The following is a 922,746-nucleotide window of genomic DNA, read 5'->3' as shown; positions in this document are numbered from 1 at the left end:
CCTCCGACCGGGTCAAGGCGGTCCGCCTTCGCGGCGAGCTGTCGCAGGGCCTGGTGTGCCGGCCGCGCGCGCTGGCCCACCTGGACCTGGGGCGGGCGGCGAAGGAGGGCACGGACTTCGCCGAGCTGCTGGGCATCACCAAATGGGCTCCGCCCGTCCCGACGACGATGGACGGCGAGGTGGAGTCCGCCCCCGATCTGCTGCCGTGGGTGGACGTGGAGAACCTCCAGCGCTACCCGCACGTCTTCGAGCCCGGCGAGCCGGTCGTCCTGACGGAGAAACTCCACGGGACCGCCTGCCTGCTGACGTACGTCGCCGAGGGCGGGCGCGTGCTGGTCTCGTCCAAGGGGTTCGGCTCGAAAGGGCTGGCGCTCAAGGAGGAGGAGCGCAACGTGTACTGGCGTGCCGTACGCGGCCACGGCGTACCGGAGGCGGCCGCCCGGCTGGCCGAGAAGCTGGGCGCGAGCCGCGTCGGCATCTTCGGCGAGGTCTACGGGACGGGGGTCCAGGACCTCGGGTACGGGGCGCACGCGGGACTCGCCGACACGGCGCCCGGGTTCGCGGTCTTCGACGTGTCCGCCGAGATCGACGGGCAGGTGCGCTGGCTGGACCCCGCCGACGTACTGACGGACGGGGAACTCCCGCTCGTGCCGAGGCTGTTCGAGGGCCCATACGAGCTGGACGTGGTCCTGGAGCTGGCGAGCGGCCGGGAGACCGTCTCGGGGCGGAACCTGCACCTGCGCGAGGGAGTCGTCATCCGCCCGGCGGCGGAGCGCTACAGCCCGGTACTCGGCGGCCGCGCGATCGCCAAGGCGGTCAGCCCGGCGTACCTCACCCGCAAGGGGGGCACGGAGTACGAGTGACCCACCCCCGCCCCCGCCGGTCCCGGGCCCGCGCGACGGCCCAGCTGATTTTCCGGGCCGTGTCCGCCCTGCTTCGACGGGCGGGCGCGGCCTTCGTGGTGGGATATGGAACGAGTGATTCCAGTAGCTCGCGGAGAGGCCGGGTACATGTCCCAGCAGACTGAGAACACCATGCGCGCGATGGCGTACGAGAGGTACGGCGGGACGGAGGTGCTCTCCGAGACCCGGCTGCCGCTGCCCAAGGTCGCGCCCGGCGAGGTGCTCGTCCGGGTCAGGTGCGCCGCGGTGAATCCCGTCGACTGGAAGATCATGGCCGGTGGCCTCGACGCGCTGATGGACGTCACGTACCCCGTCGTCCCGGGCTGGGACGTCTCCGGGACCGTCGAGCGGCTCGGCATCGACGTCCCCGAGTTCGCGGTCGGCGACGAGGTGATCTCGTACGCCCGCAAGGACTACGTGCACGGTGGAACCTTCGCCGAGTTCGTGAGCGTGCCCGTACGCATGCTCGCGTCCAAGCCGGCCTCGCTCAGCTGGCAGGAGGCGGCGGGCCTGCCGCTGGCCGGACTGACCGCGTACCAGCTGCTCACCCGCCTCGCCACCGGCAAGGAGGACACCGTCCTGATCCACGGCGCGGCGGGCGGGGTCGGCTCCTTCGGCGTGCAGATCGCCGGCGTGCTGGGCGCCCGGGTGATCGGCACGGCCTCGACGCGCAACCACGAGCGGCTGCGCGGACTCGGCTGTGAGCCGGTCGAGTACGGGGAAGGACTCGCCGAACGGGTCCGGGCGCTCGCCCCCGACGGCGTGACCGTCGTCGCCGACTTCGTCGGCGGGGTCGTCGATGTCACCCGGGCGGTACTGGCGCCGGGCGGCAGGCACGCCTCGATCGCCGACCACAACGTGCTCGGCGCGGGCGGGCAGTGGATGTGGGTCCGGCCGGTCGGTTCCGACCTGGCCGAACTGGGGCGGCTCGCCGACAGCGGGCGGCTCACGGTTCCCGTCGCGCGGACCTTCCCGCTGTCGGAGCTGGCGGCGGCGTTCGAGCTCAGCCAGTCGGGGCGGGCTGCCGGGAAGATCGTCATCGAGCTCTGAACACCACCGCGTCCGACCGTGTCCACGGTGTTCACGGTGTTCACGGTGTTCACGTGAGGGTGGGGACGACCGCGCATTCCGCCCAGGTGACCTCGGTGCCCGGGAGGGCCGCCGTCCAGGGGGCGCAGAGGGCGGCGAGCCGGGCCGCGTCGGGCGGGGCGACGCCGAGGCCGATGGCGTACCGGGCCGAGGTGTCACCGAGTTCGAAGGGGCGCGGCCAGGCGTGGGCGTCCACGACGCCGCCGTCCTCCAGGGCCCCGAGCAGGGCCCGCAGGCGGCCGCGCGTCCGGCCCAGGGACTCCTCGAACTCCCGTGGCGTGGCGGCCCGTACGGACACCACCGCCCAGGCCGCATGACGGCGGTGCGGGGCCGGCGCCGGCACCGTATGTCCGAGCACCCCGAGCGCTACGAGGGATCCCAGGTCGCCGAGGTCGTCGGGACCGGCGGCCTCCAGGGCCTCCCAGGCCCCGTACAGCTCACGCCCGAGCAGATCGCGCAGCCCCGGGCCCACCTGGGCCGTGCAACTGCGAACCGGCTCGGAGGGCGTGAGAACGGTGACGGCCCCCGCCGCGACCAGACCGGCCGAGCCCCCTACCCCGGCCGCCCCGGCCGCCCCGGTCGTCCAAGCCGCCCCGGTCGTCCAAGCCGCCCCGGCCGTCCCAGCCGACGCGGTCGTCCAAGCCGACGCGGTCCTCCCAGCCGACGCGGCCGACGGGCCCGTCCCAGCCGACGGGGGCGAGCCAGCTGCCTCAGTCGACGCGGCCGTCCCAGCCGACCCGGCGGAGCCAGCCGCCCCAGCCGACCCGGCAGACCCAGCCGCCCCAGCCGATGCGGCCGAGCCAGCCGCCCCAACCGACGTGGCCTCACCAGCCGATGCGGCCGCCCCAGATGCCTCAGCCGGCCCAGCTGCCTCAGCCGACGCGGCAGAGCCAGCCGAGCCAGCCGAGGGGGCCGGCGGGGCCGACGGGAACAGGCTGATCGGGGTGTGCCAGTTCCAGGCGGCCCAGGTTCCGAAGAACTGGCGGAGCAGGGCCGTCGGGGATCGGTCGGCGGACTCGCGTACCGTCCGGGCCGCCAGCACCGCCCAGGCGAGGCCCGGCAGCCCGCCGAACGGCGCCGAGTCCAGGCCCCGGGCCCGGGCCCACGCCTTCACCTCCCGCGCCAGCCGGGCGAACGCGGCGTGATCCGGACCCACGAAGTCCCGTACCGCGTCCGCGTCGCTCACCGCGCTCAGCGCGAGCGCGGCCGCCTCCCCGAGCTCGGCCCGCCGCGCCACCGCCCGCACCGGGTCCACCGAGCCGGTCGCGACGATCACCAGGTCCACATCCAGCCCGGCCACGCGGAACCGCAGCCCCGGCACCCGCGCACCCTTCACCTCGCGCAGCCGCTCCGCCTCCGGAAGCGCCGCCGCGATCGTTTCCCGTACCTCCGCGCAGCCGACCGCGCCAGGGAGGGCCGCCACCAGATCCAGGTCCGACCCCGGCAGCGCGCAGCCCATCCGCCGCGATCCGGCGACGTGCACCACCCCGCCGCCCAGCGCCCGGGCGATCCGTGCCGTGACGGACTCGGCGTGGTCACCCCCCGCGACCCCGTCCCCGCCGCCGTCCCCGTCCCCGCCGCCGTCCCCGCCCCCGCGCGCCGGATCCGGTGCCGGCTCCGGCACCCACCGCACCTCACCCGTCCCCAGCTCCACCGTCGCCCGCACCCGCATCGGCCCGTCCCCGCGCCGCGACAGCACGGCCAGCGCGGCGACCCGCGCCGAGGCCCCGCCGCCGAGCCGGGCGGCGAACTCCCGTACCGCCCGCTGCGGATCCCGGCTGCGCCCCAGCGTCAGATGCGGGGTGAACCCCTCCGCACCGCGGCCGCGCCCCCCGCACCCGGGGAACCGCTCCGCCAGCGCCCGCTGCACTTCCTGCCACGGCGCGTCGCCGTCCGCTGCCGGATCCAGCCAGACGGTGGCCTCCTCACGGTGCCCGAAGCTGTGCACCCCCGCCAGGCGGGCGGTGAACGCCGGTGTCCGCGCGGCCACTTCGGCCAGCAACGGCACGGCCGCGTCGAACGAGGACTCCGGTACGAAGCCGAACAGCAGGTTCACGTGCGCCGGCCAGCGATCCACCTGCGGGTCGTGCTCCCGGCGCAGGTCGTGGACCGCAGGGTCGTGCGGTGGCAGCCATGCCACCGCCGTGCGCGCGGTGGCCCGTACGCCGGACAGCGCGCCGCTCTCGACCGGCGCGCCGAACTCCACCACCGCCTCCACGCCGAAGTGGTCCGAGATGAACAACCCCTCCGGCGCGGGGGAGTCGCCCCGCAGCGAGGCCTCCCGTACGCGCGCCGCGCCGGATCCGGACGGCCGCAGCAGGATCCGGTCCAGCCGCGCGGACCGCCCCGACAGCGACCCCACGGCGGCCAGCGGATTGGCCGCCGGATCGAAGGTCGGCGTGTCGTCCGCCGCCCCGTGTACGTCGCTCCACGCGTCCCGCATCCCCAGCGCGGCCGCCGGCCCCTGGGCCCCGCCCCGGCCGTCGTTGAAGTCGCCGACCAGGGCGAGTTCGGCCTCGATGCCGCCCAACCCCTCAGCGATCCGGGCCAGTTCGACCCGTCGGCGGTCGGCGCCGTTCTCGGTGTGATCGCTCGTCAGGTGCGTCGCGGCGACCACGAGGGGGCCCGCCGCGCTGTCCACCGTCACGGCGGCGACCGCCTTGTGCGGTCCCAGCGCGTGCAGCCCCGCCTCCCGCACCGGCAGCCGGCTCAGGATCAACAGCCCGCTGTCGGCGACGTCCCGGCCGCCCGGATCGGTGCCCAGCGTGTAGCCGTCCCGCACCCACGGCGCCGCCAGCAGCATGGCGAGCAATGCCGGCTCCACCTCTTGCAGCGCGATGATGTCGGCGTCGGCCCGCGCCAGATCGGCCAGCAGCAGCGGCCTGCGCCGGGCGGTGGAGATGAGCGGGGCGTCGTACCGGTCCCACAGCGTGTTCCAGGTCAACAGCCGTATGCGGTCCGGGAACGGTGCGGACCGACCGGCTTCGGCCGGCCGCCAGGCGCCACCGCCCGCCGGGTCCCACGCGTGCGGGGTCCGGGCGGCGAAGAAGGGGGAGCGCAGCAGGCGCGGGTCGCGGATCCGCCCCGCCCCCGTGGTGTCGATCAGGTCCAGGCCGGTCGCCCGGTCCCACACCAGCTCGCCGTCCGCCTCGGCGAACAGCACCCGGTGCCAGGGGATGTCGCCCCCGGGCACGAAGGAGGGCAGCGGAACGCGCTTCGGGGCGGCCCCGCGCTGGAGCAGCCCGAACACGAACCGCGCGGGGTCGAACCGGGGATCCCAGCGGACCTGGTGGTAGAGCTCCTCGCTGGTACGCATCAGCCGTCCTCGCCTCTTCCCCGGATACCGCCCGCCGTGTCCTCGACGGTTCCGCCCGCCCCGATGTACCAGGTGCGGTGCGCCTGGCCCTGCCCGGGATACGGCGGGCTGAACCGGTGCAGCTGCGCGGTCAGCACCTGCGGCGGTACGGGGTGCGCCCGTGTCGCGTTGCGGCGCCACAGCTCCGCCTCGTCCACCAGCACCACCGCCTGGGTGACCAGCGCGTCGCGGCGCCGCGCGACCGAACCGGCCAGGCCGCGCTGCCGCTCGGTGAGGGAGGTGGCGTCCCACAGCACCGTCCCGCCGGCGGCCAGGGCCTTGTCCAGCCGGTCCAGGCCCTCGCGGAGCACCTCGGCGTTGGCCCGCTGGTCGGCGCGGGAACCCCGGGCGGCCCGCAGATCGTCAAGACTGATGTACGCGTCCACGCCGGGCAGATTCCGCGCGAAGGTGCTCTTGCCGCTGCCCGAGGGCCCGCACAGCTGCACCATGCGCGGGTACGCTCCGTCGCGCCACCGCCAGGTCGCGGCCACCGCCTCCTCGGCGGTGGAGATCCGGCCCCGCGCGAACGCCTCGCGCGCCTCCGCCCAGCAGCGGTCGGCCACGTCCGCGTCGATGCCCGCGCCGGCATCCGCGTCCGCGCCCGCGCCCGCATCCGAGTGCGTGCCCGCGTCCCCGTCCGTGCCGCCGTCCGTGCCCGTGCCGCCGAGCCCGGTGAGCGCCTCCCGCAGCCCCGCGCGCAGCGGTTCGAGCGGGGCCGCGCCGAGCAGACCCGCCTCCTCGGCGTACAGCGCGGACCACCCCGCGCACTCCCGCTCCTCCGGATCCGCCGTGGCCCCGGCCAGCGCGTGCAGCACCCCGAGATCGGCCGCCACGGCCATCCGTACCAGCCCGGCGCGCCGCTCCTCGTCCGGGAACGGCCGCCGCAGCGATGGATACAGCCCGACCAGGTCGGCCACGCGGCGTGCGAGCGGCATCCCGGCCGGCCCCGCCGCCAGCCGCGCCGCGATCCGGGACCGGGGTACGCGATGCAGTGCGGCGGCCAGTACGCCGGCCAGCCGGGCCTCCCCGGTGCGGCCCACCCCCAACCCACCCATATCGGCGGCCACTTGGCCGACCATCTCGTCCGCGCGGCCGCCGGCCCCGGCCCCGCCCTCGGCCGCCGCCTCGGCCGGCTCGAACCCGACGGCGCCCAGGAGCTCCGCCACCTCGGGATCGGCCCCCGAGCGCACCGCCCACAGCGGAGCCCGCGGCCCGAGCCCGTTCGGCACCACCCGCGCGTACATCCAGTGCGTGTCGGTCTGCACATGCCCGCCGCGTACCCACTTGGCCACGCACCGCCCGAAGTCCGCCCGCGCGAAGCCGGCCGCGGTCCGTACGACGTACCCCTCCTGGCGCGCGGTGTCGAGCCGCAGCCCGCGCAGCACCCGCTCGTCGAAGGTGCCCCGCCACAGCACGCGCGGGCCGGGCACCCCGAGACCGTGGAGGAACCGCACGGTCCGGTCCCAGTCCAGGCACTGTTCGCCGTCCCACACCGAGAACCCGTAGAACCAGCTGTCCAGGTCCTCGTACGGGATGGAGTGCCGGGCGTACAGATTCTCCCCGCACACCCGCCAGCCGGCCGGAATCCCGGGGCCGATCCGCCCTTGCAGGCCCTTCACCCACGCCCGCGAGGGGTGGTGCCCGGAGTCGAGCGAACGCGCGTGCAGCCCGTCGGAGTACAGCGTCGTGTTCTCCCCGTCGAGCTTCTCGGTGACCACCACCTCCCGGCCCGCCAGCCCGGCCAGCCCGGCGGCGGCCCGCACGTCGTCCCCGCCCACCCCTGGTGACCAGGGAAGATGGGGGGTGCGGGGATAGTGGGTGCGCATGATCAGCTCCTGCTCGACGACGGCCTTCCCCGTCACTCTAGGTATGCGGAGCAGGGGCATCCACCCGTTAAAGCCGCTCAAGCCGCTGAAGCCGCCGACCCGTCACCCGCGCGGCAGGGCGCAGCGCTCCGCCGCCTCCTCCACCGCCAGCCGGGCGTCCGGGTCACCGCCCGCAGCGCGGACGGCCGCGCGGACCAGCGACAAGTAGAACAGCGCCGGGGCGCACGGGGACCACAGCGGGGTGTCGCGCAGGAAGGTGAGGACCGACCGCGGGTCGGCCGGGGTGAACTCGTAGCGGTCGTGCTCCCACTTGTCCTCGACGCCGCGGCTCCAGCGCGCCCGCAGCTCCTCCTCGCCCAGATCCTCCAGGACCGCGCGGAAGAACACCGACCACTGGTTGTTGCGCAGGTCCAGGCCGAAGCCGAGCAGTTCCAGATCGACCCGGTCGGAGGACTGCACCGCCAGCTCCTCGCGCAGCGCCCGGCGTGCCACCCGGTGCAGGCTGATCTCACCGGACTCCGACAGGTCGTGGTTGGCGGCGAGGCCTTCGTTGGCCGAGGAGTTCCAGCGGGAGGCGTTCGGGCCCGCCACCCTGGCGCTGCGGTGGGAGAACAGCATCCGGCCGTCCTTGCCCGTCTCGACGGCCACGTTCACGCCGAGGCTGCAGAACATCCAGGGCGGGGCGTCCAGCGGGTCGGCGTCCTCCAGGTACTGCTTGCGCAGCGTCGAGCCGTTGCGCAGCGTCCGGCCCAGGTTGAGGGACGTGGTGAGGAAGTCGTAGTAGTCGGCGTCGATGAGGGAGAGGGTGACCTGCGGCTTCTCGTCGCGGTGGGTGCGCGAGACGACCAGGCTCTCCACCGCGAACCGCGGGTTGTTCCACCGGTACGGCTCGCCCGCGGCCTGTTTGCGGGCCTCCTCGTCCGCGATCTCCCGCCGCCACGCCCCGAGTTCGTCCGGGAACTGCACGCGGCGGTGGGTGTACAGGACGCGGACGTTCTCCTCCGTGATCGGACGTGTCCCGTCACCCTCGTGGATGTAGCAGTCGGTCACCCTGCCGACGACTGAAAAGCGGTCCCGATGAGCCATCAACTCTCCCTGTTCTCCGCTAAGTTGATCAGAATAGCGGCGCGACGGGGCGCGAGCGACCCCGCAAACGGATCGGACGGACCGGAAATCGGGGGGTTCACGTGTCCAGAGGACTGGGGCGGGACGCCTTCCGCTCGGACGGACTGGTCGGCGCGCTCGCCGTCGACACGTACGACAACCCGGACCGCCAGGACGGACGGGAGCACCTGCGGCACATCGGCGCCGAGAGCGCCCGCTTCGCCGCCACGGCCCGGGACAGACTGGGCTTCGGAGAGGTACTGGACGGACCCGAAGGCCTGACCCGCTCCCAACTGTCGGCGTGGCTCGACGAGTTCCTCGACCGCCGGGCCGAACGCAAGATCCTCTACTGGACCGGGCACGGCGTGGACGCCGAGGGCGGGTTCCACCTCGCCTGCCGCGACTCCTGGGCCGACGGCCCCTTCGCCCCCGACCGTTCCTTCGCCCTGACCGAACTGGTGGACCGGATCCTCTCGGCCCCCCGGCCGGCGCACACCCTCCTCGTCCTCGACGCGTGCTCCTCGCACGGGCACCTGAACGTGGCCCTGCGGCGGGCGGTCAGCAAGGAGCGCGCCGCGGTCGCCCGCGCCTACGAGACCTCGGCGGCCGGGTTCGCCGTGATCGGCACGTCCGGGGTCGGGGCCACCATCCGGGAGGGGCTGTGGGTGGGCTGGCTGTCGTCCGTCCTCGGCAAGCCCGACACCGAGGTCTCCGACCGCTCCCTGCCGATGCACCGCTCGCACCTCTACCTCTCCGTCCCCTACCTGGTCGAGGCCATCGACCAGGAGGCGGCCCGGGAAGGGCTGGAGACCAGGGACGAGCGGCCGGGTTTCGAGATGGTCCGGCACCTGCCCAACAACTTCCTGCACAACCCGTACTTCCAGGACGAGGGCGACGCGGCACTGCGCGGGCAGTGGGCGAACCCGGCCGTACTCGCCGACGACGCACCCCTTCCGTGGGCGCGGGAGTCCGCCTTCCAGCTCCAGGAAGGCGGGGTACTGGAAAGGGAGTTCACCGGACGGCACGCCGCGCTCAGCCGCCTCGTCCGCTGGCTCGACACGGCGGCGCACGGCACGCAGGTGGTCACCGGGCCCGGCGGATCCGGCAAGACGGCCCTGCTGGCGATGGTCGCCCTGCTGTCCGTGGCCCGGCGCAGGACACGGCTCGACCCTCAGCCGCCGCCCCAGATCTGCCCGCGGCCCGGCACCGTCCACGCGCTCGTCACCTGCCGCGACCGCTCCCTGTCCGCCGTGGTCGAGGCCGTGTGGGACGCGCTGAGCACCTTCGGCGCCATGCCGCCCAAACCGGAGACGGCCCTCGACGCGGGCCGCTGCGCGGACGCCGTCGCCGCCCTCGCGCGGGAGGCGGGCGCCCTGAACCTGCTCTTCGACGGGCTCGACGAGGCGATGCCGGGACAGGCGCACGAGATCGCCCGCCAGTTCCTCAACCGGCTCGCCGACACCCGGGGTGTGAAGGTGATCGTGGCGACGCGCCCCAGGCCCCGGCGGCAACTGGCCGACCCGGTCGGCGCCGAGAGCCTCCTCGACGTGCTCGACCAGACGACGGCCCCGCTCGCCCTCGACCAGGACGACGACGCCGAACGCGACATCACCGCGCTCGCGGAGTCCCTCCTCGCCGCGCCCGGCTCCCCGTACGCGGACGCGAGCCGCGCCCTGCTGCGGCGCGAGGCGGCCCAGGCGATCGCCGCCGAGAGCGACGGCCTCTTCCTGGTCGCCCGGCTCGTCGCCGGCCAGCTCGCCCGGCGGCCCCACCCGCCGTCCGCGGCGGAGCTGGAGGCGGAGCTCCGGCAGGCCGGCACCGGCCTGGAGGAATGGGTTCGCCGGGAGATCGGCCACCTCGAACGCGAAGGGGCGGTCCCGGCCGCCGGGATCCTCGCCCCGCTCGCGCTCGCCCACGGAGGCGGGCTGCGCGACCTGTCCCTGCTGGTGACGATGGCTGACGCCCTGCACGGCCGGGCCGGCGCGTTCACCCGCGCCCAGGCGCGCGAGCTGCTGGCCCTGGCCGAAGGCGGACTCGTGGCCGTGGACTCGGGAACGTACCGGCTCGCGCACGCCGGGTACGGCGCCCACATACTCGACCGGCTCGGGCTCACACCGCAGAGCGGACACCGCGAGATCCACGCGGTGCTGCACGCCCGCGGAGCCCCCGACTGGGGGAAGGCGGACGCGTACACCCGGTCGTACCTGGCCGCCCATGCCGCGCAGGCCGACGAGGAACGGTTACGGGACCTCCTCGACGACCCGGAGTTCCTCGTCCACACCGACCCCGACGTGGTGCTGCCGCTGGCCGTGGCGCAGGTGGGGCCGAGCGAAGGCGCCGCGCTCTACGTCAGGGTCGCCGACGAGTTCCGGCGCCGTCGCGACCCCGGCGCGCGGCGGGCGCTGCTGCGCGGCACGGCCTTCGTAAGCCACCGCGAAGGCATGTACCGGCGGCTGACCTCGGAGGGCTTCGCAGGGCTCGGCTGGAGCGAGCTGTGGACCGACGCGGCTCCCGAACCGGTGGACCTGCGGTGGCCGGCGGCCCGCGGCGGCGCCCGTGCCCTGCACTGGTCCGCCGTCACCACACCCGCCGCCCTCGCCACGCCCGCCGGCGGGGGGTGGGCTGCCGGGGGCGCCACGCCCGCCGCCTACGCCATGCCCGCCGGCGTCGCACCGGCCACCAGGGAGGCCACGGCCGCCAGGGGCGCCACGCCCGCCGGCGAGGCACCGGCCACCAGGGAGGCCACGGCCGCCGGAGACGCCACGCGCCCCGGCGTCGCACCGGCCACCAGGGAGGCCACGGCCGCGGGGGGCGCCACGCCCGTCGGCGTCGCACCCGCCGGCGAGGCCGCGGCCACCGGCGAGGCCGCGGCCGCCGGGGGCGCCACGGCCGCCGGCGAGGGCACGTCCGCCGGCGAAGAGCCGGACACCGTGCTGTCCCTGGGTGTGCTCGGGGCCGTCGCCGTGCACGACCCGCGGACGGGACGGCAGCGCCTCACCCGCCGCGCCCCCGACCGGCACCGGTCGCTGCGCCAGGTGGCGGGTGCGACCGCGGGCCCCCGGCGGGTCACCGCGGCGGCCGACGGCAGCGCGGTGCTGGTCTGGGACGACGCGTCGGGGCTGCCGGCGAAGGTCTTCGACTGGGGCGGCGCTCCGAAGGCGCTGGCCGTCGCCGCGTGCGGCGGCCACTTCCTCGCCATGGCCGCGGACGGGCAGCGGGTGTGGACCTGGCAGTGGCCCGCGGACGAGAGCGCCTCCGAGGCGGGCCTGGCCGGCATCCTGCCGGTCGCCGCGGACCGCCTCGCCCTGTTCTCGCTCGGCGCGCGGCACTTCCTGCTCTCCGCCGGCGTCGAGACCCTGGTGCACCAGGTCCATCCGGCCGGCGCGGGGCGGCAGTTGCTCGGCTCGGCCGTGCCGCTGCCGCACACCGGCCGGGGCCCGGTCCGGGCCCTCGCGGCCCTGCCGGAGCCCGTACCGCGAGCCGGCGGACCCGGGGCGCCCGCCGCGTGGCTGGCCCGCGCCGACGGCCACACCACCGACGTGTGGCGACTGTCCCTCACCACCGGCGGCGACGGCCGCCCCGCACCCGGGTGGGCCGTGGCGCACGCCCTGTCCCTGGAGTCGCCCGACGCGCGCGGCATGGCGCTCGGCCACCTCGGCACCCGGCCGCTGCTGGTCCTCCACCAGGGCGACCGGGTGGCCGTGCACGGACTCGACGAGGAAGGCCGCCCGCTGTGCGCGTTCCCCGTCCACGGGCACCGCGACCCGGAGGCGCTGGCCTGCGACCCCGGCGGCAGCGGGCGCGTCGCGGTCGCCGACGGCCCGCACGTACGGATCCTCGACGTCGCGGCGGCGACCGCGGCCCGGCCCGGCGGCCCGCAACGCAGCTACACCGAACGCCTCATGGTGGAACACGCGGCGGGCCCGCCCGGCCGCCCGGGGCTGCTCTGCCGGGTCACAGGCCGCGTCGTCGTCGCCGGATATGCCGGGGCCCCCGGTCCGGGCGGCGGGGATCCGGTGCCGCTGCGGCTGGCGGAGCCGGTCACCGCGGTGCGCGCGGTGTGGCACGACGGCGCCTGGCTCGTGGCCGCCGCAGCGGGCCGGACCGTACGCGTCTGGTCGCTGACCGCCGACCTGGCGGCCGCCACCCCGTACGAGGACATCACCCTGCCCGGTGACCCCGGTGAGGAGATCAGGGGGCTCGGGCTGGTCGTGGAGGCCGACGGAGCGCCGAGCGTGTTCGTCCCCGACCGCCGCACGGTGCAGCGGCGGCGGCTGCGCGACGGCCGCTGGCCGGTGCGGGGCGAGGTGGACGTGGTCGCCCATGCCCTGGACGTGCGCATCCTGTCCGACGGCCGCACCTGGGTCGGCGTCGACACCGGACGCGGCTTCCGGCTGTGGCCGGCCGGCGCCGAGGACCGCGCGGTGCCGGCCGTACTGGAGGACTCCTGGCGGCGTACGGCGACCATGGTGCTCGGCGAGCACCGGGTCCTGGGCACGTCCGTCCCGCTGGTCGCGTGGGGCGAGGACGACATGGTCCACCTCGCGCGGTACAAGGGCGACCGCTGGATCGCCCACCGCTTCCCCTACCCGGGCGGGCGGGCCTCGGCCCTCCTCTTCACCGGCCCCCCGGAGCGCCCCCTGCTGGTGGCCTGCGGCGGCGAGCTGACCCTCGCGGTGTTCGACGCGACGACACGCCGGGAGCTGAAGGCGGCCACGGTGCCCTGGCGCGGTCTGGACGTCGAGGCCGTCGGGGCCGTGTACGAGGAGGGCCGCGGGATCACGCTGACCCTCCAGGGGCGCCGCCGCTGCGACCAGATCCTGCTCGGCACCCGGGCGCTGGACCCGCCGCCCGCCGTCCGCCCGGGGCCGGGGGGAGACGCGGGCGCCGCGCCGGGCGCCGGCGGCTGGCGGCCCGGGCCCGGCTGGTAGCAGCCCCGCCCGCCCCCGCTTCCCCCGCCCCCCGACCCCGCCCCTGACCCGTCGGCGCCACCCGGGCACCGGACGGACGACGCAAGGAGGAGAGCCCCTTGAAGCACGACCTGGTGGTCTTCGTACCGGGGATCACGGGAACCCGCCTGACGCGGGACGGCACGGACCTGTGGAACCTGTCGGTGGGGGCGCTGCTGGGCGCCGCGCCGCCGAAGAAACTGATCACCCGGCTGCGGCTGCCCGACGGGATCGGCGACGAGCGGCCCGAGGAGCCGTACGCGGTCGAGGCCGCGGGGCTGGTCCGGCGGCCGACCGGATTACCCGGTCTGGTCACGCAAGTGGGCTACCCCGACGTCGCGGGCCTGCTCACCGGCGTGCGACCGGAGCAGTTCGTGGTGTTCCCGTACGACTGGAGGCTGTCCAACCGGCTCACCGCGGCCGACCTGAAGACCCGCGTCCAGCGCGAACTCGGGCGGTGGACCGAGGAGTTCCGGACCCACTACCCCAAGGCCGAGGACGACCCGAAGGTCGTCCTGATCTGCCACTCCATGGGCGGCCTCATCGGCCGGTACTACCTGGAGGTCCTCGGCGGACGGGACACCGCCCGGATGCTCGTGACGGCCGGCACCCCGCACCGGGGCGCCGCCAAGGCCGTCCGCTTCCTGACGGGCCACGGCGTGGGCACGGGCCTGCTGGGACGCACGGCGGCGGCGCTGGCGGGCCGCCTCAACGAACGGCTCACGGACCTCTGCCGCAGCTTCCCCTCGGTGGGGCAACTGCTCCCGGTCTACGAGGCGGTACGCCGGCCAGACTTCCCGGAGGGCTACTACGACCAGCTCACGGACATCGACGTGGGCCTGCCGACGGACATGGTCCAGGACGTGTTCTCCTTCCACGAGGAGTTCGAGGGGGCCCTGCGGGACAACCTGCGCGGCAGCCCGGACCGCCGCCTCCCGTACGAGGTGCAGTGCCTCGCCGGGCGGGCACACCCCACCCTGCACGCCGTGACGGCGGACCCGGGCGGGAGGCTCGACTTCCACTACGTCATGAACGACTCGGAGCCATGGACCGGTGACGGGACCGTCCCCGCCGAATCGGCCTTCGCGGCCTGGGCGTTGCGCAGGACGGAGGAGGCCCGGTGGAACGGCCACCGGCACGGCGACCTCATCAGCGGCGAGGCGTTCGGCCACCAGCTCGACGCCATCCACAACGGCAAGTCGGCGGGGGACACCCTGGCCGACGACGTATTCGGCATCGTGGTACCGGAGTTCGCGGTGGCGGGGGAGCCGTTCGACATCGTGGCGACCGGCGTGGCGCGCGGCCGCACGGTACGGGCGGCACTGCACGCCCACGACGCCGCGGCCGCACCGCACGACTGGGTGGTCCTGCCGGAGTCGGAACCGGGCGAGCGCCGGGGCAGCCTCACGGCCGGCCCCGGCATGTGGGTCCTGTCGGTCGTGGCGGACCGCCCGCACGTGGTCCAGCGCGATGTGATGACCCTGCTCGAACCTTGATCCGCCGGACAATCCCCTAGCCGCCGTAGCGGCTTGTGCAGAGGGCGACGATCGAGGGGTCGAGCGTGCCCCGGGCCGCCGTGCACAGGGGGGCCATGTCGAACGAACGGCGCGGCGCGGGCCGGTACTTCGACGCCGCGGGCGCGGACTCGCGCTTGCGGGGTTTCGCGGCCCGGCCGGGCCCGGCCGGGTGCACGGACTTCGGGGGCCGGACGGGACTGCCGGGCCGGGGCGGCCTGACCGGCCTGACGCGCTCCGCGGGCCGGGCGGGAGCGGCGCGCCTCGGCGCGGCAGGCCCTCGTACCGCCTGCTCGACGGAGGCGGGCGGCGTCGGCGCCTGAGCCTGCGGGAGCGAGGGGGAGGGCAGCTCGCCCAACGGCCAGGCCCCGGGCGCCGGTTCCCGGGGTACGGATGCCGGCCGGGCCGCCGCGGGCTCCGGCCCCGGCGGCCCCGCCGCCGGCTGCGGCGGCCGCACGGTCACACACCCGGCGGTCATCACCAGCACGGCAAGGGTCAAGGGCAGGGCGCGGCGCAGCATCCGCCCACCCTGCCGTACCCGCGGCCCGGGGGCGCACGCGCCGTCACGCGGACGGGTGAAACCGGTCCCGGCGGGGTTACCGCGCCCCGCGTTCGCGTATCGCCGGGCGCGGCGCGTGCTACACGCGGCCCGGGCCCCGCTCGTCCCCGGGCCGGTGACGTGGTCGGACCGACGGTTCTTCAGGCCGTCAGTCCGCAGGTGGACCGTAGCAAGATCGACGTAACCAGGTCATAAGGAGGCACGGGGAGGGCAAAAGGGGGGCGGACGGCCCGGGACCGGGCCCGCCGTAACCCGGGGCCCGCCCGCTGTTGCGCAGCCGGCGGCCCACCCACGGTGAACGGAGTTCCCATGCCGCAGCTGACCGACGAGGCCGTGCCCGAAGGCCCGGACGGCGCCGACCAGCGCGGTGGCACCACCCGACGGCCCGGCCGGGCGCCCACGCCCGTACGGCGGACCGCCTCACGTTGCTGTCCCCGACCCCCGACCCGGCGTACGCCCGCCTGCTCGCCGCCCCGAGCAGGTCAGGGAACTCAGCGACTGAGGTCCGGCCGGCCTGGGCGGACTCGACGCGGGTCCGCCACGCCCGCGACCGCCTCTCCCTCCCCACCCCGCCCCGGACCCCGCCCACGGAACTCCCCCAGGAGGGCTTCCGCGCGGGGTAGCCCCCGCCGCGACGGGGAAATCCCGGGCGCGCGGCCCGCGGTCAAGCAGCATGGGCCCATGAGCGACAGCGCGATCACTTACACCCTCTACATCCAGGCCGACCCCTCCCGAGTCTGGCAGGCCCTGACCGAGCCCGCCTTCACCCGCCGCTACTGGGGTCTGAGCTTCGAGACGGACTGGACCGTGGGCTCGGCCATGGAGTGGGTGGAGCGCGGGGCCCGCACCAGCGATGCCGCCCAGGTGGTCCTCGCCTGCGTCCCGGACCGGCTGCTCTCCTACACCTGGCACACCTTCACCCCCCAGTGGGCCGCCTCCGTCGGCATCGAGGAGGAGCTGCGGGCCGAGCTGGCGCGGGAGCTGCGCACGAAGGTGACGTACGAGATCGAGCCGGTCGGCGACACCCTCGCGCGGCTGACCATCCTCCACGAGGGCTTCACGCCCGGCGGCACCCTCATCGGCATGTGCGGCCGGGCCTGGCCGATGATCGCCTCCAGCCTCAAGACCCTGCTGGAAACCGGCGCCCCGCTGCCCGAGCCGGAACACGAGGGCTTCCAGGGCCACGGCGGGCACGAGGCGTACGAGCGCTGACCCGCCCCGCCGCCAGGGCGCCTCCCCGCGCCGCCCCGCCCGCTGACGGACCCTGCGCACCACCCGTTCGGGCGCGTCGTGTGGAATGGGAGGCATGGGGAGAGCTGAGGACCAGATACGAGCGGGGGTCGGCCCGGCGAACCCGGCCGAGGGGACGCTCGCGCCGCCGCGGACGGTCGCGCCGCAGGGGACGGTCGCGCCGCAGCGGACGGTCGCGCCGCCGCGGACGGTCGCGCCGCAGCGGACGGTCGTACCGCACGGGACGGCCCCGCCCGAGCACTGGCGCTACGCCCGACACCTCGATTCCCTGGCCGCCGTGTCCGACGAGGCCGCGGAGGCCGAGAGGGTCGCCGCCGTGCTGCGCGATCCCGACACGGTGATGGCGGAGAGCGCCGTGGTCACCCACCTGGACCGCCGGGCCGCGCAGCTGCTGGCCGACGAGCGGTTCCCCGGCTGGGCCCGGGCCATGGGCGAGGTCCTGGCCGGCCGCGCCTTCCCGGTGCGCAGGCTGCGCGAGTGGACCCTGCTCAAGTCGATCAACCAGGGCGAACCGTGGTCGGCGGCGGAGCTCACGGGTGCCTCCGACTGGTGCCAGCGGACCGCCGTCCGGGCGGTGACCTCGTACGAGGCCCTCAGCCTGCTCGCCGACGCCGCCCGGACCCGCCGCGTCCGCAACGCCGCCGCCCAGCGGCTGCTCCGGCGGACCGCGGTCTGACCGCGGTCTGGTCGCGGTCTGACACGGAGCGCCGCGCGCAGGCCCGCGCCCCGGGCGTTTCCTGACCTCCGGCGGACGCCGGAGCTGCGCGCAGGTGTCGCCCGGCGGAACGGTGAGTGTCATTCGGCCCGCGGCGCCGAAGAACCGCGTCGTGCGTCCATTCGGGCGTCTATGGTCTGCGTACCCGGCCGGTGAATCAGTGTTGTCCGATGCCGCTCCGTTCGAGGAGGACTCTCCGTGTCGCAGGCTTCACCCATGTCCGCCACCACCCCCGCCCCGCCGGTGCCCACGGCGTTCGGCCAGGTCAAGGGTTGGTTCTCGGCGTATGACCAGGCGCTCTTCGACTGGTTTCTGACCCGCCAGAACCGTGACGCTCAGCAGCGTGGCGACATCCTGGAGCTCGGCGTCTACATGGGGAAGAGCGCGATCTTCCTCGGCCAGTACCTGCGCGCCGGCGAGGGGTTCACCGTCTGCGACCTCTTCGACTCGCCCGCGCCCGACGACGCGAACCTCGCGGAGATGCAGGGCTCGTACTCCACCCTCACCCGCCGCGCGTTCGAGGCGAACTACACGGCGTTCCACGAGGAGCTGCCGACGGTCATCCAGGCCCCGACCTCCGTGGTCACGGACACGGTGGAGGCGGCGAGCTGCCGTTTCGTCCACATCGACGCCTCGCACCTCTACGAGCACGTCGCCCTGGACGTCGCGTCCTCGCGGGCCCTCGCCGCCCCGGGCGCCGTCGTCGTCTTCGACGACTACCGCGCCGCGCACTGCCCCGGCGTCGCCGCCGCCGTCTGGGGCGCGGTGGCCTCCGGAGACCTGCGGGTCATCTGCATCTCCCCGAACAAGCTCTACGCGACCTGGGACGACCCCGAACCGCTCCAGTCGGAGCTGCGCACCTGGCTGGAGGGCCGCGAGGGCGTCTGGCACGGCGTGGAGCAGGTGGCCGGCCGGCCGCTGGTCCGCATCGGCGACAAGGGGCTCGTCGCGCCCGAGCCGCCGAAGCCGCTGCGCCCCGCCCCCGCCGAAGCCGCCCCCGGCGAAGCGCCCGCGTCCGCCCCTGGGCGCGCCGCGACCGGCTCGGCCCCGGCCGCCTCCCGGCAGGCGGCGCCCGCCGCGCGCAAGCCGGCGGCAGCGGGCTGGCGGAAGCTGGCCAAGGACCTGCTCCCGCCGCTCGTCACCCGCGCGATCGTGGCCCGGCGCAAGCGCCGTCGCTGACCGCGCCCGGAACGCCGAAACGGCGCCGGCCCCCGCCCCCGCTTCCGGGGGCCGGCGCCGTCGCGTACTGGGTCAGATGCCCTTGCGGACCCGGGCCGCGCGGCGGGCCTCGGCCGCCTGCCGCGCCTCGATGGTCTTACGGGACTCCTTGCCCTTGCCCGGTCGGCCGGGCCGGGTCCCGATCCCCCGGAAACCGAGGTCCGAGCCCGACGGCCGGCCCTTGGCGTCGGTCGGCGCCGCGCCGGCCAGCGGCACCCCGGACGGGGTCTTCGCCCCGGTGATCCGGCTCAGGGCCGCCTCGCCGGAGCGCACCTGGGTGATGGTCGGCCGGATCCGGGCGTCGGACATCAGGCGCACCATGTCGCGGCGCTGGTTCGGGGTGACCAGGGTGACGACCTTGCCGGACTCGCCGGCCCGGGCGGTGCGGCCGCCCCGGTGCAGGTAGTCCTTGCTGTCGGCCGGCGGGTCCACGTTGACCACGAGGTCGAGGTCGTCGATGTGGATGCCGCGCGCGGCGACGTTCGTCGCGATCAGGACCGTGACGTCCCCGTTCTTGAACTGCGCGAGCGTCCGCGTGCGCTGCGGCTGCGACTTGCCGCTGTGCAGCCCCTCCGCCCGGACACCCATGGCCCGCAGGTGCTTCACGAACTGGTCGACGCCGTGCTTGGTGTCCAGGAACATCAGCACCCGGCCCTCGCGCGCGGCGATCTCGGTCGCCGCCGAGTACTTGTCGGCCGCGTGGATGTGCAGCACGTGGTGGTCCATCGTGGACACCGTCGCCGACTGGGGGTCCACGGAGTGCGAGACCGGGTCCTTCAGGTACCGGCGCACCAGCTGGTCCACATTGCGGTCCAGCGTCGCCGAGAACAGCATCCGCTGCCCGGCGTGGTGCACCTGGTCCAGGATCTCGGTGACCTGCGGCATGAACCCCAGGTCGCACATCTGGTCGGCCTCGTCGAGGACCGTGATCTTCACCCGCTCCAGGTGGACGTCACGCCGTCCGATCAGGTCGCTGAGCCGCCCGGGCGTGGCCACGACGACCTCGGCGCCGGTGCGCAGCGCGCCCGACTGCTTGCCGATCGACAGCCCGCCGACGACCGTGGCCATCCGTAGCTTCAGGGCGGTCGCGTACGGCGTGAGCGCCTCGGTCACCTGCTGCGCCAGCTCGCGCGTGGGTACGAGGACCAGCGCGAGGGGCCGCTTCGGATCGGCCTGCTGCCCCGCCGTCCGCGCCAGCAGGGCGAGGCCGAAGGCGAGGGTCTTGCCGGAGCCGGTCCGGCCGCGCCCGAGGATGTCCCGGCCGGCGAGGGAGTTGGGGAGCGTGGCCGCCTGGATGGGGAACGGCTCCTTCACCCCCAGTCCGGTCATCGTCGTCACCAGCTCAGGGGGCAGGCCGAGCTCGTCGAAGGACTCCACCGGCGGCAGCGCCGGGATGACCGTCGCGGGCATCGCGAACTCGCCCTGCGGCCCGAGGGTCCGAGGAGCCTTGCCGGAGCCCTTGGCGCCCGGCTTGGTGCCTGCCTTCGCTCCGGCCTTGATGCCGAAACGCCCATGAGGTGACGGGTTCTTCATGCAGAACCTTCCGTGAAGAGAGGACACGCGGAATACGAACGGGAGTGGTGAAAAGTGGTGAACGGCGACGAGCCGGGGCCCGTACCCCTCGGTACGGGCCCCGGCTCGTCGTACGTGTCCGCACCGGGCGCATGCGCCCCGCGCTTTAAGTTTCCGCCCCATTTTACCAGTCGGTGACTACGGGGCGACGGGACCCAGCTCGCCGGCCCGCACCTGGGCCAGATGGGCGCGGATCTCGACCGTCGCCCGCCCGAACCAGTCGGCGATGACGGCGACCTCCTCGGGGGAGTACTCGGCGAACACGGCGCCGAGACGGGCGTAGAAGGGCTCGTACACCGCGACGAGCCGGGCGGCGGCGGCCGGGTCGGCCACCACGCGGACGCGGCGGCGGTCTGCCGGGTCCGGCTGCCGGTGCGCGTAGCCGGCGCGTTCCAGGCGGTTGAGCACCCCGGTGACGGCCCCGGTGGTGAGGTTCGTCAGCTCGGCGAGATCGCCGGCGGAGAGCGGGGTGTCCCCGGCGCCCAGGATGTGGCCCAGGCACGTCAGATCCGTGACGTTCAGCCCGAGCAGCTGCGCCACCTCCTGCTGGCCGATGAGGCCGAGGGCCACGTACTGGTCCATGCGCGAAATCGCCTCCCCGGCCGTGGCCGGGGGGCGGGACTTGCCCTGCACGTCGATACTCCTTAGCATCTAAGTTACTTAGCTCGTGAGATAAAAGATCCTGCTCCGAGCCTACTGCTGCCCGTTCCTCCAGGGAGAATCATGAGCGCGCACGGCCACGTCGATCTGGGCCACACCGTGGCCGGCTGGACCGGAACCACCCTCGCCCTGCTGGGCGTCACCGGAGCCGGCCTCGCCGTGTGCGCGGCCTGGACCCCCGGCGTCTGGCTGGGCCTCGCCCTGGTCGGAGCGGCCGGGCTCGTCACCTGGCTGCTCCACCTGGCCGGCTGGGGCAAGCCGAGCGGCCCGCGTCCGGTGTCCGAGTGGGACTGGCGCACCCGGGACGCGGCCGCCCGTACCGGCCACGCGCACTGTCTGGGCTGCCGGGTCACCGTCGCCTCGCGAGAGCGCTGCTCCCCCTTTCCGGGTACAAGGCGTCCGTAAGTTCGAAAGGCCTCTGTTGGCCGCGCCCAGGGTGTGGTGGGGGTGACTCCCGGGCAGTATCGAGACGGCCGCGTGTGCGGCCCGCAGTGGAACGTTGAGAAGGATCAGTACTGATGGCAACAGGCACCGTGAAGTGGTTCAACGCGGAAAAGGGCTTCGGCTTCATCCAGCAGGACGATGGCGGCCCGGACGTGTTCGTGCACTTCTCCGCCATCCAGTCCAGCGGCTTCAAGGAGCTGGCGGAAGGCCAGAAGGTCGAATACCAGGTCACCCAGGGCCCCAAGGGTCCGCAGGCGGAGCAGGTGATCCCCCGGTAAGGCCATTTCGCGAGTCCGGTTCGTGACGTGAGCCCCGCCGGTCAGCCCGGCGGGGCTCACCGGTTCAGGGGTGTCCGGCCGCCGGGTCTCGGCGGACGGCCCCGGTCCCGGGGTGTCGGACGGCGAGGTCAGACGGCGCGGTGGAGGGCCTTGAGGAGGCGCCAGACCAGGTCCGCGAGTTCCTCGGGTCCCGCCGCCGGGATCCGGCCGTGCAGCCAGTCCGCGAGGACGCTCGTGAAGGCGGCGGCCACGGCAGACGCGACGAGGTCGGGGTGCGGAGCGCCCACCGCCGCGCGCTCGGCGCGGGAGCGGGCCCGCAGCTCCCGGCGCAGGCGCTCGCCGAGCGGGCCGCCGCCGCCCGGGAGGAGCAGGGTGCGGTACAGGCCGCCGTGCTCGGCGGCGCCGGCGAGGAAGGCGGCCAGCGCCGCCGGGGGCCGGGCCGGGGGCGGCGCTGCGGGGTCCGTCTGCCAGGCGTGCAGGGCGTCGACCGCCGCGTGCACCACCTCGGCGCAGGCGTCCACGGCGAGCGCGGGGAGATCCTCGTAATGCAGGTAGAACGTGGCGCGCCCGATCCCCGCCCGGCGGACCACGGCCGAGACGCTGACCTCGCCCAGCGGGCGGTCCGCGCACTCGGCGAACAGGCTTTCGCGCAGCCGGGCCTTGGTCCGCGCCGTCCGCGGGTCCTCGGGGCTCACGAGGCCAGCAGCGCCGCGCCGAGGGCGAGCGCGCCGGGCAGGGCCTGGGCGACGAGGATCCGCCGGTTCGCGGTGGCGGCCCCGTACAGCCCCGCGATGATCACGCAGGAGAGGAAGAAGATCTGCGTCGCGAGCGAGCCGATGACCAGCGACCAGACCAGACCGGCGGCCAGGAAGCCGTTGTAGAGGCCCTGGTTGGCGGCGAGCATGGCGGTGACGCGCGCGGTGTCCGCGTCGAACCCGGACAGCGCGCGGCCGGGCGGCCGCTGCCACAGGAACATCTCCAGGACCAGGAAATAGAGGTGGAGCGCGGCGATCGCGCCGATCAGGACCTGGGCGACCGTGTGCACGGCGATCTCCACTCCGCGAGGGTTCGAGCTTGCGAGGGTTCAAGCAGGATTTCCTGGACAACTGTACAGGAAGTTCGGGGGGTGGGTGGGGACGGCCTAGGGTGGCCCCATGACCGTGCTCGTGTATGAGGACTTCGGTACCGGACGCCACCGTGAGAGCTCCCTGATCCGGCACGCCCTCGGCAGCGTGCACGAGGAGGTGCTGGTCGCGGGCCTCGCCGGCGGTGTCGGCTTCATGTACTTCGTCTTCGAGTACGCCGGCCGGCCGCCGATCCCGACGATCGTCGCCCAGGCCCACCCCGAACCCTGGGTGCAGGTGGCCCTCGGCCGGCTGCACGTCCCGTACGAGGCCACGCGCAGCACCAAACCCCGCTGGGGCCGCGTCCGCGCCGCGCTCGACGCGGGGTGGCCGGTGTTCTGCACCGTCGACAAGTCCGCGCTGCCCTGGCACGGCGCCGCCGTCAGCCCCGAATTGGCCGGCGCCGATCCGTACACCGTGGTCGTCGCCGGGTACGAGGATGACGACGTCCTCTACGTCGAGGACGGCGCCGAGAGCCCCTACCGGATCGGCCGGGAGGAGTTCGGCGCCGCCTGGTCCGGGCACCGCAAGGGCCGCCATCAGATGGTCGTGCCCACCGGACGGGCCACCGCCGAGCCGGACATCGACGGGGCCGTCGCCGCCACCGTCGCCCGCTTCACCGGACCCGTGCTGGGCAACCAGTTCGACGTCAACTTCGGCTTCTCGGGCATGGCGAAGTTCGCCGCCCAGCTGCGCGACACCCGGACCAAGACGGGCTGGGAGCGCCGCTTCGGCACGCCGGAGGCCTTCGCGGCGGGCACCCGTCGGCTGTACGCCTGCCTGGAGGAGGAGTGGACCGCTCCCGGTGCCACCCGGCCGCTGTACGCCGACTTCCTCGACCTCGCCGGTCGGCCGGAGGCGGCCGGGCTCTTCCGGGATTCCGGCCGCCACTGGTCGCGGATCGCCGACCTGGCCCGTACGGCCGATCCGAACTCCGACGCGTCCGCGCGGCGGGCGCTCTTCGACGAGTGCGCCGACCTGGTGGACCGCTCCGCGGCCCTGGAGCGGCGGGCGGTCACGCTCATGGACCGCTCCTGAGCCGACGGGCTGGGGAGTTGGGGGACCGCAGGCTGCGGTTCGGTTCGGTTCGGCCGGCCTCAGGGCTCCCGTACCGAGATGGCGGACACCGGGCAGGCCCGGGCGGCCTCACGGACCAGGGCGCTGCCGTGACCGCCCTCGCGGCCCGGCAGGAGCTCGCTGAAACCGTCGTCGTCCTGGGTGAACACCTCGGGGGCGGTCAGCGCGCACTGGCCGGCTCCGATGCACACCGCCGTGTCGATGGAGATCCGCACGGGCCGCCTCACCACGCCACGGGGAGTTCGACCATGCCCTGGATGGTGTCGCCGGGCTTGAACGGGATCCGGTCGGGCTCGGCCGCCAGCCGCAGGCCGGGCAGCCGCTCGAACAGCGTGCCCAGCGCGATCTCCATCTCGGCGCGGGCCAGGTTCTGGCCCAGGCACTGGTGGATGCCGAACCCGAAGGCCAGATGGTGCCGGGTGGGCCGGTGCCAGTCCAGCGCGTCGGGATTCTCGAACACCGCCTCGTCGCGGTTGATGACGGAGGTGGAGAAGATCACCCCGTCCTCCGGACGGATCGTCACCCCGGCGATCCCGATGTCCTCGGTGGCCACCCGCAGCATCCCGTCCGCGATCGACAGGAACCGCATCAGCTCCTCCACGGCCTCGGACATCAGCGACGGGTCCGCGCGCAGCTCGGCCAGCTGCTCCGGATGCCGCAGCAGGGTGAACGTGCCGAGCGAGATCATGTTCGCCGTGGTCTCGTGCCCCGCGATGAGCAGGATCGCGGCGAGCGAGACCAGCTCGTCCACATCCGTCTCGCCGGTCTCCAGCCGTCGCGCGACGAGCTCGTCCAGCAGCCCGTCGCCCGGGTCCCGCCGCTTGCGCGCGATCAGGTCGGCCAGATAGCCGTTGATCTGCGCGCGGGCGTCCTCCACGTCGGCGAGCTCCGGCCCGCGCAGCAGCCGCCTCGACTGACCCTCGAAGAACTCGTGGTCCTCGTAGGGGACTCCGAGCAGGGCGCAGATCACCATGGACGGTACCGGCAGGGCGAAGGCGCTCACCAGCTCGGCGTACCGGCCCCGAGCGGTCATCTCGTCGATCAGCCGGTCCACGGTCTGCTGGATCCGCGGCCGGAGGTCGGCGGTCCGCTTCAGCGTGAAGCTCGGGATCAGCATCCGGCGCTGGGTGTTGTGCTGGGGGTCGTCGACCCCGAGGAGGGCGGTGCGCCGGTTCTGCAGCCCCTGGAAGCGCCGGGTGGGAGTCGGAAAGGCGGCGTTCTGCCGGTCGGCGGAGAGCCGGCTGTCGGAGAGCAGGGCGCGGGCCTCGGCGTGACCGGTGACCACCCACACGGAGCGCCCGTCGAAGAGGGTGACCCGGGAGAGCGGCCGCCCCTCCCGCAGGGGCTCGTAGGCGGCCGGGGGGTGGTAGGGGCAGGTCCGGTTCTGGGGGAATGCGATGACACCGGGTTCTGACATGCAGCACCTCGCAAGCGATGGGTCCGTCGTGCCGGACTCCATTACATGCCTTGGGCACCTATCCCACCTATGCCACTTTCAGCCACATCATCCGAGTTCGCCCACAAGGCCCAGCGTGGTCGCCGCGATCGATCAGAGATCAGAGGTCAGAGATGGGAGTCCAGGAACTCCCGGAACTCCTCGCGGGTCATCGGCCCGGCCTGACTCGCCACCGCCTCGCCGTCCTTGACGAGGACGACGGTGGGGGCGCCGGTCACGCCGTAGCGCCTGACCGGCTCGGGGCAGCGGGTCATGTCGGTCCGGACGGTGGTCAGCCGGGTCCCGTACTCCTCGGCCAGCTCGCCGACGAGCGCGTCCATCGCGCGGCAGGCGTCGAGGGCCTTCGGCCAGGTGCCGATGAAGTAGGCGAGAACCGGCCCGGGGGCCAGGGAGAGGATGAAGTCGAACTCCTGGTTCTCCAGTGGCTGATGTACCCGACGTGCCATGGGTGGGGCTCCTGCCTCGTGTGTCTGGTCTGTGCCGTGTGCGCCGCGTGCACCGCGTGTGCCGCGTGCTCTGTCTGTGGCGTCTGTGCCGTGTGCGCCGCGGGTCCGCTGTGGGTCGGGAGACCATCATCGCCGCAGGCCGGACCGGCCCGTTGTCAGTGCCGCCTGTGAAGCTGAGGGCATGGACGACAGGATGCTGCGGCGCCGGGTCTACGGCGCCGACCACGAAGACCCCGACCCCGGCCCGCGCCCCGGCCATGCCTACGGCGAACTCGTGGGCGGCCCCCTCGACGGGCTCCTCCTGGACATCACCGGCTGGAGCGAGCGCCGGCTCGCCGAAGAGGCCCGGCTCCCCACCGAGATAGGTCGCTACGGCGCGGGCGGGCGCGCCCACTACCGCCGCCGCCCGGCTGATCCCGGGCGCTGGGACTGGTCCGGGGACAGCCCGTGACACCCGGATGGGGCCGGAGGGTCAGTCGTCAGCGGCCGGTGGCCCCGCGGCTCACACCGCGGGCCCACAGGACCAGCGGGACCTGGAGCGGCAGCCGGCCGAGGGTCACGGCCCGGGCGGCGGGGGAGCGGTGGCGCGCGTCGACCGCCATCTTCACGTTCGCCGGGAACACCCCGACGAAGAACGCCGCCGTGGCCAGCGCCGCCGCGCGCCGGGTCCGCGGGTGCGCGACGCCGATGGCGAGGGCGAGTTCGGCCGCGCCGCTCGCGTACGTCCACTGCCGCGGGGTGCCGGGCAGCGAGCGCGGGACGATCGCGTCGAACTGCTTCGGAGCGACCGCGTGCGCCACCGCCGCCCCGGCCAGCAGACCGGCGAGCAGCAGGGGCGAAGAGGGGGTGCGCGGCATCGGGAGTTCCTCTCGGAGGGGCCTGGGCCCGCGATCTTACTCGCGGGTAGCGAAGGGCGGGAGGGAGGACCCCGAGCCGCCCCGCCCGCCGTACGGCCGCGCGCGCCCGCCGTACGGCCGCGCCGCCGCGATGCCGTCGAGGATTCCCCGAATAATTTCCGGGGAGCTGTCGATCCGGGTGTCTCCCGTTCGACGCAGGGGTGAGAGGCGGGGAAAGCCCCCGTCCTCCCTACCGAGGAGTCACCATGCCGCGCTTCCTTTCCCTGATCCGCATCGACGAGAAGAGCCTCCCCTCCGACACCGAATTCCCCCCGGACTTCCTGGAGCGGATGGGCGCGCTGATGGAGGAGATCACCAAGGCCGGGGTCATGCTCGACACCGCCGGACTGCTCCCCACAGCCGACGGGACCCGGGTCACCTGGTCCGGCGGCAAGCTGAGCTACACCGACGGTCCCTTCACCGAGACCAAGGAGGTCGTGGGCGGCTACGCCATCCTCCAGGCCAAGGACAAGGCCGAGGCGCTCGAATGGACGAAGCGGTTCCTTGAGATCCACCCCGAGCAGTGGACGGTGGGTGCCGAGCTCCGCCAGATCGCCGAAGGCTGACCCGGCAGCGCCGCCGTCGCCCCAGGCGCCGTCACCCCCGGCGCCGCCGTCCCGGTTTGCCCTGCCTCGTCACGGCTGCTCTGATGGGTGGCCGTGACGGCAGTGACGGCGACCCAAGCGGTCGAAGCGGTGTTCAGGATCGAGTCCGCGCGCATCATCGCCGGTGTCGCCCGCATCGTGCGGGACGTCGGCATCGCCGAGGAAATCGCGCAGGACGCGCTGGTCGCCGCGCTGGAGCAGTGGCCCGAGGCGGGTGTCCCGGACAAGCCGGGCGCCTGGCTCACGGCTGTCGCCAAGCGGCGCGCCATCGACCTCGTGCGCCGCAAGGAGACGTACGCCCGCAAGCTCGCCGAGGTCGGCCGCACCCTGGAGGACGTACCCCCGCCCGAGGAACCGGCGGACCCGGACGACATCGACGACGATCTGCTCCGGCTGATCTTCACGGCCTGCCATCCCGTCCTGGCCACCGAGGCGCGGATCGCCCTGACCCTGCGCCTGATGGGCGGGCTGACCACCCAGGAGATCGCCCGCGCCTTCCTCACGTCCGAGCCGACCGTCGCCCAGCGCATCGTCCGGGCGAAGCGAGCCCTGGCCAAGGCCGGGGTGCCGTTCGAAGTCCCGTACGGGGCCGACCGCGACGAGCGGCTCTCCTCCGTCCTCGAAGTGATCTACCTGATCTTCAACGAGGGCTACTCGGCGACCGCCGGCGACGACCTCGTACGCCCGGCCCTGTGCGAGGACGCCCTCCGGCTCGCCCGCGTCCTGGCCGGGCTGATGCCCAAGGAGCCCGAGGTGCACGGGCTCGCGGCGCTGCTGGAGTTCCAGGCCTCCCGGATCGCCGCCCGCACCGGCCCCGACGGCGAGCCGGTGCTGCTCGCCGACCAGAACCGGGCCAAGTGGAACCGCATGCTCATCCGCCGGGGCGTCGAGGCCATGAGCCGCGCGGGCAGCGGCCCGTACTCCGTGCAGGCCGCCATCGCCGGGTGCCACGCGGAGGCCGTCCGGTACGAGGACACCGACTGGCCGACCATCGCCGCGCTCTACGGGCGGCTCGTCCAGCTGATCCCGTCCCCCGTGGTGGAGCTGAACCGGGCGGTCGCCGTCTCCATGGCCCAAGGGCCCGAGGCGGCGCTTCCGCTCGTCGACGCCTTGGCCGGGGAGCCGGCCCTGCGGGCGTACCACCTGCTGCCCAGCGTACGAGGAGACCTGCTGCGGCGGCTCGGCCGCCGGGCGGAGGCCCGCGCCGAGTTCGAGCGGGCCGCCTCCCTCACCCGCAACGCCCGGGAACGGGCCCTGCTGCTGCGGCGGGCGGCCGACGTGGCGGACGCCTGACCGGCCCCGGCCCCGGCCGCCGCCCGCCGCACGGCCGCCCCGCCCCCGCCGCCCCTGTCCTCGGACCGCCTCGGCCGGATCAGGCCGGATCAGGCCTCAATGGGCTTCGGCAGCAGCGGCTGCCGCGGCGGGGTCAGCGCGATGGGCCGGCGGAAGCCGCCCCCGCACGCGATGTCCCGCACCGTGCGCCGCAGTGCCTCCTGGAAGTCGCCCATCGTGCGGCGCGCCGCCGGGGTGTCGACGTAGAGGGAGTTCATGTGCAGTCCGTCCGCGTCCCGTTGGAACCAGGAGCAGGCCCCGTTGGCGCGCGCCGACCAGATGTGCGTGGCGGGCTGCCACTCGGCGTGGCGCTCGGCGCCCACGACCTTCCGGATGTCGATGTACGAGAAGAAGTTCACCGGGTACGGCCAGGACTGGGCGGCGAACTCCGCGGGCGCCAGCAGCTGCCACGCCCGCACGAACGGTACGTCGATATGGCGGATCATCTCGGTGAAGCCGGCCCGGACCCCGGCCATGACCTGGGCGAAGTCCCGGCCCGGCGAGGCGTCGAACTCGATCGGCATGGTGTTGACGAACCAGCCCACCGCGCCCGTCCACGGGCCGCGACCGCGCTCGCTGACCGGCATGAACCCGCGGTAGACGCCGGGGCCGCCGGCCTCCCGCAGACATACGGCGACCGCCGCGAGCACCCCCATGAACGGCTTCCCGTCGACCGCCAGACAGGACTTCTCGAACACCTCGGCCTCGCCGGCGTCCAGGAGCCGGGAGGCCTCGTTGACGATCGGGTACATCCGGTCCGGCTGCACGCCCAGGTCGAGCGGGAACCGCGGGAAGAACTCGCCGTTCCGCTCGATGAACGACTTCCAGTAGCCCAGCCGTTCGTCCTCGGCCTCGATGGAGAGGTAGCGCCGGCGCTGCTCGTCGGCGAAGTCGAGGTAGCTCGGGGCGGTGGCCGGCAGCCCCGCGTCCTCGCCGCGGCGCAGCGCCTCGTACTCGGTCAGCACGTCCCGGACCACGATCGGCATCGACATGCCGTCGCAGACGATGTGGTCGAAGGCCAGGTACACGGTGGCCGAGTCCTCGCGGAGCACGGCGCCCATGGTGAACAGGGGCCAGGACAGGGTGTCGATGCTGCGCTTGAACCGCTCGACCAGGAAGCCGCGCAGCCGCTCGGTGGTGTCGAAGGAGCCCACGTGCTCCGCGTCGAGGGCGAGTTCGTCGGCGGCGAAGGGCGCGCACGAGAGCTCCCCGGCCAGCCGCCGGAACTCGCAGCGCAGCACCTCGTGCCGCCGGACGAAGGCCAGCAGGGCCCGGGCCAGGGCCGGCTCGTCGAGCGGGCCCGTCACCTCGAAGGTCACCGCGATCCAGGACGCTACCGGGTCATCGGACGCGCGGCTTTCCTCGGCGACGGTGAAGTGCTTGTCCTGGTTGAAGGACGCCCTCCTGTCCGCCGCATCGCCGCGGTCGCAGGCCTCCGCCGTCGTGGACCGCAACCGCCACTCGACCACCCGTCCGGGTGCCACGTGGTGCATCTCCAGAGGAAACTGCCGCATTCCGTCATCCCTTCGCCCCCAGAGTCAACCCCGAGGCCCTAACGACACCCGCCGCACGGAAGTGACGCCCACCCGCACCGGCGCCCGGCACAGCCGGTTCGCCGAGCCTCGGGGAGCCGCGTGATCAGCGGCTAGAGCGGGGCCTCGTCGGGGTTGTCGGGGTGGACGGCGATGTGGTCGGGGGCGAGGTCGATGGCGACGCGGTGTTCCATGCCGAGGGCTTCGAGGAAGGTGCGCGGGAGTTGGACGCGGCCGGTGCGGTCGAGCATGACGTATTCGCGTTCGCTCACCGATTCCTCGCCGTGTTCGTCGGTGGTGGTGCGGCGGAGGACTTCGCTGCTGGTGCGGCCGTCGCGGATGGCGACGGTGCGGCGGACCTCACCGGCGACGAGGGGGTCGTGGGTGACGATGACGACGGTGGCGCCGAGTTCGCGGTTGACGGTGCGGAGGGCCTCGAAGACGGCGGAGCCGGTTTCGGAGTCGAGTTCGCCGGTGGGCTCGTCGGCGAGGAGTACGGCGGGGTCGTTGGCCATGGCGACGGCGATGGCGACGCGCTGTTGTTGTCCGCCGGAGAGTTCGCCGGGGCGGCGGTGGCCGAGGTCGCCGATGTGGAGGGCTTCGAGGAGCTGGTCGACCCGGGTCCGGTGGTGTCGGACGTGTGCCCGGCGCTTGCCCTTGAGTTGCATGGGCAGCGCGATGTTCTGCGCGGCGGTGAGGAACGGCAGGAGATTGCGGGCGGTTTGCTGCCAGACGAAGCCGACGGTTTCGCGTCGGTAGCGCAGGCGGTCTCTGGCTGTCATCTCGAGGAGGTCGTAGCCGCCGACGGTGGCCTTTCCGGCGGTGGGGACGTCGAGGCCGGCGAGGATGTTGAGCAGGGTGGACTTACCGCTGCCGGAGGCGCCGACGAGAGCGACGAGGTCGCCTTGGGCGACGGTGAGTTCGAGGCCTTGGAGGGCTTGGACTTCGATGCCGTCGGTGCTGAAGATGCGGACGAGGCGGTCGCAGTCGATGGCGGTGCCCGCCTGGTGTGTGCGGGGCCGGGCGGCGGCGAGGGCTTGCTCGCGGAGCTGGTCCAGGGTGGTGGGGGTGGATGCGGGGGTGGAGGTGGAGATGGGGCTGGTCACTGTCGGTCTCCCGCTCTCAGCTCGGTGGTGATCTGGCGCCGTCCGGATATCGCGGCTTCGGCCAGGACGGCGAGGGCCGCGGCGGTGGCCAGTCCCGCCGCCTGGATCAGCACGGGCCGGGCCTGCGGGTGCAGTCCGGTGGGGACGGGGGAGCCGACCAGGGCGGACAGGTCCACGGCCGGGCCCAGCAGGGCGACGGCGGCCGCGGCGAGGAGGCCGCCGCCGGCCGCGGCGGCCATGGCCTGCGGCAGTGCCTCGGCCAGGATCAAAGCGATGGCCTGGCGGGGCCGGAGGCCCATGGTCCGCAGTCGTGCCAGCAGCGCGGCGCGTTCGGGCGCGGCGCGGATCAGGGTCAGGAGTACGGACAGCACCGCGAACCCCGCGGCGCCGGCCACCGACGCCCAGAACATGCGGCCCGCCGACCGTTGCAGCGGATCCGCCGCCAACTCCGCCGAAACCCCCGCACTCGACCGGACGAGCAGGCGCTCGGCCGCGGCGGCCGGGACCGTTTCCCGTACGAGCGCGCGCAGCCCGGCGTCCTCGACCGCGCCGATCGCGAACCAGTGGTTGGGGCGGGCGGCCCGGGGCACACGGGCGATGGCGGGACCGGCGGGCAGGATGACCGTGGCGGCCGCGGAACCCGGCAGCCCCGGCGTCCCGTCGACCGCGCCGACGGGTTTCGCCGTCAGCTCCTCGCCGTTGCCGAGCCGCAGCCGGTAGGTGCCGTCGGCGGCCTGCCCGGCCAGGTCCTCGCTGAACAACGCGGGCACGGGAGCGTCGCCGCCGCCCGGCTCGCCCGCGAGCAGCTCCGGGTCGAACTGTCCGCGCCCGACGGCGCGGGCCAGCTCCGCGTACGCCACCGGGTCCGCGACGACCACCGTGACCTGGGGCGAGCCCTGGGCGATGCCGAAGAGGAAGGCCTCGTGGTCCGTCCACACGGAGAGGCCGGTGCGTACGCCGGGCAGCCGGGCGGCCGCCTCGGTGAACGCCTCCGGTACGGAGTCCCCGGCGGCCGCGGTGACATGGGCGTCGCCTCCGACCGTCTGCCGTGCGACCGCCATCCGCGAAGTGTCCACCGCCGCCAGCACGGTGGCCCCGAACCCGCCCGTGGTGACGGCGAGCAGCAGCGCGACCAGCGGCAGCACCGAAGGCCGCCCCCGGCCCCCGGTACCGCGCGCCGTCCGGGCCGCCCTGGCCAGACCGACGAACCCGACCACCCCGGAACCCCGCCCGGCCGCCCTGGCCAGTACCCCGACCAGTAGGGGCTGGAGCCGGGCCAGCAACAGCCCGCCGGACAGCGCCAGCAGCAGCGGGGCCGCCACCAGCAGCGGGTCCACCCCTTGCCCGGCGGGGGCGATGCCGCGCGAGCGGACCCCGTACACGGCCAGGGCGGTGGCGGCGAGGACGAGCAGCTCCCCGACCAGCCGGCGGCGGCGCGGGCCGGGCCCGCGCCGGGCCGACAGGAGCACGAAGGCCCGTACGGGGAAGGCCAGCAGGATCACGAGCGTGGTGGCGGCGGACGCGAGCAGAGCCGGTGTCAGCCGGGGAGCCGGCAGCAGCAGCACCGCGAGCAGGGTCGCGAGTACGGCGGCCGGCAGCACGGTCACGGCGCCCTCCCCGAGCAGCCTGCGCAGGATGTCGCGGCGCGAACCACCCCGCGCCCGCAGGAGCGTCAGCTCGGCCTCCCGCCGGTCCCCGGTCAGCGCGGCGGCCAGACAGAACACCACGACGGCCACCCCGGCGACGCCCGCCGGACCGGTGGCGGTGAGCGGTGCGGCGGCCTGCCGCCGGGCCTCGGCCTCGGCGAAGAGCTCGGGCAGCTTGGATCTGATGCCCAGGTCGTCGCGGTACGTGGCGCGCATCAGCTCCGTGGTGGTGGGGCCGGCCACGTACGCGGCGATCTGCCGCCGGGTGTCGGGCAGCCGGTGGGCGTTCAGGCTGCCCGTGTCCACGGACAGCCGCCAGAAGTCCACGGCTCCTTCGCCCCAGGTGGCCAGCCGTCCCAGGCCGTCCGTCCCGACGAGGGCGGCCGTCTGCCAGTAGGACTCCGGCAGCGCGCGGGTGGTGCGGGCCAAGCAGGCGCGGGTGAGACAGGGCAGGTCGCTCCAGAAGGGGTCGGACTCGTCGTTGGCCTCGTACAGGCCGACCACTTCGGCGCTGTTCGGGCCGGCGAGGGAGGGGTCTCCTTCCAGCACCGTGCCGACGCGGATTCCGAGGGTTTCGGCCGCGGGCCGCGACAGCGCCACCTGGACCGGCTTTCCGGCCGGCCCGCCGCCGGGCCACTGGCCGGCGACGAGCCTGGTGTGTTCCGGGGCCTCGTTGACGTAGCCGAGGCTCAGCCGGGGCCTGACCCCTTCGGGCGCGGTGAGTCCGGGGTTGCGGAGGGCGCGCGACTTCAGCCCGAGCGAGCCGTGTGCCGCGCCGTCGGGCGTGAGGGCGAACCCGTCCCCGGTCCGGGCGCGCAGGTGCGCCAGTACGGAGTCCAGCTCGGCGGCGGATTCCCGGCCGGTCCGGGAACGGGAGGAGGCGAACAGGTGCGTCGCGGTGGGGCCCTTGTCCGTCAGGAACTCGCGCAGCGCCTGGTCGGCGCCCCGGTCCAGGGCGCGCGGCAGGCCGGCGGCCAGCAGTACGGCGACGAACGCCAGGGCGGCGGCGAGCAGCGTGGCGGTCGGTGTCGCGCGCAGCCTGGTCCGCACCCATGGCGCGGGCCCGGAGGCGGCGGTCCGGATGGCGTCGGCCGGCGGCGCCGAGGCAGTTGTCGCGGCGGGGGGCATCGCGGTCTGAGGCGTCGCGGTCTGCGGCATCGCGGTCTGCGGCGTCGCGGCGGGGGGCGCCCCGGTAGGGGGTGTCTCGGCCGGGTCCGTCACATCTCCTCCACGTGGCGCAGCCGAGCGGCTGTGTTCTTGGCGTTCCGGCTGCCTCGGCTGCCGATCACGGCCGACAGCAGGGGTACCGCGGCGATGGCGGCGGTCAGCAGCAACGTTTCGGCAGTCGGCAGATCCACGACGACCTCCGGCACCGGGTGGCGCGCGGACGGGGTCAGCACCACCAGCGGCACCACCAGGTGCACGATGGCCGCCCCCAACGCCAGCCCGACACCGGCCCCGAGACCGACCAGTACACCGCTTTCCGCGGCGGCCGTGCGGGCCAGGTCCCGCCGGGGCGCCCCGAGGGCCAGCAGTACGGCGAACTCCCGGCCCCGCTCCCGGCCCGCGGCGGCCGCCGAGGCCGCGAAACCGATCGCCGCCAGCACCGCGCAGGCCAGCGCGAGCGCTGCCAGCGCGGCCTGTGGGCCGGCGCTCAGCGGGTCGTCCAGCAGCTCGGCGGCCACGTCCTCGCGCAGCGCCACCCGCTGGGTCATGGCGCCGGCGCGCAGTTCGGCGGCGGCCCGCGCGGGGGCCGGGTCATGGGCGGAGGCGGCCGGCAGCCACCACTCGTCGGGGGGAGGCAGGGCCAGCCCGCCACGGGCCGCGATCAGCCGCCCGGCGGTTCCCACGTCGATGGCCAGGGCGGTGTCCCCGGCCACGGGCAGCGAGTCCACGGCGGCGGTGACGCGTACCGGGACGGAGGTGCCGTCCAGGGTGACGGGGACGACGTCTCCGACAGAGGCGCCGACGGCGGCGAGGTAGGCGCGGGTGGCGATCCCGGGAATGTCGTCGGCGCCCGCGCCGGCCATGGTCAGCGCGATCTGGTTGCCGCCGGAGGCGCCGCCGCTGAAGCCCAGCCGCAGCAGGGGCGCATCGCCGTCGGATTCGTTCGCGCCGTCCGGCAGCAGTACCCCCGGCGGTCTGGTGTGGGACGGCCCCTGGGCCGACAGGTGCCAGGCCGGGGCGGTGGCCCGGACGGGAACCGCCGGGCCGTCCGGGGATCCGGCGACGGAGATCCCGCGCACGGTCAGCTCCCCGCCGCTCTGCGAGTCCGTAGCGTACGAGAACCGCAGCCCGGCGATGCTCAGGGGCGTCGCCGCGGACCCGAGGGGGGCGTCGGTCAGCGCGCCGACGTCCAGCCTCGCGATGGCCTCCCCGCTGTCCGGCAGCCGGACCATCGGTGCCTGGTAGGTGATCCCGAACCGGTCGCGCAGCAGCAGCCCGAGGCGGGGGCTGCTGCCGGCCCCGGTGCGGCGTACCGTCACGTCGATGTCGATGCGCCGCGGATCGCCGGGCAGGGGGATCCCGGCCGAGCCCCGGGCGTCCGCCGCGAGCGGGGCGAACAGCCGGCGCATCGGCCGTCCGTCCCGCAAGTCGGCGCGCAGCGGCACCCGTTCGGCGGTCGCGGCGGCGTCCAGTACCAGCAGTTGCCCGGCCTTCCCGCCCGGCAGCCGCTGATCGGACCGGATCACCGGGACCACCCGCTCGCCGCCCGGCAGGGCCGCGTACCGGCCGCCCCGGCCCAGGGCGGCCAGCTCGCTGTCGAAGACGCGCAGCCCGCCCGCCGTGGCGAAGTCGGCCTGGTCGCGCTGGGAGTCCGACCACGCGGTGTGCTGGCCGAGGGCGAGGACCCCGCTGGAGACGGCGAGCACGAGCAGCAGTACGGGCCCGGTGGCCCGCCCCGGCCGGCGGGCCAGCTGCCAGCCGACCAGCGCCGGACCCAGACTCCGTCCCCGGGCCGCCAGCCGCCCGCCCAGCCGGGCGGCGAACGGCAGCAGCCGCAGGACGAGCAGCGTTCCGGCGCACAGCGCGAGCGTCGGCGCGGCGACCAGCACCGGGTCCACGCCGAGGCCCCCGGCCCCGTCCGCCGAGACGCCGCCGTCCCCGCTGTAGCGGTCGAGCTGGCGGTACGCGAGGAAGGCGAGCCCCACCAGCGCGAGGTCCGCACCGGAGCGGACCGCGCCCCCGACGAGTGCCTGTCGCCGCCCGCTCAGGCGCGGGGCGCCGGCGGCGGCCCCGCGCAGTACGGCGGGCAGCGCGGTCAGCAGGACGCAGACGAGCGCGCAGCCGGCCGCGACCGGCCACAGCGGCCAGGTGACGGCAGTGTTCTCCAGCGGCACCTGGGCGAGCGGGCCCACGCCGCTCAGCAGGCGCAGCAGCGGTGGGGTGAGCAGCGGCGCGAGAACGGCGGCGGGCAGCGCCAGCAGCACCGACTCGGCCGCCGTGAGCGCCCCGAGCCGGCGGCGGGAGGCGCCGCGCGCGGTGAGCAGGACACGCTCGAACTCCTGGCGCTCGGTGAGCAGATGGGCGACCAGCAGCAGGGCTGCGGCGGCCAGGACGGCCAGTTGCAGGGCGCCGACCAGGAGGCTGGACCGGGCAACCAGTTGTCCGGAGGCCAATTCACCGAAAAATTGTGGCAGTTCGGTACTCGGCTGGAGGCCGGTGGATTTCTGGAGCTCGATGCCCAGGCCGCCGGCGCGGGCCCGCATCGCCTCGGCGTCGGCGGCGTGGACGCCGGCGAGATCGGGGGTGAGGAGCGAACCGCGGCCGTTCTGCGGCAGCGCGCCGGCGGTGAAGACGGAGTCGTCCACGAGCAGCGGGCCGTACGTGGTGAACGTGCCGATCTGGATCTCCCGGCCGCCGAGCGGATCGAGCCGCCAGTACGGGGCGTCCGGCTCGGCCGCCCGGTAGACCCCGGTGACCAGTACCGTGAGCGGGGCCCCGCCGTAGCGGTCGTCGAGGCGTACCTCGGCCGGCAGGCCGTCGGCGGCGAGCCCGAGCCGGGCCAGGGCCGTCTGCGGAACGGCCACCGGAACCCGGCGGTCGCCCGGGCTCGACACGCCCCGGGGTAACGTGCCGGCGAGCAGCCTCACTTGGTCGTGGCCGAGGGCGGCGAGCACGGTCAGATCGGCGTCCTTGCCGGGGGCGGGCGCGCCGGGAAGCCCGTACGAACGGCTGCGCGCCAGGCTCTCGACACCGACCGGCAGCGGCCCGAACAGCCCGGTGGCGAAGGCCCGTACGGCCTCGTCGTCCTTGGCTCGGGCGGTCACCGGATGGTCGCCGGAGACCACGACCGTGGTGCGCGCCCGGCCCGGACCCTGGAGCGCCTGGCGCAGTCCCGCCTCGCCCACCGTGCGGGTGAACGCGAGCAGCGCGGTGAGCACGGTGGTGGTGATGAGCGCGGTCAGGAATACGGCGGCGGCGAGCGGCCATCGCCCGCGCAACCGGCGCACGACGAAGCCGATCATGTGCTTTTTTTCCTCCCCCAACCGGACGATTAGTCCCGGATAGCGGACGATGCTGTCAGATTCGCATGCGCAGGGGAAGGGGCTTGCGCGCATGATGTGACGGATGAGCACATACGGATGAGCACATACGGATGAGCGCATACGGATGAGCGCATACGGATGAGCGCATTCGAAATGGCAGTGTGCCGAGCCGAGTTGGCCGGCCGAGTCGAGGGGGAGCCCCACCATGACGCGACAGCAGGCCACCACCGTGGCGCCCATGGTGGTGGCTGACGGCCTCCACCGCAGCTTCGGGACCGGAGAGCGCGCCGTACACGCCCTGCGCGGGGTCTCGTTCGAGATTCGCCGAGGCGAACTCACCGCCCTCAAAGGACGTTCCGGTTCCGGCAAGACCACCCTGCTCAACCTGGTGGGCGGCCTCGACTCCCCGACCAGCGGCAGCATCACCCTCGACGGCACCGACCTGGCCGGGCTGGACGAGTCGGGACTGCTCGCCCTGCGCCGCGACCGGATTGGCTTCGTATTCCAGTCGTTCGGGCTGATCCCGGTGCTGACGGCCGCCGAGAACGTCGGGGTACCGATGCGGATGCGCAAAGTCCCGGCGAAGCGGCGCGAGGAGCGGGTGCGGACGCTGCTGGCCCTGGTCGGCCTGGCCGAGCACGCGGAGCAGCGCCCCGGCGAGCTCTCCGGCGGGCAGCAGCAGCGCGTCGCGGTGGCCCGCGCCCTGGCGAACGATCCCGCGCTGATCATCGCGGACGAGCCCACCGGGCAGCTGGACTCCGAGACGGGCCGGTCCATCATGCGGCTGCTGCGCGCGGTGGTGGAGAGCGAGGGCGTGACCGTACTGGTCGCCACGCACGACCAGGCCCTGATGGAACTCGCCGACCGGGTCGTGGAACTGCGCGACGGCCGCGTCGTGGAGCCGACCGAGTAGCGGTCGGCCCGTCGCCGAGCGCGGTCCCCCGTACCGGGGCGGCGATGGCAGACAGTGGGCGGCGTGGATGCGGATGTGGATGTGGATGAGGTCATCGACGGCCTGTACGGGCTGCCCCCGGCGAGGTTCACGGCGGCGCGGAGCGAGGCGGCCGCCCGGGTGAAGGCGGCCGGGGACCCGGCGGCGGCGAAGCGGATCGCGGGTCTGCGGCGACCGACGCTGGCGGCCTGGGCGTCGAACACGCTGGTACGGGCGAAACCCGAGGAGGTCGAGCAGTTCCTCCAGCTCGGCGAGGCCTTGCGGGCGGCGCACCGGTCGCTGGACGGCGACCAGCTGCGGGAGCTGTCGCATCAGCAGCACGTGGTGATCGGGGCCCTCGCCCGGGAGGCCCTGCGGCTGACGGAGGAGGCCGGGGCGCCGGTGTCGGAGACGGTGGTGCGGGAGGTCGAGCAGATTCTGCACGCCGTCCTCGCCGACCCGGAGGCCGCCGGGGAATGGGCCTCCGGGCGGCTCGCGAAGGCGCCGGCGCTGATGGCGGAGTTCCCGGCCGTGGACCCCGGGGCGGTGCCTTCCGCACCGCCCCGGCGCGCGCGCGTACGGTCTTCGCGGGCGTCGGCCGGGCCTTCGGGAGCGCGCGTACGGTCTTCGGGGGCGCCCGTACCGCCTTCGGCCGAGCCCGCGACGGCGCCGGAGCCGGAGCCGTACGACGGCCGGCTGGAGGCGGCCCGCGCCGACGCCGCGCAGTCGGCATGGGCGGCCGCCGCCCGGGAGGACGAGCGCCGCCTGGCCAACGAGGCCCGCCGACGGGCCGCTGCCGAGGCCGCGGCGGCGGATGCCGCCCGGGACCACGCGCACGCCGCCGCGGCCGCGGCCGAGGAGCGGTACAACGAGGCCGACCGGGCGGCGCGGGACGCCGCCCTGGCGGCCGCGGCCGCGGAGCGCCGGCTCCGCGAACTGTCGGGTGAGGCGGGCCAGGACGGCGGGGACGGCTGAGGGGCCCGCCGCCCCGCCACCCGGTGGGCCGGGCGGACGGATTCCGCTACTCGGTGTGCAGCACCTTTGCGATCGTCATCCGGGCCGCCGACGAGGCCCTGAATGCCGCCCGGAACAACCCTTAGCGGTCGCCCGTGTGGCGCTCCAGCGGGGTTGCTACTGCCGAGTTGCTCACACTGAACGTGACACTTCCGGCGCGGTAGCGGTCGTCGGACCACTCGATCGGGCGGCCCGTGTTGGTGGCCGAGACGTGTCGCTGGCGCAGCAGCGGGCTGCCGCGCCGGATCTCCAGCAGCCGGGCGTCCTCGGTGCCGGCCGGCAGCGCGTCGATCAGGTGCTCGCCGTAGTGGGCGACGATCCCGGAGTCCGCGGCCAGGCCGTCCATGACGGAGCGGCAGTCCAGCGGCATCGCCTCGACCGCCGCAGCGACCCAGTCGGCGTACGCGGTCCGCTCCACCATGGTCGGTTCCCCGTCGAGCAGGCGCAGCCGCAGCACGGCCAGGATCTCGGTACCCGGCGCCAGCGCGAGCCGCTCCGCCTCCTCGGCCGTCGCCGGCCGGCGGGTCCGGGACAGGAAGCGGCTGCGCACCTCGTGCCCGACGCCCTCGGCCCACTGGGCGAAGCTGTTCAGCTCGCCGAAGCTGTGCCGGCGCTCCTGGCGCAGCACGATCCGCCGGGCCCCCTGCCGGGAGCCGATCAGGCCCTCGGCGGCGAGGGTGGCCACCGCCTGCCGGACGGTGCCGCGCGAGGCGGACCAGCGCGCGGCCAGGTCGCTCTCCGAGGGCAGTTGGGCGCCCACCGGGTACGCGCCGGAGAGGATCGCGGCGCGCAGCGCGTCGGCGATCTCCAGGTAGCGGACCGTGGCCATCGCGTGTGCCCCCTTGATCGTCATCGTATTCCGGTCACCATAGCCAGCATGGCTCGGAGGCCGTCCGACATACCCCGGCCTTGATCATTAAGGCACCGCTGTCACGACTTCTTTCGGTCATTCGCATCTCTTCGTCGAGCCGTGCCCCGCGGTCCAATTCCCGTTCACCGTCCGTACAGCGGGCCCAGGCGAACTGGAGCCAACTTGTTCAGACAAGTTAACAAGTTGCGTTACCCCCTTTGCCTCGTCTCCGGGAGAGACCGTGCTCAGTTCCTCCGCCCGTCGCGGTGCGGCCGTACTGCTCAGCGCCGCCGTCCTCACCACGCTCAGCGCGTGTGGTGCCGCACCCGATCAGAAGACCGCCGGCTCCGCCGGCGACGCCAAGGGCAAGACCCAGCCGGGCGCCGCCACCTCGGTGGCCGACCTGGGCGGCATGGAGGCCCTGGTCGCGGCCGCCGAGAAGGAGGGCCGGCTCAATGTGATCGCCCTGCCGCCGGACTGGGCGAACTACGGCGAGATCGTCAAGGCCTTCCAGGCCAAGTACCCCAAGATCAAGATCAACAGCGAGAACCCCGACGCCTCCAGCGCCGACGAGATCGCGGCCGTGAAGTCCCGCAAGGGCCAGAAGCGCGCCCCCGACGTGATGGACCTCGGCATCGCCTTCGCGCGAAGCGGCGCCGCCGAGAACCTGTTCGCCCCGTACAAGGTCACCGCCTGGGACAAGATCCCCGACGCCCAGAAGGACGCCGACGGCCGCTGGTACAACGACTACGGCGGCTACGTCTCCATCGGCTGCGACGCCGCCCGCGTCAAGACCTGCCCGCAGACCTTCGCCGACCTGCTCAAGCCCGAGTACAAGGGCAAGGTCGCCCTCAACGGCAACCCCACCAAGTCGGGTTCGGCCTTCGGCGGCGTCTACGCGGCCTCCCTCGCCAACAAGGGCTCCTTCGCCGACATCCAGCCGGGCATCGACTACTTCGGGCAGCTGAAGAAGAGCGGGAACTTCATCCCGGTCGAGTCCACCCCGGCCACCGTCGAGAAGGGCGAGACGCCCATCTCCATCGACTGGGACTACCTCAACGCCGGCTACGCCGACCAGTTCAAGGGCAAGGGCGTCGACTGGAAGGTCGCCGTCCCCAGCGACGGCGTCTACGCCCAGTACTACTCGCAGGCCATCAACAAGGAGGCCCCGAACCCGGCGGCCGCCCGCCTGTGGATGGAGTTCCTCTACAGCGCCGAGGGCCAGAACCTCTGGCTCAAGGGCTACGCCCGCCCGGTCCTGCTCCCCGGCATGACCCAGGACGGCACCGCCGACAATGACGCCGTCGCCAAGCTGCCCAAGGTCGAGGGCACCCCGTCCTTCCCGGCCTCCGAGCAGCTGGACAAGGCCAAGGCCACCCTCGCCGAGAAGTGGGACAAGGCCGTCAGCTGATGTCCGCCACCACCACCCCCCACCCGAAGGGGACCGCCGGCGGCAACCGCCGCCGGCGGCGCGGCCCGCGCACCTGGCTCGCCGCCCTCCCCCTCCTCGCCTTCACCGGGCTCTGCTTCGGCATCCCGCTCGGCGCCATCGCCTTCGGCGCGGTCACCCGTACCGACCCCGCCACCGGCGCCACCCGGCCGACCGGCGAGCACCTCGCGCGCTCGCTCCAGGGCCCCTACCTCGGCTCGCTCATCGGCAGCGTCCATCTCTCCGCCCTCACCGCACTCGTCGGCGGACTGCTCGGAGTCCTGATCGCCCAGGCCGTGGTCACCTCCCGCTCCACCGCCCTGCGCGGCGCGGCGCTGACCGCCTCGGGCGTCCTCGCCAACTTCGGCGGAGTCCCGCTCGCGTTCGCGTTCATCGCCACCGTGGGCATCTCCGGAGTCGTCACCCAGCTCGCCGACCTCGGCGGCCTCGGCTGGAGCCTGTACTCCTTCACCGGCCTCACCGTGGTGTACCTCTACTTCCTGATCCCGCTGATGGTGCTGGTGATCGTCCCGGCCCTGGACGGACTGCGCCCCCAGTGGCGCGAGGCCGCCCAGAACAACGGGGCCACCACCTGGCAGTTCTGGCGCCACGTCGGCCTGCCGGTCCTGGCACCCTCGCTGCTCGGCGGGTTCGTGCTGCTCTTCGGCACCGCCTTCGCCGCGCACGCCACGGCCGCCGCCCTGGTCGGCGGTTCCGTCCCGCTGGTCACCCTCAAGATCGCGGACGCGCTGTCCGGCAACGTACTGACCGGCCAGGAGAACGTGGCGCTGGCCCTCGGCCTCGACATGATCCTGATCGCCGGCCTGGTCATGGCCGTCTACCTGCCCCTCCAGCGACGGAGCGCCCGATGGCTGCGATGACCCCGACCGCCCCGGACGAGCGGGCACCCGCCGGATCACCACCGGCGCCCGCGCAGCCCGCGCCGCGCGGAACCGCCCGGCGGCCGCGCCCCCGGGCCCGCGTCTGGCGCGGAGCCGTACTCGCGCTGGCGGGCGGGTACTTCCTCGTCCCGCTCATCGCGTCCTTCGTCTTCACCGTGCACGTGCCCGGTCAGGGGATCACCTTCGACGCGTACACCGAACTGCTCGCCGCCGACGGCTTCACCGAGAGCCTGCTGCTCTCCCTCGGCCTGGCCGCCGCGACCATCGCGCTGTCGCTGCTGCTCGCGGTCCCGGCGCTGATCGCCGTACGGATCGGATCGCCGCGGCTGCGGCCCGTCGTCGAGGTGATGTGCATGCTGCCGCTGGTGGTACCGCCGATCGCCCTGGTCACCGGCATCACCACCGTGCTGCGCTGGGGACCGGAACACCTCTCGCGGACCCCGCTGTACCAGACCTTCCTGGCCGTCCAGAACGAGGACTTCCCCGTCGTCCTGGTCCTCGCCTACACGGTGCTGGCGCTGCCCTTCGTCTACCGCTCCCTCGACGCGGGCCTGCGCGCCGTCGATGTCCCGACCCTCGTCGAGGCCGCCCGCAGCTGCGGCGCGAGCTGGCCCCACGTCATCCTGCGCGTGCTGCTGCCGAACCTACGGGCCTCGCTCGCCGGAGCCGCCTTCCTCACGCTGGCCCTCGTACTGGGCGAGTTCACCATCGCCTCCCTCCTCGGCTTCCAGCCCTTCGCGGTGTGGATCGTCTCGATCTCCGGAGCCCAGGCCCGGATGTCGGTCGCCGTCTCCATCCTCAGCCTGCTGATCACCTGGCTGCTACTGCTCGTCCTGTCGCGGGCCGGAACCCACCCCACCGCGGCCGCGACGGGCGGCGCCGCCCCGGCCCCCGCCACCTCCCACAAGGAGTCCTGAACCTCATGTCCACCACCCTTCCCGCGGCGCGGAAGCCGGCGGATGCCAGCACCCCGGCGGGCGCGCGCGTCGAATTCCGCGGACTGCGCCGGGCGTTCGGCTCCACCGTGGCCCTCGACGGCCTCGACCTGACCATCGAGCCCGGCGAACTCGTCGCCCTCCTCGGCCCGTCCGGCTGCGGCAAGACCACCGCCCTGCGCGTGGTCGCCGGCTTCGAGCAGCCCGACTCGGGTGAAGTCCTGCTGGACGGCGCGGACATCACCCGCGTCCCGGCCAACCGCCGGGACGCCGGGATGGTGTTCCAGTCGTACAGTCTCTTCCCGAACCTCAGCGCCCGCGACAACGTGGCCTTCGGCCTGCGCGTACGCAAGGTCGCGGCGGCCGAGCGCCGCGAGCGGGCCGCGGAACTCCTCGACCTGGTGGGCCTCCCCGACCACGGCGACCGCTACCCACACCAGATGTCCGGCGGCCAGCAGCAGCGCGTCGCGCTGGCCCGCGCCCTGGCCCTGCGGCCGCGCGTCCTGCTGCTCGACGAGCCGCTGTCGGCGCTGGACGCCAAGGTACGGGCGAACCTGCGCGACGAGATCCGCCGGCTCCAGCTCTCCCTCGGCATCACCACCGTGTTCGTCACGCACGACCAGGAGGAGGCCCTGTCCATGGCCGACCGGGTCGCCGTGCTCCACGCCGGCAAGCTGGAGCAGTGCGCGGCCCCGGCCGAGCTGTACGAGCGTCCCGCCACGCCGTTCGTCGCCGAGTTCGTCGGCACCATGAACCGGCTGCCCGGACGGCTCGCCGACTCCGGGCTGGTGGAGGTCGCGGGCACGCGGCTCCCGGTGGACGGCCCGGTGCCGGCGACGCGCGCCGTGGAGGTCCTCGTACGTCCCGAGAACGTCACCGCGACCGCCGACCCGGAGGGCACGGCTACCGTGGTCTCCGCCTCCTTCTTCGGTTCGGTGACCCGGCTCCACCTGGACCTGCCCGGCGGTACGGCGGTCAAGGCGGACCTGGCGTCGCGGGACGCGGGGGAGCTGGTTCCGGGCGCGCGGGCGACCGTGGGCCTGGCCGAGCGGCCCGTACTCGTCGTGGCGAGGGCCGAGTGAGCGGGCTCGGAGCGGTCCTGTTCGACATGGACGGCACCCTCGTCGACACCGAGGTGCTGTGGTGGCGGACCACCGAGGAGGTCGCGGCCGGGCTCGGCCATGCCCTGACCGACGCGGACGCGCCCGAGGTGGTGGGCCGGGCGGTCGAGGACACCGCCGCCCACCTGGTACGGGTGTCCCGCGCGGGCGACGCCGAAGCGGTGGCGGCGGGGGCGGCGGGGGTGGTGGTGGCGGCGGAACTCACCGCGGGCTTCTTCCGCCGGGTGGAGGCCGGGGCGCCGATGCGGCCCGGCGCCCGTCGGCTGCTGGCCGAACTGGAGGCGCAGGGCGTGCCGTTCGCCCTGGTGAGCGCCTCGCCGCGGGTGGTCGTGGACTCGGTGGTCGGCGGCTCGCTGGCCCAGGTGCCCTTCGCGTTCACCCTGTCGGCCGACGACACCCCGCGGACCAAGCCGCACCCGGACCCGTACCGGGCGGCCGCCGAACGGCTGGGCCTCGTACCGCGGGCGTGCGTGGCGGTGGAGGACTCGCCGGACGGCGCGGCCTCGGCGGAGGCGGCCGGGTGTCGAGTCCTCGTGGTGCCGTCCCTGCTGCCGGTGCCGCGCTCGCCGCGTCGCGCGTTCGCGGATTCCCTGGAGGACGTGTCCGCGGCGGATCTGCGCGGACTGGGCGCAGTGGCCGACTGAGCGGCCCGGCGGGTCGGCCGGAACCGGATCGTGGGGGCGGTCGTCTGAGAACCCGTGTGGATGAAACGAAGAATACTGGCCCTGCTGTTCGCCCTGCTCGCGACGCAGCTGGGATCCCTGATCAGCGCGGCGTACGCGTGTGGTTGCGGGGCCATGGTCCCCGACGCGATGTCCCGGATCGGGGTCGACCGCGAGACCTCCGTCGTGCGGTGGGACGGCCGGACGGAACAGATCGTCATGCGCTTCACCGTCGCCGGTGACGCGAAGCGGGCGGCCTGGATCATGCCCGTGCCGAGCCGGGCCACCGTCGAGCTGGGCAACGCCGAGCTGTTCGACCAGCTCTCCCGGCTGATCCGGCCCGAGCGGAAGACCCGTACCTACTTCTGGCCGCGCGGCAGGGACTGGCCCTTCTCCTCAGGTGACCGGGACGGGGCAGGCGCGGCCCTGCCCGGCGCCGGGGATCCGGCCGTCGGCGTCGTCGGCCGCGAGCAGCTCGGCGACTTCGACGTGGCGCGGCTCACCGCCACCGACCCCGACGCCCTGCGCGACTGGCTGGAAGACAACGGCTTCAAGCTGCCGGACCGCCTCGCCACCGAACTGCGGCCGTACGTGGACCAGAAGTGGGAGTACGTGGCCGTACGCCTCGCCCCCCGGCAGCAGGGCAAGCCGCTGCGCGGCGACCTCGACCCGCTGAGGATCCGCTTCGACAGCGACCGGCTGGTCTACCCGATGCGGCTGTCCCGCATGGCCAAGTCCCCCCAGTCCCTCGGTCTGTTCGTGCTGGCCGACCACCGCATGGAGCCCAGTTCCCCGATCGGCGGCGACGCGCCCAAGGTGCTGTTCGCCGGGACCGTCGCCCCGCAGGGCGGGCTGGCCGAACTCACCGGCGGCAAATCGGCGTTCCTGACCGCCATCGACCAGCGGTTCCCCGAGCCGGGCCGCATCGACGGCGACCACGAGCTGCGCGCGGCCCCCGCCGACACCCCGTACCGCCGGGCCGTCTACCGCGATGAACTGCTCACGGTCGGGGACGGCGTCCCGGTCTGGCTCCTGAGCGTCGCGGGCGCGCTGGTGCTCGTGGCCGGAAGTCTCTTCGCCGGTCTCCGAATCCGCCGCGACCGCCGCCGCTCCGCGGCCTGACGGCCACGGGCCGCCCCGTCCGACGGGTCAGATACCCGAGGTGAGCAGGTCCACCAGGTGGTCCAGGGCCTCCGCCGCTCCCTCGCCGCCGACCACGGTTTCCGGGGCGGTGAGGGGTGCGGCCCGGCGGAGCTCGATCCAGCCGAGATAGGCGGCGTAAGCCGCCACCGCACGCCGGCGGGCGTCCTGCGGCGGCAGACCGAGGTCGGAGAAGACCTCGGTGAGGTAGTCGAGCCGGGTACGGGTGACCCGGTGCAGCACCTCGGCGACCGCCGGGTGGTCGACCTGGGCGACGATCGCCGGCTCCAGGCCCGCGATCTCCTCGTCCCCGAGGGCCACGGCGAACAGCGCCCTGGCCCGCTTCATCGGGTCCGGTTCCGCGTTGACCTCGTCGATGACCTCGCCGGTGGCCAGACGTTCCCATGCCTCCAGCGCGGCGACGAGCAGCGCGTCGCGATTCTTGAAGTGCCAGTAGAAGCTGCCGCGGCTGACGGCCAGCTCCTTGGCGAGCACATCGACCGCCACCGCGGCGACTCCGCCACGGGCGAGCGCGGAGAGCGCCGCCATCGTCCAGTCGTCCCTGGTGACTTTCCCCTTGGCCATGGTCCGTACGCTACTGTATGGATTATCCGTACAGCACTGTATGGAACTCCTTTGGGGAAGGGGATCGCCATGCTCGCCAACCAGGACGACATGCGTGCCGAAGCAGGTGTCAAGGCCGCCGCGGGGGTCGCGGCCACCGGGCTAGTCGCCGCGGGCGCGCTGCACGCGCTCTGGGTCGTCAACCCGTGGCCGCTGAAGTCGGCGGCCGAGTTCGCCGAGACGGTGGTGGGAGTGACCGAGGACCAACTGCCCTCGGTTCCGCTGACCCTGGGCGTTGCCGCGCTCCTCGGGGCCGCGGGGTATCTCGTCCTCGCCAACGGCCGGATCGCCCGCAGGATCGGACCGGAGAAGCTCAACCGCGTCGGGCTGTGGACGCTCGCCGGTGTTCTGGCCGCCCGCGGGGTCGGCGGTCTGGCCGCCTCGGGGCTGGAGCTGGGCGCCGCGCCCGAGGTCTACCGGCACTGGGATCTGGTGCTGTACTCGCCGCTTTGCCTGACCCTGGCCGGGCTGACGGGCTTCGTCGCGCGCCGCACCGCCGCCCGGTGGACCCGCGCGGGCGAGGATCGCGGCCCGGCCTGAGGCCCCGGCGGCCCGGGCTGAGGCCGGCGGGGCCTCAGGCCGGGCCGCCGGGGCAGGACGACGTGACCCCGCGCCCCGTCGCCGTGCCCATCGCGCCCAGGCCCGCCGGGGCTTCGCCGAGCGGGACCGTCGCCGTGACCAGCGGATCCGGCCACAGCGTCCCGGACCGGACCAGCTCCATCATCGGCGGGTACGCGGGCCCACCATCCTGTGGCTGCCGAGATCTCCCACTCCCATCCGATGCCCCGCTCCATCGGCAGGACCGTTTCCCCGGCGGCGGCCACCGGCAACAGTCCGACCTGTACGTGCCGCCCGCGCCTACGCATCCCGCCCACCGAAGCCGCGGCGGTCACCAGGGACCCTGAGCGGTCTCGGGGAAGTGGGGGCACGCCCCCGCGCGACCACGGCCGGGAACGCCGTCGCGAACCGGCAGCCCAGGGAGGCGGCGGTCGCGAACGACAGCTCCTCGGCCTCCGCCACCAGGTTCACGTCCGCGTGCTCCAGCGCCACGTACTCGGTGAAGGAGCCCAAGTACGTGAAGCCGGGCTGCGTCTGCCGCACGCGCACCTGCTGCTCGCCGGCCGCGCAGTCGGCGCAGGTTCCGCAGGCGCAGACGAACGGCACGGTGAGCCGGTCACCGACCCGCCAGTGGGTCATGCCGGCCCCCACCGCCTCCGTCACCCCGGCCAGTTCGGGCCCCGGAACGCGCGGCAGCGTGATGTCCGGGTCGTGCCCCGTCCACCCGGGCCCGTCGCTCCGGCACAGCCCGCCCGGCCCGCTTCACGGAGACCCGTCCCCCGCCCCGGAGCGGGACAGTGCGAGGATGCCGGCCGAGATCAGGGTGATGCCCAGGAGCTGGGGGAGCAGCCACCAGCCCGCCCGTACGTGTTCCTCGTACAGCAGGATGCCCAGCGCGATGCTCACGGTGGCGTCGCCCAGCGTCAGCGCGGGTTGCGACGCGATCAGCGGCCCGCCCTGCATGGCGTGTTCGAGGAGCAGCAGGGCGCAGACTCCGCTCGCGGCGAAGGCGTACGTCTGCCAGGCCGTCAGGAACGCGCCGATGCCGCCTCCCTCGCCCAGGCGGGTCACGGCGGACTTCATCAGCGCGGCGGTGAGCGCGTAGCAAACGGCGGTGGCGGCCCCCAGGCAGGCGGCGCGGGCCCGCCCGGGCGGGCGGCGCAGTCCGGCCACCGCGAGGGCCGCGACGGCCGCGGCGCACCCGGCCAGGGCCGGGATCCACCGATCGGGCGGCACGTCCTTCAGGTTCCCCTCGGGAGCGGCCGCCGCCAACGCCACCCCCAGCCCCGCCACCACCGCCGCGACGGCCAGCCACAACGCCCCCGACAGCCGCCCCCGCGCGAGCAGCGAGGCGATCAGCAGGGCGAGCGGCAGCTCCAGCACGAACAGTGGCTGTACGAGGGCCAGCGGGCCGGTCGCCAGCGCCGCGGCCTGTCCGGCCCCGGCGGCGATCACGGCGAGGATCCCGGCGATCCATACCGGCCGGCGCAGCAGATCGAGGATCAGCCCGAACCGGAACCCTTCGCTCTGCGGCACGGTGAGGGCCGCCCGCCGCTGGAGCACGGTGGCGAACGCGTTGCTCAGCGCCGCGAACAGCGCGAGGAGGACCGGCAGGACGACGCCCATCCCGTGATCCTCACGGCGCCCGCCGCCCGCTCGCCCCGCCGACACGCCAGGTGGCCCGCTTTCCCCCGTCCGTCGTCCGCCGTCCGCCGTCCGCCGTCAGTCGGCCGCCGTCAGTCGGCCGTCCCGTCACCGGGGGCCGGGACGGGCGCCGACCCGGCCCGGCGCAGGGCCAGTGCGGCCAGGGCCTCGGGGGCGCCGGCCTGGCCGCGGATGCCGGGGAAGGCGTTGATGTCCACGATCAGCGGGACGCCGTCGCCCGTGTCGATGATGTCCACGCCGTAGACGTCCAGTCCGAACACCTCGCCGACCCGGAGCGTCACATCCGCCCAGGCGGTGGGCAGTCGCTCCAGGGGCAGGTTGGGTCCGCGTCCTCCGGGCGAGAGTTCGGAGCGGCGCCGGGCGGCGAAGACCCGGTCCGCGACCGCCCAGAGTTTGTGGTCCCAGCCGCTGTTGGGCGCGAACTCCTGCACCACGACGGGCTCCCGCGGCCAAGCCCGCGCCAGTTCGGCGGACTGCGCCGGGCTGTCGACGCGGGCGACCAGATCGCCCCGCCGGCTGCGCAGGCTCTTGACCACGACGGGGGAGGCGAGCGACGCCTCGGAGGCCCAGGCCGACACCGTGTCCCACGCGCGGGTGGCCGCGAACGGCAGGCCCGCCCGTACGGCCAGCTCCGCCATCTCCATCCGGTCCTGGCACAGCGCGGTCGCGGCGGCGGAGTTCACCACCGGGGCCCCCCGCTCCTCCAGCTCCCGCGCGAGCGCCAGGGCGCGCGGCGTACGCGACTTCAGCAGATACACGTCGGCCGGCGGCCCGGAGACCGCGTCCATGGCGCCCGGGTCCACGGCGCCCGGGTCCAGCACGTCCACCTGGTGAAGGGGAGTGAGCAGCTCGGTCGCGGCCGCCAGCAGCGGGTGTCCGGGGTCCGGCGTGATCAGGCCGATCCTCACAGGGACTCACCCGCCCCCGCGGAGACCTGCGCCGGGATCGACACGGGCAGAGCCCGGGTCCGGGAACGGGGCGGCGTCGATGCGGGCGCGGCCGGGGCCGCCGCCACGTCGCCGGCCGCCGTCGTGGCGCCCGCTCGCGCCAGGTCCAGCACCGCCCGGGCCACTCGCGCCGCCGCGTCCGGGACCTGTCGGAAACTCGGGAAGTCGTTCACGTCCACGACCATCGGCCCGTCCGGACCCAGCAGTACGTCCACCCCGTACAGGTCCAGGCCGTACACCGCCCCCACCTGCGCGGCGATCGCCGCCACCTCCGCCGACAGCGGCACTCGGCGCTCCCGTACCGCCGGGTCGGGGTGCAGCGGCGAGCAGCGCTCGGTCGCGAACAGCTCCCCGCCGACGGCGTACACCTTGATGTCGGTGCCCGAGTTGGGCACGTACGGCTGGGCGATGAGCATGCCCTCGTCCGCCAGCTCCGCGAGCACCGGCTCCAGCCGCCGCGGCGAGGACACCAGGTGGACCGCCCGCCCGGAACTGCCGTCGGAGGGCTTGACGACGAGGGGGTACTCGGACGCCGGTATCTCCCTGAGCAGTTCCGGCCGGGCGACGGCGTACGTCGTCGGCATCGGAAGCCCCCGGGCGCGGCCGATGGCGGCGGCCAGTGCCTTGTCCCGAACGCCCCGGATGGACCGGGCGTCGTTGACCGTGGTCATCCCGGCCGCGGCGGCGGCCTCCAGCAGCGTCAGCCCCGGTCCGCCGGACACGGTCTTGAGCACCCAGGCGTCATGCGTACCCGCGCCCACCAGGTCGGTCATGCGCAGCAGCGATCCGCCCGGCCGCACCACCTCGACCTGGTGTCCCCACGCGGTCAGTTGCCGGACGACCTCGTTCGGCATGCCGTCGTGGCGGTAGTGCTCCTCAACCAGGAAGCAGAGCCTCATCGACCTTTCCCCACATTCCCCGGACGTCCGCCGATCCCGTCCGGCGAGTGGTGACGTCACAGGATGTCATGGACCGCATGTGATGATCCCTCCGTATGCGCGCGCGGTGGTATCCGGCCCGGCCCGCCCCGGCCCGGCGTGAATTCGGATGAGCCGCGGCGCCCGAGGGGGTAGGTTGATCACGTGCCGAAGCTGAATCAGATAATCGCAGTGGAAAAGGGCGTCAAGTCCAAGTCGCTCCAGGAGCTGACCCAGGCCCACCAAGACGTCCAGAAGCCCGCCCTGCTGGCCGGCATCTCACGGACGTACCAGCCCAAGGACGAGGAGGGCGAGCAGCTGCCGCCCGAGTCCACCCGGGTCCAGATCAAGGCGGAGGACGTACTGCGCGCGGCGGCGGGGACGCTGACGCGGCTGTTCGACGTGACGGCGACCAAGGACTGGGCGAACCGCACCGCCGTCGCCGACGTCGTCGTCGAGGGGACCGTACTGCTGGCGCAGGTGCCGGTCCCGTACCTGCTCTTCCTGGAGAAGCAGCTCACCGACCTGCACACCTTCGTGCGCAAGCTGCCCGTGCTGGACGCCTCCGAGTCCTGGAACCTCGACCCGTCCACGGACGCGTGGAAGACGGACCCGGTGCGCACCATCCGCACCAAGAAGGTGCCGCGCAACCACGTCAAGGCCGAGGCGACCGACAAGCACCCGGCCCAGGTCGAGGTGTACTACGAGGACGTCGCCGTCGGGTACTGGACGACGGTGAAGTTCTCCGGGGCACTGCCCGCCCGCCGGGTGAACGAGCTGCTGGACCGGGTGGAGAAGCTCCAGCAGGCCGTCAAGTTCGCCCGTGAGGAGGCGAACAACACCGAGGTCACCGACCAGCGGGTCGGAGACGCGGTATTCGGCTACCTGTTCAGGTAGCCCCACGATCGCCCCCTGTGGAGCAGGGGGTGGCGCGAGAGCGCAAGCTGAAACTGATGTTGAAGCTGACAAGGGGTGTCAGTTGGGGGTTCGAATCCCTCCCCCGGCACACGAGCCGGGGTGGCCCAAGCCTGGCAGAGGCGGCCCCGTAAATCTCAGATTCTCGCTCCAGTCTCAGTATTCGCCGCCGATCACCGGATCGACCGAGCGCGGACGACCACCGACGGATGGGGGTTCAAGTCCCCTCTGCGCCTCTCTCATGGCGCGGTAGTTCAAAGGCAGAACACGTCGGTATGAAAATGATCCGCGACTCTTAAACGCCGCCGGTGTGCGCAATTGGGTGGCAAGCAGGAGCCCGGGAGCTGGACATGCTCCCGGGCTCTGTCACGTCGTGCTACACCCGTCTACACCCCTCTGCACCTGTCTACACCCGTACGGAGACGAACGCCTTGCCGGCCTCGTTCTCCACCAGGACCTCCTTGACGTCCGCCGGATCGACGGCCGCCGAACCGTCCAGCGCCGCGCCCTTGGCCTCGCCGTTCTGCTGGCCGCCGACGACCCAGCCGCCGGCGGTGGTACGCGTGCCGTCCTTGGCCACCACGACCAGCCGGCACCGCTCACCCTGCGGCACCCCGGTCACCGCCGCGTGCACCCGCACCCACTTCGCGGCGGGCGTCAGCTGTACGGTCGCCCGCGCGCCCGTGCGCTGATCGGTCGCGGAGGCCACCCTGGTCCCCGGCACCGGCGCGGGGGCCGACGACACCGTCGGGGACGGCAGCGGGGGCCGCGCGAGGTTCGCGCCGTCGTCCGCGCCCAGTTGCGTCCCCGCCCAGAACACGGCGGCCAGCGCCGCGGCGGCCGCCAGTGCGGCCAGGCCCGCGCCGCGGCGCCGCTCGGCCGCCTTCTCGCCGCGCACCTGCCGCAGCACGCGCTGGAGCAGCAGGTCGCCGCCCTGCGGCGGCCCGTCGAGGAACGCCTCCTCGGGCACCTCGCCGAGCACCGCCTCCATCTCGCGCAATGCCGCCACCTCCTCCCGGCATCTCACGCAGCCGGTCATGTGTTCCTCGATCCAGCGGGCCTCCTCCTGGTCGAGGACGCCGAGAACGTAGGGGCCGAGTAGCTCCTCCTCGTGCCGCTGCCGGTTCATGCCACCACCTCCCGCAGTCCTGCCGGCTTCCGCGGCGGCCTGCCCGATCGTCTGTCGTCCTTGCCGCCGCTGTCCCGGAAGACCTCGCGCAGGGCCTTGAGCGCGTAGTGCGAGCGCGATTTGACCGTGCCCGCCGGGATGCCGAGGCGGTCGGCGGTCTCGGCGACGCTGAGCTGGCGGTAGTACAGGTCCGTCAGCACGTCACGGTGTTCCGGCGAGAGCTGGTCGAGCGCCCCGAGCACCGTCATGGTGTCCACCACCGCGTCGGCGTGGTCCAGTTCCACCGGGGGAGTCGCGGGCGAGCCCGAAACCTCCGGCGGGCGGGCGGCCTTGGCCCGGTACCGGTCGGTGATGATGTTGCGGGCCACGGTGAGCAGCCAGCCGCGCACCGAGCCCTTCCCGTTGACGAGGACCTCGGAGTTCCGCCACGCCCGGATGAGCGTCTCCTGGACGACGTCCTCGGCGGCGGCCCGGTCCCCGGTCAGCCGGGTGGCGTACGCGAGCAGGGCATGGCCGTGCTCCTCGTACACCGACCTGATCAGTGCTTCATCGGTCGAGCCCCGCCGCGTGCGGGGCCACAGTGGTCCGGCCATCTCACCTCTCCGTCTTCCTCGCGCTGCGTGGTGCGTGGTGCGTGGTGCGGACAGAACACGCCACCCGGTCAGGCCCGGTTCATGTGATGTGCGTCACGCGCGCCGCTCGGTCAGATCCGGCAGTGCCGACCCTCGTTGAGGCAGTCCACGACGCCCCGCATCTGCCCGGCCGTCATCACGTTCACGAACATCGCGTGATCCGTCTTCGGGCTGTGCCGCTGCTCCGGGAAGGAGTCCAGCGCGAGCGGCACGTCCGGCGGTACCTCGTAGGCGAGGGAGAGCCGCAGTTGGGGCACGGGAAAGGTGCCCTGCGGGCAGATGCCGCCGGCGGCGGGGAACGCCAGGTGCGAGCGGTGCCCGGCGCTGGCGGTGTCCAGCCCGTTCCAGCAGCTGGGGAAGACCAAGGTGCGGGTCACCCGGTCGCCGGGCGGGCAGCGCGGATAGCCGGTCGTGGACCGGTCGGGGGAGCCGGAACAGCCCCAGCGGGCCCGTACGTCGTCGTCGCGGCCCGCGGTGTGGGCCACGGCGTCGCCGGTCATACCGCGCAGGAACCGGGGCATCGGCACGACCTTGCTGACCGGGCTGCCGCGGAACTCCACGCTCACCGAGGCCTCCGGCAGGATCGCGCCCGCGTTGCCGTGCCCGGCGGAGCTCTCGTGCGGGCTGCTGCCCGGCCGGTCCGGCCGGCGCAGTACGGGCCAGTAGTACGTGGACCGGTCGCCGCCGCGACAGCTCGTGGCGGCGGAGTCGAGCGTGGCGTCGGTCGACAGGGCGTCGGCCGACAGGTTCCCCACGTACGCGTGCGTGTGGTGGGCGCCGGACGCCAGCCCCGGCGAGACCACCAGGTTGTCCTCGTTGTAATGGCCCTCTTCGTTGCGGCCGCACTCCACCGCGACCGTGCCCGTCGAGGCGTCGGGCCCGGCCGGGGGCGGCTCCCCGGGGCCGGGCGCCACGTCGCGTAGGTCCACGTACACCCCGGCGGCCTCCGCCGCGGTCCGTGACCGCGGTCCGGCCGCCCGCGAAGCCCCCAGCACGGCGGCGATCAGCCCGCCGCCCAGCACCAGGCAGATGAGCAGCGTGAACAGTCGGTGTTCGTTCCCCATGGCGGTCACGGTTGCCGGTGCCCGCCGTGCCCGTCAACCTGGCGTCTCGAACTCGGTTGCGGACGGGCCCGGTTGGCCTGGCCGGTGCTTGCCGATCCGGGCGACGGCCACGCACAGTACGCGGTATGACACCAGCGGAACTCCTCCAGGCACTCGCCCGCACCCGCGCCTCGCTCGACGGGAGCGAGGTGACCTTCTGGTGGACCGGTGACGTGCATTCCTGGGCCCCGGGAGAGTCCTACCGCCGCCTCTTCGGCTTCGAAGGCCTCAACGTCGCGCGGCTCGTCGCCGACACTGACGCCGACGCCGACAACGACGCCGGCGGGGCCGCCAACGGGGACGGCCCGACCGGGAGCGGGTACCGGCTTCTCACCCGGGAAGCGGCGTTCTACCTCGACCCCCGGAGCCGCGAGATCCTGGAGACCTGGGAGGGCAAGCCGGTGATCCACGTCTGGAACGACCCCGCCCACCAGAAATGGCGGCCGTTCCCCGTCCCGATGACGGAACTCGGCGACCAGGTCTGCTTCAGCCTGGAGATCCCGCTCGCCTACCCCTCGCCCCTCCCCGTCGCGGACTACCCGGCCAACTCCGCCGACGACACCTACCGGGCCCTGGAACTCTTCCAGTTCTTCGCCCCCGCCTCGGTCCTCACCACCGACGAGCCGAGCGTCCCCGCCACCATGTCGTGGACCAGGATGTCCCCTTGGCTCCCCTGGATGGAACAGGGACAGCGCCCCGGCGGCCTGACCTTCCACTGCCGCGGCCGCAAGCTCGGCTCCTACGCCGAGGTACCCGACCGCACCCGCGCGTACATCGCCGCCCGCCACCCCGAGTTCGCCCACGCCCCGGAGAAGTGGACCGAACCGAACGAGACCAGCTGGACATACTTCCGCAAGCTCCACCCGCCGCTCTAGGGCTCGGCGGTTTCCAGGGGCCCTTCGCTCGTTCGCGGGTGCGCACCGGTCCCGCCACCCCTCGCCGGGAGGGGGTGCGGCAGGGGAGCGACAAGGGTTTTCCCCCTATCGGGTTCATCCCCGCGTTGCCTACTGTCTGCCCACCGGCGATCTTTTCCGGCCACAGCGGCCCCCGCACCAACCCCACATGGTGTGAAGCCGTACGGCCGGGCGGATCGCCGGTAACCGCCGTTGCCCTGCCTCGCCGTCGCGGCCGGGCAACGCGGCGCGCGGCGGTGGCCGGCGCGGGTTCGACCACCCCGCGCCCGGCCTCCGCGGCCGCCGGTTCACCTCCCACACTGCTCGAACCGGCCGCTCCGGCCTGCCCGGAAACGGCCCGCGAAAGGGAACACCGTGCACGCATCCAGACGTCGGCTCATATCCGTGGTGGCCATGTCCGTCACCCTCCTCGCCGGCTCCGCCACCGCCTCGGTGGCCGTGACCGCCGTGAACGACCCGGCCAGCACCCTTCCGGCCGCCGCGGCCCCCGCCTCGGCGCCGGTCGAGAACCTCATCGTCGGGTACAAGTCCTCCGCGACCGAGGCCAGTTCCAACACCGCAGCCGCCGACGACGCCGCCGCCAAGGGCAAGAAGGCCGGCAAGAAGGCGACGTTCGACCGCCGTCTCGGCACCGGAGCCGCCCTGGTCGACGTCACCCCCGCCGCGGCGGCCGACGTGATGGCCCAGTTCCGCGCCGACCCCGACGTCGCCTACGTCGAGCCGGACTCCCGCGCCTACGCGCTGGCCACCCCGAACGACACCGAGTACGCCAAGCAGTGGGACCTCTTCGAGCCCACCGCCGGCATGAACGTTCCGGCGGCCTGGGACAAGACCACCGGCTCCGGTGTCACCGTCGCCGTGATCGACACCGGCTACGTGGCCCACTCCGACCTCGCCCCCAACATCGTCGCCGGTTACGACTTCATCTCCGACTCCACGGCGGCCCGCGACGGCAACGGCCGCGACAACAACGCCGCCGACCAGGGCGACTGGAGCGCGGCCGGCGAGTGCGGCACCGGCTCCAAGGCCAGTGACTCCTCCTGGCACGGTACCCACGTCGCGGGCACCATCGCCGCGGCCACCAACAACGCCAAGGGCGTCGCGGGCATCGCGTACAACTCGAAGATCCAGCCCGTCCGCGTGCTGGGCAAGTGCGGCGGCGCCACCTCGGACATCGTCGACGCCATCACCTGGGCCTCCGGCGGCTCCGTCCCCGGCGTCCCGGCGAACGCCACCCCCGCCAAGGTCATCAACATGAGCCTCGGCGGCTCCGGTGCCTGCACCGCCACCTACCAGAACGCCATCAACGCCGCCGTCGCCCGCGGTACGACCGTCGTGGTCGCCGCCGGCAACAGCAACGCGGACGCGGCCGGCTTCTCGCCCGCCAGCTGCAGCAACACGGTCACCGTGGCCGCCAGCAACCGCACCGGTGACCGCAGCTTCTACTCCAACTACGGCACCAAGGTAGACATCGCCGCCCCGGGCGGTGAGACCCGCCGCGCCACCGACACGCCCGGCACCGTCACCACCCCCGAGAACGGCATCCTCTCCACGCTGAACGGTGGCACCACCACCCCCGGCGCCGAGATCTACAAGCCGTACCAGGGCACCAGCATGGCCGCCCCGCACGTCGCGGGCCTCGCCGCGCTGATGAAGTCGGCGAACTCCGCGCTGACCCCGGCCCAGATCGAGTCGGCGATCAAGACGAACGCCCGCCCGCTGGCCGGCACCTGCACCGGCGGCTGCGGCGCCGGCCTCGCCGACGCGGCCGCGACCGTGAACGCCGTCACCTCCGGTCCCGTCACCCCGTCCTTCGAGAACACCGCGGACTTCGCCATCGGTGACAACACCACCGTGGAGAGCCCGATCACCGTCAGCGGTGTGACCGGCAACGCCCCGGCGACCCTCAAGGTCGGCGTGAACATCCTGCACACCTACATCGGTGACCTGAAGGTGGACCTGGTGGCCCCCGACGGCAGCGTGTACACGCTGCACAACCGGGCCGGCGGAAGCGCCGACAACATCAACCAGGAGTACACCGTGAACGCCTCCACCGAGGTCGCGAACGGCACCTGGAAGCTCCGCGTCAACGACAACGCCGGCGGCGACATCGGCAAGATCGACTCCTGGAGCCTCGGCTTCTGATCCCGGCCCCGCTCCGGCCCCGCCTGACGGGCCGATAGTACGGACCAAACAAGCCCGCGGACCTGCCGATACACCTCGTACCGGCAGGTCCGCCGGGCTTTCCTGTCATCTGACTGAATTCTGCGTCACAATCCGGGTCCACTCGGCATCCGACCTCGTATTGTCGCCTCTCACAGGAAAGGCACAGGAGCTGGGGACCGAGAGGCTGGTGGCTGTGTGTGGTGGCGGCGACGGGGCACGCTGACACGACCGTGGGGCAGCGCGAAATCATCGAGGCGGTCGACCGCGCGCTGACCACGCACGGGCGAGCCGTCCTCACCGGACCCACCGGCGCGGGCAAGACCGAGGTGCTACGCGCCGTCGCGGCCGTCGCCGAGCGCCGCGAGACGGTGCTCCGGCTCACCCCCGAGGCCGCCGACCGGTGGATACCCGAGGCCTCGGCCGCCGCCCTGCTCTCCTCCGTCCCCTGCACCGCGCTGGAGAACCTGGCAGGACCGCAGCGCACCGCCATCGCCCTGCTGCGCCGCGAGGCGGACGAGCCCCGGGCCGGCCGCGACCACGTCGCGCTGCGCCTCGCCCTCGTCGAGGTCCTCCGTACCCTCGCCGACCGCAACCCCGTCCTGCTCGTCCTCGACAACGCCCAGTGGCTCGACGCCGAGAGCACCGACCTGCTCCGGTTCGCCCTGCGCCTCACCCCGCCCCGCGTACGAGTCCTCGTGGCCGAATGCGTACAGGGCGGAACCCCCGTCGCCGAAGCCCTCTGCGGTCCCGGCACCCCGGCCATCCGGGTCCCCCCGCTCGGCGCCGAGGAGATAGCCGAACTGCTCGTCCGCCACGGCCTGCCCGCCCGCCTCGCCGGCCGCATCCACCAGGCCAGCGGCGGAAACCCCCGGCTCGCCCTCGCCCTCGGACACTCCCTCGCCGAAGCCGCCGGAGCCCGCGACGGCGGCGCCCACCACGCCGACACCCTGCCCGTCTCCGGGCAGGCCCGCGAGGTCGCCCGGCGGCTGCTCGCCGAAGCTCCCGCCCAGGCCCGCCGCACCCTGCTGCTCGCCGCCCTCGCGGCCCGTCCGACCACCGCGCTGCTCCGGCGGGCCGGCCGCCCCGACGCGGAGGCGGAACTCGCGGAGGCCGAGCGGGCCGCGCTGGTCACCGTAGGAGAGGACGGCTCGGTCCGGTTCACCGCCGGGGCGCTGCCGACCGCCCTGGCGGCCGACGCCGGGTGGCCCGAACGCGCCGCGGCGCACGCCGCGTTGGCCGACGCCGTGGACGATCCCGTCCAGGCGGTACGGCACCGCGCGCTGGCCGTGGACACCCCCGACCAGTGGCTCGCCGCCGAGATCACCGAGGCCGCCGCGGCCTGCCGGCGCCGCGGCCAGCGCGCCCTCGCCGCCGAACTCGGCCTGCTCGCGGCGGACCGTACGCCGGTCCACCTGCCCGGGGACGAACTGGCCCGGCTCGTCGCCGCCGCCGAGGACGCGGGCTGGGCCGGCCGCGCCGACCTCGCCCGGCGCGCCACCCGGGCGGTGCTGGCCCGCGACGCCTCGCCCGCCGACCGGGTACGGGCCCGGCTCGCCGTGATCGACGCCGCCGGGCAGGCCCTCGCCGACCTCGACGAGACCTTCGCCTACGCCATGGACGACGCCGCCGGAGACCCGTCGCTCCAGGCCGCCGTCCAGCTCCGCGTCGCCACGAAGTACAACCTCAGCGACGGTGACCCCGTTCGCTCCCGCGACGCGGCCGCGGCGGCCGGGGCGCTCGCCGCCACCGGGGGCGACCAGGTGGCCGAGGCCATGGCCCTGACCGTGCGGGCCCGGATGGGCCGCATCCTCGGCGACCGGGACGCGGAGGAGATCCTTGCCGAGGCGCTCGCCCTGCCCGCCCCCGAGGTGCCGCTCGGCATGCGCAACGCGCCCCAGTACCTGGCCGTACGCCACGCCCTCTTCGACGACCGGCTCGGCGACGCCCGCCGCCAGCTGCTGGTGCTGCTGCCCGCAGTCCAGCGGACCGGCTCCGCCGAGGACGTCTTCGAGGTGCTGCGCAGCCTCACCGAGGCCGAGCTGCGGCGCGGCCGGTGTGCCGCCGGGACCGCGCACTCCCGCCGCGCGCTGGAGCTGACCATCGAGGCGGGCCTCTCGCCCGGCCCGGCCTGGTACTGCGCCGCGACGGCCGAAGCGATGGGCGGCAGCTTCGCACGGGCCGCGGCCTACGCCCGGCGCGGCATCCAGGCCTCCGAGGAAGAACACGACCAGGTGTTCCTCTCGCGGAGCCTGTACGCCCTCGGACTGGTCGAACTGGCCACCGGGGAAGCGGCGAAGGCGGTCGCCACGCTGCGCCGGGTCGCGGAGCTGGAGGCCGCCCAGCAGGTGGTGGACCCCTCGATCCTGCGCTGGCACGGGGAGCTCGCCGAGGCCCTGGTCGCCGCCGACGCGCCCGGCGAGGCGGCGGAGCTGATCGACGGCGTCCGTACGACGGCCCTCGCGCTCGGGCGCACCACCGTGGTGGCCGCACTCGACCGGGCCCAGGGCCTGTGCCGGTCGGCCCTCGGTGACGCGCAGGGGGCCGTGGCGCTCCTGGAGGCCACGGCCGAGAGGTTCGCGGCCCTCGGACTCCCGCTGGAACGCGGCCGCACCCTGCTCGCCCTCGCCCGGACCGAACGGCGCCGCCGCCGCCGCGCCCCGGCCCGCGCCGCGCTCCAGGCGGCCGCCGAGGTGTTCGACCGGGCCGGCGCGAAGCCCTGGCTCGACCTGGCCCGGGAGACCGCGCCCGAGGCGGCCGCCGCCCGGCACCCCGGGGTGGCGGCCCTGACCGAGGCCGAGACGAAACTCGCCCTGCTCGTCAGCCAGGGCGCCAGCAACCAGGAAGCGGCGGCCAAACTGTTCCTCAGCGTCAAGACGGTGGAGTCCCGGCTGACCCGCATCTACCAGAAGCTCGACGTGCGCTCCCGGGCCCAGCTGGCCACCGCCCTGCGCACCGGCTGACCCGCCGCGGGCGGCAGGTCCGTCCTCCGTTCCGTCAGCAGCTGAGGTTGTTCCCCGGCGTCACGCCGAGCAGCTGGGTGAAGCTCTGGTACGCCGAGATCCGGCTCTGGACCTGGGCCGGGTTGCCGCCGTTGCACTCCAGGGAGCCGTTGATGGAGCGGATCGTCTCGCCGAAGCCCGCGCCGTTGACCATCGCCGCGTGCGCGGTCATCGTGCCCGGCCCGTTCTGGGTGTTCCAGTACCAGAGCGCCGTCTTCATGGCGACGGCCGGGTCCTGCTCGACGAGGTAGGGGTTGGCGAGCAGGTTGATGCCGAGGGCGTCGCCGGCCGCCTTGTAGTTGAAGTTCCAGCTGAGCTGGATCGGGCCCCGTCCGTAGTACGCGGCCTGCCCCGCCGGACAGCCGTACGGCTGCGTCGCGTCGCAGTAGTGCGGGTAGTTGGCGGTGTTCTGCTCCACGATGTGGACGAGCCCGCCCGTCTCGTGCGAGACGTTCGCGAGGAAGGCGGCCGCCTCGCGGCGCTTGACGGTGTCGTCGCCGGTGGTGGCGAAGCCGGGGTACGCCGACAGCGCGGCGACCAGGCCGTTGTACGTGTAGAAGGAATTCCGGTTCGGGAACATCTGGTTGAACTGGGCCTCGCTGACCACGAACCCGGACGGGTTGCCCGTGCCCGGGTCCTGGCCCCCGCCGCCACCGCAGGCGCCCTGGTCGGACCAGACGCCCCACTGCCCGGTGGTGCCGGGCGTCTCGCCCTGGGTCCACCACTTCGCCTGCCAGTTGTGGCCGCTGTACGAGGCGCTCATGCCGTTGGTGTAGACGGCCGAGGAGGCCCACGCGCCGACGCACGCGGGGGCCGCCGTGGCGGACGAGGAGGGGAGGGCGATCGCGAGACCGAGGGTGACGGCAGCGGTGGCGGCCAGCGAGAGGGCGCGGCGGCGTAGCGCACGTATCACGTAAGTGCTCCTTGAGTGGGGGGAGTTGCCGGGGGGAGGCGACTACCGCCACTGAACCGAAGCTGGTCTGGACCTGTCAAGGTCTAGACCATGTGAGTCTCGCTGTCGGGAACCGGACCGGGCTGTCGGGAACCGGGACCCACCGCCCGGAAAACGCCGAACCGGCGTGACGACATACGTCGTCACGCCGGTTCGGAGGGAACGGGTCAGCTGCCGGAGGAGAGGTTGCCGGAGAGCACCGGGATGTTGTCCAGGATGTGCGAGAGGGACTCGTCGCCCTTGGCCTGGGTCGAGTTCTCGGCGCACTGCTGGTTCTGCGGGTGGGACAGGACGTTGATGTCCTGCACGCCGACGTTGGCGATGATCGCGAGCAGCGACTCGGCGTTGACCTTCGCCGGCAGGCCGACGCAGAGCTTGTTGAGGGAGCCCTGGACCAGGCCGAGCTGGGGGCTCATGACGCCCTCGGTCTTCTGGTTGCCGTAGATCTGCGCGGCGTGGTTGCCGTTCACCGTGGTGACGCCGTTGTCGTTGCCGATCGCCATCGCCGGGGACGCTGCCATGGCACCCGCGCCCAGTGCGGTGGCGGCGATCGCGGCGGAGGTCATGAACTTCTTGAGCATGTCTGAGAATCCTTCTGTCGCATGAGTGGTTCCCCGGCGGGACATGCTGGTCAACTACCGCCGCGGCCCTTGGTTATCGCCCGTCACCCATGCGGCCCAACAACTCGCCCCCCGCCGGTGGTGGATCCGGTCGGGGTGCGACAGATGGCGCGCCGCGTCAGCGGCGCGAGAGCTCCTGGGGAGCTCCTGGAACGCTTCCGGAGTCTCCCGGAGTCTCCTGGAGTGCTCCTGGAGAGCGAGGTCAGCCGGTCTTGCGGCGGACCTTCTTGTTCTTGCCGCCGGCGCCGCTGCTGGAGCCCTGCACCTTGGCCCGGTTCTGGTGGGCCTGCTGGGAGTGGGCGTTCGCCGCGTTGCGCTCCAGCGCCTCCCGGAACTTGCGCTTGGCCTCCTCGGCCGGCGACTCGTCCTGCGGGGTGTCTGTTCCGTCAGTCATTTTGTCCTCCTGGGGGTGATACGCCGTTTCAGTCTGTCAGCTCGGGACTCCGCTGACCAGCGGTTTCCCGCCGGACGTGGCAGTCCGAGCGCGGTCAGGAGCCGACGGGAGGCGCCTGGGCCCCGTGTCCCGCCCGGATCGCGGCAAGGGCGGCGGTGTGGAGCGCGTGCGGATCGCCGTGGGGGAGCGGGCTGCCGCTGAGCGTGTACCACTCGTCCGCGTCGGTGTACTGGATCTCGAACCGGACCTTCCCGTCGGACCCGGCGACCGTACGGAGGGTGAGCGGGCCGGTGATGACGCCGACCTCGTCGGTCATCGCGCCACCGGGCCCGGCCAGGACCTGGTCCTGCCACTCCTGCGGGGCATTCATACCATTCATGGCTTTCATGGTATTCATGGCGTTCGCCGCATTCATGGCGCGCATGTGTTGATCATGGTGGTGAGCATGGCCTTCTCGGGTTCGGTGACGGTCAGACCGTAGTCGGATTTGACGGCGGTCCAGGCACGCCCGTACTGGCACCAGCTGCCCTTGTCCGGCGGCTGCCACAGGTCCGGGCTCTGGTCGCCCTTGGACCGGTTGGACGACGCCGACACCGCCAGCAGCTGCGGGTGGGTCAGGTCGTTCGCGAAGGCCTCGCGCCGGGCGGCGTCCCAGCCCGCGGCGCCGGAGCGCCAGGCCTCCGCGAGCGGCACCATGTGGTCGATGTCCAGCTTCCCCGCGTCGTTGACGGCCACCCCGTCGTACAGGCTCTTCCAGCGCCCCGACACCGCACGGCATTCGGAGTCCCGCGCCACATCGGTCCCGTCGCGCTTGAGGACGACCTCGCGGGTGTCGCACTTGTCGCCCTGCTCGGCCCAGTGCGTGAACCTGTCCCGGCTGTACCCGGCCATCGTGCCCGCCTCGGCGACCTTCAGCCCCGCCAGTCGGGTGCGGGCCATGGCCGCCGTGACCATGCCGGGCAGGACGTCCCCGGCGGCCGCTTTGCCGCCTTCCGCCGGTGCGGGCGCCTTCCCCGTCGGCTTCGCCGTCGGTTGGCCGGTCGCCTTGGCGCTCGGGTTCCCGCCGGGTTTGCCGTCTCCCCCGGCGCCCCCGCCGGCGCATCCGGCCAGGCCCAGCACCAGCGCCACGGCCAGCGTCCCGCCGCGTACACGTATCTGACGTCCCATGACCGACCCCACCCCCGAGCAGACTTCGCCAACTTCGCCAACTTCGCCAACCGTCCCCGGAACACTACCCATATCCGGACATCCAACCGCCTGAAACGAGCCGGTGGCGGCGAAGATCACACCGGTTCGCCCCTTTCGCGCGGAGCCTCCCGCCTCATTCCCAGGACGCCGCCACCAAGGACCGCTCCGCCGCCGCGAGATGGGCGGCGGCCGCCAGCCAGGCCCAGGCGTAACCCTCGGCCGAGGCGTCGGCCAGGCGGCCGAAGGCGTCACGGGGCCGCCGGTCCGCCTCGGCGGTGAGCGCGGCCGCCAGCTCCGCCGCCGCGCCGAACCCGGCCCGGCGCAGCGGTCCGGACAGGGCGAGCGGCTCCGCGCCCCGCCCGGCCTCGGCGACCGCCCGCCGCCCGCCCGCGACCCCGGTCTCCAGCAGCCGCCGTACCTGCCACAGCGGAGAGTCGGCCAGTGGATCCGCACCGGTCGCCGAGGGCGCGGGCACGGCGGCCGACACCTCTGGTACGAGGCCTTCGGCATCACCTGGGAAGTGAACGCCCTGGAGGCGGTCGTAGCCGAGGTCCGCCCGGCCGAGCCACTGCGGCGGGAGTCGCAGCGTGAACCGCTCCCCGGGGACGGGGCCCATCGCGAGCGGCCGCAGCGTCGCGGCCCGGTCCAGGTCGGGGCGCCCGAGCACCCGCAGCGCCAGCCCCGGGAACCCGGCGATCCGGCGCAGGTTGGCGGCGTGCGGCAGCTCCGGATGCGGATGCGCGGGCCGCAGCCGCAACAGCGGTGCGCCCGGGGTGAGTTCGCGGACCAGTAGCTGATCGCCGGACGCGCCGACGACCCGGACATCGCAGCCGAGCAGTCCCGGGCCGGCGTCCTCGGCGTCCCCGGCGTCCCCGGCGGGCATCGCGGCCACGGCCTCGGCCGCCGGCCGGGAGAACAGGGCCTCCGTCGGCCCCTCGCCCCACGCCACTCCGCCCAGCGGCGTCGCCCGTACCCCGCGTCCGGCCCCGAGCCGCCCGTCGGGGGAGACGGTCGCGCCGACGACGCGCAGGCCGCCGCGCGCGAGTCCCGCGTGATCGAGGACGGCCCCGCCCAGCGCGACGGAGGCGGAGCCGGCGCCCCGGGCGCGAGCCAGGCCGCCGGGGCGGACGTCGGACACCGAGTAGTGCGAACCGTCCGGGCCCAGCAGGTGCGTGACCACACCCCCGTACCCGGTGGCGGACAGCACGGGCTCCCGGCACAGCCCGTACACCCGCAGGCTGCCGCCCGCCTCGTAGGACCGGCGGGAGGTACCGGTCAGCCCGGTGCCCGCCGCGCCGGAGGCAAGCAGCCCGGCGGTGTACAGCAGCACGCGGAAGGCCCCGGTGAGCTCCGTGAGCCGCTGGGCGGCGCTGCGGTCCCGCGCGGCGCGCAGGCCCCGTACCACGCGCAGCGCGGCGGCCTCGGCGCGCGGCAGCCCGGCGATCCGCGCGGTGTGCGCGGCCCGGAGCAACTCGGCCTGGACCACGGCGCCGCCGGCCGTGACGCCCGCCGCGAGCGCCTCGGCCGCCGCTTCCCAGAGCGCGCCCGCCGCACGCACCTGAGCCGCACTGAGCCCCCCGGCACCCCCCGCCGCCACCCCGGTCCCGGCGGCAGCCTCCGCCCGGGGCCCGGTGGCCGCATCCGCCCGGGGCCCGGCAGCAGCCTCCGCCCCCGCTCCGGCGGCAGGCTCCGCCCTGGGCGCGGTGGTCGCGCCCGTCCCTGGTCCGGGGGGCGTGCCCGCCCCGGCCGGCGTGCCCGCCCCGGCGGCGCCCGCCCCGGCGGCACCCGCCCCGGCCGCACCCGGCCCGGGTCCGGCGGAAGGCTCCGTCCCGGGTCCGGCGGCCGCGCCCGTCCCGGGTTCGGGGGCAGCCTCCGCCCGGGGTCCGGCAGCAGCCTCGGCCCCCGCTCCGGGGGCCGCGTCTGGGCCGGGCCCGGTCGCAGGCTCCGCCCCGGGTTTGGGGGCCGCGCGCGTCCCGGGTTCGGGGGGCGTGTCCGCCCCGGCCGCGTCGGCGCCGGGTCCGGGGGCAGGCTTCGTCCCGGGCGCGGTGGTCGCGCCCGTCCCTGGTCCAGGGGGCGTGCCCACCCCGGCCACGCCCGCTCCGGGGGCCGCGTCCGCGCCGGGTCCGGTGGCAGGCTCCGCCCGGGGTTTGGGGGCCGCGCCCGTCCCGGGTTCGGGGGGCGTGCCCGCTCCGGCCGCGCCCTCTCCGGCCGCGCCCCGCCCGGGTCCGGCGGAAGGCTCCGTCCCGGGTTCGGGGGCCGCGTCCGCGCCGGGTCCGGGGGCAGGCTTTGTCCCGGGTCCGGGGGTCGTGTCCGTCCCGGGTTCGGGGGAAGGCTTTGCGCCGGTTCCTGGGGCCGTGCCCGTACCGGGGTCGGGGGGCGCGTCCGTGCCGGGTTCGGGGGCAGGGTCCGCGGCGGCGGCCGGTGCGGGCTCGGCGTTGGCTTCCAGCTCACCTGGGTCGGCGATCGGCGCCGCCCCGAGCACCGCCGTTCGGTGCAGGCAGCGCGGCGCCAACAGGCAGCTGCAGACGGCCTGTTCCGCGCCCGTGACCGCACCCGACGGGCCGGGCCGCAGCGTGACCAGGGCGTCCTCCCCGAACCGGATGCTGACGCTCCCATCCGCTGCCCGAACGGCACCGGCACCGGCGGCGCAGCCCTCGATCGCGGCGTCGAGCTTCTTGCGCAGCCGCGCGCTCAGGTTCTCCACCGCCTCGGCGAGGACCTCGGGGGCGACGGAAGGCAGCAGGCCGGTGCTCAACGGTTCGGTGATCAAGGGAAGTCTCCACGGAGGCGGTCGCCCACCCAGCGGGCGAGGGCGAGAGGGCTGAGGGCGGCCACCGGCATCCCGGCGGCGACGAGCTGCCGCGCGACCGGCACCGAGTACCGGGGCGTGCCCGCGTCGTCGAGCGCGGCGCAGCCCAGCAGATGGGCGCCGGAGGAGGCCAGCGCGCGCACCTCGCCGAGCAGCCCGCCGAGCGGGGCGCCCTCCTCGAAGTCGCTGACCACCACGACCAGCGTGCGGCTCGGGACGGTGATCAGCGAACGGGCGTGCGCGAGGGCCGCCGCGATGTGCGTACCACCGCCGACGCGAACCTCCAGCAGCAGCGACAGCGGGTCCTCGACCCGGTCGGTGAGGTCCACCACCTGGGTGGAGAACGCGAGGAAGTGCGTGGACAGGGTCGGCACCCCGCCCAGCACGGCGGCGGTCAGCGCCGACCAGATGACGGAGGCCTCCATCGACCCGGAGACGTCGACCACCAGGATCAGCCGCCAGTCCGCCTCACGGCTCGCCCGCGTACTGAACACCGGCCGCTCCGGCACGACCACCACCCGGCCGTCGTCCAGCCGCCGGGTGTGCGCGAGGTTGGCCCGCAGGGTCCGGGCCAGGTCGAGCCGGCCGCCCGGACGACGGGTGGGGCGCGGGGTGGCGATACCGGACAGCGCCGGGCGCAGCCGGGTGGCCAGCTCCCGCGACAGCTCGTCGACCAGCCGCTTGACCAGGAGGCGCAGCCGGGCGAGTTGAGCCTCCGGCATGCCCCCGGCGAGCGAGAGCACCGAGGTCAGCAGCTCCACGGAGGGGCGCACGAGCGCCGGGTCGAGCTGGGTCAGCACATCCGCGCGCCCCGCGCCGGCCGCGTCGGCGAGCACCTCCTCCCGTACGTCCGCGCCGAACAGCGACTCCAGCTCCGCGGACCACTCCCGGGCCGTCGGGAAGGAGGGGTCCTGGCCGCCGCCCCGACCGGCGCCGCCCTCGACATCGGCGGCGCCCTCGCCCCGGCCCGCGCCGTACAGCTCGTCCAGGGCGCGGGCGTAGCGGCGCGCGTCGGCCGGGAGCCGGTCGCGCTGGCGGCCGAGCAGCAGCCGCCACCGGTCGGCCGGAACCAGCCGCTGATCCGCCGGCGCGGGTGCCGCCCGCCCTGCCGCGACACCTGCCGCGACACCGGCTGCGGGACCAGCTCCTGCTCCGGGACTAGCTGCGGCTGCGGCACCGGGGCCTGCTCCGGGGCCTGCTGCGGCTGCGGCTCCGGCACCTGCTCCGGGGCCTGCTGCGGCTCCGGCTGCGGCTACGGGACCTGCTCCGGGATCTGCCCCGGCTCCGGCACCGGCTCCGGGACCTGCTCCGGCTCCGGCTCCGGCTCCGGCTCCGGCTCCGGCTCCGGCACCGGGACCGGGACCGGGACCTGCTCCGGCCGCGGCTCCGGCACCTGCTCCGGGATCTGCACCGGCTCCGGCACCGGCTCCGGGACCTGCTCCGGCTCCGGGACCTGCTCCGGCTCCGGCTCCGGCACCGGCTCCGGCACCTGCTGCGGCACCGGCACCGGCACCGGCCACCCGGTTCCCGGCCGGCGCGGCCACCGGGTCGGGGGCGGGCAGCGGCAGGGCCTTCAGCGCCGCGCGCCCGGCCGCGTCCGCCGCGGCCCACAGGGCGAGCAGCGCGGGCGGCGCGTCCAGCGACAGGTCGATCCGGTCGCCGAGGCGCTCCGTGACGGTGTCCAGCAGCCGCTCGCGGGCCGCCGGGGCCAGCGCGTCGAACCCGCCGCGCAACGCCGGGAGCCGGTCCAGGAACTCCTGGTCGGCGAGGCCGTCCACCCGGTCCAGCAGCGAGGTGAGCACCGCCGGGGAGGACTGGAGCAGCGGCCCGGCGGCGGTGAGCAGGCCCGCGAGCCGGCGGGCGAGGGCGCGCCGGCCGCCGGGGGTGACGGCGCCGTCGATCCACCCGGCGGCGCGGCCGCCGAGTCCGGCGGCCGGATCCAGGTCGAGGAGCACCCTGACGGCCAGGGCCGCGCCCTGCATCAGCGGGGACGCCGCGTCGGCCAACTCCGCCAGGGCGGAGTCGATCCGGAGCCCCAGATGCTGCCCGGCGGCCCGGTCGGCGAGGGCCACGAGGGCGCCCGCGTCGGCGGGTTCGTCACTGCCGGCCAGGCCCGGCAGGGCCCGTACCGCGGCTTCGAGGAGCTCACCGGTCAACGCGGCGGCGGTGTCCCGCGCCTCGGCGGTGGTACCGGGGAAGTGCCCGCGCCGCAGGCCTTCCAGCAGCCCCAGGGCCTGGAGGAGTTCGGGCAGGGCGGCGCTGTCGGGCAGGACGGCCGCCGCCTCGTGCAGTCGTACGCCGACCAGCGCGGGCAGGTCGCACCGCGCGGCGGCGGTGAGCCCGGCCAGGACCTGCTCCGGCGTCGGCCCGCCGTCAGCGGCGGCCCGGCGTGCGATGTCACGCAGCGTCCCGGAGGCCGCCTGGGCGGCGTTGACGCCGCGGAACCCCGCCAGATCGAGGCGCGCGGGCACGGACGGCGTCCAGGACAGCCGCCACTTGGTCCCAAGGGCGGCGGCGTCGCCCGTGGTCGCCACCGCGAGCTGCTCGCCGTAGGAGGCCCCGCAGACCAGCAGCCGTTGCAGCATGACCTCGCGGCGTGCGTCGAGCCGGGACCGGAGCGGGTCGAGCCGGACCTCGCGGGGTGCGGGGTCCTGCGGGGACGGCAGCCGCAGCTCGGCCAGCTCCGCCTCGACGGAGGGTCCGAGCCCGGAACGCGGGGCGTGCGGGGTGATGCGGCCGCGACCGGTTCCGACGAGCACCGCCTCCAGGGCGCGGGCCTGGGGCTGCCCCTGGCCGAGCACGGTGGTGACGGCCTCCAGCAGCTCTCCGCGCCCGGGCGCCGGCAGCGCGCGCAGCGCGGCCAGATCGCAGGCCACCCGCAGCATCTCGGCCGCCTCCCCGGTCCCGGCGACGTGCCCGACCCGGCGCAGCTCCCGGCACACCGAGACCACGGCGACCGAGGCGGCGTCCCGCACCCGCTCCGGCTCGCCACCCGCTTCCAGTACGGCCTGCTGCCAGAGCGGATCCCGAATCCCGGCGGGGTACCCGGAGCGGGAGTCGAGCAGGTCGTACGAGTAGGGCACGAGCGAGGTCACGACCCCACCGTTGCCCTGGCCGGGCCTGAGACCGGGAACCGAGCCCGGGTTCGGGCCGGGGCGGGGGGTGGTGGGCACGTCCGGCTTTCCGGCCGTGTTCGGGGTCGAAGGGGTGACGGGTCCCTGGTGGGGTCCGGCCGGGCCGGGTCCGGGCTGCGGTGCGGGGTTTGGGAGCAGGGCCGGGGCGTGGAAGGCGCCGATCAGGGCGGCGACCCGGCGGCCGCCGGCCGAGGCGGCCGCGATGACCTCCCGCATACGGGCCTCCCGCGCCAGGTCAAGGGCGGGCACGGCCGCGTCCGCGCGCAGCCCCCACCCGACACCCAGCGCGGCGCGCCGCACGGCGTCCGGGGCGCAGCCCGGAGCCAGTACCTCCACCGCCCGGTCCCAGAGGTCGTCACCGTCCCGCCCCGTACCGGACGCGGACAGCGCGTCCGTGAACAACCGCCGCCCCGGGGCCGAGGCCCCGCCCGCCTCCGGCGCGGTCCACGCCGGATCGGCCAGCGGCAGATCACAGCACACGACCTCCGCCCCGTGCTCCCGCGCCCAGCGGATCGCGGCCAGTTCCGGGGAGAAGTCCGCGAAGGGGTAGAACGCCAGCCGCCCCTCCGCACCGGCCCCGGCCAACGCGACCGGCGCCACGGTCTCCGGGTGCGCCAGATGCTCCAGCCACGGCTGGAAGTCGGCCGGCAGCTCCACGCAGACGACCTCCGCGCACGCCTCCTCCAGCAGCGCCGGAACCACCGCCGCCAGCGCGGGACTGTGATGCCGTACGCCCAGCAGGTACGGCGCACGGCAGGCGGCGAGCGCGTCCACCTCCGCCCGCGGATCAGCCCGCGGATCAGCCCGCGGATCCGCCGGCGGCATGACCGAGGACGGCGTCACCGAAGGCTCCCGCGCAGGTCCCACAGCCGGCGCCACATCGCCGAACCCTCCTCCGCGCGGCGCCGCACCGGGCCGTCCCAGTACCCCAGCAGCCGCCCGTGGTCGGCCGGGTCGTCCTTGCGCACGACACCCAGCAGGTGCCCCGGAAGCAGATCCAGCACGTCCCCGCCCGGCAGATAGGCCGCGGCGACACCCAGCGACGCGGCCACCTGCACCGCCTCGGCGGTGGACATCACCGTGCCCGGCCGCTCCACGTCCCAGCCCTCGGCGGAGCGCCCCGACCGAAGGTCCCGGAAGACCGTGACGAGCGCGTCGAGCACCGCGTCGTCCACACCGAAGGACGCGCCCGCCCGACGCACCGCCGCAACGGCCTGACCGCGGATCAGGGTGGCCTCGGCGTCGGCGTCGGCGATCGGGGCGACCGTCTCGAAGTTGAACCGCCGCTTCAGGGCCGCGGACATCTCCGAGACCCCGCGGTCGCGCAGGTTGGCGGTGGCTATGACCGTGAAACCGGGCGCGGCGGAGACCACCGCGTCCTGCGTCGCGGTCAGCTCCGGCACGCTGACCCGGCGGTCGGACAGGATCGACACGAGGGCGTCCTGCACCTCCGGCAGGCAGCGGGTGATCTCCTCGACTCGCGCCACCCGGCCCGTCCGCATGGCGGAGAGCACGGGGGAGTCCACCAGGGCGCCCGAACTCGGCCCCTGGGCCAGCAGCAGCGCGTAGTTCCAGCCGTACCGGAAGGCGTCCTCCGTGGTCCCGGCCGTGCCCTGGACGGTCAGCGCGCTGGTGCCGCAGACGGCGGCCGACAGCAGTTCGGAGAGCATGGACTTGGCGGTGCCGGGCTCGCCGGTGAGGAGCAGGCCGCGTTCGCCCGCGAGGGTGACCACGCAGCGCTCCACCAGGGCCCGCTCGCCCACGAACTTCGGGGCGATGGCCAGTTTGGCCGGCAGCCCGGCGCGACGCTTGGGCAGGGCCAGCTCGACGCCGTCGCTGCCGCAGACGAAGGTGACGACGGCGCGCGGGGTCAGTGCCCAGCCGGGCGGCCGCGGCCCGCTGTCCTGGGCGGCGAGAAAGGCCAGTTCGGCGACGTACCGCTCCTCGGCCGGCATGACCTGCCGGGCGGGCGCGGTCGGTTCGGTGACGGTCATCAGGGTCCTCTGAGGTGATACGAGAAAGAGTTCGGAAAAGGGTTCGGAAAGGGACGGACGGGAGGCGGCAGGCGCGGCGCGTGCCCCGCGGGGAGCGCTCCGCGCCTGCCGACGCGCCGAAGGCGTCAGCGCCGTCGGGGACGGGTGCGCTTGACCTTGAGCTCCTCGAAGCGCGGCGCGTCGCCCTCGCACACCCGCCGCCAGGCCCGCTCGTACAGCTCCGCGACCGGTTCGGCGGGCACCAGCACCCCCAGCACCGGGTACGCCCCGCCGAGCAGGCCGTACATGGGGAGCTTCCACGCCTCCACCGGCAGCGTCGGGGAGGACATCTCGGCCCACCCGCCCGGCAGGAACAGCGAGCGCCCGGCCCGGCTCCGGCTGGCCTCCACCACCAGCTCGGTGGCGGCCAGTTCGGCGCGGGCCGCCTTCAGCCGGGCCGGCTTCCAGCCCGTCCACCGCGCCGTGTTGCGGTCGGTGGGATCGGGCATGGCGAGCAGCGTGAGGTAGAGCGCCGCCGCGTCGGCGCCCAGGCCGTACGCCTCGCTCACCTCCGCGACCAGCTCCGGCACGGAGCGGCTCGGATCCTGCGGCCACCACGTGCCGTCCGCGTCCGCGGCACCCGCCGCCGGCGCGCCCGGGTCCGCGAGCAGCCGGGCGAACGCCGGGGCGTGGACCATCCGCAGCGCCGTCTCGACGTCACCAAGCCTCTGGTCGTCCCCGCGCAGCAGCGGCAGGTACGGGTCGGAGCCGGTGGAGTCCAGCAGCGTCGGCCGCAGCGCGGGCCTGGGCCGGTGGTCGCCGTACGTGGGCAGGACGAGCGCGCCGTACCGCTCGTAGCCCTCGCCGGTCTCGGTCGGGCTCCCCGCCGCCTTCCGGAAGTCCGTCAGGTTCACGAAGTGCCCGAGACCGAGCAGCAGTTCGGGCGCCACGAGCCGCTGCCGGACGGCGGTGAGCACCGGCGGCAGCCCGGCGCGCAGGGCATCGCCCGCCGGCAGCCGGTGGGCGAGCCAGGCGGCCAGGCCCACCGCTCCGGTGAGGACGGCCGAGTTGAAGGGCTGGGCGGTCGGCACGGTCGCCTCCACATGGTCGCCCACGACCGACCAGGCCACATCGGCGGAGAGCTCCGGGGCGGCCGCCGGGTCGAGCAGGGCGGCCGGCCCGCGCCGCGCGGCCCACCCGTGGGGGATGGCGCGGGCCGCCTCGGTGGCCAGCCAGTCCGGTACCGGCGTACGAGGGCCCACGCGCCGGTTCCACACCGCCGCGGCGGCGGCCGCGTCCGGCCCCTCGCTCCACAGCCGCGCCGGATCGGCCGGCAGCAGCGCCGCGACCACGGCCTGCCGTACCCCGGCGTCGAGGCTCTTGAGCTCATCGCGGGCGTGGCCCGCCTCGGCCGCCTTGACGCCGAGGACCTTGCGCAGCTCCGCGGGCAGGAAGTTGTTCTCCCAGCTGTCGACGAGCGGCATACCGGCGACGACCAGCCTGGCCATCACGCCGGAGACGCCGGTGAGCCGGGAGAACTCCTCGGCGGCTTCGGGGAGGAACGGCGCCGCGCCCCGGTCGGCGGCCTCGTCGAGGAACGCCGACAGCCATCCGGCGCCGCGCTCCCGGTCGCCGAGCGGAGCCTCGCCCCGTACCTCGTAGGGGCCGGGGACCTCGAAGCGGCCGGTGGGGTCGTACAGCAGCGCCCCGAACTCGTGGCCGTACGGCACGGACTCGCTGTGCTCGGTCAGGGCGAGGACGGAGCCGCCGCCGAGGGGGAGCACGGAGCGGTGCGGCAGGCTCCGCGCGATGCCGTCGGGGGTGCTCAGGTGGCGCTGGTCGAGCCGGACCAGCACCCGGCGCCAGTGATCGGCGGAGCCTTCGGCCGAGGCCAGGCCGAGACCGTCCACCTGCCCGAGCAGGCTGACCAGGGCCGCCCCCTGCTCGTCGGTGGTGCCGACGGCGACGGCGCGGAAGGCGATGGCGGCGGGCTGGTCCAGCAACGGCGTCCAGGGGAGCGAGGAGTACCCCACCATCGGCATGTCGAAGTGCAGCCGGCCGGGCACCGCGGGCGCGTCCGTACGGGCACCGGCGGCGGCGAGTTCGCGCAGGAAGCGGTGCGCGGCGTCGTGGTCACCGCCGTAGCGGTAGTGCCCGGTGCCGGTCAGCCCGTTCAGGGCGTCGCCGAGCAGGCGGTCGACGGGCCCCCGCACGGTGTCGGTGACGGCCTCGGCGTCGGGACGCAGCCGGGCCGCGACCCGGTCCAGGGACTTCTGCTGGGTGAGTGCGAAAAGCAGCACCTCGACGATGCCGCCGATCAGCTTCGGAGCCGTGACCCGCGGCAGCGCCGCCCGCACCAGATCGGGCAGCTCGGACCACTTCGGGGTCGCGGCGGCGGCCTTGAGCAGCGCGCCGACGGTCTCCCGGTCGGCCGCGCGCAGCGCCCGCGAACCCTCGGGGTCGCGCGGGCGCAGCGCGTACCAGAAGCCGAGCGGCGGCAGTTCGACGCTGCCGGTGGCGAAGCCGGAGCCGCGGCGCTCGCCGCGCGACTGGGCCGTGACCACCCCGTCGGGGTCGGTGATGCTCAGCCCGCGCCAGCGTTCGGTGACGGCGCGCGGGCGGTCGTCGCCGGGGAAGACGAGCGCGGCCACGGGCATGTCGCGGCCCTCGGGCACGGTGACGCCGCGGCCGGAGAGGTCGCAGGCGTGCCAGCCGTGGCCGGGGACCCGTACCGGACGCCAGCCGAGCAGGCCGTCGACGGGCGCGCCCAGCACCGAACCCGCCACGGTGGGCGCGGGCAGCAGCCGGCAGGCGTGCAGGACGAGCGTGGCGGTCTCCGGGTGCCCGCGCAGCGCGTCGGCGAGGAACCCTGGCAGGGAACGGCGGCCGTGGGCGGCGCCGGTGGGGGCGGTGGGGTCGTACTCGCGCCAGCCGGCCTCGGGGTTCTCGGCGCGGTTGCGGTCCCCGCCCTCCCACACCCAGTACGAGGTGCCGTCCGTCAGCATGGCCTTCTCGGCGGGCAGCGCGGTGTCGCCCGCGTGCACGACGCCGGCCCCGGTGGTGCGCCCGCCGCCGGGCAGGGCCAGGGAGAGGTGCTCGGAGCGCAACTCCCAGTGCCTGCGCTCGCCGTCGATGGTGAAGACGGCGTCGGGAGCGCTGTGCCAGTAGCCCCGCGTCTCGTTGTCGCTCCAGGAGAACCAGAAGACGAGCAGGTCCCCGTCGACGTAGTGGAAGCCGTACCGGTACGCGTTGCCGCGCGGGGCGCGCAGATCGTGCGTCAGAACGGTGGAGTCGGCGTCGAGGACGCGGACCTCCGTCTGGCCGGCGACGATCAGATACGGCCAGGACTCCACGACGGTCAGGCCCTGCGGCCCCTGGGCGGGCTTCATCTCCGTGAGGGCGGTCTCCCAGGCGGGCCACTCCAGCTCTTCGAAGAGGCCGCCGCGCAGCGTCCGGGCGAGGGTCTCGCCGAGGTCGGCGGCGGCCGCGGCGGCCACCTCCTCCGGGGCGAGTTCCAAGGCCTCGACGGGAAGCCAGGTGAGCTGCCGGATGGCCTCGGGCACCGCGGGCAGTCCTGCGGCGGTGGAGGAGCGGGCGACACCGCGCACCCACTCGGTCAGCAGCGGGCGGCCGCCGGGCGAGGCGGCGAGCCGCTGGACGATGTCGGTACCGGAGGACGCGTCGCCGAGGCCGTTCAGGGCCCGGTGGAAGGCGGGTCGGAAGCGCTCGTCGGCGCCGAGGGCGAGCAGATCGCGGCGCTGCTCGGCACGGGCCCAGTCACGCAGGTTCAGCTGATCGTGGTTCTTGGGGCCGGGGTCGGCGACGGGAATCCCCAGGGACAGCAGCAGATCCAGGAGATCGGCGTCCTCCACGCCGATCCGCAGGCCCCCTTCCCGGTCGGGCCGGGCGAGTTCGGCGCGCAGCCGCTCCGCGCCGCGGGTGACGATGTCCAGCAGGGACGGCGGGGTGGGGCGCGGGCCCCAGCCGGCGTGGCGGGCGGCGTGGAAGCGCTCCAGCCAGCCGGCGGTGCCGTCGGGGGAGCGCTGCTCGGCGGGCAGCTCCTGCCCGGTGAGTCCGGCGGTGGCGCCGGACTCCTCCAGGATGTCCAGCCAGAGGGCGGTGAGTTCGCCGTCGCCGCCGCCGGGCAGCGTCAGCCCGAGGAGGGTGCCGCGTACGGAGGGGACCCGGCGGGCGAGGGCGATCAGGGCGGTGCGGTGTGCCTTCCACCAGCCGTACGCGGCCCGCAGGGTGGCGGGCAGCGGCAACAGCTCGGCGAGGTAGTCCTGCTCGGGCTCGGCGCCGGTCAGCCCGGCCGCCTTCGCGAGGCGCCGCAGTTCGACGGCGGCCTGCGCGGACGGCGCCAGTCCGCCCGCGGTGCGCCGTACGCACAGCCGGCGGAAGCGCTCGTACGCCTCGGCGGGCGGGACCCGGACGGCCAGCTCCTTGCCGTAGCCGGTGAGCACCTTCACCGGCAGGGCGCCGGCCAGCGCGAATTCGAGGAAGGCGGCGCCCCGCCGGTCCTCGTCGACGGCCAGCCCGTGCTGCGCCTCGGCGGTCCGGGCACGGGTGAACAGCTGCCCGGCGTACGTGGTGTTCTCGACGCCGAGGAACACCCGCGCGGCCTGCTCGTAGAAGACGGGAAGGAAGTGCGGGACGGCGGCGGCGAGCCGGCCGGCCAGTTCGTGGCAGGCGTCCAGCGCGGCCTTGGGCTTGGTCTTGGCCTGGCGGGCGGCCCGGTCGAGTTCGGGCACGACGGCGAGGGCGTGGTGCCCGTCCTCGGGGTGGTGCACCAGCACCCACTCGGGGAACCCGAGGGCCTGGCGCTGCCCGAGGCCGACGACGGGCGGCTCGCCCTCGTCGGGCACGAGCCCGAGGAAGCCGGCGGCGAGGTCCTCGGCCGCGCCGAGTTCGGCGGCGGCGAGCCGGACGACGACGCGGTCCTCGGCGAGCGCGGGGTGCCGGTAGGCCCGCGCGGTCAGATCGACGGCGTTCGGCCCCGCGTCCGGGGTGCCGTGCGGCAGCACCGCGCCCGCCTTGAGCAGCAGTTCGGCCTCGCTCACGGCCTGTCCCCTCGTGTCCTCGGTCCTCGTGTTCACGCGTTCCCGCCCTCTTCGATCGTCCGGCCGGCGTACAGCGCGGCTGCCATCCGCATCCCCTCGGACCAGGCCACCGGTCCGACCTCCGCCAGGCGCACCACCCGGCCGTCCTCGTCGTGCCAGCTCAGGGCGCCGGTGGTCTGCTCGTCCTCGTAGTACGGCTCGCCGATCCACACCGACGCCTCCGTGGTGCGGCCGGTGTCCCGGACCTTGCAGGTGGCGTAGCCGCCGGAGACCCGGTACCCGAGCCCAGTGGCCCGCGCCGCGAGGCTGAAGCGGTTCGGGAACACCCCGCCCGCGTAGTCCCGCACCTCGTCGGTGTTCGCCGGGAGCACCGCCGGCCGCTCCCATGTCGGCCGGTGGATCTGCTCGACCCGCTGGGTGATGCCGAGTTCGGCCGCGAAGTCCCGTACGTCGTCCAGGTCGGGCAGGAGCACCGGGTGCGGCAGGGTCACCGTGCACGGGGAGAGCCGTACGGTCTCGCCGTCGAGGTTCACCACCCTCAGCTCACCCGACTCGGTGGCGTCCCGCAGAAAGCCCACCTCGTCCGGGTCCTCGCCGACCACGGCGAGGTCGCGCAGGGCCTCCCGCCAGGCCTCGTCGCGCCACACCCGGGCGAGCAGCGCGGTCGGCACCGGCAGGGAGGACACCATCCAGCCGTCCACCTGCGCGACACACGCCGCCGCGTGCCGCTCCAGCCACTCGGCGAGCTGCCGCAGCCGGTCCACCTCGGGGTGGTCGCGCAGCGCCTTGGGCAATGCCTTCAACTGCCGCCCCGTGGCGCCGCGTGCCACCACGCGCCCTTCCACGAGGGCGATCTCGTACCCCTCACCCGCCGCCAGCCAAGCCATCAGTCCGTGCCCCTCCGCCCGTCCCGATCAGATTCCGCGCAGCGTTCACCAAGGCGCCAACGCCTCTGAGCTGCGGTATGCGGGGAGACTAACCAGGGCCACTGACAACGCTCGCACCAGGGCTGCCGCGTTGGCGGCGGATCCGGCCGAGCGCGCGAACGGTCGGCGGGGTTGTCGGTTCCGGGCGCACCGTTGTCGCCGGCTCGGCGCCAGCCACACCGCCCGGGGCAGGTCGGCGGCCGGCAGGTTCGCCGCGTACGCACGAAGTCCCGGGCCCTGAGGCCCGGGACTTCTTGGTGCACTTCGCTTGACCGCCGTGTTCAACGACCGGGCGGCGCCGAGGTTACGCGGCCCGGCACGTGAGCCATCCGGTCCAGGTCGGCCGTCAGGCCGTCGAGCCACGCGGCGGCGATGAAGAACCACAGCGGCGCGATACCCGGGCCGGCGGGATCGGGGGCCGGTCCGGGGCCGGGTCCGGCTTCCGGAGGCGGTGGGCCGTCGTCGCCCGCCGCCCGCCGCAGCCGGCCGGCCACCTCGACCGTGCGGGCGCGCACCCAGGCGTCGGCCTCCGGATCGAGGCCGGGTCCCGCGGCGGCGAGCATCCGGCGTGATCCCCACAGCACGTGATGGCCCGTCATCAGGGCGGCCTGCCAGTCCGGCGCGGGTCCGGTGTGCCGGCGCGGCTCGCTCTGGTACTGGGCGAAGGCCGACTCCGCCAGCGCCAGCGCGCGTTGGAGCGGGCGGTCGTCAGGGGCGTCCTTCGGGCTGCCCGCCGCCACGGCGGCGGTAGTGCCCTCGACCGTCGTCGCGGCGGCGCGCAGCAGGTTGGCGACGGCGCGGCGCAGCTCCTCCTGCGCGCCCCGCGGCCAGGCGAGCACCCCGAACACCATGCCGATCACGCTGCCGATGACCACGTCCATGACCCTGACCTCGGCCAGCCGCCAGGTCGCGGGCGCCAGCTGGGCGAAGACCATGGACACCACCAGGGTGAACAGGCCCTGGGCCCACCCCACACCCCGGACCGGCCCCAGCGAGAAGGCGATCAGCATGACGATCGGCAGCGCGACGGCGTAGACGGTGGTCTCGCGGCCCACCACCGCGAGGACGGCGGCGGTCACCAGGGCTCCGACCAGGGTGCCGGTCAGTGCCTGGCGTACGGTCACCCGGGTCTGCGCGACCGTGGTCCGCGTCAGGGTGAGGGCGGCCAGCATCGCCCAGAAGCCGTGCGGGAGCGACTCCAGGCCCGCGATCGTACGGGCGGCCGCCAGCGCGAGGCTGATCCGGACGGCGTTCTGGAAGTACACGGAGCGGGGTCCGGCGTGTGCCGCCAGCCGGTGCCACCAGAGCCGGGGGGCGCGCTTCCCGGCGTACCAGAAGCGGCCGGAGTCGATCCGGGCCGGCGGAACCGACCGGCCCCGAACGGCCAGGTCGGCGGCCGTCGACAGGGCCACGGTGGCGTCCGCGACCTCCAGCAGCGCCGCCCGCCGGCGGAGTACGGCGGCGGGCGGCGCCGACGGAGGCGGCGGATCCGCGGCCGCGAGCCGCGCCCGGGCCTGCCGCAGGGCGTCGGCGGCGGCGGCTTGGCGGTCCGCGCCGCGCAGTTCGGCCGAGGTCTCGTCGGCGGCCCGGCCCACCTCACTCAGCAGATCGGGCCCGCCCTCCGGAGGGAACCGGCCCGGGGCGGGCGCGGGCAGGACGGTCAGCCGGGCGAGGAGGGTACGGGCCGCGAGGCCGCCGTGCGCGAGCGCCCGCTCCCGCAGGCCCGGTCCGGCGGGCCGCTCCGCCTCGGAGACCCGGGAAGGCCGTAGCGACTCGCCCGCCGCCCGGGCGGCCGCCGCCGTGTCGTTGGACAGCGCGAACGGGGACCGGTTCAGCTCGCCCGTACAGCGGGCGGCGGTGTCGGACGCCCGGGCCACCAGCTCCGCATAGGGCGTGTCGCGGGTCTCGGGCAGCAGGAAGGCCTCGGCGAGGATCAGCAGCCCGATGCCCAGGGTCGCCCCCGCGAGCCGCTCGCCGAGGGTGTCCGGGACGTACGGCGGGAAGCAGGGCAGGATGTACAGCAGTTGCAGCCCGGGGGAGGCGCCGGCGGCCCGGGGCCCGGCCGCCGCGCCGAAGGCCAGGGCGAAGCCGATGACCAGCACTCCGGCGACGGCGCTCCACGTCCGCGCGGCCAGGTAGGTTCCGGCCGTGACCAGCACCCAGGCGAGCGGCAGCGACCTGACCAGCACGGCCGCCCGCTGCCGTCCCGTGCCGGGGATGCGGGACAGCCCGCCCATCGCCACCGCGGCGAACAGCGTGTACGTCGCCGTGACGGGCTGGTCCAGCCCGTAGAGGCAGACATAGAAACCGGCGCAGGCCGCGAGGGTGGTCCGCGCGGCGCGCCGCGCCGCACCCGCCAAGGGGCTCGTACCGGCCAGGGGGCTCGTACCGCCACGGCTGCCGCCGTCAGGATCAGCGCCCATGACTCCAGCATCAGCCCGTCCGCGCGAACCCACCAGATACTGATTGATATGTCAGTCAGTCCACCTGGTCACCCGGTCGGTCCGCCCAGTCGGCCTGCCCAGTGGGTCAGCCAGTCAGGCCCCTACCGGATAATTGCGCCGTAGCCATGCCGGCGCGAGGCCGGCGTGCCCTGGCCTGGAAACAGGCGAAACAGCTGAGATGCCGGGCCGGATGACCGCGCGGCAGGAGACGGAGCCCCCGATGGACGTGCAGCACTTCGAGCGGATCACCTCGTTCATCGAGGCACGGCTCACCCCGCTGTTCGCCGAGGAGACGGGCAGCGAGAACGGCTTCGCCATGGACGACACGTCCCGTGCGCTGCGCGCGCTGCGCAACGCCGTGCTGGAGGCGTCGGCGGTCAAGGGCCTCATCGAGAAGCGGGAGACGGCCGAGCCCGCGGTGCGCCGCGTCATCGACCAGTCGGTGGAGCACCACTGGGACGTGCTGCGCGGCATCGCCCGGCAGTGGGAGGACCACTCCGACTTCGTCCGCGAGTTCAAGCGCCACGCGTGGGAGCTCGACGCGACCCCGGCCGCCGCGCGGTAGCCGCTCCGCCCCCGCGGCCCGCCCGGCGTCCGGGCGGGCCGCCTACCGTCGGGGACGGTGATACCGGACCTCGGGTACGGGGACGCCCGCCACCTCGTCGGCGCTCGTGGCGCCGTCCGGGCCGAACCCGGCGCGCTCGTAGAAGCGGCGCGCGCGCTCGTTCCCCTCCAGCACCCACAGGCGCAGCACGGGGTACGGGGCGGCGCGGCTGAGCACCTCGTCCATGAGCTCCCGCCCGACGCCGCTGCCGATGAGGTCCGGGCGGACGTACAGGGCGTACAACTCCCCTTCGCCGGGCGGGAGGCCGACGTCCTGGGCCGGCCCGAGAGCGGCCCAGCCGGCCACCGCCCCGTCGGCGGCCTCGGCCACGAGCTGGGTCGTGCCGGAGGGGGCGTCGGCGAACCGCTCCCGCCGCCGGGCGGCGTCGGCGGCGATGTCGAGCCCGTCGAGGTACGACTGCGGCATCAACCCGGCGTAGGCATGCTGCCAGCCGCGTATCCGCACGGCTGACACGGCGTCAACGTCGGACGCGGTCATCTCACGGACGACGACCTGAGGCGGCTCACGGCGAGGAGTGGTCACGCACCGAGTCTGTCAGGGTGAAATCCGGCCAGGCAACGCAATTGCCCAGGCCAGAGGCGGGCATCAGGGAACGGATCGCTTCGTGCGGCGGTCTCACCGGACGCGCACCCGCCGTGGGTGCCACCGGGCCGCGGGGTCCGGGCCGTCGGTTCGCAGAAAGCTCTCTGATTCGTGAGTCTGACAAGCAGCACCCTCCTGGTCGTCTTCCTGCTCGGCACCGCACTGATGTTCGCGGCCGCGATCTGGCTGTGGCCACGGCTCGCGCGGCAGGGCTGGAGGCGGGTGCTGGGGCGGGTGGGGCTGGTCTTGGCCGTACAGGTGCTGATGCTGTCCTCGATCGGGATCGCGGCGAACCGGAGCTTGCTGATCTACGGGTCATGGACGGAGCTGGCCGGCCAGGAGAAGGCGGCGCGGGCCGACGGCGAGGACGTGGCCGGCGGTTCGGCCGTGAAGGTCATCGGTCGGCAGCGTCCGGACGTCCCCGGTGGCGGGAAGCGCCAGGTGGCCGGTGAGATCGAGAAGGTCATGGTGCAGGGCCAGAAGTCCAGGATCGCCACGCCGGCGTACGTGTACCTGCCGCCGGAGTACTTCAAGAAGGGCAACGAGAAGAAGAAGTTTCCCGCGGCCATCGTGCTGACCGGCTTCCCCGGCACGGCCGAGAACCTGCTCAAGGGACTGCGGTACCCCAAGACGGCGTGGACGCTGGCCAAGCAGAAGAAGACGCAGCCGATGATCCTCGTGATGATGCGCCCCACCGTCGCGCCGCCGCGCAACACCCAGTGCGTCGACATACCGGACGGCCCGCTCACCGAGACCTTCTTCGGCACCGACCTCCCGCAGGCGATCTCGGGTGCCTACCGTGTCGGGACCTCGCCCCGGAACTGGGGCATCATCGGCGATTCCACGGGCGGCTACTGCGCGCTGAAGGTCGCTCTGCAGCATCCGGAGAGCTACGCGGCCGGCGTGGGCCTGTCGGCGGACTACGAGCCGGAGATCGACCGGGATTCCGGTGACCTCTTCCACGGGAACACCAACGAGAAGAAGCGATCCGACCTGTTGTGGAGCCTGGACCACCTGCCGCAGGGCAACTCGTCCTTCCTGGTCACCACATCACTCCAGGGGGAGAGCAACTACAAGGCGACGCGGAAGTTCATCGAGAAGGTCAGGCATCCGGCCCGGGTCTCGTCGATCACCCTCGACCACGGCGGGCACAACTTCAACACCTGGAACCGGGAGATCCCGCCCGCCCTGGAGTGGATGAGCCGGCGCCTCGGCGCGGAGTGAGCCCGCGGGGCTCCGGCACGCAGTGCCACGGCACGTAAGATCACCAGGCGACAGGGGAGGGGACGGAATGTCAGGGCAGCAGCGCGGGAAGCGGAACCAGAAGCAGCGGAAGAAGGAGAAGAAGGAAGGGTGCGCCGAGAACTGCCTTGAGGGGGTTTTCGAAAGCCTGAACGGGTGCCGCACGTGCTGCCCCGAGATGTGGCTGGCCACGCTCCTCCTCACGCTCGTACGGCCCGCCGCGCGCCCGAGCGCACGGTCGGCCGGGCGGCGCCCGGCCGCCGCGGCCGGCGGGCACGCCGAGGACCCGGCCGCGGCGCGCCCGAGGGGCCGGGCGGCCGGCGCGATGTACGACGCCGTCCGGCGCTACCGGGTCACGGTCAGCCCCACCCGGCCCGCCTGTTGCCCGTACACGCCGAGCTGCTCCACGTACGCCGTCAAGGCTCTGGAGCGGCACGGCGCGCTGCGCGGCGGGCGCCTGATCCTGGGCCGGCTGCTGCGCTGCCGGCCACGGGCCGCCCGCCGTCGGGGATTCAGCGACCCGGTGCCGCCGCGCTGACCGCCGCGCGCCGGCCGCCGCGCTCAGGCCGTCAAGGGCGGTAGACGCGGAGCTCCGAGACCTCGTACGAGATCTCGGAGACGGCCGGGTCGGGGACCGGATGGTAACGGCCCGCGCTGATCGACAGGTTGACGATGAGGTACGCGCGCCAGCGACGGCCCACGCCGCGGCGGTCCGAGAACACGCGGGTTCCGTTGACCCACCAGACGACCGAGTCCGCCCCGAACTTCACCTTGAGGTCCACCCACGCGCCGGGTGCCACGGCCGGATCGCGGAAGTAACGCGAACCGCCGCCGCGCACGTGGTTGGAGAGCTCCAGCAGGTCCGGGTTGTCGGGGTGGTACTCGAAGACGTCGACCTCCTGGCCGCCGTCCCGCCAGGTCCAGATCGCGGGCCAGGCGCCCACCGCCTCCGGAAGCCGGACCCGGGCCTCCAGTACGTCGTTCGCGCGCACCATGTACTCCTCCGCGCTGCCTTCCGTGGTGAGCAGCCCGGTGTCCCAGTTGCCGTCCGGCCGGCGGGTGGCGCGGAAGACGCCGCTGCGGCTGTAGGCGGGATCGTCGACGAGGTGGTCGAGTTTGTCGTCGGCCGGGTTGACCGGACCGCCGTCCGGATAGGCCCAGGAGTGCCCGGCGACCCACTGGGACGTCGAGCTGAAATCGGCGGTGAACACGAGTGCGCCGCGGCGCCGGAACCTTGCCAGGAGTTGCGAGATCACGCCGCAACTCTGCCCAAGGCGGACACCGACCATACTTCGGTCATTCCTGCGATCTTCACCCTAAAGCGGCAGTCGCCTCGCAGCCCGCAGGTCACCGGGTGTGACTAAGTCGTCACTCGGTCGCCCCTCGGTCGTCATTCGGCGACCTCCGTGCGCTCCCACCACTCGTAGACGGGGAGTTGTCCCTCCGGGCCGTTCTGGTGCCGCGACGTCAGCCTGAAGTGTTCGTATCCGCCGCGGTGCGGGATCTTCACGTCCTCACCCGGGGCAGGAAGCGGAACGATCCGCTCGGGCAGATCGCCCGGCCCGCCCTCAAGCGCAGCCTTGTTCGCCATGGCGCCAGTCTCTCCATCCGCGGCGCCTCCCGCACCTCGGCGCCCTCCCGTACGCGCCCGCGCACGCCCTTGCGCGGGCCCTTGCGCGCGTGCCCGTCACCGCCGTGATGTCCCTCTCCCGGACGACGGGCAGAATTGAAGGGCAGCCCGCGCCCGCCGCGCGGGCACCTGTGGAAGGGGCCTCCAGATGGCACCGGACCCGCCGGCGGTCGAGCGGGATCTCGGCCCGATCCGGTCCGAGCCGGGGTCGCTGCTGGAGCACGTCGCCGTGGCCGTGTTCGGCATCGACGACGAGGACCGGGTCTGCTACTGGGGACCCGGCGCCCAGAGCCTCTTCGGCCACGAGGCCCGCGCGGTACTGTCCAGGCCCGCAGCCGTCCTCTTCCCGGCGCGCCCCGAGCACCCGGAGCGCCCCCAGCACCCTGAACACCCCGAGCCGGCCCCTGGCGCCCCCACCACCGCCGAACACCTCACGGAGCGCGCCCGGACCCTCGGCTACTGGCGCGTACGCCTGCCCGCCCTGCACCGGGACGGCACGGTCTTCGACTGCGGGTTCCGGGTCTTCCCCGTCACCGGTGCCGCGGGCGGCACCGTCGTCATGGGACTGGCGAGCCGGGGCGACGAGCTCGACCGCGTGAAGACCAACCTGTCCTTCCTCGACGCTCTCTTCGAGACCTGCCCCATCGGCCTGGTCATGCTCGACGAGGAACTCCGCTACGTCCATCTCAACCAGGCGCTGGCCGACATGGACGGGATCCCCCTCGCCGAACACCTCGGCCGCCGGATGCAGGACATCATGATCACCTCCGACGGCGGCGAGTACCAGCGCATGCTGCGGGCCGTCGCCCGGGGCGGCGGGCCCGTCGTCAGCACGCTCGTGGGCCTGCGGACACCGGGCCACCCGGACCGCGACCAGGTGCGGTCGGTGAGCTTCTTCCCGCTGAGCGGCGCGGGCGACACCCGGCGCGGCGTGGGCGGGCTGCTCGTCGACGTGACCGACCGCGAGCGGGCCATCCTGGAGGCGACGGCCGCCCGGCAGCGGCTGGCCCTGCTCGACCGGGCCTCGGCCCGCATCGGCACCACCCTGGACGTACGGGTCACCGCGCGCGAGCTGGTCGAGGCCGCGATGCCGGACTTCTGCGACGGCGCCGTGGTGGAACTCGTGGAGTGGATGGCCGAGCCCGAGGTCTTCGACCCGGAGCTGCCGCTCGTCACCCGGCGGATCGCGTCCGGCACCACGCTCGGCCCGGCCGCCGTCGAGCTGGTGTCCGGCCTCGAAAGGGTGACGTACCCCCCGGGCTCCAGCCTCCACGAGACGCTGCGCACCGGCCGGCCGCTCTGCGTCCCGGTGAACGAGGAGTTCGTGACCCGGACCGTCGTACACGAGGAGCGGGCGCGGCTCCTCCTGGACAGTGGGCTCACCAGCATCGTCATCGCCCCGCTCGTCGCGCGCGGCACGGTGCAGGGCATCGCCATGTTCGGCCGCTCCGCGGCCCGCCCGGCCTTCGCCGAAGAGGACCTCAGCCTCGCGGGCGAGCTGGCCTCGCGCGCCGCCCTGTGCCTGGACAACGCCCGGCTCTACAGCCGCGTCCAGGACATCGCCCTCACCCTCCAGCGCGCCCTCCTCCCCAGCGCCCCGGCGGCCGGCCCCCACGTGGACATCGCCCACCGCTACCTGCCCGGAAGCCACGTCACCGAGGTCGGCGGCGACTGGTACGACGTGATCAGCCTGCCCGGCGACCGCGTGGCCCTCGTCGTCGGCGACGTGATGGGCCACGGCGTCCCGGCCGCCGCGGCCATGGGCCGGCTGCGGATCACCGCGAAGACGCTCGCCCGGCACACCCCGGAACCCGAGGCGCTGCTCGCGGAACTCGACGCCTGCGCGCAGGAGGCGGGCATCGAGTGGGCCACCTGCCTGTACATCCTCTACGACCCGCACACCGGCCGCGCCCGCATCGCCAACGCCGGCCACCCCCCGCCGCTGGTACGCCACGCGGACGGGACGGTGGAGACGATCGGCGACGTGCTGGGAGTGCCCCTCGGGGTGGGCGGCGTAGCGTTCCGCTCGACGGAGATCGACCTCCCCGAAGGCGCCACCGTGGCCCTGTACACGGACGGCCTCATCGAGGCGCGCGGCCAGGACATCGACGCGGGCATGGAGGCACTGAGAGGTCAGTTGCGCGGGGACGTGGGTTCCTTGGAGGAGGCGGCCGACCGCATTCTCGCGCATCTTCTGCCCGACACGGCGACCGACGACACGGTCCTGGTCCTCGCCAGGGTCCGCCGCGCGGGGGGACGATGACCGTGATCCCGAGAGTCCGACTCCCCGGTACCCATGGGTCCATACAATGCCCGCCATGGGAACCGCGGAGGACCTCATCGAATGCACCCGCGAACTCCTCTGGGAGCGCGGCTACGTCGGCACCAGCCCCCAGGCCATCCAGCAGCGCGCCGGCGTCGGCCAGGGCAGCATGTACCACCACTTCACCGGCAAGCCCGGTCTCGCGCTCGCCGCGATCAACCGCACCGCCGAGGAGATGCGCGCCGCGGCCGAGGCGCAGTTCACGGCCCCCGGCCCGGCCGTCGAACGGCTCACCCGCTATCTGCGCCGCGAGCGGGAGGCGCTCAAGGGCTGCCCCATCGGCCGGCTGAGCCAGGACCCGGACGTCATGTCCGACGCCACCCTGCGCCGCCCCGTCGTGGACACGCTCCACTGGCTGCGCACCCGGCTCGCCGACCTCCTGGCCGAGGCGTGCGAGCGCGGCGAACCGCGCCCCGGCCTCGACCCGGTGGCGACCGCCGCCGCCATCGTCGCGGTCCTCCAGGGAAGTTGCGTACTGGCCCGCGCGGACGGCGGCGGCGAGGCGTTCGCCGAGGCCGTCGACGGGGTCCTCGCCCTGCTCGCCGCGTACTTCCCCTCCGCCTGACGCCCGAGCCGCCTCCGCCCCCCCGGTCGGGGGGAGACGGCGGCGCGAACGCCCCTGATCTTCCGGGGGCCGCTCCTCGCCGCCGTCACCCTCTCGTACCGACACCACCACCGCGGACTTCGCTGACGCTCAGGATCCGCAGGGCGAGCTGGATCTCCAGCGCCCGGGCGGGAGCGTTCCAGTCCTCGCCCAGGATCTGCCCGATGCGCTCCAGGCGTTGCACGACGGTGTTGACGTGGACGTGGAGGGCGTCCTTGGTCCTGGTCAGGCTGCTGCCGTGGGCGAAGTACGCCTCCAGGGTGAGGACCAGCTCCGTCCCGCGCCGCGCGTCGTAGTCGATGACCGCGCCGAGCGTCCGGCGGACGTACCCGTTCACGTCCGCGCGGTCGCCCAGGAGTACGCCGAGGAAACCCAGGTCGGGAAGGCCGGCGCCGTAACCGGTGTGGCCGAGGGCGTGCAGGGCCTCCAGGCAGCGCAGCGCCTCCGCGTGCACGTCCGGCAGCCCGTCCGGATCGGCGGCGGGACCGGCCGCGCCCACCGTGACCGCGGTGCCCAGTGCCTGCCCCAGATCGGCCGCCAGGGTCCGCGCGAGGACGCCCGGCCCGTCGGTCGGCCCGTCGGTCGGGGCGGTCTGGGCGGTCGGGGCGAGGAGCACCACACGCCCCTGGTACAGCCCGGCCAGGCCGTCGAGAGCCCGGGCCCGGCGGGCCGCCTCCACCGCCAGCCGGGACCGCAGCGCCGCGTCGCAGTGCATCACCACGACCCCGTGCGGGCGGGTGAGGACGACTCCGAGCTTGCGGGCCCGCAGGCTCAGACTGCCGGTGTCACGGACACGGCCGGGATGCCCGGGCGTGAGGAGGTCGGCGAGCAGCTCGCCGCGCACCCGGTCCTCGGCGTGGGCGATGGACCGGCGCAGCAGGAGCAGCAGCGCCGTCACCAGGCCGGCCCGTTCGAAGAGCCGCCGGTCGCTGTCCGTCAGGTCGGGGCGCCCGCCGAGGGTGAGGGAGCCGAGGAGTTCCGGCCCGGCCAGGACCGCGCAGACCCAGACACCGTCCACGGCCACGGCGCGGCCGCCGGAACGCGACGCCGCCAGGGCGTGGGCCGACGGGACGATCGGATCGGCGGCGACCCGCGCGAGTTCCAGCCCGTCGGCGTCGTGCACGACCAGGCTGCCGCGCAGCAGGGCAGCGACCTCCCGGGCGACATCGGCCACGTCTCCGCCGCGCAGCACGAGGTGGGTGAGGCGGTCATGGGTCTCGGCCGCGAGGCGCATGGCCTCGCTCTGGGCGCGGGCCCGCTCGGTGGCGACGCCCAGTTCGACGAGGGCGGCGCGCGTCTCCTCCAGCAGCCGGGCGCTGTCGATGGCGACGGCTGCGTGGTCGGCGAGGGAGGAGAGCAGGGCCACCGCGTCGGGGGCGAACGCGCGGACCTGGCGGTCGGCCGCGTACAGCACGCCGATCACGCGGGTGCCGACCCGCAGCGGGACGCCGAGGATGCCACGCAGGCCTTCCTCCCGTACCCCGCTGTCGATGGTCTCCGTATGCCGGAAGCGGTCGTCGGTACGGTAGTCGGAGCTGGCGTACGGACGGGCGCTCTGGGCGACCAGCCCGCCCAGCCCCTCTCCCATACCGAGGCGCAGCTGCTGGAAGGCGGCGGAGACGGAGCCGTCGGTGACGCGCATGAACGTGTCCCCGGCGGCCGGGTCGTTGAGCGTGAGGTACGCGACGTCCGTACCCAGCAGCATCCTGGCCCGGCGGACGATGGCCCGCAGGACGGCGTCGAGGTCGCGCAGGGCGGCCAGGTCGCCGGCGGTGTCGAACAGGGCCGTGAGTTCCGCCTCGCGCCGCCGGTGCTGGTCGAGGGTACGGCGGATGTCCAGGGCCACCGCGGTGGCATCCTCGACGCGTTCCTGTGCGCGGGCGTCCGCCCCGGCGGTACGGGCATCCGCGGCGGGCCGGGCGAACTCCTCGGCGGGCGCGCCGCGCCGCAGCAGGTCCAGCAACTCCCGTAGCGCGGTCTCCGCCTGGCCGGCGGCCGGGTCGTTCGCTGAGGTCATGCGGACAGTCTGCCCGCCGCGCCCCGCGAGCGGCAGGGCGGGCGGGGCGTGCGGGTCGGTCGGGTCGGGTGGGGCGGGCAGGGGCTCGCGGCTCAGGCCGGGTCCAGGGTGGTGGCCGGAGGCAGCGGCGGGGCCTGCCGGTCGTACGCCGACGCGGCGGCCGGCCCCGTACCCGCGAGATCGCGGCCGCGGGTCTCCCTGGCGAAGGCGACGGTGAGGGTGGTGACCACGGCGGCCGCGCACAGGTACAGGGAGACGGGGACCGATGAGCCGTAGTCCTTGAGCAGTTCGACGGCGATGACGGGCGCGAGCGCCCCGGCGATGATCGAGGCGAGCTGGGAGCCCATCGAGGCGCCGGAATAGCGGACATCGGTGTCGAACAGCTCGGAGATGAAGGCGGCTTGCGGTCCGTACATCGCGCCGTGCAGCAGCAGCCCCGCGGTCACGGCCGCCGTGATGACCGCGAACGACTCGGAGTCGACCAGCGCGAAGAACCCGAACGCCCACAGGGCCATGCCGACCGAGCCGATCAGCGTCACCGGGCGGCGGCCGATCCGGTCCGACAGCGCGCCCCAGGCGGGAATGGTGACGAAGTGGACGGCCGAGCCGATCAACACCGCGTTCAGGGCGGTGCTCTTGGGGAGACCGAGGTGAACGGTGACGTACACGAGGAGGAAGGAGGTGAGGACGTAGTACGAGATGTTCTCGCCGAACCGGGCGCCGATGGCGGTCAGCACCTGGCGCCAGCTCTTACGGAACACCTGGACGACGGGGGCCTTCTCCTCCACACCGCGCCGCGCGGCCCGCGCGGCGAGGAAGACGGGGGACTCGGACACGGAGAGCCGGATCCACAGGCCGACGATCACCAGGACGCCGGAGAGCAGGAAGGGCACGCGCCAGCCCCAGGAGAGGAACGCCGCGTCCGACTGCACGGCGGCGAGCAGCGCCAGTACGCCGGTGGCCAGCAGGTTTCCGCCCGGCGCGCCGGACTGGGGCCAGGAGGCCCAGAAGCCGCGGTGCTTGTTCCCGCCGTGCTCGGAGACGATCAGCACCGCGCCGCCCCACTCGCCGCCGAGGGCGAAGCCCTGCACCAGGCGCAGAGCGGTGAGCAGGATCGGGGCGCCGACGCCGATGCTCGCGTGCGTGGGCAGCAGCCCCATCGCGAAGGTCGCCCCGCCCATCATGACCAGACTGAGCACGAGCAGCTTCTTGCGCCCGACCTTGTCACCGAAGTGCCCGAACACCACCCCGCCGAGGGGTCGGGCCAGGAACCCGATGGCGTAGGTGACGAAGGCGATCAGGGTGCCGGTCAGCGGATCGGCGGTGGGAAAGAACAACTTGTTGAACACCAGCGCGGCGGCGGTGCCGTAGAGGAAGAAGTCGTACCACTCGATGGTGGTCCCGATGAGGCTCGCGGCGACGATCCGTCTGATGCCTGACGGAGCCTTCGGGGCGGTTGTGGTGGAGGCCATGTGGACCACTTCCAGGGTGTCTGCGGGGACGTCTTGTGGCCACAACGTAGGAGTCCGCAGGTGAGCGGCATATGTGCCCCGTCATCACAATCAGCCGCACCGTGGTGTGTCCGGCCACCACACGACGTCAGGACCCGGCGGCGGTGGGCGGCATTTCGGCCAGAATCACGCAACCACGGGACATCCCGTCAAGCCGAAGGGACAATGCGAAGGGGAACAAGGCAACGGCCGGACTCCCCGGCCGTGTTGAGAATCGAAGGAGGGCAACACCCTCATGCAACGGTTCACACGGCTCTGTGCCGCATTCGGACTCGCTGCGGTCGGAGTAGTGGCATCTGTGCCCACCGCCCAGGCGTCCACGACGACTGTCGAAAGGGACGTGTCGATCACTGCGTACCAGGACTGCCCGGTCGGCTGGTTCTGCGTCTGGGAGGACGCGGGCGGATGGGGCAGGATGGCGCGCTTCCAGACGGGTTCCGACGACCTCCGCGACTTCAACCTGAACGACCAGATCTCCTCGGTATGGAACCGAACGGGCAGGACTTTCTGCACCTGGCTGAACATCAACCGCGACGGCGCCACGTGGCCCGTAGGGAACTGGCAGGGCAATACCTCCCAGTACAACCGGAACGACAACATCAGCTCCCTGCGAGTAGGGGCATGCTGATCACCCCGCCCGGGCTATAGAGGGTGCCGGCAAAGTCAGTTGGGGAGCCATGTCGCAGGCAGGCGAGGTGACCAGGGCTTTGTAGCGGCAGGCTCGTCGTAGCGGTGGCGAGTGCCTCGCCGGTTTGGGGCTCCCTTTTGGGGCCCCGGGGCGCTGGCCGCCGCGGGACGGGGGCGGATGGCGGGTGTCAGCGACAGTCCGATGCCGTAGAGGGCGAAGCCGACCGACCAGAGGCACAGCACGACGATGACGGTCTTCCCGGGCAGCCCCACGGCGCCCCGCAGGCCTGCCAACTCCGGGGCCATGCCAAGGGTGGCGGTGCCCATGGAGGCCATGATGGCCAATACCGAGCCAGCGGGCGCAGGGCCCGACGCAGGTACACCCGGCGCAGCCCGTCGCGCGCGGTTGCCACGAAGGCGCCGACTACCACGGGGAAAGTACAGACGAGTACCAGGACGCTGGACCAGCTCTGGTCGAGGCGTTCGCTCGCCACGCCCTGGACGTCGGCGGCGCTCGCGACGGCGTTGTAGGTGACCATCAGGCCCACCCAGGCGACGAGTCCCAGCCCGGTCCGCCACAACTGGAGCTTGCGGACCTCCCGGTCGTCGACGATCCCGGGGCGTGAGGGACGGAAGGTCCGCTGGGCGGCGTACAGGGGGTTGCAGAGGCCGCGCTCACCTCCGCCCGGATCTCCCGGCCGCGCTGGCCGCGTTCCTGGACGAGATCCAGGCGAGACCGCCGTCAGCCTCCCTGCTGCGGGGGCCCTGCTGACGATCGCCCCGGACTGCTGTCGGTGCGAGCACCAGTCAGAGATCGTGGACGCCGCGTGAGCAACTCCTCGGCTCGGCGGCGACCTGCCCGACTCCCCGAATCGGCGCGTGCGGTCTCCGACGCCGCGTCAGTGGTCCAAGGGGGACTTCGGCGGGCGGCAACCTTTTGCGGAGCTGTGGCGACTGACGGGCGACCCGAAGACGATCACACCCACGGATCGTCTGATCACACCGCCGCATGCCGCTGCGCCCGCTGACCTGAGCGGCGTGCGAGGCAGGCCCGGAGCGAGGAGTAGCCCCCCATGAACGAGACGGATCCCACTGCGCACGGTCGCGGTCGGCGCACGCGCGCGGCCGGCGGCGAGCGGCGTACGCGTGGGCGCCATCGCCGGCGCTGGACGACGTTGGGTCTGGCGCTGGGCGTGCCCGGTGTGCTCGGCCCCTACCTGCTGTTCGTGCAGGCCGACTCGGAGGCCGCGACGTTGGATTCCGACGCCTACTACGAGGTGGTGTCCGTGCGCAGCGACAAGGTGCTGGACGTGCCCGCCGCGGACCCGTCGGACGGCGCCTGGACACGGCAGCAGAGCCGCGTGGCCGGTGCCGCGAGTCAGCAATGGCGGCTGAGGCCGACGGGGGACGGCTACTACGAGCTGGAGAACCGCAGCAGCAAGAAGGTCCTCGGAGTGCGGGGTGCTTCCAGAGAGTCGGCGGCCGCCGTCGAGCAGCAGTCCGACCGGGGTGCCGCCGCGCAGCAGTGGAAGATCGAGGACGTCGGCGGTGCGGCGGTGAAAATCGTCTCCCGGAGCAGCGGCATGGTGCTGGACGTGTGGGGTGGCTCCAGTGGCGACGGTGTGCCGCTGATCCAGTACGCCGACAAGGGCAGCACCAACCAGCACTGGAGACTGGTGAAGGCGGCCGGCGCGGGCGGGTATACCTGGCACAACGCCCAGATCGTCGGAGGCGGCTTCGTCACCGGGCTGGTCTTCAACCCCGCCCGCAAGGACCTGCTGTACGCACGGACCGACATCGGCGGCGCCTACCGTTGGGACGCGACCGCCGCCCGGTGGACCTCCTTGACCGACTGGATCGGCGGAGCCGACTGGAACCTGCTGGGGATCGAGAGCCTGGCGACCGACCCGGTCGACCCGGACCGCCTGTACCTCGCGAGCGGCACCTACACCAACGACTGGGCGGGCAACGGCGCGATCCTTCGCTCCACCGACCAGGGCAGGTCGTTCCAGCGCACCGACCTGCCGTTCAAACTGGGCGGCAACGAGGACGGCCGGTCCATGGGCGAGCGGCTGGTGGTGGACCCGTCCGACCACCGCACGCTCTACCTGGGTACCCGCAAGAACGGGCTCTGGCGCAGCACCGACTACGGCGTGACGTGGAGCCAGGTCACCAGCTTCCCCGTGAAGGGCGGTGCGAGCAGCGGAGTCGGGCTCTCCTTCGTGTCCTTCGGCCCGTCCGGCAGCCGGACGATCTATGTCGGGGTGGCCGACAAGACCACCTCGCTGTACCGCTCCACCGACGGCGGCAGCACCTGGCAGGCCGTGCCCGGCCAGCCCACGGGGCAGCTGCCGCAGCACGGTGTGCTGTCCGGCGACGGCTCGCTGTACCTGACGTACACCAACGCGCCGGGCCCGAACGGAGTGACGGCCGGCTCGGTGTGGAAGTACACGCCGTCCACCGGGGTCTGGAAGAACATCTCGCCGTCCAGCGGCGGTTACGGCTTCGCCGGCCTGGCAGTCGATCCGCAGCGCCCGTCCACGGTCATGGTCACCACGCTGGACCGCTGGTGGCCCTCGGACGAGATCTACCGGTCGGCCGACGGCGGCTCCTCCTGGAAGGCGCTCGGCGCGAGCTCGGTGCGGGACAACTCCGCTGCGCCCTACGTGGGCACCGGCATCGGTCACTGGATGGGCGCCCTGGCCATCGACCCCTTCGATTCCGGGCACGTGCTGTACGGCACGGGATCGGGGATGTGGGGCAGCCGCGACGTGACCGCGGCGGACAGCGGGCGGGCGACGCACTGGACGATCCCGGCCAAGGGCCTGGAGGAGACCGCGACTCTCGGACTGATCAAGCCCCCCGGCCTTCCCCTGATCAGTGCGCTCGGCGATGTCGGCGGCTTCCGGCACGAGGACCTCACCAAGGTGCCCGCCAAGGCGCTCTCCGAACCGCTGTTCACCAACACCACCGGTATCGACTTCGCCCAGTCGAAGCCGCAGTTCATGGTGCGGGTCGGTCTCGGTGGCGCGCAGCACGGCGCCTATTCGACCGACGGCGGAGCCGACTGGGCACCGTTCGCCGCGGCGCCGGTGCGCGACGCGGGCGGCGGTTCCGTGGCCGTCTCGGCTGACGGCGCCGCCGTGGTGTGGACCCCCTCAGGCCAGGTTCCGTTCTACTCGACCAACCGTGGCTCGGCCTGGACGGCGGCCTCCGGTCTGCCCAAGGACACGGCCGTGGTGGCCGACCGTTCGGCGGCGAACACCTTCTACGCTCTCAGCGGCGGCACCTTGTATGCCAGCACCGACGGCGGGAAGCACTTCACCGCCCGGGCCACCGGCCTGGGCGGCGGGCAGCTCAAGGCGGTTCCGGGCAGCGCGGGCGACCTGTGGATCAGCGGCGGGGACAACGGACTCCTGCACTCCACCAACGGTGGGACGAGCTTCGGCAAGTTGGGCGGCGTCGAGCAGGCGAGCGCCGTCGGCTTCGGCAAGCCGGCCCCGGGTGCCGGGTACCAGGCGCTCTACCTCAGTGGGAAGGTGAAGGGCGTCACCGGGCTGTTCCGTTCCACCGACGGCGGCTCGGCCTGGGTCCGGATCAACGACGACCAGCACCAGTTCGGTGGGATCGCCGTCAACGTCATCAGCGGCGACCCCGACGTGTACGGGCGGGTCTACCTGGGCGGGTACGGCCGTGGCGTGGTGTACGGCGACCTGTCCTGACCCTCCTGGCCCGTGGGCGGGCGGCGGTCCGCGCCGTTCCACCCACGGGCCTACGGGCATGGCCTCATCGGGTCGGGGTGAAGCCGCCCCAGACCGAGAGGGCGCCGCGGGGACCGTTGGCGTCGACGCGGTAGCCGTCGTGCTTGACGTCCCGGTCGCCGGCGGCGTGGTTGTACTGGCCGGCGAAGACATGCTGTCCGGCCGGGACCGTACGGCCCGGCTTGAGGATCCAGCGGTAGACCACTGCTCCGCCCTCGTGTTGCACGGTGACGGTGAAATCGTCGGCGGGCAGCGTCCGCCAGCTGCCGGTGCTCTGCACTCCGCCGGTCTGCGTGATGCGCAGTTCCACGGTGAGTGCGGTGAGCGGCTGGGTGGTCTTGAGGGTGATGTCGCTCTGCGCCCAGAAGGTGTTGCTGTTCGCGCCCAAGGAGCCGGCCGACGACAGAGGCCCGTCCTGGACGTGCGCGCTGCCGGGCCGGGCCGCGCCCGCACCGCCTGACGCCGCAGGGCCGGGGCTCGCCGAGGACGAGCGGTCCGGCGCGGTCGGGCCGCCGGTGGTGGGCGCCGACGGCGTGGAGTGGGGAGTCCCGGACGCGGACGGCGCGGACGGCGTGGACGGCGCGGCGGGGGTGGCCGAGATGTCCGGCCGGGCCGGCGTCGGGGACTGGACGATGGCGGCGACCGCGAAACCACCGACCGCCAGAATGCCGGCCGTGGCGAGGGAGGCGAGCGCGACCCTGGGCCAGGGCCTCGCGCCGGACGACTCGCGGTGGCGGTCGGGGGCGCCGGACATGCCGCGTTCCACGCGTGCCAGGATCCGGGCGCGGTCGGGCCGGTGGGCCTCGGCGGCTGTGCGCAGCCGCCCGGTGAGCTCCTCGTTCAACGGCTCCTCCTCCCCGCCAACAGTTCCCCGGCTGCTCCCGTGCTGCCCAGCATCCGTTCCAGTTCGGCCATCCCCTTCGAGGTCTGGCTCTTCACCGTACCGACCGATATTCCGAGCGCCAGAGCGGTGTCCTTCTCCGACAGGTCGAAGGCGTGCCGCAGGACCACGCACGTCCGCTTCCGGAACGGCAACCGGGCGAGAGCAGTGCGCACGTCCACCACGGCGGCCACGTCCGGACCGTTCAACGGCTCCGCACCGCGGGACCAGAACAGGGCGATCCGGCGGCGCTCGCGAACCGCGCTGCGGATCCGTGACCGTGCCAGGTTGGCGACAACGCCGCGGGCGTAGGCGAGTGGGTACTCGGCCTGGCGCAGCCGGTCCCAGCGCTGCCACAGTGCGATCAGGGCGTCCGCGGCCAGATCGTCGGCGCCGTCCGCCTCGCCCGTCAGGAGATGGGCGAACCGGGCCAGTTCGGCGTAGTGGCGTTCGAAGAAGTCGTGGAACTCCGCGGACGCGTCATCGAGGACCATGTCCGCCGGCCGTCCCCTCCGAAAATGTGTGCGTTAACATCCGAGCGGGCAGCGTACCAGCGACCCGGAGCACCTTATGCGCCATGCGGCCGCGGTGCGGTTTCAGTGCGGGGCGAACTGGACCCGGGTCGGTTGTGCGACGTTCGGCAGCAGCGCGGTCCCGTTGACCGTCAGCTGCTCTCCGTAGATGTCGGTGATCCTCATCGCGCCGCCGCACCCGCTGCCGTCGGCGGAGAGGAAGTAGTTGTATTCGGTACGAGGCAGTCTCCGCCAGCCGTTGGCGGTGCGTACCTCCAGCCGTGCGACCGGGTTCCGGTGGTCGATCACCTGGATGCCGCACCAGTGGGGGCTGGACCCGGTCTTGTACCGGATGGAGATCGTGCCGGACGCCCGGGGGCTCAGCAGGCTCCAGGTGATCGGGATGCGGCCGAGCTTGGGATCGGCCAGTTTCGCGAAGGCCTGTTCGCTGAGGTCCAGTTGCCCCGGTGCGCAGGGCAGTGGGCATTCGTTGGTGATCCGGACCGTGATCGAAGCGCCGTTCGCGGCGCGGACGCGCACGTACGCGCCGCACGCCCTGGACGACTCGTAGTCGGTGGTGTTCATCGCCGCGATCATGAGGTCGTCGGTCGGGCCGAACAGGCAGGCGCCGTTGCCGTCGCCGGCGGCGTAGGCGGTGGCGACTCCCTTGTAGGTGGTCTCGGGCTGGATGCGTCCTGCCGACGGTGCCGGGGTGGACGCCGCCGGTGGGGTTTCCTTCGCCGAAGGCTGGGGCGTCGCCGCGGTGGTCGTTGCGACGGCCGCGGTCGGGGTTGCCGCGGCATGCGAGCTGTCCGCCGGGGGCGCGGGGCTCGTCGGGGCCGAGGGCGTGGCTTCCACCTGGGTGGCGGCGGGGGCCGCCACAACGGCCCCCACCTCCCCCTTGGGGCCGGGGAGCAGGGTCGTCACCAGGCAGACGAGGACGCCCGCTGCGGTCAGCATCACCGCCGTTCCCGTCATCAGCCTGTGTCTACGCCTGCGCTGCCGCGCGGCCTGCCGTGCAGTCTGCATGTCCGTCCTTCGGAGATTCGAGTCGAGGTGCACTGCTTGGTCGCCGCAGGATGCGAAAAGGTTGCCGACACGGGCCGGGCAACCGGGTCCCGTACCGGTCCGCTCACTGGGCGGGGGAGTGCGGGGAAATGGGCTGGGCGGCGCGGATGCCGCGCGGAGAGGCTCCGAGTGCGCGGCGACAGGCCTTGTTGAACGCCTGTAGGTCGGGAATGCCGACCGACGCGGCGACGGCGGGGACGGAGAGTGTGGTGGCCTGTAGGAAGTGGCGCGCCCGTTCCATTCGGCGGGCCCGGATGTAGCCGACGACCGTCTCCCCCGTCGCGGCGCGGAAGAGGCGCGTCAGGTGGTTGTGGGAGACACCGGATGCCGCCGCGATGTCCGGTACCGTCAGAGGTTGCCCCAGCCGCGCCTCGATGAGGGCCACGGCGGCTGCGACCGCCGGATGAACGGCCCGCGTGTTCCGCTCCCTCGGAGGGGCGAGCTGGGCGACCCGCCACAGGGCGGCCCACACCTCGGCGGCGGCCCGTGACGGGGTGTTCGGCCAGGCAGCCAACGCCTGCTGCAACTGGGCGGTGAGCAAGGCGAGATCGGGGCCGGCGTCCTGGACCATCGGAACGTTGCGGGGGGTTCCACCTGAGCCCAGGCGGAGGTGGACGTAGAGGTGTGGGGAGCGGCCCCGGTAGCGATAGCGGACCTCGGCTCCGGGCGGTACGAGGCTGACCCGGCCGGGGCGGATCGCGTACCCCGTGCCGTTCACCGTCAAGTCGGCCTCGTAGTCGTACAGATGGAGCTGCCAAAGATCCGGCAGTGAAAACACGTCCACGTGGCCGGCGGGCCCGTGCACGCCGATGCCGACGGCGGCGAGAGCCGGAGGCTCGTCAAGGTGGGCGAGGGCCGTGTGCATGGTCACGTCTGCTACCTCCACTGTGTCCGCAAGCCCGCTCCAGGGTCGCGACCCTCAACCCTGCGTGCCGGTCACCGTGGTGAGAATCGACCAGTGGAGGGTGAACGTGGCCCACGCGGCGCGCGGCCGCAGCGTCTAGCGTGGCCGCCATGGAGAACAGGCAAGAACTACTCGATTCGGTGCAGATGGCGCGGTTCGTGGCGCGTGGGTCGCTGCGACTGGACGCCGTGGTCCCGGCGGAAATGAACACCGAGGGCTTGGCGGTACTGGCCGAGGGGGTGCCGCCGGTGCGGTACGGGACGCCGCTGTCCGAGGCCTATGCGGAGGGATCCTTCGTCCGTCGGCTGCTGGAGCTTCCGCAGGTGGCAGGGGCCCTGCACAGCCTCGTGGGCCCGGAGCCGTGGGTGGATCACCACTTCGTGCACACCCGCGAGCCCCACGGCGGCGACGCGCAGCCGCTGCACGGGGACGCCATCATCGACGTCCGGCCGGACGCCTTCGACGTGCAGTTGATGTATTTTCCGCAGGCGGTGACGCTGGAGATGGGCGGAACGCTCACCGTGCCGGGCAGCCACCTCCGGCGGATCAACGAGTCCGACACCGGCCGCTACCAGAACCTGCGCGGCCAGGACCGACTGGTCTGCCCGGCCGGGACGGTGGTGTTTCTGCACCACGGCCTCTGGCACGCGGGCCGGCGCAACGACAGCGACGCGATGCGCTACATGTTCAAGATCCGCTTCAATCCCAGGGTGCGTCAACAGCGCCTGTGGAACACCTCGGATCTCGACGACCCGCAGGTGGCCGCGGAGCTGGACTCGATGTTCCCGTGGTACGAGGCGGCGACCGGTCGGCTGGAGCGGTACAACAGAATCCTGCTGTGGCGGGTGCTGACCGGCGACGACGACTTCGACCTCGACCACTGGGTGACCAGGGTTTCCAACCGCCCTGCGGAGGCACAGGCATGACGACCGAAGCGATCCTCCCCGAGCGGGCGGAAGGCACCGCGCCGGTGCTGCGGCAGCAGGTGCTGGTCCTGTACTCGGCCACCTCGGCGCTGGACTCCCATGTCGTGGGCTGGTCGCTGTACGACGGCACGGGCCGCACCTCGCCGACCACGGGCGACAGCGACGAGCCGCCGTACGAGTCGGGGGTGGCGGCGCTCCGGGCGGGCTGGCGGCTGATCCAGGCCGCTCAGCTGATCCCGCCGTACCCGGGTCATGAGTACGACGTCTCCTTCCTCAAGCACGAGTTCTTCTTCGAGCGGATCGTCGACGCGCGAGCGGAGCCGCAAGGTCAGGCCCCGGCCTTGCGCTTGTTGTAGACGTCGAAGCCGACGGCCGCCAGCAGTACCAGGCCCTTGATCACCTGCTGGTAGTCGGTACCCACGCCGACCAGCGACATGCCGTTGTTCAGCACACCCAGCACCAGACCGCCGATGAGCGCACCGAGGACGGTTCCCACACCGCCGCTCGCGGAGGCGCCGCCGATGAACGCGGCGGCGATCGCCTCCAACTCGAAGTTGATGCCGGCCTGCGGCGTACCGGCGTTGAGCCGCGCGGCGAAGACCATCCCGGCCAGGGCCGCGAGGACGCCCATGTTCACGAAGGCGAGGAATACGACCCGCTTGCTCTTCACCCCGGACAGCCGCGCCGCCGCCTCGTTGCCGCCGATGGCGTAGGTGTGCCGGCCGAGGATCGAGTTGCGCATCACGTATCCGAAGCCGACCAGCAGGACGCCGAGGATCAGCAGGACGATCGGCACCCCGTGGTAGCTGGCCAGCAGCAGCGTGAAGGCCACCACGGCCGCGGTGATCGCGCCGAGCTTCACCAGGAACAGCCCGGCCGGGAGCGGTTCCAGCCCGTACGAGGCGGCCCGCCGCCGTCCGCGCACCTCCTGAAGGATCGCGACGGCCAGCACCGCGAGGCCCAGCAGCAGGGTGAGGTTGTGGTAGTCGGTGCGGGGGCCGACCGCGGGGAGGAAGCCGCTGCTGATGTTCTGGAAGCCCTTGGGGAACGGCGCCACCGACTGACCCTGGAGGAGGATCTGGGTCCCACCGCGGAACAGCAGCATGCCGGCCAGCGTGACGATGAACGAGGGGATCCCGAGATAGGCGATCCAGAACCCCTGCCAGGCTCCGGCGAGAGCCCCGATCAGCAGCGCGGCCACGAGCGCCACGGGCCACGGCACCTGGTGCTTGACCATCATTACCGCCGCGGCCGCCCCGACGAAGGCGGCGAGCGACCCGACCGACAGGTCGATGTGCCCGGCGATGATGACGATCATCATGCCGATGGCCAGGATGAGGATGTAGCCGTTCTGCTGGATCAGATTGGTGATGTTGAGCGGCTGGAGCAGGATGCCGCCCGTCCAGATCTGGAACAGCAGCACGATCAGCGCCAGCGCGAGCAGCATCCCGTACTGGCGCAGGTTGCCGCGCAGCGCTCGGGCCAGTACGGCACCGGCGGACGGACGTCGGCCGGTCTCCGGTGTGGCGGGCGTGGTCTCTGGGGTGGTCTCGGTCTGGGCCATGCCTCACACCTGCTTGTCGGGGGATGCCGCGCTCATGGTCATGAGCCGCATGAGGGATTCCTGGGTGGCTTCCGCGCGGGTCACCTCACCGGTGATCCGGCCTTCGGCCATGGTGTAGATCCGGTCGCACAGGCCCAGGAGCTCGGGGAGTTCGGAGGAGATGACGAGTACCGTCTTGCCCTGGGCGGCGAGTTCGGCGATGACGGTGTAGATCTCCGCCTTGGCGCCGATGTCGATGCCCCGGGTGGGTTCGTCGAGGATCAGCGCCTCCGGCTCGGCGAAGATCCACTTGCTGAGGACGACCTTCTGCTGGTTGCCGCCGCTGAGCTTGCCGGTCTCCGCGAACACCGAGGGGGCCTTGATGTTCAAGGTCCGCCGGAACGATTCGGCGATCCGGGCCTCCTCGTGCCGGTCGACCCAGCCCCGCCGGGCGACCTTGCCGAGGGCGCTCAGCGAGATGTTCCGGCTGATGTCGTCGTTGAGGTGGAGGCCGAACTGCTTGCGGTCCTCGGTCACGTACGCGATGCCGTGCCCGATCGCCTCCGGCACCGTCCGGGTACGGATCTCCCGGCCGTGCAGCCGCACCCGGCCGCCGGTCCACCGTCCGTACGAGCGGCCGAAGACGCTCATGGCCAGTTCGGTGCGGCCGGCGCCCATGAGGCCGGCGATGCCGACGATCTCGCCTCGACGGACGTTCAGCGAGGCGCCGTCGACCACCTTGCGCCGGTGGTCGATCGGGTGTTGGACGCTCCAGTCCTCGATCTCGAAGGCGACCTCGCCGATCTCCGCCCCTGGTGCCGAGTAGGGCTGCCGCTCGGGGTAGCGGTGTTCCAGGTCGCGGCCGACCATGCCACGGATGATCCGCTCCTCGGAGATGCCCTCGGGACCGATCGCGATGGTCTCGATGGTCCGCCCGTCGCGCAGGATGGTGACGGCGTCGGCGACCCGGGCGATCTCGTTCAGTTTGTGCGAGATGAGGATGCAGGAGATGCCCTGGGCCTTGAGTTCGAGGATCAGGTCGAGCAGCTTGCGGCTGTCCTCGTCGTTCAGGGCGGCCGTCGGCTCATCCAGGATGAGCAGCTTGACCTTCTTGGCGAGCGCCTTGGCGATCTCGACCAACTGCTGTTTGCCCACGCCGAGGTCGGCGATCCTGGTGTGCGGGCTCTCGTCGAGTCCGACCTGCCGGATCAGTGCGGCGGCGTGGGTCAGCGTCCGGTGCCAGCTGATGACGCCCCGGGTGGCGTGCTCGTTGCCGAGGAAGATGTTCTCGGCGATGGACAGGTAGGGCACCAGCGCGAGTTCCTGGTGGATGATCACGATGCCGCGCTGCTCACTGGCCCGGATGTCCCGGAACCGGCAGGGATCGCCCTCGAAGTAGATCTCGCCCTGGTAGCCGCCGTGGGGGTGGACCCCGCTGAGTACCTTCATCAGGGTGGACTTGCCGGCGCCGTTCTCACCGCAGACGGCGTGCACCTCACCGGCGGCTACGGTCAGGTTGACCTCGGAGAGAGCCTTGACACCCGGAAACGTCTTGCTGATCGACCGCATCTCGAGAACGGGTCGTGCCATGGTTGTGCATCCGTATCGTCGGGGCGGTGCGGTGCCGGGCGGTCTCCCGGGCGTCGCACCGCCGGTTCGGCGTCGCAGGGCCCGTCGGTCGGGGCCCGTGGGCTACTTGAGCTGGTCCGCGGTGTACTGGCCGCTGTCCACCAGGACCTTCTGGTAGTTCTCCTTGTCGACGCTGACCGGCTGGAGCAGCTGCGCCGGTACGGTCTTGACGCCGTTGTCGTACTGGTCGGTGTCGTTGACCTCGGGCTTGCCGCCGGTCAGCAGCGCGTCGCCCATCTGGACCGCCGCCTTGGCCAGTTGGCGGGTGTCCTTGTAAACGGTCTGGGTCTGCTCGCCCGCGGTGATCGACTTCACCGAGGCCAGCTCGGCGTCCTGGCCCGTGACGACGGGCAGCGCCTGGCCGGAGCCGTAGCCGACGCCCTTGAGCGAGGAGATGATGCCGATCGAGATGCCGTCGTACGGCGAGAGCACGGCGTCGACGCGGGCGGCGGTGTACGACTTGCTCAGCAGGTTGTCCATCCGGGACTGGGCGAGACCGCCGTCCCAGCGCAGTGTGGCGATCTGGTTGAGGGAGGTCTGGCCGCTCTGCACGACCAGCTTCTTGTCGTCGATGTACGGCTTGAGGACGCTCATCGCGCCGTTGTAGAAGAAGGTGGCGTTGTTGTCGTCCGGTGAGCCGGCGAACAGCTCGATGTTGAAGGGGCCCTTGCCGTCCTTGACTCCGAGCTTGTCGACGATGTAACTGCCCTGGAGGACACCGACCTTGTAGTTGTCGAAGGTCGCGTAGTAGTCGACGTTCCCGGTGCCGCGGATCAGGCGGTCGTAGGAGATGACGGGGATGTGGGCGTCGGCGGCCTTCTGCAGCACGTTGGTGAGCGAGGAACCGTCGATGGCGGCGATCACCAGCAGCTTCGCCCCCTTGGTGATCATGTTCTCCACCTGGGAGACCTGGTTCTCCACGACGTTGTCGCCGTACTGGAGGTCGGTCTTGTAACCCTTGGCCTGGAACTCCTTGACCATGTTGTTGCCGTCGTTGATCCAGCGTTCCGACGACTTGGTCGGCATCGCGATGCCGATGAGGCCGCCTTTGGCATCCCCGCCGGCCCCGCCGCCCCCGCCGTCGCCCGCTCCGTTGGCGCTCTGGCCGCAGGCTGCCAGCGACAGCGTCAGGCCCAGGGTGACAAGGCTCGCTGAAAGCTTCCGCACAGTTCCTCCAGTGATGTTCCGCGACCGGCACGGTGCGACCCGGCTGGGAGAACCGGAAGCGGTCGAGCGGGGCCGGCCGGGAGTGGTTTCCTCGCGCTGTGCGAAGTCGGGTTTGCAGCGGCTCCGGCCTGGCGATACCTGAGTGTTAACGCTCACAAGTGTGCCGTCAAGGGTCTGTTCAGATCACCGTTGGGCCAACAACGGCGCAGGCGGGCAGCCTTCTCGCCGGGGACGACCAGCGCGGGGCGAGCCCTCGGCGCTCACGAAGGTGCTGCGGTTCCACTCGGTTCCCATGGTGGAGGGACCCTTCCCGGCCGATGTGTCGAAGCGCTTGAAAACAAAGCCGGTTCTACCAGGGATAGTTGACAGTGGCACTGGTTCATGTCAGCGTCGAAGCGCTTCGACGAATGGTCGTAACACCCAGCCTGCCGAGGGGTTGTCCACGTGAGTTCCCTGTCCGCGCCCGCAGCCGGTCCGCCTCCTTTCCGTAATCCGGTGCTACCGCTGCGCAAGCGTGTCGACGACCTGCTCGAACGGCTCACGCTCGACGAACGGATCGCGATGCTGCACCAGTACGCACCGGCCGTCCCGCGCCTCGGCCTCGGCTCTTTCCGAACCGGCAGCGAGGCCCTGCACGGGGTCTCCTGGCTGGGGGTGGCGACCGTCTTCCCGCAGGCCGTCGGTCTCGGCGCCACCTGGGACGAGGGCCTGGTGCGCCGGGTCGCCGAGGCGGTCTCGATCGAACTGCGCGCCTTCCACCGCCACCGCCCGCCCCTCGTCGGCAGCGCTCCCCACAGCCTCCAAGCCTGGGCGCCCGTGCTGAACCTGCTGCGCGACCCGCGCTGGGGGCGCAACGAGGAGGGATATTCCGAGGACCCGGTGCACACCGGCCGTCTCGGGGAGGCGTTCTGCCGGGGCCTGTCCGGCAACCACCCGACCTACCTGCGGGTGGCCCCGGTGCTCAAGCACTTCCTCGCCTACAACAACGAGGACGACCGCTGCACCACCTCCTCCGGGCTGCGCCCGCGTGTGCTGCACGAGTACGACCTGGCTGCCTTCCGCCCCGTCGTCGAATCCGGCGCCGCGACCGGCGCCATGGCCGCCTACAACCTCGTCAATGGCCGTCCCTGCCACGTGAGCCCGCTCATCGAGTCGGAACTGCGCCGTTGGGCGGAGCCGACCGGCCACGAGCTGTTCGTGGTCAGTGACGCCGAAGCCCCGTCCAATCTGGTCGACCTGGAGGAGTACTTCGACGACCACGCCGAGTCCCACGCGGCGGCGCTCAAGGCGGGCATCGACAGCTTCACCGACCACGGCGAGGACAGCGCGACAACGGTCGGCCGTCTGCGCGAGGCCCTGGAGCGCGGCCTGATCGACGGGACCGACGTGAACCGCGCCGTCCGGAGGCAGCTGGAACTCCGCTTCCGACTCGGCGAGTTCGACCCCGAACTGGACCCCTACGCCGGTATCGGGCCCGAGGTCATCGACTGCACCGAGCACCGCGAGCTGGCGCGACATGCCGCGACCGAGTCGGTGGTGCTGCTCAAGAACGACGGCCTGCTGCCGCTCGACGCGGCGCGGACACCGCGGATCGCCGTCATCGGCCCACTCGCCGACACGCTGTGCGAGGACTGGTACAGCGGCACCCTGCCTTATGAGGTCGGCGTCGCCGCCGGACTCGCCGCGGCGCTAAGCGGCCTCGGGGAAGTGGGATGCGTTTCCGCGTTGTCCGGCGCGGTGCATCGCAAGGCGGAGCAGTGCCCTTGTACTGGACGTACTCGGGTGCTGCGACAACGCGGCGAGGTGCCGTGCCGGGCGGCGCGGGGACGTGCCCCACTTCCCCGAGGCCGCTTAGGCGTCCACGGCGGCGAGGTGGTCTGCGAGGAGGGCGCCGACCGGATCGCGCTGCGCTCCGGCACCACCGGGGAACTGCTCGGCAAGACCGCCTTCGACGTGGCCGACTGGGGCCGCGGCGTACTGACCCTGCGCGCCGCCGACACCGGCCGCTACCTGAGCCTCAAGGGCGACGACTCACTGGCGGCCGACCAGGAGGTGCTCAAGAGCTGGGAGATCCACGAGACCTTCCGGCTCGAACCGGCCGGGGACGGCGCCGTGCTGCTGCGCTCCGTGCTCACCGGACGCTACGCCGCCGTGGACCCGGCCGACGGCCGGGTGACCGTCACGGCCTCGACCCCGGACGCCGCCGAGCGCTGGCAGCGGGAACTGCTGCGCGACGGCGCGGCCGAGGCACGGGCGGCCGCGGAGACGGCCGACGCGGCGGTCGTCGTCCTCGGCAACCACCCGATGGTCAACGGCCGCGAGACCGAGGACCGCGCGGGCCTCGACCTGCCCGAGACGCAGGAGGCACTGCTGCGCACGGTCGCGGCCGTCTGCCCTGATACGGCGCTGGTGGTGATGAGCAGCTACCCGTACGCCGTCGACTGGGCCGACGAGCACCTGCCCGCCGTGGTGTGGACCTCCCACGGTGGGCAGGAGACGGGCCATGCGCTGGCAGCGGTGCTGCTCGGGGAGGCCGAGCCCGCCGGCCGCCTGCCGCAGACCTGGTACCGGGGCGAGGACCCGTTGCCGGAGCCGCTCGACTACGACATCATCAAGGCCGGCTGGACCTACCAGTACCACCGGGCCGCGCCCCTCTATCCCTTCGGCCACGGGCTGTCCTACACCGACTTCGCCTACCGCGACCTGAGCCTGTCGCAGCCGTCGATCGGCCAGGACGGTTCGGTTGACGTCACGGTGACACTGGCCAACATCGGCCGACGGACCGGCAGCGAGGTGGTCCAGCTCTACGTCCGGGCGCTGGACGCCCGCTACGAGGCCCCCCGGCGGCGCCTCGCCGACTTCCGCAAGGTCCGTCTGGGGCCGGGCGAGAGCCGGGAACTGACGTTCTCGCTCCCAGCCGACCGGCTCGCCCACTGGTCCATCGCGACCGGCGCCTTCACCGTCGACCCCGGCGGATACGAGATCACCGCCGGCCGCTCCGCCGAGCACCCGGTCCTCACCGCACAGCTCACAGTGACCGGGGCGGCCCCCGCGCCCCGCGTGGTCGTCGGCCGACGAACCCTGACCGTCGACTTCGACGACCACGCGGACACCACCATCGTCGACGCCACCCGCACCAGCGGCGACGCGGTGACCCCGGCCGATCCGGCGCGGCCCGCGACGCTTCTCTTCCGCGACGTCGATCTCTCCGGGGCGGTCCGGGTGGAGGCCGAGACCGCCCTCGAGAAGGCGGGTTGCGGAGAGGCGCGGCTGGAACTCCGCGCTGGTGACCGGCTGTTGGCGGAGATCGACGTTCCCGTCACCGGCGACCGCTACACGTGGACGACCGTCGCGGCCGAGCTCGCCGCTCCGCCGGCCGGCGTCCACGACCTGCGGCTGACGCTGCACGGCGGCTTCCGCCTGGCCGCCTTCGGCTTCACCACGTCCGGCGGGACCGACTGAGGCCCGCACCCGCGAGACCGGCGGCCCGTCCGGGGGGCGGGCCGCCACCCCATTCCGACCGGAGGAAGCTCCCATGCCGCTCACAGACCTCAGCGTGGACGAACTCATCCGCTACCGGCCAGAGTTGTCCGATCCGACGGGTTTCGACGCCTTCTGGCGGCGGACCCTTGCCGAAGCCCGGTCGCACGACGGGGCGATCAAGGTCGAACGGGTCACCGCCCAGCATCTGTTGAGCACCGTCGAGGTCGACGACGTGCGCTTCCCCGGCTGGAACGGCGAGCCGGTGGCCGCCTGGCTGCTGCGCCCGCGCAACGCGGCCGGACCGCTGCCGGTCGTCGTCACCTACATGGGCTACGGCGGCGGACGGGGACTGCCCACCGACCACCTGTTCTGGTCCGCCGCGGGCTACGCCCAACTCGTCGTCGACAGCCGGGGCCAGGGCCACGACACCCCGGACCGGGGCGTGGGCGACGGCACGCAGTGGGTCGGGGGCTTCATGACCCGCGGCATCGACTCTCCCGACACCTACTACTACCGGCGATTGGTCACCGACTGCGTGCGAGCCGTGGACGCGGCCGCGGAGCTGCCCGGACTCGACGGCCGTCGGATCGTGGTGGCCGGAGCCAGCCAGGGCGGCGGTCTGGCGCTCGCCGTCGCCGGTCTCGCCGGGGACCGCGTGGCGGCGGCGATGCCGGACGTCCCGTTCCTGTGCCACTTCCGCCGCGCTGCCGCGATCTGCGGCGACGGCCCGTACCAGGAGATCGCCACGTACCTGCGCTGGCACAGCCGCCACCGCGTGGAGCCGGCCTTCGCCACCCTCGACCACTTCGACGGCGTCCACTTCGCCCGGCGGGCCACCGCGCCGACGGTGTTCAGCGTGGGCCTGATGGACCCGGTCTGCCCGCCCTCCACGGTCTACGCCGCCTTCAATCACTACGCGGGCGAGGACCGCACCATGACCGTGTGGCCGTTCGGCGACCACGGGGGCGGCTGCGGCTCCAACCCGCCCGTCCAACTGGCCTGGCTGCGCGAGCGCGGCCTGGCGCCGGAGCTCTGCCCATGAGCACCCCGGCGATCCCGGAACTGCCCACCGGATTCCGTTTCGGTGCCGCGACCGCCGCCTACCAGATCGAGGGCGCCCACGACGAGGACGTCGCACTGCTGCACGAGCTCGGCGTCGACAGTTACCGTTTCTCGATCGCCTGGCCCCGCCTGCTGCCCCGGGGCACCGGACCGGCCAACCCCAAGGGCCTGGACTTCTACGACCGCCTGATCGACGAGCTGTTGGCCGCCGGAGTCGCCCCCGCCGTCACCCTCTACCACTGGGACCTGCCCCAAGCCCTGGAGACTCCGTCCGACAGCGGCTCCGCCGCGGGCGGTGGCTGGCGGGTCCGGGAGACCGCCGAGGCCTTCGCGCAGTACGCGGCCCTCGCGGCCGAGCGCTACGGGGACCGGGTGGAGCGCTGGATCACCCTCAACGAGCCGTACTGCTCTGCCTTCGTCGGCTACGCCGAGGGGCGGCACGCACCCGGTGCCGAGGAGGGCCGCGGCGCGCTGGCGGCCGCCCACCACCTGCTGGTCGCCCACGGCCTCGCGGTACGGGAGCTGCGCGCCGCGGGCGCCCAGGAGATCGGGATCACCCTCAACCTCGACCGCATCCATCTCGCCTCCGCCCTCCCCGAGGACCGGGCCGCCCTGCGCCGTGCCAAGGTCCTCCACAACGAGGTCTGGACCGAGCCGCTCCTCGCGGGCCGCTACCCCGCGCACGAGGCCGAGACCTGGGCCGGCCTCGCCGACGGCCCCTGGCGACTGCCGGGCGACCTGGAGCTGATCGGCGCCCCGCTGGACTTCCTCGGCGTCAACTTCTACCGCCCGGTGACGTTCGCCGCCGCCCCCCACCGCGAGGCCGACCCCGAAGTGCGCACCGCCGTGGACATCGGCGTCACTGAGCTGGACCGGTACAGGGCCCGGCACACCACCATGGGATGGCCCGTCGTCCCGGACGCGCTCACAGAGTTGCTCCGTGAACTCCACGCCCGCTACCCGCGGCTTCCGCCGGTCTGGATCACCGAGAACGGCTCCGCCGAGGGCGACACCGTCGGCCCCGACGGCCGGGTCCACGACACCGAGCGGATCGACTACCTCGCGGACCACCTCGCCGCCGTCGCCGACGCCATCTCCGCAGGGGTGGACGTGCGCGGCTACTACGTCTGGTCGCTGCTGGACAACTTCGAGTGGGCGCGAGGCTACGGCCAGCGCTTCGGCCTGGTCCACGTCGACTACGACACCCTGACCCGAACGCCCAAGGACAGCTACCACTGGTACCGGGGCCTGATCACCGCGCACCGCGCGCGGCCGGAGGAACCCGCGCGATGAAGTTCACCGACGGTTACTGGTTGATGCGCCCGGGCGTGACCGCGCGTTACGCCACCGAGGTCGCGGACGTCCGGGCCGACGAGCACCGGATGACCCTCTACGCGCCGGTGAAGCACGTGCGCAGCCGCGGTGGCATGCTCAACAGTGCGCTTCTGACGGTCGATTGCTGGTCTCCGGCCGAGGGCGTGATCGGGGTCCGCGTCACCCACCACGCAGGTTCGGTGCGGCGCGGGCCGGAGTTCGCGCTGCCCGGCGCGCAGCGGGGCAGCGGGAAGGTGCACCGGGACGGCCCGGTGGTCGAGCTCAGTGCGGGTGAGCTGTCGCTGCGGGTGGACACCTCACAGCCGTGGCGCCTGGAGTTCGCCGCCGACGGGCAGGTGCTGACCTCCGTCGGCGAACGCGGTACCGGCTTCGTCACCGACGACACCGGGCGACACTTCATGCTCGGGCAACTATCGCTGAATGTTGGAGAGTTGATCTACGGTTTGGGGGAGCGGTTCACTCCGTTCGTCAAGAACGGGCAGGTCGTGGACATCTGGCAGGCTGACGGCGGCACCAGCAGCGAGCAGGCGTACAAGAACATCCCCTTCCACCTGACCAATCGGGGGTACGGGGTCTTCGTCAACCACCCCGGCAAGGTCAGTTACGAGGTCGGCTCCGAGTCGGTCGGCCAGGTGCAGTTCAGCGTCGAGGACCAGTCGCTGGAGTACTTCGTCGTCCACGGCCCGACCCCGAAGCAGATCCTGGAGCGTTACACCGCGCTCACCGGACGCCCCGCCCTGCCGCCGGCCTGGGCGCTCGGCCTCTGGTTGACCACCTCCTTCACCACCGACTACGACGAGGCCACCGTCAACCGCTTCGTCGACGGCATGGCCGAGCGCGGCATCCCGCTGAGCGTCTTCCACTTCGACTGCTTCTGGATGCGCGGCTACCAGTGGTGCGACTTCGCATGGGACTCCGACACCTTCCCCGACCCGGCCGGCATGCTCACCCGCCTCAAGCAGCGGGGACTGCGGATCTCCGCCTGGATCAACCCGTACATCGCGCAGAAGTCGGCGATGTTCGAGGAGGGCATGCGCGAGGGCCATCTGGTCCGCCGCCTGGACGGAAGCGTGTGGCAGTGGGACCTGTGGCAGCCCGGCATGGCCCTGGTGGACTTCACCAACCCGGCCGCCCGCGACTGGTACACCGGCAAGCTGAAGACGCTGCTCGACCAGGGCGTGGACTGCTTCAAGACCGACTTCGGGGAGCGCATCCCCACCGACGTCGTCTGGCACGACGGCGCCGACCCCGAGCGGATGCACAACTACTACACCCACCTCTACAACCAGGCCGTCTTCGCGCTGCTGCGGGTGGAACACGGCGAGGGCGAGGCGCTGCTCTTCGCCCGCTCCGCCACGGCGGGCGGCCAGCAGTATCCGGTGCACTGGGGCGGCGACTGCGAGTCGCACTTCAACGCCATGGCCGAGTCACTGCGCGGCGGGCTCTCCCTCGGCCTTTCCGGCTTCGGCTTCTGGAGCCACGACATCGGCGGCTTCGAGGGCACTCCGACCCCCACCGTCTTCAAGCGCTGGGTGCAGTTCGGTCTCCTCTCCTCGCACAGCCGCCTGCACGGCAGCAAGTCGTACCGCGTGCCGTGGGACTACGGGGAGGAGGCCGTCGAGGTCACCCGGGAGTTCACCCTGCTCAAGCACCGCCTCGCCCCCTACCTCCAGCGCGCCGCCCAACAGGCCCACGCCACCGGTATCCCCATCATGCGCGCCATGGTGCTGGAATTCCCCGACGACCCGGCCGCCGCCGCGCTCGACCGGCAGTACATGCTCGGAGACGATCTGCTCGTCGCCCCGGTCTTCACCGACGACGGCACGGTCGAGTACTACGTGCCGGAAGGAACGTGGACGAACGTTCTGACCGGCGCTCAGATCACCGGTCCCCGCTGGGTCCGCGAGCAGCACGGCTTCCACACCCTGCCGCTGCTGGCCCGCCCCGACTCCGTGATTCCGCTCGCCGCCGACGACCAGCGCCCGGTCTCCGCCTGGGCGGACGGCGTCGAACTACGGGTACACGCCTTCGCCGACGGCGCCGAGCGCACTGTGGTGATCCCGCGCTCCGACGGCCCCGGCGAGGTGGCCCGCTTCCACCTGCGCCGCCGGGGCGACCGCCTCCACGTGACCACCGACAGCCCGCATCCCTGGCAGCTCCGGTTCGGCGGGCCGACCGGAACCGTCCACGCCCAGCCCGCCGGAACCCTGGAGGCCGACCTCGCCTACCCGGCCTGAGCCGGGGAGCCGGGGAGCCGGGCCGTGGAACGTCACGGCCCGGCTCATGGGAACACCGGCTCAGCGGGCGCCGAGGAGGTGTTCGAGGGCGAGCTGGTCCAGCTGTTCGAAGGCCATGCCGCGGCGGGCGGCGGCATCGACGTCGAACTCGTCGAAGGCGGACGGGTCGGCCAGTAGCCCGGCCAGGCCGTCCTCGGCGGTGGGGAGGGCGAGTTCGGGCAGTCGGGAGGCGGCGAGCGCGGCCCGGACCTCCGGATCGGACCGGAAGGCGCGGGAACGCTCCGCCAGGAGCAGGTAGTTGCGCATGCAGGCGGCCGCCGAGGCCCAGACGCCGGCGGAGTCCTCGGTGCGCGGCGGCTTGAAGTCGAAGTGACGGGGGCCGTCGTAGCCGGCCGACTCCAGCAGGTCGACCAGCCAGAAGGCCTGGCGCAGGTCGCCCGCGCCGAAGCGCAGGTCCTGGTCGTACTTGATGCCGGTCTGGCCGTTGAGGTCGATGTGGAACAGCTTGCCGTGCCACAGGGCCTGGGCGATGCCGTGCGGGAAGTTCAGCCCGGCCATCTGCTCATGGCCGACCTCCGGGTTGAGGCCGACCCGCTCGGGCCGGTCCAACTCGTTGATGAACGCCAGGGCGTGGCCGATGGTGGGCAGCAGGATGTCGCCGCGCGGCTCGTTGGGCTTGGGCTCGATCGCGAAGCGCAGGTCGTAACCCTGGTTCTCGACGTACTCGCCCAGCAGGTCGAAGGCCTCCTTCAACCGGTCGAGGGCGGTGCGTACGTCCTTGGCCGCGCCCGACTCCGCGCCCTCGCGGCCGCCCCAGGCGACGTAGACCGAGGCGCCCAGTTCCACGGCCAGGTCGATGTTGCGGATCGTCTTGCGCAGCGCGTACCGGCGCACGTCGCGGTCGTTGGCGGTGAACGCGCCGTCCTTGAACACCGGGTGGGTGAAGAGATTGGTGGTGGCCATCGGCACCTTCAGCCCGGCCGTGTCGAGTGCGGTGCGGAAGCGCTTGACCGCCTGCTCGCGTGCGGTGTCCCCGGCGGCGAAGGGGATCAGGTCGTCGTCGTGGAACGTCACGCCGTAGGCGCCGAGTTCGGCCAGCCGCTGCACGGTCTCGACCGGGTCGAGGGCGGGTCTGGTGGCGTCGCCGAAGGGGTCCCGGCCCTGCCAGCCGACGGTCCACAGGCCGAAGGTGAACCTGTGCGCGGGAGTGGGGACGAGCGGGTCGCTGGTCATGAGGCGCTCCGGATCAGGGCCGAGGGTTATTTGTAATGACGAAAAACAAATTAGTATGCCGAGACGTCAGAAGGAACCCCACCGGAGGAACGCATGGCTGCACAGCGTGTCGTGATCGGTGTCGACAGCTCGACCCAGTCCACCAAGGCCCTCGCCGTCGACCTGGAAACCGGCGCCGTCCTGGGCGAGGGCCGCGCCGCGCACGCCGTCAGCGCGGGCGCCGGACGCGAGAGCGACCCCGAACAGTGGTGGCGGGCGCTCGGCGAGGCCATGGCACGCACCGGCTGGGCGGATCGCGCAGCCGCCTGCTCGATCGCCGGCCAGCAGCACGGCCTGGTCACCCTCGACACGGCCGGCCGGCCGGTGCGCCCGGCGCTGCTGTGGAACGACGTCCGCTCCGCCCCGCAGGCCGCCGAGCTCGCAGCCGCGTTCGGCACGGCAGAGCTCGCCCGCCGCACCGGAAGCGTCCCGACGGCCGCCTTCACGGCCCCCAAGTGGGCCTGGCTGCAAGCCAACGAGCCTGCCGCCGCCGACCGCGTCGCGGCCGTCCGGCTGCCCCACGACTTTCTGACGGAGCGGCTGACCGGCGAGGCGGTGACGGACCGCGGTGACGCGTCGGGAACCGGCTGGTGGGGCCCGGACGGCTACGACCGGGACGTCCTCGCCCGGATCGGCCTCGACCCCGGGCTACTGCCACAGGTCCTCCCGCCGGGCGCCCGCGCGGGCGCCGTCCGAGCCGGGATGCCACTGCGCGAGGGCGCGCTGGTGGCCACCGGGACCGGTGACAACATGGCCGCCGCCCTAGGGCTGGGCCTGACCCCCGGACGTCCGGTGCTGAGCCTCGGTACCTCCGGCACCGTCTACGCCGTCGGCCGGACCCGGCCCGCCGACCCGAGCGGAACCGTCGCCGGCTTCGCCGATGCCCTCGGCGGCTGGCTTCCGCTCGCCTGCACGCTCAACTGCACCCTCGCCGTCGACCGCTTCGCCGCCCTCGTCGGCCGCGACCGCGAGGACGTCGAGGGAGGCGGCACGGTCGTGGTGCTTCCCTATCTGGACGGCGAGCGCACCCCGGACCTCCCGGGCGCTTCCGGCCTGGTCCACGGCCTGCGCCACGACACCACGCCGGGCCAGCTCCTCCAGGCCGCCTACGACGGCGCCGCCCAGGCCCTGCTCGCGGCCCTGGACGAGGTGCTGCGTGCCGGAGGCGAGAACCCCGCCCCCGCCGAACCACTGCTGCTGATCGGCGGCGGAGCCCGCGGCAGGGCCTGGCAGCGGACCGTCCTGCGGCTGTCCGGCCGAGCGGTCCAGGTGCCCGAGGCACAGGAACTGGTCGCGCTCGGGGCCGCCGCCCAGGCCGCCGCACTGCTCACCGGCGAGCCTGCCGACGCTGTCGCCCGGCGCTGGCGGACCGCCGAGGGCCGGGTGCTGGAACCCGTGACCCGTGACGACGACACGCTCGAACGGATCACCAGTACGCTGCGGCGGGCGCGGGCGTTGCAGGAGGTCCCGCCGGGAGAACGATAGGAGCGTCGGCTCAATGACCGGGATAGGCAGGGCGAGCGGGGGCGTGGAGGCCGCGCCCGCCTCGCAGCAGGGGATGCGCAGGCAGAACCTCGCGGTGGTGATCGGCGCGGTCGCCGCGCACGGCCCGCTCTCCCGGGCGGACGTCGCCGGGCACACGGGCCTGACCAGGCCGGCCGTCTCCTCCATGGTCGACGAGCTCATCGGTCGCGGAGCGCTGACCGAGACGGAGACCGCGCCGAGCGGACGGGTCGGCCGCCCCGGACGGGCCCTGGCCCTGAACGATCGGGGTCCCGCGGGCCTCGGCCTGGAGATCGGCGTCACCCATCTCGCGGCGTGCGTCGTGGACCTGCGCGGTGAACCCCGGGTGTGGCGTCGGGTGGAGCGGGCCAACGCGGGCCGGCCGGCCGGGCAGGTGCTGGCGGAGGTCGCCGCGCTGGGCGCCGAGGCGGAGTCCGAGGCCGCCGCCCTCGGCCTGCGCGTCGAGGGCCGCGTCCTGGCCGTGCCGGGGGTGGTGCCGAACGAGCCCAGCGGGCTGGTCGCGAACGCGCCCAACCTGGGCTGGCAGGCAGTCCGCCCCGCCGACCACTGGCCCGACCCCGACACCGTGCCCGTGCCGGAGAACGAGGCCAACCTCGGGGCGCTGGCCGAGCAGTGGCACCAGGGACACCCCGCCGAGACCTTCGTACACGTCTCCGCCGAGGCCGGAATCGGTGCCGCACTGGTCGTCGGCGGGAAGCTGTTCAGGGGCGCCCGCGGCTTCGCGGGCGAACTCGGCCATCTGCCCGTCCACCCGGAGGGCGCCCGCTGCGCCTGCGGGGCACGCGGCTGCCTGGAGCAGTACGCGGGCGAAGCGACCGTGCTGCGCGAGGCCGGGCTCGCGCACGTCGGCGACCCGGTGGCCCTGCTGGCCGAGCGGGCACGCGCCGGGGACGCGTCGACCCTGCGCGCCCTGGACCGCGCAGGACGGGCCCTGGGCCTCGCCCTCGCCTCGGCGGTGAACCTGATCGACCCGGACGGCGTCGTTCTGGGCGGCGCCTACGCCGAACTCGCCGACTGGCTCCTCCCGTCGATCCGCGCCGAACTGGCCGCCCGGGTCACCGTCCGGCCCTGGACCCCGGAGGCGGTACGACCCTCCACCCTGGGGCGGCGCGGACCGGTGCTGGGCGCGGCATGGTCGACCGTCCGACAGATCATCGCCGATCCCACCCGCCTGCCTGCCCGCTAGTGCTGTGACCGCGTGGGGGCGGTCAGTCGTCGATGGCTCGCAGCGGGTCGTCGTTCAGACTGGCGGCCAGCCACTGCTCCACGGCCGCGATGTGGACGGTCGCGGCGGAGGCGGCCAGCAGGGCGTCGCGTGACTGGAGCGCGCCGAGGATCTGCTCGTGGTCCTGGTGGGCGTTGTCCAATGCGTGACGGGTCCGGCTGCCGCGGACGATGCGGACGCGCTGGGTGCGTGTGGAGAGTACCCGCAGAAGCATCGACAGCACGGGGTTGCCGACGGCTTCGACGATCCTGAGATGGAAGGCGATGTCGTGGGCGACGAACTCCTCCACGGTCGTGGCGGCCCGGGACCTGTCGAGGATGTCGCGCAGTTCCTGGAGGTCCTCCGGCGTCAGCACGGCAGCGGCCAGCCCGGTCGCCTGCGGTTCCAGCAGTCGACGTACCTGGAGCAGTTGCAGTGCCGTGCGGCCCTGGGAGACATCGGCGGCGAACGAAAGACTCTCCAGCAGGAGATGAGGCTCCAGGCTGGAGACGTAGGTGCCGTCGCCCTGACGGGTGATCAGGATGCGCATGGCCGTCAGCGCCCGGACGGCCTCGCGCAGCGAATTCCGGGACAAGCCGAGTTGTCCGGCGAGGATCTCCTCCTTGGGCAGGCGCGAGCCGGGCGCGAGTTCGCCGTCGAGGATCATCGCCTTGATCTTGTCGATCGCCTCGTCCGTCAGTGCCACAAACGTGCCTCTCAGTGCCGGGTATGTGCGGAGCCGCATGCGGGACGTGGCTATTCCTGCTTCTCGCCGGACGCGAATCGGGAGATGACCAGGGCGACAATGATGATGGCGCCATTGAGGAACTGGTTCCACAGGGGCGGTACGCCCGCCAGCGTCATGACGTTGACGACGAGCTGGAGGGTGAGGACGCCGGTGAGGGCGCCGAAAACGGAACCCTTGCCGCCGTTGAGGCTGACTCCGCCGATGACGGTCGCGGCGAAGACCTGGAAGATCCAGCCGCTGCCCTGTGTGGCGGAGATGGAGCCGTAGTGCCCGCTGTAAAGTATACCGGCGAACGCGGCGAGCACGCCGCCGAGGACGAGCACGACCCACACGGTGCGGTCGACGCGGATGCCCGCGGTGCGGGCGGCCTCGGCATTGCCGCCGATCGCGTACAGGGCCCGGCCGTGCCGGAGCCAGGCCAGCGCACTGCCGCCGATCGCGAAGAGCAGCGCGCACACCCAGATCGCGGCGGGCACGCCCAGCCAGGACGCCCTGCCCAGGTAGGTGAAGGACGAGGGCAGCTCGACGATGGACTGGCCTTCGGAGAGGGCCACTTGCAGTCCGCGGAGCATGGTCAGGGCGCCGAGGGTGACGATGAAGCCGTTGAGGCGCAGCTTGAGGATGAGGAAGCCGTTGACGGCGCCGATCAGCGCCCCGACCAGCAGGCAGAGCGGGACGGCCATCCACTCGGGGAAGAGGCCGAGTCCGGTGAACCGGCCCCCACTGGCGGGCAGGATCAGCCACACGGCGATGACGGGGGCCACGCCGATGGTGGACTCCAGGGACAGGTCCATCCGGCCGGCGATCAGGACGAAGGCCGTGGCGAGCACCAGCAGGCTCAGCTCGGTGGACTGCTGGGCCACACCGATCAGGTTGTCGGTAGTGAGGAAGGCCGGCGAGACGATGAACCCGATCAGGCCCAGGACGAGGATCGCCGGGACCAGGGACAGTTCACGCAAGCGCCCGAGGCCGACCCGGCGGCGGGCGGTGTCCGCCGCGGCCGGCGCCGCCGTGCTCGGTGCGTGCTCGGTGAGATCTGTGGTGGCGGACATGACTACCTTCCGTGCTCGTCTGCGCCGGATGAGGCGGGTGGGGCGGGTAGGGCGGGTAGGGCGGATGTGGGAGACGTGGTGGCAGGAGCCGGGTCGCCGGCGACGCCCTCGATGGCGGCGACGACGTCCTCGTCCTTCCATCCGTGGTCGAACTCGGCCACCACCCGCCCGTGGAACATGACGACGACCCGGTCGCAGACCTTCAGGTCGTCCAGCTCGTCGGAGACGATCAGCGCGGCCCTGCCGCCGTCCGCGACCTGCCGGATCCTGCCGAGCAGGAACTCCTTGGACTTGACGTCCACACCGTTGGTGGGGCGGATGGCCACGAGCACGTGCGGATCGGTGGCCAGGGCACGGGCGACGACGACCTTCTGCTGATTGCCGCCGGAGAGGGCGGAGACCGGGGTGGCGGCTCCGGGAGTCTTGATGTCGAGGTCCCGGATCACGCGCTGCGCGAAGGCCCTGGTGCGTGCGGGCAGCACGATGCCGAACGGGCCGAGCTGGTCGGTGGCGGTGAGCGTCGCGTTCTCCGCCACGCTGCGGTTGGCGACCAGCCCCTGACGGTGGCGATCCTCGGGGACCAGACCGACGCCGGCGGTGAGAGCGGACGGCACACTGCCGGTGCGCACGGCCTTGCCGCCGACCGAGATCCGGCCGCCCTTGGCGCGGTGCAGGCCGGCGACCGCCTCACCCACCTGCACGTTGCCGCTGGCGGTGGCGCCGGCGAGCCCGACGACCTCGCCGGAGCGTAGGGAGAGGGAGATGCCCTCGCAAGCACCGGGCAGCGTCAGGCCGCCGATCGCCAGCAGTTCCACCGAGTCGGCCCGCGTGCCCGGGTGGCGGCCGGCGGTGGCGGTGACCGTGGAGGCGGACTCGCCGGTCATGGCCTCCACCAGGGCCGGACGGCCGAGCTCGGCGACGGGCGCGGTGAGGATGTGGGCCGCGTCGCGGTAGACCGTGACCGTGGTGCAGAAGTCGTACACCTCTTGCAGGTGGTGGGAGATGAAGAGGAAGGCGACACCCTGGCGCTGGAGGTCGCGGAGTTTGCCGAAGAGGCGGCCGATGCCGCGGCCGTCGAGCTTCGCGGTCGGCTCGTCGAGGATGATGAAGCGGGCGCCGAACGACAGGGCCCGGGCGATTTCCACGAACTGCCGCTGCTCGACGGTGAGGTCCCTCGCCCGGGCGGCAGGGTCGACGTCGACGCCGTACTCGCCTAGGAGCTCCCCGGCGCGGTGGCGCAGCTGCTTCCAGCGGATGGGCTGCAGCGAGCGGCCGCTCTGCCGGTTGAGGAAGAGGTTCTCGGCGACGGTCAGCTCACCGATGATCGTGGAGCGCTGGTAGACGCAGGCGACGCGGGAGCGCCAGGCGTCGATGTCGCCGAAGGCGGGGGCCGGCTCACCGGAGAAGCGCAGCGCTCCGGTGTCGGGCTGCTGAAGGCCGGTGAGGACGGACACGAGCGTCGACTTGCCGGCGCCGTTGCGTCCGACCAGGGCGTGCGACTCGCCCGGGGCGATGGTGATACGGGCGTCGCGCAGCGCGACGGTCGCGCCGAATCGTTTGCTGATGCCGGTCGCCTCGGCCACCGGGGCCGGGGTGCCGGGGCCGGTCGCCGGGGCGGTGGCGGTGTCCGCCATGGTGGATACCGTCCTTCGTGTACGGAGGCTGGGGCGCCTAGGGGGTGTGTCCGTTCCCGACCGCGCGCGGGGTGGGGGCCCGCCGGTCATCAGCCGACGTTGTTGCCCCACAGGGTCGTGTCGTCGACGTTGTCCTTGGTGACCAGCGGAGCGGGGAGCTGGTCCTCCAGGCCGTTCGGCAGCTTGATGATGGTGGAGCCGTGGTCGGTCGCACCCGGCTGGAAGGTCTTGCCCTCGGCGGCGGCCTTGGCGTAGTACAGCGCGTACTTGGCGTAGAGGTCGGCGGGCTGGGAGACGGTGGCGTCGATCTGGCCCTTGCGGATGGCCTCGAACTCCTGCGGGATGCCGTCGTTGGAGACGATGCTGATGTGGCCCTCCTGCCCGGCGGGCTTGAGCAGGCCCTTCTGCTCCAGCAGGGCAGAGTGGGCTGCAGGAAGACACCGCCCGCCTGCATGTAGATGCCGTTCAGGTCCGGGTGCTGCGCGAGGAGGCTCTGCAGTTTGGCGGAGGCCACGTCGCCCTTCCAGTCGGTGGGCAGCTCGAAGACCTCGATCTTCGGGAACTTCGTCTTCATGCACTCCGCGAACGCCTCTGAGCGGTCGCGACCGTTGATGGAGTCAAGGGCGCCCTGGAACTCTGCGACCTTGCCCTGGCCGCCCAGCTGCTTGCCGAGGAACTCGCACGCCTTGGTGCCGTACGCCCTGTTGTCGGCTCGGACCACCATGTAGACAGTGCCCTTGTCGGGTCTGGTGTCGACGCTGACCACCGGGATCTTCTTCGACGCGAGGGTCTCCAGGGTGGAGGCGATGGCACCGGTGTCCTGGGGTGCCATGACGACGGCCTTGGCGCCCGTGTTCTGGAACACCTGCACGTTGGCGACCAGCTTGGTGACGTCGTTCTGCGAGTTGCTCAGCGGCAGCGCGTTGATGCCTTCGGTCTTGATGCCGTTCTTCAGGTACTGCGCGTAGGAGTTCCAGAAGTCGGAGTCGGAGCGGGGCAGGTCGATGCCGATGGCGGACTTGTCGCCGCCCGAGGCGGCCGCGCCGGGGCTCTCGCGGTTGCACGCGGTAGCGAGGGCCAGCACCGCGAGGACGGCGGTGGCGGCTGCGGCGGTGGAGCGGGTGCGAGTGGGCTTCATGGCCGTGTTCTCTCCTTAGCCAGGGGCGCGGGGCCGCAGGGCGACGGTGGGAGGGGGGCGTATGTGCCCTGCGGAAGGCGGCGGGGGCGCCGGACTGGCGCACCGAATGATCCGGCCATTCCTCCGATGTATCGTGGACGGGACGTTACGACGACGTTGCCGACGTTGACAAGAGCCCACGACCGGCTGACTCCGTTTGACCCCCACGATGTCCGACAGCGCGGGCAACGGCGGTTCGGGAGACGTGCCCCGGGCGGCTCCGGAAGAGTCGCCCTTTGAGGGCGTCTGCGCGTAACGGCGGGGAAATACATCCGAGGAATCCATTGTGAGCCGCGATCTACGCGTCTAAGGTCGCTGTGGCGCGCGATACATCCGATGACTGAGGGAGCTGCCCGGTGAAACTGCTACGCGTCGGATCCCCAGGTGAAGAGCGGCCCGCGGTACGCATCGACGGCGGGCGGCTGCTGGACCTGTCCTCCGTGACCCGGGACATCGACGGTGTCTTCCTCGCCTCCGGGGGGATCGACCGGGCCCGTGCGGCGGTCTCGGCGGGGAAGCTGCCTGAACTGGACCGGGACGGGCTGCGCATCGGGGCGCCCGTCACCCGCCCGGGCAAGGTCGTCTGCGTCGGCCTGAACTACCGCGATCATGCCGCCGAGACCGGCGCGGCGATTCCCGCGTGTCCGGTGGTGTTCATGAAGGACCCGGGCACGGTGGTCGGCCCGTACGACGCGGTGCTGATCCCCCGTGGATCGGTGAAGACCGACTGGGAGGTCGAACTCGCGGTCGTCATCGGTCGCCGGGCGCGCTACCTGGACGGACCGGATGCCGCGCGGGCCGTGATCGCGGGGTACACGATCAGCCACGACGTATCGGAGCGGGAATTCCAGCTGGAGTACTCATCGCAGTGGGACCTGGGCAAGTCCTGCGAGACCTTCAACCCGCTCGGCCCGTGGCTGGTCACCGCCGACGAGGCGGGCGACCCGCAGGACCTCGGCCTGTACCTGAGCGTCAACGGTGTGAAGCGGCAGGACGGTCACACCAACAGCATGATCTTCACGGTCGACCACATCGTGTGGTACCTGAGCCAGTACATGGTCCTGGAACCGGGCGACGTGATCAACACCGGTACGCCCGCGGGCGTGGCTCTGGGTCTTCCGGGCACTCCCTTCCTGCGCCCCGGCGACACGGTCGAGCTCTCCATCGACGGCCTCGGCAGCCAGCGCCAGACCTTCACCCAAGCGTGAAAGGCAGCACCACCGTGACTCCAACCTCCGCCCGGATCACCGCCGTCGACACCTACGACGTCCGCTTCCCCACCTCGCGGGAACTGGACGGCTCCGACGCGATGAACCCGGACCCCGACTACTCCGCCGCCTATGTCGTCCTGCGCACCGACGCGGGCGACGGACACGAAGGACACGGCTTCACCTTCACCATCGGACGCGGCAACGACGTCCAGGTCGCCGCGATCGACGCACTGCGGCCCCATGTCATGGGCCGCTCCGTGTCGGAGCTGTGCGCCGATCCGGGATCGGTCAGCCGGGATCTTGTCGGGGACAGTCAGCTGCGCTGGCTCGGCCCCGAGAAGGGCGTGATGCACATGGCGATCGGCGCCGTGGTCAACGCCGTGTGGGACCTGGCAGCCAAGCGGGAGGGCAAGCCGCTGTGGCGGCTGCTCGCCCACGCCTCGCCGGAGTGGCTGGTCTCCCAGGTCGACTTCCGCTACATCGCCGACGCCCTCACCCCCGAGGACGCCCTCACGCTCCTCCATGAAGGCCGCACGGGGCTCGCGCAACGCGAGGCAACCCTGCTGGAGCGCGGATATCCCGGCTACACCACCTCCCCGGGCTGGCTCGGCTACACCGACGACAAGCTCACCCGGCTGGCCAAGCAAGCCGTGGCCGATGGCTTCACGCAGATCAAGCTCAAGGTCGGCGCCGACATGAGCGACGACATCCGGCGGCTGCGCACCGCCCGTGCCGCCGTCGGTGACGGCATCCGCATCGCCATCGACGCCAATCAGCGGTGGAACGTGGCCGAGGCGATCACGTGGACCAACGCGCTCGCCGGGTTCGACCCGTACTGGATCGAGGAGCCGACCAGCCCCGACGACATCCTCGGCCACGCGGCCGTACGGCAGGCCGTCGCCCCCGTGAAGGTGGCCACCGGCGAGCACGTGCAGAACCGGATCGTCTTCAAGCAGCTCCTCCAGGCCGGCGCCATCGACGTCCTCCAGATCGATGCGGCGCGGGTCGGCGGCGTCAACGAGAACCTCGCGATCCTGCTGCTCGCCGCGAAGTTCGGGGTGCCGGTGTGCCCGCACGCCGGCGGAGTGGGGCTGTGCGAGCTGGTGCAGCACCTGTCGATGTTCGACTACCTGGTCCTCTCGGGAACCACCGAGAACCGCGTCATCGAGTACGTCGATCACCTCCACCAGCACTTCATCGATCCGGTGGTGATCCGGGACGGCCACTACACCGCGCCGCTCGCCCCCGGCTTCTCCGCCACCATGCGTGCGGAGTCCATCGCCGAGTACCTCTACCCGGACGGCAGGTTCTGGGTGGCCGACCGCGCCGCGCAGGAGGAAGTGTCATGACCGAACCAACCGAACCAACCGAACTGACCGGCCTCAGGGCTCTCGTCACGGGCGGCGCGTCCGGTATCGGGCTCGCCACGGCCCGCGCGCTGGCGGCGCGGGGCGCGGCCGTCGCCGTACTCGACCTTGATCCGGAAGGCGTACCCGAACCGCTGCTCGGCCTCAAGGCCGACGTCGGCGACGACGCCTCCGTACGCGCCGCCGTGGAGGAGGCGGCCGCGCGGCTCGGCGGCATCGACATCCTCGTCAACAACGCGGGCATCGGCGCCGCCGGCACCGTCGAGGACAACCCCGACGAACAGTGGCACCGCGTCCTGGACGTCAACGTCCTCGGCATGGTCCGCACCACCCGCGCCGCCCTGCCCCACCTGCGCCGGTCCGCGCACGCGTCCGTGGTCAACACCTGCTCCATCGCGGCCACCGCCGGACTGCCGCAGCGCGCCCTGTACTCCGCCAGCAAGGGCGCCGTGCTGTCCCTCACCCTGGCCATGGCCGCAGACCACCTCGGTGAGGGCATCCGCGTCAACTGCGTCAACCCCGGCACCGCCGACACCCCGTGGGTGGCCCGGCTGCTCGACGCCGCCGACGACCCCGAGGCCGAACGGGCCGCACTGGGCGCCCGCCAGCCCATGGGCCGTCTGGTGACCGCCGACGAGGTGGCGGCCGCCATCGTCTACCTGGCCGGTCCGGCCGCGGCGTCCGTCACCGGCACCGCGCTCGCGGTGGACGGCGGCATGCAGGGACTGCGGCAGCGCCCGGCGGCCCGGTCGTGAGGACCAGCAGGCTGGGCGGCAGCGCGGTACCGGTCTCGGAGCTCGCCCTGGGCTGCGCGGCCCTCGGCAACCTCTACCACCCGGTCACCGACGAGGCCGCCCACGCCACGGTGGACGCGGCGTGGGACGCCGGCGTGCGCACCTTCGACACCGCCCCCCACTACGGACTGGGCCTGTCGGAACGGCGGCTCGGCGCCGCCCTGCGCGACCGCCCCCGCGACACCTACACCCTCTCCACGAAGGTGGGCCGGCTCCTCGTGCCGAGCCCGCAGGGCGGCCCGGGGAGCGGCCCCGAGGACGACCTCGCCCACGGCTTCGCCGTCCCGGCCATCCACCGCCGGGTCTGGGACTTCAGCGCCGACGGAGTGCTGCGCTCCCTGGAGGCGAGCCTGGAACGCCTCGGCCTCGACCGCGTCGACATCGCCCTGCTGCACGACCCGGACGACCACGCCGAGCAGGCGCTGCGCGAGGCGTACCCGGCCCTGGAGCGGCTACGTCGCGAAGGTGTGGTCGGGGCGATCGGCATCGGCATGAACCAGTCCGCCCTGCCCGCCCGCTTCCTGCGCGAGACCGACATCGACGTGGTGCTCCTGGCCGGCCGCTACACCCTCCTGGAACAGGACGGGCTCACCGGACTGCTCCCGGAGGCGGCCGCCCGCGGCCGCAGCGTCGTCATCGGCGGAGTGTTCAACTCCGGACTGTTGACCGCCCCCCGGCCGGGCGCCACCTACGACTACGGGCCGGCCCCGCAGCCGGTGCTCGACAGGGCACTGCGGCTGCAGGCGCTCACCGAGCGCCACGGCGTGCCGTTGCGGGCCGCCGCGCAGCGCTTCCCGTTCGGCCATCCGTCCGTGGCGAGCGTCCTGACCGGTGCCCGTTCCCCCGAGGAGGTGCGCGACGCCGTGGAGCAGCTGCGGCGCCCGATCCCGGACGCGCTGTGGGACGAGCTGCGCGCCGAGGGCCTGCTGGACCCGGACACCCCCGTCCCCACAGTCATGCTGTCGCCGAAGGAGCCGTCGTGAAGGTCGCCCTGCACACCAAGGTCCGCGCCGACCGCATCGAGGAGTACGACGCCGCGCACCGGCAGGTGCCCGAGGAGCTGACCGCCGCCATCCGCGCCGCGGGGGTGAGCGAGTGGACGATCTGGCGCAGCGGCACCGACCTGTTCCACGTACTGGAGGTCCAGGACTACCAGGCGATGATCACCGAACTGGAGAAGCTGCCGGTCAACATCGCCTGGCAGGCGCGGATGGCCGAGCTGCTGGACGTCGTCCACGACTACTCCGCGCAGGGCGCGGACGCCTCGCTGCCGGTGGTGTGGGAGCTGTGACCGGGGCGGACCACGGGCCGGGAATCGTGGACGCCCACCACCACGTGTGGGACCTGTCCGTCCGCGACCAGGACTGGATCACCGGGCCCGAACTCGCCCCACTGCGCCGAGACTTCACCCTTGCCGACCTGACACCGCAGGCCCGCGCGGCCGGCGTCACCGCCACCGTGCTGGTGCAGACGATCACCGTGCCGGAAGAGACCCCCGAGTTCCTGGCCATGGCCGCACGCAGCGACCTGGTCACCGGGGTCGTCGGCTGGACCGACCTCACCGCACCCGACGTCGACGACACGCTCGCCGGGCTGCGCGCCGGACCCGGCGGGGAGCACCTGGTGGGGATGCGCCACCAGGTGCAGGGCGAGCCGGACCCCCGCTGGCTCGTGCGCCCGGAGGTACTGCGCGGCCTGACCGCGATCGCCGGGGCGGGGCTCGTCTACGACCTCGTGGTGAAGCCGTACCAACTCGCGGCCGCCGCCGAGGCCGCGCAGCGCCTGCCCGGCCTCACCTTCGTCCTCGACCACCTCGGCAAGCCGCCCATCGCGTCCGGCGAACTCGCTCCCTGGGCGGAGCAGATCAGACGCCTCGCCGCCCTCCCCAACATCGTCTGCAAACTCTCGGGCATGGTCACCGAGGCCGACTGGGGCTCCTGGACGGTCGATGACCTGAGGCCGTACGCCGACACCGTCCTGGCCGCCTTCGGTCCCGGGCGGCTGATGTTCGGCTCCGACTGGCCCGTCTGCCGCCTCGCCGCCACCTACGCCGAAGTCGTCGCCGCCGCCGACGACATGACGGCCGAGCTCAGCCCGGCCGAGCGCCGCGAAGTCTTCACCGGCACGGCTGTGCGGACCTACGGCCTGACCCTCACGGCACCCCCGGACCCGCCCCAGGAAACCCCATGCGCATAGCCCTCTTCATCACGTGCTTCAACGACACGATGTTCCCCCGCACCGGCCGGGCGGTGACCGCACTGCTGGAACGCCTCGGCCACACCGTGGAGTTCCCGCAGGGCCAGACGTGCTGTGGCCAGATGCACTTCAACACCGGCTACCGGCCCGAGACCCTGCCCCTGGTGCGCCGCTTCGCCGAGGTCTTCGCGGGCTACGATGCCGTCGTCGCTCCCTCCGGGTCCTGCGCGGGCATGGTGCGCGAGCACCACCGGGTGGTGGCCGCCCAGTACGGGGACGCCACCCTCACCGAGGAGGTCGAGCGAGTGGCGCCGACGGTGTACGAGCTGTCGGAACTCCTCGTCGACGTCCTCGGCGTCACCGACGTCGGCGCGTACTTCCCGCACCGCGTCACCTACCACCCGACCTGCCACTCGCTGCGCATGCTCCGCGTCGGCGACCGGCCGCTCAGGCTGCTGCGCGCCGTGCAGGGCATCGACCTCGTCGAACTGCCCGCCGCCGAGACCTGCTGCGGCTTCGGCGGCACCTTCGCGCTGAAGAACGCGGACGTGTCCAACGCCATGCTCGCCGACAAGATGCGCCATGTCCTCGGCACCGGGGCCGAGTTCCTGTGCGCGGGCGACAACTCCTGTCTCACGCATATCGGCGGCGGCCTGTCCCGCCTGCGTACCGGCGTCGGCACGATGCACCTGGCCGAGATCCTGGCCTCCGCGGAAGGGGACGTACGGTGAGCGGCGCCGACAACGTCGTATGGCTGGGCACGCCGGCCTTCCCCCAGGCGGCGCGTACCGCGCTCGCGGACACCCAACTGCGGGCGAACCTGCGCCGGGCGACCGGCACCATCCGGGACAAGCGGCTGGCGGTCGCCGCCGAACTGGAGGACTGGGAGGAACTCCGGGAGACGGCCGCAGCCGTCAAACGTCACACCCTGCGCCACCTCGACCACCATCTCCTTCGCCTGGAGAAGGCGGTGACCGCCGCGGGCGGAGTGGTCCACTGGGCGGCGGACGCCGCCGAGGCCAACCGCATCGTCACCGACCTGGTGCGGGCAACGGGCGGCAGTGACGATGAAACGCGTGAGGTCGTCAAGGTCAAGTCGATGGCGACCCAGGAGATCGGCCTCAACGAGGCCCTCGCCGACGCAGGCATCCGCTCCTACGAGACCGATCTCGCCGAACTCATCGTGCAGTTGGGCCGCGATCGCCCGTCCCACATCCTGGTGCCGGCCATCCACCGCAATCGCTCCGAGATCCGGGAGATCTTCCGGCGGGAGATGGGGGAGTGGGGAAGGCCGGCTCCCGAAGGGCTCTCCGACGATCCCCGCGATCTCGCCGAGGCGGCCCGGCTCCACCTGCGGGAGAAGTTCCTGCGGGCCAAGGTGGCCGTCTCGGGTGCCAACTTCGCCGCCGCCGACACCGGAACGGTGGTGGTGGTGGAGTCGGAGGGCAACGGGCGGATGTGCCTGACCCTGCCCGAGACGCTGATCACCGTGATGGGCATCGAGAAGGTCCTGCCGTCCTTCGCCGACCTGGACGTCTTCCTCCAGCTCCTGCCCCGCTCCTCGACGGGCGAGCGCATGAACCCGTACACCTCCCTGTGGACCGGCGTCACCGAGGGCGACGGCCCCAGGAACTTCCACCTGGTCCTCCTCGACAACGGCCGCACCGCGACGCTGGCCGACGAGGTGGGCCGCCAGGCCCTCGCCTGCATCCGCTGCTCGGCGTGCCTGAACGTCTGCCCGGTGTACGAGCGCACGGGCGGCCACGCCTACGGATCCGTCTACCCCGGCCCGATAGGCGCCGTACTGACCCCGCAGCTCGTCGGCATCGAGAACGCGGCCTCCCTGCCCTTCGCCTCGACCCTCTGCGGCGCCTGCTACGACGCCTGCCCCGTGAAGATCGACATTCCCGAGGTGCTGGTCCATCTGCGCGCGGAGGCCGTGGAGGCCAAGCGCCGGGACCGGCTGCTGCCCACCCCCGAGGCGCTGGCCATGAAGGCCGCCGGCGCGGTCCTGGCGTCCCCGCGGAGGCTGGCGGCAGCCCAGCGACTCGCCGCCTTCGGAGCCCGGCTGGTGGCCCGTGACGGCCGGATCGGCGCCCTGCCGGGTCCGTTCGCCCGCTGGTCCGCCACCCGTGACACACCCGCGCCGGCCCAGGAGTCGCTGCGTGCCTGGTGGCGCCGTACGAGAACACCCACGAACGAGGACAGCCGTACGACGGCGGAGGGGAAGGGACGACGATGAACGGCCGTGAGACCGTCCTGAGCGCGGTGCGGGGAGCCCTGGCCGGGGTGCCCGGATCGGAGGACCCCGACGACATACCGCTCCCGGCCACTCCACGCTCCGACCACGCGGGACCGGACGTCGTCGGGCTGTTCGCCGAGCGCGCCGCCGAGTACCGCGCCACGGTGGTCCGCGTTCCGGCGGCCGATGCGGCGGCGGCGGTCGGGCGCGCGCTGGCCCGCACGGGAGCACGGTCCCTGGTGGTGCCGCCCGGGTTTCCCGAGGACCTGGTCCCGGAGGGGCCCTGGTCGCGGCTGGACGACGCTCCGCCGCTGACGGTGGGACAACTCGACGGGGCGGACGCCGTGGTCACCACTGTCGCCACCGCGATCGCCGTCACCGGCACGGTGATCCTCGACCACGGACCCGGCCAGGGGCGCAGGGCCCTCACCTTGTTGCCGGACCAGCACGTCTGCGTGGTCCGGGTGGACCAGATCGTCCCCGACGTGCCCGAGGCGCTGAGCCGGCTCGACCCCTGCCGGCCGCTCACGCTCATCTCCGGCCCCTCGGCCACCAGTGACATCGAGCTGGAGCGTGTCGAGGGCGTGCACGGGCCCAGGACCCTGGACATCGTCCTGGTGGTGGACGCATAGCGCCCGGTGCGGTGCCCCGTCACTCACTGAAACGTTTCGCCATCCCTAGTCCATGTCCATCCATTTCCAGGAGTCGAACGATGTCCTCCTCCCCCCTCAGCCGACGCTCCCTGATCAAGGCCGCTGCCCTCGCCGGCGGCGCCGCGGCGTTCGGTCTGCCGCAGGCCTTGTGGCCCGCCACCGCCCAGGCCTACACCGTCCCCTCGAAGCTGGACTGGTGGTACCAGGCCAGGTTCGGCATGTTCATCCACTTCGGGTCCTACTCCTACCGCGGCCACGGCGAGTGGGCGTTCTCCACCGAGAACTGGAACAAGGCCGACTACCAGACCCAGGTGACCACCCCGTTCAACCCGAGCAGTTTCAACGCCGCCACCATCGCCGAACTGGCCAGGAACGCCGGCATGAAGTACCTCGTGATCACCGCCAAGCACCACGAGGGCTATGCGATGTGGGACTCCAACGTCGCGGGCTTCACCGACACCACCGGCACCAAGCAGTACAACCTGCGCGACTACAACGGCTTCCAGCCCGACCTGCTGGCCCAGCTGAAGACCGAGTGCGAGAAGCGGGGCGTCAAGTTCGGGCTCTACTACTCGATCCTGGACTGGAGCCACCGCTCCCAGACCATCAACCGGGGCACCCTCTTCTCCGACATGTCCTCGCAGACCGCCCGCACCGCCTACATCAACGACATGAAGGCCCAGCTGCAGGAACTGCTGGACCGCTACGACCCGGCCGTCCTGTGGTTCGACGGCGACTGGTGCGGCAACCCGGCCGGCCCCACGCTCACCGACTGGTGGACCAAGGCCGACGGCGAGGACCTCTACAGCTGGCTGATGGCCCGCAGGCCCGGACTCGTCGTCAACGAACGTGTCAAGCGGGACCTCGGTCTGGGTGACTTCGCCTGCCCGGAGCAGACCGTGCCCGCCACGCCGCTGGACCGGCCGTGGGAGACCTGCGCCACCATGAACGGTCAGTGGGGCTACACCGACTGGGCCGAGAACAACTACAGGCCCGTGAAGGACATCATCCAGGAGATGGTCACGGTCGTCTCACGGGACGGCAACTACCTGCTCAACATCGGCCCCAAGGGGGACGGCACCGTGACCGCCGCGACGACGACCGTGCTGGGCGGGCTCGCCTCCTGGATGGCCACCCACGCCGACAGCATCCACGGTACCAGCGGCAGCCCCTTCGCGGCCGAGCCGTCCTGGGGCAGGATCACCAAGAAGAACGGCAAGCTCTTCGCCCACGTCTTCACGTGGCCGACGGGCGGCACCCTGCAGATCCCGGCGGTCCACAACACGATCAGCCGCGTCTACTTGATGAACAATCCCTCGGTTTCGCTCGCCTACACGGTCAGCGGCGGCCAGATCAACGTCAGCGTGCCGCCCACAGCGCCCGACGCGAGCGACTCCGTGGTCTGCGTGGAGGTGAGCGGCATGCCGGCGGTCCTCGCGGGCGGCGTCTACCGGCTGGTCAGCGCTCAGAACGGCAAGGCCCTCGACAACGGCAACATCACCGCCGAGGGCGGCCAGGTCATCCAGTGGACCCCCAACGGAGGCTCCCCGCAGCAGTGGACGGTCACCGACCTGGGCCACGGCTACTACAAACTGGTCTGTGCGCGCAGCGGAAAGGCACTCGACGACAACGGCAGTACCTCCGACGGCGCGGTGATGGCGCAGCGCACCGACAGCGGCGGTCAGGGGCAGCAGTGGGCGGTCACCGCGCTGGGCGGGGGTGCGTTCCGGCTCACCAACCGGCACAGCGGAAAGGTGCTGGACAACGGCTACGCGAGCGGGGACGGGAGCCCGGTCATCCAGTGGTCCGCCAACGGCGGCCCCGCGCAGAACTGGAACATCAGCAAGATCGGCTGAGCGTCCCGGGGTGGCGGGCACAAGCCACGCCACCCCGTCTCACGTGCTCTCATCGATGCGGACCTCAGACGGAGCAGGCGACGCGCGCGAGCCGCACCGGGCCGCGCAGTCCGAGACGGACGTCGTGCGCACCGGCAGCCGCGGTGACGGGGCGCTCACCGTGGCGTAGTCGTGGGGCCCGGCCGTACCCGGGGAAGGCGTGCAGGGCCTCTTGGCCGGTGCGGAACGCGGCGACGCCGAGCCGCTCCACGGCGGGCGCGAACTGGTGCAGGAATCCGATCTTCTCATCGAGGGCGAGCCGCGACAGAGGTCGTCGATGCGCTTCGCGAAAGGCAGTTGCGGATCGCGGAAAGGTGGTGGTGTGTGCGGCGAGTGTGCGGACACGTGGGATCCCCTTGAGAGGGAGCGGCGAATGCTTTCGAAGCGCTTCGATGCTCAGCAGACACCAGGGCGGGTGTCAAGAGATCAATGCCCTTTCAGCACCCTTACATCAAGCAGGACATACGGAGAGTTTCCCCTCCAGGCCTCCGGTGAATCTTGGAAGCGACCCTTGTGCGCCTATGGGTGTTCACTTAACCTCACTGCAACATCGAAGCGCTTCGACTGTCATCGCGTCGCAGTGGTTGGATGTCCGCTTCTGCTCCGTCAGTTCCAGTCACGACACCGCAGCCGACGGCCCCCCGCCGGGTGTTCAGGTGCGCCATGAAGGGTTGACGCAATGACACCGAATGCCGCCTCCTCCGGACCGAGCCGGAGAAGCTTTCTCGCCTCCACGGCGGTCGCCACCGCAGCGGTGGCCGGGGGAATGCCGCTGCTCACCGCCTGCGGCGGTTCGGGCAGCGGCGGGTCGCGAGAGGGCACCACGTCGGGCAAGGCCGCCGACAAGCTGCTCCCGACATACGTCGCCAGCACGCTCGCCAAGCCGGACCTTCCGTCGAAGAACGGTTCGTCGGCGGGCTACACCGCCAAGGTCGACCTCGCGGCCCTCGCCACCTCGGTCCCGGACAAGCTCGGCACCGGAGCCCCCTTCAAGATCATGTCCCCGCTCTGGGGCACCCCGCCGAAGGCCGGGTGCGCGTACTACGAGGCGGTCGACGCGGCGGCGGGCACCAAGGTCACCTGGCAGAACCAGGACGGCATCACCTACGGCGACAAGCTCGGCGCCGTCCTCGCCTCCAGCTCCGTACCCGACATGGTGGTCGTGGCCAACTGGCATCTGGTCGGCAAGATCGCGAACGCGGTCACCGCGAAGTTCATGGACCTCGGCCCCTACCTGGCGGGCGACAAGGTCAAGAAGTACCCGAACCTCGCCGCGATTCCGTCCGACGCCTGGCGCATGGGCATCTTCGGCGGCGCGCTGCGCGGCATCCCGATGTCCGCCGCTGCCGCGAACTTCATCGTGCCCTACTACCGCAAGGACCTCTTCGACAAGAAGGGATACTCCGTCCCCAAGTCGGCCGATGAGTTCCTCAGTTGGGCCAAGGACGCCACCAGCGCCAAGGCCAACGTGTACGCATGCGGTGACATGAGCTGGATCTCGGCCGGCCTCTTCGGCGTCCGCCCCTCCGGGACGCTCGGCTGGAACATCGGGGACGACGGCAAGCTGACCTACCGCATCGAGCAGCCCGAGTACCTCGAGGCCCTGGAGTGGAGCCGCAAGGTGTTCGACGCCGGCGTGGTCCATCCCGACGACAAGGCGCGCTCAGGCGACGCGGGCCAGCGGTTCACCTCCGGACAGATCCTGGTCTTCAACGGTGACATGTCCGCCTGGTACGTCAAGACCGCCGAACAGGCCCAGTCCAACCCGGACTTCCAGATCGAGGGCATGGACTACTTCGGCGCCGACGGCGGCAACCCCGCGCTGTGGTCGTCCCAACCCGCCACCATCTGGTCGCTGATCAGCAAGGGCGCCTCGAAGGAGGCCGTGGAGAACGCGCTGGCCGCCGCCAACTTCTCGGCCGCGCCCTACGGCACCAAGGAGCGGATGCTCGTCGACTACGGCGTGGAGGGTACCCACTACACCGTCAAGGACGGCGTCCCGGTCAAGAACGACCAGGGCAATTCCGAGGTGATCAACGCCTGGTCGATGCTGGCGACCCCGGCTCCCTACTACGCCCACCCCGACTTCCCCGACGTCGCCCGCAAGCAGGTCGAGTGGCAGCAGCGGATGGGGGCCTTCATGAAGAAGACGTCCACGTACGGCATGACCGTCGTCGAGCCCACCCAGTACGCCAACCTCGCCAGCCAGTTCGAGCAGCTGGAGATCGACTACGTGCGGGGCAACAGGAAGCTGTCCGACGTGCAGGCCGCCATCTCCACCTGGAGGTCCTCCGGCGGCGACAAGCTGCGCGACTGGTACAAGGAGCTCATCGACAAGAACGGCAGCGGCAACTGATGTCTCTCACGGCCGGGAGCAGGCGCGACGGGACTCGTCCCCCCGCGGCCGTCGAGGAGCCGACGGTCGCGGTCGCCACCGCGGGGGCGAAGGTGCGGGCGCCGCGCGGGACGAGCAAGGCCGGCAAGGTTCCGTTCGGGATCCGGCTGCGCCGCGACCGCGCGCTCATCCTGATGACCTTGCCCGTCATCGTCCTGCTCCTGCTCTTCAACTACGTCCCGCTGCTCGGCAACATCGTCGCCTTCCAGGACTACGATCCGTACGTCTCAAGCAACGGCATCACGGCGATCTTCCACAGCCCCTGGGTCGGCGTCGAGCAGTTCTCGCGAATGGTCGACGACCCGCTGTTCTGGAGCGCCACGAAGAACACCCTCGTCCTGTTCGCGCTCCAACTGGTGCTGTTCTTCCCGGTCCCCATCGCTCTCGCCCTGCTCATCAACAGCGTGATCCGGCCCCGGGCCCGGGCCGTGGCGCAGGCGATCATGTATCTGCCGCACTTCTTCTCGTGGGTCCTCGTGGTCACCGTGTTCCAGCAGATCTTCGGCGGCGCGGGCATCATCGCCCAGACCCTCCAGGACCACGGGTGGAGCGGCTTCGACCTGATGACCGACGCGGACCTCTTCAAGTACCTGGTCACCGCGCAGGCCGTGTGGAAGGACGCCGGCTGGGGGATCATCGTCTTCCTCGCCGCCCTGTCCGCCGTCAGCACCGACCTGTACGAGGCGGCAGCCATGGACGGCGCGGGGCGCTGGCGGCGCATGTGGCATGTGACGCTGCCCGCGCTGCGCCCGGTGATCGCGCTGCTGCTGGTGCTCAGGGTGGGCGACGCGCTGAGCGTCGGGTTCGAGCAGTTCCTGCTCCAGCGGGACGCGGTCGGCGCGGGGGCCAGCGAGGTCCTCGATACGTACGTATGGAACATGGGCATCCAGAACGGCGACTTCAGCTACGCGGCCGCGGTCGGCCTCGTCAAGGGCGCCATCGGAGTCTGCCTCGTCCTGGGCGCGAACAAGTTCGCGCACCTGCTCGGCGAGCAGGGGGTGTACAAGAAGTGAGCCTCAACACGCAGCTCATCCGCAGCCTCAAGGCTCCCGCCCGCCCCACGTGGGAGGAGCCGCCGAGCAAGGCAGGACTCACCGCCAAGAGCGGCTTCCTCCTGCTCTGCTGCCTGGGGGTGCTCGCTCCGCTGTGGATCGTGATCGTCACCAGCCTCTCTCCCAAACCCGTGATCGACCGGGTCGGCGGCCTCGTCGTGATTCCCCAGGGCATCACCTTCGTCAACTACACCGAGCTGCTCAGCGGCGGCCAGGTCAGCCGGGCGATCATGGTCTCGGTCGGTGTCACGCTCTTCGGCACCCTGTTCTCCATGACGGTTTCGGTGCTCGCGGCCTACGGGCTGTCCAGGCCGGGGAGTCTGGGGCACCGGTACTTCCTGATGACCATGATGGCCACCATGTTCTTCGGGGCCGGGCTCATTCCGACGTACCTTCTGGTGCAGTCGCTGGGCCTCACCGACAGCTACCTGTCGCTGATCCTGCCGAGCGCGGTCAGCATCTTCAACATCCTCGTCCTGCGGGCCTTCTTCATGGGGATCTCACCCGAACTCACCGAGTCCGCCCGCATTGACGGGGCCGGCGACCTGCGCATCCTGCTGACCATCATCATGCCGCTGTCGCGCGCGGTGCTGGCCGTCATCTCGCTGTTCTACGCGGTCGGCTACTGGAGTGCCTGGTTCAACGCCTCCCTCTACCTCACCGACCAGGAGATGATGCCGCTGCAGAACGTGCTCATCCAACTGGTCCAGAAGAACACCGAGGCGCCGACCGGCCTCCAGCAGGCGGTCCGCACCGGCCAACTCTCCGCCCTGGGGCTGCAGATGGCCGTCTTGGTCCTCGCGCTGATCCCCGTCGCGATCGCCTCCCCCTTCGTCCAGCAGCACTTCAAGAAGGGCATGCTCACCGGCGCCATCAAGGGCTGAAGCCCTATGGATCCCAGCTCGACTTCCCCCTTCGTAGCGACCGAGGTATGTCATGAGCACGTTTCACCTCAGCCGACGCTCCATTCTTGCCGGTTCCGCTGCCGCGCTCGTCTCCCTGCCGACGATTTCGGGGCAGGCTCAGGCCGCCGCTCCCGCTCCCGCTGCCGTCGCGAAGAGCGGCTACCGGTGGCGCAATGCCGTCATGGGCGGCACCGGGTTCATCACCGGCGTGCTGTTCCACCCGTCGGTGCGGGGGCTCGCCTACGCCCGGACCGACATCGGGGGCGCCTACCGCTGGGACGACCGGACCGACCGCTGGATCCCGCTGACCGACCACCTCGGCTGGGACGACTGGAACCTCCTCGGCGTCGAGGCCATGGCCGTCGACCCCGCCCACCCGGGCCGTGTCTATCTCACCCTCGGCACCTACACCCAGTCCTGGGCCGGCAACGGGGCCGTGCTGCGCTCCGAGGACCGGGGGGCCACTTGGAAGCGTACCGACCTCACCGTGCGGTTCGGCACCAACGAGGACGGGCGTGGATGTGGTGAACGGCTGCTGGTCGACCCACGCAGCGGCGACACCCTGTGGCTCGGCACCCGGCACGACGGGCTGCTCAAGTCGACCGACCGGGGCGCGACCTGGAAGGCCGTGAGCTTCCCGGCCACCCCGAGCGCCACCGGCCAGGGCATCACCCTCCTCGTCGCCGCGGGCCACAGCGTCTACGCCGGCTGGGGCGACTCCGACGGCACCGCCGACCACCCCAACCTGTACCGCACGTCCGACGGAAAGACCTGGGAGCCCGTCCCCGGGCAGCCCACCGGCGCCGCCGCGAAGGTGCCGATCCGCGCCGCGTACGACCGCCACACCCGCGAGCTGTACGTGACGTACGCGAACTCCCCTGGCCCCAACGGCCAATCGGACGGCAGCGTGCACCAACTGGGCACCGCCGACGCCAAGTGGACCGAAGTCACTCCGGTGAAGCCCGGCGGGGCGACGAGCGACGGCGCCGGCTTCACCAAGGTCGGCAGCTGCCGGGCCTCGCACACCCTGGGCTTCGGCAAGGCCGCCAAGGGCGCCTCGTACCCGGCGATCTACATGGCCGGCGGGATCGAGGACTTCAACGCCGTCTACCGCTCCGACGACGAGGCCAGGACCTGGACGCGGATCAACGACGACCAGCACCGGTGGGGATGGACCGGCGCGGCCATCACCGGCGATCCGCGCGTCCACGGCCGGGTCTACCTCGCCACCAACGGGCGCGGCGTGCAGTACGGGGAGCTCGTCTGATGCCCGGCCTGAGTGACGCGACACGCGGCCGTCTGCTCTTCGGCGGCGACTACAACCCGGAGCAGTGGCCCGAGGAGACCTGGCAGGAGGACGTCCGGCTGATGAAGGCGGCCGGGGTCAACTCGGTCACCCTGGGTGTCTTCTCCTGGTCGACGCTGGAACCCGAGCCCGGCGCCCGGGAGTTCGGCCGGCTGGACACGCTGATGGACCTGATGCACGAGAACGGCGTCGGCGTCGTCCTCGCCACCCCGACCTCCTCGCCCCCGCCCTGGATGGGCCGGCTGCACCCGGACACCCTGCCCGTCACCGAGGACGGCCGCACCGAGTGGTGGGGCGGCCGGCAGCACTTCTCGCACTCCAGCGCCACCTACCGGCGCTTCGCCGCCGCCATCACCGAGGACCTCGCCGCCCGCTACGGCGGCCACCCGGCCCTGACGATGTGGCACATCAACAACGAGTACTGCACCTTCGACTACGGCGACGAGGCCGCGGCCGCCTTCCGCCGCTGGCTGCGCGAGAAGTACGGCACCCTCGACGCCCTCAACGAGGCCTGGGGCACCGCCTTCTGGAGCCAGGGCTACGACACCTGGGACGGCATCCTGCCGCCCCGCCTGCCCCACTGCATGCGCAACCCCACCCAGGTGCTGGACTTCCGGCGCTTCACCTCCGACATGCTCCTGGAGTGCTACCTCGCCGAGCGGGACATCGTCCGCCGCCACACCCCGCACCTGCCGGTCACCAGCAACTTCATGCCGCTGTGGATCGGCCAGGACGCCTGGCGCTGGGCCGAGGAGGAGGACGTCGTCTCCGTCGACATCTACCCGGATCCGCGCGACCCGCTGGGCGCCCAGAGCGGCGCCCTCGTCCAGGACATGACCCGCTCCCAGGCGCGCGGGCCGTGGATGCTCATGGAGCAGGCCGCCGGGCCCGTCAACTGGCGGGGCGTGAACCACCCCAAGCCCCGGGGCCTGGGCCGGCTCTGGTCCCTCCAGGCCGTGGCCCGGGGCGCCGACGCCGTCTGCTACTTCCAGTGGCGGCAGTCCCGTCAGGGCGCGGAGAAATTCCACTCCGGCATGGTCAGCCATGCCGGCGAGGAGGGCCGGACGTACCAGGAGGTCAAGCGGCTCGGCGCGGAGCTGGAGCGGATCGCCGCCGAGATGACCGGCCGGAACATCACCGCGGACATCGCGGTCCTGCACGACTGGCACGCCTGGTGGGCCGGCGCCCAGGACGGCCGCCCGTCCACCCAGGTGGACTACCCGGACGTCCTGCGCGCCTGGCACCGGGCCCTCTGGCAGGCGCACCTCACCACCGACTTCGCCCACCCCGAGCACGACCTGACTCCGTACTCCGTGGTCATCGTGCCGCAGCTGTACGCGCTCACCGACGCGGCGATCGACAACCTCCTCGCCCATGTCCGCCGGGGCGGCACCCTCGTCTGCGGCTTCCAGACCGGCGTCGCCGACGAGGACGACCGGGTCCGCGCCGGCGGCATGGATCCCCGGCTGCGCGAGCTGTTCGGCATCCGCACCCTGCACGAGTGGTGGCCGCTGGACGCGGGGGAGACCGTCACCTGCGAGGGCTTCCGGGGAACCCTGTGGTCCGAGGAACTGGAGGCCGACGGCACCGCCGAGGAGACCGTGCCGTACAAAGGCGGTGAACTCGACGGACTGCCCGCCGTCCTGCGCAAGGGCCGGGCCTGGTACGTCTCCACGCTCCCGGAGCCGGAGGCGCTGCGCGACCTGCTGGCCGGGATCGCCTCCGGCGCGGGCGTCCGGCCGGTGCTCGACGGCCTCCCCGAGCAGGTCGAGGCCGTCCACCGGGGCGAGGCGCTGTTCGTGCTCAACCACGGCCGCGAGCCGGTGACCGTCGAGGTGCCCGGCACCCACCACGACCTCCTGACGGGGACGGCCGTCACCGACCGGGTGACCCTCGGCCGCTACGGCGTGGCGGTGCTCCGGCCATCGGCGTCAGGACTTCTTCCGGTGACGCAGCAGGTCGATCGCGTCGCCGGAGAGGACCACGTCCTCCGCCAGGGGCCGTGGTAGCACCCCCACAATCTCCCCCCACCCATGGAAGGGACACCATGGTCACAAGCGCGATACGTAAAATCACCATGGCGGTGCTGGCGCCGGCGATGGCTCTCGGTGCCACCGTCGGCCTGGCCTCCGCTCCCGCTTCGGCAGCAGTCTGGAACTCCTGCGACCAATGGGGCAGCACCAGCCTGGACGGCTACAAGCTCTACAACAACGTCTGGGGCTCCGGCACCGGCAGCCAGTGCCTCTGGGCAAACTCCGGGACCGGCTGGGGTGTGTGGGCCAACCACCCCAACACCGGCGGCATCAAGTCCTACCCCAACTCAACGAAAACGATCAACAAGACGATCGACTCCCTCGGCCGGCTCACCAGCAACTACAACGTCAGCGTCCCTTCGTCCGGCGCGTACAACACGTCGTACGACATCTGGGACACCGACCACCAGTACGAGATCATGCTCTGGGTCAACTACAACGGAGCCGTCGGCCCGATCGGCACCTGGCAGGCCAACGTCACGGTCGGCGGCCACAACTGGAACGTCTACAAGGGCACCAACGGGTCGAACCAGGTGTTCTCGTTCCTGCGGACGTCCGACTCGAACTCCGGCACCGTGGACGTCAAGCCGATCCTCAACTGGATCGCGCACACCAAGGGCTGGATGCCCGGCAACGAGACCATCGGCGACGTCCAGTTCGGCTATGAGATCACCTCGTCGTCCGGCGGGCTGAACTTCACCACCAACAACCTGACCGTCAGCGGAGGCTGACACGACATCAGGGTGCGTTCAGGTTCTCCACGGGGTGCCGGAACGAAGCTGTAGGGGTCAGGAGGCGGCGGAGGGTGCCGACCCGGTACTCTCCCGTACCGTCAACTCGGGTGCGATGAGCACGACTTCATCGGTGCCGCAGCCGTCGAGCTTGGCGACCAGACGCTCCACCGCGTGCCGGCCCATCTCCTGCGCGGGGATGGAGACCGACGTCAGGCGCACCGAGGCCTGGACGGCCACCGGGTCCGGGCAGATCGCGACCACCGACACGTCCTCGGGCACGGCGCGGCCCTGCCGGCGCAGCAGGGCGAGCAGCGGCTCGACCGCCTGCTCGTTCTGCACGACGAACCCGGAGGTGCCCGGGCGCTCGTCGAGGATGCGGGCGAGGGTGACGGCCATCGCGTCGTAGCCGCCCTCGCACGGCCGGTGCAGCATCCTGATGCCCAAATCCCGTGCCCGGGAGCGGAGTCCGTCGAGGGTGCGCTCGGCGAAGCCGGTGTGCCGTTCGTAGACCGCGGGGGCCTCGCCGATGACAGCGATGTCGCGGTGGCCGAGCATCGCCAGGTGCTCGACGCACAATGCGCCGGTGGCTTTGAAGTCGAGGTCGACGCAGGTCAGCCCTGAGGTGTCGGCGGGCAGTCCGATCAGCACGGACGGCAGGTCGGTGCCGCGCAGCAGCGGCAGGCGCTCGTCGTCGAGTTCGACATCCATCAGGATCATCGCGTCGGCGAGCCCACTGCCGGTGACGCGGCGGACGGCGTCGGGACCCTCCTCGCCGGTCAGCAGCAGCACGTCGTACCCGTGCGTCCGGGCCGTCGTGGCGACCGCGATGGCGATCTCCATCATCACCGGCACATACATGTCGGTGCGCAGCGGAACCATCAGCGCGATGATGTTCGACCTGCTACTCGCCAGGGCCCGCGCGCCCGCGTTCGGGTGGTATCCCAGCTCGCGGATGCTCTGCTCGACCCGCAGTCGGGTGTTCGCGGAGATGGACCGCTTGCCGCTGAGGACATAGCTCACCGTGCTCGCCGACACTCCGGCGTGCTGGGCGACCTCGACGAGGGTTACCATCCAGCTCTCCCAGCTTGTGAAACGCTTCGACAGTGTGCGCGTATCGTTTACGCGCGAAATGTACGCTGACCCTATCGTCAGCCTGGGCGTGTGTCCATCCTTGCGTCGAAGCGCTTCGACGCGCCGCGCCGCGCCACTTCGACGCGCCTTTCCCCCGCCCTGGCCGCCCGGGGGTGCGGGCGGCCAGGGCGAGGGCGCGGCAGGTCAGGAGAGCGTGCCGGTGACCGAGCTTCCGGACTTGATGACGTGGTAGGTGACGGTGGCGCCGCTGTAGAAGTGGAAGACCAACGTCGCCGGTTCCCCGTCGCGGAGCGCGTTGAGAAACTCGGGGGTCAGGATGATCGTCCCGTTCGGGTAGTCGGGCGAGAAGGCCTTGTTGAACTCCTGGAACGGAGTCCAGTCGGTCTGGCCGGCGTTGGTGCCGTCGGCGTACGTGGCGTGCATGGTCGCCAGGTCGTTGCCCCGGTACTGGGTGGGGACGGAGAACGAGCCGGTGGTGCCGGTGGCGTCCGACACCGTCGGGACGTCGTTGGTGACGATGTCGATGTTCCAGGGCAGCCCACGGGTGAACCGGGCCTGGAGCGTCGAGTTGACGCCGTAGGCGCGGTTGCCGACCAGGCGGATCAGCGCCTCGGCGGTGAAGGTCAGCTGGTTGCCGGAGACGGTGTAGTCCCGTCCGGCGACCAGCTTGGTGCCGCCCCGCCACACGCCTCGGAAGCTGGTGCCGTTGAGGTTCAAGGTGAGCGACTTGGCGGTGACCGGGCTGGACTTCGGCACGAAAACCTTGTCGAAGGAGGCCGTGCCCGAGCGGGTGGTCCAGCTCGACTTGATCACGGCGAACAGGGCCGGGTCACGCCACTGGAGGGTATCGCGGTTCAGGTAGGCGAACGGGTCCCACAGGGCGGTGGTGATGCCGTACCTGCGCGCCCCGTGGCCCACATGCTCGAAATACTTCAGCGCCTCGCCCCGCTCGACGCGGGAGGGGTGGAAGTGGTTCGGGTAATCGAGCAGACCGTACTCCCCGAGATAGGGCGGGATGCCCTTGGCGACGAAGGTGCGGTGCATGTTGGCGAAGGAATCCTCCAGGTGTTTCTGCGCGACGGCGTCGTACAGGGTGCCGCCCGCGACGTTCACGCTGAACGGGTACCAGCTGTAGAAGTGCACCTGCGCAATGAGCTGACGGTCCTTCAGCGCGGCGATCGTGGTGTACAGGTTGTCCAGGTGGATCTGGTCACCACTGCCGCCCGGCGTGGTCAGCGACAACATGCGGCTCGCGTTCGCGCCGCCCGAAGCGCGGACCACGGAGTGGAACGAGGTCTGCAGCTCGTTCAGGTAGGAGACCTTCTGCGCGTCCGTGGCGTTGGCGAAGCTCGGCTCGTTGATGCCCTCGAAGATCAGAGTGCGCGGCGCGTCACGGAAGGTCGTGGAGATCTGGGACCAGGTGGAGTTGAACCGGGCCAGCACGTTGTCGTGGTCGCTCGTGATCTTCTCGACCCACATCCACGAGTCGTGGTGGACGTTGAGCACCACGTACAGGCCGTCGGCCAACGCCCAGTCGACGAGCTGCTTGACGCGGGCCATGTACGTGGCGTCGATGGTGTACGGCGCGGTGGCGGATTGGTGGCCGCTCCAGGTCACCGGGATACGGACGCTGCGGAACCCCTGCGCGGCGATGGTGTCGAACGTCGCCTTGGTGGTCTGCCCGTTGCCCCAGGACCCCTCGTCCGGGATGGCGTCCAGGGTGTTGCCCAGGTTCCAGCTGGGCTGCATCTGCGCGACGGCGTCCACGGGGTTGTCCGGAACCCAGACCACCGGCCACGACGGCTTCCGGTAGGCGCCGGGCGCGGCCAGCGCGGTGCCGCCGGTCAGCCCCACCATGACGACCAGCGTCAGCAGCAGGGCGGCCAGGCGGCCTGGGCCCCGGCTGCGGTGCTGCGCGGGCTGCCGTATGTCCTTCATGTGTCATGCCTTTCGGTCGGTCGTGCGGGAGGGGGCCTGGTTCAGCCGTCGACGGGCTCGTACGCGAACCAGTCGAAGTGGACGGTGCCTTCCGCGGCGTACATGCCGATGACGCGGCCGGTGAAGCCGCCGGCGACCTCGGTCGACAGGTAGCGGCCGTCGAGGGTCGCGAGCTTGCTGAACGTGCCGTCGGGCTGCTCGACGCCGAAGGAGACGACGTCGGGTCCGGTGCACGGTCCGTGCGGAGACGGCGGTTCCGTGATCGTGACGGCGAGGACCACCGGCCCGGCGGGCACGGACCGTGCGGCCACGACCGCGCGCAGGGAGCCGACGCGCGCGATGACCTGTACCTCCGTACCGGACACCTCGATCGCGTAGTGGTGCTGCTCGTCGAGCCGGACGGCAAGGCCGCCGCGACCTTCCGAGGGGTCGGTCAGGGTCCGTGCCGTGCACGCGAGGTGCTGCTGGCGTCGGCCGGTGAACACCACGTCGGGTTCGTCCAGGGAGTTGCCCCGCGCGCGGAGGGTCAGCCAGCCGGGGCGCTCCTTGGTGGTGCAGTGTTCGGCGGGCCGGTCGCGCAGGGAGATCCAGAACGGTCGCAGCTCGGCGAGCTCGAAGTCGTCCCGCTGCTCCTCGACGGGGCCGGGGGAGAGCGGCCACGGGAGCTCGGGCAGGTCCAGGGAGACCTCGCCGACGACCGGCCAGTCGTCCACCCACGTCACGGGGGCAAGGAAGGTCTCCCGGCCGAGCACGTGCCAGCCCGGCGTGCCGCCGCCCGGTCGGACGCCGAGCAGGACCATCCACCAGGAGCCGTCCGGGCCTTGGACCAGATCGGCGTGCCCGGTGTTCTGGACGGGGTGGTCGGTGCCGCGGTGGGTGAGGATCGGGTTGGCCGGGCACGGCTCGAACGGGCCGGCAGGCGTACGGCCGCGGGCGATCGACACGGCGTGGCCGCGTTCGGTGCCGCCCTTGGCGATGAGCAGGTACCAGTAGTCGCCGATCCGGTACAGGTGCGGCGCCTCCGGGGCCTTGGCGCCGGGCCCGCCGGACCAGACCCTGTGCGGTGTTCCGTACGTCTGCCCGGTGGACGGGTCGATACGGACCTGCGAGCCCCCGGCGACCGTGCACCAGCAGGTGCCGTCCTCGTCCCAGACCAGGTCGGGATCGATGCCGGGGACACCCGGCGCCCAGATGGGGTCCGACCACGGTCCGGCGGGGTCGGTGGCCGTGACGATCAGGTTGCCGCCGCCCTCGCTGCAGTTGGTGACGATCAACCAGAAGCGGCCGTCGTGGTGGCGCAGGGTGGGGGCGTAGATCCCGCCGGAGGACGGCATGGAGGCGGGCAGACGCAGTTGGTCAGGCCGGTCCAGGGCGTTGCCGATCTGCGTCCAGTGCATCAGGTCGCGGCTGTGGAAGAGGGGTACGCCGGGGAAGTACTCGAAGCTGGAGCAGGCCAGGTAGTAGTCGTCGCCGACACGGCAGACGCTGGGGTCGGGGTGGAGGCCGGGGATCACGGGGTTGGCGGAGCGTCCGTCCGGCTGGCGCAGCTGGGGCACCCGATGGGTCCTCTCGTCGATGCGTGATGCGGGCGTGGGGTGGCTCAGGGAGCGCAGGGGTCTGCGGGGGTGATGCGGAGCAGGACGGCGGACGGCGCGGTGGGCAGGGTCAGGCTCAGCTCGGCCGTGTCGGGCGTCCAGGCGGGAACGGCCCGACCGACCGAGGGGTAGAGCAGGTCGACACGGGCAGCGGTGCCCCGTAGCTGGGACAGGTGAAGCGTCGCCGTGGCGTCGGTTCCGGGGCGGCGCCAGGCGGTGAGGTAGGTGGTGGCGGGAGTGTGCAGGGCCAGGGCGATCCATGGGTCGTCCCAGGCGGGAAGGCCCAGCGGCCAGGACGGCACGGCTTGCGGCAGGTCGGCGCGGATGGCCTTGTACACCGCTACCGCCTCGTGGACCAGGGCGCGGGCCTCGGGCTTGAGTTCGAGAATGCGGCCGGAGAGATGGATCCGGCCGAGGAGCGCGCCCGCCATGGTGAAGGCCACCTCGTCGAGGGAGTCCTCCGGTTGGGGGTACGCCCAGACGGCACCCTGTTCGGGGGTGACGGCGGTGGGCGCGGAGGCCGCGATGGGCGCGTAGAGGTCGAGGTTCTGCTGGTCGCTGGTGGACTGCAGCTGCATCCGGGAGAGCATGGCCTCGTCCCAGCGCATGCCGCCGGCGGCGCAGTTCTCCACCACCAGGTGCGGATACCGGTCGAGGACGCCGTCGAGCGAGTCGAGGTGCGCCCGGTTGTGGCCTCCGTGACGCGGGCGCCGTCGCGGCGGAAGAACGCCCCGTTGGGCAGGGACTTGGCCAGGGGCTGCGTACGCCGATCACCTCCGGCTCCAGCCACAGGCCGGGGACCATGCCGCGCTCCCGGATGCGGTCCAGCACCTCGTGGATCCCGCGCGTCCCGGGGAACCGGGAGGCGGCAGCCTCCCAGGCGCCGACGCCGTTCCACCAGCCACCGTTGTCGTTGTCGTCGTACCAGCCGGCGTCGATCACGAAGTATTCCGCGCCCGCATCGGCCGCCGCGTCGATGAGCGGCAGCAGCTTCCCGGTCGTGGGGTCGCCCATCAGGCAGTTCATGCAGTCGTTGAAAAAGACGGGCAGGCGCTGGTGGTCGGCATGCGGGCGGCGCTGGGCGCGGCGGTAGCGGGTCAGCGCGGCGAACGCCGCGTCGGGGCCGCCGTCGGCGCTGAAGGACAGGGCGGCGGGTACGGTGCGAAAGGCGGCGCCGGGTTCGAGGGAGTGCCGCCAGCCGTGATGGGTGTCGGTGGGCCCGAACAGCGCCGCGTAGACCGCCTGGTCGTGCTCCGCGCACTCCCAGCGCCAGCCCCCGCCGTTGTGCTCGATCTGCCACACCCAGGTGCGGCCGGTACGGCGGTCCGTCAGGCCGCCCATGGGGAGGCGTCCGCAGCTGGACCAGGCGCCCTGTCCGTTGAGGGTGCAGCCGGCTCTGCCGTGCCCGTTGGTCACCCGTCCGCCGTGGGCAGGTGTGGTCAGGCGCATCGGCTGTCGCCGCCAGCGGCATTCGGCGAGCCAGTCGTTCTCCGCCCACAGCAGGTCCGCGGCGTCGATGGCCGCCGGATCCTGGGGGGTCAGGCAGCCCACAGCGAGCGAGCTGACCGACTCCAGGTGCAGGGTGGTCTGCCCCGCGTTGCGCAGGGTCACCTCGGTGCGGAGCACGGGGATGCCGTCCGGTGATCGGTAGGTCACTTCCGCGACCAGCCCGGTTTCCGGATCGTGGAGGTGGACGGTCAGTGTGTGCCAGCCGCCGTCGTGGGTCGCGCGGTGGCTCCGGTGGCGCAGACGCCCGCCGAGATCGGTCCCGATCAGGCGGTCGCCCGACCAGCCACGGCTGAAGGGCTTCGTGCCCCCAGTGGAAGGGCCCTTGTTCCTTGGCCATGGTGGCCCCCATCGAGGTCAGTGCCCGCGCAGAACCGCGCAACCGCCGGGCGGCAGTTCGTGCGCGAGGGCATCGGTGAGCAGGTCGTGGGCGGGTTCCGGCAAGGGCACGGCCTCGGGGGTGTGGTTGAGCAGGACCTGCCAGCGGCGGCCGTCGGGTGCGTGCCGGGTGACGGCTTCGACTCCGGCCGGCAGGCCCGGCAGGTCCGGTTCGACACCGGCCTCCCGCAGCAGGCGGCCGGCCAGGGCGGCGTAGTCGGCGTCGTCCAGGCGGGTGGAGAGGTACCAGCCCTGTCCGCTGCCGGAGCGGTGCCGGGTGAGGGCGGGGCTGCCCGTGAGCATGCCGTGGGTGTAGGTGGCGAGCGTCTCCGCGCCCTTGGTGCGAAGGGACTCGCTCCAGACCGTGCCGTGCGACCCGTCCGACAGGGTGATGCGTTCATCCGTCCGCAGCGGCCGGTGCTCCTCGACGCGGATGCCCAGCGCCTCGCGCAGCGGGCCCGCAGGATAGCCGCCCAGCCGGGCGTGCATGCGGTCGTCGACGAATCCGCTCGCGTGCTGGACGAGGAGCGTGCCGCCGCCCTCGACGTAACGGCGCAGGTTCTCGGCGCCCTTGTCGGACAGCAGGAACAAGGACGGGGCGATGACCAGCCGGTAGCGGCTCAACTCGTGCTCCGGGTGGGCGAAGTCGGCCGTGACCCCCGCGTCCCACAGCGCCCGGTGCGCCTCGGCGAGCGGCGCGTGGTAGTCCAGTCGGGCGGAGGGCAGGCCATCCACCTCCAGCGCCCACATGGCGTCCGGGTCGTCGAGTACGGCGACCGGCGCGGTGACCGTGGATCCCGCCAGCTCGCCGAGCCGGGCGACCGCCTCGCCGGTCTGGGTGACCTCGCGGAAGATGCGGCTGTCGGGACCTGCGTGCGGCAGCATCGCCGAGTGCCAGGTCTCGGCACCGGCCCGGGACTGGCGCCACTGGAAGAAGAGGGCCCCCTCCGAACCGCGCGCGATGTGGCCGAGGCTGTGGCGCAGGATCTCGCCGGGCTCCTTGCCGAGCACCTGATCGCCGTCGTAGACGGTGCTGGTGCCCTGTTCCATCAGCAGCCACGGGCGGCCGCCGGCCAGGGAGCGGGAGCGGTCGGCGTAGAAGGCGACGTGGGCGGCGGAGTCCAGGCCCGTCTCGGACGGGTACTGGTCGGAGGTGACGACGTCGAGTTCGCGCGCGAAGGCCCACAGGTTGAGCCTCAGGTAGTAGGGCAGCATCAGGTTCGTCGTCACCGGGCGGTCGCTGTGCGCGCGGATCGCGTCGCGCTGTTCGCAGTACGCGGCGATGATCTCGTCGCCCCAGAAGCGGTGGAAGTCCACTGTCTGGCCGGGGTTCTTGTGGTAGTTCGTCGCGCGTGGCGGCAGCACCTGCTCCCAGGAGGTGTAGCGCTGGCTCCAAAAGGCCGTTCCCCAGGCCTCGTTGAGCGCGTCCAGTGAGCCGTGGCGGGCGCGCAGCCACACCCGGAACGCGGCGGCCGTGTGGTCGCACCAGCAGAGCGTGCCGTACTCGTTGTGCACGTGCCACAGCGCGAGGGCGGGGTGCTCGCCGTACCGCTCGGCGAGCGCGGAGGCGATCCGGCGGGCCGCGCTGCGGTAGGCGGGGGAGGCGAGGCAGTACGTGTCGCGGCTGCCGTGGACGAGGCGGGTGCCGTCGGCCCGGACCGCCAGCGCATCGGGGTGGGCCAGGGTGAACCAGGGAGGCGGGGAAGCGGTCGGGGTGGCCAGGTCGACGGCCACGCCGTTCGCGTGCAGGCGCTCGATGTGGGCGTCGAGCCAGGTGAAGTCGTAGCGCCCCTCCTCCGGTTCGAGCAGGGCCCACGAGAAGACGCCCACCGTGGCCAGGTTGAACCTGGCCCGACGCATGAGCTCGTCGTCCTCCTTCCAGGCCGGCTCGTGCCACTGCTCGGGGTTGTAGTCCCCTCCGAAGGCCAGGCCACCCAGGCGGTCGGTGATGCTGCGAGTCGTCATGACGGTTCCTCGGGTACGGAGAGTCGAGTCATGCTGCGGCAGTGTCGAAGCGCTTCACTTAGGGGCAAAGTTAACGGACAAATTTCGTGTGAAACAAGGGCATCTACCGGGTGGAATCCATCAGCGAAGCGCTTCGACACCGCTTGTCCGGCCGCACCGCGGGCAGGCGCGAACCGGCGGGGGTCATCCGGCGGTCAGAGCGGTCCACTTCTGGTTGGAGCCGCCGTGGCAGTCCCACAGGTGGAGCTGCGTGCCGTCGGCCGTGGAGAAGCCCGGATCGTCGAGGCAGCGACCGGAGGCGGGGTTGCGGTAGCCGCCGTTGTAGGGCTGCCAGACCTGGTTGGCGCCGCCGTGGCAGGCCCAGATCTGCACCTTGGTGCCGTTGGCGGTGCCCCCGCCGGCGGCGTCGAGGCACTTGCCCATGGAGCGCAGCGTGCCGTCGGTGTAGGCGGACCAGAGCTGGTTGGCGCCGCCGCCGCAGCCCCAGATCTGGGCAGCGGTTCCGTCGGCCGTGCCGGCGCCGTTGACATCCAGGCACTTGCCGGTGACGCCGGACTCCACGCGTGCGGCGGCGGGGGCCGGGTTCCTCAGCCACCCGGCGCCGTCCGCGGCCTGGATGCCGCGGTGGAAGGCGTCTGCCATCTTCTGGTAGCCGGTGTCGTTGGGATGCAGGGTGTCGGCCAGGTCGGCCGTGGTCAGGCTGCTCATGTCCACGTACGCGACGTGCTTGCCCGCGGCCTGTGCCTCGCTCACGATCTGGGGAATGGCCTGGTTGTACGCGGCACGGTACTGCTCCTCCGAGCCGCTGGTGGACACGACCAGGGAGGCCACGAGGACGGTCGCGTCGGGGGCGGCGGCGGTGATCTGGTTGACCAGCGACTTCAGCCGGGCGGTGGCGGTGGCGGGCTGGTAGCTCCCGTTGAGGTCGTTGGTGCCGATCTCCAGCGTCACGACGTTGGGCCGGTAGCGGGTCAGCGAGGCGTCGGCGAGTGCGGCGATCTGGTCGATGCGGTATCCGGAGTGGCCTTCGTTGTCGGGGTCGGACATCGAACCGCCCCGCAACGTGCCCACGAAGTCCAGCGGATGGCCGTCCCCCGCAAGCTTGTCCCACAACGGACCCCGGTAGCCGTTGCCTGTACTGCTCCCCACACCCCAGGTGATCGAGTCGCCCAACGGCATGACCCGCAAGGGCGTGGTCGAGGCGGCGGAGGCGGGGGTCACACCAACGGCTGCCACCCCGAGCGTGGCAGCGACAAGAGTGATAAGTGGTAGAAACCAAGGCTTTCTCATGCAGGCGTCCTCTTCTGCGAGTGATGGGTGATGGTTCGGGCGGTCAGCAGGAGGAGTTGGTCTGGGTGAGCAGTCCCATCCGCCAGGGCAGGTCGATGTAGTCGGCCTCGGTTTTGGGGTCGATGCCCTGGTAGACGTACTGCAGCCGGCACGGATTGATGGTCAGGGTCTGGTCGTTGCTCTCGCGGACCAACTCGCCGTGACTGAAGTCCTCGGTCCAGACCCCGCCCGGGAAGGTGACGTTGTCGCGGCCGGCGAAGGATTCGTTCTCCGTGTCGGCCAGGGGGGTCCAGCTGCCGGTGAGGCTGGTCGAGGTGAAGGAGCGGAAGTAGCGCCGGCCCGAGGTGTTGCTGATGGCCTCCTGGAGCAGCAGGTACTGGTTGCTGCCGGAGACCTTGTACACGTTGGTCGCCTCGAACAGGTTGTTCTTCGTGTCCGACATCACCATCTGGGTGTTCCCCAAGCCGTTCGGGAAGTTCGCCAGGCCGGTCTGGGCGCGGTAGATGTGCCCGTTGTCGTCACTGAAGAACAGGTGGCAGTCGGTGGTGTCGCAGATGACCCAGAAGTCGATCCAGGTGCCCTTGCCCTTGTTGTCCTTGACGATCTGCGGCTCCTCGGACATGAGGAGGCGGGGCGCGGACCACGAGTGCGGGTCGGCCGGGTTTGTGCTGGTGGAGTACGTGGGCGGACCGGTCTGGTAGACCATGTACCAGAGGTTCTGCGGCGCGAAGTAGAACACCTGGGGCGCGGCCCGGTAGCCGGCGCCCATGGGCGAGGTGTCGAGGTAGGTGTGCGGCGCGGAGGCGGCCTGGGACCAGTCGCTGAAGTTGAACTGCGCCAGACCCCAGCCGGACGGGCTGGCGGTGGTCGCGAAGGTCAGCCACTGGTTGTTGTGCCGCACGATCGAGAAGTCCTTGATCGCCGCTACGTCCGGGTGCTGGGCGTCCGGCTTCGGGCCGGCCAGGATGCCGCTGGAGGACCACCGGAACGTCGACGGCAGCGCGCCTCCACCGCGGACGGCGCGAAGGTCGTGCAGTTCACCGACTGGGGCGGGGCCAACCAGCAGTGGCAACTCGTCCGCGCGTCGGGAGTGCTGGCGCAGGTGCACACCGCCGGGCGGGTCAAGGACGCCGGGAACACGGTGCAGTACAGCTGGCCCGGCGTGTACTTCGAGGGCCGCGTCAGGGGCACCGGCGTGGGGATCGTGCTCAACGACTCGGCGGCCGATTACGACGTCCAGGTCGACGGAGCTACTGTCGCCACGCTCGTCACGCCCGGCAACACCACGCACTGGATCAACGGGCTGCAGGACCGTGAGCACGCCGTCCGGCTCGTCAAGCGCAACGACAGCCCGGGCGACACCAGTACGTTCGGGGGCTTCTTGGCCGCGCCCGGCGGTGCCGTACTGAGCAAACCGACGGCCCGCAGCCGTCAGATCGAGTTCATCGGCGACTCCCTCACGGTGGGCTACGGCAACCTCTCGACCTCCCGCACCTGCACCTGGGACCAGGTCAAACGGAGCACCAACTCTGATGTGAGCTACGGCGCCCTCACCGCCCGGCAACTGAATGCCGACTACCAGCTCCATGGCTATTCGGGCCTCGGCATGGTGCGCAACTACAACGGAGGCTCGTCGGATGTCACGTACCGGACCTTCTACGACCGCGCCCTGTTGAGCGTGTCCGGCGACGTCTGGCAGAACCCGGGCACCTGGCGCCCTCAGCTCGTGGTGGTCAACCTCGGCACGAACGACTTCTCGACTGCCGTCAACCCCGGTGAGCCGTGGACGCCCGAGAGCCTCGCGGCCGGCTACCGCGGCGCCTACGACGACTTCCTCCAGAAGCTGCGTACGCGCTACGGGACCGGGACGACCATCGTGGCAGTCGGCGCCGGCCAGTACGCCGGCCATGTCCAGCAGGTGGTCAAGGCACGCAACGACGCCGGTGACAACGGGGTCCGCTACTGGTCCCTCGACGACTCGGGCCTGGACTTCCTCGGCTGCGACTGGCACTACTCGGCCCACGACGACCGGCTCATCGCCGACCGGCTCACCTCGTTCATCGCCGGTCTCCCGACAGGCTGGTGACGACACGACCTAGGGGAGGGCCTGCGCGCACCAGATCGTCTTGCCGCTGGTGGTCTGCCGGGTGCCCCACCCCTGGGTGAGCTGGGCGACGAGCAACAGGCCCCGGCCGCCCTCGTCGAAGTCTCGGGCCCGGCGCAGGTGCGGAGCGGTGTTGCTCGCGTCGGAGACCTCGCAGATCAGGGAAGTATCGCGAATCAGCCGCAGCCTGATCGGCGGCTCGCCGTATCTGATGGCGTTGGTGACCAGCTCGCTGACGACCAGTTCGGTGACGAACGACGCCTCCTCCATGCCCCAGGCGTCCACTTGGTCGACGGCGAACTTCCTGGCGCGCGGCACCTGCGAGGGGTCGGGCTCGACCTCCCAGTCGGCGACGTGGTGGGGGTCCAGCGCGTGAGTGCGAGCGAGCAGCAGGGCGGCGTCGTCGGTGCGGTGTTCGGGGAGCATGGCGTCCATCACCGTGTCGCACAGGGCCTCAAGTGAGGTGGCCGAGTGGTTCAGGACCCGCTGCAGTTCGGCGATCCCCTGGTCGACGTCGCGCTCGCGGCTTTCCACCAGGCCGTCGGTGTAGAGGGCGAGCAGGCTGCCCTCGGGCAGTTCGAGCTCGGTGGCCTCGAAAGACAGCCCACCGAGGCCGAGCGGCGGTCCCGGCTGTGCGAGTACCGGGGTCACGGTGCCGTCCGGGGAGATGATCAGAGGCAGCGGATGGCCGGCGCTCGCCAGCGTGAAGCGGCGCGAGACCGGGTCGTAGACCGCGTACAGGCAGGTCGCCCCGAACTCGCCGGTCGCCTCGAACTCGCCGGCGGGCTGAAGATCGCTGGAAAGGTGGAGGACCAGGTCGTCCAGGTGGGTCAGCAGCTCGTCCGGCGGCAGGTCGACGTCGGCGAGGGTACGGACCGCCGTACGCAGTCGGCCCATGCTGGCCGAGGCGTGCAGGCCGTGGCCGACGACATCGCCGACGACCAGGGCGACCCGGGCGCCGGACAGCGGAATGACGTCGAACCAGTCACCGCCCACTTCCGCGCCGGTCCCGGCGGGCAGGTAGCGGGATGCCACCTCGATCGCCTCCTGCCTCGGCAGTCGCTGCGGCAGCAGGCTGCGCTGCAGGGTCAGCGCCGTGGTGCGCTCGCGCGAGTACCGGCGGGCGTTGTCGACGGCGACCGACGCCTTGGCGGTCAGCTCTTCGGCGAGGATCAGGTCGTCGGCGGTGAAGGCCTCGGGCCGGTCGCGGCGGGTGAAGGCGACGACGCCGAGCAGCGCGCCGCGCGCCCGGAGCGGCACGGTGATCCGGCCGGTCAGCCCGTCCGCGGCGATGGCCCCGTCGATCACCGGGTTGCCCGGCGGCCAGTGGGCCGGGTCGGCGGCGAGCCCGGGCCCGAAGGCCCATTCGCCGCCCTGGCCCGGCTCGGCGGCGAGCTCAACCATGGACCTGCCGGTGGCCATGCAGCGGGCGGCGACGGAACCGGGGGTGTGGCTGATCGCCGTCGTGGGCCCGGGCGCCCGGTCGGTGTCCTCCTTCGCGCTGTGCTGGGCGGCACGGCTGAGCGTGATGGTCTCGCCCGGGGCGAACGCGGACGCGGAGGGCGGTTCCTCTCCGCGCAGCACCTCCTCGAAGAGATCGACGCTGACGAGGTCGGCAAATCCCGGCACCGGGGCCCTGGCCAGTTCTGGGCAGTACCGATCACGTCGAGTGTCCGGCCGATGCCGCCGCCGGCCTTGTTGAGGATGAGCAGGCGTTGCCGAGCCCAGTACTCGGCGCTCATGTCGAATCCCCAGTTGGCGACGGCGCGGACCCTGCCCTCGGCATCTCGGACGGGCCACATGCTGGTGGCCCAGGCGTTGGCGTAGTTGCTGCCGAGCGGGCGGAAGACGGTGATGAGACGTGCGGGCTCGCCCGTCCTCGCCACCTCGGAGAGCCGGCCGGTGTAGGCCATGTCGTCCAGTTCGGGGAACAGCTCGCGGTACTTCTCACCGAGCACCTGCTCCTCGGAGTGCGCCATCACCCGGCACGCGGAGGCGTTGACCCACAGGAACCTCAGCTCAGGGTCGTAGACGCCCAGAGCGAAGGGGCACTGCTCGAAGGCCCGGTCGGCGATCACCGGGCGGCGCCCCCACGGCTGGGCGGTCACCACGTGGCCCAGCGCACGGCCGTCCGCGCCGCGCAGCGGATGGGCCGTCAGCACGGCGTCCACCGTGGAACCGTCCCGGTGGCGCAGCGGGACGACTCCCGTCAGGTCGGAACCGATATCGTGGTTCCCGGGGGAGCTGGGTGGGCGATCGACCAGCAGGTCGGTCACGGGCCGTCCCACGGTCTCCTCCGCCGTCCAGCCCAGGAGCAGCCGCCCGCCTTCGCCCCAGCCGCTCACGATGCCGTCCGGGTCGACCACGACGGAGGCAGTCGGGGCATCCCGCTCGGCAGCCATCTCCACGCGCCACGCCTCCGTCCGGACAGCGGTGCTCGCCAGGACCAGTGTCCAGCGGCTGTTTCCAGCCTAGGTGCGCTCCGTCTGGCGCGCGCCACGGTCACGGTTCGTATCAGGGTGGCGAACACCACGTGACCGGCGCCTTTCGCGCAGGCTGCCGTCCGAGGGGAGCGGAGCAGGTGCGCACGGTGCGGGGACGGCTTTGCCGGCACTGCCGTCGAAAGTATTGACACGCTAATTGTGAGCGTTAACACTCGTGCGACAGGCGGGTGCCGCACCGAATCCCCCGGGCCGGCGACCACCCCTTGCGGCAGCCGGTCGAAGCCCAACACGCCGTGTGCGCCGATCCCTTGGCCGCCGTACTCCCTGACGCCTGTCACCACCGGCCCCGTCCCCCCAGCAGGGACATGACCGCCGGGGGACGCATCGACGTGACGCGACCACACCCCCGACCCCGACTTCTTCTCTTACGGACCATGGAGTTCGCCATGCCGGCTCACCCCTTCAGCCGCCGAGCCATGATCAAGGCGACCGGCGTCGCGGCCGTGTCCGCGGCTGCCGGCCCCGTCCTCGGATTCGCCTCCGCCGCGGCGGAGACATTCCCGGTCAGGTCCGACGTCGGAGTGTCGACGTTCCCGTTCGACCTGGGGCAGGTCCGGCTCACCGGCAGCCGATGGCTCGACAATCAGAACCGCACCCTGGCCTACCTCCGCTTCGTCGACGTCGACCGCCTGCTGTACAACTTCCGCGCCAACCACCGGCTCTCCACCAACGCGGCGGCCCCGACCGGAGGCTGGGACGACCCGGCGTTCCCCTTCCGCACCCACGTGCAGGGCCACTTCCTCACGGCGTGGGCCCAGGCCTACGCCGCACTCGGGGACACCATCTGCCGCGACAAGGCCGACCGCATGGTGGCCGAACTCGCCAAGTGCCAGGCCAACAACTCCACCGCGGGCTTCTCCGCCGGCTACCTCTCGGGCTTCCCCGAGAACGACTTCACCAGCCTCGAAGCAGGCACGCTGAACAACGGCAACGTCCCGTACTACTGCATCCACAAGACCATGGCCGGTCTGCTCGACGTGTGGCGCCTCATCGGCAACACACAGGCCCGCGACGTGCTCCTCGCGCTCGCCGGCTGGGTCGACCGACGCACCGCCCCGCTCAGCCGCAGCACGATGCAGTCGTCGTTGGGCGTCGAGTTCGGCGGCATGAACGAGGTGCTGGCCGACGTCTACCAACAGACCGGCGACGCACGCTGGCTGACCACCGCCCAGCGGTTCGACCATGCCGCGGTCTTCGACCCCCTGGCTGCGAACCAGGACCAGCTGGGCGGCCTGCACGCCAACACGCAGGTACCCAAGTGGATCGGAGCCGTCCGCGAGTACAAGGCCACCGGGACGACCCGCTACCGCGACATCGCCGCCAACGCATGGACGATGTGCACCACCTCGCACACCTATGCCATCGGCGGCAACAGCCAGGCGGAACACTTCCGGGCCCCGAACGCCATCTCCGGCTTCCTCGTCCGCGACACCTGCGAGCTCTGCAACTCCTACAACATGCTCAAGCTGACCCGGGAACTGTGGCAGCTGGACCCCGGCCGGGCGTCGTACTTCGACTTCTACGAGAAGGCGCTGCTCAACCATGTCATCGGCGCCCAGAACCCGGCCGACCCGCACGGACACGTCACCTACTTCACCCCCCTCAACCCGGGCGGCCGCCGCGGCGTGGGCCCGGCGTGGGGCGGCGGTACCTGGAGCACCGACTACGGCACGTTCTGGTGCTGCCAGGGAACGGGCGTCGAGTCCAACACCAAGCTGATGGACTCCATCTACTTCCACGACGGCACCACCCTCACGGTGAACCTGTTCCTCCCCTCCGTCCTGCACTGGACCCAGCGAGGCATCACGATCACCCAGACCACCTCCTACCCGGCCGGCGACACCACGACGCTCAAGGTCACCGGCAGCGTCGGCGGGACCTGGTCGATGCGCGTCCGCATCCCCGCATGGACCTCGGGCGCCACCGTCAGCGTCAACGGCGTCGCCCAGACCGTCACGGCCAACCCGGGCACCTACGCCACCCTCACCCGGTCCTGGGCGTCGGGCGACACGGTCACCCTGAAGCTCCCCATGCGGGTGGCCCTCCAGGCCGCCAACGACAACCCCGCTGTCGCGGCGATCACCTACGGCCCCGCCGTCCTCGCCGGCAACTACGGCAGCGCCACACCGTCCTCCCTCCCGGCCCTGGACCCCTCCTCGATCACCCGAACCAGCAGCACCGCCCTCGTCTTCACGGCCACCGCCAACGGCACGAAGATCGACCTCGCCCCGTTCCACGACGCCCAGGGCTTCAACTACACCGTCTACTGGCGGACCGACGGTCCCGGCTTCCGTCTCGTCAACGCGGCCAGCGGACTCGTCCTCGGCATACGGGACATGTCCACCGCCGACGGCGGCCTCGCCCTGCAGTGGGCCGACACCGGCACAGCCGACCACGACTGGGCCCTCATCGTCGACGGCACCGCACTACGGCTGCGCAACCTCCACAGCGGCAAGGTCCTCGGCGTGAAGGACATGTCCACCGCCGACAACACCCCGATCCTCCAGTGGGCCGACACCGGCACCGCCGACCACCGGTGGACCGTCGTGGACGCCGGCAGCGGCTACCACGAGCTTCAGAACGTCCACACCGGCAAGCTGCTCGGCATCGAAGGCGGCTCCACCGCCAACGGCGCCGCAGCCGTACAGGTACCCGACACCGGCGCCCCCTCCGGCCAATGGCAGTTCGTCCCCGACGGTGCCAGGCGCATCCAGAACGTCGCCAGCGGGCGGGTCCTCGGCGTGAAGGACATGTCCACTGCCGACGGCGGCCTCGCCATCCAGTGGGACGACAACGGCACCGCCGACCATCTCTGGACGGCCGTCCTCGACACCGGCGGCTACCTGCGCCTGCGCAACTCCCACAGCGGCAAGGTCCTCGCCGTGGAGAACGGCGGCACCGCCAACGGCGCCCGGATCGTCCAGTGGGCGGACAACGGTACCGCCGACCACCGGTGGCGCCTGCGCCACGGCGGCGGCGACACCTTCAGGATCCAGTGCGCCAACAGCGGCCGCGTCCTCGGCGTCTCCGGCGCCTCCACCGCCCAGGGAGCCCAGACCGTCCTGTGGGACGACAACGGCACCACCGACCACCTGTGGCGCTTCATCTGACCCGGCGTGAACCGGCACGAGTTCGACCCCGATCACGGCCGTGCGCTCTCCCTCGAAGCCATGCGCCGCGACGTGGAGTTGATGAAGCAGCACAACATCAACGCCGTGCGTACCGCGCACTATCCGCCGCACCCCGCGTTTCTCGACCTGTGCGACGAGCTCGGCCTGTGGGGCATGGTCGAATGTGACCTGGAGACCCATGGCTTCGAGTACGCCGACCCGGAGCGCTGGCAGCGCAACCCCTCCGACGACCCTCGCTGGCACGACGCCTACCTCGACCGAATCGAGCGGACCGTGGAACGGGACAAGAACCACCCGAGCGTCATCCTTTCGTCGCTCGGCAACGAGGCCGGGGACGGGCGCAACCTCCGGGCCATGGCCGAGTGGGTTCGCCGGCGCGACCCGTCCAGCCCGATCCACTACGAGGGCGACCGGCTCGGCGAGTACACCGACGTCCACGGCGAGATGTACCGGCCGCCCGCCGCCGTCGCTCGGATCGGCCGGGCACAGCTCCTGCCGGGCGAGGTCTCCTACCCGGCCCGCGCCGGCTCCGGCGACCCGGCGGACGACCCGCGCAACCGCAAGCCCTTCCTGCTCACCGAGTTCGCCCACGCCATGGGGAACGGGCCCGGCGGGCTCGCCGAATACCTGCAGCTGTGCGGCGCATACCCGCGGGTCCAGGGTGGCTACGTCTGGGAGTGGATGGACCAGGGACTGCGCACCCGCGACGCCCAGGCGCGAGTTCTTCGGCTACGGCGGAGACTTCGGCGAGGACCTGCACGACGGCAACTTCATCTGCGACGGCCTGGTCCTCCCCGACCGCACCCCCTCACCCGGTCTCCTGGAGTACGCGAAGGTGATCGCCCCCGTCCGAATCGGCCCCGGCCCGGAGGCGGGCACCCTCGCCGTGGAGAACCGCTACGAGGTGCTGGACCTGTCACATCTGCGGTTCACCTGGTCGCTGGCCCGCGAAGGGGTCGAGCTGGCCCACGGCGTGCTGCCCACACCGGAGCTCGCCGCCGGGCAGCACGGCCGGCTGCCGCTGCCCGGCTGGACCCTCCCCCAGCTACCGCTGGGAGGTGCCCCCAGGGCGCGGAGGACGGCGGAGGCGAGCTCTGGCTCACCGTCCAGGCGGAGCTGGGCAAGCCCGCCGACTGGGCCCCCGAAGGTCACGTGGTCGCCTGGGGACAGCTCCAGCTCTCCGCGACGGTCCGCCGCCGACCGATCGGCCTGCCGGGCCCGGCCCGCAGCGAGGGCGAGCACATTCTGCTCGGCCCAGGCCGCTTCGACCGGACCACAGGAGCTCTGCTCGGCATCGGCGGACTTCCCCTCCGCGGACCACGGCTGAACCTGTGGCGCGCCCCTACCGACAACGACCGCGGCTGGTCCCAGCGCGACGCCGCCTACTGGAAGGAGCGCGGGCTGGACCGACTGCGGCAGCGCACCGTCTCCGTCACCCCTGACGCACACGGCGTGGCCGTCGTCGTGCGCAGCGCCGCCGCCGCGGGCAGCTCGGGCTACCTCACCACGTACGTGCGCCCCCAGGAGAACGGAAACCGTGCGGACGTCCGCTGGGCCACCTTCACCGACGGAGCCGGGAACGGACTGCGCGTCGGGGGCGAGGAGCCGTTCCCATTTCGCCGCGCGCCGCTGGACAGACCGACAGCTCGACGCCGCACGGCACCAGAGCGATCTCGTCCCGGGCCCGGTGATCCACCTCCACACCGACCACGCCGTCCAGGGCCTCGGCACCGCCGCTGTGGGACCCGGTGTCCTGCCTCAGTACCGGCCCGAACTCGCGTCGGCGGACTTCGCGTTCATCCTGACTCCCCTGCAGCAGAGCTGAGACCACCGAGCGGCCCGCCGCACCAGAGTTCCTGGTGCGGCGGGCCGCCCGGTCACCGCTGGTTCACAGTCCCCGTGCCAGCCGGTGGTACGCCTGGTTCCAGCGAAGATCGCGCCGGAACTGCTTCGGGGTGGTGGTCTCGTCGATGAGGGCGAGTTCCAGGCGGAGCATTTCCGCCAGGTCGTCGAGGTGGTCGGAGGTGAGGGCGGTGCTGAGGACGGTGTGGTGCGGTCCTCCGGCCGTCAGCCAGGATTCGGTGGAGGTCCGCAGGTCGGGGTGGGGCCGCCAGACCGCGCGGGCAACGGGCAGGGCGGGCAGCGGGTGAGGGGGTGCCACCACGTCGATGTCGTTGGCGATCAGGCGGAAGCGGTCGCCGAGGTCGGCGAGCCCGACCACCACGGCCGGGCCGGGGGCGGCGTCGAACACCAGGCGCACCGGGTCCTCCCGCCCGCCGATGCCGAGGGGATGGATCTCGCAGCTGGGCCTGGCGGCCGCGATGGTGGGGCAGACTTCCAGCATGTGCGCGCCGAGGATGAGCTCGTTGCCGGGTGTCAGGTCGTAGGTGTAGTCCTCCATGAAGGAGGTGCCGCCCGGGAGACCGGCGGCGGCCACCTTGAGGGCGCGCAGCAGGACGGCGGTCTTCCAGTCGCCCTCTCCTCCGAAGCCGTATCCCTGGGCCATGAGCCGCTGGACCGCGAGGCCGGGCAGCTGGCGCAGTCCGCCCAGGTCCTCGAAGTTGGTGGTGAAGGCCCCGAAGCCGCCCGTTTCGAGGAAGGCGCGCAGGCCGGCTTCGATGCGTGCCGCGTAACGCAGCGAGTCGTGCCGTCCGCCTCCCGGTCGCAGTTCCGGCGTCAGGTGGTACAGGTCCTCGTACTCCTTGACCAGGGAGGTCACATCCGTCTCGTCCGCGCTGTCGACGACCTCCACCAGGTCATTGACGCCGTAGGTGTTGACGGAGACGCCGAAGCGCAGCTGGGCCTCGACCTTGTCGCCCTCGGTGACGGCCACGTCGCGCATGTTGTCGCCGAAGCGGGCGACCTTGAGGGTGGCCAGCTCGGAGCGCGCGGCGGCCGCCCGCGCCCAGACCGCGACGCGTGCGGTCGTCACCGGATCGGTGACGTGGCCGGCCACGGTCTTGCGGGGTACGCCGAGACGGGCCTGGACGTGCCCGAACTCGCGGTCTCCGTGAGCGGCTTGGTTGAGGTTCATGAAGTCCATGTCGATGGTGGCCCAGGGCAGGGCCACATTCGACTGGGTGTGGAGGTGCAGCAACGGTTTGCGCAGCGCGTCCAGTCCGGCGATCCACATCTTGGCCGGCGAGAAGGTGTGCATCCAGGCGATGAGCCCGATGCACCGGTCGTCGGCGTTCGCGTCGAGGCATATCCGGCGGATGGCGTCGGCGTCGGTCAGTACCGGCTTCCACACCACGCGCGCGGGAATGCCGGAGGCGTCGGCCAGCGCGGCGGCGATCTGCCGCGACTGGTCGGCGACCTGCTTCAGCGTCTCCTCCCCGTACAGGCCTTGGCTGCCGGTGAGGAACCAGATGTCCTGGGCGGGGGATGTTCGGCTGGTCACATGGACTCCTGAAGGTGACGTCCCGCAACGGTGGTGAGGGCGGCGGGCGGGTGGGGAAGCGGGAACGAACAGCGGGGCGGGGTCAGCCTGCGGTGCGGGTCGTGTCGCGGATGTTCCTCAGGCGGTGCAGCAGGCCGTCGGCGGCGAAGTGGTCGTGCAGGAGCCGGTACTCGGCGAAGAGTGCGTCGTAGGCGTCGGCCCGGAAGGCGTCGGGCGTGTACACGGCAGGCAGTCGGCGGCCCATGGCGGCGGTGGCCGTTCGCACGTCGGTGTGCGCGCCGGCGGCCACGGCGGCGTGGATGGCCGACCCGAGGGCGGGGCCCTGGTCGGACGCGGCCAGGGAGACGGGGCGGCGCAGCACGTCGGAGTAGATCTGCATCAGCAGTTCGTTCTTGGCCAGTCCGCCGGCGACGATGAACTCGCGCACCGGTACGCCGCCTGCTTCCAGGGCCTCCACGATGACGCGGGTGCCGAACGCGGTGGCTTCGAGCAGCGCGCGGTAGACGTCCTCGGGGCGGGTCGCAAGGGTGAGACCCACGATGACTCCGGACAGGTGGTGGTCGACGAGGACCGAACGGTTGCCGTTCAGCCAGTCGAGGGCGACCAGTCCGTGGCCGCCGACCGGCTGGCCGGCGGCTTTCCGGGTCAGCAGGGTGTGCAGGTCCTCGCCGCGGTCGGCGGCCTCGGCGAGGTAGTCCGACGGGACGCCTTGGTCCAGTACCCAGGCGAAGATGTCGCCGACCGCGCTCTGGCCGGCCTCGTAGCCGTAGGTTCCCTCGACGATCCCACCGCCCACGACACCGCAGATGCCGGGGACATCGGCGAGGTCGGGAGCGTTCACGACGTGGCAGGTGGAGGTGCCCATGATGGCGAGCAGTTGACCGTCCTCGACGGCCTGGGCCGCCGCCGCGGTGACATGGGCGTCGACGTTGCCCGCGGCCACGGCGATACCGGGGCGCAGCCCTGTCCAAGCTGCTGCCTCGGTACTGAGCGAGCCCACTCGTGAGCCCAGCGCGGAGAGGGGGAATTCGAGGCGGGTGCGTGCGAAGTCGGCGAACCGGGGGTTCAGCGCGGCCAGGTACTCCTCGCTCGGGTAGGCGCCGTCCTGGTGGATGCCCTTGTATCCGGCGGTGCAGGCGTTGCGGGACTCGGTTCCGGTGAGCTGCCACACGATCCAGTCGGCGGCCTCGATCCACCGCGCGCAGTTCTGGTAGACGAGCGGATCCTCCTCCAGGACCTGGAGGGCCTTCGCGAACTGCCACTCGGCGGAGATCCGGCCGCCGTAGCGGGCGATCCATTTCTCGCCGCGGGCGTGGGCGAGTTCGTTGATGCGGTCGGCATGCGACTGGGCGGCGTGGTGCTTCCACAGCTTGGGCCACGCGTGTGGCCGTCCGGCGAGCTCCGTCTCGGCGAGGGGAGTCCCGTCGGCCAGCGTGGGCAGGACGGTGCACGCGGTGAAATCGGTGGCGATGCCGATCACCGCGGCAGGGTCGACCCCGGCCGCCGCCACGGCCTCCGGGACGGCGCGACGCAGTACGTCCCGCCAGTCCTGGGGGTGTTGCAGGGCCCAGTCCGGAGGCAGTTGCGCACCGCCGTGCGGCAGGTGCCGGTCGATGACGCCGTGCCGGTAGGCGTGGACCGCCGCGGCCAGCTCCTGACCGTCGCGAACCCGCACCACCACGGCGCGGCCCGACAGCGTGCCGAAGTCGACGCCGACCGTGTACTGCTCCGATTCCTCGGAATACGGGGTGGGCGCGAAGGGATGGGGTGACGTCAACAGCGTGCCTTTCGAAGGAGCCGTGGGGCGGCAGGCGGCCCGGCAGGCAGCCCCGGCAGGCGGAGTTGCCGCCCGCGATCCTGGCGGTCGGCCGGGGTGGTCCCACGTAGTGTGAGCGCTAACAATGTCGATAGGCAAGAGGTCTGCGTGGGCACCGCACCCGACGCGGTAACGAACAGGTAACGCTCGCAAGGGGGTTGAGAACGTGGCTTGTTAGCGCTCACAATGCGACAGCGCCGCCTCTTCCGTACACCCTGAAAGGACACTCGACATGGCTCGCAGAGCAGCTCTCGTCCTCACCGCCGCCCTTCTCGCCTCCTCGGCGTTGACCGCCTGCTCGACCGAGGGCCCCGCCTCCGGCTCCTCCTCGGGAGCCACGAAGGGCTCCGACGGCACGATCACCCTCGGCTTCGCCCAGGTCGGCGCCGAGAGCGGTTGGCGTACCGCCAACACCAAGTCCGTCCAGGAGGCGGCGAAGAAGGCCGGGATCACCCTCAAGTTCTCCGACGCGCAGCAGAAGCAGGAGAACCAGATCAAGGCGATCCGCAACTTCATCCAGCAGAAGGTCGACGTCATCGCCTTCTCGCCGGTCGTGGAGTCCGGCTGGGACACGGTGCTGAAGGAGGCCAAGGACGCGGGCATCCCGGTCATCCTCACCGACCGCGCCGTGGACGCCAAGGACACCTCCCTCTACAAGACCTTCCTGGGCTCGGACTTCGTCAAGGAGGGCAAGTCCGCGGGCGAGTGGCTGACCAGCGCGTACGCGAACGAGCAGGGCCCGGTCAACATCGTCGAGCTCCAGGGCACCACGGGCTCCGCACCCGCCAACGACCGCAAGGCCGGCTTCGCCGACGTCATCCGTACCGACGGCAAGTTCAAGATCGTTGCCTCGCAGTCGGGCGACTTCACCCGCGCCAAGGGCAAGGAAGTCATGCAGGCGTTCCTGAAGTCGCAGAAGGACATCGACGTCCTCTACGCCCACAACGACGACATGGCCCTCGGCGCCATCCAGGCCATCGAGGAGTCCGGCAAGAAGCCCGGGACGGACATCAAGGTGATCTCGGTGGACGGAATCAAGGACGCCTTCGTCGCGATGACCGAGGGCAAGATCAACGTCGTGGTGGAGTGCAACCCGCTGCTCGGTGACCAGCTGATGGAGCTGACCAAGAAGGTCGCGGCAGGGGAGAACGTGCCAACTCGTGTCGAGACCCAGGAGGGTGTCTTCCCGCAGGACAAGGCCGCGGCCGCGCTGCCGTCCCGGAACTACTGAAACAGCAGGTTCCGGTGCGGGAGGAGGCCCGGCAGAGACGGCCCAGGTGCCTCCTTCACCGTCCGGAGCCCGCTCCACCACCCCACCCATGAGAGGAGGGCGGATGGCATCCCCGTCCACCCCGCGGCCGGTCCTGGAAGCCCAGGACATCCGCAAGCAGTTCCCGGGCGTGCTCGCCCTCGACGGAGTCGCCCTGCGGCTCTTCCCCGGTGAGGTGCACGCCCTGATGGGCGAGAACGGCGCCGGGAAGTCCACCTTGATCAAGGTGCTCACCGGTGTTCACCCCGCCGACGGCGGCACCATCCTCGTCGACGGCCGGCCCCACGCGTTCGCGGACCCCCTCCAGGCGCAGCGGGCCGGAATCAGCACCGTCTACCAGGAGGTCAACCTCTGCCCGAACATCTCGGTCGCCGAGAACATCCTCATCGGGCGCGAACCGCGCCGGTTCGGTCTCATCCACTGGTCCGCGATGCGGCAGCGGGCGGCAGAGCTGTTGACGGAACTGGACCTCGACCTGGACGTCACCGGTCTGCTCGGTTCGCAGTCCCTGGCGGTGCAGCAACTGGTCGCCATCGTCCGGGCGGTGGACGTCTCGGCGAAGGTGCTCGTGCTGGACGAACCCACCTCCAGCCTGGATCGCGAGGAGGTGGCCCAGCTCTTCACCCTGGTGCGGCGCCTGCGGGACCTCGGTGTGGCCATCCTGTTCGTCACGCATTTCCTCGACCAGGTATTCGATCTCTGCGACCGCGTCACCATCCTGCGCAACGGCCACCTGGAAGGCGAGTACCCCATCGGCGAACTCACTCCGGTGACGCTGGTACAGCGCATGATCGGCGGAGAACTGGCCGCCCTCGACCAGCTGTCCGACCGTGCCCACGAGGAAGCGGCCGAACGGGAGGCCGGCGAGCCGTTCCTCCGGGCGCGACAACTGACCCGCACGGGCTCGATCGAACCGTACGACCTCGACATCCATGCCGGCGAGGTCATCGGACTGGCCGGCCTCCTGGGCTCGGGCCGCACCGAGGTGGCGCGCCTCCTGTTCGGCGCGGACAGCGCGGACGCCGGAGAAGTGAGCATCGAGGGCAAGAAGGTACTCCTGCGCACCCCCCGCCACGCCATCGCCCGGGGCATCGCGTTCTGCTCCGAGAACCGCAAGTCCGAGGGACTGGTGGGCGAGCTCACGGTCCGCGAGAACATCATCCTCGCTCTGCAGGCCGCCCGCGGCTGGACCAGGCCGCTGGCCCGTGCGAAACAGGACGAACTGGCACGGCACTGGATCGAAGCCCTGGACATCCGCCCCGCCGACCCCGAAGCGCAGGTACGCCACCTCAGCGGAGGCAACCAGCAGAAAGTCCTCCTCGCGCGCTGGCTGCTGACCGCACCCCGGCTCCTGATCCTCGACGAACCCACCCGGGGCATCGACATCGGGGCCAAGGCGGAGATCCAGAAACTCGTGGCCCGCCTGGCGAGCGAAGGCACCGCCGTTCTGTTCATCTCGGCGGAACTCGAAGAGGTCCTGCGCCTGAGCCACCACATCGCCGTGCTCCGCGACCACCGCATGGTGGCCACCCTCAAGAACGACGACACCGTCACGCCCGAACGCATCCTCACGACCATCGCCACCGGAGCGGACTCATGACCCCCCAGCCTGCCAAGTCCAAGGCGGTCGGCGGAATCGGGAGGATCGGGAGACGACTGGCCGGCCACCGCCTGCTGTGGCCAACGCTCATCCTGCTCGCCCTGCTCCTCGGCAACCTCGCGTTCCACCACGACTTCTTCTCCGTCCGGGTACGCGACGGCCACCTCTACGGCAGCCTCATCGACATCCTCCAGTTCGGCGCGCCCCTCACCCTGGTGGCGCTCGGCATGACCCTCCTCATCGCCACCCGCGGCATCGACCTCTCGGTGGGTTCCACCGTCGCCATCGCCGGTGCCCTCGCCTGTGGACACATCTCCACCGCCGCACATCCCGGCAGCGTCGCCACCATGCTCACGGCCGTCGCCCTCGCGCTCGGCGTCGCCCTCGTGCTGGGCCTCGCCAACGGCTTCCTGGTGTCCGGGCTGGGGGTGCAGCCCATCGTGGCCACCTTGATCCTCATGGTCGCGGGCCGCGGCGTCGCCCAGCTGATCACCGACGGCCAGATCATCACGGTGACCAGCGGCCCCTACAAGATGATCGGAGGCGGCTACTGGCTGACCTTCCCGTTCGCCGTCCTCCTGGCAACCGCCCTCGTCGCGCTCACCGCCTTCATCACCCGTCGCAGCGCACTCGGCATGCTGATCGAGTCCGTAGGCGGCAACCCCGCCGCCAGCCGCCTGGTCGGCATCCGCGCCGGCGGTCTGCTCGCCCTGGTCTACGTCTTCAGCGCGCTGTGCGCCGCCGTCGCCGGGCTGATGATCAGCTCCAACGTCTCCAGCGCCGACGGCAACAACGCCGGCCTGTGGATCGAACTCGACGCGATCCTCGCCGTCGTCGTCGGCGGCACCGCCCTGACCGGAGGACGCTTCTCCCTCGGCGGCACCGTCCTGGGCGCCCTGATCATCCAGACCCTGTCCACCACCGTCTACACCCTCGGCGTCCCACCCGAGACCACCCTCGTCTTCAAGGCCTTCGTCGTCATCGTCGTCTGCCTCGTGCAGTCCCCGGTCTTCCGGGCCAAGGTCCTGCACCGCCGCGGGACAACCGCTCCCCGATCCCACACCACGGCGGGCGCCGCCCCGCAGCAGCAGGAGGTACGCGCATGAGTACCGGCATCGCGAGCGCCGCCGCGCAACTCACCCGCCCCTTCGCGGCCGTGTCCCCGCGCACCCGCACCCGTATCCCACTGATCGTCACGGCCGTCCTGCTGGTCGTCATGTTCAGCGTCGGATCGGTGCGCTACGAGGGCTTCCTCTCGGCGCAAGTCGTGCTGAACCTGCTGATCGACAACGGATTCCTCCTGGTCGTCGCGGTCGGGGCAACCTTCGTCATCCTCACCGGCGGCATCGATCTGTCCGTCGGCTCCATGGTGGCCCTGTCGACCATGCTCACCGCCTGGCTGGTCGAGTCGCACGGCTGGCCCCTGGCCACCGTCATTCCGCTGGTCCTGCTCGTCGGCGCCGCGAGCGGGACGCTCATGGGCTGGATCATCCACACCTTCGAGATCCAGCCGTTCATCGTCACCCTGGCCGGCATGTTCCTCGCCCGCGGGCTCTGCTACACGATCAGCACCGAATCCATCACGATCAGCGACCCCACCACGGCCGGAATCGCGCAGGCCCGGCTGTACGGCCCGGGAGGACTGTTCGTCTCGATCCCGGTGGTCATCGCCCTGGCCGTGCTGGTGATCGCCTTCGTCGTCCTGCACCACACGCGCTTCGGCCGCAACGTGTACGCGCTGGGCGGCAACGAGTCCTCCGCACGCCTGATGGGTCTTCCGGCGGGCTCCACCAAGATCGCCGTATACGCCGTCAGCGGCCTGTGCTCCGCACTCGGCGGCCTGCTGCTGACCTTCTACATGCTCTCCGGCTACGCCCTCCACGCCATGGGCATGGAACTCGACGCGATCGCCGCCACCGTGATCGGCGGCACGCTGCTGACCGGAGGTTCCGGCTTCGTCCTGGGCACCGCCCTCGGCGTGCTCGTCCTCGGCATGATCCAGACGGTCGTCAACTTCCAGGGCACGCTCAGCTCCTGGTGGACCCGGATCGTCATCGGCGCCCTGCTGCTCGTGTTCATCGTGCTGCAACGGCTGATGAGTGGACGCCGCCCTACCGCCGCCTGACTCCCGGCTCTTCTGCCCATCAGCCCGTGCCACCGCATTCGAGTGCCGCGATCACAGCTCGCTTCCCGGCACGCCCTCCGATGGACCGACTTCCAGGGAACACCGCCATGGAACACGTATGCGAATCTACCGACCGGGCCGCTGAGCCCAGGCAGACTGCCGCCTGTCCGCGGACCGGCCGTCCCCTGCGCATGGCCGATGAAGGAGCGGGGGAGCGGTGGCGGTTCGGCTTCCCCGGCCGGGCTCGCGCGGAGGTCCACACGCGCGGCGCCCGCCTCCATTCCCTGACCCTGCCGGACCGCTGGGGCCACACTGCCGATGTGGTGCTCGCCGCCCGCGACCTCGGCGCCTGCGAGGGCTCCGCACGCTACTTCGGTGCGACGGTGGGCCGTTACGCCAACCGCATCGCGCGCGGCCGGCTCGTCGTCGACGGCGTCACCCACCGGCTCGCCACCCAGGAGAACGGGCACACGCTGCACGGCGGTCCCGACGGGTTCGACCAGCGCGTGTGGCGGTGCGAACCCTTCCACTCCGCGCACCGCACCGGTGTCCGCCTGTTCCTGCACAGCCCCGACGGCGACCAGGGATTCCCCGGTGCCCTCAACGTCCGCGTCACCTACACGCTGGACCGGGCTGACAACCTGACCCTGTCGTACCAGGCGGTCGCCGACGCGCCGACGATCGTCAACCTCACCAACCACGCCTACTGGAACCTCGAAGGAGAGGGGCGCGGGAACGTCCTGTCCCACCACCTCCAGGTGGAGGCCCCCCTCTACACCCCCGTCGACGCCGAGCTGATCCCCGACGGCCCTCACCGCTCGGTCAGCGGCACGCCGTTCGACCTTCGCCGGCACCGGCGGCTCTCCGACGTCCTGACCCATACGGATGCGCAACTGGCCCTCGCCGGCGGCGGCTTCGACCACAATTGGGTCCTCGACGGCGCCCGGCGAGCCCGTCCTCGGAAGGCCGCCGTGTTGTACGCCCCGGCATCCGGCCGCCGCATGGAGGTGCGCACCACGGAACCGGGCATCCAGGTCTACACCGCCCAAGGCCTGACCGGTGACATCACGGGCAAGGGAGGCAGGCCGTACCGTGCCTACGCGGGGGTCGCGCTGGAAACCCAGCACTTCCCGGACTCCCCGAACCGCCCCGACTATCCGACGGTCCTCCTGCGCCCGGGTGAGCTGTACCGGTCGACCACGATCCACAGTTTCACCACGGTCGCTGCCTGAGAGGGGCGGCGAGGGGGTCATCCCTGGGTGGGTGGGGGTCATGCGCCGGGGGGAGCGCTCCTGCGGGCCGTACTGGCGCGCACGATGAGCTCGGGCGCCACCACCAGGTGCGTCGACTCGTCGGTCCGGCCTTCGATGTGGTCCAGGAGCAGCCCGATGCTGTCGCGGCCGATCGAGGCGAAGTCCTGACGGATCGTCGTCAGCGGGGGTGGGAAGAACTCGGCCTCGGGGATGTCGTCGAAGCCGGCGACCGCCACGTCCTCCGGCGTGCGCAGGCCCGCTTCCCGCAAGGCCCGCAGGACACCGAGGGCCATCTGGTCGTTGGCGACGAACACCGCGGTGAGGCCCGCTCCCCGTTCTCGTGACGCCCGGACCCGGCCCGCGAGCTGCTGGCCGGCCTGGTATCCCGAGAGTGGACTCCAGTCGCCGCGCAGCAGGGGTGGCACCTCGGCGCCGGCATCTCGTAGCGCCTCCTCCCACCCCTGCGTGCGGGCCTCGCTCTCGAGCCAGTCGGGAGGGCCTGCGACATGCCACACGGTGGAGTGGCCCGAGGCGAGGAGATGTTCCGTGATCATGCGAGCGCCGAGGTTCTGGTCCAGCGACACCCCTGGCAGGTCGAGGGTGTGGCCGCCTTCCACGGTGACCACCGGGCACGGTGCTTCCAATGCCGCCAGGGCCCTCACCGCGGCGCGTTGGGGAGTGACGGCGACGATCCCCTCAACGCCCCACCCGGCGAGGTGCTGCATGGCCTCGGCGAGGGCTGTCTGCGTGGCGGTCCGAAGCGTGACGGCGGACGTCAGATAGCCGCGGTCCCGAGCCGCCTCTTGAACTCCCGCCACGGTGCTGGCGGGCCCGTGCAGAGTGGTGTTCACCGCGATGACGCCCAGCGTGTGGGTCCGGCGAGTGGCCAGGGCCCGGGCCGCCGAGTTGCGGCGGTACCCCAGCTGCTCGATGACCTGTGTCACGGCGGCCCGGGTCTTGGCGCTGACGTTCGGGTGGTCGCTGAGCACCCGTGAAACGGTCTGATGGGACACGCCGGCGACGCGCGCGACGTCCGTCATCGTGGGCGCTCGCGAGACGTCTGGGAGCTGGGTCAACTCTCTTCCTTTCCTCATCGAGCGGCCTTCCCTCAAGGTACCGAACCAGCCGCGGCCCGCACACATCTCGGACCGACCGGGAGATTGGTCGACCAGGTATGGATGTTGGCGTTCACATTATGCAGCGTTGATTGCATGTTGTGGGCAGGAATCTTTTCGTACCTCTTGAGATTACTGCTTGTTAGCGCTCACAATTCGATAGGGCAGCTGCGGTAGCGCAGCCGCGATGCCTGTGCCTGGTGCGGCCCCCGATCAGTCCAGCCCACTCATGCGCGACTGCGGGGCCTGCCGGACGCCGGCCCCGGAGAAACCGCCGCGCATGTCGGAGAGACGGTGAGAGCGTAGTGAGCGAGACCATCCTCAAGGACCTCCGTCGCGAGGTCCTCGCGGCCAACCTGCGCATCCCGGAGGCCGGTCTGGCCACCCTCACCTGGGGAAACGTCAGCGGAGTGGACCGAGACGCCGGCGTCTTCGTCATCAAGCCGTCCGGGGTCTCCTACGCCGACCTCACCGAGGAGGACCTGGTGGCGGTGGCGCTGGAGGACGGGCGGGTCGTCGACGGCCACCTCAGGCCGTCCACCGACACCGAAACCCATCGGTGCCTCTACCGGGCCTTCCCCTCCATCGGCGGCGTCACCCACACGCACTCGACGCACGCCGTCGCCTTCGCCCAGGCACGCCGCCCGATCCCCGTGCTCGGTACGACACACGCCGATACCTTCAACGGGCCCGTCCCCGTGACGGAGGACCTCACCGCCGAGCAGTGCGGGCAGGACTACGAGTACAACACCGGACAGGTGATCGTTGCCCGGCTCGACGGCGACCCCCGCCGGGCCGACGAGGTCCCCGGAGCGCTCGTCTCACGGCACGGCCCCTTCACCTGGGGCGCCACCGCGAAGGCCGCGCTGGAGAACGCCATCGTCTGCGAGGCCGTGGCGGAGATGGCGCTGCACACGCTGGCGCTGGGGTCCCGCCTCGGGGACGCCTCCGAACCGCCGAAGCATCTGCTGGAGCGGCACTTCACCCGTAAGCACGGACCGGACGCCTATTACGGCAATGTCCCTCACGCCCCAGGCGTCTGAGGCCGCGCAGCGTCTCGGCGACGCGAACGTTCGCTTACCAGAGTTCCGAAGTTCCGAGTTCTTTTGGCTCCGACGCCCGTTCGACCGCCGGGCCGGTAATGGGCTGATGTACAGGCGTGACCTGCGAGAAGAGGCCGTCGGAGCCTCGGGTGAGTCGTCGGCTTTCGGTTCGAGGATGGTACCACAACACCCCGGAACCGTGGTCCCGACGGAAGCGCTTTCAGACACCCACGTGGCCCAGGTGCCGTTGGTGTAGCGGACGGTGTGTCGGATGCTGCCGTCATTGCCGCTGGCCGCGGCCACGGCGGAGCCGTTGCTGAGTCCGGCGAGCTTGTTCCCGGGGCTCCACCCTCCGTTGTTCAACCTGAGATAGACGACGGAGTGGAGCCAGGATCAACCTGGCTCCACTCCATGGTGCGGGCGTGTCACTGGAACTGTGCGAAGAATGCTCTGAATCGTGTGCGTACCGCTTGCCGGAGTCGGCGTGCTGCCGCATCCGCGGAGTCGGCCAGGCGGAACTGCTGGTTGGCCCCGTTGCCGTCGGCCCACTGCGCGATCGCGGCACCGTCGGCGGTCGAGGCGCCGGTCACATCGAGAACCTTGCCCGAATGTCGGGGCCCTCCGCTGCGGCAAGTCACGTGCGGGTCCAGCGTTGGTTGCTGCCGTTCGAGCAGGAGTAGAGCTGGATCAGGGTGCCGTTGGCGGTGCCGTTGGCGGTGGCGTCAAGGCAGAGGCCGGACTGGACTCCGACGATGGATCCATCGGAGTTGAGGCGCCATTTCTGGTTGTCGCCACCCCAGCAGCTGTAGATCTGGACCTTGGAGCCGTTGCCGGTGCCGGCGGCGTCCAGGCACTTGTTGCCGTAGACCCTGAGCTCGCCTCCGGCGGTGTACGACCACTGCTGGTTGGTGCGGTTGTTGCAGTCCCACAGGTTGAGCTGGGTGCCGTCGGTGGTGCTGGCACCGGGCACGTCCAGGCAGCGGCCTGACCCGACGCCCTTGATCTGTCCAGAACCGGGCGAGGGGGTAGGGGAGGCGGAGTTGAGTGCGTTGAGGACGGAGGTGTAGGCGGGCTTTTTGCTGCCGTCGCCGTTGAACAGCAGCGGCGAGTGCTCCGGTCGCCAGGAGTCGGTGTCGCGCACACCCCAGACGGTGATGCCGAGGCAGCGCGGGACGGCCAGGCAGTCGTTGGTCACGTTGGCGTAGGTCGTACCCGAGGCGCCCTGGATGTCGAGTTCGGTGACGGCCACATCGACGCCGAGGGCGGCGAAGCTCTGGAGGGTGGTGCGGAAGTTACTGTTGTAGGGGCTGTCGCTGTTGAAGTGGGACTGGAAGCCGACGCAGTCGATCGGCACGCCGCGCTGCTTGAAGTCCCGGACCATGGCGTACACGGCCTGGGTTTTGGCCCAGGTCCAGTTCTCGACGTTGTAGTCGTTGTAGCAGAGCTTGGCGGCCGGGTCGGCGGCGCGCGCGGTGCGGAAGGCGACCTCGATCCAGTCGTTGCCGGTGCGCTGCAGGTTGGAGTCGCGCCGGGCTCCCGAGCTGCCGTCGGCGAAGGCCTCGTTCACGACGTCCCACTGGACCATCTTGCCCTTGTAGTGGGCCATCACGCCGTTGATGTGGTTGGTCATGGCCTGGCGCAGCGTGCTGCCGCTGAGGCTCTGCATCCAGCCGGGCTGCTGGGAGTGCCAGGCCAGGGTGTGGCCGCGTACCTGCTTGCCGTTCTGCACCGCCCAGTTGTAGACGCGGTCACCGGCGGTGAAGTTGAACTGGCCCTGCTGGGGTTCGGTGGCGTCGATCTTCATCTCGTTCTCGGGCGTCACCGAGTTGAACTCGCGGCCCGCGATCGTCGTGTACGCCGAGTCGCCCAGCCTGCCCGAGGCGATGGCGGTGCCGAAGTAACGGCCGCTCTGCGCCGCCGCGCCGCCGAGCGTGCTCTCGGCGGCGTGCGAGGTCAGCGGCGCCACCAGCGCGGCGGCCGAACCGAGGACGCCGACGACCAGGGCCGTACAAAGACCGCCGATCTTCCGGCGGACGGTGGGTGGGGGAATGGCATTTGAGCCCATGAATGAGCCTCCAGGACAGAAATCACGGAAGGATTGGAGCGCGGCAGAACGAATCCGCGTGAGCGGATCTGAACGGCGGCCCCTGAGGAAGGGCCCCGCCATCGGTCAGCGCAGGACCGTGTTGAACTCCAGTGCGGGGTTGGCGTTCCGGACGAGGGACTTGGCCTGCTCCGGCCACCACACGCCGGCCGCGGGATCGACGATGCCGTACTCCGGGTCGATGGTGCCGCCCGGGATGCCGCGGTTGCACTGGCCGTCGGACTGGCCGACGGTCTTGATCCACAGGTAGGCGTCGACGAGCGGGACGCCGGTGTTCGCGGTCGGACGGTCGCCGATGCCGCGACCGGGAGCGTTGCACCAGGTTTGCGGGTCGCCGCTGTACTTGCCTGCGGGCGGGGTCCAGGCGCCCCGGCCGTTGCGGCTGGTGTCGACGACGAGGTGGGTGAGCTCCTGCGCGGGCGGGGTACCGACGTTCTGCTGGAACCACCGGTCGGTCCAGTGCCAGGTGGACGGGTCGTCCACGTTCACGGAGTTCCCCGGCTGCCCGTCGTTCGGTGCTGAAGGGGAGTGGTACTGGCTCGCGCACCAGTCGGGGTGCCCTTTGGCCCAGTCCGGGCCCTTGGTGGCGAACCACAGGCACTGGGAGACCCAGGTGCCGTAGTGGGTGGACAGATCGGTGGCCAGATAGTTGGAGACGTTCAGCGAGAAGCCCTGGGTGCGGGTGACACCGGCCTGGAGGAGGCGTTGCGCGATGTCGCCGACGCTGCGCCAGTGGCTGTTGCCGGCGTCCAGGTAGACGACGCTGTTCGGCTGCTGCCCCAGGGTGTCGATCGCGTGGTTGAGGTCGGCGAAGCGTCCGGTGGTGATCGCGCCGGTGGGGTCGCTGCCGGGACCGCAGTCGGAGGGGAGGTTGGCCAGCCCGTCCGGTTCGAGGATGACGACGGCCTTGCTGCGGCCGAGCCCCCGGGCGAAGGCGCTGATCCAGGCCTGGTACTCGGCGTCCGACTGCGCACCGCCGGAGGAGTACTGGGAGCAGTCGCGCAGCGGGATGTTGTAGGCCACCAGGACGGGAACCGTCCGGGTTCGCTCGGCGCGGCGTACCAGGTCGCGTACGCGGGATTCGACCTGCTCCGGAGTGCCGTCGGTGAACCAGACAGCCTCCGGCCAACTGGCCAGCTTCGCCATGGACTTGGCGCCCTCGAAGTCCCGGTGGAGGAGGTCGGTGACGGCCTGGTGGGCCGCGTCGCTGTCGGGATCGACGTAGAAGCGGGTGTTCGTGGGAAGCGTGTGGGAGGCCGGCGCGGAGCTCGCCCCGGCAGAGGCCGGGGCGACGGCGCCGAGGAGCAGCGTGAGTGCGCTCGCTGCCAGGACTAATCGGTGCAGGGGGATACGCACGGGGTTCCTTCGGTAGGGGCGTTCGGGTCGCGGGCCTGGCGTCGGACCGCGTGGGGGTCCGCCCGGCGCCAGGGCCCGGCCTTCGGCGAGGGAACGGGTCAGTAGCCGTAGATCATCTTGTAGGCGACCTCGGGCAGGAACTGCCCGGCCGAGGAGCCGGCCCCGACGCCGCAGTTGCCGTCGGACTCGCCGGGGATCTTGATCCACAGCAGCATCTCGGCACCGCCGCCGCGCTGGCTGGGAGTACCGATCCGGCGGCCGGCGGGGTTGCACCACTGGCCGTTGGAACCGTTGCCGTTGCGGCTGGTGTCGACGACGAACGGCTTGGTGTAGCCGTAGGAGCCCAGGGCGGAGTTGACCGCGTTGCCGTAGGAGGTGTTCTGGTCGGTGGTGTAGTAGTTGGAGACGTTCAGCACGAAGCCGCGTGCCCCGCTGACACCGGCGGCGGCGAGCTGCTGCGCCATGGTCGAGGCGCCGATCCAGCCGGGGTTCCCGGCGTCGAGGTAGACCCAGGTGTTGGGTGCCTTGGCCTTGAACTGGGCGATGGCGTTCTTCAGCATGGCGTTGCGCTCGGCGATCTGGCCGGCCGTCATGCAGCTCTCGTGGCCGAGCGCGTCGGGTTCGAGGACGACGACGGCCGGGCGGCTGCCGATGCCACTGGCGAAGGCGGCGATCCAGGTGTCGTACGCGGCGCGGCTCCCGGCGCCGCCGCCGGAGTGACCCGCGCAGATGTCCCGGTCGGGGATGTTGTACGCGACCAGGATCGGCAGCTTGTCGTAGGAGTCCGCGCGGCCGACGTAGGCGCCGGTGGCCGTGCCGATGTCGCCGCTCCAGTTGCCGAACCAGCGGGCTGCCGGGGTGTTGGCGATGGACGTCCGGATCGCCGCCGCCCTCCCGTCGCCGGGGTTCGCGTTGGCCCACCGCAGGGCGGAGTTGTCGGGGTCGGCGTAGAAGCCGCTGGTCATGGTGGTCGGGTCGGCGGCGTGCGCCGGGCCGGCGTTGATCACGGCGAGACCGGTGGCGAGGACACCGGCCAGCAGAGCGGATGCGGCTCGGACGGACTTGCTCATGGTTCTTCCTCCGGTGGGTGGGGGGCGAGGAAGGGAGTGGAAGCGCTTCCAGTTTCGATGTGGGTCGGACCGCGCTGATGGGATGATTGGGTCCGTCACCAGGGTGTGTCAAGAGGTTGAACACGGCAGCGTCTCCGTGGCCGGTATGGCGCCAGAGGTTGGAAGCGCTACCAAATCGAGACCAAGGGCATCATCCGCGTGCAGGTCCGAAGTCGGGACGGTGCGTGGAATCATGGCCGCCTGTTCGCCGTCCGCGTGAGCCTGAGGAGCAGTTTTTCCATGGAGCCGCCACCCAAGCGCATGCCGACTCTCGACGAGGTGGCCGCACGAGCCGGCGTGTCGCGCACGGCGGCCTCCCGGGTGATCAACAACGCCCCGCACGTCAGCCGCGCCAAGCGGGAGGCGGTCCAACGGGCGGTGCGGGAGCTGGATTTCGTGCCCAATCCGTCCGCGCAGGCCCTGGCGACCCGCCGGGTCGGAGCGGTGGTGCTGGCGGTCTCCAGCGACGAGCCGGGGCTGTTCGCGGACCCGTTCTTCGCGGAGGTCATCGTCGGCGTCAGCGCGGCGCTGGAGCAGACGGAACTGGAACTGATCCTGCTGCTGGCCAACACCCCGCGCGGCCGGGAGCGGTTCGAGCGGTTGCTGCGCTCCCGCCGGGCCGACGGCGTCATGCTGATGGCGCTGCGCGGCGACGATCCGCTGGGACGCCTGGGCGAGGAGGTCGATCTCCCCGTCGTCTTCGGCGGACTCCCGCTCGTCGGGGAGCCCACGTGGTACGTGGACGCCGACAACCGGGGCGGTGCCCGCCTGGCCGCCGAGCACTTCGCGCGCACGGGCCGCCGACGGCCCGTCATGATCACCGGACAGGTGGACGCCAGGGCCGCCGTCGCGCGGGAGCAGGGGTTCACCGAGGGTCTGACGTTGTCCGGCCTGCCGCTGCTCGGGGTCGAGCCCGGGCAGTTCACCGAGGACGGCGGCGCCGAGGCGATGGAGCGACTGCTCCGGGCGCACCCCGATCCCGACGCGGTGTTCGCGGCCTCCGACGCGATGGCCATCGGCGCTCTGCGCACCTTGCGGGAACGGGGGCTCCGGGTGCCGCAGGACGTCGCGGTGATCGGCTTCAATGACCTGGCGAGTGCCCGGCACACCAGCCCGCCGCTGACCACGGTCCATCAGCCGGTGCGGGCGCTGGGGCAGGAGATGGCCAGGATGCTGGTCAGTGCCATCGAAGGACACCGCCCCAGCCCGCTGATCCTCCCGACGCGCCTGACCGTGCGCGAGTCCGCCCCCGATCTGCCCGCCTCGGCCTGATCGCTGGGCGCTTCCGGCAGGGTCACGCACGGACCCGTACCGGGGCCCCAGGGCCCTGGTGCGACCGGCGCGGGCAGACCCGCACGTCAGCCCGGCTGCCCGGCGCGGACAGCCCGAGGGCTGCTGCCACCGGCAGCTGGCGGACGCGATTCGCCACCTGGTCGCGGGCGGCACTACGCGGCGGCCGATCCCCACCGACGTTCCCGCGTGGTCCGTGTCCATGCCTTTCGGCGGCGCCGGCGCGACAAGGGCTGGATCGCCGAGTTCCACGACCGCCTGCGCGACCGGGTCCACCGGGCCGCCGGCTGGGGTCCGGGACTGACTGTGGGTCATCGACGCTGGTGTCCAGGCGGTTCCTGCCGGCTCGGGTACGTGATGTCGAACCACGTGTAGTGGGCTTGGTTGGTGGAGGGGCGGCCGTTGGAGGTGGCGTAGAGGCCGAACTGGATGCTGGTGAACAGCGGGGTGAGGAAGGTGGCTTCGACCGCGGTCACGTCCTGCCAGGCGCCGTCGGGTGCCGCGTGGGCGAAGGTGTGGCTGAAGCCGCGGATCCGGACCCCCAGGCGAATGGGGCCCGGGGGGACGGGAATGCCGGCCAGGACCTCGGTCCCGTGGCGGAGGCTGAGTCCTTCCGTGGTGCGAAGGAAGAGGATGTGGGTGTCGTCGTCGAGGACTACGGCGAGGCCTGCTTGTTCGTCCGGTGCGGCGGGGGTGAAGTGCAGTTCGGTGGAGACGTCGCAGTCGGGCTGTTCCTGGGGGCGGGCCAGGAGGGACGGGGTGGTGCGTTCGCCGAGGCGTTCGGGGCGGAGCTGGAGGCGGAGCCCGTCGCCGGTGGTCCAGAACCGCGCGGGTGGAGTGCGCAGGGTGCTCCAGTCGGCGGAGAGGGTGGCGAAGCCGTCGTGGAGGGGGCGGCGAAGGTCGGTGTGGACGACGGGGGAGAAGACCGGCCAGCCGTCGTCCCAGGTGATCCGGCTGAGGAAGGTCTCGCGGCCGAGGGCGGAGCCCGGGCGGACGCCCAGGAGGACGGCCCGCCAGTCGCCGTACGGGGTTTGGACGAGGTCGGCGTGCCCGGTGCAGGTGACCGGGCCCTTGGCGGGCGGTAGCACCGGGTTGCCGGGAGCGCCCTTGTAGGGGCCGGTCACGCGGTCGGCGCGGGCGGCCACCACGCTGTGGTCCACATCGGTGCCGCCCTCGGCGGTGAGCAGAAGATAGGTGCCGTCGATCTTGTAGAGGTGCGGGGCTTCCGACCATCGGGCGCCCGGGTGGCTTCCCGACCACAGGACGTGCTCGGGTCCCGTGAGCCGTCGTTCGCGGGGAAGGTATTCGCGCATCCAGATCTCGGTGCGGCCGGCGGCCTCGTCCAGCACGCGGGCGGCGGTGAACCATGCCCGGCCGTCGCCGTTGCCGTCGTCGTCCGGCCCGTCGTCGAAGAACAGCGACGGGTCGAAGCCCTCGCCGTTCAGCCAGTGCGGCTGCGACCACGGCCCCGCCGGGTCGGTCGCGGTGACGACGAAATGGCCGGGGCCGTCCATCAGCGTGCAGACGAGATGGAAGACCCCGTCATGGTGCCGGATCGTCGGTGCGAACAGACCCCGTGAGGGCTCGCACCCGTCGAGGTCGAGCTGAGACGCCCGGTCGAGCGCGGAGCCGATGCGCCGCCAGTTCACGAGATCGCGGCTGTGGAACACGGGAAGGCCCGGGAACCATTCGAAGCTGGACGTCACCAGGTAGTAGTCCGCTCCCACTCGGCAGACGGACGGGTCGGGCCGGAACCCGGGCAGCACGGGATCACCGAAGACGGGATCATCGAACAGCGTGGTCATGGAACCGGGACGATCTCGACCGGCACGGACAGCACCCGGTCGGCCGCCGGGTGGCGTACGGGGCCCTCCAAAGTGAAGGAGCCCTGGAGCGGAAGATCGCCGCTGGACCGTCCGACGGCCACGCCGATCTTTCCGGGCTCCACTCTTCTGCGCAGATCGAGCCCGGTGAAGGAGGTCCGGTCGGCATGGACGGAGAAGGTGATCCGGGCGGCCGCGCCCGGCTGTAGCTCGACCCTGGCGAATCCGGCGAGCCACCGCTGCGGCCGGACGACGGACGCCACGGGGTCCGAGAGGTACAGCTGGACCACCTCGGTCCCGGCCACCTCGCCGACGTTGCGTACGGTGACCGAAACGGCGACGGCCCCGTCCGTCGCTGCGACGGGATCCACCGAGAGCTCCGAGCAGGTGAAGCTGGTCCAGCTCAGCCCGTGTCCGAAGGGGAACAGCGGGGTCGGGTCCACCGAGCTCCAGTCGGTGTGCCCGCCGAGCCTGGCGTGCAGGTAGGTGCCGGGCTGGCCGCCGACCCGGCGGGGGATGGAGACGGGCAGCCGCCCGGACGGTTCCGCGGCCCCGCTGATGATCCGGGCCAGCGCCGTCCCGCCCTCCTCGCCGGGGAAGAAGACCTGCACCACGGCCGATGCGCGCTCGGCCAGCGTGCCGAGCGCGTAGGGCCGCCCGGAGACGAGGACCAGGACGGTCGGCACCCCGGAGTCCAGAACGGCGGAGGCGAGTGCGGCCTGGTCGCCGGGCAGGTCGAGGGTCTCGGCGTCGCAGCCCTCTCCGGAGGTGCCCCGGCCGAACACGCCGGCCCGGTCCCCGCACCAGCACGTTCACGTCCGGATCGTCCGCGGTGACCGTGAACCCGGCAGCGGTGAGCGCCTCGCCGAGCGTCGGGATCTCCAGCCCGAGGTCGCCGGGCAGCGCGACGTGGTTGGGGAAGGAATAGCAGCCGAGGAAGGACCGAGGGTCGTCGGCATACGGCCCGCTGATCGCGACCCGGCACGGCTGCAGCGGCAGGATGCCGTCGTTGGCGAGCAGCACGGTGGACCGTTCGGCCAGGAGCCTGGCCAGTGCCCGGTTCTCCGGCGGGTCGAGGTCGACCGGCTCGGGCTTGACGGGTTCCCAGTCGGGGTCGAGCAGGCCGAGCTCGGCCTTCTGTAGCAGGACCCGTTCCGCGGCCCGGTCGATGAGCCCCTCGGGTACGCTTCCGGACCGCACGAGTTCGGTCAGCGGCTCGCCGTAGCAGCGGGCCGTGGGCAGCTCGACATCGATTCCGGCGGTCAACGCCAGCGCGCCGGCCGCGCCGCGCGATCCGGTGACGCCGTGCCGGGTCTCCAGGAAAGAGACGGCGTAGTAGTCGGCGACGACCACACCGCTGAAACCGAGCTCACCCCTGAGCAGCTCGGTCAGCAGCCGTTCGTCGGCGGCCACCGGGACGCCGTCCACGTCGGTGTAACTGTTCATCACCGACCGGGCGCCTCCCTCGCGCAGTGCCCGTACGAAAGGCTCGACCAGCACGTCGGCGAACTCGCGCGGCCCCGAGGCGACGGGGGCCATGTTCCGGCCGCCGCGCGAGGCCGAGTACCCGGCGAAGTGCTTGAGCGTCGCCACGATCCCGGCTCCCTCCAAGCCCTGCACATAAGCGGTGCCGATCGCTCCGACGAGATAGGGATCCTCGCCGATGCACTCCTCGGTCCTGCCCCACCGGTAGTCGCGGACCACGTCGAGTACCGGAGCCAGCCCTTGGTGGACGCCGACCCGCCGCATCCCCGCGCCGATGGCGGCGGCCATCCGGCGCACGAGCCCGGGATCGAAGGATGCACCCCAGGCCGGCGGCGCGGGGAAGACCGTCGCCCCGAACGTCATGAACCCGGTCAGGCACTCCTCGTGAGCGACCGCCGGTATCCCGAACCGGCCGGATCCGGTCACCTGCCGCTGGAGCGAGGCGAGCCGCGCCATGCCGGCTTCCGCGGTGATCGGCGCGGTGCCGTACACCCGGGTGAGCTGGCCGAGCCCGTGGGCGACGATGTCGTCGAGGCCGGGCGCGGCCTCGCCTGAATCGTCCTCCATCGGCGCGACCGGTGTCCCCGGATCCGAGGGCAGCGCCCAGAAGCCGGCGAGCTGACCCGCCTTCTCTTCCAGCGTCATCCGTTTCAGCAGATCGGCGACTCGCACGGACACGGGCAGGAGGGGGTCACGCCAGGGCTCGGTCAAGGAGTTCTCCTAGGGACGGGACGGGGAGGGGCGGTGGAGAGCCGGACCTTGAGCTCGGTGGAGAGCTCCATCCGGGGGCTGACCAGGGGTTGGCCGTCCAGGAGTTGGAAAAGGGTGCGGGCGGCGAGCCGGCCCATCTCCTCCAGCGGCTGGCGCACCGTCGTCAGCGGCGGTGACAGCCATTCGCACATCGGCAGGTCGTCGAAGCCGACCACGCTGAGGTCCTGCGGAATGCTCAGCCCGCCCTGCCGGGCGGCTTCGTAGACGCCCATCGCCTGCTGGTCGCTACCGGCGAAGATGGCGGTCGGCGGCTCGGGGAGGGCGAGCAGTTCCTGGGCGCGCCGGAACCCGCCCTCGTGCTGGAAGTCGCCGAACCGGATCAGGTCGCGGTCGACCTCGATCCCGGCCCGCTCCAGCGCGGCCCGGTACCCGTCGATGCGGGCCTGGCTGCAGAGCATCTCCTTGCGCCCGCCGATCGTGGCGATCCGGCGGTGCCCCAGCTCCAGCAGGTGCTCGGTGGCGGCGAGGCCGCCCGCCCAGTTGGTCGCGCCGATGCTCGGCACACCGTTGCCCGGCAGGTCGATCGGGTCGATGACGACCAGCGCGACCCCGGCCTGTTCGACCTGGGCGCGCTGGGCCTGGGTGACCGAGGCGGTGACGAGGATGACGCCGTCGCTGTGGTGCAGGACCGGCAGTGCGGCCCAGCTCGACGGCGTGGCCTCGCCCGGCGGGACGAGCGACACGACGGTGCCGACGCTCCGCTGGGCGCACTCGGCCTCGACGCCGCGCAGTATCTCCACCGCCCACGCGCTGTCCAGACCGCCGATGATCAAGTCGACCAGGCCCGACCTGCGGGCCCTGCCCTGCCGGCCGGGGTGCAGGTAGTTGTGAGATCGCAGCAGGCTCTCAATCCGTTCGCGTGTCGAGGGTGCGACATCGGAGCGGCCGTTGATCACCTTGGACACGGTGGCCTGGGAGACCCCTGCCTCCGCGGCGATGACGGCCAGGGTCGGACGCTGCTCGCTCAAAACTTCTCTCCTCTGCGCGGACGCCTTGGGCTGGCGACAGGTATCGCAAACTTTCGAAGAGTTTCCGGGCGGTGCGACCTGGTTGTCAAGCTCCAAGAAGCCTGCTGCTGAAGGAAATTCGGTGAGAAGGCTTGACCGGTGGGCCCCGCGTTCCTAGTTTGTGGCAGCACCGAGTTCGAGAATGTTACGAAACATTTTCGGAATCGAACCGGCATTCCCCACCCCGGAGGTCCCATGGCCAGCACACCCCCGAGCCGACGAAGCTTCCTGGCGCTCTCGGGCCTGACCGCTCTGTCCGTCTCGCTGGCCTCGGCCTGCGGCGGTGGCGACTCCGGCGACAAGCCGGCGGCCGACGGCAAGCTGACCTTCGCGTGGTGGAACATCGCCACCACGGAACCGGGCAAGTCCCTCTTCCCGCAGATCTCCTCGGCGTTCACGGCCGCTCACCCGAACATCACGATCAAGACGACCTCGTTGGAGAACGAGGCGTTCAAGTCCAAGCTGACCGCCACCACCTCTTCGGGCAAGCTCCCCGACGTCTTCCAGACCTGGGGCGGCGGCGTGCTGCGGCAGCAGGTCGACGCGGGGCTGGTCGAGGACCTCACCGACGCGTTCGGCTGGTCGTCCGACCTCACCCCGGTCTCGCTGCAGGCCTATCAGTTCGAGGGCCGGACCTACGGGGTGCCCTACGACGTCGGCATGGTCGGCTTCTGGTACAACAAGAAGCTCTTCGCCAAGGCCGGGATCACCGCTCCGCCGGCCACCTGGGCCGAGCTCCTCGAAGACGTCAAGAAGCTCAAGGCCGCCGGCATCACCCCGATCGCCCTCGCGGGCAAGGAGAAATGGCCGGGCCACTACTACTGGGCCTACCTCGCGATGCGCGTCGCAGGCCTCCCCGCGCTGCAGCAGGCCGCGACCACCAAGGACTTCACCGGCGCCGGCTTCGTCCAGGCGGGCACCCACCTCAAGGAGCTGGTCGACCTCCAGCCGTTCCAGACGGCCTTCCTCGGCGCCGGCTACGCCACCCCCGGCGGCCAGGCCGCGACCATGGGCAACGGCAAGGCCGCCATGGAGCTGATGGGGCAGTGGGGACCGTCGGTGCAGAAGGACGCGGGCGCCGACCTCGGAGCGGACCTGGGCTTCTTCCCCTTCCCGACGGTCGACGGCGGCGTCGGCCAGGTCACCGAGGTGTTCGGCGGTGGCAGCGGCTTCGCCCTGCGCAAGGGCGCCCCGAAGGAGGCGCTGGACTTCCTGAAGTTCTTCGTTCTGGAGAACGAGTCCAAGCTGCTGGCCTCCAACGGCTTCCTGCCGGTGGTCAAGGGCGCGGAGAGCCAGCTCACCGATGCCAACAGGAAGGTGGTGGCCGACAGCCTGGTCAAGGCGACGGGCTTCCAGCTCTACCTCGACCAGGCCTACCCGCCGGCGGTCGGCCAGGAGGTCAACGACAGCGTCGCCGACCTCATCGCGGGCAAGAAGACGCCCGAGCAGGTCACCAAGTCGATCACCGAGGCTGCGAAGGGTGCCTAGCTCCGTGTCCACCCTGACCAAGGAGCGGACGACGGATTCCGTGCCGGTGCGCCCGCCCGCCCCGGCACGGTCGCTCCTGCGCGGGTTGGGAAGCTGGGCGTCGGTCGCCTGGTTCCTCGTCCCGGCTCTGGTCCTCTTCCTCGTCTTCGTCCTCGCCCCGATCGCCGTCGCCGTCTACACCGGGTTCTTCGAGTGGGGCGGGGTCGGCCCCATGGACGACTTCGTCGGCTTCGAGAACTACGCCAAGCTGTTCGACGATCAGGTCTTCCTCGGCGATCTGGAGCGCGGGCTGTACCTGATCGCCCTGTCGATCACGGTGCAGTTGCCGTTCGCGCTGTTCACCGCGGTCCTGCTCAACCAGAGGCTGCGCGGCCGGGCCGTCTACCGGATGCTGTTCTTCGCGCCGTACATCCTGTCCGAGGTGGTCACGGCGGTCCTCTTCACGATGATCTTCCTTCCTGGTGACGGCATGGCCGACCATCTCGCCGGCGCCCTCGGCCTGGAGGGGCTGCGGGGCAAGTGGCTCGCCGATCCCTCGACGGTCATGCCGACCCTGTTTGTGGTCATGACCTGGAAGTACTTCGGCTTCCACATGATGCTCTTCCTCGCCGGGCTGCAGAGCATCCCGGGCGAGATCCTCCAGGCCGCTTCCATCGACGGCGCCGGCGCCTGGCAGCGCTTCCGGCACGTGACGCTGCCGCTGCTCGGCCCGACGATCCGGATCAGCGCCTTCCTTTCGATCATCGGGGCCATCCAGCTCTTCGACCTCGTCTGGGTCATGACCGCGGGCGGGCCCAACCACTCCTCCGAGACGATGGCGATCTCGATGTTCCAGTTCGGGTTCAAGCGCTACCAGGTCGGCTACGCCAGTGCGATCAGCGTGGTGTTGTTCATGATCAGTCTGGTCTTCTCCCTCTTCTACCAGCGCTACGTACTCCGCCGTGACCTGAGCGGGGCCGTCACCTCGGGAGTTGGCCGGTGAACGCCCGCAGGACGACACGCGGCCTTTCGCTGCACGCCGTGGTCTGGCTGATCGGCGCGTTCGTCGTCGTGCCGCTGATCTACGCGGTGATCTCCGGGTTCAAGAGCACCGGCGAGCTGACGACCAACCCGTTCGGGCTGCCGGAGCACTGGAGGACCGGCAACTACACCGGCATTCTCGGCGACGGAATGTTCTGGCGGCAGATCGCCAACAGTGCGGGCGTCGCGATCGGCACGACATGCTGCACGGTGGCGGCCTCCGCGATGGCGGCGTTCGTGCTGGCCCGCTACGCCTTCCGGGGCAGGGAGCTGTTCTACACGCTGTTCACGATCGGGCTCATGTTCCCGTTCGCGGTGGCCGTACTGCCGTTGTTCCTGCTGCTGCGCAACTTCGACCTGCTCGACAACCCGCTCGGAGTGATCCTCCCGCAGGCGGCCTTCGGGCTCCCCATGACGATCATCATTCTGTGCGGTTTCTTCCGGACCATCCCGGCGGAGGTCGAGGAGGCCGCCATCGTGGACGGCTGCGGCAAGTTCCGCTTCTTCTGGAAGATCCTGCTGCCGATGGCGCGTCCGGCGCTCGGCACGGTTTCGGTGCTGGCGATCGTCGCGAGCTGGAACAACTTCTTCCTGCCGCTGCTGGTGTTCAACGACCCGAAATGGCAGACGATCCCGGTCGGCGTCCAGCAGTTCCAGGGCCAGTACTCGACCGACTACGCGCTCGTCCTCGCCTACATCGTGCTCGCCATGGTCCCCGCCCTCGCCTTCTACGCCGTCGCCGAGCGGCAGTTGATCGGCGGCCTCACCGCGGGCGCCACCAAGGGCTGACTCGGCCCGCGCGACCTCCACCCCCGAGGAGACGTTGTGAAACGCTTGACGGTACTGACCGTCGCATTGATGTTAGCGCTAACATCTATCCCCTCCCTTCCCCTCCCTGACCCCCCGAAGGAGCTCTTCTGATGTTGTTTCGCCATCCGTCCCCGGTCCACCTGAGACGCCTGTTCGCCGTCCTCGCGCCATTGCTGCTCCTGGTTGCTTTCCTCAGTGCGCAGCCCGCCGGCGCGGCGACGACCGTCGACCCCAACGCCTCGTACGTGCTGGTCAACCGCAACAGCGGCAAGGCCCTGGACGTCTACAACCTGGCGACCAACGATGGCGCCCGCATCACCCAGTGGACCAGGAACGATCAGAACCAGCAGCAGTGGCAGTTCGTCGACTCCGGCGGCGGTTACTACCGCATCAAGTCCCGTCACTCCGGCAAGGTGCTGGACGTCCAGAACGGGTCCACCGCGAACGGCGGCTCGATCGTCCAGTGGGCCGACCTGAACGGCACCAACCAGCAGTGGCGGCTGGCCGACAGCTCGGACGGCTACGTGAGGCTCATCGCGCGCCACAGCAACAAGGCCCTCGAAGTACAAGGCGGCTCCACCACCGACAACGCGAACATCGTCCAGTACGACGACTGGGGCGGCAACAACCAGCAGTGGCAGCTCGTGCAGGTCGGCGGCGGCAACCCCGGCACGTGCAATCTTCCCTCGACGTACCGCTGGACATCAACGGGCCCGTTGGCGCAGCCCAAGCCGGGGTGGGCCTCGCTCAAGGACTTCACCGTCGCCCCCTACAACGGCCGGCAGCTCGTCTACGCGACGACGCACGACACGGGGAAGAACTGGGGTTCGATGAACTTCGGCCTGTTCACCAACTGGTCGGAGATGGCTTCGGCCAGCCAGAACGGGATGTCAACGTCCACCGTCGCGCCCACGCTCTTCTACTTCGCGCCGAAGAACATCTGGGTGCTCGCCTACCAGTGGGGTGGGACCGCCTTCTCCTACCGGACGTCGAGCGACCCCACCAACCCGAATGGCTGGTCATCACCGCAGGTGCTCTTCTCCGGAAGCATCGCCGGCTCCGGAACAGGACCCATAGACCAGACGCTCATCGGTGATGGGACGAACATGTACCTGTTCTTCGCCGGTGACAACGGCAAGATCTACCGGGCCAGTATGCCGATCGGGAACTTCCCGGGCAGTTTCGGCACGACCTCGACGGTGATCATGAGCGACACGACGAAAAACCTGTTCGAAGCCCCGCAGGTCTACAAGCTCCAGGGCCAGAACCGCTACCTCATGATCGTCGAGGCGGACGGCTCGCAGGGCCGCTACTTCCGCTCGTTCACGGCCACCAGTCTGGACGGCTCATGGACGCCCCAGGCCGCGACCGAGAGCAACCCCTTCGCCGGCAAGGCCAACAGCGGCGCCACCTGGACCAACGACATCAGCCATGGCGAACTGATCCGCACCAGCGCCGATCAGACCTTTACCGTCGATCCCTGCAACCTTCAGTTCCTCTACCAGGGACGCAACCCCAACGTCGGCGGCGACTACGGCCTATGGCCCTACCGGCCAGGTCTGCTGACACTGCAGCGCTGACGACGTGACGGGGGTCCGGCTCCGGACCCCCGTTCCCACTCGGCATCACTCAGATCATCCCGCTCCATGTCCACATCAACGACTTGGACGCGGAGCAATCACATGATCGGCCGGACAAGTCCTACTGGAGGCGGGCCAGCAAGTGGGCGTCGAGGAAGCCCCGCTCGGAGGCCGGGTCGTGGAGCAGCCGGGCGACCGTGACGAGCCCGGCTCCGGCCAGCAACTCGGCGAACCGGTCGACCGGCCAGCTATAGGCGGGCGTCACCTTGTGATCGAAGCGGACCGGCTCCGGTCCCTCGGTCGCGAAGAACGAGACCAGGAGCAGGCCCCCCGGTGCCAGGACACGCACCTGCTCGGCGAGCAGCGCGGGGAGTTCCCCGGGCGGGGTATGGATCATCGAGTAGTGGGCCAGCACTCCGCCGAGCGCGCGGTCCTCGACCGGCAGGGCCTCCATTCGCGCCTCGTCGAACCGCAGCGCCGGATGGGCCCGCCGGGCATGGTCGACCATGGCCGGGGAGAGGTCGAGCCCGAACGCGTTCAGCCCCAAGTCGTGCAGCATGGCCGTCAGATGTCCCGGCCCGCACCCGACATCGGCTGCCCGCAGGTTCCCCGTCCCGCGCACCAGCTCGGCGAAGATGCCGACCATAGCCCGGGCGAAAGGCTGCGTCTCCAGCCGATCAGCGAACATCGACGCATACAGCTCGACGATTCCGTCGTAGGCTGCCCTGGTCTCATCCTGGTACTCCACCACGGAAGGAAGCTAACACCCGCGCCGTTCACAGCAGTTCTCCGGCCCCGTACCGACCCCCACCTCAAGGGACTGACCGTCCCGTCACATGTGCCAGGTCGGCTCGCCTCCGGGGCCGGTCCAGCCCACATCACCGGCAGCAGGTGGAACTCAGCTCCGGGCGGGGGTGAGCACCACGAAGTCCGCCTTCGACGGGTCGAGGCAGACGGCCAGTCGGCCGACGCCCTCAGCGTCCTCCGGACCCATCTGCACGCTGCCGCCGTTCTCGGTGACCTTGGCGACCGCGGCGTCGCAGTCGGTGACGTTGAAGACCGGGTGCCAGTACGGCCGTCCGTTCGCCAGGGCGAGGTTCTCCTCGGGAAGTTGCATGACGCCGCCGTGCATGCGCTCCTCGGGCAGCCCGGCGGGGGTGATGAGGGTGTACGTGCCCCCGCCGCCGGGCAGCTCCATGTCGCTGAACTGCCAGCCGAAGACTCCGCCGTAGAACTCCTTCGCGGCCGCGGCGTCGCTCGTGTACAACTCGGTCCAGGACAGCGAGCCCGGCTGGTCCACAAGGTCGACGCCCTTGTTCTTCCCGGGCTGCCAGACGGCGAACTGGCCCCCCAGCGGGTCGCTGTACTGCGCCATCCGGCCCCAGTCGTCGAGGTCCATCGGCGCCACCCGCACCGTGCCGCCGGCGCGCTCCACGGCCCGGGTCGTGGCGTCCGCGTCGGTGACGCAGTAGTAGATCATCCAGGCCGACCGGGCGCCCTCCTCGGTGAGCTTGCCGAGCCCGGCTACCACCTTGCCGTCCTTCCGGAACATTCCGCCTTCCATGTCCTCCCCCTCACCCATGGACTCGTAGTCCCACCCGAGCACGGCACCGTAGAAGGCCGCGGTGGCACGGACGTCGGGGGCACCGAGGTCGAGCCAACAGGGGGAGCCGGGGGCGAAGTCTGTGGTGATCATGGCGATAGCCTTTCGTAGATCGCGTATCGCCTCAGCGTGACACCGGACACTGACACTCGCCCGCCGGCCGCTCCCGGGAAGGACGGTCGGCACGTATCAGCGCTGCTCGTAGCCATGGGCGCCGTACAGCCGGACGAAGTAGGCCGACGCGACCGTCGCGCGGCGCACGAGGCCGTGGGCCCGCCGCTCGTACAGCTCGACCCGTTCATGTCCGCCCGGGCCGATGGGCTGGACGAGCCGGCCACCCGTCCGCAGCTGTCCGATCAGCGGCTCCGGCACCTCCGGGAAGGCCGCGCAGACGATGACGGCGTCGTACGGCGCACGGGCCGGGACCCCGAGGGTTCCGTCGCCGAGGACGATCGCGGCGTTGTCGAGGCCCTGCCCGGCGAGGCGGCGGCGGGCCTCCTCGACCAGGTCCGGCCAGCGCTCGACGCTGACCACGTACGCGGCGAGGCGGGCCAGCAGCGCGGTCTGCCAGCCGTATCCGGTGCCGACTTCCAGGACGCGTTCGGCTCCGGTGAGGCCGAGCGCGGAGACCATCATGGCGACCAGCGAGGGCTGGGTGGTCACTTGGTCGTGGGGGAGCGGTACGGGCGTGTCCCGGTACGCGGACGCCACGTGCTCGGCGGGGACGAACTCCGCCCGTGGGGTGGCCCGGACGGCCTCCAGCAGCCGCTCGTCCATCACCCCCACGGCCCGCGCCGCACGGACCAGATCCTCGGGAGACGGCTCACGCCCCATGGGCCATCGGGGCGCGCCAGGACGGTGTCCCCGGGTCGGTGTACCGCAGCAGGGCGCCCACGCCCTCGTACAGCTCCAGCTCGCTCTCCGGTACGAGGACCAGTTCGGCACCCGTGCCCACCAGGGCCCACACCAGCGCCTCGTCGGCGCGCTCCTCGCGCGGTGCCCGCACGCCGAAGGAGACCAGCTCCGCCTCGGTCAGGGCCAGCTGGGTGGGCTCCGGGCCCGCCCAGAGCCGCAGGGAGGAGGTGGGCGGGCGGTTCAGCAGCAGCGCCGAGACCTGGCCGCGCTGGAGAGCGGCGAGGGTGGCGGACAGTCCCTCCGTCGCGGGGCCCTCCAGTGCGCGTCGGCCGATGAAGATGTCCACGAGTTCCCGGTCGTGTGCGGCCATGCGGCCGCGGAGGACGGTGTCGAGCTGTGGCTCCAGCAGGGCGCGTCCGGTGTCCGTCGGGGTGTGGCCCCCGACGCGTACGACCTTGTCCCGCAAGCTCCGCGGCAGGCGGCGCACGAGTACGTTGCCCGCCCACTCGTCCCCGCCCACGAGGACGGCGTCGGCGTGGGCGCGCCGGGCCCATTCGTCCAGCCGGTGGCCCAGCTCCACGGCAGTGCGGTGCCACGTGGCCACCGGAACCCTTCGGTGCAGCCGCTCACCCGGGGCGACGTTGGACGCCGGCCAGGTGCCGGTCTCCGCCTCCAGCGTCACCCAGCCATGGGTCTCGGCGGTCGGCAGCCCGCCGTAGTGCACGATCACGGCCAGATACGGGATCTCGGGAACGTGCTGGGTGACCAGGGCCATGGTGTCCGGCAGGGTGCTGTAGCGCGCACGGTCGTGTTCGGGCGGCCTGGGCAGCTCCCCGTCCAGTACCAGCGTCCCGTGGGCGGCGAAGAGGGCCTGCCCGTGCATCCCCGGCACCTCCGTGTCGGCGCCCACCGCTTCCTCCATCGCGTTGACCAACGCCCGGTCCGCGCCCTGCCGGGTCAGGTCGTCGCGCAGCCGCCGCCAGCGCAGTGCTATCGCCCGCTCCGGATGCTGGACGTCGCGCGAGGTGTCCAGGTAGACGGAGGCGAACGGGCCCGGTTCCGCGTAAAGAGGCTCCAGGAACGACAACCTCATCGCCACTCCTCGTGGGGTCTCTCCCCACGTTCGATGATGCGCGCCTGGACACGCGAGAGGTAATTGTACAAATGTACGATCAAGGAAACGGCCTCCGCACCCACGTACCCTCGTTCCCGTGCCAGCCTCCTGCCCGCATCACGTCGCAGTCCTCGTTCTCGGCGGTGCCAAGCCCCTCGACGTCGGCATTCCCGCGCAAGTGTTCACGACCCGCGCGAGCATGCCGTACGAGGTCCGGGTGTGCGGCGCGGCGCCCGGTCTCGTGACCGGCGGCGACGGCCTGTCGTACTACGTCGCACACGGCCTCGAAGCGCTGGCGTGGGCCGACATCGTCTTCGTCCCCGGCTACCGGTTCCCGGACCGCGACGACCCGCCGCAGGCCGTCGTCGACGCGCTGATCGCCGCGCACGACCGGGGCGTGCGGCTCGCCGCCATCTCGACGGGCGCCTTCGCGCTCGCCGCCACCGGACTGCTCGACGGCAAGCGCGCCACGACGCACTGGCACTACGCGCGGGCACTCGCGGCGAAACACCCGCTCGTTCAGGTCGACGAGAACGTCCTGTTCGTCGACGAGGGCAGCGTGCTGACATCGGCCGGCGCCGCCTCGGGCATAGATCTGTGCCTGCACATTCTGCGGGGCGACCTCGGGGTCGCCGCGTCGAACCACACGGCCCGGCGCCTGGTCGCCGCCCCCTACCGGAGCGGCGGTCAGGCGCAGTACGTGCCGCGCAGCGTGCCCGAGCCGCTCGGCGAGCGGTTCGCCGCCACCCGGGAGTGGGCGCTGCACCGGCTCGGCGAGCCCCTCACCCTGGAGGTCCTCGCCCGGCATGCCGCGGTGTCGCCGCGCACGTTCTCGCGGCGCTTCGCCGAGGACACGGGGTACACGCCGATGCAATGGGTCATGCGCGCCCGCGTCGACGTGGCCCGGGAGCTGCTCGAACGGTCGGGGCGCGGCGTCGAGCAGATCGCCGCCGACGTCGGTCTGGGGACCGGTGCGAATCTGCGGCTCCACTTCCAGCGCATCCTCGGCACCACGCCGAGCGAGTACCGGCGCACCTTCACCCAGGGGGAGTAGCCCGCCGCCACGTGGCGAGATCCTTTCGGACCGTGGCGATCACGCCGCTGGCACCGGCGGACACCGCGCGCGAACCTGATGGCGAACCCGAAGGGACAGGACACTTCTTATGACCCGCATCGCCATCAACGGATTCGGCCGGATCGGCCGCAATGTGCTGCGCGCACTGCTCGAACGTGACAGCGACCTCGAAGTCGTCGCCGTCAACGACCTCACGGAGCCCGCCACCCTCGCGCGGCTGCTGGCCTACGACACGACGTCGGGCCGGCTCGGTCGCCCGGTGACCGTCGAGGAGGACGTCCTCGTCGTCGACGGCCGTCGCATCACCGTGCTCGCCGAGCGCGAACCGGTGAAGCTGCCGTGGGCCGAGCTCGGCGTGGACATCGTGCTGGAGGCGACCGGCCGTTTCACGTCGGCCGAGGCCGCCCGCGCCCACCTCGACGCGGGCGCGAAGCGGGTACTCGTCAGCGCGCCGGCGGACGGCGCCGATGTCACGCTCGCGTTCGGGGTCAACACCGACGCGTACGATCCGGCCGCCCACACGATCGTTTCGAACGCCTCGTGCACGACCAACGCGCTCGCCCCCCTGGCCGCGGTCCTCGACGATCTCGCCGGCATCGAGCACGGCTTCATGACGACGGTGCACGCCTACACGCAGGAGCAGAACCTGCAGGACGGTCCGCACCGGGATGCCCGCCGCGCCCGCGCCGCCGCGGTCAACATCGTGCCGACCACGACGGGCGCCGCCAAGGCGATCGGTCTCGTGCTGCCGAACCTCGACGGCAAGCTGTCGGGTGACTCGATCCGTGTGCCGGTCCCGGTGGGATCGATCGTCGAACTCAACGCGACCGTTTCCCGCGACGTGACGCGCGAAGACGTGCTGGCGGCGTACCGGCACGCGGCGGAGGGGCCGCTCGCAGGCGTACTCGAATACTCGGACGACCCGCTCGTGTCGTCCGACATCACCGGCAACCCGGCCTCGGCGATCTTCGACTCGGCTCTCACCCGCGTCGACGGCCGCCACGTCAAGGTGGTTGCCTGGTACGACAACGAGTGGGGCTTCTCGAACCGCGTGATCGATACGCTCGAACTCCTCGCCACCCGCTGACAGCGGCGCGGCGCTCGATCACGGCCCCGGCCTCCTTGTGGAGGCCGGGGCCGTGTGCCGATGCCGCCGGATGTCGTTACGCGATGCCCGTCATGCGGGCGAACACGACTACGTTGCTGTCGTAATAGTGCTTCTTCGGGTCGAAGTCGCCGCCGCAGGTGACCAGGCGAAGGCCTGCGTGGTCGAGATTCTTGTAGACCTCAAGCGTGGGGAACTCGGCCTTCGGGTACTCGGCGACCCGGTCGACCGTGAACGTGGCCGTCTTGTTGTCCCGCCGGGTGACCTTGATGGTGTCACCGGCCTTCATGGTCTTCAGTTTCTCGAACACCGCCGCCGCGCCGTTCCACGTGACATGGCCGGCGATCACGGCCGGCCCCTGGGAGCCGGGTGTCGGCCCGGGCTCGTACCAGCCCGCGAGACCGGGATCCTTCGGGGTCTGCATGGTTCCGTCTTGGTTCTGCCGCAGCGTCTCCAGGGTGCTGGAGACGCCGAGGGACGGGATGGTGATCTTCTGCGGCTCGGAGCGGGCGAGGGCGGGCTTGGCCGCTGCTCCCGCTGCTCCCGCTGCTGCACCCGCACCCGCTCCCGCACCCGAACTGCTCTGCGATCCGCCCTCCGGCGACGCGTGGTCGGGCGCCGCCGGGTTCTGGCCGGCGCATCCCGCGAGAAGCAGCGTGGCGAGGGCGAGGGAGAGGGCTGCGGCCAGGGGGCCTGCGGCCCGGCGGCCGCGCGGCCGCGTGGTACGTACGGCCGGTGAGCGAAGCACGGCCGGTGAGCGAAGCACGGACGCTGCGGAGGACTGGCGGGGATTCACGCGGCGCCCCCGGTGGTCCCCGTCCGGGCCGGGACGACGGCGGCTCGCCTCCGCGCGAAGGCCACCGCGCCGGCCGCCGCCACGGATCCGGCGAGTGCGGCCCCGGCCGTCGTCGTCCACGGCACGTCCGAGCCCTGCGGAGAACCGCCGCCGGTCTCGACGCCGCCGACCGGAATGGATCCTACGGCGGCGCCCAGGACCATTCCGCAGTTGGCCGGAGCCGTGGCCTCCTGAGGCAGCTTCGGATCGAGCTCGCTCTTGCCGGCCCCCTCGAAGTCGTACTGGTCGTTGTTGTTGCGGTCGATACCGTGCTGCACGATGTGCAGGTCCTTGATGTGGTCGATCACGTCCTGCGCGACGGTGAAGGTCCTCTTGTAGGAGAGCTTGCCCCGCTGGTCGGCGATGGGCATGCGCTCGACGGCGAGGCCGCTGGTCGCCTTGGTGTCCCCGATCGTGGTGAGCGAGATGTTGATGTCGCCGTAGTCGATCGTGGCCTCGGTGTTGTTGAGGATCCCGTCGCGGTTGGTGTCGTCGCTGGCGTCCGGGCAGTGGAAGTCGTGCCCGGTGGTCGAGCCGTGCAGGTGTTGGGCCGAGGGCTGCCCGGGCACCATGCCCTCGGACTCTATGCGCACGGTCAGTTGGTTGCCCTTGATGCTGAGCATGGCGGTACCCCGGGAACCGGAGTCGTTCAGCTGCGCGAGGTCGATCTGGTAGGCCTTCCCGTCCTCCGCGGCAGCTGTGCCGGAAAGACCCATGGTCAGGATCACGGCGGCGGGGACGGCGGCGAGGACCGCGAAGCGACCAGTGCGCTCGAACATCACATTCGCTCCTGTTCCGCGGGTTCCCCAGCGGGGGAACCGCAGATCGTACGGGGTCAAGTGAGCTCCCAGGGAGGGTCTCACTGCCCCTTCGGGGCACCAACGCCTTTGGATTGGAGCTTCTTTGAAGAATTTCGCCGAGGGGCGGCGGCCCCGGATAATGGCACCACCCGGGTTGCCCCCGTGCGCCTGCGTGGTCGCGGCCCGACCGACCGGAGAGATGAGGGATCGATGACGCTGATCGAGGGCCAGCAGGTGAAGCTGGCGGCAGACCTCAGGGTGACCGGGGCGGTCACCGTGGCCGGGGACTCCCCGACGGAGGCGGGTGCCATCGCCGGGTATCTGTCCTTGGCGGCGGGCACCGAGGGCACCGTCGAGCGGGTGAACGAGGACCAGCCCCAGAGCCAGGAGGTGCGCGAGTACGTACGGCTCAAGTCGCTCCTCGACGACTTCGGCCACCAGATGCCCCCGGGGAGCAGGAAGCAGCTCGAGGAGCAGGTCGGCTCCCTGGAACCCGCGTGGACCGCCTATCAGGAGCAGAAGCTCCGCGTGACCGTCCGCGTCCGCTTCGACAACGGATTCGTCCTCGACGATGCGCGCGAGGACGTCTTCACCTCGGCTTGACCACGCTCGCCGCCGGGGGGCCGACGCCCGACGCAGTACCGTCTCAGCCCTGTGAAACCTCCTTCAACTGCCCGGTGCCGAAAGGCAGGCAGGCCAGCCGGTGTGTGCTCGGTGTGGTCCCGGTCCAGGTGACCGTGACGGTCTGGGTCGGGGCCGGATTGTCGCTCAGCTCCACCGGTCCGCTTCCCACGGGGAACGAGATGCCCCTGTCCCGTCAGCCCCACGCGGGGCCGACCGCGAGATACGCGTCGATGCCCAGGGCTCGCCATCGGGCAGGGGCTGCGGTTCGTTGCCGTCGCCGGTCAGCTCCAGGAGCGCGGTGCGCAGTCCGGGTACCGAGAGCAGCTTGCCATCGGGACTGACTCGGGCCTTCCCCAGGCTGGACAGGTTTTTGAGGGAATCGGCTTCCCGGGGGTGCGCCGGGTCCTGGATGTCCCACAGAGTGCCCCAGCCGGGAGAGAACGTAGTCTCCGCCCCATGGGCGAGCAGGGCCGTCCCCCGTGGGGAAACGTCCACGTTCAGGACGACCTGGTTGGTGGGCTGGGCCAACGTGGCGGTCTGGCACCCCAGCGGTGTCGTGCCGCCCTGCACAGCCACGGGGTGCAGCGTACCGAGCGCAGATCCGCACAGGGACGGGAGCGAGCACCGAGCCGATACTTTCCAGCCATGCGGCGAAGGTGCCGGCCTTCCCCCGGCACGCGGCGGGCTGCGGTGGGGCTCCGTCGCATAACGATTACGGAGTCAAGGTTCCCGGTTCTTCGGCGTGGCTGGTTATGATCAGCGCCTTCCTGCCGCCCGCCTCACCGCCTTCTGCCTGCTTGCCCGTCCCGCTTCCCGCCGCTTCCCGCCGCTTCCGAGGATCGATGTCTCCCACAGAACCCGAAGACGTACCGGCGCCGTTGATTCCCCGACGGCGGCGGACCGTGCGTCTGCGGACGCTGCTGATCTGGCTGGCGGTCGTGCCCACCGTGGCGATGGGCGCTCAGACCGTGCTGACCGCCGACCGGTTGCTGGCCCAGTCGGCGCACCTGCGCGCCGATGTGGAAGCCGGTGAGCGGATCGGCGAGCCGCTGATCGCGCTCATGGCCGAGCTGCAGGCCGAGCGTACGGCGACGGCCGCGCGATGGGCGGGTTCGTCCGCGGCCGCCGGTGTGCCGCACGACGGGCGGGCCGCAACCGATCGGGCCGTGGCCGAGTTCCACAGGCTGTCGGCGGGTCACCGGGCAGGTCACCGGGCGGGATCCGAGCACACCGACCAGCAGCTGGGGGAGGTGACGGACGCCCTCGACGGTCTGGCCGTCCACCGTGAGCGGGCGGACAGCCGCAGCGGCGACCCCGAGAAGGTCCTCGACTACTACACCGACCTGGTCGGCCGGATGATCCGCCTGTACCAGGACGAGTTCAGCCACGCCGAGGACGCCGGGCTCACCTCGGAGAGCCGCCCGGTCGTCGCCATGCTCTCGGCTTCGGAGATGGTGGCGCGCGAGGACGCGCTGCTCGCGCTGGCCGGGCCGTCCAGGGAGCTGACACCTTCCGGGTTCGCCGCGTTCCTCGACGCCGTCGGGGCCCACCGGTACCTGTACGACACCTCGATCGTGCCGTATCTGACCGCCGGCGAGGGGGAGTCCTACCAGCGGATCATCCGTTCGGACGCCTGGCAGACCAAGCTCCGCATCGAGGAAGCGATCCTCTCCGACCACAAGGACATCGCGTCGGGAGTGAAACTGCCGGCCGAGGTGGCCGGCTGGCCCGCCGCGCACGAGCAGTTCGCGGCCCGGCTGCGCGACCTCAACACCGACCGGTCGCAGGCCGTCCTCACGCACGCCGACGCGAAGGCCTCCGAGCTCCAGTCGCAGGTCCTGCTGCTGGTCGGTGGAAGCGGCGGCGCGCTGCTGGTGGTCGTCCTGGCCGTCGTACTCGCCACGCGTTCGATGCTGCGCCGCCTGGACGGTCTGCACCGGCGTACGGTGGCCATCGCCGAGCGGACGCTGCCGGACGTCGTGGCCCGGCTCGACCGAGGACAGACCGTCGACGAGTCCGCGCTGCCGACGGTCGGCGGGTACCAGGACGAGGTCGGGCGCATCAGCGACGCGTTCGCCCGGGTCGTCGCCGTGTCCGTCGACGGGCACCGGCAACTCGCGGCCGAACGCCATGGTTTCGGCATGTTCGCCTCCGGCATCGCCTCGCGCACCGGAAACCTGATCAGCCGCCAGCTGAGCCTCACCGAGGACCTCCAGGACGCCTTCGGCCACAACGAGGCGCTGCTGGCCCAATTGATGCGGTCCGACCAGCTGACGGTGGGCATGCGGCGCCAGATCGAGAACCTGCTCATCCTGTCGGGCGGTGAGATCCCCGACCCCCACACCGAGCCCATGCGGGTCGCCGACCTGCTGCGCGAAGCGGCCGCGGAGGTGGAGGACTTCCGGCGGATCGAGCGGCAGGCGCTGGACGAGGCGAGCGTCGAACCGCAGGTGATCAGCCAGATCAGCCACCTCCTGGCGGAGCTGCTGGACAACGCCGCCCGGTTCTCCCCGCCCAGGTCGAAGGTGGTGATCCGCGCCGAACTGGTGGCGGACGGGCTGTCGGTCGAGATCGAGGACCGCGGGCCCCGGGTGACCGGCTCCGGCTACGAGGAGATGAACCGGCGCCTGCACACGGCGCCGCCGTACGCCGTCCTCGCGGAGAACGCGCACCGGCTGGGGCTCTTCGTCGTGGGCCACCTCGCCGACCAGCTCGGGGCCACGGTCACGCTGCGCCGCTCGGTGTACGGGGGAACCTCGGCCGTGGTGATCCTGCCCGGCGAGCTGATGGTGGCGGCCGGGAGGCCGGAGCCGGAGCGGCGGTCGGAGCGAGAACCGGTGACCGAGCCGACGGCGGCCGCCGTGGCCCCGGCCGCGCCGGAATCCGTACCCGCACCCGCATCCGTGACCGTTCCCGTATCCGTACCTGAGCCGGTCACCGGGCCGCGGGCGGCCGAGCTGGTGCTGCACACCGGGTCCCGGCTGCCGACCCGCCGCGGGCCCGAGCCGTCGGCGGAGGGGAAGCGGACACCCGCACTCCGCCCGGCACCCCGGGACGGTGACGCGCGCCCGAGCCTCCCCGAGCGCGTCCCCCAGACCCATATGACGGAACAACTCCGCGGGCCACGCGCTCCGGAGCCGGCCCTCGGCCCGGACACGGCGACACCCGAAGAGGTGGCCGATGCCTGGGCGGACTACGAACAGGGGACCCAGACAGTGGAAGCAGAGCTCCGACGGGATCAGCCATGACGACGACACCCAACGCCGCGATATCCAACGCGGCGACACCCAACAGCGCCATCTACAGCGTCCTGGACAACAACCTGAGCAGGATCGCCGGCATCCAGGGCGCCGTGCTCCTGTCCAACGACGGAATCAGGCTGAGCGACTACCTGCTCGACCGGGACCAGGCGGAGCGCATGGCCGCCGCGGCCTCCGGGGTCGCGGCCACGATGAAGGCGATATCCGGCGAGGTCGGCGGCGGCCGGGTCATCCGCCAGCTGGTGGAGATGGACGACCGCTACCTCTGCATCGTCGGGTGCGGGGAGGGCAGCACCCTCATCGTCGTGACCTCCCGCAAGGCGCGCCTCGGGGAGCTGGGCGGCGAAGCGGTACGTACCGCCCAGGCGCTCGGTGAGTGGCTGGGCACCCCGGAGCGCGCCCAGGCACCGTCCTGATGCCCGACGCGGACGCGGAAGCGGAAGCGGAAGCGGAGGACGAGCCGCGGGCCCGCGGACGGCGCCGGACGCGGTTGTACGCGCTCACCGACGGCCGTACGACCGCACCGTGCACGGTCCTCACCATGGACACCACGATCACGGCGGCGGTCGACGAGGACGCCCACAGCGGACTGCCCACCGAATGGCGGGCCATCCTCGCCATGTGCCCGGCGCCCGACGGACGGGCGGTCGCCGAGCTCGCGGCGCGGACCCACATGCGCCTCACCCCGATGACGCTGCTCCTCGGTGAACTCGCGGACCGCGGGCTGATCCACCACCGGCCGCCGCTGGACGGGGCCGAGACCACCAATGTCCACCTGCTCATGAGAATCAGGGACAACCTTGCCCGGATATGAAACCGGATACGACGCCTCGGCCCCCCAGGCGGCCCCCGTCAAGATCCTCATCGCCGGGGGGTTCGGAGTCGGCAAGACCACCCTGGTCGAGACGATCTCCGAGATCGAGCCGCTGCGTACGGAGGAGCGGCTGACGGCCGCGGGCGTGGGCGTGGACGACCTCGACGGCATCGAGTCCAAAGCGGTCACCACCGTGGCGATGGACTTCGGCCGCCTCACCCTCACCGAGGCCGGGGTGGTGCTCTACCTGTTCGGCACGCCGGGCCAGGAGCGCTTCTGGTTCATGTGGGACGACCTGTTGAACGGGGCGCTCGGGGCGGTCGTCCTCGTCGACACCCGGCGCCTGGACCGCAGCTTCCCGGCCGTCGACTTCTTCGAGAGCCGCGGCCTGCCGTTCGTGGTCGGTGCGAACTGCTTCCACGGGGAGCAGCCGTACACCCCCGAGGAGATCGCGGCCGCCCTGCGCCTGCGCGACCCGGACACGCCGGTCCTGATGCTCGACGCCCGGGAGCGGGGCGATGTACGCGACGTCCTGGTGGCGCTCCTGGACATGCTGATCGCCACGGCAGGGGTCGAGGTCGGGGCGGGGATGCCGGGGGTCGCCTCAGCGGCCCGGTGAGGAGGGTGGCCAGGGCACCCCGCTCCCGATCAGTACGACGTCGGCGTCAGGGGCGGGTGGTGACCGGCAACTCTCGCAGCGCGCGGAATCGGAACGTGCTGTTCCAGCGGAGTTGGTCCGCGGGGCGGGCCAGCCGGGCCCGCAGATCGGACAGCTGGTCCGGGTGGTCGATGAGAGTGAGCACGCCGCCGCTGATGACGTGCTGGACACGCGCGAACGCTGCGTCGAACGGCTGCGGAAGGGATGTGTCTTCCGATATCTGCGTCATGCGAATTCCTTGCGTACCTGAGGCGGTGAGCCGTCAGGAGGTGGGTTCGGTGAAAGGGTTGCGAAGGTGTGCGAAGATTCCGTCCCCCGGTTCGTGTGGACCGGGTGACAAGGGGAAATCTAGTGATACCAAAGACGTTCAGACCCGCGGTCGGCGTGGCCCTGACCGTAGCTTTGTCGTCGGCAGCTCTGCTCGGCTACTCCGCGAGCGCGGAATCCGGGCCCCGCGCGGCTGACCGCGCGACCGTCAACACCTTTGCAGGCATAGCCGACGACGTGCTCTCCCAGCGTACCGAAGCCCTGGTCGAGGACCAGGCGGGGCGCCGTAGCTCGGGCCGCCCGGCCTCCGCGAAGAAGACGCGCATGTCGGCCCAGCTGAAGCGGGACGAGGACGCCGCGCTTTCGTCGCTGCGGTCCCGCAAGACGCGGCTGGCGGCGCTCGGTGAGGCCTACTCGGGCTCCGACACTCGCGTCGTGGTGGACAGTGCCACGGTCACCGGCGGGAAGGCGACCGTCCAGGTCACCGAGGAGACCACGCTCACGTACAAGAAGCTCCGCGGAGACGAGCCGGCGACGACCGACTTCCAGACCCGGTACGAGCTGAACCTCACCAGCAAGAAGGGCGGCGCCTGGGAGCTGACCTCGATCAAGTCCCAGGACAGCGGCCCCGTCGCGGTCAACGAGCCCGTGGCGGCCAAGGCGAACGTCATCCAGGACGACGGCCAGACCTACCCGGACGGCACGCCGGCCTCCACCAAGTACCCCGCGACGGCGAACCCCAAGTCGAAGACCGGCGCCGCCTACGACTACGCCGCCATGGCGAAGTACGCGGAGAAGTACTGGAGCAACTACAACCCGGCGTACCGGAAGTTCAACGGGGCCGGCGGCGACTGCACCAACTTCATCAGCCAGGCGCTGAAGGCGGGCGGCTGGAAGAACGTTCCGGGCTCCACGTCGGACTACCGGAACTGGTGGTACGACGGCACCCGCCAGACCGACTCCTGGGTCGGCGCGAACGAGTTCGCCTGGTTCACGCTGTCCAACCAGCGGGCGGCCAACCTGGCCAACGTGTACCAGATGGACATCGGGGACGTCCTGCAGATGGACTTCAACAAGGACGGGTCCAAGGACCACTCCATGATGGTGACGTACCGCAGCAAGGCCGGGATGCCTTACCTCACGTACCACTCCACCAACACGTACCGTAAGTCGCTCGCGAGCATCGTCGCGTCCTACCCGGACGCGGTCTACTTCGCATACCGCACCTGACAGGTGCCCTTCGGCCTTTCCTGTCGCGGAACTCCGCGGCAGGAGAGGCCGGTCGGCCGATGCCGATGCCGATGCCGATGCCGACGCTTACCTCGACCCCGACGCCCGCGCTCAGGCGTCCGCGCGCAGGAGATCGGCGCACTTCTCGCCGACCACCATCGTCGTGATGCACGGATTGACGGTCACGAGATCCGGCATGACCGACCCGTCCGCGACCCGCAGCCCGACGACCCCCTTGACCCGCAGACGGGCGTCGAGCGGCGCCATGGGGTCGTCGTCCGCCCCCATCTTCACCGTGCAAGCCGGGTGGTAGACGGTGTTGTGCGTCGTGTGGATGTAATCGAGCAGTTCCTCGGCGGTGCGGACATCTGGGCCCGGGGCGAGCTCGGCCCCCGCCCACCCGGCGAGCGCCGGCTGCGCGGCGATCCGGCGGGCCAGCTCGATGCCGGCTCCCATCACCCTCACGTCGTGCTCGTGCGTGAAGTACCGGGGGTCGATCCTCGGCTTGTCGCGGTAGTCGCGCGTCCGCAGCCGCACCGTGCCGCGCGACTTGGCACGTGTCACGTTCGGCGTCAGACAGAACGCGTTCTCGGACGTCGGATAGCCGTGCCGGGCGGTGTTCATGTCGAAGGGCACCGAGCCGTAGTGGAACATCAGGTCCGGCCGGTCCAGACCCGGCTCGGTGTCGTAGAAGATGCCCGCCTCCCACCACTGGCTCGACGTGGTGGTCATCGGCTGCCTCGCCTCCCACATGACGACGCCCTCGGGGTGGTCCTGGAGGTTCTCGCCGACTCCCGCGGAGTCCACGAGCACCTCCACGCCCACCTCCCGCAGATGATCCGCCGGGCCGATCCCCGACAGCATCAGCAGCTTCGGCGTGTCGATCGAGCCGCAGGAGACGACGACCTCGCGGCGGGCGCGGACCGTCCGGCTGTGGACGAGATCCGGGTCCAGATACTCCGCGCCGACACAGCGCAGCCCGTCGAACACCAGCTTCTTCGCCCGCACCCCGGTGCGTACCTCCAGGTTGGGGCGCTTGCCCAGCACCGGGTGGAGGTAGGCCACCGAGGAGGACTGCCGGATGTTGTTCTCGTCCGCGTTGATCTGGAACCAGTTGGCGCCCCGCACCACCGTCGTGCCGGTGTTGAACGGGGTCGTCGGTATGCCCGCCTGCGCACACGCCTCCAGGAGGGCGGCGCCGCACGGGTCCTCGCCCTTGAGGGTGCGCAGCTTCACCGGGCCCGACCGGCCGTGGTGGTCGCCGGGAGCGTCGTTGTTCTCCAGCCTGCGGTACAGAGGGAACAGGTCCGCCGCGCTCCAGCCCGTACAGCCTGCCGCCGCCCAGTCGTCCAGGTCCTCGGCGGGCGCCCAGAAGGCGATGCAGGAGTTGTGCGAGGAACAGCCGCCGAGCACCTTGGCGCGCGCGTGCCGCATGAAGCTGTTGCCGCTGGCCTGCGGCTCGACCGGGTAGTCCCAGTCGTAGCCGGACTCCAGCAGCCCCATCCACCGTTCCAGCCTCAGGATGTCGTCGTCCCCGACATCGCTCGGGCCGGCCTCCAGGACGCACACGGTGACGGACGGGTCCTCGCTCAGCCGCGCCGCGACGACATTGCCCGCGGTGCCGCCACCGACCACGACGTAGTCGAACTCATCGGTCGTCATGAGGGGGTGACCTCCTTCAGCGCGACGGGCTCGGGGCGGGCCACGGCGGCGTGTTCGGCGAGGACGCCCGTACGGTGCCGCTGGACGAACCAGTAGTAGGCGAAGCCGCCCAGCGCGATCGCGCCGACGAACAGCACCGCGCCCCAGCGCAGATACCAGTGGTACGGGGCGGCGGCGTTGTACACGGCCGACCGCGGCCAGATGAGGTTGAGCGTCATCGCCGCCCCCCACACCACGGCGATGATGTTGACGGGCAGCCCCCAGCGGCCGAGCGAGAACTTGCCCTCCGCCGGCCGCCACCGGCCGCGCAGCCGCGCCACCAGCATCGGCCCGGTGACCAGGAGATAGGCGACGTAGACCATCACGATGCCGATGCTGGTGACGACGGTGAAGATCTGCGGCTGGCGGATGTTGACCAGCAGGATCGTCAGGGCGAGCACCCCGATGATCACGGTCGGCAGGATCGGGGTGCCGAACCGCGGGCTGACCTTCGCGAGCCGGGAGGACGCGGGCAGGTTGTTGTCCCTGGCCATGGCGAAGGCGAGGCGGACGGCCGCCGTGTGCACCGCGAGCGCGCAGACGGTGACCGCGATCAGCACGCACCACAGCATCGCCTTGCCGGCCGTCGGGCCGAGGACGTCGAGGACGACGTACTGCAGCCCGTCGGTGGAGAGCTTCTCGCCGCGCAGATTCGACACGCTCATCAGCGCGAGGACCAGGACGAGGCCGCCGAGGACGAACGAGGCGGCGATCGCCCGGATGATGGCGCGCGGCGCGTTGCGCGAGGGGTCGAGGGACTCCTCGCCGAGCGAGGCCGCGGTGTCGAAGCCGTACATCACATAGGCCGAGGCGAGCGAGGCGATCAGGAACGCCCCGAGATAGCCGAAGGACTGGCCCGAGCCGGTGCCGGCCGTCTCGGTGACGACCTGCGGGCCCCGTACGACGTTCACCGCGAGCAGCACGATCAGTACGACGGTGGCGATCAGTTCGAGGAAGACACCCGCGGTGTTGATCCGGGCCATCAGCTTCACACCGAAGGCGCCCACGACCGTGGTGAAGAGGATCAGGCCGGCGGCGAGGACCACCGCGTTGGTCGCCACGTCGTACGTCCCCGTCCCGTCTCCGACGAACTGGAAGACGGAAGAGATCTGAGGAAGCGTCAACTGGTAGGCGAGGGCCACGGCGGCGATGGAGACGATCGAGGCGGTGAGCATCATCCAGCCGGCGAGCCAGCCGACGTGTCCGTTCCCCACCTTCTTCGCCCAGTTGTAGATGGAGCCCGCCACCGGATAGCGGGCGGCCAGCTCGGCGAAGCAGAGCGCGACCGTGAACTGGCCGGCGAAGACCAGGGGCCAGGACCACCAGTACGCGGGACCGCCGCTGGCGTAACCGAAGTAGAAGAGCTGGAAGGTGCCCGTGAGGATCGAGATGTACGAGATGCCGGCCGCGAAGGTGTGGAAGGTGCCGAGCGTCCGCTTGAGTTCGGGACGGTAGCCGAACTCGGTGAGCTCCGTGTCGTCGCTCGGTGGGGAGGGCGGAGCCGTTGCCATGGGTCAACTCCTAGCCAATAGAGGGTGTTTCAGGCGAACCAGCCCTGCGGCTCCGGTGCGGTGTTGCGCCAGATGTGCTTCGTCTCGCGGTACTCCGCGAGACCGGCCGGACCGAGTTCCCGCCCCGTGCCGGACTGCTTGAACCCACCCCACTCCGCCTGCGGCAGATAGGGGTGGTAGTCGTTGATCCATACGGTGCCCAGGCGCAGCCGTCCCGCGATGCGCCGCGCCCGGCCCTCGCTGCCCGTCCAGACCGCGCCCGCGAGACCGTAGATCGTGTCGTTCGCGAGCCGCACGGCCTCGTCCTCGTCGCCGTCGCGGAACCGCTCCACCGTCAGGACCGGGCCGAAGGACTCCTCCCGCACCACCGACATCCCCGCGTGACACTCGTCGAGGACCGTCGGCAGGTAGTAGAAGCCCCTGTCGTACGCGGGGCCTTCGGGCCGGGCGCCGCCACAGCGCAGCACCGCGCCCTCGGCGACACCCCGCTCGACGTACGCCTCGACCTTGGCGCGATGGGCGGCCGAGATCAGCGGCCCGGTCTGCGCCCGCTCCTCGAAGGGGCCGCCCAGGCGGATCTCCCGGGCCCCGCGCACGATCTCGTCGACGAACCGGTCGTGCAGCGAGTCCTCGACCAGGAGCCGCGCCCCGGCCGAGCAGACCTGCCCGGAGTGCAGGAACACCGCCGTCAGGGCCATGTCCACCGCCGCGTCGAAATCGGCGTCCGCGAACACGATGTTGGGGTTCTTGCCGCCCAGTTCGAGCGCGACCTTCTTGACCGTCCCGGCGGCTGCCGCCATCAGTCGGCGGCCGGTCCGCAGACCGCCGGTGAAGGAGAGGAGATCGACGTCGGGGTGGTCGGCGAGCGGCGCACCCGCCTCGGGGCCCGCGCCGAGCACGAGGTTGGCGACACCGTCGGGCAGCCCCGCCTCGGCGAGCAGACGCATCAGACGGATCGCGGTGTGCGGGGTGAGCTCGCTCGGCTTCAGGACGAAGGTGTTGCCCGCGGCGAGGGCCGGCGCGACCTTCCACGCCGTCTGGAGCAGCGGATAGTTCCACGGCGTGATCAGCCCGCAGACCCCGACCGGCTCGTGCACCACCCGGCTGTCGGCGTTCGCCGTGCCCGTGTCGATCACCCGGCCCGTCTCGGTGGCGGCGAGCCGCCCGAAGTACCGGAAGCAGTTCACGACGTCGTCGATGTCGTACGCGCTCTCCACCAGCCGCTTGCCGGTGTCGAGGGACTCGGCGCGGGCCAGCGCGTCCTTGTCGCGGGCGATCAGACCGGCGACGCGCAGCAGCAGGTCGCCGCGCTCGGCGGCGGAGGTGTGCGGCCACGGGCCCTCGTCGAACGAGCGGCGGGCCGCGGCGATCGCGTCGGCCGTGTCCTTGCCGTCCGCCTCGTCGACCTCGGCGATCAGGGAGCCGTCGGCGGGACAGCGGATCTCCCGGGTGCGCTCGCCGCGGGCCGCCGTCCACGCGCCGCCGATGAACAGATCAGGCACCGGTGCCTCCCAGCTTCTCGGTCAGCCACGCGTGGAAGATCCCGATGTGGTGCTCGGCCGGCACCAGCACGCCGCCCGCCCGGTACGCGCGCGACGCCATCGCGGGCTGGGTGCGCTCGCAGGCGTCGAAGTCCTGGACGTTGACCCGGTGGAACAGCTCCACGGACTTCGACACGTCCGCGCCCGACGCGACGACCTCCGGCGCGTACAGCCAGTCGCACTCGACGACCGTGCGGTCCTCGGCGAGCGGGAACATCCGGTGCAGGATCACATGGTCGGGGACGAGGTTGATGAACACGGTCGGCTTGACCGTGATGGCGTAGTAGCGCCGGTCCTGCTCCTCGGCCACCTCGGGCAGTCTGGCGAAGCCCCCGCTGCCGTCGACCGTGAAGCCCTTCACCTCCTTGGCGAACTCCGCCCCGTGCCCCACGTAGTACTGCGCCGCGTATCCCCGCGCGAACTCCGGTAATACATGGGTCAGTTCGGGGTGGATCGTCGCGCAGTGGTAGCACTCCATGAAGTTCTCGACGATCAGCTTCCAGTTCGCCTTCACCTCGTACCTGATCCGCCGGCCGAGGGCCAGACCCTCCGTGCCGTACCGATCGATGGACGCCGTGTCGCCGAGCCGCTCCACGGCCGCGCCGATCACGGTCTCCTCGAAGGACGGCGGCTCGTCGGCCAGGCACACCCACGCGTATCCCAGCCATTCGCGCAGGCGCACGGTCACCAGGCCGTAGGAGGTGCGGTCGATGTCGGGCATCTTGACCAGATTGGGGGCGGCGATCAGCTTGCCGTCGAGGTCGTACGTCCAGGCGTGGTACGGGCATTGGAGTGCCCGCCGCACCGCGCCGGACTCCTCGGTGCACAGCCGGGCGCCGCGGTGCCGGCAGATGTTGAGGAAGGCCCGCAGCTCGCCGGCCCGGTTGCGGGTCACGATCACGCTCTCGCGGCCGACCCGGACGGTACGGAACGCACCGGGCTTGTCGAGGTCGGAGCCGCGCACGGCGCAGAACCACATCGATTCGAAGAGCCGCTCCTGCTCCCGCCGGAAGATCTCCGGGTCGGTGTAGAAGTGACCGGGGAGCGTGGCGATCAGGCTGGGCGGGAGGTCGGTGGCCGTCACGGCGGTCTCCTCAAGCGGAAGGCGCGGTCGTGGTCGCGGTCGTCGTCGCGGGCGCGGGTGCGGGCCCGGTGGCCGCGGACAGCCGGCGCGGATCGAAGAGTTCGATGGGGTGCCCGGTGGCGCCGGTCAGGGCCAGGTCGGCGACGATCTCGCCGACGACGGGCACGAACTTGAAGCCGTGACCGGAGAACCCGCAGGCCACGGTCACCGAGTCGGGGTGCTGCGGATGGCGCGCGATCACGAAATGCTCGTCGGGGGTGTTGGAGTACATACAGGTCGAGGCCTTCAGGAAACGGCCGGGCAGGGACGGGAGATGTCGGGAGAGCTGCTCCGCCATCGCCGCGACCTCGTCCTCGCGCACGGTCCGGTCGATGGTCTCCGGGGTGCAGACGGTGCCCCTGCGGAAGAACGCCACCTTCGCGCCGAGGTCGGGCCCGTCGATCGAGGGGAAGCCGTAGAACTGGACGCCGCCCGCGTCCTCCCAGATGTAGATCGGATGGTTCTCGGGGAGGAAGGGACCGGTTCCGCCGTCGGGCTGGAACCAGTACATGACCTGCCGCTCGATGGTGAACGGCACGCCCAGGTCGGTGAGCAGCCGCGGCGCCCACGCACCCGGGCAGATCACCAACTGGCCGGCGGTGTAGGTGTCCTCGGCGGTGTGGACGCGTACGCCGTCGCGGTACGGCTCCCAGCGCAGCACCGGCTCCTCGAAGTGCAGGTCCGCGCCCGACCGCGTGGCGAGCTGGAGGTGGGCCGCGACCGTGCTCTCCGGGCGGAGGAACCCGGCCCGCGCCTCGTACAGCGCGACCTCGTCCTCGGCGGGGGTGAGGGTGGGGAAGCGGCGGCGGATCTCCTTCGCGTCGAGCATCTCGTGCGGCAGGTCCCACTGCCGGGCCGAGAGCAGCGAACCGGACACCGTACGGGAATCGGGGCGGCCGACCATCACACCGCCGCACAGCGTCGCGATGTCCCGGCCGGTGTCGCGCTCCAGGGCCTCGTACAGCTCGTAGGAGCGCAGCAGCAGCGGCACGTACGCCGGGTCCTCGAAGTACGACTGCCGCGTGATGCGCGAACCTCCGTGACTGGAGCCGCGGTTGTGGACGGGACCGAACTTCTCCAGGCCGAGCACGCGCGCGCCGCGCGCGGACAGGTGGTGGGCGGCGGCACTGCCCATTCCGCCCAGGCCGACGACGATCACGTCATGGGTGGGTGACACAGCGGGGTCCTCCTCGGACACGACCGCCTAGCGGCGGATGCGGCTCATGTCGGGGTCGAACAGCGGCTCCTCGGCGACGGTCGCCGAGATCTTCTCGCCGAAGTACTCGATGTGTACCGGGGTGCCGGCGGTGAGTCGGGGCAGCCACGCGTACGCGACACAGCGGCCCAGTGTGTAGCCGTAGGAGGCGCTGGTCACGTACCCCGCCGGCACCCCGCCGACGTACACCGGTTCCTTGCCGAGGACGACGGCCGCCGGGTCGTCGAGCAGCAGTGCGGTGAGCCCGCGCCGCGGCTCGCCCGCCTTCTCCAGGGCGGCCCGCCCGACGAAGTCGCCCTTGTCCATCCGTACGGCGAACCCGAGTCCGGCCTCGTACGGGGTGTGCTCGTCGGTCATGTCCTGGCCCCACGAACGGTAGCCCTTCTCCAGGCGCAGGCTGTTGAAGGCGGAGCGGCCGGCGGCGATCACGCCGTGCTCCCGCCCGGCTTCCCAGAGCGTGTCCCAGAGTCGAAGCCCCAGGTCGGCGGTGGTGTACAGCTCCCAGCCGAGCTCGCCGACGTAACTCAGCCGCATCGCCGTCACCGGTACATGGCCGAGGTACGTCTGGCGGGCGCGGAAGTAGCCGAAGCCCCGGTGGGAGAAGTCGTCCCGGGTCAGCGGCTGCACCAGCGCGCGGGCGAGAGGGCCCCACACCCCGACGCAGCAGGTCCCGGAGGTGATGTCACGTACCCGCACGTCGTCCGGGGCGCGGCGCAGCAGCCAGTCCTCGTCGGCGGGGCTGTTGGCGCCGATCTGGAAGCGGTCGGCGGCCAGGCGCGCCACGGTGAGGTCCGAGCGGATGCCGCCGGTCTCGTCGAGCAGCAGGGTGTACGTCACCGAGCCGGGCTTCTTGGCGAGGTTGTTGGTCGTCATGCGCTGGAGGAAGGCCAGGGCGCCGGGGCCGGTGACCTCCAGCCTGCGCAGCGGGGTCATGTCGTACAGGGCGACCTTCTCGCGGGTCGCCCGTGCCTCGGCGGCGGCGATCGGCGACCAGTAGCGGGCCGACCAGGCGTCGCGGGCGGGCAGGTCGATGTCCTCGGCGAGCGGGGCGTTCGCCTCGTACCAGTGCGGACGCTCCCAGCCGCCGCCCTCCAGGAAGTGCGCCCCGAGCTCCTGCTGACGGGGGTGGAAGGGGCTCACCCGCAGCGGTCGCGGCTGCTCCATGGGCTGTAGCGGGTGCAGGACGTCGTAGACCTCGACGAACTGCCGGGCGCCGCGGTCGGCGACGTACGCGGGGGAGAGCTGGGCGCCCTCGAAGCGGGTGAGATCGCACTCGTGGACGTCGATCCGCGGCCGGCCCTCCACCATCCACTCCGCGACGGCCCTGGCCACCCCCGCCGAGTGGGTGACCCACACGGCCTCGGCGAGCCAGAATCCGCGCAGGGAGCGGGACTCGCCGAGCAGGGGCATCCCGTCCGGAGTGAAGGAGAAGACGCCGTTGAATCCCTCCTCGACCTCGCTCCGGGCGAGCGCGGGCAGCAGCTCTCGGCAGTCCTCCCAGCTCGGCGCGAAGTCCTCCGGGGTGAAGGGGGAGGTGGACGGCATGACGGGCGCCTCGTCGTAGGACGGGACGGTGAACGGGTCCACGGGCAGTGGCCGGTGGGCGTAGCTGCCGATGCCGATCCGGTCGGTGTGCTCGCGGAAGTACAGGTCCTGGTCCTGGAACCGCAGGATCGGTCGGGACGCCTCGGTGCGCGGGTCGTTGACGTCCGCGAGTTCCGGCAGGGGCCGGGTCTTCGCGTACTGGTGGGCGAGCGGCAGCAGCGGCACGTCGACGCCCGCCATCCGGCCGACCACCGGACCCCAGAACCCGGCCGCCGACACGATGTGGTCGGCGGGGAAGACCCCCCGGTCGGTGACGACAGCCGTCACCCGGCCGTCCTCCTGCTCGATGCCGGTGACGGTGTGCCGCTCCAGGAAGCGGGCGCCGCGGCCCTCGGCGCGCTCGATCTGGGCCCGGCAGGCCAGGACGGCGCGGGCGAGGCCGTCCCCCGGGGTGAAGAACCCGCCGAGGACCTTGCCCGCGTCGAGCAGCGGCCACAGCTCCGCGCAGCGCTCGGCGGAGATCACCTCGCCGCGGATGCCCCAGGACGCGGCGTACCCGGCCCTGCGGTGCAGGTCGGCCAGACGCTCCTCGGTGGTGGCCAGTTCCAGACCGCCCACGGGGTTGAAGCAGGAGAGGCCGTCGACTTCGAGTGCGCTGAACTTCTCGACGGTGTACGCGGCGAACGCGCTCAGCGTCTTGGACGGGCTGGTCCGGAAGACGAGCCCCGGCGCGTGGGAGGTGGAACCGCCGGGGGCGGGGAGCGGGCCCTGTTCGAGCACCGTGACATCGGTCCAGCCGAGGGCGGTCAGCTCGTCGGCGAGCGAGCAGCCGACGATGCCGGCGCCGATGACCACGACACGGGGACCGGGCGGTGCGGGTGCGTGGGACATGCCCCTCCTTGAGTCGGTCTCCTCGCTTGTTGCGCAGTGCGCGATCGGTTGCACGATGGGGAACATAGTGGGAACGGCGGCAACACGCCGTCAAGGGGCCGGTGTTAACGACTGGCAAAACCGAGCGGTCCCATGGAAACGCCCTCGACACACGTTCCACGCGCGTTCTGCCCGCATACGGCGACGCGGGGCCGGGTCTCCCCGGCCCCGCGTGGCAAGGGGCACAGCTCCGCGGAATGGCTCAGAATCCGTAGCCCATCCGCCGTGACAGTTCGTCGGCCGCGGCGACCGTCCGCGCGGCGAGCTTCGGCAGCCGCTCCCGTTCGAGGCGGTAGGCCGGGCCCGAGACGCTGAGCGCGCCGATCACCCTGCCGTCGTGCGCGCGCACCGGCGCGGCGACCGCGTTCAGGCCCAGCTCCAGCTCCTCCACGACGATCGCGAAGCCCTGCGCGTGCGCCGCGTCCAGCTCGGCCCGCAGCGTCCCGGCGCTCGTCACCGTGTGCTCGGTGAACCGCGGCAGCGACCGGGCGAGGAGCCCTTCGCGCAGCGTGACCGGCAGATGGGCCAGGAGCACCTTGCCGCTGGAGGTGGCGTGCAGGGGCGTGCGCCGGCCCAGCCAGTTCTGCGCGGTGACGGAGGCGGGGCCGCGCGCCTGCATGATGTTGACGGCGGCATCGTCGTCCAGGACCGCGATGTTCACCGTCTCGCCCAGCTCGTCGGCGAGTTCCCGGCACACCGGCGCACCCTCCTGGGAGATGTCCAGGCGTACGGCCGCAGCCCCCGCCAGGCGCAGGATGCCGGCGCCGAGGAAGTACTTGCCGCGGTCCTGGGCTTGGGAGACCAGACCCCGGTTCTCCAACACGCCGAGCAGCCGGAACGCCGTGGACTTGTGCACGTCCAACTCGTCGGCGATGTCGGTGACGCCGGCCTCGCCGTGCCGCGCGAGGATCTCCAGCACGCTCACGGCGCGGTCCACGGACTGGATCGCCCCCGCAGCTCCCCTGCCCGGCGCTCGGTCCGGTGCTTCCTCGTTCTGTTCAGCCACCACGGCCTGGTCGCGGGTCATAGCTCAACTCTCGCCCTTTCGCGCCCTGTAGCGCATAGCAATCCATCATCGCGCCATACGCAACGTCACGCTACCGAAAGTCCGCCCGGTGTCGTCACCTGCCCCAGATCTTCCGGTACGCCTCGCGGTAGCCGGACGGATCCCAGGAGGTGGCGCCGCCGCTGTTGTCGGCCGTGGTGATGTGGACGGGGGCGACGTAGCCGCTGGCGGGCCGGCCGGCGAAGGCGCGGTTGAACTCGTCGACGATGTGCCAGCCCTGCTGGGTCAGTGGCTCGGGGACGGTGGCGGCCTGGAACTGCTCGTTGTTGATGCGCTGGAAGGCGGAGGGGTCGCCGTCCCCCGCGCCGATGTTGAAGGGCGGTCCGGAGCCCGGTTTGCCGGCCGCGCGGAGGGCGGGAGCGGCGTCGGCGAAGTAGAGGTCGTTGATGGCGACGGAGTAGTTCCACTTGCTCCCGAAGCGGGACAGGAGAGAGGAGACCTCCTGGGGGGTGCGGCTGCTCGCGTCCGGGATGGGGATGTTCTCGTACGCCAGGAGCGTCACGCCGGAACAGGCGGCGAGCTCCCTCCTGATCAGTTCGGACTTGTTCCGGGCGAACGGGATCGAGTCGTCGGTGAAGACGACGACTCCGGCTTCGCCCTTGGACCGGGCGATGATCCAATCGGCGCTGATCCTCGCCACGTCCTCCACTTTCGTGGTGACGTTCGTGAAGAGCCCGGTGCTCTCGCTCGGGCCGGGGGAATCCACCGCGTGCCAGCCGATGACCGGGATGTGCGCCGCTTTCGCCCGCGCCACCTGCTGAGAGGTCAGCCGGGGATCGAAACCGCCGACGACGATGCCCGAGGGCTTGAGGGTGACGGCTTGGCTGAACGCCGCCTGGATGCCGGCGGGGGTGCCCTCGCCATCGATCACCCGGACCTTCCAGCCGATGGTCTTCGCGGCCTCCTCGACTCCCTTCGCGACGCCCGCGACGCCGGGATTGGTCATGGTCTGCGCGACGTAGACGATGGTCTTGCCGGACACCGCCGCGGGGCCGCTGGTGGGGCCGTTCCAGGAGGCGTCGGTGTTCTCGGCCTGCCGAACGGCTGCCTCGGCCTTCGCGAGGGTGGCGGGACAACCGGCTTGAGACGGCCCGCTGTCGGCGGACGGGCCGCGCCCGCAGCCGGCGACGAGGGTGGCGGCGGCTGTCAGCAGGGCTGCTGCGGCGGTGAGGGTGGTCTTGTGGTTCGGGTTCGGGTTCGGGTTCGGGTTCGGGTTCGGGTACACGGTGCTCCTGACGCGGGTGCGCGTACGAGGTGTTCCATACGAGGGTTCTAGGGGTGGCCGTCCTCGGACGGTGCGGCCGGCGTCCGCGCGAGTGACCGGCGGGTCGCGGTGGCGCCGGTGCGCAGCCGGCGGCGGGCGGAGTAACCGGCCAGGCCGACGGCGAGGAGCAGGGTGGCGCCGTTGAACAGCGGCGTGGCCCAGAACCGGGCGCCTAGCTGGCCGATGCCGGCGAGGCCGATGGCGAGGACGGCGACGGCCACGACGGTGCCGAGGGCGTTGGCCCGGCCGGGTCTGATCGTGGTGGACCCGAGCAGAGCGCCGACGAACGCGGGCAGCAGGTAGTCCAGCCCGACACTCGGGTTGCCGGTCTGCTGCTGCGCGGCGAGGAGGACACCGGCGAACCCGACGACCAGGCCCGATCCGGCGAAGGCGTAGACGGAGTATCGGTGGGTGGGGATGCCGAGGATGCCCGCGGCGCGCGGGTTGGAGCCGATGACGTACAGGTACCGGCCGAGCGGCAGCCGTTCCAGTACCAGCCAGAGGGCGGCGGCGACGGCCAGGACGTAGAAGGCGGGTACCGGCAGCCCGAGGAACCGCGAGTCGTAGAGGTCGGTGAAGGAGGCGGGCAGGCCGTTCGGGCCGGGAACGATCCGGGCGCCGTCGGTGATCCAGCCGGTGAAGGCGTACATCATGCTGCCGGTGCCGAGCGTGGCGATGAAGGAGTCGATCTGCCCGAATTCGACGATGACGCCGTTGAGGGCGCCGACCGCCGCCCCTCCGCACACCACCACGAGGCAGGCGAGGGGCCAGGGCCAGCCTTCGTTGACGATGAGCTGGAGCACCATGACGTGCGCCAGACCGAGACCGTAGCCGATGGACAGGTCGAACTTGCCGGTGGCGATGGGGATCGTCGCACCGAGCGCCATGATGGCGGGGATCGACTGGTTGGAGAGGATCGAGGAGGTGTTCTCCTCCGTCGGAAAGGTGTTAGGCAGCGCGAGGGAGAAGGCCAGGAAGAGCAGGGCGGCGAGGACCGGGAGGGCGTAGCCGCCGATGAGGTGCCCGCGAAGGCGGGCCGGCGCGGAACGGGGCGAGGGGGTCATCGGCTCGTCGCAGCTCCGGTGATGGGCGGCATGGCCGAGGCGGTTCGGGTGAGTTCGGTGACGGTGAGGGCCGCACCGCTCAGCTCGGCGCCCACGGTCCCGCGGACGAACACCAGAGCGCGGTGGCACACGCCCGCGACCTCCTCGAAATCGGTGGAGATGAGCAGGACGGACAGGCCGGAGGTCAGCGCGTCGTCGAGCAGTCGGTAGATCGTGGCCTTGGCGCCGACGTCCACGCTGGCGGTCGGCTCTTCGAGGATGAGCAGGCGCAGGCTCCCCCGGAGCCACCGGCCGACCATGACCTTCTGCTGGTTGCCGCCGGACAGGGTGGCGATCGGCACCTCGCTGTCGCGGGGGTGCACCGAGAAACGGTCGATCAGGGCGGTGGCCTCGGCGCGCTCATGCCGGGGCCTGATCCAGCGCCACGCGGGCACACCGGCCGACCGGGGGTTGGCCAGGAAGTTCTCCCGCACGGTCAGTTCGGCGGCGCAGCCTTCCTCCTGACGGTTGCCCGCCACGAAGCCGACCCCGGAATCGAGAGCGGCCGAAACCGTACGAGGGTGGTACGGACGGCCGTCGAGCAGCGCCCGCCCGCCGAGGATCGGCCGGGCGCCGGCGAGGGCGCGCCCCAGGTCCATGTGGCCGGCGCCCGTCAGACCCACCATGCCGAGGATTTCGCCGGCCCGCAGGTCCAGGCTGACCGGCCCGGCGTATGCGGTCGTCACACCGTCGAGGCTCAGCAGGGGCGGGCCCGCGGCGGGAGTGGTGGGGGGCCGGTGGACGGCCGGTTCGCGGCCCACGATGGCGCGCACCAGACGGGCAGGGCTGTGGCCGGCGAGCGGACCCCGGTCGACCAGGCGGCCGTCGCGCAGGACGGCGAACGTGTCGGCGACCTTGTACACCTCGTCGAGCCGGTGGCTGACGTAGAGGATGCCGTGCCCTCGGTCGCGCAGGGTGTGCAGTACGTCGAACAGCCGGGCGCAGTCCGCGGCGGGGAGGGTGGCGGTCGGCTCGTCGAGGACGATGAGCTCGGCCCGTGTCGCCAGAGCGCGGGCGATGGCGACCAACGAGCGCTCGGCGGGGGCGAGGTCGGCGATCCGGGCGTCGGCGTCCAGGTGCCCGGCGACGAGGCGCAGGGCTTCGCCGCAGCGCTCCCGGGTCTGCCGCCAGGAGACCAGTCCGTAGCGGCGCGGGTACCCGGTGCCCAGGGCGATGTTCTCGGCCACCGTCATCCAGTCGACGAGACCGAGATCCTGGTGGATGAAGGACATGGTCCGGCGGGCGGCATGGGAGCCGAGCGGGTGCCCCGCCACCGTCACCTCGCCCTCGTCGGCGTGGTGGACTCCGGCGAGCACCTTGATGAGGGTGGACTTCCCGGCGCCGTTGGGACCGAGCAGGGCGAGGACGCTGCCTCGGTGGATGTCGAGGTCGACCGCGGCCAACGCGAGGGTGCCGCCGAACCGCTTGCCGAGACCGCGCACGCGGACGAGAGGGGCTCCGCCGGAGCGCGAGGGTGGGCTCATCGAGGTGTCGGGAGCGTCGTGCACAGAGTTCTCCGGGGGTCGGCCTCCGAGTTGTTCCCGACTGCATGCGGGATTCTACGGGGACATGCCGGTGCATTTCCGGCATATCGCCGTATTCCTTTTCCTTGACTCCAATGGGCGAAGGGTCACGCCGCGTCCAGGGCGCACTCGGCCCAGATGACCTTGCCGTCGGTGGTGTAGCGGGTGCCCCAGGCCTGGGCGAGCTGCGCGACGAGGAACAGGCCGCGGCCGCCCTCGTCGGTGCTGGCCGCGTGGCGCATGCGGGGGGCGGTGCTACTGGCGTCGTACACCTCGCAGATCAGGGTGCGGTCGTGGATGAGGCGTACCCGGATGGGCGCGGTGCCGTAGCGGACGGCGTTCGTGACCAGCTCGCTGAGCAGCAGTTCCGTGGCGAAAGCGGACTCGTCCAGCCCCCACTGGCTCAGCTGGCCCATGGCGGCGGCGCGGACCTCGGAGACGAGGGCCGGGTCGGCGGCCAGGTCCCAGGTGGCGATCCGGTCGGGGGGCAGGGCCTTGGTGCGGGCGACGAGAAGCGCGATGTCGTCGGCGGGATGTTCCGGTGCCAGGGCGTCCATGACCGCGCGGCAGGTGTCCTCGGGGGCGCGGTCCGGGTGGGCCAGGGCGCGGCGCAGGTCGTCGAGGGCCGCGTCGATGTCGCGATGACGGTCTTCGATCAGTCCGTCGGTGAAGAGGACCAGCTGGCTGTGTTCGGGGAGGTGGATCTCGGCCGATTCGAAGGGCAGGCCGCCGAGGCCGAGCGGGGGTCCGGCGGGCACGTCGAGGAGTGTCACGGTGCCGTCGGGACCGACCAGCGCGGGCGGGGGGTGTCCGGCGCGGGCGATCGTGCACAGTTGCGAGGTGGGGTCGTAGATCGCGTACAGGAAGGTGGCGCCGACGATGCCGGTGCTGCCGACGGCGGGATCGTCGCCGCCCTCCTCCCGGTCCAGGCGCACCATGAGGTTGTCCAGGTGCGTGAGGAGTTCGTCGGGGGCGAGTTCCAGTTCGGCGAAGTTGCGCGCGGCGGTACGCAGCCGGCCCATGGTGGCGGCGGCGTGCAGTCCATGGCCGACGACATCGCCGACGAGGAGGGCGACGCGGGTGCCGGAGAGGGGGATGACGTCGAACCAGTCGCCGCCCACTCCGGACTCGGCGGGCAGATAGCGGTGGGCGACCTCGACGGCGCCCTGCTCGGGAAGGCCGCGCGGGAGCAGACTGCGCTGCAGGGCCAGGGCCAGGGTGTGTTCGCGGGTGTAGCGGCGGGCGTTGTCGATGCAGAGGGCGGCGCGGGCGGCGAGTTCCTGGGCCAGCGAGCGGTCGTCGTCCCCGAAGGGGGCGGGGTCCTGCGAACGGTAGAAACTGGCGATGCCCAGGAGGGCGCCGCGGGCGAGCAGGGGGACGGTGATGAGGGAGTGGATGTTGTGGGCGAGGAGCCGCTCGGCGTGCTCGGGGTCCTGGGCGATCCAGCCGAAGGCGGCCTTGAGGTCGGGTTCCAGCACGGGCTGCCCGGTGTTCATGCAGCGCATGTGGGGCGTGGTCGGCCGCAGGCTGAGCTGCTTACCCACCGGGTAGAAGGGGCAGTCCTCGCGGATGCCGTGGACCACGGTGCGGTGCATTTCGGCGGTGGGGTGGGGGGACTCCTCGCCGCGCAGTACGGCCTCGGGCAGGTCGATCGTGACGAAGTCGGCCAGGCGCGGGACCGCCGTCTCGGCGAGTTCCCAGGCGGTGCGGCTCACGTCCAGGGTGGTGCCGATGCGGGTGCTGGCCTCGGCCAGCAGCTCCAGACGGCGTCGAGCCGCGACGGCGTACTTTCCCACTTCCGGCTCGCCCACCAGCACCAGCCCTCTGACCATGCCGGCGGCGGCGGCGTCGCCGGTGGGCGGCGCCGCGGGTGCGCGGACCGTCGTCGGGGTCGGACCGGGTGTGACCGGGGGACGGGGTCCGGGCGGCGGTACGGCGGGGGTGGGGGTGCGGGCGGGGGTGGGGGCGGGCGCGTGCCGTTCCGTGTCCTCGGGAATGAGCGCCTCGACGACGATGCCCTCCACCCCGGAGGGGCTCATCAGGGGACGGCTCACGAGGGTGACCGTCCGGCCTCGGGAGAGGGGCACCTCGGCAGCGGCCCGCTGGGCCGAGGACATCAGCTCCGTGGCCTTCTCCTTGAGGATCGACTGGTCGGGCTGGTCCAGGTCGCTCTGGAGCAGCTCGTCCATCCCGGCCGGGTAGCCGTTCATGGTGCCCTCGTCGGTCCGGGCACGGCTTCGGGCATCGAGATAGGCCTCCAGCAGGCCGCGCTCCCGCGCCGAACTCTGTTCCATCAGGCGTCGTTCGACGGCTTCGGCCGCCCTGCGTACCAACGGGACCAGGGCCGGGTCCGCGTCGGTGTAGGGATAGCCGAGGCACAGGACGCCCTCGATGCGCCCGCTGAGCTGGTCGCGAACGGGTATGGCGGTACAGGCGCTCGACTGGGACCGCTCGGCGAAGTGCTCGGCGCCGTAGACCTGGACGAGTCGCCTTTCCGCGAGGGTGAGGCCGATGCCGTTCGTCCCCGCGACCTGCTCGGCGAACACGAAACCGGGAACGCTCTGGATCGGGGCGAGATGCCTGAGCAAGGACGCGTCTCCGAAACGGCGTTCAAGCACGATGCCGTGCCCGTCGGCGAGACAGATGTTCATCCGGCTGCCCGAGAAGATCGATTGCAGCCGGTCGAGCACGGGCCCGGCGGCGCGGACGAGCGGACCGTCCGGGTCGAAGTCCTGGGTGAAGGGAAGCTCGGACTGGTCCGGCGACAGCCCCAGCAGCTGGCAGCGCTGCCACGAGCTGAGGATCGGACTGCGCACGGTCCCCTCGACCGACTCGACCGACGCGCCGTGCAGAAATCGGTCACGGGAACGCACGGGGCCGATGCGGTCTCCCAAGACCCCCATCTGCACCACTTCCCTCACCGGAGCTTCCCTCCCCGGAACACGCTCGCCGGAACGCTCTCGATCGCCAGATTTGAGTATATTCCTCACGTTTTGGTGCGGGCGCGGGAGCAGAGTGATCGGCGGGCCGGACATCACAAGATCGCGACCGGATCGACGGGCGAGCCCGTCCCGCCGGGGACGTTCAGCGGCGTCACGACGAGCATGAACGCGTAACGGCCGGCTTCGGCGCAGGCGGCGGAGAGTGGTTCGAGGTCGAGGTTGTCCAGCAGCGGTACGCCCATCGCGGTGATGGCCAGCGCGTGGACGGGGGAGTGCAGGCCCTCGACCGGCGACGGCCGTACGTCGCTGTCCCCGTCGGCGCCGAGCAGGGCGATGGCGCGCTCGGCCAGCAGCGGCATCGCGTCCACGTGCCAGCCCGCGCTCGCCTCGGCAGGGTTCCAGGGGCCGATCTCCCGGCGCCGGCGGAAGCGGCCCGAGCGCAGCAGCACCGCATCGCCGTCCCCGATGGTCACATCGAGCGCCTTCTCCGCGGAGACGATGTCCCGCGCGTGCAGTGCGCGCCCCGGTTCCAGCCAGTCGACCCCGAGCACGGCGGGCAGGTCGAGGAGTACGCCCTTGGTGACGAGGGGGCCGAGCGCCGACACCGCGGCGAAGCGGGCACCCCCGGCATCGACGACCTCGTGCGCCGCTCGGCCGTCGTAGAGTTGCCCTCGGTAGGCGATGTGTGACAGCGCGTCGAGGTGGCTCACCGCCTTGCCGTGATAGTCGGCGGCGAGGAAATCCTTGTAGGCGGCCGGCTCCGGGGCCTCTACGTCACCGAGGTCGGACATGTAGTGCAGCGCGGGCTTCTCGTTGTCCGGTCCGGGCCGGGTGTCCCAGGGCCGCCCCATCGGGACGACCGTGCCGGACCGGATCAGGGCGGCGGCCCTCTGTACGTGGCCCGCTGTCACCCTGTTCCAGGCGCCGCGATCGGCGGCGGCCCAGCGGCCCCACGTGCGGACCGCCTCGAAGAGGGCGTCGAACTCCTGGCGGGAGACGTCGGCGGGGTTGCTGCTCATGTGTGCTCAGCGCTCCAAGGTGCGTGCGGACGCCCCGGCGGGGTTGACGGTCCGGAATCCCTCGGGGGAATGGCTACGGTGAGTAACCGGGCCCCGGGTCGTGACCTCGACCGGAGGAGTGGTCGTACCACTCGATCGTCCGCCACGAGCCCGGAGCCCGCATGGTTCCGGCGCGCCGGGCCGGCGTGCGGAGGACGGCAGCCACCCCCCGGGGGCCGCACCGAACACAACGGTGCGGTCCCCGGGGGCGTCAGCAGGTACGCCGTACGTGCCCGGATTCCCCGGCAGGGCGGACGTCCAGGTCGCGCAGGACGATCGACAGGGCGCGGCCGTACGCCTTGCAGGCGGCGGCGAGGCCGGACTGCCGGTACTCGATCACGAAGACGCGGTCGTCGAAGGCGGTGGCGTAGTCGCCGCATTCGTCGTACTGGCCGCATTCCTCGGTAACGGCGAAGTCGAAGCCGATGCCCCGGCCCCGCCGGGCGAGTTCGGCGGCGTTCTTCTGGCCGATGGCCAGACCGGCCCGGTGCGCGCGGTCGACGAGCAGCCGCCCGAACGCGAGGTCGTCCTCGGGGGTGAGGCGACCGCCGGACCGCTCGTGGGAGTCGAGGTTGTCGGCTTCGACGGCCTGGTAACCGGCGGCCGCACAGCCGTCGATCCACTCCCCGACGATCCCGGCGAGCCGGTCCCGCTTGGCCGGGGTGGAGACGTCCAGCAGGGCCTCGTTCCACTGCTTGTCCGTCACCGGCCTGCCGGAGGAGTCCAGGAGCAGCAGGTCGGGATGGTTCGTCCGCCACCAGCCGGTGGCGTCGGGCTGGGCCTGGAAGGCGTTCACGTAGCAGATGTTGTAGAGGCCGGGGGCCGGCGGGGCGGTGCGGTCACGGGACACCGCCTGGACACCGGGCGCGGGCGGGTAGGGGCCGCCGATCTGGTAGTCGAAGCCCATGTGGGGGGCGGGGAGCCGCACCGAGCCGGGGAGAGGCGGGGCGGACACGGCCGGCGGAGCGGGCTCGCCCGACTCCTCCTCGCCGTCGCCGGCGGTGCAGCCGGCCGCGAGCAGCGCCAGTACGCCGATCAGCGGCACGGCCTTCGGCATCAGCGACCGGCGGGCACGCCCGGGCGTCCGGTGGGAATCCATGGCCGTGATCGTAACGCCGCGACCCGACCCGACCCGACCCGACCCGACCCGACCCGACCCGTGCGCGGGCCGCCCGGGCAGCCCCGGGCCGTCCGGGCCGGCGCCCCGCGCCAGTGCGTTCACCCTCACCCCTACCCGAGGTGACCGTGCCTGTCAGTCCGTAAGGTTCCGGGTTCTCCGGCGCGGGGGCCCGTCGCTACCGTCCAAACCGCCAGTCACCCGGCTCCGTCGCGTCACCCTTCCGACCGGTGCCCCGTGACCACCTACGCAACGCTCCCTACCAGGAGGTCAGGTTGACCGCGCAGCACCCCACCCGCAGGAGCATCCTCAAGTCCGCCGGCGGGCTCTCGGCCGCGATGGCCCTGGGCGCCGGAGGCGTCCTCGCCGCGGCGCCATCGGCCGCGGCGGCCGATGACGGCTTCGGTCTGCGCATCGTGGACCGCAACGAGAGCGACCACCGGATGTGGTACTACCGGTTCGCGACCGACGCGATCGGCTGGAACCCCGGTCCCGCTGTGAACGTGCTGCTCCCCGACGACTACCACTACAGCGGACGCACCTACCCGGTCCTCTACCTCCTCCACGGCGGTTTGGAGGACTTCATCAGCTTCGACCGCAAGGACATCCGCGCCCTGACCGCCGGAAAGCCGCTCATCGTCGTGATGCCCGACGGCGGACGCACGGGCTGGTACTCCAACCCGGTCAGCTCCAACGTCGGTCCCCGGAACTGGGAGACGTTCCACATCCACCAGCTGCTCCCGTGGATCGAGGCGAACTTCCGGACGTACGCCGAGTACGACGGCCGCGCCGTCTCCGGGTTCTCGATGGGCGGCTTCGGCGCGCTGAAGTACGCCGCCAAGTACTGGGGCCACTTCGCCTCGGTCAGCTCCCACTCCGGCCCGGCCAGCCTGCGCCGCGACGGCGGCGCCGTCGTCCACTGGGCCAACGCGACCTCCGCGGCCGTGGACCTGAACGGCGGCTCGATCTACGGCATGCCGTGGTGGGACGAGCGCAGGGTCACCGATGACAATCCGATGCAGCGCATCGAGAGCTACCGGAACAAGCGGATCTTCCTGATCGCCGGGACCAGTCCCGACCCGATCGACTGGTTCCAGACGTTCAACGAGACCCAGGTGCTCGCCGGACAGCGGGAGTTCCGGGCCACCCTCGACTCCGTCGGCATTCCGCACGAGTCGTACGAGGTGCCCGAAGGGCACTTCGTACGCCGCTGGGCGCTCGAACGCGACATCGACGGCGTCATCGACCGGCTCCGCAAGGCGTGACGACTACCACGAGGGAGGAGCGTCACGTGCTTCTCGGTCTTTCCCGACGCGCGCTGCGCGCCGTTCTCACGCTCACGGCGACCACCGCCTTACTGCCGGCTCTGGTAACAGCTTCGCCGGCTGCCGCCCAGTCCGCCGGCTTCGCCGCATCGTGTCCCACCACCGGATCCGTGACCCAGTACTACAGCGAGGAGCACAACGGCATCGACATCGCCGACGTCTACGGCACCCCGATCTATGCCGTGGGCGACGGCGAGGTGATCGACTCGGGCCCCATCTCCGGCTACGGCCAGTGGATCCGCATCCAGCACTCCGATGGGACGGTGACCGAGTACGGGCACATGTACCAGCGGGACGTCTTCGTCGGTGAGCATGTCCTGGCCGGCCAGCGCATCGCCCTGATGGGCACCGAAGGCCAGTCCAGTGGTCCCCACCTCCACCTGCGGGTGTGGGGCGACAGAACCACGAACCTGCGGACCGACCCCGTGCCCTACCTCGAAGAACGCGGTGTGGAGCTGCCCTGCACACCTGGCAGTGGCCCTCGACCCGTGCCGTCGGTGTATCCGGTGGAGTCGGGCCGGGTGGTGTCGGCGCGGTCGGCGGACGGCCGTCTTGAGTTGTTCGCGGCCGGGGCCGACGGGGTGCACCACGCGTGGCAGCTGGCGGCGAACGGCGAGTGGTCGGCCTGGGAAACGCTGGGCGGGCCGGGCGGTGCGGAGCTGGGGATCGCACCGAATGCCGATGGCCGGTTGGAGATGTTCGCGATCAACGGTGACATCTTCCAGCATCGGTACCAGCTGTCGCCTTCTGGTGGCTGGTCGGGCTGGGAAACGTTCGGTGGCGGCGGGCGTGATATCGCGGTGGGCGCGAATGCCGATGGGCGGTTGGAGGTGTACGCCTCGGGTCCGGTCGGGGTGTTCCACCGGTATCAGACCGCGCCGAACGGAGGCTGGTCGGATTGGGACCCGACGGGTGGCGGTCCGGCCGCAGGTCGGCTGGAGATGGAGAAGTCGCCCGACGGCCGTCTTGAGGTCTTCGCGCTCAACGGTGACGTGTTCCAGCACCAGTACCAGACGGCGGTGAACGGCGGTTGGTCGTCGTGGGAGTCCTTCGGCGGCGGCGGACGTGACCTGACCGTGGACCACAACGCGGACGGCCGGCTTGAGGTGTTCGCCTCGGGCCCGGTGGGAGTGTTCCACAAGTATCAGACGAGTCCGACGAGTTGGTCGGAGTGGGAGGGTACGGGCGGTCCCGCGGATTCCCAGCTGACCAGCGAGCGGGCACCGGACGGCCGGGTCGAGGTGTTCGCGATCAACGGCGGTGTCGCGCAGCACATCTGGCAGACGGGGGTGAACGCCCCGTACGGCCAGTGGGAGTCCTTCGGCGGTGGTGGCACCGAAATCGCCGCCGCGACGAACGCGGACGGCCGCATGGAGGTGTTCGGGACGAGCAGTGCCGGGGTCTACCACAAGTGGCAGACCAGCTTCTCCACCTGGTCCGAATGGACCTGGGTCAACAACAGCTCCGGCCCCGCCGTCAACTGATCGGGTGTTCCGGCACCTCGTGCGAAGGAGACAGCAGTTGAGCAGTACGCAGCGCTCTTCGAGAGCGCCCCATCGCGTCATCCTGTCGACGCTCGCTTCGTTATTCCTCGCGGCGGGCGTTCTCGTCGGCGCCTCGCCCGCGTACGCCGCCCCGAGTGACCTGTGCGCCCAGGTCGGCTACAACGCGGGCTGGCGGGGCGACGGGCTGGTGACGGCCGTCGCCGTCGCCCTCGCGGAATCCAGCTGCAACCCGTCGGCGTCCAACGTTCAGAACAACGAGCCCGCGTCCACCGACCGCGGCCTGTGGCAGATCAACGACTACTGGCACTCCGAGGTCACCGACGCCTGCGCCTACGACGCCCAGTGCAACGCGAACGCGGCCTACGACATCTCCTCCGGCGGTACGAACTGGCAGCCCTGGTCCACCTACAACCAGGGCATGCACTGGCGGCACATGGACGAGGCGCGGGCCGCGGTGGACCGCCTCGGGAATCCCGGAACCGGGCCCGGCCCGCTGGTGTATCCGGCGGAGTCGGGCCGGGTGGTGTCGGCGCGGTCGGCGGACGGCCGTCTTGAGGTGTTCGCGGCCGGGGCCGACGGCGTGCATCACGCGTGGCAGCTGGGCGTGAACGGCGGCTGGTCCGACTGGGAGTTCCTCGGTGGTCCGGGCGGTGCCGAGTTGGCGATCGGGCCGAACGCCGACGGCCGCCTGGAGATGTTCGCGATCAACGGCAACGTCTTCCAGCACCGGTATCAGCTGTCGCCCTCCGGGGGCTGGTCGGGCTGGGAGGCGTTCGGCGGCGGCGGCCGGGACATCGCCGTGGGTGCGAACGGGGACGGTCGCCTGGAGGTGTTCGCTTCGGGCCCCGTGGGTGTGTTCCACAAGTACCAGACGGCGCCGAACGGTGGCTGGTCGGACTGGGAGCCTTCGGGCGGCGGCCCCGCCGACGGCCGCCTGGAGGTGGAGAAGTCGCCCGACGGCCGTCTTGAGGTCTTCGCGCTCAACGGTGATGTGTTCCAGCACCAGTACCAGACGGCCGTGAACGGCGGCTGGTCGTCCTGGGAGTCCTTCGGAGGCGGCGGACGTGACCTGACCGTGGACCACAACCAGGACGGCCGGCTCGAAGTCTTCGCCTCCGGCCCGACGGGGGTGTTCCACAAGTACCAGACGACTCCCACGAGCTGGTCGGAGTGGGAGGGTACGGGCGGTCCCGCGGATTCCCAGCTGACCAGCGAACGGGCACCGGACGGCCGGGTCGAGGTGTTCGCGATCAACGGCAGTGTCGCGCAGCACATCTGGCAGACCGGGGTGAACGCCCCGTACGGCCAGTGGGAGTCCTTCGGCGGCGGCGGTACGGAGATCATCGCCACGGCCAATGCCGACGGTCGCGTCGAGGTCTTCGGGACGAGCAGTGCCGGGGTCTACCACAAGTGGCAGACCGGATTCTCGGACTGGTCGGACTGGACCTGGGTGAACAACACCTCAGGACCCGCCGTCAACTGACCCCGCACCCGCACCCCGCACCCGCGGCCGGCCGCGCCGTCATGGCACCGCCGGCCGCGGGGTCTCCCTGGAGAGAGTCATGGATCCGATCAGCAGACGGCATGTGCTGCGGGGCGCCGCCTCGGCGGGTGCCCTCGCGCTCCTGGGCATCGGCCCGGCGAATGCCGCGACCGTCCCGCCCCACCAGTGGATCGGCGCCGGTCCCTTCGCGCACGTCTACGATCCGTCCGTCCCCGGCCGGCGGCGCTATCTCAACGACCACACGCTGATCAAGGCAGGCGGCCGGTGGCACCTGTTCAGCATCGTCGGCGACAGCGCACCGCCCGGCCAATCCCCGGACAGTGCCACCGAGGTCGCCTTCGCCCACGCCTCCGCGCCGGACCTGCACGGTCCGTGGACCACACACGCCCATGCGCTGACCGTCGATCCCGCCTACTTCGGGGAGGAACACCTGTGGGCACCCCACGTCGTCGAGGCGGGCGGCACGTTCTGGATGTTCTACGCCGCCGGTGGCCAGGGCGGCGCCGCGATCAACCTCGCCACGTCGACCGACCTGTTCACCTGGACCCGCGTCCCCTCCGGCCCGTTGTTCCGGGGGCTCGCCGCGCGTGACCCGATGGTGCTCCGGATCGGCGGCAGGTGGCTGATGTACTACACCGAACTGTCCGGCACCGGCAGCCGGCACGTGGTGTCCTTCCGCCGGTCCGATGACCTGGTGCACTGGAGTGAGCCGGGCATCGCGTTCACCGACGAGTCCACCGGTGCCACGGCATCGGTCACCGAGTCGCCGGGCGTGGTCGAACGGGACGGCTGGTACTACCTGTTCATCGGACCCCGCAACGGCTACGACGGTACGGACGTGTTCGCCTCCCGCGACCCGTTCCACTTCACCCTCGACGACTACGCGGGCCATGTGCCCGGTCACGCCGTAGAGGTGGTCACCGACGGGCAGGAGTGGTATGCGAGCGCCGCGGGGTGGTTCCACCGGGGCCTGTACGTGGCGCCCCTCCACTGGCGGGACACGCCACCCCCGTGGCAGAGCATGGACAACCCGGTCGCCGCCCTGGACGTCGACGGCCGCCTGACCGTGTTCGCGCTCGACGCCGGTGACCGTTCGATGCTGCGCCGCGTCCAGCTCGACCCGGAGTCCGACACCTGGTCGCAGTGGGAGGCCTTCGGCGGACCGGCCGGGGCGGTTCCCACACTCGGCCGCAACACCGACGGCAGGCTTGAGGTGTTCTCCCTCGCGCCGGGCGGCGCCAACCTGCACCACAGGGTGCAGCGGCCGGACGGCGGCTGGCACGACTGGGAGGAGCTCGGCGGCCCGGCCGGCGCCGCTCCGGCCGTCGGCCGCAACGCCGACGGCAGGCTGGAGGTCTTCGCGCTGAGCCCGGGCGGCACCGCCATCGCGCGGCGGCGGCAGTGGTCGCCCGGATCGTTGACGTGGGACCCGTGGGACGCCGCATTCGGTGGGCCGGCGGGCGCACCGCCGGTCGTCGCGGCCAACGCCGACGGCCGATTGGAGGTGTTCGCCCTATCGCCCGGTGGCTCCGGGATCTTCCACCGGTGGCAGGAATCGCCCCATGGCCCCTGGGCTGACTGGAGCCGCTTCGGCACGGCGGCCGGCACCGCACCGCGCGTGGCGCGCGACGGCAGCGGCAGGCTCACCGTCGTCGCGATCGGCCCGTCCGGCCTGGCGGCCTTCCACCGGAGGCAGTCCGCGCCGAGCGGTGGCTGGGACGACTGGCAATGGCTGGCCGGCTGGACGACCGCGGCCCCGACGCTCGTCCCCAGCGCCGACGGCAGACTGGAGGCGTTCGCGTTGTCCCCCGGCGGGGAGCGGCTCAGCCACCGCTGGCAGCTCACGCCCGGCGGCAGCTGGCATTCCGGTGAGGACTTCGGCGAACCCGGCGTCCTCCTCGCCGCCACGCCGACGGCCGCGGCCGACGCCACGGGACGGTGTCACGTCTTCGCCGTCACCACCGACGGGCGGATACGCACACGCGCACAGGCCCAGCCCAGTGGCGGCTGGCAACCGTGGACCGCGTTCGGCGATCGCGCGGTCGCACCCGTCCGTTCGGGCGGTCCCGCCTACTGAGACCTTCCGCCTACTGAGACCTTCCGGCTACCGAGACCTTCCGGCCCGGAAGTGGCCGATGCCAGACGGTGAACTGCCGTATGGATCCGGTAACGTTCGGTGTGTATGACAACTGTCAACACGCGGGACAGGGGGGAGCGGTGAGCGGCGTAGTCGTCCATCTGCCGCAAGGGGGCGGCGGCGTCGGGGAACCGCATGCGAACGCGGTGACGCTCAGGCTCGGCCCGGGAGAACGCGCACGCTTCGGGCGCGGCTCCGTGCGGACGCCGGTCGAGCTCCGCCTCGCCGATGCGGCCATCTCGCGGCTGGCCGGGGAGATCCGGGTGACGGACGATCACTGGCAGCTGAGCAACCACAGCACCACCCACAGCTACCTCGTGGAGAACCCGGAAGGTGCGGGGGAGTACCTGCGGGTGTCGCCACGACGCGCCGGAGCGCCCATTCCGTTCGAGTTCTCCCGGGTGGTGCTGCCCACGCGTCGCGACACCACGGTCTCCTTCCAGGTGTTCGCGCCCGACCACGTCTACCTCGACCCGCAGGGCGCGGGCGGGTCATGGGAGAGCCGCACGCTCACGGCGTACTCCTTGGACGAGACGGCCACGTACTTCCTGGTGCTCGTCGCGCTCTGCGAACCCTGGCTGCGCGACCAGTCACCGGTGGCGGTGCCGACCACCCCCCAGGTCGTCGAGCGGCTCAGGGGCCACGCCGCCTGCGGCAGGCTGACGGCGCGCGCGGTCAGTTCGCACATCGACTACCTTGCCGAGGAGAAGCTGAGGATCGACCTCCCCCAGGCGACCGAGGACGGCAGACGGGACCGCCGGCACGGGAAGCGCGAAGCCGTGGTCGGCATCGCTCTGAGGTTCGGCGTGGTACGGGAGGAGCATCTCGCGCTGTTGCCGCCCCAGGCCGAACCGGCCGCGCGGGGACGGTAGAGGACGTGCCACTGGTACACAGCCCGGGCGCCTCATGGGGAAGCGAACGGACGGAACTGCTGCCCCGGGACTATCGGGTGGGGGACTGGCTGGTCACCGAGCCGATCGGGGCCGGTGGCTGGGCGACCGTCTACGCCGGACGACCGGCCCGCGACGGCGTGGATGCCCTGGTACGCGGTGAAGTCGCGCTCAAGGTGATGCCGACGGCCGGACTCGCGCCGCGCCAGGCCCGCACCGTGGCCGAAGCCGCCTGTCGCGAGGTCGAACTCGGCCGCCGGGCAGGGCATCCGAGGCTCATCCGGCTGCTGGACTCCGTCGTCCTCAGCGCACCGGAGCACCCGTCCCTGGACGGCGCGATCGTACTCGTCATGGAGCAGGGCAGGTGCAGTCTGCGGGACCTCCTCGACGCGGGGGTGACCGAAACCGAAGGCGGTCGGCTGATCGCCGGCATCTGCGAGGGGCTGGCCCATCTGCACCGCACCGGCTGGGTGCACGCCGACCTCAAGCCCGAGAACGTCCTCATCGGCGAGGACGGCTCGGTGAAGCTCTCCGACTTCGGGCTCGCGACCGAACTGACCGGAACGCACGGATACGCGCCCCCGATGGGCACCCTGGACTACCTCCCGCCCGAGCGGTGGAAGGCCCCGCTCGGAGAACTGGGCGTGAAGGTCCGGCCGAGTGCCGACATCTGGGCCCTGGGCATCGTGATCCACGAGGTCTTCGCGTCCGGTGCCTCGCCGTTCTCCGGTGCCACCCCCGTGGCGCGCGGCGCCGCCGTCCAGGAGTACGCCGAGGGGCGTGTTCCGTTACGGATGGACAACGCGGTTCCGGAGTTCTGGCGCGCGCTGGCCGCCGACTGCCTGGCCCCCACCCACGCCGCCCGCGCGGCGCATACGGCCGAAACGCTGCTTGAGCGGATCACGGCCCACGAGGCCCTCGCCCCCGGGGCCGATCCCACTCCCAGACCAGGTGGGAGCCTTGCCGTACGCCTGCGGCACTGGACCCGCGCCGTATGCCTCGCCGTCGCGGTATGCGGAGCGACGGTCGCGGCGATCTGGTCGAATTCCGGACAGGAAGGAGCGTCCGCACGGCCGGTCGGGTCCGGCGAACCCCCGGCTCGGGTCCGGGTGTTCAACGCCGAACGGGGCTGCCAGGACCGCGCGGACCGGGACCCGCGGTGCAGTCTCGGCCTGGCCATCGACCCCATGCGGCCGTACACCGCCGAGAACGTCATACCGGCACGGGTATGGGACGGCGACGTCCTCGACACCGACTGCCAGATGCCCCAGGGCCAGTCCATCATCGACGAGGAGGACCAGCAGTCCGCCCGCTGGTACCGCGTCCGCGTCCCGCACGCGGACACCCGGGCCACGGCGTGGCTGCCCGCTGTCCGGACGAAGGACCGCCCGTCCCTCCCGAGCTGTCCGCCGCCGGCCCGATGACGGGCGACCGTAGGGGCCCACCCCTGCACGGCGGCGCCCGCCGCTCTACTCCGCCGTTCTACTCAGCCGACCGCTCCATCACGCGCCGCGCCGCCTCGTGCTCGGCGGCGGGGGGCGACAGTTCGTCGAGGATGTCCAGGTCGGTGTCCTGCTCCAGCTCCGCCTCCCAGGCCGCGGCGAGCCGCTCCTGCTCCTCGCCCGGCTTCTGTCCCACGGCCTCCCGGTGGGCCGGGTCGAGGGCGGCCAGGAAGCGTTCCACCACGTCCGAGGACATCTCGTACTCCTTGTCGCTGGGGGAGGGGCGGACACACGGCAGCCCCGTGCCCAGCATGCGAAGCGCACCCCGGCGAAGGTGTCAGACGCGGCCCGGAACCTACCCGGATGGCGGCAGCCTCCGAGTCTCGGCCCAGCGACCCGCTGGACGAGCGGGGTGATCCGCCGGAGACCAGACTGGAGAGGGGGACAACAGCGAGGAGGCAACCATGACCACCGCACGGGAGATCATGCACAGCGGGGCCACGTGCGTGAAGGAGGGCGACACGCTCATGGACGCGGCGCGGCTCATGAGCGAGCTGGATGTCGGCGCCCTGCCGATCTGCGGACCCGACGACCGTCTGCACGGCATCATCACCGACCGCGACATCGTGCTGAAGTGTCTCGCCAAGGGCATGGACCCGCACCGCATGACCGCCGGGCAGCTCGCGCAGGGCAAGCCCATCACGGTCGACGCGGAGGCGGACACGGACGAGGTGCTGCGGACGATGCAGGACCACAAGATCCGCCGCGTTCCCGTCATCGCCGACCACCGCCTCGTCGGCATGATCAGCGAAGCCGATCTCGCCCGGAACCTCTCGGACGAGCAAGTGGGCCACTTCGTCGAGGCGATCTGCGCAGCCAGGTAGCCGCAGGCCCGAGCAGCAGGCCCGAGCTGAGCAGGCCCCCCGCCCCCCAACGGGGGCGGGGGGCCTGGACTCCGCGCCGTCGCGGCGTCAGTCAATCGGCGGCCGGGTGCCAATGGGCACACAGGGTCCAGATGATGCCTATGCCGATCGCGATGAGGATGAACGACCACCAAGGCTGATACGGCAGCCAGAGGAAGTTGACGATCACGCTGATGCCGGCCACCGTGACGCCGGCGATCCTGGCGGCGTTCGAGCCGGCGAAGAGGCCCACGCCGGCGAGGGCGACGATGATCCCGACGATGAGGTGGATCCAGCCCCAGGCCGTCAGGTCGAACTCGAAGACGTAGTTGCCGATCCTGGCGTAGACGTCGTCCTCGGCGATGGCCGCGATGCCCTGGATGATGCCCAGGAGGCCGCCGACGAGAAGCATGATCGCGGCGAATAGCGTGCCCCCGCCGATCGTGCTGCCGGCACCATCGCCGGCCAGCGACGAATCGCCGGGTACAGGTGTCTTCTGGCTCATGGAACTCACCTCACAGCTGTTGTTACAGGTCCGGCCCGTCCCTCTCGGCCGACTGGTTGTCAGTTGGTCCTCACTGGTGCCGGGCTCGCCGGCTTCCTCCTCAGGATCTCTCTGGCAAGCTCCGCGAGGTTGGCCACGGCGTGGGAGAGCCCGCTCACCACGACGGCGGCTGCGACGATCAGCACCCAGCCGGCTGCCTCGTGAGGCCGTGCGGGAGCGACCGCGGTGGGCGCTCCGCCCTCGGGGGCCGCGGAGCGCGGCTCTCTTCGGATCAGCTCTCTGGCGATCTCCGCGATACCGGCGACGGCGTGGAACGCCGCTCCCAGGGCGATGCCCGAGGCGCCGATCACGACCCAGCCGCCCCTGCCGAATCCGGCCCGGCGTACGGGCGCGGGCTTCCCTCTGCGGTGACGGATACCGGGCATGCGCTTCGCCTCCTTCGGGTCCACGTCCTGTGTTCGAGCATCGGGGTGACAAGGGGGTTCGTGATCACCCGATGCGGGTGGTCTGAGGTCACGGCGTCAGGCGGGCAGCTGACGCATTTCGAGCACGTGCAGGCCCAGCGACTGGAAGCGGATCAGGAGGCCGTACAGGTGCGCCTCGTCCGCGACGGTGCCCAGGAACAGCGTCTGCTCCCGGACGGGCACGTGGTCGAGTTCGGGGAAGCTTTCGGCGAGTGCGTCCGGCACGATGCCCGCGATGCGGAATTCGTAGCGCATGTGAGCACCCACTCCGCTCGAAACCGGGGCTTGGGGTTCTGGGCCGAGAAACTGTGCTGCTGAGAAGCTGTGCTGCCCAGATCCCCATGGTCGGTCCTCATCCGGCGGCGCGGCATCGCCCGATACGGGCGAGACCGCTCACAGCACGCCGAGGTCCTGGGCCCGGTGGACGGCCTCGCTGCGCCGGGTGACGGAGAGTTTGCGATAGATGCTCTTCAGGTGCGTCTTGACCGTATTGGCGGAGACGAGGAGCTCGGCGGCGATCTGCTCGGTGGACAGCAGTTGCGCGGCCTTGCGCAGAACCTCGGTCTCCCGTTCGGTCAACGGCTCCACCACGGGTGGCTGCTCCCCGGCCCGAGCCCGTGAGTGCCCCACGACGTGGGCGGGCAGCCAGCTGTGTGCCTGCGCCAGCCCCGGGTCCTGGCGGAGCAGCCGGCGCACCCAGGGGCCGCTCTCGACGAACACCCGCCGCAGCTCCTCCGGCCGGGCGGACCCGAGCGCCGCACGCAGGAGGCGCTGCGCCTCCCGCGTAGCACCCTCCGCCGTGGCGATCTGCGCCTGGAGCAGGCAGGCCTGCGTCCGGACGGGGCTCGGGGCGCTCTCCTCGCCCGCCAGGCCGGCCAGCACCTCCGCCGCGCGGTCGCCGCTTCCCGCCGCCAGCAGCGCGCGGGCCCGGGCCACGGCGTGCTCAGGCCGGTCGGAGGGCGTGGCGTCCAGTACGTTCAGGGCCGCAGCGGTGTCTCCGCGCGCCAGGTGCGCCGAGGACTCGGCGATGGCCAGCTCGTCCACCAGCCACCCGTGCGGCCGCACGGGTGCCAGGGCCGAGCGGGCCGCGCGGACGGCGGCGAGCGCCGTCTCCCCGTCCCCCTCGGCGCTCGCCAACCGCGCGCCGATGACCGCCGCTTCGACGGTGGCGACGGGCTCCGGATGGGCTCCCGCGAGCAGGATCGCCTGGTCGAGACGGCCGCGGGCAGCCACGAGGTCGTCGTGTTCGACGGAGACGCCCGCCAGGACGAGGTGGTCGAGGCCGGCCCGGCGTTCCGGCGGAAGCGCGGACCGCTCGGCGACGGCCAGCGCCCGCCGCGCGTGCCGTGCGGCGTCGTGGAGCCGCCCGCGTACCAGCTCAACCATGGCGAGGGAGCCCAGCGCGTCACAGAGCGGGTACTCCACCCCAGGCTGCCCGCACGCCTCGACCGCGGCGGTGAGCGTGGACTCGGCACGTTCGAGGTGTCCGGCGGCGAGCTCGGCCGAGCCGAGACTGGCCAGCACCATGGCCTGGATCTCGGGGTGCTCGGCGAGCAGCGGCGCCGCGATCCGCGGCAGGAGACGGGCGACGTCGGCGGACGCCCGCTCGGTGGCCGCGAGGTCACAGGCCAGGCGCCCCGCGAGCACCCCGACGAAGGCGCGGCTGAGCCGGGGCGCCGCGTCCGAGGCGTCGGCCGGGTACTCGTCCGCCGTGAACTCGTCCGTCACGCACGCTTCTGCCAAGAACGCGTCCGCGCGTACCAGGCCGGCTTCGCAGCCGGGCAGGTCCCGGTCGGCCAGCCGACAGGCGGCGTGGACCACCGCCGGGGCCGCACCCGTCAGATCGGCAGGCATGGCGGCGAACACGCGGCCCAGCTTGTACGTCTCCAAGCCGGTGAAGAGACGGCCGATGGCGAGGTGGTCGATCAGCCGCGCTGCCGCGAACTGCCAGTCGCCGGCGGCGGCGGCCTGCGCCACGGCCTCCGTGAGCCGCCCGGTCCCGGCGAGCCAGCGCGCCGCCCGCGCGTGCAATTCGGGCTCCAGGCCGGGGCAGCGTTGCCGCAGGTGGGCGCGCAGGACCTCGGCGAACAGGGGATGCAGCCGGTACCAGGCGGTTTCGTCGGCCTGATCCAGGAACGCGTTGGCGCGGGCGAGCCCCGCCAGGGTCAGGTCGGCGTCGTCGCGGCCGGTCAGGGCGTCGGCCAGTTCCGGGTGGATGCGGTCGGTGACACAGGCGCGCAGCAGCAGGTCCTGGGTGAGGGACGGCTGCGCGTCGAGCACCTCTTTGAGCAGGTAGTCGGCGATCGTGGTGCGGTCAACGGTGAACTGGTGTACGAAAACATCCGGATCGGCGCTGCGCTGCATGGCCAGGGCGCACAGGCGTACACCGGCCGCCCAGCCCTCGGTCCGCTCCATCAGCAGCCCGATCGCCGGCTGCGAGATGTCGAGCCTGTGTTCGCGCAGCAGGGCCTCGGCGTCCGCATGGGTGAACCTGAGGTCGGCCTGGCGGATCTCGGTGATCTCGCCGGCCGCCCGGTAGCGGTGCAACGGCAGCAGCGAGTCCGTACGGCTGGTGAGTACGATCCGCAGACCGTCGGCGGCATGCCGGAGGACGAATTCCAGTCCCTCGGTGATCGCGGGTGCCTGGGCCGCGTCGAACCGGTCGAGCACCAGGACCACCGGCGCCGGCTGCCCGGCCAGCCCGTCCGCCAGACGTACCAGGAGTGACTGGCTCACCCCCTCGGCGCTCGTGGGCCGGCCCACCTCGGCCGGCAGAGCCACCCCGGCCCGGTGGAGGGCCTCCAGGACGTACGCCCAGAAGGCGCCCGGTGCGTCGTCGGGCTCGATGGTCAGCCACACAGGGGAACGCGGTGCGAGCCCGTCGGCCGCCCAGTGGGCGGCCAGCACCGTCTTTCCGGCACCGGCGGGCCCGTTGATGAGGGTGAGCGGCCCCCGTACCCCGGCCGTCACGCGCTCCAGAAGCCCGGGTCGACGCACGAGAAGCTTCGGGACCGCCGGAACGGCGAATCTGGCCGTGAGCAGGGGGTCACCGGACGGCGCGAGCGTCCGGTGCTCCGAGCGGCTGCGGACATCGGGCCGTACGGGGTTCTGCATGGAGGTCACCGAGGTTCACCGGTGTGCGGTCTGTGATCGGGCGACACGTTCCAGTCAACCGCTGACAGTCGATGATCACCAATGGGGCACTCACCCGCTGAGGGTGATGCGCGCTCTTCGGCCGGAAGAGCGGGGTCGTCCAGGTCGGCCGGTTCGGGCCGACCTGGACGTCGCGATCAGTCGCGATCAGTCGCGATCAGTCGCGATCGATCACGCTCAGACGAGGTCGAACCGGTCCAGGTTCATGACCTTGTCCCACGCGGCGATGAAGTCCTTCACGAACTTCTCCTTCGCGTCGTCGCTCGCGTAGACCTCCGCGAGCGCGCGCAGCTCCGAGTTCGAGCCGAAGACGAGGTCGGCACGGGTGCCGGTCCACTTGACCTCGCCCGTGGCGGCGTCGCGTCCCTCGAAGGTGTTCTGGTCCGCCGACGTCGCCGTCCACGTCGTGCCCAGGTCGAGCAGGTTGACGAAGAAGTCGTTGGTCAGAGACCCGGGCGTCGCGGTGAAGACGCCGTGCGGCGACTGCTGGTGGTTCGCGCCCAGGACGCGCAGGCCACCGACGAGGACCGTCAGTTCGGGGGCGCTCAGGGTCAGCAGGTTCGCCTTGTCGAGCAGCAGGTACTCGGCCGGGAGCCGGTTGCCCTTGCCGAGGTAGTTGCGGAACCCGTCGGCGGTCGGTTCGAGCGCGGCGAACGACTCCACGTCGGTCTGCTCCTGCGACGCGTCCACGCGGCCCGGCGTGAAGGGCACCTCGACGTCGAAGCCGGCGTCCTTGGCCGCCTTCTCGACACCCGCGGCACCGGCGAGCACGATCACGTCGGCGAGCGAGACCCGCTTGCCGCCGCTCTGGGCGGAGTTGAAGGCCTCCTGGATGCCCGTCAGCGTGCGCAGCACCGTCGCCAGCTGGTCGGGGTCGTTGACCTCCCATCCGCTCTGCGGCTGGAGGCGGATGCGCGCACCGTTGGCACCGCCGCGCTTGTCACTGCCGCGGAAGGACGAAGCCGAACCCCACGCGGTGGACACCAGCTGCGACACCGACAGGTCCGAGCCGAGGATCCGCTCCTTGAGGGAGGCGACGTCACCGGCGTCCACGACCTCGTGCGTCACCGCGGGGAGCGGGTCCTGCCACAGCAGGGTCTCGGACGGGACCTCCGGGCCGAGGTAGCGCACGACCGGGCCCATGTCGCGGTGGGTCAGCTTGAACCACGCGCGGGCGAAGGCGTCCGCGAACTCGGCGGGGTTCTCCAGGAAGCGCCGCGAGATCTGCTCGTAGGCCGGGTCGAACCGGAGCGAGAGGTCGGTCGTCAGCATCGTCGGGGCGTGGCTCTTCGACGCGTCGTGGGCGTCGGGCACGGTGCCGGCCCCGGCACCCTCCTTCGGCCGCCACTGGTGCGCGCCGGCGGGGCTCTTGAACAGCTCCCACTCGTAGCCGAACAGGATCTCGAAGAAGCTGTTGTCCCAGGTGATCGGGGTGTTCGTCCAGATGCCCTCAAGGCCGCTGGTGATCGCGTCGCCACCCTTGCCGGTGCCGAAGGAGCTGCTCCAGCCCAGGCCCTGCGCCTCGATCGGGGCGGCCTCGGGGTCGGGACCGACGCTTTCCGCCGGGCCCGCGCCGTGGGTCTTGCCGAAGGTGTGACCGCCCGCGATCAGGGCGACCGTCTCCTCGTCGTTCATCGCCATCCGGCGGAACGTCTCACGTATGTCGCGCGCCGCGGCCAGCGGGTCCGGGTTGCCGTTCGGGCCCTCGGGGTTGACGTAGATGAGGCCCATCTGGACCGCGCCGAGGGGGTCCTCCAGCTCGCGGTCGCCGGTGTAGCGCTCGTCGTCGAGCCAGGTGGTCTCGGGACCCCAGTAGACGTCCTCGTCGGGCTCCCAGACGTCCGCGCGACCGCCGCCGAAGCCGAAGGTCTCGAAGCCCATCGCCTCCAGGGCGACGTTGCCGGCGAGGATCATGAGGTCGGCCCACGAGAGGTTCTGGCCGTACTTCTTCTTGACCGGCCACAGCAGGCGGCGGGCCTTGTCGAGGTTGCCGTTGTCCGGCCAGCTGTTGAGCGGGGCGAAGCGCTGCTGCCCGGCCCCCGCACCGCCGCGGCCGTCGCTGATGCGGTACGTGCCGGCGCTGTGCCAGGCCATCCGGATCATGAACGGGCCGTAGTGGCCGAAGTCGGCGGGCCACCAGTCCTGCGAGGTGGTCAGCACCTCCGCGATGTCCCGCTTCACCGCCGGGAGATCGAGGGTCTTGAAGGCCTCGGCGTAGTCGAACTCCTCGCCGAGGGGGTTGGCCACGGCGGGATTCTTGGCAAGGATCTTCAGGTTGAGCCGTTCAGGCCACCACTGGCGGTTTCCGCCGCCTTGAGTCGGGTGCGGGGCACGCCCGTGCGCGACGGGGCAGCCACCCGCGCCCTCCGACGTGGCGTCTACGACGATTGCATCTTGGTTCTCAGACATGGGAATCCTTCCGGACCAGGCGATCACGGTGTTCAGGAACTACATGCGGTGGAACGCGGGGAGCGCGGGAACGCGGGAACGCGGTGGAACAGTCGGTCGGTCGGGCACCGGCTCAGGCACCTCGACGCCGAGGTGGTCGTGGTGGTCACCGTCCCGGACGGTCGCGAGCAGCGGGACGCGGCCGGCCGTCAACTGCCCGCCGGCACCGCGCGGCTCCTCGGCGGTGGTCGGTCACGTCTCTGTCTCCCGCCGCTCTGGAGTCTTCCTGTCTCTTGGCTATCTACGAAACCGATCCTACGATGGACAGAATCCAAGTCAAGAAGAAAGCCAAGGCCATATCCGATCGGATCCCGGACGTCCGCCGTAAGATTCCCGGGGTAACCCGCCGAACCTGAAAAGGTGAGCCGACATGAGTGACCTGCTGGAGCGACTCCGAGGGCGTGGCTGGCGGATGACGTCCCAGCGGCGTGTCGTCGCGGAGGTCCTCGACGGCGACCACGTGCACCTCACGGCCGACGAGGTGCACGCCCGCGCGGCGGAGCGGTTGCCCGAGATCTCCCGGGCCACCGTGTACAACGCCCTGGGCGAGCTGGTCACCCTCGGTGAGGTCGCGGAGGTCGCCACCGACGGCCGGGCGAAGCGCTACGACCCCAACGGACACCTCCCGCACCAGCACCTCGTGTGTTCCGGCTGCGGACTCATCCGCGACGTCCACCCGACCGGCAACCCGCTGGCCGACCTCCCGACGGACGAACGATTCGGCTTCACGGTGTCCGAAGCCGAGGTGACCTACCGCGGGCTGTGCCCGTCCTGCGCCTAGGGGCATTCTGCCGCCCCGGCCATACCTCACCGGTCACTCCTTCCGCTCTCCAGGCGTGAACGGGCCGGACGTGGGGGCTACGCACTTGTCGACGACGGTCTCTTCGCCGGCCGCCGAGCCTTCCAAGCAGAGCCGCCCGCCCTTGTCACGCAGGTCGAGGAAGAACCGCGTGGTCGCACCGGACTGCTTCAGGTCGTGGATGCGCTCGTCGACGTAGCCGAGGTCGTTCAGGATCGCCCTGACCTTGGTGGGGGTGGGATCCACCACATCCCAGAGCGCCTGGGCGATGCGCTCTTCATGGAGGTTGCTCGCGCACCGGTCGCGAGCGTTCAACTCCACTTCCGGCCCCGCCGTGGGGGCGATGGGCTCGACGCCCGTCGGTATCTCCACCACACCGGTCGGCAGTGGCATCACCGGACCGGTCGGCATCGGCTCCGGCGGGGCGCTCGGGGGACACGACCGCGCGACGTCGTCCAGCATCGCCGTGAAGGCCGGGTCGGGCTGGCCTCCGACGGCGCCCGCGGGCTTGGTCTGCTCTCCGCCGGCATTCGTCTTCTCAGTGCCACAGGCGGCAAGTGCCAGAACCGCGAGGGCCGTTACTGCGAGGGCGAGCCGCGGGCGGCGCGGAGGGGAGGGGGCAACCGTGCTGGCCAGGGCAGGGATTCGTCTCATGCGCACAGTCTCCGATCAAGCCTCCCCCCGCACGTGAGTACTCCTACTCACGTGCGGGGGGAGTACTCGCTCAAACCGCGATGAGACGTGACCAGACTTCGGTGGGACAGGACACCGACGGGCGGGGGCGCGGGCGGCGTGCCGGTTACGTGGCCCCCGGTCTCAGGCGGGTCCGCAGGTGAGGAAGGTCAGGCGGACCTGGCGCCTGGGGTTGTCACGGTTGGTGTCCACCAGGGTGACGGACTGCCAGGTCCCGAGCTCCAAGGCGCCGCCGATCACGGGAAGCGTCGCGTGCGGCGGGACGATGGCGGGCAGGACGTGGTCGCGCCCGTGGCCGGGCGAGCCGTGGCGGTGCCGCCACCGGTCGTCGTCGGGCAACAGGGAGTGGAGGGCCGTCAGGAGGTCGTCGTCGCTGCCGGATCCCGTCTCGATCAGGGCCAGACCGGCCGTCGCGTGGGGGGTGAACACATTGAGGAGCCCGTCCCGCCCCTGGGCCACCTCCCCCAGGAACGACACGCACACATCGGTCAGATCGTGAACGGTCTCCTGGGCCCCCGTCGTCACGTCGACGGTCCGCGAAACGAATGCGTCAGCCATGCCGGCCATCCTCGTGCCCGGCCCCCGCACGGGCGCGGAGCCCGGGCCGGGGGCGGCCGAGACGGGGCGGGGCTCAGCCCGAACGGCGTACTCCGTGAGGCCCCTCCTCAGGCGGCCGGATCCGCCCAGCGCCGCGCGAGCGAGGAGAGAGCGCGGGAGGCGGCGCTCTCGTACGTGCTCTCGCGGCGCAGGAGGGCGACGGTACGGGTGGGGAGTGCCGGTTCGAGGGGGACGGGACGCAACCGGTCGTCGTCGCGGGTGAGGGCGTCGGGGAGCACGGTGGCGAGCCCCGTGCGCCGGACGATCTCGGTCAGGGCGCTGATGGAATTCGCCTGCACCGCGATCGGCGGTTCCACGGCGTGCTCCGCGAGGTAGGTGTCGATGTGGCCCCGGGTGGCGAAGTCCCCGCTGAGCAACGCGAGCGGGCACGCCGCGAGTTCCCGTACCGGCAGGGGCTCGGTACGGCCGGCGTGCGGGTGGCCGCTGCCGACCACCAGGCCCAGCGTCTCGGTGAACAGGTCGGTGGCGGCGACGCCGGGCAGGTGCGCGCCCCGGAAGGCGATCCCGAGGTCCACCTCGTCGGCGAGCAGTGCGGACTCCAGCTGACCCTGCGCCATCTCCTTGACGTCCAGGGTGATTCCGGGGTGCAGGGCGTGGAGTTCGGCGGCCAGCGGGCCCAGCAGGTACGCGGTGAAGGTCGGCGTCATGGCCAGGCGCAGACCGCCCCGGGAAAGGTCCGCCACATCGAGGACGGCCCGCTCGGCGGCGGCCAGATCCCGCAGGGCGCGGCGGGCGTGGGGGACGTACGCCGCACCGGCGTCCGTGAGCCGTACGGAGCGGCCCGTACGGTCCAGGAGCTGCACTCCCATGGACCGCTCCAGCTGTTTGACCTGCTGCGACAGCGTGGGCTGCGAGACGCGCAGCTCCTCGGCGGCGCGGGTGAAACTGCCGTGCTCGGCCACGGCCAGCAGATAGCGGAGATGACGTAGTTCCAGAGCAGCCATGGGCGCAACTATAGATGTCACCAATGCCGATCATGCTCATTACGACTTGGACACTATAGATGGAGGTCATGCATGGTGGATCTCGTCAGCCCGGCCAGGGCCGACACCCACCGAAGGGAGTGAAGTGACCGTGCAAGACCTCGCCGACGGCGTCGCCCACTTTCAGCAGGACGTGTTCCCGGCCAAGGCGGACCTCTTCGCCCGCCTCGCGACCACCCACCGGCCCCAGACGCTCTTCATCGGCTGCTCGGACGCCCGCGTCGTACCCGAGCTGATCACCCAGCGGGAGCCGGGCGAGCTGTTCGTCATCCGGACCGCGGGCAACCTCGTACTGCCCGCCCGCGTCCCGGGCGGCGACGGCATCGCGGCCAGCATCGAGTACGCCGTGGCCGTGCTCGGGGTCCGCGACATCGTGGTCTGCGGGCACTCCGCCTGCGGCGCCATGACCGCGCTCGCCGCGGGCCACGACCTCGCCGACCTCCCCGCCGTCGCCCAGTGGCTGCGCCACACGGACGTCCCCCGAGGCGGCGGCGACACGCTCGACGACCTGATCCGGCGCAACGTCGCCGCTCAGCTGGCCAACCTCGCCACGCACCCCGCGGTGGCCCGCGCCCTCGCCGCCGGCACGGTCACCGTGCACGGCTGGGTCTACGACATCCCCACCGGCGCGGTCGAGCAGATCGCCCCGGGACCGCGCGGTCTGACCTGACCCGCCACCCCCTCCCTCACGCACTCGCACCAGCGCAAAGGAAGCCCACCATGATCCACGCCCAGTTCGACCCCTCCGCCCGTCAGGCCCTGGCCGTCACGGCCGTCGAGGCCAAGACGCGCAAGGACCTCTCCTGGCAGCAGATCGCCGACGCGGCCGGCCTGTCCGTCGCCTTCGTCACCGCCGCGGTGCTGGGCCAGCACCCGCTCCCGGCCGGCGCCGCGCACGCCGTCGCCGACCTCCTCGGCCTGGACGCCGACGCCACGCGCCTCCTGCGGACCATCCCGACCCGCGGATCGATACCCGGCGGCATCCCGACCGACCCGACCATCTACCGCTTCTACGAGATGCTCCAGGTCTACGGCACCACCCTCAAGGCCCTGGTCCACGAGCAGTGCGGCGACGGCATCATCAGCGCGATCAACTTCAGGCTGGACGTCAGGAAGGTCGCGGATCCCGAGGGCGGCGAGCGCGCCGTCATCACCCTCGACGGCAAGTACCTGCCCACCCAGCCCTTCTAAGCGCGGGGGCACCGCCCGCCCCGCCCGCCGCCCCGTGCAGGATGGGCGGATGGACTGGATGGAACTGGAGCGGCGGGCCCGCGCGCTGGCGGATTCGGGCACCCGGCGGATCCTCGGGATCGCGGGCCCGCCCGGGGCCGGGAAGTCGACCCTGGCCGCGCGCCTCGCCCAGGCGCTGGGGCCGGGGCCGGGATCGGGGCCGGGGTCGGCGCCGGCTGCCGTCGTCGTACCGATGGACGGGTTCCATCTCGCGCAGGCCGAGCTGGTACGCCTGGGACGCGCGGACCGCAAGGGCGCGCCGGACACCTTCGACGCCGCGGGCTACGCGGCCCTGCTGACCCGGCTGCGCACGCCGGGATCCGGCATGGTCTACGCGCCCGCCTTCGACCGGTCGCTGGAGGAGCCGGTGGCCGGGAGCATCCCGGTGGACCCCGGCGTGCCCCTGGTGATCACGGAGGGCAACTACCTGCTGTACGAGGCGGGGGAGTGGGCGGCGGTACGGCCGCTCCTCGACGAGGTGTGGTTCCTCGCGCCCGACGACTCGGTCCGCGTCCGGCGGCTGGTCGCCCGGCATGTCCGCCACGGCAAGGAAGAGACGTACGCGCGGCAGTGGGTGACCCAGTCGGACGAGGCGAACGCCCGCCTGATCGCACCGGGCCGGGCCCGGGCCGACCTGGTGGTGGAACCGGGGTGACCCGGGGGCCGGTGCCCCGCCGCGTCCGGGCCTGAGGGGTGGGGCGGCTGTCCCGTCCCTACTTGTACGCGGCGAACGCCTTCGTGAAGGCCAGCGGCTCCTGGAGGATCGAACTGCAAGTGGCGTCGGCGTAGTTGACCGCGCCCGCCGCGCACTGCTTGTCGCGCGCCGAGGACCACATCGCCAGTCGGCCGAGCCCCTTCGACGCCGCGAACCGCACGAGCTCCGTCGCGTCCGACACGGTGAAGACCTCGCTCGCCACGTCGTTGACACCGATCATCGGAGTGACGGCCACGGCCTTCCAGGCGGCCGCGTCGGAGAGCCCGAGCACACCCTTGAGCTGTGCCTGGGTCGCGGTCGCCGCCTGGATCGCGTACTGCCCCATGTCGGCGCTGTACGCGGGCCCGTAGTCCATCGCCATGATGTTGACGGCGTTGATCCGTACGCCGTTCTTCGCGGCATCGGCCAGCAGGGCGACGCCGGGCTGGGTCAGTCCCTCCGGCATCACGGGCAGGGTGAACGCCACGTCGAGGTCCGGGTGGGACTTCTGCAGCCGGGCGATGGCCTGCGCGCGGCGGGTGTTGGCCGCGGTGTCCGGCAGGGCGGCGCCCTCGATGTCGAAGTCGACCTTGGTGAGCTTGTACTGGTCGATGACCTTGCCGTAGGCGGCGGCCAGTTCGTCGGCGCCGGCGCAGTTGAGTGCCAGCTCGCGTCCGGCGGCTCCGCCGAACGACACCCGTACATCGCCACCCGCCTTGCGCAGCGCGCCGATCTGGGCCGCGACCTTGTCGCTCGCCAGGTCCGTGACCCCGCCCCACAGCGGCGAGCAGCCGCCGCCGGAGGTGATGAAGGCGAGGTGGAACTCCTTCACCCCGGTCCTGGTCGCGGTGTCGACGAGGTCATAGGCGGGGTACAGCGAGGTATCGACGTACGGCGCGAAGCGCGCCCCGGCGCCGCCGCCGCCCGGGGTGGGCGCCGGGGAGGTCGATCCCGTCGGAGTCGGAGTCGGAGTCGGAGTCGCCGTCGGTGTCGCCGTCGGGGTCGGCCGCCCGGTGGGGCTGCTCGTGGGGCTGCTCGTGGGGCGCCCGCTCGGCTGGGGCGTGGCGTTCTGGTCGACCGAGCACTTCACCGCGTTGATCAGGCAGCGAGTGGGGTCACCCAGAGCCCCGGTACCGTTCGTCACGAAGCCGACGGTGACGGAAGCCCCCGGTGCGAGCACCTTGTTCCAGTTCGCGGGCTTGACGGTGACGCGCTGCCCGTCCACCGTGTGCGTGCCGTTCCACAGGGAACTGATCTTCGTTCCCGTGGGCAGGTCGAACTGGAGCGTCCAATCGGACTGCTCCGTATCGGTGTTGTTGCTGATCACGTACTGGCCGGTGTAACCACCGCTCCAGGAACTGGACTTGGTGTACACGGCTCCCACGGACGTGGCCTGGGCCGTGCCGGTGAACGCGAAGGCCGCGCCACCGATCACCGCCGCCACCACGACCGCCCCGGAAACCTTGACCTTGCCGCTCGTCTTGCGTCGGTGCCCGCCTGTGCTGCCCATGGAGTGCCTGCCTCTGTGTTACCGGTGAGTTGGGTACGCGGCAGCACGCTAGCCGCCCCGAAACGGACATTCATCCGTTCCGGGGCGCTCTCCACGAACCTTAGGTTCCACTTAAGGCAGAGGTAAGAAGGGCCTCAGGAACCGGCCGGGTCAACGTTGTCGGGCGCGGTGGAGGTCGCGGAGGAGGGCGATCTCGGCTCCGTGGTGCAGGAGTTCCTGGTTGACCCACCACACGATGTCGATGAAGGGTTCGTCCGCGTCGCCGCCGTGCGGGTAGGTGCAGTACCCCACGGTGTCGAGCGCGGTGTCGTCGACGCTCAGCAGGGCCTTCCGCCAGGCGGTGGCGGCGGCGTCGAATGCCGCGACTGCCTCCGTGACGTCCCCGGTGACGTGATAGTCGTCCCGGGTCAGCGCGTGGCTGCCGGCCGTGTGGTCGGCGCGCAGGGTCAGCATTTCGCTGAGGTGACTCAGGCGCCACGCGATGGTGGTGAACGGCGGCGGCCAGGGGTGTGGGTAGGCCGCGGCGTCGCGCCCCCAGTCGCCCGTGCCGGCCAGGAAGGTCGCACGCTGCCCGGGCCCGTCCGTACGCCGCCGCACCGACCAGCAGTCCGGTACCGGCTCCCAGAGGTACTCCTCGCCGGTCATGGGGCCGACCTTGGTGTCCGTTCCGTCGCCGCTGTCCATGACGGGTCCCGTCATGCGGTCGGCGAGGCGCTCGCGCGCGAAGTCGAACTGCTGGAGCAACGGGGCCAGGCGAGGCGGGATCACGATCACTGAATCTCCTGTGACGAGCTGCGGGGTCCTCGGGGGCGATCTTCTGACGCGCAAGCCTCTCAGAGCCGGGTACGCCCCGCGTCTCACTTTCCGAGAGCCCTCGCGGGCCGCCGTGGCGGTCGAATGGAGGCGGACCCGGACCCCGGACCCCGGCCCCGGACCCGGACCGGCGGACCCCCCCCGTCAGCGGACCGCCACCACGACATGGCTGTGGCCGAACTGCCAGACGGATCCGGCCTGGGTGAATCCCGCCTCGCGCAGGAGCGCGACATGGCCGGACAGCGTCAGGTCGTTCCCCTCGCACTCGGGATGCCGGCCGCGGTCGTGACCGGTGAGGCGGGGGGCCAGTTCCGGGTCGGAGGCCGCCTCCGCCCACCAGGACTCCCAGTCCTCGCTGGTGTCCAGGTGGCGCTCGGTACGGAGCCGTCCGATGTGGAGGGCGAGTTCGGAGACACGCGTCGCGTCCGGGCTGATGTGGTCGCCGTTGACGAGCACGCCACCGGGGCTCAGCCGGCCCGCGAGTTCCCCGTAGACCCGCCGCAGGGACTCCTCGCCCAGGTAGTGCAGGGCGGTCGCCGAGACGGCCGCGTCGATCGGGCGGTCCAGGGGGAGCGCGTCCATCCAGCCGGGCTCGCCGATCACCGCCTCGACGTAGCGCAGGGCCGGTCCGTAGTGGGAGCTGCCCAGTTCGAGCAGGAGGGGGTCGGCGTCGACGGCCACGACCTCGGCGTCCGGCAGGCGGGCCGCCAGCCGGGACGCCAGGGCCCCCGGGCCGCTGCCGAGGTCGAGGACCAGCGGGGCGGGCCGGCCGAGAGTCACCTGCTCGACGACATCGGCCATGACCGTGAATCTCTCCTCGCGGTCGACCGCGTACCGCTGCTGCTGGTTCTCCCAGCGTTCCACCCACCGCGCTGCCGTCATCGCCGTCATCGTGCTCATTCCCACAATGGAAATCATTGCAGACTGGCGAGGGCCGTGAGTAACTCTTCGACCTCTTCAGGCGTGTTGTGTACGTGGAGACTCACGCGCACCGAGCCCTCCTTCTCGCCGCGCCCCGCCTGGCAGTGGCCGTCGGAGCGCACCATGATGCCGTGGCTGAAGAGGATGAACCCGAGGTCCTGGGCGTCGATCCCGCGGTGCCGGAAGGTCACGATGCTCGTACGCCGCTGCACCTCGGACGCCGCCGCCAGGCTTGCCCGGCAGCCGAGGACCTCGTACGCGGGCATCCGGCCCAGCGCGTCCGTCAGGCGGGAAGCCAACGCCCCCGTCCAGCGTTCGATGCGGCCGGTTCCCGTGGCGTCCAGCCAGTCGATCGCCGCCGCGAGGGAGGCGATACCGACGGTGTTGGGGGTTCCGCTCCAGCCGCCCGGCCGGAACGCGGGCCCTCGCCGCTGGCGGGCCCAGACCGCCCCGACACCGGGCAGGGCCATGGCCTTGTGCCCGGAGAAGACGACGAAGTCGACGTCGAGTTCGGCCACCGATACCGGGAGGTGGCCGACGCTCTGCGCCGCGTCGAGGCAGATGGGCAGCCGCGGCCCGACCACCGCGCGGATGCGGTCCACGTTCATGTCCACCCCGTAGACGTGGTGCACGTGCGTAGCCGCGACGAAGCGGGTCCGCGGGTTCACGAGCGCGGCCAGTGCGACCGGGTCGTAGTCCCCGGACCCCGCCTGGTACGGGAGTTCCCGGACCAGGACGCGGATGCCCTGCCGGGCCAGCAGCTCGCGCGCCTCCAGCCACGGCGACAGGTTCGCCTCGTGGTCGGCGAACGGGACGATGATCTCGTCTCCGTCCGCGAGCAGACCCGGCAGCCAGTCCAGCGCGATCGTGCGCAGCCCTTCCGAGGTACCGCTCGTGAAGTGCACCGAGGACCCCTCCGGATCCGGATCGCCCAGGAACTCCTTGATCCGGTCGCGGGTGCTCCGCACCAGCGCCGTCGTCGTGTTGGCCCAGGGGTACGAGCCCCGGCCGGCGTTCGCGTTGGAGGTGACGAGGTAGCTCTGCACCGCGTCGAGGACGGCCTGCGGCTTCTGCGCCGTGGCCGCGCTGTCCAGGTAGGCCAGTTCCGGATGGGCGGTGATGATCGGGAACTGGGCGCGCAGCGGGAGCTGCCAGGGAGTGAGTTCGGCTATGTCTTGAAGGGGATCGGTCTGAAGGGGATCGGCCATGTCACTCACGCACCAGTGGTGCGCCCGCGTCCCGCCAGGCGATGATGCCGCCGGCCAGGCTGCGTACGTCCGGATGGCCCATGCGCGTCAGGAGTGCCGCGTACCGGGCGGACTTCTCGCCGACGGGGCAGGCCAGCAGGACCGGTTGCTGCTTGCTGAACGGCAAGCCACCACGCAGGAGTTCGTCGAAGATCTCGTCGACGATGTTGACCGAGCCGCCGATGTGGAGGGCGGCGTAGGCGAACGGGCCGCGCAGATCGACCACCAGGGGGCGCTGCTCCTCGATCCACTTCTGCGCGTCGCCCACCTCGATGACCGGCGCGCTCCGCAGCTCGGCATCGGTCAGGGTGGCCACCGAGTTCCGCACCGGAGGCCGCCCGAACAGCTCCGGTCGCCGCTGCCGCACGTAGCCGAGGTAGCTCTCCGCCCGGTCGCAGACGATGAAGACGGCCGTCCTGCGCTCCGGCAACGCCTCGTCGAACGCGCGTAGATGACGTACGGCACCCTGGTACGCGGCTCCGCCCGTCGGCCCGGCGAGCATCCCGCAGCGGCGGATCAGCGTCAGCATCCCGTCGATGGCGTCGTCGGCGCTCACCGGCTCGATCGTGTCGTACGTGGCCGGGTCGAAGAGGCCGACCTCCTGCACCTCGTCGGCATTGCGGATGCCGGGGACGAAGTCCGACTTCTGCCCGACCAGTCCGACGACGCGCACCCCCGGGTCCCGCGCCCGCAGTGCCCTCGCCACCCCCGTGGACGATCCCGCGGTGCCCACGCAGGCGATGAACCAGTCGGGTGCCCGGCCGTCCAGGTCCGCGATGATCTCGGGGCCGGTGCCCGAGGCGTGCGCCTCCGCGTTGCGGGCGTTGAAGTACTGGTCGGTGTGGAGGTGGGCGCTGCCGGGACGGCCCAGCTCCTGGTGGAAGCGGGTCAGGGGGTCGTCGGGATCGGTCGGGTCGAGGCACTCGGTCTGTCCGGGCAGCTCCTCGATCTCCGCGCCCAGGAGCAGGAGCAGCTCCTTGACCTCCGGTATGCGCATGCGGTTGGTGACACTCTTGAACGGCAGTCCGTGGAGACCCGCGATGAGAGTCAGGGCCTTGGCGGTGTTCCCGCTGGACAGCTCCACGATCGTCTCGCCGCGTTCCTTGGCCCCGGCCAGGCCCTCGCGGACCATGTTCCAGGCGGGCCGGTCCTTCAGCGAGCCGAAGGGGTTGAGCATCTCCAGCTTGGCGTAGAGGTCGATGTTGCGCAGGCCGTGCACGGCCGGGTCGATCCGGACCAGCGGGGTGTTCCCGATGGCCTCCGTGATGCTGTCGTACCTCATGCCTGCTGTCCCCCCATGTGTCCGACCGGCCAGTACTGCTCGTCAAGGCACCAACGCCAGGAATTCGCCTCCTCACCCGCATGGACGGCGACTTTGCGTGCGACGGGCTGCTGTTGCGCCCGCGTGGCGGTGAAGTCCATGCAGTAGCCGGCCGTGTTGGCGAAGGCGAGGAGATCACCCGGCTGCGGCAGTCGCGGCAGGAAGACGGCTCTGCGGGTGATCAGGTCCGCCTCCAGGCAGAGATTGCCCATGAGGTGCACCGCCACGGGTCCGTCGGCCCGGGAGGCTCCGGCCGCCCCGGAGGCCCCAGCTACCCCGGCCGCCCGGGGGGTCGCGCCGTCGCGAGGGAGGAGCACGGGGTCCATGAGGACCCCGTGCTCCTCCAGGCTGACATCGCCCGCGTTCATGGCGAGGCGTACGAGGGGCTCGGCCGCCTCCGTACGCCGTACCTCCAGGACTTTGCCGAGCGAGAGGCCGCACTGGTCCGTCAGGGCCCGGCCGGGTTCGGCGTACAGGTCGGTGAGGCTCTCCAGCAGCAGGGTGCCCAGGGGGCGCCCCAGGCTGGGCGCGGGTCGTGAGAGCAGCTCGTCGAGGTAGGCGGCGCCGGCGATCGGGCGGTGCGCCGGGTAGAGGCTCAGCGAGCCCCGGAGGGTGCCGTTCTCCACGCGCAGCCCGTAGCCGTGGCCGCCCCAGGTCATGGGCGGGCGCCTGCCCATCACCGCGTGCGTGAGCTCCGTGGTGTAGCGGTCCCACTGGTCGCCGCGGGCCAGGTAGCTGATGCCGAAGCCGCCGCCGACATCGATGGCGCGCGGCTGGAAACCACGTATGCGTAACTCCTCCACAGCCCGCAGGCAGCCTTCGAGCGCGGTCGTCTTCTCGTCCAGGCTGGTGGTGTCGAGGTGGTAGCCGACGCCGATCGGATCCAGCGCGTCCTGGTGGCGTTCGAGGGTGTCCAGCAGGCCGTCCAGGGACTTGTAGGAGGTTCCGAAGCGGCTGCGGCGCGAGAGCGTCCTGGTGCCCGAGGTCTCGAAGCCCGACAGCCGCAGCACCACCCGGAGCCGGGGCAGCCGGTACGCGCGGACGAGGCGGGCCGCCTCCTCCAACTCCGAGGCCCCGTCGGCGTTGACGGTGACTCCGGCGCGGGCGGCGAGCCACAGGAACTCGGGGTCCTTCGGTCCGGTGACCATGATCCGGTCTCCGGTGAATCCGGACCCGAGGGCGTGCTGCAACTCGCCTACGGACGCGGCGTCGAGAGCGGCGGAGGACGACGCGAGCCGCCGCACCAGCGCGCTGGAGCGATTGGCCTTGTGCGCGAAGAAGATCTGGCCGGCGAGCTGGTGACGGCGCAAGACGGAGCGGAAGCGCTCCGCGTTCTCCGCCATCTGCTCCGGCAGCACGATGTTGAGGGGCGAGCCCAGGGCGTCGACGAGCGTGTGGAGGAACGACGCCGACTCCAACAAGGACGCCAGACGTGGTTCCAGGCGCGGTTCCAGGTACAGCGGTTCCAGGTACAAGGGGGCGTTGCCCATCCCAGCTGTTCCTCCCCGGCGAGGAATGCGGACCCAAGTCAGCAAACGGCCATACCACCCTAACCGTTGGCGGGCTACTTGGGGCGGCCCTGACGAGGAGGGACTGCTTCATGACCTCGGACGGCCGGATAGGGACGATCAGAGGGGGCAGGCGGGGGTTCAGGCGGTGCGGTGGTGGTCGGCGAGGGCTTCGGCCGCCGCGCGGTGGCCGACGCTCGCGAGCACGGGGTTGGTGACGCGGTAGTAGTGCTCCGCGGTGAGCCCGAAGCACAGCGCCCAGCCGCGCCCCCGGGCCCATGTCGCGTCGTCCACTCCGACCGACGCGCGGAACAGGTCGCGGGTCCCGGCGGACAGGAGCGTCCAGGCGGCCATCGTGTCGCACGCGGGGTCGCCGACGCCCACCACTCCGAAGTCGATGACGGCACTGAGCCGGCCCTGCCTGGCCAGCAGGTTTCCGGGCAGGAGGTCGCCGTGCAGCCAGACGGGTGCCCCCTGCCACTGGGGAAGCCGGAGGGTCGCCTCCCACGCGGCCGTCGCGGCGGCCGCGTCCACCGTCCCGTCGGCGCCCAGGTCCCGGATGGCGGCGCGGACGCCGCCATCGCGCGTACTCACCGGCCCTCCCCGAAACGACCGCGGTGCGCCGGTGGCGTCGATCCGCCGCAAGGCCGTGATGAAGCGGCCCAGCTCGACGGCGGCCTCGTGCGGCTCGGCCACGGGCTCGTCGAAGAGGTTCTCTCCCTCGATCCAGCGGTACACCGACCACGGGAACGGATAGCCCTCGCCGGGAACACCGGCGCCCAAGGGCGCCGGCACGGCGAGCGGCAGGTGGGGTGCGAGGTGGGGCAGCCAGCGGTTCTCCCTGCCGATCTGATCGGCGGAGCCGGGGATGAGGGGCAGGCGCACGGCCATGTCGCCGCCCAGCCGGTACATGGCGTTGTCCGTGCCGGCGGAGCGGACCTTGGTGACGGGAAGATCCGCCCACCGCGGGAACTGCGCGGCGATCAGCCGGCTGACGAGCACCTCGTCGATGTGGACCTCGTCGGCATGCATCTTCGACCCGGACACCGATCTCCTCTATTGTGGATCATGGAGATCGGAGCATATCGGCCTCCTTGGAGGCGGCGCTCAGCATTTCGGTACCAGTCGGTGGCCTGAAATATACTGTCTGTATGACTGACACGTCCTTGCCTCCTTGTCCTGAATGCTCCAGCGCGTACGCCTACGAGATGGGCGCGCTCCTCGTCTGCCCCGAGTGCGGGCACGAGTGGCCGCACTCCGCCTCCGACGAGCGGGTGATCAAGGACGCGGTCGGCAACGTGCTCGCCGACGGCGACACCGTGACGGTCGTCAAGGGCCTGAAGGTCAAGGGCAGCACGTCCGGCATCAAGGCCGGCACCAAGGTGCGCAACATCCGCCTCGTCGAGGGCGTCGACGGCCACGACATCGACTGCAAGATCGAGGGGTTCGGCCCCATGCAGCTCAAGTCCAGTGTGGTCAGGAAGGTCTGACCGTCCCTGCCGCGCAGGGTGGGGGGACTGCCGCGCCGTTCAGGTGGGGCGGGTGTAGCGGGCGTTCTTGATCCAGATCCGTTCCAGTCGGACCCGGGTGCCCGGCCGTGGGGCGTGCCAGATTTTGTTGTGGCCGGCGTAGATTCCCACATGCCCTATGGTCGCGCCCGAGGGGAAGAAAACCAGATCACCCGGTGCGCGCTGGTGCCGCGGGATGTGGCGGGTGTGCTCGTATTGCTGATCGGCAGTGCGTGGCAGCACCCGGCCGGCCTTGCGGAAAGCGTAGAGCGTAAGGCCTGAGCAATCGAATCTCCGGGGCCCCGTCGCGCCGTAGGCGTAGGGCGAGCCTTTCTTGGAAGCGGCGATGGCGACCGCTTTGGCGCCGTATGGCGAGGCCGCCTCGGCCGAGGTGGGGGGACTGGTCAGGAAGGTCCCCAGTATGAGGATGAAGACGAGTGGCGTGGCTCGACGGCGGGGGTTCCGGCGGTCGTTTGAGGCTTTCGGTTTGTCCATCCTGACGTAGGGCATGCGTGGTACCTCCGCATTTCAGGTGCTGGAACTGCTCCTGGTGAGATGTCCTGTTCTCGGTTACATGCGTGCGGCCCTCGACGACCGACAAGTTTTCTCCGGAGACTCGGCAATTGCCGGTATCGGACACGGCGAAAAATGTATCGGTTAGGTAAAGGAAGTCCGGGATTATCATCGTTCTCCCTTCCCGAGCCCCCAGGGTGCCCGGAGGGCCGAGATCGAACGGTGCGGGGGTACGGCCTCTTGCGCGACCGCCGCTGAGCCGCTTTCGTGACCCCGGTCACCGCACGGGCGAACGGGAAGGCGGCCACAGATGGCGGACACCACCCAGATCGGCACCGGGGAGAGCGAGAACCACCGGCCAAAAAAGGCGAGTTGGCGGCACATCGGCCCCGGAATCGTCGTCGCGGCGACCGGAGTGGGCGCCGGTGACCTCGTGGCCACACTCATCGCGGGCGGGAAATTCGGCTACACCCTGCTGTGGGCGGCGGTGATCGGCTGCCTGGTCAAGATCTCACTCGCCGAGGCCGCCGGCCGCTGGCATCTCGCCACCGGACGTACTCTCTTCGACGGCTGGCGCAGCCTCGGCTCCTGGACCACGGTCTACTTCGCGGGATACGTCGTCGTCTGGGGCTTCGTCTACGGCGCCGCCGCGATGTCCTCCAGCGCCCTCCCGCTGGCCGCGCTCTTTCCGGACACGATGGATCTGAAGGGATGGGCCGTGCTGTGCGGCCTGGTGGGTCTGGTCTTCGTCTGGTTCAACCGGTACGCCGTCTTCGAGAAGGTCATGACGGTCCTGGTCGGGGTGATGTTCGTGGTCACCGTCTATCTCGCCGTTCGGGTCACGCCCCATCTGGACGACGCCCTCGCCGGACTCGTCCCCGTCCTGCCGGACGGTTCACTGGTCTACACGCTCGGCCTGATCGGTGGCGTCGGCGGCACGATCACCCTCGCCGCGTACGGCTATTGGGTCAACGCCAAGGGCTGGACGGACACGGGCTGGATGAAGGTGATGCGGCTCGACAACCGCGTCGCGTACATCACCACCGGCGTGTTCGTCGTGGCGATGCTCTTCGTCGGCGCCGAACTCCTGCACTCCTCCGGTGTCGCGCTCGCGAAGGGCGACAGGGGACTGCTCGATCTGAGCGGCGTCCTGGAGGACCGCTATGGAACGGTGACCGCCAAACTCTTCCTGGTCGGCTTCTTCGCCACGTCCTTCACCTCGCTGATCGGCGTGTGGCACGGGGTGAGTCTGATGTTCGCCGACTTCATGTCGAAGTACCGGCCCCGGCTCGTTCCGGTCGGCACCAGCCGTGAGAAGTCGCTGCCGTTCCGGGCGTACCTGCTCTGGCTCACCTTCCCGCCGATCAGCCTGCTCTTCCTGGACCAGCCCTTCGGGCTCGTCATCGTCTACGGGGTGATCGGCGCGTTCTTCATGCCGTTCCTGGCGCTCACCCTGCTGTGGCTGCTCAACTCCTCGCGCACGCCAGCCGATTGGCGCAACGGACTCCTGAGCAATGTGATGCTGGCGGCCGCCGGGCTGTTGTTCGTCGTGCTGTGCGTGCAGCAGGTGCGCGAGCTGCCCTGGTAGTTGGCGGGCTGGTGGGCCGGTGACGGCCGGCGGCCTACGGGGCTGGTGGCGGAGGTACGGGGTCGCCCGCCAGTCGGACCGTGCTCAGGATGCGCATGACGAGTTCGTCGCTGACGGCGCCGGGCACGCCCGTTCTGCCGTAGAAGTCCCAAGCGACGAAGTCGCCCTTGGAGTTCTTGAAGCCGAAGGCGATCGCCTGGCCCTCGCCGGAGCATGAATCGGTCTGCTTGGCGCCCTCGGAGTGCGCCTTGACGTAGCTGCCCCGGACGCCGGACTTGGTGGTGTACGGCACCGGCTTGTCCCATTTGACGGCGGCCTTGTCCGGCTGGGTGTACGCGGCGTAGACCCAGCTCGTCGCCGTCTTCTCCGCGACCTCGTCGGTGTCCTTGGCGCCTTCGGCGCCCTTGGTGCCGGCGGAGGCGAGCCCGAAGTCGTCCACCGTGCCGTCGCCGTCCGCATCGACGCTGCACCACTTGGACTTGTAGAAGACCGGTGCCGTGTGCCCGATGATCGTCTTGCCGGGATCCGCGTGGTCCGAGTAGCCGCTGAACACGGTGGGGGAGAGGACTTCCCAGTCGGCCGGGACGTCGAAGGCGGTTCCGTGCGCGGGGTTGACCACGGTCTTCCACCCCGGGATCGTCGCCTTCACGGCGCCGGACCCGTCCGGTGCCTGGGGGCTGGAGGCGGGTATGCCGCCCTTTCCGTCGTCCTTGAGGAGCACGCCCCCGGTGACAGCGGCGGCGATGACGAGCACGGCGGCCGCCGCGCACACCGCCACGACGGTGGCGGTCGGCTTCTTCCGGCCGTTGCGCGCAGGCGCAGGCAGGGGAGGGGGAGGGGGCGGGGGCGGCGGCCCGAACGTGCCCATCGGATACGGGGTCCCCGGAGGCTGATTGCCGGGCCGCTGCCCGAAGTCCGGCTGCTGATAAGGGTTCTGGCTCACGTTCTGCCGGTCCTGCCCGTCCCCGGGCGTCTGCTGTCCTGGCCACATGGCGATCAACGATAGGCTCCCTACCGGCCGAACGACAGGATCGCGTGGTCCACCTTCTTGGGCTCCGGGCTCTTCACCCGGCCGTTGAGCAGGAAGAGCCGCCCGCCGGCCCAGGTCAGGCGCACACCGTGAGCGTAGAAGACGGATTCTGCGCCCTTGGCGGCGGCCGGGCTCTGCAGGATCACGTGCGGGTCCCCACCGGTCGGCGGGAGCGTCGCGATCGCGCCCGCTTCCCCGGCGCCGGGCTCGATGTACACGAGGATCTTGCCGTCCTCGACCGCCAGCGGCCACACGGTGCGTCCCTTGGGTGCGGCCGAATGCCATTTCTCTTGACCGCTGTTCAGGTCGAACGCGATGACCTCGTCCGCTTTGTCGATGCCGAGACTGGCGCCGGGCTTGCCCCCGGCGATGTAGAGCGTATCGCCGTCGACCACGGCGCCGTCGCAATAGTGGAGGCCGTTCGTTCCGTCGCCCCAGCCGTTGCACCGGCCGGTGACCCCGAATTTCGCCTCGTTCTGCGAGCGGATTTTTCCGTCGGCGCCGAAGGCGGTGATGTTCCACACCTTCTGCTCGGAGTTGTAGGCCGCCATGACCAGGGGGTCCATGGAATAGACCCGGCCGAGATTCCATCCCTTTTCGTACGTGTAGCTCCACTTGGGCGTGCCGCTCGCCGGGTCGAGTTCCTGGATCATGACCTGGGAGCGGCCGGCCGGGTCCTTGGCGTCGGGACAGTTCAGCAGGCCGATCAGCTTGGCGCCCCCGCCGAAGCCCGTGGGATAGCAGTTGCCCGTCTTCGACGTACCGAACAGCTTTCTGCCGTCGGTGACCGAGAAGCCGCTCACGATGATCGACCGGGCGACGGTGACGGTATCTCCGCTGATCACCATCCCGAACTCGCGTGTGGAATCACGGGAGTTCTCCGGCGGTACCTCCACCTTCCAGCCGGCCTTGCCCGTGGCGAGGTCGATCTGCTGAAGATGGGTGCAATAGGCCTCCGCGCTGTCGTTCGCGCGGACGCCGACGACCAGTTTTCCGCTCGCGGTCGGGGCCTGGGGAACTCCGCACAGCGGAGTCTCCAACGCGACCTTCCACTTCTCCTGGCCGTCGGCCACCGCATAGGCGGTGACCTCCTTGAACATGGCCTTGACCACCACGTCGCCCACCCGCCACGGGCCGTACTGACTGGCCCCCGCGCCGGGCAGCTCGGTCTTGTTCTCTGCCAGCCAGACCCGCGCCTCGCCCGCCTTGATCCCCGCATTGGGGTCGTAGCCGTCCGAGCCGCCGCCCGGGCCCTTGCCGTCGCCCTGGTCGACCGAGGGGGAACCGGATGGCACGGCCGATTCCGTGCCCTTGGCCGCCGGCTCCCCGGGCTCGTCGCGGCCGGAGCCGACCAACGCGTACACGGAGCCGCCGACGAGCAGCAGCACGCCCGCGACCAACGCGGCGATCAGCACGGCGGGTCCGCCCTTGAACGGGTTCCTCCTCCCCCCGCCGGGGGCGGGCGGCGACGGAGGTCCGAACTGCTGCGGCTGCGCGTACGGGTAGTCGGGCGGGGGCCCGAAACCGGGGGGCGGCGGCGCCTGGTAGCCGTAGGGCGGGCCGAAGCCGGGCTGGGCGGTGGGCAGCTGCGGCGGCCAGGCGCCGGGCGGCGGGGTGGCACCCGCGCCCTGGTCGCCGTGCCACTGCGCATCAGGGTCCGGCAGTTCGCCGAAGTCGCGACCGGTCATGGGGCAAGTGTGTCCGGTGAGACAACCGTTCTGGAACAGATTTCTAGACGAGTTCAGGTCGTCCGATCCGTCATCCGGCCCCGGCGATGGCAGTACGGGCGGGCCGGCACGCGCTGACGGCTGCCGGGGCGTCCGCCGCGGACGCGGTCGTCCTGGCCACCACGTCCCCGGAACGGATCCTCCCGGCCGGGCCCCGGAAGTCGCGGCGCGGCGGGGCTCGGGCCAGGTACCGGCGTTCGACCTCGTCTCGGGTTGCAGCGGTGGTGTGCGGGCGAACCAGCGCATCCTGGACGGCCTCACCGCCGAGTTGGGCCTGGGGATCGACCAGCACCCGATGGAGGGTGCGCGTCGGGTACCGGGCCCGGGCCGCGCTACCAGAACGGCGTGTCCCGCCGGCGCCGTTCCCGGTCCACCAGGGCCTGCACCGCGGCGTGGGCCGCGGCGGAGCGGGCGGTGAACGAATCGGGTCGCGGCGGGGCGGGGATCGGCTCGCCGATCGTGACGAGCCACTTCGAGGGCAGCGGGAAGACTGGGGCGCCCGCCCGGACGGCGGTGACCGCGAATCCGGGGCTGGCACGGCGTCTCACATCAGCTGAGTGGTCCCGCGAGGTGCCGGGGGAGGCGGGCTGAAATACGATGGGTGTGGCGCACGGAGGTGTGCGATGAGGCATGACACGGGGGTGGATGTCGAGCGGCTGCCGGCCATGTCACGCCAGGCTCTCGATCAGCTGTTCCACATCAGCCCAGCCGGGGAGATACCCGTCGGTGAGACGCGCGGCACGGTCCTTCTGGGGCGCGGTGCCAGGGTGTCGAAGGCGGCCGCCGGGCTCGTGCGGCTCCTCGCGTGGAAGGGCAAGGTCTTCGACGCCGATCGGGGTGAACTGCGCAACAGGCTCACGCCGTTCGGGGTGCCCGCGATACGGGCGAAGGTCTACCGGGGCCCGAGTTGGTTCGACGACAAGGAATGCACCGTACTGGACTACTCGCGGACCTCGGTCCTCGCGCACCGGATTCGTGACGAGATTCGCGAGATCGCGCCCGGCGTCCACCTCGGGATCGTCTACTGGGGGCAACGCAAGATCCTCAACTTCGTTCTGCGCGCGCCCGGTTCAGCCGGACCACCCGGACCATCCGGACCACCCGGTCGATCCGCGAAGAGGAGGACGCACCAGATCGCCGTCACCATCCGGGCCGTCGTGCCCCCGGACCACGTGGCCGACGTACAGGAGCTCCTGACCGAGGCCAACCGCAAGGGCGCCGCGGGCGAGTTCATCCCGTTCGCCGAACTGGCGGGCGTCCACTTCGCGCGGCTGGTCCTGGTCCCCCAGGGGACGGACCACGCCGGTGCGGAGATTCCGGCGAGCATCGTCTACATGAGCGAGGTGGACGCGCCGCTGGACGCGCATCTCGCCGACCTGGCCCGCAAGGCCGGCGCCGGACTCGGGAAGGTGTTCGGGCACTGCGAGGGCTATCCGGCCGGCAGCGTCTCGGACCGGGCGCGGATCGCATGGCTGCGGGCCCACCGCGTTCCCAGCTCGGCCTTCTACGTCAACACCGTCGGCCGGGGGCTCCACCAGATCCGGCAGGAGGAGCGGCTGCGCGAGGCGATCGAGGAGTTCCTCGACCAGCACGGCCCCGACCTGTCCGGTCGTAGCCCCGCCGACGTACGAACCGCCATCCAGAGGTACGTCACCGGCCGCGAAGACCTGGCCTGGGCGCGCTCGCCGGCGCCGCCGCCGGATCTGCGGTGGCGGATCAGGCAGGCGGCGCACCTCGTGGCGGTCCCGTTGGCGGCGCTCGCGCTCCTGCCGGTCCTCGTGTTCGTCCTGCCGGTCTGGGCCGTACTGGTGCGGTGGCACGAGTGGCGTGACGTCCCCAGCCGGGAGCGCCCCGGCCGGGACCACGTGGCCAGGCTCGCCGCCTGCGAGGACTTCGCCGCGCAGAACCCCTTCACCGCGGTCGGGCTGGTCAAGCCCGGCCGGTTCAGGCTGGCGACGCTGACCGGGATCCTGTTCGTCGTGGACTACGGCGTGCGCCACCTCTTCAACCGGGGGAACCTCGCCGGCGTCAAGACCATTCACTTCGCCCGCTGGCTGTTCCTCGACGACAGGCGGCGCGTGATCTTCGCGAGCAACTACGACGGCAGCCTGGAAAGCTACATGGACGACTTCATCGACAAGGTCGCGTGGGGTCTCAACGCCGTCTTCAGCAACGGGCACGGCTATCCCCGCACCCGGTGGCTCCTGCGGGACGGCGCCGAGGACGAACTCGCCTTCAAGCACTACCTGCGCTGCCGCCAGTTGCCGACGGAGGTCTGGTATTCCGCGTACGACACCCTGACCACCCACAACCTCGACACCAACGCCCGTATCCGTGCGGGCCTCTTCGCAGAGCTCGGCCCGGCCGAGACCCAGGCCTGGCTCGCCCTGCTCTAGTGAAGGGCGTGACCTGATGGCAGTACCCCTGGAACTCGGCGACATCCAGGGCATCGTCGCCCGTGGCTACAGCACCTTGAAGTCGGCCTCCTTCCTGCTGCTGGCGGTCGACGACCCCGCGGCCGCCCGTCCCGCGCTCGGGAGGCTGGCCCTGCGGGCGACGAACGGCCGCGCGGAGCCCTCGGAGACGGCCCTGAACCTCGCCTTCACCTCCGAAGGCATGCGGTGCCTGGGGCTGGAGACAGCCGATCTCACCGGGTTTTCCCAGGAGTTCGTCTCCGGCATGGCCGAAGCCAACCGCTCCCGCCTCCTCGGCGACGTGGGGGAGAACGCGCCCCGGCACTGGCGATGGGGCGGCCCCGACACGCCGCCCGTACACGCCCTCGTCCTGCTCTACGCCCGCGACGAGCGGCTCCTGGAGCGGCTGGAGTCGCAGGTGCGCCAGGACGTCCTCGCCGACGGAGCCCTCACCGAGGTCGCGCGGCTGGGAACGGCCGAGCTGACCGACCGCGAGCCCTTCGGCTTCCGGGACGGCATCTCCCAACCGCTGATCGAAGGGCTGTCCAAGGCGCCCGCCGGCGACGGGGCCGTCAAGGCCGGCGAGTTCGTCCTCGGCTACACCAACGAGTACGGCCTGCTCACGGACCGGCCGCTGCTGCCCTCCTCGGACGATCCCGCCGGCCTGCTGCCCCGCGTGCCGGGCGGCGGCGAGGCGGATTTCGGCCGCAACGGCAGCTATCTGGTGCTGCGGCAGCTCCATCAGGACGTCGAAGGGTTCCGGAGGTACCTCGAAGACGCCACCCGGCGCCCCGACGGCGACCCCGATCCCGAGGCGCAGGGCGCGCTGGCGGCCCGCATGATGGGACGCTGGCCCAGCGGGGCGCCACTGGTGCACGCGCCACGGCACGACGACCCGAATCTCGCCTCGGACAACGACTTCGGCTACTTCGCCACCGACCCGGACGGCCTGAGCTGCCCGCTCGGGGCCCACATCCGCCGCGCCAATCCGCGGGACTCGCTCGATCCCGACCCCGGATCGGCGCGGTCGATCGCCATCGGCCAACGCCACCGGATCCTGCGCCGCGGCCGCGCCTACGGGCAGGCCGACACGGGAAGCGGCGCGCCGGAGAGCGGCCTGCACTTCCTCTGCCTCAACGCCAACCTCTCCCGCCAGTTCGAGTTCATCCAGCACACATGGCTGAACAACCCCCACTTCAACGGGCTGTACGACGGTCCGGACCCGGTCGTCGCGCCACGCCAGAACCACCGTTCGACGTTCACCGTGCAGGCCAGGCCGGTACGCACCCGCTACCGCGACCTGCCGCGGTTCGTCACCGTCCAGGGCGGCGCCTACTTCTTCCTCCCCGGATGCCGGGCGCTTCGCTACCTCTGCGAGTGAGCGCGAGCGCATCACGTCAACCTCGACTATCGTCGTATGGAGTAGGACAATTCCCCCTTCGAAAGGGGTACTGGCCATGGACGCGCGCTCAGTTGCGCGATACAGCCTGGCTGGAATCCGTCTGGTGAACGGTGTGGCGGCGCTACTGGCCCCGCAGGTGGTGGCTCGTCGACTGGGGGCGGACGAGACCCAGCCGGCCTTCGTCTACGTCCTGCGCATGTTCGGTGTGCGCACCGTGGTCATCGGCGCGGAGCTGCTGCTCCTCAAGGACGCGGACAGGATCGCCCAGGCACTGCGCGTCGGCACGTTCATCCACGCCAGCGACGCGCTGTCGGCCGCCTCCGCCGGCCGGTGCGGCACTCTCTCACCGCGCGCGGCGGCAGCCGCCACAGCGATCTCGACGGTCAATGTCGCCCTCACGCTGGTGGCCCAGTGGCCGCGGCGGGGTCCCCACGGCTGATCACGGGCACCTGATCCAGGGCACATCGCATTCGAGGCCGGAAGGAATTCCACCATGCGCAAAGAATCCGATGGCTCCGGCTCCGGCTCCGGCACCGGTGCGTCGTTCGTGGAGCTGTACAACAAACTGGCGCTGGCCGTCGACCACAAGGTCGGCTGGCAGCATCTGCCCACGCCGTTCGGCCTGTTGACCCTCATGGGCCTGCGCAACAACCTGCGCCGCAAGAACCTCCACGACACCAGCACCTACCCGGCGCAGAACCTGCCGGACATCGAGCCCCCGTCCGCCCGGCACCTCACCGAGCGCACCGCGGACGGTACGTACAACGACCTCGACCATCCGCGCATGGGCATGGCGCGGTCGCGGTTCGGCCGCAACGTCCCACCGGAGGAGACCTTTCCCGAGCCCGAGCCGCGGATCCTGACCCCGAGCCCTCGGGAGGTCAGCCGAGCCCTCCTCACCCGGCACGAGTTCATCCCGGCCGAATCCGTCAACGCCCTCGTGGCCTCGTGGCTCCAGTTCATGGTCCGCGACTGGGTCAGCCATGGCCAGGGCGCCATCGACCATCCCTGGCAGATCGAGCTGGTGGAGGGCGACCCGTGGCCGGCCCCGCCGATGCTCGTGCCTCGAACCCTCTCCGACCCCACCCGCCCGGAGGGCGGCGACGGCCTGCCGCCGACGTTCATCAACGAGCACTCGCACTGGTGGGACGCGTCCCAGCTGTACGGCAGCGACCTCGCGACGCAGCGCCGGCTCCGCTCGGGCGAGGACGGCAAACTCCGCGTGCCCCGCAACGGCTCGCTGTTCCCCGATGACCCCGAGCTGGATCCCGCCAACACCCCTGGGTTCTGGCTGGGCCTCCTGATGATGCACTACGTGTTCATCCTGGAGCACAACGCCATCTGCGACCGGCTGCGCAAGGAGTTCCCGCACTGGTCGGACGAGCAGATCTTCCAGCGAGCGCGTCTGATCAACGCGGCGCTCATCGCGAAGATCCACACCGTGGAGTGGACGCCCGCCGTCCTCAGCCACCCGACGACCGTCACCGCACTGCGCGCCAACTGGTACGGCCTGCTGGGCGAGCGGGTCCAGCGGGTGCTCGGCCGGATCAGCGACAACGAGGTGCTCAGCGGCATCGTGGGCGGCCGTACCGACCACTTCGGCGTTCCGTACGCGCTCACCGAAGAGTTCGTGGCGGTCTATCGGATGCATCCGCTGGTACCCGACGACTGGAGCTTCCGGTCAGCCGTGGACAACTCGCCGCTCCAGCAGGCGAATTTCCGGGAGCTGACGGGTCATCACGCGTACGAGCTCTTCGGCAAGCACGGTCTGCCGGACCTGTTCTACTCCTTCGGCACCTCGCATCCCGGCCTGGTGACCCTGCACAACTACCCCAAGTTCCTCCAGGAGTTCCAGCGGCCGGACGAGAAGCTCATGGACCTGGCGGCCGTGGACGTGCTGCGGATCCGCGAGATGGGCGTGCCGCGGTACAACGAGTTCAGGCGTCAGCTCCACCTCAAGCCCGCCGCCGACTTCGCGTCGCTCACGGACAACCCGGTCTGGGCCGAGGAGCTGCGACGGACGTACGACAACGACATTGAAGCCGTGGACCTCATGGTGGGCCTGTACGCCGAGCCCCGCCCGAAGGGCTTCGCCTTCAGCGACACGGCCTTCCGGGTCTTCATCCTCATGGCGTCGCGCCGCCTCAACAGTGACCGGTTCCTGACCAAGGACTACACGCCTCAGGTGTACACGCAGACCGGTCTGGACTGGATCGAGAACAACAGCATGGTCAGCGTGCTGCTGCGGCACTTCCCGGAGCTGCGGTCGTCCATGCGGTCGGTGGACAACGCCTTCGCCCCGTGGAAGACGCTCGGCGCCGGCCCGTGAGGCTTCCGCCGCACCGGCCCCGCGCCGTGGGAGGTGGGCCGATGTGGGCAACTTCGTACCGGACCCGGCGCGCGCGGCCGCCGAGATGGTGCGAGTGGTCCGTCCCGGCGGTTGGGTGGGCGTCTACCTCTGGGATTACGGCGAAGGCGGTATGCGGGCCATCCGCGCCTTCTGGGACGCCGCCCGTGCCATCGACCGGCGGGCCCGCGCCCTGGACGAGGCGGCCAGGTTCCCCTTGTGCGGCCTGACGCCGCTGCGCGAGCTGCTGATCGGCGCGGGCCTCGATGAGGTGGAGGCCCGCGCGATCAACGTGCCGACAAGGTTCGAGGACTTCGACGACTACTGGAGTCCGTTCCTGGGAGGGCAGGGGCCGGCTCCCGGCTACCTGGCCTCGCTCCCCGACGGCCACCGCGCGGAGCTGCGCGAACGGCTGCGTACCGCTCTGCCCCGGGCGGCCGACGGGTCGATCGCCCTCACGGCTCGGGCGTGGACCGCACGGGGACGGCGGCGCCGCGCACGTGGATCTCCCTGCTGAAGGCATGCATACAGGGGGCGCAGTAGCGCTCCGCTTCGGGCTCGACCGCCGAGGGGGCGGCCTGGTCGGGGCTGAGGTGGGATCCGCACAGCGTGCTGAAGGTCGTGTCCTTCGCTATCACGTGCCAGAGCAGCTGGCATCGGTCGGCTGTGGACTCGGCGCGCATCTCGTACATGGGCGTACCTTTCCGCGACGGGACCGGTCTGTACTCCATGAGAGCCCCCCGTGACGAATGGGGCCAATGTGGGTAGACCAAGAGGAGGAAATCCAGCTGCCGGAGGTTTGGCACGCCAGGGAGGAGGAACGCGATGGCCTGGGCATCGTGGACGACGACGGGGATCTATCCGGGAGCCGGAGGAGTCCGTACGGAGGAGGCGGGCGTCATCTCGGGCAATCTGACCGTGCACACGACCTGGACGGGCGCCGAAGCCCAGGTCGCGGTGCAGTACAGCGGCTCATCGGACTGGTTCACGCTGGCCGGCAGCCCGGTGGAGTGCGTCTCCGAGCCGGAGAGCCGGGATCTGCACCAGGCCGTGGTGGAGGCGCTCCGCGAGGGAGGCGGCAGCGGCGTCCCCGCCCACTGGGCCACGCACGCGGCCTGAAGCGCGGAGCGTCTGGAGCCACTGGAGCCACTGGAGCCTACGGAACCTCTGGAGCGTCATGGCGCGGGTAACCCTGGAGGACTCGGACATCGTCGTCCGGCTCTCCCCGTGGGAGACGGCGGCCGCGCACCGGCATGAGGTGCGCGTGCCGGTGTCCGTGCTGCGCGAGGTGTACGTCGAACCCGACTGGTGGCGTGCGCTGCGCGGCGTGTCCAAGACGGGCTGGTGGATTCCGGCGCGCTGGTGCCGGGGCGTGCGGCGGCACGGGGACGGGGAGGACTTCGCCGCCGTGAAGGCGGGCGGGCCCGTGCTGTGCATCGAACTGGGCGGCAGCGCGCCGTTTCGCAGGCTGGCCGTCTCCGTCCCCGATCCGGGAGAGTTCGTCCGTGCCCTGCTACCCCTCGTGCCCAGGGACCGCGTGTGACGCGCCGCGTACCTCGCGGTGCGGCGGAAGGGCGGGTCCGGACAGGGTGGGTCCGGACACATCCTGATAACGCCTCGCGACCTCTGGGAGCGGAGGATCGTTCAGTCTTGTATGACACGCGTGAGTTCCGTGGCAGCGATGCCCGCCCGGCAGCCCGTACCGCCCCCACCGGCGGCGGGACCGCCCGGGGAGACGGATACACCGATCTATGACGCGCTCCTCGCGCAGTGGTCCCGGGAGGGCCGGGAGGTCCCCCGGAGCAGAGAACCGACGGGCGACGGGGTTCTGCCGCGCACCCGGCGCCGTCCGTGAGGCCGGGGCCGGGGTCAGTGTGCGCCCCAGCCGCCGTCCAGTGGCAGGGAGGCGCCGGTGATGTAGCCGGTGTGGGGTCCGCACAGCCACAGGACGGCCGCCGCGACCTCCTCGGGCTCGATCAGGCGTTTGATCGCGGAGCGCGTCAGCAGCACATCCGACAGCACGTCCCCGGCGCCGATGCCGTGCGCGGCGGCCTGGTCCTCGATCTGGCCCTCGACCAGGGGAGTACGCACATAACCGGGGCTGACGCAGTTGCTGGTCACCCCGTACGGGGCGCCCTCGATCGCCGTGACCTTGCTCAGCCCCTCCAGCCCGTGCTTGGCCGCGACGTAGGCGGATTTGTAGGCGCTGGCCCGCAGCCCGTGCACGCTGGAGATATTGACCACCCGGCCCCAGCCGGAGGCGTACATGTGCGGCAGCAGGCGGCGCAGCAGCAGGAACGGCGCGGTGACCATCACCTGCTGGATCAGGGCGAAACGCTCGGCCGGGAACTCCGTGATGGGGGCGACGTGCTGGAGGCCCGCGCTGTTGACCAGGATGTCGACGGCGGCGGGGAGCCCCTCGACGGCGGCCGGGTCGGCCAGGTCGGCGACGTGCGCCCGCCCGCCGACGAGGCCGGCCACCGCTTCGGCCGACTCCCCGTCGATGTCGACGACATGCACGGCGGCGCCGGCCGCGGCCAGGGCCACGGCGCAGGCGCGGCCGATACCGCTGCCGCCACCGGTCACCAGCGCGACGCGCCCCCGTAGATCCACGCCCGCGGAACCGCCCGCGGAACCGGGCGCGGGCAGGGGAAGCGCGGGAGGAAGTTTGCTCGTCATGGTCCGCAACCCTAAGGACGGCCCGCCGCCCCGCCCATGGCGTCAGGCACCACACTCCGGGCCGGGGCTGTGGGGTCGGCCGCCATGCCGGGCCGCCGGCGATACGGCGGATGTCCGTCGGTATCGGGCCCGCTCAGGCATGGTGCGGAGGCCCTGTCGTCTTCTACGGTTCCCCCAGCACTCACCACCTGGAGGCCCCGGATGACCCCTGACGTCGAAACCGCCGAGCTCATAGCCGCCATGAACACCGTCGTACAGGCCCGCCGACTGCTCGGCGAGGCCCGCGAGATGCTCGGCGGCACGGGTGTGTCCCGGGACCAGGACCAGTGGACGACGGCGGGGAGCGCGGTGCAGACGCTTCAGGGCGCCGACGACATGCACCGGGGATCGGGCCAGTTCCTGGAGGACCTCGCTCTCGCCCTGGGCTACGCCACGGCGGGCCTGGCCGACCAGGCCCACCGCCGGCGTGAACGGGCCAGACAGGGGTTCATCGGGCTGGGCGGCGGCGACCGGATGGCCCGTCCCCTGCCCAAGCCGACGGTCGAGGCCCTCGAACTGCTCCGCGGCCTGGACCTGCTGACCTCCGAGTTCCGTGACCGGATCACCGAGGTGCTGGAAGCGGAGGCGGCCACCTACCCGGCCCCGGCCCCGGTGCGGACCCCGCGACTGGGCTCGTCCGGTCTCACCCCCGCCGCCGGCTGACGGCGCCGCTCACGAGGCGGGGCGGCGGGCCCGCGCGGGGTGGGCGGGGGACTGGTGAGCGCTGGAGGCCAGCATCCGTACCTCGCCCTGGTCGCTGATCTCCGCCCGGACGATCCCGGTGGCATCGGTGTAGACGGGATGGCCGCCCGGGCCCGTCTGATCGGTGCGCGAGACGACCACCACGTCCTCGCCCTCCACCCCGAGCTCGCCACCACCGAACACCAGCTCGTAGCGGTCCTCGTGCCCTTCGTCGTCCTCGCTCACCCATCGCCTCCTGATCGCAGCCGCCGGCCCACGTCAGCGGGTCGCCTCCAACCTGCACCATCGGACGCCGCGGCAGGACACACCACGCGGTACCCGGGTCCGCGGGCAGGTCCGACCAGGGGACTCACGAGGCCCCCGGCGTCAGCCCCGCTCCGGCAGATCCGCCTCGGCCGGCGCCGACGCGAAGCCGCGCGCGGTGGCCTTGCCCGGGGCCTCGCCCGGGGCCGGGGCCGGGGCCGGGGCCGCGGCCGCCGGGCGCTTGCCGCAGAACGCGGCTTCGAGCGTGCCGCCCAAGGCCGTGTTGGCCTCGCCCCGGTTCGAGGTGTTCGCCATGGCGGCGAGGCTGCGGCGACCGTCGCGCGTGGCGAAGGCGTAGGTGTAGAAGCCCTGCACCGTGCCCGTGTGGCCGTACACCGACGTACCGCACGAGAGGTCGTAGCGGCGCAGGCCCAGACCGTAGAACCGGGTGTTGGTGGCGTCGGTGGGGGTCATGGTGAGCATGGCGTCCAGCATGCGGGCAGGCAGCAGCCTGCCCTTGAGCAGGGCGGACATGAAGGTGTTCAGATCGGCCGGTGTCGAGATCATCGCACCCGCGGACTGCGCCCAGGACACCGTCTGCTCGGTGGAGTCGACCAGGGGAGCCCCCGCCTCGTCCGGGTGCAGGTAGCCGTGCGCGTGCGTTCCCCTGATGGTGGTGGACGGGTGCACGTAGGAGGTGTTCTTCAGCTTCAGGGGCTTGATGACGCGGCGCTCGTACTCCTTGGCCACCGTGCGCCCGGTGGCCTTCTCGATGAGCATGCCGACGACCACGAAATTGGTGTTCGAGTACGCGTACGCCACGCCCGGCTCGGTCGTCCTCGGCTCGCGCAGCGAGAGGGCGACCAGCTCCTGATAGGTGAACACCTTGTTCCGCACCGCCTCGAACCCGGGCACGGTGTGTTCGAACATGCTGTTCGTGTAGTCCGCCAGCCCGCTGCGGTGGCTCAGCAGATGGCGCACCGTGATCCGGTCGTCGGGCAGCAGGCCGGGCAGGTATCGGTTGACCGGCGCGTCCAGGCGCAGCTTGCCCTCGTCCACCAGCTGAAGCAGGACGACGCTGGAGAAGGTCTTGGTGACGCTGCCGATCCGGAAGCGTGACCGCGGGTCCATCGCCGCGCCCGTGCCCTTGTCCTGGACGCCCACCGCCCGGGCCAGGGGCGCGCCCGGACCGGTCACGCGGACCATGGCGCCCGGCGCCCCGACCGCGAGGGCGTTCTTCAACGCCTGCGTCAGCGCTTCGAGATCGGGAGCGACGGGTGCGGGCGCGGCGGGTGCGTGCGCGGCGGTCCGCTCCGCCGGGGCGGAGAGGGGAGCCGCCGCGGCGTGAGCGGTGGTGGCCGGCGCCACACCGGCCACCACGGCGAGCAGGGCGGCACCGAGAGTCAGGCGTCGATCCAAAGGCAGGCGCACGGCCCCTCAACTGCGGGGAACGGAAGGGGGTTCGGGATCGCGGACCCGAGCGTACGGGCGCCCGTGGCCGCCCGGCCTGTGACCGGGGAGGACACCCGACCGAGGTCAATAGTGACCACCCGTCAGGGTGGCCGGCGTCGGGCCGTTCGGGCGGACGGTGATGCTGTACGCCGCCCCGGCCGGGCGGGATCGGAAGGACACGGTGTACGCCGGAAGCAGCAGCTCAAGGAGGGCGATCGACTCGCGCAGCGCGAACTGCAGGCCGAGGCAGGCCCGGGGGCCGATCCCGAAGGGCACGTACGAGCCGGGAGGGGCGGGGCGGCCGCCCGGGGTGGTGAAGCGGCGGGGGTCGAAGCGCTCGGGGTCCGGCCACAGAACGGGGTCGCGGTGCGCGAGGTACGGGCAGACCACGACATCGGTGCCCGCCTCGATGGTGTACCCGGCCAGGGTGTCGTCCTCGGCGGCGTGCCGGGGCAGGATCCAGGCCGACGGGTAGAGCCGGAGGGTCTCGCTGACCAGGGCCTGGACGGCCTCCCGGCGCTGCGGTGAGCCCGCGGGCCCGGCGGCGAGGGCCTGCTCGCGGGCCTCGGGATGCCGGTCGAGGAGCAGATGGAGCCAGGTCAGGGTGGTGGCGGTGGTCTCGTGCCCGGCGACGAGCAGCGTGACCAGCTCGTCGCGGATCAGGCGGTCCGTGTACTCCGGACGCTCTGCCGACGCGTCGAGCAGGACGTGCAGCAGGCCCGGGCCGTCAGGACCGACGGCGCCGTCGCGGGCGGCGCCGATGGCACGCCGGGCGACCGCGTCGATCCTGGCCAGGTCGGCGGCGACGGCTTCCCGGGCGTCGGCGGCGACGACATCCTCGGCGTCGGCGTCGGCGTCGGCGGCATCCTCGGCGTCGACGGAATCGGCGGGCAGCGTCGGCAGGGCCGCCACCACGGTTTCCACGGCGGCCAGTTCGCGCTCGGTGTCCGCGTCGAGGGGGTGCCCGGTGAGGGAACGCCAGATGGTGTCCAGGGCGAAGCGGCGCATCTCCTGCCCGACGTCGAACGTCTGCCCGGTACGGGCGTACCCGGCCCAGCGCTCGGCGGTGACGCGCGCGGCCTCCGCGATCCGCTGCTCGTAGCGGCGCATCCCGGTGCCGGTGAACTGGGACTGCAGCAGCCGCCGTTGCCGCTTCCACGCCTCGCCGGTGGCGGAGAGGACGCCGTCACCGATCAGCGGGCGGGCCCGGTGGGAGCGCTTGACGTACCGGTCCGGGTGCAGGGCGAGCACGTGCTGGATGGCCTGGGGGTCGGTGACCAGGACCGTGGGGCTCGGCCCGAGCCGGAACGCGGCGACACCGCCGAGCCGCTCCCGCGCCCGGGCCATGAGATCGACCAGTTCCGCCCGCTCGGAGCGCCACTCCTCCACGAGGGCGGACTCCAACTCGGGTACGGGCCGACCCGCTTCGGGGATGTGCGCGGCTGTGGTGGCCACAGGGCTCCTCCTGTTCGACCGCTGTACGTGATCCCGTGATCCCGTGATCCCCGCCGGAGCGGCGCGGGCGTCACGCACTGTACGGGAGCATGCGTGCCGGGTGACAGGCCGCCTGTGCGCGAGCGCCGGGACGTCGCGTTGCCAGCTATTTAGCCAATCTGCTAAACATGCCGCATGGCTGAACAGATCACGCGGGACGACGACGCCGGAGTGTTCCGGGCGCTCGCCGACCCGACGCGTCGGCAGATCCTTGAGGACCTCCGGTCCGGGGAGCTGGCCGCGGGTGAGATCGCGGGCAGGTTCTCGATCAGCGCCCCCTCCATCTCCCGCCACCTCGGCGTGCTGAAGGGCGCCGGTCTGGTCACCGAGCGGCGCGAGGGCAACCGGATCCTCTACTCGCTGGCCGAGGACCGGCTCGCGACGAGCGTGGGCCGGTTCCTGAGCGCGGTCTGCCCCGAGCAGATCGTCCTCAGGCACACGAAATGGCGGTCCGGCGGAGAACCCGCGGGCACGCCCCAGGGGGACGGGGAGCAGCACGCATGAGACCACCGAAGCTCGCGAGCGTCATCGAGCGGCGCCTTTTGGTGAACTACCGGGTGGATCCGGACACCGTGGCCCGGCTGCTGCCCGAAGGGCTGCGCCCCCAGCTGACGCGGGGGCACGCGGTCGCCGGCATCTGCCTGCTGCGACTCGGTTCGGTGCGGCCCGCCTGGGCTCCGGCCGCGGCCGGACTGCGCAGTGAGAACGCGGCCCACCGCGTCTCCGTCGAGTGGGACGGCCCCGACGGCGTCGAGACCGGCGTCTACATCCCGCGCCGCGACACCGCCTCCCTGGTCAACCGCTGGGCGGGCGGCCGGATCTTCCCCGGCGAGCACGGCCACGCCGACTTCACCGTGCGGGAGACCGACGACACCGTACGCGTCGCCTACGAGACGCGGGACGGCGGCACCCGGGTCGATGTGGAGGCCGAGGTCACCCGGAGCCTGGAGGGGAGCCGGCTGTTCTCCGGAATCGACGAGGCGTCGGCGTTCTTCCGGGACGGCAGCAAGGGCTGGTCCCCGACACGATCGGGCCGCCACCTGGACGGCATGCAGCTGCGGACCGATGCCTGGCGCGTCGAACCGGCCCGGATCACCTCCGCGCGCTCCAGCTTCTTCGACGACCCGCACCGCTTCCCGCCCGGTACGGCCGAACTGGACTCGGTGCTGCTCATGCGCGGCGTACCCGTGCGGTGGCATTCGCTGCCCGAGATGCCGACGGCGCCGGCCCTGCCCGCGGCCTGCCGTTCGGAGACCCGGACCTGACCCCCTTGTCGGAGCGGTACGGCCACGCCCTGAGCTGAACCCGGCCTCGCGGACGCGGTTCGGCATCCCGGGACGGCGAGAACCGGTCGGCCGGGTTGGGTAGGGTGCCGTTCGATATCGATGTGTTCTGCGGTGGGAGACGTGAGTTGATGAGTGGTCAGCAGCAGCCGGACCGGGGCAGTGCCTCTCAGGTATTCCAGCCGCTCGCGGGAGACGACCCCACCACCATCGCCGGATACCGGCTCGCCGCCAAGCTCGGCGCGGGCGGTATGGGCAAGGTGTACCTGTCGTACACGCCCGGCGGACGGCCCGTGGCCATCAAGGTGATCCGCCCCGAATTCGGCGAGGACCCCGAGTTCCGCCGCCGGTTCGCCCAGGAAGTGCGGTCCGCGCAGCGGGTGCAGGGCCTGTTCACCGCGCCCGTCATCGACGCCGACACCGACGGCACCCAGCCCTGGCTCGCCACGGCGTACGTGCCCGGCCCCTCGCTCGCCGACGCCGTCGTCGCGCACGGGGCGCTGCCCGTCGAGGCGGTACTGCTGCTCATCGCCGGCATGGCCGAGGCCCTGCACGTCATCCACGGCGCGGGCATCGTGCACCGCGACCTCAAGCCGTCCAACGTGCTGCTCGCCGCGGACGGGCCCCGCGTCATCGACTTCGGCATCGCCTACGCCGCCGACGCGACCTCGCTCACCGGCAGCGGAGTCACCATCGGCACCCCCTCGTTCATGGCCCCCGAGCAGGCCGCGGGGAGCAGGGTCACCCCGGCCACCGACATCTTCGCCCTCGGCCAGGTCGCGGCGTACGCGGCGACGGGAACTCCGGCGTTCGGCGAGGGGACCTCGCACGGCGTGCTCTACCGCATCGTCCACGAGGAGCCCGACCTCACCGGCGTCCCGGAGCGGCTGCGGGAGCTGGTCACCCGCTGCCTCGCCAAGGACCCCGACGCCAGGCCTTCGATCGCCGAGATCATCGCGCTGTGCCAGTCCGCGAACGCGGAGACGGTGCTGCGCCGCCCCGAGGACTGGCTGCCCGGCGCGGTCTCCGCCGACATCACGGCGCGCACGGCGGCCCCCGCCCCGGTCCAGGCCCCGCCGCCCCCGACCGTCGCCCCGACCGCTGCCGCCCCCGCCCCGGCCTACTCGCCGACCACGCCGGTGGCCCCGGCCTACGCGCCCACCGCGCCGGCCACCCCGGCCACGCCGCCCCCCGGCTACGGTCCGGCCCCGGCGTACCAGCCCCCGCAGCCTCCGCAGCCCCAGCCCCAGCCGTACCGCGCCCCGGTCCCGGCTCCGGCCCCCGCCCACGCCCACGCGTACGCCCCGACCCAGGCCTCCCCCCACACCCCGGCTCCCGCCCCCGCTTACCCCGGGCACCCCATGCCGCCCACGCAGCAGCCCCCGAAGAGCCGGGGCAAGCGGGGCGCGGTCATCGCCGTAGCCGTCGCGCTCGTCTTCGGTATCGCGGGCGGCGGTACGGCGTACGTCCTGCTCAAGAACGAGGAGAAGGGCGCGGGGTCGAACCAGGCGCATCAGCAGCCGCAGGGCGGCAGTAGTGCGTCGCCGGGCAAGCAGAAGAGCGGCGGCACGGGCGGGGAGGCGGCCCCGAAGCAGAGCGCCAAGCCCGATCCGGCGCCCGCCGACCACAAGGGCATCAACCTCACCGCCGGCTACCACCTCACCCTCGGCGACGACACCGTCCGGCCCCAGCCGGGCGAGGACGGCGGCTACGAACTCTCCTACGACACCGGCGGATACCTCGACGCCGAAACCACGGGCGGGAACATGGTGCTGCTCGATCCGGGACAGGAGGGATCGCTCGCCACCTGCCGCGCGGAGACCCGGTTCGCCTCGAACATCTACGTGAACAAGCTCTCGAAGGGGCGCCAGATCTGCGTCACCACCGGCTCGGGACACCTGGGCCTGGTGACCGTCCAGGGCTTCTCCGCCGAGGACTCGCCCAGTAAGTACCTGACCCTGGACGTGACCGTCTGGCGCAACGCCGTCGGCGCGCGTTCGGGCAGCTGACGCTCAGTCGCCGGCCTCTACGGGGAGCAGCTGCGGGCGCTTGGCCGCGCGGCCGTCGCCGGACGAGCGGCCGCGCAGGCGTCTGCCCACCCAGGGGCCGGCGAAGGAGGCGACCCATCGCACCTCCCCGGCGACGCCCCGCCACCCCGCGAGGACGGCGGCGGGCGGGCCGGGCAGGGGCCGGGTCCAGGAGTCGTCGCTGCCGGGCAGGCCGAGCGTGTGGGCGAGGGCGGCGGCGATCCGTTCGTGGCCGAGCGGCCCGGCGTGGAGCCGGTCCGCGGCCCACAGCCGTGGATCGGTGACCACCGGGTGGCCGGAGGTCTCGGCGACGGCGACGCCGTGCCGGTCCGCCGCCCGCAGGATGCGGTGGTTCAGCGCGGTGACGCGGGAGCTCAACGGGCGGGCGATCGGGGTGATCCGTGCGACGTCGGGGAAGGTGACGGTCGCGACGCGCGCGCCTTGGGCGGTGAGCGCCGCGAACATCGCCTCCAGGTGGCCGGCGACCCCGTCGGCGTCGAACCGGGGACGCAGCAGGTCGTTGACCCCGGCGACCACCGTCGCCAGGTCGGGGCGCAGGGCCAGGGCGGGCGCGAGCTGCTCCGTGCGGACCTGCCCCGCGAGGCGGCCCCGTACGGCCAGGTTGGCGTACCGGACGCCGGGGCTGTGCCGCGCGAGCGACTCGGCGAGCCGGTCGGCGTACCCCCGCAGGCCCGCGGTGTCGTCGCCGTCGCCGACCCCCTCGGTCTGGCTGTCGCCCAGGGCCACGTACCGCAGGCTGGTCCCCGGGAACGATCGCTGTTCAGTGCCGGTCATGGGCGGCAGCCTTCCTCTCGCGCAGGACGGTGATCGCGCGTTCGCACCAGTCCCGGTTGCCCTGCTCGAAGGCGAGGCCGCGCAGGCAGGTCAGATACGGGCCGACGCGCTCGCCGTGGCGCAGGAACTCCTCCTCGCCGCTCTCGCCCCGCATCGTTTGCAACAGGCGCTCGAACAGGTCGATCTTCGTCTGGGCGAAGGCGGCGCGCTCGGCGAGCTGGTTGATCAGTTCGCCGGTGTCGACGTGGTCGGCGGCCTGGACCTTCACGGGCAGGTCGTCACGCATGAACGAGGGCTTGGCGGCGGCCGCCGTGAACCGCTCCAGCTCGGCCAGTCCGGCGGCGGTGACCTTGAACAGGCGCTTGTTGGGCCGGGTGTCCTGGACCACCTCCCGGCCCGCGATCAGACCGTCGCTCTCCAGCCGGCTCAACTCGGCGTACAGCTGCTGCGGTTGCGCGTGCCAGAAGTTCGCCACACCGAGACTGAACGACTTGGCCAGTTGGTACCCGCTGAGCTCCTCGTCCAGCAACGCCGCGAGCACCGCATGCCTCAAAGCCACGACGGCACCTCCTTCCCGACTCTGTCCATGACCACGCCCACCATGATAGTCATGATGATGACTACTCACCATCATGACTACTCGTCTTCCTGGCCATGGAGGAGCATCGTGACCGCAGCAGACCGATTCCGCGCCGCCGTCGACAGCAGGGATCTCGCCGCCCTGGACGGCCTGTTCACCGAGGACATCCGCCTCTACAGTCCCGTGACGTTCACGCCCTTCGAGGGCAAGCCGATGGTGCTGGGCCTCTTCGGAGTGCTGCTGCGCGTCTTCGAGGACATCCGCTACATCGGGCACTACGACGGCGCGGCCGAGACCAGCGCCGACGGCGCCGAGGCCCCCTCGGCGGTCCTGCCCTTCCGGGCCACCGTGAACGGCAAGCAGATCCACGGCATCGACCTGCTGCACTTCGACGAGGACGGCCGGATCAAGGAGTTCACGGTGATGGTCCGCCCCCAGTCCGCCGTGCGGGCCCTGGGCGAAGCGGTCCTCACCGGCCTGATCGCCGACGGACTGGTCCCGACACCATCGGAGCGCTGACCCCTCACTCCCGCCGCGCCCGCCGCGCCCGCCGGGTCCGCCGGGTCCGGTGTGAACTCCTGCCCGGTGGCCCGCGCGAGGTCCGCGCACCGGGATGCCGTATGTCAGACCCCTTCTCTACCGTGGTCCCATGGAGAACCACGTACGACTTGAGCCCTGGGCCGACGGCGACTTCTGGCTTCTGCCGCGCAAGAACGAGCCCGTCATGACCGAGCACCTCGGCGGGCCGGAAACCGATGCCAAACTCAAGGACCGGCATCAGCGGTACTTGGCCCTGAGCGCCAGGGAGCCCGCCGCCGGACGGATGTTCCGCGTCGTGGCCGGGGGCGAGACCGTGGGCACGATCGGCTTCTGGGAGCGCGTCTGGCGCGACGAGGAGGTCTACGAGACCGGGTGGGGCGTCCTCCCCGAGTTCCAGGGCCGCGGCCTCGCCGCGCAGGCCGCCCGAGCGGTCATAGCCCACGCGAGAACCCACGGCACGCGCCGCCACCTGCACGCCTTCCCGTCCGTCGATCATCCGGCGTCCAACGCCGTCTGCCGCGCCGCCGGGTTCACACTGCTCGGCGAGACCCGGTTCGAGTACCCGCCGGGTCATTGGCACGCGAGCAACGACTGGCGGGTGGCGCTGGGCGCTGCCTGACGCGGACCGCCCACCCCGTGAGGCCGTTGGGTGGATATCACCGGCAACAGGTGGGGTGGGTGGCCGGGCGTGGTACCTCCTGGGGGAACACGCCTCGGAGGTGCGGCCGCACATGACCCGGCGAATCGTGGCGCGGCCGGTACGCCGGTCCGCGCGCCCGCGCCGCCGGGAACCGGGCGCCCGCACCCGGCGGGCCCCGGCGGTCTCGCCGCTCCTGCGCACGGCCGCCGCGTACGCCTGGCGGCTCCTGGTGGTGGGCGCCGCGGTGTACGCGGTCTTCGCCGCCCTGGGCGAGTTCCACGAAATCGCGGTCGCCGTCTTCCTCGGCCTGGTGGCGACGGCCCTGCTCCGGCCGGTGGCCGACCTCCTGGCCAGGGTCGTGCCCCGGGGGCCGGCCGTGGCCTGCGCGCTGATCGGCAGCGGTGTTCTCGTACTGGGCGTGCTGGCGCTCGTAGGGGAGGCCGTGGCGGGGGAGTGGGCCACGCTGGTGGGGGAGTTCAGGGACGGACTCGGCCGGATCCAGCGGTGGCTGGAGAAACCTCCCTTCCGCCTGGACCCGCGGGTGCTGACCGATGTGCGGTCCCGGATCGGCGACTACCTCTCGCCCCACCGCGCAACGCTGCTCAGCACCGCCGTCAGCGGGGCCGGCCGCCTCGTGGTGGTGTTCACGGTGGCCTTCCTGGGGCTCTTCTGCTCGGTCTTCTTCATCCACTCGGGCGACCGGCAGTGGAGGTGGATCTGCGGGCAGTTCTCCCCGCGCGCGGCGGACCGGGTGGCGGTCGCCGGGCGCGCGGCATGGCGGACGTTCACGGGCTACACCCGCGGCATCGTGCTCGTGGCCGCCACCAACGCCGTCCTGGTGGGGCTCGCGCTCTCCCTGCTCGGCGTTCCACTGGCGGTGCCGCTCGCGCTGCTGGAGTTCTTCGCCGCCTTCATCCCGCTCATCGGCTCCCCGGTCGCCCTCGCGGTGGCCGCCGTGGTCGCGCTGGCCGCCAAGGGCCCGCTCGTGGCGGCCCTGGTGATCGCGCTGATCGTGGTCATCGGACAGATCGAGGGGCATCTGCTGCACCCGCTCGTGATGGGCCGGGCCGTCAGCCTGCACCCGGTGGTGGTGGCGCTGTCGGTGATCGCCGGGGCCATCGCCGCCGGGGTGCTGGGCGCCCTGGTCGCCGTCCCCCCTCGTATCGGTGCTCTGGTCCGTCCGCCAGGCCCTGCGCCCTCGCCTTGCGGCAGGTAGTACGAAATCGTATGATGCGAAATCGTGAAGTCCGAATCCGTGTCATCTGAGTGGTCGGCCCTGCTCGCTCTGCAGCGGGCCACCCACGCCACCCTGCAAGTGCTCGCCGCAGAGCTTGTCGACCTGGACCTGACCGCCTCCGAGATCAACGCACTGGCCAACCTGGCCGACGGCCGAGGCCGGACCGTGTCCGAACTCGGCGCGGCCGTGGGCACCCGCCCCAGCACGCTGACCAGCGTCCTGGACCGGCTGGAACGACGCGGTCACATCACCCGCGGCGCCCGCCCGGGAGACCGCCGTGCGGTGCTCATCGAACTCACCGCCTCCGGACAGCTGACCGCCACCACGATCCGACGGGCCATCTCCAGCCTGGAGCATCGCGCGCTCGACGGCCTGCCGGCGGACGCGATCGCTGCCCTGCGCGCTGCCCTGCGAGCCCTGACGGAGGTGCCCTCATGACCGCTCATCCCGCTCCCGCTCATCCCGCTCCCGCGGCCGATGCGCCCGATGCGCCCGACTTCGGAGCCTTGATGGCCGAAGTGATGGCGGCTGCCGAGCGGTTCGGTCACCGGGAACATGTCCATCTGACGTGGCTGGCCGTGCGGCGGGTCGGTGTGCCGGCGGCGGTCGGCCTGGTCAGCGAGGGCATCCAGCGCACCGCCCGCTACGCGGGGGCGCCGCAGAAATACCACGCGACCGTCAGCCGGGCCTGGGTGGAGCTGGTCGGCCACCACGCGGCCGAACACGACGAGGACGACTTCGCCGCGTTCGCTGCCCACCACCCCGCCCTGCTCGACAAGCGACTCCTGACAGCCCGCTTCTACCGTCCGTCCACGCTGGCCTCCCCGCGGGCGAAGACAGGCTGGATCGAGCCCGACCTCGCTCCCTTCCCCCGGCGCCCCGGGATTCGGCCGATCGGCGGTTCAGCCGCTCAGCCGCTGCCCAAGCTCCTCGACGTCGGCCAGGAACCACGTCTGCCGCCCGCGGTTGCACTCGCCGACGAAGTCGCGCAGCGCCGAACTGGCCTCCGTGTGCCGGGAGATGTCGCCGAGAACCGCGAGCCCCAGGCGGTAGTTGACGAACTTCTGGACGATGTCGCCGGCGACGCGGGTACGGAGCCGGAAGAACGCGTCGTCGAGCCGTCCGGCCGGGATGACGACCCACTCGGCACCCTGGTACCCGGCGTTGCCGATGAGATCCAGGACGTCGCGTTCGCCGCCGATGGGCTCGCCCTCGGGGGCGCACATCAGGACCGGGACGTCGTGGATCGTCTGCAGGGTGCTCATGGCGGCCAAGGCTAACCGCGTTCCCGGGCACGGGCGACGGGGTTTCGCGGACCGCGGGGGGCTGGGCACCGCGCAAGCCCAAGCCGCGTACTCCGCGGGGAGTACGACCGACCGCGCCGCCCGGCGGACGACACCGACGTCGCACGGCGGGAGCCGCTCGACGCACTCGCACGGCTTCTCCTGCCGCTCGGCCCCGCCCTGCTGATCCTGCGCCACCGCCACCCGGTGCCCGTCCTCTACGGCGTCTGCACCGTCACCCTGGCCTACCTCGCCGGCGGATCCCCCTACGCCCCAGTCTTCGTCAGTGTGGCCCTGGCCTGCCTGGCCTGCCTGGCCTGCCTGGCCGCCGTCGTCGCGGGCCGCCGCTATGCCGTCTGGGCCGCCGCGGGCCTGCCCTGGGCCGGGCACCTGCTCATCGGGCACTGGCTGTACCGGTGGCTTCCGCCGCCCGGCGACGGCCCGCAGGCCTGGGGGACGGAGGGCGGTGTCACCGCTTGGGTGATCGCCGTACTCGCCTTCTCCGAGGTGGTCCGCGCACGGCGCGAGCAGTGGGCCCGCGACCGGGCCGAGCGGCGCCGCGTGGACGAGGAGCGGCTGCGCATCGCCCGCGAGCTGCACGACGTACTGGCCCACGGCATCTCCGTGATCCACGTCCAGGCCGGCGTGGGCCTGGCCCTGCTCGACACGGACCCCGAGCAGGCCCGTACGGCGCTCAGCACCACCAAGGCGGCCAGCAAGGAGGCGCTCACCGACGTGGTGCGCCACTCGGGCTCGCGGACGGCCAGGGTCCGCGTCATCCGGTGTCCCGGCATGCTGGAGCTGCGCGTCGACGACGGCGGGCCCGCCACCGGCTCGGACGCCGGCGGCAGCGGCAGCGGGCTGATCGGGATGCGCGAGCGGGTCGCCGCCCTCGGTGGCACGATCGAAGCCGGTCCCCGCCCGGACGGCGGATTCCGGGTCGTGGCCCGGCTCCCGCTCGGGGACGCCGTACGGGAGGAGGGCGAGTGATCCGCGTACTGCTCGCCGACGACCAGCACCTGGTCCGGGCCGGCTTCCGGGCGCTGCTCGACGCGCAGCCGGACATCGAGGCGGCGGGCGAGGCGGCCGACGGGGCCGAGGCCGTGCGCCGGGTGCGCGCCCTGCGCCCGGACATCGCCCTGATGGACATCCGGATGCCGGTCCTCGACGGTCTGGCCGCCACCCGCACGATCACCGAGGACGCACACTGGGCTCGGTCAAGGTGGTCATGCTGACCACCTTCGACCCCGACGAGTATGTGTTCGAGGCGATCCGGTCGGGCGCGTCCGGATTCCTCGTCAAGGACACCGAGCCGGAGGAACTCCTGCGTGCGGTACGCGCGGTGGTCGCGGGTGACGCGCTGCTCTCGCCCGGGGTGACCCGCCGCCTGATGGCCGAGTGTCAAACTCGGCGCCCGCGATCGGACCCAACTGGTGGTACTGGCCTACGAGTCCGGCCTCGTGCGCCCCGGCTGGCTCGGCTGAACCCGGCCGGGCCGCCGTCCCGGCCGGGCGTACTCCCGCCGGGTTACCCGTACCGCCTCCGGCTGTACGACGACCCGGGCCCCCTCCCGGAGCGAGTCTCGTGGTGAACGGATCACACCGCTTCCCAGGAGCTGAACGAGATGAACGCCCTGGCGTACGACGGGCCCGGCCCGTGGATCCTCTTCCTCCCGCTGATCTGGGCGGCGGTCGTCATCGGCGCCGTCACGCTCCTGCGCCGCACGGTGTGGCGCGGCCGGCTGGTCGACGGTCGCGCGGCCCGTGGGCCGCGCCGGGCGGGTCCTACGGAGAGCACTCTGGGCCGGCGCTTCGCCTCCGGCGAGATCGGCGAGGACGAGTACTGGCGTCGGCTGTCGGTCCTTGACGAGCAGTTCGGCCGGACCTTACCGGAGGGCAAGGGCGGCGTCGGCTGAGCCGGGGCATGGCAACCCGGTGGGAGCCGCCGGCTGTTGCATGATGAGCGCATGCCAAAGAGTGAGAGTCCCTGGAGTCCCCAGAGTCCCCGGATGACGGCCGGAGCCAGGGAGCTGTTCGACATCCCCGACGGGATCGCCTACTTCAACACGGCCAGCCTCGCCCCGACGCTGCGGGCGGGGCTGGCGGCCGGCGGCGAGGCCCTGGCGCGGCGGGCGCGGCCCTGGCTGATCCGGGGCGACGACTGGTTCACCGGGGCGGAAGAGCGCAGAGGACTGTTCGCCGGGCTCATCGGGGCCACCGCCGATGACATCGCCCTGGTACCGGCGACCAGTTACGGCCTCGCGGTCGCCGCCGCCAACCTGAGCGCGCGCGCCGGGAGCCGCGTCCTCGTACTGGCGGGTGAGTACCCGTCCGGGGTCTACACCTGGCGGCGCTTCACGGAGCGCACGGGTGCGTCGATGCTCACTGTCGAGCGCGGGCCCGGGCAGACGTGGACCGAGGCGGTCCTGGAACGGCTCGACGAGAGCGTGGCCGTGGTCTCGGTGCCCCAGGTGCACTGGACCGACGGCGCGTCGCTGGAACTGGACCGGATCGCCGAGGCCACCCGCGCGGTCGGCGCCGCCCTGGTCATCGACGCGAGCCAGTCGGCGGGAGCGATGCCCCTCGACGTGAGCGGCCTGCGGCCCGACTTCCTGGTCAGCGTCGGCTACAAATGGCTTCTCGGGCCGTTCGGGCTCGGTTACCTGTACGTGGACGCGGCCCATCACGGGGGCCGGCCGTTGGAGGAGAACTGGATCCTGCGCGAGGACGCCCAGGATTTCGCCCGGCTCGTCGACTACCGCGACACCTACCAGCCAGGGGCGCGGCGCTTCGACGTGGGCGGACGCACGGCCTTCGAACTCACCCCCATGGCCGTCGCCGCCTTGAGGCAGCTGACCGCGTGGACGGTCCCCGGGGTCGCGGACGCGCTGGCGAACATCACGGACCGCATCGCGGCGGAGGCCGCCGGGCGGGATCTGCCCTTCCCGCACCCCCGGGGTCCGCACATGCTCGGCATCACCGTCCCCGAAGGGGTCCGGGGGCGCGTGGTGCCGGCGCTGGAAGAGTCCGGCGTGTTCGTGGGAGCCCGTGGCACGGCGATCCGTATCAGCCCTCACCTCCACACCACCGACGAGGACATCGACCGGCTGTTCGGCGTACTGGACACGGTGCTCGGCCGGGCCGGAAGGGCGTCCGGCCACGCGTGACCACCCGGGATTCCCCACCCGGGTCCGTTCCGGGTCTGGCGTGAAGCACTGAATCAGTGCTTCAATTCTTCGTATGCCCTACCGACGACCCCCAGCCGTGCAGGCCCGCCTCGACGCCCGGCGTGAGCGGGTGCTGGAGGCCGCCGTCCGACTGCTCTCCCGCGAGGGGTACGGCGGGTGCTCCGTCGCCGCGATCGCGGCCGAGGCCGGGATCTCCACCGGCAGCGTGTACCAGTCGTTCGCCAGCAAGTCCGAGCTGGCCGCCGACCTGTTCCGGACCCTGGTGGCACGGGAGCTGGAAGCGGTGGCCGCCTCGACGGACCGCCCCGGAACCGCCGCCGGGCGCGTGGCCGCCGCCGTGGAGACCTTCGCCTCCAGGGCCCTCCAGGCGCCCCGCCGGGCCTTCGCCCTGCTCGCGGAGCCCGCCGATTCGGCCGTCGACACCGAACGGCTCGTCTTCCGGCGGGCGTTCCGCGATGTGTACGCCGAGCAGATCGCCGCGGGCGTGGCCGCCGGGGAACTTCCCCCGCAGTCCGCCGAGTTGACGGCCGCCGCGCTCGTCGGCGCGATCGCCGAAGCGCTCGTCGGGCCGCTCGCCGACGGTGACGCGGACCCCCGCGACGTCATCCCCGGACTGATCACCTTCACCCTGCGTGCCCTTGGAGGACACGATGCCGCAGACTCATGAGGTCACCAACCAGGTTCCGCCGCACCACGGTTATGACGCGGCCGCCGATCCGGCCCTGCTGGAGGCGGTGGCCCGCGAGGGCGCCGAATGGGCCGTACCCGAGATCCACCGGCTCGGCGTCCTCGCGGGGTCCGAGCAGGCCGCGGAGTGGGGACGCCTGGTCAACGAGAACACGCCGGTGCTGCGCACCCACGACCGCTACGGACACCGCGTCGACGAGGTGGAGTTCCACCCCTACTGGCACGAGCTGATGCGGACCGCCGTCTCCCACGGGCTGCACGCCGCGCCCTGGGCGGAGGCCCAGCCGGGCGCGCACGTCGCGAGGGCGGCGAAATTCCTCGTCTGGGGACAGGTCGAGGCGGGCCACTCCTGCCCGATATCCATGACGTACGCGGCGGTGCCCGCGCTGCGCGCCACGCCGGAGCTCGCGGACCGGCTGGAACCCCTGCTCGCCTCGCGCACGTACGACTTCGGGCTCCGGCAGCCGGAGACCAAGCGCGGGCTGATCGCCGGCATGTCGATGACCGAGAAGCAGGGCGGCTCCGACGTACGCGCCAACACGACGACCGCGGTCCCGGCCCCCGACGGCACCTACCGCCTGACCGGGCACAAGTGGTTCACCTCCGCTCCCATGTCGGACGTGTTCCTGACCCTGGCGCAGGCACCGGGCGGGCTGTCCTGCTTCCTGCTGCCGCGCGTGCTGCCGGACGGCAGCCGAAACCGGCTGTTCCTCCAGCGCCTCAAGGACAAGCTGGGCAACCGCTCCAACGCCTCCGCCGAGATCGAGTACGACGAGGCGTTCGGCTGGCTGGTCGGGGAGGAAGGGCGCGGGGTCGCGACCATCATCGAGATGGTCAACATGACCCGTCTCGACTGCGTGCTCGGCGGGGCGTCCGGCATGCGCCTCGGTGCCATCCGCGCCGTCCACCACGCCACCCACCGCCGCGCGTTCGGCAGGGCCCTGATCGACCAGCCCCTGATGCGCAACGTCCTCGCCGACCTGGCCCTCGAATCCGAGGCCGCCACGGCCGTCGCCCTCCGCCTCGCGGGCGCCACCGACCGGGTCGCCCAAGGCCACCAGGACGAGGCGCAGCTGCGCCGGCTGGGGCTGGCCGTGACCAAGTACTGGGTCTGCAAGCGCGCCCCCGCGCACGCCGCGGAGGCCCTCGAATGCCTGGGCGGCAACGGCTACATCGAGGACTCCGGCATGCCCCGCCTGTACCGGGAGGCCCCGCTGTCGTCGATCTGGGAGGGATCCGGCAACGTCGCCGCGCTGGACGCGCTCCGGGCGATGGGCAGGCAGCCGGAGACCGTCGAGGCTCTTTTCGCGGAGGTGGGCCGGGCGGCGGGCGCCGACCGGCACCTGGACGCGGCGGTGTCCGGGCTGCACAAGCAACTGGCCGACCCCGCCGAGGCCGAATACCGGGCCCGCCAGATCACCGAGACCATGGCCCTCGTCCTCCAGGCGTCGCTCCTGGTACGCCACGCCCCCGCCGCGATCGCCGACGCCTTCTGCGCCTCCCGCCTCGGCGGCGAACACGGCGGCGCGTTCGGCACCCTGCCGACGGGCGTGGACACCGAAGCCATCCTCGCCCGGGCCCGGACGGTCACCGCCTGACACGCCTGACACGCCTGACACGCCTGACACCGGCGGGCCGGCCGGCCCGCCGCTACGGAACGCTCATCACCCGGGGTCCGGGACGCGCGTTCGTCGCGGCACGGCCGGCTGTGCCGTCGGCGCCCTCGGGCTGGGCAGCCGCCCCGTCCGTGTCCGGCGGGTCGGGCAGCATTTCCTCCAGGATCCGGATCGCCCCGCTGACGCGCAGCAGCCCGTCACGGGTCTCGGCTTCCTGCCGCATCAGCTGCTGCAACTGGCCTTGGCCCTTCTGGTAGTCCCGCCGGAGCTCATCGAGACGCTCCCGCATCCGGTCGAGCGGGTCGGACTTCTGGCAGTTGTCCATCGTCGGTACCTTCCGTGTCTTGCACGAGACCGAGACTCTTCGGCTGCCCGTGTTCCTCGGGGTGGAGGTAGCGTTCGCGTTCGTCGCCCACCTTTTCTTCCTCGCTCACGAGGCGGTGGGCCTCGGCCCATGCGTCCTGGCGGACTCCGGTCACCTGCCAGGAGACCTTGACCCCCGGCTTGTCGGTGCGCAGGGTGAAGGTGTTGTCCCGGATCTCGCTGATCACGGCCGCCTGGGCCACCGTGCCGACCGGCGTGAGCTGGTAGTGGAAGTCGCGGTTCAGCGCCTCGAAATAGTCGGGCAGCACGACGGTCGCCTCACCCCGCTCGTCCGTCTCGATCACGCCGTCGTAGAAGGTCGCCATCTCGGGGGACTCGACGAAGGAGTGCCTGAGGTACTTGTTGCCCGGGTCGAGGGGGTGGTCGATCATGAACCCGCTGGCGGGTTGGTGGATCGCGCCCCTGGCACGTATCTCGCCGTTCACGTCCAGTTTGAACTGGGGTGTTCTCGTGCCGATCCCGACGAAGTCGGTGCCGTCGAACGCGACCACGTTACCGCCACTGCGGAGGAACAGGATGCCCTCGCCGGTGTCTCCCACACGCGAGCCGAACAGCACGGCTTGGGCGGGGCCGTCCTGCCGGCCGAAATGGTCACCAGTGAAAACGTCTCCCGCGATGATCGCGGCTCCCTGGACCCGCAGATTGTTCTGGAGGTGCGCGTCCCCGGCGAGGCTCAGACCGTTCCGGCAGGACACGAAGCCGGAGGAGGTGTCCATCACCAGGCCCCACTGGCCGCCGGTGTTGCCCCAGAAGCCGACGCTGGTGTCGTTCTCCATGCCGACGAACGCGTGGTCCGCGTCGGGGATCCTCTGGTGGAACCAGATGCCGGCCGAAGTGTCCTCGGGGCCTTCGCGCACCCTCATCCGCCGACGGACGTCCAGCGCGTTTCCCGGGCCGTGCCCGATCGAGACCAGGTCCTCTCCCGACCACAGCCGCGCCTTGCCGTCGAACGCGTACCACAGCCAGCGTTCCCCGCTCTGGGGTTGTTCGACGAAGCCTCCGAAAGCCCGGTCGGCGAAGGAGAATCCGCCTGCCTGCCCGCCCGAGTGGACTCCGCTGCCGTCGACTTGCAGGCTGGCGTTCACGCTGTCGTCGATCGCGATTCCGACGGAGCCCGAGACGATCACGTCGCCTTCGACGCCCAGGCTGTCCGAGACGTCCACCCGGCCCGTGATGCCCATGGCGCCCTCGCGGTCCACCACGACCAGGTCGGTCTCGTCGTCCTCGTTCCTGAGATGCCACGAACCGTCGTCCCCCGGGAACATCCCGTACGCCGGACCGGTGTCGTCGTTCACCAGCTCGATGCCCGAACCCGCCGTGGGGGACGAGATCCTCAACCCGTGCGTGTCCGACGCCCCCGACGTCCCGATGCTCACACGGCCGGTGGCCCCGTGCGCCGAGAGGGCGGTGCGCCCGGTGCCGTCGGGGGAGAACACCAGGAGGTCCAGGCCGCCGCCGTCGCGCCTGGCCCGCAGCTCCGCCGCCGTTCCCTGGCCGACGCTCGTCGCCGAGCCCGTCGCGACCCGCGCGGAACGCAGCTCCACCCGTTCGACGGGTACGCCCACCGCTCGGCGCGGCCCGGGCGCGAGAGCCGAGACGGAGCCGTCGGCTCCGACGGACACCTCGGCCAGTACCACCTGGCGGCCCACGTCGTCGAAACCGGTGCTCGGTACCAGCCGCAGCCACGGGGCGTGCAGCCGGATCAGCCGGGTCTCCCCGAGGACCTCACGCCAGGTCAGGGTCAGCAGATGGGTGCCGGCGGCGACTCCCGTCGTACTCAGGTTCAACCCTTCGGCGCCGACCACCACGATGGGGATGTTCAGCAGCTGATCCGGGTCCACGCTCGGATCCACGACGGCGAACCCGCCGGCCTCCAGCACGCTCAGCCGGCCCGCGACGTCCAGCGCGGTGCCGACCTGGACGGTCAGGCCCGCCTGCCCGGGGGTGGCGCTCACCCCCAGGCCGCCGGACACGCCCCAGGTGTGCAGGGTGGATCCGCGGGCCTCGTCGAGCCGCCGGAAGTAGTCCTCCGTGTCCATCATGCTCTCGCCATGGACGGTGGCGCCGGTCCGGACCGTGCCCGTGTCGAAGTTGAAGTACTCCGTCCGCTTGACTGGCATGTCACTCACCGCTCATCGCTGCTAGATGGTGGTCACTTCGATGAACCGGCAGTGCGCGGGCTTGTGCTGCTCGACGATGGCCTTGATGGTGCCCACCGCCTGGTTGAGCTCGCGCCGCTGCTTCACCGGATCCGCCGAGAGTTCGGTCGCGGAGAAGTGGATGACCACATTGATTTCGAAGGGCTGAATCCTGGACTGGTAAGTGGGGAGACCGGCTCCGGCGAATTCGGTCTGGCCGGGATCGCAGATGATCAGGTGCTCGCCGACCGCCGTCATCCCGGTGGGATTGACGAAGTGCCCCGGTTCGGTGACCCGGAGGGTCGTCGCCGCCGTTCCCCCGGGTGGTGTCTCCACGAGATGGACGCATGCCGGGAGCGCCTTGAGGAGGATGAACGCGTCGGTCGTGACGGACGGGAAGGGCCAGAACGGTTTGAGGCCGGCATCCAGCGCATACAGGCGGTTGGCGGCGGTGCGCGCGACCGCGGTGGGCGCGACCAGCGCGTTGTCCGGCGGCAGGAGGCGGGTGTGTGTCCACGCCGTGCTGCCGCGGACGACCCTCACCAGGTTGCCGCCGCCGGATCCCGGTGGTGGCGGCGTCTGCTGGTCGCCGCCGTCGCCGATGACGAGCGCGCCGTCGCGGTCGACGAACAGCGACAGCGGCTCCTTGATGAGGTTCTGGTCGAGATCCTTGACCGTCACTGCCAGGGGGCTGGGACGGATGACGAAGACCCTCGGGGTCGCCACCTCACCCGGTACGAGCTTGCGGTCCAGGACCAGGAGATCGCCTTGGCCGTCGACGGCCATCGCCAGCGGGAACACCGACGTGCCGGCCGGGGAGATCCTCGTGAGCTCCGTGGCGGACTCCGCGGTGTACGGAGCCGGGACCGAGAAGATCCTTCCGGTGTGGTCGAGGATGAACAACGTCTCCGGCTGCCCGGCCCGGGCGGGGCGCACGGTGACCGCGATGATCTGGCCCAGGGCCTGCGCGGGCACCAGCGGCCGGGGGAGAGGCGGACTGCCGACGAGGTCCGGCTGTCCCGCGGGGTTCAGGCGCCACACGCGGCGCCGGGGCGCGATGGCGACGTCCTCCGGGAGGCCGCGGTCGCCGACGAAGAGACTGCCGTCCGGTGCCCGGGTGACGCACCACGGGCGCATCAGACCCTCGCGGACCACCTCGGACGTGCCCTCGATGAGGGGCCGGAACGTCGGGAGCGCGGAGACCGGCGCGGGGAGACCGGCCTCCAGACGCGCCGTGTACAGGCAGGACCCGTCGTCCAGGGCCACCCGGGGCCGTACCTTGCCCACCGAGTACAGGTCCAGGAACGTGTTGAGCCCGGAGCGCAGCCCCCTGCGCCGGTGGATCCGCGTGATCTCGGCGGTGGCCTTGCGCCGCTGGTACTCGTCCCACAGCTGTTGGCCCTGGATTTCGGGGAAGCCCAGGGAAACCCACGACGCGAGCCACGGCAGGAACTCCGGCGGCGTGGTCCACGGATCGAAGAGCCGGTCCAGTCGCGCGATGAGCTCCCCGATCGGCGGATGGGCATGGCCACCGTGCGGGATCGGCACCTCATCGGCGATACCGGTGAGGATCTTCTCGAAGACGCGGAGCGCGCCGGCGAGGGAGAAGTCCGGGTCCTCGGGGGCACCCTCCCAGAGCACCGGTGGGAGGTACCGCAGATAACTGCTCTCGGGCATGGCCACAGTTCCTCCTCTCCGTCACGAAGGCGACTCTTTGACCGTCACGGTCGACGGGCCCGCGCAGACGAGTTCGTAGTCGGCCACCTGCACCGAGGCACCGGGCGGCGGTTGCGCGAAGGGCCGGTTGCCCGGGTAGGCGGGAGGGCCGGGCGCGACGGTGATCTGCTCGATGTATCCCACCTCTTCGGAGGGCATGACCGCCCGGAAGAGGTCCGAGCCGAAAACGTGCTGGCCCACCTCCCACCCCCTGCCGTCCGGCCCGCCGCGGGTCGGGTGCAGGAAGTCGGTGATCTTCCGTCTGACGTCGGCCTCGACCTGCGCCGTTTCGACGCCGGCGCGGGCCGCCTCCCGCCACACGACCACGGACACCTTGGTGACGACCGGCAGGTAACGGGGTCCGTGGACGAACAGCCGGACGGTCAGGTCCCGGCGTTCGTCCAGGTAGCCCCGTACCGCGTCGATCAGTTCGGGCGGCGGCTCCGGTCGGGCCACCAGCTTGCCCTGGTCGGGTACGACGATGACGGTCACGTTCCCGGGGGCGCGGTCGATGCCGCCGAACGTCCAGGGTGTGCCGTGCCGCGGGTGGGGAGCCAGGCACCGGCTGATCCGGACGTCGCTGGTCGCCTCGCGGGCGAGGTACGCGTAGTCGTCGGCGGTGACCGCGCGGTTGCGGATCTTCAGCTCCTCCGGGGCCCGCCGCAGCGTCTCCTCGATCGGTTCCTCGTCGCAGCCGTCGATGGCCGCCGCGATGTTGGTGACGCCGCTGATGTCGGTGGGCACGGTCCCGTCCGGTTTGGTGCCGACCACGACGATCTGGCTGCCCGAGACGTTGCCCGCCGTGCCCGACGCGACGTACCGGTACTTCCTGGCCCGGATCAGACTGCCCGGCGGAGGGATGCTGCCGTGCCCCTCGGTGTCGCGTTCGCCGTGGCTTCCGAAACCGATCTCCCCGGTCACCGGGTTGAGCCGGTACACCGTGCCCGGGCCCGGCAGCAGCTCGGGAACCAGCTGCCAGGTCTCCCACACCGGCGGTGTGCCCTGGCCGACTTGGACTTCGAGATCGGCGTACGGGGCCTTGAGGTCCGGACGCCGGTACAGCGGACGGTGGCGCAGGGCGAACACCTGGAAGGGCTCGCCGGTGCTCTCGCCCAGCATCTCCGGAGCGCGCAGGGTGAGCGCCGTGTGCGCCGGAGCGGCATTGAAGAGGACCTGGTCCAGGCCGATCTCCAGCGGCGGCGCACCGACCTCATGGGTGATCCGCAGGTCGATCCAGAAGCGCGACGCGCCGAAGAACGGAGAGCCCGCGGCAGGGCTCACGCCGCCCCAGTCCTCGTCCGGATTCTGGGCGGTCCACGACGCCGCCACGGGCAGGCGTACGGGTCTGTCGTGCAGGTCCGTCGTCGTGCCGACGGGGCCGATCCCGGGCCACTCATCGGGCTGTTGCTCCGGCGTCGAGAACGCCCAGGTCACCTGAGCGACCGGGAACTCGGGTACGGGCCGGAACAGCCGGGGCCGGAGCACGATCTCCCCGGGGGCCGCGTCCTCGAAGCCGAGGCACAGGTGTGTCGTCCGCGCGGGCCGCACCGGGATCAGCCGCCGCCCGGCTCCCGTACCCACCAGGTCGGCGGACACGTCCTCGTAGACGAAGAGGCTGTCGTCGTCGGGGTCGGGGGTGAGGAGCAGGGCCGTCGTGAGCGCGAAGGGCAGGACGGTGACCTCCTCGTCGGTCTCGAAGACGATGGGGGCCTCGCCCTCGGCGGGAAGGGTGTGGGCCTGGGTGCCCGCCGGCACCCGCACCGACGCCGCCTTGGTGCTGAAGGCGAGGTGCGTGGCCGCCGGGGTGGCGGGGTCGCGCGTGATCCCCATCATGTTGAGGAACGCGATGTAGTTCTTCTCCGGTACCTGGTTCAACCGGTAGATGATTCCTTCGCCGAGCCAGGCGAACAACTCGATGAGCGTGATGCCGATGTCGCTCGGCTGGTCGTCCGTCCACTGCGGCGCGTACGACGTCCTGAGGGCGCGCATCTCCTCGGCCAGGTCCTGCCAGGTGCGGTCGTCCAGGTTCGGGGGCTGGACGCGCCCGCGCTTCGATTCCGGAGTCATCGCGACCGCTCCAGCAGGAAGGGGTGGACGACCCGGTCGGTGGCACCCGTGGCGCGGATGCGGTAGCCGATGTCGATCAGCAGGGCCGCCCGCTCGTTGTCGTTCGTGACCGTGACGTCGAGGAGCTCGATGCGCGGCTCCCACCGGGTCAGGCCTTCCTCGACGTAGTAGCGGGCGAGGCCGGCCGTCGCCTCGTTGTTGGGCGCGAACATCAGGCGCCCCAGGTTGCAGCCGAAGTCGGGGCGCATCACCCGCTCGCCGTACTGCGTGTGGAGGATGATCCGGATCGACTCCTGGATCTTGCGCCGGCCCGCGGACTCCTCGAATCCCGCCGCCCCCAACCGGAGCGGGAAGGCGATGCCGCGACCGTGGACGTCGGACTCCATGGTGGCCTCCGGATCACACTGAGCTGAGCTTCGACTGGCCGGCTCCGGGTTTCAGAACCGGCGGTGGTGGAACCGAGCCATCGGTCGTGAGGCTGATCTCGTCGAGCATGACGGGAGAGCCGCCGGCCTTGAGCTTGAGGGACTCGCCGGAGACCACGCCCGTCACCTTCTTGCAGGGCTTCGCGGGCGAGACGGTGTTGGGACAGTCCTTGACATCGGCCTGGAGAAGACTCGACTTCACGAGGACCGGACTGCCTTGGACCTTCAGCTTCCGTTCGCTGGAGGCCGTGACCTGACCGGGCATGGGCGATGGCGGCGGCTCGGGCGGTACCGGGGTCGGGTGCCCGCAGGTCACCGTGCTCGCTGTCGTCAGTACCTTCCCCATCCGAGGTCCCTCCTCAGGTGATGTCGACTTCGCGCTCGTTCACGGTGATCTTCGTCGCGCCCCCCGCCGCGGCCAGGGTGACTGATCCGCCCGCCGTGATCTTCAGATCTCCCTCGGCGCTGATGGTCAGTGAACCGTCGGCGGCGTTCAGCGTGATCGAGCTGCCCCGGCCACCGTCCTTGATGACCAGCTCTCCACCGGCCTTCGTGTCGTCGAAGGTGATGCTGTGGCCGGCCCGGCTCTTGATGACGCGGGTGCTGTTCATGCCGTCGTCGTTGGTCGCGGGGGGTGGCTGATCGGCGTTCCACAGGCCGCCGATGACGTACGGCTTGCTCAGATCTCCGTGCTCGAAGGCGACCAGCACCTGATCGCCGATCTCGGGCAGCCAGTAGAAACCCATGTCCTTCCCGGCCATCGGGCGGGCGCACGGCGCCCAGCCGCTGGTGAACCGGTCGGACAGGCCGGGGAAGGACACCTTCACGCGGCCGATCGGCGCCTTGGGCGGCACGGCCATCACTTCGTGATTGTCCTCCACCACGGCGACGACCACACCGTGGAACGGCTCGGCGCGGTTGGGGGGCGGTGCCTCCACGATCTGCTTGCGCAGCATGCCGAGCAGGCTGGAATGGCCGCGCTGGCTGATCGAGAAATCGGTCATGAAGCCGCCGTCGTCGATGCGGTGGGTCACCTTCCGAAGCCGGTAGGTGCCGCTGAAGCGCTTGCCGACGCCGCGAATCTCGATGTACTTGCCGGCGGTCAGCCCGGGGATGCCGACGCAGGAGCCGGTGCCCTCGTACATGCCCTCCAGCAGCTCCGCGAGCAGCGATTCCGCGAGGATCTTCGCGTCGAGCGGATTCTCCAGCGCGTGCCGGCGGATGCCCTTGCGCGCCATGGTCAGCAGCAGGTCGGCCGCGGAGCTGCCGAGCCGCTCGGTGAGCTGGTCCACGTCGAGGTCCGCGGCCAGGGCCAGGCCGTGGACGGTCTGGGCGAGCTCCTGGTTGTACCCGCGGACGACTTGCAGGCCGGCGGCGGCCGAAGCCGAGACGCGCGGGCTGAAGCTCGACAGGTTCCGGCCCCATTCGAGGACGTGGGCGGCTGCCTGCGGGCGCGGGAACTGGAAGTGCAGCCGGTCCCATTCGACATAGACGTCGAAGTGGTAGCGCCGGGCGCGGTCCTGGAGGAACGCCATGTCGCTCTCGACCTGGGTGATCTTCTCCTTCAGGCCCGGAGTCGGATCGACGACGGGGACGAGCCCGTTCTCCACCGCGATCCGCGCGGCCACCAGGCTGTCGTTCATGAACGTGTACTCGGTGGGTTCCGGCTGGCCGCGGCGCATGCGGTACGACTTGTCGTAGCCGGACACCTGTACGGTCGGCGGACCGCTCTGCGGGAACGACGGCTCGACGGCGGCGATCTCCCCGAGGAAGGCCGGCTTCAGGTCGTTGCCGTACCCGAGGTGGATCTCCACCGTCTTGCCCGGATCCAGCAGCGGCGAGTCGAGCAGCCTGTTGTCCGGGTTGCGCAGGACGAAACTGAAGGTGCCCGCGAGGTCCAGGCTGGTCTCGACGGTCATGCTCAGCACCTGGTCGGCCAGTTCGGCTGCCATGGTCAGTCCCGCGACGCGTATGTCGAAGCGTGGCGCGTAGGACGTGGTGGTCATCTCCGCCCGCCTCCCCGCCCCTTCGGTGGAATCACCAGGCGCGTGTCGGGTACGAGGTCCAGCGGGTCGGCGATGCGGTTGGCGTCCGCGATCTCACGCCACAGGGCGGGGTCGCCGAGGTAGATTCCCGCGAGGCCGCTGAGGGTGTCGCCCCGCACCACGACGTGGACCGACGGCGATCCCGCCATCGCGGACCGGGCCGTCTCCGTGGCCCGGTTGGCGATCCCCGAGACCGTCGGCGACGCGAAGAAGACGCCTCGGCGCACATCGATGTCCGTCGGGACGTACTCCTGGAGGCGCACGGAGAGGCTGGAGCGCACCGGGGTGCCGTTGCGGAGGAACATCGTGAAGCGCTGGCCCGCGTCGACCAGCACACAGCGGAACTGGAAGCCGCCCAGCGAGAAGAGCAGGATCGGCGGACCCTGGGTCCGCGGCTGCTTGTCCAACAGCCGCACGATCGGGCCGGTGTACGCACGGACGTCCGTACCGGCCTCGTACGTGTCGAAGAAGAGCTCCATGCTGAGGGTGCGGGCCCTGCCGCGCACGTACTGCACGGGCGGGGTGTTCAGGCCGGGGATGCCGATCTCGGCGAAGCTGTTGCCCTGGTCGAGTTTGAGCTCCTCCGGATTGAACATCACCGAGAAGCTCTCGCCCGAGGCCGTGTCGATGATCTCGGCCTTGGCCAGCGCGGCACTGACCGGCGCGGGACCGGGGACCGCGGGCAGGCGGAACGGGGTGCTCGGCACGTCAGCCTCCGCGCTCGAACTCGGTGCGCAACTGGCGCATCACGTCGTCGATCAGGTCCCGCCGCAGCGCCCCCACGTCGAGCGGTGGCGCGGCGGCCGCCGGGGCGCCGTCGCGGTCGGTCGCGGCCGCCAGGGGGCGCGCGGCGGGAGAGGCGGAGGGCGTGGCCGGGGGCGGCGTCGTCGGCGGCGGGGCGGTGAGCGGGGAGCCGGGGGAGTGTCCGGCGGCGGGCGCGGACCGGGGCGACGAGGACGGGCCCGGCGGCAGACCGGCTCCCGGGGCGAGGACACCCGGGGCCGCGGCGCGTTCGTTGGCCAGGGCTTCCGCCTCCTCGGCCCGGGCTCCGGCTCCCGTCGCCCGGTGCCAGGCCGCTCCCGGCCGCATGAGCGCCAGGACGTGCGTCGCCTCGTGGACCAGCAGCCCGAAGCCCCGCTCCTCCCGCGGCCTGAGCCGGCCGTGCCGGAAGAAGACATCACGCCCGATCGTCACGGCATCCGCCCGGTGGGCGCGCGCGAGCGCGTCGGCCGGCTCGTCGTCGTGCACCCGCATCGCGTCGGCCGCGGGCCCGACGGCCGACCGCAGCCGCGCCCTGGCCGGGGCGGGCAGGGCATCGCCCGCCGGCCCGCCCGCGGCCTCCGCCGGGGTCGGCGGGGCCGGGAGCCGCCCGGGTGCCGGATCGCCGGCCGGGCGCGCCCCCGGTGCGGCCGGGGCCGGCGGCTCGGCGCGCGGCGCACCGTACGCCCGCCGGGAGCGGCCCCCCACCACGGGCGCGACGAGTGGCACGGGACGGTCCGGATCGGACTCGATCCGGTCGAACCGGCCGGCGCACACCACCAGCCCGGCCGCATGGCCGATGAACACCCCCAGCGGCCCCGCCCACGGCAGGGGGGTGAGCAGACGCGCGGCGAGGCGCCGCCCCTGGGCGTCGAGGCGTTCACCCAGGGTCGGCAGCGGCAGGATGCCGTCCTCCGTCATGGTTCGCCATCTCCTTCCCGGGCCGCGGCGGCGGCGGTCTCGCGGATCCAGTGCAGCCGCTCGGAGTGGTCAAGGGCCAGCAACTCGGCCAATGTCCAGTGGACATGGCGTCCGAGAAAGGCCACCTCCTGGCGGACCCGTGCCACGGGGTAGCCCGTTATCCCCCCGGCCGGGGGACCTCCGCCTCGTGCTCCTGGCCGCAGTGCGGGCAGGTGATCAGGACCGTGGTGGGGGCGAGTCCGTTGATCCGGTTGTAGAGGTCCTGCAGGTGCGCCAGGTCCTGCGAGTACAGGCCCTCGATCACCCCCGGCGTGACCTCCGGCACCCCGCCCAGCTTGGTCACCACGCGGGACAGGAGGACGACGATCAGGTACGCGGGCCAGCCCTGCACCCGCGGATCCTTCAGGGGGTAGATCTCGTCCGCGGCCGTCGCCAGCCGCATCACGCCGTTGCGGTGCAGGTTCCCGGCGCCGTCCACGTACCCCTTCGGCAGCTCGAACTCGACTTCCGTGACCAGCATCGCCGTCACACCCTCGTCAGGCCCTCGTGGGCCAGGACGAGCGTGTCGACCGCCACGTCCGTGCCCTTGGCGCTGAACGACGCGCCCTCCCACTTGGCCGGCCAGGCACTGACGAAGTTCCAGCGCGCCACCTCGCTGTGGTTGCTCAGGTCGTACACGACGATCGAGCCGTTCTTCCTGACGACGTTCCCGTCCACCACCTGCTGGCGCCAGGCCCACAGCTCCCGCGAAGGAGTGATGCCCCACTTCAGGGTGATGTCGGAAAAACTCGTCTTGCCGGGCAGCTTGCGCACCGTGGTGTTGTCGCCGCCCTCCCGGTTCTCGATGATCTCCGTGGTCGACCCCAGGCCGCTGCATTCGCTGAAGCTGGCCTGGGCGATCCCGTCCAGCTCCACAAGGAAGTTGAAGCTGCGGAACGGATCGACCCGCTGGCCTGTCTGAGGCATGTCCGGTCCCTCTCTCTGCCCTCTCGGCGCTCACTACGCTTCGTTGACGCGGCCGCCGCCGGACCACAGGCCCAGCTGGATGACGATGTGCTCCGCGGGCCGGGTGGGCGCCAGGCCGATCTCGATGAACACCTGGCCCAGTTCCCTTACCGCGGAGGGGTTGAGTTCCTCGTCGATCTTCACGTAGAAGGCCTCCTCGGCCGTGCGCCCGAACAGTGCGCCGGACTGCCACACACGCGTCAGGAACTCGGTGACGGTGCGTTCGAGGGCCTTCCACAGGGCCGTGTTGTTCGGCTCGAACACGGCCCAGCGCAGGCCTCGCAGCAGGGAGTCCGAGATGTACGCCACGAGCCGGCGCACGTTGACGTACCGCCAGGCCGTCTTGCTCGACAGCGCGCGGGCACCCCACACCAGCGGCGGGCCGCCCGGGAAGGTCCGCAGCGCGTTGATGTTGAGGGTGTTCAGCGCGCCCTGTTCGGCGTCGTTGAGGTGGTGCTCCAGGTCGAGGGCTCCCCGTACGACCTCATTGGCGGGTGCCTTGTGCACGCCGCGCTGATCGTCGCTGCGGGCCATCACGCCCGCGATGTGACCCGATGGGGCGACGTGTATCCGCTCCGGGCTGTCCGCCGGTGCGCCGGGGTCGTCGATGGAGATCCACGGCCAGTACAGGGCACCGAACCCCCGCTCGGTCATCAGGCCGTCGCGCTGGGTGCGCAGCGGTCCCGTGTCCGAGGCGTCATCCGTGTTGCGGGCCCCGTCCAGGACCGCGAAACGGTCACCCATGGCCTCACAGTGGTTGATCACCTTCACCTGGTGCGCGAACTCCGTCTGCCCGGGCAGGCAGACGAGGCTGACGTCGAGGGTGTGAGTGAGCGCGTCCAACGCGGGTTCCAGCCCCGACATGTCGGCGATCGGCACGATGTAGGCCAGGGTTCCGCCGTTCTCGAAGAAGCCGCGGGCGGCGTAGGGGAGGCTCAGCGGCTTCCTGAACCCGCCGAACTCCTTCACGTACTGGGTCCAGTTCGTCACGAGGACCGGCTTGCCCGGGACCACGTCCGAACCCTCGCGCGCGACCGGGCCGATCAGCGCCGCCGTACTGGTACCCGCTCCCGCGATCGGCCCGGCGGTCTCGATTTCCTGGAGGTACACACCCGGTGCCCGGGTCTCGAAGCTGGTCATCGAAGCCTCCTGGCCTCGTCCGTGAAGCGTTGCGTCAGGGTTGCGGAAGGATGACGTTGTGGACCTGGCGGTCGGACAGGTACGTCACGCGCGTCTGCACGTCGGGCCGGCCCGGCACCCGGACGAGCAGCGTGTACACGCCGAAGTCCAGGTTCCCGAAGGAGAAGTCGCCCGAACGGCCCGCCACCGCCTCCCGTCCCGCCTCGGTCACCGTCACCCGGGCCCCGGCCACCGGCAGCGCCTCGCCGTCCCGCACGTGCAGCACCCGGCCCTGGAGCGCGGGGAGGCCGAGGGAGGCCTGCTCCAGCCGGACGTCCCGTACCGGCGGGAGTTGTTCCGGCTGCTCGGGGGAAGCGAGGCCCAGGGTCACGGTGAGCGACAGCGCCGGCCGGGGCGCCACCCCCAGCGCCGTCCAGAACTGGCCCATGCCGGCGCTGTCCTTCGGCTGGCCGACGGAGGCCGGGAGCGGGTACAGCTGGGGCGGCCGCGCCACACCGCCCCGGAGGAAGCGCTCGTCGATCACGGGGAAGCGGCTGAGCCACAGGAGCAGCTGCCCCAGCAGCCGGTGTTCCTCCTCGGTCCTGATCCCACCGGTCTTGTGCGACCAGGCGGTGGCCAGGTACGTGCAGTCCACCCGCATCGGCGGGCGGCGGCTCAGGAAACCAGCGCCCTCCACCTCCACCTGCTCGACGAGGGGCGCCTGGTTCCTGAGCGTCTTGTTCTCCTGGACGTCGTGGAGGAACAGGTTCACCGTGTCCTGGGCGGGCTTGAAGTCCTTGTCGGGCGTGACGAAGCTGACGTCGGCCGCGCGGAGCTCCTCGGGCGCCCCGCTGTCGCCCAGCATGGCCTTGAGGGTCGCGTCGAGGTCCTGGAACACGGTTCAGCCCTCCCCGCCACCGTCCGGTCCCGCTCCGGGCATGACCTGATCCAGCTTCTGGAACTCGCGCCGGGTCGCCCGTAGCAGATGCGGCATGCCGATCGCGGTGCCGTCGGAGGCCGCCAGGAACGCGGCGTGCAGCACGATGTTGCGGATGCTTCCGCCGGTCAGCTGGAAGTCCCGTGCCAGTCGGCCGAAGTCGAGGGCGGGAGCGCGCGGCGCCTCGGGCGGGAAGCACACCCGCCAGATCCGCTCGCGGTCCGCCTCGCCGGGGAGGGGGAACTCGACGATGAACTGCAGGCGCCGGGTGAAGGCCTCGTCGAGATTGCGGCGCAGGTTGGTGGTCAGGACGGCGAGGCCCTCGTACTGCTCCATGCGCTGGAGCAGGTAGGCGATCTCGATGTTCGCGTAGCGGTCGTGCGCCTCCCGCACCTCGGAGCGCTTCCCGAACAGCGCGTCGGCCTCGTCGAAGAGCAGGACCGCATCGGTGTCGGTCGCGGCGGTGAAGACGCGTTCCAGGTTCTTCTCCGTCTCACCGATGTATTTGCTGACCACGGTGGACAGGTCGATCTTGACGAGGTCGAGCCCCAGCTCGCGGGCGATGACCTCGGCCGCCATGGTCTTGCCGGTGCCCGGGGGGCCGGTGAAGAGGGCGCTGACGCCTTTGCCGCGGGAGAGCGTGTGCTCGAAGCCCCACTCGTCCATGACCTGGCGGCAGTGGGCCACGCGTTCGCAGAGTTCGGTGAGCTGGGCCGAGCAGTCGGGGGGCAGGACGATGTCGTCCCAGCCGTAGACGGTCTCGACGCGGTGCGCCAGGGTCGTCAGCCGGTGGCCGCTCTGGGCGCGCGCCGAGGCGAACAGCTCGGCCCGGGTCGGTGCGGGGGCCGGGGGGCCGGTGGGGCTGGCGGGGGCTGTGGCGCCGGTGGGGGCCGTGGGGCCGGTGGGGGCGGTGGGGCCGGTGGGGGCCGCTCTTCTGGCGGCCTCGCCGACGGCGGTCAGGGCCGCGTCCGCGATCCGGTCCGGGCCGAGCCGGAACCGGGCGGCCACGTCGCGCAGGTCGGCGGGGGCCGCGCGTACGCCCCGGGCCGCCAGCTCCCGCTCCCAGAGCGCCCGTCGTGCGGCGAAGTCGCACGGGGCGACCGCAACGGGGAGGAACCCCAGCGCGTGCCGGTCCAGCGGCGTCCACTCCCGCGCTCCCTCGACGACGACGGGGCCGTCGTGCTCGGCGAGCAGGTCGCCGAGCGCCCGTTCGCGTACGTCATGGTCATGGTCGTCCGGCTGGAGCCGGAAACCCTCGATGTCGTCGATACGGAGCAGCGCGCCCCGCAGCGATGCTTCCCGGAACGCGAGGGCCAGTACGTCCGCCGCCGCGTCGGGGTCGTCCGGCAGTCGGGAGGTGTCCAGGGTCAGGAGCGAGACCCCCAGACCGGCCGCCAGGCCGTGGGCCAGGCGGCCCCTGGCGGAGCCGGTGTGCCCTTGGGCGTACACGCGGAGCGGGCGCTGCCCGTCGGACCACGCGGTCATGCGCAGCAGGGCCTCCGCGGGCGTGTCGGGCGCGAAGGACGGGGCCGAGGGGGCCTCCAGACGGCAGCAGGCGGCGAGCCTGCGGTCCAGTCCGCTCTGGCCGAGCAGCACGTCGGTGATCTGCTCGTCCAGCACCATGAAGTGCGCGAGCAGGGGCGGCTCGACGGCCCGGGGGTCGGGGACGAGCGTCAGAAGGCGGTGCGCGGTCAGCGGCGCGTCCGGTGCGAAGACGGCGCGGGCGGCGAGCTGCCCGTCGGCGGTGCCGGAGAGCAGGTCCAAGGCCAGTCCGACCAGGGGGCGTTTGCGGCTCACGTCGTCCTGGAGATAGCCGTAGAGCCGTTCGTAACGGAGGTCCGCCTCCGGTGCCAGTGCCATCAGCGCCACGTCGAGTTCGAGATCGGACAGGGTGTAACGGTTCCGCAGCCACCGCCAGCCGACGTGATCGGCGGTGATGTGGTCCCATCCGGGCCGGGGTTCCCGGGCCGGTGGCGCCTCAAGGAGAGGGCGGCCCGGGGGCAGTTCGAGCAGCTGCCGCGCCTGGGCGGCGCTCACGTGCAAGCCCGGGAACGCATCGGCCGCCGTTTCCGCGGCGCACCTGCTCTCCATGGCGTCCACCGCCTGTGCCAGCAGGTCGTCCAGGCGGGAAAGCGCCACGAGCAGCGGGGACTCCGCCATCACAGGGCGTGGCGGAGTCAGGAGTTCGGACACGCGAGACTCCTCAGGAGTGAGAGTTCCCCGTCTGTTCCGGGGCCCGAGGAAGACTGATGCCTTCAGCGTAGGTCGCCGCATGGGGGCCTGCAATGCGGGTGGAAGCGGCACGCTCGGCGGGCGCCGCCAAGGGGCGCGGTGCCGCCAGGGGATCGGCCCCGCCCACACCGCGCGGGGGCGCGAAGGGCGGCACGCGCTCGCGTAGCCCAAGCCGTCCTCAGCGGCGACGAGTTCACCGACGGGGCAGCAACCCGCTGGGCGCACCGGGCCGAAGGGGCGGCCGTGAACAGCCACTTCGGCAGCGCGATTTCAGGCGGGGCGGTCCCCGTACGCGGACGCCGCGGGGCTGGTACGCGCCGCGGGGCCGGTACGCGGCGCGCGGTCGGGCGCGGCCGCGCGGGGCGTGCGCCCGGCTGATCGGCCCAGCGCGGCAGATCGCCCGAGTGAGCTTCCCGAGCGCCGGGTGGCCCTTTGGATGCCGTCTGGGCACATTGTCCCGTATGCCCACGACCCACATCACTGACGGCGGGGGACACCCGGCGCCCGCCCCCGGTCGCTCCCTCTGCGGCATCCTGCCGCCGTACATCCTCGAAAAGCTCGCCGAGGCGGACGATCCGCAGGTCCGCCAAGCCGCCGAGCGTACCCTCGAAGTCGACGCCGCGTTCCGCGAGCGCCGGACGGAAGTACCCAGCCTGGCCCCTCCGGTGCCGGCCGTGGAGTTCATCCTCGACCGGACGATCTGCGACACCCGGCACAGCCTCGCGCTGCCCGGCGGGGTGGTCAGGCGGGAGGGTGCCGACCCGCTGGCCGACGGCACCGTCAACCGGGCCTACGACAGCCTCGGCCTCACGTTCGACTTCTTCAAGGAGGCCTACGGCCGCCACTCGATCGACGACGCCAACCTGCCGCTGGACGCCACGGTCCACTACCGCCGCAACTACAACAACGCGTTCTGGGACGGCGAACGCATGGTCTTCGGAGACGGCGACGGTCGCGTCTTCAACGACTTCACCGTCTCGCACGACATCATCGGCCACGAGCTCACCCACGGTGTCACCGAGTACACGGCGGGCCTGGTCTACCAGGACCAGTCCGGCGCCCTCAACGAGTCGGTCTCCGATGTCTTCGGGTCCCTGGTCAAGCAGTACTCCCGACGCCAGACCGCCGAGGAAGCCGACTGGCTGATCGGTGCCGGCATCTTCACCCCGGCGATCCACGGCCAGGCCCTGCGCTCGATGAAGGCCCCGGGCACGGCCTTCAACGACCCCCTCCTCGGCGGCCAGGACCCGCAGCCGGACAACATGGCCGGCTATGTGGACGACCCGGGCGACCACGGGGGCGTCCACACCAACTCCGGCATCCCCAACCACGCCTTCTACCTGATCGCGAGCGCCATCGGCGGCTTCGCCTGGGAGCGGGCCGGGCAGATCTGGTACGACACGCTCACCTCCGGAGAGCTGTCCCCGAACGCGACCTTCAACGAGTTCGCCCGGGCGACGGTCGCCGCCACGGCGAGCCGGTACGGCAGGGGGACGGAGCACGAGGCGGTCCTGAAGGCGTGGGCGCACGTGGGCGTGAGCGCCAATGGGTGAGCAGACCTCGCCCCTCCGTCTGATCCCGTCGGCGCCGTGCGCATCCGGGTGATCAGAAGCGGCGGTCTGCTCGGCATGACGCGTCGGGCCGAGCTGGAGACATCCGGCCGGCCCGACGCGGCCGAGCTGGAACGCCTCGCCCGCGAGGTCCTGGCCGACACCCCGCCCGGTCCGGCAGCCGGTGTGCCCGACGGCTACCAGTACACCGTCACGGTGGACGACGACCGCACCGTCGAATTCTCCGAGCCGGGCCTGAGCGACGCCCAGAGCCAACTGGTCGAGCGCGTACTCGGGGAGGGCGCGTAGGGCGGCGTGTAGGAACGGCGCGTAGGAACAGCGTGCCATGTGGAACCGGCGGGGTGGCTGGATTCGGTATCCACAATTTCTTCACCTTTTGTTCATGCTGCTATCTTCCGCGAGTTGATCTTGACCCTCGCCCCGTCCGGTCGTGTCGCCGGGCGGCGCGGCGACGGCAACCCCTCGTGCAAGGAAGCCACATTGCTCCGCCACTCACTACTTCGCCCCTCCGGTCTCACCGCCCGCGCCGCGGCCGCGGGCGTGCTCGTCGCCCTCTTCTCCGCCACGCCGGCCCTCGCGGAACCGACACCGCACCTCGACGCCGTGGAGCGGTCACTGCGCCAGGTTTCCCCCGGCCTCGAAGGCCGGGTATGGGAGCGCACCGCCGGCAACGCCCTGGACGCCTCGGCCCCCGGGGGAGGCGACTGGCTGCTGCAGACCCCCGGCTGCTGGGGTGACGCCACCTGCGCCGCGCGACCGGGCAGCGAGCGCCTGCTCTCGAAGGTCACCGAGAACATCTCGCACGCGACCCGCACCGTCGACATATCGACCCTCGCGCCGTTCCCCAACGGTGCGTTCCAGGACGCCATCGTCTCCGGCCTGAAGGCCTCCGCAGCGGGCGGCAACAAGCTCAAGGTGCGCGTCCTGGTCGGCGCCGCGCCGCTCTACCACTTCAACGTGGTGCCGTCGAAGTACCGGGACGAACTCGTCGCCAAGCTCGGCGCGGACGCGCGGAACATCGACCTCAACGTCGCCTCGATGACGACGTCCAAGACCGCGTTCTCCTGGAACCACTCCAAGATCCTCGTGGTCGACGGCCAGTCGGTGGTCACCGGGGGCATCAACAGCTGGAAGGACGACTACCTGGAGACCACCCACCCGGTGGCCGACGTCGACCTCGCGCTGAAGGGACCGGCGGCCGCCTCCGCGGGCCGCTACCTGGACGAACTGTGGTCCTGGACCTGCCAGAACAAGAGCAACATCGCCAGCGTCTGGTTCGCCTCGTCCAACGGGGCGGCCTGCATGCCGTCGCTGCCGTCACTGCCGAAGGACACGGCGACGACGACGGCGCCCGCGGGTGACGTCCCGGTGATCGCCGTCGGCGGCCTCGGCGTCGGCATCATGCGCAACGACCCCGCCTCCGTCTTCAAGCCCGTGCTGCCCTCCGCGCCCGACACCAAGTGCGTCGTCGGCCTCCACGACAACACCAACGCCGACCGCGACTACGACACGGTCAACCCGGAGGAGACCGCCCTCCGGTCCCTGATCTCCAGCGCCGACAAGCACATAGAGATCTCCCAGCAGGACCTCAACGCGACCTGCCCGCCGCTGCCCCGCTACGACATCCGCGTCTACGACGCCCTCGCCGCCAAGATGGCCGCCGGAGTGAAGGTCCGCATCGTCGTCAGCGACCCCGAGAACCGGGGCGCCGTGGGCAGCGGAGGCTACTCGCAGATCAAGTCCCTCTCCGAGATCAGCGACACGCTCCGCGACCGCCTGGCCCTGGTGACCGGAGACCGGCGCTCCGCCCGTACCGCGATGTGCTCGACCCTCCAGCTGGCCACCTTCCGCAGCTCGGCCGCCCCGAAGTGGGCGGACGGCCACCCGTACGCGCAGCACCACAAGCTGATCTCCGTGGACGATTCGGCCTTCTACATCGGTTCGAAGAACCTCTACCCCGCCTGGCTCCAGGACTTCGGCTACGTGGTCGAGAGCCCGGCCGCGGCCCGGCAGCTCACCGCGCAGCTGATCGCCCCCCAGTGGCAGTACTCCCGGGCCACCGCCACGGTCGACTACGAACGCGGCACCTGCCCGGCCTGATCCGTCTCCGGCCCGGCCTGACCCGTCCGACCCGTTGCCCCGGCGCGACTGCGGCCGGGCACGCCGCCCACACGGTGGCGTGTCCGGCCGCGGTCCGCGCGGGCAGCCCCGCTCACCAGCGGCCCGGCTCGGACCCCGTCACCGGCTCCGACGGCTTGCCGTCCACGCCCAACGGGACCTCACCGGCCAGCATCACCCGGTGCATCAGCCGCGGATGGTCCAGGTGACCCGTGTCGTTCGGGGCCAGGTGAATGGTGGCCCGGTTGTCCCAGAAGGCCACGTCACCCGGCTCCCACCGGAAGCGGACGGTGTACTCGGGCCGCACGGCCTGCTCCAGCAGCATCTGCAGCAGCGGCGCGCTCTCCGCGCGCGACAGGCCCAGGATCTGTTCCACGAAGTACCCGTTGACGAACAGCAGTCGCTCGCCGGACTCCGGATGGACCCGCACCAGCGGGTGGTGCGAGGCGGTCTGACGCTCCAGCAAGTGCCGTACGTACGCGTCCTCGCCCGCCCGCGGCTGGTAGCCGACGCCCAGCCGGTGCTCGGCGCGCAGCCCGTCCACGAACGCCCGCAGCGGGGCCGACAGCCCCGCGTACGCCGCCGCCAGGTTCGACCAGCAGGTGTCGCCTCCGTACGGGGGCACGGTCTCGGCGCGCAGGATCGTCGCGGCCGGCGGGTCGACCCGGGTGCTGTGGTCGCAGTGCCAGCCCCGCAGCAGCGTGTGCCGCCGCCGGCCGAGCCATTCCTCGCGGTCCATGCCGTACCGCCCGGCCAGCTCCAGCAGGTCGGCGGTCGTCTCGATCTCCGGGAAGGCCGCCGGCGAGACGCTGCCCCGCCGGGCGGGCGTGACCGGCTCGCCGAACCGGCGGGCGAACGCCAGGTGCGCCTCGTGATCCAGGTGCTGCCCCCGGAAGAACACCACCTTCCAGCGCAGCAGCGCCGACCGGATCGCCGCCACGGCCGCGTCGTCCAGCGGTCCCGCCAGATCGACCCCGCTGATCTCCGCGCCGGTGTAGCCGGCAACCGGCCGCACCTCGACCGGGCTTCGGCTCCCTCGCTTCGGCATGCGCGCTCCCTCGCCGTTCGTGTACGCCGTCATCGCGGAATCCAGCATGACCGCCGCACGGCCACGAAGCGAGTCACCGCCGCGCCACGTCGCGCCGTGCCGCGTCGCGCCGTGCGCGCGACCGGCAAGGTGACCGGCCCCGTCCGGAAACCGCCGCGCCCTGTGGCTCGTCTCCGTCATCGGCGGCGGGAAGCCGCAGGCGAAAAGGAGCCGACATGAGACGCTGGCGCGGCAATGCGACGTGGGTATCGGTATCGGTAGGGGTGGCAGCGGTACTGGGGCTGGCGGCGTGCTCGCCGACGGAGCCGGCGCCCTCCGAGACGACCGGACGGCCCCCGGCCCCCACCGGCAAGCCCTCCCCGTCCGGCAAGCCCTCCCCCTCCGGGACCACGGGCCACGGCGGGCCGGAGCCCATCGTCCGGGCGGGGGTGCCGTGGAACCTCGACCGCCTCGACCAGCGCACCGGCCCGTTGAACGGGAAGTTCACCTCGCACGCCGACGGCAGCGGGGTGCACGTGTACGTGATCGACACAGGGCTGGAGGCCGGACACGCGGAGTTCGGCGGCCGCGCCACGCTCGGCGCCGACTTCATCGGCGCACCGGACGCCGGTGACTGCGCCGACGGCGGCGGACTGGGTCACGGTACGTTCGTGGCGGGCATCATCGGCGGCAAGACGTACGGCGTCGCCCCGCGCGCCGAGATCGTTCGGGTCCAGGGGATCGCGTGCGAGGAAGGCAGCGCGGGGCACACTACGGACGTCTCCCCGGGCGCCGGCGCTCTCCCGGCTCCGACCGCCGCCGAAGTCTCCATCGTCAAGGCCGTGGAGTGGGTCACCGCCCACGCGCGCCGCCCGGCCGTGGTGAACATGTCCCTCAACCTCAAGAACCGCTCCGCCGCCGTCGACGCCGCCGTAGGACGCCTGATCGACTCGGGGATCCCCGCGGTCGTCGCGGCGGGGAACTTCAACGACGACGCCTGCGGCCACTCCCCGGCAGGCGTCCGCGGCGCGATCGTCGTCGCGGCCTCCACCGCCGGCGACCGCCACTGGAGCGACTCGGAAGGATACGGCTCCGGATACGGACGGTGCGTGGACCTCTACGCGCCCGGCGAGAAGATCACCTCCGCGCTGGCCGGCGGAGGCACCGTCACCGACGAGTCCAGCGCCACCTCGTGGGCCACCCCGCACGCGACGGGCGTGGTCGCCCTCTACCTCTCGACGCACCCCGCCGCGACGCCCGCCCAGGTCCGCACCTGGCTCACGGGACAGGCCGTGCGCGACGTGCTGACCGGGGTCCCGGCCCAGACCCCCAACCGGCTCCTGAACACCGGAGGTCTGTGACCTCAGGGCCGTGCGTGCTCCGCCAGCAGGTCCAGGAACGCCGTCGTGAGCGGATCGGGGTGCGGTCGCGCGTACGCCGCCAGCACCCTGGTGACATGCGGTTCCGGGTGGAGCAGGTGTCCGGCGAAGCCCTCCGGGACCAGGTTGGCGGGGACCAGGGTCGGGCCGAGGCCGGCCGCCGCCAAGAGGGGGGCGGCCGCCGTCTGTTCGGTGCGTACCGCCGTACGCGGCCGGAATCCCGCCCGCTCGCAGGCCTGGTCCAGGATCTCGGCGAGGCCGTTACCGGGGGCGAAGTGCACCCAGGCACGCCCGGCCAGCGCCCCGAGTTCCACCCGCCCGTCGCCGTCGGCCGCCACCGGATCGCCGGCGGCGACGGCCACCACGAACCGCTCGGTGCCGAGCGTGCGCACGGGCCCCGACCAGTCGCCCGGCACCGGTCCGACCGCCAGGTCCGCCCGGCCCGCGGCCATCGCGGCGAGCAGCGCGTCCGCGTGCGCGAACTCCACCAGCCTGACCCGGACATCAGGATGGCGCCGGTGCCAGATCCGCAGGACGGGCGGCAACACGCCCAGGGTGATCGAGTAGACGGTGGCGAGCTGGATCTCACCGCCGACGAGGCCCGCCGCGCGGCGGGCGGCCGCGCCGGCCCGCTCGGCGTCGGCGAGCGCGGCCCGGGCGTGCGGGAGCATGGCCCGCCCCATCGGGGTGAGGCGCACCGCGCGCGGCAGCCGCTCCAGCAGGGGGCCGCCCGCGCTCCGCTCCAGGGCCTGGATCTGCTTCGAGAGGGCGGGCTGGGTGACGTGCAGCAGCTCGGCGGCGCGGGTGAAGGAACCGCTGTCCACGACGGTGGTCAGGTATTCCAGCTGTCGCAGCGTGATCATTCCTCCAGGTTATCGCGATGATGAAGAGGATGCCTTGGACGCATGGGCGGCCGGGGGCGCAGGGTGTTCACCACGGGCCGCTGCCACCGCACCGGCCCGGGCAACCCCGTAGCCCCTTCGGGGGCCGAGAGTTGAAGGACCATGCACCATGAGTACGGTCAGCATCCCCAAGGAAAGCCTCGATCTCGACGGACAGCGGATCATCGTCGTCGGCGCCGGCTCGCACATCGGACGGCACCTGGCGCGGGCCGCCTCCGCCGCCGGAGCCGAGGTGGTGCTGGCCGGCCCCTCCATGGCGAAGCTGGAGGCCACAGCGGCCACCCTGACCGGTCCCGCCGCCGGCCTCCACCACGTCGATCTCGGCGACGAGGAGTCCATCGCGACCCTCGCCGCGGGGGTGGGCGCGTTCGACCACCTGGTCTCCACCGCCGCCATGCCCGCCAACGGGCCGGTGGCCACGCTGGAACTCGCCTCCGTGCGACGGGCGTTCGATGCCAAGGTGATCGGGCCGCTGCTGCTCGCCAAGCACCTGGCCGGGCAAGTGCGCCCCGGCGGCTCCTTCACCTTCTTCTCCGGAGTCGCGGCCTGGCGGCCCGCACCCGAGCGGGTGGTGATGGCCACCACCAACGGTGCGCTGTCCTTCCTCGTCGAGGCCCTCGCCGTGGAACTGGCCCCGGTGCGCGTCAACGCGGTCTCGCCCGGCATCGTCGACTCCGGAGCCTGGGACGGGCTGGGCGACGACAAGGACTCCTTCCTGGAGCACGTCGCCGCGCGCAACCCGGCCCGCCGGACGGGCACCCCCGACGACCTGGTGCGGGCGGTGCTGTACGCCACCGGGGCCCGGTTCGTCACCGGCACCGTCCTGCACGTCGACGGCGGCGGCCGACTCGCCTGATCTGCTGACGCGCTGACGGGCCCTCACGGCTCGGCCGCCGCCAGGGATGCGCGAGACCGCGCCTTCGCGGGTGATCAGCGGTGATCAGGGGTGATCAGCGGACGGAGGCGGCGCCCGCCGTGAGGCCGGCAAGGTGCAGGGCGCGTTGCATGGCCGGCAGGTCCCGGTCGCACTCCTCGCCGCCGCCGAAGTCGCTGACCAGCGACTCCAGGGTGTCGGCGGCCAGCCGGTAGTTCTCCGCCGCCTCCAGGAGGGCCGCCGCGGTGCGGTCGTCGACCGGGTGGGGACCGTGATCGACGGCGGTGACCATCGTGAGCGCCTCCTCGCGCTCAACGAAGCGGCTCATGCCGCAGTCCAGGCCGTCGTCCCCCAGGCCCTCGGGGTACGGGGCGCGCGCCCAGGCCCCGTTCTCGTACCAGTAGACGCAGCCCAGTTCCCAGCCTTCGAGCAGCCCGCGCAGGGTCTCGTACGGCAGCCAGTCCGGGCCCTGCGCCAACATGTCGATGGCGGGCTCGTGCCACTTGACGCCGCTCGACTCGTCCTCGCCGTACAGCACGTAACGGCCCTCGCCCAGCCGGGACATGGTCCACCAGGTGCAGCCGCTGTCGTCGAGGTGGAGCCCGGCTACGTCGATCCAGTGGCCGGTGCGGTGGATTCCGTGGCCCTCCGCCTCGGTGGTCGCCTCCAGTGCGGCGACCAGCGCCCACCGCGCCCACAGCACCTCTGCTGCCGGCAGGTCACCAGGGAGCCCCGGTCGGTGAATCGTCATGCCCGCTCTGCCTCTCATGCCGGTGCACCGGTGCCGGCGCGCTGACCGCGTTGACCATCGACCAGGTTGACCTGCGCGATCGTACAGCCGTCCGGGGTCGGCGGAATCGGTTCTGCTAGCCTCGCCCGCCGCTGTGCGCACGGCGCGGACCGGGACGGCCCGGAGCCTCACCCTCGGTACGGGAGGACTTGCGGACACGACCTGGTGGGAAGACCTCAGTCCGAGTCCCGCGGGACCGTCGTCATGCGCCGTACGGACTCCACCACCGCCGCCCGGTGGCGGGCCAGTCGCTCGGGCGGCCAGCCGGTGTTTCCGTCGCCGGCCGCGGGGCCGGCCATCGCGCCGAACCAGGCCTGGGACAGTCCCAGCACCAGCGTCAGGACGTCGGCGGGGTCCATCGACGCGTCGATGCGGCCCTCCCGCTGCGCCTGCTCCACCCGCGCGATCTTGGCGCGGTAGGACTCGGCCTCCACATCCGTCGCCCCCGGGCGCTCCAACTGCTTCCACAGCACGAGCCGCATCAGGGCCGGCCGCGCCACGAGGTGGTCGAAGATCGCGCCCGCGTAGCCCGGCAGGTCGTCGGCGTTGAACGGCACGGATTCCGAACCCGTCTCCAGTGCGCGCTGGAGCACGGCGTCGAAGAGTTGTTCCTTGTTGCCGAAATAGACGTAGATCAGTCGCTTGTTCGCCTGCGCGGTCTCGGCGATGCGGTCGACCCGCGCGCCGGCGATGCCGTACGTCGCGAACTCGGAGAACGCCGCGTCGAGCAGGCGTGCCTTGGTTGCGCTGGAATCCCGTGCCATGACCGGCAGCCTAGCAAGTAACTATCTGGTTATTGACATCGACGCGAGGCGGGTGCATGGTTGACCTATCCAGTTAGTTACATACCCCCGATCAACCTTGAGGAGAGCACCATGGAGATCCGCGCACTGGGCGGCCACGGACTGAAGGTCGGCGCCGAGGGCCTCGGCCTGATGGGTATGAGCGCCCACTACGGAGCCACCGACGAGACCGAGTCGCTCGCCACCATCGACCGCGCCCTGGAGCTGGGCGTCACCCTGCTCGACACCGCCGAGGGCTACGGCCCGTTCCTCAACGAGCGGCTCCTCGGCAAGGCCCTGGCCGGCCGCCGCGAAGCGGCCGTGATCGCCACGAAGACCGGCATCGAGTTCACCGACGAAGGTGCCTTCCGCGGCCACAACGCGACCCCCGAGTACATCCGCCGCTCCGCCGACCGCTCGCTGCGCCACCTCGGCACGGATCACATCGACCTGTACTACCTGCACCGCGTGGACCCGAACGTGCCCATCGAAGAGAGCATGGGCGCCATGGCCGAGCTCGTCGCCGCCGGCAAGGTCCGCCACGTCGGCCTGTGCGAGGCCGCGCCCGCGACCATCGCCCGCGCCCACGCCGTCCACCCGCTCGCCGCTGTACAGACCGAGTACAGCCTCTTCGAGCGCGGCATCGAGTACGACGGCGTCCTCGACACCCTGCGCGAGCTCGGCGTCGGACTCGTCGCCTACTCGCCCCTCGGCCGGGGGTTCCTCTCCGGCGCGATCACCACCCCGGACGACTTCGCGGCGGACGACTTCCGGCGTACGGACCCCCGCTTCCAGGGGGAGAACTTCGACCGCAACCTCGCCGTCGTCGAGCAGGTCCGCCGCCTCGCCGCCGACAAGGGCGTCACCCCCTCGCAGCTCGCCCTGGCCTGGACGCTGCGCCAGGGCGCGGTGCCGATCCCGGGCACCAAGCGCCGCCGCTACCTGGAGGAGAACATCGCCGCCACCGCCGTGACGCTCACCGACGCGGACCTGGCCGCCATCGACGCCGTGGCCCCGCACGGCGTGGTCTCGGGCGACCGTTACGCCCCCGAGTTGATGGCGTCACTGAACGGCTGACCGGGCCCGTGGTTGGATGACCGTATGCCGCTCGACGACTACGGTGTGCTGTCCGGAACCCTGCACCGCCACTTCCGCGACCAGCCCGACACCCTGGGCCGCTGGTTCCACGTCAACCTGGAGGTCGACGCGCCCGCCGGCCGCTACCGGTGCGCCGTCGACGTGGACAGCAAGCAGTCCACCACGGGAGTGCGGTGGAAGGTCCTCACCCTCGCGGCGTCCGTCCTCGACCCGGCGTCCGCACTGCCACCGGGCTACCACGACCTCGCCCGTACGTCGGGTTCGGGCGCGATCGACTACCTGCGCCACCCGGCCCTGCGGGACCGGACCGGATGCGCGGTCGCCTGGCTGCGGAGGATCCTCGACCGGCTGAGCCCCCCGCACCCGTGGATCGCGGGCTCCTACCTGGAGGCCTCGCAGGCGCTGGAGCCCATCCTCGTGCCGGGGAGGCAGATCCTCGTCTTCGGCGAGCCGTTCGACCGTGGCCGCCTCGGCATGCACAACATCCACCAGAACCAGGGCGACCCGTACGGCAGCCAGTGGTGGGACGAGAACGGCACCTGGCAGGACGGTGCGACGATGACCCGCAGGGCCGACGGTCAGTACGACGTGTTCCTGTCCAAGTTCTCCACCCAGGCGGAGGCGACGGACGCCGAAGGCCACCCGCTCGCTCCTGCTCCCGCTCCCGCTTAGCGCGGTGTGGAACGGGGCGGGAACACGGGCGCGGCGGGTGCGGGCCCCAGGGTGGTCGTGCCGGGCGCCGCGCGATGGCCCAGGCCCGTCCGGTACGCGTCCAGGGCGGCCTCGACCCGGCCCGTACGCCGCAGCAGGTCACCCAGCAGCCGGCACAGATCGGCGAGGTCGCCCGTGGCTCCGCTGCGTTCCAGCAGGGCCAGAGCCTGTACGTAGTGCTCCTCGGCGGCATCGGCGTCCCCACACTCCTCGGCGATGAGGCCGAGGAGCCGGTGCGCGCCGCCCGCGTGCACGGCGCCGTGGCTGTCCCCCAGGTCCAGCAGCGCCGACAGGAGGCCGGCCGCCTCCTCGGCCCGCCCCAGCCGGCGCAGTACGTCGGCGAGCTCGATCTCCACCTGAGCGGTGTACAGGGCGGCGCGCTTGGCCGCCAGCATGCCCCGGGCGGTGCGCAACTCCCCTTCCGCCGAGGCGAGATCACCGTTCTGGGCCTGGATGTACCCGCGCATCCAGTGGCAGTGGGCCAGGTCGGTCCGCTGCCTCAACTGCCGGTAGACCGCCTGGGCTTTAGCGAGGGAGGCGTCGGCATCGGCCGCGCGGCCCTCGGCGAGGAACGTCCGGGCGACCTGCCGGTGCATGCCCGCGACCAGCGCCGGATCGCTGACCTGCGGAGCCAGCGCGAGCGCGAGCTCCGCGGCGTGGGCGGCCCGGGCGTGCGCCCCCATGTCCATGTACGGCCCGATGACGGCGGCGTAGAGCAGCACCAGCGCCTCGGGATCGGCCAGTCCACCGGCGTTGAGCTCGTCGATGGTGGATTCGAGGAGATAACAGGCGTAGCGCAGCTCGCCGGCGAGCAGGTGCGCGACGGCGCGGCCCCGGATCGGGCGGGCCCGGCGGGGGAGCGGCTCGTCGCCGAGTAGCAGCTCAGCCGCCTCGAAATGCCTTATGGCGTCGGAGAGTTCGCCCGCCTCCAAGGCGCAGTCGCCGAGCCCGAGCAGTGACTCGGCCTGTTCCGTGGCGAGGCCGAGGTGTTCCGCGTCGGTGAGGAGGCGCCGGTAGCGGACGGCGGCCTCGTCGGCGGCGCCGACGGCGAGCGCCCGCTGTGCGTCGGTCAGGCCCAGCCGCAACTCGGTGGCCAGGTGGGCGGGGCGTCCGGTGGCCAGCTCCTCGTACGAGGTGCCGAGGCGCTCGGCGAGGAAGCGCAGGGCGGTCTCGGAAGGCCGGACCTTGCCCGACTCCAGAGTGGAGATGTACGCGGGGGTGTAGGCGGGGTCCGCCAACTGCCGTTGTGTCAGGCCACGTTCGGCACGCATGCGCTGCACCCGACGGCCGATCTCGGCCGGTTCGTCCATGAAAGCCCCCTCGTTGCTCCAACTCCCCATGATGCAGGGGGAGCTGCCCATTGCGTGCGCCCCACGCGGCATCTAATTTAAGCACTCGCATCAGCCTGCTTACACATCCACTTAACTTCCTGTCGCAGGGGGCAACTTCATGGAACCGACCATCCGCCGCGCCCTGAGCGGAGCCGTCGCGGCGGCCTGCGCGGCCGCCGCACTCCTGACCGCCGGGCCCGTCGCGGCCGATCCGGCGCCCGCACCGCCGAGCGCCCGGGTGAAGGTCGAGATACCGGGGCCGGAGCACGGCGATGACGCCGGATCCGGCTACACCCGGGTACCCGCCGCCGGGCGGGCGAAGGCCGCGCCCCGGCTCTCGGAGGCCGAGCGGGTGGCCGACGGCGATGTCACCAAGATGATCGACAACGGCTCCACCGCCGATCGCCTGGACGTCGTCGTCATCGGTGACGGCTACACCGCCGCCGAACTGGACCGGTTCCACGCCGACGCCCGGCAGAAGTGGGCCGAGGTGGCGGCCGTCGAGCCGTACACGACGTACCAGAACCTCTTCAACGTGTGGACGGTCGACGCCGTCTCCCACGACTCCGGAGTCTCCGGCGACCCCGATCCGGCCGCCGTGCGCGACACCGCACTCGGCTCGTACTTCTGGTGCGAGGACATCGAGCGGCTGCTCTGTATCGACCAGCCCAAGGTGGACGCGTACGTGGCGAAGGCGCCGGCGGCCGACCTGGTGATCGTGCTGGCCAACAGCGCCAAATACGGCGGGGCCGGCTACAACGAGCCCAGCGCCACCCTTGGTTACGAGGGCATTTCGACCGCCTCGGCCGGCAACGCGAAGTCCGGCCAGGTCGTGATCCACGAGACCGGCCACTCCCTGGGCAAACTCGCCGACGAATATTTCTACCCCGGCCTGCCGGACTACGAGAAGTACACCGGCCCCGAGCCCGCCGACTCCAACAGCACCACGCTGACCGCCGACCGGATGACCCGCGAGCGGGCCAAGTGGTACCGCTGGCTGGGCGAGGAGTCGCCCGACGGGGGCACGGTCGGCGCGTACGAGGGCGGCGGCTACTACGTGACCGGGCTGTACCGGCCGACCGACAACTCGATCATGCGGGTGCTGGGCAAGCCCTTCAACCTGCCCGGCACCGAGGCGATGATCGCGGGCTTCGCCCGCCACGCGAAGCTCGCCACGCCACTCACCCCGACCGACCGGACCCTGCGGCCGTGGCACACCGCGCAGGTCTCCGTACCCCGGCTGGCCGCCGCCGACGGACGGCAGCTCGTGGTGCGCTGGTTCCTGGACGGCAGGGAGCTGAAGCGGTTCGAGGGCCGGACCGAGGTGCGGGTGGCGGAGCTGTGGCTGCTCGACCTCCGCACGCACAAGCTGACCGTCACGGCCGAGGACCGCACCCCGTCGGTGCGCGACCCGAAGATCGCCCGGAGCCTGCGGTCCACGATCGACTGGAGCGTCCGCCTGTAGTCCGTGTCGTAGCGCCGCCTGTCCGCCGGGCGCCGCTTGTAGTAGCTTGCGGCCATGGAACAGCGGGTCAGCCTGATCACCCTGGGTGTCGCGGACGTGGTGCGTGCGCGCACGTTCTACGAAAGCCTGGGCTGGCGGGGCCAAGAGGTCGAGGAAACGGTGTTCTTCCAGGCGGGCTGCCTCGCGCTGGTCCTGTGGAGCCGCGAGAAGCTGGCGCGCGACTGCGGCATAGACGACGAGCGGGGGGCGGCCGGCTTCGGCGGGATCGCCCTGGCGTACAACGTACGGTCCGAGGCGGAGGCCGACGAGCTCATCGAGGCGGCGCGGCGTGCCGGAGGCACGGTCACCCGGCCCACCGCGCCGACGTTCTACGGCGGTTACGCGGGCTGCTTCGCCGACCCCGACGGACACGTGTGGGAGATCGCGTACAACCCGGGCTTCACACTCGCCGAGGACGGCTCGCTCATCCTCCCGGACTTCGGCTCGTCGTAGCGCCGCCGGCTGCGGGCCTCGTCCGGCTCAATTCGTCGCAGGCCGCGCGGAGTTCCCGTTAGGGTCATCGGATGATCGAGATTCGACACGCCGGACCGGATGACGGGGACGCGCTCGGTGAGATCCATGCCGCCGCCTGGGAGGCGGCCTACGCCCCCTTCTTCAAGCCCGAGTTCGCCGCGCGGGCCGTCCAGAGCCGGCGTACCCGATGGCACGAGCGGATCGCGGAGGGGCGGGGGACGATCCTGCTCGCCGCAGTCGATGGCCGCCCGCTGGCGCTGTCCGTCTTCGTCCCCTCCGCGACCCGGCCGGGTCTGGCCGAGATCCACACCTTCTACGGCCACCCCGACGGCTGGGGCAGCGGCGTCGCCGGGGCGTTGATGACCGAGACGCTGCGCCGCCTGCGTGACGGCGGATACACCCGAGTGCACCTGTGGACCTTGCGCGACACCCCGCGCTCCCGCCGCTTCTACGCCAGGAGCGGCTTCACCGAGTCCGGCGCCGCGCGTCCCTTCGACTTCGGCGACGGCCACCCGCTCGACCAGGTCGAATACGAACGCGCCTGCTGACCGCTGCCCGGGGCCTGCCGTGTGCCCGCTGTCAGGGCGTGCCCGGGCAGCTGAGGTGGTCGGCGGTCACGGGGGCGCCTTCGGCGACGTTGCGGTCGTACGTGACCCTCTTGACCGTGACGGGTCGCGTGCCGACGGCGACGTCGAAGGCGGCGCCGTGTCCCGGGACGACCCGCAGTTGGGATCCGGGGAGGGCTGCCGCGAGGGTGGCCGCGTCGTCCTCCCGCCCGGCGGCGTGGCTGATGACCGGCGGGCCCTCGGGCCGCGCGGGCGGGGCGGACTTCGAGGTGTCGGTGACGACGAAGCCGTTGCCGCGCAGGGCCGCGGCGACGGCGGCGTCGTCCACGCGGACGGCGATGCCGGCGGGGTTGGTGCGGGCCGGTGTTTCCGGGGCGGGCTGGATGCGGGTGTCGCCGGTGATCGGGCGGTCCTCGGCCAGGGCCTTCCACAGCGCGTCGGAACGGGACTTGTGCCAGAGCAGCGTGGAGCCCACGCCGGGCACTCGGTGGTCGAAGACGCTGATCGGGACGGTGGCGAACTCGGTCCGGTCGGAGGACAGCCGGCCGAGTGCCCAGCCGATCCGCACCAGGTCGTCCAGGCCGGTACGCTCGTCGGTGCGCACGGACTTCAGCAGGGCGCGGGCCGTGCGCGCCGTGTTCACCGGCCCGGACAGGGCGCCCTCGGCGGTGAGCCGGGCCAACAGATCGGTCACCACGCGCTGTTGGCGGCGGACGCGCCCGAGGTCCCCCGGCCGGTTGATGTGCCGGGCCCGGACGTAGCGCAGCGTTTGATTTCCGTTGGTGTGGTGCGTGCCCGCGGTGATGTCGAGGCCGGAGTTCTCGTCCTTGAGGGGCTTGTCCGTGCACACCGTGGCGCCCCCGAGGTTGTCGACCGCCTGCTCGAAGCCGGTGAAACCGGTCTCCAGGTAGTGGTCGATGTGCAGCCCGGTGGCCTTCTCGACGGTGCGCACGGCCAGCGGGCCGCCGCCGACCGCGTACGCTCCGTTGATCTTGCCGACGCGGGCGGGGCTGGCGTCCCCGGCGTACTCGACGTACGAGTCGCGCGGGATCGAGACGACGCTCGCGCGCCGCTGGTCGGCGGACAAGTGCAAGAGCATCATCACATCGGTGCAGTTGCACCCCTTGCCGCCCACGTGCAGCCGGTTCTTCTCGGCCGACGAGAGCCCGGTGCGGCTGTCGACACCGACGACCAGGATGTTGGTGCCGCGGCCGAGGCCGCCCCCCGGTGGACCGTCCGCCGACGAGAGGGCCTGCGCCGCGCCCAGGCAGGAACCGCAGGCGAGGGTGGCCACAAGAGAGAGAACCACGGCGGAACGGCGCATCACAAAGCCCCCTTAATCAGGACAAATCGCAGTCAAGAGCAGAAGGTACTGCGTGGGTGAGCGCAAGGAGGGGCTACACGCCCGGAGTCGTGGCCGGCGCCCCGTAGTAGGCGGCCAGATTGTCGGTGGCGGGCCGGTCGCGGCCGGCCGGCCCCCGCGCGAACGCCCCCAGGACGTTCGCGGTGACGGTGCGCGTGAACCGCGCGGCCCGGTCGTCCAGGCCGTGATTCACCTTGGGCCGGCCGGGACCGCTCGCGTCGAGGGCCTCGACCCAGCGCATCGTGCCCGTGCAGAACACCCCCGCCCCGCCGGCCGACGAGAAGTAGACCGTATCGGCGTGAGAGGGGCGGCCTTTGCGGACCACCGGCGAGTGCGCGAGGATTTCGATCGGCCGCGGGGTCGGATGAGCCGTGTTCACCCGGTCGTACTCCACGCCCACCAGGTGGGGGAAGGAATCGCCCAGCCGTGCCCCCGTGCCCGTCAGAAGCCAGTGGTCCGGGTTCGACACCACGTACGGCGCGTCCACCGGATAGCCGTCGTAGATCACGCCGAGCAGCGAACTCTCGGGATCGGGCGCCGGCGCGCGCCGGAAGTCGTTCGTCGGGGGACTGCCGCGCCGAAAGCCCGGATCCTGGGCGTAGTCCTCCTTGTAGCAGACCACGATCCGGTCCGGGCCCACGGCGGACGGCTCGAAGCGGACGCGCCGGTAGCAGCAGTTGGCGCCGAGCACGGCCAGGTTCGTCCCCGCGTCGCGCGCCGCGCCCACATGGCGCCGCTGCTCGGGGCTCCAGTACTCGTCGTGCCCCAGCGAGACCATCGCCGCCGCCCCGCACAGCAGCGCCGGATCACCGGCCACATCCACCCCCGTGGCATAGGCCAGCGGGAGCCCCATCCGCTCCGCCAACGCGATCACAGGGGCTTCGTAGACGAGGAACTGGCCGGCGCCCTGCCCGCCGCCGTACGGACGGTCGAAGGTGACCTGGAGGGCGCGCGAGGCCTTCTTGCCGTTGGTGCCCTTGTACAGATCGGTACCGCCCCAGCGGTTGTACGCCTGCCAGGTGGCGACCGAATTCACCACGACCGTCCGGCCGGTGGCGGACGGGCTGCGGACGGTGACGGGTACGAAGCGCTGCGCCCGCCCGTCCTGGGCGTCCAGGCGCAGCAGATAGCTGCCCTCCGGCCAGCCGGACGTGTCCACCTCCGCCGTCCGCCGCCATTGCGCCCACGCCATCCGCGTACCGGGTTCGAGCCGGGCGGGAGCCTGGCGCAGGCCCGGCAGGGCACGCGAGCGCCAGACGAGGCGTGCCCTGGCTCCGCCGTACCAGCCCATCCTGTACGCCGAGACGGTGTAGGAGGCGGACGTCGTCGAGACCCGCAGCGCCAGCACCTCACCCGCGCGCACGCTGGGCCGGTCGGCGAACCCCTCGATGGCCCGCGCCGGGCCGGCGTGGGTGATCCGCCAGTCGGGAGACCCCGGGAGGGCGTTCTCGGCACGCACATCGAGCCCGCACCCCGGCGGCACACTCCCGCGCCGATCCTCCCGAGCCTCTCGCGGCTGTGCCGCCGAAGCAGCAGTACCGATCCCCGCCTGCGAGGCCGCGACGGCGGCGGCGAGCCCCAGAACGCGCCTGCGCCCCGGTCCGCCGCGGTGCGCCCCGGCCTCACCCGGAACTCCCTGTTCCATTCCGTGCGCCATCACGTCACCCTCGGCCGAACCGGATCCATGGGTTTCCGTTCTAACCCATCGGCCCCGGCCGTCCCCGCAGGCCGGCGCGCCCGGCGTGGCCGACGCCTCGGCTACGTGCCGGGCTTGCGACCGTAGACGTACACGTCCTCACCGTTCTTGAGCAGGTTCCAGTACGCCTTGGCGTCGGCGGACCGCATGTTGACACAGCCGCCGGAACCGGGCGGGTTCCACACGCTCTTGTCGACCGAGTGGAAGGCGATGCCGCCGTCGAAGAACTGGGAATACGGCATACGGACGTGGTAGATCGTCGACCAGTGGTTGATGCTGCGGTAGTAGATCTTCTTCAGGCCGGTGCGGGTCTCGGTGCCGTCCTTGCCGGTGCGCACCGGGACCGGACCGTAGACGAGCTTCCCGCCGTCCTGGACCCAGCTGAGCTGGCGGGTCAGGTCCACGCAGGCGATCCGCCCGAGGTGGGTGGGGCATTTCCCCTGCCGGTTGGGGGTGCTGCCGGCCGCCCGCTGCTCCAGCATCGTGTTCATCGTGCGCCAGGTGAGCGGGCCCGCGTACCCCGCCGTCGGGGTGATGCCGTGGGTCGCCTGGAACGCCCTGATGGCGCCGCAGTCGGCCGCCGACTGCCACCCGTCGACGGGCCGTCCCAGAAACCGCTCGACCTGCCGCTGATACGGCCCGGTGGTCACGTTGCAGGAAGCGGCCTGTGCCGCCCCGCCCCCGGCGACCACCAGCGGCGCCGCCAGCGCCACCGCCCCGCCGACCACTGCCGCTGCCCGTCGCCTCGTACGTATCCGCATGGAATTCACGTCGGCCTCCCGAGTCAGTTCTTCCCTGTCGGGACCCGGAACGTGCCGAAGACCGGGGCGAGTTGGAGCCGGACCTCCGTAAATCCCCTCGTACCAATGCCGTAGGGGCATTGAAGGCATTGAAGTCCGCCCGCTCTGTCCACCGACCGGTGGACTCCGGGTTCCACCGGCAGGGCGTGTCGGGCGGCACCCCCCGCCGACCAGGATCACAGGCATGAAACAACTCCCCGTACTCATGGCCCGATGGAGCGCCCGGCACCCGTGGCGCGCGATCACGATCTGGCTGGTGTTCGTCGTCCTGTGCCTCGGCGGCGGAATCGCCGCCGGCACCCGCCAGGCCACCGTGGAGGACTTCCGCGTCGGCGAAGCGGGACGCGCCGAAGCCATCGCGGCGGACGGCGGCCTGGAGCGCAGGCCCACCGAATACGTCTTACTGTCCGACCGTACGGGCGCCCCCGCCGCGGCCGAAGCCCACGCGGCGGCCCAGGACCTCTCCGCGCGGATGCGCCGGCTGGCCCAGGTCGACAGCGTGGCGCCCCCCGTCCGCTCGCGGGACGGCAAGGTCCTGATGGTCTCCGTGGTCCTCAAGGGCCCGGAGCTGGACGGCAGGAAGAACGTGGGCCCCCTGCTGGAGGAGACGGACCGGGTGCGGGCCGCCCACCCGGCTCTGGTCGTGGAGGAGACCGGATCCCCCGCGATCAGTAAGGGAGTCAACGAGCAGCGCGGCGAGGACCTGGCGCTCTCCGAACGGCTCACCCTGCCCGTCACGCTCGTCACCCTGCTGGTGGTCTTCGGCTCGGTGGTCATGGCCGGCGTACCGCTGCTGCTCGCGCTCTCCTCGATCGCCGCGGCCCTGGGGCTCTCGATGCTGGCCTCCCACCTGCTGCCCGACGCGGGCGTGGGGACCAACATGATCCTGCTCATCGGACTGGCCGTCGGCGTCGACTACTCGCTCTTCTACCTGAAGCGGGAGCGGGAGGAACGGGCCCGTGCCCGGGGGCGGATCAGCTCGGAAGCCCTCGTCGAAATGGCCGCCGCGACCGCGGGGCGGGCCATCGCCGTATCCGGCCTCGCCGTGATCGTCTCGACCGCCACCCTGTACCTCGTCTCCGACGTGATCTTCTCCTCGCTGGCCACCGGCACGATCCTGGTCGTGGCCGTCGCCGTGGCAGGCTCGCTCACGGTCCTCCCCGCCCTGCTGGTCACGATCGGTCGGCGTACCGAGCGGCGCGACGAACGCCGGTCCGGCCGGCGGCCCCGGTTCGGCCGACGGGTCCGCCGCGACCGCGACCAGGAGGGCGCCGAGGGCGCCGAGGACACCGGCCGGATCTCGCAGGCCCTGCTGGACCCGGCCCGCAAGCACCCCGTGGCCACGCTCTGCCTGGCCGTCCTCGCCCTGCTGGGGCTGGCCGCGCCGACGCTCGGCATGAAGCTGGTCGATCCGGGCCGGGACACCTTCTCCCGCGACATCCCGGCGGTCCGGGTGTACGACCGGCTGAACGAGGCCTTCCCCGAACTCACCACCGAACACCGCGTGGTCGCCCGGGCCACCCCCGAACGCTCGCCGCAGGTCCGCCAGGCCCTGGCCGACCTCGGGCGGCGCGCCCAGGCCGACCCGCTGTTCGTCCGCGACGGCGAACCGGAGATACGTACCTCCGCGGACGGCCGGATCCACGTCCTGCGGCTGGCCGTCCCGTACGCGGCGAGCTCCGCGCGGGGCCGGGCCTCGCTGGAACACCTCCGCCGGGATCACCTGCCCGCCACGGTCGGCTCACTGGCCGGGGTGGAGACGGCGGTGACCGGTGACGTGGCACGGGGGACGGACTACGTGGACCACGAGAGCCGCAAACTGCCCCTGGTCATCGCCGCCCTGCTGCTGGCCACCTTCCTCATGACCCTGTGGGCGTTCCGCTCGACGGTGCTCGCCCTGCTCGGGGTGGTACTCAACCTGCTGTCCGCCGGGGCCGCGCTGGGCGCCCTCGTCCTGGTCTTCCAAGGCACCTGGGCCGAGGGGCTGCTGCGCTTCGACTCCCTCGGGGCGATCGCCTCCCGGGTCCCGCTGTTCCTCTTCGTGATCCTCTTCGGCCTGTCGATGGACTACCAGGTCTTCGTGCTCAGCCGGATCAAGGAAGCGCGGGAGAGCGGGATGTCCGCCCGGGAAGCCGTCCTGCACGGCATCGGCCGGTCGGCCAAGGTGGTCACGAGCGCGGCGATCGTGATGGTGACGGTCTTCGGAGCATTCGTCGCCCTGCACCTGACCGAGATGAAGCAGATGGGCTTCTGCCTGGCGGTGGCGGTCCTGCTGGACGCCGTCGTGATCCGGCTGATGGTGCTGCCTTCGGCACTGCTGCTCCTCGGCGAACGCGCCTGGGGGTCCGGCCGGGGACCCGTCCCCGCAGCCGCCGGCAACACCGACCTGACGGGCATGCGGAAAGCCGGGACCGAAAGGCCGGTCGAAAACGTAGGCTGATGATCATGCTTCAGCGACCACAGCGCGGCGACCCGTTCTGGATCTGGCTGCTCCACTGGTGGGAGCGGGCGTCGTGGGCCGTCGTCGGCCTGTTGGCCCTGCTCACCGTCCTCGGGGACGCCCCGGCCCCGCAGAAGTGGGGGTCGCTCGCGCTGCTGTCCGTACTCGGACTCTGCGCCGCCGCCGTGCGCACCCGGCCGGGCAATCCGGTGCGCGGCGCCTACGCCTACCTGGCCCTCCTGGTCCTGTGCCTGGGCGGACTGGCCTGGCTCAGGGACGGCTTCGGGGTCCTGTACACCCTGGCGCTCCCGCAGTTCGTGGTCTTCGCCAACAGCCTGCGCCCCGCGATCGCCGCCGGCGGCCTGGGCGCGGCGGCGATCACCATCGGCGGCACCCTGCGCGAGGGCTGGGGCCTCGGCGTCCTCGCGACCAACACCGTCTCCTCTCTCGCCGTATGGGCGGTGGGGGTGCTGCTCGCGCTGATGACGCCCCGGGCGCTGGAGCTGCGGGACGAACGCGCCCAGCTGCGTGCGGAACTGACGGACGCCCAGGAGCGGCTGGCGGAGGCGCACCGGGTCCAGGGTGCGGCGGAGGAACGGGAGCGGCTCGCCCGGGAGATCCACGACACGCTGGCGCAGGGATTCGCGTCCATCATCGTGCTGGCCGAGGCGGCCCGCGGCGCGTTGGCCACCGACCCCGGCCGGGCCGCGCAGCAGCTGCTGTCCATCGAGAACACCGCGCGGGAGAACTTCACCGAGGCGCGGGTGCTGGTCGGCTCCGCGCCCCGCAGCGGCCTGGCTCCCGGCTCGGTCGCCACCACCCTGCGCCGGACCCTGGACCGGTTCGCCGAGGACACCGGGCTCGCCGTCACCGCGGAGCTGCCCGACGTCGCCTGTGACCAGCCGACCCGGATCGCCCTGCTGCGCTGCACCCAGGAATCGCTCGCCAACATACGCAAGCACGCGGCCGCCACCACCGTGGAGGTGGTCCTGGCCGCCCACCCGTACGGGGTGGAACTGGAGATCAGCGACGACGGCCGGGGCTTCGTGGTGGCGGACTCCCGCGGCTTCGGCCTCAACGGGATGCGTGAGCGCCTGGCCGAACTGGGCGGCGAACTGAGCGTCACGAGTTCGGTCGGCGACGGCACGCGCATCCTCGCCATGATCCCCGCCGACGGTTCAGGACTGACATGACCCGAGAGACCCGAGAGACCCGAGAGCTACGAGAGACCCAAGAGGCGCGAGTGACGCGAGTGACGCGGGAGAATCCCCTACGGATCGTCGTGGTCGACGACCACACGGTGATGCGGGCCGGGGTCGTGGCCCTGCTGGCCGCCGAGCCCACGATCGAGATCGTCGGCGAGGCGGGCGACGGCCGGGAGGCGATCGGCCTGGTCGAGCGGCTGGAGCCGGACGTCGCGCTGATCGACCTGCGGATGCCCGTCCTGGACGGCGCGAGCGCCACCGCCGAAATCCTCGCCGGCCGGCCCCGCACCCGGGTCCTGATCCTCACCACGTACGACACCGACGAGGAGATCGAGCGCGCGGTCGAGGCGGGCGCGATCGGTTATCTGCTCAAGGACACCACCCGCGAGCAGCTCGTCGAGGCCATCCACTCCGCCGCGCGCGGCGAGACCGTACTGGCGCCACGTGTCGCGCAACGGCTGGTGGCCAAGATGCGCCGACCCGCGCCGCCGGCCCTGACCGCACGGGAGATCGACGTGCTGAACGCGGTCGCCGACGGACTGTCCAACGTCGAGATCGGCCGCCGGCTGGTGATCGCGGAGGCCACGGTCAAGACCCACCTGCTGCGGGTCTTCGCCAAGCTCGACGTCAGCGACCGCACCCACGCGGTGGTCGTGGCTCTGGAGCGCGGCCTTCTGCGGGGCCTGCGACACTGAAGAGTGCCCGGGTGATCTTCTCGGCCGGATCCCCCCCGGCCCGGCCCGGGAGCATGCCGGACATCGCGCCCCGAGCGGGGAGTGAGGCGGCCGTCTCGGGGTAGCCGAGCCTCCGTAGGGTGGCGCGCGCATCCTGTCAGGGCCTGTGGCGCTCGTAGGAAGGGGTCTGCCATGGCGTTGGTCGTGTCCGCTTCGAGGATGGGCCGCGAGAAGGGTCATGAGGAGGCGCGGAGGCACGCCCGGGCCGCCGCCCCGGAGGCAGTCGAATCCGGCGGGCAGACGCTGACCATGGGCGTGGAGGAGGAGTACCTCCTGGTCGACCGGCACAGCCGGGCACCGGTGGGCCGTGGGCCACGCGTGATCAGGGCGATGGAGGCGGCGGGCTGTCGCCCGCAGGCAGAATTCTTCACCGCGCAGGTCGAGGTCTGCACCGACCCCACGGCGAGCACCAGCAGGCTGAGGGCGGAACTGGCACAGCTCCGCGCCACGGCGGCGGCGGCGGCGGCCGAGGAGGACTGCCTGATCGTGGCTTCCGGGACGTCACCGCTGCCGCCCGCGGACCCGCTCGAAGTGACGCCGGGCGAGCGATACCTGAAAATGGCCGCGCGCTACGCCGGCACCGTCGGGCCGTACGAAGACAACGTGGTGTGCGGCTGTCACGTCCACATCGGCTCGCTGCACCGGTGGCAGGCGCTGGGACTGAGCAACGGGATGCGGCCCTGGCTGCCGGTACTGCAGAGCCTCGCCGTGAACTCCCCGTTCGCCCACGGGCGGGACACCGGGTACGCGAGCTGGCGTGCCGTCGAACACGCCCGCTGGCCCACCGTGGGACCCGCGCCGCTGCTGGACGAGCCGGGCTACGAGCGCCTCGCCACGGCACTCGTCCAGGACGGAACCCTCCTGGACCGGGGGATGATCTACTGGTACGCCCGGCCCTCCGAGCACGTGCCGACGCTGGAGATCCGCGTCGCCGATGTCAACGCCGAGCTCGATGTCGTCGTCCTCCTCGCGGCGCTGGCACGAGGGCTGGCCTCCGCGCTCCTCGTCGACGTCGCTGACGGGCGCCCGCCGCCCGCAGTCACCGACAGTGCCTTGCGAGAGGCCCACCGGCGCTCCGCCGTCCACGGCCTGGAGGGCGACGGCCTCGACCCGGTCAGCGGGCTCTCCGTCTCCCCTTGGCGGCGCATCGACGATCTCCTCGCCCTCGCCGCGCCGGGTCTGGAAGCGGCAGGAGACATGCACCTCGCCGAAACACTCCTCGGCCGGCTCCGGACCCGGGGCACGGGAGCCGTCCGCCAGCGCGCCGCCCACGAGCACCGCCGACGGCTCCGCGACGTGGTCGACCACCTGGCCCGCACCGCGTGCCCCTGACCCACGGCCGGACGGCGAGGCCGGCTGGAGCGGCGTAATCTTCGCTGCGGGGCGTCATGCCCGCCTGAACGGAACCGGGGTGCCGGATGGCAGTGGATGCGTACGGGACGGCAGACGGCGGCGCCGGTCCGCGATTCACCGCGGACATGCGATGGAGCGGCCGTACGGCGGTGGTCGTCCTGGCCGGGGAGCTGGACCACGACAACCCCGAGCCGCTGCGCGAGGCGCTCGCGACGTCCCTGGAGCAGGGCGCCGAGCGGATCGTGGTGGACTGCGGGCGCCTGACGTTCTGCGATTCGACCGGGCTCAACATCCTGTTGAAGGGGCGGCTGGACGCGTGCCAGGCGGGCAGTTCCCTGGAGCTCGCCGCGCTGCCGCCGATGGTGGCCCGCATGTTCGACATCACCGGAGCGAAGGCCGTGTTCACCGTACACACCGGGTTGCAGGACGCGCTGAGCGAGGAACAGGAGCGCCCGTGAGAGCGTTTCGGAGCGGAGCATGAGCGAGCGGATGCTCCCGGGGGGCCAGACGAGACGGCTCGGCCTGTACGACACCACCTCGGTGGTCGGGCGCTGCCGCGCCTTCTGCCGCAAGGCCCTGGAGGACTGGGCATGGCCCGGCCCGTCGGACAGGACCGGGCTCACCGACGAGGAACGGGACACGGCGGTGGAGGACGTCCTGCTGCTCGTGTCGGAGGCGGTGACCAATGCCAGCCTGCACGCGGGCGGGCCTACGGAACTGGTGGTCCGGCTCGGCCCGGCGGACGCGCGGGTCCCGGGCCGTGCCGGGGACCTGCGCATAGAGGTCAGCGACAGGAGCACGGAGCTCCCGAGACCCAGGACGACGGGCTCGGCGGAGCTGCCGGGCGGCCACGGGCTGATCGTGCTGAACCGGCTTGCCCGGCGCTGGGGAGTGACGCTCCGGGAGAGCGGCAAGTCCGTCTGGATCGAGGTGGCGCCGCCGGTGCCGTCGGCGGCCCGGAGGCACTGACGTCGGGCGCCGCCGGCAGCACCGGCTGTGGCGCGCATCCCACCCGCCGACGCTACGCTCGGAAATGGCTGGGAAAGGATGATGGCCATGTGTCGCTGGCTCGCTTACTCCGGTTCTCCGATGCTGCTCGACGCGGTTCTCTACCGCCCGGAGCACTCGCTGATCAATCAGAGCCTGCGCGCGCGAATGGGCGTGGAATCCATCAACGGAGACGGCTTCGGCCTCGGCTGGTACAGCACGGAGGGCGACGGCACACCGGCGGTTTTCCGTGATATCGGTCCCGCCTGGAACAATCGCAATCTGATGGAGCTGGCGGCACACGTCCGCTCGCGGTTGTTCTTCGCCCATGTCCGCGCATCCACGGGGTCGGCCATCCAGCAGACGAATTGCCACCCGTTCCGGCACGGCCGCTGGCTGTGGATGCACAATGGCGCGATCGCCGACTTCCCCCGGCTCCAGCGGGACCTGTGCATGGCCGTCGATCCCGCCCTCTTCCCGTCCATCGAGGGCTCGACCGACTCGGAGGTGATGTTCTACCTCGCGGTCACCTTCGGCCTCGATCAGGACGTCCCGGGCGCGGTGGCCCGTATGGCGGGCCTGGTGGAGCGGCTCGGCAAGGAGCACGGGGTGGAGAATCCGCTCCAAATGACGATCGCGGTGAGCGACGGCGAACGCGTGTGGGCTTTCCGGTATTCGAGCCAGGGAAAGTCCCGGTCGCTTTTCTACAGCAGTAAAGCCGAGATGGTACGGCAGCTGCATCCGGATCTGGATTTCCTGCGCGAGGCATCCGACGAGACCAGGCTGGTGGTGTCCGAGCCCCTCGGTGACCTGCACGGTGTGTGGAACGAACTGCCCGAGGGAAGTTACGCGGTCGTTCCTTCCGGTGCGTCGGCGGACTATTTCCCGTTCGTCCCGGAAATCCATCCAGGTGATCCGCTCGTCACCGCGGGCGCCTGGAGGGGTTGATCACTCCTCGATGGCTCCGCCGTTCCGCCGCAGGTGCCGGCGGAAGGTGTACGAGGGGTCGGCCTCGCGCAGCACCAGGAAGGCATCGAAGTCCGTCTGGCTGCGCAAGGTCTCGCCCGCCCGAATCCTGCGGGCCTGCTCACGCTCGATCTCCCGGATCCGTCGCGCCGTCTCCACCACGTGCTCGACGTGTTCGCCGGCGATGAACAGCACGCCGTCGGCGTCGCCGAAGACGAAGTCCTGACCGTCCACCAGGTGCGGCCCGAACCGGGCGGTGACCAGCGCCTCGGGCTCGCGTTCGTCCAGCCGCACCGGACCGGAGGGACAGCTGCCGTAGCTGAACACCGGGAGGTGGATCTCGGCCAACTCCGGTGTGTCGCGGTGCAGCCCCCACACCACCAGGCCCGCCAGGCCGGCCGCCTCGGCTTCCAGTACGGCAAGATCACCCACGCACGCCTCGTCCGACCGGCCGCCGTTGTCAATGACCAGGACGTCGCCCGGCTCGGCCCGGCCGTACACCTCCAGGAACGCGTCCACGCTCCCGTAGTGGCGCACCGGAAGCGCGCGCCCGGCGAGCAGTTGCCAGGGCACGACCGGGCTGATGCCGGGCGGAGCGACGCGCAGCGGAGTACCGGTACGTACGCAGGCATCGGCCATGAGCGGCGTGGACAGGTCGGTGAAGGCCGGCATGGCCGTCTCCCCTTCTCGCGTAGGCACGGCTTCGATCAAGAACTTCCCTCATGGTGCCCTGCGGACGGGCACGGTTGCCGCCATCGGCACCGCCCCCGCCGCGTCGGCGGCCCCGGCCGCGCCGCCCGCGCCCACCGCGTACAACTGTTCCACCGGCTGGTTCTACCGGATCCGCTCCTTCAAGCCCCGGTGACCATTCCCGGTTGAATCGCTTTTCCGCGGCGGGGTGGGCTGCGGGGTGCCCTGGAGTGCCAGCGCGGTGAGCACGACCACCGCGCCGGTCCAGCCCAGGGGCGCGACCGAGGACGGCGAGCCGGCCCCGTTCACCGTTTCGGGGAGCTCGCCCAGCCCGTTCCGCTTGGACAGCACCCAGTCCAGCACCCTGCCCGCCTTCGCCTGCTCGCCCGTACTGGACCAAGCGAGGGCGAAGAAGGAGGTGCTGGCCGTCCAGGCGTACGAACCCCAGCTGAAATCCGGGTCGTTGCCGGGTGAGACGCCGCCGTTGGGCAGCAGCAGCGCCCGGTAGGTGGAGTCCAGTGCCTCGCCGAGCCCGGGTGGGGAGGCGTTGAACGGGGGCGCCATGAACGCCACCGCGGTGTCCCGGCCGTGCTTGCCGTCCACGGTCCGCTGGTACCCCAGCGGAGCGAAGGCGGCGGTGATACCGGCGGACAGCCGCCGGGCCGCGTCCGCCCAGCGCTCCGCGTCCCCGTCCATGCCCAGCCGGGCGGCCAGGTCGGCCGAGGCGTTGAGCCCGGCCAGCAGGGGAGCCGCGGTACCGATGTTGGCGGTCGAGGTGTCCAGCTCCCAGTAGTCCGGGGACGCCGGCGGCAGTCCGTCGGAGCCCAGCGACCGCGCGGCGTAGTCGGCCGCGTTCCGTACCATGGGGTAGAGGGCGCGCAGCCGTTCGTCCCGCCCGGCGGGCGGCGCCGCCTGATACCACTGCCAAGTGGCCCACGGCACCCAGCCGTTGCCGTCGAGCTGCCACTTCCGCGCGTCCGGCGGGCCGCTCCCGTCCAGCTTGGTACGGGCCTCCCAGGTGCCGTCCGCCCGCTGGGTGCGCGCGTCGTAGCCCAGGATCCGGTACGCCTCCTCGTCGTGCCCGGTGGCGGCGAACGCGGCCGCGGCGAACGCGCCGTCCCGGGGCCAGGAGTACTCCCAGGCCGGCGACCACCCCGCCGCGAAGGCGCCGTTGGGCTTCAGCAGCGCCCGCATCGACAGCAGGGCGCGCTGCGTCGCGGCCCGCTGCGCCGCGGTCGCCCCCGGCACCTTGCCGGCGGCCAGCCACGCGCGGCTCTCGTTGACCTGCGCCAGGGCGCCCGGGTCGTCCGCCGCGACCACCGCGGACGCCGAGGCCCCGTCGGGCAGGTACCGCCACCGGCCGGACGGCAGGCGCAGCACATTGCTCCCCTCGACGTAGGAGGCGCCCACGGCGAAGGAGGGCAGGACGGCCTCGGTGCCCACCCGGTTGGTCAGCAGTCCCGACGTACGGGCCGCGAGCGCGGCGGCGGGTACGTAGCAGGGCTCGCTCTCCCCGCAGCGCTCGCTGCCGGCGGGATTGACGTGGAAGGCCAGCCGGGAGGCGTCGGCGTGCCAGCCGCCCCAGTACGCCCTGTCGTAGTTCCAGCTGGTGAGGGAGCCTGGTACGGACCGCACCGTGCCGTACCAGGCGATCGGTTCGCTCTCCGCGGTGGTCGCCTGGACGTGCAGGAAGTACGTGGTGCCCGGGGTGACGGCGGCGCTGAGCGGGAATTCGACCCAGCCCGCGCCGGCGCCGCCCAGGGCGGCGAGGTCCAGGGTCTTCGAGGCGATCGCCGACCCCGCGTCCGCGCGGACCCGGCGGACCTGGGCGGTCACGGTGCCGGTCGCGGCCCCACTGCCCAGCCAGACGCTCACCCGGGAGAGCCGGGTGCCGTCCACCGTGAACGCCTGGGCCGCCGCGTTGTCGGTGGACTTCACGCTGAACAGCGCGGTCTCGTGGCCGGCCTGCCCGTCGTAGGGCACGGCGGCCGCGGCCGACGCGGCTCGTTCGGCTCGCTCGGCCTGTTCGGCCAGTTCGGCTTGCTCGGCTTCGGGGAGCGCGGACGGACCACCCGTCAGCGCCAAGGAGAGCAGGGCGGGCAGCAGAGTCCTCGCGAACGCCATCGGATACAGGGCCCTTCCTCCTCGACGGGCGCGCGGGCGGGAGGGTGCCAGGGCGCCGAAAGCTGGACCCACCATGCAGACATCCGGCCTCGGAGGAGCGGAGTCGGCACGTTTTTCGCCGGATTGGGCCGTACTGACATCCGATCGTGTGACAGCGCATGGTCCGACGGCGCGGGCGCGGGCGCAGGCGCGGGGCGCGCCCCGGCGCGTGATCCGCCGACTTCTCTACCCGAGGACGGTCACGGGGGCGTTCTCGGTGATCAGCGAGGAAATGGCCGCGACGGGCGGCCACGACCACTGGCCGGCGCGCACCAGGAGGGACGTGTGGCGGGTACCCGCGAGCGGGTCGAGGGGCCGGAAGGCGACGTCCGTGCGGTCCCTTTCGATGCCTGATGCGGCGAGCACGGCCACTCCGAGGCCCGCTCCGACGAGGCTGTTCACCAGGTGAAGGCTGTCCATGCGGTGCGCGATGCGCGGGGTGAATCCGGCGATCGCGCACACCCGCTGGACGAGCTCGTCGTCATCGGTGCCGCGGGAGTTGGCGATCCATCCCGCCCCGGCGAACTCGCGCAGCTCGCTCAGGGCGACGGGCCGGCCGGCGTCCGGGTGGTGGGCGGGGACGGCCAGGTAGAGCGGCTGCACGTCGAACAGGCGGGCGCTGAGTTCTCGCGGGACCGTCCGCGGGACCAGGCTGTAGTGGTAGACCACGCCGAGGTCGATGGCGCCCGAGCGCACGAGGTCGATGGTGGTGTCCGGCTCGTGCTCGTACGTCTCGACCTCGATCCGCGGATACGCCGCCCGCAGCCGGGCCAGCATGGGCAGCACCACCGGTTCGACGGCGGTGAAGAAGCTCGCGAGCCGCACCCGCCCCGAGGGCTCGGCCTCGCCGCTCAGCGCCGCCCGCGCTTCCTCCACGGCGGCGAGGATGCCGACCGCGTGCTCGACCAGGCGCTCGCCCGCCGGCGTCAGCCGGACCCGCCGTCCCACGGGCCGCAGCAGCTGTGTCCCGACCTCCGTCTCCAGCACGGCGAGGTGTTTGGAGACGGCGGAGGTCCCGTACCCCGTGCTTTCGGCGACCGCCGCCATGGTGCCCAAGCGGTCCAGCTCGACGAGCAGCCGCAGCCGGCCGAGGTCCGGAAGGGGGCGCATGTCCTGTGTCGGCGGCATGACGCAATCATCCACTCATAGTGGCCATTGGGTCCACTATCAGCCCGTGGACAGAATGTAACGCCGACCGGTCAAATGTCCGAGTGAACACCTCCGCCACCCCGGCCGCGCCTGTCGTGTCAGCTCCGTTCGCCGCTCCGGCCACCGCATCGGTCGCTGCTCCCGCCGCCGCTCCGTTCGCCGCTCCGGCCGCCGCCACCCTCCGCGGCCCCGGCCCGCGCCGGCTGCCCGGGACGGTGCTCCTCCTCGCCGCCATGCTGGTGCTGCACACCGGCGGAGCCCTGGCGACCGAGCTGTTCGACACCCTCGGTCCCGCCGGGACGACCTGGCTGCGCCTCTCCTTCGCGGCGGTGTTCCTGCTCGCCTTCACCGGCCGGTCCCTGTGGCGGGTGGTCCGGGCGGCCTCGCGTACCGACCTCCTCACCACCGTGGCCCTGGGCGCCGTCAGCGCCGGGATGATGCTGCTGTTCTCGGAATCCGCCGCCCGGCTGCCCCTGGGTACGGCAACGGCGCTGGAGTTCCTCGGACCGCTGGCCGTGGCCGTCGCCGGCTCCCGCCGGCGCGGGGAGCTGGCCTGGCTGGCTCTGGCCGCGGCGGGCGTCCTGCTCCTCACCTCGCCCTGGACGGGTACGGCGAGTCTCGCCGGAGTCCTCTTCGGCCTGGGTTCGGCCGCCTGCTGGGCGATGTACGTCATCGGCACCGAGCACGTCGGCAGCAGGTTCTCGGCGCAGCACGGCCTGGCGCTCTCCCTCGCGGTCGCCGCCGTCGTCGCCGCGCCCTTCGGGGCGCCCGGTGCCTTCGCGCACGTCGGCTGGGAGGTGCTCGCGGCCGCGGCGGGCATCGCCGTCCTGATGCCGCTGGTTCCGTTCCTGCTGGAGATGAAGGCCCTCCAGCGCATGACCAAGACCACCTACGGCACCCTGGCCGGGCTCGAACCGGCGGTGAGCCTGCTGGCGGGCATGGTCCTCATAGCCCAGACCCCGACCGCCTCGCAGGCCGCCGGCACCGCACTCGTCGTCATGGCGGGCATCGGAGCCGCCCGCGCGGAGACGCGCCGCTAGACAGGTTCGCTCACCGAACTGATCAACTAGGGTGGGCCCGTGACGCTGCCGCGCGACTACCAAGGCCAATCCTGCGCGCTCTCCCGCGCCATGGAGGTCATCGGCGAGCGCTGGACGCTCCTCATCGTCCGCGACGCCTTCTTCGGCGTCCGCCGCTTCCGCGACTTCGCCGCCCATCTCGGCACCCCCCGCGCCGTCCTGGCCGACCGGCTCGCGGGCCTCACCGAGTCCGGTGTACTGGCCCGCGTACCCCCGGACGGTCAGCGCGCGGTGTACGCACTCACGCCCAAAGGGATCGGGCTCTGGCCCGCCGTCCGCGCCCTGTCCGGCTGGGGGGACGAACACCACCCCGCCCCCGGCGGCCCGCGCCGGATCTTCCGCCACGCCGACGACGACGCCCCCGTCGCCCCCGACGGCCGCTGCACCGGGTGTGGCCGGGCCGTCGACACGGCGGACCTCCTGGTCACCCCCGGCCCGGGCCTCCCACCGCCCGCCCCGGACGACGATCCCGTCACCGCCGCCCTCCACCGGCCGCACCGGCTGCTCCAGCCGCTGCCCCTCACGAAAGGCACCCCCGCATGAGGATCCTGACAGTCGGCGCCGGCGCGGCCGGCGGCTACTTCGGCGCCCGCCTCGCCCACGCCGGGCAGGACGTCACCTTCCTGGTCCGCCCGGCGCGGGCCGCCGCCCTGCGCGCCCGAGGACTGCGCGTCTCCGGGATGGGGGAGGACCTGCGGCTCACCCCGCAGCTCGTCACCGCCGATGAGCTGAAGCCGGCGTTCGACCTCGTCCTGCTCTCGGTGAAATCCACCGCCCTGGCGGCGGCCACCCGGGACCTCGCTCCGGCCGTCGGACCCGGAACGGCGATCGTCCCGCTGCTCAACGGCCTGGCCCATCTCGACCACCTCGCCGACCGGTTCGGGGACGAAGCGGTGCTCGGCGGAGTCGCCAAGGTGGTCACCACCTTGGACGAGCACGGCACCATCGTACGGATGGCCCCGCCATCGGCGCTGCTCACCGGTGAGCGCGACGGCCGGCCCTCCGAGCGGGTGGACGCCATACGGGCCGTGCTGGCCGGGGCGGGGATCGACACCCCCCAGGTCCCCGACATCGTCGCCGCGATGTGGCACAAGTGGGTCTTCATCACCGCGCTGGCCGCCGCGAGCTGCCTCGCGCGGGGCTCGGTGGGGGAGTTCAACGCCGTCCCCGGCGGCTCCGGACTCGGCCCCGCGGTCCTCGCCGAAGCCGCCGCGGTCTCGGCCGCCGCCGGATATCCCGTACCGGACGCCGAACTCGCCGCCACGGCTGGCACGTTGACAACTCCCGGTTCTCCGTTGACCCCCTCGCTGTACCGCGACCTGATCGCCGGATACCCCACCGAGGTCGAGCACGTCTTCGGCGACCTGACGGCCCGCGCCCGCGCCCTGTCCGTCCCGACCCCGCTGCTCGACCTGGTCACACTCCAACTGAGGGTTCACCAACGGCGGGTGTCCCCCACCGCGTAGCGGGCCACTCAGCCTCGCCGGCGAGGCTGGAACCGAGGGGGCGACTCAACGGCCCCTTCGCTGCGGGCCGTGCCCGCCCGGCAGCAGTCGTCCGCGGACAGAGATCAACTACGCTGGCCGTCGCGTGCCCACCAGTGCTCGTGTCCGCGACGCAGGGGCCGGCGCGCTCACGACCACTTGGGGGGAAGCGGTGCCCGTAGCGGCTGCGCACACACGAGAAGTCCGGCCGCCGCGGATACCGCAGCTCGACGCCCTGCGCGGCTTCGCGCTCGCGGGCATCCTGCTGGTGAACGCGCTGATGATGGCCAACCCGTACGGCCTCGGAGCCGTGGACGACCCGGACGCCTCCACCCTCGACAGCACGGTCGAGGGTTTCATCCAGGCCTTTGTGGTCGGCAAGTTCTATCTCCTGTTCTCGTTCCTCTTCGGCTACAGCTTCACCCTCCAGCTGGCCTCGGCCGAACGCGACGGCGCCCGGCCCGTGCCCCGGCAGCTGCGCCGCTCGCTCGGCCTGTTCGTCCTCGGGGCCCTGCACGCCGTGCTGTTGTACGTCGGGGACATCCTCATGACGTACGCGGTACTGAGTCTGGTCCTGATCGCCGCCCGCAACTGCTCACCGGGCGCGGCCTGGCGCGCCGCCCGGATCGTGTACGGCTGCCTGAGCGCCCTCCTCCTTCTCGGCGGGCTGCTCTCCCTGGTCGAGTCGGAGGCCGAGGCGGCCGACGCGGAGACCGAGCTGGCGGCCGGATTCCCCGCACTGGTCGCCGGCTACCGCGGCGATGCGGCGTCCGTCGTGCGCGCCAACATCGGCCAGCTGCCCGACGCGCTCCTCGCCACCGTGCTGATGGGCGGTTTCGTGCTGGCCGCCTTCCTCGTCGGGGTCCACTGCGGAAAGCGACGCCTGCTCGGCGACATGGAAGCCCACCGCGCGCGGCTTCGGCGCATCGCTCTCCTCGGAGCCGCCACGGGCCTGCCGGGCGGAGTCTTCATGGCGCTGGCCGTCAGCGGCCCGCTCGGGCGTCGGTGGTCGCTGTTCGGCCAACTGGTGGGAGTGGTCACCGCGCCCGCCCTCACCGCCGCGTACGTCTGCGGGATGCTCCTGCTCATGGACACCTCCCGCGGCGCGCGCGTGGCCGCTCTCCTCGGCCCGGCCGGCCGGATGGCCCTGACGAACTACCTGAGCCAGTCCTTGATCGGCGCCCTCGTCTTCACCGGCTACGGTCTCGCGCTGTACGACCGCCTCGGCCCGGCCGTGGTCGTACTCGGGGCACTTGTGCTGTACGCCGCCCAACTCGCGCTCAGCGCACGGCTGATGGCCCGCTTTCGGTACGGCCCGGTGGAATGGCTGCTGCGGGCGGTGACACTGGCCCGGCTCCCGCACAGCCGCCACGCCCGTTCGTCGGCCACGATGCGAGGCTGAAGCCGACGCGGCCGACCGCCGGCCCGGGCCCGCGGCCCTTCGTGGTACTGCCGTATCAAGATCGTGGTACCGTCGTATCACGAAGAACGGATCCTCCCGGAGGTGCCACCGTGTCCGAGAACACGACCCGAACCCGCGCCCGAGCCCGACGCGACATCGGCCGCTACGTCAACGACACCTTGCGCGACCGCTACTTCGCCGCCTGCGACGCGCTCTTCGCGATGGGCGCCCCGATCCGCTCGGAGACGGACGTGGAGACGAGCTTCGGCACCACGCACGTCTACCGCTTCGGCCCCGCGGACCCCGCAGCCGAGTCCCGTACGCCCGTCGTCCTGATCCACGGCTCCGGTGGCTGCTCCGCGATGTGGTACCCCAACACCCCCGCGCTCAGCGCCGAACGGCCCGTCTACGCGCTCGACACCCCAGGCGACCCCGGCCGCAGCATCCACCGCGAACCCATGTGGCAGCCCGAGCGCGCGGCCCAGTGGCTCGACGAGGCCCTCGAAGCACTCGGCCTCGACCGGGTCCACCTCGTAGGCTCCTCCTACGGCGGCTGGCTGGTCATCAACCAGGTGCACCGCCGGCCCGGCCGGATCGCCTCGGTCACCGCCCTCGACCCCGGCGGCCTGGAGAAGGTGGGCCTGCGCTTCTTCGTCTGGATCTTCGCCAGCCTCTTCGCGACCTTCGCCCCCAAGGCGCTGCGCCCGCGCCTGGCCTCCTGGCTGGAGCAGCCCGTACTCGTCGTCCCGGAACTGCGCACGTGGATCCAGGCGGGAGTCCGGGCCTTCCGGATACGGCGGCCCGCGCCGCTGCCGCTGGCCGAGGACGCGCTGCGCTCCATTCGGACGCCGTTCTACCTCATCATGGGCAGGCGCAGCCTGCTCGTACACCCGAAGCGGCAGCTGGAGCGCGTGCCCCGCCTGATACCGGGCGCCCGCGCCGAGATCGTCGCCGCGACCGGTCACGGACCGCAGATCGACCACCCCGACCTCATCAACGCGCGGATGCTGAGCTTCATGGAGGACGTCGACTCCCTCGACCCGGCAGGATCCCGCGGCGCGGTGGACGCGTAACCCGTAACCCGTAACGCGCTACGGGCAAGGCGCAGGCTGCCTGACTCCGCCGGACACGTGTGGTCCGCCCGGGATCTTCCGGCGGGCGGACCACACGATGCCGTCGAGCTCTCGGATCAGGTGTTGATGCAGGTGTTGCCGGCCGCGGGGTTGAGCAGGCCGATGATGTTGATGGTGTTGCCGCAAATGTTGATCGGCAGATGGATCGGCGCCTGGACGACGTTGCCCGAAAGGACGCCGGGTGAGCCGAAGGCGACGCCTTCGGCGTGGGCGTCGGCAACAGCGGCCCCGGTGCCGCCGAGGATGCCGGCCGCGGCCAGAACGGTGGCGGCGATCGCAGTTCGAATGCGCATGTCTCTCCCTGAGCTGATGACCGAACGTCGGACCCCACGATCACACCCGCCGCAGAGGGCACAGGGCGCCATTCACCCGGCCACCGGCGCGTCGGCCCGAACGGCCCATCAGCGATCGACGGCGCGCGCCCGCCGGGCGACGCCCGTTCCGGGTTACACCACGGCGACCGGTGCGATCACAGGACGGGCGAAGTCGGCTGGTACGGGCGTGGCCTGAGTGCTCATCAGGTCGCCGTGCTCCACCGTCCCGGTCCCGGAGACATCGACGTGGGCACGGATCTGGTAGGCGCCGCCGGGGCCGAGATCGGGGAGCTCCACGCCGAAGGGGATACGGCCACCCGGGGTCAGCTCCACACCCGTCTGGACCTGTGACCCGATCACCGTGGAGGGCGCGTCGGCCCGGGAGACGTCACGTACCTCCACCAGAACGGTGGCGGCCCGGCCCGCGGGCGCGTCGGGCGGCAGGGACACGAAACCCGTCACGGTGTGCGTCATCCCGCCCTGCCCGCCGACGAAGACACCGCACCCGCTCGCCGAGGCTCTCGGCCGTCGAGACGGGACAGGAGCGCGGCGACCTCCTCGGTGATCGGCAGTCCCGTGCGCTCCTCCACGAACAGCCACTGTCCGGCCGGGTTGACCTCGAAGAAGACGTACTCCCCTCCGGGACGCCGACGCAGGTCGATCGCGCCGTACACCAGCCCGAGGCTGCGCATGAAGCACAGGAGCTGGCGGGTGAGGGCCGGGGGAAGCGTGACCCGTCGTACGCGCGCCTCGTCGACCACCATCCGCATGTCCACCGGGTAGCTGGTCCGGGAGGCATCGATCTCGGCGGCGAAGACACGATCGCCCACGATGGTCACCCGGAGATCCGCCCCGGGCACGAACTCCTGGAAGATCACGGGAGCGTAGCGCACGGCATCCAGGGCAGCCAGGTCCTCGGTGCGCACGAGCCGGGTCTCGCGCCATGCGGTGGCCGAGGCGATGAAGGCCTTGAAGACGGTGCGGCCGACGCCCACCTCCTCGATGAAACGGCGGGCTCTCTCGGGCTGGTTGGTGACGAGGGTGCGCGGCAGGGTGAGCCCCGTACGCCGAGCCATTTCCCATTGGTAGGGCTTTCGGTGCGCGATCTCGTCCATCGCGGGCGGATTGACCCAGGTGCACGGGAGGGAGTGGAACAGGCCGTGCAGCGCCTGACCGGTCTCGCTGATCGCGAAGCTCTGGTCGTGAGCGGTCGCCAGAGCCCGGTCGACGGTGAAGGGGCGCACGCGCCGCCACCAGGCGACGCGGCACCGGTCGAGCGGGGTGTGAGCCGTCGGTGTCGAGAGCGTGTGAACGGGGTTCCCGTCCGCGGTGTAGTCGAGGCTGATCCCGCCGCGCGCGGGGAAGTCGGCGAGGTCGATACGGACCACCTCGCGGCCGTCCGCCTCCAGGCGGCCGACGACCGCGAGGGCGTGGTCCTCGTCGTACGAGACGACCAGGATCATCGGGGCTGCCCGGGACCGCCCGGGAGCCGGCCGCTCAGCTGGCCGCTCAGCTGGGCGAGAAGGCTGCTGTGGCTGGCCGCCACGGCGGCCAGCTCCTGCTGCATCGCGCCGATGACCGCGCTGAGCTGGCGGACCTGCTCGGTGAGTCCGTCGGTCTGACCGGCCAGGGCCGGCGACTGGTGCGGTGTGGCCAGGACGAACGGCATGCCGACCGGCTGGGGGAACGGCTGGGGGAACGGAAAGGTGTCCAGGGCGGGATGCTTGTGGGGCAGGTCCTGTACCGGGTCCTTGGGGATCTCCTTGACCGTCGTGTCGACGATCGGATCCTTGGGCATCTCCTTGAACGTGGGCGGCGGTTGAACGCCCGCGTACATCATGTGGACGCCGTCGATGTCGCCCTGCGAGAGCCCGGTGCGCTGGCCCATCACCACGCCCTCGGGCAGCGGATGGCGCGGGACGATCGTGGGCCGGTTCGGATCGATCGCGAAGGCCGTGGCCGGATAGTGCATGACCGAACCGAAGTCGTACGGCCCCAGGTCGTCGCCGTCGGCGATGTGCTGCACGAAGTTGTGCTGCATGTCCGGGGCGACGTTCGTGAAATCGATCGTGACGTGCTGGTCGCGGTCCTCGCGGCTCTGCTCGTGCCACAGACCCACCGCGTGGCCGATCTCGTGGATGGTATTGCCGGTGGTGCAGTTGGTTCCCAGGGTGATGGCCTGCATGCCGCCCCGTCTGCCGACGTGCGAGGAACACCCGCCGCCCGGGACGAAGCGTACGAAATCCGGGAACTGCGCGGCGTTGGCGGGCGTCCGCTCCACGCAGCGGATGCGGGTACGGGACTGCCAGTGGGCGATGGCGTCCGTGACGCGCTGCGGGTTGGGAAGGGCAGGGTCGATCTCGAACGGCACGGTCGCGTTCGGCCAGCGCAACTGCCGCCCCGCCACCACGGCCGAGACCCCGACGGATTCGAGCAGGGACCCCCGGGCGGCCCGGTCCTCCACCTCCCGCACGGTGCCGAGGACGATGTCCCCCTCGAACACCGCCATGCCGTCCACCTCGGCGTACTGGACACCCTTGCCCTGGAAACTCACGCCGTCGACCAGCGCGGTGCCCGCGATCGGTCCCGACCGGAGCTCCCCGCTTCCGTTCGACGATGTACGGGAGGCCGCGGCCCGGCGCGGCGAGGCTTGCTTCCGGGTAGGGGCCGTCTTCTGGGCTGCCTTCTTCTTCGTCGCCGCCGTCTTCTTCGTTCGGCGATCGGGTTCCGCTGGGCCGGCGCTCATGAGTCACCTTCGCTGCAGGGGATGGAAGTGGTCGGGCGAGTACGTCGCCATCCCATGTGTTCCACGTCCCGCCGGTGATCTAGTACGTCCATTCGGGTCGGCGGAGGCGGCGGCGCAAGCGGCCGGGGGAGCGGGTGCGGGTGTGGTGGTCGAGTTCCTCCATGAGGCGCTGGGAGCGCTTGTCCACCCCCAGTTCGTCGAGGACCCGGTCGAGCTCGGCGAGCAGCGCCCCGTGCAACTGCCACTGGGCAGGGTTCTCGCCGACGCCGGCCAGCAGCAGGTCCGCGAGCCGGTCACGGTGCGCCCGGGCCACGGCCAGCTCCCCGATCAGGCGGGCCTCCGCCTCTTCCGCGTTGGCGCTGACCTGCGCGGTGATCAGCTGGGCGAAGCTCTCCACGGCGACGGCCGTGTGATCGAACACCTGCCGAAGCGCGGTCGCGGTCTCGCCCGCGAAGAGCGGTCCGCCGGAGCGGGCCTTCGCCAGGTCGGTCAGCGTCCGGCAGACCACGCGGAGCACCACCGCGCAGATCTCCAGGGTGTCCAGGCCGGTACGCAGGACCAGCCGGAAGAGCAGTCCCTCCTTGACCCGCGGATTGAAGCGGAGGCTGTCCTCGGCCTGCCGGAGGGCCGCGTCGACCTGCGCGATGTCGTTGTCGAGCCGGCGCGCCTCGTGCAGCCGGGCCGCGGCCCGCTCCACCTTGGCGGGCCCAAGGGGGTCCTCCTCACCGAGGTGGTTCAGCAGCCGGCTCATGCGCCCGGCGAGGTCGGCGATCGCGGCACCCGCCGGGCCCACCCACAGGGGCGGCGCGACGAGCAGGTTGACCAACAGCCCGACCACCGCGCCGATCAGCGTCTCCAGGACCCGGTCCCAGGCGGTGTTCGCGACCTGGGTGACACCGAGGACGAGCATCGCGCTGATCGCGACCTCGGGGACGAACTCGTCGACCCGGACCAGGTGGCCCACCACCAGGGAGGCCAGGATGAGCAGGCCGAGGCTCCACCAGGTGAGGCCTACCAGCACGCTGAATCCGATCGCGATCAGGACGCCGACGACCACGGAGTTCACCCTGCGGATACTGGTGGTCAACGTGGAGTAGAGGGTGACCTGTACGACGAGCAGGGCGGTCAGCGGTGCGGTCAGCGGGTTCGGCTCGCTGCTCAGGCGCAGCGCGACGACGTAGCTGATGACGGCCGCGGCGGTGGAGCGCACGGCCTGCACCGCGACCGGCTCGCGGCGCCGGTGGGCGATACGGGTGGCGAAGCTACGGATCATTTCCGGCATACCAGCGCGCATTCCCCGGCCGGCTGCGGGTGACGCGGTGCGGGCGGATTTCCCCTCCTCAAACGTTCCGTCTGGCCGTTCGCGGCCCCGCCGGCGGGGCCGGCCGTCACTGCCCGCACAGGGCGGTGTCGAGGAGAGCGTCGGCGTTCGTAAAGCCGTTCGAGGTGGGTGCCCGGTCGGCGGTCACGGCGATGGTGGCGGCGCGGCCGTCGTCGGTGACACCGGGCACCGTGTGGTACCCGGGGATGTCGCCGCCGTGCCCCCACATCAGGCCGCCGCAGCTCAGTGGCGTGCTGATCACACCGAGCCCGTACCGGGTCCCGGCCCCCGTGCCGGGACCGTCGTCGGGGATCTTGACGGTGGTGCGCATCTCGGCGAGCTCTTCGGGGCGCAGGAGCTCGCCGCCGATCAGGGCGGAGAAGAAGCGGTTGAGGTCGCCGGGGGTGGAGATCAGCTGCCCGGCGGCCCAGCCCCAGGAGGGGTCGATCTCCGTGATGTCGTCCAGTGCCGCTCCGGGCCCGGAGGCGTGGTAGCCCCGGGGGTGGACTTCCCGGATGCCCTGTTCGCCCACACCGGGGAAGTAGGTGTGGCGCAGCCCGACGCGGTCGATGACCCGCTTCGTGATCTGCTCGGCGACCGGGCGGCCGGTGACCTTCTCGATGAGCAGGCCGGCGACGACGTAGTTGGTGTTGCTGTACGACCAGCTGGTTCCGGGGGCGAAGTCCGCCTTCCGGGACAGCGCCAGGTCCAGCAGCTCGCGGGGCTGGTAGTAGGTGTGGCGGCCCTTGCCGAAGACGGCATCGAGCATGGAGTCGGTGTAGTTGGGCAGTCCGCTGGTGTGCTGGAGCAGCTGGCGCACCGTGATGTCGCGGCCGTCGATGCCGTCTCCGCGCACCAGGCCGGGCAGGTACCGCTCGATGGGCGCGTCGAGATCGACCGTGCCCTCGCCGACCAGTTGCAGGACGACCGTGGCGGTGAACGTCTTGGTGTTGCTGCCCGCCCGCACCTGCCCGTCCACGGGAACCTTCGCCCCGGTCCTCAAGTCCGCGACGCCCGCGGTGTAGTGACGGGTGCGCCCGTCACGGCCGACGGTGGCGGCCAGGGCGGCGGGAAACCGGTCGTCGGTCACCAGCCGCTCCAGCCCCTGGCGTACGGCATCGCGCGGGCCGTGGGCGTCGTGGGCCTGCGCCGCCGACGCGGGCAGCGTGCCGGCGGCGGTCAGGGCGGCGGCCGTCATCGCCATCGCGGCGACTGCCCGTCGCAGCCCGGACGTTGTCACGGCATTTCGTACGGTGCGTGAATCGTGTGATCGCATGCCCCGAGACTAGGAAGCGGATCTGGCCCGGAACATCGCCCGCGGGCACGAGGACCCGGGTCCTGCCCCGACGCCCTCGACCAGTACCCCGGTCCCCCCAGGGGCTACGGCCGGGTGGCGGTGACCAGGTAGTAGTCCAGGATCCGCTGCTCCCAGGCGGCAAGGAAGTTCCGGGGCCAAGAGCCCGGCTTCCAGAGGCGGGCGAGCCAGCGGTCCCAGCCGGGCCAGACCTGTGCGCCGATCGAGCGGGCCCGGACGTCGATGAGACCGGCGTCGGCGAGAGCGTCGGTGAGCCCGGAGACGGGCCGGGCGATGTCCAGGCCGCTGGCGAAGGAGTCGAGGAGTCCGGCGAGCCGCTCTGCCTGCGGGGGAGTGCCCTCGACGGTGAAGAAGCTGGCGACCGCCACCCGCCCGCCCGGCCGCAGGACCCGCGCCGTCTCCCGGGCGAACGCGTCCAGGTCCGGGAAGTGCTGGGCCGCCTCGACGCTGTACAGGCAGTCGAACTCCCCGTCGCCGAACGGCAGGCTCTCGGCGGCTCCCTGGACGAAGCGCAGCCGCCGCGGCCGTGTTTCAAGGAGCGGGGCGTTGACGTCCCGGGCCCGCTGGAGCTGCTGGGGATGGATGTCCACCCCGGTGATGTCCGCGGGCCGGTACTCCTCCAGGGCGAGCGCGCAGCCGACGCCGAGACCGCAGCCGATCTCCACGGCCCGGCCGCCCCCGGGGGCGGCGGCGTCGAGGACGTGCCGGTAGAGGTCCCGCTCGCTGCGGACCCGGTCGCTCTGCGACAGCGGGCGTTCGAGATCGACGGCCTTCCAGTAGCCGAAGTTGATGAACCCTCCGGCGAACACGGGAACGGCACTGAGATCGGCCGGCCCGTACGTCTCCCACACCGCGGGCCGCACGACCGGAGCGGACTGCTGCCGAGGCTCACCTGTCAACGCCCCACCACCTCCGGGTCAACGCACCTGAATGCCCGCGCCGTAGGGCTTGCCGCCGCTGTAGCAGGTGGCGGTGCTGGTGGCGCCGACACGGTCCCACGTGGGGTCGTACACGGTGTAGTCCTGCTGGAGGAACCGGTCACACCTGGTGTAGACACGGAACTCGCCGGTGCCATTGGTACACGTACCGGCGGCGGTGGTGCTCGACTGGTACCAGGTACGGCAGTCGTACGCGTCGGCCGACGCGGGGCTCCCGACGGCAACCGTCAGGGCGGCGCCCAGGACAACCGAGCTGAGCAGGGAAAGTACGCGTTTCATCGTCGCCCCCCGACGAGGAGGAAGGTGCCTCGGTCTACGCGAGCGGGCGCCCACGAGGAGGCCCGGCCGGTACCCACTATCGGGGCGGCACCGGCCGGGCACAACCCCGCCTGTGTGGAGGAACTGTCCAGACTAGGCTTGCCGCGTCCAGCGTTGCGAAGCGTGCCCGGCGCACGACGTCGTCACCAGGCCGCTGCTCATTCCCAGGTCGAGGCAGCCGCCGCCGTAGTCGCTCCGGAGGCTGCCGTCCGAACCCGTACGCCACAGCCGGCCGATGTCCTGCGCGCAGTCGCCCACGAAGACGGCCTGGCCGAGGCCGTTGGCGTACAGGCACTGACCGGTCTGCTGGTTGACGAGCTTGAAGCTGCCGTCCTGCTTGCTCCGCACGGTCCAGCGGGCGGTCGAATCGGAGCAGTCGCCAAAGTCCGACGCCCCGAAGATCTGGGTGATGCACTTGCCGTTGTTGCCGTTGCGGTAGCGGTAGGTGCCGGATTCCGGGGGCGCCGGCGGTGCCGGGGCCGTGGTGGGGGCCGTGGACGTACCGCCACCGGAGGGGCGCGAACTGGCGGTGCCGCCCGCGTTCCCGGAACCTCCGGAGCCGCCCGCGCCACTCTGCGTGCTGCCGCCGCCGGCACCGCCGCTGCCCGGGCCGGGGGCCGTTCCGGCGGCGCCGGCGACCGAGTCGGGTGGGGCGGCCGTCCCTCCCTGCCCCTTGTCGTCGCCGTCCCCGTCGGCCTTGTCCTGGGCCGGCGACTGCCCGGGTGACGCCGCTCCGGACGGGCTGCCGCCCGCCGTCGACGGCGTCGGGCCGACCGGCGCCGTGACCGGGGCGAGGGGGGTGGTCTGCGCTTTGGCGTGCGGCGAGGACGTGAACGGTGCGTGCTGGATGACGAGCGTCGTACCACCCGCGACCACGACGACGGGGACGACGGCGAGGAGGACGCTGGTACGGCGGCGCCGCTCGGGCCGTTCACGCCGCTCCGGCTGCTCGGGTTGCTCCGGACGGGCCTCGGCGCCGGGCGGCGCGGGCTTCGGCCCCGGGTCCTTCTCCGGTTGCGGTTTCTCACCCGCGAGCGGGAGCGTCGGTACGTCGATCTCCCGCACGTCAGCGGCGAAGGCGGCCCGCTCCGTCAGCCGCCCGGTGATGGCGGCCGGCCACAGCGGACCGCTGAACGGGCCCTGCCGTGAGGCGCGTTCGAGCAGCTCGGCGGCGGTCGGGCGGCCCTCGGGGTCCTTGTCGAGGCAGGCCGCGACGAGCTCGGCGAGATCCGGCTCCAGCACCCGCAACGGCTCCAGGTCGGGCTCTTCGTGGACAATGCGGTACAGCACGCCGTGCCCCGACTCGTCGCCGAAGGGCGGTCGGCCGCACGCCGCGTACGCGAGTACCGAGCCCAGCGCGAAGACGTCCGTGGCGCCGCTCAACCGCCGTGTGCCCGAGGCTTGTTCGGGAGCCATGTAGGCGGGCGTACCCACGACCATGCCGGTCCTGGTCAGCTGGCTCTGTTCAGCGGCCCGGGCGACGCCGAAGTCGATGAGGGTGAGCCCGTCCAGGGTCAGCATGACGTTGGACGGCTTCAGGTCCCGGTGCACCATCTCCAGCGCGTGGACCGACGCCAGGCCCGCCGCCGCCTCCCGCAGCAGCAGCCACAGCGCGTTCGGGGGCAGCGGGCTGCCGTGCAGCTCGACGGCTTCCCTGAGGGTGAGCCCGGGGACGTACGGAGTGGCGAACCACGGCGGCCGGGCGGTGCGGTCGCTCGCGAGCAGCGGTGCCGTGGCCTCCGCGGGCAGCCGGGCGAGGTTGTCCAGCTCGTGCCCGAACCGGCGCCGGAAGTCCTCGTCCTCGCCGACCACGGAGGACAGCAGTTGCTTGACGGCGACGTACCGGCCCTCGTGGACCCCGAGGTACACCCGCCCCATTCCGCCGGCTCCGAGCCGGCCCGCCAGCGGAATCGGCCCGATCCGACACGGGTCCTCCGCCTCCAGCGGCTCGGCCCCGCTCCCCCTCAGCTCTAACACGTCAGCCCCGTAGAATTGGAATCAGTTTCCAGAAAGCTACCCGATGTGCCCGAGCCGGCAACACCGGGACCTGAAAGCCGACTTCCCTTGCACCAGACCGGAGCGGACCGGGTCGGGACGGGCACCGAGCCCGTCCCGACCCACCCTGGTTGCCGGGCTCAGCGGTTGTCGTCGAGCTCCTGGTGCATCTGGGGCTGGTCGTCCTCGTCGTGGGTCAGCGCGTACCGCTCGACCTCGTTGAACGCCTTCGAGGCGATGCCGAGGATCTCCTTGTACGGGTTGACCCCGACGGTCTTCTTCGCGCCGCCACCCAGCAGCCCGCCGGCGGTGCCGCTCAGCACACTGTGGCCGCCGGCGGCGAGCTTGCCGCCCGCGTCCAGCAGCGCGTTCCGCTTCAGCCCGGCCATGTCGGCGTACTTGTCGGTCAGTGCCGTACGGATCATCGCGACGTACATGTCATGGGCGCCGGGCGGCAGGAACTTGCGGTAGAAGTTGATGGCCTGTTCGGTCATGAACACGCCGTCGTCGGTCTTCTTCCACTCCTGGTCCCGCACGTGGTTCCACAGCGCCTCGGTCTGGTCCACGTCCTTCGGCACCAGCCACTTCTCCGGCGTGCCGAGGTAGTGGTTGACGTAGTGCCAGGCACACATGAAGCCGCGCGCGTCGTCCTTGGAGACGTCCAGGCCGAGGTTCTTCATGCCCTGGAGGATCTGCGTGGAGAAGACGCAGGTGGCGCCGGTGGTGTACTTCTGCGAGACCGGCTCGCCCCACTTGGCGTAGTCCCACACGCCGCTCTTCTTGTGCAGCTGGCGTACCGAGGCGTGGACCAGGCGCACCTTGGTCACGGTCGCCGTGAGGCTGCCGTCGCGCATCGCGTTCTTGTTGCCCATGTCCACGAACAGGCGGGAGGACTGCGACAGGCGCCGGCCGGGTCCCTCGACTCCGCCGAGGCGGCCGGTGGAGCGGAGCGTGAAGGCTCCCGTCGGCGACAGGTAGGTGCCGATCAGGCCCACGGTGCCCTGCAGCATCGAGGCCTCACCGTGGTGGTGGGCGAAGAAGCCCTCGGCGGCCTTGACGTCGGCTTCGCTCCAGTCCGGCGGCGGCGCGGCGGCCTTCTTGAGGAACTCGGCCAGTCGCGGCGGGAGGAGCGACAGGTCCTGGTTGGGGCCCAGCTTGTTGATGGTCCGGAACAGGGCGTTGACCCCGTCGACTTCCCGGTTGTCGATCAGATCGGACACCAGCGTGTCGGCGTCGGGGTCACCGACCTTGTTGGCCGCTTCGAGTTCGGCGGCGATCGTGGCGGTCGTCAATGCCACAGAAGACTCCATCGTTCGCATGGCGGGGGTGAATCGCCTGCGGGCACGGAGACGGGAGGTGGGTCCGGCCCGGCGGGCGGTGATCCGGCGGGGGCCGGACCCTTCGATGCTCGCGAGGCGCGAGGCCCCCTGGGAACACCCCCCGTGCGAAGGATCGTTTCGCCATCACCTGGACGGCTGAGGGCCGCCCGCCGGACCCCAACGGAACGGCGGCCGCCACGGACAGTTGTCCGCGAGTGTCCCCACCGCCCTGGCGGCGCATGGTACCTACTAGGTACCATGCCCGTATGCCCTCCCTGAACATCACCTTCACCGACGAGGAGCTGGAGGAGGTCCGCGCCGCCGCGGCCGCCGAAGGCAAATCCCTCAAGCAGTATGTGCACGATCTCCCGCTGCGCGAGCGTCAGCGCCGCCAGTTCGTCCGCTACGCCGCCGCCTGGGGCGAGATGAACCGGGCCGCCTTCGACGAGGCGTTCCCCGACGAGATTCCCCCCTCCACCCCCCGGAGCGCGGCGGACGCCGCCTGATGGTCCTGCACATCGACGTTCCCTGGCTCCTCGACGTCCAGGAGCAGGCCGTCCCCGAGGACGTCACCGTCGCGGACTACTCGGCCCTGGTCGCGGCCGTGGCCCGCCACAAGACCCGCATCCCCCGCCCCACGGCGGCCGAGCCCGACCCCGCCTGGCGCGCGGCGGCCCTCCTGCACACCCTGGTGCTGCTCCAGCCGCTGCCGTACCGCAATTCGCTGTATGCCTGCCAGGTCGCAGCCGCCTACATGCACGCCTCGGGTGAAGGCATCGACCCGCCCTGCGGCGCGCTGGTGGAGCTCGTCCGCGACATCCAGGCCGGCAAGAGCACCGTCTACCAGGCCGCCGACCGCATCCGCGCCTGGCGGATCTGAACCGGCGGCGACACCGCCGCGCGGCCTGGGCGGCCTGGGCGGCCTGGGCGGCCTGGGCGGCCTGGGCGGCCTGGGCGGCCCCTCAGGGGATGACGAGGATCTTTCCGCGTGCCTCTCCCCGATGCTGGCGTGCGATGGCGTCCGGGGCCTGGGGCAGGGCGTACGTGCGGTCGATGACGGGGGTCAGGGCGCCGGCCTCGATGTGCCGCACCAGGATGTCGAGATCTTCTCGGCGTTCCTTGGAGATGAATCCGCGCAAGGTGTGGCGGACGAACGGGCTCAGCAGTCCCGCGCGCATGACCCGGTCGGTGCCGCCGAGCCACCGGCCGCCGGTTTCCCCGCCGACGATGACGAGGGTGCCACGCGGGCTGAGGGCCCGCCGCAGGTGTGACAGGGGGCGATTGCCGGCGGTGTCGATGATGAGGTCGTAGCCGCGCCGGCCGTCGGTGACCTCCTCGGCGGTGTAGTCGATGACATCGTCCGCGCCGATCGAACGTACGAGTTCGGTCTTGCTCGTGCTGCACACGCCCGTGACGTGCGCGCCGAAGGCCTTGGCCAGTTGGACGGTGAAGCTGCCGACGCCGCCCGCCGCTCCGATGACCAGCACGCGCTGACCCGGCTGGACGTGTCCCGCGTCGCGCAGGGCCTGAAGGGCCGTGAGGCCGGACAGGGGCATGGCCGCCGCCTGCTCCAGGGGGAGGCCGGCCGGCTTGGCCGCGAGTTTGTCCTGCGAGGCGACCGCGTACTCGGCGAACGAACCCTCGCAGATACCGAACACCTCGTCGCCCGGGCGGAAACGGGTCACGCCCGCCCCGGTTGCCTCGACGCGGCCGGCGAGCTCCCGGCCCCGGACGGGGACCTTGGGCGCGCGCAGCCCGTACCCGAAGAGGCGCAGCAGGTACGGCAGGCCCGTCATGAGGTGCCAGACCCCCGCGTCGACGGCGGCGGCGCGGACCCGGATCAGCACCTCGCCCGGTCCGGGGGTCGGCTTCTCGATGTCTCTGAGCTCCAGAACCTCGCAGGAGCCGTACGCGTACTGAGCGACCGCCTTCACGGCGTCGTCCCTTCTTCGTCTGTCCACTGGAACACCTGCTCAAGCGGTACCGCGAACACGCGGGCGATCCTGAAGGCCGTCTCCAGGGAGGGCGAGTAGCGGCCCTTCTCGATGGCGATGACGGTCTGACGGGTCACCCCGATACGCCGGGCGAGCTCTGCCTGGGTCATCTCCGCGTGCTCGAAGCGAAGGATGCGGATCCGGTTCGTGATCCCCGTCGGCTTCACCACGACTGGAATCCGCACCGGTAGGCGGCGATCTTCACGATGGACCCGAGGATCGCCGACAGGGCGAACCCCAGGTAGATCGTGTTGGAGATCCAGAAATGGCCGACCTCGGCCATGGACAGGGCCAGTGCCGTCACGGCGCCGACGACGAGCAGGGACTGGCCGGCGTACTCGCCGACCCGGCTGATCTCCCGGTCCCTCTGGTCCTTGACGTCGGCATCCTCGGGCGAGGCGATCGCGACCGCGATGCCGAGCGCGATGGAGGCCGCGATCGAGAGACCGATGCTCCAGAGCATCGGAGCCACGTACGACACCTCGGCGAGCGGGATGCCGCCGTCTGCCCGCCCGAGCACGACGGCCAGGTAGGCCGCGCACCCGCCTATGGCCACCACGGCCATGATCCACGCACGCTTCTCCTGAAAGGCCACGTTCCCGCCCACTCCCCGTGTAAAAGAACTTTGACACTCGCAATGTAAAAGCACCTGTACCTCATGTCAAATAAACCAGACATGGATGCGGCGCCAGGGCGTTGTTTGCCGTTTGCCGTCGCGTCTGCGGGTTAGACGCCGGGCATGGGAATCTCGCGAAGACTGAGGCAAGCCGTCGGAACGGTGCTGTACATGTCCGGTTCGCGTGCGGGCCCGGGTTGCCTCCTGCGGGCGGTGGACCGCGTCGAGCAGTGGCCGGGGGCCGACGGGGTGATCGACGCGGGCAGGGCGGCCGTACGGTCGCTGCCCCTGGGCGGGTTCCGGGATGTGCTGCACGGCCGCTGGCTGGGTCATCCGCTCCATCCGGCCCTGGTGCAGCTGCCGACGGGCGCATGGATCTCGGCCGCGGTGCTCGACCTGGTCCCCGGGCAGGAGCGGGCCGCGCGGACCTTGGTGGGTGTCGGCCTGGCCACCGCCGGGCCGGCCGCCTGGGCGGGCTGGACGGACTGGGCCGAGCTTCGGCGCCCGCAGCAGCGGGTCGGCGTGGTGCACGCGGCGGCCAACGCGGGCGGGGTGATCCTCTACGGGTTCTCCTACGCCGCCCGAGCCCGCGGACGGTTCGTACAGGGCAGGGCCTGGGGACTGGCCGGCCTCGCGCTGGTGGGCGCGGGCGGCGCGCTGGGCGGACACATGGCGTACCGGCAGGGCGCGGGAACCAACCACGCCGAAGCCGTCCCCGACCAGATCGGTACCGGGTGGTACGACCTGGGTGAGTTGGAGGACCTTCCCGTGGGCCGGCCCGTGAAGCGCCACGCGGAGGACGAGCCGCTGGTCGTCGTACGGGAAGCAGGTGGCGCCGTCAGAGCGCTGACCGGGCGCTGCGGCCACATGGGCGGGCCTCTCTTCGACGGGGAGATCGCCGACGGCTGCGTCCGGTGCCCCTGGCACGGCAGCCGGTTCCGTCTCGTCGACGGCTGGAACGTGGAGGGACCGGCCACGGCTCCGCAGCCCGCCTTCGAAACCCGCGTCACCGACGGACACGTCGAAGCGCGTCTCATCCGCCGGTCGTACGGCGACGACTGATGCAGAGGGCGAAGGAAGTGACGGTCGTGCAGGACGGAGAACGAGAGCCGGAGCGGGAGCCGAGCGGAGGAGAAGAGCAGGTTCGCGCTCCCCTTCAGCAGGAGGGCGCGATGGTGGACGAGCACGGCCGCCCGCCGGGGGTCCCATCGAGGACCGGAACAGGCAGCACGCAGAGTCCGCCCGATGCCGAGCGGGTCCGGCGGAACAACGAGAACCGGACGAGGATCCCGTAAGGGCGCCGGCCTGCCCGGCCAACGCTGAGAAGACGTGAGAAGACGAGGGCGACCGCGTTCATTCCAGCGCGGTCGCGGCCACGGACAGGTCGGCGACCAGGCCCCGGAAGGCCGCCTCCCGGTCGTCGGCCCGCAGGACCGCCGACGGATGGACCGTCGCCAGCAGCTGCCCGTGCCCCGCTTCCGGATCCCCGCCGTCGAGCGCGGGCATCGGTAGCAGGACTCCCCGCCGCTCGCCCACGCGGAACGAGGACCCGAGCAGCGCCTTGCCCGCCGTACCTCCCAGCACCACCAGCACCTCGGGGGAGACCAGCCGCAGCTCCTCCGCGAGCCAGGGCCGGCAGGCGGTCATCTCCCGCAGGCTCGGCGCCTTGTGGATGCGGCGCTTGCCGCGTGGGGCCACCGTGAACTTGAAGTGCTTGACCGCATTGGTCAGGTACACGTCCTCGTCGCCGAGCCCGGCCTCGTCGAGCGCCCTGCGCAGGAGCCCTCCCGCCGGGCCCACGAACGGTTCGCCCTGCCGGTCCTCCTGGTCGCCGGGCTGCTCTCCGACCAGCATCAGCCGCGCGTGGGCCGGTCCCGCGCCGAAAACCGTCTGCGTGGCGTTCTCGAACAGCGGGCATCCTTTGCAGCCGGCCGCCGCCCGGCGCAGGCTCGCCAGGCCGCCGCGCGACGGCAGATAGGGACTCGCGTCGTACTCCTGCCCTGCGACGGGATCCGCATCGGCGCTCGCTCTCGCGCTCGCGTTCATTGCCACCACCTCGGTAGGCCGGTGGGTGTGTGCGAGGGGCGGCTACCCGGTTCTCCCTCGGGCATGCGGGAGTCGCGGGTGGCGCGCAGCTCCGGCCGGGGTCAGGCCGGGTCAGGTCGTACGGGCTCCCAGAGCCGTGACCGCGCCGACCATCCGTTCCCAGAACGCGCCGGTCTCCAGGCCCACCGCGGCGCGGGCGTTGACCGGGCGGTCCACATAGCGGTGCAGGTCCACCACGGTGGCGCCGCGCGTGTAGCGGCCGTGCAGCTCCACGACCACGTTCGCGTCCACGCAGCGCACGATCTCGGGATCGATGACGCGGGCCACCGCGACGGGGTCGTGCAACGGCGGGTGCGGGAACCCGTACAGGGTGCGGTACGTGGACGCGAAGAAGGTCAGTAGTTCGACGCACATACGCCCGAGGGGAGTGCCCAGTCCCTCGAAGCGGGTCACGACCTCGGGCGTGGCCAGGGCCTGGTGGGTGACGTTGAGGCCGCACATGGTGACCGGCACACCGCTGCGGAAGACGATGTCCGCGGCCTCCGGGTCCGTGAGGATGTTGAACTCGGCGGCCGGGGTCCGGTTGCCGCGCTCCGTCGAGCCGCCCATCAGGACGATCTCGCGGATGCGGGAGGTGTCCTGCGGATAACGGGTCAGCAGGAGGGCGATGTTGGTCAGCGGCGCGGTCGGGACGAGCGTGACCGGCTCCGGATGCCCGGTCAGGATCCGGTGGATGAGGTCCACCGCGTGCTCCGGGACCACGTCCACGGTGGGTTCCGGGAACAGCGGCCCGTCGAGGCCGGAGGCGCCGTGCACGTCGTCCGCGACGGCGAGCGCCTGGACGAGCGGCCGGTCGCAGCCGGCCGCGACGGGCACACCGGTGATCCCGGCGACCGTGCAGACGCGCCGCGCGTTCAAGGTGGTCTTCGCGAGCGTCTGATTTCCCGCGACGGTGGTGATGGCCAGCAGATCGACGGCGGGGTCGCCGGCCGCCAGCATGATCGCGAGGGCGTCGTCGTGCCCGGGATCGCAGTCGATGATGACCGGGACGGGCACGTCACTCCTCGGGCGGTGAGAGGTCGTGGACCCCGCGGACTCCTCAGTGTGCCGCTGCGCCCGCCCCGTGACCACGAAGGACCCGAGGCGCGGCGGGGAAACGCCCAGGGGGAGCACGAGCGCCTGCTCTACGAGGGTGACGCGGAACGTCCAGTCCGCGCCGGGTGGCCCAGGACGGAGTTCAGCGAGTGCGGATCGCACACCCCAGGCCGGCGGCACCGCGGCCGTTAGGCCGGCGAGTCGCCGGGTAGGCGCCGGTGGGGACCGGGACGGGACCCGGTCGTTGAACCCTCACCGGAAGGGAGCAGGACCATGGGACACGGCGGCGATGTCATCGCTGAACTGACCGCGGATCACCGTGAGGTGGACGAGATGTTCAGCGACGTCGAGCACACCACCCCGGCCGACGAGCGGCAGACGGCCGCCGAACGGCTGACGATCGAACTCGTCCGGCACTCGGTCGCCGAAGAGGAGCATCTGTACCCGGCGATCAGGGAGCACTTGCCGGACGGCGACCTCATCGCGGACAAGGAGATCGCCGACCACGCCCGGATCGAGAAGTTGCTGAAGGACCTGGAAGGGCTCGACGCCGCGGGGCCCGAGTTCGACCGGATCATCGCCGTAATGAAGGACGAGGTCAGCGCCCACGTCCGGGACGAGGAGGGGACCCTCTTCCCCCGGCTCCGGCAGGCCTGCCCGCAAGAGACGCTGGACGAGTTGGGCGACAAGGTCCGGCGGGCCAAGAAGCTCGCGCCGACCAGGCCACACCCCGGCATGCCCGACACCCCGCCGGCCAACCGCCTGCTCGCCCCCGGCGCCGGTCTGGTCGACCGGGCCCGGGACTTCGTCACCGGCCGCGGCAGGTGACCACCCGCTGCTGCCATCGTCGGGCCCTTCCTGTGCTCCCGGCGGGCGCCCGCCCGGATCGTGGACGCCACCTCGGTGTACGAGCACCCGGCCGGACGTGAACGCGGGCCCGCACAACGTTCCGCCGCGCGGCGGAACGTTTGGCGGAGCGTTTGAGGGGGCCCGTGCCGGTTAGGCGCCCCGTGTCAGGGAGACCATCGCCGTCCGAACCGAAGGATGCGCACGATGAACCGCACCAGCCCCATGCAATCCGGAGACGACGGCCTGCGGATCGTGGTCGTCGGCGCCACCGGAAACGTCGGCACCAGCGTGGTCCAGGCCTGCGCGGACAGCCCGGCCGTCGCCTCCGTCCTCGGCGTGGCCCGCAGGAGCCCCGAGTGGCGGCCGCCGAAGACGGCCTGGCTGACCGCCGACGTCGAGCCGGGCGGCCCGGACCTCGTGCCACTGTTCTCGGGCGCCGACGTCGTGATCCACCTCGCCTGGAAGTTCCAGCCGACCCACAGTCCCGAGACGACCTGGCGCACCAACGTCCTGGGCAGCCTGCGCGTCTTCGAGGCCGCCGCGGACGCCGGGGTGCCCGCGCTGGTCTATGCCTCCTCCGTCGGCGCGTACTCTCCCGGCCCCAAGGACCGTGCCGTCGACGAGTCCTGGCCCACCCACGGCTGGCCGCAGGCCGCGTACACCCGCGAGAAGGCCTACCTGGAACGCGTCCTCGACACCTACGAGCGCGACCACCCCGACCTGCGCGTCGTCCGGATGCGCCCGGGGTTCCTCTTCAAACGGACCGCCGCCGCCGAGCAACGCCGGATCTTCGCCGGACGCCTCCTGCCCGGACGCCTCGTCCGGCCCGGCCTGATCCCGGCCGTCCCCGATCTGCCCGGCCTCACCTTCCAGGCCCTGCACACCGACGACGCCGCGACGGCCTACCTGGCCGCCGCCACCCTCCCCGTGCGCGGGGCGTTCAACCTCGCGGCCGAGCCTCCGGTGGACGCGGACGTCCTGGCGGGGATCCTCCACGCCCGCCGCTGGCCGCTGCCCGCGGCCCCCGCACGGGCGGCCCTCGCCGCCGCCTGGCGGCTCCACCTCGTGCCCGCGTCCCCGGACCTCTTCGACGCGGTCCTGCGGCTCCCGCTGCTGGACTGCGCCCGCGCCCGGACCGATCTGGCCTGGCAGCCCCAGTACACGGCGGTGCAGGCCATCGAGGAGTTCCTGGCGGGTCTGCGCGAGGGCGCCGGGATGGCCACGGCTCCCCTGGCCGCCTGACCGCAGCCCCGCAGCCCCGCAGCCCCGCGCCCCGCAGCCCCGCAGCCCCGCGCCCCGTGGCCCCGCAGCCCCGTGGCCTCGGAGCCGTGCCCGGTGCTCGGTCCGCGGGCGTGACATCCTCGAAGGGTGAACAGTGATTCGGCGCTCCCCGCCGAGTCCGCCACAGACGTGCTCGCTCTGACCAAAGTGGTGACGAGGCTGCGCTCGGAGATCGCTGAAATGGAAGCGGTCGCCGCGACTTCCGCCGTACTGGAGCGGGCCAAGGGCGTCCTGATGGCCGAAGCCGCGGTGTCGGCCGACACCGCGTACGAGATGCTCCTGACCAACGCCGAGCAGCGGCGGCGGACCCTGCTGGAGGAGTGCTGGATCACTCTGGGCCGGATCAGCCCCGCCCCCGCCCCCGTTGCCCGCACCTCGGCGGCGGCAGCGGACTTCGCCCGCAGCGACGGCGCGGGCCCCGGGGTACTCGGCCAGCTCGCGCAGGGTCTTGCCGACGTCCACGGGCCGGACGAGGTCGCCGAGCTCCTGCTCGCGGCGCTCGGCGGTGACGGCGACCTGGACGCCGTGATGATCTACACCGTTGACACCGCCGGAAGCCTGGACCTGGCGGGGACAGCGGGGGTCGGCGACGAACTGGCCAGACAGTGGAGCCGTGTTCCACCGCCGGCCGGAGTCGCCGCCCTGGAGGCCGTCGCGAGAAGAAGGGCCGTGTGGCTGGAGGACCCGGTCCAGGACGCCGCCCGGTACCGGCTCATCGGCGACCCGCCGGAACGCTGGCCGACGCGAGCCTGGATCCCCGTGCCCGGCGCCGGGCCGACGAGGGCCGTCGTCGGCTTCTTCCGCACCACGCGGGCCCCGTTCGCGCCGCGGACGCGGGTCCTGTGGCGAAGAGCCGTGCGGCTGTGTGCCGCCCACCTGCGGGCTGCCGGCCGCCGACCGGTCGGGGAGGGCCTGGAGGAGGTGAAGGCCGTCCAGCGGGTCCTGGACGGGCTGTCCGCGTCGGTCATCCTGCTGACACCCCTGTGTGCTCGCGGCGGAGAGGTCGAGGACTACAGGATCGACGCCGCCTCCCCGGGGGCCGTGGACCTGGCCGGGCGCGCCGGCAAGGAGCTCATCGGCAGACGAGTCCTGGAGAGCTATCCCACCGTGGCCGGCACGGCCGTCTGGGACGGCTACCTGGACACACTGGCCACCGGAACGGTCTTCCAGAGCGAGCCGTTGACCTACCGCGAGGTGCTCGCCGGAGCACCCGGGGAGACCACTTACTCCGTGCGCGCGGCCCGGCTCGACGGCCGCCTGGTCGTCTCCTGGACCCACCTGGACGGCCACGAGCGCGACGTGCGCAAACTCGCCGACATGCAGCGGCTGGGCAATCTCGGCTGGGCGAACTGGGACCTGAAGACGGACACCGTCACATGGTCCGACCAGGTCTATGCCATTTTCGGCCGTGACCCCGCGGAAGGGCCGATGACCCTGGAGGAACTGCCCCTGCACCTGGTCCCCAACGATCGGCCGGCGCTCACCGCCTCCGTTCAGCGGCTGCTGGGCGACGGCACGGCGATCGACCAGCCCTTCCGCATCACGACCGGCGACGGTGCGCGGCACCTGCGGATCGTCGCCGAGGCCCGCACCGACGCGGACGGCGCTCCCGTGGAGGTACACGGCTTCTTCCAGGACCTCACCGCACAACGCGACGTGGAGTTCGCCCTGCGCGAGAGCGAACGCGCTGTCCTCGTCCAGCGCGGAATGCTGCGGGCCGAGCGTGCCCTGGCCGCCCGGCTGCAGAACGCGCTGCTGCCGATCCCCGAACAGTCGCTGGAGATCGCCGGCCTGTGCATCCGCGTGGCCTACGTCCCCTCCGACAGCGGAGTCAACGCGGGCGGGCTCACCATCGGCGGGCTCAACCTCAGCGGGCTCAACGCCGGCGGAGTCAACGTCGGCGGCGACTGGTACAGCGCGATCGAACTCCCGGACCACAGCGCCCTCTTCGTCGTCGGCGATGTCGCCGGACACGGCCTGGACGCCGTCGCCACCATGGCCCAGCTGCGTTTCACGGCCAAAGGCATGGCGGTCACCGGCTCGGCCCTGCCGGACGTACTGGCCAGGCTCAACACGTTGCTCCTCCACACGCCCCCCGAGTCGGGCGGCACCACCGCCACCATGATCATGGCCCGTTACCAGCCCTGGGACCGCCGCCTGACCTGGGTACGGGCCGGACACCCGCCGCCCCTCCTGATCCGCGACGGCGAGGCACGGTTCCTCCCCCTGCCCGAGGGCGCCCTCCTCGGAGCCACCTTCGACGCCGTCTACGCGTACGACATCCTGGACCTGCGCCCCGGGGACCACCTCGTGCTCTACACCGACGGGCTCGTGGAGCAGCCCGGGGAGGACATCGGCACCGGCCTCGACCGCCTCGCCGACGCGGCGCTGCGGCTCGTCGAAACGGGCCGGGCCGGCACGCTCGCCCGCACCCTCGCGGCAGCGCGTCCGGACCACCGCGACGACGTCTGCGTCCTGGACATCCGCGTTCCCGAGGTACCGACGGTGAACCCGGACGAGGAGGGCCCCCGCGGACAGCGGCGGCTGCGCCCGGACCTGAATGGGCCCGCCCGAGCCGGGTAGGCGCAGCACATGTCCGGTCCACTCGGTTCACTCGGTCCACTCACCGACAGCACCCTGTCCCTGCTGGCCCACGGCTACGCCTGGGCCCCGGACCTGCGCCGGGCCCATGACGGCGCACCGCTGGTCCGCACCCGGCTGATGGGCCGCCCCGCGGCCCTCCTGCACGGCCCCGAGGCCGTCGCCTTCTTCTACGACGAGGAGCACGCCCAGCGCCACGGGGCCCTGCCCGCGTCCGTGCTCGACACCCTCTTCGGCAGGGGAGCGGTGCACACCCTGGACGGGACGGCCCACCGGGTGCGCAAGCAGATGTTCACCTCCCTGCTGATGTCGCCGCAGCGCGTCGCCGACTTGACCGCCCGCGTCGAGAGCGCCTGGCGCGATGCCGTGACGGGCTGGGAGGGCCGCAGCGTGGTGCTCTTCGACGAGGTCGCCACACTGCTCGCCCGAGCGGTCTGCGACTGGTCCGGCCTGCCGGTGCCCGAAGAGGCGGCCCGCGAGATCGCCGAGGACTGTGTCGCCATGGTCGACGGCTTCGCCACCCCGGGCCCCCGGCACATCAAGGCCCGTCGGGCCCGGCGCCGTCAGGAGCAGGGCCTCGCGCGCGTCGTCACCGACGTCCGCGCACTCGGCTCGCACGCGGCCGGCGGCGGCGGCTTCGGCCGGTCCGGGCACAGCGCCCCCGCCGGGTCTCCGCTGGAGGTGGTCGCCCTGCACCGCGAGCCGGACGGCACCCTGCTCGACCCGCACACGGCGGCCGTCGAACTCCTGAACATCATCCGTCCCACCGTCGCCATCGCCTGGTTCGCCGTCTTCGCCGCCCACGCCCTCCACCGCCATCCCGGCCACCGTGAGCAGCTGGTCGAGGGCGGTCCCGCCCAGGCCCGCGCGTTCGCCCACGAGGTCCGCCGCTTCTACCCCTTCGTGCCCTTCCTCGGTGCCCTGGCCGCCCGCGACCTCACCTTCGCCGACACCGAGATCGCCGCCGGGACGCTCCTCCTCCTCGACGTGTACGGGCATCACCACGACCCCGAGCTGTGGGAACGGCCGTACCACTTCGACCCCCGGCGCTTCCTCGACCGGGAACCGGGCAGGGACGAACTGATCCCCCAGGGCGCAGGCGACGCGCACACCGGCCACCGCTGCCCGGGCGAGGACATCACCGTGTCCCTGCTCACCACTCTCGCGCCCGCCCTGGCCGCGCTGGAGGCCGACGTGCCGCAACAGGACCTCTCCATCCCGCTGAGCCGAATTCCGACCCGGCCCCACAGCGGATTCGTCATCGATTGCGCACACCAGTCGAGGAGCCGCAGTGCCACGCGGTTCCAGCCCCAAGCGTGAACGCCAGTACGCCCTCGGGTACTGACGTCTCATCCGGCGGACGGCCGATCGGCCGTCCGCTCAGGCGCTCAGGCCGCGTCCGGCTCGGTGGTCCCGTCGGTGAGCTGCGTCCGTACCAAGGCCGCTGCCAGGCGGGGGAGTTCCGTGGCGGGCACGAGCCGCGCCAGCTTCTCCGGCGTCCCCGGCAGGCCGAGGGTGCGCGCCCCGGCGCGGGCCCTGCGGTCGAAGGCGGGCCGCAGTTCAGGCCACAGCCCCTGCACCTCCCGGCAGAAGATGTCAGCGCCGACCGGTCCGATGCGCGGCACCTCGCACAACAGCTCCCGGATCCGGCCGGGGTCGCGCTCGGCCGCACTCCGCAGCCGCCTCAGGTCCCCGCGGTACCGTTCGAGAACCAGGTCCGCCCCCTCCCCGAGAGCCGTCGCCGTGCTCTCGTCGTAGCGCTTGTAGTGGGCGCGTCCGAGTGCGTCGACGCGCTCCTGCCAGGAAGCCTCGGCCATCGCGCGCGGACTGCGCATCCCCGCCTTGAACAGCTCGCGGGCCGCCGCGACGGCGGTGTCCGCCCTGATGGGGACGGAGAACAGCACACACAGCGTCAGCACCTGGTACAGCGGCACAGGAGTGTCCCGCAACCGGATGCCCGCCTCCTCGGCATGAGTGCGGCCGCACTCCTCCAGGAGCCTCTCCACCTTGGTTCGCTGATTCACCGACGGCCTCCCTCTTCGTGTGCGAGGTTCACGTCCGTGTGCGCTGCGCCTGCCCGGCGGAGCGCGCCGTACGCCTCGTACGGCGCGCTCCGCCGGCGCGGGTCCGCCCTCCGTGGCCGGTGCGGGGCAGGTCAGCCGGAGATCTGCTTGCGGCCGCCGGTGGCGGTGATGCGGATCTTCCGGGGCCTGGCGCGCTCGGTGATCGGGATGCGCAGGGTCAGGACACCCGCGTCGTATCCGGCCTCGATGTTCTCGGTGTCCAGGGTGTCGGCCAGCATGATCTGGCGGGAGAAGACACCGAGGGGCCGTTCCGAGAGCTCCATCTGCACGTCGTCGGCCTTCGTCGCCGGCCGGCGCTCGGCCTTCACGGTCAGCATGTTCCGTTCGATGTCGATCGCCTCGGGGGAGACACCAGGGATGTCGAAGGCGACCACATACGCATCGCCCTCGCGGTAGGCGTCCATCGGCATGACGGACGGCTTCGACCAGGTTCCGGACGTACCCGAGAGCTGCTGGACGATCCGGTCCATCTCGCGGAAGGGGTCGGTGCGCATCAACATCGCGAAACACCTCCAGTCGGTTCAGGCAGAACAGCTGCCAATGCGCTTGAACATGTTTCTGTTGTAACATGTCATCCAAACGATGACAAGGTGGATCGTCGCCTGATGGATGACGACTCGCGGAGGAGGTCATGATGACGCAGGCCGATGGAACGGCGACCGCATCCAGTGGCCCTGATCAGAAGGGCGCGGTGTCCTTTCTCTCCGCGGTCGCGGCGCTGGACGTGATCAGCGATGCCCTGCGGGGGGCCCAGGCCGCGGAAGGCGGCAGTCCGTCGCCTCCGGCGGTCCGCCCCGAGCAGGCACTCGCCTCGCTCCTGCTCCTGCGCCAGGTCCGTGAGCAGCTCGCGGGCTGGGAGAGCGGCCTCATCGAAACCGCCCGCGACGCCGGGGCGAGCTGGGGCGAGCTCGCCGCCCCGCTCGGGGTCGCCAGCCGGCAGGCCGCGGAACGGCGCTACCTGCGCGTACGTCCCGGTGCGGCCGGGACCACCGGAGAGCAGCGCGTCCAGGCCACCCGCGCGTCCCGTGCGGCAGACCGCACCGTCACCGCCTGGGCCCGCGACAACGCCGCCGACCTGCGCCGGCTCGCCGGCCAGATCACGGCGCTCACCGACCTCCCGTCCTCGGCGCGCAACCTCATGGGCGCCCTTGACCGGGCCCTCGCCGCCGATGACGCCGCACGCCTCGTCGGACCTCTGGTCGCGACCCGGCCTCTGCTCGAAGCTGCCCATCCGGATCTCGCGGCCCGTATCGACTCCCTCACGCGGCACACCGACCACCTGCGGCAAGGCGGCGGCGGGCAGGGGCGTACGACCTGACGTGGCCGCGCCCCGTGCCCCGTGCCCCGCTCAGGCGGCCAGCGGGGTGTGGCCGGCGGGTACCGCCTCCGCGGCTGCGACCGGGCCGGGCGGCGTGCCGTCACCGAACGGCCGACCGCCCAGGGACGCGCGGTGGTGCGGTTCGAGCCAGCCCGACAGGTCCGGGCCGGCCGGCACTCCCGGTCGGATTGATGTCGGTGTGGACCAGGTAGTAATGGCGCTTGATGTGATCGAAGTCGACCGTGTCGCCGAAACCCGGTGTCTGGAACAGGTCGCGCGCGTAAGCCCACAGGACCGGCAGCTCCGACAGCTTCCACCGATTGCACTTGAAGTGGCCGTGGTAGACGGCGTCGAAGCGAACGAGGGTGGTGAACAGCCGCACGTCCGCCTCGGTGATCGTGTCGCCGACCAGGTACCGGGACCGCCCGAGCCGCTCCGCCAGCCAGTCGAGCCGGGCGAACAGGCGCTCGTACGCCGCGGCGTACGACTCCTGCGAGCCGGCGAACCCGGCGCGGTAGACGCCGTTGTTCACGTCCTCGTAGACCAGCCTGTTCACCGCGTCGATCTCCGGCCGCAGGGCGGCCGGGTACAGCTCCGGTGCACCGGCGCGGTGGTACGGCACCCACTCCAGCGACAGGTCGAGCGTGATCCGGGCGAAGTCGTTCGTCACCACCTTGCCCGTCGGCACGTCGACGATCGCCGGCACCGTGATGCCCCGGTCGTAGCCGGGGTCGCGGGCGAGGTACGCGTCCCGCAGCCGCTCGATACCGAGTACGGGGTCACGGCCGCCGGGGTCCAGGTCGAACGTCCAGCTGCGCTCGTCGTGCGTGGGGCCGGCGATGGCCATCGGCAGCGCCTCCTCCAGCCCGAGGAGCCGCCGTACGATCACCGCCCGGCCGGCCCACGGACAGGCGCGGCTGACCACCAGGCGGTAGCGGCCGGGCTCCACGGGGAAGCCGTCGCGCCCGTCGGCGGTGATGCGGCTGGTGAGGTACCGGGTGTCACGCGAGTAGTCCCGGCCGCGGGTCACGTAGTTCATGGTTCACCCTGCTCATGGTTCACCGTCTCGTTTCCGAACACGTGCCGCGCCTACCCGCCGCGCGCCGCCTCACTCCGTGAGGTGTGTGCGGTGAGGTTTGCGCGGGTCAATGGGGGTTAGTCGGAGTGCAAGGCGGCCGTACTGGCCGTCCTCGAGGGCGCCGGCATCGCGTTCGACCTCGGCGGGACGCGGCCGGGAGTCGCGGGAACCAAGGGCTTCTGCGGAGGCTTCGCCGGGCGCTGCGGCAGCGAGTTCGGGGAACCGGAGATGAAGGCGCGCGTCCGCAACGTGGCCATGCCCGTGATCGACCGGGCCTTCGCCGTCCACGACCTCTCCCCGCACGGCACGAACAGTCCGGCCGCCCCCATGTGACCACCGCGTGGGGGTGCTGCTGGACCGGCACGGCTCGGTGGACGAACACGGACTGTACGGCCGCGGCCGTGATCTCCCGCTGGTCGGGGCGGTGTTCGCGGCCGACGGGCTCGCCCTGGCCGTGCTGCCCGCCGTTCGGCACGGCCCTGGGCAAGGCGATCGCCGAGCACGCCGCGGAGGCGGGCGCCCGTCGGTGGGACGTGCCCTGGCCGAGGCGGCCGTCCTGTTCGGCGATGCGCCTGGGTACCAGGACGCCGTGGCGGGTCGCACCGTCACGCCCTCGGGCGATGGCCCGCCCGCCACGGACTGCACCGGTCGCGTCAGGTCCGTAGCAGCTGGCCGAAGAAGGACCGGTACCGCTGCAGGGCCAGCCGCAGGTCCTCGGTGGCCACCTGTTCGCCCTCCTGCCACTGGCTCTCCAGTTCCCTCTTGTGTTCGGAGAAGGTTCCGGCGAGGGTCTGCATGACCTCGGCGACCAGGCGGTCGGCGTCGCGCACCGCACCCCGCGGGTCGTCCACGAAGCGGGCCTGGATCTCACCCCAGGTCTTCCGGTACTCCTCGGCCTCCTGCTCGGGGAGCAGCGCCTCGGCTTCTTCCTGAGGGACGGCCGCCGTCTCCTCCGCGGCCGGGCCTTCCCCGTAGGCGGCCTCTTCCACGTCGGTGACGTCCGCCTCCTCCCGCATCTCGTCGCGGCCCTCCTCCCGGGTGTCGTCGGCGGTCGCCTCACCCGGGTACACCGGCCGCGGCGGCTCACCGCCTCCGGGATGGGCCAGCTGCTCGGTGGTCAAGCTCTGTTCCTCTTCCCGCTGTTCTTCTTCTCGCTGTTCTTCTTCCCTCTGCATCTCGGGTCACCTCGTCGTCCCGATCAGTTCGTCGAAGAGCGCGCGGTAGTGCACCATGGCCCCGCGCAGCTCCTCCGTGGTTGCGTGCCCCTTGCTGCTGCGGACGTTGACCTCGTGCGCCGCGCGGTAGTGCTCCAGGGTCCGCCCATGTTCGACGGACAGCTCGCGCAGCTGCTCCTCGTACCCCTCGGTGGGGTAGCCGCGATCCCGCATCAGGTGGGTGACCAGCTCGTCCGCCTGCGAGACCGCGCCTTCCGGCCGGTCGACGAAGCGCTGCTGGACGGTGATCCACGCGTCGGCGTAGCGGTTCCGCTCCTCGGCGGGGAGTTCCCTGATGTCGAGGTTGTCGTGATGGACCTCGCGGTCCCGCAGTTCGGCGTCGGCGGCGCGCCTGCTGCCCGTGCGTTCCACGGTCCGGTCGTATTCCGGACCGAACCGCTCCTGCAACCGGCGCCGCCGCCGGTACATCCACGCGGCGATGCCGGCGAGGATCAGTACGACGGCGACTGGGATCAGAACGGCGAGAAGTGTGGGGGCAAACCCTCCGCGTGTCGCGGTCCGCCGGAGGCGGCTGCGCGCGGTGGCCGTCCATGCTCGGTCCATGCGTCCGATCACCGCTCTTCTGCTGCTGGGCACGCTGTGCGTGACCTCCTCCGGATGCGCGGCCGTCGGTGAGCGGGCAGCGGCCGCCGAGGCCGCGGCCACGCAGTTCGAGGCAGCGCTGCGGGGCGGCGACGTCCGGCGGGCCTGCGAGGCCCTCGCGCCGGGTACGCGTGAGGAACTGGAACAGGACGGTCCGTGCGGCACGGCGCTGGGCACGCTGAACCTCACCCCGGCCGCCGCCCCGGCCGTCCGGGTGGACGCCTACGGCTCCCAGGCACGGGTGGTCTTCCCGCGGGACACCGTCTTCCTGGCCGCGTACCCGGACGGCTGGAAGGTCACGGCCGCGGGCTGCGTTCCGCGCCCCGGGCGCCCCCACCGGTGTGAACTGAAAGGTGACTGAGGTGCGCGTCATGTTCCTGCTGTGCCTGACCGCGGTGTTCGCCGGCCTCGCCTACGCCTTCACGGTGGGGCTGATGCGACGATGACGGGCCCCGCACGGTTCGTGCGCGAGAACGGCCTGACCCTGGCGTTCGGCACCGGCTTCCTGCTCAGCCTCGCGGGCCAGGCGATCGCCGGGCGCGCCGCGCTCAACAGCGTTCTCACCGCGCAGTCCTTGCACCCGCTGTCCTTCTCCGAGTACCTCTTCACGTCCGACTTCGCGGTCGATGTCACCGAGAACTGGCAGTCGGAGTTCCTCCAGTTCTTCCTGTACATCGTCGGGACCGTGTGGCTGCTGCAGCGCGGTTCGCCCGAGTCCAAGCCGCTCGGCAAGACCGGTACCGGATCGGACAGGGAACAGATGGTCGGCGCCTACGCCACCGCGGACTCGCCGCGTCCGGCATCCGCGGGCGGGTTGCGCCAGGCGCTGTACTCGCGGTCGCTCGGCATGCTCATGGGTACGGTCTTCCTGCTGTCCTGGCTGGCCCAGTCCGTCACGGGCAGGGTCGCCTTCAACGAGGAGCGGCTGCGCGAACTGCAGGAGCCGGTCGGCTGGTCCACCTACGTCACGTCCGCCGAATTCTGGAATCGAACCCTCCAGAACTGGCAGTCCGAGCTGCTCGCCGTGGCCTCGATGGCCATCTTCTCGGTCTACCTGCGCCAGCGCGGCTCACCCGAGTCGAAGCCCGTGGGAGCGGCCCACACGGCTACCGGTGTCGAGGGCTGAAACCTCGTGGGGGGGAGTGGGCCAAGGCCGGGCGGGTAGGCGCCGGACGTGATCTCTTCCGTGATCTCTCCCGTGGAGGCGGAGATGAACCGCGCCGCGCTGTTCGACGTCGACGGAACCCTCGCCGACACCAATCACCTGCACGTCGCCTGCTGGTGGGAGGCATTCCGGCAGGCCGGTCACCCGGTGGCGATGTACGACATCCACCGTGCGATCGGCCTTCCGGGCGAGGACCTGCTCGCCCGCCTCCTGGGAGACGACCGCGACACGGGCGAGGACGACACGCTCAGCGCGGCGCACGACACGCTCTACGGCACGTACTTCGACCGGCTTCGCAGCCTCGACTCGGCCGCCGAGCTGCTGCGCGAGCTCGACCGACGCGGCTGGCGGGTGGTCCTGGTCACCTCCGCGGGCGGCACCGAGCTCGCGGCGCTGAGAAGGGCCATCGACGCCGACGACGCCATCACCGCCACCACGAGCTCCGACGACGTGAGCGAGGGGAAACCGGACCCGGAGCCGGTGATCCGCGCCCTCGGCCTCGCCGACGCGGCCGGGCGCGACGCCGTCTTCGTCGGCGACACGGTGTGGGACATGAAGGCCGGCACCCGCGCAGAGGTCACCTGCGTGGGCCTGCTGAGCGGCGGGATCCCCCGCCGCGACCTCCAAGAAGCGGGGGCACGCGCGGTGTACCGCCACCCGGCCGACTTGCTGGGCAGCCTCGACCGCAGCCCGTTCGCGGACACGCCGCGGCAGTCACGCCCCGAGTGAGGGTGCGTGCGGCGGGTAGGTGCCAGCCGGAGGACCGATGCCGTGACGCGTGCAGACTGGCTGCTGACAGCAGGTGAACGGGGCAACGCCGCGACGCGCCTGGACGAGCGCCACCCGGACGGGTCGGCCTGGTCCGAGGGAAACCGCGCACGGGCCCTGGTTCACGGCGCCGCGTACTTCGCGGAGCTGCTGGCGGGGATCCGCGCGATGCGTGCGGGTGACCTGCTCCTGTTCACCGACTGGCGGGGCGACCCCGACGAGCGGCTCGACGGACCCGGTACCGACATCGGTACCGTCCTGTGCCGGGCGGCGGAGCGCGGTGTGATCGTCAAGGGGCTGCTGTGGCGCTCGCACTTGGACAGCCTCCACTTCAGCGAAAAGGAGAACCGCCACCTCGGCGAGGAGATCGAGGAGGCCGGCGGCGAGTGCCTGCTCGACCTGCGGGTCCGGCCGGGCGGTGCACACCACCAGAAGATGGTGGTCCTGCGCCATCCGGGCCGCCCGGAGCTGGACGTCGCGTACGTCGGCGGCATCGACCTCTGCCACAACCGCAACGACGACGCCACCCACCGGGGCGACCGCCAGTCGCTGCCCCTGGCCTCCGCGTACGGGCCGCACCCGCCGTGGCACGACGTTCAGCTCGCCCTGCGGGGACCGGCCGTCGGCGACGTCGAGGCCGTCTTCCGCGAACGCTGGCAGGACCCGGCGCCGCTCAGCCGCAGCCCCCTCACCCGCCTGCGGGAGCTGCTGCACCGGGAGGACACCAGCGCGGGCACCCTGCCGCCGCAGGCAGCCGATCCGGCCCCCTGCGGCACGCACACCGTGCAGGTGCTGCGCACGTATCCGAACCGTCTGCTGCACGGCTACCCCTTCGCACCCGACGGCGAGCGCAGCATCGCACGCGGTTACCTCAAAGGGCTGCGGCAGGCCCGGGCACTGATCTACCTCGAAGACCAGTACCTGTGGTCCCCCCGGGTGGTGGACTGCTTCGCCCGGGCGCTGACCACGCATCAACAGCTGCGACTGATCGCCGTCATCCCCTCGGTCCCGGAGCAGGACGGCCGGCTCACCCTGCCGATGAACCTGATCGGGCGGATCACGGCCCTGGACGAACTGCGCCGCGCCGGCGGAGACCGGGTGGCGGTGTACGGCCTGGAGAACCCGGCCGGAAATCCTGTCTACGTGCACGCCAAGGTGTGCGTGATCGACGACGTGTGGGCCTCCGTCGGCTCCGACAACATCAACCTGCGCTCGTGGACGCACGATTCGGAACTCAGCTGCGTCGTGCTCGACCAGAGCCCGGACCTGCGGGAGCCGTCCGACCCCGGAGGCCTCGGCCATGGCGCGCGCCTCTTCGCCCGCGAGCTGCGCCTGGAACTCATGCGCGAGCACCTGGACGCACCGGCCGGGGCGGGGCAGCGGGCGCAGGACGCGCTGTGCGACCCGATGACAGCGTTCGACGCCTTCGAGGAGGCCGCCGACGCCCTGGACACCTGGCACGAGGGCGGCTGCCGCGGTCCACGGCCGCCGGGCCGGCTGCGCCGGTACGTTCCCCCGGACCTGCCCACCGTGAAGAGGGTGCTCGCGACCCCGCTGCACCACGTCCTGGTCGACCCGGACGGACGTCCGCTGGGCTTGCGGCGCCGCAACGCCTTCTGAAGCCGCCTCATCCGCGGAGTGCGGGCAGCATCTTCTCGAGCTCGCGCGTTGGGGGCTGGCGTGGGGGACGTCGTCCACAGCGGACGGACAAAAGGCAAAGGCAAGGAGGTACTTACTCCTTGCCACTCTCAACTTATAGCGCACCGGGGGGCTTGCGGCAAGACCCGGGTCGTGCCGCAGAATCTGCGGACGAAGCCAGGACCTGCGGAAACGGGGATTTACGTTGATCGATGTCATCATTGCCGGCGGTGGACCGACCGGGTTGATGCTGGCCGCCGAACTGAGGCTGCACGGTGCGCACGTGGTCGTGCTGGACAAGCTGACCGAGCCGACCCGGCAGTCCCGCGGGCAGGGCCTGCACGCACGCAGTGTCGAGGTGATGGACCAGCGCGGTCTGCTGGACCGGTTCCTCGCGGTCAGCGAGAAGTTCCAGGTCGGCGGTCTCTTCGGCGGCATCATGAAGCCGTGGCCGGACCGGTTGGACACGGCTCACCCGTACGGTGTCGCCACACCGCAGCCGGTCACGGAGCGGCTGCTCAACGAGCGCGCCCTAGAGCTCGGTACCGAGATCCGGCGTGGCTGCGAGCTGGTCGGGCTGAGCCAGGGAGAGGACGGGGTGACCGTCGAGCTGGCGGACGGCACGCACCTGCGCTCGCGCTACCTCGTCGGATGCGACGGCGGCCGCAGTGCGGTGCGCAAGCTGCTCGGCGTCGGTTTCCCCGGCGAGCCCGCCAAGGTCGAGACGCTGCTGGGTGAAATGGTGGTGACCGAGGATCCGGCGACGATTGCCGCCGTCGTCGAGGAAGTCCACAAGACCCAGCTGCGATTCGGCGTCGCCCCCATCGAGGACGGAGTGTGCCGCATCGTCGTGCCCGCCGATGGGGTGGCCGAGGACCGTGCGACCGAGCCGACCCTCCAGGAGTTCAAGCAGCAGCTGCGCGCCTTCGCGGGCACCGATTTCGGCGTGCACTCTCCGCGCTGGCTGTCCCGGTTCGGCGACGCCACCCGGCAGGCCGAGCGCTACCGGGTCGGCCGGGTGCTGCTGGCCGGCGACGCCGCGCACATCCACCCGCCGACCGGCGGGCAGGGGCTCAACCTGGGCGTGCAGGACGCGTTCAACCTCGGCTGGAAGCTGGCCGCCGCGGTCAACGGCTGGGCGCCGGAGGGGCTGCTGGACAGCTACCACGCCGAACGGCACCCGGTGGGCGCAGCCGTGCTGGACAACACCCGTGCGCAGATGACGCTGTTGGGGACCGACCCGGGTGCGACCGCGCTGCGGGAGCTGCTCTCGAAGCTGATGGACTTCGAGGAGGTCAACCGGTACGTGACCGGGATGATCACCGCGGTCGAGGTCCGCTACGACTTCGGCGAGGACCACGAACTGCTCGGCCGCCGGATGCGGGACGTGGAGCTGAAGCAAGGTCGCCTCTACGAGCTGATGCACGGCGGCCGCGGGCTGCTGCTCGACCAGACCGGCCGGCTGTCGGTGGCCGGTTGGGCAGATCGGGTCGACCACGTCGTCGACGTCAGCGAGGAACTGGACGTACCCGCGGTACTGCTGCGGCCGGACGGCCACGTGGCGTGGGTCGGCGAAGACCAGCGGGATCTGCTCGGCCAGCTGCCCAAGTGGTTCGGCGCTGCCGTCAGTTGAGCGGTGGCCGACTGCTGCCGCACCGGCCGGTGCGGCAGCAGTACGTCGGCGCCTGACGTGCACCGGCGGCGGAGAGACGCAGGTCACATCCGTCCATGTCACAGGGGGTCGGGCTACCCCGTCTCAGGAGGTGTAGGCACTGACGACCACGGAGGAGCACACCATGCACGCGGTGGCGGCGTGGCGGGAGGCCACGGTCTTCACCGAGGCCGAGCGTGCCGCGCTGGAGCTGGCGGAGCAGGGGACCCGGGTCGCGGACGCGGCCGGCGGGGTCAGCGAGCGTGAGCAAGGTCGAGGAGTTCCAGGAGCTGCGGCCGCTGTTGTTTTCGATCGCCTATCGGATTCTGGCCAGCGTGAGCGAGGCCGAGGACGCGGTGCAGGAGACGTGGCTGCGCTTCGACGGCTCGGCGACCCGGCCCATGTCGACCAGGGCCTTTCTGTCGGCCACGGTGACACGGATCTCGATCGATGTGCTGCGCTCCGCGCGGGTGCGGCGGGAGGAGTACGTGGGCCCGTGGTTTCCCGAGCCCCTGCTCGCCGACCCTTATGAGGATCCGGCGCGGGCGGTGGAGCTGGCCGACTCGGTGTCGATGGCGGCGCTGCTGCTGCTGGAGCGGCTCAGCCCGCTGGAGCGGGCGGTGTTCGTGCTGCGGGAGGTCTTCGGCTTCGGGTTCGACGAGGTCGCCACGGCGGTCGGGCGGTCGGAGGCGGCGTGCCGGCAGTTGCTGGTGCGGGCGCGGCGGCATATGGAGGCCGGGCGGCCGCGCTTCGCGGCGGACCGTCAGGAGCGGCAGGAGCTGGCGACGCGGTTCTTCGACGCGCTGAAGGACGGTGATGTGGGCGGGCTGCGGAATCTGCTGGCCGCCGACGCGCAGCTGGTCGGGGACGGCGGCGGCAAGGCGCCGCAGCTGGCCAAGGCCGTCGTGGGTGCCGACAACGTGGCCCGGCTGCTTGCCTCCGTCGTCCCCTGGCTGATCCGGATCGACGCGACGTTCGAGTCGCACGAGGTCAACGGCCAGCCCGGCGCGATCTTCCGCGACCGGGACGGCAAGATCCTGCACACGGTCCTCGACGTGCTCGACGGGCGGATTCAGACCATCCGCGGGGTGATCAATCCCGACAAGCTCGGCCATATCGGGCCGGTCGCCGACGCCTGGGCCATCGACCGCGAGGTGAAGCAGGCCCGCCGGCACATGAACTGACCTCGACCGTGTCCTCTGCCGCGCGTTCGGCGGGGTCGGCCGTCCGTTCGGAGTACGAGGCCGTCCGCGAAGGCCCCGTCGGCCGCGTGTGACGGGCTCGCCGCCGGTACGTACGGCACATTGGTGCAAGGCGTCGGGTGCGTCCGGCAACCCCCCGAGAGGGCGCACCCGACGACCGTCGCACGGCTGCGGTCTACCGTCCGGCGGAAGCGCCCGATTTCTGCTTCTGCGCGAGGTCCGCGCGTTCCCGGACAGCGGAGCGGAAGTTCGACATGCAGGGCAGGCAGTACCGGTCGGCGGCCGCGGACGCCCCGGTGAGGGCGGAGCCGTCCCCGGCCACGTGCCTTCCGCACAGCGTGTGGGCGGAGCTGTCATGGGCGAGGACGTGCCAGAGCAGCTCACTCTGACCCGCCATCGCCTCGGCGCACATTCTGTACATCTCTGTACCCCTCTGCGCTTGTGGTGTGGACCGGAGACGGCCCGCATCCATCAGAGCCCGGCAGGACCGAAGAGGCCAATCCGGTGAGCCGCACGGGCGAATCCCCGCGGCCGAGCGTTTAGCGATCTCCCCGGGCCGTTCAGAGCAGGAACGGAAGCAAGCCGACGTGCGCGCGCCGAAGCCCGTGAACGCGGCATACGTTCCATAATCACGTCACCGCGCGCACGGTCCTGGCCGAAGGGATCACCCCGTGTCGTCACCCCGTACCTCCCGCACCTCCCGCACATGCCGCACCTCCCGCACGACTGCTCTGCCATCCACGGGACAGGCGGAACCCGCCCGGCCCGCGCCGGTGCCCCCGGTGCCTCCGGTGTCCCCGGAGCCGACGGCGGCCTGGGCGGTGGGCATGGTGATGGCCCTGACCCCGTGTTCGGCGCGCGACGCCCAGCGCGTCCTCGCCGCCGCCGCGGAAAAATCCCACGTCGCCGTCGTGGAGGTGGCCGCGGCGATGGTCGCCGGCTCCCGCGGGCTGCCCGTCCCCCTGCACGTGGAACGGGCCCTGCGCCACGCGGTGGAGGCGGCCCGCACCCCTCACCACCCGCGGCCCGGGACGGCGACGGCACGGGTCGGGCTGACACCCGCCCGGGCCCGCACCGAGGAGGCCCTGAGCCGGTTCCGCGCCAGCCAGGCACGCCTGAGCGGCGCACCCGCCGAGCACGACGCCCGCCGCGCGATGGACGACGCCGCCTACACCCTGTGCGTCCTCATGGGCCGCCCGACGGTCCACGAGGCGGCACTGGCCGCGGTGGCCCTGCTGTCCGCGCCCGTGTGAGCCCCGGGACTCGATGTCACCGCATGGCCGTGACCAGGTTGGTTGCCCCCTTTCCGACCTAGCCAGGTGCGCCTTCCTCGACACCCTCATCTCCGATGCGGACGAGCGCGAGGGTGATGTTGTCGGGGCCTCCGGCTTCGATGGCGGCCTTCCACAGCTCGAAGGCGGCCCTGCCGTCGTCGGCGGTGCGCAGCACGCTCCCGATCACGTCCTCGGGCACCGGGTCGGTCAGGCCGTCGCTGCACACCAGGTAGCGGTCGCCCTCCTCCGGTGCGAAGGCCGCCACGTGCGGTGCGACGGGGCTGAAGGCGCGGCTGCCGCCGAGCGTCTGCGTGACGATGGACGTGGTGCGCCGTCCCTGCGCCGACGGCGGGCTGTCGTCCACGCTCACCTGGCGCAAGCCGCCCTCCGGGTCCACCTCGAACACCCTGCTGTCGCCGACGTTGAACGCCAGCAGGGAGTCCGCGAGGACGAGGACCCCCGCGACGGTGGTCCCCATGGCGGTCAGGTCGGGCCTGCCCTCCGCAGCCGCGTACACTGCGTGGTTGCCTGCTTCCAGTTCGTCACGAAGAGCCTGCTCGCCGTCCAGTGAGTGGCCGAGGACGGAGAGTCGGCGCACGATCAGTTCGCTGGCCACCTCACCGGCCGGATGCCCGCCGAGCCCGTCGGCCACGGCGACCACGAGCGGTCTGCCGTAAGGGAAGATGAGGGTCTGGGGGTTGTCGGTGACGGTACCGCACAGCGTCCACGGGCCGACCGCGAGGCTGTCCTCGTTGTGATCGCGTATCAGCCCGACATGGCTCAAAGCGGTAACGGCTATGTACGGCACCTCGATCTCCTCCCCTCCCATTGTCCCGCCGAGGGGGCAGGTCTGCCGCTCGGCATGCGGCGTGCCGTCGGCTGCCGCACGCTGGTTCTGGAAGCTGTCCGTCCCCCGACCGGCAAGCCGTCCAGGAAGGGTTTCGGCGATGTTCGCGAGGCTGAGCACCTACCAAGGATCACCGGTTCCCCCAGGGGGAGACCTGACCGTCCTTTCGGAAGCGATCGTCAAGCGGGTTGAGGATGTTCCCGGGTTCATCGGGGCCTACTACCTCGTTGACCGGGCCACGGGAAAGGCCGTGTCGCTGACCCTGTGGGAGGACGAGCAGACCATGCGGGCGAGCGAGAGCACCGCCGCCCGCATCCGCGAGGAGACCGCGCGCCGCGAGGGCCAGCGCATCGTCTCGGTCGAGAGCTTCGAGGTGGGCTTCAGCAGCCTGAAGCCCTGAACGCCCGGAGCCGAGCATCTCCTCAACCCTTGTGATCCAGACGGCGGCGCATCGAGGCACGAAGCCGATGCGTCGCCTCTTCTGCTGCTACGAGAACGGCGAGTTGCGGCGGACCACGTTTGAGCGGCGGCCGGCGGAATGGCTGGCGGAGGCCAAGTACCAGGCGGGCGGGGTTCCGGGGGAGTAGGGGGGAGTAGGGGGAGCACGGGGGAGTAGGCGGAGCGAGACGCAGAGGGGCGTCCCAGTCGCTCCGCCTTTTTCGACGGTCGCGGAACCCTCGGAGCCACCGTCACGCCCCCCCGGTACGCACCGGCCCCGGCCCGAACGCCACGGACGCAGCCACGGCGAGCCGATCCGGCGCCATTCGACTCAACTCCCAGACGGTCGCCGCTGCCTCCGGCGGGCGGCCCGGACCCGGCGCGCGGACCAAACCGGCCAGGACCGATTCCGTCCAGCCATCCGCCCTTCCAACTCCCGGGCCGCGCAACGAGATTAGTGGACGTCACCGGGCGCCACACCCGCAACAGACCGCACAGCTGCACCTGCAGGGCAGCTGTGGCGTCGGTCGGGTGTACCTCCCGCGCCCCTTCCCACTTCTCTCCGCAGGAGAAAGCCATGAAGCTCCGCCGCGCCCTCCGCCGGTCCGCCGCCACCCTCGCCCTCGGTGCCACGACCCTGGGCATGGTCACCCTCAGCTCGGCGCCGGCCCACGCCGCCGCCATCTGCGGAGGCGACGTATCGATCTACGGCATCCTCGCCGACGGACGCCTCACCTACACGGCGATATCCCCCAACACCGGTGACCGGGTCAAGACGCTGATCGGCACGAACCTCGGCTTCACGCCCAAGGCGATGGCCACCCTCAACTTCAACACCGTCCTGGTGACATCGACGGCCGGCGACCTGTACCGCGTCGACATCCAGACCAACGACAACGCCCTGGCCCTGGCCGGAGTCACCAAGATCTGGGACGGTGGCTGGACCTTCGACAAGATGACCTACGACGGCTACGGCCACCTCTACGGCACGGTCGCCGGCCAGCTCCACCGCTACAACGTCTCCCAGGCCAAGCCCTCCGGATCCGCCCACATCGCCAAGCACGCGGTGATCGACGAGGGCTTCGTCCTCAAGACGCTCGCCGCCGCCGGAGACGACGTCCTCATCGCCAGCACGGCCGACGGCCGGCTGCTCTCCTACCAGATCAACGGCGTGGGGGACTGGGAGAGTTCGGAGCTCAAGAGCGCCGGCTGGTCGGCGGTCGACAACCTGGTCTCGCCCGGCGGCGGCCTCTACTACGGGCGTACGAACGGCGGAATGTACTGGTACCACGACGCCGACCCCACCGACGGCAAGGGCACCGACATCGCCTACCACTCCGACGACCCGGTCGACGCGAGCGGCTGGACCCAGACCCTGCTCTCCGCCTACGCCAGCGACTGCACCTACCAGCCGCCGATCCCCCCCAGCCCCACCCCCTCCACCCAGGGCGGTCAGATCGCCCGCAGCGAGGTCATGAGCCGGGCCGTGAACTGGCTCAACCGTGACATCCCGTACAACCAGGGTGCTTACGCCAGTGACCCGGACGGCGACCACTCCTACCGCACCGACTGCTCCGGCTTCGTCTCCATGGCCTGGCACGCCAACACCAGCTACACGACCTACAGCCTGCCGAACGTCAGCAGCGTCATCTCCAAGTCGGACCTGCTGCCGGGTGACGCGCTCAACACCCAGGACGGGCACGTCGTGCTCTTCGAGAAGTGGGTCGACAAGGCCGCCGGCAAGTTCTCGTACATCCACGAGGCCAACACCACAGACGACATGATGCGCGGTCAGGACTACCTCAACGGCGGCTCCGACGCCCGCATCGCCGGCCACGCAGCCTCGGGGTACGTCGCCCTGCGCTACGACAAGATCATCAACGGCTAGGCCGTGTCATGGAACCGGGTGCGTGACCTCGCCCCACACCGTGAAGGCCACGGTGTGGGGCGAGCCGTCGGCACCTGAGCCCGAGCCGGGGGGCGACATGATTCGCCTGATGGCCCCGCCCTTGTTGGATGGTTGTACTACCTTTTTCTTGTGGACCAGCTGATCAGCGAAGACCCGACCCGCATAGGCCCGTATCGTCTGATCGCCCGGCTGGGCGCCGGCGGGATGGGACTGGTCTATCTGGGTCGCTCCGAGGGCGGACGAACCGTGGCCGTGAAGGTCGTGCAGGCCGAGTATGCCGGGCACCCCGAGTTCCGCAAGCGCTTCGCGCGTGAAGTGGCCGCTGCGCGGCGGGTGGGCGGGAGCTGGACCGCGGCCGTGCTCGACGCCGACACGGAGGCCGCCGTGCCCTGGGTGGCGACCCAGTACATCCCGGGGCCCGACCTGCACGCCGTCGTCGCCAAGGACTTCGGGCCGTTGCCCGAGCACTCGGTCCACACCCTCGCCAACCGCCTCGCCCTCGCCCTGCGGGCCGTACACGAGGCGGGCCTGATCCATCGTGACCTCAAGCCGTCCAATGTCCTCGTCACCGTCGACGGCCCCCGCGTCATCGACTTCGGCATCGCACGGGCGATGGACAGCCTCGCCGGGGACAGCCTGCACACCCGCACCGGCATGCTGATCGGCTCCCCTGGCTACATGTCGCCGGAACAGGTCCGCGGCCTTGAACTCACCCCCGCCAGCGACGTCTTCTGCCTGGGCGCCGTCCTCGTCTACGCCGCCACCGGGCGCCTGCTCTTCGGGGCCACGGACACCGGCCTGAACGCCCACCTCTTCCGGGTCGCCGAGGAGGAGGCGGACCTGACCGGCGTACCGGAGTCGCTGGTCGATCTCGTACGCGCATGCCTGCACAAGGACCCGGCCAAGCGGCCCACCCCCCAGCAGGTGGCCGCGCGTACGGCGACGGATCAGGCCGCGGAATGGCTGCCGGGCACGGTGTTGGCGCAACTCGGCCGTCATGCCGCCCAGTTGCTGGACTACGCCCCCGCAACACCCGTTGACGCCGCAGCTGAGACACCCGCCGTAGAGCCGGACCCCCGCATCTCGCCCGCGCAGCCCGAGCCCGCGCAGCCCGAGCCGCAGCCCCAGTTTCAGCCGCTGCCCCCGCCGCCCGCGTACGCCCCGACGGCTCCAGCGCACCTCAGCCTCGCGAAGGGGTTCGGCCCACCGCCCGGCCCACCCCCCGGCGCCTGGTCCGCGCCCCCGCCCCCGGCCCACCCACAGGACTCGGTGTCCCCGCACCCCAGGCGCTGGTGGGGACTGGCGGTGATCGCCCTGGTGCAGCTGATGGTGCTGCTCGAAGCGACGACCTTCAACATGACGATGCCCTCCGTCCAGGCCGACCTGGGTCTCCCCGCCGGCGACATGGGGCCGATGTTCAACGCGTATGCCCTCGCCTTCGGCGCGCTGCTGCTGCTCGGCGGGCACATCGCGGACCTCGTCGGGCGCAAACAGGCCTTGATCATCGGCCTGATCGGATTCGCGGCAGCCTCCGCGCTCGGCGGCTCGGCCGGCGATTCGACCGTGCTGGTCTGGGCCCGCGCGTTGCAGGGAGTCTTCGCCGCGCTGCTGACACCGTCCGCGCTGGCCCTGGTCACCACCGGCTTCACCGACCCGAAGGAACGCCGCATGGCCTTCGGGATCTACGCCGCGATCGCCGTCGGCGGTTCCGCACTCGGGCTCCTCACGGGCGGATGGCTCGTTGAGAACCTGGACTGGCGTTGGTCCCTCTACGCCAACATCCCCATCGCCGTGATCGCCCTGATCGGCGCGCTCACCCTGCTGCACGACCGCCCGGGCCGCACCGGCGCCGCCCGCCTCGACGTGCTCGGCGTGCTGCTCGGCTCCGGCGGAATCGCCGCCCTCACCTACGGCATCAGCGAGGTCCAGCCGCGCGGATGGAGCGACCTCCTGACCGTGGTCCCGCTCGCGGCGGGCGTCGTCCTGCTCGTGGCCTTCCTGTGGTGGCAGACCAGAACGTCGAGCCCACTCCTCGCGCCGTACGTCGTCAAGGACCCCACCCGCGTCGGCTGTCTCCTGGCCCTGCTCCTGGCCGGCGTCGGCTTCCTCGCCCTCTTCCCGTCCCTGAACTTCTACCTGCAGAGTGTCCTCGGCTACACCCCGGCCATGGCCGGGGTGGCCTTCCTGCCCATGGTCGCCGCGATTCTCATCGGCTCCACCCAGGTCTCGGCCCGCCTGCTGCACCGCACCGCGCCCCGCGTCCTGATCGTCGCGGGCCTGCTGACCACGGCTCTCGGGCTGCTGCTCCTGACCGGCCTCAAGCTCGACGGCGCCTACACCACCCAGGTACTGCCCGGCATGCTCCTCACCGGCTTCGGCACGGGGCTGGCCTTCATGCCGATCTTCGCGACCGCCACCGCCACCGCGACCGCCGGCATCGCCCCGCCGCACTCCGGCGCGACCTCGGCAACCCTCATCACGGCCCAGCAGGTGGGTGAAGCGATCGGTGCGGCGCTGATCAGCGGCGTGCTCGCCGCTCGTCTGCGCCATGTGTCCTCAGGCGCTGAGACCATCACGGAAGAACTGCTGCGCGGCTACACCACCACCCTCTGGTGGGCGTTCGGCGGCCTACTGCTCGCCGGTCTGCTCGCCGGCCTGATGGTCACGGCCAAGGCCCCCGAGGCCCCCAAGGCCCCCAAGGGCATCGAGCCGCCGCTGCACACGACAGGCTGGTGAACTGTCCCGATCGGCCGCGCGATCCGTCGCCGACGTGGGGTCGAGGCGGCCTGCATTGAACGTGTTCAGATTTTCTGGCAGCATGGCGGGCGTGGGAGCCTGCCGGAGCAGGGGGGATGTGGATCCGCCTGCCTGTGCGCGGGTTTGCCATGAGATCCGGAGGTCAGTGCGACGTGGTCATCGCCTTTCTCATCTTCCTCGCTTTGGGCCTGGTCGTGTCTGTCACGCCGGGCGCGGTCCTCGGTTACTTCTTCGTCGTGACGAGCCGCAGGCTGCGACTCCGGGCCAGGATCCCGTTGCTGCTGGTCGTGGCGGCAGGTTCATCGGCGATGTGGATGATCCTCGTAGGAGCCGCCAACGTCTTTCGGCCGGCGATCCTGGCCCTGTCGTTCGCCGCGACACTCGTCTCGGGAATCACGTTCCTCCTGCACGAAGCCGGTAAGCGCCGTGCGGCCCGGTTCCCTGCCCCGGCGTGGCCTGGCTACCGTCCGCCGGCCGGCCAGGGCTGGCCGACCTGAGCCGCCGGGGGCTGATTCGGCCCGGCCCGTCTCAGAACCAGTTGACGGTCAACGCGAAGGACGTGCCGGCGGTGGCTCCGGTGGAGTCGGTCGCCGTGGCGGTGACCGTGACGGTCCCGCTGCCCCAGGGCTTGCCGGTGACGCGTCCGGAGGTGGCGTCGAGGGCCAGACCCCAGGGCAGGCCGGTGGCGGCGTACCGGACGGGGGCCTTTCCACCGGTGGCGGTGAGCTGGATGGTGCAGGACTGGTTGAACTTGCACGTCTGCGGACCGGGGTTGGTGAACTTCAGATCACCGGGCGTGGGTGTGGGAGTGGGGGTGGGTGTGGGAGTCGGCGTAGGGGTCGGGGTCGGCGTGGGGGTCGGCGTCGGGGTCGTGCCGCAGCCCGGCGTGGCCTCCGGAGGGAGCGGCACCCGCCAGATCTGGGTGTCGTTCTCCGAGCCCACGAGCAGGTTGGCGCAGTCGGCGTACGTCACCGTCTCCCCCTGCGACTGCGCGGGCAGGGCGACGTCCGCCAGCTTGACCCCCGCCGTGTCGTACACGGTCGCGGTGTTGGCGCCCAGCGGCCCGCCGCTGCGCAGGGTGTACGAGGCCCCGGTCGGCGAGAACGCGCCGTCGGTGGCGAACACCGGGCCGGGTCGGACCGCGGTGAGGGTGTTGAGCGGGCCTGTCACCGGTGGCAGCGGGGCCTGGTACAACTGACCCGCCGCGCCGATGACCTTGCTCGCGACGTAGAGCCGGCCGGTGACGGGGTCGGCGAGCAGGGATTCGGCGTCGTGCTTGCCGTCGGCGTACGCGAAGCGGTAGGTCACCGGCGTCACCGTGGCGTTGGCGAGCTGGTCGGGCTCGGCGAAGGCGTGCACGGAGATCTCCGCGCGGCCGCTGAAGTTGTCCCCGATGTCGCCGACCAGGATCGCGGGGCCGCCCGTGGCGTCCTTGCCGATCGCCAATGCCTCCCAGTCGGTGTTGCCGACGCCGGAGACCGTGAAGGTGGCCGCGAGCCGGCCGGTGGCGGTGGTGCAGTCGATGGCGAAGACCTGGTTGGTGTTCCCGCTGTCGTTGAGGGCGTAGAAGACGCCCGCGTGTTTGCGGCTCGCGGCGAGACCGCTGAGTTCGGCGAGGCCGCCGGGGAGGGTGCACTTCTTCTCCGGCGCCAGGGCTTCGGCGGCCGCCGTCGTGGCGGCGGACGAGGCCGGGGAGGCCGTGGCGCTGGTCATCCAGGCGGCGGCCGGCAGGATCGTGGCGAGGGCCGCGGTCGCGAGGGCGGCGGCGGCCCGGCGGGGTGTGAGGAGTCTGGACATGCACACCATGTGATGGGACATCAGCCGGTGTCGCCAGGCCCAACCACCGCCCGTTCGAGCATCGTTCAATGCCACGGGGGCATGCGTGGTCGCCGGGGGCTCAGCGCACCGGTTCCCGCATGGGCGCCTTGTGCCCGGCGTGCGCGATGAAGGCGCGGGCCGCGCGGCTCAGCGGCCGGCGTGCGTGCGCGATGCCCACGGGGCGCAGCAGGGGCGGCGTGAAGGAACGGATCTCGGCCCGGCTGCCGAAGGCTCTCAACACCACGTCGCGGTACCAGATCAGGGAGCCGCGGCCGTCGGTCACGCCCGTCACCCAGGCGAGACGCTCGTCTACCTCCAGGGACGGCACGGGCCGGACTCCGAGGCAGCTGAACATGGCCTCCATCTCGGTGCGCCGGCCGGTCCCGGGGGTGGGCAGCACCATCGGCAGTCCGTCGAGCATGCGGAACGGCAGCGGGTGGGGCAGTCGGGAGCCGATCGGTGAGATCAGCACCACCTCGCGCTCCTGGATGAAATGGGTGGAGAGCTCCTTGTCCACAGGCAGGTCGACCAGCGCCAACTCCGAGCGCCCCTGGTTCACTTCCTCGGTCAGCGCCTCCCGGCTGTCGTGCTGCTGGAGCCGGACGTCCACGGTCGGGTGCCGCTCGGTGAAGGCGGCGACCAGGTCGGTGGCCAGATCGAGCGCGAGGGTGGGTGTGGTGACGAGGGTCAGGGCGGCCCGGGCGTCCTTGCCGTGCGGGGTCCCTATGTCGTCGATGGCCTCCACCGCATTGAGCACGGTGCGGGCCAGTCGGACGACCCGGGCCCCTTCCGGTGTGAGGTCCACCCCCCTTCCCCGGCGTGCGAGGAGTTCGACGCCCAGATCGCGTTCCATGGCCTGGACAGCCCGGGACAGGGCGGACTGGGCGACGAAGACCGAGGCGGCGGCGCCGGTGATGGACCGGCAGTCGGCGACGGCGACGAGGTAGCGGAGCTGCGCGAGTGTGGGGGTCATGACCGGACGGTAACCGCGTGAGGCTGTACCTGTAAGGGCTCCTCGGGTGAACAACTTCCCGTCTCCCGAGCGGTGTTCATACCCGGTTCGGCGGTGAAGCATGCTGAAGCGGCATGCCCGCGAGGATGCTCTACGTCGGCCCGCGCGCCGAGGTCGGCCCGGTTCGGCGGGAATCACCCCAGGCCACCGGCTCGGCGGGGGCGTGCGGCGGCTCCCCATGGGGCGCCCGCCGGGTGGTGCGCGCGTGCCCGTGACGCGAAGCATCGTATTCCGTATGCCTGTTGACAGTGCGGGGCGGCCACCGCACGATGCATCGCGGCGTGAGGGTGTTTGACCACCGATCAAGCCCGCCGTACCGGCGGCGGGCCGCCCGGCCGATGTGCGAGACCGCCGAACCCCCCCGGTCTATCAGCCCTTCCTTCGTTCTTCCGTTCTTCCGCCCCGTACTGCGCCATGTCACACAGCACTGGATGAGGAGCGCCCGTGACCCCCCAGTCCCCCCAGTCCCCGCAGTCCGCCGCCACCCGTGACCTCGTCGTCGCGGTCAGCCCCTTCGAGGAGCCGCACCCGCGGATCGTGATCGCCGCCGAGCGCGCCGGGGCCCTCGGGCTGCTCGATCTCGGCCGGGACCCGAGCGCCGCGCGGCGCGGCTTCGCGGAGCTTGCCCGCAGGCTCGGCGGTGGCGTAGGCGGCGTAGGCGGTGACGGAGGTGGTGACGGAGGCGGTGACGGACGCGGCCGCCCCTACGGGGTGCGGGTGCCGGCCGACTGCCCGGTCCGGCCCCGGGAACTCCCCGCCGAGGTGGACACGGTGCTGCTCGCCGACCCCGCGTCCCACACCTCGGCGCAGGTGGCCGCGTGGGCCGCGGCGGCCGGGCGGCCCCGGATCTGGGCCGAGGTCACCAGCCCGGCGGAGGCCGCGGCGGCCGTGGCCGCCGGGGCGGACGCGCTCGTCGCCAAGGGCCACGAAGCCGGCGGCCGGGTGGGCGGGGCCACCACCTTCGTGCTGCTCCAGCAGCTGCTCGGCGACCCGGGGGTCCGAGTACCCGTACGGGCGCACGGCGGGATCGGTCCGCACACGGCGGCCGCCGCCGTCGCGGGCGGGGCGGCCGGGGTGCTGCTCGACGTACAACTGACCCTGACGGTCGAGGGGGAGGCCGGACTGCCGGGGGAAGTGGCGGCGGCGCTCCGGGCGATGGACGGTTCCGAGACCAGGCTGGCCGACGGACACCGGGTGTTCGCGCGGCCCGACCTGAACCCGCCCGAGGGGCCGGTGGCCGCACTGCTCGGAGCCCGGGACCTGCGCGCGCAGTTGCTGCCCGTCGGCCAGGACGGGGCCTCGGCTGCCCGGCTGGCCGCGCGGTACCGGACCACGGGCGGTGTGCTCCAGGCCGTACGAGGGGCCATCGCCGGGCACCTGGCGGCGGCGGTGTCGGCCCGGCCGCTCGCGCGGCCGCTGTCCGTCGCGCAGGGCCCGATGACCCGGGTCAGTGACCAGGCGGCCTTCGCCGAGGCGGTGGCCGGCGCGGGCGGGGTCCCGTACCTGGCGCTCGCGGTGATGGAGGGCCCGGACGTACGCCGGCTGCTGGCCGAGAGCGCCGAACGGCTCGGGGAACGTCCCTGGGGCGTGGGTCTGCTCGGCTTCGCACCGCCCGAACTGAGGCGGGAGCAGCTGGCGGCCGTGGCCGAGATCCGCCCGCCGTACGCGATCATCGCCGGCGGAACCCCGGCGCAGGCGGCCCCGCTGGAGTCGGCCGGGATCCGGACACACCTCCATGTGCCCTCGCCAGGGCTGCTGGAGCGGTATCTCGCCGAGGGGGCACGGCGGTTCGTGTTCGAGGGGCTGGAGTGCGGCGGGCACGTCGGGCCGCGCGCCTCCTTCCCGCTGTGGGAGGAACAGATCGAGCGGCTGCTGTCCTGCCCCGAACCGGAGGCCCTGGACGTGCTGTTCGCGGGCGGGATCCACGACGAGCGCTCCGCGGCGATGGCGATGGCGGCCGCGGCGCCTCTGGCGGAGCGCGGCGCGCGCATCGGCGTGCTGATGGGCACCGCCTACCTGTTCACGGCGGAGGCGGTGACGGCGGGCGCGGTGCTGCCGGGCTTCCAGCGCGCGGCGGTGGAGTGCACGCGGACCGTGCTGCTGCACACCGCGCCCGGCCACGCGACGCGCTGCGCGGCCACTCCGTACGCCGAGACCTTCGAGGAGACCCGGCGCCGGCTCGCGGAGAGCGGCACCGAGCCGCGGCGGATGTGGGAGGAACTGGAGGGGCTCAACCTGGGGCGGCTACGGATCGCCGCCAAGGGCTTGCGCCGACCCCAGCCGGGCGGCTCCGCCGGGGTGACGGTGGCTGCCGGTGCTGCCGGTGCTGCCGGTGCTGCCGGTGCTGCCGGTGCTGCCGGTGAAGCCGGGGCGGCCATGGCGGCTGGGGCGCCTGGGGCGGCCGGTGATGCCGGTGCTGCCAGGGCTGCTGATGAGGCCATTGCGGCCATTGCGGCCGGTGATGCCGGAGCGGCCAGGGCTGCCCGTGAGGCTGGGGCGGCCGGTGAGGCCGGTGAGGCCGGCGCGGCCGGGGTGGTCGCGGCTGGCGGGGGCGGGGTGGAGCGGACGGAGGGCGTCCCGCTGGAGTCTGTGAGTGAGGAACAGCAGTACGCCGAGGGGCTGTTCATGCTCGGTCAGGCCGCGACCCTGCGGACCGCGACCACCACCGTCGCCGCATTGCACGCCCAGGTGACCGAGGGGGCCACGCGGCTTCTGGAACGGCGGGCCCTGGACCTCGCCGAACCGGCCCCCGCGCCGCCGTCCGACCCGCTCGACATCGCCATCGTCGGGATGGCCTGCGCCTACCCCGGTGCCCCCGACCTCGCCGCCTACTGGGCCATGGTGCTCGCCGGGACGGACGCCGTGACCGAGGTGCCCGCCGAGCGCTGGGATCCGACGCTCTACTACGACCCCGACCCGGCCCGGGCCGGCGAGCGCACCCCGTCCCGCTGGGGCGGATTCCTCGGCCCGGTGCCCTTCGACGCACTCGCGTACGGCATCCCGCCCGCCTCCCTCATCGGGATCGAGCCGGTACAGCTGCTGGCCCTGGAGATATCCGCGCGAGCGCTCGGCGACGCCGGTTACGGCAAGGGCCGGGAGTTCGACCGCTCCCGCACCTCGGTGGTCTTCGGTGCGGAGGCCGGTACCGAACTGGCGGGCGCGTACGGACTGCGCGCCCTGCACCCCGCCTACCTGGGCGAACTCCCGCCCGCGCTGGACGAGCAACTGCCGCGCCTCACCGAGGACTCCTTCCCCGGGATCCTCGCCAACGTCATCGCGGGCCGGGTCGCCAACCGCCTCGACCTCGGCGGCGCGAACTGCACGGTCGACGCCGCCTGCGCCTCCTCGCTGGCCGCGCTGGACCTCGCCTGCCGCCAACTGCGCGACGGGGACTCGGACATGGTGCTGTGCGGCGGCGCCGACGTGCACAACGGCATCAACGACTACCTGATGTTCGCCTCCGTCCGCGCCCTGTCGCCCGGCGGACGCTGCCGGCCCTTCGACGCGGCCGCCGACGGCATCGCCCTCGGTGAGGGCGTGGGCGCGCTCGTCCTGAAGCGGCTCGCGGACGCGGAGCGGGACGGGGACCGGGTCTACGCCGTGATCAAGTCGGTCGGCGCCTCCAGCGACGGCCGTTCACTCGGCCTCACGGCGCCCCGGCCGGAAGGCCAGCGGCGAGCGCTGGAACGAGCCTACGAACGCGCCGGGGTCGCCCCCGGCAAGGTGGGGCTGGTCGAGGCGCACGGCACCGGCACCGTGGTCGGCGACAGCACCGAACTGGCCGTGCTGAGCGAGCTGTTCACGGCCTCCGGGGCCGAGGTCGGATCCTGCGCCCTGGGCTCGGTGAAATCACAGGTCGGCCACACCAAGTGCGCGGCGGGGCTGGCCGGGCTGATCAAGGCGGCCCGGGCGGTCCACGCGGGCGTGCGCCCCCCGACCCTGCACATCGACACGCCGAACCCGGCCTGGCGGGCGGATACCAGCCCCTTCTTCTTCTCCTCCGAGGCCCGGCCCTGGCCGCAGCCCCCGCAGCGGCGCATCGCCGGGGTGAGCGCCTTCGGCTTCGGCGGCACCAACTACCACGCCGTACTGGCCGGTTACGGGGGAGCCGGGGAACCCCGGCACGGGCTGGAGAAGTGGCCGGCCGAGCTGTTCTGCTTCCGCGGCCAGGACCGGCGGGCGGCGGGCCGGGCGATGGCGCGGCTCGCGGCCCGCCTGGAGGAGAACGACGCGGCCGGGCGGCCGTGGGCGCTGCGCGACCTCGCGGCAGAGGTCGCCTCCGACCCCGGGCCGGTCCAGGTGGCGGTCGTGGCCGCCGGCCCGGACGAACTGGCGGCCCGGCTGGAGCGGGCGCGGGCCTTCACTCCGGGCGCGGGGGTCCACGTACGGGCGGAATCGGCGGATCCGGGGCGGGTGGCGTTCCTGTTCCCCGGGCAGGGCAGCCAACGCCCCGGCATGCTGGGCGAGTTGTTCATGGCGTTCCCCGAGGTGCGCGGGCTGCTGGACGAGGCGCCGGGGGCGGTGGTCTCGGCGATGTTCCCGCCGGCGGCGTTCACCGCCGAGGAGCGGGCCGCTCGGCGGGCGGCGGTCACGGACACCCGGGTGGCCCAGCCGGCGCTCGGGCTGGCGGGGGCGGCCGCGCATCTGTTGCTCGGTGAACTCGGCGTACGGCCGGACTGCGTGGCCGGGCACTCGTACGGAGAACTCACGGCGCTCTGGGCGGCAGGGGCGTACGACACACGGGACCTGCTGCGGCTCAGCACCCGCCGGGCCGAGGCGATCGTGGCGGCCGCCGGGGCGGATCCGGGGTCGATGGCGGCGGTGTCGGCGGCGCCGGAGGAGGTACGGGAGATCGCGGCGCGCGCCGGATGCGTGGTGGCGAACCACAACGCGCCCCGGCAGTGTGTGATCTCGGGCCCGGCGGCGGCCGTTTCCGCGGCGGTGTCGGCGCTGCGTGAGGCGGGCCTGTCGGCCGAACCGCTGCCCGTGGCGTGCGCGTTCCACAGCGAGGTGGTGGCGGGGGCGGCGGCCGCCCTCGCGACGGAACTCGCGGCCACGGCGGTGTCCGCGCCGGGCATCCAGGTGTGGTCGAACACGACGGCCGGGCCGTATCCGGCCTCCGCCGAAGAGGTACGAGGCCTGGCCGCGCGCCAGCTCGCGGAGCCGGTCCGCTTCGTGGAGGAAGTGGAGGCCATGTACGCGGCCGGCGTCCGGACCTTCGTGGAGACGGGCCCGGGCCGGGTGCTCTCCGGCCTGCTGGGCCGCATCCTGGGCGACCGCCCGCATACGGTGGTCCCGCTGGACGTGCCGGGCGAGCACGGCCTGGTCCGGCTGGTCACGGCGCTGGCGGAGCTGGCGGCGGCGGGCGTTCCGGTCGCCCCCGAGGCCCTCTTCCGCGGCCGCACCTCCGCTCTGCCGGACCGCGCCCCGCGCCGCCCGGGCTGGCTGGTCGACGGCCACCTGGTCCGTACGTCGGACGGCACCCCGATCGCGGGCGGCCTCCAGCCGGCCCGCCGGTTGCCTCCGGCGGCGGGGGCGGTCCCGGCTCCGCGCGCGACCACCGCGCCGCCCGCCGATGCCGTCACGGCTTCCGCCGCAGGCCCGGGGATTGCTACGACCGCCGGTCCGGCCCTGCCCGCAGGCCCGGTCCCAATCCCGACCGCCGGTCCGGTCCCGGACCTGTCCGTAGGCCCGGCTTCGGTCCCGGCCGCCGAAGCGGTGAGCGGCACCTCGGTGTCCGGAGTGGCTGATCTGGGCTGGTGGGTGGCCGCCGGCGCAGGGGTGGGTGGGGGTTCGGCTTCGGTCCTGGCCGCAGGCCAAGGCTCAGGCCCGGTCCCGGCTGCGGAAGCCGTGAACGGCACCTCGGTGTCCGGAGTTGCTGATCCGGGCCGGGGGGTGGCCTCGGCTACGCGGGCGGCCGCCGACCGGCGTGAGGAGGCGGTGCTGGAGTACCTCCGCGGTACCCGCGAACTGGTCCAGGCACAGCGGGACATCCTGCTGGGCTACCTGGGCGCGGCGGCATCCGCGGGCGACCGGCCCCCGGCCCCCGGGGTGGGCCCGGCTGAGGCGGGGCACACCGGGTGGCCCCTCACCGCGCCCGGGACTGAGGGCTGGGCCGGGGCTGGCCCCGTACCGGGGCTGTCCCAGCCCAACGGCAGCCACCCCGTGGGCACGGCGATGCCCCACACCGCCGGACCCGCCCCAGCCGGCCAGGCGGCGCCCCACCCGTGGCCCGCCACCGAGACGGCCGGCCCGGGGATCCCCGGGGCCCCCGCCGGCGCAGCCCGCGACTCATGGCTGGCGTCCGCACATAGCGGCGGGCACCAGGCGGGCGCAGCGCCAGGCACAGGGATGCCCGCGGCCGACGCCCCCGGGGCGGGGATGTCCGGGGTCCCGGGTGTCGTGCCTGGGCCGTGGCAGAGCGATGTGGTGGGCGCGGTCCCGGGCGTGTTCGCGGTTGGCGCCCAGGCGGGCGGGCCGGGGGCAGTCCCTGGTATGGGGATGTCCGGGGGCTCGGGGGTTGTGCCCGGGCTGTGGCGGAGCGATGTGGCGGGCGTGTTCGCGGCCGGCGGTCCGGCGGACACCGGCACACCGCAACCCGCTGGATGCGACCGGTCCGCCGAGGTGGTCATGGACATCGTCCTGGAGATCGTGCACACCCGGACCGGGTACCCGCGGGACATGCTCGACCCCGGGCTGGATCTGGAGGCGGACCTGTCGATCGACTCCATCAAGCGCGTCGAGATCATCGGCGCCCTCGCCGACCGGATCGGGCTCCCGCAGGGCACGGACGGGACCGCCGAGTCCGCCGTCGAGGAGCTGTCCCGGATCAAGACCCTTCGCGGGATCGTCGACTGGGTCACCTCCCACACCGCCGAGCCCGAAGCGGAACCGTCAGTGGCGTCGGCGTCGGCGTCGGCGTCGGCGTCGGCGCCGGAGCCGGAGCCCGCCGAGGTTGCGGTCGCCGCACCGGCGTCCAACCCGGCCCCCCGTGCGCGCCCGGCCGCCGACCCCGTCCTGGTTCCCGGCTCGCCCCCTCACGCGGCCCCCGGCCCGGCCCCCGTCCCGGCCCTCCACGCGCGCCCCGCCGCCGGCGCCAATCCGGCCCCGGTCCCGGCCCTGCACGTGCGCCAGGCCGCCGGCCCCGGCCCGGTTCCCAACCCGGCCCCCGCCGCCGGCCCCGCCTCGGCCCCGGTCAGCCGGTTTCGGGTCGGCCTGGTCCCCGTAGCCCAGGCCGCCGGAAACCCCGAGGCCCTGCGCGGGCTGCGGATCGGGGTCGTCGAGGACGGCCAGGGCGTCGCGCTCGTACTCGGCGAGGCCCTGCGGGCCCACGGGGCCGAGGTGCGGGTCCTCGCCGAAGCGGAGGCCGCCCTGGACGGGGTCGTCGATCTGTCCGCGCTGCGGCCAGAGGGGTCAGAGGGGCCAGAGGGGTCGGACGCCGAGCCCGTGCTGCCCCAGGCCTTCCCCGGCCTGCGCAGGGCGCTGACCGGCGGGGTGCGCAGGCTGCTCCTCGTCTCCACGCCCGGCACCCGCGGCGCGGGCCTGCACGGCTTCGCCCGCAGCGCCGCCCTCGAATTCCCCGGCGCGCTGATCCGCGCCGTGGACGTCCACCCCAAGGAGGCCCCCGAGCAAGTGGCGGCGCAGCTCCTCGCCGAGTTGAGCTGCGACGTGGCGGCCACCGACGCCCCCGCCGACGCCCCCGCGTCCGTCGGGTACACCGCCGAGGGCCTGCGGGTCACCCGCCGCCCGGTGCCCGCGCCGCTGCTCGCCACGCCCGCCGCCCCGGCATCCCTCGACGCCGGCTCCGTGGTGCTGCTCACCGGCGGGGCCCGCGGGATCACCGCCCGGACCGCCCTCGCGCTGGCCCGCGCCACCGGCTGCCACGTGGAACTGTTCGGCCGCACCCCCGAACCACCGCCCCAGGAGGACGAGTTCGGGCACGCGCACGACCGGGTCGCGCTCCGCGCCGCGCTGATCGCCGCGGGGCTCCGCAAGCCCGCCGAGATCGAGGCGGCGGCCTCCCGGATCCTCGCCGAGCGCGAGGTACGGGCCACCCTGGCGGCCCTCGCCACGACGGCGGCCTCCGTCCGCTACCACCGGGCGGACGTCACCGACGGGCGGGCCGTACGGGCCGTCGTGGCCGACATCCGCGCCCGGCACGGCCGGCTCGACGGCATCGTGCACGGCGCCGGGATCCTGCGCGACGGGCTGCTGCGCGACAAGCAACCCGCCGACTTCACCGAGGTGTTCACCGCCAAAGTGGCCGGCGCCCGCCACCTGGCCGCCGCAGCCGCCGAGCACGGCACGGCGCCCGCGCCCCGGTTCCTGGCCCTGTTCGGCAGCGTCGCCGGGGTCTACGGCAACCGCGGCCAGAGTGACTACGCCGCGGCCAACGACGCGCTCGACGGCCTCGCGCACACCTGGGCGGAGTCCTTCCCCGGCCGGGTGCTGGCGGTCGACTGGGGACCCTGGGCGGCGGAGGCGGGCGGGATGGTCACCCCCGAGCTGGAGCACGCGTACGCCCGGCGCGGCATCCCGCTGATCACGCCGGAGGCCGGCACCGCCGCGTTCCTCGCCGAACTCGCGCACGGAACCGACGTACAGGTGGTCCTGATGGCGCGGGAGGGCCGCGGCGATGAGTGAGCGACAGAGGCGCGGCGGCCCCCGCCCGACCGACGCGGCGATCGTGGGGATGGGCGCCGTCTTCCCGGGGGCCGCGGACCTGGCCGGGTACCGCCGCAATCTCCTCGCCGGCACGGACTCCATCGGTGAAGTCCCCCCGAACCGCTGGGATCCGGACGTGTACTACGACCCGGACGGCGCCGGCGGCCCCGCCTCGGGCGACCGCTTCTACTGCCGGCGCGGCGGCTTCGTCGACGGCCTCGCCGCCTTCGACCCGACCCGGTTCGGGATCATGCCGGCCGCGGTGGAGGGCGCCGAGCCGGACCAGATGCTGGCCCTGCACGCGACGGCCGAGGCCCTCGCGGACGCGGGCGGCGAGGACCGGCTGCCGGCCGACCGCTCCCGGATCGGGGTGGTGCTGGGGCGCGGTGGATTCATGGGAGTGGCCACGGCCCGCCTGGACCAACGGGTACGTACCGCACACCAGTTGGCGCATACCCTACGGGAGCTCGCGCCCGAGCTGGGCGAGCGGCGGATCTCGCAGGTGCGGTCGGCGTTCCAGGAGGCGCTCGGCCCGGAGCGGCCGGACGCGTCGATCGGACTGGTACCGAGTTTCACCGCCGCCCGGACCGCGAACCGGCTGGACTTCCGCGGCCCCGCCTACACCCTGGACGCGGCCTGCGCCTCCTCACTGCTGGCCGTGGACCAGGCCGTGGGCCTGCTGGCGTCCGGGCGCTGCGACGCGGTGGTCGCGGGCGCGGTGCACCACTGCCACATCGCCACGCTGTGGAGCGTGTTCACGCAACTGCGGGCGCTCAGCCCGAGCGAGCGGATCAGGCCCTTCGACCGCCGGGCCGACGGCACCCTGCTGTCCGAAGGCACCGGCGTGGTGCTGCTGAAGCGGCTGGCGGACGCGGAGCGGGACGGCGACCGCGTCTACGCGGTGATCCGCGGCACGGGCGTGGCCGGGGACGGCCGTGCGGCGAGCCTGATGAGTCCCCTCGTCGCCGGCCAGGTACGGGCACTGGAGCGGGCCTGGCGGGAGGCGGGTCTGGATCCGCGGTCGCCGGGCGCGCTCGGGCTGCTGGAGGCGCACGGCACGGGCACCCCGGTCGGGGACACAGCCGAACTGGACACCCTGGCCCAGGTGTTCGGCCCGCCCGAGCGGGGGGACGCGCGCGGGATCGGCTTCGGGTCGGTGAAGTCGATGCTGGGGCACACCATGCAGGCCTCCGGTATGGCCGGGCTGATCAAGGCCGCGCTCGCGGTGCACGAGGGGGTGCTGCCGCCGACCCTGCACCTGGAGGAGCCGCACCCGGACCTGGTACGGACCCGGATGCGGCCCCTGGCGGCGGCGGAGCCCTGGGAACGCGGACCGGCGCCCCTCCGGGCCGGGGTCAACGCGTTCGGCTTCGGCGGGATCAACGCGCACGTGGTACTGGAGGAGGCTCCGGCGGCCGCGCGCCCGACGGCTCCGACGAGGCGGTTCCTGCCGCTGGGAGCCGGGGCCGCGCCCGTGGGTCCGGCCTCCGCCCGGGAGGACGTACTCCTGCTGGCGGCGGACAGCCCCGAGCGGTTGTCGGCCCGGCTGTCGGACCAACTGGCCTCCGGAGCACCGGTGTCGGGCGGCGACGGGCCGTGCCGGCTGGCGGTGGTCGGGCCGACACCGCAGCGGCTCGCGCTGGCCGCGAAGGCGGTGGCGCGCGGGCGCGCCTGGCGGGGGCGCGGGGACGTGTGGTTCGCCCCGGAGCCGCTGGGCGGCCGGACCGCCTTCCTGTTCCCGGGCCTGGAACCGGAGTTCGCGCCCGTGGTGGACGACGTGGCGGACCGGCTCGGGCTCGCCCGGCCCCCGCTCACCCGGGGCTCGTCACTCGTCGAACGGGCCCTGGACGCGATCGCGACCGGCCGGTTCTTCGCCGAGGTCCTGCCCGGGCTCGGCATCGAGGCCGAGGTACTGGCGGGCCACAGCCTGGGGGAGTGGGCGGCGATGGTGGCCGCCGGCATGTATCCGCGGGAAGCGGCCGACACCTTCCTCGCCTCGCTGCGGCCGGGCGACCTGCTGGTCCCGGATCTCGTGTACGCGGCGCTGGGCTGCGGTGCGCGGCGGGCGGAGGCGGCGCTCCACGGCCTGGACCGGGTCGTGGTCAGCCACGACAACTGCCCGCACCAGTCGGTGATATGCGGGGATCCCGGCCAAGTCGCCTCCGTGGTCGCCCGGTTGCGCGCCGATGGGGTGCTCGGCCAGGAGCTGCCCTTCCGCTCGGGATTCCACACCCCGATGTGGGAGCCGTACCTGGGCCAGGTCCGGGCCGCCTTCGAGCGGCTGCCGCCGCGGGCCGGCTCCCTCCCCGTCTGGTCGGCGACCACGTGCGCGCCGTTCCCCTCCGCGCCCGGCGACGTACGGGAGCTGGTGGTCCGCCACCTCCTGGAGCCGGTCCGCTTCCGCGAGCTGATCCTGCGGCTCTACGAGGACGAGGGCGTCCGGAGCTTCGTGACGCTGGGCCCCGGCAGCCTGCCGGGGTTCGTCGAGGACACCCTGCGCGAACACCCCCACCTCTCGGTGGCCGCCTCCTCTCCACGCCTCGGCGGGCTGGCTGCGCTGCGTCGCGCGTGCGCCGCGCTCTGGGCCGAGGGGCACGCCCCGCGCTGGGACCGGCTGGCCGGAGCGGGTACCGCCGCGGGCGCAGCGGCGCCGTCTGCCGCCCCGGCCGCCGGCCGCCGCGGCCCGCGGGCCGCGCCCACCGGTCCGGGGCCCAGCTCCAGCCCCGGGCGGGGTTCCGGCCCCGGTACCGGCCGCGGCATGCCCCTGGACCTCGGTTCTCCGCTGGTCCGCCTCGGCGAGTCCGCCCGGGCCTCCCTAACCGGCCTCCTGACGCCGAACCCGCCGAGCCCGCAAGGTCTGCCGAGCGCGCAGGGCCTGCCGAGCTTGCCGAGCGCGCCGAACCTGCCGAACCCGCCGAGCCCGCAGGGCCTGCCGAGCCCGCAGACCCCGCCGAACCCGCCGAACCCGCAAGATGTGCCGAGCGCGCAGGGCCTGCCGAGCCCGCCGAGCGCGCAGAGCCCGCCGAGTCCGCCGACCCTGCCGAGCCCGCAGGGCCCGCCAAGCCCGCCGAGCCTGCCAAGCCCGCCGAGCCCGCCGACCCTGCCGAGCCCGCCGAGCCTGGAGACCCCGCAGGCCCCACCGACACCGGCGGAGCCGGCCGGTCCCCGGCCGGTCCTGCTGTCCGCCCTGGACGCGGTGCTCGCCGACACCGGCGCGGCCGCCCGGAGCGTCACCGAGGCCTGGTCGGCCGTACGCCCGCCGGATGCGGCGGTGCCCGCGGAGCCGGCCCACCACGGTGCGGGAAGGGCCACGGGGAAGGAACTCCTGCGGCTGTCCCTCGCCGCGCTGCCCTCCGTACGGGACCACTGCGTGTACCTCCAGCCCGACGGCTGGCCGGAGGACTCCGACCGGTTCCCGGTCGTGCCCATGACCACCATGCTGGAGCTGGCCGCCGAGGCCGCCCTGCGGTACGCCCCGCCCGGCCTCGCCGTCATCGGCTACGAGGACGTACGGGCCCTGCGGTGGCTCGCCGTCGAGCCGGCCGTGGACGTCGAGGTCACCGTCCGCGGCGATGGGCCCGGCCGGACGCGCGTCGCCCTCGGGGAGTACGCGAGCGTGGTCGTGCTGCTCGGCCCGCGCTACGGGGAGCCGCCCGCGCCCGACCCCACGTCCCTGCGCGACCCGGAGCCCGCCCCCGTCAGCGCGGAGGCGCTGTACCGGGACCGGTGGATGTTCCACGGCCCCCGCTTCGCCGGGGTGCACGAGGTGCGGTCCGTGGGCGCGGACGGCATCGCGGGGGTCCTGCGGGCGCTTCCCGATCCGGGCGCGCTGCTCGACGCCGCCGGGCAGCTGTTCGGGCACTGGATGCAGCTGCGGCTGCCGGTGGACCGGCTGGTGTTCCCGGCCACCGTGGACCGCGTCCGCTTCTTCGGCCCCCCGCCGGCCCCGAGGGAGCTGGTCGCCGCCACCGCCCGCATCCGCGAGGTGCGCGCCGTCACCGTACGCGGTGACATCGAGCTGCGCCGGGCCACCGGCGAGGTGTGGGCGCGGATCGAGGGGTGGACGTACCGGCGCTTCGGCGCCGACGAGCGGGTCTGGCCGATGAAGTTCACCCCGGAGGTGTGCGGCATCGGCGAGCCCCGGCCCGAGGGCTGGTGCCTGGCCCGCCGGCGCTGGAGCGACCCCGCCTCGCGGGAGCTGGTGATGCGCCGCTACCTCGGCGCCGCCGAACGGGCGGCCTACGAGCGGCTGTCGCCGCGTGCCCGGGATCCCTGGCTGCTGGGCCGGATCGCGGCCAAGGACGCGCTGCGCCAGGCGTTGTGGGACGCCGGAGCCGGTCCGGTGTTCCCGGTGGAAGTGCCGATCGGAAACGATCCGGCGGGCCGCCCGCTGGCCCGGGGACCGCTGACCGGAGGCCTGCGGCTGTCGATCGCGCACAAGGACCGGATCGCGGTCGCTCTCGCTCACCCCTCCCGGGCGGTCGGCATCGACGTGGAGCCGGTGACCGCCGACCCGGACGCGCTGGTCCGCATCGCCCTCGGCCCGGACGAGATCCGACTCGCCGAAGGGCTGGCCGTCCGCGAGGGCACCGGCCTGCCGGCCGCGCTGACCGCCCTGTGGTGCGCCAAGGAGGCCGCCGCCAAGGCGGAGGGCACCGGGCTCGGCGGCCGGCCCCGCGCGTGGCGGGTGACCGAGGACGCCGAAAGCCCGGACTGCGGCGGTCTGTCGGTGCGGTCTCCCGACGGGCGCACGTACCCGGTCCGCACCACCCTGCTCACCCTCGCGCCGCTCGACCACGTCGTCGCCTGGACCGTCGGCCCCGCGGCGGCGTCCCCCGTCCCCTTCCCCCTCACGGAGGCCCGTCATGGCACCTGACATCCTCGCCGAGATCACCTCGATGCTCGTGGAGATCGTCGGCGACGAGTACCTGCTCGCGGAGGAGGTCACGATGAAGACGACGTTCAACGAGGATCTCGCTCTGGAGAGCGTCGAGTTCGTCGCGCTCGCCGAGCTGCTGCACCATCGCTACGGCGCCGACGTGGACCTGATGGGCTTCCTGGCGGAGAAGGACATGGACGCCATCCTCGCCATGTCCGTCGGTGAACTCGTCACACACATCGGCCGGATCACGCACGCCTCCCTCGCGCGGTCCTCGGCGGCCACCGCACCCCTCACCGCGCCCCTCACCACGCCACCCGTCCCTCAGCCCGCCACGACCACGCCCGCCGCGCCAGCCCCCGCCGCGCCCGCGCCAGGCACGTCAGCCCCCGCCGCGACCGCCCCCGGCACGCCGTCCCCCGCCGCGCCCGTGGCCGACGTGTCCGCCGTACCCGCGTCGGCCGGCTGAGCCCGCCATGGCCTTCGTCCTCGCGGGCTCGCTCCGCTTCCACGTCCAGCGGCTCCCGGCCACCGGGGCCGCCGGCCCCGGCCGGCCCGTCGTGGTGTTCCTCCACGGGCTGGTCGTCGACAACCTGTCCTCCTTCTACTGTCCCCTGGCCGTACCGGTGGCCCGGGCCGGGCACGAGACCGTCCTCTACGATCTGCGAGGCCACGGCCGCACCGAGCGCCCGGCCACCGGATACGACAGCCGCACGGCCGTACGGGACCTCTTCGCGCTGCTCGGCGCGCTGGACCTCGCCGGGCGCCCGGTCCACCTGGTCGGCAACAGCTACGGCGGCACCCTCGCGCTGCACGCCGCCCTGGCCCGGCCCGACCTCGTCGCCGGGCTCACCCTCCTCGAACCCCCGCTCGGCGGCGCCTGGGTGGAGAACATGCTGGACACCCTGTCGGCCGCCGCGCTGAGTCTCGAGGACACCCCGGTCCCCGCCGAGCTGCTCACCTTGCGGCTGCGCAAGGCCGCCCACCTCACGGCCATCGCCGACGATCTCCTCAACCGCACCTCGCTGATCGACGACATCGCCGGAAGCCGCACCTTCACCCCGTCCGACTACGCCCGGCTGCGCTGCCCGGTCCTGATCGTCTGCGGCGAACACTCCGAACTCGTTCCGGGAGCACGGGAACTGGCCCGGCACGCCCCGCGGGTCACCTCCATCGAGATCCTTCCGGGCCTGGGACACGACGTGCTCAAGGAGAGCAGCGGGACCCTGCGCAAGACCGTACTGGCCCATCTCGACGCGACGGCCGACCTGGCCGCGCGAACGCCACGGGCGGGAGCTCTGGTCCCATGAGGGTGCTCTTCACGGTCCCGCCACTGGCGGGGCACGTCAATCCGACGGTGGCCGTCGGGGCCGAACTGGCCGCCCGGGGACACGAGATCGCCTGGACCGGTCCGGCCTCCGTACTCGCCGGCCTGCTGCCCGCGCGCGCCCGGATCCTGCCGGCCGGCGAGGGAGCGGGCAGCTCCTACACCGCGCTGCACGAACGCTGGCGCGATCTGCGCGGGGTCGCGGCGCTGCGCTTCCTCTGGGAGGAGGCGCTGGTGCCGCTCGCCCGGGCGATGGTGCCGGGCGTGACCCGGGCGGTGCGCACCTTCGAGCCGGATGTGCTGGTCGCCGACCAGCAGGCCCTGGCCGGACCGCTGGTCGCCCGGCGGCTCGGCGTCCCGTGGGCCACGTCCGCCAGCACCTCCGCCGAACTCACCCGGCCCTTTGCGGACTTCCCGAAGGTCGGGGAGTGGGTGGCCGAGCAGATCGGCGGCCTGCTCGCGGAGTTCGAGGACGCGGGAGAGGCCGATGGCGGCAGCTGGGACCCGCGGTTCTCGGACCGGCTGGTGCTCGTCTTCTCCACTCCCGAACTCGTGGGAGGAGGCGAGGAGTTCCCGCCGCACTACGCCTTCGTCGGACCCGCGTTGGGCGCCCGTCCGGCCGCTCCCGATTTCCCCTGGCAGCGCCTGGACCCGGCGCGCCGGCGGGTACTGGTGTCGCTGGGCACCCTCAACCAGGAAGCGGGCGGCCGCTTCTACCGCGCGGTGCTCGGCGCCGCCGAACGGCTCGCCGACCGGGCACAGCTGGTGCTGGCGGCCCCCGCCTCCCTGATCGGGGACCCGCCCGGCCATTTGCTGCTCCGGGAGAGGGTCCCCCAGCTGGATCTGCTGCCGCATCTGGACGCGGTGCTCTGCCACGGCGGCCACAACACCGTGTGCGAGGCCCTCGCGCACGGGCTGCCGCTGGTGATCGCTCCGATCCGGGACGACCAGCCGATCGTCGCCCGGCAGGTCGTCGAAGCCGGGGCCGGGATCCGGGTCCGGTTCGGCAGGACCCGGGCCGAGGAACTGCGCGACGCGCTCACGGCCGTGCTGGACGACCCCGGCCCCCGCCGGGCAGCCCGGCGGATCCAGGCCTCATTCGCCGCGGCGGGCGGTGCCGCCGCCGCGGCCGACCGGTTGGAGAAGCTGATATGATGCCACCCCCGCTCCCGCGCGTCCGGTGGGTTCCGGCGGTGCTGCTCGCCGCGCTCGGTGCGGGCACCGTGCGCACCCGGCGGCGGCTGCGGGCGATCCCCGTGCTGCCCATGGTCCCGCCCGCCGCCGGTACGGTGCCGCGCGCCGCCGGGTGGCGGCTGCTCACCGCCCGGGGTGTCGAGCCCGACGCGGCCACCTTCCTCGCCGCCTGCGCGCACGCCGAGCGGGAGGGGCTGCGCGTGCTGGACCTGCTGCCGGCGGATCTGGCCGCCGAGCGGGCGCTCGGACTGCTGCGGCTGGTGGACCCGGCCCGCTACCGGGAGGACCGGCTCGGCGAAGGGCGGGGGGCCGGCTACGCCGTGCTCGTCGCGGAGGAGGTGCTCGCCCGGGCCGGGGTGGAGCCGGGCGCGCCGCGCCCCGTACCGGCGGAACTCCTCGCGCTCACCCGACGTTTGAAGGAGTACGCGGCCGATGCCACGGGTCTGGCCATCGCCCCCGCGCTGAGTTGCGGTCGGCCCGGCGCGGCCTCCCGGCGCCCCGGACCCGGGTCGCGGCGGGCCGCCGAGCTGCGGGCCCAGGGGCTGCCGCCCGGAGCGCTCGCGGCCGCGCAGCTGTGCGGGCTGGCGCTGCTCGCGGGCGCCGCCGTACGCCAGGGCCGGTGGGGCGCCGCCGCGGCCGGGCTGTACTGGCTTCAGCCGTACCTCGCCCTCGGCGGGCCCGGCTCCCCGCTGCGCCCCCACGACCTGGCCCGAGCCACCGCCGCCCGGCCGGCGTGCTCCCTCGCCGCCGCCCTGCGTACGGCCGCGGCGGCCGCCCGCGACCGGGGTGAGGGACCGGACACCGCCCGGGCCGCGGCCTACCGGGCCGACCTGGCCGCCGGCACCGACCGGTTCCTCGAACCGCGCCGCCCGGACTGCCCGTGGTGCGGCTCCCGGCGGCTCACGGTCCGGGTCCGGGTGCCGGACCTGCTCCAGGCAAAGCCCGGCCGGTTCACGCTGGAGCGCTGCGGGAACTGCGGTCACGTGTTCCAGAATCCCCGACTGACCCTGGAGGGACTGGAGTTCTACTACCGCGACTTCTACGACGGGCGCGGCGGCGCGGGTGCGGGCACGGTCTTCGGGCGGCTGGGCGCGGCCTACCGGGCGCGCGCCGAAATGCTCCGCCCCCATGTCGAGCCCCGGTCCTGGCTCGATGTCGGGACCGGGCACGGCCACTTCTGCAACGCGGCGCGGGCGGTCTGGCCGCATACCCGGTTCGACGGGCTGGACATGGGCGACGGTGTCCGCGAGGCCGAACGCCGCGGCTGGGTGCACACCGGATACCAGGGGCAGTTCCCGGAGTTCGCGTCGAAGCTGGCGGACCAGTACGAGGTCGTCAGCATGTACCACTACCTGGAGCACACCCGGGACCCGCTCGCCGAGCTGGACGCGGCGGCCGCCGTCCTCGCCCCCGGCGGATACCTGGCCATAGAGCTTCCTGATCCGCAGTCGCGCATGGCCAGGCTCCTCGGCCCGGCGTGGCTTCCCTGGTTCCAGCCGCAGCACCAGCACCTGATCCCGGCCGCGAACCTGCACGAGGCGCTGACCGACCGGGGGTTCACGGTCCTGGCCGAGGAGCACGGCCCGGCCCACCAGGGCAACGACTTCTTCGGCGCGGTGGCCCTCACCGCGACCCGCCTGGCCCCGGAACCCGAGCGGCCGTGGGGACCGCCGCCCACGCCCCGCACGCGGGCCGTCGCCGGTGCCGTGCGGGTGGCCGCGCTCCCGTTCTTCGCCGCCGCGGCGGCCCTCGACGCGCTGCGCACGGCGTCGGCCCGCCACACGGACGGCGGCAACGCCTACCGCCTGCTGGCCCGCAAGGACACCCGGTGACGCCCGCGACCGGTGCCGGCGGCCCCGCCCACCGGCCCCCGCCCGACGGGCCGGCCGTGACCCCTGTCCGAGGCGACATACCCGATACCGGCCGCCCGGGCACCCCAGGGGCCGCCGCCCCTGCCGGGGGCGACCTGGCCGCCCCCGACTACCAGGGCACCGCACGCACCACCGACCCCGCCGGAGGCGACCTGGCCAGCCCCGGCCGCCAGGGCACCGCCGACACCGCCCATCCCGCCGGTGCCGAACTGGCCGGCCCCGGCCGTGAGTGCACCGCCGGCACCGCCCATCCCGCCGGGGGCGACTTGGCTGGCCCCGGCCGGGAGGGCACCGCTCACACCGCCCATCCCGCCGGAGGCGACTTGGCTGGCCCCGGCCGCGAGTGCACCGCTCACACCGCCCATCCCGCCGGAGGCGATCTGGTCGGCCCCGGCCGCAAGGGCATCGCCGACACCGCCCATCCCGCCGGTGCCGAACTGGCTGGCCCCGGCCGCAAGGGCATCGCCGACACCGCCCATCTTGCCGGGTGTGACCTGGTCGGCCCCGGCCGCAAGGGCACCGCTCAAACTGCCCACCCCGCCGGTGTCGAACTGGCAGGCCCCGGCCGCAAGGGCACCGCTCACACCGCCCATCCCGCCGTAGGCGACCTGGCTGGCCCCGGCCGCAAGGGCACCGCTCACACCGCCCATCCCGCCGTAGGCGACCTGGCTGGCCCCGGCCGCAAGGGCATCGCTCACACCGCCCATCCCGCCGGAGGCGACCTCGCTGGCCCCGGCTACCAGGGCACGGCGCGCACCACCGACCCCGCCGGTGCCGAACTGGCCGACCCCGGTCGCAGGGGCACCGCCCACCCCGCCCACCCCGCCGGAGGCGACCTGGCGCGGCGGGCCACCGCCGATCCGCTGTTCCGGCTCGTCGCCTACGCCCTGGAGGCCGCGCACGGGAGGCCCCCGGCCGCGGTGTGGAGTGCCCCGTACGCCTTCCACCTCGGCTCGCCCGGGCTCGTCGCGGCGGCCGGCTGGCCCACGGCCGCCGCCGCGGCCCCGCGCGACGACGGGCTCGTGCGGCTGAGCTCCCTCGCCCACCCCGCCGACAGCTGCGATCTGCCGCTGACCCTGTCCGGGCCGCCGCCAGACGCCCCCGACTGGGCCGTGCGGCCGTACGCGGTGCTACGGGCGCTGGCCCGGGCCGGTCACGGCCGCGGCGGGACCGACCTGCACGTGCAGGGCTCGCTCACAGCGGCCGCCGGACTGGCCACGGCGGAGCCCACCGACTGCGCGATCGCACTGGCGGTGGCCGACGCGCACACCGGTCCGGAGCGGCAGCCGGACCGCGCGCAGGTGGCCCGGCTGCTGGCCGACGCCCTGCCCGACGGGGACGACGCACTGCGCCGGGCGGCGCTCTTCGGCCGGCCCGGCCGGGCGCTGCTGGTGGGCGCGGGGCCGAGGCGGCGGCAGCGGTACGTCGTCTTCGACCCGGCCGCTTCGGGCGCGCGGCTGGTGCTGCTGGCCGTACGCGGGGACCCGGCGGACCGGCCGGCGGAGCTGGCCCGGGCCGTGGCCCGGACGCGCCGGGCCGGGGCGTTGAGCGCCTGGCCGCCCGGGCAGCGGCCGGGGCGGAGCGTACTGGTGCTGCTGCCCGAGGCACGACTGGCGGCGGCGCGGGCCGCGGTCGCGGAGGACTTCCGCGGCCGGGGGCGGCCCGTACCGCGGTTCCTGAACATCGCCGTGGCCGGCGCGGCCCGGCGCGAGGAATGACACCACCCACACCCACACCCCACACCGAGGAGGAACCACCCATGTCCACGCCCACGCCCAGGCCCACGCCCACACCCAGGACGACCGCGAGACGCGGCGCGCGGCGGCGCTCCGCGATCGTGGCCGGACTCGGCGCGCTCGGCCTGCTGGGCGCCTTCACCGTGGCCAACTCCCAGGCGGCCGAGCCCGGTTCCGCCGTCAGGACGGCAGCTGCGGCCGCCTTGCCGGCGTACGACCACGTGGTGGTCGTCGTGTACGAGAACAAGCAGTACGGCGAGATCATCGGCAGCGCGAACGCCCCGTACATCAACCAGCTCGCCAACGGCGGAGCCAGCCTGACCGGTATGAAGGCGCTGACCCACCCCAGCCAGCCGAACTACTTCAACCTCTTCTCCGGCGCCACGCAGGGCATCACGGGCGACGGCTGCTACACCCCGCAGTCGATGACGGCGCCCAACCTCGGCCAGGAGCTGATCGCGGCCGGCAAGACCTTCGCGACGTACAACGAGGACCTGCCGAGCGAGGGTTCCACGGCCTGCACGAACGGTCAGTACGCGCAGAAGCACAACCCGTGGTTCGCCTTCAAGAACGTGCCGTTGAACACCGGCAAGACCTGGGCGCAGTTCCCCCAGAACAACTTCGCGGCCCTGCCGAACCTGTCGTTCGTGGTGCCCAACCAGTGCAACGACATGCACTCGTGCTCGGTCGGTACGGGTGACACTTGGACGAAGAACAACATCGACGCCTACGCGCAGTGGGCGAAGGCCAACAACAGCCTGCTGGTCCTGACATGGGACGAGGACAACTACCTCGGCTCCAACCAGATCGCCACTGTCTTCTACGGTGCGAACGTCAAGACGGGCAAGTACACCACCGCCTTCAACCACCACCACCTGCTGCGGACCTTCGAGGACCTGTTCGGCACGGCGACGCACGCCGGCAACGCGGCCAACGTCCAGCCGATCAGCGAGGTGTTCGTCACCGGCCCCACCCCGACCCCCACGCCCACGCCGACCCCCACGCCCACGCCGACCCCCACTCCGACTCCGACACCCACCCCTACACCCACCCCCACACCGACCACGGGTGATCTGAAACTGACCAACCCGGGCGCGCAGACCTGCAAGTTCAACCAGTCCTGCACCATCCAGCTCACCGCGACCGGCGGCACGTCCCCGATCCGCTACGCGGCCACGGGCCTGCCCTGGGGCATGACCGTCGACTCCGGCTCGGGCCGGATCAGCGGCAAGCCGTGGGCCGCCGGCACGATCCAGATCACCGCGACCGCCACCGACTCCGCCGGCGCGACCGTCACCGCGGCGTTCCCGCTCACCGTCAACTGGTTCTGAGGGAGACATCCGTGTACCTGTCGACCAGCCGTGCCGCGGACATCGCCGGGGACACCGCCGCCGCGCGAGGACCCCTGCGGGCCGTCCCCGGAACGGTGTTCGCCCTCGGCCTGGTCAGCCTGGTCACGGACATCTCCGCGGAGATGGTGACCGCGGTCCTGCCGCTGTACCTGGTGGCCGGACTCGGCATGTCCCCACTCGCGTTCGGCGCCCTGGACGGTCTCCACCAGGGCGCCACCGCGCTGCTGCGCCTCGTCGGCGCCCGGATCGCGGACCGCACCCGGCGCCGAAAACTCGTCGCGGGTACCGGCTACGCGCTCTCCGCCGTCTGCAAGGCGGCCCTGCTCGCCGCCACCACCCCCTGGTCGGTGGCGGCGGTGCTCGCCGCCGACCGCACCGGGAAGGGCCTGCGCACCGCCCCGCGCGACGCGCTGATCTCGCTGTCCTGCCCGCCGCAGGAGCAGGGCCGCGCCTTCGGGGTGCACCGCGCACTGGACACGGCGGGCGCGCTGCTGGGGCCGCTGGCCGCGTTCGGAGTGCTGTGGGTGGCGGTGGACGGGTACGACGCCGTGTTCACCGTGAGCTGCTGCGTCGCCGTACTGGGGGTGGTGCTGCTCGCCCTCTTCGTACGGGAGGCCCCCGCCCCCGCGCCCGCCCGGGCCCCACTGCCGCCCGTACGCACGCTCCTGCGGATCCCCGCCCTGCGGCGGCTCTGCCTGACCGCCGCCGTGCTCGGCCTGTTCACCGTCGGCGACGCCTTCCTCTATCTGCTGCTCCAGCGCCGGCTCGACCTGCCGGCCGCGTACTTTCCGCTGCTGCCCGTCGGCACGGCGGCCGTGTTCCTGCTGGCCGCCCTGCCCGCGGGGCGGTTCGCCGACCGGCTGGGCCGGCGCCGGGTCTTCCTCGGCGGGCACGTACTGCTGATCGGCGCGTTCCTGCTGCTCCTGGCCCCGGTGCCGGCCGGGCCCCCGCTCGTCATCTGCGTGCTCGCCCTGCTCGGCCTGTTCTACGCCGCCACCGACGGGGTGCTGATGGCCGCGGCCGGGTCCGTGCTCCCGGCCGAGCTGCGCGCCACGGGGCTCGCGGTACTCCAGACGGCGCAGGCCCTGGCCCGGTTCGCGGGTTCCCTGCTCTTCGGCGCGGCCTGGACCCTGTGGGGGCCGGACGCGGCGCTCGCCGCGGCGGCCGGCGGGCTGCTGCTGTCCCTTGCCGTGGCCGGCGTGCTCGCGGCGCTCGACAGGCCGGTGCCGGGCGAGCCCTTCGTAGGGCCCTCGTGATCAGCCCTCGTGATCAGCCCTCATCATCGGCCCTCATGGTCCGCGGGGGAGTGGAAGGATGATCCGGTGATCAGTCTTCTGCGTGCACCCATTGCCGCCCGGCTCCAACGGCTGGGCGACGAAGCGATGTTGGACCTGAGGCGTTCCCTGGACCGGCTCGGCATCGACCGGCCGATATCCGGCGCCGTCGAGTCCCTGGTTCGGTTCCATTCGAGAATGAACAAGCGGTGGTACCGGGGCAGGATCGCCGCGATGGTGCTGGCCTTCTGGGGCTACGTGTTCATTCCCGCGCTGGTGAAGAGCGGCTGGTACACCTTGGGCGAGGAGAAGGCCTTACGAAGACTCACGCCCGAGGCGCTGTGGAAGCTGCTCACGGAAACGAACTCCCTCGTGATGCTGATGTACGCCGTCGGCCTGATGCTCGTGTCCTGGGCGCTGGCCTGGATGCTGATCATCTTCGTCTCCTGGGGCCCGATCCTCGCGGCGTTCCTGCAAGGTTCGCCGTACGCGCGAGTCTTCTCCGACGCGTTCATCCACGAACGGCCGACCTCCTACAAGTCCCGGCTGCCGGGTTCGATCGCCAGGGCCATCGAGAGGTGCGCCACCGCTGCCGATACGGTGGGGGAGAAGCGGATCGAGGCCCTACGGGCGCTCTCCAAGTCCTTGGAACAGGTGGTGGACGACCTCATGCGGGCCGATCTGTCCCGGGGGTCGATCCCGTTGCGCTCCCACCGGAGGAAGGCGGCACGCCGGCACGCGGCGAGGGTGGCGGGGCGCCTGCGCGAGGTGGAGTGCGACCTGGACCGGGCCGCCGGCCCGGTCCTGGTGAAACTCGGCAACATCCTGCTGACCATCGCGGAACGGTACGCGGACGGGAGGCTCGGCGCGCTGCTCGATGAAGACCTGTCCGGCGTCGAGCCGGTGCGCTCGAGCCTGGGCAGGATCTGGCGGCCCGCCGGGGCAGTGCTGGTGATGGTGTCGGCGGTCTTCGCCGTGGCCGCCCTGGACCTCCCACAGGCCATCGAGGGATACGCCATCGCGGGAGCGGGCGCGCTGGTCCTGCTGATCTTTTACGGGCCGCAGGCAATCCTGGACGTCCGGCGACGCTGACGCCCCGGCCCACTTGCCGGAAGCCGCTGACCGCCGAGAGCCACCCGACCGCACCGGCAGGAGCCGTCGTCCACCCAGCCCGGGGGCTGACGGCGGGATCGACGCTGGACGCGCCGGCGCTGCCGCATGTTCCCGGCTCCGGGGCGGCCAGCCGTACGGCGGACCTGGCGGCCGCCGGTAGCCTCGCTCGGGTGATGGTGGGTACCGAAGGCACGAGGCTGGTCGTCCTGCGCGGGAACAGCGCCTCGGGCAAGTCGTCCGTCGCGGCAGGCCTCCGCGACCGTTTCGGCCGCGGCCTGGCCCTGGTCGGCCAGGACAACCTCCGCCGGGTCGTCCTACGGGAACACGACCGGCCCGGCGCGGCCAACATCGGCCTGATCGACACCGTCGCCCGCTACGCCCTCGGCGCCGGCTACCACGTCGTCGTCGAAGGCATCCTCTACGCCGACCACTACGGCGACATGCTCGCCCAACTACGCGCCGACCACCGCGGACCCACCCACGGCTTCTACCTGCACGTCCCGTTCGAGGAGACCCTCGCCCGCCACGCCACCAAGCCGCAGGCCGCCGAATACGGCGAGGCGGAGATGCGCGACTGGTACCGGAACCTCGATCTACTGCCCGGCGGCGCAGAGACCGTCATCGGCGCCGACAGCACACTCCCGCAGACCGTCGACCGCATCCTGCTCGACAGCGGCCTGGCCGGACATCCCGCACGAGAGCGCTGACAGCACGGGGCACCGGCGCGTGGACTGTGTGCGTCCGTATGGCGGTGAGACCGAGCCGGGTCCAGCCGTGGTGACGTCGTCCTCAACGGCGACTTCGCCGGGCGGAGGCGCAGGTGAGCTGTAGCGCGCTCCTACCACCGTGGTAGCGGCAGCAGTTCCACCACGGGAGCCAGCGCGTCGGCGAGGACCGGCTGGGCGGGGCCTGCCAGCAGTCCGACGGCGAGTGCGACGGTCAGGCACAGGTGCCGGTTGGGGGTCGAGGGGAGGTGGCGGCGCAGGTTCGCCAGGTAGACAACCGCCGCGGTGATCAGCGGCGGGCCGACCACGACGACCCACGGCGGCACCGTGCCCAGCGTCACCTTCGCCTCCGTCGACCGGGCAAGGGCGATGGCGCATGCCGCGACGGCCAGGCTCAAGTCGATCAGGTGCGGCACCGCGGGGGGAACGGCAGCGGCGTCCATGAACGCACGGAACCGGAAGCAGGCGAACAGCACCACCACGGACAGGAGCGTGAGGTCGAAGCCGAGCAGCCCTTCGACGGAAGGTTCGTCGGCGGCCGCCGCGTAGACGCCGCTCAGCACGGAGCCGACCAGGGTGAAGAGGAGCAGCAAACCCACGAACGCCATCACCACGGCCGCCGCCCCGGGCCGCCCCTGCCGCCCGGCGAGCCGCGCCGAGACCTTCACGCCCAGCAGGACGTACGCGCACCCCGCCATCATCGTCAGGCCGACGAAGAGCACAGCGTTCTCGGCATCGTCGCCGGTCAGCAGCAGTACCCCTACCGAGGCGGCGATGGCCATCGACAGACCCACGACGAGCCCGAGCAGGATCTTGAACGGTTCGACCAGGGCGCGCCAAGGCGTCCGCGAAAGCAGCCCGAAGGTGATCCAGAAGACGACGAGCAGCACCACGTGCGTGAGGATCGCCAGCGTCACGACCTGAGTCAGACGCTCCGTGCCCAGCGCCGTGAGCGCGTCGCTCAGCGGCCGCGACTGCTCCTGCCCGTACAGGCCGTACGCGAGGCCGAACAGGACGAACGAGATGACGGTGGAGAGTTTGCCCGGGTCGCGCCAGAATTTGCTCTCGATCTGGGTCCGCGTGAACGACACGACGGCACTCCCGGCCGTCACCGCGGCGCGCGCGGCACCGACGGCCAACCGGACCACGATGACGCCGATGAGGACGAGGATGATGACGCGCAGGGTGTCGACACTGATGTGCAGCCCGCCTTGAGCGAGCAACTCGACGCACGCGCCGAGTAGTTCGTCGAATTGACTCACCGTGTCAGGGTAGGGGTATCCGGCCTCCGTCCGTGGCCGGATACCGCACCCGCCGGTGGCCGGCCGGCGGAGCGCACCGACAGGTCAGGCGCTCCGCAGTCCCGGCCGAAGGCCGTGGACAGATACGAGCCCGCACGTCCCGTCGCGCGAGCCCCGACGCCCTCCGCGACGGGCGATCCGTGGGCTCAGATGCGCCCGCAGGTACCAGGGCCGACACCGTTGCAACCGGAGGAGTTGAACAGCGTGCTGCTGTAGCCGGGTTGCCACCTGACCCGGTTGGACATCGACTGGCGCCCTGCGGAAGCTGGGCACGCGCCGCCGCTCCGCGCTCGCCGCCCTGGCGCCGGGGGAGTACCGGCTGAGTACCGGCTGAACCTTGCCCAGGTTGCCTGACCGACGGGGTCCGCGCCCCGACCGCCGTGCTCCACCGACACCAAGAACGGACCGGTTCGCCCACCAGTCGCAGCCGGCGCCGCATGGGGACGCTCCGCCACCGCCCCGCACCACCCTCAGGGACCACGTGCCCCACCGACCACCGAGTCGGCAACTCCCCTGCCCAGACGCATACTTGTGCGCACCCGCTCCGCCCGGCACTCTGGCGGCCGTACGGCCAACCCCTCACACGGTCGACGAAAGGTCCAGGTGCACCAGGGATGAGAGCTCTCCGCCTATTACCCGCCGCCCTGCTCGCCGCAGGCCTGTTGATCGCCCCGGGACCCGCCGCGCACGCCACCACCGCGGTGGACGGCACGCCCGAGGGCTGGATCGTCGTACTGAAGGACCAGGCCGCCGCCCGGATGGCGCCCGCCACCATCGCCCGCGACCTCGTCGGCCGTCGGCCCGGCGCCCGGCTGGGCCACGTCTACCAGGCGGCGCTGCACGGTTTCTCCGCCCGTATGACACCGGCCCAGGCCCGGCAACTGGCCGCCGACCCCCGGGTCGCCCACGTCCAGCCGGACACCCCGTTGACGGTGGCCGCCGAGGCCACGCAGGACGCCCGGGCCACCCAGCTGAACGCCCCCTGGGGCCTGGACCGCATCGACCAGCGCCGGCTCCCGCTGTCGACGACGTACACCTACCGCACTACATCCCCCGGCGTCCGGATCTACGTCATCGACACGGGACTGCGGGTCTCGCACGCCGAGTTCGGTGGCCGCGCCTCGGTCGGCGTCGACACCGTCGGCGACGGCCGGCTGGGCGACGACTGCCACGGCCACGGCACCCACGTCGGCGGGATCGCCGCGGGCACCACGTACGGTGTCGCCAAGCAGGCGCGGCTCGTCGCGGTCCGCGTGCTCAACTGCCAGGGCGCCGCCAGCACCTCCGGGGTCATCGCCGGTATCGACTGGGTCACCGCGAACGCGGTGAAGCCGGCCGTGGCCAACATGAGCCTGGGCGGAGCCGCCAGCGTCGCGCTCGACACCGCCGTCCGTAACTCCATCGCCTCCGGCATCACCTACACGGCGTCCGCCGGCAGCTCCGCCCAGCCCGACGGCGCCTGCACCACCTCCCCGGCCCGGGTCCCCGAGGTGATCAGCGTCGGCGCCACGGACCGCACCGACCGCAAGGCGTCCTCCTCCAACTACGGCAACTGCGTGGCCCTGTTCGCCCCGGGCGTGGCCATCACGTCCGCCTGGCACACCGGCGACACCGCGAGCGCCACCCTGAGCGGTACCTCGATGGCCACCACGCACACCACCGGTGCCGTCGCCCTGCACCTCGGCCTCCGCCCGGCGGACACACCCGCGCAGGTCAAGTCGGCCCTGGTCGCCGGCGCCACCACCGGCGTCCTCCAGGGCACCCCGCCTCCCTCCCCGAACCGGCTGCTGTACACGCTCTACTGACCGCCGCCGAATCCGGAACCGGCCTTGCCCTGGCTGATCATCACGCGTCGACATCACGGACGGACCAGAGCGCGTCCCACGTCAGCCCCTCTGCCGATGTGGCTCTGGGGGCCCGTCGGGAAACGACGGCGCCCAGGCCGACATCGAGCTCACCGCGGCCGCAGGCCCAGTTTGAGAGATGCGGGACGAAACAACGCGGCCGGTCTCCGGTCCACCCGGTCGGCGCACGGGCTGCCGCTGAGGCCCCGCCGCACGGCCGTCCCGTGCCGCCGGGGCAGCCCATGGGGTGGGCCGTGAAGCAGCCACCAGGCGGCTGGCGAGGATATCGACGAGCGCCGCGCTGACGACGTCCCGATGTGGCTTCCCCGCGCGAGGGTGGATCTCAGTCGCGAGAGCGGGTGGGTACGGGAAGCTGGCCCGCGACGATCGCGGCGAGGGAGAGTCCGAACCCCGCACATTGGATCGGACCGAATGTCTGGCCGAGCAGGACGGCGCAGAGGGCGGCGGCGACCAGCGGCGAGAGCAGGACGAGAACCGCGACAGAGTTGACGGGCAATGTGGTGACGCCGCGGAACCACAGGACGTAGGCGATCAGACCGCCGACCAGACCAAGCCAGAGGTATCCCAGGGCGGCCGTCAGCTCGACTGAGGGAGGTGGCGGCCCCTCAGCAAGAAAGGTGACGGGCACCAGGAACAGGCCCCCGGCGGTGAGTTGCCATCCCGCGAAAGCGGTGGGACTGGCCTCGGCCGGACGTCCCCAGCGCTTGGTGAGCGTCACGCCGAGCGCCATCGTGGCCGCGCTGCCGAGGCCCGCCACGATGCCGACGAGGTTGAGTGCCGCATTCGGCCCCATCACTACCAAGCCGACGCCGACCACGCCGGTCAGTCCCCAGGCCAGGCGCCAAGCGGACAGGCGCTCGCGGAGGACTGTCACGGCCAGGACGGCGACGATGAGCGGCTGGGCCGCCGCCAGGGTGGCGGCAACGCCTCCCGGCAGGCGTTCGGCCGCGATGAACAGCAGCGGGAAGAGGAGTCCGATGTTCAGCACGCCCAGCGTGGCGGCTTTCCCCCACCACGCTCCGCGCGGCAGCATCCGGGTGATCGCCAGCGCGATCAGGCCGGCGGGCAACGCACGCAGAAGTCCCGCGAACAGTGGGTGTCCCGGCGGGAGAAGCTCGGTGGTGACGACATAGGTCGTGCCCCACGCCACGGGAGGGAGCGCCGTCGCCGGGTGCGGCTGACACCGGCCGGTGCGGCGTTCCTTCCCGCCGCCCGCCAGTGCCTGGACGCCGCCGAGCGCGCAGCCGCTGAGGTCGCCGCAGCCGTCGGCGAGGTACGCGGACGGCTCGCCGTGGGCCTGATCCCGACCGTCGCCGCGGTCGACATCCCGGCTGCGCTGCGTGACTTCCGCCGGGCAGTACCCACATGTGCGTATCGGCCTGCGGGTGGGCGCGAGCGAGGACCTCGTCGAGCAGGTCGAGCAAGGAGCCATCGACGTGGCCTTCCTCGGGCTGCCGACCACAGCGCGGCCTCAAGGTGTCGCCGCCCACGAACTGGCCCGTGACCGACTCGTCGCCGGGGTCGCGCCCGACCATCCACTCGCCGAGGAATCAGCGGTCGACCTTCGCAGGCTTTCTTCCGAGGTGTTCGTAGACCTTCCGGCCGGCACGGCGGGACGTGTCCAATCCGACCAAGCTTTCTCAGCCGCTGGTCTCAGCCGCGACGTCGCCTTCGAAGTGACCACCGTGGACTTCATCATGGCTCGACTGGTGGGGCAGGGCCTCGGGATCGCCATGCTCCCCTCCGCCTACGTGCCTCAGCTCACCGGCGTAACCGCCATCGAGGTCACTGACGCGCCGACCCGCGTCGAATACGTCATCCGGAGCCGCGTCACCCGCACGCCCGCGGCCACCGCCTTCCTCGCCACTCTCGACATCCCGTCGGAACCGCGCACCGGGCCTCCGCGTCTGTCGCGGGCATGAGGGGAAATCAATGAGACGGACCACGGGTACGAATGCGGAGGCCGGGGGCGCCGCCGGATGCCTCGTCGCCGGCCTCGGCGCGACGACCGCGGTGCTCGTGTGGGCGCCGCGGGCCGCGTTCAGTATCGACGGTGGCTTCGAGGGCCATGCCCGTGACCTGAGCGTGCTCTTCGTCGATCTGCCGCTCATCGTGCTCGGCGGCACGCTGATCCCGCTCTCGGCCTGGGCTCTGGCCACGCGATGGGGGCAGCGCCCCTGGGTCGCGGCACTTGCGGCCGTGGCCACGCTCGCGCTCGGCGTGTGGGGCCTCACCGAGTGGTGGACCCCCCGCCAGCACCCGGACCCCGGCTACGGACCCGGAATCTGACCCCGGCGACAGACGGCCCCCTGCCGTCCCCTACCGTCCCCGACCTCCGCCGGCCCTGGTCGCCGGACCAGGGCCGGCGGGCCGCCTCGATGCCGAACGTGGCCTTCAGAGTGCGCTGCTGCTCCTGCGCGAAGTGCTCGCCGCCGTAGAAGACCTTGCGCAGGTCTCCGTACGCGCGCAGCGCGTCCGCCTCCGCGTGCAGCAGCTGCCACACGTAGGAGGGCATTCCGAAGAGGGTGTCGGCCCCGTGGCCGATGATGGCCCGGGCCGTCACCCGGGACCAGACGGGGGCGTGCACAGCGTCCTGCGCGCACCATCAGCCGCGTAGCCGCGATCTCACGAACTCCGGCGGGCCACTACGGCGAGCCGGTCCGGCGGCAGTGCGGCACCCGAGCGGAACGCCTGGGCGAAGGCGGCCGGGCCGAGGGCGGCGGTGGCTGCCGCCGTGATGCGGTCCACGTCGGTGCGCTCGGCCGGGGGGAGCGGGGCGCCGGACGTGTCACGGGCGGTGTGGGCGCCGCCGAGGAGCAGCGCTCCGTCGGCGGGGTAGCCCGCGAGGACTGCCGCGCCCGCGAGCCCTTCGAGCGACAGCGCCAGGGCGCGCGGCTGCGCCAGGGTCATGGCGGTGTCCAGCCCGCGCAGGTGGTGTTCGCGTGCCCCCGGGGCGTCGCCGCGCAACTCGGCGGTGAAGCCGAGTTCCGCCGCCAGAAGATGCTCGCCGATCGCGGAGGACACATCGGCGTCGCGGATGCGCAGGAGGTGGGCCTCGGCCGCGTCCAGGTCCCCCGAGCGGCGCGAACCGAGGGCCAGGCCCATCAGGGCGTGGATCTCCCCGTACTTGTACCCCTGGGCCGTGGACAGGCGCAGGGCCCTCTCGTGCAGGGCGCGGGCGCGGTCCCAGTCGTGGGCGAGGAGGGCCAGGCGGCCCAGGCTGGACAGCCGGGCGGCGACCTCCGCCTCCAGGCCGAGGTCTTCGGCGATACGCAGACCCTCGGTGTGCAGCCGGGTGGCCCGTGGGTAGTCGCCCTTGATCTCGGCCAGGCTTGCCAGGGCCGGGACCGTCTGGAGTTCGCCCCACCTGTCCCCGAGCTCACGGAACAGCGCGGCGCCGCGCTCGCCGTCCTGCCGGATGGTCGTCAGGTCCCCGCGGTGGTGGGCCAGGGTGGCGCGCAGGGCGAGTGTCGCGGCGACGCCCCACCGGTCATCGGCCGCCGTGAACAGCGCGTGGGCACGCTCGTTGGCCTGCTCGCTCGCCTCGGGGTCGCCCGCCTGGGCCAGGGCGTACGCCGACAGCCACACGAAGAGCCCCTGCGTGCCGTCTTCCACCCGCGTCTTCGCCCCAGCAGACTGCGCTGCCGTCGTCAGGAGCGCGAAACTCCGCTCCAGCAGCGGCAGTTCGCGGATCTCCGACAGGGCGCGGTGGGCCTCGGTCAGGCGGCCGCGCACCAGCCACCACCAGGTGAGGGCGGTGGCGAGGCGGGCCGCGTCGGGCGTCCCGGCCGCCGTCGCGCGGGCCGTACGCAGGTTCGCGGCCTCAGCGTCGAGGCGGGCGAGCCAGGTGCGCTGGTCGGGGCCGCGAAGATGCCGGTCGGCGGCTTCGGCCAGTGCGAGGTAGTGGCCCAGGTGTCGGGCCCGCACGGCAGGACCTTCTCCGGACTCCGCCAGTCGCTCCTGGGCATAAGCCGATACCGATTCCAGCAACCGGAAGCGCCCGTTCCCAGGAACGATCAGCGAACGGTCGACCAGGCGCGTAACGAGGTCGAGCACGTCCTGACGGGCTATGCCGTCGCCCGCGCAGACCTCCTCCGCCGCGTCGAGGGCGCAGCCGTCGGGGTGGACGGACAGGCGGGCGAGGACGGTCCGCTCGGGCGCACTGAGCAGCTCCCAACTCCAGTCGATCACCGCGCGCAGGGTCTGCTGGCGTGCCGGGACGCCGCGTCGGCCGGCGCCGAGGAGACGGAACCGGTCGCCCAGGCGGGCGGAGAGCTCTTCGAGACCAAGGGCGCGGACCCGGGTCGCGGCGAGTTCGAGGGCCAAGGGGATACCGTCCAGGCGCGCGCAGAGCTCGGCGACGAGGGCAGCCGAGGACTCCGTGACGGTGAAGCCGGGGGACGCCTCCTTGGCCCGCGCCGTGAAAAGTTCCGCGGCGGCGTCCGGGGCGAGGGGGCCGACGGGGACCACGACCTCACCGGAGAGGGCCAGCGGCTCCTGGCTCGTGGCCAGGACGCGCAGTGCGGGCGCTGCGGCCAGGAGGCCGGCGGTGAGCTCGGCCACCGCGTCCACCACGTGCTCGCAGTTGTCGAGGATGAGCAGGGTCCGCCGGTCACGCAGCGCGGGTGCGAGCCGTGCGGGGTCGCGGATTCCGAGGACCGCCGAGACGGCCTGGGCGAGGTCGGCCGCGTCGCCGCGCAGGCCGGCGAGTTCGACGAGCCGGACTTCGTCGGGGGCTTCGTTCGGCACGTCGTCCGGGACTCCGTCGGGGGCGGCCCCCGCGAGACGGCCGGCCGCCTCGATCGCGAGGCGGGTCTTGCCGACGCCGCCGGGGCCGGTGAGCGTGACCAGGCGGGCCCCGGTGAGGAGGTTCGCGAGGGCGTCGAGCGCGTCGCCGCGGCCGATCAGTGACGTCAGCGGGGCGGGAAGGTTCGACTCGGCGGTTCTGTCAGGCTCTCCCCGGCCCTCCCTCCGCCGCTGTCCCAGTCCCCGTCCCCGTCCCCGTCCCTTGCCTCGTTCCTCTTCCTCTTCCTCTCCTGGCCCTTCGCCGTGCGTCGCGCCCGCGCTCCCAGAGCCCGCCGGCTGCCGCTGGTCGGGCGTCAGAGAGGCGTCCTGGCGCAGGATCGAGGCGTGCAGGGCGGTCAGTTCGGGGCTCGGGTCGAGGCCGAGTTCCTCCGCGAGGCGCTCGCGCAGGTCCGCGTACGCGATCAGGGCCTCCTGCGTGCGCCCCGCGCGGTAGAGGGCGAGCAGGTGGAGGGCGCGCAGCCGCTCACGCAGCGGATGCCGGGCCACCAGGTCGGCGAGTTCCCCGCTCAGCAGGACGTGATCGCCCGCATCGAGGCGGGCCTGTGTCCATTCCTCCAGGACGGCGATCCGCTGCTCCTCCAGTCCTTGCGCGGCCGCCCGTACGAAGTCCTCGTCCGCGAGGTCGGCGTACGCCGGTCCCCGCCACATTGCGAGCGCATCGGTGAGCAGGTCCGCCCGGGCCTGCGGGTCGGTGACGCCTCGGGCCCGCTCCGCCAGGGACCGGAACCTGCCCGCGTCGATCTCGTCCCGCGTATCCGCGTCCACGCGCAGGCGGTAGCCGGGCGGCTGACGCACCACGCGGTCCCGGCCGATGGCCCGGCGCAGTTGGGAGACCTTGGCCTGGAGGGCGTTGGCGGGGTTCCCCGGCAATGCCCGGCCCCACAGGTCGTCGATGAGCCGCTCCGCGGAGACGGTCCGTCCTTCGTGCAGGAGGAGGTCGGCCAGCAGCGCTCGGACTTTCGCCTCCGGCACTCTGACCGGTTTCCCCTCGTCGTCCCACACCGCCAGTGGACCGAGCACCCCGAACCGCATGTGGATCACCGTACACAACGGCGCCGTCGGGCCGTCGGGGTGGCTGTCACCGGTCCGTCAGGTCGCCCGTCAGCGGTCCGTCAGCCGTCCGTCAGCGGTTCCGAAGTGCCGCCACGCACAGTGCTCTTGACGGACGAGTACAACGGAGGTCGAGATGGTTATGAGTGAGGTGGTGGTGGGACGAGCCACCGCTCCCGTGGAAGCCGTGGAGCGAAAGCTTCCGGTGGTGGCGCTGCTGGCGCTGGCCACGGCCGTGTTCGTGACCAGCCTCACCGAGACGCTGCCGGCCGGCCTGCTCCCCGCCATGGGCGGGGACCTCGGGGTCAGCGAGTCCGCGGCGGGGCAGACCGTCACCGTCTACGCGGCCGGGACCGCGCTCACCGCGATCCCGTTGACGGTGGCTACCGCCGGGGTGCGGCGCAAGCGGCTGCTGATGGCCGCCATGGTCGGTTTCGGGGCGGCCAACACCGTGACGGCCCTGTCGTCGCACTACACGCTCACCATGGGGGCGCGGTTCGTCGCCGGGGTGGCGGCCGGACTGGCGTGGGCCCTGTTGGCCGGGTACGCGCGCCGACTGGCCCCCGCCCACCTCCAGGGCAAGGCCGTCGCACTCGCCATGGCCGGGATCCCGGTCGCGTTGTCGCTGGGAGTGCCCGCCGGGACGCTGCTCGGACGGACCCTCGGCTGGCGGACGGCCTTCCTGGCCATGACCGTGCTCACCGTGGGGCTGCTCGGCTGGATCGCCGCAGCCGTGCCCGACCTGCCGGGAGCCCGGCCCGCGCCCAGCCAGCCGGCCCAGCCGGGTGCCGCCACGCGCCGGCGGGCGCCCAGGCCGGGGGCGCTGCGGATCCCGGGGGTGGTGCCGGTGCTGGCCGTCACCGTCGTCTTCGTCCTCGCCCACACCGTGCTCTACACCTACATCGCTGCCTTCCTCGGCGGCCTCGGCATGGGGGCTTCCACCGACCGCGTGCTGCTCGTCTTCGGCGCCGCCTCACTCGCCGGCCTCTGGGTCGTCGGAACCGGCATCCACCGCCACGCGCGGGTCCTCACGCTCGCCGCGACCTTGCTGGTGGGCGGGGCCGCCGCGCTGCTGACCGCTTCCGCCGGCGGCCCGATTCCCGTCTACCTCGCGGCGGCCCTGTGGGGGCTGGGCTGGGGCGGCGTGCCGACGCTGCTGCAGACCGCCGCGGCCGACGCCGCCGATGCCGCCGATGCCGCTCCCGACTCCTCTTCCGCTCCCGGCGCGGGCGACGCCGTGCAGGCCACGCTCGTCACCCTCTGGAACGTGGCCATGGCCGGTGGGGGCGTGCTGGGAGGGGCGCTGCTCGAACTGGGCGGCTCCGGCTCCCTGCCGTGGGCGGTGCTGCTGCTCCTCATACCGGTCCTGGCCCTGGTGCTCACCGCCCGACGGCACGGATTCCCCGCCCGCGCCGCCGCCTGATCCGGCACGCGGCCAGTACGGCCGGCGCACGTCCCGACCACGTCCCACGGAAAAACCAAATCGGAAACGGAAACGGAAACGACCATGACCGACCTCTTCGAAGCCGCCCACCTCGGTGACCTCCACCTGCCGAACCGCTTGGTGATGGCCCCGATGACCCGAAACCGGGCCGGCGCCGACGGCGTTCCGACAGAGCTGATGGCCGCCTACTACGCCCAGCGCGCCTCCGCCGGGCTGATCATCGCCGAGGCGGCAACGCCGAACGCGGTGGGACTCACGTACCCCCACATCCCGGCGATCTATGATGCCGCACACATCGCCGGGTGGCGGCGCGTCACCGGCGCCGTCCGGGCCGCGGGCGGCAGGATGTTCCTCCAGCTCCAGCACGGCGGCCGCGTCGGCCACCCCGACAACAGCGGTCACACGCCGCTCGCTCCCTCACCGGTACCGCTCCCCGACACGGTCCACACCGCCGCCGGCCCACGACCCGCCGTGGAGCCGCGCGAGATGACCCTGCGGGAGATCCGCTCCACGGTGGCCGACTTCGCCACCGCGGCCCGCAACGCGATCACGGCGGGCTTCGCCGGGGTCGAGGTCCACGGCGCCAACGGCTACCTCCTCCACCAGTTCCTGGGACAGGGCACGAACCGGCGAACCGACGCCTACGGTGGCCCGGTGGCCCACCGGATCCGCTTCCTGGTGGAGGTGGTCGAGGCGGTCGCCGCCGCGATCGGGCCGCAGCGCGTGGGCGTGCGGATCTCCCCAGGCGTCACCGCCAACGGCATGGACGAGGGGGATACGAGCGCGATCTACCCGGCGTTGGTGCACGCCCTCGCCGGACGCGGGCTCGCCTACGTGCACGTGGTCTTCGCCGACCCCGACCAGCCGCTCTTCCACGAGGTGCGCAGGGCCTGGGGCGGCACACTGATCGCCAATCCGGTGCTCGGCTGGGGACAGCCGCTGCCCGCCGACGGCGGCCGCGCCGCGGGGGAGCGGCTGCTGGCCGCCGGAGCCGACCTGATCTCGCTCGGCCGTCCCTTCCTGGCCAACCCCGACCTCGTGGAACGGCTGCGGACCGGTGCCCCGGTCAACCAGGTCCGGGAGGCGTACCTCATGTACGTCGGCGGCGAGACCGGATACACGGACTATCCGATGCTGGCCGACGCACTGGTGCACTGACGGGCCCGCGCCCGGCGAGGCCGGGGGCGAGCCGTGGGCCGCCCCGCCCCGCCCCGCCTGGGCCGGGGTCTGCTCGCCGCGGCTCCGCACCGCACCGCTCCGCAGGCTGGATTCTCCCGGCCGGTGCGGCCAACCAGGTTCTCCTCCGCACAGCCTGCGCATGCCGCCGCCGGCAGCCGACCACGCTGCGCGAGACTGCGGCCGAAGGGAGGGCCCCATGCCCGACACCGGACCCGAGGCGGAGCTCGACGAGCGCTACAGCGACGCACACGCCACCGCCACCGCGTGGTCGGCTGCCGCCGCCCGCCTGGCGGAGGCCGAGGTGTACTGGCTCACCACCGTACGACCGGACAGCCGTCCCCACACCACCCCGCTGACCGGCGTATGGGACGACAACGCGCTGTACTTCTGCACCGGGGAGCAGGAACGCAAGGCGAAGAACCTCGCCGCGAACCCGGCCGTCGTCCTCACCACCGGCTGCAACCGCCTGCGCGAGGGCTACGACCTGGTCGTCGAGGGCGACGCGGTACGGGTGGCCGCCGAGAACCGGCTACGTCCTCTCGCCGAGGCCTGGGAGGCGAAGTACGGCGCCGAGTGGCATTTCGACGTCCGGAACGGCACGTTCGTCAACCCCGGCGCCGGCGAGGCCCTGGTCTTCGAGGTCAGGCCCCGCACGGTCTTCGGCTTCGGCAAAGCCCCTCACAGCCAGACCAGGTGGCGCTTCTCATAAACCCGCCCGCCGCGGGCACGGCCGCCAGGGCGTTCATTCTCGCCCCCGTTCCCCATCGGCCGGGCATACCGGGGGGTTAGCCCCACCTGGACTTGGGCGGGCAGCAGGAGCGTCCCGGGCGGCCGCATCCGGAAATGTTGGGCCTGGCGCATACCGCTGGTTTCCCAACGATTCCATAGGAGTTGGCTCGTGCGTGAGCAGGCAGCATGGCAGAGGTTTCGTTCTTCCGGGCGGCGGCAGCGGGGCGGTCGACGCCGAGCCGTGTCGGCCGCGGCCGCGGTGGCCGTGGGTGTCATGACGATGAGTGTCCTGGCACCGCCCGCGGCGTTTGCCGCCGCCAGGCCCGACGCCGTCCAGCAGGGCCTGAGCGCGCTGGTGCACTCCGATGGCCTGCCCGCCGCGCTGGCGACCGTCAGGGACCGTGAGGGCCGCACCCGTACCTACACCGCAGGGGTGGGCGACCTGGCCACCGGCTCGAAGGTGCCGGTTGACGGTCAGGTGCGGATCGGCAGCAACACCAAGACGTTCACCGCGGTGGTCGTGCTGCAACTGGTCGGTGAAGGGAAGATCGGCCTCGACACCATGGTCGACAGCCATCTGCCGGGCCTCGTCCGCGGGGAGGGGATCGACGGACGCCACATCACCGTCCGTCAACTCCTCCAGCACACCAGCGGACTTCCCGAATACGAAGACCTCGTCGAAGACGGCATCCGTCAGCACCGGTACTTCGAACCCCGCGACCTCCTGGATATCGCTCTCCAGCGCAAGGCCGACTTCGCCCCCGGGAAGAAATGGGCGTACAGCAACACGAACTACGTACTGGCCGGCCTGATCATCCAGAAGGTCACCGGCCGGCCCCTCGCCGAGGAGATAGACCGGCGCGTCATCAAGCGCATCGGGCTGCGCCACACCTACTTCCCCGCTCCCGGTGACATGACCATCCGAGAATCCCATCCCAAGGGCTACCACAGGGACGCGGCAGGCGAGCCTCTAGGCGACTTCACGGAAATAGACCCCTCCGCGGGCTGGGCGGCAGGCCAGATGATCTCCACCAACTCCGACCTCAACCGGTTCTTCACCGCGCTCCTGACCCCCGAACGCCTCCTCCCGACGGCCCAGCTCACCCAGATGCGCACCACCGTCCCCATTGGGGACACCGGCGCCGGCTACGGACTGGGGCTCATGAGCAGGCCACTGTCGTGCGGCGGTGTCTACTGGGGCCACGGCGGTGACATCACGGGATACGAGACCCGGGGCGGAGTCACCGACGACGGCCGCGCCGCCGGCGTCGTGGTGACCAGCATCCCGACCGACGGAGCGGCCACGAAGCATCTCGATGGCGTCGTGGACACGGCCCTGTGCCGCTGAACCGCACCTCCTGGATGGCGCTGTGACCGGACTGGCCGGCCGCGGGATCTCCTTCCAGCCGGCCCACCGTCCGTCGCCGCTCCAGCGGGTGCGCGATGCGTCCGGATGGTGGAAGCTGGCCATGGTTGCCATGGCTGCCGAGGCGTGGGCGGCGGGAACGAAGGCGAGGAGGCCTCGTGGACGCTTCAGGAGCAAGCCGGCCCGCTCGGACGCCCCGGCGGCCCAGGATCCGGACGGTTGCCCTGCTGTGCGCGGCGGCCCTCACGGCAGCCGCGGTCCCGGCCTCCGCGCAAACCGGCGGCGCGACGCCGGATCCGGTCGTCGTCGACTGCTTCTCCGGGGCCCAGGTACGGCCCGAGGAGTACCTGCTGGCCTGCGGCGACGGCAACAACCGCCTCGTCAGGCTCCGCTGGAACAGCTGGGGGCCGCGCACCGCGACGGCCACCGGTACCGACATGGTGAACGACTGCCGCCCCTACTGCGCGGCGGGCCGGTTCCGTCCCTACCCGGTGACGGTGACCCTGAGCGATCCGGAGCCCTGGCCCGCCCACCCCGACGTGCAACGCTTCACGACGATCCGCCTCCTCTACACCGACACCGCTCCGGCCCCGGTCCCCAAGGACGTGACCTACAAGCTCGTGTACTGACAGGGCCCTGGCCGCGTACCGCATACCTCGTACCGCTCAGGCGGGGAGGGCGTCGACGGTGGGAACGACGAAGCCGAACACGTCCGTGATGGTGGTCAGGGCAGCGGTCCGGAGGGCGGTGGCGGGCAGGACGGTGCCGTCCGGCGCGGTGAGCGTACGGGTGGCCGTGGTTTCGGCGACGACGGTGGGCCGGTAGCCGAGGTTGAAGGCGCCCTCGGCGGTGAACGTGACACACATGTGCGTCATGAACCCGGCCAGCACCAGGTCCTTTCCGCTGCCCGGGGCGAAGCCCAGGTCGCACAGGGTCTTCTCCAGCTCGGTGGCGTGGAAGGAGTTGGGGAAACGCTTGACCACGACCGGCTCCCCCTCGACCGGCGCGACGCCGTTGCTGATGGCGCCGATGTGGGCGCGGATGTCGTAAGGGGTGTTCTCGCCGCCGTCGTGCACGACGTGGACGACGGGGGTGCCCGCGGCGCGGGCGCGCTCCAGCAGACGGGCCGCCGCCGCCAGGGCCTCCTCGGCGCCCTCCAGGGCCATCACGCCGCTGCGGTAGGTGTTCTGGAAGTCGATCATGATCAGGACGGACTCGCTCAGCCGGGGCGGCTGGTTGTCCTGTCCGCTCACGTCGCGCAGGGTCGTGGAGGGGGTGTTCGTGCTCATCAGGAAGCCTTTCATCGAACTGGATGGAACTGGATGGAACTGGATCGGAGCGGAGGGAGGGTTTGAGGCACGGCGAAGCCCTCCGCCTCGCAGACATGCCAGGGGACAGGGCTGGATGGGGGATAGGGCAGGTCAGGTGGCCTGCGTGCGGAAGCGGCGGCGATAGGCCGCCGGGGTCGTGGCGAGCTGCCGCCTGAACGCCCGGTGCAGGGTCTCCGCCGAGCCGAGCCAGGCCGCGGCCGCGACCTGGTCGAGCGGGCTGTCGGTGGTCTCCAGCAGTCGCCGGGCCACCTCGATGCGGGCCGCTTCGACGTAGGCGGCGGGACTGGTGCCCGTCTCCTGTTTGAAGACGCGGGCGAAGTGCCGTTCGCTGAGGCACATCCGGGCGGCCAGGGCCCCCGCGGAGAGGTCCTCGTCGAGGTGGTCGGCGATCCACAGCCGCAGCTCGTCGATGTCCCGACGGGTGGCGACGGGATGGCTGAGCGGTACGGAGAACTGGCTCTGGCCACCCTGTCGTTTGAGGTACATCACCAGCTGCCGGGCCACCGACAGGGCCGCCTGCTCACCGAGGTCCTCGGCGACCAGGGCCAGGGCGAGATCCAGGCAGGCGCTGATCCCCGCGCCGGTCCAGAGCCGACCGCGATCGGTCCGTACGAAGATCGGATCGGGGTCGACCGTGACGGCCGGGTGGTCGGCGGCGAGCTGGGCTGCGGTCGACCAGTGGGTGGTCGCCGTCTTCCCGTCCAGCAGCCCCGCCGCGGCCAGCACGTGCGCACCCACGCATACCGACGCCACCCTCCGGGCGTGCGGGGCGGTCTCCTTCACCCATGCGACGACAGCGCTGTCGATACGGGCGACGGGACCCTCGTCGGTCGTGTCGACCGCGCCCGGGACCAGCAGGGTGTCCACCTGCTCGCCGACGTCCTCGAAGGCCATGTCGGCGAGCAGCCGCACACCCGCCGAGGTACGGACCGGTCCGGCGGCCGGCCCGGCGAGGCGGACCTGGTAGTCGGCACGGCCTGCGGTCTCCCGGTTGGCCAGCGCGAAAACCTCGGCCGGGCCGGTGACGTCGAGGAGATCGACATCGGGGAAGACCGCGATGACGACCCGGTGTGGAGTGGGCATGCACCGATCCTCACCGCTGCGACTCATGGCCGCAATGACGATTCCCTGTCACATCCAGACACCGCGGCTCCCGTACGGTGCGGCGCGGCCCTCGCCCGAGTTCCCCGATCTGCTGCGACTGATCGACGAACGATCGACCGCCTTCCGCGCCGCGGTCGCCTCCGCGCCCAGCCTCGACGTGCAGGTACCGACCTGCCCCGAGTGGACGCTGTTCGATCTGGTGCGGCACCTGGGCGAGGGGCGCCGCTCCTGGGCCGCCACCGTCGCCGCAGGGCCAGTCGCCACGGCCAAGTCCGCGTCGGCGGGCGCCCCGGCCGCGCCTCGGGAGCGCGAGGCCCTGCTGGCCTGGTTGGCCGCATCGACGCAGGAGCTACTGGACGCACTGCGGGAGGCCGGCCCGGATCGCGGCTGCTGGACGTGGTGGGGTACGTCGCAGTCGCCCCGGACCTGCGGTGCCGTCGCCCGGCACCAGCTCCAGGAGAACCTGACGTACCTCTGGCGGCTAGCCACCCGGACTTCATGCGCTAGAGTTGACCTTGAGCTCGCGGCCGTAATCTCCGGTGGCGGGACTGGCGTTGGTGGTCCAAGGAAAGACACCCCACTTCCCGTGGGGGAATGCAGGTGCAAGGCCTGCCCAGCGCTCGATACCGGCCCCGGCCTCCTTCTGGAGGCCGGGGCCTTTTGCCGCACATGGCCCATCCGACAGCGGGCGACGGCAGGCGATGCGGCCCGTGGCGTCAGTCGCCTCCTTCACCCCGCACGACGAGCCTCCGCCGGCCGCACCCCGCGGGCGGCGTAACCGGTTCAACCCGCCCGCGTCGTCTACTTTGGTCGGGACATGGCCGCGATCGTTGTGGAGAGCCGGCATGAGGAAGATCAGCGCGCAGCTGTTCATGGCCCTCGACGGAGTCGTCGAGGCGCCCGACCAATGGCACTTCCCCTATTTCAACGAGGAGATGGGAGCGGCCGTCGACGCCACCCTCGGCACGGCGGATACGTTGCTGCTGGGCCGAAGGACCTACGACAGTTTCGCGGGGGCCTGGCCCGGGAGGGAGGAGGCGGGCGGAGAAGACGCCCCCTTTGCCAAGATGCTCGGTGATGCCCGCAAGTTCGTCGTGTCGAACCGGCAGCTCGATTTGACCTGGCGGAACTCCGAGCAGCTCAGCGGTGACCTCGTCGAGGCGGTCGCCGAGCTGAAGGGCGGCCCGGGCACCCCCATCTGGATCAGCGGTTCGGTCTCCGTCGTCCGCCAGCTGCTGGCCGCGGGGCTGCTGGACGAACTGAACCTCCTGGTGCACCCGATCGCCGTCGGGAAGGGCCTGCGCCTGTTCGAGGAACGCGATGCTCCTATCGCGCTGAAGCTCGTATCGTCCGAGACGTTCAGGACGGGGGTGCTGAACCTCTTCTACGCCCCCGACACGTCGCCCGGCGAGGCCACGTACGACGACGCCAAGGCGCACCTTTCCCAGACCGAGCCGTAGCCCGGCGACTCCACCTCGCTCAGGTTCTGGGCGCCGACGGCCCCGGCCGGCCGGATGGAGGGACGCCCGTCAATAACGCAGAGCCCGGTCCGAGTCCGCCGTGACCGTTCCCGACAGCTTGTGCGTACTGCGGGCGGTGCCCTGCCCCGATGCGTTCCCCGCGACGTCGGTGATCGTCACCACGACCGTGTCGAGCTGCTTGCCGCTCTCGTCCTTGAAGTTCACCTGCACCGCGAACGACTTCTTCGAGCTGTCGGTGTTCTTCACCGTCACCGGGACCACCGTGTGCCCGTCGCCGTCGGTCGACGGCGCGCCGAGCGTGACGTCATTCTTGGCGTCGACACCGTCCTTGATCTCGTCGAGCTTGCCCTTGGCGACCGCTGCCGCCGACGCGGCGGCGGACGCCGCCTCGGCGGCCGCGGAGGAGACCTCGGCACCTACGGACTTCACCGCCGAGGCCGCCTTGGACGCGGCATCCGAGGCGGGGCCGTCACCGTCCGAGCAGCCCGCCGTACCCAGCACCGCCATCACCAGTACCACTCCGCCGGCCAGACCACGCCTCACCATGACAACCCTGCCTCTCGAAACGTTCTGTTCCGGCAAGTCAACGTGGCGACCGCCGTCACGCCGGCATGACCCGGCACGGCGTCCGGGTGATGCGCTCAGACCCCCGTGCGGCAGCACCCGTCCAGCGCAACACGGTGAGCAGGTTATGCGTGTACGTGGCGGGGCGACGGCACCGTCCGCGCTGCCTTTCACTTGGTGAGGCGGCGGAGGGCCTCTCGGCGGGTGAGGGGGGCGACGTTGCCGCCGTGGCGATCCAGCCAGCCGATGACGAGTTGCGGGTGGTGGGTGGAGGCCTCGCGGAGCACCCAGCCCAGTGCCTTGCGCAGGAAGAACTCCCGCTCGCCGACCACGATGTCCGCGTAACGGGTGAGCCGTTCAGGGTCGGGTCGGCCGGCGCGGATACCGGGAATCAGCGCGAGGAGTGCGGAGCGACGGAGCCAGAAGTCCGGGTCGGTGATCCAACGGTCCAGCACCGGGCCCGCGGCCGGGTCGCGCAGGGCGACGGCGCCGGCGCAGTGGACCGCCAGCGGATCCACGAGCGCCCAGGTGCGGCACCCACGCAACAGGTCCTCGACATCCTTGAGGGCCTCGGCGTTCAGCGACCCCTGGTACTGCACCAGCACTTCAACGGCTGCCCGGCGGTACTCGTACACAGGGATCGCGTCGCTCTCCGGCGGAGACCACAGATCCCGCGCGAGAGCCAGCGCGTCCGGGCCGGGCAGTGCCCCCATCGTCCGGCGGGCGTCGATGACGCAGCGGCGCAAGTCCGGTATACGAACCCCGAGGTGGGTGAGCTCGCTGTGCAGGTACGTGCGCTGCTGGTCGGCCCGGACGGGATCGGCCAGCGCGCGCAACGCGGTGCGGAGGTCCTCGACCGGGCCGCCCGGTGCGGCGGTATCCGCCTTCATGCGTCCCCCTCGCGCCTGACCCCGGTCCCGGCGGGCGGTCGGGCACCGCGTACCGGTCCGACGGCGGTGTCCGTCCAGTCGTCGGTCTGCCGCGTCAGTCGTCGCAGCAGGGCCCGTACGGCCGCCAGGTCGTCCTCCGCGATCCCCTCGCCCATCGCCTGGTGCGCGGCCGCGGCGCCGGCGGTGATGGCGTCCAGGGCCTGCCGGCCGGCGTCGGTCAGGGCGAGCAGGGGCGATGTGCGGTGATCGGGGTTGTCCCGGTACTCCGCGAGGCCGTCGTGGACGAGCTCGTTGGCGATGCGCTGCACGCCCTGCCGGGCCACACCGAGACGGCGCGCGGCCCGCGCCACCGGCAGGGCCCCCTCGCTGACCACGCTCATCAGCTGCCAGCGGGCCTGTGTCTGCCCTTCCGCCGCCGCCAGCGCCTCGCCCGCGCGGCGCAACGCGCCCGCGGCCTCGAAGACGTCGGCCACGAGAAGTGCCAGTTCCTGCGCTGCCATCCCGAGGTTTCACCTCCACTCAATCAGACAACATGTTGTCACTATGGCATCATTATGTCAGATGCGGACATCGCCTTCGAGGCGCACGCACACTCCCGTCAGAGACCCCCAGGAGTAACACCATGACCACCGACGCGATCAGCCGACTGCAGGCCGCCATGGAACGCGGCGAGGCCGCCCGTCCCGAGGTCGGCGGCTTTCCCTACCTCGCCGAAAGCCTGCGCCAGGCCGGCGTGACCCACTGCCGCATGGCCGTCCCGGCCAACGCCTTCCTGTACCTGACCGAACACGGAGACGTCGTCGTCCAGGGCGAACCCCTCGTGACCGGCTTCACGGCAGCACCCCGGTTCGACCGGGCCGCACTCATCGCGGCACTGCGCGCGGATCAGGCCGGCGAGACGACGTTCCCCGAGTTCGTCCGGGGCTGCTGGAACGCGGGGATCATCTGGTACGACGTCGACACGACCGCCCGCACCTGCACCTACTACGGCGCCAACGGCGACTCGTACGCCGAGGAGTACCCGGCCGTCGAACTCCTCTGAAGTGCGCGGGAAGGCCGACGCAAGGCCGACGATTCCGGCAGGCGGCCGCGCGTTGTGGACCAGCTGCCCCCGCCATGCTGTTGCGAGCACATCGCAGCTGGTCACAGGGTGTACGACGGCTGTAGCCGCAATCGACTCGCTGTGCCACGGTGAGGCGCATGGAGGGTAGCGAGCACACTCACCCAGACGGCCGCCAAGGCCACGGACACCAACACGGTCACGGTCACGGCGACACCGGGTACGGTCATCACCACCGTGCCCCCTGGCCGGCGCGTTTGCGGCATCAACTCGCCCATGGGGTGAGGCCGCACAGCCACGAGGCCGCCGACAAGGTCGATGCGGCGATGGAGACCTCCCGCGAGGGCATGCGCACGTTGTGGATCTCGCTCGTCGTCCTGGGCGTCACCGCCATCGTCCAGGGTGTGATCGTCGCCCTGTCGGGGTCGGTGGCCCTGCTCGGTGACACCATCCACAATGCCGCCGACGCGCTGACCGCCGTCCCGCTGGGGATCGCCTTCCTCCTCGGACGGCGGGCGGCGAACCGCCGCTACACCTACGGCTACGGCCGGGCCGAGGACCTGGCCGGCATCGTCATCGTCGCGACCATCGCCGCGTCCGCGGCCCTGGCCGCCCACGCGGCCGTCGACCGGCTGCTCGACCCCCGCGACGTCACCCACCTGTGGGCCGTCTCAGGCGCCGCGCTCGCCGGCTTCATCGGCAACGAATGGGTGGCCCGCTACCGCATCCGCACCGGCCACCGCATCGGCTCCGCCGCGCTCGTCGCCGACGGCCTGCACGCTCGAACCGACGGCTTCACCTCCCTGGCCGTCCTGCTGGGCGCAGGCGGCGCCGCACTCGGCTGGCGGGCCGCCGATCCCGTCGTCGGCCTGCTCATCACCTTCGCCATCCTGCTGGTCCTCAAGGACGCCGCCCGCGAGGTTTTCCGGCGGCTGATGGATTCCGTCGACCCCGGACTCGTCGCCACCGCCGACACCGCCCTGCGAGGTGTCGACGGGGTACGCGCCACCGGGCAGGTGAGGATGCGGTGGATCGGCCACGCCCTGCGCGCCGAAGCCGAGATCGTCGTCGACCCGCAGCTGACCGTCGTCCAAGCCCACCGCATCGCCGTTGCCGCCGAGCACGCGCTCATCCACGCTGTGCCGCGGCTGACGGCAGCCACCGTCCACACGGACCACACACCCGTAGGCGCCGATCCGCACGCCGCCCTCGACCACCACACGGCACGGCCGGCGGGTGCGCCGCAGTCGACGAACTCGTCAAAGCCGGTGCCACGGTTGCCGGTTCCGGTTCCGCCGCGTGGGCTGTGAACACTGCCGCACCGCCACAAGCCAACCTTTCAGGCACGTGGGGTGCGGTAGGATCTTGTATGGCGCAATGGAAGTCAGCGCCTGTGCAGCGCTGGAGCGGTTCAATCGCGACGCCGTGTCTTCAGCGTTGGCACCGGCCCACCTCTGTGCGCTCGTCATCGGACATTTTCCAGACGGGTTCTTCCGGATACGCACTGCAGGTCGGCGCCGATTTACTGTGCCCGTCAGAGCCTGCTGACTCCGGCGAATATCGGATCGCAGGCTCCCTTCAGGAGACCATGTGAAAATCCTCGACGAGACTTCTCGCACGCTGAACGAATTCCTCCTTCTGCCGGGGCTCACGACGGAAGAGTGCACTCCGCAGAATGTGGATCTGACCACGTCCGTCGTGCGGCACAAGGTCGGGGAGGATTCGCCGGTCCGGATCGCCACCCCCCTGGTGAGCGCGATCATGCAGGCGGTCTCTTCGCCGAAGCTGGCGGTCGCCCTCGCCCAGAGCGGAGGGCTGTCCTTTGTCCACCAGAACCAGCCCATCGCCGATCAGGCCGATGATGTGCGCGCGGTCAAGCGCCACAAGGCCGGCTTCCGCACCAGCGAGGTCAACGTCAAACCGTCCACCACCCTGGGCGAAGTCGCCCGGCTACTGGCCGAGGTGGACCAGGGCGTAGCCGTCGTCACGGAGAACGGCAGTGCGGACGGCAAGTTCCTCGGTGTGATCGGCCTGGAGGACTTCCACACCAAGCGCCACGGTGCCGGCGAGATCGTCACAGCCCGGATGCGCCCCCGCGACCAGCTGAGGACGGCCCCGTCCACGATCAGCCTGTCGGAGGCGAACGAACTCATCTGGGAGCAGCGACTGGACGTACTGCCGGTCGTGGACGGAGACCGGCTCGCCTCGCTGGTCCTCAAGCGGGATTACCAGGCACACAAGACGTTCCACATTGCGTCCGTGGACGACCAGAAGCGATTCCGGGTCGGCGCCGGCATCAACTCCCGTGACTTCGAGGAGCGCGTCCCCGCTTTGGTCGAGGCCGGAGCGGACGTTTTGTGCCTCGATTCATCGGACGGCTATTCCGTCTACCAGAAGAAGGCCCTGGAATCCGTGCGCGCAAAGTACGGGAATGACGTGTTCGTAGGTGCGGGGAATGTCGTCGACGGGCGTGCGTTCCGGTATCTGGCGGAGGCCGGGGCCGATTTCGTGAAGGTCGGAATCGGTGGCGGATCGATCTGCATCACCCGTGACCAGAAGGGCATCGGCCGAGGTCAGGCCTCCGCGCTGATCGACGTGGTCAAGGAGCGGGACGCGTACGCCGCCGAGACCGGCATCTACGTACCGATCTGCTGCGACGGCGGGCTGCTCAGCGACTACCACATGGCGATCGCCTTCGCGATCGGCACGGACTTCGTCATGCTGGGACGGTACTTCGCACGCTTCGACGAGTCCCCCTCACGCAAGGTCCGCGTGGACGGCCAGTACTACAAGGAGTACTGGGGCGAGGGATCAAGGCGCGCCCAGAACGCTGCCCGCTACGGGCAGAGCGACGAGATCGCCTTCGAGGAGGGCGTGGACGGCTTCGTGCCCTATGCGGGCAGCCTGTACGACAACGTAGAGCTGACCAGGTCGAAGCTGACCGCCACCATGATCAGCTGCGGTGCGACCACGCTGAAGCAGTTCCACGAGGAGGCGGTCATGGTCCAGGTTTCCGAGCGGTCCTACGAGCAGAACACCGCCGAGGTGCGGCTGCGGGAGCGGTCCGTCGATTCCGGCGAGTGACACACGATCTGCCAGCCGCGTCGTCTCCGCCACCCCCTGCGTTCCGGGTGGCGGGGGCGACGTGCTCCTGGGGCGCAGCTGCTGTTCGTCGTGGTTACCGCCCGATGTTGTTCATCAGGATGATCGCTGCGAGATTTGCGAGGATGACGGTGACGACGACGATGATCATGGCCCATGCTTTTTGTGACTGGTCCAGGTGCATGCGTCGTCTCCTGACCGGGATGTGCCGTCCTTCTCGTGCCGGCGCCTGTGCGCCGGCCCGCCCAGCCTTACGCAATGGTGACCCGGTTCCGCGTCGCGCACATCTCGGGCGTCGCCCGGCGCCGCAGGGCGTTGGAGCAACCCGGACTACCAGCACTTCTCCGCGAACAGCGGCTAGCGATACCGGATCTCGCGCGCCGCCACCGTTCATCCGCTTCCGCACATCGCTTGCTGGTACAGCGTCTCCAGCGCGTCGTCGATGGGGTGGTGCTGCGGTTTCCCCGAGGAGTCCGGCGTGTTCCACCTCTGGAGGTTGATCGCGACGGACATCTGGCGCCGGCCGTCGGCCCGGGTCAGGGACATCGTTCCGGCCCCCCAGACCGTGCCGCCGTGGCCCCAGAAGGTGCCGCAGCCCGGGCGGTCGACCTTGTGCAGGCCGAGGCCGTACTCGATCGTCGATCCGTCCAGGGCGATGACCGGGACCGTGCGCCGCATCTGTGCCAGCGACGACTGGTTGACGATCTTGCCGTCGAGCAGCTCGGCGTAGAAACGGTTGAGATCCTCCATGGTCGATACGAGAGCGGCCCCGGTTCCCGTCCAGGACGTGTTGTAGACGCTGTAGTCGCGCGGCGGGTCGATCACGCCCCACAGAGCCTCGTACATCCGCGAGTGCGGCCCCTCGATACGCGGCCCGGCCGGAAACTCGGTGTGCCGGAGCCCGGCACGCTCGATGACGTTGCGGGTGATGTACTCCTCGGCGGTGGTACCGGTCACCTGCTCCAGGAGTTGGCCGAGGAGCAGGTAATTGGTGTTGGAATACACCCCCGGAGTGGCTCCGGGCTCGCCGGCGGGAGGCGCCGTGAGCCCCATCTCGATCAGCTCGGCCGGGCGGAACCGCCTGAACCGGTTGTCGTCCAGGCTCTCGGGTGACATGTCCCGCAGAGAAGGGAACGCATAGCGGATGTAGTCGGGGATGCCGCTGGTGTTGTTGAGCAGCATCCGGACGGTGATCTTCCTGCCGCGCTCTCCCGGCACCAGCCGCGGCAGATAGCCGCCGATCGGCGCATCGAGCTGGATCCGGCCCTGCTCGACCTGCTGCATGACGGCGGCGGCGGTGAAGGTCTTGGTGATGCTGCCGACGCGCTGGCGCATGTCGGGCCTGACGGGACGGCCGGTCCCGACATCGGCGACCCCGGAAGCGCCGCGCCATGTCCGGCCGGTATCGCGCACCTCGGCGTACACCCCCGGCACCCCCGCGCGGTGGACACCGTCCATGGCGGACTTCACCTCCGCGGGATCGAAGCCGGTCGACGGGGTCGACGGGCTCGGACTGCCGGCCGGCACGGCCGTCCTTGTCCCGTCGGGTGCGGGAGCTGCCGCCACCGTGCCCGCGCAAACACTCAGCGCGGCCACGCTTGCACATAACACCAGTCGGATCTTCAAGACAGACGTCCTTTCACGAGCGATGAGTGCGACGGGGACTCTGCAACGGGGACTCTCCCCGTGCTCTTCGACATCCACGGCTCACTCGGCCAGCGCGCGGCGCAGAGCGGCGCCGAGTTCGGCGTTCTGCCGCTGCGAGACCGCGGCGGACAGGATCGCCTGTGACCCGTGGAAGGTGCCGGCCCACTGGTGCAGCTCGACCGACACGCCCGCCCGCATCAGGCGCAGCGCGTACTCGATGCCCTCGTCGCGGTTCGGACAGAACTCCGCGGTCGCGATGTAGGCCGGTGGCAGGCCGGACAGATCGGCGGCCCGCGCGGGGGCGGCGTACGGTGTGGCGGGCTGGGAGCCCAGGTAGTGCCGCCACGCTGCGGCGAGCTTGTCGCGATTGAACCAGGGCGTGTCGGTGAAGGTCCGCGCCGACCACGTCTCCCGCCGGTCGTCCAGTCCCGGCTGGTTGAGCAGTTGGAAGCGGATCGCCGGCCCTTCCTCGTCACGCGCCCGCAACGCCACCGCGGCCGCGAGGTTCGCGCCGGCACTGTGCCCTCCGACCGCGATCCGGGCCGGGTCGATGCCGAGTTCGTCCGCGTGCTCGGCCGCCCAGGTCAGTACGGCGCAGGCGTCGTCCAGGGCGGCCGGGAAACGGTGCTCGGGCGCCAGGCGGTAGCCCACCGAGATCACCACGGCCCCGGAGAGGTCCGCGATCCGGGCGGCCCAAGGATGCTCGGTGTCCAGGTCACCGAAGACTCCGCCGCCGCCGTGCAGCCAGACGATGGCGCCTTGTGCCCGGTGCGGGCGATAGACCCGCACCGCCACGTCCGGATCGGCGGACACCGTGCGGTCCTCGACCTTCATGTTCGAGGTGTCCGGTGCCGGCGCCGCGGCGGCACGCTCGGCGAAGTCCTTGCGCGAGGTGACCGGGTCGTTCAGGTCGAGTTGCGGGAGAAACGGGATGAATGCTTCGAGTTCGGGATCCATGACGACCATCCTCAGGGTCGTCATCCAGGGGGTCATCCGCCATCCGTCGCGCATCCCGCACCGATCCCGCGCCGATCGGCGCACCCCTGTCCTTCTATCCTTCTGCCATGGAGGCACTGGCCGTACGACTGTCGGGACTGGATCCGTACGTCGACGGCGCGATCCGCGTCATCGCGTTCTACGACACGCTGATGCGCCGGCGGGTGGACCTCCCGGCGCTCACCCGGGCTTCGGCGGGTCTGGCCGAGTGCGTGGCCGGGTTCCGGCTCCACGGCACGGGACGGGTGATCCGGATCTCGCCCGACGGCAGGCAGGCATCCGCCCCGCCGTCACCCCCGTCCACCACGGCGCCGATCACCCTCGACGAGGAGGAGATCGGCACGGTGTGGCTGGAACGCCCCGGCCCGCCGAATCCGCTCGACGAAGTGCTCCTGGACCGGCTCGCCATCGCCGCCGCGGCGGTCGCCGAGCGGTACGGCCCGGCCCGCACCACCATGGCCGACCCCGCCCTCGTCGAACTGGTGATCAGCTCCGACAGCGACGAGGCGGCCAGAGCCCGGGCGCTACGCCTTCTGGGTTTCGCCGCCGACCTGCCCGTCCGCGTCGTCGCCGTACGGTCGCGGCTCCCGCTCGACCAGATCGGCGCCCTGGTCTGTCCGGGCCGCCCGGTGAAGGCGGCACCGCTCGCCGACGTGGGCGTCATCCTGACCACCGCCATCGACCCGGCCCGGTTTCCAGCGGGCGTACGTGCGGGCATCGGCGCCGCGGGAAGCCCCGACCGCTCCTGGCGGCAAGCACGCACCGCCCTCCGCTTCACCGGCCCGCGTGAACCCGTCATCCGCCACGCCGACCTGGGCGCGCTGGCGCTCCTGGCCGAGATACCCGAGGACGCCGCGCGAGACAACGCCGACGTGGCCGCCATCGCCCGAATCGCCGGCAACCCGGAAGACCTGGAGACTCTGGACACCTACTGCGCCACCGGCTCCCAACGCCGGGCCGCCGACCTCCTCCACCTGCACCACAGCAGCATCGCCCGCCGACTCGAACAGATCGCGAAGACCCTGGACATCGAACTCACCGAACCCACGGGACTGACACGCGCCAGGATCGCCCTCACCGCGTGGCGGCTACTCGACGACTGAGGAAGATCCGCCGCACGGTGTACCGGCGGCGGCCGTCCTCACCGGTCAACGGTCTCGGCGTACATCTCACCGGTCTGCCGCCGTCCGGATGCGGCAGCGGCGGGGGGAGGGGCATCCTGGCTGTGTGACCCGGCCGGTGGAGCCACCGAGCGGCCTCGTGGCGTCGCCCTGCCGCCGGTCGTGTGTCGGCCTGCGCAGCGGGGGGAGGCGTCATGAGCGAGATCCCCGGCTTCGATGAACCGCAGGGCCCCCTCGATGTGTCCAGGGCGGCCATGGCGGTCCTGGACGGCGAGGGCCGGGTGGTGGGCTGGAGCCCGGCGGCCGCGGAGCTGCTCGGGTACGAGGCGTCGGAGGTGCTCGGTCGGGAGTTCGCCGACCTCGTGACCGACGCCGCGGCGCCCGAACTCCTGCCGGGCCTGCGCAGCGTGCTGCGGCTGCGCCACCGGAACGGGCAGAGCACGCGGGTCGCGGTTGCGATCCGCACCCTGTCATCTTGCGGCGAGGAGCCCGGCGGCGATGGCGGAAGTGACCTGAGCGTCGGCGTCGGGACGCGGCCCGCACACCTGCTCGCCATGGCCGACGCAAACAAGACCGAGCAGTGGAACGCCTTGCAATCGATGCTGCGCGGGTTGGCCACCCAGTCGCCCGTCGGCCTGGCCATCTACGACACCCGGTTGCGCGTGGTGTGGACGAACGCCGCCCTCTACGCGGAGATGGGGCCCGCCGACTACGCCGGAGTCGGCCCGGACGACATGGTCACGCACGGCGTGATCGTCTCTCCCGGCATGCCCGACACGCTAGAAGAGGTCATGAGCGACGTGCTCACCACCGGCGAGCCAGTGATCGAACTGCACTACCGGGGCCGCCCGCCCTCAGCTCCCGACCGCGACCACGTCTGGTCGTGCTCGTATTACCGGCTGGAGGACCCGGCCGGATCACCGCTGGGCGTGTGCGAGGAGTCGGTCGACATCACCGAGCGCTACCTCGCCCAGCAGCGCCTGGACCTGCTGGTCCGAGCCGGCAGGAGTGTGGGTACGACCCTTGACATGAGCCGCACGGCCCGAGAGTTCGCCGCCGTGACGACCCCGTGGTTCGCCGATGCGGTCACGGTGGACCTGCTGGAAACGGTGCTGCACAGCGATCGGTCGCACCCCGATGCCGTGCCGGACACCGGGATGGTGCGGGTATGGCCTCCCGGGGAGCCCCCTGCCGCACACTCCATCGCCTACCTCGTCTCCGCCGATGTCCGCGCCCGGGCCGCCGTACGCCCGGCCCGCGAACCGGGCCTGCTGACGGTACCGCTCCGCACCGAAGGGACCGACCTGGGCATCGTGTCCTTCGCATGGGAACACCGCACCAACCCTCTCGACGACGGTGAACGGGCCGTGGCCGACGAACTCGTGGCACGGCTCGCGGTGTGCGTCGACAACGCCCGCCGCTACGCCCGCGACCACGCCGCCGCTCTCCTGCTGCAGCGCAGCCTGCTGCCCAGGCTGCTGCCGCGGCTGTCCGCCGTGGAGCTCGCGTACCGCTACCTTCCCGCCGACAGCGGGGCCGGGGTGGGCGGCGACTGGTTCGACGTCATCGCCCTGTCCGGAACCCGGGTGGGACTGGTCGTGGGGGACGTGGTCGGGCACGGCCTGGGCGCCGCCGCCACCATGGGCCGGCTGCGCACCAGCGTGCGTGTGCTGGCCCGCATGGACCTCGCGCCCGATGAACTCCTGGCCCGTCTCGACGACCTCGTCACCCAGAGCGCCGACGAACGGGCCGCGGTACGCATCGAGGGTATCGAGGGTGAGGAACTGCTGGAGGACGAGGCCCTCGGTGTCACCTGCCTCTACGCCGCGTACGACCCGGTGTCCGGAACGTGCACGATGGCGCGGGCCGGGCATCCGCTGCCCGCCGTCGTCGACCCGGCCGACGGCACGGTCACGTACCCCGAGCTGCCGTCGGGTCCGCCGCTGGGGCTGGGCGGTCTGCCCTTCGAGTCTGCGGAGCTGACCCTTCCGCCGGGCAGCCTGCTCGCCCTCTTCACTGACGGCCTCGTGCACGCCCGTGACCGCGACCTCGATGAGCAACTGGACGTGCTGAGCGGGGTCCTGACCCGGTCGACCCGTCCCCTGGACGACCTGTGCGACGAGGCGGTCGGGGCCCTGCTGCCAGGTCCGGCGGACGATGACGCGGCGCTGTTGCTGGTCCGTACCCGAATCCTCGACCGGCACCAGGTGGCCGTGTGGGATGTGAGCAGCGACCCCCAGGCCGTCGGCCGGGCGCGGGCCGCGGCGTCTGCCCAGCTTCGCGCCTGGGGGCTCGATGACCTGGTTTTCACCACCGAACTCGTGGTGAGCGAACTGGTCACCAACGCCATCCGGTATGCCGCGGTCGGCCCCTTCCAGCTACGCCTGATCCGCGACCAGACGCTCATCTGCGAGGTGTCCGACGGCGGCCACACCTCGCCTCACTTGCGGCACGCCGCCGGCGACGACGAGGGCGGCCGGGGCCTGTTCATCGTGGCGCAGACAACCCAACAGTGGGGCACCCGCTACACGGCCACCGGCAAGATCATCTGGGCCGAGCAGGCCCTGCCTTCGGCGAAGCGGCCGACGAACGAGGGCCATGTCGGTTAGCGCGTGGCGTGGCGTGGCGTGGCGTGCCGTGCCGTGCCGTGCCGTGCCGTGCCGTGCCGTGCCGTGCCGTCAATCCTGACGATCGTCGGGGTACGGGGCTGCCATTCGGCCAGGGCGCCCGGAGTGCGGTGTTCCTACTGTCGGCAGTATGGATTCGATCAAGCGATACGGATGGGGTCGACGGCTACCGGTGGCGGTCGCGTCGGCCGGGGTGGGGACGGCGGCCGTGGTCTGGCTGGCACCCGGCGGCGCACTGGGCACGAACGAGCCGGTGCACGTCACTGCGGGCTTCTCGGTGACGGCCTACCGGGCGCTGACTGAGAACGTGACGGACGGGCCACCGTGGGCCAGGACCGCCCTGGAAGCGGCGAGTGAGGGCACTTTGCTGTTCCTGGGCCTGCTGCTGGCCTGGGTCGGTTGGAGCGCCCTGCGCCGCCGTGACGTGCCGGGCCTGGCCCGGGTGGCAGTGGCCGCCGCCGGGACCGTCGTCACCTACGGACTGAGTGAGGCGATCAAACTCCTCGTCGACGAGGAACGTCCGTGCCGGGCCCTGCCCGGGGCCGCGGCCCTCGCACCGTGTCCCGCACCGGGCGACTGGTCGTTCCCCAGCAACCACGCCACCCTGGCGGTCGCGCTGGCAGTTGGCGTGATCTTGGTACGGCCTCGGCTCGTGGCCCTGGTGCTGCCGGTGGCCGGCGCGGCCGCCCTGTTGCGGGTGCTGGTCGGGGTGCACTATCCGCACGATGTCCTGGCGGGCGCGGCGCTCGGCGCGGCGGCCGTGGTAACCGTACGGCTCCTCGTACTGCCGATTGCCGTACGGGCGGTGTCAGCCCTCCTCGTACGGCAGGCGGTCGGACGGCACCGGGACCACGCCGGCCTCGTGCGCGACCACGGCCGCCGCAGCCCGGTTGTCGACGCCGAGGCGGGCGAGGATCGAGCTGACGTGGGCCTTCACCGTTCCCTCCGCCAGGTGCAAGCGGCGCGCGATCTGCCCGTTGGAGAACCCGCTGCCGAGGAAACCGAGCACGTCCCGCTCCCGGGCGGTCAGGGCCTCGACGCGGGCGCGGGCCACGGAGCGGCGGCCGGCCTGGGCGCCCGCACCGCCGGCCGCCAGATGCGCGACGACCCGGGCCGCGACCTTCGGTGACAGATAGGCGGCGCCGTCGGCAACCGCCCGGATACCGGCGATCAGTTCCTCCGGCTCGCCGGACTTGATCAGGAAGCCGGTGGCGCCTTCGCTCAGGGCGCGCAGGATGTACTCGTCCTCGCCGAAGGTCGTCAGCATCACGACTCCCGTCGCGGGTTCGGTCCTTCGTATCTCGGCGGCGGCTTCGATGCCGCCGGTTCCGGGCATCCGGATGTCGAGGACGGCCACCTGCGGGCGGTGGCGCCGGACGAGCTCCACCGCCCGGTGGCCATCGGCTGCCTCGGCGACGACGGTGATGCCGGGGTCTGAGGCAAGGACTGCGCGGACGCCCGCGCGGATCATGGGCTCGTCGTCGGCGATCAGGATCCGGATCATCGGACAGCCTTCCCGGTGTAGTCGTCGGTGGAGACCAGGCGACCGGCCCGGAAGCAGAGACGGTAGATGTCCCCCGAGCGGTCGTCGAACGGGTCGCCGGTCTGTACGTAGAACTCGCAGGCCGCACCCTGAGGTGCGGGGGTGGGTGCTGCCGGGCGGCGGGTCGTCTGGCGCTCGGGCAGATACGGCGCCACCTCCGCGCGCGGCCGGCCGACGCGCAAGCGGGCGTAGTCCTGCGGGGCGAGGACCGACTGCCGTGCCGTCACGGTGTCCCACACCCGCACCACCCCGATGATGAACGCGGAAGTGCACAGCGGCACCAGGACGGCCGCCGCGGCCGTACGGCCCAGCCGGCGGCGGGCACTGCGGTGCTCGGGGGGCAGTACGTCACCTGGATCGCCGCGCTCGGCGCGGCGTGGCGGGGGCACGGCCCCGGGACGGTGCGGGAGCGTGGCCCGCACGGCGAACCCGCCGCCCTCGGGGCGCGATGTGAAGGCGCCACCGGCCAGTCGGACGCGTTCGTCCAGGCCGATGAGCCCGAAGCGGTGGCCCTCGCCGGGTGCGGAGACCCGGGACCCCGGTGCGGGACGGGCGGCGTGGTCATGGTGGGCCGCAGACGCGGTGGGCACCGGCTCGTTCGTCACACTGACCTCGGTCCGTCCTTCCATGTGCCGGACGACGACGGTCGCCCGGTGCCCGGGCGCGTGCTTGGCAACGTTCGTCAGCGCCTCCTGGACGACGCGGTGCACGGCCCGCTCGACGACCAGCAGCGCGTCGCCGGCCGCCGGTTCGCCCTCCACCCGCAGCCGGACGTCGAGCCCCGCCGCGGCCGCGCGGTCCACCAGGCCCTTGAGTTCGGTGAGTCCGGCGCCGGGCTCGGACCCCGGGGCCGGATCCGACGGCTCGCGCAGGACACCGATCACCTCGCCGAGCCGTTCCACGGCGGCTCCCGCCCTGGCGCGGATGTCCTGGGCGGCGGCCCGGTGCTCCTCAGGCAGGCCAGGGGCCAGCTTCAGTGCCCCCGCCGACAGGGCGATGAGGCTGAGGTCGTGGCCGAGGAGGTCGTGCATGTCCTGCGCGATCCGGGTCCGCTCGCGCAGCCGGGCCTGTTCGGCGACCAGACGCTGTTCCCGCTCCAGCCGCGCGGCCCGCTCCCACCCGGCCCGCACCAGTTCTCGGTACTGGCGCAGGAACCGGCCCGCGAACCACGGCAGCATCGCCGCCACGAGCAGCAGCCCCACCAACCGGCTCGCCCAGCCCAGCCACGCCGGTACCAGGAGCACGGCCACCACGGCCGCCGCGAGCACTCCGGCCAGGGCCACCCCCGTGCTCCGGTTCCGCCCCGGCTGCCAGCCCGCGAGGAAGGCGCAGACCGCCGCCGGTATGCCCCACCACAGGGTGGCGACGCCCGTACCAACGGCGGCGACCGCCCCGATGAACAGGCCTGCGGACAGTACCGGTGCCGGCACCAGGGTCTTGATGATCACTGTTCTCACGGACGCGACCCTACGGAACTCCGCCGGTCCTGCGGCACTGCCGAAAGTCCACTACCGCCGGCCCGAGTCAGCCGGGTACGCATGCTCCGCGTGTTCTCGCAGCGGTGCGGTCTGCGGTGCGCGAGCATATGGGACGCAGCGAAGAAACCAACGCCATCAGAAGGAAACCCTGAAACAGGAAGAAGGGCCGACGTGTCCGGCAGCGAAAGCGAAAACCCAGTAATCAATTCCCCCACCCCCACGCCGGGTCGGCCCAGGACGAACCGGGACTGGTGGCCGAATCAGCTGGACCTTCAGGTTCTCCACCAGCACTCGCCCGAGTCCAATCCGATGGGCGAGGACTTCAACTATGCAGAAGAGTTCAAAACCCTCGACGTCGACGCGCTGAAGCGGGACATCTTCGAGGTGATGACGACGTCGCAGGACTGGTGGCCTGCCGACTACGGCCACTACGGGCCGCTCTTCATCCGGATGAGTTGGCATGCCGCGGGCACGTATCGCATCGCCGACGGCCGCGGCGGTGGCGGCTCCGGCGCCCAGCGCTTCGCGCCCCTCAACAGTTGGCCGGACAACGCGAGCCTCGACAAGGCGCGCCGGTTGCTCTGGCCGGTCAAGCAGAAGTACGGCCGGAAGATCTCCTGGGCCGATCTCCTGGTGTTCGCCGGCAACTGCGCCATGGAATCGATGGGGTTCAAGACGTTCGGATTCGGCTTCGGGCGAGAGGACATCTGGGAACCCGAGGAGATTTTCTGGGGGCCCGAGGATGTGTGGCTCGGTGATGAGCGCTACAGCGGCGAAAGGGAACTCGCGGTACCTTTCGGCGCCGTGCAGATGGGCCTGATCTACGTGAATCCGGAGGGGCCCAACGGCAACCCGGATCCGGTGGCTGCCGCCAGGGACGTCCGTGAGACATTCGGGCGCATGGCGATGAATGACGAGGAGACGGTCGCGCTCATCGTAGGCGGCCACACGTTCGGAAAGTGCCACGGAGCGGTCCCAGCCGAGTACGTCGGTCCGGAACCCGAGGCCTGCCCCCTTGAGGAGCAAGGCCTCGGCTGGAGGAACAGCTTCGGCAGCGGCAAGGGTGCCGACACGCTCACCAGCGGGCTGGAGGGCGCGTGGACCACCGAGCCGACGAAGTGGGACAACGGTTACCTGGACAACCTGTTCAGGTACGACTGGGAGCTGACGACGAGCCCCGCCGGTGCCAACCAGTGGAAACCCAAGGATCCCTCGGCCCAGGGCACTGTGCCCGATGCTCATGATCCGTCGAAGACGCACGCCCCCATGATGCTGACGACGGACCTCTCGCTGAAGGTGGATCCTGTCTACAGGCCGATTGTGGAGCGCTTCCACAAGAATCCGGACCAGCTCGCGGAAGCGTTCGCCAAGGCGTGGTACAAGCTGTTGCACCGCGACATGGGACCCCTCTCGCGCTACCTCGGTCCGTGGATCCCCGAGCCGCAGCTGTGGCAGGACCCCGTCCCCAAGGCAGATTACGAACTCGTCGCGGACGAGGACATCGCCGCCCTCAAGCGCGAGATCCTCGCATCGGGACTGTCCATCTCCCAACTGGCCACCACCGCGTGGGCGTCGGCGGCAAGCTTCCGCGGCACCGACAAGCGCGGCGGGGCCAACGGGGCGCGGATCCGACTCGCGCCGCAAAGGGGCTGGGAGGTCAATGACCTGCCCGAACTGGCCGAGGCGTTGCGGACCCTCGAGCAGATTCAGCAGGACTTCAACCTCTCGAAGTCCGACGGAAAGAAGGTTTCGCTCGCTGACCTGATCGTTCTGGGCGGGTGCGCGGCCGTCGAGCAGGCGGCGAAGAACGCAGGGCACGACACCGAAGTCCCCTTCACACCGGGACGCACGGACGCCACGCAGGAGCAGACCGACGTGGAGGCGTTCTCCGTGCTGGAACCGGCCGCGGACGGATTCCGCAACTACCTCCGAGCCGGAGAGAAGCTGGGGCCGGAGACCCTCCTGCTGGACCGGGCCAACCTGTTGACGCTGACCGCTCCCGAGATGACGGTTCTGATCGGCGGCATGCGGGCCCTGAACACCAACTTCCGGCGATCCCCACACGGTGTCTTCACCCACCGGACCGATACGTTGACCAACGACTTCTTCGTCAACCTGCTCGACCCGGGCACGGAGTGGAAGGCATCCGCCTCGACCGAGGGAGTGTACGAGGGCCACGACCGCGCCACGGGCGCGGTCAAGTGGACCGCCACCGCCGTCGACCTCGTCTTCGGTGCGAACTCCCAGCTCCGAGCCATCGCGGAGGTCTACGCGTGCGCGGACGCGAGCGAGAAGTTCGTGCGTGACTTCGTGGCCGCGTGGGACACGGTCATGAACCTCGATCGGTTCGACCTTGCCTGAGCCCGATGTCCGGGCCGGCCGCTCATCGGCCGGCCCGGACGCCCCGGCTCCCGGTCAGCAGCCGGGTGGCCGCGTGCGCCGGCCCGCCTGCGCCGACCCGCGGTTTCCGGGAGGTCAGCCGAGGCCCACCACGACCGCCCCGCCCGCCCGGTCGACCCGGTTCGTCCACCCCGGCGGCAGCCGCAGCGACCGCGACGGTGACACCGGGCCCGGGAACCACCGACGCCACAGCAGCCGGCCGTCCTGGCCGACCGTCACCACCGGGCCGGTCAGCGGCTCCCCGGACCGCAGCAGCAACGGCCGCCCCGCGACGCCCGTGACCCGGTTCGGCGTCACCCACACCAGCGGGGCCCGCACGACGAGCGGCGGGCCGGACTCCGGCCAAGGGGCGCCCGACAGGTGGGCCAGTACCGGGGCCGCGGCGGCGGCGCCTTCCGCGGCCGCGGTGGCGGCGCGCTCGACGCCGTGGAGGGCGTTGCCGACCGCGAAGACACCCGGCGCCGACGTACGGAAGGACGCGTCCACGGAGGGACCGCGCGTGCCCGGGTCCAGGCTGATGCCGCCGCGGCGCGCCAGTTCGTGGTCGGGGATCCAGTCACCGGTGAAGACCACTGTGTCGCAGGCGAGAACGCCCGACCGGCCGTCCTCGTGGTGCACGGCCACGCCCGACAGACGGCCCCCGCCGAGCAGTTCGCCCACCGTCGTGGCCGTGAGCAGCGGGACCCCCGGCAGAGCGGCGCCCCGCGAGCGCCGCGTGACCATCGCCACCACATCCGTACCCGCCCGGCGCAACGTACGTACCGCGTGACGGGCCACCGGCTCGGAGCCCACCACCACGGCGCGCCGGCCGACGGGCTGCCCGTACAGATGGACCGCCTGCTGCAACTCCCCGGTGGTCAGCACACCCGCCGGACGGGAGCCCGGCACCAGCCGGGCGCTGCGGGGGCGCTCCCGGGCACCCGTGGCGAGGACGACGGCCCGGGCCGTGATCCGCTCCAGCCCCGCCGGGCTCGTGGTCTCCAGGGACAGGGGGCCGGCCCAGCCGGTGGCGGTGACACCGGTACGGACCGTGGCCCCCGCGCCGATCGCCGCCTCCGCCGACCGCCGTGCGTACGCCGGTCCCCGGAGCCAGGGGCGCGCCGGCCACCCGAACCCGCCGTGGTGGCAGTGGCGTGGCACGCCTCCCGCGTCCTGCTCGCGTTCCAGGACCTCGACCCGCCCCGCGCCCGCTCCCGCGAGGCGGGCGGCGAGGGCCAGACCGGCGGGGCCGGCGCCGACGACCAGTACGTCGACCAGTACGTCCAGTACGCCGTCCAGTACGTCCGTACGGTTCACCGGCTGGCCTCCTCGAACAGCGCGCGGACGGCGGCGCCGCAGTGGAAGCCCTGGCAGCGGCCGCCCCGTGCGCGCGTGCGTCGCCGCAGGCCGTCCAGCGAACCGGGCGGGACGGTCCCCGCCAGCGCGTCGCGGATCTCCCCGCGGGTCACCCGCTCGCAGTGGCAGACGATCCTGCCGTACTCCGGGTCCGCCGCGATCATCCGCGCGTCGCGGTACGGCCGGGGGAACGCCTCGCCCAGGTTCGGCATCCGCACCGGCTCCAGCTCCCGTGCGCCCGTCACCGGCAGACCGCCGTCGGCGAGCAGCTCCACCACATGGGCGGCGATCGCCATCGAGGCGGTCAGGCCCGTCGAGCGGATCCCGCCCACGGTGACGTACCGCTGCGCGGGGTGGGCTCGGATCGCGTAGTCCTCGTCGCCGGTGGCGGCGCGCAGTCCGGCGTACACGGCGGTGACCTCCTCCTCCAGGAGCGCCGGCAGGATCCGCCGGCCCTTCTCCCGCAGCAGCGCGAGCCCTTCGGCGGTCGAGCCGGTGGCCGTCTTGTCGTCCAGGTCCTCGGCGGTCGGCCCGAGCATCACGTTCCCGTACACCGTCGGCGACACCAGCACCCCCTTCCCCAGTGCGCCCGGCACCGGCAGCAGGATGTGCCGCACCAGGCCGCGGGCGAGTTCGTCGAAGACGATCAGCTGGCCGCGCCGGGGCGTGACGGTGAAGTCCGCGTGGCCGAGGAGCCGGTCGATCTCGTCGGCGTACAGCCCCGCCGCGTTGACCAGGTGGCGGGTGCGCAGCGGTCCCCGGCTGGTGGACAGGACGTGCGGATGGCCCGAAGTGCCCGAAGTGACGGACTGAACAAGGCAGTTGAGGTGGAGGTCGGTGCCGGCGCGGACGGCTTGCGTCGCATAGGCGAGCGTGGTCGTCCAGGGGCAGATGACGGACTCGCCCGGTACGTCGAGTGCCCCCAGCGCCCCGGGCCCGAGCTCCGGTTCGCGGGCCCGCACCTCCTCGGCCGGGATGATCCGGGCCGAGCGGTAGCCGTTGCGTACGGCCTTGTCCGCGAGGCCCGGCAGCGCGGCACGCTGTTCCTCGTCCCAGGCCACGAGAAGTGCCCCGAGCGGTTCCACCGCGATGCCGCTGTCGGCGGCGTACGCGGCGAGCCGCCGCTGTCCCTCTCGGACGAGCCGGGACTCCAGGGAGCCGGGTACCGCGTCGAAACCGGTGTGCAGGATGGCGGTGTTGGCCTTGGAGGTGCCGTCGCCGACATCGTCGCGAGCGTCGACCAGGGCGATCCGCAGGGGGAGCCGGGCCAGTTCGCGGGCGATCGCCGAGCCCACCACCCCGGCGCCGACGACGGTCACGTCGTACTCTCCGCCGGGCAGGGCGCCGCCGGTGGTGACGGTCATGCCGGGCCGTCGAGCAGGGCCGATACCGCCGTTCGGAACCGTGCGCGGCGCTCGGCGGCCTGCCCGGCGCCGGCCCTCGGCTCGTAGACGGCGGACGGTTTCCACTCCGGGACGGCCTCCTGGACGGTGAGCGCGGGATCGAGCCCGAGGCGGGCGACCGCGCCGACGCCGAGCGCGGTGGCGTCCGGGAGCGCCGACACCTCGACGGGGATCTGGAGCAGATCGGCCTGGGCCTGCATGAGCAGCGCGGACCGGGTCAGCCCGCCGTCGACGCGCAGGGTGGCGAGCGGTGCGCCCAGATCGGTGGCGACCGCGTCCGCGAGCTCCGCCACCTGGGCGGCGATGCCGTCGCACAGTGCGCGCACCAGGTGCCCGGCAGTGGTGGCGAGGCCGAGACCGGTGACCGAGCCCCGCAGATCGCCCCGCCACCACGGGGCGGCGAGCCCGGCGAGCGCGGGGACGAAGGTGACGCCGCCGGCGTCCTGGACGCTCCCGCCCACGGCGTCAATGTCCTCGGCGCCGGAGATCACGCCGAGATCGGTCAGCCAGCGCACGGCGGAGGCGGCCGTGTACACCTGCCCGTCCAGGCAGTAGCTGGTCCGTCCGGCGAGCCGCCAGGCCACACAGCCGACCAGCCCGGAGGCGCTGCGGCGGGGGAGCGGACCGCTCTGCGCGAGCAGGAACGCGCCCGTGCCGTAGGTGCACTTGGCGGTGCCGGGCTCGGTGACGCGCTGGGCGAGCAGCGCTGCCTGCTGGTCGACGAGCAGCCCGGTCAGAGGCAGTTCGGGCCCGAAGGCGGTGGTGGTGCCGACGCGGGTGTCCGCGTCGATGATCTCCGGCAGCCGCTCGCCCGTGAGGCCGAAGGCGTCGAGTGCCGCCTGCGACCAGCTGACGGTGTCGAGATCGAGGAGCTGGGTGCGGCCCGCCGTCGCCGCGTCGGTCACGAACGCACCGGTGAGGCGGTGCACCAGCCACACGTCGCTGGTCGTGACGACGCCGTGCCGGGTCAGGTGGCGGCGTATCCAGGCCATCTTGGGCGCGGCGAAGTAGGGGTCGAGCGGCAGGCCGGTCGTCCGCCGCAACAACGGCGCGTGCGGGGCGAGTTCGGTGCAGAGGGGTTCGGCCCGCCGGTCCTGCCAGACGATCGCGTCGGTCAGCGGCTCACCGCTCGCCGGGTTCCAGGCGAGAACGGTCTCGCCCTGGTTGGCCAGGCCCACGGCGACGACCGGCTCACCGGCCGCCGCGAGCGCGGCCCGCCCGGCGTCGACGACCGAGTTCAGCAGCTCGTAGGGGTCCACCTCCACCCGTCCGCCCGGCAGGTACCGGGGCCGTACGCGCGCGGAACCGGAGCCGATGACCCCACGTACCGGACAGACGACGAGGGCCTTGGTTCCCGACGTGCCTTGGTCGACAGCGAGCACCGGGCCCGTCATCACCACTCCGTCCCTGGTGTCGGCATGCTTGATCGTCGGTCGGAAGCCTCCACCAGCGGACGTCGTGCGTCAAGATCCTCCGATTCGCCGCCCCAGAATCGCTGACGCAAAGTCATGTTCCGTGCGTGGCTTGTTACTTGCGTTCGAACATAGATCTGGGTGCGGATGACTCCAGTCGCTCTATAGTGATCGCCGATCAACGGGAAGGAAGCCGACCGCGGGTCAACGGCCGAGGATTCAGAGCTCAGTTCACGTCACGGCTCGCCCATCCCCGACGCGGCACGTTTGCAGTGCGGCAGCCGAACGCCGGATGGACCCACCCTCCACGCGATCCGAGGACTGATGACCACGACCACCGCCAGACGCGCCCGTCCCGGCTGCCGCCCATCGACCGGGACGAGGTGATGGCGGGCAGCGACTTCCGTCCCGTCTACCACCCCGCCGGCCACGACAACGAGCTGCGTGCCGCCGTCCAGGACCTGCGCACCGGCCGCTGGGTGTCGATGGCGCACTTGCTCGAACAAACGGACAGCTGGGGGTTGTGGACCCAGCGCACCCAGGTTCTCGCCGCGGTCGCCGCCGGATCCGACGTGGTCCAGGCGTGGCGGACCGAGGAACCGCACAGTGTCGCCGCGACCGTGATGCACACCCGTGTCACCGTCGAACGGGCCGTCCGCGCCCACCGCGCCGGACATCCCCGCACCCGTGAGCTGTGGCAGGAGGCCTGGGAGGCCTGCCGGGAAACCGCCGGCATCAGCCCCGCCGACCCCGTGCCCTGGGTCTGCCTGCTCGCCCTCGCCCTCCTCGACGAACACCGTCAGATGGACGAGCACCGGCTTCCGCCGCCCGGCCCGATGCTGCCCCCCGGGCCCTGGGGCATCCTCGCCGAAGCAGACAAGCGCGACCCGCACAACCGCGAGGCGTACCACCGGATGCTCCAGTTCGTGTACGCCGGCACGCCCGGACCGCTCTCCCAGGCCGCCAACTTCGTGCACTGGGCCGCCGGTTCCGCCCCGCCCGGGTCGGCCGCCCACGTCCTGCCGCTCTACGTACGGGTCGAAGGCTACCGTCGCGAACGCGGCCAGGAGAGGGCCCTCGATCTGCACTGGGTCACCCAGGACGCCATCCGCGACGCCACGAACGCCCTGGACGCCTGGTTCCGCTTCGCCGACCCGCAGTACTCCTCCCCGCTCGATCTGAACCACCTCGCCCATGCCCTGTGGGCAGCCCTCCAATTCGACGAGGCGGCCCGGGTCTTCGACGCGATCGGCCGGTACTGGACCACCCTGCCGTGGGCCTACCGGACCCGCGCCCCGGCCGACCCGGCACTGGCGGAGGAGGTGTTCCTACAGGCCAGGTCCCGCAGCCTGGCCGGCCGGAACTGACCTTCCGCGCCGCGGCAGCAGCCGCTCCCTCGCGCCATCCGCCCCCTCACCCCCGCTCCACCGTCCCCCGCTCCGCCGTCCCCCCGCTCCACCACCCACCCGGAGGTACCGCCATGTCCCGAACCGCATGGGCAGCTCGCCAGGGCCGCAATGCCCCACGCCGGCAGGACGAGGAGGAACGGCTCAGGGAACTCGGCTACCAGCCCGTCCTCGCACGCCGGATGGGCGGCTTCGGCAACTTCGCCATCAGCTTCTCGGTCATATCCGTCCTCTCCGGATGCATGACCCTCTACGGCTTCGGCCTGGGCACCGGTGGCCCGGCCGTGATGCTGTGGGGCTGGGTCGGCGTCGGCATCTTCGTGCTCTGCGTGGGGCTCGCCCTGGCCGAGGTGACCAGCGCCTATCCGACCTCGGGGGCGCTCTACTACATGGCCGACCGGCTCGGCGGACGCCGCTGGGGCTGGTACACGGGCTGGCTGAACCTGCTCGGCCTGCTCGGCGCCATCGCCGGAATCGACTACGGCGCCGCCCTGTTCACCGGCGCCTTCCTCAACCTCCAGTTCGGCTTCGTGCCCACCTCCGGATCGACGTTCCTGATCTTCCTGTGCATCCTGCTGCTGCACGCCGTCCTCAACCTCTTCGGCGTCCGCCTCGTCAGCGTGCTCAACTCCGTCAGCGTCTGGTGGCACCTGGGCGGTGTCGCCGTGATTGTCGGCACCCTGGCCCTCGTCCCCGACCACCACCAGTCGCCCTCGTTCGTCTTCATCGAGTTCGTCAACGACTCGGGCTGGGCCAACCCGTTCTACGTGGCGGCGGTCGGTCTGCTGCTCGCCCAGTACACCTTCTCCGGGTACGACGCCTCCGCGCACCTCTCGGAGGAGACCTCGAACGCCTCCGTCTCCGCCGCCAGGGGAATCGTCCGGGCCATCTGGGTCTCCTGGATCGCCGGATTCGCCCTGCTCGCGGGGCTCACCTTCGCGATCCAGGACTACGCGGCCGTCCAGGGCAGCGCCACCGGTGTCCCGCCCGCCCAGATCTTCCTCGATGCCCTGGGCTCCGGCGGCGCCACCGCGCTGCTCCTCGTCGTCATCGTCGCGCAGCTTTTCTGCGGCAATGCCGAGGTGGCCGCCGCGAGCCGGATGGTCTTCGCGTTCAGCCGTGACAACGCGCTCCCCGGCTCCGCCCTGTGGCGCAAGGTCAGCGGCCGCACCCAGACGCCGGTCCCGGCGGTATGGCTCTCGGTCATCGTCGCGGGTGTGCTCGCGCTGCCGTCGCTCTACTCCGCCACCGCCTACGGGGCCGTGACCGCCATCAACGTCATCGGTATCACCCCGGCCTACGCCATCCCGATCTACCTGCGGCTCCGCGCCGGCAACCGGTTCGAGCCCGGCCCGTGGAGCCTGGGCCGCTGGAGCAAGCCGATCGGCTGGACCGCCGTCGTCTGGGTGGCGGTCGTCACCGTCCTGTTCTGCCTGCCGCAGAAGTCCCCGGTCACCATCGACTCGATGAACTACGCGGTGATCGCCCTGGCCGTGGTGCTGGTCCTCGCCAGCGTGTGGTGGTCCGTCGCCCGGCGCTCCTACGGCACCCCGTCGGCCTACGGAAACGCCCGTGAGCAGGCGGAGATCGCCGAAGGCATCGTCTGACCACTCCAGCGCCCGCCCGCCCGCCCGCGCGGCCGGCCGTCCGTCCCCTCCCGGTGGACGGCCGACCAGGATCCGAAGAGGACCCGCCGGAGCGGCGAGCCATACCACAACGGCCTAAAATGGGCGGGAAAGGTACGTCCGGCGGTTCGAGGTTCCCCTACGAGCCGTTCGGCTAGCCCGGGAGGCGTGATGACCGTACCCCCCGACGCGGCACCGCAGCGCACGCAGAGCGACCCCGAGGACGTCCTCAAGCAACTCGGAGGCTCGTGGCACTGGGCACTCGGCTTCGCCCTCGCGACCCTGATCCCAGGCATCCTGGTGCTCGTCTGGCCCGACGAAACGCTGCACATCCTGGCCGTGATCATCGGTTTGCAGCTCCTGGTCGCCGGTGCCTTCCGTTTCGTCACGGCCTTCTCGCACAGCAGCGACGGGGGCGGCAGCAGACTGGCGGGCGTCCTGATCGCCATGCTGGCGTTCCTGGCGGGCGTCCTGGTGCTGCGGCATCCGATGCAGACGATCGGCGCACTGTCCCTGATCGTCGGGGTGTTCTGGTTGCTGACCGGAGTGCTCACGGCGTACGTCGCGATCGCGGACCGCGCGCTCGTGCACCGCGGCCTGCTCTTCGGCCTGGGCGCCCTCGGCGCCGTCGCCGGAATCGTCGTGCTCTCCTTCCCGGTGGACTCCGCGGTCGCCCTGACGCGGCTGCTGGGACTGTGGCTCGTCCTGCTCGGCGTGTTCGAAGTGGTGATGGCCTTCGCGCTGCGCTCCGCCACCCGCCGGATCACGCCCACGCCTCCGGGGTGAACGCCGAACGCTGACCCCCGCGCCCCGTGAATCGAGGGTTCCTCATCCGCTGTTAGGGTGACGTGTGCCCGTCAAGGTGGGCCTCCTTTGTTCATCAACACTTCAACGGGGGTTGAAAGTGAAGCTTCGCCATGTCCGCGCGATCGCCGTCTTCGGGGTCGCGGTTGTCGCACTCACCGGCGCCCGCGGCTCTCACGGAGGCAGCTGCGGCGGCAGCAGCCACAGCTCCGGTTCGAGCTCCAGTGGGGGCAGTACCGGTGGCAGCGACGCGAGCACCGGCGGTAGTTCAGGCGGCGCCTCCGTCCCCGGCGGCTCCAGCAGCGGCAACAAGGCCGAGCGCGACATCAAGATCGACAAGTGCAGGCTGGACGACGCGGGCAAGAATCTGGTCGCCAGGCTCACCGTCACCAACAGCGGCTCACTCGACTACACCTACAAAATCAGCGTGAAGTTCCGCGGGGGCGCCGGATCGAGCGCGGGCTCCGCCCTGGCCAACGTCACTGGTCTCACGGTCAAGGCGGGCGCGTCCCAGCAGGCGGAGGCGACGACGCCGTACACCGGCAAGGGCGACGGCAGCGAGTACAAGGAATGTGTCGTCGTCAGCGCGTCGAAGAACGCTTTCTGACGCGGCGCGCCGGCTGAGGCGGCAGCCCGCTCTGCCGCCGCCCCCGGCCGCGGCGACCCGCGCCCGGCACGTGGAGTGCCGCAGGGCAGCGGAGTGAGGGGGCCTGCGCGGGGGTAGCGGAGTGGTGGCCCCCGCCTCGCCCCTCAGCCGGCATCCCCAGCCTTACCGTCAGCCGCTACCGCCGCTACCGCCGCACCCCCCGCTCCCACGCCGCCGCGAACATCTCGTGCAGCGGCGCCGTCGGCAGGACCCGCCCGAACGGGGAATCGATCCTGTTGCCCCACAGCGGGCGCACCAGGTACGTCGCCAGCTTCACGGTTTCCAACGGCAGGTGCGGCGCCTTCAGCTCGGTCCACTCCCCGGGCAGGAACACGGTCCGCCCCGCCCGCGCCCGCTTGGCCTCCACCACCGCGCCCGTGCCCAGGAGTTCCGCCCGGACCTCCGCGTGCCGCTTCGTCGACCAGCCGTTCCACCGCCGCACGTTCCGGTCGGTCGGCGCGGCCAGCGTCGCCACCTGGAGGTACAGCGCCGCCGCGTCCGCGCCGACCCCGAGCTCCGTCGCCGCCCGCGCGACCAGCTCCGGGCAGGACTGCCGCGGATCCGCCTCGTACGCCCCCACCGGCACCGCCCCCGAACGGGCCCGCCGCATCATCCGCTCCAGCCCGCCGCCCACCAGCAGCGGCGCCACCCGCTCCAGCGCCCCGGCCAGCCCGGTGACCTCCCCGACCCGCCGCCACACCTGCGGGTCGGCCACCGCCGCGGGCCGGAGGAAGGACTCACCGCCGGGCGCGCAGACCACCAGCGGCCCACAGTCGTACGCGGTCACCGCGAGCGGCCCCTCCTCCTTGCGGTGGTCCTCCGCCACCGGCAGCCGCTCGGGCCGCCCGAACCGCTCCGCGAGCCCCTCCGGGCTGTCCTCGACCCGCCCACCGGACAGCGCCAGCAGCAGTTCCGGGCGCTCCAGCTCGGCGCTCAACCGCTCGTACACGTCCATCGCGCCGACCACCGCCGGGTCGCCGACGGGCCGGTCCGTCCACGCCCACACCAGCGCGCTCGCCATCTCCCGGCAGGACAGCCCCACCGGGGTGCCGTACGGAAGCTCGGGCCCGGCCGGCGTCACGGCCCGGACCTCCACCCCCGTACCGTACGGGGTGGCCGCCAGCTCCCAGCCGGCCGCCGGCACCGTCGCGTCCGCAGCGGCCTCGTACCCGCCCGCGAGCCGCCGCGCCCACACCTCGCAGAGCCCCAGATCGGCTTCCAACGTGTCGGCCGCCTCGTCGTACACGGCGGACCGCACCCCGAGGCGCTCCCGCCACACCCCGGCCATCCGCTCCACGGCCGCCTCGACCCCGCCGGGCCGCCACAGCTCGGTCGGGTCCTCGGGCAGCGCCGCCGCCAGGACGGCCCGCCGGCCCGCGCCCCCCAGCCGCGCCCGCAGCCCGTCGTACGACTCGGCCGTCATCGGTGTGGCCCTGTACGGGGCCTTGCGCACCAGGGCGCGGTCCCCCTCGCGGTCGGACCGGCCGGCCAGACCGGCCACGACCAGCCGGGCCACCGCCCGCCGTACGCCCGTCAGTTCGGCGAAGCGCGCCGCCGCCGACTCCGGCACCGGGACCGGCCCGCGCGCCTCGATCGCCGCCACCAGTGCCCGCAGCCGGGCGGCGTCGTCCCGCTCCACCCGTACGGGCCGCGCCCGCGGAACCGCCGCCACCACCGGGTCGCCGTCCGCGTCCTCGGCGGCGGCCGCCACGAACCAGCACTCCGACCCCCCGGCCCGCACCGCGGCGGACGCCACCGCGACCCCGCCCCCACGCAGTCCGTCCAGCAGGTCGGCGGACGCGCGGCCCACCCACCACCGGCCGCCCGCGCGGGCGAACGGCTGGTCGGCCCAGGTGTCCAGCAGCGCCAGCAGAGCGGCCCGCTCCGTCTCCGGGGTCGGCGCCACCGCCGCCCGCCAGGCCGCGGCGTCGATCGCGCCCACCAGCTGCGACCAGTCACCCGGCGGGGCCGGCGGCGCCAGCCGCCGCACCTCCTCCACGACGGTCCCCGCCAGGCAGGCGCCGTCGGCGGCCAGCGCGTTCAGCGTCGCCGGCAGGGCCACGTCCGGGCCGCGCCGCCACGGGTCCCGCTCCCCGTCCGACACCAGCCCGAACAGCGCGGGCATCAGCTCCGTGTCCGGCGCGGACCGGCGCGGCAGGACCGGCGGCGCCTCGCCGAGCAGCGTGACCCGCCGGTGCAGCGCGAGCCTGCGCTCCTCCACCCGGGCGGCCCGCGCGGCCACCGCCACGACCGCCTCGATGAGCACCGCGTCGGTGACCTCCGGCAACTCCCGGGCCACGGCGGCCCGCAGCGCCCGCGCACCGACCGACGCGGCAGCCAGCAACGCGTCCGCGGTCTCCGGCCCCACGGCCCGCAGCGCGCGCGACCCGCCGGCGTCCCGGGTCCGCAGCAGGTACCAGAAGGCCGGCGGCAGTGCCACACCCCCCGACGCGGTGACCTGCCGGACCGGCGCCACCCGCGGATGCCGGGGCGAGCGGTGCCCGTCCAGCTCCCACAGCAGGACGCCGTCCGCGGCGTACGCGCGCACGCCCGTACGGGTCTGTGCCTCGGCGAGGACCACGTCCTCCACCACGTCCTCCACCGCTCCCTCCGGCGGCGCCCACAGGCCCCACGGCTCCTGCCCCGGCCGGTCGATGTCGAACCGGGCCGTACGCCCGTCCACGCTCTCCACCAGGAAGTGGTCGGGCGCGTGATCGCGGTGCCGGGTGCGGAACAGCACCCGGGTCCCGACCAGCCCGTCCCGGCTGCCCAGCGGGGATCCGTCCAGACCGGCGGGCAGCGGCGCCAGCTGCAGCGCCTCCACGGCCAGGGTCATGCCGGCCTCGGACGGCTCCACGCCCGGATCGGTGCGCGCGGCGCGGCCCGGGAAGTCGGGCAGCGCCACCGCGCCCCGCGGCTCCCCGGTGACCGGGTCCACCACCTCCCACGGCCGCCTTCCGTAGACGGCGTTGGTCCAGATCCGCGACCCGTCCCCGAGCTGCAGCTCGTCCTGGTCGATGCCCTCCCGGCCACCCGGCCGCAGCACCCGCCGCCCGCCGTGCCGCCCGCCCCCGTCGGCGGTCTCGAACTGGAACCCGTACGCCCCGTCCAGGCTGCCGCCGAAGGGCACCAGACCGCCCACCTCGTCCGGCGTGAACGTCTCCTCGGGACGATCGGCCCAGACGGCGGTGTCGCAGTAGTACGGGTTCGGGGTGAGGGTCCAGCTCACCAGGAAGGAGCCGCTCACGTAGTGGACCGCGAACATGGTCGCCCCGTCCGGCACCGCGAGCCGGCAGGAGCCCCGCACCCCGTCCGGGGCGACGGCGACCGCCCGGTCCCGCCCGAACACCGTCAGCACCGGCCAGCTGGCGGTCACCCCCGCCACGCCCGGCAGCGCCCCGTCCGCCACCTCCTCGGGATCAGCGCCCGCCGCGAACTGCGCGTACACCGACTCCAAGGCCGGCCAGGCCAGTTCCTCCGGCAGACCGGCCGCCAGCGAGCGCCGCAGCGCGCCCGCCGCTCCCGCCTCGGCGAGGGCGTCGGCGATCCCGCCGAGCGCCGCCACCGTCGGCCGGTCCAGCAGGGTCTCCAGCTCGGCAACGGCTTCCTCGGCCCCAGCCATGCCGCCGCCCCCGACGGTGTCGACGAGCTTGCCCACGCGCCCGGCGACCTCGTGGGCGATGCCCTCGTTGCCGGGCAGCAGCGTCACCGCGGAACCGGCCCGGCGCCGGCGCGCCGGCGACCACCGCGGCAGCAGATTCGCGTGTACGGTGCCCTCCAGCCGCGGGCCGAACACCGGGTCGGCGGCCAGCGCGGCCAGGTCGCGCCGGGACCGCTCACCCCAGAACCGCATCCGGGTCTCCGGACCGGGGTCGGTGACGGCAACCCCGGCCGCCAGACAGGCGTCCAACACGTCCGCGTCGAAGCCCTCGTAGTGATGCCGCGTGGTGTGCACCGTCACCGGGGTGCCCTCAGCCCGCAGCCGCGGCCCCAACCGGCCCACCAGGTCGAGGAATTCCCCCGGCAGCTGCTGACGCCCGACTCCGCCACCCGACTGGGCCGCGTACTGGTACATGTGCACGAACTGCCCCACCCAGCGGTGCGGCCCGCCCTCCGGCACCAACCGCCCGGCCGCCATGGCCTCCGCCGCGCCGCAGCCGATCAGCAGCCGCAGCCAGGCCCCGCCGTCGGTTACCCCCTCGGGGAAGACCTCCACCAGCCCGGCGGCGATCGCGTCCGCCGGCGGATGGGCCGTCAGCACCGGGCCCGCGGCCTCCAGCAGCGCGTCCGGCACCGCCTTCTTCCGCGTGACCGACAGGATCGCGCCGACCAGCCGCGCGAGCTCCTCGTCCCCTTGGCCGGCCGCCTTGGCGGAAGCCCGCACCCGGCGCACCAGATCCGCCGGCAGGTCCGCCGGCGAGCCCGCCCACGCGGTCAGGAACGCGTCGAGGGCCGCGTGCGCGGCGGCCGGCTCCAGCGTCTCGGCGAGGAACCGCTGATGCGCCCCGAACTCCTTGGCCGGCATGGCCCCGCCCGCCGCGAACAGCAGCGCGTTCGCCCGGCGGTAACCGGGATCCACCGGCAGCCCGTGCGCGGCCTCGGCCGCCCGCGCCGCCGCGTACGCCCGCCCGCCCGGCCGGCTCCCGTAGCCGATCAAGCGGTGGCCCACGGTGTCCCAGAACCACGGCAGATGCGCCGGCGGCAGCCGCCGCGCCCGCGCCGCCATCGCAGCGAATCCAACGAGACGATCACGCTCCGCATCGTCGCACGCCCCACTGACAGCTGGGCGGCTGACAGCTGGGCGGCTGACCGGGGTGCTGTGCGGGGGCCTTCGGCGTGGGCGCCCGGAACACACGGAGCGGTGTGCCAGGCTGGGCCGGGTGGTGACCGGTCCGGCTGGCGAAGAAGAGAAGGACCCGGCCGCGGGCCGGTACGGGCGCGACCTGTTCACGCCCACCCACCCCCTGGAGGCCGACCGCATCGACTACGGCGCACAGGCCTACGATCCGTGGACCCGGAGCCGACTCCGCGCGCTCGGAGTCGGGCCGGGGTGGCGCTGCCTGGACGTCGGCGCGGGCACGGGGACGGTGGCCCGCTGGCTCCTGGACGAGGCGCACGTCGACGAGGTGGTCGCCCTCGACCAGGACACCCGCCACCTGGCCCCCCTCGCGGGCCCACGCCTGCACCCCCGTACGGCAGACCTGCGCGACCCCGGCCTGGACCCGGGCACCTTCGACCTGGTCCACGCCCGCTTCGTCCTGATGCACCTCCCGGAACGCCGTCACCTCCTCTCCCGCCTGGCCAACTGGCTCGCACCGGGAGGCTGGCTCGTCGTGAGCGACGCCGTGGAGGTACCGAACGCCCTGGACTCCTCCTCCGCCTACCGGCGCACCATGGACGCGATGTGGCAGGCCCTCAACGACACGATCGGCACGGACATCGCCTCCGTGCCCTCCTACCCGCGTTTCCTCCGTGAGGAGGGCCTCACGGACGTGGCGGCGGACCTGTACTGCCCACCCCTGACCCCGGGCGCCGCGGTCACCGCGTTCTGGCTGGAGACATGGCAGCGCCTGCGCGGCGCGCTCGAGACCACGGGCCGGGTGGACGCCGAGACGGTGGACCAGGCCCTGGCCTACCTCAGCTCTCCGGACCTGGCCGAGCTGCCCCCCGGCATGCTGACCGCATGGGGCAGGCGCCGCTGAACGGTGCCGCGCCGGAACCCGTACCGCGCCGCGGCGGCCGTGCGTCACGCCTCCGCGACGGCTTCCAGCGGGCTGAGAGCGGCTGCCCAACGGGCCGGGAGGACAGCCGCGACCGCGCCGATCACCAGGGACGCCACGCACACCAGGAGCAGCGTCCCCCAGGGCAGCGCCAACGCGTACCGCTCGATCGCGCCGTTGGCCAGCGCCCCGACCGCCCAGGCCCCGAACAGTCCGCCTGCCAGGCCGAGGAGTGTGCCGAACGCGGCGACGGTCACCGACTCCAGTCGGATCATCCGCCGGATTCCGGTGCGGTCCATGCCGATGGCGCGCAGCACACCGATCTCGCGGGTGCGTTCCGAGACCGACATGGCCAGGGTGTTCACGATGCCGAGCGAGGCGATCACGATGCCGATGGCGAGCAGCCCGTACATCAGGGTCAGCAGGTCGCTGACGGTGCCGGCGGCCTCACGAACGAGTTCCTTCCGGTCCTGCACCTTCACCAGCGGGCTGTTGCCCACCGCGGTGCGCAGCCGCTCCTCGGTGGTCCGCGAGGCCGCGCCGCCGTCGGTGCGGACGAGGATCCGCTGGACGGAGCCGGGCTTGAAGCTGTTCCGCTGCACCTCGGTACGGGCGCCCAGCGCCTCGTGGGCGGTGGGGTTGTCCTTGTAGACGCCCACGACGGTGTACTGCCGGAAGTCCTGGTCACGGCCCATGCGGGCGCCCAGCTTGCCGCCCGCGCTCACGCCGTGCTGCCGGGCGATGGCGGCGGAGACGGCGATCCGGCCCGGCCCGAGGTCTGCCAGGGAGCCGCTGACGAAGTCGAGCTTCATGGTGGCCTCCACGGCGTCGGGGTCGACGCCGGAGATCCCCTGGACACTGCCGCCGATGAAGAGGACGGAGTCCGTGACGGCGGCAGCGGTCCGCACCCCGGAGGTGTCGGCCACCCGCTGTACGGCGGCCGGGTCGATGCCGGTCATGGCGGTGCGGGTACTGATCACGTAGTCGGCGCCGAGGCCGGCCGCGGCCTGGCGGTCGAGAGCCTGCCCGGTGGAGTTCCCGATGACGGCGAGCCCGGCGACCAGTGCCGTACTGATCATCAAGGTGGCGGCGGTGGCCGCGGTGCGCCGCGGGTCGCGCAGCGCGTTCTCCCGCGCGAGATGGCCGGTGACCCCGAAGCGTCCGGTCAGGCGTCCGGTCAGCCGGATCACGGGGGCGGCGAGCAGCGGTGCCAGCATGATCATGGCGACGACGAGGGCGGCGCAGCCGAGCATCGCGTTCCGCAGGTTCTCCACCGAGGCGTCCTTCGCCCCCGTGAGCGACACCAGCAGACCGACGCCGAGGACGAGGAGGGCGAGCCCCACCCCGCCGCGCCACCGGGATCGGGTGGCGCAGGGCGGCTGCTCGGCCGAGCGCATCGCCTCGATGGGCGCGACCTTGGCCGCCCTGCGGGACGGCAGCCACGCGGCGAGCATGGTGACGCCCACGCCCACGCCGAGCGCCGCCACGACGGGAAGCGGGCCGATCACCAGGGGCCCGTTGGGCAGTGTGTCCCCGGCGGTGCTCAGGAGGCCGGGCAGTACGGAGGCGATGCCGAGGCCGAGCAGGAATCCGGCCGCCGAGGCGGCGAGGCCGATCAGCAGGGCCTCCAGGAGGACGGAGCGGACCACCTGGCGGCGCGCGGCTCCGATCGCCCGCAGCAGCGCGATCTCACGGGTGCGCCGCGTCACGAGCATGGTGAAGGTGTTGACGACGAGGAACGAGCCGATGAACAGCGAGACTCCGGCGAAGATCATCGGCAGCTTTTCGTAGCCCCGGGTCACCGTGTCGACGTACACGGCCTGCCGGCTGGCCTGGTCGGTACCGGTGACGGCCTCGGCCCGGTCGGCCGGGAGCACGTCGGTGACCCGGCGGGAGAGCTCGAACTGGTCGGCGCCGGGCGCGGCGGACAGGTCGATGCCGGTGTAGTGGCCGGGGGACGCGAACAGCCCCTGGGCGGTCGCCTTGTCGAACAGGGCGAGGGTGCCGCCGGCGGTCACCCGGGTGTCCTCGGTGGTGACGATGCCGACGAGTCGCTTGGTCATGACCGGCCCGTCGGTGGCCAGCGTGATCATGTCGCCGATGCCGAAGTGGCCGGCGGCGGCCGTGCCGCTGTCCACGGCGAGTTCGTCGCCGTTCCGTGGGGCGTGGCCCTTGATCAGCGGGTAGCGGCTGTCCTTGCCGTCCTTGCCCGGTACGTAGGCGGCGCCCGGGTTCGCCCACGCCTTGCCGGCCCGCAGCGGAGTGCCGTCCGCCGCGTTCAGGACGGCCGAGCCGTCGGCCAGCGGGCGCACGGCGGCGACACCGGACACATCGGCCAGTTTCTTGGCCAGTGCGTCGTCGAGCACGCTGGGGAGTTGGGCCGCGGCGGCCCCCGGTGGGGGGTCCTTCGGGGTCACGGTGACGGCGATGTCCGCGAAGTCCTTCGACACGGCGGCGCGGTAGGCCGCGGCCGAGGAGTCGGCGAAGACGAGGGTGCCGCAGACGAACGCGACACCCAGGCAGACCGCGAGGACGGTCATGGCCAGACGGGCCTTGTGCGCGAGGACGTTGCGCAGGGCGGTACGGAACATGGCGATGCGAATCCTGGGAGGCGGGCTCGACAGGCGCGAGCGGATGGGTGCTTCGGTACGGGGGAGACGACTGTCGGCTTCTGGGCGACAGCGGGGCACGGGGGAGCGGTTCACGAGTGAGCCGGTCAGCTGAGGCGAGGGCGGGTCAGCTTGTGCGTGGGCGGCGGGTGTCGAATGCCTTCATCCGGTCCAGGACCCGGTCCGGGGTGGGACGTGTCATCTCGTCGACCAGGCGGCCGTCGGAGAGGAAGACCACGCGGTCGGCGTAGCCGGCGGCGACGGGGTCGTGGGTGACCATCACGACGGTCTGGCCCAGCTCGCGCACCGAGTCGCGCAGGAAGCCGAGGACCTCGGCCCCGGCGCGGGAGTCGAGGTTGCCGGTGGGCTCGTCGCCGAAGACGATCGCGGGGCGGGAGACCAGGGCCCGGGCCACCGCGACGCGCTGCTGCTGCCCGCCGGACAGCTGCCCCGGCCGGTGGTCAAGGCGTCGGGAGAGGCCGACCATGGAGACCACGCGGTCCAGCCACTGCCGGTCGGGCCGGCGGCCGGCGATGGTCAGCGGCAGCGTGATGTTCTCCAGGGCGGTCAGCGTCGGCAGCAGGTTGAACGCCTGGAAGATGAAGCCGATCCGGTCGCGGCGCAGCTGGGTGAGCTGCCGGTCGCCCAGCGTGCCCAGTTCGGTGGTGCCGATGCGGACGGAGCCGGAGCTGAACGAGTCGAGCCCGGCGGCGCAGTGCATCAAGGTGGATTTGCCGCAGCCGGAGGGGCCCATGATCGCGGTGAACTCGCCCTCCCGGAAGGCGATGCTGACACCGTCCAGGGCGACGACACGGGTGTCGCCGGTGCCGTAGACCTTCGACAGGTCGGTGACGGCGGCCGCGGCCGCGGCTCCGGTCGTCGTCGGGTGCGGCGTGAGAGCGTCGGGCATGCGACGGGTGTCGGCGGTCACGGGGACTCCTCTTCGGGTGCGGTCTTCAGATGCGGAAGGGTGCACACCACAAGGTGTCCGGGGGACGTATCAGGACCTCAGCCGCCGTGTATGGGCTTCCGCTCCACTGCGTAGCAGTTCCGTAGCGGGCGGGCGGGCGGCCGCCCGGCGGTCAGGTCGGCAGGCGCAGGGTGGCGACGGCGCCGCCGTCCGGGGCGTTGTCCAGGCGCAGCTCGGCCCCGAGGAGCCGGGCCTGGCCCAGGGCGATGGTCAGGCCCAGGCCGTGGCCCGAGCCGCGCTCCGTCGCGCCCGTATGAAAGCGCCGAGGGCCGTCGAGCAGCAGGTCCGCGGGGAAGCCGGGGCCGTGGTCGCGCACGACGACCGTACGGCCCTCGACGGTGACCTGTACCGGGGTGTCTCCGTGCCGGTGGGCGTTGACGACGAGGTTGCTGACGATCCGTTCGAGCCGGCGCGGGTCGGTCTCGACGGTCTCCACGGTCTCGACGGTTTCGACGGGCCGCGCGGCCTTGGCGTTCTTGACGTTCTTGGCGTGGGCCTCTTCGTGCGTCGCGTCGGTGACGGCGACCGTGACCTGTGTGTCGAGGCCGGTGCGCGCCACGGCCTCGGAGACGACCGCCCCGAGCGGGACACGGGCGCGGACTGCCTGTTCGGCGCCGGCGTCGAGCCGGGAGATCTCCAGCAGGTCCTCGACCAGGCCGCGCAGGTCGCGTACCCGGGCCCGGAGCAGATCCTCCGTCTCACCGGGCGGCAGCAGGTCGGCGGCGGCCAGCAGACCGCCGACGGGGGTGCGCAGCTCGTGGGCCACGTCCGCGGTGAACTGGCGCTCGGTGCGCAGCCGTCGGCTGAGACTGTCCGCCATGAGGTCGACCGTGGCGGCGATGTCGGCCACCTCGTCGCGGCCCTTGGTGGGCCCGGTCCGGGCATCCAGGTCCCCGGCGGAGATCCGGCCCGCGGTCTCGGAGACCCGCCGCAGCCGGCGGGCGAGCAGCCCGGCTCCGTAGACCGCCAGGGGAGTGGCCGCCGCGAGTGCGACCAGCGAGGCCACCGCCATAGTCACGTCGAGCTGGCGCAGCCCGTGGAGGTCCGAGCTCATGTTGACCCGAAAGGCCAGCACCCGGCTGCCCGGGCCGCCGGTCCGCTGGGCAGCCCAGACGCTCGGGCCCACATTCCCGTCGACGCGCCCGTCGTAGGCGGTATGCCGGTCGCCGTCGGCCGGGTGCCGCAGCGCGGCGGGCAGCCCGGCCGGATCGAGCTCGGCACCATCCGTGAGCGTTCCGGTGCGCCGGTAGGCGTCCATGGCCGAGTACAGCCTGTTCCAGGCCTCCGCTTCGGCCCGGTTCCGGATGTCCTGCGCGGTCCATACGTGCACCAGCACGCCCACCACCGCAACGACCAGGCACGCCGTGGACGCGGCCAGCGCGGCGATCTTCCAGCGCAGGGGCACGCGGGCCGGCCGCGGCCGGTGGAACGGGCGCACCGCCCTCAGCGCCTGAGCTTGTAGCCGAAGCCGCGGACCGTCTCGATCCGGTCCCGGCCCAGCTTGCCGCGCAGCCGCTGCACGCACAGGTCCACGACCCGGCTGTCGCCGTCCCAGCCGTACTCCCACACGTCCCGCAGCAGGGTGTGCCGCTCCAGCACGATGCCCGGGTGGGCGGCGAACTCCAGCAGCAGCTTCAGCTCGGTCGGGGTCAGCGCCACCGGGCTTCCGGAGACGAACACCTCCAGGCCGCCGGTGTCGATGGCCAGGTCCCCGAAGACCAACAACTCTCCCTCGGACGGTGACGGCCCGTCCCCGGTGGCGGCCTGCCCGGGTACTGGGGCGGGCGCGTAGGTCGCCCGCCGCAGCAGCGAACGGATGCGCGCCACGAGTACGTAGGTCTCCACGGGTTTGACCACGTAGTCGTCCGCCCCGGCCTCCAAACCGGCGACGACGTCGAGCCCGTCGCCACGAGCCGACATCATCAAAACGGGCACCAAGCTGGTCTCCCGGACTCTGCGGCACAGGCCGATCCCGTCCAGACCGGGCAGCATCACATCCAGAATCAGCAGGTCGAAGCTTTCGTCGCGGAAGAGCTCCAGCCCCGCCAGCCCGTCGGCCGCGGTCTTCATCTCGTAGCCGTAGCGATCGAGGGCGACGGTGAAGGACCGGCGCATCAGGTCGTCGTCCTCCACCAGCAGCACGCGAACAGGCCGCGGAGAGGCCGGAGCCGGGGCGGACGAGGACACGGGCAGATGACTCCTGTTCGGGACGGTCGTGTGAGGAACAGGTCCCGCGTGCACTCCCGCTCCCGCGCGGACGGCGACCTGAAGGAACGATATGCCAGACATCGGGCGTGGGGACCGCGCCGCACAGCGGACACACGTCACCCCCTCACGCACCTTCCATCCGCGAATACCCAGGTCAGACTGGAAGGCACGGCCCAGGGCAGCCGCCGGACCCAAGGCCTTCGCCATGGCCCGGCGCACTGATCCGATGGACAACCAAGCGCTCCCTGATACGCGCCCGATACAAACCCGCCCAGGCCGGCGGCGAAGCCGACGCGAGAGCAGGCGGGCGGCCGCAGAATCTACGAATTGCAAAAGTCTGCAATTTCATAGATGCTGTGTTGGCTGTGCCCCGCAGGCAGCCGCCGGCACAGCACCAGCCGTTTCCCCGGCGCCCGGGGTGATGAGAAGGGTGCGAGACCGTGCCAGTTCCGCTGTATCAGGCCAAGGCCGACTTCTTTCGGATGCTCGGCCACCCGGTGCGGATACGAGTGCTGGAGCTGTTGCAGGACGGTCCGATGCCGGTACGGGACATCCTCGCCGCGATCGAGGTCGAGCCCTCGGCGTTGTCTCAGCAGCTCGCGGTCCTGCGCCGCTCGGGGATCGTGACCTCGGTCCGTGACGGCTCGACGGTGGTCTACGAGCTGGCGGGCGGGGACGTCGCGGAACTGATGCGGGCGGCTCGGCGGATTCTGACCGAGGTACTGACCGGGCAGAGTGAGCTCCTGGAGGAGCTGCGCGAGTCCGAGGTCCCCACGCCGTGAACCCCTTGCTGACCGTCGTGCTCGACCGGGTCCGTTCCTTGATGCCGGCCCGGGGCGACTTCGCGGTGATGGGCCGCAGCCCTCGCAGGGACCTGCTGGCCGGTCTCACCGTCGCGATCGTCGCTCTGCCGCTCGCGCTCGGATTCGGGGTTTCCTCCGGGCTGGGTGCCGAGGCGGGGCTTGCCACCGCCGTGGTCGCGGGTGCGCTCGCGGCGTTGTTCGGCGGGTCGAACCTTCAGGTATCGGGGCCCACGGGTGCGATGACTGTGGTTCTGGTGCCGATCGTCGCCCAGTACGGGCCCGGCGGGGTGCTGACCGTCGGGCTGATGGCCGGTGTCCTCCTGATCGCCCTGGCGCTGATGAAGGCCGGGCAGTACATGCGCTATGTGCCCGCGCCGGTGGTGGAGGGCTTCACTCTCGGTATCGCGTGTGTGATCGGACTTCAGCAGATACCCAACGCGCTCGGGGTGGCCAAGCCGGACGGCGAGAAGGTCCTCGCCGTTGCCTGGCGGGCCGTCGTCGAGTTCGCGCGCGCCCCGAACTGGACTGCCATCGCGCTCTCCCTCGGCGTCGCGGCCGTGATGCTGCTCGGCGCCCGCTGGCGGCCCACCGTCCCGTTCTCCATCGTGGCGGTCATCGCCGCGACCGCGATCGCGCAGGTCTTCCACCTGGACGCGGCAGCCCCCATCGGTGAGCTGCCGTCCGGGCTGCCCGCGCCCTCCCTGGCCTTCCTCGACCTGTCCGTGCTGGGTTCGCTGCTCGCTCCGGCGGTCGCGGTGGCCGCTTTGGCCGCACTGGAGTCGCTGCTGTCGGCAACGGTCGCGGACGGGATGACGGTGGGGCAGAAACACGATCCGGACAAGGAGCTGTTCGGGCAGGGCGTCGCGAACCTGGCCGCCCCGCTGTTCGGCGGCGTCCCGGCCACCGCGGCGATCGCCCGTACGGCGGTCAACGTCCGCACCGGCGCCTCCTCCCGGCTCGCCGCTTTGACGCATGCCGCCGTGCTCGCGGTGATCGTGTTCGCCGCCGCACCTCTGGTGTCGAAGATCCCGCTCGCGGCGCTGGCCGGGGTGCTGCTGGCGACCGCCATCCGGATGGTCGAGGTCGGCTCGCTGCGCGCGATGGCGAAGGCCACCCGCTCGGACGCGGTCGTGCTGGTCCTGACCGCTGCCGCCACCTTGGTCCTCGATCTCGTCTACGCAGTGATCATCGGCCTCGTCGTCGCCGGGGCGCTCGCCCTCAAGGCGGTCGCTAGCCAGGCGCGGATGGATCAGGTGGATTTCCGCCCGGACCTGCCCGGCGAGCACGGCGACGAGGAGCACGCGCTGCTGGCCGAGCACATCGTCGCCTACCGCATCGACGGACCGGTCTTCTTCGCCGGCGCGCACCGCTTCCTGCTGGAGCTGTCGGAGGTCGCCGACGTGAAGGTGGTGATCCTGCGGATGTCCCGCATTACGACGATGGACGCCACCGGCGCCCTCGTGTTGAAGGACGCGGTGGAGAAGCTGAACCGGCGTGGCATCGCCGTCATGACGTCCGGCATCCGGCCCGGTCAGCGACAGGCACTGGAGGCCGTCGGCGCGCTCGATCTGCTGCGGTACGAGGGCCGGGAGTACGCCACGACGCCGGAGGCGATCGCCGGGGCTCGCAAGCACCTGGAGCAGGCGGGGCTGCTGCCGCGAAGGCACCGTCCGCACCGCATCCGGAAGGCCGCACGATGACCGTCCCCGCCGACCGCCTCATGATCGACGTCTCCGGCACCGAGGCCCTGTGGCTCCTCGAAGGCTCCGCCCAGGGCCGCCTCGTGTACGTGCGGCGTGAGCAGGCCCTCGTCCGCCCCGCCGCCCACGTCCTGGAGTACGGACGTCTGATCGTCCGCGCCCCCGTGCAGGCCGCGGCGATCCCCGGCAGGGCGCAGCTCACGTATCACGCGGACGAGATCCGGAACCCGGCCGGCACGGGCTGGACGGTGACCGTCCACGGCCCGGCCGACGTCATCACCGACCCGGACGAGGCCGCGCACTACCGGCGTACGCTGCCCGGCTGGGCCCACGGCCCTCACGACACGCTGCTGCGCCTGCACCCGCAGCAGGTCTCCGGGTTCCGCCTGGCCCGCCCCGTGACGGGGGCCGGGCGGTGAGCGTCGAGGTCCGGACGATGCCCTACCGGCATGTGCTGAAGGTGCCCGCCACGGGTCCGTCCGTGCGCGTCGCCCGGGAGACCGCCGAACTGGTGCTGGTCGAGTGCGGTGTGGGCCTGCGGCATCCGAGCGTCGGGCCGGGGCTGCTGATCCTGGCCGAGCTGGTCACCAACAGCGTCCGCCACGCCGCCGTGCTCTCCCCGGTGATCACGGTGACGTACGCGCACGGGGCGGGTGCGTTCGCGTTCGCCGTCCATGACCGCCACCCCTACCAGCCCGCCCTGTACGGGGCGCTGGCCACGGCCGCGGGCAGCGGTCTGGCCATGGTCGTCGAGATGACGATGGAACTGGGTGGCACCGTCGTGGTCCGGCCGGATGCGGACGGGCGCGGCAAGAGCATCTGGATCACCCTTCCCCTGTAGGAACGCAGTTCTGCGACGAGAGAGCGATGATGACGATCGAGTGGCGCTACACCATCCACCCCGGCCTGGGTGTCCTGTCCCTGGCCGGACACCTCGGCTCGGACGCGATCGCGCGGTTCAGCGGCGCGATCGGGTGGGTCCTGGCCCGAGGCACCGGCCCGGTCATCCTCGACCTGAGCGGACTGCTGGGCTGGTCGGTGGGCGGACAGCTCGCCGTCGCCCAGGCCGCCCGGCGGCTCGCGGGGGAGGGCCGGCCCCTGGAACTCGCCTCGATCCCCGCTGACGGCTCCCTCGTCCCCGACGGCACCTGCCCGCCGATCCCCGTCCACTGCGACTTGCCCACCGCGCTGGCCGCCCACCACGCGGTGAGCGACGAGCAGCGCCAGTGGTGCAGCGACCAGTGGCCCGCCGAGCGGGCGCGGCCGTACAGGGCCTGATGTAAGAGCACACGACCGCGACAGCGACTACGACCGCGGAGGCCTGCCCTGTGGGGTCCGAACGTCACAAAGATGGGCCGCCCCGTCCCAGGAGTTGCACGGATCTGCAATTGTGGAGGTCACAAGGCGTGAGGGGACGAAAGGATGTCCCCTGTGGCGAAACGGTTCTGGGTGGATGCGATGGGCAGTCAAGGCAGGCGTACCCAGGTGAGTGCACCGCTGTATCAGCTCAAGGCGGAGTTCTTCAAGACACTCGGGCACCCGGTCCGTATCCGCGTCCTGGAACTGCTCAGCGTGCGCGAGCACGCGGTCGCAGAGCTGCTGCCCGTTGTCGGGGTCGAGGCCGCCAGCCTGTCCCAGCAGCTCGCGGTGCTGCGCAAGGCCAACCTGGTGATCAGCCGCCGCGAGGGTGTGAACGTGTACTACCGGCTCACCAGCGACGAGGTCGCCCAACTGCTGCGGGTCGCCCGCAGCATCCTCTCCGGCGTCCTGGAAGGCCAGGCCGAACTCCTGGCCGACCTGCGCGCCACCAGCCCCAAGTACTAAGGAGCTGTTGAGCGAAGGCCTCTGGCCCGCTCACCGTGACCGGCTGCCGCTCCTTATTTCTGGGCGTGCTGGCCCAAGTAGAACAGCAGCCACACGAAACCGGCGAACAGGTGCGTGCCGGCGATGTAGAAGAAGACGCGCAGCGCGAGACCCCTCTCCATCCACCGCTCGTGCTTCGCCGCCGCGCTCTCCACGGGCGTCTCGTCCGTCACGACTGCTCTCCCTTCCCGGCGTCCGGTCCGCCATGCTGCGGGTGGCGGTGCGGACGGATGCGGACCTTCCTGCCGCGCTGCCCGGCCTCTTCGATGATGCCCGCGACCTCGCCGGACCCGACGGTGCGGGTATCGGGATCACCGGCGCCCAGGTAGGTGATCTGGTACAGCTGGGTGTCTGAGCTGTCGCTGCTGGTCATGGGGTTCCTTCCGGGAGGATGAAGCGGGCCACTACAGTCGGGTCCAGGTGGAGCGGCGGACCATCATCGTGTCCCCGGTCGTCTCACTGGCTGTCCGGCTCGTCGCCGGTGGTCACGCCGTGATCGCGGGCCACACGCAGCGCGTCCTCCAGCTCGTCGGCGGCCTGTGCCTCCTCGACGGCATCATCCGCCTCCCGCGCAGCCACGAGACGAGCCCGCGCCACCCGGACCCGTTCCAGCGCCGCCTCCGCGAACCCGGCCACGCCGCAACCCCCGTCCACTGAATCCAGAACTAGTAAATTGCATAACTCTGCAAGTCTAGCGGGTGCGGCTCCGCCGCAACCCACGTAATGCGGCGGGGGCTATCGACGGCTCATGGATCTGGGTGGGGAACAGGGCGGTGTGCATGGGCTCCATGAGCAGATACTGAGCGCCGTGTCCGTCGGCACCGAGGCCGTTGCCCGTATCCGCCTAGCATGGCCACCGCTACACGCCGGGAGCCCGGTACTGGACTTGCTCGGCTCTGCGCAGGGCATCCAGCGTTTCATCGACGGTCAGGAGAACGGTCGTCTCGAACGAGCTGAGCGCGCCGCCTCCACTGATGGCCAGCGCAACCGCTGCCATGGACACGTTGTCCGGAGCTTCCCACAGGTTATAGCCGTCGTGCGTGCCGAAGGCGTACCAGAAGCCGTGGAGCTTCCCACCGACGGACTCGATGTACGACTGAGCGGCCTTCGCGCGGTCCTCGGGATGGCCGATCAGCCTCGCCCAGGTCTCCGGCGTGTAGCTGAACCTCGATAGATAGAGCGGCATCGTGTCTCTCTTTCGCTTCATCAATGGATGCCCGCGCTGGGTGTGAGAAGCGCCGGTGGTGGCCCGCGGGTCCCACAAACAGCCGGAGGCGATGACCGCTACGGCCCACAGTCAACGGGCGAGCGGGCCGCCCGAGCGATACAAAGGCGAATGGGACGGCAGCCACACTGGGGCGGAGCAATCTGAACTCGCCGAGCACCGCAGGGGCTCGACAAAACCGATCGACATCGTGATCGTGATCGCGTTAGCTGGCCGGCATGCCGGAACTGCTTACCGATCGTCTTCTGCTCCGCCGGTGGCGGGAGTCCGACCTCGAGCCGTGGGCGGCGATGAACGCCGATCCCGAAGTCCGAGAACACCTGGGGCAGCTGCTGACGCGGGAGCAAAGCGATGCCGCGGTGGCCGGCATGCAGGCCGATTTCGACGAGCGAGGTTTCGGGTGGTGGGCGCTCGAAGCACGGGAGACCGGTGAGTTCATCGGCCGCGTCGGCTTGGACGAGGTGGGCGAGGACATGCCGTTCGCGGGGGTGGACATCGGGTGGCGGCTGATGCGTTCGGCGTGGGGCCACGGTTACGCCACCGAGGCCGCCCTTGCCTGCCTGGCCTTCGGCTTCGAGGCCCTCGGACTGCCGGAAGTGGTTGCGTCGACGACCGTCAACAACCTTCGTTCCCAGGCGGTGATGCGCCGGATCGGCATGACCCGCGACCCGGCCGACGACTTCGAGGATCCGAGCGTGCCCGAAGGGCCTCTTCGCCAGTGTGTGCTGTACCGGATCCCCGCAGGGATGCCCACGGACTACACGACGCGGCGGGATACAGCCTGATCAGGCCAGGCCTGTGTTCATGAGCGCGATGTCTTCGAAGAAGGACATCCGTTGGGGCGGACGCCCCCATGCCGACGGCAGCGTGACCGCTCGGGCCCGGAAGCGGCCGGGTACGGCAGAAAGGCCCGGATCCTTGAGGATCCGGGCCTTTCTGGGCAGTAGCGGGGACAGGATTTGAACCTGCGACCTCTGGGTTATGAGCCCAGCGAGCTACCGAACTGCTCCACCCCGCGTCGGTAAACCCCACCCTACGGCACGATCGGGGCGCGTTCGACCGACTTTCCCGCAGGGGGCTCCCCGGGCCGAGGTGCCTCCGCGACTTGGCGAGGCCGTGCCGCGTGCTGAGGGCGTCGGGGTGGGTGAGATATGCGCTTCGCGTCAGCGGATCGGCCGTACACTCGGCCCATGGGTCGCACGAGTTCTACGAGGCAGCGCCTGCAGCAGGCCGCCTCCGGGCTGTGCCACGACGCCGTCGATCCGGCCGGCGTCGAGGGGCCCGAAATCCGCCGTATCGCGTTGCACGGTCACGGCTAGCGATTCTCTTCTCCCGGCCCGCCGCTTCTCACGCGGTGCGCGGGAGCTCTCGCCGGGCTGAGCTGCCTCGTCCGGTGCGCGTCGGGTGATTCTCCGCCGGCGCTCCACGTCACACCACCGCAGTTTTCCGGCATGCCGCCGGCGCTGCTGCCTGGCTGCGGCCGCACGACCGGGCCGAGCCACCTCGAAGGGATCACCGTGAAGCTGAGCGACTTGCTGGCCGGCCATGAGCACCACGTACTCCAGGGTGACCCGGAGAAGACAGTGATCACCGCGGGGACGACGTTCGACGTGGACCGGGTGACACCGGGTTCGCTGTTCATCGCCGTGCCCGGGCACCGCGAGGGCGGGCCCGGCTCCGTCTCGCCCGCGTTCGCACGCGGCGCCGCCGCCGTACTCGTCGACGGAAGGGAACCGGCTCTCCCGGCCTCCGTGTTGTCGCCGGGTGCCTGCGCCGTGCGGGTACCGGACGCCCGGACGGCGGCCGCGGTCGTGGCCTCCCGCTACTTCGGCGAACCAGGGCGGCAGATGGACGTGGTGGCGATCACCGGCACCAATGGCAAGACATCGGTGTCGTACATGGTCGAGTCCGCCCTGCGGATCTCCGAGGGCGCGAAGGTCGGCGTCATCGGTACGGCGGGGAGCCGGATCGGCGACGAGCTGATCCCGATGCCGCGATCGGCACTGACGACGCCGGAGTCACCCGATCTGCAGTATCTGCTGGGGTGCATGCGCGACCGGAGGACCGGCAGCGTGGTGCTGGAGGCCACCTCGATGGCTCTGCTGACACACCGGGTGGACCGTACGTTCATCGACGTCGGGGTGTTCACCAACCTGACGCAGGATCACCTCGACGATCACGGAACGATGGCGAACTACCGGGACGCCAAGCTGCGTCTGTTCCAGGGCCTGTGCCGGCACGCGGTGGTCAATGCCGACGACCCGGTGGGCGCGGGGATCCGGTCCATGATGCCGGGCGCGGTGACCACGTACGCCCTTGACGCCCCGGCGGACTACCGGGCCACCGACCTCGTCGTGAGCGCCTCCGGCACGCGGTTCACCCTCCACCACGGAGGCCGCGCGTACGAGGCTTCGATCCCCGTCCCCGGCAGGTTCTCGGTGGCCAACGCGCTGGCCACGCTGGCCGCCTGTCACGTCCTGGGACACGATCTGGGCGACCTCGTCGCGGCGCTCGACCAGATGCCTCCCATCCCGGGCCGGTTCGAACGCTTCGAGACCCCGCTGGGTACCTCGGTGATCGTGGATTACGCCCACTCGCCGGACTCCCTGGAGAAGGTCCTGACCACCATCCGCGGCTACGCACGCGGCCGGGTCGTCACCGTCTTCGGCTGCGGGGGAGACCGGGACACCACCAAGCGGGCCGACATGGGGAGGATCGCCGGAACCCACTCCGATCTCTGCGTCCTCACCTCGGACAACCCCCGCACCGAAGATCCGCAGGCCATCCTGGACGAGATCGCACCCGGGCTCGCCGCGACCGGCACCCCGTTCGAACGGCTCGCCGACCGGCGCGAGGCGATCGCCTTCGCCCTGTCCGCCGCAGGCCCCGACGACGTCGTCCTCGTCGCCGGCAAGGGCAGCGAGCCGCACCAGATCGTCGGCGAGGAACTGATCCCCTTCAGCGACATGGCCACCGTGCGCGAACTCGCACAGGCCCGGGCGGTGGTGGCGGCCCGGTGTTCCCGCGTTGTGCCTACGCCTCGGAGTATTTCTTGATGAGTTCGTAGGAGCGAATGCGGTCGCGGACGTCGTAGACGGGAGTGGTCAGCATCAGTTCGTCCGCTCCGGTCTCACCAGCCAGTTCCGCGAGCCGGTGGACGACGGTCTTGGGTGTCCCGACGGCTTGCTGTGCACGGAAGCCGGCCAGCGCCTGTCGCTCCTCCGCCGTGAAGGGGTGGGTCGCTGCCTCCGCGGGAGTGGGGAAGGGCGTCTGACTCGATCCTTTGAGGAGCCCGGCTTTGACGACGTTCATCGGTCCGACGCGCCAGTTGGCTTCTTCTTCCGTCTCCGCACATACCGCCTCCACGCACAGCAGCACCCGAGGCCGCTCGCACCAACGGGACGGGGTGAACGCCGCCCGATAACGCTCCAAGGCCGCGAGGGTGTTGTCCGGCCGGATGTGGTGTGCGATGGCGATCGGCAGGCCGAGTTCTGCGGCGAGAGCGGCACCGGCGGTGCTGGAGGCCAGCAGCCATGGCTCCGGCAGCGCGCCGAGTGCGACTTCGTCGACCAGAAAGGACAGGATCGCGGATACGTCGCTTCGATACTCCGCATCCGTCGCCGGTCCGGCTCCGCGGCGAAGCGCCCGTGCGGTGGCCTCGTCAAAGGTGCCAGGGCCGCGGCCGATGCCCAAGTCGATGCGGTCCTCATGCAAGGCGGCCAGCGTTCCGAACTGTTCCGCCAGCGTGATGGGTGCGTGGTTGGGGGCCAGGACTCCGCCAGAACCGAGACGGATGGCGGAGGTCGAAGCCGCAGCGTGCGCGGTCAGCACGACTGACGGAAACGCGCCGATCGCGGGGGAGTGGTGATGCTCGGCGTACCAGATCCGGTGGTAGCCCAGCCGTTCCAGTCCCCGCGCGAAGGCCGCGGTATCCCGCAGGGTATCCACGGCTCGGGCGCCCGTTTGGACCATTGCGACTTCGAGCGCTGAAAGAGGTATATCGATCATGCCGTCAGCATAGAGATCAGGCGTCCGGCGAGGGACGCGGTGATCTCTTTCGCGCCACCCGGACAGCTCCCCAGCGGGCTGGACCAGTTGCCCCGTTCTGAAGCCTTGGCAGGTTTAAGCTCGGCGGATGACCTTGGAATGGGAGCAGGTAGTTGTTGACTCGGTAGATCCGGTGGCTTTGGGGCAGTGGTGGGCTGCGGCTCTTGGCTGGGTTGTGGTCAACTCGTCTGCTGAGGAGTTCGAGATCCGCCCGGAGCCGGATCGCCTGCCGGGGTTGCTCTTCGGCCGGGATGACGGAAGCAAGACGGTGAAGAACCGACTGCATCTCGACTTGAGGCCTGATGATCAGGACGCCGAGGTGACTCGTCTTGTGGCGCATGGTGCACGGCGTGTTGATATTGGCCAGGGTGATCAGTCTTGGGTTGTTCTGGCAGACCCCGAAGGTAACGAGTTCTGTGTCCTTGGCCAGCGACGTCAAGAGGCGGAGTGACACCGTCACGGGGTGGCGCCTGCCGGCGGGGACGGGAGCCGGTCAGGGGTGAGGGTGTACGCCGATTGGTGGGGGACCGGCTTGCTGGGGTGCGGGCACTGGTGAAGGATCAGATTACGGGATACGCCGCCTATGTATCGTGATGTCACGATTCGCGGCGTGTCGTCCTCTGCCTGCTCGACCTCATGAGGAGTGGCCATGGAAGACAGCCCGCTAAGCCGTCGACGACTGTTGTGGGGTGCTGCCGGCGCGGCGGGCACGGCTCTGGTCGCTGTCGGGCTGCCCCAGCTGATGGGGCCCGACGAGAAGGTGAAGGCGGCGCCGCCGACCCCCGCACGCAAGGCTCCCGGCGCCGCCAGGCCGCCTGCGACCCTGCGTCGGGACCCCTCGGTGGACTACGCCCCCGCCGTCTGGATCGAAGCCTCCGAATCCAACTACACGCCCTCCGACCGTCCCGAGGCGTATCCCATCGAATACGTCGTCATTCACCTGACGACGGACATCTTGCCGATCATGCTCGCCACGTTCAAGGACCCCGAGGAGAGGGTGTCCGCGCACTACGTGATCAGCTCAACCGGCACGCGGATTGCCCAGTGCGTGCGCGAGCGCGACGTCGCCTGGCACTCCGGCAACGTCTGGTACAACCACCGGAGCATCGGTATCGAGCACGAAGGCTGGCTCGACCAGCCCCTCTACACCGACGCGATGTACGAGGCATCCGCCGTGCTCACGGCCACGATCTGCGCGAAGTACGACGTGCCGGTCGACCGGGATCACATCCTGGGCCACATCGAGGTCCCGGAGTCCACTCACGAGGACCCCGGGGACGCGTGGAACTGGAACAAGTACATGAAGCTCGTCGAGACCGCCCACCGGCGCATCAGGACCTGACACCGCGTCGACCCCATCACGAGGGCTTGCCGTCGCCGTAGAGCCACGAGTCCCAGATCGAGTCGAGGTCCCGGCCGGCCTTGGCCTCCACGTACGCGGTGAAGTCGTGCGTGGAGGCGTGGCCGTGGCGGTGGCGCAGGGTCCAGCCCCGCACCAGGGTACGGAAGGCCTCGTCGCCTACGGTCTGGCGGATCTTGTGGATCACCATCGCGCCGCGCACGTACACTGGCTGGCGGGAGATGTCCGAGGCGCTCGGCGGCTCGGCGGGCGGGAAGTCCCACTCGTCGTCGTCCGCGGCCTTGGCGTGGTTGCGGTCGAAGTGCTCCTGGGCGCTGGCCCCGCCGTGGTCCTCGGTCCACAGCCACTCCGCATAGGTCGCGAAGCCCTCGTTGAGCCACATGTCCCGCCAGGTCCGCGGGGTGACGGAGTTGCCGAACCACTGGTGGGCCAGTTCGTGCACCACGTTGGTGGTGTGGAAGATGTCTGCCGGAATGGTCGGCCTGGTCTGGGTCTCCAGGGCGTAGGGCACATCGGCCGCCTGATCGACGATCACCCCGGCGGCGGAGAAGGGGTAGGGACCGAACTTCCGCTCGGCCCATTCCATGATCTCGGGGAACCGGCCGAGGACCGCTCCGTCCTCGTCCACGCTCGCGGTCGTGTCCATCGCCGACACGACCGGGACGCCCGATCGGGTCCGGGAGGTCTTGATGTCGTAGCTGCCGATGGCCACGGTCGCCGCGTAGCTGGCCATGGGCTCGGCCTGGTGCCAGTGGAAGGTGGCGCGGTCGCCGCTGGTGCGCCGGGTGCGCAGCTGCCCGTTGGAGATCGCCTGCACGCCCTTGGGGACCGTGACGGTGATGTCGTACGAGGCCTTGTCCGAGGGGTGATGGTTGCCCGGGAACCAGGACATCGAGCCCGTCGGCTCACCGAACGCGACCGCTCCGTTGTCCGTCCTCAACCAGCCTTCGCGCCACCCGTGGTCATGGGTGATCGGCTTCGGCGTGCCCGCGTAGCGCACGACGCTGCGGAAGGCGGCGCCCTTCCTGAGGTGATCGCGCGGCTGCAGGGTCAGCTCCTGCCCGTCGTGGCTGATCCGTGCCTTGTGGCCGTCGACGGTGGCGCTCTGCACCTCCATGCCGAGGAGGTCGAGATTGAAGGCGCTGAGGTTCTCGGTGGCTTTCGCGGTGATCTCGGCGGTTCCTTCGAGGCGGCCGTTGCCGGGGTCGTAGGCCAGGGTCAGGGCGTAGTGGGTGACGTCGTAGCCGCCGTTGCCGAGCTCAGGGAAGTACGGGTCGCCGGCGCCTGCGGCAGCGGGGTGCCCGCCCCGGAACACCGTGCCGGCAGCCCCCGTCCGAGCGGTGTCCGCGCCGGCGCGGGCACCCGCCCTCGCGGCTGCGCCGGTACGGGCACCCGCCTCACCGCCGCCACGGCCGTCGGACTCCGAGCACGCGGGGAGTGCGCCGAGCAGGCCCGCGACCGCGAAGGCGGCCAGACGTCCGGAAGTCTTCACGCAGCCGATCATGACCCAGCCCCCAGGCGCCCCGACCTCGCCACGCCGTGCGCATGACCCTTCCGGCGGGCACGGCCCGGATGCCGCCGGCCAGGTTGCGCCGACGGAGCGCCGTGGACGGAACGGCACGTTCGGGGCGCTGCGACCGTGCAGCGCGGAGCGCGAGCGGCACGACCCGCGCGCGCGTCTAGTACTGCAACGGTCCCACCGGCTGACCTGCGGGCACGGGAACGTCGATGGGTGCGGACGTTGGTTGACCGGTGGTCGAGGGAACTCCAGGTCTGTCGACCGACTCGACCGTCCCGAGAGGCGGCTGACGTCCCATGTGATGATCTCTTCTCCACAAGACGGATCCATCGGGGATCCCGGGGGAGAGAACATGGCATACACGGACGCCAACGGCGTCGATCTGTCCGGCGTCACCGGCAGGCTCATCCAGACGGTCGACCTGGTGAAGGGCCCGGCACCTCAGGCGATCGCCACCGACACCGTCAACGGGCACGTCTTCGTCCTCCAGGTGGAGAGCTCAGCCACGGTCCCGCAGGGCAACATGTACCTCAACCGCATCGACCGCCGGACCGGCACGGTCACCGGCTCGATGCAGCTGAAGGGCTTCGGACACGGGCTCTCGATGGGCGCCGAGCCGGTGGGCGCCGACACGTACCTCTGGACCGAGGTCGGCCCGCTGCACGTCATCATGGACGGCACCGAGGTCAGCGCCACCTTCGGCAAGGCCGTCACCCGGTTCCTGTTCGAGAACGGCGCGGTCCTCGACGCGAACCTCATACCGCAGGAGCAGAAGTTCACGCCGCCCGGCAGTACGGCGGGCACCGGGCCGTCGCTGGACCCGGTGAACAATCTCCTGTGCGTCATGTACCACAAGGACGGCAAGCGTCACTTCACCCGTTACGACCCCGCCACAGCCGCCGTCGGCTCATGGGTCCCGGTAGGCACCACCTTCGTCATGCCGGCCGGCGAGGACGTCACCCCCGACGTGCCGTCGCCCTACCCGCTACAGAAGACACTCGTCTCCCAGGGCTTCACCGCACTGGGCGACGTCCTCTACTCGTACCAGTGGGCGCCGTACGACAAGGAGAACAACCCGACGACGGTCCCCAGCGAGTTCCCGGGGGTCGCCTTCCTCACCTCGTACTCGTGGACGACCGGCGCGCGCCTCGACCGGCAGGTGGTCACCAACGCCGACGGCCTCACCCGGCGCGAGCCCGAGGGCGTCGCCGTCGAGGTCGACCCCGCGACCGGGGAAACCCGGCTGCTGTTCGGCTTCAGCAACACCGTGCCCGGCACCACCGGTTCGCGAGACGTCACGATCGGCTGGTACCCCACGAAGCCCGCGGTCGACGGCGTCAAGGTGCTCGCGGAATGGGAGGACCTCGCCCTCGAACCCGGAATCTCCCCCGGCGCCCAGCCCCCGCGCGGACGCCTGATCGCCCTCGCCGGCACCACCTACCTCCAGCTGCGCGGCACCCTCACCTGCTCCCCCGGCCTGACCGCGGACAGCAGGATCGGGACCCTGCCACACCGGCTGCGCCCGACCCACCTGACCCGCCAGAACGTGCCCCGCAACAACAACACCGGGCGCTGCGTGTGCCGGATCGAGGCGGACGTCCACGGCGCGCTCTGGGCGTACGGCGCCACCAGCGACAACGCCATCACCTGGATCGACCTCGACGGCGTCTCCGTCGCCTGGCGATGAGCACCCGCCGAACCGCCGAAAGCACAACCGCCGCAGCACTACACCCCCCGCACCCGTGCACCCGCCTGCCCGCCCCACCCGATCCGGAGGATCGAGCATGACCCAGCACACGACCAGCCGCCGCTCCCTGCTCACCGCGGCACTGGCCGCCCCCGCCGTCGCCGTCGGCGCCCCGCTGCTCTCGGCCACCCCGGCCACCGCCGTGGACCTCGTGGACGGCTGTCAGGTCGTCGTCGACTGGACGGCGATCACCCTGGAATCGACGGTGGCGAACGAGGCCGGAGCGCCGGCCGAAGCCCGCGTGATACGGCTCGCGGGTACGGAGTACCTCCAGCTGCGCGGCATGGTCACCTGCGCGTTCACCGCCGACGGCCGTCTCGGCACGCTGCCCGCCTCCATCCGCCCGCCCAAGCTGACCCGCGGCGTCTGCCCCCGCAACAACAGTCAGGGCATCAACGCGATCCGCATCGAGGCCAACACGGCCGGCGCCGTCAACGTCTTCGGCCCCCAGTCGACGAACAAGGTGACCTGGATCCAGCTGGACAACTTCTCCTCCGTCCTGCGCTGAGATTCCGTCGCGGGCCGACCCGACCCGCGGCGAGGGGCGTGTGGCCGTGGAAGGGCCCTCCTCCGGGCTTCCCCCCGGACGCTGCTCACGCCGGGTCCTCGTACGGGTGAGAGCTGATCGGTTCCGGCGCGATCCGCGGTGCTTCCACTCGACACTTGGCACGTCGAGCGGCTTGGTGCAACGCGGGTGGAGAGTGTCATGGCGAACGGTAGTGTCCTGCTGGCCTTGCGCGAGGACCCTTTGGGCCGGGGAGTCGGCGGTGACCAGCTGCGACGCATCGGCAAGGAGCTGGAGAACCGTGGGCTGGAGGTTCGGTGGGCGCGGACGGTCGAGGGGGCCTGCGCCGCTTTGAGCACCGAGGCCGGCCTGACCGCCGCTGTCGTGGCCTGGGACCTGCCGTCGGAGACCGGCGGGGTGGCCGACGGTGAGGGTGCGGTGGTCCTGCGGCAGATCGCACGCCGGTTCAAGGATCTGCCGGTCTTCGTCGTGATGTCCGAGGCGTCCGATCTCGGGCTGGACCGGCTGCCCCTATGGGTGGCGGAGATCGCCGTCGGCTACATCTGGCCCCTGGAAGACACCCCTTCCTTCATCGCCGGCCGTGTCGTCAGCGCGGCACGTGCCTACGGTGACGCTGTCCTGCCGCCGTTCTTCAAAGCCTTGCGACGCTTCGACGACGCCCACGAATACTCCTGGCACACCCCCGCGCACTCAGGTGGAGTGGCGTTCCTGAAGTCACCTGTCGGCCGCGCGTTCTTCGACTACTACGGTGAGCGCCTCTTTCGCACCGATCTTTCGATCTCGGTGGAGGAGCTGGGTTCCCTCTTCGAGCACAGTGGCTCCATCGGCGACGCCGAGCGCAACGCCGCCCGCATCTTCGGCGCCGACCGGACGTACTTCGTGCTGCACGGGAACTCCACCGCCGACCGTATGGTCGGTCACTACTGCGTCACCGCCGACGAGATCGCCCTGGTGGACCGCAACTGCCACAAGTCGGTCCTGCACGGGCTGGTGATCTCCGGTGCCCGCCCGGTCTACCTCGTCCCGACCCGCAACGGATACGGGCTGGCGGGCCCTCTCCCCACCAGTGAGACGCTTCCCGCGGCGGTGACCGCTCGGATCGCCGCTCATCCCCTGACGCCAGGGGCGGTCTCGCCCGAGGCTCAGTACGCGGTGATCACCAACTCGACCTATGACGGCCTGTGCTACGACACCGTGCGGACCGCGCGAGCCCTGGCACCCAGTACCCCCCGACTCCACTTCGACGAAGCCTGGTTCGCCTACGCTCGCTTCCACCCCCTCTACGCCGGCCGTTACGGCATGGCGGTCGGTCCCGACACCCTCGAAGGCGAGGATCGCCCGACCGTCTTCTCCACCCAGTCGACGCACAAGCTGCTGGCCGCCCTGTCGCAGACAGCCATGGTGCACGTGAAGTCCTCGCCCCGGGCGCCGGTCGAACATCACCGGTTCAACGAGGCGTTCATGATGCACGGCACCACCTCGGCCCTGTACCCGGCGATCGCATCGCTCGACGTGGCCGCAGCGATGATGGACGGGCCACAGGGCGAGTGGCTGGTCAACGAGGCGGTCACCGAAGCCATCCGGTTCCGGCAGGCCATCGTCCGCACAGGACGCCGGATCGCGGCCGCCGGCGACCGGCTGCCGTGGTTCTTCGGCGTCTGGCAGCCCGATACCGTGACCGACCCAGCCGGCGGGACCTCCGTCCCGTTCGCCGACGCCTCCCCGGCGCTGCTGGCCGCCGACCCCCGCTGCTGGGAGCTGGAGCCGGACGCGGATTGGCACGGTTTCCCGGGGCTGAGCCGGGGACAGTGTCTGCTGGACCCCATCAAGGTGACGCTGACCTGCCCCGGCGTCAACGCGACGGGCCAGACGGACTCCTGGGGCATCCCTGCCCGAATCCTCACCGCCTACCTCGCCGACCGCGGCATCGTCGTGGAGAAAACCGATACCTACACCACGCTCATCCTGTTCTCCATGGGCATCACCAAGGGCAAATGGGGCACTTTGATGGACGCCCTCATGGACTTCAAAGCCCTCCACGACGCCGACACCCCCCTGCGGCAGGTGTTGCCGCACCTGGTCGAGCGCTACCCCCAGCGCTACAGCCGTACGACCTTGCGCGGTCTGTGCCAGGAGATGCACGAACACCTCACGCATGCGGAACTGATCGACGCTCTCGACACCGCCTTCCAGCAACTGCCCGAACCGGTAGTCCCGCCCCAGCGCTGCTACCAGCAGCTGATTCGGGGCGGCACCGAACGCCTCCGTCTCGCCGATGCCGCCGACAGGGTGGCTGCCGCCATGGTCACCGTGACCCCGCCCGGGATCCCCGTCCTGATGCCCGGAGAAGCACTCGGCGCCCCCGACGGCCCGGTCCTGCGCTACCTCGGAGCGCTGGAGGCATTCGATCGAGCCTTCCCCGGCTTCCATAGCGAGGCGCACGGAGTCTCCATCGACCCCGATACCGGCGACTACCTCATTGAATGCGTACGCCAGGACATCCGAGCGGCGTGGCGATCGTGAGGCCCGCGCTTGGCCCGCGCATGGCCCCGGCGTGCCTGCCTGCGGGGACAGGCCGTCACAGGGTGGCGAGGAGGTCGTCCAGCGGGGCGGGTACCTGGTCGGGGGCGAGGGCTTCGACCAGGAGCCGGCCATAGCGGATCTTGCGGCCCTTTTTCGTGCCGATGAAGCGCCGCAGTTGCTGGTTCCGGGGCCGGCCGTGCTGGGCGGGCTGCTGTACGAAGGTCTGCCAGGCGCGCAGTTCGTCCTCGTTCTGGACGATCTGCTCGACCCGTGCCGGGCCCATCGCGCGGATGAGCTCGTCCTCCAGGTCCGTCGTGCAGACGAAGACGCCCGGGCGCGGCGCCCGGGCCGGGTTGAGGCCCCGGTCGAAGAAGGGCTTCTCGCGTTCGTCGCACAGGCCGATCAGCCGCAGACCGAGACCGGACGGCCCGAGGAGCCCTGCGTAGCGGCCGACGTTCATCGCCCCGCCCATCGGCACCACGCACACCCCCTCGGCCGCCAGGTCACGGCCTCGCCCCGCAGCCAGCGCCTCGACGGCCGCGAGGTCGCTCAGCCCTTCCAGCAGGACCGCGGTGTGCACCCCCAGGAGCTCCGTCAGCTCCCTCGCCAGCACGCCGGAGCCACCGCCCGCCCAGCCTGTGACCTCGTCCCGGAACATACGCATGTCGACCATGCCGGGGAGTCTGCTACGTCCACCGACGGCAGCGCACGCGATATTCGACCTGGCGGGAACCAACGTAGAGGAGGCGCGTACTGGGGAAGGTGCGGCGGCCGGGACGCGCGAACCCATGGGCGCCGCCGCCAGTGTTGAGGACCGTCCGCCCGGCCTTCCTCACCGATGGCCACCCGCCGCCGGCCGAGCTGGGCCGAACCGGGCGGCCGCAATTGGACGGTTCTACACCCTCCCGCGGCTCGGCTGAGGGGAAGCCACCAGCCGTTCCGGGCAGTTGTTCAGCCACTCGGCCCTTGATCGGCATGATGTGCGTCACATCGGTCGAGGGCCTGCTTTCAGCCCGGATCCTTCGCCCTGGTGCATCAGTACAGGACCTACCGTTTCAGCTGGCTGGTCGGTGGTGGTTCCCCGGCCGTGGGGGACGCCCATTGGTGCGGTGTTGGCGGCGCGTGCGGCATGGCGCGGGCGAGTCGTGCCGTTAGGATCACGGCATGGTCACGGCCAGGTCGTCTTCCGGCACGCTGCGAACCCGCTCGTCGGCGGGTTCGCTGCGCGTGCTGTGGGTGGCCATGCTGTTGTTCACCTTCCTGTACACGCACGGCGCCAGCACCGAGGCCGTCACCGGCCACATCAACGCCACCGCCGCCGCCCCGGTGGCAGTGGCAGTGGCACACGCTCATGCGGCCGACGACGCGCCGCTGGATCACCGCCACCACGGCGGCGGTCACGGCACCTCGCACCCCGCTGAGCAGTGCGTGCCGGGCCAGCCGCAGCAAAGTCCCACCGTGGACGCACCCGAGGTGTGCGCGCTCGTCCACGAGCGCACCTCCACCGTTGCGCTGACCTCGGTCGGCTTCCGTGACGCCGCGCCCGTTGGGTCGTCGCTGTCGGCTGCTTCGGCGAGAGCGACAGTTCTGCAGATCTAGGACCGGGCGACCCTGCGTCGGCCATCTCGCCCCCTCCCGCCTGACACCTGCGGGGCAGTCGCATGCGGCTGCGAGGGTTCCAAGGCCGGCACGTCGCCGTCGTCGTCCCCTCGTGCAGTCGCCCCTCAGGCGTGCCGAGCGATGCCCGCGGCCAACACCCTGAGACCGGCTGCCCTGCTCGTCGTTCGTGTGCCTTGTGGTGACACGACGGCCGCCCGCGGAGGAACTCTTGCCCTCGCCTTCCCGTATTCGCCCCGCCCTCGCCAGCGCGCCGGCGCGGCGCCACCTGCTCGCCGTGGTCCTGGGCGCGCTGTTGCTGGTCGCCGTACTCGAATGCACCCCGTTGCCGCACGAAGGCGCCCAGGCCGACACAGCCCAGGCCGACACAGCCCACGCCGACACAGCCCAGACCCATTCGGGCAGCGGCGTTCCAACAGCAGCTGAGGCCCAGCGGCCTGCCTTCCCGCCCCCCGGACCCTCCTGCCCGTCTGCCGGGGACGACACCGAACTCGCCGCCCAGCGGCAGCAGTCGCGTACAGCCTCTTCAGGCGCGCTGTGCGCCACCGACACGGCGACGCGTCCTACCGCGACCGACGATGTGGTCCTCCAGCCCGCTGCCTCCAAGACCCGAAGATCCAGCCCGGGCCGCTTCACGCTGTGCACCACGTGCCGGTGGCGGACATAGACCATGCCCCCGAGCCGCAGCATGCCGCGGCCGCCGCTCCCACCTCGCCCAGCACACACACGGGAGGGGATGGAGCGGCGTGCGAGAGATCAGCACCCGACGCGCCATCCACCGAAATGATGAGAGCCGATCTGATGCACTCTCCCCATCCGAACACCACCCGCGGGACCAAGCCCGGCCACGCCGCCTTGTCCCAGCTGGTCGGCAACACCCCCCTCCTGCACGTGAGCGAGCCGTTCGCCCCAGCAGGGCGGGGCTTCTGGGCGAAGCTGGAGGGCTTCAACCCCGGCGGCATAAAGGACCGGCCCGGCCTGCACATGGTCGAACGCGCCCGCGCCCGAGGCGACCTGAAGCCGGGCGCGCGGATCATCGAATCCACCAGCGGCACCCTGGGCCTCGGCCTGGCTCTCGCGGGCATGGTGTACGGCCATCCCGTCACCTTGGTCACCGACCCGGGCCTGGAGACGTCCATGACCCGCCTGTTGACCGCCTACGGCGCGCAGGTCAACGTCGTGTCCGAGCCCCACCCCACCGGCGGCTGGCAGCAGGCCCGCCGCGACCGCGTCACCCAGCTGATGGACCAGTACCCCGATTCGTGGTGCCCCGACCAGTACAACAACCCCGACAACACGTCGGCCTATACCCCGCTCGCCCTGGAACTGGCCGCCGAGCTCGGCCACATCGACGTCCTGGTGTGCAGCGTCGGCACCGGCGGGCACTCAGCCGGGATCTCCCGCGTCCTCAAACAGCTCTACCCCGAACTCAGGCTCGTGGGCGTGGACACCATCGGCTCCACCATCTTCGGCCAGCCCGCCCGGCCCCGCCTGATGCGCGGGCTCGGCTCCAGCATCTACCCGCGCAACGTCGCCTACGGCAACTTCTCCGAGGTGCACTGGGTCGCCCCCGCCGAGGCGGTATGGGCCTGCCGGCAGCTGGCCACCTCGCACTACGCCACTGGCGGGTGGAGCGTCGGCGCGGTCTCCCTGGTCGCCGGATGGGTCGCCCGGACCCTGCCCGAAGACACCCGGATCGCGGCGGTCTTCCCCGACGGGCCCCAGCGGTACCTCGGCACGATCTACGACGACGACTACTGCGCCGCCCACGGGCTGCTCGGCTCCCCGCCCGCACCCGAACCCGAAGTGATCGGCCGCCTGGACGAGAAGGAAGTCACCCACTGGACACGCTGTACCACCGTGGCCGACCCGCTCACCCTGGGCGCCGAACCCCAGCACGCCAACGCGGCCGAGCCGCCCGTAGAGGCAGACTCGAAGGAGCGGGTCTGATGAAGGGCACTCTCGGTACCCTCGGTACTCTCGCGCAGGTCCGTTCGTACCCGGGCAGCGTCCAGCTGCTGATGGTGAACCAGTTCACCATCAACCTCGGCTTCTACATGCTGATGCCGTACCTGGCCACGCACCTGGCCGGACCCCTCGGCCTGGCCGGATGGACGGTCGGGCTCATCCTCGGTGTACGCAACTTCAGCCAGCAGGGCATGTTCCTGATCGGCGGGGCGCTTGCCGACCGATTCGGCTACAAGCCCATGATCATCTCCGGGCTGGTGCTGCGCATCGCAGGCTTCGTGACCCTCGGGCTGGTCGACTCCGTGCCCGCGCTGATCGCCGCCTCCGCGGCGACAGGACTGGCCGGGGCCCTGTTCAACCCGGCCACCCGCGCCTACCTGGCCGTGGACGCCGGTGAACGCCGGGTGGAGGCCTTCGCCCTGTTCAACGTCTTCTACCAGGCCGGCATCCTGCTCGGCCCGCTGGTGGGCATGGTGCTGACCGGCATCGACTTCCGCGTCACCTGCCTGGCGGCAGCCGGGATCTTCGCCCTCCTGAGCATCGTGCAGATCCGGGCCCTGCCCTCCCGCCGGGGCAACGACTCAAACGACTCAAAGGACCAGGAGAACGGCAGGCCGGAGAGGGTGCTCACCCAATGGCGCGGCATCCTGGCCAACCGGCCGTTCCTGCTGTTCTCGTTCGCCATGATCGGCTCGTACGTCCTGTCATTCCAGGTCTACCTCGCCCTGCCGCTGGAAGTACGGCGCATGGGCGGCGAAGGCGACTTCGCCACCACGGCGGTGGCACTGCTGTTCGTCGTGTCCGGACTGAGCACCATCCTCGGCCAGACCAAGATCACCGCTTGGTGCAAGAGCCGCCGCGTGGAGCCCGGCCGCGCGCTCACCTGGGGCCTGCTGACCATGGGAGCCGCGTTCCTGCCCCTGCTGGGCGCCACCGCAGTACCCGTACCCGGGGGCGGGATCGGGCTGTGGCTGCTCGCGGCCGTACCGCCCGCACTGTCCGCGCTGCTCCTGGCCCTGGGCACGATGATCGCCTACCCCTTCGAGATGGACACCATCGTCCGCCTCTCCGGCGACCGACTCGTCGCCACCCACTACGGCCTGTACAACACCATCTGCGGCATCGGCATCACGCTGGGCAACCTCCTCGCCGGCGCCGCACTGGACGCCGCCCGCGCGGCCGGAGTGTCCGCCCTGCCGTGGATCGCCCTGACACTCCTGGGCCTGGCCTGCGCCGCAGCCCTCCACCGGCTCGACCGCACCGGCCGCCTCACCACCCCGCCGCACACATCACGGCCCGTGCCCGCCACTACCTGACGCACGACCCAACAGGTGCGGGGGCGGCCAACGTCCGCCCCCGCACCCTCCACCCACACACGCCGAAGCAGCTGTCCGTCCGCCCTCATGAGGAGCACAACCCTTGTCCGTCTCCCAGCTCGCCGACCGCCCCGCCGCAGCCCTCGCGGACCCCGAACACAGACCCGGTCGAGCAGCCCTGCGCAAAGCCCGCTCCCGGAAAGGAGGCCTCCTCGCCCGCTACCTCGGTTACGTCGGCTATTTCGTCGGCGCCGGCCTGATCAGCGGTGCCGTCGTCCACCACCCCCTGGACCCCGCCCGGTACACGCGGATCGCCGTTTACGGCGTACTGGTCTTCCTTGCCGCGACCGCCCTGAACGAGTTCCTCCTCGCCCGCCGCAAGCCGACCCCCGCGCAGGTGGCGTCCATCATGGGCGCCTCACTGCTCCTGTCCTTCGGCATCGGCATGCTCAGCGGCGGCCTCCAGCACTTCGAGGACTTCCCCGGCCGCGCCGCCCTCCTCATCCCCACCGGCATCGTGCTGTCCTTCATCGCCTACGTGATCAAGGACGAGGACTCCTCATGGCGGCGCGTCTTCGGCCTCGCCGGGCTCACAGTCCTGGTCACGACGCTCATAGCCTTCGCCGGCCTGCGCTACGTGGCCTCCACGCTCGCCGAAGAGCCCGGCAGCGGAGGCCATAGTCACGGCAGCGAAAGCAGCACCGACAACGAACCCCACCAAGAGGAGCCCACCGTCCACCGCACCCCGTCGCAAGCCACCACCACACCGGCCGCCACCCGTAGCCCATCCAGCGACTCGGCCCACAACGACGGCCACAACCACTGACCGGGGAACGGGAACAGCCACGGCCACAGCCGGTTCGCGGCGGCCACGTCTTCACCGACAGCGTGGAGCGCCTCGCCGCCGCAACCACCGGCAGCGAGGCGCCGCGATCGAGACCACCGACGACGAAAGACCCCGCCTTTATGATGGACCGATGGCATCGATCAAGCAGTTCCAAATAACCTTCGACTGCGCAGAACCTGAGCGCGTCGCTCGTTTCTGGTGCGAGGTGTTGGGGTACGTCGTACCGCCGCCACCGGAGGGGTTTGCTACTTGGGACGATTTCGATCGCGCACTGCCGCCTGAGCGTCAGGGTTCGGCGTTCGCGTGCATTGATCCCTCAGGTGTGGGCCCGCGACTGTTCTTCCAGCGCGTTCCCGAAGGCAAGGTCGTCAAGAATCGGCTGCATCTTGACGTGCGGGTCGGCACCGGGCTCGTGGGTGAAGAGCGCCTGGCCGCACTTGAGGCCGAGTGCGCACGACTGGTCGCGCTCGGCGCGGTACGCGGGCAACTACTGCTTGCCGATGGAGTCGACGAGTCGTGCCTCGGGATGCAGGACATCGAGGGCAACGAGTTCTGTCTCGACTGAGTGGCCGCGAACGTGGCACCTTCGCGAGTCGACTGGTGCAGTTCGCCATCACAAGGGTCGCCGTCCCGCGGCGCGCGTCCCGCGTTTGGTCAGCGCGGCTCTTGGATGCTGTCGATGATGCGGGTCCAGTTGTCGCTGCCATGCCCGTCCTCGATCGCGCGCCGATAGTGGGCCTGCACGGCCAGTGGGAGCGCGAGGTTGAGGCCGAGTGACGTGCTGGTCTCGACGATGTGGTCGGACGTCGCACCCATCATGGTGACCGTGCTGAGGTCGCCAGGATGCTCTCCGGCATCCAGCGCGGCGCCGGGGTTCTCTTCACCAGCCCTCAGGATGTCGCCAATCGAGTCGGCGGAGGAGAGCAACTCTGGCAGCGCTTCCTTGGCCTTCATTCCTGCGGTGCCCAGCATTGCGGTGGCGTGCATCAGTCCGGACAGGGTGGTGAGGAACACCGCGAGTTGGGCCTGATACATCATCTGGGCGAGGCCCGGGTCCTCGCCCAGATGCTTCGGTGTGCCGAGCAGTGTCAACGCGGCCAGGTGGCTCTCCATCACCTGGTCGCGGCCGCTGTAGTAGACATAGGCTGCCTCCGTGCCGACCATCGGCGCGGGGACCATGACACCTCCGGTGAGGAAGGTGGCGTCGTGGCCCGCTGCCCAGGTTGCTGCCTCGCGTGTGCGGTCGGGAGTGTCAGAGCTCAGGTTGACCAGCGTCCGGCCGGCGAGCGATTCGGTGGCGCTGTCGAGGACGTCGTACATCGCCTGGTAGTCGGTGAGGCTGAGGATCACGAGGTCACTCGCTTCGACCGCCTCGCTGGGTGTCGCCGCGAGCGTTGCTCCGTCGGTGACGACGCCGTCGGCCCGACTGGCGGTGCGGTTCCAGACGGTGACCGGGTGGCCGGCGTTGAGGAGGGTGCGTGTCATCGCCTGGCCCATCGGGCCGAGCCCGATCACGGTGACAGCGCTGTTTTGCCTGGTGGTGTGCTTCTGTTGTTCGTTCACCCCTCCATGCTGCGAGAGCGCCGCTACTCTCGGAAGTACCCACTATTTTCTGCGGTACTTACCTTTTCGTAAGGGGATCAGTGATGGCCAAGGCGCCAAGAAGCGGGCCTTACATCTGCGGCATCGACGCTGCGCTCGACGTGGTGAGCGGCAAGTGGAAGGGACTGATCCTCTGGGAACTCGATACCCGTCGCGTGCGCCGCTTCGCTGAGCTCCGTCGCGGTCTGCCGGGAGTGAGCGAGAAGATGCTGACGCAGCACCTGCGTGAGATGGAGGTGGACGGTCTCGTACACCGGGAGGTTTATGCCGAGGTGCCGCCGCGGGTGGAGTACTCCCTGACTGAGCACGGGCGCACGCTCAATCAAGCGCTCGGGCCGCTCGGCGCATGGGGGGTTGAGCGGATACGTCGCGAAGGCTCCGAAGTGGTCGACGCAGCCGAGACCTCACACGGCTAGGCATCCCGGCCATGTGGTCCGGTGATGCGCTCACGCGTCACGCTCCAACCGCAGGTCCGCCCCGGACGGACGGACGCCGGGCATGCCTGGTGGGCCGCCGTCACTTGTGCGGCGGCCCTGGACGGAAACTGGCCGCCTCCACCGGCACCCAGGCCGTCGAGGAGACATCGTCGTCCTCCCCGCGCTCCCCGGTTGCTGCGATCGGGCGACACGCGGCATGTGGAGCGTCGGCTTTCAAGGCTTCGGCACCATGCTGAAGGGCATGCCTCAACAGCAGGGCCGGGTGTCGCCGCGCCGCCCCAGTTCCCCGTTCCCGTCCGTCCCGGCCGGTGGCCCGTCACACCGCCGGGCTCGGGTACCCGGCCGGGCCGTCGTCTCGGCCCTCCTCGGCCTGCTCGTCTTCCTGGCCCCCGCCCTCACCCCGGTCGGCGGCTCTGCTGGCCGGGTGGTGACCGGGGTGCCCGCCGCCGCCGTGGTCACCGTCGGCCATGACTCCGGCACGGCTCTGGCCGGGTTCATGATCCAGTCGACCGCCCTGGTGACGGACCCGGCGGCCAAGGTGTCCAGCCCCGGCTATCCGACGACGGGCTGGTACAAGGCCGGCCCTCGCTCCACCGTCCTCGCCGCCCTGCTGGCGGCCGGCATCCACCCCGACCCGTTCCACTCCACCAACCAGAAGCTGATCCCTGCCGCCGACTACACGGTCCCGTGGTGGTACCGGTCCGACTTCTCGGTCGACGGCCGGGGAACTCGCACGTATCTCGACTTCAGCGGGGTAACCTCTGCCGCCGACGTCTTCGTCAACGGCCGTCACATCTCGACGGCGAGCACGGTCGCCGGGACCTACACCCGACACGAGCTGGACATCACTACTCTGATCAGGCCGGGCACCAACACGGTCGCCTTCCGGATCCAGCCCAACGACCCGCGCAAGCACCTCACCATGGGCTGGCTCGACTGGCTGCAGCCGCCACCGGACCGGAACATGGGCATCGTCCGCGACGTCGTCGTCCGCCGCAGCGGCCCGGTGGTCCTCCGTGACGCCCACGTCGTCACCGACCTGGCCGTGCCGTCGCTGGCCTCCGCCGACCTGACGGTCAAGGCCCGCCTGCGCAACGACTCACCCGACACCGTCACGGCGCTCCTCTCCGGCACGGCCGGGCCCGCGTCCCTCAGCCGACAGGTGACGCTGACGCCCGGGGAGAGCCGGACCGTGGTCCTTTCCCCCGCCGACCACCCCGGACTCCGTGTGCCTTCCCCACGCGTATGGTGGCCCGCCGGGATGGGCGAGCAGCCCCTGTACGACCTCGACCTGACCGTGACGGTCGACGGGGTCGCCTCCGACACCTCACGCACCGCCTTCGGTATCCGCGACGTGCAAGCACCGATCAATGCCGACGGCGCGCGCCAGTACCGGATCAACGGCCGCCCGCTGCTGATCAAGGGCGCCGGCTGGTCCCCCGACGAGTTCCATCGCTGGGACCCCGCCTACGCCGAGGACCGCATCCGGTACGTCCGTGACCTGGGCCTGAACACACTGCGCCTGGAAGGCCACCTCGAACCCGACGAGTTCTTCGACCTCGCGGACCGGTACGGAATTCTCACGCTCCCCGGCTGGGAGTGCTGCGACAAGTGGGAAGGGGAGGTCAACCCCGCGGAGTCCGGGGAGAAGTGGGACGCCGCCGACCACGCGGTCGCCAAGGCGTCGATGGCCGCCGAGGCGGCCCGGCTGCGCCACCACCCCAGCGTGATCTCGTTCCTGATCGGCAGCGACGCGGCGCCCAACGCCAAGATCGAGTCGGAATACCTCCAAGCGCTGCGGGCCGCCGACTGGAACGTGCCCGTGATCCCTTCCGCCTCCGGGAAGTCGACACCCGTCACCGGCCGCTCCGGGATGCGGATGACCGGCCCCTACGACTGGGTACCGCCAGGCTACTGGTACGACAAACGCGAGGGAGGAGCCACCGGCTTCAACTCCGAGACCAGCGCCGGCCCGAGCATCCCCACCCTCGACACACTGCGGCGGATGCTGACCCCGGCCGAGCTGGAGACCCTCTGGAAGCAGCCCTCCGCTCCCCAGTACCACCGCTCTCCCTCAGCCACATTCTCGACACTCAAGCTGTACAACGCCGCCCTCGCCGGCCGCTACGGACGCCCGACCGATCTCGGCGACTACGTGCGCAAGGCCCAGCTCGCCCAGTACGAGAACGTCCGGGCGCAGTTCGAGGCGTACTCCCGCAACGCCAAGGACACCACCGCCCCCGCGACCGGCGTCATCTACTGGATGCTCAACAGTGGCTGGACCTCCCTCCACTGGCAGCTCATCGACCGCTATCTCGACCAGAACGGGGCCTACTTCGGCGCGAAGAAGGCCAACGAACCCCTTCACATCCAGTACGGCTACGACAACCGCAAGGTGAGCGTCGTCAACAACCACACAACCGCCGCCTCAGGGCTGAACGCCCGGGTCACGCTCTTCAACACCGACGGAACCGAGAAGTACGACCGCACGGTGACCGGTGTCGACGTCGAAGCCCGCGGCGTGAGCACCACCTCGCTGACCCTCCCGGCCACGGTCCCCGGCCTGTCAAGGACGTACCTGGCCCGGTTGCTGCTCACCGACACCACCGGCAAGGAACTGAGCCGCAACGTCTACTGGCTCTCCACCCGCAACGACGTCCTCGACTACGCCGACACCGACTGGTACTACACCCCCACCACCTCCTACGCCGACCTGACCGGCCTGAACTCGATGCCGCAGGTCACCTTGGACGTGACAGCCAAAACGACGGTAACCAGGGCCGGCACATCGACGACGACCGTGACCCTCCGCCACCCGGGCACCACGAACACCCCCGCTCTGCTCACCGACGTCGACCTGGTCTCCGCGGACGGGAAGACTCCCATGCTGCCCGTGCGCTGGAACGACAATCAGATCAGCCTGTGGCCGGGCGAATCGGCAGTCTTGGAGGCCTCCCATCGGACGGTCGATCCGGACCGCACCCCACGCGTACGGATCTCTGGATGGAACGCCCGGGCCGTCACCGTCCCGTCCAGCTGACGATGCGGCCTCACACATCATTCCCAACTCGGTGGCACTGACTTTCCCCGCAAACGGCCCGGCCCCGCGCGTGCAGCGGGGCCGGGCCCACGGCCTCCGCTCCCCGCTCGGGCCGTGCTCCAGGAGAAAGGCACGCGCCCGTCGGGCGCGTGCCAAGGCTTCTCACTTGAGGCCGCTGAGCATCACGCCGCGGATGTAGTACTTCTGCAGCAGCAGGAAGAGGATCAGGACCGGCAGGGTGCTCAGGACGAGACCGGCCATGACGATCGGCATCGAGCGGGTCGGGTCCACGTAGTCCTGTAGGAACTGGATGCCGACGGGCAGGGTCATCACGTCCGGGTTGGCGGTCGAGATGAGCAGCGCCCAGATGTACTCGTTCCACGCGTGGACGAAGGTCAGCAGACCGAGCGTCAGCACGACCGGCCTGGTCTGCGGCACGACGATCCGCCACCACACGCCGAACTCGCCGGCGCCGTCGATGCGCGCGGCCTCTAGCACCTCGTCCGGGATCGAGACCATGAACTGGCGCATCAGGAAGATTCCGAAGCCGTTGACGAGGAACGGCATGGCGAGCGCCGCGATGCTGACGGTCAGGCCCGCGCCCCCGCGTCCGAACAGGTCGTTGCCGCCCGCCAGCGGCCAGTGCACCAGGATCAGGAAGTGCGGGATGAAGAAGACGAACGGGGGGAACATCATCGTCGACAGCACGAGTCGGAAGATCAAGTTCCGGCCGGGGAAGCGGAGTTTGGCGAGCGCGTAGCCGGCGAGTGATGACGTGAACAGCACCGACCCGGTGATCACGGCGGTTGCGATGACGCTGTTGCGGAAGAGCACCGGCAGATCGAGCTGGTCGACCGCCGCCCGGTAGTTCGACAGGTCGAACGCCTCGGGCAGCAACCGGTACGGCAGCGTGCCGGCCTCGCCGGCCCCCTTGAACGACGTCATCACCATGTCGAGGAACGGCACCACCGTGAGCACGGCGCCGGTCACGACCACCAGATACGAGAACCACGGGAAACGGCGGCGGATCATGCGTCCTCCCCCTTGCGCCGGAAGATCCACAACTGGGCCAGGGTGACCACGAGGACCACCACGAACAGTACGAAGGCGGCGGCGCTCGCAGGGCCCCACTTGCCGTACAAGAAGGCCTGCCGGTACATCTCCAGGGCAGCCACGTTGGTCGCGTCACCCGGCCCGCCCTTGGTCATCACGATGATCAGCGCGAACGACTGCAGACCGCTGATGAGCTCGGTGATGCACACGAGCAGCAGGGATGGCCGCAGCAGCGGCAGCGTGATCTTCCAGAAGACGGTGACCGGCCCGGCGCCGTCGAGCGCCGCGGCCTCGTAGTACGACTCGGGAATGCACTTCAGCCCGGCAGTCAGCACGAGGATCGCCGAGCCGACCGATGCCCAGGCCTGAACGACCACGACCGACGGCAGCGCGGTGTCCGGGTCCTGGAGGAAGGCCACCGAGCCGAGCCCGAGGGCGTTGAGTACGCCGTTGACGAGGCCGCCCGGCTCGTACATGTACTTCCACACGTTGCCGACGGCGACGACGGTCGTCACGATCGGCAGGAAGTACAGGGTGCGCCACAGACCCTGGAACCGCAGGTTGTCGATGCAGGTGGCGACAACCACGGAGCCGGCGAGCGCGAGGACCACGGTGCCCAGGGCGAACAGCAGCGTGTTGGTGAGGATCGGCGCCAGGAACGTCGATCCGTCCGCGAAGAGGCCCGTGAAGTTGTCCGTGCCGACCGGTTGGATGTCGCCGAGGTCGAACCCGGCCCAGCGGGACATCGACAGCAGCAGCGCGAAGCCGAGCGGCAGGATCAGGAAGACGGCGAAGAACAGCAACGTCGGCGCCAGGAAGAGATAGGCGACGACGGCCTGGCGGCGCCGGGTCCGGGCGCGGCCATCGACGGCGGGCCCGGCGGAGCGCGTGCTGGGCGCGCCGGGCGCCGCCCGATCGGTCGTCGCCGGCGTCAGCGTGTTCACCATGAGCGCGACACCTCTCGATCGACTTGTCGGCGGGTGGTGCGCAGTGCCTGGTCGACCGACTGCTGACCGGTCCACAGCGCCTCGATGTTCTTGCGCAGCAGCGACTTGGCCTGTTGTGCGCCGGGCACGTTCGGCTCCGGCACCGAGTACGCCAGCGCGTCCAGGAAGGGGCGCAGGTTTGTATCGCTGTGCGCGCCAAGGAGCGTCCGCATGTCGTCGGCGCGGCCGGTCAGGGAGCCGACCGACACCTGTAGGGAGCTCATCCGGGTCGCTTTCCCACCCTCCTTGGCGCTCTTCACGTTCACTTTCTCGGTATTGAGCCAGCGCAGGAACTCCCAGGCCGCGCGCGGGTGCTTGCTGGCCGCGTTGACCCCCAGCATGAAGCCGGTGGAGAGCGTGGCGCGCTTGCCGTCCGCCTCCGGGAGGGGCAGCGGCGCGACGCCGACGTCGCGGTAGTCCTTGCCCATCAGGGTCTTCAGGCTCCCGGTCCACCAGCCGGCGCTGACCACCATGGCCACCTGCCCGGACCGGAACGCCTTGTAGACGTTGACACCGGGTGCGCTCGCACCTCTGACGACGAGGCGGTGCTCCAGATCGAACACGGCCCGTCCGGCCGGCGAGTCGATGGCGGTGCTCCTGCCGTCCTTGGAGACGAACATTCCGCCGGCGGCGTTGAGCAGGGCGAGTGTCTGGCCGACGGTGGTGGAGTCGTCAGCGGTCGACAGCCCGAAGCCCTGGACCAGTGTGTTGCCGTACCGGTCGCGCCTGGCGGTGCGGTAGGCGCTCTCCTCCAGCTCCCGCCAGGTGCGCGGCGGGCCGTCGATACCGGCTTCGCGCAGCAGCCGCTTGTTGTAGTAGAGGGCGTACGTCTGCACCTCGGTGGGGTAGCCGTAGACCTGGCCTCCCACCGAGGCGGCATCGACCGCAGCTTCGCTGTAGCCGCGTGTGATCTCCTCGGCGTGCTCGGTCGGAGCGGGCCGCAGGACGCCGGCCTGGACCAGCTGGCCGTTCCACAAGCAGTACGGGTGGAGGATGTCGGCGCCCTGGCCCGCGGCCTGCCGGACCATGAACGTGGTCAGCAGGTCCGTGAACTCGACGGCCTTGGTCTGTACCTTGACCCGGTCGTGGGTGGTGTTCCACTCGTCGACCGGGCCCTGTAGGGCCTCCTTGGGCACCCCGCTCGCGTAGTGGGAGAGCAGGGTGAGGACGATCGGATCCCCGGGCCGCCCGGTGCCCTGGTGCGGTGCGCATCCGGAGGCGAGCAGCGCCGAGGGGAGCGCGAGCGCGAAGTGACGGCGGCTCAGGCCGCCGGTGCGGCGTGCCGGCGTCATCGAGCGGCCTCCCGGCGCATCACGCGGAACACGCGGGTCGTGGTGAAGCCGGTCTTGCGGTACATGTGGCCCGCCGGCGACTGCGCGCCGGTCCACAGGAACCACGCGGAGTGCGCGCGGCGCGCCCGCATCCTCTCCAGGACCAGGTGCAGGAGGACCTCGCCGAGCCCGGTGCCGCGCATCTCCTCCAGCACGCCGATCGGGCCGAACCGCTCGTCCACCGCGTCGAACGCGCCGTGCATCGCCCAGCCGACCATGCGCTCCGATGGGTCCCGGACGACGACGATCCGGTCGAGCGGCGTGCCCGCGGCCAGACACGCCCGGATCGTGCACGCCCAGTCCGGACCGAAGCGGCTCCCGGCGAGCGCCAAGAGGTCCACCAGGTCGTCGTCGGACGGGGTGGCGAACCGGTAGCCCTGGGCCGTCAGTTCCGCCACGCGGCTCGCGACGTCCTCCGGGAAGCGATAGCCCACCAGGCCACGGTCCATCGCCGCCGCCTCGTACAGCGTGCGAAAGCCCAGGGACTCCAGGAGCCGGGCCGCTTCCGGGTACGTCTCGGCGTCCAGGCCGGGGAGGACGTAGTCCGGGGTGTACGAGGAGAAGTCCACCCGGGTGCGGCCGTGGCCGTGCAGCCAGTCGAGGGCGTCGGCCAGCAGCCGGCGGCCGAGACCGCGCCCGCGGGCGGCCGGGTCGACGAAGAAGAACGGGATCCAGCCCTGTTCCGGCTCCAGGTCGGTGCCGGTCATCGGCGTCAGACGGCGCACCGCGTAGGCCGCACCGACGACACGGTCGCCCTCGACGGCGACCCGAAGTCCCTCCGGATCGAAGTTGGCGTCGAGCAGCACCAGGGAGCGGAAGCGGTCCGCGGTGATGGGGTCGGCCGGCGCACTGCGCCGCCACACCTCCACCACCTGCGGTCCGTCGCCCGCGCGAAAGCCACGGATGTCGGCCCGGGATGTCGTTGTGCGATCGGTCATCGGCGGGGTTGTCCTTCCATACGCAGGTCAGGGACGGCGTCGAGCGTCGCTCCGCAGAGCTGCTTCGGTCTGGTGTGGGGTGCCGCTGCGCCACGGCGATCAGGGTTCAGTCCATGAGGGCGCGCGGGGCGATGAGGCGGTCCGCGCCCGGCTGTTCGGTGGGGGCCAGGGCGGCTCGGCCCAGGGTGTCCGTGGCGGCTGTCGGTTCTGCATCAGCATCCGCTTCCGTCAGGGGAACAGCAGCAGGTCGCGCGGTGCGGCAGCCTGTCTCAGGGGTAGAGCAGCACGTCGTCGCCGGCCCATCGGCCGGGCGGCGCCGGCGGATCGCACAGCGGCAGTGGGTCGTCGCCCGCGTCGACGGCACGCCGCAACCGGTCGGATCCCCACAGCAGGTCGATGAAGGGACGCTGGTCGCTCCCCTCCACACCGCTGTCAGCGGCGCGCCACGCGAAGTGGTCCCCGTACAGCCGCCGCAGCGTACTGAGCATCGCCACGGCGGTACGTACGGGAGCGAAGACCTCGCGGTCGGTGACATGGAGCTGGACTCCGCGCAGCAGCCGCCCGGAGTGTTTGTGGAACGTCGGTACGAACCGCAGATCACGGAAGTGCACACCCGGCAGGTCGAGCTCGGCGAGCGAGGGCGCGAACCGCGCGTCGATGTACGGGGCCCCGACGATCTCGAAGGGCTGCGTGGTGCCCCGGCCCTCCGAGAGGTTCGTGCCCTCGAAGAGGCACGTCCCGGGGTAGACGGTGGCCGTAGCGGGCGTCGGGATGTTCGGCGAGGGCGCGACCCACGGCAGGGCGGTTGCCTCCGCGTCTATGGCGCGCTGCCAGCCGACGACCTCGATCACCGTCAAGTCAACTGCACTGCCCGCCACTTGGGACACGACCGAGGCGTTGAGATACCGGGCGAGCTCGCCGCAGGTGAGCCCGTGCCGGACGGGTACCGCAGCGCGCCCGATGAAGCTGGCCCATGCCGGGTCGAGCGGCGGGCCCTCGCTGACGAGTCCACCGAGGGGATTGGGCCGGTCGGCGACCACGAACCGTACGCCCGTACGGGCCGCCGAGACCATCAGGTCGAACATGGTCCACACGTAGGTGTAGAACCTGGCCCCGATGTCCTGCAGGTCGTACACCAGGGCGTCGACACCGCTGTCGAGCAGCAGTTTGTCGAGGAGCTCGCCGCTGCACCGGTACGTGTCGTGGACCGGTAGACCGGTGGTGGGGTCCGCACGAGCGGCCTCGCTCTCGCCGGCCTGACCGGTCCCGTGCAGACCGTGCTCGGGACCGAACAGGGCGACCAGCCGGGCACCGGCCTCAAGCAGCGCGGGCGCGGCCGGGCGCAGGTCGGGCAGAACGCCGGTGTGGTTGGTCACCAGCCCGAGCCGGCCGGGCCCGGCGAGTCCGGGCGACGCGTGCAGTCGTGCGATCCCGGTCGTCACCGCGACGCGGTCGTCCGTGCTCATGCTTTGCCCCGTCTGCCAGTGACATCTCGAAGCCACGGCAAGAAATCTACTGGTATGTCCTGTAATTTCGCAATCATCTACTAACAGGTCGCGCCGAGGGCGGCCTGGATCCAGAGTGCGTGGGTGGTGTGGTGGCGGTAGGTCGTCAGCGGGTGACCAGGTATCTGGCCGCGGGGCAGGGTACATAAGTCGGGCAGCTAGGCCGTTTTGTTCGGATCATCGGATCATTGGTCTGGTTGTGTCGTTGACTGATGTGCAGTGGGCCCGGATTGAGCCGCTGTTGCCGGATCGAACGCTGCAACGAGGCGGGCAATGGCGTGACCACAGGCAGGTGATCCACGCCATAACTTGGAAGTGCCGCACCCGCTCGCCCTGGGTGGAGCTGCCGGCCGAGTTCGGCTCGTGGGCGCCTGCAACCGCCTGCGGGAATGGGCGATCGACGGAACATGGGAGCGGGTGTTCACCACGCTGCTCGCCCAGGCCGACGCGGCCGAAGATCTCAACGGGGTCGTGGCGGCCGACTCGACCATCGTCCGTGCGCATCAGCACGCCGCCGGGGCCCGTAAAAGGGCCCTCCCGGCCAGCGAGCGCGACGGCCGTGCCCTCGGACGCTCCCGCGGAGGACTGACGACCAAGGTCCACTTGGCGGCTGACGGCAACTGCCGTCCGCTGCGTTCGTACTCACATAGGGTCAGGCCGGGGAACGCCCCGCGTTTGAGCAGGTCATGGCAGCCGTCCGTGTCCCGAGACTGAGCGGGCGACCACGTGTCCGGCCTCCTGTGGTTGTGGCCGACAAGGCGTCCTGCACATCGCGGATGGCGGCGCGGACGCTCTCGGCCGCCCATTGCCCTGTGGCGACCTCCTCCATCCGCGAGGCAACCTGCCTGCGATGGCCGTCGGGGAAGGCCAGACGGTGCAGCTTGGCCGAGTGGATCAGCGCGATGAGGCCCGTGTCCGTGTGTCCGGCTCGGCGCCGTCCAGCACTACGGCCCGGAGCCGCTCCCGCAGTTCCCGTTCCACCGCGCCGTCGGCCTCGGGGTAGCGACGTATCGGGAACACGCCGAGTGCCTTGTGTTTCTCCTCCACGGCCACCCCACGCTTGCACAGGCTCTCGAGAGCCGCGGCGATGGCCTTGGACTGGTCCTTCGTCAGCCACTCCGTCACCCGGCGCTTGCCACGACCCGCATCCAGGTCTCGATCAGCGCCGTCCGACTGTCGAGCAGCGAATCTCCGGTCGGAGTCGTGTCCACCAGTTCGAGGTGCTTACCCGTGACTGAAGCCCTCCCGGCCAGCACCAGTTCGAGCAGGATCCCACCCGACACCGCCCAGCCGGCGGCTTGCCGCTGCTGTGCCGATCCGGCCAGCGTGATTGCCATAGCGCTCCAGGTGTCGCACCCGCCTCCGCCGCGGAGCGTGCTCCGGCCCCGGTGCGGGAAGCGGCTGATCCGTGGGCGCCGCCCGCGATCGTGGACGCGAAGTGCTCGTGGGGGCCGCTGACCGAGGGCCTGGATGTCCCCTGGGACCTGGACCTCGGTGACTGGACCCGCGCCCGGGAACAGCTCGGCGGACCCGGCCGCGCACGCCCGGGATGGTGTCCATGGGCTGGTTCTCGCTGGGTGCGGGGCTGCTGCCCGGACCCGACCGGATCCGCGGCCGGGCCGAACTGGCGATGCTCGCGGCGTACGGGTCCTCGGCTCCTTCGCGTGCGGCACGGTCATGAACCTGCAGGGCTGGGTGCTGCTGGGTTGCTGAAGGTGCTGCGGCGGGCGACTCGGAAAGCGGCGTTCGACGCCCCCGTTTCCTTCGATTCAGGGGTGAAAGTGGCCCAGGACACACCCCCAAAAGGGGTATGAACGGCAACGGAACGTGACATCCGGGGCGCCTCCCAGTGAGGCGTCCCATAGGACCCAGGTCACATACGACCCAGGACCGTAGACCTCAAACGCCCCGTTCCCACCCCCCGCAACCCGCGTCCCACCTGCACCAACGCCGGCGGCACCGCCGAGGCGCGGCGGGACCCCGGCTGCGACCCCCACTAGTAGGAGGGCTCGTTGCCAGACGCTCGGCGGCCTGTCTAACTGGTGATGTCGCCACGGCGGCAGGGGTGCTTCACCCCCCGCCCGACGAACCCCTCTCCTCCGCGTGAGTGGCTCACGCATGTCTTCGGCATGCCCGCGACGGTCCTTGTTCCCTGTGAAAGGTTTTCCGTGTCCAACGCAGTCATCCGCCGCATCGCCGCTTCGAAGAAGACCCTCGCGGGCACCGTCCTCGCCCTGGGCGTCGCCGGTTCCATGCTTGCCGCGGTTCCCGCGCAGGCCGCCCCGACGGGTGCGAAGGCGATCGCTCAGCAGATGATCAAGGACCCGGCCCAGTTCGCAGCCTTCGACAAGATCATCTCTCACGAGAGCGGCTGGGACCACACCGCCACGAACGCCTCCTCCGGCGCCTACGGCCTGGTCCAGGCCCTGCCCGCGTCCAAGATGTCCTCCGCGGGCTCGGACTGGAAGACCAACCCGGCCACCCAGATCAAGTGGGGCCTGGACTACATGAACGAGCGCTACGGCAGCCCGGTCGGCGCCTGGAACTTCTGGCAGGCCAACCACTGGTACTAAGCCACCAGCGGTAAGCAGACGCACGAAAACGCTCGGCCGGGACTTCCCCGCCGAGCGTCTTTGCGTATGCGGCCGCCGAGCTCACCAGAAATCAGCCCCTGGGCACCGAACCCCGCCGCGCTACACCCCCTAACCCACTCTCGGCCGCCGCTGCGCCGCCCGGTCCAGCCCCCGGCTGCGCCGGCGCCAGGGCCTTTCCCCGTTCCGGGGCCGGTCGAGAGCCCGCCCGGGTTCCCGCGGGGAAGTACGGGTCGCCGGCGCCTGCGGCAGCGGGGTGCCCGCTGCCCGCCCCGGAACACCGCGCCGGCAGCCCCCGTCCGAGCGGTGTCCGCGTGCCCAGGTGTTGGTCAGCGGAGGCGCTTCCAGAAGGGCGGGATCTCGCCTTCCCGCCGGTTGGGGTGGGGGGTGACCTCGCGGGGGGTGATGGACCAGGGGCTGTCGCAGTTGATGACCAGCAGTCGCGCCCCTCGCGTCAGTGCCACCGTGCCCCGCCCCGACTTGTAACCGGAGTACAGGTGACGGCGCGAGGCGCCGCGCCTGATGGCCTCAAGCTGGAACCAGGCCTCATCCCTGCTGTTGCGGTGCCTGATGGCGAGGTCGACGGCGGGGCCGGCGTACGCCAGGACATCCGGGCCGACGCCCTCGACGCGCTCGGAGACGTCCCGTAGCACCGAGACCGGGCTCACGGTGATCTTCCACTCGCCCTGCGCCTTCACGCGCAGCCGCAGCGGTCCGTTCCCGTCGTGGTCCACGATTCCGCGCCCGCTGAAGTCCTCCAGCCAGCTGTGGATGACCGCCGGGGACCTCTCATGGTTGCGGTGGTTCAGCGCTGTGATCTCGATAAGGCTTTCCCCCACCCTGACCACGTCGACCACCGCGAACCCGGCCGGCATGGGAACCTCCACCCGGACGATGTCATCCCCCTTGCCCTCCTGTGAGAAGACGGGGAAGTCCGGCCCGAAGTCGGTCGGGAGGTTGTTCAGCCGTGTGGTGATGGTGCCCAGCAGGGGGGCGCCGGTCTTGGATACGGGAATGCCGGCGGGCACGGTGGGGGCGGCGGGGGTGGCCGCGAGGGCCGGAGATGTCGCGACGGCCGCTGTGGCCTCGGGTGAGACCGGCTCCGGTGGAACCGGAGCTGCCGCCGCCGGGAACGCCGCCATTGGAAGCGCCGTCGCCGGAAGTGGCGGGGCGGGCGGGGGAGCCTCGGGCATCGCAGGTGCGGGCGGCGGCGCGGTGGCCGACTCGGCTTCGGGCTCTTCCTCCTCCACCGTGAATCCGTAGTCCGTGGCCAGCCCCGGAAGCCCGGAGTCGTACCCCTGCCCGACCGCGCGGAACTTCCAGCCCCCGTCCCGGCGGTAGAGCTCACCCAGCACGTATGCGGTTTCGGTCGTCGCGTCGTCGTCGTCGACCGAGTACACCACCATCCGCTCACCCGTCACCGCGCTGACCGCCTCCACGTACAGCCCCGGTACGTCCCCGAAGGTTCCGCCTTCGGCGGAGGCCGCGATGACGATCCGCTCCACCTCCGGCTCGACCTGGCCCGGGTCGATCTCCAGCCAGTCTGCCGTCCGCCCGTCATCGCCCTGGGCGTTGCCCAGGAGCTGTACGGCGCTGGTGGTGTGCGAGCGCTGGTTGTAGAAGATCAGGTCGCTCCGGCCCCTCACCTTGCCGCTGTCGTCCAGCAGCAGTGCCGCCGGGTCGATCTCGGGTACACCGGGCCCGGCCGCGCGACGGACTACCGCGATCCGCATGGGCTCGCCGGACATGGGCAGATTGCCCCCCTTGATGATCTGCGTCATGGTGGCATCGTCGCAGGCCAGTTGTCCGCGCGTCGAGTATTTGTTCCCTAAAGGAGGCGATCGACTGTCGCCGAAGGGCGGGTTGTTGGCGGCCCAGTCGACGAGCCGGCCCGCGTAGGCGCCGTCGGCCCACACCAGAGCGACCGGCCCACACCAGAGCGACCTTGCGACGGAGCCCGCGGAGCCGTTGCAGCACAGCACCGGCATCGCGGCGTCGCGGCGTCGCGGTCCTGGACGGACGGACGCGGCGGTGACCGCGACGGCCAGGAGGAGGCCCAGGCAGTCCACCGCCAGATGGCCCTTGCGGCCGCCCACCTTCCTGCCTCCGTCCCAAGCTCGTGAGCCTGCGCCGACGGTGTCGGCCGCCCGCAGGGCCTGTGAGCCGATGACCGCGGCGGTCGGCTCGGCCGCGCGGCCCTCCATTTCACGGACCCGGGCCCGCAGCTGGTCGTGGAACCGGCGATGAGGCCCTGCCGCCGCCAGCGCCGGAAGAACGCGCGCCGGTGGTGCGGGAAGCAAGGGTGCGACGTGCTCCCACAGGTCGTCAGGAACGAGATCGTCATTTCACGTGCGAGATTTCCGCCCCGTCAAAGTGACGTGAATGATGTGGCGCCGGTCCGGCCCCAGGCGGCGCGCCTTGCTGGGCCCGGGCGGGTAAGGGCTGCTGCCGTCGGCGGTGATCTCCGGAGAGCTTCAGTGCAACGGCGCTGATGGGAACGATGGCGATCATCAGTGCACCGCAGCCGATGAGGATGGCGGGGGCGCTGGTCCGGTCGAGGAGGAAGCCACCGAGCGCCGCTCCGAGGGGGGAGGCAGTCAGGAGTACGGCGCTGCGTGCGGCCAGAACCGTGGTGAGTGACCCGGCGGGTGCGTGGGCCTGGATGAGGGTGATGGAGAGCGCGGAGTAGGGGCCGTAGATGAGTCCGGCGAAGGCGAAGCCGATCACGGAAGGGAGGGGGGTGTGCGTGAGGGCGAAGGGGAGCATGCCGATGCCGTGGCCCGCGATGATGCCGAGCATGGCCGGCCACAGCGGTAGCCGTCTGGCCGCGCTCAGCGCGAGGGAGCCGATGACGGCTCCGATGCCGAAGGCGGCCCAGTAGGCGCCGAGCAGCCCCGCGCCGGCGTGGAGGTTGTCGGCGACGAACAGGGGCAGGGCGACTTCGACAGGGCCGAACGCGAGGTTGAACACCCAGGTCACGACGAGCAGGCCGAGGAGTTCCGGCTGGCGGAGCAGAATGCTCAGCCCTCGCTGTGCGTCGCCGGTCACCGGGACCGGCACCGGCTCCGGTGAGGGCGGCAGGGTGGTGCGGCCGGTCTGGAGGGCGAGCACTGCGAACGTGGCGGCGTTCAAGCCGATGATCCATGCTGGGGACGCCGCTCCCACGAGAAGGCCCGCGAGAGCAGGACCCGCGATGGTCGCGCTCCACAGGCTGGTGCTGAGCACACTGTTGGCTGTCAGACTCTGGTCGTTGGAGAGCAGGGGGACGAACAGGGCGTGCTTGCCCGCCTTGCCCCAGGCGTGAAGCAGCGAGGAGGTGCCCAGGAGCCCGACGTACACGGCCGGTGTGAGCAGCCCCGCCACGTACGCGAGCGGGACCGCCCCCAGCAGTACGGCCCGTAGCGCGGAGTCGGTGACCAGGAGCTGCCGTGCGGGAAGCCGCCGCATCCACCTTCCCAGGATCAGCGCGCCCAGCGCACCCGGAAGGACGTAGGCGGCAACAGCGATGCCGGCCAGCGCGCCCTGGCCGCCGTCGGGCCCCAGCGCGAGCGCCAGCCACGCGACGGCGACGACGGTCATGCCATCGCCCAGGTCGGACAACGCGAAGACCGGCAACAGCCGCCGAAACGTCCGGTGGGCGAACAGCGAGCGGTAGGGGCCGGGCACCAGGCGTCCCGGAGTAGCTGAGAACATGCGGGTCACAGTCGTCCTTCAAGCACGCTTGAAGTCAAGGCCGGACAAGGAAGAGGGCTGGCATGCGGTACCTGCCCATCGGTGAACTCGCGGACAAAGCCCGCGTGCGCGCTTCAGCACTGCGCTACTGGGAAGAGCGCGGTCTACTGCCCGGTGCTCGCCGCGAAGGCGGACGCAGAGTGTGGCCCGCGACCACCGTCCGCCGGGTCGCCCTGATCAAGATGGCACAGCGGGCCGGCTTCACCCTCGCCGAGATCACGCAGCTGCTGGCCAGCAATGCCACACCATCCGCTACCCGCCAGTGGCGGGACATGGCCACGCGCAAGCTGCCCGAACTCGACGAGTACATTGCACAGACCCGGGCCCTACGGCAGGCAGTCGCGGACTGTCTGGAGTGCGGCTGCATGAACTTCGATCAATGCGTGCTACTCGAACCCACGGACGCGACACCATGACCGCAGGCGCGCCCGACGGCCATGCAACTGCCGCAGCACTAGCGCTCGCCCGCATTGTGAAACGGTCAGTTAGGCCTTCTGAGCCGCATCTTTGCGTAGCGACTCAGCTAGTAGACATCCGCCTCTGCCCGTCCGTAACCCGCGGCCGGCCTGGCCGCGGATAGGGTCAGGTTCTACTCGTGAGCGAATCCGCCCCGGTGAGGTGAGCACGTTCTCGATGCGCTCGTACAGCCGCTCGTACAGCCGGCCGTGACTTCTGCGAGTGCTGTGACCGGGAACGTTCGCGCGTCTTGGCCCGTTCGCGCGTCTTCATGCTCCGTCCGGGCTGTCCGCCCGCCCGTACGGATCACGCCGGGAAGCCGACGGCGGTTGCGCATGGTCGGCTGGGCTCGGCTGGTTGCGGTCCCCTGACGGCCGGCCGTACACCGCAGAAGAAGGAGTCTCCGATGTCTCGTCGGCATGTCCCGGCCGTCCTCGGCCTAGTGGCGGCGCGCTGGTGGCGGTTCCCGTCCCGGCCGCTCACGCCGCCGCCACGGTGCAGGTTCGCTGTTCGGTCCCGGATCTCGTCGCGGCGATCAACGCGGCGAACAGCTCACCGGGGCCGGACACGCTCCGGCTGGCGCGCAAGTGTACGTACAAGCTGACGGCGCCGGACCCCGTGAACCCCGGCAACGGGCTGCCGGTGATCACCAGTGAGATCACCATCGACGGGCGTGAGGCCACGATCAGGCGGGACGAGCGCGGGAACAAGGTGCCGAAGTTCCGGATCCTCTTCGTCGCTCCGGCGGGCAACCTCACGCTCACCAACACGACGATCAGCGGCGGCTTCGCCACGGACTGCCCTGCCTTCCCCGACCCCCCGGGCCTGGCCTGTGGCGGCGGCATCTCCAACACCGGAACGATGAAGGTGTCCCGCAGCAAATTCATCGGCAACACGTCCCGGTCCGACGTGTTCGCCCAGGGCGGCGCCATCGACAGCCCAGGCACCGGAAGCGTGAGCGAGACCGAAGTCACCGGAAACCACGTCATCTACAGCGGGAGCGCAACCGGCGGCAGCGCCGCCGGCGGCGCCATCGCGAACGACGGTCCGCTGACGGTCACCCGCTCCCGGCTGACCGGGAACACCGCGACCGTCACCAAGGACACCCAGAGCACCGCCTTCGCGGCCGGCATCATCAGCTTCGCCGAGACGACCGTCGAGGACACGGTCATCAGCAAGAACCGTTCCTTCGCCCCGGGTGGATTCGCGCGTGCCGCCGTCTCCAACGGCATCCCGGAGCCCGGCAGGCTGACCGTGACCGGCGGTGCCATCAGCGACAACACATCGGACGCTCCGCACGGTGTCGCCCAGGGCGGCGGCATCGCGAACAACGGCCTGATGACCGTGAGCGGGGTGGAGATCAGTGGCAACCGGGCGGTAGCCAAGGACGGAACCGCGCGCGGTGGTGGCGTACGCGTGGGCCCCTTCGGCACGCTCGACCTGACCGACAGCCACATCACCGGTAACACCGTCGACGCACCGAACGGTACGGCTCAGGGCGGCGGCCTCGACAACCCCGACGGCGGCACCCTGACGGCCAGGCACAACAAGGTTCTCCGGAACACGGTCACCGCGAAGAACGGCACGGCTCAGGGCGGCGGCCTCTACCACGCCGGGGGTACCACGGGGCTGGGCACCACCACGCTGCAGGAGAACACCATCACCCACAACCGGGCGGGCGACGGCGGTGGCATCTTCAAGGCGTCCGGCGTCCTGACCCTGAACGGCGATGTCATTCGCAACAACCAGCCGAACAACTGCAGCCCGGCCGGTACGGTCCCGGGCTGCACCGGCTGACGGCCACCCGGAGGCAGTTCAGCCCACCGGGCCGTATGGCTACGGCTACGGCTACGGCTACGGCTACGGCCACGGCCACGGCCACGGCCACGGTGCCAGGAGTCGAGGAGATCAGCGCGCCCGGGGCAGTGGGCGCTCGTCAGCCAGGCCGCGGGCGAGCACGGCATGTTGGCTCTGGTCTACGACCGAGTGCGCTGAGCCCTCGATCGGTCAGGTCGACGACGTCCACCGGGGGTGCGGGGGCGGGGCGCCTGTCTGCTGACCCTTCTGGCGGCCTCGTCCACAGCCCCGACTCGGACGTCGGAAGGGCGACGTCCGGTCACGGCTTCCCCGGGGTCGACGACGTGGTGCCGGCCGCGGTGCCACCTGTGTACCGGCTCGGGGTGACGGCCCGGCTGTCGCCTCGGGTGGGCGCAGGGGTTCCACGGCTGCGGCGGGATGCTCCTGTCCGCAGGGGCGGGAACGGGCTGGTCAGCCATGGGTTCTGAAGAGCTTCGAGCCGTGCCAGGGCCTGCCCGAGCTGACAGGCTTCCACCGAGACGCATGCGCAAGGCCAGAAGCTGCCTCGTCGCCGGCGGCTCGGTGGCCGGCGCGACGCGGTGGCTGACTGTCAGCTGCTGTTTGCGAAGCCCGAACTGATGGCCGAAGCGATGTCCACCGCCTGCTGGCGATCACGCGAATGCACGAAGGGCCAGCGGGACCTGTGTTTCATAGGTAGTCCTTCTGGTCCGGCGGGCAGACGGCCATTGAGGAACGGGACGTCTACGACCTGACCCGGCCCGACCCCGGCCTCCTCGCCAAACGGGTCTGCCAGGTCCTCCAAGCCCACGACCTGCTGATCGAGGACCCAGAGCGGCACCGGAACGCGGACCTCGCCTGGATCGACGCGGCCACCAGCGCGCTGCCCGACGCCCTCGGCGGCCAGGCCGGTCACGAAATCCCGATTTCAGAGAATGCGTTGATGGATCAACCTGACCGGACACGACACTAGGAGTCTGCCAGCCACGCCAGCAAGCGGCCCTGCGACCAGCAGCGGCCAATGGCCTCGGCGCGCAGAGCCGACCGGTCGAACACCGCCAGGCCGATGATGCTGTGGCCAGAGGCGCGGCGATCTCCAAGTGTCGGTATCGTCGGCGCGACTCCGACCCCCTCCGCTGACACCCACGCCACCGCCCGCCCGGCCGCCGCCTCGTCGAGGCGGTGCAGGAAGCGCAGGCGGCTCTCGAGCGGAAAGCGCGACAGCGCCCATGTCGTGGTGACGACAGGCAGGGCGTCCGCGGGCACACGGGCGAAGGCGTCGGGCAGCACCTCGACGGCGTCACCTTGCAGCAACAGGGGAGGGGCCGTCGCCGCCAACGCCATCTCCGCTTCGAGCCTCGCGACCCGCTCCGGCTGATCCGGCCACAGGCAGGCGCGCATCCATCGGGCGTCATCCGCGTCGGTCACGTCGACCGGATCGAGGTCGAGGCCGACCCGGGCGACGACCTCGGGCATCGCCCGCATCGGGACGGGCCGGTCTCCCACGATCGAAGACGACAGCTGCACGGGAGATGACGGGTCGCCCAGCGATTGTCCGTTGCTGTACGTGATGCCAACGCGATCGACATGGAGATTGAGCCCAGCCGAACAGCCCACGTCGATCAGCCCAACCGCATGCGCGCCTACCCGGCGCGCCGCCTCGGCAATGGCCGGATACAGCACGGCGCAGCGTCCGGTCTCGTTGGTCCGCGGCTGCCGGCGCGCGGCGATGGCCACGACCGAGTCGGTCATTCGCAGCAGCGTGTCGATCGCCGCGTCGGCGGCAGCGTCGCCGTCCGCAGCGGCGTAGGCCACGGCAAGCTCCGGAGCGCGTCCGGCGAGGGCGAGGTAGTGCAGCGCGGCGAGGATCACCGTGGGGTGCCGCTTGCGCGCCGGCGCCGCCTCGATGGCGCGCAGCGCCTCGTCGGACTCACTCAGGGCGACGGCGACGCGCTCGTACAGAGGCGATGTTTCGGCGGCGTCGACCTCACCGAAGCGTCGGTACGCCTGAGCGAGTGTGCGGGCCCTACCCACGGGTACGGCGCCTCCTGCGGTCGGCCCTGACATCCCGACGATCCTAGCCATTGGAACGAAACCCCTGACCCCTCACCTGGCTACCTGGCACATAATTTCGGGCATGACCATGCCACGCAGTAGAGCCGAGATGTTCGTCAACCCCGAGCAGGAGTGCCGATTCAGCGGTCCGTCGACCGGTGATGAGCGACGCATGCTGGTCGCCTTCCTTTCCGACCAGCGCGCGACCCTGGAGCTGAAGTGTGCCGGCCTGGAGACAGAGCTGTACCAGCGGTCCGTGGAGCCGTCCACGCTCTCGCTGCTCGGCCTGGTCCGGCACCTCGCCGACGTGGAGCGCCGCTGGTTCCGGCAGGTTCTGGCGGGGCAGGACGTGGCTCCCCGCTTCTCGTCGGAGCTCGATCCCGACGGAGACTTCGACGGTGCGGTGTCCGACCCTGTGGCCATCCCGGAGGCCTGGGCGGCGTGGCGTGCCGAAGTGGCTTTCGCCGATCGCTTCGTGACCGAGTCGCTTGACCTCGACGTCGAGGGCCACGACGCGTGGCGCGGGACGGTGTCGCTGCGTTGGGTACTCATCCACATGGTCGAGGAGTACGCCCGGCACAACGGACACGCCGACTTGCTGCGCGAGCGGATCGACGGAGCGATCGGCATCTGACCCGCCGACCGCGCGGCCCGCGCGGCCCGCGCGCGAGAGACACGCCATGTCCCGTGGGCCGATGTGCGGCGGGCACCGGAGATCTGGATGTGCCCCTGGAACACGCGGCGTTGGAGTTCTCTCCGACCCACTGACGCCGAGGAGGACCGCTGGTGCATGGCGGTGCGACTGCTGGGCCGGATGGAGCGCCGGCTCGACGAAGCGCTGCAACGGCGCCATGCCCTGCCGCTGTCCGAGTACCGGGCCATGTGCGCGTTGATCCGAGCCGAGAACGGCGGTGCGCTGCGGATGGGGGAACTGGCCGATCGCATCGGGATGAGGAGTACGGCCGGCCCGGGATGAACTGCGAGGCCGTCTTCGCTCGTCCGTACACGTGGCAGGAAAGCCGCTCGGCCGAGCAGGGAGAGTCCGATCGCAGCCACGGCGACGCGTCGACGGCGAGTACGAGCCGCCCGCCGTCGAAGCGGGGCAGCGGCAGGCCCGCCAGCAGTCTCCGCAGCTGGTCGACGTCGATTCTTTGGTCGGAGCACATGATCAGACGAAGAGGCCCCTCGCGTCCGGCAATTCCCCAGGCGGGCGACCCAGTTCGAGGTGGCGGCGGCCCGCCCGAGGGCGCGCGCGGCCACCTCCAGCGTCGCGCGGCGCTCGGTGCGCCGACGCGAGGCGGTGCGCCAGGACGCTACCCCCGGGGCTGGGGCCGTCGTACGCGCCTGGAGCATCTTCTGCTGTCGGGCGCAGAGTAGACGTCAGTGAGGCACAGGGTTGTGTCAGCGCCTGGAAGTTCCGTGCGTGGTGTGGACACCAGGGCGTACCGTCCCGGCATGGCGAAGCAGCGACGGCCGGGGGTCATCAAACCGGAGGTAGAAGGGTCGCAGAGGCGGCCGGCGCGTCAGCCACGACGCCGGGCTCTACAAGGAGCGGAACATCGCCGTCCTAGACCCGGCGGCCTGTTGCAGAGGCGAAGCCCAGCCAGGTGTGCCGGTTGCCTGCCCAGCACCAGCCGACCTTGGGGGCGTTGCGACGCTCGCGTCCGTCCCGCCCGGTGCCGTTGCTGATCCAGATCGCCGGGGTGCGGGCGTCGAGGGCGCCGTTGGCCTTGCGCAGCCGGGAGCCGATGGTCATGAAGCAGTGGTTGCGCTCCAGGACGGCGGGCTGCTGCATCACCCAGTGGATGCCCTCGGTGAGCAGCAAAGGGGTGCGGGCCTGTGCGGTGAGGGCGGGCAGTGCCTCGCTCGGGCTCCAGTTGGCCATCTGGTCACCGCGGTCGAGGCCAGTGAGGAGGTAGAGGGGGGCGTCGGGCAGGGCGACCGTTTCGAGCGGGGCGAAGAGGTCGACGTCGGGCATGTCGGTGACGACGAAGCCCGGCTTGCCGTCGCGGCGGAGCAGCGGCGCGAGGGCGGAGGCAGGGGCTTGGTCCGGGTGAACAGCGAGCAGGGCGCCATCGCCGGCCGCAGGAACCTCGGCGGCCTCGGCGAAGGCACGCAGCTCGGCGGCGGGCAGCCCGGCGATCTCGTGCACCCCCAGCTCGATCAGACGCTCGGCCTGCACGCTCAAGGCCGGGAGTACCGGAAGTACCGGGAGAACGGTGGAGGTGACGGGCATGGGTTCGGGCACGATGCTCCCAGGGATAGCGACGTGGACGGGGGGTGAACGAGGCGGCCCACCGGAACATTCCCGCCCCTGCTGCCTCCGCCCCTTCCCGTGATCACGACTCCATACACGCAACACGCACGCCCTAGGGCCGCGTCCCGGAGAGCCAGGCTGGCGAGGATGTCGGTCCGGGATGAGATCGTTTCCCGCATGGCCGACACAGACGAAGCAGAAACCGACGTTGAGCATGCCGTCATCGCTCACTTTCGACTGGCCGATGACGGCCTCGGCGAGCCAGGCCAACGGGAGGTCGTCCGCCAGGCCCAGTCCCTGCTGACCGAGGCGATCGAGCAAGCCGACGTGGGCGAGTTCGACGGAAACGAGTACGGAGGAGGCGAGGTGGTCCTCTACGCCTACGGACCGGACGCCGACGCACTCTTCGCTGTCATGGCACCCATCCTGAACGACCTGCCGTTCCGCCCGGCGCACGTCGTCTTGCGCTACGGCTCCGTCGATGACCCATCGGCCGCCGAGCATCGCGTCGACCTCTGACTGGGGCGCCACTGCTGTGCACGACGCGCCGCCCGGTGTGAACAGCCACCGCGGCCCAATCCTGTGCCGACCCTGCGGGCTTCCTTAAGGGACCTTGAAGAACACCTCCGGGGAGCCGTTTTCGCTGGTCACCACCCTAGGCTCGGGGGACCCGTCCTCCCCTTCTTGCTGAGAGGTGCCACAGGCATGAGCCGCAGCCGAACTCCCGGAACCCCGTCCCGCGTCGAGGCGCGGCGGAAGAAGACGGTGCGCACGCGCATCGTGCTGTCCCTCACCGCGGCGGCCGCGGCGGTGGCGGTCGGGGTCGCGGTGGCCGACTCCGACGACGGCGTACGCGCGAGCGGACCGAGGTCCGGGGCGGCGGGCTCCGGTGGCGAGGAGGCGACGGCAACCCCTTCTCCCGCCGACCCCACACGCTCCGCCGACGCCGCGTCCGCGACCGGCGTGATGCCGTCCGCGACGCCCGCCGCCGACGCCACGGGATCCGCCGCTCCCACGAAGTCGGCGGCGGAGAGCCGCCCGGCCACCTCGGCGTCGACCCGGGCCGCCAAGCCCGCCCAGCCCGTCAAGCCCTCCCGTACGCCCGCCGCGACCACCGACGGCGGTTCCGGTGGTCCGGGCGGCTCCTCCGGCGAGTCCGGGGCGGAGTCCGCGGTTCTCGCCCTGGTCAACAAGGAGCGGGCCGCGGCCGGGTGCGGTGCGCTGACCGCGAACGCCAAGTTGAGCGCCGCGGCACGGGCGTACAGCGACACCATGGCCCGCAGCGGCGTCATGTCCCACACCGGACCCGACGGGTCCACCATGACCACCCGCGTGGAAGCCGCCGGATACGGCTGGTCCCGCCTGGGCGAGAACATAGCCCGGGGCCAGGCGGACGCCGCCGCGGTCATGAACGCGTGGATGAACAGCCCCGGCCACAAGGCCAACATCCTCAACTGCGACTTCCGGGAGATCGGCATAGGCCTCCACAAGGGCGACGGCGGCCCCTGGTGGACGCAGAACTTCGGAACGCCGAAGTAGGAACCCTCACCCCGCCTCACCCCGCCCCGCCCCCGCCCCGCGCCCGCGGGGCCCGGCACACGTCCTCCGACCCGTACGCGGGCCAGGAGGACGTCGGCGTTCACCCGCGGATCCGGCACCGGGCGGCAGGCCGTGTCCGTTACGGGGGAGGCGGTGACGGGCCGCCCCGCGCGTCGGCCACTATGGGGCCGTGCCCCGAATTCCGCGCTACCTGCTCATTTGGCTGTCGTGCACGGCCACCAGCGTGACCGCCGTGCTCGTCACGGTCCAGTTCGTGGTCGGCTCGACCAGGCATACGCCTCCGGTCGCGCGGTCCGCCCCCATGGTCTTCGACACGCCGCCGGCCTGGCAGGCGGCGGATGGCCAGTCACCGAGCCCGCAGTCCCTGAGCCCGCAGTCCCCGAGCGCCACCCCCGGCGGCTCGCCCGCCGCGACCGAGCGACCGTCACCTCCGGCTTCGACGCCCACCCCCGTGAAGGCCTCGACGGGAACCCCTCGGACGACAGCACCCAAACCACCCGTCGACTGCGACGAGGGCGGACCGGGCCTGCACACCGTCCCCTCGCAGGGCGGCAAGGCCACCGTGCGCTACGGCAGCCGCGGCGTGTGCCTGATCTCCGCGATACCCAGCCGCGGGTACAAGGCCAGCACCTCACAGACCGCGGACGACACCCTGACCGTCACGTTCACCAGCGCGGACCACCGCTCGGTCATCACGGCGACGATCACCCCCTCGGCGAAGGCCAGCGTCCGCGAGACGTCCTTCTGACGGCCTGGCCGCTGCGGCCGCTCCGCACGCACTACTCAATCCCCTGATCCCTTTTGCGGGTTTCACCCCCATGTATGCGCTCATACGCCCGAGTTCCGGTGAAGCGGAAGGTGAGCTGTTCCTTAGGGGAACCTCAAGATCACGCCCACACGGTTCTGGCGGCCCCCAGCGGTCCTATGCTCGCGTCAGCCGAGCGGCCTTCGGCGCCCGGGCATGACTGCCCCGGCGACCCATCGAGCCATCGAGCCGTCGCGCCATCGGTTTCACCGATCCGAGAAGGCGCTTCGCCGTTCCCGTAGTCCGAACCCGAACCATGCCTTGGGGTGTCTTCGCCATGACTTCTCGCATACTCCGACCCGTCCGTGCCGCCCGCCTCACGACGCGCCCCCGCTCCGCCACGCCCCTGGGCGTGCGGCTGCCCCTGGTGGCCGCGGCCGTGGTCGCCGCCGGGCTGACCGCCGCGTGCGGCCCGTCCACCCAGCCCACCAAGCCCACCGGCGCTGCCGCGCCGACCACGGCCGGACAGCCGTCGCAGACCCTCCCGGCCGGGACGGAGTCCGCGTCCGCCGAGGCGTCCCCGACCGCTTCCGCCACGCCGTCGGCGTCCGCCACCACCCCGTCCGCCACCATCCCGGCCGGCTCCTCGCCGACCCCCTCGCGCGCCCAGACCGCCAAGCCCGCCCCCAAGCCGTCCCGTACCTCCGCCGCGCCCACCCCGGCCCGGATACCCGGGCCCGGCTACGACAGTTCGGCCGACGCGCAGAAGCAGATCGACGCGGCGCTGCGCGCGGCCAAGGCCGACGGGCGGATGGTGCTGCTCGACTTCGGCGCCAACTGGTGCGGCAACTGCAAGGCGGCCGACAAGGTGTTCGCCCAGCCGCAGACGGCATCGATCCTCGGGGCCTCGTACCACCTGGTCAAGGTCGACATCGGCGGCAACAGCTCCGCCAACTCCGCGCTCCTGCGCAAGTACAGTCCTTCGGGCGGCAGTTACAAGATGCCCGTCCTGATCGTCGTCTCGCCGTCCGGCACGGTGCGCACCGACACCCACGCCACCGGCAATCCCGCCCTGACCTCGGACGGCATCAACTCCTTCCTCCGCCAGTGGGCGTCATGAGACGACCGGTACCGCGACCCACCGCCCTGGCCGGTGCCGGCCTCGCGGTGGCGGTCGCCGGCTGCCTCTACGCCGCCGCCGGCGCCGCGTCCGACGGCGACGGCGGCGGCGGACGCGGGGCGCCGCCCGGCCCGGCGAGCGCCGCGGTCAGGGCCGGGTCCGCGGCCGTGGTCGTGGACTCCGGCGCCCGGTCGGCCGCGCCCGCGCTGGCGGGCGCCGACCTGGACGGAAAGCCGGTCAGCCTTGCCGAGTTCCGGGGCCAGGTCGTCGTCCTCAACGTCTGGGGATCGTGGTGCGGGCCCTGCCGGGCGGAGGCCGATGACCTTGAGCGGCTCAGCGGGCAGACCAGGGCCCAGGGCGTCCGGTTCCTCGGGATCAACACCCGCGACCGGGACCGCGCAGCGGCGCGGTCCTTCGTACGCGCGCACGGCGTGGGATTCCCCAGCCTCCACGACCCCACCGGCGAGCTCCTGCTCCGCTTTCCTCCCGCGCTCCTCAACCCGCAGACCATCCCCTCGACCCTGGTGATCGACCGCCACGGCCGGATCGCCGTCAGCATCGGGGGCGCGGTCACCGACGAGGAACTGAGACCCCTGCTCGCCCGCGTCGCGGAGGAGACGTCATGACGGCGCTCACCGGCGTGGCGCTCACCGGCGTGGCCCTCGCCGCCGCCGACGCCGCCCCCTCCCTCCTCCACGGGACGTTGGCCGTCGCCGCCCCCGTGGCGTTTGTCGCGGGACTCGTCTCCTTCCTCTCGCCGTGCGTACTGCCGCTCGTGCCGGGCTACCTCAGCTACGTGACCAGCCTGTCGGTCTCCGACCTGGCGGACGCCCGCGGCGGGCAGCGCAGCCGGATGGCAGCCGGCGCCGTGCTGTTCGTCCTGGGCTTCACGGCAGTCCTCGTCTCCGGAGGCGCCCTGTTCGGGTATTTCGGCCGCAGCCTGCTGGCCCACCAGACGGTGGTCACCCAGGTGCTCGGCGTCTTCACCGTGCTGATGGGGCTGTCCTTCATGGGATTCCTGCCGGGCTTCACGCAGCGGGAGTTCCGCAGCCACCGGCGGCCCGTGCTCGGACTGGCGGGCGCGCCCGCGCTGGGGGCGGTGTTCGCGGTCGGGTGGACCCCGTGCATCGGCCCGACGCTGGCCGCCGTACAGGCGCTCGCCTGGAGCGAGGCGAGCGCGGCCCGCGGGGCCCTGCTGATGGCGGCCTACTGCCTCGGGCTGGGCCTGCCGTTCGTCCTCGCCGCGCTGGCCTTCCGCCGGGCCCTGGGCGCCTTCGGCCTGGTCAAACGGCACTACCAGTGGGTCCTGCGGATCGGCGGCGGGATGCTCGTCCTCGTCGGCGTGCTACTGGCCACCGGAGCGTGGAACGACCTGGTGTACCGGCTCCAGTTGTGGAGCGCGGAGTTCACCACAGCCGTCTAGGGACGGCGCTCACCCCTGACCCCTCCTCATTTCCCCTGATACAGAGGCACAGATGAACGTTTTCGAGTACGTGAGGCACTCCCGCAAGGCCCGCCTCGCGGCCGCCCTCCTCTCCCTGGCCGCGCTCGCGGCATGCGGCGAGCAGCCCGCCAAGAGCGCTTCCTCGCCCACGACGAGCTTCACCGAGAACGGGGTCACCGTCACGCTCTCGGTCTCCGACTGGCATCCGCCGCAGGGCACCCTGACCGCGGTCTTCACCCCCGAGGAGAAGGGGTTCCACCTCTACAGCACCGACCTGCCGGCCACCGGAATCGAGGGCGTGGGCCGGCCGACCGCGATGGACGTCACCGGGGTCCTGCGGGCCGACGGGAAGCTGACGGCCGCCGCGGACGTACGGACGATCAGCGTGCCGGGCGTCGACGCCCCGGTCCCCGTCTACCCGGACGGCCCCGTCACCACCACACTTCCCATCCGCGCGGACGGCAACGGGGAGGCGACGGTACTGCTCGGGTACGCGAGCTGCAGCTCGGAAGAAGGCTGCACCATCCCGGTCGCCGACCACCCCGTCCACCTGCGCCTCACCGACGAGGGCCCGGCCTTCGGCGCCCACTAGGAACTGGCGTTCACCTAAGGTGTGCCCATGCCCAGCATCCTGGTCGTGGAAGACGACCCCAGCATCCGCCAGTCACTGATCGAAGTCCTGGCGGAGCACGGGTATGCCGTACGCAGCACGGGTGACGGGTTCGGCGCCCTGCGCGAGGTCACCCAGATGCCCGTCGACGCCGTCGTCCTCGACCTGGGACTGCCCGATCTGGACGGAGGAGACGCACTGCGCATGATCCGGGGCATTTCCTCCGTTCCCGTACTGGTGGCCACCGCCCGCGACGACGAAACGGAAATCATCAAGCTCCTCAACGCGGGCGCCGACGACTACCTGGTCAAACCCTTCTCCGGAGGACAACTGATCGCACGCCTCTCCGCGGTCCTGAGGCGCACCAGCCACCTTCCGCCCGCCCATGCCTCGCACGCCGCCCAGGGGTCGCGGACGGCAGCGGCGGCCGAACCGTTGCGCCCCACCACCGTGGGCGAGCTCGCGGTGGACCCCGGCGCGCGCACCGCGTACCTGTCCGGCCGCGAGCTCCGACTCACCCGCCGCGAGTTCGACCTCCTGGCGTTCCTCGCCCACCACACCGGCCAGGTCGTCTCCAAGCGGCGGCTGCTGACCGAGGTCTGGCGCGAGCCGTACGTCGACGACCAGACCGTCGACGTACACCTGTCGTCGCTGCGCCGCAAGCTCGGCGAACGCGCGGCCGCCCCGCGCTACCTGCTGACCGTCCGCGGCGTCGGCATCAAGCTGGTGGCGCCTCGGTGAGACGCTCCCTGGCCGGAGTGGCGCTCGCCGTCACGTCCATGGTCGCCCTCTCCTTCCTCATACCGCTGGCCGCACTGGTGATGTCGCTGGTCAAGGAGCAGAGCGTCACCGCCGCCGAGCAGCGGGCCGCCGCCCTGGCCCCCGTACTGACGCTGACCACGGATCCGTCCGCCCTGCGGGAATCCGCCGCCAGCCTGGACGCGGCCGAGCACGTGGTCGTCCACCTGCCGGACGCCCCCGCCCTCGGCAGCTCCCGAGCCCCCGCGGCGCTGCTCGAACGGGCCCAGCAGGGCCGCGAGTCCATCTCGCAGGGGATTCCCGGCGGCTGGATATGCCTGCAGCCGGTGGTCCTGCCCGGCGACCGGGTCGCCGTCATCGAGAACTTCGTCCCCGAGCAGGAGCTGACCCGGGGGGTCAAGGCCTCCTGGGCGGTCATGCTCCTCCTCGCCGTGGGGCTGGTCGGCGGTTCCGTACTGGTCGCCGACCGCCTCGGAGCGAAGGTCGTCAGGTCCTCCAAGAGGCTCGCCCACGCCTCCCAGGCCCTGGGCCAAGGCAATCTGGACGCCCGCGTGGACCCCATGGGACCCAGGGAACTGCGCGAGGCGGGCATCGCCTTCAACACCATGGCCCACCGGATGACCGAGCTGCTCGCCGTCGAACGCGAACTGGTCGCCGACCTGTCCCACCGGCTGCGCACCCCGCTGACCGCCCTGCACCTGGCATCGGAACGCATGGCCGGCTCACCGGAGTCGGCCAGGGTCGAGGCCGCCGTGTGCGCACTGGAAACGGAACTCCAGGCCATCATCACCGCGGCCCGCACCCCGCTCGCCGTGGGCCCGATGGGCCAGGGCATGCTCGGCACGGAAGCGGGCACGGGCCACCACGCCACGAGCCCGAGACCGTCCGGACCCCGCTGCGAGGCAGCCGACGTCGTGCGCCGCCGGACCGCCTTCTGGGCGGTCCTGGCGGAGCAGCAGAACCGTCCCTGCTCTCTCGACCTCACTCAGGAGCCCGCGGCCGTCAGCCTGTCCGACGACGACGTCGCCGCCGTGGTGGACGCGCTCATCGGCAATGTCTTCCGGCACACCCCGCCCGGCACCCCGTTCGGCGTCCGCGTCGCCCGTACCGCCCAGGCCGTGGAACTGGTCGTGGAGGACGCCGGTCCGGGCATCCCCGAACCGGACCGGGCCCTCTCCCGAGGGAGCAGCACCGGCTCCTCGGGGCTCGGCCTCGACATCGCCCGCAGGGCCGGGTCCGTCACCGGCGGCTCGGTGCGCATCGCCCGCGGGCCCCGCGGCGGCGCGCAGATCACCGTGGTCTTCGGGCTCGCTCCACCCCTGCCGTCCGGGCGCGGGCCGCGCGCCTCCCGACGTCGTACGGGGTGGCCGCGTGCCCGGTGAACGCCCGTGGCGCCCCGCGCCGTTCAGACCGCCGTTCAGACCGCCGGGGAGACCTCCGGGAAGATCGGGTCGATCCCGAGGGCCGGCGCGATCGCCCGCCAGATCGTCGACTGGGCCGCGGTGAGGCCGATCCGGGGGTCCTCCAGCATCAGACGAATGCCGAGGCCGTCGCACAGGGCCAGCACCAGCGTGCTGATCGCGGCGACGTCACATTCGGTGAACTCGCCGGAAGCGATGCCCCGTTCGACGACTCCGGCGACCCACGCGTGCAGTTGGTCGTACAGGTCGACGGCGAGGTGCCGGGCCGTGCCGTCGCGCAGGGCGCGCACCCACAGCTCCTGCCAGAGTTTCCAGTCCTGGCGGAGCTCCTCGTCCGTGGGCAGCATGCTCCGCACGATCCGGGCCAGGACGACGGCGGCCGGGAGCGAATCGTCCTCGCTGCCGGTGTCCGTACCGGTCTTGGCGAAGGAATGCGTCATCGCTTCGGCGAAGAGCTTCTCGCGGGTGTCGAAGTGGTAGTGCAGCAGGGCCTTCGAGACACCGGCGTGCTCGGCGACCTTGCGCATGCTGACGTGCTCGAAACCGATGTCGGCGATCACTTCGCACGCGGCCGTGAGGATTCGCTCACGCGTTTCGAGTGCGCGCTCGGCCTTGGTCACGTTGGCTGCTCCCCGTGTCGGCGCCCGTCGGATCGGGTGCGTGGGTGGGTGGAAGGGCCCGGGCGGCGCGGCCCGCCGGACCCCCATCCTCGCGCATGCGGCTTCCGGGCTCCGGTCGTCGGGGCACCGCGGTCAGGAAATGGGTGGTCGGGAACAGGGATCGGGAACAGGGATCGGGAACAGGGATCGGGAACAGCGGTCAGGAGGACGGCATCCGCAGCACGCCCGTGCCGCGCTTGACGAGTTCGCCCGCGACGATCAGACGCTGGATCTCTGAGGTGCCCTCCCAGATGCGGTCGACGCGCAGTTCGCGGTAGAGCCGCTCGACGGGGTACGAGCGGTCGTAGCCGCGGCCCCCGAAGATCTGCAGGCAGCGATCGATGACCCGGCCGGACGCCTCGCTCGCCGACAGCTTGGCGATGGCGGCCTTGGCGTGCAGCGTCTTGCGGTCGAGGACGCCCTCGTCGACCTCCCAGGCGACCTGGTGGGTGTAGGCCCGGTTGACGGCGATGTCGACGGCGCAGTCGGCGAGCATGCCCTGGATCAGCTGGAAGTCGGCGATGGGGGAGCCGAACTGGCGGCGTTCCACCGCCCAGTCGCGGGCGAGCTCCAGGGCCCGCTCCGCCGCTCCGATCGTGCGCGCGGCGATCATCAGCCGCTCCTCGGTGAACCAGGAGCGGGTGATGTCGTAGCCCGTGCCCACCTCCCCGAGCACGGCGTCCCCGGGCAGGCGCACATCGGTGAAGGTGAACTCGGGGTGCTCGTAGACGAACGTGTGCATCCAGCGGGGCACCCGGGTCATCTCGATGCCCGGGATGTCCTTGTCGACGAGGAACAGGGTCGGTGCCGCCTCCTCCCCGGCGGCCGCGAGCACGATCATGAAGTCCGCGTGGTCGCCGACGGTGACGAACCACTTCTCGCCGTTCAGCACCCAGCCGCCGTCTTCGGTCCGCGTCGCCGTGGTCCGCAGGCTCTGCGGGTCGGAGCCGGCCTCGGGCTCGCTCACCGCGTAGCAGTCACGGCGCTGTCCCCGGATCACCGGGACGAGGTACCGCTCGCGCTGCTCCGGCGTGCAGAAGGACAACGCGTTGGCCGGACGCCACACCATGTCCCACAGGGCGCCGGTGAGCCGTCCGAGCTCGGCCTGGACCGTGACCTGCTCCAGGATGCTCAGGCCGGCGCCGCCCCACTCCGCGGGCATGTTGACGGCCTGGAGGCCGCTGTCGAGGACGGCGTCGCGGATCTCGGTGTGGGCCTGCGGGGGCAGGCCGTTGTTCTCCTCGCAGTCGAGCTCGTACTTCATGATGAATCCGGTGAGGGCGCGCGCCGAGTCCCGGAGCTCTTCCTGACGGGCGGTGAGACGGAAGTCCATGTCTGTTCGTCCTCGTGATCGTGGTGACGGGGGCAGATGGTGGCGAAGTGGACTAAAGGGGCTAAGGGGACTGAGGGGACCCGTTAGGAGCGGTCGGGCAGTGCGAGTGCCCGCGTACCCCGCTTGACGAGCTCGTTGGCGATGATCAGGCGCTGGATCTCCGAGGTGCCTTCCCAGATCCGGTCGACGCGCAGTTCCCGGTACATCCGCTCTACGGGGTAGGAGCGGTCGTAGCCGCGGCCCCCGAAGATCTGCACGCACCGGTCGATGACCCGTCCCGCGGCCTCGCTCGCGGAGAGCTTCGCCGTCGACGCCTTGGCGTGCAGGGTCTTGGGGTCGGTGTGCGGCTGGTCGGCTTCCCAGGCGACCTGGTGGGTGTAGGCGCGGTTGACGGCGATGTCGACGGCGCAGTCGGCGAGCATGCCCTGGATCAGCTGGAAGTCGGCGATGGGGGAGCCGAACTGGCGACGCCGCACGGCCCAGTCGCGGGCGAGCTCCAGGGCCCGCTCCGCCGCTCCGACGGTCCGGGCGGCGATCATCAGCCGCTCGTCCGTGAACCACTCCTTCGTCAGCTCGTAGCCGTTGCCGACACCGCCGAGCACGTCCTCGTCGGCCACGAAGACGTCGGTGAAGGTGAACTCGGGGTGCCCGTTCACCGCGGAGTGCATGAACCGGGGGACCCGCGTCATCTCGACGCCCGCCGCCCCCTTGTCCACGAAGAACAGGGTCGCGGCCCGCTCCGGGCCCGCATCGGCCTGCACCAGCAGGAAGTCGGCGATGTCACCGCAGGTCACGAACCACTTCTCGCCGTTCACGAGCCAGCCGCCCTCGGTGCGGGTCGCGGTGCTCGTGCACGAGCCGGGGTCCGAGCCCGCACCGGGTTCGGTGACCGCGAACGCGTCGAACCGCTCGCCCCGGATGACGGGCAGGAGGTACTTCTCGCGCTGGGCCTCGGTGCCGTGGGCGAGGACGTTCGCGGGCCGCCAGGGGATGTCCCAGAGGCAGTTGGTGACCTTGCCGAACTCCTCCTCGACGATGACCTGGTCCAGCAGGGACAGGCCGGCCCCGCCCCAGGCGGCGGGCATGTTGATCGCGTAGACGCCGGCGTCCATGGCGGCGCGGGTCAGTTCGCGGACCGTCTCGGCGGGCAGCGGGCCGCCCGCCTCCTCGGACTGGTCCTCGTACCTCATCAGGAGTCGTGCGTAGCCGGCGGCACGGGCCTTGAGATCGGCCTGCTCCGGCGTGTAGCGGAAGTCCATGGTGTTCTCCGGGGCGGATGGGGATGGGGAGGGGGATCGGGATGAGGATGGGGGACTGGGACTGGTGGTGCGGTGGTGCGGTCCGGTCAGCCCAGGACGGCCCGCGCGTCCAGCGCCAGCGCGCCGTCCGGGCGGACCAGCAGGGGGTTGACCTCCAGCTCGGCGATCTCCGGATGCGCGGCGGCCACCGTCGTGATGCGTTCGATCACGGCGGCCGCGGCGGCCACGTCGACGGCCGGCCGCCCGCGGACACCCGCGAGCAGGGCGGCGGTCCGCAGCCCCCGCAGCAGTTCCTCGGCCCGCCACGCGGGCACGGGCGCCAGCGCGAAGGCCACGTCGCGCAGGGTCTCGGTGAGGATTCCGCCGAGCCCGACCATGGCCACCGGTCCGAACCGGGGGTCGCGGTTCACGCCCACGATCAGCTCGACGCCGTCCGAGAGGTCCGCCATCGCCTCGACCGAGTACGAGCCGGCGCCGAGCCGGGCGCGCATGTCCCGGTACGCGGCGAGGAGCGCGCCTCGGTCGGCCAGGCGCAGCGCCACGCCACCCGCGTCGGACTTGTGCGGGAGGTGCAGGGCCTTCAGCACGTACGGGCCCTCGAACTCCCCGGCCGCCGCCAGCACTCCGGCCTCGTCGGTGACCTCACGCGCGGCCGGGAACGGCACACCGGCGGCGCCGAGCAGCCCGCGCACCCCGTGGTACCCGGCGTCCCGCAGCGGCGCGGCGGCGGCGGGCAACGCGGGGATCTCCGGTGCGGAGCCCGCCGCCCGGCCGGTCATCGCCGACAGCGCGCGGGCGGCGTCCTCGGTGGCGGCGAACACCGGTATCCCGGCCTCGGCCAGCACCCGGCAGCTCGGCGACCCCGGGTACATCGACTGCACCACCAGGGGCTTCGGCGAGCCCGCGAGGTGCGCGACGATCTTCTCGGCGGCCCGCCTCTCACCCTCCGCGAGCACGGAGCCGCCCGCCTGGCCGCCGGCCAGCCCGCCTTCGGACGCCGCGTACCCGCCGAAGTAGCCCGTCATCAGGACAGCGTCGACCTCCTCGGCGGCCAGCAGGTGCGCGACCGTATCGGCGTACGAGAGGGGCTGCTGCTCGCCCATGCCCGCCAGGTCGACCGGGTTGCCGACCGCGGACTGCCGCCACAGCACGGTCCGCAGCCGTTCCTGGGTCCCCGCGCCGAGTTCCGGCACGTCGAGCCCGGCGTCCTCGGCGGCGTCGGCCGCGATCGCGCCGTGGCCGCCGCCGTCGGTGAAGACCGCGGTCCGGATCCCTCCCGTACGAGGCCCCGGCCGGCTGCTCACGGCGGCCAGGACGACGGCCATCTCCCTGGGCGTGCATACGAGTTCGGCCCCCGCGTCGCGGCAGGCGGCGGCCACCACGTCGGCCGAGGTGGTGAGCGCCCCGGTGTGCGACTGGGCGCTGCGGGCGGACGCGGAGCCGCGCCCGGCCGTGAGCAGGACCACCGGCTTGCCCGCCGCGGCGGCGGCCCGGGCGAAGGCCCTGCCGTCGCCGAAGTCCTCGGCGTACACGGCGATCGCCGTGGTGGCCTCGTGGCGGGCGCAGTCCTCGACGAGGTCGACGAGGGTGACGTCGGCCTGGTTGCCGAGGGAGACGAACCGGGAGAAACCCACGCCGTGCGGAGCGCCGCGTAGCTGGAGTTCGAGGGCGAGGTTGCCGCTCTGGCTCAGCAGGGCGACACCGCCGGGCGCGAAACGGTCCGAGGCGAGGTACAGCTCGGTCGTGTTGTCCGCGATGCCCAGGCAGTTGGGTCCGACGAGCACGGCTCCGGCCTCCCGGACGCGGGCGACGACCGCGCGCTGCCGGGCCGCTCCCGCCGGGCCGGCCTCGGCGAAGCCCGCGGTGATGCCGACGATCGCCTTCGCCCCGCAGGCCAGGGCGTCTTCTACGGCGGCCTCGAAGCCGTCGCCGGGTACGGAGATCACCACCAGCTCGACGGGTTCGCCGATCGAGGCGAGGGACGGGGCCGCCCGCCTGCCGAGGACGGTGCCGCCGCGCCGGTTCACCAGGTGCACCGGGCGCCGCCCGTCGGCGCGCAATGCCTGGGAGGCCACCGCGTGGCCGTACTTCGCCGGGTCGTCGCTGGCGCCGACCACGGCGACGGAGCGGGGGTCGAACAGAGCGGTCAGATCGCGTCCCATGTCACTTCTCCACTCGGAGCGCGGAGTTGGGGCAGCTGTCGGCGCAGGCGCGCGCCGCTTCCTCGGCGCCGGGCGGGACGGTGACGGCGATGACCTTCGCGTAGCCCCACTCGTCGAGTTCGACCAGGTGGGGTGCGTGTTCCTGGCACAGTCCGTAGCCCTGACAGCGGGTGGAGTCCAGCAGGAGTTTCACGGTGTTCCCTTCAGCACGGGCAAGCGGGGTACGGTCCGGTCGTCCACGGCCGCGTCGGCGACCTCCGGAACGGGCACGGCGAGGCGGCGCCCGTGACCGCCCCCGGGCGGGGCGGCGGCGACGCAGTCGGGGCACGGGCCACCGAGGTGGGAGCGGACGAGTCCGGGGAAGGCGCGCAGGAGGCTGCCGGCGATGCCCGCGGCGGCGTCGAGCAGGCCGCACGCCCCGCGCCCGGGCAGGCCCCGTGACCACCGGTCCAGGTGGACGAGGGTGTCGGGCCCGGCGGTGCCCGCGGCCAGCGCGTGCACGGCGTCGCGGACGGCCGCGGTGCCCGACACGCAGACCCCGCACTGCCGTGCGCTCTCCGCGGCGAGGTGGCCGACGGCGTCGGCGGCGGTGCCCACCGGGCAGGCTCCGGCGGCGAGGAAGCGGATCGCGCCGCAGCCCAGCGCCGTGCCCGCCGCCGCGAGCGCGCCGGGTTCGAGGGGGAGGTCCAGGACGCGGGCGTCGACGAGCCCGCCGAACAGTCCGCCCATGAGGGCCCCGGCCGCGTCCGGGGTGCCGTGCGCGGCCGCCAGGGTGCGCAGGGGGACTCCGTAGCGGACTTCGGTGAGGACGGGGGCCGCGCTCCCGCCGGACAGCGTCACCAGGGTGGAGCGGGCGATCGTCCGCCGCAGGTCGGGGCGTGCGGCGGTGAGGGCGATGCGGGCGAGCGTCTCGACGTTGGACACGAGGGTCGGTGCGCCGCCGACACCCCTTTCGAAGGGGCGGGGCGGCTTGGCGGTGGGCAGGGCCGGCCCGCCGTCGATCCGGCGCACGACCGCGCTCTCCTCGCCGGCGACGTAGGTGTGGGCGGTCTCGACGACCTCGATGGGCAGCCACGGCTCCTGTTCGGCGAGGGCCCGGCGGACGCGGTCGCCCGCCACCGGGTCCGAGAGGTAGACGTAGCCCCGTACGGCGCCGGTGACCTGGGCCGCGCGGGCGAGCCCGTCCAGGACCAGATGGGGTCTGGCCCGCAGCAGCCAGCGGTCCTTGACCGAGCCGGGCTCACCCTCCTCACCGTTCGCCACCACCACCGGGACGCCACCGCGCTCCCGCACGGCGCGCAGTTTCACGGCGGCCGGGAAGCCGGCGCCGCCGCGCCCGCGCAGACCGGACGCGGTGAGGTGGCGCAGCAGCTCGTCCGGGCCGGTGGCGTCGGCGTAGCCACCGGTGGCGAGGTAGGCCTCGGTGTCTTCCGCCGCGCCCGGTGCGGCTCCGAGTACGGAGCCCGGCGGCCGCCCCGTCGGGAATCGGATCGTGGTCATCGGCTGCTTCCTGTCCGGGAGTTGGCGCGCAGGATCCGTACGGCGCATTCGAGCGCGGTGCGGACCCCGGCGGTGCGGGCGTATCCCGTTCCCGGGAGCCCGATGAGCATGCGGTGGTGGTCGAGGACCACCTCGCCGGCGAGCAGGGCGGCCGCCCGGTCGCCTTGCCCGGGGCCGCCGGCCACGGCGGTCACCAGCTCGGCGACCTCGGCCAGGTACCGCAGCCAGCTGCGCCGGCTGCCCCGCAGGATCAGGCGCTCCAGGCGGCGCCGCTCGGCGGCCACCAGCTCGGCCGACGGCGCGGGCAGCGCGGGCTCCGGGGGCAGCGCGGGCTCCTTAGGGGGAGGGTGCGAGGGAGTGCGCAGGGCGGCGACCGCGGCGGGCAGTTCCCGCTCCGGTTCGGGGGTGAGCCCGAGCCAGTCCAGACGCCGACGACCGCTCATGCGTGCCTCCGGGAGGGGTGGGGGTGCCGTGAGCGACCGGGCCGGTGGCGGGAGCCGAGGGTGGGGAGGAGATGCCCGGGGCTCGTCGCAGGGGACGCCGATGGCGTGCGGCAAGGGATGGAGGGGGGCGGGCCCGGGCGGGTGCCAGGGCGGCGGAGCTGCATCTGCCAGATAAAAGGCCCAGATGTGGATGAACGCCGGTGCAGCGACGAGAATTACGCTAGCTGACCGATCGGTCAGCGTACAAGTCTTGACCCGGCGGAAATCAGCCAGCAATCTGACTGTCCAATCGGTCAGCGAGGCCTCGGCGTCCGCCCGGGCCCGCTGCCCGCCGCTGGGTCGTCTCGATGTCCGCCGCCGAGACCGATCGCCGCACCGCCGGCACGGAGGAGTCACCCGATGCACTCCAGAGCCCCCGAAAAGCCCCCCGCCGACCAGCCGGCCCCGGACGCCCCCGGGCCCGCCCTGCCGGCCCGCTACTACACCGATACCGACACCGCCGCCGCCGAGACGCGACAGGTCTTCGCCAAGGCCTGGCAGCTCGTCTGCCACGAGTCCGATCTGCCGAATCCAGGCGCCCGGCTCGCCGCCACGGTCGCGGGCCGGGAGGTGCTGGTCGTCCGTACCGAGGAGGGCGCCCTCGCCGCCCACCTCAACGTGTGCCGCCACCGCGGAACGCGCCTGGTCACCGCCCCCGAACCGGCCGGCAAGGCGATCCGCTGCCCCTACCACGGCTGGACCTACCGCCTTGACGGAAGCCTGGTCGGAGCCCCGGAGGCACGGCAGATCCCCTGCCTCGACAAGCCCGCGCTCGGTCTGTTCCCGGCCCGCGTCGAATCCTTCCTCGGCTTCGTCTTCGTCAACCTCGACCCCGACGCCGTACCCCTGGCGACACAGTGCGCCGGGCTCGCCGAGGCTGTCGGCCACTACGCCGGGGCCGACCTGGTACCGGTCGGCCGCGCCCGGATCCACGACCTGGCCGGAGCCGAGGTGCAGGAGGCCAACTGGAAGGTGGCGGTCGACAACTACCTGGAGGGCTACCACGTACCGGTGGCCCACCCCGGCCTGATGCGGCTGCTCGACTACCAGGGCTACACCTGCGAGATCGAGGAGTCCTACGCGCTGTTCGCCTCGCCCCTGCGGGACAAGCCGTCCTCGAACTGGGCCGAACGCCTCTACCAGCGCATCGCCGCCCCCATGCCCGGCCTCGCCGAGGCCGACCGGCGGGTCTGGCGGTACGCGGTGATCTACCCGAACACCCTCATCGACTTCTACCCCGACCACGTCCTGGCCTGGACCGCGATCCCGACGGCGGTGGACCGGGTGGCCGTCCCCGGCGCGTTCTACACGCGGCGCGGTACGGGCCTGCGCACCCGACTCGCCCGCCGCCTGAACATCCACATCGGCTGGATCACCAACGACGAGGACGCCGAGCTCGTCGCCCGCGTCCAGAAGGGGCTCTCCACCCCCGGCTTCGAGCCAGGCCCGCTGTCCCGCCGCGAGTCGGCGGTCGGCTGGTTCGCCGGCCGCATCCGAGCCGACCTGGACGCCTACGCCGACCGCCACGCCTACGCCGACCGCCACGCCGACGTCGACCGCCACGCCTACGCCGACCGCGAGGCCGACACCGCCCAGCACTGAACAGCGCCCTGACGCACCGTTCGTTCCCCCCGCCGTCCCCCCACGTCTCCCCACGGCCCCCTACGGAGAGGACCCCGCATGTCCCCCGAGGCACACCCCCTGTCCAGGCGCTCCTTCCTCCGCGCCGGCACCGCCGCCGCCCTCGGCCTCACGGCGGCCGGCTGCGGATTCGCGTCCGAGGACGACCCGGCCGGCAAAGCGGCCGAGGAGACGCCGATCGACGTCAAGGTCGACGGCGACCTCGTCTACTTCAACTGGGCCGACTTCGTCGACCCGGCCGTCTTCGAAGGCTTCGAGAAGGAGTACGGCGTCAAGGTCGTCCAGTCGAACTTCGACTCGATGGAAGGCATGGCCGCCAAGCTCAACTCCGGAAACCAGTACGACATCATCTTCCCCACGGCGAAATGGTCGCAGCGCCTCGCCACCGGAGGCAGGCTGCGCACGATCGACCACACCCGGCTGAAGAACGCCGAGGCCGTGTTCGGCGGTTACGACTACTTCGCCGACCCCTGGTACGACCCCCGCTCCCGGCACACCGTCCCCTTCACCATGTACAAGACCGGCATCGGCTGGCGCCGCGACCGGCTTGGGGACCTGACCGGATCCTGGGACGACCTGTGGAACGAGCAGGCCAAGGGCAAGGTCTTCGTACTCGACGACCGCGACGAGGTGCTCGGCATGGGCGCGCTCAAGCTCGAACTCGGCCTCTCCACCGACGACCCGAACGACCTCGCTCGGGTCACCGACACCCTGCGCTCGCTGCGCCCCCGCCTGCGCGGCTTCTCCAGCGACAGCTACAACAACCTGCTCAACGGAAACGCCGACATCACCCAGGCGTGGAGCGGGGACATGGCAGCCATGCTCGCCCAGGCTGAGGACCCCGCCGTCTTCGGCTTCGAAGTCGCCCGGGAGGGCGCCCCCCTCAACTCCGACTGCTACGCCATCCCCGCAAACGCGCAGCACCCCGGCACCGCGATGCTCTTCATCGACTACATGCTCCGCCCGGAGAACGTGAAGAAGAACATCGAATACATCGGCTACCCGATGCCCGTCCGCGGCAGCGAGGACACCTACACCGCGCTCGTGGAGCCGTTCCCCCAGTGCCAGGTGACCGCGGCAGACCTCAAGGACGACCTCTACTTCCGCAACGGCTCGGCGAAGGGCGAACAGCACCGCGACGCCGCCTGGACCGATGTGAAGGCCGGCTGACATGGCACGACATGATCTTCAGGATCCGCAGCGTCGATCGGGCTCGGCCCGTCCGCCGCGCGGGGGCCGGGCCGGGTCGGAGGCGAGGCTGTGGACCTGGTTCATGCTCCCCGGCACCCTCTGGATGACCGGATTCCTCCTCGCCTCCCTGCTCCTGGTGGCCACCCTCGCCTTCGGCACCACCGACCCGCTGGGAAACCCGCGCTTCGGGCTCAACTTCGAGAACTTCGCCGCGCTCACCGATCCGGCCTACCGCACCGTCCTGCTGCGCTCGCTGGGCTATGCGCTGATCACCTGCCTCATCTGCCTGGCCGTGGCCTACCCGGTCGCCTACGCCATCGCCCTGCGCGGCGGCCGCTTCAAGAACCTGCTGATCGCCGCGATCGTCGTACCGTTCTTCGCCAACTACTTGGTGCGCATGTACGGCTGGTCCGTCGTCCTCTCCGACGACGGGCCGCTGCTGGGGGCCCTGCGCGCCATCGGCCTCGCCGACGAGGGCACCAAGATCCTCCAGACCGGCCCCGGGGTCATCGCCGGACTCGTCTACGGCTTCGTCGTCTTCATGATCATCCCGCTGTACGCGGCCATGGAACGCATGGACACCTCACTCATCGAGGCCGGACGCGACCTCTACGGCGGCCCCTTGAGAACCTTCCTTTTCGTCACCGTGCCCGCCACCCGCCAGGGCGCGGCCGCCGGCTGCGTCCTCGTCTTCCTGCCCGCCATGGGCGACTTCGTCAGCGCACAGCTCATGGGAGGCCCCGACCAGATCATGATCGGCAACCTGATCCAGGACAAGTTCTTCCAGGGCCAGAACTGGCCGCTCGGCTCGGCCCTGACCATCCTGCTCATGGCGGTCCTGCTGCTCGGGATGCTCGGCTACCTGAGGCGCACCCGCAAGGACGAGGCGGAGGTGGCCCGATGAACCCGCGCCCCGTTCCCCGCACGGCACTTCGTACGCCGCGCGGTAACACCGTACGCACCGCGCCCCCGTCCCCCGACGCGACGGAGAAACGGCCCCCGAGGCGCCAGCGCGGAGCCGACCGCCGCCCCCGGTTCGCCATCGCCGTCACCGCGGCCTTCTTCGCGCTGCTCTACCTCCCCGTCGGTGTCGTCGTCCTGTTCTCCTTCAACTCGCAGAAGTCCCTCACCGTCTTCGACGACGTGAGCCTGCGCTGGTACAGCGCGTTCCTCCGCGACGACGTACTCATCGACTCGCTCGGCATGAGCCTGCGGGTCTCCCTGGTCGCGATGGCCGCCTCGCTCGTCCTCGGCGTGGCCCTGGCCCTGGGCCTGGTCCGCGGCCGCGGCCGCCTCGGCTCCTTCGCCGGCCTGGTCATGCTCGTACCACTGATCACCCCGGAGATCGTCACCGGCGTCGCGGCGATGATGCTCTTCAAGGGCCTCGGCATCACCCTGTCCACCACCACCGTGATGCTCGCCGAGATCACCTTCTCCATCTCCTACGTGACGGTCATCCTGCGCTCCCGCATCGCCGCCCTCAATCCGGAGGTCGAGGAGGCGGCGATGGACCTCGGCGCCACCCGGCGGCAAGCCCTGCGCCTGGTGACCCTGTCCGCGCTGCTCCCCGGCATCCTCGCGTCCGGGGTGCTGATCTTCGCCCTGGTCTTCGACGACTTCGTCCTCGCCTACTTCACCACCGGCGTCGACCCGCAACCACTCTCCGTCCGCATCTACTCGGCGATCAGGTTCGGCGTCCAGCCCACCATCAACGCCGTCGGCACCCTGTTGCTCGTCGGCTCCATCGCCCTCATCGCGCTGGCGCTCTCCATCCCGCGCCTCTTCGGCCGCCGCGGCGGCCTCGATCTGCTCCCGGGGAAGTGACACCCATGCAGCACCCGAACCCCCACCCGAACCCGCATCCGCCCGCGGACCCGTACCCCGCCGTCCGGCTCGACCGGGTCAGCAAGCAGTACCGCAACGCCGGCACCTACGCCGTCCACGACGTCACCCTCGACATCGCCCCGGGCGAGTTCTTCTCCCTCCTCGGCCCCTCCGGCTGCGGGAAGACCACCCTGCTGCGCATGACCGGCGGCTTCGCCGACCCCACCGAAGGCAGCGTCCTGCTCGACGGGCAGGACGTCACCGGCCTCCCGCCGAACAAGCGCAACGTCAACACCGTCTTCCAGAGCTACGCCCTCTTCGACCACCTCTCGCTGGCCGACAACGTGGCCTTCGGCCTCAAGCGCAAGGGCGTCGCCCGCGCCGAGATCCGCGCACGCGTCGGCGAGATGCTCGACCTCGTACAGCTCGTGGAACTGGCCGGCCGCAAGCCGCCCACGCTCTCCGGCGGCCAGCGCCAGCGCGTCGCGCTCGCCCGCGCCCTGGTCAACCGGCCCCAAGTCCTGCTCCTGGACGAGCCGCTGGCCGCCCTCGACCTGAAACTGCGCCGCCGGATGCAGGTCGAGCTCAAGCAGATCCAGCGCGAGGTCGGCATCACCTTCGTCTTCGTCACCCACGACCAGGACGAGGCCCTGACCATGTCGGACCGCCTCGCCGTCATGAGCGAGGGCCGCATCGAGCAGTGCGGCACGCCGGAAGACGTGTACGAACGCCCCACGAGCAGCTTCGTGGCCTCCTTCATGGGCACCTCCAACCTCGTCCCCGGCACCTACCGCTCCGGCCGCGTCGTCCTCGACCAGGGCCCCGCCCTGCCCGTCGGCCCCCGGTCCGGCGTCCCCGAGGGCAGCCGGGTCAGCCTCTCGATCCGTCCCGAGAAGATCTGGCTCTCCGGCTTCGAACCGGGCATGGCCCAGGTCAGCGGAGTCGTCCGGGAGACCGTCTACTGCGGCCCGACCACCACCTACCTCATCGAACTGGCCCCCGGCGTCACGGTGTCCGTACTGGAGCAGAACACCGTCCGCTCCCGTATGGAGGACCGCTGGAGCGGCGGCGAGCGGGTCGAGATCGGCTGGAACCCCGAACACTGCCTGGTCCTCGACTGACCGATCCCGCGGCGTCCCCCGCCCGCCCGCCGCCATCCGGCACCGACCGAAGGAAGCACACCCCATGAACCACGACGTCATCGTGCTCGGCGCCGGACTGGCCGGTCTCGCCGCCGCGCGCGACCTGACCGCAGGCGGGGCCGACGTCCTCGTCGTCGAGGCCCGCGACCGGGTCGGCGGACGCGTCGAACAGACCACCCTCCCCGACGGCCGGCTGGTCCAGCTCGGCGGGGAGGTGGTGGGCCGGGCACACACCGCCTACACCGCCCTGGCCGCGGAACTGGAGCTCACCCTGGTCCCCAGCTACGTCGCCGAGCCCGGCGCCCTCATCCGCGCCACCCCCGAAGGAGTCTCCGCCGCAGATCCGCCCCACTGGTTCGGCCCCGGCGACGACGCCTGCCACGCCAAGGTCACCGCCGCCTTCACCGCGCTCGCCGCCACCGTCGACCCGGCCGACCCCTGGTCCCACCCCGAGGCCGCGTGCCTCGACCGGCTGTCCGTCGGCGACTGGCTGCGCGCCCAAGGCGCCACCCAGGCCGTCGTACGCCTCTGGGAGATCGGCAGACTCGCCCTCGCCGACGGCTCCTGCGAACGGACCTCCCTGCTCGCGGCCCTGCGCAAACACGCCGCCGTACCCGGCACCGGCCACTACGAGTACGAGGCATGGGAGGGCCTGCGCGTCGCCGAGGGCTCGGCGACCGTGGCCCTGCGCATGGCCGAGGCCCTCGGCGGGCGGATCCGTACGGGCTCACCCGTCGAAGCGGTCTCGGTACGGCGGCCCGGCCGCTGCTCCGTACGCCTGGCGGGCGGGGAGACCCTCACCGCCGCCGCCGTGGTCAGCGCCCTCCCGGTCGGCCCGCTCCGCTCGGTCGCCGTCACCGGAGTCTCCGACGAACGCCTCGCCTCCCTGCACCGCCAACGCCACGCCCTCGCGGCCAAGTTCACCGCCGCGTACGCCAGACCCTTCTGGCGTACCCAGGGCCTCAGCGGCCTCTCCGAATGCGAAGGGGTCCTCGGCAGCACCTGGCCGCAGAGCGAAGGCATCCTCTCCGCCCTCGTCCCGCCCGAACGCTACGGCGTCCTGCTCGCCGCGCCCGCCCCCCTTCGCTCCGCCGAACTGATGGCCGACATCGCCCGGCTCTACGGCGACGAGGCGCACCATCCGCTCGCCACGTACCTGCGCCTGTGGGGCACCGACCGGTGGACCCAGGGATACGTCACCCAGTGGACCCCCGGCGACGTCATGGCCGTCGGCCCCCGGCACGGCACCCACGAACCCCCCTTCTACGTCTGCGGATCCGACCAGTGGGTGGCCGGCTACATGGAGGGCGCCGTCCGCACCGGACGCGCCGCCGCCGAGGAGGCCCTGCGCCGTGGCTGACGCCCTGCACAACCACATCGGGGGAGAGGACCGCCCCGCCGTCTCGGGCGCGACCATGGCCCTCACCGACCCCGCCACCGGCCGGGCGCACCGCCACGCCCCGCGCTCGGGCCCGGCCGACGCGGACGCGGCCTGCTTCGCGGCGGCGGCGGCGTACGGGCACTGGTCCACCACCACCCCGGCGGCCAGGCAGCGCGCCCTGCTCGGCATAGCCGACGCCATCGAGGCGCACGCGGAGGCCTTCGCAGCCGCCGAAACCGGGGACACCGGCAAGCCTGCGGAGCAGTTCAGGGACGAGGAGCTGCCCGCGATCGCCGACACCGTCCGCTACTTCGCCGGAGCCGCGCGGAACCTCCCGGGCGCCGCCGCGGCCGAGTACACCGAGGGCCGCACCTCCCTGCTGCGCCGTGAACCGGTCGGCGTCTGCGCCCAGATCACCCCCTGGAACTACCCGCTGATGATGGCCGCGTGGAAGATCGCCCCGGCGATCGCCGCCGGAAACACCACGGTGCTCAAGCCCGCCGACACCACCCCCTCCTCGTCCGTGCTGCTGGCCCGGATCGCCGCGGAACACCTGCCGCCGGGCGTGCTCAACGTCGTCTGCGGCGACCGCGACACCGGCCGCGCCCTCACCGCCCATCCGGCGGTCGCCCTGATCGCCGTCACGGGCAGTGTCCGCGCCGGCCAGGAGATCGCGGCGGCCGCCGCGGCCGGCCTCAAACGGGTCCACCTGGAACTCGGCGGCAACGCCCCCGTCATCGTCCACGAGGACGTGGACGTCGCGGCCACCGCCGCCGCCCTCGCCGCGGTCGCCTACTACAACGCCGGCCAGGACTGCACCGCACCCACCCGGCTCCTGGTCCACCGCCGGATCCACGACGCGTTCCTCGCGGCCTTCGCCACCGAGGCGGCCAGGCTCCGCACCGGCGCCGACTTCGGCCCCCTCAACAACCTCGTCCAACTCGCCTCGGTACAAGGGCTGCTGGACCGCCTGCCACCCCACGCCGAGATCGTCACGGGCGGCAGCCGGCTCCCGCGCCCCGGCTTCTTCCACGAGCCCACCGTGGTCGCGGGCGTCCGCCAGAACGACGAAATCGTGCAGGAGGAGATCTTCGGCCCCGTCGTGACCGTCCAGTCCTTCGCGGACGAGGCCGAGGCCCTGTACCTCGCCAACGGCGTGCGCTTCGGGCTGGCCGCGAGCGTGTGGACCACCGACCACGACCGCGCGATGCGTGCCACCCGCGCCCTGCACACCGGCATCGTCTGGGTGAACACCCACGGCACCACGGTCTCCGAGATGCCCCATGGCGGAGTCAAACACTCCGGCTACGGCAGCGACCTCTCCCTGTCCGGCCTCCTGGACTACACCCAGGCCAAGCACGTCATGCTGTGAGCGCGGCCGCCAGGGACGGTACCCGGCCCTGGACCCCGACGGGACCGCCTGCCGGATGCGATGTCGTGGTGTCGGGGCGGCACCGGGCCGACACCAGGAGAGGTGTAGGCCAGGGCTCCGCGTCCGGTTCGGGTAGGCAGGGGCGCACGGCGGTGCCCCTGAACGACCGTTCCGGCCACAGCGATTCCTTGTACGGTCCCTGCGCTGCAGACGAGCATGATGGAAGCCCCGCCAGTTGGACTGGTGGGGCTTCCAAGGCGTCAGATCATGAGCAGTAGCCGCGTGTGCGGTACCAGTTTCCGGTTCACGCTGGTGCTCTGCACGAAGATCGTGAAGTCGTCGTTGTGGTCCGGCTTGACGCGGACTTCCGTGTTGGGCAGGCCGAGCAGGGCGCGGGCCTGCGGTCCCGTGTAGACCTGGTCTGTCTTCTTTTCCAGCACCGCAATCTGTTTCTGCGCCTGAATCTTTTCTGGCTTAGTCAGTTGGTAGAACCCACAACCGGTTCGGTAACTGTGCCCGCACTCGATGACCCAGTCCCGGATCGCCGTTTCGCGAGCCACGGGAATGAGCTGGTACTGCGACGGATTGACCGGGATGAGACCGGCCGCCTCGATGGTGTCTTTGTTGACCGTCTCCGCACCTGTGGAGAACACTGCCCGCGATCCCCGGATGCCCTTGGTGCGGCCGACCATAAAGCTCTCGGTGGCCTTCAGGATGACCTGTCCGGCTTCCTCCAGACCCTGTGTGCTCGTGGCATCCCAGATGGCGATGTTGTCCTTCGGGAAGCCGCACTGCATGGCCTCGCGCTTGCCCATCTGGTCCGGCACAAGGACGGCCAGCGTCCAGTTGTCCTCCTGGGTCTCGATCATCGTGGCCACGGCCTGCACCAGTTCACGCTGGTCCCTGGCAGGGGCATCCGGGCAGCGGTGACTTGCGTTCTCCTGCCCGTCGGTCAGTACGAACGTGAGAAAGCTGTGGTCGCCGTAAAGTTGAGCTGTCTGCGCCAGCTCCCGCTGTGACTTCAGCGTGGCCGCCAGCAGAGCCGTCATTCCGCCGGCCCGGTACAGCTGCTTCAGGGACGGCATTCGCAGCACGTCCTTGTCGTAGATGACGCACTCCACCTTGTCTGCGAAGACGTACACCGTGACGCGCGTTTCCTGGTCCAGTTCCTGCGATCGGCGGGCCAGATATGAGATCTGCTGGTCGGCGACTTCGACCACTTTACGGCTCAGGTGTGACATGGACGAACTGGCATCCAACACGAGAGCAACGTGATTGATGTAGTTCTGGTTTCCGGACATGACGGCTCCCCCGTTTTCCGACTCGATGCTCCGATCTTCTCATCCACCACTGACAATCGATCTTGGACTCCAGACCCCTGCGCTCCTGTGAATGGGTCTGCTGGTGGCACTGGTTGTGTGCCAGCAGGGGGACGGGATGGTCGCGGCTGGGTCGGCGACAGGTGTCGCCGGTCAGTGGATCTGCACAGTCGTCACGCTTCTGACCTGGGGTTGTGCAGGTTGGTTGAGTACGGCCCAGCAGAAGATGACCCAGGCGTTCGCCGGGGTCGGCAGCTTCATCGCGGTCGGCGCGGCGGCGGGCTCTGCGGTCGCCGGTCCGGTCGCCGACACCCTCGGCCCGGCCGCCGCCCTGTCCTGCCGGCCGCGTTCACGGCTCTGGCGCCTCTGGTATCCCTCGCCGCCCGGGGCCGATCACGACGGCCCTCGCCCCGGCAAAGCAGAGCCACTACCGAGTGGTCAGCCTCGCCGAGGAGGTCCACGCCAAGCACATCGACGAGATCATCCAGACGGATCCCAACTCCGCCGACGCGGTGGCGACCGCGCTGGAACCCTTCCACGCGGCGGGCCGGCCCGGTTCCCGGGCGGGGCTCGGGACTTCGTCGCCTTCGTCGACGCGCAGGCGGGAGCCCCCGTTCACCCGGACGTCGTCGGCTTCGAGTGGGAGGACCCGCGCATGGCGGGGACGCTGGAGGTGGCTCTGAGGTGGTGCGGATCCCACGGGGCGCGTGTCCGGAGCTACGCCAACAGCGAGCCCACCCCCGGCGGCGGCACGCACACGGCAGGATTCCGCGACGGGGTGGCGGCGAGCACGACGGCCAGGGGCACGACCCGCGCCCCTGCCGCCCGTCGTGGACGAACTACCGTGCTGGCCGGGAGGTGACGGCGCAGCCGATTGCCGTCGGTTGCGGTGTTGCGTAGTCTCACCGAATCGCCGGCAACGTGCTATTCGGTGGTGGTTCTTCAGTGCCTCGGCGTTTCGTTTTCAGTGGACGCTGCGTTGTGTCACCCGCGGGTTTGCTGCGGGGATGTGGCCTTACTGAAGGCGTGATGCCGATTTGCCGCAGAAGAGCCACGCCGAAGTGAGGGTGCGGTTGGCGCCGAGCATGTAGCCATCCGCCTGTCCTCGCGGGCGCCACCCCGCTCGGCCCCCAGACGCCCACGCCTTGATCGCCGTACGCCAACCGCGGCCGAACCCGCTCCGTCACTGCGCGGCTACGCAGCGTAGGCGGCACTGGCCCCTTCGGCCTGCGTTCCGACTCGCCCGAACGGTCCCGGGCGCGACAGCATGGAGAGAAGGCAGCCGGCGGGTCCTCGGGAGGAGACGATACGGACAGTGACCAGATATCGCTTTGCGTTCTGCGGGGCTGAGCTTGCCGCTGTCTATGTGGTCGCCGACCAGGACAGGGAACTCCATCTGGCCGAACTGACCGGAAACCGCCGTGTCCTCTACGGACTGCCCGCGATCCTCTCCGTGGCCAGCCATTCGCCCGCCGCCAATGCCTTCCGTTCCGGCCGCCCGCTGTGGCTGACTCCCAAGGAACTCGCCACGTTCATCGAGGATGATCCCCACCACTTCCCCACCCGGATCGCGGATGGTGGCCCCGACCCGCCGGCCAGGATCTCGCTGGGCGCGCTGCCACTGGGACACGGCGACCAGGCGCTCGGGTGCCTGATCGTCGCCGGCGAGGTCGGGGACGGCTTCAGCGCCGACGACCGCAGCCTTCTGGAGCTTTACGCCGATCAGGTGGCCGCCGGACTCGAATCGGTCGCCGCTCGCTTCTCCGGACGCAAAGCTCCGCAGGCACATCTGGGTCAGTCCCTGGTGCCTCACCAAGGCGGCGCGTTCATCCTGGAACTGAGCACCGGCCGCATGAAGGCCCACGCGAATGTGCTGGAACTGCTCGGTCTGCCTCCCGAGCAGTTCGACGGGCAGGTGGAGACCCTGCTTGCCTGCGCCGTCCCCGACGACATGCCCGCACTGATGGCGATCGTGGAGCCGGACCGGCTGGCCGCCGCCGGACAGCAGCTGGCGTTCCGTATCCGCCGCCCGAACGGCGAGCTGCGCTGGCTGGGGCTGCGGTGCCGTGTGGAGGTGGACTCCGATGGCACACCGCAGCGCGTCCTGGGTGTGGTGGCCGATGCCACCTATCTGCGCCCCAGCGCCGACGAGGTCTCCCTCGTGCAGCGGCTGTCGGCCACGCTGGCGGGAGCGGCGACCATCCGAGAGGTCAGCCGGCTGGTGGTCGCCGCCCTGCGCGAGCCGCTCGGCGCCTCCAGGGTCGCGGTCGGCGAACTGGAGCCCGAGCGGCTCATAGTCACCGCCCTCGACCCTCCGGTGCCCGATGCCTGGCCCGAGGTCTGGCGCTCGGAATGGCGGTCCGAGTGGCCCGACGTGTCGCTCAGCGACTTGCCCACCCTGCAGAGCGCGCTGCGTGGGGGGCATCTGAGTCTGTGGCCGCCGGGCGCGGCTCTCGAGACCGGTCTTCTGGGCGTCGGGCCCGGTGGTCTCGCGGTGCTGCCGCTGCCCGCCGAAGGCAGGATGGTCGGGGTGTGTCTGGTGGGGTGGGACGCGGAGCACCGGTTCGGACCGGAGGAGCGGTCGCTGCTGACCGCGACCGCGGCGCTGGTGGGGCAGGCTCTGGTGCGCGCCCACGCACTGGACGCGGGCCACGAACTCGCCACCATGCTCCAGCGCAGTCTGCTGCCCCGTAAGCTCCCGGAGCTGCCGGGCGGGGTCGCTGTCGCCCGCTACCTGCCCGCGACGGCGGGACTTGAGGTCGGCGGCGACTGGTATGACGTCATTCCGCTCGGTGACGGTCATGTGGCGTTCGTCATCGGGGATGTACAGGGGCACAGCGCGGGAGCCGCCACCATCATGGGCCAGATGCGTACGGCGGTCAGGGCCTACGCGGTGGAGGGCCACCCGCCCGATGTGGTGGTCGCGCGGGCCAACCGTCTGCTCGTTGGCATGGAGACCGATCTATTCGCCACCTGTGCGTATGTGGACCTGGACATGGAGGAGGGCATCGCCAGGGTCGTACGGGCCGGCCATCTGCCGCCGATACTGCGCCACCCCGACGGCGTCGCCGAGGAGATGACGGTCGAGGGCGGGCCGCCACTGGGCGTGCTTGCGGAAGCCGAATTCCCCATGACCGAGGCGGGGTTGGTCCCGGGAACCCTGCTCATTCTGCTGACGGACGGCCTGGTCGAGTCCGCCAGGCTGCCTCTGGAGGAGGGCATGCGGCGGGTGTGCGAGGCGCTCGCCACGGCCGACCCGGTCGATGTCGGAGGGGTGGCCGACGAGTTGGTCGTCGGTGTGGGCCGTCGCGACGACGATGTGGCGTTGCTGTTGCTGCGCTACGACGGCACACGGGACAGGCCGATGCGGAGCCACTGGACGGTGTGGCGGCTGCCCAAGGCGGTCATGCACGCGCGCCGCTTCACCGCGCGCACCCTGCGGTCCTGGGGTGTGGTGGAGGAACTCGACGTAGCCCTGCTGGTGGTGTCCGAGCTGGTCACCAACGCCATCGCGCACACCCAGGGCGAGGTAGGGATGGATCTGACCCTGTCGGCGGACCGGCTGCGGATCGCCGTGAACGACGCGTCGCCGCGCACCCCCGTCAAACCGCTGTCGGTGAGCTGGGAGTCGACCGGCGGTCGCGGGCTGCTCATCGTCGAGGCGACGACGATGGCCTGGGGCTCGGTGCCGCTCAGCGGCGGCAAGCAGGTGTGGGCCGAGATCCCCTGTCTCCGCGCGAGCGGCTGACGCAGAGGGTGAGGGCCCGATGCGTCCCGTCACGACTTCGCCGCTGCCGCGGATCCTGACACGGTTGCGGATGCGTCCCCGGGGACACCGGCAAGGGCGCCAGCGCCCCTCCACCGCCGCTGGAGGTGCCGCGCCAGCGGTGGCCGTGACCACTCACACGGCGCGTTCCATGCACAACAGTTGATCCCGCCCGTCCCACGACTCGGCGACAAGGACGCCGGGCCGCTCTAACCCTGCCTGACCTGCGGCCAGGTCCGTCGAGTCCATGGCCAGACACCCGGCGGGCCGCTCTGTAAGAGCTGCTACGCCAACGACCCCGTCTCCTTCTCCGACTGCGTCGAATGCGGCGTCGTCGAACGCCTCCACCACTACGGGATCTGCGCTCAACGCGCCGCCACCCGCCAGCTTCGTGGTTCCCTCGCGGACCCCACCGGCAGCATGCGTCTGCACCTTGAGCCCGTCGTCACCGTCTTGACCCGCAGTGAGCCTTCCTCCCTGCTGCTCTGGCTGGGTCGGCCGGGACCTCGGAGTCTGCTGTCCGCCCTCGCCGCCGGCTCCGGCCCGGTCACCCACGAGACGCTCGACGACATGCCGCCCTCGAAGGCAGTGCGCTTCCTCCGCGCGGCTTTGGTCGCCAACGGCGTACTTCCTGAACGAGACGAGTTCCTCACCCGCTTCGAGCAATGGCTCGAAGCGACCCTCCAACAAGTCGAAGTCCACGAAGAACGACGCGACTTGAGGCACTTCTCGGTCTGGTTCCATATGCGCCGACTGCGACGGCGAGCCGCCCGGCGCTCGCTCAACCACATCCAGATCGTTACGGTCCAAACCGACATCAGGGCAGCCATCCGGCTCCTCGGCTCGCTCCGCGAGCAGGGAACATGCCTGTCCGCCTGCACCCGCTCCGCGGGGTCGTCCGGCTCCCACAGAAGGCCGTTGGACAGCCTGCCCTCTTCCCCCAGCCCGCCACCCACCGGGGCCGACTCGACCCCCGCACCATCCCCGCTGTCCTGCCCGAGCACTGGACCACCCCGCTCGACGAGCTCGACGCACCGAGACGGCAACTGCGGCGGGACGCGGCGATCCGCCTCGTCCAGATGGCCACCGGCCGCTCCCGCCGCTCCGCCGCCCTCTACCTCGGAATCCCCCTGGGATCGCTGCACTCCGCCACCGTCACCATCCGCCCCTGGCAGAAGGAACCAGGCAATGCCACGGCGTACCAGAATGCCCTTCACCGCGTCGCCGAGATCGCTATCGCCGAAGGCGAAGGCGACCCGCGAGGTGCCTCGGCCAGGTGACGGGGTCCCCGTCATGGGGCGGTGCTGCCGCAGCCAGCCACGGCTCTGAGTAATAAGTTGGCCCCGAAGCATTCCAGTTGGCCGAGACGGCGCTGCAGAGGGCCCAACCGCTGCGGACGGAGGCATGCGGCAAGATGCGGCGCATGACCCTCTCATCGCGTTTCACCCTGCCGGGCCAGGTCCGATCCGTGGCCACGTACGATCCCTCCGGGCCGCTGACCGTGACCGGCTACGGTGCGAATCCCCTGGCGACCGTCATCACGAGGGTCGACCTCTCAGGCAAGGTGGCGTGGCAGCGGAACTACCCCGGGACAGGCAGGCCGCAATCCCGTCTGTCCACGGAGGGCACGCTGTGGGTCGCCTACCCGGATGGCGATGGCCGGCTCCTGGAAGGTGTTCTGCCGGACGGATCCACTGGGCCCACCGCCCGCCCGGAGTGCCGCCCCGACGAGGAGATCGGGGCGTTCGTCCTCCTCGACGACGGGTTCGTCATTTCCTGGGTCAGCGCTTCCCGCCTGGTACGTGGAGAACGAAGCCGGCCCGCGTCTGTACCGGAGCCTCGCGTGGCCCGGTACACGCGAGAGGGCGAGTGCCTCTGGTCCGCGCCGATCGTGCTCGGTGCTGTGTCGTTCCCGGGTGTGGTGGAGATGGGAAACCGGACCGGATGGGAGATCCAGCCGCGTAGACCTTGGGTTCCACAGGAGATCGGCGTAGACCACTGGGAGCCACTGCTCGTATCGGCCGACCGGATCGCAGCCAGCTTCACCGACACACGGGGCGGCATCGGGCGAACGTTCTTCCTCGACCTGGACAGCGGCGAGACCGTGTCGGCCACCTCTCCCGCTCCCACAGGCCGAAAGGCGATAGCGGGCCCTGGCCAGTTCCTGATCGGATCCCAGGGCTACGGCGCGTTCACGACCGGCCGCTTCGGCCGCGACGGCGCCGAAACCGCGCGCTGGGCCAGCCACGGGGCCATGCTCGTTGACAAGAACGGCAGCGCCAGCGGCCCCGAGCTCGAAAATCGCCTGCCTTCGAGATCACGCTTCCGGCGGCTCGCACCGGACAACAGCCTCGTGGACGGGCCGGCGCTGGCAGGCTACTACACGTCCTACCCCGCGATGGACTGCGAGGGAACCGCGGTGTTCTGGCGCGACGGCAAGCTACTCGCCGTGGACACGGACCTCGCCGGACACGAACTGTTCGCCATGGACGACAGCCGAGCCGTCATAGGTCGTGCGTTACTGCTGAGCGAAGGCAGCGTCGTCGTCTCCCTGGACAACGAGGTCCTGGTTTTCCGTACGCCGCTGGGCCCCCTGGCCGAGGGCCCCTGGCCGTGCGGGGAAGCGAACCTCCAGGGCAATCCTCTGCTGAGCTGAAACTGCCTGCGTGACGCCGGAGGAGACTGACGCTGAGCATGTAGTTGGCCGCTGAGCGTAGTTGGCCGGAACCGCGCAGGAGGCGTCCTATGACGTCTACCGATCCGGCTACCGATCCGGCTGAGCCGGAGTCTCGACCGGGCCGGGCGCGCGAGCGCGGAAAAGGAGATGCTGGCTCCTGGCCTGCTTTCGGCTTCCGTCCCCTGGCGGAAGGCCGTGGCTTCCCGGAGGACGCCTCGGATGGGCTGCGAGGTGAGTTCGCGGGCTATGGCGGCCCCCGCGATGTGCACGGGACCACCTGGCTGACCTGGGCCGAGCTGGACACCACGGACTGGCAGGCGACCGACGCCTCAGGCATACGAATCCGTGCCTCTGCTGCGGGGATCGACACCGACTGGGGCCGGGTCTGGAGCGTCATGCGCATCCTCAGCGATGGAGCCGAGAACGTACGCATTGTCGTCTGGTTCCACTGACTCGTGGCTGAGTACCTGGTTGGCCAGTCAGCGGTCTAGTTAGCCCGGGTGTGCGCTGTTGTTGGCCCGCAGGCGTGATCTTCGGCGCTGGTTCAGGTCCCGGTTGCTCGGGCCGAGCGGGGTCGGGCGCGCAGGGCAGGGAGGCGGGCACAGTCTTCCGCTCCGGCCAGGCTCTCGCCCAGGGTCAGGAGCGAGAGGAGCAGCACCGGCCGACCGGCTGTGGCAGCGGCCTCCAGTTTGTGGTGACCGTCGAGGAGGAAGTGGGTCAGGCCCCAGTGCACAGAGGGGTCATCTCCCAAGCCGAGGGAGGGCTGGCACACGTCCAGCGTGGAGATCGCCACCGCCGTGGGGACCGTTCCCTGCCCCATGAGCGCGACGTACTCCTTGACACGCTCCCTCTCGTTCCACGTCGGGGGAACCATGGGCACGACGAACTCATAGAGGTGGGCGTCCGCGTCGACAGCGGTCTCGAAGGTCCGGTAGTACGGGGTGTGCGGGTACTCGGGGAGGCCCCAGAACTGATCGATCCCCCACGTCGTGACCTGTTCGCCGCTGAAGTAGTCACCTTCCTTCCCCGGGATGATCAGCCGGGGTTCCACGCTCAGGAGCAGCGGAAGGTACTCGCCCTCCGCCAGCAACGCACCGTACGCATCGATCACACCGCCGTCGTCCGGATCGTCCAGTGCACCGGTGAGCCGTTCCTGCATGCTCTGCAGGGACAACTTCTCTCTCGCGGTTTCCAGTCGACGAAACAGGAGCGGGCACGTTCCGCAGTAGAAGCTGAGCTCGAAGGCAGGGTCGTCGTCGACCATGAGCAAGCGGCGCCGCGGCCCGCCGCCGAGCTCCTGCAGTTCCGTATCGAAGTGCAACCGTGCCTCGGAGGAAGGGACGCCGAGACTGCGGGGCTCGCCCGTTTTGATCATCACGGACCGACCGTACGGGACACCCTGGACCGGCTCCACCGAGTACTGAGCGTGTATCTGGCCGGCGGGCCAACTGCGGCGCTAAGTTACACCACTGTGACTGAGCGCGACAGATGGCCCTTGAGCGCGCTAGTTGGCACCTGAGCGTTGTAGTTGGCCCGTGTAAACCCTGCTCGGCGTGCACACCGTCCCGGATATCAGTCGGTCTGACCTGGGCGTTAGAGGAGGAGTGGTTCCGCTACCACCTGGTAGACGTCCGCACAGGCACGCTCAGCGGCGAATTCACCGTCGAGGTGAGCAACCCGTACGAGCTGGTGCCCCTAGGCGACGGTGCCTGGCTCACCGACGGCCCGGGCGGCCGTCCCGTCCGTTGGTCCCTCGCTCCGCAGCCGTCCGCACCGCCGTATCCAGCGGCTTGAAGGGCGATCAACGCCTTGGGGCTGGCAGGTCATGCCGACAGGCGAACCTTCCTGCAGTGTGGAAGTGAGCATTCAGTTGGCCAGACGGGCCAAACCACGGTGCTCAGTCACACCTGGTTGTGACTGAGCACCGCATCTGTCCCATGAGCATTGGACTTGTCGTGTTGTGCATTGCACTTGTCCTCCGGCTGGGATGTGCGGCGGAGTACCGAGCCCATTTGGTTTGCGCCGGTTGGCGATGGGTGGCGCTGGCGAGGTTCGGCGATCTTTGATCGGAGCGCGAACGCCCCGTGACGTCGGCGGACCGACGTCACGGGGTGTTCGCGGACCGGCCGTCCGGACGGCTTCCGGCTACCGGCTGAGCGACCTGAGTGCCGCCGCGTCGTACGGCTTCAGCTCGTCGAAGCGGTTGCCGAGTACCTTCGCCGCCCACTGCGGGTCCTGGAGCAGCGCCCGGCCGACGGCGACCATGTCGAACTCGTCGCGTTCCATGCGGTCCAGGAGGTTGTCGATGTCGCCGAGCGCCGCTCCCTCGCCAACGAAGGCGCGGATGAAGTCGCCGTCGAGGCCGACCGAGCCGACGGTGATGGTCGGCCGGCCGGTGAGCTTCTTGGTCCAGCCCGCAAGGTTCAGGTCCGAGCCCTCGAACTCCGGGAGCCAGTAGCGCCGGGTGGAGGCGTGGAACGCGTCGACGCCGGCCGCCGCCAGCGGGGCCAGGATCGCCTCCAGCTCCTCCGGGGTTTGCGCGAGCCGGGCGTCGTAGGCCTCCTGCTTCCACTGCGAGTAGCGGAAGATCACCGGGAAGTCGGCCGGGACGCGCTCGCGGACCGCGGCTACGATCTCCGCGGCGAACTTCGTACGGGCCACCGCGTTGCCGCCGTAGGCGTCGGTGCGGCGGTTGGTCCGCTCCCACAGGAACTGGTCGAGCAGGTAGCCGTGGGCGCCGTGCAGTTCAACTCCGTCGAAGCCGATCCGCTCGGCCTCCGCGGCGGCGTCGGCGAACGCGGCGATGACGTCGTCGAGGTCGGCGCGGGTCATCGCCTTGCCGGTCCCCTCGGTGCCGTCGACGCGGATGCCGGAGGGGCCGACGGGGGGCGCCTCGGCGTACGGCGCCTCGCCCTGCTTGCGCACCATGCCTATGTGCCACAGCTGAGGCACGATCGTGCCGCCCGCCTCGTGCACGGCCGCGGCGACCTTCGCCCACCCCGCCAGCTGGTCTTCGCCGTGGAACCGCGGCACCCGGTCGCTCTGCCCGGCGGAGTCGTGACCGACGTAGGTGCCCTCGGTGACGATCAGGCCCACACCCGCGGCGGCCCGGCTGGCGTAGTACGCCTGCACGTCCTCGCCGGGCACGCCGCCGGGAGAGAACATCCGCGTCATCGGAGCCATCGCGATGCGGTTGGGGACGGTCAGGCCGTTCAGCGTGACGGGCCGGGACAGGATCTCGGCCGTGCGGGAGGCGGTGGACGTGGTGACGGTCATGCGGGTCCTCCGGGTTGAGCTGTGGCTCGTCGGGGTGACAACGAGGAGTGCATAGTACACATGCTATGTATCATGCATATTGCCGCGGCCCCGGCCCTCGCGCGGAGCCGTCCGCAGACCACCCCGGCAGAGGTCCGCCGGTCCACGGGTCGGCGATAATGGAGCGCCGGAAAGAGCGGGAGGCGCAGTGCTGGAGAAACTGGAGCGGGAGCTGATGCTGCTCTCGCGGCACCAGGTGCTTGCCCGGCGCGAGCGCGACCCCGAACGCCTGGAGCGGTCGGCGTACCTGCTGCTCAGCCGGATCGACACACAAGGCCCCATGTCCATTGGACAGTTGGCAGAGGCCTTCGGGCTCGACACCTCGACCGTGAACCGCCAGACGGCCGCACTGCTGCGCTGCGGACTGGCCGAGCGCGTCGCGGACCCGGACGGCGGCATGGCCCGCAAGCTGCGCATCACCGTGGAAGGCGGGCGCCGGCTCGCCGGAGACCGTGAGGTCAACCGGTCCTGCCTGGCCCGGGTGGTCGCCGACTGGTCCCCTGAGGAAGTACGGGAGCTGGAGGACGTCCTGGTCCGGCTCAACCGCAGCGCCGAGGCCCTCGAAGGACGATACTGGCCGCGCACGGAGGAAGACGACACCCGCGCCGCATGCCACCCGCCGGTCCCGCAGGAATCCGCGGCGCCCGCGCCGTGGGAATCCGCGCCTCCTGCTCCGCAGGAACCCGCGACTCTTGCCCCGCGGGAATCCGCGCCGCGAGCCACGTAGGAACCCGCGACTCCCGCCCCGTAGGAACGCCGCCCGGAGCCTCGCACGCGCATGCCCCGCCCACGGTCGCCCGGTCCGCGAGGTGCGAGGGTCGGACTCCTGCGGTTCGCCGACCTGCGCACATGTAGCCGGCTACATCGGTGGGATTCGCTGACCGGCCCACGCGACACTGCGGAACTTGGCCCAGCCCAACCCGTAGATCCCCACGGGCCGTGTGATGTCGAGGGCGTTCGCCGCGTCCTGGCGAGGCTTATGGAACTGCGCTACGTGAGAGACGCCGGCGGTCCTGTTGCGGCAGTACTCCCACGCAGCGACCCGGCACTTCGGACAGGCCACCGCGGCGCAGGCATTCCAGGCCCGACGCAGGGCGGCATCGACTGCGGCCGGATCCTGCTCATCAGGTGCGGCGGCGAGACGGAAGAATTCCATGAGCCGAGAATGGCAGTTCCTTCAGCCCGGTAGGCCCCCTCCCGAGAATCCCGACATGGTTCACGCGGGCGAGCCCAGTGCGGGGGAGCGGCTGAGCAGGGCGGCATGAGCAGCCTGTTGCGGGCCGCGAAGTCCGCGCCCCTGACGGACCGCTGCCCCTTACCGTGCGCTTCTGGCTCTCAGTTGAAGATGTCCAGGAGGTCCAGCCAGGAGTTGCTGTCGTCGGCGGGGCGGGGCCGCATCGGGACCGGATCCGGGTAGGTCTCCGCTGCGACCCTCGCGCGAACGATGTCCGGCCCCCCGCACGCCGCGACCGCGAAGGCGCCGAAGACCTTGGCGAACGCGGCCGGTTCGCGGAACTCCACGCCGAACGCCCGGCCGTCTTGCAGCGGCACCCATACCACCCGGTCGAACCGTGCCCATTCCAGCACCGGCTGGTCGTCCGCGGTCGACCGTCCCTCCAGCCACAACCGCGCCACGTGCAGCAGGTTCACCTTCTCCATCGGCAGCCGTTTGCGCCGCACACGCAGTTCACGCGCCGTCAGCGCGACTCGCTGGTCCTTCTTCGGGTACCAGACGACGCCGATCCCGAACGGCACCCACAGCAGGATCCCGATCATCGGCCAGACCAGAGCGTCGCCCCACGACCGGAGCAGCCCACCGTCCAGCAGGTACAGGGCCCCGAGGACCAGAACCCACTTCGCCGTCATCCGCCAGAACCCACTGCCCTGCCGGTACAGGACCCGCCGCTTCCCTGTCATCGCCATGCCCGCACGGTATCCGCCGCCCCGCAACTCACCGTAGGCGCCCTTCGGCACCACCGGGAGCGGGTGACGTCACCGACGCACCTGCCTGGCCGTGTGTTGTCCCTGGAGAGCCGGACTGTGTGGGTCTACCAGCCGACCGTTTGCTGATCGACCTGGCGCCGGGCCGGGAGCAGTTCATGACCGTCGACCACGGGCAGGCGGACGTCGCCTTCCACCTCCACTCCGGCGGGCGGCGTTCTCTTCACTTTCCCCGTCGAGGCTTTCGGGTACGACTCAGAGGAGACCTTTGTGGAATGGAGCGGTGGCTATCAACCTGCCGGTGAACGGCGGCTCAGGTCTCCTGGGTGAGGTTCAGGCGGGCGATGTCCGCGACATACGCAGCGGTGCGGACCGTACAGGCGCCCGCCACGTACAGGCCGGTGCCCAGGACGGCGAAGGGCAGGGACAGGAGGAGACCGGCGGTGATGGGGCCCCAGTCGCGTTCGGCGTCGCACCGCTCGCCTGTGTCCCGTGCGTAGGTGACGGCGTAGCGCCCGTTCTGGTGGAACGCGCGGGACTCGCACTCGACCGCTTTGCGGTTCGCGCCCTGGTCGGCACTGAAGGGGAAGACGAGGAGGTAGCCCAGCCACAGCCAGATGAGCACGGCAACGGCTATCAGCCCGCGGCCCCATCCCTGCTGCCGCAGACCCCGGATCCGGAACTCCCTGTCGTACACCTGCGCCAATGAGTTCATCGGGGTGACATTCATAAGAGTGAACCTAACCCAGGCCCCTCCGGGACCCTGGCTTCCCCCCGGAGCGGCACAGTCCCCTGTTGGCCGCCTCGTGCCCGCTGTCCTGGCGGCTGTTCCTGCCTGAGAGCTGGGACGGACCCGAGGCCCTCGACCGGCGGGAACGCTATCGGATCCCCGCCACCGAACACCACCGGCCCAAGTGGCAGCTCGCTCTGGACACGCTGGACGAACTCGCCGGCCACGACCTTCGCCCCGCGGCGCTGGTCGCCGATACCGGCTACGGAGCGAACGCGGACTTCCGCCACAGCCTGGAAGGCCGAGGCTTGGCCTACATACTCCAGGCGAAAGCCGAGATGACCGCCCCCCACCCGGAAGATGTCGACCCAGTCACGCCGGCTTATGGCGGGCTCGGACCACGGCCCAAGCCCCGCTACCGCACCCGGCCCTTTGCCTTGCGGGAGCTCGTCCTGGCCGCTGGACGCACGAGCGGGGTGGCCGTGACCTGGCGCAAGGGCTCCAAAGCAGCGATGAGCTCGCGCTTCGTACTCCTGCGCGTCCGCCTTGCCGGGCGCCGGCCCAAGCCCGCCGCCGACGGCACGATCAGCCTGACCTGCTGATCGCCCAATGGCCCGAAGGCCAGGATGAACCGGTCAAGTACTGGATCTCGAACCTGCCCGGCACGATCCCGGCAAAAGACCTGGTCCGCCTGGCGAAGTCACGCTGGCGGATCGAACACGACTACCGCGAGCTGAAGACCGCCTTGGGCCTGGACCATTTCGAGGGTCGTTCATTCACCGGCTGGCACCGCCACGTCACCTTCGTCACTGCAGCCCACCTGTTCCTGACCGAACAGCAGACCTGCCCAAAAGTCGCTGCCAGGGCCTGACCCTCAGCCCTACGACACCACCTAACAAAGCACTACTAGGAGGTTGGGGGGACGGGGGGGGTGGGGGCGGCGGCGGGAATGGTGGCGGGGGCGGAGGGGGCTCGATGGCCGGCAGCAGCGGTCCTCCCGCGCGCAGGCGGGCAATGGTCAGCTCATTGCGGCGGCGCGCGGGCGGGGCGTCGTCGCGTTCGTAGATGAGTCGGACGCCGGCGAGGCCGAGGTTGTGGATGGTGAGCAGCTGGTAGCCGAGCGCGTGGGCGATTTCCTCGATTCGGCGCTGTTTCAAGGCTGTGGTTTGGCCGGGCGGCAGCTCGACGCGGCCGCGGCCGTCGAAGCGCGAGCGTATCTCGTCGTCTTTCACCTGACTCAACCTTCGAGGAAAGGTCAGCAGCCACACGGCCGCTCCGCACCATGATCGTCGCACGCGCCCGTCTCGCGCGAGGTCATCCGGCTGGGCACGTTGATCGGCTCTGTCGCTGGTCTTGTGACCGGATCGGGTTGGTGTGTGGCTCTCGGGTGTCGCTCGGCCACCGTCGGAACATGTCAGCGCGCGGCGGCCGCCGTGCGGTCCTGGATGGCATCGCTGCGCTTCGCGAGACGCGACAGGGGCCGAGCATCCAGGTTGCTGGCGTGGAGGCGTATGTCAATCACGCAGTCCTGATGTTGGGGTCGACTGACTGGCTACCGGTCGTGGAGTTGGGGGAAGAGGCTGCGGTCAGTCCGGTCACCGGCGCCTTCCCCGCAGCTCCGCCATGTCGATGAACTCGCTGTCGTCGTAGCCGGAGGCCACGAACGCATCGACCGCCGGAGCGTGGGCGAGGCGGCCCTGCCAGTCCTGAACGACCTCGTACAGCCCGGCGAGGGAGAACGTCCGGCGGGACTCCTCCAGCGCGGCCGTCCACTCCCGCTCGAAGGCCGGCACCCACTGCTCCGCACGCTGATCCGCACGCAGCTGCGCGAGGAGTTCGGCCGGGGCGCCGGGTGCTGGTGCAGGTGCGGGTACGGGTGCGTACGACGGGATGCGCGTGTGCTCGGGCTGGGCGCTCACTGGCTCCTCCAAACAGGTCGTCCCGCCACGGTAGCCGCCGTGGGCCAGTGAGGGGGTGGTTCAGTGCTCACGGAGACTCTGGCTCCTCGTCCGAGGGAGGCGTGCCTGATGAGACGTTGCGAGGTTCCGGTCCGGAGGATTCGCGGTAGACGTCGTGGACCTGTCCGTCCGAGCTCAGCAGCCAGGCCCGGTGGAGAGCACCAGGGTGGCTCGTCGTCAGCTCCGCCAGGACGTGACGGATCAACGGTGCCGGAAGATCGAAAATGGGTGGGGGCGGCTTGCGAGGAGGCAAACCCGGGGTCAATGGCCGTGGGGGCTCCCATCCCAGGCGCCCGTCGATGAGGAGTGCGGTGGTCAGCCCGAGCTGACGTGCCCGCCGCAGTTGCCCCGGACGTCCGTTCCGCTTCAGTTCAGTGATCTTCTCGACGATCGGGGCGCCGAGGAAGCCGCGGACATCTTCCGTGTCGTGCTGTATGCCCTGGGGTGTCAGCTGCACCGACCAGCGCAGCGCCTCTGCGGGGGCGATGGTCAGCTCCACACGTTCATCAGGGCCCGGAGGCTGCCAGGGTTCAGCTACGGGGAAGGGGAAGACCGGATCGAAGTCGGGCGCGGCAGGGTCGTAGACGGGGCGGCCCGTGGTGGCGGCCTGGCGGCCGAACGCGATGAGCCGGTCAAAGTATCGGCGCCGGCCCTTCCTGCTGCCGGTATGCGGGGTGACCGTGATCCGCAGGCCGCCCGTGGGGCTGAGCAGGGCGGCGCCGGCCAGTTCCCGGTTCAGTTCGTCACGTGCGGCCCGGATGGCAGGTGGCAGGTTGTCACCGCCGGGTGTCCGTAGCGTGGTGTGGTCCATGTAGAGCTCCTGGCCGTCGACACTGACGTGCGCGTCGACCGTCAGTACCTCCGCCTCGATGGCGAACTGGGCTTCGTAGCGCTTGGGCTGGGCGTCGGGGAAGCCGAGTGGGGCCACGATGTGTCCCTGTGCCTGCAGCCTGGCCGCCCACGCGCGGAAGGCCGACTCCTCCTGGGGTTGATCGGCCAACATCCGCCAGGGGCTGAGGTCATGAGGCACGGTGCACCCCGAGAATCTGCCGTTGGCTGGTCCAGGGCGCGGCCGGATGCTCGCCTCGGCCGCCGAAGGCCGTGCGTCCAGGAACGGACGTCCGAGAGTCCCATGCCGCGGCCGCCGCTGTCCTGGAAACAGACGTCCTTGAACCCATCGGCGATGATCCCGCGCATTTCCTGGTCGCCGGCCCCGGCGTCGCGGGCGTCGAACAGGCGCCGCGCGTACGTCGGGGGCAGGTGCACGGTGAGTCGCCGGAACCGTCCGTCGTCGGTCGTGCCGACCGGCGCCGTGTAGCTGAACCGGGCGCGGGTCTCCACCGCGATCCCGGTCGTGGCGGCGGCTTGCTTCCGCCGGCGCTTGCGCACCTGCGGCTGCCACCGGGAGCGTACAGCCGCGTCGATCTTCGGCGCGATGTCCTTCGGCAGGTGCTTGCGCTCGCCCTTGCGGTAGCGCTCCACCGACCGCTGACTGACCCCGAGCTCTTGGGCGACGGCCTTGGTCGTCTTGAGCTGCTTCATCAGGAAGTTGATGCGGCCCTGGAGGGTCTTGGGCGGTTCCCGGGTGAACGCCTCCCGGTCGGCCCGCTCGATCGTGCACGCGGCGGACGGCACGACCGGGTCATCTTCCTGCGAACCGGGCTGCGGGAGGGGCTGCCCCGGGGGGTCGAGAATGACGTCCAGGCGACGCTTCGGCTTGCCGGGGAGAGGCCCGTCCGGGGGCGCGAGCATTTCCCGCCGTGCTCGCGACGGTGCTGGACGCTGGCCGCCGCCGGCTTCGGTCAAGCCGCCTGACCGAGTCCCGGTCGGGGTCTTCAGCAGAACACCAGCGCGAGGCGCCGTGGCAGAGTCTCGTCGCCCGGCTGGTGGAGCCGGCGTCATTCCGATAGGTGATCTCGAAGCCGGCCGGCCAGATGAGTGCGCCTCCCGTCTGGGGAGGAGCAGCGTGATCGCGGCGGGAGCGGGACCCGGCCCGGCACGTGATGTGCCGGACCGGGCCGGCGTTCAGAAGTCCCAGCTCTGGCTCCGTGCGCCGTTGCAGCTCCAACTCACCAGGAGCTGGCCGTTCTCAGGCCGGCCGGCCAGGATGTCGAGGCACTTCCCGTTCACCCGGTTACGGATCTCGCTGCCGTTCCGGAACCACTTCTGGTGGAGCCCGCCGTTGCAGTCCCACATGGCCACCGAGCCCTGGTCACCCAGATGGGGACCGTAGATCTCCAGGCACTTTCCGTTCATGGCGGAACGGATCTGCTCACCGTCCCAGCGCCACTGCTGGTTGGTGTTGCCGTGGCAGTCCCACGTCACGGTGGAGGCGCCGTTCTCCTGATGGAACGCGAAGATGTCGGCGCACCTTCCGTTCAGGTTGGACTTAAGCAGCGGTGCCGCTGCGAACGCGGGCGCGCCCGTCAAGGTAGCGCCTGCCAGCAGCCCGGTGGCCGCCGCCAGCAGCATCAGTCGTCGCACAGACCTCATGACTTCTCCTTCGTGTCGCCCTTGCGCGGGTTGCGCTGGCCCATGTCTAGCCGCCGCTTGATGTCCGGCGCCGGAACGTGGATTCCGGACATCAAAAGCTGGACAAACACCACCCATCACGACTGCGGAAAGGCGCAGGAAGGAAGGCCATGCCCCGCCCCGAACGCCCGCTCGACCCGGACACCGGTCCGCTGACACAGTTCGCTGCCGACCTTCGCAAGCTGCGCGAGGCGGCGGGACGGCCGCCCTATCGGGCACTGGCCAAAAGGGCGCACTATTCGTCCACGACACTGTCGGACGCCGCGGGCGGGCACACGTTTCCGAGCCTTGGTGTCACGCTCGCGTATGTCGAGGCGTGCCAGGGTGACCGCCGCGCATGGGAAACCCGATGGCACGCGGTCGCCGCCGAGATCGCCGCGAGCGCACAGGGTGCCGAGCCCGGGGAAACCAGCCGGCAGGGCGCACCGTACGCGGGGCTGTCGGCGTTCCAGCCGGAAGACGCCGACCGCTTCTTCGGGCGCGAGCGGCTGACCGGCGAGGTGCTCGCGAAGGTGCGTGACCGCCGGTTCCTGGTGGTCTTCGGGCCGTCCGGATCGGGGAAATCCTCGTTGCTGCGGGCGGGGCTCGTCGCCCGCGCGCGGGCATCGGGGTGGCCGGTGATGCTGTTCACGCCGGGCTCGCATCCCGTGGAGGAGTGCGCGATCCGCCTGGCCGTGGTGACGGGAGAGGCTCCCGGCGCGCTGATGACCGAGCTGCTGGACGATCCCCTGGCGCTGCACCTGCGGGTCCGGCAGGCCGTGATCGACCGCACGCCGGACATCGACGCGCTGATCGTGGTCGACCAGTTCGAGGAGGTCTTCACCCTCTGCCGGGACCGGGACGAACGAGACGCGTTCATCGCCATGCTGATCGCGGCCACCACGGCGACGACCAGCCGGACCCGGGTGGTACTCGGCGTGCGCGCCGACTTCTACGGCCACTGCGTCCAGGACCCCCGGCTGGTCGAGGCGATGCGCGACGCGCAGATCGCGGTCGGTCCGATGAGCAGCCAGGAGCTGCGCGAGGCCATCACCCGGCCGGCCATGCTCGCCGACTGCACGGTGACCGGCCCGCTGCTGGCGGCCGTGGTCGCGGACGCGACCGGTCAGCCGGGTGCGTTGCCACTGGTCTCGCACGCGATGGTCGAGACCTGGCGCCGTCGCAGCGGCAGCCGCCTGACCCTGGACGGGTATCTGGCGGCCGGCGGCATCCAGCACGCGCTCGCGCAGACCGCCGAGGCCGCCTACCGGGGGCTGTCGCCGGTGCAGCAAGACCTCGCCAGATCGCTGTTCCTCAGGCTGACCGCGCTGGGCGACGGTACGGAGGACACCAGGCGCCGAATCACCAGGGACGAGCTGGACCCGAACCCCGACACCGCCTTCGTGCTCGAATCCCTCGCCCGGCAACGGCTGGTGACGCTGGACGAGGGGTGCGTCGAGATCACCCACGAGGCGATCATCCGGTGCTGGCCGAGGCTGCGCGGCTGGCTGACCGAGGACCGGGACCGGCTGCTCTTGCACCGGCAGCTCACCGAAGCGACCGCCGACTGGGAGGTGCAGGACCGCGACCCGCACGCCTTGTACCGGGGTGCCCGCCTGGCCGCGGCACTGGACCTGGCCGCCGCCGACGGCAGCCGGCTGACCTCCAAGGAACGGCGCTTCCTCTACGCGAGCCGGGAAGCGCAGGCCTGCGAGATGGCGGCGATCAGGCGACGGACGGTCCGCCTGCGGCAGCTGGTCACGCTGCTCACGGTGCTGGTGGTCATCGCGGCGACCGCGGGCGGGCTGGCCGTCGACTCGCGCGACTCGACCATCCAGCAGCGCAACGTGGCCATTGCGCGGAAGGCCGCCGCGGACGCGGCCGAGGTGCGGCCGCAGGACCCCTCGCTCGCCGCGCAGCTGAACCTGGCCGCGTACCGGCTGGCAGCCACCGGCGACGTCCGCGACCAGCTCATGAGCGCGTTCGCGACGCCGTACACGAGCCGGCTCACCGGCCACACCTCCGACGTGGTCTCGATCTCCCTCGCCCCGAAGAGCCCGGTCCTGGCCACCGCGAGCTGGGACCGCACGGTCCGGCTGTGGGACATCGGGGATGCCCACCACCCCGTACAGCTGGCCGTTTTGAACCAGCCGGATCGGCTGATGTCGGTGGCGTTCGGTGAGGGCGGCCGTGTCCTGGCCACGGCGAGCGAACGCTCGGTGAGGCTGTGGGACGTGGCGAACCGGCGTGCGCCCGCCGAGCTGAGCACGCTGCCGGATCAGCTGTCCGCGCCGACGTGGGTGGCGTACCGGCCCGGCGGCGTCCTCGCCACCGGCCACACCGACGGCGCGGCGCGGCTGTGGAACGTGAGCGATCCCCGCCACCCGCGGCTGCTGGCCACCTTGTCGGGCCACACCGGCACGGTCACCTCGGCGACGTTCAGCCCGGACGGCCGCACGCTGGCGACCACCGGCGACTCCACCGCCAGACTGTGGGATGTCATCGACCCCACGAATCCGCTCCTCCTCGACGTCCTGCGCGGACACACCGACACGGTGACCTCGGCCGCCTTCAGCCCTGACGGCCAGACCGTGGCGACCGGGAGCTGGGACCGCACCGCACGGGTCTGGGACATCGGTAGCAGTCAGCGTACGAAGCCACCGGCCGTCCTGCCCGGCCATCCCGCGATCGTCTGGTCGGTGGCATTCAGCCCGGACGGCAGCACGCTCGTCTCGGTAGGCGGGTCCACCCAGTTCTGGGATGTCGCCGCCCCGGCACACCCGAAGCGGATCAGCATGGTTCAGGGCGGGTTCTACCAAGCCGCGTTCAGCCCGGACGGCCGCATGCTCGCCAACTCCGACCGGCTCCTGGACCTGCGGGATCTGTCGCTCGCGACCCACGACGACGTGGTCACGTCCCTGGCGTTCACCCCCGGCGGCCACCTGCTCGCCAGCGCCAGCTGGGACGGTACCGCACGGCTGTGGCAGGTCACCGGCGGCCGGGCCCTGTGGCCGCTGTCGGTCCTGCACGGGCACACCAAGTTCGTCCGGTCCGTGGCGTTCAGCCCGGACGGGCGCACCCTCGTCACCGCCAGCGAGGACACCACCGTCCGCGTCTGGGACGTGACCGATCCACGCAGACCGCGACTGACATCGACCCTCACCCCCGGAGCCGGCGAAGTCGGCGGGGTCGGCTTCGGCCCGGGCGGCCACCTGCTGGCCGTCTGGGCACAACATGCGGCCGGACTGTGGGACCTGACCGATCCCGGCAATCCCCGGCCGCTGAGCCGGATCGTCAAGGACGGGCCCCACATCACGATGGCCTCGTTCCGGCCAGACGGCCGCACGCTGGTGACGAGCACCGGCGAGTCCGGTTCGCTGCGGTTCTGGGACATCAGCGAACCGCGCAACCCCCGGGAACTGCCGTCCCCGTTCCGATCCGACCCTCTGACCGGCGGCGTGTTCAGCCCCGACAATCGGAGACTGGCGGCCTTCCACCGAACGGACAGGACGGTCTGGCTGATTGACGTCAAAGACATCGGCCGCTCGGCGAAGGTGACGCAGCTACCGGCGTCCGGCTCCTGGCTCTACACGCTGACCTTTGACGCGGACGGCCGCCGACTGGCAGCCGGCGCCGCGGACAGCAAGGCCCTGCTATGGGACGTGAGCGGTGCGGCCACTCCCGCCGTCCTCACCGGCCACTCGAACCCCGTACCGGCCGTGGCATTCAGCCCGGACGGCAATACCCTGGCCACCGGCGGCAACGACTTCACGATCCGGCTGTGGGACACCGGCCTGGACAGGGTCGCCGCCCGCATCTGCGACAGCGCGTACCCCCGGATCACCAGAGCCCAATGGGCCCAGCACTTCACGGCGGTCGACTTCAACCCACCATGCCCCACCACATTACGTCCGTAACCATCCATCACCGTCAGCGGGTTGACAACACGGCGAGGCGGTCTGCCAGGTGTGCCTCCCCCTGTGGGGGCTTTGCCGGTCATCTTCCCGGGGCACCTCGTCGCGCAGCAGGCGATTCTGCCCGGCCTGCCAGCGCTGTACGTCGATGTCGATGACCACGACCTGGTCGGTGCCGGGAGGGGGTGAGCGCGTAACCGCCACGACCCTGTGCGAGATCGAGGCCGCCGACGGCACGACGCACCCTGCCGAACAGATCTGGACCCCCGGCGAGGACGCTAAGGCATACGGCTTCCTCGCCCACGGCGGGGCCGTCATCGAAGACATGAGGGGCACCCTTACCTCAGATACCTCAGATACCTCAGATACCTCAGAGGCCCGCATCCAACTCGCAGCCATCCTGCAGCAGGTCTCGAATGGACTCCTCAAAGATGCGTAATCCGCCGGAAAACCGGCGGAGGGGCAGCGCACGGTGCTCGTCGAATGCCTCCTGGCTGTTCACGGCGCGTAGGCCGTAGCAGTGCCTCCTAGTGGCTCCGTCTCGCTGACTGCGGGATGGAGCCACTCCGTGTTTTACGGCCGTAAAACTGTTGCCCACGACGCTGCCATGCGACGACTGAGCGGAGGCCGGGCGCGGGCGGCTGTTCCGCGCGCCGGTCACCTGCTGGTCGCCGCGGTCACCCGTCGGTGCAGCGGGGGTTTGTGACGGTTCTTGTGAGCCCTCGCCGTATTTCAGAGAGAAACCCACGCTGTTCTGCCGGCGGCAGAACACCGGCCGGACCGGGCTCGACGATCACTACTGTCCAGTCTCATGACGACGATTACGACGCGTACGGTCGAGTACCCGGCCGACGGTTTGACGATGATCGGGCACCTCGCGCTCCCGGCCGGTGTCGACCGCCGGCCCGCGGTGCTGCTCGGACCAGAGGGCATGGGGCTCAGCGACGTCGAGCGCCGCCGGGCCGATGCTCTCGCCGAGCTGGGATATGTAGCGCTGGCCTTCGACCTTCACGGCGGGCGCTATTTGAGTGACCCCGAGGAGATGCTGGCCCGTTGCATGCCACTGCTCGCTGATCCCGACCGGATGCGGGGGATCGGCCATGCGGCGCTCGACGTATTGCGCACCGAACTGCGGACCGACCCCGACCGGATCGCCGCCGTCGGCTACGGCACCGGGGGCGCCGTCGGGCTGGAACTCGGGCGCGGCGGCGTCAGCCTGCGCGCGATCGGGACAGTCAACGCACTGACCACGGGTCGACCGGGCGAGGCGGCGCGTATTCGCTGCCCGGTGTGGGCCGGGGTCGGGTCGGAAGACCCGATCATGCCGCCCGCGCAACGGAACGCGTTCACCGCTGAGATGCAGGCTGCGGGCGTCGACTGGCGCCTCACGGTCTACGGCGGCGCCTTGCACGCCTTCCACCACCCGCCGGTCGGCCACCCCGTGGTCCCCGGCGTCGGCTACCACCCACGGCACGCGCGGCGAGCCTGGCGCGACGTCGTCGACCTGCTCGCCGAGTGCCTGCCCGTGACGGAGGATCTGGAGGCATGACCCAGGTAAGCATGCTGGCGCCGGGCCTGGTCGGCGTCGGGCACCGACAGTCCCCTTCCCTCAAGCCCGCACAGCAGAACCGCATTCGGGCGGATGCTCGATCGCGGCCTACCTGGGATCGTCGCTTTCCCAGGGATAGACGAAGAGGCCGGGCTGGATGCCCCATGCGTTGAGAACGGTGCTCAGCTCAGACTCGTCCGGGGCGTCGGCGGACCTGATGAGGGCTGCGCCGAGGTCGTAGTCGAAGCCATCCATGTTCTCGTGGTCGTACTCCCAACGCTCCAGCCGAAGAAAGCTACGCTCAACGTCGCTGCGGCGGCGAGCGGGTCGCCGAGCCGCTCGGCCCGGGCCACGGTCAGCTCGCCCAGGCGCAGCCGCTCGGCGGTGTCGTCCGGATGGGCCAGGGTCATCTGCACCGCCCGGGCCGCGTCGAGTTCGGCCCGCAGGTCACCGGTGGACTGTGCCAGGGCGAGGGCGGCGCGGGCGTGCTCGGCCGCCGCGTCGAGCGCGCCGAGGTCGGCGGAGGCGGTGGCGAGTTGGGCGAGCAGCCGGGCACGCACCGCGCCCGGCAGGTCCTCGACCGCGAGCGCGGCCCTGCACAGCCGGGTGATCGCGTCCGACGCCTGGGGGAAGGTGACGCCCTGGAGCACGAGGGCGACGTCCGCGAGGAGCTCCGGCCGTCCGCTCGCCTTCGCCGCGTCGGCCGCTTCGGCACATTGGCGCAGGCTGGCGTCGTAGCGCCCGGCGAGGTACTCGGCGCGGGCCAGCTCGATGAGCGCGGGGGCGCGCCCCGGGTCCGCCGGGTAGGGGGGCGGTCGACCAGGGCGAAGACCCGGAGACCTGCGCCCACCGAGAACTGCTGGAGGAGACCGGGCTCGACCGGCCGATGCACGGCATCTTGTGCGTCACCTGGTCCCCGGCCGGCGACCGGCTCGACGGCCCGGCGGAGGCGCCGGCCTGGTGCGGGGAAATGGGTGCGCGACCTGCTCGGTGAGGTGAACACCGGGATCTCTCCGGCCACCGTGGCGCCGTTCACTGACCCGGAGCTGGTCCGGGAGGCGAAGGCCCCGGTGATTACGTGAGGTTGACGAGGGCTGACCAGGTGTCCGGGCCCACGATGCCATCGGTGGTGAACTGGTGTTCGGCCTGGAAGGCGGTCACGGCCTGGGCGGTCTCCTGGCCGAAGACTCCGGTCACGCTCACGGGGGGCGGCCTGGCGGCGGGTCGCGACCAGGAGGTCGTGGTGCGGGCGGACAGTCAGGACGCGTCCGGCCTTGGCCTTGGTGCAGTGCACTGCTTACGCAATGGCCCTCAGAGGCCTGGCTCCCATCGTGGCACCGCTGGTCGGCGGAGTCGCGGCGAGCGGCTCGGGCAGCTGGCGAGCCGCCTTCTGGGTACTGGCCTGCGCGACCGCGCTTGTGCTCACCCTCGCCTGCTTCACTGTGCTCGAGAGCCTGCCGGCCGAGCACAGGCAGAGGACCGGCAGCCAGACCCGGGTGAAAGCCCAAGGTGCCACGCCCGAGGCATTCGCCAAGGAACTCAGCGAGCGCAAGGCACTCAAGAAGCAGTACGCTGAACTGCGGCAGTACTGCGCCGACATCGAAGAACGCCTTCGCATCTCCGCCGCCGCAATCAACCTCCTGGCCTTGGAGAACGCCGCACACGCGAGCCATGACCCGCAGGCGCAGGTGATCCCCCTGCCCCGGACGGTCAAGGGCCGCATCAGACGTCCAGGCCCGGCCGACCGTTGACCAGGCGGCCCTCGTGACCGACCAGGAGTGGCTGGAGGTCAGGCCCCCAGGAAGAGCTGAGGCAACTGCTCCACCATGTCCGAGTGAGCTCGAAGGTGCCCCGCAGGGTTAGCGGTCGCCCCTCCCACCTGCGGGGATTCTCTACTTAGAGTATCTCGGTACGCTGCTCCGCACATGCCCGCCGCCGTACCTGAACGGTGGTGTGAACAAGGGGAGTTGCATGACGCGTTGGACAAGCCCCCTGCCGCCCGGCGGCAGGGCCAGGAAGGCGGCCGTGGTTGTGACGGCCATATTAACGGCGTGCACGCTGGTCGCCGGGTACCGCTGGTGGTCGGCCGAGCAGCGCGGACGCCGACGTGTACCCGACGCACCCAACGGTCACGGCGTCCGTAAGGGCAGGTGTTACGGAATCCGCCGAGGCGGTCTACGCCAATGTGGTGCCGCACACGACGAAGGTGCTGGACGCGTCCAAACCGGGGTTGGTCGGCGGGGCCACCGGCGACCGGTTGATGTTCGACCGTGACGCCACTCATGCCGGGAAGCTGGCCGCTGGCGATGTCATCGTCGCCGGTATCGGGCCGGAGACTCCGGAGGGTCTGCTCCGACGTGTGACAGCCACCCGGCGCGATGAGCAGGGAAGGCTTAGAAGTTGTCTCACGTGGCAAGTTTCGCGAGCTTCTTGTAGCAGGTCAGGGCGGCGGCCATGGCCAGGCCTCGGCTCTGCCAGTCGTTGCGGACCACGTACGGGATCTTGAGACCATGAGCAGCCCATGGCAGGCTCATGCCGCATGATCGATGAATTCGCGAAAGACAACCTGCACGGGAGACTGCGGCGGGACCGCAAGGCGCTGCTCTGGAAACTCGACGGCTTGTCCGAATACGACGCCCGCCGACCTTTGACAGCGACCGGGACCAACCTCCTCGGCCTGGTCAAACACGTGGCCAGCGTCGAGGCCAGGTACTTCGGCGAGGTCTTCGACCGCCCTTCCCCGGAACCGCTGCCCCGGTGGCAGGACTCCAACGGCAGCGATCTGTGGGCGACCGAGGACGAGACCCGCGATCAGATCATCGGGTTCTACCGGCGCACGTGGGAACACTCGGACGCGACGATCAACGAGCTTCCCCTCGACGCCCCCGGCCACGTGCCGTGGTGGCCGGAGCCTTATCCCAACACGAACCTGTTCGCCATCATGGTCCATGTCCTCGGCGAGTCCATCCGGCATGCCGGGCACGCCGATATCCTGCGCGAGGGGCTCGACGGCCGGACCGGGGTGCGCGCCGAAAACGAGAAGCAGATCGACGAGGAAGCCCGTGCAGCCTACTGCGCGAAGATCGAGCAGGCCGCCAGGACGGCCGCACCAATCAAGGCTTAGAGGTTGTCTCACGTGACTTGATGTTCGTGCGGCATGATGCCGGTCGTGGGTGCTGATCTATCGAAGCGTCTGGTTCCTGATGAACTCTGGGAGTTGGCCGCCCCGTTGCTGCCGTCGTTCGCTGCTCGTCCGCAAGGTGGTGGGACCGCTCCGTGTGACGAGCGGGCCGTGTTCACGGCAGTGGTGTACGCGCTGACCAGCGGCTGTGCCTGGCGGCAACTGCCGCCGACGTTCGGCACGTCGCCCGCCACCGCGCATCGCCGCTTCACGGTATGGACCGAGGCCGGCCTGTGGCGTGGCGTCGGCTGCACCGGGCGGTGCTGGACGAACTCGGGGCCCGGGGCGAGGTGGACTGGACCTCGGCGATCGTCGACGCGGCCTCCGTTCACGCCAAAAGGGGGATCGCTGACCGGGCCGAACCCGGTCGATCGCGCCAAGAAGGGCAGCGAGCTGCACGTGCTGTCCAATGCCCAGGGCATCCCGCTCGCCGTCGCCGTGTCCGGCGCGAACATGCACAAGCAGCCCGCCATCCGCTACGACGTGGGCAAAACCGTCAAACGCCCAGAGAGCCTGATCGAACGTGATCGAGCCAGACCCTGACGAGGGTCGTGGGAGACCCCGAGTCTGTTTCACCCGTTGGTCAGGTCGCGGTGGGGATGTAGGGCGCTGCTGCGACCTGGGCCATCGTCCGAAGTTTCGTGAAGTAGGAGGCGCAGTACTCCTCGTTGATCAGCGGCACGATCTTGCCGAGGTCGGTGATGCAGCCCCAGAGGTAGGCGATGCCACTGTCGTCGAGTCCGCCGTTCAGCTCTCTCTGCACGAGGCCGGCGACGTCGGCGTCCAGGAGAACCAGGTCCACGCCGTCGAAGTCCACGCCGCGGAAGCCATCGGGGAACGGTGCGCGCAGGTGGTCCTCCCACAGCCGGGCGAGTCCGTCTTCGGGCTGTGCTCCGCCCACGTCGGGGGCTGTCTCTGCCACGGACGGTGGGCGAAGGAGCAGGGAGACGGCATCGAAGACGGCACGCACCATTGCGACGGCCTGGATCGGGCGGAGGGCGGCACTTGACTCGGCGCCCCGCGTGAGCTTGTCGCGGAGCAGTCGGCTGCGGTCGAGTTCGGCGGCGAGTCCGACCGTGATGAGCCCTGCGTCGGTGGCCCGCTCGATGAGGACGTGGAGCGGCTCGTTCGTGGCCAGACGCTCGGCGAGGACGTGCTCCAGGGCGAACAGGGAATGCGTGACGGCGACGGTGGCGAACTCGTACCGGTAGTAGGAATGCCGGATGAGCTCGCGCGAGGTTTCCATCGCGCTCATGACGTACATCGACGCGTCGCCTGGCAGAACCAGGTCGGCAACCAGGGCGTGCATGTCCGCATAGTCGAGAACGAGGTCTCGGGCGCGCGGGTCCCGTACCGGCAGGAGGAGCGGGTCGGGCAGCGGTGGCAGGGTATTCACCAGTGCAGTCTTGTCGCCGGAAGGCTGTCGGTGCATCGGATCTGCTCGGGCCACTGGTGACCAACTGCCGCATGTCGCCAGTGGCCCGACCTTAAAGAACAAGCTAAGAACGGCGTCACCAGCCGCAGACGGCGGGGATCACGTCCGGCGGCGGGCAGCGGGGTCGCGTTCGGCGACGTGTCGGGCGACCGAGTCGACGCCGGGGCGGCCATCCGACTCAGCGGATACCTGTCACCGGGCAAAGCACCGCCCCGCAAAGCGCGGCCGAGGAGCCGCTTCCAGCAGCTCTGCCGCAACCTGCCGACCTAAGATCGCCAACAGCATCCATTCCGTGAGTAGCAGTCTCTCAACCAGCCCCCGACCACGAGTCCTGTCACCTACACGGGTGGGGGCCGGGGCGGGGTAGGAACATGAGCGCAGGTGGGACTGGCGGTGAGGGCCGCTGGCCGGTGAGTTGAGGGGTGCTGCCGGCGCATGCCGCGGATGCTGCCTACGGCCTGGAGTTCGGGATATCGGCGCACGGGGTGGGTCCGCGGCATCGTGGGCATGACGAAGGCCGGTTGAGGTGCGTGCACGCCTCAACCGGCCCGGAAAACAGCCTACTTATGGCACTTCTTCCAGGAGAAGTGGTACGTGGTCGTGATGCTGGTATCCGTCGAGTCCATCGCGATGTAGCTGGTGGTCGCCGGGTCGGCCCGGCCGGCGTCCACCCGCAGCTCGGTGTTGATGTTGAAGTTGCGTCGATCGCCGCACGCCTTGTAGACCACGGAGCCGACCGGTGCCCGGTCGGTCACTTGCCAGTTGTCGTCCTTGGGCCCGTTGATGCGGTGCTTGCGGTGTGCCGTCTTGGACATGCCCTGGAAGTAGTAGTTGGCGAGCTGGGTGCCGAACGCGCCCTTGGCGAGGTTCGCATAGCCGCGGTAGTCGGCCGTGGCGATGCCGTAGGTGTAGCCCTGCGGGGTGTGCACGTCCAGGGCCAGCTGACAGTTCTTGCGTTGGTCGGTCAGCACGGTGCCTTTGCCGGCCTTGGCGAGGTATTCGCTGTAGGTGACGGTGAAGGCTGTGTTATCTGGGGCGACGGCCACCTTGGCGGTGCCGGGCCGGCAGCCCGAGCCGTTGACGGTGACGAGCTTGATCGTGACCGGTTCGGTCGGTCCGGGGGCGCTCTGGGCTCCCCCCGAGGGGGCGAACGCCGAGGCGAGCAGGGCCACGGCTGTACCGCCGATGAACACCGTTCTGAACATGGGGGGTCCTCTTCCGATCGCTTGGCGTGGTCCGCGAATGGTGCGGACCGGGCGGGACGACGGGGCGGCCGATGGCGTGCCTAGCCACCAGCCCCCTCAGCCCTGATCACAGAGAGTAGATCATGTCCCTACTGAATGTAGTTGCTCCAGTCCGGCTCACCCTCGTCTGCGGGGCAGCAGCAAGCCGGGCCCAGGCTCGGCCGGCGAGGGCAACTGCAACGAGGGCCAGGACACGGCGCGAAGCAGGAGTCCGTCTTCCGTACGTGAACGTCAGCCCCGTGATCTGCTCGTACGCCGCCCCGCCGGGCCGTCTTCTCGCCACGATGTGCACTACACCGCACTACGTGAACACCCGCTCCACCAGAACTGCCCTGAAGTGCGGAAACAGCACTGCTATGAGGTCATCACACCGCCACCGTCCCAGGTGACGCGACGTCACCGTGGCAGAACACCGCTGATCACCCTCACGGAATGGATGCTGTTGGTGATCTTCAGTCGCCGGCGCGGTTGCGTTCCAAGGAGGCCCGGTTCGCCTGCCGCAGCCTGGCAATCCAGGGTGCCGGCCCGGCGCTACACAAGAGGCGCTTACGGGCTAACCGACCCGCGGCGCCCCATAGGCACCGAGCGCGGCGCGGGAGCTTCGGCAAGATCACCAACAGCATCCGGAAAGTGAGCCAGAACCCGAGTTTTGAAGTCACGAGGGGTGCTTGCCAGGGCAGCATCGGGATGCTTCTGGATGAAAGGGCCTGGTCATGCCGCAGAGTCGAAGGTCGAGCTGTACGCGGCGATCCGGCGCGACCACCGCGGCGGCATGAAGATCCGGGAGATCGAGCGCAAGTACAACGTGTCGTGGCGGACGGTCCGCAAGGCCGTGGGCTCGGTCTGGCCGGAGCCGGATCATCGAGACCGGCACCGACTCCTACCGCCTCGCCAGCACCCGGGCTCGGGCCGAGGAACCCGCCAAGGTCAGCTGACACAAGCCGTCCCGCGCCGGGCGACGGAATCACCTACTCGCCGGCGCGGGCCACAAGCAGCGGCTGGAAGAAGCCCGTCTCCTGCGGCATCCGCCACTCGGGGTCGACAAACCCGGCCTCGGCTGCGAGGCCGGCCAGCCGGTCCCGGCCGAGTGCCCAGTAGGTGGTCCGGGTGCTCCGGTACGCGAACGCCGCACGCTGGCAGGACACCTTCCGCGACAACCGGCCCCGACCCAGCAGGCTGGACCCCTACAAGCCCTACTTGGAGCGGCGATTCGCCGAGGGATGCGCCAGCGTCACCCGACTGCACGGCGAGCTGGTTGCCGAGCACGCTCCTGTCACCTACGGCATGGTCCGCACACATCGCCACTTTGCGCGGGGCTCCATCCGGCGCACCGCCCCGGCCGCCGACGGTGCGGCAGGTGACCGGCTGGATCACCCGTCACCCCGCGACCCTGACCGAGGAAGACCGGGCCGGCCTGAAGGAGGTCCTGGCCCGCTGCCCCGAACTGGACACGGCCGCGGGACATGTCCGCGACTTCGGCGAGATACTCACCGACGGCCCCTCGGCTCCACACTCCCCACCTGGATCGACGCAGTCGACGGCAGCCAGCTGCCCGGCCTCACCGGCTTCGCCCTCCACCTGCTCCGAGACCTCGATGCCGTGATCGCCGGGCTCACTCTCGACTGGAGCTCCGGCAGCATCGAGGGCGCCGTCAACCGCATCAAGAAGATCAAGCGGCAGCTCTACGGCCGAGCCGGATTCGACCTACTTCGCAAGATGATCCTGCTCCAGTGACTCTCCGAGACGCCCCCAAGATCTGCATAGAACCGAGAAGTAGGAACATTTACCGCGGCGGGTGTGTGAACGGGGAAGAAACCCGCTCCGGCGTGCCTGGCTCCTCAGCTCCTATTCGAGCCGTCAGCTATTTGTCACTTCGTGGCGGCTTCGGGAGAAGAGGGTTTTCGGGTGTGTAGAAGCTGAGGTTGACGCGGGCGCCGGGGGCCGTGACGGGTTCGGCGAGGCAGGTCGTGACCAGGCCCGGTCCGTGAACGGCGTGACGGATGGGGAGTTCGGAGCCGTCGAAGTAGGGGATGGGGGCCGCAGCATGCTCTCGGTAGAGCGGGCCGGCCACGGGGTCGTTGAGGACGTCGTACTCGAGACGGTCGAGCGCCGGATTCTCCGGGCGTAGCTCCACGCTGTGTTTCAGGTGGGGCATCATGGCCGGCGCCCAGTAGGTCTCCCAGTGCATCAGGACGTCGGTGCGGGCCTCGGGGTCCAGGAGCAGCCAGCGCATGATGTTGGCGGGGGTTCGACCGCGTGGGAAGAGGCGTCGGTAGTCCTCGTTGTGAACGATGACGTTCCATTCTGCGTCGTTGACGAACGCCATCGCGCCGTTGATCTGGTCGACGACGCGCTGCCACGCACCTACGGCTATGGCGGTCCCCGAGCTGCTGTGCAAGGCGTGCGGCGGGTTCTCCTTGCGGGTGATCAGCCACAGGAACGCCCACTCCTGCTCGTCCAGTCGCAACGTCCTCGCGACGGTGGTGAGGAGATCGGCGCCGGGATTGGCGAGTTGACCGTTCTCGAACCGGTTGTACGTGCCCGGGGTGCGCGTGAGCAGCACGTCCATCTGCTCCTGGCTCAGGCCAGCGGCCCGTCTGCCGGGACCGGGCATGCGCTTGGGAAACCCCATGGTCACAGGGTCGATCGCGGCTCGGCGTGCCTGGAGGATCTCCTTGAGGCGGCCTCGGTCACTGGCCGACAGATTCATCGGGCACCTTCCACTCGGGCACTGCCCGACGGCGGACGGGCAGCCCAATTATCTGCACCCTCACACCCTGGAAAGGTCGATCACACAGCGCGAGACTCACCCCGGAGCCACCCGCTGCCCACGCCATCGGGTGCTGGGGGTGTCGGTGGTAGTCAGGGGAGGAAGTAGTGAAGCTGAAGCGCAAGTTGGCAGCGATGGCACTCGACGGGTTCTGGCGTAAGTAGCTGTTGTCGTTCCGTTCTTGAGGGGTGGGCGTCGAACGGGAGTCTCGATCGGGTGATCGCGGCTGGCCGCGGGCTTGCCGTCAACTTCCAGCCCAATAATGAGACGAGGGGTAACCGGCATGGTGCGCAACATCGCACGAGTCATGGCAGTTTCTACACTTTTCGGAACGGCATTATTCGGGGCATCCGCCACCGCAAATGCGACAATCGCCCAACCTGACGAAATCGGCAGATGCAAGATCTCCGTATCCGGAACGCCGGGAACTCGATCCATAACAGACCACGTCACGTACAATAACTGCGGCATTCAGGTCCGGGCCAGGGTTTACTGCGGGTCCTACCAGGCTTACGAAAACGGGCCCATCATCACTGGAATTGGAAGCACCAAAGCAGAGTGCTGGTCCCAAATCTACGACGGCTGGGCCGGCTTCCAGTATTACAGCAGCGGGGCGTGGCGCTCGGTAAATATGTGGAATACACCTTCAGTCACAATAACGCTCTGACCCGATAAACTGCGCCACAGCCGCGGTGATCTTGTGGGGTTCCTGTCACGGGGTGTAACGATCGGCTGGGGGCCGCGATGGATGCATCGATGCTCCGGTTGAAGACGGATGACTTTCCCCAGTCGTCGTCGCCGAACGGAGCATCGAGGTGCGTCATCCGTTCGTTGCGGTGCTGCCGGCGGCGCGGTCTGCCCCGGGGTCCTGGTCGATCTGACGTGCCAAGACCTCTCCGGGGCGTGCACTTTGGCGGTGGACGGCAAGAGCACCTGCGGCCGACGCCTTCCACAGGAGATCGCCCAACTCGCCCGGTCACAGTGAACCTCTTTCATCCTGGGCTGTCGGGTGAACCGTGCTGGTCAGGGGCGGTGACGCGGCGAAGCCCCTCGTCGTTGGTGTGATGATCTCACTCAACACGCCGACGGCCGGGGGCTTCGTTGGTTCCGTATCCTTCCACGCTCGATGTCCCGCACGAGCTGGTCGAGCATGTCTCATGGCTCATCTACGCCCGAAGGTGTGAACAAGGCACCCGCTGGCGGAAGTTGAGCTGCTTCCGGCAGGCCATGCTCGCGCTCGCCCACCTGCGGAACAACGACACGCTCGCCCAGCGCGTCGCCGGGTTCGGCGTCTCCGAAGCGACAGCCTGGCGCTACGTGGACGAAACGGTCGACGTCCTTGCCGCCTGGGCGCCCGGACTTCGCGAGGCCCTGACCGGCCGCGGCGAGGACGACTGCGTGATCCTGGACGGCACTCTGATCCCCACCGACCGGGTCGCGGCAGACGAGCCGTACTACTCCCAGAAACACAAGAAGCACGGCATGAACGTGCAGGTCATCCCCGCGCCCGACGGCACACCCCCGTGGTTCTCGCGTGCCCTGCCCGGACGCACTCACGACCTGACCGCCGCCCGCGCTCACGGCGTGATCGAGAACTGCCTGACCAGGCAGATCCTCGTCCTGGCCGACCGCGCCTACCAGGGCGCCGGCGCCACCGTCCGCACCCCCTACTACCGCCACCACGAACTGCCCGAGCACCACCAGCAAGACAACCGGGACCACGCTCGCCTGCGCGCCCCGGGCGAACGCGCTTTCGCGCAGCCGAAAACGTGGCGCCTACTTCGTCGAGCCCGATGCTCGACCAACCGCATCGGACGCGTCGTCGCCGCCGTCCACACCCTCCTGATCTGCGGATACAGAGGATGAAAGAGGTTCATTGACGCCGCTGCGCGTTGAGTGGCCTCCCCGGTCCGAGGGGAAGGGGCATACGGCACAGGACCAGTGAAGGGCCAGGGGCGCCGCGTGAAATAGAGCACTGCCACCGACATGCTCTGAGCCTGACTCATCTCACCGAGCCTGCACCGCCCTGGTCACAGCGTCATCAACAGCTCACTTCCGATGAGACGGGACAGCGAGCCCGAACCCTCACAATCGAACACCGAGATGACGCTCCGCGACCACTCCCCAAGATCTGTGCCAGAACCTGAAACGGGTCTGGCGCAGATCTTGGGGAGCGGTCACGGAGAGTGGCGGGGTGTTCGATTGTGCGAGGTGGATCAGTCGGCACTGGCGTACGCTCTGCGGCTCAGCGACGGTGAATGACGCTCCATCAGGTCAGGGGGAGCTCTGGCCCGGCTGCCTGGGGCGCGTGACGGTACTGCTCATGCGGACCGAGTCATTCTGGACATCGTTGGTGTTCCACAGTGCGGACGACGTGGTGGTCGACGCTGTTTCGACGGCGTCGGACATGGTCGATGTGCTGGCGAGAGGCAGGTCGACGGGGGCAGCGTGCCCCGACTGCGGGGCCTACTCGCATCGGATCCACGGCAGCTATCAGCGCAGGCTGAAAGATCTCCCGCTCGGCGAGCGAGCCGTCGTGATCAAGTTGACGGTTCGGCGCTTCATCTGCGGAGCGGGCGGCTGTTCGCGCCGCACGTTCGCCGAACCGTTCACGCGGCTGGCGGCGCCCTACCAGCGATTCACCCGCCGGCTCAACCGCGTCCTGAAACGGGTCGGGCTCGCGCTGGCCGGACGGGCCGGTGCTCGGCTGACCACGCAGTTGGCCTTCGGCGCAGGGCGGATGACTCTGTTGCGAAGGGTCATGGCCTTGCCCGATCCGTCGTTCGCCACCCCGCGGGTGCTGGGCGTGGACGACTTCGCGACCTGCCGGGGCCAGGCCTACTCCACGGTGCTGACTTGCGCAGAGTCCCACCGGGTCGTCGACGTGCTGCCGACGCGTGAGGCCGCTCCTCTGGCGTCGTGGCTGATCAACCACCCGGGCGTAGAGATCATAAACCGCATCAAGAAGATCAAGAGGCAGCTCTACGGACGAGCCGGGTTTGACCTGCTCCGAAAAATGATCCTGCTCCAGTGACCCGCTCAGTCCAGGGCCCCCTGCTGCGGGGGCAGCAGTTCGTCGGTGCCCACGACGAGCGAGATGAGTGCCTGCCGGGCAGCGAGATCGGGTTCTGGCAGGCTGATCGAGTGAGCGGGAATGTAGAGGCGTCCGGCGACCGGTTTCGAGATAGGCGCGAACGCAAGTACGGATATGACTTCCTCGATGAAGTTCTGGTGCACTGTCCTCGGTGTGATGGGTGCGCCACTGTCACGCCCCACCCCGGGATCCCCGCAGATGAGAAGGCCGCCGGCTCCGGGCGCCTGGATCTCCATCGGCGGCTGCGGTGCACGGAGTGCGGCTTCTTCAAGGATCGGAAGGTCGACTCTGCTGTCATGGGCAGCCCTGTCGATCCTTACTTCCAGCGACCGGTGTGGTTGCAGACGAGCTGCTGTGGACACGTGCTGTGGGCATACAACGTGCGCCATCTCGATCTGCTGGAGGCCTACGTGGTGGCCAAGCTTCGTGAGCGCGGAGAGCTTGTGCCGTGGGCCCCGATGAGTCTGGTCGAGCGGCTTCCCACCTGGCTGAAAGCCGCGAAGAACCGGACCGAGGTTTTGCGGACGATCAGGCGCTTGCGTTCCACACTGCCTGCTGGTGGGTGATCGAACGCGCGGTGGCACAGCGCAGGCACGGCCTACGGGTGTCCATCCGGCCAGTATGCAGGGGCCAATCTCACCCGTCCGATGACGAGTCAGTGCACGTCAAGCGGTCTGGACACCCTCCGCGACCGGTCCGGTTGGTGAGGGCCTGTTGAGAGGCGGTCGGTGGTGTGAATAGTGCCTGGATGGTTTCGGAGGCCAGCTCTCGCAGCCAGGTGTGGGCGCGGTCGTTGTCGTAGCGCTGGTGCCACAGCAGGTACAGGGGTACGTCGGGCAGCGGGAGTGGCGGCGGCAGTGTGGCCAGGCCGAGTTGTTCCCGGGCCGTGCGGGTGACCGCGTCGGGGAGGGTGACGACCAGGTCGGTGTCGAGGGCGAGTTGCAGTGCGAAGGCGGCGGTGGGCCCGGCGGCGACGACGCGTCGTTCGAGGCCGCGTGTGGTCAGGGCGTCATCGATCGGGTCGCGCAGGCTTCCGCGCCGCGAAACGGTGAGGTGTTCGGCGGCTGCGTAACGCTCGAGGCTCAGCGGGCCTGCGGTGAGCGGGTGGCCTGGGCGGACGGTGACGACCAGCCGGTCCTTGCCGAGGAGGCGGTGGCGGATGTCGGGGAGCGTCGGGGCGCTGGAGCTTGATTCGAGGTCGACGTCTCCCCGGCGCAGCTCGGCGTCGTCCGTCCCGGGTTCGGCGGACAGACGCAGCCGGACGCCGGGGGCCTGATGGTGCGCGGCGGTGATCAGGGCGGTGCCGCATGCGGCGGTCAGGGCGTCGTGCCAGCGCACGGTGAACACCCGGTCCAGAGCCGCCAGGTCGAGTTCCTGCTGTGTGGAAAGAAGTTGGTGGGCCTGCTGCACGAGGGCGTGGACCTGGGCGCGCATGGCCAGCGCGCGGGTGGTGGGGACCATGCTGCGGCCGGTGCGGACCAGGATCTGGTCACCGGTGGCCTTGCGGATGCGGCCCAGGGAGCGGCTCATCGCCGGTGCGGTGACATGGAGGCGGGCTGCCGCGCCGGCGACGCTGCCCTCTTCCAGCAGGGCGTCCAGGGCCGTGAGGAGGTTCAGATCCAGTTGCATGACGGTAACTCTACAAGTGACAAGCATGCACTTGTTGTTAATGACCAAGCGGCCTACCTTCGAAGTGCGGGGGCGAGACAGCCGCCCCGCTTCTACCGCCGCTTCGGCCGATCCCAGGGAGCCCACCATGAGCACAGCCACGCCTTTCGACGCCGACGGGACGCTCCAGTCCGACGTGACAGCTGCGGTGAGGACCGCCGGCGTCAGGCTGCGCGACCGCTACACCTCGCACGCCCGGGGCGTGAGTCTGGACGAGGTCGTGGGCGAGATCCACGCCAACGACGACGCGGTGCTGGACGTGCTGCGGGAACCGCTGCTGCGGGCCCGGCGAGGGTCGCAGTGGGCCGAGGACGAGCTGGCCGGCGGCGCGCTCCCGCCCGGGGAGTGGTGGGTCGTCGACCCCGCCGAGGGCAACATCAACCACGTCCACGGCATGGAGGACTGGGCCGTCACCGCCACCCTGGTCCGCGACAACCAGCCGGTACTCACCGTCGTCCACCTGCCGCTGACCGGCGACACCTACACCGCGGTCGCCGGCGGCGGTGCCCGCCTGGGCGGCCGGCCCCTGAAGGTGTCCGCCAAGACCGACCTGGGCGCCGCACTCATCGGCACCGGCCAGGCCAAGCCCGGCGAGGACGAGCGCACCTTCCGGCGGATCGGTGACTCCGTCACCGCGATGCTCATCAACGGCCTGGTCGTGCGCGTGTCCGTTCCCGCCACGATGCAGCTCATCCACGTCGCCGCCGGACGCATGGACGCGTTCTGGCAGTTCTCCGACGTCCGCTCCGGCCTGGTCGCCGGCGCCCTGCTGGTCTCCGAGGCCGGAGGCACCGTCACCGACCTGACGGGCGAACCCTGGAACACCGGCAGCCGCGACTTCCTGGCCGCCGCCCCCGGCATCCACGGCGCCGCCCTCAAGGTCCTCGCGCCGATCGCCTGACCGGAAGTCTCCGCTCGTCCCCACCCGATACCGCAAGGAGCATCACCGCATGACCAGCATCGGCATCCTGGGCGCCGGCCGCGTCGGCACCAACCTCGCCAGCAAGCTCTCCGCAGCCGGACACCATGTCACCCTCGGTGGCCGGAGCCCCGAAGACACCGCCGCCCGCACCGCCGGGCTCGCCCCGCGGATCGCCTTCGCCGACCAGCGCACCACTGCCCACACCGCGGACATCGTGATCAACGCGACGCCCGGCGACAGCTCCCTGGACCGCCTCACCGACCTGCGCACCGAACTCGCCGGCAAGATCCTCATCGACGTCTCCAACGCCACCCGCGACGACGGTGACGGCCTGCCCGGCGACCTGTGCTATCCCGGCAGCAGCCTCGCCGAGAAGCTCCAGGCCGCGCTCCCCGACACCCATGTGGTCAAGACCCTCAACACCATGCTCTTCATGGTCATGACCGCTCCCGAAACCCTGGCCACCCCACCGACCGCCTATCTCTCGGGCGACGACGAACACGCGAAGAGCACCGTAACCGGCCTGCTCGGCGACCTGGGCTGGCAGCCCGAACGGATCGAGGACCTCGGCGACATCACCACAGCCCGCGCCACCGAGGCCATGATCCTGGTCGTGCCCCACATCCTGCGCCGACACGGCTTCAAGCCCTTCGCCGTCTCCCTCGCCCGCTGACCACCAAAACCGGGTTCAGACCAAAACCAGGTAGCGAGCTCGTGCGAGGCTGCTGGGGGCTGACAGGAACAACGCCCGCTGGGCTGCAAGTGACGCCCGAACTCATCGACATTGATCACGCCTACAACACGCGAGGCGACTCCCGAAGTCGTCGACAAACGACTCCCATTCCCGTGTACAGAGCCAACATCCCGAATGTCCGCGAGAAATCGGAACACCACGGGAGCGCACGAGTGTTGTAGGGCGTATGGGACCGGCACGACCGGACGGCCAGGACGCTGGCAGTGGGCGGGCGCCCTCAGTCAGCGGTTGTTGGGGCTCAGCAGCGTGGCGGCCGCGGCGATGAAGGCGACGGATGCTTCCTTGGCCGCATGCCGCCGGGCGTCCAGCTCGGTCCGGTCGATCGCCTTGCGCAGCGCGTACGTGGCATCTGCGGCCTGCTGGGCGGGGCCGGCCAGCTCGGGGACCAGGACCTGAAGGCGGATGTGGGGCGCGGTGATTGCCGCCCGGGTGTCGTGGGACCTCGTCTGGGCTTCCAGCTGGTGCTCGGTGCCTGCCTCGGTCAGGGCCAGACGCTCCCGATGGAAAATCGCCGAGCGGTGCGCGTCCAGGGCGGCCGCGAAGTCGGTGACGGCGCCGAGCTGGTCCTGGCGGTGGCTGTCGGCGCGCCCCTCGGCGCGTGCGGTGCGAGCCGAGCGGTGCTGGAGGAGTCCGGCGGTCAGGGCACCGGCGAGGGTACCGAGTACGGCAACGATCGAAGGCCATATGGACATCAGGTGTTGGGTCCTCTCGGGTAGTCGGTTTCGGTGGTGAGGTCGGCGGACAGCGAGGTCCGCGGCGGCGCCTTGGGTGGCGGGGTTACGCCTGTGGCGCTCCGGACCTACCCTGGCGGGTCAGTTTGCGGCTGGGGTCAGGGCCCCCGCCAGGGGGACTTCGGCGACCGGCTCCCACATGATGCGTGTGCCGTCGTGCCACTGTTCAACGAGGTGTAGCCGGTCCACGGCCACAGTCCCGGAGAGCGGCTTAGCCATCGCCTGGGTGAGGGGGTCCACGATCTCGCCGAACCGGCCGCCGGGCCACCCACTGATCTCCACGGCCACGTTGCCGACGGCGGGCCGGTCGAACGTCAGGGTGAAGGGCTCCACTGCCCGCGCGTAGCTCCGTACGTCCCGGAGCAGCGCGCCGGTGTCCACAGCGGTGCGGCTCAGGCCGACGGCGTGTAGGTAGGGTGCACTGCATCCAGTCCACCGGCACGCTCTGCAGGCCCGGCGGGACGATGCTTGTGTGTAGGTTCTCGTTTCTCATAACCACAGCCGATGGCCTGGCCTGGAGGTCCTCAGCTGTCTCATCTGTGGTGTGATTGGTCGAGACAGTTGTCACTTGGTCGCGACAACTGTCACCAGCACGATGGGGCGGTGATCTACCGGTGCCTCTTTTCGAGGTAGGTGGCATCTGGTCGCCGATGGTTGTCACCTTGAGGTTCGAGGCTCGGCAGCAGGGGGGCTGAGCGCTGTTGTTGGTGGCGATCGCCGACTGGAGCGCTCGGTCCCTTGCGGATCACGGTCGCGCGATCGAGTCGCCGGCTGATGTGCGGGGCGAAGCCCTGGTTCGGCTCGCTGCGCTTGACGGTCGATGGTCGTCGCGAGGTTGTCTGCATGAGCGTTCAAGATCTTCCTGAGGTCGGCGTAGTGCGGCTTGGCCGGGTTTGCGAGGTAGAAGTGCCACATGTTGCCGCGGCGCCGATGCCAGGTGGGGTCGAGATGCGATAGTTGATCTTCGATGATCCGGGGCGCGAGGACGTGCTCGCCTTGCGTGATGCGCGCCCAGACGGCTTCGGAGGCGAACTGGCGCTTGCAGTCACTGATCTCGGGCCGGAAGGGTCCCTTCGTCGGGGGGAGGCGGTCGATGATGTCCTGCCATGTTGCCGGGTCGATGAACCAGGCTTTGAGGGCTTCCCTTCGCTGACGGTAGTCGATCAAGTCGGGGGTACTGTTGAGCTGTTGTGTCAGGGCGTGGACGGCGAATCGGAACGCGGCGGCGCCAGCATCGGCCGTCTGGCAGGCGGCAGCGGCGAAGGCGGCGCCCGATGATGCGGCGGTGTAGCGCTGGTTGATGCCCAGGAACTCGACCGCCTCGGACAGGCTCCCACCCGCTGACATCTGGACCAGCCGGATGGCCGCAGCGCGGCGGATCAGTCTCGGTCTGGCCTCGTCGACGTGCTGGAAGTGCTGGTCAAACCAGTCGTCCTGAAGCTGTTCGGGGATATGTTCGGGACCGAAGTCGATCCGGCTGAGGAGTCTGCGGCCTGGGCGCGATCGCCCGTAGGTGCCTGGCAGGGTGGCATGAAGGGGTTCGATGGCGTTGCGGAAGCCGTCGGAGCATTCGTGCCCGACTCGCTCGTAGTGCCGTGTCCATCGACGACGCGTGCTCGTCTCGCTGCTGCTGCTCTGGAAGGGGACGAGGAATTCGGCCAGTGGCCGCAGATCGGCGCCGTCGAGGATGCGGACCGAAGCCGCGATGAGGGCGGCACCCGGAAGCGGATCCAGCGGTGGTGCGTCGTAGAGCCGGTAGTGACGGGGCTTCACGTCGCCACCCTGGCTGCTGATGTACTGATCGACGGCATCGGCGTGGGCGGGGTCGGCGATCAGATCGCGGCTTGCGGGCCAGGCTCCGTTGATCAGGCCGCAGACCATCCGCAGGTCGGCGAAGTACTGGACGGTGGAAGCCGGGATCCCGACGCTCATGGTGGTGGCGGGGCCTTGCGGGTGCAGGAGCGCGAGGAGTCGGTCTTGAAGGGCGAACAGGTCCTCCAGCGCAGAGGACCCGCCAGCGCGGTTCGCCTCGAAGGTGTCGAGCCGCGCCCCGCAGATGAGGCCGCGCGGTGAACCCTCTGCCGCCCTGCTGGCCACTCGACACTGAGCGGGGCCCAGGCCGCTTTGGTGGGCGCGTGGGATCAGGCCGGCGGAGGTGTGGGGGCCGGACATGGGTGGTTGGTGACATGCGGGACACAAGTGCTCCAGCTGCCGTTGGTGCAGGGGGCAGGCGAAGACGATCGGCAGTCGCCATGTCCTGCGCCAGGCGCCGCCGAACTGCTGTTGCTGGAGGCTGCCGTCCCCGGCCAGGCATTGCGGGCAGTAGCGGGTCGCGGAGGTGAATACCCAGGGGTTGGTGAGTGATCGCGGACCCCACTGGTCGGAGGTGATCGCGGGTGCTGTCCACGGATACCGGCCGGACATGCTGCTCATGCACAGAGCGGCGACTTCTGCGGGGGTGAGCCGTGTAGCGCGGGCGAAGCGCGCGGTCGTGGCCTCGTCCAAGTGCAGCATCATGGCCCGTGGACCCTCGCGCGGCCTGTCGGTGTCAGCGGTGAGCGTGGTGAGTTGCAGCAGGCGTGCCGGCGTCACTTCGAGCCGGTGCGCGAGTCGCAGCAGGTAGCCGGGCAAGGACTCGTCGGGGAGCGGATCCAGGCTGCAGGGCAGAGCGGAGAACCCGGTGAGTTCAGGCAGCGACATCGTTCCTCACCTCTGGCCGGTGCCAGTTGCTGATTGCGGGCCCTGGTCGTCGAAGACCCGGTTGCGCGGCCTCTTCTTCCGCTCGTGGGCGGGCGGCTGCTCAGGCAGGACCGGGACCTCGCCGGCACTGGCGTCACGGCTGGGCAGGCCCTCGACACTGATGGCGACATGGCGCATCAGTTCGGTGGTCAGTTCCTCGTGGCCGATGTCGATGGCCAGTTCGATGGCGTCCTCGATGAGGCATTCCAGCAGGCCGACGACGCCTCCGGTGCGGTCGTGGAGGTATTCGGGCATGTCGCCGGTGGTGAGCATGCCGGGGACGGCGTCGAAGAGGCAGATGTGGTCCTCGATGCCCTTGAGGTGTTTGAGGAAGGCCGCCATCTCCTGGGGTGTCTCGTAGGGGAACGGGCCGAGGTCGACCATGGTGAAGCGCCGCAGGTGCTGGGTCCTCTCGCCCTGACTGACAGGCGCCCCTCTCTGGCTGGGCATGATCCAGTCACCGGTCTTCTCGTCGAGGACCGCGCCTTGCAGCAGACCGGAGGCGGGGACATCGACGCCGATCAGGACGAGCGTCGCGCTCATGTCCATGAAGCCCTTGAGCATGTCGAACACGTCCTGGTCGTCGCGCCGGTGGAGCTTGAGCCTCGTAATGTCGTCAAGCAGGATCGCGCGCGTGCCGTGCGCGTGGACGTGGCGACGGACGGCCCGGATCAGAGCCGGTAGGTCCATGCCTTTGTGGTCGGCGCCGTAGAAGTCGAGGATCGCCTTGCAGGTGCTCTTCGGCTTCGCGGTGACCGGAGTCTGGACGTAGGCGACGGGGATGTGCAGGTCCCGCGTGCCCGCGAGCGCGTCCGGGTTGGTGTCGTGGTGCTTGGCCCGCCAGTACTCCTCGAACCAGGCGGCGACCTCGCAGGCCGTCTCCGTCTTGCCCTGGCAGCCACCGCCGTTGATGATCAGCCCTCGCCGGGTCGAGGGCCGGACCTTGAACGCGCCCAGCCGCAGCCGTGAGCGCATGACCCGGGAGAGGGCCTCGCTCATCGGTGTCTCCTGCAGCGGAAGGTTGCTGTTCGTCACGTCCCGGTGCAGCAGATAGTCCTCCTGCTCGACCGGGCTCAACCGAGCGAACTCCTCGCGGGACAGCCGCCTGGCTGGCACGAAGCAGTGCCGGGTGCGGCACCAGCGCTGCCAGCCGGCCGCGGTCTGCCGGTCGTCGGGCACCGGAAGCCGGAACAGCGTCACTGTTCCCCCTTGCTGGAGTCGGCGGCCGGTGGGAGAACGAACAGGTTGCGGCGCCGGACCTCGTCGCCCAGGCGGGGCGGCGCCTCCAACGGGCCATCCAGCGCTGCCTCGCGCCTGCGTCGGCGCGCGTCGTTGCTCCCCGGGGTGCGGGCAGCCGCAGCCGGCTGCGCGGGTAGCTGGGGACGGTCGGCTGCCGCTGCCCGGGCCTGCTCGCGTTCCCGGGCAATCTCGATCCGTTGGGACTTGGTCGTCTGGGTGGCCCACCGGTCGACGGGGTTGACCTTGTGCATCAAGCCGAGCAACTGCGGCAGGAGTTCCTGGTCGGTCCGGGGCTGCAGGCCGGCCGCCTTGACCTTCCGCAGCAGTTCGGAGACACGCTTGTCGCCGAAGGCGGGGACCACGTCGTCCGGCGGCAGGCCGGTCCAGCGCAGGGGATGCCACTCGTGGGTGAGCGGGTCCTGGAAGAAGACCGTGCGCCGGTCGCGGGGGTCGCGGTGGATGATCCACGCGGTCTGCCGGCGGCCGCCCCGGCTCGAACGCTCGCCCTGGTAGGGCAGCAGGGCCGGGCCGTCGTACCAAAGGCCGCGGATCTTGACTCCGCGGTGCGCGTCGATCTTCTGGACCGCATGTTCGGGCAGGATCTTGTAGTAGAGATCGGGGGACGGGATCTCCAGGGCGAAGCCGCCCTGCGAGAAGGCCGCGGCGAGCAGGGAGTTGGGGCTGTGGTCACCGCCCGGGTCCCAGTGCGGCGCGTAATCGGACAATCGGCGCCTTTGCCAGGTCCCAACGATCCACGTCGCGATGGCGTACTCCAACTCGGGGATGGTCAGCACCGCGTCGCCCTCGGGGTCCGCACCGCGGTCGGCGACGTCGACGCCGGTGTAGCCGGGAAGCCACTCGAAGAGCAGAGACCTGACACTGCCGAATGCGCGTTCGACGCAATTCTTGTCCTCCGGGCGCAGAACACGCGAGGGAAGGATGTTGCAGCCCAGGTCCTCCTGGACCTGCACCAAGTGGTGGTTTCGATAGACCGAACCATGATCGGTGGTCACAGTCTCCGGCTCGAAGAACGGCAGGCCGGCGACCTTGTGCCCGGCGAACTCGGCGACCACCGCTGCCGGGAGCCCCGGATAGGGCCACTCCATCTCCGTGCCCCAGTCGTCCCGCATGGGCAGCGGCAGCATCACGTCCCGCAGCAGCATCGCGACGTCCACCGAGGTGTCCGACACCAGTGTCAGACGGAACGCGCAGATCGAATGCGTGTAGGCGCAAAGCGCGATCGTGAGGTGGACTTTCACCGGCTCGTCGAAGACGCTCTCGCGGACCATCACCGGCAGCACTGTGGTGTCCAGAGCGACCACCTTGCCGGGGCGGTCGATCAGCACATAGCCGCCGTTGGCGACCAGGTCGGTGGCCTGCTCGTTGCGCTGCCTGCCGCGACCCGACCCGAACCACTCCCGCCAGACTCGCCGCAGCACCGGATAGCTGGGAACGTCCTCGGGCTCAGTGCCGAACCGCTCGTGCATGTACTGGGTGATCAGGCGGACCTTGGTGGCCATGCTCACCTTCGACAGGTGCCGGGTCTCCTGCCTGACGGCGTGGATGGCCTCCCGCACGTCCGCGGTGACCGACGGGTGGCCGCCGCTCTCGCGCAACCACCGGTCGTCCGCGCAGCCGATCAGACCGTCCCGCCGGCGGCGGATCTCCCAACGGATCAGCGTGCGCACCCCCACCCGGTCCAGGGCCAGTGCCTTCGCCTCCATGCGGCCCAGCGCCTCCAGTTCGGCGACCTTCGCCAGCCGCCGCTGGGTCAAGAAGGTGGTGTCCGGGTCGTACTGCGGCTTCGGCTCGCCCGGTTCCGGCCGAAGCGGGTCCCCGCTGCGGAACCCCGTGCTGGCCTCCATCAAGTGCGCGAACCGCAGCTTGACCAGCGTCAACTGTCCCGGGGTCAGATCGCGCAGGCTCTTGGGCTGCCGCCCCTGATCAGCCCCTTCGGCATCGGTCCGCGAGGAGACAAGGCAGTCGGGATGGTGGGCCAGGAAGCGAAAGGTCACACACTGCCGACTCCCGTCCAACCCCACCAGGTGGACCCGTCCCGCGTGCGGCTCGCCCCGCTCGACACGCCATTCGGCCCCGTCCAGCACCAGCTCGGCACCCACCGACACGTCCATCGGCACCCCGGTCATCCCCTCACCTCGCCCGAGGCGATCACGCACCCGTCGCCCAGCGGCTCGTGCAGGTTCAGCCCCAGCCGCCGATGCCACAGCAGATGCAGAAGCTGAGCCCGGGCCACTGGCTCGTAGTCACTGGACGCTGCCAACTCACCGAACGTCCGGGTGCCCAGGTCGACTTGTGCCAGCAGGCCCGGCTCCACTCCCAGCGGGTCCCTCTTCGGGCGCCGCTGCGAGGAGAACCAGTCCAGGGTGACCATCACGTGCGGCAGCCACCCCGCCGCGACCGCGAAGCCCCAACCGCATGCCCTCGCCATCTCGGCGGCAGCCGCGAACGACTCCCTGTCCGTGTCCTTGATCAGCGCTGCCGGTCGGACGTCGATCAACCACACCCCCGAACGGGTCCGCACCAGGTAGTCCGGAGTGTGGTCACGCTCCCCGGCAGCACACGTGAAGCAGATCCTGAGTGGCTGCGAGACGATCTCCGTGACCTGCGCGTCAAAGTCCAGGGCCAGCAGCAGCTTTGCCTCTTCCAAGCTCTCCGAGCCGTGCAGCCGCCCCGTACTGACCATGTACGGCAGACCGGGGCGGTGGCGCTGGGCCCGTCGCCAGGTGAACCCACGCATCGGTTCCAGCCCAGCCAGGGTTCCCCGCAGCGTTCGGTCGAGTGGGGATGAGACTTCCTCGCCTTCGACCCGCCACGTCACCGACCACCGTTCCTGCCAGCCCTCGCCCAGGTCCAGGCCGCCGCGACCGGACGCGAGCTCCACGGGGACGAGCAAGTCCACCCACGAGCAGCGATGCGACCACAACACGTCACGGCTGCCCACCATGGGGACCGGCTCGTAACCGGAGACCGGCTCAGAGAGCTCCATCCCACCAAGGAACCAGCCCGCCGCCCGACGTCACGGCCGAAGACCGACCTTGGTGACAACAAGCGCGAAAAGTGCGTGCTAGTGACAAATGGAACGACCAAATGGTGACAACTACAGCGACCGGAACCGTCCAAAGTCCCAGGTCGGCTAACGCTCCGAGTGACAACTGTCTCGACCAGCCACATGTGGTCGGCCACGGTCTCGTCTCACGATCTTGGCCATTGAGTGTTACCCCTCGTCGGAGAGGTCGGGGGCTGCCTTACCCTGCAGCAAGTCTCCGCCTCGGGTCACCTACTCGAAGATCCTTCGGGGCGGCCCCGGCCTCCCCGGCAGCGCTGGCGAGTCGATACGACAGCCAGCCACGCAATTGACGCCAGTGTCTGTAGTGCCTGCCGTGCGGTCTGCCCAGCAGGTCACTCGTCGGAGTCGTAGGTGATCCAGTGGATCATCCTGGCCACCCGCGCCCGGCTGGGTCATGGGGCTCAACGGCTACCACGTGCCGGAGACCGAGGAGTACGGCATCTCGCATGGTATTCGTCCACGGGATCGGCGGCCTTCGCAACCCGGCCCGGGAGCTCACCGCCTGGACTCGGGCGCTGGCCGCCGGGATGCGTGAGGCCGGGCACTCCGCAACCGCCCGTGACCTGGTCTCCGAGGACTCGGGCAGGCACGTGTTCGTCCACTACGCCGACCTCTTCGGGCGCGGGCAGGCCCAGGGCGGGGACGCCCCCGGCGTCGCCGGTGGGGTCGGGGCGGAGGCGGAGATCCTTTCGGATCTGCTCGTCGCATGGGTGGACGGGCTGGCCGCGGAGCATTCCGACGAGCGGGTTCGCAAGATCCTCGATCACGCCCGGGCGGAGGCCGAGCCGAGAGCGCAGGAGCAAGGCAGCCTGGCCGTCGTACGCCGCGCGCTCAACGTCGCGACCACACTGCTGGCCCTCAAGCCGTGGGGCGCCGCGGCCCGGTGGATCACCCCCAAGGTGATGGTGAGCCACCTCGGCCAAGTGGCCCGCTACTTGGCGCGCGCCGAGCCCGACGCCCGGGGCATCGGCCTCGACCGCCGCATCCGCGCCCGGGTCGCCGAGGCGATCGGGGACGGACCGGCCGTCGTGGTGGCACATTCCCTGGGTTCGGTCGTCGCCCTGGAGACCCTGCACCAGCTCAGCACACCGGTCCCGTTGTTCGTGACCCTCGGATCGCCGATCGCCACGCGGACCGTGGTGTGGCCCCGGCTCCTCCCTCAGCCCCCGAGTGTCCCCGAGAGCGCCGGCGAGTGGCTTAACTTCTGGGACCGGGACGACATCATCGCCGTTCGTCCCCACCTGGAACGGGAGTTACGCCCCAGCGGCGGCGGAGTCGCCCCAACCAGCCGGCGCGTGGACTCTGACGGCACCTGGGTCCACGACGCCGGGAAGTACCTCGCCCAGCCGGCCGTCGCCGGTCCCGTCGCGCAAGCGCTGGCCGGAACGGCGGGTGGACCCGGCAGCGGCGGTGGCTCCGGGTGAGAGGCGGCCTGACCGGCCGCCGTCACGTCCTGGTGGTGGCCCCGCACTGTGGATCGATGGTGCGGCTGGAGCGACTGGAGGAGGCGGCAACGGGCTGTGCGAGGTACTGACCGACCCCTCGCTCGGCGCGTGCGAACCCGGCCTGCCGGACGGGCGCAGTGCGCTGGTCGCCGGTGACGGCCTGACCAGCAGCGCCGTCCGGGGAACGGCGGACGAGGCGATCGGATACGCGGCGCGGCACCATGCGCGCTCGTTCTCGCCTTCCTCGGCCACGGATTCACGCCCGGCCGGACCAGCGCCCTGCACCTCATGTGCGAGGACTCCACGGAAGACCTCCGGCACGACTCCGTGAACGTGCGCGATCTGCTGGCCGTCGCCGTGGACCACTCCGGAATCGACGGCGTACTCGGCCTCGTCGACACCTACCACGCGGGCGGGGCGCCACCCCCGGCCGAGGACCTCGCCGGGGGCGCACGCAACGGCCGCACCCGGCTGGGCCTGCTGATGGCCTCGTCCCTGGGCCAGTCGGCGGTCGATCTCGCCTTCTCCCGGCACCTGACCGAACTCCTGCGCGCCGGGCGGCCCGGGGCGGGCGGCACCCTGGGCGTAAGCGACGTGCGCGACGCCCTGCGCACCGTCGTCATCGGCCAGAACGTCACTGGATTCGACTACGACGGAGACGGCTCGGCCCGGGAGACGCTGTGGATCGCGCGCAACGCCCGGGTCCGCGAGGGTCTGCTCGGCGGGCTCGGCGGGCTCGGCGGGCTCGGCGGCCGACTCGCCGCGGAGGAGCTGACCGAGGCGCTCGCTGCCGTGGACCCGCGGATGCCCGTGCCCGACGCGACCCCGGATCTGGGGGCGGCCCTGCGGTGCCGAGCGGCACTCCTGTCGCACCCGCCCGCCGCGGCCCGTGAGCGCGCGCTGCGAGGCGTCGACGGGCTGCTCGTCGCAGTGCGCACGGTCCAGTTCGTCCGGCTGGATCGGCGGCGAGCTGACCACCGCCCGGATCCGGCACGCGCTGCACACCATGCTGGCGGCCGAGGGCCGGCTGCCGGCCGACAACCCCCACCTCACCGACATCGCCGTCATCGACGAGCTGACCTTCAACCATCCCGCCACCGACCCGGACGGCAGACGCGCCGTCGCCCGCTTCGTGGCGCTGCTCGGCCAGGCTTGCGGGAAGGACCTCAAGGACCCCGAACTGCGTTCCTGGGCCCAGCAGATCGAAGCCCCCTTCGAGGTCAACGACGCCATCGAGCACGCCGCCCGGCGTACGGAGGGCCAGCGACTCGGCCTCGTCGTCAGCCTGCACTCCTCCCTCACCGGGGACTGGCCCGAAGTGCTGGACGGCTGGCTGCTCCTGGACGGTGCGATGATCCACCACGAGCAGTTCCCCAGCGAGACGGTGGACCGCAAGGGAGCCGAGAACGCGGTCGAGGACGCGGTGCTGTGGGCCGAGGAGCACGCCCGCATGCTGGATCTCCCCCCTGAAACGGCTCGACTTGGCGGTGCCCAGCGGGCTGCTCCTGGCATGGCGGCCCGAGGAGGCCGGAGTCGCCATGCTGCTGGGGGTCCGCTACGAGGTGCGGCTGCACAGGAGCAACCGGCTCACACCGGACGCCGTGCTGCGCAGCATCGAGCCCGTCGTCGCCGAGCGCTGGCAGTCGATCTCGCAGCACCAGGCCGGTACGCCCGTCGACTGGCTCGCGTACGAGGACCTCACCGATCCGCACCTCCTGCGCGGGCACCTCCGTAACGGCCGCTACACACGGGGCATCGGCCTCACCCAGCACCCCGGCGCCGACGCCCGGCTCATGGAGATGCTGCTCGCCTACACGCCCATCCTGCTGTGGCCGCACGCGCCGGACGGAATCCCGCGGGAGCGGCACGGCTGCCTCGACCGGAGCTGGTGGGCCATGCCGGGCGCCCTCGCGCGTGCCTACCGTGACCGCTGGCGCGGAGTCGCCGGCGCGGACCTGGCCGATCTCCGGGCGGTCTGGGACGACGAGGACTGGCTGCGCTTCTGCCGGTTCTTCAGGACCGTGACTCCCCCGACCCGTAACCGAGATGAGGGGACCCCATGACCCAGGACGCGTACTACCGGGGCGACGGCGTGCCGAGGGGCGGCACGGCCCTGCCCGAACCGCCCCCCTGGCGCACCTCCCGAGGAGCTCGGCGGCTGGCGTGTTCCGGCCGCCGGCCGGGCTGACCGAGGCGGTGAACGCGGCCCTCGCGCTGCGTCGACCGCTGCTGATCACCGGCGGCCCGGCACCGGCAAGTCCACCGTGATCGAGCAGGTCGCCGCGGAGCTGGCTCTGGGGCCCGTACTGCTCTGGCACATCACCTCGCGCAGCAGCCTCGCGGACGCGCTCTACCGCTACGACGCCCTCGGCCGGATCCACGCCCACCGGCTCCAGCAGGAGAAGGCGCAGGCGGGCGGGGACGCGGGGGTGGACGATGTGGCGGCCTTCCTGACCCTCGGGCCGCTGGGCACCGCGCTGCTGCCGTCGAAGCGTCCCCGCGCGCTGCTCATCGACGAGATCGACAAGGCCGACCTCGACCTGCCGGGAGACCTCCTCGACGTCCTGGAACGCGGGTTCCGCATCACCGAGCTGATGCGCGAGTGCATCGAGTTCCCCTTCATCGTGATGACGAGCAACGGTGAGCAGGAGCTGCCCGCGCCCTTCCTGGGCGGCCTCCGTGAGACCGCACCTGACCACTCCACAGCCCGCTACACTCCAGCCGCCAAGCGAAACCCACAGGTCAGACAGCGAAATCCTGCTGGAGTACTAAGTCTCAATGGGGCCCGCGCCGAGCCGGGATGCGCCCCGGGGCCGGATCGGAGCTGCCGAAAAGTCGTGAGCGGCCGCCTGAGGGCCTCCCGGCCGCCGGTCGGTCGATCCATACGCGCTGCGTCGAGATCGTGCGGCCAAGGGCCCGTTCTGGGCGTCGCTTTTCGTCGCCGATGCGAAATCAGCCGGGTTACTGCCCGTCAGGGTCACTGCTGACAGCGACCCGTTGGGCGACCTGGCTCGCCTGCGCGGTGGCATCGGTGGGGGAGGTGATGTAGACCGCGATGGCAACTGGGCGGCCAGCCGGCGTGCGCGTGGCTGACAGGGCCCAGGAGACGGATGCGGAAGGGACCCATGCACTGAACGAGTTCCCGAGGGCTGACTGCAACTGGTCCGCGGTGCGCTCCGATAGCGCGCGGTGCGGGGGCATGGGGCTCTTCGTGTCGGTCACGATCCGAGGGTGGACGCGGAGGCCGCCGTTGGAGATGAGGGCCGTCACCATCGCCATCTGCATCGGGGTGGCCTTGACATCAGAGAGACCGCCGGCGGCAAGGGCGAGCTGGGTGGCGTTCTGCGGCTTGCGCGGCCAGGTGCTTTCGAAGGCGCGCACTGGCGTATCCATCGTGTCGTGGTTGAACCCCGCCTCCTCGGCTGTGGACGCCAGGGCATCGGCTCCGAGGTCGGAGGCGATGTGGGCGAAGACGTTCTCGCACGAGTACCGCAGCGCTGCCCGCAGCGTGGCGTTGGTGCAGTGGGCCGGGTCGCCGGAGAACTGAGTCGTACTGCCCGGGACGATGTAGACGGCCGGGTTGTTCGTCGGCGTGTCCACGGATGCAAGGAGTCCCTTTTCCAGGGCTGCGGCCGCGACGAGGACGTGGATCGCCGGCCCGGGATTCACCACCTCACGCAGGGCGCGGTTCCTCAAAGGACCGTCGTCGACATCCTTGAGTGCTTCCCAGGCCCGTGCATCAGCCCCGGAGTTGCCGCTGAACGCACCTGGATCGAAAGACGGCGTGCTCACTTGACCGAGGATGGCCCCGGTCTCCGCGTCGAGTACGAACGCCGCACCCCGCTTGTCACGCAGGCCGTCGAAAGCAGCGCGCTGCATGCCGGGGTCGATGGTCGTCGGCACGTCTTTGCCCGCCTGGACATCGTCCGCCATCACGCTGTCGAGGCCGGCCTTGCCGAAGGCCATCGACCAGTAGCCCGTGACCGAGGAGTACAGCTCTCCGTCTGTATAGGTGCGTTGGAACGGGGCAACCGGATGTCCCGTCGCCTTCGAGCCCGTGATGGGGCGGCCGGCCACGAGGATGTCGCCGGGGCTTCCGTCTGTCCGGGGGGAGCGGGGCTTCGCATCCGGCGTCTGCCCGGTCGCCCTGCGTGAGACGGATGGCCGGGAGTCCGTCGGCTCGCGCTGAACTGCGGTGCACCCTGAGATCCCAGCGAGCAGGGCAAAGAGCGCGGTGAGCGCGACGCCGGAGCGGCGAGAAAATGCGGGCATACGGGCATCCTATGGGGTCCTGTTGCAGCGTCAGTTGTCCCGCCCGGGAGCTAAGTCGACGCTGGTGGCGCCATTTGAAAATGGCTGTGGCCCACATTTCGTGACGATCACTTTCGATCAACGGGACGGCTGGGGGGCTGCTTGCCGTCAGCGTTGTGATGGGGGGCGAGTGCAGGTTCCGGGAGTTGGTCTGGCCGGAGGTCGAAGACCTCGTGGTCGACGAGTGGAAGCTGATGGCGAAGCAGTTCGGATCAAGGCCCGCAGTGATCGCGGCGGCGTCATCTGTCCAGACTGCGCGTCTGTCGGAACGAGGTGTCACAGCACGTACTGGCGGCGGCTGGCGGACCGGCCGCTGGGCGGGCGAGTTGTCGGTGCTCTCGTCGATGCCGAGGACGACGACTACACCGAGATGGTTCGCGCTGACTTCGTCGCGATCGGTGAGCTACTGGAGCGTGCGGGAGCGCGACAGTGGACTGAGCCCGACCTGGATGAGGAGGAGTGCGCGGAGTTCGAGGCGTGGGGCTACTCGGGCTTGCACACCATTCGCCGTCTCGCCGTCCACCTCGCAGCGGTCGGGCGCCTGCCCGAGCCGTTCGACAGGACCCAGCGGGCGACTGCCGACCCGCTCCTGAGCAAGGTCTACGAGGCTCTCCCGAGTGATCCTCCTGGACCGTTCGACCATCTGGTCCATCATTCGGACTGCGAGGGCTACTACGTCCCGGTCGACTTCGCCCACGTCATCGTCGACAAAAAAGGCACCAGGCGGCTACCTGGGCTCTTCGGTGCGACTGCTGGCGGAAACCCGTCGACTCGCTGAAGCCCTCGGTCTTCCAGAAGACCTCGATCCGCACTCCGATGAGGTCTTCGAAGCCGCCGATGGCGAGGAGTCGGGCGCCGAGGGGTGGCAGCGCTACCGCGTCGAGTCCTACGTGTGCCTTCAACTCCTCCACGCTGCGAGACTCTCGGTCTCGACCGGCGCAGCCATCGCCTTCACCTGAGAGGGTGTCGTCAGACGATCGAATAACGACAGGTTCGGCGGGCGTCCAATGAACCCCTTCTTTCCGGGGCCCGACGGCGGCACAGATCCAATCGGATCCGATGGCGACTGATGACAGGGTTTGCTGACGGCTAGGGTCGAATGAGACCACCCCTGATCTGGGGTGTCAGGGGCGGACGGCGGCCACCAGCTCGCCGGTCGTCACCACCCGAGCGAAGCCCCCGCCGTGCAGCGAGACGGCACTCGCTCGGGCCAGTTCGTCGGCCGTCAGATGCCAGCCATTCGGGCCGGTCAGGTCGAAGGTATGGGTGGCGTCGAGGGCGACCAGCACGTCGTAACCGAGGTTGCCGCCCATGCGGGCGGTGGTCTCCACGCACATGTTGGTCTGGATACCGGCCAGTACGACCTGGGTGACGCCCGACGCCTTGAACCAGCCGTCAAGATCGGGGGTACCGTAGAACGCCGAGTTCACGGACTTGGTGACGAACAGCTCCGGCCCGCCGCCCTTGCCGCGCCGCTCCTCGACGTAGTCCTTGAAATCGTTTCCCTCATACCCGGTCCGCAGCGGTGAGCCGGGCGTGTTCGAGTCATGCCGTACGAAGACGACCGGCCGGTCCGTGTTCTGCCAGGCCGCGATCAGCGAGGCGATGTTCTCGTCGGCGGCCGGGTTGTTGCGCGGGCCCCAGAACTCCGACTCGTCGAAGCCCTTCTGCACGTCCACCACTACCAGCGCCGCGTTCTGCGTGATCTTCATGTCCACGATCCTGCCGCCCCGGTGGGCTCTCTCACAGGAGGCAAAAAGACAGCGATCGATGATTTACTGCCAGGATGACCCGACCCGCACCGGCCCACCGCATCGCCCTGCTCGCCTTCCCCGGCATCCGGGCCTTCGATGTGTCGGTGATCACTGAGGTATGGGGCACGGACCGCACCGACCAGGGGGTCCCCGCGTTCGAGCTGCGCCGGGTAGCCGAGGGCCCCGAACCGGTACCGATGCGCGGCGGGCTCGCGCTCACACCTGACCGCACCCTCGCCTGGCTACCCCGCGCCGAGCTGATCCTTGTACCGGGCTTGGACAACCACGTCACCCCAGCGCCCGAGCCCGTCCTCGCAGCGCTGCGCCGCGCCCACGCCCGGGGCACCACCATCGCCGCGCTGTGCGGCGGCGCGTTCACACTCGCCCAGGCGGGACTGCTGGACGGCCGCCGGGCGCTGACCCACTGGGCGCTGACCGATCTGCTGGAGGCCCGACACCCACAGGTGCGGGTCGAGCGGGACGCCCTGTTCGTCGAGGACGGCAACCTGTGGACAGCCGCCGGCACCGCCGCCGGCATCGACCTGTGCCTGCATCTGGTGCGCGCCGCGCACGGCGCGGAGGCAGCTGCGACAGTCGCCCGTTCCATGGTCACAGCACCCTTCCGGACCGGCACCCAGGCCCAATTCATCGAACATCCGACCCCGCACGCCGACCGCGACGCGGACGCGCTGGCCGAGGTGCGTGCCTTTGCCCTGGCGCATCTCGACGAGCCACTCACCGTGGCCGCGCTCGCCGCCCGCGCCAGGATGTCGCCGCGTTCCTTCGCCCGGCACTTCGCGGCGGCCACCGGAACCACCCCGCTGCGCTGGCTTGTGGACCACCGCATCGCGACGGCCCAGAAACTCCTGGAGCGCACCGACCTGCCCATGCCCGAGGTCGCCCGCCGGTCCGGTTTCGGCAGCGAAGTCACCATGCGCCAGCACTTCATATCCCGCCTGGCGACCAGCCCGCGCACCTACCGCACCTTGTTCGCTGAACAACCCCTCTCTGGACAGGGGCGTTGATCGCGGGCCAACCACGACGCCCACTCGGGCCAACTCAAGGACTCATTCTCAGCATGGCCAACCTGGTCTACAAGCGGGTGTCGACCGCCCAGCAGTCGACCGCCCGGCAGAACCTCGTTCTGGACGAGGCCGGGATCGAGGACCCGGTCGTCTTCGAGGAACAGGCCGGCACCTCCAGCCGCCTCCACCCGCTGGAACGGCCGAAGTTCGGCAAACTGCTCACGTACGCGCGGCCGGGCGACACCGTGCACATCTCCGAGATATTCCGCCTCGTGCGCGGCACCGGGCGCATCCTCGACGTCCTGCACCGCGACCGCCTCGCGGTCGGCGGCAAGAAGATGTGCAGGGGGACGATGGAGTCCTGCCGCGCGAGCTCGGGGACACTTCCCTTACGAAGGGTGGCCCCGTCGATCCACTCCTCTCGGATGTTCAGATGAGCTGCGTAGTCGGCAACCCCCGGGTTCCCGGCTACAGTTGCTCACGGCGCTGCCAGGCTGGTCTCCTCAACGAGATAGGCGGCGTGGAGTCGATATGCGCAGGCGAGTCCGCACGCAACGGTGATTCACTGGCCCGATGAGCACGTTCGACGAGTACCTCAGGGACTGGGAGTTCGGCGAGGACTGGCGGCCAGTGGTCGAGCACCTGGCGGCCCGCGTCACGAGCTGGCCCAGGGGGGCGCCGGAACCTGAAGACTTTTGCGTGGACTTCCCCGTCGACGTCCTATGGACAGACGGCCTGCTGGTGTGGACGAGCCTGGTAGACCCCGTGCGCAATATGATCAGCACCTGCTTGGGCGGCCAGATCGACCGTACGGGTCTTCGCTGCGGCATCCTGAACCCCCACAATCCGGGAGACCATCTCGACTGCCGCTTCGTCCTTCTCGGCGAAGGAAGATCCCTTTCTGATCTGGCAGATGTGCTTCTGGATTGGGTGGCCGCCGAGGCCGCACGTCTTTCCACCAGTCGACCGCAGCCCCTACGCGCGCCGAGATTCGTGCAACTGGAGGGTGACCGCTCCCGGGCTCGTGTTCACCGTGAGTGGTCGCCGGGGGCATAGTGCCGCCAGGTCCCTCCTGCCTCGACGGCGAGCTGGGCGGTGGTGTCGTCGTGGTAGCCGAGCATGCGGGCGATCACGGGTGCGGGGGCCTGGAGGACGAGGTGGCGGATGGCCGCCGTGCGTCCTCGCTGGGTGGGGAAGCCCAGGTGGGGAAGCCCAGGTGGCGAAGCCTGAGTTCGAGCGTGTGCGGGGTCATGGGCTGTCCAGCCCTGCGGCCGGGAAAGAGCCACCGGGCGTTTGGGTTCGTGGCGGTCATGGTGTTCGGCCGCTGGTCGAGATAGGTCAGCAGCACTCCGGCAAGCGGTTCAGGGACGGGCGAGGGAGGATCACCGAGCCGGACCAGAACGTCGCCGTCCACGCTTGCGCCCACGCCGAAGTGAAGCAGTAGCCGCCCTCGCCGAGGCGACCGGTGGCGACGGCGTGCCCCGTCCGCCCGCGCCGGAGCCGGCCGAGGGGACGTCTCGCCGCTGAGAACCTTCACGAAGGCGTTCGGTCGCTTCCGGGACCCGGACATGCGCTGACGGGCTCTCGTTCCGGAAGATGTGCGGCTCGGGTTCGCTCTCGCAGATATTTTTGCGGTGATCCATTGACCGGGACCAAGGCGCCTGGATAGAAAGATCACGATCACGACCAGGATCGCGATCACGAGTCCGGTCCATACAGCACTGCCTCGGGGGATTTCGCTTTGCCGCACACAGATGCACTTCGTCCTGCCCGCGTCCTCGTGGTCGAACCCGCCTCCTCCGGGGGCGCCACCCTGATCGGCGTCGCGGCCGAGATGGGACTGCGGGTCGTCGTCGCCACCGCCGACTCCGGCGACCGCCGGCTCTCCGACGCTGTACGCGCGGCGGCCGACTCGGTGCTGACGGTGGAGACCAACGACCAGGCCGCCCTCGAAGCGGCCGTGCTCGAACTGCACCGGGCCGAGCCGTTCGAGGCGGTTCTGCCGGGCTCCGACATCTATGTGACGGCGACCGCGCGCGTCGCCGCGGCACTGGACCTGCCCGGCCTGCCCGTGGCGACCGTCGACCGGGTCCGGGACAAGAGCGTCATGCGGGCCGCAGTGGCGGAGGCCGGGCTGCGCACCCCGCGCTTCGCCCAGGCGACCACCGACGCCGAACTGCGCGCCGCGGCCGAACGGGTCGGCTTCCCCTGCGTGCTGAAGCCGGTCGCCTGCTCCGGCAGCATCCACGTCAGCCGCGCCGACGACCTCGACCAGCTCACCGCCGCGTTCCAGCGGCTCGTGACCGACCCGGAGCCCGACATGGGCAAGCTGCACGAGCACCGGGTGCTCGTCGAAGAGTACGTCCAGGGCCCCGAGTTCAGTGCTGACGGCTATGTTCTGGAGAGCGGCGAGGTCACCGTCGTCGCCCTCAGCCGCACGCTGCTCGGCCCCGAGCCCGACTTCGTGGAGCTGGGCCACCTCACCCCGGCCCTCGTCGACGACACCACCCTGAAGAGCGTCGAGGCGTACGTCGGCGACGTCGTCCGCGCCGTCGGCATCACCAGCGGCCCCTTCCACTGCGAACTGCGCCTGGCCGCCGACGGTCCGGTGCTCATCGAGATCGGCGCCCGGCTGCCGGGCGACCGGATCGTGGAGCTGCTGCGGCTCGTGACCGGCGTCAGCCTGCCCAGGGTGGCCGTCGCCACCGCGCTCGGCGTCGGCCTGGAGACGGTCGGCGCCTTCGCGCGGCCGCAGGCCGAGAGCGCCGGCATCCGCTTCTTCTCCGCCGCGGGCCGCTCCTCGTACCAGGAGCTCACCGGGTGGCCCGAGCTGGAGGCACTGCCGGAAGTCACCGAGACCGCCGTGTACTTCGCGCCGGGTGAGACCATCCCGGGCGTCGAGGACTGCCGCTCGCGCCTCGGCCACGCCCTGTTCACCGCCGACTCGCCGCAGGGCGCCCTCGACCGCTGGCAGGCGCTCGGCGACCTCGTCGTCCCGGTCTGACCTGGCGGATCCCACCATGAACGCACACATACTCGACTACGCGGCCGTCGGCATCGGCCCCGCGAACATGAGCCTCGCCGCGCTCGCGCATCCGGTCGAAGGGCTGCGCGGCGCCCACCTGGAACGCCGTGAGAGCTTCTCCTGGCACCCCGGACTGCTGCTGCCCGAGGCCACCCTCCAGGTCTCGCTGCTCAAGGACCTGGTGACGCTGGTCGACCCGACCAGTCCCTTCTCGTTCCTGTCGTTCCTCGCGAGTGAGGGCCGGCTCTACCGGTTCCTGGCCGCGGACTTCCCGGCCGTCCTGCGCGCCGAGTTCAACCAGTACCTCCAGTGGGTCGCCGGGCGGCTGCCGAGCCTGACGTTCGGGGCGGCCGTACGCAGTGTGGACTTCCACGACGGGGCCTTCCACCTCCGTACCGGCGAGCGCGATGTGACGGCACGTCATCTCGTGCTCGGTACTGGGCTCACCCCGTCCGTTCCCGAGCCATTCCGCCCCTTCCTCGGCTCCACCGTCTTCCACTCCGGGGAGTTCCTGCTGCGGGCCCCCGAGGTGACCGGACGGCAGGTCGTCGTGGTCGGCGGCGGCCAGAGCGGCGCGGAGATCGTGCGCCACCTGGCGGCCGGCGCGGCCCCCGAGAGCATCACCTGGGTCAGCCGGCGCTCGTCGTTCCTCCCGATGGACGACTCGCCGTTCGCCAACGACCTCTACACGCCCGACTACGTACGCCGCTTCCACGCGCTGCCCGCCGACCACAAGGCCCGACTCCTGGAGCGGCAGAAGTACACCAGTGACGGCATCGACCTCCAAGTCCTTCAGGACATCTACCGGTTGAGCTACCGCGACGAGTTCATCGAGAACAACCCCGGCAGGCTGCGCTTCCTGGCGGACAGCGCGGTCACCGCGATCGAGGGTGGCCCCGACGAATGGAAGCTCGTCGTCGAGTCCTCGGCCCCGGACGCACCCACCGTGCTCGCCGCCGATATCGTGATCCTGAGCACCGGATACGCCTACGCGCTGCCGGACTTCATGGCTCCGCTGGACGCGCGGCTGCGGCGGGACGGCGGGACGCTCGTCGTCGGCGACGACTTCTCGGTCGCATGGGACGGGCCTGCGGAGAACCGGATCTACCTCCAGAACGGCGCCCGGCACTCCTGGGGCGTCGCCGATCCCAATCTCAGCCTGCTCGCCTGGCGCAGTGCGGTCATCCTCAACAGCATGCTCGGTGAGACGAGGTATCCGGTATGATCGCTCGTCAGGTCCCGCAGTTCCAGGCCGATGCGGTCGGCGTCCTGGTCCCCTTCAATCCGACCGAAGTGGAACCCGACGGAGTGACCGTCGCCGAGGCGGACTTCGCCCGTTCGGTCTTCCCCCGCGTGCCGTTCAAGGCGGCCCGCTTCACCGTGCCGCCGGGCGGGACCAGCTCGCCCGACCAGCACGCGGTCCAGGAGATCTGGGTGGTCCACGCCGGATCCGGCACTCTGGAGGTGGACGGCGAACGGTCGCTCGTCGGGCCCGGCTCCCTGGTGGGCTTCGCCTCGCAGGCCGTCCACGAGATCTTCGCCGACCAGGGCGAGGAACTGGTCATCTACTCCTTCTGGTGGTCGGCGCCCGATGAGTGAGCGCACCACCGGGACCAGTGAGGCGCCCCACTACGACCTCGCCGTCCTCGGCGCGGGCGCGGTCGGCGCCCTCGCCGCGTACTACGCCGTGCGCCGGGACCCGGGCCGCCGCGTCGCCGTGATCACGCACGCCGGACGGGGGACGGGCGCGACCCGTCTCTCGGCCGGTTTCGACACGACCACGGGGCACAACCCGGCCCAGCGCGCCCTGGCCGCCCGCAGCACCGCGCTCTTCGACGAGCTCGCCGCCGGACTCGGCGACGCCGGACGCGCGCCGGTCGACGTCCGCTGGCTGGTGGCGCGCGAGAACACGGCCGCGCTCGACGCGACCATGGCCGACGGCGGCCGCACCCGCCCGGTCACCGGGGAGCAGCGGGCCCTGCTCGACCGGACGTTCCCCGGGCTCGCCCACGGCGGCCACGAAGTCCTGCTGGCCACCGCACCCATGACGGCAGGTCAGCCCCAATGGCTCACCGACCGGCTTCTCGACGAGGTCCTCGGCCGCCCGGACAACACCCTCCTGGAGGGCTTCCGGGTCACCGAAGTACGCCGTACGGGCGGGCGCGTCGAACTGGTCGCCGCCGACGGCAGCCGGATCACCGCCGCCAAGGCGGTCCTCGCGCCCGGCCCCTGGGTCCTCGACGGCCCGGTGGCGGCGGCGGCCCGCGAGCGCGGGGCCCGGGTCAAGAAGGTGGTGGCGTTCCACATCATGACGCCGCCCCCGCCGGGCGCCCCGGCACTCGTCCTGGAGGACGCCGACGCCTTCCTGCTGCCCCACCGCCCCGGCGGCCACTGGATCTTCAGCATCACCTCACCCGACTGGGACCGAGGCCCCGACGAACCGCTCGCCATCGACGCCCGCGACCGGGAACTCGCCCGAGCCCTGCTCGCCCGGCACGTACCGGGATTCCTGCCGCACCTGCTCGGCGGCCGCGTCTTCAGCGACTGCTTCACCCCCGGCCATCTGCCGGTCGTGGACACGGTCGGCGGTGACGACGTGGTCATGGCCATCGGCGGCTCCGGCTCCGGCTACCGACTCGCCCCGGCCATGGCCGAGGACGCACTGAACCTGCTCGACGGGAGAACGCGAACATGAGCCTGCTGACCGGGGACACGCACACCCCCCGGCACTACCTCCTGGTGCCGCCCGAGGCCACGCCCAACGGCCCCCTGCACCTCGGCCACATCGGCGGCCCCTTCCTGTGGTCGGACATGATCGCGCGGCATCTGCGGGTCCGGGGCGACCTGCCGTTGGTGATCACCGGCAGCGATGTGTACGAGTCGTACGTGACGCTCAGGGCGCACGCCGAGGACTCCACGCCCGGCGAGGTCGCCGCCCGCTACGGACAGCGCATCCAGGACGACTTGGCCGCGCTGCGCATCGGCATCGACGCGTTCATCGTCCCCGATCAGCAGCCCTGGCGAGAGCAGTTCGAGCAGGAGGTCGCCGCCTCGATCGAGCGGCTGACGGCCCGGGGCGCGGTGCTGACACGCACCGAGCGCGTGCCCTACTGCACGGCGTCGGACCGCTGGGTGGTGGGCGGCTGGCTCCAGGGCCGCTGCCCCGAGTGCGGTGCGGGCATCGCCAGTTACTTCTGCGAGGAGTGCAGTGCGCACTTCCTGCCCGAGTCGGTCGTCGAGCCGCGCCCCCTGCTCGACGAGGGGCCGCTGACCTGGCGGGAGATCGCCAGCCTCTTCCTGCGGCTGCCGGACCGCGACCTCCTGGACAGCACGCTCGTGGACCTGGGCGTCGCCGACCGCTACCGGGCGACCGTGGCGCGCTTCCTGGAGCGCGACGGCATGACCGTACGGCTGAGCGCCCCGCAGACGTGGGGACTTCCGCTGCCCGCGCCCGAGCCGGACGTGCCGCGCGCCCTCTTCCCGTACGCCGGGATCTTCATGTTCGCCCGCCTCGCCGGCGCCGTCCACGGCCGGCTCTCCGGCACCGGCGTGAACGCCTTCGACCCCGACTCCGGGGTCACCACCATCACCACCCTGGGGATCGACAACGTGATCCCCACCCTGGTCTCGATCGTCGGCACCAGCCTGCTGCACGGCGGCATGAAGCCGTACGACCGGTGCCTGATCAACAACTTCTACCGGCTGGCCGGGCGGAAGTTCTCCACCAGCGCCCGGCACGCCATCTGGGCGGCGGACATCGCCGCGTCGCCCGCCATCGGCGTGGACACCGTCCGGTACTACCTCGCCGGGGCCGATCTGGAGTCCGGGGCGGCGAGCTTCGAGACGGCGGACTTCCTTCAGACCGCGAACGCCACGCTCGCCGACGGCCTCGGCAAGCGGATCGAGGCCGCCTGGAGCCGGCTGCCCGAGGGGCCGCCGCAGGCGCCCGCCCCGGCCGTCGCCGACCTCGTGGAATCCCTGCTCGCCGAGCAGTCCGCGGCGCTCGACGGCGCCCGTGTCTCGACCCGGCGCGCGGTCGCGGCGCTCGACCGCTGGTGCGCCGACGACGCGGTCGCCCACGCGGCCGAGGACGGCGCCTACTGGTGGCTCAAGGGCCTGTCCCTGCTGGCGTTCCCGGTGATGCCGGACCTCGCCGAGCTGGTCTGGCAGCGCCTCGGCGGCGCCGGAGAGCCTCGCGCGGCGGCCTTCCTCGCCAGGACCCCGGCTCACCGTGACCGGCCCGCGCCCGGCTTCGGCCGGGTGAGCGCCGCCGATCTCGACGCCTGCCTGCCCGACACCCTGCGACCGGGAGCGGACGCGTGACCGACCGGACCACACCGCTGTACGTCGTCCTCAACCGCTCCGGCGACGAGTTCGGCGAATACCACCGTTTCCTCGACGGCCACCTCTGCCGGATGGTGTACCTCACCACGCCCGGCGGGCTGCCCGCGCTCGACCAGGACGGGGCGACCGAGGTCCATGTGCGCGACAGCCTCGACCACGACGACCTGCTGCCCCTCGTACGGGAGATCGCGGACCGGCACGGCACGCCCGAGGCCGTCTTCGGCCAGTCCGAGTACGACATCCTGACGGCCGCCCGGCTCTCGGCCGCACTCGGCGTCCCCGGCGGCTACGGCCTCGACCTCGTCCAGCGGTTCAAGGACAAGCCCGCCATGAAGAGCGCGGTAGGCGCGGCCGGACTGCGGGTTCCCCGATTCCGGAGCCTCGACGACGCGCCCTCGGCGGAGGCGGTCGTCGACGCCCTCGGCGGTCTGCCCCTGGTCCTCAAGCCGCGCGCCGCGGCGGGCTCCCAGGGAGTCACGGTCGTCCACAGCGCCGACGAACTGCGCGACGCGCTGGGGGGCGTCGACCCCGAGGCGTACGAGTGCGAGGAGTACGTCGACGGGGACATCTTCCACGTCGACGGCGTCCGCCGCTCCGGCCGCCTCCACTTCGTCACCGCTTCCCAGTACGTCCACACCTGCCTGGACTACGCACACGGCCGCCCGCTGGGCTCGGTCCTGCTCGACCCGGGCCCCCAGCGCGAGAAGCTCACCACGTTCGCCGACCGCTGTCTGCGGGCGCTCGGGCTGCGCGACGGCGCGTTCCACCTGGAGGCGATCCGACGTCCGGGGGGCGAGCTGGTGTTCCTGGAGGTCGGGCTGCGGCCGGGCGGCGCGCAGGTGCCGTTCCTGCACGTCGACCTCTACGGCATCGACCTGTTCGCCGAGGCGTTCCGGGCGGCCCTGGGCCTGCCCCCGCTGTGGCAGCCGTCCGAACCGGTCGGGCCCCGGGCCGGCGGCTGGCTCATCTACCCCGCCCCGCGCGAGCTGCCCGGACGGGTCGTCGCGCGCACCTCGCCCGGGTCGGCCGTCCCCGAGGTCTACCACGAGGAACTGCCCGCGATCGGCCAGATCATGACCGGGCCCGGCAGTTATGACGAGGGCTGCGGGATCTTCCGGTTCCGAGGGCGGAGCGCCGCCGGGGTTCGCGCCGCCGTGCACACCGCGATGGAGGTGTACGGGCTGCGGACCGAGCGGGCCGAGGGAGCTGAGCCGCATGGCTGAGGCACGCCGGTACGGAATGCTGCACGCCTGGTTCCGGGAGATCCTTCCGGCCGCCGGGAACGCGCGCAGACTCGGCGTCCTCACGCTCATCCAGTCCCTGGGGCTCGGGGTGTTCCTCACCTCCAGCGCCGTGTTCTTCACCCGGACCATCGGCATCCCCGCCCAGCGCGTGGGCCTCGCCCTGTCGGTCGCCGGGCTCTGCGGTCTGGTCTGCACCGTGCCCATCGGCCGACTCGCGGACCGGCTCGGCGCGGCCCGGGTACTCACCGTCAACTTCCTGCTCGCGGCCGTCGGCTTCACCGCGTACTGCCTGGTGGACGGCTTCGCCGCCTTCCTCGCGGTCGCCTGCGCCATCGCGGTCCTGGAGACCTCGGCGGGCGCGCTCCAGGCGTCGCTCACCGACGCGCTGGTGGGCGAGGCGGAACGGGTCAGGGTGAGCGCGCAGATGCGCAGCCTGTTCAACCTGGGCTTCCTCGGCGGCGCCGCGCTGGCCGGAGCCGCCATCGCGGCCGGCACCTCGACCGCCCTGTACGCCACGGTCCTCGCCAACGCCGCCCTCCAGTTGGTCTCCGTCGCCGTGCTGCTCGGAATGCGGCTGCCCGCGGGCGCCGGGCCCCGGGCCACCGCCGCCGAGGCGCCGGGCGGGGTGCTGCGCAGCGCCGCGCTGCGGGACGTGCGCTATGTGGCGGTCGCGCTGGTGTGCGGCGCTCTGGAGCTGTACCACCCGTTGCTGACGGTCGGTCTGCCGCTGTGGATCGTCACCGGCACCGACGCGCCCGCGCTGCTGGTGTCGGGGCTGCTGATCCTGGACACCGTCCTGGTGCTGTTTTTCCAGGTCACGGTCAGCAGGGGCGCGCGTACCCCGGCGGGAGCGGCACGCATGCTGCGCTGGGCGGGGTGGGCACTGGGGGCGTCCTGCCTGGTCTTCGCGGCGAGCGGGGGACACGGCGCGCTCCTGGACAGCGCGGCCCTGCTGGGCGGCGCGCTGGTGCTTGTCCTCGGCGAGCTGTACCAGGCGTCGGCGAGCTGGGGCCTGTCCTTCGGGCTCGCCCCGGCGGGCCGGCAGGGGGAGTACCAGGCGGTGTTCTCCCTGGGGCGCGGGCTCCAGCAGTTCGCCGGGCCGTGGCTGATGACCTCCCTGGTCGTCGGCGCGGCGGCGACCGGATGGCTGGTCCTCGCGGCGCTCTTCGCCCTGCTCGGGCTCGCCGCGCCGCCGTTGGTGCGCGGCCTGGAGAAGGCCCGCGCGCGGACGGAGCCGGCGTCGCCGGAGCCGGCGCCGGCCTGAGCGGACCGGCCGGCGCCCGTCCGGACCACATGTGTCACACCCGTACGACCGAAACAAGTGAGCGAGCACCATGACCATACAGCGACGACACGACCCGGACGAGCGCGGCTTCGCCAGCGACAACTACGCGGGTGCGCACCCCGAGATCCTTGCGGCGATCGCCCTGGCCAACGGCGGCCACCAGGCCAGCTACGGTGCCGACGTCTACACCGAGCGCCTCCAGGAAGTGGTGCGCGGCCACTTCGGCCCCACCGCGCACACGTACCCGGTCTTCAACGGCACCGGCGCGAACGTGTTCGCGCTCCAGACCATGCTCGACCGCTGGGACGCCGTGGTCTGCGCCGAGTCGGCCCACATCAACGTCGACGAGGGCGGGGCGCCCGAGAAGGTCGCCGGGATCAAGCTCCTGACGGTGCCCACATGGGACGGCAAGCTTACCCCTGAGCTGATCGATCGTCAGGCATGGGGCTTCGAGGACGAGCACCGGGCCCGGCCCAAGGTCGTCTCGATCGCCCAGTCCACCGAGCTCGGCACCTGCTACACGCCGGACGAGATACGTGCGATCTGCGACCACGCGCACGACCTCGGCATGCTCGTCTACCTGGACGGCGCCCGGCTCGCCAACGCCGCCGCCACCCTCGGCGTGTCCCTGCGCGAGATGACCACCGACGCCGGCGTGGACGTCCTCTCGCTCGGCGGCACCAAGAACGGGCTGCTCTTCGGCGAGGTGGTGATCGTGCTCAACGAGAACGCGGTGCGCGGCATGGCCCACCTGCGCAAGACGAGCATGCAGCTGGGCTCCAAGATGCGTTTCATGTCGGTGCAGTTCGAGGCGCTGCTCGGCGGCGACCTCTGGCTGCGCTCGGCGGCCCGCTCCAACGCGATGACCCAGCGGCTGTACGAGGCGGTGCGCGAACTGCCGGGCTTGGAGATCCCCCGCCCGGTGCAGGCCAACCAGATCTTCGCCGTCCTGCCGCCGGCCGTCACCGAGCGTCTCCAGAAGCGTTTCCGCTTCTACACCTGGGACGAGCAGGCCGGCGAGGTCCGCTGGATGACCTCCTTCGACACCACCGAGGACGACGTGGACGCGTTCGCGGCGGCGATCGCGGAGGAACTGGCGGCGGAGCGAGGCCAAGGGTCGGCGGGCGCGCTGACCACGGCCGAGCGCGAGGAACTGGTGCAACTGCGCCGTAAAGTCCGCGAGATGGAAGAGACGATCGAAGTGCTGGGGAAAGCGCCCGCCTTCTCCGCGAACCGCAAGACGAAGTAGCCGGCGGCGGAAGCTTGGGGGGTCGGGCGAGTGTTCTGGCCCCCGGGCAGGAGAAGCACGAAGAGGTCGTCCAGTTCCAGGCCTTACTGCTCGGCAGCATGCTGGTGATCACGTGAGGAGGCTGCCCCGTCGCTGCCACGTCGCTGCCACGACCAGCGACGCTGTCGTACGATCGAGGGGCAGCCTCGAAGAGACCGCCGCTGACCGGCTAGCGCCCCGCTACACTCCAACCGCCCGGCATCGTCCCAGGTCAGAACAGGCCGGTGACGCACCCGCCTTCACGAACGTGATGGCCCGTCTGCGCGTGCCCCGCCGCCGTGGACGTCCCCGCACCAGGCCGGACATGGTCCTGGCTGACAAGACATCCCACGCGGATAAGCGTCAAGCTGCCGCTGCGGCAAGGCCGGCTGAAGGCTGTGGGAAGGCGATTGCTTCGTCGTAGGTGTGACCGTTCTGGAGGCAGTGGAATAGCATGCCCATGAAGCGATTGAAGAGGTTCCGCTGTGCCGCGACGTGACGGTCCCCAGCTGCTCGTCGGCGGTCGTAGTGGGCTCTGGCACCTGGTGACCGGGTGAGAGAGACGAAGGCCCAGACGTAGCCGACGGCAGCCAGTCGCTGGTTTTTGACCTTCCGGCTCATGACCATGCAGCTCTTGCCGCTGGCCCTGGTGACCGGAGCGCTTCCCGCGTAGGCCTTCAAAGATCCGGCGTTGGCAAATCGGGCCCGGTCATCGCCGATCTCCGCCAGGACCCGGGCGCCGGTCAGTGAGGCTAGACCCGGAAAGCTGCGGATGACCGGTGCATCCGGATGCTCTTCGAAGGCCTGCGTGACAGCTTCTTCGAGCTGGTCGGCGTTGTCGCAGGCGGTGTTCAGCTGCCTGAGCAGAGCGGACGTCTGATGCCCGAGAGCCGCCTCGACCTGCGGGAGCTGGTGGAGGTAGTCGCGTTTGAAAACCTCGTGGAGCCTTTCGGCTTCGGCCTGGATGCCGCGGACCCGGCCGGCCTGCTTGAGCAGCGACTGCAGGCGCCGCCGTGTCAGCTTCGCAGCCATGGTCGGGGTCGGTACTGAGGCCAGGATGGTGCGGGCTTCCCTTGAACACAGACCGTGCTTGTGCGGGGCGAAGGCGTCGATGATCGCCGGGTAGAACTCTCTGAGCTGGGAACGAAGCTTGTTGTGGGCCTGGCAACGGGCCCAGACGGCGTCTTGTTGAGCCCGGGCGAGCACGGCGATGGCCTGCACGAGCTCGGAGTCGGCAGGCAGCGGCCGATGGGCGGCCATATCGGTCCGCAGGATGTTGGCCAGGGCCGCGGCATCAACGGCGTCTGACTTCTTGCGTGCCACGGAGTGGCGGTCCCGGTATCGGGCGACTGCCAGCGGATTGATCGCGAAGACTGGCCGACCGGTGGCCCGCAGGCAGGCAACAAGCAGTCCGCGTGACGTCTCGATCGCCACCGGAATCGGGGCGTCCTCGCTATCGCCATGCTCAGCCAACAGAGCCATGAGCTGGGCAAACCCTGCAGCATCGTCGCTGATCCGCACCTTGGAGAGTTGCTTTCCGCCGGCATCGACCAGTGCAATGTCGTGGTGGTCTTCGGCCCAGTCCACGCCACAGAACACTGGCGTCGGTAACCCTGTGATCTCCACCTGCTCCTCCTTCGTCGCGACTCTTTTCCCAGGCCAGAGCCTGTGCAGGGTGCGCGTGCTCCCTAATGGAAGTGCTCAAGGCACGTCATCCCACCAGCCGTTCGCAACCCCAGCGAGTCGTACGGCCCTCGGTCCGCGTCAGAGCTGGAAGCTCAAGGCAGAGCTGAGAGGTGATCCGCACAACCGGCTCGGACTACGAAAAGCAAACCGCCCGGCGTCCGCAGATGGACCAGCCCGCAGCAACAGGACCGCTACGAGGCCCATACAGACAGAACCGCACCCGATTCCGAACACTCATGCCCAGACTGCTGGGCGCGAGCCAGCCTCGTCTTGTCAACAGGGCTCTCAGGCCCGGGCGTATTCAAAGGCTCGGCTCGCGCCCCCAGAACGGCAGCTACCGCTGACGTTCGCTTCCCATTAGGCGTACTCCTCCCGCCGCAACCGCCGCTACCTGCGGCGGCGCCAGATCAAGCACACGATCCCCGAACCGAGGAACCAGCGGGCCAACCGCCAGCGAAGGGGCAGCAGGGGCGGCCGACCCGCAGGCTTCGACAAAACGATCTACAAGCGGAGGAACGAAGTCGAGCGGACGATCAACGCGTTGAAGAATTCTCGGGCCGTGGCCACGAGGTTCGACAAGCGCGGCTACATCTTCCACGGCACCGTCACCGTCGCCTCGATCCGACTTTGGCTCCGCCCGTGATCTCCGCCGGATCTAGTCGCCGGTCGTGCCGTCGAGCATCTCGCGCAGGATGTCCAGGTGGCCGTTGTGGCGGGCCGTCTCCTCGGTGAGGTGGAGGAGGATCCAGCGCAGGTCGACGTGGAGGCCGTTGCGGATGGTTCCCTCGGCCCGCTTGTCCAGGTCGTTCTCGGCGGCCAGCTCGCGGTAGTGGGCGCTCTGTTCGGCGTACTCGTCGAGCAACTGCGTGAGCGGGAAGTCGACGGCGATACGCATCTCGCGGTCGGGGTCTTCATCCGTCATGGGGGCCCGGTCTTCCTCGCCGAGGAAGACCACCTGGAACCAGTAGTACTCGACCCAACGGAGGTGGTTGATCACTCCGCTCATGGTCATCAGCGGTGAGCCCGGCAGGAGCGCCTTGCGGGCGTTCTCCGCCGAGACGCCGTCGCACTTGGCGCGGGCGGTTTCCCGTGCGTAGTCGAGGAACGTGGTGAGCTGGGTGCGTTCGTCCCATGCGGGCGGCGTGTCATCGATTTTGGTCATCGCGCGAAGCGTCCCCGATCACCCCGACCGTTGTCGAGGCATTTCGCAGAGGGCCCAACCTGCTCCACCCACGTCCGGCCGCCCGACATGATCCGCCGGACACCCCCTAGCAACGACTCACTTCCGCCTGGCCCCGGCACCTTCCCCAGGTGTGGCCCCTTCGGGTGCGCCCGCGGACCGCTGCCACGTTGCACGTGACCACCGAAGGCGAGTGCGAGCGGGGGCGAATAGCCGATACGCAAGACGGCCGCAGACCAGGATGACGGCGGAGTGGATTCGGCGCGGGCCGCTGCCCCGGTCGATCGCGGGTGAAGTCCGCACTTCCAGACTCCGTCCGGAGCCACTTTCACCGACGCTCGGACCGCTGCCGGTATGGCCGCAGCCGGGCTCCTCCGTGGGTGCACCGGCGCCGAGTATCCGCTGGACGAGGTCAACGTGGTACTGGCGTGTCTTGCCCGGGCGGGGCACCGGCCGCCTGGTCGTCTCACACCCTGGCAGAGGCGGTCAGCGCATGGCAGGTAGGCGGTGCCCAGTTCTTGGGGAGGCCCGGTCAACAACGAAGGCCCAGGTCGCTGACCTTGGCCTTCGTGCAGGAGCGGGCGACGGGGATCGGCGCCGTCGCGGCTACAGGCCCAGGACCTGGGCGGCGAGTTCGGTGCCGCGTACGCGGGCGTCGATCTTGGCAAAGGCGAGGTCGCGGGAGGTGGAGGTGTCATCGGCGTACGGGGCGAAGCCGGCGTCGTCGCAGGTGCCGAGCTGGTCGACGGGAAGGTAGCGGGCGGCGAGCAGGATCCGGTCGCGCACCTCCTCGGGGGTCTCGACGGTGGGCTGGGTGGGGTCGGTGACGCCGACGAAGACACGGGTGCCGGCGGGCAGCTGGTCGGCGACGATCCGCAGCACTCGCTCGGGATCGGGCTCGCTGGCGAGCTGGAGGTAGAAGTTGCCGACCTTGAGCTGGAACAGCCTGGGCAGCAGGTCCCTGTAGTCGACGTCCAGGCTGTGCGTGGAGTCCTGGTCCGCTCCGGGGCAGGTGTGTACGCCGAGCCGGGCCCTTTCCTTCTCGCTGAACCGGCCCAGGACCTCGTTGTTGAGGGCGATGAAGTCGCCGAGGACGCCGCCGGACGGATCCAGCTTCAGCGACAGCCGGGCCTCCGTGAAGTCCAGCTGCACACGGTGCGCCCCGGCGTCGAGACAGGCTCGGATCTCGGCCGCGGACTCGTTGGCGAGGTCCCGCAGGAACGCCTCGCGGGAGTATCAAGCGATGGAGTCGTGGGGGTAGAGCAGGCTGAGGGCGGAGGGGGCGACGACGGACTGCTTGACCGGTCGGTCGGTGTGCCTGCGGGCGGCGCGCAGGTAGGTGTCCGCGCGGACCTGGTAGCGGAAGGAGCCCGTAGTCAGGCGGGGCAGCTGCCGGGTGTGGCCGTCGGCGTAGGGGATGATCACGCCGTCGGGGGCGAGGGTCGTGAGCCCCCGGAGGGGGTACGTGATCGAACTGGGCTTGGCCTGGTCGCCGTCGACCAGGACCTCGCAGCCCAGCTTCTCCAGCCTGGCGAGGGTATCGACGATGGCCTGGTCCTGCTGCTTCTCCAGCTCCGCGGCGCTCAGGCGGCCTTCAGCATGCGAGGCGATCGCGTCCAGAAGGGCGCGCGGACGGGGAAGGCTGCCGATCGGCTCGGTGGGGATGCTCATGAGCGGACCGTAGGAAGGGCCGGGGTCCCGCGGTCGGGGCGAGGAGGAGCTGGGGCTCGGTGCTGGTGAGTCCGCAGCCGGCCTGGAGCCAGTGGGTCATTTCGGCGAACGCGGTCCGCATCGCGTCGTCGAGCGGGCGGGCGCACGCGGTGGTGATGATGTGGGTGGCGGTCTGTCCAACCCGTCGCGGCCGTTGCCGCAGCCGCCCGGGCCGCGGCCACACGGGCCCCGTCGCGGTTGCATCCGCCAACGACGGCCGCATCGGGCGAGCCGGAATCGCCGTGGCCGGACTGGCCCACCTCTTCCCCGTCATCGTCGCCCGCGAGGATGTCGTCCGTCTCGAACCGGCTCCCGACGCCTACCTCACCGCAGCAACCCGCCTTGGCCTGGAACCTGCCAGCTGCATCGCCTACGAGACCGACGAAGGCATCAGCGCCGCCCACACCGCCCGGATGGACGTCATCGACATCCGCACCGCCCCCTGGACCATCGACCAACCACCACCGCCGTCGTAACAGATGGGGCCAGCCGAGCAGCGCAATCCCCCTGCAGTCCGTCAGCGGTGCTGTCCCTCCAGGTACGGAGGGACAGCAGAGGCGGTCGCAGGAGGTCAGCAGGTGGTGGGTGCGGTCCTGCCCGCGAAGCGGTCCGCGAGCCAGGGGATGCCTTCGGCGCTGGTGGCTTCGGTCGCGGCGATGTGGCCGGGGACGATGTTGCTGGAAAACTTGACCGTCGTACCCCGGCGGCACCAGTCAGCGGCCAGGTTCTTGCCGACCTGCTGGGGGACGACGTCGTCCAGGGCGCTGTGGGAGAGCAGGACGGGTACGGCGGGCTTGCGCTTGCCGAGCTGCTGGTCGGCCACGACCGTGGCCCACGGGGCGCGCCCGAGGCGTTCGGTCAGAGGGCGCCCGTCGGCGGTCAGGAAGCGTGAGTTGAGGAAGGGGTATTTGGCGAGGGCCTGAGTCGTGCACAGGTTGTCCCGCAGGTTGTTCGTCACGCGCTTGCCGTGGGCGCTCAGGTACGGGCCGATGTCGATGCCGTACGAGGTGGCCAGCCCGGAGAGCGCGTAGTTGAAGAACGCCCCGTAGGCGGAGCCGTCCATGCTCGCGGCGACCCTGTTCATGTCCGCGGGTGGAGCGCCGACGACGGCGCCCTTGATCTTCAGCTCGGGCGCGTACGTAGGGGCCAGCTCTGCGGCGGACGCCGACGCACCGCCGCCCTGGGAGTAGCCGTAGAGCGCGACCGGACCGGCGTCCGGCAGATCCACGGCATCCAGACGCTGCGCCGCCCGGACGGAATCCAGGACCGCGCGGCCCTGGGCCTCGCGGTCCATGTACGTGTGTACCCCGGGCGTGCCGAGCCCCTGGTAGTCGGTCACCACCACGGCGTAGCCCTGGTCGAGGAGCTTCTTGATGGGCAGCGCCTCGTACTCGGTGCCCGCGGCCATTTGCCGGGAGGGGGCGCACTTGTCGGCCAGGCCCTGGGTGCCGGGGGCGAAGGCGACGATCGGACGTTGGCCGGCACGGGGGTTCGTGGGGATCAGCACGGTGCCGGTGACGGCGCTGGCCTTCCCCGTGCGGTCGGTGGTGCGGTACATGATGCGGTGCACGCTCGCGTTGACCTTGAAGGCCTCGAGCGGGTCCAGGTAGAAGACGCCCGGCTCCGAGCTGATCGCGTCGCCGTTCGCGGCGGGCAGGCTCGCCGGCCGCTGGGGACGCAGCTGATCGGCTGCGGCCGCCTCGCCGGAGGACACGTTGAAGGTGAGCACGGCGGAGGCCGCGGCGGTGATGGCTGCCACAGCACGTCCGCCAAGGGCGCGACGACCAAGCACGGGGGGCTCCTCGGTCAGGGATCAGGAAGATCCACTGACTATCCGAGGCCCCACGCCCACCCGTTGAAATAGGGTGGAGTGTCGCGATTTTGGCTGAAACTTGCTCTACCTGGAGATATTTTCCTGTTTGGGCCGCTGAGGGGTGCCGGCCGGAGGCAGCTCATCTGCGCCCCGCAATCCGCGCGGTGAGAGGAGTGGTCGCCATCGCGGACAGTTGGGCGAGGCCCTGTGCGGACCGTCTGCGCGGGCCGCCGTCGGGATTCCGGTGTCCGCTTCCTTTGCAGGGTGGCCGGGAGTGGTCTTGATCTTGGTTGTGGAGAGGTGGCTGGATGGCGGGAGTGGCTGGGGTAGGTAGCGGGACGGCCAGATGCGCGGGGCTGATGAGTAGGGAGAGTGGTCATGGCGCTGCAGGGTGCGGACGTTCTGGTGGTCGGCGCCGGAGTGGTGGGCCGGTCGGTCGCGTTCGCGCTCGCCTCGGCGGAGCCGGCTGTGCGGGTGGTGCTGGCCGGCGCGGTCGGCGGTGCGGCGGCATCACATGCGGCGGGCGCGATGCTCGGCGCTCTCGGTGAGGTCACCGACCAGGCCGCGCGGACCCGGCACGGGCGGCTGCGCACCGAGCTCGCGGTGACGGCAGCCGCCCGGTGGCCGGCCTGGCGGAAGCAAGTACGCGCCCGCGCGGGCACCGGTGCCCCGCCGGTGGACGGGTACGGCACCGGCACCTTCGTCGTCCTGAACGCGGTCTCCTCGCCTCTGGACGACGCCTCGTTCACCGCGATCGCCCGGGCCGCGGCCGAGTACAAGCTGGGCTGCCAGGAAACGGCCCCGTCGGACATCCCCGGCTACCATCCGCTGGACAACGACCGCGCCCTGCGCGCCTGGTACCTGCCCGCGGAAGGCTTCCTCGACGCCCGGGCCTGGCTGGCCACCCTGGACGCCGCCCTGGCCGCCCTGCCGAACGTGATCCGCACACCGGCCGGCACCCTCACCGCCCTGCCCTCCCACAACTACCTCCTCGACACCCCCACCGGCGCCTTCCGCGCCCCACGCGCGGTCGTGGCGGCCGGCGCCTGGACCACCCCGCTCCTCGAAGCCCTGGACCCGGACCTGCCCGTCGTACCGGTCCTGGCCGCGGCCGGCACCGCGCTGACCGTCACCGGACCCGAGCCTCTTCCGGCGGTGATCCGTACCCCCAACCGGGCCTACGCCTGCGGTCTGCACACCGTCCCGCAGGCAGACGGATCCCGCTACATCGGCGCCAGCGCCCAGCCCTGCATGACCCCCGCCCCCCATCCCACGGCCGGCGCCCTGCGCTTCCTCCTCGACGCCGCCCTGGGCCAGCTCGACCACCACCTGGCCACCGCCGCCATCACGCACACCCACCGCGGCAACCGGCCCATCGCCCTGGACGGGCACCCCGTCATCGGCCCCACCCCCAAAGACGGCCTGTGGGTGGCCTCGGGCACCCACCGCGACGGCCTCCACACCTCCCCCCTCATCGCCACCACCCTGACCGAAGCCCTCCTGGCCCCCACCGGCACCCCTGCCCCGCTGCCCGGGCCGCTCGCCGCTTTCACCCCATGCCGCCCGCTTATCGCAGACCTCACCACCAAAGAGGCTGCCACCGAAGCCGCAGCCCACCATGCGGCGCTCGCGGCCGAAGCCCGGATGCGGCCTCCGTTGACAGGGTTCTGGCCGCAGATGCTGACCGATGGCTACCAGGGCCTGATGGACCGGGCGTACGCGGCCATGCCCGACGGGTACGTACCGCCGCCGGACCTCGCCCCCCTGGCCTACGAGGAAGGCGGACCGGCCCTCGCGGAACTGGCCGCCGCCCACCTGGACCGCCACACCGCCCACTTCGGGTAAGGCGGCGGCGGGGCCTCCGATCCGCCCGCTGCGCGACTGACCCACGAGAGGCCACTCGGTACGGGCGACCGGTCCGGCAACACCCCCACGTTGACCCTCGGAACCCACGCCGGCTGATGAAATGCCTTCCACGGCAGTTGGGCGACGGAGGGCGGGCGAGGGAGACACGTGTCCGAACAGGACAGGTTGGGGGCGCGACTCCGCTCCACGGAAGAGGCCCTCGATCAGATCGGAACGTCCTTCGGCGAACGGGAGACTTGCCGGGAGCCGGCCGGATTCCTCTTCCGCACGCTGTGCGACGCGGCGGCGGTCGACCTGATCGGACGCAGCGCCCGTAACGAACGCGTCCTCGCCGCCCGCCTCCGCCCTCGGCCGCCCCACCACACCCGAAGCGACGAATCGGGTGCCACAGCAACGACACGAAGGCCCCGGTAGTCCCGGCACACCCCACGAGCAGGATCCGGGCCATTCGCGGCCAGCGAGCCCCGAATGCGTACACCAGGCGAGACGCGGGACGTGAACGCAGCAGACCAGTCCGACCCAGCGGGAAAGGGCACTCAGCGCCGCAGCGGCCTGAGCACGCAGGAAGGCTGCACGTCTACAAGACCGTTCTCGGGACCCGGGCCGGCCCCGAGGCTACGTCAGAGGCTGTAGTGCGGCTGGTCGTGGCCCACTGGTGGGCCTAGGCGGCGCTGCTGCGACGGCGGGCACCGCCGCCCGCCTGCTGAGGCGGCGGCCGGAGTCTCTTCGGTCAGTCACGAGAGAATTTCCTCAGATCCGAGGCGAGTGAGGCGATGGCCGCGGGATTGCGCGGGCTTTCCACCAGTTCCGCGTAGTCGAGGACGACGATCCGGTCGTTCTTGACGGCCGAGACGCCGGCGAGCGGCGGATAGGACTTCAGAAAATTCCGCTTCTGCTCCGCGGTGGTGTCACCGTAATCGTTGATCACGATCACCTCGGGGTCACGCTCGACCACGGTCTCCCAGCCCACCGTCGCCCAGCTGTCCTTGAGGTCCTTCATGACGTGATCGCCACCCGCCTTGGTGATGATGTCGTGCGGCCCGGCATACAGACCCGAGGTCAGCGGCTTGTCCTGACCGCCGTCATAGAGGAAGACGCGCGGACGGTCAGCGCCCTTCAGGGCCTTCGCCTCCGCTTCGGCCACCTGCTTCTCGAAGTCCGCGATGAGAGCCTCCGCACGGTCATCGACGTCGAAGATCTTTCCCAGGTTCCGCAGGTCGGTGTACAGCGCTTCGAGCGGCGGCATCACCCCGCGTGCCTTTCCCTGCCCGTTGCGGCACGATTCGCTCAGCAGGTACGATTCGATGCCCACCTTCTCCAGCTCGGCGGGGCTGAAGCCCTCCCCCTCGTTGAAGCCGTAATTCCAGCCCGCGAACACCAGATCGGCGCGGGCGTCGAGGACCAGCTCCTTGTTGATCGTCTTCTTCGAGAGCCACTTCGTCTTGTCGTAAGCGTCCTTCCAGGGAACGGATGCGAGATCGCCCCTGTCGTCGGGCGTCACATAGCCCGCCATACGGTCCTCGAGTCCGAGCGCGAACATGATTTCGGTGATGCCGACGTCATTGGTGACCACGCGCTGCGGGGCCTTGTCGTAGCTCTTCTTCTGGCCGCAGTTCTCGATGGTCACCGGATAGTGGCCGCCGCGTGCCTTGGCATCACCACCCTCTCCGTCCCGAGAGGTGACCTCCGCGCCGCATCCGGTAAGCACCAGGGCGGCGGCGAATGCGAGTGCGGCGGGGCGTACGAGGTTCGGCATGATGGCCATGACTCCTCAGGATGCGGGCTGAGTGGGCGTGAGACGGTCGAAGAGCAGCTGTACGGCGCCGGACTCCGGATGCGGTACACGGTGCGCTCGTACGCCGAAGACCTCGGCCAGCAACTCGGGCGTGAGCACGTCGTGCGGAGCGCCCGAGGCGACGATCCGGCCGCTGTCGATGACGTAGAGGAGGTCGCAGTGGAGGGCGGCGAGATTGAGGTCGTGCAGCGCGGTGAGCACCGTCAGCCCACTGCCGCGCACCAGAGCCAGCACTTCCAACTGCTGGGCGATGTCGAGGTGGTTGGTGGGCTCGTCGAGCACCAGGACGCGGGGCTGCTGTGCGAGCGCGCGGGCGATCAGGACCCGTTGCTTCTCGCCGCCGGAGAGGGTGAGGAAGCCGCGGTCGGCGAGGTGGCCGGCGCCGACCCTCACCAGCGCGGCTTCGCACGCCTTCCGGTCTTCGTCGGTGGTCCGGGCCACGGAGCGCTGGTGCGGCAGGCGCCCCATCGCCACGACCTCGGCGACCGTGAAGTCGAATTCGGTGACCGCTTCCTGGGGCAGGGCAGCCAGCCGACGGGCGCCTTCGCGCGCGCTCAGGGAGTACAGGTCCTCACCGCCGAGCAGGACCGTGCCGGCCGAGGGGCGCAGGGCCCGGTAGACGCAGCGCAACAGCGTAGACTTTCCACTGCCGTTGGGCCCGACGAGCCCGACGACCTGCCCGCTGCCCGCGCGCAGCGTGGCCTCCCGCACCAGCCGCGCGCCGGCGACCTCGACCGTCAGTGCATCGATGTCGATCCGCATCACGCGCCTCCGAAGGTGTAGGAGCGGCGGCGCATCAGCAGGACGAAGCACGGCACGCCGATGACGGCGGTCAGCACGCCCACCGGCAGCTCGACGGGCGCGAGCACCACACGGGACAGGATGTCCACCCAGATCAGCAGGACGGCGCCCGCTAGTGGGGCGACGGCCAGCAGCCGGCGGTGGTCCGCGCCGACCAGCATCCGTGCGGCGTGCGGGACCATCAGGCCGACGAAACCGATCGCACCGCTTACCGCGACCACGGCACCCGTGACGGCGGCACAGACCAGGAACAGCTCCTTGCGCAGCCTCCCCGCGTCCACCCCCAGGGCGGCCGCGGTCTCGTCACCCATCGCCAGGGCGTTGAGGCGACGCGCTGACACAGTGAGGTGGGCGAGGCCGACGAGCACGGCTCCCGCGGCGATCGGCACGGAGGCCCAGCTGGCTCCGCCGAGGCTGCCGAGCAGCCACATCATCGCGGAGCGGGCCGCCTCGCCGCGCTCGGCCGCGAACACCATGAACGTGGTGACGGCCGAGAAGCCGTAGTACATCGCGGTGCCCGTCAGGACGAGCCGCAGCGGGGTCAGACCATCAGCGGTGCGGGCGATCGCGTACACCAGCGCCATGGCGAGGAGGGCGGAGAGGAAGGCCGCCGTGGACAGGGCCCACAGACCGAGAGCGCCGAAGGCCCCGAAGAGGAGGACTGCATTGGCACCGACGGCCGCGCCCGAGGATATGCCCAGGACGAACGGATCGGCGAGGGCGTTGCGGACCATGGCCTGCACGGCGACGCCGATCGCCGACAGGCCGGCTCCGACGACCGCGGCCAGCACGGCTCGCGGGAAGCGCAGTTCCCACACGATCGTGTAAGCAGAGACTTCGTCATGGGCTATGGATCCGCCTGCCAGCCCGGCCCACAGAAAACGCAGCGCCTCGCCCCAGGACAGTCCCGACGCCCCCATCCCCGCCCCACACACGATGGAGAGCACAAGCGCGACGCACAGGGTGACGAAGAGAAGGGGCAGTGATACGCGCTTGGGCGGCGCGGGGCCGACGCCGGTAGGCGCCGTGTGAAGTGGCGCGGCTGGTTCAAGTTCCAGGGGTGTGGCCACGGGCGGATCGCCTTCGCCTCAGGCCGTGCCCTACATGAGCACAGGAGCGGCCCGGGACGCGGGGCGCCCTGCGCAGCGCCTTCTCGCAGTCCACGGCGAATTGACAGGAGCCTTCATCACCGCGGGTAATCGGGCTCACGGAACCGCGTGTGCGGCTCCATCTACCGTTGCGGGTCAGCGCCGGACTTCGACCGGACTTCCCCCGCGGGACGGGTTGCAGCATAACGTGCACGCGGGGCCTCCTTCGACGCCGAACCCCAGATCGAGGGGGGCCCGCGTGTGTCTGGCGAGCGTCGGGATCGGAGGCGTGCGTCGGCCAACTGACCGCGTGCGGCCCGACGCTGCCGCCTTCCTACCGGGGCCGGGTGGCGCCGGTCATCGCGTCCACCGTCTACGGGCGCGTTCCGCACCGGAGCCGCTGAGGGTGTCCGTCGCCAGGGAGAGGGCGATGGCGAAGCCGTAGGCGATGCAGTGCCCGCCGCCAGAGGTCGACATCCGAAGCGAGCCGGGCAAGGAACGCGTCCAGGCCGAACTCACCCTCGTGCCACGGCGGGCCCCCGAACGCGTCCGCGTACACCCTCCCCACCTCTCACCGCAGCCCGGGCAACTCCGCCGCGGACACCCTCCGTACGACCATCCCGCTCACGCGACTCTCGCAGCGGCACGGGCGACAGGGTGCAGGGTCGCGTACTCCAGCGGAGCGGACGGATCGATCGACATGTCGAGCTGCGCGGGAGCCGAGCCCGCGCGTACCAACAGGTCGCCGACCGCGGCGATCATCGCCCCGTTGTCGGTGCACAGAGTCAGCGGCGGCACCCGAAGCTCGACCCCGGCCGCCGCGCACCGCTGCTCGGCCAGCGCGCGCACCCGCGAGTTCGCGGCCACCCCGCCCACGACGACGAGCGTGCGCACTTCGTACTCCCGGCAGGCGGCCAGCGCCTTGCGGGTGAGCACGTCCGCGACGGCCTCCTGGAGCGAAGCGGCGCCGTCGGCGAGGGGGATCTCCTCGCCGCGGATGTGGTGCTGTTCGGCCCAGCGCGCGGCTGCGGTCTTCAGTCCGGAGAACGAGAAGGTGTACCGGGCGTCGCCCGGCCGGGTCAGGGGCCGCGGGAACACCACCGCGCAGCCGTTGCCCCCGTGTGCCGCCCGATCGATGGCCGGTCCGCCCGGGTAGGGCAGGCCGAAGACCCGCGCGACTTTGTCGAAGCACTCCCCGGCCGCGTCGTCCACGGTGTCGCCGAGGTGGAGGATCGGATCGCGTACGAGGTCCCGTACGAACAGCAGCGAGGTGTGCCCGCCCGAGACGATCAGCACCATGCACGGATTGGGCAGCGGCCCGTGCTCCAAGGTGTCGGCGGCGACGTGCCCGGCGAGGTGATGGACGCCGTACAGCGGCACCCCGGCCGCGTAGGCCAGGGTCTTCGCCCCGGCCAGCCCCACTTGGAGCGCGCCCGACAGGCCCGGCCCGGTCGTCACCGCGACCGCGTCGATGTCCGAGATCCGCATCCCCGCCTGGTTCAGGGCCTCCTGTACGACCGGGTTGAAGGCCTGCACGTGCGCGCGGGCGGCGATCTCCGGCACGACTCCGCCGAATCTCGCGTGCTCGTCCATGCTCGACGCCACCACGTGCGCGAGCAGCCGTCCGCCGGACACGATTCCGGCCCCGGTCTCGTCGCAGGACGACTCGATGCCCAGCACCACAGGAGAGCCCACCACGACCTCTTTCACACTTGATCTGTAATTGCAAATGATATGCAACAAGATACTCGGTTCGGAGTTCTGGACTGGAAGCCGGTCGGGAGAGTCGCGAAGCCCGGGAACTCATGGACGCGTCCCCCCGACTACTCATGGGGACGGCATCAGCGCACCAGGGGATGCCACCTCGGCGGCGGTCCGCGTACCGCAGCACCTGACGAGCGAGGGGCGCCGGACAGCGCCCGTTCAGTGGAGTGGCGATGGCGCAACCTCAGCAGTTCCCCGCCGGTGTGTACCTCTCGCTGCGGCGTTGTGTGCCGCCGCCGGCGCTCACGGGGTTCGTGGTGTTGCTGGGGCTGATGTTCTGCCTGTCGTACGTGATCGGTGCTGCGGCCGGTCCGGTCGCACCGGGTATGCACTCCAGCGGGACGGGCGCCGCCCCCGAAGTCGGCAGCCCCGGACGGCACGGTCACGGCGGCTCGGGCGGCACGCAGACGGGCGGTGCGCGGTGAGCCCGGAGCTGGCGACCGCCCCTACCAGCACGGACCTCACCGTCGGCGGCATGACGTGCGCGGCCTGCGTCAGCCGCGTGGAGAAGCGGCTCGGGCGGATCGAGGGCGTCAGTGCCACGGTCAACCTGGCGACCGGCCGGGCACGAGTGGTCCATCCGCCCGGCATCACGACGGACGAGCTGGTGGCAGCGGTCGAGCGTGCGGGCTACACGGCCGAACTCCACGCGCCTCCCGAACCTCGGGGCCGGGCGGAGAGCGAAACGGCGGATCCGGCACCGGAGGAGGAGAATCGGAGCGAGCGCGAGCGGCTGCTGATCACCGTGCTGCTCTGCGTGCCGGTCATGGCCCTGTCGATGGTCCCGGCTCTGCAGTTCCGCAACTGGCAGTGGCTGTGCCTCGTGCTCGCCGCCCCAGTGGTCGTGTGGAGCGCCTGGCCCTTCCATGTCCGCGCGCTGCGGGGCCTGCGGCATTCGGCGGCCACCATGGACACGCTCGTCTCGCTCGGTGTCGTCGCCTCGTTCCTCTGGTCCCTGTACGCGTTGTTCCTCGGCGGCGCGGGGCAGCCGGGGATGCGGATGCCCTTCACCCTCCTCCCCTCGGCCGGTGGTCATGTCGCCGACGTCTATCTGGAAGCGGCGGTCGGTGTACCGCTGTTCGTCCTGACCGGCCGGTTCCTGGAGGCACGGGCGCGGCGCGGTACGGGCGCGGCGTTGCGCTCGCTGTCCGCGCTGGCGGTCAAGGACGTGACCGTGCGCAAGAACGGGAAGGAGCGGCGGATCCCGGTCGAACGGCTCACCGTCGGGCAGGAATTCGTCGTCCGGCCCGGGGAGCGGGTCGCCACGGACGGCGTCGTGGTGTCCGGGAACTCCGCCTTGGACCTGTCCCTGCTGACCGGCGAGAGCGATCCCGTCGAGGTCGGGCCGGACCAGGCCGTGATCGGGGCCGCGGTGAACGCGGGCGGGCTGCTCCTCGTACGGGCCACCGCCGTCGGCGCGGACACCCGGCTCGCCCGGATCACCCGCATGGTCACCGACGCCCAGGCCGGCAAGGCGGCGGCGCAGCGTCTGGCCGATCGCGTGGCGGGCGTCTTCGTACCGGTCGTCCTGGTATTGGCCGTCACCGTGCTCGGCTTCTGGCTCGGCGCCGGTGCGGATCCGCAGCCGGCGGTGACCGCGGCCGTGGCCGTCCTCGTCGTCGCGTGCCCCTGCGCTCTCGGCCTGGCGACGCCCACCGCCCTGCTGGCCGCCACCGGCCGCGGCGCCCAACTGGGCATCCTGGTCAGCGGACCCCAGGCCCTGGAGGCCCTGCGGCACGTCGACACGGTCGTCCTCGACAAGACCGGCACCCTCACGACCGGGCACATGACCGTCGCCCAGCTCACCCCGCTCCCCGAAGGCTTGGGCCGGGAGAGGGTCCTGCGGCTGGCCGGCGCGGTGGAGCAGGGCTCCGAGCATCCGCTCGGGGTCGCGCTGGCGGCGTACGCGAGACGGAACCTACCCGACCAGACATTGCCACAGGTGACCGGATTTCGGGCCACCCCCGGGTCCGGTGTCAGCGGTGTGGTGGACGGCCGTGCGGTCGAGGTGTGCGCACCGGGCGACGATCTCCCCGAGGCCCTGGCGAAGGCACTGGCAGCCGCCGAAGCCGCCGCGCTCACGCCCGTCCTGGTACGGGTCGACGGCGTCGCCCAGGCGCTCATCGGCCTTGGGGACGTCCTGCGTCCGGGCAGCTACCGGGCCGTCGACCGCCTCCGGCGACTTGGGGTGGAGCCGATCCTAGCCACCGGCGACCGCGAGGCCCCCGCGGAGGCCGTCGCCTCCGCACTCGGGATCACCCGCCTCCATGCCCGCTGCACCCCGGAGGACAAAGCCGCTCTCGTACGGCAGTTGAGGGACGACGGCCGACGGGTCGCCGTCATCGGCGACGGCGTCAACGACGCCATCGCGCTGGCCGCCGCGGACCTCGGGATCGCCATGGGCAGCGGTACGGACGTGGCCATCGGGGCGGCGGACGTGACCCTGGTGCGCGGTGACGTGGAGGCGGTCGCGGACGCGGTCCGCCTGGCCCGGCGCACCCTCGCGACCATCCGGGTCAACCTGGTCTGGGCGTTCGGCTACAACCTCGTCACCGTCCCCCTGGCAGCCGTGGGCCTGCTCAACCCGATGGTCGCCGCGGCGGCGATGTCGGCCAGCTCGCTCCTGGTCGTGGGGAACAGCCTGCGCCTTCGAGGCTGGGACCCCGCAGGCCGCCGAACTGCCGGTGCGTCGCGGGCCCGCCGCGCCCGGGGAGGAAGTGAACGATGACCGATTCCACTCGACGAGAAGCGGTGGACGGCTGGTGGCCGACGCGCCGGCGTCTGCGCGAGGCGTACCTGACCGCGGCCCTTCCTGTGATCGCGTGCTTGGTCGGACTGTGCGGACTGACGGCCTGGGCCGGCTCCGGAGCTGCCGGCGCTCCGCCCCGCATCGCGGTCGACGACGGCCGCGTCTTCCTCCCGTACGCCGGCAAGGAGAACACCGCGGCGTTCTTCCGGGTCTCGAACCTGGGTGGCGCAGATGATCAGTTGGTCTCCGTCACCTCCCCGGACGTGGAGCAGGCCATGCTGAGCCGGCACCAGAGCGCGGGTACCGGGGCCGACTCCATGAACATGACCGGGCCCCTCGACATCCCGGCCGGGGACACCCTCGCCATGTCCCCCTTCGGAGCGGACGTGATGGTGAAGGTGAAGGAACGCTGGCAGGCGGGTCAGGTCGTTCGCTTCGTCCTGCACTTCCGCCACAGCAAGCCGGTCGAAACCATCGCGATCGTGGTCCGGCCCGGCAGCTGAACGCCACCGGCCGGTGGGCGACACACGTCGACTCAGACAGCGGCGACGGCGTCGAGTTCGCCCGCCTTGGCGTCCTCGATGAGCGAGCCGAACTGGTCGGCGCTCATCTCCACACGCTGTCCGAAGTCATCAGTGATGACGACGCGCCGTTCGACCGGCGCGGACTCGTCCACGAACAACTGGGGGCAGCCGCAGTCGCACTTGCCGCAGAACGTCGCTATCGGGGCCAGGGAATTGATATCGGTCATCACACGTGCCCTTTCCTTTCGCGTCCGTCCACGGAACGGCCTCCCGCCACCGGACGTGAAGGGAATGCCCGTTCGGTAGCGAGCGCAAGCACCCTGGTGAACCCCCGTGGGAGCACAGCGGTCCGGGCCTGTGCTTCGACTGCTCCCAGCCGGCCCCAACTCGCGGAAACCAGAAGGCCACTCCGTACGACTACGTGGGAGAGGCAGACGGTCTCCGAGCTCTGCGAGCGAGAGCCGACCGGACCCTCCACCCTGTACGTCACTGTCGAGGAGAGAACGCCATGGATGAGCAGCGCTACCGCGTGACCGGTATGACCTGCGGCCACTGTGCCGGCCACATCACCGAGGAGGTCAAGCAGGTGACCGGGGTGAGCGACGTCGTCGTCGATCTCGACGCGCATGCCGTCACGGTGAGCGGTGCGCCGCTCGACGACCGTCTGATCCGTGCCGCCATCGTCGGGGCAGGCTACGAAGTCGCCGCGGCGATCTGAGCGCACGGGCGGCGGATGCTGGGGGCGCCGCAGGTTGGAGGGATTCGCGCGCGAGAATCCTCGGTTCGCGGGAACTCCGGCCTTTCTCCGTCCGACTACTGGGACGTGGGCGGCGGACACCCGTCGCTCCACGCGGCTCGGAACGACGGAAAGGTGTGGGATGGGCGGGCTGGATGTGCGCATGAGGGCAGTCGCCTGCCGGCACGGCCGGGTGGAAGCGGTCTCCGACGTGAGTCTGGAGATCGCCGCCGGTGAGCGCGTGGCGCTGACCGGCACCAACGGCTCCGGCAAGACCACCCTGCTGCGTGCGGTGCTCGGCCTGCACCGCCAGGTGACGGGCTCCATTTCGGTCGGCGGCCGGGAGACCGGCTCACCCGCCGAGTGGGCCTGGCGGCGCCGTGCCTGCGCCTGGATCCCCCAGAAGCCGGCCGCCGGCCGTTTCCCCCTGCTCGGCGCCGAGTTGCTCGCCAGCAGTACCGCGCCCGAGGACGCCGGCGAAGCCGCCGCCCGGCTGGGGGTCGGGACGCTGGTCGAACGCCCGTTGCACACCCTCTCCGGCGGCCAGTTGCAGCGGATGTACCTGGCCAGGGCGATCGGCTGCGTCGCCGCCGGAGCCCAGGTGCTGCTGGCCGACGAGCCCACCGCCGCCCTCGACTTCGACGGGCAGGCGGAGGCCGCGGACGTCCTCACCTCACTCCCGGTCACCCTGGTCGTCGTCACGCACGACCGCGCCCTGGCGGACCGCTGCGACCGCGTGCTGGAGATGGCCGCGGGCCGACTGCGGGAGGCCCGGTGACTGCGGTGAACCTCGCCACCGCCGACCTCGGTGCGCTGCTCCAGCTGCTTCCGGTCCAGCGGGCCGGTCTCGCGCTGCTGCTCGCGGCGATCGGCCTGCCCGTCATCGGCGTGGTCATCGTCGGGCTCGACATCATGCCGGTCCGGTTCGCGATGATGCACGTGGCCCTGCTGGGCATCGCGATCGGGCTGCTCACCGGCCTCGACCCCATGCTGTGCGCGCTCGTCGCCTGCGCCCTGGCCGGAGCGGGAGTCGCCCCGCTCGCCCGCACACCCGACGGCCTGTCCGGAGCCATGGGCCTGCTGATGAGTCTCGCCATCGCCGCCGCGCTGCTGCTGCTCGCCGTCTCGGGGGTCAACGCGTCCGGGGCCTTCGCCCTCCTGTGGGGGTCGATCCTCTCCGTCGGCACCCCCGACCTCGTCGTCCTAGGCGTACTCGCGACCGTCGTACCGGGCGTGTTCTGGTGGAAGCGGCGCGACATCGGCCTGCTCCTCTACGACCGTGAGCTCGCCCACTGCTCCGGCGTCCCGGTCCGCGCCCTGACCGCGGCCCTCCTGATCCTCGTCGCGATCGCCGTCGCCGGGGCGATCAAGCTCACCGGCGCCCTGCTCGTCGACGCTCTGACCCTGCTGCCCGCACTCGCCGCGCGCCGCCTGGGCAGCTCACTCAAATCGATCACCCTTTGGGCAGTCGGCATCGGCGTGGCCGTCAACACGGCCGGGTTCCTGCTGGCCCTGTGGCTCGACTGGCCGCCCGGCCCCGTACTCGTCCTGACGGCGGGGGCACTCGTCCTCGCCGTCCACTTCATACCCGAACGGAGAATCAGCTCATGGCGCGCACCCGCGTCCGTATCTCTTCCCTCCTCGCACTGAGCGCGGCACTCGCTCTCGTTACCGGCTGCGGGAACGGCACCGACTCCGATGCCGCCACCGACACCCCCGCGAAGGCCGGTGCCCCGGCTGCCGGGAAGGACAAGCCCGTGGTGGTCGTGACCACCACCTGGGAGGGCGCGTTCGCCAAGGCCGCCGGGGCCGAGGATGTCAAGGTCATCGTGCCGCAGTCCGTGCACCACGCCCCCGACTACGACCCCAAGCCGTCCGACCTCGCCGCCGTAGCCAAGGCGGACTTCGTGCTGTACGCGCCGTTCGAGCCGTACGCCGCGAAGATCAAGGAGGCCGCGGGCTCCAAGGCGAAGCTGGTCGAGGTCAACCTCGACAACGACCCGGACAAGGTCAAGGCCGAGGTCGACAAGCTGGGCGCGCTCTTCGGCACACAGGACGCGGCCACGAAGTGGAAGACCGGCTTCGATGCCGAATACGGGAAGCTGAACAAGGAGGTCCAGGCCGGGTGGCCCGGCGGCAAGAGCCCCTCGGCCGTGACCCAGGTCTTCACCGGCTGGTCGGCGAAGCTGGCGGGCGCCACCGTCGTGGGCACGTACGGGCCCGAGGCAGTGACCCCCGGGCAGTTGGCCGAGCTCTCCGCGAAGAAGCCCGCGCTCGTCCTCGACAACGCCCACATGTCGACCGGGACCGTACTGCCCGACTCTGGAGCCAAGCAGGTGAAGATCGTCAATTACCCGGGCGAGGACCTCGACCTGCTGGCCGTGTACCGCAACGCGGCTGCGGAGCTGAAGAAGGCCATGGGCACCTCCTGAACCGGGCGGCGCGGCCCGCGCCGTTGCCTTCCGTCCCGGAGCAGTGTGCACACACTGCCCCGGGATGCCCCTTGTGCCGGTTTGATTCTGCCTGTGATTCGGCCCACCGTGGTGTGACGGACTTGGATAGGTTGTGCCGGTCCACCGACCGGACAGCTGGCTGAGGCGGACCTCGAAGGGTCTGCTCTGTGCTTCTGCCTGCCTGTTTCTGGGCGCGGTCAGTCACGTCGCCGCTGGCGGAACGCTGCCGGGGCCGGGAGGCCTGGGGCTCGTCTTCGCCACTCTGACCGTTCTGGGCACCGGCCACTTCGTTGGTCGTCGACGGCGCTTTGACGTCACCACTCTCCTGCTGGGCGCGACACAGTTCGGCCTGCACCTGGCCTTGCACCGTCTGTCGATGGCGGACGGCACGCCATCGCCCACCACGGCCCCGATGCCCACCGGCGGTATCGGCCACCACACCATGGCCGCTCACGCCCCGGGCACGCACGCGGGCATGGACGCGACGGACATGGCCCCTGCGGGCCCCGGGCACGCGATGACGGCGACGATGACGCTGGCGCACGCCCTTGCCACGCTCGGGACCGCCCTGTGCGTGGTCTACGGCGAGCGGATCCTGCGACGGCTGGCCGCCTTGGTCCTGCCGCGCTCCCCCCTCGCCGCCCTCACGCCTCTCCCCCTGCCGCCCGGGCCCCGGCTGCCGGCAACGTCTGCACGTGCCCTCCCCGCCTCATGAGCCCGGCAGCCCTCGGCTGCCGGGCTCATCGGTCATCCGGCCTCGGCGAGGGGCACCGCCTCAGGCAAGCCGTGCTGCGACTGCGGCAGGCTCTCGGCCAGGCGCTCCCGCAGGGCCGACCGGTCCGGCTTGCCCGCCGCCGTCAGGGGAATCTCCTCCACCACCAGGAGGCGCTCGGGGTGCTTGCGCCGCTCCAGTCCTCGCGCGGTCAGGTGATCGCCGAGGGTGTCCAGCGTCGGAGCCTGCGGGCCCCGTGCCACCACGCAGGCCGCCAGCCGCTCCCCCATCAGCGGATCGGGAACGCCCACGCACACCACGTCCCGGACCTGCGGGTGCGAACGGAGTTCCCGTTCGACTTCGGCCGGGCTGATGTTGGCGCCGCCCCGGATCACGATGTCCTTCAGGCGGCCCACGACGTGCAGGACGCTGTCGGCGTCGAGGTAGCCGAGGTCGCCGGTGCGCACCCAGCCGTCGGGGGTGCGGTAGAGGGCATCCAGATCAGGGGCGCCCACATAGCACAGGGGCGTCATGGGGCCCCGGGAGATGATCTCCCCGATGTCGCCGTCGGACAGCGGTTCGTGGGTCTCGGGGTCGGCGATGCGGATCTCGGCAACCCGGGGGTCGGGGTGGCCCGCCACGACGCCCGACGCGTCGGTCGGCGGCACGGTGTTGGTCAGCCCCGTGTGGCAGTTGACCCCGTCGGCGGAGCCGTAGAGGTTGACCACCGGGCAGCCGAAGGCCTTCGCGGCGGCGGCAGCGGTGGTCTCGTCGAGCGGGGCGCCGCCCAGGACCAGCGCGGTGGGGGCAGGTAGCTGCTCGCTCGTCGCGTCGAGGCGTTCGAGCATCATGCGGACCATGGTGGGCACGCCGAGGACGTGGGTCGGCTCGTGCTCTCGCATCGCCGCGATGGCGGCCTCGGGTGAGAAGTGGTCGAGCAGGACCAGGGTGCCGCCGTGCCGGGCGAGGGTGACGGCGGTGCCGTTGGAACCGAAGGCGGAGGCCAGCGGTACGAGGAACAGGCAGCGCGGCGGGGTCCCGTCGGGGATGAGGGAGGCGAGGAAGTTCCCTCGCCCGCCGGCGAGCGCGTTGTGCGAGTAGGCGATCATCTTCGGCTCGGCTTCGGAGCCGGAGGAGACCAGGATCCGCGCCGCGCTGTCAGGATCCGGGCGGGCAGGGACGAAGCCGCTGGGGTCGGAGCGCATGAGGTCCGACCACGGAATCGTTTCTTCAAGTGCGGTGCCGGGGCCTACCGCGATGACATGGCGGAGGGCGGGCAGCGCGCGCGAGAGGGTGTGCAGGTCGGCCGCGTGGTGGAAGTCGCGGTGTTCGATCGCGGCGACGACGGCGACGGCTTCGGCCCGACGCAGTAGGCACTCGGCCTCAAGGGTGCCGCGGCCGACGGGGAAGGGCAGGGCGACGGCGCCGAGCGCGGCCAAGGCCAGGTCGGCGATGACGGCGTTGCGGTTGTTGGGCAGTTGCACGCCGACCACGTCGCCCTCGCGTATGCCGAGGCTTCTGAGGCCGGTGGCCAGACATCGCACCTTGCGGTCCAGGGCGGTGTAACAGAGTTTGCCCTTGGCATCCAGGACGGCTGTGGCGTGCAGGTCGGCGATCTGGCGGGCCCGGAACAGGCTGTAGAGGTCGAGGTCGGGGCAGGTGCCGTCGACCACCCAGGAGCGGCGGAGTTCGGCGGGCAGCAGGTCGTGCAGTACGGGCCTGTTGGCGGTCATGCGAAGCTCCAGGGGTCGGGAACGGCGGGGGCACCGTGCGCATCACGGCTGATCGAGCCGGCGAAGCGCGCGTCGTGGTGCAGGTCGGCGAGGTCGGTGGTGACAGCGGTGGCAGTGAGGCCGTGAGCGCTCAGCTGGGCCAGGGCGTCGTTCGTGGAGAGCTCGCGCAGGTCGTACGCGGTAGCGGCCCCGGCGCTCGCATCGGAAGGGGCGATCCAGCCGTCGGCCGTCGGCAGCGGGTGCCGGAATCCGGCGGGCCGTCTGGCGTTCTCCCCGCGGGCCACCCGCCGCAGGGCGGGGCCGGTCAGGGTGTCGGCGGCGCCGAGGAGCGAGGAGTCCACTCGTACGCCGTGGCCGGTGCGTTCCCTGAGCAGCAGTCCCGCGAGCACGGCTTCGGCTCCGTGCAGGCCCCCGAGTACGTCGAGCAGGGTCATCAGCGAAGGCGCGGGGGGCTCTCCTTCGGGACGGACCGCCTCGCCCACACCCGTACGGGCCTGCACCATGAAGTCGGTACCCATGGGGGCATCCGGGAGCCGATCGGCCCAGCCACTCGTGTACGCGTAGACCAGGGCTGGATTGACGAGTGCGAGATCGTCGGCGTCGAGCCCGAGCTCGGCGGCCTTGCCCGGGGCCCAGTTGTGCAGGAAGACGTCGGCCTCCGCGGCCATCTCCCGCAGTCGGCGGCGGTCGGCCTCGGCCTTGATGTCTATCTCGACGGCCTTCTTGCCCCGGTTGAGGGCGAGCCAGCGTGCGGAGATCCCCGAGCAGGCGGGAGGCATGCCGCGCAGCGGGTCCCCGCCCGGCGGCTCGATCCGGATGATCTCGGCCCCCAGCAGGCCGAGCAGGTGCGCGGCGAGCGGTGCCTGGATGCGGCGGCCCGCCTCCAGCACCGTCAGCCCGGCCAGCGGTTGCCCGGGAGAAGGGGCAAGCGCCGTACGGGTGCTCGATGAGGCGAGGCCGCCGGCCATCGGCCGCAGCGACCAGGGCGCGGCGCCGTCGGCCTCCTCGGCGCGTTCGGCCAGGGTGCGCAGTACGCACACCTCGGCGCCGGAGAGCACCGCGGCCTGCCGGATCCGCGGGAGGGAATGTGAACGGGTCACGGCGCGGAGGACCTGCGGGAAGGGGGCACAGGCGGTGGCGTAGCGGAATTGGAACGGCCGCCAGCCGGCCCGTATCGCGTCGGCCGGGGCCTCCAGGGCGCGCCAGAACGCGGCCCAGGCTCCCGGGTCGAGGGTCTCCAGCTCGAACAGCACGCCCTCGGCCGAGGTGAAGGGCGGGCCTCCTGGGGCGAGTTCGGCGGCTTCACCCTCGTCGGCTCCGGCCGCGGCGAGGTACTGGGACACGGCGAGCAGCCCGGCCCGGTCAGCACTGGAGGTGACGTGGGAGGCCGCGGCTCCGCGGGCCTGTCCGACCAGGCCGGCGAGCAGTCCCTGGACGGTGAGGACGGCGGTGGCCGTCGCCGAGTAGTCGGCGGCCAGGCCGCGCGGGCTGCCGTCGCGCCGGCCGTGGACCGCCATCACGCCGGTGGCGGCCTGCACGGTCGCCTCGTCTACCAGCCCGCTCCCGGGGTTCCCCCAGGTGACGGTCGCGTGAGCAGGCTCGAAGCCGGCTCCGGAGAGCGTGGTGCAGCCCGACGGGTCTCGGTCGGCAAGCTCGTCGGATCGTGCTCCGAGCAGCCGCAGGTGTTCGGCGACGACGTCGGTGATCTGCGGGGGCCCCGAGGTGCCGAAGCTCAGTGTGTCGAGCGGCCGGACCGTCTGCGTGGTTGCGGGGGACGCCATGCCTCTCCTCTCCCGGCGCGGCGGTGGCCGTCGCCCAGGTCGAACGGAACGCGGGAACTCGGAGGGGTGCGCACCCGACCAGTTCCTCGGACAGAGAGTCGGACAGCAGTTCCCATGGGTTCCCGGGAATGAGGAGGAATGCAGTGACGGATTCAGGCACCGCGCACGACGGAGCGGCTCAACCCGATCCGCGGATCGTCGAGTTGAGGGAGCGAGCCGACCGGTTCATCCGTACGAGGGTGATCCCGTCCGAGACGGTGCTGGACGCGGGCGGAGAGGATGCGACTGCCGCCCTGACGGAATTGCGGGCCGAATCGCGTGCCGCCGGACTGTGGGCGCTGCCGCTCCCGGCGGATCTGAGCGGCGGCGGCCTGAGCTTCCGGGAGTACGCGGCGCTGGCCGAGGCCGAGGGCGCCAGCGACCACGGTCCCGCCGCGCTGGGCTCCGCCCCGCTGCTCGACGTCACCATGCTGAACCGTCACGGCAGCGCCCGGGTACGCGAGGAGTACCTGAAGCGGCTGGTCGCAGGAGAGATACGTACCTGCTACGCCATGACCGAACCGGACGTGCCGGGCACCGACCCGCTTCTGACCGAAACCCGGGCCGAGGTCCAGGCGGACGGCAGCTGGTGCGTCAGCGGCCGCAAGTGGTTCACGTCCGGCGCCGCGGGCGCCGATCTCGTCACCGTGATGGCGCGTACGGGCGGGAGCGCCGGCGACCGGGACGGGCTCTCCCTGCTGCTCGTACCGACCGGCTCACCCGGATTCCGCGTCGTACGCGAACTGCCCATCTTCGGGGCGGCCGGCCAGTACGAGATCGAACTCGACCAGGTCCGCGTACCCGCCGACCACCTCCTCGGCTCAGGCGGCGACGCCCTGGCCATCGCGGGCGAACGGCTCGCACTCGGCCGCACCCTGCGCTGCCTGCGCTGGCTCGGCCAGGCCCAGCGCGCCTTCGACCTCATGTGTGAACGCGCCGCCACCCGCAGCGGATCGCGCGGGCCGCTCGCCGACCACCAATTGGTCCAGCAGCACGTCTTCGACGCCCTCCTCGCGCTGCGCACCACCCGCCCCCTGGTCCACGAGGCGGTCGCGCTGATCGCGGCCGGACAGGACGCCCGTACCGAAGTGGGACTGGCCAAGGTCGCCGCCGCCCGCATGCTCCAGCAGGTCACCGACTCCGCGATCCAGGTCCACGGCGCCGCCGGGCTCGGCCCCGACACCGCGCTGCCGTCCCTGTTCCGCGGCGGGCGCGCGGCTCGCATCCTGGACGGCCCGGACGAACTGCACATCACCTCGGTGGCTCGCCGGGTGCTGCGCGACTACGGCCAGGGGCACGGGTCCACTACACGCGGGTGATGTCGACGAGATCGTCGAGCGCGGCCAGCCCGAGGGCCAGGAAGAAGTCGCCCCAGATCAGTTCGTGGCGCACCGCCAGGCCCTTGGCCGCGTCGTAGCAGCCGTCCAGCAGCATTCCCTCCGGGCGCCCGAAGCCCGGTCCGGTGAGGTGCGCTTCGGCCAGGCGGCTCAGGATCGCCACGGCCCGGTACGAACACACCGCAGCCCGGGGAGCCCATGCACGCGACAGCTTGAGCAGCGCGACGGCGGTGATCGCCGCGGCCGAGGTATCGACGGGACCCCACGGTCGGGACGCCTCGTTGGGCGGGATGATCCGCCCGGTCAGCGCCTCCGCCTGCACCAGCAGTTGCTCGGCCGCGAAGGCGAGCCGTTCCGGCCGGTGGCCGGCCACATACGGACGGAGCAGTGCGTCGGCCACGGCCAGGAGCAGCCACGCCTCGCCGCGGCTCCAGCCCGGTGCCGGGTCCTCGCAGGGGTGCCACTCAGTTGCCGCGTCGAACTGCCATGCGGGCCGCGGCCGGACGCCGCTCCCCGCTCCCTCCGCACCGAGGCAGAGGTCGAGGTGCCGGTGCAGATGGGCCGCCGCCACGGCCGGCCCCTCGGATCCGGCTCCGGCCAGGAGGGGCACCAGCCCCGGTACGGCGTCCGCGCGGGCCAGGAGCCGGGGTCCTCCGAGCGCCGCACCCCAGGGCACGACCCCGGCCTCCGGGTCGTAGGAGTTCAAACAGGCCCGGCCCGCCTTCGCCTGCAGTGCGGTGGCCTCGGCGGAGTCGAAGGCCGGAGCCGTCCCGTACCAGAAGATCAACCCCCGGGTGGCGGTGTCCGCATCCGCCCAGGGCGCGAGCCGGGCCGTGCATTCCTCCGCAGCCTGCCGGTGTGCCTCGTCCCCGGTGTAGCGGGCCCGCAGCCACAGCAGTCCGGCCCAGAAGCCACCGGTCCACGAGCCGCGGCCGGTCGTCTTCCACCGTCCGTCCCCGGGGTCGGCGTACAGGGGGAAGCGGGTGCCCACCTCGGCCTCGGTCACCGTCACCCGGTCGATGACGGCGGCCAAGGCCTGGCTGGCCCAGTCTTCGGAGGTCATGCTGCCGCCCCCGTCCCCACCCGCCGGTCCCGTACGGCCCAGAGGAACGCGACCGCCCCCGCCGCCGCGAACTCCACTGCCACCAGCACCCAACCCGCCCCGTACCGCCCGCTCTGCGCGAGCAGGCCGAACAGGGGCGGGCCCGCCGCGAACCCGGCGAAGAATCCGGCCGCGACGAGAGCCGAGTCCTGTCCGGCCTGTCCGGGGGCGGCCCGCTGCATGACCAGCACCATCGAGACGGCGTTGCCGGACACGGCGAACACTCCAATAGCGACGGCGCCGGCCCACACCAGCGGACTGGCCAGCAGCCCGCCGGCCAGGAGAGCCGCCGCGCCCACGGCGCCGCAGGCCAGGACACCCGGCAGCCGCTCCGCCCGGCCCGGGCGGGCCGCCCTCGACCACCCGACCCGGCCGAGGATGCCCGCGACGCCGAGGACGGCGACCAGGCCACCGGCCACGGTGGGACCCATCCCCAGACGCTGCACCCCGTACAGAGCGACGTAGGTGTTCACGGAAGCGATACCGGCTCCCAGGAACAGCGAGAAGCCCGCCAGCCAGGCCACCATCCCCCGCGGAACGAACGACGTGCGAGCGGGCGGAGCCGACGCCGCGGGCGGGTCGGCAGGCAGCGCGCGCAGCGCCCACGCTCCGGCGAGGAGCGCCGCCCCGGCGGCGGTCCACACAGCGCCCCGCCAGCCGAGACCGCCCGCGAGGGCGGCGAGCGGCAGTCCGGCGGCGAACGCACCAAGCTGCACACCGGACTGCTTCAGGCCGGTCACCGCACCCCGCCGGGCAGGCGGAACCGTTGCCAGAATCGCCTTGTTGGTGGCGGGGTTGGCCAACGCCTGCGGTATTCCACCCAGCGCGACCGCACCCAGCAGCAGACCGGCGCCGGGAGTCGCCCCGATCAAGGCGAGCGCAAGGGCGGAGACGACGAGCAGCAGCACCAACGAGCGCCGGGGCCCGATGCGGTCCACCATTCGTCCGCCGGTCGGGGACAACGCGGCGGCCGTCCCGAATCCGACCGTGGTCGTCAGCCCCAATACGGTGGGGGAGATGTTCAGTTCCTCCACCAGGCGCGGCCCCAGAGCACCGAGCAGGAACAACTGCAGCATCGAGAACGCCATGGCGCAGGTGAGCAACGCGGTCAGGCTCCGGGACTCCCGGTCCCGCGTACCTGGTACCGCCGCCGTTGCTGCCGCCGCCCCCGCTGCCGCCACAGAAGTCTCCATTCCCCAGATGTTGAACACCACGACCGACTGGGAAGGCAGTCGGATGAACCGGCACCACAGTTCCCTCTCCCCTCTGTGCCCTGCACCACACCACGCGGACGACCTCCACGGCGCATCACAGGCTCGGTTGAGAACTTGTCAGGAAGTGCGCACCCCCCTGCGCAGTCCGGAAAGCTGGTGCGAGGATGAACCCGCCATGACGCCAGGCCACTGTTTCCGAGCCGTACGGGCTGCGATGTTCGCAGCCGTCTGCGTGCTGCTCGCGACCCTCGGCCACGTGCTCATGTCCGGCCTGGCCGTGCCCTGGTGGGCCGTGTGCGCTGCGTTCGTGGGAACGGCCGCGGCAGCCTGGTCCCTCGCCGGCCGTGAACGCGGGCCTCTCACTGTCATCGCGGCGACGGTCGCCGTCCAGGCCGCGCTCCACTCGGGCTTCTCCCTGGCCCAGTCCGTCCTGCACCCTTCCCTGCCGTCCGGCACGTCGTTCGCCCGCCAATGGGCCGCGTACCTGATGTGCGGTGAAGGCACGGCCTCGACGCTGTCCACCCCTGACGCCCTGAAGGTCGTCAACGACGCGGGGCTCGGCAGGCTCGTGTCCCAGCCGCCGCCCGGCACCGTCATCCCGGACGCCGGCTCCCATGCCCACCACGCCATGCACGGCATGGCCGGCGCCGCATCCGAGGTCACCGGCACCTTCATGCCGGCGGGCGGTCACGACGTGGCCGGCATGTCACCGGCCGGAATGCTCGCCGCCCACCTGCTGGCCGCGCTGCTCTGCGGCCTGTGGCTGGCCTACGGCGAGCAGGGCGCCTTCCGTGTCCTGCGCGCCGTCGCAGGCTGGATCTGGACGCCGCTGCGCCTGCTCTTCGGCCTCGCCACGGCACCCCTCCCGCCGCGCATCCGCGTGCGCCGGGTACGGCGCAGCCGCGCGCTCCCGCAGCTGTTCCTCGTCCACGCCATCACCTCACGGGGTCCTCCGACGGGAACCGCTGTCCTGTGACAGCTGGTTCCCCGAGTACGCGCTGACGGCTCTTCTCCTGCCCGTCGCGCCTCGGGCATCGGCCATGCCCTCCGGCTGGCCGTACCCCTTCACCGGCCCCGCCGCGCGCGGCGCCGGACACCTTGCCCTTAAGGACCTGTGGCGATGACTCCTGCCCTGCCCACCCTGCCCTGTACCGCCGGGGACCGGCCGGCCCGGCACACCCCGGACTCCGACGCGGTGGTGACCCGACTGGCCCTCGCCGCCCGCGACGGCGACCCCGCGAAGACGGACCGTTTCGTCCGTGCCTTGCACCGCGACGTCTGGCGTTACGTGGCCTACCTCAGCGCGGATCCCCAAGCGGCCGAAGACCTCACCCAGGACGTGTTCCTGCGGGCCCTCGCCGCGCTCCCCCGCTTCGAAGGCCGCTCCTCCGCCCGCACCTGGCTGCTGTCCATCGCCCGGCGCACCGTCGTGGACAGCGTGCGCCATGCCGCCGCCCGCCCCCGGCTGTCGGACCGGTACGACTGGCAAACCGCCGCCGAGCAGAGCCAGCCGTACGACCTTCCCGGCTTCGAGGACGGCATCGCCCTGGCGGAGCTCCTGGCCGCGATCCCGGCCGAACGCCGAGAAGCCTTCGTCCTCACCCAGCTCCTGGGTCTTCCGTACGCCGAGGCGGCCACCGCCATCGGCTGCCCCATCGGCACGGTCCGCTCCCGCCTGGCCCGCGCCCGTACCACGCTCATCGCCCTGCTGACGGACACCGAACCGCCTGCCGCACTGCCGAAGCAACGATCAATCCATGACTCCGGATTCATCCCGCAAAGGACCGGATCCGCCATGCGCACACCGTCGCTGGTCTGATCGTTAGAGAACGCACGAAAGGGCTGCCGACCGTGTCGGCAGCCCTCCACTCCCGCGCGGCTGAGGCAAAAGCCGCGGGATGCGATGGTGGCCGACTCACGTCCGAGCATGTCCGACACCACCCAACCCGCGAGCACGCCCGACCTGGCCACATGGCTGCCAGTGAGAATCTCCGGCACCGGCTCCGCGAGCTTCCCCGCCGACAACGGGCACAAGATTCTCACCGCGCTACGCAACCGTTTGGCTGCGGGCTGGACGCTCGGGGGAACGGCATGACCGAGGTCACGTCGGAAGCGGGTCCGGTGAAAGTTGCGCGGGTGCGGTCGGCGCCGCTGGTATTCAGCGCGGGCAGCCTGGTGGGCCTGTTGGGCGGGATGATCGGGTTGGGCGGTGCGGAGTTCCGGCTGCCGTTGCTGATCGGGATGTTCGGGTTCGCTGCGTTGTCGGCGGTCATCCTGAACAAGGCGATGAGCCTGGTCGTCGTGATCACCGCCCTGCCCGCCCGGCTGGCTGCGGTGCCCTTCGGCGAACTGGGCTCCCACTGGGCGATCGCGGTCAACCTCCTGGCCGGCAGCCTGCTCGGCGCATGGGCGGGAGCTTCATGGGCCCTGCGGATGCGGTCCGCGACCCTCTACAAGGTCCTCGCGATCCTCATGGTCGCCATGGCCACGGCCTTCGTCTTCACGCACACCACCGCCGTGGGGTCGCTCACCCTGCCGACCTCCGTTCAGGTGGTGGCCGGAGTGGCCGCCGGGTTCGGCGTCGGCGTGGTCGCCGCGATCATGGGCGTCGCCGGCGGGGAGCTGCTGATCCCCACGATCGTGCTGCTGTACGGCGCCGACATCAAACTGGCGGGAAGCCTGTCCCTGCTGGTGTCCCTGCCCACCGTGCTGGTCGCTTTCGCCCGCTACAGCCGCGACGGGAGCTTCGCCGTCCTCGGCAACAATCTGCGCTTCGCCGCACTCATGGCGACCGGCACGCGTCCGCGTCGAGGGCGGCGGTCACGCGGTGGTGTCCCAGGCCGGGGGCGTTCTGCTGGTCGAGACCGCCCGTAAAGCCGGGCTGGACCAGGCGATATCGACGGCGCTGACGCCATGGCGACGTCCGAGGGCCGTGCACGATCCGGGCAAGGTCCTGCTGGACGTGGTCCTCGCGGTCGCGCTGGGCGGGGACTGCCCCGCGGATGTCGGGATGTTGCGGGCCGAGCCCGGCGTGTTCGGGCCGGTGGCCTCCGACCCGACGGTCTCCCGCCTCATCGACACCCTCGCCGCGGCCGGCCCGAAGGCCCTGACCGCGATCCGGTCCGCACGAGCCGCAGCACGCGAGCACGTCTGGGACGTGGCCAAGAACGCGGCCCCGGATGCCGGCGGACAGGTGGTCGTGGACCTGGACGGAGTGCTCGTACTGGCCCACTCCGAGAAGCAGGACGCCACTGCGACCTGGAAGAAGACCTTCGGACACCATCCTCTGATGGCCTTCGTCGATCACGGAAGCGGTGGCAGCGGGGAGCCGGTGGCCGGCCTGCTCAGGCCGGGCAACGCAGGCAGCAACACCGCCGCCGACCACATCACCACCACCCAACTCGCCCTGGCCCAGCTGCCGAAAAAGTACCGGCGCGGACGCCAGACGCTGATTCGCACCGACTCCGGTGGCGGAACACATGAGTTCGTCGCCTGGCTCGCCCAGCGGGGCAGGTGGCTGTCGTACTCGGTCGGCATGACCATCACCGACGCCACCCACCAGGCGGTGTTGAAGGTTCCCGCCACCGCGTGGACAGCAGCCGTCGAACCGGGCGGCGGCGCACAGTTGCGGTTCACTGACGCCGACGGCCTGCGGCTGACCGCGTTCGCCACCAACACCACCGGCATCCCGATCGCCGCACTCGAACTGCGGCACCGCACACGCGCGAGGGCCGAGGACCGTATCCGCGCCGCCCGCGCCACTGGCCTGCGCAACCTGCCCCTGCACGACACAGCGCAGAACCAGATCTGGCTGGAGGTCGTCCAGATCGCCCTCGATCTCCTCGCGTGGATGCCCATGCTCGCCCTGACGGGCAAGACCCGCAGGTGGGAGCCCCGTCGTCTCCGGCTTCGTCTCTTCTCCGCCGCCGCCGCCGCCGCCGCCCAGATCGTCACCACCGCTCGCCGCTGGCACCTGAGATTCGCACGCCAATGGCCCTGGACCGACGTGATCACAGAAGCCCTGCGACGGCTCGAAGCCCTCCCGGACCCCGGCTGACCAGCCTGTTCCCGCCCCTACGAGCAGCACCACCCTGACCGGAGCCGTGGAAACCGGCGCTTACCCGACGCGACAGCCGGGCCATCAGCGTGCCCACCACTCGGCCGAACAACCGAAACGGCCCGTCAGGGAATCCGACGGACCGTCACGAAAGATCGAGGTTAATGAGGCCACCTTCACTCCTGGAGCGGGCGCGTTGATCGCTGACGGGGCAAGGGCGTATGGCACCGCGGCGCCCACTCCGGTCGCCCGCATTTCGACGACTGGTTAGCCTGAAGAGTGGGGTGGCGGTGGCAGGGAGGTCGATGTGACCATTGAGGCCAAAGTGACCGCTGGTGCGTTTAGCGGGGAAGTCGGCGCGACCCGCTATTTGCCGGTGGCCGACCACGGCCTGATCGGCGATCTGCGCAGCGCGGCGCTGGTGGGCACCAACGGCACCATTGACTGGTACTGCTGCCCGCGCTTCGACGCACCCAGCGTCTTCGCCTCGATCCTGGACGCTGACCGGGGCGGGTCCTTCGAGCTCGCCGCGGATGTCCCGGCGCGCACGAAACAGTTCTACTTCCCCGACACCAATGTGCTGATCACCCGCTTCTTCGCGGAAGACGGGGTCGGCGAGATCCAGGACTTCATGCCGATCGTCGACGACTCGCGCGAGGCCGACCGGCACCGGCTGATCCGCCGCGTGGTGTGCGTCCGCGGATCGCTGCCGTTCCGCGCCCGGGTGGCGCCCCGCTTCGAGTACGGGGCGCAGCCGCACACCGTGCACGCGCAGCACGGCTCGGCGGTTTTTGAGTCGCCCTCGCTCTCTCTCGCGCTGACGTCCAGTGTGCCGATCGAGGTCGCCGGCCCGGACGTGTGGTCACTGTTCAAGCTGCACGAGGGCGAGTCCGCCGTCTTCGCCCTTGACCGGGTCGGCGGCGACGTGGCACCCCGCTTCTGCCCGCTGTCCGAGGCGGAGCAGCAGTTCAACGCCACCGTCGGGTACTGGAGGCGGTGGCTGTCGCAGTCGCGCTACCGGGGTCGCTGGCGGGAGATGGTGCACCGCTCAGCCCTCACCCTGAAGCTGCTCACCTACGCCCCGACCGGCGCCATCATCGCCGCGCCGACCACCAGCCTGCCCGAACAGATCGGCGGCGAGCGCAACTGGGACTACCGCTACGTGTGGATCCGTGACGCCGCCTTCTGTGTGTACGCGATGCTCAGGCTCGGGTTCACTGATGAGGCCGAAGCCTTCATGGACTTCCTGTCCGAGCATGTCCACCTCCAGGCGACCGAGGCCGCCCGCCCCACCGGCCCGCTGCAGATCATGTACGGCATCGACGGGCGCCATGAGCTGCCCGAGCGCGAGCTGTCCCACCTCGAGGGCTACCGGGGCTCGGCCCCCGTACGCGTCGGCAACAACGCAGTCAATCAGCTGCAGCTGGACATCTACGGGGCGCTCGTCGACTCCCTCTACCTCTACGACAAGTGGGGGCAGCCCATCTCCAGCGCGCACTGGGACGACATCAGCGAGCTGGTCGACTGGGTGTGCGCCCACTGGGACCAGCCGGATGAGGGCATCTGGGAGACCCGCGGCGGGCGCAAGAACTTCCTCTATTCGCGATTGATGTGCTGGGTGGCGATCGAACGGGCCATGCGGCTGGCCCAGCACCGCGGGCTGCCCGCCGACACGGTGCGCTGGGGGCAGGCCCGGGATGCGATCTACCGCCGCATCATGCGCCACGGCTGGTCCGCCGAGCGGCACGCCTTCGTGCAGTATGAGGACGGCCACGTCCTCGACGCGTCCGTGCTGATGATGCCGCTGGCGAAGTTCATCTCCCCCACCGACCCGAAGTGGCTCGCCACTCTGGACGCGCTGGGCGAGGACCTGGTGTCCGACTCCCTGGTCTACCGCTACGACCCGCAGGCCAGCCCCGACGGACTGCGGGGCGAGGAGGGTACGTTCTCGATCTGCTCGTTCTGGTATGTCGAGGCGCTGACTCGCGCCGGCCGCCTGGACGAGGCCCGGCTCGCGTTCGAGAAGATGCTCACGTATGCCAACCATCTCGGCCTGTACGCCGAGGAGATCGGCCACACCGGTGAGCAGCGCGGGAACTTCCCACAGGCCTTCACCCACCTGGCTCTGATCAGCGCGGCCTTCAACCTCGACCGCACGCTCGGCTAGTGCTGTGACCGGAAACGATCACCGGGTTGGTGCTGACTGGCCTCGTACCAGCACGGTGCGCTTCCGCAGAGCGATGATGCTGTTGGCCTCGGCGGGTGGAAACACAGTGCCGGTGATCGCGAATCTCGTGCAGGCGGACGAGGACACCGTCCGTGACGTGATCCACCGCTTCAACGAGATCGGGCTCTCCTGCCTGGACCCTCGATGGGCGGGAGGCCGTCCCCGCCTGCTTGACGCCGACGACGAGGACTTCGTCATCGAGACGGCCACCACCCGCCCCACCAAGCTCGGCAAGCCCTTCACCAGGTGGTCGGTCCGCAAGCTCGCCGACCATCTGCGGCGCAACGTCGCTCGTCCGATACGGATCGGCCGCGAGGCCCTGCGGTGCTTACTGGCCGCCGGGGCGTGACGTTCCAGCGCACCAAGACGTGGAAGGAGTCCACCGACCCGGACTTCGACGCCAAGCTGGACCGGATCGAGTACGCGCTGACCGAGCGCCCCGACCGCGCCTTCGCCTTCGACGAGTTCGGGCCGCTCGGCATCCGCCCGACCGCCGGCTCCTGCTGGGCCGAGCGAGGCAAGCCGGACCGGGTGCCGGCGACCTTCCACCGCACCCACGGCGTCACCTACTTCCACGGCTGCTACTCGGTCGGCGACGACACCCTGTGGGGCATCAACCGGGGACGCAAGGGCATCGGCCCCTCCTGGGCCGCGCTCAAGCGCATCCGGGCGGCCCGTCCAGACGGCGCCCCAATCTACGTGATCCTGGACAACCTGTCCGCCCACAAGAACTGGCGCATGGTGTTCTTCGCGTTCCGCATGTCTCATGAGACGTTCCGCCCCCCACAGATCGCTTGCCAGTGCGGTCTCGAGGATGCATGGGCAGAACCCGCTCCGAGGGACGTTGAGACAGGCCATACCCGAAAGTGGCCGGGCGCGAAGATCACTCGGACGGGTGCTGGCAAGGAAGCCAGCACGGTGGCGACTTGGGGCCACTGCCTTCCTGCGGTGGCTCTGGCTCGCTCTCGCCGCCACGGCACTGTCCGCCCTGCCGTCACCCCGACTCGCACCGGACGGACGTCATGATCAGCCGACTGGCGGACAGGTTCCGACATCGCTCCTCGGGCCTAAGGTCGTGCGGATTCAGCAGACGCCTCGGAGCGGCGTGGCGCCCGCCAGCACGGCCGGTTCGGCGCGTACAGGTTGTCCTGATTGCCTTCGATCCGAGGAGCTACCCCCGTGAACACCACCCGCGTCCTGCACCGCCGTACTGCCCTGGCCGCTGCTGTCGCCGCCATCGCGCTCTCTGTTGCCGCCTGTGGTGACGACGGCAGCGGTGGGGCCGCCACCTCTCCCAGCCCCACCACATCCGTCTCAGTCCCGGCAGGCGAGCACAACCAAGCGGACGTCGCCTTCGCTCAGGGGATGATCCCGCACCACCGCCAGGCCGTCATGATGTCCGACATGGCCGAGGCCCGGGCCTCCTCCAGCGACGTCAAGGCCCTCGCCGCGAAGATCAAGAAGGCGCAGGAGCCGGAGATCGAGACCATGTCCGCCTGGCTGACGGCCTGGGGCGAGAAGGTCCCCCAAGGCATGGACGGCGTGGACGGGATGGACCACGGCGACGCCTCATCCATGCCCGGCATGATGAACGACCAGCAGATGAACGACATGCGAGGCGCCTCCGGCAAAGCCTTCGACACCATGTTCCTGACCATAATGATCAAGCACCACGAAGGCGCGGTCGAGATGGCCGAGACGGAGAAGAAGCAAGGCGCCTACGGCCCCGCCAAGGAACTCGCCGACGACATCATCACCGCCCAGAAGGCGGAGATCACCCAGATGAAGGAGATGCTCGGCACGAAGTGACCCGGGCACGGAGCGCAGCGGGCAGTCGGTCGAGCCCGGTGGAGGAGGCGGACCTGGCCGCACTGTGAAAGTGCGGCCGGGGGTGTTCGGGTCGAGTGCGTGGCGGGGTCCGGCTCCGTGGGTGGGCAGCTCTGGCTCGCTCAGGCGTGTCAGCGAGTGGCGCGGCGGCGTACGGATATTGCTGTGAATGCACTGGTTGCCGCCGCGGTGATCGCGAGTAGCACAAATCCCCAGGTGTAGTCGTGCACGGCGCTGTGGATTGTGCCCATGACCAGCGGCGGGAAGAAGCCCCCCATTCCGCCCGCTGCGCCGACGACCCCGGTGACGGACCCGACCCGCTCCGGGGGAATGAGGCGTGCCACCAGTGCGAACACGGCGCCTCCGGCGGCCCCGAGGGCAGCGGCCATGCCCAGGAAGGCTATCGTCCCGATCGGGATCAGGGGTGGCTCGAGTGCCGCTACGAGTGCGAGTGCGGACAATGCCGCGTACGCGCCGGTGAGCACCGGGACGGGGTGAGTACGGTCGGAAAGCCATCCTCCGACCGGGCGCATGGCGATGGCGAGCATGACAAAGCCCGCTGTTCGTGCAGCGGCGTCGGAGCGTCCGAGACCGTAGGCCGTGGTGAGGTAGGTGGGCAGGTAGACGCTGAAGGCGACGAAGCCGCCAAAAGCGACGGCGTAAAGCAGGGCCAGTTGCAGGGTCGCGGGCATGCGTAGCGCCGTTGCAGCGCGCGCGAGCACCGACCCGGTCGTGACAGGACGCTCTGGCTTGTCGTGCAGGAGCAGGCTCGCAGTGAGGGCATAGGCGGCCAGGAGGGTTGCGACCAGGTCGAAGGGGAAACTGCGTCCCGCGGCGTCGGCCAGCTGGACCGTGGTGAATCCCGAGATGGCGGTGCCGAGCCCTCCGAGCCCGAAGAGTCCGAGGGCCAGGCCCCGGCGCCCGGGCGGGTACCAGGCGTTGACGAAGGGCACGCCGATGGTGAACGTCGTACCGGCGAGGCCCAGGAGGAAGCCGCTCGCGAGCACTTCGGCCAGTGAATCGGCCAGGTGTCCGAGGTAGAGCACGGGAAGGATGGTCAAGGCGACGACGAGGGGGAACATCCGGCGTGCGCCGACGCGGTCGGTGATGGCACCGATGGGGATCCGGCCGAGCGAGCCGACGATCACGGGGACCGCCACGACCAGGGACTGCTGAAGCGAGGTGAGGTTCAGTTCCTGCCGCAGCGTCGGACCGAGCGGCGCCAGCAGCGCCCAGGCCCAGAAGCTGATCGTGAACCCGACCGTCGCAAGGGCAAGCATCCGGGTGGGCTGGGTGAAAGCCGCGGCCTGCTTCGGCTGCGGCCCGTCGCTCCGGCCCATAGCTCTGCCTCTCCCGGATAGTTGCCAGGCGTCGCCTCGATGACGTCGCGTGGGCATCTGCGACTGCTCACATGAGCTGGGCTGTCCGGGGAACGAGGGTGTTCTCGTTGGTACGGCCTGCGAGGTAGTCATCGATGTTGCGGATGGTGGTGTCGACGATTTCACCGACCGCGGTGCGGGTGAAGTACGCCTGGTGGGAGCTGACGAGCACCTGAGGGAAGGTCATCAGCCGGGCGAGGGTGTCGTCGGTGATCCCCCCGATGGACTTGTCAAGGTAGAAGAGCCCGGCTTCCTCCTCGTACACGTCAAGGCCGACGCCGTCGAGCCGGCCCGCGCGCAGCGTCTCGACCAGGGCGTGTGCGTCGATGAGCCCGCCGCGGCCTGTGTTGATCAGGATGGCGTCGTCCTTCATGAGGTCCAGTGCGCGGGCGTCGATGAGGTGGTGGGTTTCGGGCAGCAGCGGCAGATGCAGGCTGATCAGGTCGGATTCGGCGAGCAGCTGGTCAAGGTCCGTGTACTGCAGCCCGAGGGTGAGGCAGGTGGGGTTCTCGGTAATGTCCCGGCCGAGCAGGCGGCAGCCGAAGCCGTGGGCGATACGGGTGAAAACCTCGCCGATCTTGCCGGTCCCGATGATCCCGACGGTCATGCCGTGGATGTCGCGGCCCATCAGCCCGGTGAGCCGGAAGTCGAACTCGCGGGCGCGGTGGGCGGCCCGGACCACCCTGCGGTCGACCGCCAGTGCGAGCGCCCAGGCGAACTCCGCCACCGCATACGGAGAGTAGTGAGCGACCCTGCTCACGGTGAAGCCCAGCTCTTCGGCAACGGGGAGGTCGATGTTGTTGAACCCGGTGGAGCGCTGGGCGATCATCCTTGTCCCGCCCTCGGCCAGCCGGCGCAGCACGGGGGCGTCGAGCCGGGCGTTGACGCCCGTGGACACCACCCGGTACCCGGCGGCCAAGGGAGCCGTGTCCTCGTCGAGGAACACCTCCAGGCAGCGCACCGCATGCCGGTCTCTGACAGCGCGCTCCAGCAGCGGCTGCTCATCGTGCTGTACCTCGTAGGCGAGGATCTCCAAGGCGCACCCTCCATCGCCGCGGTAGAGGACCGAACGGGCCTGCACGTTTTCAGCCGAAGATCTGAAAGAACTCCGGGAAGGTGCCAAGGACGCCCAGCCCGATGAGCACGAGGCTGATGACGAGGGCGCGAGTTGTCTCGTACGGCTTGCTGCGCAGCGCGGCGTGCAGCGCGGCCCACGCCAGCAGCCAGACCACTACGGCCAGAGTGGTCTTGCCGGAGAGGGGACCGACAGAGGTGCTCCACTCCATCGCGTCTTTCACGCTCGCGTTTGCCTCGGCAAGCGTGGTGAGCAGGCCGAGCACGGCGGCGCCGATGCCTGCGGCGATGATTGCTGCCGAGATTGGTCCTTCCGCCTTTTCGCTGAGGGGGAATTCATCCTGCCCTCTTCCCTCCGAGGGGATTGCCCCGCTCCTGGATTCCATGCCGTCGGCCTTCCTTTGGTGCCCTGGGTTATTGGACTGGTGCGACCTTGGTGATGAAGGCACCGAGTGCCCCGGCGATCGCGGCGAAGGCGAAGGCAAGGACGAACAAGGTGATGGTGGTATGGCGGACCCGGTTGTGCCGGATCAGGCCCGGGCCGTAGTACCAGACGATGAAGGCGACGGCGGTGGCCAGGATCGGACTGAACCAGGCGATATGCTCCTTCCACTCCATGCCGAATTCGTGCCAGTCCGCGATGGCGGGGTCGGCGAGCAGCTCCGACCTGGGGCTGCTCGGGATCTTCTCCCGGTACCAGGGGTAGACGACCCACGTCCCGGTAATCACGGTCGCCCACGCCGCCACAGCCATGGCAGTGACGCCGATCCGTACCCGCCGCATGCGCCGAACCACTCCTTCGCGCGTCATCAACGCGGGCTTGAGGCTGTAGAGCTCGGCAAGCCCGCCGGCGAACGCGAGCAGGAACGCGGCGCCGAGAATCAAGCCGTGGATGATCGCCCACCACTCGCGGCCGGTGAAGCTCAGGGCAATCGTCTGTTCAGTGCCCGGGACAAGCGTGGTCATTGGCTTGCCTTTCGAAGGTGACAGAAGCTTCGATGAGCCAGGATTCCGGGACGGAAGTCACGAAACGAGCGTATATGTGCCGGATGGCGCTATTGCGCAGGCGCTCTCTTTCTGCGGGTCAAGGTGTGCGCCGTGCCGCTGCCGACGGGCTGAGCGGCGGCCGTCATGTGCCACGACTATCGTGAAGCGAGAGGCGGGAACGCTTGGACAGGCCCGTCGGCTCCTCCAGGGAGGTGTCCGGTGACAGGAGAGGCGCTCACTGCGCAGGCCGTGACTGCGCTCGTCAAGGACGCCACGGCCGCTCCGTCCATGCACAACGCGCAGCCGTGGAGGTTCCGCTTCTTGCGCGACAGCAGCACCTTCCAGGTGCGCTCCGACCTCGGGCGCACCATGCCTCACGCTGACCCCACCACTCGCGCCCTACACCTGGGCTGCGGCGCCGCACTGTTCAACCTGCGCGTCGCTGCCGCTCACGCGGGCTGGGAGCCGGCCACCCGGCTGCTCCCTGACCCCGGGGATCCGCAGCTGCTCGCAACGGTGCAGCTGACCGAGCCCGTCTCCCGCGAGAGCGACCTCGCTCAGCTGTATCCCGCGATCCATCGGCGGCACACCAGCCGCCACCCCTTCACGGACGAGGAGGTACCCGCAGCCATCAAGGACGAGCTGTGTGGCGCCGCCCTCCTGGAGGGAGCGCGCCTGGTCTTTCCCTCCGCATGGCACGTGGAGTCGCTGCTTGACCTGGTCCACGACGCCGAAGGCCGCGACGCCCTGGACGCCACCGCCTCCGAGGACACCGAGCGCTGGATCCGCATCGGTTCCGCCGCTGTCGATACGGCGACCGACGGGATCCCGGACTACGCCTTCGGGCCACGCAAGCGGGATGGCAAGGCACCCGTGCGCGACTTCGCCGGCAGGCGCGCTGTGGTCGGCCGCAAGGCGACCACGTTCGAGAACGCACCTCAGCTGGCCCTGCTGGGCACCGCCACCGATCGGCCGCAGGACTGGCTGCATGCGGGTCAGGCGATGGAGCGAGTCCTGCTCCAAGCCACCTTGGACGGGCTCGCGACCTCGCTCACGTCGCACGCCCTCGAATGGCCAGAGCTGCGCTGGGCTGTGCGGGATCCGGGGTCGGCCGTGGGATTCGTCCAGATGGTGCTTCGCCTCGGATACGGCCCCCCGGGCCCCGACACGCCACGTCGGCCCGTGCAAGAGGTGCTCGACATCGAGTAGTCCCAGCGTCTGCTCCAGCGTCTGCTGACGTCGTGGTGGGAACCCCGCCGCTGAACCCGACGAAGGGATGGATGCGTCCATGTCCGAGAACCCTCTGCGAGGCCCCGCCGCGCCGGGTCCCAAAGGCAGAGCAGGCGACATCGGCCGGCGTGTGGCGGCACGCCGGAAACAGCTCGGGCTCACGCGGGAAGAGATCGCCGCGAGGGCCGGTTGCGCGCCCACCTACATTCAGTACGTGGAGGAACGTGCTGCCACGCACGACATCAGCTTCCTCCTGCGCCTGGCGGAGGCTCTGAAGACGACGGTCATGGAGCTGACGGGTGGGACTGTGGATCTGCCGCCGGGCATTGGTAAGGCCCCCTACCATCCGGAGTTCGTCGAGCTGGACATCGACGAGTGCCGCTCCCTGCTGGGAACACATGGCGTGGGCAGAGTGTCCGTGAACACATCGCAGGGACCTGCCATTCTGCCGGTCAACTACTTCATCTCGGAAGGGGAGGTGGCGTTCCGAACGGCACCGCATGCGCTTCCGGCAGCCGCCGCCGGCCATGAGACCGCCTTCGAGGTGGATCACGTCGATGACGCGCTGAGCCAGGGGTGGAGCGTCCTGGTCGTCGGCGAGGCTCGCACCGTCACGGCCCCCGACGCAGTGCGCCGACTGGAGGAGCAGGCGTACTCCACGCCTTGGGCGGGAGGCGACCGTGATCTCTGGGTGGTCATCACGCCCGCCCGTGTCACCGGTCGCCGGATCATTGCTCGGCAAACCCACGTCCCGCCCTCCGGCGAAGGATCCGCGCAGGAGTGATCCGCCGGACGGGCGAGACGGGACCGGCCTTGGGGACCATCGGTACAGCCATTAGCGCTAAGCACTTGATCTTGACCGCGTAGCACACGTGATCGACTTCGTGTGGATCTTCGGTGGAAGATCCACGACCACTCGCGGCGGCTGGTTACGTCCGCCACATGCCCGTGGAATTCTTGACTGATGAGCAGGCCGAAGCGTTCGGAGCGTTCGCCGAGGAACCGACGAGGCCCGAGCTGGAGCGCTTCTTCTTCCTCGATGACGAGGACCGGAGGCTGATCGCGAAGCGGCGCGGTGACCACAACCGCCTGGGCTTCGCCCTCCAGATCTGTACGGTCCGGTACATCGGCCTGTTCCTGGAGGACCCTCTCGCTGTTCCGTGGCCGGTGGTGGAGCACCTTGCCGAGCAGCTGGAGATCCAGGATGTCTCCTGCATCAAGCGGTACACCGAGCGGCAGATGACGCCGTATGAGCATGCGTGGGAGATCCGCGACGCGTACGGCTACCACCTGTACGAGGACCACGTCCAGGGCCGGAGGTTCCGGATCTTCTTGCACGGGCGGGCGTGGACGGCGCACTCCGAGGGGCCGAAGGCTCTGTTCGACCACGCAGTGGGCTGGCTGCGCCGGAACAGGGTGTTGCTGCCGGGCGTCTCGGTGCTGGCCCGGCAGGTGGCCGAGGTCCGCGGAATCGCGGAGAAGCGGTTGCACACCACGGTCGCGAAGGCAGCACACCGTGCGGACCCGGCTCTGCCGGGTGATCTGGTGGCCACGCTGAAGACGCCGGAGGGCAAGCGGTATTCGTACCTGGAGTCGCTGCGCCGGCCGCCGACGCGGACCACGGGCACCGCGATGAAGGCGGCGCTGGAGCGGGTCGACGACATCTCCTCGTTCCAGCTGGGGCGGGTGAAGCTGAACAAGATCCCGCCGAACCGGCTTGCGGCGCTGGCCCGGTATGGGCTGGGCACCAAGGCCCCGAAGCTGGAGCGGACCAGCGAGCCGAAGCGCACGGCGATGCTCACCGCGGTGATGCGGCACCTGGAGGCAAAGGCGATCGACGACGCGCTGGACCTCTTCGAGATCCTGATGGCCACGAGGCTGATCAGCGCCGCGAAGCGGTCCACGGACAAGGAACGGCTCTCGACCCTGCCGCAGCTGGAGAAGTCGTCGCGGATCGTGGCCAGGGCGGCGAAGGTGTTCATCGAGGAGCTGGAGCTCATCGAGGAGAGCGGCTGCGATGTGGACGTGGCCGCGCTGTGGCGGGCCCTGGAGGAGGTCGCGCCCCGCACCGCACTGTCGAGTGCGGCCGCCACGGTGGTGAGCCTGGTCCCGGAGGACGACAACTCGGCGGAGACCGCCATGCGCAGCGCGCTGGCGTTGCGCTACAACACCGTCAAGCCGTTCCTCGCGCTGCTGGGCGAGTCGAAGGCACTGGACGCCGCGACCGGTGGCAAACGGGTCCTGACCGGGGTGCGGCGCCTGCCTGCCCTGGCGCGGCGCCGGGTGACGGAGAAGCCTTTGTTGCCGCGGGAGATCGACGACAGGCTGGTGCCGCCGGCCTGGCGCAAGGCGGTGTACGCGAACGCGGAGCTGCCGGAGGGTGCGGTGGACCGTGACGCGTACGCGGTGTGCGTGCTGGAACAGCTCTTCCGCGCCCTGAAGCGCCGCGACATCTTCGCTTCCCCGTCCCATCGCTGGTCCGATCCGCGCGCCCGCCTCTTGCAGGGCAAGGGGTGGGAGGCGGTACGCGAGGACGTCCTGGCGGGCCTGAGCCTGGACGAGAACGCCGAACAGCACCTCGGTGACCTGGTCGCCGTGCTGGACGCGGCCTGGAGGCAGATGACCGAGCGTCTGGAGGAGGCCGGCGCGGACGCGAAGATCAGCATCGAGGTGCAGCCCAACGGCCGGGCGAAGCTGAACGTGGAGAAACTCCACGCGCTGGGCGAGCCGAAGTCCCTGGCGTGGCTGCGCAAGCGGGTCGAGAAGATGCTCCCGAAGATCGACCTGCCGGACCTGCTGTTCGAGGTACACGCCTGGACCGGGTTCCTGGACGCCTTCGTGCACCTGGGCGACGGGAAGACCCGCATGAAGGACCTCACGACCTCGGTCGTCGCGCTGCTCGTCTCGGAGGCGTGCAACATCGGGATGACCCCGGTCATCAACCTGAACACCGAGGCGCTCACCCGCTCCCGCCTGGTCCACGTCGACCAGTACTACCTGCGCGCCGACACCATCGCCGCGGCCAACGCCGCGCTGATCGAGGCCCAGGCCCGGGTGCCGATCGTCCAGCACTGGGGCAAGGGCCTGCTCGCCTCCGTCGACGGCCTGCGCTTCGTCGTACCCGTCCGCACCATCAACGCCGCCCCCAGCCCCAAGTACTTCGCGAAGAAGACGGGCGTCACCTGGCTGAACGCCATCAACGACCAGGTCATCGGGATCGGGCAGATGGTGGTGCCCGGCACCCCGCGCGACTCGCTGTTCATCCTGGACGCCCTGCTGAATCTGGACGGCGGCGTGAAACCGGAGATGGTCGCCACCGACAACGCCTCCTACTCCGACATCGTCTTCGGCATCTTCAAGATGCTCGGCTACCGCTTCTCCCCGCGCTTCAAGGACCTCGAAGACCAGCGGTTCTGGAAGGCCCAGATGCCCGGCGGCGAGCCCTTGGGCAACTACGGGCCGCTGGAGGCACTGGCCGGCAACAAGGTGAACGTGAAGAAGGTGCTCACCGCCTGGCCCGACATGCTGCGGGTGGCCGGATCCCTGGTCACCAACCAGGTCCGCGCCTACGACCTGCTGCGGATGTTCGGCCGCGACGGGCATCCCACCCCCTTGGGGCAGGCGTTCGCCGAGTACGGGCGGATCGCCAAGACCCTCCACCTGCTCGCCGTGGTCGACCCGGTCGACGACACCTACCGCCGGCAGATGCACAAGCAGCTCACCGTCCAGGAGTCCCGCCACAAGCTGGCCCGGGATATCTGCCACGGCAAGAAGGGCACCATCCACCAGGCGTACCGGGACGGGATGGAGGACCAGCTCGGTGCGCTCGGCCTGGTCCTGAACGCCGTGGTGCTCTGGACCACGCGCTACATCGACGCCGCGGTCGCCCAGCTCCGCGCGGAGGGGCACGAGATCCGAGATGAGGACGTGGCCCGGCTGTCCCCGCTCAAGCACCGGAATTTGAACGTCCTGGGCCGCTACAGCTTCACCGCCTCCCAGCCGGTCGACGGACTGCGGCCGCTGCGTGACCCGGACGCCCCGGGGCTCGACGATGACGACGACGGCGGGGAGGAGTGACGCCTGGCCTCATGCCTCCTGGGGCAGGTCGCTATAGGTGCGGGCCTGGGTCCGACTGAGTAAGGCGGAGTAGCTCCAATCCTCACCCGTGCTGCCCCACCCTCCTTGGCCGAGGGTGAGGCATCTGTTGTCCGATCGCCCCGCGCGGGAACGCCGAGCTCAACCGGGCAGCGCTCTACACCACTTAAGGAGCCGGGGACGTCCCGTTGACGTCGATGTCGTCGTCACCCGAGACGCTCCAGGACATGGCCCCGGCAGTCTTGAAGAGGATGGTGGTGGACTTCCCCTGGTCCAGCCCCCCAAGTTCGCACGAGCCGTGCTTCCCATCGAGCCACGAGTGACAGCGTGAATCACCGGCCTCCGGCAGGGCTGCCCCGTTGATGCCGTTGTAGAACATGACGAGCCTGCTGTCGTCACGGTCTCCGGTGTTGGTCACGGTGACGGTTACAGTGCCGTCCTCGCGAGTGGCCGAAGTGGAAAGCGTCGGCTTCGGCGGCTCCGGCGGCTTCGGGTGATCTTCGGGGACGGTGAAAGTGACGTCGATCGTCGCCTCGCCGCGCAAGTTGGAATCGGAGAAGGCGCCCCCGTCATAGCGCCGCCCCCGGGAGGTGACGGTGACCGTGAGCTTGTAGGTGCCGGGCCCGGGATAGACCCTACTGTCCGCGACGTCCTTGCCGTCCTTCTTCAACGTCCAGGCCTCGACCCCCGCGTAGCAGGAGTAGTCGTAGTCCTTCCAGCTGAGGAAGACATACGACTGGCACTTCGCACCCGAGGTGTTGACGTACATCCGGTCGCCGCTCGTCGAGGCGCACAGGCGGAATGTCGCCTTGCTGTCACGGTCGGCCTGATCCCTGCCGCGGATCGCGGCGTCCCCACATGCTTCCTCGTTCTGGCTGGCCGCCCGGGTCTGCGGCTGCGACGCTTCCCCGGTGGAAGCCTGTGCTCCGACTTGAGGGACAGCCAGCGCAAACATGGCAGCGGCCAGGGATCCCACAGCCGCACTTTTCAAGCAAATAGTCATGTTCAGGCAAACGGGCAAACCGAGGAAAGGTTGCGCAGGGCTGGCAAGCGAGTGCAGCCGAGGCGGTCGTCCCCGTCCGAGCGTTGCTCTCACAAACGTTCCATTCCCGGAGCAAGATCAAAAGTAGGCCGACGGATCGGCCTCAGCCCCGGATTCGTTCTCACAACTCGTTCTCACGTGGAAGCGGGTCCTACCCCCTTGTGAGAAATGTTTGTGACAGGATTCCGGGGCATGACGGTCCCTCAAGAGTCCTCCCCGGCCGACGCCGACGAAGTCGAGCGCCATCCCTGCCCCCGCTGCACGGCCGAGCCCGGATCACCCTGCCGCTCGCGCGGTGGCTCCGTGGCCGGCACCTACCACACCGGCCGGTTCACGAAGGTGCCCCGGCTCGCGAAACTCCTGCGTGTCCCCACCCCCGCCAACCGTGGCCCCGGGCAGCCCTGGCGGCCCGGCACCCCCGTCCCCCTCGCCATCGCCCCGGACACCCCGACCGCGGACATCAGGGTCGCGTACGCGAGATGCTCGACGCTTACCCAAGAACTCCAGTCCCAGCTCGACGCGCTCGCCGCCCACGGCATCGACCGCGACAAAATCTTCTCCGAGAAGATCAGCACCCGTATCCGGGTCCGCCCGCAGTTCGAGGCGGCGCTCGCGCTGGCCCGGGAGATCAAGGCCCACGCCCCGCACTGCCGGGTGATTTTCACGGTGTACGAGATGAAACGGCTGGGACGCGACGCAGCAGAGCTGACAGCCCTCGCCGACCACCTCACCGCGCACGGCCTGGTGCTGGAGATGCTCGCCGGACCTCTGCCGGGGATGTACGACCCCAGCGGCCCCGGCCGCCTGCTGTTCGGCTTCTTCGCCGCGATGGCCGAGACCGAACGCGAGAACATCCGCGAAGCCACCCTCGAAGGACTCGACACCGCCGCCCGCAAGGGCAAGCACGGCGGTCGGCCCCCGGTCATCACCGACGACATGCTGCACACCGTGCTCCGCCGCAGGGCGAACGGCGAGTCGGTCGAGACGATCCAGCCCGACCTGCTCATCCCCACCGGCAAACGCAAAGGCCAAAGCCCCAGCGTCGCCAGCATCTACCGGGCGCTCGCCGAGCACGAAAAAGCCCAGAGCTACCCCGAAGCCATCGCCCAGGCGCACGCCGACTTCGCCGACCTCTGGGGCACCGACGACATCCCCCGGCCCCGCCCGGCCCGCATCCTCGGGCCCGGCGCCGAACTCACCGAACAGCAGGCCGAACTGCGCGAGCGGCTCCAGAGCCAGGACCGCTCCGCCCCGGCAGCCAGGCCGTAAACCCGCTGGTAAAAGGCCCGGCGGTGCGGCGATGATGACTGCTCCAGCCCGTACGAGAAGAGGAGAGCGACACCCATGGCTCTGCCCAAACTTTCCCCCGCCCAGAGGGCCGAAGCACTTCAGAAAGCAGCCGCCGTCCGCAAGGAACGCGGCGACCTGATGGCCGCACTCAAGGCGGGGACCCTGCCCCTTACGGACCTCCTCGCGCGCGAGGACAACGTGGTCGGCAAGGTCCGGGTACGCCGCGTCCTCGAATCGCTCCCCGGCATCGGCTCGGTCCGCGCCGGCCAACTGCTCTCGGACCTCGGCATCTCAGAGAGCCGACGTGTCCAGGGACTCGGCGCCAACCAGCGCGCCCGGCTTCTCGCGCTCTTCCCGTCCAAGGGCTGACTGGTGGTGCCCTGTCGGCGCACGTCCGTGTCCGGGGTGTGACCCAGATAAGCCCAAAGGCCGCCACTTCTTGATCTCCCGGCAAGGCGGACGCCGCCGACACCCTGGTGCACACGGCCGGGGTCGAACTCGACCCCTACCTGCGGCGCTCGCTCGACGACGGGCCGCTGTCCTTCGCCCTGATGACCGGCTCGACGGCAGCCGGGAGGCGTTCTGCACCGCCACGATCATGGCGTACGCGAAGCCGCAGCTGGCCGAGGGGCTACCCAGCCTGCTCCTGGTCGCCGAGAACGACCGCCGCGCACCCCCCACGCGGGCGGGGAACGGGGCCGGGTGACCGCCTCGCACACCGGTGTGGCGGCGTGGGGGTGCTGCCCGTCGTCACCAGTCTCGGCGCACTTCATGGACCTGTCGGTCCGTCGAGGAGATAGGGCGCGACGAAGCCCCGGTAGGCGTCCCTTCGATCGGAGGGCAGGTCCTTCCAGCCGGTGATCCGACCGCGGCACAGGAGTGTCCCGCACCGACACCGAGCCGGGAAGTGCTCGATGGTGTAGTTGCGCATCGCGTAGTCGAAGGTGATCTCCTGGCCGGTCGCGATGGGGAGCCGGGCGAGCAGGTCATGAGCCCCGGACGCGTTAGGCCCGATGCCGCAGTTCGGGTCGCAGGAGTGGTTCACCTTCGGCACCAGACCGCCGTGCCGCACGAAGCGATTCCAGCTGATCTGCGAGGCGTGGGCATCGTTGCGGTCGAGCTCGGCCACGATGACACCGGCCAGAACCAGCTCTCCCGCCCGGAAAGGCCGTGTGGCGAATACCCCTGCCCCTTTGCCCACGGATTCCCGGAGCTCAGCTCCCGGGCCCCGGACCGCCGCACCCAGCGCATCCGGCAGCGGGACGGCAGAGGCTTCACGGTTCATGAAAGAGCCCTTCGGTCAGTCGGGCGGAACGCTGCGCGGGGCCGGAGCGGCAGGTCGAGCCACCGGACGACACCGGGGCTTTACCGGAGCGCAGGTACACCACACACAACCGCACCGGCCCCTCGTACGCCAGCCGGATACCAGCCGGAGCGAGCTGGACATCGTCGCCCTGGCCGGTCTCACCCAGGCGGGGGCCCTGCACGTCACCCCCGAAGGACTTCCGGAGCCGACCACTTAGTGCTCAATTCAGCAGATTACCGGCGGGACCCTAGATGATTGATTCCAAGGGATGGCTGCGGGGCGGGTGCTCTTAGCAGTGCAGCATGAACGAGGCTTCCCCGCGGGACTGGCCGTTGACCTGGATGTGGACGAGATGGGCGCCCGGGTGGTAGCGCCGCGTGCTGATCGGTTTGAAGGAGTGCCTGCGCGTGGCACGCCATGTCTCGCCGGGAGCCAGGGGCCGGGTGGTGAGTTTGAAGACCTTGGGAGTGCGGCTGCCGTTGGCCTTTACGTGGTGGATGACGTAGTCGATGACGACGCGGGCGGTCTGGTCGTGGGTGTTGGTCACCGCGTAGTCGAACACGAGATGGTCACCGATCCGGATCTCCGGGGTCTGCACGTGTGGGCCTTCGACGGTGACGGGGAGGTCCGGGGAGTGACCGAGCAGCGTGAGTGCCCCGGCGTGTCCGGACTTGATCAGGGTCCGCAGGCCGTGGCGGACCAGTTGGATCGTTGTCGGCGCGGGGGTGCCCAGCCAGCGCGCCGCGACAGCTACGGCCGTGTCGGGATGGTCGCGGCTGATGTCGTTGAGGTGGTTGGCCACTGATCTGCGGACGTACTCGGAGTCGTCCCGGTAGAGCGCGTCGAGCAGGGGCAGTGCCGGGGCCGGGTCCGTGATCAGCGCGGGAATCCTGGGTGCCCAGGGAAGTCGCGGCCGCGCGCCCTCGCTGGCCAGCCGGCGGACGTGGGGGTCGGGGTGTGCGGTCCATTCCGTCATGACCTGGAGCGCGCGTTCCAGGTCGGTATGGAGGAAGGGGCGGACCGCGGTCTCAGCGGTCAGGCGCGGGGTGAGTTCCGCAAGCAGGGCGAGCGCGGGTTCGAAGGTGTCCAGGCCCCGTACGGCGACGGCCTCGCCGACAGGGAAGGTCATCCAGCCGGTGAAGTCGGGGTCCCGCAGCGTATCGCGCACCACGTGTGCGAAGGCCGGGTAGTCCGCTGGAAGGTCCGCCAGGATGGCATCTCTGATCGCGGCGACACGCTCGGTGAAGGTCAGCCCGTCCAGGGTCGCGCCGCACCCCCGGGTCTCATGGGCCGTGATCCCGTGGCCGGCTCGCGTAAGGCATCGGGCAAGGTCGGCCACAGTGTCCGCGCTGAGTAGTTCGTCTGCCGAGGGCACGGCGTCATTCTCCTTGGGACGGGGCTATGCCGTGTGCAGGACCTGGGCGTGCCGCATCTCGTGAACCGTGCCGATCTGACTGAAGAAGCCCTGCGCGCGAGGGTCGGTCGGCATCTCCTTGGCCGCGCGCTCGGCGACGTCGACGGACGACCAGATGATGAAGTCCAGGACGGTGCCGTCGTCGAACAGGGCGAGGTGGGCGCCCAGGAAGCCATCGCCGTACCGCTCCTTGAGCAGCGCGATCAGCTGCTCCCGGTGGGCGGTGAGGGCGGCGGGGTCGTCGGTGTCGAACCTGACGTACTCGATGGTTGCGCTCATGACATCACCCTTCGTCGACCGTGTGAATCACGGATTTGATAGACCAAATCCGTGAGATGAAGCTATCACGGGTTTGCTGGGCTGAATCCAGTAGATTGAGAGCATGACCATCCGGGACTTGCAGGAGATGCCGTGGATCGGCGAGGACCCGGTTCTCGACCTGGCCAACACCGTTGTCGTCGGCGCGGGCCCGGGTCGCGGCGACATCGACTTCTTCACCGATCGGGAACTCACCAGGCGATGGCGGGCCCGCGCCGCCGACCGCAGGCTGGCGGCCCTCCCCTTGGAGGAGCTGGAACGGTTGCGCGGGTTGGTCCGCGACGCTCTGGACTCGACAGCCGGACGGAACCCGCTCACCGACAGACAGCGGACCCGGCTGAACGAACTCGCCTCATCAGCCCCCATCGTCCTCCAGATGACCGCGGAGGGCTTGCTCGGACAGCAGGAACAGGGCGGCGACGCCGCCGCGGTCGTCGCTCGCGAGACGCTCGTCCTGGCCGCGGGTCCGAACCGCCAGCGGGTGCGGCGCTGCCACGCCCCCAGTTGCGGCATGTTCTTCCTGGCCAGGCGTCGCGACCAGGCATGGTGTTCCCTCGGCTGCGGCAACCGGGCGAGGTCCACCCGGCGCCAGCCACAAGAAACGCGACCCTAGATGCGACTCCAAGAGATCGGCTGCGCGCATGAGGTGAGGGAGTCCAACGTCAGTGTGTGAAGACAGAGTTGGACTCCCTCGCGACCGCACTCTATTGCTGCACCGCGTCAGTTCGTTGAGGGTCATGCAGCCTTGAGCGGCGTGCCATCGTAGGTCCAGCGGTATGGCTTGGCCGTCGTGTTGTGTCGGATCGCGAAGGTGTCGATCTTGTCGATGAGGTCGCCTTTGCTGGGGAAGTCGCCGTGTCGCAAGACGCTGCGTGCCAGCGCGGAGAAGTACAGCTCGACCTGGTTGAGCCAGGAGGCATGGGGCGGGGTCCAGTGCACGTGCCAGCGAGGATGGGCGGCCAGCCACGCCTTGGTTTTCGCGGTGTGCGCTGATCCGTTGTCCAGGACGACGTGGATCTCGCGTCGCGGGTCGATGATTCGGTCGAGCATCTTCAGAAAGCGGACGAATGTCGCCGAGTCGTTGCGCGTGATCGGCTGGGTGAGGACCTCACCAGTGTTTACGTCCAGCGCAGCGGCGATGGAGACGGTGCCGTGCCGACGGTACTCAAACTCCTGTCGCGCGGGGCGGCCGGGCGCGGGCGCCTGGCCTGGGTGGCGGCGGGAGCGGGCGGCGATGGCTGTCTTCTCGTCGATAGACAGTACGACCGTGCCCGGGGGCGGAGAGAGGTAGAGATGGCACACGTCCGCGGCCCGGTCCCAGAAGTCGGGGGTGTCGCGACGGGTGAGCCAGCCGCGCACCCGATGGGGCTTGAGGTCCAAGTCGGCCAGGATTCTTCCCACTTGGGAGGCAGAGATCACCCACCTGGCCAGGTGAGAGGCGATCGCTCTGTGCGACCAGGTCGACGCCGGGTGCGGCGGAGCGCTGGTCGCAGTCGCCACCACGGCGACGCGCACCTCGGGTCCGTGGATGCGGGGGCGCCCCGGGCGTGGTGCGTCCCTCAGCCCGGGCAATCCGGTGGCTGCGAACCGCCGGCGCCACTTGCGCACCGTGTTCACACTCACTCTCTGAGCCCTGGCGATCGCGACGTTGGAATCGCCGCAGGCCGCCGCCAGCACGATCCTGGCTCGCAGTGCCGCCCGGACCTCGGCCCGGGCCGAGGAGGCCGTTCGTTCCAGCTTCGCGCGCACCTCCTCTCCCAGCACCACCTGCATCGCTTGCGCCCGCGCCATCCCGACCACCCCTGTGCCCCAACCGACAGGAGGGGATCATGACGGACGCTGGCGGGAGCAGGCCCGATGGGCGCCACGCTGAAGAACCCGCCGGAGTCGATGCAGCACCACCTGCGCCAGCGCCTGAACGAGCGCGCCCGCTCGCGCCGGCCGCAGCTGACCTGTGTCGACGTGCGCTTTCGGGCCGGATTTGCCGACGTCGCGGGGACGTGGCCCAGCGGGCAGAGCCTGCCGCTGTGCCGTCTGCGCTTCGCCGGGTCATGCACACCTGGGGCTTCGCCATCGACCTCGCCAAGCGACGGCTACCAGGACGGTTCTACCTGACTGGCAGAGCGATCCGTCGTAGAAGGCCGGGAGCGACGGGCCTCATCCTGCTCCGGTCGTGGGCTCCGTATGGGAACTCGCGGGCTCTGTTCGCCGAGGCAGGCGGCCCTTAGCCGCCAGTTTGCGCAGTCGGTGTTCTTCTCTGTCCGCCCACTGGCGCACCCGGTCGGGATCGAGCGCAGTGCCGTGGCCCACGTGCAGTCTGGTCGGCTTCAGCGCGAGCATCTCGCGCAGGCTGGCCAGGTTGCGCAGCGGGTCGTCGTGGAAGGGCGGGTTGGCCGGCTTGCCCGGGATGAGGCCACTGAAGGAGTTGGCCACCAGGTCGCCGGCGACGAGGTCGCCGGCGTCGGTGAGGACGGACACCGAGCCGGCGGTGTGCCCCGGAGTGGGCATGATGCGAGCCTCGACTCCGTAGTCGGACAGACTCATCTCTCCCCGGACGAGCACATCGGGTTCGACTCGTTCCACGGTGACGTGCATGGCTTTGCTTCTGTTCATCAGGCGTCCCATCGTCCCGGTCGGCAGGTACGGTCGGCGGGAACGGCCGGTGCTGTACGGGTCGAGGTCGGCGACATGGCCCGCGACCGGCGCACCGGTGAGCCGGTGCAGTTCGGTCGCGGAGCCGAAGTGGTCGATGTGACCGTGCGTCAGAACGATCAGAGCGATGTCCTGGGGATCCACTCCGTGCTGGGCTACCTGGTCGTAGATCCTGCGGCCGTTTCCCGGTGTCCCCGCGTCAACGATGACAGCGCGTCGGCCCAGCACCAGGTACGTATTGATCGCGTGCTTTCCAAGGACGGGCATGGCAATGATCTTCGTATGGGACATGGTTCCTCCAAAGTGCCTCCGCCTCGGCTCGGGCGTGGCTGTGGGTCAAGGCGCGCGAAGTCCGGCGCGCCGCCCGGCCCCGGCATCCGGTACGGCCCGGACGTGTCGAGGATCGACGGAGTGATCCGTCAGTCGCCTGTGGTGCGTTCAGTCCTCGAACGGTGCGGCAGCGATCAGGTCCAGGAAACCGGTGTGCCGGATCAGCAGGGCGATCCGCGAGTCTGGCTTGGCAGCCGCCTGCCGGCGTACTGCGTCGGTCACGAAAGCCGCGAACCCCTGGCGGGGGTGGAGTTCGAGCACGTCGGTGAGGAGGCCGGGCGGCAGCTGGTCCAGGCGCAACCCCATGACGTCCGCCGCGGCGCCCAGGTGGACCGCGGCCACCTCCGGCCGGGGGTCGTCGGCAGTGGTGATTTCCATGTGCAGGGCGATGGCGTCCCGGACCAGTCCGACCAGATCGGGCCGGGCTCCGCGGGAGTGCAACTCCTGCTCGGCCAGCCAGGCTCCGTGCACCTCGAACGGGGTCTGCGGATCGTCATACGCCTCGGTGAGTGCCAGATCGTGCAGGGCCGAGGCGATGAACAGCGCCTCGGCGTCGAAGGCGCGCCGTTGTCCCTCGAGGAAGGCCGAACCGAAACGGTAGGTGCGGTGACAGTGGGCCACCAGCGTCGGGGGGCTCGCGGCGCACAGCATCTGGTCGGCGGCGCGGGCGAGCGGCGAGTCGGGGAACGGGGACAGCGGCATGGGACTCTCTCTGCGGGTCATGGCGCCGGGATCTGGTCGGGCAGGGGGAGAGGGCCGTCAGGGAACGCTCCGACGGTGTCGGCAGCGGGCGGGGACCGGAAGCGGCGCCGGTATTCGGCCGGAGTGGTGACGAGCCGCCGCCGGAAGGCCCGGTGCAGGGTCTCCACGGAGCCGAGGCCGCTCGCGGTTGCCACATCGGGCAGACTGCGGTCGGTCTCTTCCAGGAGGCGGCGCGCGGTCTCCACCCGGACCGCTTCGATGTACGAGGCGGGCGTGCTGCCGGTGCGCTGCCGGAACAGCCGGGCGAGGTGGCGCACGCTCAGGTGCATCCGCTCGGCGAGTGTTTCGATCGACAGGTCATCGGCGAGATGGTCGGCGATCCACAGGCGTAGCTCATCGATCCGGTCACCCGAGGGTGCGTGGATCGAGAGCGGCACGCTGAACTGGCTCTGCCCGCCGGGACGCTTCACATACATGACCATCATGCGGGCGGTGGCGAGCGCCAGAGCCTGGCCGTGGTCCTCGGCGACCATGGCCAGGGCCATGTCCATCCCCGAGGTGACACCCGCACAGGTCCACACCTGCCCGGCCCGGATGAAGATCGGATCCGGGTCGACGGCGATCTGCGGGTAATCGGCGGCGAGCCGCTCGGCGGTGAGCCAGTGCGTGGTGGCAGACAGTCCGTCCAAGAGCCCCGCCGCGGCCAGCACATGCGCACCCGCGCAGACCGAGGCGGTCCGGCGGGCCTGGGGGGCCGCCGTACGCAGCCACTCGACGACAGCAGCGTCGATTACCGGTTCGACGCCACCGTCGACCAGGTTGATCGCACCCGACACGAGCAGGGTGTCCACCTGCCCGCCCACCTCCTCCAGGGCCACGTCGGCCACCAGTCGGACCCCACTGGAGGTGGGCAGTTCGCCGGCCCGAGTCGCCGCGATCTCCACCCGGTAGCCGGGACGGTCTGCCCCGGCGATGCCCGAGGCGACGGAGAAGACCTCGGCCGGACCGGTGACATCCAGGAGTTCCACCCCGGGAAAGGCGACGATGACGACTCTGCGTGATGCGGGCATGCCGCCATGGTTCCCCGCCTGTCCCCGCGGCCGCAATGACCAGTTTCTGTCAGATCCGGCCACAGGAACTGCCGCACGCCACGGGCGTCGCCCTAGCCGAACCCCGATCACCCCTGGAACGGCCTGCGACACCTGATCCTCAGCTCAGATACGCGCTGTCGACGGCACCGAAGCGGGTGTAACCCCCATCACCGGACGCACACCCTCAACCAATCAACGCGGTGCAGCACTATGTGAAGACCGACGACCTGCTGAAGGCGTCTCCGCATCTCGCGCCATGGCGGCCGGCCGTGGGGATTGCTCCGCGGCTCACCGACGCCGAGCTGGTCACACTGGCGATGATGCAGGCCATGCTCGGCTTCACCTCCGAGGCCAGGTGGCTTCGCCACGCCTGCTCCCACCTGCGGCATCTCTTCCCGTACCTGCCCAAGCAGCCCGCTACAACAAGCGGATGCGCAAGGGCGCCGACCTGCTTCGCCGGGTCACCCGCCTGCTGGCCACCGACACCTCCGCGTGGAACGACGACGTGTGGGTCGTGGACTCCACCCCGGTGGAATGCGGCCGCTCCCGGGAGACCGTCAAACGTTCCGACCTGGCCGGATGGGCCGAGTACGGGTACTGCGCCAGTCACAGCCGCTTCTTCTGGGGCCTGCGGCTGCACCTGGTGTGCACCCTCCAGGGCCTGCCCGTCGCCTTCGCCCTGACCGGGGCCAAGGCCGACGAGCGCGAGACCCTGCTGGACCTGCTCGCGGCCGAACCGGCGCTCGTGGCCGACCGGCCCGGACAGACGCTGATCGGCGACAAGAACTACTTCGGCCGCGACTTCGAACATCAACTGGCCGAGCAGGACATCCGACTGCTGCGACCCGCTCGCAAAGGCGAGCCGGAACGGCCCGGCGCCCCCCTGTTCAAACCGTTACGGCAGGTCATCGAGTCGGTCAACGAGACCTTCAAGGGCCAGCTCGACCTCGAACGACACCGAGGACGCACACCCGGCGGCGTCATAGCCCGCATCATGCAACGCATCCTCGCGCTCACCGCCGCGATCTGGCACAACGACCACACCGGACAGCCCATCCTGCGCTCACTGACCGCCTACGACCACTAACCACCGACCCCTTGGAATCGATCATCTAGACCTTCACATGTCAGTCACAGGGGTCCTCGGGGTCGGCCGCTGTCGTGCGGCAGGTCAGGTGTGCAGGAGGCTGTTGCGGCCGTCGTGGCCGTCCGCGCCGTCTTCATCGAGCCAACGGCCGCCGTGCGCGAGATAGCGGAAGCCGTGGCGCTCGTTCACCGGCAGAGTGACCGTGACGGCGCGGGTGCCGTCGGGGCGCTCGGCCATCGGGTGGGCGCCGGGCCGCCAGTCGTTGAAGTCGCCGACCACGCTGACCTCACCGGCCGGGTGGCCGGCGGCCAGGACGAACGTGATCTCGGTGCGGTTCTTGCGCCGGGTGCGCTCCAGCATGGAAACGTCAGCTCCTCACCTCAAGGGGTCATGGGCACTGCGATCCCTGCCCGCTGCGGCGGCATCGACAGCCCGGGACTACGCCACCCGCCACAGCTGCCACCCGGACGGCCGCACGCGTTTTCACCTGCTCCGCGAAGACTTCTGCATCGAAGCCCTCTCCCAGTTCTGCGACGAATGGCGCCCCGAAGCGGCAAGCGTCCCCCCAACGACCTGCGGCACAGTTCCGTATTCCGGCTGCCCAGGTCGACGTCGGTGAGCGGCACTTCAGAGGCTCAAGATCAAGAAGTGGCGGCCTTTGGACTTATCTGGGTCACAGCCCTGTCCGGCAAGGCCCCGGCTCCATTCAAGATCCTTCTCAGCGCTAACGGCTGTACCAATGTGCCTCACCGCACCTCGGGGACACACGCGTCCGGGTCGTCCGTGCACCCTTCGCCGCCATCCTCACCTGCGCTGGTCCTACGCTGTTCGCCGTGGCAGACATCAGGAACACCCAGGCGTTCAAGGCCCTGGCCGCGCAGACCGAGGCCGAACTCCTCACCCGCGGCCTGGACGTGGTCCCCGTGGCGGTGCACAACGTGCTCGCCCACGCTGTCGCCACGGTCGCCGACCGCCTGGACATCCAGCCCCGCTCGGCCCTGCGCTACATCGAGCCCTCCGCGATCGCCGATCAGATCGCCAAGGCCGGCGACCCGGCCGCCGAGGGCGCGGAAGAAGTCCATGGCGTCCGGCCCGTGCGCATCGATGAGCGCAGGGTTCCGATGCCCCGGTGGGTGTGCACCCGCCCGCTGATGGCCCTGGCCCAGGCCGTCAAGTACGCCTCCAACAACGGCGACTCCCGCACCGTGCAGCACGCCGCCGACCTCATCTTCGAACTCGGCCTGGTGATCGGCGACGACCCCGACAGCGACGACGTACAGATTCCTGTCGGCGTCCTCGACGAGACCGCGCACGCCCTGGGGCACGTCGCCGCCCAGATCGAGACCAGCGGCTGGAGCCTGTGCCCGTGCGCCGAGGCCCACGGCCAGGACGAGGTCGACGCCAAGGTCCCCGAAAGACTGCGCAGCGACGCCGAACTCGCCCGGAAGATGCGGGCCAAGGCCGACGGCTGACGCCTTCTACTTCTACGCTCCGGGACTCCGCCCGAGCAGCGCCGCCAGGCCCAGCTCCGCGTCGGAGGCCGCCATCACGGTGTCGATGATTCCCTTCGCCAGCTCGTCGGCGAGCGCCAGCACCTTCTTGTTCAACTCCCGCAGCTCGGCCAGCTGCTCGTCCAGGTTCTTCAGCTTCGCTCGCCGCGACGGGCTGAGATCCGCGAGCTGGCCCCACTTCTCCGCCTGTTCCTCGAACAAGGCCAGGTCGTCGGCCTGCTCGGTGTAGACCCGCTTCACCCGGACCACGTCAGTGTCGGCAAGGACGTGCGGCTTCGTGCGGGCCTCCTCCAGCGTGTCGGCGTTCTCCTGCACATCGGCCAGCCACCGCCGGGTGTGCTCGACGAAGAACTCCAGCTTGCTGATCGGGTGCCAGATCCGCTCGGGCATCGCGGCGTCCCTCTCGTACGACAACAGACCCGGCGACCCTAGCCGCCCACGGCAGCCCGTCGCCCGGTTTCACCCCAAGGCCCCACGATCGTGCGTCTGACCCGCCAGGAAACAAAGATCAACTGCTTATCGCTAATGGCTGTACCGATGGTCCCCAGGGCCGGGGACGAAGGGCGTTTCCCAGAGCTGTGCTTGCCAAGGCGGCCCGCAGGCCGGCGGCTTTCCTACCGCCAGGCGCAGGGCGATGAGTAATTGCTATCAGAGCGAGAGTGGGGGGAAGGAAGGGCCGCACGCTCAGCTTGCGGCTCTGTGAGCCGGGGCGTTCCCAGCCGTAGCCGACAGGCGCGGTGAATGCGTGCACGAGCCGGGTGAACGGCTAGATGGAGCAGAGCTCCATGCCCATAAGCCTGTGCAACTGGAAGGAGAGCGGTGCGGCAGCCATGGCGTCGTTGTCCGGCTGCAGGGTGAAAACAGAACGGAACCAAGGCGAGACGGTTTCCCGGTAATTGTGCTCCTCACCGACTACGCCTTGCGGGTGGTTGCCATGAATACCGGCCCGGTGGTGCGCCGGCCTCGTTGCCCTTGGCAGAGGAGCCGAGCAGAATGGCCCGCCCCTCACCACCCTCGCCCTCGACCCGACCGGGAAGGGCCGCACGGTGGCCCAGCCGCTGGATGCTGGAAGGAGGCCATGAACGCCTTCGACGGCCGCCGCTCGGCCGAACATGTGTGAGCAACCAGACCAACGAGAAACCTTTACGCCAACCGAGTGGTGAACACCGCTTTCGTGGCTCTGGCCCGTAGTCGGTGGTGACGCCGAGTAGCGTCAGGGCAGGAGGACGCGGTGCCGGAGGAGGTCGAATCCGGCGCGTCCGTGCATCTGTCTCATGATCCTCTTGGTACGGGTGTTGACGCCTTCGGTGCGGCCATTGTGGTAGGGCAAGGTGAGGCCAGCATTCACGGCGGGCCTGTCGATTTCGAGCCCGTTGGTGAGACTGCGCAGGTGGGGCAGGTCGGCGGCGCGGGCGGCTGTGATCCAATCGGTGAGTTTCGTGTCGTTGCCTTCGGCTGGTTTCAGCAGGGCGGCGAAGTCGCGTATGAGATCGGCGAGTGCGGTCATCTCCGGGCAGGCTGCGGCGATCATCTCCAGCAGGGCCGTTTCCTTCGGGCGTAGATTTTCGGGGTCGGTGAGCAGGAGGCGGCCGGCGTGACGCACCGTGGTGACGGGGCGGTCGCCTTCGGCGCGGCCCTGGTTGAGGTAGCGGACCAGGAGGTTTGCGCTGCCGGTGTAGCCCAACTCCCGGATCTCCTCGAGGAGGTGGGTGACGGGGACGGCTGGTTCTTCGGCGCGGCGCCGGCGCAGGTGCTCGCGGTAGGGGTCGACGAGCGTGGGCCGGTAGGCAGGGGTGAGGCGCAGGGCCTGGGGTTCGGGCATGCGGGCATAGCGTTTGACGGTGTTCAGGGCCAGGCCCAGGCGGCGGGAGCAGTCGAGCAGGCCGATACCTTGGCCGAGGAGATCGTGGATCTTGTTCCAGCGTTCGCGGGTGGTCTGCTCGCGTACTCCGCCGGGGCGAGGCGGGTTGATGGTGGCCCAGCAGCCGGCATGCGCGCGGACCTCGAGCTGGGCTTTGTCGCAGAGGTTGCGCCAGAGGTGCCATCTGTCGCTGAGCTGCACCGCGTCGGGCAGGGCGCGGCGGACGGCCTCGGCGTAGGTGGCCGAGCCGTCGCGGCACACAACCTCGATGCCGGGATGCTCGCGTAGCCAGGACTCCAGGGTGCCCCTCTCGCGGTGGGGCAGGACCGCGATGCGTCGGCCGGTCTCGGCATCCGTGATGATCGTGGCGTAGCGGTGGCGGCGGCGCAGGGCGAAATCGTCCACGCCGATCACCCGCGGGATGGCCTGCTTGGGCAGCGGAAGGCGCCGCAGATGGCGCAGTGCGGTGCTGCGGGAGACGGGCACGGCCAGCAGAGCGGCCAGGCGTGCGGCCGCCCGGCCGCATAACTCCCGTGCCACCTGCGATATCTGCCCGGCGAGACGCACAGTGCGGCGCTGATGACGCTTCAGCAGTCCGGGAATCTGCTCACGGAAGGTCTGCCGGGAGCAGCCCAGAACCGGACAGACCAGCCTTCGTACGCGCAGGTGGACGACGACCGGGCGGCCGTCGACCGGCACGTCCCGCACCGTCCGGCGGTGGTACCCGTGGACCCTCGCCGCTGGCGTTCGGCACACCGGACACGGCACCGCCACATCCCGGGTGCGGGCCGTGACCGCCACCTTGTCACCGTCATCCGTCACGTCCTCGACGACCAGTGCCGACAGCCCGGAAAACACCGTCGCAATAAGGGAGTTGACATCCATCACGAGATCATGATCGCGGATAGCTACTCGGCGTCACCACCGACTACGGGCCAGAGCCGCTTTCGTGATACTCCGAGCGGCGGCCTCGTCAAGTCTGAGGGCGTGATCGCCTGGGAGAGATGAGGGGTACGACGGTGCCGTTGCGGGCGGTGAGCTCCGCACGGAGTGCCTCGTTGTCGTGGTGGAGGGCCGCAATGGCGGTCGCGGCAGCTTGGAGTCTCGTTTCCAAGAGGGTGCACTGCCGGGTCTTGTCCGCCAGCCTCTTGCGGAGGCGGGTGATCTCGGCGTCCCGCCGCGTCTCGCCGACGGTGGTCTTGCCGTGCTCGGCGATGCGAGCGTCCCATTCGGCGAGGATCGGCTGGGCGCGGTTCATGGTGGCCCGGCTGACCTGGGCTTCGCGCCAGAGGTTCTCTTTCGTCAGCCGTCCGTCGGTGCGCTGCGGCTTGCCAGCAAAGAGCCGCAGCATCGCCGCACGCAGCGCCTTGGCGGTTTCGGCAGAGACACCGTCTTCGGTGATGCGGGGGCGCTGAGTCATGGGGATGTGCCTCGGATCTTGTGCAGGACGGCCTCGGCGCGTTCGGCTTCCCTGGTGATCAGGGCTTTGCGGCAGGCGGGCAGGCCGGGGGTCTGGAGCAGGTTGAGCTGGGTGCGGTGGTGAGCTTCGTAGAGCTGGGCGTGCTCTGAGGTGATCATGCTGTTGGGGCAGCGGTCGGGGCGGCAGCGGTCCTCGAGGGGACCGGTGTGCCCGTCGGGAACGACGGCGTTCTCCAGGCAGACGGCCCCGGCCGGGTGGCGTTCGTCGAAGAGGCAGTTGTTGAGGATGCCGAAGCGGATGGTGATGCGCGCCTTGCCCAGCAGATCTGTCTCGACACGGGTGTCCCCGTGGCGGGCCCTGACTGTGGCGGCGATCTGGTCGAAGGCGTCCTTGAGGCGCTCGGCACCGGGACCGAACCCGATGTTCTCGCCTCTGCCGTGGACCTCGTACAGGTCTTTCAGCCGGCGGAACCGCGCGGCGTGCACCGCTTGTTCCAAGTGCTCGGTCCAGGCCGGGTCCGGCGCCGCGTAGGCGCGGGTGGCCCGGTTGGCCAGGGCTCGGGTGGCTATGTGTTTGAGCTGCATGCCGAGCGCGATCTCGGATCCGGCGAACTGGTCGGTGAGCATCGCCATGGTGCGGCGGAACATGTGCGGGCGGACCTTGCCCTTGGGGATCGGTTCCAGCCCGGACCAGGTGGTGCCGTGGTTGACGGAGGCGATGAAGGAGTCGACCATGTTGCCGCCGTCGAGTTCCTCGTTCACCGCCCCCGGTGCCAGGGTGACGAACACTCGTTTCGGGTGTGGGGAGATGGTCTCGGCGACCGTGATCGCTTCGGCGACCGGCTCGCTGATCCACCAGTGCTTGCGCGGTCGGCCCTCGCGGCCTTTGACGAGAGTGGAAGCGATGGCGGGAGCGTTGTAGTGCTCGACGACGCTGCCGCGGGCGATCTCCTGCAACTCGGAGTCCCGCATCATCGACAGCGCCGCGACCAGGACGAATGCGGCGTTGCGCAGAGTGGTCGCCAGGTTGGAGAGCTCATACAGGTCGAATCCGGGATGCCAGGGACCGGTGCTGCCGTCCGGTCGTCGCACCTGCGTGAGTTCCAGCGGCAGGCCGTAGGAGCAGCGGCCTTGGTGCACTGCCCGCAGGACCTTGGCCCGGCGGGCGCGGGACGCGGCCGAGGACCGTCCGAACAGCGAGCCGAGGAATCTCTCCTGCACACCCAGGAGCAAGCACAGCATGGACCAGTTGACCTCCGGTGGCAGGTCAGCGGGCCACTCGGCGTCGTGGTGACAGGGCACCTTGTTCGCCGGGTCCGCCAAGAAGCGGTCCAGATCCACGTCCTTGCCTGCTGCGGACGCGACAGCGGCCCGGCGCAGCTGCTCGGTCAGGCGCAGGGCTGCCAGGATGTCGGGGGCGAAGGTGTGGATATACGTCCAAGCCGCGCGGATGAGCGGGAACCAGATCTCGGGCGGGATCGCCTTGGTCGACAGCTCACCGTCACGCACGTCCTTGGCGACCCGCCCGGCGAGCGTGCCCGGCCATGGGTCCTCGGCCGACCAGGCGCAGCTCAAGGCAGGAGCGAAAGAAGCCAGCTTCTTCAGGAACGCCACATGCCGGGTCAGCGTCGCGGGTTCGACCTGCGTCCGCAGCGCGCTGATGCGCTGCTTGAGGTCCGCCGTGCTCCAGTAGCCGGGGTCATGGGGCAGGCCCTCGTCGCGCGCCCACGTGATCAGGCCGCGCAGGCAGCCGATGTTCATGTTGATGGTGCCGATGTCCCCAGGATCGAAGCCGAAGTGGAGCCCGTGTGCCTGGAGCTGCTCGTGCTGGGGGTTTGCCAGGATCATCACGATCTCGCGGGCCAGGAGGTTCCAGTGCGGTTCGGCGAGTACACCGGCGAAGCGGATCCGCCACCACGACGGGTTGCGGTTGGCGGGTTTGGCGACCACGCCGTTGAAGTCCATCACGCCCGTGTCGCCGAACAGCGGGACGCGGGCGCCCTCCTGGCGCGCCTGCGGCAACAGCGGTCGTCCCTGGACGACCGGTTCGTCCAAACGGAACAGGGACCGCGTACGGCCGCCCGGCTTAGCGATGATCACGCGTCGAACTCCACATGCGCGGACAGAGGGAGATCCAGCCGGGCCAGGCCGGCGTCGATGTGCTGCCGTGCCAGCGCCTTCTCCTGCTCGCTTTGCTCCTCCAGCACGGCCCGGAGGTTGACGTAGGACTGGCCCCACAGTCGGGTGAAGGCTCTCGGTTCCAACCGGCGGCGGACATTCTCCAGGTGATCGGCGAACAGCATCAACTGCGGTAGCTGGCTGGGCAGCACCCACGCGTTGCGGCACTCCAGGCAGCGCAGAGGCGCCACCGCGCACAGCTCTCCCCGTGCGCTGAAAGGGGAGTCCCACGGGTCCCTGCAGTTCGCCACCCCCATGTCGAGTTCACCCTGCACGAGCCGCTCCGCCTGTTCGGGATCCAGCCCCATCTGCTGCAGCTGTTCACCATCGATGCCCTCGTCGGCTGCGATCACGGTCGGCCCGGCCACGGCCCTCTCGAACCAGTGGTCCTGGGCCGTGGTGATCACCTTGCCGGACAGGATCCGCAGCGTGGTGCCCTGGGCGTAGTGCCCGGCGAACGTCTCCTCGAGATGGTCGTCAGCGGCGGCGCTGATCCGGCCGCCCGAGACGATGGCCTTCTCCACCTTGGTGGACTTGCGCAGCCGCCCGATGTGCGCCGCCCCCTCGACCGCCACACCCACATGGGAGAGCCAGTCGGCGAACCGCTGACCCGCCATGTTCGGATTCCAGCGACCGAAGCGCAGGTCGTAGTAGACCAGCGTGACGCGGACGAACAGGGTGTCGGCCACCTCCGGACACTGCTCACGGACCTTCTGCGTCACGCCCATCAGCCGGCGCACGATCGCACTCGCCTCACGGCGGGGCCGGTCGACGACCTCGGCCACCACCGCCTCATCCTCTTCCCCAGACGTACGGGCGTCGGGGAAGGACCGATGGCGGACCAGGCCCGCTCGGTTCTTCACCAGCGTCAGACGCACGCCCCGCGGTAAGAACTCCACATCCTGCTCGCCGAAGCCGGTTACCTCCTCCGACGCATGGCCGGTGGCGTCCACCAGCAGGACCCGGAAGGCGTGAAGGTCCATGTTCGTCGGGTAGAGGAGGCTGAGCAGATGCTGAATGAGGTCGCGCCGTGCCCGCCTCGGAGCCACCGTACCGTCGGGTTTCGCCGCCATGGCGCGCAGCTCCGCCGGCCACCGGTCGGTCAGCGGCGGCAGGACGTCGCCGATCTCCCGCGGCGTGACCGCACCACGCGACAGACCCCACAGCAGATTCGGAACCTCCAGCCAGCCCCCGTCACCCGGATGCCGGCCCTGTTCTGCCAACGCCCAGCCGTTCGCGAGCCGCCGCTCCAGCGCGTGAACTGCCGACCAGGCGGCTTTGACCAGCGCCTTCTTGTCCGCGCGGCTGAACTCGTCCAGCTCCGCGGTCTCACCCCACGCTGCCAGCGTGCGACCCCGGGCGAACCCCGCCAGAGAGTCGTCCACGGGCCGTCCAGGGTGATCGTCACGACGGACGATCAGGAGCCGCACTGCCGAGGACAGGATCGCTGGCTGCCGCGACCCCGGCTCGTAGCCTGACGGCAGGCCACGCTCCCAGCCTGCCAGCAGCGGCGCCAGGTCCGCCGACTCCAGTGACAGAGCAGCCGGATCCCCGCATCGCTCATCCATTGCCGAGCACACCCGGTCCACCGCCCGCACGTAGTCACGCGACGCCGACGCCGACAGGCCAGTGGCCGCCACATACTCCGCCCACTCGTCGGCGAGCTGCGCGGCCAGCCGGGAACACCGGTAGTCCGCCGGGTCGATGTAGTGCAGCCGCTCCAGACCTTGGTCGTCCACCAGCACCGCGCGGGCGCCGATCCGGCTCTCCCCGCCTGCCTGGCCGACCGCCGCGCGCAAGAATGCCCCCCGCTCCGGCGTCATCCGGCCGCGTGACCGGGCCATCAGCCGGCCCCCACCGGGGAAGACTCCACGCCGCAGGCGCGAGCGGCGATCTGCGCGTACGTGGCCTCACCCTCTGGATCGCCCAGCCACCCTTCGAATGCCGCATCAAACTCGTGGAGCAGATCATCGGTGTACTCCAGGTACGCGTACGTGGTTTCCGGGCTGGAGTGACCGAGCCTGCGACTCACGATCAGCAGCGGGTTGTACCGGATGTGCCCGCTCAAGTAGGAACGGTGACGACGCCGACGGGCGACCGGATCCGGCTCCGCACCGTCCATCTGCTGCTCCAGGTAGGTCAGCAGCTGCAGGGCGTAGGTGTGACGCAGGTCGTGCCAGCGCCATCTCTTTGCCGGCAGCCGCGGCGTCGTCGCGCTCTGCAAGGCGACCATGCGACGCCAGGCCGCATGCCGGTACCGCTTCCATGAGTCCGCCCCAGGCATCAGCCCGCCCCGGCACAAGAACACCGCCAGAGCCTCCAGACCGAACTCACCTTCCCAGACGGTGATTCGGCGCAGCCGAGGCGGTATCGCCTTCATCGAGAAAACGCGCTGTACGCCGTCCAGCACACCGTGAACCCGGCCCGTGTCCACGTCGACCCGGGAGACGACGAACAGGTCGCGATGCCGACGCTCCAAGGACTGGGCCGCGGCTGCGGTGAAGTCAGGGCGCTCCAGCAGGCAGTATGTCTCGACCGACCGCATCGCCTGCTCGGGGACGAAGATCCCACGCTCCTTTCCGTACTTCGCACACGCCTGAACCCGGAAGTCGGCCTCCTCCGCGGACGCGCCCGGGCCCATACCCAGCTCGGGGAGCAGCACAGTCGCCCACTCCTGCCAGCGCATCCCGCTGCACACCGCAAGATCAGCGCCGGCCCTATCGCGATGCGGCGAGCTGCCGCGGAACGACCGATTCAGCCCCGAGTCCGGGCCCTGACCTCCCAACCCGACATCCCGGAAGTAGCGGTACTGCTCCAGGCTCAGATGCCGGATGTCCATGCCACGCCGCGTCCGAGGACTCAGCGCATTCCGGCCCCGCGCCGCCACCCGCATCGGCCGACGCTCAAGATGCCCCTGCTCGACGGCGAAGGCGAAGAACCGGTCCAGGACCGAGGACTCCTTCGACCACGCGGCAGAACCGACAGGCATCTTCTGTTGCTGCGTGCGCAGCCTCTTGTACGCCACGAGATCGGCTTCGGTAGCCGCCAGCACGTCCCGCCCACGGCCGGCCTGATGCCTACCGAACCTAAGCATGATCCGCCCGTAGTCACGCATAGTGCCCTCAGCGAGCTCGGCGTACGACATGCTGCGGCCCCACGCGCACAACGGCTCCACTGGCAACATCGTCTCGTCGTCGAGGAAGATCGGCGTTCCATCGGCAAGCCCAAGACGTCGGAGCCACTCAGCAGCCTCGGCGCCGGACAGCGCAGGGTTGTCCAAGTGCCGACGCACCACCGTCGCGTCAACTGAGTACAGCTGCATGCCTGTTGCCTCCCGAGACTCGCTGGAGACGAGAGATATCAGTCAGCAGCGGACTGCAAGAGCGCCGTTCACCGTCCAGGGGGACACGCGGTGAGACAAATCTGAAGTGCCCCAAGAAATCCTGCGCTGGGCGGTCGCGAACAAGGTCGAGGCGCACTTCGGGCCGCTGCGGGCAGTTCACCCTCGCCAACTCGAACCATCCCAATCACACCGTCCAAACCCGCCAGTTGCACCGCTACCTGCGCTGGCGCAACCAGAACGCCCGTCACCCCGACGTCCTGGCCGCCCAACGACGCGAACGCGCCCGCATCCGCAGCGAGAAAGGATCCGCTGGGGCCGCCCCCGCACCCAAGCAGCCTGATCACCCCAACCGGCGCACCCTCACAACGCACTAGCTGGAAGGGGTTGCCCTCTTCCCTCGCGATACGGTGCTGTCATGTCTCGATCAGTCGAAACCGGATCAGTCTTGTCTCCCGTCACCGCGGACGACGTCGACCTTGCCGTGCGGCTCGCCGTGGGCATCCTTCGGGACGCACCCCCGGAGGGGTGGGGCGGTAAGGCCGGTTCGCTGGAGTGGGACTGCTGGGAGACCGTCGAGCACCTCGCCGACGACCTGTTCTACTACGCCGTGCAGCTGGGGCCGCAGAGCCCGCCGCTGGACACCCATGTGCCTTTCGTGTTGAGCCAGAAGAGGCCGGACGGACCCGCGAACTTCCTCTTCGCGGACCGTGATGCGGGTCCGGCCGGCCTGGTGCAGGTGCTGGAGGCGGGCGGCGCGCTGCTGGTCGCCATGGTGCGTACGACGCCGCCCCGGGTCCGCGCCCACCACGCCGCCGGGGTGTCGGACCCCGAAGGCTTCGCGGCGATGGGGGTGGTAGAGACGCTGGTACACATGCACGATGTGGCGGAAGGCTTCGGGCTTGCCTGGACCCCGCCCTCCGCTCTCTGCTCGCGGGTGCTCGCGCGTCTGTTTCCAGAGGCTCCGGGCGGCGCGGATCCCTGGCTCACCCTGTTGTGGGCCACCGGCCGCGCCGAACTGCCGGGGCACCCTCGTCTCACCACGTGGCGCTGGGCCAGCACACCGCGGTCATAGGAGCGGATCGGCTTCAGCCGCGGCCAGGCTGATGATCGTGCCCTTACCGCTGGCGAGAGCGCATCGGGCCACCCGTCCCAACCTGCAATCCGGCGAACCTATGCGGTCACGGCCCTAGGAGAGGGCGGACACCTCGACCTTGGTGAGGAAGGCAGTGAGGACCTCACGGTAGTGGTCCGGTTCTTCGGCTGAGGGGAGGTGGGAGCTCTGCTCGAAGAGGACCCACTCGGCGCCCGAAATGCCGTCCGCCAGGGGGCGGACCACTGCGGGGGTCGTGAGGTCGTGGCGGCCGGAGGTGATGAGGACGGGGAGGTCCAGCTCGCCCAGCCGGGGGGTGACGTCCCGTTCCTTGAGGTTCCCGGTGATGTCCCATTCCTCACCCCACATGATCCCGTACACGTCGTGGTTCATGTTCGTGAAAGAGCGAGAGAGGTGGTCGGGCCAGGGGTCCAGGCGGCAGAGCCACCGCTGGTAGAAGGCCATGGCGGCCCCCTCCTCGTCCCGGGCGATGGCGGCCCGTGCGTCGGGCGGTAGGGAGTGCTCGAGTCGGCGGGCCTCGGACTCGTACAGGGCCGCACTGGCCAGGCCGGCGGGCGGGTGAGGACGTACTCCAAGGCCACCTGGGCACCGAAGGAGTGGCCCAGGAGGTGCAGCCGGCCCTCCGTTGATCACGAGCAGCGGCAGCTCTTCGCCAGGCTCACCCACGATCTTGTACCAGGTGCGGAACCCGTGGAACGGTCCGAACCCCTCGGTGACCGCCATGACGCGCCTCCACGTGAGATGGGCACATCCCCATCATGGACAGGCCACTCCATCCCTCTCAACCGATGTCCGCCTTGAAGACCAGGCGCTCGTTCTCGGCATGCAGCCGGTCACCGACAAATGGTCCGAAGGCCGGCCCTCGGCATGTGACTCCGAACGTGATCACCCCGACAAGTCCTTAGTTCGGTCCTGTCCAGTCGAAGGTGATGTGCTTGCTGGACTGGCCTTCCCGGCTCCAGTGGAAGCCGAAGGCGTCGGCACGGTCCGCCGTTGAGCGGCCCCAGGTCGCGACCTGTCCCGGACCGGTTTCCGAGCCCGGCAGGTTGGTCGATTGGACTCGCGCGCCCTCCGGTGTGGTCGGGCCCGTCAGCGGCACCGCGCTCGCCTCGACGCGGCCGGGGATCGTGGCTCGCCAGCCGCCCAGGTCCTCGTCGACCTCCACTTGGATCGGGGCGAAGTCCATGCCCCGCATCTCGGCGTCCATCATGGTCACCATCTCGGCGGGCCAGCTGCCCGCCTGGCCACCGAAGATCATTTGCAAGGCTTCGCGCTGCGCGTCGTCGGCACGCTCGTCTAGGAATACCGCCGCGTACGAGTCGGAGTGTTCCGCCCACACGTTGCCGACGAAGGAGCTGAGCATCAGGACGTTGAGGCCGCCCAGCGGTACCTCGCCGTAGTTGCCCTCGCGGATATGCCAGGCCAGGACTCCGTCGCACTCCCCGTAGGTGGGCAGCTGGGCAAAGGAGCAGGGGCAGGGAACATTGCACCTGCACGTGTCGAACCAGTCTCCGGCCGCGTGCCATCTCGGGACGGTCGCTGTCGTCTCGGACATCTCATCGCCTCCACACGGCCCGCGCCGGGCAGGGAACACGTGGTCGGCAAAGCCCCCGCCGGACATCGCAGTCGGCGCTCGGCGGCACGGGTCATCTCCTCAATTCTCCCCCTCCTCCTGCGATGAGCAAAGCCGAGGCCGCCGGGGCCGAATCGATCTGTACACCCGTGGCGGGCGCGCCTAGCCTTGAAGGGAAGGGCTGGCTCCTCGGACCGGAACAGCGTCCACAGGGGCGAGTCGGAGATGTTTGCTGCCATCGCGCTGGACAGAACCTCTGGCCCGGGCAGCGGGGTGACGTATGCCGCCGCTGTCGGGGTCAGCGTCGGCTCCATAGCCTGCAGCGTGCCCGTCTTTGGGTCCGCGCGCTCCCCACCCGCCGCTCTCGACGCCGGCGTCGTCCGCACCGTCGGACGGCGGAAATCATCCAGCGATCGGGAGCAGTCATGACGTGGAGTATCTCGGGCAACTACCTGGCTGGTTGCTCATGCGCGATGGTCTGCGGGTGCGCGGTCGACGCGAAGCCGCACGACCCGCAAGGACGCGAGGAATGCCTCGGGTGCGCCGCCTTCCACGTGGCGGACGGGCGCTTGGACGACGTTGACCTGTCCGGGGTGACGTTCGCCTTCTACAACCACTTCCCCTCCAACCTGACGGCCGGCAACTGGAAGGTCGGCATCGTCGTCGACGAGGGCGCCAGCGACGAGCAGGTCGATGCACTCGAGCGCATTCTGTCCGGGCGCGAAGGCGGTGCGTTCGGTGAACTGTCGCAGTTCTACGGCGAGTATCTGGGCGTGGAGCGGGCGAGTGTCTCCCTGACGGACGGGGAGAAGCCGCAGCTCAGCGTTGGTGGGAAGACCGAGTTGGCATTTGAGCCTCTTCGCGGTCCCGATGGTGGGCCTACGACGATGAAGAACGCGATGTTCGGATTCTCCCCCGAGTTCACCCTGGGGCGTACGACCGGCACTTCGAGTGCGTTCGGCCTGTCCTTCGAGCCGCAGTACGGAGAGCAGTCCAACTACACCTTCTCCAGCGAGCAGCCCGAGGGCGCGCCCGTAGGGCGGTAGCGGGCAGCCGGCCAGTGCGTTGAATACGGGAGGAGGACGGTAGATGTCTCCTCCCGCGCAGGTGGAGCCACGCCTGCTGCCGACCGTGTTCTCGCGCACGTCGCTGTCGCGGTGTGTACCGATCGCGATTCTCGTCGGCATCGTGCTGTCTCTGGTCAACCAGGGTTCGGTCATCGCTTCGGGCGACGCCGGCGCGGCCACGGCCGTGCGCGTGGCAGTCAACTTCCTGGTGCCGTTCTGCGTTTCCAGTGCGGGATTCTTCAGCTGCCGGCGCGCCGCTCGGCGGGCGGCGACGGGGTCGCCGCTCAGAGCAGGCCCGTCATCTGGTTCATCTCCTCCATCGGGGGAGCGTTCTCCAGGCCCGGCAGCAGCCAGTCCTGGAACGGAGCGAGAGCCGCCAGGACGAGGAAGGCGATCCCAACGGCCCAGGTGAGCCAGGGGCCCTGCCGCCAGAGCTTCTCCAGGAAGATCACTGCGGCCACGGCCGCCATCGCGGCCACGTTCATGAAGCCGAGCGGGATCAGGACGAGCATCAGCCCCCAGCAGCAGCCGACGCAGTACAGCCCGTGATGCGCGCCGACCCGCAGATCCCTCGCCCACGGCCGGAACCGCGAGTACCGCAGCAGCTGGAACATCGGATTGCGGCAGTGCCGCAGGCAGACCCGCTTCAGCGGCCCGAACTGATGCAGCCCGGCGAGGAGGAACGCCCCGGCTCCGATCCAGCGGCCGACGTCCGGATTACCGTCCACCAGGCTTCCGGTCGCAGCCAGTGCTCCGTAAGCGAGCAGCCCGAACCCGGTCCAGGCCAGCAGATATCCGCTGACGAACTCGGCGATGTGCAGTGCGCGGGCCGGGCCCGCCGAGCGGCGGCCGATCCCCCGCACCCAGGTGATGGCCACCGGCGCCACGGACGGCAGCATCATCGCCGCCATCATGACCACCCACAGCAGCAGGAAGAGCGGAAGCGCCAGGCCCATCGTTCCCGGCTCCATCCCCATGTGGCGGGCCTGCCCGATCGTGAGTACCCACGCGAGTACGGCGATCAGCACCATCAGCGTCCCGCCGACCGCCAGATCGCGCCGGGGCAGAAGGACTCCGGGCCGGGTCGGCGCGGGTGCTTCGAGATGGACGTGCGGCATACGTGCCTCCCAGGGGCGCCGTTGCCCGAGGACATCTCCAGCTCAGCACAGAACCCGCGGGTCAGCGATGCAGCGGCTGGAATCGGCGCAGTCGCAGGCTGTTGGTGACGACGAATACGGACGAGGAGGCCATCGCAGCGCCGGCGATCATCGGGTTGAGCATGCCCAGGGCGGCCAGCGGCAGGGCGGCCACGTTGTAGGCGAATGCCCAGAACAGGTTGGCCTTGATCGTACGGAGGGTGCGGCGCGCAAGCCTGATGGCGTCACCGGCGGCCCGCAGGTCACCGCGTACTAGCGTCAGGTCGGACGCGGCGATCGCGGCGTCGGTACCGGTGCCCATGGCCAGGCCGAGGTCGGCCTGCGCGAGCGCGGCCGCGTCGTTGACTCCGTCGCCGACCATCGCCACCACGCGGCCCTGCTCCTGAAGTCGCCGGATCTCGGCGACCTTGTCCTCGGGGTGGACCTCGGCAATGAACCGGTCGATGCCGACCTCGGCGGCCACAGCGCGGGCAGCCGCCGCGTTGTCGCCGGTCAGCAGGACCGGGGTGAGGCCGAGCCGCTCGAGGTCCGCGACCGCCTCGGCGCTCGCCGCCTTCACGGTGTCGGCGACCACCAATGCGGCCCGCACCTGCCCGTCCCAGGCGACAAAGACCACCGTACGGCCCGCGGCCTCCGCCGCGTCCCTGGCCTGGGCCAGTCCGCCGGTCAGCTCCAGCGACTGCTGTCCCAGCCAGGAGGCCCGGCCCGCGTGAACCGTGCGCCCCTCTACGGTCCCGGTAACGCCTCGGCCCTGGGTGTTGGCGAAGCCGGTCACCGGCGGCAGGGAGCCGAGCCGCTCCCGCGCGGCCTGGGCGATCGCGGCGGCGATGGGGTGCTCGCTCGCGTCCTCCAGGGCCCCCGCCAGGCGCAGGACCTCGGCCTCGTCCTCGCCTGCGGCGGGCACGACCTCCACCAGGCGCATCCGGCCCTCGGTGACCGTGCCGGTCTTGTCCAGGACCACGGTGTCGATCCGCCGGGTGGACTCCAGTACCTCCGGCCCGGAGATCAGCAGCCCGAGCTGGGCGCCACGGCCGGTACCGACCATCAGGGCGGTCGGCGTCGCCAGGCCCAGCGCACAGGGGCAGGCGATGATCACCACGGCGATGGCAGCGGTCAGCGCGGTTGCGGCAGAGGCGCCGGTCAGCATCCACACTCCGAAGGTGCCCGCGGCGAGCGCGATGACCGCGGGCACGAACACTGCCGAGATCCGGTCAGCCAGCCGCTGCACAGCCGCCTTGCCCGTCTGTGCCCGCTCCACCAGGGCCGCGATCTGCGCCAGCTTGGTGTCCGCACCGATCCGCGTGGCCCGTACGACCAACCGGCCGTGGCTGTTGACGGTCGCACCGGTGACCGCCGAGCCCGGCTGGACCTCCACCGGCACGCTCTCCCCGGTCAGGAGGGATTCGTCGACCGCAGAGGAACCGTCGACGACCTCGCCGTCCGTGGCGATCTTCTCCCCGGGCCGTACGACGAACAGGTCGCCGACCGCCAGGCCCTCAACCGGAATACGTACCTCCGTACCGCCTCGCAGCACGGCGACGTCCTTGGCGCCCAGGTCCATCAGCGCGCGTATCGCGTCCCCGGCCCTGCGCTTGGCCCGGGCCTCGAAGAACCGGCCGGCCAGCAGGAAGGCCGTCAGGACGACCGCGACCTCCAGGTACAGGTGCTCGCCTCCGGCGGCGACCACGCCGACGCTCCACAGGTAGGCGGCGAGCACGCCCAGCGACACCAGGGTGTCCATCGTCGCCGATCCGTGCCGCAGGTTCAGGGCGGCCGCCCGGTGGAACGGCCAGGCGCCCCACGCGACCACCGGAGTGGCCAGCAGCAGTGCGACCCACTGCCAGCCGTCGAACTGAAGGGCCGGAATCATGGAGACCAGGACCACCGGCAGTCCCAGCAGCGCCGAACCGATCAGCCGCCGCCGAAGCCTGGCGAGGTGGGCACTCTCGGTGTCCGTCTCGGCTTCCTCCTGCGCGGACTCGCCGCCCATCGCCGAGGCTCCGTACCCGATGGCCTCGACGGCGGCGATCAGCTGCTCCTGCGACACCTCCGGGTCTTCCCGGGTGATGTGCGCGGTGGCGGTCGCGAGGTTGACCGTCGCGCTCACGCCGGGCAGCTTGGCCAGCTTCCGCTCGACCCGCGCCACACAGGACGCGCAGGTCATGCCGGTGATGGCCAGCTCGACGGAGTGATCGGCCTGAGCCGAAGCGGTCGGTGCCATGGCAGGGTTCCTCTCGCTTTCAGTTTCGTACGGAACGGGGCAAGGGCGACAGCTCCACCGGTCCGGCCACGCTAGAACCTTGCCCTAAGGACAAGGTCAAGCGCAGACTGGCAGGACCGGTACGAACGGAGTCGCCCATGCTCACCGTCGGAAGCATCGCCGCCGAAAGCGGTCTGAGCCCCAAGGCCGTCCGCCTCTACGAGGCCGGCGGACTCATCGACCCTCCCGAGCGCACCGCCGCCGGCTACCGCACGTACACGGACGACGTGATTCCCGTGCTCCGCTTCATCCGACAGGCGCAGGCGCTCGGCCTCAGCCTCAAGGAGATCAAGGACATCCTCGACCTCCAGCGCAGGGGCGAACAGCCGTGCGGCCTCGTCACCGATCTCCTGGATCAGCATCTCGCGGACATCGATCGTCGTATCGCCGACCTCCAAGCGCTCCGGGCGACCCTGCGCAGCGCCCGGGCCCAGGCCGGCCAGGCAGCGGGCCGGGGAGAGAGGGCTGTGGTCTGCCGGATCATCGAAGGCGCGTCGGCGGCGTCCTGACGCGGCGAGCGACCGGTCGGAAGGGTCGCTCACGGCATGGCCTAGCATGGCGCGCATGCCGCAACGCCTGCCTCTGTCGCTCCGGGCGTGGTCCGGAGTGCTGCTGGCGTGCGCGCTCTTCGCCTGTCTGACGGGGCTCGCGCGTCCCGCCATGACGATGGCGATGCCGGGGCCGATGGACACCGCCCCGCACGTCGCGGTCGGTGGGCACACCGAGGCTTCCGCCGCGGTCGCGACGCCCGACCACGGTCCGCGTTGCCCGGTGGCGCAGGAGCAGTGCGTGGCGCCGAAGGGCGTCCTCACGCAGGACGGCCCGACCACCCCGGTGCTCGGGATCGTGCCGCACGCGACGGACTGTTCACCCACGCTCCCGCGTCCGTGGCCACATGCCCCGCCTCCGGCGGCGGCCCCTCCTGATCTGCACCGGTTGTGCGTGTCACGGACGTGACGGCCGGCCACCCGCAGGGCTGACGCCTCGCGGGAAGCCGCCTTCCCTCACGTCCACTTCGGCGCGCCCTGATGTCCCGGTGCGCGCCGTCGTCGCAGAACAGGAGTAACGACGCATGCCGTCGTCCATCGCTTTGCTGATCACCGGTGCGAGCACCGGCCTGCTCGCTGGCGGTGCCTCGTGCGCCGCCGTACAGGGGGGCCTGCTGGCCGGTGCCGTGACCCGCCGCCGCAGCCCCGACCCGGAACCGTCCCCCAAGTCCTCGCATACGCCGCGCCCAGCCAGTCAGGCCGACGCCGGCACACCGCTGGCTCCCGTCGGGGCGTTCCTCGCCGGAAAGCTGGTGTCCCATACGGCGCTCGGGGCCATGCTCGGGGTGTTCGGAAGCGCCTTGCAGCCCAGTCCGCGGACGCAGGCGGTGCTGCTGCTCGTGGCCGGGGCCGTCATGATGCTCTTCGCGCTGGACCTGATCGGAGTCAAAGCCTTGGGACGGCTGGTGCCGCGCCCTCCGGCGTCATTCGGCCGCCTGATGCGGCGCAGCGCCAAGACCGAGTCGCCCATCACCCCCGCCCTGGTCGGATTCGCCACGGTGCTCGTGCCCTGCGGGGTGACCCTGTCGATGGAACTGCTCGCCATCGCCTCCGGCTCGGCGGTGGCCGGCGCCGCGGTGATGGCCGGGTTCGTACTCGGCACCGCACCGCTGTTCGCCATCCTCGGCTACCTGTTCAGACGCAGCACCCAGGCCCTCTCGGGCAAGCTCGCCGGGCTCACCGGTGTGGTGGTGCTGACCGTCGCGGCCTGGACCATGATCTCGGCCCTTCAGGCCGGAGGCTGGGTCTCCTTCGACTCTGCGAGCAGGCAGCAAACCCCGGCCACTGGCCCGTTCCTCGTGGAAGGCGGCGAAGGCAGCGGCGACGGCCGCGGCGGAACGGAGACAGGCGAGGTGACACCCGTACGTATCGACGCCTCGGGAAAGCAGACCGTCATCCTCACCGTGACGGACTTCTACCTCCCCACACAGTTCACCGCGAAGGCCGGCGTACCCACCACACTGGTACTCCGGGGCAAGGACTCCGGCGGCTGCGCCCGCGCCTTCACCATCCCCGAACTCGGCGTCCAGGAAATCGTCAAACGCGACGGCGACACCCAGATCGACCTGGGCACCCGCAAACCCGGAACCCTGCGCTTCTCCTGCGCCATGGGCATGCAGACCGGCGCCATCGAGTTCGAGAAGGACCTGTGATGAAGCTGTTCAGCCGTAAGAACAAGCCCGAGGCCGCCGTGACCGGAGAGCAGGTGGTCCTCCTCATCGACGGCATGCACTGCACCAGCTGTGGCCTGCTCATCGACGACGAGCTGGAAGACCTTCCCAGCGTCCGCTCGGCCACCACCGACGTACGAGCCGGACGCAGCGTCGTCCGCTTGGAGGACAACACCGGCGCCGACACCGCTGCGCTCGTCGCGGCAGTTGAGGCAGCCGGGGACTACACAGCGCGCATCGCCGGCTGACACCCGTAGTCACTCGCTCGGCCCGGCACGAGGGGAATCCGTGCCGGGCCCTCGGGGGCGGGCGATCGGCTGCCCAGCAGGCCCGTTGCTGATCACGTGACCTATCGCCTGCTGGGCCGCCGCCCCTTTTCGATGCCGGAACACCGGGCAGCGCCCGCGCCTCACCGGCCACGTCGCCGACCTCGAGCCTTACGTGCGGACATCACGCCGTGCCCCTCCGTGTCAACCCAGGGTCTGCAGTCGGCTCGCCGCAGTCCGGGGAACCGGCTTGATGTGGGCGAAGGCGCTCTTGGCGTTCCAGGTGGGAAAGGCTCGTACGAGCCACGACGGGCCGTGGAGTTGGATGCGGCGGTCGCGGGTGGCTTCAACCCAAGGGAGCTGCCCGGCATGCCATTTGACGAAGGCCTCGGCTTCCGCCGTGATGTAGAGGTCCTCGTCGAGGCCGGGGTACGTCTTGCAGATCTCGGTGTCCGCGTGCTCGATCAGCAGCCAGTACCGCTCGGGGCGCCGGCGGCCGGTGAAGTCGAAGCGGATGACGATGCGGCGGTCCGGGAGCCGGTCTCTGCGGAGCATGTTGCACATCGACCACAGCGCCACGAAGGGATCGAGGTGCTCGGGGGCGATTTCGAGCCAGGCGGCACCCCACTCGCCGAGCGACACGCAGACCTTGAAGAGGTCGTGACCCGCGGGCGTGAGCTCGTAGTGGCGTCCGCGCCCTTCGGGTTTGGGCGCCGACTCCACGATTCCGAGGCGTTCGAGCTGCTTGAGCCGCTGCGCGAGCAGAGTGCGGGAGAGCCCGGGCGCGCCCTCCAGGATCTCGCTGAAGATTCCGCAGCCCAGGTACAGGTTGCGGATGATTACCGGTGTCCAGCGCTCGGCGAAGATCTCTGCGCCACGAGCGATGGGACAGTACTGGCCGTAAGTCCGCACGACACCAGTATCGCGCCCTGGCCTCCCGCGGCGAAGTCCAGAATCTTGACTTCACAGCCGCGGTCCACGGTGGTGCGATGGGACCGTCGAGAGGCAAGGACCACGAGGCCGACCACCGAGCGAGTCGACCCTCGGAACGAGGAGGTGGCCGCGATGGAGACCAACGGGATCAACGGGTTCCGGGGCCGGCTGATCACCGCTGACCACGCCGGCTACGACACCGCACGAGCACTGTGGAACGGCGCCGTCGACCGGCGCCCCCGGCTGATCGCCCGATGCGGCGGGACCGCCGACGTGGTCGCCGCCGTGCGCTGCGCCCGCCACCACGGCCTGGAGATCGCCGTCCGGGGCGGGGGCCACAACGTGGCCGGCACGGCGGTGTGCGACGACGGGATCGTCATCGACCTCTCGGCCATGCGGGCCGTATGGGTCGACCCCGCCCGCCGCACGGCCCGGGTGCAGGGTGGCGCCCTGTGGGGCGACGTCGACCACGAGACTCAGGCCCACGCTCTGGCCACAACCGGCGGCATCGTGGGCCACACCGGCGTCGCCGGGCTCACCCTCGGCGGCGGCATCGGCTTCCTCATGCGCAAACACGGGCTCGCAGTCGACAACCTGCTGGCCGCCGAGGTGGTCACCCCCGAGGGCAGCATCCTCCAGGCGTCCGCCGATGAACACCCGGATCTGTTCTGGGCGCTGCGAGGCGGCGGCGGCAATTTCGGCGTCGTCACCACGTTCCGGTTCGCCCTGCACCCCCTCGGCCCGACCGTAATGGCTGGACCCGTCTTCTGGGCGGCCGACGACACCACCGACGTGCTGCGCTTCTACCGGGACTTCGCCGCCGAAGCGCCCGACGAGCTCGGCACCGTCGTCAGGCTCGGCACCATCCCGCCGCTGCCGGTCATCCCCGAGGAGCTCCACTGGCGGCCGGCCATCGCCGTCGCCTGCTGCTACGCCGGCCCCGTCGAAGACGGCGAGCGTGCGGTACGGGCCCTGCGCCGCTTCGGGACACCGCTCGTGGACCTGCTCGCACCCAAGGCGTACTCCGCCTTCCAGGGCGGCCTCGACGACACCGTCCTCCACGGATGGCACTACTACTGGAAGTCCACCGACCTCACCGGCCTGTCCGACGAGGCCATCGCGGTCATCGCCGATCACGCCTACCGTGCCGTTTCGCGCCGGTCGTATGCGGCGATGTTCCACATGGGTGGCGCCGTCGCCCGGGTCCCCCACGACGCCACCGCCTACGCCGGTCGCGACGTGGCCCACAACATCGTCATCGACGCCGTGTGGCTCCCTGAAGAGTCCGACGAGCACGCCGCGGCCGAGACCGCGTGGGCGCGGCGGTTCCTCCAAGCCCTCCAGCCGCACCGCGCCGGGAGCGTCTACGTCAACTTCCTTGATTCCGACGACGACACCGGCCGCGTTCGAGAGGCCTACGGCGATCACATCTACCGGCGACTGGCCGAGGTCAAGGCCAAGTACGACCCCGACAACGCCTTCCACCACAACAAGAACATCCGCCCCGGCTGAGCGAGTCGGGCAACGGTCGGGTCCGGGTCGACCTCCCGATCTCAGCGACCGCGAGGAGGAGGCGCTCAGGACTGGCTGTTTTGAGGAGGCCGATGAGGCAAGCGCCCCACCAGCTGGTCTGGCTGACGGTGGCCACCAGGCCCGACTGGATGAGCAGAGGCTGGGTACGAGGCGTCCCGGTGCCGGTCGAGGCGCTGGCCGAGCCAGTGGGCATACAGGCCGTTGACGGTGACGGCCAGGACCATGCCCGGCTTGACCAGAGTCAACGGCGATTCCATGTTCGGCCGGAGGAAGAGGCTTGCACGCCGTCAGGCTCAGGGCGACCCGCACCGGTGCCCGCGCCCCGCCTGTCCCTGCAGACGGCGGCCACCAGAGGAATGCGTAGGTCAGCGGCCCGCGTGGCACAAAAGGACCAACTGCCAGTGTGCGTTACGTGCAGAGTAGGCAATATGTGCAGCGCGCTGACGCTGTTCGCCACCTCTCGTCCGGGCAAACAGGGCCCATGCCGAGCCGCCTGAGCGTCCTACGCCCGCCCCACGACTCTCGCCGAGACGGCGCACCCCATCTCGCCCGATGCACCCGAAATTCATCGGAGTGCGCTGATAGATGTCGGGGGTGATGCCGACGGCATCCGCAGCGATTGCCCCCTCTTCGTACAGGCACTGGTAGACGCTGTTACGGGCCGGAGCAACGATGGCGGCCACGGCGGCGGTCAGGGAGACAAGCTGTGAGCGAGCGCCGTCGTCCGATCGGTGGCCCGATCATCAGCCGGATCCGGCGTCCGAGCGAACGCAGGCGCAAGGGCCGGTCGACCGATGGGAGAGCGGTCACCCGGAGCCCGCACCGGCCGAGGCCGCCGCCTCTGGATCTCCTCCATTTCGCACACGTGCGGCCAGGAGGAGCTCTGCCGTCGCCCGGGCGGTCATGGCGCTGGTGGCGGAGCGGTCCAGGTGGGCGCCGGCGATAGCTCCGTCGCAGAGCTGGACGAGGGCACCGGCCAAGGCGCTGTCCTCGCCGACGCCGAGCGGCTCCAGCAGGCGGGTGAACAGGGCGGGCAGCCAGGCACGGTCGTCGGCGATGGCGGCCCGGATACCTTCGTGGTGCGGGTACTCGGCGGCCGCGTTGGTGAATGGGCAGCCCCGGAAGCCGGGGTCCTGGAACGCCTCGTGGAAAACATCGAAGACCGTCAGCACCCGGGCGAGCGGGTCCTGGGTCCGCGCCTCCACCTCCTGTGCCACGTGCGTCCGCCAGCGGTCGCTGCGACCTCGGAGGTACGCCTCCACCAAGTCCTCCTTGGTGCGGAAGTGCACGTACATCGAGGACTTCGCGACCCGACTCTCGGCGATCACGCGGTCGATGCCGACCGAGTGGATGCCCTCGGCGTAGAACAACGTGTCCGCGGTGGCCAGCAGCCGTTCCCGTACCGGCAGAGTCCCTGCCTTCATTCCCATGCCCCAAGTATCAAACAGACAGATCTGTTTGACAACGCGGACGAGCATCCCTAGCTTGATCATATCGAACGAACAGGTCTGTTCGATCTGACTCCAAGGAGCTTCGATGTCCCGCGTGAACCTCATCGACCCGGCTAACGCGACCGGCGCCAGCGCCGAGCAACTGGCCGCCACCCAGCGCGTGTTGGGTGTCGTACCGAACATGGCCAAGGCGATGGCCCACAGCCCGGCCGCCCTCAAGGGCTTCCTCGGTCTGTTCGACGCGCTCAAGGAGGGCGTGCTCTCCGCCGGCATACAGGAGCGCATCGCGCTGGTGGTGGCCGAGCTCAACGGCTGCAGCTACTGCCTGTCCGCCCACACGATGGTGTCCCTGAACGTCGCCAAGCTCTCCGAGGACGAGATCGAGGCCGCCAGGCGAGGCACCAGCTCCGACCCGAAGGCGGCCGCCGTACTGCGCCTCGCGGTGGCGATCACCGAGAACCGGGGCCGGATCGGTGACGACGCCTTCGCGGCGGCCCATGAGGCCGGGCTGACGAACGAGGAGATCGTCGAGGTCATCGCCAACACCGTCCGGAACATCTTCACCAACTACGTCAACGAGGCCCTCGACGTCGACGTCGAATGGCCGCTCGTGACCCCGTACTCGCGCTCCGCCGCCTGAGCCCCAACAGCACGGCGGCCCGCCGGCTGGATGCCGGCGGGCCGGTCGCTAGGGGGCTGGTCAGGCGCGCTTGACGATGAAGTCGCACCAGGCGGTCCACTCGGAGACCGTGGAGCCGTCCTTCACGCGCATCCGCCAGCGGTACTCGCCGTCGCCGAGCTTGCCCTCGGGGAGCTGGTAAGCGGCGTCGTGGCTGGTGTCGCTGGTCAGCTGCTTGCGCACGACCTGCTGTCCGTCAGCGGCGTCGACCTCGAAGACGACCTTCCGGCGCGGACCGGCCGAGCCGGGTGTCTCCACGCTTCCGGGGGGTGCGATCGACTCCAGGGTCGTGGCGAGGGTCGGCGACCCGCTGGTCACGACCGGCTTGCCCGCGGTGCCGCCGCAGAATTGGAAGCCGGCGTACGGGCCGTCCGAGATCCGCGGCACCTCGGGCGTGCGCAGCAGCAGGTCGTCCGGGCCGCCGTCGGCCGCCGTCGACGCCGTGGTGTTCCCGGCCGAGCCGGAGAGGGCTGCGGACAGGGGCGCGGCGGCCGCGCCGATGGCCACGGCCGCGACGACCGCGAGGGTGACGCGGCCGGGCCGCACCCGGACCTTGTTCCACACACGCATGGCTGTGTCTCTCTTCCTCATCGGTCGGCTACTTGACGTAGACCGTGTGGCCGGGCTCGGGCGGGGCGATCTGGGTGCACTTGTACGTGGTCCAGCGGTGCTCGGCGACCAGACGCTTGCCCTGCGCCTCACAGCCGCCGAGGTTGCTGAGGTCCTCGTACTTGACCCAGTCGGCGGCGGTGTTGGGGGTGAGCTTGTTGGCCGTCACGTATCCGGCCGCCTGGCCGCCGGCGGCGACGCCGTCGGTGCCGTCCCACCGGAAGTGCACGCCGAGCCAGACCCGGCCGACCGCGTTCTCGTTGGCCGCCGCGGAGAAGGAGCTGAACGTCCGGGTCACACCCAGGGCGTTGGGGTCCTCGGTGGTGCCGGTCCACGTCATCTGGTCGGTGCCGAACCAGTCCCGCATGACCCTGGCCCACGCACCGCCGAAGGTGGCGTGACCGGAGATGTACGCGGGGAAGGCAGGGCTGAAGTGCTGTCCGTTCGCGTCCTGGGACAGCGGCTGCCAGTTCGGGTCGCCGACGGTGTTCGCGTTGCCGTCCCCGTCCTCGCGGATCGCGCTCTCCGGGCGCCACAGGTCGATGTCGGTCTGGTACTTGGCGTCCCAGGCCGTGACCGCGGCGTCGGCCATCGCGAACGCGGTGAGCGCGAACAGCTTGGCGTTGCCGGCGACCGTCGTGCCCTGCTGGCGGGAGAGGATCTGGGTGTGCTGGAACAGCTGGCCCGGCGGCTTGTAGGTGCGGTCGAGGTCATTGGCCCAGAACAGCGCGGCTTGAGTCTGGTCGGCGGTCCGGGTGGTGGAGTCGGCCCGGCCCAGGCTCTTCACGTCGTTGAACTGGTCGGTGTACGGCTGGCTCGCCAGCAGGCTGTTCATGGCCGTGTGGCCGGCCGGACCGGCCGGGCGGAACTGCGTACCCGAGGCCATGCCGAAGGGCTTGACCTTGCCCCACTCGGGGGTGGCGCCGGTGCCGGTGCCGGTCGGACGCCAGTAGCCGGGAGCCGTGCTGCCCAGGTACGGAGCCGCCGGGGCCGAGCCGTCGTTCTCGCGGGCCGTGATCATTGCCGCGGCCGTCTTCTGACCCACCTCGGTGCCCGCGGCCCGCTGTTCGGCGGTGACCGCGGCCGGGATCGTCGAACGGGCTGCCGCGATCTCGTCGTCGAAGTTCAGCTGCGGGTAGACCGACTTCAGGACCTCGAACGCCGCGTGGTCAATGGCGCTGTTCACGTCCGGCATCGCGCCGTTGGTCGCGGTGGCCTTGACCAGGTACGGGGCACCCAGGCACTTGGCGGCGCCCTCGGCGCAGCGGGCCGAGTTGGCGGCGTCGTAGACCGCGCCGTGCATCATCGCGCCGGCCCGGGCCAGCGGGCCGGGAGCTCCGCCGACTGTCCTGTACGTGGCCAGGAGCACGTCGTTCCAGTAGACGACGTGGTCCTTGACCGGGTCGGCCGGCGCCTCGTACGTGACCAGGATCGACGGGGCGTTGGCGGGCGCGTCGGCGGAGGCGAAGATCTTGAACGCCTTGTAGTCGGCCTCGTCCGCGGCCCGCAGGCCGATGGTGTCCACCGTGCGGGTGGTCTGGGACCACTGCTTGACGAGCGGAGTGATGTCCTCCGACAGCCAGCGCGGGCCGCAGTCGCCGTGCCCGTACGTCTGGGTGGACGAGGTCACCTTCGAGCGCCACGCGGGCTGGGTGTTCCAGCGGGTGGCGGCGTCGGCGGTGCCGGTGTCCCAGATCTCCCAGGAGCGTGCTTCACAGGAGTCCGACCACACCGAGTAGAGGTTGAGCTCGGCGTTGAGGATGTCCTGCCCGGTGACGGACCCGTTGCGCGGGAAGTTGACGAAGGAACGGGCCTCGCCGCGCTGCCACTCGTGCCCGACGTTCAGGCCGATGTTCCCGGAGAAGTCGTCCACGTCCCCGTTCCGGACGAAGGTGTCGAAGTTCGTCCCGAAGTACACGGCCGGGTCGATGGTGACCGGGTACGCGGTGTCCGCGGCCGCCAGGAAGCCCTGATCCGCAGTGACCTTGAGGTCGAAGCCCTCGTCTCGCTGCGCGACGTCCAGGCCGACCTTGGCCTTGCGGGCTCCCTCTCGGCCGGCCTGGTCGCGCGAGGCGTCCCACATGAAGGGGGTCGGCAGCTTGCCGACCGGCTTGCCGGTCCTGGCATCGGTGAGGGTGACGGACTCGTCGCCGCCTTCGACGGCCTTGATGCCCTTGGTCCGCACCGGAAGGGTGAAGGACGCGGCGCTCGCGGCCGCAGAGCGGTCCTTGACCACGAGGTACTGCTCGAAACCGGTCCGGGTGGCCTCGACGACCAGGTCGGTGGCGGGCATGACGTTGACGTACGTCGCCTTGGCACCGTCGAGCACCGGCTCGGGCAGTGCGCCCTTCCACCCGAGGGAAACGGCCTGCTCACCGCTGCCGAGCGCGACCAGGTTACCGCCGCCGGCGCCGGTACGGCCGGCGAGCTTGAGCCCGCGCGGGTGGGCCTTGGAGCGCACCGAACCGTCCGCGTCCTTCACGAGGTTCACGTCGACCGGAACCCACCGGTCGCCTTGGCGGAACCGCACCGGCCCGGCGAAGGACTCGACGGCCATGGTGCCGTCGGGATTCGCCCAGAGCGTGGTGGTCTCCGTGCGGGCCCCGACGACCTCGATCCGCCGGCCCTGGGCCTGCGCGGTGAGGCGGGCAGCGGACTCCTCCCGCTGCTGGACGGTCCGTACGACGTCACGCGGCACGTCCGCGGCTGCCGCCGCAGGAGCGGCCGCGGCGGCGATGAGGCCGGCTTCGGCCAGCAGAAGGAAAGAGAGTGGGACGGCCAGGCTCGCGCCGGCGCCCAGGCGACGGGCCGGTCCTCGCGACCGGTCGAGTGGCCTGATGGATCTGTGCACGCTGTCAACTCCTGGTGATCAGAAGAGCTTTGGTACAGACGTGCGGATGCTCGCAATGATCAACCGAGCGTGTCCAGACTGTTTCCCACCGCGAGCGGGTGATGATCCTAACGACGGAACGGGGAACTCCGTCGAGAGCGGCGACGCACGGCAAGGGCACCCACCAGCAGGGCCACGAAGAGCGCGGCCAGGGTCACAGGCGCGATCGAGTCGAGCAGGTCGGCGATCGTCCGCTGAACGGTCCCGGCCGCTTCGATGACCGGATCCTGGGTGGCGGGGTCGCGTTGGACGCGGATCTCGTACCAGCCGTAGTACGCCACGTAGGCGCCAACGAGGAGCAGGAGTCCGCCGCCGATCCGGGGCGCGATCGCGCCGGCCCGACGAAGTCGGGTCACGGCGGTGCTGCGGGTGAGGGCGACGGTCAGGGAGGCGACGCCGACGATCAGACCCATGCCGAGGGCGTACGCGGCGAAGAGGAGGACACCCTCGGCGGGCGAGCCACTGCGGAAGGCGGAGACGACGATGGCGAGGAAGGGAGCGATCGTGCAGCCCAGGGAGGCCGTGGCGTAGGCCATCCCGAACAGCGCCATGGAGGGCACCGACCTGGTGAGGGCAGGGGCTCGCCGGAGTTTCGGCGCCAGGGCGGGCAGTTGCCGTCCGGCGAGCAGCCAGACGCCGACGGCGGCCATGAGGAGGCCGAAGGCGATGGTGAACCAGGGCAGGTGTTCCTGGACCTGGCCGGCCACGGGCTGGATCGCCAGGCCGAATATGCCGAAGAGGGCGGCGAATCCGGCGGTGATGGAGGCGGTGGCGGTCAGCGCGCGGCCGATGGCGACCGTGCGGGTGGGCGAGTCGTCGCCGAGGACGAGCAGGGAGAGGTAGGCGGGGAGCAGGGCGAAGCCGCACGGGTTGACGGCCGCGAGGACACCCGCGGTGAGGGCGAGGGCAAGAGGCAGATCGGACATGGTCAGCTCAGCCGGTCAGTCCGGAGACCTTCTCCGCCAGCCCCTTGCCGGCGGGCAGGACGCCCTCGTAGACGGTCTTGCCGTCCTTGTCGAGGATGACGTAGCGGCTCTGTTCCGTGACCTTGAACCGCTTCCAGACCTCCCCCTTCTCGTCAGCCAGCTGCGGGAAGCCGCCGGTCTTGGTGCCGCTGACGAACTCCTTCATGGCCGAGTTCTTGTCCAGGCCCGCGACACCGATGACGTTGACCTTGCCCGCGAAGTCAGCGGCGACCTTCGCGGTCTCGGCGGCCTGAGCCTTGCACTTGGGACACCAGGGGGCCCAGAACCACAGCACGGTGGGCTTGCCCGCGAGGGCCTTCGCGTCGAACGGCTGTCCCTCCACGGTGGTGGCGGCGAAGTCCAGGACGGCAGGCACCTGCGCACCGGCGGAACCGCTCGTGCCGGCGTCCGAAGGGCTGGGCGACTGGACAGGCGTCGGGGCCGTCGACGACGCGGAGCCCGCGTCCGTGCCCTCGCCGCTACCGCAGCCGGTGAGGGCGAGGAGTGCGGCGGCAAGGACGGCCGGGGCAAGGGGGCGGGCGCGCATGTGGACTCCTGTGTGTTCGGGGCGTGGCCTGGTGTGACTGTAGGCCGCCGCCAAGGTGAGCGGGCGGTGACGGCCTTACGGTTTGATGACGTCCCGGTGGGCGAGGTGGTGGCCCGGGTCGGAGGCGCGGGCGATCGCGTTCTCCAAGGCGGCCACTCGGTCAGCGACCAGGCCGAGCGCGGCTACGGCCTGCTCACCGGGTCGTCGCCGACGCCGCCGACGGCCTGGCTGCGGAGGTAGGCGGCGGTGATCTCGGCCCAGCGGGCAACCTGCTGCGGGCTGAGCGTGCCGCGCAGCGCGGCGAGCTTGAGGAGGTTGGCCAGTCTCGTCAGCCGGGTCAGTGACGACGTCGACCTGTTCACCCCGATCGGACGCGCCGAGGGGGAGCTGCCGCAGGCGATCGCACCCCTCGTCGAGGCGTACCGGACAGCCGGGTACCTGGTCCAGGTCACTCAGCAGGCACAGGTGTACGCGCGCCTGCGTCACCGATCCCGCCTCCGGCGCCCAGTCGAAGGTGGAGCTGGTCGGCGACTTGCTGCACCACCCGCCGGTCCAATCGGACCTCGGCCCGGTCCTCCACCTCGACGACCTGGCCGCTGCCAACACCGGGGCTCTGTTCGGCCGTGCCGAAGTCCGGGATGCCATCGACGTCAACCCTTTGCTGAAGGCCGGCCATACCCGCGCTCGACTGCTCGAACTCGCTGCACAGAACGAGGCCGACCCAGCCTCGACGAGTACGCGTCTGCCCTCGCCGGCGTCCAGCACCACACCGACAGGCAGTTCGCCGCATACGGCCTCGATGCCCCGGCCACGGCCGCCATCCGCGAGGAGTTCGCGGCCTGGCACCGCGAGCTCACCGACCGGGTGGGTGCCGGGCGGCCATGAAGCGGGCGAGGGCAGAACGAACCACCCGACAGGCTCGTGCTGTTCGTCGAAGCGGCAAGGGCGCGGCGGAGAAGTCCGCCGCGTTGGCGAAGAAGAGCGGCGAGTCAAGCGTTCCCGCAAGAAGAAGGCCCGTCACAAGCAGGCCGCCAACCACGGCAGCAAGGCCGGTCAGCGCTGACCGGCGCCCGCTGACCGATTCGACCTGGGAGCGGGGCGGCCCACCATCCGGGGGCCGCCCCGCTTCGGCGCCAACGACGATCTCGATCACCCGCGGCTCGAACCAGTGGCCGTTCCCCGCGTGCCTGCGCCACCGGCTGCCGCCTGTGGGGGAAACAGACCGGACATCCGCCCACGGTCCCGGGGCCTCCGTCCTCTCGAAGGTAGGGTGACGCCGCCGGTCCTTGACATGTCTTTGACGCTCGGACCCCACGGTGGTGCGAGACGGAGGAAGGGCGGCCGGGTGCCGGGACGTGTTGCGGGGGTATGGCATTCGCTGTTCACCGCCCACCCGGCGCGCACGGTGGTGTCGGCGTTCGCGCTGGTGATCGCCGTCGGAACGGTGCTGCTGATGCTCCCGTTTTCCTCCCAGGACGGCTCGACGACGGATGTCCTGACGGCGCTGTTCACGTCCACCTCGGCGGTGTGCGTGACCGGGCTGGTCGTCGTGGACACCGCTACCCACTGGAGCGGCTTCGGCGAGGGCGTCATCCTGGCGCTGATCCAGGTGGGTGGCTTCGGCATCATGGCCATGGCCTCACTGCTCGCGCTGCTGGTGTCGGGAAAACTGCGGCTGCGCATGCAGTTGACCGCGGCCGCGGAGACCAAAAGCCTCGGCATCGGCGACATCCGGCGGGTGCTGCTCGGCGTCGCCGGATGCACCCTGATCGTCGAACTCGCGGTGGGCGCGTTCCTGGCGCTGCGGCTGCGCTTCGGCTACGACCGGTCCTTCGGCGAGGCCGCCTATTCGGGTTTCTTCCACGCGGTCTCGGCCTTCAACAACGCGGGCTTCGGACTGCACGGCGACAGCCTTACGCCCTACCGCGCCTGCGGCACCGTACGCGGCGGCCGGGAGAGCGACACCCGCCCGAGCAGCCCGGCCCGAACCGGTCGCCCCACCTCCAACGGCTGCTCACGCGCCGCGGGCACCACCAGTGTCACTTTCTCCAGATAGACATCCCTCAGCTCCCCCGCCAGCCGGTGGGCGAGTCCGTCGTCGCCGCATACCATCATCTGCGCGGACTCGTCCGGCAGTTCACCCCGTGAAGTATTCGATTGCACGTGCCCAGCATGCCGTGCGCCTACCCGTCACAGAGCCGGTGCTGCGGCCGACTATCCGCATCAGGCGGATCCTCGATCCTCGCCGCCTGCCACCGGGCCTTTCGGTCCGCCTCGGCCCGCTTCTCGTCGATCCGGCGTTGGGCGTCTTACCTCGAGCGGAGTTCCACCTCGCGCAGGACCGCACCGAGGAGTCTTCCAGCCTCACCGCTTTCATCCCTGACTGCCAACCCCTTGACCCCCCTTCCAACCCCGCGAGGCGAGGGTGCGGCTGAGACCGTGCCAGTGGGGCCTCCGCATGGTAAGGAGTTCAGGTGCCGCTACAGCTAAACAAACGGCAACAACAGGTGCTGCAACGGGTCGGCCGAGGATGCCCTGAGGGCGTGTGGGAAGGAACCCCAAGCTCAGCTGCCAAGCCCTACAAAGCCGGGGACTGGTCAAAGTCTCCAAGCGGCAGGGGCAATGGTCCGTCGCTCTCACCAAGGCCGCCAGCAATACCTGGACCACGGATCCCATCCGCCCGATCAACCTCGCAGCAGAGACACCGCATCCGCGCAACGGGCTGGAATCCAGTCACCTGCCGTGGCCAAGGACCAGAAGCCCAGAGCAAAGGCAGCCGCGCCCGTTCCAGCGCAGAGAATCAGGCCCCTTCCGCGGAAGAAAGCCCAGACCGTCACGGAGCAGCTCCTGGAAGAGCTCGCCGAAGCCGACGGCCGAATCGTCAAACGTGAAGCCAGCGGCCGAGAGACCGAGAAATGGCCAATCCGTGTCGCCGCAGCGCGCCGGTCGGGAAAGATCCCCGAGACCAAACTGCACGCCGGCTGGTGCCACGACGGATACGAAATTCGGCTCGTCGACACCCCCGCCTGGCACTTGGCCGTGCTGTCACCCGTTCCCGTACCGGCACGGATCACCACTCCACACCCAGTGGTCAAAGCTCTGCAGGCGCACCCCCAGCCCATGGCAACGCAGAGGCTCGGGTACTCCAGCGCCTTCGGCACGGCCGAGAGCGCACCCGCACCACATCGCCGGCGAAACGGCCCTCCCCACTTCACCATCACAGCCCAGGGCGAGCGATGAGACTTCCTCATCCTGCAGAAACAGGACCGCACATGCGAGTACTGCCCTGACCCTGCCCAGGGAGGCATGCTGATGTCGCGCCCGGCTGCACTCGGACGCGACACCCCTCCATCGCCGCTGGCGTGAGTGGGAGCAGAAGGGCTCCGATCCAGACGACTGCTGGCAGGTCACGGGGCCCATCTGTCAGGCGTCCTGCCCCTCGTCGTGCCCGGCCAGCTGCGCTCGTAGCCATTCAGCCTCGTCCTCGGCCCGGCGCAGTCGGCGCTCCAAGACAGCGCGAGCAGGCGGTGGCGGGCATTCGGGCTGCGGCGCCTCTTCGCGTGGAATGAGCCAGCCCACGCGCTGATACGCGATAATCGCACGAGCGTGGGGGCACGTATGGCAAGACCGCTCCGGCCTCGGAATCGGCCAGCCTGCCGCCAGCATGCGGCGGGTGTGCTCCCGTTGGTGTTCGGGTTGAAGCATCGGGTCCGAGACCCAGACCTGCTCGAATTCCTCGATCATCTGTTTCACCCTTTTGGCCTCGACCAAGCGAGGCCCATCACCGGGTTTCCAGCCGAGGGTTGGCGCTACGACCTCTTCGACGTGGCCGCAGGCCAGCGTTACCGTCCAGAAAGCCGACGTGTGTGCGTCATCGTGGCGGATCACGGCCCATTCGGGTGGCTCCACCGGGTCCGCGGGAAAGCTCACCTCTCGACGGTCTCCCCACTCAATGATGTCGCGGACATAATCCGGACCGACGCTGACCGCTTGCTGACCCGGACTCCGGCGGCACGACGCTGGCCTGCGGAAACACCCAGAGGCTAGATGCCGGACTTAAAGATTGCACGAAACACGGAGAGACTGCCGATTTGCCCGCTCCCCGCCTGCGCTTTGCAGGCCCAGGCCGAGACCGCCCCTCTGGACCGGGTCCGGACGGCCGACTGGCTGGTGACCCACCTCCTCGGCGGCCTGAACGACGCCACCGACATCGACCTCTTCGACTACCACGAGGTACTGGGTGAGCCCGGCCTTGCCCGCGCCCGGGACTGGTGGTAGCCGCCTGGCAGGCCAAGCCCACCGGATGGGCGGAGAAGTGTCTGAGGGAACGCCTCCTCAAGGCCGATGGCGGCAGCATGGACGCGCAGCCCTTGTCGCCAACGATGACGTGCAGGTCGAGGAAGGCCCACCTGCCGACTGGGCACGCGCAGCGTGGCTGCCCGAACGGCAGACTTCCGGGGCCGATCGCTATGGCGGCGCGCGCCGCATCATGGCCCGTTTGCCGCTTGCGGCCACTGCCGGATGGTGCCGGCGACACGGATGAGCCACCACACGGTCCCCAACAACGATAGAACGCACCTTCGTTCGGAGTTCACCGACTCGAAGGGATCGTGTATGTATCTTCGCCGTACGCGAATACGCCGCATCGCAGCGCGCGCCGGACTGTATGCGGCGGTGCTCGCGCTCGCCGCGCCGGGCGCGGCTCTCGCCCAGGCGTCCGCGGGTGGGGAGCAGTGCAGACCACTTTCCCGCGCGGCGGGTGAGCAGACGGACGAGGGCGCTTCATGCGTGTCCGTCGCGCTGCGGATGTCCCAGGCGCCCGTGTTGGGAGAGCAGGTCCGGGTCGACATCGAGGTCAGCACGACCTTGGCCGAGTCGGATGTGCGGTTGGAGATCCAGCTGCCAGCCGGGCTGGTGTGGGCAGAGGCGCCGTCCGGGCTGCACGCGTCGACGGCCGCCTCACTCGTGCCCGTCCAGGGCGGGCGGGTCCATCGGGCCGAAGGTGCCGGGCGCACCGGGCGCGAGCGGCCATGGCGCCTGCGGGGGACCGTCCGAGCCGTCGCGCCGGGCGCCGCGGGTATCCGGGCGAGCGCGACCTCGGCAGCCGATGCCGAGGACACCGACTCCAGCAGTGTGTTCCTCACGATCGGCGCGCAACGGTCAGCCTTCGGGATCCCGGTGCGGGACGTGGCTGAGCTGGCGCCCGCAGCGCCGGGCGCCGGGCGGGCTCACGCGCGCCTGGACCATCAGCCCGCTGAGGCCGCCGTCTCCGGCCAGGCCTCGGCCACGTCGGTCGCTGCGGGCAGTGCGTGCGCCACGGGATCGTGGAACTACGTCGATCACGGGGGCGTGACGCGGGTGTCCGCGAACGCGCGGGTGGTCGTGTACGACGACGACGCCAGGGGCGCGGACGACCTGCTCGCCACCGGGCTCACAGGGGCCGACGGCAGGTTCCATCTGTGCTTCGACAATACCGAGGAGGACGGCAGCGGGCAGGACGTGTACGTCCAGTTCGCCACCGAGAACCAGAGCTGGATCGTACGGAACGGCAAGTCACGCCAGCCGTATCGCTTCGCCAGCGGTGTGAGAGCCGATGTCGCCACCGGCACCACCGCCGATCTGGGTGCGGTCCAGCCCGCCGATGCGGCCCTGATGCGCGGCGTGGAGGCATTCGACACGGTGAACGCTGGGTGGAACTGGAAGCCCGGCAGCACCTGTTGGGACCAGCGCGACACAACGTGCCGGCGCGGGATCGTCAACTGGGCACCGGACTCCACCGACGGCACCTACTACTCCCTCCAGGGCAACGCCGTCCACCTCGCTGCCGAGGACCCCGACGCGCCCATCCTGGTCCTGCACGAGTTCGGGCACGCGCTCATGGACGACGTGTACGAAGACGCCTTTCCCTCCTCGCCGAACTGCAGCCCGCACTACATCACCCGTACCAGCTCCGCCGGCTGCGCCTGGACCGAGGGCTTCGCCACCTGGTTCGGTGTGGTGGTGCTGGACGATCCGACCTTCAGGTGGCCGGGTGGGCGTACCCAGGATCTGGAGGGGCCGACCTGGGGCACCAACGGGTGGGACAACGGGGACACCGTCGAAGGCCGCGTCCTCGGGGCGATGATCGATCTGGCGGACACCGCGAACGAGCCCGGTGACAACTGCGCCGAGGAGCCGGCCGGTCCACTGTGGAACACCTTCCTAGACCATGTCTCGGTCACCTTCGCCCAGTTCTGGGCGCACCGCGCGGCCGACGGCTACGACGTGGGGGCCGGAGCACTCGACTGCCTTCACCACAACACGATCGACTACCGCGGATAGCTGAGGGGTGTCTTCCGGATGGGCGGGGTCCGGCGCATCATGCCGAGCGAGGTGGTGCGCACGCCCCCGCCCCTTGGTACCTTGCCGACCATGGCGAGGGGGAGAGTCGGCGAAGCCCTGAGACGGCTGGGTATCGGCGACGAGGCGGTCCGGGTCTACCTGGCCCTGCTGGAGCTGGCGCCCGCGCCGCTGTCTGAGGTCGCCGCCGCCGCGGGGATGAACGGCACGCGCCTGGTCCCGGCGTACGGGGAACTCCTGGACGCGGGGCTGGCCAGCGCCGCGATCAGCGGCCTGGACACCGTGGCTCCGCTCCCGCCCGCAGCCGCCCTGCAGATCCTCAGCCGGTATCGCGCCGCCGAACTCGACGCGTCCTGTGTGACGGTGGCCGGGGCGTTCGACGCGTTCCAGCGCCAGCGACAAGGCGGGGCCGGCCGTGATCTCGTGGAGGTCGTGACCGGGGACGAGATAGGGCCGCGCCTGCGCAAGACGTGGGACAGCGCGCGTGAGCAGATCCGCCAGTTCGACTCCCCGCCCTACTTCCCCATTCCCACCGCGACCGACGAGGCGCTGGCCACCCTCGCCCGCGGGGTGACGCAGCGCGTGGTGTACTCGCGGCAGTCGCTGGAAGTGCCAGGGCGGCTGGCCGAGTGCATCGAGCCGTGCGTCGCTGCCGGTGAACAGGCGAGGGTCGCGCCGTCGGTCCCGGTGAAACTCATCATCATCGACGACGAGTACGCCCTGGTCTCGCTCTCGATCAAGGAGGTCGACACCCACCACACCATGCTCGTCGTGCAGCCGTCCGGTCTCTTCACCGCCCTTGTCGCGCTGTTCGAGCACACGTGGCAGGGCGCGCTCCCCTTCCACGGCGCCGCCCCCACGCCACGCCGCCTCCACCCTGCGGACCGGCGGCTGCTCGCTCTCCTCTCGGCAGGCGTCACCGACACGGAGATCGCCAGGCAAATCGGCATCAGCCGACGCACCCTCTACCGTCGCATCGAGGTCCTGATGACCCGGCTCGGCGCAGCGACCCGCTTCCAGATGGCCCTTCAGGCCCAGCGCCACGGCTGGCTGTAAGCGGCCTCGTGAGGCCCGTAGCCAAGCCACGGCCCAGTACCTGAACGCAGCCGGCATATGCGACACCCTCCTGCTCCACCTGTACGGGTCCGACGGCGTCAGCTCGGCTGAGGGCGTCCGGCACCTCGTACGGCTCTGCGATCCGGCCACGGAGATCACCAGCGGCGCCTATTACGACCGCGGCGAGCGCGTCGAGCCCGCACCGGCCCGCGGTTCGCATATCCGGTCAGCTGTCCCCAGGTGTTGAAGACCGCGTCGAAGTCGGCATCGATGCCTGGGCGTTTGCCGATCCGGCGGGTCGTGGGATGGCCGAGGACGGCGACGTTCGGGATCTCGCAGGCGCGGACGAGACGGTGGGTGAGTTCCCGCCTGTTTTGGTCGAAGTGGGAATGGACCGAGGCGACGCATATGTCGAAGTCCGCGAGGAACTCGTCGGGCCAGTCCAGTGCGCCGTCCGGGCCGATGTTGAGTTCGGTGCCGTGCAGCAGCCGCATCTTGTGGTGCGCGCCATCCAGTGCACGCACCCGCTCGCGCTGGGCGAGGATCTTCTCGGTTGTCATGCGCTGCATGTACAGGTTCGGGGCGTGGTCGGTGACCGCGTAGTGCGCATAGCCGCGGGTGGCAGCGGCGGCGATCATGTCTTCCAGCGGCGCCAGCCCGTCGGTGAGGTCGGTGTGGGTGTGAAGATCTCCACGGACGTCCTTCTCCGCGAGAGGGGGTCCCAGGTACTCAAGGATCTTGTCGGCGACCGACTTGCCGACGTTCGGGATCTCGCGCAGGCCCTTGGGGTCGAGTGTCGAGACATCCTCCGGGTAGCCCGCGACGACACGAGCGGCTTTCTCGTAGGCGCGCGCCTTGAAGCCTCCCCGCCTTGGATCGCGATGAGGTCGGCGTACTCCTGGAGCAGGGCCTCGACCTGGTCGTTGGCTCGGGCCATCCTCCAGGGTGCCCCCGCGTGCCCCGGACAGGCACGCCGGGCGCCCTGGTCGCGGCCCGGCACAACCGGCTGGTGATCCCCTGGCCGGCCGGATCGTCGAGGAAGGCCCGCCGGCCGCCCTGCTCTTCATGAACTGGCGCGGCCGCTGGCGAACCGAGGCGTTACGCCGACGTGGCCCCCGGTTACCGTACGGGAAGAGTGAGTTCGCCTCCGCGGTAGAAGCTCTCCCGCTCCTCGACGACGTATGGGGCCATGACCTCACGCCGCCGTTTCTCCGCGTCGGAGGACCGCCACGCGTCGCACGCTTGTCTGGAGTCCCAGAGCGACACTCCGGTGATCTCCTGCCCGTCCTCGGACCAGTACGCATATGCGCGGCGGAGGCCCTCAGGGAGGGAACCCGGGCGCCATGCCCTCTCGAACTCCTCCAGGGTGCCCACCTTGATGCGGCGCGTTGTCACCCAGACAAAGCGCTCCTCCATGGCAGCCTCCTCAGGAGCGGGGGTCGGCCCGCTCCGTCCCTCTGACCACCGTAAGTCCGTGTAGCCGCTCTCGCCTCCGAGCCGGTCGCTCCCCTGCTGCGACGCACCGACCGTCTACCTGCGCTGGATGGATCGAGGCTGCGCAAGCAGACCGCTGACAGCACGTACGAATGCATGGCGGAGCTGCTGCTCAGCGCCCGTGCCTGCCACTGCACGCCGCCGAACGACTCACCGGGTGGCCGCAGCCGGTGAGCCGGGGTGTGTAGGTTGACTGCCCGTCGCCGCCCCGCTCGGAGGCGCGACCTCTTCTTCCCACAGCCTTCAGGAGGCCCGCCATGCCCGCGTTTCCCTCTACCCCCACCAGTGCCCGCCCCGGCGCGGACCCCTGAGACGGCCGCCGCCGTGTGGCAGGTGATCACCACCATGTACGAGGCCTATTCCGCCGGGGACCGCGCGCGGATCGACGCCTGCCTGGACCAGGAGGCCACTGTCTGGGATTCCGGGACGGCGGAGCTGCTCTTCGGGAAGCCGGACCTGGACCGGGTCCGTGAGGAACGGCCGACCGCTGGTAAGGGGCCGACGGAGACCGGGCTGGAGACGTACGGGCAGGTCGTGGACGTCTTCGGCGACATCGCGGTGCTGCGTTTCTGGCTGCGGGTGGAGTTCGCGCCTGATGCATCGGCCGGTGAGCTGCGCCCCGAGCTGGTGCGCAACACCGCGGTCCTGCGACGGGGCGGGGACGCGAGGTGGCGCATCGTGCACCTGCACGAGGACGTGCGGCAGCCGGGTGGTATCCCCGTCGGCGATCACTGAACCGGGCACGGCGCACTGTCGTGGATCTCCACCCGTGCGCCGCGCACAGCCCTTCCGGAACGCCCCCGGGGGTCCGGGGGGGGGGAGCCTTCAGGCACGTGCCGAGAGGCCGTCGGACCACTTCCTGCCGTCACGCCCGTAAGTCGACGTCCCGGGGGCCCAGTCCGGTCCCATGCTGACTGTTCGCTGACCTGGACCTGCCTATCAGGCCTTTGACCTGCGCGAATACCCAGATATCAGGTGTTGGACTCGAACATGGTACGAAACATGAAGAAACTCCCGAAATGTCTGCTCCCTGCCTGCTCATCGCAGGTCAAGGACGGTCTCCGCAGATTACAACCATTCGCATGTTCGGTCAGCTTCCCCCGGGTCTTTCAGGACTCATGCTGACCGTTTGCTGACTTTTCCGACGCATCGTCAGGCCGCTGAGGCAGCCCTCCCGCGCGCCTCATCCCTACCGCAGCCGGCGGGCGCCCGCCGAGGGTGCGGCGGCGAAGATGCGGGGGGCGCGGTGGCCCGCGCTGCGGAAGGCGTCGGTCACGGCCTCGGCGACCGTGTCGGCCCTGCGGGCCTCGGCCAGGACGATGGCCGAGCCGCCGAAGCCCCCTCCCGTCATCCGCGCGCCCAGTGCTCCGGCCTCGTTCGCGGTGTCGACGACGAGGTCGAGTTCGGGGCAGGAGACTTGGAAGTCGTCCCGCAATGAGGCATGGCCTGCCGTCAGCACCGCGCCGATCTCGTGGATCTTCCCCGCGTCGAGCAGCGCGAGCACTTGTTCAACGCGCCGGTTCTCGGTGACGACGTGCCGTACCAGCCGGCGGGCGTGCTCGTCGGGGAGCCGGTCGAGGGCGGCGGCCAGGCCGTCGAAGGGCACCTCGCGCAGCGTACGGACACCGAGCGCCGCCGCGCCTGCCTCACAGCCGGCCCGGCGCGCGCCGTACGCCCCGGTGCTGTGGTCGTGTTCGACGCGGGTGTCGACCACGAGCAGCCTCAGCCCGGCCGCGGCCAGGTCGCAGGGGACCAGGCGTTGTGCGCCGTCGCGGATGTCCAGATGGAGGGCGTGTCCTTCGGTGCAGCACGCCGACGCGGTCTGGTCCATGATCCCGGTCGGGGCGCCGGCGTAGAGGTTCTCGGCACGTCGGCACAGCTCCGCCAGGACCGGGCGTTCCAGGGCGAGCCCGTGGAGGTCGCCGAGGGCGAGTGCGGTGACCACCTCCAGGGCCGCGGACGAGGACAGTCCGGCGCCGGTCGGCACCGTGCTGTCGTAGTGGATGTCGGCGCCGCCGACCGCGTGTCCGGCCTCGCGCAGTGCCCACACCACGCCGGACGGGTAGTCGGCCCAGCCATCTCCCCGGCCCGGCTTCAGGTCGCCGACCGTCAGTTCGACAACTGCGCCCGGTGCGGCACTGGAGTGCAGTCGCAGCCGGCCGTCGGTGCGGCGTGCGACGGCAGCGAGGATGGTGTTCGGCAGTGCGAAGGGCAGGACGAGGCCGTCGTTGTAGTCGGTGTGCTCACCGATCAGGTTCACCCGGCCGGGAGCCGCCCAGACACCTTCGGGGGCGCCTCCGAAGACCGCTACGAACGCGTTGGCTGTCACTGTGTGTTCTCCGGGTCGAGTACGCGCCGGCTCTCGGCGAAGGTCCAGGCGTCGCGGACGATGTCCGCCAGATCGGTACGGGTCGGGCGCCAGCCCAGGTGTTCCCGGGCCCGGTCGGCGGAGGCCACGAGTTCGGCGGGGTCACCGGCCCGGCGCGCGGCGACGACTTCGGGCACCGGGTGTCCGGTGACGCGTCGGACGGTCTCGATGACCTCACGGACGGAGAAGCCCCGGCCGTTCCCGAGGTTGCAGATCAGATGCCCGCCGGCGGGGGCCGCGTCGAGGGCCAGCAGGTGGGCCTCCGCAAGGTCGGCGACGTGGATGTAGTCGCGGATGCACGTGCCGTCGAGGGTCGGGTAGTCGTCGCCGTGGATGCGGATGGCCTCCCGGCGGCCCTGCGCCACCTGGAGGACCAGCGGGATGAGGTGCGTCTCGGGGTCGTGGCGCTCGCCGTGCGGGCCGTAGGCGCCCGCCACGTTGAAATAGCGCAGTGAGACGGCGGACAGTCCATGGGCCGCGCACTCACCGCTGATCATCTGCTCGACGGCCAGTTTGGTGGCACCGTACGGGTTCGTGGGCAGCGCCGGGCAGTCCTCGGTGATCGGGACGGACCGCTGCTCACCGTAGGTGGCGGCGGTCGAGGAGAAGACCAGAGTCCGTACCCCGGACTCCCGCATGGCGGCGATCAGTTCCATGGCGCCGCCGACGTTGTTGCGCCAGTACTTGCCGGGGTCGGTGACCGATTCACCGACCTGCGAGCTGGCGGCGAAGTGGAGTACGGCGTCGTAGGAGCCGTCGAGTACCTTGCCGGCCTCCTGGATCCTCCCCTCGATGAACTCGGCGCCCGCCGGAACTGCCGCGAGGTGACCGGTGGACAGGTCGTCCAGCACGGTCACGCGGTTCCCGGTCTCCACGAGACGGGCGGCGGCGACACTGCCGACGTAACCGGCCCCGCCGGTCACCAGGACCTTCCTGGGGGTGCTCACCGGCTCGCCACCTCCCGCAGCCGGGCCGCCGCGGCCTCCGGCGGCACATCGTTGATGAACACGTTCATGCCGGATTCGGAGCCCGCGAGGAACTTGAGCCGCTCCGCGGCACGGCGGACCGTGAAGAGCTCCAGATGCAGCGCGAAGTCCTCCCGGTCGGCGTCCGGACGCAGCGGCGCCTGGTGCCACGCGGAGATGTACGGCGTCGGACCGCCGGCGCCGGCGAAGAGCCGGTCGAACCGGCGCAGCAGTTCGAGGTACACGTGTGGGAACTCCGCGCGGGCGGCCTCGTCCAGGGCGAGCAGGTCGGGTACCCGGGTGTTCGGGTAGAGGTGCACCTCGTAGGGCCAGCGCGCGGCGTGCGGGACGAACGCCGTCCAGTGCTCCGCTTCGATCACCATCCGCGCTCCGTCCTTCCGCTCCGCGGCGAGGACGTCGTCGAAGAGGTTCCGCCCGGTCCCCTCGCGGTGCGCGGCGACGCGGGTGGTCATCCGCTCGGTGCGCGGGGAGGTGAACGGGTACGCGTAGATCTGGCCGTGCGGATGGCCGAGGGTCACACCGATCTCCTTGCCCCGGTTCTCGAAGCAGAAGACCTGCTGCACACCGGGCAGCCGGGACAGCTCGGCCGTTCGATCGGTCCAGGCGTCGAGGACGAGACGGGCCTGTTCCGCCGTGAGGTCGGCGAAGGACGCGTCGTGGTCGGAGGTGAAGCACACCACTTCGCATCGCCCCACGCCCGCCCGGCGGTCGAACGGCTCCGCGATGACGTGTTCTTCGTGGTCCGGGGAGCCCGTCAGCGAGGGGAAGCGGTTCTCGAAGACGACGACCTCGTAGTCGTCGGCGGGAATCTCGGTGCGGCGGCCGTCGCCCGAGGGGCACAGCGGGCACTGGTCCGCGGGCGGGTGGTACGTACGGCCCTGGCGGTGCGAGGCGATGACGACCCACTCGTCGAGCAGCGGGTCGCGGCGGATCTCGGAGCTGGTCGAGGTGGCGTCGAGCGGCCGGGTGTCCTCCTCCCCCCGTACGAGGTCGTCCCCGGCGTCGTAGTAGATCAGCGCGCGGCCGTCCGCGAGCCGTGTCGTCGTCTTCTTCACTGGTGCTCCACTGGTTCGTGATCGAACAAGGGGTGGCCGGAGGCCACGTGGGGCGGCCTCCGGCCACCGTGCGTCCGACGTGCGACGGATGTGCGGCCGTCAGCAGGTCAGGCGCGCGTCGGCCCACTCCGAGTGGTCGTAGTGGTTGCCGTCATTGGCGTCCGTGGCCCTCAGCTCCAGTTCGGTGGCGCCGGTCACGTCCGCGGTGAGGGGGAGGCCGGGGTCGGTGCCGCGTACGACTCCGGTCTCGGCGACCTTCTTGCCGTCGGCCCACACCTCGAAGATGACGGAGCCCCTGGGGCCGTCCTCGTCGTCGATGCCGACGACCGCGCTGAAGGAGCGGCACGCGCCGCCCAGGTAGAAGTGCGCGGTGGACTTGGCGTGGGCGCCGAGGCCTTTGGCGTACGGGACGCCCTCGATGACCATCGGGAGGGCGCCCGGGCTCAGGTCGCGCTGGAGCGCGCCCCAGCCGACCAGCCAGGACATGACCGGCAGGTCACTGACGTACGGCGTACCGGCCGGGGCGGGCGGTGGGACGGTGACCTTGATGGTCTCGTCGATGGTGGCGGGAAGTTCGCCGTTCCAGCGGTACGCGGCCGTGGCCTTGAGTTCGTACGTGCCGGGGGCCGTGCCGGCCGGGGGCTTCACCGTCCAGGAGGAGCTGGTGGAGCGGCCGGCTCCCACCGTGCCCGTCGTCGGGCTGCCGGCCCGGGAAACGGTCCAGCCGTCGGGGGCCGTCACCGAAACCGCCGGGTGGACGGTCGCCGTGGGGCCGTGGTTGGTGAACGTCACGGAGAGCGGGTTGTCCGCGCCCGCGTTCGCCAGCACCACGGGCGAGCCCGGATAGGTCGGGCGGCCGGTCAGCCCGAGCGAGGTCGAAGGGCCGTTGGGCAGGGCGATCCGGTCGAAGTCCGGCGCCCAGCCGGTGGCGTTGCCGAACTCCAGGGTGTGGGCGCCCTCGGTCAGGGTCACGGTGGCGGTCGCCACGCCCGTACGGTCACCGCCTGTCGGCGGGAAGGAGAGCGTCATCGGCGCGCCGCCGTCAGCCTTGAGGGTGGCCTTGCGGTCGTCCGCGTCGCCGTTGGAGTAGGCGATCTTGAGGGTGTAGGTGCCGGTGTGGGGAACGGTGACGTTGTTGAAGCGGAGGGCCGAGCCCATGCCGACGTATCCGACCCTTCCGCCGGACCGGACCGCCTCACCGGTCAGGGTGTTGCCTGCGGCCTCCGCCTCGTAGGTGCTGTCGGCGTTCTGCGGGGCCCACGTACCCGACGCGGTGTCCAGGCTCCAGCTGTCCTGCCAGGACAGGTTCGCCGTGGTGCCGCTGATGTGCAGCGGCAGCCAGACCGGCTTGGAGTCGAACAGCCGCTGCGGGTTCCAGCGGTCGCCGACGTACATGTACGTGGTGCCGCGGCTGCCGGTGACCGGGACGATCGACGACGTCTGGGAGTCGAACGTGCGCGATCCCGCCGGGGCGAAGTTCTTGAACTCGCTCCACGGGCCGGCCGGTGAGGGCGCGGTCGCGTAGACGTTGTCGTTGGTGGACCAGCCCGTCAGGTAGGAGCCGAACAGGAAGTAGCGGCCGTCGACCTTGGCCATGGCGGGCGACTCGAAGCCGGCGACCAGGGCCGTGTTGCTCTCCACGGTCAGGTAGTCGTCGGACAGCTTGTCGATGCGCAGGCCGTGCTCGCGGTCCTCGGTGAGGAGATAGCCCGTGCCGTCGTCGTCCTTGAACAGGCCGATGTCCCGGCTCTGGAAGCCGAGCGGCCGCTCGCTGCCCCGGTAGGTGTACGGACCGCACGGGGTCGGGCTGGTGGCGACGCCGACCTTGGCCTCCTGGTATGTCTTGTCCTCGATGTGGAGGTACATGACGTACTGGCGGCTCTTGTCGTTGTAGATGACCTTGGGGCGCTCGACCACGCGGTTCGGGCCGAGGTCGCCGTCGGCCTGGCGGGACAGGGCGCTGCCCTCGTGGTGCCAGTCGGTGAGGTTCTTCGAGGAGTAGCAGGCGACGGCGTGGTACGTCTGGCCCGCCTCCTTGTCCTCGCCGACCATGTAGTACGTCGAGCCGACTTTGAAGATGCCCGCTCCGTGGGCCTGCACCAGGCGGCCGGTATCGTCGCTCCAGGCGGCGCCCGGGACGATGGGGTGGGTGGGCATGGGCGTGCCGCCCGGTGGGAGGCTCTCCGCCGCGGCCGGGGCAGTGGCCGGCGGGACCACTGTCGCGAGTGCTCCCAGGAGTACGGCGCCGAGCGCCGCCGTGATGCGTGTTCTTCGCATGATGGTGTTCCTTTACTGCCGGCCCGTTACAGCGACGTGCGCTGGAACTGCTGGTTCGGGGCGCCGGTGCAGACGGCGGGCTTGAGCTGGGCGTTGTTGGCGGTGGAGGAGTTGGCGACTTCGGCGCACTCGCCGGTGACGGCGTTGACGAGCTGGACGTAGCCGGTACCGAGGTCCTGGATGGTCCAGTGCTGCTTGAACTTGTCGACGCCACAGGTCCAGGTGATCACCGAGGCGGCGAGGTCGATGCACTTGTTGGCGCTGCGGGAGACCAGTCGGGACTTGCCGTTGCTGATGGAGTCAATGCGCCACTGCTGGTCGGTGTTGCCGGTGCAGTCGTACTGGACGACAGCTGACTGACCGGCCTTGACGCACTTGCCGGAGTGGGCGAGCGTCAGCTTGTCGTAGCCGGTGCCGATCGGGGTGATCGTCCCGGCGGCGGTGTCGATGGTCAATTGCCTGGCGTAGGACATGGTCATCGAGGTGGCGGTCGGGAAGGCCAGCGGAAGCCAGACGTACGTGGAGTCCTCGACCGGACCGCCCCAGGAGCCGGCCCAGCGGTCGCCCATGTAGAGGTGGCTGGTGGCCGAAGCGCCCTGGATCGTCAGGACGTACGCGGTCTGGGAGCCGTAGGTCTGGGAGTCGCCGACGTTGGCGTTGGCGGTCCAGGCACAGGCGACGCAGCTCGCGGTGGCGTACTGCTGCTGAGTGGGCAGCCAGCCGTTCTGGCCGGAGGTGAGGAGGAAGTAGACGCCGTTCCGCTTGAACATGGCCGGGGCCTCGCGGCGGTCGCCCGGGAAGAGCGTCCTGGTCAGCGACTGGACGCCGGTGTAGTCGGGGGTGAGCCGGTAGACGTTGAGGTCGGCGTTGTCGTTGGCCGCGGAGATCAGGTACGCGCTGCCGTCGTCGTCACGGAACAGGGTCATGTCCCGCGACTCGAAGCCGAGGGGGCGGAAGCTGCCCTGGTAGGTGTACGTGCCGTCTACGGTGGAGGAGACGGCGACGGCGACCTTGGCCTCGGTGTAGTCGACGCCGTTCTCCTTGTGGGCCCACAGGACGAACTGGCCGGTGGTCTGGTTGTAGACGACCTTGGGGCGTTCGAGGTTGGCGAGCTGGAGCTCGGAGTGACTGGCCTGGGTGAGGACGTGGTTGCGGAACTCCCAGCTCTTGAGGTCGATGGAGCGCCAGACCGAGATGTAGCGGAAGGTGTCGTCGGCCTTGCGGTCCTCGCCGAACCAGTAGTAGTACGACCCGACCTGGATGACTCCGCCACCATGGGCGTGGACCGGGCTGCCGACGGTGTCGTCGATCCGCGCGCCGACCGGAACGGTGACCGGCGCGGCGTGCGCGGTGCCGGCGGGGAGCAGCGCGCTGAGCAGAAGGGCGACGCAGAGCACCGTGGCCTGAGCCAGGCGTCTGAGGGTGTGGGACATGGAGTTGTGCATGGGGGGAACTCCTCTGTCAGGTGGGGCCGGTGGGGGCGGCCCCGGTGGGGAGGAAGGGCCTCAGTCCTTGAGGCCGCTGAGGGTGATGCCCTGGACGATGTGGCGCTGGGCCACCAGGAACATCACGGCGAGGGGCACGATCGTGACGACCGCGCCGGCAAACAGGCCGGGCAGGTTCACCGACTGCGCGGTGAGGAAGGTGGACAGGGCGATCTGCGCGGTCCACGTGCTGGGGTCCTGACCGATGACCAGGGGCCAGAGGAAGGCGTTCCAGCTCTCGATGAAGGACAGGGCGCCGAGCGCCGCGAGCATGGACACCGAGTTGGGCAGGGCGATCCTGCGGTAGACGCCGAGGTGGCTGAGGCCGTCCAGCCGTCCGGCCTCCTCTATCTCCGTGGGGAAGCGGAGATAGAAGTTGCGGAACAGCAGCACCGCGAAGGCGTTGAACAGACCGGGCACGATGATGCCCCAGTGGGTGTTCACCCCGCCCAGCGAGCCCACCACGACGAAGGTCGGGATGAAGGTCACGGAGCCCGGGATCATCAGGGTGACCACGATGAAGGAGAACACCGTGCCGCTGCCTGGTACGGGGATACGGGCGAGCGCGTAGCCGGCCATCGAGGCGAGCAGCGTCGAGACGGGCGCGGTGACGGCCGCGATGAGCAGTGAGTTGCCCAGGGCGCCCGCCATGGGGATGGCGGGGTCGGTGAACAGTTCGGTGAAGTTGTCGAAGGTGAGCGGGTTCGGAAGCCACTGCCAGTCGGGAGCAGTGACCTGCTGGGGCGTCATGAGCGCGTTGCGCAGCATGATGTAGAAGGGGAGCAGGAAAAGCGTGGCGGCCAGTCCCAGCGCCAGGTGGGTGGCGACGGTGGCGGGCGTGGTGCGCCGCCGCGCGGTGTGCTGTCGGTTCACGTCGGGTCAGTCCTTCCGGCCGAGGCCGACGATCCGGCCCTGGAGCAGGGTGACCGCGATGATGAGCAGGGTGAGGAGGAAGGCACCCGCGGAGCCGACGCCGTAGTTCTGGTCGCCGAGCGCCACGTTGTAGAGGTGGACGAGGGGCGGTTTGACGGGTGCGGTGCCGTTGCCGCCGCTTTTGAGGCCGCCGCTGAAGAGGTTGTAGAACTCGTCGAACGCCTGGAAGGCGGCGATGGTCATCAGCAGCAGGAGCGCCACCGACGTGTTCCGCAGCATCGGCAGGGTGATGTGCCGGAACATCCGCCATCCGGACGCCCCGTCGAGGGCGGCGGCCTCGTACAGCTGGGGCGGGATGGCCTGGAGCCCGGCCAGGAACAGGATCATGTACAGGCCGACCTGGAGCCACAGCCGCAGGGTGATCAGCACGATCCAGTACAGCGGCGGGTCCTGGGTGGCGATCCACGGCACCGCCTCGAAGCCGAGCAGTCCGCCGAGCGTGTTGGCGATGCCCGACGGCAGGCCGTTGAACAGGCTCATCCGCCAGACGAGGGTGGCGGCCACGTACGAGACGGCCGCGGGAAGCAGGAACGTCGTACGGAAGAAGCCGCGGCCGCGACGGATGCGGTGGACGAGGACGGCCAGCGCGAGGGAGGCGGCGAACGTCACCGGCACGATGAAGAGCGTGAACAGGACGATCGTCATCAGCGAGGAGCGGAAGCCGGGGTCGGACAGCAGGAACGCGTAGTTGTCCAGGCCGACCCAGCGGACCGGGTTCAGCGTTCCCCGGGCCTCCCCCAGGCTCAGCAGGAAACTCCAGCCGATCGCGACGTACTTGAACAGGGCGAGACCGAGCACCATGGGCGCGGTGAGCACGATGAACGCGAATACGGAGGACCGGTCGGTCCTGCGACGTGCGGGTCTCCTGGCGGCCCGGGGCTTGAACCGCACCTCGGGGCGTGTCTTTCCGGGCGGTGGTGAGGTGGACAGAGCCATGGTCGTACGGCTCCTCAGCCGAGCTGCTTGTCGAGTTCCGCCTGGCACGCGGCTGTGGCCTTGGCGAGGGCGGCGGCCGGGTCGGCGTGCTGCTTGGCGATCTTCGTGACGGCGTCGTTGAAGGCGGTGGCCATGGCGGTGTTCCACAGGTTCGGGAAGGACGTGCCGTACTTCTGGGAGATGGCCACGGCCTCCTTGGGGGCGCCGGCGCCGAACTCGGTGGTCTGCGCGGCGACACTCGCCCGCGGGGGCACGTGGAAGCCGTAGCTCACGCACCAGTCCTTCTGGAGGTCGGCCTGCTGGAGCCAGAGCCACTGGACGTACTTCTTGGCAGCCTCGACGTGCTTGCTCTTGGCGTTGACGAGTTCGTACCAGCCGCCCAGGCGGGCGGTGGGGCGCCCGGAGGCGCCGAAGGCGGGCCAGGGCACGACACCGAAGTCGTCGCCGAGGCTCTTCTTGATGTCGGGCATCGCCCACAAGCCGCACCAGTGCATGGCGGTGGCCTTCTGGGTGAGAGCGCCGGGGTCGAACCAGTCGGTGGTGAAGTCCAGCAGCAGGGACTTGGAGTCGTGGAGCTGGCGCAGCGCGCCGATGGCGGCGGCGGTCTCCGGCCGGTCGAATGCGATCTTCGCACCCTCGAGCAGGGTTCCCCCGGCGGACCAGGCCATCAGGTAACCGGCGTCGCCAATCCCGTCGTTGCCGACGAACAGGCCCTTCATCTTCGCGGTAGTGAGGGCGCGGGCCGCCTCGACGAGTTCCGCGTACGTCTTGGGCGGGGTGATGCCGGCCTTGTCGAGCACGCTGCGGCGGTAGTACAGCATCATGATGTCGTCGATCATCTTGATGCCGTAGACCTTGCCGTCGACGGTGGCGCCGTCCAGATCCGCCTTCGCGAATTCGGACTTCGCCGCGCCGAGGATGTCGTCGAGCGGGGCGAGCTGCCCGTTCTTCACCATCTGGTGGCGGAAGTCGCCGATCTCGAAGAGGTCGGGCGCGTCGGCGGTCAGCAGGCTGGAGTTGAGCTTGGTCTCGTAGTCGCCCGCCACCCAGGTGATGTTGATCGCGACGTCCGGGTTGGCCTTCGTGTACGCCTGTGCGTACCGCTTGACGGCGTCCTGCGTGCCCTGCTCGCCGTACGCGTGGTACCACTGGTTGAGCGTGATCTTCGCGCCGGCGCTGTCACCGGCGTTCTTCTTCATCGGGTCGCTGCTGCACCCGGTGAGCACGGCACCGCCGGCTATGAGGAGCGAGGTGGTGAGGAAGGATCTGCGGCCGAAGGCCCTCGGGGTGGCGTGCATGGGTGCGGCTCCTGACGGTGGGGTGGTGCGGGGGGTTTCTCTGGTGGTGCGGGGGTCCCTGGTGGTGCGGGTGGCGGGGCCGAAGCAGTCAGATCGATTCGGCCGTGAACATGGTCTGGAGGGCGACCGCGGCCGCGCCGCGTGCCCATTCCTCGAAGGGCAGCGGCCGGATGATCAGCGCACAGCGCGCCGCGGCCCCGAACGCCTGCTGGGCGAAGGACTCCCGGATCTGCGGCTCCAGGAGGTCATAGGCGGCCAGCCCCTCCCCCGAGACGACGATCCGCTCGGGTCCGATGAGGTTGGCTACGGCGGCAAGGCCCAGGCCGATGGCGTGCCCGGCCCGGTCGAAGGCGTGGCGTACCGCCTCCTCGCCCGCCCTGGCCCGCTCGACAGCCTCATCCATCGACAGCTCGGGGTCGCCGCAGGCGCCGCGTGCGTGGGCGAGGATGGCCTCGGTCGACGCCAGGGCCTCGATGCAGCCGCTGCCCCCGCAGTGGCACGCGGGCCCCGGCTCGGCGACGCGTACGTGGCCGAGCTCGCCCGCCACGTTGTACGCGCCGGCGACCAGACCGCCGTTCACGACGAGGGCACAGCCGATACCGGTTCCTACAGTCACGAGAGCGAACGACGACGCCCCGACGCCCTCACCGAACCACTGCTCGGCGACGGTGAGGGCCTTGACGTCGTTCTCCAGCGTGGTGACCAGACCGGTCGCCTCGGTCAGCAGCCGCGCCAGCGGGACGTCGCGCCACCCGAGGAACGGTGAGTACCGGACGCCCCCCGACGCCCGGTCCACGTCACCGGAGACGGCCACACCGAGACAGTGGGTCCGCTCCCGGTAGTCGTCGGACTCGGACAGCAGCTCCTCGACCAGTTCGGCGAGGGCCGTGACGACGCCGTCGACGGTCCGGTCCGTCAGGACGTGGTGGCGGGAGGCACGCGTCTCGGCCCGCAGATCGCAGACCACGCCGATCAGATCCTCGTTGGTGACCTTGACGCCGATGAAGAACTCGCGGTCGGCCCTGACCGTCAGCGGGCTGGCCGGACGGCCGGCGCCCGGGGCGGTGCGCTCCTCGGCCGCCAGCTCTTCCAGGTAGCCGGCCTCGATGATGGGGCGGGCCGTCCTGGTGACGGCAGCCGAGGAGAGCCCGGTCCGCCGCGCGATCTCCACACGGGAGACCGGCCCGGCCGTCAGGACGGTGGTGAACACGGCCGCTGCGGCGGGCGTGGTGATCGGGGCTCGCAGCTCTGGGATCGGAGGCATGCGCCGTACCGTAGGGCCATTAATTACCTCCGTCAATTATTGAATTCCCGGGAGTTGGGACCTACGCTCCCCCGCATGAACCCGGTGTCGTACGACCCACATCACCGCATATGGGCACTCAATGCCCGTAACAGCAGCTACGTCCTCCGGCTCGACGACGGGGACGACGCTCCCCGCCAGCTCCACTGGGGACCGCACCTGACGCCGGAACAGGCGCTGACCACACCCCCACTGCCACCGCCGGGCAACAGCTTCGCCGGTACGGCGCGCGGGCGCGAGGAGTACCCGACGGAGGCCGGCGCGAGTTACGGCCCGGCCGCGTTGCTGATTCGTTTCGCCGACGGCAGCAGGGGCGTCGAGTGGCAGTACCTCAACCACACCGTGGACGGCGGCCACCTCGCGATCCGCTGGCGCGACCGGCGGCAGCCCCTGGAGATCGTGCTCCACTACCGGGTGTACGAGGACAGCGATGTGGTCGAGCGCTGGGCGGAGCTGCGCCACACCGGGACGTCGGCCGACGATGCCCCGCTGACACTCCATCGCGTGGACTCGGCAGCCTGGTCACTCCCCCACCGCCCCGACTACCGCATCAGCCACGTCATCGGCGCCTGGGGCCGCGAGACCCAGCTGCGCCGCACCCCGCTCCCGTACGCCGAACTCGTCCTGACCAGCCGTCGCGGCGTCACCGGCCACGACACCAACCCGTGGGTGATGCTCGACGCCGGGGACGCCACCGAGGACACCGGCGAGGTGTGGAGCTCCGCCCTCGCCTGGAGCGGCAGTTGGCACTTCACCGCCTGGCGCGCCCAGGACGACCAGGTCCGCTGGAGCGGCGGCGCGGGCCACGACGGGCTCACCTGGCGGCTGCGGCCGGGTGAGCGCTGGCAGACCCCGGTCTTCGCGGGCCTGTACAGCGCGGACGGCTTCGGCGGGACGAGCCGCGCCTGGCACACGTACCAGGCCGGCCATGTCCTACCTCAGCCCGACGAGTTGCGGCCCGTCGTCTACAACTCCTGGGAAGCGACCGGCTTCGACGTCGACGAGGCCGGCCAGATGCGGCTCGCGGCGCTGGCCGCCGGGGTCGGCGCGGAGCTGTTCGTGATGGACGACGGCTGGTTCGGCGCCCGCCGCGACGACACCGCCGGGCTCGGCGACTGGACGTCGAATCCAAAGGCGTTCCCGGACGGCCTCCACCCGCTCATCGACGAGGTCCACCGGCTCGGCATGCGCTTCGGGCTGTGGGTGGAGCCGGAGATGGTCAACCCCGACAGCGACCTCTACCGCCGCCACCCGGACTGGGTGCTGCACATGCCGAGCCGCGAGCGCACGACCCTGCGCAACCAGCTCGTCCTCAACTTCGCCCGGCCCGACGTCGCCGCCTGGGCCCACGCGTGGCTGAACCGGCTCGTCACCGACCACGCCATCGACTTCCTCAAGTGGGACATGAACCGGCCCTTCAGCGAGGCCGGCTGGCCCGAGCGCGGCGAGGACGCCGACCTGCTCTGGTTCGAACACGTACGCCAGGTGTACGCCGTCATGGACCGGCTCCGCGCCGACCACCCGCACCTGCGCATCGAAGCCTGCGCCGGCGGCGGGGGACGGGCCGACCTGGGCGTCCTGGCCCGTACGGACCAGGTGTGGACCTCCGACAACACCGACGCCGTCGACCGCATCGCCATCCAGCACGGCTACAGCCAGCTCTACCCGGCCAGGACCATGGGAGCCTGGGTCACCGACTGCCCCAACCCGTTCACGGGCCGTACCGTGCCGCTGCGGTTCCGCTTCCACATCGCCATGGCCGGAGCCCTCGGCCTGGGCGGCGACCTCACCCGGTGGACCCCGGACGAACTCGCGGAGGCGGCCTGCCTGGTCGCCCGGTACAAGGACATCCGCCCGGTCGTCCAGCACGGCCTGCAATACCGGCTCGACGGCGACGGCGTCCAGTACGCCCACGGCGACCGCACCGTCGTCATCGCCTGGCGGGTCGCCCCGGCCCACGGCGATCCGACGCCGCCCCTGCGCTTGCGCGGCCTCGACCCGGCCGCCCGCTACCGCGACGAGCGGACCGGCCTCCTCCACCACGGCGCCGTCCTCATGCACCACGGGCTCCCGCTGGACCTGTCGGCGGGCGACCACGCGAGCATGGTGATTCGGCTGAACGCGGTGGGACAGGGTTGACCCCAGGTCGCTACTGCGCTGCCGGCGGCATCAGGCGTGACCCCAAGGGAGGGGAGTTCTGAGACCACCGATTCGTATGGGGCGCTGCTGGACCAGGCCGCGGGGCATGCCCTGCGGTACCTGCGCGCTCCGGCCGAGCGCCCGGTGGAGCGCGGGCTCGTTCCGTCGGGCAACGGCCGCTACTTCGGCTACGTCGTCGGCGGCACGCTGCCAGTGGCGATGGCCGCGGACTGGCTGACCACGGCCTGGGACCAGAACTGCATCGTGCACGACGGCTCGCCGGCCACCGCGGTGGCCGAGGAGCGGCACAAGGTGCTGGCCGACCGCGGCTGGACGTGGCCACCCCCGCCGCGTTCGCCGCGGCTGCTGTCGCTCTCCCCCTCACCGCCCCCGGCTCATGCGCACCTGGCGCTGCCGCGCCGCAGTCGGCGGCAGCCACCACACTCACCACACCGTATGGTCGTCGGCAGACTCGGCGGACTGCGACCCGAGCACCCCCATCGCAATGCCGGTCAACCGCCTCGCCCGGACGGGCGACGTGATCTCCCTCTACGACAACGACTTCCCGGACGGGGATGACCACCTCGGCTCCGACACGGCCGAGGGAGACCGCGGCACTCTGGTCTTCAACCTGGACGGTGCCCACTACACCCTGGACTACGGCCCGGCGTAGTCCAGACATCAACAGGAGCCGAGGCGGTACGGAGGACAACCCACATCCACCTCGTCCCCACCACCGCCGCCACCAGCTCCAAGCGGACCGGCACCACGTCCAGAACGCCCCTGCTCCCCCAGGTCGCGGCGAACCGAACCCCCTCGAAGGGATGCCCGGGGCCAGCTGCGGCCAGGTGCTCGCCGACCTGGCGGGACGCCTCCGGGCGCAGCGGTACGGTCCGGCCCACCGCACGAAGCCGGCCCCGCCGCGTCGTGGCGGCCCAGAACGAGCGGCCCGGGGCGGGTCAGGGTTCCAGTGACGGCCGCCGATGATCGCTTCGGTGGGAGATGACCTCCTTGACCGCCGCTCCTGGCCCGGCACCCGGCCAGGCACGGCATGTATGGCGCGGGCGGCCCTCGCCGAGGGGCGAGCGCACGGTGTGCCCGTGGAGAGGGCCCCGAGTACGAGAGCGTGGTGCTGTTCATTCCCGTGAACCACAGGTACGCGACCGCGCGAGTCACGGCGGCCAGCGATTCGCATGTTCGGTCAGCTTTCACCGGGTCTTTCAGGACTCATACTCAAGGCGCCGGTGAGGACGCGGCGGTCGACCCGGCGAAGGCGGGGGCGATGGATTCCCTTCCGATTCCTCGACGGCGACCCTGGTCGAACGCCGCCGAGGTCGGCGCGCGGGTTCACCCCGTGAACGGGGCCAGGACGGAAGCGAGGCGGTCCTCGTCGATCAGATCGAAATGGTCGAGCTCGGTCAGTTCGACGGAAACATTGCCACCGTCCCCGTGCCGCCCCATTGCCGTCCGCATGGCGGACAAGTGTTCTCCGTATGAAGCGGAGAGAACCAGCCGTACGTGGTCCGCCACGCGCGTCACATTATGCAGCCGGGCCCCGAATTGTTCGTAGCCGTCGGGGCGCCAGTACGTGATCATATCGCGGGACAGTTGCGCCACCTGCTCGAAATCCTTCGGCGCCACCTTCGCCAGGTAGTGACAGAGTGACCGGAATCCGTCCTTGTCCGGAGCGAGGTTGACCAGTCTCTTGAAAGCCGGAACCGGATCTGTCGGGTCCGCCTCTGCGAACATCCGGGAAATGGTCATAGTCGATTGATTGACATTGGGATCGAGGAGCACGGCAGCGTGGACCGCAGGAACGCCGCGCCCGTCCTGCCACTGCTCCGCGAGCTGCAGGATCAGGTCGGCGCCGAGCGAGAAACCCAGCAGGACGATCTTCTTGTCCGCGTTCTCCCGGCTGACCTCCTCGACGAAGGCGGCTGCCATCCGGATGTGGGAGGCCAGCGGCACGGGCGGGATCCCGGCCGACCGGTCCGGTTCGTAGCCGCGGAGGTTCAGCGCGATGCCGTGGGTGTCCGTGTGGCTGAGGTAGCCGAGGTAGTCCGTTGCGTCGAGGCCGAGACCATGGAAGAAGAATGTGAGCGTGTCGGAGTCCGACTTTCGTTCCAGGTACCTCAATCCGGTCGACGTTCGCCCTTCGGTCACCTGACCGAAAGCCAACGCAGAGGTCATACGGACCACCCTCTGACAGATGTGTGCGGGAAGTGCGTGAGCGACTCTAGACCAACGCCGCATGGAATGTGCCGAAATGGGTAACGGGACCACGACCCGGCGTCGCGAAGTGGGGGGACCCGTCGGCGTTCTGGACACATCACAGACTGTCCAGCTTAATTATGTGGCGCTCGCATGGCTACCGAGCCGGCGAAACGCGAACTGTTGATTCCGGTACGTGGTCCTGTCAGCTGAACAAGAGGGGGCGCTTCGCTGATGTCCGACGGCAAGGACCTTCTGGTACGCACGTTGAGCGATATGCAGCAGCACGAGCAGGGCAATCACGGCTGGTCAGTGGTCCACGAGTCGATTGCCCTGCTGGCCGGCTCCGGCTCCGCCCCTGCCGTGGACCTGCTGCTGGAGTCCGTACGCCTCACCCGGCCCCGGATGAGTACCTCACACCTCATCACCCTCATCGGCATCGCCCTGCGCACCGTGGCCGCGCAGGACCCCCGGGCCGAGGCACTCTTCTCGCCCGAACTGCCCGCCGCCGTAAGGGCCAAGCTGCTCTCAGAGACCCTGAAGGAGCACCACGACCGGATCACGGCCGTGCTCACCGGCCGTTCCAACTCCTTCACCGGGGCCCGCCGTTTCCTCATACCCCAGCTGCTGCTCAGCTCCTACGCCGCGCACCACGCCGTCGACGGGATACGCCTGCTCGACATGGGTACCGGGATCGGGCTGCTGCCGCGACAGCTGAACAACCGGGTGGTCTTCGACCGGTTCGCCCCCGACCTGGAGTGGAGCCCCCAGCCGCCGCCGTACCGAACGATCCCGCTGGTCGAGCGGCACGGGATCGACGCCCCGCCGCTGCCCACTCTGGAGTGGATCCGGGCCTGCCACGGGCCCTCGGCCTACTACGACGAGCGCTTCTCCGAGGTGCTCTGGTCGCTGGAGCAGACGGCCTCCGCCGATACCTCCTCCATCATTTCCGCCCTCGACATCCTCGATCTGCCGGCCTTGACCCGGTACCTCCGTACCCACCGAATCAACGTCGTGACCTGCAACTTCGTCCTTTACCAGTACGACGAGGCCACCCGCGGCGAGGTCATCGCGACGATCAAGGAGGCGCTGGCCCCGCCCGGCCTACTGCTCGGCATGGAGCCACGCGACGGGCTGCGCCGGATGGGAGCCCGGGTGGAGGCCCACCTGACCAGCGGCACCGGCAGCACCGGCCCGCTCCACATCGCCGATGTCTCCGATGCCCATGTCCTCGGGAGAGCGACGGCCGGCCCAGGATTCACCGAACTCACCGGACTGGCCGGATCGGCCGGGCCGGACCGGGCGGACGTACCGGACGGCCTGAGCCGATGAGGGGAGTCGGCACCGCCACGCTGGCTGCCTTCGCCACCCGGCACCGAGGGCCCCTTGCCCTGGCCGGCGGGGCCGTCAGCCTGTTCCTCGGGATCTACAGCGACGAGGCCCGCGCCATGCTCGCGTGGACGTGGACCCATGTGGCCGCCGGCGGAACCCTGGTGGCCACCGGGGGCGCTGCCGTGTTCTCCACGGCCTGGTGGGCCCGCGGCCGGGTGGAGCGCCGCCGCGAGCTCCAACGGGAGGTCACCCCACAGTCGTTCGAGATCCGCGCCGACGACTTCGACGGCGACCTCCCGTCGGACCAGGCCGTCATCGGCCGTGAACTGCGCTACCTGGAACGGCGTACGTCCTCCTCTCACTTGGTGGTCCTGCTGCACGGGCTCGGACTGGACGCCGAGGACTTCCGCCCGTACATGAACATGGCGCGGCAGCACACCATCGCCATCACCGCGTTCGGCCACAGCGTCGAAGACGCCCGGGACAGCCGGTACGGGCCCATCGGGCTGGCCACCCACACGGACCTGATCAGCGGCGCCATCAACAACCTGTGCCGGCAGTACCCGCACAAGAAGCTGACCCTGGTGGGCTTCTCGGTCGGGGCGGACATGCTGTTCCGGCTCGCCGCACTGTGGACCGCGCACCCGGACCGGAAGCCGAAGGTGGCCGCTGCCCTGCTGCTCGACCCCAACATCAACCACTCCACGATGATCATCACGGAGAGCATGGCGCAGATGAATCCGGACGAGCCGCTGACCGAACTCAAACGGATCGCCAACATCCCGCGCTCCCCTGTGGAGTTCCAGAACGTCTGCGAGTACCTCCACAAGATCACCGAGAAGGACCTGCGCCAGGTCCAGCGCTACGCCTCCGAGCTGTGGGCAGACTGGGAGCCGGAGGGCCGCTACGACCTGTTCTTCCGCCGCTTCGACCAGCTCCAGGCGATGTCCGGCTCGGTGAAGATCTTCTTCTCCACCCACTTCGAACGGCACTTCAACGAGGTGGTGGGCCTGGCCCGCCAGCGCGGCGTGCGCCGGGTCTTCGATCTGCGCCGGGTGGACCACTTCGAGCTGTGCCGGGAAACCTTTCTGGTCCGCGAGGTGGACGCCCTCACCCGCCACCGCTGACTCGGATCCGATGGAGGCGGAGAACCAGTTGGATCTCCAAGTAACGGTGGCCGGTGTCGGCGGCGATGAAGAGGAAGAACCGTCCGAAACCACGCGGCCGGTAGAAACAACATCAGACACCCTTGACGGGGACACTCCAGTCACTGCACTGGCCGCTTCGCTTCCGGATGCTCGACCAGACGGCGCCGTCGCTGGCGGTCTTTGGAGCGGCTCTGGGCCGCCCCCTGAGGAAAAGGCTTCCTTCCTGCACTACGTGAGAGGTCCAGGATGACTCGTTTCCTCAGGAACCCGACGGACTCGTCGTCGGTCACATTCTCACTGGTCACCAGCGCTCTTCCTTGATCAGGAGTTACGCCGAACGGGCTCTTCCAAGATTTTCGTAGGCGTTGATCGTCTCGGTGTTCCGTCACGGGGACGGGGCCGCTGCTGCCAGGCCGGTGGTGTGTGTTGTCGCTGTCGAGGAACTGCTCCCGCAGCTGGCCGGGTTACGGATCGAGCGGGTGGAGACCAGCCCGGAGGCGTTGCGGATCACCGCCGTGACCAGGGACGACATATCCCGGGCCTGTTCGGGGTGCGGGCAGATGTCGCAGTGGACGCACTCGCGTTACGTGCGCCGCGTCGCGGACGAGGCGGTGGGCGGGCATCCGTTGGTGATCGACCTGTCGGTGCGGCGGTTGTACTGCGAGAACCCGGACTGTCCGAAGGTGACGTTCGTCGAGCAGGTAGACGGTCTGACAGAGCGCTATCAGCGGCGGACCCCGGCGCTGCGGCGAGTAGTCGAGGCGGTCGCGGTGGCCTTGGCGGGCTCGGCCGGCGCCCGGCTGCTCACCGTCCTGCACCACGTGTTGTCTGGGGCGACGGTGCTGAACTGCCTGATGCGGATCGCTCTGCCGGACCGGCCAGTGCCGCCGGTGGCCGGGATCGATGAGTTCGCCCTGCTCAAGGGCCACCGCTACGCCACGATCATCATCGACGCGGACACCGGCGAGCGGATCGAGGTGCTGCCGGACCGGCGGGCCGCGACCATCACCACCTGGCTGCGCGAGCATCCGGGAGTCCACACGGTGTGCCGGGACGGCTCCGGCGGATTCGCCCAGGCCACCCGAGCCGCCGACCCGACGATTGTGCAGGTCATGGACCGCTGGCACCTGTGGCACGGACTCGCCGAGGCGGCATGGAAGGAAGTGACCGCCCACGGCTCGTGCTGGGGGAAGTTCGGACCACCGCTCCGCGAGGGCAAGCGAGCCGCGTCAACACGGGAGCGCTGGCGCCAGATCCACGAGCTTCTCGACGCGGGAGTCAGCCTCCTGGAGTGCGCGCGTCGGCTCGGCCTGACCCTGAACACCGTCAAGCGCTACGCCCGCCACAGCGAGCCCGACCGCCTCGTCCGCACCCCCACCTACCGGCCCGGCCTGGTCGACCCCTACCGCGACCACCTGCGAAAACGCCGTCTCGCCGGCGCCTGTCCGGAGACGACCGCGCTGGCGGGCCACCTCCGTTCCTTCGCCGACCTGCTGACCCCGGACGGGGGCAACGCAGAGGCCTTGACCGGCTGGATCGCCCAGGCTCACGCCGCCGACCTGCCCTTCCTGCACTCCTTCGCGAACGGCCTCGAACGCGACCGCGCCGCCGTCGACGCCGCTGTGACCCTGCCCCACCACAACGGCCGCACGGAAGGCGTCAACAACAAGATCAAACTCGCCCTCACCCCGAACTCGGGACGGTGACGCCACAGGACCCGGGCCTCTGAGGAGGTCCGGGTCCCTGCGAGGGCAGTCTCATGCAGTGGCACTGTGCGCCAGCGCACGGGCCTTGGCCGCCCACTCCCCCATCCTCGTGATGGCGGAGGTCAGCTGCTTAACCGCCGCGGAGATCTCCTTCACCGGCTTGCGGAGGTGCCGGCTCACCCGCACCATGGCGCCCGCCGAGGTGCCGAAGGAGCCGATCTGCGCCAGACCGTCTTGCGCGGCTTCGTCCAGGGACATCAGTTGCTCCAAAAACTCCGCCGCTCCCTCGCCGCGCTCGTCGGGCGGCGTCATCTCGATGAGCCCCAGCGCGGCCCGCACCCCGCTGTCCAGGGTCGCCATCCGCTCCGCGAACGCGGCGGCGACGGTGTTCAGTTCGCCCGCCGGTGCGCTGATCGTCTCCGCGTACCGAGCGACGGCGGCGAGCCGTGCGCTCATGGGCGCGTTCGCCTGGGTCAGATCGAGCATCTCGGTGCCGGACTGCTCGGTCAGCACTCCAATTGTCTCGATCGTCTTCGTGATCGCCTCCATGTCGGCGGCCATCTCGCCCAGCCCGCCCTCGATCACGGCGAAGTCGTCGAGCAGACCGGGCGAGTCCTCGTCCTCCCCCTGACCGCCATCGCCGACCTCCGAGGCGGAGGCCGGTCCGTCACCGGTCTGGAGTCCGCGCAGCACCCGTGCCGGCGTGAGAAGTTCGAAGCCGTCCCGGAGCCCGGCCTCCAGGGCGCTCTCGATCTCCTTGCGCGCTCCGGCCAGATGGCTGCGCGTCCGCTGGTAGCGGATCGTCCTGATCGACGCGATGTCGAAGGGCAGCTGCCCGGCCTCCCCGATGTGGATCGTCGGCTTGCCGGTGATGTGCCGCAGCCCCAGCTCGTACATCACGTTGGGGTTGCCGCCGCTGACGTCCGCGACGACCAGGTCGGACTCGACGACGTGCCGGCAGATCTGCTCGTTGATGTCACCGGCGTGCGCGATGCCGTCCGCGCGCACGGCACGGATGCCGTACTTCTCGCAGGCGGGGGCGATCACCTGCTCGAAGATGCCGAGGTGGTGCTCGTACGACTCGCGCTCGGGACTGCCGTGCGCGGCGTGCGGGTCGCCGATGGGGCCGACGACGAAGCACCTCCGGGGCTGGTCGGACTCCTGTCGGAGCGTCTGTGACGTGATCATGCAGGAACCTCCTATGGGCGAGCGTGGATGTCGTGGAGCCGGGCTGCGGGCGCCGCGTCGTCCTCCAGGGGGACCGCGTACACCGGCCGCTCCTCGATGCCGAGGGCGCGCAGCAGGTAGGCGGTGGGGATGCGGTAGCGTCCGCCGACCCGCAGCACGGGGCACGGGAAGGCGCCGAGGCGGATCAGCTTGTACGCCGTCGCGGGGCAGATGCCGAAGGCGCGGGCAGCTGTGCGCAGGTCGACGGTCAGGGGCAGGTCTAGGGCCTCCGCAAAGCCGAGCGGCGGCCCGGACCGTCCGTTCACCGCCTGGCTCCCGCGGGACGCAGGACCAGCGTGCCGATGAGGTCGGCCTCCTCGTGGCGGCGAGCCCGGAACACCAGGTCGGGCAGGCGGTTACCGGTCCGCCGGCCGTCGTGCCGAGGGCACGGCTCGGCGAAGCGGAGCGTGGCGCACAGGTCCCCGCGGCGGGGCGGGGGCGTGATGTGCACTTCCCATCCCTCGGGCGGGCGGGGCCGTTCCTCCGGCGGGACGGTGGCGTTGCGGGCCTCGGCGAAGGCACCGATGTCGACGACGGGGATCTCCCGCGTGACGCGCTTCGCGTAGGCCCACATCCGGTTCACCGCCTCCTTGATCAGGCAGCCACCCGGGTCCAGGCCGTCCGGATCCGCCGCGTCGAGGGCGGTAAGCACGGCCAGGACGGCCTCCGCCTCCAGGTCAGCCCGGTCGACCCGCCGCCAGAGGCGCAGGATCCGGTGCAGGTTCCGGTACAGCCCGGGGAGGACCAGCCAGACGACGAGCAGCCGTCCGGTGCCGTCGCCGTCCCGCGGCTCCCGCCGGGCCTCAGTGACGGCCTGTCGCCAGACCGCCGCGCCGAGCGCCGCGTCCCGTCGTGGGCCGTAGAGCACCCTCCTGGTCTCCTCCGGGGAGAGCAGGACTGCGCGGGAGCCGACGTGCACCGTGAGGGACGGTCGCGTGGCGCCGGGCGGTCCGAGGACGCCCCTGTCGATCCGGGCAAAGACGCTCCCGGGTCCGGTCGATGTCATTCCTCCTCCTTTCCGGCCTCGTCGGGCCGGAGGTACGCCAGGGCGGCAGCGACTCGGCCGCAGGCATGTGCGAGGTCGGTCAGGGCCGACCGCACAGCCGCGTGCCGCGTCATGCGGGCCGGGTGCGCCGTCCCGTTCCGGCGCCGGGACCGTGCGGCCCTCGAGGCGGGCGGGTGAAAGTGAATGCCGCCGTACACGGCGTGGCCGACGTTCACCCCGTAGTCCGCCCACTGGCTGTCGCCCCGCTCACGCCAGGGCGGGGCCTTGTGGGGGGCCGTCACCGGGCGGGCCCGGAGCCGGCTGGCGGAGGGGCCACGGGCAGGCCGATGGTGAGACCGCCGACGACGTCCCGGCCGACGGCTGCGCCCTGATGGACATACTGGGACAGGGTCGTCCGGCTCGGGGCGCCAGCATCCGGCGAGGGCATCGGCACCGGTGCCTCCGCCACGGCCGACCGCACGTCTTGCGGCCCGTGGCCCGGCACGCGGATCCAGCCGTAGCCGCCGAACTCCTTCACCCGCACATGGGCCCGCACATACTGCGCGGGGTCGAGGTCCTGCCGCCCGGACCGCACAACGTCCTGATACAGCCGGTCCGACACAATGACAGCGAGATCCGCCGTGGCGAGGGTGGCGAGTACGACTTTGAGCTGGGGCGCGTTGACGTAGCGCGCCACGGCGACCGGGGCCGGGCCGGCGTGGCCGAGGGCGGCGTCCGCGACCACGCCGGTGTCCACGGCCATCCGCAGCCTGACCCGCTGAGCTGCCGGGCGGGCGTTGCAGTCCCTGAGACGGACCGCGAGATGGTGGACGAAGGGACCCAGCACGGCATCCTCCGGCGTGGTCTCGGGGAGGACGGCGAACTCCAGGTCTCCCTGCGGCTGACGCGTCCAGGCTGCCCGGTCCAGCCCGGACAGCGCCGCCGCCTCGTCCAGCATCCGGACCAGCTCGGACTGGACGGCCGACTGCGTCCGGGTGTCGAGGCGGCTGTACTGCTCCACGTCCGCGGCCAGGCACAGCCGACGGTGTGGCAGGCCGGCCGGCGGCCGGGGAGGAGAGATCTCTTTCATGACAACTCGCCACCTTCCTGAGGAGTTGGGTGCGGTGCACGTCAACTGTGGGCGGAAGGTCCGGAGCAGCGAAGAAAGCCGCATTAATGCGGCTTTCTTGGCGTGGGCCTAGGCGGCCGACACCCTCAGCAGGGCTGCCTCGCGCAGACGGGCCATGTCCAGAATCGAGGTCTGCCGGAGGCCGGTGGTGATGATCTCGTCCTTCCCCAGCTGGGCGAGAGCCTTGTGGACAGTGTTCGTAGTGGATGCGGTGAGGGCGGCGAACTCCGGTTGGGACAAATTCACGTCGATGTGCACCCTGTTCCAGTCGAGCCCCCTGAACGTCCGCCTGGGCCGCCCGTATGACTCCGCGAGTTCGACGAGGACGCGCGCCAGCCGGACCGGGACCGGGTATCCGCCCAGCTCCAGCCGTAGGCGGTCGGCTCGGCGCAACCTGCCGCAGAGCAAGCGATTGAGGGCCAGTGACACTTCGGCGTGAGCGAGGAGGAAGGGCTCGAGTTCGTTGCGCGGGACGACGGTGGCTAATACGTCGCCGCACGAGGTGACCGTGGCCGATCGCGGTCCGACACCCATCGCCGCCATCTCGCCCACGATATCCCCGTCGATCCTGATGTCCACCAGCGATACCCGATCACGGTCCAGCCGGGCGGTCACCTTCACCAAGCCCTTGTGGAGGACCACCAGCTCCTGTGCGTGGTCTCCCTCGTGGATAAGTACGTCTCCCACGGCGTAGCGGCGTGGAGTACCGAGCCGGGCAAAAGCCGCGCGTGCTTCGGGCGACATCGTGTCGAGGAAGGTCGCGCGACCGTTGGGGTTCGAGCCGTGCATCATCTGCACAGCACAGCACTCGGTCGCAGCGGCGGCGAACGTTTCCGCCCGGTCCGCCGGTGCGCCGGACGCACGCCGGGGCGCATGGCGGCGCACGGCGGCGCACGGCTGGAGCATCCTGCGGGCCGGAACCGGGCAGGGCCGGTCCCGTTCAGCTCCGGTCGGTGTCGTTGATCGCCTTGGCCACGCCGTAGGACCCGAGGAGCAGCAGCTGGTCCAGGAGATCGAGGATCCCGGACCTGAGCGCGGGTGAAGATGCCTGGACGTACGCACGGACCAACAGGCGGCCGATGTTGCGAGCGTCGGCCGCGACACCACGGGCCAAGTCGGCCGATGCGGCTCCGAACACCGCGACAAAGCGCCGCGCGCATGTCAGAACCAGTTCGTCGACCCGGTCCGGGGCGTCCTCGAGCGTGATCAGCAGCTGAGGCAGGGCGGCCCCGAAGACGTGGGAGTCGATCAGCGCGGTAAGCGTCCGCCGATAGGGCCCCATACGTCGGCCGCGCAGCGCGGCGGCCACCGTGGCGGCGGCTTCCCGCACGTCCTCCTCGGGGTCGTGGAAGAACCGCACGAGTGCATGATGGGCGAGCGCCGCGTCGCCGGTGTTCATGAGGCGCTGGGCGCACACGCCGGCCGCTCCCTGCCGCTGTGCCGCGTCGTTCCCAGCGAGCACTTTGGCCAGCAGGTCAGACGTCTCCCACTCCATCGCGGCCAGCGCGGCGACCTGACCGCCGACCTGACGCACCGGTGCCACCGGGGAGTACAGCATGCGTTCCGTCAGCGGTCCCGCCGACGCCGAGTCTCCGTGCATCAGGGCAACGGCCAGGCGGGCAACATAGGGTGATGCCAGCAGATGGTCGGGGGCCTGGACGAGCACCTCGAAGGCGTCGGCCGCCGCCTGGCGGTCGTGGCGGATCGCGGCCCCCAGCGCGTGGGCCACGCACGCCCGGACGTCGAGGGAGGGGTCGGCCGCCAGTCGGCCCAGGTGAGGGACGATCAGGTCGGCACGGGACCCGTCCACGTCATGGACGAGCAGATCGCCCAGGCTCTCGGCCGCGCTGCCCCGCACGGTGTTGATCCCGGCGGTGAGCAGGTCACGCGTGACATCGCCCCCGTCCCCGCCGGACACACCCACACCGGACGAATTGTCGGCGTCGCTCGGCTCACCCAAGTCGAGAGCGCGGCTGAGGAGTGCCTCCACCAGGTCGAGCGGCACGTGGTCGAGGTACTTCCGCAGAGCGTGCCCCAGCCACCGGTCCTGCTCCGGCCCTCCCCTGACCGCGAGGTGGCGCACGGCCGCGAAGATGGCCTCCGAATCGTCGTACGGCTCGGCCTCCCCGAGGCCGAGGAGCAGCGAAGCACCATAGGCCGGGTGTGTCCCTGAGTCGATCCGCACAGCGAGCCGCGCGAACCGACCAGGGTCTGCCACCGTCATGCTCCGCAGCACGTGGGACAGCTCGCGCGCACCGCCGGTAAGGGTCGACCAGTCGGTTCGGTCCCGGCCGTGCTTCCTCATCGCCCTCAGCCACTGGTCGTCACTCATGTGCTGGGCCGCTTCCGCCGGAATGGGCGATCCGACACCCCCACCCGTCACACCCTCCGGTTCGTCCGGCTCGAGTCGGTCGCCATGGAGCCGGCGGAGTTCTCCGAGTCGGCGCGTCGCCCGCTCGGAGAGCCGTCCTTCGGGAAACGCCGTCAACAGGGTGAACTCATGCCAGGGCGAGAGTTTCCCCTCCGGGGGAAGGCGCAGGTGGAGCAGAAACTGCTCCAGCCGCCTGACAGTGTGGTCGGGCAGGGCGCCGGCGATGGCGCGGAGCACCTCACGAGCGCCCCACACGGCATTGGCGGCGTAGCCGGACAGCAGTCGGTGTCCGCCCTGGAGAAGGATTTCGGCGGACCACGGGGCGAGGCCGGGTCCCCCCGCCGCCAGCACCTGGTAGAGCAGCCACTGCGCCGCCTCGTACGGCTCGTTCACCAGATGTTCCACGAGCCGGCGCGCTCGCGCGGCATCCCGGCCTGCCGTATTCCTCAGAGCTTCGGCAGTGCCTTGCAGCAGGGCCTCGCCCAGGTCGCCGGGGTCGGCGCCGGGATGGCGGTGCGAGAAGTGGCGGTCATGGACGGGCCGCCCCGTGCGTACCGGATAGGCGGTCAGGCTCATGACGGCCAGTAGGACCGGCAGCACCCGGACGCAGAACTCCTCCGGTGCACCGACAGCCGCGGCGGTCGCCGTCTGTAGTGCCGCGTAGTCCCGGTTCAGCAGTACCGCCACCCTGCCTTGGCCGTCGAGCCGGAGGGCGTCCGGGCGTTCCGCCAGCAGTGCGCCCAGCAACTCGACTGCCCATAGGGGTTCTTCGGCCGCCAGGTTGCTCGCCGGGCCCCAGAGGGCGTGTTCGACGCCGGTGAAGAGGCCCGCTCGCACGCCGTCGAGCAAGAGGTCGAAGAGTGGTCGGCTGCCTGCAAGGCGGGCGAGGGGAACGATCCGGATCAGCCACGCACCGTACCCGGGATCAGCGGCGTGCGGTTCCAGAAGGCGGGCCACCCGGTTGGGCAGGGCATCGGCGACTGCCACCAACAGCCTTACTGCGCAGTCCTGTTCTCTCGTGTCGGCGCTTTCGAGCCAGTTCTCGAAGATCCCCTCGTCGTCCCCGCGACGGAACCAGGCGGGGATGCCGAGCATGTCGACGAGGCGGTCGCGGAAGGGCGGGCGCGTGTTCAGCACACGGGCGATGGCGCCCCATTCGATGGCGGTGGGAGCATCCAGACCGCACAGCACGTCCAGGGTCAGGTGCTTGAGGTGGTAGCGGATGTCCGGACTGGTCAGCAGCGCCTCGGCCTCCTCGGCGAACCGTTCCGGGTCGAGATCCCGCAGGTGATCGAGCACCTGCCGAAGCTGTGCGCGGCGGAACAGCTCCTGCTCCCCGCCGGTGAGGAAGGCGACCAGGCTCTCTTCGCGCCGGAGCCAGTCGCGGGCGAAGGCATAGTCAAAGAAGCTCTCGTGAAAAAATGCCAGTTGACGGCCGTCGCGCACACAGACGTGTTCCGACTCCAGTACCTTCCGGCTGGCGGCAAGGTCGTCCGTGTCGAGCACGCCGCGCGGCACGGACAGCCGCTGGCGCGCACTCATGGCGGTGACGACGGCCGAAACCGCGTCGTGGAAACGCACGGACGGACGCCGGGCGCACGCCTCTTGTTTGGTGTCCCAAAAGGCGTCGAAAAGCTGCCGGGTGGTATGGAAGAGGAGGGCCTCCTCCCGGTCCGCGACCTGGGCGAGGAGGACGAGATGCAGCGGTGAGCGCAGCAACGCCTTTTGCGAAGGGGCCAGTCGGGAGACGTCCAGGCCCATGGCGGTGACGGCAGTGTCGACCTGGGCGTCGGAGAGCGACCCAACGGTAACGCGTGTGCAGTGGTCCGGGGCGGTGAGCCTGCGGATGCGGGCGTCGGCCTCGGCGTCGAACGCGCGGCATGCCAGGACCACCCGCATGTCGGGATGTGCCGCAGCCTCGTCCACCAGGTCGGCCACCGCGTCAAAATTCTCCGGGATGCGTCCCGACGCCATGCTGACGGCGTCGAGCTGGTCCACGACGAGGACGCAGGGCCGCCCGTCCGCCATGGCACCGAGAGCGCCGACCGGGGACATGGGCAGGCCGACATGCTGCCCCAGTTCATGGGTCGAGCCGAAGGGTTCCAGGCGGTCGAGACGGAAGGCGAGAACCGGAATGGCCGCCTTGTCGAGGGCGGTGAAGGTCTGGTGCAGCACGGCACTCTTGCCACCGCCCGCGGTTCCGGTCAGCAGGACGAGCCGCCGGGTGCCCTCCCTGACCTCCGCCACGAGGCCGACGGCCTCCTCCCGGGGGATTGCGGGCCGGAGCAGCGTACGTTCGACACTCGCCGCCCACCGGCGCGTCACCGTTCTCACAGCGTCGGACACCGCGACGGCATCGGCCCGCACGACGCCCCGCAGTCCGTACGGCACCAGCCGGGTGGTAAGGGCCGCGGCGTCGAGTGTGGTTCCGAGGTTGTCGAGCAGGACTTGGCCGAGGGCAAGCGCCGCCAGGCGGCCCGGTGCTCCGGCCAGGACCTGTTCGGCCAGGACGGCGTTGGTGTGCACGAGGTCCCGTTCGTCGTGCCACTCCACCCGGAGCCCTCTCAACATCCTCCAGGCCGTCGCGGTCGAGCCGTAGATGCCACTCGAGGCGAGGGCGTTGAAGGGGCCCCGGAGTTCGTCCGTCAGCCACTCGGCCTCGAAGGAGGCGAGATCATCGGAGCGCCGGGCACGGTCGGCGAGTTCGTCGAGCGCACGGGCGGGGAGTACGGAGACAAAGTGGAACGCCCGGCCCGCCTCGACATGCGAACGCAGGCTTTCCCACACTCCCTTGTCGCGGAGGGAGGCCACATTCCAGCTGTTCGCGTTGCGGTTCTGCCGCTTGACCTGGTGCACCGCCGTCCCGTGGTCATGCCGGTAGACGAACTCGACCCCGTCGCCCAGCGGCCCACCCGGTTCGACGCAGAGCGACGTGCCCGAGCCCAGCAGTACGTACAGAGCATGTCTGATCGTCCAGGCTCCCTCGTAGCGGTTGCCGAACTTATCCGTCTCGCCACCCGGCCGCGGTGCCACCGTGCCCCCCTGCCCCTCCGGCCCGACCAGACGGGCCGCGCGCGTGGGCGGACGCTACCGCATGCATGCGAGAGGCGCCGAGGACCCCAGCAGTTCTGCGTCGCCGTCGACAGCCCGGATGCTGAACCACGCAGCCTTGTGGTTCAGATCCATCCGGGCTCCCGACTGTGATCGATCGGTCGCGGCCGGTACCACCTGGTGGGCAGCTACATGCCGGTCGCCTGCCCAGACTGCTTCAAGTCGCAAGCGTTTGGGCCCAAGGAGTAACACTGCCGAAGGTACGGAGACCGCTTGCGGCGGCCGGGCGGACCCGGCAGCGGTCGTCGTGCCCCCTGTACCGGATGCCGGGCCGGCACCGATCACGGTGAACCGTCCGGAGTTGTTCGTCAACCACGCTGACAAGATCATCAACGAGACCCGCAAGCAGGGGATCCTCGAAGGACCCACTCTCCCTCGTCACCGGATCAAGCAAGAGCCGATCGTCCGCGAAGGCCAATGGGCCGAGACGTGGCAGCAGGCTCTGGATCCGGCGGGAGTACGCCCGCAGAAGCACGTACTGATCGTTGTCGCCCCGCGTTCGTTCGGATCGACCACCCTGGCCCTGCACCTCCTCGCCCGGCACACGGACGAGGACACCGACATCGTGAAACTGGACGCAGACTGGAGGACACCCAAAGTGGGCCAGCTTCCCGCCGAGGAGCGCCACGCCTACCAGGTCGACCTCAAGGACCCCGACCACGACCGGGTCTCGGCCGATTTCCTCACCATGCTCGAAGAGCATGCCGGGCTCCTGGAAAAACTGGGCTCCTACCTCGTCCTGAACGTCGCCAAAGACCTCTGGGCTGATCACTACGTCCCGGCCCGGTCAGGCATTCACGTCGTCCACCTCAACGAGCCGCCGCCAGCCCAGAATGTCGTGGAGGCCCGGCTGAGGGCTCGTAAAGCCCCCGGTCTGATTGCCTACCTTCGCTCCGTCGACAAGACCAAGGCTTCGCTGAGCCGTCTCGACGCCGTGGAAGCGGTCCGCACGGCGGACTCGATCGTGCTCGCGTGGCGGGAACACTAACGGCTGACCGGTTCCTCGTTCCCCATGGACGTCCCGTCGTCATGGTCCGCGCTCGATGCCGGACTTGCCGAACGGACCGCGTCCGCCCTGTCCGACTGGCGGGACAAACTCGATATCCTGTTCGGGGAGACGGCCTCCGTGCGTGGCGGCAAGGACACGTCGCTGCCGCTGGAGGACCGCTGTCTCCTCCTGGCTCTCGCCGTGCGCCAATCCGCTCCGATGCCCGAGGTGGCCAAGGCCGCCCGGGACCTGCAGGACATCATCAGCGCCGACGCCGCCGGCACGAGCGGCTTCGCCTCGACGACGAGTGCAGCGTTCGCGGGCCGCGGATTACGCCGCCGTGTCGTCGATGCCGGCGCCGGAGTCGGCACCCACGACGAGGTCGTCTTCGACCAGCCCGGCTACGGCAGGGCCGTCCTGACCTACGTCTGGGACAACTACGAGGTCATGCGCGGGCCCTTGCTGAAATGGCTCGTGTCCGGGGACGGCAGCAGCGGCGGCAGCGAGGCGAACGAGCACGTCGTGGATGCCATCGCCGCTCTGACCCTGCGGCACGGGAACGTCGACCACCTCGTCCAACTCGGGTCCCCGACCCACCCGGCGAAGAAGGCACTCCTCAGCGCCCTCATGGTCCAGGCCGTTCAGGACGAGCACATCGGCCGCCAGGCGTGGGGCATTCTGTACGGCTGGGCATCAGTCAAGGAACGCGCGACCACCGTGGTGGCCACCTGCCGACAGGTCCTGAACACCCCGGCTATCACGTCTTCTCAGGCCAGGATGGCCATGGTCCGGCTGCGGCGAGCCGCCAACAGCGGGCACGAATCAGCCTGGTCTGAGGCCCTCAAAGTGTTCGTGGAGCAGGCGCAGCACCCCGCCGGGGTGGCGCGGCTCATCACCGAGGTACGCGCATGGCAGCAGTCAGGTCGGTCCCGCGGGGCCGGCACCGCGGCCTTCCTGGCCCTGATGTCCGTACCGGGCACCACCACCCCGTGGCTGCTGTCCGATGAGGTGCCGTCCGAGGTGGACGTGAAGCGGGCTCTGCAGGACCTGTTGGGAGACATCGCCACGGCGCCGGACGCCATCAACTGCCTCACCACATGGATCAGGCAGTCGGCAACCGACCCCGACACCTACGCCCGCGTCCGCGATGGGTTGCTCCCGGTCCTGCGCGGCCAGAAGATCTTCAAGGCTTCCGTGAGCCTGATGCAGGCACTGGAGCACGTTTCGGTCGACGGGGACACGAACGCGGCCAACGACTTCTGGGACCGCCTCGTAGACCCGCGTGTCCGCACGGTGATCCAGCTCAACAGGAATCCGGCGTGAGGTGGTTCTGGCAGCGCCGGGCCCGCACGATCCACTGCACCCAGCCACGGATGCTCCGCTGCGCAACCCCCGGCATCCATTTCGAGGCCACGTTCACGATCGAGTGGCGCCCCGCGCTACGGGTCCGGCCCAATCTCGAAGACCTCGTACTCAGCCGGACTCTAGCGCGGGCCGGGGAAGTCGCGCAGCTCTTTGCAGCCGTCGAGGTGCGCACCGCGCAGGACACCATCAACGCCGAGCTCGGCACCCCGGAGCACACACGCGCCACCGGGTACAGATGCCTGGCTGCCCGTGTGGAACTGGCGCTCTCGGAGAGCACACGGGAGGACCTCGCTCAGCAGCGGGCGGACGAGGCACGCGTACGGCGGCTGCGGTTCCTGCGCACGAACCTGTACGAACAGCCCGACCTCTTCGTGCTCGACCGGATCGAGCGGCAGGGCGACTGGCCGGGCGCTCAGCAGGTAGCCGAATGGCAGCGCCTGGCGCGGTGGATCGTCGCGGCCGACGAATGGTGGCAGCCCATGCTCGACCAGTGGGAAAAGGTCGGCCAGGGCTTCAACGACATCGAGCTGCAGAACCGGGCCATGCTCGCGCTCTGCGATGCGCTCCAGAAGCTGAAGGGCGATGACGCGTCGGACGACCCATCCGTCCCTTCCCCTGGTGCCGCGGAAGGGCGGCGCAAGGAATGAGCCTGACCCTGTGGCGGATCGCCCTGGACCCCCTCACTTCCTGGCGTGCGCTTCGCCTGCGACGCGAAGCGGGCAACCACCTGTCATTCGATGCGGCCTGGCGGCAGGCACGGATGCTGGCTGCGCCGGACGAGATGGTCTACCGACTACACGACCACCAGTTCCCCATCGAGGACGAGGCAAGCGGCCCTGCGCAACCGGAAGGGAAGACGTACCGACTTCCGTAAGCACCTGTTCCGCGTTCGCAGGCTCCACTCCCACACATGTGGAGATCGGAAAGCTCTTGCCGCAGAGGGCACCGGATCAGATGCTGGACGCGGCGAACTCAGTCGGACCAAGTGCCTCCCTCGGCGCGGGCGTGGACCCGCAACATCTCGAACGCGCGCGCCTCAGGAGGTGACGCGCAGGGCAAGGTGCGGGATGGTTCGGGTGAAGGGGTCCGTCTGCACCAGGTCGATCCCGGGGGCCGGGCGGACCGGAATCCGGGCGAGGTGCTACCGCGGTGAGCGCGGCTGCGCGGCTCGGTGCATCCGTGGGCGCTCGGCCACCCCATCTGGCCGCCTCGATGTCGCCCCGTGCCGCGTGGACGACCGCGAGGGCGGCCGTGGGGGCAGACGGGGGCAGCCGTGGGGAATTGCGCCGACCGGCAATTCTCCTGGCGCGGGACAGCCAGCCCAGCCGGGCCCCCGGCACGCACACCGCCAGTGAAGAAACTCCCGAAATGTCTGCTCCCTGCCTGCTCATCGCAGGTCAAGGGCGGTCTCCGCAGATTACAACTATTCGCATGTTCGGTCAGCTTTCCCCGGGTCTTTCAGGACTCATGCTGACCGTTTGCCGACCTTTCCTACGCACCGTCAGGCCGGTACGGCAACTCTCCCGCACCAGGAAACGTTCACAGGGCTGGATCCTTCGGGGCAGATAGGGGCGGTCAGGGGTGGCGGAAGTGCGGGCGTCGCGGTGCTCGCGGACGGGCCTACCTGCGCCTCGGGCTGATCGTCCCGCAGATGGGTCGGGCGGCCGCTCCTGCGTGGGCCGGAGGAGGACAACGCCGAACACCGGCGGGTCCGCGCCCGCGTCGAGCTTCAGGCGGGATGGGTGTCGTCGTGTTGGAGGGCGGTGTGGACGCCGGTGATGACCACGGCGATCAGGCAGAGGGCGATGACGGTTTCGGCCCACAGGAAGGCGAACCAGTCCATCACGCAGCCGATCGGGGGTGTGCCGGGGGCGTTGTTGCGGAAGGCCGAGAGGGCGAACAGGGTGGCGGCCATCCAGCCGAGGGCGGCCCAGACCAGCCCCTCTCCTCGGGTCGTCAGATACCAGGCCCCGATGAGCACGGACGTCGCCAGCGCCCACATCACGGCCATCATGAAGAGCACGAAGAGGAGCAGGCTGCCCGATCGGGCCAGCCCCAGCCCCAGCGCCACGCCGACAGCCTCTTGATCGGACGGGGTGGGTTTCGCAGAGATCGAGAAGAGTGCGTCGTCGTTGGAGAACAGCATCCGTACCGGCACCGGCTTGCCGTCCAGCTGTGCCCAAAACTCGATGTCGGTCTCGTAGGTATCGAACGGGTAGTCGCTGATCGATCCATCCGTCATCGCGACCCGCACATCCCGGGTCGTGAGCCGCTCGTGCGCCTTGAACTCCAGGTCGCCAAGGGTCTGCGCGGAGGTCTGGAGGCTGAGATCAGCCACCGGGGCGGTCCCCTCCTCCTCGCTGAGGGTCCCGCGCGCGGTGACCCGGACCCGCAGTGCCAGCTCCCTGGCCGCGGCGTCCACGCGTTGGACGTTGGCCTCCACGTCCACCCGGTCGGTGGCTTGGGATCCGACCGTATGGACCGTATCGAGCGCCTGCCGCTCGGTGAACTGCAGCCAAGACCCCACGGCCACCGCCACCACGATCAGGACCGCGATGGGAAGCAGAACCGGCAGGATCGAGGCCCCGGAGCGGCGTGGGTGACGTGAGTCCCAGGTGGGGGCCATGGTGACTCCGACGAGGTGGGAAGGGGCACGGATCCGCCCGGCCCGACGCAGGGCGTCCTGGTCACCGGTCGTGGCGACCAGGACGGTGGTCTCGAAGCGGACCACGAGCGGTTATCAGGGAGCGATCTCGAACTCCGGCGGCTCGAGGCCCTTCAGGCACTCGGTCTTCGGCGCGGCCGGGGTCTCGAAGAACGAGACGGCGATCTCTTGAGCGCACTTCGACGTGGCGAACACCACGTGCGGCTCGTAGGGGACCGTGACGACCTTGGCCTTGCTCAACGTGCGGGCGACGTACGGACCGTTGTCCGCCCCGGTCTGGGAGTCGAAGCTGCCCGACAGGGCAAGGGTGGGGATGTCACCGCGCGTGACGTCCCGGATCGAGGGCGGCGCAGGGGGGACGTTCCAGACGTCGCAGTCCGGACGGAGGAAGGTGAGCTGCGGAGCCTGGGCCTGCACCGAGCGGGGGAACGAGGGGAACGCTTCCTGTCCGCCCCGGAGCGCCTCCTCCTGGCTCTCGTACGGCGTCCACTCACTGCAGAAGACGCCGTAGACAAGTCCGTGCGCAACCCTGCCCATGGCCGCCGGGCTGAGCTTGCCGCCCGCCCACTGCTGGGCGATCCGCTGCGGCTTGCCGTTCGCCAGCTCTTCGAGGGCTGCAGGTACCTGGGGCGCCACATGGGTGGCGGAGGTCATCCAGTTCACCAGAGCGCCGCCGTCGAGCACGACCTTCACCGGCTTGTCGTTGCCGGGGAGCGTGACGGTGGTGGTGACCGGCTTGGCTTCGAGTTCGCTGACGAGCTTGTCGAAGGTGGCCGACAGGTTCGGGTAGCGCTTGTCGCACGCCGGCTGGTCGGCGCAGGCCTTGAACAGGCCGTCGAAACCCTGCCGGGCGCTGCTCCAGGTCGCCGCCGACCCGGCCCTGGACGGCGGCAGTATGCCGTCGATGCCCACCGAGCGGAGCCCCTCGGGGTGCAGGCGCATGTAGACCAGCGCCAGGTGGGTGCCGTAGGAGATGCCGTACAGGTTCCACTGCTTGATGCCCAGCGTGGTGCGCAGGTCCTCGTAGTCGGCGGCGCTCTCGGTGTCGTTGTAGGCGCTGAGGTCGAGCCCGCGGCCCGCCAGTTGGTCGCGGCAGGCCTTCGTGGCCTCGACGTGCAGGCGTTCGGTGGACGGAGCGCCGTAGACGAGGCCGACCGCGCGTGCGTTGAATTCGTCGATGTTGGGGCAGAGGGCCGCCGGGTCGGCCGAGTACGTACCGCGCTGGGACATGAGGATCACGTCACGGTCGCGGTTCAGGCCGCCGTCGATCGCCATCTTCGCCTCCCCCACGGCGTCGTCTCCGGGTCCGCCCGCGAGCCACACGATGGGGTCGGGTTTCGGTGTGTCGGCCGCGGCGGGCACGATCGCGACACCGAGTTTGATCGTTTTGTTACTGGGTTTGGCACGGTTCTCGGGCACGGTGAGCGTTCCGCAGCGGGCCCCTTCGAGCTCCTCAATCGGTTCCGGTGTCTTCGGGCAGGGGCCCGGCTCGTAGCGGGCGTCGCCCACCGTCCGGGCGGTCGTGCCGATCGGTGCTCCGGTGTCGTCGTCGGTGTGGGGCTGGGCCTGAGCGGGCGCTGTGAGTAGGCCTGTGAGGAGTAGGCCGGTGAGGAGTAGACCGGTCGCCATGCCGGCCGACGTGGGCAGGAGTCGTCGTGCGGTGCGGCGACGACGGGGCGCTTGGTGGAGTGTCATCTGCCCTCCCGGTTACTTCGGGATGATCGTGAACGGTTGGGGTTCGAGACCGTCCACGCACCTGGTGTCGGGCGCGGTCGGGCGGGCGAAGAACGAGGCCAGCACGCTTTGCGCGCAAGGCGACTGCGGGACCACCCAGTGGCCGATTCCGGGGACCTGTATGGCGGTCGAGCCGGACAGGTTGCGGGCGACGTCCTTCGCCCAACTCGCCCCCGTCTTCACGTCGAACGTGCCGGAGATGACGAGCGCCGGTACGGAGCTGACCGTGGCCACCCGCTGGACGGAGGCGCGGTCCGGAACGTTCCAGATCCCGCATGCCGGGTACTGGAAGGGAAGTTGCGGCACTTGGGCCAGGACCGTGTCCGGCCACCCGGGGTAAGTCTTGCCCCCTGCCTTCAGCACGTCGGCTTCCGAGTACCCCGGCGCCCACTCGCCGCACACCACCGAGTTCGTGAGGCCGTGCGCGAACGCGCCGACGTCCTGGACCGACCCGGCCGCGCGGGCCTTCGCGAAGCGCTCCGGGTTTCCGTTGCTGAGTTCCTCGAGCGCCGCCGGGAGATCCTTGGGCCGGGGGTTGAAGGCGACGATCAGATTCAGCAGTGCGCCCCCGTCGAGGACGACCTTGACCGGCTTTCCTCCGCTCGGCGGCGGGACGTTCAGCGTCAGGGGCTGTGCCTCCAGCTTGCGCACCTGCTCCGTCAGCGTACGGGGGAGGTCCGGATACCGGTCCTTGCAGACGGGCTCCGCCGCGCACGCCTCGAAGATGTTGTCGATCCCCTCGGCGGTGCTCCCCCATGTCCACGGCAGAGTCACGACCTGGGGAGGGGTGATCGAGTCGATCGCGAACGCGCGGATTCCCTCTGGGTGCAGGCGCAGGTACGTGAGGGCCAGGTTGCTGCCGTAGGAGTATCCGTAGACGTTCCACTGGGGGATGTCCAATGCCTTCCGCAGGTCGGCGAAGTCGGCCGCGTTCTCAGTGGTGTTGTAGGCACTCAGGTCTATGCCGTCGGCCGTCAGGCGGCCCCGGCAGTCCTTCACCGCTTTCAGGAAGAGCTGTTCTGCCTCCTGTGCGTTGTAGCCCAGGCCGACGGCCTGCGCGTTGAACCGGTCGACCTCCGGGCAGGCGAGGTTCGGCTGGTCGTAGAGGTTGCCGCGCTGGGCCATGATGATCAGCTCGCGGTCCTTGTTCAGGCCGGAGTCGACGAGGAACGGAATGTCGTCGAACGTGTCGGCACCGGGGCCGCCCGCCATGAACACCACGGGGTCCTGTGCGGGCTTCGCCGGGGTGACAGCCGGAATGACCGCCACGGCTAGCTTGATGGTCCGGCCTCCGGGGCGGGAGCGGTTCTCGGGGACCTCGAGGAAACCGCACCGTGCGTCGGTCAGCGCTTCGATGGGCTCGGGCGGCTTCGGACAGGAGCCGGGCACGAACCGGGACGAGCCTGCGGGGCTGGGCTGCCCGGCGGACTGGGCGGGTGCTGACGCCGTGCTGCTGGGTGTGGGGCCGAATGCCGCCAGACAGACCAGAGCTGCCCCGGCGGTCACCGCGGGGATGCTGTGCTTTGCCATGTGATCTCGTTCCTCTGCCGACATCGGCGGCGGCTATGCCAGGCCAGGCCGCAGCGGTTTGGGCGGAACGCGCGTTTTCGACGCTACCGGGTGGCGCGTATGCCCGCCACGCGCAGCAGTCGCAACCCGTGACCTGGGCCGTTTCTGGCCGTCCACCGGGTAGCTCTCGGACCAAGGGCTGTTTCTCGGATCTCCTGCGGTGGGTCTGCGACAGCGCCCGGCCGACGACTCGACCGCAGTCCTTCGGCCCGCCGCTGCTCGTTCTCGGCGGCCTTGCGGGCGGCGGCACGCGCGTTCTTCAGCCGGATCCCCACCTTCGCGCCCTGGAGGATGGCGTCCGGCGGCCCAGGAGGTGTCCGTTCTCCTTGCTCCTTGGCCCACCCGTGCGCGGGCGAGCAAGGTGCGCCTCCTGGTCGTCGCCGCCAGGCACGCGGTTGGTGAACGGGACCTTCAGGTCGCCGTGCTCGCGGGCGTAGATGACGGCGGCATCCACGCCGCGACGCCAGTGCCCGTGCTCCGGGTTGAGGACCCCGCGGGCGCTTCACCGACCCTCGTCGTCTTCCTCTCCCTCTTCTGGAACATATCCGCCGCGAGTACCAGTGGCCGCCTCCCATCCCTCGTGCGCGTCTTCGGACCACCCAGTAGCGTTGAATTTGCATGCGTTCCGCCCGCACCGCCACGGGATCGCCCGGCGCGGCAGCCGTCGATCGGCAGAGGAACGGGATCACATGGCAGAGCACAGCTCCATATGGGGGCGCCGGCTGCTCGACTACGGCCGCCGCAGAGGGGAGACCCGGTCCTGACCCAGGCACCTCAGCCGGAGTTCCAGGACCAGGTGTGCCGTGCCTGGACATGGCCCGGACCGCACCGCCACGCAGGGGGTGGCCCAGGTCGGCTCATTGCCGACGCACTTCCTCAACGGGACGTTCGACATGAAAGGCCGGGGCGAGCTGGCGCGCCCAGTCCATCACCGTCTCCTTCTTCGACACCTCGACGGTCCCGAACACCGGCTCCCTCAAGGATCTCAACCCCCGAAGTTCGAGGTCCTCCCTGAGCCAACCTCGTTCCAAGTGGAGAAAGAAGGTGGTGTCCGTGAATCGGATGGCGTCGTTGTGCGCCGCCGGGGGCGCCATGGTCGTGGTTGTACTGACAGGAGTCGCAGGGCCGCAGGCATACGCGACCGGCGATGACCGCAAGGAACGCAGCGCAGATGTTCTCCAGGAGCTGGTGCCGTCTCCTGATGGCCCAGGCTGTGCGGCAGCTGTCGGCATGCGGGGAAGCGTTGTCTGGGAGGCGGGGAGGGGGAAAGCCGATCTGACGACCGGGCGCGCCATCACCTCGAAGACGGTCTTCGACATGGCATCCAATTCCAAGCAATTCACCGCAGACGCCGTCCTTTTGTTGGCCGGGCGGCACCAAATCGCACTGGACGACCCCCTGTCCGATTTCCTCGACAACCCGCCCGCCTGGACGCGGGACGTCACCCTGGGCGACCTGATACATCACACCAGCGGTATTACCGACTACCAGGATCTGCTGGAGGCCAAGGGCATCAAGCTGACGGATCCGGCCGGCCAGAAGGAAGCGATCGCGGCCATCCTCGCCTCACAGCCGGAAGATCCGCCAGGCAAGCGTTTCTCCTACTCCAACTCCAACTACGTCCTCCTGGCCCATGTCGTCGAGAGGGTCACCGGCCGGCCGTTCCCGACCTTCATCCAGCAGGAGTTCTTCACCCCGCTGCACCTGCGCATGACTCTGTCCCCGGCGGTGGACGTCCCCGGCAAGGCAAAGTCGTACGACGAGAAGGACGGCTCCTTCACTCCCAATTCGTCCCCCTGGAAACAGTACGGAGACGGGTCCGTCCAAACCACACCTGGGGAATTCGTCCGCTGGGCCGACAATTACCGCACTGGTCGCATCGGTGGAACGGAACTGCTCGCCGGGGTCACGGAGGGAGCGGTGAGTGTGGGCGACGTCCTGCGCTCGCGCGGCATCGAAGAAGGGCGGTACGGGGCCGGAATCCTCCTTCTCCCCGACAAAAGCCTGGTACATCGCGGCGACTGGGAGGGGTTTCACAGCACCTTCAAGGTGAGCCCCGACCGTAACGCTGCCGTCACCGTCGTATGCAACACGGATTCACCCGATCATTTCCGTGCGGCAAACCAACTACTGGATATCTGGACCAAATGACGAATCGGGCCCAGCACAGTGCACCACCTCTCCCGAAAGCGCCCGCGACGCGGGTTTCCCGGCATACGCCGCTGCCGCAACCGAGGGCCTGACACATCTGATGAACAGCGGAGACGCGCCAGGAAGTGCCTTGCCTATGCGCTCGGATGCCTTGAAGAGGCTGAGCGGGAATTCGGAGATCGGGAGGTCCGGTCCTACGTCATCCTCTCCATGGGTGGAGTCTACGACGATCTCCTGACGGCCACCGTCACTTTCTGCACGCACGACCCGAACACCGCGCCCTATATTCGAGACATCGAGACTCACCAGGTCTTGCCGGCCTGCTCCCGGACCGTGCGGTTGATCCGGTTGAAGAAGTTGGTCATCGCGATCTCCAGGGTGATCGCGCCCAGCTGTTCCTCGCTGAAGTGGTCGGCGGCGGCAGCCGCTCCTCCGTCTCACCGGCCTGCTTCGCCGACTGGATCGTGGCGAAGACGCACGGGCTGCAGCCGTTGATCTGGCTGACGCGCAGATGGACCAGCGACAGCAGGTGCTTGTCTACGCCCCCCGCGTGAATCGCCTTGTAGAGGTGCTGGATTGCTGTGATCACGTCGGGATTGGCCGGGCTCTTCACACGTGCTTCCATCGGTCTTACTCCTTCATCGGTTACCTGCGCCCCTCCGGGCCCGTCATCACCCATGACGGAGCAGAGCCGAGGAAGGTAACAACATGTCCGACACCAGCCCGACGGACCCGATAGCCGAGATGTTCGAGGCCCAGCGCGACCGGCTGCGCGCGGTCGCCCACCGCATGCTCGGGTCGCACGCCGACGCCGAGGACGTGGTCCAGGAGGCCTGGCTACGGCTCTCCCGCCAGGACACGGCGACCATCCACAACCTCGCCGGCTGGCTGACTACGGTGGTCGGCCGGATCAGCCTCGATGTCTTGCGATCGCGCCAGGCCCGCCCGGAGGCGTCCTACGACGACGGTCTGTCCGAGCTTGTGGTGACGCTCGACGACAGTCCTGCGCCCGAGGACGACGCGGTACTCGCCGACTCGGTCGGGCTCGCGCTCCTCGTCGTTCTGGAGTCGCTCGGGCCGAGCGAGCGGCTGGCGTTCGTGCTGCACGACCTGTTCGGGGTGCGGTTCGACGAGATCGGCCAGATCCTCGGCAAGTCCACCGCCGCCACCAAGATGCTCGCCAGCCGCGCCCGCAGGAAGGTGCAGACGATTGAGCGGCCGACCGGCACCGGACGGGAGCAGCGAGATGTGGTCCAGGCCTTCCTGGCAGCGGCTCGCCGCGGCGACTTCGAGGAGTTGCTGCGGGTACTCGACCCCGAGGTGAAACTGACCGTCGACACCACGTCCGGCGTGGTCGTCGCCCTCGGCGCCACCAAGGTCGCAGCCGGCGCGCAACTGTCCGCCACCGCAGCCACGCAGGGGCGGGCGGTTCTCGTCAACGGCCTCCCGGGGGTCATTTCCTGGCGCGAGGACGGCACCCCGCTCTCGGTCCTTGCGTTCACCATCGTCGACGGCCGGATCACTGGCATCACGGTTGTAATCGACCCGGTCAAGCTCGCCCTGATGGACCTGCCGGATCCGGCGTGAGTCCCTGTCGAGGCAGTCGCCGCCAAGCGGCCAAGCTTGGCTTCGATCTTGCATGGTGGTCCGTCGGCGGAGTCGGCGGAGTCGGCAGACCGGGCACCGCTGCCTTGGCGGCCGCCTTCGGGGACATGTTGGTCACCGTGGACCGATGCCACGGCCCCGAACAACTGACGGCGTCCCGTGGAGACCATCACCCTGTCGGCTATCTCGATCCCCGCAGATAGGCGGCGGCGTACCGGGGCGAGTCGGTGCGGTACTTGAAGCCGCGGGTGCCGCCGCGGCAGGTGGTAGTACCGCAGAAGCAGAGGCAGAGGCCGACGGCGACGCTCTCGTACTCCGTGGTGACGACCCCGCCGGGTGGGGGATCCCCCACCCGTCCCGCGCCCGACGTGGTGGAGTCTGGCGTCGGCACGGCGTGCCTTGCAAGGCTGTGGCTCGTCCCGTGCCGGAGATTACGGTGCTGGTCCACTTCCGCGGCTCCTTCCGTGGGGCTGTCGAGGGCGTCTCACCTCTCCCCTGGTGACGCCTTCAGGATCGGTGCTGGGGGGAAGTCCGAACATCGCTCCGCTGGTGCGCGCCATCGCCGTGATGTCAACGGGCTGCTCGTGGTGGGTGACGTAGGGGCGGAAGCCGAAGTTGAAGTCGTCGCTGCCATGACGGCGCTTGAGGTCCTCGTCCAGGGTGAAGAAGCGCGCGGCTTCGGCGCGTAGCGCGGTGAGGATGCCCGCTGCCACCGCCGGAAGGGCGATGGTGGCGTGGCCATGGTCGAGGATGTCGCCGGCCGGGCACCGCCGTCGGTCCCATCCGCTCGATGACCGACGCGTACAAGGCGCTGGTTCTGCGAAACGCCCGGCTGGGCGGTGGTGCTGAGCAGGTAGCGGGCGGCGTTGGCGAGCCCGGCCGCGCTGCCCGCAGGGCGGGCAGCAGGGCGGGCAACGGGCCCGGGGATATACGCGGCCGGGCCAGGGCGAGGGTTGCGGTGCTGGTGAAGTCCGAGGCAAGTCCCGAGTCTCCAGCGCGTCACGCAGGCCGGACACGGGCTGGTAGAAGACGGGCAGGCCGCACGCCTGAGCTTCAAGGGTGCCCAGGCCTGGCCGCGCGGAGCCGGGCGGCGTCAGGCGAGGTTCTTCTCCAGCGCTGCCACGTACTGCTTGATGGGGTGGTCGCGTACGGCGTCGGCGGCCGGTGCGAGGAGGTCCGCGGTCATGCCCTTGGCCCGGTCGGTGAGTGCACCGAGCAATGGCATGGAGGTGCGGATGTGGCCGTCGGAGTCGATGTAGCGCAGGGTGTTGACGTGGGTGTATGCGGGCTCGGGCGGGAGCTGGGGGACGATGTCGTTGTTGTTGACGAAGCGGTGCAGCCGGTCCTTGAAACCCTTGTTGCAGGCGGCGGCCAGCAGCCGGTCGCAGGTGCGGGGCTGGCCGAAGGTGTAGATGCCGTCCGCCTGCAGGCACGGCTCCTCCAGGTAGAGCCGGCATCCGGCGAGCATCGCCAGGGCGCCACCGAGGCTGTGCCCGGTGAACCACACGCTCTGGTCGTGGTCGCGGAGCTCGGCGAGGGTGTCGCGGACGGATGGGAAGACGGAGTCCAGGGCTTCACCGAAGCCGTAGTGGATGTAGCCGGTCTTGGCGGGGCCCGGCCAGGGCGGGGTCGTGGCGTCGGAGAGCCAGTCACGGATCTGGGCCGGTTCCGTACCCCGGAAGCCTGTGATGATCATCTGATCGCTGGCAATGGTGTACGCCTGGGTGTCCTGCAGCGGGAAGGGCGGCGTGAAGCGGGTGTGGTGGTGGCGCACCCGGTCGAAACCCCACTCCCGGGCCTTCTGCTCGATGGTGGCCTCGTCCTTGTAGGCCAGGTCGGCGGCCTGGACCATCCAGTAGGCGAGCTCAACGCTGTATCCGCGGGCGTTGTGGTCGATCGTCGACGGTGCAGACATGAGCGGTATCCCTTTCACCAGGGAGATGTGCCACCATTTCCGTGCTGCGGGCTTCGGAAAGATGACTTTCGACAGGCCTGTCGTACCGGTCCTGACCGCTGTGCGTTCGGCGACGCGCGCGATCTTCACTCATGCGCAGCAGTTCACTCCCCCCACTACGCGGTTAGTCATAGCGCGCACTCCCCAGTTCGTCACAGCGCGCGAGGGCCATGGGCAGCACCCGATCGACTGAAGTACGTGGCCCTGGCGCGCCGGCTCCTCCACGACCCCACCCGCGAGAGCAGGCGGCCCATCCCCCGGGAAGGGGGACGGGCGGCGTGGGCCCGCGAGCAGGATGTGGGGTCAGGCCAGTCGCCGTGCTGCGAGGTTGCCCGGCTGGTAGGGCTTCTCGAGTGGCATTTCCTTGGGCACGTACAGCCGCAGGTCGACGTCGAGGCTCTTGCCCGCTTCGATGAGGTGGTCGTCACCGGGGGTGTCCAGGATGAACCGGTGGTCCTGGGTGGACTTGGTGACCTTCGCCGCCTCGGTCTTGCGATCGATCGATTCCTCCCAGGGATTCGCCTGGCGGAGCTTCTGATCGACCTCGATCCCCTCGTACGCCCGGAGGAGCCTGCCTGCCTGTGCCTTGGGGAAGACCTTTTCCTTGAGTTCGACCTTCTGAGGGTTCTTGGTCGGGTCGGCGAGCAGCAGGGCGCCGTTCTTCCCATCGACCGCGTAGAGGCGCCGTCGACGGGGTGGTAGGCCCAGTCGTACGAGCCCGCCCGTACCCGGAGGGTTCTGCAGGGTCGCCGTGATGGGGTTGGCGGTCAGGTCCAGGACCGCGCTCCTGGAGTGGGGCAGGCCGCACATCACCATCTTGCCGCCGTCCGGGCTTACGGCGCCCAGCACCCAGTTGTTCTCGGGCAGGCCGGCGACCTTCTGCGGTGTGACGGTCTTGTTCACCGGGTCGACGACGGGCAGCGTGTTGGAGTCCTTCCTGCTCATCGCGTAGAAGAGGCCCTTGGACCAGCTGTAGGCCAGGGCGTCGTACCCGTCGTTGTACGGGGCCACCTCCGTCTTGGCCACATCGCCGGCGAGCACGTCGAAGGTGTACAGGCTGGTGGGGGCATCACCGATCGCCAGGTAGGTGAAGCGGTTGTAACACTTTGCCGTCATGTGCCGGCTCCTGTCTGCGGGCAGCACTCGGACGGCGGCCACAGGCTCGCCGCCCCGATCACCACCGGTAGGGGGCGGCCCACGTCCTCGAAGAACCCGTGAAACCCCGCGTGTAAGCCATCCGGGCACCACAGTTCACCGCAGAACGAATTAGAAACGATGCCCTCACTTGCCCGGTTCTCCCGGGTCGGGCAGACGGGGTTTACGGAAGCCCAAGCAGTTGGTCGGCGCCCGCACCCGCCGTTCGCCACCATGCGCAACCTCTCGTTGGACACACCCGGCTGGGTGATCCCCCAGGCGTTGCCGATCCAGGTGCCGCAGTGGGGTGTACAGCGGCCTCTACGGTCGGTCCACAATCCTGCAAAACCCCACCCAAGGAGCAGCACATCATGGGAATCCTCGACGGCGCCGCGAAGACGGCGGGCCAGGTCCGTGACGCCGGCCACGCCGCCCTCGGCGGCAAGAACGCCTCCGGTCTCAAGCACCAGGTCGTCACGGTGAAGGGCCGACCAGCGGGCGATCAGTACGGTGACCTGACCAACACCAGCGCCCCGCTGACCCTCGAGGCCAAGGCTCCGGCAGGGTACATCGTCACCGGCGGCGGCTTCGAGCTGCCTGAGTACAACCGCGCCGACGCAACCGCTCCCGGGCCGGCTGACCGAGTCAACAGCAGCCGTCCCAGCGACAGCGGGACCGCCTGGACCGTCTCGTTCAACGTCGACTTCCGCGGACCTAACGTAGAGAACTACCCCGAGTTCACCGTCTACGCCGTGTGCGTCGCGGCCGACCACTGAAGGCAGCGAAGCGGAAGCCCCGGACCCGATCGGCTCAGTCGGCTCGGTCGGCTCGGTCGGCTCGGTCGGCTCGGTCGGCTCGGTCGGCTCGGTCGGCTCGGTCGGCTCGGTCGGCTCGCCCATGGTCCGGCTGTGGCCGGCCCAGGCCGACGAGAGCGAGCGGCCCAGGGACCCGGAGTGGAACGAGCGGAAGGGACTCGCTTCCCTACAGCGGGAGAACCGCCGTCTGCGTTGCCGCTGCCGGAAGCAGGCCGTTGAGGAGCGTACAGCGGCAGCACATGCCTGACGGCTGTCGTGGACGTCTATACTCAACGGGAGGGTTCCGGCCGGCCGGACCACCCGCAAGGCGATCTCGTCAATAGCGTGCCTTGGCCGGCGACCGGCCGCCGGTATGCCGGCGGGCGGTCGCTGTGCTTCCTCAACCCTTGCTTGGTTCCTGGACCGCTCTGCGGAGGACGTCACCGAGGTCAGCAACGGCGGGACGTGATCGGGACCGATGCTGGCCACTTGCTGACCTGGACCCCAACAGCACGTCGCTGACCTGCGGGAACGCCCAGATGCTATATGTCGGACCTTGGCGTTCCTCCCGGCCCGCGGAACAGGACTGTTCGCCACAACGGAGCGCATCCTGGCGCCGTTCAGCGCCGTTACCCCGCTACTTTCCCGAAGCAAGCGACACCCTGCTCGCGGAGATGTTCCATGGCCGCACCAACGAGCTGTCAGCCGTTCTTGACCCACAGGGTCGAACATCCTCTCCGGCGGCCGACGACTCGGCCTGACGAGCAGTGGTCGGTGCTGGAGTCGTTGCTGCCCGCAGCGGGTGTGGGTCGCAAGTCCGGCAACCGGCGGCGGTTGGTGGACGGTGTGCGGTGGCGGGTGCGGACCGGTGTTCCGTGGCGGGATCTGCCGCGTGAGTACGGTCCCTGGCAGACCGTTTACGGGCTCTTTCGACGCTGGCAGCGCGCGGGCATCTGGGCCCGGCTTCTCACTATGTTGCAGGGGCGGGCGGATGCGGTGATCAGTGGGAGTGAACGTCGACTCCACGGTCTGCCGGGCCCATCAGCACGCGGCTGGTGTCCGCCGGGACGGGCCGGGCAGAAGGAGCCGCCCGGTGGGCTCGGGGTCGAACCGGAGGATCACGGGCTGGGCCGATCGCGGGGGGGGCGGGTTCACGCTTGGACGTGCCAGAACGACGGCTAACAACACCGCGGGGGCGCACAAGCGCAGAGGCCGCCCTGGCGTTTCTCCCGAGGAAGCAGCAGCTGTGAGGGTCACGGTTGCCGGCATTGCGCTGGGCAGGTGGTCGGACCGGCGGCCGCCGCCACCCTCATGCGAGACCCTGGCTTGGAGCCCATCGGCGCCTGCTCAGGCGCTCCCTCGATAAGATCCCAGGGCAGTGGCTGCACCATGTGTGGTCGCCGGCAAACAGCCGCCTCACAGCGCCTCAGCCATGACGCCGCCGTGAGGGTCCGGGCTCCCGGGCCGGAACAGGGTGCGCGAGCGGGAAGAGATGTCGCGTAGCAGGCGGCTGCGGAGATCGTGCAGACTCCGATTCTCGTCGACCGCCATCTGGGCCCTGCTGTGCATCGGTTCGGCTACACGATGGAACTGCTCGCGTACGTCCTTGCCGGGCCACTCAACCTCCAGCCGCAAGAAAGCGCGACGTGTGATCTCGCGTGCGCTACGGCCTTGGGCCACCTGGGACAGTTCGCCGCAGCGGGACCGCAGTTCGTGCAGGAGCCACAAGAGGTCGGTGGGTTCCGCAGGCCGTACGGCCAGAACGCCCCGTCCCGGGATGGCGGGGCGCCGTGTGACCGCCACACGTGCGCCCCCGGACCGGGTCGCAACCAGGATCGTGCCTGGACCGAATGCGCCGGGATGTGCGGCAAGGTCCAGACATTCGATTCCGTCGATGTACGGCAAAGACGCACCCAGAATCTCCGACGGCGTGACCTGCGCCGGCCTGGGCCCTTCGCGTTCGGACGGAGGCTTCCCCGTCCCGGTCTTCGCGTCGGCAACCGCACCGAACTGGCGCCTCGACCAGGAGGCGTTGTGTCGTTCCCAGTTGGCGTGGTACGCGTCAGCGAGTTCTATCGCGTGGGCTGCGATGCTCAGATTCAGTTCCGCCTTGGCCTCGATCACAGTGATCAGCTCATGGATCTTCTGGATCTGCTCCGGTGGGGGAACGGAAACCGGCATCTTCCTCAGTGCGTCAAGGCTCAACGTGGGTTCGACGTGGGCGGACACATGCTGATCGATCCAGGCTCGTGCACGAGGGGTCTGAAGCCAGATCCGCAACCATCTTGCGATGGCCGGGTCCTTGGCGCGGATGATCCCGACACCTCGCGTCGCAATCCATGCCTCGTGATCTGCGGTGACCAGCGCCGCGTCACCCACACGGCGCACCAGCACAACGGCCAGATCGCCCTCCTGAAGTACAGCCCGCGAGGCCTTCGGCTCGGCTGCACCTGTACGGCCGGGCTGATCGGTGACGATGCGTCCCCGCCGGATGTCGCCGATCCGGACGACCCCTTGATGCTCCGGAAACCCGAGGTCGCTGATTCCGTACGTGATGCTCACGTCCTGCGCGACTTCGCCGGCCTCGGCCAACCGGACCTCACTCCATCCGGCTGCGTGAGCGGGATGTCCGTGGTGGAAGGTCCGGGACTCGATGGGGACGCGGATCACAACTCCTCCAACATACGCCGCAAGTCGCGCTCCAGGAGATGCGCCTCTTCAAACTTGCCGTAGAGCTCCTGCTTGAGTTCATCGATACGCCAGAGCTCGGTCACGTCGTCGTCGCCCTGCTCCGACGCGTACGAGAGCGGCAGAACTTCGTAATCGTGCTCGGCGATGTTCTCCGCGGAGCAGGAACGGCACCAGCCCGGCTCGTCCTCGTAGCGGGCTTGCTCGCCGTCCGGTGGCAGCGCGCCCCGCCATGCGGCCAGCGTGCGCTGAATTTTCTCGGCTCCATCGGCCGTGAGGCGCCACTGCCGTGCACCCGGCACGCGCTCGTTGGCCCTTCGCGCATTGATGAAGAGGACATTGTTCCTTCTGTCGCTGCTCCCCCAGCCTCGGTGAGGGCTCTTGTCCCGGTTCAGCAGCCACAGGCAACAAGGGATGCGGGTGTGAGAGAACAAACCGGGTGGCAATGCCACTACGGCCTCGATGAGGTCTTCACGAACCAGATACTGCCGGATTGCCCGCTCAGCCGGCCTGACGCCTCTGGCGGCACCATCGGCCATCAGGAACGCAGCCCTCCCTTGTGGAGCAAGCGCATGTGCGATGTGGAGGATCCAGGCGAAGTTCGCTTTGTCCCGTGGCGGAGTGGGCATACCGGGCCAGCGGGGATCCTGCGATGGCGGGACCTCGGAACCCCAGGAAGGATCGTTGAAAGGCGGATTGGCCAGCACGATGTCGTAGGGCCTGCTGGACGGCTGCGCCAGGCTGTCGACCGGCGTACCGAGGTCTGCCGGGATTCCGCGCACTGCGAGATTGAGCTGCGCAATCTGCAACGTACCGGCATGAAGATCCCTGCCCGTCAGCACCAGACTCGGCTGCAGTCCAGTCTGCTCACGCACGTGTCGATCGGCTTCTGCCAGCAGTCCGGCAGACCCGCACACAGGATCGAGCACGTGATGCCCGTCCTGTGGGGCCGCCGCTGCCACCATCAGTCGCACGATGTCCCGGGGCGTGAAGTAGTGCCCCCCTTTGGCCTGTGAGTTGGAAAGGTCCTCCAGGCACTGCTCCAGGAGATCCCCCACGCGATCCACCTTGTCGATCGCCCTCACAAGGCTGCGGAGATCGTCGTCTATGGTCGCGGGAAGTCGCGGCAGGTAGTCCTTCCCGGCTTCGGTGTCGGCCGGCGCAAACGCCGGAGACAGCCACTGGGTCAGGGCCATCCGCACGTGCGGCCCCAGTGGCTGAGGAGCCCTGGCCTGCTCGACAAGCCAGAACCAGGAAGGCTTTGCGTGGCTCCCGAAGACGTCCAGGGAATCGATTTGCGCCCTGTTGCGCAGGTAGACAAGGCCGATGACGACTCGGCAGGCATCGTGGGCGTTCAGGCGACCCGCCAAGCGGCGCGTCAGTTGCCGTACGCGGGCTGACAGCGGGCTCACCTCCTGTGTCGGCACGCCGGACATCGTTGCGGCTCGTTGCACGTGTTGCACGTGTTGCACGTGTCGCACGCCCACAGTCACACCATTCCCACTGCTGTCATGGTCAGGATGGACAGCGTCAGAGTCGCGGCGAAGGTCGCGGCTCCCGCCTGAACCGCCCCAATCATGGCCGCCCCGCCAGCCCTCTTCAGGATTCCACCGAGCAGTGCTGCGATCACGGCCAGTTCAACGGCCATGACCACGAACAACACCTTCTGTTCCATACCCGACTCCCACTCCAAGTCATGCAAGGCCGACGTGCCCTCGCTCACAGCCGAGGGGTCTCGCGTTCCGTTCCTGCGATGCCGCAAACGTAGACGCTAGGCGCCAACGAGCTCTTGGAGCACGCAGTTTGGGATTTCCTTAGGAGAATCCGGCGCCTCGGGGCCCAGATGGAGAGAGCACACGGTTCGGGCTTGGAGTGCTTGTCCGTTCGCCGGCAACGCCCCGCAGGCTCGGATCTCCCCAGTGCCCGGATGGTTGTCGCCGACACTGGAGTCCGCTTCGATCTCCAAGGCAGCCGTCGTGTGCGTTTCCGCCTGAGGAACGAAGGTGCTGGTTCTGAGAGCCGGCAGGCGAGACCGTACGGCCCGGCCAGGATGAGGCGGATTGGATCTTCGGGCTGAGCACCCTGGAGTTCGATGCCTGCTGGGGTACCCGGCCGACCTGGAGCCGGCTGAGCCAGACGATTGGGACGGACCTGTCCCGATTCAACGATGCGGACCTCCAGGACATGCTCACAGCAGTGGACAGTGTCTTCCACAGAGACGACCTTGTCCTGTCCGTCCTCATTCGGACCGACACCGGCGAACCGCTGCCGTACTTGGGCTTCGTCCTGAAGAGAGGAGGCCCGCGCCGCCCTCCCATGGCTGCAAGGCACTCGGCAGACCGAGCTCAACGACCATGGCCTCGGGCGGCGGCCAGCAGCAGTGAGGGGCAGCTCGTCCTGCTGCTGGGGGAAGTCAATCGGTCCCAGCCCCGCTATCGCGGGGCCTGGACAGCCGCAACGGCGGTCAGGCAGGACGAGTCTGTTCAGCGTGCGGCCCATCAAGGCTCTGGCCCTTCAGCGCAGCTGTCAGATGCCGCATGGATACGGGAGCACACCGGGATGCCCTGCCGAGAGGCCGTCCCCCGGCAGGGCACCGCTGCTCGCCGGTGCTACCGCTTCGTGTAGTCCTCGCGCAGGGCGTCGAGGATGTGGGCGGCTTCCGGGAGGTCGGCCGCGCGGCAGCGGGCGGCGGCCGTGGTCAGGCGGGCCACCGCCTCCTTGAAGCGGGCGAGGCCGTTGCCCTCGATGAGGGCCGCGATCCGGACCGCTTCGGCGCGCGGTACCTCGCCCTGTTCCCCGCCTTCCTCGTGTGCGGCGACGGCGGCCTCCACCTCGGCCAGGGCCTGCTCGAAGCGTTCGGCCTCCGCGAGGACGCGGGCGCGGCGGTAGTGCACGTTGCCGCGTTCGTACCAGATGGCGAAGTCGTCGGTGTCTTCCGGTACGGCGGCGAGGAGCGCATCGGCCTGCGTCAGGTGGTCGAGGGCCGTGTCCAGGCCTTCGGGTCCCCTGGCCTGGAGGGTGAGCCGGGCGAACTCGCACATCATGTGGATGATCAGGGGCGTGTCCGGCGCCTCGGCGTGCGCGGCGACGGCGCGCTCGTACGCCGTCGCCGCCGCCTCCCACCGGTCGGCCATCGCCAGCGCGCCGGCCGCCTCCGCCGCCACCAGGGTGAGGACCCGGCGGTCGTCGTCCTCCCAGGCGGCGACGGCGTCCGCGAGCCGCAGGAACTCCTCGGCCGCAGGCAGGTACTCCCCCAGTTCCCGCAGTCCGCGCGCCAGCGTCAGGCGGGCCTGGGCCAGTGCCCGCTCGTCGCCCGAGGCCGCGGCCTCACCGGCGAGGACTGATTCCAGGACGGCGACCGCGTCGGCCTGCCGGCCGGCCCGGGCCAGGACGTCGGCGAGCTGGAGCCGTACGTCGGTGGCCTCGTCGTGCGCGCCGTCCTGGTCGAACCGCGCGGCCGCCTCCGAGAGGTGACGCACCGCGCCGTTCACGTCGTCGAGGTGCGAGGCCGCGTGCCCGAGGAGGGCGTACGTCGGAGCCACCGCGAAGTCGGTGTCGTCGTACCGGACCGTGTCGGCGAGCGCCCGGTGCAGGAGTTCCGCCGCCTCGGCCGGCTCCCCCTTGCCGAGCATCAGCTGGGCGAGCAGGGCGCGCGGGCGCGAACCGCGCCAGGGCCGGTCGGAGGCGTCCACGGCCGCGAGAGCGGCCCGCAGGCCCTCTTCGGCGCGTTCGGGGTCACCGCTGCGGGTGGCCAGGTCCGCGGCGAGCTGGAGCGCGTTGGCCACTTGGTGGGGCACCGACAGGCGCTCCGCCTCCGCCCGCAGCGTCCCTGCACGCTCCTCGAAGCGTTCCATGGCGGGGACCGTGGGCTCGGGCAGGTTCCGCACCGCCTCCTGGTAGGCGGCGAAGGTGGCGGCGTAGAGCACGGTGAGGTACTCCAGCTCGACCTCCGACGCAGCGGACGTCAAGGGGGCTTCCGTCTTGAGGAGTTCGGCCTCGCCCAGGACGGCGTCGAGGTCGGTGCGCCTCGCCTCGTGGTCGGCCTCGTCCGAGGCGCTCAGCCAGGCCAGGCTGCGGGCGCGCGCGGAGAGCGCGTGCCAGGGCATGCCCAGTCCCTCGTACAGTTCGGCGGCCCGCTTCAGCTCGGCGGTGCTCTCCGCGTCGCGGTCCTCCTTGGACAGCCGGAACGCACGCTGCTCGGCGAGCTCGGCCCGCAGCAGTTCCTCCGGGCCGAGTTCGTCGTCGTACGTGGCGCTTCCGTCGGCGAGGCGCTCCTCGATGCGGGTCCAGAGCCGGCTCTCTCCCGGATGCCCCGCGAGACCCAGGCGGCGTGCTTCGCGCACCAGGGCGACGAAGTCCTGGGGGACGTCCACTGCCAGGGAGGAGACGGGGGCGGCGGTTGCCGTGGCGTTCGCCGCGGCGGGACGCGTGAGGGACGTGTGCAGGCCGAGGGGCAGCGGCTCCGCGAGCAGCGGGCGCTGGTCGAGGCGCCTGCGGCGCGCGTCCCCCACTGCGGTGGTGGCGTTGCGCGCGTCGAACGCCGTGGTGAGCCGGTCCGCCTCGGCGCGGACGTGGGCGAGGAGTTCACCGGCGGTCCAGTTGCGTCCGGGCGGGCCGGCGACGGCCGTGTCGGTGTGTCCGTCCTCGGCGAGGCGCGCCAGCAGTACTTCGGCGCCGGTGAGGAAGCCGAGGCGGGCCAGCGGTGCGCCGGTCGCCTCGAACAGCGGGCGGTTCTCCGCGAGGATCTCCAGCCCCCGCCCATCGTTGCGGGAGAGGGCGCAGAACTCGAGGTGGAGGCCGACCTCGTCCTGCATGCCGGTGTTGCCCCGAACCAGGCGGTAGCCGGTGAGGTGGTGGGAGCGGGCCTCGTCGGTGCGGCCGGCGCGCAGCAGGGGCAGGAGGGCCCGCGCCTGGCTCATCTGCGGTTCCTCGGTGCAGCTCATGCCCCCGCCGAGGACCGGCTGCCAGATGTCCAGCGCTCCGGCGTCGTCGCCCGAGGTCACCCGGTGCACGGCGAGGTGCCGGGTCTCGCAGGCCTCGCAGTCGCTCAGCTCGGTACGGGGGCGGGTGACCCAGAGATCGTAGGCGTCGGCGAGGCCTTCGCCCGTGTGGTACGCGACGTGGTAGCGCATCGCCGCGACCGGCTGCATGCCGTGGTCGGCGTCCTCGTAGCGGGTGCGCATCCGGTCAATCCACCCCTGGATGGTGGTCAGGGGCATGTCGGGTACCTGGAGCAGGGAGGTCGTCACCCACTTGAATCGCCAGAAGACCTGGTGGGCCTCCCACTGGCTGAAGGCTTCGGGGGCGGTGTCCCAGAGCCCCAGCACCCGGGCGAATACGACGGGCGACTTGCGGTGCTCGCCGGTGTATTCGTACGCCTCCATCAGCTCCAGCAGGGCGGTGACGAGGACGTCGGGCTTGTCGGGTTCGTCGAAGGATGCGGCCGCCTCGACGATCTCCTCGGCGGTGATGGTGCGCTGCAGGCCGTGGGGGCGGTCGTTGTTCTCGCGGAGCGCTTCGACGACGGCCTCGGGGGTGTCCAGCATCTACAGTTCCTTCCGGGGCTCGGAGCCGGGTGCCGCCGTACCGGGGTGGTGCATGGCGTGGGTGAGCAGGCCGATGAAGGCCCGGTTGAGCAGGGCGCTCTCGCTCGCGCGCAGGGGACGGCGGCTGAGGAGGAGGGCCTGGCCGTAGAGGGCCTCGGCGGTCGTGACGGCCAGTCCGCGCTCCGTGATGGTGATGGCCTGGCGGACCAGCGGGTTGAGGTGGTTCAGGACGAGCTGGGCCCGCGGGGTCTCGTGGCGCAGCGAGCCGAGGATGTCGGCCCACAGGCCGTCGCTGTCGGCGGCGAGGCTCGACCGGGTCCGCTCGTGGCGGGCGTCCCGGTTGTCGAGGAGCAGGGCGGGGGCGGTGACGGGCTGGAAGTCGCGCAGGACGACGTCGCAGTCGTGGACGCCGATGGTCTCGCGGACGACGGCGAGGAAGGCCGCCGCGCGCAGTTCGGCGGACGGGTCCACGGCGTCGAGGTGGGCCGTGACGGTGGCCGGGTCGAGGTCGGTGACGGCCGTGCCCGGGCGGATCTCCGGCAGCCGGTGCACGAGGTCGCGGTCGTACGTGTAGCCGCCATTGATGACGCCCAGTCCGGCGGCCGAGGCGATGGGCGCTACCTGGCGGAACTCCTCGACGCTACGCGTGACCAGCAGGGTCGGGTGCGTCCGCGCGAACTCCTCCAGCGTGACGTTGCCGTCGGTGGTCTCGAACGGCAGCCACGGCAGCACGATGCGCAGCAGCTCGTCGTCGTAGCGGGCGAGCGCCTTGACGGCGAGGTGGTGCGTGTCGATGAAGCGGTGCAGCAGGGACGGGTCGCTCGCGGCGAGTCCGGTGAGCCAGTCGCGGATCCGGTCGCCCAGGGCGTCCCGCACGGCGGACAGGGTGCCGTCCTCGTACAGGGCTTCGCGGGAGGCGGTCGGTCGCAGGCTGGTGGTGTCGACGACGCAGCGGACGAAGAACGCCCACTCCGGGAGCAGTTCGGGCGCCTGGTCCGTGAGGAGCATGCCCTTGAGGTGCACGCGGTGGCCGGCGCGCTGTGCCGGGCTCACGGCAGTGGGCAGGACGTAGGCGACGCCACGCAGCCCGGCGGCCGGCAGGTCCAGCTCGATCGTGTCAAGGGGGGTGAAGTCGAAGAGGCTGCGGCAGTAGGCGGTCATCGCCTCGCGGCGGGCCAGCGGGGAGCGGTGGGTCCGTTCCCACGGGGGTGTTTCGTTGATCTGGTGTGTCTCGCCGTGCGGTCCGACGACGGTGACTTCGTGGCGCAGCAGTCCGCCGTAGTGGCGGGCCAGGGAGACGACCTGCTGCGGCGTGGTCCACTCGGCGTTGTCGGCGCGCGGGGTGAGGCGGACGGTGGTGCCCGGCTCGGGCACGGCCGAGGCGGGCAGGGTGCGGATGGTGTAGCGGCCGTCGGAGTGGCCGCGCCATTCGACGGCGGGTGCCGAGGGGTCGGCGGCGGATCGGCTGACCACGGTGATCTCGTCGGCGACGACGAAGCAGGCGAGCAGTCCGATGCCGAACTGGCCGATGAAGTCGCCACGGGCGGCGTCGACGCCGGCACCGTCCAGGACGCCGTCGGGGGTCCGCTTGGAGCTGCGGCCGATGGTGGCGAGGAACCGGTGGACGTCGGCCTCGGTCAGTCCGATCCCGGTGTCCGTGACAGTGAGGGTGTCGTCGGTGCGCACCGTGATGGTAGCGGGCGCGCCGGGGGCGACGGCTTGCCGGGCGGTGATGGCGTCTACGGCGTTCTGCAGCAGCTCGCGCAAGTAGACGCGGGGGCTGGAGTAGAGGTGGTGGGAGAGCAGGTCGACCAGGCCGCGCAGGTCGACCTGGAACGTGTGGGCAGTCTCTGAGTTGGGCACCTGGCGGAGTCTTTCGGTGGGCGCCCCCCGCGCCACGGGCGGCGTGAGCGGGTGAGCGGACGGAAGGGGTGCGCTGGCGTGCGGCGCGGGCGTGGCGGGGACTGCCGGGGGAGGGTGGCACGGAGCACCGGCTGTCCTGGCCGGGGCACCCGCTGAGGGGTGGGCGGCCGGGCGGGGCTTTCGCGGCCCCAGCGGCTCCCGTCGCTCCTTTCGCTCCCGTCGCTCCCGTCGCTCCCGTGTCTCAGCGTCCGATGGACGACCGCTGCTTGCGGTAGGCCGCCGCCGGGTCGGAGCCGTTCAGGTAGTACCAGGGGAACTCCGTCACGCGTCCGTCGGTGATGCGGAAGCACTCCCGCGCGATGTCACGGTCCCCGGCCAGTGAGAAGGCCATCGCGAAGGTGTTGAGGACCTGGATCCACCCTCCGGCGCGAACGAAGTCCGGGTGGCGGAAGGAGTGGTCGGCCGCCTCCCGCAGGGACGCCGTGACCTCGGGCCGGCGCATGTAGGCGGCGTCCGGTCCGGCGTCGAGGGAGAGCCAGTGTTCGAGGTGGGCGATGGCGACGAGCTGGCCAAGCTGAGTTCCGGCGGGGGCGCCGAACGCAGACGTGCGGGCGAAGGCGTGCATCTCCTCGTGCGATCCGCCCCACTTGTCGCAGACCTGCTGCAGTTGCTGCTGGTGCGCTCCCAGGTGGTCCGGGTCGCGGCGCGCCGTCGCCTCGAAGCGGCGTCGCGCGGTCGTCTGCCCGACCTGGAGGCCGCGGCCGGTGATCTGGAGGCCGTACCAGGGCGAGGCCCACAGCGGCTCGCGCTCCGCAACCTCGTACAGGTACTCCTCGGCGGTACGCAGCCGCGCGTGGAAGACCTCGAACTGCTCGCGCGAGACGTCCTTGGCCCGGGCCCCGGTCCGCGCCTCCCAGCCCCAGCTGATATGGCGGATACCAGAAACGAGCCGGGGCAGGGCGGCCTCGGGATCCGCTTCGAGGACCCCGGCGATCCACCGCTCCACCCCCGCGGTATCGCCGACGGCCCACAGCAGCTCGGTTCGGTCGTCGCTCTCGGGGCGCGCTTCGAGCACCTCGCGCACGGCGGCCCAGTCCGCTGCCGCGGCGGCCTCGCGCACGCGCCGCACGTCGGGATCGCCCGAGTCCTTCTGGACCCGCGCGACGGGCCTACCTGCCCATTTCCCCAGCATCAGTCCCCATTGACGGAGCAATGCCATGCCCCCACCCCTTGCTACGTTCGAACGGGGGAGGGCATTGATCACCTCCCGTGAGGGTAGTGACTATCACGCCGCACCGACAATCGCACAACCTTTCCCGAGGCCCTCCCCACGTCGGTCGTCGGTAGCCGCGGTGGCGACGCGACCGGTCCGAGCAGATCGGCCCGGCCCCCGCCCGGCCCCCGCCCGGCCCCGCCCCGGCGGTCAGGTGTCGTACGCGCCGTCCCAGGGCGCCGAGAACTCAAGTCGGTCGGGGTGGAGTTCGGCCGCCCAGTCGTGTTCACCGTCCTCATCAACACCATGGGCCTCGGTCACGAGCCCGAAGACGACGCCCTCGACGACGGTCCGGAACGGCCGGATCGCGATGTCCATGGGGACGCCTGCACTGTTCCGCCCACGTTCCCGCGCAGCAGATGTCCGATCCCGTGTGGCGCCCGTCCAGGTCGAACCGGTGCGGCACGGCGATGAAGCTTGGCGACCGTGTGACCCTGTACCCCTGCTCTGACCCCGCCCCTGCTCGGCATGACCAGCTGACCCGTCGGCCTACGCGCTGCTGCCCGCAGTGGCGGGTACGTTCGGCCGTACGGGGTTCGGTCCAGGCCATGAGGGCCGCGACGGGGGCCGCGCCCCGGCACCGCTCGCTCCTGCGACCGGACCACTGTCTGCTCGCACACTGTCCATGGTCACGGGCTAGCCCGATCTCTCAGTCAGCAGCCGCAGCCGTCCCCTCTCCGGAGCTGGGCCACTCGGGGTCGGCCTCCAGGATCGCCACCCCCAGCCCCCGCCACCGTCCCGGCCGCAACGCGGGACGCCGGCCTGCATAAGCGGCACAACTCGCGCGGGCACGGGGCCCGGTCCTGCCGCATGACGCGGCGGAGCCGGCTGCGGCGACCGCGGCCGGCCCCTGACGGCTGGTGCGTGGCCGGGTCAGCTTGCGGAGCCGGCGCGGCGCATCCGCGCGGCGAGCAGGAGGCCTGCGCCGGCGACGAGTGCAGTGCCCGCACCACCCGCGATGAAAGCCGAGTCACCCGCGCCGGTGGCGGCGAGGGGGGAACCGCTGCCACCCTGAGGGGTGACGGTGGTGTTACCGGTGCTGGTCCCGGAGCCCGTGCCGGTTCCGGGGTTGGCACCCGTGCCGGTGCCGGAGCCCGAACCGGTGCCGGGGTTGGTCTGGTCCTGCTGGTCCTTGTTCTTGTCGTTCTCCTGCTGGGTCTTCTTGTCCTTGGCGCGTGCCTCGTGCTGTCCCGTCTTCAGGAAATCGCTGCGATCGGCGGCGGTGCCCGCCAGAGCGGCGCGGCCGGCCTTGACCAGTTCCGGTCCCCCGCCATCGATGATCCTCGCGATCGCGACACGGTTGTCCTGGTCGCGCAGCTCGTACTGGGTCACCTCCAGGAAACGGCGCAGCTCGGCCGGCGTCGAGGAACCGTTGAGGAGCTTGCTGATCGCCTCGCTCAGGATGGGGCCGTCCCAGCCTTCGTCGATGCGGGCGAGCTCGACCCGGTCGTCGGAGGCCTGCGCGAGGTACTGCCCCGTCTTCAGGAAGGCGATGCGGTCGGCGGGAGTGCCCTTGAGGGCCTTCTTGCCCTCTTCCCTCATTCCGGGGCCGCCGGTGGCGATCAGCCTGGAGATGTCGACCTTGTTGTCGTCGTCGCGCAGCTCGTGCTGAGTGACCTCGTAGAAGTGGCGCAGCTGCTCCAGAGTCGCCTTGTCGCTCCGGAAGAGCTTGTTTATGCCTTCCTTCAGGCCGGGTCCGGCACCGTTCAGGAGACGGGTGATCAGCACCCGGTAGTCGTCGAGGCGGATCCTGTGCTGGTCGGTCTCAATGAACTTGCGCATGGCCGCGGGGCCGTCGGCTATGGCCTTGTGGCCGGCTTCCTTCATGTACGCGCTGGCCATCGGTTCGGCGATGATCGCGAGGATGGTCTTGCGGTCCTGCTCCGCCTGGTCCTTGTCGGCCTGGTCGGTCGCCGCCTGGTCAAGTGCGGTCGGAGCCGTCGGATTGCTGGACGTGGCGGCCTCCTTGCCGGCGGCGAAGGCCGGTGACGCGATGAGGACGGCTGGAGCCAGAGCAGCAGTGGTGACCGCCGCGGCGATCCGGGACAACTTCACAGATAAAACCCCCTGGAAATGTTCTTTCACGGCACAAGACTCGCCAGCTGCGCCGATGGTTGTACGACGCATCAAGAACGGGAGCAGGAGCGAGTCGGTCGGCCGCGATCAGGGCGGCACCCCGCCGCCAACGCGACAGACCGCTTCCCGGACGGGCAGCCACCGTACGTGCTCCGTTGGGGGGATGTGGCCGCAGCTGGCCCCGTCCTTGCCCCACCAAGCCGAGCAGCCGAGGGCTTCGGCTATCCCCTCGGGGCCGGAACAGTCGGGTCAGAGCGGAGGCATCAGAGCGGGCATCGGCCGTGGAGGGAAGGTGGCAAAGAATCCTCGTCGGGTACGGCGCATCCGATTGAATGAATGCCGTGACACATGCTCTGGGTTGCACCGAGGAAGACCTTCGCCGACTGGCGGGGGCACGCTCGTTCGAGCGGGGGCTCGGCTATCTGGCCGCGGTCTCACGGCTGGAGATCGGTGACGAAGCGATCACCGCCACCGTTGACGGAACCGACGCCTACGAAGTGGAGCTGACCGAAGACGAGGACAGCGGGCTCACCGGCTGGTGTGACTGCCCGTACGGCCGGGAGGGCAACTTCTGCAAGCACTGCGTGGCGGTCGGCCTGGCCGTCCTGCGGCAGGCCGAATCCGTACCGCAGCAGCGGTCGGCCGCCGCCTCGCGCACCCGACTGCTGGACGGCTGGCTGGAGTCCCGCACTCGGGAGGAGCTGCTCGCCCTGGTGCGGGAGCAGCTCTCCGACGACCGTGACCTGCGGCGGCGCCTGGAGTTGCGCGCGGCCGCCGCCGGCGAGGACACCGGCATCGTCCGGGAGCGCGTCCTGAGCCTCCTCGACACCCGTCCCTTCGCCCGCTATGGATACGTCGAGTACGCCGACGCCCACGCTTACGGCAGGCAGGCGGCAGAGGCCGTCACCGCACTGCGAGCGCTGACGGCGGACGGCCGGTCGGCGGACGCGGTGGAAGTGGCCCGCGAGGCTCTCCGGGCTCTGGGGCGCACGTACGGCGAGATCGACGACTCGGACGGGCTGATCGGGGACGTCGCCACCCGGCTGGCCGAGGCCCATCTGGATGCCTGCCGGACTGCCCGGCCCGACCCGGTGGAGACCGCCGAGTGGCTGGTGCGGTACCTGCTGAGCGAGGTGAACGACGCCACCGACATCGACCTCTTCGACTACCGGGAGATCCTCGGTGAGCCGGGCCTGGCCCGGGCGCGGGCGTTGGTGGTGGCCGCCTGGCGGGCCAACCCGAAAGGGTGGGCGGAGAAGTACCTCATGGAGCGCCTCCTGAAGGCCGACGGCGACAGCGTGGACGCGCTGGTCGAGGTCCACGCGGCGGACCTCGCCCCGAACGGCCACACCCACCTGGTGATCGCGAGAGAACTCGAAGCGGCGGGCCGCCCGGGCGAGGCCCTGGAATGGGCGGAACGCGGACTGCGGGAGACTGCCTCCGAGTGGGGACCCGACAGCAACCTGGTCGCCTTCGTCTGCGAGCGCTATGAGCGGGCCGACCGTCTGGCCGACGTAGTCGCGGTCCGCCGGAATCTGCTGCGTGCCCGTCCCTCGCTTGCCGCCTACCAGCATCTGCGTACGGCGGCGGGTGCGGCCGGAACCTGGCAGAGCGTCGAACGCACGGGCGCCCTGGAGGTGCTGAAGGCCGTCGCCCAGCCCAAGAAGGGGCGCTGGTACGACGGCTCCCTGCTGGTCGACGCACTCATGGACGACAACGACCTCCAGCCGGCCTGGCAGGCCGCCACCGACGGCTGTGCCGACGAGCGGCAGTGGCTTGCCCTTGCCGACCGGATCCGCGACCGGCGACCGGCCGACGCGCTGAGCGTCTACCTCCGCTGGATCGAGCCGCTGCGCAAGCAGACCGGTGACAGTACGTACGAACGCCTTGCGGAGCTGCTGCTCAGCGCCCGCGCCTGTCAGCGCACGCTGGGCACCGAAGCCGAGTTCGCCACCTACCTGGCCGCCCTGCGCGCCGACCAGAAACGCAAGCGGAAGCTGATGGCCATCCTTGACCAACACGGGCTCTGAGTGTGGACAGAACGGCCGGAGCCCACGCCCGGCTGAGCGTGGCTTCCGAACAACCTCCGGCAAGGGCCTCCCCGCGGCCGCAACGGCCCCTCAGGTGATGAGGATGCCGCCATCGACGTGCAGGTCGTGGGCGTTCATGCCGGTGTTGCGCAGCAGGAAGTCCGCGGCGTCGGCCATCTCGTCCATGGTCACGAGGCGTCCGATGGGGGTCCGGGAGGCATGCGGGTGATCAGTCACGTGACGCCACTTGGGACTGTCTCCGATGAGCGCCGGGTGCAGCGCGTTGACCCGACGGCCTCGGCGTAGCCGACCGGTTTGATGGTCACGACGCGGACGGCGTCCGTGGTGTTGAAGGCGGCGAGCGTGTTCGGCACCGGGTCCATGGCGGTGATGACCAGATGGTCGACGGTGGTGACGCTCTCGCCCGGAGCCTTTGGCGCGGACGTCAGCTCCGCTCCCCAGTGCGCGTACGGATTGGGGGTCGCGGACCGGTGCAGGGCGAGGATGGACAAGGCCATCACCCGTCGAAGTTCTCTCCCATCGTCAGGGCGTCGCCCTCGGGAGCGCCTGCCGCACGCAGCTGACCGGCGCGCTGAGGGGGCTGCCGGGATCCGAAACCTCCAGTGCGGAAGTCACCCACTCCTCCCCCGCATCCGGTCTCCGCCAGAGCCGGGCGACGTCATGCCGTACCAGGAGGGCTCCCCAGTCGTGTCCCACGAGGTCGATCGGGCCGTCGAGCCATCGGGGCGGGGCGCGCTCCGGAAGGGCGGTGAGTCGCCCGGTGCGAAGGCCCGTTGCCGGGGTCCGTGCCTCCGCGCAAGGCTGGCTCCGGTACGCCTATGGAGCGCCGCCGGTGGCGCCGCTCGTGGCGGGCCGCGGAGGGCACTACGTGTTCGTGGACGCGCCGGTTCACCTACCTGAGGCGCGCGTCGGTCACGCGGACTCCGCATCAGCCGTTCGATGAGTTCGGCGGCACGGGGGCCGGACCGGACGGCACCGTACTGGGCAGCCAGGGCAGCGGCGTTTGCTCCGGAAGGCCGGGGTGTCCATTACCTTGCGTACCGCCGTCCGGAGGGCGGTCTCGGACGGAGTGGGCCGTACGCAGGTCGATGCCCGCCCGGCATGGGCGACCCTCGCCGCTACCTCAGGCTTGTCCTCGCTGCGGCCGACCACCGCCGCCGACCTGCGGCCACTTCATGGCCGAGGAGGCACCCGCCGAGATCGCCGAGGCGCTCCGGGCCCTTCTCGAACGGTGAGCGGTCGAGTGGGGAGCTGCTGCCGGGGCGATTGGGAGCCCATCCGGGATCACGCCCAGCGGTCACCTGTAGATCAGCACTGCGGGACCTGACCGGGACGGGGCCTACCGCGGACCCTGGGCCGGGCCTCCGGTCGACCCGGGCCCCTCGTCCTCGCGCCGGTCGAGAAGGATGACCGCCACATCGTCCATCAGGCGGCCCTGGGTGTGGCGGACCAATGCCTGGCGCAGGCCCTCCAGGAACGCCTGCCGGGTGTGGTCCCGCATGGTCATCATGGCCTCGGGCAAGTCGAAGAAGGCGCTGTCCCGGTCGCGGGCCTCGATGACGCCGTCGGTGCACAACAGCAGCCGGTCCCCCGGTGCGAACGGATAGCTGTCCATCCGCGCGGGAGGACCGCTGATGAATTCCTCGAGACCCAACGGCGGCAAGGGGGAGCTGGGCATCAGGGACCGGACCGTGCCGTTGCGCTGCAGCAGCGGGGGCGGATGGCCCCGGTTGATCACCTCGACGTGGGGACTGTCCGGGATCTGGGCCACGAGCGCGGTGACGAATCCCTCGAGAAGGGCGTCGTCACCGCCGGCCACGCCCGCGCCGTCGCCCGCACCCGCGTCGGCGTCGGCGCCCGCACCCGCGTCCGCGCCGTCGTCGGCGGCGGCGGCGTCCCGCCGCAGGGCCGCTTCGCAGTGGTTGACGACCTCCACCAGGTCGTCCTCGTAGTGCACGGACTCCCGGAATGCGCCCAGCACGACCGCGGCGGCCCGTACGGCGGGCAGTCCCTTGCCCCGGACATCCCCGACGATCATCCGGACCCCGTACCGGGTCTGGACCGCGTCGTACAGATCGCCGCCGATCTGCGCGCCCGTCTCGGCCGCCATGTACATGCTGGCCGCCCTGACGGGGCCCAGCCGGGCCGGCACGGGCCGCAGCAGGACATCCTGGGCGGCCGTGGCGATCCGGCGGACCTGGTTGAGCTCCTTCTCCTGGCGCGTGCGCGCGGTGCGGCTCGTCATGAAGCTCGCCACCGCGACCAGGAACAGGGCGAGGAAGTTCGTGTAGACCTGCTGGCCGCCCCAGGCACGGTTGTAGGTGGCGGTGGTCACGCTGATGGCGATGGCCACTCCCGTCGCCGCGAGCGTGCCCTTGGGACCCATCGTCACCGCTGCCAGAGCGGGTGTCGCAACCAGCAGGGGGCCGGTGTACACGAAGTGCGCCGGCGTGAGCTCGACGAGGAGCACCAGCAGGGCGACCGCGAAGGGCAGGCACTCCGCGAGGGCGAAAAGGACCTGGTGGTGGCCGCCGGCTCCCGGTCCCGGGGGCGAGCGCAAAGGCGCTCTCATGAGTACAGCCTGCCTTGCCCGGACGCATGGCCGCCACTCCGGTGCACCGGTCCCCGTGGGCGTCCGGTCGCCGCCGGAACCGGTGACGGTTCCTGCTCGGTGATCGTCGCTCCCCGCTGCCGACGACCCGTAGAGGTTAGAAAATGGAGTATGAGCCATCTCCTTGGACGTTTCCGGCGTTGGCTGCTCGGCTGGACCACGGGCTCTTCCTCTCCCCCTCGGCATCCCCGCTCAGGACACCACCAGGAGCGTCAGGAGCACGCCTCGCCCCCCAAGGGAAGGACGGCGCGGCGGCCGCAGCGTCTGTCCTCCTTGCTGAGCGTGCGCAGCGTGGCCGGCGAGGTGTTCCTTATACAGCTGGCCGTCGTAGTGCTCCTCGTCGCCGCCGCGGTGGTGGCGCTCGTGGTGCAGGCCCGGAACGCCGGCATGCTGGACGCCCGGAACCGTACGCTCGCCGCCGCCGGAACGTTCGCCGAATCTCCGGGAATCGTCGCGGCCCTGCGCAGCCCCCATCCGAGCGCGGTGCTACAGCCGAGCGCCGAGGCGGCCCGGAAGATCGCCGGGGTCGACGGCATCAACGTGTACACGCTCGACGGCGTCACCCTCACCCACAGCGACCCGGAACAGATCGGGAAACACGTCGTCGGCCCCTTCGCCGAGGCGGCGGCCGGCAAGTCCTTCACCGAGACGTTCGAAGGGTCCCTGGGGCGGTCCGTGGTCTCGGTGGTCCCGGTCAAGGACGCCGACGGCTCCGTCATCGCCGTCGTCTCCTCCCCGGTCACGGTCCAGAACGTCCAGAGCATGGTGAACCGGCAGGTGCCGGTCGTCCTCGGCAGCGCGGCCGCGGTGCTCGCCGTGTCGGCGGGCGGGACGGCTCTGGTGAGCCGTCGGCTGCTGCGCCGGACCCACGGCCTGGGACCGGCCGAGATGACGAGGATGTACGAGCACCACGACGCGGTGCTGCACGCGGTGCGGGAGGGCGTACTGATCGTCGGCGGCGGCGGACGGCTGCTGCTGGCCAATGACGAGGCCCGGCGGCTGCTGGATCTGCCGGTGGACGCGGAAGGGCTCCCCGTCACGGACCTTGGTCTGGAAGAGGGGATCGCCGGTCCGATCGCATCGGGCCGTTCCGCGACCGACGAGCTGCACATGGCAGCCGATCGGCTGCTGGCGGTGAACATCCGGCCCACCGCCCCCTACGGGCAGGCCGGGACCGTTGTCACGCTGCGGGACACCACCGAGCTGCGGGCACTCTCCGGCAGGGCCGAAGTGGCCCGCGAGCGGCTGAAGTTGCTCTACGACGCGGGGGTGCAGGTCGGAACGACGCTGAACGTGGAGCGCACCGCGGAGGAACTGGCGGAGGTGGCGGTCCCGCGGTTCGCCGACGTGGTCACGGTCGACCTGCTGGACCCCGTGCTGCGCGGCGAGGAGCCGCCCGAAGCGATCACCGAGATGCGCCGCACCGCCGTCGCCGGCCTTCAGGGCGACCACCCGCTCTCCGCCGTCGGCGAGCTGGTCCGGTTCGCTCCCACCGGTCCCATGGCCGCCGGGCTGGCCGACGGCCATGCGGTCCTGGAGGCGGACCTGCGCGCCACCCATCGCTGGCGGGCCCAGAACCAGGCCAACGCCCTGCAGATCCTGGACCGCGGCATCCACTCCCTGATCGTCGTGCCCCTGCGGGCCCGGGGCGTGGTGCTGGGGATGGCCGGCTACTGGCGGGGGCAGGACTCCCCGCCGTTCGACGAGGAGGATGTGTCCTTCGCCGAGGAGCTGACCGCCCGGGCGGCGGTGTCCGTCGACAATGCCCGCCGCTACACCCGCGAGCACACCATGGCCGTCACCCTGCAGCGCAGCCTGCTGCCCCGGGGCGTACCGGAGCAGTCCGCCGTCGAGGTCGCGCACCGCTATCTGGCCGCCCAGGCCGGGGTGGGCGGTGACTGGTTCGACGTCATCCCGCTGCCCGGCGCCCGAGTGGCCCTGGTGGTCGGCGACGTCGTCGGCCACGGTCTGCACGCCGCCGCCACCATGGGCCGCCTGCGCACCGCCGTGTACAACTTCTCCACCCTCGACCTGCCCCCGGACGAGCTCCTGAGCCACCTGGACGAGCTGGTCGCCCACATCGACAGCGATGAGCAGGAGTGGCAGGGGATCACCGGAGCCACCTGCCTGTGCGCCGTCTACGATCCCGTCTCGGGGCAGGTGACGGCCGCCACCGCCGGTCATCCGGGCCCCGCTCTGGTCCGCCCCGACGGAACCGTGTCCTTCCCCGAGGTGCCGGTCTCCCCGCCGCTGGGTCTGGGCGCGGGGATGCCGATGGAGACCATGGCGCTCACCCTGCCCGAAGGCTCCCGGCTGGCGCTCTTCACCGACGGGCTGATCGAGAGCCGCGACCGCGATCCGGACGTCGGCCTGGCAGCGCTGCGCGCCGCCCTGGCCGGGCCCGCCCGCACCCCGGAGGAAACCTGCACCGCGGTGATCGACGCGATGCTGTCCACCAGGCCCAGCGACGACGTCGCGCTGCTGGTGGCCCGCACCCGCCGACTGGACCCCGCGCGGATCGCCGAGTGGGACGTGTCCCCCGACCCCGCGGCGGTGTCCCCGGTGCGCAACGCCTGCGCCCGCAGACTGGCGGACTGGGGCCTGGAGGACATCGCCTTCACCACGGAACTCATCCTCAGCGAACTGATAACCAACGCCATCCGCTACGGCACCGAGCCCATCAGGGTGAGGCTGCTGTACGACCGGAGCCTGATCTGCGAGGTCTCCGACGGGTCCAGCACCTCCCCGCACCTGCGCCGGGCCAAGGCCACCGACGAGGGCGGCCGCGGCCTGTTCCTCGTCGCGCAGTTCGCCGAGCGCTGGGGCACCCGCTACACCGCTCGCGGCAAGATCATCTGGAGCGAGCAGGCTCTCCACGACGGGGCCGCACCGCCCGCGATGGATCTCGGGGAGGCGCTCCTGGCCGGGTGGGACGACGAGCGGTTCTGAGAACGCGCCGGTACGGCAGCCGCAGGGAAGACACAGGGAAGACAGCGGACACCACCGTCTGTGACCGCGCTGCCGAGGCCGCCGAACGTACGCTGGCCTCGATCAGTACGCGACCGCTCGTTATGGAGCCTTTGTGCCCGTACCCCGTCTCCGGACAGCCTCCGTCGCCGTCTGCCTGGCCCTCGCGGCGGCGCCCCTCGGCGCCTGCGGAGACAAGCCCCCCGCCGGGCCCAGAGCACCTGCGGTGGCCACCTCCGCCGCGGACGCCGGGGGCATGGCGGCACTGACCACAGCGGCGAAGAAAGAGGGCTCGCTCAACACGATCGCGCTCCCGAGGGACTGGGCCAACTACGGCGCACTGATCGACGGCTTCGAGAAGAAGTACGGGATCAAGGTCATGGTGGAGAACCCGGAAGGTACCAGCCAGGACGAGATCAACGCCCTGAAGGAGCACAGGGGCGGAGGCCAGGCCCCCGACGTGATCGACGTGGGGGACTCGTTCGCGCAGTCCGCGGCCCGGCAGGGCCTGCTCGCTCCGTACGAGGTCGCCGCGTACGACGAGATCCCCAAGGAACAGAAGGACCCGAAGGCCCGCTGGTACAACAACTACGGCGGCTACATCTCGATCGGCTGTGACGCCAAGCGCGTCAAGACCTGCCCCGCGACCTTCGCCGACCTGCGCAAGCCCGAGTACAAGGGCCAGGTCTCGCTCAACGGCGACCCCACCAAGTCCGGCGCCGCCTTCGCCGGGGTGTACGCGGCGGCCCTGGCGAACGGGGGTTCCTTCGACGACATCCAGCCCGGCATCGACTTCTTCGCCGAGCTCAGCAAGAACGGTAACTTCATCCCGGTCGAATCCACCCCGGCCACGATCGCGACGGGCCAGACCCCGATCAGCGTCGACTGGGACTTCCTCAACCTCGGATACGCCGACGAATTCCGCGAGAAGGGCACGGACGTCGACTGGCGGACCGCCATCCCCTTCGACGGCAGCTTCGCCCAGTACTACGCGAACGGGGTGAACAAAGAAGCCCCGCACCCCGCGGCGGCACGTCTGTGGCAGGAATACCTCTTCAGCCCGGAAGGCCAGAACATCCGGCTCGGCGCCTATGCCCGCCCCGTCCTCATGGACGCCATGGAGAAGGACGGCACCCTGGACACGGCCGCCGCGGAGAAACTGCCGACGGTCGAGGGCACGCCGGCGTTTCCGACGGAGGCACAGACGGAGAAGGCGAGACGGACCGTCAACCGCGGCTGGGCCGAGGCCGTCTCGGGCTGAGGACCGGGGGCTACTCAGGGGGAATCGGGGCATGGCGGTCATACCCCTTTGTTACTTCTGCGTCACCTGCGCGGTCATGTAGCGTCCGGAACCGCTTGATCCGTTCGGCGCTCCCGACCCCCGATGAGGACTCATGACCGCCACATTCGACAGCCCGATCACCGCGCCATCTCGAATAGCGGATGGAGGAGCGCTGCTCCGTTGAGATTCCGGATCAATCGCGCAGGCCCCCGTTCCGCGCTCCCGTTTCCGGAAGCCCCGGCACCCGCCCCGGCCGTCCCTGCCTTCGAGCCGGAGGTCGCGCAGGAGCCACCTTTGTCGGCCCGCGAAATAGACCTCATTCGCGCCTCTGTGTCGGTGGTGGAACCACTTGCCGCAGAAATGACGGTCTACTTCTACGCGATCCTGTTCGCCCGCTACCCCGAAGTCCGTCCGATGTTCCCGCCGGGGATGGACGCCCAACGCGACCGCTTGCTGCGCGCACTGCTGCGCATCGTGGACCTGGTCGACGACCCTGAGAACCTGGTTCGCTTCTGTGGACACCTCGGACGCGACCACCGCAAATTCGGCACGCTCAGCGCGCACTTCCCGGCCGTGGGCGAGTGCCTCCTCGCCTCTCTGGCCCGCTACGCCGGCCCCGCGTGGACCGCGGACATCGCCGCCGCGTGGACCAAGGCGTACGGCGCGGTCGCCGAGGTCATGATCAGTGCGGCCGAAGAGGACGAGGCGGTACGGCCCGCCGTGTGGCCCGCCACCGTCGTGCATCGTGTCCCGCGCGGACACGGCATCGCCGAGATCACCGTACGGCCCCACATGCCCTACGAGTACGCCGCCGGACAGTACGTCAGCGTCGAGACTCCGTGGTGGCCGAAGCAGTGGCGCTACTACTCCCCCGCCAACGCGCCCCGTGAGGACGGCACCCTCACCTTTCACGTGCGTGCCGTGGCCGGCGGCTCTGTCAGCAGCGCCCTGGTGCACCGAGCGGCGGTGGGCGACGTGGTCCACCTGGGAGCCCCGATGGGTGACATGGTGCTGGATGCCGCCGTCTTCAACGACCTGCTCTGTGTGGCCGGCGGCACCGGCCTCGCCCCGATACGCGCGCTCGTCGAAGAGGTGGCCCGTCGCGGCGGGCGCCATCAGGTGGACCTGTTCCTCGGTGCCCGTACCGGTGCCGAGCTGTACGGGGTGGACGACATGCTCCGGATGGCTCAGCGCCACCACTGGCTGACCATCAGGGGCGCGGTCTCCCACGAGTACATCCCCGGAATCCGGGGGTCCCTGCCGGAGGTTCTGGCCGAGTACGGACCGTGGTACCAGCACGACGTCTATCTCAGCGGACCGGCCCCGATGGTCGTCTCCGCCAGCGAGACGCTCACGCTCGGCGGCACCATGCCCGACCGCATCCATCACGACCCGTTCGAGACGCCCGTCCTGTCCTTTCCCTGAAGCCAAGCGCTTGCTCGTCCTGCCAGGAGAACCCCCCGTGACCTTGCCCCCGCCGCCCTTCGGATCAGCAGGTGAACACCAGTTGCAGCAGCAGCTGGGCACCGCCGAGCGCGCCGCCCGGTTCTACGACCAGCAGGTGCGCCCCTGCCTCACACCCGAGATGCGGGACTTCATAGGCCGCCAGGCCATGGTCTTCTTGGCCACCGCCGACTCCCATGGAGAATGTGATGCCAGTTTCCGGGCGGGGCCCCCGGGATTCGTCCACGTGATCGACGACCATTCGCTCGCCTACCCCGAATTCCGCGGGAACGGTGTGCTCGCCAGCGCCGGCAACATGACCGAGAACCCCCACCTCGGCATGCTGTTCGTGGACTTCACCCACCACCACGTGGGCCTTCACGTCAACGGCGTGGCCCGGCTCTACACCGACACGGGCCTACGCTCCCTCCATCCCGGGCTGCCCACCGACGTCGCGCCGGGGCGCAGCCCTGAGATGTGGGTCCATCTGAGCATCGAAGAGGCCTACATCCACTGCTCCAAGTACATACCCCACCTGGCGCCGGCCCCCCGTCCCACCGGCCATGACCCGGCGCGCCCCAAGGACCCCAGCTATTTCACCGGCACTCGTCCCCATTGAGCACGAAATTGAGCACGAAGCCGTCGGGCCGGGCAGACCCGGGAAGCGGATCTGCCCGGCCCCGTCGTACGCGGTGCCGTCTCCAGGCGGGGCGGGCTGTTATTCGAGCAGCTCCGCGTACGAGCCCATGGCCAGGGCGATGTCCGCCTGGGCCCAGAACCGGTGGTACGTGAAGACGGGCGCGGCGCCGCCCGCGAGGTAGGCCTCGATCTTCGGCCAGGCCGGGTCGTCCTGGTAGAAGGTGCGGATCGAGGCGAAGGTGGACGAGGAGTTCACCGTGTCGCCGTTCGGCATCGTGCCGGTCCACGCGCCGGGCACGTACACCGGGTCGTCGAAGCGGTTGTAGTCGGTCCGGGTCTCCTGGACGGCGATGCCCAGCGGGTCCTGGTGGTGGGCCCACATGCCGTCGAGCAGGGCCTTGGAGACCCGCTTGGCCTCGGCGTGCCCGGACTTCGCCGCGTAGTAGGTCAGGGTCTTGGCGTAGGCGGCGGCCACGCCCACGTCGTCGGTGTAGTCGGCGACGGTGACGTGCAGGCCCGCGTTGGCGCCGGGACTGGACGCGTTCCAGGTGTCGGGGGCGCCCGACCACTGGAGCGTGGAGGGGATGCGGTAGGTGCCGTCGGGGTTGATCGTGGTCTTCGACAGGGCCCAGCCGACCCACTTGTCGAGCACGGTCTTGGCGGCCGCGTCGCCCGTCTGCCGGTAGTACTCGGCGACCCGCTCCATCGACCAGGCCTGGAAGCCGAACCACTGGTTGGACGCCGGGTCGTGGTAGACCGGCTTCTCGTCGTAGAAGAGGCCGTGGAAGGTGGGGGTCCCGGCCGGGGGCTGTGCGTACCGCCCCTGCCAGCTGTTGGTGGCGCCGCCCGCGATGGCGCCCTCGTCGGACTGGAGCCATCGGTAGAACTCCAGCTGCCGGTCCAGGCTGGTCGCCCAGTCCGCCGCGCCGGTCGGTGACTTGGGCTTCAGCGGGGCGTACTCGCTGAGCGCGTATGCGGTCAGCGGGTTCTGGTAGCCGCCGTGGGCGTGGCTGGAGCCGATCCGCCACGACCAGCCGGCCGAAGTGTCGGCGGCGCCGCCCCAGGCGTAGTACCAGGACATCAGGTAGTGCGCGCTGTCCTTGCCGGTGCCGGCGGGGCAGACGGTCGGCCCGACGCAGTTCCCGGACTTCTTGAAGTACTTGTCGAACATGGAGTACCGAAGGTAGTCGCCCATCTTGGCCGCCTTGGAGACGGTCGCGGTGACCTGGGTTCCCTTGCCCTGTTCCTTGGCCCAGACGTCGGCCCAGTAGGCGGCCTGGACGGCACGGGCGTCGGCGTCCGGGGCATTGGTGAACTTCCACTGCTTGGCGTAGGAGGAGTCCCCCGTGAAGAGGTCGAGGTAGCCGTTCTTGCCACCGAAGGTGAAGTTGTCGCAGGTGGGGTGCGGAACGGTCTCCCAGACCGACTCCTGGGGCCCGCGCTGGAAGGTGTTGATGTACGAGGGTCCGGTCGCGGTCGGTCCGGCGGAGCACTTTCCGGGCTCGTTGCCGTAGCCGTAGACGTTGTCGACGTCCTGGAGCCAGTGCATGCCGTAGATGTCGTCCGTGCCGTACGCGCTCTTCAGCTCGCCGGCGATCGGGTCGGCGCCGGCGGTGACTCCGCCGTCGAGCTTGGCCGGGTACTGCGACGGAAGGTCGTGCTCGGGGGCGTAGGTGGCGGGCTTGGAGGCGTTGTAGGAGCCGGTCGTGGGCTGGTCCGCGTGGGTGGGGATCATGAACTTCTCCATGGTGTCCCACGCGCCGTTGAACTTGGTCCAGTCCCCGGTGATCTTCCCGTACATCGCCTGGAGCCAGATCAGATAGCTGTACGCCTCCGAGGTCGTCTCGTGCCCGTGGTCCGGGGCCTCCACGATCACCGTCTCGACGGAGTGGTACGGGATGCCCTCGGGCGAGAAGTAGCCGTTGGCCGGGTTGGTGATCTTGCCGTGGAGGTCGAGGAAGCGGGCGTCGTACGTGGAGTCGGCGGCCAGCTGGGCGGCGGTGACCTCGGCCTTCGCATGGCCGGGGGCGGTCGCGGTGAAGACGGCGGAGCCGCTGCCGGCGGTCCCGGCCGCGACCGTCACCTTCTGGGCGGTGTTCCAGTTCGCCGGGGTGAACGTGAGCGTGGTGGGCGTCGCGGTGAGGTCGGTGTTGCCCGAGGTACGGGCGACGCTCACCGTGACGTTCGTGGCCGGCTGGGTGGAGAGCTTCAGATCGAAGGTGCCCGTCTCCCCCCGGCGTACGGAGAGCTGCGCGGGAGCGGCGACGAGTGCGGGGCCGGCGGCTACGGTGATGCCGACGGGGGCCGACTCGGCGGAGGCGCCGAGGCTGTCGTACGCCTTGGCGTAGAGGGAATGGGAACCGGCGCCGAGGCCGGTGGCGCCGAGGGTGAAGGGCGCCGTGGTGTCCGTGCCCAGGAGCGTGGTGTCGCTGTAGAACTCGACCTTGCCGACGGTGGCGCCGTCGGCCGCGGCGGCGGTGGCGGCGAGCGGGACGGGGTCGCCCTCGGTGTAGACGGCGCCCGCGGCGGGGCTGGTCAGGACGGCGACCGGGGGCGGGTGGGCTCCGGTGCACGAGGTGCCGTTGACCGCGAAGGAGGTGGGGGCGGCGTTGGTCCCGCTGTAGGTGAACTGGGCGCCGGCGGTGACGGCCGCGCCTGCGGCGACGGTCCTGTTCCAGGCCGCGTTGGCGACGCTGACGGTCCTGCCGGACTGGGACCAGGTGCCGCTCCAGCCGTTGGTCAGCTTCTGGTCACCCGTGTAGTCGTAGGTGAGGGTCCAGCCGTCGAGCGGGGTGGCGGACCGGTTGGTGAGGGTGAGCTCGGCCGTGAAGCCCGATCCCCAGTCGTTGGTCCGGTAGTCGACGCCGCACTGCACGGCCGCAGCCTCGGCGGTGGGGGCTCCGACGGCCGTGAGGCCGAGGGGGACGGAGAGGGAGAGGGCTGCGGCCGACGCGGTCAGCAGCCGGCGCCGTCCGCGTTGTCCGCGTTGTCCGCGTTCTCGGAGTAATGAGTGTGCTGGCATGCGGATGGTTCTCCTCGCGGCTCGGGGAGTGGGGGATGCGAAGAGCGTGAGCACAAGCTCTGAACCAGTGGGAGCGCTCCCACTGTGCAGACGGGGCGCAACGGCGTCAAGATGCGTGAAGAGTCGAAGACTTTCGGTGGGTAATTTGGTCAACTCCTCTTTTGCTTGGCGTCAGTTGCCGCTACGGTCTGGCCCCAACCAGTGGGAGCGATTCCGTCAGTCGGCGCGCCGTCAGTGCGCGTCCTCGCTGCAAGGAGTCGCTCATGCGACATCCCCCACGCCTGTCCGCCCTGTTCACGGGGGCAGCGCTCGTCATGGCGAGCTGTGCGTTCGCCGTCATGGGTACGGCCTCAGGAGCCGCGGCCGCACCCTTGTGCACGGTGGAGTACTCGGTCGTCGGCCAGTGGGCCGGCGGATTCCAGGGTGCGGTCACCGTCACCAACAACAGTTCCGCGCTGAACGGCTGGAGCCTCGGCTTCGGCTTTCCGGCAGGTCAGACCGTCAGTCAGGGCTGGGGCGCCAAGTGGTCCCAGGCCGGGGCGGCCGTCACGGCCGTGAACGAGGGCTGGAACGCCACGCTCGGCACCGGCGCGAGCGTAACGGCCGGCTTCATCGCCTCGTGGTCGGGCGCCAACACGGCACCCAGCACGTTCACGCTCAACGGAACGCCCTGCAACACCGACCCGGGACCGACGCCCACGCCCACACCGACACCGACGCCCACCGACCCGACCGATCCCCCCGACCCCGTCTCCGGGGCGCCCGTACTGAGCGTCACCGGCAACCGCCTCACCGACCAGAACGGCGCCACCCGCCGCCTCCTCGGCGTCAACCGCTCCGGGGCCGAGTTCATGTGCGTCCAGGGCCACGGCATCTTCGACGGCCCCGTCGACGACGCCTCGGTGCGCGCCATCGCCGACTGGGAGGCCAACACCGTCCGCATCCCCCTCAACGAGGAGTGCTGGCTCGGCCTCGACAACATCAAGCCCGAGTACCGGGGCACGAACTACGTCGAGGCCGTCAAGGGCCTCGTCGACCGGGTGCTCACCCACGGCATGACCCCGGTCGTCGAACTGCACTGGACGTACGGCCAGTACACCGGCAACTCCTCGGGCTGCGCCGACGTCCACGCCTCCTGCCAGAAGCCGATGCCGGACGCCCAGTACACCCCGGCGTTCTGGACCTCGGTGGCGAACACCTTCAAGAACGACCAGCGGATCGTCTTCGACCTGTTCAACGAGCCCTATCCGGACCGGGCGACCTCCACCACCGCGCAGGCGTGGACCTGCTGGCGCGACGGCGGCACATGCCCGGGCATCGGCTACGAGGTCGCCGGCATGCAGGACCTGGTGGACTCCGTCCGTGCGACCGGGGCCCGCAATCTCGTACTGGTCCCCGGTATCGCGTACTCCAACGACCTGAGCCAGTGGCTCGCGCACTCCCCCACCGACCCGACGGGCAATCTGGCCGCGGCCTGGCACGTCTACAACTTCAACACCTGTTCCACCGAGGCGTGTTGGGACGCCACCCTCGCCCCGGTCGCCGCCCGGGTCCCCCTGGTGGCGGGCGAGATCGGTGAGAACACCTGCGGACACGCGTTCGTCGACCGCGTCATGGCGTGGTTCGACGCCCGCACCCTCTCGTATCTCGGCTGGACCTGGAACACCTGGAACTGCAACTCCGGTCCGGCCCTGATCACCTCGTACGACGGCACCCCCACCTCATTCGGCATCGGGCTGCGCGACCACTTGCGCGCCCTGAACTGAAAGGCACCCCACGAAATGAGCCGCACAACCCCCCGCACGACCAGCCGCACGACCAGCCGCACGACCAGCCGTACAACCCGCCGCACCGCCCTGCTGGCGGCCATCGGCCTCGTCACGGCCGCCGGCGCCACCGCCACCGTGTTCGGCACCACCGCCGGTGCCGCCACCGCCGGCTGCAAGGTCGACTACCAGGTCACCAGCCAGTGGAACACCGGGTTCGGTGCCAATGTGACCGTGACCAACACCGGCGACCCGGTCGCCGCCTGGACCCTTGAGTGGTCCTACGGGGGCGACCAGAAGGTCACCCAGGGCTGGAACGCCACCATCACCCAATCCGGTGCGGCCGTGACCGCCAAGAACGTCTCCTACAACGGGTCGCTGGCCACGGGCGGTTCGACCTCCTTCGGCTTCAACGGCTCGTACAGCGGCACGAACTCCGTTCCCGCGACCTTCAAGCTCAACGGTGTCACCTGCAACGGTGCCACCGTGCCGACGGAGCCGCCGACCACTCCCCCGACGACACCGCCCACCACCCCGCCGCCGTCCGGCGGCAAGGCCGACAACCCGTACGCCGGCGCCAAGGTGTACGTGAACCCCGAGTGGTCCGCCAAGGCCGCCGCCGAACCCGGCGGCACCAAGGTGTCGAACCAGCCCACCGGAGTCTGGCTGGACCGCACCGCCGCCATCCAGGGCGTGAACGGCGGAATGGGTCTGCGCGCTCACCTCGACGCGGCCCTGACACAGAAGGGCAGCGGCGAGCTCGTCGTCCAGCTGGTCATCTACAACCTGCCGGGACGGGACTGCGCCGCGCTCGCCTCCAACGGCGAACTCGGCCCGACCGAGATCGGCCGCTACAAGACCGAGTACATCGACCCCATCGCCGCGATCCTCGCCGACCCCAAGTACGCCGGACTCAGGATCGTCACCACCGTCGAGATCGACTCGCTCCCCAACCTGGTCACCAACGTCTCCGGCCGCCCCACGGCCACCCCCAACTGCGACGTGATGAAGGCGAACGGCAACTACATCACGGGCGTCGGCTACGCACTGAACAAGCTCGGCTCCATCGCCAACGTCTACAACTACGTGGACGCCGGCCACCACGGCTGGCTCGGCTGGGACGACAACTTCGGCGCCTCCGCCGAACTCTTCAAGCAGGCCGCCACCGCCGAGGGCTCCACGCTCTCCAAGGTGCACGGCTTCATCGTCAACACCGCCAACTACAGCGCGCTGAAGGAAGACCACTTCAAGATCGAAGACTCCGTCAACGGCACATCCGTACGCCAGTCCAAGTGGGTCGACTGGAACCGGTACACGGACGAGCTGTCGTACGCCCAGGCCATGCGGGCCAAGCTGGTCTCCCTGGGCTTCGACGCGAACCTCGGCATGCTGATCGACACCTCCCGCAACGGCTGGGGCGGCACGGCCCGGCCGACCGGACCCGGCGCGCTGACGAACGTGGACACGTACGTCAACGGCGGCCGCTACGACCGGCGCATCCACCTCGGCAACTGGTGCAACCAGTCCGGCGCCGGGCTCGGCGAGAGGCCGCAGGCGGCACCGGCCGCGGGCATCGACGCGTACGTGTGGATCAAGCCCCCGGGCGAGTCGGACGGGGCGAGCAAGGAGATCCCCAACACCGAGGGCAAGGGCTTCGACCGGATGTGCGACCCGACCTACACCGGGAACGCCCGTAACGGCAACAGCATGTCGGGGTCCCTCCCGGACGCACCCCTGTCCGGCCAGTGGTTCTCGGCCCAGTTCCAGGAGCTCCTGAAGAACGCCCACCCGGCGCTGTGACGCACCGCCGGTGGAGCCGGCTGCGCCGCTAGCGGCCCGGAGCCGTACGGAACCTCTGGATTCCGTACGGCTCCGGGCCGTGTCGCGCTCAGGCGCCCCGGCGCCATGGCCGCCTTCAGAACCTGACGGGACTCGCCGGAAAGCGGGGGCGGGATGCGCGCCGAGCACCTTCTCATCAGGAATCCGCGTTCATCTCTTGACACTCGTACCCGACAGGCAGCAACCTTCCGGCAACGAGGTGGGAGCGCTCCCACGAGGGATGCACAACGACCTTCCTTGGACGAGGAGAGTGGAATGCGCACTTCCAGCAGCAGACGCGGACGCCGCACCGCGATCGCAGCGGTCGCCGTCGTCGCGACCGGTACGGCCTTGCTCACCGGCTGCGGCGGCGACAGCGACGACGGCGCGGGCGGCGGTGGCGGCGGCGAGAAGATCACGCTGCGGATCGGAACCTTCGGTTCCTTCGGCTACGACAACACGACCGGGGCCAAGCTCTACGCCGAGTACGAGCAGACCCACCCGGGCATCAAGATCGAAGAGTCGAACGTCGCCGACGGCCAGAAGTACTGGGACACGCTCAAGCTGCGCCTCTCCCGCGACAGCGGTCTCGCGGACATCCAGGCCCTGGAGGTGGGCTACATCGCGGAGGCGACCGGGCCTGCCATGGCGGACAAGTGGGCCGACCTCGGCACGACGGGCGGCGCCGACCTCGGCGCGTTCCTCGACTGGAAGGTCAAGCAGGCGACCACGGGCGACGGCAAGGTCATCGGCCTCGGCACGGACATCGGCCCGATGGCCATCTGCTACAACAAGGACTTGTTCGCCAAGGCCGGACTGCCGACCGATCGCACCGAGGTCGCCAAGCTCTGGGCAGGCGACTGGGCGAAGTTCATACAGACCGGCGAGACGTACAAGAAGAGCGCCCCGGCCGGAACCGCGTTCCACGACTCCGCCAGCGGTCTGTTCAACGCGGTCGTCTCCAGCGAGCAGGTGCAGTACGCCAATGCCAAGGGCGAGCTGGACTACGAGAACAGCCCCGGCGTGAAGAAGGCGTGGGACACCGCCGTGGCGGCGACGAAGGGCGAACTGACCGCGAAGCTGCGCCAGTTCGACGAGAAGGGCACCTGGAACGCAGCCTTCAAGAACTCGACGTTCGCCACGGTCGCCTGCCCGAGCTGGATGACGGGCATCATCAAGGAGCAGGCGGGCGCCGAGAACCAGGGGAAGTGGGACATCGCCGCGCCGCCCGTGGCCGGGAACTGGGGCGGCTCGTTCCTCGCCGTGCCGAAGTCGGGCAAGCACGCCAAGGAGGCGGCCGAGCTCGCCGCCTGGCTCACCGCTCCGGCGCAGCACGCCAAGGTCTTCGGTGTGAACGGCAACATCCCGTCCTCGAAGGACACGCTCAGCTCCCCGGCCGTTCAGGACGCCAAGCTGCCGTACTTCGGCGACACCCCGGTCGGCAGGATCTACTCCGAGGCCGCGGCCGGCATCACGCCCGCCCCGATCAGCCGCTGGGACGGCCAGGTGAAGACCTTCCTCACCGACAACGGCATCCTCGACATCGAGCAGCGCGGCACCGACCCGGCGAAGGCCTGGGAGAACGTCAAGAAGCTGGTCGACGACAAGATCGAGCAGTAGCGAGGGTCGCGCGCGGCCCGTCCCGCCCGCGGGCGGCGGGCCGTCACCGTCCGCACCACCGCACGCATCGACCTGGAAGGACGCCCCCGTGGCCACCTCCATACGGGTGACGGGTGGCGGCCCCCCGCCGCCCACCGAACCGCCCTCCGCACCGCCCTCCGCCCCCGGCTCCCGCAAGCACCCTTCCGGCCGCGGCGGCGGCCTGCGCAGCGTGCTCTACCGCCTGGACCTGAAGGCGATTCCGTACGTCTTCATCGCCCCCTTCTTCCTCACCTTCGCGGCCTTCGGCCTCTTCCCGCTGATCTACACGGGCTGGCTCTCGCTCCACCGGGTCGAGCTCGGCGGCAGCGCGCAGTGGAAGGGGCTGGAGAACTACGGCTCTCTGGCGACCAGCGAGTTCTTCTGGAACGCCCTCGGCAACACCTTCACCATCGGTGTGATCTCGACCGTTCCCCAGCTGCTGATGGCCCTCGGCCTGGCGCATCTGCTCAACTACAAACTCCGCGGCCGGGGGTTCTTCCGGGTCGCGGTCCTCGCCCCGTACGCCACCTCGATCGCGGCGGCGACGCTCGTCTTCGCCCAACTGTTCAACACCGACTACGGCCTGATCAACACGGTCCTGGGCTGGTCCGGCTTCGAGCCCGTCGCCTGGGAGTCCTCCAAATGGCCCTCGCAGATCGCGATTTCGACGATCGTGACGTGGCGCTGGACGGGCTACAACGCACTCATCTACCTGGCGGCGATGCAGGCTGTACCGCAGGACCTCTACGAGGCCGCGGCGCTGGACGGGGCATCGCGCTGGCGCCAGTTCCTCAGCGTCACCATCCCCTCCATCCGGCCGACGATCCTCTTCACGATCATCGTCTCCACCATCGGTGCCACCCAGCTCTTCGGCGAGCCGATGCTCTTCGGCGGCAGCGTCGGCATCAGCGGTGGCAGCGGCAACCAGTTCCAGACGCTGAGCCTGCTCATGTACGAGAAGGGGTGGGTGACCGGCGCGCTGGGCCAGGCCTCCGCCATCGCCTGGGTCATGCTGCTGCTCCTTCTGCTCATCGGCGGCGTCCATACGACGATCTCCCGCTCGAACCGCTCGAACCGTTCGAACGGCTCGAACCGCAAGCGCAAGAAGCCGGGGAGCTGACCTCATGGCCCGCACACTCGACACGACCACCGCTCCGGCGCCGCGCGTCAGGCTGCTTCGCCAGTCGGCAGGCCGTCAGCACCACGCGGGACCGCTGACCTACGTCCTGCTGGGCCTGGCCGCGCTGGTCTCGCTCTTCCCGCTGTACTGGAACCTCGTCGCCGCCTCCCACTCGGGCGAGCGCGTGGTCGAGGCCCCGGCCCCGCTGCTGCCCGGCCCCCGGCTCTTCGACAACCTCTCCTTCGCCTGGAACCAGGTCGACATGGGCGAGGCGCTGGTCAACACGACGATCGTGGCCGGGCTCGTGGCCCTGTCCACCGTCCTGTTCTCCACCCTGGCCGGCTTCGCCTTCGCCAAGCTGCCCTTCAAGGGCCGGGGCGCCCTGCTGGGGCTGGTGGTGGCGACCATGACGATCCCGCCGCAGCTCAGCGTGATCCCGCTCTATCAGATCATCACCGACCTCGGCTGGGTCGACCAGCTCCAGTCGGTCGTCCTGCCCTCGCTGGTCGCCGCCTTCGGTGTGTTCTTCATGCGGCAGTACCTCATCGAGGCACTGCCGGTGGAACTGGTGGAGGCGGCCCGGATGGACGGCGCGCACAGCCTGCGCATCATCTGGCACGTGGTGTTCCCGGTGGCCCGGCCCGCGATGGCGGTCCTCGGGATGCTCGTCTTCGTCCAGGCCTGGAACGACTTCTTCTGGCCGTTCATCGCGCTGACCCCCGACGGGAACCCAACCCTCCAGGTCGCCCTGGCCGGCCTCGGCGCGGGAAACCACACGGTCGACCAGGCCGTCGTACTGACCGGCGCGCTCATATCCACGCTGCCGCTGCTCCTGGTCTTCGCCGTGCTCGGCAAGCACATCGTCGGCGGCATCACGGCCGGCGCCGTCAAGAACTGAACGGCTCGTCCCCCTGTCCGTACCGCATCATCCGACACCACTTCATCCAAACTTGCGTTGGGAGCGCTCTCCTATGACCGCGTCCGAGACCCGGCCGCTCACCGCCGTCCGCTCTTTCCCGTCCGGCTTCCTGTGGGGCACGGCCACCGCCGCGTACCAGATCGAGGGCGCCGCCCGTGAGGGCGGCCGGACGCCGTCCATCTGGGACACCTTCTCGCACACCCCGGGCAAGGTCTTCGAAGGCCACACCGGCGATGTGGCGGTGGACCACTACCACCGGTTCCGCGACGACGTCCGGCTGATGTCCGAACTCGGCCTGGGCGCCTACCGGTTCTCCGTGTCCTGGTCCCGAGTCCAGCCGACCGGCCGGGGTCCTGCCGTCCAGCAGGGCCTGGACTTCTACCGTCGGCTCGTCGACGAACTGCTCGCCGCCGGCGTCGAGCCCGCCCTCACCCTCTACCACTGGGACCTGCCCCAGGACCTGGAGGACGCGGGTGGCTGGCCGCACCGCTCGACCGCCGAGCGGTTCGCCGAGTACGCGGGACTCGTCGCGGACGCCCTCGGAGACCGGGTGAAGCGCTGGATCACGCTCAACGAGCCCTGGTGCAGCGCCTTCCTCGGCTACGGCTCCGGGGTCCACGCCCCGGGCCGCACCAACCCGGTCGCCGCCCTGCGCGCCGCCCATCACCTCAACCTCGGTCACGGCCTCGCCGTCCAGGCCCTGCGGGCCGCGCTGCCCGGGGGCGGTCAGCTCGCGGTCTCGCTCAACCTCCACGAGGTGCGCCCCCTGACGCCCTCGCCCGAGGACCGGGAGGCGGCCCGCCGTATCGACGCCGTCGGGAACCGGGTCTGGCTCGGCCCGATGCTGGAGGGCGCCTACCCCGAGGATCTCTTCGCGGACACCGCGCACCTGACCGACTGGTCCTTCGTCCAGGACGGCGACACCGCCACGATCCACCAGCCCCTGGACCTGCTCGCCGTCAACTACTACACCCCGACGGTCGTCTCGCACGTCGCGAAGGGCGAGCAGAAGCCGCAGGACGACGGCCACGGCAACAGCGAGCACTCGCCCTGGCCCGGCGCTGACGACGTCGCCTTCCACCGGGCGCCGGGCGAACGCACGGCGATGGGCTGGCCGGTCGACCCGAGCGCGCTGTACGACCTGCTGACCCGGACCGCCGCCCGGTATCCCGGCCTGCCGCTCGTCATCAGCGAGAACGGTGCGGCGTACGAGGACGAGATCGGCCCGGACGGCACGGTCCACGACCCGGAGCGCGCCGCGTACGTCCACGCGCACCTCGACGCCGTGCACCGGGCGATCGCCGCCGGGGTGGACGTGCGCGGCTACTTCCTCTGGTCGCTGCTCGACAACTTCGAGTGGGCGTACGGCTACGCCAAGCGGTTCGGCGCGATCCACGTCGACTACGACACCCTGAAGCGCACACCCAAGTCGAGCGCGCACTGGTACGCGCGCGTGGCGCGGACGGGTGAGCTGCACGCCCCCGGCGACGTGTAGTCGGCTACGTGAGGGGACGGGGGGCGGGCTCTCGCGAGCCCGCCCCTGCTGTCCTTCTCCTACCACTCGGCGAGGGAGCCGTCGTCGCGGCGCCAGGCCGGGTTGCGCCAGCGGTGGCCGGTCTCGGCGGCCCGCTCGACCGCCTTCTCGTCGATCTCGATGCCGAGGCCCGGGCCGGTCGGCAGGGCGACGTGTCCGTCCTCGTACCGGAAGACCGAGGGGTCGACGAGGTAGTCGAGGAGGTCGGAACCGGTGTTGTAATGGATGCCGAGGCTCTGCTCCTGGATCAGCAGGTTGGGCGCGGCGAAGCCGACCTGGAGGCAGGCGGCGAGGGCGATCGGGCCCAGCGGGCAGTGCGGGGCGAGGGAGACGTCGTAGGCCTCGGCCATGGCCGCGATCCGGCGGACCTCCGAGATGCCGCCCGCGTGCGAGAGGTCCGGCTGGGCCACGGCGATCCCCTGCGCGAGGACCTTCTTGAAGTCCCAGCGGGAGTAGAGGCGTTCACCGGTGGCGATGGGGATGCTGGTGGAGCGGACGATGTCGCCGATGTGGTCGCTCATCTCGGGAACGACCGGCTCCTCGACGAAGAACGGCAGATACGGCTCCAGGAGCGGCAGGACCCGGCGGGCCATGGGGGCGGTGAGCCGGCCGTGGAAGTCGACCGCGATGTCGAAGCGGTCGCCGACGGCCTCGCGGACGGAGGCGACACGCTCCACGATGCCGTGCACGGACTCGGGGGTGTCGATGAGCCGCAGCTGCGCCGAGGCGTTCATCTTGACCGCGGTGAAGCCCTGCCCCTGGCGCTCCAGAGCCTCCTGGGCGACGTCGTCCGGCCGGTCGCCGCCGATCCAGCTGTACATGCGGGCGCGGTCACGGACGTTGCCGCCGAGGAGCTGCCACACGGGGACGCCGAGGGCCTTGCCGGTGATGTCCCAGAGGGCCTGGTCGATGCCGGCGACCGCGCTGGAGAGGACGGGGCCGCCGCGGTAGAAGCCGCCCTTGGTGAGGACCTGCCAGTGGTCCTCGATCCGCATCGGGTCCTTGCCGATCAGGTGGTCGGCCAGTTCGTCGACCGCCGCGGCGACGGTGTGGGCACGGCCCTCGACCACCGGCTCGCCCCAGCCGGTGATGCCCTCGTCCGTGTCGATGCGCAGGAAGCACCAGCGGGGTGCGACCAGGTACGTACGCAGGGCGGTGATCTTCACTTGGACTCCTTCTTCACGGTCCAGCCGCCGTCGACGACCAGGTTCGTTCCGGTGATGTAGCCGGCGTCGCCGGAGGCGAGGAAGGCGACGGCGGACGCCACCTCCTCGGGCCGGCCGAGCCGGCCCAGCGCGGTGGCGGCGGCGGAGAGCCGCCGCCCCTCCTCGTCCACGTCGTTCCACACGTCGGTGAGGATCGGGCCGGGGAGGACGGCGTTGAAACGGACGTCCGGCCCGTACTCGACGGCGAACTGGCGCACCAGGGCGCACATGCCGCCCTTGGCGGCGGCGTAGGCCGGATATCCGGGCAGGCCGAAGGCGGCGTGCACGCTGGAGGTGGCGACGACGCAGCCGCGCTCGGCGCGCAGGTCGTCGAGGAAGGTGCGGGTGGCGAGGTAGAGGGCACGCAGGTTGACGGCCATCTCCCGGTCCCAGGTGGCGACGGAGAGTTCGTGGGCGGCGGCGGGCGTGTGGGTGAAGGCGTTGCTGTGGAGGATGCTCACGGGGCCGAACCGGGCGTGGGCCTGCTCGCGCAGGGCGGTCCAGTCCGCCTCGGAGGAGACGTCGCAGTGTACGTAGACGGCTCGGCCGCCGTCGGCGCGGATGGCGGCCGCGACGGCCTCGCCGGGCTCGTCGGCGATGTCGGAGACGACGACGGCCGCGCCTTCGGCGGCGAGGCGTACGGCGCTGGCGGCGCCGATGCCCGAGGCCGCGCCGGTGACGACGGCCGTCTGTCCGGAGAAACGGTTCATGGGTGTTCCTGTGGGGGTCGGATCGGGTGCCCGGTCGGGCTTGGGCCGGGGACGGCCGGCCGACCGTCCCCGGGAGGTTCTCACCGAGACCGCTCAGCGGCTGACGTCCTCGGCGGCGAGCAGGCCGAGTTCGTCCCGGCGCGGCAATCCCTCCCAGTCGCCGGGGACGGAGACGGAGAAGGCTCCGCAAACGGCGGCGAGCCGGAGGCGTTCGGCCGTGGGAACACCGTCGAGGACTCCTGCGAGATACCCGGCGACAAAGGCGTCGCCCGCGCCGATGGGGTCCACGGCGGTGACGGGAATCGCCTGCTGGACGACGATCTCGTCGCCGATCGCCGCGAGCGCTCCCTCGGCGCCGAGTTTGAGGACGGCCTGCCCGGGGCCGAGCCGGGTGAGGGCCCGCGCCATGCGCTCCGGCTCGTCCTCCGCCACGAAGAGGGACGCCTCCCGCGGCCCGGCGAAGACGATGTCGGCGTACGGGAGGATGCCGGCGAGCACGGTCGCGGCCTCGCTCCGGCTCCACAGTCGGTCGCGGTGGTTGACGTCGAACGAGACCGTCACGCCGGCCGCGCGGGCGATCGTGAGCGCGCGCTCGACCGCGGCTCGGGCGGTGCCGCTCAGCGCCGGGGTGATGCCGGTGATGTGGAGCACCCGGGCCCCGGCGAACAGGTGCTCGTCCACGTCGTCGGGTGACAGCCGGGAACCGGCGGACCCGGCGCGGTAGTAGGTGACGCGGAGGCGGTCTGCGGTCCGGCGTTCGCGGAGCATCAGGCCGGTGGGGGCCTCCGGGTCCGTCCGGCCGCGCGAGACGTCGACGCCTTCGGCCCGCAGCCCGGCGAGGATCATGGCCCCCGCCGCGTCCTGTCCGACGCGACCCGTCCAGGCTGCTGTGTGCCCCAGGCGTCTGACGCCGATGGCCACGGTCGCCTCGGCGCCCGCGTACCCCAGGCGCAGGGCCGTTCGCGTGGCGAGCGGCCCTGGTTCGGTGGCGGCGACCACCGCCATGGCCTCGCCGAGGGTGACGAGGGCGGGGGTGGCGGGGGCGGCAGGGGCAGGGGCGGGGGCGGGGGCGGGGGCGGCGGGCGTCATCGGCCGATCCGGTGCAGGAGCGCGGCCGCGCGGTCGCTCAGGGCGGTGAGGTCGCCGCCTTCGCAGGCGTCGCCGGCCAGCGGACCGCCGATCCCGAGCGCGGCGGCGCCCGCGGCGAGGTAGGCGGGGGCGTCGGCGAGGCCGATGCCCCCGGTCGGGACCAGCGGGATGTCGGGGAGCGGGGCCCGTACCGCCCGGAGGTACTCCGGTCCGCCGGTGGCGGCGGGGAAGAGCTTCACCATGGTGGCGCCCGCCCGCCAGGCGGTGAGGATCTCGGTCGGGGAGTACGCGCCGGCGAGGACCGGGACCTCCAGCCGGGCCGCCTCGGCGATGACGTCGGTGCAGGTCGTCGGGGTGATCAGGTAGGCGGCTCCGGCCTCGACCGCCCGCTGGGCGTCGGCGGGCGTGGTCACCGTTCCGGCGCCCAGCGCGAGCCCCGGTGGGGCGTCGGCCGCGTACTCGCGCAGCGCGTCGAGTGCACCGGGCGTGGTGAGGGTGAATTCGGCGGCGCGGATTCCCGCGGTCCGCAGGGTGTCGGTCACTTCGGCGAAGCGCTCGGCGGACTGGGAGCGCAGGATCGCGATGACGGGGACGGCGTCCAGCGCGGCGCGCAGACCCGTGTGCGGGGTGGTCATGGTCGGTGCTTCCTCACGGTTCGGACGGTGCGCGGGATGCGGGGGATACGCGGGATGCGCGGTGCGGAGGATCGGTCACGGAGGTGTCGTCGTACGGTGTGGCCGGGAGTCCCGTGACACCGGGGCGGCAGACGAAGAGGCGTCCCGCGTCGGGTTCGGCGCGCCGCCGTTCCTCGTCGAGGCCCTGGGTGGCCGTGGTGATCACCAGGACGTCGAGGTCCGGTCCGGCGAAGGCGCAGCTCGTCACGTGCGAGGCCGGTACCTCCACCCGTGCGTGGAGGGTGCCGTCGGGCATGTAGGCGCGGACCTCGCCGCCTCCCCACACGGCGACCCAGACGCGTCCGCCGGCGTCCACGGCCAGGCCGTCGGGGACGCCCCGGGGGAGGACCGCGAACGGGCGCCGGTCGCCCAGCGTGCCGGTCTCCGCGTCGTAGTCGAAGACGTCGACGCGGCCGGTCGGGCTGTCGGCGTAGTACAGCTGTCGTCCGTCCGGGCTCCAGCCCAGGCCGTTGGAGATGGTCACGGAGTCGAGGAGCGTGACCACGCCGTCGTGGTCGAGGCGATGGAGCGCGCCCGCGCCGGGGGTCTCGTCGTACGCCATCGTCCCGGCGAGGAGCCGGCCTCTCGGATCGCACGCGGCATCGTTCATGCGCCGCCGTACGCCGTCGCGCGGCAGGTCGGGCGCGGCGACCTCGACGGGCGGGCGGCCCTCGTCGAGGCGCAGGAAGGAGGTGCCGGCGGCGGCGAGCAGCGCGCCCGACGCGCAGGGCACGACGGCGCCGACCGGGCGGTCCAGGCGCAGGGTGCCGGTGGGGGCGAGGTCCGGCAGCCCGGAGCCGTCGCGCCGCGGGGTGAGGGTGGCGCGGTGGATGAGCCGTTCGGTGATGTCCACCCAGAGCAGTTCTTCCCGGCGTTCGTCCCAGACGGGTCCTTCCGAAAGGCATCCGGGCAGGGGTGAGCAGGGCACGGCCCCGAGTCGCAGCATCTGTCCTCCTCGGTCGACGGACGAAAAACTACGGCTTCGTCTAACGGTTGTAAATATCCCTTCCCGGCTTCTTCCAACCCTTTGAATAAGATGCGGAGGACGGATGACGGAGGCCGGCTCCCCCACTGCCGACGAAGGGCACGAGTGATGATCAAGCGCACGTCGCAGGACATTCGCCGACTCAACCGGTTCGAGGTCCTGCGGCGCGTCTACGCGGGCCCGGGCGCGATGAGCCGGCAGGACATCGCGGCGGCCACCGGCCTGTCCTTCGCCACCGTCGCGAACCTGACGGCCGAGCTGCTCGATGCCGGTGTCCTCATGCAGGCGGGGCACGAGGACTCCGGCGGGGGGCGGCCGCGCGCCCGTCTGACCGTCAACGCGGACCGGGGCGCGCTCATCGGCATCGACATCGCCGAGACCTCCGTCCACGCGGAACTGTTCGACCTGGCGTTGCGGGTCCGGCACTCCGTCGAACGTCCGCTACCGCGGGGCGACGTCCAACCCGCCGAGGTGGTCGAGCAGATCGCCGGCTGCGTGGCCGAATTGCTGAAGGGTTCAGGGGTGGCCCGGGAGCGGGTGCTGGGTGCCGGGGTCAGCGTGCCGGGCATGGTTGAACGCGAAGGCGGCGTCTCGTCGTTCTCCCCGTACTGGTCGTGGCACGAGGTCCCGCTGCGGTCCCTGCTCGACGAGCGGCTCGGCCTCCCCCTGTGGCTCGACAACCCATTGCGGGCCAGCACGGTCGCCGAGATGTGGTTCGGCGCCGGGCGCGAGGTCGGCGACCTGGTCGTGGTCACGCTTCGGGCCGGCGTCGGCGCCGGGATCGCCGTCGACGGCCAGCTGTACCGCGGCTTCACCAACAGCGCGGGCGAGTGGGGCCACACCTGCCTCGCCCTGGACGGCCGGCTGTGCACGTGCGGCAACCGGGGCTGTGTGGAGGCGTACGTCAGCACCCGCGGGATCGCCGAGACCTGGCGCGAACTGGCACCCGGCGACGAACGGGCGACGCCGGCGGACGACGCGGCCGCGGTCGAGGCCCTCGCGCGCGCTGCGGCGGAGGGCGATCCGACGGCCGCCGCGGTGATCGACCGGACCGGCCGCTATCTGGGCGCCGCCGTGGCCAACCTGCTCAACGTCGTCAACCCTCAGGTGCTCGTGCTCGGCAACCAGGTGATCGACCTGCTCGGGGAGCGGCTCCTGCGGGCCACGTACGAGGCGGTCACGCGCCACGCCCTCCCCGTGCCGCACCGGGCCGCGACCCTGTGTCGCAGCGCGCTGCCGCACAACGCGGTCACCCGAGGGGCCGCCACCTTCGCGCTGGAGGGTTTCCTCAACGACCGGGACGTCTTCGGCCCCGTCAGCCGCATGCGCCAGCCACGGGAGGACTCGTGACGAGGGCGGAGGTCAGGCACCGGACGCCGGGCGGAGTGGCCAGTCGCTGGTCGTAGAGCTGCTGGAAGGCGGCCAGGCCGGGGTGGCGACGCGCGGGAGGTGGTCGGACACTGGGCCAGGTGGGCGGGGGAGGCTTGGCCGGCAGGTCGAAGGGTGGTAGCGATGGACGCAGCAGTGCCGCCGTTCGGCGAGGGGCCCGAGGACCCGTTCGCACTGCACCGCGCCGCCTCGTCGGTACTGGACGACCACGGCGGGGTCGTCGGCTGGAGCGAGCGCGCACAGGCACTGCTCGGCTACCCGCCCGAGGAGGTGCTCGGCCGGGCGGCGGCCGAATTCCTGGTCGACGCCCGCGACCGCGAGGCCGTCCTGGACGCGGTGGCCGCGTGCCGGCGCGACCTGGGCTGGTCAGGTGTCCTGCCCGTCCTGCACCGCAGTGGCCGACGGGTGGAGCTGGGCTTCCGCGCCCGCGCCGTCACCCGCGCCGGCTCGGGCCGCGAGTGGCTCCTCGTCGCCGCTCCGGCGGAGGAGGTGGTCCACTGGGAGACGGACCGGTCGGTCCTGGACGGTCTGTTCCGGCGCTCCCCGATCGGTCTGTCCGTCCACGCCCCCGACCTGAGCGTCCTGCGGGTCAACCGGGCGGTGGCCCGGTTCGCGCAGCTTCCCGTGGCGGAAGTCCGGGGCACGCACACCGGCGACTTCCTGATCGGTCCGGACGTGGAGACCATCGAGACGCGGCTGCGGCGAGTGCTGGAGACGGGCGAACCCCTGATCTTCACCGAGCAGCCCTGTCGCCTGAGGAGTGACCCCGACCACGAGCGGGTGGTGTCCGTGTCCGCGTTCCGGATGGAGGACCCCTCCGGCGGGATCCTCGGAGTCACCCAGTTGGTGGAGGACGTCACCGACCGCTACCGGGCCCGGCGACGGCTTGCCCTGCTCAACCGGGCGAGCGCTCGCATCGGGACCACACTGGACCTCACCCAGACGGCCCGGGAGCTGGCCGACGTCGCGGTCCCCGACCTCGCCGACGCCGTCTCGGTGGACCTGCTGGAGTCGGTGCCCCGGGGCCATCCTGCGGACGAGCCCGTCACGGAGGCGAGCGGGCTCGTCCGCAGGATGGCCCTGCACTCGGTCGTGGCGCAGGCCCTGGAGGTGATGTACCCCGTCGGAGAGGTCTTCCGCTTCGCCCCTCGGACCCCGCAGGCCAGGTGCCTCGCCGAGCGGCAGCCCATCCTCGAACCAGTACTTCGGAGCAGCCCCGGCTGGTACTTCCAGGATCCGGAGCGCACCCAGCGCGCCTTCGCCCTGGGCGCCCACTCACTGATCGTCGTGCCACTGACCGCCCGCGGTTCGCTCCTCGGCCTGCTCAGCCTGTGGCGGGCCAAGCGGCCCGAACCGTTCGAGGAGGACGACCTCACGCTCGCCGAGGAATTCGCCACGCGCGCCGCCGTCTGCATCGACAACGCCCGCCGCTACAGCCAGCAGCACCAGGCCGCGCTGACCTTGCAGCGAAGCCTCCTGCCGCGCGAACTACCGGAACACAGTGCGGTCGAGCTCGCCCACCGCTACCTGCCGGCCGATCCCGCCACCGGCGTCGGCGGCGACTGGTTCGACGTCATCCCGCTCTCCGGAGCCCGCGTCGCCCTCGTCGTCGGCGATGTCGTCGGCCACGGCCTGCACGCCGCGGCCACCATGGGCCGGCTGCGCACAGCGGTGCACACCCTGGCCAACCTCGACCAGGCGCCGGACGAGGTCCTCTCCCACCTGGACGACCTGGTCAACCGGGTGGCGGACGAGCAGGAGCCGGCCGACGGACGCGCGCAGGGCCAACAGATCGTCGGCGCGACCTGTCTTTACGCGGTCTACGATCCCGTCTCCCGGCTCTGCACCCTGGCCCGCGCGGGTCACCTGCCGCCCGCGGTGGTGACGCCCGACGGCCAGGTGAGCCTGCCCGACCTCCCCGAGGGGCCGCCGCTGGGCCTGGGCGGACTGCCGTTCGAGTCCGCGGAACTGGAACTCGCCGAGGGCAGCCTGCTGGCGCTGTACACGGACGGCCTCGTCGAGGTCCGTGGCCGTGACCTCGACGAGCGGCTGGAGCGGCTGCGCACAGCGCTGTCCCGGCCCGGCCGATCACTGGACGAGACCTGCACAGCGGTGCAGGACGCCCTGCTGCCCGAGCGCCCGAGCGATGACGTCGCTCTGCTCCTCGCCCGCACCCGCGTGCTGGCAGCGGAGCAGGTCGCCTCCTGGGAGCTGCCCGCGGAGCCGACCGCCGCCGCTCGGGCACGGGACCTCACGGTGACCACGCTGACCCGGTGGGGCCTCGAAGAGATGGCCTTCACCGCCGAACTGGTCGTCAGTGAGCTGGTCACCAACGCCTACCGGTACGGCGGCGGCCCCCCGGTGATCCTCCGGCTCATCCGCGACCGCTGCCTGATCTGCGAGGTCTCCGACAGCAGCAGCACCGCTCCGCACCTGCGGCGTGCGCGCACCACCGATGAGGGCGGGCGCGGTCTCTTCCTGGTGGCCCAGCTCACCGAACGGTGGGGCACCCGCTACACCCGGGACGGCAAGACCGTCTGGACGGAACTTCCGCTCCCTCAGCCGATACGGGCGAGGTGACGCGCGGGCCCCCATCCCGCCGGAGATGTGGACCCACGCGCTCTCGCCGGGCGTGCGGGCACTACCAGGAGGACTTGGTCACTCCGGGGAGGAAGCCGGCGTGCGCCTGCTCGCGCATGCGGACTCGGGAGAGTCCGAACTTCCGCAGATGTCCGCGGGGCCGGCCGTCGACGCTGTCCCGGTTGCGCACGCGGGTGGCGCTCGCGTTGCGGGGCTGCTTGCGCAGCTCCTCCAGCGCCGCGCGCCGCTCGGCCTCCGTCGAGGACGGCCGCCGGAGGACCTCCTTCAGCTCGGCACGCCGGGCGGCGTACCGCTCGACGATCGCCTTGCGCTTCTCGTTCTGCGCGATCTTGCTCTTCTTGGCCATCAGACCTTCACCCCCCGCGCGCGGATCCGCGCCACCGCGGCCTCGATGCCGATGCTGTCGATGGTCTTGATCGCCTTCGCGCTCAGGGTGAGGCGGACATGGCGTCCCTCGCTCGGCAGCCAGTAGCGCTTGCTCTGGATGTTGGGGTCGAAGCGGCGGGAAGTACGCCGGTGCGAGTGGGAGATGTTGTTGCCGAAGCCCGGCTGGGCGCCGGTCAGTTGGCAGTGGGCGGACAAGGTGTTACCTGCCTCTCTCTGAACGGGGAAGGTTATTGGAAACGATTTCCATTCCCGTATAGTAGCGGCATGGCACGCAACGAAGTACGCCCGATCGTCAAGCTCCGCTCCACCGCGGGCACCGGCTACACCTACGTCACCCGCAAGAACCGGCGGAACGACCCGGACCGCATGGTGCTGCGCAAGTTCGACCCGGTGGTGCGCCGGCACGTCGACTTCCGCGAAGAGCGCTGACCCCCGCCCCTCTGTTCGAAGGAAACCGTCATGAAGCCTGGAATCCACCCCGCCTACGGCCCCGTCGTCTTCCGCGACAAGGCCGCCGACTTCGCCTTCCTCACCCGTTCGACCGCCACCAGTGAGAAGACGGTGGAGTGGGAGGACGGCAACACCTACCCCGTCATCGACGTGGAGATCTCCTCGCAGAGCCACCCCTTCTACACCGGCACCGCCCGCGTCCTGGACACCGCCGGCCGCGTCGAGCGCTTCCAGCGCCGGTACGGGAGCACGGCGTGACCCTGCCCGTCGTCATCGTCGGCGGGCTCCACTCAGACGCCCGCAAGGAAGTCGTGGACCGGCTGCTGCACGCCGTCCCCGGCAGCGTCGCCCTCCACCACGACCTGGCCACGGCAGCGCAGGGCACGGTGCGGCGCGTGGTGCGCGACGCCTCGGGCGAGCTGTCCCGGGGCGAGGCGCCCCTCGTCAACGACTGCGCGTGCTGCGCGCTGCGCGAGGACCTGGTCCCCGAGCTGGAACGACTGGCCGGCAGCGGCCTGACCCGGCTGGCCGTCGTCGAACTGTGGGACTCCGTCGAGCCCAAGGCGATGGCCGAGGTCGTCACCGCGCACGGCGCCGACGTACTCGACCTCACCGGCGTGATCACCGCGGTGGACCCGGCGCTCGTACTGCCGTACCTCGTCAACGGCGACGACCTGGCGGAGGTGGGCCTCGCGGCGGCCGCCACCGACCAGCGCACCGTCGGAGACACCTGGGCGCGGCAGCTGGAGTACGCGCCCGTGCTCGCCCTCGTCGACAGCGAGCAGGCCGACGACGAGGACCGCGCCCTCCTGGCACAGCTCCATCCGACCGCCCGCCGGGTGGCCGCCGGATCCGGCGAACTCGCCCAGCTGGCCTTCGCCGGCTTCGACGTGGAAACGGCGGCCGCCGCCCAGCACCCGGCCTGCGCCCTGCTCCCCCAGGAGGCCGACGAGGCGGGAGTCACCACCTTCGTCTGGCACCGCCGCCGCCCCTTCCATCCCGAGCGCCTCTACCAGGCCCTGGAAGACCTCTGCTGCGCTGCCGCCCGCAGCCGTGGCCGTTTCTGGCTCGCCGACCGACCCGACACCCTGCTGGCCTGGGACGCCGCGGGCGGCGCCCTGTGCGTGGAGAACGCCGGCCCCTGGCTGGCATCCCTGCCGGACGCCGCCTGGGAGCTGGTCCCGCCGATGCGCAGGGCGGCGGCCTCGCTCGACTGGCATCCCGAGCACGGCGACTGCTGCCAGCACCTCGTCTTCACCTCACCCGGCCTCGACCGCCACGGCTTGGAGCAACTGCTCGAGTCCTGCCTCCTCACGGACACCGAGTACGCGGCGGGACCCGAGGCATGGCGAAGACTCCCCGCCGCCTTCGACTCCCTCCTCGACCCCGTCTCCTGACGACCCGACGCCCCGACGACCCACAAGGAACACACATGGCCCGCCGCCAGACCCCACAGAAGCCGCTCAAGTCCCGCCCCAACCCGCTCGATGCAGCGAAGATCACCTACATCGACTACAAGGACACCGACCTGCTGCGGAAGTTCATTTCCGACCGCGGCAAGATCCGCAGCCGTCGCGTCACCCGCGTCACGGCGCAGCAGCAGCGGCGGCTCGCCGCAGCGATCAAGAACGCCCGCGAAATGGCCTTGCTCCCGTACGGCAGCCGGTAGGGCTTGGCGCCGCCGTCCCTCCCCCGCTGGGCGGGGGAGGGACTTCGCGTACGCCGGGCGTCACCGCAATTCGGGCTCAGGAGCCGTTCCAAGTCGCCGACGCTCCGCGCTCTGCGCCGCGGCCCGAAGAAGCGTGCGGGTGAACGCGTGCCGTGGCTCGTTGATCACCCGATGCGCCGACCCCTGTTCCACCACGCGTCCCGCGTCCAGGACCGCGATCCGGTCGGCCAGCGCAGCAGCGGCCGTCACATCGTGGGTGATGAACACCAGGGTGAGCTCCGCGTGTTCCCGGAGCCGGGCGAGTACGCCGAGGATGGCGTTCCGGGTGATGGGGTCGAGGCCGGAGGTGATCTCGTCGCAGACGAGGACCTTCGGCTCGGCCAGCAGGGCCCGGGCGAGCGCCGCCCTTTGGAGTTCGCCGCCGGAGAGCCCCCCGGGGCGGCGCTCGGCCAGGCTCGCCGGCAGGCCCAGCTCTTCGAGGGTCCGTACGGCCGCCCCGCGCGCGTCGTCCGCCTTCGCCCCACGCAGCCGCACGGCGGTACGGGCGATCTGGTCGAGGACGGGCCGGTGTTCGTCGAACGCCGCCTTCGCATCCTGAAACACGTATTGCACGGCCGCCAGTTCCGTACGGCTGCGGGATCGCAGGCTGCGCGGCAGCGGGGTGCCTTCGAGGAGGACCGTTCCGTCGTACGCGGAGTGCAGCCCTGCCAGGCAGCGTCCCAGGGTGGTCTTGCCGCTGCCGGAGCGGCCGACGAGCGCGAGGCACTCCCCCGCCGCGGCCGAGACCCCGATGTCGGTCAACACGTCGATGGCGCCCCGCGCGGTGAGGTGCCTCGCGGTGAGGCCCTGGGTCTCCACCCGCACGGCCCCCCTCCGGCGTGCCGCTCGCGCCGCGAGGGGCGCCTGCTGACCGGGGCCGGTGAGCACCGACCCCACCGTCCCACGGTCCACGACCCGGCCTTCTCGCATGACGATCACCTCGTCGGCCAGCTGCCGCACGACGTCGAGGTCGTGGCTGAGCAGGACGACTGCGATGCCCCGCTCTGCCACGGCTGCCAGTTCGGCCACGATGCCCTGCTTGGTGAGTACGTCCTGGCCGGTCGTGGGTTCGTCGGCGACGATGACGCGGGCACCCAGCAGCAGGGCCTGCGCCAAGGCGACCCGCTGCTGCTGACCGCCGGAGAGCTGGTGGGGGAAGCGGCGCAGGACGGCCGAGGGGTCCGGGAGCTGGGCCAGGCGCAGGGCCCCGTCGACGCGGTCGCGCCTCTCCTGCCGGGTGCCTCCCTGGCCTGCCGAGACATCGCGAAGCAAGGCGCCCACGCGGCGGGCGGGGTTGAGGACGGCCGCCGGGTGTTGGGGCACGTATCCCACCGCGCCCCCTGCCGTACGGACCGTGCCCTCGACGCGAGCCCCCCGCGGGTACTCACCGAGGAGTGCGAGGCCCGTGGTGGTCTTGCCGCTCCCGGAAGGTCCGACGATGGCCGTGACCTTTCCGGCGTGGGCTTGCAGGCTCACGCCGTCGACGATGACGTGTCCGGCGATCTCGACCCGCAGGCCGTGCACTTCCGCGACGGGGATCATCGCTTCGCTCCCTTCCAGCGTTCTTGCAGGGCCACGTCGAACAGCAGATTGGTGCCCAGGGACAGCGCCGCGATGAGCAGGGCGGGCACCACCACGGCCCAGGGCTGGAGGAACAGCCCGGTTCGGTTACGGTCGACCATCACCGCCCAGTCGGCCGCGTCGGGTTCCACCCCCACGCCGAGGAACGCGGCCGTGGCCACCAGGTAGAGGGCGCCGGTCAGCCTGATTCCGGCGTCGGCGGCGAGGGCCCGGCGCATGGAGCGGGCCACGTAGCCGATGGCCGTGCGCCACCATGACTCGCCCTGCATCCGCAGCGCCTCGACGGCGGGCCGCGAAGAGATCTCCACGGCCGCCGCGTGGACGACTCGTGCCGCGTCGGGTACGGCGGCCAGGCCGGCCAGCGTGGTCAGTCCGGCAGGACCCGGGGTGAGCGTGGCCGCGACGAGCAGCACCAGGAGCAGGGAGGGCACGGCGATGAGGACGTCCAGGGGCCTCATCAGCGCTTCCTCCAGCCAGGTGCGGCGGGTGAGCGCCGCGGTGAGGCCCAGGGGGATGGCGACGAGGTAGGCGAGCAGGGTGGCCGTGAGTGCCACGAGCACGACGGACCGGCCGCCGAGCAGCACCTGGTGCCAGACGTCACGGCCGGTGAAGTCGGTGCCGAGCCAGTGCCCTTCACCGACGCCGGAGGAGCTGAAGGAGACGGTGCGCGGTCCGGCGGGACCCGCGAGCACCGGGCCCAGGAGGGCGAGGAGAAGCGGTACGGCGATCAGCCCGAGGGCGAGCGCGTACCGGGGCCAGGCGTGCTTCACGCCGCCACCTCCGAGCGTGGGGCGAAGCGGCGCGCGACCAGGTCGGCGGCGAGGTTGACCAGCACGGTGACGACGCCGAAGACGACCGCCATGCCCTGCACGACGGGCACATCGCGGGCGGCGACCGCCTCGATCAGTACGGTGCCCAGGCCCGGTACGGCGAACAGGGCCTCCACGACGATCACTCCGCTCAGCAGCCAGTCGCAGGTGCGGGCCAGTTGCTGGGTGGCCGGCGCCAGGGCGTTGGGCAGGGCGTGGGCCCAGCGGATACGGGAGCCGGAGAGGCCGTAGCGGCGCGCCTGGGCGACGTAGGGCGCGGCCATCGCATCGATCATCCCCGCGCGCACCAGGCGACTGATGGTGCACACGGGCCGGGACAGCAGGACGAGGACCGGCAGGACGAGGACGGCGGGTTCGGAGAAGGGGTCCGTGCCGACGGCGGTGGGCGGCAGCCAGCCGAGCCACAGTCCGAACACGACGGCCAGCAGCACCCCGAAGGCGAATTCCGGAACGGCGTGCACGGCCAGTGTCACGGCGCTGACGGCCCGGTCCAGCGGGCTCCCCTCGCGGCGGGCCGCCAGGACGCCGAGGCCGACGGAGAGCGGGACCAGCAGTGCGAGGGTGGCGGCGGCGAGGAGCAGGGTGGGGCCGAGTCCGGCCGCCAGGTAGCCGGTGACGGGGCGGCCGGTGACCACGGAGGTGCCGAGGTCACCGTGCAGCATGCCGGTGGCCCACTCCAGGAAGCGTTCGGGAGCCGGCCGGTCCAGCCCCATGGCCTCGCGGATGCGGGCGATCCGCTCCGGGTCGGGCTGGTCCCCGGCGAGCGCGACCGCCGCGTCACCGGGCAGCGCCTCGGTGAGCACGAAGATGAACAGGACGACGGCCGCCGTCTGCCCCAGACCGAGGAGCAGGCGGCGGCCGACCCATGACAGGTGGAGCCTCACGCGAGCCAGATCTTGTCGAAGCGGGCCCAGTCGAGGGTATTGGCGGGGGCCTCCTTCGACACTCCGCGCACCGTGGGCGCCGTGGCCACGATCCAGTCGGCGAAGCCCCAGATCAGGAAGCCGCCCTCGTCGTACAGCCGGCGCTGCATCCTCTCGTAGAGGGCGGCGCGTTCCTTCTCGTCGCGGGTGGACTGGGCCTGCTGGTACAGGTCGTCGAAGTCCTTCTGCTGCCACTTGGTGGCGTTGGTGGTGGAGCCGGTCAGCAGCCGCTGGGAGATGTGGGACTCGATGGGCATGGCGCCGGACCGGTAGGAGGCGAAGGTTCCGGCGGACAGGATGTCCTTCCAGTACGTGTCCTTGTTGCCGACCTTGACCTCGACGGTGACTCCGGCCTTCGCCGCCTGCTCCTTGAAGATGCCGGCGGCCTCGATGAAGCCGGTGGCCGCGGGGGCGGTGTCGAGGGTGACCTTCAGTCCCTCGGCTCCGGCCTCCTTCAGCAGCGCGCGGGCCCGCTCCAGGTCCTGCGTGCGCTGCGGCAGGCCGCTCGCGTAGTACTGGCAGCCCTTGCCGAAGAGGTCGTTGCCGATCTCGCCCGCGCCGGAGAGGGCGCCGTCGACGAGTTCTTTGCGGTCGGCGATGAGGAAGAACGCCTGGCGGACCCGCTTGTCGTCGAACGGCGGGCGGTCGGTCTTCATGACGAAGCCCTGCATGGCGCTGCCCGGGAGCCGTATGACGTTGATCCGTCCCTTGCCCTCGTGGGCGCGGGCGGTGGCCGGGTTCAGTTCGTGGGCGTATGCGACCTGACCGCCGAGCAGCGCGCTCACACGCGCCGATTCCTCGGTGGCCACGACAAATTCCAGCTCGTCGAGGTGGGGTGCGCCCTCCCAGTAGTCCGGGTTGCGCTTGACCACGAGGGAACTGCCGGGCTTGAAGGACACGAAGCGGAACGGGCCCGACCCGACGGGCTGCTCGAAGGAGGCGGCGTCCTTGGGGACGATGTACGCGCCGAAGGCGGCGAGTACGTTGGGGAATTCGGCGTACGGGCGCTTGAGCTTGAACTCGACGGTCGAGGCGTCCACGGCCCGGCTCGCCCCGAGATCGATGGGTTCGAGCGAGGCCTTGGCCCGGAACGTGCCCTTCGGGTCGGCGATCCTGCGGTAGCTGTAGAGGACGTCCTCGGCCGTGACCGGCCTGCCGTCGTGGAAGGCGGCCTTGCGCAGGGTGATCCGCCAGGTGTCGAGGGTCTCGCCCGGTTCCCACCGTTCGGCGAGCCGGGGAACCGGGGCCAGATCGGCGCCGAAGTCGGCGAGCTTGTCGAAGAGCGCCTTGGCACGCGCCGCGTCGACGAACAGGTTGGCGGCATGCGGGTCGAGGGTCTCGTTGGCGCCGCCGCCCGCGAAGGCCGCGCGCAGCCGGCCGCCGGACTTGGGGGTGCCGGACCCCGCGTTCTCGGCGTCCGCCTGGGTGGATCCGCCGCTGCCGCACCCGGCGGCGAGGGCCAGCGCGGTGGCGCTGCCGGCGATGATGAAACCCCTTCGGGCGAGGCCTGTGGACTGGTCGTTCATGAGTGTTGTCTTCCGTTGCTGTGAAGGGGCGTGAGGCGGGCGACGAGGTGCAGGCGGTCGGAGTTCGCGGCCCGCCGCGGGGCCTGCCCTTCGCTCCAGGGGGGTTCGGTGCGCGGGCCGGGGCCGTCGTAGAGCGCCAGGACCTCGAACCCGGCGGTGGTCAGGAAGTACCGGAGCTCCTGCGGGAAGAGCAGCCGCCAGGCGGAACGCTGCTCCTGCGGTGGTGAGCCGTCGTCGGCGGTCCAGATCCGGCGGCGGCGCAGGAGCTGCGCGGCGTGGTCGACGTACAGGGTGGTGCGGGAGGTGTACGTGATCCCGTGCCACGGGAGCGTGGCGGTGCGCGGGCCGTCGAGCAGCTCGGTGTTGCCGAGGAAGAAGGCCCCGTTGCGCATCTCGGCGACGAGCAGGCCACCAGGGGTGAGGTGGGCGCGGCAGCGGGCGAGAAATGCGGTGAGGTCGTCGTTGGTGTGGCAGTAGAGCAGGGCGCTGTCCAGGCAGACGATGGCGTCGACGGCGGCTTGGAGGTCGAAGTCCCGCATGTCGGCGAGCCGGTAGCCGGGGCCTGGATGGTGGCTGCGGGCGTGAGCCAGCATGGCTTCGGAGGTGTCGATGCCGGTGACCTCGCGGCCCGCCCGGTGGTGGAGCCAGGCTGCGTCCCGGCCGGTGCCGCAGCCGACGTCGAGAACGCGCGGGCCGGCGCCGTGGCGGAGCAGGATGTCCTCGGCCCAGCGGGCCGCGAGGTGTTCGGGGTCGGGGAAGCGCACTTCGTACAGCTCGGGACGGTCGGTGAGGAGGTTGCCGGCAGTCATCGGGCCTCGCTTCGGGAGCGGGCATTGGCGCATGGGGGTGCGGGATCCGGGGCGGGGTCCAGGGGCACGGCCGGGTCGGCGGGCAGCGCGCCGCGGCGGTGCAGCCGTACGACGGCCGCGGCCGAGGCCAGGCCCAGGGCGAGGCAGCAGGCGTAGGGCAGCCAGGTCAGGCCGGTGTGCCCGCCGGTGTCCATGGCCCATCCGATCGCCGCGCTGCCGGCGGCGGCCGCCACGCCGGACACCGCGTAGAAGAGGCCGTAGGAGGTGCCGGTCAGGCCGTCGCGGCCGAAGGCCGGTATCAGCTCCATCACGAAGGGCTGGGCGATCATCAACCCGAGCTGGAGCAGCAGCGCTCCGGCGAGCACCGCCAGCAGGTACGGCGGGTGGGAGGTGGCGGCGCCGGCCACGAGCATCGGCGGGACGAAGCCCAGGCCCATGACCGCGAGGCCCGTGGCGATCCAGCGGGCGCGGCTCCCCCTGGCGCCCAGGGCACGGGTGATGCGCAGCTGGAAGAGGATGTTGGCGAGGGTCCCGCAGAGGAACAGCAGCCCGATCGAGCCGTCCCAGCCGGAGGCCCGGGCCGCCGCGTGCGGCAGGAGCAGGTACAACTGGCTCTCCAGGCCGTACATGCCGACCATGGCGAGGGAAAACGCCAGGAACCGGTGGTTTCCGGCCACTTCGCGCCAGTCGCCGAGCAGCCCGGTGTCGGGGGCCGGTACCTCGCGGGCGGGCAGCGCCAGCAGCTGCGCGAGGGTGAGGACGGCGAAGACGCCGGCCGCGGTGACGGCGGCCGCCCTGAAGTCCACGAGCAGCAGAAGGCTTCCGAGGAGGGGGCCGAGCAGCGCACCGGTGGTGGCGAAGACGTTGAACAGCGCGAAGGCCTCCGCCTTGCGCTCCCCCGCCTCCTGCGCGACGTACGTCCGCACGGCGGGGTTGAACAGGGCGCCGGCCAGCCCGCTGAGTACGGCCGCGGCGAGCAGCAGCGGCAGTGCGTCGCCCAGTGCGAACAGGGCGAATCCCACGGTGCGCAGGGCGCAGCCGGCGATGATCACACCGCGGGCGCCGAGCCGGTCGGCGGCCGAGCCGCCGATGAGGAACAGGCCCTGCTGGCTGAGGTTGCGTAGACCCAGGACCGTGCCGACGACGGCCGCCGACAGGCCGAGGTCGTCGGTGAGGTGGCTGGCGAGGTACGGAATCAGCAGGTAGAAGCCGGTGTTGACGCCGAGCTGGTTGACGAGGAGGAGGCGCACGGTGAGCGGAAAGCTCCGTACGGCGGCGAGGGTTCTCACTGTTCGGCCTCCACACGGGCGCGTCTGACGCCCAGACCGGCTCGGTTCGCGGCCCGTACGGTACCGTCGGTGCCGCCGATGCCGGTCCACGGGTCGTCGGCGAGCAGGAGGTGGCCGTCGAGGTCCACCCAGCGGGCCCGGTCGGCGAGGTGCACGGCGGGGGCGATGCCGAGCGAGCTGGCGGTGAGGCAGCCGAGCATGAGGTCGGTGCCGCTGCCGCGCAAGGCGTCGTGGATGCGCAGCGCGGCCCGTACCCCGCCGCATTTGGCCAGTTTGACGTTGACTCCGTGTACCTGTCCGGCGAGTGCGACGGCGTCCTCGTAGGAGACGGCGTCCTCGTCGGCGATGACGGGGACCGGGGAGTCCTTCGCCACGCGGGCGAGGGCGTCGGGGCGGCCCGGCGCGATCGGCTGCTCCACGGCGGTGACGCCGAGCTCGGCGAAGCGCGGGAGCAGGTCGAGGGCCTGGCGTTCGGTCCACGCCCCGTTGGGGTCGAGCAGCAGGCTCGCCTCGGGGGCTCCGGTGCGTACGGCCTCCACCCGGGCGAGGTCCGCCGCCGGGTCGGGGGATCCGGCCTTGACCTTCAGGGTGGTGAAGCCGCTCATCGCGAGGCGTGCGGCCTGCGCGGCAGCTGCCACGGGCGGGGCGATGCCGATCGTACGGGCGGTCGCGGCGGCCGGCGCGGCATGCGTGCCCAGCAGCTCGTGGGCGGCCTGGCCGGCGCGCTTGCCGACCAGATCGAGCAGGGCGGCCTCGATCGCGGCCAGGACACCGGCGGGGAGCGTCTCCGGTGTCCAGGCGGCGTATTCGTCCCAGGCCGTCTCGGGGTCGGGGAAGCGTTCGACGCGCGGCCGCGAGGACGCGAGATGCCGCAGGATCCGGTCGGTCGGCAGTCCGAGGTAGTCGCTGCTGACGGCCTCGCCCCAGCCGCGCAGTCCGCCGTGTTCGATCGTGACCCAGACGGCGTCGCGGCGGGCCATCACCGAGCGGGAGATGCGTAGCGGTTCGGCCAGTTCGAGTGCGGCGGTGTGCCAGGTGAGCTTCATGCGGCACCGCCCCGGGCGGGCGCGGGAACTCGGGGACGGGCGGCCGGCGCCGGATCGACCACGGTGCGGCAGCGGGCCCAGCCGGCGACCTCGGCCGCCTGCGGGTACGGGATCTCCAGTGGGCGGACGGCGAGTTCGGCCCGGTCCAGGCCGTGGGCGTGGCAGAAGTCGTCGTCGTAGACCGTGCCGAGGTAGCGGTGCGGGCCGTCGGGGAAGACGGTCGCGACGACGGCGCCCGCTTCCACGCGGGCCGCCCACGCGGATACGAGGGCGACGGCTCCGGTGCTCCAGCCACCGCTGACGAAGCTGCCGCGGGCGAGCCTGCGGCAGGCGTCGACGGCTTCGGCCGGGCCGACCCAGTGCACCTCGTCGAAGGCGTCGTACGCCACGTTGCGGGGGTGGATGCTGCTGCCGAGTCCGCGCATCAGGCGAGGGCGGGCGGGCTGCCCGAAGATGGTCGAGCCGATGGAGTCGACGCCGATCACCTTCAGCCGCGGCCAGCGGCGCCGCAGCGGGCCGATCAGCCCGGAGCTGTGGCCGCCGGTGCCGACACTGCACACCAGGATGTCCAAGTCGTCGAGCTGACCGCACAGTTCGGCCGCCATCGGCAGATAGCCGGCCGCGTTGTCGGGGTTGTTGTACTGGTCGGGCCAGTAGGCCTCCGGCATCCGTCGCAGGACTTCACGCAGCCTCCCGATGCGGGCGGCCTGCCAGCCGCCCTCGGGAGCGGGCCGGTCGACGAGCTCCAGCTGGGCACCGTACGTGCGCAGCAACTGGCGCATGGACGGTTCGAGTTCGGCGTCGCCGACGAGGACGACGGGGTGGCCGAGGGCCTGGCCGGCGAAGGCGAGGCCGATGCCGAGCGTGCCCGAGGTCGACTCGACCACGGGGGCGCCGGGGCTCAGATCGCCGCGCCGCCGGGCGCCGAGGAGCATGGAGACGGCGGCCCGGGCCTTCATCCCGCCGGCGCCGAGGCATTCGAGCTTCGCCCAGAAACCGGGGTGGGGGTACGGAAGTTCGGTGCGGACCCTGGCCAGCGGGGTGCGGCCGATCAGCGGCAGCAGGTCGGGGTTGGCGACACCGGCCGACGAGCGATGCAGCAGGGGTGCGGTGGTCATCGGGCGCCTCCGTAGCGATGGATGACTCCGGGGCCGCCGTCGAGCCAGAAGAAGGGGTACGGCTCGGCGGACACGGCGCTCACCCCGGCTCCGAGGAAGCGTGGCAGGACGGCGCTGCCGGTCTGCGCGAACATGACGAGGGGTTTGCCGGTAGTCGCGGCATGGTCGAGCAGCGGCTGGAAGGTGCCGTTCCCGAGGGTCATGCCGGAGGCGAGGATCGCGTCGCAGCGCTCCAGCTCGGCGAGGGCGTCCGTACGGACGGGCTCCCCCCACTCGGTGGCGCCGCCCTTGAGGTCGCAGGGCACGTAGCGGACACCGCGGGCGCGCAGCTGTTCCAGGAGGGAGTTGACGACGCCGATGACCAGCACCGATCGCGGCCGCCGGGCTGTCGGCAGCAGGTCGACGACCGCCCCGGCCCGGGCCTGGGACCGTTGGAGCGAGCTGCCGGCCGGCACCGTGTAGGGCCGGGCCCCGTGCTCGGGGGTGTGCGGTCGTGCGTGCATCAGGTAGGCGTCGAGCGCGGCGATCCGCACGGGCAGCAGCGGGTGGCCGAGCAGCTCGGCCACGGTGGTGCCGACGCAGTCGTCGAGCGCCGCCGCGGGCAGTGCGCCCGGCTCCACGGCGCAGGATCCGACGGCCGCGGCCAAGCGCAGGCTGAGGACCTCGTTGCGGTAGCAGTGGGAGCGGCCTTCGTGGCGCACCGCCTGGGCGGTGGTGAAGGCGAGCGTGATGCGCTCCTGGGCCGGGTCGAGGCCATGGCCGCCGGAGCGGACGCTTTCGATGAGCTGGTCGACCGTGCGGATGCAGGGCGCGTGCGGGGCGGGTGCGGTCACGCGGACACCGCCGCCTCGGACAGCTCGGTCGAACACTCTTCAGCCGCGCGCCCTTCAGCCGCGCGCCCTTCTGCCGCGCACTCTTCAGCCGCGCAGTCTTCATACGTGGGGCGCAGGTGGGCGAGCAGCCGCTCGGCGCTGCGACGCGCGTCGCCGCCCTCGGTGTCGGCGGTCATGACATGGCCGAGGTATTCGTTGTTACTGGTGGCGGCTCGTACGGTGCGTCCCGGCTCGGCGAGGGTGATCTCCAGTACCTCGGGCTGGTCGCGGACGCCGTCCGCGCCCTCGATGCCGGTGAGGATGCCGGAGGCTTCGGGCAGCAGGAAGGCGATGGCGGCGCTGCGTACGCCGGTCGGTCGCGAGGTGAGATCCGGGGTGCGGCCGAGGGCGACGTCCACGCAGGCGGCGGCGAGGTCGACGCCCGTGACATGGCGGACCAGTTCGGTGATCCGGTTGCCCGCCGGCCGGGGGTTGACCTCGACCACCTTGGGTCCGGCGGGAGTCAGCTTGATCTCGGTGTGGCAGACCACCTGGTCCAGTCCGAGGGCCTTGATGGCCTGTACGGCGGTCTCGGCGGCATCCCCCGCCTGCGCCGGGCCGATGGCCGCCGGGAACATGTGGCCGGTCTCGATGAAGGCGGGCGCCCCGCCGATGCTCTTGTCCGTGACGCCCACGACGTGCGTGGCACCGTCGAACGAGACGGTCTCGACGCTGACTTCGGGGCCGGTGAGGAGCTCTTCGAGGAGGAAGACGGGGCTGCGGTCCTGGCCGCGCGCGTTGAGCGGGAACTCGGACAGCGCCCGGCAGGCCAGTTCCAGTTCCCGCGCGTCGCGGACCTCGCGGACCAGCATCCCGCCGCAGAGGTCCACCGGCTTCACGACCAGCGGGTAGCCGATCTCTCGTGCGGCGGCCGCCGCCTGCACCGGATCCCCGCAGACCGCGAAGTGAGGACCGGACACCCCGGCCTCCGCCAGCTGCCGACGGGTCAGGTCCTTGCGGCACGCCGCCCGGACCGCTTCGGCGGTGGGTCCCGGCAGGCCCAGCCGCTCGGCGGTGCGGGCCACCGCCGGCAGGTAGTAGTCGCAGGAGGAGACGACCCCGTCGAAGGCGAACACCCCGTGCAGCCGATCCAGGCGAGGCAGCAGCGTGTCGATGTCGTTGGTGTCCGCGGTGATGACGTTGTGCGCCGCGAGCAGCGGATGCGGACCATCGGCGGGGGCGGCACGCAGATAGTGGTGCAGGTCCCGGGTGACGAAGGTGAACTCGTGCCCGCCTTCGCGGATCGCCCTGGGCAGCAGCCTGCTCATCGACCCCACCCAGCTCTCGATAACCAGCAGATGTCCCACGGGACTTCCTCTCAGACCGCCATCACAGCTCTTGGGCATGCGTGCGGCACGGACTGCCTGGCAGGAGGCCTCCGGACCGACGAAGGAGAAGCTATCGGAAATCGTTTTCATTTCCAATAGACCGCTCTTCGCGGTAGCCTGCCGCTCCTGAAACCGGAGGTGGAGTGATGAAGAATCTGACGCAGCATCAAAAAGTGGGCGCGTACGTGGTACGGCACGCCGAACCGGAGGATGTGCACGGCGCGCGCAGCGTCATGCTCGACACCTTCTACCGGGAGTTCGACTACGGCTACGTCCCCCGGTGGCACTCCGACGTCGTCGACATCGACGGCACCTATCTCCGCCACCCGCGCCACACCCTCGTCGTGGCGGTGCGCGACAGCGAGGTGGTGGGCACCACCGCACTGCACTCCCGGGGCCCCCTGCACCCACCGCACCCGCGCTGGCTCGCCGAGCGCTACCCGTCGGGGCGCACGGCACAGCTTCTGCGCGTGTACGTGCGCCCCGGACATCGCCGGCACGGGCTGGCCCGCGCCATGGTTCGGACGGCGTGCGAGTTCGCCGCCGGCATCCCCGGGTACGAGAGCATCTACTTGCACACGAATGTCGACGTTCCCGGTGCGGAGGGGTTCTGGCGCAGCCTCGCCACCGAGGTCTGCGATGCCCGCACGACGGGTGAGCACGGCGGCTACGGGACGGTCCACTTCGAGATCCCGATCCCCGTCGCGCGCGCATAATTGGTAATGGAATCCATTTTCATATAGCCTCGCGGACGACGACGCCTACCGACTCACCCCAGGAGATACCGATGGCCGTACCCAAGCGGAAGATGTCCCGCAGCAACACCCGCCACCGCCGCGCCCAGTGGAAGGCCACCGCGCCGCAGCTCGTCCCGATCACGGTCGACGGCTCCGTGTACCAGGTACCGCAGCGCCTGGTGAAGGCGTACGAGCGCGGCCTGCTCCGCCCCGAGGGCTGAGCACCTGATGACGACGTACGATCGACTGCCCGTGACCGTCCTCTCCGGCTTCCTCGGCGCGGGAAAGACCACCCTGCTCAACCACGTCCTCGGCAACCGCGAGGGGCTGAGGGTCGCGGTCATCGTCAATGACATGAGCGAGGTCAACATCGACGCCGCGCTCGTCCGCGGCGGCGAGGCGGCCTTGTCGCGCACCGAGGAACGCCTGGTCGAGATGACCAACGGCTGCATCTGCTGCACCCTGCGCGACGACCTGCTCGAAGAGGTCGAACGCCTCGCCCGCGAGGGACGCTTCGACTACCTGCTCATCGAGTCCAGCGGCATCTCCGAGCCCATGCCCGTCGCCGCGACGTTCTCGTTCCCCCGCGACGACGGCGCCACCCTCGGCGACCTCGCCCGCCTCGACACCATGGTCACCGTCGTCGACGCGGCGAACTTCCTGCCGGAACTCGGGGGTGGCGATGAACTCGCCGCGCGCGGCCTCGCCCCGTACGAGGACGACGAACGCACCGTCAGCGACCTCCTCATGGACCAGATCGAATTCGCGGACGTCATCGTCCTCAACAAGCTCGACCTGGTCGGACCGGACCAGGCGGCACGGCTGCGCGCCACGCTCGCCCGCCTCAACCCCGAGGCCCGGATCGTGCCCGCGGTACGGGGACAGGTGGCGCTCCAGCAGGTCCTGGGCACCGGCCTGTTCGACGTCGAACGGGCGCAGCAGGCCCCCGGCTGGGTCAAGGAACTCAACGGAGACCACGTTCCGGAAACGGAGGAGTACGGCATCTCCTCCCTCGTCTTCCGCTCCGACCGCCCCTTCCACCCGGGCCGGCTCTGGACCTTCGTCACCAAGGGCCTCGACAGCGGCACCTTCGGCCACATCCTGCGCTCCAAGGGCTTCTTCCGGCTCGCCAGCCGCCCCCGGGTCACCGGCCTGTGGTCACAAGCCGGCGCGGTGGCCCGCTTCGAACCCTCGGGCGCCGTCGGCCAGGACACCGCCCAGGGCCAGGAACTCGTCTTCATCGGCACCGGGCTTCGCCCCGACGCCCTCCGGGCAGCCCTCGACGCCTGCCTGCTCGACCCGGGCGAGCCCGTACCCGCCGAGGACGACTTCCCGGCGTGGGAGACCTACGGCATCGACGACGCCTGCGAGCACGAACAGCCGCACCCGGTTTCCGAGGCGGCCTGAGACTCCGGGCTGGGCGGTGGTCGCAGCCACGGCACCGCCCAGCCCGGTAAGCCGCTCCAACGATTCGCGTGTCCGGTCAGCCGGTCCCTGGTTCTTCAGGACTCGTGCTGACCGATCGCTGCCGCTTGGGGCGGCGGCCCGTTGACGCGGGGCGGACCGGGGGCGGGAGGGCCTTGCGGTCGCATGTGCCGTTGGGGGTCAGGGAGAGCTCGGGGAGGACCACGACGGACGACGGGAGCATGTACTCGGGGAGTCGCGCGGCCAGTTCGGCGCGGACGGCGCCGGGGTCCAGGCGGGCCGACCCCGGCCGCCGCAGCCGGCCACCGCGCAGCGCACGCCGGGTCACCCTGCCCACCTACCACTTCGAGCGGGCCCGGCACTGGATCGGTCCGCCCGACCGTACGCGGGAGGCCGCGCCGGCGGCTCCGGGGCGGGCGTCGTCCCCGGTCCCGACGCCGACGCCGACCCCGACGTGGCCGACCGGGGATCCGAGCCCGACGCACCTGCGACGGAGCGGGCCCGGCGGGCTGTCCCGCCTGCTGCCGGAACCGGGCCCGGCCCGCCTGATCGTCCTCGTGTCGCTGATCGGCAGCATCGGACTCGGGCTCTACATATCCGGCAGTTCGGTGTACTTCGTGCGGTCGGTGGGCCTCTCGGCGACCCAGGTCGGCCTGGGCCTGTCGGTGGCCGGCCTCGCGGGACTCGGCCTCGGCGTCCCGATCGGGCACCTCGCCGACCGATACGGCGCCCGGGAGGTGACGCTCGTCCTGGTCGGCTTCCAGGCGGTGTTCCTGGTGTCGGCGACCCTGGTGCACTCGTTCTGGCTGTTCCTCCTCGTCGCCACTGGACTGGGGGGTGGCGGAGAGCGGCGCGGACGTCGGCCGGCAGGCGATCCTGTCCGGGCTGATCCCGCCGGAGCAGCGGGTCACGGTGTCCGCGTACAGCCGTGCCGTCTTCAACGGCGGCTTCTCGCTGGGCGTGCTCGCCGCGGGCCTCGCGATGTCGATCGACACCCAGGCCGCCTACACCTCGCTGATGCTCGGCAACGCCGCGACCGCCGTGACCGGAGGCCTGCTGTACCTGCGGATGCCACGCATCCCCGGCACCCGGCGGACGAAGGACGCGGCCTCCGGCCGCACCGCCGTACGGGACCTGCCCTACCTGGCGATGTCGCTGGTCAGCGGGACGATCATGCTCGGGGACATCATCTTGACGGTCGGGATGCCGCTGTGGGTGGTGACGCACACCCAGGCGCCCCGGCCGGCGGCCGCGTGGCTGATCGGCATCAACACGCTGATGGTGATGCTCCTCCAGGTGCGGACGGCTCGCGGGGCCGACTCACTCGCCGGTGCGAAGCGGCTGCACGGCTGGGCCTTACTGAGCCTGGCGGCGTCCTGTGTGCTCGCGGCGCTGACCGGCTCCCTGCCGACCTGGCCCGCGGTGGCGCTGCTGGCACTGGTGACCGTCCTGCTGACGCTGGGCGAGCTGTGGGGCAACAGTGCCCGGTGGACTCTCCGTTACGACCTGGCGGCGACCCGGTGACAATTCGCTGGGCGGAACGGACCCGGCCGGAACCGGCCGGGGGCTGACGGACCGGGGCTGAGCGCTCAGCGCTCCAGCCATGCCTCCAGCCGACGCATCGCGCCGTACATCGCCATCGCCAGCAGCGACAGCATCAGGAGCGTGGCGAACATGCCGACGGTGTCGGCGCCGTTGCGCTGTACGGCGAGCAGCTGCCCCAGCCCCTCGCCGCCCATGACGAACTCGCCGACCACGGCTCCGGTGACGGACAGCGTGAGACCGGTCCGGATGCCCGCCAGAACGCTCGGCAGCGCCAGCGGGAACTCGATGTGGCGCATCAGGCCCCAGGCGCCGACGCCGTCCACCCGGGCGGCGGCCAGGACCTCGCGGTCGAGCCCGCGGATTCCCAAGGTGGTGTTGACCAGGATGGGAAAGAAGACCATGAGGGCGCAGAGCACGACGACCGGCAGCAGGCCGTAGCCCAGCCACAGCGCGAGCAGGGGCGCGAGGGCCACGGCGGGCAGCGCCTGGGTGGCCGCCAGATAGGGCTGGAGGGCCCGGGCGGCGAGCCCGCTGCGTGCCACGAGATAGCCAAGCGGAACCGCGACCGCGGTGCCCAGCAGGACGCCGGTGAGGCTTTCGCGCAGCGTCGTACCGGTGGCCTCCAGCAGGGGACCGCGGGTGACGGCGGCGAGGAACTCGCGGCCCAGGTCGGACGGAAGCGGAAGGAAGAACGGAGACACTGCCCCGCTGCTTACCACAGCCGTCCACAGGACGAGTATCAGCACACCCGGTATCGCCGGCGGCACGACGGCCCGGAGCACCTTCCGGACCGTACCCGCGCTCGTTCCCGTACCCGCGCTCGCTCCCGTGCGAACGCCCTTCGGTGTGCCCGCTTCCGCACCCGCCCCCGTGCCCTTCCCCGTGCCCGCGGTATCGGCGCCCGTGGCTGCGCCTGTTGTCCGGTCGGCCGCTCTGACCTGTCCCAACGCCCGTTCTCCTTCGTCCCCGTCGCGGTCTGGTGGCACCGGCCGGGGGCCTTCCGGCATGCCCGGCGGGCACCGAGATCTTGCCACAGCGGTACATCGCGCCCCGTGGGCCCACGACGGGCCGGCGACGGGCCCGCGGCCGAGCTCCGGAAGCCGGAATGTGGCGCAGGACACGTCCACAAAGCGAGACGGCTGTGCCAAGATCCTCTCCGAGTGTTCGCGCGCTCCGGGGTCGGTGTAATTCCGAACCGGCGGTGATAGTCCGCGACCCAGCTGAAGCCATCAGCTGGTTGACCTGGTGGAACTCCAGGACCGACGGTGAAAGTCCGGATGGTAGGCAGTGCGCGGCGACATGTTGTTCCGGATAGTGGTGGTTCGCAGACGGACCGCTGCCCGGAACACTGCTCGCTTTCCCCGGAACGGTGTCGGTACACGGAGCCGGCCTTCCTTTCAGAGTGCCTCTCCTGTCGTGCCGCCCACCGTCCATCGAGGCAGGCCGACCTGTGCCTGCCCGCATGGCCGCGTTCTCTCGCAGTTACGTATCAGCCGGACGTCATCCGTCCGATTGGTCCCGACCGCAGGAGAGCCAATGGCAACAGCACACATGACCACTGACCGTCTGCAACAGGTGGAGCAGGCGATCCACGCCTTCTCCCAGGGGCAGTTCGTCGTCGTGTTCGACGACGAGTCCCGGGAGAACGAGGGCGACCTCATGGTGGCCGCCGAGTACACCGACGAGGCGGCGATGAGGTTCATGCTCGACCACACGTCCGGCGTGGTCTGCGCGGCGCTGCCGTACGAGCGCTGCGAGGAGCTCGACCTGCCCCAGATGGTGGCGGAGAACTCCGGACTGCACGGGACGGCCTTCACCGTCTCCGTCGACCTCGTCGAGGGCGGCACCACCGGAATTCCGGCGGCGGAGCGGGCTCGTACGCTCCAGGCCCTCGCCGATCAGCACGCCCGGCCGGGCGACTTCGCCCGGCCCGGACACATCTTCCCGGTCCGCGCCGCGCGCGGCGGCGTACTGGAGCGCGACGGCCACACCGAGGCGGCCGTGGACCTGTCCCGGCTCGCGGGCCTGTCGGGCGTGACCACGATGTGCGAGATCGTCCTCGCCGACTGGAGCATGGCCCGGTACGCGGACCTGCGAGAGCTCGCCGCCCGTGAGGGCCTGGCGCTGATCTCGGTGGGCGACCTCGCGGCGTACCGCACCGGCCTGGAAGCGGCGGCGGCCGACCAGTCATGACAATGCCAACCAACTCGGCGTGCGGATCGGCGCGTTCGGGAAGACAGGAAGCCAAGGAACACGTGCACAGTCACACCCGGCCGGGGAGAAGCCGTGCGGCCGCCACCCTGTCCGCGCTCGCCCTGCTCGCCACCGTGACCGTCGCCGGCTGCGGAAACGCCGACGACGGCGGCAAGGGGGCCGGCGGCGCGGGCGGCGACGGACGCGGGGGCGGCGCCCCGCTGACCGTGGGCCTCACCTACGTGCCCAACATCCAGTTCGCCCCGTTCTACGTGGCCGAGTCGCTGCACTATTACGAGGAGGCGGGGCTCAATGTGAAGCTCCGTCACCACAGCTTCACCGACGCCCAGTTCGGCGCACTGGCCGCCGGACAGGAAGACGTCGTGTACGCGGGTGGCGACGAGATGCTCCAGGCGCGCTCGCAGAAGGTCCCCGTGGTGAACGTGGCCACGCTCTACCGCAAGTACCCCGTCGCGGTGATGGTCCGGTCCGATTCCCCGGTGAAGGAAGCGGCCGACCTCAAGGGACGGACCATCGGTACGCCGGGACCGTACGGCGAGACGTACTTCGCCCTGCTCGCGCTGCTGAAGAGTGCGAACCTGTCCACCTCCGACGTGAAGATCCAGAACATCGGCTTCACCCAGCAGGCAGCGCTCACCGGCGGCAAGGTCGACGCCGTGACGGGCTACCTGAACAACGACGCCGTCCAGTTCGCCCAGTCCGGAACGGACGTGCGGACGATCCAGCCGGCCGGCTCCGCGCCGTCCCTGCCGCTGGTCGCGGCGGGTCTGGGCGCCTCGCAGAAGACGGTCGACGGCCGGTCCGCGGACCTCAAGGCGTTCATCGCCGCCACCCTCAAGGGCTTGCAGTACACCATCGACCACCCCAAGGAGGCGGTCGAGCTCAGCAAGAAGACCGTTCCGGGCCTGGAGGATCCGAAGAAGCAGGCCGACGCGCTGGCCGTACTCAACGCGTCCCTGCCGCTGATGAAGACCGAGGGGGCCGCCAAGCCGGGCCAGAACGACGCCGCCCAGTGGAAGCAGATGGAGGAGTTCATGCGGTCGCACAAGCTGCTGACGAACCCCGTGTCCGTGGACGAGGCGTTCGACAACTCCTTCCTGCCGTAACCCGGCCGCGGCACCCGTCGGGCGCGTCCGGCCTAATGGCGGGGCAGTCGGTATCGCGCCATCATGGAACTGTGTCGCGTCGGGCAGCAGGCGGCTGACCGTGCCCTGGTGCCGGGCCACGCGGCCGTCGGCCAGGTCCGATGCGATCGCGAGCACGCCGGAGGGCGCGGCCAGGCGGTCATAGCGAAGGGACCGCGCAGTGAGCACAGACGTAGTCACGCTGGAGCGGCACATCGCCGCCCGCCCCGCCACGGTGTTCTCCTTCTTCACCGAGCGCGACAAGTGGCTGGCCTGGATGGGCAAGGACGGCGAGTTCACCTTCGAGCCCGGCGGCGCCTACCGGACGAACGTCAGGGGCGACAACGTCGCCGAGGGGCGGTTCGTCGAGATCGACCCGCCGAGGCGGCTGGTCTTCACCTGGGGCTGGGCCGAGGGCGGCATGGCCGTACCCCCCGGCTCCTCCACCGTGGAGATCACCCTCGAACCGCTCGGCGAGGGCACCGTGCTCCGCCTGGCCCACCATGGCCTGCCGTCCCCTGAGGCCTGCTCCGCCCACGCGGAGGGCTGGACGCACTACCTCCGCCGCCTCGTGGTCTGGGCAGAGGGCGGCGACCCGGGCCCCGACGACTGGATGTGACCCGCAGTCGGCCAGCTACCGGCGGCGCAGCGGACGGGGCCCCGGACGGGGCGACGGGTCAGGTGCGCGGGTGCGTCTCGTACATGCGTACCGCGACGAGGAGACCGGAGGCCGCGGTGAGGGCGGCGATGGCCCAGATGGCCGTCGTTAGGCCGTAGGCGTCGGCGAGGACTCCGGCCAGCAGCGCGCCGACGGCGAAGCCGCCGTCGCGCCACAGCCGGTAGACGCCTACCGCGCGGGCGCGCCAGGCGGGGTGGGCGACGTCGCCGATGACGGCGAGGAGGGTGGGGTAGACGAGGGCGGTGCCGATGCCGAGCAGGATCTGGGCGATGGCCCAGACGCCGAAGGTGGTTCCGGCGGCGACGAGCCCGATGGCGGCGGCCTGGAGCAGCATGCCCGCCGTGATGAGGTGTTTGCGGCCGATGTGGTCGGACCACCAACCGGTGAGCATCTGTCCGACGCCCCACACCGCGGGGTAGAGGGCGGCGAGGATACCGATCCGCGCGATGGACAGGCCGTGGGCGGCGAAGAGGAGGGGGAAGATGCCCCAGGCCAGGGCATCGTTGAGGTTGTTGACCAGGCCTGCCTGGCTGGCGGCCGAGAGGGCTTTGTCGCGGAAGCTGGTGAGGCGGGCGATCTGACCGGTGGTCAACTGCCCGTCCTGGCCCCCGGCTGCCGGGGCCCGGTGACGGGCGGCTTCGAAGCGGGCGTGCTCGCGGGTCTCGCGTACGGCGAGGGTGGACAGGCCCAGTGCCAGGACGGCGTAGGCGGCGCCGAGCAGGAAGGGCGCCGGGCGCAGCCCCGCGTGTTCGGCGATGGCGCCGGTGGCCATGGCGGTGGCGGCCACGGCGACGTAACCGGCGGCCTCGTTGAAGCCCATGGCCAGGCCGCGCCGTTCCGGTCCGACCAGGTCGATCTTCATGATGACGGTGGTGGACCAGGTCAGACCCTGGTTGACGCCGAGCAGGACGTTGGCGGCGATGATCCAGCCCCAGGACGGGCCCCAGGCCAGCATCGCGGGCACCGGCAGCGCGATCAGCCATCCGGCGATCAGCACGGGTTTGCGGCCGAATCGGTCCGACCAGGTCCCGGCGAAGAAGTTGGTGACGGCCTTCGTCGCGCCGAAGGCGAGGATGTACGTGAGTCCGAGCGTGGCGGTGGGCAGGTGGAAGACGTCCTCGGCGAGGAGCGGGAGGACGGTGCGTTCCTGGCCGAGCATCCCGCCGACCAGGGCGTTGACGGCGACGAGCAGGCTGAACTGGGCCAGGTTGGCGCGCAGGCCGAGGCGTGTGCCTGAGCCGGTCTCACTGGTGGCGCGAGTGGTCACGCGCCCTCCTCCAGGGCTCGGCCGGTGGCCTTGGCCCAGTCGGCGGGCCCGCCGTCGAGGACGGCGAGGTCCTGGTGTCCGGCGCGCTGGAGGAGGCTGGCGGCGGTCATGGCGCGCTCGCCGTGACCGCAGGCGACCACGGCGCCCTCGGGGGCGTCGGCGGAACGCGCGGCGAGGTCTCCGAGTTCGATGTGGACCGCGTCCGGGATGTGTCCGTCGAGGTGCTCGGCGCGCTGCCGGACGTCGAGTACGGGACGACGCTCGGCGATACGGTCGGCGATACGGTCGGCGGGGAGCAGCTCGATGCGCTGCTGCCGGCCTCCGTCGGCCGTCCAGGCTTCCATGCCTCCGTCGAGGTGGCCGGCCAGCCGCTCGTACCCGATCTTCAGTGCCTGCCAGGTGAGTTCGGCGAGGTCCTGGCCGGGGGCGGCGACGAAGACGATCGGGGTGTCGTCGGGCAGCAGCCAGCCCAGCCAGGTGGCGAACTGGTCGCGCAGCGCGATGGAGACGGCTCCCGGGATGTGGCCGTGGGCGAAGTCCACCACGCGTCGTACGTCGACGAGATGAGCGCCCTCGCCGAGGAGAGCGCGGACCTGCGCGGGGGAGAGCGCCGTGAGCGCGGGGGCGGAGGTGAGGACCGCGGGCCCGCGCCGGTTCGCCTCGCCGAGCCGGTCGAAGTAGGAGGGATAGGAGCCGAGGCTTCCCAGCAGCCGCGCGACGAAGGCATCCTCGTTCGGCGCGGCGAGCAGCGGGTTGGCCCGTCGCTGGTCACCGATGGTGGTGGTGCGTTCGGCACCGGGCGGGGCGGAGCAGAAGGAGCCCGCGCCATGCGTCGGCCAGACCGCCGTGCCGTCCGGCAGCCCGGCCAGTCGCCTCAGCGAGTGGTACTGGGCGCGGGCCAGCTCCTCGGCTCGGTCGGCGCCGAGGAGGTCCGTACGGGCGGCCGAGCCGACGATCAGCGAACCGCCCGTGAATACGCCCAGTTCGCGGGTGCCGTCCAGGAGCAGGAAGGAGAGGTGTTCGTCGGTGTGGCCGGGGGTGGCCAGCGCGCGCAGGGTCAGGCCGTCGAGATCGGTCTCCTCGCCGTCGGCGAGCGGGGTGTGCGGGAAGGCGCGGTCCCCCGCGGCGGAGGCCAGTACGGTCGCGCCGTCGTCGGCAGCCAGCTGCACCGCCCCGGACAGGAAGTCGGCGTGCAGATGCGTGTCGGCGGCGTAGGCGACGGTCAGGCCGCGCCGGTCGGCCGCCGCGCGCAGGGCGCGCAGATCCCGGCTCGCGTCCACGGCCAGGGCCCGGCCGTCGCCGAGGTCGACGAGGTAGGCGCTGTTGCCCAGACCTTGGTCGACCAGCGGAATCAGATGATCGTCGACGAAGCCCATGAGGTCCTCCCTCTGCCACGGTAGGCGCCGAGTGGTCTCGGCACCCACCCACCCACCCATGGATGCAATTACAATATTCCATGGATCTATGGAGGATGCTATGGGAGATGCCGCACGGAAGTCGGCGCTGTACGACGCCTTCGCTCACACGGGTAAGGCGCTGAGCAGTGGAAAACGTCTGGAACTGCTCGACCTGCTGGCTCAGGGCGAGCGGACGGTCGATGCTCTGGCGAAGGCCGCGGGGCTGAATCTCACCACCGCGTCGGCGCATCTGCAGACCCTCAAGCAGGCCGGACTGGTCACCACCCGCCGCGAGGGCGTACGCATCCACTACCGCCTGGCCGGAGACGACGTCGCCGCCCTCTACGCGCTGCTGCGCCGGGTCGCCCAGACCCACCAGGCGGGCGTCGAGGCCGCCCGCACCGCCTATCTCGGCGACGACCAGCCGGAAGCGGTCGGGCGCGAGGAACTGCTCACCCGCGCGAAGGCCGGCGAAGTAGTCGTCCTGGACGTACGTCCCGCCGCGGAGTACGCGGCCGGCCACATCCCCGGCGCCCTGTCCATCCCCCTTGAGGAACTCGCCGACCGCGTCGCCGAGCTGCCCGCGGACACCGAGGTCGTCGCCTACTGCCGGGGCGAGTACTGCGTCCTGGCCCACGACGCCGTACGCCTGCTGCACGAGCGGGGCCGCAAGGCGGTCCGGCTGACCGACGGGATGCTGGAGTGGCGCCTGGCCGACCTGCCCGTGGACAGCGGGACCGCCGCATAGGCCTCACCTCTCCAGGCGGACCGGCATCAGCATCGAAAAGGTGTCCTCGGTGTCGGTCCGACGGATCGCCAGGGGCGCCGTAGGGGCGCCGTAGGGGCGCCGAACTCCAGGACCAGTTGGTCCCGGGCTCCGGCGGCGAGGGCGTGCAGCAGGAACTCGCGGTTGACGGCGACGTGGTCCTGACCGTCGTCACCGTCTTCGCAGACGGTCACCGCGCCCTCGGCCGGTTGCCAACGCCTCCCGGAAAGCGGGGACATCGACAAGGGCACGGCGCCCCGCGGGCAGGCGGACGAGGCGACGGTAATCAGGAAAGTCGTGATCCAGGCACTGGCCGGCCGCCGCTCAGTCCGCTGTCCCGGGCCATCTCACCGATACTGCGCATCTCGTTCTCCACACCCAGAACTCTGAGCCCTCCACCAAGTCGAGGGTCAACAGCCAGCTTGCGGGTACAGCACGAGCGGCGTGGGGGCGGGGTCAGTGGAGCGTGGGGACGGCGCCGCCCTCTGCCCGCTCGATCTCTACGCCGGGCAGCCGGCCCACCCAGCCGGCGGCGACTTCGGCGAGCCGGGCCCCGTCCGGCGGCGTGCGCCCGAGGCCGATCGCCAACCGGGCCCAGTCCGCGCCGGTGTCGAACGGACGGGGCCACGCGCGGGCGTCTGCCGTTCCCGCCTCCGCCAGGGCGGTGAGCAGTACGGGAAGCTGCTCGCGTACGCGGTCCAGGCTCGCGCCGAGCTCTTCGCCCGGCCTCGCGTACACGGTCAGTACGGCCCACGCGGCGTTCTGCCGGTGCGAGGGCGGCGTGCCCGGTGGAGCGGTCCGCGGGTCGGGCTGCCACCGCACCTCGCCCGTCCCGAGGGCGATCGTGGCGCGTGGACACATCCGCTCCGGGCCGCGGCGCGAGAGCACGACGAACTCGTCCACCTGCGTGGACATACTGCCCAACCGCGCGGCACACTCCGCGGCCAGTCGGTGCGGATCCCGGGTCCGTCCGAGGGAAAGGTGCGGCGTGAAGCGGGCGGAGCGGCCGCGGCACAGCGGGAAGCGCTCCAGCAAAGCGCGTCGGAGCCCGGCCCAAGGGGCCGGGTCGGCCGCGGCGGGGTCGAGCCACACGGTCGCGTAGTCGCGGTGCCGGAAACTGTGCACGCCGCTCAGCCTGATGCCGAACGGCGCACGCTCGGCGGCGGCGACCGCCAGCAGCGGAACGGCCGCCTCGAAGTCAGACTCCGGGACGAAGCCGAAGAGCAGGTTCACATGCGGCGGCCACCGCCGGATCTGCGGATCGTGCTCTTCGCGGATGCGCTGGATCGCGGGCCAGAGTTCCGAGGGGGGAAGCCACGCGACGGCGGTCCGCGGCGTGCTCCCGACCTCGAAGACGCCCCGGACACCGGGTCCGCCCCTGGTGGTCGCGTCCACACACCCACGCTAACGGCTCCCCCGGGCTGTGTACGGCCGGGCGCCGACGGCCCGCCTGGGGCAGCATGGACGATATGGCCGTCTACGTCGGCACCTCCGGGTGGCAGTACCGGGACTGGTCCGGGATCCTCTATCCGCCCGACCGGCCACAGCGGCTGTGGCTGGAGGAGTACGCGGCGCATTTCCGCACCGTGGAGAGCAACAACGCCTTCTACAGGCTGCCGTCCCCGGAGACCTTCGCCCAGTGGCGTGAGCGCACTCCGCCCGGCTTCGTCATCGCGGTCAAGGCCAGCCGATACCTGACGCACATCAAGCGGTTGCGCGAGCCGGAGGAACCGGTCCACCGGCTCATGGCGCACGCCGCTGCCTTGGGTGACCGCCTCGGTCCCATCCTCCTCCAGCTGCCGCCCACCCTGCGAGGCGACCCGGCCGCACTGGACGCCTGCCTCGCCGCCTTCCCCGCGGGTACGCGCATCGCCGTCGAACCCCGGCACGAGTCGTGGTGGACGGCGGACACACGGGCGGTGCTCACCGCGCGGGGAGCGGCCCTGTGCTGGGCCGACCGGGAATCGCGGCCCGTGACACCGGTGTGGCGGACCACCGACTGGGGCTACCTCCGTTTCCACGCGGGCCGCGCCCGACCCGCGCCCCGGTACGGCCGGACGGCCCTGCGGTCCTGGGCGCGCCGGATCGCCGACGCCTGGCCGGAGGAGGCGGACGTCTTCGCCTATTTCAACAACGACGTGGGCGGAGCAGCGGTGATCGACGCCCGGGCATTCAGCCGTTTGGTGCCCCTCCCCCGCCCGCCCCAACGCTGACGCGGGCCGGTTCGCATCACCCCGCCGCCCGGAGCTGTCGCTTCTCGCGCAGGAAGCGTTGCAGGCGGGAGTACGGCCAGGCGTTGACGACGTCCTCCTTCGTCAGCCACCCGCGCTGCGCCGTGCCCACCCCGTACCGCAGGTACGGCAGATGCGTGGTGGAGTGCGCGTCCGAGTCCACCGCGAACTTCACCCCGTGGGCTCTGGCCCGCAGGATGTCCTCGTCGCACAGATCGAGCCGGTCCGGGTGCGCGTTGACCTCCAGGACGGTGCCGGTACGCGCGCAGGCCGCGAAGACCGCGTCGAAGTCGGCGTCCACGCCGGGGCGTCTGCCGATCCGCCGGGTCGTGGGGTGGCCGATGACGGCGACGTACGGGTTCTCGCAGGCGCGGATGAGGCGCCGGGTCATGTCCCGTCGGCTCTGGTTGAAATGGGAGTGCACCGAGGCCACGCACAGGTCGAAGTCGGCGAGGAACGCGTCGGGCCAGTCCAGCCCGCCGTCCGCGCCGATGTTGAGTTCCGTGCCGTGCAGCAGCCGCATCCCGTGGACGGTGCGGTCGAGGGCGCGGACCCGCTCGCGCTGCGCGAGGATCTTCTCCTTGGTCATGCGCTGCATGGCGAGGTCCGGCGCGTGGTCGGTGACGGCGTAGTACGCGTATCCGCGCGCGGCGGCGGCCGCGACCATGTCCTCCAGGGAGGCGAGGCCGTCGGTGAGGTCGGTGTGTGTGTGCAGGTCTCCCCTGATGTCGGCGTCCGCCACCAGGGCGGGGAGTTCGCCGCGCAGTGCGGCCGCGATCTCCCCGCGGTCCTCGCGCAGGGGCGGCGGGATCCAGGGCAGGCCGAGGCGGGCGTAGATCTCCTCCTCCGTCTCCGAGGCGAGGTTCTCGCCGCTCTCGGCGTCGAAGAGCCCGTACTCGGAGAGCTTGAGCCCCTGCCGCACGGCGAGCGCGCGGGTGCGGACGTTGTGCGCCTTGGACCCGGTGAAGTACTGCAGTCCCGCTCCCCAGGAGGCCGGGGGCAGGACCCGCAGATCGACCTGGAGGCCGGTGGTGGTGCGGATGGACGTCTTCTTCGCGCCGTGCGCGATGACCTCGGCCGTGTACGGGAGCCCGGCGAGCGCCGTCATGAACGGCGCCGACTCCTCCGCCGCCACCAGGATGTCGAGGTCCCCGATCGTCTCCCGCATCCGGCGCAGCGAACCGGCGTAGGCGCACCGTACGCATCCCGGGATCCGGGACATCTCGGAGACGATCTCCTCGGCGAGCTCCATGGCGGCGCCGATGAGGATGCGGGTGCCGGCGGTCTGGATCATGGAGATGCCGTGGAGGATGTTCTGCTCGGTCCGTTCGCCGAAGCCCTTCAGGTCGCGCAGCCGCTCCTCCTGGATGGCGTCCCGTAGCTCCTCCACGGAGGAGATGCCGAGTTCCTGGTACAGGACCATGGCCTTGCGGGGTCCCAGCCCGGGGATCCGGATCAGCTCGCGCACGCCCGCGGGGATCGAGGCCCTGGCGGATTCGAGCTCGGGGACGTTCCCGGTGCGCAGGTACTCGACGACCTTGTCGGCGATCGAGCGGCCGACGTTGGGGATCTCCCGCAGGCCCTTGGCGTCGAGCTGGGCGACGTCGGCCGGGTGGCTGCCGATGGCGCGGGCGGCCTTTTCGTACGCCCGTGCCTTGAAGGCGTCCCCGCCGGTGATCGCGATCAGGTCGGCGTACTCCTGGAGCATCGCCTCGACCTGTTCGTTGGCCCTGGCCATATCTCCAGGGTGCCTCCCATCGCCGGGCCTGTCCTCGCCGGGCCTGTCCTCGCCCGCCCGCCCTCTCCTCGCCCGGCCGCATGCGGGCGTTCTAGCCTGGAGTCATGGGCGGCGAGCGGCTCCTGCTGTGTCTCTGCGGGGATGTGATGCTCGGCCGCGGCATCGACCAGATCCTGCCGCACCCCGGGGATCCGGCCCTGGAGGAGGCGTACGTACGGGACGCCCGCACGTACGTGGAGCTGGCCGAGGCCGTCGGCGGCGCGCTGCCGCAGCGGCCGGTCGGTTTCTCCTGGCCGTGGGGCGAGGCCCTGAAGGTGCTCGACGCGGCGGCGCCCGACGTGCGGATCCTCAATCTGGAGACGTCCGTCACGCGGAGTGACGAAAGCACACACGGCAAGGCCGTCCTGTACCGGATGCATCCCGCCAACCTGCCGTGCCTGCTCATGGCCCATCCGGACGTGTGCGTCCTCGCCAACAACCACGTCCTGGACTACGGCCGCAGCGGGCTCGGGGACACCCTCGACGCGCTGGCCGCGGCGGGTCTGCGGACGGCGGGGGCGGGACGGAACCTCGCCGAGGCGCAGCGGCCCGCCGCCGTCCCGCTGGCGGACGGCACGCGGGTGGTGGTCCACGCCGTGGGCATGGCCTCCAGCGGGATTCCGCCGGGCTGGGCCGCCACGGCCGAGCGCTCCGGGGTCGCCTTCGCGGCCGAGGCGTCGCAGGCGGCCGCCGCCGAGGTGGTGGAGCGGATGCGGAGCGTGAAACGGCCCGGGGACCTCACCGTCGTGTCGGTCCACTGGGGTTCCAACTGGGGCTACGGCGTCCCGCGCGACCAGGTCCGATGCGCGCACGCGCTCATCGACGGCGGCGCGGACGTCGTGCACGGGCACTCTTCGCACCATCCCCGCCCCATGGAGGTGTACCGGGGGAGGTTCATCACCTACGGCTGCGGCGACCTCGTCAACGACTACGAGGGCATCGGCGGTTACGAGGAGTTCCGGGACGACCTGCGGCTGCTGTACCTGGTCGCGGTGGACCCCGGCACCGGACTGCTCCAGGACGTCCGCGTCGTGCCCCTGCGGTCGCGTCGGCTGCGGCTGTGCCGGGCCTCGGACGCGGACTCCCGGTGGCTGGACGAGGTGCTGGCCCGGATCTGCCGCGGCTTCGGCGCCCGCGTCGGGCGCGATCCGGACGGCACGCTCCGTGTCACCCCGGCGGCAGACGGCCCCGCGTTGCGCGACCCTCCCCCAGGGGGCAGGGTCGAGAAGGCTGCCGAGCCACGAAGAGGAGGAGGCGACGATGGCCATCGCCACGGTCAACCCCGCCACAGGTGAGACGGTACGCACCTATGACCCCCTGGGCGCCGACGACATCGAACGGTGTCTCGCCGAGGCCGCGCGGGCCTTCGGCTCGTACCGCACGACGGGCTTCGCCGAGCGGGCCGCCCTGCTGAAGCGGGCGGCGGACCTGCTGGAGACGGAGGGGGAGGACATCGCGCGGACCATGACCATCGAGATGGGCAAGCCGCTGGCGGCCGCCCGCGCCGAGGCGGCCAAATGCGTGAAGGCCATGCGCTGGTACGCCGATCACGCGGAGTCCCTGCTGGCCGACGAGCGCCCCGCCGAGGCCGACGTCCGCGACAGCGGTGCGTCGGCCGTCCGGGCGCATTACCGGCCGCTCGGGGTGATCCTCGCCGTGATGCCGTGGAACTTCCCCCTCTGGCAGGTCATGCGGTTCGCCGCGCCCGCTCTGATGGCGGGCAACGTCGGCCTGCTCAAGCACGCCTCCAATGTCCCGCAGACCGCCCTCTACCTGGGCGGTCTCTTCGAGCGGGCCGGCTATCCGCGCGGCTGCTTCCAGACGCTGCTCATCGGATCCGGCGCGGTCGAGTCGGTCCTGCGCGATCCCCGTGTCGCGGCGGCGACGCTGACGGGCAGCGAGCCCGCGGGGCGCGCCGTGGCCTCGGTCGCGGGTGACGAGGTCAAGAAGACCGTGCTGGAGCTGGGCGGAAGTGACCCGTTCGTCGTGATGCCCTCGGCGGACATCGAGCGGGCCGCGAAGACCGCCGTCACCGCGCGGGTCCAGAACAACGGGCAGTCCTGCATCGCGGCCAAGCGCTTCATCGTGCACACCGACGTGTACGACGCGTTCGCGGAGCGCTTCTCCGCCGGCATGGCGGCGCTCAGCGTCGGCGACCCGCTGCTCGATTCCACCGAGGTCGGGCCGCTCGCCACCGAGCAGGGCCGCGCCGATCTGGAGGAGCTGGTCGAGGACGCGGTACGCGGCGGTGCGACCGTACTGTGCGGCGGACGGCGTCCGCCGGGGCTGGAACGGGGCTGGTTCTACGAACCCACCGTCCTCGCCGACGTCTCGTCGGAGATGCGCGTCGACCAGGAGGAGACCTTCGGGCCCGTGGCGACGCTCTACCGGGTGGCGGACCTCGACGAAGCCGTGCGGCGTGCCAACCACACGCCCTTCGGCCTCAGTTCGAACGTGTGGACGCGCAGCGACGAGGACGTCGAACGGTTCGTCCGTGATCTGCAGGCCGGCGGGATCTACATCAACGGCATGACCGCCTCGCACCCGGCGCTGCCGTTCGGCGGCGTCAAACGCTCGGGATACGGCCGGGAGTTGTCCGGGCACGGCATCCGCGAGTTCTGCAATGTCACCACCGTCTGGCGGGCCGCCGACTGACCTCTCCGGCACGCCGGCCGCCGGCCGGTTCCGCCGCAGGTGAAGGGGACGACATGACTGCCGAGAAACTGCCGCTCGCCGACCGGATCTTCGACCTGCTGGACACGGACGCAGACGGGAGGCTGGTCGAGGGGGACTACCGGGCCGGCGCGGAGCGGCTCCTCCAGTCGTACGGCATGGGGCCGCACTCGCCGAAGGGCCGGGCTCTGATCGAGGCTCAACTCGCCCTGTGGGAGCGCGAGGCCGAGCTGATGGACCGTGATCACGACGGCGCGATCACCCGCGAGGAGTACCGGACGTGGTTCACCTCCGAGGATGCGCCCGGCCAGGTCGCCCCGGAGCTGCTCGCCATGCTGCACGCTCAGTTCAACGTGGCCGACAAGGACGGGGACGGGAGGCTGGACCTCCAGGACTTCGCGGCGTGGAGAGAGCTGAGCGGCGTGTCGGCGCGGGCCGCCGCCGCGGCGTTCGCGCTGATCGACTCCGACGGGGACGGCGCCGTCGTCTGGGACGATTTCGTCGCCGCGAGCCGGGCACACGGCCTGCCCGCCCTGCTGTTCGGCCAGGTGTGAGCGTCCGGGCGGGCCCTGCCCCCGGCCGCCGCGGCGGTCGGGGGCAGGGCCCCTCATGGGCCCCCTCGTGCTGGGCCCTAGCCGGACAGGACCGCGGCGGACACCGCCGCCGGGACGGGCGCGTAACCCGTGGGCCGGGCGGTGAAGGTGCCCCGGCCCTGGGTCCGGCTGCGCAGCCGGGACGCGTACCCGAACAGTTCGGCCAGGGGCACGGCGGCGGTGATCACCGTGGTTCCGGTCCGCGCGGCCGAGCCCGAGACCCGTCCGCGCCGCGCCGCCAGGTCGCCGAGCACCCCGCCGACCGCCTCGTCGGGGACGGTCACCACGACTTCGACCACCGGTTCCAGCAGCTCCATCACGCTGACGCGCAGGGCCTCGCGCAGCGCGAACCGGCCCGCCGCCCTGAACGCCATCTCCGAGGAGTCCTTGGGATGCGTGGCTCCATCGGTCAGGGTGACCCGCAGACCGGTCACCGGATGGCCGCCGAGGGGACCCTCGACGAGCGCGTCCCGGCAACCCGCCTCCACCGCGCGGATGTACTCCTGCGGTACGCGGCCGCCGACCACGGACGACCGGAACACGAACCCGCCGCCGCTGTCGGTGCCGCTGCCGGTACCGGTGCCCGTGTCGGTGTCCCGCTCCAGGGCCTCCACGTCGAGGACCACATGGGCGAACTGACCCGCGCCTCCGTCCTGTTTGACATGCCGGTACACCAGTCCGGACACGCCGCGCGCGACCGTTTCCCGGTAGGCCACGCGCGGGCGGCCGACTCCGATCCGCAGCCCGTGGCTGCGGCGGATCTTCTCCACCGCGACCTCCAGATGCAGCTCCCCCATCCCCGACAGCACCGTCTGGCCGGTTTCGGGGTCCGTCCGTACCGCCAGGGACGGATCCTCCTCGACCAGCCGGGCCAGCGCCGACGCCAGCCGGCCGGTGTCGGTGCTGGTCTGTGCCTCGACCGCCACGGACACCACCGGTGCGGCCACCGTGGGCGGTTCGAGGACCAGCGGTGCGTCCGGTGCGCACAGCGTGGACCCGGCGCGGGTGGTCTTGAGCCCGACCACCGCGACGATGTCCCCGGCCACCGCCTGCTCCATCTCGGCATGGCGGTCGGCCTGCACCCGTAGGATCCGGCCGATCCGCTCGGTGCGGCCGGTGCCCGCGTCCAGCACGGTGTCTCCCTTCCTCATCGTTCCCGAGTACACGCGCAGGCAGGTCATCCTCCCCGTCGCCGTCGCGTTCACCTTGAAGGCGAGCGCGGCGAACGGCGCCGCCGGGTCGGCGACGCGCTCCCGCACCGCCGACCCGAGGGTCCCCCGTACCGGCGGCATGTCGGCGGGCGAGGGAAGGTAGGCCACGATGGCGTCCAGCAGCGGCTCGACGCCGCGGTTGCGGTACGCCGATCCGCACAGCACGACCACACCTTCGCCGCCTCACGTCAGATCGCGCAGCGCGGCCGCCAGCGTGGGCGCGGAGAGCGCCGACGTGGCGCAGTACTCCTCCAGCGCGGCCGGATGGAGCTCCGCCACCTGTTCGTCGAGCAGCCGGCGGCGCCGTCGCGCCTCGTCGCGCAGGTCCTCGGGTACGGTGCCCACCTCGTAGGCGTCCTGCCCGGCGCCCCAGATCAACGAGCGCATGCGGACCAGGTCCACCACACCCGTGAAGCCGTCCTCACGCCCGATGGGCAGTTGGACCACCAGCGGAACGACGTTCAGCCGTTCCCGTACGGACGTGACGGCCGCGTCCAGGTCGGCGCCGACGCGGTCCATCTTGTTGACGAACGCGATGCGCGGCACTCCGTGGCGGTCCGCCTGGCGCCACACCGACTCGCTCTGCGGTTCGACCCCCGCGACGGCGTCGAACACCGCGACCGCGCCGTCGAGGACGCGGAGCGAGCGCTCCACCTCGTCGGAGAAGTCGACGTGCCCCGGGGTGTCGATCAGGTTGATCCGGTGGCCGTCCCAGCCGCAGCTGACGGCCGCGGCGAAGATGGTGATACCGCGGTCGCGTTCCTGGGTGTCGAAGTCGGTGACGGTCGTGCCGTCGTGGACCTCGCCCCGCTTGTGGGTGGCGCCGGTGGCGTAGAGGACGCGTTCGGTGAGGGTGGTCTTGCCGGCGTCGACGTGCGCGAGGATGCCGAGGTTGCGGACGGCGGCCGATGTGTCGGCGAACGGGGTGTGCCGGTGCGTGTGCTGGTGGGTGCGCATGGCCCGGGGCCTTTCTGAACGATCGGGAAAATCGGGAAAAGGGCAGCGCGATTTCCGGACGAAACGGCGTGAGCGACCGCCGCCGGGACACACCCGGGTACGTGGGGTCGGCTCAACTGCCGGAATGTGAAAGGGACTTCGTCTCTTCGTCTCGGACGTCCGGTGACGGCCGCGCGGCCGTCACCGGGAAAGGGGAGACACCAGGATCACGTCGTACCGCGACCGGGGAACGAAGACAGCGGTGCGGTAGCACACGGTCCGGCTCCCCTCACTCGACGAATGGGCGCACCGCGATCTCGTCTTGTGGCGGCGCGCAAGGGCGAGTGTATTGACCGGGGTCCCGGTCCGGCACGGGAATTAATCCGCCGGCCGCTCCTCCTGGTCCCGCCCCTCCTGGTCCGCCGATGCCGTCAGGGGGCGGGTGCGGGCGATGAGAAGGGCTACGTCATCGCGGTCGTCCGGCCGGCGGAGCTCGCTCAGGAGCAGGTCACAGGTCATTTCGAGGGGGCGCCCCGGGTCGCTGAGCAGGGTGGTGAGGACCTGTAGGCGGACGTCGATGTCCTGGTCGCGCGTTTCGACGAGACCGTCGGTGTACAGGACGAGTTCGTCGCCGATGCCGAGGTCGAGGACGGTGGCCTCGAAGGGGACGCCGCCGACTCCCAGGGGTGCTCCGGTGGGCAGGTCCAGCAGCTCGGGCGGCCGGCCCGGCCGGGTCCGTACGGGCGGCAGGTGGCCGGCGCTGGCAATGCGGCAGCGGTTGCGGTGGGGGTCGTAGACGGCGATGACACAGGTCGCCATGGTGTGCCCGAGGCCGGTGGTGGTGTGGTCGAGGCGGGTCAGGACCGCGGCGGGGTCGAGGTCGAGCTCGGCCAGGGTGCGGGCGGCGGTACGGAGTTGGCCCATGGTGGCGGCGGCGTTGATGCCGCTTCCCATGACGTCCCCGACGACGAGGGCGGTCTTGCCGTCGGGCAGCGGGATGACGTCGAACCAGTCGCCGCCGACCTCGCCGACGGCCGCTGCGGGCTGGTAGCGGTAGGCGATCTCCAGGCCCGGAGTGGGGGTGGGCTGGTGCGGCAGCAGGTGGCGTTGGAGGGTGAGGGCGGCGTGGCGCTGCTTCTGGTACCAGCGCGCGTTGTCGATGCAGACGGCGGCGCGGGCGGCCAGTTCGCCCGCGAGCAGGACGTCGTCGTGGTCGAACGGCAGTGGATTGTCGGTGCGTTGGAGGCCGAGGACGCCGATGACCTCACCGCGGGCGATCAACGGCACGGCGAGGTACGAGTGGATTCCGGCCTCGACGAGGAGGGCGGCGGCGTCGGCGTCGCGGGCGATGCGGGCCAGGTCCTGGTCCGAGACCTGTTCGACGAGGATGCTCCGGCCCGTACGCACGCACTGGGTGACCAGCCGGGTGGCGTCGTACCGCGCGAGTTCCCCGACCGGGTCCGCGGCCAGGGTGGCGGGGGTGGGCCGGGCCGCCTTGACGGCGAGGGCGCGGAACCGCACGGACTCGCCCCTCGGGCCCCCGGGCGGGTGATCGGCCGCGAGGACGGAGTCGAGCACGTCGACCGTGGCGATGTCGGCGAGGGCCGGGACGGCGATCTCACCCAGTTCCCGGGCGGTGACGCCGAGGTCGAGGGTGGTGCCGATGCGCACGGAGGCGTCGGCGATCAGGGCGAGCCGCTGCCGCGCCAGGGCGACGGCGGTCGCCGACTTGTGCTGGGCGGTGACGTCCACGATGGAGGCAGCGACTCCTATGGCCCGCCCGGCCGTGTCGTCGAGCCGGTAGAGCGAGACCGACCAGGCGCGGTCCTGACCGGGATCGGCGGGGGTGCGGCCGGTGGTGAACTGGTTCAGCTGCGGCAGGCCGCTGGCCAGGACCTCGCGCATGGCCGCCTCGATGGGTTCGGCGTCCAGCTGAGGAAGGGCCTCGTGGACCTGTTTGCCGAGGTGCTGGTCGGCCGGCAGGCCGTTGAGGCGTTCGAGCGCCGGGTTGACGAGGACGTAGCGGAGGTCGGTGTCGAAGACGGCGAGACCGATCGGCGCCTGGGAGACCAGCCGCATCGACAGCGCCAGATCACGCTCGACGCGCCGCAGGGTGGCCTGGTCGGAGGCGATTCCCAGGGCGTAGCGCCGGCCCCGCTGATCTTCGAGGCGCATGTTGCGGAACTCCGCCAGCCGCGAGCTGCCGTCCTTGTGCCGCACGGGGAACACCCCGGCCCACGATCCCGCGCCGGACATCACCTTCTCGAAGAGGGACATGACGATGTCCAGGTGCTGCTCGTCCACGAGCAGGCTCGCCGCGAACCGGCCCAGCGCCTCCTGCGCGCTGTAGCCGAACAGCGCCTCGGCCTGGGGGCTCCACAGCGTGATCCGCCCCTCTTCGTCGAGGACCACCGCCGCGACGCCCAGCACGTCGAGAAGGCCCGGCCCGGCGGAAGGGCCGGCGTGGCCCGTGTCCGGTTCGGCCCGGGAGGCGTCCGCCGTACTCATGCCGGCCCCTCCTTCCCGTCCCCGCGTGAGAGAGCGCTGGGGCTTCCCGCTCCGTTCAAGACCACCCAGCACGCGACCCGGGGTGTCTCCCATCGTCCCTCCACTCCACACGACCGGCAGCCGCACCGGTCACGGAGGCGTCGTTCGCATCGGTCGCGTCTGTCACGTCCGGGACCGTACGGCACCGGGGCCGCGTGCGGGTCCCGGCGGCCGGGCCACCCGCGCGCTGTCACCCCAACGGTCGGTGGGGGCGGCCCGTCCGGGGCGGCCGGTGGCCGTGCGGACAGGGATGTATATGCGGAGACATCTGGGTAAATGATGTAAATAAGATAGAGAACCGAAGGGAGCAGGGCCATGGCACGCTCGGTCGGTATCGATCTCGGGACGACGAACTCCGTCGTCAGCGTCCTGGAAGGCGGCGAGCCGACCGTCATCCCGAACGCGGAGGGTGCCCGGACGACACCGTCGGTGGTGGCCTTCAGCAAGGGTGGCGAAGTGCTCGTCGGCGAGGTCGCCAAACGGCAGGCGGTCACGAACGTGGACCGTACCGCCCGCTCCGTGAAGCGGCACGTGGGCGACCCGGAGTGGCGGTTCCCGGACAGCGGGGACATCGACGGCAAGCGCTACACCGCGCAGGAGATCTCCGCGCGCGTGCTGCAGAAGCTCAAGCGCGACGCCGAGGCGTACCTGGGCGAGGACGTGACCGACGCGGTCGTGACGGTGCCCGCCTACTTCAACGACTCCCAGCGCCAGGCGACGAAGGAGGCGGGCGAGATCGCGGGCCTGAAGGTGCTGCGGATCGTCAACGAGCCGACCGCCGCCGCGCTGGCGTACGGCCTGGACAAGGAGAACGACGAGACCGTCCTCGTCTTCGACCTCGGCGGCGGCACGTTCGACGTGTCCCTCCTGGAGATCGGCGAGGGCATCGTCGAGGTGAAGGCCACCAACGGTGACACCCACCTGGGCGGCGACGACTGGGACCAGCGGATCGTCGACCACCTGGTGAAGCAGTTCAAGAACGGCTACGGCATCGACCTGTCCAAGGACAAGATGGCCGCGCAGCGACTGCGCGAGGCCGCCGAGAAGGCGAAGATCGAGCTGTCGTCGGCCACCGAGACCAACATCAACCTGCCCTACATCAGCGCCTCCGCCGAGGGCCCGCTGCATCTGGAGGAGAGGCTCACCCGTACCCAGTTCGAGCAGCTCACCGCCGACCTGCTGGAGCGCTGCAAGAACCCGTTCCACGAGGCGGTGCGGGATGCCCATATCAAGATCTCCGACGTGGGCGATGTGATCCTGGTCGGCGGCTCCACGCGCATGCCGGCCGTCACCGAACTGGTCAAGGAGCTCACCGGGAAGGATCCGCACAAGGGCGTCAACCCGGACGAGGTCGTCGCCATCGGCGCCACCCTCCAGGCCGGTGTGCTCAAGGGTGAGGTCAAGGACGTCCTGCTCCTCGACGTGACCCCGCTGTCCCTCGGCATCGAGACCAAGGGCGGCATCATGACCAAGCTCATCGAGCGCAACACCACGATCCCGACCAAGCGGTCCGAGATCTTCACGACGGCCGAGGACAACCAGCCGTCCGTGCAGATCCAGGTCTACCAGGGCGAGCGCGAGATCGCGGCGTACAACAAGAAGCTCGGCATGTTCGAGCTGACCGGCCTGCCGCCGGCCCCGCGCGGCGTCCCGCAGATCGAGGTCTCCTTCGACATCGACGCGAACGGCATCATGCACGTCACGGCCAAGGACCTCGGCACGGGCAAGGAGCAGAAGATGACCGTCACCGGCGGCTCCGCGCTGCCGAAGGACGACATCCAGCGCATGATGCGCGACGCCGAGCAGCACGCCGAGGAGGACCGGCGCCGCAAGGAGGCCGCCGAGACCCGCAACCAGGGTGAGCAGCTCGTCTACCAGACGGAGAAGTTCCTCAAGGACAACGCGGACAAGGTGCCCGCCGAGGTCAAGACCGAGGTCGAGACCGCGATCACCGAGCTGAAGGACAAGCTCAAGGTCGAGTCCGGCGCCGGCGACAACACGGCGGAGATCCGCACGGCGACCGAGAAGCTCGCCGCGGTCAGCCAGAAGCTCGGCCAGGCCATGTACGCCGCCGCCCAGAGCTCCCAGGCCACCGAGGGCGCCCCCTCCGGAGGCACCGGGGGTGAGGGCAAGGCCGCCGATGACGACGTCGTGGACGCCGAGATCGTCGACGAGGACACGCCGAAGGGAGGCGCCGGATGAACCGGCCGGACGACCCTCAGCACCCCGACCTCAGGCGTACCGAGCCCGTACCCCCGGTACTCGTCCGGGACCGGAGGCGCGGCGAGCCCCTCGCACTGACACCGCGCAGGCCCACCGCCGGCCTGGACTCCGGACAGGGACCGGCTCCCGCCGCGGCTCCTGAGGCGGACGAGCGTGTCCGCGGGCTGGAGGCCGAGCTCGCCGAGCGCACCGAGGACCTGCAACGGCTCAAGGCCGATTACGACAACTACCGCAAACGCGTCCACCGTGACCGCCTCGCCGTCCGGGAGGCGGCGGTGACCAACGTCCTCACCGGCATGCTGCCCGTGCTCGACGCCGTCGACCAGGCCCGCCGAGACGGCGATGCGTCGCCCGGACTCGACGCTGTCGCCCACACCCTGGAATCCCATCTGGCGCGCCTGGGCCTCCAGACCGTCGGCGAGCCCGGCGAGCCCTTCGACCCCCGGATCCACGAGGCGGTGGCCTCCGCCCCGACGACCGGCGCGGCCACCCCCACCTGTAGCGGGATCCTGCGCCCCGGCTACCGCGTCGGCGCGCATCTGCTGCGCCCCGCCCAGGTGGTGGTGGCCGAACCGCGCTACGACGGTCCGCTGCCGCCGTCGGAGTGATGCGCGTGGGAGCCGTCGTGGGAGGCGCCGTGGGAGGCGCCGGATTCGACGGTTCCGCCGAGCCGCTCCCGCAGGGGTGCCAGGGCGTCGGCCGAGGCGGCGACCACGACCCAGCGGTTTCCCACGAGGTAGGTGCCGCCGTAGGTGCGGGACTCGTCCAGCCACGCGCGCTGGCCCTGGTCGGCGGCGAAGGTGAGCATGCGGTACGAGTCCTCCCCCGCCCCGCACGCGCCCTCGCGCAGCTCCTCCGCGTCGACCATGATCTCGGCCGTACAGCCGAGGACGGCGGCGATGTCCTGGAGGGTGGCGGGGCGGACGGACGAGCTCGGGGCGGGGGCGTCCGTGCCGGCCCGGGGGGCCGCCGGCGTGTGCTGCCCGGCGCATCCGCCGCAGACCAGTGAAGCGAACATCACGGCGACACAGGGCAGCACGTGGCGGGTGGTGATACGGGGTGTACGGGGCACGTCTCCCTCACAGGGTTCCGGGGCTCGGTCGAGGCTCGGGGCGGACTATCCGCCGGCGGGGACCTTCTTGCCGCCCGCGGTGACCGCGAACCACAGGCCCTGCTTGTTGTGCCCGTTCGTCTGACCGGGCTCGGTGTCGCCGGTGAACAGGTAGACCGGCCAGCAGTCGATCGTCAATTGCTCCGTTCCGTCGGGCCGCTTCAACGAGCCGACCAGTCCGGCCGGAATTCCGGACGCCTTCGCCTTGTCCACGGGTGCGGCGGGCTTCCAGGTGTCCAGGCAGGCGCCGACGCAGGCCGACTTCATCGGCCAGGCACTGTCCTTGTCGAATCGGTAGAGCGTGCGCCCCTTGGCGTCCACGAGAATTTTCCCGAGTTTTTCATTGGCGGTGAGGGAGAGCTCTGCGCCCGCCTTTCCGGTTTTATCTCCCTGCTCTTCGCCGCCCTTCTGGGCACTGTCCTTCTGGGCACCGCCCTTCTGGTCGATGGCCTTCTTCCCGTCGGCCGCCAGCGCGTGCCATGTACCGCCGACTCCTTCGCCCTTCGCGTCACCCGCCTGCGTGTCCTTGGCGTAGCGGTAGACGGGCCAGCCCGCGAGGGTCAACTGCTTGCTGCCGTCGGCCCGGACGACCTCGCCGAGCAGGCTCGCGTCGATGCCTTCGGAGGCCGAGGCGTCGGCCGCCGGCACGGCCGGCCAGACCTCGGCACAGTCCCCTTCGCAGGCGGACTTGGGAGGCTTGGGGGTGTCCTTGTCGAAGCGGTAGAGGGTGGCCCCGGCGTTGTCGGTGACCACGCTGCCCACGTCCGGGATGTCCCGCACGGCCAGCTGTCCGGCCGGTCCGGTCTTTCCGGCGGCGGAGCCGGAACCGGAGCCGGCCGAGGGATCCGCACCGCTTCCGCCGGAGCCGTACGCGGAGCCGTATTCCGCTCCGTATCCGCTCCCTATGGCCTTGCTGTCACCGGCCGGCTGAACGGAATTGGCGTTCTTCGAAGCACTGCTGTCGCCCAGTCCGCATCCCGCCGCCAGCATGATTACCGCGGCCACGGATCCGGCTGCCATCCCACGACGCTTGTTCTTCACGATCACTCCTTCGAGTTCCATCCGGTGCTTTCGTGTACTGCCTTATTCATAGGACCTGCGGGGCCCCTGGAATTCGGATCACCGGGAATTTGTCAGATCGCGCCAAAGGGTGAACTCGAACCGGCGGCGGCCGTTCACCGGGAGGTCATTCCTGAATACGCAGGGCGAGCGCGGGACAGCGGCGCACCGCGCGGAGCGCCTTGGGCCGCAGCCGTCCGGGAACCGCCATGACCGCCTGGGCGGGGAAGCCGTCGGCGTCCAGCCGCACGACATCGGGCAGCAGGTCCACGCACAGCCCGTGGCCCTTGCACAACGTCCAGTCCACGACGAGCCGTTCGGGGTTCTCGTCGGCCGGCAGCGGCAGGGCTCCGAGGACGCGCCGCCCGCAGCCGCTGCCGAGCGCGTGGTCGCGCAGCTCGTCCGGGAAGACGGCGAGCGCGGACGCCACGAAGGAGGAGGTGCCGTCGGGATGACTGCACGCGCCCCGGCGGCGTACCGCGCGCATGCGCGCCTGCACCGCTTCGAGGGCGGCCCGCCCTCCCCCGGCCACCATGTTCTCGACCGCGTCGGCGAGCGAGGGGAGCCCCCTGACACACGGCCCGCACTGGCCCGCGGACTCGTCCGCCATCCAGCGGGTCACCCGGGCCACTTCGCCGGCCGGGCAGGTGTCCTCGGGCAGCGGCAGCACCGCCCCCGCCCCGAGTACCGCGTCGTACGCGGCCAGCGACTGCCGGGACAGCGCCGCGGAGCGCGCCGCCGCGGGGGCCAGCCACCGTCCGTGGTAGCCGCCGACCAGCACGCCCTGGCCCGGGCCGGACCCGCACAGGTCCAGGACGTACGCAAGCGAGGTCCCGATCGGCACCTCGACGACCGTGGATCCGCCGACCGTCAGGAGCATGGTCCCCGGCTCGCCCGGCAGTCCGGCGGCGTTGTAGCCGGCCGCGCCGAGCCGGGCGGCGACGGCGAGCTGCGCGTAGGTCTCGGTGTTGGAGAGCAGGGTGGGCAGCCCGCCCAGGCCTCGTTCGCTGGTCCGCACCTTCTGACCGGACGGCAGCGCGGGGCCGCCGTCCAGCCCGTTGATCATCGAAGTTCCCTCGCCCGTGACGAATCGCTCGGGAAGCCGGGTGACGCGGACCCGGCTGCCGACCGGGCCCCGTTCGGCGACGGCCTCGCGCAGCGACCGCTCCACGTCCTCCCGGGTCACTCCGACGACCACGTCCTCGGCGCCGAGCGCGGCGGCGGCCAGCAGGGCGCCGTCCAGTACGAGGTGCGGGACGTGCAGCAGCAGGGCTTTGTCCTTGAGGCAACTCGGTTCGCCCTCACTGGCGTTGACGACGACGGCGGTCCGCCCGTCGCGCGCCCGCGCGGACCGGGTGACGGCCCGGAGTTTGCGGGCGAAGGGGAAGCCCGCTCCGCCGCGGCCCCGCAGGTCGATGCCCTCGGCGAGCTCCACGAGCTCGTCGGGGCTGTACTGGGGCAGCGCGCCGTGCACGGTCAGGTGGCCCACTCGGTCGAGCCGCGCGGCGGTGTCGAGCCCCGCGAGCAGCCTCGGCTGCCCCACGCAGCCGAGGGTCGGAAGCGGCACGCCGCTCACTGGCGCCCCCGGAGCCCGTCGAGGGGTTCACCGGGCCGGTCGTCCGCGGCGAGTCCCCGTCTGCTGGAGATGAACACCGAGGAGTACTGTGCGACGGCCTCGGCCGCGAACGAGGACCGGGCGGCGGGCTGTTCGGCGCCCCGGCCCTGGGGCAGGCCGATCGGCAGCGGGGCCGGCGGGTCGAGAGGCTGAGCGGGCGGCGCGTAGGAGGGCTCGGCGGACTCGTAGACGGGGCGCCATTCCAGCTGCTCCGCCAACCGCGCGGTCAGACGCGCCCCGGACTCCTCCGCCGGCTGCCGGACGAAGGGCCGCGGGGTCCGGGGCGGCCCCTGCCGCCCCGGCGCCTCCGGAGCGGACGGCTGCGCGGCGGCCGGACGGGCGGGCGCCGCGCGCAGCCTTGCCCGGAGGCGGACTGCGAGCACCGCCGCCACGCCGATGAGGCTCAGGCCGTACGCCACCGTCACCCAAGCGCTCGCGGGGCGACCGGCCTTGAGCCCGTGTACCAGGGACGCGCCCCACGCCGGGTACGCGCCCATGTGGAGGGCCCGCCACCACATGGACCGGCCCTTGGTGGCGAAGGCGCTGCGGACCGCGCCGGAGACCGCGACCGCGACGAAGAAGTAGCCGGCGAGGGTGCCGAGACCGATGAGGACGGGCTTGTTCCGGTCCGCGAGCGGCAGGAATATGGACGCGGCCCCGGTATGCGCCTCCGCCACCTTGACCCAGATGTGCAGGGCGAGGAATCCCAGCCCCGCGACGGCGAGGCCGCGGTGGGCCCCTTGGGCCAGGAGCCGGTGACCCGACGTCAGCAGGGTGCGGTCCGTGGCCGCCAGGCCCCACAGGACGGCGGAGGTCAGCGAGACGAGCGAGAGTACGCCCGCCCCGTAGTCGAGGAAGTCCCACAGACGTGTCAAGGCGCCGGCCCGGGCCGCCACGGCCAGCGACAACAGGGCGGCGAGGGCGCCGAGGGCGAGCGCGGCGGGGCGCGGGCCGCCACCCGCGGACAGCAGGGGCGCCCGGCGGAAGGCCCGCCGCCCGGCGGCCGCCGCGGGCGGCGCGCCGGCATGGCGTCTGGTCCGGCGGGCCCGATGAGAGCGGGGCATACGGGTCAGGGGCAGGGGCATCGCGTTCTCCATACGCCCAGGTCCGAGCACTCCACCTCGCACTCGGCGCCCGGGGCAGTCGTCGGAACTGCTCCGCGGCGGGCGGGAGATGGGTGCCTCGCCGACCGGGAGCGGGGGCCGGAGTGCAGAAGCATCGTGGACCTTCGCAACGTCTCCATAGTATTTATCGAATCGTGACAACTTCTGGCTCGCGCGGCATCATCACCCCAGCACCCCCGGAAGATTCCGTTCCAGCGGTGCGGTTGCGACCTGGTTGACGCCTCGTCCGCCGCCACACCTCCCCGACGGCAAATTCGAGGTAAAGCTGCGGGACTGCAAGTGGATGGCAGGCTCCTGAAAGGAGTAGAGGTTCTCAACTCCCCCGTCGGCACTGGCGCCGGCGGGGAGGGAGGCGGCCTCGACAGGCTTGTCGCCCTTCCACGGGACAGGCCATACCCCGGCATGAACGAGGTAACAATGTGCGAACTTCTGAACCGCATCTGGTCCCGCCCCCGCGGGGAATGGACCCGGGTCCTGCGAAAGGAACTGCCGGCGCTCGCCGCCGGGATAGTGGAGGAGCTCCGTGAGGGGATCCCCGGGTTCTCCGAGCTGCTGGAGGACGTCGACGACGAGGTGGTCAGAGAGCAGGTGGAGGCGGGCCTGCTCACGGTCCTCGGGTACCGGTCCGCGGCGCCGCAGCAGCACGACCGGCAGGACCGGCACGCGGAGCACGATCGGGTCCCGGACCGCGGCGGGAACGCCGACGAGCCCCGGCATCACGACCCCCACGGCGCTCCGCACGGGGACCCCCGCCCCGATCCGCGCCGGCGGACGCACCCGGCCCCCCTCAAGGTCGTTCCCCCGGAGGGACTCTGCACCGTACCCGAACGTGCCCGGCGAGAGCTCTTCGCCGTCCTTACGGGTGACATGAGCATGTCTGAAATTGCACTTGCCGAACTCTCCCGGGCCGCCGGCTGGCCCCTCCCCTCCGAAATACGGGTCATCGCCCTCGCCAGCCCCGGCGAGACCCAGCAGCTCGCGGCCCTCCTGGACGACGGCCTCGCCGGCATGGTCGGAGCCCAGCCCTGCATGCTGGTCCCGAGCCCCGACCCGGACGCCCGTTCCGCCCTGGAGGCCGCGCTGCGCGGGCGGTTCGCCGCCGTCGGACACGCCGTCCCGCTCCGGGACACCGCCTCCTCGCTGCGCTGGGCCCTGCGGCTGCTCTCCCTCACTCCGGCCCGCGCCGGCCTGGACGCGCGGGCCATCTTCGTCGACGACCACCTCTCGACACTGCTGCTGTTGCAGGACGAGCCCCTGGCGCACGCCCTGGCCGCCCGCTGGCTGCGCCCGCTGGCGAACCTGACACCGCGCCAGAGCGAGCGGCTCGAAGTCACCCTCCTCGCCTGGCTGGAGGGCGGCGGCGCGCCCGAGGCCGCGAAGGCGCTCAGCGTCCACCCCCAGACCGTGCGCTACCGCATGCGACAGCTGGAGAAGCTCTTCGGACCCGGACTGCGGGACCCCCGTACCCGCTTCGAACTGGAAATGGCCCTGCGCAGCCGCCGTCTCCTGGCCCAGGTACGCCGCCAGAACTCCCGGGTGGGCCGCAGGGCGCGCCCCGTGACGACCGACTTCCGGCCCCCGCTGGGCGTGGGGCGCATGGCCCGCGTCAACGGCCTGTAGCAGCCCGGACCACCCGCCCTCCCCGGCCTTGCCCCGGCCCCTCCCCGTCATCCGGCGGGAGGGACCGGGGCCGCCGTGTTTACCGCTCGACGAGTACGGCGCGGCTGCCGGCGCGCAGCGCGGCGTTGAGGTCGAGCAGCTCGGCGTACGCCCGGGCGCACGGTCGGCACGCCGCCAGATGGCGGGCGAGGCCGCGGCCGCCGGGCGCCCCGCGGCGCCGGATCGCCGCACCGAGTACGGCGCCGTAGTGGCGGCACCGGTCATCGGCCGCCGCGTCCAGGTGGGCGCTCAGGTACGCCTCGCGCAGCCCCTCGCGGGCGCGGAAGGCCAGCGAGGTGACGGCGCTCGGGGTGATGCCCAGCAGCAGGGGGACGTGGTGCGGGCAGTCGTCCTCCACGAGCGTGTGCCACAGGACGGCCTTCCAGCGCTCGGGCAGGGTGTGGAAGGAGCGGGCGACGAGCCGGCGGTCCTCGCTGTCGAGCAGCTGGCTCTGCGGATCGCCGCCGGCCGGCCCCGGCCGGCACCAGGCCTCGACATCGGGAGTCAGCACGGTCCGGCCGTCGCCGGCCCGCCACTCGCCCGCCGTGTGACGGACCACGGCCAGCAGGTACGGCCGCCAGTCGTCCCGGGGGCCCGCACCGGACCGGACGGCCTGGAAGGTCCGGATGAACGTTTCGGAGACGAGGTCCTCGGCGTCCTGCGGGGCCCGGCAGCAGGCGCGGGCGGCCGCGAGGACGGCGCCGCGGTGGCGCCGGTACAGGACATCGCAGACGGTCTGGTCCACCGCGCCGAACGCGAAGGACCGTCTGAGCTGCCGGGTGAGGTCCCGGTCGGAGGGCGGCACGGCTGCGGCGGCGGCCCCTTGGCGCGGACCGGCCGGGGTGTGACGAGAGCCGGACATGACACTCCTCGTGTGGTCGAGGGCCCGCGGGCCCCTTCGGGCGGCGGTGACACGACGGCGGCGCGGCGGCAACGCGCGTGCGCGGTGCCGGTCCGAAGTCGGCTTCGGACCGGCACCGCTCTCGGGGCGACGCCAGGGAGGTGGGAGGGGGGCGCCGCCCCGAGGTCTGGGCGGATCGATCGGTCAGAGTTCCCGCATCAGGCGGTCACGCGGGGACGCGGTCAGGCGGTCGGCGGTGAGGCGGTGAGGCGGTGAGGCGGTGAGGAAGTGAGGCGGTGAGGAAGTGAGGAAGTGAGGCGGGGCAGACTGGTCAACGGCACGCGCGTCCACCGTTGATGCAGCCGACCGCGTTGGCCATCAGCCCGTTCGACATGACGTTGATGAAGTCGCCGTGGTCGGTCCCCGGCTTGTGCAGCTGCTCGGGGAAGCTGTCCACGGCGAACTTCGAGCCGGCCGGCACCGCGTACGTGATCCGCTGCACCAGTTGGGGGATGGCCTTGAAGCCGGCCGGGCAGGAGCCGTTGCGGTCCGCGAAGGCCACATGGGTGCGGTGGTTGGCGCTGTCGGTGTTCTTGCCGTCCCAGCAGCTCTGGAAGTTGAACGTGCGCACCACGTCGCTGCCCTTGGGGCAGACCGGGTACTTGTCCTTGAGCTGGCGGTTCTCGAATCCGGTGCAGCTCCACGACGCGTTGGCGTTGCCCGGGCCGTTGGTGAGCGCCTTGGCGTCGCCGGTGATGATCCGCAGGAAGCGCGGCATGGCCGTGACCTTGCCCGCCGGGCTGCCCTTGAACTCGATCGTCACCTGCTTCGGCTGCAGGATGGTGCCCACGTTGGCGTCCTTCCCGCCGCCGGGGGCGTTGGCGTCCTTCTCCGCCCGGCCGTCCCGCAGCCGCAGCACCGGCCAGTAGTACGTGGACTGGTCGCCGTTGGTGCAGGTGGTCCCGGACGCGGCGAGGCTCTTGTTGGTGGAGAAGGCGTCCGCGGTCTTGTTGCCCACGTAGTCGTGCATGTGGTGGGCGCCGTTGCTCACGCCGGGGGCGACGATGACGTTGTCCGGGTTCAAGTGGCGGTTCTCGTTGCGGCCGCACTGCACGACGAAGGATCCGGTGGACGCGCCAGTGCGGGCGGCGGGCTTCTTCACGTTGGGCCGGATGGAGCCGATCGCGACGAAGTCACTGCGCGCCGGGCCGCCCTTGGCCGCCTGCGGTGTGGCGCTCCGTGCGGCCGCGCTGCCGCCGCCGGCCTCGTCCGCCGGGTCGGCGGCCGCCGCCTTCTTCATCGTGCAGGCACTGAGCGGCTCCAGTCCCCCGGGGCGCTCGGCCGTGCGTGCGATCGCGTCGGAGATGCGGGTGATGGTCGTGCCCCGCTCCTGTTTCAGTTCTCCGAGCAGGGCGTCGCCGCTGGCCCCGCCCGAGGACAGGCGCTGGTAGGCGTCGGCTATCTGGGTGTCCAACTTCGCCAGGTTCTCGTCCACTTCCTTCCGTGCCTCGTCGGGGACGGCGCGCAGCTGGTCTCCCACGTCGGGGCAGTCGATGGTCGCGGTCACCGGCGCCGTACGGGATCCCTGCCCCGCGGAGGCCCCCTGGGCGACGATCACGACCCCGCCGCCGCCGAGTACGAGGGCGGACACCACGGCGAGGGCTTTGTGGGCGGGCTTGAGGCGGCGTTTATGGCCCTTTTGGCTCATGCGATCACTTCACTTCGTCGGTCGGGAAATGGTGGAGGGGGCCTGCGAGGCGTCCACGAGGCCGTCGAAATCGACCAGCCCGCTGTCCTCGAGGACCGAGATGTGGTCCAGAACGGTGACGTTGGCATCCGACGCCAGGGCCCGCACCATGGAGTTGCGCGTCTGCGCCCGTACTTGGGCCACCAGCGTGAACACCTTGCCGTGCGCCCGGCGCAGCAGCTGGATGAACAGCAGCTCGTACTGGGTGCCTTGGGCACGGTCCAACTGGGCCAGCCAGTCCTGTTGTTGGGCGCTGGGCTGGTTGGGCAGATCGACGCCGAGGGCCTGGCCCACTTCGATGACCCGCCGGTCCAGTTCGGTGTGTCCTTCGACGAGATGCATCCCGGCGGTACGCACCGTGGGACGCGCGCCGCGCTGCAGAGCCTGCCGTCCGGCGGGCAGTTCCCACAGTCCGGCGAGCCGCACCTTGCGGATGAAGTCCCGGTCCTGGGCGGTCAGGGGCCCGAAGGCGGTACTCACGGTCCCGGCGCCGTCGTCCTCTCCGGCCGGAGCCGTGGCGGCGGCGGCGCTTCCGCCGAATTTCTGTACGGGTATCAGCAACGCGATCAACGTGAAGGCGAGCGCACCGATGACGATGCCCGTGGCGATCACGTGTCTCGACGCGAGCGACATGCTGCCGACGGTCGACCGGCGGAATGACAGCACTGTGCCTCCTTGACTGCTGGGCCGGGAGGGGCTGCGGGGTCCCAAGGTCCGGCCGTCATGCCGTGTCCACCCGCGCTCCCGGGTGGCAAGGGACGCTAGTGCCAGTTGTGGTGCCCTTGTCGAAGCACCATCACGAACGGACAAACATCCGGGCAATACCTCGAAAGACTGGTACCGTGCCGCCGCCCGGCCCGCACGCCGGTCCGAAGTGCCCCACTGCGCCTAGGAGTTGGGCTCGCGCTCCGTCGGCACGCACAGGACGGGGATCGGCGAGAGGTGCAGCAGCTTGTGCGGTGTGGAGCCCAGCAGGGCGCCGCGGATCGGGCTGTCGCCCCAGCTGCCGACGATGATGACGCGGGCGTTGTGGCGTTCGGCGGCGGCGAGCAGGGCCTGGGCCGGCTTCTCGTCGACGACCTCGACCAAGGAGGGGACACCCGCCTCGTCGGCGGCCGCGACGGCGTGCGCGAGGGCGGCGCGCCCCGCCTGGCGGACGGCCTCGCGGTGGGCGCGGTACTCCTCTCCGGCGGCGCCGGGCGCGGCCGCGCCGTAGACGAGGACGAGGGGCTCGCCGAAGGCGGTGGCCACTTCGAGCGCCACGTGCAGGGCCCGCTCCGCGCCGGGCGATTCGTCGTATCCCAGGACCACGGACATCGGGGGCTCCTTGTCGGGAACTCTTCTTCGGGCTTCGGGGACTCTTCAGGACTTCCCGCCGTGGACGAGTTCCGGGTCGGCGACACCCCGCCGCTCCTGCCAGAACCGGCCGTCCCGCACCCGCCAGTAGCACATGAGGAGCACACCGGCCACCGCGATCCCGATCCCGATGACCAGCGGCGGGCCCAGTCCGATCCAGGAGACCCCGCTGGCCGAGTTCTCCGGATTCGACATGTCGGTGACCGACTCGGCCAGCAGCCACGCCAGCAGGCCGGCCCCGACCAGCGGCCCGACGCCGATGAGCAGGAAGTTGTGCGGGCTCTCCAGCAGGTGACGGCGGTAGTAGATCACGCAGGCCAGGCCGGTGAGCGCGTAGTAGAAGGCGATGAGCAGGGAGAGCGCGGTCAGGGAGTCGAGGAGCGCGTTCTCGCTGATCTGGTTGACGACGAGGTACCAGGCGATGGCGATGCCGGCCACCCACCAGGTACTGACGTCCGGGGTCCGGAAGCGCGGGTGGATGTGCGCGAGCGGCGGCGGCAGCGCGTGGCGGCGGGCCATGGACAGGGCGGTACGGGAGGCCGGGATGATCGTGGTCTGGGTCGAGGCGAGCGCGGAGGTGCAGACGGCGAGGAGCACCATCCAGTCCCAGCCGCCCATCACCTCGTGCGCGAGTACGGCGAAGAGGGCCTCCTCCTCGCCCGCGTTCTCCGCGAGGAAGGCGGTCCCGGCGTAGCTGACGACGGCGAAGCCGACGGACACGTAGGTCACCAGCAGGACGACGGTCGACCAGACGGCCGCCTCGCCGGGCGCGGTGGCGGAGTCCTCGACCTCCTCGGTGAGGTTCACCGCGGACTCCCAGCCCCAGTAGATGAACACGCCGAGCAGCAGGCCGCCGGTGAGGGCGGTGCCGCCCGCGCCGAAGGGGTTGAGCCATGCGAAGGACGGTTCGATGGAGTCGAGGGTGCCGGTGCCGGCGTACACGCGGTAGATGGCGACGACCGCGAAGGCCAGGAGGAAGAAGACCTGGGCGAGGATGAGGATGTCCTGGAGGTGGGCCGACAGTTCGGTGCCGATGACGCAGATGGCGGTCATGACCAGGATCACCACGACGGTGAGGGTCTGCCGGATCAGCGCGTTCGCGGCCCAGCTGTCGAGACCGGCGGCGAGCAGGCCGAACTGGACGGCGACGTCGGCCAGCGAGCCGATGACCAGGACGCCGGTCATGGCGATCGCCCAGCCGCCGAGCCAGCCGGCCCACGGGCCCATGGCCCGCGTCACCCACGAGAAGGTCGTCCCGCAGTCCTGGTCGACCTTGTTGAGGTAGTAGAAGGCGGCGGCGATCAGCAGCATCGGTACGAAGGACGCCAGCATCACACCCGGCGCGTAGATCCCGGCCAGCGCGACGATCGGGCCGATGACCGCGGCCAGCGAATAGGCGGGCGAGGTGGAGTTCAGGCCGATGACGAGTGCGTCGAGGAACCCGATCGCGTTGGCCTTGAGTCCCGCCTCCGCCGCAATCGCGTTCTCCGGTCCGCCACCGGCACCGTCGTGGGGCATGTACGCATCCTGGCGCACCCGGCGACGCCGCGCACGGCGGGATCGGGCGACCGCGCCGCTCAGGGCTGGATGTTCCAGCCCGCGATCACCGGAAGGCCGTGCTCGGTGGACAGGACGCTGACCGTGCCGGTGCGCAGCATGAACAGGCGGCCGTCCTCGGGCGGCAGGCCCAGGTAACGGGCGGTCAGGACGCGCAGGAAGTGGCCGTGTGCGACGACGACTGCGTCGCCGCCGTCCGCGTCGCGCAGCACCGGCGCCATCCGGGCCAGGGCGCGGTCCGCGCGGGCGGCGACCTGGGCGGCGCTCTCGCCGGGGTGCTCGGCGTCACCGGGCGGGACGCCGTCGCTCCACAGCGACCAGTGCGGCCGGGTCCGCTGGATCTCGGCGGTGGTGACGCCCTCGTAGCCGCCGTAGTCCCACTCGTACAGGTCGGGATCGGTGACGCCGTCGGCGAGCCCGGCGAGCTCCGCGGTGGCCACGGCCCGGCGCAGCGGGCTGGTGAGCACCAGGGCCGGGTGCCGGTCCCGGAAGTAGGGGGCCAGCGAGATGGCCTCCTCGACGCCGTTCGGGGTCAGCGGCACGTCGGTTCGTCCGGTGTGCCGCCCGTCGGCACTCCATGCCGTCTCGCCGTGCCTCACCAACAGCAGGTCACTCACCCTTCGGACCATATGCCCTCCGGCATGTCGGTGCCGGAGGACCCCGGCGGGGCGTGTCACTGTCGGGCGTCATGGATGTGAGCACGTTCTACGCCTTGTTCTCCGCCACCTGCTTCACCCTGGTCGGGCTCTGGTGGAATGTGGTACAGAGCCATCCGGAGTGGCTGCGCGTGCCCGCCCGGCGGCGGGTGGTCGGCGGCATCTACCTGTCGTTCCTCCTGCCCGCGCTGATGGGTCTGTTCGCCCAGGTGGGTGGTGTCGAGCAGCCCGGGATCTGGCGGACCGGGTTCGTCGTGGTCGCCGTGGTCGGGTCCGCGTCCACGCTGCGGCTGCTGTCCCGGGAGCGCGCGGAGGGCGGTGGCGACGACCTGCGGTGGCGGGGGCTCGGGGTGGCCGTGCTCTACGCGCTGATCGCGGTGGTGGGTGTGGCGCCGGAGATCGCGGATGTGGTGAACCTGCGTCCGATCCAGGCCGAGGCGCTGCTGCTGATCCTGCTGGTGGTGCTGGCGCACAGCCTGGTGTGGCGGTTCATGGCCGGCGAGGGCCGGTCGGCGGAATCGCGCTGAGGTGGGCGCGTGGCCGGTGCGGCCGCAGCTGGTCGCGATGATGGTGGTGCTGACCGTGGCCACCGGCCTGATCGAGGCGATCAGTCTGCTCGCCCTCGGGCCGGTGTTCACCGCGATGCAGACCGGCAATGTGCTGTTCCTGGCCTTCGGGGCGACTGCCCAGGGGAACCTGCCGACGCTGGCGCCGGCGGTCTCGCTGGCCTCCTTCGCCGTCGGGGCGGTCTGCGGGGCCCGGCTGGAGTCGGCCTCCGAGATCCGGGGGCGGCGCTGGTTCGTCATCGGCCTGGTCGTCGAGGGCACGCTGATCCTGGTCGCCGCGGGTGCCGGCTGGGGTGTGGCGCCGCGCTACGGGTCGCCGGGCGGGCGGCATCTGGTGGTGGCGGCGGTGCTTGCGGTGGCGATGGGGTTTCGGAACGTCAGCAGCATGCGGGTGAACGTGCCCGGGGTGCCGACCACGCTGGTGACCCGGTCCATGACCTCCTTCCTCGGGGGTTCGATGCTGGGCCAGGACAGCGCGTTCGGGTACGGCACGGCGGCGTGGCGGCTGCGCGCGCTGGCGGTGCTGGCCATGTTCACGGGAGGGCTGGCCGGGGCCCTGCTGGTGCGGGCCGGCTGGACGGTGAACTGGCTGCTGACCGTGCCTGCGGCGGTGGTGCTGGCGGTGGCGGGCGCGACGTACGTGAGCCAGCCCCCACTGCACACGGGGCAGCCCCCGCCGGTAGGCCCGTGAACCGGTGCGGTTCGGCCTCTCGGGCGCGCCCGGATGTACCCGCATCGGGCGTATTGCGGGCGTATTGCCCCCACTGGACCATTGGTACAGTCACGGCATGGCGGTGGATGAGCTCGACACCCGGATCCTGCGCCTGCTGATCGAGCAGCCGCGCACCAGCGTCCGCGAGTACGCCCGGCTCCTCGGCGTCGCGCGCGGCACCCTCCAGGCCCGCCTGGACCGGCTGGAGCGCACCGGGGTGATCACCGGCACGGGTCCGGTGCTGTCCCCCGCCGCGCTCGGCCACCCGGTGCTGGCGTTCGTCCACATCGAGGTCACCCAGGGGCACCTGGACGAGGTCGGCGACGCGCTGGCCGCCGTACCCGAGATCATCGAGGCCTTTTCGATCACCGGCGGCGGGGATCTGCTGACCCGGGTGGCGGCGCGCGACAACGCCCACCTGGAGGACGTGATCCAGCGGCTGATCCGGCTCCCGGGCGTGGTCCGCACCCGCACGGAGGTCGCTCTGCGTGAGCGTGTCCCGCACAGGCTGCTGCCGCTGGTCGAGGCAGTGGGAAGAGCGGCTGCAAAATCCTAACAAGATGGCCTCAACACGTACACGACCGGCAGAACGGGCGCAACGGATGATTTCCGTCATATTCGATCTCGACGGCACCCTCGTGGACAGCGAGCCGAACTACTACGAGTCCGGGCGCCGCACGCTGGAAAGGCACGGAGTACCCGGTTTCACATGGGAGCAGCACTCCCGCTTCATCGGCATCGGCACCCTGGAAACGCTGGAGATCCTCAAGGAGCGGTACGGGATCCCGGCGCCGGTGGAGCAACTGCTCGCGGAGCAGAACGCCGCCTACCTGGCGCTGTCCCGCACCGGTACCGAGGTCTTCCCCGAGATGCGGAAGTTCGTGGAGCGGCTGCACGCCGAGGATGTTCCGATGGCCGTCGCCTCCGGCTCCTCCCGCGAGGCCATCGAGGCCGTACTGGCCGGTACGGGGCTGGACGCACTGCTGACCGTGGCGGTCTCCGCCGAGGAGGTCGCGCACGGCAAGCCCGCCCCGGACGTGTTCCTGGAGGCGGCGCGCCGCCTCGGTTCCGATCCGGCGGACTGCGTGGTCGTCGAGGACACGGCTCCGGGCGCCGAGGCCGCCCGCGCGGCCGGCATGGGCTGCCTGGCGGTCCCGTACGTGACGACCACCGCCGGCGATCCGGCGTTCGCGAGCGCCGGGCTGATGTTCCGGGGCGGGCAGCGGGAGTTCAGCGCCGAGACCGCCTACGAGTGGGTCAGCGAGCACCCGGCCGCCTGAGGCCCGCCCCGCGTCGGTCAGGGTCGGTCAGAGCGTCCGGCCGGCGCCCTAGGCCCGGCCGGGCGGGAAGATCTCGCCGCACCGCCTAGTTAGTAGAACCGTGAACAATTTTGCGCGGGGCGCGGCGGACAGGCACGTGGACGTGGTGGTCATCGGGGCCGGGCAGGCGGGCCTGTCCAGCGCGTACCACCTGAGCCGGGCGGGGATCGGGCACGTGGTCCTGGACCACGCGCGCCGGCCCGGCGGGGCCTGGCAGTTCCGCTGGCCCTCGCTCACGTACGGCAGGGTGCACGGGATGCACGCGCTGCCCGGCATGGAGCTCACCGGCGCGGACCCGCTGCGGCCCTCGTCGGAGGTGATCGGGGGGTACTTCGCCGCCTACGAGGAGCGGTTCGGCCTGCGCGTACGGCGCCCCGTGGACGTCACGGCGGTACGGGACGGGGCGGACGGGCGGCTCCTGGTGGAGTCCTCGGCCGGCACGTGGTCGGCGAGGGCCCTGATCAACGCCACCGGGACCTGGGACCGGCCGTTCTGGCCGCGTTATCCGGGCCAGGAGACCTTCCGGGGCCGCCAGCTGCACACCGCGAACTACCCAGGACCTGGCGAGTTCGTCGGGTCCCGGGTGATCGTGGTGGGCGGCGGCACCTCGGCGGTGCAGCACCTGCTGGAGATATCCGAGGTGGCGGCCGAGACCACCTGGGTGACGCGCCGGCCCCCGGTGTTCCGCGACGGGAGTTTCGGCGAGGCCGAGGGCCGGGCGGCGGTGGCGCTGGTGGACGAGCGGGTACGCCAGGGCCTGCCGCCGCAGAGCGTGGTCAGCGTGACGGGGCTCCCGCTGAACGAGGCCGTCCGCGCCGGTCTCGACTCGGGGGTGCTGGACCGCCGGCCCCTGTTCGCCCGAATCACCCCCGCGGGAGCCGTCTGGGCCGACGGGCGGCAGGTGGAGGCCGACGTGATCCTGTGGGCCACCGGGTTCCGGGCTGCCGTGGACCACTTGGCCCCGCTGCGCCTGCGCGAGCCGGGCGGCGGCATCCGCGTGGAGGGGACCCGGGCGGTCCGCGACGAGCGCGTCCACCTGGTCGGCTACGGCCCGTCGGCATCGACCATCGGCGCCAACCGCGCGGGCGGCGCCGCCGTCCGCGAGATCCGCCGCCTCCTCGCCCGCGCGGAACGCGGCGACACCCGCGCACCGGCAACACTCACCGCGGCCTCGCCGGCCGTCGCCGTCTAGCCGCCGTCCAGGGACCCTTCAGGGGTGGCCGGCGCGGGGGCCCGCGTGGGCCCGCCCGGCGGCCGCGCGGTTCCGGTTGAACTCCGCGACGTGCTTCTTGTGCTCCTCGTAGGTGGCCGAGAACCGGGTGTCCCCCGGCTTCACCGTGACGAAGAACAGCCAGTCGCCGGGCGTCGGCGCGACCGCGGCCGCCAGGGCTTCGAGTCCCGGACTGTCGATCGGCGTGGGCGGCAGCCCCTGGCGTTCATACGTGTTGAACGGGTGGTCGATCCGGGTGTCGTTCAGCGTGACGTCCACGGTGTGGCGGTTCAGCGCGTAGTTGAGGGTGGAGTCCATCTGGAGCGGCATCGACTTGGCCAGCCGGTTGTGGACCACCCGGGCGACCTTGCCCATGTCGGCGCCGCTGTCGGCCTCCGCCTCGATGATGCTGGCGAGCGTGGCCGTCTGGTAGGGGGTCATGCCGTGCGTCCTGGCACCGTCGGCGACGGCCCGTGTGGCGAGCTTCCGGTTCGCCGTCCGCACCATGTACCCGAGGAGCTCGCCCGGCGTGCTCTTCGAGGTCACCGGATACGTCGCGGGGAAGAGGAAGCCCTCCGGGTTGCCCTTGGCCTCCACGGGCAGGGGCAGCGCGGCCGTCGCGACCGCCGCCTTCGTCGAGCCCGCCGGGAGCTTCAGCTCGCGGTCGATGGCGGCGTAGACCTGCGGGGCCCGCAGACCCTCGCGGATCAGCAGCTGGCGCGGTGTCTCGGGCGCCTCCTCGCCGGGCAGCAGCAGCGTGACCAGGACCGCCGCCCCGATCGTGAACGCGGTGCCGAAGAGGAGCGCCAGCCGTCCCCGGCGCGTGAGCCGGGTACGGCGCTGATGAGGCAGCCGGTACTCATGAGGCATGCGGGCACGCTAACCCGCGAGGCCCCTCAATCCGGGCAGCCCACCCGCGAACCGGTCATACGGTCACACCTTCACCGGCGCGGGTTCGCCGAACCGGGTGGTCGCAGACCCTCGTCGCGGCGCCGCGTCCCGGTCCCGCCGGACCAGTGCCGCGTACCGGCCGCCTGCGGCCAGCAGTTCCTCGTGCGTGCCGCGCTCGACGATGCGGCCCTTGTCCAGGACCACGATCTGGTCGGCGTCGCGGACGGTGGAGAGGCGGTGCGCGATGGTGATGGTGGTGCGGCCCCGCGACAGGTTGTCGATGGCCTGCTGTACGGCATGCTCCGTACGGGTGTCCAGGGCGCTGGTCGCCTCGTCCAGGATCAGCACCGGCGGGTCGCGCAGGATGGTGCGGGCGATGGCGAGGCGCTGCTTCTCCCCGCCGGAGAAGCGGTAGCCGCGCTCGCCGACCAGGGTGTCGTACCCGTCGGGCAGGGACGCGATGTGGTCGTGGATCTGGGCCGCGCGGGCCGCCTCGGCTATCTCCTCGTCGGTGGCGTCGGGTTTGGCGAAGCGCAGGTTGTCGGCGACCGAGGCGTGGAAGAGGTAGGTCTCCTGCGAGACCACGCCGATGGAGCGGGCCAGCGAATCGAAGTCGAGGTCGCGCACGTCCACTCCGTCGAGGGCGACCCGGCCGCCGGTGACGTCGTAGAGCCGGGGCACCAGGTAGCTCAGAGTGCTCTTGCCGGAGCCGGTCGGGCCGACCACGGCGAGGGAGCCGCCGGCGGGGACGGTGATGTCGATGTCCGTCAGGGTGGGGCCGCTCTTGGCCTCGTACGCGAAGTCCACGCCCTCCAGCCGGATCTCGCCCTTGGCGCGCTCCAGCCGGATCGGGTCCTCGCGCTCGGTGATGTCCACAGGAAGGTCGAGGTACTCGAAGATACGGGTGAACAGCGCGAGCGAGGTCTGGATCTGCACGCCGGTCGACAGCAGGCTCACGGCGGGCCGGAACAGGCCCTGCTGGAGGGTGACGAAGGCGACGAGGGTGCCGACGGAGAGCGAGGGGGCGCCTGTCTGCAGGGCGATGCCCGCCGCCCAGTAGATGAGCGCGGGCATGGCGGCCATGACGATGCCGATAGTGGACATCCGCCACCGCCCGGCCATGCTGGAGCGCACCTCCAGTCCGACGAGCTTCTCGGACTCCTCGGCGAAGGACGAGGTCAGCGAGTCGGCGCGGCCCATGGTACGGCCGAGCAGGATGCCGCTGACCGAGAGGGACTCGGTGACGGTCGCGGCCATGGCCGCCATCTGCTTCTGCCGCTGCAAGGTGATCTTCTTGCGCTCGCGGCCGACCCGACGGCTGATCCACACGAACACGGGGAGCAGGAGCAGTGAGACGAGGGTGAGCCGCCAGTCGAGCGCGAGCATCGCGACGACGGAGGCGATGACGGCCGTGAAGTTGGAGACGAGCGAGGTCGCGGTGGAGGTGACCGTGGCCTGCATGCCGCCGATGTCGTTGGCTATGCGGGACTGCACCTCGCCGGTGCGCGTGCGGGTGAAGAAGGCCAGCGGCATCCGCTGGAGCTGGGCGTAGACGGCGGTGCGCAGGTCGTGCATGACGCGCTGGCCGACCGTGGTGGAGATCAGGGTCTGGAGCACGCCGAACACGCTGGTGACGACCGCGATGAGGATCATGCCGAGCGCGAGCAGGCTCAGCAGCCCCGTGCGGCCCTGCGGGATCGCGACGTCGAGGATCTCCTTGAGCAGGAACGGCGAGGCGACGCCGACCAGCGAGGACGCGCAGACCAGCACTCCGACGACGGCGAGCCGGCCGCGGTACGGCCTGAAGAGGGAGACGATGCGGCGCAGTTCACGCGGCTGTTCCGCCGGGGCCGGGCGGCTGGGATCGAGGGGATCTTTCGATGGCGTCCACTTCGGTTCTTCGGGGCGCATGGGCCTCCTTCTGACGAGACTCACATGAGCATAGCTCATTGTTACCTATGCTCACAATGAATCCTGTCCTGATACTGTTTCCCATTATGAGGACAGCAGCATGAACACCGCCTCCGAGAGCGAACTCCCCGGCACCGGCAGCACCACCGGCAGCGCCGACAGCACCAACGGCATGCTCGCCGAGCAGCTGCTGCGGCTGACCCGACGGCTGCACCGCATCCAGAAGCGCCATCTGGAGCCGCTCGGGATCACTCCGGCCCAGTCAAGGCTGCTCCGCCTGGTCTCGCACTACGACGGCGGGACCTCCCCCCGAATGGCGGATCTCGCGGCCCGCCTGGAGGTCGTCCCCCGCGCCGTGACCACGCTCGTGGACGGCCTGGAGGCGGCCGACTGCGTCCGCCGCGCGCCCGACCCGGCGAACCGGCGCGTCATCCGGATCGAGCTGACCGACACCGGCCGCGCCACGCTGCGGCGGCTGCGCAACGCGCGAACCGACGCGGCAGAGGAGATCCTGGCTCCATTGACCGCCGCACAGCGCGAGGTGCTCGGCGGCCTGCTCAACGCTCTGGCGGACGCCCCGGCGGAGCGCCGCTGCTGAGAACACCCGCCTGGCCGAGGGGGCACCGATGCCGCTGCTGGAACCGAAGCCGGGGACCCTGCGCCCGCGCGGCATCGCCGGTCCTGCCCCGGACCGGGTGCCCGAGCGGCGCGCCTCCGGCACCCCGGAGGTGCTGCGCACCGAGCTGACCGAGCTGCTGGGCGCCGAGAAGGTGCTGTGGCAGGTCTCCGACCTGGTCCGCTACGCCTCCGACGCCTCCCCGTACCGGTTCGTGCCGCAGGTCGTGGTGATCGCCGAGGACATCGACGACATCTCCGCGGTCCTCTCGTATGCCCACGGCCGGCAGCGCGAGGTCGTCTTCCGCGCCGCCGGGACCTCGCTCAACGGCCAGGCCCAGGGTGAGGACATCCTGGTCGACGTCCGCCGCCACTGGGCCGGGATCGAGGTCCTGGACGACGGCCGCCGCGCCCGGATCCGGCCCGGCACCACCGTCTTCCGGGCCAACGCCGCGCTCGCCCGGCACGGCCGGATCCTCGGCCCGGACCCGGCCAGCGCCATCGCCTGCACCCTCGGCGGGGTCGTCGCGAACAACTCCTCCGGCATGACCGCCGGGACCACGAGGAACTCGTACCGCACGCTCTCCTCCCTCACCCTGGTGCTGCCGAGCGGGACGGTCGTGGACACCGCCGACCCGCTGGCCGACGAGGAGCTGGCGCGCGCCGAACCGGCCCTGTGCCGCGGGCTGATGGACATCAAACGGGAGATCGAGGCCGATCCGGACCTGGTCGCCAGGATCCGCGCCAAGTACGAGATCAAGAACACCACCGGTTACCGTCTCGACGCCTACCTGGACGGCAAGACGCCCGTCGAGATCCTGCGCGGGCTGATGGTCGGCTCGGAGGGCACTCTCGGCTTCATCGCCGAGGTCGTCTTCGACACCCTGCCGCTGGACCGCGAGGTGACGAGCGCGCTGCTGTTCTTCCCCTCCCTGCCCGCCGCGGCCGCGGCCGTACCGCTCTTCAACGAGGCCGGGGCCCTGGCCGTCGAGGTGATGGACGGCAACACCCTGCGGGCCTCCGTCAGCGTCGAGGGCGTGCCCGCCGACTGGGCCGGGCTCCCGAGGGACACCACCGCGCTGCTCGTGGAGTTCCGCGCGCCGGACGAGGCGGGCCGCGCGGAGTACGAGCGCCGCGCGGGCGAGGTCCTGGCCGGGCTCGACCTCGTGGCACCGGTGGCCTCGGTCACCAACACCTTCACCCGCGACCCGAAGACCATCTCCGGCTACTGGAAGGCCCGCAAGGCGTTCGTCGCCGCCGTCGGCGGAGCCCGCGCCCCCGGCACCACCCTGATCACCGAGGACTTCGCGGTACCTCCCTCCCGGCTGGCCGAGGCCTGTGAGGCGCTCCTCGCCCTCCAGGCGGAGCACGGCTTCGACGCGGCCGTCGCCGGTCACGCCGCCCACGGCAACCTGCACTTCCTGCTGGCCTTCGACGCCGCCGAACCGGCCGACGTCGAGCGGTACGCGGCGTTCATGGACGCGTTCTGCCGGCTGACGGTCGAGCGGTTCGACGGCTCCCTGAAGGCCGAGCACTCCACCGGCCGCAATATCGCCCCCTTCCTGGAGCTGGAGTGGGGTCCCAAGGCGACCGAGCTGATGTGGCGCACCAAGCGGGTCGTGGACCCGGACGGCCTGCTCGCCCCGCGGATCCTCCTCGACCGGGACCCGAAGGGGCATCTGCGCGGCCTCAAGACGATCCCGCGGGTGGAGGCGGTGGCCGACCCGTGCATCGAGTGCGGCTTCTGCGAACCGACCTGCCCCAGCAAGGATCTGACGACCACGCCGCGGCAACGGATCCTGCTGCGGCGCGAGATGATGCGCCAGCAGCCGGGCTCCCCGGTGCTGGACCGGCTGCTGGAGGCCTACGGCTACGACGCCGTGGACACCTGCGCGGGCGATTCCACCTGCAAGCTCGCCTGCCCGGTCGGGATCGACACGGGCGCGCTGATGAAGGACTTCCGTCATCGCCGGCACGGCCCGCGCGAGGAGCGGGCCGCCGCACTGGCCGCACGGCGGTTCCGTACGGTCGAGGCCGCCGCCCGGCTGACCGTGGCCGCCGCCGACGGGCTGACCGACCGGCTGCCCGACCGGGCCGGGGAGCGGCTGCTGGAGGCGGTCACCGGGGCCGCGCGGAAAGCCGTACGTCCCGACCTGGTTCCGCGGTGGCTGCCGCGGATCCCCGGCGCCGCGGCCCGGAAGCCGCCCGCCACCCGACGGGTGGGCGCCGCTGCCGTGTACTACCCGGCCTGCGTGAACCGGATCTTCGGCGGGCCGGCCGGGCATCCCGGGCCCTCCCTGCCGGAGGCGGTCGTCGAAGTGTCCGAGCGGGCCGGGAAACCGGTGTGGATCCCCCGCGATGTGACCGGCACCTGCTGCGCGACGATCTGGCACTCCAAGGGGTACGAAGCCGGCGCCCGGGTCATGGCCAACACGATCGTGGCGGCCGCCTGGGGCTGGACGGCGGGCGGGCGGCTACCGCTGGTGGTCGACGCGTCCTCCTGCGCCCTCGGCCTCGCCCACGAGGTGGTCCCGTACCTGACCGACGACAACCGGGCGCTGCACGCGGAGCTCACGATCGTGGACTCGGTCGTGTGGGCGGCGCGGGAGCTGCTGCCGCACCTGCGGGTGGTGCGCACCGTCGGATCCGCGGTGCTCCACCCCACCTGCTCCATGCGCCATTTGGGTGACGAGGCGGAGCTCCGGGCGGTGGCCGAGGCCTGCGCCGAGGAGGTGGTGGTCCCGGACGACGTGGGCTGCTGCGCCTTCGCGGGCGACCGGGGGATGCTGCACCCCGAGCTGACGGCCTCGGCGACGGCGCGCGAGGCCGCGGAGGTGACGGCGCGGCACTTCGACGCGCACCTGTCGGCGAACCGGATGTGCGAGGTGGGCATGGACCTGGCCACCGGGCGCGGCTACTACTCGGTCCTGCTCGAACTGGAGCGGGCGACGCGTCCCTGAGCGGTAAGAACTCCCTGTGTCAGGCCATGGCCAACGCAAAATCGATTGCCCGGCTTCGGTCCGGAAGGCGAACCTTGTACGGCTTGAACCACTCACCGAGCCATGGGGCGTCATGCAGATCAGCGATCTTCCGTATCCGGACCCAGGGGTACCCGACGCTCGTTCCGGCCCGCGCTTCCTGATGTGGCTGGGGCGCGGACAACTCGGCGGCCAGCTCAAGAGCCTGGGCTGGGGACTGGTGCACTTCGGCGGCATCGCCGGACTCCCCTACGCCGTGGGCCTCGGCGTCGACGCGGTCGTGGAGCGCGACGGCACCCGGCTGCTGCTGGTCGGCGCGCTGCTGGTGATCCTCGGCATCGCCATCTCCCTCGGCGACGCCATGCTCCACCGGACCGCCGTCACCAACTGGATCACGGCCGCAGCGCGTGTGCAGCAGCTGCTCGCCCGCAAGACCGCCGAGCTCGGCTCCGCCCTGACCCGGCGGGTCGCGGCCGGGGAAGTGGTGGCGGTCTCCACCGGCGACGTGGAGAAGATCGGCTGGTTCGTCGAGGCGGTCTCCCGCTTCCTCGCCGCCGCCTTGTCCCTCGTCCTCATCTGTGTCGGCCTGCTCCTCTACGCGCCCGCGATCGGCGTGGTCGTGGCGATCGGCATCCCGGTGCTCGCCCTGGCCGTACTGCCGCTGCTGCCGCGCGCCACCCAGCGTGCCGACGTCCAGCGCGAGAAGGCGGGCAGGGCCACCGAGCTGGCCTCCGACACCGTGGCGGGCCTGCGGGTGCTGCGCGGTATCGGCGGCGAGGAGCTGTTCCTGGGCCGCTACCGCGAGGCGTCACAGGATGTCCGCAAGGCGGCCGTGCGCAGCGCCCGGATGTGGGCGCTGATCTCCGCGATCCAGGTGGTCCTCCCGGGCGCGCTGCTGATCACGGTGGTCTGGTACGGATCCACGCTCGTGCTGGACGGCCGGCTGGCGGTCGGCGAACTCGTCGCGGCCTTCAGCGCGGTGGCCACGATGCTCTACCCCCTGCGGCACTTCGAGGAGATCGCCATGGCGTACTCCTTCTCGCGGCCGTCCGCCAAGCGGGCGGCCCGTGTGCTGTCCCTGACGCGTACCGGTGCCGAGGCGGAGCCCGAGAGCGCCGCGCCCGCGGACGCACCGGCTCCGGGCGGGGACCTGTACGACCCGGAGACGGGGCTGCTGGCCCCCGCTGGCCGGTTCACCGCCGTCGTGTGCGGGGATCCCGACCTGGCGGGGCGGCTCGCGGAACGCCTCGGCGGGCACCCCATGGACCTGGACGGCGAGGCCTCCGTACTGCTGGGCGGGGTCGCGCTGGACGCCCTCGCGCTGGACACGGCGCGCGAGCTGGTCCTCGTACAGGACAAGGATCCGGTGCTGCTGTCCGGGACGCTGCGCGAGCTGCTCGGCGTACCGGCGTCCGGGGCGGTCGGGGCCGGGGCGGCACTGGCGGCCGCCCAGTGCGGGGACGTTCTGGACGCGCTGCTGCAGTCGGCGCCGGACGGGGTGAGCGACCCGATGGACGCGCGGATCACCGAGCGCGGCCGGTCGCTGTCCGGCGGGCAGCGCCAACGGCTCGCGCTGGCGCGCTCGCTGGTCACCGATCCGGAGGTGCTGGTCCTGGACGAGCCGACCTCGGCGGTGGACTCGCACACCGAGGCACGGATCGCCGACGGGCTCGCGTCCCTGCGCGCGGGGCGCACCACGGTCGTACTGGCGTCCTCGCCGCTGCTGCTGGACCGGGCGGAGCGGGTCGTCCTGATCCACGAGGGCGCGGTCGCGGCGTTCGGCACGCACCGTGAACTGCTGCGCGGCGAACCGCGCTACCGGGCGGTCGTCACCCGCGAGACGGACGAGGAACAGCGGCTCGCCCGCCTTGAACTGGCACAGCTGGAAGAGGCACTCACAGAGATCGAGGAATCCGCATGATCGGCGTGGCGCCACCGGAGTACGATCCGGCGGCCCCCGAATCGGCCGCGACCCTGCCCGTGGGCACGGCGGCGACCGTACGGGGATATGTGCGCGGCCTGCTGCGACGGCACCGGCGGGCCTTCGTGGTGCTGGTGGCGGTCAACGCGGTCGCGGTGATCGCCTCCATGGTCGGCCCGTACCTGCTCGGCCAGGTCGTGGACGACCTCGCCGCGGGGGCGCGTGAGCTCCGTCTGGGGCGCGTGGCGCTGCTGTTCGCGCTGGCGCTCGCCGTGCAGACGTTCTTCGTCCGGCTGGTCCGGCTGCGCGGGGCGATGCTCGGCGAGGAGATGCTGGCCGACCTGCGCGAGGACTTCCTGGTGCGCTCGGTGGGGCTGCCGCCGGGCGTGCTGGAGCGGGCGGGCACCGGCGACCTGCTGTCGCGGATCACGACCGACATCGACCGGCTCGCCAACGCCATGCGGGAGGCCGTGCCCCAGCTGGCCATCGGTGTGGTGTGGGCCGGGCTGCTCTACGGGGCACTCGCGGTGACCGCGCCCCCGCTGGCACTGGCCGCGCTGCTGGCACTGCCGATCCTGGTGACCGGCTGCCGCTGGTACTTCAAGCGGGCGCCCTCGGCGTACCGCTCGGAGGCGGCCGGGTACGCGGCGGTCGCGGCGGCGCTCACCGAGACGGTGGACGCGGGCCGCACGGTCGAGGCGCACCGCCTCGGCGCGGGCCGAATCGCCCTGTCGGAGCGGCGCATTTCCCAGTGGGTGGGGTGGGAACGGTACACATTGTTCCTGCGGACGGTCCTCTTCCCGGTCATCAACGCCACCTACGTCACGATCCTCGGCTCCGTGCTGATGATCGGCGGCTACTGCGTGCTGCGGGGCTGGATGTCGGTGGGGCAGCTGACCACGGGCGCGCTGCTGGCACAGATGATGGTCGATCCGATCGGCCTGATCCTGCGCTGGTACGACGAACTGCAGATCGCCCAGGTCTCGCTGGCCCGGCTGGTGGGCGTCCGGGAGATCGAGCCGGACGCGGGCGACGCCGCCGTGTCCCCGCAGGGGCGGTCCGTCCGGGCCGACGAGGTGCGCTTCGGCTACCGGGAGGGCGTGGACGTACTGCACCAGGTGTCGATGTCCGTGCCGCCGGGCACCCGGATGGCGCTGGTGGGCCCCTCGGGCGCCGGAAAGTCCACGCTGGGCCGGCTGCTGGCGGGCATCTACGCGCCCCGGACCGGCGAGATCACCCTGGGCGGGGCCCGGCTGGCGCACATGCCGGCGGAGCGGGTGCGCGAGCACGTGGCGCTGGTCAACCAGGAGCACCACGTGTTCGTGGGTTCGCTGCGGGACAACCTCCGGCTGGCCCGTACGGGCGCGGTGGACGCCGAGTTGTGGGCGGCGCTGGGCGCGGTGGAAGCGGACGGCTGGGCGCGCGCCCTGGAGTCCGGCCTGGACACCGAGGTCGGCTCCGGCGGCTACGCGCTGACGCCGGCTCAGGCCCAGCAGATCGCACTGGCCCGGCTGGTGCTGGCGGACCCGCACACGCTGGTCCTGGACGAGGCCACGTCGCTGCTGGACCCGCGGGCGGCCCGGCACCTGGAGCGTTCGCTGGCCCGGGTGCTCGACGGCCGCACGGTCATCGCGATCGCGCACCGGCTGCACACCGCGCACGACGCGGATGTGATCGCGGTGGTCGAGGGCGGCCGGATCAGCGAGCTGGGCTCGCACGACGACCTGGTCGCGGCCGACGGAGCGTACGCGGCGCTGTGGCGCTCCTGGCACGGCTGACCCGCTCGTCGGGCCCGCGGCGCGGGCCCGGGGTCGCGGGTCCGGGGCCGCGGGTCCGCACTCCGGCCGGGGTGCGGACCCGCGCCGCGGGCCGCTGACGGCTGGGTTCTGCCCGGACAGGGTCTATCAGGGTCTAGATGAAGCCGAGGGCGGACGCGCCGCCGACTCCGCCGAGCAGCATGAACACCGGCATGAGGACCTTGAGCTCCACCCAGCTGCCCGCGCGGAAGCGCATCGTCTTCGGCGGGCCGATCGGGTACCAGCGCTTCCCGGCGATGGGGAGGGGCCACAGGATCGGGCAGCCCGAAACGGTCAGCGCATCGCCGATGTCGTGGACGAGGGCGCCCAGCAGGATCGGCAGGCCGAGCCAGAGGTACTCCTGGCCGGGGCCGGTGAACAGCCAGCCCGCGCCGTTGCCGGGCTGGTCGAGCACGCCGGCGAGTATCCAGGCGCTGGTCGCTCCGAGCAGCCACACGAGGACGTCGCTGGACATCCGGGCCGCCCGCCACAGCAGGCCCTCGACGGCCAGGACCAGGTGGACGAAGAGCAGCGCGAGCACGCCCCAGCGGTCGGCGGTGACGGCGAGCGCGGAGGAGCCGCCGCCGATCAGGACGGCCCAGAGCCAGGTGTGCGTCAGGGTGCGGTGGCCGCCGGTGCGGCGGGCGTCTCGCGGGGCGCGGGTGGCCTTGTAGACCGAGTAGGAGATCTTGTCGACCACCTCGCACAGCCCTCGGGAGAGCGGGCCGAAGGCGCGCGAGATCGTCGCCGACTTGTGGTCGAGGTCGGGGGCGAGGGCGGCGCCCGCGCACATGAGCGCGCCGACGACGAGGACCGGCCACGGCATCGGGTGTCCGGCGGCCGCGGTGGCCGCGCCCACCCCCAGCCAGGCCGCTGCCCCGGACAGTGAGTGCGCCGGACCCATCATGCTTCGTTCCCGCCCCAGTCCTGTGTGTCCGGGCCCTGTTGTCGGTGTCGTTCGGGCCCGCTCGACGGCACAGCGTACCTTCGGTGATCTTCGTTCCATCCGCCGGTTCCCTCATCCGGGGGGAAGCCAGGCAAGATGGGGGGTGTGACCCTCATTGATCAGCTCCCGCCGACCGCCGACCCCGATGCCCTCTTCGAGGCTTTCTCCTCGTGGGCGGAGGACCGGGGCATCACCCTGTACCCGGCGCAGGAGGAGGCGCTGATCGAGGTCGTCTCCGGGGCCAACGTGATCCTGTCCACCCCGACCGGCTCCGGCAAGAGCCTGGTCGCGGCGGGCGCGCACTTCACCGCCCTGGCCCAGGACAAGGTCACCTTCTACACCGCTCCGATCAAGGCGCTGGTCTCGGAGAAGTTCTTCGACCTGTGCAAGCTGTTCGGCACCGAGAACGTCGGCATGCTGACCGGCGACGCCTCCGTGAACGCGGACGCCCCCGTGATCTGCTGCACGGCCGAGGTGCTGGCCTCCATCGCGCTGCGTGACGGCAAGTACGCCGACATCGGCCAGGTCGTGATGGACGAGTTCCACTTCTATGCCGAGCCGGACCGCGGCTGGGCCTGGCAGATCCCCCTGCTGGAGCTGCCGCAGGCGCAGTTCATCCTGATGTCGGCGACCCTCGGCGACATGAAGCGGTTCGAGGAGGACCTGACCCGGCGCACCGGCCGGCCGACCTCGGTGGTCCGCTCCGCGTCCCGGCCCGTCCCGCTGTCGTACGAGTACGTCACCACGCCGATCACCGACACCATCACCGAGCTGCTGGAGACCCGGCAGGCCCCGGTGTACATCGTGCACTTCACGCAGGCCCAGGCGGTCGAGCGGGCGCAGTCGCTGATGAGCATCAACATGTGCACCCGCGAGGAGAAGGACAAGATCGCCGAGCTGATCGGCAACTTCCGCTTCACCACCAAGTTCGGCCAGAACCTCTCCCGGTACGTCCGGCACGGTATCGGCGTGCACCACGCGGGCATGCTGCCCAAGTACCGGCGACTGGTCGAGAAGCTGGCGCAGGCCGGACTGCTGAAGGTGATCTGCGGTACCGACACCCTGGGCGTCGGCGTCAACGTCCCGATCCGCACCGTGCTGTTCACCGCGCTCACCAAGTACGACGGCAACCGGGTCCGCACGCTGCGCGCCCGCGAGTTCCACCAGATCGCCGGCCGCGCCGGGCGGGCCGGCTTCGACACGGCGGGCTTCGTGGTCGCCCAGGCGCCCGAGCACGTCATCGAGAACGAGAAGGCCCTCGCCAAGGCGGGCGACGACCCGAAGAAGCGCCGCAAGGTGGTCCGCAAGAAGGCTCCCGAGGGCTTCGTCGCCTGGTCGGACACCACCTTCGAGAAGCTGATCGGGGCCGACCCGGAGCCGCTGACCTCGCGCTTCAAGGTCACCAACATCATGCTGCTGTCGGTCATCGCCCGCCCGGGCGACGCGTTCACGGCGATGCGCCACCTCCTGGAGGACAACCACGAGCCGCGCAAGGCCCAGCTGCGGCACATCCGCCGGGCCATCGCGATCTACCGTTCGCTGCTGGACGGAGGCGTCGTGGAGAAGCTCGACACCCCGGACGCGGAGGGCCGCACCATCCGGCTCACCGTGGACCTCCAGCAGGACTTCGCGCTCAACCAGCCGCTGTCCACCTTCGCGCTGGCCTCCTTCGACCTGCTGGACCCGGAATCCCCCTCCTACGCGCTGGACATGGTCTCCGTCGTGGAGTCCACGCTGGACGACCCGCGCCAGATCCTGGCCGCCCAGCAGAACAAGGAGCGCGGCATCGCGATCGGCCAGATGAAGGCCGACGGGATGGAGTACGAGGAGCGGATGGAGCGGCTCCAGGACGTCACCTATCCCAAGCCGCTGGAGGAGCTGCTCCTCCACGCCTACGACGTGTACGCCAAGAGCCACCCGTGGGTCCGCGACCACCCGGTCTCCCCGAAGTCGATCATCCGCGACATGTACGAGCGCGCGATGACCTTCACCGAGTTCACCTCCTTCTACGAGCTCGCCCGCACCGAGGGCATCGTGCTGCGCTACCTGGCGAGCGCGTTCAAGGCGCTGGACCACACCATCCCCGACGACCTCAAGTCGGAGGACCTCCAGGACCTCATCGCCTGGCTGGGCGAACTCGTCCGCCAGGTCGACTCCAGCCTCCTGGACGAGTGGGAGCAGCTGGCGAACCCGGAGGTGGAGACGGCGGAGCAGGCCCAGGAGAAGGCCGATCAGGTCAAGCCGGTCACCGCTAACTCCCGTGCCTTCCGCGTCCTGGTCCGCAACGCGATGTTCCGCCGGGTGGAGCTGGCGGCCCTGGACCACGTCAACGTGCTGGGCGAGCTGGACGGCGACTCGGGTTGGGACGCCGACGCCTGGGGCGAGGCCATGGACGGCTACTGGGACGAGTACGACGACCTGGGCACCGGCCCGGACGCGCGCGGACCGAAGCTGCTGATGATCGAGGAGGACGCGGAGCACGGCCTGTGGCGCGTCCGCCAGACCTTCGCCGACCCCAACGGGGACCATGGCTGGGGCATCAGCGCCGAGGTGGACCTCGCGGCCTCCGACGCGGAGGGCCGGGCGGTCATCCGCGTCACCTCGGTCGGAGAACTCGGCGCGCTCTGACTCCCCCGGACCTGATACCGGACCTGACAGTGGACCTGACAGTGGAGAACCTCTGATGACGAATCCCGCCGAGAGGCTCGTCGATCTGCTCGACCTGGAGCAGATCGAGGTCAATATCTTTCGCGGCGCCAGCCCGCAGGAGTCCCTCCAGCGTGTCTTCGGCGGGCAGGTCGCCGGGCAGGCGCTGGTGGCCGCGGGCCGTACCACCGAGAGCGACCGGCCGGTCCATTCGCTGCACGCGTACTTCCTGCGCCCCGGCATCCCCGGGGTGCCGATCGTGTACCAGGTGGAGCGGGTCCGCGACGGGCGTTCCTTCACCACGCGCCGGGTCACCGCGGTCCAGCAGGGCAAGACCATCTTCAATCTGACCGCCTCCTTCCATCATCCTGAGGAGGGCGGCATCGAGCACCAGCTGCCTCCTCACCACGTCCCTCACCCGGACACGCTCCCCAAGGTCGCGGACGAGATCCGCGAGCACCTGGGCGCGCTGCCGGAGGCGCTGGAGCGGATGGCCCGCCGTCAGCCCTTCGACATCCGGTACGTGCACCGGCTCCGCTGGACTCCCGAGGAGCTCAAGGACGCCGATCCGCGCAGCGCGGTGTGGATGCGCGCGGTCGGCCCGCTGGGCGACGACCCGCTCGTGCACACCTGCGCCCTCACCTATGCCAGTGACATGACCCTCCTCGACGCCGTGCGCATCCCCGTGGAGCCCCTGTGGGGCATGCGCGGTTTCGACATGGCCTCGCTGGACCACGCCATGTGGTTCCACCGGCCGTTCCGGGCGGACGAGTGGTTCCTGTACGACCAGGAGTCACCCATCGCGCACGGCGGCCGGGGCCTGGCCCGCGGCCGGATCTACGACCTGGAGGGCAGGCTGCTGGTCTCCGTGGTCCAGGAAGGCCTGTTCCGCCCGTACTCGTCCCCGAAGAGCTGAGCGCATCCATGCCCACCCCGGACCTCCCCTGCCCCTGCGGGCTGCCCGCCGCCTACCCGGAGTGCTGCGGCCGCTTCCACTCCGGTGCCCAGCAGGCGCCCACCGCCGAGCTGCTGATGCGGTCCCGGTTCAGCGCCTTCGCCGTCGGCGACAGCGCCTACCTGCTGCGCTCCTGGCACTCCACCACCCGCCCGGGCCGGCTCGACCTGGATCCCGGGCAGCGCTGGGAGCGGCTGGAGATCCTCGCCACCGAGCGCGGCGGGATGTTCGAGACGGAGGGCTCGGTGGAGTTCCGGGCGCACTACCGCGAGGGCGGGCACACCGGCTCGCTGCACGAGCACAGCGCCTTCTCCCGCGAGGGTGGGGCCTGGGTCTACGTCGGCCCCCTCTCCCCCGTCGACTTCGGCTGACCCCGGGCGCCGGTCAGGGCGAAGTCCAGGCTGGTGCGGTACCAGTGGATCTCGTCCGGCGGCTCCGCCCGCAGCAGCCGGAGCGCCACGGCGGCGGCCGCCGGAATCTGCGGGTGCCCGTAGGGCGGGGGCGGGGCGAGCGCCGCGAGGACGATCCGCTCCGCCGGATCGGGCACGGCCTCCCGCACCTCGTCCTCGGGCAGCACCGAGGCCAGGACGGCGGCCCGCTCCCAGGGGTCAGCGGTGCGTCTCAGCAGGAGTCCCACATGCCGCCCACGCCACTTCCGGGGGCGAAGATCCGCCTTGGCCGCCATCAGCTCCCGGTCCTCCGGCGGCGCGATGTCGCGCAGCATCGCGGGTTCCCGGGAGCCGAACTCCCTGAGTTCCGACGCCAGATAGAGCCAGACCACGGCCCGGTAGCGGTTGATCCGGTACCCGACCGGCGTGAGGTGCCCGCAGCGGGCGAGCCGGGTGAACCGGCTCGGGCTGATGGCGAGCACCTCGGCCGCGGCATCCGCGCCGGCCACGGTCTCGACGCGCCTGCGCAGCGCCTCCGGGAAGCCGACCCCCGACCTGACCCGGTCCAGCTCGGCCTGTGCGAAGCGCGCCGCCCCGCCGGAAGCCCGTGGGCCTGCGCGCACCATGCCGAGCTGAACGGCCCGGGCCAATTCGGCCCGGCGCAGGCCCAGTTCACCGGCTGCCCGGACCCCGCCGACCCAGACCTCCGGCGGTGTCGCCCTTCGTACATCCTTGTCCGAGGCGGTGGCCGCGGCCATGCCCCCCGACGTCTGCGTCTCTACCTTCATCACAGTCCTCCCCCGTGAGCGACGATCACCCTGTGCGAAGACCGTAACTCAGAGTGACGACGCTCGCGAGGCCTGTGGATAACTTTCGGAGGCGGAGGAAGGCGGAGGCGGCGGAAAGCGGGTCTCGGCGGAAAGCGGGCGTCGGAGAAAGGGACCTGAGAGAAGGGGTCAGCCCCCGCTGATGCGGCGCTCCGCGACGCCCAGGTGCTCTCCCACCCGGTTGACCAGCAGCGTCATCTCGTACCCGATCTGGCCGATGTCGGCCTCGGCGGCGCTCAGTACGCACAGGCAGCTGCCCGCGCCCGCCGCCAGCACGAACAGCGCTCCCTCGTCGTACTCGACCATGGTCTGCCGCACCTCACCGGCCCGAAAATGCCGCCCCGACCCCTTCGCCAGGCTCTGCAGGCCGGCGGCGACGGCCGCGAGGTGCTCCGCGTCCTCCCGCGCCAGCCCGGCGCTCGCCCCCGTCACCAGCCCGTCGTTGGACAGCACCACCGCGTGCCGGACCTGCTGGACCCGGCGCGTCAGGTCGTCCAGCAGCCAGTCAAGCTGCTTGTCCAGTGCCATTTCGAGCCCCTCCCCGTTAGACGCGGCCCACGTGGCCGCGCCCCACCCGCGTAAGTCGTGCGGCAAGCCTTGCCCACCAGCCGCTTCCCGGCAAGGAGGATGTCCCCTTGGCGAGGAAGATGACTGAAGAGGAATGGCGGGCGTCGGCCTTCCGTTCCCGTTCTCACACGGAACCCGCCTGCGGCTCCACCGAGTCGAGCAGCCGGGCGGTGTGCACCCGCCCGGCGTACTCGACCAGTCTGATCAGCACTTCCTTCCCCGAGTCCTTGTCCCGCGCGTCGCACAGCACCACCGGTGTCCCCTGATCCAGGTCCAGTGCCTTCGACACCTCGTGCGCTCCGTAACGCCGCGCGTCCGTGAAGCAGTTGACGGCCACCACGAAGGGGATCCGCCGGTGTTCGAAGTAGTCCACCGCCGGGAAGCAGTCCTCCAGCCGGCGGGTGTCGGCGAGCACCACCGCGCCCAGCGCGCCCTGCGACAGCTCGTCCCACAGGAACCAGAAGCGGTCCTGCCCCGGAGTCCCGAACAGGTAGAGCGACAGCCCGGACCGGATGGTGATCCGTCCGAAGTCCATGGCGACGGTCGTGGTGGTCTTCTGGTCCACCCCGCCCGTGTCGTCGACCAGTTCGCCCGCCTGGCTCAGCAGCTCCTCCGTCCTCAGCGGCCGGATCTCGCTGACCGCGCCCACGAGCGTGGTCTTCCCGACCCCGAAGCCGCCCGCCACGAGGATCTTCAGCGCGAGCGCGGCCAGCTCCTCGTCCGCATCCGCTCCGGCGGCATCCACGCCAGGGCCGACGGGGCTGGTGTGGCCATCCGTTCCGTTGTCGTGCAGTCCCATCACAGCGCTCGCAATCCTTCGATGACTTCCCGCAGAATCCGCTCGTCCGGCAGCTGGGCGGGCGGCACCGGGCGGCTGACCTTGACGTGCCCGGCCTCCAGCAGGTCTCCGAGGAGGACCCGCACCACCCCCACGGGCAGGTCCGCGTCGGCCGCGAGTTCCGCCACCGACTGGGTCTCGGACCGGCACAGCCCCAGCAGCGCCCGGTGCTCAGGCCCGAGCAGCGACTCGGCCGCCTCGTCGGCGCCGTCGCCGCCGGCGCTGTCCACGACCACCAGCGCGATGAGGTCGAACCGGACTCCGTGGGGTCCCGGCTTCGTGCGCCCCCCGGTCATGGCGTACGGGCGGACGAGCGGGCCCGCCTCGGCGTCGTACCACTGGCCCTTCATGTGCCGGACCGCCCCGCTCAACCGGCGGCCGGCGGCCGCGCCGCGAACCGGGGCGGGGTGTACAGGTGCTCCCCGACCCGCTTCACCAGCCGGGCCATCTCATACGCGATCAGACCGATGTCCGCGCTGGCGGCGCTGAGCACGGCCAGGCAGGAGCCGTCTCCGGCGGCCGCGACGAAGAGGAATCCGTCGTCCATCTCCACCATCGTCTGGCGCACGCCCCCGGAGTGGAAATGCCGGCCCGCGCCCTTCGCCAGGCTGTGGAACCCGGAGGCCACGGCGGCCAGATGCTCGGCGTCCTCCCGGCTGAGCGCGCTGGAAGCGCCCACGGCCAGCCCGTCGTTGGACAGGACCACGGCGTGCCGGACCTCGCGGACCCGGACCACCAGGTCGTCCAGCAGCCAGTCCAGCTCGCCGGACCCGCGCATGCCTTCGAGGTCGATCCTGTGGTGCTCGATCATCGCTGTTCTCCTTCGCTGCCTGCGTGAGGGGAGTTCTCCCGGGAACCGCGGACCCAGCCGGCCCGGTAGGCCGCCATCCGGTCCCGGGCCTGCTCGGGGGTGCGGTCCGGCGGGTCCTCCGGGGGCCGGGCACCGGCCGGGGCCTTCGGGGCAGGGGCCTCGCGCAGCTGCGGGACGAGGCTGGCCTGGCGTACGCGGCGCGGCAGTTCCGTCACCGAGGCGTCGGCTCGGGCGGCGGCCGGCCCCGTGGAATCGAGGGGATCGGCGGGCCTGATGGAGCCGTGCGGGCCTGCGAGGCCGGTGGAGCCGTTGGGAACTGCGGGGCTGGTGGAGCCGTTGGGGACCGCGGGGCTGGTAGCCGGTGCCGCCTGGGTACGAGTGACCGTGCCGCCGGGACCGCGCGGCCGGAGCGGGGCCACCGCGGCGGGGCGCGGTTCCTCCGGTGCGGGGGTCCGGTCCGGGGGCGCGATGCCGCGCGGGTCCTCCCGTACGGCAGCCGAGCGCGCCCCCTCGCGTACGACGCTCATGGCGGCCGCGGCCGACTGCGGGGCCTGCCTTTCCGGTTCCGGTTCCGGTTCCGGTTCCGTCCGGGCCGGGTGCGGGGGCGCCGCGGAACCGGCCGTGATCGCGCCCTGGAGCAGGGAGTTCGGCAGCAGGACCACAGCGGTGGTGCCCCCGTAGGGAGAGGTGCGCAGGTGCACCTTCACACCGTGGCGGGCCGAGAGCCGGCTGACCACGAAGAGCCCGAGCCGGTCGCTGTCGAAGAGGTCGAGGGCCTCGGACTGTTCGATGCGGCGGTTGGCGTCGTTCAGGGATTCGCGGCCCATGCCGAGCCCCCTGTCCTCGACTTCGAGGACGTAGCCGGCGCCGACGGGCTCGCCGCTGACGCGCACTTTGGTGTGCGGCGGGGAGAACTGGGTGGCGTTCTCGATGAGTTCGGCGAGCAGGTGGGTGAGGTCGGCGACCGCGGCGCCGGCGACGGCGGCCTCGGCGAGCTGGCGGACCTCGACGCGCGGGTAGTCCTCGATCTCGGAGACGGCGGCCCGTACGACATTGGTGAGCGGGATCGGCGTCCGCCACGCGCGGCCCGGAGCGGCACCCGAAAGGATGATCAGGCTCTCCGCGTGCCGGCGCATCCGGGTGGTGAGGTGGTCGAGGCGGAACAGGTCGCCGAGCTCGCCCGGGTCGTCGGCGCGCCGTTCCATCGAGTCGAGCAGGGTGAGCTGCTTGTGCACGAGGACCTGGCTGCGGCGGGCGAGGTTGACGAATACGCCGCTCACCCCGCTGGCGAGTTCGGCGCGTTCGACGGCGGCTCCGAGGGCGGCCCGGTGGACGGTCGAGAGGGCCTGGCCCACCTGGGTGACCTCGTCCTCGGCGGGCGGCCCGGGCGGGGTCTCGGCGTCGACGTCGATGTCCTGTCCGGCGCGGAGCCGCTCCATGGCGTCGGGGAGTTTGCGATGGGCGATCTCCAGCGCGGTGTTGCGCAGCGAGACCAGCTCCACGACCAGGACGCGGCCGATGCGGACGGAGATGACGAGCGAGGCGGCGACGGCTGCCAGGCCCAGCAGGACGGCGGCTCCGGCCGGGCTGAGGGCGCCTTCGGAGAAGGGGTCCGCGCGGTCGGCGGCAGCGTCGTGCGCGGCCGTCCCGATCGCGCGCATCGAGGCGGCGACGGCGGTGTACGCGGCGTCCCAGCCGGCGGGGGCGGTGCCCGACTCGCGGCCGGTACCGGCGGCGAGGGCCTTGTCCTCGGCGCCGGTGAGGTCGGCGTAGGCGGAGCTCTGGACGATGGACCGCCAGGTGTCGTGCGAGGCGGCGGGGAGGTCGCCGGCGGAAGCGGCCGTCAGGGCGCGGCGGGCCTCGATGATGCCGGTCAGCTGGCGAAGCGTTTCGGCGTTGCGCGGGCCGGGCACGGCGAGGAGGGCATCCTCGCGGGCGAGGAGTTCCCCGGCCCGGGCGAATTCCAGCAGCACCCGGGCGTCGGGGCCGAGTTCGGCGTCCTCGCCGCCGGAGAGGGCGCCGTCGACGTCGAGGGCGGAGTCGACGAGCTGGGTGTACACCTCGTAGGTGCCGTACGGGGTGGCACGGCGGCCAGTGATGTCCTTGCGGGCGGAGTCGAGCGCTTCGGCGGCCGCGACGAAGGCTCCGAGGCGGACGACGACGGCGGTGCGGTAGTCGCCGGAGTCGGCCACGGTGTGGCTGTCGCCGAGGCGGAGCTGCCGGACGGCGGAATCCGTGCGCCGGGCCTGCTGTTCCAGCGCGGCGGCCTGGTCCGATGCCTGGTCGGCGGCGGGGGCGGCCAGCAGGCGGAGGGCGGCGCGGCGTTCGGCCTGCAGCTCGGTGACGGCCGCGGCGACGGGGGTGCGGATCTGCTCGTCGACGCGCTGGACGCGGCTGAGTCGGGAGATGTCCTGGGCGGTGCTGACCGTGGCGAAGCCCCAGAGGGCGAGCAGCGAGACCACGGGGACCATCAGCAGCGAGACGATCTTCGCTCGGACGGTGCCGGGGCGCAGCCGGAGCCGGGGCCGTGGCCTGCTCTCGGGGAAGGCCGCCGGGGCGGGGTGGGACGTCTCGCGGTCGTCGGCGGGTTCTTCGGCGGGCGGCCCCGCGTGTGCCCGGCGGCCACGCGCCGGGGGCGCGGGCAGCCGCGGCGCCGCTGCTTCCGGTTTTCTGCGGGGTATGCGCATGGGCTCCTCGTTCCGGGGAGGTACGGCGGTGCGTCAGTACGTGCGGACAGGCGGCGGGGGGCCTGCCGGGGGTGGGGCGGGGTGCGGGGGTGGGGCCGGATGCGGGGGCGGGGGTGGGGGCGTACCAGGCGTAAGGCGCGGTTCAGTGCGCGGCGGCGCTCCGGCTCAGGTGCCGCACCGAGGCCGAAGCGGCCAGTTCGTCGGCGGTCGGCGAGAGCGCGACGAAGGCCGCGGTGATGAACAGGTAGGACCCGAGCCCGACGGCGAGCGGGAAGATGAACTGCATGGCGGTGACCCCGGGCAGGGCGGCGTCCGAGGGGGCGACCCGGACGGCGACGGCCATCATCCCCGTGTAGTGCATGCTCGTGACGGCGGCGCCCATGACGAGCGAGGCGACCGCGACGGCCACCGGGGCCTTGATGTTGAGGGCCGCCCAGAGGGCGGCGGTGGCGGCGACGACGGCGATGGCGACGGACAGTCCGACGGTGAGCGGCTCGTAGGAGATGTCGCCGTGCAGCCTCAGGGCCGCCATGCCGAGGTAGTGCATGCTCGCGACGCCGAGGCCGGTGGTCAGTCCGCCGAGGACGAGGGCCCGGCCGCGCTCCTTGCCGTAGCCGACGGCGAAGACGCCGGCGCCGACGACGAGCATGGCCACGAGCAGGCTGAGAATCGTCAGCGGCACGTTGAAGTGGACTTCTGTGCCGGTCACGTTGAAGCCGAGCATCGCGACGAAGTGCATCGTCCAGATGCCGGATCCGATGGCGGAGGCCGCTGTGATGAGCCAGTTGCGGCGGGAGGATCCGGTCGCGGCGAGTGCGCGCACGGTGCAGCGGAGCCCGAGGGCGGCGCCTATGGATGCCATCACGTATGACAGCACGGGTGTCAGCAAGCCGTATGCGGCGTGGTCCAGGTGTCCCATGGCCACGGGACGCTAGTCCGGGTGAGGCCACGAACAAGGGGAGCATTTCGAAAGCTGCTGGAACTGCTGGAATATGACAGAGAGACGTTCATCTTCGATCACACCGCGTACCACCTTGCACACGGTCCGCAGGAGTGAGGAGTGTGGCGGTGGGGGATCATGGCCGCATGAGCGAAGACCACACGCACGTGCAGGAGTTCTTCGGGGCGCGCGCCGCCGACTGGGACCGGAAGTTCCCGGACGACGAGCCCGCCTTCGCGACCGCCGTGGCCGAGTTCGGGCTGCGGCCCGGGGACCGGGTACTCGACGCCGGCTGCGGCACCGGCCGGGCGCTGGCCCCGCTGCGGGCGGCCGTCGGACCGTCCGGGACGGTACTCGGCGCTGACCTCACCCCGCGGATGCTGGCCGCCGCCCGTGAAGCCGGGCGAGCCGCCGAGGGCGCGCTGCTGCTCGCGGACGTGGCCCGGCTGCCGCTGCGCGACGGGGTGCTCGACGCGGTGTTCGCCGCCGGGCTGATCACCCATCTGCCCGACCCGGAGGCGAATCTGCGCGAACTGGCCCGGGTCGTGCGCCCCGGCGGCCGGCTGGCGCTCTTCCACCCGATCGGGCGCGCCGCCCTGGCGGCGCGCCACGGTCGCGAGCTGACTCCGGACGACCTGCGGGCCGAGCACAACCTCGGCCCGCTGCTGTCCGCCGCCGGCTGGGACATGACCTCGTACGCCGATGAGGACGACCGCTTCCTCGCACTGGCGCTACGCCGCGCCTGAGGCGTCAGGCCGGCGGCTGGGCGTCGGCTCCGGCCGGGCGGCGCGGATGCGGTACGGGGCAGCCACCCCGGCCGGGGACCGGGAAGGTGCCCAGCTCGCCGACGTCGTAGCCGTCGGGATAGCCCTTGATCTCCGGGTTCTGGCGGGCGTAGTGCGGGGCCTTGCGCGGGGGCAGCAGCCGCACCGCGCGCCCGCGCAGCCGCAGGGCGCCCCGGACCAGCCGCCGCACCTGCGGGCGCGGGCTCTCGTAGCGGAACGCGGACAGCAGCGACTCGTCGAGGAGCGCGAGGCTCGCCGCCCGCACGGCGGGGGCGAGCGGGGCCGGGTACCAGGAGGCCATCAGGTCGATGGTGGAGTCGGCCACCTTGCGGCCGCCCTCGTCCCAGCCGAAGTGGGCCTCCTCGTAGGCGTTCAGGGTGGCCTCGAACTCCTCGTAGGAGTCCGGGATGTCCGTGATGCCCATGTGGCGGCCGAGGGTGGCGTAGTAGTTCGCGCAGGCCCGGCGCTCGTGGTGGGTCAGCGGGCGCCAGCCGTAGACGTCCAGCCAGCGCGCCGGAATCACCACGAACGTGCACAGGACGTAGCGCATGTCCTCGTTGCCGATGTCGTAGCTTCGGTGCATCTGGTTGACGCGGCGGATCGCGGTGCGGGCCGTGTCGCTGTCGAAGCCGTGCTCCACGACCGCGTCCAGGAGCAGCGCCGTGTCGTCGTAGCGCTTCTGCGCCCGGTCGGTGAACTCGGCGGTCTCGGCCAGCAGGCCGCCGATGCTGGGGACGGCGTAGGTCCGGAAGAGGGCGAGCTCCAGGGCTCGGGTGAAGTCCCAGGGGAACTCGTAGGTGGCGGTGAGCCGGTAGATGGCGAGGAAGTCTTGGTCGGGGTCGAGCCGGAGGATCTCCCTCAGCCGGTCGTAACGCTGCACCGGTGTCCCTTTCTGTGGCGGGTGCCCAACTCTACGTGCAGGTAGCGGGCTTGGAAATCACGTCCCGCCGCCTCTCGACGCGGCGGTTACTCGCTGGTTAGGGTGCGCCGACGAGAGAGCGACCGGGAGGCTACGTGTCCGACGAGGAGGGCGGCGGGTCCCTGTACGTGCTGACCGCCGTACTGCTGACCCCCGCGCAGTTCCCCGGGGTGCTCGGCGACGACTTCCCGGAGGCCTGCTCGCTCCTGGGCGTGCCGGCGGCCCGGGCGGGGTACGGGCTGGTGCTCGGCCAGGACGAGGAGGGCGCGCGCTGGACGGTCGTCGTGGACGACGTCTCGCTCGTGGCCGCGGCCATCGCCTCCTGGGACTGCGGGATGGAGTACGACCTGTCGCCCGACGAGCGGACGATCGTGGTCTCGCTGGCGGGCTGGCCGTTGGAGCTGACGGTGGCGACGCCGGGGATCCCGGAGCCGCACGATCCCGAGCAGGGCGCGGACGGCACCGGGCGGGTGCCGCTGGCGCCGCCCTCGGCGGACGTGTGGGGGCCAGTGCAGCGGCGGATGGGCGCGGACCAGATCGCCCGGGAGTGGGGCGACTGGCGCGAGCGCGTCGCGACGGACGGCGGGGCGGCGGCAGCCGCCCACCCAGGACTGGCCCGGGCCCTCAAGGAGGCGCTGGGGTACACGAAGACGCCGCCACCACCCGGCCGGGTGCGGTCGTCGTTCGCGGGCGAGGGCGCGCGGACGCTGCGGGTGGACGGGCCGGGATGGTCGCTGGTGGCCCGGACGGACGACACGGCGTTCGTGCTGCTGGACGAGGAGCCGAGCGAGGTGTTGGCGGTCCCCCGCGAGGGGGACGCGGACCTTCCGGATCTGCTGGATCTGCTGGCCGCGCTGGACCGCGTCGCGGTACGGCCGACCTGACGCGCCGAGGATCCCAAAAGGCGCGGATTGAACCGGTTGAACCGGTTGAACCAATTGCAGCGATTGCAGCGAATGAGCTGCATTGAACACGAGGGGGACGTTGTGCGGGTGGAGTCGGAAGCGGTGGGTGTGGTCGTGGGCGGCCGCGCGGAGGTGGTCGACGACGACTGGGGGCGGGAGACCGCGGTGATCCGGCTGGACGGCCTGCGCTTCGGGCCGGAGGCGCTGTACGGGCTGGCGGACTTCTCGCACGTCGAGGTGGTCTACCACTTCGACCGGGTACCGGCGGAGAAGGTCGAGACGGGCGCCCGGCATCCCCGGGGCAACCCGGACTGGCCGCTGGTGGGCATTTTCGCCCAGCGCGGCAAGAACCGGCCGAACCGGCTGGGCGTCTCACGCTGCCGGGTACTGAAGGTGGACGGCCTGGACATCCATGTCGAGGGCCTGGACGCCGTGGCGGGCACCCCGGTGCTCGACATCAAGCCGTACATGGAGGAGTTCGGACCGCGTGGCGAACTCCTCCAGCCGGAGTGGGCGACGACCCTGATGCGGGACTACTACTGACCCCGGTGGAGGCACGCACGGCGCCCCGGCCCGGCGGAGCACGCGGGCGCGCCAGCGCTGTGATGCGCCAGAGGCCGGCTCTGGTGTTGTCAGACCCGGTCGAGCGGGATGTGCGGGGCCGGGGGCAGGGTCAAGGTGATCGGGTCGCCGGGGCGGACCACGCCGCCCCGGCGGACCACGCCCATGATCCCGGCCTTGCGGACCAGTCGGCCCTCCGTGTCCCGCCCGACGACCTGCTTGAGCAGCCCGCCCTGGAAAGCGTCGATCTGCGCACACGGATTGCGCAGGCCGGTCACTTCCACGACCGCTTCCTCGCCGAGGCGCAGCAGCGTGCCCGTGGGCAGCCCGAGCAGGTCGATGCCCTCCGTGGTCACGTTCTCCCCGAGCTGGCCCGGCTCGACGCGGAAGCCGGCGCCGGCCACCTCGTCGAACAGCTCGCGGTGAATCAGGTGCACCTGGCGTAGATTCGGCTGGGTCGGATCCTGCGCCACGCGGGAGCGATGTTTGACGGTCACTCCCGCGTGCACGTCTCCCTCGACTCCGAGCCCGGCGAGCAGCGTGATGCTCGCGCGCGTGGGCTTGGTGAACGAGTACACGCCGTTGCTGCTGACCGCCGCGACCTGTGCAGTGCCCATGAAACCCCCCGCCGCCGCCGTCAGCGGCCGATCTGCTTCCTGGATATACCCCGGAGCCGACGCCGCTGCGAGGAGTCCAGCAGAAGGTAGGCCGCCGCCGGCACGCCGATCAGGACCAACAGCCCTGCCCAGAACCCGACTGCCCAGAACAACACGATGGCTGCCACCACTCCGGCAACCGCAACCTTTCCGCGTGTGGACATCTGCGGACACCTCCTCCTGCGTCGGCCACTACCTCCCACAACGCGCCGCCTCGGCCAGGCGTTCCCGATGCTTCGGACAGGCCGCGAAGCGGTCCGGGGCACTGATCGGCTCCCGGCCTTCCGCGCCGGCGGGTGAGGTACCTCGGCCACCCGGCACCCCGGTTGTTCACGTGTGAGGAATGCGTGCTCCCCGAGATCTCCGGCCTCCTCCACTGCTCCACCGCCTTTCTGCCCGCCGACCCGCCCCGCGACGGCCGGATCGCCTTCTGGCACCCGGATACCCGGGATGGCGCTCCGGCCTCCGCCGTTCCCGACCTGGCGTCCGCCCGGTCGGCCACGTCGTCGGCCACGTCGTCGGGCCTGGCAGCGGCGGCCCCGGCGGCCCCGCCCTCGGGCCTGACTGCCCTACCGGCCCCGTCATCGGCCCCGGCGGCCCTGACTGCCGTGCCGGCTTCACCCCCGGGCCTGACTGCCTTGCCGGGCCCGTCGTCGGGCCTGACTACCCTGCGGGCCCCGGCGGGCCTGTCGACCGCGTCCGCCCCCGGCAGCCCCGGCAGCCCCCGCAGCCCCCGCAGCCCAAGGCGTTGTACAGGAACTCACCGTCGTCACCCCCGACGACCTCCGGCGGACCACCGTGAGTGCGCTCGTGTTGCCCCTCGACGCCGGCCTCCCCCTCCTCACCCGCGCCCGGCCGCCGCCTCCGCCGGCCCTACCGCCTTCTGGGGCGCCGCCGCGCTGCTCGCCCTCCGGTTCGCCGCACACGGCCTGCTGCTCCCCGGGCTGAGCCCGGCCGGCCATGAGGCCTGGCGGATCGGACCCCTGGAGGCCGCCGACCTGGAGCAGATCCGGGAGCTGGCGGCCGCCACGCCGCCCGGGGCGCACTGCGTACCCCTGGCCGCGCCGCTTGACCCCGCGCCGCCCCGTCTGCCCGCGCCGGAGCCGCTGCTGCGTGCTTCCTCGGCGCCGTCGCCGACACCCTGCCCCGCTGATGCCGGCGGCCGCCGAGTCGGGGTACATCGTGGCGCTGCTGGACCGGGAGGTGCCGCCGGAACTGGCCGAGGACGCGGCGACGGCGGATGTCGAACCGCTGCCCGGGATCGGGGATCTGGACCCGCGCTGCGACTGCGGGGAGTGGTGGGACCACTGCGCGCACACGTCGGCGCTCTGCTATCAGGTGGCGCGGCTGCTGGACCAGGACCCGTTCGTGCTGTTGCTGCTGCGCGGGCGCGGCGAGCGCGAGCTGATGGAAGCGCTGGAGCAGCGGAGCACGGCGGAGGCGGAACCCGCGCGGGGCCCCGCCGGCGGGGGTGTTCCGGCGGCCGAGGCCTTCGCCGCCGGGCCTGCCCTCCTGCCGCTCCCGCCGCTGCCCCGGCTCCCGGACGCGCCGGGCCAGCCCCGACGCTGGACACGGAGTCCGCACCGGAACTCGACGTGGACGCCGTGGAGTTCCTTGCCCAGGCGGCCGCGTACGAGGCGTACCGGCTCCTGGCGGAAGCGCTGTCTCCGAAGCACGCCGACCGCCCTGCGCGGCGCCCGCTCACCGCTGCCGAAGACGCTGTACGACTGGCAGCCGAGGCCTCGGATGTCCGGGTCCGGTCCCGCCTGGCCGCGTCTATCAACAGGAACCGGGCCGCGATGGACCTGGCCGTACGGGCCTGGGGCTTCGGCGGGGCCCCGGCCCTCGTGGTGCTGGAGGAGGACTGGACGCGGGACCGCGCCACCCTGACCCGTGCCCGGGCGGCGCCGGCGACCGCCTGGGCGGACGCGGCGGACGCGGCCGGTACGGAGGGCCGGGGCGACGGCGAGGCCCCGGGACGCCGTGCCGGGCGCGGATGCCGTGCCCGGCGCGGACACCGGGGTCCCGCGGCTGCGCCGGGTGCGCGCCCGCTGGACGGTCGCGGGCGCCGGCCGCCAGCTCCGGCTCGGCCGGGAGGGGCGCTGGTGGCCGTTCCGCCGCGAGGCCGGCCAGTGGCTCCCGGCGGGTCCGGGGGCTCCGGATCCGGCGGCGGCGCCGGCAGCGCTGCATCCCGGCGAGGCCTGCTGAGCGGCGGCGGCGCCCCGGCCTGACGGGAGCTGTTGTCCGATGCTGTGGCGCGGACTGGCCGACGTACCGCTTGTCGGGGCCCGGGCCCGGCGCGACGATGGGGCGCTCCGGCATGCGGCACCACGGGAGGGTGACATGGGCGATCCGTCGGTGGCGTTGCCGGGCGGGGCGGATCCCGCCCTGCGCACGCGTGAACTACGGCGGGCGCACGCGGCGTTCACGCGGGACGGGCGGGTCGTGGCGCCGGTCCGGGCGGTGATCGCGAAGTCCTGGCGGCGGTGCGCCCGCGCCCGGGTCAGCCCGGAGTGCGCGCCCCGGGTGGAACTGTCGGAGCCGGAGCTGCGGGAGTACCGGGAGCAGCACCCGCTGGCCCCGGTCATGCCGGTGTTCCGGGAGTTGGTCGGGGCGTTCGCCGCGAGCGGGGCGCATCTGCTGGCGGTGTGCGACGCGCGGGGCAGCCTGCTCTGGGTCGAGGGCGAAGCGGGGACCTTGCGGCGGGCGGAGCGGCTCGGCTTCGTGCCGGGCACGCGCTGGGCGGAGACGGTGATGGGAACCAACGCACCCGGTACGGCGGTCGCGCTCGGGGAACCCGTCCAGGTCTTCGGGGCGGAGCACTTCAGCCGCCGGGTCCACCCGTGGACCTGCGCGGCGGCCCCGGTCCGCGATCCCCGGACCGGCGAGGTGCTCGGCGCGGTGGACATCACCGGGGGCGACGGGCTGGCCCACCCCCACTCGCTGGCCTTCGTCCAAGCGGTGGCCCGCGCCGCGGAGGCCCAGCTGGCCCTGCTGGCCCCGGCCCCCGCGGCGGCCCGCGACACCCTGACCGCGCTCGGCCGTGACGAGGCGCTGCTGGTGATCGGGGGCCGCGAGATCCCGCTCGGGCGGCGGCACAGCGAGATCATGGTGCTGCTCGCCCACCACCCGGAGGGGCTGTCGGGCGAGGAGCTGGCGATCGCCCTGTACGAGGACGAATCCGTCTGCCCGGTCACCCTGCGGGCGGAAATATCCCGGCTGCGTGGGCTGTTGGGCGCGCACAACCTCCTCTCCCGCCCCTACCGCACCGCCGCCCCGCTGGAGGCGGACTTCACCGCCGTGACCCGGCACCTCGCCGCGGGCGCCGTCTCGGCCGCCCTGAACCGCTACCCGGGGCCCCTGCTGCCCGCCTCGACGGCGCCCGGCATCGCCCGGCTGCGCCGCAGGATCGAGGACCAGGCGCGGGCCGCCGTGATCGCCCGGGCGGACGCGGGGCTGCTGACGGACTGGGTGTGCGGCCCCTGGGGCGCCGACGATCCGGAGGTGTGGAGGGCGCTGGCCGCAGCGCTGCCGCCGGAGGGGCGGCCGGCCGCGCTGGCCCGCGTACGCTCCCTGGACCTCGAACTCGGGGCGCGGCCCGGCACCGTACCGGCTGCGGCAGCGCCACCGGCTCCGGCTTCGGCAGCGGCACCGGCCCTCGCGGGGCCCCTCGTACCGGACCGGGCAGACCGGCCGGACCGGGCGGACCCGCCGGACCCGTCGGACCGCTCCCGGCGGCGTGCAACGTCCCCGCAACCTGCCCGCTCCTAGCCTCCTCGCGAGCGCTGTCCGACGGCGGCCGGCGCCCGGCAAGGGGAGGACACCATGGCCCGCTACGCTGCGCCCGGAACCGAGGGCGCGCTCATGTCGTACGCGTCCCGTTACGGCCACTTCATCGGCGGTGAGTACGTCGAGCCCGCCCGAGGCCAGTACTTCGCGAACCCCTCGCCCGTCAACGGGCAGCCCTTCACCGAGGTCGCGCGCGGCACGGCCGAGGACGTGGAACGGGCCCTGGACGCGGCGCACGCCGCCGCGCCCGCCTGGGGGCGCACCTCGGTCGCCGAGCGGTCCTCCGTCCTGCTGCGGATCGCGGACCGGATGGAGCAGAACCTGGAGGCCCTCGCGGTCGCCGAGACCTGGGAGAACGGAAAGCCGATCCGGGAGACCCTCGCGGCCGACATGCCGCTGGCGATCGACCAGTTCCGCTATTTCGCGGGCGCCCTGCGTGCCCAGGAGGGTGCGCTCAGCCAGATCGACGACGACACGGTCGCCTACCACTTCCACGAGCCGCTGGGCGTGATCGCCCAGATCATCCCGTGGAACTTCCCGATCCTGATGGCGGTGTGGAAGCTGGCGCCGGCGCTCGCGGCCGGCAACACGGTGGTGCTCAAGCCGGCCGAGCAGACGCCCGCGTCGGTGCACTACTGGCTGAGCCTGGTGGCGGACCTGCTGCCGCCGGGCGTGGTGAACATCGTCAACGGCTTCGGCGAGGAGGCCGGCAAGCCGCTGGCCTCCAGCCCGCGCGTGGCGAAGGTCGCCTTCACCGGGGAGACGTCCACCGGGCGGCTGATCATGCAGTACGCGGCGGAGCACCTCAAGCCGGTCACGCTCGAACTGGGCGGCAAGAGCCCGAACCTGTTCTTCGACGACATATGGACCACGGACGACGAACTGCGTGACAAGGCACTGGAGGGCTTCACGATGTTCGCCCTCAACCAGGGCGAGGTGTGCACCAGCCCGTCGCGCGCGCTGATCGAGCGCGGCCGGTACGGCGACTTCCTCGACGCGGCTGTCGCGCGTACGGAACTGATCGTGCCCGGGCACCCGTTGGACACGGACACGATGATCGGGGCACAGGCCTCCGAGGAGCAGCTCAAGAAGGTCTTGTCGTACGTGGAGATCGGCCAGCAGGAGGGCGCGAAGATCCTGACGGGCGGCCGGCGGCAGGAACTCGGCGGCGAGCTGGCGAGCGGCTTCTACGTCCAGCCGACGATCTTCGAGGGCGACAATCGCATGCGGATCTTCCAGGAGGAGATCTTCGGGCCGGTCGTGTCGGTGACGTCCTTCCAGGACTTCGACGACGCGGTCCGCATCGCGAACGACACGGCGTACGGCCTGGGCGCCGGCGTGTGGACCCGCGACATCAACACCGCCTACCGCGCGGGCCGCGCGATCCAGGCGGGCCGCGTCTGGACGAACTGCTACCACGCCTACCCGGCCCACGCCGCCTTCGGTGGCTACAAGCAGTCGGGCATCGGCCGCGAGACCCACAAGATGATGCTGGAGCACTACCAGCAGACGAAGAACCTCCTGGTCAGCTACTCCCCCAAGAAGCTCGGCTTCTTCTAAGGAATAAGGAATTGAGCACGGTGCCTGACCTGCACAAACGCAGCATTCAGGCACCGCCTCTGCCTAGGGGAAGCAATCGAAACTGAGGGATTCCAGAACCGGACCTCTCCGATTACCTCCACTTTGCAGAGAAGATCCGGGGCATACATGGGCCAGAGCGGACTCCGGACCACCGCGGCTACCAGCAGACCCCCGCCGCCGCCGGCCGACGGTCTCAACTGCTCGAAAGAGCAAGCGAACTGGTCACCGACGCGGCCCGCCTTGGCTACAAGCAGGAGCGAGCTCATCGAGATGATCAAGGAGCTGTCGTGACCGACCGGACGGCTCGCGATCCCCAAGCTACGGGCCGGGAGCTTCTTCCCCAGCCTGCTGGAACGCCGACGCCGCATCGACCAGGCTCCTTTCGCGGTCGTCATGGAGGCCTACGTCCACGGAGTGTCGACCCGCTCAGTCGACGACCTGGTGAAAGCCCTCGGCTCGGACACCGGCATATCGAAGAGCGAGGTCTCCCGGATCTGCGCTGGCCTCTGCTAGGCGCCAAGGGATGGGCCGACCTGCCCGATCCGCTGCTCGGCGACATGGAAACGGGCGCCCCGCGAGAGCTGACGGTCTCCCGCCGGCGTCCCCGAGGCGCCCCGGTCACCGTGCCACGCCGGCCACCGCGCTGCTGGTCTCGCTTCACCTGTCCTCCGCCTTGCTGGGCTGACGAGCCCTGGCCAGCAAGGCAACGACCGGCATGGCCGCCTGCCGCCTTCAACCTCGACCGCGCACTCGGCTGACGCGGTACCGGACACAGTTCCCGACGCACCACTGGGTGGAGCAAGATCCGGGCCAGTTACGGGCCAGCACCGACCGATCGACGGCAGATCTCTCCATTTTACCTGGTCAGAAGCGGTATGGCACGTGTACCACCAGCACTCGAAGAACGTTTATTGCAGCTACTCCCCTAAAGCACTTGGGCTCTTCTAGCAGGCGAGGTCGATGACCTGGCAAGGAGATTGGGCCCCCACCCCGGCTGGACAACGAACGTTTCGACGCTGCGAATTCGCGCAAGCGAAGGAGGGCTACGCGGCGCCGCCCGCCGGCAGCAGGCGTTCGACGAACCAGACCAAGCCGATGACGCCGACGATGGCGGCCGCGGCTGCATGGGCGAGGGTCGACCAGGAGTAGCGTCGCGCCAGCAAGAGCAGCGGGAATGCCACCAGAACGATGGCGAGCTGTCCCAGTTCGATGCCTAGGTTGAAGCTCAGCAGCGAGAGGAGCAGCCGGCCTCCGAAGTCGTCGGTGAAGCTCAGGGCCCCGGCGAAGCCGAGACCGTGCAACAGGCCGAAGCCGAACACGACGAGGACGCGGTGCCGCGACTCGCCGCGCGTGAGGTTCTCCACTGCGACGTAGACGATGGACAGGGCGATCAGCGGCTCGACGATCTTGGCCGGGACATCGACCCACCCGAGCACGGCAAGAGCGAGAGTCACGCTGTGCGCCACGGTGAAGCTGGTCGCGAGCCGGACGACGCTGCGCCATCCTTGCGCGCCGAGCAGCAGGAGGACCAGGAAGAGCACATGGTCGATGCCGAGCAGGATGTGCTCAATCCCCATGGACACGAACCGGCCCACCGACGACCACGAGACGTCCAGGCCATCGGAGTGCGAAGCCCCGCGTCCCGCGTCAACGGCGCCGCTCCGACCGACCCGCAGTTCACGGTGACCGGCGTCGAAGACGTCACTCCCGCCCGAACCGCCGAGTTCGTAGTCGACCATGTTGGTGTGCTCGGCCCCGGTGGCCTCCGTCTCGGAGAACACCCCGTAGCGCACGGTGAATTCACCGGTCCCCGAGCCCGGACACCGATGGATCAGGAGCAAGCGGGCGTAGAGGAACTGCCGCCGCTTCGTGATCCCCGTGTCGTCGAGTCCGGCGGGGCAAGAGGCGCCATCGAGGGCGACGGTCAGGCGGTCGGCCAGGTAGGCCAAGAGCTGTGCCCGGTGAGTCTGGAGAAAGACCTCGTGCTCGGCGTCCTTCGTGTCACGCGGCAGTGCGCCGAGGCCGGCGGCCTTCGTGAGCGTGTCGTAGTCCAGCTCCAGTGTGTTGCGAACCAGTGGCCCTTCCTGGCGGATCGTGGCTGTGCCGTCCGTCGTCGGGACATGGGCCGATGCCATCGGGGCCGTCAACGACACCAGAATCCCCGCGAGAACCATGCCGCCCAGCGCGACGCGAAGCGCGCTGATCATTCGGCCGGGGGCAGCTCGGAGGCCTGGCGGAGTCCATGTCGTCACACCGAGGAAGTGGAGCGATCGGAGGCGTGGAGCGCGTGTCGTGCTCATGTCCCGACAGCGACGCCTCGTTGAACTCATGTCGATGCGCCCACCGGCGGAGCCCCTCCAACGGGCCGTTGGCATCCCCTTGTTCAGCAACGAAAAGACATCACCTACTGCACGCTCAACGTTCACGTCGCCGCTGTAGTTGTGGCTCACAGCGGATCCCTAGGTTCCTCATCGCCTCGCGTACGGGGCGACAGTCTTCACCTCGGAAGGGATCACGTGATGGGCACCCGCCACATCCGAAGAGCATCCATAGCGACCGCAGCGATCGCCACATCCACCGCCGCCCTCGTGGCCCTGCTCACGGCCGCGCCCGCAGCCAGCGCGGCCACCAACACCTTCACTCCGGTCGCCGACACCTACGTGCAGGACACCACCCCGACGACGAACTACGGCACCTCGTCGCAGTTCACGGTGGACAACTCGCCAGTACGCCGGTCGTTCCTGAAGTTCACCGTCAGCGGTCTCACCGAGGCCGTCTCCAGCGCCAAGCTGCGGATCCGCGTCACCAGCGGCGGCAATAGCAGCAACGGCGGCACCTGGAAGTCGATGACCGACACCACCTGGTCCGAGACCGCGGTCACGTGGAACAACAAGCCGGTCATCGACGGCGCCACGCTCGCGTCGCTCGGCGCGGTGTCGAACGACCAGTGGGTCGAGATCGACGCGACCTCGGTAGTGACCGGCAACGGCACGTTCGGCTTCGGCGGCACCTCCGCCAGTTCCAACGGCGCGTACTACGACGCCCGCGAATCCGGCGCGGACGCCCCGCAGCTGGTGGTCACCACCGGCACCGCCCCGTCGCCCACGCCCACGACGTCCACGCCGCCGCCGTCCGGTGACCCGGTGCTGGTCGGCGCCGGGGACATCGCCAACTGCGGCGTCGGCGGTGACGAGGCCACCGCCAACCTGCTGGACGGCATCACCGGTACCGTCATGGCCATCGGAGACACTGCCTACCCGGACGGCACGGCCGCCGACTTCACCAACTGCTACGACCCGTCGTGGGGCAGGCACAAGGCCCGCACCAAGCCCGCCACCGGCAACCACGAGTACCACACCTCAGGCGCGTCGGGGTACTTCAACTACTTCGGCGCTTCGGCGGGAGACCCGACCAAGGGCTACTACTCCTTCGACCTCGGCAACTGGCACGTCGTCGCGCTCAACTCCAACTGCTCGATCGTGTCGTGCTCGGCCGGCTCGGCGCAGGAGCAGTGGCTGCGCAACGACCTGGCGGCCAGCACCAAGCCGTGCACCGTCGCGTACTGGCACCACCCGCGCTACACCTCGGGCTCCAGCCACGGCCCGAACACCTCGGTGCAACCGCTGTACCAGGCGCTGTACGACAACAACGCCGAGGCGATCGTGACCGGGCACAACCACAACTACGAGCGGTTCGCCCCGATGAACGCCACCGGCGGACTGGACAACACCCGCGGCATCCGGCAGTTCGTCGCCGGCATGGGCGGCACCGGCCTGGGCGGCTTCGGCACCATCCAGCCCAACAGTCAGGTCCGCAACAGCAGCACGTGGGGCGTGCTGAAGCTGACCCTGCATTCCAACAGCTACGACTGGCAGTTCGTCCCCGAGGCAGGCAAGACCTTCACCGACAGCGGCACAAACGCCTGTCACTGACCGGCAGCCCGGATGACGGGTGCCCTCCCCACGAGGGAGGGCACCCTGCCCCCGGCCGCGTGCCCGCTCTGTCTCCCGCCCCGAAAGGTCCGCCCGTATGTATCTGTCCTCGATCGACAGGCCCGGGGCCGATGCCACGCGCACCACAGTCCGCTCCCGCCTCCGCGGGATCACGGTCGTCGGCGGCAACGTGTTCGCACTCGGCACGGTCAGCCTGCTGACCGACATCTCCGCCGAAATGGTCAGCGCGATCCTCCCGATGTACCTCGTGCTCGGGCTGTCCATGAGCCCCCTGGCCTACGGCATGCTCGACGGGCTCTACACCGGAGCCACCGCGCTACTGCGGCTCGTCGGCGGGTACGTCGCGGACCGGGTCCGTCGGCCCAAAGCGGTGGCGGGCGTCGGATACGCGATGTCGGCACTGGCCAAGCTCGGATTCCTTGCGGCCGGACATTCGGCGGGCGCGATCGGCTTGGTCATCGCGGCCGATCGGGCGGGCAAGGGCCTTCGTACCGCACCCCGGGACGCACTGATCACCCTGTCGGCCCCTTCGCACGCGTTGGGCCGCGCCTTCGGAGTGCACAGGGCGATGGACAGTCTCGGCGCCTTTCTGGGACCGCTGGTCGCGCTGGCCGTGCTGACGGCCGCGGGCCAGGCCTTCGACGCCGTCCTGGTCACCAGCTTCTGCATCGCCGCGCTCGGCGTGCTGATTCTCGTTCTGTTCGTCCGGGACCGGCACGACCGACGCCCACCAGCCGCCGCCGTCTCCCCCCGGGAGGCTCTGACCCTGGTGCGGGCCGCGCCGGTGCGCCGACTGCTCGTCGCGGCGTGCCTGCTCGGCTTCGCCGTCATCGGTGACGGTTTCGTCTACCTGCTCCTGCAACGCCGCGAGGAGATGTCCGTCGGCACCTTCCCGCTGCTCGCGGTCGGCACCAGCCTGGCCTATCTCCTCCTGGCGGTCCCCATCGGGGCACTGGCCGACCGGATCGGCCGCGTGCCCGTCGTACTGGGCGGCTACACGACCCTGGTCCTCGTGTACCTGCTCCTGTTCGGCCCCCTGCACGGGTGGCCGCTCCTGGCCGTGGTTCTGTTCCTCTACGGCTTGTTCTACGCGGCGACCGACGGCGTACTGGTGGCGCTGGCGGCTCCGGTGCTGCCCGAACATCTGCGCACCACCGGCCTCGCGCTGATCCAGACCGGGCAGGCGCTCGCCTACCTCGCCTCCTCCGTCCTGTTCGGACTCGCCTGGCAGCTGTGGGGCCCAGTCACCGCCGGCCTGTGCGCCGCCGCCGTGGGCGTCCTGGCCCTTGGGGCCACCGCGTTTCTCCTGATCAATCGATCCGACACCGCTTTCGACACCGAGGAAACCGTATGAGCGAGCAGTCGACCATCGAAGCCGAGCCGCAGCCGAGTCCATTTCCCGCACGGCGCCGGCCCGGGCGCGCGGCTCGCATCGGCACCACGGTCGCCGTCACCCTCGCACTCGCCGCCGTCGCGATCGGCTACGTCCGGTACAGCTCGTCGGCCCAGTCCCCCGACACGGCCGCCACGGGCGAGACCGTGTCGCTGGCGGCGGGCCCGCGTCTGCTGACCCTGACGAGCACCGGGCAGGTAACCACCGTCGACAAGGGCGACCCAGCCGGCAAGCGCGCGGTGTCGAAGACCAAGTGCGACCGCGTCTACGCCGCCGCGGGAACCGTCGGCTGCCTCCACGCCGACGGGATACTCGGCACCGTCGCGATACGCGTCCTTGACGCGGACCTCAAGGAACTCAAGGCCATCCCGGTCAGTGGCGTCCCGAACCGGGTCCGCGTCTCGACCAGCGGCCGCATGGTCTCCTGGACCGCCTTCGTCGGCGGCGACAGCTACGCCACCCTCAACTTCGCCACACGCACCGGCATCTACGACACCGAGACAGGCACCCTGTTCAAGACACTGGAGACCTTCTCCGTCATCAAGGACGGCAAGCCCTACCAGTCGGTCGACGTCAACTACTGGGGAGTGACGTTCACCAAGGACGACAACACCTTCTACGCGACCATGTACACCGAGGGCCACCGCTACCTGGTGCAGGGCGACTTCGCCGCGCGCACCGTGCGCACCGTGCGCGACCAGGTCGAATGCCCCTCACTCTCCCCCGACGGGACCAGGATCGCCTTCAAGGCACCCATCGACGGAGATTCGACCCGGGGCTGGCGGCTCTCCGTACTCGACCTGGCCACCGAGCGCATCACCGCCACGGCCGAGACCCGCAGCGTGGACGACCAGGCGGCCTGGCTCGACGACTCCACCCTCGCCTACGCCCAGCAACACGACGACGGCACCAAGGACCTGTGGTCCGTACCCGCCGACGGCTCCGGCGAACCAGGGCTGCTGCTACGCGACGCCCACTCCCCGGCAACGCTCGGCTGACCCACGCCCGCGCTGCCCTGAGCCGTCCCGCCAGCCAGGCCGACACCACTGAGGAGGCGCTGCAGGACTGGTCGGCACCGCTGCCGCAGAGCCCCACCGTAACCAAGATCCGGACCATTCCCGAACCACAGCGCTGGCGTGATGCCCCCTGCGATCGTCTGCGCTGGTCAACGACGATGCCAAATCTGTACCGCCAGCAGGCGAAGAACTTGTTGGTGAGCTATTCCACCAAGCAGGTCGGCTTCTTCTAGAGCAGAGAACTCTGCTGCCGAAACCAGCCGTTGCGCCCCCTGACAACAGCCACTCCGAGCTGAAAGATCATCACGTGTGGCCGCTGGATTCGGTGTGCTCCGGGGATCGGCATTCTCGGTAGCGTGACCATCTGCTGCATGGGGTGTCCATGTGTCCGGCTGGTCCGTGAGAGGGCTTCCGACGGAGAGTGATGAGGCGACAATGAGTGAACTGACGAAGCCCGAGGTCGACGTTCCGGAGGGTGACGCTCCTACCGAGCTGACCATCCGGGACTTGGTCGTCGGGGACGGGGCCGAAGTGAAGCCGGGCATGGTGGTCAGGGTCCACTATGTCGGGGTGACCTTCGAGTCCGGGAAGGAGTTCGATGCCTCCTGGGACCGGGGCCAGCCGTTCAAGTTCGCCCTGGGCAGTGGCAAGGTCATCAAGGGCTGGGACCGGGGGGTGAGGGGGATGAAGGTCGGCGGTAGGCGCGAGATCATCGTTCCCCCGCGTCTCGGCTACGGCAATCAGTCGCCCTCGCCGTTGATCCCAGCGGGCTCGACCCTGGTCTTCGTGGTGGACCTGCTTGACTCGTTTTCCAGCACGGCCGGGTGGAGCAACACCTAGTGCCCCTGGCCGCTCCTCCCCTACGACGCGCTGCCTCGTCCCGAACGGTTCCGCTGCGACTCGGTCACCGCTGTCGCCGAGCAGCGCACGCAGGCACGCACCAAGATGCCGGACCATTTCCGGACCAGCCCCCGCTAGGGGGCTGCACCAGCTTCCGTTTCCCCTGGTCAGCGTGGGTGCAACTGCTGTACCACCAGCAGACCAAGAACATTCTTTGTAGCTACTCCCCCAAGAAACTGGGCTTCTTCTAGGAGCCTCAAAACCCTTCGCCGGCCGGCACCCCGGCTCGCGGGGATCCGACGACGGCGAAGCAGAGGCCCTCGGGGACGTCGGCCGACACCGCGCAAGGAGGACGGCCGGGCGGACCAGCCTGGCGGCACGGACGCGCCCGAGGGTGGACGGGGGGACGCATCGAGGGAGTCGGGGGCCGAGGACGTCGAGCCGTCTCCCCCGTCCCGCGCCGAGCCGTCCCCCGCCTCCGGGAAGCGTCGCCGGCTGCTCCACGTCACGCTGCCCGGCTGCCGGGGCGCGCTCGTCCTGGCGTGCTTGTCCTTCACTCCGTCGCTGCTCCCCGCGGAGGCGTGCTCCGAGGACTGATCGGCGGCATCAGCGCGGCCATCGGGTATGGGTTCGGCGTGCTCGCGGCCGTACAACGTCCTCACCGCCGTCGCCTGTAAGTTCGTCGCCGCTCTCGTCTTCTGGCTCCTGCTGCTGGCCGGACGGGGGATCCGGAGCCTGTACCGCTGGGCCGCCGACCTGCTCGGGCGCTGGATCGGTCCGCGAGCGGCGCGGGTGGTCGGCTGGCTCCTGGTGGCGGGTCTGGCCTGGTCCGCGTTCAGCGGGCTGCTGCTGGGCGGCTTCGTGAACGCGGCCAACGAGGCGTTCTCGCTGCGTGACACGCAGACGCCGGAAGGCGTGCACCAGCCCACGTCCACCCTGCGCTCGGGCGGGCCCGGTTCTCTGGTGCCGTGGGACACGCTCGGCCGGCAGGGCCGGGCTTTCACCGGCAGCGGACCGTCGGCCCGGGACATCGGCGCGTTCACCCACCGCACGGCGCAGGCGCCCGTCCGGGCCTACGCCGGACTGTCGACCTCCGACGACGCGGAGAGCCGGGCGGAGCGAGCCGTAGCGGACCTCGAACGGGCGGGCGGATTCAAGCGCGCGCACCTGCTCGTGATGACCACGACGGGAAGCGGCTGGGTCGATCCCGCCGCTGTGGACTCGTTCGAGTACCTGGGCAACGGCGACTCGGCCACCGTGGCGATGCAGTACTCGTACCTGCCGTCGTGGATGTCCTGTCTCGTCGACCAGTCAGAGGCGCGCGAGGCCGGCCGCGAACTCTTCGACGCGGTCTACGACGTCTGGTCCAAGCTGCCACAGGACCAGCCTCCGCGGCTGTTCGTGGCAGGCGAGAGCCTGGGGTCGTTCGGCGGTGAGACGGCCACCGGGATGCCTCCGACGGACCGGCCGTGGGAGGGCACCGGGGTGCTCTACCTCATGCACCCGTCCGATCCGATCGTCTGGTGGAGCCCCCGGCTGGCCCTCTCCGAACCCGACTGGATCGGCCAGGCGCCCGGCGGAGACGTGCTCGAAGCGATGGTCCGGATGCCCTTCGTGACCTTCTGGCAGGTCACCGCCGACCTGCCGTTCTCCACGGACGTACCGGACGGCCACGGCCACGGCCACAAGTACAAGGCCGCGTACGTCGACGGCTGGAATGCCGTCATGCGGCCCGCCGGATTCACGGCGCAGGACCTGGACCGGCTGAAGGACATCATCTGGCCGGAACCCGAGCCCACCGCCACGAGGCCTTAGCTGCCGCGCGGTCAGCGCAGCAGGAACCCCACGAGGTAGCCGAGCGCGTTGACCGCCCAGTGCAGGCCCATGGGAGCCAGCAGACTGCCGCTGCGGCGACGTAGCTCGCAGAACAGGACGCCCGCTGCCGCCGTGAACAGCACGGCCGACAGAACCGCCAGGGCAGCACCGAGCGCGGAGTCGCCGAAGACCGTGGTCAGAGCGGGTTTCGCGGTCGCCAGGTGCAGGGACGGCAGCACGTGCCACAGGCCGAACAGCATGCTCGACACGGTGGTCGCCCATACCGTCCCGCGGGCGCGGCGCACCAGACCGTAGAGCACACCGCGGAAGGCGATCTCCTCCACCAGGACGGTGCTGACGGGGACCAGCACGAGGACACGCAGGGTCAGCTCGCTCCCGTTCATCCCCTCGTACCGCTGGTCCTCGAACAGCGCGCGGGTGGCCGGCAACAGGGCCCCGGCCAGGTAGACGACGCCGACCAGGCCGATCAGGGCCAGCGCCCAACGCGCACCGCGGGCCAGTGTGCCGGGCGCCAGGCCCGCGTCCGCCCGAGTACCGCCGGCCCAGCGGAGCACACCGAGCAGCAGAGCGCTGACCGCGACGGCCGTCACCAGGCCGAACAGGCCAGACCACCGGTGCATGACCAGGTTGGCGGCGACGAGGACAGCCACCGTGAGTCCCACGGCCGACCAGGTGCCGATCCGTCTACGGCATCGGCTCCGCAGCGTGCCGCTTACGGTGCGGCCTCCTCGCGCCTCGCGCCGCTCGGCATCGTCGGGGTCGCGGCAGGGCATGACGGTCTGTCCTTCGGTTTCGCCGATGGTGCGTCTCACCCTCCCCTCAGCCCCACGCTACCGGGCACGTCCCCGGGGTGCTCGATCGCGAACGCCCCCTGTCAGACCGGTACAGCCGGGTGAGGACTTCGCCATCCGCGGCGGCATCCTGGACCGAACCCCTGGGCTACGCCCGCCCGCAGTTCGAGCCGGTCCTCGAAGCGATCCGGGTTCCCCGGCTGGGGCTCGGCAGGCCGCGCAAGCGCCCGGACCGTGTCCGGACCAGTCCGGGCCGGCGGCGGTCGATTCCATGCATTCGCCGTGTGTGCCATGGCGATAATCGATCAACTATAGGTCCAGATCGATCATCGGAGTTTTCCGTTCCAGTGAAGGCCACCCGGCGAACCCGAACTGACTATGCTCGCCTTGCGTGTTGCGCTGCACTCACAGTGAGTCAAACGCCGCATTGCGTGCGGACGGAGCCTGGCCGCAGAGAGGCGTGACCACCGATGCAATCTCGAACCGACCTGTCGGGCACACCCATTGGAACATCTTTGCTCGGCCGAGCGAATTCCCGACCCTTCTTGTCGGCGCACCGCATCACGCCCAGTCCACTAATTCCAGACTGTTTAGGGACCTTTCGATGGTTCGTGCAGGTTCTACCCCTAGAGCGCTGCCACGTGCAGTGGCTCCAGCATGGCTAATCCCCCCTGGTGTCCTGGCTGGGGCCTGCGTTGTGGCGCTGATCTGTGTCTCCGCGCAGATACGCACGCCGGTTGCCTGGTGCGGCCTCGTCGCGGTCGTCCTGACGGCCATCACTTCGGCTGAGACCGCGCGCCGGGTGCGCTCGGCAGAGGCGGCCCGCTACGCGCGGGCGAACGCCGACGTACAGCGGTACTACGCGCAGCGCGAGACCGCGCTGCTCGCGCGCCTGTCCGATCAACGGGCCACCACCGTATGGCTCGCTGAAGAGCTCCTCCCCGCGGCTGTCGCCCGCCTGCAGAAGGGTGAGCCCGCTTCGGAGATCCTGCAGTCCGTCCCGTTCGGGGAACATCTCGACAACGAGTTCGCCGAAGCGCTCCGGGCAGCTCTGCGGACGCTCCTGGAAGCCGTGGATGCCGAGGAACGCATGCGGGACTCGTCGCAGCGGGCACTGGTGGCGATCGCCCGGCGGGTCCAGGCGATCGTGCATCAACTCGCCAAGGACCTTCGCGACATGCAGATCCTGCATGGTACGGATGTAGTGGTCTCCCATGGCCTCCAGGACATCGACCATCGCAATGCCCTGATCGGGCGCCTTGCGGCCAGCATCGCGGTACTGGGTGACGCCCGGCCCGGGCGTCAGTGGTCGAAAGCGATCCCGCTCTACGACATCGTGCGAGGGGCCATGTCACGCATCGTGGACTATCCCCGCGTGAAGCTGCAGTCGGTGACAGAGGTCGCTGTGATCGGCCAGGGAGCCGAGCCGTTGATCCACCTGCTTGCCGAGTTGCTCGACAACGCCACGACCTTCTCCCCGCCGCACGCCCCGGTCGAGGTGACCGCGAGCGAGGTGCCCTCTGGTATCGCGATCGAGATCGAGGACCGTGGGGTCGGGCTCACCGAAGAGGTCCGCCAGCGCATCGACCGCGTCATGGCTCAGGCATCATCCGGCATGGATCTGGCCGACCTGGGCGAGGCGACGCAACTCGGCCTGCCCGTCGTCAGCAGGCTGGCCCGCGAAAACGGCCTCGACGTCGACTTGCGCACCTCCGCGTACGGAGGAGTGCGGGCCGTAGTACTCATTCCGCGGCACCTGATCACCACAATTCAGCAGCCTGCCCCAAAAATGCAACAGTTCGCGCCGAGGCCCACGGGCGCACCGACCGTGCCGAGGCCGACGATGACGCGCACTGCCGCAGCAGATTCCGTCGAGGTCAAACAGACCGTCAACGGACTGCCGCAACGGCGACGCGAGTCGCCCGTCCCGGCACCGGTCGTCCGCACGACCCCTCTTCCCCCCGCCGCTCCGGCCGCCGCCCCGGGAACGTCCGGCGCACCCCGGCAGCCGGGCCTGATGTGGGAGGCGTTCAGCGGCGAAACGAGACCGGGTACGGGCCCTTCCATCCCCACCAGCAAGCCATCAGACGAGGGTGAGTAACCGTGCCGCCACTGCCCAACATGGACTGGATGCTCAAGGAGCTCGCAGCCAGCGTCCCGTACGTGCGACACGTGGTCGTGTTGTCATCGGACGGTCTGTGCATCGGCCAAGCGAACACGGAACCCGACACCGCTGACGCGATCGCCGCTGCCTGCTCGGGCATCCAGAGCCTGGCAAAGGCCATCGCGCAGAAGTTCCCGCACGGAGACGGCTCGACCCACATGGTCGGGATCGAAGTCGACGGCGGATACTTCTCCCTCATGGCGGCCGGACCCGGGGCCTATCTCGCGGTGCTGGCCGATGCGGAGGTGGACGCGGGGTTGCTGGGCGACCGCATGCGTACGCTGGTGATCCGGATCGGTCAGCACATGACCAGCCCGCCTCGTGATGACATCGGGCAGGCGATGTGACGGCACAGAACCACAACGCATGGGACGAAGGCAGTCCCGTGCCGCTCTACGTCATCTCCGGTGGCCCAGGTTCCGCAGCGAAGGCCTTCAACCTGGTCACCCTCGTCGCATCGAGGTCCGCACCCGAACCCGGCATGCAGCCCGAACAGGCAGCCATCCTCGCCATGTGCCAGTACCCGCTGTCGGTGGCCGAGATCTCCGCGTATCTCAGCCTGCCGTTCAGCGTCATCACGGTGCTGCTCTCCAAGCTCGTGGACAACGAGCGAGTTGAGGCCACTGCTCCCGTTCCTGTCGCGGCGGTACCCGAACTCGGTCTTCTGGAGGCGGTGATCCATGGACTACGCAGGCTCTGACGCACCCGCCGCCGCCCCCCGCCGCTCGGACGTGCTGCTGCCGCACGGCGCCAGGGGAGTCAAGGTCGTGATTGTCGGCGGCTTCGGGGTGGGCAAGACGACCATGGTCGGGGCGGTGAGCGAGATCCCGCCTCTGACCACCGAAGAAACCATGACTCAGGCCGGCGTCGGGATCGACCACAATCCCGGTGCGGAAGGCAAGAACACCACGACCGTTGCTCTGGACTTCGGCCGCATCAGCATCAACGAGGAGCTGATCCTCTATCTCTTCGGGACACCGGGACAGGAACGCTTCTGGTTCCTGTGGAACGGCATCTTCGAAGGCGCGCTCGGTGCCGTGGTCCTCGTCGACACCCGGAGGATCGAAGTCTGTTTCGAGATCATCACCCGTCTGGAAGACCGCCGCGTCCCGTTCGTCGTGGCCGTCAACACCTTCCCCGAGGCGCCGCAGCACCCGCTACCAGCCCTGCGCAGTGCTCTGGCCCTCAACGAATCGGTGCCCATCATCACCTGTGACGCACGCGACCGGTCGTCCAGCCGCGACGCCCTGCTCTCGCTGATGGGCTACCTGTGCACCCTCGCCGCCGCTCAGGAGTCCCTATGACCGTCCCACCCGCTGACCACACCACCACGGAACCAGGCCTCGCCCCGCCCCCGGGTTGCCCGGCCCACACCGCCACGGGCGTCGACGCAGTGACCCGGCTCTGGGGCGCCGCTGCCGAAACCGACCCCATGGGCCTGTACGAAAAGTTGCGCGCCGTCCACGGTCCGGTGGCGCCCGTCCTGCTCGACGGGGACGTACGGGCCTGGCTCGTCCTGGGGTACCTCGAGAACCGTGATGTGGCCAGCCGCTCCACCCAGTTCTCCCGCGACCCCCGCACCTGGCACGGCTGGAAGAGTGGCGAGATCGACGCCACCACCTCGCCGCTGGTGCCGATGATCGGCTGGCGACCCGACTGCGTATGTGCGGACGGCGAAGAACACCAGCGCCTGCGCGGCGCGGTCACGGCCGGCCTCAACCAGTTCGACCAACGCGGAATCCGCCGCCACATCACCCGCTTCGCGCACCAGCTGGTCGATGAGTTCTGCGAAATGGGCAACGCGGAGCTCGTCGGTCAGTTCACCGAGCACCTGCCCATGCTCGTTCTCACCCACCTGCTCGGAATGCCGGACGAGTACGGTCCCAAGCTCGTGCACGCTGCCCGGGATCTCTTCAAGGGCACCGAGACGTCGCTCGCGAGCAACGCCTACGTGCTGGAGACCCTCAGGCAGCTTGTCGTCGACAAGCGCGCCCTGCCGGGGCAGGACATCGCATCCGTACTGATGGCCCACCCGGCCGGCCTCACGGACGAGGAGGTACAGCACCACCTGCGCCTCATCCTGCTCGCGGGCTATGAGACGACCGCGAATCTCATGTCCAACGTGCTGCGCATGGTGGTCACCGACCCGCGGTTCCGCGGGTCGTTGGCCGGCGGTCAGATGACCTTGCCGGAAGCAGTGGAGCAAGTGCTCTGGGACGAGCCACCGCTGATGGTGTGCCCGGGCCGCTGGGCCACCGGCGACACCTCCCTCGGAGGACAGGAGATCAAGGCGGGAGACATGCTCCTGCTTGGCCTGGCCGCCGGGAACGTCGATCAGGCAGTCCGCCCGGACCCCTCAACTCGCGTGCACCACAACCGCGCGCACCTGTCGTTCAGCGCCGGCGCCCATGAGTGCCCCGGCCAGGACATCAGCCGTGTCATCGCCGACACCGGCATCGACATCCTGCTCACCCGGCTTCCCGACATCAGCCTGGCCGTGCCCGAGGAGGAGCTCACCTGGCGCTCCTCCACCTGGTCCCGGCACCTGACAGCGCTGCCCGTAAAGTTCGCATCCCGCAGTCCGGAAGCCCATGATGTGCTGACACCGCTGCCGGCCCCGCCCCCGCCGAGCAGCGGTATGCCGACAGCGCTCCAATGGCCGGCATCCGTACCGGAGTTGTCGCGCCGAACCGAGCCCCGCACCTCGTGGCGGGCACGGCTGAGGCGGTTCCTGCGGAGGCCGTAGGCCTCGCAGCTCACATCAGAGCCGAGCACTACAGCCGAGGAGACTGCCGGTCGGCGTGGTCGGCAGTCTCCTCACAGCCGGGCGTGCACCAACCGAGTGCTCGTACCGTCGGGCGCGGCTCCTGAGTCGGAACGGCCGTGCGGGATCAGCAGGTCGTCCACAGCTCCCCGGCCGAGGCGTTCGGCGTCTGCGGCCGGGGGACCGTCTACGGGAGCGTAGCGGGGCGCCCCGGTGTACCACGCATGGAGGCCGGACAGGAAACTGCAAGCTCCCCGGAGCCACGCCTCCAACTCGATCCGTTCGCCGTGGTTCAGCCCGGCTCTCTGGGCGACCGGGGCCAGTTCGCTCTGCGTGAGGTGCTCGAAGTGGCGCAGTCGGGCGGTCACCAGATCGGCGGCGGCATGCATCGCCTCCTGGACGGTGATGCCCAGGGATGTTTGGAGGACTATGACGAGGTTGTTGACGTCGCGTTCGTCATGGACTTCCCGCCTATAGGAGGCAATGTCGTTCGCGAGTCCCATGTAGTCCATGAAGGCGTCGAGCAATGCGCAGAAGGTTCGGCTGTGCCGGATCTGCTCAGGGATCCGTGCGCCAGTGGAGAGTTCGACGGAATAGGGGGCGGTGTAGGCGGCAAAGCTTTCACGGCGGAACTGGGCATACTCGATGAGGTCCGGGACACGGCTGGCGCGACTGTTGGCCAGTTCCTGAACTCCTGCGTCGATGTACCTTGCCAGGGCACGGTTGAGTCCCTGCCGCCAGTGCGCCAGTCTCGGGGGGTACAGCCGCTGCTGGAGGTCGGCCATGCCTCTTTCGACGGCATTGGTCGGCTCCGGCAACCGAGCGCCCGGGTCCGGCGGCAGGAAGGCATGGAGGCGGGCGGTGAAGGCCTGTGCGCCTGCGAGGTCGCCCGTCCGTTTGAAGGCGGAGACGAAGTAGTCGTCCCAGGCCAGAGCCCAGAGGTTGAACCGGTGATTGAGCCGGAGGTCGGTGAGCGAGGCATCAGGTAGAGCCCAGGCGGACAGCTGGTCAACGGCCATGGCGTGGAACTGGGACAGGGTCCAGATCGCCCGGTGGGCCGACGGTGTTTCGTCGCTGTCCAGCATGCCCATCTCTCGCGCCCACGTCTCGGTCTCCTCGCGCAGGGCCGGCAGGTACGGATTCACCCGAAGCGGGTATGGCATCCGCAGTATGGGGAGCTTGATGGCCTGCACTGTCATGAGATCCCTGCTTCCCTTTCGGCGCGCTTCGGTGTGTCGCGTGTCGCCCCGGCACGCCCTGAGCAGATACGGAGTCGGGCAGAACCCGCGCGCAATAGGCGAGGACATGAACGCGCCGCACGTAGGGGAATTCGTGAAGGCGCATTGCGCATCGCCGATGCCGCCTTGGTCCCCATGCACTCGCCACGTCCGCAGCTCGCCCGCGACCGTCATGCGGATGCTGCGCGAGCACGTGGCGCATCCGGCTCATGCCCCTTGATCGGGGACTGGGCGAGGATCGCAAATGCCAGTTCCTGGGGCATGGTTTCTCCCTCCGAGACGGCCCATAGGCTGACGATCCACTACTGCCACGGGGACGGACGCCGAACCGTTCCCACCTTTTGATGCTCCAAACCGTGCCCGCCCCGGCCGATCCACAACCCCGCGTAGCCGTCCTGGGGCCACAATCAAGGCCGGTTTGTACGGAATGAAACGATCCTTCTGGGTCAGCTTGGCTCAAATTCGATCCCAAAGCTGGCCATGATCGACCAATGATCGCCAGTCGGCATGCGTGAGCGTGCGGTCACGGTATAGCTCCGCGCTGCACGGAGGCCCGCCGCACAGCGGCGTACAGCCCGCCCGCTCCCGGAACGCGGCGGGCCGGGTCCAGGGACCGCGCACCGCGGTGCGGTCACGCCGGTCACGCCGGTCACGCATCGTGACTGCATATCAGAAGCCGATCGGATGAAATCACCGGCGTTGGCTGTCGATGGGCGTCCGGGACCGGCACCTCTCACGCACAGTGAGCGCCAGATAGGGCTCACGCCGAAGAGGAGAGACAACCATGCAGGGACTTCACAGCCGTCTCACGGGCGGCCGCGGCCGGCGGATCGCGGCGGCCGTGTGCGCGCAGACGCTGGCCGCCGCAGCGCTGGTCGGCTTGGGCTCGGGCGGGGCGAGCGCCCAGGTGGCGACGTGCTTCAACTCCGTCGCCACGACAACGGGCACCACGGGAACCCCGGGTGACGACGTGATCATCGGCACGCCGGGCAGCGACATCATCGACGGCGGTGGCGGACACGACAAGATCTGCGGGCTCGGGGGCAACGACATCCTCATCGGCGGCCTGGGGGACGACAGCCTCTCGGGCGGCGCGGGCGATGACCAGTTGGACGGCGGGGCCGACAATGACACCCTGGTCGGCGACGACATCGCGTACACCGGAGACGCGACGGGCCCCGTCGGCCGCGACCGGCTCACGGGCGGCACCGGCAGCGACAGCCTGACCGGCGACCACTGGTCAGTCCAGGGCACCGCCCGCGGCGCCCCGCCACGGACACCCTCTACGGTGGCGACGGCGACGACTCCCTCACGGGCGACAGCCGCGGCGACCACGTCTTCGGCGGCGCACCCGACCACATCCAGGGCGGCACCGGCAGCGACGGCATCATCGGCGACTCCCTCGGGGTCTACGACGCCACGGGCGCCGGGGACGACGTCCTGCTGGAGGGCCCCGGCGAGAACGGCGACGTGACGGGCGACAGCGTCGCCATCCTCGGCAACGTCAGCGGCGCGGGCGGCGACGACTACATCGACCTGGGCGCGGACGGCGGCTTCGGCGCCGTGGGCGACCACCAGACCTTCTCCGGCCGGGCCTCGGGCTCCGGCAACGACCGGATCATGGGCGGCAGCGCGAGCGAAATCGTACTCGTCGGCGACAGCGGACTCGGTGACCCCACGGGTTCGACGGCGGCCAACGACATCATCGACGGCCGAGGCGGCGACGACCAGATCTTCGGCGACAACGTCGACGCCGGTTCGCTGGGATCCTCGATCGGCACGGCCGGCGGGTCCGACATCCTCACCGGCGGCAACGGCAACGACTTCCTGCGCGGCGGACCGGCCCCGGACACCCTCAACGGCGGCGCCGGCACGGACGACTGCGACGGCGAGGCGGGCACGGACACGGAGATCAACTGCGAGGTCTGAACTGGGCACCGTGACCTCGTATCAGCTGTCTGGCGCAGCTCGGCGGTGTGTCAGGCCAAGGTCTGTTCCGGAGCGGGGTCGACTGCTCCCTGGAGCCGCGAGTTTTTGCGGCTGTAGAGGAGGTGGACGGTGAGCCGGCCACACAGGCCGCTCCCCGTCCTAGTAGGCGCCGGGGAGGGAGAGGCCGGCGTAGATCTGGTTGAGGACGGTGGGCAGCATGGCCTGGGCCGTGGTCCGGCCGTCCGGCGACACTGTCAGGTTCGTCCAGATGACGAGCGTGACGTCGTTGTCCGGGTCGTGGCCGATGAAGGAGTTGAAGCCCGGCAGCTCGCCACCGTGGTAGTACATCACGGCCTTCGGCCCGAAGCGCTGGTAGGCGATGCCGTACCCGTACTTCTGTCCCTCGGGCGCGTCCGGGTCCTCGGCCTGCGGGCTGTCCCGCCACTGCTTCTGGAACGCGGGGTCCAGCACCTTGCCCGTCGTCAGGGAGCGGATCCAGGTGGCCAGGTCGTCCGCGGTGGAGATGGCGCCGCCTGCGGCGGTCGCGTAGGACGGGTTCTGGTGGGTGTAGTCCACCGGCTTGAGCTTCCCGGACCGCATCTGCGCCTGAATGTCGGCCGGGTAGGGCTCGTCGGCCAGCGCGTAGGCCGATCCGCCGTACATGTAGCCGTGCGAGTACGGCGTGGGGAGGGAGGTGTCGCTGATGCCGGGCAGTGACGTACCGGTCAGGCCGAGCGGGCGGTACAGCCGGTCCTGGAACTGCTGGACCAGCGGCCGGCCGCCGGCCTTCTCGGCGATGGTGATGTTCTCGCCGTTCGGCACCCCGGGAACGTAGTCGGACACGGGATCGTCCAGCCGGAGCTTGCCGTCCTGCGCGAGGAGGAGGATCAGGACCGACGTCATGGTCTTGGTGTTGGAGGCGATCCGGAAGTGGTCGCGCGTGGTGGGCTGTTCGGCGGTGCCCGGCTCGGTCGTGCCGACCGTCGCCCGGAAGGTTCCCTGCGGGGTGCGGAGGAGGACCACGGCGCCGGGGACCATGAGCTCCTTCGCCGCGCGCTCCACGGCGGACCGGATCGCGGCCGGATCGATGCGCTTGAGCGCCGACGCGGTGGGGTCGGGGGCACTGGCCGTCGCCGTGGGTGTGGCCTGCACGTCGGGCAGGACCGGGGGGCCCGCTCCCGGGGGCGGCACGAACCCCGCGACCAGCAGGGCCGCGCACGGTGTCAGCAGAAGCGTGCGGCGGGAGGCGGCTCGGGAATTCGTCATGTCGGCGTCACAACCCTCGCGCTCGGCGGTCCGGTACCGCACCTGCGGGGGGCGGCAGGGCCGAAGAGGTCGGAACGGGAATAACGGAAACAATGGGACAGCCTGCGTTAATTTATAACTTATCGAACTGAATGTTCGGCAACGCTCCCCTTGACGCTGTCCGGCCGATGATGTCGAGCAATTCGACGCCGGTGAACGCAACGATGACGCTCTTCGCGGCGCCGGGCACGCATCGATCATTCGCCCCGAGGCGCGTGTCCGCAATGACGAGGTCGTCTCAGATCCGGACATCGGCGCCGTGGCCGATGCACCAGGCGGCGGTTTGCGGCGACAGCCGACGGGCAGGCGCCGGGTGGAGAGCCTCGTGCGATCTGGGCACAGGGAGGTCCCGATGAAGAAGCCTGATCGCGGCAGCGGCGAGTCCGCCCGGAGCCGGCTGCCGATCAGCCCCCGTACCAGCGAGAGGCGTGCGGGAAGCACGGACACGCGACGCTCCGCATCCTGAATCCGTCACCGCATGGGGGACGTCATGGAACTCGGATTCCTCAAACCGCTCTTCACCAAGCCAGGCCCATGGGCCTCGGTATACATCGACACCACCCGCGCCACCGAGGACGCCCAGAAGATCCAGCAACTCCGCGAGCGCTCGGTCGCGTCCCAGCTCATCGAAGCGGGTGCCGACGCCTACACCACCCGCGCGGTCATGAACACGCTCGCCCAGGAGCCCGTCTCCGGGGCGCCCCCCGGCCGCGCACTCTTCGCCACGGGCGCCGAGGTCGTTCTCGACCTCCCCCTCGCGGTGAGCCCGCCCGAAGTGGAGGCGACGTGGTCGATCCTGCCGCACATCGCGCCCCTCGCATGGCTGCGGGGCGACGAGCCGAGCTGCCTGGTGGCGTACGTCGACCGCACGGGAGCCGATCTGGAACTGCGCGACGCCGACCGGCGCGAAACGGTGGGCCAGGCCCAGGGCAAGGAATGGCAGGGCCGCGGACACCGCAGCGTTCCCACGGACCGGTACGAATGGCACTACCGCAACAAGGTCGAGAACGCCTGGAACGAGACGGCCGACATCATCACGGCCGAGCTCGCCCGCCGGTGGCCGGAGAGCGGCGCCGAGCTACTGGTCCTGGCCGGCGACTCCCGCGAGCGCCGGGCCGTCTACAACCGGCTGCCCGAGCGTATCCAGGCCGTCACCGTCGAGGTCGAGAACGGCAGCAGGTCCCCTGGGGCCTCGAAGCGCCTCCTCGACCAGCAGATCACGCAGGCACGCGAGAAGTTCGCCCATGACCGGCTCGAAAGCGCACTTGAGCGCTTCCGCATCGGCCGCGGCAAGCCCGGCGAGCACCGCGAATCCACCGTGGACACCGGACCGGGAGAGGCCGCCGAAGGCATGCCGGCCGTGGTGGACGCCGTACGCAACCACCAGGTGGCCACCCTCCTCCTCACCCCGGACGCCTCCGACGCGCGGCGTGAGGTGTGGATCGGCCCCGGCGTCGACGACGTCGCCGTCCAGCGCGGCCAGGCGCAGGCGATGGGCGTCGCCAAACCCGAGCGGGCCCGCGCGGACGACGCGCTGCTGCGGTCCGCCGCGGCGGCCGGAGGCGAGGTCCTCCTCGTCCCCGACGGAATGCCCGGACCCGCGGGCGGACTGGGGGCGGTGTTGCGGTGGAGCATGTGAGGGTCGGCAATGACCCTCCGAAGTCACGCCCAGGCGGTGCGTAACCCTCGCACGGAGGGCTGCTGTGGAGTGGTTCACCGATGACACGTACTGGCTGGGCAGGCTGATCTTCCAGCGTGGTCTGGCCGCCCTGTACTTCGTCGCCTTCCTGAGCTCCGCGAACCAGTTCCGGGCGCTCATCGGCGAGCGGGGGCTGCTCCCGGCGCCGCGTTTCCTGGCGGCCGTACCCTTCCGCCACTCACCCAGCATCTTCCACTTCCATTACTCCGACCGATTCTTCGCGATCACGGCGTGGACGGGGGTGGCACTGTCCGCGGCCCTCGTGGCGGGCGCGGCCGACCGCGTGCCGTTGTGGGCGTCGATGCTCCTGTGGGCACTCCTGTGGGTGCTGTACCTGTCGATCGTCAATATCGGCCAGACCTGGTACGCCTTCATGTGGGAATCGCTGCTCCTGGAGGCCGGCTTCCTGGCGATCTTCCTGGGCAATGACCGGACGGCTCCCCCGGTCCTGGTGCTGTGGATGATGCGCTGGCTGCTGTTCCGTCTGGAATTCGGCGCCGGGCTGATCAAACTGCGCGGCGACCCGTGCTGGCGCGACCTGACGTGCCTGTACTACCACCACGAGACCCAGCCGATGCCGAGCCCCCTCAGCTGGCTCTTCCACCACCTGCCCAGACCGCTGCACCGGGTCGAGACCGCCGCGAACCACGTCGCCCAGCTCGGCGCCCCCGTGGCCCTCTTCGCGCCGCAACCCGTCGCGAGCGTGGCCGCCGGCGTCATAGTCGTCACGCAACTCTGGCTCGTGGCATCCGGCAACTTCGCCTGGCTCAACTGGCTGGCCATGCTGCTCGCGCTCACCGCGATCGACGGAGGGCGGGCCGCCGAAGTCCTGCCGCTGCCCCAGACTCCGGCGCTGGCCGCACCACCCGCCTGGTACCAGGGCATCGTGCTGGTGGTCGCCGTTTTCGTGGCCGTGCTCAGTTACTGGCCGGTCCGCAACATGCTCTCCCGGGACCAGGTGATGAACACGTCCTTCAACCCGCTTCACCTGGTCAACACCTACGGTGCTTTCGGCAGCGTCGGCCGGGTCCGCCACGAAGTGGTGATCGAAGGCACCGACGAGCCGGAGATCACCGACGACACGGTATGGAAGGAGTACCGCTTCAAGGGCAAACCCGGCGACGTACGCCGCCTCCCGCCGCAGGTCGCGCCGTACCACCTGCGCCTGGACTGGCTGATGTGGTTCGCCGCCATCTCACCCTCCTACGCGGTGCCCTGGTTCGGAGCGTTCGTCGCGAAGCTCCTGGACAACGACCCGGCCACCCTCAAGCTTCTGCGCGGCAACCCCTTCCCCACCTCCCCACCCACGTGCATCCGCGCCCGCCTCTACCGCTACGCGTTCACCGACCGGCACGAGCTTCTGCGCGGCCGGACGTGGTGGCACCGCACGCTCGCGGGCGAATTCCTGCCGGCGGTCACGAAGGCACGGTGACGGCCGACGACGTACCGCCGGTCGGCTCACACACCGCTGCGGGCGGCCCGATACCTTCCTACGCTGGCTGAATGAGCATCAGATCCTCTGGGCGCAGAACCGGCTGCGGTGCGGCAGCTCTCGCCATCGGTGCGTCGGTCCTCCTCGCACCGACGGCCATGGGCACCCCGCGAACCGAGCCGCTGCCGCCACGACCCGCCTCGTCCGCCGGCGCATCACTGTTGCACCGATCCGGGACCCACGTGCGGGGGCGACACGGAGCGCCCGAGCTGCCGGACGCCGTGTCCGCCCTGTCGTGGCTGGTGGCCGATGTCCGCACGGGTGAGGTGCTCGCCGCCCACGACGCACACCGCCGGCTGCCTCCGGCCAGCGCCCTCAAGACCCTCTTCGCCCTCACCGCGCTGCCCCACCTTTCCGGCTCGGGCCGGCACACGGTCACCGAGGCCGAGCTGGACGAGGTACCGGAGGGGAGCAGTGTGGTGGGTGTTTCCGCGGATCACACCTACCGGGTGGCGGATCTGTGGCGGGGTGTCTTCCTCAGCTCGGGTAACGATGCCGTGCACGTACTGGCCGAGATGAACGGCGGCTGGGAAGCCACGGCGGCGCAGATGCAGGCCAAGGCGCGCGTCCTGGGCGCACGGGACACCACCGTTGTCTCCCCGGACGGCTACGACGCGGACGGCCAGGCTTCCTCGGCCTACGATCTTGCCGTCTTCGGCCGTACGGGCCTCGCGGACCCGGCCTTCGCCGAGTACGCGGCGACCGCCGACGCCCGCTTCCCCGGCGGCACCCGCGGCGACGGCAGCCCCACCTGGACCTATGGAATCGAGAACACCAACCGGCTGGTGACCGGTGAAGACGGAGTGGGCCGGTACCCGGGGATCCTCGGCGTCAAGAACGGCTACACCTCTCGGGCGGGTTACACCCTGATCGCCGCAGCCCGCCGAGGCGGCCGCACCCTGCTGGTGACGGTGATGAACCCTCAGCGGGGCGACGGAAACGCGGTGTACGAGGAAGCCTGGTCCCTGCTGGACTGGGGATTCGCCGCGGCGGGACGGGTGGATCCGGTCGGATCGCTGGTTCCCCCGGCGTCACCCGCGCCGCCGGGCTTCGTCACCGCTCGCGCCGCCCAGCCGGCCCGCCCCCGGACGAGTACCCGCACGGCCTACGCGGTGTCGGCCGTGCTCCTCGTCGCGACGAGCCTCGCCGGGGCAGCCGTCCTGCGAAGCCGCCGAAGCAGGCGAAGCAGGCGGCCGGGCGCACCTCACGCACGCCTGCCGTGATGGTCCGTTCAGCTCGCTCGGCCCGTCATCGCAGCTGGCGGCGGACCAGGTCGTGGAAGAGGCCGGCCGGGTCGGCGAGCAGTTCGGCGGGTGGGCCCTGCTGGACGATCCGGCCGTCCGACATGGCGATCACGCGGTCGGCGTCCATGATCGTGGAGAGACGGTGGGCGATCACGATGCGGGTGGCGTGCAAGGTCCGGGTGGATTCGATGACCACGCCCTGGGCTTCGTTGTCCAGCGCGCTGGTGGCCTCGTCGAAGAACAGGATGCGCGGCTTGCGGATGAGGGCCTGGGCGATCATCAGCCGTTGGCGCTGGCCGCCCGAGACGGTGCCGCCGCCGTCGGACAGCATGGTGTGCATGCCCATCGGCATGGCCTTGATGTCCTCCGCCAGGCCCGCCATCGCGGCGGCTTCCCACGCCTCCTCCAGCGAGAACGTCCCGGCGCCGCAGATACAGTCGAGGATCGAGCCGGTGAAGGGCTGGGCGTTCTGCAGGACGACGCCGCACTGGCGGCGCACGGCCGCCTGGTCGAGCGCCGCCAGGTCTTGGCCGTCGTACAGCACGCTGCCGGAGACGGGCTTGTCGAAGCCGATGAGCAACCGCAGCAGTGTCGATTTGCCGCAGCCGCTGGCCCCGACGATCGCGACGAACTCGCCCTGCCCGACGCGGAAGTTGACGTCGTCGAGTACGAGCGGGCCGTCGTCGGCATAGCGGTAGGACAGGTTCTTGGCCTCGATGGCGCCGGTCAGCTCGCCCGGCCGGGTACTGGAGCGGCCCACCTCGGGGGTCTCCCGCAGGACCGGCTTGATCTGCTCGAACATCGGCAGCACGGCGGCGGCCGAGATGAGCGCACCGGTCAGCTGCGTGACCGAGGACAGCAGCATCGTCAGCGCGGTGCTGAAGGTGAGGAACTCACTGGCGGACATGGCGCCGCGGGCCGGTCCGGCCAGCAGCATGAACATCACCAGCGTGCACAGCGGCAGGTGGACGGCGCCCAGGACCGTGATGACGTTCTGTATCCGGCCGATGCGCTGCTGCAGATCGCGGGTACGGGCGAATTCCCGCGCCCAGGCGGCGTACGCGAAGCTCTCGGCCGCGGCGACGCGGAGCTTGGGCAGGCCGCGCAGGGTCTGGAAGGCCTGGTTGTTGAGCTGGTGGCCGAGCTTGATCAGCCGGCGCTGGTAGCGCAGCTGCCACAGCCCCAGGCCCAGGAAGACGCCCGCGATGACGACCAGCATGGCGAGCGCCGCCATCGCCAGCGGCACGCTGTAGACGAGCAGCAGTACGAGGTTCATCGCGCCGACCGCGCCCGCCTGTACGCAGACCGGGCCGATGCCGGACAGCACGCGGCGGATGGCGCTGATGCCCATCGCCGCGCCGGCCAGTTCGCCCGTGGAGCGGCCGGTGAAGAACTTCGTCGGCAGCCGCAGCAGCCGGTCCCACACCGCCGGCTGCAAGGTGGCCTCGATGCGGCCCTCCATGCGCAGGATGGAGGTGTTCTGCAGCAGCATGAAGGCGGCCGAGACGATGCCGGTCGCGATCAGGGCCAGCCCGGTCTGCACGATGAGGCCGTTCTCGGCCCGCGGGACGTACCGGCCGAGGACCTGGCCGGTGGCGATCGGCACCAGTGCGCCCAGGACCACCGCGACCAGCCCGCCCAGGAGGAGACTGCGAAGCTCCGGGAGGGTGCCGCGCACGCTGAAGCGGAGCAGCGCCGGCAGGCCCACCCGCCCGTCGGGCAGCGGGCGGTACAGCATGACGGCGCGCGGTTCGAAGGCGGTCTCGTTGGTCTTCCCGATGCGCTCCCGCGTGCCGGTGGCGGGGTCGACCGCCTCGTAGCCGCCGCGCCGCCACATCAGGGCGACCGGCGCGCCGTCCTTCTCGCGCCGGCCCACCAGCGGACCGCTGTTCTCCCGCCACCAGCGCCCGCTGAGCCCGACCACGCGGGTGCGGATCCGCGAGGCGAGCGCGATGCGTTCGACGGGATCCGTCTGCTCGGCCGTAGTGCCGGTCTCGGCCGGTTCGGACAGGGTGATGCGGGCCGCGTCGGCGACCAGGCGGCACACGGCGAAGGTCGCGTCGACGCTCGCGCTCCGGCGGGAACCCCGGCCGGAGCGGCCGATGGACGCCAGCAGCGTCCGGTCCGCCTGGGTACGGGCGGCCCGGCCCGCCTGGATTCCGGCCGCCGTGCGGTCCTCGTGCGCGCGCTCCAGCTGTTCGATCCAGCCGTCCAGGGCGTACAGCAGCCGGTACTGCTGGTCGACCATGCCCTGCCACATCGCCGCGTCGACGAGGAGGGTGCCCACCGCCTCCGTCTCGTACACGGCGCCGTACTGCACACTGCCGGGGGTGATCCGCATCCACAGGATGTCCTCGTCGGCCGCGCCATGCTCGGTGATGGCGCTGCCGTCCAGCGGTGCCTGGTAGAGCACGCGCAGGCCGCGGCCGACGCCGCGCGCGAAGGCGTCCTCAAGGGGGCTCGGTTGTCCTCCGGCGGCGGCGCCGTACTGCCCTTGACCGGCGTACCACTGCTCGCCGTGGAACTGGTCGCCGTAGGGCTGCTCGGCGTAGAACTGGTCGCCGTACTCCGGGCGGTACAGCTCCCGCAGTTCGATGCGGCGCAGCCGGCATCCCTGTAGGGGTCGGCCGACCAGGGTGTGGTCAGGGCCCTCGGCCGGGCCCAGCAGCAGCGTGCCCGGCTCCAGCCGGCCCAGGAAGTGCCAGTGCCCGGCCTGCGCGGCGTCGACGGCGAACAGGTCCAACTCGCCCCGCACGACGAGCCACAGGACGAGCGGGCCCTCCAGGGACAGGCTGCGCAGGCCCGTGCAGTCGACCGGCGAGCCCAGTCCGCCCAGGGCCGCGACGACCGGGTCCGGGGCTCCGCCCGACGGGCCGACGGTAGCGGTGGCCGTGGTGCTGGCGGTGGCGGTGGCGTGGTGCGCGTGCGTCACCTCAGTGCTCCTTGACCAGTTCGGCGTACGGGCCCTGCGCGGCGACCAGATACTCGTGCCGCCCGCGTTCCACGACCGTGCCCCGGTCGAGCACGACGATCTCGTCGCTGTCGCGCACCGTGCTCAGCCGGTGGGCGATGACCACACAGGCGCAGCCACGGCGGCGCAGGTTGTCGATGATGACCTGCTCGGTCACCGAGTCCAGGGCGCTGGTCACTTCGTCGAGGACCATGATGCTGGGGCGGCGCACGAGCGCCCGGGCGATCTCCAGGCGCTGCCGCTGGCCGCCGGAGAAGTTACGACCGTCCTGCTCGACGCGGCTGTGGATGCCACCGGGGCGGCGGGCGACCACGTCGTGGACGGCGGCGTCCTCAAGGGCGGCGATGACGGCCTCGTCCGGGATGGAGGGGTCCCACAGGGTGACGTTGTCACGGACGGTGCCTTCGAAGAGGAAGACGTCCTGGTCGACGAAGGAGACGGAGGCGGCCAGCGCGCCGCGCGGGATGTCCTCCAGCCGCATCCCGTCGATGCGAATGGCCCCCTCCCAGGGGGTGTAGAGGCCGGAGATCAGCCGGGAGACGGTGGACTTGCCGCTGCCGGAACCGCCGACGAGCGCGACCTGCTGCCCGGGGCCGACCGAGAGCGAGAAGTCCTTGAGCAGCGGGGCGTCCAGTGGGCTGTAGCCGAAGGTGAGGTGGTCCAGCTCCACATGGCCCTTGAGGCGGCGAGTGCCGGCGGCCGGCTCGCGCCGCGAGTAGACCGGGTCGAGGGGAAAGTTCTCGACGTCCTTGAGGCGGGCGACGTCGGCCGCGAAGTCCTGGATCCTTCCGGCGACGCCGCCCAGCCGGGAGATCGGCGCGGTGAAGCTGGTCACCAGGGCCTGAAAGGCGACGAGCAGACCCACGGTGAGGTGCCCCTCCACCGCCCGCAGGCCGCCGATCATCAGGATCAGCGCACTGTTGAACGCCGCCAGCGTGGGCGCGACGATCGCGAGCCACGCGCTGGGCACGCCGAGCCGCTGCTGCACGTCGAGGGTGACCGCGTGCTGTCCGGCCCAGCGGCGGAAGAAACCGTTCTCGCCGCCCGTGGCCTTCATCGTTTCGATGAGTTGGAGACCGCTGTAGGACGTATTGGTCAGCCGGGCGCTCTCGGCGCGCAGCTTCTGGGTACCGGTGGCCCTCAGGCGGATCACGATCCGCATGGCCACCACGTTGAGCAGCGCGATCAGCACGCCGACGAGGGTGAGCTGCGGATCGTACGTCCACAGCAGCACCGCGTAGAGGACGACCACCACGGCGTCCACGCCCGCGGCTGCCAGGTCCCGGGCGAGGGTCTCGGCGACCGCGTCGTTGGACTGCAGGCGCTGGACCAGGTCGGCCGGGTTGCGCTGGGAGTAGAAGGCGACCGGAAGTCTGAGCAGGTGCCGGAAGAAGCGGGCACTGCCCAGGGTGGAGGAGATGATGCGCCCGCGCAGCAGATTCGCCTGCTGCAGCGCGGTGAGTGTCGCGGTGAGTACGAGGGCGACGGCCATCGAGGCGAACAGCACACCCAGCAGGGACGTCTGCTCCCCGATGAGGAACATGTCGATGTACGTGCGGCTCAGGGCCGGCACCGACGCGCCGACGGCCACCAGGAGGAGGCTGGAGATCACGGCGGCGGCCATGGTGCCCGAAGTGCCCCGCAGCCGGGCCGGCATGGCGCCCAGGACGCCCGGCTTGCGGCCGCCGCGGCGGAAGCCTTCACCCGGCTCGAAGGTGAGCACGACACCGGTGAAGCTGGTGTCGAACTCGTCCATGGGGACGAACCGGCGGCCCTTGCCGGGGTCGTTGACGTACACGCCCCTGCGTCCGAGCCGGCGGCTCATGCCGTCGTAGACGACGTAGTGGTTGAACTCCCAGAAGAGGACGGCCGGGGCGCTCACCTCGGCGAGCGCGGCCAGGTCCATCTGCATGCCCTTGGCCTTCAGCCCGTAACCACGGGCGGCCTTGAGGAGGTTGCTGGCGCGGGAGCCGTCGCGGGAGACGCCGCAGCCGATGCGCAGTTCTTCGAGGGGGACGAAGCGGCCGTAGTGGCCGAGCACCATGGCCAGGGCGGCGGCGCCGCACTCCACCGCCTCCATCTGCAGCACGGTGGGGGTGTGTACGGGGCGGGGCGTCTTGCCCCTGGGGGCCCTGGGGGCGGGCGCGGGCCTGCGGCGGGCGCCGCCCTTGGCCTCGGGGCGGTGACGCCGTCGTCCGGCGGGAGGGAGCTGCGGCGCCCGCGGCGGTGCCCCGGTCTGCGGGGCGGCCTGCGGCGCGGTCTGCGGCCCTGTCTGCGGCACGGTCATGGCAGCAGCCAGTCGACGGGGCGCCGCGCGGCGAGGTGGGCGGCGCCGGTGACCGGCGTCCTTGAGTCGACGGCGTACGGGGGCCCGTCCGCGGAGGACCACCGGTAGCCGGACTTGGTGGAGGAGGAACGTTCCAGCTGTACCAGCACCGCGACCGGGTTGCCGTGGCGGGAGAACTGTTCGGCGAGCCCGCTGTCGCCGAGGAAGCTGCCGATCTGCGCCTGCGTCTGGGGCGCACGACCGACCGCCTTGACGCGGCCGCGCAGCATGCCGAACTGCTGCTGCGGGACGGACTGGACGCTCAGGTCGACCTGGGCGCCCACGGAGATCGCCGAGCCGCTGCCGCCCGGCACGTACAGCACCGCCACCAGCGGGTCCTCCGGATTCTTCACACGTTCCACGGTCGCCACGTCCGCGCCGGTAGCGACGACCGAGCCCACCTTGGCCACCAGTGTCGTCAACCGGCCGCCGGTCACCACGCGCACGGGGCGGTCCCCCTGCTCCGTACGGACAGTGAGCAGGGGCGCACCGGCGGCCAGCAGTTGGCCCTCCTCGGCGAGGGCTCCGGTCACCTGTCCCGCGACCGGGGTCTGCAGCACGTAACTGCCCTCGGCATGGGTGAGGATGCCGGGTGCGCTCAGCTTGGAGGACACGGTGCCGGTGAAAGCCCAGAAGCCCGCGGCGGCCATGACGATGACCGTGACGGCCAGGACGAGCCGCCCCTGCGGGCGCGCGAAGCGAACGGGCAAGTCGAGTTCTTCGGGCGATTGCAGCTTGGAAAGTGCCTTTTGGCGAAACTGCACGGACTATTCCTTCAACTGCATTCGTATCGGTCGGGTACGCGGACAGCCAGGAACCCCGGAGCCGTGGGGGACACTCCGGGGTTCAAGGGATATCCCGATCAGAGACCGGCGTAACCGGCGTTCACCGAAACGCCGGTGATGCCCGTGACGAGGCCGGGGACGCCGGCAACGATGCCCTGCGCGGCCTGGACCGTGTCGAGGGAGCCCACGACGCCCACGACGCTGCTGACATCGCTGGTCACGGCGCCGGCCAGGCCACCGTTGATGCTGATGACACCGCCGGAGACGGCGTCCAGCTCGGTGTCGTCGATCTCACGGGTCTCGATGTTGTCACGCATGATGCGCACCTTTCATTGGGGGGAGGAATTCATTACTGCGGCGACTGGGGGGCGGCCCGGAACTCAGCCGTCATTCCCGACCGCCGCAATGCGCAAGATGAAAGCACGCGAACGGGCTACCCACCCAATCCCGTTGACGCCCCATCACGGGCAGATGGTCACCTCTGACGACTGACGTGCAGCTTGATTCACGGAATAGTGACGGCTTCTTCACAAGATCGAGTAACAGATACGAGCCGTCCGCTGCTTACACGGAACCAAACGGGGCGAACCTGTACCAATCAGATGGGGCATATCCGTCATACCGCACGGTGAAGGAGGCGAGCAGGCGCGATCGCGCACACGGTGTGAAGGTTTCCGGAAGGCGCGCGGGGTGACGGGCGCATCACGCCTGGTGTGCGTGCGGGCGGCCCGCCGACCCGCCGGCCCCATGACGCGCGGCGGCGTCGGGGTTTCGCCGGCCGGGAGCCGGGCAGCCGCCACGAGGGGGCGTGAGACAGGAACGAGGAGGACGGCCATGGACGAGCAGGGCGGCGCAGGAGGAATGCCGCTGCACGACGATCAGGCACAGGCCCGGCACCGCAAGCCGCGCGTCGACCGCGACGACGATGAGAAGACGGCGGCCGCCGACACGGACGAGGCCAGCCGTCTCGACCGCCCGCAGCAGACCGAGAAGCCGGGCGGGAAGGGCACACGCTGGGTGAGTCCGCGGGACGAATGACGCGAGCGGGCCCGCGTACCGCGAGCAGATCGGCCCGGAAGCATCGAGGAGGTGCGACGTGAGCAAGCAGCAGCAGCCGCGTCACCGCGCGCCCACCCCACCGTCGGAAGCCGTCGGGGAGAGCGGAGACCGAGAGGCCCGGCAGGCGGCGGACGAGGCCGTCATCGGCCGTACGGGAGACAGCAGATCCGGTCGGCGTGACGCCGCCGGCCATTCCGCCAAGCGGCAGCGCGCCGGAATCGGCCGGGAGGAACAGATCCGGCAGCATCCGCAGGGAGATGATCGCCCCGGGCAGGAGGGCGGAGCCCGCTGACCGAGGGCGTACGTCCCGCAACGGGCCGGAGTCAACACCGCGAAGAACCCTGCCGACCTTGTGTCGTTGAGCCACTGACATCTGCACCGCACCCCTGCATGATCGGAGATCGCCGTGAGCAGCCGGGGCACCACCGTGGACGACAGCTGCCTGAGCGCCTTCCAGGAGCTGAGGAGCAAACGGGAGATCAACACGGTCATCTACCGGCTGAACGAGCCCCTGGACACGGTGGTCGTCGAGAGCGAGGCGAACCTCACGCACGAGGAGATGCTGGAGTCGCTTCCGGCCAACGAGCCCAGGTTCGTCGCGTACGCCCTGTGCTTCGCCACGGCGGACGGGGCCCGCAGGAGCGACCTCGTGATGATCTTCTGGATCCCCGACGGGGCGCTGCCCGCGCACAAGCTCGCCTACTCCTCCGCCTATGGCGTCCTCCGTGACCTCTTCGACGGCATCCAGGTCGACGTCCGGGCCACGACCCTGTCCGACCTGGCCTACAACGAGCTCGTATCCCAGGCGGTCTGACCGGGACCGGCGACGGCCCCTGATCGCGTTCCCCCATGGCTACGCGGACCGGCAGCTCGCACCGTTGCCGTTTGGGGGTGGCCTGTACGGGCAGGCGTAGCGACAAGCAACCGGGCGCACCATGCCGCATACGCAGAACGGTCCACCGCAGCCCGGGCCCGTGCCTGGCCCCGTGCCCGCTCCGGGCGGGCCGGATCCGGCGCTCGTTCGCCGGGAGGAAGCCGTGAAACTGCATTTCCTCAGCCCGCTGTACGCCCATCCCGGCCCCATCGCCTCCGTATGCCTCGACACCTCCCGTGACCTCGACGACCCGGAACGGGCGATCGACCTGCGCTGGCGCAAGCTGCACAAGAGCCTGCTCGCGCACGACGCGGACGAGCCCACCATCCGCGCCATCGACGAGGCCGTCGGCACCGACCGCGAGGTGTCCGGACGGCATGGCCAGGCGATCTTCGCGGCCCACGGGCAGTTGCTGCTCGCGGAGTGCCTGCCCGAGCCCCCCGCGCGCGACAGCGCCCGGTACGGGATGCTGCCCGACGCGCTGCCGCTGGCTCTCCAGCGCGCCCCGGACATCCCGTACGCGGTGGTCGTCATCCACCGCGTGCACCTCGCGGGGCCCGCGGGCGATGAGGAGGTACTGGAGCTCGACCACCAGAGCGGCAGGTGGCCGATGAGCCGCGTGGCCCCGGGCGAGGTCGCGCACCGCCGGATACCGGTGGAGGGGTGGCCCACGGAAGTCGAACAGCTGGTGACGGAGCTGGTGGACCGCACGGACGCCGAGGGCCTCGAACTGATCGTGCTGGCCGGTGACCCGTGGGCCGTCAACAGCCTCACGCGGTCGGCTCCGCGGAAGCTGCACGGCCACTTCGTCAAACTCAAGGACGGCCACCACCGCCGGCCGGAGCCCGGCCGGGCGCTGCTGGAGGAGGAACTCGGCGGCCTGCTCGGTGACAGGCTGTCCGACCACGACAAGCACCAGCTCGATGCCTACCTCGGCCAGCGCGCCCGTCACCCGGAGTACGTCGAGGGAATCGCCGCCACGGTCGCCGCCCTCCAGCGCGGGCAGGCCCACTCCTTGATCCTGAACCAGCCGGTGGAGCTCGACCAGCACCTGTGGGTCGGCATGGCGCCCACCCACCTCGCCCTGTCCGGGGAGGACCTGAACGCCTTCGGCCTGAGCTACTACTGGGAGGAACCCGCGGTCGGTGCGGCCCTGATCCGGGCTGCGGCCGGCACGCAGGCCGACCTGATCGTCGTACCGCACGACGAACTGCCACTGACGGACGGTGCCGCCGTGCTCCTGCGCTACACCGGCACCTGATGCACCGCCCGTGCACCTGCACAGCCGCCGGCGAACGGTACGCCATCCGGGGCGGGATCGGCGTGTACCGCCGGTCGCGGTCGGCCCCGTGGCCGTAGGTTTCGCAGCGGGATGTGCCTCGACGGGCACGGAGCGTGCCGAAGGAAACAGGAAGTGGGTGCCTGCGATGACCGAGCAGCGAATCGTCACCGTGTTCGGCGCGACGGGACACCAGGGAGGCTCATTCGTACGGGCCGCCCTCGCGGACCGGGACAGCGGTTTCGCGGTCCGCGCGGTGACCCGTCGGCCGGACTCGGACCGGGCCAAGGAGCTGGAACGGCTCGGGGCCGAGGTGGTCCGGGCCGATCTGGACGACGAGGAAAGCCTGGTCGCGGCACTCGACGGCGCGCACGGGGCGTTCATGGTGACCAACTTCTGGGAGGACATGGACGCGGCGCACGAGAAGGCCCAGGCGGCGGCCCTGGCTCGGGCGGCGGGGCAGGTGGGTGTGCAGCACGCCATCTGGTCCACCCTGGAGGACACCCGCGAGTGCATTCCGCTGGACGACGACCGGATGCCCACGCTCCAGGGCTCCTACAAGGTCCCGCACTTCGACGGCAAGGCCGAAGCCGACCACTACTTCACCGACGACGGCGTACCGACCACCTTCCTGCGCACCACCTTCTACTGGGAGAACCTGTTCGGCGCGTTCGGCCCGCAGCGCGGCGAGGACGGCGTCTTCGAGCTGAACTTCCCGATGGGCGACAGCAGGCTCTCCGGCATCGCCGTCGACGACATCGGCAAGACCGCGCTCGCCATCCTCAAGCGCGGGACCGACTTCATCCCCGCCACCGTCAGCATCGCGGGCGAACACCTGCCCGTCGCCGACATGGCCGCGGCCATGTCCGAGTCGCTCGGACAGCCCGTGCGCTACCGGCCCCTGACGCCGGACGCGTTCCGCGCCCTCGGCTTCCCCGGCGCCGACGAGGCCGGCAACATGTTCCAGTTCTACGCCGACTGCGAGGACCGCTTCACCAGCGCCCGCGACCTCGACGCCGTCCGCGCCCTCAACCCGGCCCTCCAGGACTTCTCCACCTGGCTGGCCGCACACCGGGACAAGTTCCACTGGAGCTGAGAGCTCCGACACCGTACGGCGGCCCTCGCCCACGCCTGGCTCGTGATCAGTGCAGGTCGGATCGTGCTGGGCTGTCGTCGAGGAAGCCGCCCGACTGGTGCTGCCACAGTTTCGCGTAGGCGCCCTCGGAGGCGAGCAGCTCCTGGTGCGTTCCCTGCTCGACGATCCGTCCGCCGTCGAGGACGACGAGCCGGTCCATGTGGGCCACCGTGCTGAGCCGGTGCGCCACCACGAGCGCCGTCCGGCCCTCCATGAGGCGCCACAGCGCCTCCTGGACGAGGATCTCGCTCTCGGAGTCCAGGGCGCTGGTCGCCTCGTCGAGCAGCAGGATCGGAGCGTCGCGCAGGATCGCCCTGGCGAGCGCGACCCGCTGGCGCTGTCCGCCGGAGAGCTTGACTCCGCGCTCGCCGACCATGGTGTCGAGGCCGCACGGCAGGGCGTCCGCGAACTCCGTGACGTGCGCCGCCTCGGCCGCGCGGCGGATCTCGGCGTCGGTGGCGTCCGGCCGGGCGAACGCGATGTTCTCCCGCAGCGTGCGGTGGAACATCGCCGGGTCCTGCGGCACGTAGGCCATCAGGCCGCGCAGGTCCCTCTGGCGCAGCCTGCCGATGTCCTGGCCGCCGATCAGGATCCGGCCCGCGTCGATGTCCGTCATCCGCAGCAGCAGCCGGGTGAGCGTGGTCTTGCCGCCGCCGGACCGCCCCACGAGCCCGATCTTCGCCCCGCTCGGCACGGCCAGGTCCAGTCCCTCGAAGAGCGGGTCCGCGCCCGCGTGGGCGAAGGTCACCTCCTCGAAGCGGATGTCGGCGGCCCGGGTCGGCGGCGGCTCCGGCGACTCCGGGTCGACCACGGTCGGCGGCTTCAGCAGCAGCTCCGTGAACTGCGCCGCCTCCGTCATCGAGCTCTCCAGGCGACGGTAGATCTGGTTGAACTCGAACATGATCCGCGTGGCGTTGGAGTAGTACGTGAAGGCGACCACGACCGCCTCCACACCGTGCCCGCCGCCCCCGGCGACCGCGACCGCGAGCAGCAGGCCCAGCGTGTTGGTCAGCACGGACATCGGCGCGACGACGGTGTCGATGCGCAGGTTGCCGTAGTCCCACGACCGCAGCATGAGCCCCCGCGACTCCGCCACCCGGGACCGGTGCTCGGCCGCCTCGCGCTCCTCCGCGGCGAACGCCCGGACCGTGTCCATGTTCATCAGGCTGTCGGCGACGTGCCCCGACACGCGGGCGATCGCCTCCTCGCGCCGGTCGACGAGCACCTGACGGCGGCGGATGAGGGGCAGCACGCACACCCCCGTCACCGCGATCATGGCCAGCAGCGCCACGACGAGCAGCGGTTCGTAGTGCCAGAGCACCACCGACCCGAACAGCGGCGGCACGAACCTGCCCACGACCGAGAAGGTCATCGTGTCGACGAACTCCTCGAAACGGGAAGCGAAGCTCAGGACCCGCTTGGTGAGTGACCCGGCGAAGTTGTCGTGGAAGAACGCGGCGTCCTTCGCGAACAGCTCGTCCATCCCGATCACGTACAGGCGCTCGATACCGAGGGCGTCGAGGCGGTTCAGGCAGTGCATGCCGATGCGCCACACCGCCTCCGAGAGCAGCAGGACACCGGCGAATCCGAGGACGTACGGGAGCATCGCGCCGACGGTGAGAACGGCGCCGCCGCCGGCGATGCGGCCGACGAGCTTCGCGACGACCAGTGGGGCGATGTAGTTGACGCCGGTGTTGCCCAGGGCCGGCAGCAGCATGGCGGGCAGCGTCAGCCACCGAAGCCGCGCCAACTCCCGTCCGTAGTAACGAAGTGCGAGGAGCACCGGGCTCCTGCCGGGCGGAACCCCTGGTGATGCGGACGATCGCATGGCAGCAACCCTGTGATGTCGTGCGGCAGAACCGGAACCGCAGTGTCCCGCGAGCGCGCCCGCGCCGTCCAAGCGTTTTCCGTGTGGGCGACATCCCGTACGGACGAGCGACCCGATCCCCCGTCCCGCGCGCCGGAACGGCTACTCCCAGTCGTCCCAGGGCGGGTCCGTCTCGTCCAGGTCGAAGGGCGGTTCGTCGGCGTACGGCGCCGCGGGCCGTACGTCCGGCACGCGCGCCGCGGGGGCCGGGCCGGCGGGGGCCGACGCGTCGGACTCGGCCGCGAGCGCGGCGGCGGGGACGGGGACGGGGACGGGGACGGGGGCGGGCTCGGTGGCGTTGCGGTCCGCCAGGGTGTCGAGGACGCCCTGGGCGTATTTGGTGAGCTTGGCCTCGCCGACCCCGCCGATGGTGGCCAGCTCCTCCACCGTGGCGGGGAGTCGTGTCGCGATCTCCCGCAGCGTCGCGTCGTGGAAGACGACGTACGCCGGTACGCCCTGCTCGCGCGCCGTCGCGGCCCGCCAGGCGCGCAGGGCCAGGAAGACCGGTTCGGCCGCGGCCGGCAAGTCGACCGGCACGCGGGCGCCCTTCCCGGAGCGCGACCCGGACTCTTTCCGGGGCGGGCCGACGGCCGCCTTCTCCTTCCGCAGGGGAACGCTGCGGCGTCCGCCCAGCACCTCGCCACTGTCCTCCGTCAGCACGAGCGTGCCGTAGTCGCCCTCCACCGCCAGCAGCCGCAGCGCCAGCAGCTGGCGCACGACGCCTCGCCACTCCGCGGTGCTCAGATCCGACCCGACGCCGAACACCGAGAGGGCGTCGTGGTCGAACTGGATGACCTTGGCCGTCTTCTTGCCCTGCAGGATGTCGATGATCTGGCCGGCGCCGAACTTCTGACGGCGCTCCTTCGCCAGCCTCCACACCGTGGACAGCAGTTTCTGCGCCGCGACCGTTCCGTCCCAGGACTCGGCCGGTGTCAGACACGTATCGCAGTTGCCGCACGGCCCGCCCGACTGCCCGAAGTACTCCAGAAGCCGCGATCGGCGGCAGTCGACGGTCTCGCACAGCGCGAGCATGGAGTCCAGGTGCATGCCCAGGGAGCGGCGGTGTGCGTCGTCGCCCTCGGAGCCTTCGATGAGCTTGCGCTGCTGGACCACGTCCTGGAGGCCGTAGGCCAGCCACGCCGTGGCCGGCTCGCCGTCGCGGCCGGCCCGGCCGGTCTCCTGGTAGTAGCCCTCGACCGACTTCGGCAGGTCGAGGTGGGCCACGAAGCGCACGTCCGGCTTGTCGATGCCCATGCCGAAGGCGATCGTGGCCACCACCACGACTCCGTCCTCCCGCAGGAAGCGCGCCTGGTTCGCCGCACGCGCGCGGGCATCCATTCCGGCGTGGTACGCCACGGCGTCGATGCCCTGCTCCGCCAGGAAGGCCGCGGTCTTCTCCACCGAGGCCCGCGAGAGGCAGTAGACGACTCCGGCGTCCCCGTCGTGCTCGGTCCGGATCAGTTCCAGCAGCTGCTTGAGCGGGTTGTTCTTCGCGACGATGCGGTACTGGATGTTCGGCCGGTCGAAGCTGGCGACGAAGTGCCGGGCGTCCTCCAGACCGAGCCGCGCCACGATCTCGGCGTGGGTGGCCTCGGTGGCCGTCGCGGTCAGCGCGATCCGCGGCACCTTCGGCCAGCGCTCGTGCAGCATGGACAGCGCGAGGTAGTCGGGCCGGAAGTCGTGACCCCACTGGGCGACGCAGTGCGCCTCGTCGATCGCGAAGAGCGCCACCTTGCCCCGGTCGAGCAGCCGCTGGGTGTTCTCCGTGCGCAGCCGCTCAGGAGCCAGGTAGAGCAGGTCCAGCTCGTCGGCGAGGAAAGCCCGCTCGACGGCCTGCCGCTCATGCGCGGCCTGCGTCGAATTGAGGAATCCGGCCCGTACCCCGAGGGCGGTGAGCGCGTTCACCTGGTCCTGCATCAGCGCGATGAGCGGCGAGATCACGACGCCCGTACCTTCCCTGACGAGCGCCGGGACCTGGTAGCAGAGCGATTTGCCGCCGCCGGTCGGCATCAGCACGAGGGCGTCACCGCCGCCGACGACCTGCTCGATGATCTCCTGCTGCTCGCCGCGGTAAGAGCTGTAGCCGAAGACGCGGTGCAGCACCTGCGAAGCGTCGGAGATCTCGGGGGATGCGTCGGGAAGGGCCATTCAAGAAGCCTAACGTCACCCGCCGACACCCCGGCTCCACCCGCCCGAACCTGTGGACAACCTCCCCGGCCCAGGCGTCGGGGTGCGGCCGGGGCTCCAGTGGCCGGATCACAACGCATGGCAGGGGCGCTCTGGAGGCCGCCTCTCACGGCCGTTGTTGCCGGCGGGTACGGTTCCGGCATGGACGTTTCCTCAGTGAATTCGACCGACGACAAGGTGACTCCGCCGGCGGTGATCAAGGACACCGCGCGTCAGCAGCTGGTGAAACTGGGAGCCGGAGGGCTGTCCCTGGATGCGGTCGCGCGCGACAGCGGTCTTGCCGTCGCCGACGTCGAAGCCGTCTTCCCGCACCGGGACGACCTGCTGACCGCACTGGTCATCGATGCCTACAACACGTCCGGCGCCGCGATGGAGCAGGCCGACCAGACCGCCAGGGACGCTTCGGCGTCGGCGGGTGCGCGGCTCCTCGCGGTCACGCGCGCGTTGCGGCAGTGGTCCTTCGACCACCCCGCCGAGTTCACACTGATCTACGGCTCCCCCGTTCCGGACTACCACGCCCCGCAGGACACGGTCCCGGCCGCCTCGCGCACCCCCGCGGTGCTCGCCGGCATCGTGAGTTCGGCGCTGCGGGGCGGTGAACTCACTCCGCCCCGGCGGACGGTGCCCGGCCCGCCGCTGCTCCTGCCGGCGGCCATGGAGCTGTTCGGCGGCGTGCCCGAGGCGCCGTTCTCGGACATCATCGAGCGCGGCATCGTCCTGTGGAGCAACCTCATCGGGCTCCTGGTCTTCCAGGTCTTCAGCCGTACCCACGACAGCGTCAGGGACGAGGCCGCGTTCTTCGACTACGCCGTCGCCGTGGCGGCCGAAAGCATCGGCCTCGTGGTTCCCTTGGGCGAGAAAACCGACTGAACCGTCCGCCGCATGCGCGGCACCTCCAGGAAATCAGGCCGTGAATACCGCTAGAACCCTCTGCTTCGTCATAGCAGCGCTCTCGTCGTATGCCGCGCTCGTCTACCGGCTGTGCCAGGCCCGGCGCAGCTGGAAGGACAGCGCCTACCGCGCGCTGGTCATCACTCTGCTGCTCCAATGCCTCACCTTCACGATGGGCGCCGTCGCCATGGGAGGCGAGAGTTTCCTGGGCGTCGGCAACCTCGCCATCCTCCTGATGCACCTGTCGGCGGTCGCCTTCTGCGTCAGCGCGCAAATCATCCTGCTGCGCTGGGCGACCGCCGACGAGGAGGCGATACGGAAGTCGCGCTACTGGCTGATCACCGGAATCTGCCTCAACACGCTCCTGACGGCGCTCTTCTTCCTCGCCGACGGTTCCGGCCGACCCGCTTCCGACTTCGACACCGGCAGCGGCCAGCCGCTGGTCCTCACGTACCTCCTGGTCTTCATCGTCTCCCAGGCGGTTCCGTGCGTCACCATCTTCCGCCAGTGCGGCCCCTACGCCCGGATGACCGACAACGCCTCGCTGCGGCAGGCGCTGCGGCTGCTCTCCGTCGCCTCGGTGGTCCTCTTCCTCTACTGCCTGGCCAGGACGGTGAACATCCTCACCGCCGCGTCCGGAATCGACATCGGCGTCTGGAAGGTCGCCGCTTCCGTCTTCAGTGCGGCGGGCATCGTCACCCTCTCGCTCAGCCTGACCAATTCCTCATGGGGCCCGTCGGCCGCCAAGCTCCTGGACTGGGCGCGCACTTACCGGTCGTACCGGGCCCTCTACCCGCTCTGGCGGGACCTGTACGAGTCCTCCCCGGACATCGCCCTGGAGCCGCCCGGGGCTTCGGTCTCGGCTTCGGTCTCCGACCTCAACTACCGCCTGCACCGGCGGGTCGTCGAAATACGTGACGGATGGCGGGACTTGCGCCCCTACATCGACCGCGCCACCCACGACTCCGACTCCGGCGGACCGGACAGGGAAGCGAGCGAGGAGTTCCGGCAGGCGTTCGCCGAAGCGGCACAGATCAGGCAGGCCCTGCACGCCAAGCGGAAGGGAACCATCCCCCAAGTCAACAAGGACGACGGGGACTTCGACGACCGCGACACCGACAATTTCACCGCGGAAGTCGCCTGGCTGACCCAAGTCGCTTCCGCCTACAGTAAACTCGGCAACGCGAGTTGAGAGCTCCCGCCCGGTTTGCATCCCCCGTCAAACCGGGCGGGCATCCCCCGTTTCCCCCGTGTTTCTCTGTCGGGCCGGACGGGTGGCTCCCGCCCGGAGTGGCCCGGCCCATCCCCCCGAGGGCCGGGCCATTCCGACATCACCCCGACATCACCGACAACCAACTTGGCGACCCCCGTGAGCCAAGTTAGCTGACAGCTATCGGCGGGTCCAACGTTGGCGGAATCCACGCCAATTGTCAACTGGCCGCTAATCTGTGAAACTGGCGTATAGCCAAGGGCTATGCCGAGGAGGTGACGGGAGGGAGATTCACCATGACTGACACTGACGACCGGCCCCTGCTCGCAGTGCGCCTCGACGACCTCTTCAAGACGGTTCGCCCCAAGGGGAGGCACTGGACCAATGCCGAGGTGGCGGAGGAGCTGAAGCGGGCCAGCCCCGAACTCAAGGTCGGCGGTGTGTATCTGTCGCAGTTGCGGACGGGCAAGCGCTCCAACCCCTCACCCGACCTCCTTGCCGCCCTGGCTCGCTTCTTCGGCGTTTCGGTCGCCTACTTCTTCGACGACAAGGTCGCCGAGTCGGTACTCAGTCAGGTCGCCGCCATCGAGGCGTTGCGGCAGTCGGGGGTCCGCGCCGTGGCGATGCGGGCTGCCGGGATGAAGAAGGAGAACCTCCAGGCGATCACGGCCATCATGGACCAGTACCGGCAGATGCAGGGCCTTCCCCCCGTCACCGACTCCTCCGAACCGGAATGAGGGGTGCCAGGAAGGAGCGGTCCGCCGATCAGGACCGCCGCAGTCAGCTCAAGAGGCTCCGGAAGGCCGGCGCGCAGCGGCTCGCCGAACTCGGCCTGCCGAAGGTGAGCGGTGTGGACGAACTGTGTCGCTACCTCGGTGAGATCCGCGACCGTCCGATCACGCTGGTCCCGATGCCGATGCCCTCGACGCATCCCTGCGGCATGTGGGTCGCCGCACGCGACGAGGACCTCATCTTCTACGACGCCAACACCACCAGCGCGCATCAGGAGCACATCATCTTGCACGAGCTGGGCCACATCATCTGCTGCCATCGCGGGGCAGGCGGGCTGGACGAGGCGGCCGCCCGCCTCCTCTTCCCCGACCTCGACCCCGACCTCGTGCGTGACATGCTCCTGCGCGCGACCTACGACGACGTCCAGGAACAGGAGGCGGAGATCATCGCCTATCTGCTCTCCCAACGGATGGGCGGCGCCACCGGGCAACAGCACGGCGAGCCCTCGGCCGCGGAAGCGGGAGAAGGCGGGGATCCCGGAAAGAGCGCCATGCTCAGCCGGATCGAACGCACCCTGTTCTGAGATGAGCCACTCATCCGCCGGCGGACACCGCCTCCTCGGACAGGATCGACACAGCCCGTCGGATGTCGTCCTCACTGTGTTCGCTGGTGACGAAGAACCGCAGCCTGGAGAGCCCCTCCTCCACGGCGGGGTGGAAGATCGGATCGGCGATGACACCCCTGTCGTACAGCCGGTCCGCGAGGCGCAGGGTCCTCGTCGAGTCGCCGAGGATGCACGGCACGATCGGGGTGTTGGCGCTGGAGCCCGTCGCCAGACCCGCCGAGGCCGCCAGCCCGAGGAAGAGCTCCGCGTTCCGCCGCAGAGTGCGCACCCGGTGCGGTTCCGCGATGATCAGCTCGGTGGCGGCCAGCGCCGCGGCCGCGTTGGCCGGGGTCAGCCCGACACTGTAGACGAAGCCCGGCAGCGTGTGGCGCAGCCAGCGCACCATGCGGGCCGAGCCGCCGAGGTAACCACCGCAGCTGGCGAACGCCTTGGACAGGGTTCCCATCCACAGATCCACGCCGGACCGGTCGACGCCGAAGAACTCGCCCACGCCACGCCCGTGTTCACCGACGGTGCCGATGCTGTGCGCCTCGTCGACCATCAGCAGGGCGCCGTAACGCTTCTTCAGCTCGATCACGGCGGGCAGGTCGACGAGGTCGCCGTCCATGCTGTAGGCGCCCTCGACGGCGATCAGGACCCGACGGAACCGGGACCGGTTCAGCCGCAGCATGTGTTCCAGCTGGCCGAAGTCGTTGTGGGCGAACGGCCGTCGTGCCGCCCCGGACAGGGCGCAGCCCTGAAGGATGCTGTCGTGGGCGAGCGCGTCGTGCACCACGAGGTCCCCCGCTCCGACGAGGTGCCCTATCGCGGTGACATTGGTGGCATGGCCGCTCACCAGCGCCAGGCAGTCCTCGACGCCGAGGAATTCGGTCAGCGCCCGCTCCAGCCGGACCGTCAGGTCCCGTTCACCGGAGAGCACCCGGCTCGCGGAGACCGAGGTCCCGTACCGGTCCACCGCCCGGTGCGCGGCCTCGTTGACCGCCGGATGGCCGGAGAGCCCCAGGTAGTTGTAGCTGCCGAAGGACAGGTACGGCCGACCGCCGATCACGGTCGTCTCGCGGATGTTGCCCTCGTGGACCCGGAAGTACGGGAAGTCCGCGCCACTGCCGACGATCGCGCTCAAGCGCTCCTCGAACTGCCCCACCTCGGGGAAGTCATCGACGTGGGCCGTCTCGGCACTCCACTGCGCCCGGGTGTCCCGGGGCAGCGGATCACCGGGGGCCGGGGCCGCCGGCTCCGTGTGGTCCGGATCGGCCAGCGCGATCAGCCGCCCGATGGTGAGTTCGGGCGTGAACAACTCGTCGGTGCGCAAGCCCGGTATCCGCTTGTCGAGGTTGACCTCCAGCTCCTGCAACATCAGGGAGTCGAAGCCGAGATCGGTCACCAGCCTCATTCGCTCGTCCAGGTCGGAGAGGGGGAAGACGCCGGTCCGCGACACCTCTTCGAAGACGATGGACGCGGCGGACGCGCCGTCGGGCCGCGCCACCGCGGGCACAGGCTCGGGCACTGCCGCGGGCACGGCCACGGCTGTCGCCGCGGGCGAGTCCTCGGGGGTCCCGGCCATGTCCGCCACCTCGCGAGCCGACTCGTCCACGACCCAGTGGTGGCGCGGGGCGAGCGGGCTGGGCGGCAGGGTGCTCGGAGGTATGCGCTCCATCACCGGACGAAGCCCCGGTCCGGTGACGGCGCGCTCCGCGAGCCGGGCCAGCGCGGCCCTGCGCGCCTCGGCGGACAGCGACCCCGGCGCCGGCACGGCGACCTCCGACGGGTCACCCGGGGGTACCGTGCCGGTCGCCCGCCCCGGCCCGAGATCTCCGGTACGGCCTGCCGCCACGGCCTCGGCCGCCGCGGTCAGCTTGGCGGCGGCGTCAGCGGCGTCCTCCGCCACCAGGGCGAGGCGTTCGGTGAAGGGAGCCCGGCGGGCCAGGGTGTCCGCCACCCCGGCCAGCGACGGCTGGTCGTCGGCGATCGTGTGCGCCAGTTCCCGGGCGTAACGGGCGAGCCCGGCCCGGTCGCGAGCACTGAGGACCAGGAGCTGCGATTCGCCGGCCGGTGCCGGGCGGGCGGGTTCCGTGGCGCACTCCTCCAGCACCATGTGGACACCGGTGCCTCCGAAGCCGAACGCGCTCACGCCGGCCCGCCGCGGCTGCCCGTTCCCCGGCCATCGCGTCGCGGTCGTCGGGATGGTCAGCCTCGCGGCGTCGAGCCCGGAACGATCAGCCAGGTCGAACTCCGGCTGCGGGGGTATCACGCCCCGCTGCACGGCCAGGACCGACTTGATCAGTCCGGCCATCCCCGCGGCGTTGAGGGAGTGCCCGACCACCGACTTCACCGCCCCGAGGAAGGCGGGGGCGGCCTGCTCACCGCGCAGTTCGCGCAGGACGCCGACCTCGACGGGGTCACCGACCGCGGTTCCAGTGCCGTGCGCTTCGAGGTATCCCACCGCGTCCGGGGCCAGGCCGGCATCCCGGTAGGCCCGGCGCAGGGCGCGGAGTTGACCGGCCGCCTGGGGATGCATACCGCCCTGCACGGTGCCGTCGTTGGCCGTTCCCACGCCCCGGATCACCGCATAGACCCGATCGCCGGCTGCCAGCGCGTCGGCCAGGGGGCGCAGCGCCAGAACCCCCGCGCCCTCTCCCAGGACGAAGCCGTCGGCCTCCGCGCCGAACGGCAGGCACCTGCCGGTGCGCGAGATGGCGCCGATCCGGCACAGCCCCACCAGCAGATCGGGGGTGAGTATCAGTTGGGCGCCACCCGCGAGCGCGATGCGGCATCGGCCCGCGCGCAGCGCGTACACGGCGTTGGCCACGGCCATGAGTCCGCCGGAGCACGCCGAGTCCAGCGCATAGCTCTCGCCGTGCAGGTCGAAGACCGAGCTGATCGTGTTCGGCCCCATGTTGAGCAGGAGCCCGGCCACGGAGGTGCCGTGCAGCGGATCGACCGCGCGGACCGTCTCGGCGTACCGGGGGTCGGTGGCCCGCGCCCCGAACTCGCCACCGGCCAGCTGGCGCATCCGTATCTGCATGGTGCTGAGGGAGCGGTAGCCGCCCTCGGTGAGCGCCGTGATCACCGAGGTTTCCTCGCGGTCGAAGCCGTCCGCCTCCCAGCCCGCGTCCTGGATCGCCTCACGGGCGAGGTCGATCAGCAGTCGGGCTTGGGGATCCATCGCCCTGGCCCGCCGCGGCGGGATGCCGTAGTGCGCCGCGTCGAAGTGGCCCACGTCCGGCAGCAGCGCCATGGTGTCCGTGTACGTCGAGGACGCGTCACGGAAGTTGTCGCTGAGGAAGGTCGCGGTGCGCCACCGCGAGTCCGGGACGGTGGAGAACTGTGCGTGTGGGGCCTTCAGGAGCCGCCAGTACTGGTTCACGTTCCGCGCCCCCGGGAACCGGCAGGCCATCCCTACGATCGCGACGTCGTCACGCCGCGCTTCCCTCGAGTCCACTATCGAATCCATCCCTGTCACAGACGTCACCCGGCGCTGGCCAGTCGCTCACGCCACCACGTCACGGTCGCTTCCAGCTGCTCGTCGAGGGGGGTGGCCCGTACCGCGAACGCGGCCTCGTACGTGCTCGCGTCAACCACGAAGGGACGCTCGAACTGGTAGCGGATCTCCTTCAGTTCGCGGATCAGCGGGGAGACGAGCGAGGCGACGCCCAACACGGCCGACGGGAGCCGGCGCACCGCGACCGGCACCGTTCCCGCCTGAGCGGCGAGGCGGTCGACCATCTCCCGGGTGGACAGCGCGGGCTCCGTCGGGACGTGCCAGGGCCGCCCCAAGGCCCGCTCCTCGCCCGCGACCTCGACCAGGACCCTGGCCACATCGGGGAGGTAGGTCCAACTGTGCGGGACGTCCGGCTCCCCGAGCGTGGAGACCGGCTTGCCGCGCAGCAGCCGCGGCACGACCCGCGCGGCCAGGTGGCCGCCGTCGGTCACGCCGGGCCCGAAGAAGTCCGAGGCCCGTACCTCGACCGCCTTGATGCGGCCCTGCTCGTGCAGGGTCCGCGCCTGCTCCCAAACGGCGGCGCGCACCCGCCCCTTGGTGCCGGTTGCCGCGAGCGGCAGCTCCTCGGTCAGGGGACCGTCCACCGGACCGTAGCCGTAGAGGTTGCCCAGCATGACCAGGACGGCCCCGGTCTCCTCGGCCGCGGCACAGACCGACGAGGCCAGCGGCGGCCACTCACTCGCCCAGCGATGGTAGGGCGGGGCGGCGCAGTTGTAGATCGCCACCGCGCCCCGCGCGGCGGCGATCAGTCCCTCCCTGTGCGTCGCGTCCAACGCGACGTGCTCGATTCCGGGCTCCGGGCTTCGGCCCGACCTGGTGACAACCCGTACGGAATGCCCCTGTTCGGCCAGCAGCCGAGCGGTGGCCGCCCCGGCGGCACCGAAACCAATGACGATATGAAGGCTCACGTACGCACACTAGCGCGAGCTTCGCACGGGTCTGGTGTGAACCCCCAGGCTCGGTCGTCAGCTGCCGACATAGGCCGCGAGGTGCTCGCCGGTGAGGGTGGAGCGGGCGGCGACGAGGTCGGCGGGGGTCCCCTCGAAGACGATCCGGCCACCGTCGTGGCCGGCGCCGGGCCCGAGGTCGATGATCCAGTCGGCGTGCGCCATGACCGCCTGGTGGTGCTCGACGACGATGACCGACTTGCCGGAATCGACGAGCCGGTCGAGCAGGCCGAGCAGGTGCTCGACGTCGGCGAGGTGGAGGCCGGCGGTCGGCTCGTCGAGGATGTAGACGCCGCCCTTCTCGGCCATGTGGGTGGCCAGCTTGAGCCGCTGCCGCTCGCCGCCGGACAGCGTGGTGAGCGGCTGGCCGAGGCTGAGGTAGCCGAGCCCGACGTCGGCGAGCCGGTCGAGGATGCGGTGCGCGGCCGGGGTGTGCGCCTCGCCGGCGCCGAAGAACTCCTCGGCCTCGGTCACCGACATGGCGAGAACCTCGCTGATGTCGCGGCCGCCGAGATGGTACTCAAGGACCGATGCCTGGAACCGCTTGCCCTCGCACTCCTCGCAGGGGGTGGCGACACCGGCCATCATCGCCAGGTCGGTGTAGATGACGCCGGCGCCGTTGCAGGTGGGGCAGGCCCCCTCGGAGTTGGCGCTGAACAGCGCCGGCTTCACGCCGTTGGCCTTCGCGAACGCCTTGCGGATCGGGTCGAGCAGTCCGGTGTACGTCGCCGGGTTGCTCCGTCGCGAGCCGCGGATCGGGCCCTGGTCGATGGACACCACGCCGTCGCCGGCGGCCCCCGGCCGGTGTGGCAGCGACCCGTGCACGAGCGAGCTCTTGCCGGAACCGGCCACGCCGGTGACGACGGCGAGCACTCCGAGCGGGATGTCCACGTCCACGTCGCGCAGGTTGTTCGCCGTCGCGCCGCGGATCTCCAGCGTGCCGGTGGGCTTGCGCACCGTCTCCTTGAGGGAGGCCCGGTCGCCGAAATGGCGGCCGGTGACGGTGCCGCCGGCCCGCAGCCCCTCGACGGTGCCCTCGAAGCAGACGGTGCCACCCGCCGTACCGGCGCCGGGGCCGAGGTCGACGACGTGGTCGGCGATCGCGATCACCTCCGGCTTGTGCTCCACGACGAGCACCGTGTTCCCCTTGTCCCGCAGCCGCAGCAGCAGGTCGTTCATCCGCTGGATGTCATGGGGGTGCAGGCCCGTGGTGGGCTCGTCGAAGACGTAGGTGATGTCGGTGAGCGAGGAGCCGAGGTGGCGGACCATCTTGACGCGCTGCGCCTCGCCGCCCGACAGCGTGCCCGACGGCCGGTCGAGCGCGAGGTAGCCGAGGCCGATCTCCACGAACGAGTCGAGGGACTGCCGCAGCGCGGTGAGCAGCGGCGCCACGGAGGGCTCGTCGAGGCCGCGGACCCATGCGGCCAGGTCGCTGATCTGCATCGCGCAGGCGTCGGCGATGCTGATCTTGCCGATCTTCGACGACCGGGCCCCCTCGCTGAGCCGGGTGCCGTCGCACTCGGGGCAGGTGGTGAAGGTGACCGCCCGCTCCACGAACGCCCGGATGTGCGGCTGCATCGCCTCCTTGTCCTTGGACAGGAAGGACTTCTGGATCTTGGGGATCAGCCCCTCGTAGGTGAGGTTCACACCCTCGACCTTCACCTTGGTCGGCTCCCGGTAGAGGAAGTCCCGCATCTCCTTCTTGGTGTACTCGCGGATCGGCTTGGCCGGGTCGAGGAAGCCCGACTCGGCGTAGAGCCGCACGGTCCAGAAGCTGTCCGACTTCCAGCCGGGGATGGTGAACGCGCCCTCGGCGATCGACTTGGTGTCGTCGTAGAGCTGGGTGAGGTCGATGTCGGAGACCGTGCCGCGGCCTTCGCAGCGCGGACACATGCCGCCGGTCCGGGAGAAGGTCGCCTTCACGGCCTTCTTCGCGCCGCGCTCGACGGTGATCGCACCGCTCGCGCGGACCGAGGGGACGTTGAAGGCGTACGCGCCGGGCGGCCCGATGTGGGGCTTCCCGAGCCGGCTGAAGAGGATGCGCAGCATCGCGTTGGCATCGGTGGCGGTGCCGACCGTGGAGCGGGGGTCGGCACACATCCGCTGCTGGTCGACGCTGATCACGGTCGTCAGCCCGTCGAGCACGTCCACCTCGGGCCGCGCCAGCGTGGGCATGAAGCCCTGCACGAAGGCGCTGTACGTCTCGTTGATCAGCCGCTGCGACTCCGCGGCGATCGTGTCGAACACCAGCGAACTCTTGCCCGAGCCGGAGACGCCGGTGAACACCGTCAGCCGGCGCTTCGGGATCTCGATGCTGACGTCCTTGAGGTTGTTCTCGCGCGCGCCGTGCACACGGAGCAGATCGTGGCTGTCGGCAACGTGCGGCGCGGGCGACTGCCTGTCCGTCCTCGGGGCCATGCTTCGTTTCTCCATCCGTTGCGCGGGGCCGCCTGCGCGGTTTCCGTCGGCATCACGCTAGCCGGGACGCGGTGACCGGCGCTTCTCGAATCCTGACCGGTCCGGTCGGCGCTCACGGTCCAGGGCCACACGGCCGCCGGCCGCCCGCGGATGCGGGCGGCCGGCGGCGTGTGGGCTTCCTGAAGGGTTACGGAGCCATCTCGTACGACCCGGACAGGGCTTCGACGCGCTCCCAGACCCGGGCGGAGCGGGCCTCGTCGACGACCGGGCGGCGGACCGCGCCGAGCGCCCAGCGCTGCTGCTGCTCGGTCGCGGAGTCCTTGCCGTGCAGTTCGACGGCGTGCGCGGAGAAGTCGCGTACCAGGACGGCGAACAGTTCGTCGAGCACGTCCTCGTCCAGGCCGGTCAGGCGGGCCTGCTCCAGGATCAGCTGGCCGTGGACGACGAGCGCGAACAGCTGGCCGACGGCGAGGAGGAGGTCGAGGTCGCGGCTCTGCTCCTCGTCGGGGGCGGCGGTCGTGACGAACGCGCACAGGGCGTCGGCCTGCTCGCGGAAGCGGGCGACGTTCGGCACGGCGGCGTACGCGTCGTAGGCGGTGCGCCAGTCGTGGAAGCGGACGGAGCCCAGGCCGCGGGCCGGCCCCTGGCGGAAGAGGAAGGCGTCGTCGGCCGCGTCGTGGCGGGTCGGCACGGGGGCGTACTCGACCGGTTCCAGCAGGTGGTTGCGCATGAACTTGAGGATCAGGGCGAGGTTGACGTGGACCGTGCCCTCCAGCTTGGGCAGCCCGCGGATCTCCACGGCGGCCTGGGCGAAGTAGGTGTCCTTCTCGAAGCCCTTGGCGGCGATGACGTCCCACATCAGGTCGATGACCTTCTCGCCCTCGGTGGTCACCTTCATCTTCGTCATCGGGTTGAAGAGCAGGTAGCGGCGGTCGTCGGGGCCGGCGGAGCGGAAGTAGTCGACGGCCCGGTCGCTGAACAGCTTCATGCCGACGAGGCGGACGTACGCGTCGGCCAGCTCCCGGCGCACGTGCGGGAAGGCGGTGACGGGGCGGCCGTAGAGGACGCGGTTGTGGGCGTGGGTGACGGCCTCGTACATCGCGTGCTCGCAGATGCCGATCATGGCGGTGCAGAGGTTGAACTTGCCGACGTTGACGGTGTTGAGCGCGGCGTCGAAGGCGGCGCGTCCGGTGTGCAGGACGTCGTCGGCACCGACCGGGTAGTCGTCGAGGCGGAATTCGCTGACGTACTTGGAGGAGTCGACGACGTTCTTCACCAGGTGGTACGCGGGGTGGCGGCTGTCGGCGGCGAAGAACACGTACCCGTCGGGGCCCTCGATGTCGGTGCGGCGGCCGAAGACGGAGACGAGTCCGGCGGCGTTGCCGTTGCCGATGTAGTACTTGGAGCCGCTGGCCCGGAAGCCGCCGGCACCGGCACCGTCGGTGTACGGCTCCAGCAGCATGTCGGTGGAGTAGATGTCGGCGCCGTGGGTCTTCTCGGAGAGGCCGAAGGCGAACACCTCGCCCTGCGAGAGGAGTTCCGCCGCGCGGCCGCGCGCGGCGGCGTTGTCGCTCTGCCAGACCGGGCCGAGGCCGAGGATGGTGACCTGCCACGCGTACCAGTAGTCGAGACCGTAGAACCCGAAGATCTCGTTGAGGGCGGCGATCCGGGCGGTGTCCCAGCGCTGGTCCTCCCGGCCGGCGGCGGCGGCCGGGGTCAGGAAGGTGGCGAACAGGTCCTCCTTGGCGGCGAAGGCGAGGAAGTCGCCCAGCCAGGCGCGGGAGCGGTAGTCCTCGATCAGCCTGCGCTTGCCGCGGTCCTCGAACCAGTCGACGGTGGCGCGCAGCAGCCTGCGGGTCTCGGGGTCGAAGTGCGCCGGATCGTAGGTGCGCGGGTTGAACAGCAGCGAGTCGGCCATGGGGTTTCGCCTTCCGTGGTGCGAGTCGAGGGGTGCGGTGCCGTGCGGTGCCGTGGGAAAGGGCGGTGCGGCTGGGAAGGTGGTGCGGTTCAGGCGGGCGAGGGCCCCGCGCCGAGCCGGTGGAGGGTGGCGAGGACGTCGTCGAGCCAGGCGATCGTCATCCGTTCGTACGCGATGCCCCCGCGCAGCACGGCGTGCTGGAGCTCCTGACCCGCGTCGAGCGGTGTGGGCGCGTCGGGCCCGGTGAAGTCGCGCAGTTCCCCGGCGAGATAGTGCGCGAGCCGGTCGTTGTGCACCTGGTGGTGCCGCTCGACCTCGCGGAGCAGCGCCGCCGGGTGGTCGAAGGCCGCGCCGCGGATCTTCACGGCGAGGTCGTGACGCATGCTCTCGGGTTCGATCGGCTCGTGCAGCCACCGGGAGAGGGCGGCGCGGCCGGGGCCGGCGACGGAGTACTCCTTCTTGTCCGGCCGGCCCTGCTGCGCGACCTCGCGGACGGCGAGCAGGCCGTCGCCCTCCATGCGCTTGAGCACGCGGTAGATCTGCTGGTGCGTGGCGGTCCAGAAGTAGCCGATGGACCGGTCGAACCGCCGGGCCAGCTCATAGCCTGAGCCCGGCTGTTCCAGCAGGGAGACGAGGATCGCGTGTTCGAGCGCCACGCCCCGATCCTTCTATGCACCTTGTTGCATAGACAAGGGGCGGCACCGGGGTGAGACGCGGCTCACCCGAGCCGTTCGTTCGCCTTGCCGAACGGGACGTGCACGCTGGGGGTGTTCCGGGACGGGCCGGCCAGATGGCTCATCTGGTCGTCGAAGAAGATGTGCGGCTTGAGCACGCCGATGATCGCGCCCTTGTCGATGCCGCCGAGGAAGAAGGCGTCGTTCACCGTCACGCCCCAGTTCTTCAGGCTGCGCACCGCCCGCTCGTGGGCGGGCGCGTTCCGGGCCGTGACCAGGGAGACGTGCACCCGGATCCGGTAGTCCGGGTCCCGCCGCCGCCGTTCCTCCTCGCGCTGCTGGACCCGGTTCACACCGGCCAGGAAGTCGCGCAGCGGCCCGGGGAGGTGGGGCGTACCGGCGTGCGTGTGCTCGTGGGAGCGGAAGGTGTCCAGGCCGCCCGTCTGGTAGATCTGTTCGGCGGCGTCGTCGGCGAGGACCCCGTCGAAGTCGAACGCGATCCTCAGGTCCCGGTCCTCGGCGTCGTCCTCGGACAACGCCGAGGACGACCCCAGGACGTACCCGGCGGGCAGGCCCGCCGCGACGGCCTCGCGGACGTCGTCCTCGTTGGCGGACAGGAACAACGACATGTTGAGCGCCGGCATGAACCGGTGCGGTGAGCGTCCCTGCATGAAGATCGCGCGGGTGATCGGCAGGCCGTGGGTCTGGATGGACCTCATCACCCGCAGCCCGGTGTCCGGGTCGTTGCGCGACAGGACGATCACTTCGACCAGCGGATCGTCAACGGGGCCCAGGTCGTTCAGCGACAGGAGCCTGCGGATGAACGGGTAGGCCACGCCCGGTTCCAGGGTGCGGTCCACGTGCTCTTCCTGGTACGCCCGGTACCCCGCCTCCCCCTCTTCGCGGAAGACCGCGTCCGCCTCGGTCAGGTCGAACAGGGCGCTGGAAGCGATCCCGACCACGAGACGTCCGGCGAGGTCGTAAGGGGCCACGACGTCTCCCTCCAATGGGCCGACATGATGATCTCATTGTCGCAGGAGAAGGATTCAGGAATGGAGCAGCACATGGAGAGCCTCAGGCGTACCGATCTGGTCGAGGACCTGATGGGACGCTTCCCGCAGGTGCCCCGGGAAGCCGTCATCAAGGAAGACCTCCTGCGGGGTGGCATGGCCTTCGACGAGTCGGCGCTCAGCGGCACCGCCGACGGGGCTTCCGGCGACGTCAAGCCGAAGTCGTACTTCATCTTCTCGTTCGATCACCGCACGCTGCCGGAGCTCGGCGCCGCCGCGCTCAACCGGCCGCCCGAGGAGATCGTGCTCACCGGCGGCCCGTACGAACTGCGGCGCACCGTCGTCTCCGTACGGGTCAACCCCGACTCCCCGTACGTGGTGCGGGGCGGCGAGGACGGCACGCTCGGCCTCTATCTGGACGGTGCGCGGATCGCGGACGTCGGCCTCCCGCCGATGCCCGAGTATTACCGGCACACGCTGTCGAACGGCAAGTCGGTGATGGAGGTCGCCCCGACCATCCAGTGGGGTTACCTCATCTATCTGACGGTCTTCCGGGTGTGCCAGTACTTCGGCGCCAAGGAGGAGTGCCAGTTCTGCGACATCAACCACAACTGGCGCCAGCACAAGGCGGCAGGCCGCCCCTACACGGGGGTGAAGCCGGTCGAGGAGGTGCTGGAGGCACTGGAGATCATCGACCGCTACGACACCGCGGGGACCTCCAGGGCCTACACCCTCACGGGCGGCTCGATCACCTCACAGGTCGCCGGCCGCGACGAGGCCGATTTCTACGGGCACTACGCCAAGGCCATCGAGGAGCGCTTCCCCGGCCGCTGGACCGGCAAGGTCGTCGCGCAGGCGCTGCCCCGCGACGCCGTGCAGCGCTTCCACGACTACGGCATCAAGATCTACCACCCCAACTTCGAGGTGTGGGACCGCCGGCTGTTCGAGCTCCACTGCCCCGGCAAGGAGCGCTACGTCGGCCGCGACGAATGGCACCGCAGGATCCTGGACTCCACCGAGGTGTTCGGTCCTCGCAATGTGATCCCCAACTTCGTGGCCGGCATCGAGATGGCGGAGCCCTTCGGCTTCACCAAGGTGGACGAGGCGATCGAATCGACGGCCGAGGGGCTGCGGTTCTTCATGTCCCACGGCGTCGTGCCCCGGTTCACCACCTGGTGCCCGGAACCGACGACACCGCTCGGCAAGGCCAATCCGCTGGGCGCCCCGCTCGAATACCACATTCGGCTGCTGGAGACCTACCGGGCGACACTGGAGGAGTACGGCCTGAGCTCCCCGCCCGGCTACGGCCCGGCCGGCCCCGGGCGTGCGGTGTTCTCCGTCAGCTCGTTCATGGACAGCCTCGAAGGACTCGAAGGACTGGCAGACACCGCTTCCTGACGGGTCCCGTGCCCGCCGGAGCCGTCTCGTACCGTGTCAGCCGGCGTGGACGTGTGGCCGGCGGGCACGGTCGGGTTCGGCTCGGTCCGGGATGTGCGCGGGTGAGCGGCGGGGTGCAGGCTTGATCCGGACGGGAGGCCTGGAGATGTCCGGAAACTCGTATCGGCTCCGCGACCGGATGGCGCTGCTCGCGGCGCTCGCGGTTCCGTTCCTCGTGGCGCTCGCGCTCGTTCCGTTCCGTACTGATCTTTCGGCCACGAACGCCGCTCTGATCATGGTCCTCGCGGTGGTGGCGGTCGCGTCCCTGGGCACGAGGGCGGCCGGGGCGCTCGGCGCGCTCTCGGCGGCCGCCTGGTTCGACTTCTTCCTGACCGAGCCGTACCAGCGGTTCACCATCCGTGACCGCGAGGACATCGAGACCTCCGTCCTGCTGCTCGTCGTCGGCCTGATCGTCTCGCAGCTCTCCGTCCGCGCCCGACGGCTCCGGACGGCCGTGGCGACCGACACCGCGTATCTCGACGCCCTCCAGTCGACCGCCCGGCTCGCCGAGGACGGCGGTTCGCCGGAGGTCGTGGTCGAGCACGTGCGCCGCGAGCTGATCGGTCTGCTGGGGCTGCGCGGCTGCCGCTTCGAGTACGGAACCCTGATGGGTCACCTGCCGCGGATGGAACACGACGGCGGTGTGTGGTTGCGCCGCGACGACCTGATCACCGAGTACGCCGACTGGCCCGAGGGCGAGACCGAACTGCGGGTGATCGGCGGCGGCCACTACTACGGCCGCTTCCACCTCGACGCCCGGCCCGGCCCGCTGCCGCCCGAGCAGGCCCGCCAGGTGGCCGTGGTGCTGGCCGCGCAGGCCGGAGCCGCCCTGGGCACGGCGGGGCCGACCCACTTGGGCTGACCACCACCGCCCACCAGCGGCTTCACCATGACCCCGTGGCGCCCGGAGCGGATTACGAAGGGGTCACAGGGCGTTCGGCGCCGGCGGGGACTTCGTAGATCTTTCCGTCGATACCCGCCCGGTAGAGCCGGCCCTCCGAGAAGCCGCGGTCGCCGTGTCCGTAGGTGATCTGGGTGGAGAGGTGCATGCCCGACTCCACGGCGCAGAGGCTTTCGCCCTCCGCCCGCCAGATCTGCCCCGCCGCGTGGGTGGCGATCAGCGGGCGGCCCCTGCCGTCCAGGGTGAGCCCGTCGGGGAGCGCGAGGGCGTCGGACGGATCGGCGGAGATCCACCGCCGCGGGTGCGAGGGGTCGGCGACGGGAATCCGGTACAGCCCCGGGGCGACCGTCGTCTGGATGACGTAGACCTCGGACCCGTCCGGGGACACGGCGATCCCGTTGGGCTGCCGCACCTGCGCCCAGAGGGGGTCCACCCGCCCGTCCGGCGTGACACGGCCTATGCCGCGGCCGCCCAGGGTCGTGGTGTACACGGTGCCGTCGGGCGCGAGGGCGACGCCGTCGATTCCGCCGAGTCCCGAGGCGTACGTGCTGACCTCTCCGGAATCCGGGTCCACGCGCAGGAGCTTCGACACCGGGAGGGCGTCACCGGTGAGCGAGTGCACGAGGTCGTTGCCGGTGCCGACGAGGAGTTGGCCGTCGTCGCGGATGACGATCCCGCCGTTGGCGCCGATGTTGCCGGTGAGCGCGACGGGGGCGCCGCCCGGCGCGTCGATGCGGTAGACCCGACCGGTGTAGTAGGCGGTGGCGAACATCCGGCCCCGTCGGTCGACGGCGATCGACTCGACCCAGTCGGGTACGCGCGCCACCTCCACCGGCGGCGACGCCGACCCGGTGGCGCCGCACGTCGGTGCCGCCCGCGCGGGGACGGGTGCGAGCACACCCGCGGCCGCGGCCAGTACGACGGCCGGCATGACGACGCGTCCCGCCCCGCCCAAGGCGGTGCGGAGCATCCTGGTCAGCCTCATGGGTCCCCTCCCCCTGGCCCGGTTCTCCTTGCCCGCCGAAGTATCGGCTCCCGCCGTCTCCCCGCGCGACCCCCTAGGTCACCAACGGCCTGTTACCGCCCACCGGCGCGTGGATCAGGTGGGGCGGGGGTAGACGCGGGACTGCTTCACGCTGCCGAACGCGAAGCTCGACTCGATCGACGCGATGCCGGGGATGGCGTGGATCCGGTGGCGCACCAGGGCCTCGTAGGCCTCCAGGCTTTCGATCACGACCCTGAGCAGGTAGTCACTGCTTCCGGCCATCAGGTAGCAGTCCTGGATGTGCTCGATGACCGCGACGTGCTCCTCGAAGACCCGGACCGCCTCCCCCGTGTGGCGTTCCAGCCGTATCCGGACGAACACGGTGATCGGGAGTCCGAAGGCGACCTGGTCGACCATGGCCGTGTAGCCGCGGATCAGGCCGGCTTCCTCCAGGCGCCGCACCCGGCGCAGACAGGGGGACGGGGACAGCCGGACCCGGTCGGCGAGGTCCTGGTTGGACAGCCGGCCGTCGGCCTGCAACTCACGGATGATCTGCAGATCGACTGCGTCCATCACCACTCCTTGGCAGATTCTGCCCTAAACCTATGCCTGAGAGGCAGAACTGGCAATCGGCTGCCCCGCCCGAGGATCTAGCGTTGCCTCATGGCCGGATCCGGCCCCCAGGAGCTGGAGGAGCCGTCTTGGCCGCACCGAACACCCCGCCCGCGACGGCGGGCCGCCCCAGGCTGTCCCCGCAGGCCCAGGGCATGCTCGCGCTGCTGGTGACCGTGACCATCTGGGCCGCGTTCGCGCTCAGCGCCCGCGCCCTGAGCAGCTCCTCGCTCCTGCCCGCCGACGCGGCCCTGCTGCGATTCGGCGTCCCGATCGCCGTGCTCGCGCCGGCGCTGTGGCGGCGCCGCCGGCGGATCGCCGCGGTACGCCCGGCCGCCGCCGCGAAGATCATCTGCGGGGCGGGCGTGCCGTTCTTCCTGGCGGCGATGTACGGCGGCTCCCTCACCTCGGCGGCCTTCGTCGGCTCGATCGTCCCCGGCATGGTGCCGCTGTTCGTGTCCGCGCTGATGGTCGCCGGCGGCCGCGGCGCGCCCCGGGGAACGCAGTCGGCCGGGCTCGCGCTGATCGGGGTCGGCGTGGTCGCCCTCGTCTGGCGCTTCCTCGCCCCGCCGGACACGCAGGTGCTGGCCGGCGCCGGCGTACTCCTCGTCGCCAGCGGGCTGTGGGCCCTGTACACGGTGGGGCTGAAGGAGGTGGACCTCGATCCCGTGGGATCGATCGGGCTGCTGTGCCTGCCCTCCTTCGCCGTGATCGTGCTCCTGGTCCTGTCGGGGGCGCTCCCCACCGGCATCGCGTCCGCCGCCGGAAGCGACATCGTGCTGTTCCTGGTGGTGCAGGGGCTCGGTGTCGGTCTGTGCGCCGGTCTGCTGTACGCGTTCGCCATCCGCCGGCTCGGCGCCGAGCGCAGCTCCGTCGTGGGCAGCCTCAGCCCGGTCGCCGTCGTGCTGCTCGCGATCCCCCTGCTCGACGAGTCTCCGACCCCGGCCGTGCTCGTCGGTGTCCCCCTCATCACCGCGGGCGTCGTCCTCGCCAACCGGCGCCCCCGATCCCGATCCCGACTCCGCTCGCAATCCCGTCCCCGACCCGAGGTTCCCGCAGATGCTTGAGCTCCTCCTCCCGCCGCCCGTCGACCCGCTGTGGGACCTGACCGAGGCGTTCGGCGCCGACGCGCGGCCCGAGCGGCTGAACCTCGTCCTCGGCGTCTACCGCGACCACACGGGCGGGACCCCGGTCATGGCGGCCGTACGTGAGGCCGAGCTGCGACTGGCGGAACGTTCCGCCTCCAAGGAGTACCGCGGGCTCTCCGGCAACACCGCCTTCAACCGGGCGATGCTGTCGCTGGTCCTGGGTTCCGGCGGTTCGGCCGAGCGGGCCGTGGCGGTCCAGACCGTCGCGGGCAGTGGCGCGCTGCGGCTGCTGGCCGATCTGATCTGCCGGACCCGCCCGGGCACCACGGTGTGGATCAGCGACCCCGCCTACGTCAACCACCGGCCGATCCTGGAGGCCGCCGGCCTGAAGGTACGGACGTACGGATGGCTCGACGCCGAGGGCCGCTCCGACACGGCGGGCCTGCTGCGGGACCTCTCCGGCGCCCGCCGCGACGATGTCGTCCTGCTCCAGGGCTGCTGCCACAACCCCACCGGGGTGGACCCGTCCGCGGACGTCTGGGAGGCCCTGGCCGACCTCGCCGCCCGCGACGGCTGGGTTCCCTTCGTCGATCTCGCGTACCACGGGCTCGGCGACGGTCTCGAAGC

766 protein-coding genes, 1 tRNA gene, 45 pseudogenes and 2 riboswitches (2 of these 814 running past the window's edge) are annotated in these 922,746 nt (G+C 71.3%); of the genes and pseudogenes, 417 read left to right on the top strand and 395 right to left on the bottom strand.

Annotated elements, in window-relative coordinates; all coding sequences use genetic code 11:
- A protein-coding gene (locus tag MTF65_RS05090) for an RNA ligase (ATP) (protein WP_243626974.1) crosses the window boundary here: on the top strand, positions 1-863 show its 3' portion. 214 nt of this gene lie to the left of the window's left edge; 863 of the gene's 1,077 nt are visible here — the last part of the coding sequence; its start codon lies off the left edge, out of view; its stop codon occupies positions 861-863.
- A gap of 171 nt (positions 864-1,034) precedes the next feature.
- Complete coding sequence (locus MTF65_RS05085) at positions 1,035-1,952, top strand: NADP-dependent oxidoreductase (protein WP_243627327.1); 918 nt, start codon at positions 1,035-1,037, stop codon at positions 1,950-1,952.
- Between the two features lie 49 nt (positions 1,953-2,001).
- Here MTF65_RS05085 and MTF65_RS05080 read toward each other — a convergent pair whose 3' ends face one another.
- The 3 genes from MTF65_RS05080 to MTF65_RS05070 all read right to left on the bottom strand — a co-directional run bounded on the left by MTF65_RS05080 (position 2,002) and on the right by MTF65_RS05070 (position 8,258).
- A complete protein-coding gene (locus MTF65_RS05080) occupies positions 2,002-5,307 on the bottom strand; it encodes a poly(A) polymerase (protein WP_243626973.1) in 3,306 nt (1,101 codons plus the stop codon).
- Entirely contained in the window at positions 5,307-7,172 is a 1,866-nt protein-coding gene (locus tag MTF65_RS05075; RefSeq protein WP_243627326.1) for an RNA ligase family protein, read from the bottom strand. Before MTF65_RS05075 ends, MTF65_RS05080 begins: the two co-directional genes overlap by 1 nt.
- 102 nt (positions 7,173-7,274) lie before the next feature.
- Entirely contained in the window at positions 7,275-8,258 is a 984-nt protein-coding gene (locus MTF65_RS05070; RefSeq protein ID WP_243626972.1) for a translation initiation factor 2, read from the bottom strand.
- 101 nt (positions 8,259-8,359) lie between these two features.
- Here MTF65_RS05070 and MTF65_RS05065 point away from each other — a divergent pair, with 101 nt between their 5' ends.
- The 6 genes from MTF65_RS05065 to MTF65_RS05040 all read left to right on the top strand — a co-directional run bounded on the left by MTF65_RS05065 (position 8,360) and on the right by MTF65_RS05040 (position 18,443).
- Positions 8,360-13,207 carry an ATP-binding protein gene (locus tag MTF65_RS05065; RefSeq protein ID WP_243626971.1) on the top strand — a complete coding sequence of 1,616 codons (4,848 nt, stop codon included), beginning with the start codon at positions 8,360-8,362 and terminating at the stop codon, positions 13,205-13,207.
- Positions 13,208-13,305: 98 nt separating this feature from the next.
- A complete protein-coding gene (locus MTF65_RS05060) occupies positions 13,306-14,721 on the top strand; it encodes a lipase/acyltransferase domain-containing protein (protein ID WP_243626970.1) in 1,416 nt (471 codons plus the stop codon).
- Between the two features lie 95 nt (positions 14,722-14,816).
- Positions 14,817-15,062 carry a hypothetical protein gene (locus MTF65_RS05055; RefSeq protein ID WP_243626969.1) on the top strand — a complete coding sequence of 82 codons (246 nt, stop codon included), beginning with the start codon at positions 14,817-14,819 and terminating at the stop codon, positions 15,060-15,062.
- A 917-nt stretch (positions 15,063-15,979) separates the two neighbouring features.
- Positions 15,980-16,510, top strand: coding sequence for an SRPBCC family protein (locus MTF65_RS05050; RefSeq protein WP_243626968.1), 531 nt, complete (start codon positions 15,980-15,982; stop codon positions 16,508-16,510).
- Positions 16,511-16,604: 94 nt separating this feature from the next.
- Positions 16,605-17,225 (top strand): hypothetical protein, encoded by a 621-nt coding sequence (locus MTF65_RS05045; RefSeq protein ID WP_243626967.1) that lies wholly within the window; start codon positions 16,605-16,607, stop codon positions 17,223-17,225.
- 255 nt (positions 17,226-17,480) lie between these two features.
- Complete coding sequence (locus MTF65_RS05040) at positions 17,481-18,443, top strand: class I SAM-dependent methyltransferase (protein ID WP_243626966.1); 963 nt, start codon at positions 17,481-17,483, stop codon at positions 18,441-18,443.
- A 72-nt stretch (positions 18,444-18,515) separates the two neighbouring features.
- Here the strand turns inward: MTF65_RS05040 and MTF65_RS05035 are convergent, their stop codons facing one another.
- Together MTF65_RS05035 and MTF65_RS05030 are read right to left on the bottom strand one after the other, a co-directional pair.
- Positions 18,516-20,015: a DEAD/DEAH box helicase gene (locus MTF65_RS05035; RefSeq protein ID WP_374207155.1), complete on the bottom strand. Its 1,500-nt coding sequence runs from the start codon at positions 20,013-20,015 to the stop codon at positions 18,516-18,518.
- Positions 20,016-20,192: 177 nt separating this feature from the next.
- Positions 20,193-20,687 carry a MarR family winged helix-turn-helix transcriptional regulator gene (locus MTF65_RS05030; RefSeq protein WP_243626965.1) on the bottom strand — a complete coding sequence of 165 codons (495 nt, stop codon included), beginning with the start codon at positions 20,685-20,687 and terminating at the stop codon, positions 20,193-20,195.
- Between the two features lie 90 nt (positions 20,688-20,777).
- Between MTF65_RS05030 and MTF65_RS05025 the strand changes: the two genes are divergently transcribed.
- On the top strand, positions 20,778-21,119 hold the full coding sequence (locus MTF65_RS05025) for an HGxxPAAW family protein (protein WP_243626964.1): 342 nt from the start codon (positions 20,778-20,780) through the stop codon (positions 21,117-21,119).
- Positions 21,120-21,232: 113 nt separating this feature from the next.
- Complete coding sequence (locus tag MTF65_RS05020) at positions 21,233-21,436, top strand: cold-shock protein (protein WP_243626963.1); 204 nt, start codon at positions 21,233-21,235, stop codon at positions 21,434-21,436.
- Between the two features lie 128 nt (positions 21,437-21,564).
- Here MTF65_RS05020 and MTF65_RS05015 read toward each other — a convergent pair whose 3' ends face one another.
- Together MTF65_RS05015 and MTF65_RS05010 are read right to left on the bottom strand one after the other, a co-directional pair.
- Positions 21,565-22,131: a TetR/AcrR family transcriptional regulator gene (locus MTF65_RS05015; protein ID WP_243626962.1), complete on the bottom strand. Its 567-nt coding sequence runs from the start codon at positions 22,129-22,131 to the stop codon at positions 21,565-21,567.
- On the bottom strand, positions 22,128-22,481 hold the full coding sequence (locus tag MTF65_RS05010; protein WP_243627324.1) for a DUF1304 domain-containing protein: 354 nt from the start codon (positions 22,479-22,481) through the stop codon (positions 22,128-22,130). The genes MTF65_RS05015 and MTF65_RS05010 overlap by 4 nt, the downstream gene beginning before the upstream one ends.
- A gap of 109 nt (positions 22,482-22,590) precedes the next feature.
- Between MTF65_RS05010 and MTF65_RS05005 the strand changes: the two genes are divergently transcribed.
- Positions 22,591-23,598: a DUF4872 domain-containing protein gene (locus MTF65_RS05005; protein ID WP_243626961.1), complete on the top strand. Its 1,008-nt coding sequence runs from the start codon at positions 22,591-22,593 to the stop codon at positions 23,596-23,598.
- A gap of 59 nt (positions 23,599-23,657) precedes the next feature.
- On the opposite strand, the gene MTF65_RS05000 is transcribed toward MTF65_RS05005, so the two are convergent.
- The 3 genes from MTF65_RS05000 to MTF65_RS04990 all read right to left on the bottom strand — a co-directional run bounded on the left by MTF65_RS05000 (position 23,658) and on the right by MTF65_RS04990 (position 25,539).
- Positions 23,658-23,852 carry a ferredoxin gene (locus tag MTF65_RS05000; protein WP_243626960.1) on the bottom strand — a complete coding sequence of 65 codons (195 nt, stop codon included), beginning with the start codon at positions 23,850-23,852 and terminating at the stop codon, positions 23,658-23,660.
- Positions 23,853-23,860: 8 nt separating this feature from the next.
- Entirely contained in the window at positions 23,861-25,054 is a 1,194-nt protein-coding gene (locus MTF65_RS04995; protein ID WP_243626959.1) for a cytochrome P450, read from the bottom strand.
- Positions 25,055-25,200: 146 nt separating this feature from the next.
- A complete protein-coding gene (locus MTF65_RS04990; RefSeq protein WP_243626958.1) occupies positions 25,201-25,539 on the bottom strand; it encodes a co-chaperone YbbN in 339 nt (112 codons plus the stop codon).
- Between the two features lie 181 nt (positions 25,540-25,720).
- Here MTF65_RS04990 and MTF65_RS04985 point away from each other — a divergent pair, with 181 nt between their 5' ends.
- On the top strand, positions 25,721-25,990 hold the full coding sequence (locus MTF65_RS04985; protein ID WP_243626957.1) for a hypothetical protein: 270 nt from the start codon (positions 25,721-25,723) through the stop codon (positions 25,988-25,990).
- Between the two features lie 28 nt (positions 25,991-26,018).
- On the opposite strand, the gene MTF65_RS04980 is transcribed toward MTF65_RS04985, so the two are convergent.
- A complete protein-coding gene (locus tag MTF65_RS04980; RefSeq protein ID WP_243626956.1) occupies positions 26,019-26,396 on the bottom strand; it encodes a hypothetical protein in 378 nt (125 codons plus the stop codon).
- A gap of 245 nt (positions 26,397-26,641) precedes the next feature.
- Between MTF65_RS04980 and MTF65_RS04975 the strand changes: the two genes are divergently transcribed.
- Positions 26,642-27,001 (top strand): YciI family protein, encoded by a 360-nt coding sequence (locus tag MTF65_RS04975; RefSeq protein WP_243626955.1) that lies wholly within the window; start codon positions 26,642-26,644, stop codon positions 26,999-27,001.
- A 102-nt stretch (positions 27,002-27,103) separates the two neighbouring features.
- Positions 27,104-28,333 carry an RNA polymerase sigma factor gene (locus MTF65_RS04970; protein ID WP_243627323.1) on the top strand — a complete coding sequence of 410 codons (1,230 nt, stop codon included), beginning with the start codon at positions 27,104-27,106 and terminating at the stop codon, positions 28,331-28,333.
- A gap of 89 nt (positions 28,334-28,422) precedes the next feature.
- Here the strand turns inward: MTF65_RS04970 and MTF65_RS04965 are convergent, their stop codons facing one another.
- The 4 genes from MTF65_RS04965 to MTF65_RS04950 all read right to left on the bottom strand — a co-directional run bounded on the left by MTF65_RS04965 (position 28,423) and on the right by MTF65_RS04950 (position 37,125).
- Entirely contained in the window at positions 28,423-29,886 is a 1,464-nt protein-coding gene (locus tag MTF65_RS04965; protein ID WP_243626954.1) for a condensation domain-containing protein, read from the bottom strand.
- 131 nt (positions 29,887-30,017) lie between these two features.
- A complete protein-coding gene (locus MTF65_RS04960; protein WP_243626953.1) occupies positions 30,018-31,010 on the bottom strand; it encodes an ABC transporter ATP-binding protein in 993 nt (330 codons plus the stop codon).
- Entirely contained in the window at positions 31,007-33,877 is a 2,871-nt protein-coding gene (locus tag MTF65_RS04955; protein WP_243626952.1) for a hypothetical protein, read from the bottom strand. Before MTF65_RS04955 ends, MTF65_RS04960 begins: the two co-directional genes overlap by 4 nt.
- A complete protein-coding gene (locus tag MTF65_RS04950) occupies positions 33,874-37,125 on the bottom strand; it encodes an ABC transporter permease (RefSeq protein ID WP_243626951.1) in 3,252 nt (1,083 codons plus the stop codon). Before MTF65_RS04950 ends, MTF65_RS04955 begins: the two co-directional genes overlap by 4 nt.
- A 226-nt stretch (positions 37,126-37,351) precedes the next feature.
- On the opposite strand from MTF65_RS04950, the gene MTF65_RS04945 reads away from it, so the two are divergent.
- Positions 37,352-38,059, top strand: a complete 708-nt coding sequence (locus tag MTF65_RS04945; RefSeq protein ID WP_243626950.1) for an ABC transporter ATP-binding protein — start codon at positions 37,352-37,354, stop codon at positions 38,057-38,059.
- 63 nt (positions 38,060-38,122) lie between these two features.
- A complete protein-coding gene (locus MTF65_RS04940) occupies positions 38,123-39,052 on the top strand; it encodes a hypothetical protein (RefSeq protein WP_243626949.1) in 930 nt (309 codons plus the stop codon).
- Positions 39,053-39,173: 121 nt separating this feature from the next.
- Here MTF65_RS04940 and MTF65_RS04935 read toward each other — a convergent pair whose 3' ends face one another.
- Positions 39,174-39,920, bottom strand: coding sequence for a GntR family transcriptional regulator (locus tag MTF65_RS04935; RefSeq protein WP_243627322.1), 747 nt, complete (start codon positions 39,918-39,920; stop codon positions 39,174-39,176).
- Between the two features lie 262 nt (positions 39,921-40,182).
- Here MTF65_RS04935 and MTF65_RS04930 point away from each other — a divergent pair, with 262 nt between their 5' ends.
- From MTF65_RS04930 to MTF65_RS04905, 6 genes are read left to right on the top strand one after another with little or no spacing between them, the layout of a single operon-like run.
- The gene (locus MTF65_RS04930; RefSeq protein ID WP_374207154.1) at positions 40,183-41,352 is read left to right on the top strand and encodes an ABC transporter substrate-binding protein; all 1,170 of its coding nucleotides are present in this window, start codon (positions 40,183-40,185) and stop codon (positions 41,350-41,352) included.
- On the top strand, positions 41,352-42,251 hold the full coding sequence (locus tag MTF65_RS04925) for an ABC transporter permease subunit (RefSeq protein ID WP_243626948.1): 900 nt from the start codon (positions 41,352-41,354) through the stop codon (positions 42,249-42,251). The genes MTF65_RS04930 and MTF65_RS04925 overlap by 1 nt, the downstream gene beginning before the upstream one ends.
- Positions 42,239-43,189 carry an ABC transporter permease gene (locus tag MTF65_RS04920; RefSeq protein WP_243626947.1) on the top strand — a complete coding sequence of 317 codons (951 nt, stop codon included), beginning with the start codon at positions 42,239-42,241 and terminating at the stop codon, positions 43,187-43,189. Before MTF65_RS04925 ends, MTF65_RS04920 begins: the two co-directional genes overlap by 13 nt.
- A gap of 5 nt (positions 43,190-43,194) precedes the next feature.
- The gene (locus MTF65_RS04915) at positions 43,195-44,289 is read left to right on the top strand and encodes an ABC transporter ATP-binding protein (protein ID WP_243626946.1); all 1,095 of its coding nucleotides are present in this window, start codon (positions 43,195-43,197) and stop codon (positions 44,287-44,289) included.
- Positions 44,286-44,972 (top strand): HAD family phosphatase, encoded by a 687-nt coding sequence (locus MTF65_RS04910; protein WP_308407107.1) that lies wholly within the window; start codon positions 44,286-44,288, stop codon positions 44,970-44,972. Before MTF65_RS04915 ends, MTF65_RS04910 begins: the two co-directional genes overlap by 4 nt.
- Before the next feature lie 60 nt (positions 44,973-45,032).
- A complete protein-coding gene (locus MTF65_RS04905) occupies positions 45,033-46,112 on the top strand; it encodes a DUF2330 domain-containing protein (protein ID WP_243626945.1) in 1,080 nt (359 codons plus the stop codon).
- Positions 46,113-46,139: 27 nt separating this feature from the next.
- Here MTF65_RS04905 and MTF65_RS04900 read toward each other — a convergent pair whose 3' ends face one another.
- Entirely contained in the window at positions 46,140-46,715 is a 576-nt protein-coding gene (locus MTF65_RS04900; RefSeq protein WP_243626944.1) for a TetR/AcrR family transcriptional regulator, read from the bottom strand.
- 69 nt (positions 46,716-46,784) lie between these two features.
- On the opposite strand from MTF65_RS04900, the gene MTF65_RS04895 reads away from it, so the two are divergent.
- Positions 46,785-47,294 (top strand): DUF3995 domain-containing protein, encoded by a 510-nt coding sequence (locus tag MTF65_RS04895; protein WP_243626943.1) that lies wholly within the window; start codon positions 46,785-46,787, stop codon positions 47,292-47,294.
- 34 nt (positions 47,295-47,328) lie between these two features.
- On the opposite strand, the pseudogene MTF65_RS04890 reads toward MTF65_RS04895, so the two are convergent.
- The 4 genes and pseudogenes from MTF65_RS04890 to MTF65_RS04875 all read right to left on the bottom strand — a co-directional run.
- Positions 47,329-48,062: pseudogene (locus tag MTF65_RS04890) on the bottom strand (alcohol dehydrogenase catalytic domain-containing protein); the annotation flags it as partial.
- A gap of 12 nt (positions 48,063-48,074) precedes the next feature.
- Complete coding sequence (locus MTF65_RS04885) at positions 48,075-48,938, bottom strand: DMT family transporter (RefSeq protein ID WP_243626942.1); 864 nt, start codon at positions 48,936-48,938, stop codon at positions 48,075-48,077.
- A gap of 110 nt (positions 48,939-49,048) precedes the next feature.
- The gene (locus MTF65_RS04880) at positions 49,049-49,885 is read right to left on the bottom strand and encodes a RimK family alpha-L-glutamate ligase (RefSeq protein WP_243626941.1); all 837 of its coding nucleotides are present in this window, start codon (positions 49,883-49,885) and stop codon (positions 49,049-49,051) included.
- Entirely contained in the window at positions 49,882-50,823 is a 942-nt protein-coding gene (locus tag MTF65_RS04875; RefSeq protein ID WP_243626940.1) for a RimK family alpha-L-glutamate ligase, read from the bottom strand. The genes MTF65_RS04880 and MTF65_RS04875 overlap by 4 nt, the downstream gene beginning before the upstream one ends.
- A 183-nt stretch (positions 50,824-51,006) precedes the next feature.
- Between MTF65_RS04875 and MTF65_RS04870 the strand changes: the two genes are divergently transcribed.
- Complete coding sequence (locus MTF65_RS04870) at positions 51,007-51,738, top strand: hypothetical protein (RefSeq protein WP_243626939.1); 732 nt, start codon at positions 51,007-51,009, stop codon at positions 51,736-51,738.
- Between the two features lie 424 nt (positions 51,739-52,162).
- On the opposite strand, the gene MTF65_RS04865 is transcribed toward MTF65_RS04870, so the two are convergent.
- From MTF65_RS04865 to MTF65_RS04855, 3 genes are all read right to left on the bottom strand, one after another.
- Positions 52,163-52,885 carry a zf-HC2 domain-containing protein gene (locus MTF65_RS04865; protein WP_243626938.1) on the bottom strand — a complete coding sequence of 241 codons (723 nt, stop codon included), beginning with the start codon at positions 52,883-52,885 and terminating at the stop codon, positions 52,163-52,165.
- The gene (locus tag MTF65_RS04860; protein WP_243626937.1) at positions 52,882-53,478 is read right to left on the bottom strand and encodes a sigma-70 family RNA polymerase sigma factor; all 597 of its coding nucleotides are present in this window, start codon (positions 53,476-53,478) and stop codon (positions 52,882-52,884) included. The genes MTF65_RS04865 and MTF65_RS04860 overlap by 4 nt, the downstream gene beginning before the upstream one ends.
- Positions 53,479-53,588: 110 nt before the next feature.
- Entirely contained in the window at positions 53,589-54,581 is a 993-nt protein-coding gene (locus MTF65_RS04855; protein WP_243626936.1) for a DUF1996 domain-containing protein, read from the bottom strand.
- 125 nt (positions 54,582-54,706) lie between these two features.
- On the opposite strand from MTF65_RS04855, the gene MTF65_RS04850 reads away from it, so the two are divergent.
- From MTF65_RS04850 to MTF65_RS04840, 3 genes are all read left to right on the top strand, one after another.
- Positions 54,707-55,495: a DUF1838 family protein gene (locus MTF65_RS04850; protein WP_243626935.1), complete on the top strand. Its 789-nt coding sequence runs from the start codon at positions 54,707-54,709 to the stop codon at positions 55,493-55,495.
- Between the two features lie 432 nt (positions 55,496-55,927).
- Complete coding sequence (locus MTF65_RS04845) at positions 55,928-57,679, top strand: S8 family serine peptidase (RefSeq protein ID WP_243627319.1); 1,752 nt, start codon at positions 55,928-55,930, stop codon at positions 57,677-57,679.
- A gap of 251 nt (positions 57,680-57,930) precedes the next feature.
- On the top strand, positions 57,931-60,660 hold the full coding sequence (locus tag MTF65_RS04840; RefSeq protein WP_243626934.1) for a LuxR family transcriptional regulator: 2,730 nt from the start codon (positions 57,931-57,933) through the stop codon (positions 60,658-60,660).
- A gap of 34 nt (positions 60,661-60,694) precedes the next feature.
- Here MTF65_RS04840 and MTF65_RS04835 read toward each other — a convergent pair whose 3' ends face one another.
- The 11 genes from MTF65_RS04835 to MTF65_RS04785 form a co-directional block, all read right to left on the bottom strand.
- A complete protein-coding gene (locus tag MTF65_RS04835; protein WP_374207153.1) occupies positions 60,695-61,612 on the bottom strand; it encodes a glycoside hydrolase family 19 protein in 918 nt (305 codons plus the stop codon).
- A gap of 206 nt (positions 61,613-61,818) precedes the next feature.
- Positions 61,819-62,232, bottom strand: coding sequence for a rodlin (locus MTF65_RS04830; RefSeq protein ID WP_243626933.1), 414 nt, complete (start codon positions 62,230-62,232; stop codon positions 61,819-61,821).
- A gap of 241 nt (positions 62,233-62,473) precedes the next feature.
- Entirely contained in the window at positions 62,474-62,665 is a 192-nt protein-coding gene (locus MTF65_RS04825) for a DUF5302 domain-containing protein (protein ID WP_243626932.1), read from the bottom strand.
- A gap of 94 nt (positions 62,666-62,759) precedes the next feature.
- Positions 62,760-63,044: a hypothetical protein gene (locus tag MTF65_RS04820; RefSeq protein WP_243626931.1), complete on the bottom strand. Its 285-nt coding sequence runs from the start codon at positions 63,042-63,044 to the stop codon at positions 62,760-62,762.
- Positions 63,045-63,076: 32 nt separating this feature from the next.
- Positions 63,077-63,832 carry an HNH endonuclease family protein gene (locus MTF65_RS04815; protein WP_243626930.1) on the bottom strand — a complete coding sequence of 252 codons (756 nt, stop codon included), beginning with the start codon at positions 63,830-63,832 and terminating at the stop codon, positions 63,077-63,079.
- Positions 63,833-63,986: 154 nt separating this feature from the next.
- Complete coding sequence (locus tag MTF65_RS04810; RefSeq protein ID WP_243626929.1) at positions 63,987-66,623, bottom strand: hypothetical protein; 2,637 nt, start codon at positions 66,621-66,623, stop codon at positions 63,987-63,989.
- Positions 66,620-70,621 carry a DUF5682 family protein gene (locus MTF65_RS04805; RefSeq protein ID WP_243627317.1) on the bottom strand — a complete coding sequence of 1,334 codons (4,002 nt, stop codon included), beginning with the start codon at positions 70,619-70,621 and terminating at the stop codon, positions 66,620-66,622. Before MTF65_RS04805 ends, MTF65_RS04810 begins: the two co-directional genes overlap by 4 nt.
- 14 nt (positions 70,622-70,635) lie before the next feature.
- Entirely contained in the window at positions 70,636-71,790 is a 1,155-nt protein-coding gene (locus MTF65_RS04800; protein ID WP_243626928.1) for an AAA family ATPase, read from the bottom strand.
- 125 nt (positions 71,791-71,915) lie between these two features.
- Complete coding sequence (locus tag MTF65_RS04795; RefSeq protein ID WP_243626927.1) at positions 71,916-76,829, bottom strand: DNA-binding protein; 4,914 nt, start codon at positions 76,827-76,829, stop codon at positions 71,916-71,918.
- Between the two features lie 32 nt (positions 76,830-76,861).
- The gene (locus tag MTF65_RS04790) at positions 76,862-77,716 is read right to left on the bottom strand and encodes a DUF4132 domain-containing protein (RefSeq protein WP_243626926.1); all 855 of its coding nucleotides are present in this window, start codon (positions 77,714-77,716) and stop codon (positions 76,862-76,864) included.
- A 320-nt stretch (positions 77,717-78,036) separates the two neighbouring features.
- Positions 78,037-80,178 (bottom strand): FUSC family protein, encoded by a 2,142-nt coding sequence (locus MTF65_RS04785; protein WP_243626925.1) that lies wholly within the window; start codon positions 80,176-80,178, stop codon positions 78,037-78,039.
- Positions 80,179-80,419: 241 nt separating this feature from the next.
- Between MTF65_RS04785 and MTF65_RS04780 the strand changes: the two genes are divergently transcribed.
- Positions 80,420-80,764, top strand: coding sequence for a hypothetical protein (locus MTF65_RS04780; RefSeq protein ID WP_243626924.1), 345 nt, complete (start codon positions 80,420-80,422; stop codon positions 80,762-80,764).
- A gap of 42 nt (positions 80,765-80,806) precedes the next feature.
- Here MTF65_RS04780 and MTF65_RS04775 read toward each other — a convergent pair whose 3' ends face one another.
- On the bottom strand, positions 80,807-81,301 hold the full coding sequence (locus tag MTF65_RS04775) for a GNAT family N-acetyltransferase (protein ID WP_243627316.1): 495 nt from the start codon (positions 81,299-81,301) through the stop codon (positions 80,807-80,809).
- Between the two features lie 216 nt (positions 81,302-81,517).
- Between MTF65_RS04775 and MTF65_RS04770 the strand changes: the two genes are divergently transcribed.
- Together MTF65_RS04770 and yidD are read left to right on the top strand one after the other, a co-directional pair.
- Complete coding sequence (locus MTF65_RS04770; protein ID WP_243626923.1) at positions 81,518-82,630, top strand: esterase family protein; 1,113 nt, start codon at positions 81,518-81,520, stop codon at positions 82,628-82,630.
- A 67-nt stretch (positions 82,631-82,697) separates the two neighbouring features.
- The gene (yidD, locus tag MTF65_RS04765) at positions 82,698-83,186 is read left to right on the top strand and encodes a membrane protein insertion efficiency factor YidD (RefSeq protein WP_243626922.1); all 489 of its coding nucleotides are present in this window, start codon (positions 82,698-82,700) and stop codon (positions 83,184-83,186) included.
- 31 nt (positions 83,187-83,217) lie between these two features.
- On the opposite strand, the gene MTF65_RS04760 is transcribed toward yidD, so the two are convergent.
- Together MTF65_RS04760 and MTF65_RS04755 are read right to left on the bottom strand one after the other, a co-directional pair.
- A complete protein-coding gene (locus MTF65_RS04760; protein ID WP_243626921.1) occupies positions 83,218-83,904 on the bottom strand; it encodes a family 16 glycosylhydrolase in 687 nt (228 codons plus the stop codon).
- Positions 83,905-84,038: 134 nt separating this feature from the next.
- Positions 84,039-84,239: a DUF5988 family protein gene (locus MTF65_RS04755; RefSeq protein WP_243626920.1), complete on the bottom strand. Its 201-nt coding sequence runs from the start codon at positions 84,237-84,239 to the stop codon at positions 84,039-84,041.
- A gap of 187 nt (positions 84,240-84,426) precedes the next feature.
- On the opposite strand from MTF65_RS04755, the gene MTF65_RS04750 reads away from it, so the two are divergent.
- Complete coding sequence (locus MTF65_RS04750) at positions 84,427-86,541, top strand: SpoIIE family protein phosphatase (protein ID WP_243626919.1); 2,115 nt, start codon at positions 84,427-84,429, stop codon at positions 86,539-86,541.
- Positions 86,542-86,596: 55 nt separating this feature from the next.
- Positions 86,597-87,166 carry a TetR/AcrR family transcriptional regulator gene (locus MTF65_RS04745; protein WP_243626918.1) on the top strand — a complete coding sequence of 190 codons (570 nt, stop codon included), beginning with the start codon at positions 86,597-86,599 and terminating at the stop codon, positions 87,164-87,166.
- Positions 87,167-87,251: 85 nt separating this feature from the next.
- On the opposite strand, the gene MTF65_RS04740 is transcribed toward MTF65_RS04745, so the two are convergent.
- Together MTF65_RS04740 and MTF65_RS04735 are read right to left on the bottom strand one after the other, a co-directional pair.
- Positions 87,252-89,222, bottom strand: coding sequence for a GAF domain-containing protein (locus MTF65_RS04740; protein WP_243626917.1), 1,971 nt, complete (start codon positions 89,220-89,222; stop codon positions 87,252-87,254).
- A 92-nt stretch (positions 89,223-89,314) separates the two neighbouring features.
- Positions 89,315-90,694, bottom strand: coding sequence for an MFS transporter (locus MTF65_RS04735; protein ID WP_243626916.1), 1,380 nt, complete (start codon positions 90,692-90,694; stop codon positions 89,315-89,317).
- Between the two features lie 379 nt (positions 90,695-91,073).
- Between MTF65_RS04735 and MTF65_RS04730 the strand changes: the two genes are divergently transcribed.
- Complete coding sequence (locus MTF65_RS04730) at positions 91,074-91,361, top strand: peptidase inhibitor family I36 protein (RefSeq protein ID WP_243626915.1); 288 nt, start codon at positions 91,074-91,076, stop codon at positions 91,359-91,361.
- Positions 91,362-92,433: 1,072 nt separating this feature from the next.
- Positions 92,434-95,082, top strand: a complete 2,649-nt coding sequence (locus tag MTF65_RS04725; RefSeq protein ID WP_243626914.1) for an RICIN domain-containing protein — start codon at positions 92,434-92,436, stop codon at positions 95,080-95,082.
- A gap of 64 nt (positions 95,083-95,146) precedes the next feature.
- Here the strand turns inward: MTF65_RS04725 and MTF65_RS04720 are convergent, their stop codons facing one another.
- The 4 genes from MTF65_RS04720 to MTF65_RS04705 all read right to left on the bottom strand — a co-directional run bounded on the left by MTF65_RS04720 (position 95,147) and on the right by MTF65_RS04705 (position 98,446).
- Positions 95,147-95,965 carry a hypothetical protein gene (locus MTF65_RS04720; RefSeq protein WP_243626913.1) on the bottom strand — a complete coding sequence of 273 codons (819 nt, stop codon included), beginning with the start codon at positions 95,963-95,965 and terminating at the stop codon, positions 95,147-95,149.
- Positions 95,962-96,495 carry a SigE family RNA polymerase sigma factor gene (locus MTF65_RS04715; RefSeq protein ID WP_243626912.1) on the bottom strand — a complete coding sequence of 178 codons (534 nt, stop codon included), beginning with the start codon at positions 96,493-96,495 and terminating at the stop codon, positions 95,962-95,964. Before MTF65_RS04715 ends, MTF65_RS04720 begins: the two co-directional genes overlap by 4 nt.
- Positions 96,496-96,597: 102 nt before the next feature.
- Complete coding sequence (locus tag MTF65_RS04710; RefSeq protein WP_243626911.1) at positions 96,598-97,491, bottom strand: expansin EXLX1 family cellulose-binding protein; 894 nt, start codon at positions 97,489-97,491, stop codon at positions 96,598-96,600.
- 154 nt (positions 97,492-97,645) lie between these two features.
- Positions 97,646-98,446 carry an AraC family transcriptional regulator gene (locus MTF65_RS04705; protein WP_243627315.1) on the bottom strand — a complete coding sequence of 267 codons (801 nt, stop codon included), beginning with the start codon at positions 98,444-98,446 and terminating at the stop codon, positions 97,646-97,648.
- A 149-nt stretch (positions 98,447-98,595) separates the two neighbouring features.
- Here MTF65_RS04705 and MTF65_RS04700 point away from each other — a divergent pair, with 149 nt between their 5' ends.
- Positions 98,596-99,411 (top strand): phytanoyl-CoA dioxygenase family protein, encoded by an 816-nt coding sequence (locus MTF65_RS04700; protein ID WP_243626910.1) that lies wholly within the window; start codon positions 98,596-98,598, stop codon positions 99,409-99,411.
- 47 nt (positions 99,412-99,458) lie between these two features.
- On the top strand, positions 99,459-99,767 hold the full coding sequence (locus MTF65_RS04695; RefSeq protein ID WP_243627314.1) for a hypothetical protein: 309 nt from the start codon (positions 99,459-99,461) through the stop codon (positions 99,765-99,767).
- Here MTF65_RS04695 and mmsB read toward each other — a convergent pair.
- From mmsB to chvE, 3 genes are all read right to left on the bottom strand, one after another.
- Positions 99,740-100,975, bottom strand: a complete 1,236-nt coding sequence (gene mmsB, locus MTF65_RS04690; protein ID WP_243626909.1) for a multiple monosaccharide ABC transporter permease — start codon at positions 100,973-100,975, stop codon at positions 99,740-99,742. The two genes, MTF65_RS04695 and mmsB, sit on opposite strands and share 28 nt — an antisense overlap.
- Before the next feature lie 3 nt (positions 100,976-100,978).
- Positions 100,979-102,544 carry a multiple monosaccharide ABC transporter ATP-binding protein gene (gene mmsA / locus MTF65_RS04685; RefSeq protein ID WP_243626908.1) on the bottom strand — a complete coding sequence of 522 codons (1,566 nt, stop codon included), beginning with the start codon at positions 102,542-102,544 and terminating at the stop codon, positions 100,979-100,981.
- A 102-nt stretch (positions 102,545-102,646) separates the two neighbouring features.
- Positions 102,647-103,750, bottom strand: a complete 1,104-nt coding sequence (chvE, locus tag MTF65_RS04680; protein ID WP_243626907.1) for a multiple monosaccharide ABC transporter substrate-binding protein — start codon at positions 103,748-103,750, stop codon at positions 102,647-102,649.
- A gap of 444 nt (positions 103,751-104,194) precedes the next feature.
- Here chvE and MTF65_RS04675 point away from each other — a divergent pair, with 444 nt between their 5' ends.
- The 4 genes from MTF65_RS04675 (at position 104,195) to yicI (ending at position 111,867) form a co-directional block, all read left to right on the top strand.
- On the top strand, positions 104,195-107,212 hold the full coding sequence (locus MTF65_RS04675) for a glycoside hydrolase family 3 protein (protein ID WP_243626906.1): 3,018 nt from the start codon (positions 104,195-104,197) through the stop codon (positions 107,210-107,212).
- 73 nt (positions 107,213-107,285) lie between these two features.
- On the top strand, positions 107,286-108,275 hold the full coding sequence (locus tag MTF65_RS04670; protein WP_243626905.1) for an acetylxylan esterase: 990 nt from the start codon (positions 107,286-107,288) through the stop codon (positions 108,273-108,275).
- Positions 108,272-109,588, top strand: a complete 1,317-nt coding sequence (locus MTF65_RS04665) for a family 1 glycosylhydrolase (protein WP_243626904.1) — start codon at positions 108,272-108,274, stop codon at positions 109,586-109,588. Before MTF65_RS04670 ends, MTF65_RS04665 begins: the two co-directional genes overlap by 4 nt.
- Positions 109,585-111,867: an alpha-xylosidase gene (yicI, locus tag MTF65_RS04660; RefSeq protein WP_243626903.1), complete on the top strand. Its 2,283-nt coding sequence runs from the start codon at positions 109,585-109,587 to the stop codon at positions 111,865-111,867. The genes MTF65_RS04665 and yicI overlap by 4 nt, the downstream gene beginning before the upstream one ends.
- Positions 111,868-111,927: 60 nt before the next feature.
- On the opposite strand, the gene xylA is transcribed toward yicI, so the two are convergent.
- Positions 111,928-113,100, bottom strand: a complete 1,173-nt coding sequence (xylA, locus tag MTF65_RS04655; protein WP_243626902.1) for a xylose isomerase — start codon at positions 113,098-113,100, stop codon at positions 111,928-111,930.
- Between the two features lie 93 nt (positions 113,101-113,193).
- On the opposite strand from xylA, the gene xylB reads away from it, so the two are divergent.
- Together xylB and MTF65_RS04645 are read left to right on the top strand one after the other, a co-directional pair.
- Positions 113,194-114,624, top strand: a complete 1,431-nt coding sequence (xylB, locus tag MTF65_RS04650) for a xylulokinase (protein WP_243626901.1) — start codon at positions 113,194-113,196, stop codon at positions 114,622-114,624.
- 13 nt (positions 114,625-114,637) lie between these two features.
- Positions 114,638-115,849, top strand: a complete 1,212-nt coding sequence (locus MTF65_RS04645; RefSeq protein ID WP_243626900.1) for an ROK family protein — start codon at positions 114,638-114,640, stop codon at positions 115,847-115,849.
- 22 nt (positions 115,850-115,871) lie between these two features.
- Here MTF65_RS04645 and MTF65_RS04640 read toward each other — a convergent pair whose 3' ends face one another.
- The 4 genes and pseudogenes from MTF65_RS04640 to MTF65_RS04625 all read right to left on the bottom strand — a co-directional run bounded on the left by MTF65_RS04640 (position 115,872) and on the right by MTF65_RS04625 (position 120,439).
- The gene (locus MTF65_RS04640; protein WP_243626899.1) at positions 115,872-116,573 is read right to left on the bottom strand and encodes a FadR/GntR family transcriptional regulator; all 702 of its coding nucleotides are present in this window, start codon (positions 116,571-116,573) and stop codon (positions 115,872-115,874) included.
- Between the two features lie 50 nt (positions 116,574-116,623).
- Complete coding sequence (locus tag MTF65_RS04635; protein WP_243626898.1) at positions 116,624-117,667, bottom strand: ABC transporter permease; 1,044 nt, start codon at positions 117,665-117,667, stop codon at positions 116,624-116,626.
- A gap of 2 nt (positions 117,668-117,669) precedes the next feature.
- Positions 117,670-119,301 (bottom strand): sugar ABC transporter ATP-binding protein, encoded by a 1,632-nt coding sequence (locus MTF65_RS04630; protein ID WP_243626897.1) that lies wholly within the window; start codon positions 119,299-119,301, stop codon positions 117,670-117,672.
- An 89-nt stretch (positions 119,302-119,390) separates the two neighbouring features.
- Positions 119,391-120,439, bottom strand: a pseudogene (locus tag MTF65_RS04625) (sugar ABC transporter substrate-binding protein).
- Between the two features lie 395 nt (positions 120,440-120,834).
- On the opposite strand from MTF65_RS04625, the gene MTF65_RS04620 reads away from it, so the two are divergent.
- The 10 genes from MTF65_RS04620 (at position 120,835) to MTF65_RS04575 (ending at position 130,797) form a co-directional block, all read left to right on the top strand.
- Positions 120,835-121,686, top strand: a complete 852-nt coding sequence (locus MTF65_RS04620) for a fumarylacetoacetate hydrolase family protein (RefSeq protein WP_243626896.1) — start codon at positions 120,835-120,837, stop codon at positions 121,684-121,686.
- Positions 121,687-121,700: 14 nt separating this feature from the next.
- Positions 121,701-123,038 (top strand): L-fuconate dehydratase, encoded by a 1,338-nt coding sequence (locus tag MTF65_RS04615; protein WP_243626895.1) that lies wholly within the window; start codon positions 121,701-121,703, stop codon positions 123,036-123,038.
- Positions 123,035-123,811, top strand: a complete 777-nt coding sequence (locus MTF65_RS04610; RefSeq protein ID WP_243626894.1) for an SDR family NAD(P)-dependent oxidoreductase — start codon at positions 123,035-123,037, stop codon at positions 123,809-123,811. The genes MTF65_RS04615 and MTF65_RS04610 overlap by 4 nt, the downstream gene beginning before the upstream one ends.
- Entirely contained in the window at positions 123,808-124,833 is a 1,026-nt protein-coding gene (locus MTF65_RS04605) for an aldo/keto reductase (protein WP_243626893.1), read from the top strand. The genes MTF65_RS04610 and MTF65_RS04605 overlap by 4 nt, the downstream gene beginning before the upstream one ends.
- Entirely contained in the window at positions 124,830-125,141 is a 312-nt protein-coding gene (locus MTF65_RS04600; protein ID WP_243626892.1) for an L-rhamnose mutarotase, read from the top strand. Before MTF65_RS04605 ends, MTF65_RS04600 begins: the two co-directional genes overlap by 4 nt.
- A complete protein-coding gene (locus tag MTF65_RS04595) occupies positions 125,138-126,046 on the top strand; it encodes an amidohydrolase (RefSeq protein WP_243626891.1) in 909 nt (302 codons plus the stop codon). The genes MTF65_RS04600 and MTF65_RS04595 overlap by 4 nt, the downstream gene beginning before the upstream one ends.
- Positions 126,037-126,777 carry a (Fe-S)-binding protein gene (locus MTF65_RS04590; protein WP_243626890.1) on the top strand — a complete coding sequence of 247 codons (741 nt, stop codon included), beginning with the start codon at positions 126,037-126,039 and terminating at the stop codon, positions 126,775-126,777. The genes MTF65_RS04595 and MTF65_RS04590 overlap by 10 nt, the downstream gene beginning before the upstream one ends.
- A complete protein-coding gene (locus MTF65_RS04585) occupies positions 126,774-128,288 on the top strand; it encodes a LutB/LldF family L-lactate oxidation iron-sulfur protein (RefSeq protein WP_243626889.1) in 1,515 nt (504 codons plus the stop codon). The genes MTF65_RS04590 and MTF65_RS04585 overlap by 4 nt, the downstream gene beginning before the upstream one ends.
- Positions 128,285-128,920, top strand: coding sequence for an LUD domain-containing protein (locus MTF65_RS04580; RefSeq protein ID WP_243626888.1), 636 nt, complete (start codon positions 128,285-128,287; stop codon positions 128,918-128,920). The genes MTF65_RS04585 and MTF65_RS04580 overlap by 4 nt, the downstream gene beginning before the upstream one ends.
- 80 nt (positions 128,921-129,000) lie before the next feature.
- A complete protein-coding gene (locus MTF65_RS04575; protein WP_243626887.1) occupies positions 129,001-130,797 on the top strand; it encodes an alpha-L-fucosidase in 1,797 nt (598 codons plus the stop codon).
- Between the two features lie 175 nt (positions 130,798-130,972).
- On the opposite strand, the pseudogene MTF65_RS30440 reads toward MTF65_RS04575, so the two are convergent.
- A pseudogene (locus MTF65_RS30440) lies at positions 130,973-131,181 on the bottom strand (hypothetical protein); the annotation flags it as partial.
- Positions 131,182-131,515: 334 nt separating this feature from the next.
- Here MTF65_RS30440 and MTF65_RS04565 point away from each other — a divergent pair.
- The 6 genes and pseudogenes from MTF65_RS04565 (at position 131,516) to MTF65_RS04540 (ending at position 139,258) form a co-directional block, all read left to right on the top strand.
- Positions 131,516-133,192 carry an extracellular solute-binding protein gene (locus MTF65_RS04565; RefSeq protein WP_243626886.1) on the top strand — a complete coding sequence of 559 codons (1,677 nt, stop codon included), beginning with the start codon at positions 131,516-131,518 and terminating at the stop codon, positions 133,190-133,192.
- Positions 133,192-134,244 (top strand): sugar ABC transporter permease, encoded by a 1,053-nt coding sequence (locus MTF65_RS04560; RefSeq protein WP_243626885.1) that lies wholly within the window; start codon positions 133,192-133,194, stop codon positions 134,242-134,244. The genes MTF65_RS04565 and MTF65_RS04560 overlap by 1 nt, the downstream gene beginning before the upstream one ends.
- Positions 134,241-135,167, top strand: a complete 927-nt coding sequence (locus MTF65_RS04555; protein ID WP_243626884.1) for a carbohydrate ABC transporter permease — start codon at positions 134,241-134,243, stop codon at positions 135,165-135,167. Before MTF65_RS04560 ends, MTF65_RS04555 begins: the two co-directional genes overlap by 4 nt.
- 52 nt (positions 135,168-135,219) lie before the next feature.
- Positions 135,220-136,389, top strand: a pseudogene (locus MTF65_RS04550) (WD40/YVTN/BNR-like repeat-containing protein); the annotation flags it as partial.
- A gap of 65 nt (positions 136,390-136,454) precedes the next feature.
- Entirely contained in the window at positions 136,455-138,503 is a 2,049-nt protein-coding gene (locus MTF65_RS04545; protein WP_243626882.1) for a beta-galactosidase, read from the top strand.
- A gap of 38 nt (positions 138,504-138,541) precedes the next feature.
- Entirely contained in the window at positions 138,542-139,258 is a 717-nt protein-coding gene (locus tag MTF65_RS04540) for a GH12 family glycosyl hydrolase domain-containing protein (protein ID WP_243626881.1), read from the top strand.
- 57 nt (positions 139,259-139,315) lie between these two features.
- Here MTF65_RS04540 and MTF65_RS04535 read toward each other — a convergent pair whose 3' ends face one another.
- From MTF65_RS04535 to MTF65_RS04500, 7 genes and pseudogenes are all read right to left on the bottom strand, one after another.
- Positions 139,316-140,332, bottom strand: coding sequence for a LacI family DNA-binding transcriptional regulator (locus MTF65_RS04535; RefSeq protein ID WP_243626880.1), 1,017 nt, complete (start codon positions 140,330-140,332; stop codon positions 139,316-139,318).
- Positions 140,333-140,536: 204 nt separating this feature from the next.
- Positions 140,537-142,291, bottom strand: coding sequence for a cellulase family glycosylhydrolase (locus MTF65_RS04530; protein WP_243626879.1), 1,755 nt, complete (start codon positions 142,289-142,291; stop codon positions 140,537-140,539).
- A gap of 41 nt (positions 142,292-142,332) precedes the next feature.
- Positions 142,333-143,847 carry a glycoside hydrolase family 43 protein gene (locus MTF65_RS04525; protein WP_243626878.1) on the bottom strand — a complete coding sequence of 505 codons (1,515 nt, stop codon included), beginning with the start codon at positions 143,845-143,847 and terminating at the stop codon, positions 142,333-142,335.
- Between the two features lie 44 nt (positions 143,848-143,891).
- A pseudogene (locus MTF65_RS30650) lies at positions 143,892-145,737 on the bottom strand (alpha-galactosidase); the annotation flags it as partial.
- Between the two features lie 12 nt (positions 145,738-145,749).
- Positions 145,750-147,735, bottom strand: coding sequence for a beta-galactosidase (locus MTF65_RS04510; protein ID WP_243626876.1), 1,986 nt, complete (start codon positions 147,733-147,735; stop codon positions 145,750-145,752).
- 183 nt (positions 147,736-147,918) lie between these two features.
- Complete coding sequence (locus MTF65_RS04505) at positions 147,919-149,025, bottom strand: SGNH/GDSL hydrolase family protein (protein WP_243626875.1); 1,107 nt, start codon at positions 149,023-149,025, stop codon at positions 147,919-147,921.
- A 43-nt stretch (positions 149,026-149,068) separates the two neighbouring features.
- The gene (locus MTF65_RS04500; protein ID WP_243626874.1) at positions 149,069-150,097 is read right to left on the bottom strand and encodes a non-reducing end alpha-L-arabinofuranosidase family hydrolase; all 1,029 of its coding nucleotides are present in this window, start codon (positions 150,095-150,097) and stop codon (positions 149,069-149,071) included.
- On the opposite strand from MTF65_RS04500, the gene MTF65_RS04495 reads away from it, so the two are divergent.
- Positions 150,056-151,111, top strand: coding sequence for an SGNH/GDSL hydrolase family protein (locus MTF65_RS04495; RefSeq protein WP_308407102.1), 1,056 nt, complete (start codon positions 150,056-150,058; stop codon positions 151,109-151,111). The genes MTF65_RS04500 and MTF65_RS04495 overlap by 42 nt on opposite strands.
- A 9-nt stretch (positions 151,112-151,120) precedes the next feature.
- Here the strand turns inward: MTF65_RS04495 and MTF65_RS04490 are convergent.
- Positions 151,121-153,531 (bottom strand): annotated as a pseudogene (locus MTF65_RS04490) (SpoIIE family protein phosphatase).
- A 518-nt stretch (positions 153,532-154,049) separates the two neighbouring features.
- Here MTF65_RS04490 and MTF65_RS04485 point away from each other — a divergent pair.
- The 5 genes and pseudogenes from MTF65_RS04485 to MTF65_RS30155 all read left to right on the top strand — a co-directional run bounded on the left by MTF65_RS04485 (position 154,050) and on the right by MTF65_RS30155 (position 158,589).
- On the top strand, positions 154,050-156,743 hold the full coding sequence (locus MTF65_RS04485) for a beta-L-arabinofuranosidase domain-containing protein (protein ID WP_374207177.1): 2,694 nt from the start codon (positions 154,050-154,052) through the stop codon (positions 156,741-156,743).
- A gap of 60 nt (positions 156,744-156,803) precedes the next feature.
- A pseudogene (locus tag MTF65_RS04480) lies at positions 156,804-157,418 on the top strand (glycoside hydrolase family 2 TIM barrel-domain containing protein); the annotation flags it as partial.
- A 7-nt stretch (positions 157,419-157,425) separates the two neighbouring features.
- A pseudogene (locus tag MTF65_RS30645) lies at positions 157,426-157,734 on the top strand (glycoside hydrolase family 2 TIM barrel-domain containing protein); the annotation flags it as partial.
- Positions 157,698-158,306, top strand: a pseudogene (locus MTF65_RS30640) (beta-galactosidase domain 4-containing protein); the annotation flags it as partial. The pseudogenes MTF65_RS30645 and MTF65_RS30640, both read left to right, overlap by 37 nt.
- Entirely contained in the window at positions 158,302-158,589 is a 288-nt protein-coding gene (locus MTF65_RS30155; RefSeq protein ID WP_308407100.1) for a hypothetical protein, read from the top strand. The pseudogene MTF65_RS30640 and the gene MTF65_RS30155, both read left to right, overlap by 5 nt.
- A 63-nt stretch (positions 158,590-158,652) precedes the next feature.
- Here the strand turns inward: MTF65_RS30155 and araA are convergent, their stop codons facing one another.
- Positions 158,653-160,164, bottom strand: a complete 1,512-nt coding sequence (gene araA, locus MTF65_RS04465) for an L-arabinose isomerase (protein WP_243626872.1) — start codon at positions 160,162-160,164, stop codon at positions 158,653-158,655.
- A gap of 82 nt (positions 160,165-160,246) precedes the next feature.
- Positions 160,247-161,941, bottom strand: a complete 1,695-nt coding sequence (gene araB / locus MTF65_RS04460) for a ribulokinase (protein WP_243626871.1) — start codon at positions 161,939-161,941, stop codon at positions 160,247-160,249.
- Between the two features lie 271 nt (positions 161,942-162,212).
- Between araB and MTF65_RS04455 the strand changes: the two genes are divergently transcribed.
- The 5 genes from MTF65_RS04455 to MTF65_RS04435 all read left to right on the top strand — a co-directional run bounded on the left by MTF65_RS04455 (position 162,213) and on the right by MTF65_RS04435 (position 168,207).
- Entirely contained in the window at positions 162,213-163,211 is a 999-nt protein-coding gene (locus MTF65_RS04455) for an ABC transporter substrate-binding protein (protein WP_243626870.1), read from the top strand.
- Positions 163,212-163,314: 103 nt separating this feature from the next.
- Positions 163,315-164,850, top strand: coding sequence for a sugar ABC transporter ATP-binding protein (locus MTF65_RS04450; protein WP_243626869.1), 1,536 nt, complete (start codon positions 163,315-163,317; stop codon positions 164,848-164,850).
- Complete coding sequence (locus MTF65_RS04445; RefSeq protein ID WP_243626868.1) at positions 164,847-165,956, top strand: ABC transporter permease; 1,110 nt, start codon at positions 164,847-164,849, stop codon at positions 165,954-165,956. Before MTF65_RS04450 ends, MTF65_RS04445 begins: the two co-directional genes overlap by 4 nt.
- Positions 165,953-166,975, top strand: a complete 1,023-nt coding sequence (yjfF, locus tag MTF65_RS04440; RefSeq protein ID WP_243626867.1) for a galactofuranose ABC transporter, permease protein YjfF — start codon at positions 165,953-165,955, stop codon at positions 166,973-166,975. The genes MTF65_RS04445 and yjfF overlap by 4 nt, the downstream gene beginning before the upstream one ends.
- 191 nt (positions 166,976-167,166) lie before the next feature.
- On the top strand, positions 167,167-168,207 hold the full coding sequence (locus tag MTF65_RS04435) for an aldose epimerase family protein (protein WP_243626866.1): 1,041 nt from the start codon (positions 167,167-167,169) through the stop codon (positions 168,205-168,207).
- 38 nt (positions 168,208-168,245) lie between these two features.
- Here the strand turns inward: MTF65_RS04435 and MTF65_RS04430 are convergent, their stop codons facing one another.
- Positions 168,246-169,322, bottom strand: a complete 1,077-nt coding sequence (locus MTF65_RS04430; RefSeq protein ID WP_374207152.1) for a LacI family DNA-binding transcriptional regulator — start codon at positions 169,320-169,322, stop codon at positions 168,246-168,248.
- 326 nt (positions 169,323-169,648) lie between these two features.
- Here MTF65_RS04430 and araD point away from each other — a divergent pair, with 326 nt between their 5' ends.
- Complete coding sequence (araD, locus tag MTF65_RS04425) at positions 169,649-170,386, top strand: L-ribulose-5-phosphate 4-epimerase AraD (protein ID WP_243626864.1); 738 nt, start codon at positions 169,649-169,651, stop codon at positions 170,384-170,386.
- Between the two features lie 425 nt (positions 170,387-170,811).
- Here the strand turns inward: araD and MTF65_RS30150 are convergent, their stop codons facing one another.
- The 4 genes from MTF65_RS30150 to MTF65_RS04405 all read right to left on the bottom strand — a co-directional run bounded on the left by MTF65_RS30150 (position 170,812) and on the right by MTF65_RS04405 (position 174,916).
- On the bottom strand, positions 170,812-171,024 hold the full coding sequence (locus tag MTF65_RS30150) for an RICIN domain-containing protein (RefSeq protein WP_374207151.1): 213 nt from the start codon (positions 171,022-171,024) through the stop codon (positions 170,812-170,814).
- Positions 171,021-172,451 (bottom strand): endo-1,4-beta-xylanase, encoded by a 1,431-nt coding sequence (locus tag MTF65_RS04415; RefSeq protein ID WP_243626863.1) that lies wholly within the window; start codon positions 172,449-172,451, stop codon positions 171,021-171,023. Before MTF65_RS04415 ends, MTF65_RS30150 begins: the two co-directional genes overlap by 4 nt.
- A 105-nt stretch (positions 172,452-172,556) precedes the next feature.
- A complete protein-coding gene (locus tag MTF65_RS04410) occupies positions 172,557-173,846 on the bottom strand; it encodes a glycoside hydrolase family 6 protein (RefSeq protein ID WP_374207150.1) in 1,290 nt (429 codons plus the stop codon).
- Positions 173,847-173,944: 98 nt separating this feature from the next.
- Positions 173,945-174,916, bottom strand: coding sequence for a glycoside hydrolase family 6 protein (locus MTF65_RS04405; RefSeq protein WP_243626862.1), 972 nt, complete (start codon positions 174,914-174,916; stop codon positions 173,945-173,947).
- Positions 174,917-175,195: 279 nt separating this feature from the next.
- Here MTF65_RS04405 and MTF65_RS04400 point away from each other — a divergent pair, with 279 nt between their 5' ends.
- Positions 175,196-176,227, top strand: coding sequence for a LacI family DNA-binding transcriptional regulator (locus tag MTF65_RS04400; RefSeq protein WP_243626861.1), 1,032 nt, complete (start codon positions 175,196-175,198; stop codon positions 176,225-176,227).
- Positions 176,228-176,556: 329 nt separating this feature from the next.
- Here the strand turns inward: MTF65_RS04400 and MTF65_RS04395 are convergent, their stop codons facing one another.
- From MTF65_RS04395 to MTF65_RS04385, 3 genes and pseudogenes are all read right to left on the bottom strand, one after another.
- Positions 176,557-178,050, bottom strand: a complete 1,494-nt coding sequence (locus MTF65_RS04395) for a glycoside hydrolase family 43 protein (protein WP_243626860.1) — start codon at positions 178,048-178,050, stop codon at positions 176,557-176,559.
- Positions 178,047-180,264: pseudogene (locus MTF65_RS04390) on the bottom strand (glycoside hydrolase family 3 N-terminal domain-containing protein). Before MTF65_RS04390 ends, MTF65_RS04395 begins: the two are co-directional and overlap by 4 nt.
- A complete protein-coding gene (locus MTF65_RS04385) occupies positions 180,261-181,292 on the bottom strand; it encodes a LacI family DNA-binding transcriptional regulator (RefSeq protein ID WP_243626859.1) in 1,032 nt (343 codons plus the stop codon). Before MTF65_RS04385 ends, MTF65_RS04390 begins: the two are co-directional and overlap by 4 nt.
- Before the next feature lie 234 nt (positions 181,293-181,526).
- Here MTF65_RS04385 and MTF65_RS04380 point away from each other — a divergent pair, with 234 nt between their 5' ends.
- From MTF65_RS04380 to MTF65_RS04365, 4 genes are all read left to right on the top strand, one after another.
- Positions 181,527-182,819 (top strand): extracellular solute-binding protein, encoded by a 1,293-nt coding sequence (locus tag MTF65_RS04380; protein WP_243626858.1) that lies wholly within the window; start codon positions 181,527-181,529, stop codon positions 182,817-182,819.
- Positions 182,812-183,801 (top strand): carbohydrate ABC transporter permease, encoded by a 990-nt coding sequence (locus MTF65_RS04375; protein WP_374207149.1) that lies wholly within the window; start codon positions 182,812-182,814, stop codon positions 183,799-183,801. The genes MTF65_RS04380 and MTF65_RS04375 overlap by 8 nt, the downstream gene beginning before the upstream one ends.
- Positions 183,798-184,628 (top strand): carbohydrate ABC transporter permease, encoded by an 831-nt coding sequence (locus MTF65_RS04370; protein ID WP_243626857.1) that lies wholly within the window; start codon positions 183,798-183,800, stop codon positions 184,626-184,628. The genes MTF65_RS04375 and MTF65_RS04370 overlap by 4 nt, the downstream gene beginning before the upstream one ends.
- 131 nt (positions 184,629-184,759) lie before the next feature.
- Entirely contained in the window at positions 184,760-186,229 is a 1,470-nt protein-coding gene (locus MTF65_RS04365) for a non-reducing end alpha-L-arabinofuranosidase family hydrolase (protein ID WP_243626856.1), read from the top strand.
- A 121-nt stretch (positions 186,230-186,350) separates the two neighbouring features.
- On the opposite strand, the gene MTF65_RS04360 is transcribed toward MTF65_RS04365, so the two are convergent.
- The 4 genes from MTF65_RS04360 to MTF65_RS04345 form a co-directional block, all read right to left on the bottom strand.
- On the bottom strand, positions 186,351-186,980 hold the full coding sequence (locus tag MTF65_RS04360; RefSeq protein ID WP_243626855.1) for a class I SAM-dependent methyltransferase: 630 nt from the start codon (positions 186,978-186,980) through the stop codon (positions 186,351-186,353).
- A gap of 147 nt (positions 186,981-187,127) precedes the next feature.
- On the bottom strand, positions 187,128-187,925 hold the full coding sequence (locus tag MTF65_RS04355) for a VOC family protein (protein WP_243626854.1): 798 nt from the start codon (positions 187,923-187,925) through the stop codon (positions 187,128-187,130).
- Positions 187,926-188,021: 96 nt separating this feature from the next.
- Entirely contained in the window at positions 188,022-188,666 is a 645-nt protein-coding gene (locus MTF65_RS04350) for a protein-L-isoaspartate(D-aspartate) O-methyltransferase (RefSeq protein ID WP_243626853.1), read from the bottom strand.
- Complete coding sequence (locus MTF65_RS04345; RefSeq protein WP_243626852.1) at positions 188,656-189,780, bottom strand: hypothetical protein; 1,125 nt, start codon at positions 189,778-189,780, stop codon at positions 188,656-188,658. The genes MTF65_RS04350 and MTF65_RS04345 overlap by 11 nt, the downstream gene beginning before the upstream one ends.
- A gap of 118 nt (positions 189,781-189,898) precedes the next feature.
- On the opposite strand from MTF65_RS04345, the gene MTF65_RS04340 reads away from it, so the two are divergent.
- Both MTF65_RS04340 and gap read left to right on the top strand, forming a co-directional pair.
- Complete coding sequence (locus MTF65_RS04340; protein ID WP_243626851.1) at positions 189,899-190,855, top strand: GlxA family transcriptional regulator; 957 nt, start codon at positions 189,899-189,901, stop codon at positions 190,853-190,855.
- A gap of 109 nt (positions 190,856-190,964) precedes the next feature.
- Entirely contained in the window at positions 190,965-191,963 is a 999-nt protein-coding gene (gene gap / locus MTF65_RS04335) for a type I glyceraldehyde-3-phosphate dehydrogenase (protein ID WP_243626850.1), read from the top strand.
- 76 nt (positions 191,964-192,039) lie between these two features.
- Here gap and MTF65_RS04330 read toward each other — a convergent pair whose 3' ends face one another.
- Together MTF65_RS04330 and MTF65_RS04325 are read right to left on the bottom strand one after the other, a co-directional pair.
- Positions 192,040-192,729, bottom strand: coding sequence for a class F sortase (locus tag MTF65_RS04330; protein WP_243626849.1), 690 nt, complete (start codon positions 192,727-192,729; stop codon positions 192,040-192,042).
- 44 nt (positions 192,730-192,773) lie between these two features.
- A complete protein-coding gene (locus MTF65_RS04325; RefSeq protein ID WP_243626848.1) occupies positions 192,774-193,598 on the bottom strand; it encodes a hypothetical protein in 825 nt (274 codons plus the stop codon).
- A 228-nt stretch (positions 193,599-193,826) separates the two neighbouring features.
- Here MTF65_RS04325 and MTF65_RS04320 point away from each other — a divergent pair, with 228 nt between their 5' ends.
- The 5 genes from MTF65_RS04320 (at position 193,827) to MTF65_RS04300 (ending at position 198,933) form a co-directional block, all read left to right on the top strand.
- Positions 193,827-194,219: a hypothetical protein gene (locus MTF65_RS04320; protein ID WP_243626847.1), complete on the top strand. Its 393-nt coding sequence runs from the start codon at positions 193,827-193,829 to the stop codon at positions 194,217-194,219.
- A 923-nt stretch (positions 194,220-195,142) separates the two neighbouring features.
- Positions 195,143-197,488, top strand: coding sequence for a sensor histidine kinase (locus MTF65_RS04315; RefSeq protein ID WP_243626846.1), 2,346 nt, complete (start codon positions 195,143-195,145; stop codon positions 197,486-197,488).
- Complete coding sequence (locus MTF65_RS04310; protein ID WP_243626845.1) at positions 197,485-197,916, top strand: roadblock/LC7 domain-containing protein; 432 nt, start codon at positions 197,485-197,487, stop codon at positions 197,914-197,916. Before MTF65_RS04315 ends, MTF65_RS04310 begins: the two co-directional genes overlap by 4 nt.
- Positions 197,916-198,314: a DUF742 domain-containing protein gene (locus tag MTF65_RS04305; protein ID WP_243626844.1), complete on the top strand. Its 399-nt coding sequence runs from the start codon at positions 197,916-197,918 to the stop codon at positions 198,312-198,314. Before MTF65_RS04310 ends, MTF65_RS04305 begins: the two co-directional genes overlap by 1 nt.
- On the top strand, positions 198,301-198,933 hold the full coding sequence (locus MTF65_RS04300; RefSeq protein ID WP_243626843.1) for an ATP/GTP-binding protein: 633 nt from the start codon (positions 198,301-198,303) through the stop codon (positions 198,931-198,933). The genes MTF65_RS04305 and MTF65_RS04300 overlap by 14 nt, the downstream gene beginning before the upstream one ends.
- A 46-nt stretch (positions 198,934-198,979) precedes the next feature.
- On the opposite strand, the gene MTF65_RS04295 is transcribed toward MTF65_RS04300, so the two are convergent.
- The gene (locus MTF65_RS04295) at positions 198,980-199,201 is read right to left on the bottom strand and encodes a hypothetical protein (RefSeq protein WP_243626842.1); all 222 of its coding nucleotides are present in this window, start codon (positions 199,199-199,201) and stop codon (positions 198,980-198,982) included.
- A gap of 122 nt (positions 199,202-199,323) precedes the next feature.
- Here MTF65_RS04295 and MTF65_RS04290 point away from each other — a divergent pair, with 122 nt between their 5' ends.
- A complete protein-coding gene (locus MTF65_RS04290; RefSeq protein WP_243626841.1) occupies positions 199,324-200,469 on the top strand; it encodes an amidase domain-containing protein in 1,146 nt (381 codons plus the stop codon).
- Positions 200,470-200,580: 111 nt separating this feature from the next.
- Here the strand turns inward: MTF65_RS04290 and MTF65_RS04285 are convergent, their stop codons facing one another.
- From MTF65_RS04285 to MTF65_RS04225, 13 genes are all read right to left on the bottom strand, one after another.
- Positions 200,581-202,131 (bottom strand): GMC family oxidoreductase, encoded by a 1,551-nt coding sequence (locus tag MTF65_RS04285; RefSeq protein ID WP_243626840.1) that lies wholly within the window; start codon positions 202,129-202,131, stop codon positions 200,581-200,583.
- Positions 202,128-203,681 (bottom strand): APC family permease, encoded by a 1,554-nt coding sequence (locus MTF65_RS04280; RefSeq protein WP_243626839.1) that lies wholly within the window; start codon positions 203,679-203,681, stop codon positions 202,128-202,130. Before MTF65_RS04280 ends, MTF65_RS04285 begins: the two co-directional genes overlap by 4 nt.
- Before the next feature lie 29 nt (positions 203,682-203,710).
- Positions 203,711-205,183: an aldehyde dehydrogenase family protein gene (locus tag MTF65_RS04275; RefSeq protein WP_243626838.1), complete on the bottom strand. Its 1,473-nt coding sequence runs from the start codon at positions 205,181-205,183 to the stop codon at positions 203,711-203,713.
- Complete coding sequence (locus tag MTF65_RS04270; protein ID WP_243626837.1) at positions 205,176-206,306, bottom strand: aromatic ring-hydroxylating dioxygenase subunit alpha; 1,131 nt, start codon at positions 206,304-206,306, stop codon at positions 205,176-205,178. Before MTF65_RS04270 ends, MTF65_RS04275 begins: the two co-directional genes overlap by 8 nt.
- A 10-nt stretch (positions 206,307-206,316) precedes the next feature.
- On the bottom strand, positions 206,317-207,522 hold the full coding sequence (gene solA, locus MTF65_RS04265; protein WP_243626836.1) for an N-methyl-L-tryptophan oxidase: 1,206 nt from the start codon (positions 207,520-207,522) through the stop codon (positions 206,317-206,319).
- Positions 207,523-207,549: 27 nt separating this feature from the next.
- The gene (locus MTF65_RS04260) at positions 207,550-209,997 is read right to left on the bottom strand and encodes an FAD-dependent oxidoreductase (RefSeq protein WP_243626835.1); all 2,448 of its coding nucleotides are present in this window, start codon (positions 209,995-209,997) and stop codon (positions 207,550-207,552) included.
- 241 nt (positions 209,998-210,238) lie between these two features.
- Positions 210,239-210,982, bottom strand: coding sequence for an IclR family transcriptional regulator (locus MTF65_RS04255; protein ID WP_374207176.1), 744 nt, complete (start codon positions 210,980-210,982; stop codon positions 210,239-210,241).
- A 175-nt stretch (positions 210,983-211,157) separates the two neighbouring features.
- Complete coding sequence (locus MTF65_RS04250; protein WP_374207148.1) at positions 211,158-212,327, bottom strand: substrate-binding domain-containing protein; 1,170 nt, start codon at positions 212,325-212,327, stop codon at positions 211,158-211,160.
- Positions 212,328-212,374: 47 nt separating this feature from the next.
- On the bottom strand, positions 212,375-213,430 hold the full coding sequence (locus tag MTF65_RS04245; RefSeq protein WP_243626833.1) for an ABC transporter permease: 1,056 nt from the start codon (positions 213,428-213,430) through the stop codon (positions 212,375-212,377).
- The gene (locus tag MTF65_RS04240) at positions 213,427-214,977 is read right to left on the bottom strand and encodes a sugar ABC transporter ATP-binding protein (protein WP_243626832.1); all 1,551 of its coding nucleotides are present in this window, start codon (positions 214,975-214,977) and stop codon (positions 213,427-213,429) included. The genes MTF65_RS04245 and MTF65_RS04240 overlap by 4 nt, the downstream gene beginning before the upstream one ends.
- 122 nt (positions 214,978-215,099) lie before the next feature.
- Entirely contained in the window at positions 215,100-217,895 is a 2,796-nt protein-coding gene (locus MTF65_RS04235; protein WP_243626831.1) for a SpoIIE family protein phosphatase, read from the bottom strand.
- 131 nt (positions 217,896-218,026) lie between these two features.
- Positions 218,027-218,953, bottom strand: a complete 927-nt coding sequence (locus MTF65_RS04230; RefSeq protein WP_243626830.1) for a cyclase family protein — start codon at positions 218,951-218,953, stop codon at positions 218,027-218,029.
- A gap of 250 nt (positions 218,954-219,203) precedes the next feature.
- Complete coding sequence (locus MTF65_RS04225) at positions 219,204-220,091, bottom strand: endo alpha-1,4 polygalactosaminidase (protein ID WP_243626829.1); 888 nt, start codon at positions 220,089-220,091, stop codon at positions 219,204-219,206.
- A 356-nt stretch (positions 220,092-220,447) separates the two neighbouring features.
- On the opposite strand from MTF65_RS04225, the gene MTF65_RS04220 reads away from it, so the two are divergent.
- The 6 genes from MTF65_RS04220 to MTF65_RS04195 all read left to right on the top strand — a co-directional run bounded on the left by MTF65_RS04220 (position 220,448) and on the right by MTF65_RS04195 (position 228,894).
- Complete coding sequence (locus MTF65_RS04220; RefSeq protein ID WP_374207175.1) at positions 220,448-221,374, top strand: alpha/beta hydrolase; 927 nt, start codon at positions 220,448-220,450, stop codon at positions 221,372-221,374.
- Positions 221,375-221,400: 26 nt separating this feature from the next.
- Entirely contained in the window at positions 221,401-222,918 is a 1,518-nt protein-coding gene (locus MTF65_RS04215; protein WP_243626827.1) for a peptidoglycan DD-metalloendopeptidase family protein, read from the top strand.
- A gap of 37 nt (positions 222,919-222,955) precedes the next feature.
- On the top strand, positions 222,956-224,422 hold the full coding sequence (locus MTF65_RS04210; protein WP_243626826.1) for a hypothetical protein: 1,467 nt from the start codon (positions 222,956-222,958) through the stop codon (positions 224,420-224,422).
- Positions 224,423-224,501: 79 nt separating this feature from the next.
- Positions 224,502-226,520 (top strand): family 43 glycosylhydrolase, encoded by a 2,019-nt coding sequence (locus MTF65_RS04205; RefSeq protein WP_243626825.1) that lies wholly within the window; start codon positions 224,502-224,504, stop codon positions 226,518-226,520.
- Between the two features lie 140 nt (positions 226,521-226,660).
- Entirely contained in the window at positions 226,661-227,452 is a 792-nt protein-coding gene (locus MTF65_RS04200) for a serine/threonine protein kinase (protein WP_243626824.1), read from the top strand.
- 5 nt (positions 227,453-227,457) lie between these two features.
- Positions 227,458-228,894, top strand: coding sequence for a serine/threonine-protein kinase (locus tag MTF65_RS04195; protein ID WP_243626823.1), 1,437 nt, complete (start codon positions 227,458-227,460; stop codon positions 228,892-228,894).
- Positions 228,895-228,952: 58 nt separating this feature from the next.
- Here MTF65_RS04195 and MTF65_RS04190 read toward each other — a convergent pair whose 3' ends face one another.
- Complete coding sequence (locus MTF65_RS04190; protein WP_243626822.1) at positions 228,953-229,225, bottom strand: hypothetical protein; 273 nt, start codon at positions 229,223-229,225, stop codon at positions 228,953-228,955.
- A 151-nt stretch (positions 229,226-229,376) separates the two neighbouring features.
- On the opposite strand from MTF65_RS04190, the gene MTF65_RS04185 reads away from it, so the two are divergent.
- Positions 229,377-229,796: a CBS domain-containing protein gene (locus tag MTF65_RS04185; protein ID WP_243626821.1), complete on the top strand. Its 420-nt coding sequence runs from the start codon at positions 229,377-229,379 to the stop codon at positions 229,794-229,796.
- Positions 229,797-229,887: 91 nt separating this feature from the next.
- Here MTF65_RS04185 and MTF65_RS04180 read toward each other — a convergent pair whose 3' ends face one another.
- From MTF65_RS04180 to katG (MTF65_RS04160), 5 genes are all read right to left on the bottom strand, one after another.
- Positions 229,888-230,319 (bottom strand): hypothetical protein, encoded by a 432-nt coding sequence (locus MTF65_RS04180; RefSeq protein ID WP_243626820.1) that lies wholly within the window; start codon positions 230,317-230,319, stop codon positions 229,888-229,890.
- Between the two features lie 59 nt (positions 230,320-230,378).
- On the bottom strand, positions 230,379-230,744 hold the full coding sequence (locus MTF65_RS04175; protein WP_243626819.1) for a hypothetical protein: 366 nt from the start codon (positions 230,742-230,744) through the stop codon (positions 230,379-230,381).
- A 96-nt stretch (positions 230,745-230,840) separates the two neighbouring features.
- Entirely contained in the window at positions 230,841-231,038 is a 198-nt protein-coding gene (locus MTF65_RS04170) for a hypothetical protein (RefSeq protein WP_243626818.1), read from the bottom strand.
- 138 nt (positions 231,039-231,176) lie between these two features.
- A complete protein-coding gene (locus tag MTF65_RS30145; protein WP_279398692.1) occupies positions 231,177-233,897 on the bottom strand; it encodes a LuxR C-terminal-related transcriptional regulator in 2,721 nt (906 codons plus the stop codon).
- A gap of 216 nt (positions 233,898-234,113) precedes the next feature.
- Positions 234,114-236,345, bottom strand: coding sequence for a catalase/peroxidase HPI (gene katG, locus MTF65_RS04160; RefSeq protein WP_243626817.1), 2,232 nt, complete (start codon positions 236,343-236,345; stop codon positions 234,114-234,116).
- Between the two features lie 409 nt (positions 236,346-236,754).
- Between katG (MTF65_RS04160) and MTF65_RS04155 the strand changes: the two genes are divergently transcribed.
- Positions 236,755-237,165 (top strand): Fur family transcriptional regulator, encoded by a 411-nt coding sequence (locus tag MTF65_RS04155; RefSeq protein ID WP_243626816.1) that lies wholly within the window; start codon positions 236,755-236,757, stop codon positions 237,163-237,165.
- Between the two features lie 33 nt (positions 237,166-237,198).
- Here MTF65_RS04155 and MTF65_RS04150 read toward each other — a convergent pair whose 3' ends face one another.
- From MTF65_RS04150 to cynR, 3 genes are all read right to left on the bottom strand, one after another.
- Positions 237,199-237,837 carry a hypothetical protein gene (locus MTF65_RS04150; RefSeq protein WP_243626815.1) on the bottom strand — a complete coding sequence of 213 codons (639 nt, stop codon included), beginning with the start codon at positions 237,835-237,837 and terminating at the stop codon, positions 237,199-237,201.
- Between the two features lie 162 nt (positions 237,838-237,999).
- Complete coding sequence (locus tag MTF65_RS04145; protein ID WP_243626814.1) at positions 238,000-238,434, bottom strand: YjbQ family protein; 435 nt, start codon at positions 238,432-238,434, stop codon at positions 238,000-238,002.
- Positions 238,435-238,541: 107 nt separating this feature from the next.
- On the bottom strand, positions 238,542-239,438 hold the full coding sequence (cynR, locus tag MTF65_RS04140; protein ID WP_279398549.1) for a transcriptional regulator CynR: 897 nt from the start codon (positions 239,436-239,438) through the stop codon (positions 238,542-238,544).
- A 130-nt stretch (positions 239,439-239,568) separates the two neighbouring features.
- On the opposite strand from cynR, the gene MTF65_RS04135 reads away from it, so the two are divergent.
- Genes MTF65_RS04135 through MTF65_RS04125 form a run of 3 tightly spaced genes read left to right on the top strand, consistent with a single transcriptional unit; the run spans position 239,569 to position 241,362 of the window.
- Positions 239,569-240,147, top strand: coding sequence for a carbonic anhydrase (locus MTF65_RS04135; RefSeq protein WP_243627306.1), 579 nt, complete (start codon positions 239,569-239,571; stop codon positions 240,145-240,147).
- Positions 240,148-240,197: 50 nt separating this feature from the next.
- Positions 240,198-240,668 carry a cyanase gene (cynS, locus tag MTF65_RS04130; RefSeq protein ID WP_243626813.1) on the top strand — a complete coding sequence of 157 codons (471 nt, stop codon included), beginning with the start codon at positions 240,198-240,200 and terminating at the stop codon, positions 240,666-240,668.
- Between the two features lie 49 nt (positions 240,669-240,717).
- The gene (locus MTF65_RS04125; protein WP_243626812.1) at positions 240,718-241,362 is read left to right on the top strand and encodes a nucleoside/nucleotide kinase family protein; all 645 of its coding nucleotides are present in this window, start codon (positions 240,718-240,720) and stop codon (positions 241,360-241,362) included.
- 58 nt (positions 241,363-241,420) lie between these two features.
- Here MTF65_RS04125 and MTF65_RS04120 read toward each other — a convergent pair whose 3' ends face one another.
- From MTF65_RS04120 to MTF65_RS04090, 7 genes are all read right to left on the bottom strand, one after another.
- Positions 241,421-242,911, bottom strand: coding sequence for a cellulose binding domain-containing protein (locus MTF65_RS04120; protein ID WP_243626811.1), 1,491 nt, complete (start codon positions 242,909-242,911; stop codon positions 241,421-241,423).
- A 150-nt stretch (positions 242,912-243,061) separates the two neighbouring features.
- Positions 243,062-243,682, bottom strand: coding sequence for a DinB family protein (locus MTF65_RS04115; RefSeq protein ID WP_243627305.1), 621 nt, complete (start codon positions 243,680-243,682; stop codon positions 243,062-243,064).
- A gap of 186 nt (positions 243,683-243,868) precedes the next feature.
- Positions 243,869-244,624, bottom strand: a complete 756-nt coding sequence (locus MTF65_RS04110; protein ID WP_243626810.1) for a trans-aconitate 2-methyltransferase — start codon at positions 244,622-244,624, stop codon at positions 243,869-243,871.
- Between the two features lie 14 nt (positions 244,625-244,638).
- Entirely contained in the window at positions 244,639-245,853 is a 1,215-nt protein-coding gene (locus MTF65_RS04105) for an aminotransferase class V-fold PLP-dependent enzyme (protein WP_243626809.1), read from the bottom strand.
- Between the two features lies 1 nt (position 245,854).
- Positions 245,855-247,174 (bottom strand): pyridoxal-phosphate dependent enzyme, encoded by a 1,320-nt coding sequence (locus MTF65_RS04100; RefSeq protein WP_243626808.1) that lies wholly within the window; start codon positions 247,172-247,174, stop codon positions 245,855-245,857.
- A complete protein-coding gene (locus tag MTF65_RS04095; protein WP_243626807.1) occupies positions 247,171-248,703 on the bottom strand; it encodes a Y4yA family PLP-dependent enzyme in 1,533 nt (510 codons plus the stop codon). Before MTF65_RS04095 ends, MTF65_RS04100 begins: the two co-directional genes overlap by 4 nt.
- Before the next feature lie 159 nt (positions 248,704-248,862).
- Positions 248,863-249,768, bottom strand: a complete 906-nt coding sequence (locus MTF65_RS04090) for an aminoglycoside phosphotransferase family protein (RefSeq protein ID WP_243626806.1) — start codon at positions 249,766-249,768, stop codon at positions 248,863-248,865.
- Positions 249,769-249,872: 104 nt separating this feature from the next.
- Here MTF65_RS04090 and MTF65_RS04085 point away from each other — a divergent pair, with 104 nt between their 5' ends.
- The gene (locus tag MTF65_RS04085; RefSeq protein ID WP_243626805.1) at positions 249,873-250,211 is read left to right on the top strand and encodes a zinc ribbon domain-containing protein YjdM; all 339 of its coding nucleotides are present in this window, start codon (positions 249,873-249,875) and stop codon (positions 250,209-250,211) included.
- A gap of 39 nt (positions 250,212-250,250) precedes the next feature.
- Here MTF65_RS04085 and MTF65_RS04080 read toward each other — a convergent pair whose 3' ends face one another.
- Positions 250,251-250,739, bottom strand: coding sequence for a C40 family peptidase (locus MTF65_RS04080; RefSeq protein WP_243626804.1), 489 nt, complete (start codon positions 250,737-250,739; stop codon positions 250,251-250,253).
- Positions 250,740-251,052: 313 nt separating this feature from the next.
- Here MTF65_RS04080 and MTF65_RS04075 point away from each other — a divergent pair, with 313 nt between their 5' ends.
- Positions 251,053-252,330 carry an Nramp family divalent metal transporter gene (locus tag MTF65_RS04075; RefSeq protein ID WP_243626803.1) on the top strand — a complete coding sequence of 426 codons (1,278 nt, stop codon included), beginning with the start codon at positions 251,053-251,055 and terminating at the stop codon, positions 252,328-252,330.
- A 34-nt stretch (positions 252,331-252,364) separates the two neighbouring features.
- Here MTF65_RS04075 and MTF65_RS04070 read toward each other — a convergent pair whose 3' ends face one another.
- The 4 genes from MTF65_RS04070 to MTF65_RS04055 form a co-directional block, all read right to left on the bottom strand.
- Complete coding sequence (locus MTF65_RS04070; protein WP_308407098.1) at positions 252,365-253,273, bottom strand: hypothetical protein; 909 nt, start codon at positions 253,271-253,273, stop codon at positions 252,365-252,367.
- A 68-nt stretch (positions 253,274-253,341) separates the two neighbouring features.
- The gene (locus tag MTF65_RS04065) at positions 253,342-255,048 is read right to left on the bottom strand and encodes a PQQ-binding-like beta-propeller repeat protein (RefSeq protein WP_243626802.1); all 1,707 of its coding nucleotides are present in this window, start codon (positions 255,046-255,048) and stop codon (positions 253,342-253,344) included.
- 70 nt (positions 255,049-255,118) lie between these two features.
- Positions 255,119-255,379 (bottom strand): hypothetical protein, encoded by a 261-nt coding sequence (locus MTF65_RS04060; RefSeq protein ID WP_243626801.1) that lies wholly within the window; start codon positions 255,377-255,379, stop codon positions 255,119-255,121.
- A gap of 40 nt (positions 255,380-255,419) precedes the next feature.
- Positions 255,420-255,635, bottom strand: a complete 216-nt coding sequence (locus MTF65_RS04055; protein WP_243626800.1) for a hypothetical protein — start codon at positions 255,633-255,635, stop codon at positions 255,420-255,422.
- Between the two features lie 75 nt (positions 255,636-255,710).
- Here MTF65_RS04055 and MTF65_RS04050 point away from each other — a divergent pair, with 75 nt between their 5' ends.
- The 7 genes from MTF65_RS04050 (at position 255,711) to MTF65_RS04020 (ending at position 262,793) form a co-directional block, all read left to right on the top strand.
- The gene (locus MTF65_RS04050) at positions 255,711-257,483 is read left to right on the top strand and encodes a hypothetical protein (RefSeq protein ID WP_243626799.1); all 1,773 of its coding nucleotides are present in this window, start codon (positions 255,711-255,713) and stop codon (positions 257,481-257,483) included.
- 16 nt (positions 257,484-257,499) lie between these two features.
- Positions 257,500-258,882, top strand: coding sequence for a Dyp-type peroxidase (locus tag MTF65_RS04045; protein ID WP_243626798.1), 1,383 nt, complete (start codon positions 257,500-257,502; stop codon positions 258,880-258,882).
- A gap of 124 nt (positions 258,883-259,006) precedes the next feature.
- Entirely contained in the window at positions 259,007-259,342 is a 336-nt protein-coding gene (locus MTF65_RS04040) for a hypothetical protein (protein ID WP_243626797.1), read from the top strand.
- A 54-nt stretch (positions 259,343-259,396) separates the two neighbouring features.
- Positions 259,397-261,232: a peroxidase family protein gene (locus tag MTF65_RS04035; protein WP_243626796.1), complete on the top strand. Its 1,836-nt coding sequence runs from the start codon at positions 259,397-259,399 to the stop codon at positions 261,230-261,232.
- A 43-nt stretch (positions 261,233-261,275) separates the two neighbouring features.
- Positions 261,276-261,767, top strand: coding sequence for a hypothetical protein (locus MTF65_RS04030; protein WP_243626795.1), 492 nt, complete (start codon positions 261,276-261,278; stop codon positions 261,765-261,767).
- Between the two features lie 308 nt (positions 261,768-262,075).
- A complete protein-coding gene (locus MTF65_RS04025) occupies positions 262,076-262,369 on the top strand; it encodes a hypothetical protein (protein ID WP_243626794.1) in 294 nt (97 codons plus the stop codon).
- 58 nt (positions 262,370-262,427) lie between these two features.
- The gene (locus tag MTF65_RS04020) at positions 262,428-262,793 is read left to right on the top strand and encodes a hypothetical protein (protein ID WP_243626793.1); all 366 of its coding nucleotides are present in this window, start codon (positions 262,428-262,430) and stop codon (positions 262,791-262,793) included.
- A 326-nt stretch (positions 262,794-263,119) separates the two neighbouring features.
- Here the strand turns inward: MTF65_RS04020 and MTF65_RS04015 are convergent, their stop codons facing one another.
- A complete protein-coding gene (locus MTF65_RS04015; RefSeq protein WP_279398547.1) occupies positions 263,120-263,929 on the bottom strand; it encodes a 3-hydroxybutyrate dehydrogenase in 810 nt (269 codons plus the stop codon).
- A 201-nt stretch (positions 263,930-264,130) separates the two neighbouring features.
- Here MTF65_RS04015 and MTF65_RS04010 point away from each other — a divergent pair, with 201 nt between their 5' ends.
- Positions 264,131-264,631, top strand: coding sequence for a hypothetical protein (locus MTF65_RS04010; protein WP_243626792.1), 501 nt, complete (start codon positions 264,131-264,133; stop codon positions 264,629-264,631).
- Positions 264,632-264,640: 9 nt separating this feature from the next.
- Here MTF65_RS04010 and MTF65_RS04005 read toward each other — a convergent pair whose 3' ends face one another.
- The 3 genes from MTF65_RS04005 to MTF65_RS03995 form a co-directional block, all read right to left on the bottom strand.
- Entirely contained in the window at positions 264,641-264,895 is a 255-nt protein-coding gene (locus MTF65_RS04005; protein ID WP_243626791.1) for a DUF6296 family protein, read from the bottom strand.
- A gap of 141 nt (positions 264,896-265,036) precedes the next feature.
- Complete coding sequence (locus tag MTF65_RS04000; RefSeq protein WP_243627302.1) at positions 265,037-266,338, bottom strand: serine hydrolase; 1,302 nt, start codon at positions 266,336-266,338, stop codon at positions 265,037-265,039.
- A 111-nt stretch (positions 266,339-266,449) separates the two neighbouring features.
- A complete protein-coding gene (locus MTF65_RS03995; protein WP_243626790.1) occupies positions 266,450-267,820 on the bottom strand; it encodes a cytochrome P450 in 1,371 nt (456 codons plus the stop codon).
- Between the two features lie 174 nt (positions 267,821-267,994).
- On the opposite strand from MTF65_RS03995, the gene MTF65_RS03990 reads away from it, so the two are divergent.
- The 3 genes from MTF65_RS03990 to MTF65_RS03980 all read left to right on the top strand — a co-directional run bounded on the left by MTF65_RS03990 (position 267,995) and on the right by MTF65_RS03980 (position 271,151).
- The gene (locus tag MTF65_RS03990; protein ID WP_243626789.1) at positions 267,995-268,363 is read left to right on the top strand and encodes a metalloregulator ArsR/SmtB family transcription factor; all 369 of its coding nucleotides are present in this window, start codon (positions 267,995-267,997) and stop codon (positions 268,361-268,363) included.
- Positions 268,360-269,124: a DUF2071 domain-containing protein gene (locus MTF65_RS03985; RefSeq protein WP_243626788.1), complete on the top strand. Its 765-nt coding sequence runs from the start codon at positions 268,360-268,362 to the stop codon at positions 269,122-269,124. Before MTF65_RS03990 ends, MTF65_RS03985 begins: the two co-directional genes overlap by 4 nt.
- 149 nt (positions 269,125-269,273) lie before the next feature.
- Positions 269,274-271,151: a serine/threonine-protein kinase gene (locus tag MTF65_RS03980; RefSeq protein WP_243626787.1), complete on the top strand. Its 1,878-nt coding sequence runs from the start codon at positions 269,274-269,276 to the stop codon at positions 271,149-271,151.
- A 3-nt stretch (positions 271,152-271,154) separates the two neighbouring features.
- On the opposite strand, the gene MTF65_RS03975 is transcribed toward MTF65_RS03980, so the two are convergent.
- Complete coding sequence (locus tag MTF65_RS03975; RefSeq protein WP_243626786.1) at positions 271,155-271,964, bottom strand: SGNH/GDSL hydrolase family protein; 810 nt, start codon at positions 271,962-271,964, stop codon at positions 271,155-271,157.
- Positions 271,951-272,523, bottom strand: coding sequence for a PadR family transcriptional regulator (locus MTF65_RS03970; RefSeq protein WP_243626785.1), 573 nt, complete (start codon positions 272,521-272,523; stop codon positions 271,951-271,953). The genes MTF65_RS03975 and MTF65_RS03970 overlap by 14 nt, the downstream gene beginning before the upstream one ends.
- 105 nt (positions 272,524-272,628) lie before the next feature.
- On the opposite strand from MTF65_RS03970, the gene MTF65_RS03965 reads away from it, so the two are divergent.
- The 4 genes and pseudogenes from MTF65_RS03965 to MTF65_RS03950 all read left to right on the top strand — a co-directional run bounded on the left by MTF65_RS03965 (position 272,629) and on the right by MTF65_RS03950 (position 275,399).
- Positions 272,629-273,063 carry a nuclear transport factor 2 family protein gene (locus MTF65_RS03965; protein ID WP_243627301.1) on the top strand — a complete coding sequence of 145 codons (435 nt, stop codon included), beginning with the start codon at positions 272,629-272,631 and terminating at the stop codon, positions 273,061-273,063.
- A 130-nt stretch (positions 273,064-273,193) separates the two neighbouring features.
- Positions 273,194-273,703: a GNAT family N-acetyltransferase gene (locus MTF65_RS03960; RefSeq protein WP_243626784.1), complete on the top strand. Its 510-nt coding sequence runs from the start codon at positions 273,194-273,196 to the stop codon at positions 273,701-273,703.
- Between the two features lie 112 nt (positions 273,704-273,815).
- A pseudogene (locus tag MTF65_RS03955) lies at positions 273,816-274,968 on the top strand (AI-2E family transporter).
- Positions 274,965-275,399, top strand: a complete 435-nt coding sequence (locus tag MTF65_RS03950) for a MarR family transcriptional regulator (protein ID WP_243626783.1) — start codon at positions 274,965-274,967, stop codon at positions 275,397-275,399. The pseudogene MTF65_RS03955 and the gene MTF65_RS03950 overlap by 4 nt, the downstream one beginning before the upstream one ends.
- A 464-nt stretch (positions 275,400-275,863) precedes the next feature.
- On the opposite strand, the gene MTF65_RS03945 is transcribed toward MTF65_RS03950, so the two are convergent.
- A complete protein-coding gene (locus MTF65_RS03945) occupies positions 275,864-276,226 on the bottom strand; it encodes a DUF4180 domain-containing protein (RefSeq protein WP_243626782.1) in 363 nt (120 codons plus the stop codon).
- Positions 276,227-276,373: 147 nt separating this feature from the next.
- Here MTF65_RS03945 and MTF65_RS03940 point away from each other — a divergent pair.
- The 6 genes and pseudogenes from MTF65_RS03940 to MTF65_RS03915 all read left to right on the top strand — a co-directional run.
- Positions 276,374-277,234, top strand: a pseudogene (locus tag MTF65_RS03940) (sensor histidine kinase); the annotation flags it as partial.
- Positions 277,231-277,728: pseudogene (locus tag MTF65_RS03935) on the top strand (response regulator transcription factor). The pseudogenes MTF65_RS03940 and MTF65_RS03935, both read left to right, overlap by 4 nt.
- Before the next feature lie 140 nt (positions 277,729-277,868).
- Positions 277,869-278,159, top strand: a complete 291-nt coding sequence (locus tag MTF65_RS03930) for an SHOCT domain-containing protein (RefSeq protein WP_243626781.1) — start codon at positions 277,869-277,871, stop codon at positions 278,157-278,159.
- A gap of 93 nt (positions 278,160-278,252) precedes the next feature.
- A complete protein-coding gene (locus MTF65_RS03925; protein ID WP_243626780.1) occupies positions 278,253-279,410 on the top strand; it encodes an aminotransferase class V-fold PLP-dependent enzyme in 1,158 nt (385 codons plus the stop codon).
- 73 nt (positions 279,411-279,483) lie between these two features.
- Positions 279,484-280,098 (top strand): TetR/AcrR family transcriptional regulator, encoded by a 615-nt coding sequence (locus MTF65_RS30140; protein ID WP_279398545.1) that lies wholly within the window; start codon positions 279,484-279,486, stop codon positions 280,096-280,098.
- The gene (locus tag MTF65_RS03915; RefSeq protein WP_243626779.1) at positions 280,082-281,716 is read left to right on the top strand and encodes an isovaleryl-CoA dehydrogenase; all 1,635 of its coding nucleotides are present in this window, start codon (positions 280,082-280,084) and stop codon (positions 281,714-281,716) included. The genes MTF65_RS30140 and MTF65_RS03915 overlap by 17 nt, the downstream gene beginning before the upstream one ends.
- A gap of 52 nt (positions 281,717-281,768) precedes the next feature.
- Here the strand turns inward: MTF65_RS03915 and MTF65_RS03910 are convergent, their stop codons facing one another.
- The 14 genes from MTF65_RS03910 to MTF65_RS30435 all read right to left on the bottom strand — a co-directional run bounded on the left by MTF65_RS03910 (position 281,769) and on the right by MTF65_RS30435 (position 297,443).
- Complete coding sequence (locus tag MTF65_RS03910) at positions 281,769-282,059, bottom strand: hypothetical protein (RefSeq protein ID WP_243626778.1); 291 nt, start codon at positions 282,057-282,059, stop codon at positions 281,769-281,771.
- Entirely contained in the window at positions 282,004-284,238 is a 2,235-nt protein-coding gene (locus MTF65_RS03905; RefSeq protein WP_243626777.1) for a hypothetical protein, read from the bottom strand. Before MTF65_RS03905 ends, MTF65_RS03910 begins: the two co-directional genes overlap by 56 nt.
- Before the next feature lie 21 nt (positions 284,239-284,259).
- Positions 284,260-285,933: a phage tail protein gene (locus tag MTF65_RS03900; protein ID WP_243626776.1), complete on the bottom strand. Its 1,674-nt coding sequence runs from the start codon at positions 285,931-285,933 to the stop codon at positions 284,260-284,262.
- Positions 285,934-285,954: 21 nt separating this feature from the next.
- Positions 285,955-288,039 carry a putative baseplate assembly protein gene (locus MTF65_RS03895; RefSeq protein WP_243626775.1) on the bottom strand — a complete coding sequence of 695 codons (2,085 nt, stop codon included), beginning with the start codon at positions 288,037-288,039 and terminating at the stop codon, positions 285,955-285,957.
- A complete protein-coding gene (locus tag MTF65_RS03890; protein WP_243626774.1) occupies positions 288,036-288,425 on the bottom strand; it encodes a GPW/gp25 family protein in 390 nt (129 codons plus the stop codon). Before MTF65_RS03890 ends, MTF65_RS03895 begins: the two co-directional genes overlap by 4 nt.
- Before the next feature lie 13 nt (positions 288,426-288,438).
- Positions 288,439-288,810 (bottom strand): hypothetical protein, encoded by a 372-nt coding sequence (locus tag MTF65_RS03885; protein WP_243626773.1) that lies wholly within the window; start codon positions 288,808-288,810, stop codon positions 288,439-288,441.
- Positions 288,811-288,823: 13 nt separating this feature from the next.
- Positions 288,824-290,470, bottom strand: coding sequence for a phage baseplate assembly protein V (locus MTF65_RS03880; RefSeq protein ID WP_243626772.1), 1,647 nt, complete (start codon positions 290,468-290,470; stop codon positions 288,824-288,826).
- Complete coding sequence (locus MTF65_RS03875; protein ID WP_243626771.1) at positions 290,467-291,216, bottom strand: LysM peptidoglycan-binding domain-containing protein; 750 nt, start codon at positions 291,214-291,216, stop codon at positions 290,467-290,469. Before MTF65_RS03875 ends, MTF65_RS03880 begins: the two co-directional genes overlap by 4 nt.
- Position 291,217: 1 nt before the next feature.
- Positions 291,218-292,189 (bottom strand): DUF4157 domain-containing protein, encoded by a 972-nt coding sequence (locus MTF65_RS03870; RefSeq protein WP_243626770.1) that lies wholly within the window; start codon positions 292,187-292,189, stop codon positions 291,218-291,220.
- A gap of 157 nt (positions 292,190-292,346) precedes the next feature.
- The gene (locus MTF65_RS03865; RefSeq protein ID WP_243626769.1) at positions 292,347-292,709 is read right to left on the bottom strand and encodes a hypothetical protein; all 363 of its coding nucleotides are present in this window, start codon (positions 292,707-292,709) and stop codon (positions 292,347-292,349) included.
- A gap of 5 nt (positions 292,710-292,714) precedes the next feature.
- Positions 292,715-293,155, bottom strand: a complete 441-nt coding sequence (locus MTF65_RS03860) for a phage tail protein (protein ID WP_243626768.1) — start codon at positions 293,153-293,155, stop codon at positions 292,715-292,717.
- Positions 293,156-293,188: 33 nt separating this feature from the next.
- The gene (locus tag MTF65_RS03855; RefSeq protein ID WP_243626767.1) at positions 293,189-294,334 is read right to left on the bottom strand and encodes a phage tail sheath subtilisin-like domain-containing protein; all 1,146 of its coding nucleotides are present in this window, start codon (positions 294,332-294,334) and stop codon (positions 293,189-293,191) included.
- Positions 294,335-294,368: 34 nt separating this feature from the next.
- Positions 294,369-295,211, bottom strand: coding sequence for a Pvc16 family protein (locus MTF65_RS03850; protein ID WP_243626766.1), 843 nt, complete (start codon positions 295,209-295,211; stop codon positions 294,369-294,371).
- 3 nt (positions 295,212-295,214) lie between these two features.
- Positions 295,215-297,443, bottom strand: a complete 2,229-nt coding sequence (locus MTF65_RS30435; RefSeq protein WP_243626765.1) for an ATP-binding protein — start codon at positions 297,441-297,443, stop codon at positions 295,215-295,217.
- A gap of 500 nt (positions 297,444-297,943) precedes the next feature.
- Between MTF65_RS30435 and MTF65_RS03840 the strand changes: the two genes are divergently transcribed.
- The 3 genes from MTF65_RS03840 to MTF65_RS03830 all read left to right on the top strand — a co-directional run bounded on the left by MTF65_RS03840 (position 297,944) and on the right by MTF65_RS03830 (position 301,153).
- Positions 297,944-299,035 carry a M4 family metallopeptidase gene (locus MTF65_RS03840; protein WP_243626764.1) on the top strand — a complete coding sequence of 364 codons (1,092 nt, stop codon included), beginning with the start codon at positions 297,944-297,946 and terminating at the stop codon, positions 299,033-299,035.
- Between the two features lie 36 nt (positions 299,036-299,071).
- Positions 299,072-299,341 (top strand): protealysin inhibitor emfourin, encoded by a 270-nt coding sequence (locus MTF65_RS03835; RefSeq protein ID WP_243626763.1) that lies wholly within the window; start codon positions 299,072-299,074, stop codon positions 299,339-299,341.
- Positions 299,342-299,455: 114 nt separating this feature from the next.
- Positions 299,456-301,153: a phospholipase D-like domain-containing protein gene (locus tag MTF65_RS03830; protein WP_243626762.1), complete on the top strand. Its 1,698-nt coding sequence runs from the start codon at positions 299,456-299,458 to the stop codon at positions 301,151-301,153.
- A gap of 112 nt (positions 301,154-301,265) precedes the next feature.
- On the opposite strand, the gene MTF65_RS03825 is transcribed toward MTF65_RS03830, so the two are convergent.
- Positions 301,266-302,219 carry a TauD/TfdA family dioxygenase gene (locus MTF65_RS03825; RefSeq protein ID WP_243626761.1) on the bottom strand — a complete coding sequence of 318 codons (954 nt, stop codon included), beginning with the start codon at positions 302,217-302,219 and terminating at the stop codon, positions 301,266-301,268.
- Positions 302,220-302,434: 215 nt separating this feature from the next.
- On the opposite strand from MTF65_RS03825, the gene MTF65_RS03820 reads away from it, so the two are divergent.
- Positions 302,435-303,559 (top strand): S8 family peptidase, encoded by a 1,125-nt coding sequence (locus tag MTF65_RS03820; RefSeq protein WP_243626760.1) that lies wholly within the window; start codon positions 302,435-302,437, stop codon positions 303,557-303,559.
- A 2-nt stretch (positions 303,560-303,561) separates the two neighbouring features.
- Here MTF65_RS03820 and MTF65_RS03815 read toward each other — a convergent pair whose 3' ends face one another.
- Positions 303,562-304,440: a LysR family transcriptional regulator gene (locus MTF65_RS03815; protein WP_243626759.1), complete on the bottom strand. Its 879-nt coding sequence runs from the start codon at positions 304,438-304,440 to the stop codon at positions 303,562-303,564.
- Between the two features lie 148 nt (positions 304,441-304,588).
- Between MTF65_RS03815 and MTF65_RS03810 the strand changes: the two genes are divergently transcribed.
- Positions 304,589-305,335 carry an SDR family oxidoreductase gene (locus tag MTF65_RS03810; RefSeq protein ID WP_243626758.1) on the top strand — a complete coding sequence of 249 codons (747 nt, stop codon included), beginning with the start codon at positions 304,589-304,591 and terminating at the stop codon, positions 305,333-305,335.
- A gap of 94 nt (positions 305,336-305,429) precedes the next feature.
- On the opposite strand, the gene MTF65_RS03805 is transcribed toward MTF65_RS03810, so the two are convergent.
- Positions 305,430-306,104, bottom strand: coding sequence for a hypothetical protein (locus MTF65_RS03805; RefSeq protein WP_243626757.1), 675 nt, complete (start codon positions 306,102-306,104; stop codon positions 305,430-305,432).
- 215 nt (positions 306,105-306,319) lie between these two features.
- Positions 306,320-306,907: a TetR family transcriptional regulator gene (locus MTF65_RS03800; protein ID WP_243626756.1), complete on the bottom strand. Its 588-nt coding sequence runs from the start codon at positions 306,905-306,907 to the stop codon at positions 306,320-306,322.
- Positions 306,908-307,018: 111 nt separating this feature from the next.
- Here MTF65_RS03800 and MTF65_RS03795 point away from each other — a divergent pair, with 111 nt between their 5' ends.
- Both MTF65_RS03795 and MTF65_RS03790 read left to right on the top strand, forming a co-directional pair.
- Positions 307,019-308,002: an aldo/keto reductase gene (locus tag MTF65_RS03795; RefSeq protein ID WP_243626755.1), complete on the top strand. Its 984-nt coding sequence runs from the start codon at positions 307,019-307,021 to the stop codon at positions 308,000-308,002.
- A 24-nt stretch (positions 308,003-308,026) separates the two neighbouring features.
- Positions 308,027-308,695 carry a DUF2278 family protein gene (locus MTF65_RS03790; protein ID WP_243626754.1) on the top strand — a complete coding sequence of 223 codons (669 nt, stop codon included), beginning with the start codon at positions 308,027-308,029 and terminating at the stop codon, positions 308,693-308,695.
- Here the strand turns inward: MTF65_RS03790 and MTF65_RS03785 are convergent.
- Complete coding sequence (locus MTF65_RS03785) at positions 308,692-310,044, bottom strand: helix-turn-helix transcriptional regulator (protein ID WP_243626753.1); 1,353 nt, start codon at positions 310,042-310,044, stop codon at positions 308,692-308,694. The two genes, MTF65_RS03790 and MTF65_RS03785, sit on opposite strands and share 4 nt — an antisense overlap.
- A 139-nt stretch (positions 310,045-310,183) precedes the next feature.
- On the opposite strand from MTF65_RS03785, the gene MTF65_RS03780 reads away from it, so the two are divergent.
- The 3 genes from MTF65_RS03780 to MTF65_RS03770 all read left to right on the top strand — a co-directional run bounded on the left by MTF65_RS03780 (position 310,184) and on the right by MTF65_RS03770 (position 312,591).
- Positions 310,184-311,530: a M64 family metallopeptidase gene (locus MTF65_RS03780; protein ID WP_243626752.1), complete on the top strand. Its 1,347-nt coding sequence runs from the start codon at positions 310,184-310,186 to the stop codon at positions 311,528-311,530.
- A 54-nt stretch (positions 311,531-311,584) separates the two neighbouring features.
- Complete coding sequence (locus tag MTF65_RS03775; protein ID WP_243626751.1) at positions 311,585-312,022, top strand: VOC family protein; 438 nt, start codon at positions 311,585-311,587, stop codon at positions 312,020-312,022.
- A gap of 71 nt (positions 312,023-312,093) precedes the next feature.
- Complete coding sequence (locus MTF65_RS03770; RefSeq protein WP_243626750.1) at positions 312,094-312,591, top strand: GNAT family N-acetyltransferase; 498 nt, start codon at positions 312,094-312,096, stop codon at positions 312,589-312,591.
- A gap of 31 nt (positions 312,592-312,622) precedes the next feature.
- Here MTF65_RS03770 and MTF65_RS03765 read toward each other — a convergent pair whose 3' ends face one another.
- From MTF65_RS03765 to MTF65_RS03755, 3 genes are all read right to left on the bottom strand, one after another.
- Positions 312,623-313,933 (bottom strand): LCP family protein, encoded by a 1,311-nt coding sequence (locus MTF65_RS03765; RefSeq protein WP_243626749.1) that lies wholly within the window; start codon positions 313,931-313,933, stop codon positions 312,623-312,625.
- A 73-nt stretch (positions 313,934-314,006) separates the two neighbouring features.
- The gene (locus MTF65_RS03760; protein ID WP_243626748.1) at positions 314,007-315,431 is read right to left on the bottom strand and encodes a N,N-dimethylformamidase beta subunit family domain-containing protein; all 1,425 of its coding nucleotides are present in this window, start codon (positions 315,429-315,431) and stop codon (positions 314,007-314,009) included.
- A gap of 299 nt (positions 315,432-315,730) precedes the next feature.
- Positions 315,731-316,429, bottom strand: a complete 699-nt coding sequence (locus MTF65_RS03755; protein ID WP_243627300.1) for a L,D-transpeptidase family protein — start codon at positions 316,427-316,429, stop codon at positions 315,731-315,733.
- Positions 316,430-316,652: 223 nt separating this feature from the next.
- On the opposite strand from MTF65_RS03755, the gene MTF65_RS03750 reads away from it, so the two are divergent.
- The 7 genes from MTF65_RS03750 to MTF65_RS03720 all read left to right on the top strand — a co-directional run bounded on the left by MTF65_RS03750 (position 316,653) and on the right by MTF65_RS03720 (position 324,135).
- Positions 316,653-318,908 carry an MMPL family transporter gene (locus MTF65_RS03750; RefSeq protein ID WP_243626747.1) on the top strand — a complete coding sequence of 752 codons (2,256 nt, stop codon included), beginning with the start codon at positions 316,653-316,655 and terminating at the stop codon, positions 318,906-318,908.
- A gap of 5 nt (positions 318,909-318,913) precedes the next feature.
- A complete protein-coding gene (locus MTF65_RS03745) occupies positions 318,914-320,101 on the top strand; it encodes a sensor histidine kinase (RefSeq protein ID WP_243626746.1) in 1,188 nt (395 codons plus the stop codon).
- A 50-nt stretch (positions 320,102-320,151) separates the two neighbouring features.
- Positions 320,152-320,808: a response regulator transcription factor gene (locus tag MTF65_RS03740; RefSeq protein ID WP_308407097.1), complete on the top strand. Its 657-nt coding sequence runs from the start codon at positions 320,152-320,154 to the stop codon at positions 320,806-320,808.
- A gap of 171 nt (positions 320,809-320,979) precedes the next feature.
- Positions 320,980-322,179 carry a YbdK family carboxylate-amine ligase gene (locus tag MTF65_RS03735; RefSeq protein WP_243626745.1) on the top strand — a complete coding sequence of 400 codons (1,200 nt, stop codon included), beginning with the start codon at positions 320,980-320,982 and terminating at the stop codon, positions 322,177-322,179.
- An 86-nt stretch (positions 322,180-322,265) separates the two neighbouring features.
- Entirely contained in the window at positions 322,266-322,658 is a 393-nt protein-coding gene (locus tag MTF65_RS03730; RefSeq protein WP_243626744.1) for an STAS domain-containing protein, read from the top strand.
- A gap of 19 nt (positions 322,659-322,677) precedes the next feature.
- A complete protein-coding gene (locus MTF65_RS03725; protein ID WP_243626743.1) occupies positions 322,678-323,169 on the top strand; it encodes an ATP-binding protein in 492 nt (163 codons plus the stop codon).
- An 87-nt stretch (positions 323,170-323,256) separates the two neighbouring features.
- On the top strand, positions 323,257-324,135 hold the full coding sequence (locus MTF65_RS03720; protein WP_243626742.1) for a class II glutamine amidotransferase: 879 nt from the start codon (positions 323,257-323,259) through the stop codon (positions 324,133-324,135).
- On the opposite strand, the gene MTF65_RS03715 is transcribed toward MTF65_RS03720, so the two are convergent.
- On the bottom strand, positions 324,136-324,825 hold the full coding sequence (locus tag MTF65_RS03715; protein ID WP_243626741.1) for an RraA family protein: 690 nt from the start codon (positions 324,823-324,825) through the stop codon (positions 324,136-324,138).
- Here MTF65_RS03715 and MTF65_RS03710 point away from each other — a divergent pair.
- A complete protein-coding gene (locus tag MTF65_RS03710) occupies positions 324,824-325,018 on the top strand; it encodes a hypothetical protein (protein WP_243626740.1) in 195 nt (64 codons plus the stop codon). The genes MTF65_RS03715 and MTF65_RS03710 overlap by 2 nt on opposite strands.
- Here MTF65_RS03710 and MTF65_RS03705 read toward each other — a convergent pair.
- Together MTF65_RS03705 and MTF65_RS03700 are read right to left on the bottom strand one after the other, a co-directional pair.
- Complete coding sequence (locus tag MTF65_RS03705; RefSeq protein WP_243626739.1) at positions 324,988-326,967, bottom strand: hypothetical protein; 1,980 nt, start codon at positions 326,965-326,967, stop codon at positions 324,988-324,990. The two genes, MTF65_RS03710 and MTF65_RS03705, sit on opposite strands and share 31 nt — an antisense overlap.
- 225 nt (positions 326,968-327,192) lie before the next feature.
- On the bottom strand, positions 327,193-328,134 hold the full coding sequence (locus tag MTF65_RS03700) for a LysR family transcriptional regulator (RefSeq protein ID WP_243626738.1): 942 nt from the start codon (positions 328,132-328,134) through the stop codon (positions 327,193-327,195).
- Between the two features lie 83 nt (positions 328,135-328,217).
- On the opposite strand from MTF65_RS03700, the gene MTF65_RS03695 reads away from it, so the two are divergent.
- The 5 genes from MTF65_RS03695 to MTF65_RS03675 all read left to right on the top strand — a co-directional run bounded on the left by MTF65_RS03695 (position 328,218) and on the right by MTF65_RS03675 (position 333,193).
- A complete protein-coding gene (locus tag MTF65_RS03695; protein ID WP_243626737.1) occupies positions 328,218-329,195 on the top strand; it encodes a DMT family transporter in 978 nt (325 codons plus the stop codon).
- 39 nt (positions 329,196-329,234) lie between these two features.
- Positions 329,235-329,777 carry a helix-turn-helix domain-containing protein gene (locus MTF65_RS03690; RefSeq protein ID WP_243626736.1) on the top strand — a complete coding sequence of 181 codons (543 nt, stop codon included), beginning with the start codon at positions 329,235-329,237 and terminating at the stop codon, positions 329,775-329,777.
- Positions 329,774-330,700 carry a 2-dehydropantoate 2-reductase gene (locus MTF65_RS03685; RefSeq protein ID WP_243626735.1) on the top strand — a complete coding sequence of 309 codons (927 nt, stop codon included), beginning with the start codon at positions 329,774-329,776 and terminating at the stop codon, positions 330,698-330,700. The genes MTF65_RS03690 and MTF65_RS03685 overlap by 4 nt, the downstream gene beginning before the upstream one ends.
- Positions 330,701-330,890: 190 nt before the next feature.
- Positions 330,891-332,120, top strand: coding sequence for a DUF418 domain-containing protein (locus MTF65_RS03680; RefSeq protein ID WP_243626734.1), 1,230 nt, complete (start codon positions 330,891-330,893; stop codon positions 332,118-332,120).
- A gap of 110 nt (positions 332,121-332,230) precedes the next feature.
- Entirely contained in the window at positions 332,231-333,193 is a 963-nt protein-coding gene (locus MTF65_RS03675; RefSeq protein ID WP_243626733.1) for an alpha/beta fold hydrolase, read from the top strand.
- Between the two features lie 116 nt (positions 333,194-333,309).
- On the opposite strand, the gene MTF65_RS03670 is transcribed toward MTF65_RS03675, so the two are convergent.
- From MTF65_RS03670 to MTF65_RS03625, 10 genes are all read right to left on the bottom strand, one after another.
- Positions 333,310-333,546, bottom strand: coding sequence for a chaplin (locus MTF65_RS03670; protein WP_243626732.1), 237 nt, complete (start codon positions 333,544-333,546; stop codon positions 333,310-333,312).
- 153 nt (positions 333,547-333,699) lie between these two features.
- Positions 333,700-334,041, bottom strand: coding sequence for a YbaY family lipoprotein (locus MTF65_RS03665; RefSeq protein ID WP_243626731.1), 342 nt, complete (start codon positions 334,039-334,041; stop codon positions 333,700-333,702).
- Positions 334,038-335,030, bottom strand: coding sequence for an MvdC/MvdD family ATP grasp protein (locus tag MTF65_RS03660; RefSeq protein WP_243626730.1), 993 nt, complete (start codon positions 335,028-335,030; stop codon positions 334,038-334,040). The genes MTF65_RS03665 and MTF65_RS03660 overlap by 4 nt, the downstream gene beginning before the upstream one ends.
- Entirely contained in the window at positions 335,027-336,313 is a 1,287-nt protein-coding gene (gene legP, locus MTF65_RS03655) for a Dot/Icm T4SS effector Zinc-dependent metalloprotease LegP (RefSeq protein WP_243626729.1), read from the bottom strand. The genes MTF65_RS03660 and legP overlap by 4 nt, the downstream gene beginning before the upstream one ends.
- Positions 336,314-336,392: 79 nt before the next feature.
- Positions 336,393-337,595: an aromatic acid exporter family protein gene (locus MTF65_RS03650; RefSeq protein ID WP_243626728.1), complete on the bottom strand. Its 1,203-nt coding sequence runs from the start codon at positions 337,593-337,595 to the stop codon at positions 336,393-336,395.
- A gap of 106 nt (positions 337,596-337,701) precedes the next feature.
- Complete coding sequence (locus MTF65_RS03645) at positions 337,702-338,910, bottom strand: serine hydrolase domain-containing protein (protein WP_374207147.1); 1,209 nt, start codon at positions 338,908-338,910, stop codon at positions 337,702-337,704.
- A gap of 104 nt (positions 338,911-339,014) precedes the next feature.
- Positions 339,015-339,848 (bottom strand): class I SAM-dependent methyltransferase, encoded by an 834-nt coding sequence (locus MTF65_RS03640; RefSeq protein WP_243626727.1) that lies wholly within the window; start codon positions 339,846-339,848, stop codon positions 339,015-339,017.
- Positions 339,849-339,866: 18 nt separating this feature from the next.
- Entirely contained in the window at positions 339,867-340,166 is a 300-nt protein-coding gene (locus MTF65_RS03635) for a hypothetical protein (protein WP_243626726.1), read from the bottom strand.
- Positions 340,167-340,298: 132 nt separating this feature from the next.
- On the bottom strand, positions 340,299-342,182 hold the full coding sequence (locus tag MTF65_RS03630) for a serine/threonine-protein kinase (RefSeq protein WP_243626725.1): 1,884 nt from the start codon (positions 342,180-342,182) through the stop codon (positions 340,299-340,301).
- Positions 342,183-342,340: 158 nt separating this feature from the next.
- Positions 342,341-343,498: an oxygenase MpaB family protein gene (locus MTF65_RS03625; RefSeq protein ID WP_243626724.1), complete on the bottom strand. Its 1,158-nt coding sequence runs from the start codon at positions 343,496-343,498 to the stop codon at positions 342,341-342,343.
- A gap of 287 nt (positions 343,499-343,785) precedes the next feature.
- Here MTF65_RS03625 and MTF65_RS03620 point away from each other — a divergent pair, with 287 nt between their 5' ends.
- Both MTF65_RS03620 and MTF65_RS03615 read left to right on the top strand, forming a co-directional pair.
- A complete protein-coding gene (locus MTF65_RS03620) occupies positions 343,786-344,025 on the top strand; it encodes a hypothetical protein (protein ID WP_243626723.1) in 240 nt (79 codons plus the stop codon).
- Positions 344,025-344,399: a toxin Doc gene (locus tag MTF65_RS03615; RefSeq protein ID WP_243626722.1), complete on the top strand. Its 375-nt coding sequence runs from the start codon at positions 344,025-344,027 to the stop codon at positions 344,397-344,399. The genes MTF65_RS03620 and MTF65_RS03615 overlap by 1 nt, the downstream gene beginning before the upstream one ends.
- An 82-nt stretch (positions 344,400-344,481) precedes the next feature.
- On the opposite strand, the gene MTF65_RS03610 is transcribed toward MTF65_RS03615, so the two are convergent.
- From MTF65_RS03610 to MTF65_RS03600, 3 genes are read right to left on the bottom strand one after another with little or no spacing between them, the layout of a single operon-like run.
- Positions 344,482-345,453, bottom strand: coding sequence for an NAD(P)-dependent alcohol dehydrogenase (locus MTF65_RS03610; protein WP_243626721.1), 972 nt, complete (start codon positions 345,451-345,453; stop codon positions 344,482-344,484).
- The gene (locus MTF65_RS03605) at positions 345,450-345,683 is read right to left on the bottom strand and encodes a helix-turn-helix transcriptional regulator (RefSeq protein ID WP_243626720.1); all 234 of its coding nucleotides are present in this window, start codon (positions 345,681-345,683) and stop codon (positions 345,450-345,452) included. Before MTF65_RS03605 ends, MTF65_RS03610 begins: the two co-directional genes overlap by 4 nt.
- Complete coding sequence (locus MTF65_RS03600; protein WP_243626719.1) at positions 345,677-346,108, bottom strand: hypothetical protein; 432 nt, start codon at positions 346,106-346,108, stop codon at positions 345,677-345,679. The genes MTF65_RS03605 and MTF65_RS03600 overlap by 7 nt, the downstream gene beginning before the upstream one ends.
- Positions 346,109-346,300: 192 nt before the next feature.
- Between MTF65_RS03600 and MTF65_RS03595 the strand changes: the two genes are divergently transcribed.
- Positions 346,301-347,191 carry a Rieske (2Fe-2S) protein gene (locus tag MTF65_RS03595; RefSeq protein ID WP_243626718.1) on the top strand — a complete coding sequence of 297 codons (891 nt, stop codon included), beginning with the start codon at positions 346,301-346,303 and terminating at the stop codon, positions 347,189-347,191.
- Positions 347,192-347,482: 291 nt separating this feature from the next.
- On the opposite strand, the gene MTF65_RS03590 is transcribed toward MTF65_RS03595, so the two are convergent.
- Positions 347,483-348,175 carry a UdgX family uracil-DNA binding protein gene (locus tag MTF65_RS03590; RefSeq protein WP_243626717.1) on the bottom strand — a complete coding sequence of 231 codons (693 nt, stop codon included), beginning with the start codon at positions 348,173-348,175 and terminating at the stop codon, positions 347,483-347,485.
- A gap of 111 nt (positions 348,176-348,286) precedes the next feature.
- Complete coding sequence (locus tag MTF65_RS03585) at positions 348,287-349,231, bottom strand: nucleoside hydrolase (protein ID WP_243626716.1); 945 nt, start codon at positions 349,229-349,231, stop codon at positions 348,287-348,289.
- A 312-nt stretch (positions 349,232-349,543) separates the two neighbouring features.
- Between MTF65_RS03585 and MTF65_RS03580 the strand changes: the two genes are divergently transcribed.
- The 4 genes from MTF65_RS03580 to MTF65_RS03565 all read left to right on the top strand — a co-directional run bounded on the left by MTF65_RS03580 (position 349,544) and on the right by MTF65_RS03565 (position 355,321).
- Complete coding sequence (locus MTF65_RS03580) at positions 349,544-350,098, top strand: hemerythrin domain-containing protein (RefSeq protein WP_243626715.1); 555 nt, start codon at positions 349,544-349,546, stop codon at positions 350,096-350,098.
- A 225-nt stretch (positions 350,099-350,323) separates the two neighbouring features.
- Complete coding sequence (locus MTF65_RS03575) at positions 350,324-351,361, top strand: NAD-dependent epimerase/dehydratase family protein (protein WP_243626714.1); 1,038 nt, start codon at positions 350,324-350,326, stop codon at positions 351,359-351,361.
- Between the two features lie 126 nt (positions 351,362-351,487).
- Positions 351,488-353,983 (top strand): SpoIIE family protein phosphatase, encoded by a 2,496-nt coding sequence (locus MTF65_RS03570; protein ID WP_308407096.1) that lies wholly within the window; start codon positions 351,488-351,490, stop codon positions 353,981-353,983.
- Positions 353,984-353,992: 9 nt separating this feature from the next.
- Positions 353,993-355,321 carry a cytochrome P450 gene (locus MTF65_RS03565; RefSeq protein ID WP_243626713.1) on the top strand — a complete coding sequence of 443 codons (1,329 nt, stop codon included), beginning with the start codon at positions 353,993-353,995 and terminating at the stop codon, positions 355,319-355,321.
- A 68-nt stretch (positions 355,322-355,389) separates the two neighbouring features.
- Here the strand turns inward: MTF65_RS03565 and MTF65_RS03560 are convergent, their stop codons facing one another.
- Both MTF65_RS03560 and MTF65_RS03555 read right to left on the bottom strand, forming a co-directional pair.
- The gene (locus tag MTF65_RS03560) at positions 355,390-356,025 is read right to left on the bottom strand and encodes an endonuclease (protein WP_243626712.1); all 636 of its coding nucleotides are present in this window, start codon (positions 356,023-356,025) and stop codon (positions 355,390-355,392) included.
- A gap of 131 nt (positions 356,026-356,156) precedes the next feature.
- The gene (locus tag MTF65_RS03555) at positions 356,157-356,585 is read right to left on the bottom strand and encodes an Hsp20/alpha crystallin family protein (RefSeq protein ID WP_243626711.1); all 429 of its coding nucleotides are present in this window, start codon (positions 356,583-356,585) and stop codon (positions 356,157-356,159) included.
- 134 nt (positions 356,586-356,719) lie between these two features.
- On the opposite strand from MTF65_RS03555, the gene MTF65_RS03550 reads away from it, so the two are divergent.
- Positions 356,720-357,403, top strand: a complete 684-nt coding sequence (locus tag MTF65_RS03550; protein WP_243626710.1) for a type III effector protein — start codon at positions 356,720-356,722, stop codon at positions 357,401-357,403.
- Between the two features lie 30 nt (positions 357,404-357,433).
- Here MTF65_RS03550 and MTF65_RS03545 read toward each other — a convergent pair.
- The 3 genes and pseudogenes from MTF65_RS03545 to MTF65_RS03530 all read right to left on the bottom strand — a co-directional run bounded on the left by MTF65_RS03545 (position 357,434) and on the right by MTF65_RS03530 (position 360,259).
- A pseudogene (locus MTF65_RS03545) lies at positions 357,434-358,442 on the bottom strand (glutathione S-transferase family protein).
- Between the two features lie 692 nt (positions 358,443-359,134).
- On the bottom strand, positions 359,135-359,602 hold the full coding sequence (locus tag MTF65_RS03535) for a hypothetical protein (RefSeq protein ID WP_243626709.1): 468 nt from the start codon (positions 359,600-359,602) through the stop codon (positions 359,135-359,137).
- A 60-nt stretch (positions 359,603-359,662) separates the two neighbouring features.
- Positions 359,663-360,259 (bottom strand): hypothetical protein, encoded by a 597-nt coding sequence (locus MTF65_RS03530; protein ID WP_243626708.1) that lies wholly within the window; start codon positions 360,257-360,259, stop codon positions 359,663-359,665.
- Here MTF65_RS03530 and MTF65_RS03525 point away from each other — a divergent pair.
- From MTF65_RS03525 to MTF65_RS03495, 7 genes and pseudogenes are all read left to right on the top strand, one after another.
- Positions 360,258-360,659 carry a hypothetical protein gene (locus tag MTF65_RS03525; protein ID WP_243626707.1) on the top strand — a complete coding sequence of 134 codons (402 nt, stop codon included), beginning with the start codon at positions 360,258-360,260 and terminating at the stop codon, positions 360,657-360,659. The genes MTF65_RS03530 and MTF65_RS03525 overlap by 2 nt on opposite strands.
- Before the next feature lie 81 nt (positions 360,660-360,740).
- Positions 360,741-361,424 (top strand): DUF6766 family protein, encoded by a 684-nt coding sequence (locus MTF65_RS03520; RefSeq protein WP_243626706.1) that lies wholly within the window; start codon positions 360,741-360,743, stop codon positions 361,422-361,424.
- A gap of 84 nt (positions 361,425-361,508) precedes the next feature.
- Positions 361,509-362,192, top strand: coding sequence for an HAD family hydrolase (locus MTF65_RS03515; protein ID WP_243627296.1), 684 nt, complete (start codon positions 361,509-361,511; stop codon positions 362,190-362,192).
- Positions 362,193-362,234: 42 nt separating this feature from the next.
- Positions 362,235-363,851 (top strand): phospholipase D family protein, encoded by a 1,617-nt coding sequence (locus MTF65_RS03510; protein ID WP_243626705.1) that lies wholly within the window; start codon positions 362,235-362,237, stop codon positions 363,849-363,851.
- Positions 363,852-364,074: 223 nt separating this feature from the next.
- Positions 364,075-365,502 carry a rifampin monooxygenase gene (gene rox, locus MTF65_RS03505; protein ID WP_243626704.1) on the top strand — a complete coding sequence of 476 codons (1,428 nt, stop codon included), beginning with the start codon at positions 364,075-364,077 and terminating at the stop codon, positions 365,500-365,502.
- Between the two features lie 163 nt (positions 365,503-365,665).
- Positions 365,666-365,782, top strand: a pseudogene (locus tag MTF65_RS03500) (carboxymuconolactone decarboxylase family protein); the annotation flags it as partial.
- A 1-nt stretch (position 365,783) separates the two neighbouring features.
- Entirely contained in the window at positions 365,784-366,704 is a 921-nt protein-coding gene (locus MTF65_RS03495; protein WP_243626703.1) for an RNA polymerase sigma-70 factor, read from the top strand.
- A 193-nt stretch (positions 366,705-366,897) separates the two neighbouring features.
- Here the strand turns inward: MTF65_RS03495 and MTF65_RS03490 are convergent, their stop codons facing one another.
- Positions 366,898-367,143, bottom strand: coding sequence for a hypothetical protein (locus MTF65_RS03490; protein ID WP_243626702.1), 246 nt, complete (start codon positions 367,141-367,143; stop codon positions 366,898-366,900).
- 370 nt (positions 367,144-367,513) lie between these two features.
- Between MTF65_RS03490 and MTF65_RS03485 the strand changes: the two genes are divergently transcribed.
- Positions 367,514-367,975, top strand: coding sequence for a DUF5133 domain-containing protein (locus tag MTF65_RS03485; RefSeq protein ID WP_243626701.1), 462 nt, complete (start codon positions 367,514-367,516; stop codon positions 367,973-367,975).
- A gap of 58 nt (positions 367,976-368,033) precedes the next feature.
- On the opposite strand, the gene MTF65_RS03480 is transcribed toward MTF65_RS03485, so the two are convergent.
- On the bottom strand, positions 368,034-368,804 hold the full coding sequence (locus tag MTF65_RS03480; protein WP_243627295.1) for a PP2C family serine/threonine-protein phosphatase: 771 nt from the start codon (positions 368,802-368,804) through the stop codon (positions 368,034-368,036).
- A 289-nt stretch (positions 368,805-369,093) separates the two neighbouring features.
- Here MTF65_RS03480 and MTF65_RS03475 point away from each other — a divergent pair, with 289 nt between their 5' ends.
- The 4 genes from MTF65_RS03475 to MTF65_RS03460 all read left to right on the top strand — a co-directional run bounded on the left by MTF65_RS03475 (position 369,094) and on the right by MTF65_RS03460 (position 374,444).
- A complete protein-coding gene (locus MTF65_RS03475; protein WP_243626700.1) occupies positions 369,094-369,243 on the top strand; it encodes a hypothetical protein in 150 nt (49 codons plus the stop codon).
- A gap of 615 nt (positions 369,244-369,858) precedes the next feature.
- Entirely contained in the window at positions 369,859-371,169 is a 1,311-nt protein-coding gene (locus tag MTF65_RS03470; protein WP_243626699.1) for a hypothetical protein, read from the top strand.
- A gap of 150 nt (positions 371,170-371,319) precedes the next feature.
- Complete coding sequence (locus tag MTF65_RS03465; RefSeq protein WP_243626698.1) at positions 371,320-373,926, top strand: MDR family MFS transporter; 2,607 nt, start codon at positions 371,320-371,322, stop codon at positions 373,924-373,926.
- Between the two features lie 173 nt (positions 373,927-374,099).
- Complete coding sequence (locus tag MTF65_RS03460) at positions 374,100-374,444, top strand: hypothetical protein (protein ID WP_243626697.1); 345 nt, start codon at positions 374,100-374,102, stop codon at positions 374,442-374,444.
- A 31-nt stretch (positions 374,445-374,475) separates the two neighbouring features.
- Here MTF65_RS03460 and MTF65_RS03455 read toward each other — a convergent pair whose 3' ends face one another.
- Both MTF65_RS03455 and MTF65_RS03450 read right to left on the bottom strand, forming a co-directional pair.
- A complete protein-coding gene (locus MTF65_RS03455) occupies positions 374,476-375,744 on the bottom strand; it encodes a putative Ig domain-containing protein (RefSeq protein ID WP_243626696.1) in 1,269 nt (422 codons plus the stop codon).
- Positions 375,745-375,844: 100 nt separating this feature from the next.
- Positions 375,845-376,738 carry a LysR family transcriptional regulator gene (locus MTF65_RS03450; protein WP_243626695.1) on the bottom strand — a complete coding sequence of 298 codons (894 nt, stop codon included), beginning with the start codon at positions 376,736-376,738 and terminating at the stop codon, positions 375,845-375,847.
- A 483-nt stretch (positions 376,739-377,221) separates the two neighbouring features.
- Between MTF65_RS03450 and MTF65_RS03445 the strand changes: the two genes are divergently transcribed.
- The 11 genes from MTF65_RS03445 to MTF65_RS03390 all read left to right on the top strand — a co-directional run bounded on the left by MTF65_RS03445 (position 377,222) and on the right by MTF65_RS03390 (position 400,894).
- Complete coding sequence (locus MTF65_RS03445; protein ID WP_243626694.1) at positions 377,222-385,420, top strand: type I polyketide synthase; 8,199 nt, start codon at positions 377,222-377,224, stop codon at positions 385,418-385,420.
- Positions 385,413-390,317 (top strand): type I polyketide synthase, encoded by a 4,905-nt coding sequence (locus MTF65_RS03440; protein WP_243626693.1) that lies wholly within the window; start codon positions 385,413-385,415, stop codon positions 390,315-390,317. The genes MTF65_RS03445 and MTF65_RS03440 overlap by 8 nt, the downstream gene beginning before the upstream one ends.
- Positions 390,307-390,789: a hypothetical protein gene (locus tag MTF65_RS03435; RefSeq protein ID WP_243626692.1), complete on the top strand. Its 483-nt coding sequence runs from the start codon at positions 390,307-390,309 to the stop codon at positions 390,787-390,789. Before MTF65_RS03440 ends, MTF65_RS03435 begins: the two co-directional genes overlap by 11 nt.
- A gap of 7 nt (positions 390,790-390,796) precedes the next feature.
- Positions 390,797-391,630, top strand: a complete 834-nt coding sequence (locus tag MTF65_RS03430; RefSeq protein ID WP_243626691.1) for an alpha/beta fold hydrolase — start codon at positions 390,797-390,799, stop codon at positions 391,628-391,630.
- Positions 391,627-392,802, top strand: coding sequence for a glycosyltransferase (locus MTF65_RS03425; protein ID WP_243626690.1), 1,176 nt, complete (start codon positions 391,627-391,629; stop codon positions 392,800-392,802). The genes MTF65_RS03430 and MTF65_RS03425 overlap by 4 nt, the downstream gene beginning before the upstream one ends.
- Positions 392,799-394,673, top strand: a complete 1,875-nt coding sequence (locus MTF65_RS03420; RefSeq protein WP_243626689.1) for a class I SAM-dependent methyltransferase — start codon at positions 392,799-392,801, stop codon at positions 394,671-394,673. The genes MTF65_RS03425 and MTF65_RS03420 overlap by 4 nt, the downstream gene beginning before the upstream one ends.
- 56 nt (positions 394,674-394,729) lie before the next feature.
- Entirely contained in the window at positions 394,730-396,430 is a 1,701-nt protein-coding gene (locus MTF65_RS03415) for a hypothetical protein (RefSeq protein WP_243626688.1), read from the top strand.
- A gap of 41 nt (positions 396,431-396,471) precedes the next feature.
- A complete protein-coding gene (locus MTF65_RS30430; protein WP_308407095.1) occupies positions 396,472-397,779 on the top strand; it encodes an alkaline phosphatase family protein in 1,308 nt (435 codons plus the stop codon).
- Between the two features lie 11 nt (positions 397,780-397,790).
- Complete coding sequence (locus MTF65_RS03400) at positions 397,791-399,056, top strand: MFS transporter (RefSeq protein WP_374207146.1); 1,266 nt, start codon at positions 397,791-397,793, stop codon at positions 399,054-399,056.
- 66 nt (positions 399,057-399,122) lie between these two features.
- On the top strand, positions 399,123-400,166 hold the full coding sequence (locus tag MTF65_RS03395) for a hypothetical protein (RefSeq protein ID WP_243626687.1): 1,044 nt from the start codon (positions 399,123-399,125) through the stop codon (positions 400,164-400,166).
- Between the two features lie 194 nt (positions 400,167-400,360).
- Positions 400,361-400,894, top strand: coding sequence for an AAA family ATPase (locus MTF65_RS03390; RefSeq protein WP_243626686.1), 534 nt, complete (start codon positions 400,361-400,363; stop codon positions 400,892-400,894).
- A 131-nt stretch (positions 400,895-401,025) separates the two neighbouring features.
- Here MTF65_RS03390 and MTF65_RS03385 read toward each other — a convergent pair whose 3' ends face one another.
- The gene (locus tag MTF65_RS03385; protein ID WP_243626685.1) at positions 401,026-402,174 is read right to left on the bottom strand and encodes a hypothetical protein; all 1,149 of its coding nucleotides are present in this window, start codon (positions 402,172-402,174) and stop codon (positions 401,026-401,028) included.
- A 653-nt stretch (positions 402,175-402,827) separates the two neighbouring features.
- Here MTF65_RS03385 and MTF65_RS03380 point away from each other — a divergent pair.
- Positions 402,828-404,018, top strand: a complete 1,191-nt coding sequence (locus MTF65_RS03380; RefSeq protein WP_243626684.1) for a S8 family peptidase — start codon at positions 402,828-402,830, stop codon at positions 404,016-404,018.
- Positions 404,019-404,400: 382 nt separating this feature from the next.
- On the opposite strand, the gene MTF65_RS03375 is transcribed toward MTF65_RS03380, so the two are convergent.
- The gene (locus MTF65_RS03375) at positions 404,401-405,228 is read right to left on the bottom strand and encodes an EamA family transporter (RefSeq protein WP_243626683.1); all 828 of its coding nucleotides are present in this window, start codon (positions 405,226-405,228) and stop codon (positions 404,401-404,403) included.
- Positions 405,229-405,243: 15 nt separating this feature from the next.
- Between MTF65_RS03375 and MTF65_RS03370 the strand changes: the two are divergent.
- Together MTF65_RS03370 and MTF65_RS03365 are read left to right on the top strand one after the other, a co-directional pair.
- Positions 405,244-406,000 (top strand): annotated as a pseudogene (locus MTF65_RS03370) (LysR substrate-binding domain-containing protein); the annotation flags it as partial.
- Between the two features lie 10 nt (positions 406,001-406,010).
- Positions 406,011-406,367: a hypothetical protein gene (locus tag MTF65_RS03365; RefSeq protein WP_243626682.1), complete on the top strand. Its 357-nt coding sequence runs from the start codon at positions 406,011-406,013 to the stop codon at positions 406,365-406,367.
- On the opposite strand, the gene MTF65_RS03360 is transcribed toward MTF65_RS03365, so the two are convergent.
- Together MTF65_RS03360 and MTF65_RS03355 are read right to left on the bottom strand one after the other, a co-directional pair.
- Complete coding sequence (locus MTF65_RS03360; protein WP_243626681.1) at positions 406,309-406,665, bottom strand: hypothetical protein; 357 nt, start codon at positions 406,663-406,665, stop codon at positions 406,309-406,311. The two genes, MTF65_RS03365 and MTF65_RS03360, sit on opposite strands and share 59 nt — an antisense overlap.
- Before the next feature lie 38 nt (positions 406,666-406,703).
- The gene (locus MTF65_RS03355; protein WP_243626680.1) at positions 406,704-409,916 is read right to left on the bottom strand and encodes a BTAD domain-containing putative transcriptional regulator; all 3,213 of its coding nucleotides are present in this window, start codon (positions 409,914-409,916) and stop codon (positions 406,704-406,706) included.
- A gap of 154 nt (positions 409,917-410,070) precedes the next feature.
- Between MTF65_RS03355 and MTF65_RS03350 the strand changes: the two genes are divergently transcribed.
- The 5 genes from MTF65_RS03350 to MTF65_RS03330 all read left to right on the top strand — a co-directional run bounded on the left by MTF65_RS03350 (position 410,071) and on the right by MTF65_RS03330 (position 415,281).
- Complete coding sequence (locus MTF65_RS03350) at positions 410,071-411,357, top strand: MFS transporter (RefSeq protein WP_374207145.1); 1,287 nt, start codon at positions 410,071-410,073, stop codon at positions 411,355-411,357.
- A gap of 84 nt (positions 411,358-411,441) precedes the next feature.
- Complete coding sequence (locus MTF65_RS03345) at positions 411,442-412,536, top strand: alkene reductase (RefSeq protein WP_243626679.1); 1,095 nt, start codon at positions 411,442-411,444, stop codon at positions 412,534-412,536.
- 217 nt (positions 412,537-412,753) lie between these two features.
- Positions 412,754-413,266: a pyridoxamine 5'-phosphate oxidase family protein gene (locus tag MTF65_RS03340; RefSeq protein WP_243626678.1), complete on the top strand. Its 513-nt coding sequence runs from the start codon at positions 412,754-412,756 to the stop codon at positions 413,264-413,266.
- Between the two features lie 294 nt (positions 413,267-413,560).
- Complete coding sequence (locus MTF65_RS03335) at positions 413,561-414,634, top strand: serine hydrolase (protein WP_243626677.1); 1,074 nt, start codon at positions 413,561-413,563, stop codon at positions 414,632-414,634.
- 176 nt (positions 414,635-414,810) lie between these two features.
- On the top strand, positions 414,811-415,281 hold the full coding sequence (locus MTF65_RS03330; RefSeq protein ID WP_243626676.1) for a hypothetical protein: 471 nt from the start codon (positions 414,811-414,813) through the stop codon (positions 415,279-415,281).
- A 36-nt stretch (positions 415,282-415,317) separates the two neighbouring features.
- Here MTF65_RS03330 and MTF65_RS03325 read toward each other — a convergent pair whose 3' ends face one another.
- Together MTF65_RS03325 and MTF65_RS03320 are read right to left on the bottom strand one after the other, a co-directional pair.
- A complete protein-coding gene (locus tag MTF65_RS03325; RefSeq protein ID WP_243626675.1) occupies positions 415,318-415,941 on the bottom strand; it encodes an isochorismatase family protein in 624 nt (207 codons plus the stop codon).
- Between the two features lie 132 nt (positions 415,942-416,073).
- Entirely contained in the window at positions 416,074-417,066 is a 993-nt protein-coding gene (locus MTF65_RS03320; RefSeq protein WP_243626674.1) for a GlxA family transcriptional regulator, read from the bottom strand.
- Positions 417,067-417,178: 112 nt separating this feature from the next.
- Between MTF65_RS03320 and MTF65_RS30635 the strand changes: the two genes are divergently transcribed.
- A complete protein-coding gene (locus MTF65_RS30635; RefSeq protein ID WP_374207174.1) occupies positions 417,179-417,865 on the top strand; it encodes a maleylpyruvate isomerase N-terminal domain-containing protein in 687 nt (228 codons plus the stop codon).
- Positions 417,866-417,932: 67 nt separating this feature from the next.
- Positions 417,933-418,547, top strand: coding sequence for a dihydrofolate reductase family protein (locus MTF65_RS03310; protein ID WP_243626673.1), 615 nt, complete (start codon positions 417,933-417,935; stop codon positions 418,545-418,547).
- 69 nt (positions 418,548-418,616) lie between these two features.
- Here MTF65_RS03310 and MTF65_RS03305 read toward each other — a convergent pair whose 3' ends face one another.
- The 3 genes from MTF65_RS03305 to MTF65_RS03295 form a co-directional block, all read right to left on the bottom strand.
- The gene (locus MTF65_RS03305; RefSeq protein ID WP_243626672.1) at positions 418,617-419,114 is read right to left on the bottom strand and encodes a hypothetical protein; all 498 of its coding nucleotides are present in this window, start codon (positions 419,112-419,114) and stop codon (positions 418,617-418,619) included.
- Between the two features lie 188 nt (positions 419,115-419,302).
- Complete coding sequence (locus MTF65_RS03300) at positions 419,303-420,022, bottom strand: DNA alkylation repair protein (protein WP_243626671.1); 720 nt, start codon at positions 420,020-420,022, stop codon at positions 419,303-419,305.
- Positions 420,019-420,522 (bottom strand): MarR family winged helix-turn-helix transcriptional regulator, encoded by a 504-nt coding sequence (locus MTF65_RS03295; protein ID WP_243626670.1) that lies wholly within the window; start codon positions 420,520-420,522, stop codon positions 420,019-420,021. The genes MTF65_RS03300 and MTF65_RS03295 overlap by 4 nt, the downstream gene beginning before the upstream one ends.
- 122 nt (positions 420,523-420,644) lie before the next feature.
- Between MTF65_RS03295 and MTF65_RS03290 the strand changes: the two genes are divergently transcribed.
- From MTF65_RS03290 to MTF65_RS03280, 3 genes are all read left to right on the top strand, one after another.
- Positions 420,645-421,064 (top strand): DUF1398 family protein, encoded by a 420-nt coding sequence (locus MTF65_RS03290; RefSeq protein WP_243626669.1) that lies wholly within the window; start codon positions 420,645-420,647, stop codon positions 421,062-421,064.
- A 158-nt stretch (positions 421,065-421,222) separates the two neighbouring features.
- The gene (locus MTF65_RS03285; protein WP_243626668.1) at positions 421,223-422,392 is read left to right on the top strand and encodes a cation diffusion facilitator family transporter; all 1,170 of its coding nucleotides are present in this window, start codon (positions 421,223-421,225) and stop codon (positions 422,390-422,392) included.
- Positions 422,393-422,672: 280 nt separating this feature from the next.
- The gene (locus MTF65_RS03280) at positions 422,673-424,166 is read left to right on the top strand and encodes an IMP dehydrogenase (RefSeq protein ID WP_243626667.1); all 1,494 of its coding nucleotides are present in this window, start codon (positions 422,673-422,675) and stop codon (positions 424,164-424,166) included.
- 408 nt (positions 424,167-424,574) lie between these two features.
- Here MTF65_RS03280 and MTF65_RS03275 read toward each other — a convergent pair whose 3' ends face one another.
- Positions 424,575-425,642: a serine hydrolase gene (locus MTF65_RS03275; RefSeq protein ID WP_243626666.1), complete on the bottom strand. Its 1,068-nt coding sequence runs from the start codon at positions 425,640-425,642 to the stop codon at positions 424,575-424,577.
- Between the two features lie 249 nt (positions 425,643-425,891).
- Positions 425,892-426,788, bottom strand: a complete 897-nt coding sequence (locus tag MTF65_RS03270) for an alpha/beta hydrolase (RefSeq protein WP_243627291.1) — start codon at positions 426,786-426,788, stop codon at positions 425,892-425,894.
- 107 nt (positions 426,789-426,895) lie between these two features.
- Between MTF65_RS03270 and MTF65_RS03265 the strand changes: the two genes are divergently transcribed.
- From MTF65_RS03265 to MTF65_RS03255, 3 genes and pseudogenes are all read left to right on the top strand, one after another.
- On the top strand, positions 426,896-427,930 hold the full coding sequence (locus MTF65_RS03265; protein ID WP_243626665.1) for a helix-turn-helix domain-containing protein: 1,035 nt from the start codon (positions 426,896-426,898) through the stop codon (positions 427,928-427,930).
- Positions 427,931-428,142: 212 nt separating this feature from the next.
- Entirely contained in the window at positions 428,143-430,557 is a 2,415-nt protein-coding gene (locus MTF65_RS03260; RefSeq protein ID WP_243626664.1) for a SpoIIE family protein phosphatase, read from the top strand.
- Positions 430,558-430,705: 148 nt separating this feature from the next.
- Positions 430,706-431,290 (top strand): annotated as a pseudogene (locus tag MTF65_RS03255) (phosphatase PAP2 family protein); the annotation flags it as partial.
- Between the two features lie 93 nt (positions 431,291-431,383).
- Here the strand turns inward: MTF65_RS03255 and MTF65_RS03250 are convergent.
- Together MTF65_RS03250 and MTF65_RS03245 are read right to left on the bottom strand one after the other, a co-directional pair.
- Complete coding sequence (locus tag MTF65_RS03250) at positions 431,384-432,079, bottom strand: response regulator transcription factor (RefSeq protein WP_243626663.1); 696 nt, start codon at positions 432,077-432,079, stop codon at positions 431,384-431,386.
- Complete coding sequence (locus MTF65_RS03245) at positions 432,076-433,575, bottom strand: histidine kinase (protein ID WP_308407094.1); 1,500 nt, start codon at positions 433,573-433,575, stop codon at positions 432,076-432,078. Before MTF65_RS03245 ends, MTF65_RS03250 begins: the two co-directional genes overlap by 4 nt.
- 192 nt (positions 433,576-433,767) lie before the next feature.
- Here MTF65_RS03245 and katG (MTF65_RS03240) point away from each other — a divergent pair, with 192 nt between their 5' ends.
- Positions 433,768-435,957, top strand: coding sequence for a catalase/peroxidase HPI (gene katG / locus MTF65_RS03240; RefSeq protein ID WP_243627289.1), 2,190 nt, complete (start codon positions 433,768-433,770; stop codon positions 435,955-435,957).
- Between the two features lie 114 nt (positions 435,958-436,071).
- Here katG (MTF65_RS03240) and MTF65_RS03235 read toward each other — a convergent pair whose 3' ends face one another.
- From MTF65_RS03235 to MTF65_RS03225, 3 genes are read right to left on the bottom strand one after another with little or no spacing between them, the layout of a single operon-like run.
- On the bottom strand, positions 436,072-437,292 hold the full coding sequence (locus MTF65_RS03235; protein WP_243626662.1) for an FAD-dependent oxidoreductase: 1,221 nt from the start codon (positions 437,290-437,292) through the stop codon (positions 436,072-436,074).
- Complete coding sequence (locus MTF65_RS03230; protein ID WP_243626661.1) at positions 437,289-438,695, bottom strand: FAD-dependent oxidoreductase; 1,407 nt, start codon at positions 438,693-438,695, stop codon at positions 437,289-437,291. The genes MTF65_RS03235 and MTF65_RS03230 overlap by 4 nt, the downstream gene beginning before the upstream one ends.
- On the bottom strand, positions 438,692-440,128 hold the full coding sequence (locus MTF65_RS03225) for an FGGY family carbohydrate kinase (protein ID WP_243626660.1): 1,437 nt from the start codon (positions 440,126-440,128) through the stop codon (positions 438,692-438,694). The genes MTF65_RS03230 and MTF65_RS03225 overlap by 4 nt, the downstream gene beginning before the upstream one ends.
- A gap of 404 nt (positions 440,129-440,532) precedes the next feature.
- Here MTF65_RS03225 and MTF65_RS03220 point away from each other — a divergent pair, with 404 nt between their 5' ends.
- From MTF65_RS03220 to MTF65_RS03205, 4 genes are all read left to right on the top strand, one after another.
- On the top strand, positions 440,533-441,513 hold the full coding sequence (locus tag MTF65_RS03220) for a hypothetical protein (RefSeq protein WP_243626659.1): 981 nt from the start codon (positions 440,533-440,535) through the stop codon (positions 441,511-441,513).
- A 113-nt stretch (positions 441,514-441,626) separates the two neighbouring features.
- The gene (locus tag MTF65_RS03215) at positions 441,627-443,159 is read left to right on the top strand and encodes an amino acid permease (RefSeq protein WP_243626658.1); all 1,533 of its coding nucleotides are present in this window, start codon (positions 441,627-441,629) and stop codon (positions 443,157-443,159) included.
- Positions 443,160-443,348: 189 nt separating this feature from the next.
- Positions 443,349-443,963: an HdeD family acid-resistance protein gene (locus MTF65_RS03210; protein ID WP_243626657.1), complete on the top strand. Its 615-nt coding sequence runs from the start codon at positions 443,349-443,351 to the stop codon at positions 443,961-443,963.
- A gap of 118 nt (positions 443,964-444,081) precedes the next feature.
- Positions 444,082-444,588, top strand: coding sequence for a hypothetical protein (locus MTF65_RS03205; RefSeq protein ID WP_243626656.1), 507 nt, complete (start codon positions 444,082-444,084; stop codon positions 444,586-444,588).
- A gap of 184 nt (positions 444,589-444,772) precedes the next feature.
- Here the strand turns inward: MTF65_RS03205 and MTF65_RS03200 are convergent, their stop codons facing one another.
- Positions 444,773-449,353 carry a hypothetical protein gene (locus tag MTF65_RS03200; RefSeq protein ID WP_243627357.1) on the bottom strand — a complete coding sequence of 1,527 codons (4,581 nt, stop codon included), beginning with the start codon at positions 449,351-449,353 and terminating at the stop codon, positions 444,773-444,775.
- A 157-nt stretch (positions 449,354-449,510) separates the two neighbouring features.
- On the opposite strand from MTF65_RS03200, the gene MTF65_RS03195 reads away from it, so the two are divergent.
- On the top strand, positions 449,511-450,329 hold the full coding sequence (locus MTF65_RS03195; RefSeq protein ID WP_243626655.1) for a class I SAM-dependent methyltransferase: 819 nt from the start codon (positions 449,511-449,513) through the stop codon (positions 450,327-450,329).
- Between the two features lie 44 nt (positions 450,330-450,373).
- On the opposite strand, the gene MTF65_RS03190 is transcribed toward MTF65_RS03195, so the two are convergent.
- The 4 genes from MTF65_RS03190 to cseB all read right to left on the bottom strand — a co-directional run bounded on the left by MTF65_RS03190 (position 450,374) and on the right by cseB (position 456,113).
- Positions 450,374-452,938 carry an ABC transporter permease gene (locus MTF65_RS03190; RefSeq protein ID WP_243626654.1) on the bottom strand — a complete coding sequence of 855 codons (2,565 nt, stop codon included), beginning with the start codon at positions 452,936-452,938 and terminating at the stop codon, positions 450,374-450,376.
- A 145-nt stretch (positions 452,939-453,083) separates the two neighbouring features.
- Positions 453,084-453,866, bottom strand: coding sequence for an ABC transporter ATP-binding protein (locus MTF65_RS03185; protein WP_243627288.1), 783 nt, complete (start codon positions 453,864-453,866; stop codon positions 453,084-453,086).
- A gap of 172 nt (positions 453,867-454,038) precedes the next feature.
- Complete coding sequence (locus MTF65_RS03180; protein WP_243626653.1) at positions 454,039-455,364, bottom strand: HAMP domain-containing sensor histidine kinase; 1,326 nt, start codon at positions 455,362-455,364, stop codon at positions 454,039-454,041.
- 5 nt (positions 455,365-455,369) lie between these two features.
- On the bottom strand, positions 455,370-456,113 hold the full coding sequence (cseB, locus tag MTF65_RS03175; RefSeq protein ID WP_374207144.1) for a two-component system response regulator CseB: 744 nt from the start codon (positions 456,111-456,113) through the stop codon (positions 455,370-455,372).
- A 461-nt stretch (positions 456,114-456,574) separates the two neighbouring features.
- On the opposite strand from cseB, the gene MTF65_RS03170 reads away from it, so the two are divergent.
- The 6 genes from MTF65_RS03170 (at position 456,575) to MTF65_RS03145 (ending at position 460,461) form a co-directional block, all read left to right on the top strand.
- On the top strand, positions 456,575-456,916 hold the full coding sequence (locus tag MTF65_RS03170) for a helix-turn-helix transcriptional regulator (protein ID WP_243626652.1): 342 nt from the start codon (positions 456,575-456,577) through the stop codon (positions 456,914-456,916).
- A 41-nt stretch (positions 456,917-456,957) separates the two neighbouring features.
- On the top strand, positions 456,958-458,637 hold the full coding sequence (locus MTF65_RS03165; protein ID WP_243627286.1) for a SulP family inorganic anion transporter: 1,680 nt from the start codon (positions 456,958-456,960) through the stop codon (positions 458,635-458,637).
- Complete coding sequence (locus MTF65_RS03160) at positions 458,634-459,056, top strand: pyridoxamine 5'-phosphate oxidase family protein (protein ID WP_243626651.1); 423 nt, start codon at positions 458,634-458,636, stop codon at positions 459,054-459,056. Before MTF65_RS03165 ends, MTF65_RS03160 begins: the two co-directional genes overlap by 4 nt.
- A gap of 17 nt (positions 459,057-459,073) precedes the next feature.
- Positions 459,074-459,478: an ATP-binding protein gene (locus MTF65_RS03155; RefSeq protein WP_243627285.1), complete on the top strand. Its 405-nt coding sequence runs from the start codon at positions 459,074-459,076 to the stop codon at positions 459,476-459,478.
- A gap of 26 nt (positions 459,479-459,504) precedes the next feature.
- Positions 459,505-459,915, top strand: coding sequence for an anti-sigma factor antagonist (locus MTF65_RS03150; RefSeq protein WP_374207143.1), 411 nt, complete (start codon positions 459,505-459,507; stop codon positions 459,913-459,915).
- Between the two features lie 207 nt (positions 459,916-460,122).
- Entirely contained in the window at positions 460,123-460,461 is a 339-nt protein-coding gene (locus MTF65_RS03145) for a helix-turn-helix transcriptional regulator (protein ID WP_243626650.1), read from the top strand.
- A gap of 53 nt (positions 460,462-460,514) precedes the next feature.
- Here MTF65_RS03145 and MTF65_RS03140 read toward each other — a convergent pair whose 3' ends face one another.
- Positions 460,515-460,673, bottom strand: coding sequence for a DUF6126 family protein (locus MTF65_RS03140; protein ID WP_243626649.1), 159 nt, complete (start codon positions 460,671-460,673; stop codon positions 460,515-460,517).
- Complete coding sequence (locus MTF65_RS03135) at positions 460,670-460,873, bottom strand: hypothetical protein (protein ID WP_243626648.1); 204 nt, start codon at positions 460,871-460,873, stop codon at positions 460,670-460,672. The genes MTF65_RS03140 and MTF65_RS03135 overlap by 4 nt, the downstream gene beginning before the upstream one ends.
- A gap of 47 nt (positions 460,874-460,920) precedes the next feature.
- Between MTF65_RS03135 and MTF65_RS03130 the strand changes: the two genes are divergently transcribed.
- Positions 460,921-461,157 carry a hypothetical protein gene (locus tag MTF65_RS03130; protein ID WP_243626647.1) on the top strand — a complete coding sequence of 79 codons (237 nt, stop codon included), beginning with the start codon at positions 460,921-460,923 and terminating at the stop codon, positions 461,155-461,157.
- A 202-nt stretch (positions 461,158-461,359) separates the two neighbouring features.
- On the opposite strand, the gene MTF65_RS03125 is transcribed toward MTF65_RS03130, so the two are convergent.
- Positions 461,360-461,686, bottom strand: a complete 327-nt coding sequence (locus tag MTF65_RS03125; protein ID WP_243626646.1) for a GYD domain-containing protein — start codon at positions 461,684-461,686, stop codon at positions 461,360-461,362.
- Between the two features lie 257 nt (positions 461,687-461,943).
- Here MTF65_RS03125 and MTF65_RS03120 point away from each other — a divergent pair, with 257 nt between their 5' ends.
- Positions 461,944-462,510, top strand: a complete 567-nt coding sequence (locus MTF65_RS03120) for a GNAT family N-acetyltransferase (protein ID WP_243626645.1) — start codon at positions 461,944-461,946, stop codon at positions 462,508-462,510.
- Positions 462,511-462,669: 159 nt separating this feature from the next.
- Here MTF65_RS03120 and MTF65_RS03115 read toward each other — a convergent pair.
- Positions 462,670-462,743 (bottom strand) — tRNA-Met (locus tag MTF65_RS03115).
- 172 nt (positions 462,744-462,915) lie between these two features.
- On the opposite strand from MTF65_RS03115, the gene MTF65_RS30130 reads away from it, so the two are divergent.
- Together MTF65_RS30130 and MTF65_RS03110 are read left to right on the top strand one after the other, a co-directional pair.
- Positions 462,916-463,044 carry a hypothetical protein gene (locus tag MTF65_RS30130; protein ID WP_279398543.1) on the top strand — a complete coding sequence of 43 codons (129 nt, stop codon included), beginning with the start codon at positions 462,916-462,918 and terminating at the stop codon, positions 463,042-463,044.
- A gap of 198 nt (positions 463,045-463,242) precedes the next feature.
- Positions 463,243-464,781: a UDP-N-acetylmuramoyl-L-alanyl-D-glutamate--2,6-diaminopimelate ligase gene (locus tag MTF65_RS03110; protein ID WP_243626644.1), complete on the top strand. Its 1,539-nt coding sequence runs from the start codon at positions 463,243-463,245 to the stop codon at positions 464,779-464,781.
- Here MTF65_RS03110 and MTF65_RS03105 read toward each other — a convergent pair.
- Entirely contained in the window at positions 464,759-465,733 is a 975-nt protein-coding gene (locus MTF65_RS03105; protein WP_243626643.1) for an MsnO8 family LLM class oxidoreductase, read from the bottom strand. The two genes, MTF65_RS03110 and MTF65_RS03105, sit on opposite strands and share 23 nt — an antisense overlap.
- Positions 465,734-465,860: 127 nt before the next feature.
- Between MTF65_RS03105 and MTF65_RS03100 the strand changes: the two genes are divergently transcribed.
- Positions 465,861-466,223, top strand: a complete 363-nt coding sequence (locus tag MTF65_RS03100) for a VOC family protein (RefSeq protein WP_243626642.1) — start codon at positions 465,861-465,863, stop codon at positions 466,221-466,223.
- Between the two features lie 198 nt (positions 466,224-466,421).
- Positions 466,422-467,114 (top strand): N-acetylmuramoyl-L-alanine amidase, encoded by a 693-nt coding sequence (locus MTF65_RS03095; RefSeq protein ID WP_243626641.1) that lies wholly within the window; start codon positions 466,422-466,424, stop codon positions 467,112-467,114.
- Positions 467,115-467,130: 16 nt separating this feature from the next.
- On the opposite strand, the gene MTF65_RS03090 is transcribed toward MTF65_RS03095, so the two are convergent.
- Complete coding sequence (locus MTF65_RS03090; RefSeq protein WP_243627283.1) at positions 467,131-468,447, bottom strand: M1 family metallopeptidase; 1,317 nt, start codon at positions 468,445-468,447, stop codon at positions 467,131-467,133.
- Between the two features lie 556 nt (positions 468,448-469,003).
- Between MTF65_RS03090 and MTF65_RS30125 the strand changes: the two genes are divergently transcribed.
- The 3 genes from MTF65_RS30125 to MTF65_RS03070 all read left to right on the top strand — a co-directional run bounded on the left by MTF65_RS30125 (position 469,004) and on the right by MTF65_RS03070 (position 473,447).
- On the top strand, positions 469,004-470,338 hold the full coding sequence (locus tag MTF65_RS30125) for a hypothetical protein (RefSeq protein WP_279398542.1): 1,335 nt from the start codon (positions 469,004-469,006) through the stop codon (positions 470,336-470,338).
- 97 nt (positions 470,339-470,435) lie between these two features.
- Complete coding sequence (locus MTF65_RS03075) at positions 470,436-470,906, top strand: hypothetical protein (RefSeq protein WP_243626639.1); 471 nt, start codon at positions 470,436-470,438, stop codon at positions 470,904-470,906.
- 198 nt (positions 470,907-471,104) lie between these two features.
- Entirely contained in the window at positions 471,105-473,447 is a 2,343-nt protein-coding gene (locus MTF65_RS03070; protein WP_243626638.1) for an Orn/Lys/Arg decarboxylase N-terminal domain-containing protein, read from the top strand.
- 55 nt (positions 473,448-473,502) lie between these two features.
- Here the strand turns inward: MTF65_RS03070 and MTF65_RS03065 are convergent, their stop codons facing one another.
- Complete coding sequence (locus MTF65_RS03065) at positions 473,503-474,120, bottom strand: TOPRIM nucleotidyl transferase/hydrolase domain-containing protein (RefSeq protein ID WP_243626637.1); 618 nt, start codon at positions 474,118-474,120, stop codon at positions 473,503-473,505.
- A 491-nt stretch (positions 474,121-474,611) separates the two neighbouring features.
- Between MTF65_RS03065 and MTF65_RS03060 the strand changes: the two genes are divergently transcribed.
- The 5 genes from MTF65_RS03060 (at position 474,612) to MTF65_RS03040 (ending at position 479,760) form a co-directional block, all read left to right on the top strand.
- Positions 474,612-475,046, top strand: coding sequence for a hypothetical protein (locus MTF65_RS03060; protein ID WP_243626636.1), 435 nt, complete (start codon positions 474,612-474,614; stop codon positions 475,044-475,046).
- Positions 475,047-475,865: 819 nt separating this feature from the next.
- Entirely contained in the window at positions 475,866-477,014 is a 1,149-nt protein-coding gene (locus MTF65_RS03055; protein WP_243626635.1) for a PLP-dependent cysteine synthase family protein, read from the top strand.
- Positions 477,014-478,348 carry an MFS transporter gene (locus MTF65_RS03050; RefSeq protein WP_243626634.1) on the top strand — a complete coding sequence of 445 codons (1,335 nt, stop codon included), beginning with the start codon at positions 477,014-477,016 and terminating at the stop codon, positions 478,346-478,348. The genes MTF65_RS03055 and MTF65_RS03050 overlap by 1 nt, the downstream gene beginning before the upstream one ends.
- 103 nt (positions 478,349-478,451) lie before the next feature.
- On the top strand, positions 478,452-479,174 hold the full coding sequence (locus MTF65_RS03045; RefSeq protein WP_243626633.1) for a hypothetical protein: 723 nt from the start codon (positions 478,452-478,454) through the stop codon (positions 479,172-479,174).
- Positions 479,175-479,325: 151 nt separating this feature from the next.
- Entirely contained in the window at positions 479,326-479,760 is a 435-nt protein-coding gene (locus MTF65_RS03040) for a VOC family protein (RefSeq protein WP_243626632.1), read from the top strand.
- Positions 479,761-479,849: 89 nt separating this feature from the next.
- Here MTF65_RS03040 and MTF65_RS03035 read toward each other — a convergent pair whose 3' ends face one another.
- Positions 479,850-480,758 (bottom strand): NAD(P)-binding domain-containing protein, encoded by a 909-nt coding sequence (locus MTF65_RS03035; RefSeq protein ID WP_243626631.1) that lies wholly within the window; start codon positions 480,756-480,758, stop codon positions 479,850-479,852.
- Between the two features lie 83 nt (positions 480,759-480,841).
- Between MTF65_RS03035 and MTF65_RS03030 the strand changes: the two genes are divergently transcribed.
- Both MTF65_RS03030 and MTF65_RS03025 read left to right on the top strand, forming a co-directional pair.
- The gene (locus tag MTF65_RS03030; RefSeq protein ID WP_243626630.1) at positions 480,842-481,213 is read left to right on the top strand and encodes a helix-turn-helix domain-containing protein; all 372 of its coding nucleotides are present in this window, start codon (positions 480,842-480,844) and stop codon (positions 481,211-481,213) included.
- Positions 481,214-481,475: 262 nt separating this feature from the next.
- Positions 481,476-484,274 (top strand): glycosyl hydrolase 2 galactose-binding domain-containing protein, encoded by a 2,799-nt coding sequence (locus MTF65_RS03025; protein ID WP_243626629.1) that lies wholly within the window; start codon positions 481,476-481,478, stop codon positions 484,272-484,274.
- A gap of 162 nt (positions 484,275-484,436) precedes the next feature.
- Here MTF65_RS03025 and MTF65_RS03020 read toward each other — a convergent pair whose 3' ends face one another.
- The 5 genes from MTF65_RS03020 to MTF65_RS03000 form a co-directional block, all read right to left on the bottom strand.
- Positions 484,437-485,306, bottom strand: coding sequence for a carbohydrate ABC transporter permease (locus MTF65_RS03020; protein WP_243626628.1), 870 nt, complete (start codon positions 485,304-485,306; stop codon positions 484,437-484,439).
- Positions 485,303-486,274 carry a carbohydrate ABC transporter permease gene (locus tag MTF65_RS03015; protein ID WP_243626627.1) on the bottom strand — a complete coding sequence of 324 codons (972 nt, stop codon included), beginning with the start codon at positions 486,272-486,274 and terminating at the stop codon, positions 485,303-485,305. Before MTF65_RS03015 ends, MTF65_RS03020 begins: the two co-directional genes overlap by 4 nt.
- Entirely contained in the window at positions 486,268-487,605 is a 1,338-nt protein-coding gene (locus MTF65_RS03010) for an ABC transporter substrate-binding protein (RefSeq protein ID WP_243626626.1), read from the bottom strand. The genes MTF65_RS03015 and MTF65_RS03010 overlap by 7 nt, the downstream gene beginning before the upstream one ends.
- Positions 487,602-488,582: an N-acetyltransferase gene (locus MTF65_RS03005; protein ID WP_243626625.1), complete on the bottom strand. Its 981-nt coding sequence runs from the start codon at positions 488,580-488,582 to the stop codon at positions 487,602-487,604. Before MTF65_RS03005 ends, MTF65_RS03010 begins: the two co-directional genes overlap by 4 nt.
- Before the next feature lie 269 nt (positions 488,583-488,851).
- Positions 488,852-490,048, bottom strand: a complete 1,197-nt coding sequence (locus MTF65_RS03000; RefSeq protein ID WP_243626624.1) for an exo-beta-N-acetylmuramidase NamZ domain-containing protein — start codon at positions 490,046-490,048, stop codon at positions 488,852-488,854.
- Between the two features lie 115 nt (positions 490,049-490,163).
- On the opposite strand from MTF65_RS03000, the gene MTF65_RS30425 reads away from it, so the two are divergent.
- The gene (locus MTF65_RS30425; protein WP_374207142.1) at positions 490,164-490,676 is read left to right on the top strand and encodes a transposase; all 513 of its coding nucleotides are present in this window, start codon (positions 490,164-490,166) and stop codon (positions 490,674-490,676) included.
- Positions 490,677-490,739: 63 nt separating this feature from the next.
- Here the strand turns inward: MTF65_RS30425 and MTF65_RS30630 are convergent.
- Both MTF65_RS30630 and MTF65_RS30415 read right to left on the bottom strand, forming a co-directional pair.
- Positions 490,740-491,212: pseudogene (locus MTF65_RS30630) on the bottom strand (GPP34 family phosphoprotein).
- On the bottom strand, positions 491,209-491,424 hold the full coding sequence (locus MTF65_RS30415; protein ID WP_308407092.1) for a GPP34 family phosphoprotein: 216 nt from the start codon (positions 491,422-491,424) through the stop codon (positions 491,209-491,211). The pseudogene MTF65_RS30630 and the gene MTF65_RS30415 overlap by 4 nt, the downstream one beginning before the upstream one ends.
- Before the next feature lie 212 nt (positions 491,425-491,636).
- Between MTF65_RS30415 and MTF65_RS02985 the strand changes: the two are divergent.
- A pseudogene (locus MTF65_RS02985) lies at positions 491,637-491,901 on the top strand (ECF transporter S component); the annotation flags it as partial.
- A gap of 315 nt (positions 491,902-492,216) precedes the next feature.
- Complete coding sequence (locus tag MTF65_RS02980) at positions 492,217-492,660, top strand: transglycosylase SLT domain-containing protein (protein WP_243626623.1); 444 nt, start codon at positions 492,217-492,219, stop codon at positions 492,658-492,660.
- Between the two features lie 347 nt (positions 492,661-493,007).
- Here the strand turns inward: MTF65_RS02980 and MTF65_RS02975 are convergent, their stop codons facing one another.
- Together MTF65_RS02975 and MTF65_RS02970 are read right to left on the bottom strand one after the other, a co-directional pair.
- On the bottom strand, positions 493,008-494,882 hold the full coding sequence (locus tag MTF65_RS02975) for a TerD family protein (protein WP_243626622.1): 1,875 nt from the start codon (positions 494,880-494,882) through the stop codon (positions 493,008-493,010).
- A gap of 136 nt (positions 494,883-495,018) precedes the next feature.
- Complete coding sequence (locus MTF65_RS02970; protein ID WP_243626621.1) at positions 495,019-496,371, bottom strand: MFS transporter; 1,353 nt, start codon at positions 496,369-496,371, stop codon at positions 495,019-495,021.
- A 62-nt stretch (positions 496,372-496,433) separates the two neighbouring features.
- Here MTF65_RS02970 and MTF65_RS02965 point away from each other — a divergent pair, with 62 nt between their 5' ends.
- Positions 496,434-496,826 carry a MerR family transcriptional regulator gene (locus MTF65_RS02965; protein ID WP_243626620.1) on the top strand — a complete coding sequence of 131 codons (393 nt, stop codon included), beginning with the start codon at positions 496,434-496,436 and terminating at the stop codon, positions 496,824-496,826.
- Between the two features lie 496 nt (positions 496,827-497,322).
- Positions 497,323-498,663: a hypothetical protein gene (locus MTF65_RS02960; RefSeq protein ID WP_243626619.1), complete on the top strand. Its 1,341-nt coding sequence runs from the start codon at positions 497,323-497,325 to the stop codon at positions 498,661-498,663.
- Positions 498,664-499,273: 610 nt separating this feature from the next.
- Here MTF65_RS02960 and MTF65_RS02955 read toward each other — a convergent pair.
- Both MTF65_RS02955 and MTF65_RS02950 read right to left on the bottom strand, forming a co-directional pair.
- A complete protein-coding gene (locus tag MTF65_RS02955) occupies positions 499,274-499,597 on the bottom strand; it encodes a hypothetical protein (protein ID WP_243626618.1) in 324 nt (107 codons plus the stop codon).
- A gap of 53 nt (positions 499,598-499,650) precedes the next feature.
- A complete protein-coding gene (locus MTF65_RS02950) occupies positions 499,651-500,715 on the bottom strand; it encodes a DUF2332 domain-containing protein (RefSeq protein WP_243626617.1) in 1,065 nt (354 codons plus the stop codon).
- Positions 500,716-500,818: 103 nt separating this feature from the next.
- Between MTF65_RS02950 and MTF65_RS02945 the strand changes: the two genes are divergently transcribed.
- Complete coding sequence (locus MTF65_RS02945) at positions 500,819-501,370, top strand: DinB family protein (RefSeq protein ID WP_243626616.1); 552 nt, start codon at positions 500,819-500,821, stop codon at positions 501,368-501,370.
- Between the two features lie 156 nt (positions 501,371-501,526).
- Positions 501,527-501,712 (top strand): hypothetical protein, encoded by a 186-nt coding sequence (locus MTF65_RS02940; protein ID WP_243627356.1) that lies wholly within the window; start codon positions 501,527-501,529, stop codon positions 501,710-501,712.
- Here the strand turns inward: MTF65_RS02940 and MTF65_RS02935 are convergent.
- Positions 501,690-501,887: pseudogene (locus tag MTF65_RS02935) on the bottom strand (transposase); the annotation flags it as partial. The gene MTF65_RS02940 and the pseudogene MTF65_RS02935 overlap by 23 nt on opposite strands.
- 416 nt (positions 501,888-502,303) lie before the next feature.
- Positions 502,304-502,972, bottom strand: coding sequence for a DUF5701 family protein (locus MTF65_RS02930; RefSeq protein ID WP_243627282.1), 669 nt, complete (start codon positions 502,970-502,972; stop codon positions 502,304-502,306).
- Positions 502,973-503,170: 198 nt separating this feature from the next.
- Here MTF65_RS02930 and MTF65_RS02925 point away from each other — a divergent pair, with 198 nt between their 5' ends.
- The 9 genes from MTF65_RS02925 (at position 503,171) to MTF65_RS02885 (ending at position 510,613) form a co-directional block, all read left to right on the top strand.
- Positions 503,171-503,512 (top strand): hypothetical protein, encoded by a 342-nt coding sequence (locus tag MTF65_RS02925; protein ID WP_243626615.1) that lies wholly within the window; start codon positions 503,171-503,173, stop codon positions 503,510-503,512.
- 186 nt (positions 503,513-503,698) lie between these two features.
- Positions 503,699-504,532 carry a CAP domain-containing protein gene (locus tag MTF65_RS02920; protein WP_243626614.1) on the top strand — a complete coding sequence of 278 codons (834 nt, stop codon included), beginning with the start codon at positions 503,699-503,701 and terminating at the stop codon, positions 504,530-504,532.
- A gap of 190 nt (positions 504,533-504,722) precedes the next feature.
- Positions 504,723-505,301, top strand: coding sequence for a hypothetical protein (locus MTF65_RS02915; protein ID WP_243626613.1), 579 nt, complete (start codon positions 504,723-504,725; stop codon positions 505,299-505,301).
- Between the two features lie 334 nt (positions 505,302-505,635).
- Complete coding sequence (locus MTF65_RS30120; protein ID WP_279398540.1) at positions 505,636-506,418, top strand: thioredoxin family protein; 783 nt, start codon at positions 505,636-505,638, stop codon at positions 506,416-506,418.
- Positions 506,415-507,044, top strand: coding sequence for a TlpA disulfide reductase family protein (locus tag MTF65_RS02905; protein WP_243626612.1), 630 nt, complete (start codon positions 506,415-506,417; stop codon positions 507,042-507,044). Before MTF65_RS30120 ends, MTF65_RS02905 begins: the two co-directional genes overlap by 4 nt.
- Complete coding sequence (locus tag MTF65_RS02900; protein WP_243626611.1) at positions 507,041-507,841, top strand: cytochrome c biogenesis CcdA family protein; 801 nt, start codon at positions 507,041-507,043, stop codon at positions 507,839-507,841. Before MTF65_RS02905 ends, MTF65_RS02900 begins: the two co-directional genes overlap by 4 nt.
- 52 nt (positions 507,842-507,893) lie before the next feature.
- Entirely contained in the window at positions 507,894-508,454 is a 561-nt protein-coding gene (locus MTF65_RS02895) for a hypothetical protein (protein WP_243626610.1), read from the top strand.
- 27 nt (positions 508,455-508,481) lie between these two features.
- Positions 508,482-509,213 (top strand): response regulator transcription factor, encoded by a 732-nt coding sequence (locus MTF65_RS02890; RefSeq protein WP_243626609.1) that lies wholly within the window; start codon positions 508,482-508,484, stop codon positions 509,211-509,213.
- Positions 509,210-510,613 carry an ATP-binding protein gene (locus MTF65_RS02885; protein WP_243626608.1) on the top strand — a complete coding sequence of 468 codons (1,404 nt, stop codon included), beginning with the start codon at positions 509,210-509,212 and terminating at the stop codon, positions 510,611-510,613. Before MTF65_RS02890 ends, MTF65_RS02885 begins: the two co-directional genes overlap by 4 nt.
- 35 nt (positions 510,614-510,648) lie before the next feature.
- Here MTF65_RS02885 and MTF65_RS02880 read toward each other — a convergent pair whose 3' ends face one another.
- The 7 genes from MTF65_RS02880 to MTF65_RS02850 all read right to left on the bottom strand — a co-directional run bounded on the left by MTF65_RS02880 (position 510,649) and on the right by MTF65_RS02850 (position 518,008).
- Positions 510,649-511,272, bottom strand: coding sequence for a TetR/AcrR family transcriptional regulator (locus MTF65_RS02880; protein WP_243626607.1), 624 nt, complete (start codon positions 511,270-511,272; stop codon positions 510,649-510,651).
- A 199-nt stretch (positions 511,273-511,471) separates the two neighbouring features.
- Positions 511,472-512,644 (bottom strand): acyl-CoA dehydrogenase family protein, encoded by a 1,173-nt coding sequence (locus MTF65_RS02875; RefSeq protein WP_243626606.1) that lies wholly within the window; start codon positions 512,642-512,644, stop codon positions 511,472-511,474.
- A gap of 83 nt (positions 512,645-512,727) precedes the next feature.
- The gene (locus tag MTF65_RS02870) at positions 512,728-513,903 is read right to left on the bottom strand and encodes an acyl-CoA dehydrogenase family protein (protein WP_243626605.1); all 1,176 of its coding nucleotides are present in this window, start codon (positions 513,901-513,903) and stop codon (positions 512,728-512,730) included.
- An 86-nt stretch (positions 513,904-513,989) separates the two neighbouring features.
- A complete protein-coding gene (locus tag MTF65_RS02865) occupies positions 513,990-516,065 on the bottom strand; it encodes an acetate--CoA ligase family protein (protein ID WP_243626604.1) in 2,076 nt (691 codons plus the stop codon).
- 1 nt (position 516,066) lies between these two features.
- On the bottom strand, positions 516,067-516,258 hold the full coding sequence (locus tag MTF65_RS02860) for a ferredoxin (RefSeq protein WP_243626603.1): 192 nt from the start codon (positions 516,256-516,258) through the stop codon (positions 516,067-516,069).
- Entirely contained in the window at positions 516,255-517,565 is a 1,311-nt protein-coding gene (locus MTF65_RS02855; RefSeq protein ID WP_243626602.1) for an NADH-ubiquinone oxidoreductase-F iron-sulfur binding region domain-containing protein, read from the bottom strand. The genes MTF65_RS02860 and MTF65_RS02855 overlap by 4 nt, the downstream gene beginning before the upstream one ends.
- Positions 517,562-518,008 carry a hypothetical protein gene (locus MTF65_RS02850; protein ID WP_243626601.1) on the bottom strand — a complete coding sequence of 149 codons (447 nt, stop codon included), beginning with the start codon at positions 518,006-518,008 and terminating at the stop codon, positions 517,562-517,564. The genes MTF65_RS02855 and MTF65_RS02850 overlap by 4 nt, the downstream gene beginning before the upstream one ends.
- A 399-nt stretch (positions 518,009-518,407) precedes the next feature.
- Here MTF65_RS02850 and MTF65_RS02845 point away from each other — a divergent pair, with 399 nt between their 5' ends.
- The 7 genes from MTF65_RS02845 (at position 518,408) to MTF65_RS02815 (ending at position 526,598) form a co-directional block, all read left to right on the top strand.
- On the top strand, positions 518,408-519,649 hold the full coding sequence (locus MTF65_RS02845) for an aromatic ring-hydroxylating dioxygenase subunit alpha (protein WP_243626600.1): 1,242 nt from the start codon (positions 518,408-518,410) through the stop codon (positions 519,647-519,649).
- A gap of 78 nt (positions 519,650-519,727) precedes the next feature.
- Entirely contained in the window at positions 519,728-520,858 is a 1,131-nt protein-coding gene (locus MTF65_RS02840; RefSeq protein ID WP_243626599.1) for a spermidine/putrescine ABC transporter substrate-binding protein, read from the top strand.
- 103 nt (positions 520,859-520,961) lie between these two features.
- A complete protein-coding gene (locus MTF65_RS02835) occupies positions 520,962-521,783 on the top strand; it encodes an ABC transporter permease (protein WP_243626598.1) in 822 nt (273 codons plus the stop codon).
- Positions 521,780-522,703 carry an ABC transporter permease gene (locus MTF65_RS02830; RefSeq protein WP_243626597.1) on the top strand — a complete coding sequence of 308 codons (924 nt, stop codon included), beginning with the start codon at positions 521,780-521,782 and terminating at the stop codon, positions 522,701-522,703. The genes MTF65_RS02835 and MTF65_RS02830 overlap by 4 nt, the downstream gene beginning before the upstream one ends.
- A gap of 5 nt (positions 522,704-522,708) precedes the next feature.
- Positions 522,709-523,824, top strand: coding sequence for an ABC transporter ATP-binding protein (locus MTF65_RS02825; RefSeq protein ID WP_243626596.1), 1,116 nt, complete (start codon positions 522,709-522,711; stop codon positions 523,822-523,824).
- A gap of 64 nt (positions 523,825-523,888) precedes the next feature.
- Complete coding sequence (locus MTF65_RS02820; protein ID WP_243626595.1) at positions 523,889-525,205, top strand: NAD(P)/FAD-dependent oxidoreductase; 1,317 nt, start codon at positions 523,889-523,891, stop codon at positions 525,203-525,205.
- Positions 525,198-526,598, top strand: coding sequence for an aminobutyraldehyde dehydrogenase (locus MTF65_RS02815; RefSeq protein WP_308407091.1), 1,401 nt, complete (start codon positions 525,198-525,200; stop codon positions 526,596-526,598). Before MTF65_RS02820 ends, MTF65_RS02815 begins: the two co-directional genes overlap by 8 nt.
- Before the next feature lie 260 nt (positions 526,599-526,858).
- Here the strand turns inward: MTF65_RS02815 and MTF65_RS02810 are convergent, their stop codons facing one another.
- On the bottom strand, positions 526,859-527,899 hold the full coding sequence (locus MTF65_RS02810) for a vWA domain-containing protein (protein ID WP_243626594.1): 1,041 nt from the start codon (positions 527,897-527,899) through the stop codon (positions 526,859-526,861).
- Between the two features lie 91 nt (positions 527,900-527,990).
- Between MTF65_RS02810 and MTF65_RS02805 the strand changes: the two genes are divergently transcribed.
- Together MTF65_RS02805 and MTF65_RS02800 are read left to right on the top strand one after the other, a co-directional pair.
- Positions 527,991-528,779: a hypothetical protein gene (locus MTF65_RS02805; RefSeq protein WP_308407090.1), complete on the top strand. Its 789-nt coding sequence runs from the start codon at positions 527,991-527,993 to the stop codon at positions 528,777-528,779.
- Positions 528,780-529,184: 405 nt separating this feature from the next.
- Positions 529,185-531,665, top strand: a complete 2,481-nt coding sequence (locus tag MTF65_RS02800; RefSeq protein ID WP_374207141.1) for a SpoIIE family protein phosphatase — start codon at positions 529,185-529,187, stop codon at positions 531,663-531,665.
- Positions 531,666-531,818: 153 nt separating this feature from the next.
- Here MTF65_RS02800 and MTF65_RS02795 read toward each other — a convergent pair whose 3' ends face one another.
- Positions 531,819-532,493: a hypothetical protein gene (locus tag MTF65_RS02795; RefSeq protein WP_243626592.1), complete on the bottom strand. Its 675-nt coding sequence runs from the start codon at positions 532,491-532,493 to the stop codon at positions 531,819-531,821.
- Positions 532,494-532,546: 53 nt separating this feature from the next.
- On the opposite strand from MTF65_RS02795, the gene MTF65_RS02790 reads away from it, so the two are divergent.
- From MTF65_RS02790 to MTF65_RS02780, 3 genes are all read left to right on the top strand, one after another.
- Positions 532,547-532,963, top strand: a complete 417-nt coding sequence (locus tag MTF65_RS02790) for a hypothetical protein (protein ID WP_243626591.1) — start codon at positions 532,547-532,549, stop codon at positions 532,961-532,963.
- A gap of 134 nt (positions 532,964-533,097) precedes the next feature.
- A complete protein-coding gene (locus MTF65_RS02785) occupies positions 533,098-534,339 on the top strand; it encodes a hypothetical protein (RefSeq protein ID WP_243626590.1) in 1,242 nt (413 codons plus the stop codon).
- 89 nt (positions 534,340-534,428) lie between these two features.
- Positions 534,429-534,812 (top strand): hypothetical protein, encoded by a 384-nt coding sequence (locus MTF65_RS02780; protein ID WP_243626589.1) that lies wholly within the window; start codon positions 534,429-534,431, stop codon positions 534,810-534,812.
- Positions 534,813-534,904: 92 nt separating this feature from the next.
- On the opposite strand, the gene MTF65_RS02775 is transcribed toward MTF65_RS02780, so the two are convergent.
- Positions 534,905-535,735: a hypothetical protein gene (locus MTF65_RS02775; protein WP_243627278.1), complete on the bottom strand. Its 831-nt coding sequence runs from the start codon at positions 535,733-535,735 to the stop codon at positions 534,905-534,907.
- 221 nt (positions 535,736-535,956) lie between these two features.
- On the opposite strand from MTF65_RS02775, the pseudogene MTF65_RS02770 reads away from it, so the two are divergent.
- Positions 535,957-536,154, top strand: a pseudogene (locus tag MTF65_RS02770) (hypothetical protein); the annotation flags it as partial.
- A 351-nt stretch (positions 536,155-536,505) separates the two neighbouring features.
- On the opposite strand, the gene MTF65_RS02765 reads toward MTF65_RS02770, so the two are convergent.
- Positions 536,506-537,636 carry an NADH:flavin oxidoreductase gene (locus tag MTF65_RS02765; protein ID WP_243626588.1) on the bottom strand — a complete coding sequence of 377 codons (1,131 nt, stop codon included), beginning with the start codon at positions 537,634-537,636 and terminating at the stop codon, positions 536,506-536,508.
- Positions 537,637-537,850: 214 nt separating this feature from the next.
- Between MTF65_RS02765 and MTF65_RS02760 the strand changes: the two are divergent.
- Positions 537,851-538,258: pseudogene (locus MTF65_RS02760) on the top strand (MarR family winged helix-turn-helix transcriptional regulator); the annotation flags it as partial.
- 276 nt (positions 538,259-538,534) lie between these two features.
- Here MTF65_RS02760 and MTF65_RS02755 read toward each other — a convergent pair.
- Positions 538,535-538,831, bottom strand: a complete 297-nt coding sequence (locus MTF65_RS02755) for a hypothetical protein (RefSeq protein ID WP_243626587.1) — start codon at positions 538,829-538,831, stop codon at positions 538,535-538,537.
- Positions 538,832-539,010: 179 nt separating this feature from the next.
- A complete protein-coding gene (locus MTF65_RS02750; RefSeq protein ID WP_243626586.1) occupies positions 539,011-539,598 on the bottom strand; it encodes a hypothetical protein in 588 nt (195 codons plus the stop codon).
- Positions 539,599-539,726: 128 nt separating this feature from the next.
- Between MTF65_RS02750 and MTF65_RS30625 the strand changes: the two are divergent.
- Positions 539,727-539,907: pseudogene (locus MTF65_RS30625) on the top strand (hypothetical protein); the annotation flags it as partial.
- A 22-nt stretch (positions 539,908-539,929) separates the two neighbouring features.
- Here the strand turns inward: MTF65_RS30625 and MTF65_RS02745 are convergent.
- Positions 539,930-540,331 carry a hypothetical protein gene (locus MTF65_RS02745; RefSeq protein ID WP_243626585.1) on the bottom strand — a complete coding sequence of 134 codons (402 nt, stop codon included), beginning with the start codon at positions 540,329-540,331 and terminating at the stop codon, positions 539,930-539,932.
- An 80-nt stretch (positions 540,332-540,411) separates the two neighbouring features.
- Here MTF65_RS02745 and MTF65_RS02740 point away from each other — a divergent pair, with 80 nt between their 5' ends.
- Together MTF65_RS02740 and MTF65_RS30620 are read left to right on the top strand one after the other, a co-directional pair.
- A complete protein-coding gene (locus tag MTF65_RS02740; protein ID WP_243626584.1) occupies positions 540,412-540,948 on the top strand; it encodes a transposase in 537 nt (178 codons plus the stop codon).
- Positions 540,834-541,217: a transposase gene (locus MTF65_RS30620; protein ID WP_374207173.1), complete on the top strand. Its 384-nt coding sequence runs from the start codon at positions 540,834-540,836 to the stop codon at positions 541,215-541,217. Before MTF65_RS02740 ends, MTF65_RS30620 begins: the two co-directional genes overlap by 115 nt.
- Before the next feature lie 724 nt (positions 541,218-541,941).
- On the opposite strand, the gene MTF65_RS02735 is transcribed toward MTF65_RS30620, so the two are convergent.
- From MTF65_RS02735 to MTF65_RS02720, 4 genes and pseudogenes are all read right to left on the bottom strand, one after another.
- Positions 541,942-542,265: a DUF6247 family protein gene (locus MTF65_RS02735; RefSeq protein ID WP_243626583.1), complete on the bottom strand. Its 324-nt coding sequence runs from the start codon at positions 542,263-542,265 to the stop codon at positions 541,942-541,944.
- A 67-nt stretch (positions 542,266-542,332) separates the two neighbouring features.
- Entirely contained in the window at positions 542,333-543,115 is a 783-nt protein-coding gene (locus MTF65_RS02730; RefSeq protein ID WP_243626582.1) for a hypothetical protein, read from the bottom strand.
- Positions 543,116-543,420: 305 nt separating this feature from the next.
- Positions 543,421-543,939 (bottom strand): annotated as a pseudogene (gene tpg / locus MTF65_RS02725) (telomere-protecting terminal protein Tpg); the annotation flags it as partial.
- A 390-nt stretch (positions 543,940-544,329) separates the two neighbouring features.
- Entirely contained in the window at positions 544,330-544,797 is a 468-nt protein-coding gene (locus MTF65_RS02720; protein ID WP_243626581.1) for an RICIN domain-containing protein, read from the bottom strand.
- A gap of 149 nt (positions 544,798-544,946) precedes the next feature.
- Between MTF65_RS02720 and MTF65_RS02715 the strand changes: the two genes are divergently transcribed.
- The 3 genes from MTF65_RS02715 to MTF65_RS02705 all read left to right on the top strand — a co-directional run bounded on the left by MTF65_RS02715 (position 544,947) and on the right by MTF65_RS02705 (position 550,278).
- On the top strand, positions 544,947-548,732 hold the full coding sequence (locus tag MTF65_RS02715) for a hypothetical protein (protein ID WP_243626580.1): 3,786 nt from the start codon (positions 544,947-544,949) through the stop codon (positions 548,730-548,732).
- Between the two features lie 151 nt (positions 548,733-548,883).
- Positions 548,884-549,168 (top strand): hypothetical protein, encoded by a 285-nt coding sequence (locus MTF65_RS02710; RefSeq protein ID WP_243626579.1) that lies wholly within the window; start codon positions 548,884-548,886, stop codon positions 549,166-549,168.
- Positions 549,169-549,540: 372 nt separating this feature from the next.
- Positions 549,541-550,278, top strand: a complete 738-nt coding sequence (locus MTF65_RS02705; protein WP_243626578.1) for a dienelactone hydrolase family protein — start codon at positions 549,541-549,543, stop codon at positions 550,276-550,278.
- A 182-nt stretch (positions 550,279-550,460) separates the two neighbouring features.
- On the opposite strand, the gene MTF65_RS02700 is transcribed toward MTF65_RS02705, so the two are convergent.
- Entirely contained in the window at positions 550,461-550,928 is a 468-nt protein-coding gene (locus tag MTF65_RS02700; RefSeq protein WP_243626577.1) for a hypothetical protein, read from the bottom strand.
- Positions 550,929-551,095: 167 nt separating this feature from the next.
- On the opposite strand from MTF65_RS02700, the pseudogene MTF65_RS30615 reads away from it, so the two are divergent.
- Positions 551,096-551,272 (top strand): annotated as a pseudogene (locus tag MTF65_RS30615) (NUDIX domain-containing protein); the annotation flags it as partial.
- An 80-nt stretch (positions 551,273-551,352) separates the two neighbouring features.
- On the opposite strand, the gene MTF65_RS02695 reads toward MTF65_RS30615, so the two are convergent.
- Positions 551,353-551,481, bottom strand: a complete 129-nt coding sequence (locus MTF65_RS02695; protein ID WP_243626576.1) for a peptidoglycan-binding protein — start codon at positions 551,479-551,481, stop codon at positions 551,353-551,355.
- A 101-nt stretch (positions 551,482-551,582) separates the two neighbouring features.
- On the opposite strand from MTF65_RS02695, the gene MTF65_RS02690 reads away from it, so the two are divergent.
- Positions 551,583-552,029, top strand: a complete 447-nt coding sequence (locus MTF65_RS02690) for a hypothetical protein (protein ID WP_374207140.1) — start codon at positions 551,583-551,585, stop codon at positions 552,027-552,029.
- Between the two features lie 654 nt (positions 552,030-552,683).
- On the opposite strand, the gene MTF65_RS30115 is transcribed toward MTF65_RS02690, so the two are convergent.
- Complete coding sequence (locus MTF65_RS30115) at positions 552,684-552,812, bottom strand: hypothetical protein (protein WP_279398537.1); 129 nt, start codon at positions 552,810-552,812, stop codon at positions 552,684-552,686.
- 5 nt (positions 552,813-552,817) lie between these two features.
- Here MTF65_RS30115 and MTF65_RS02685 point away from each other — a divergent pair, with 5 nt between their 5' ends.
- The gene (locus MTF65_RS02685) at positions 552,818-553,402 is read left to right on the top strand and encodes a DinB family protein (protein WP_243626574.1); all 585 of its coding nucleotides are present in this window, start codon (positions 552,818-552,820) and stop codon (positions 553,400-553,402) included.
- Positions 553,403-553,447: 45 nt separating this feature from the next.
- A complete protein-coding gene (locus MTF65_RS02680; RefSeq protein ID WP_243626573.1) occupies positions 553,448-554,002 on the top strand; it encodes a transposase in 555 nt (184 codons plus the stop codon).
- A gap of 40 nt (positions 554,003-554,042) precedes the next feature.
- Here the strand turns inward: MTF65_RS02680 and MTF65_RS02675 are convergent, their stop codons facing one another.
- The 3 genes from MTF65_RS02675 to MTF65_RS02665 all read right to left on the bottom strand — a co-directional run bounded on the left by MTF65_RS02675 (position 554,043) and on the right by MTF65_RS02665 (position 557,283).
- Positions 554,043-554,855 (bottom strand): hypothetical protein, encoded by an 813-nt coding sequence (locus MTF65_RS02675; RefSeq protein WP_243626572.1) that lies wholly within the window; start codon positions 554,853-554,855, stop codon positions 554,043-554,045.
- A 599-nt stretch (positions 554,856-555,454) separates the two neighbouring features.
- Entirely contained in the window at positions 555,455-556,099 is a 645-nt protein-coding gene (locus MTF65_RS02670) for a DUF4360 domain-containing protein (RefSeq protein WP_243626571.1), read from the bottom strand.
- A 1,007-nt stretch (positions 556,100-557,106) separates the two neighbouring features.
- Entirely contained in the window at positions 557,107-557,283 is a 177-nt protein-coding gene (locus tag MTF65_RS02665) for a hypothetical protein (protein WP_243626570.1), read from the bottom strand.
- Positions 557,284-557,495: 212 nt separating this feature from the next.
- Between MTF65_RS02665 and MTF65_RS30410 the strand changes: the two genes are divergently transcribed.
- Both MTF65_RS30410 and MTF65_RS30405 read left to right on the top strand, forming a co-directional pair.
- On the top strand, positions 557,496-557,741 hold the full coding sequence (locus tag MTF65_RS30410) for a hypothetical protein (RefSeq protein ID WP_243627355.1): 246 nt from the start codon (positions 557,496-557,498) through the stop codon (positions 557,739-557,741).
- On the top strand, positions 557,663-557,872 hold the full coding sequence (locus MTF65_RS30405; protein ID WP_243627277.1) for a hypothetical protein: 210 nt from the start codon (positions 557,663-557,665) through the stop codon (positions 557,870-557,872). Before MTF65_RS30410 ends, MTF65_RS30405 begins: the two co-directional genes overlap by 79 nt.
- A gap of 127 nt (positions 557,873-557,999) precedes the next feature.
- Here the strand turns inward: MTF65_RS30405 and MTF65_RS02650 are convergent, their stop codons facing one another.
- Positions 558,000-558,770 carry a helix-turn-helix domain-containing protein gene (locus tag MTF65_RS02650; protein WP_243626569.1) on the bottom strand — a complete coding sequence of 257 codons (771 nt, stop codon included), beginning with the start codon at positions 558,768-558,770 and terminating at the stop codon, positions 558,000-558,002.
- Between the two features lie 1,199 nt (positions 558,771-559,969).
- On the opposite strand from MTF65_RS02650, the pseudogene MTF65_RS02645 reads away from it, so the two are divergent.
- Both MTF65_RS02645 and MTF65_RS02640 read left to right on the top strand, forming a co-directional pair.
- Positions 559,970-560,774, top strand: a pseudogene (locus MTF65_RS02645) (transposase family protein).
- 442 nt (positions 560,775-561,216) lie between these two features.
- Positions 561,217-561,942, top strand: a complete 726-nt coding sequence (locus MTF65_RS02640) for a transposase family protein (RefSeq protein WP_243626568.1) — start codon at positions 561,217-561,219, stop codon at positions 561,940-561,942.
- Between the two features lie 5 nt (positions 561,943-561,947).
- On the opposite strand, the gene MTF65_RS02635 is transcribed toward MTF65_RS02640, so the two are convergent.
- Positions 561,948-562,145 (bottom strand): hypothetical protein, encoded by a 198-nt coding sequence (locus MTF65_RS02635; protein ID WP_243626567.1) that lies wholly within the window; start codon positions 562,143-562,145, stop codon positions 561,948-561,950.
- Between the two features lie 153 nt (positions 562,146-562,298).
- Here MTF65_RS02635 and MTF65_RS02630 point away from each other — a divergent pair, with 153 nt between their 5' ends.
- Positions 562,299-562,568, top strand: coding sequence for a hypothetical protein (locus MTF65_RS02630; protein ID WP_243626566.1), 270 nt, complete (start codon positions 562,299-562,301; stop codon positions 562,566-562,568).
- Positions 562,569-562,638: 70 nt separating this feature from the next.
- Here MTF65_RS02630 and MTF65_RS02625 read toward each other — a convergent pair whose 3' ends face one another.
- Positions 562,639-563,631 carry a LysR family transcriptional regulator gene (locus MTF65_RS02625; RefSeq protein ID WP_243626565.1) on the bottom strand — a complete coding sequence of 331 codons (993 nt, stop codon included), beginning with the start codon at positions 563,629-563,631 and terminating at the stop codon, positions 562,639-562,641.
- Positions 563,632-563,758: 127 nt separating this feature from the next.
- On the opposite strand from MTF65_RS02625, the gene MTF65_RS02620 reads away from it, so the two are divergent.
- Positions 563,759-564,571, top strand: coding sequence for an inositol monophosphatase family protein (locus tag MTF65_RS02620; protein ID WP_243626564.1), 813 nt, complete (start codon positions 563,759-563,761; stop codon positions 564,569-564,571).
- Positions 564,572-564,611: 40 nt separating this feature from the next.
- Positions 564,612-565,265, top strand: a pseudogene (locus tag MTF65_RS02615) (NADPH-dependent F420 reductase); the annotation flags it as partial.
- Between the two features lie 302 nt (positions 565,266-565,567).
- Here the strand turns inward: MTF65_RS02615 and MTF65_RS02610 are convergent.
- From MTF65_RS02610 to MTF65_RS02585, 6 genes are all read right to left on the bottom strand, one after another.
- Positions 565,568-566,038 carry a hypothetical protein gene (locus MTF65_RS02610; protein ID WP_243626562.1) on the bottom strand — a complete coding sequence of 157 codons (471 nt, stop codon included), beginning with the start codon at positions 566,036-566,038 and terminating at the stop codon, positions 565,568-565,570.
- Positions 566,039-566,158: 120 nt separating this feature from the next.
- Positions 566,159-566,458: a hypothetical protein gene (locus MTF65_RS02605; RefSeq protein WP_243626561.1), complete on the bottom strand. Its 300-nt coding sequence runs from the start codon at positions 566,456-566,458 to the stop codon at positions 566,159-566,161.
- 276 nt (positions 566,459-566,734) lie between these two features.
- Positions 566,735-568,777, bottom strand: a complete 2,043-nt coding sequence (locus MTF65_RS02600; RefSeq protein ID WP_243626560.1) for a TniQ family protein — start codon at positions 568,775-568,777, stop codon at positions 566,735-566,737.
- Positions 568,778-568,783: 6 nt separating this feature from the next.
- Positions 568,784-570,016 carry an AAA family ATPase gene (locus MTF65_RS02595; protein ID WP_243626559.1) on the bottom strand — a complete coding sequence of 411 codons (1,233 nt, stop codon included), beginning with the start codon at positions 570,014-570,016 and terminating at the stop codon, positions 568,784-568,786.
- A complete protein-coding gene (locus MTF65_RS02590; RefSeq protein ID WP_243626557.1) occupies positions 570,013-572,202 on the bottom strand; it encodes a transposase in 2,190 nt (729 codons plus the stop codon). The genes MTF65_RS02595 and MTF65_RS02590 overlap by 4 nt, the downstream gene beginning before the upstream one ends.
- Positions 572,199-573,062 carry a TnsA-like heteromeric transposase endonuclease subunit gene (locus MTF65_RS02585; protein WP_243626556.1) on the bottom strand — a complete coding sequence of 288 codons (864 nt, stop codon included), beginning with the start codon at positions 573,060-573,062 and terminating at the stop codon, positions 572,199-572,201. The genes MTF65_RS02590 and MTF65_RS02585 overlap by 4 nt, the downstream gene beginning before the upstream one ends.
- A 527-nt stretch (positions 573,063-573,589) precedes the next feature.
- Between MTF65_RS02585 and MTF65_RS02580 the strand changes: the two genes are divergently transcribed.
- The 4 genes and pseudogenes from MTF65_RS02580 to MTF65_RS02560 all read left to right on the top strand — a co-directional run.
- A complete protein-coding gene (locus MTF65_RS02580) occupies positions 573,590-574,567 on the top strand; it encodes a hypothetical protein (protein WP_243626555.1) in 978 nt (325 codons plus the stop codon).
- A 309-nt stretch (positions 574,568-574,876) separates the two neighbouring features.
- Positions 574,877-575,810: pseudogene (locus tag MTF65_RS02575) on the top strand (hypothetical protein); the annotation flags it as partial.
- A 259-nt stretch (positions 575,811-576,069) separates the two neighbouring features.
- On the top strand, positions 576,070-576,651 hold the full coding sequence (locus MTF65_RS02565; RefSeq protein ID WP_243627354.1) for a hypothetical protein: 582 nt from the start codon (positions 576,070-576,072) through the stop codon (positions 576,649-576,651).
- A pseudogene (locus MTF65_RS02560) lies at positions 576,648-577,281 on the top strand (AAA family ATPase); the annotation flags it as partial. The gene MTF65_RS02565 and the pseudogene MTF65_RS02560, both read left to right, overlap by 4 nt.
- A gap of 268 nt (positions 577,282-577,549) precedes the next feature.
- On the opposite strand, the gene MTF65_RS02555 reads toward MTF65_RS02560, so the two are convergent.
- Positions 577,550-578,860, bottom strand: a complete 1,311-nt coding sequence (locus tag MTF65_RS02555; RefSeq protein WP_243626554.1) for a penicillin-binding transpeptidase domain-containing protein — start codon at positions 578,858-578,860, stop codon at positions 577,550-577,552.
- A 223-nt stretch (positions 578,861-579,083) separates the two neighbouring features.
- On the opposite strand from MTF65_RS02555, the gene MTF65_RS02550 reads away from it, so the two are divergent.
- Entirely contained in the window at positions 579,084-579,677 is a 594-nt protein-coding gene (locus tag MTF65_RS02550) for a hypothetical protein (RefSeq protein WP_243626552.1), read from the top strand.
- Between the two features lie 346 nt (positions 579,678-580,023).
- On the opposite strand, the gene MTF65_RS02545 is transcribed toward MTF65_RS02550, so the two are convergent.
- Complete coding sequence (locus MTF65_RS02545; protein WP_243626550.1) at positions 580,024-580,611, bottom strand: cysteine hydrolase family protein; 588 nt, start codon at positions 580,609-580,611, stop codon at positions 580,024-580,026.
- 74 nt (positions 580,612-580,685) lie between these two features.
- Here MTF65_RS02545 and MTF65_RS02540 point away from each other — a divergent pair, with 74 nt between their 5' ends.
- The 12 genes and pseudogenes from MTF65_RS02540 to MTF65_RS30610 all read left to right on the top strand — a co-directional run.
- A complete protein-coding gene (locus MTF65_RS02540) occupies positions 580,686-581,678 on the top strand; it encodes a GlxA family transcriptional regulator (protein WP_243626549.1) in 993 nt (330 codons plus the stop codon).
- A gap of 53 nt (positions 581,679-581,731) precedes the next feature.
- The gene (locus tag MTF65_RS02535) at positions 581,732-582,115 is read left to right on the top strand and encodes a recombinase family protein (protein WP_243626546.1); all 384 of its coding nucleotides are present in this window, start codon (positions 581,732-581,734) and stop codon (positions 582,113-582,115) included.
- 136 nt (positions 582,116-582,251) lie between these two features.
- Complete coding sequence (locus MTF65_RS02530) at positions 582,252-582,734, top strand: hypothetical protein (RefSeq protein WP_243626545.1); 483 nt, start codon at positions 582,252-582,254, stop codon at positions 582,732-582,734.
- 685 nt (positions 582,735-583,419) lie between these two features.
- The gene (locus tag MTF65_RS02525) at positions 583,420-584,682 is read left to right on the top strand and encodes an ATP-grasp domain-containing protein (protein ID WP_243626544.1); all 1,263 of its coding nucleotides are present in this window, start codon (positions 583,420-583,422) and stop codon (positions 584,680-584,682) included.
- Between the two features lie 16 nt (positions 584,683-584,698).
- Positions 584,699-585,928: a lysine N(6)-hydroxylase/L-ornithine N(5)-oxygenase family protein gene (locus MTF65_RS02520; protein WP_243626542.1), complete on the top strand. Its 1,230-nt coding sequence runs from the start codon at positions 584,699-584,701 to the stop codon at positions 585,926-585,928.
- Positions 585,925-586,302 (top strand): cupin domain-containing protein, encoded by a 378-nt coding sequence (locus tag MTF65_RS02515; RefSeq protein WP_243626541.1) that lies wholly within the window; start codon positions 585,925-585,927, stop codon positions 586,300-586,302. Before MTF65_RS02520 ends, MTF65_RS02515 begins: the two co-directional genes overlap by 4 nt.
- The gene (locus MTF65_RS02510; protein WP_243626540.1) at positions 586,295-587,398 is read left to right on the top strand and encodes an FAD-binding oxidoreductase; all 1,104 of its coding nucleotides are present in this window, start codon (positions 586,295-586,297) and stop codon (positions 587,396-587,398) included. Before MTF65_RS02515 ends, MTF65_RS02510 begins: the two co-directional genes overlap by 8 nt.
- On the top strand, positions 587,395-589,026 hold the full coding sequence (locus MTF65_RS02505; RefSeq protein ID WP_243626539.1) for a class I tRNA ligase family protein: 1,632 nt from the start codon (positions 587,395-587,397) through the stop codon (positions 589,024-589,026). Before MTF65_RS02510 ends, MTF65_RS02505 begins: the two co-directional genes overlap by 4 nt.
- Entirely contained in the window at positions 589,023-590,270 is a 1,248-nt protein-coding gene (locus MTF65_RS02500) for an acetyl-CoA carboxylase biotin carboxylase subunit family protein (RefSeq protein WP_243626538.1), read from the top strand. Before MTF65_RS02505 ends, MTF65_RS02500 begins: the two co-directional genes overlap by 4 nt.
- Entirely contained in the window at positions 590,263-591,555 is a 1,293-nt protein-coding gene (locus MTF65_RS02495; RefSeq protein ID WP_243626536.1) for an MFS transporter, read from the top strand. Before MTF65_RS02500 ends, MTF65_RS02495 begins: the two co-directional genes overlap by 8 nt.
- A 70-nt stretch (positions 591,556-591,625) precedes the next feature.
- Positions 591,626-592,825, top strand: a complete 1,200-nt coding sequence (locus MTF65_RS02490) for a low specificity L-threonine aldolase (RefSeq protein ID WP_243626535.1) — start codon at positions 591,626-591,628, stop codon at positions 592,823-592,825.
- Positions 592,826-593,078: 253 nt separating this feature from the next.
- A pseudogene (locus MTF65_RS30610) lies at positions 593,079-593,186 on the top strand (IS5/IS1182 family transposase); the annotation flags it as partial.
- Positions 593,187-593,206: 20 nt separating this feature from the next.
- Here MTF65_RS30610 and MTF65_RS02485 read toward each other — a convergent pair.
- The gene (locus tag MTF65_RS02485) at positions 593,207-594,463 is read right to left on the bottom strand and encodes an IS110 family transposase (protein ID WP_243627276.1); all 1,257 of its coding nucleotides are present in this window, start codon (positions 594,461-594,463) and stop codon (positions 593,207-593,209) included.
- Between the two features lie 427 nt (positions 594,464-594,890).
- On the opposite strand from MTF65_RS02485, the pseudogene MTF65_RS02480 reads away from it, so the two are divergent.
- Positions 594,891-595,172, top strand: a pseudogene (locus MTF65_RS02480) (IS5/IS1182 family transposase); the annotation flags it as partial.
- Positions 595,173-595,184: 12 nt separating this feature from the next.
- On the opposite strand, the gene MTF65_RS02475 reads toward MTF65_RS02480, so the two are convergent.
- Entirely contained in the window at positions 595,185-595,691 is a 507-nt protein-coding gene (locus MTF65_RS02475) for a DinB family protein (RefSeq protein ID WP_243626533.1), read from the bottom strand.
- 624 nt (positions 595,692-596,315) lie between these two features.
- Positions 596,316-597,380 (bottom strand): annotated as a pseudogene (locus MTF65_RS30400) (cobalamin-independent methionine synthase II family protein).
- A gap of 59 nt (positions 597,381-597,439) precedes the next feature.
- Here MTF65_RS30400 and MTF65_RS02460 point away from each other — a divergent pair.
- Entirely contained in the window at positions 597,440-597,895 is a 456-nt protein-coding gene (locus MTF65_RS02460) for an HAD family phosphatase (protein ID WP_243626529.1), read from the top strand.
- Between the two features lie 95 nt (positions 597,896-597,990).
- On the opposite strand, the gene MTF65_RS02455 is transcribed toward MTF65_RS02460, so the two are convergent.
- A complete protein-coding gene (locus tag MTF65_RS02455; RefSeq protein ID WP_243626526.1) occupies positions 597,991-599,178 on the bottom strand; it encodes an alpha/beta fold hydrolase in 1,188 nt (395 codons plus the stop codon).
- 432 nt (positions 599,179-599,610) lie between these two features.
- Here MTF65_RS02455 and MTF65_RS02450 point away from each other — a divergent pair, with 432 nt between their 5' ends.
- Positions 599,611-601,077: an FAD-binding oxidoreductase gene (locus tag MTF65_RS02450; protein WP_243626524.1), complete on the top strand. Its 1,467-nt coding sequence runs from the start codon at positions 599,611-599,613 to the stop codon at positions 601,075-601,077.
- A gap of 751 nt (positions 601,078-601,828) precedes the next feature.
- Here the strand turns inward: MTF65_RS02450 and MTF65_RS02445 are convergent.
- The 4 genes from MTF65_RS02445 to tsaD all read right to left on the bottom strand — a co-directional run bounded on the left by MTF65_RS02445 (position 601,829) and on the right by tsaD (position 606,465).
- Positions 601,829-602,854: an ABC transporter substrate-binding protein gene (locus MTF65_RS02445; RefSeq protein ID WP_243627275.1), complete on the bottom strand. Its 1,026-nt coding sequence runs from the start codon at positions 602,852-602,854 to the stop codon at positions 601,829-601,831.
- A gap of 15 nt (positions 602,855-602,869) precedes the next feature.
- Entirely contained in the window at positions 602,870-603,655 is a 786-nt protein-coding gene (locus MTF65_RS02440) for an ABC transporter ATP-binding protein (protein WP_243626523.1), read from the bottom strand.
- On the bottom strand, positions 603,655-604,677 hold the full coding sequence (locus MTF65_RS02435) for a FecCD family ABC transporter permease (RefSeq protein WP_374207172.1): 1,023 nt from the start codon (positions 604,675-604,677) through the stop codon (positions 603,655-603,657). The genes MTF65_RS02440 and MTF65_RS02435 overlap by 1 nt, the downstream gene beginning before the upstream one ends.
- A gap of 189 nt (positions 604,678-604,866) precedes the next feature.
- A riboswitch (cobalamin riboswitch) is annotated at positions 604,867-605,017 on the bottom strand.
- 389 nt (positions 605,018-605,406) lie between these two features.
- Positions 605,407-606,465 carry a tRNA (adenosine(37)-N6)-threonylcarbamoyltransferase complex transferase subunit TsaD gene (gene tsaD / locus MTF65_RS02430; RefSeq protein ID WP_243627274.1) on the bottom strand — a complete coding sequence of 353 codons (1,059 nt, stop codon included), beginning with the start codon at positions 606,463-606,465 and terminating at the stop codon, positions 605,407-605,409.
- 254 nt (positions 606,466-606,719) lie between these two features.
- Here tsaD and MTF65_RS02425 point away from each other — a divergent pair, with 254 nt between their 5' ends.
- From MTF65_RS02425 to MTF65_RS02415, 3 genes are read left to right on the top strand one after another with little or no spacing between them, the layout of a single operon-like run.
- The gene (locus tag MTF65_RS02425; RefSeq protein WP_243626521.1) at positions 606,720-606,971 is read left to right on the top strand and encodes a hypothetical protein; all 252 of its coding nucleotides are present in this window, start codon (positions 606,720-606,722) and stop codon (positions 606,969-606,971) included.
- A 50-nt stretch (positions 606,972-607,021) separates the two neighbouring features.
- Positions 607,022-609,274: a cation-translocating P-type ATPase gene (locus tag MTF65_RS02420; RefSeq protein WP_243627273.1), complete on the top strand. Its 2,253-nt coding sequence runs from the start codon at positions 607,022-607,024 to the stop codon at positions 609,272-609,274.
- The gene (locus tag MTF65_RS02415) at positions 609,271-609,798 is read left to right on the top strand and encodes a copper chaperone PCu(A)C (RefSeq protein WP_243626519.1); all 528 of its coding nucleotides are present in this window, start codon (positions 609,271-609,273) and stop codon (positions 609,796-609,798) included. Before MTF65_RS02420 ends, MTF65_RS02415 begins: the two co-directional genes overlap by 4 nt.
- 32 nt (positions 609,799-609,830) lie before the next feature.
- Here the strand turns inward: MTF65_RS02415 and MTF65_RS02410 are convergent, their stop codons facing one another.
- Positions 609,831-610,046: a hypothetical protein gene (locus MTF65_RS02410; RefSeq protein ID WP_243626514.1), complete on the bottom strand. Its 216-nt coding sequence runs from the start codon at positions 610,044-610,046 to the stop codon at positions 609,831-609,833.
- A gap of 281 nt (positions 610,047-610,327) precedes the next feature.
- Between MTF65_RS02410 and MTF65_RS02405 the strand changes: the two genes are divergently transcribed.
- The 5 genes from MTF65_RS02405 (at position 610,328) to MTF65_RS02385 (ending at position 613,723) form a co-directional block, all read left to right on the top strand.
- A complete protein-coding gene (locus tag MTF65_RS02405; protein WP_243626511.1) occupies positions 610,328-610,537 on the top strand; it encodes a heavy-metal-associated domain-containing protein in 210 nt (69 codons plus the stop codon).
- 160 nt (positions 610,538-610,697) lie between these two features.
- On the top strand, positions 610,698-611,333 hold the full coding sequence (locus tag MTF65_RS02400; protein ID WP_243626510.1) for a metal ABC transporter ATP-binding protein: 636 nt from the start codon (positions 610,698-610,700) through the stop codon (positions 611,331-611,333).
- On the top strand, positions 611,330-612,205 hold the full coding sequence (locus MTF65_RS02395) for a metal ABC transporter permease (RefSeq protein ID WP_374207139.1): 876 nt from the start codon (positions 611,330-611,332) through the stop codon (positions 612,203-612,205). Before MTF65_RS02400 ends, MTF65_RS02395 begins: the two co-directional genes overlap by 4 nt.
- Positions 612,163-612,987: a metal ABC transporter solute-binding protein, Zn/Mn family gene (locus MTF65_RS02390; RefSeq protein ID WP_243626508.1), complete on the top strand. Its 825-nt coding sequence runs from the start codon at positions 612,163-612,165 to the stop codon at positions 612,985-612,987. Before MTF65_RS02395 ends, MTF65_RS02390 begins: the two co-directional genes overlap by 43 nt.
- Positions 612,988-613,384: 397 nt before the next feature.
- Complete coding sequence (locus MTF65_RS02385) at positions 613,385-613,723, top strand: hypothetical protein (protein ID WP_243626507.1); 339 nt, start codon at positions 613,385-613,387, stop codon at positions 613,721-613,723.
- A 32-nt stretch (positions 613,724-613,755) separates the two neighbouring features.
- Here the strand turns inward: MTF65_RS02385 and MTF65_RS02380 are convergent, their stop codons facing one another.
- A complete protein-coding gene (locus tag MTF65_RS02380; protein WP_243626505.1) occupies positions 613,756-615,453 on the bottom strand; it encodes a class I adenylate-forming enzyme family protein in 1,698 nt (565 codons plus the stop codon).
- Entirely contained in the window at positions 615,450-617,234 is a 1,785-nt protein-coding gene (locus MTF65_RS02375; RefSeq protein ID WP_243626503.1) for a CoA transferase, read from the bottom strand. Before MTF65_RS02375 ends, MTF65_RS02380 begins: the two co-directional genes overlap by 4 nt.
- Before the next feature lie 194 nt (positions 617,235-617,428).
- On the opposite strand from MTF65_RS02375, the gene MTF65_RS02370 reads away from it, so the two are divergent.
- A complete protein-coding gene (locus MTF65_RS02370; protein ID WP_308407117.1) occupies positions 617,429-618,592 on the top strand; it encodes an acyl-CoA dehydrogenase family protein in 1,164 nt (387 codons plus the stop codon).
- Here MTF65_RS02370 and MTF65_RS02365 read toward each other — a convergent pair.
- Together MTF65_RS02365 and MTF65_RS02360 are read right to left on the bottom strand one after the other, a co-directional pair.
- Positions 618,579-619,673, bottom strand: a complete 1,095-nt coding sequence (locus tag MTF65_RS02365) for a sugar ABC transporter permease (RefSeq protein WP_243626502.1) — start codon at positions 619,671-619,673, stop codon at positions 618,579-618,581. The genes MTF65_RS02370 and MTF65_RS02365 overlap by 14 nt on opposite strands.
- Complete coding sequence (locus MTF65_RS02360) at positions 619,670-620,905, bottom strand: MFS transporter (protein ID WP_374207138.1); 1,236 nt, start codon at positions 620,903-620,905, stop codon at positions 619,670-619,672. Before MTF65_RS02360 ends, MTF65_RS02365 begins: the two co-directional genes overlap by 4 nt.
- A gap of 196 nt (positions 620,906-621,101) precedes the next feature.
- On the opposite strand from MTF65_RS02360, the gene MTF65_RS02355 reads away from it, so the two are divergent.
- From MTF65_RS02355 to MTF65_RS02320, 8 genes and pseudogenes are all read left to right on the top strand, one after another.
- Complete coding sequence (locus tag MTF65_RS02355) at positions 621,102-621,902, top strand: hypothetical protein (protein WP_243626501.1); 801 nt, start codon at positions 621,102-621,104, stop codon at positions 621,900-621,902.
- Between the two features lie 144 nt (positions 621,903-622,046).
- The gene (locus MTF65_RS02350) at positions 622,047-622,745 is read left to right on the top strand and encodes a sigma-70 family RNA polymerase sigma factor (RefSeq protein ID WP_243626499.1); all 699 of its coding nucleotides are present in this window, start codon (positions 622,047-622,049) and stop codon (positions 622,743-622,745) included.
- Positions 622,746-622,853: 108 nt separating this feature from the next.
- A complete protein-coding gene (locus MTF65_RS02345; protein ID WP_243626496.1) occupies positions 622,854-623,021 on the top strand; it encodes a hypothetical protein in 168 nt (55 codons plus the stop codon).
- Entirely contained in the window at positions 623,018-623,800 is a 783-nt protein-coding gene (locus tag MTF65_RS02340) for a sulfite exporter TauE/SafE family protein (protein ID WP_243626493.1), read from the top strand. Before MTF65_RS02345 ends, MTF65_RS02340 begins: the two co-directional genes overlap by 4 nt.
- Positions 623,691-624,983, top strand: coding sequence for an IS1380 family transposase (locus MTF65_RS02335; protein WP_374207171.1), 1,293 nt, complete (start codon positions 623,691-623,693; stop codon positions 624,981-624,983). Before MTF65_RS02340 ends, MTF65_RS02335 begins: the two co-directional genes overlap by 110 nt.
- A gap of 307 nt (positions 624,984-625,290) precedes the next feature.
- A complete protein-coding gene (locus tag MTF65_RS02330) occupies positions 625,291-627,150 on the top strand; it encodes a glycoside hydrolase family 15 protein (protein WP_243626491.1) in 1,860 nt (619 codons plus the stop codon).
- A gap of 46 nt (positions 627,151-627,196) precedes the next feature.
- Positions 627,197-627,943: pseudogene (locus MTF65_RS02325) on the top strand (IS630 family transposase); the annotation flags it as partial.
- 446 nt (positions 627,944-628,389) lie between these two features.
- Positions 628,390-629,019 (top strand): DUF305 domain-containing protein, encoded by a 630-nt coding sequence (locus MTF65_RS02320; protein WP_243626489.1) that lies wholly within the window; start codon positions 628,390-628,392, stop codon positions 629,017-629,019.
- 149 nt (positions 629,020-629,168) lie between these two features.
- Here the strand turns inward: MTF65_RS02320 and MTF65_RS02315 are convergent, their stop codons facing one another.
- From MTF65_RS02315 to MTF65_RS02300, 4 genes are all read right to left on the bottom strand, one after another.
- The gene (locus MTF65_RS02315) at positions 629,169-630,377 is read right to left on the bottom strand and encodes an MFS transporter (protein ID WP_243626486.1); all 1,209 of its coding nucleotides are present in this window, start codon (positions 630,375-630,377) and stop codon (positions 629,169-629,171) included.
- 67 nt (positions 630,378-630,444) lie between these two features.
- Positions 630,445-631,452, bottom strand: a complete 1,008-nt coding sequence (locus MTF65_RS02310) for a 2-hydroxyacid dehydrogenase (protein WP_243626481.1) — start codon at positions 631,450-631,452, stop codon at positions 630,445-630,447.
- 49 nt (positions 631,453-631,501) lie between these two features.
- Positions 631,502-631,876, bottom strand: coding sequence for a hypothetical protein (locus MTF65_RS02305; protein ID WP_243626480.1), 375 nt, complete (start codon positions 631,874-631,876; stop codon positions 631,502-631,504).
- Between the two features lie 28 nt (positions 631,877-631,904).
- Entirely contained in the window at positions 631,905-632,456 is a 552-nt protein-coding gene (locus MTF65_RS02300; RefSeq protein ID WP_243626479.1) for a hypothetical protein, read from the bottom strand.
- Between the two features lie 240 nt (positions 632,457-632,696).
- Between MTF65_RS02300 and MTF65_RS02295 the strand changes: the two genes are divergently transcribed.
- The 3 genes from MTF65_RS02295 (at position 632,697) to MTF65_RS02285 (ending at position 637,784) form a co-directional block, all read left to right on the top strand.
- Positions 632,697-633,686 (top strand): Acg family FMN-binding oxidoreductase, encoded by a 990-nt coding sequence (locus tag MTF65_RS02295; protein WP_243626478.1) that lies wholly within the window; start codon positions 632,697-632,699, stop codon positions 633,684-633,686.
- A 79-nt stretch (positions 633,687-633,765) separates the two neighbouring features.
- Entirely contained in the window at positions 633,766-634,491 is a 726-nt protein-coding gene (locus MTF65_RS02290) for a pyridoxamine 5'-phosphate oxidase family protein (RefSeq protein WP_243626477.1), read from the top strand.
- 158 nt (positions 634,492-634,649) lie between these two features.
- Entirely contained in the window at positions 634,650-637,784 is a 3,135-nt protein-coding gene (locus MTF65_RS02285) for a Tn3 family transposase (RefSeq protein WP_243626476.1), read from the top strand.
- Between the two features lie 184 nt (positions 637,785-637,968).
- Here the strand turns inward: MTF65_RS02285 and MTF65_RS02280 are convergent, their stop codons facing one another.
- Positions 637,969-638,778, bottom strand: a complete 810-nt coding sequence (locus MTF65_RS02280) for a hypothetical protein (protein WP_243626475.1) — start codon at positions 638,776-638,778, stop codon at positions 637,969-637,971.
- Between the two features lie 258 nt (positions 638,779-639,036).
- Here MTF65_RS02280 and MTF65_RS02275 point away from each other — a divergent pair, with 258 nt between their 5' ends.
- Together MTF65_RS02275 and mihF are read left to right on the top strand one after the other, a co-directional pair.
- A complete protein-coding gene (locus MTF65_RS02275) occupies positions 639,037-640,113 on the top strand; it encodes a recombinase family protein (protein ID WP_243626473.1) in 1,077 nt (358 codons plus the stop codon).
- A gap of 75 nt (positions 640,114-640,188) precedes the next feature.
- A complete protein-coding gene (mihF, locus tag MTF65_RS02270) occupies positions 640,189-640,503 on the top strand; it encodes an integration host factor, actinobacterial type (RefSeq protein ID WP_243626472.1) in 315 nt (104 codons plus the stop codon).
- Between the two features lie 400 nt (positions 640,504-640,903).
- Here mihF and MTF65_RS02265 read toward each other — a convergent pair whose 3' ends face one another.
- The 3 genes from MTF65_RS02265 to MTF65_RS02255 all read right to left on the bottom strand — a co-directional run bounded on the left by MTF65_RS02265 (position 640,904) and on the right by MTF65_RS02255 (position 643,133).
- A complete protein-coding gene (locus MTF65_RS02265; protein WP_279398535.1) occupies positions 640,904-641,419 on the bottom strand; it encodes an SET domain-containing protein in 516 nt (171 codons plus the stop codon).
- Positions 641,420-641,729: 310 nt separating this feature from the next.
- Positions 641,730-642,815: a DNA alkylation repair protein gene (locus MTF65_RS02260; RefSeq protein ID WP_243626470.1), complete on the bottom strand. Its 1,086-nt coding sequence runs from the start codon at positions 642,813-642,815 to the stop codon at positions 641,730-641,732.
- A 24-nt stretch (positions 642,816-642,839) separates the two neighbouring features.
- A complete protein-coding gene (locus tag MTF65_RS02255; RefSeq protein ID WP_243626469.1) occupies positions 642,840-643,133 on the bottom strand; it encodes a hypothetical protein in 294 nt (97 codons plus the stop codon).
- A gap of 103 nt (positions 643,134-643,236) precedes the next feature.
- Here MTF65_RS02255 and MTF65_RS02250 point away from each other — a divergent pair, with 103 nt between their 5' ends.
- Positions 643,237-643,785: an ABATE domain-containing protein gene (locus MTF65_RS02250; protein WP_243626468.1), complete on the top strand. Its 549-nt coding sequence runs from the start codon at positions 643,237-643,239 to the stop codon at positions 643,783-643,785.
- A gap of 122 nt (positions 643,786-643,907) precedes the next feature.
- Here the strand turns inward: MTF65_RS02250 and MTF65_RS02245 are convergent, their stop codons facing one another.
- Positions 643,908-644,963 (bottom strand): IS630 family transposase, encoded by a 1,056-nt coding sequence (locus MTF65_RS02245; protein WP_243626467.1) that lies wholly within the window; start codon positions 644,961-644,963, stop codon positions 643,908-643,910.
- A 66-nt stretch (positions 644,964-645,029) separates the two neighbouring features.
- On the opposite strand from MTF65_RS02245, the gene MTF65_RS02240 reads away from it, so the two are divergent.
- Positions 645,030-645,287 (top strand): hypothetical protein, encoded by a 258-nt coding sequence (locus MTF65_RS02240; RefSeq protein ID WP_243626465.1) that lies wholly within the window; start codon positions 645,030-645,032, stop codon positions 645,285-645,287.
- A gap of 42 nt (positions 645,288-645,329) precedes the next feature.
- On the opposite strand, the gene MTF65_RS02235 is transcribed toward MTF65_RS02240, so the two are convergent.
- The 3 genes from MTF65_RS02235 to MTF65_RS02225 form a co-directional block, all read right to left on the bottom strand.
- Positions 645,330-646,091, bottom strand: a complete 762-nt coding sequence (locus tag MTF65_RS02235; RefSeq protein WP_243626463.1) for an MBL fold metallo-hydrolase — start codon at positions 646,089-646,091, stop codon at positions 645,330-645,332.
- 171 nt (positions 646,092-646,262) lie between these two features.
- The gene (locus MTF65_RS02230) at positions 646,263-646,877 is read right to left on the bottom strand and encodes a metal-dependent phosphohydrolase (protein WP_243626461.1); all 615 of its coding nucleotides are present in this window, start codon (positions 646,875-646,877) and stop codon (positions 646,263-646,265) included.
- The gene (locus tag MTF65_RS02225; protein ID WP_243626460.1) at positions 646,874-647,926 is read right to left on the bottom strand and encodes a GlxA family transcriptional regulator; all 1,053 of its coding nucleotides are present in this window, start codon (positions 647,924-647,926) and stop codon (positions 646,874-646,876) included. Before MTF65_RS02225 ends, MTF65_RS02230 begins: the two co-directional genes overlap by 4 nt.
- A gap of 212 nt (positions 647,927-648,138) precedes the next feature.
- Here MTF65_RS02225 and MTF65_RS02220 point away from each other — a divergent pair.
- Positions 648,139-649,034 (top strand): annotated as a pseudogene (locus tag MTF65_RS02220) (IS982 family transposase).
- A gap of 84 nt (positions 649,035-649,118) precedes the next feature.
- Here the strand turns inward: MTF65_RS02220 and MTF65_RS02215 are convergent.
- Complete coding sequence (locus tag MTF65_RS02215) at positions 649,119-649,394, bottom strand: isoamylase early set domain-containing protein (RefSeq protein WP_243626459.1); 276 nt, start codon at positions 649,392-649,394, stop codon at positions 649,119-649,121.
- A gap of 473 nt (positions 649,395-649,867) precedes the next feature.
- Here MTF65_RS02215 and MTF65_RS02210 point away from each other — a divergent pair, with 473 nt between their 5' ends.
- Positions 649,868-650,506, top strand: coding sequence for a hypothetical protein (locus tag MTF65_RS02210; protein ID WP_243626457.1), 639 nt, complete (start codon positions 649,868-649,870; stop codon positions 650,504-650,506).
- A gap of 12 nt (positions 650,507-650,518) precedes the next feature.
- Here the strand turns inward: MTF65_RS02210 and MTF65_RS02205 are convergent, their stop codons facing one another.
- The 7 genes from MTF65_RS02205 to MTF65_RS02175 all read right to left on the bottom strand — a co-directional run bounded on the left by MTF65_RS02205 (position 650,519) and on the right by MTF65_RS02175 (position 659,325).
- Complete coding sequence (locus tag MTF65_RS02205; protein WP_243626456.1) at positions 650,519-650,959, bottom strand: hypothetical protein; 441 nt, start codon at positions 650,957-650,959, stop codon at positions 650,519-650,521.
- 352 nt (positions 650,960-651,311) lie between these two features.
- A complete protein-coding gene (locus MTF65_RS02200) occupies positions 651,312-651,659 on the bottom strand; it encodes a respiratory nitrate reductase subunit gamma (protein ID WP_243626454.1) in 348 nt (115 codons plus the stop codon).
- Between the two features lie 99 nt (positions 651,660-651,758).
- Entirely contained in the window at positions 651,759-653,264 is a 1,506-nt protein-coding gene (locus MTF65_RS02195; RefSeq protein WP_243627269.1) for an ISL3 family transposase, read from the bottom strand.
- Positions 653,265-653,379: 115 nt separating this feature from the next.
- The gene (locus tag MTF65_RS02190; protein ID WP_243626452.1) at positions 653,380-653,826 is read right to left on the bottom strand and encodes a hypothetical protein; all 447 of its coding nucleotides are present in this window, start codon (positions 653,824-653,826) and stop codon (positions 653,380-653,382) included.
- Positions 653,823-655,925 (bottom strand): integrase, encoded by a 2,103-nt coding sequence (locus MTF65_RS02185; RefSeq protein ID WP_243626447.1) that lies wholly within the window; start codon positions 655,923-655,925, stop codon positions 653,823-653,825. The genes MTF65_RS02190 and MTF65_RS02185 overlap by 4 nt, the downstream gene beginning before the upstream one ends.
- The gene (locus tag MTF65_RS02180) at positions 655,922-657,802 is read right to left on the bottom strand and encodes a hypothetical protein (protein WP_243626446.1); all 1,881 of its coding nucleotides are present in this window, start codon (positions 657,800-657,802) and stop codon (positions 655,922-655,924) included. The genes MTF65_RS02185 and MTF65_RS02180 overlap by 4 nt, the downstream gene beginning before the upstream one ends.
- Before the next feature lie 44 nt (positions 657,803-657,846).
- The gene (locus tag MTF65_RS02175; RefSeq protein ID WP_243626444.1) at positions 657,847-659,325 is read right to left on the bottom strand and encodes a site-specific integrase; all 1,479 of its coding nucleotides are present in this window, start codon (positions 659,323-659,325) and stop codon (positions 657,847-657,849) included.
- 136 nt (positions 659,326-659,461) lie between these two features.
- Here MTF65_RS02175 and MTF65_RS02170 point away from each other — a divergent pair.
- Together MTF65_RS02170 and MTF65_RS02165 are read left to right on the top strand one after the other, a co-directional pair.
- A pseudogene (locus tag MTF65_RS02170) lies at positions 659,462-659,686 on the top strand (IS630 family transposase); the annotation flags it as partial.
- Between the two features lie 75 nt (positions 659,687-659,761).
- Entirely contained in the window at positions 659,762-660,418 is a 657-nt protein-coding gene (locus MTF65_RS02165; RefSeq protein WP_243626443.1) for a hypothetical protein, read from the top strand.
- A 114-nt stretch (positions 660,419-660,532) separates the two neighbouring features.
- Here MTF65_RS02165 and MTF65_RS02160 read toward each other — a convergent pair whose 3' ends face one another.
- Together MTF65_RS02160 and MTF65_RS02155 are read right to left on the bottom strand one after the other, a co-directional pair.
- Complete coding sequence (locus tag MTF65_RS02160; protein WP_243626442.1) at positions 660,533-660,901, bottom strand: hypothetical protein; 369 nt, start codon at positions 660,899-660,901, stop codon at positions 660,533-660,535.
- Between the two features lie 457 nt (positions 660,902-661,358).
- A complete protein-coding gene (locus MTF65_RS02155; RefSeq protein WP_243626440.1) occupies positions 661,359-662,012 on the bottom strand; it encodes a DUF1326 domain-containing protein in 654 nt (217 codons plus the stop codon).
- A 443-nt stretch (positions 662,013-662,455) separates the two neighbouring features.
- Between MTF65_RS02155 and MTF65_RS02150 the strand changes: the two genes are divergently transcribed.
- Positions 662,456-663,076, top strand: coding sequence for a DUF1326 domain-containing protein (locus tag MTF65_RS02150; RefSeq protein WP_243626438.1), 621 nt, complete (start codon positions 662,456-662,458; stop codon positions 663,074-663,076).
- Between the two features lie 305 nt (positions 663,077-663,381).
- Here the strand turns inward: MTF65_RS02150 and MTF65_RS02145 are convergent, their stop codons facing one another.
- Together MTF65_RS02145 and MTF65_RS02140 are read right to left on the bottom strand one after the other, a co-directional pair.
- A complete protein-coding gene (locus MTF65_RS02145; RefSeq protein ID WP_243626435.1) occupies positions 663,382-664,215 on the bottom strand; it encodes a DUF2182 domain-containing protein in 834 nt (277 codons plus the stop codon).
- A 61-nt stretch (positions 664,216-664,276) separates the two neighbouring features.
- Positions 664,277-666,475: a cation-translocating P-type ATPase gene (locus MTF65_RS02140; RefSeq protein ID WP_243626434.1), complete on the bottom strand. Its 2,199-nt coding sequence runs from the start codon at positions 666,473-666,475 to the stop codon at positions 664,277-664,279.
- A gap of 137 nt (positions 666,476-666,612) precedes the next feature.
- On the opposite strand from MTF65_RS02140, the gene MTF65_RS02135 reads away from it, so the two are divergent.
- The 4 genes from MTF65_RS02135 (at position 666,613) to MTF65_RS02120 (ending at position 668,980) form a co-directional block, all read left to right on the top strand.
- Complete coding sequence (locus tag MTF65_RS02135; protein WP_243626433.1) at positions 666,613-667,023, top strand: heavy metal-responsive transcriptional regulator; 411 nt, start codon at positions 666,613-666,615, stop codon at positions 667,021-667,023.
- A gap of 55 nt (positions 667,024-667,078) precedes the next feature.
- Positions 667,079-667,471 carry a hypothetical protein gene (locus MTF65_RS02130; protein ID WP_243626432.1) on the top strand — a complete coding sequence of 131 codons (393 nt, stop codon included), beginning with the start codon at positions 667,079-667,081 and terminating at the stop codon, positions 667,469-667,471.
- A gap of 115 nt (positions 667,472-667,586) precedes the next feature.
- Complete coding sequence (locus MTF65_RS02125; protein ID WP_243626431.1) at positions 667,587-668,714, top strand: sulfite exporter TauE/SafE family protein; 1,128 nt, start codon at positions 667,587-667,589, stop codon at positions 668,712-668,714.
- The gene (locus MTF65_RS02120) at positions 668,714-668,980 is read left to right on the top strand and encodes a cation transporter (protein ID WP_243626430.1); all 267 of its coding nucleotides are present in this window, start codon (positions 668,714-668,716) and stop codon (positions 668,978-668,980) included. Before MTF65_RS02125 ends, MTF65_RS02120 begins: the two co-directional genes overlap by 1 nt.
- A 222-nt stretch (positions 668,981-669,202) precedes the next feature.
- Here the strand turns inward: MTF65_RS02120 and MTF65_RS02115 are convergent, their stop codons facing one another.
- Positions 669,203-669,910, bottom strand: a complete 708-nt coding sequence (locus MTF65_RS02115) for a helix-turn-helix domain-containing protein (protein WP_243626429.1) — start codon at positions 669,908-669,910, stop codon at positions 669,203-669,205.
- Between the two features lie 153 nt (positions 669,911-670,063).
- Between MTF65_RS02115 and MTF65_RS02110 the strand changes: the two genes are divergently transcribed.
- On the top strand, positions 670,064-671,443 hold the full coding sequence (locus MTF65_RS02110; RefSeq protein WP_243626428.1) for an FAD-binding oxidoreductase: 1,380 nt from the start codon (positions 670,064-670,066) through the stop codon (positions 671,441-671,443).
- An 827-nt stretch (positions 671,444-672,270) separates the two neighbouring features.
- On the opposite strand, the gene MTF65_RS02105 is transcribed toward MTF65_RS02110, so the two are convergent.
- Positions 672,271-672,894, bottom strand: a complete 624-nt coding sequence (locus MTF65_RS02105) for a TetR/AcrR family transcriptional regulator (protein ID WP_243626427.1) — start codon at positions 672,892-672,894, stop codon at positions 672,271-672,273.
- Between the two features lie 106 nt (positions 672,895-673,000).
- Here MTF65_RS02105 and MTF65_RS02100 point away from each other — a divergent pair, with 106 nt between their 5' ends.
- Positions 673,001-673,555 carry a carboxymuconolactone decarboxylase family protein gene (locus MTF65_RS02100; protein ID WP_243626426.1) on the top strand — a complete coding sequence of 185 codons (555 nt, stop codon included), beginning with the start codon at positions 673,001-673,003 and terminating at the stop codon, positions 673,553-673,555.
- Between the two features lie 60 nt (positions 673,556-673,615).
- Here the strand turns inward: MTF65_RS02100 and MTF65_RS02095 are convergent, their stop codons facing one another.
- From MTF65_RS02095 to MTF65_RS30605, 5 genes and pseudogenes are all read right to left on the bottom strand, one after another.
- Positions 673,616-674,185, bottom strand: coding sequence for a hypothetical protein (locus MTF65_RS02095; RefSeq protein ID WP_243626425.1), 570 nt, complete (start codon positions 674,183-674,185; stop codon positions 673,616-673,618).
- Between the two features lie 7 nt (positions 674,186-674,192).
- Complete coding sequence (locus tag MTF65_RS02090) at positions 674,193-677,054, bottom strand: DNRLRE domain-containing protein (RefSeq protein WP_243626424.1); 2,862 nt, start codon at positions 677,052-677,054, stop codon at positions 674,193-674,195.
- Positions 677,055-677,161: 107 nt separating this feature from the next.
- Entirely contained in the window at positions 677,162-678,019 is an 858-nt protein-coding gene (locus tag MTF65_RS02085; protein ID WP_243626423.1) for a cytochrome c biogenesis CcdA family protein, read from the bottom strand.
- A 7-nt stretch (positions 678,020-678,026) separates the two neighbouring features.
- On the bottom strand, positions 678,027-678,605 hold the full coding sequence (locus MTF65_RS02080; protein WP_243626422.1) for a redoxin domain-containing protein: 579 nt from the start codon (positions 678,603-678,605) through the stop codon (positions 678,027-678,029).
- Between the two features lie 75 nt (positions 678,606-678,680).
- Positions 678,681-678,925 (bottom strand): annotated as a pseudogene (locus MTF65_RS30605) (ATP-binding protein); the annotation flags it as partial.
- Between the two features lie 194 nt (positions 678,926-679,119).
- On the opposite strand from MTF65_RS30605, the gene MTF65_RS02070 reads away from it, so the two are divergent.
- A complete protein-coding gene (locus MTF65_RS02070; RefSeq protein ID WP_243626420.1) occupies positions 679,120-679,668 on the top strand; it encodes a hypothetical protein in 549 nt (182 codons plus the stop codon).
- 228 nt (positions 679,669-679,896) lie between these two features.
- Entirely contained in the window at positions 679,897-680,661 is a 765-nt protein-coding gene (locus MTF65_RS02065; protein ID WP_279398633.1) for a potassium transporter TrkG, read from the top strand.
- Here MTF65_RS02065 and MTF65_RS30600 read toward each other — a convergent pair.
- A pseudogene (locus tag MTF65_RS30600) lies at positions 680,568-680,768 on the bottom strand (hypothetical protein); the annotation flags it as partial. The gene MTF65_RS02065 and the pseudogene MTF65_RS30600 sit on opposite strands and share 94 nt — an antisense overlap.
- A 1,260-nt stretch (positions 680,769-682,028) precedes the next feature.
- Positions 682,029-682,535, bottom strand: coding sequence for a hypothetical protein (locus tag MTF65_RS02060; protein ID WP_243626419.1), 507 nt, complete (start codon positions 682,533-682,535; stop codon positions 682,029-682,031).
- 183 nt (positions 682,536-682,718) lie between these two features.
- Between MTF65_RS02060 and MTF65_RS02055 the strand changes: the two genes are divergently transcribed.
- The 3 genes from MTF65_RS02055 (at position 682,719) to MTF65_RS02045 (ending at position 686,000) form a co-directional block, all read left to right on the top strand.
- Positions 682,719-682,883: a hypothetical protein gene (locus tag MTF65_RS02055; RefSeq protein ID WP_243626418.1), complete on the top strand. Its 165-nt coding sequence runs from the start codon at positions 682,719-682,721 to the stop codon at positions 682,881-682,883.
- Between the two features lie 336 nt (positions 682,884-683,219).
- Positions 683,220-684,926 (top strand): transthyretin-like family protein, encoded by a 1,707-nt coding sequence (locus MTF65_RS02050; RefSeq protein WP_243626417.1) that lies wholly within the window; start codon positions 683,220-683,222, stop codon positions 684,924-684,926.
- Between the two features lie 90 nt (positions 684,927-685,016).
- Positions 685,017-686,000 carry a helix-turn-helix transcriptional regulator gene (locus MTF65_RS02045; protein ID WP_243626416.1) on the top strand — a complete coding sequence of 328 codons (984 nt, stop codon included), beginning with the start codon at positions 685,017-685,019 and terminating at the stop codon, positions 685,998-686,000.
- A gap of 245 nt (positions 686,001-686,245) precedes the next feature.
- Here the strand turns inward: MTF65_RS02045 and MTF65_RS02035 are convergent.
- Together MTF65_RS02035 and MTF65_RS02025 are read right to left on the bottom strand one after the other, a co-directional pair.
- Positions 686,246-686,872 (bottom strand): annotated as a pseudogene (locus MTF65_RS02035) (PHP domain-containing protein); the annotation flags it as partial.
- Positions 686,873-687,119: 247 nt separating this feature from the next.
- A complete protein-coding gene (locus tag MTF65_RS02025; RefSeq protein WP_243626415.1) occupies positions 687,120-687,416 on the bottom strand; it encodes a hypothetical protein in 297 nt (98 codons plus the stop codon).
- Between the two features lie 363 nt (positions 687,417-687,779).
- Between MTF65_RS02025 and MTF65_RS02020 the strand changes: the two genes are divergently transcribed.
- The gene (locus MTF65_RS02020; RefSeq protein ID WP_243626414.1) at positions 687,780-688,229 is read left to right on the top strand and encodes a nuclear transport factor 2 family protein; all 450 of its coding nucleotides are present in this window, start codon (positions 687,780-687,782) and stop codon (positions 688,227-688,229) included.
- A gap of 454 nt (positions 688,230-688,683) precedes the next feature.
- Here the strand turns inward: MTF65_RS02020 and galK are convergent, their stop codons facing one another.
- The 9 genes from galK to MTF65_RS01975 all read right to left on the bottom strand — a co-directional run bounded on the left by galK (position 688,684) and on the right by MTF65_RS01975 (position 700,095).
- A complete protein-coding gene (gene galK, locus MTF65_RS02015; RefSeq protein ID WP_243626413.1) occupies positions 688,684-689,823 on the bottom strand; it encodes a galactokinase in 1,140 nt (379 codons plus the stop codon).
- Positions 689,820-690,809: a UDP-glucose 4-epimerase GalE gene (gene galE, locus MTF65_RS02010; protein WP_243626412.1), complete on the bottom strand. Its 990-nt coding sequence runs from the start codon at positions 690,807-690,809 to the stop codon at positions 689,820-689,822. The genes galK and galE overlap by 4 nt, the downstream gene beginning before the upstream one ends.
- Entirely contained in the window at positions 690,806-691,903 is a 1,098-nt protein-coding gene (galT, locus tag MTF65_RS02005; protein WP_243626411.1) for a galactose-1-phosphate uridylyltransferase, read from the bottom strand. Before galT ends, galE begins: the two co-directional genes overlap by 4 nt.
- A gap of 99 nt (positions 691,904-692,002) precedes the next feature.
- Positions 692,003-694,180 (bottom strand): NPCBM/NEW2 domain-containing protein, encoded by a 2,178-nt coding sequence (locus MTF65_RS02000; RefSeq protein ID WP_243626410.1) that lies wholly within the window; start codon positions 694,178-694,180, stop codon positions 692,003-692,005.
- Positions 694,181-694,206: 26 nt separating this feature from the next.
- The gene (locus tag MTF65_RS01995; RefSeq protein WP_243626409.1) at positions 694,207-695,625 is read right to left on the bottom strand and encodes an RICIN domain-containing protein; all 1,419 of its coding nucleotides are present in this window, start codon (positions 695,623-695,625) and stop codon (positions 694,207-694,209) included.
- A gap of 60 nt (positions 695,626-695,685) precedes the next feature.
- Positions 695,686-696,537 carry a carbohydrate ABC transporter permease gene (locus MTF65_RS01990; RefSeq protein WP_243626408.1) on the bottom strand — a complete coding sequence of 284 codons (852 nt, stop codon included), beginning with the start codon at positions 696,535-696,537 and terminating at the stop codon, positions 695,686-695,688.
- Positions 696,538-696,543: 6 nt separating this feature from the next.
- Complete coding sequence (locus MTF65_RS01985; protein WP_243626407.1) at positions 696,544-697,533, bottom strand: carbohydrate ABC transporter permease; 990 nt, start codon at positions 697,531-697,533, stop codon at positions 696,544-696,546.
- Positions 697,534-697,547: 14 nt separating this feature from the next.
- Positions 697,548-698,831: an ABC transporter substrate-binding protein gene (locus tag MTF65_RS01980; RefSeq protein WP_243626406.1), complete on the bottom strand. Its 1,284-nt coding sequence runs from the start codon at positions 698,829-698,831 to the stop codon at positions 697,548-697,550.
- An 88-nt stretch (positions 698,832-698,919) separates the two neighbouring features.
- Entirely contained in the window at positions 698,920-700,095 is a 1,176-nt protein-coding gene (locus tag MTF65_RS01975; RefSeq protein ID WP_243626405.1) for an ROK family protein, read from the bottom strand.
- A gap of 75 nt (positions 700,096-700,170) precedes the next feature.
- On the opposite strand from MTF65_RS01975, the gene MTF65_RS01970 reads away from it, so the two are divergent.
- Positions 700,171-702,273 carry an alpha-galactosidase gene (locus tag MTF65_RS01970; protein WP_243626404.1) on the top strand — a complete coding sequence of 701 codons (2,103 nt, stop codon included), beginning with the start codon at positions 700,171-700,173 and terminating at the stop codon, positions 702,271-702,273.
- Between the two features lie 505 nt (positions 702,274-702,778).
- Positions 702,779-702,946 carry a hypothetical protein gene (locus MTF65_RS01965; protein ID WP_243626403.1) on the top strand — a complete coding sequence of 56 codons (168 nt, stop codon included), beginning with the start codon at positions 702,779-702,781 and terminating at the stop codon, positions 702,944-702,946.
- Positions 702,947-703,620: 674 nt separating this feature from the next.
- Here the strand turns inward: MTF65_RS01965 and MTF65_RS01960 are convergent.
- Positions 703,621-704,463, bottom strand: coding sequence for an alpha/beta fold hydrolase (locus MTF65_RS01960; protein WP_243626402.1), 843 nt, complete (start codon positions 704,461-704,463; stop codon positions 703,621-703,623).
- 255 nt (positions 704,464-704,718) lie between these two features.
- Here MTF65_RS01960 and MTF65_RS01955 point away from each other — a divergent pair, with 255 nt between their 5' ends.
- From MTF65_RS01955 to MTF65_RS01945, 3 genes are all read left to right on the top strand, one after another.
- Positions 704,719-705,816 carry a DUF2332 family protein gene (locus MTF65_RS01955; protein WP_243626401.1) on the top strand — a complete coding sequence of 366 codons (1,098 nt, stop codon included), beginning with the start codon at positions 704,719-704,721 and terminating at the stop codon, positions 705,814-705,816.
- Positions 705,813-706,943, top strand: coding sequence for an alpha/beta fold hydrolase (locus MTF65_RS01950; protein ID WP_243626400.1), 1,131 nt, complete (start codon positions 705,813-705,815; stop codon positions 706,941-706,943). The genes MTF65_RS01955 and MTF65_RS01950 overlap by 4 nt, the downstream gene beginning before the upstream one ends.
- Positions 706,944-707,383: 440 nt before the next feature.
- Entirely contained in the window at positions 707,384-708,670 is a 1,287-nt protein-coding gene (locus MTF65_RS01945; RefSeq protein ID WP_243626399.1) for an ISL3 family transposase, read from the top strand.
- Between the two features lie 51 nt (positions 708,671-708,721).
- Here the strand turns inward: MTF65_RS01945 and MTF65_RS01940 are convergent, their stop codons facing one another.
- From MTF65_RS01940 to MTF65_RS01915, 6 genes are all read right to left on the bottom strand, one after another.
- Positions 708,722-709,858 carry a hypothetical protein gene (locus MTF65_RS01940; protein ID WP_243626398.1) on the bottom strand — a complete coding sequence of 379 codons (1,137 nt, stop codon included), beginning with the start codon at positions 709,856-709,858 and terminating at the stop codon, positions 708,722-708,724.
- Between the two features lie 11 nt (positions 709,859-709,869).
- Positions 709,870-710,163: a helix-turn-helix domain-containing protein gene (locus tag MTF65_RS01935; protein ID WP_243626397.1), complete on the bottom strand. Its 294-nt coding sequence runs from the start codon at positions 710,161-710,163 to the stop codon at positions 709,870-709,872.
- On the bottom strand, positions 710,160-710,903 hold the full coding sequence (locus tag MTF65_RS01930) for a hypothetical protein (RefSeq protein WP_243626396.1): 744 nt from the start codon (positions 710,901-710,903) through the stop codon (positions 710,160-710,162). The genes MTF65_RS01935 and MTF65_RS01930 overlap by 4 nt, the downstream gene beginning before the upstream one ends.
- A 277-nt stretch (positions 710,904-711,180) precedes the next feature.
- Entirely contained in the window at positions 711,181-711,972 is a 792-nt protein-coding gene (locus MTF65_RS01925; RefSeq protein WP_243626395.1) for a hypothetical protein, read from the bottom strand.
- Between the two features lie 108 nt (positions 711,973-712,080).
- Positions 712,081-712,803 (bottom strand): Crp/Fnr family transcriptional regulator, encoded by a 723-nt coding sequence (locus MTF65_RS01920; protein WP_243627267.1) that lies wholly within the window; start codon positions 712,801-712,803, stop codon positions 712,081-712,083.
- 148 nt (positions 712,804-712,951) lie between these two features.
- Complete coding sequence (locus MTF65_RS01915) at positions 712,952-717,415, bottom strand: hypothetical protein (protein ID WP_243626394.1); 4,464 nt, start codon at positions 717,413-717,415, stop codon at positions 712,952-712,954.
- Positions 717,416-717,779: 364 nt separating this feature from the next.
- Here MTF65_RS01915 and MTF65_RS01910 point away from each other — a divergent pair, with 364 nt between their 5' ends.
- The 5 genes and pseudogenes from MTF65_RS01910 to MTF65_RS30595 form a co-directional block, all read left to right on the top strand.
- Positions 717,780-718,481: a hypothetical protein gene (locus MTF65_RS01910; RefSeq protein WP_243626393.1), complete on the top strand. Its 702-nt coding sequence runs from the start codon at positions 717,780-717,782 to the stop codon at positions 718,479-718,481.
- Between the two features lie 24 nt (positions 718,482-718,505).
- On the top strand, positions 718,506-719,804 hold the full coding sequence (locus tag MTF65_RS01905; RefSeq protein ID WP_243626392.1) for a hypothetical protein: 1,299 nt from the start codon (positions 718,506-718,508) through the stop codon (positions 719,802-719,804).
- Entirely contained in the window at positions 719,801-720,493 is a 693-nt protein-coding gene (locus MTF65_RS01900; RefSeq protein ID WP_243626391.1) for a hypothetical protein, read from the top strand. Before MTF65_RS01905 ends, MTF65_RS01900 begins: the two co-directional genes overlap by 4 nt.
- The gene (locus MTF65_RS01895) at positions 720,490-720,720 is read left to right on the top strand and encodes a hypothetical protein (RefSeq protein WP_243626390.1); all 231 of its coding nucleotides are present in this window, start codon (positions 720,490-720,492) and stop codon (positions 720,718-720,720) included. Before MTF65_RS01900 ends, MTF65_RS01895 begins: the two co-directional genes overlap by 4 nt.
- 772 nt (positions 720,721-721,492) lie before the next feature.
- Positions 721,493-721,573, top strand: a pseudogene (locus MTF65_RS30595) (IS5/IS1182 family transposase); the annotation flags it as partial.
- Between the two features lie 2 nt (positions 721,574-721,575).
- Here MTF65_RS30595 and MTF65_RS01890 read toward each other — a convergent pair.
- From MTF65_RS01890 to MTF65_RS01880, 3 genes are all read right to left on the bottom strand, one after another.
- Positions 721,576-722,472 (bottom strand): DUF4436 family protein, encoded by an 897-nt coding sequence (locus tag MTF65_RS01890; protein WP_243627266.1) that lies wholly within the window; start codon positions 722,470-722,472, stop codon positions 721,576-721,578.
- 114 nt (positions 722,473-722,586) lie between these two features.
- Complete coding sequence (locus tag MTF65_RS01885) at positions 722,587-724,140, bottom strand: alpha/beta fold hydrolase (protein ID WP_243626389.1); 1,554 nt, start codon at positions 724,138-724,140, stop codon at positions 722,587-722,589.
- A 78-nt stretch (positions 724,141-724,218) separates the two neighbouring features.
- Positions 724,219-725,775 carry an alpha/beta fold hydrolase gene (locus tag MTF65_RS01880; RefSeq protein ID WP_243626388.1) on the bottom strand — a complete coding sequence of 519 codons (1,557 nt, stop codon included), beginning with the start codon at positions 725,773-725,775 and terminating at the stop codon, positions 724,219-724,221.
- Between the two features lie 1,101 nt (positions 725,776-726,876).
- Between MTF65_RS01880 and MTF65_RS01870 the strand changes: the two genes are divergently transcribed.
- A complete protein-coding gene (locus MTF65_RS01870; RefSeq protein ID WP_243627265.1) occupies positions 726,877-727,965 on the top strand; it encodes a serine hydrolase in 1,089 nt (362 codons plus the stop codon).
- 302 nt (positions 727,966-728,267) lie between these two features.
- Here the strand turns inward: MTF65_RS01870 and MTF65_RS01865 are convergent.
- Positions 728,268-728,590: pseudogene (locus MTF65_RS01865) on the bottom strand (carboxymuconolactone decarboxylase family protein).
- A gap of 83 nt (positions 728,591-728,673) precedes the next feature.
- Here MTF65_RS01865 and MTF65_RS01860 point away from each other — a divergent pair.
- Positions 728,674-729,552: a sigma-70 family RNA polymerase sigma factor gene (locus MTF65_RS01860; RefSeq protein WP_243626387.1), complete on the top strand. Its 879-nt coding sequence runs from the start codon at positions 728,674-728,676 to the stop codon at positions 729,550-729,552.
- A 199-nt stretch (positions 729,553-729,751) separates the two neighbouring features.
- Here MTF65_RS01860 and MTF65_RS01855 read toward each other — a convergent pair whose 3' ends face one another.
- The 3 genes from MTF65_RS01855 to MTF65_RS01845 form a co-directional block, all read right to left on the bottom strand.
- On the bottom strand, positions 729,752-729,961 hold the full coding sequence (locus MTF65_RS01855; protein ID WP_243626386.1) for a hypothetical protein: 210 nt from the start codon (positions 729,959-729,961) through the stop codon (positions 729,752-729,754).
- 702 nt (positions 729,962-730,663) lie between these two features.
- Positions 730,664-731,485 carry a lipase family protein gene (locus tag MTF65_RS01850; RefSeq protein WP_243626385.1) on the bottom strand — a complete coding sequence of 274 codons (822 nt, stop codon included), beginning with the start codon at positions 731,483-731,485 and terminating at the stop codon, positions 730,664-730,666.
- Positions 731,486-731,827: 342 nt separating this feature from the next.
- Positions 731,828-732,640 carry a hypothetical protein gene (locus MTF65_RS01845; protein WP_243626384.1) on the bottom strand — a complete coding sequence of 271 codons (813 nt, stop codon included), beginning with the start codon at positions 732,638-732,640 and terminating at the stop codon, positions 731,828-731,830.
- Between the two features lie 389 nt (positions 732,641-733,029).
- Here MTF65_RS01845 and MTF65_RS01840 point away from each other — a divergent pair, with 389 nt between their 5' ends.
- Positions 733,030-733,434: a hypothetical protein gene (locus MTF65_RS01840; protein WP_243626383.1), complete on the top strand. Its 405-nt coding sequence runs from the start codon at positions 733,030-733,032 to the stop codon at positions 733,432-733,434.
- A 564-nt stretch (positions 733,435-733,998) separates the two neighbouring features.
- Complete coding sequence (locus tag MTF65_RS01835; RefSeq protein ID WP_308407085.1) at positions 733,999-734,634, top strand: transposase; 636 nt, start codon at positions 733,999-734,001, stop codon at positions 734,632-734,634.
- Between the two features lie 234 nt (positions 734,635-734,868).
- On the opposite strand, the gene MTF65_RS01830 is transcribed toward MTF65_RS01835, so the two are convergent.
- The 8 genes from MTF65_RS01830 to MTF65_RS01795 all read right to left on the bottom strand — a co-directional run bounded on the left by MTF65_RS01830 (position 734,869) and on the right by MTF65_RS01795 (position 746,877).
- Complete coding sequence (locus tag MTF65_RS01830; RefSeq protein WP_243626381.1) at positions 734,869-736,044, bottom strand: hypothetical protein; 1,176 nt, start codon at positions 736,042-736,044, stop codon at positions 734,869-734,871.
- A 74-nt stretch (positions 736,045-736,118) separates the two neighbouring features.
- On the bottom strand, positions 736,119-737,567 hold the full coding sequence (locus MTF65_RS01825; protein ID WP_243626380.1) for an N-6 DNA methylase: 1,449 nt from the start codon (positions 737,565-737,567) through the stop codon (positions 736,119-736,121).
- 62 nt (positions 737,568-737,629) lie between these two features.
- Positions 737,630-737,815, bottom strand: coding sequence for a hypothetical protein (locus MTF65_RS01820; protein ID WP_243626379.1), 186 nt, complete (start codon positions 737,813-737,815; stop codon positions 737,630-737,632).
- Positions 737,816-738,749: 934 nt separating this feature from the next.
- Positions 738,750-741,686, bottom strand: coding sequence for a hypothetical protein (locus tag MTF65_RS01815; protein WP_243626378.1), 2,937 nt, complete (start codon positions 741,684-741,686; stop codon positions 738,750-738,752).
- Positions 741,687-743,549, bottom strand: coding sequence for an HSP90 family protein (locus MTF65_RS01810; RefSeq protein ID WP_243626377.1), 1,863 nt, complete (start codon positions 743,547-743,549; stop codon positions 741,687-741,689).
- A 241-nt stretch (positions 743,550-743,790) separates the two neighbouring features.
- A complete protein-coding gene (locus tag MTF65_RS01805) occupies positions 743,791-744,768 on the bottom strand; it encodes a hypothetical protein (RefSeq protein WP_243626376.1) in 978 nt (325 codons plus the stop codon).
- Positions 744,769-744,972: 204 nt separating this feature from the next.
- A complete protein-coding gene (locus MTF65_RS30590) occupies positions 744,973-745,140 on the bottom strand; it encodes a hypothetical protein (RefSeq protein WP_374207137.1) in 168 nt (55 codons plus the stop codon).
- Positions 745,141-745,695: 555 nt separating this feature from the next.
- Positions 745,696-746,877 carry an ALF repeat-containing protein gene (locus MTF65_RS01795; protein WP_243626375.1) on the bottom strand — a complete coding sequence of 394 codons (1,182 nt, stop codon included), beginning with the start codon at positions 746,875-746,877 and terminating at the stop codon, positions 745,696-745,698.
- Positions 746,878-747,239: 362 nt separating this feature from the next.
- Here MTF65_RS01795 and MTF65_RS01790 point away from each other — a divergent pair, with 362 nt between their 5' ends.
- Entirely contained in the window at positions 747,240-748,928 is a 1,689-nt protein-coding gene (locus MTF65_RS01790; protein WP_243626374.1) for an SWIM zinc finger domain-containing protein, read from the top strand.
- A gap of 90 nt (positions 748,929-749,018) precedes the next feature.
- Here the strand turns inward: MTF65_RS01790 and MTF65_RS01785 are convergent, their stop codons facing one another.
- The 3 genes from MTF65_RS01785 to MTF65_RS01775 all read right to left on the bottom strand — a co-directional run bounded on the left by MTF65_RS01785 (position 749,019) and on the right by MTF65_RS01775 (position 751,521).
- Positions 749,019-749,192, bottom strand: coding sequence for an SDR family oxidoreductase (locus MTF65_RS01785; protein ID WP_243627264.1), 174 nt, complete (start codon positions 749,190-749,192; stop codon positions 749,019-749,021).
- Complete coding sequence (locus MTF65_RS01780) at positions 749,162-749,446, bottom strand: hypothetical protein (RefSeq protein ID WP_243626373.1); 285 nt, start codon at positions 749,444-749,446, stop codon at positions 749,162-749,164. The genes MTF65_RS01785 and MTF65_RS01780 overlap by 31 nt, the downstream gene beginning before the upstream one ends.
- Before the next feature lie 842 nt (positions 749,447-750,288).
- Complete coding sequence (locus MTF65_RS01775) at positions 750,289-751,521, bottom strand: PP2C family protein-serine/threonine phosphatase (protein WP_243626372.1); 1,233 nt, start codon at positions 751,519-751,521, stop codon at positions 750,289-750,291.
- 321 nt (positions 751,522-751,842) lie between these two features.
- Between MTF65_RS01775 and MTF65_RS01770 the strand changes: the two genes are divergently transcribed.
- From MTF65_RS01770 to MTF65_RS01755, 4 genes are all read left to right on the top strand, one after another.
- The gene (locus MTF65_RS01770) at positions 751,843-754,509 is read left to right on the top strand and encodes a SpoIIE family protein phosphatase (protein WP_308407084.1); all 2,667 of its coding nucleotides are present in this window, start codon (positions 751,843-751,845) and stop codon (positions 754,507-754,509) included.
- 133 nt (positions 754,510-754,642) lie between these two features.
- Positions 754,643-755,788, top strand: a complete 1,146-nt coding sequence (locus MTF65_RS01765; RefSeq protein ID WP_243626371.1) for an ABC transporter substrate-binding protein — start codon at positions 754,643-754,645, stop codon at positions 755,786-755,788.
- A gap of 357 nt (positions 755,789-756,145) precedes the next feature.
- Positions 756,146-757,234, top strand: a complete 1,089-nt coding sequence (locus MTF65_RS01760) for a globin domain-containing protein (RefSeq protein ID WP_243626370.1) — start codon at positions 756,146-756,148, stop codon at positions 757,232-757,234.
- 37 nt (positions 757,235-757,271) lie between these two features.
- Positions 757,272-757,871 carry a pyridoxamine 5'-phosphate oxidase family protein gene (locus MTF65_RS01755; RefSeq protein WP_243626369.1) on the top strand — a complete coding sequence of 200 codons (600 nt, stop codon included), beginning with the start codon at positions 757,272-757,274 and terminating at the stop codon, positions 757,869-757,871.
- A gap of 99 nt (positions 757,872-757,970) precedes the next feature.
- Here MTF65_RS01755 and MTF65_RS01750 read toward each other — a convergent pair whose 3' ends face one another.
- Complete coding sequence (locus MTF65_RS01750) at positions 757,971-760,913, bottom strand: glycoside hydrolase family 48 protein (protein ID WP_243626368.1); 2,943 nt, start codon at positions 760,911-760,913, stop codon at positions 757,971-757,973.
- A 263-nt stretch (positions 760,914-761,176) separates the two neighbouring features.
- Between MTF65_RS01750 and MTF65_RS01745 the strand changes: the two genes are divergently transcribed.
- The 6 genes from MTF65_RS01745 (at position 761,177) to MTF65_RS01720 (ending at position 769,672) form a co-directional block, all read left to right on the top strand.
- Complete coding sequence (locus MTF65_RS01745) at positions 761,177-762,679, top strand: cellulase family glycosylhydrolase (protein ID WP_243626367.1); 1,503 nt, start codon at positions 761,177-761,179, stop codon at positions 762,677-762,679.
- Positions 762,680-762,694: 15 nt separating this feature from the next.
- Positions 762,695-764,479, top strand: coding sequence for a glycoside hydrolase family 6 protein (locus MTF65_RS01740; protein ID WP_243626366.1), 1,785 nt, complete (start codon positions 762,695-762,697; stop codon positions 764,477-764,479).
- Between the two features lie 294 nt (positions 764,480-764,773).
- Complete coding sequence (locus MTF65_RS01735) at positions 764,774-766,117, top strand: ABC transporter substrate-binding protein (protein ID WP_243626365.1); 1,344 nt, start codon at positions 764,774-764,776, stop codon at positions 766,115-766,117.
- A gap of 88 nt (positions 766,118-766,205) precedes the next feature.
- Positions 766,206-767,258, top strand: coding sequence for a carbohydrate ABC transporter permease (locus MTF65_RS01730; RefSeq protein WP_374207136.1), 1,053 nt, complete (start codon positions 766,206-766,208; stop codon positions 767,256-767,258).
- Positions 767,259-767,262: 4 nt separating this feature from the next.
- Positions 767,263-768,156 (top strand): carbohydrate ABC transporter permease, encoded by an 894-nt coding sequence (locus tag MTF65_RS01725; RefSeq protein ID WP_243626364.1) that lies wholly within the window; start codon positions 767,263-767,265, stop codon positions 768,154-768,156.
- 73 nt (positions 768,157-768,229) lie between these two features.
- Positions 768,230-769,672, top strand: a complete 1,443-nt coding sequence (locus MTF65_RS01720) for a GH1 family beta-glucosidase (protein ID WP_243626363.1) — start codon at positions 768,230-768,232, stop codon at positions 769,670-769,672.
- A gap of 59 nt (positions 769,673-769,731) precedes the next feature.
- Here MTF65_RS01720 and dgoD read toward each other — a convergent pair whose 3' ends face one another.
- The 5 genes from dgoD to MTF65_RS01695 form a co-directional block, all read right to left on the bottom strand.
- Positions 769,732-770,877, bottom strand: coding sequence for a galactonate dehydratase (gene dgoD / locus MTF65_RS01715; protein ID WP_243626362.1), 1,146 nt, complete (start codon positions 770,875-770,877; stop codon positions 769,732-769,734).
- On the bottom strand, positions 770,874-771,626 hold the full coding sequence (locus MTF65_RS01710) for an SDR family NAD(P)-dependent oxidoreductase (protein ID WP_243626361.1): 753 nt from the start codon (positions 771,624-771,626) through the stop codon (positions 770,874-770,876). The genes dgoD and MTF65_RS01710 overlap by 4 nt, the downstream gene beginning before the upstream one ends.
- Positions 771,627-771,719: 93 nt before the next feature.
- Entirely contained in the window at positions 771,720-772,715 is a 996-nt protein-coding gene (locus MTF65_RS01705) for a sugar kinase (RefSeq protein WP_243626360.1), read from the bottom strand.
- Entirely contained in the window at positions 772,712-773,350 is a 639-nt protein-coding gene (locus tag MTF65_RS01700; RefSeq protein ID WP_243626359.1) for a bifunctional 4-hydroxy-2-oxoglutarate aldolase/2-dehydro-3-deoxy-phosphogluconate aldolase, read from the bottom strand. Before MTF65_RS01700 ends, MTF65_RS01705 begins: the two co-directional genes overlap by 4 nt.
- A gap of 13 nt (positions 773,351-773,363) precedes the next feature.
- On the bottom strand, positions 773,364-774,335 hold the full coding sequence (locus MTF65_RS01695) for an SMP-30/gluconolactonase/LRE family protein (RefSeq protein WP_243626358.1): 972 nt from the start codon (positions 774,333-774,335) through the stop codon (positions 773,364-773,366).
- Between the two features lie 147 nt (positions 774,336-774,482).
- Between MTF65_RS01695 and MTF65_RS01690 the strand changes: the two genes are divergently transcribed.
- Together MTF65_RS01690 and MTF65_RS01685 are read left to right on the top strand one after the other, a co-directional pair.
- The gene (locus tag MTF65_RS01690) at positions 774,483-775,724 is read left to right on the top strand and encodes an ROK family protein (RefSeq protein ID WP_243626357.1); all 1,242 of its coding nucleotides are present in this window, start codon (positions 774,483-774,485) and stop codon (positions 775,722-775,724) included.
- 162 nt (positions 775,725-775,886) lie between these two features.
- Positions 775,887-778,343, top strand: a complete 2,457-nt coding sequence (locus tag MTF65_RS01685; RefSeq protein ID WP_243626356.1) for a SpoIIE family protein phosphatase — start codon at positions 775,887-775,889, stop codon at positions 778,341-778,343.
- Between the two features lie 61 nt (positions 778,344-778,404).
- Here MTF65_RS01685 and rpsN read toward each other — a convergent pair whose 3' ends face one another.
- Positions 778,405-778,710 (bottom strand): 30S ribosomal protein S14, encoded by a 306-nt coding sequence (gene rpsN, locus MTF65_RS01680; RefSeq protein ID WP_243626355.1) that lies wholly within the window; start codon positions 778,708-778,710, stop codon positions 778,405-778,407.
- Positions 778,710-778,946 carry a 50S ribosomal protein L28 gene (gene rpmB, locus MTF65_RS01675; RefSeq protein ID WP_243626354.1) on the bottom strand — a complete coding sequence of 79 codons (237 nt, stop codon included), beginning with the start codon at positions 778,944-778,946 and terminating at the stop codon, positions 778,710-778,712. Before rpmB ends, rpsN begins: the two co-directional genes overlap by 1 nt.
- 69 nt (positions 778,947-779,015) lie before the next feature.
- On the opposite strand from rpmB, the gene rpmG reads away from it, so the two are divergent.
- Genes rpmG through rpsR form a run of 4 tightly spaced genes read left to right on the top strand, consistent with a single transcriptional unit; the run spans position 779,016 to position 780,870 of the window.
- Positions 779,016-779,180 (top strand): 50S ribosomal protein L33, encoded by a 165-nt coding sequence (rpmG, locus tag MTF65_RS01670; protein WP_030162346.1) that lies wholly within the window; start codon positions 779,016-779,018, stop codon positions 779,178-779,180.
- A gap of 30 nt (positions 779,181-779,210) precedes the next feature.
- Positions 779,211-779,459 (top strand): type B 50S ribosomal protein L31, encoded by a 249-nt coding sequence (locus MTF65_RS01665; protein ID WP_069922962.1) that lies wholly within the window; start codon positions 779,211-779,213, stop codon positions 779,457-779,459.
- Positions 779,456-780,598, top strand: coding sequence for a GTP-binding protein (locus tag MTF65_RS01660; protein ID WP_243626353.1), 1,143 nt, complete (start codon positions 779,456-779,458; stop codon positions 780,596-780,598). The genes MTF65_RS01665 and MTF65_RS01660 overlap by 4 nt, the downstream gene beginning before the upstream one ends.
- Positions 780,599-780,633: 35 nt before the next feature.
- The gene (rpsR, locus tag MTF65_RS01655) at positions 780,634-780,870 is read left to right on the top strand and encodes a 30S ribosomal protein S18 (protein ID WP_243626352.1); all 237 of its coding nucleotides are present in this window, start codon (positions 780,634-780,636) and stop codon (positions 780,868-780,870) included.
- A gap of 60 nt (positions 780,871-780,930) precedes the next feature.
- Here the strand turns inward: rpsR and MTF65_RS01650 are convergent, their stop codons facing one another.
- From MTF65_RS01650 to MTF65_RS01605, 10 genes are read right to left on the bottom strand one after another with little or no spacing between them, the layout of a single operon-like run.
- Positions 780,931-782,451, bottom strand: a complete 1,521-nt coding sequence (locus MTF65_RS01650) for an ABC transporter ATP-binding protein (protein ID WP_243626351.1) — start codon at positions 782,449-782,451, stop codon at positions 780,931-780,933.
- Complete coding sequence (locus tag MTF65_RS01645) at positions 782,448-783,260, bottom strand: ABC transporter permease (protein WP_243626350.1); 813 nt, start codon at positions 783,258-783,260, stop codon at positions 782,448-782,450. The genes MTF65_RS01650 and MTF65_RS01645 overlap by 4 nt, the downstream gene beginning before the upstream one ends.
- Positions 783,257-784,213, bottom strand: a complete 957-nt coding sequence (locus tag MTF65_RS01640; protein ID WP_243627261.1) for an ABC transporter permease — start codon at positions 784,211-784,213, stop codon at positions 783,257-783,259. Before MTF65_RS01640 ends, MTF65_RS01645 begins: the two co-directional genes overlap by 4 nt.
- Positions 784,201-785,769 carry an ABC transporter substrate-binding protein gene (locus MTF65_RS01635; RefSeq protein ID WP_243626349.1) on the bottom strand — a complete coding sequence of 523 codons (1,569 nt, stop codon included), beginning with the start codon at positions 785,767-785,769 and terminating at the stop codon, positions 784,201-784,203. The genes MTF65_RS01640 and MTF65_RS01635 overlap by 13 nt, the downstream gene beginning before the upstream one ends.
- Complete coding sequence (locus tag MTF65_RS01630) at positions 785,766-786,578, bottom strand: trans-aconitate 2-methyltransferase (protein WP_243626348.1); 813 nt, start codon at positions 786,576-786,578, stop codon at positions 785,766-785,768. Before MTF65_RS01630 ends, MTF65_RS01635 begins: the two co-directional genes overlap by 4 nt.
- Positions 786,575-787,867 carry an MFS transporter gene (locus MTF65_RS01625; protein WP_243626347.1) on the bottom strand — a complete coding sequence of 431 codons (1,293 nt, stop codon included), beginning with the start codon at positions 787,865-787,867 and terminating at the stop codon, positions 786,575-786,577. Before MTF65_RS01625 ends, MTF65_RS01630 begins: the two co-directional genes overlap by 4 nt.
- Positions 787,864-788,913: a dipeptide epimerase gene (locus MTF65_RS01620; protein WP_243626346.1), complete on the bottom strand. Its 1,050-nt coding sequence runs from the start codon at positions 788,911-788,913 to the stop codon at positions 787,864-787,866. Before MTF65_RS01620 ends, MTF65_RS01625 begins: the two co-directional genes overlap by 4 nt.
- A complete protein-coding gene (locus MTF65_RS01615; RefSeq protein WP_243626345.1) occupies positions 788,910-790,031 on the bottom strand; it encodes a PLP-dependent cysteine synthase family protein in 1,122 nt (373 codons plus the stop codon). Before MTF65_RS01615 ends, MTF65_RS01620 begins: the two co-directional genes overlap by 4 nt.
- Positions 790,028-790,864: a Rossmann-like domain-containing protein gene (locus MTF65_RS01610; RefSeq protein WP_374207135.1), complete on the bottom strand. Its 837-nt coding sequence runs from the start codon at positions 790,862-790,864 to the stop codon at positions 790,028-790,030. The genes MTF65_RS01615 and MTF65_RS01610 overlap by 4 nt, the downstream gene beginning before the upstream one ends.
- Entirely contained in the window at positions 790,861-792,210 is a 1,350-nt protein-coding gene (locus MTF65_RS01605) for an ATP-grasp domain-containing protein (RefSeq protein WP_243626344.1), read from the bottom strand. Before MTF65_RS01605 ends, MTF65_RS01610 begins: the two co-directional genes overlap by 4 nt.
- Before the next feature lie 167 nt (positions 792,211-792,377).
- Here MTF65_RS01605 and MTF65_RS01600 point away from each other — a divergent pair, with 167 nt between their 5' ends.
- The 3 genes from MTF65_RS01600 to MTF65_RS01590 all read left to right on the top strand — a co-directional run bounded on the left by MTF65_RS01600 (position 792,378) and on the right by MTF65_RS01590 (position 794,375).
- Entirely contained in the window at positions 792,378-792,947 is a 570-nt protein-coding gene (locus MTF65_RS01600; RefSeq protein WP_243626343.1) for a GNAT family N-acetyltransferase, read from the top strand.
- Between the two features lie 71 nt (positions 792,948-793,018).
- Complete coding sequence (gene rpmF / locus MTF65_RS01595; RefSeq protein ID WP_243626342.1) at positions 793,019-793,189, top strand: 50S ribosomal protein L32; 171 nt, start codon at positions 793,019-793,021, stop codon at positions 793,187-793,189.
- 7 nt (positions 793,190-793,196) lie between these two features.
- Positions 793,197-794,375, top strand: a complete 1,179-nt coding sequence (locus MTF65_RS01590) for a GTP-binding protein (RefSeq protein WP_243626341.1) — start codon at positions 793,197-793,199, stop codon at positions 794,373-794,375.
- Positions 794,376-794,451: 76 nt separating this feature from the next.
- Here the strand turns inward: MTF65_RS01590 and MTF65_RS01585 are convergent, their stop codons facing one another.
- Positions 794,452-794,721 (bottom strand): hypothetical protein, encoded by a 270-nt coding sequence (locus MTF65_RS01585; RefSeq protein ID WP_243626340.1) that lies wholly within the window; start codon positions 794,719-794,721, stop codon positions 794,452-794,454.
- Here MTF65_RS01585 and MTF65_RS30585 point away from each other — a divergent pair.
- Positions 794,615-795,917 (top strand): annotated as a pseudogene (locus tag MTF65_RS30585) (MFS transporter). The gene MTF65_RS01585 and the pseudogene MTF65_RS30585 sit on opposite strands and share 107 nt — an antisense overlap.
- A gap of 65 nt (positions 795,918-795,982) precedes the next feature.
- On the opposite strand, the gene MTF65_RS01575 reads toward MTF65_RS30585, so the two are convergent.
- Positions 795,983-796,639, bottom strand: a complete 657-nt coding sequence (locus MTF65_RS01575; RefSeq protein ID WP_374207134.1) for an ABC transporter permease — start codon at positions 796,637-796,639, stop codon at positions 795,983-795,985.
- Between the two features lie 463 nt (positions 796,640-797,102).
- Positions 797,103-797,233: riboswitch (FMN riboswitch) on the top strand.
- Between the two features lie 241 nt (positions 797,234-797,474).
- Between MTF65_RS01575 and ribB the strand changes: the two genes are divergently transcribed.
- The 3 genes from ribB (at position 797,475) to MTF65_RS01560 (ending at position 799,895) form a co-directional block, all read left to right on the top strand.
- Positions 797,475-798,131: a 3,4-dihydroxy-2-butanone-4-phosphate synthase gene (gene ribB / locus MTF65_RS01570; protein ID WP_243626338.1), complete on the top strand. Its 657-nt coding sequence runs from the start codon at positions 797,475-797,477 to the stop codon at positions 798,129-798,131.
- A 62-nt stretch (positions 798,132-798,193) separates the two neighbouring features.
- Complete coding sequence (locus MTF65_RS01565; RefSeq protein WP_243626337.1) at positions 798,194-799,258, top strand: ABC transporter substrate-binding protein; 1,065 nt, start codon at positions 798,194-798,196, stop codon at positions 799,256-799,258.
- Between the two features lie 199 nt (positions 799,259-799,457).
- A complete protein-coding gene (locus MTF65_RS01560) occupies positions 799,458-799,895 on the top strand; it encodes an SRPBCC domain-containing protein (RefSeq protein ID WP_243626336.1) in 438 nt (145 codons plus the stop codon).
- Between the two features lie 58 nt (positions 799,896-799,953).
- Here MTF65_RS01560 and MTF65_RS01555 read toward each other — a convergent pair whose 3' ends face one another.
- The gene (locus tag MTF65_RS01555; RefSeq protein WP_243626335.1) at positions 799,954-801,222 is read right to left on the bottom strand and encodes an MFS transporter; all 1,269 of its coding nucleotides are present in this window, start codon (positions 801,220-801,222) and stop codon (positions 799,954-799,956) included.
- Positions 801,219-802,598, bottom strand: a complete 1,380-nt coding sequence (locus MTF65_RS01550; protein ID WP_243626334.1) for a rhodanese-like domain-containing protein — start codon at positions 802,596-802,598, stop codon at positions 801,219-801,221. The genes MTF65_RS01555 and MTF65_RS01550 overlap by 4 nt, the downstream gene beginning before the upstream one ends.
- A gap of 100 nt (positions 802,599-802,698) precedes the next feature.
- Between MTF65_RS01550 and MTF65_RS01545 the strand changes: the two genes are divergently transcribed.
- Positions 802,699-803,367 carry a metalloregulator ArsR/SmtB family transcription factor gene (locus tag MTF65_RS01545; protein ID WP_243626333.1) on the top strand — a complete coding sequence of 223 codons (669 nt, stop codon included), beginning with the start codon at positions 802,699-802,701 and terminating at the stop codon, positions 803,365-803,367.
- A gap of 3 nt (positions 803,368-803,370) precedes the next feature.
- Here MTF65_RS01545 and MTF65_RS01540 read toward each other — a convergent pair.
- Together MTF65_RS01540 and MTF65_RS01535 are read right to left on the bottom strand one after the other, a co-directional pair.
- Positions 803,371-803,706: pseudogene (locus tag MTF65_RS01540) on the bottom strand (DNA polymerase III subunit beta); the annotation flags it as partial.
- Between the two features lie 135 nt (positions 803,707-803,841).
- Positions 803,842-804,780 carry a 2'-5' RNA ligase family protein gene (locus tag MTF65_RS01535; RefSeq protein WP_243626332.1) on the bottom strand — a complete coding sequence of 313 codons (939 nt, stop codon included), beginning with the start codon at positions 804,778-804,780 and terminating at the stop codon, positions 803,842-803,844.
- A gap of 74 nt (positions 804,781-804,854) precedes the next feature.
- Between MTF65_RS01535 and MTF65_RS01530 the strand changes: the two genes are divergently transcribed.
- Positions 804,855-805,598, top strand: coding sequence for a DUF72 domain-containing protein (locus tag MTF65_RS01530; RefSeq protein WP_243626331.1), 744 nt, complete (start codon positions 804,855-804,857; stop codon positions 805,596-805,598).
- Between the two features lie 16 nt (positions 805,599-805,614).
- On the opposite strand, the gene polX is transcribed toward MTF65_RS01530, so the two are convergent.
- Complete coding sequence (gene polX, locus MTF65_RS01525; protein WP_243626330.1) at positions 805,615-807,354, bottom strand: DNA polymerase/3'-5' exonuclease PolX; 1,740 nt, start codon at positions 807,352-807,354, stop codon at positions 805,615-805,617.
- Between the two features lie 104 nt (positions 807,355-807,458).
- Here polX and MTF65_RS01520 point away from each other — a divergent pair, with 104 nt between their 5' ends.
- Genes MTF65_RS01520 through MTF65_RS01510 form a run of 3 tightly spaced genes read left to right on the top strand, consistent with a single transcriptional unit; the run spans position 807,459 to position 810,620 of the window.
- Positions 807,459-808,688 (top strand): CapA family protein, encoded by a 1,230-nt coding sequence (locus MTF65_RS01520; RefSeq protein WP_243626329.1) that lies wholly within the window; start codon positions 807,459-807,461, stop codon positions 808,686-808,688.
- Positions 808,654-810,048 carry an NADP-dependent succinic semialdehyde dehydrogenase gene (locus tag MTF65_RS01515; RefSeq protein ID WP_243626328.1) on the top strand — a complete coding sequence of 465 codons (1,395 nt, stop codon included), beginning with the start codon at positions 808,654-808,656 and terminating at the stop codon, positions 810,046-810,048. Before MTF65_RS01520 ends, MTF65_RS01515 begins: the two co-directional genes overlap by 35 nt.
- 53 nt (positions 810,049-810,101) lie before the next feature.
- Positions 810,102-810,620, top strand: a complete 519-nt coding sequence (locus MTF65_RS01510; protein WP_243626327.1) for an EF-hand domain-containing protein — start codon at positions 810,102-810,104, stop codon at positions 810,618-810,620.
- Positions 810,621-810,697: 77 nt separating this feature from the next.
- Here MTF65_RS01510 and fusA read toward each other — a convergent pair.
- Positions 810,698-812,827 (bottom strand): annotated as a pseudogene (gene fusA, locus MTF65_RS01505) (elongation factor G).
- A gap of 357 nt (positions 812,828-813,184) precedes the next feature.
- Positions 813,185-815,314, bottom strand: a complete 2,130-nt coding sequence (locus tag MTF65_RS01500) for a SpoIIE family protein phosphatase (protein ID WP_243626326.1) — start codon at positions 815,312-815,314, stop codon at positions 813,185-813,187.
- Between the two features lie 354 nt (positions 815,315-815,668).
- Here MTF65_RS01500 and dnaK point away from each other — a divergent pair, with 354 nt between their 5' ends.
- Together dnaK and grpE are read left to right on the top strand one after the other, a co-directional pair.
- Complete coding sequence (gene dnaK, locus MTF65_RS01495) at positions 815,669-817,555, top strand: molecular chaperone DnaK (protein ID WP_243626325.1); 1,887 nt, start codon at positions 815,669-815,671, stop codon at positions 817,553-817,555.
- Positions 817,552-818,184, top strand: coding sequence for a nucleotide exchange factor GrpE (grpE, locus tag MTF65_RS01490; RefSeq protein WP_243626324.1), 633 nt, complete (start codon positions 817,552-817,554; stop codon positions 818,182-818,184). Before dnaK ends, grpE begins: the two co-directional genes overlap by 4 nt.
- Here grpE and MTF65_RS01485 read toward each other — a convergent pair.
- From MTF65_RS01485 to MTF65_RS01470, 4 genes are all read right to left on the bottom strand, one after another.
- A complete protein-coding gene (locus MTF65_RS01485) occupies positions 818,154-818,648 on the bottom strand; it encodes a hypothetical protein (RefSeq protein ID WP_243626323.1) in 495 nt (164 codons plus the stop codon). The genes grpE and MTF65_RS01485 overlap by 31 nt on opposite strands.
- A gap of 45 nt (positions 818,649-818,693) precedes the next feature.
- The gene (locus tag MTF65_RS01480; protein ID WP_243626322.1) at positions 818,694-819,728 is read right to left on the bottom strand and encodes an SCO0930 family lipoprotein; all 1,035 of its coding nucleotides are present in this window, start codon (positions 819,726-819,728) and stop codon (positions 818,694-818,696) included.
- Positions 819,729-819,873: 145 nt separating this feature from the next.
- Positions 819,874-821,289, bottom strand: a complete 1,416-nt coding sequence (locus tag MTF65_RS01475) for an NADH-quinone oxidoreductase subunit NuoF family protein (RefSeq protein WP_243626321.1) — start codon at positions 821,287-821,289, stop codon at positions 819,874-819,876.
- Positions 821,290-821,318: 29 nt separating this feature from the next.
- A complete protein-coding gene (locus MTF65_RS01470) occupies positions 821,319-822,446 on the bottom strand; it encodes a hypothetical protein (protein ID WP_243626320.1) in 1,128 nt (375 codons plus the stop codon).
- Positions 822,447-822,902: 456 nt separating this feature from the next.
- On the opposite strand from MTF65_RS01470, the gene MTF65_RS01465 reads away from it, so the two are divergent.
- A complete protein-coding gene (locus tag MTF65_RS01465; protein WP_243626319.1) occupies positions 822,903-824,105 on the top strand; it encodes a CdaR family transcriptional regulator in 1,203 nt (400 codons plus the stop codon).
- Between the two features lie 79 nt (positions 824,106-824,184).
- Here the strand turns inward: MTF65_RS01465 and MTF65_RS01460 are convergent, their stop codons facing one another.
- The 6 genes from MTF65_RS01460 to MTF65_RS01435 all read right to left on the bottom strand — a co-directional run bounded on the left by MTF65_RS01460 (position 824,185) and on the right by MTF65_RS01435 (position 830,262).
- Positions 824,185-825,006, bottom strand: coding sequence for an RNA polymerase sigma factor (locus MTF65_RS01460; RefSeq protein ID WP_243626318.1), 822 nt, complete (start codon positions 825,004-825,006; stop codon positions 824,185-824,187).
- Positions 825,007-825,316: 310 nt separating this feature from the next.
- Complete coding sequence (locus MTF65_RS01455; RefSeq protein WP_243626317.1) at positions 825,317-826,693, bottom strand: DUF1996 domain-containing protein; 1,377 nt, start codon at positions 826,691-826,693, stop codon at positions 825,317-825,319.
- 9 nt (positions 826,694-826,702) lie between these two features.
- The gene (locus MTF65_RS01450) at positions 826,703-827,398 is read right to left on the bottom strand and encodes a DUF4142 domain-containing protein (protein WP_308407083.1); all 696 of its coding nucleotides are present in this window, start codon (positions 827,396-827,398) and stop codon (positions 826,703-826,705) included.
- A gap of 222 nt (positions 827,399-827,620) precedes the next feature.
- On the bottom strand, positions 827,621-828,049 hold the full coding sequence (locus tag MTF65_RS01445; RefSeq protein ID WP_243626316.1) for a universal stress protein: 429 nt from the start codon (positions 828,047-828,049) through the stop codon (positions 827,621-827,623).
- A 45-nt stretch (positions 828,050-828,094) separates the two neighbouring features.
- The gene (locus tag MTF65_RS01440; RefSeq protein ID WP_243626315.1) at positions 828,095-829,606 is read right to left on the bottom strand and encodes an APC family permease; all 1,512 of its coding nucleotides are present in this window, start codon (positions 829,604-829,606) and stop codon (positions 828,095-828,097) included.
- A 59-nt stretch (positions 829,607-829,665) separates the two neighbouring features.
- Positions 829,666-830,262, bottom strand: a complete 597-nt coding sequence (locus MTF65_RS01435) for a histidine phosphatase family protein (RefSeq protein WP_243626314.1) — start codon at positions 830,260-830,262, stop codon at positions 829,666-829,668.
- A 71-nt stretch (positions 830,263-830,333) separates the two neighbouring features.
- Here MTF65_RS01435 and MTF65_RS01430 point away from each other — a divergent pair, with 71 nt between their 5' ends.
- The 5 genes from MTF65_RS01430 (at position 830,334) to MTF65_RS01410 (ending at position 834,090) form a co-directional block, all read left to right on the top strand.
- Positions 830,334-830,828, top strand: a complete 495-nt coding sequence (locus tag MTF65_RS01430) for a hypothetical protein (RefSeq protein WP_243626313.1) — start codon at positions 830,334-830,336, stop codon at positions 830,826-830,828.
- Between the two features lie 16 nt (positions 830,829-830,844).
- Positions 830,845-831,558, top strand: coding sequence for a YoaK family protein (locus MTF65_RS01425; RefSeq protein WP_243626312.1), 714 nt, complete (start codon positions 830,845-830,847; stop codon positions 831,556-831,558).
- A 97-nt stretch (positions 831,559-831,655) separates the two neighbouring features.
- Positions 831,656-832,135 (top strand): Lrp/AsnC family transcriptional regulator, encoded by a 480-nt coding sequence (locus MTF65_RS01420; protein ID WP_243626311.1) that lies wholly within the window; start codon positions 831,656-831,658, stop codon positions 832,133-832,135.
- 46 nt (positions 832,136-832,181) lie between these two features.
- On the top strand, positions 832,182-832,859 hold the full coding sequence (locus tag MTF65_RS01415) for an HAD family phosphatase (RefSeq protein WP_243626310.1): 678 nt from the start codon (positions 832,182-832,184) through the stop codon (positions 832,857-832,859).
- A gap of 100 nt (positions 832,860-832,959) precedes the next feature.
- Positions 832,960-834,090, top strand: a complete 1,131-nt coding sequence (locus MTF65_RS01410; protein ID WP_243626309.1) for an FAD-dependent oxidoreductase — start codon at positions 832,960-832,962, stop codon at positions 834,088-834,090.
- 18 nt (positions 834,091-834,108) lie between these two features.
- Here MTF65_RS01410 and mltG read toward each other — a convergent pair whose 3' ends face one another.
- Positions 834,109-834,978 carry an endolytic transglycosylase MltG gene (gene mltG / locus MTF65_RS01405; protein WP_243626308.1) on the bottom strand — a complete coding sequence of 290 codons (870 nt, stop codon included), beginning with the start codon at positions 834,976-834,978 and terminating at the stop codon, positions 834,109-834,111.
- A 63-nt stretch (positions 834,979-835,041) separates the two neighbouring features.
- Entirely contained in the window at positions 835,042-836,910 is a 1,869-nt protein-coding gene (locus tag MTF65_RS01400) for an ABC transporter ATP-binding protein (RefSeq protein ID WP_243626307.1), read from the bottom strand.
- A gap of 100 nt (positions 836,911-837,010) precedes the next feature.
- Between MTF65_RS01400 and MTF65_RS01395 the strand changes: the two genes are divergently transcribed.
- The 4 genes from MTF65_RS01395 (at position 837,011) to MTF65_RS01380 (ending at position 844,202) form a co-directional block, all read left to right on the top strand.
- Positions 837,011-837,508: a MarR family winged helix-turn-helix transcriptional regulator gene (locus MTF65_RS01395; protein WP_374207133.1), complete on the top strand. Its 498-nt coding sequence runs from the start codon at positions 837,011-837,013 to the stop codon at positions 837,506-837,508.
- 28 nt (positions 837,509-837,536) lie between these two features.
- Positions 837,537-840,485: an FAD-binding and (Fe-S)-binding domain-containing protein gene (locus MTF65_RS01390; RefSeq protein WP_243626306.1), complete on the top strand. Its 2,949-nt coding sequence runs from the start codon at positions 837,537-837,539 to the stop codon at positions 840,483-840,485.
- Positions 840,486-840,597: 112 nt separating this feature from the next.
- Positions 840,598-842,424, top strand: a complete 1,827-nt coding sequence (locus MTF65_RS01385; RefSeq protein WP_243626305.1) for an ABC transporter ATP-binding protein — start codon at positions 840,598-840,600, stop codon at positions 842,422-842,424.
- A complete protein-coding gene (locus tag MTF65_RS01380) occupies positions 842,421-844,202 on the top strand; it encodes an ABC transporter ATP-binding protein (RefSeq protein ID WP_243626304.1) in 1,782 nt (593 codons plus the stop codon). Before MTF65_RS01385 ends, MTF65_RS01380 begins: the two co-directional genes overlap by 4 nt.
- 133 nt (positions 844,203-844,335) lie before the next feature.
- On the opposite strand, the gene MTF65_RS01375 is transcribed toward MTF65_RS01380, so the two are convergent.
- Positions 844,336-845,127, bottom strand: coding sequence for a metal-dependent hydrolase (locus MTF65_RS01375; protein ID WP_243626303.1), 792 nt, complete (start codon positions 845,125-845,127; stop codon positions 844,336-844,338).
- An 83-nt stretch (positions 845,128-845,210) separates the two neighbouring features.
- Between MTF65_RS01375 and MTF65_RS01370 the strand changes: the two are divergent.
- The 3 genes and pseudogenes from MTF65_RS01370 (at position 845,211) to MTF65_RS01360 (ending at position 849,138) form a co-directional block, all read left to right on the top strand.
- Positions 845,211-847,794: pseudogene (locus MTF65_RS01370) on the top strand (DEAD/DEAH box helicase).
- 55 nt (positions 847,795-847,849) lie between these two features.
- Positions 847,850-848,728: an acyl-CoA thioesterase II gene (locus tag MTF65_RS01365; protein WP_243626301.1), complete on the top strand. Its 879-nt coding sequence runs from the start codon at positions 847,850-847,852 to the stop codon at positions 848,726-848,728.
- 8 nt (positions 848,729-848,736) lie between these two features.
- Complete coding sequence (locus MTF65_RS01360) at positions 848,737-849,138, top strand: YchJ family protein (RefSeq protein ID WP_243626300.1); 402 nt, start codon at positions 848,737-848,739, stop codon at positions 849,136-849,138.
- On the opposite strand, the gene MTF65_RS01355 is transcribed toward MTF65_RS01360, so the two are convergent.
- The 7 genes from MTF65_RS01355 to MTF65_RS01325 all read right to left on the bottom strand — a co-directional run bounded on the left by MTF65_RS01355 (position 849,102) and on the right by MTF65_RS01325 (position 855,805).
- Positions 849,102-849,944 (bottom strand): DUF6397 family protein, encoded by an 843-nt coding sequence (locus MTF65_RS01355; RefSeq protein ID WP_243626299.1) that lies wholly within the window; start codon positions 849,942-849,944, stop codon positions 849,102-849,104. The two genes, MTF65_RS01360 and MTF65_RS01355, sit on opposite strands and share 37 nt — an antisense overlap.
- A gap of 168 nt (positions 849,945-850,112) precedes the next feature.
- Complete coding sequence (locus MTF65_RS01350; protein WP_243626298.1) at positions 850,113-850,511, bottom strand: roadblock/LC7 domain-containing protein; 399 nt, start codon at positions 850,509-850,511, stop codon at positions 850,113-850,115.
- Positions 850,512-850,674: 163 nt separating this feature from the next.
- Positions 850,675-851,349 (bottom strand): ATP/GTP-binding protein, encoded by a 675-nt coding sequence (locus MTF65_RS01345; protein ID WP_243626297.1) that lies wholly within the window; start codon positions 851,347-851,349, stop codon positions 850,675-850,677.
- Positions 851,349-851,738, bottom strand: coding sequence for a DUF742 domain-containing protein (locus tag MTF65_RS01340; protein ID WP_243626296.1), 390 nt, complete (start codon positions 851,736-851,738; stop codon positions 851,349-851,351). The genes MTF65_RS01345 and MTF65_RS01340 overlap by 1 nt, the downstream gene beginning before the upstream one ends.
- A 17-nt stretch (positions 851,739-851,755) precedes the next feature.
- The gene (locus MTF65_RS01335) at positions 851,756-852,199 is read right to left on the bottom strand and encodes a roadblock/LC7 domain-containing protein (RefSeq protein ID WP_243626295.1); all 444 of its coding nucleotides are present in this window, start codon (positions 852,197-852,199) and stop codon (positions 851,756-851,758) included.
- Positions 852,196-854,886, bottom strand: a complete 2,691-nt coding sequence (locus MTF65_RS01330; RefSeq protein ID WP_243626294.1) for a nitrate- and nitrite sensing domain-containing protein — start codon at positions 854,884-854,886, stop codon at positions 852,196-852,198. Before MTF65_RS01330 ends, MTF65_RS01335 begins: the two co-directional genes overlap by 4 nt.
- A 142-nt stretch (positions 854,887-855,028) precedes the next feature.
- Positions 855,029-855,805 carry an MHYT domain-containing protein gene (locus tag MTF65_RS01325; RefSeq protein ID WP_243626293.1) on the bottom strand — a complete coding sequence of 259 codons (777 nt, stop codon included), beginning with the start codon at positions 855,803-855,805 and terminating at the stop codon, positions 855,029-855,031.
- A gap of 167 nt (positions 855,806-855,972) precedes the next feature.
- On the opposite strand from MTF65_RS01325, the gene MTF65_RS01320 reads away from it, so the two are divergent.
- A complete protein-coding gene (locus MTF65_RS01320; RefSeq protein WP_243626292.1) occupies positions 855,973-856,572 on the top strand; it encodes a class I SAM-dependent methyltransferase in 600 nt (199 codons plus the stop codon).
- Between the two features lie 4 nt (positions 856,573-856,576).
- Here the strand turns inward: MTF65_RS01320 and MTF65_RS01315 are convergent, their stop codons facing one another.
- The gene (locus MTF65_RS01315; RefSeq protein ID WP_243626291.1) at positions 856,577-857,491 is read right to left on the bottom strand and encodes an oxygenase MpaB family protein; all 915 of its coding nucleotides are present in this window, start codon (positions 857,489-857,491) and stop codon (positions 856,577-856,579) included.
- 134 nt (positions 857,492-857,625) lie between these two features.
- Here MTF65_RS01315 and MTF65_RS01310 point away from each other — a divergent pair, with 134 nt between their 5' ends.
- Together MTF65_RS01310 and MTF65_RS01305 are read left to right on the top strand one after the other, a co-directional pair.
- Positions 857,626-858,414, top strand: coding sequence for a hypothetical protein (locus MTF65_RS01310; RefSeq protein WP_243626290.1), 789 nt, complete (start codon positions 857,626-857,628; stop codon positions 858,412-858,414).
- Between the two features lie 108 nt (positions 858,415-858,522).
- Entirely contained in the window at positions 858,523-858,978 is a 456-nt protein-coding gene (locus MTF65_RS01305; protein ID WP_374207132.1) for an SAM-dependent methyltransferase, read from the top strand.
- A gap of 89 nt (positions 858,979-859,067) precedes the next feature.
- Here MTF65_RS01305 and MTF65_RS01300 read toward each other — a convergent pair whose 3' ends face one another.
- Both MTF65_RS01300 and MTF65_RS01295 read right to left on the bottom strand, forming a co-directional pair.
- Positions 859,068-859,613, bottom strand: coding sequence for an MOSC domain-containing protein (locus MTF65_RS01300; RefSeq protein WP_243626288.1), 546 nt, complete (start codon positions 859,611-859,613; stop codon positions 859,068-859,070).
- A gap of 20 nt (positions 859,614-859,633) precedes the next feature.
- Positions 859,634-859,816, bottom strand: coding sequence for a hypothetical protein (locus MTF65_RS01295; protein WP_243626287.1), 183 nt, complete (start codon positions 859,814-859,816; stop codon positions 859,634-859,636).
- 988 nt (positions 859,817-860,804) lie between these two features.
- Between MTF65_RS01295 and MTF65_RS01290 the strand changes: the two genes are divergently transcribed.
- The 5 genes and pseudogenes from MTF65_RS01290 to MTF65_RS01270 all read left to right on the top strand — a co-directional run.
- The gene (locus tag MTF65_RS01290; RefSeq protein WP_243626286.1) at positions 860,805-861,542 is read left to right on the top strand and encodes a hypothetical protein; all 738 of its coding nucleotides are present in this window, start codon (positions 860,805-860,807) and stop codon (positions 861,540-861,542) included.
- A gap of 93 nt (positions 861,543-861,635) precedes the next feature.
- A complete protein-coding gene (locus MTF65_RS01285; RefSeq protein ID WP_243626285.1) occupies positions 861,636-861,860 on the top strand; it encodes a hypothetical protein in 225 nt (74 codons plus the stop codon).
- Between the two features lie 135 nt (positions 861,861-861,995).
- The gene (locus MTF65_RS01280) at positions 861,996-863,423 is read left to right on the top strand and encodes a GAF domain-containing protein (protein WP_243626284.1); all 1,428 of its coding nucleotides are present in this window, start codon (positions 861,996-861,998) and stop codon (positions 863,421-863,423) included.
- Positions 863,424-863,477: 54 nt separating this feature from the next.
- Positions 863,478-865,001: an aldehyde dehydrogenase family protein gene (locus tag MTF65_RS01275; RefSeq protein ID WP_243626283.1), complete on the top strand. Its 1,524-nt coding sequence runs from the start codon at positions 863,478-863,480 to the stop codon at positions 864,999-865,001.
- Between the two features lie 318 nt (positions 865,002-865,319).
- Positions 865,320-865,529, top strand: a pseudogene (locus tag MTF65_RS01270) (transposase); the annotation flags it as partial.
- Positions 865,530-866,065: 536 nt separating this feature from the next.
- Here the strand turns inward: MTF65_RS01270 and MTF65_RS01265 are convergent.
- Positions 866,066-867,229, bottom strand: coding sequence for a HupE/UreJ family protein (locus MTF65_RS01265; RefSeq protein WP_243626282.1), 1,164 nt, complete (start codon positions 867,227-867,229; stop codon positions 866,066-866,068).
- A 312-nt stretch (positions 867,230-867,541) separates the two neighbouring features.
- Between MTF65_RS01265 and MTF65_RS01260 the strand changes: the two genes are divergently transcribed.
- The 5 genes from MTF65_RS01260 (at position 867,542) to MTF65_RS01240 (ending at position 874,039) form a co-directional block, all read left to right on the top strand.
- Positions 867,542-868,954 carry a DNRLRE domain-containing protein gene (locus tag MTF65_RS01260; protein WP_243626281.1) on the top strand — a complete coding sequence of 471 codons (1,413 nt, stop codon included), beginning with the start codon at positions 867,542-867,544 and terminating at the stop codon, positions 868,952-868,954.
- A 97-nt stretch (positions 868,955-869,051) separates the two neighbouring features.
- The gene (locus MTF65_RS01255) at positions 869,052-870,329 is read left to right on the top strand and encodes an MFS transporter (protein WP_243626280.1); all 1,278 of its coding nucleotides are present in this window, start codon (positions 869,052-869,054) and stop codon (positions 870,327-870,329) included.
- Positions 870,326-871,366, top strand: coding sequence for a hypothetical protein (locus tag MTF65_RS01250; RefSeq protein WP_243626279.1), 1,041 nt, complete (start codon positions 870,326-870,328; stop codon positions 871,364-871,366). The genes MTF65_RS01255 and MTF65_RS01250 overlap by 4 nt, the downstream gene beginning before the upstream one ends.
- 453 nt (positions 871,367-871,819) lie before the next feature.
- The gene (locus MTF65_RS01245) at positions 871,820-872,224 is read left to right on the top strand and encodes an FKBP-type peptidyl-prolyl cis-trans isomerase (RefSeq protein ID WP_279398530.1); all 405 of its coding nucleotides are present in this window, start codon (positions 871,820-871,822) and stop codon (positions 872,222-872,224) included.
- A 624-nt stretch (positions 872,225-872,848) separates the two neighbouring features.
- Positions 872,849-874,039, top strand: coding sequence for an alpha/beta-hydrolase family protein (locus MTF65_RS01240; RefSeq protein ID WP_243626278.1), 1,191 nt, complete (start codon positions 872,849-872,851; stop codon positions 874,037-874,039).
- A gap of 11 nt (positions 874,040-874,050) precedes the next feature.
- On the opposite strand, the gene MTF65_RS01235 is transcribed toward MTF65_RS01240, so the two are convergent.
- Complete coding sequence (locus MTF65_RS01235) at positions 874,051-874,710, bottom strand: CPBP family intramembrane glutamic endopeptidase (RefSeq protein ID WP_243626277.1); 660 nt, start codon at positions 874,708-874,710, stop codon at positions 874,051-874,053.
- Between the two features lie 838 nt (positions 874,711-875,548).
- Between MTF65_RS01235 and MTF65_RS01230 the strand changes: the two genes are divergently transcribed.
- Genes MTF65_RS01230 through MTF65_RS01210 form a run of 5 tightly spaced genes read left to right on the top strand, consistent with a single transcriptional unit; the run spans position 875,549 to position 879,761 of the window.
- Positions 875,549-876,952: an ATP-binding protein gene (locus MTF65_RS01230; protein WP_243626276.1), complete on the top strand. Its 1,404-nt coding sequence runs from the start codon at positions 875,549-875,551 to the stop codon at positions 876,950-876,952.
- A 20-nt stretch (positions 876,953-876,972) separates the two neighbouring features.
- Positions 876,973-877,362 carry a roadblock/LC7 domain-containing protein gene (locus tag MTF65_RS01225; RefSeq protein WP_243626275.1) on the top strand — a complete coding sequence of 130 codons (390 nt, stop codon included), beginning with the start codon at positions 876,973-876,975 and terminating at the stop codon, positions 877,360-877,362.
- Complete coding sequence (locus tag MTF65_RS01220) at positions 877,359-877,715, top strand: DUF742 domain-containing protein (RefSeq protein WP_243626274.1); 357 nt, start codon at positions 877,359-877,361, stop codon at positions 877,713-877,715. The genes MTF65_RS01225 and MTF65_RS01220 overlap by 4 nt, the downstream gene beginning before the upstream one ends.
- Positions 877,696-878,319: an ATP/GTP-binding protein gene (locus MTF65_RS01215; RefSeq protein WP_243626273.1), complete on the top strand. Its 624-nt coding sequence runs from the start codon at positions 877,696-877,698 to the stop codon at positions 878,317-878,319. The genes MTF65_RS01220 and MTF65_RS01215 overlap by 20 nt, the downstream gene beginning before the upstream one ends.
- A complete protein-coding gene (locus MTF65_RS01210; protein ID WP_243626272.1) occupies positions 878,316-879,761 on the top strand; it encodes a cytochrome P450 in 1,446 nt (481 codons plus the stop codon). The genes MTF65_RS01215 and MTF65_RS01210 overlap by 4 nt, the downstream gene beginning before the upstream one ends.
- Before the next feature lie 71 nt (positions 879,762-879,832).
- Here MTF65_RS01210 and MTF65_RS01205 read toward each other — a convergent pair whose 3' ends face one another.
- Positions 879,833-880,924, bottom strand: coding sequence for a terpene synthase family protein (locus MTF65_RS01205; RefSeq protein WP_243626271.1), 1,092 nt, complete (start codon positions 880,922-880,924; stop codon positions 879,833-879,835).
- 877 nt (positions 880,925-881,801) lie between these two features.
- Here MTF65_RS01205 and MTF65_RS01200 point away from each other — a divergent pair.
- Together MTF65_RS01200 and MTF65_RS01195 are read left to right on the top strand one after the other, a co-directional pair.
- The gene (locus MTF65_RS01200) at positions 881,802-882,491 is read left to right on the top strand and encodes a hypothetical protein (RefSeq protein ID WP_243626270.1); all 690 of its coding nucleotides are present in this window, start codon (positions 881,802-881,804) and stop codon (positions 882,489-882,491) included.
- Positions 882,488-882,946 (top strand): calcium-binding protein, encoded by a 459-nt coding sequence (locus MTF65_RS01195; protein WP_243626269.1) that lies wholly within the window; start codon positions 882,488-882,490, stop codon positions 882,944-882,946. Before MTF65_RS01200 ends, MTF65_RS01195 begins: the two co-directional genes overlap by 4 nt.
- A 159-nt stretch (positions 882,947-883,105) precedes the next feature.
- Here the strand turns inward: MTF65_RS01195 and MTF65_RS01190 are convergent, their stop codons facing one another.
- Positions 883,106-884,212: a serine hydrolase gene (locus MTF65_RS01190; RefSeq protein ID WP_243626268.1), complete on the bottom strand. Its 1,107-nt coding sequence runs from the start codon at positions 884,210-884,212 to the stop codon at positions 883,106-883,108.
- 529 nt (positions 884,213-884,741) lie between these two features.
- On the opposite strand from MTF65_RS01190, the gene MTF65_RS01185 reads away from it, so the two are divergent.
- The 3 genes from MTF65_RS01185 (at position 884,742) to MTF65_RS01175 (ending at position 888,665) form a co-directional block, all read left to right on the top strand.
- Positions 884,742-885,890, top strand: coding sequence for a hypothetical protein (locus tag MTF65_RS01185; RefSeq protein ID WP_243626267.1), 1,149 nt, complete (start codon positions 884,742-884,744; stop codon positions 885,888-885,890).
- Between the two features lie 64 nt (positions 885,891-885,954).
- Positions 885,955-887,382 carry a lipase maturation factor family protein gene (locus MTF65_RS01180; RefSeq protein WP_243626266.1) on the top strand — a complete coding sequence of 476 codons (1,428 nt, stop codon included), beginning with the start codon at positions 885,955-885,957 and terminating at the stop codon, positions 887,380-887,382.
- A gap of 281 nt (positions 887,383-887,663) precedes the next feature.
- Complete coding sequence (locus MTF65_RS01175; RefSeq protein WP_374207131.1) at positions 887,664-888,665, top strand: D-alanyl-D-alanine carboxypeptidase family protein; 1,002 nt, start codon at positions 887,664-887,666, stop codon at positions 888,663-888,665.
- A 25-nt stretch (positions 888,666-888,690) separates the two neighbouring features.
- Here MTF65_RS01175 and MTF65_RS01170 read toward each other — a convergent pair whose 3' ends face one another.
- The 4 genes from MTF65_RS01170 to MTF65_RS01155 all read right to left on the bottom strand — a co-directional run bounded on the left by MTF65_RS01170 (position 888,691) and on the right by MTF65_RS01155 (position 895,085).
- A complete protein-coding gene (locus MTF65_RS01170; protein WP_374207130.1) occupies positions 888,691-891,618 on the bottom strand; it encodes an NHLP bacteriocin export ABC transporter permease/ATPase subunit in 2,928 nt (975 codons plus the stop codon).
- 1 nt (position 891,619) lies between these two features.
- On the bottom strand, positions 891,620-893,944 hold the full coding sequence (locus MTF65_RS01165) for an NHLP family bacteriocin export ABC transporter peptidase/permease/ATPase subunit (RefSeq protein WP_279398529.1): 2,325 nt from the start codon (positions 893,942-893,944) through the stop codon (positions 891,620-891,622).
- Positions 893,941-894,747 (bottom strand): HlyD family efflux transporter periplasmic adaptor subunit, encoded by an 807-nt coding sequence (locus MTF65_RS01160; RefSeq protein WP_243626265.1) that lies wholly within the window; start codon positions 894,745-894,747, stop codon positions 893,941-893,943. Before MTF65_RS01160 ends, MTF65_RS01165 begins: the two co-directional genes overlap by 4 nt.
- Positions 894,748-894,845: 98 nt before the next feature.
- A complete protein-coding gene (locus MTF65_RS01155) occupies positions 894,846-895,085 on the bottom strand; it encodes a hypothetical protein (RefSeq protein ID WP_243626264.1) in 240 nt (79 codons plus the stop codon).
- A gap of 517 nt (positions 895,086-895,602) precedes the next feature.
- Between MTF65_RS01155 and MTF65_RS01150 the strand changes: the two genes are divergently transcribed.
- The 5 genes from MTF65_RS01150 (at position 895,603) to MTF65_RS01130 (ending at position 899,076) form a co-directional block, all read left to right on the top strand.
- The gene (locus tag MTF65_RS01150) at positions 895,603-895,806 is read left to right on the top strand and encodes a hypothetical protein (protein ID WP_243626263.1); all 204 of its coding nucleotides are present in this window, start codon (positions 895,603-895,605) and stop codon (positions 895,804-895,806) included.
- 58 nt (positions 895,807-895,864) lie between these two features.
- Entirely contained in the window at positions 895,865-896,119 is a 255-nt protein-coding gene (locus MTF65_RS01145; protein WP_243626262.1) for a hypothetical protein, read from the top strand.
- A gap of 114 nt (positions 896,120-896,233) precedes the next feature.
- Positions 896,234-896,641 (top strand): actin depolymerization factor/cofilin-like domain-containing protein, encoded by a 408-nt coding sequence (locus MTF65_RS01140; protein ID WP_243626261.1) that lies wholly within the window; start codon positions 896,234-896,236, stop codon positions 896,639-896,641.
- 223 nt (positions 896,642-896,864) lie between these two features.
- Positions 896,865-897,962 carry a hypothetical protein gene (locus MTF65_RS01135; protein ID WP_243626260.1) on the top strand — a complete coding sequence of 366 codons (1,098 nt, stop codon included), beginning with the start codon at positions 896,865-896,867 and terminating at the stop codon, positions 897,960-897,962.
- Positions 897,963-898,128: 166 nt separating this feature from the next.
- Entirely contained in the window at positions 898,129-899,076 is a 948-nt protein-coding gene (locus MTF65_RS01130) for an NmrA/HSCARG family protein (protein ID WP_243626259.1), read from the top strand.
- 46 nt (positions 899,077-899,122) lie between these two features.
- On the opposite strand, the gene MTF65_RS01125 is transcribed toward MTF65_RS01130, so the two are convergent.
- Both MTF65_RS01125 and recQ read right to left on the bottom strand, forming a co-directional pair.
- Complete coding sequence (locus MTF65_RS01125; protein WP_243626258.1) at positions 899,123-900,943, bottom strand: ABC transporter ATP-binding protein; 1,821 nt, start codon at positions 900,941-900,943, stop codon at positions 899,123-899,125.
- 141 nt (positions 900,944-901,084) lie between these two features.
- Positions 901,085-903,130: a DNA helicase RecQ gene (gene recQ, locus MTF65_RS01120; RefSeq protein WP_243626257.1), complete on the bottom strand. Its 2,046-nt coding sequence runs from the start codon at positions 903,128-903,130 to the stop codon at positions 901,085-901,087.
- A gap of 180 nt (positions 903,131-903,310) precedes the next feature.
- On the opposite strand from recQ, the gene MTF65_RS01115 reads away from it, so the two are divergent.
- The 4 genes from MTF65_RS01115 to MTF65_RS01100 all read left to right on the top strand — a co-directional run bounded on the left by MTF65_RS01115 (position 903,311) and on the right by MTF65_RS01100 (position 906,585).
- Positions 903,311-904,039 carry a TetR-like C-terminal domain-containing protein gene (locus MTF65_RS01115; RefSeq protein ID WP_243626256.1) on the top strand — a complete coding sequence of 243 codons (729 nt, stop codon included), beginning with the start codon at positions 903,311-903,313 and terminating at the stop codon, positions 904,037-904,039.
- A gap of 40 nt (positions 904,040-904,079) precedes the next feature.
- Positions 904,080-905,252: an MAB_1171c family putative transporter gene (locus MTF65_RS01110; protein WP_243626255.1), complete on the top strand. Its 1,173-nt coding sequence runs from the start codon at positions 904,080-904,082 to the stop codon at positions 905,250-905,252.
- Positions 905,253-905,566: 314 nt separating this feature from the next.
- Positions 905,567-906,007 (top strand): helix-turn-helix domain-containing protein, encoded by a 441-nt coding sequence (locus tag MTF65_RS01105; RefSeq protein ID WP_243626254.1) that lies wholly within the window; start codon positions 905,567-905,569, stop codon positions 906,005-906,007.
- Positions 906,004-906,585, top strand: a complete 582-nt coding sequence (locus MTF65_RS01100) for an ImmA/IrrE family metallo-endopeptidase (protein WP_243626253.1) — start codon at positions 906,004-906,006, stop codon at positions 906,583-906,585. Before MTF65_RS01105 ends, MTF65_RS01100 begins: the two co-directional genes overlap by 4 nt.
- Before the next feature lie 10 nt (positions 906,586-906,595).
- Here MTF65_RS01100 and MTF65_RS01095 read toward each other — a convergent pair whose 3' ends face one another.
- From MTF65_RS01095 to MTF65_RS01070, 6 genes are all read right to left on the bottom strand, one after another.
- A complete protein-coding gene (locus MTF65_RS01095) occupies positions 906,596-910,024 on the bottom strand; it encodes an aminotransferase class I/II-fold pyridoxal phosphate-dependent enzyme (protein ID WP_243627252.1) in 3,429 nt (1,142 codons plus the stop codon).
- A gap of 71 nt (positions 910,025-910,095) precedes the next feature.
- A complete protein-coding gene (locus MTF65_RS01090) occupies positions 910,096-911,037 on the bottom strand; it encodes an NAD-dependent epimerase/dehydratase family protein (protein ID WP_243626252.1) in 942 nt (313 codons plus the stop codon).
- Between the two features lie 57 nt (positions 911,038-911,094).
- Complete coding sequence (locus MTF65_RS01085; RefSeq protein WP_243626251.1) at positions 911,095-913,494, bottom strand: excinuclease ABC subunit UvrA; 2,400 nt, start codon at positions 913,492-913,494, stop codon at positions 911,095-911,097.
- Positions 913,495-913,681: 187 nt separating this feature from the next.
- Positions 913,682-915,412 carry an acyl-CoA dehydrogenase family protein gene (locus MTF65_RS01080; protein ID WP_243626250.1) on the bottom strand — a complete coding sequence of 577 codons (1,731 nt, stop codon included), beginning with the start codon at positions 915,410-915,412 and terminating at the stop codon, positions 913,682-913,684.
- Between the two features lie 89 nt (positions 915,413-915,501).
- Positions 915,502-916,068 carry a PadR family transcriptional regulator gene (locus MTF65_RS01075; protein WP_243626249.1) on the bottom strand — a complete coding sequence of 189 codons (567 nt, stop codon included), beginning with the start codon at positions 916,066-916,068 and terminating at the stop codon, positions 915,502-915,504.
- 62 nt (positions 916,069-916,130) lie between these two features.
- Entirely contained in the window at positions 916,131-917,078 is a 948-nt protein-coding gene (locus MTF65_RS01070) for a 5'-nucleotidase (RefSeq protein WP_243626248.1), read from the bottom strand.
- A gap of 72 nt (positions 917,079-917,150) precedes the next feature.
- On the opposite strand from MTF65_RS01070, the gene MTF65_RS01065 reads away from it, so the two are divergent.
- Together MTF65_RS01065 and MTF65_RS01060 are read left to right on the top strand one after the other, a co-directional pair.
- On the top strand, positions 917,151-918,494 hold the full coding sequence (locus MTF65_RS01065) for a radical SAM protein (protein WP_243626247.1): 1,344 nt from the start codon (positions 917,151-917,153) through the stop codon (positions 918,492-918,494).
- 145 nt (positions 918,495-918,639) lie between these two features.
- A complete protein-coding gene (locus MTF65_RS01060; RefSeq protein WP_243626246.1) occupies positions 918,640-919,395 on the top strand; it encodes a DUF4118 domain-containing protein in 756 nt (251 codons plus the stop codon).
- A gap of 52 nt (positions 919,396-919,447) precedes the next feature.
- Here the strand turns inward: MTF65_RS01060 and MTF65_RS01055 are convergent, their stop codons facing one another.
- A complete protein-coding gene (locus MTF65_RS01055; protein WP_243626245.1) occupies positions 919,448-920,419 on the bottom strand; it encodes an SMP-30/gluconolactonase/LRE family protein in 972 nt (323 codons plus the stop codon).
- Between the two features lie 114 nt (positions 920,420-920,533).
- On the bottom strand, positions 920,534-920,992 hold the full coding sequence (locus tag MTF65_RS01050) for an Lrp/AsnC family transcriptional regulator (protein ID WP_279398527.1): 459 nt from the start codon (positions 920,990-920,992) through the stop codon (positions 920,534-920,536).
- Between the two features lie 128 nt (positions 920,993-921,120).
- On the opposite strand from MTF65_RS01050, the gene MTF65_RS01045 reads away from it, so the two are divergent.
- Complete coding sequence (locus MTF65_RS01045; protein ID WP_243626243.1) at positions 921,121-922,098, top strand: DMT family transporter; 978 nt, start codon at positions 921,121-921,123, stop codon at positions 922,096-922,098.
- Positions 922,091-922,746: the 5' portion of an aromatic amino acid transaminase gene (locus tag MTF65_RS01040; RefSeq protein ID WP_243626242.1), read on the top strand. It continues 538 nt past the right edge of the window; only the first 656 of its 1,194 coding nucleotides appear in the window; it begins with the start codon at positions 922,091-922,093; its stop codon lies beyond the right edge, outside the window. Before MTF65_RS01045 ends, MTF65_RS01040 begins: the two co-directional genes overlap by 8 nt.

Source organism: Streptomyces sp. APSN-46.1 (assembly GCF_022815725.1).
In the GTDB taxonomy this organism is placed as follows: Bacteria; Actinomycetota; Actinomycetes; order Streptomycetales; family Streptomycetaceae; genus Streptomyces.
The sequence above is the reverse complement of the archived record's forward strand: the minus strand, read 5'-3'. Positions and strand labels throughout refer to the sequence as shown.

What these genes read in the sequence shown, in the direction of transcription:
- MTF65_RS05085 (WP_243627327.1), top strand. Translation starts at nt 1,035, where the DNA reads ATGCGCGCGATGGCGTACGAGAGGTACGGCGGGACGGAGGTGCTCTCC.
- MTF65_RS05080 (WP_243626973.1), bottom strand. Translation starts at nt 5,307, where the DNA reads ATGCGTACCAGCGAGGAGCTCTACCACCAGGTCCGCTGGGATCCCCGG.
- MTF65_RS05075 (WP_243627326.1), bottom strand. Translation starts at nt 7,172, where the DNA reads ATGCGCACCCACTATCCCCGCACCCCCCATCTTCCCTGGTCACCAGGG.
- MTF65_RS05070 (WP_243626972.1), bottom strand. Translation starts at nt 8,258, where the DNA reads ATGGCTCATCGGGACCGCTTTTCAGTCGTCGGCAGGGTGACCGACTGC.
- MTF65_RS05055 (WP_243626969.1), top strand. Translation starts at nt 14,817, where the DNA reads ATGTCGAACGAACGGCGCGGCGCGGGCCGGTACTTCGACGCCGCGGGC.
- MTF65_RS05050 (WP_243626968.1), top strand. Translation starts at nt 15,980, where the DNA reads ATGAGCGACAGCGCGATCACTTACACCCTCTACATCCAGGCCGACCCC.
- MTF65_RS05045 (WP_243626967.1), top strand. Translation starts at nt 16,605, where the DNA reads ATGGGGAGAGCTGAGGACCAGATACGAGCGGGGGTCGGCCCGGCGAAC.
- MTF65_RS05040 (WP_243626966.1), top strand. Translation starts at nt 17,481, where the DNA reads ATGTCCGCCACCACCCCCGCCCCGCCGGTGCCCACGGCGTTCGGCCAG.
- MTF65_RS05035 (WP_374207155.1), bottom strand. Translation starts at nt 20,015, where the DNA reads ATGAAGAACCCGTCACCTCATGGGCGTTTCGGCATCAAGGCCGGAGCG.
- MTF65_RS05025 (WP_243626964.1), top strand. Translation starts at nt 20,778, where the DNA reads ATGAGCGCGCACGGCCACGTCGATCTGGGCCACACCGTGGCCGGCTGG.
- MTF65_RS05020 (WP_243626963.1), top strand. Translation starts at nt 21,233, where the DNA reads ATGGCAACAGGCACCGTGAAGTGGTTCAACGCGGAAAAGGGCTTCGGC.
- MTF65_RS05005 (WP_243626961.1), top strand. Translation starts at nt 22,591, where the DNA reads ATGACCGTGCTCGTGTATGAGGACTTCGGTACCGGACGCCACCGTGAG.
- MTF65_RS04995 (WP_243626959.1), bottom strand. Translation starts at nt 25,054, where the DNA reads ATGTCAGAACCCGGTGTCATCGCATTCCCCCAGAACCGGACCTGCCCC.
- MTF65_RS04990 (WP_243626958.1), bottom strand. Translation starts at nt 25,539, where the DNA reads ATGGCACGTCGGGTACATCAGCCACTGGAGAACCAGGAGTTCGACTTC.
- MTF65_RS04985 (WP_243626957.1), top strand. Translation starts at nt 25,721, where the DNA reads ATGGACGACAGGATGCTGCGGCGCCGGGTCTACGGCGCCGACCACGAA.
- MTF65_RS04980 (WP_243626956.1), bottom strand. Translation starts at nt 26,396, where the DNA reads ATGCCGCGCACCCCCTCTTCGCCCCTGCTGCTCGCCGGTCTGCTGGCC.
- MTF65_RS04975 (WP_243626955.1), top strand. Translation starts at nt 26,642, where the DNA reads ATGCCGCGCTTCCTTTCCCTGATCCGCATCGACGAGAAGAGCCTCCCC.
- MTF65_RS04965 (WP_243626954.1), bottom strand. Translation starts at nt 29,886, where the DNA reads ATGCGGCAGTTTCCTCTGGAGATGCACCACGTGGCACCCGGACGGGTG.
- MTF65_RS04950 (WP_243626951.1), bottom strand. Translation starts at nt 37,125, where the DNA reads ATGATCGGCTTCGTCGTGCGCCGGTTGCGCGGGCGATGGCCGCTCGCC.
- MTF65_RS04945 (WP_243626950.1), top strand. Translation starts at nt 37,352, where the DNA reads ATGACGCGACAGCAGGCCACCACCGTGGCGCCCATGGTGGTGGCTGAC.
- MTF65_RS04935 (WP_243627322.1), bottom strand. Translation starts at nt 39,920, where the DNA reads ATGGCCACGGTCCGCTACCTGGAGATCGCCGACGCGCTGCGCGCCGCG.
- MTF65_RS04925 (WP_243626948.1), top strand. Translation starts at nt 41,352, where the DNA reads ATGTCCGCCACCACCACCCCCCACCCGAAGGGGACCGCCGGCGGCAAC.
- MTF65_RS04920 (WP_243626947.1), top strand. Translation starts at nt 42,239, where the DNA reads ATGGCTGCGATGACCCCGACCGCCCCGGACGAGCGGGCACCCGCCGGA.
- MTF65_RS04915 (WP_243626946.1), top strand. Translation starts at nt 43,195, where the DNA reads ATGTCCACCACCCTTCCCGCGGCGCGGAAGCCGGCGGATGCCAGCACC.
- MTF65_RS04905 (WP_243626945.1), top strand. Translation starts at nt 45,033, where the DNA reads ATGAAACGAAGAATACTGGCCCTGCTGTTCGCCCTGCTCGCGACGCAG.
- MTF65_RS04900 (WP_243626944.1), bottom strand. Translation starts at nt 46,715, where the DNA reads ATGGCCAAGGGGAAAGTCACCAGGGACGACTGGACGATGGCGGCGCTC.
- MTF65_RS04895 (WP_243626943.1), top strand. Translation starts at nt 46,785, where the DNA reads ATGCTCGCCAACCAGGACGACATGCGTGCCGAAGCAGGTGTCAAGGCC.
- MTF65_RS04885 (WP_243626942.1), bottom strand. Translation starts at nt 48,938, where the DNA reads ATGGGCGTCGTCCTGCCGGTCCTCCTCGCGCTGTTCGCGGCGCTGAGC.
- MTF65_RS04875 (WP_243626940.1), bottom strand. Translation starts at nt 50,823, where the DNA reads ATGAGGCTCTGCTTCCTGGTTGAGGAGCACTACCGCCACGACGGCATG.
- MTF65_RS04865 (WP_243626938.1), bottom strand. Translation starts at nt 52,885, where the DNA reads ATGAACCGGCAGCGGCACGAGGAGGAGCTACTCGGCCCCTACGTTCTC.
- MTF65_RS04860 (WP_243626937.1), bottom strand. Translation starts at nt 53,478, where the DNA reads ATGGCCGGACCACTGTGGCCCCGCACGCGGCGGGGCTCGACCGATGAA.
- MTF65_RS04855 (WP_243626936.1), bottom strand. Translation starts at nt 54,581, where the DNA reads ATGGGGAACGAACACCGACTGTTCACGCTGCTCATCTGCCTGGTGCTG.
- MTF65_RS04850 (WP_243626935.1), top strand. Translation starts at nt 54,707, where the DNA reads ATGACACCAGCGGAACTCCTCCAGGCACTCGCCCGCACCCGCGCCTCG.
- MTF65_RS04845 (WP_243627319.1), top strand. Translation starts at nt 55,928, where the DNA reads ATGTCCGTCACCCTCCTCGCCGGCTCCGCCACCGCCTCGGTGGCCGTG.
- MTF65_RS04830 (WP_243626933.1), bottom strand. Translation starts at nt 62,232, where the DNA reads ATGCTCAAGAAGTTCATGACCTCCGCCGCGATCGCCGCCACCGCACTG.
- MTF65_RS04825 (WP_243626932.1), bottom strand. Translation starts at nt 62,665, where the DNA reads ATGACTGACGGAACAGACACCCCGCAGGACGAGTCGCCGGCCGAGGAG.
- MTF65_RS04820 (WP_243626931.1), bottom strand. Translation starts at nt 63,044, where the DNA reads ATGAATGGTATGAATGCCCCGCAGGAGTGGCAGGACCAGGTCCTGGCC.
- MTF65_RS04815 (WP_243626930.1), bottom strand. Translation starts at nt 63,832, where the DNA reads ATGGGACGTCAGATACGTGTACGCGGCGGGACGCTGGCCGTGGCGCTG.
- MTF65_RS04805 (WP_243627317.1), bottom strand. Translation starts at nt 70,621, where the DNA reads ATGCCGCCGGCGGATCCGCGGGCTGATCCGCGGGCTGATCCGCGGGCG.
- MTF65_RS04800 (WP_243626928.1), bottom strand. Translation starts at nt 71,790, where the DNA reads ATGACCGTCACCGAACCGACCGCGCCCGCCCGGCAGGTCATGCCGGCC.
- MTF65_RS04790 (WP_243626926.1), bottom strand. Translation starts at nt 77,716, where the DNA reads ATGGCTTGGCTGGCGGCGGGTGAGGGGTACGAGATCGCCCTCGTGGAA.
- MTF65_RS04785 (WP_243626925.1), bottom strand. Translation starts at nt 80,178, where the DNA reads ATGGGCGCTGATCCTGACGGCGGCAGCCGTGGCGGTACGAGCCCCCTG.
- MTF65_RS04780 (WP_243626924.1), top strand. Translation starts at nt 80,420, where the DNA reads ATGGACGTGCAGCACTTCGAGCGGATCACCTCGTTCATCGAGGCACGG.
- MTF65_RS04775 (WP_243627316.1), bottom strand. Translation starts at nt 81,301, where the DNA reads ATGACCGCGTCCGACGTTGACGCCGTGTCAGCCGTGCGGATACGCGGC.
- yidD (WP_243626922.1), top strand. Translation starts at nt 82,698, where the DNA reads ATGTCAGGGCAGCAGCGCGGGAAGCGGAACCAGAAGCAGCGGAAGAAG.
- MTF65_RS04755 (WP_243626920.1), bottom strand. Translation starts at nt 84,239, where the DNA reads ATGGCGAACAAGGCTGCGCTTGAGGGCGGGCCGGGCGATCTGCCCGAG.
- MTF65_RS04750 (WP_243626919.1), top strand. Translation starts at nt 84,427, where the DNA reads ATGGCACCGGACCCGCCGGCGGTCGAGCGGGATCTCGGCCCGATCCGG.
- MTF65_RS04745 (WP_243626918.1), top strand. Translation starts at nt 86,597, where the DNA reads ATGGGAACCGCGGAGGACCTCATCGAATGCACCCGCGAACTCCTCTGG.
- MTF65_RS04740 (WP_243626917.1), bottom strand. Translation starts at nt 89,222, where the DNA reads ATGACCTCAGCGAACGACCCGGCCGCCGGCCAGGCGGAGACCGCGCTA.
- MTF65_RS04735 (WP_243626916.1), bottom strand. Translation starts at nt 90,694, where the DNA reads ATGGCCTCCACCACAACCGCCCCGAAGGCTCCGTCAGGCATCAGACGG.
- MTF65_RS04725 (WP_243626914.1), top strand. Translation starts at nt 92,434, where the DNA reads ATGAACGAGACGGATCCCACTGCGCACGGTCGCGGTCGGCGCACGCGC.
- MTF65_RS04715 (WP_243626912.1), bottom strand. Translation starts at nt 96,495, where the DNA reads ATGGTCCTCGATGACGCGTCCGCGGAGTTCCACGACTTCTTCGAACGC.
- MTF65_RS04710 (WP_243626911.1), bottom strand. Translation starts at nt 97,491, where the DNA reads ATGACGGGAACGGCGGTGATGCTGACCGCAGCGGGCGTCCTCGTCTGC.
- MTF65_RS04705 (WP_243627315.1), bottom strand. Translation starts at nt 98,446, where the DNA reads ATGCACACGGCCCTCGCCCACCTTGACGAGCCTCCGGCTCTCGCCGCC.
- MTF65_RS04700 (WP_243626910.1), top strand. Translation starts at nt 98,596, where the DNA reads ATGGAGAACAGGCAAGAACTACTCGATTCGGTGCAGATGGCGCGGTTC.
- mmsB (WP_243626909.1), bottom strand. Translation starts at nt 100,975, where the DNA reads ATGGCCCAGACCGAGACCACCCCAGAGACCACGCCCGCCACACCGGAG.
- mmsA (WP_243626908.1), bottom strand. Translation starts at nt 102,544, where the DNA reads ATGGCACGACCCGTTCTCGAGATGCGGTCGATCAGCAAGACGTTTCCG.
- MTF65_RS04670 (WP_243626905.1), top strand. Translation starts at nt 107,286, where the DNA reads ATGCCGCTCACAGACCTCAGCGTGGACGAACTCATCCGCTACCGGCCA.
- MTF65_RS04665 (WP_243626904.1), top strand. Translation starts at nt 108,272, where the DNA reads ATGAGCACCCCGGCGATCCCGGAACTGCCCACCGGATTCCGTTTCGGT.
- yicI (WP_243626903.1), top strand. Translation starts at nt 109,585, where the DNA reads ATGAAGTTCACCGACGGTTACTGGTTGATGCGCCCGGGCGTGACCGCG.
- xylA (WP_243626902.1), bottom strand. Translation starts at nt 113,100, where the DNA reads ATGACCAGCGACCCGCTCGTCCCCACTCCCGCGCACAGGTTCACCTTC.
- xylB (WP_243626901.1), top strand. Translation starts at nt 113,194, where the DNA reads ATGGCTGCACAGCGTGTCGTGATCGGTGTCGACAGCTCGACCCAGTCC.
- MTF65_RS04645 (WP_243626900.1), top strand. Translation starts at nt 114,638, where the DNA reads ATGACCGGGATAGGCAGGGCGAGCGGGGGCGTGGAGGCCGCGCCCGCC.
- MTF65_RS04635 (WP_243626898.1), bottom strand. Translation starts at nt 117,667, where the DNA reads ATGTCCGCCACCACAGATCTCACCGAGCACGCACCGAGCACGGCGGCG.
- MTF65_RS04630 (WP_243626897.1), bottom strand. Translation starts at nt 119,301, where the DNA reads ATGGCGGACACCGCCACCGCCCCGGCGACCGGCCCCGGCACCCCGGCC.
- MTF65_RS04610 (WP_243626894.1), top strand. Translation starts at nt 123,035, where the DNA reads ATGACCGAACCAACCGAACCAACCGAACTGACCGGCCTCAGGGCTCTC.
- MTF65_RS04590 (WP_243626890.1), top strand. Translation starts at nt 126,037, where the DNA reads ATGCGCATAGCCCTCTTCATCACGTGCTTCAACGACACGATGTTCCCC.
- MTF65_RS04580 (WP_243626888.1), top strand. Translation starts at nt 128,285, where the DNA reads ATGAACGGCCGTGAGACCGTCCTGAGCGCGGTGCGGGGAGCCCTGGCC.
- MTF65_RS04575 (WP_243626887.1), top strand. Translation starts at nt 129,001, where the DNA reads ATGTCCTCCTCCCCCCTCAGCCGACGCTCCCTGATCAAGGCCGCTGCC.
- MTF65_RS04565 (WP_243626886.1), top strand. Translation starts at nt 131,516, where the DNA reads ATGACACCGAATGCCGCCTCCTCCGGACCGAGCCGGAGAAGCTTTCTC.
- MTF65_RS04560 (WP_243626885.1), top strand. Translation starts at nt 133,192, where the DNA reads ATGTCTCTCACGGCCGGGAGCAGGCGCGACGGGACTCGTCCCCCCGCG.
- MTF65_RS04545 (WP_243626882.1), top strand. Translation starts at nt 136,455, where the DNA reads ATGCCCGGCCTGAGTGACGCGACACGCGGCCGTCTGCTCTTCGGCGGC.
- MTF65_RS04540 (WP_243626881.1), top strand. Translation starts at nt 138,542, where the DNA reads ATGGTCACAAGCGCGATACGTAAAATCACCATGGCGGTGCTGGCGCCG.
- MTF65_RS04535 (WP_243626880.1), bottom strand. Translation starts at nt 140,332, where the DNA reads ATGGTAACCCTCGTCGAGGTCGCCCAGCACGCCGGAGTGTCGGCGAGC.
- MTF65_RS04530 (WP_243626879.1), bottom strand. Translation starts at nt 142,291, where the DNA reads ATGAAGGACATACGGCAGCCCGCGCAGCACCGCAGCCGGGGCCCAGGC.
- MTF65_RS04510 (WP_243626876.1), bottom strand. Translation starts at nt 147,735, where the DNA reads ATGACGACTCGCAGCATCACCGACCGCCTGGGTGGCCTGGCCTTCGGA.
- MTF65_RS04505 (WP_243626875.1), bottom strand. Translation starts at nt 149,025, where the DNA reads ATGAGAAAGCCTTGGTTTCTACCACTTATCACTCTTGTCGCTGCCACG.
- MTF65_RS04485 (WP_374207177.1), top strand. Translation starts at nt 154,050, where the DNA reads ATGATCAAGGCGACCGGCGTCGCGGCCGTGTCCGCGGCTGCCGGCCCC.
- MTF65_RS04455 (WP_243626870.1), top strand. Translation starts at nt 162,213, where the DNA reads ATGGCTCGCAGAGCAGCTCTCGTCCTCACCGCCGCCCTTCTCGCCTCC.
- MTF65_RS04450 (WP_243626869.1), top strand. Translation starts at nt 163,315, where the DNA reads ATGGCATCCCCGTCCACCCCGCGGCCGGTCCTGGAAGCCCAGGACATC.
- MTF65_RS04445 (WP_243626868.1), top strand. Translation starts at nt 164,847, where the DNA reads ATGACCCCCCAGCCTGCCAAGTCCAAGGCGGTCGGCGGAATCGGGAGG.
- yjfF (WP_243626867.1), top strand. Translation starts at nt 165,953, where the DNA reads ATGAGTACCGGCATCGCGAGCGCCGCCGCGCAACTCACCCGCCCCTTC.
- MTF65_RS04435 (WP_243626866.1), top strand. Translation starts at nt 167,167, where the DNA reads ATGGCCGATGAAGGAGCGGGGGAGCGGTGGCGGTTCGGCTTCCCCGGC.
- MTF65_RS04430 (WP_374207152.1), bottom strand. Translation starts at nt 169,322, where the DNA reads ATGAGGAAAGGAAGAGAGTTGACCCAGCTCCCAGACGTCTCGCGAGCG.
- MTF65_RS04415 (WP_243626863.1), bottom strand. Translation starts at nt 172,451, where the DNA reads ATGGGCTCAAATGCCATTCCCCCACCCACCGTCCGCCGGAAGATCGGC.
- MTF65_RS04405 (WP_243626862.1), bottom strand. Translation starts at nt 174,916, where the DNA reads ATGAGCAAGTCCGTCCGAGCCGCATCCGCTCTGCTGGCCGGTGTCCTC.
- MTF65_RS04400 (WP_243626861.1), top strand. Translation starts at nt 175,196, where the DNA reads ATGGAGCCGCCACCCAAGCGCATGCCGACTCTCGACGAGGTGGCCGCA.
- MTF65_RS04395 (WP_243626860.1), bottom strand. Translation starts at nt 178,050, where the DNA reads ATGACCACGCTGTTCGATGATCCCGTCTTCGGTGATCCCGTGCTGCCC.
- MTF65_RS04380 (WP_243626858.1), top strand. Translation starts at nt 181,527, where the DNA reads ATGGCCAGCACACCCCCGAGCCGACGAAGCTTCCTGGCGCTCTCGGGC.
- MTF65_RS04365 (WP_243626856.1), top strand. Translation starts at nt 184,760, where the DNA reads ATGTTGTTTCGCCATCCGTCCCCGGTCCACCTGAGACGCCTGTTCGCC.
- MTF65_RS04355 (WP_243626854.1), bottom strand. Translation starts at nt 187,925, where the DNA reads ATGATCACCACAGACTTCGCCCCCGGCTCCCCCTGTTGGCTCGACCTC.
- MTF65_RS04350 (WP_243626853.1), bottom strand. Translation starts at nt 188,666, where the DNA reads ATGGGGCGTGAGCCGTCTCCCGAGGATCTGGTCCGTGCGGCGCGGGCC.
- MTF65_RS04345 (WP_243626852.1), bottom strand. Translation starts at nt 189,780, where the DNA reads ATGAGGTTGTCGTTCCTGGAGCCTCTTTACGCGGAACCGGGCCCGTTC.
- gap (WP_243626850.1), top strand. Translation starts at nt 190,965, where the DNA reads ATGACCCGCATCGCCATCAACGGATTCGGCCGGATCGGCCGCAATGTG.
- MTF65_RS04320 (WP_243626847.1), top strand. Translation starts at nt 193,827, where the DNA reads ATGACGCTGATCGAGGGCCAGCAGGTGAAGCTGGCGGCAGACCTCAGG.
- MTF65_RS04310 (WP_243626845.1), top strand. Translation starts at nt 197,485, where the DNA reads ATGACGACGACACCCAACGCCGCGATATCCAACGCGGCGACACCCAAC.
- MTF65_RS04305 (WP_243626844.1), top strand. Translation starts at nt 197,916, where the DNA reads ATGCCCGACGCGGACGCGGAAGCGGAAGCGGAAGCGGAGGACGAGCCG.
- MTF65_RS04295 (WP_243626842.1), bottom strand. Translation starts at nt 199,201, where the DNA reads ATGACGCAGATATCGGAAGACACATCCCTTCCGCAGCCGTTCGACGCA.
- MTF65_RS04285 (WP_243626840.1), bottom strand. Translation starts at nt 202,131, where the DNA reads ATGACGACCGATGAGTTCGACTACGTCGTGGTCGGTGGCGGCACCGCG.
- MTF65_RS04280 (WP_243626839.1), bottom strand. Translation starts at nt 203,681, where the DNA reads ATGGCAACGGCTCCGCCCTCCCCACCGAGCGACGACACGGAGCTCACC.
- MTF65_RS04260 (WP_243626835.1), bottom strand. Translation starts at nt 209,997, where the DNA reads ATGTCCCACGCACCCGCACCGCCCGGTCCCCGTGTCGTGGTCATCGGC.
- MTF65_RS04245 (WP_243626833.1), bottom strand. Translation starts at nt 213,430, where the DNA reads ATGACCCCCTCGCCCCGTTCCGCGCCGGCCCGCCTTCGCGGGCACCTC.
- MTF65_RS04235 (WP_243626831.1), bottom strand. Translation starts at nt 217,895, where the DNA reads ATGGGGGTCTTGGGAGACCGCATCGGCCCCGTGCGTTCCCGTGACCGA.
- MTF65_RS04230 (WP_243626830.1), bottom strand. Translation starts at nt 218,953, where the DNA reads ATGAGCAGCAACCCCGCCGACGTCTCCCGCCAGGAGTTCGACGCCCTC.
- MTF65_RS04225 (WP_243626829.1), bottom strand. Translation starts at nt 220,091, where the DNA reads ATGGATTCCCACCGGACGCCCGGGCGTGCCCGCCGGTCGCTGATGCCG.
- MTF65_RS04220 (WP_374207175.1), top strand. Translation starts at nt 220,448, where the DNA reads ATGGCCCTGGGCGCCGGAGGCGTCCTCGCCGCGGCGCCATCGGCCGCG.
- MTF65_RS04205 (WP_243626825.1), top strand. Translation starts at nt 224,502, where the DNA reads ATGGATCCGATCAGCAGACGGCATGTGCTGCGGGGCGCCGCCTCGGCG.
- MTF65_RS04190 (WP_243626822.1), bottom strand. Translation starts at nt 229,225, where the DNA reads ATGCTGGGCACGGGGCTGCCGTGTGTCCGCCCCTCCCCCAGCGACAAG.
- MTF65_RS04185 (WP_243626821.1), top strand. Translation starts at nt 229,377, where the DNA reads ATGACCACCGCACGGGAGATCATGCACAGCGGGGCCACGTGCGTGAAG.
- MTF65_RS04180 (WP_243626820.1), bottom strand. Translation starts at nt 230,319, where the DNA reads ATGAGCCAGAAGACACCTGTACCCGGCGATTCGTCGCTGGCCGGCGAT.
- MTF65_RS04175 (WP_243626819.1), bottom strand. Translation starts at nt 230,744, where the DNA reads ATGCCCGGTATCCGTCACCGCAGAGGGAAGCCCGCGCCCGTACGCCGG.
- MTF65_RS04170 (WP_243626818.1), bottom strand. Translation starts at nt 231,038, where the DNA reads ATGCGCTACGAATTCCGCATCGCGGGCATCGTGCCGGACGCACTCGCC.
- MTF65_RS30145 (WP_279398692.1), bottom strand. Translation starts at nt 233,897, where the DNA reads ATGCAGAACCCCGTACGGCCCGATGTCCGCAGCCGCTCGGAGCACCGG.
- katG (WP_243626817.1), bottom strand. Translation starts at nt 236,345, where the DNA reads ATGTCTGAGAACCAAGATGCAATCGTCGTAGACGCCACGTCGGAGGGC.
- MTF65_RS04155 (WP_243626816.1), top strand. Translation starts at nt 236,755, where the DNA reads ATGAGTGACCTGCTGGAGCGACTCCGAGGGCGTGGCTGGCGGATGACG.
- MTF65_RS04150 (WP_243626815.1), bottom strand. Translation starts at nt 237,837, where the DNA reads ATGAGACGAATCCCTGCCCTGGCCAGCACGGTTGCCCCCTCCCCTCCG.
- MTF65_RS04145 (WP_243626814.1), bottom strand. Translation starts at nt 238,434, where the DNA reads ATGGCTGACGCATTCGTTTCGCGGACCGTCGACGTGACGACGGGGGCC.
- cynR (WP_279398549.1), bottom strand. Translation starts at nt 239,438, where the DNA reads ATGGCTGCTCTGGAACTACGTCATCTCCGCTATCTGCTGGCCGTGGCC.
- cynS (WP_243626813.1), top strand. Translation starts at nt 240,198, where the DNA reads ATGATCCACGCCCAGTTCGACCCCTCCGCCCGTCAGGCCCTGGCCGTC.
- MTF65_RS04125 (WP_243626812.1), top strand. Translation starts at nt 240,718, where the DNA reads ATGGACTGGATGGAACTGGAGCGGCGGGCCCGCGCGCTGGCGGATTCG.
- MTF65_RS04120 (WP_243626811.1), bottom strand. Translation starts at nt 242,911, where the DNA reads ATGGGCAGCACAGGCGGGCACCGACGCAAGACGAGCGGCAAGGTCAAG.
- MTF65_RS04110 (WP_243626810.1), bottom strand. Translation starts at nt 244,624, where the DNA reads ATGAGCACGATGACGGCGATGACGGCAGCGCGGTGGGTGGAACGCTGG.
- MTF65_RS04105 (WP_243626809.1), bottom strand. Translation starts at nt 245,853, where the DNA reads ATGGCCGATCCCCTTCAGACCGATCCCCTTCAAGACATAGCCGAACTC.
- MTF65_RS04100 (WP_243626808.1), bottom strand. Translation starts at nt 247,174, where the DNA reads ATGAGGTACGACAGCATCACGGAGGCCATCGGGAACACCCCGCTGGTC.
- MTF65_RS04095 (WP_243626807.1), bottom strand. Translation starts at nt 248,703, where the DNA reads ATGGGCAACGCCCCCTTGTACCTGGAACCGCTGTACCTGGAACCGCGC.
- MTF65_RS04085 (WP_243626805.1), top strand. Translation starts at nt 249,873, where the DNA reads ATGACTGACACGTCCTTGCCTCCTTGTCCTGAATGCTCCAGCGCGTAC.
- MTF65_RS04080 (WP_243626804.1), bottom strand. Translation starts at nt 250,739, where the DNA reads ATGCCCTACGTCAGGATGGACAAACCGAAAGCCTCAAACGACCGCCGG.
- MTF65_RS04075 (WP_243626803.1), top strand. Translation starts at nt 251,053, where the DNA reads ATGGCGGACACCACCCAGATCGGCACCGGGGAGAGCGAGAACCACCGG.
- MTF65_RS04065 (WP_243626802.1), bottom strand. Translation starts at nt 255,048, where the DNA reads ATGACCGGTCGCGACTTCGGCGAACTGCCGGACCCTGATGCGCAGTGG.
- MTF65_RS04050 (WP_243626799.1), top strand. Translation starts at nt 255,711, where the DNA reads ATGAGGCATGACACGGGGGTGGATGTCGAGCGGCTGCCGGCCATGTCA.
- MTF65_RS04045 (WP_243626798.1), top strand. Translation starts at nt 257,500, where the DNA reads ATGGCAGTACCCCTGGAACTCGGCGACATCCAGGGCATCGTCGCCCGT.
- MTF65_RS04035 (WP_243626796.1), top strand. Translation starts at nt 259,397, where the DNA reads ATGCGCAAAGAATCCGATGGCTCCGGCTCCGGCTCCGGCACCGGTGCG.
- MTF65_RS04025 (WP_243626794.1), top strand. Translation starts at nt 262,076, where the DNA reads ATGGCCTGGGCATCGTGGACGACGACGGGGATCTATCCGGGAGCCGGA.
- MTF65_RS04020 (WP_243626793.1), top strand. Translation starts at nt 262,428, where the DNA reads ATGGCGCGGGTAACCCTGGAGGACTCGGACATCGTCGTCCGGCTCTCC.
- MTF65_RS04015 (WP_279398547.1), bottom strand. Translation starts at nt 263,929, where the DNA reads ATGACGAGCAAACTTCCTCCCGCGCTTCCCCTGCCCGCGCCCGGTTCC.
- MTF65_RS04010 (WP_243626792.1), top strand. Translation starts at nt 264,131, where the DNA reads ATGACCCCTGACGTCGAAACCGCCGAGCTCATAGCCGCCATGAACACC.
- MTF65_RS03990 (WP_243626789.1), top strand. Translation starts at nt 267,995, where the DNA reads ATGGCTGAACAGATCACGCGGGACGACGACGCCGGAGTGTTCCGGGCG.
- MTF65_RS03985 (WP_243626788.1), top strand. Translation starts at nt 268,360, where the DNA reads ATGAGACCACCGAAGCTCGCGAGCGTCATCGAGCGGCGCCTTTTGGTG.
- MTF65_RS03980 (WP_243626787.1), top strand. Translation starts at nt 269,274, where the DNA reads ATGAGTGGTCAGCAGCAGCCGGACCGGGGCAGTGCCTCTCAGGTATTC.
- MTF65_RS03975 (WP_243626786.1), bottom strand. Translation starts at nt 271,964, where the DNA reads ATGACCGGCACTGAACAGCGATCGTTCCCGGGGACCAGCCTGCGGTAC.
- MTF65_RS03960 (WP_243626784.1), top strand. Translation starts at nt 273,194, where the DNA reads ATGGAGAACCACGTACGACTTGAGCCCTGGGCCGACGGCGACTTCTGG.
- MTF65_RS03945 (WP_243626782.1), bottom strand. Translation starts at nt 276,226, where the DNA reads ATGAGCACCCTGCAGACGATCCACGACGTCCCGGTCCTGATGTGCGCC.
- MTF65_RS03930 (WP_243626781.1), top strand. Translation starts at nt 277,869, where the DNA reads ATGAACGCCCTGGCGTACGACGGGCCCGGCCCGTGGATCCTCTTCCTC.
- MTF65_RS03925 (WP_243626780.1), top strand. Translation starts at nt 278,253, where the DNA reads ATGACGGCCGGAGCCAGGGAGCTGTTCGACATCCCCGACGGGATCGCC.
- MTF65_RS30140 (WP_279398545.1), top strand. Translation starts at nt 279,484, where the DNA reads ATGCCCTACCGACGACCCCCAGCCGTGCAGGCCCGCCTCGACGCCCGG.
- MTF65_RS03915 (WP_243626779.1), top strand. Translation starts at nt 280,082, where the DNA reads ATGCCGCAGACTCATGAGGTCACCAACCAGGTTCCGCCGCACCACGGT.
- MTF65_RS03910 (WP_243626778.1), bottom strand. Translation starts at nt 282,059, where the DNA reads ATGGACAACTGCCAGAAGTCCGACCCGCTCGACCGGATGCGGGAGCGT.
- MTF65_RS03905 (WP_243626777.1), bottom strand. Translation starts at nt 284,238, where the DNA reads ATGCCAGTCAAGCGGACGGAGTACTTCAACTTCGACACGGGCACGGTC.
- MTF65_RS03900 (WP_243626776.1), bottom strand. Translation starts at nt 285,933, where the DNA reads ATGCCCGAGAGCAGTTATCTGCGGTACCTCCCACCGGTGCTCTGGGAG.
- MTF65_RS03895 (WP_243626775.1), bottom strand. Translation starts at nt 288,039, where the DNA reads ATGACTCCGGAATCGAAGCGCGGGCGCGTCCAGCCCCCGAACCTGGAC.
- MTF65_RS03890 (WP_243626774.1), bottom strand. Translation starts at nt 288,425, where the DNA reads ATGGAGTCCGACGTCCACGGTCGCGGCATCGCCTTCCCGCTCCGGTTG.
- MTF65_RS03885 (WP_243626773.1), bottom strand. Translation starts at nt 288,810, where the DNA reads ATGGGGAAGGTACTGACGACAGCGAGCACGGTGACCTGCGGGCACCCG.
- MTF65_RS03880 (WP_243626772.1), bottom strand. Translation starts at nt 290,470, where the DNA reads ATGACCACCACGTCCTACGCGCCACGCTTCGACATACGCGTCGCGGGA.
- MTF65_RS03870 (WP_243626770.1), bottom strand. Translation starts at nt 292,189, where the DNA reads ATGACGGAGGACGGCATCCTGCCGCTGCCGACCCTGGGTGAACGCCTC.
- MTF65_RS03865 (WP_243626769.1), bottom strand. Translation starts at nt 292,709, where the DNA reads ATGCTGGTCACGGAAGTCGAGTTCGAGCTGCCGAAGGGGTACGTGGAC.
- MTF65_RS03860 (WP_243626768.1), bottom strand. Translation starts at nt 293,155, where the DNA reads ATGCCTCAGACAGGCCAGCGGGTCGATCCGTTCCGCAGCTTCAACTTC.
- MTF65_RS03855 (WP_243626767.1), bottom strand. Translation starts at nt 294,334, where the DNA reads ATGACCAGCTTCGAGACCCGGGCACCGGGTGTGTACCTCCAGGAAATC.
- MTF65_RS03840 (WP_243626764.1), top strand. Translation starts at nt 297,944, where the DNA reads ATGCCCACGACCCACATCACTGACGGCGGGGGACACCCGGCGCCCGCC.
- MTF65_RS03825 (WP_243626761.1), bottom strand. Translation starts at nt 302,219, where the DNA reads ATGCCGAAGCGAGGGAGCCGAAGCCCGGTCGAGGTGCGGCCGGTTGCC.
- MTF65_RS03820 (WP_243626760.1), top strand. Translation starts at nt 302,435, where the DNA reads ATGAGACGCTGGCGCGGCAATGCGACGTGGGTATCGGTATCGGTAGGG.
- MTF65_RS03815 (WP_243626759.1), bottom strand. Translation starts at nt 304,440, where the DNA reads ATGATCACGCTGCGACAGCTGGAATACCTGACCACCGTCGTGGACAGC.
- MTF65_RS03810 (WP_243626758.1), top strand. Translation starts at nt 304,589, where the DNA reads ATGAGTACGGTCAGCATCCCCAAGGAAAGCCTCGATCTCGACGGACAG.
- MTF65_RS03805 (WP_243626757.1), bottom strand. Translation starts at nt 306,104, where the DNA reads ATGACGATTCACCGACCGGGGCTCCCTGGTGACCTGCCGGCAGCAGAG.
- MTF65_RS03800 (WP_243626756.1), bottom strand. Translation starts at nt 306,907, where the DNA reads ATGGCACGGGATTCCAGCGCAACCAAGGCACGCCTGCTCGACGCGGCG.
- MTF65_RS03795 (WP_243626755.1), top strand. Translation starts at nt 307,019, where the DNA reads ATGGAGATCCGCGCACTGGGCGGCCACGGACTGAAGGTCGGCGCCGAG.
- MTF65_RS03790 (WP_243626754.1), top strand. Translation starts at nt 308,027, where the DNA reads ATGCCGCTCGACGACTACGGTGTGCTGTCCGGAACCCTGCACCGCCAC.
- MTF65_RS03785 (WP_243626753.1), bottom strand. Translation starts at nt 310,044, where the DNA reads ATGGACGAACCGGCCGAGATCGGCCGTCGGGTGCAGCGCATGCGTGCC.
- MTF65_RS03780 (WP_243626752.1), top strand. Translation starts at nt 310,184, where the DNA reads ATGGAACCGACCATCCGCCGCGCCCTGAGCGGAGCCGTCGCGGCGGCC.
- MTF65_RS03775 (WP_243626751.1), top strand. Translation starts at nt 311,585, where the DNA reads ATGGAACAGCGGGTCAGCCTGATCACCCTGGGTGTCGCGGACGTGGTG.
- MTF65_RS03770 (WP_243626750.1), top strand. Translation starts at nt 312,094, where the DNA reads ATGATCGAGATTCGACACGCCGGACCGGATGACGGGGACGCGCTCGGT.
- MTF65_RS03765 (WP_243626749.1), bottom strand. Translation starts at nt 313,933, where the DNA reads ATGCGCCGTTCCGCCGTGGTTCTCTCTCTTGTGGCCACCCTCGCCTGC.
- MTF65_RS03755 (WP_243627300.1), bottom strand. Translation starts at nt 316,429, where the DNA reads ATGCGGATACGTACGAGGCGACGGGCAGCGGCAGTGGTCGGCGGGGCG.
- MTF65_RS03750 (WP_243626747.1), top strand. Translation starts at nt 316,653, where the DNA reads ATGAAACAACTCCCCGTACTCATGGCCCGATGGAGCGCCCGGCACCCG.
- MTF65_RS03745 (WP_243626746.1), top strand. Translation starts at nt 318,914, where the DNA reads ATGCTTCAGCGACCACAGCGCGGCGACCCGTTCTGGATCTGGCTGCTC.
- MTF65_RS03735 (WP_243626745.1), top strand. Translation starts at nt 320,980, where the DNA reads ATGGCGTTGGTCGTGTCCGCTTCGAGGATGGGCCGCGAGAAGGGTCAT.
- MTF65_RS03730 (WP_243626744.1), top strand. Translation starts at nt 322,266, where the DNA reads ATGGCAGTGGATGCGTACGGGACGGCAGACGGCGGCGCCGGTCCGCGA.
- MTF65_RS03725 (WP_243626743.1), top strand. Translation starts at nt 322,678, where the DNA reads ATGAGCGAGCGGATGCTCCCGGGGGGCCAGACGAGACGGCTCGGCCTG.
- MTF65_RS03720 (WP_243626742.1), top strand. Translation starts at nt 323,257, where the DNA reads ATGTGTCGCTGGCTCGCTTACTCCGGTTCTCCGATGCTGCTCGACGCG.
- MTF65_RS03710 (WP_243626740.1), top strand. Translation starts at nt 324,824, where the DNA reads ATGGCCGTCTCCCCTTCTCGCGTAGGCACGGCTTCGATCAAGAACTTC.
- MTF65_RS03715 (WP_243626741.1), bottom strand. Translation starts at nt 324,825, where the DNA reads ATGCCGGCCTTCACCGACCTGTCCACGCCGCTCATGGCCGATGCCTGC.
- MTF65_RS03705 (WP_243626739.1), bottom strand. Translation starts at nt 326,967, where the DNA reads ATGGCGTTCGCGAGGACTCTGCTGCCCGCCCTGCTCTCCTTGGCGCTG.
- MTF65_RS03700 (WP_243626738.1), bottom strand. Translation starts at nt 328,134, where the DNA reads ATGCCGCCGACACAGGACATGCGCCCCCTTCCGGACCTCGGCCGGCTG.
- MTF65_RS03685 (WP_243626735.1), top strand. Translation starts at nt 329,774, where the DNA reads ATGAGGATCCTGACAGTCGGCGCCGGCGCGGCCGGCGGCTACTTCGGC.
- MTF65_RS03670 (WP_243626732.1), bottom strand. Translation starts at nt 333,546, where the DNA reads ATGCGCATTCGAACTGCGATCGCCGCCACCGTTCTGGCCGCGGCCGGC.
- MTF65_RS03665 (WP_243626731.1), bottom strand. Translation starts at nt 334,041, where the DNA reads ATGACGCACACCGTGACGGGTTTCGTGTCCCTGCCGCCCGACGCGCCC.
- MTF65_RS03660 (WP_243626730.1), bottom strand. Translation starts at nt 335,030, where the DNA reads ATGATCCTGGTCGTCTCGTACGACGAGGACCACGCCCTCGCGGTCGTC.
- legP (WP_243626729.1), bottom strand. Translation starts at nt 336,313, where the DNA reads ATGAGCGCCGGCCCAGCGGAACCCGATCGCCGAACGAAGAAGACGGCG.
- MTF65_RS03650 (WP_243626728.1), bottom strand. Translation starts at nt 337,595, where the DNA reads ATGCCGGAAATGATCCGTAGCTTCGCCACCCGTATCGCCCACCGGCGC.
- MTF65_RS03645 (WP_374207147.1), bottom strand. Translation starts at nt 338,910, where the DNA reads ATGCGATCACACGATTCACGCACCGTACGAAATGCCGTGACAACGTCC.
- MTF65_RS03635 (WP_243626726.1), bottom strand. Translation starts at nt 340,166, where the DNA reads ATGAAACGCGTACTTTCCCTGCTCAGCTCGGTTGTCCTGGGCGCCGCC.
- MTF65_RS03620 (WP_243626723.1), top strand. Translation starts at nt 343,786, where the DNA reads ATGCCCTCCCTGAACATCACCTTCACCGACGAGGAGCTGGAGGAGGTC.
- MTF65_RS03615 (WP_243626722.1), top strand. Translation starts at nt 344,025, where the DNA reads ATGGTCCTGCACATCGACGTTCCCTGGCTCCTCGACGTCCAGGAGCAG.
- MTF65_RS03595 (WP_243626718.1), top strand. Translation starts at nt 346,301, where the DNA reads ATGTCCGGTTCGCGTGCGGGCCCGGGTTGCCTCCTGCGGGCGGTGGAC.
- MTF65_RS03590 (WP_243626717.1), bottom strand. Translation starts at nt 348,175, where the DNA reads ATGAACGCGAGCGCGAGAGCGAGCGCCGATGCGGATCCCGTCGCAGGG.
- MTF65_RS03580 (WP_243626715.1), top strand. Translation starts at nt 349,544, where the DNA reads ATGGGACACGGCGGCGATGTCATCGCTGAACTGACCGCGGATCACCGT.
- MTF65_RS03575 (WP_243626714.1), top strand. Translation starts at nt 350,324, where the DNA reads ATGAACCGCACCAGCCCCATGCAATCCGGAGACGACGGCCTGCGGATC.
- MTF65_RS03565 (WP_243626713.1), top strand. Translation starts at nt 353,993, where the DNA reads ATGTCCGGTCCACTCGGTTCACTCGGTCCACTCACCGACAGCACCCTG.
- MTF65_RS03555 (WP_243626711.1), bottom strand. Translation starts at nt 356,585, where the DNA reads ATGTTGATGCGCACCGACCCCTTCCGCGAGATGGACCGGATCGTCCAG.
- MTF65_RS03550 (WP_243626710.1), top strand. Translation starts at nt 356,720, where the DNA reads ATGACGCAGGCCGATGGAACGGCGACCGCATCCAGTGGCCCTGATCAG.
- MTF65_RS03525 (WP_243626707.1), top strand. Translation starts at nt 360,258, where the DNA reads ATGCGTCCGATCACCGCTCTTCTGCTGCTGGGCACGCTGTGCGTGACC.
- MTF65_RS03530 (WP_243626708.1), bottom strand. Translation starts at nt 360,259, where the DNA reads ATGGACCGAGCATGGACGGCCACCGCGCGCAGCCGCCTCCGGCGGACC.
- MTF65_RS03520 (WP_243626706.1), top strand. Translation starts at nt 360,741, where the DNA reads ATGACGGGCCCCGCACGGTTCGTGCGCGAGAACGGCCTGACCCTGGCG.
- MTF65_RS03515 (WP_243627296.1), top strand. Translation starts at nt 361,509, where the DNA reads ATGAACCGCGCCGCGCTGTTCGACGTCGACGGAACCCTCGCCGACACC.
- MTF65_RS03490 (WP_243626702.1), bottom strand. Translation starts at nt 367,143, where the DNA reads ATGTACAGAATGTGCGCCGAGGCGATGGCGGGTCAGAGTGAGCTGCTC.
- MTF65_RS03470 (WP_243626699.1), top strand. Translation starts at nt 369,859, where the DNA reads ATGAAGCTCCGCCGCGCCCTCCGCCGGTCCGCCGCCACCCTCGCCCTC.
- MTF65_RS03455 (WP_243626696.1), bottom strand. Translation starts at nt 375,744, where the DNA reads ATGTCCAGACTCCTCACACCCCGCCGGGCCGCCGCCGCCCTCGCGACC.
- MTF65_RS03450 (WP_243626695.1), bottom strand. Translation starts at nt 376,738, where the DNA reads ATGACCCCCACACTCGCGCAGCTCCGCTACCTCGTCGCCGTCGCCGAC.
- MTF65_RS03440 (WP_243626693.1), top strand. Translation starts at nt 385,413, where the DNA reads ATGAGTGAGCGACAGAGGCGCGGCGGCCCCCGCCCGACCGACGCGGCG.
- MTF65_RS03435 (WP_243626692.1), top strand. Translation starts at nt 390,307, where the DNA reads ATGGCACCTGACATCCTCGCCGAGATCACCTCGATGCTCGTGGAGATC.
- MTF65_RS03430 (WP_243626691.1), top strand. Translation starts at nt 390,797, where the DNA reads ATGGCCTTCGTCCTCGCGGGCTCGCTCCGCTTCCACGTCCAGCGGCTC.
- MTF65_RS03425 (WP_243626690.1), top strand. Translation starts at nt 391,627, where the DNA reads ATGAGGGTGCTCTTCACGGTCCCGCCACTGGCGGGGCACGTCAATCCG.
- MTF65_RS03420 (WP_243626689.1), top strand. Translation starts at nt 392,799, where the DNA reads ATGATGCCACCCCCGCTCCCGCGCGTCCGGTGGGTTCCGGCGGTGCTG.
- MTF65_RS30430 (WP_308407095.1), top strand. Translation starts at nt 396,472, where the DNA reads ATGTCCACGCCCACGCCCAGGCCCACGCCCACACCCAGGACGACCGCG.
- MTF65_RS03390 (WP_243626686.1), top strand. Translation starts at nt 400,361, where the DNA reads ATGGTGGGTACCGAAGGCACGAGGCTGGTCGTCCTGCGCGGGAACAGC.
- MTF65_RS03380 (WP_243626684.1), top strand. Translation starts at nt 402,828, where the DNA reads ATGAGAGCTCTCCGCCTATTACCCGCCGCCCTGCTCGCCGCAGGCCTG.
- MTF65_RS03365 (WP_243626682.1), top strand. Translation starts at nt 406,011, where the DNA reads ATGAGACGGACCACGGGTACGAATGCGGAGGCCGGGGGCGCCGCCGGA.
- MTF65_RS03355 (WP_243626680.1), bottom strand. Translation starts at nt 409,916, where the DNA reads ATGCGGTTCGGGGTGCTCGGTCCACTGGCGGTGTGGGACGACGAGGGG.
- MTF65_RS03350 (WP_374207145.1), top strand. Translation starts at nt 410,071, where the DNA reads ATGGTTATGAGTGAGGTGGTGGTGGGACGAGCCACCGCTCCCGTGGAA.
- MTF65_RS03345 (WP_243626679.1), top strand. Translation starts at nt 411,442, where the DNA reads ATGACCGACCTCTTCGAAGCCGCCCACCTCGGTGACCTCCACCTGCCG.
- MTF65_RS03340 (WP_243626678.1), top strand. Translation starts at nt 412,754, where the DNA reads ATGCCCGACACCGGACCCGAGGCGGAGCTCGACGAGCGCTACAGCGAC.
- MTF65_RS03335 (WP_243626677.1), top strand. Translation starts at nt 413,561, where the DNA reads ATGACGATGAGTGTCCTGGCACCGCCCGCGGCGTTTGCCGCCGCCAGG.
- MTF65_RS03325 (WP_243626675.1), bottom strand. Translation starts at nt 415,941, where the DNA reads ATGAGCACGAACACCCCCTCCACGACCCTGCGCGACGTGAGCGGACAG.
- MTF65_RS03320 (WP_243626674.1), bottom strand. Translation starts at nt 417,066, where the DNA reads ATGCCCACTCCACACCGGGTCGTCATCGCGGTCTTCCCCGATGTCGAT.
- MTF65_RS03310 (WP_243626673.1), top strand. Translation starts at nt 417,933, where the DNA reads ATGAGGAAGATCAGCGCGCAGCTGTTCATGGCCCTCGACGGAGTCGTC.
- MTF65_RS03305 (WP_243626672.1), bottom strand. Translation starts at nt 419,114, where the DNA reads ATGGTGAGGCGTGGTCTGGCCGGCGGAGTGGTACTGGTGATGGCGGTG.
- MTF65_RS03300 (WP_243626671.1), bottom strand. Translation starts at nt 420,022, where the DNA reads ATGAAGGCGGATACCGCCGCACCGGGCGGCCCGGTCGAGGACCTCCGC.
- MTF65_RS03295 (WP_243626670.1), bottom strand. Translation starts at nt 420,522, where the DNA reads ATGGCAGCGCAGGAACTGGCACTTCTCGTGGCCGACGTCTTCGAGGCC.
- MTF65_RS03290 (WP_243626669.1), top strand. Translation starts at nt 420,645, where the DNA reads ATGACCACCGACGCGATCAGCCGACTGCAGGCCGCCATGGAACGCGGC.
- MTF65_RS03285 (WP_243626668.1), top strand. Translation starts at nt 421,223, where the DNA reads ATGGAGGGTAGCGAGCACACTCACCCAGACGGCCGCCAAGGCCACGGA.
- MTF65_RS03275 (WP_243626666.1), bottom strand. Translation starts at nt 425,642, where the DNA reads ATGGACGGTGTCCACCGCGCGGGGGTGCCGGGGGTGTACGCCGAGGTG.
- MTF65_RS03270 (WP_243627291.1), bottom strand. Translation starts at nt 426,788, where the DNA reads ATGGATCCCGAACTCGAAGCATTCATCCCGTTTCTCCCGCAACTCGAC.
- MTF65_RS03265 (WP_243626665.1), top strand. Translation starts at nt 426,896, where the DNA reads ATGGAGGCACTGGCCGTACGACTGTCGGGACTGGATCCGTACGTCGAC.
- MTF65_RS03260 (WP_243626664.1), top strand. Translation starts at nt 428,143, where the DNA reads ATGAGCGAGATCCCCGGCTTCGATGAACCGCAGGGCCCCCTCGATGTG.
- MTF65_RS03250 (WP_243626663.1), bottom strand. Translation starts at nt 432,079, where the DNA reads ATGATCCGGATCCTGATCGCCGACGACGAGCCCATGATCCGCGCGGGC.
- MTF65_RS03230 (WP_243626661.1), bottom strand. Translation starts at nt 438,695, where the DNA reads ATGACCGTCACCACCGGCGGCGCCCTGCCCGGCGGAGAGTACGACGTG.
- MTF65_RS03225 (WP_243626660.1), bottom strand. Translation starts at nt 440,128, where the DNA reads ATGACGGGCCCGGTGCTCGCTGTCGACCAAGGCACGTCGGGAACCAAG.
- MTF65_RS03220 (WP_243626659.1), top strand. Translation starts at nt 440,533, where the DNA reads ATGGCGGGCAGCGACTTCCGTCCCGTCTACCACCCCGCCGGCCACGAC.
- MTF65_RS03215 (WP_243626658.1), top strand. Translation starts at nt 441,627, where the DNA reads ATGTCCCGAACCGCATGGGCAGCTCGCCAGGGCCGCAATGCCCCACGC.
- MTF65_RS03210 (WP_243626657.1), top strand. Translation starts at nt 443,349, where the DNA reads ATGACCGTACCCCCCGACGCGGCACCGCAGCGCACGCAGAGCGACCCC.
- MTF65_RS03200 (WP_243627357.1), bottom strand. Translation starts at nt 449,353, where the DNA reads ATGGCGGCGCGGGCGCGGCGGCTGCCGCCGGCGCATCTGCCGTGGTTC.
- MTF65_RS03190 (WP_243626654.1), bottom strand. Translation starts at nt 452,938, where the DNA reads ATGTTCCGTACCGCCCTGCGCAACGTCCTCGCGCACAAGGCCCGTCTG.
- MTF65_RS03185 (WP_243627288.1), bottom strand. Translation starts at nt 453,866, where the DNA reads ATGCCCGACGCTCTCACGCCGCACCCGACGACGACCGGAGCCGCGGCC.
- MTF65_RS03165 (WP_243627286.1), top strand. Translation starts at nt 456,958, where the DNA reads ATGCCGGCCCGGGGCGACTTCGCGGTGATGGGCCGCAGCCCTCGCAGG.
- MTF65_RS03160 (WP_243626651.1), top strand. Translation starts at nt 458,634, where the DNA reads ATGACCGTCCCCGCCGACCGCCTCATGATCGACGTCTCCGGCACCGAG.
- MTF65_RS03155 (WP_243627285.1), top strand. Translation starts at nt 459,074, where the DNA reads ATGCCCTACCGGCATGTGCTGAAGGTGCCCGCCACGGGTCCGTCCGTG.
- MTF65_RS03150 (WP_374207143.1), top strand. Translation starts at nt 459,505, where the DNA reads ATGATGACGATCGAGTGGCGCTACACCATCCACCCCGGCCTGGGTGTC.
- MTF65_RS03135 (WP_243626648.1), bottom strand. Translation starts at nt 460,873, where the DNA reads ATGACCAGCAGCGACAGCTCAGACACCCAGCTGTACCAGATCACCTAC.
- MTF65_RS03125 (WP_243626646.1), bottom strand. Translation starts at nt 461,686, where the DNA reads ATGCCGCTCTATCTATCGAGGTTCAGCTACACGCCGGAGACCTGGGCG.
- MTF65_RS03120 (WP_243626645.1), top strand. Translation starts at nt 461,944, where the DNA reads ATGCCGGAACTGCTTACCGATCGTCTTCTGCTCCGCCGGTGGCGGGAG.
- MTF65_RS30130 (WP_279398543.1), top strand. Translation starts at nt 462,916, where the DNA reads ATGGGTCGCACGAGTTCTACGAGGCAGCGCCTGCAGCAGGCCGCCTCC.
- MTF65_RS03105 (WP_243626643.1), bottom strand. Translation starts at nt 465,733, where the DNA reads ATGATCGATATACCTCTTTCAGCGCTCGAAGTCGCAATGGTCCAAACG.
- MTF65_RS03100 (WP_243626642.1), top strand. Translation starts at nt 465,861, where the DNA reads ATGACCTTGGAATGGGAGCAGGTAGTTGTTGACTCGGTAGATCCGGTG.
- MTF65_RS03095 (WP_243626641.1), top strand. Translation starts at nt 466,422, where the DNA reads ATGGAAGACAGCCCGCTAAGCCGTCGACGACTGTTGTGGGGTGCTGCC.
- MTF65_RS30125 (WP_279398542.1), top strand. Translation starts at nt 469,004, where the DNA reads ATGGCATACACGGACGCCAACGGCGTCGATCTGTCCGGCGTCACCGGC.
- MTF65_RS03075 (WP_243626639.1), top strand. Translation starts at nt 470,436, where the DNA reads ATGACCCAGCACACGACCAGCCGCCGCTCCCTGCTCACCGCGGCACTG.
- MTF65_RS03070 (WP_243626638.1), top strand. Translation starts at nt 471,105, where the DNA reads ATGGCGAACGGTAGTGTCCTGCTGGCCTTGCGCGAGGACCCTTTGGGC.
- MTF65_RS03065 (WP_243626637.1), bottom strand. Translation starts at nt 474,120, where the DNA reads ATGGTCGACATGCGTATGTTCCGGGACGAGGTCACAGGCTGGGCGGGC.
- MTF65_RS03060 (WP_243626636.1), top strand. Translation starts at nt 474,612, where the DNA reads ATGGTCACGGCCAGGTCGTCTTCCGGCACGCTGCGAACCCGCTCGTCG.
- MTF65_RS03055 (WP_243626635.1), top strand. Translation starts at nt 475,866, where the DNA reads ATGCACTCTCCCCATCCGAACACCACCCGCGGGACCAAGCCCGGCCAC.
- MTF65_RS03050 (WP_243626634.1), top strand. Translation starts at nt 477,014, where the DNA reads ATGAAGGGCACTCTCGGTACCCTCGGTACTCTCGCGCAGGTCCGTTCG.
- MTF65_RS03040 (WP_243626632.1), top strand. Translation starts at nt 479,326, where the DNA reads ATGGCATCGATCAAGCAGTTCCAAATAACCTTCGACTGCGCAGAACCT.
- MTF65_RS03030 (WP_243626630.1), top strand. Translation starts at nt 480,842, where the DNA reads ATGGCCAAGGCGCCAAGAAGCGGGCCTTACATCTGCGGCATCGACGCT.
- MTF65_RS03025 (WP_243626629.1), top strand. Translation starts at nt 481,476, where the DNA reads ATGCCTCAACAGCAGGGCCGGGTGTCGCCGCGCCGCCCCAGTTCCCCG.
- MTF65_RS03020 (WP_243626628.1), bottom strand. Translation starts at nt 485,306, where the DNA reads ATGATCCGCCGCCGTTTCCCGTGGTTCTCGTATCTGGTGGTCGTGACC.
- MTF65_RS03015 (WP_243626627.1), bottom strand. Translation starts at nt 486,274, where the DNA reads ATGGTGAACACGCTGACGCCGGCGACGACCGATCGGGCGGCGCCCGGC.
- MTF65_RS03010 (WP_243626626.1), bottom strand. Translation starts at nt 487,605, where the DNA reads ATGACGCCGGCACGCCGCACCGGCGGCCTGAGCCGCCGTCACTTCGCG.
- MTF65_RS03005 (WP_243626625.1), bottom strand. Translation starts at nt 488,582, where the DNA reads ATGACCGATCGCACAACGACATCCCGGGCCGACATCCGTGGCTTTCGC.
- MTF65_RS03000 (WP_243626624.1), bottom strand. Translation starts at nt 490,048, where the DNA reads ATGAGCACGGACGACCGCGTCGCGGTGACGACCGGGATCGCACGACTG.
- MTF65_RS30415 (WP_308407092.1), bottom strand. Translation starts at nt 491,424, where the DNA reads ATGGCAATCACGCTGGCCGGATCGGCACAGCAGCGGCAAGCCGCCGGC.
- MTF65_RS02980 (WP_243626623.1), top strand. Translation starts at nt 492,217, where the DNA reads ATGCCCGCGACGGTCCTTGTTCCCTGTGAAAGGTTTTCCGTGTCCAAC.
- MTF65_RS02975 (WP_243626622.1), bottom strand. Translation starts at nt 494,882, where the DNA reads ATGGAGGGCCGCGCGGCCGAGCCGACCGCCGCGGTCATCGGCTCACAG.
- MTF65_RS02970 (WP_243626621.1), bottom strand. Translation starts at nt 496,371, where the DNA reads ATGTTCTCAGCTACTCCGGGACGCCTGGTGCCCGGCCCCTACCGCTCG.
- MTF65_RS02965 (WP_243626620.1), top strand. Translation starts at nt 496,434, where the DNA reads ATGCGGTACCTGCCCATCGGTGAACTCGCGGACAAAGCCCGCGTGCGC.
- MTF65_RS02945 (WP_243626616.1), top strand. Translation starts at nt 500,819, where the DNA reads ATGACCATGCCACGCAGTAGAGCCGAGATGTTCGTCAACCCCGAGCAG.
- MTF65_RS02940 (WP_243627356.1), top strand. Translation starts at nt 501,527, where the DNA reads ATGGCGGTGCGACTGCTGGGCCGGATGGAGCGCCGGCTCGACGAAGCG.
- MTF65_RS02930 (WP_243627282.1), bottom strand. Translation starts at nt 502,972, where the DNA reads ATGCCCGTCACCTCCACCGTTCTCCCGGTACTTCCGGTACTCCCGGCC.
- MTF65_RS02925 (WP_243626615.1), top strand. Translation starts at nt 503,171, where the DNA reads ATGGCCGACACAGACGAAGCAGAAACCGACGTTGAGCATGCCGTCATC.
- MTF65_RS02920 (WP_243626614.1), top strand. Translation starts at nt 503,699, where the DNA reads ATGAGCCGCAGCCGAACTCCCGGAACCCCGTCCCGCGTCGAGGCGCGG.
- MTF65_RS30120 (WP_279398540.1), top strand. Translation starts at nt 505,636, where the DNA reads ATGACTTCTCGCATACTCCGACCCGTCCGTGCCGCCCGCCTCACGACG.
- MTF65_RS02905 (WP_243626612.1), top strand. Translation starts at nt 506,415, where the DNA reads ATGAGACGACCGGTACCGCGACCCACCGCCCTGGCCGGTGCCGGCCTC.
- MTF65_RS02900 (WP_243626611.1), top strand. Translation starts at nt 507,041, where the DNA reads ATGACGGCGCTCACCGGCGTGGCGCTCACCGGCGTGGCCCTCGCCGCC.
- MTF65_RS02895 (WP_243626610.1), top strand. Translation starts at nt 507,894, where the DNA reads ATGAACGTTTTCGAGTACGTGAGGCACTCCCGCAAGGCCCGCCTCGCG.
- MTF65_RS02890 (WP_243626609.1), top strand. Translation starts at nt 508,482, where the DNA reads ATGCCCAGCATCCTGGTCGTGGAAGACGACCCCAGCATCCGCCAGTCA.
- MTF65_RS02875 (WP_243626606.1), bottom strand. Translation starts at nt 512,644, where the DNA reads ATGGACTTCCGTCTCACCGCCCGTCAGGAAGAGCTCCGGGACTCGGCG.
- MTF65_RS02870 (WP_243626605.1), bottom strand. Translation starts at nt 513,903, where the DNA reads ATGGACTTCCGCTACACGCCGGAGCAGGCCGATCTCAAGGCCCGTGCC.
- MTF65_RS02865 (WP_243626604.1), bottom strand. Translation starts at nt 516,065, where the DNA reads ATGGGACGCGATCTGACCGCTCTGTTCGACCCCCGCTCCGTCGCCGTG.
- MTF65_RS02855 (WP_243626602.1), bottom strand. Translation starts at nt 517,565, where the DNA reads ATGACCACGATCCGATTCCCGACGGGGCGGCCGCCGGGCTCCGTACTC.
- MTF65_RS02850 (WP_243626601.1), bottom strand. Translation starts at nt 518,008, where the DNA reads ATGAGCGGTCGTCGGCGTCTGGACTGGCTCGGGCTCACCCCCGAACCG.
- MTF65_RS02845 (WP_243626600.1), top strand. Translation starts at nt 518,408, where the DNA reads ATGCACTCCAGAGCCCCCGAAAAGCCCCCCGCCGACCAGCCGGCCCCG.
- MTF65_RS02840 (WP_243626599.1), top strand. Translation starts at nt 519,728, where the DNA reads ATGTCCCCCGAGGCACACCCCCTGTCCAGGCGCTCCTTCCTCCGCGCC.
- MTF65_RS02835 (WP_243626598.1), top strand. Translation starts at nt 520,962, where the DNA reads ATGCTCCCCGGCACCCTCTGGATGACCGGATTCCTCCTCGCCTCCCTG.
- MTF65_RS02830 (WP_243626597.1), top strand. Translation starts at nt 521,780, where the DNA reads ATGAACCCGCGCCCCGTTCCCCGCACGGCACTTCGTACGCCGCGCGGT.
- MTF65_RS02825 (WP_243626596.1), top strand. Translation starts at nt 522,709, where the DNA reads ATGCAGCACCCGAACCCCCACCCGAACCCGCATCCGCCCGCGGACCCG.
- MTF65_RS02820 (WP_243626595.1), top strand. Translation starts at nt 523,889, where the DNA reads ATGAACCACGACGTCATCGTGCTCGGCGCCGGACTGGCCGGTCTCGCC.
- MTF65_RS02810 (WP_243626594.1), bottom strand. Translation starts at nt 527,899, where the DNA reads ATGTCCGGAAACCAGAACTACATCAATCACGTTGCTCTCGTGTTGGAT.
- MTF65_RS02805 (WP_308407090.1), top strand. Translation starts at nt 527,991, where the DNA reads ATGGGTCTGCTGGTGGCACTGGTTGTGTGCCAGCAGGGGGACGGGATG.
- MTF65_RS02800 (WP_374207141.1), top strand. Translation starts at nt 529,185, where the DNA reads ATGGAGAGAAGGCAGCCGGCGGGTCCTCGGGAGGAGACGATACGGACA.
- MTF65_RS02790 (WP_243626591.1), top strand. Translation starts at nt 532,547, where the DNA reads ATGCCTGTCCGCCTGCACCCGCTCCGCGGGGTCGTCCGGCTCCCACAG.
- MTF65_RS02785 (WP_243626590.1), top strand. Translation starts at nt 533,098, where the DNA reads ATGCGGCGCATGACCCTCTCATCGCGTTTCACCCTGCCGGGCCAGGTC.
- MTF65_RS02780 (WP_243626589.1), top strand. Translation starts at nt 534,429, where the DNA reads ATGACGTCTACCGATCCGGCTACCGATCCGGCTGAGCCGGAGTCTCGA.
- MTF65_RS02775 (WP_243627278.1), bottom strand. Translation starts at nt 535,735, where the DNA reads ATGATCAAAACGGGCGAGCCCCGCAGTCTCGGCGTCCCTTCCTCCGAG.
- MTF65_RS02765 (WP_243626588.1), bottom strand. Translation starts at nt 537,636, where the DNA reads ATGACCGTCACCACGTCCACCGCCTCCCGCACGGCCGAGATCCTGTCC.
- MTF65_RS02755 (WP_243626587.1), bottom strand. Translation starts at nt 538,831, where the DNA reads ATGGAATTCTTCCGTCTCGCCGCCGCACCTGATGAGCAGGATCCGGCC.
- MTF65_RS02750 (WP_243626586.1), bottom strand. Translation starts at nt 539,598, where the DNA reads ATGGCGATGACAGGGAAGCGGCGGGTCCTGTACCGGCAGGGCAGTGGG.
- MTF65_RS02745 (WP_243626585.1), bottom strand. Translation starts at nt 540,331, where the DNA reads ATGAACTCATTGGCGCAGGTGTACGACAGGGAGTTCCGGATCCGGGGT.
- MTF65_RS02730 (WP_243626582.1), bottom strand. Translation starts at nt 543,115, where the DNA reads ATGGACCACACCACGCTACGGACACCCGGCGGTGACAACCTGCCACCT.
- MTF65_RS02720 (WP_243626581.1), bottom strand. Translation starts at nt 544,797, where the DNA reads ATGAGGTCTGTGCGACGACTGATGCTGCTGGCGGCGGCCACCGGGCTG.
- MTF65_RS02715 (WP_243626580.1), top strand. Translation starts at nt 544,947, where the DNA reads ATGCCCCGCCCCGAACGCCCGCTCGACCCGGACACCGGTCCGCTGACA.
- MTF65_RS02710 (WP_243626579.1), top strand. Translation starts at nt 548,884, where the DNA reads ATGACCACGACCTGGTCGGTGCCGGGAGGGGGTGAGCGCGTAACCGCC.
- MTF65_RS02705 (WP_243626578.1), top strand. Translation starts at nt 549,541, where the DNA reads ATGACGACGATTACGACGCGTACGGTCGAGTACCCGGCCGACGGTTTG.
- MTF65_RS02690 (WP_374207140.1), top strand. Translation starts at nt 551,583, where the DNA reads ATGGCCCTCAGAGGCCTGGCTCCCATCGTGGCACCGCTGGTCGGCGGA.
- MTF65_RS30115 (WP_279398537.1), bottom strand. Translation starts at nt 552,812, where the DNA reads ATGAGCCTGCCATGGGCTGCTCATGGTCTCAAGATCCCGTACGTGGTC.
- MTF65_RS02685 (WP_243626574.1), top strand. Translation starts at nt 552,818, where the DNA reads ATGATCGATGAATTCGCGAAAGACAACCTGCACGGGAGACTGCGGCGG.
- MTF65_RS02670 (WP_243626571.1), bottom strand. Translation starts at nt 556,099, where the DNA reads ATGTTCAGAACGGTGTTCATCGGCGGTACAGCCGTGGCCCTGCTCGCC.
- MTF65_RS02650 (WP_243626569.1), bottom strand. Translation starts at nt 558,770, where the DNA reads ATGGGGTTTCCCAAGCGCATGCCCGGTCCCGGCAGACGGGCCGCTGGC.
- MTF65_RS02630 (WP_243626566.1), top strand. Translation starts at nt 562,299, where the DNA reads ATGGGCAGCCCTGTCGATCCTTACTTCCAGCGACCGGTGTGGTTGCAG.
- MTF65_RS02625 (WP_243626565.1), bottom strand. Translation starts at nt 563,631, where the DNA reads ATGCAACTGGATCTGAACCTCCTCACGGCCCTGGACGCCCTGCTGGAA.
- MTF65_RS02620 (WP_243626564.1), top strand. Translation starts at nt 563,759, where the DNA reads ATGAGCACAGCCACGCCTTTCGACGCCGACGGGACGCTCCAGTCCGAC.
- MTF65_RS02610 (WP_243626562.1), bottom strand. Translation starts at nt 566,038, where the DNA reads ATGTCCATATGGCCTTCGATCGTTGCCGTACTCGGTACCCTCGCCGGT.
- MTF65_RS02600 (WP_243626560.1), bottom strand. Translation starts at nt 568,777, where the DNA reads ATGTCGCTGCCTGAACTCACCGGGTTCTCCGCTCTGCCCTGCAGCCTG.
- MTF65_RS02590 (WP_243626557.1), bottom strand. Translation starts at nt 572,202, where the DNA reads ATGACCGGGGTGCCGATGGACGTGTCGGTGGGTGCCGAGCTGGTGCTG.
- MTF65_RS02585 (WP_243626556.1), bottom strand. Translation starts at nt 573,062, where the DNA reads ATGGAGCTCTCTGAGCCGGTCTCCGGTTACGAGCCGGTCCCCATGGTG.
- MTF65_RS02580 (WP_243626555.1), top strand. Translation starts at nt 573,590, where the DNA reads ATGGTATTCGTCCACGGGATCGGCGGCCTTCGCAACCCGGCCCGGGAG.
- MTF65_RS02555 (WP_243626554.1), bottom strand. Translation starts at nt 578,860, where the DNA reads ATGCCCGCATTTTCTCGCCGCTCCGGCGTCGCGCTCACCGCGCTCTTT.
- MTF65_RS02545 (WP_243626550.1), bottom strand. Translation starts at nt 580,611, where the DNA reads ATGAAGATCACGCAGAACGCGGCGCTGGTAGTGGTGGACGTGCAGAAG.
- MTF65_RS02540 (WP_243626549.1), top strand. Translation starts at nt 580,686, where the DNA reads ATGACCCGACCCGCACCGGCCCACCGCATCGCCCTGCTCGCCTTCCCC.
- MTF65_RS02535 (WP_243626546.1), top strand. Translation starts at nt 581,732, where the DNA reads ATGGCCAACCTGGTCTACAAGCGGGTGTCGACCGCCCAGCAGTCGACC.
- MTF65_RS02530 (WP_243626545.1), top strand. Translation starts at nt 582,252, where the DNA reads ATGAGCACGTTCGACGAGTACCTCAGGGACTGGGAGTTCGGCGAGGAC.
- MTF65_RS02520 (WP_243626542.1), top strand. Translation starts at nt 584,699, where the DNA reads ATGAACGCACACATACTCGACTACGCGGCCGTCGGCATCGGCCCCGCG.
- MTF65_RS02515 (WP_243626541.1), top strand. Translation starts at nt 585,925, where the DNA reads ATGATCGCTCGTCAGGTCCCGCAGTTCCAGGCCGATGCGGTCGGCGTC.
- MTF65_RS02510 (WP_243626540.1), top strand. Translation starts at nt 586,295, where the DNA reads ATGAGTGAGCGCACCACCGGGACCAGTGAGGCGCCCCACTACGACCTC.
- MTF65_RS02505 (WP_243626539.1), top strand. Translation starts at nt 587,395, where the DNA reads ATGAGCCTGCTGACCGGGGACACGCACACCCCCCGGCACTACCTCCTG.
- MTF65_RS02495 (WP_243626536.1), top strand. Translation starts at nt 590,263, where the DNA reads ATGGCTGAGGCACGCCGGTACGGAATGCTGCACGCCTGGTTCCGGGAG.
- MTF65_RS02490 (WP_243626535.1), top strand. Translation starts at nt 591,626, where the DNA reads ATGACCATACAGCGACGACACGACCCGGACGAGCGCGGCTTCGCCAGC.
- MTF65_RS02475 (WP_243626533.1), bottom strand. Translation starts at nt 595,691, where the DNA reads ATGACCAAAATCGATGACACGCCGCCCGCATGGGACGAACGCACCCAG.
- MTF65_RS02450 (WP_243626524.1), top strand. Translation starts at nt 599,611, where the DNA reads ATGGCGCTGCAGGGTGCGGACGTTCTGGTGGTCGGCGCCGGAGTGGTG.
- MTF65_RS02445 (WP_243627275.1), bottom strand. Translation starts at nt 602,854, where the DNA reads ATGCCGAACCTCGTACGCCCCGCCGCACTCGCATTCGCCGCCGCCCTG.
- MTF65_RS02440 (WP_243626523.1), bottom strand. Translation starts at nt 603,655, where the DNA reads ATGCGGATCGACATCGATGCACTGACGGTCGAGGTCGCCGGCGCGCGG.
- MTF65_RS02425 (WP_243626521.1), top strand. Translation starts at nt 606,720, where the DNA reads ATGGCGCAACCTCAGCAGTTCCCCGCCGGTGTGTACCTCTCGCTGCGG.
- MTF65_RS02420 (WP_243627273.1), top strand. Translation starts at nt 607,022, where the DNA reads ATGACGTGCGCGGCCTGCGTCAGCCGCGTGGAGAAGCGGCTCGGGCGG.
- MTF65_RS02415 (WP_243626519.1), top strand. Translation starts at nt 609,271, where the DNA reads ATGACCGATTCCACTCGACGAGAAGCGGTGGACGGCTGGTGGCCGACG.
- MTF65_RS02410 (WP_243626514.1), bottom strand. Translation starts at nt 610,046, where the DNA reads ATGACCGATATCAATTCCCTGGCCCCGATAGCGACGTTCTGCGGCAAG.
- MTF65_RS02405 (WP_243626511.1), top strand. Translation starts at nt 610,328, where the DNA reads ATGGATGAGCAGCGCTACCGCGTGACCGGTATGACCTGCGGCCACTGT.
- MTF65_RS02400 (WP_243626510.1), top strand. Translation starts at nt 610,698, where the DNA reads ATGGGCGGGCTGGATGTGCGCATGAGGGCAGTCGCCTGCCGGCACGGC.
- MTF65_RS02390 (WP_243626508.1), top strand. Translation starts at nt 612,163, where the DNA reads ATGGCGCGCACCCGCGTCCGTATCTCTTCCCTCCTCGCACTGAGCGCG.
- MTF65_RS02385 (WP_243626507.1), top strand. Translation starts at nt 613,385, where the DNA reads ATGGCGGACGGCACGCCATCGCCCACCACGGCCCCGATGCCCACCGGC.
- MTF65_RS02380 (WP_243626505.1), bottom strand. Translation starts at nt 615,453, where the DNA reads ATGACCGCCAACAGGCCCGTACTGCACGACCTGCTGCCCGCCGAACTC.
- MTF65_RS02375 (WP_243626503.1), bottom strand. Translation starts at nt 617,234, where the DNA reads ATGGCGTCCCCCGCAACCACGCAGACGGTCCGGCCGCTCGACACACTG.
- MTF65_RS02365 (WP_243626502.1), bottom strand. Translation starts at nt 619,673, where the DNA reads ATGACCTCCGAAGACTGGGCCAGCCAGGCCTTGGCCGCCGTCATCGAC.
- MTF65_RS02360 (WP_374207138.1), bottom strand. Translation starts at nt 620,905, where the DNA reads ATGGAGACTTCTGTGGCGGCAGCGGGGGCGGCGGCAGCAACGGCGGCG.
- MTF65_RS02355 (WP_243626501.1), top strand. Translation starts at nt 621,102, where the DNA reads ATGACGCCAGGCCACTGTTTCCGAGCCGTACGGGCTGCGATGTTCGCA.
- MTF65_RS02350 (WP_243626499.1), top strand. Translation starts at nt 622,047, where the DNA reads ATGACTCCTGCCCTGCCCACCCTGCCCTGTACCGCCGGGGACCGGCCG.
- MTF65_RS02345 (WP_243626496.1), top strand. Translation starts at nt 622,854, where the DNA reads ATGTCCGACACCACCCAACCCGCGAGCACGCCCGACCTGGCCACATGG.
- MTF65_RS02340 (WP_243626493.1), top strand. Translation starts at nt 623,018, where the DNA reads ATGACCGAGGTCACGTCGGAAGCGGGTCCGGTGAAAGTTGCGCGGGTG.
- MTF65_RS02315 (WP_243626486.1), bottom strand. Translation starts at nt 630,377, where the DNA reads ATGGGCCGGAGCGACGGGCCGCAGCCGAAGCAGGCCGCGGCTTTCACC.
- MTF65_RS02305 (WP_243626480.1), bottom strand. Translation starts at nt 631,876, where the DNA reads ATGGAATCCAGGAGCGGGGCAATCCCCTCGGAGGGAAGAGGGCAGGAT.
- MTF65_RS02300 (WP_243626479.1), bottom strand. Translation starts at nt 632,456, where the DNA reads ATGACCACGCTTGTCCCGGGCACTGAACAGACGATTGCCCTGAGCTTC.
- MTF65_RS02290 (WP_243626477.1), top strand. Translation starts at nt 633,766, where the DNA reads ATGTCCGAGAACCCTCTGCGAGGCCCCGCCGCGCCGGGTCCCAAAGGC.
- MTF65_RS02285 (WP_243626476.1), top strand. Translation starts at nt 634,650, where the DNA reads ATGCCCGTGGAATTCTTGACTGATGAGCAGGCCGAAGCGTTCGGAGCG.
- MTF65_RS02275 (WP_243626473.1), top strand. Translation starts at nt 639,037, where the DNA reads ATGACGGTCCCTCAAGAGTCCTCCCCGGCCGACGCCGACGAAGTCGAG.
- mihF (WP_243626472.1), top strand. Translation starts at nt 640,189, where the DNA reads ATGGCTCTGCCCAAACTTTCCCCCGCCCAGAGGGCCGAAGCACTTCAG.
- MTF65_RS02265 (WP_279398535.1), bottom strand. Translation starts at nt 641,419, where the DNA reads ATGAACCGTGAAGCCTCTGCCGTCCCGCTGCCGGATGCGCTGGGTGCG.
- MTF65_RS02255 (WP_243626469.1), bottom strand. Translation starts at nt 643,133, where the DNA reads ATGAGCGCAACCATCGAGTACGTCAGGTTCGACACCGACGACCCCGCC.
- MTF65_RS02250 (WP_243626468.1), top strand. Translation starts at nt 643,237, where the DNA reads ATGACCATCCGGGACTTGCAGGAGATGCCGTGGATCGGCGAGGACCCG.
- MTF65_RS02245 (WP_243626467.1), bottom strand. Translation starts at nt 644,963, where the DNA reads ATGGCGCGGGCGCAAGCGATGCAGGTGGTGCTGGGAGAGGAGGTGCGC.
- MTF65_RS02240 (WP_243626465.1), top strand. Translation starts at nt 645,030, where the DNA reads ATGGGCGCCACGCTGAAGAACCCGCCGGAGTCGATGCAGCACCACCTG.
- MTF65_RS02235 (WP_243626463.1), bottom strand. Translation starts at nt 646,091, where the DNA reads ATGCCCGTCCTTGGAAAGCACGCGATCAATACGTACCTGGTGCTGGGC.
- MTF65_RS02230 (WP_243626461.1), bottom strand. Translation starts at nt 646,877, where the DNA reads ATGACCCGCAGAGAGAGTCCCATGCCGCTGTCCCCGTTCCCCGACTCG.
- MTF65_RS02225 (WP_243626460.1), bottom strand. Translation starts at nt 647,926, where the DNA reads ATGCCCGCATCACGCAGAGTCGTCATCGTCGCCTTTCCCGGGGTGGAA.
- MTF65_RS02215 (WP_243626459.1), bottom strand. Translation starts at nt 649,394, where the DNA reads ATGCTGGAGCGCACCCGGCGCAAGAACCGCACCGAGATCACGTTCGTC.
- MTF65_RS02200 (WP_243626454.1), bottom strand. Translation starts at nt 651,659, where the DNA reads ATGTTCGGCCGAGCGGCGGCCGTCGAAGGCGTTCATGGCCTCCTTCCA.
- MTF65_RS02190 (WP_243626452.1), bottom strand. Translation starts at nt 653,826, where the DNA reads ATGACTCAGCGCCCCCGCATCACCGAAGACGGTGTCTCTGCCGAAACC.
- MTF65_RS02175 (WP_243626444.1), bottom strand. Translation starts at nt 659,325, where the DNA reads ATGCAGCTGTACTCAGTTGACGCGACGGTGGTGCGTCGGCACTTGGAC.
- MTF65_RS02165 (WP_243626443.1), top strand. Translation starts at nt 659,762, where the DNA reads ATGTCTCGATCAGTCGAAACCGGATCAGTCTTGTCTCCCGTCACCGCG.
- MTF65_RS02160 (WP_243626442.1), bottom strand. Translation starts at nt 660,901, where the DNA reads ATGGCCTTCTACCAGCGGTGGCTCTGCCGCCTGGACCCCTGGCCCGAC.
- MTF65_RS02155 (WP_243626440.1), bottom strand. Translation starts at nt 662,012, where the DNA reads ATGTCCGAGACGACAGCGACCGTCCCGAGATGGCACGCGGCCGGAGAC.
- MTF65_RS02150 (WP_243626438.1), top strand. Translation starts at nt 662,456, where the DNA reads ATGACGTGGAGTATCTCGGGCAACTACCTGGCTGGTTGCTCATGCGCG.
- MTF65_RS02145 (WP_243626435.1), bottom strand. Translation starts at nt 664,215, where the DNA reads ATGCCGCACGTCCATCTCGAAGCACCCGCGCCGACCCGGCCCGGAGTC.
- MTF65_RS02140 (WP_243626434.1), bottom strand. Translation starts at nt 666,475, where the DNA reads ATGGCACCGACCGCTTCGGCTCAGGCCGATCACTCCGTCGAGCTGGCC.
- MTF65_RS02135 (WP_243626433.1), top strand. Translation starts at nt 666,613, where the DNA reads ATGCTCACCGTCGGAAGCATCGCCGCCGAAAGCGGTCTGAGCCCCAAG.
- MTF65_RS02130 (WP_243626432.1), top strand. Translation starts at nt 667,079, where the DNA reads ATGCCGCAACGCCTGCCTCTGTCGCTCCGGGCGTGGTCCGGAGTGCTG.
- MTF65_RS02125 (WP_243626431.1), top strand. Translation starts at nt 667,587, where the DNA reads ATGCCGTCGTCCATCGCTTTGCTGATCACCGGTGCGAGCACCGGCCTG.
- MTF65_RS02120 (WP_243626430.1), top strand. Translation starts at nt 668,714, where the DNA reads ATGAAGCTGTTCAGCCGTAAGAACAAGCCCGAGGCCGCCGTGACCGGA.
- MTF65_RS02110 (WP_243626428.1), top strand. Translation starts at nt 670,064, where the DNA reads ATGGAGACCAACGGGATCAACGGGTTCCGGGGCCGGCTGATCACCGCT.
- MTF65_RS02105 (WP_243626427.1), bottom strand. Translation starts at nt 672,894, where the DNA reads ATGGGAATGAAGGCAGGGACTCTGCCGGTACGGGAACGGCTGCTGGCC.
- MTF65_RS02100 (WP_243626426.1), top strand. Translation starts at nt 673,001, where the DNA reads ATGTCCCGCGTGAACCTCATCGACCCGGCTAACGCGACCGGCGCCAGC.
- MTF65_RS02095 (WP_243626425.1), bottom strand. Translation starts at nt 674,185, where the DNA reads ATGAGGAAGAGAGACACAGCCATGCGTGTGTGGAACAAGGTCCGGGTG.
- MTF65_RS02085 (WP_243626423.1), bottom strand. Translation starts at nt 678,019, where the DNA reads ATGTCCGATCTGCCTCTTGCCCTCGCCCTCACCGCGGGTGTCCTCGCG.
- MTF65_RS02080 (WP_243626422.1), bottom strand. Translation starts at nt 678,605, where the DNA reads ATGCGCGCCCGCCCCCTTGCCCCGGCCGTCCTTGCCGCCGCACTCCTC.
- MTF65_RS02065 (WP_279398633.1), top strand. Translation starts at nt 679,897, where the DNA reads ATGTCTTTGACGCTCGGACCCCACGGTGGTGCGAGACGGAGGAAGGGC.
- MTF65_RS02050 (WP_243626417.1), top strand. Translation starts at nt 683,220, where the DNA reads ATGTATCTTCGCCGTACGCGAATACGCCGCATCGCAGCGCGCGCCGGA.
- MTF65_RS02045 (WP_243626416.1), top strand. Translation starts at nt 685,017, where the DNA reads ATGGCGAGGGGGAGAGTCGGCGAAGCCCTGAGACGGCTGGGTATCGGC.
- MTF65_RS02025 (WP_243626415.1), bottom strand. Translation starts at nt 687,416, where the DNA reads ATGGAGGAGCGCTTTGTCTGGGTGACAACGCGCCGCATCAAGGTGGGC.
- MTF65_RS02000 (WP_243626410.1), bottom strand. Translation starts at nt 694,180, where the DNA reads ATGCGAAGAACACGCATCACGGCGGCGCTCGGCGCCGTACTCCTGGGA.
- MTF65_RS01995 (WP_243626409.1), bottom strand. Translation starts at nt 695,625, where the DNA reads ATGCACAACTCCATGTCCCACACCCTCAGACGCCTGGCTCAGGCCACG.
- MTF65_RS01985 (WP_243626407.1), bottom strand. Translation starts at nt 697,533, where the DNA reads ATGGCTCTGTCCACCTCACCACCGCCCGGAAAGACACGCCCCGAGGTG.
- MTF65_RS01980 (WP_243626406.1), bottom strand. Translation starts at nt 698,831, where the DNA reads ATGCACGCCACCCCGAGGGCCTTCGGCCGCAGATCCTTCCTCACCACC.
- MTF65_RS01975 (WP_243626405.1), bottom strand. Translation starts at nt 700,095, where the DNA reads ATGCCTCCGATCCCAGAGCTGCGAGCCCCGATCACCACGCCCGCCGCA.
- MTF65_RS01970 (WP_243626404.1), top strand. Translation starts at nt 700,171, where the DNA reads ATGAACCCGGTGTCGTACGACCCACATCACCGCATATGGGCACTCAAT.
- MTF65_RS01965 (WP_243626403.1), top strand. Translation starts at nt 702,779, where the DNA reads ATGCCGGTCAACCGCCTCGCCCGGACGGGCGACGTGATCTCCCTCTAC.
- MTF65_RS01960 (WP_243626402.1), bottom strand. Translation starts at nt 704,463, where the DNA reads ATGACCTCTGCGTTGGCTTTCGGTCAGGTGACCGAAGGGCGAACGTCG.
- MTF65_RS01955 (WP_243626401.1), top strand. Translation starts at nt 704,719, where the DNA reads ATGTCCGACGGCAAGGACCTTCTGGTACGCACGTTGAGCGATATGCAG.
- MTF65_RS01950 (WP_243626400.1), top strand. Translation starts at nt 705,813, where the DNA reads ATGAGGGGAGTCGGCACCGCCACGCTGGCTGCCTTCGCCACCCGGCAC.
- MTF65_RS01940 (WP_243626398.1), bottom strand. Translation starts at nt 709,858, where the DNA reads ATGATCACGTCACAGACGCTCCGACAGGAGTCCGACCAGCCCCGGAGG.
- MTF65_RS01930 (WP_243626396.1), bottom strand. Translation starts at nt 710,903, where the DNA reads ATGACATCGACCGGACCCGGGAGCGTCTTTGCCCGGATCGACAGGGGC.
- MTF65_RS01925 (WP_243626395.1), bottom strand. Translation starts at nt 711,972, where the DNA reads ATGAAAGAGATCTCTCCTCCCCGGCCGCCGGCCGGCCTGCCACACCGT.
- MTF65_RS01920 (WP_243627267.1), bottom strand. Translation starts at nt 712,803, where the DNA reads ATGATGCACGGCTCGAACCCCAACGGTCGCGCGACCTTCCTCGACACG.
- MTF65_RS01905 (WP_243626392.1), top strand. Translation starts at nt 718,506, where the DNA reads ATGGACGTCCCGTCGTCATGGTCCGCGCTCGATGCCGGACTTGCCGAA.
- MTF65_RS01895 (WP_243626390.1), top strand. Translation starts at nt 720,490, where the DNA reads ATGAGCCTGACCCTGTGGCGGATCGCCCTGGACCCCCTCACTTCCTGG.
- MTF65_RS01890 (WP_243627266.1), bottom strand. Translation starts at nt 722,472, where the DNA reads ATGGCCCCCACCTGGGACTCACGTCACCCACGCCGCTCCGGGGCCTCG.
- MTF65_RS01885 (WP_243626389.1), bottom strand. Translation starts at nt 724,140, where the DNA reads ATGGCGACCGGTCTACTCCTCACCGGCCTACTCCTCACAGGCCTACTC.
- MTF65_RS01880 (WP_243626388.1), bottom strand. Translation starts at nt 725,775, where the DNA reads ATGGCAAAGCACAGCATCCCCGCGGTGACCGCCGGGGCAGCTCTGGTC.
- MTF65_RS01870 (WP_243627265.1), top strand. Translation starts at nt 726,877, where the DNA reads ATGGCGTCGTTGTGCGCCGCCGGGGGCGCCATGGTCGTGGTTGTACTG.
- MTF65_RS01860 (WP_243626387.1), top strand. Translation starts at nt 728,674, where the DNA reads ATGTCCGACACCAGCCCGACGGACCCGATAGCCGAGATGTTCGAGGCC.
- MTF65_RS01850 (WP_243626385.1), bottom strand. Translation starts at nt 731,485, where the DNA reads ATGTCTGCACCGTCGACGATCGACCACAACGCCCGCGGATACAGCGTT.
- MTF65_RS01845 (WP_243626384.1), bottom strand. Translation starts at nt 732,640, where the DNA reads ATGACGGCAAAGTGTTACAACCGCTTCACCTACCTGGCGATCGGTGAT.
- MTF65_RS01840 (WP_243626383.1), top strand. Translation starts at nt 733,030, where the DNA reads ATGGGAATCCTCGACGGCGCCGCGAAGACGGCGGGCCAGGTCCGTGAC.
- MTF65_RS01835 (WP_308407085.1), top strand. Translation starts at nt 733,999, where the DNA reads ATGTCGGACCTTGGCGTTCCTCCCGGCCCGCGGAACAGGACTGTTCGC.
- MTF65_RS01820 (WP_243626379.1), bottom strand. Translation starts at nt 737,815, where the DNA reads ATGGAACAGAAGGTGTTGTTCGTGGTCATGGCCGTTGAACTGGCCGTG.
- MTF65_RS01815 (WP_243626378.1), bottom strand. Translation starts at nt 741,686, where the DNA reads ATGCTGGACACCCCCGAGGCCGTCGTCGAAGCGCTCCGCGAGAACAAC.
- MTF65_RS01805 (WP_243626376.1), bottom strand. Translation starts at nt 744,768, where the DNA reads ATGGCATTGCTCCGTCAATGGGGACTGATGCTGGGGAAATGGGCAGGT.
- MTF65_RS30590 (WP_374207137.1), bottom strand. Translation starts at nt 745,140, where the DNA reads ATGGACATCGCGATCCGGCCGTTCCGGACCGTCGTCGAGGGCGTCGTC.
- MTF65_RS01780 (WP_243626373.1), bottom strand. Translation starts at nt 749,446, where the DNA reads ATGGCCTTGTCCATCCTCGCCCTGCACCGGTCCGCGACCCCCAATCCG.
- MTF65_RS01775 (WP_243626372.1), bottom strand. Translation starts at nt 751,521, where the DNA reads ATGAGAGCGCCTTTGCGCTCGCCCCCGGGACCGGGAGCCGGCGGCCAC.
- MTF65_RS01750 (WP_243626368.1), bottom strand. Translation starts at nt 760,913, where the DNA reads ATGCCAGCACACTCATTACTCCGAGAACGCGGACAACGCGGACAACGC.
- MTF65_RS01745 (WP_243626367.1), top strand. Translation starts at nt 761,177, where the DNA reads ATGCGACATCCCCCACGCCTGTCCGCCCTGTTCACGGGGGCAGCGCTC.
- MTF65_RS01740 (WP_243626366.1), top strand. Translation starts at nt 762,695, where the DNA reads ATGAGCCGCACAACCCCCCGCACGACCAGCCGCACGACCAGCCGCACG.
- MTF65_RS01735 (WP_243626365.1), top strand. Translation starts at nt 764,774, where the DNA reads ATGCGCACTTCCAGCAGCAGACGCGGACGCCGCACCGCGATCGCAGCG.
- MTF65_RS01725 (WP_243626364.1), top strand. Translation starts at nt 767,263, where the DNA reads ATGGCCCGCACACTCGACACGACCACCGCTCCGGCGCCGCGCGTCAGG.
- MTF65_RS01720 (WP_243626363.1), top strand. Translation starts at nt 768,230, where the DNA reads ATGACCGCGTCCGAGACCCGGCCGCTCACCGCCGTCCGCTCTTTCCCG.
- MTF65_RS01710 (WP_243626361.1), bottom strand. Translation starts at nt 771,626, where the DNA reads ATGAACCGTTTCTCCGGACAGACGGCCGTCGTCACCGGCGCGGCCTCG.
- MTF65_RS01705 (WP_243626360.1), bottom strand. Translation starts at nt 772,715, where the DNA reads ATGACGCCCGCCGCCCCCGCCCCCGCCCCCGCCCCTGCCCCTGCCGCC.
- MTF65_RS01700 (WP_243626359.1), bottom strand. Translation starts at nt 773,350, where the DNA reads ATGACCACCCCGCACACGGGTCTGCGCGCCGCGCTGGACGCCGTCCCC.
- MTF65_RS01695 (WP_243626358.1), bottom strand. Translation starts at nt 774,335, where the DNA reads ATGCTGCGACTCGGGGCCGTGCCCTGCTCACCCCTGCCCGGATGCCTT.
- MTF65_RS01690 (WP_243626357.1), top strand. Translation starts at nt 774,483, where the DNA reads ATGATCAAGCGCACGTCGCAGGACATTCGCCGACTCAACCGGTTCGAG.
- MTF65_RS01685 (WP_243626356.1), top strand. Translation starts at nt 775,887, where the DNA reads ATGGACGCAGCAGTGCCGCCGTTCGGCGAGGGGCCCGAGGACCCGTTC.
- rpsN (WP_243626355.1), bottom strand. Translation starts at nt 778,710, where the DNA reads ATGGCCAAGAAGAGCAAGATCGCGCAGAACGAGAAGCGCAAGGCGATC.
- rpmG (WP_030162346.1), top strand. Translation starts at nt 779,016, where the DNA reads ATGGCACGCAACGAAGTACGCCCGATCGTCAAGCTCCGCTCCACCGCG.
- MTF65_RS01665 (WP_069922962.1), top strand. Translation starts at nt 779,211, where the DNA reads ATGAAGCCTGGAATCCACCCCGCCTACGGCCCCGTCGTCTTCCGCGAC.
- rpsR (WP_243626352.1), top strand. Translation starts at nt 780,634, where the DNA reads ATGGCCCGCCGCCAGACCCCACAGAAGCCGCTCAAGTCCCGCCCCAAC.
- MTF65_RS01650 (WP_243626351.1), bottom strand. Translation starts at nt 782,451, where the DNA reads ATGATCCCCGTCGCGGAAGTGCACGGCCTGCGGGTCGAGATCGCCGGA.
- MTF65_RS01635 (WP_243626349.1), bottom strand. Translation starts at nt 785,769, where the DNA reads ATGAACGACCAGTCCACAGGCCTCGCCCGAAGGGGTTTCATCATCGCC.
- MTF65_RS01630 (WP_243626348.1), bottom strand. Translation starts at nt 786,578, where the DNA reads ATGACTGCCGGCAACCTCCTCACCGACCGTCCCGAGCTGTACGAAGTG.
- MTF65_RS01620 (WP_243626346.1), bottom strand. Translation starts at nt 788,913, where the DNA reads ATGAAGCTCACCTGGCACACCGCCGCACTCGAACTGGCCGAACCGCTA.
- MTF65_RS01615 (WP_243626345.1), bottom strand. Translation starts at nt 790,031, where the DNA reads ATGACCACCGCACCCCTGCTGCATCGCTCGTCGGCCGGTGTCGCCAAC.
- MTF65_RS01600 (WP_243626343.1), top strand. Translation starts at nt 792,378, where the DNA reads ATGAAGAATCTGACGCAGCATCAAAAAGTGGGCGCGTACGTGGTACGG.
- rpmF (WP_243626342.1), top strand. Translation starts at nt 793,019, where the DNA reads ATGGCCGTACCCAAGCGGAAGATGTCCCGCAGCAACACCCGCCACCGC.
- MTF65_RS01590 (WP_243626341.1), top strand. Translation starts at nt 793,197, where the DNA reads ATGACGACGTACGATCGACTGCCCGTGACCGTCCTCTCCGGCTTCCTC.
- ribB (WP_243626338.1), top strand. Translation starts at nt 797,475, where the DNA reads ATGGCAACAGCACACATGACCACTGACCGTCTGCAACAGGTGGAGCAG.
- MTF65_RS01550 (WP_243626334.1), bottom strand. Translation starts at nt 802,598, where the DNA reads ATGGGCTTCGTCGACGATCATCTGATTCCGCTGGTCGACCAAGGTCTG.
- MTF65_RS01545 (WP_243626333.1), top strand. Translation starts at nt 802,699, where the DNA reads ATGGGAGATGCCGCACGGAAGTCGGCGCTGTACGACGCCTTCGCTCAC.
- MTF65_RS01530 (WP_243626331.1), top strand. Translation starts at nt 804,855, where the DNA reads ATGGCCGTCTACGTCGGCACCTCCGGGTGGCAGTACCGGGACTGGTCC.
- polX (WP_243626330.1), bottom strand. Translation starts at nt 807,354, where the DNA reads ATGGCCAGGGCCAACGAACAGGTCGAGGCGATGCTCCAGGAGTACGCC.
- MTF65_RS01520 (WP_243626329.1), top strand. Translation starts at nt 807,459, where the DNA reads ATGGGCGGCGAGCGGCTCCTGCTGTGTCTCTGCGGGGATGTGATGCTC.
- MTF65_RS01515 (WP_243626328.1), top strand. Translation starts at nt 808,654, where the DNA reads ATGGCCATCGCCACGGTCAACCCCGCCACAGGTGAGACGGTACGCACC.
- MTF65_RS01510 (WP_243626327.1), top strand. Translation starts at nt 810,102, where the DNA reads ATGACTGCCGAGAAACTGCCGCTCGCCGACCGGATCTTCGACCTGCTG.
- MTF65_RS01500 (WP_243626326.1), bottom strand. Translation starts at nt 815,314, where the DNA reads ATGAGTACGGCGGACGCCTCCCGGGCCGAACCGGACACGGGCCACGCC.
- dnaK (WP_243626325.1), top strand. Translation starts at nt 815,669, where the DNA reads ATGGCACGCTCGGTCGGTATCGATCTCGGGACGACGAACTCCGTCGTC.
- grpE (WP_243626324.1), top strand. Translation starts at nt 817,552, where the DNA reads ATGAACCGGCCGGACGACCCTCAGCACCCCGACCTCAGGCGTACCGAG.
- MTF65_RS01470 (WP_243626320.1), bottom strand. Translation starts at nt 822,446, where the DNA reads ATGCCCCTGCCCCTGACCCGTATGCCCCGCTCTCATCGGGCCCGCCGG.
- MTF65_RS01465 (WP_243626319.1), top strand. Translation starts at nt 822,903, where the DNA reads ATGTGCGAACTTCTGAACCGCATCTGGTCCCGCCCCCGCGGGGAATGG.
- MTF65_RS01460 (WP_243626318.1), bottom strand. Translation starts at nt 825,006, where the DNA reads ATGTCCGGCTCTCGTCACACCCCGGCCGGTCCGCGCCAAGGGGCCGCC.
- MTF65_RS01455 (WP_243626317.1), bottom strand. Translation starts at nt 826,693, where the DNA reads ATGAGCCAAAAGGGCCATAAACGCCGCCTCAAGCCCGCCCACAAAGCC.
- MTF65_RS01445 (WP_243626316.1), bottom strand. Translation starts at nt 828,049, where the DNA reads ATGTCCGTGGTCCTGGGATACGACGAATCGCCCGGCGCGGAGCGGGCC.
- MTF65_RS01440 (WP_243626315.1), bottom strand. Translation starts at nt 829,606, where the DNA reads ATGCCCCACGACGGTGCCGGTGGCGGACCGGAGAACGCGATTGCGGCG.
- MTF65_RS01430 (WP_243626313.1), top strand. Translation starts at nt 830,334, where the DNA reads ATGGATGTGAGCACGTTCTACGCCTTGTTCTCCGCCACCTGCTTCACC.
- MTF65_RS01420 (WP_243626311.1), top strand. Translation starts at nt 831,656, where the DNA reads ATGGCGGTGGATGAGCTCGACACCCGGATCCTGCGCCTGCTGATCGAG.
- MTF65_RS01415 (WP_243626310.1), top strand. Translation starts at nt 832,182, where the DNA reads ATGATTTCCGTCATATTCGATCTCGACGGCACCCTCGTGGACAGCGAG.
- mltG (WP_243626308.1), bottom strand. Translation starts at nt 834,978, where the DNA reads ATGCCTCATGAGTACCGGCTGCCTCATCAGCGCCGTACCCGGCTCACG.
- MTF65_RS01400 (WP_243626307.1), bottom strand. Translation starts at nt 836,910, where the DNA reads ATGCGCCCCGAAGAACCGAAGTGGACGCCATCGAAAGATCCCCTCGAT.
- MTF65_RS01395 (WP_374207133.1), top strand. Translation starts at nt 837,011, where the DNA reads ATGAACACCGCCTCCGAGAGCGAACTCCCCGGCACCGGCAGCACCACC.
- MTF65_RS01390 (WP_243626306.1), top strand. Translation starts at nt 837,537, where the DNA reads ATGCCGCTGCTGGAACCGAAGCCGGGGACCCTGCGCCCGCGCGGCATC.
- MTF65_RS01385 (WP_243626305.1), top strand. Translation starts at nt 840,598, where the DNA reads ATGCAGATCAGCGATCTTCCGTATCCGGACCCAGGGGTACCCGACGCT.
- MTF65_RS01380 (WP_243626304.1), top strand. Translation starts at nt 842,421, where the DNA reads ATGATCGGCGTGGCGCCACCGGAGTACGATCCGGCGGCCCCCGAATCG.
- MTF65_RS01375 (WP_243626303.1), bottom strand. Translation starts at nt 845,127, where the DNA reads ATGATGGGTCCGGCGCACTCACTGTCCGGGGCAGCGGCCTGGCTGGGG.
- MTF65_RS01365 (WP_243626301.1), top strand. Translation starts at nt 847,850, where the DNA reads ATGACGAATCCCGCCGAGAGGCTCGTCGATCTGCTCGACCTGGAGCAG.
- MTF65_RS01360 (WP_243626300.1), top strand. Translation starts at nt 848,737, where the DNA reads ATGCCCACCCCGGACCTCCCCTGCCCCTGCGGGCTGCCCGCCGCCTAC.
- MTF65_RS01355 (WP_243626299.1), bottom strand. Translation starts at nt 849,944, where the DNA reads ATGAAGGTAGAGACGCAGACGTCGGGGGGCATGGCCGCGGCCACCGCC.
- MTF65_RS01350 (WP_243626298.1), bottom strand. Translation starts at nt 850,511, where the DNA reads ATGGCACTGGACAAGCAGCTTGACTGGCTGCTGGACGACCTGACGCGC.
- MTF65_RS01345 (WP_243626297.1), bottom strand. Translation starts at nt 851,349, where the DNA reads ATGGGACTGCACGACAACGGAACGGATGGCCACACCAGCCCCGTCGGC.
- MTF65_RS01340 (WP_243626296.1), bottom strand. Translation starts at nt 851,738, where the DNA reads ATGAAGGGCCAGTGGTACGACGCCGAGGCGGGCCCGCTCGTCCGCCCG.
- MTF65_RS01335 (WP_243626295.1), bottom strand. Translation starts at nt 852,199, where the DNA reads ATGATCGAGCACCACAGGATCGACCTCGAAGGCATGCGCGGGTCCGGC.
- MTF65_RS01330 (WP_243626294.1), bottom strand. Translation starts at nt 854,886, where the DNA reads ATGCGCATACCCCGCAGAAAACCGGAAGCAGCGGCGCCGCGGCTGCCC.
- MTF65_RS01325 (WP_243626293.1), bottom strand. Translation starts at nt 855,805, where the DNA reads ATGGGACACCTGGACCACGCCGCATACGGCTTGCTGACACCCGTGCTG.
- MTF65_RS01320 (WP_243626292.1), top strand. Translation starts at nt 855,973, where the DNA reads ATGAGCGAAGACCACACGCACGTGCAGGAGTTCTTCGGGGCGCGCGCC.
- MTF65_RS01300 (WP_243626288.1), bottom strand. Translation starts at nt 859,613, where the DNA reads ATGGGCACTGCACAGGTCGCGGCGGTCAGCAGCAACGGCGTGTACTCG.
- MTF65_RS01295 (WP_243626287.1), bottom strand. Translation starts at nt 859,816, where the DNA reads ATGTCCACACGCGGAAAGGTTGCGGTTGCCGGAGTGGTGGCAGCCATC.
- MTF65_RS01290 (WP_243626286.1), top strand. Translation starts at nt 860,805, where the DNA reads ATGCCGGCGGCCGCCGAGTCGGGGTACATCGTGGCGCTGCTGGACCGG.
- MTF65_RS01280 (WP_243626284.1), top strand. Translation starts at nt 861,996, where the DNA reads ATGGGCGATCCGTCGGTGGCGTTGCCGGGCGGGGCGGATCCCGCCCTG.
- MTF65_RS01275 (WP_243626283.1), top strand. Translation starts at nt 863,478, where the DNA reads ATGGCCCGCTACGCTGCGCCCGGAACCGAGGGCGCGCTCATGTCGTAC.
- MTF65_RS01265 (WP_243626282.1), bottom strand. Translation starts at nt 867,229, where the DNA reads ATGATCAGCGCGCTTCGCGTCGCGCTGGGCGGCATGGTTCTCGCGGGG.
- MTF65_RS01260 (WP_243626281.1), top strand. Translation starts at nt 867,542, where the DNA reads ATGGGCACCCGCCACATCCGAAGAGCATCCATAGCGACCGCAGCGATC.
- MTF65_RS01255 (WP_243626280.1), top strand. Translation starts at nt 869,052, where the DNA reads ATGTATCTGTCCTCGATCGACAGGCCCGGGGCCGATGCCACGCGCACC.
- MTF65_RS01250 (WP_243626279.1), top strand. Translation starts at nt 870,326, where the DNA reads ATGAGCGAGCAGTCGACCATCGAAGCCGAGCCGCAGCCGAGTCCATTT.
- MTF65_RS01245 (WP_279398530.1), top strand. Translation starts at nt 871,820, where the DNA reads ATGAGTGAACTGACGAAGCCCGAGGTCGACGTTCCGGAGGGTGACGCT.
- MTF65_RS01240 (WP_243626278.1), top strand. Translation starts at nt 872,849, where the DNA reads ATGGGTTCGGCGTGCTCGCGGCCGTACAACGTCCTCACCGCCGTCGCC.
- MTF65_RS01225 (WP_243626275.1), top strand. Translation starts at nt 876,973, where the DNA reads ATGGACTGGATGCTCAAGGAGCTCGCAGCCAGCGTCCCGTACGTGCGA.
- MTF65_RS01215 (WP_243626273.1), top strand. Translation starts at nt 877,696, where the DNA reads ATGGACTACGCAGGCTCTGACGCACCCGCCGCCGCCCCCCGCCGCTCG.
- MTF65_RS01210 (WP_243626272.1), top strand. Translation starts at nt 878,316, where the DNA reads ATGACCGTCCCACCCGCTGACCACACCACCACGGAACCAGGCCTCGCC.
- MTF65_RS01200 (WP_243626270.1), top strand. Translation starts at nt 881,802, where the DNA reads ATGCAGGGACTTCACAGCCGTCTCACGGGCGGCCGCGGCCGGCGGATC.
- MTF65_RS01190 (WP_243626268.1), bottom strand. Translation starts at nt 884,212, where the DNA reads ATGACGAATTCCCGAGCCGCCTCCCGCCGCACGCTTCTGCTGACACCG.
- MTF65_RS01185 (WP_243626267.1), top strand. Translation starts at nt 884,742, where the DNA reads ATGGAACTCGGATTCCTCAAACCGCTCTTCACCAAGCCAGGCCCATGG.
- MTF65_RS01165 (WP_279398529.1), bottom strand. Translation starts at nt 893,944, where the DNA reads ATGACCGTGCCGCAGACAGGGCCGCAGACCGCGCCGCAGGCCGCCCCG.
- MTF65_RS01155 (WP_243626264.1), bottom strand. Translation starts at nt 895,085, where the DNA reads ATGCGTGACAACATCGAGACCCGTGAGATCGACGACACCGAGCTGGAC.
- MTF65_RS01150 (WP_243626263.1), top strand. Translation starts at nt 895,603, where the DNA reads ATGGACGAGCAGGGCGGCGCAGGAGGAATGCCGCTGCACGACGATCAG.
- MTF65_RS01130 (WP_243626259.1), top strand. Translation starts at nt 898,129, where the DNA reads ATGACCGAGCAGCGAATCGTCACCGTGTTCGGCGCGACGGGACACCAG.
- MTF65_RS01125 (WP_243626258.1), bottom strand. Translation starts at nt 900,943, where the DNA reads ATGCGATCGTCCGCATCACCAGGGGTTCCGCCCGGCAGGAGCCCGGTG.
- recQ (WP_243626257.1), bottom strand. Translation starts at nt 903,130, where the DNA reads ATGGCCCTTCCCGACGCATCCCCCGAGATCTCCGACGCTTCGCAGGTG.
- MTF65_RS01115 (WP_243626256.1), top strand. Translation starts at nt 903,311, where the DNA reads ATGGACGTTTCCTCAGTGAATTCGACCGACGACAAGGTGACTCCGCCG.
- MTF65_RS01105 (WP_243626254.1), top strand. Translation starts at nt 905,567, where the DNA reads ATGACTGACACTGACGACCGGCCCCTGCTCGCAGTGCGCCTCGACGAC.
- MTF65_RS01100 (WP_243626253.1), top strand. Translation starts at nt 906,004, where the DNA reads ATGAGGGGTGCCAGGAAGGAGCGGTCCGCCGATCAGGACCGCCGCAGT.
- MTF65_RS01095 (WP_243627252.1), bottom strand. Translation starts at nt 910,024, where the DNA reads ATGGCCTGCCGGTTCCCGGGGGCGCGGAACGTGAACCAGTACTGGCGG.
- MTF65_RS01085 (WP_243626251.1), bottom strand. Translation starts at nt 913,494, where the DNA reads ATGGCCCCGAGGACGGACAGGCAGTCGCCCGCGCCGCACGTTGCCGAC.
- MTF65_RS01080 (WP_243626250.1), bottom strand. Translation starts at nt 915,412, where the DNA reads ATGGCCGACTCGCTGCTGTTCAACCCGCGCACCTACGATCCGGCGCAC.
- MTF65_RS01065 (WP_243626247.1), top strand. Translation starts at nt 917,151, where the DNA reads ATGGAGAGCCTCAGGCGTACCGATCTGGTCGAGGACCTGATGGGACGC.
- MTF65_RS01060 (WP_243626246.1), top strand. Translation starts at nt 918,640, where the DNA reads ATGTCCGGAAACTCGTATCGGCTCCGCGACCGGATGGCGCTGCTCGCG.
- MTF65_RS01055 (WP_243626245.1), bottom strand. Translation starts at nt 920,419, where the DNA reads ATGAGGCTGACCAGGATGCTCCGCACCGCCTTGGGCGGGGCGGGACGC.
- MTF65_RS01050 (WP_279398527.1), bottom strand. Translation starts at nt 920,992, where the DNA reads ATGGACGCAGTCGATCTGCAGATCATCCGTGAGTTGCAGGCCGACGGC.